This is a genomic window from Pseudomonas cerasi, assembly GCF_027983475.1.
Taxonomy (GTDB): domain Bacteria; phylum Pseudomonadota; class Gammaproteobacteria; order Pseudomonadales; family Pseudomonadaceae; genus Aquipseudomonas; species Aquipseudomonas cerasi.
This window is the reverse complement of the sequence record NZ_JAQJVM010000002.1, coordinates 749,124-1,543,313: the sequence shown is the minus strand read 5'-3', so window position 1 is coordinate 1,543,313 and position 794,190 is coordinate 749,124. Positions and strand designations below refer to the sequence as shown.

Genomic DNA, 794,190 nt, shown 5'->3' with positions numbered 1-794,190 from the left:
GTGAAACGATGTATCGCCGATGGTAGTGTGGGGTTTCCCCATGTGAGAGTAGGTCATCGTCAAGATTGAATTCCAGAAACCCTCTTCGCTTACGCGTTGAGGGTTTTTGTTTGTCTGGTGCCTGCAAAAACCAGCGTGAAAACACGTTTTCGTTTCTATGCATCATGCCTCAGCGTGGCTATGATGCGTGCCTTATTGCCAGGCGATTCCAAATGCTGACCTTGTTAAAGCTTCTTGCCGATGGTGCGTTTCATTCCGGACAGGTATTGGGCGATGCCCTCGGCATAAGTCGCAGTGCTGTATGGAAGCAGCTTCAGCAGCTTGAAGCGGATCTGGGCATAGATGTCCACAAGGTGCGTGGTCGTGGTTATAGACTCGCAACGCCTATTTCTCTTCTAAGTCCTGGCGGTATCGAACAGTCAGGCTTTCCTGCCAACTGGTCTGTTCGCACTTACGATTCCATCGACTCGACCAACGCTGAGGCCGCACGCCTGATCACTCAAGGCGTTCCTCTGCCTGGACTGGTGGTGGCCGAACAGCAGACTTCCGGAAGAGGGCGACGTGGTCGAAAGTGGGTAAGTCCCTTTGCTGAAAACCTGTATTACAGCCTGGTCCTGCGCATCGATGGCGGGATGCGTCAGCTGGAAGGCCTCAGCTTGTTGGTGGGGCTCGCGGTGATGAATGTCCTGCGTGATATGGGCGTCCAGGGCGCAGGCCTCAAGTGGCCAAACGACGTGCTTGTTGGCAGGCAGAAGATCGCCGGCATTTTGCTCGAGCTGATTGGCGATCCGGCGGACGTTTGTCATGTGATCATCGGGATAGGGGTGAACGTAAACATGCGTTCCTCCAGCGAGGTGGATCAGCTATGGACGTCGATGAGGCTTGAGACAGGCGGCCTGGTTGATCGCAATCAGGTCGCCGCTCGTATAAGCACCCAGCTTGAGGCTCTTATGGCGGTTCATCGCAGGGAGGGCTTTGCAGCATTTCATAAGGAGTGGGAGCGTGGGCACTTGTGGCAGGGTGCTGCGGTCAAGCTGCTCTCGGGGGTGGAGGTCGTGGAGGGAGTAGTGTTGGGGGTCGACTCACTTGGAGCGCTGCGGTTGGAGGTCAATGGTGTGGAAAAAAGCTTTAGTGGTGGTGAGCTGAGCCTGAGGTTGCGAGATGATTCTTGAGCTCGATTGCGGCAACAGCTTCATCAAGTGGCGCATTACCGCTAAAAGCGATGCAGCAGTGGTCAGCGGCGGTGTTGTGGACTCTGACGCAGCCTTGTTGGAGCACCTGCGCAATCTACCTGACACGACGTTCAGCGACTGCCGTCTGGTAAGTGTCCGCAGCGCCGAAGAAACGGCGCGTCTGGTTGCTGTCCTGGCTGACGCGTTCTCGGTTGCCCCCGTCTGCGCAGTGCCTGCCCGCGAGCTGGGAGGGGTGATCAATGGCTATGACGATTTCGAACGTCTCGGCCTGGATCGCTGGCTGGCTTTTGTAGGTGCGTACCATCTTGTCAAACGTGCATGCCTGGTGATTGATCTGGGCACTGCCGTGACATCTGATTTCGTCGACGCCGGCGGCGCGCATCTTGGTGGTTTCATCTGTCCTGGGATGCCCTTGATGCGCAATCAGTTGCGCACCCATACTCGTCGCATCAGGTATGACGACACGGAGGCGGAAAGGGCGTTGGTTCGTCTAGTTCCCGGGCGTGCGACCGCAGAAGCGGTAGAGCGTGGCTGCTCGCTGATGCTTCGGGGGTTTGCAGTGACTCAGGTCGAGATAGCTCGTGGGTATTGGGGGGGCGACTTTGCTATTTTTGTGACGGGCGGTGACGCTGCTCTGGTTGCGGATGTGCTGCCAGGAGCCCGAATTGTTCCTGATCTGGTCTTCGTGGGGCTGGCTCTCGCCTGCCCTTTGCGTTGAGGTCTTTATGCGTTGGTTATTTCTTCTGCTGTTGATGCTTAATGCCTTTTATTACATCTGGCATCAGCAGGAGGCTCCGCTCAGGGCCAAGGAGGTCATGCCCTTGTCGTTGCATCGTGCTTCTCAGCAGGATATCCGTCTGCTCAGCGAATCGGATGCTGGCCGGGCGTCCCACGATCCTGACACTAAATGTCTGTACGTTGGTGGCTTTGCCAGGCAAGAGGACGCGCGCTTGGTAGAGCAGCGATTGAACAGCCTGGATATCCAGTCTCAATATCAGTCAGTGCAAACGAGCGGGGCGACCGCCTACTGGCTGAAAATTGCGCCGGAAAGTCGACGCCTTGTCGAAGCAGGCTTGATCAGCCAGCTGAGTCAGGATTTCCCGCAATTAAAAAATCAAATAATGTCGTGCGGGGGCATTGCAACTGCTGATTAGTTTACATAGAATGGCGCCCGCTTCGCAGTGAGGTGAAAGTCTCACGAACGAAGTGGTAGTAGTCAACGCATGTAACCTCAGGTTTTTACTGAGAAAAAGGTTGACAGAAGGGTAGCATGAGTTGAGAATGCTGCCTCGCCTAGGAGGGGTTCCCGAGCGGCCAAAGGGATCAGACTGTAAATCTGACGTCTACGACTTCGAAGGTTCGAATCCTTCCCCCTCCACCAGATTTAGCGCGAGCTGCAAGTTGTGCGGGTATAGTTTAGTGGTAGAACCTCAGCCTTCCAAGCTGATGATGCGGGTTCGATTCCCGCTACCCGCTCCAGGCTTGTGGTTCATGCATAGTGTTTTGCTCTTGTAGCTCAGTTGGTAGAGCACACCCTTGGTAAGGGTGAGGTCAGCGGTTCAAATCCGCTCAAGAGCTCCATTGATAAAGGCAGATATGAAAATATCTGCCTTTGTTTTAGGTGGTTCCGCGCTGCGTGCGCCGTCTAAAGCTTGTTCGGAAGGCGTCGCCTGTTTGGTGCTCTCCGAATAAGGTGTTGAAAAACTCTTGTCAGGTCCGCATAATGGTCGGCCTGATTTTGCTTTTAGGTCAGTAGCTCAATTGGCAGAGCGACGGTCTCCAAAACCGTAGGTTGGGGGTTCGATTCCCTCCTGACCTGCCAGATTCCCTAGATGTAATCTGGCTTTCTTTTCACAGGATCTCCGTAGATGAATCCCAAGGCTGAAGCATCAGACTCTCGCTTTGATATGCTGAAGTGGCTCCTGGTAGTCGTTTTGGTTGTCGTGGGTGTTGTCGGTAATCAGTATTATTCTGCTGAGCCGATCCTGTATCGCGTTCTCGCTCTCCTTGTGATTGCCGCAGCCGCTGCATTTGTAGCGCTGCAGACAGGCAAAGGTAAGGCTTTCTTCGTTTTGGCGAAAGAAGCCCGTGCCGAGATCCGTAAAGTCGTATGGCCTACTCGCCAAGAAACCACTCAAACCACGTTGATCGTTGTGGCTGTTGTGCTGGTTATGGCGTTGCTGTTGTGGGGGCTCGATTCCCTGCTCGGCTGGCTTGTTTCCTTGATAGTTGGCTAAGGGTGTCCCGTGGCTAAGCGTTGGTACGTAGTGCATGCTTACTCGGGTTACGAGAAGCATGTCATGCGCTCGTTGATCGAGCGTGTGAAGCTGGCAGGCATGGAAGATGGCTTCGGCGAAATTCTGGTTCCCACTGAAGAAGTGGTTGAAATGCGTAATGGCCAGAAGCGCAAAAGCGAACGCAAGTTCTTCCCAGGTTATGTGCTTGTTCAGATGGACATGAATGAGGGTACTTGGCACTTGGTCAAGGACACCCCGCGTGTCATGGGCTTCATCGGCGGTACCGCTGACAAGCCTGCTCCCATCACTGATAAAGAGGCAGAAGCGATTCTGCGTCGTGTTGCTGACGGTAGCGACAAGCCGAAGCCGAAAACGCTGTTCGAGCCAGGTGAAGTTGTTCGTGTCACCGACGGTCCGTTCGCTGATTTCAATGGCACGGTCGAAGAAGTTAACTACGAAAAGAGCCGGATTCAAGTGGCGGTGCTCATTTTCGGACGCTCTACTCCGGTAGAGCTGGAGTTCAGTCAGGTCGAAAAGGCATAACTGAGCTGGAATCCCATACCCCGCAGCCCAAGGCTGTGGGGTTTTTTCGTCACTGGGATATACGCGTAAGTAACCGGGGAGCCTTTGTTGGCGCTTGAACCCGTAATTGGAGTGCCTCATGGCCAAGAAGATAACCGCATACATCAAGCTGCAAGTGAAAGCCGCTCAGGCTAACCCAAGCCCGCCAGTTGGTCCTGCTCTGGGTCAGCACGGTGTGAACATCATGGAATTCTGCAAAGCGTTCAACGCCCGTACTCAGGGTATTGAGCCAGGCTTGCCGACTCCAGTGATCATCACTGTATACAGCGACCGTAGCTTCACTTTCGAAACAAAAAGTACCCCTGCATCGGTTCTGCTGAAGAAAGCTGCAGGCTTGACCAGCGGCTCGGCTCGCCCGAACACCGTTAAAGTTGGCACCGTGACTCGTGCTCAGCTGGAAGATATCGCTAAAGCAAAAAATGCGGATCTGACTGCAGCTGACATGGAAGCGGCCGTGCGTACCATCGCCGGTTCCGCTCGTAGCATGGGCCTTAACGTGGAGGGTGTGTAATGGCTAAGCTGACCAAGCGTCAAAAGGCAATCGCCAGCAAGATCGAAGCTGGTAAATCCTACAACTTCGTAGACGCTGCTGCTCTGCTGACCGAGCTGTCGACTGTCAAGTTCAGCGAGTCTGTAGACGTTGCTGTTAACCTGGGTGTCGATCCTCGTAAATCCGACCAGGTTGTACGTAGCGCTACTGTACTGCCACACGGTACCGGTAAGACTGTACGCGTTGCAGTTTTCACCCAGGGTCCTGCTGCTGAAGCTGCTCTGGCTGCCGGTGCTGACCGCGTTGGTATGGACGATCTGGCCGCTGAAATGAAAGCTGGCGATCTGAACTATGACGTCGTTATCGCTTCCCCTGACGCAATGCGCGTTGTGGGTCAGCTGGGTCAGGTTCTCGGTCCTCGCGGTCTGATGCCAAACCCGAAAGTCGGCACTGTTACTCCTGACGTTGCTAACGCCGTCAAGAACGCCAAGGCTGGTCAGGTTCGTTATCGTACCGACAAAAACGGCATCATCCACACTTCCGTTGGCAAGGTCGGTTTCGACGCTGTCAAGCTGAAGGAAAACGTTGAAGCCCTGATCGCTGATCTGAAGCGTATCAAGCCTGCTTCTTCGAAAGGTATTTACGTCAAGCGCATCACCCTGAGCACCACTATGGGCCCAGGCCTGGTCATCGACCAGGGTTCGTTGGAAGCGTAAGACAAAATGGTACGGTGATTGATGCCGTACCGTTTGAAAGATTGGGGTCCCTGCCTGGCGGGGGCTATCCAAGACCGTAGGCGACGCAAGTCTTAAACCACAAGCCTACGCAGATGGTGCTCCCGGTTCCTTACCGAATCAGACACCAAAACGACATCTGGCTTCGGTCGGATGAAACGGTAACAAGCAGGAGTTAAACCCGTGGCAATTAAACTCGAAGACAAGAAGGCCATCGTCGCTGAAGTCAACGAGGCTGCCAAAGCTGGTCTGTCCGCTGTCGTGGCTGATGCCCGTGGCGTGACGGTTGGCGCAATGACCGGACTCCGTAAAGAGGCTCGTGAAGCTGGCGTTTACGTACGTGTTGTACGTAACACCCTGCTCAAGCGCGCTGTTGCTGACACTGAATTCAGTGTCCTCAACGACGTGTTCACTGGCCCGACCTTGATCGCGTTCTCCAATGAACATCCTGGCGCTGCTGCCCGTTTGTTCAAGGAATTCGCTAAAGGTCAGGACAAGTTCGAGATCAAGGCAGCTGCGTTCGAGGGCAAGTTCCTCGCAGCTAATCAGATCGATGTACTGGCAAGCCTGCCGACCCGTGACGAAGCAATTTCTCAGCTGATGAGCGTGATTCAAGGCGCTACCAGCAAGTTGGCTCGTACTCTGGCGGCTGTTCGCGACCAAAAAGAAGCAGCTGCAGCCTAAGGCTGAGTCAGATCTTTTCGCGTATTTTTGTTTATTTTGATGGTCGCGTAGGCCGTCCCCCAATTCAGGAAATTGAGTCATGTCCATCTCTCAAGACGATATCCTTAACGCCGTAGCTGAAATGTCCGTTCTGCAGGTTGTAGAGCTGATCAAGGCTTTCGAAGAGAAGTTCGGCGTTACTGCTGCTGCTGGCTCTGCTGGTCCTGCTGCTGCAGCTGCTGTTGTTGAAGAACAAACTGAATTCAACGTCATGCTGCTGGAAGCTGGCGAGAAGAAAGTAAACGTGATCAAGGCAGTTCGTGAACTGACCGGTCTGGGCCTGAAAGAAGCCAAGGCTGTAGTTGACGGCGCTCCTGCCCAGGTTCTGGAAGCAGTGTCGAAAGACGCAGCTGACAAAGCAAAAGCTACCCTGGAAGAAGCAGGCGCTAAAGTCGAGCTGAAATAAGCATCGATTTTGAGTGTCCAGCCCACGCGTTTAGCGAAAGGCTGATGGCTGGTGGCTTTTGCCACCGGCCTTTTTCCGTTATAGACGATTGGCGCTGTCAACGTCTGTAACGTGTGGCATCCACCGATGGCGGTGGCGCAAACCAAGGGGTTTGCAAGATTTTCTGGCTGCTTCCGTCGGGAGGGAGCCAAACAAGCAGGTGACCAAGCTGGGGAACGCTGATGGCTTACTCATATACTGAGAAAAAACGTATCCGCAAGGACTTTAGCAAGTTGCCGGACGTAATGGATGTGCCGTATCTCTTGGCCATCCAGCTGGATTCGTATCGCGAATTCCTGCAGGCGGGAGCGACCAAAGATCAGTTCCGCGACGTCGGTCTGCATGCAGCCTTCAAATCCGTTTTCCCGATCATCAGCTACTCCGGCAATGCTGCGCTGGAGTATGTAGGTTATCGCTTGGGCGAACCGGCATTTGATGTCAAGGAATGCGTGCTGCGCGGTGTGACTTACGCAGTACCTCTGCGAGTCAAGGTCCGTCTGATCATTTTCGACAAAGAATCGTCGAACAAAGCGATCAAGGACATCAAAGAGCAAGAAGTCTACATGGGTGAAATCCCCCTGATGACTGAGAACGGTACCTTTGTAATCAATGGCACCGAGCGCGTTATCGTGTCTCAGCTTCACCGTTCGCCTGGCGTATTCTTCGACCACGACCGTGGCAAGACGCACAGCTCCGGCAAGCTGCTGTACTCCGCTCGTATCATTCCTTACCGCGGTTCGTGGCTGGACTTCGAGTTCGATCCGAAAGACTGCGTATTCGTCCGTATCGACCGTCGTCGCAAGCTGCCTGCGTCCGTACTTCTGCGCGCTCTGGGTTACACCACCGAGCAAGTGCTTGATGCTTTCTACACCACCAACGTATTCCATGTGCGCGGCGAAAACCTGAGCCTGGAACTGGTGCCTCAGCGCCTGCGTGGTGAAATTGCCGTTCTGGATATCCTGGACGACAAGGGCAAGGTTATTGTCGAGCAGGGTCGTCGTATCACTGCCCGTCACATCAACCAGCTGGAAAAGGCCGGGATCAAAGAGCTGGAAGTGCCTCTGGACTACGTCCTGGGTCGCACTACAGCCAAGGTCATCGTGCATCCGGCAACCGGTGAGATCATTGCCGAGTGCAACACCGAGCTGAACACTGAAATCCTGGCCAAGATCGCCAAGGCTCAGGTTGTTCGCATCGAAACGTTGTACACCAACGACATCGACTGCGGTCCGTTCGTCTCCGACACACTGAAGATCGACTCCACCAGCAACCAACTGGAAGCGCTGGTCGAGATCTATCGAATGATGCGTCCTGGCGAGCCGCCAACCAAGGATGCCGCTGAAACACTGTTCAACAACCTCTTCTTCAGTCCTGAGCGTTACGACCTGTCTGCTGTAGGCCGGATGAAGTTCAACCGTCGTATCGGTCGTACCGAAATCGAAGGCTCGGGCGTGCTGTGCAAGGAAGACATCGTAGCGGTCCTCAAGACCCTCGTTGATATCCGTAACGGCAAAGGCATCGTCGATGACATCGACCACCTCGGTAACCGTCGCGTTCGTTGCGTTGGCGAGATGGCCGAGAACCAGTTCCGTGTAGGTCTGGTCCGTGTCGAGCGCGCTGTCAAAGAACGTCTGTCCATGGCAGAAAGCGAAGGCCTGATGCCTCAGGACCTGATCAACGCCAAACCTGTTGCGGCGGCGGTCAAAGAGTTCTTCGGTTCCAGCCAGCTGTCCCAGTTCATGGACCAGAACAACCCGCTGTCCGAGATCACGCACAAGCGTCGTGTTTCCGCGCTCGGCCCTGGCGGTCTGACGCGTGAGCGTGCCGGCTTTGAAGTTCGAGACGTTCACCCGACTCACTACGGCCGTGTGTGCCCGATCGAGACGCCTGAAGGTCCGAACATCGGTCTGATCAACTCCCTGGCGGCCTATGCCCGCACCAACCAGTACGGCTTCCTCGAGAGTCCGTACCGTGTGGTCAAGGAAGGTCTGGTCACCGAAGAGATCGTCTTCCTTTCGGCGATCGAAGAAGCGGACCACGTCATTGCTCAGGCTTCGGCCGCAATGAACGACAAGCAAGAGCTGATCGACGAGCTGGTTGCTGTGCGTCACTTGAACGAATTCACCGTCAAGGCGCCAGCCGATGTCACCCTCATGGACGTTTCGCCCAAGCAGGTTGTCTCGGTAGCTGCATCGCTGATTCCGTTCCTCGAGCACGATGACGCCAACCGTGCGTTGATGGGTTCGAACATGCAGCGTCAGGCTGTTCCTACTCTGCGTGCCGACAAGCCGCTGGTAGGTACTGGCATGGAGCGCAACGTTGCTCGCGACTCCGGCGTTTGCGTCGTGGCTCGTCGTGGTGGTGTGATCGACTCGGTTGACGCCAGCCGTATCGTTGTCCGCGTTGCTGATGATGAAGTTGAAACAGGTGAGGCGGGTGTAGACATCTACAACCTGACCAAATACACCCGTTCGAACCAGAACACCTGCATCAACCAGCGTCCGCTGGTCAGCAAGGGTGACCGTGTTCAGCGTAGCGACATCATGGCCGACGGCCCGTCCACCGATATGGGTGAACTGGCGCTGGGTCAGAACATGCGCATCGCGTTCATGGCCTGGAACGGTTTCAACTTCGAAGACTCCATCTGTCTTTCTGAGCGTGTTGTTCAGGAAGACCGCTTCACCACGATCCACATTCAGGAACTGACCTGTGTGGCACGTGACACCAAGCTTGGGCCAGAGGAAATCACAGCTGACATCCCTAACGTGGGTGAAGCTGCTCTGAACAAGCTGGACGAAGCGGGTATCGTTTATGTAGGTGCCGAAGTCGGCGCCGGCGACATCCTGGTCGGTAAGGTCACTCCGAAAGGCGAGACCCAGCTGACACCGGAAGAAAAACTGTTGCGCGCGATCTTCGGTGAGAAAGCCAGCGACGTTAAAGACACCTCCCTGCGTGTACCAACCGGTACCAAAGGTACTGTCATTGACGTTCAGGTCTTCACCCGTGATGGTGTCGAGCGTGATGCGCGTGCCCTGTCCATCGAGAAGTCGCAACTCGACGAGATCCGCAAGGATCTGAACGAAGAGTTCCGTATTGTCGAAGGCGCTACTTTCGAACGTCTGCGCTCTGCGCTGGTGGGTCGTGTAGCTGAAGGCGGCGCTGGCCTCAAAAAGGGCCAGGAGATCACCAACGAAGTGCTCGACGGTCTTGAGCATGGTCAGTGGTTCAAGCTGCGCATGGCTGAAGATGCTCTCAACGAGCAGCTCGAAAAGGCTCAGGCTTACATCGTTGATCGTCGTCGTCTTCTGGATGACAAGTTCGAAGACAAGAAACGCAAACTGCAGCAGGGCGATGACCTGGCTCCAGGCGTTCTGAAAATCGTCAAGGTCTACCTGGCAATCCGTCGCCGCATCCAGCCGGGCGACAAGATGGCCGGTCGTCACGGTAACAAGGGTGTGGTCTCTGTGATCATGCCGGTTGAAGACATGCCGCACGATGCCAATGGCACGCCGGTCGATATCGTCCTCAACCCGCTGGGCGTACCTTCGCGTATGAACGTTGGTCAGATTCTCGAAACCCACCTGGGCCTCGCGGCCAAAGGTCTGGGCGAGAAGATCAACCGCATGCTCGAAGAGCAGCGTAAGGTTGCTGAGCTGCGCAAGTTCCTCAACGAGATCTATAACGAAATCGGCGGTCGTCAGGAGTCTCTGGAAGACCTCTCCGACAACGAGATTCTGGACCTCGCGAAGAACCTGCGTAACGGCGTACCGATGGCTACCCCGGTTTTCGACGGTGCCAAGGAAAGCGAAATCAAGGCAATGCTCAAGCTGGCAGATATGCCGGAAAGCGGCCAGATGCAGCTGTTCGACGGTCGTACCGGCAACAAGTTTGAACGTGCTGTAACGGTTGGCTACATGTACATGCTGAAGCTGAACCACTTGGTGGACGACAAGATGCACGCGCGTTCCACTGGTTCGTACAGCCTGGTTACCCAGCAGCCGCTGGGTGGTAAGGCACAGTTCGGTGGTCAGCGTTTCGGGGAGATGGAAGTGTGGGCGCTGGAAGCATACGGCGCGGCGTACACTCTGCAGGAAATGCTCACAGTGAAGTCGGACGATGTGAACGGTCGTACCAAGATGTACAAAAACATCGTGGACGGCGATCACCGTATGGAGCCGGGCATGCCCGAGTCTTTCAACGTGTTGATCAAAGAAATCCGTTCGCTCGGTATCGATATCGATCTGGAAACCGAATAACACGTGACGCGAATCGGGGGCAGGGCGGTATTGCCTGCTCCCTGCTCCGCCAGGAGGAAAAGCCTTGAAAGACCTACTGAATTTGCTGAAAAACCAGGGTCAAGTCGAAGAGTTCGACGCAATCCGTATCGGACTTGCATCGCCTGAGATGATCCGCTCTTGGTCGTTCGGTGAAGTTAAAAAGCCGGAAACCATCAACTACCGTACGTTCAAGCCTGAGCGTGACGGTCTGTTCTGCGCCAAGATCTTTGGCCCGGTAAAAGATTACGAGTGCCTGTGCGGTAAGTACAAGCGCCTGAAGCACCGTGGTGTCATCTGCGAAAAATGCGGTGTTGAAGTAGCACTGGCCAAGGTTCGTCGCGAGCGCATGGCTCACATCGAGCTGGCTTCGCCGGTTGCTCACATCTGGTTTCTGAAATCGCTGCCGTCCCGTATCGGTTTGCTGATGGACATGACCCTGCGTGATATCGAACGTGTTCTCTACTTCGAGAGCTATGTCGTTATCGATCCAGGCATGACTACCCTTGAAAAAGGTCAGCTGCTGAACGACGAGCAGTACTTCGAAGCGCTTGAAGAGTTCGGTGACGACTTCGATGCCCGCATGGGTGCCGAGGCTGTCCGCGAGCTGCTGCACGCTATTGACCTTGAGCACGAAATTGGCCGCCTGCGCGAAGAAATTCCGCAAACCAATTCCGAAACCAAAATCAAGAAGCTGTCCAAGCGTCTGAAATTGATGGAAGCCTTCCAAGGTTCCGGCAACCTTCCTGAGTGGATGGTGCTGACCGTTCTGCCGGTTCTGCCGCCAGATCTGCGTCCTCTGGTTCCGCTTGACGGTGGCCGTTTCGCGACGTCCGACCTCAACGACCTGTATCGTCGAGTGATCAACCGTAACAACCGTCTGAAGCGCCTGCTGGATCTGTCCGCTCCCGATATCATCGTGCGCAACGAAAAGCGCATGCTGCAGGAAGCGGTCGATGCACTGCTCGACAACGGCCGTCGCGGTCGTGCGATCACAGGTTCCAACAAGCGTCCTCTGAAATCCCTGGCTGACATGATCAAGGGTAAACAGGGTCGTTTCCGTCAGAACTTGCTCGGTAAGCGTGTTGACTACTCGGGTCGTTCGGTAATTACCGTAGGTCCGACCCTGCGTCTGCACCAGTGCGGTCTGCCGAAGAAGATGGCTCTCGAGCTGTTCAAGCCGTTCATTTTCGGCAAGCTGGAAATGCGTGGCCTGGCCACGACCATCAAAGCTGCCAAGAAGATGGTCGAGCGCGAGCTGCCAGAGGTCTGGGACGTTCTCGCTGAAGTGATTCGCGAACACCCAGTGCTTCTGAACCGTGCGCCAACGCTTCACCGTCTGGGCATCCAGGCGTTTGAACCGGTACTGATCGAAGGTAAGGCTATTCAGCTGCACCCGCTGGTCTGTGCTGCGTACAACGCCGACTTCGACGGTGACCAGATGGCCGTTCACGTGCCTCTGACGCTGGAAGCTCAGCTCGAAGCCCGTGCACTGATGATGTCGACCAACAACATTCTGTCGCCAGCCAACGGTGAGCCAATCATCGTTCCTTCGCAGGACGTTGTACTGGGTCTGTACTACATGACTCGCGAAGCGATCAACGCCAAGGGCGAAGGTCGTGTATTTGCGGATCTGCAGGAAGTCGACCGCGTATTCCGCGCCGGCGAAGCGGCTCTGCACGCCAAGGTCAAGGTTCGTATCCACGAAACGGTCAACGACCGTGATGGTGGCAGCGTCAAGAACACCCGTATCGTCGACACCACTGTCGGCCGTGCGCTGCTGTTCCAGGTGGTTCCGGCCGGCCTGTCCTACGACGTTGTCAACCAGCCGATGAAGAAGAAGGCGATCTCCAAGCTGATCAACCAGTGCTATCGCGTGGTTGGCCTGAAAGAGACCGTTATCTTCGCTGACCAGTTGATGTACACCGGTTTTGCCTACTCGACCATTTCGGGTGTTTCCATCGGCGTTAACGACTTCGTTATCCCTGATGAAAAAGCTCGCATCATCGACGCGGCTACCGAAGAAGTTAAAGAGATCGAAAGTCAGTACGCCTCCGGCCTGGTAACCCAGGGCGAGAAGTACAACAAGGTAATCGACCTTTGGTCCAAGGCGAACGACGAAGTCTCGAAAGCGATGATGTCGAACCTGTCCAAAGAGCGTGTTATCGACCGTCACGGCGTCGAAGTTGATCAGGAATCCTTCAACTCGATGTACATGATGGCTGACTCCGGGGCGCGTGGTTCTGCTGCCCAGATCCGTCAGCTGGCCGGTATGCGTGGTCTGATGGCCAAGCCTGACGGCTCCATCATTGAAACGCCGATCACTGCGAACTTCCGTGAAGGTTTGAGCGTACTTCAGTACTTCATCTCTACTCACGGTGCTCGTAAGGGTCTTGCGGATACCGCACTGAAAACCGCTAACTCCGGTTATCTGACACGCCGTCTGGTAGACGTCGCTCAGGATCTGGTGGTTACCGAGGTTGACTGCGGTACCGAGCACGGTCTGCTGATGACACCGCACATTGAAGGCGGTGACGTTGTGGAGCCGCTGGGTGAGCGCGTACTGGGTCGAGTCATCGCCCGTGACGTATTCAAGCCGGGCACAGAAGATGTCATCGTGCCTGCTGGCACGCTGGTAGACGAGAAGTGGGTCGAGTTCATCGAGCTGAACAGCATCGACGAAGTCATCGTTCGTTCGCCAATCAGCTGCGAAACCCGCTACGGCATCTGCGCCAAGTGCTACGGTCGCGACCTGGCACGCGGTCATCAGGTCAACATCGGTGAAGCTGTCGGCGTAATCGCTGCACAGTCGATCGGTGAGCCGGGTACCCAGCTGACAATGCGTACGTTCCACATCGGTGGTGCGGCAAGCCGGACCTCGGCAGCCGACAGCGTTCAGGTGAAGAATGGCGGTACTGTCCGTCTGCACAACCTGAAGCACGTCGAGCGTGTTGACGGTCACCTGGTTGCGGTATCCCGCTCCGGTGAGCTGGCAATCGCAGATGACTTCGGTCGCGAGCGTGAGCGTTACAAGCTGCCATACGGTGCAGTGATTTCGGTGAAGGAAGGCGACAAGGTCGACGCTGGCTCTATCGTGGCCAAGTGGGATCCGCACACTCACCCAATCGTCACCGAGATGAAAGGTACTGTTACCTACGTAGGCATGGAAGAAGGCATCACGATCAAGCGTCAGACAGACGAATTGACCGGTATGACCAACATTGAAGTGCTCGACGCCAAAGACCGCCCGGCTGCCGGCAAGGACATCCGTCCTGCTGTGAAGATGGTCGGTCTGGATGGCAAGGATCTGTTGCTGCCTGGTACTGACGTACCGGCCCAGTACTTCCTGCCGGCCAACGCCCTTGTTGGTGTTGCTGACGGTGCGCAGATCGCGATCGGTGATGTTATCGCTCGTATTCCGCAGGAAACTTCGAAGACTCGTGACATCACCGGTGGTCTGCCGCGTGTTGCCGACCTGTTCGAAGCGCGTCGTCCGAAAGAGGCGTCGATCCTTGCAGAAGTCAGCGGTACCATCGCATTCGGTAAAGAGACCAAAGGCAAGCGCCGTCTGGTCATTACCCCGAATGACGGTAGCGATCCGTACGAGGAACTGATTCCGAAGTGGCGTCACCTGAACGTCTTCGAAGGCGAGCAAGTGAACCGCGGCGAAGTTATCTCCGACGGCCCGAGCGATCCACACGACATCCTGCGTCTGCTGGGTGTGAGTGCGCTGGCCAAGTACATCGTCAACGAGATTCAGGACGTATACCGTCTGCAAGGCGTGAAGATCAACGACAAGCACATCGAGACGATTCTGCGTCAGATGCTGCGCAAGGTTGAGATTGCCGAGTCTGGCGATTCCAGTTTCATCAAGGGCGACCAGATGGAATTGACTCACGTACTGGTAGAAAACGAGCGTTTGAGCACGGAAGACAAGTTTGTTTCCAAGTTCACTCGCGTGTTGCTGGGTATCACCAAGGCATCGCTGTCCACCGAGTCGTTCATCTCCGCGGCCTCCTTCCAGGAGACAACCCGCGTACTGACCGAAGCGGCTGTGACCGGCAAGCGCGATTACCTGCGCGGCCTGAAGGAAAACGTGGTCGTGGGTCGTCTGATCCCGGCCGGTACTGGTCTGGCTTATCACAGCGAGCGCAAGCGTCGTCGTGAAATGGACAAACCGACCCGTGTCAGCGCGAGCGAAGTAGAAGCAGCTCTGACGGAAGCGTTGAACTCCAGCGGTAATTGAGACCAGAGCCTCGGCATTTTTCACTTGGCAGACAGCACCTTTCGTGCTGCCTCGCCCGGTGAGGACGTCGGGGCTTTGTCTTGACTGGGGGCGGGATCCTCTTTAGACTCTTGTACCCCTAAATTTGGCGGGGCCTGTGCCCTGTCATTTGCTTTTCTTGTAAGACAATAGCGTCGCAAGACAACAGTGGAGCTAGTAGATGGCAACTATCAACCAGCTGGTACGTCAGCCGCGTAAGCGTATCGTCGAGAAATCCGACGTACCTGCGCTGCAGAACTGCCCGCAACGTCGCGGTGTGTGCACTCGTGTGTATACCACCACGCCGAAAAAACCTAACTCGGCATTGCGTAAAGTCTGCCGTGTGCGCCTGACCAACGGTTTCGAGGTTTCCTCGTACATCGGTGGTGAAGGTCACAACCTGCAAGAGCACAGCGTGGTACTGATCCGTGGCGGTCGTGTAAAAGACTTGCCAGGTGTTCGTTATCACACCGTTCGTGGTTCTTTGGATACTTCCGGCGTTAAAGGTCGTAACCAGGGTCGCTCGAAATACGGTACCAAGAAGCCTAAGTAGTTTTTGGCTTCTGTTTGAAATTGCAGATTTCTATTTTTCTGAGTCGATAAGAGTAAGGTCGGGCGCATCCCTCGCAGGATGGTGGTCCCGAGCTAACCTGAAGACCGTTTGAGGGCTTATCCATGCCAAGAAGACGCGTAGCAGCCAAGCGCGAAGTGCTTGACGATCCAAAATACGGCAGCCAGATTCTGGCCAAGTTCATGAATCACGTAATGGAAAGCGGCAAGAAAGCCGTTGCCGAGCGTATCGTTTATGGCGCGCTGGAAAAGGTTAAAGAACGTAAGAACAGCGACCCCCTGGAAATCTTCGAGAAAGCTCTCGACGCCATCGCTCCGCTGGTCGAAGTAAAGTCGCGCCGTGTAGGCGGTGCTACTTACCAGGTTCCTGTCGAAGTTCGTCCGTCCCGTCGTAATGCTCTGGCAATGCGTTGGCTGGTAGACTTCGCGCGCAAGCGCGGTGAGAAGTCAATGGCGCTGCGTTTGGCTGGCGAACTGCTGGACGCCGCCGAAGGTAAAGGTGCTGCGGTCAAGAAGCGTGAAGACGTGCACCGTATGGCTGAGGCCAACAAGGCTTTCTCGCACTACCGCTTCTAATTTCAGCGTCACTAATTTTGCGAGGGCTTTATGGCTCGTACTACTCCGATTGGCCGCTACCGTAACATTGGTATCGTTGCTCACGTGGATGCTGGTAAAACCACCACCACCGAGCGCGTCCTTTTTTACACCGGCAAAAGCCACAAAATGGGCGAGGTGCATGACGGCGCCGCGACCACGGACTGGATGGTTCAGGAGCAGGAGCGTGGTATTACCATTACTTCTGCTGCTATTACTGCCTTCTGGCAGGGTTCCGAGAAGCAACACAAAGACCAATACCGTTTCAACGTTATTGACACCCCGGGCCACGTTGACTTCACCATTGAAGTTGAGCGTTCCCTGCGTGTACTCGACGGCGCGGTCGTTGTGTTCTGTGGTACTTCCGGCGTAGAACCGCAGTCCGAAACCGTATGGCGTCAAGCCAACAAGTACGGTGTTCCGCGTATCGTTTACGTGAACAAGATGGACCGTGCAGGTGCGAACTTTCTGCGCGTAATCGCTCAGATCAAGCAGCGCCTGGGTCACACCCCGGTGCCGATCCAGCTGGCCATTGGCGCCGAAGACAACTTCCAGGGTCAGATCGATCTGATGTCCATGGAAGCTGTTTACTGGAACGATGCCGACAAGGGTATGGTTCCACGTCGTGAGCCTATTCCTGCTGAACTGCAGGAACTGGCTGACGAATGGCGCAGCAACATGGTCGAGGCTGCGGCCGAAGCCAGCGAAGAGCTGATGAACAAGTACCTCGAAGGTGAGGAACTCTCCAACGAGGAAATCAAGGCCGCTCTGCGTCAGCGTACTATCGCTGGCGAGATCGTTCTTGCTGTTTGCGGTTCTTCCTTCAAGAACAAGGGCGTTCCCCTGGTTCTCGACGCCGTGATCGACTACCTGCCGGCTCCGACCGACATTCCAGCTATCAAGGGTTCCGATCCTGATAACGAAGAAGTCCTGATGGAGCGTCATGCAGACGACAACGAGCCGTTCTCGGCTCTGGCGTTCAAGATCGCTACCGACCCATTCGTGGGTACCTTGACTTTCGTCCGCGTTTACTCGGGCGTGTTGGCATCCGGCGACGGCGTGATCAACTCGGTCAAGGGCAAGAAAGAGCGTGTGGGTCGTATGGTGCAGATGCACGCAAACGCCCGCGAAGAGATCAAGGAAGTACGCGCTGGTGACATCGCGGCCTTGATCGGCATGAAGGACGTCACCACTGGTGAGACCTTGTGCAACGCTGACAAGCCAATCATCCTGGTTCGCATGGACTTCCCGGAGCCGGTTATTTCGGTTGCCGTTGAGCCTAAAACCAAGGATGACCAGGAAAAAATGGGTATCGCACTGGGCAAACTTGCTCAGGAAGACCCGTCTTTCCGCGTCAAGACTGATGAAGAGACTGGTCAAACGATCATCTCTGGCATGGGCGAGCTGCACCTGGACATCCTGGTTGACCGGATGCGCCGTGAGTTCAACGTCGAAGCCAACATCGGCAAGCCTCAGGTTTCCTATCGTGAGCGCATCACGAAGAATTGTGAAATCGAAGGCAAGTTCGTTCGTCAATCCGGCGGTCGTGGCCAGTTCGGTCACTGCTGGATCCGTTTTGCACCTGCTGACGAAGGTCAGGAAGGTCTGCAATTCGTAAACGAAGTGGTAGGTGGTGTTGTTCCCAAGGAATACATCCCGGCTATCCAGAAGGGTATCGAAGAGCAGATGAAGAACGGCGTTGTTGCCGGCTATCCGCTGATCGGCCTGAAGGCTACCGTGTTTGATGGTTCCTACCATGACGTCGACTCGAACGAGATGGCGTTTAAGGTGGCTGCCTCCATGGCGACCAAGCAACTGGCCCAGAAGGGCGGTGGTGAGTTGCTTGAGCCGATCATGGCGGTAGAGGTTGTTACGCCTGAAGACTATATGGGTGACGTGATGGGCGACCTTAACCGCCGTCGCGGCATGATTCTGGGTATGGAAGATACGGTTTCCGGCAAGGTAATTCGTGCCGAGGTTCCGTTGGGTGAGATGTTCGGTTATGCGACCGACGTTCGCTCCATGTCTCAGGGTCGCGCAAGCTACTCTATGGAATTCAAAAAATACAATACAGCTCCGTCGCACATCGTCGAAACTGTAACCAAAAAACAAGGCTGATTCAGCGCCTTTAGGCTAGGAGTTATTTGTCGTGGCTAAAGAAAAATTTGATCGTTCCCTCCCGCACGTCAACGTTGGCACCATTGGTCACGTTGACCACGGTAAAACCACGCTGACCGCTGCTCTGACTCGCGTCTGCTCCGAAGTTTTCGGTTCGGCTGCTGTTGAATTCGACAAGATCGACAGCGCACCGGAAGAGAAAGCTCGTGGTATTACCATTAATACCGCGCACGTTGAATACAAATCGTTGATCCGTCACTACGCTCACGTTGACTGCCCAGGTCACGCTGACTACGTGAAGAACATGATCACCGGTGCTGCCCAGATGGACGGCGCGATTCTGGTTTGTTCGGCCGCTGATGGTCCGATGCCACAAACCCGTGAGCACATCCTGCTGTCCCGTCAGGTTGGCGTTCCGTACATCGTGGTTTTCCTGAACAAGGCTGACCTGGTAGACGACGCTGAGCTGCTGGAACTGGTTGAGATGGAAGTGCGCGATCTGCTGAGCACTTACGACTTCCCAGGCGACGACACTCCGATCATCATCGGTTCTGCTCGTATGGCTCTGGAAGGTAAAGACGACAACGAAATGGGCACCACTGCCGTTCGTAAACTGGTTGAAACACTGGACTCCTACATTCCAGAACCAGTTCGTCTGACCGACAAGCCGTTCCTGATGCCGATCGAAGACGTGTTCTCGATCTCCGGTCGCGGTACTGTTGTGACTGGTCGTATTGAGCGCGGTATCGTCAAGGTTCAGGATCCACTGGAAATCGTTGGTCTGCGTGACACTACCGTCACCACCTGCACCGGTGTTGAAATGTTCCGTAAGCTGCTCGACGAAGGTCGTGCTGGCGAGAACTGCGGCGTTCTGCTGCGTGGTACCAAGCGTGACGACGTTGAGCGTGGCCAGGTTTTGGTCAAGCCAGGCACCGTCAAGCCGCACACTCAGTTCGAAGCTGAAATCTACGTTCTGAGCAAAGAAGAAGGCGGTCGTCACACTCCGTTCTTCAAAGGCTACCGTCCACAGTTCTACTTCCGTACTACCGACGTAACTGGTAGCTGCGAACTGCCGGAAGGCGTAGAAATGGTTATGCCAGGTGATAACGTTAAAGTTTCCGTTACCCTGATCAAGCCAATCGCAATGGAAGATGGTCTGCGTTTCGCAATCCGTGAAGGCGGTCGTACCGTCGGCGCTGGCGTCGTGGCCAAAATCATCGCGTAAGCGTTGATTCCCAAAAAGAGCCCCCGCAACGCGGGGGCTTTTTTATTGGGTTGACACCTAGTGAGGTCGTCTATAGAATTGCGCCTCCTTTTAACGGGCGTATTGCGCTCGGTGGGAACAGCAATCTGGAGTCTGAATCCAATGCAAAACCAGCAAATCCGTATCAGGTTGAAGGCTTTTGACCATCGCCTGATCGACCAATCAACCCAGGAAATCGTGGAAACCGCGAAACGTACTGGTGCACAGGTGCGTGGTCCGATTCCACTGCCGACTCGTAAAGAGCGGTTCACCGTTCTGGTTTCTCCGCACGTCAACAAAGACGCGCGCGACCAGTATGAGATCCGTACTCACAAGCGTGTTCTGGACATTGTTCAGCCAACGGAAAAAACCGTTGATGCGCTTATGAAGCTTGATCTTGCGGCCGGTGTGGAAGTTCAGATCAGCCTCGGCTAAGACTTGGGTCTTAGTCGTGTAACGCTCTGAAATGGGCGGCCATAGCGGGTGAAAGCCCCGTACACTCATGAGGTTTACAACATGACTATTGGTGTAGTCGGTCGTAAATGCGGTATGACCCGTATTTTCACCGAAGAAGGTGTCTCCATTCCGGTCACGGTCATTGAGATCGAGCCGAATCGCGTCACTCAGTTCAAAACCGAAGAAACCGATGGCTATCGTGCAGTGCAAGTCACTGTCGGCGAGCGTCGCGCTTCGCGTGTTACAGCCGCTCAGGCTGGCCACTTCGCTAAGGCGAACGTTGCCGCCGGTCGTACCGTCATGGAATTCCGTCTTGAAGAAGGCGACTACCAGGCTGGCGATCAGATCAACGCTGAAATCTTCGCCGCTGGTCAACTGGTTGATGTAACCGGTCAGTCCAAGGGTAAAGGCTTCCAGGGTACGATCAAGCGTTGGAATTTCCGTGGTCAAGACAATACCCACGGTAACTCCGTCTCCCACCGCGTCCCAGGCTCTATCGGCCAGTGCCAGACTCCTGGTCGTGTATTCAAGGGCAAAAAAATGTCCGGTCATATGGGCGCTGAGCGCGTGACCGTGCAGTCCCTGGAAGTAGTGCGCGTGGACGCTGAACGCAATCTGTTGTTGGTCAAGGGTGCTGTTCCTGGCGCTACTGGCGGCAACCTGGTTGTACGTCCGGCAGCCAAGGCTCGCGGTTAAGGGGAAGCTGACATGCAATTAAATGTAAATGACGCTCAGGCAATCGAAGTTTCCGAACTGACATTTGGCGGCGAATTCAACGAGACGCTGGTTCACCAGGCAGTCGTGGCCTACATGGCTGGCGGTCGTCAGGGTAGCAAGCAGCAAAAGACCCGTTCCGACGTTCGTGGTGGCGGTAAGCGCCCTTGGCGTCAGAAAGGTACTGGCCGTGCTCGTGCCGGTACTATCCGTAGCCCAATCTGGCGTGGCGGCGGTACCACTTTCGCGGCTCGTCCTCAGGATCACACTCAGAAGCTCAACAAGAAGATGTATCGCGCTGCTCTGCGCTCCATCCTTGCTGAACTGGTTCGTACTGATCGTTTGGTCGTGGTTCAGGACTTCGCTGTTGAAGCACCGAAAACCAAAGATTTGCTGAACAAGCTGACTGGCATGGGCCTGACTGACGTCCTGATCGTGTCTGACGCTGTTGACCAGAATCTGTACCTGGCTGCTCGTAACCTGCCGCACGTTGATGTACGTGACGTTCAAGGTTCCGATCCAGTTAGTCTGATCGCATACGACAAAGTGTTGATCACTGTGTCGGCCGTGAAGAAATTCGAGGAGCTGCTGGGATGAACCAGGAACGCGTATTTAAAGTTCTGCTTGGCCCGCACGTTTCCGAGAAGGCTACGGTTCTTGCAGACAAAAAAGGTCAGTTCGTTTTCAAGGTTGCTACTGACGCAACCAAGCTGGAAATCAAGAAGGCCGTCGAAAGCCTGTTCAGCGTGAAAGTAGAGCGTGTTACTACCCTGAATGTTCTGGGTAAGAGCAAGCGCACTGCTCGCGGTCTGGGCAAGCGTAATGACTGGAAGAAGGCAGTTATCTCCCTTCAGCCAGGCCAAGATCTCGATTTCAGCAGCAGTGCTGAGTAAGGAAGGGGTGCATCATGGCAATCGTTAAATGCAAACCGACTTCCCCTGGCCGCCGTTTTGTGGTCAAGGTGGTCAACCAGGAGCTGCATAAAGGCGCTCCTCACGCACCGCTGCTCGAGAAAAAATCGAAGTCTGGTGGTCGTAACAACAATGGTCGTATTACTACCCGTCATATCGGTGGTGGCCATAAGCAGCATTATCGTCTGGTCGACTTCCGTCGCAACGACAAGGATGGCATCGCTGCCACCGTCGAGCGTATCGAATACGATCCAAACCGTACTGCTCACATTGCTCTGCTGCTTTACGCAGACGGCGAGCGCCGCTACATCATCGCCCCTAAAGGCGTAAGTGCTGGCGACCAGCTGATTGCAGGTGCTCTGGCACCAATCAAGCCGGGCAACGCTCTTCAACTGCGCAACATTCCAGTTGGTAGCACCGTACACGGCATCGAACTGAAGCCAGGTAAAGGCGCACAGATCGCTCGTTCCGCTGGTGCCTCGGCACAGCTGATCGCTCGTGAAGGTGTGTACGTTACCCTGCGTCTTCGCTCCGGTGAAATGCGTAAAGTACTGTCTGAGTGCCGTGCAACGCTGGGTGAAGTCTCGAACTCCGAGCACAGCCTTCGTTCGCTGGGTAAAGCGGGTGCCAAACGCTGGCGTGGCGTTCGCCCAACCGTTCGTGGTGTTGCCATGAACCCGGTTGACCACCCACATGGTGGTGGTGAAGGTCGTACCTCTGGTGGTCGTCATCCGGTATCGCCGTGGGGCTTCCCGACTAAGGGCGCGAAGACTCGTGGTAATAAGCGTACCGACAAAATGATCGTCCGTCGTCGCAAGTAAATAGAGGGATACGACAGTGCCACGTTCTCTGAAAAAAGGTCCTTTTATTGATCTTCACCTACTGAAGAAGATCGAAGTGGCGGCGGAAAAGAACGATCGCAAACCAGTTAAGACCTGGTCGCGTCGTTCGATGATCCTGCCACAAATGGTCGGTTTGACCATTGCAGTGCATAACGGTCGCCAGCATGTTCCAGTTCTCGTGAACGAAGACATGGTCGGCCATAAACTAGGCGAGTTTGCCGGTACCCGCACATATCGTGGGCACGTGGCAGACAAGAAAGCCAAGCGTTAAGGGGTAAGGAACGATGGAAGTAGCCGCTAAGTTGTCGGGCGCTCGAATCTCCGCCCAGAAAGCCCGCTTGGTCGCCGACCAGATCCGCGGGAAGAAGGTGGGCGAAGCGCTCAACCTGTTGGCTTTCAGCAGTAAGAAAGCCGCCGAGATCCTGAAGAAAGTGCTGGAGTCGGCTGTAGCCAACGCCGAGCATAACGAAGGCGCAGACGTTGATGACCTCAAGGTCTCCACCGTTTTCGTCAACGAAGGGCGTTCGCTGAAGCGCATCATGCCACGTGCTAAAGGCCGTGCTGATCGCATCGTCAAGCGGTCTTGCCATATCACTGTCAAGGTTGCTGACAAGTAACGGAGTCGAAGAGATGGGTCAGAAAGTACATCCCATTGGCATTCGCCTGGGAATCGTCAAGGAGCACACCTCCGTCTGGTACGCAGACGGTCGGACTTATGCGGACTATTTGTTCGCTGATCTGAAAGTGCGTGAGTACCTCCAAGACAAATTAAAAAGCGCGTCCGTCAGCCGTATCGATATCCATCGTCCGGCTCAGACAGCACGTATCACCATCCACACCGCTCGTCCAGGTATCGTTATCGGGAAGAAAGGTGAAGATGTTGAGAAACTGCGTCAGGACCTGACCAAGCAAATGGGTGTGCCTGTGCACATCAATATCGAAGAGATCCGTAAGCCGGAGCTCGACGGTATGCTGGTTGCGCAGAGCGTAGCTCAGCAGCTGGAGCGTCGCGTAATGTTCCGTCGTGCTATGAAGCGCGCTGTTCAGAACGCCATGCGCATTGGTGCCAAAGGCATCAAAATCCAAGTGAGCGGTCGTCTCGGCGGTGCTGAAATCGCACGTACTGAATGGTATCGCGAAGGTCGTGTGCCACTGCACACCCTGCGTGCCGACATCGACTATGCCAACTACGAAGCTCACACCACTTACGGTGTGATCGGTGTAAAGGTTTGGATCTTCAAAGGCGAAGTAATTGGTGGTCGCCAAGAAGAACTGAAACCACAAGCACCAGCGCCTCGTAAAAAAGCTGCTAAGTAAGGGGTACGCCAAATGTTGCAACCAAAGCGTACGAAGTTCCGCAAGCAGATGACCGGCCACAACCGTGGTCTGGCACTGCGCGGTAGCAAAGTCAGCTTCGGCGAGTTCGCGCTGAAGTCTGTTGCTCGTGGTCGTCTCACCGCTCGTCAGATCGAGTCAGCGCGTCGTGCTCTGACCCGTCACGTTAAACGTGGCGGCAAGATCTGGATCCGTGTGTTCCCGGACAAGCCTGTAACCAAAAAGCCACTCGAAGTTCGGATGGGTAAAGGTAAGGGTAACGTGGAGTACTGGGTTGCCCAGATTCAGCCAGGCAAAGTCCTGTATGAAATCGAGGGTGTTACTGAAGAGCTGGCGCGTGAGGCTTTCGCCCTGGCTGCTGCAAAGCTGCCGCTCGCCACCTCCTTTGTTAAGCGGACGGTGATGTGATGAAAGCGAATGAACTTCGTGAAAAATCAGCACAGCAGCTGAACGAGCAACTGCTCGGCCTGCTGCGCGACCAGTTCAATCTGCGTATGCAGAAAGCAACTGGCCAGTTGGGGCAGTCTCATCTGCTCTCGCAAGTTAAGCGTGACATCGCTCGCGTGAAAACTGTGCTCAACCAGCAGGCAGGTAAGTAATCATGGCTGAAGCCGAAAAAACTGTCCGTACGCTGACTGGCCGTGTTGTCAGCGACAAGATGGACAAGACCATCACCGTTCTGATCGAGCGTCGCGTAAAGCACCCGATCTACGGTAAATACGTTAAGCGTTCGACTAAGCTGCACGCGCACGACGAAACCAATCAATGCCATATCGGCGACAAGGTCACTATTCGTGAAACTCGTCCGGTAGCCAAGACCAAGTCTTGGGCATTGGTTGATATCCTCGAACGCGCTGTGGAAGTCTAAGGGCTAGGGGTCGGAGAAATTATATGATTCAGACTCAATCCATGCTCGATGTGGCCGATAACAGCGGCGCACGCCGCGTTATGTGCATCAAGGTGCTGGGTGGCTCCCATCGTCGTTACGCTGGTATCGGTGACATCATCAAAGTAACCGTCAAGGAAGCAATTCCTCGCGGCAAGGTGAAAAAAGGCCAAGTGATGACTGCAGTTGTAGTCCGCACTCGCCACGGTGTTCGTCGTGCAGACGGCTCCATCATCCGCTTCGATGGCAACGCTGCTGTTCTGTTGAACAACAAGCAAGAGCCGATCGGTACCCGTATCTTTGGGCCAGTGACCCGTGAACTTCGTACTGAGAAGTTCATGAAGATCGTCTCGCTCGCCCCAGAAGTGCTCTAAGGAGATCCGACATGCAAAAGATTCGTCGTGACGACGAGATCATCGTGATCGCCGGCAAAGACAAAGGTAAGCGCGGTAAGGTGCTCAAGGTTCTCGCTGACGACCGTTTGGTCGTTGGTGGGATCAACCTGGTGAAGCGTCATACCAAGCCAAACCCGATGTCGGGCGTACAGGGCGGTATCGTCGAGAAAGAAGCGCCAATGCACGCTTCCAACGTCGCCATTTTCAACGGCGCAACCAACAAGGCTGACCGCGTTGGTTTCAAAGTTGAAGACGGCAAGAAAATTCGTGTCTTCAAGTCGACCCAAAAAGCGGTTGATGCTTGAACACTGCTAGGTAGAAGACCATGGCACGACTAAAAGAGATTTACCGGAAGGAAATCGCTCCGAAACTTAAGGAAGAACTTAAGCTTTCGAACGTGATGGAAGTTCCGCGCGTTACCAAAATCACCCTGAACATGGGTCTGGGCGAAGCGATCGGCGACAAAAAAGTCATCGAGCACGCTGTTGCTGACCTGGAAAAGATCACCGGTCAAAAAGTCGTTGTGACTTACGCTCGGAAATCCATCGCTGGCTTTAAAGTCCGTGAAGGTTGGCCGATCGGTGTCAAAGTGACTCTGCGCCGCGATCGTATGTACGAATTCCTGGATCGTCTGCTGTCGATCTCCCTGCCTCGGGTTCGCGACTTCCGCGGCCTGAATGCCAAGTCCTTCGATGGTCGTGGTAACTACAGCATGGGCGTAAAAGAGCAGATCATCTTCCCGGAAATCGACTACGACAAGATCGATGCTCTCCGCGGTCTGGACATTACCCTGACCACCACTGCCAAGAACGATGATGAAGGTCGCGCATTGCTGCGTGCTTTCAAATTCCCGTTCCGCAACTGATTGGAGTAGGAAAATGGCCAAGAAGAGCATGAAAAACCGTGAGCTGAAGCGTCAGCTCACCGTTGCAAAGTACGCCAAGAAGCGTGCAGAGCTGAAAGCAATCATCGTTGATCTGAACGCAAGTCCAGAAGCGCGTTGGGAAGCTACCGTAGCCCTGCAGAAGCAACCACGTGACGCAAGCGCTGCGCGCATGCGTAACCGTTGCCGCATCACTGGTCGTCCACACGGCGTTTACCGCAAGTTCGGCCTCGGCCGTAACAAACTGCGTGAAGCAGCCATGCGTGGCGACGTACCAGGTCTGGTCAAAGCCAGCTGGTAAGGCGCACCTCTCGCTTCGTGCCAGCCGGTTGCGCAAGTCACCGGTCGGCATGAAGCCTGAATTTGAATCAAGCCCCTATTGGGGCTTGATTCATTTCCGGCGTAGGACTAGAATTGCCGGCTCGCCTGAGCCCGTGTTTTTACTTGCCCGGAAGTTCTCGGCGATCAAGCTGTAGCCGCAAGGCTAATTATTTTGTTTTAGGAGCGTCTAGCCCATGAGTATGCAGGACCCGTTAGCGGACATGCTAACTCGTATCCGTAATGCCCAGATGGCTGAAAAGCCCGTCGTAAGCATGCCATCTTCCACGTTGAAGGTTGCTGTAGCAAAAGTCCTGAAGGACGAAGGCTACATTGCGGGTTATCAGATCAGCAGCGAAGTTAAATCCTCGCTGTCCATCGAGCTTAAGTACTTCGAAGGCCGTCCGGTCATTGAAGAGGTTAAGCGCGTCAGCCGCCCAGGCTTGCGTCAGTACAAGTCCTCCGATGATCTGCCGAAAGTTCGTGGCGGTCTTGGTGTGTCTATCGTCTCCACCAGTAAAGGTGTGATGACGGATCGTGCTGCGCGCGCTGCCGGTGTCGGTGGCGAAGTGCTTTGCACTGTGTTCTAAGGGGGGATAAGCATGTCACGCGTAGCTAAGAACCCCGTTAAGTTGCCATCCGGCGTCGAAGTCAAACTCGTCGGCCAGCAGCTTTCGGTGAAGGGTGCCAAGGGCACTCTGGAACTGAACATCCATTCGTCCGTTGAGATTGTTGAAGAAGCTGGTGAGCTGCGTTTCGCTGCTCGCAATGGCGATCAACAAACCCGCGCAATGGCAGGCACCACTCGTGCACTGGTTAACAACATGGTCCAGGGCGTAAGCCAAGGCTTCGAGCGTAAGCTCCAGCTGGTCGGTGTTGGTTACAAGGCGCAAGCAAAAGGCACGGTCCTGAACCTTGCACTTGGCTTCTCGCACCCGGTGGACTATGAATTGCCGAATGGCATCACCGCTGAGACCCCCAGCCAGACCGATATCCTGATTCGTGGTATCGATAAGCAGTTGGTTGGTCAAGTGGCCGCTGAGATCCGCGACTTCCGCCGTCCTGAGCCTTACAAAGGCAAAGGTGTGCGTTACGCGGACGAAGTCGTCCGCCGTAAAGAAGCCAAGAAGAAGTAGGGCATAGCAAATGACCGTCAAAAAAGTTACCCGACTGCGTCGCGCTCGCAAAGCACGCCTGAAAATGCACGAGCTGGAAGTCGTGCGTCTCTGCGTGCACCGCTCTTCGCAGCACATTTATGCCCAGGTCATCTCGGCCGACGGCAGCAAAGTCCTGGCAAGCGCCTCGACTTTGGACAAAGAACTGCGTGATGGCGCCACTGGCAACATCGACGCGGCCACTAAGGTTGGCAAGCTGGTCGCCGAGCGCGCGAAAGCCGCGGGTGTATCGCAAGTCGCTTTCGACCGTTCTGGCTTCAAGTACCACGGCCGTGTCAAAGCGCTGGCTGATGCTGCTCGTGAAGGCGGGCTGGAGTTCTAAGTTATGTCAAATCACGACCAAAAACGCGACGAAGGCTACATCGAGAAGCTGGTTCAAGTTAACCGCGTGGCCAAAACCGTAAAAGGCGGCCGTATCTTCACTTTCACTGCGTTGACCGTAGTGGGTGATGGTAAAGGGCGCGTTGGCTTCGGCCGTGGCAAGTCACGTGAAGTGCCTGCTGCAATCCAGAAAGCGATGGAAGCTGCTCGTCGCAACATGATTCAGGTTGATCTGAACGGCACTACCCTGCAGTACGCGATGAAGTCTGCTCATGGCGCCTCCAAGGTGTACATGCAGCCTGCTTCTGAAGGTACCGGTATCATCGCTGGCGGCGCAATGCGCGCAGTGCTGGAAGTTGCTGGTGTCCAGAACGTATTGGCCAAGTGCTACGGTTCGACTAACCCGGTAAACGTGGTTCACGCTACGTTCAAGGGTTTGAAGGGCATGCAGTCTCCTGAGTCGATCGCTGCCAAGCGTGGCAAGCGTGTTGAGGAGATCATCTGATCATGGCTACCGTTAAAGTAACGCTGATCAAAAGCATGACCGGCCGCATCCCTAATCACAGATTGTGCATTAAGGGTTTGGGTCTGCGTCGCATCGGTCACACTGTAGAAGTCCTGGATACTCCCGAAAATCGCGGGATGATCAACAAGGCTTACTACATGCTGCGAGTCGAGGGTTAATCGATGAAACTCAATGATCTGAGTCCAGCGCCGGGTTCCCGTCGCGAAAAGCATCGTCCGGGCCGTGGTATCGGTAGTGGTTTGGGCAAGACCGGTGGCCGTGGCCACAAAGGTCAAAGCTCCCGCTCCGGTGGCACTATTGCTCCGGGCTTTGAGGGCGGCCAACAGCCGCTGCATCGTCGCCTGCCAAAATTCGGTTTCGTTTCCCTGAAGGCCATGGACCGCGCAGAAGTGCGTCTGTCCGAGCTGGCTAAAGTGGAAGGCGACATCGTAACTGTGCAGTCCCTGAAAGATGCCAACGTGATTAACCAGAACGTTCAGCGTGTGAAAATCATGCTGTCGGGCGAAGTTACTCGCGCTGTCACTATCAAGGGTATCGCCGCCACCAAAGGTGCGCGTGCGGCTATCGAAGCAGCTGGCGGCAAGTTCGAGGAATAAATGGCTAAGCAAGGTGCTCTCTCAGCGCTCGGCAAAGGCGGTATGTCTGAACTCTGGGCTCGTCTGCGTTTTCTGTTCCTGGCGATTATCGTCTACCGAATAGGCGCACACATCCCGGTTCCAGGTATCAACCCGGACCGACTCGCAGAACTGTTTCGACAGAATGAGGGGACCATTCTTAGCTTGTTCAACATGTTTTCCGGCGGCGCGCTGGAACGGATGAGCATCTTTGCACTGGGGATCATGCCGTACATTTCGGCATCGATCATCATGCAGTTGATGACCGCCGTCAGCCCGCAGCTGGAGCAGTTGAAGAAGGAAGGTGAAGCTGGCCGTCGCAAGATAAGCCAGTACACCCGCTATGGCACCGTTGTCCTGGCTCTGGTCCAAGCTATCGGCATGTCCGTTGGTCTGGCGAGTCAGGGCGTCGCGTTTTCTGGGGACCTGGGTTTCCACTTTGTGGCCGTAACTACCTTCGTGGCAGGTGCGATGTTCATGATGTGGCTGGGCGAGCAGATCACCGAGCGCGGTGTCGGCAACGGTATCTCGATGTTGATTTTCGCAGGTATCGTCGCCGGTCTTCCGAGAGCAATAGGGCAGTCTTTCGAGTCTGCACGTCAGGGTGATATCAATATCTTCGCTCTGGTTGCAATCGGTTTGCTGGCGGTAGCGATCATCGGTTTTGTGGTGTTCATTGAGCGTGGTCAGCGTCGTATCGCTGTTCACTACGCCAAGCGTCAGCAGGGCCGCAAGGTCTTCGCTGCGCAGACCAGCCACTTGCCGCTGAAAGTGAACATGGCTGGTGTAATACCGGCCATTTTCGCGAGCAGCATTTTGCTGTTCCCGGCTTCGTTGGGGTCCTGGTTCGGTCAGTCTGAAGGTCTGGGCTGGTTGCAGGACATCTCGCAGTCGATCGCTCCTGGTCAGCCGTTGAATATTCTGCTGTTTAGTGCAGGGATTATTTTCTTCTGCTTCTTCTATACGGCGTTGATGTTCAATCCGAAAGACGTAGCGGAAAACCTGAAGAAGTCCGGTGCCTTTATTCCGGGTATTCGTCCAGGTGAGCAGTCGGCACGCTATATTGATGGCGTTTTGACTCGCTTGACCATGTTCGGTGCTCTATATATGACGGCCGTGTGTCTGCTTCCCCAGTTCCTGGTGGTCGCGGCAAACGTACCGTTCTACCTTGGCGGGACCTCGTTGCTGATCGTGGTCGTGGTTGTGATGGACTTTATGTCGCAAGTGCAATCTCACCTCGTTTCGCACCAGTATGAATCCCTGATGAAGAAAGCCAACCTGAAGGGCTACGGTGGCAGCGGCGGTATGCTGCGCTGAAGCACCCCTAAGGTTCGAGGAGTTGGTGATGAAAGTTCGTGCATCGGTGAAAAAGCTGTGCCGTAACTGCAAGATTATCCGCCGCGAAGGTGTGGTTCGAGTAATTTGCAGCGCGGAACCACGTCATAAGCAGCGCCAAGGCTGATTGTGATTTGTGCTTAAGCCCAGCAGCTAGTGCGCTGCTGGGTTGATTATTTGTTACTACAGCGATATTATCTCGCGCCCTATTTCTTGGCTTCCGGGGCGTAGGTAGCTGTCAATTGGAGTCCCACTGAATGGCCCGTATTGCAGGCGTTAACATTCCAGATAACAAGCATACTGTTATCTCGTTGACCTACATCTATGGTGTTGGTCGCACCACCGCACAGAAAATTTGTGCAACCACCGGCGTAAATCCGGCGGTGAAAATCAAAGATCTGAGCGACGAGCAGATTGAACAGCTGCGTGGCGAAGTGGCGAAGTTCACCACTGAAGGTGACCTGCGTCGCGAAATCAACATGAAAATCAAGCGCTTGATGGACCTGGGCTGCTACCGCGGTCTGCGTCATCGTCGTGGTCTTCCAGTGCGCGGTCAGCGTACCAAGACCAACGCGCGTACTCGCAAAGGTCCGCGTAAGCCGATCCGCAAGTAATCGCACCAGCGCAACGACAGGAATTTAGTCATGGCAAAACCTGCTGCTCGTCCTCGTAAAAAAGTTAAAAAGACAGTGGTTGATGGCATCGCCCACATCCACGCGTCGTTTAACAACACAATCGTCACCATTACCGATCGTCAAGGTAACGCTCTTTCGTGGGCTACCTCCGGCGGTTCGGGTTTCCGTGGTTCGCGCAAGTCCACCCCGTTCGCTGCTCAAGTAGCTGCTGAACGTGCTGGTCAAGCTGCGCTGGAGTACGGTCTGAAGAACCTCGACGTCAATGTCAAGGGTCCAGGCCCAGGTCGTGAATCCGCTGTCCGTGCATTGAACGGCTGTGGCTATAAGATCGCCAGCATCACCGACGTGACGCCAATCCCGCACAACGGGTGCCGTCCGCCGAAGAAGCGCCGCGTGTAATCCAGGAGACTGTAAGAAATGGCTCGTTACATTGGTCCAAAATGCAAACTTGCTCGTCGTGAAGGCACCGATCTCTTTCTGAAGAGCGGCGTTCGCGCTATCGAATCCAAGTGCAACATCGAAGCAGCTCCAGGTATCCACGGCCAGCGTCGTGGTCGCCAGTCCGATTACGGTACTCAGCTGCGTGAAAAGCAAAAAGTCCGTCGTATCTACGGCGTTCTCGAGCGTCAGTTCAGCGGCTACTACAAAGAAGCCGCCGGCAAGAAAGGTGCAACAGGCGAGAACCTGCTGCAACTGCTCGAATGCCGTCTGGACAACGTTGTATACCGCATGGGCTTCGGCTCGACGCGTGCCGAATCCCGTCAATTGGTTTCGCACAAGTCGGTCAGCGTAAACGGCAAAACCGTTAACGTTCCTTCTTATCAGGTTCGTGCTGGCGACGTTGTTGCTATCCGCGAAAAAGCTAAGAATCAGCTGCGTATTGTCCAGGCTCTCGATCTGTGTGCCCAACGTGGCCGCGTAGAATGGGTAGAAGTAGACACTGAGAAGAAATCGGGCGTTTTCAAGAACGTTCCAGCTCGCAGTGATCTATCCGCCGACATCAACGAAAGCCTGATTGTCGAGCTCTACTCCAAGTAAGGGCTAGAAAATAGGTGCATCCATGCAGATTTCGGTAAATGAGTTCCTGACACCCCGCCACATTGATGTGCAGGTTGTCAGTCCAACCCGCGCCAAAATCACTCTCGAGCCTCTCGAGCGTGGTTTCGGCCATACCCTGGGCAACGCGCTTCGCCGCATTTTGTTGTCCTCCATGCCCGGCTGTGCAGTAGTCGAGGCCGAGATTGACGGTGTACTCCATGAGTACAGCGCCATCGAAGGTGTACAGGAAGACGTCATTGAAATCCTGTTGAACCTTAAAGGTCTGGCTATCAAGCTGCACGGTCGAGACGAAGTTACGCTGACCTTGTCGAAGAAGGGTTCGGGGGTGGTTACCGCTGCCGATATTCAGCTGGATCATGATGTCGAGATCGTTAACCCCGATCACGTAATCGCTAACCTGGCGTCTAACGGCGTCTTGAACATGAAGCTCACCGTAGCTCGTGGTCGTGGTTATGAGCCGGCAGACTCGCGTCAAAGCGATGAAGACGAAAGCCGCAGCATTGGTCGCTTGCAGCTTGACTCTTCGTTCAGCCCGGTTCGCCGTATCGCATACGTGGTGGAAAACGCCCGTGTCGAGCAGCGTACTAACCTGGACAAGCTGGTTATTGATCTGGAAACCAACGGTACTCTGGACCCTGAAGAGGCTATCCGTCGCGCTGCAACCATCCTGCAACAGCAGTTGGCTGCGTTCGTGGACCTCAAAGGCGACAGCGAACCAGTGGTAATCGAACAGGAAGACGAGATCGATCCGATCCTGCTTCGTCCGGTTGACGATTTGGAACTGACCGTGCGTTCGGCCAACTGCCTTAAGGCGGAGAACATCTACTACATCGGTGATCTGATTCAGCGCACCGAAGTAGAGCTGTTGAAGACTCCGAACCTGGGCAAGAAATCCTTGACCGAGATCAAGGACGTTCTGGCTTCTCGTGGTCTCTCCCTCGGCATGCGCCTCGACAACTGGCCGCCGGCAAGTCTTAAGAAGGACGACAAGGCTACGGCCTGATCGTCGTAATCACCGAACGCGAGTTTGGTAAGGAATGAACCATGCGTCATCGTAAAAGTGGACGTCACCTGAGCCGTACCAGCTCTCACCGCAAAGCCATGTTCCAAAACATGGCGGTGTCGCTGTTCGAGCACGAGCTGATCAAAACTACCCTGCCGAAAGCCAAGGAACTGCGCCGCGTTGCCGAGCCGCTGATCACCCTGGCCAAGGAAGACAGCGTTGCCAACCGTCGTCTGGCTTTCGACCGTACTCGTTCGAAAGAAATCGTCGGCAAACTGTTCAACGATCTGGGCAAGCGCTATGCAACCCGTCAGGGCGGCTACCTGCGCATCCTCAAGTGCGGTTTCCGCGCTGGCGACAACGCGCCAATGGCGTACGTCGAGCTGGTTGATCGTCCTGTCGGTGGCTCTGTAGAAGCTGCTGAATAAGACATCAGTTTGAACATGAAACCGGGCCTAGTGCCCGGTTTTTTGTTTTCCGGAATTAAGAATTGCTATCGATAGTCATGATTTAATGAATTCGACGCTTCAATAGCTTTCGGCAATACTTCCTCCCAAGCCGATCAGCCGGCTATACACACCAGAGGAAGATGTAGATGAGCCAGAAGACCCTTACGACCGCCAGCGGTGCCCCAGTCGCAGACAATCAGAACTCCCGTTCGGCAGGCCCACGTGGTCCTCTACTGCTTGATGATTTCCATCTGATCGAAAAGCTTGCCCACTTCAACCGTGAGAACATTCCGGAGCGTCGCGTGCATGCCAAGGGATCGGGTGCTCATGGCACGTTCACCGTGACCCGCGACATCAGCCAGTACACCAGCGCCAGGCTGTTCGACACGGTGGGCAAGCAGACACCGATTTTCCTGCGCTTCTCCACCGTAGGCGGAGAGCGTGGTTCGGCTGACACCGAGCGTGACCCGCGCGGCTTTGCGATCAAGTTTTACACCGAGGAAGGTAACTGGGACATCGTGGGCAACAACACGCCGGTGTTCTTTATCCGTGACCCTCTGAAATTCCCTGACTTCATTCACACTCAGAAGCGCCTGCCGCAGACCAATCTGAAAAGTCCTCAGATGATGTGGGATTTCTGGTCGCACTCGCCTGAGGCGCTGCACCAGGTCACCATTCTGTTCTCTGATCGTGGCATTCCGGACGGCTACCGTCACATGCACGGCTTCGGCAGCCACACCTATAGCCTCATCAGTGCTGCAGGCGAGCGCCATTGGGTGAAGTGGCATTACAAGACCCGCCAAGGGATCAAGAACCTCGCGCCCGCAGACGCTGCGCGGATTGCCGGTACTGATCCCGATTACGCTCAGCGCGATCTGTTCACTGCCATCGAGAAGGGCGACTTCCCCAAGTGGCAGGTGTGCATTCAGTTGATGACCGAGGCTCAGGCTGCGAATCATCACGAGAACCCGTTCGACGTGACCAAGACCTGGTCGCAGAAAGAATACCCGCTGATCGAGGTCGGCGAGCTGGAGTTGAACCGTAACCCTCTCAACTACTTTGCCGAAGTCGAGCAGGCCGCGTTCGGCCCGAGCAATATGGTGCCAGGCGTTGGCCTTTCGCCAGACCGTATGCTGCAAGGGCGCGTATTTGCCTACGCCGATGCGCATCGCTACCGCGTGGGTACCAATCACCAGCAGTTGCCGATCAATGCCCCCAAGAGTCCTGTACACAGCTATCAACGTGACGGGGCGATGGCCTTCGGCACCAATGGTGGTGCGGCGCCAAACTATGAACCGAACAGCTATTCGGATGCGCCGAAAGAAGATCCGCGCTACGCAGAGCCTGCGCTGTCTCTGAGCGGTGCCGCAGATCGTCATGATCATCGGGTAGACGGTGATTACTACAGTCAGGCAGGCAAGTTGTTCAACCTGATGAGCGCTGATCAGAAAGCGCTGTTGATCGGCAACATTGCCGGGGCAATGGCAGGCGTTTCCAGTGACGTGGTTCAGCGTCAGTTGCAGCATTTCCACAAAGCCGACCCTGCTTACGGAGAAGGCATCGCAAACGCATTGAGCATAAAACTGGGCTGAGTCGAAGTGAGAAACAGAACCGCCCTCATTTGGGCGGTTTTTCGCTTCTTAACGGCGTAATTTCGCCACTTTTCGTCGGTTTATTGCGTTTTTCTAAGTGACCTCGCGCGACGCTTGGTTCAAACTAGCGCCTTTGAAGCAGGAGTCTGGTGCGATGCAAGGCCACCCGGAAGTAATCGATTATCTCAACACGTTGCTCACGGGCGAACTGGCAGCTCGTGACCAATATTTCGTTCACTCACGTATGTACGAAGACTGGGGCTTTTCGAAGCTCTACGAGCGTATCAATCATGAGATGGAAGAAGAGGCGCAACACGCTGATGCGCTGATGCGTCGTATCCTCATGCTCGAAGGCACGCCGCGCATGCGCCCTGACGACCTCGACGTCGGCACCACAGTGCCTGAGATGCTCGCCAGCGATCTGCGTCTCGAATACAAGGTACGTGCTGCCCTGTGCAAGGGTATCGAGCTCTGTGAGCTGCACAGCGACTACGTGACCCGCGAAATCCTGCGCGTACAGTTGGCTGATACGGAAGAAGACCATACCTACTGGCTCGAACAGCAGATGGGGCTGATCAAGTCCATCGGCCTGCAGAACTACCTGCAATCGCAGTTCTGATTCAGCCGCTCATGAAAAAGCTCCTGCACTTGCGTGACAGGAGCTTTTTTGTATCCGGGTTCGACTGACGCCGACCCCGTTTTTCATCACTAGCGTCAGGCCTTGTCTCTGATCAACAGAGGTTTCAGGTAGTGACCAGTGTAGGACTGTTCCATCTCGGCGACCTGTTCAGGTGTGCCCGTTGCAATGATCTGCCCACCTCTCGAACCGCCTTCCGGACCCAGATCCACCAGCCAGTCGGCCGTCTTGATCACGTCCAGGTTGTGTTCGATCACCACCACGGTATTGCCGTGGTCGCGCAAGCGATGCAATACATCCAGCAACTGCTGAATATCCGCGAAGTGCAGGCCTGTGGTCGGCTCGTCGAGGATGTACAGCGTCTTGCCGGTGTCGCGCTTAGACAGCTCACGTGACAGCTTGACCCGTTGCGCCTCACCGCCTGACAAGGTCGTCGCCGATTGCCCCAGCTTGATATAGGAAAGTCCGACATCCATCAGGGTTTGCAGCTTGCGCGCCAGTGCAGGAACGGCATCGAAGAACTCACGCGCTTCCTCGATGGTCATCTCCAGCACTTCATGGACGTTCTTGCCCTTGTACTTGATCTCAAGCGTTTCACGGTTGTAACGCTTGCTCTTGCACACATCGCAGGGCACGTATATGTCCGGCAAAAAGTGCATCTCGACCTTGATCAGTCCGTCGCCCTGGCACGCCTCGCAGCGGCCGCCCTTGACGTTGAACGAGAACCGCCCCGGACCGTAGCCCCGCGAGCGTGATTCCGGAACCCCGGCGAACAGTTCGCGAATCGGCGTGAACAGCCCGGTGTAGGTCGCCGGGTTGGAACGCGGCGTACGACCGATAGGGCTCTGGTCGATGTCCACCACTTTGTCCAGATGCTGCAGACCATTGATGCTGTCGTGCGTAGCCGCTTCCAGCGTGGTGGCGCCGTTCAGTGCTGTAGCACTAAGCGGGAATAGCGTGTTGTTGATCAGCGTCGACTTGCCCGATCCGGAAACCCCCGTCACGCAGGTCAACAGACCGATAGGGATTTCGAGATTGACGTTTTGCAGGTTGTTGCCACGCGCGCCCTTGAGGGTTAGCGAGAGCTTTTTGTTACGCGGGGTGCGCTTGGCAGGAACGGCAATCTTCACGCGGCCCGAGAGGTATTTGCCGGTCAGCGAGTCGGGATGCGACATCACTTCGTCCGGCGTACCTTCGGCAACGATATGACCACCATGCACGCCGGCCCCCGGGCCGATGTCGACCACGTAGTCGGCCAGGCGAATCGCATCTTCATCGTGCTCGACCACAATCACCGTATTACCGATGTCGCGCAGGTGCTTGAGCGTGCCCAGCAAACGATCGTTGTCGCGCTGGTGCAGACCGATAGACGGCTCATCGAGGATGTACATCACCCCGACAAGGCCCGCACCGATCTGGCTGGCCAGACGAATACGCTGTGCTTCGCCGCCGGACAGGGTGTCCGCGCTACGATCCAGGGTCAGATAATCCAGGCCCACGTTGACCAGAAACTGCAGACGCTCACGAATTTCCTTGAGAATCTTGTCGGCGATCTCGCCACGCCGTCCGGTCAGCTTGAGGGTTTCGAAGTAATGCGTCGCGTCGCCAATCGGCAGATTGGTGACTGCAGGCAGAGTCTTTTCACCCACCCACACGTGGCGCGCTTCACGACGCAGACGAGTGCCTCGGCAGTCAGGGCAGGGCTGCGTGCCCAGAAATTTGGCGAGCTCTTCGCGGACTGTGGCCGACTCGGTTTCCCGATAGCGACGTTCCAGATTCGGCACGATGCCTTCGAACGGGTGCGCACGCTTGACGATATCACCACGGTCATTCAGGTAGCGGAAATCGACACTCTGCGAGCCGCTGCCGTTGAGCAGAATCTTCTGCATGTCGGCCGGGATCTGCTTGAAGGGCATTTCCAGGCTGAAGCCATAGTGTTTGGAGAGCGAGCCGAGCATCTGGAAGTAATAGACGTTACGCCTGTCCCAGCCTCGTATCGCGCCTTCGGCAAGCGTCAGTTCGGCATTCACCAGCCGCTTGATATCGAAGAACTGCTTCACGCCCAGGCCGTCACAGGTCGGGCAGGCGCCAGCCGGATTGTTGAAAGAGAACAGCTTCGGTTCCAGTTCGCTGATCGCATGGCCACAGATAGGGCAGGCGAAGCGGGCGGAGAAGATCACTTCCTCGCCCGGCTCGTCGTCCATTGGCGCAACCAGGGCGATACCGTCGGCCAGCTTCAGGGCTGTTTCAAAGGACTCGGCCAGACGCTGCTGCAGGTCGGCGCGGACCTTGAAACGGTCAACGACCACGTCGATCGAGTGCTTCTTTTGCTTGTCCAGCTTCGGCAGCTCATCCAGCTCGCACAGCTTGCCGTTGACTCGCGCCCGGACAAAGCCCTGCGCGCGCAGCTCTTCAAAAACCGAAAGATGCTCACCCTTGCGCTCGCGGATAACCGGCGCAAGCAGCATCAATTTGCTGCCTTCCGGCTGGGTCAGCACCAGGTCGACCATCTGGCTGACCGTCTGGGCTTCCAGCGGGATATCGTGATCGGGGCAGCGAGGCTGGCCGACGCGCGCATACAAAAGACGCAGGTAGTCGTAGATTTCGGTGATCGTACCCACGGTCGAGCGCGGGTTATGTGAAGTAGACTTCTGCTCGATGGAAATCGCCGGCGACAGACCTTCGATCGTGTCGACGTCCGGTTTTTCCATCATCGACAGAAACTGGCGGGCATAGGCCGACAGCGATTCGACATAGCGGCGTTGCCCTTCGGCGTACAGCGTATCGAAAGCCAGCGAAGACTTGCCTGAGCCGGAGAGCCCGGTGATAACGATCAGTTTGTCGCGGGGAAGTGTCAGGTCAATATTTTTCAGGTTGTGGGTTCGTGCCCCACGTATCAGGATCTTGTCCACTGCGGCCTCGCTTGGCGGGCATAAACGACGGAGTATAAGGCTCCGAGCCATTACGCGGCAAAGCGTCGCGTATGTGCTGTACAACGATGGGACTGGTAGAATCGCCGCCGGTTCACACGAGGTTATTCCATGCACGATACCCACAGCGAGCGTATGAGTAGCGGCGAGACCCGCGCAGCAGGCGGTCTGGCCCTGGTGTTCGCGTTCCGCATGCTTGGCATGTTCATGGTTTTGCCGGTTCTGGCAACCTACGGCATGGACCTGGCAGGCGCGAGCCCTGCACTGATCGGTCTGGCGATTGGCGCCTACGGCCTGACCCAGGCGGTGTTGCAGATACCGTTCGGGATCATTTCCGACCGTATCGGCCGGCGACCGGTCATTTATTTCGGCCTGATCATCTTTGCGATCGGCAGCGTGGTGGCGGCGAACGCGGATTCGATCTGGGGAATCATTGCCGGACGTATCCTGCAGGGGGCGGGCGCTATTTCCGCGGCGGTCATGGCGCTGCTCTCCGACCTGACCCGCGAACAGCACCGCACCAAGGCCATGGCCATGATCGGCATGACCATCGGCCTGTCGTTCGCCATCGCCATGGTCGTCGGCCCGGTCATCACCGGCATGTTCGGTCTTTCCGGGTTGTTCCTGGCCACTGGCGGCATGGCCTTGATAGGTGTTCTCATCGTCGCCTACGTGGTGCCCAAGGCCAGCGGGCCATTAATGCACCGCGAGTCCGGCGTCGCCAAACAGGCGCTGGGGGCGACGTTGCGTCATCCGGACCTGCTGCGCCTGGATTTGGGTATCTTCGTGTTGCATGCGATGCTCATGTCCAGCTTCGTGGCCTTGCCGCTGGCGCTGGTCGAAAAAGCCGGTTTGCCCAAGGAACAACACTGGTGGGTCTACCTGACCGCTTTGCTGGTTTCCTTCTTCGCGATGATCCCGTTCATCATCTATGGCGAGAAGAAACGTCAAATGAAGCGCGTTCTGCTGGGCGCCGTCACAGTTTTGATGCTGGCTGAGCTATTCTTCTGGGCCTACGGGGACACGTTGCGGGCACTGGTCATCGGGACAGTGGTATTCTTCACTGCGTTCAACCTGCTGGAAGCGTCATTGCCGTCGTTGATCAGCAAGGTTTCACCGGCCGGCGGAAAAGGCACGGCAATGGGAGTTTATTCCACCAGCCAGTTTCTTGGATCGGCCGCAGGTGGGATACTGGGCGGCTGGTTGTTCCAGCACGGTGGTCTCGATGCGGTGTTCCTGGGTGGTGCAGCCATGGCCGCCGTCTGGCTCGCCTTCGCAGTGACCATGCGAGAACCGCCTTACGTGACCAGCCTACGTCTGCCGTTGTCGCCGCAGGCGCAGCGTGAAGCAGGCCTGGCAGAGCGCTTGATGTCCGTAGCAGGCGTGACAGATGCAGTGGTGGTTGCGGAAGAGGCAGCCATCTACATAAAACTCGACACAAAATTATTGGATCGTACCTCTCTCGAAAAGCTGGTCAATCCAGCGTCAGAAGCGTGCGAAGCCTAGGAGAACGTTATGGCCCGTGGGGTTAACAAAGTCATATTGGTCGGTACATGCGGCCAGGATCCCGAAGTTCGCTACTTGCCTAACGGTAACGCCGTGACCAACCTGAGTCTGGCAACCAGCGAACAGTGGACTGACAAGCAGTCCGGTCAGAAAGTCGAAAAGACCGAATGGCACCGTGTATCAATGTTCGGCAAAGTCGCCGAAATCGCTGGCGAATACCTGCGCAAGGGTTCGCAGGTGTACATCGAAGGCAAGCTGCAGACCCGCGAGTGGGAAAAAGACGGCATCAAGCGCTACACCACTGAAATCGTCGTCGACATGCAGGGCACCATGCAACTGCTGGGCGGCCGTCCTCAGGGCGACTCCCAACAAGGTCAGGGCGGCGGCAACTACAACCAGTCCGCACCTCGTCCACAGCAGTCGCGCCCACAACAATCGGCGCCGCAGCAGTCCGCACCTCAGCAGAACTACAACCAGCAGCCGCCACAACGCGACTCGCGCCCAGCGCCGCAACAACAAGCGCCGCAGCCAGCTGCTGACTTCGACAGCTTCGATGATGATATTCCGTTCTAGGATGTAGCCGGAACCTGCTGTTCAGGTCCAGAGCCGGAGCCCCCTTTTATCGGGGGCTTCGTCGTTTTCAGGCGTCAGAAAGCGCTGAACCGCTCTGGCGGTACTGCTACCATGAAGGCTGCTGTACGCCTAAAACCGCGCACCCTTCTGTGTTTGTGCGTTTTCGAAACCATGCGCGATCACCCAGCTCGCTGGCTTCACCTCACCTCCTGGGCCAAACGCCAATGCCCGTTGTGCCAACGGCCCGTTGCTGGCCGTGGCGCCTGCAACATGCGGGCTGTCCCAAACACCCCACGTAATAACGGTAGATACCGAGCGCGTGGCAAGCACCTCGTCGAGATACCGCTTGTAAGTCGCTGCAACTGATCCATCGCGCTCTGCGATGGACCCCGTCAAGTGGCTGTCGTCGACGTCGAGTTCCGTGATATGGATCGACAACCCCATATCACGCACTGCCAGAATAAAGCGAGACAGGCCCGGACCAAATGTGTCGCCTGTACGCAGGTGGGACTGAATGCCAAGGCCGTGTATGGGAATGCCCCGCTGCTTGAGCCCGCGCAGCAGGGCGAGCACGGCAGTGCGTTTGCTTTCGCCGTAATGGGTATCCTTTTCCAGGCCGTAATCGTTGTAGCAGAGCAGGGCGTCCGGGTCGGCCTTGTGCGCAGCCTTGAAGGCTATGGCCAGATAGCGAGGCCCGAGCATCTGATACCAGAATGAATTGCGCAGCCCGTCAGGCTGGCCGTCCTCCAGCTGGATGGCTTCGTTGACGACGTCCCATGCGCTGATAAGGCCGCGATAATGGCTGGCGACGGTACTGATGTGCGCCGTCAGCACTGCTTCGGCGTTCATCGGGGTGACGGTGTGGTGAACCCAGTCGGGTAAGGAGCGATGCCAGCAGAAGGTGTGCCCGCGCATACGCTGGTCATGCGCTTTCGCAAACGCCGCGATTGCGTCGGCGGGCGCGAAGTTGTAACGGTCTGGTTCGGGGTGGACGGTCTGCCACTTCAAGGCGTTTTCTGGCACAACGATGCTGGCCTGACGGGCGACCAGCTGCCGATAGGCCGCATCGTCATTCAGCTTTGCCGGATCAACCGCAAAGCCGAACCGGATACCTTTCTCGGCTGCAGGCTGGCGCAATGCGGGAAAGGGTTCTGCCGCCAGCAGCCTGCTGTTGACGAAGGGCAGGCATGCCAGCAGGCGGACAAACGCAGTCAGAAAACTGCGTCGACTAGCCCGGCGCATTACGCACCAAAAATCTCCATCAACTCCTCACGGCCTACCATTACCGTCATCGAGCCTTGTTTCTGCTCGCCCTCAATCGTGCACAACAACCCGGCTTCCCGGCAGATCACTGCGCCTGCTGCGATGTCCCACAGGCTGGTGAATTTCTCCATGTAGCCGTCTGTCTGCCCCAAAGCGGCGAACGCCAGGCCGATGGTGGCGCAGCGATAACCGGCGAGGCCCCAGCCCTGTCGGCGCAGGCTCAGGTGCAGTTTGCCCATCTCTTCGGCGTCCCAGCGGGTGTTTTCACCGACGCCGGCGATGCGCAGGTGCTCGGGTGGTTGAGGGCGGACAAAAGGGACGCCGTTGCGCAGCAAGCCATCACCCGTGCGGGCTGCCAGGGTGTAGCCCAGTGCCGGGTAGGCGACGACGCCGATTTCGGGCTCGCCTGCCGACATGTACGCCACCGCGATTCCCCACAATGGGGTGCCGCGCAGGTAATTGCCGGTGCCGTCAATGGGGTCGATGACCCAGCCGTCGGTGATGAATTCGCCGCCCATTTCTTCGCCCAGGATTGTATCGTCGGGGAAGTGTTTGCTCAGTTCTGCACGCAGCAGTTGTTCCACTTCAAAGTCGGCGCGGGAGACGAGGTCTTGCGCACTTTTGGTGGTGATGTCGAGGGTGTGGCGGTCGTTAAAATACGCCATGGCCAGGCCAGTGGCCTTTTCTACAGCTTGCATGGCGACGCTGAGTCGGTTGTTCATTGCAGACAGCCTCCGTTCGGCAGGTTCAACAGGTCCGGGTAATCACTGAGAATCGACTGTGCGCCATGTTCCAGCAGGTAGTGCGCACGTTTCGGGCTGTTGATGGTAGCCACGGCGAATTCGACGCCGCTGCTTTTCAGGCGAACAAGGTGATGGTCATCGAGCATATCGTCAAGTACGTGAAGTATTCGGCAGTCATATTCGGCCAACAGCGCGACCGGGTCGGCAGGCGCCACCACGGAGGCGATAGCCAGCGGTACATCGTTCCACAAGCGTCGCGCGGCCGTTAGCGAACGTACCGAAAAGCTGGAGACGAACAACCGATCGTTGTCGGCGGGCCACAGATTTTTGAGGATCGGCATTACCACTTCCGCCGTCTCGACATCGTCGCCAATGGTCGGCTTGAGTTCGACCTGCAAGCCCAGGTTGAGGCGCAGCGCACAGGCCACGATCTCTTCGAAGGTCGGCACCTGCAGGCCGGCGAATTCAGGCGCGAACCAACTGCCCGCGTCCAGCATGCGGATAGCTTGCAGCTCATGCAGCACGACGGCGCCACGGCCGTTGGTGGTGCGGTCCAGCAAGTCGTCATGAATCACGACCGGCTGGCCATCACGGGTCAGCTTCACGTCGATCTCGACCCACTCGGCGCCGCATTCGGCAGCTTTTTCCAGGGCCAGCAGAGTGTTTTCCGGCACGTAAGCCTTGGCACCGCGATGGGCAATCAGGGACGAGCGGACGAGGGGAGCAGGTTTGAGCATGGCGGGTCACTTGGTGGTGTGGGAGAAGGTCACGAGCTGGCGCTGGCCGGTCTCGATATCGAACAGCAAGGGCGTGGAATTGATCGCGAGTCGAACCTGGGTGCCGGGTATCTGATGTTGCCGTCCGGCGAGGCTGACAACGCAGCGCGTTCCAGCCAGTTGGCAATACAGCAGCGTGTGGCTACCCAGATTCTCCGATGACTCGACTGTGGCAGTGACGCCTTCCTGGTCGAGCATGAAGGTCTCGGGGCGCAGGCCCATCAGCCATTTGCCGGTCCGGTTGCTGGCAATGCCGAGCTTGATGGGCAAACGCTGCCCATCGGCGAGGAGCAAAATCCTGTCGTCGAGGCAATGCACCGGCAGCAGGTTCATGGGCGGCGTGCCGATGAAGCTGGCAACGAATGTGCTGGCGGGTTGATCGTAAATCTCGGCGGGCGTGCCGATCTGCTCGACACGGCCCTTGTCGAGAATCACCACGCGCTCGGCGAGGGTCATGGCTTCGGTCTGATCGTGGGTGACATACAGGATCGTCGCGCCGGTCTGCCGGTGCAGGCTGCGAATCAACAGACGCATTTCATGACGCAGCGCGCTGTCCAGATTGCACAGCGGCTCATCGAACAGCAGCACCGGCGGTTTGCGGATCAACGCCCGACCGATGGCGACGCGCTGGCGCTGGCCGCCGGAAAGTTCTCCAGGCTTGCGTTGCAGCAGTTCCTCCAGGCCCAGTGAGGCGGCGCACTCGCGGATGCGCTGCTCGCGTTCCTTGCGTGTAACCCGCGCCAGCTTGAGCGCGTAGCCGATGTTGTCGGCCACGCTCATGTGCGGGTAGAGCGCGTAGTTCTGAAACACCATGGCGCAGCCGCGTTCCTTGGGCGGCAGGCGCGTAACGTCGCGGCCGCCCATGAGAATCTGCCCTTGGCTGACCTCCTCCAGCCCTGCCACCATGCGCAGCAGCGTGGACTTGCCACACCCGGACGGGCCAAGGATCACGTTGAGCTCGCCCGCCTTGAAAACCAGGTCGAGCCCGTGAAGGATGGGGTCTGTGCCATAGGTTTTGTGCAGGCCTTTGAGGACAATATCCGGCGCGCAGGTAATAGGGGTGAGCGCGTTCATTTACCGACTCCAATCAGGCCTTTGACAAACCATCGCTGCATGAGCGCAATGACGAGGATGGGCGGCAGCATGCTGACCACAGCAGCGGCCATCAGCAGGTTCCACTCGGGGACCTGAGTTGCATCGGTCGGCAGGAAACTGGCGACGCCCAGCACCAGCGTGCGCATGTCCTCGCGATTGGTTGCGACCAGCGGCCACAGGTAATCCTTCCAGGCGCCGATGAACACCAGCGTGCCGAGCGCTGCAAAGTTGGTCTTCGACAATGGCAGCAGGATGTCGATGAAGAAGCGCCAGGGCCCGGCACCGTCCATCCGTGCGGCTTCGACCAGCTCAGCAGGCAGCGTCTGGTAGAACTGTCGGAACAGGAAGGTGCCGGTCGCCGAGGCAATCAGCGGCAGGGCGAGGCCGGGGTAGCTGTCGAGCAAATTGATGGTCGGCAGCGGCAGCCACTGAATGCCCAGCCAGTGCAACAGGCTGCGCACGGGGCCGAACAGATCGCTGGCCACTGCATACGTGGGGATGATCCGTACTTCCAGCGGCAGCAATAGCGCCCCCAGCACGGCGAAGAAAATCACCGAACTGTAGCGGCTGCGGAAGTACACCACGGCAAAGGCTGTCAGCGCCGAGAGCGTCAGCTTGCCGATCACCACCAGTGTGGCGACCAGCAGGCTGTTGCCCAGCAGGCGCAGCAGATCGAGACGCCGGGTGACCTGCTGCAGATTCTCCAGCAGTTGGTCGCCGGGAATCACCGCCAGACCGTGGGCGAACAGTTGTGGGTTGCTGACGGTCGCCGAGCAGACCGCGATGTACAGCGGGCCCAGCGCGAACACCAGCCCCAGAGTCAGCAGCAGGTAAGCACCTGCGTTGAACAGCCGGTTATGCTCGATCATGCTTTCACCCCGCGGCGCTGGAAGCGCGACAGGAGTTTGAATTGAGCGACGCTCAGCGCCACCACCGCGAGCAGCATGAGCACTGACAGGGTCGATGAGCCTGCCAGGTCCAACCCCATGAACCCGTCGGTGTAAATCTTGTAGGCCAGCACATTGGTGGTGTCGCCAGGTCCGCCTTGGGTGAGGGTGTCGACCAGGCCGAAACTGTTCGACAGGCTTTCCAGCAGGTCGATGACAAACACGAACAACAGATAGGGCGCGATCAGGGGCAGTTGTATGTCGAGCATGCGCCGCAACGGACCTGCGCCATCCAGTGCTGCAGCGGCGAGGTAGTCGTCGGGCACCGATTTCAGACTGGCGACCAGCATCACGAAGTTGAACGGCACCAGGCACCAGGCATACGCCACGATCAGCAAGAGCATGCTCTGTATCGGGCTGGAGTAGGGCGCCCAGGTGCCGGGTGCAATCGCGTTGAGCCAGGCGAAAATACCCATCACCGGATTGGCCAGCACATGAAAGACGATACCGATGGTTGCGCCCGATACCGCGTAGGGCCAGATCAGCAGGTTGCGAAACACGGCGTTGCCGCGCAGTTTCAGTTCCAGGCATAGCGCAAGCACCAGCGCGATGAGGATCGAAAGCACGACGCTCGATAAGCTGAACACCAGCGTCGAGCCCAGCGACGTCAGCACGCCGGGGTCTTTCAGCACACGCCAGTAGTTGCTCAGGCCAACGAAGATTTCATTACCGCCGAAAGGTGGCACCAGATGAAACGACCACCAGATGGCCTGGATCGCAGGCCAATAGAAGAACAGGCCGAGCGCCAGCAGTTGCGGCAGGGCGAACAGTAACGCCAGACGTGGCTGTGGGAAATGCGCACGCGGTTTCATGGCGTTGCCTCGTTTGAGTCGTTGCTGGCCTGGGCCTGATGCATCTGTTGAAACAGCCCCAGCAGCTGGTTGGCCCGCAGCGTCGTCTGGCGCAGGGCCAGATCGATGCTCTGGCGACCCGCGAGCGCGTTCTCCATTTCCTGCGACCAGATCAGGCGCATCAGCGTGATAAAACCGCAGCGCAAAGGCGCGGAGGGCTGACCGTCGATATCGGTCAGCGCTGCCAGTCCGACCGTCATTGCCGATGGCTCGCTGGCTGCGGATTGCAAGCGTGCGGCGGCAGCCTGAGTAACAGGCAGGTAGCCCGTCCGTGCGCTGAACATCAGCTGATTGTCCGGTTGCAGCACGAATGCCAGAAATTCCGAGACCAGTCGGTAATCCCTCACGGAATGCCCGCGCATCACCCACAGCGAGGAGCCTCCGGGGACATTGGCGCGTCGCTGGGTACCCGCGTAAATCGGCAGTGCCGTGACCTGAATATCGGATTCGGGCGTGCTGTGCACAACATTCCACGCCCCGGTGGAGTCGATCAGCATGGCGCAGTCGTCGGTGGCAAACGCCAGTGCCTGCTGTCCGCTGCGGGTTGCATCCTCATGGACCACCAGACCTTCACGGGCCCATTGCGCGAGGTCTTTCATGAGACGCAGATGGGAGCCTTCGTCGAATTGATAACGGTCACTGCCTGCGGAGCGAACAGCAACGGCGGTGCCTTGCGCTGCGCTGGTCTGCTCCAGCCAGATCCAGGGCGCAAACGCGCTGACGACCGGGCATTTCTGGCCGCTTTTCTTAAGGGCTCGCAAGGCATCCGCAAAAGCTTCCCACGTGGCGGGTGGCGCATTGATCCCGGCAGCGGCCAGCGCATTTCTGTGCGTGTAGAGCACGGCTGTGGACGCCGCAAAAGGCTGCGCCGCGAGCGTGCCGTGATCGTCGGCGTAGTAGCGCCGCAACGCTGGCAGAAAAGTGTCGTCGGGATAGGCCCTGTGATGATCGGCCATGATCGCCTCGACAGGTCGGGTGGCACCGCCCAAGAGCATGTCAGGCGTGGCGACGTCGTAAATCTCCACCAGTGCCGGGCCTATGCCCGCCCGGTAAGCGGCGACGGTTTTCTGCAGCGTCTGCTCATAGCTGCCCTGGCGAATGCAGTGCAGACGATCTTCTTCCTCGCGTTGCGCATTGAAGCTTCTGCACAAGTCCGCGATGGCACTCCCGGCCGCGCCACTGTGGCTGTACCAGAACTCGGCCGGTGCGGCGAAGGTGTGTGCAGCGAGCGACAGCATGGCCAGCACAGAAAACATCTTACGGATGGAAGGCATGAGAACACTCACAAGAACTCAATGCCATTTAATACAGGTTGTGTGTAGTATTTGTGACCTGCGCGACTTTTATTAAATTTTCATGATTGAAGTGTGCAATGGATGGTGGGCGATACACTGCTTCACGCGCCGACTGTTTTAATCCTCCTATGATTTGAAGATTCCATGCCTCTCGACCTCGACACGCCACTTGATTCGCATCAACCGTTGAGCCTCAATGAACGCAAGCTGCTGGACATCCTTCGTCGTCGAGGCGCGATCACCCGTGCCACGGTTTCGACCGAGATGGACCTGGCTCAACAGTCGGTGCACCGGCTTATCGAAGAACTGATCAGCCGTGGTCTGCTGCGCAGCGGTGAGCGCGTCAAAAACGGTCGCGGCCAACCCAGCCCGCGGATCGAACTGATCAACGAAGCGGTGTATGCCATCGGCGTATCGATCAACACCGACTCGGCAGTGGTCTGCGTCGCCGATTTGGGCTGCAATGTGCTGGAACAGGTCACCCTGCGCACGCCGCCGTTAAGCCGCAACAGCACCCTGGATTCGCTGGAAAAGACCATCGAGCGCATGCTTCAGCGCAACGGCATCGAAGTGCAACGGGTCGTCGGCATGGGCTTCGCGATTGCCGGCTTTTTTCTCGAGAACCGCCAGATCAATGCGCCTGAACCGCTGCGCGACTGGTCATTGATGGACCTGCAACCGGTGCTGGAAGAACGATTCGGCATGCCGGTCTGGCTGGAAAACAACGCCACCACCGCAGCCATCGGCGAAAGCCTGGTCGGCGTGGGCGCCTGGGCCAGCAACTTCGTCTACCTGTCGTTCAACTTCGGCTTCGGCGCGGGCGTCGTGATTAACGGCAAGCCGTACTTCGGCAGCCACGGCAACGCAGGCGAGATCACCCTCTACAACGACGAAGAATCGATAAACCGTCCGGCTTTGCGTTACCTGCTCGAAGACCTGCATCAGAGCGGCGTGCAGGTCGACTCGATCGAAGACCTGCGCTTGCGCTTCGACCTCGACTGGCCCGGTGTGGATACCTGGCTGACACGCGTCAAGCCCACCCTGGATCGTCTGGTCAACGCACTGGCCGGGTTGTTCGATCCGCAGGCCGTGGTGTTTGGCGGGCAATTACCGCCCGAATTGGGAAAACGCCTGATCGCCGCGACGACTTTCTGGGGCACCCATCGCTACAACTCCCCACCGCCTCGGCCGCAGTTATTGCTGAGCGAGACGAATGGCGATGCGGCGGCTCTGGGGGCGGCGTTGGTGCCGTTGAAAGAGCGGTTTTTTGTTTGATCTGTCGTCAGTATCGAGTCGAAGCGGGCATTCAACGCATGATGACATCTACGCCAAAAGCATTTTGACGCCCTCAGCCCTTCTGTCTTAGAGCTTGCATCAGTTGCTCAACGACGATGGCTTCAACGGCACCTTCAGTGGCGTCCGCATCAAAAGCAGCGCAGCAAGCCGATGCCATAGAACGGCGTGATCCATGGGCGTTCTGGAATCGGGCCGCATAATGTTCGTGCGGTCTGCATTTCCTCAAGCAAGCCCGCGCACAGGATTTCTGCGCAGAGAAGTCGATCCAGAAATAACGCTGCTTGCGAAATCGGACCGATCAACAAGCCGTGGTAAACCCAGGCGGGGTCATCATTCGAGGTACTTCCCAGAGGGATCGTTTGTAAGTCGGCTTGCGCTTTAGCAAAGCGAACGTTCGAGATACCCAAAGGGGCAAGAGCACGTGGAATCACTGCATCATCAAACGTCAGATCGGTCAGTCGTTCAATGAGCTCTCTGCGGCGGGGGCAGGCAGGTGTGTTGGCTGGCCATTAACATTTATTCATGCAATCGGTGCTTAAGATTCAAGAAGCTCGGCCGATTATACGATATTGCTGAAATTAAGTTGGCTCTAATCATCGTTGAATAAGCCGTTATTGTACAGTCGGAGTTGACAAGTGAAGTTACGCCTGAGCTGCAAAGCTATAATGATCGCCCTGTCGTTTGCCTTGTCGAATGTGGCGATTTCTGAAGAGCTTAAAGTGTACAACTTTTCGCCCGTCAATCAGTACAATCTTAATCTTTCAGCCAGCTTTTGGAATCCAATCATAAAGTATGTGTCCGAAAAAAGCGGCGTGAATCTTACGCTGAAGTTAGGGCGAACGTCCTCTGATACAACGAGTTATGTGCTCGCCCAAGAAGTTGATTTCGCTTTTACCAATCATCTGTTTAGCCCGGAACGCGACAAGATGGGCTGGAAGGTGTTTGGTCGCCGTGACGCGCCTGCGCTTGAGGGGCAAATCGTGGTGCCTGACGACTCGCCAATTCATAGCCTTTCGGAGCTGGAGGGCAAGGAAGTCGTGTACCCGGGACCGGAAGCGTTCATTGCTTATAAAGTCACAAGCTCGGAATTGGTCAAGAAAGGGATCAACACGTCTACTGTGTTTGCAGGGAACATGGACGGTGCTTTCAGCCAACTCCTCAGTGGTAAGGCTCAAGCGATGGGAGCCAATTCACAGCTGGTAAGCGGCTACACGGAGAGAGAAGGGAAGTCGTTCCGCGTACTGTGGAGTTCAGCCTCGTTCAATGATTTGGCCCTCATGGCATCCCCTCGGGTTTCTAAAAAAGAACGTGATGCGGTCGCCAACGCATTTTTTAATATGCAAAACGATCCCGACGGTAGCAGGGTTCTTCGTGAGGCGACCGAGCTGGTCCATGCACCCGCACCGATTACCTTCATTCCTGCGACGGAAGCGGATTATGCGTCCTATCGTGATTTTTATAACAGTTTGCCAGCAAACCTTAAGTAAATAATTTCAACGTTAGCTGGAGAGGCTGTTAATGAATTTCTTTAAAAGCCTGCTGCCCAAATCACTGACGTCGCGAATACTGGCGATGTTATCCATTCTGATACTGACTTTTTTGACGACAGGGCTGGGACTGTTTTATAAAAACCAGCTGCTTCAGCATATTGAAGAGATCCAAGACACCGCTAACATGCTCATTGAGGTTGCGGCGCAAGCGGTTGAGGAAAGTGTCGTCATCGGCGATTACGACACCATCAAAAGAACCCTCGAAAAAACCCTGGCTCGCTCGCCGTTCAAATCGGCCATGTTTATTGACCTGTCGGGTGGCGTGATTCGCCTTGAGGCAGCCAGTGCGCCGGTTGGAAGAGCGCCTGCGTGGATAGAGTCTGAAGTCGCTGCAAGATTATTCGATGTCAATCGCCCGATCACTATTGGCGGAAAAGATTATGGCGTGATGCGTTTGTCTTTTAATGCCGAGAGAATTGCTGCCGAACTCTATAGTCTTGTGATCCAGGCTACATTGTTTGCGGTATTTTTTCTGCTGATAAGTTTGATGTTGATGGGGTTCATGATCAAGCGTTCGCTTGCTCACCTGGGCAAACTTCACTCTTATGAGGCGGAAATTGCTTCAGGTGCAGTGGCAGCAGAAGCGATGTTGGTCGCTGATGCTCCCATGGAAATACAGGAGGCTATAAAAGCGGTAAACCGCACTGCCGCAAGTATGCGCAATCACTTTGGTCTGCGTATCGAATCGTTGATGAATACCTTGGTGCAGCATAAAAATGCCCTGGATGAGGTGTCCATCGTTTGCGAAGTGTCGGCCTCCGGACGTATCACCTACGTTAACGAACGATTCGTAACAAGCTCACAGCACTCGCGAGCCGAGCTTTTAGAGTTGACGATCGATGAGGTCTGGACCGGCATGTCTTCAACCACTGAACCGTGGCAATGGGCACCGGAAAATGAGGTGTGGAACGGTGAGGTCAGGCTCTCAGGTCGCAGCGGCAAGGTTGCATGGCATCGACGCACTATCATACCTATTCTCGATGACCTGGGCGGCGTTGAAAAATATATCTGCATCGATATCGATATCACCGATCGAAAAGAGTTTGAGGTGGCGATTCTGGATAACTCCAGAAGGCAAAACCTTATCGCCTTGTTTGGCCAGCAGGCGTTGACCGAGGAAAACGTCAGTGTTCTGGGTGAACGGGCAACACTGACTGCGGCGCAAGGATTGAACTTGAGCAAGGCCGCTTTACGGGTCATTGATCGAGTGAATCATGAGGTCATCCTCAGCGCGGAGGTTGGCTTCACCGACGTTGAGATCCGCAGTGGTTATCACAATGATTTTTCGAGCGGGACTGCTGCTTCTGTCGGGTTTTTCATTAATGCTGATGCGCCAGATAGCAGGTACGCGCTGCTTCCTGGTGAAACAGTGGACGTTTGCAATATTAGAAGTGGCCTGGAGGTTGATATCTCTTGCAGGGAGGTCTTCAAGGGCGTTCTTGGTGTGTATGCCAGCAGGGATTACACCTTTACGCGTGAAGATGTCAGCTACCTTCAAACACTTGCCAACCTTTTGGCAGCCGCGCTTGAAAGGTATGACGCAAAGAGAAAGCTCACCTACCTGGCCGAAAATGATTCGCTTACCCATCTGCCTAATCGCTGGTTTCTCAGCAATTATCTGCGCGAGATAATCAGTCGGACAACGTCAGCGCCAGATGCAGTAAGCGTCATATTCATAGATTTGGACAGGTTCAAGGCCGTCAATGACACCATGGGGCATTCAGTAGGCGATCAATTGCTTATCCAGGCGGGTCGACGCTTGAAAGGCTGCATGGATGAGAACAGTGTGGTTGCGCGGCTGGGAGGCGATGAATTTTCGATTGTCGTCACACACAACGTCTATTCCGAGAGCCTCATAAAATCGCTGGCGACCCACGTTGTTGATGCGCTGGGCAAACCGTTCAACCTTGGCGGTCAGGATATATTCGTTTCAGCGAGTGTAGGCATCGCTAATTATCCGTTTGACGGGCGTGACACTGGCGTTATCTTGAAGAATGCGGACACCGCCATGTACCATGCGAAAAAAAGTGGCCGTAACAATTTCAAGTTTTACAACGCCAGAATGAACGAAAGTTTAACCAGACGCTTGCAAACGGAAACGCTATTGCGGGGTGCGCTTGATCGCGATGAGTTTATTCTGCATTTTCAGCCAAAGGTCAGCCTCGCCGATGGCAGGATAAGTGGTCTGGAGGCTTTATTGCGCTGGAATCACCCGGAGCAAGGTATGATTTCTCCGGCCGATTTTATCCCTATTCTTGAGGACACTGGCCTGATCATTCCTGTCGGCGTTTGGGTTATACGGAAAGTCTGTGAAACCCTAAAAAGCTGGGAAGAGAACAACATAAGGCTGGTACCGATCGCCATCAATCTGTCCGTCAGGCAGCTTCAAGTCAAAGGCCTGGCTGAGACCGTCAAGCATGTCGTTGAAGCATACGGTATCAACCCCGCTCTTTTAGAGTTCGAACTGACCGAGTCGATGCTGATGATCGATCCCGAGTCGGCGGTTGAGATACTTCGAGATATAAAATCGTATGGTATAAGCCTCTCCGTCGATGATTTCGGAACGGGCTATTCCAGTTTGGCCTACCTGAAGCGGTTTCCTCTTGATGCCCTCAAAATCGACAGGGCGTTCATAAAGGATATCACCAGCAATCATGAGGACGCCGCGATCACCAGGGCAGTAATCGTACTGGCGCACGAATTGGGTCTTAAGGTCATTGCAGAAGGCGTTGAAACAGTCGACCAGCTAGAGCTGCTCGTGGCGTATGGCTGCGATCAAATGCAGGGTTATCTTTTCAGTAAGCCTGTCATCAGTGATGAGTGTGCAGCGATGATCAAATCGTCACGCAGTCTGGATATAGGGTTTTCTGAAAGCGGTGTGGCGTAGCGTAGTAGTGATAGCGTCTGCGAGAGCGGTCATGGCGCGCCGCTGTACGCAGCGCCCACTTTTAGCTGTTAGCCGACAGCTTCAGGGGGGATCTGCACGATGTGGGTCGCGTGAGAATCCTCTATTCGAATGAAGCCTCCGTCGTAAAGCGTATCCAACAGCATGCTGAGTGTTGGGTCAACCCGCTTCCAATTGCAATCATCGGCGAACGGTTGTAACGAAGTATCGTGAGACGACCCAGAGCATGAAATCCTTTGCGGCTGTAGCCAAGGGTTTCTCAGATCATTCGCCTGGAGGTCTGCGCCAGCCTTAAGATTATTGACGAAGTTTTAGTTGATGGCACAATAGTGGCTTCTATCTCTGTCGTATGAGGCAGTGGTAAGGCCGCAATTCTTGAATGGATTCGGACAGACGTTCTGTTATTGACTAAGGAAAATCGTAAATGAAACGCTTGAAGACACTGGGCCTTGCGGCAATGCTGGTATTGAGCGGCTGCGCCAGTTTTACCAAGGACGAAGTAGCGCCAGTCACCATGCCTTCCATGGCCAGCTACACGAATAAACCCAACGTGTTCGTTGCGTTCGATTTCTACCAGGGCACACCCGGAACCACCGGCGCAGTAGAAGTACCGCAAGCTCGGGATGCACTCAAGCCCCAACTGCAAAAAGCGCTGACTGACTCTGGGTTGTTTGGCCGAGTGACCCTTGATGAGTTCAAGAAACAGCCAGGCGACTACAGCCTGCACCTCAAGGTGTATAACCATCCGCCAAGCGGTGGCCAATTGGTGATGGCGTTTATCAGTGGTCTGACTCTGACTATTATTCCGTCGATGGCCACCGATCAGTACAGCATGAGCCTGGATGCGCAGGATTCCCAGGGTAAGGTGCTGAGAACAGTCGGTAACCATGATGCAATCAACACCTGGATAGGTATCTGGTTTGTGCCGATGATGGCCAATACACCGCAGAAGGCTGTTAACGATACGTTTACGCGCCAGGTCAATTCACTGCTCAAGCAGTTGGTGGAGAGCCAGAGTCTGAAGTACTCAATGCTGAAGGTTACTGTTCCGCAGGCGTAATGAACTGACCGCCCGAAAAAAAGAGCCCATTTGGGCTCTTTTTTATTTGTGATTCAGCGCTTGGGTAAACAGTGGGTCGCTGTATAAAGCCTTGAGCAAATCACGCACCAACGGGTTGTAGGCGTTTGCCGCATTGGGGATAGCGACGGCCCCCAAAAAACTGCTGTTCCATTGGCTGCTGACCTGCTTGGTAGCGTCATATTCAACTTTCGCGCCGTTGATCAGGGTGAAGTGCGCGGCGATTGTGCCGGTGCCTGTACTCATTCCAGCGGTCAGTTCATTCTGCGTAACCAGCACATTTAGCTGGCGTGGCGATTGCGGGTCGATGAGACCTGCGCGGTCCAGTTCACCCGTCAGGGCATCCTGGATGTGTTGCGTGATGCTGCCGCTAGGGGATGTGACAGGATTGCCGCGCACTTGCAGTGAATCCTGACCTGCCGCAGCGCTGACCTGAGTCTGACGGATCGGTAAAAGGGGAGGCGTTTGCTTGAGCTTCTGGACGTTATCGAAGCTGGGCTCGTAACGCGTCATGGTCACGCCACAGCCTTGTATCAACAGTGCAAGCACCGCAACCAACAGTAGATTTCCTTTCACTGCATTTCCTTGCCTGAGTTATTTGGGGGCGTGATTATCAGGAACCTCAGATTCAAGGGCAATGCTTGATAGCCTGCTGGCCTTACATCCTCAGCGCTATAGCCTCTGCCACAAGGCACTCCAGCGCAAACTGCTCGGTATAGGTCATCTGAATCGGCGTGGTCTCGCCCTTGACGGTCCGCTCCCCATCGAGGATGTAGCGAATGCGTTTGTCGGTCACACCGATGCGCTTGGCGATCCATGAAGGGGTTTGGCCGATGCGCGAGATCAGTTTGTCGGCATATTCGGTGGAGGGGTTATAGAGTTCTGCGTTGGGTGTCATGGTGTGTCCAGATGGAAGTCAGGCGCTATAGATGCGGGGGAGTATGCAGCACAGTGAGCTGTTCGTCGTCGTGGGGCTGGCAAGCGACACGTATTATGCAGCGATTGGCAGATTGCTTTCCCGAGCAAGCTCGCTCCCACAGATGCCTGTCTTCAGGAGCAGGCCCGTTCCCGCAGGATCCTGTCTCCAGGAGCACACCGCGCAGCGTCACTCAATGCAAGTGGCGGATGGGGCGATCCTTCGCCCGTCCTCAGTCAGTAACGATCAGAGCTTCACGCCCAGTGTTACAAACGCGCTGCGCGGTGTGCCCACTTGAAGGATCTGCAGGTTGCCCGCCGGGTCGGTGGCTGCGCTGGCGTCGGTGTTGAGGGTGGAGATGTAGCGTTTGTCGAACAGGTTGACCATGTTCAGCGACAGCGTGGTGTCCTTGAGGGCGCCGAGTTTGCCGAAGTCATAGCCGAGGTTGGCGTTTGCCAGCCAGTAGCCGCTGACACTGGAGTCATTGGTGTAGGTGTAATAGCGCTTGCTGATGTAACTGCCTTGCAAGCCGGCGTTCCAGTGTTCCCAATTCCAGTCCAGGTTGCTCGAGTACATCAGTTTCGGTGTATCGACGACGGTCTTGCCTTTGACATGAACGGTGTTGCCGCCGCTGGCGTAGTCATCGTCGTAAGTGCTGTGGTTATAGGACATGGAGTTGGACCAGCGCCAGTTTTCATTGGGCGTCAGGCCGAACGACAGTTCCAGGCCTCGACTGGTGACCGAACCGACGTTGGCGACACCGTTCTGGCAGATGACGATGCCGGTGCAGTTGGTGATGGCGACCAGACGGTTATCGAATTTGGTGTTGTAGATCGCCGCCGAGGCCGAATACAGTTTGGTGCTGCGGCGCACGCCCAATTCGACGGTTTTCGAGGTTTCCGGCTTCAGGTCCTTGAAGCCGTTCTGCGCATCGACGGCGCTCTGCGTCGTGAAGAACGGGCTGTACCCGCCACTCGGGAACGCAGCCATGTTTTCCGAGTAAGAAGTGAAGACTTCGTCGTCCTCGTCGAGTTTGTAGGTTGCGCCTATTTGCGGCAGAAACCTGTCCCGCGCTTGCAGCGAGCCACTGGCGTAACCGCCGCCTTTGCCTTCGGCTGTTGAGGTCGTCACAGTATTTTTCGCGCCGAACTCAAGTTTGAGGCGGTCATCGAGCAGGGTGTAGGTGTCGCGCAGGTAGAACTGCCGGGTCAGGTCGTTGTAACTCTGATCCAGAACGGTGGCCGCCAGGGGCAGGCCATCGGTTTTGACGATGTGGTTCTGCGGCGTCGCATTGGTGGTATCGAACAGGTAACGCGAAATGTCGTTCTTGTTGGACTGAATCCAGAACCCGCCCTGAATTTCATGCTGGCCGAGATAGTAGGTCAGCGAGCTCTGGAAGCCGGTTCGATCGATGCCGTATTTTGTGCTGCGAATCGAATTGCTCGGCACTGCCGTCGAGCCGCTGGTGTAGACGAACGGGTAATACGAGTTGCCCCGACCCGAGTCATGGTGGTGATAGACGGTCGCGTCCAGGACCAGATCATCGGTCAGCGAGAAATTGCCGTTGAGGATGTCCAGTTCGTCGTCGCGCAGGCTGCTGGCGTTGTAGGTCGCATCGTTTGCGCTGGTTACCCCGCCGGTATAAATGCCGTTGGCCGCATTGACCGCGCGGGTCCAGTCCGGCGTGTAGTAGCTCCAGTTGTAGCCCAGACGCTGGATGATGCTCTTCGACAGGTTCGGCAGGTTGGCTTCGTCATGTGACGAGGTGCTGTGGAAGAAACTGACCCGGTTGTCGCCGAAGTTGTAGTTGACCTTGGCGTTCACTGCGTCGGACTTTTGCGGGTTGCTGTGGCCTTTCCAGGCGTCGGCATCGTACTTTTCGCCTGACACGTACGCTGAAAGTCCGTTGTATTCGCCAGTATCGACCCGCATGACAGTGCGCGAGGTGTCGTAGCTGCCCAAGGTTTGCGACAGGCGCGCGCCGAACTCTTTATCGGGATTGGAACTGGTGAACTGGATGGTGCCGCCCAGATCGCTGTTCGATGCCGTGCCCAGTGAGCCGATGCCGGGTGCCACTTCGCTGGAGGCGATGTTTTCAGCGATGATCGCGCGGGTGATGCTCAGGCCATTGAAGTTGCCGAAGCTCATGTTGCCGAGGGTGACGCCGTCCAGCGTGTAGCCCAGGTGGTGCATATCGAAGCCGCGCAGGCTGATGCGCTGGCTGCCTTCCTCACGGCCCAGCGGGTCACCAGACTGAAAGTTGACCCCAGGCAGGCGTTGCAGAACCTTCATCGGGCTGGTGCCTGCCGAGTAAGCCTTCACATCCTTTTGCGTCACGCGCTGCACCTGGCGAGTCTCGCCCTGACCGATCACTGACACCGTGCCCAGCGTCATGGCGGCGGTGTCGTCGCTGGCGGGCGCCGTTACCGAGGTGGGCACCTCGTCATCGGCCTGAATGAACGGGCTGATCAGGCACAGTGAGTTCAATGAAACCAGCAGCGCTAGGCGCGTTACCGGGAATCGAGGGGCACGCGGTATCGATCGATTGTTCATGGAAAGATTTTCCTGGGGGCGTCAGGGTGCCGCGCTTGCGGCGGGTCATATGGTTAACGACAGGTTTTTGTTTCAGGGGCTTTCGGTAATCACCGACAGGCGACTGATGCCGGCCTTCTGCACATCGGCCAGTACCTGCGCCACGCGGCCGTAACCCGTCGCCTGATCGGCGCGCAGGCTGACGGCGACGTCCGGGTTTTTGCTGTGCAGGGCTTGCAGCGCCTCCGGAAGTTGCTCCAGCGCTACAGCTTCGCTGTCGATGAACACGCCGCCAGTGGCGTCGACACTCAGCACCACCGGGTCGGCCTGATCCAGTGAGGTGGTGGTGACGGTCTGCGGCAGGTCCAGCGGTATGGCGTTATTGAGCAGCGGTGCGGTGACGATGAAGGTCACCAGCAGCACCAGCATCACATCCACCAACGGCGTGATGTTGATGTCGCTGATTGCATCGTCATCATTGGACGTGGAGAAGGACATGTCAGCTCACTCCTTTCAGGCTCGGGGCCGTCTTGTCGCGATGGTCGGGTTGCAGCCGGAAGGCGTTGCGTTGCGAGAGGTTGAGGAAATCCACGGCGAACTCCTCAAGGTCCGCGATCACCAGCTTCAGACGCCGCCCGAAGAAGTTGTAGGCCAGCACCGCAGGCACCGCGACGGCGATGCCGACGCCGGTCGCTACCAGCGCTTCGCCAATGGGCCCGGCGACCACCGCAATGCTCGCCGACCTGGCCTGGCTGATCGCAGTGAGTGCATGAATGATCCCGAACACCGTACCAAACAGGCCGATGAAGGGCGCGGTGCTGCCGATCGATGCCAGCAGGATCATGCCGCTCTCCAAGCGACGACGTTCCTTGTGGATCTGTTGGCGCAGGCTGCGCTCGAGCAAGTCCTGGCGGTTCCAGCTGTGGCCCAGGTCCGGCGAGTCGTGGGGCGCGGCGAGGGCCTGCGCGCCGGCATCGGTCAGGCGCGCCAGGCTGCCTTCACTGTTTGGCAGGTGCAGCGCATTTTTGAGGTCGCGGGCGGCCCAGAACTGCGTGGCGTAGCGTCGGTTCTGCCGGGTCAGTCGCCAGTGCTGAAAGGTCTTGCCGAGCAGCAGCGCCCAGGTCACCAGCGAGAAAATCACCAGCAGGGCCATTGAGGATTGGGTAATGAGTACGGAGTAAGCAGTGTTCATGACGTGAGCCTCAGGGTGCGAGTTTGAAAGCCATGGGGACGTTGACCCAGCCTTCTACCGGGGTGTCGCCGCGTTTGGCGGGAATAAAGGTCCATTGCCGGACGGCTGCCTGCGCGGCGTCGTCCAGCGCCGGGACGCCGCTGCTTTGCAGCACCTGCACCTGGTCGGTACGTCCGTTGGGCAGCACATGCACACGCAGCATCGTCGTGCCTTCCTGATGGCGGCGTGCGGCGGCGGGCGGGTAGACCGGTGGCGGATTGTTCAGGTAACCGGCGCGGCCTATGGGCGCGGTGGTGGTCTGTGGTGCCGCTGGCGCAGGTCTTGGCGCTGGCGCTGCAGCAGGCGTCGGTGTGGGCGCCGCGATGGAAGGCGCCGGCGCAGCAGGTTTGGCGACAGGTTTGCTTGGTGCGGTTCTGGGCTGCGCCTTGGGCTTGGGTAGCTCGGCAGGTTTGGGCTCAGGAGGCGCTGGCGTGGGGGCTGGCGCAGGCGCAGGCGGCTCCGGTGCTGGCTGAGGGGTTGGCTCGGGCGGCGTCGGTTGTGCAACCGGCGGCGCAACGGGCGGCGGTACCCACTGCACGGTGATCGGCATCGGCGGGGTCGGCTCGGGCGCTTGCGGGTGATCGGCCATCAGCCACGCTGCCAACGCGGCATGCAACCCGATCGCCAGTGCAATCGCCAATGCGGCGTGCGGCCATGTGCGTGGTGCGTTGTGGCTGTGCTGCTGGACGACAAGCGACGAAGGGGCAACGTTGCAGTTACCCACAGGCTGATGGGGCCAGTGGCGTAGCTGACGCGGCGGTAAGCGGCGGGACAGTATCAGCGTTGACATGAATTCAGCTCACCCGTGAAAGAATACAAGCCCGTCGTGTTGGCGAGAGGCTCGTTTCAACTGGAGCTGATATTAATACTCGTTGTGTGTATTAATTATGACCGCCGCCGTGTGATCGTGGTTTTCTGCTGTTGAAAGTGAACCCGGCTTGTCGCGCAATTGTTCGTAAATTTCATTAGGCAAGGCATTTGCTGCAATGCTATCTGTCCAGACTTGCCAGGTTCGTACTGACACGAAAACGTATTGCCGCGCAGGCTGGGCAACAGGGCGTCACCCTCTTGATCCGCGGTTCACACCTTGGACAGAAACGGGAGAACTCGATGAAATTGCTACGTTACGGTGAAAAAGGCTTGGAGAAACCCGGGCTGCTGGATGCCAACAACCAGGTCCGCGACCTGTCTGCGCACATCAGGGATATCGCGGGCGAGGCACTGAGCCCGGCCAGTCTGGCGAGCCTGGCGGCAATCGATCCTGCCAGCCTGCCGCTGGTTTCGGGCCAACCACGTATCGGGGCGTGTGTCGGGCAGGTCGGCAAATTCATCTGCATAGGCTTGAACTACGCTGACCACGCGGCAGAGTCGCAGATGGACGTGCCGAAGGAACCGATCATCTTCAACAAGTGGACCAGTGCTATTTGCGGTCCCAACGATGATGTCCAGATCCCCCGTGGTTCGCTCAAGACCGACTGGGAGGTCGAGCTGGGCGTGATCATCGGCAAGGGCGGACGTTACATCGACGAAGCCGATGCCATGGAGCATGTAGCCGGGTATTGCGTGATCAATGATGTGTCCGAGCGCGAATGGCAGCTTGAGCGCGGCGGGACCTGGGACAAGGGCAAAGGCTTCGATACCTTCGGCCCTTTAGGTCCGTGGCTGGTGACTCGCGACGAGATTGCCGATCCTCACTCGCTCGACCTGTGGCTGGAAGTGGATGGCCATCGTTATCAGAATGGCAATACGCGCACGTTGATTTTCAGTGTGCCGCAGCTGATCGCCTACCTGAGCCGTTGCATGAGCCTGCAACCAGGTGATGTCATCTCGACGGGGACACCGCCGGGTGTGGGACTGGGCGTGAAGCCACAACCTGTCTTCCTGCGTGCAGGGCAACGCATGCGTCTGGGGATCACGGGGCTGGGCGAGCAGAATCAGTTGACCGTTCCGGCCGACTGACCCGCTGCCAGCAGGGAGCTGGCAATCGGCTCCCTGTCACGCAAACTGTCAGCCCTGCAAAAACGTCAGCAGGTCTTTGTTAAGCGTCTCTGCATGGGTCACTGCAAACCCGTGCGGTGCTCCTGAATACACCTTAAGTTCGGCACCCTTGATCATCGCAGCAGCCCGTTTGCCCGAGGCTTCGAACGGCACCACCTGATCATCGTCACCATGAATCACCAGGGTCGGCACATCGATTTTTGCCATGTCCGGGCGGAAGTCGGTTGCGGAGAACGCTGTCACGCAATCCAGCGTGCCCTTGAGGGAGGCGAGCAGGGCGATGTTCAGCGTTTGCGTCTGTACGCCTTCGGAGACTTTCTGGCCGTGGTTTATGCCATAGAACGTGCTGGCGAAGTCGCTGATGAACTGGGCGCGGTCCTTGAGCAGGCCTGCCATGATGCTATCGAATACGGACTGGTCGACGCCTTCCGGGTTGTCAGCGGTCTTGAGGAAGAACGGTGTGACCGAGCCCAGCAACGCCAGTTTGGCCACCCGCTTACTGCCATGTTTGGCGATATAGCGCGTGACGTCACCGCCGCCCATGGAGAAACCCACCAGTGTCACGTCGCGCAGATCGAGGTGTTCGATCAGCTCGGCGATGTCGTCAGCGAAGGTGTCATAGTCATAGCCGGTCCACGGCTGACTGGAACGACCGAACCCGCGGCGGTCGAAGGCGATGGTGCGATAGCCCCGGCTGCTCAGGTATTCCATCTGGTATTCCCACATGTCCGCATCCAGCGGCCAGCCGTGGCTGAACAGGACCGGTTTGCCCGTGCCCCAATCCTTGTAATAGATCTCGGTGCCATCTTTGGTGTTGAACGTGCTCATGCAGATTCCTCTCGATGTCAGGTTCTCGATGTCGGGGTTATCGGGCGAGCGCTTTGGTGCGCAGGCGGGTGCACGCTTTCGGCAGCTCCCGATAATTCCGGCAGTGAGGGTTTTGCATAGTTCAGTCGAGAAGACTGAGCGTACTGCCCAACCGCGGTTTTCTGAAACATTGCCTCATCGTATTTCCCTGCCGAAACCGAACTTGCCGCGCATACGGGAATCAGTTCATTGGGGTCGAGGCTTGCCTTGCCCTGTCCATGGTTTGACTTGCCCATTGAAGGAGAGAACTGCGTGGCGTCTCAGCTGAAAATCTTGATCCTTTCGGGTCTGCTGTTATTCGCAGGCAGTTTCAATCTCCAGGCGGCTGATGTACCTGCATTACCGATGGGCGCCGCGGTGCCGGCAGACGACAAGGCCGCTGAAAAGGCTGACCCCAAAGCCGACCCCAAGGCTGCTGACAAACCTGCCGCGAAAGTGGATGACAAGGCGGCGGACAAGGACAAGGCCGATGCGAAACCGGCTGATGGTGCAGAGCCTGCGGCCGAGGCTCCCGAGTTGCTTGTGCAGGGCGGGTTGCTCGGTGCCATCAGTACCAGCATCGATGACGTCCAGGAAAAGCTCAATCTGGATGACAACCTGTTCGACGCCTGGCAACTGCGTGCCGATCGTGCCGCCGACGAGCTGGAAAAGCTGGTCAACAAACGCACTACACGTTCTCCATGGAGCGTCGCCGGGGACTTCCTCGCCCTGTCTTTTGTATGGATCGCATCGTTTGCGGTTCTGACCACGCTGGGTCGTTTTCTCGCCGTACGCTTGTGCTGCACACCGTTCATGCGGGTGCGCGCACGCAGTCAGGCGCTGCTCAAGTACGTGTTGCCATTTACCCTGCCAGCCATCGTCTGCCTGCCGTTAACCCTTTACGTCAGCCATTTCATGCCGTCTTCGGTAGGCCGTGCGCTGGCACTGTGTTTCGCGTATGCAACCAGCAGCGGCATCGTCTCGACTTCGGTGCTGCTCTGCGTGATCGTGATGTTCAATTTCGGCCACAAGCGTGCCGCCGTGCGCATGATTCGCCGCTACGCGCCAAGGCCATTGTTCGTGGTCGGCTTCCTCGCGGCGCTGAGTGACGCGCTGACCAGTCCGCAGATCGCCCGCCAGTTGGGCAGTAACGTCACCACCAGTGTTGCGGTGTTTACCGGGCTGTTCGCCTCGGTGGTGTTCTGCATGCTGATCATCAAGGTGCGTCGCCCGGTGGCCCACCTGATCCGTAACCGCTCATTGAGCAGTCGCCTGCAACGGCCCGCGCTGCAACAGTCGTTGAAGATATTCTCCAAGCTGTGGCACCTGCCGATCCTGCTGATGATTCTGGTCTCGGCGATCAACCTCATCGGTGCCGGTGAGGACAGTCAGCAAGCGCTGCGTTGTGCGTTGTTCACCACCATTCTGCTGATTGCCACGGTGTTCCTCAGCACCGTGTTCCAGCACCTGTTCAAACCGACCGAGACCCTGGGTCGCGGCGGGCATGTGTACAAGGCGCGTCTGTTGAGCCTGGTGTATGCGGTGCTGCGTATCGCGCTGGCCATCGGGTTCATCGAGATCCTGGGCCGTATCTGGGGCTTCTCGATGTTCGAGTTTGCCCAGCGCAACACCCTTGGCCGGGTGATCAGTGATTCACTGAGCAGCATCGGTCTGATCTTCGTCGTCACCTGGCTATTGTGGGTGGTGCTCGACACCGCCATTCAGGAAGCCCTGAAACCGCCGGTCAATCATCGCAGCGGTCGCCAGCCAAGCACTCGGGTCAAAACTATTCTGCCGCTGCTGCGTAATGCGGTAAAAATCATTCTGGTAGTGATCTGTGCGATCACCACCATGGCCAACCTGGGCATCAACGTGGCACCACTGCTGGCGGGTGCCGGGGTCGTCGGTCTGGCCATCGGTTTCGGTTCGCAGCAACTGGTGCAGGACGTGATCACCGGCCTGTTCATCATCATCGAGGACACCTTTTCGGTGGGCGACTGGGTGGTGCTGAGCACCGGCCATTCCGGGTCGGTGGAAAGCCTGACCATTCGCACCGTGCGCCTGCGTGACGGCAAGGGGTTCGTGCACTCGGTGCCGTTCGGGCAGATCAAGGCCGTTACCAACCAGTCGCGGCAATTCGCTTATGCGTTCTTCTCGGTGCAGTTCACCTACGACTCGGACATCGATGACGCACTGGCGCTGATCCGCGAGACCGGCCAGTCGATCAGCGAAGACATCCTGCTCAAGCACAACCTGCAGGGACCGCTGGAGGTCTTCGGCGTCGACCGCATGGACCTCAACGGCGTGGTGCTGACCGCGCAATTTCGTACCTCTTCGGGCGGTCAGTACGCGGTGGGACGTGCGTTCAACGAGCGTCTCAAGCGGCTTGTGGACAAGAATCCGAGCGTACGCTTTGCGCAGACTTATCCACAGATGGTCATGGGGCCGGGCTTCAATAATCCGCAGGCTGGCGTCGAAGCCGAAGGGCCACCCGCGCCCTCGGACCCTGCCATGGCGACACCTTCTGCGCCTGCGCCCGCGCCGCTCAGTCTGTCCAAGGGCAACAGCACGCCGGGCCCGGCAGCTCAGTAACTCAACCGACATGCGCGGACGCTGCAACGCTTTGTCGCGGCGTCATTAACCCGCCAGGCTGCGCAACTGTTGGGGGTTGGCAGGCAACGTGTTATGTTTGCAGGCGTTTTTCAATTGTTCGTTTGATTATCTGATACCGAGCCTGCTGACTCTATGCGAATGCGCCTTATGCTGTTGGGCGGCGGGAATGCCCTCGGGCAGGCGCTGATTCGTCTGGGTGCCGAGGAAGACATTGGTTTCCTCGCACCACGTCCACCGCAAGACGGCTGGGACGTGGCGAGCCTTACGCAACTGCTTGATGACACCCGTCCCGATGCCCTGATCAACCTTGCTTACTACTTCGACTGGTTTCAGGCGGAGACCGTGAGTGAAGCGCGCCTGACTCATCAGGAGCGCTCTGTCGAGCGTCTTGCCGAACTCTGTCAGCACCACAACATCACGCTGGTTCAGCCGTCCAGCTATCGTGTGTTCGATGGTTCCCGCGCGACGGCCTACAGCGAAAAAGACGAGCCTGTACCTCTGGGCCTGCGCGGTCAGGCCCTGTGGCGTATCGAGCAAAGTGTTCGTGCGACCTGCCCGCAACATGTGCTGGTGCGTTTCGGCTGGCTGCTGGATGACAGCACCGATGGTGTGCTGGGCCGCTTTCTCTCGCGTGCGAAAGAACCCGGAGAGCTGCTGCTCGCCGACGATCGTCGCGGCAACCCGACGCCGGTCGACGATGCGGCGCGGGTGATCATTTCGGTCATCAAGCAACTCGATTGCGAAGCGCCGCTGTGGGGCACCTACCACTACGCCGGACACGAGGCGACCACGCCGCTGGCGCTGGGGCAGGCAGTGCTCACCGAAGCGCGTCTGCTGCACGCGCTGGCTATCGAATCGCCCACTGCGCAGGCCCACGCCGCGCGCCCCGATGCAGGCGAAGAACCGCAGCACGCGGTACTGGCCTGCAAGAAAATTCTCCACACTTTCGGCATAAAGCCCCGCGCCTGGCGGGCCGGTCTGCCAAGCCTGCTGGATCGGTATTATCGACATGTCTGACGCTCCTGTTTTGATCACTGGAGGTGCGGGTTTTATTGGCTCGCACCTGACCGACGCATTGCTTGCCAGTGGGCAGGCCGTGCGTATCCTCGACAACCTCTCGGCAGGCAAGCGCAACAATTTGCCGCTCAACAACCCGCGGGTCGAACTGATCGAAGGGGACGTGGCCGATGCCGACCTGGTCAAGCGCGCGGCGCAGGGTTGCAAGGCCGTCGTGCACCTGGCGGCAGTGGCCTCGGTGCAGGCGTCGGTAGACGACCCGGTGCGCACCCACCAGAGCAACTTCATCGGCACGTTGAATGTCTGCGAGGCCATGCGCGAAGCGGGCATCAAACGGGTGATCTTTGCTTCCAGCGCGGCGGTGTACGGCAACAACGGTGAGGGCGAAGCGATCACCGAGGACACCACCAAGGCACCGCTGACCCCTTACGCCTCGGACAAGCTGGCCAGCGAGCACTACCTGGATTTCTACCGTCGCCAGCATGGCCTGGAACCGGTGATCTTCCGCTTCTTCAACATTTTCGGGCCACGCCAGGACCCATCGTCGCCGTACTCCGGCGTGATCAGCATCTTTGCCGAGCGTATCCGCAAAGGCCTGCCGATCAGTGTGTTTGGCGATGGTGAGCAGACGCGGGATTTCTACTACGTGGGCGATCTGCTCAAGCTGCTGCTGCAGGCTCTGTCACGAGACAGCGCCATCGAAGGCGCGATCAACGTCGGCCTGAACAAGACCACGTCGCTCAATGAGTTGCTGTCGGCACTCTCGCAAGTGGTCGGCAAACAGCCGGAAGTCAGCTATCAGGCACCGCGCTCGGGCGACATCAAGCATTCCCGCGCGAGCAACCAGCGCTTGCTGGAGCACTTCACCATCGACGAGCCAACGCCACTGGTGCGTGGGCTTGAGTTGTTGATGGGACAGTGAGTCCCGCGCTAAGTGCTTGTCGTTATCCGTGCCTCAATCAGCCCTGAAGAAGGTGCTTATGCACCAGAGCATGGGAGGCTATGACGACTGCGATGGACTGAGGCTTTGGAATATGCGGCCTCGGTTACACCGATGCACCGTCTGCACGGGTTTTACTGCCTGTTTCGGCAAATGGTGTCAGCTACCAATTGCCTGCGGCCCAACGCTGGTGTGAGATCTATTGGCTGGTTGCGCAGGATTTAGCTTCCGAATATGTAGGAGCATTCTGCATTTTTTGTAATTGATGATTTTAAGGTGTTCAGTAATTTCAATGGCTTCTAGTATCCATCGTCATTCTTATGAAGGACGCATGGCATGCAAGACGAAGATGAACTAGAGGTAGAAAATCTCGGCGAGATCAACGTGCACCAAGTGCCGGGAGAGGTCGCAGTACCGGGCTTTATTGAAGCATATTTGGCTTATCTCTCTACTGAAAAGGAAACCGATAGCGCACCGGTCATTTTGACGTCACTCCTCTTGAGTCTTATTGGGTTGCTGCTGTTTGTAGTTGGGGGCGCTTTTATCATATTTGGCCCTGGCACTGTTCGTATCGACTATCTGACCGGGCTAACGTTTCTTCAGTTTCTTCAACTTTACCCCGGTCCTATCGCTTCCGTAGGTGTGCTGGTGTACGGCATCAGCACCTTTCTTCGTTCCTCGGGCATAGTTGAGCCGATGATTCCGGAGCAGTTCCTGACGGCTAATTACCACCTGAAATTGCCAGAGGGAATTGACGATGATAAGCCGCTGGCGATCACCTATGTCGGTGATGGCGTATTCAGAATTGAGGATACTGTCGAGCAGGCATAATAAGCTTCGGCCCGAAAAGACGTTCAAGAGTCTGGCCATTTTACCTCCTCAAGGCAGTTTTTCGAGGTGCAAAGAGGCAACTTGAACAGGGCTTGAGTTTCTTTGATACAGCTTCACCACTTGGGGGGAAGAGCGGATCGAAAGATGCTCTGCTCATCCGCGAACTGTTGAGAACCGACAAGCGTGGTGCACTGGCACGAGCGTCAGCAGCTCCCGTAAAAACAAAGGCACCCAATAAGGGTGCCTTTGTGCTTGTGGCGCTTAAGACGTTCAGGTCAGAACTTGTAACCCACACCCACCATGTACACCCACGGGTCAATGTCCACGTCGACCTTGGTCTTGCCGACGGCCAGGGCTGACGGGCCGTCCACGGTTGCTTTGGTATCGATGTCGACGTACCAGACCGAGGCGTTGAGCAGTACGTTGTCGGTGATCATGTAATCCATGCCCAGCTGTGCGGCCAGGCCGACCGAGTCCTTGAGCTTGAGGTTGCTGAAGCCCTGATCCTTGCGGTTGCCGGTCAGGTCGGTATCGAAGAACGTGGTGTAGTTGATGCCCACGCCAGCGTACGGCTGGAATTTCGACGACGGTTCCATCGGGTAGTACTGCAACGACAGCGTCGGCGGCAGTTGTTTGATATCGGCCAGCTTGCCATCCAGGCCAGGCCCGAGGCCTTTGACCGACACAGTGTGGCTGAACGGTGTGGCGGCCAGCAGCTCGATGCCGACGTGCTGGGTCAGCATGTAGGCGAAGGTCAGGCCCAGCTGGTTTTCGCCGTCGACAGTCGCTTTGGTGCCGGAAACCTTGGTGCCGTCGAGGCGCACTTCGCCGCTGTCTTCATTGGGCTGAACGTGCGCGACACCGGCGCGAACGATGAAGTCGCCAGGCTCGTAGGCGTGTGCCGCGACCGGGGCGGTGAGGGCAAGCGCGACAAGGGACGCGCGTAGCAGATGCTTGTGCATGGAGGCTCCAGAGATCAGTCAAAATTTATGGGCGTAATGTTAAAGCGCTGTCGAGCGGCGACTTTGACTCAGCTCAATGAAATCGCTGGGAACCTCGTGATCCTTATGAATCCGGCAACTCGTAGACAAGAATCTTGTCTGCCTGCATCTGATAACCCGCTTCTGCCAGTTCGCTGGAAGACGACTTGGCCTGCATCGGTCCTTCGATCCAGTACGGCTGATACAGCTCATCGACCTTCACACCCAGCTCGCTCGTGACATGCACGATCTGGTTCGCCGGTGGCGGCGGCACATGGATGCAGGCGCCGAAATACGGCACCAGCAAAAACTCCGTCACCCGGCCTTCCTCACTGACCTCGAGCGGCACGATGTAGCCCGGTAAACGCACCAGTTTGCCGTCCAGTGCCTTGACCACCGGCGCATGCGGCGCCAGTTGGTGAGCCGCAGGCGCTGCCTCCATGGCCAGTGCATCGGACAGCTTGGACATATCGTGAAGCGGAGTCGTTACCGGCTTCACCACAGGTGCATCGGGTGGAATCATGTCATTCCAGGTCAGCTCACGCGGCTCGGCGGCCCACACTTGAGTGGTAACCGAGAACAGCAGAGTGAGTAGCATGCGCCGCATCATGAAGGTCCTCATAAACGAATCGACAGTCCATCGGCCAGTGACTGCCTGTAGGCTCGCCAGGCTGGCACGGTTCCCATCAACAGCGCGCAGCCGAGAATGGCACCGAGTAATGTCCATTCATATTGGCCAGGTGGCATAGACGACAGGTACAGACCGTAGTTGTCGAGCACGTAGTCGCGGGCCACGAAGATGCCGATATAGAGCAGCGCAAGGCCACTGATGACACCCGCCAGCGCCAGGGCGAAGGCTTCGAGTATAAGCAGACTTGCGATATGCCAGGGACGCGCGCCGACCGAGCGCAGGATGGCCATTTCCCGGCGCCGTTCATTGAGGCTGGTAAGAATTGCGGTCAGCATGCCGATCAGCCCGGTCAGTACCACGAACAGCGAAATCACGAACAGCGCCTTTTCCGCAGTGCCCATCAGGCTCCACAGCTCCTGCAGGGCCACGCCGGGCAGAATCGCCAGCATCGGCTCACCACGGTATTCGTTGATCTCGCGTTGCAGGCTGAAGGTGGAAATCTTGCTGTTCAAGCCCAGCATGAAGGCAGTGATCGCAGTCGGCGTCAGGTCCATATTGCGCGCCTGATCGGCTGAGATGCGCTCGTTGCCGCGTGCCGGGGCGCCGTTGTGCCAGTCGATATGAATGGCCTCCATGCCGCCCAGACTGATATGCAGCGTGCGGTCCACCGGCGTACCGGTCGGCTTGAGGATGCCGACCACGGTGAACGGTTTGTCGTCATGCTTGACCAGACTGATCGCGGCGACACCGTGCGCCAGGACCAGCTTGTCGCCCAGCTTGTAATGCAGCGCCTTGGCGACCTCCGAACCCAGCACCACTTCAAAGGGATCGGTCTTGAACTCGCGTCCTTCGGCCATCTCCAGGTGCTGTTGGCGACCGAACTGATAATGCTCGAAATACGCTTCACTGGTGCCCATCACCCGGTAGCCACGATGGGAGTCGCCCAGCGAAACCGGGATCGCCCACTTGACCTGCTTGCTGTTGGCGAAGTGCTCGAAGCTGTCCCAGCGAATGTTGTTGGTGGCATTACCGATGCGGAACACCGAGTACAGCAACAGGTTGATCGAGCCGGAGCGCGCACCGACGATCAGGTCGGTGCCGCTGATGGTGCTGGCGAAGCTGGAGCGCGCTTCGGTGCGTACCCGCTCGACGGCCAGTAACAGGCAAACCGACAGGGCAATGGCGAAGGCTGTGAGGAACGCGGTGAAACGGCGATTGGCCAGGCTGGCCATGGCCAGACGAAACAGATACATCTCAAATCTCCACGGCGACGGCGGCGCGATTCAGGTCGCTCAGCGACAGATTGCGATCAAACAGCGGTGCCAGGCTCTGGTCATGACTGACGAACAGCAGGCTGGCCCCGGCCTCGCGGCACTCGGCGAACAACAGGCGAATGAACGCCTCGCGCGAGTCTGCGTCCAGCGCAGACGTAGGTTCGTCGGCAATCACCAGCTCCGGTTGACCGATCAGCGCCCGGGCGGCAGCAACACGCTGCTGTTGGCCGATGGACAGCGAGTCGGCGCGGCGTGCCAGCATCGCAGGGTCTTTCAGGCCCAGGTGGGCGAGCAGGGTGGTGGTGGCTTTCTCGACGCTGCCGTGGCGTTGTCTGGCACGTTCGGCACGCACGCTGGAAAAGTGGCAGGGCAGTTCGATGTTTTCCCGCACCGATAAAAACGGCAGCAGATTGAACTGCTGGAAGATGTAGCCAGTGTGATCGACGCGAAAGCGATCACGCGCGGCCGAAGAGAGGGCCGACAGTTCCTGGTTCAACAGGCGAATGCTGCCGCTGACCGGTTTTTGCACACCGCCCAGCAGGCCCAGCAATGTGGTTTTGCCGCTACCGCTGGGGCCTTTGAGGAACAGGGTTTCGCCGCTTTGCAGACGGAATTCGGGGATGTCCAGCAGTTGCGGATGGCCGGGCCAGTTGAAGCGCAGGTCCGACAGTTCGATCAGTGCTTGGGTCATGGGCTGACTCACGCTCGGTTGGAAATTAAAAGACCGGGCCAGGCCCGGTCGTTGTACCGCAGGGTGCGATCAGAATTTCAGCGTCGGGTTGGCTGCGATCACTTCTGCGCCTGACTGGCCACCTGGCGAAATCAGTTGTACCTGAAGCTTCTTGGTGTCGGGAAAGGTTATGAAGATTTGCGACAGGTCGAGCTTCTTCAGAATGGCCGGTGCGTCACAGACGAACTTGTAGTGACCGTGAATTTCGCTGTGCTCATGATGATCGGCTTCGCCGTCCTTGGCGTGTTCATCGTGATCGTCATCCTTGTCGCCAAACAGCGGGCTTTCCAGCTTCACCGAAGTGGCCGAGCAATTGGCGGCATCGGCAATGCTGAACAAGGCGTTGGGCTTGAGCAGCAACTCGCGGGCCTTGGCGACTTTGGCCTTGTCTTCATCCGAGGTCGCAACGTGCTCGAAACCGACGATGTTCATGGCCGGGCTGTCAAATTCGAACTCCAGCGTCTTGCCTTCCAGCACCACATCCAGGCGTCCTACGCCGTGCTCGTGCGCACCCAGGCTGCCATGTTCATCGCCATGATCGTGGTCGTGTTCTTCGGCAGCGTGCGCAGCAACGAGTGGTAACAGGGCGAAAGGCAGGGCGAGTAGCAGACGGCGCATAGCGGGCTCCAGAACAATAATCGGAAAAAACTGTTATGTGATCTTATAACAAGTGGCGACCTGCGTGGACGTGTTTTTATCCAGGCGCCGGAAGACCGAACTTCAGCAAAGCGCTATTGACGGTCTTATCGGGAATACCCGGTCAGAGGCTTATGCCTAAGTAGTCTCACACTTGGCGTCATCAAGTCCTACTCTGGAAGATGAAAATCGCTACACCTGCGCCGGATGCGCAGGAAGGTTTTCATCCCAGCCAGGGCCTGCGCTCGACCTGGGCCGAGTGCGACATCAGGGAAGATACTCATGAACAAGCTCCATTCGAACAGGGAAGTCCTGCGTGCTGTGTACAAGGATATGGAACGTATCACCGAATTCGCCGACGCTGACATCGTGCTGCACAAGGCGGATCAAGGCGCTGGCGGTGGGTTGTCCATAGCCATCGGCCGGGAGGCAGTACTTTCCCACCAGATCAATCTGATCAGACGGACGCATCAGACCCTGTACATGGATGTCCACGACATCGTCGCCAACGATCACTTCGGCTCGGTGCTGGGCGAGATGCGCGCCAGCTGCGGGGGCCGGAAAATCATCATGCCGTTTTGCGGCCTGTGGCGGTTTCGCGATGGCCGAATTATCGAGTACTGGGAAAACGTCTACGACGTGCGGGCGCTTGGCAATTTCATGAACGGCAAGGAACCGGTCCTCAACCCGTGGCGTTACGGTTGATCATGGGAATGCGCGTCAGCCTGTGGGAGCATGTACGCCTGACTGTCAGCAGGTGCACATCATGTTGCGTATTCGTGGAACCGTAGGCCAATGGCCGGTGGATTTGACCCTTGAACTGGACGACGGGGACTGGGCGCAACTGGGCGCGCAGCTCAAGACAACCGCCCCGGAGGTACCCGCCGCCGTGGCCGAAAACAAGCCGCTCAATCAGGACGACAGGCTCTGGCAAGTCGCTCAGGAATTGCTGTACAAGGCCGGGCAGATGAGTGGGCCGGATCTGTTGGGGCAACTGGAAGGGTTGGCGGGCAGCACCGCAGCGGGCAAGCATCTACTGGTGCGCTTGCGCCACTCGGCGAACGTGAAAGTCGAGAGCGGCGGAGATGCGCCGCTGTACAGTTGGGTCGAAGCGACATGACCTGACTGTGCTCGGCAACAACAGGCACCCGAGCGGTGCCTGTTGCTTTGTACATTAGTACAGCGCGGCAAACAGCTTGCGACGGTACGCCGTGACCAGCGGATGGTCGTTGCCCAGCAGGTCGAATACTTGCAGCAGCGTCTTGTGCGGCAGGCCCTCGGCGTAATTGCGATTGCGGATGAACAGCTTGAGCAGGCCCTCGAGCGCAGCTTCGTACTGTTGACGCGACAACTGCTGAATCGCCAGTTGCAGTGCCGCTTCATCGTCTTGAGGGTTTTGTGCAAGACGGCTTTTCAGTTCGGCGGCGTCCGGCAGGGTCGCCGCTTGCGCGAGGAACGTCAGCTGGGCCTTGGCACCTGCCAGTTCTGCCTTGTGTGCATCACCGGTGACCGCATCCAGCACGGCCTTGGCTTCGCTCAGTTCGCCACGTTCGGCCAGGCAGCGCGCATACAGAATCAGCGCGGCGCCATTGGTGTTGTCTTCGCCCAACAGCACCTTGAGCTGTGCTTCGGCTTCGGCGAAACGACTTTCCGCAAACAGCGTCTGTGCCTGCTTGAGCGGGTCGGCGGCTGGCGGTGGCGGCATGACTACGTGTTGTTCGAGGATCTTGCGGATTTCCGACTCGGGCTGTGCACCGGCAAAGCCATCCACCGGCTGGCCGTCCTTGAACAGCACCACGGTAGGCAGGCTGCGAATACCGAAGCGCGCCACGATGTCCTGCTCGATGTCGCAATTGACCTTGGCCAGCAGCAACTCGCCCTGATAACTCTCGGTGATTTGCTGCAGCAGGGGCATCAAGACCTTGCAGGGCGCACACCACTCGGCCCAGAAATCGACGAGCACGGGCTGGTCGAAGGACTTGTCGATCACCAGTTGATCGAAGTTCGCGGCGGTTGCGTCGAAAATGTAAGCAGTTTCCTGGCTCATTGCACGTCTCGAAGAATCTGAATGCTGCCAACTATAAAGCCCGCAGGACAATGCTGAAAGCGGCGTCGTCTATTGGACATGATCGTTCCCGCACTCATTGCTCCTGATGCTGGCCGAAGGCCGCGGGAGCGAGCCGGGCGACGCCTCGCTTGTTCGTGAAAGGGGTGGAGAGCTCCAAGGGATTTATCGTTTGAACGACCGTCTTCGCGAACAAGTTCGCTCCTGCAGAGACCGTCTGGCTGAACGCTCACCGCGCCGCGTGATAGAGGCTCACGTCGCGAAACTCGTGCGGTTCGGCCAGGTCCGGCAGGGTGTGCGCATGCAGCATCGTCAGACGCTGGTAGGCAGTGTGCCTGAAGTCGCGCACGCGGGAATCGGCCACCAGTGCCACGCGGCCTCGGGAGAGAAAATGATCCAGCAGCGGCAGGTTGGCGCGGTCGTAGAGCACGTCGGCGACCAGAATCAGATCGAAGCGGTCCGCCTCGGCAAAGAAATCCGTCGAGTAGCTCAATGACACCTGATTGAGTTCGGCATTGGCCCGGCAGGCAGCGAGCGCCAGTGGGTCGAGATCACAGGCCACTACCTCAAGCGCCCCTGCCTTGAGCGCGGCAATGCCCGCCACACCCGAGCCCGCACCGAAATCCAGTACCCGCTTGCCGGCCACCCAGTGCGGGTTTTCAGCCAGAAAGCGTGCCAGAGCCAGGCCGCTGGCCCAGCAAAAGCACCAGTACGGTGGATCTTCCAGAATGCGCCGCGTTTCATCCGGGCTGAAGGCGCGGTCCATGTTGGCATCGTCGATCAGCCACAGCTTCAGATCTGTGCCCGGCAGCGAAGTAATTGCCAGCCGGGCGTCGCCAAGCAGTTCGCTCAGCGCGTGTTGCAGATGTTGCGGAGCGATCATGGCGCCTTGACGAACTGCAACTGCCCCAGGGCCTGAGTCACCGGCTGATCGATGCGCATCGACGGCAGATGCAGAATCAACTGCCCGGACTGACTGGCACGGCCACGCAACTCGACGCGTCCGCCGACCGGAAAGGCTTCCGGGTTGAAGCGCAGCTGGAACGGCAATGATTGACCGTTACCCTTGAGCAGGGTGTTGGTCAGCAGCTTCTGCGGACGTCCGCGTTCGTCGATGACCAGCATCGCCAGCTCGACCTCGGCGCCGGCCGGTACGCCCAGCAACTGCCCGCTGATTTCTCGCTGGTACGGCTGTAACGGCCCTGGACCGGCGGGCAGCTTGATCGACGGTGCGACCGGTGGCGGCGCAACGGGTTTCGGCGCGTCATTGCTGCTGCACGCGGCCAGCAAGCCGATGAAGCAGAGTAGAAAAGCGGGGCGTAACGTCATCAAGAGCTCCACAAGGCAAAATTCGAAAGGCTGGGTGACGCCAAGCGTGCAGTATTACCGAGCCCGGACAATTTCACACCGCTTTAATGCGCGTCTATATACCGTAAACCCTCAGCCTTGTCTTGCCGGCAGGATGCGCTAACATGGCGCTCCCCATTCTTTCGTTGCCAGCCACCATGCACTGTCCCTTCTGCGGTGCCAATGACACCAAAGTCATCGACTCCCGCCTCGTCGCCGAAGGCGAGCAAGTACGCCGCCGACGCGAGTGCCTGGCCTGCGGCGAGCGCTTCACTACGTTCGAAACTGCCGAACTGGTCTTGCCGCGTCTGATCAAGCAGGACGGCAGCCGCCAGCCTTTCGATGAAGAAAAACTGCGCGCCGGTATGCAGCGCGCGCTCGAAAAGCGTCCGGTGAGTGTCGAACGCCTTGAAGCGGCCCTGGTTCACATCAAACACAAGCTGCGCGCGACCGGCGAACGCGAAGTCAAATCGCTGGTGGTGGGTGAGCTGGTCATGACCGAGCTGCAGAAGCTCGACGAAGTGGCCTACATCCGCTTCGCTTCCGTGTACCGCCGCTTTCAGGACCTCAACGAATTCCGTGAAGAAATCGATCGTCTGGCCCGCGAGCCGGGCAAGGAATAAATGCATTGCTGACTGAACAGGCGGCTCTCGACGTTCATTACATGGCGCGAGCACTCGAGCTGGCGCGCAAGGGGCTGTACTCCACACATCCCAACCCGCGAGTCGGCTGCGTGATCGTGCGTGAAGGCCGGATCGTTGGCGAAGGCTGGCATGTACGGGCCGGTGAGCCGCATGCCGAAGTGCATGCCTTGCGCCAGGCTGGCGAGCTGGCCAGAGGCGCGACCGCTTACGTCACCCTCGAACCGTGCAGTCACCAGGGGCGCACACCGCCCTGTGCCGATGCACTGATCGAAGCCGGAGTGGCGCGGGTTGTCGCTGCGATGCAGGACCCCAATCCCGAAGTCTCCGGCCGTGGCCTGTTGCGCCTCATGAATGCCGGTATCGGCGTTCAATGTGGTGTGCTGGAAAGCGAAGCGCGAGCGCTGAACAAAGGCTTTCTCAAGCGCATGGAAACCGGCCTGCCGTACGTGCGGGTCAAGATGGCCATGAGCCTGGATGGCCGCACGGCGATGGCCAGCGGTGAAAGCCAGTGGATCACCGGTCCCGAGGCGCGCTCTGCCGTGCAGCGTCTGCGTGCGCAGTCGAGTGTGGTGCTGAGCGGCGCCGATACGGTGCTGGCCGACAAGGCTCGTCTCACCGTACGCCCTGATGAATTGGGGCTCGATGCCGAACTGACCTCACTGGCCGCTGCACGCCCGCCGTTGCGCGTGTTGATCGACGGCCGTTTGCGTGTGCCGCTCGATGCACCGTTCTTCCAGGCAGGCAGTGCGCTGGTCGTGACGTGTGCTGCTGCGTCGGCGCGAGGTCGCTATCAGGAAGAGGGCCACGAAATGCTCGCTCTGGCCGACAGCGCCGGTCATGTGGACCTGCGCAGGTTGATGGGCGAACTCGCCGCGCGTGGCGTCAATGAAGTATTGGTCGAGGCCGGTCCGCGACTGGCGGGGGCTTTTGCGCGTCTCGGGCTGGTCGACGAATTTCAGCTCTTCATCGCCGGCAAGTTTCTCGGCTCATCGGCCCGCCCGCTGCTCGATCTGCCCCTGGCGCAGATGAGCGAGGCACTTGAACTGAACATTGTGGAAATGCGTGCTGTCGGTAATGACTGGCGAGTCATCGCTCTCCCTGTGCGCACACCCGGCGTATAATTCCCGGCTTTCGCCTAGCGCGCAGCCCTTGTTCTCCCGGAGGACCCATGTTTACCGGCATTATCGAATCCATTGGCAGCATCCGCGCCCTGACTCCGAAAGGCGGCGACGTCCGCGTTTATGTGGAAACCGGCAAGCTTGACCTGACCGACGTCAAACTCGGCGACAGCATTGCCGTGAATGGCGTATGCCTGACCGCCGTCGAATTGCCCGGTGATGGCTTCTGGGCTGATGTCAGCCGGGAAACCCTGACCGTCACCGCCTTTGTCGACCTCAAGAGCGGCAGCCGGGTCAACCTGGAAAAGGCCCTGACCCCGACTACGCGTCTGGGCGGCCATCTGGTCAGCGGTCATGTCGACGGCGTGGGCGAAATCGTCGCCCGTGCGGACAACGCCCGCGCCATTCAGTTTACGGTGCGTGCGCCACGCGAACTGGCCAAATACATCGCCCACAAAGGCTCGATTACGGTCGACGGCACCAGCCTGACCGTCAATTCGGTCAACGGCGCCGAGTTCGAACTGACCATCGTGCCTCATACCTGGAGCGAAACGATCATGGCCGACTACCAGCCCGGCCGTAAGGTCAACCTGGAGGTCGACCTGCTGGCGCGTTATCTGGAGCGCCTGCTGCTGGGTGACAAGGCCGCCGAGCCGGGCCACGGCACGATCACCGAAAGCTTCCTGGCCGAGAACGGCTACCTCAAATCCTGAATTGATTGAAGGGGGTGCCGCGTGGCGCTCAACAGTATCGAAGAACTGGTCGAAGACATTCGCCAGGGCAAGATGGTCATCCTCATGGATGACGAAGACCGCGAAAACGAAGGCGACCTGATCATGGCCGCCGAATGCGTGAAGCCCGAGCACATCAACTTCATGGCGCGTTTCGCCCGTGGTCTGATCTGTATGCCGATGACTCGCGAGCGCTGCGAAACCCTCAAGCTGCCGCTGATGGCAGCGCGCAACGGTTCGGGTTTCGGCACCAAGTTCACCGTTTCCATCGAAGCTGCCGAAGGCGTGACCACCGGCATCTCGGCAGCCGACCGCGCACGTACTGTGCAGGCTGCCGCTGCCAAGGACGCGAAAGCTGAAGACATCGTCAGCCCTGGGCATATTTTCCCGCTCATGGCCCAGGCTGGCGGTACCCTGGCGCGTGCCGGTCATACCGAGGCGGCCTGCGACCTGGCGCGCATGGCCGGTTTCGAGCCGACGGGCCTGATCTGCGAAGTCATGAACGATGACGGCACCATGTCGCGACGTGCCGAACTCGAAGCATTTGCCCTGCAACATGACATCAAGATCGGCACCATCGCCGACCTTATTCACTACCGGATGATCCACGAACGTACCGTTCAGCGGATTGCTGAGCAGCCGATGGACAGCGAACTGGGCAGTTTCAACCTGGTGACCTACCGCGATTCGGTCGAGGGCGACGTGCATCTGGCGCTGACCCTGGGCACCATCTGCGCCGAAGAGCCCACGCTGGTTCGCGTGCACAACATGGACCCGCTGCGTGACCTGCTGATGGTCAGCCAGCCCGGCCGCTGGAGCCTGCGCGCCGCCATGCGCGCGGTTAACGAGGCGGGCAGCGGTGTGGTGCTGCTGCTCGGTCACCCGCTGGATGGCGATGTCTTGCTGGCTCATATTCGCGAAACCGCCGGTCAGCAACCCATCAAGACACCGACCACTTACAGCACGGTCGGCGCTGGTTCGCAGATCCTTCGTGACCTCGGCGTGCGCAAAATGCGCCTGATGAGTTCGCCGATGAAGTTCAATGCGATATCCGGTTTCGATCTGGAAGTTGTAGAATACGTGCCCTCCGAATAAATACCGGCAGGTCGGGGCGTGTGAAAGATGGTTTTTTCGCAGGTCTTGGCCTGACAGGCATGATTCGTGGCCTAATATCCCTCAAAGTCCGCCCCAAGGCGGGCTTGCTCTTTAATACGAGACTCACCGAATGACCTTGAAGACCATCGAAGGTACCTTCATCGCCCCCCAGGGCCGCTATGCCTTGGTAGTTGGCCGTTTCAACAGCTTCGTCGTGGAAAGCCTGGTTAGCGGTGCCGTTGATGCGCTGGTACGCCATGGCGTGAGCGAAAGCGACATCACCATCATCCGTGCGCCGGGTGCGTTCGAGATTCCACTGGTTGTGCAGAAAGTTGCCCAACGCAGCGAGTTCGCGGCCATCGTCGCACTGGGTGCAGTGATCCGTGGCGGTACTCCACACTTCGAATACGTGGCAGGCGAGTGCGTCAAGGGCTTGTCCCAGGTGTCCATGGAATTCGGCGTGCCGGTCGCTTTCGGCGTATTGACCGTCGACTCCATCGAACAGGCCATCGAGCGTTCCGGCACCAAGGCCGGCAACAAGGGCGCTGAAGCCGCTCTGTCCGCCATCGAAATGGTCAGTCTGCTGTCGCAGCTGGAGGCCAAGTGATTTCCGACGATACAGACCAGTTCAACCCGCGCGACGCCAAATCGCCGGAAGCCGCCAAGGGTAAAAGCGCCAAGCGTCGCGAAGCGCGTCAGATGGCGACTCAGGCCCTGTACCAACGGCACATGGCCGGCCACGCGCTGAACGAAATCGAAGCACAGTTTCGGGTCGATAACGACTTCAGCAACGTTGACGGCCCCTACTTCCGTGAGCTGCTGCACGGCGTAGCGACCAACCAGACCGAGATCGATGCTGCTCTTTCGCCTTGTCTTGATCTGACCATCGAAGAGCTGGACCCGATTGAACTGGCGGTATTGCGTCTGTCGACGTTCGAACTGCTCAAACGTATCGACGTGCCTTATCGCGTAGTGATCAACGAGGGCATCGAGCTGGCGAAAGTCTACGGCTCCACTGACGGCCACAAGTTCGTCAATGGCGTGCTGGACAAGCTGGCGCCGCGCCTGCGTGAAGTCGAAGTGAAGGCCCACAAGCGCTGATTCGCGCCTGACCTTCATGGGAGAGTTCGAGCTGATCCGCAATTACTTCGCCGCCGCGCCCTGTGCGCAGGCGGGCGAGGAAGTTGCCTTGGGGATCGGCGACGACTGCGCGCTGCTGGCGTTGGCGCCCGGCGAGCAGTTGGCGATCTCGACCGATACCCTGGTTGCCGGGGTACATTTTCCTGATGTCTGCGACCCCTTTGTGCTCGGTCAGCGTGCGCTGGCGGTGTCTGCCAGTGACTTGGCGGCCATGGGTGCCCGGCCTGTCGCGTTCACCCTTGCCCTGACCCTGCCGCAGGTCGATGCCGACTGGCTGCAGACCTTCGCTCGCGGCTTGAACCAGATGGCGCAAGGCTGTTCGCTGCGTCTGATCGGTGGTGATACCACGCGCGGTCCCTTGAGCCTGACGCTGACGGTGTTCGGTGCCGTGCCGGCCGGATCAGCCCTGACCCGCGCGGGTGCCCAGGCGGGTGACCTGCTGTGTGTCGGCGGCACGTTGGGTGATGGTGCAGGTGCATTGCCGCTGGTATTGAAGCAGCGCAGCGCCGAGCCCTCGATCGCCGAAGCATTGCTGGCCCGCTACTGGTCGCCTCAACCGCAACTGGCGCTGGGGCAGGCGTTGCGGGGCAGGGCGACGTCCGCACTGGACATCTCCGACGGGCTGCTGGCCGACTGCGGACACATCGCCCGCGCTTCGGCTGTGCGTCTGGTGATCGAGCGTGACCGGCTGCCGATGTCCGACCAGTTGCTGACCTTGTTCGATCTGCGCTCTGCCCGACAGGCCGCGCTCAGCGGTGGCGACGATTACATCCTGGCCTTCACGCTGCCTTCCGAACACCTGTCGGCGTTGCTGAAAGAAGGCTGGCCGGTGCATGTCATTGGCCGGGTAGAGCAGGGTCAAGGCGTCGTGCTTGTCGACGACACAGGGCAAGACGTCACGCCCGACACGCGCGGCTACCAGCATTTTGGCGCTGAGCAGTGAGCGGATGAGCGCTTCTATCTATCGAACTTTATGATCTAAATGCCCGAGAATTCACCCTGAGCGTCCGCAGGAACCTGCTGTTACAATGCAAATCTTGCGAATTTCCAGTCTTCACACTGATCAGGAGCACACGGTGCCCGTCGTCTTTGTCGCCGCTTCCAAACTGCCCACTCCCTTTGCAGAATTTGCCATGCACGGCTTTATCGAGTCGGCAACCGGCCGTGAACATGTCGTCCTGAGTCTGGGCGATGTGGCGGACGGTGAGCCGGTTCTGGGTCGCGTACATTCCGAATGCCTGACGGGCGATGCCCTGTTCAGTCAGCGTTGCGATTGCGGTTCTCAACTGGAGGCTGCCCTGCGCGCCATCGCCACCGAAGGGCGTGGTGTACTGCTGTACCTGCGTCAAGAAGGGCGCGGTATCGGTCTGATGAACAAGATCCGCGCCTACGAGCTGCAGGATGGCGGCGCCGATACGGTTGAGGCCAACGAGCGCCTGGGCTTTGCTGCCGATCAGCGTGACTACGCGATCTGCCTGCCGATGCTTCAGCATCTGGGCGTGCAATCGTTGCGGCTGATGACCAACAACCCGCGCAAGGTCAAAGCCTTGACCGACATGGGCATCAGGGTCGCCGAGCGCGTGCCTCTGCACACCGGACAAAACCCGCATAACCGTCTTTATCTGGCGACCAAGGCGGGCAAGCTGGGGCACATGATGGGCAACGAACATCAAAGCGAGGTCGGCCCCGCGTGACACGCAGCGAGGTTCGTCAAAAGCTGGAGATGCAATGGTGGCGTCAACTGGGTCTGACCCTGGCGCCATTGCTGGTGGTCTGTGTATTTTTTGGTGCCAGCGAACCGCTCATTCCGGTGTTGGCGATCCCGCTGTTCATCGCCGGGATAGGCTCGATGTTCGTCAGCCTGAAACCCTTCGGCGCCTACAAGCGCGCGTTGGCGGTCATCCAGGCTGCACTCGATACACCCGAGGAGCCGGCAGCATGGCTCAAACTCGCTGCCATCCGCCGCCTGGCGTTCCTGGCCGCCGGCTTGCCCGCCTGGATCTCCGCCATCGCGGTGCTGTTCGGTCTGCATCCCTTGCCGGTCTGCCTGCTGGCGTTTGCCAGCGCAGTGCTGCTTTACCTGTACCGCATTCCCGCGCTTTCGCGCTGATCGTCCCCTGCTGAAGCGGACACGATCAGCGCGAAACGCCATCAGGCTGCGAGTAACCAGACACCCGCTGCCGCAGAGGCTGCACCGGCGATACGCACCAGGGGGGCCGCCGCCTGAGGCAACACGCGAACCACCGCATAACCCAGCGCATGCAAGGCCGCAGTTGCAGCAACGAAACCTGCTGCGTACGCCCATGGACTGGACATTTCCGGCAGTTCAAGGCCATGCGCTACGCCGTGGAACAAGGCGAACAGGGCTGTTGCGGCTACCGCCAGCGCCAGCGGCGGACGCACTGCCAATGCCACGGCCAGGCCCAGAGCCAGTACCGAGGCGGCAATGCCGCTTTCCAGCGCCGGCAGGTTCAAACCTGCAAAGCCCAGCATGCCGCCGATCAGCATGGTGCCAACGAAGGTGCACGGCAGCGCCCAGCGTGCCGAACCTTGTTGTTGCGCAGCCCACAAGCCGACGGCCAGCATGGCCAGCAAATGATCCAGCCCGCCAATCGGGTGGCTGATACCTGCGATCAGGCCATTATCACCATGACCGGGGTGAGCCAGCGCGAGAGTCGGGACCAGCAACAGCGCCAGGGCGCCAAGGGCTTTTTTGTAGTTCATCGACGGGTTCCTTTTGGTTGTGAATTCAGGCGGCGGCAGTCAGCAGGCCCTGGCGCTCAATGAAGGCAATGATCTGTTCCAGACCTTGGCCGGTTTTCTGATTGCTGAACACGAACGGCTTTTCGCCACGCATCCTGCGCGTGTCGCTGTCCATCATTTCAAGTGACGCGCCTACCAAAGGGGCGAGGTCGATCTTGTTGATCACCAGCAGGTCGGACTTGCAGATGCCCGGACCGCCCTTGCGCGGCAGCTTGTCGCCGGCCGACACGTCGATCACGTAGATGGTCAGGTCGGAAAGCTCCGGGCTGAAGGTCGCGGAAAGGTTATCGCCACCGGATTCGACGATGATCAGGTCCAGGCCTTCGAAGCGGCGATTGAGCTGGTCGACTGCTTCCAGGTTGATCGAAGCGTCCTCGCGAATCGCGGTGTGTGGGCAGCCGCCTGTTTCAACGCCGATGATGCGCTCAGGGGCCAGTGCCTCGTTGCGCACCAGAAAGTCAGCGTCTTCGCGGGTATAGATATCGTTGGTCACCACGGCCAGGTTATAGCGGTCGCGCAATGCCAGGCACAGCGCCAGGGTCAGCGCCGTCTTGCCGGATCCGACCGGGCCACCGATTCCGACGCGCAGAGGTTGGCTGTTCATTGAGTTCTCCATAAGGACTGATCAGGACCGGAATAACCGGCTGTATTGACGTTCGTGCGCCATGCTCGCCAGGGACAGGCCAAAGGCTGCGCTGCCGGCATGGCAGGGATCTTGTGTGCTGGCACTGACCTGCGCCTGCTGCAATAACGGCAACAGCTCGCTGGTCAGGCGCTGGGCGGCTTGCTGGCCCAGCGGCAGGGTTTTCATCAGCACGGCCAGCTGGTTTTCAAGCCAGCTCCATAGCCAGGCGGCCAGCGCATCCTGCGGGCTGATCTGCCAGGCGCGTGCGGCCAGCGCCCAGCCAAGGGCCAGGTGCGGCTCGGCAGTCTGCTGCAGAAACTGGCGTGCTTCACGATCCAGTTCAGGCAGGCCATTGAGCAACTGTTGCAGGGAGTAGCCCATCTGCCGGCTTTCCAGATGCAGCTCGCGGGTCTCGCGGCTGGCGCGATGCTGCTCGCTGACTTGCAGCAACTGGCCCCAGTCACCGGCTGCCGCCGCCTCGCAATGAGCCAGCAGCAGCGGGGCCTCGAAGCGCGCGAGATTGAGCAGCAGTTGATCGCCGATCCAGCGGCCCGCGGTCGGCGGGTCCACCACAATGGATTGCTCCACGGCCATTTCCAGCCCTTGCGAATAGCTGTAGCCACCGATAGGCAGCTGCGGACTGGCCAGGCGCAATAGCGCCCAGGCGCTGTTCACTTGCGCACGCCGAACTGGTGCATGCGCGGCGGATAGTTGAAATCCTCCTCGCCCGCGCGCGAATGATGATGCCCACCGCCGTAGGCGCCATGTTCCGGCTGGAACGGCGCTTCGATGGTTTCGACAGTGGCGCCCAGTTGGTCGAGCATCGCCTTGAGCACGTAATCGTCGAGCAGGCGCAGCCAGCCGTCGCCGACTTGCAGGGCCACGTGGCGATTGCCAAGGTGATAGGCCGCGCGGGTCAGTTCGAAAGTACTGCTGCACGTGACGTGCATGAGTTTTTCGGGACGTGCGCAGACACGCACCACGCGGCCGTCCTGGGCCTGAAGAAACTCGCCATCGCGCAGCGGCGACTGACCGCGTTGCAGAAAGAGGCCAACGTCTTCGTTTTCCGCACTGAAGCAGCGCAGTCGACTTTTGCTGCGTGCCTCGAAATTCAAATGCAGCTCGGCGGCCCATTCGGCCTGAGGTTCGATTCGGTCGTGAATCACCAGCATCAGATAGCTTCCAGCCAATTGCGATGCTTCAAATCAGAGCAAGGGGCTTGCCAACAGTGCAGCTTGCGGGGAAATGGCTGACAGAGGCAGGTGATCCAAGCATCGGCAAGATCACTAAAGATCTATTTTGGTGCGTAATCATGATAGTGCTTTAATTTGGTGCGTTTGGGTTGCTAGAAGTGAAGTTAATAGTGAGACGGTTCACATCTCAGCCCCAGGCAGAGCGTGTCGCCGCTCAATCGTGACTGCCCAGACCACGCCAGTGCCGTGCGCCAATGAAGATGAAGCGCAGTTGCTGAGTGATCTTCGCCTGAGGTGTCAGGTGCGGGGCGAGCGAGGCGGGCGGCGGGTCGATCAGCTCCGGCAGCATCGCGAACACGCTTTTGACCACCAGGTCGGCGATAATCGACAGGGCATCGGCATTCAGGTGCTGCCATTTGGGCATCTTTGCCAGGTCGGCTGTGAGGTCGGCGCTGATGCCTTCGCGCAATGCGCCAAGCGCCTGACGCACCTTCAAGGAGCCGCCGTATTGTTCGCGCGCCAGAAACAGGAACTGCGACCGGTTGGCCGCCACACGTTCGAGGAATATCTTCACCGAGGCACGAATCAGCCCGCCCATGGCGAATTCGTTGTGGCGCACCAGCCTGATGGTCTCGCGAAAGGTCTGGCCGACCTCGCTGACCAGCGCCAGCCCCAACTGGTCCATGTCTTCAAAGTGCCGGTAGAACCCGGTTGGTACGATGCCTGCCGTGCGCGCCACTTCCCGCAGGCTCAGGCTGCCGAAGCCGCGCCCGCTCTCCATCAATTGGTGGGCAGCATCGAGCAGGGCTCTTCGGGTCTGTTGTTTCTGTTCGGCGCGGGGCAGCATGGCTCAAACGATTCTTGGATTAGGCTGGGTTGCACTTTAGCAAATGCGCTTTACCTGCGTCGAAAGGGTTTTCAGTCAGGTTCCTTGACCAGTAATAGTGCATGAGTGCTGGCCTTCGATGCATTTTCGTATTCAAATCAAACCCTCGGCGCGTTTGTCAGTCGAACATTCATGTCGTATTCAGCGCGCCAGGGTCGGGGCGCTGTTTTCTGGAGAGTGACGCATGACGCGCAGCCGCAAGATTTTCGCCTGGACAGGTGCCACGTTGTTGGTGGTGCTGGCTATATTGGTCATTGTGATCGTCACTTTCGACTGGAATCGCATCAAACCCACCCTCAATGCGAAAGTCAGCGAAGCGCTGCATCGTCCGTTCGCCATCAATGGTGATCTGGATGTGCGCTGGACGCGTGAGCCCGAACTCGGTGGCTGGCGTGCCTGGGTGCCGTCGCCGCACTTTGTTGCTGACGACCTGAGTCTGGGTAACCCTGAGTGGTCGAAGACCCCGCAGATGGTGACCCTCAAGCACGTCGAATTTCGTCTCTCGCTGCTGCCGCTGCTGGCGCAGCAAGTGGTTATCCCGCGTATCGATCTGACCGGACCCGAGGCTAAACTCGAGCGTCTGGCCGATGGTCGTGCCAACTGGGTGTTCGATCTGCCCAAATCCGACCCGAACGCCGAGCCCTCCAAGTGGGTGATGGACATCGGCGCGATCAAGTTCGACAAGGGACAGGTGAGCTTCAACGACCAGAAGCTCAACGCCAACCTGGACGTGGTGATCGACCTGCTCGGCAAGCCGATCCCGTTCAGTGAAATCGTCGGCAGCAAGGAAGCGAAAAAGGCCCAGGACAAGGGCGCAGTACCGCAGGATTACGCATTCGGTCTGGCGGTCACCGGCCAGTACCACGGTCAGAAGCTGAGCGGCACCGGCAAGGTCGGCGGCCTGCTCGCGCTCAAGGATGCCAATCAACCGTTTCCGGTACAGGCTGACGTGAAGGTCGGTGACACCCATGCGGTGATCGCCGGGACCCTGACCGATCCACAGAACCTGGGCGCGCTGGACCTGCGCCTCAAGCTTTCCGGCGCGAGCCTGAGCAATCTGTACCCGCTGACGGGTGTGACCCTGCCGGATTCTCCGGCGTACTCCACCGATGGCCGCCTGATCGCCAAACTGCACGACCCGGCCGGCGCCAACTTCCGTTACGAAGGCTTCAACGGCAAGATCGGCAACAGCGATATCCACGGCGACCTGGGCTTCGTCGCCAGTCAGCCCCGGCCCAAGCTGAGTGGCGTGCTGGTCTCCAATCAATTGCTGTTCAGTGACCTCGCGCCACTGATCGGTGCGGACTCCAATGCCGCGCAGAAAAAGCGCGGTGGCGAGAGCAAGCAGCCTTCGGGCAAGGTACTGCCTGTCGAGGAGTTTCAGACTGATCGCTGGCGGGCGATGGATGCCGACGTGGAGTTCACCGGCAAGCGCATCGTGCAGAGCCCGGACCTGCCGTTCACTGACCTCTACACCCATCTGGTTCTCAACGATGGTCAGTTGAGCCTCGAGCCGCTGCGTTTTGGGGTGGCAGGTGGCAAGCTGGACGCGGACATTCGCCTCAACGGGCAAAACAAACCGATGCAGGGCAGAGCCAGGCTGTCGGCGCGCAATTTCAAGCTCAAGCAACTGTTCCCGACCTTCGAACCGATGAAAACCAGCTTCGGTGAGCTGAACGGCGATGCCGATATCAGTGGCCGTGGCAACTCGGTTGCAGCCTTGCTGGGGACTGCCAACGGCGAAATGAAGATGCTGGTGAACGACGGTGCGATCAGTCGTGGCCTGATGGAAATTGCCGGGCTCAACGTGGGCAACTACGTCGTTGGCAAGCTGTTCGGCGACAAGGACGTGAAGATCAATTGCGCGGCCTCGGACTTCGGCATCAAGGACGGGCTGGCGACCAGTCGGCTGTTTGTCTTCGATACCGAGAACGCCATCATCTACATCAACGGCACTGCGAACCTGAAGACCGAGCAACTGGACCTGCAGATCAACCCTGAGTCCAAGGGCTTCCGCGTGTTCTCGCTGCGCTCGCCGTTGTATGTCAACGGCCCGTTCGCCAAGCCCAACGCAGGCGTACAGTCCGGCCCGCTGTTGCTGCGCGGAGCCGGCATGGTCCTGCTCGGCGCAACCGTAGGCCCTGCTGCAGGCCTGCTGGCGCTGGTCGCCACTGGCGACAGCGAGCCTAATCAGTGTGGCCCGCTGCTGGAGCAGATGCGCACCGGCAAGGCGCCTAAGACGGTGAAGTAACGCTCCACCTCTCGTGCCAGCGCTCCGCGTTGGCGCGCACTTGGCCGGACCCAGAGCGTCCAGAAATGCATTCACACGCTGGAGCGTGAGGAACGATGTTTACGTCGCTGGCCTGAGAAAATACTTCCCCACAAAAAAGCCAGGACACAGGTCCTGGCTTTTCATTTGCTGTCGCGAGTTACAGGTCTTCGAGAATATCCGCCATGTCATCAGCGTGCTCTTCTTCCTGAGCAAGGATCTCTTCGAAGATGCGGCGGGTAGTCGGGTCGCTGTCGCCGAGGTATTGAATGATTTCGCGATAGCTGTCGACGGCGATGCGCTCGGCAACCAGATCTTCGTAAACCATTTCCTTCAGTGTGTTACCCGCCACGTACTGCGCGTGGGAGTTCTTCGACAGGGTGTCCGGGTTGAACTCCGGCTCGCCGCCCAGTTGCACGATACGCTCGGCCAGTTTGTCGGCGTGCTGCGCTTCCTGCTCTGCGTGTTCCAGAAACTCGGCTGCCGCGACGCTCGCTTTCAGGCCTGACGCCATGTAGTAGTGGCGCTTGTAGCGCAGCACACAGACCAGCTCGGTAGCCAGCGATTCATTGAGCAGGCGCAGGACCGTTTCGCGGTCAGCGCTGTAGCCTTGAGTCACAGCACCATCCTCAACGTTCTGGCGTGCGCGCTGGCGCAGAGTATTTACATCGGAAAGCTGTGATTGCGGTGCAGAATTCATCATTTATCTCCAGGACTCATCAGGTTTTGCTGTCTCGCTCTGTGGGTGGCCCGGCAGGATCAGCAAAGATTGTGAGTAGCGAAGGGGGCAAAAAGTTTTATCGGATTTTCACAGATACGCACGGCTGTGTCTGAATGTAAAAATATAAGAAACGAGTGCCGAGCCCCGCGGTCCCAACCTTGAGACCCAAATAAATCGTGGAGATACACAATGCTCAAGTTCCTGGGAAGCACCGTTGGCATCATCTTTCTGATCGGCCTGGTCGTGGTTATCGCCCTGTTCAAGCTGGTTTTCTAAAAACGCATTCAACAAAAAGCCCGAGGCATTCATGCCTCGGGCTTTTTGTTTGTGCCTGCGTTTTGATTACATCGCTTTTTCGTTCTTCTCGCGTTGTTCGCACGTCATGAAACCTTTGTTGGTCACACGGCCGTCGCTGTTGAAGCTGACGTGGTAGACCTGTTTGTGGCCGTCCTTGTTCATGACGTAGTTGTTGCAAGTGCCTGGGTTGACCTTACGCTCGATAGTGCTCGACGGCTCACCGCCGATAGTCAGGACCTGCTGGCGCGTCATGCCGTTCTCGACCTGCTTGACCAGCGGCTCGTTGCGATAAGTGACGTAGTCCACCGGGTTCTGCACGGTTGTGTTGCTGCAGCCAGCCATTGTCGCCAATACAAAGGTCGCCGCGAAGAGTTTTTTGTACATCGTTATTGCTCCACATGTCAGAGCCGGTTTTGGCCCGGTATGCCTTGGAGCAGAAGAGGGGCTCAAGAGTTCGAAAAAAAGATGGCGATGAGGCAGTACCTCGCATCCACCCTGAGGCCGTTGCTGACCCCCCTGAACGCCATGACAATCGGGCATGAAAAGCGCTTTGAATATTCCTCGCACGTTCCCGAAAGGCCGAGGTCAATCTGATGGCATGGTTGAGCGTTTTGCTCGGCCTTGGGCTCGGTCATCGGTTGTCGGACCGTAGTTCGTTAATCAGCCGCTCCTCAGTGACGGCCAGGAAGATGCGATGAGCGATAAAGAACTGTATGAGATCGAGTACACCCTGCTCGGCGAGCACCACGTAGACATTATCGAGAATCTGGATGTGCCCATCATCGAAGTGGTGCACGAACTGGCGCTCAAGCATCACGTAGAACTGGACGAGCTGCCAATGGGTGAAGCCGGGCTGCCGCTTGCCGCCGGCATCACCGATGTGTCGATTCACAGCCTGGAGGGCAGCGAAGGCAGCGCGACTGCCTAGTCCGCCCTGGATCGCAGCGGCGTCGTCCAGCGTTCCGCGAGGATGACGCCGCAGAGGGTCAGCGCTCCGCCGAACAGGTGATAGAGCGCCAGCTGCTCGCCCAGTGTCGCCGCGGCAATCAAGGCCGTGGCGATGGGCATCAGGTTGAAGAACAGTGTTGTGCGGCTGGGGCCCAGGCGCATGATCGAGGTCATCCACAACCAGGGTGCGAGCATCGAGGTTGGAATCGCTGCGTACAGCACCATCGGTATGTTGTTCGCATTCAGACCGGTTTTCGCCGACAGCATGAACGGCGGCAGCAAAACGATAATCGCCAGCAGGATCTGTACGTAAAGCAACTGCAGGGGCGGCAAACGCAACTGCCACTTCTTCAGCAGCGTGCTGTAGACCGCATACGATGCGGCGGCCACCAGCACCATCGCATCGCCCCGATTGACCCCCTGCTCAATCAGACCGGCCGGATTGCCCGCCGAGACCACGACCACCACTCCCGCGAATGACAGCACCGCCCCCAGCAGCGCACCCGAGGTCAGACGAGTGCCGAGGCAGGCTATCGACAGCCCCAGCGCCATCATCGGCACCATCGACTGAATGATTCCCATGTTGGTGGCGGTTGTCAGGCTGGCCGCGAAATACGCCAGGCTTTGATACAGCGCTGTGCCGAGCACGGCCAGAATGAAAATCTTGCCGAGTACCGGTTTGATCGCCGCGCGGTTCGCCCACACAGGCCCGAGCATGAACGGTGTGAACAGCAAGCCAGCCAGCGCCCAGCGATAAAAGCCAATTTCAGCCGGAAAGATCACCCCGGCAGACGCCTTGGTGACGGCTGTGTTGATCGCCCAGATAAGGATGGTAATCAGCGGAAAAGCGTATTGCATGAGTGGATCATCGTTAGAGCGAGGCGTAATTATCCGCCTGTTTGTCGAGAATGCCAGCGGCGATGTTGGGTGCTCCGTCACAGAGCGCAGACGCTGACTACACTGAATCTCAGTCTGTGCCGCCCGGTGCAGTGGATCTGGAGAGTGGATCGATGAACAAGCTCGGTATTCCTGTATTGCTCGTTGGGTTGATGTTATCTGCCCAGGGTTTCGCTGCGACCGCGCAGCAGAACAAAATGACCACCTGCAATGCCGACGCCAGCGCGAAGTCGCTGAAGGGCGATGAGCGCAAGACGTTCATGAGCACTTGCCTTAAAGCGGCACCGCCGCCAGCGGCGACCCAGCAGGAGAAGATGAAAACCTGCAACGCGACTGCCAGCACTCAGGCGCTCAAGGGAGACGCGCGCAAGAGTTTCATGAGCGATTGTCTCAAGAAGAAATAATTTTTCAGTCGGCATCTTTGCGGCAGGCAAGAGGCGCGGGTGCAGTAAACACTGCACTTTCGCGCCGTTCTCGAGCCGATCATCGGGCAGATGATTGCGGCGTGTTTTTTCCGGCTTTCTGATCACTGGTTCTGGACTGAGAAGGCTGGCAGACTGCCCACCTTCCTTGTGTTGCCCGTTGAGGGTCTATGCCAACGTTTTCTGCGCGTCAGGTGTTAATAGCCAGCTGGATTCTTGTATTTGGCGGTCTGTTATTGGTGTTGCCATTCAAGTTGTTGCCCAGTCTGTTGGCCGGACTGTTGGTTTTCGAGCTGGTCAACATGTTGACCCCCAAACTGCAGCGGCTGATCTCCGGCGAACGTGCTCGCTGGCTGGCCGTAGCGTTGCTCGGCACGCTGGTGGTCAGCCTGCTGACGCTGATTTTTGCCGGCGCCATCAGTTTTGTGCTGCACGAAGCCGAAAATCCGGGCGCCTCGCTCGACAAGTTCATGACCCTGGTCGACCGCGCTCGTGGTCAGCTGCCTCCGTTCATCGATGCCTACCTGCCTGCCAGCGCAGCGGAGTTTCAGGTTTCTCTCGGGCAATGGCTGCAGAAGCACGTGGGCGAATTGCAGTTGATCGGCAAGGGGGCGGCGCACATGTTCGTCACCATGCTGATTGGCATGGTACTGGGCGCGATCATTGCCTTGCAGCGTATCTCCGACGTGCATGCGCGCAAGCCGCTGGCGGCTGCTCTGTTCGATCGCCTGTACCTGGTCAGCCGGGCGTTTCGCAACATTGTTTTTGCCCAGATCAAGATTTCCCTGCTCAACACGGCGTTCACGTCGGTGTTTCTGGCCATCGTATTGCCGCTGTGCGGGATTCACCTGCCGCTGACCAAGACCCTGATCATCATGACCTTCCTGCTCGGCCTGTTGCCGGTGGTGGGTAACCTGATGTCCAACACGTTGATCTTCATCGTCGGCATGTCCATCTCGATCTGGGTCGCGCTGGCTGCGCTGGGCTACCTGATCGTGATCCACAAGGTCGAGTATTTCCTCAATGCGCGCATCGTGGGCGGACAGATCAACGCCAAGTCGTGGGAGTTGCTGCTGGCGATGCTGCTGTTCGAAGCCGCATTCGGCCTGCCGGGCGTGGTTGCAGGGCCGATTTACTATGCGTATCTGAAGAGCGAGTTGCAGAAGGAAGGGTTGGTCTAGGGCGCTTGCGCATGTAGCCGTCCGAAACAACGCCTGTCACTTCACCGCGTTGGCATGCAGTTCTGGACGCTCTGCGTCTGCGGTGCCGCAGAACATCCACATGGCTCGAAACACTCCCGCCCGTGGGAGTGATTCACATGGCTTGAAAACACCCCGGCCCTACAGGAGTGAGCTTGCTCACGAACAGGCCCGTGCAGCCGCTGGAAGCCCATTGGTCAGGTAATCCGCCTTCGCGAGCAAGCTCGCTCCCACAAGATCAGCGATCTGTGACGCGGAGCATCACGAAGGGCATTCCCACGATAGGCGCATGACTAGCCGTAACGCTTCTTCGCTTCGATGGCCAGGCCGCTACCGATGCTGCCGAAGATGTTGCCTTCAACGTGGCGCGCGTTGGGCAGCATGTCAGAGACGCTGTTGCGCAGGGCAGGGATGCCGCTTGAACCGCCGGTGAAGAACACCGTGCTGACCTGTTCGACACTCACGCCCGCATCGTTCAGCAAGTTCGTCACGCTGTTGCGCACCCGCTTGAGCTGGGCGTCGATCGCTGCTTCGAACATCACCCGGCTCAGGTCGACGCTCAGTCCGGCTTCCACGCGATCCATAGGCAGATGGCGGCTGTCGGCGTGGGTCAGCTGGATCTTGGTTTCTTCCACCTCCATGGCCAGCCAGTGCCCGGCGCGTTGTTCGATCAGCTTGAACAGGCGATCGATGCCACCGGTGTCTTCGATGTCGTAGCGCATACTGCCCAGGGCCAGTTGCGATTTTTGCGAGTACACCGCGTTGATGGTATGCCAGGTCGCCAGGTTCATGTGGTGGCTGGTCGGCATGTACGCACCGCTTTTCATGCGGCTGCCATAACCGAACAGCGGCATCACGCCTTGCAGGCTCAACTGCTTGTCGAAGTCGGTCCCGCCGATGTGTACGCCACCGGTGGCAAGGATGTCTTGCTGACGATCATCGTGCCGGCGTCGCTCGGGCGACAGACGTACCAGCGAAAAGTCTGACGTACCGCCGCCGATGTCGACAATCAGCACCAGTTCTTCGTCCTGGATGGTGGACTCGTAATCGAAGGCCGCAGCGATGGGCTCGAACTGGAAAGATACGTCCTTGAAGCCGATCTTGCGCGCCACTTCAGCCAGCGTGTCTTCGGCTTCCTGATCGGCCTGGGCGTCGTCATCGACAAAATGCACCGGACGGCCCAGCACGACCTGCTCGAATTCGCGGCCAGCCGTTTTCTCCGCGCGCTTTTTCAGCTCGCCGATAAACAGTGCCAGCAAATCCTTGAACGGCATCGCCGTGCCCAGCACGCTGGTGTCATGCTTGATCAGCTTCGAGCCCAGCAGGCTCTTGAGCGAGCGCATCAGGCGGCCTTCGTAGCCCTCCAGATACTCGTGAAGCGCCAGGCGGCCATACACCGGGCGGCGTTCTTCCATATTGAAGAACACCACCGAAGGCAGGGTAATCTTGTCGTCCTCCAGCGCGATCAACGATTCCATGCCGGGTCGTTGCCAGCCGACAGTGGAGTTGGACGTGCCGAAATCGATACCGCAGGCACGGGCCGGGGATTGGTCATTCATGTCTTTTACGTTCCAGTCAAAAAACGGCCGCGCAGTTTATGCCAGCGCGGGCAAATTGCGTAGCGCGACACGTCGCTTATATTTACCTGGCTGTATTTGCGACCAAGGCTTGAACTGAGGCCCGTTACCCCCAATCTTGAAGGGATTCTCGGTAGACCCTGTTGTCGGACATTATGTTGTCGAGCTATCGACCTGCCGACAAAGGCAGCTGGTCTATCTGTATATTTTTCGACGTTAGGTAATCCAGATGCCTCGTGACAGAGGGAGCTGGGCGCGTGACGCCAGCGTACCTGGCTTTGCCGGATAATTCGGATGGGTGATCGTTACATGGATTTCAAAGACTACTACAAGATACTTGCCGTGGAGCCGACTGCGGACGACAAGGCGATCAAGACCGCCTATCGCAAACTCGCGCGCAAGTATCACCCGGACGTCAGCAAGGAGGCAGGCGCCGAAGACAAGTTCAAGGAAGCCTCCGAAGCGTATGAGGTACTCAGCAGCCCGGAAAAGCGCGCCGAGTATGACGAGCTGCGCAAATACGGTCGTCAGGGCCGCCCGTTCCAGACCCCGCCGGGCTGGCAAAGCCGTGCCGGCGCCGGGGCAGGCGGGTTCGAGGAAACGGCAGACTTCTCGGAGTTTTTCAGCTCCATTTTCGGTGGCCGGCCACAGCAGGGCGGGCGTACCCGCAACCCTGGGCGTACCGGGCAGGACGTGGAGATGGAACTGGCGGTATTCCTCGAAGAGACCCTGTCGGGGGAATCCAAGCAGGTCAGCTTCAAGGTGCCGCAGCACAGCCCCAACGGGCAGCGCATGAGCGATATCACCAAGACCCTGAACGTGAAGATTCCCGCGGGCGTGGTCGATGGCGAGCGTATTCGCCTGAAGGGGCAGGGCGCGCCGGGCGTGGGCGGTGGTGCCAATGGCGACCTGTACCTGATCATTCGCCTGGCCCCGCACCCGCTGTTCGAGGTCGAGGGGCATGATCTGGTCATCACCGTCCCACTGGCCCCCTGGGAAGCCGTGCTGGGTACCAAGGTCGCTGTGCCGACGCTGACCAGCAGGATCAACCTGACCATCCGCCCGGACAGTCAGAACGGTCAGCGTCTGCGGATTAAGGGTAATGGCTTGATGAACAAGAGTGGCGAACGCGGTGATCTTTACGCGCAGTTGAAAGTCGTCGTGCCCAAGCACACCGACGAGGCTACCCGGGCGCTCTGGCAGAAACTGGCAGACAGTTCGTCGTTCGATCCTCGCGCGCAGTGGAAGGGTTGAGCGTAGCGGTCTTGCGATTCTGTCTTTTCTGAATGGGCTGATGCGCCACCCGCATCAGCAGGCAATCAGCCTCGCTCAGTTTTTCGGCAGCACCACATTGAAGGTCGTGCCCTCACCAATGGTCGAGGTCACAGTGATGCTGCCACCGTGGGCGTTGACCACTTCCTTGACGATGAACAGGCCAAGACCCAGGCTGGTCGATGTACCGCGTGTTTCGCTGTTTTCCTCGGTGCTGCGCACCAGCGGATCGAAGATCGTCCCGATAGCGTCTTCGGCAATCGGCTTGCCTTCGTTGTGTACCACCAATACCACCGCTTTCTCGGCACCCGTAACACTGACCGTTATCTCGTGACTGGCCGCACCGTGCTGCAGGGCGTTGCCGATCAGGTTCTGTAACATCTGGCTGATCCGCCCGGCGTCCCAATGCCCCTTGGTGTTGCCTTCGATGTTCAGCACCGGAACAGAGTCCGGTCGCCCGGCGCAGGCTTCCTCGATGGCTTCACGGCAAGCACTGGCCAAATCCATGTATTTGCGTTCAACCGGTAGCCCGGCGCCCAAGCGACTGCGCACGAATTCCAGCAGATCGCTGACCATCGAGCCCATATGGCGGGTGCTGGTCTGGATACGCGAAACATAGGACTGGGTCTTTTCGTCCAGCGCTATCTTGCGTGCCAGCAATTCCGTCGACATGCTGACGGCCTGCAGCGGCGCGCGCAGATCGTGACCCAGAATGGCAAGAAATATATCCCGTGAGCGGCCGACCCGTTCCGCATAGGCAGCGGTGGATTCGGCAAGCGCCTCGTCGATGGCTTCGTTGAAACGAATCACGTCCTGAAAATCGGCCAGTTGCGGCGCTGCCAGGCTTTCTACCCAAAGGCGGATGACGCTGGCGCGCAGATGGCGAAATTCCGACGTCATCTGCACCAGATCAAAGCCGACCTCATGACGCAACTCGCCATGGCTGCTGGCTGCTTCGTCCAGGCTTGGCGTCTTGTTCAACTCTTCGCCTCTGGCCTTGGCAATCTCCTCGCTTTTGCTCTGCGCGGTATTCATGTCCCGCGCAGCGGCGAGCAGGATCGACCTGGCATGATCCCGCAGCTCGGCTTTGCTCATCGTTTCTGCCGCCGGTTTCAGGGTTCTGGCGAAGTCTTCCCATTCATCGACGATGCGATCCACATGAATAACGATGAATTCGGAAAGGCGCATGGCCGGTTACCTTTGGAGATGCGTGACGAAAGAATGGGCGCATATTACCTCCTTTGCATGACACGACAAACAGGGCGTTTGCTGTCATTTCTGTCAGTAGACGTCCTATTCGCTTCGTCCTATGTTTCCTCCGGGGACTATACGAACGGAGGGCCATGACATGAGCGTCATTACGGTTACAGATGCGATCTTTCAACAGGAAGCTCTTGAAGCCAGCAAGACGAAGCCGGTCCTGGTCGAAATTTCTACCCGAGGTAACCGAATACCAGGCCAAGTCGGTAACATCAAAGGGCCGTCCGAAGGGGAGGCCCTTTTTTGGGTTCAAAACAGAAAGTACCGCTGCGCCATCGGCAGCACATCCGCGGGCTCGCACCACAGCAACACCCCGTCGGCCTTGACCTGATAGGTCTGCGGGTCGACTTCGATGTCCGGCAGGTAATCGTTGTGGATCAGGTCTTTCTTCTGCACGGTGCGGCAGCCTTTGACGACACCGATCTGCTTCTTCAGGCCCAGTGACTCCGGTACACCGGCATCGAAAGCTGCCTGGCTGATGAACGTCAGGCTGGTGGCGTGCAATGAGCTGCCGTAGCTGGCGAACATCGGGCGGTAATGAACCGGTTGCGGGGTCGGGATCGAAGCGTTGGCGTCGCCCATCAAGCTGGCGGCGATGGCGCCACCCTTGAGGATCAGGGTCGGTTTGACGCCAAAGAACGCTGGTCGCCATAGCACCAGGTCGGCCCACTTGCCGACTTCGATCGAGCCCACTTCATGGCTGATGCCGTGGGTGATCGCCGGGTTGATGGTGTATTTGGCGATGTAACGCTTGGCGCGGAAGTTGTCGTTGCCCGGACCATCCTGCGGCAGTGGGCCACGCTGTTTCTTCATCTTGTCGGCGGTTTGCCAAGTGCGCATGATCACTTCGCCAACCCGACCCATGGCCTGGCTGTCGGAACTGAGCATCGAAAAGGCGCCCAGGTCGTGAAGGATATCTTCGGCAGCGATGGTCTCGCGGCGGATGCGGCTTTCCGCGAAAGCCACGTCTTCGGCGATGCTCGGGTCCAGGTGATGGCAGACCATGAGCATGTCCAGGTGCTCGTCGATGGTGTTGCGGGTGAACGGACGCGTCGGGTTGGTCGAGCTCGGCAGCACGTTCGGTGAACCACAGGCCTTGATGATGTCCGGCGCGTGACCGCCACCGGCACCTTCGGTGTGATAGGTGTGAATCGTGCGGTTCTTGAACGCGGCCAGGGTGGTCTCGACAAAACCTGACTCGTTGAGGGTGTCGGTGTGGATCGCGACCTGCACGTCGTATTCGTCGGCCACGCTCAGGCAGTTGTCGATGGCCGCAGGTGTGGTGCCCCAGTCCTCGTGCAACTTCAGACCGATGGCCCCCGCCTTGACCTGCTCGATCAGCGGGCCGGGCAGGCTGACGTTGCCCTTGCCGGTGAAGCCGATGTTCATCGGGAACGAGTCCGAGGCCTGGAGCATGCGCGCCATGTGCCACGGGCCGGGCGTGACAGTGGTGGCATTGGTGCCCGTGGCCGGGCCGGTGCCGCCGCCGATCATGGTCGTCACGCCGCTCATCAGCGCCTCTTCGATCTGCTGCGGGCAGATGAAGTGGATGTGCGTGTCGACGCCACCCGCGGTAAGGATCATGCCTTCGCCGGCAATGACTTCGGTGGCGGCGCCGACCGCGATGGTCACGTCCGGCTGGATGTCCGGGTTGCCCGCCTTGCCAATGGCCGCGATACGCCCGTTCTTGATGCCGACGTCGGCCTTGACGATGCCCCAGTGATCGATGATCAGGGCATTGGTGATCAGCGTGTCGACTACGTCAGCGGCCAGCAACTGGCCTTGGCCCATGCCGTCACGAATGACCTTGCCACCGCCGAACTTCACTTCTTCGCCGTAGGTGGTGAAGTCCTTCTCGACCTCGATCCACAGCTCGGTGTCGGCCAGGCGAACCTTGTCGCCGACGGTGGGGCCGAACATGTCTGCGTAGGCTTGTCGGCTTATCTTCATCTTTCGTACCTCGGATTCAGAGCGGCAAGCTGCAGGCCGCAAACTGTAAGTTTTTCAAAGCGACCAGCGGCGAGCTGCAAGTCGTTAGTCGTCAAAGCTTTTGATCCTCGTGCCGAGTGCCCATCGTCATACACACGTCCCGATTGGATGCCTGTGTGACCGGTGCGGCGATCCGCATTGCTCACGAAGACGTTAGTCCGAACGCCCTGTTTCTGGAGGCTGTACCGGCCTCTTCGCGAACAAGTTCGCTCCTACGGCCTTCGGCCAGAATCAAAAGCAGACTTGTGTGTAACGATGAACGCGGAGCGTAGGAACGGTATTCAAAAAGCCTTCAATCCAGATCGCCCATCACCCGACCGGCAAACCCGTAAACCTTGCGCAAGCCGGCCAGGTCCACCAGCTCGACTTCGCGGGACTGGCCCGGCTCGAAGCGCACCGCGGTGCCGGCCGGAATGTTCAGGCGCATGCCCCGGCTGGCGGCGCGGTCGAAGGTCAGTGCGTCGTTGGTTTCGAAAAAGTGGAAATGCGAGCCCACCTGAATCGGCCGGTCGCCGCTGTTGGCGACGGTCAGGCTGAGGGTGCGGCGTCCGGCGTTGAGTTCGATGTCGCCGGGCTGGATCTGGTATTGACCAGGGATCATGTCGGTTGCCCCAAGGTTTTGAAATAAATGGCGGTGGGATGCAGGCGCCCGTCCGGTGTGGCGCAATAATCCGGCAGCTCACCGACACGGTGGTAGGCCAGCGCGCTGTAGAAGGCTTCAGCCGCCGAGCCTGCTTCGGTGTCCAGGTGCAACAGCCCACGTTTGTGTTTCACGGCCGCCTGTTCAACGGCCTCCATCAATTGCCTGCCCAAGCCACGCCCGCGCGCCGCAGGCAGCACCATCAGTTTCTGTACTTCGGCGCGGTTCAGGCCGTTGGGCTTCTGGCACAGCGACAGTTGCGCACTGGCCAGGACGTTCTCGTTCTCGACCACCACCCACAGCAGCAGAGAGCCAGCGGCGACATCGGCTCTGAGCCCGTCGCACCAGCCGTAGGCCTGCGCCATGTCGAGGTCGGCCATGAAACCGACCGACGCGCCATCATGAACCGTATCGAACAACAATTGCGCCAGACCCTGGCGGTAATGCGCGAAGCTTTCGGCGGTGACGCGGCGCAGCTGTGCTGGATTCATGGCGTGCTCTCTAAAGGGCGGAGGGGGCTTGCGAAGCCGGTGGCTGAGCACCGGGCGACAGGTCGAGCTGCATGAAGGTCAGGTCCAGCCAGCGGCCGAATTTGGTGCCGACCTGCGGCATTTGTCCGGTGGTCTTGAAACCCAGGCGATCATGCAGGGCGATGGACGCAGCGTTACCACTTTCGATCGCCGCGACCATCATGTGCTTGTCACAGGAACGGGCGCGCTCGATCAAGGCGGCCATCAGACGCGGGCCCAAGCGTTTGCCACGCTGGTCAGCGCGCACGTAAACCGAATGCTCGACCGTATGGCGAAAGCCTTCGAACGGCCGCCAGTCGCCAAACGACGAATAGCCGAGCACTTCGCCTGCGGTGTCGGTGGCCACCAGAATCGGATAACCCTGACTCTGGCGAGCGGCGTACCAGGCCTGGCGGTTGGCCAGATCAACCGGCTGCTCGTTCCAGATAGCCGTGGTATTGAGCACTGCGTCGTTGTAGATCTCCAGAATGCCCGGCAGATCGTCCGGCAGGGCATCGCGAATCACGTCCTGCATGATCACTCCTTCAGGCAATCGGCTGATGCACGGTGACGAGTTTGGTGCCGTCCGGAAAGGTGGCTTCCACCTGAATCTCCGGGATCATTTCCGCGATACCTTCCATGACCTGATCGCGGCTCAGCAGGGTCGTGCCGTAGTGCATGAGCTCAGCGACGGTCTGTCCGTCACGCGCACCTTCGAGCAGTGCCGCAGAGATGTAGGCCATGGCTTCCGGGTAATTGAGCTTCACACCGCGTGCCAGACGCCGTTCGGCGACCAGTCCGGCGGTGAAGATCAGCAGCTTGTCTTTTTCGCGTGGTGTCAGGTCCATGGGGCTTCCGTTTGTTCAAATTCGGTGGTTGATCGTTCCCAGGCTTGAGCCCTCATTGCTATGTATAAGTCTGTTTTGGGTTCTGGCCGAAGGCCGTGGGAGCGAACTTGTTCGCGAAGGGGCCGGTGTAGTCGCCGAAAATGCAGCGCCTAAAACATGGTCTTCGCGAACAAGTTCGCTCCCACGCCCTGCGGGCAGAAGCGCTAAAAGCCCCGATTTTCGGGCTTTTCAGGACTTATGTACCACGCTGAGTGCATCAGCGCCGAGGGTGTAGCCTGGAATGCAGAGCGTCCAGTCATCAATCAGGTGTTCCAGATTCTTGGCGTTACCGCCTCGCGTCCCAGCAGGGCAGGGCGCAGGTATTTCCAGATTTGTATCAGCCAGGCCCGCGCGTGTAATGCTTCGTCTGCCAGACAGCGAGCGACCAGCAGACCGGGCAATTGAGTCAGGTCGCCGCGTACCGGGTTGGGCATCGACAGCGAACGGCAGGCCTCGAGCAGCTCGCTGCTTACTTCGCCGGTCATCAGCAGGGTGGCGAACACCGTTCTGCCGTCCAGGCCGATGGGCGAGTCCAGCAGCCCGTCGCCACCGATAATGCGTTGTCGCTCATGCCAGAGCAATGTGCCGTCGCGACGTATATCCAGATGCGACTGAAAATGCCCGTGCTCGAACCGCTCGCCACTGGCCGGGCGGCCCAGCGCCACTACATCCCAGTAACACAGCTTCGCATCACCGTGCAGCTCTATCCGAGTGCTCAGTTCTGCCTGGGCATTGCTGAAGACGATGGTTTCCTGCGGCAGCCATTCCAGCGTCGCACCAGGCTGGACGTGCAGTTCCAGTTGCTGAAAGGCCGGGCTGGCGGCGCGATACCATTTGGCCGCGCCGGGGCTGGTCAACTGTGCCCAGGCATTGGCCCCCACGGTGGCCGAGATATCCAGCCGGTCACCCCCGGCGATACCGCCTGGTGGATGAACGATGATGTGCTGGCACACCTCCGGGCCTTCGGCGTACAGATGCTTTTGCACCCGCAGCGGTCCTTTGTGGCGCCGCTGCGTCGGGCGTGTGCTGTCATCGAAACGGCCGTAACCCAATTCCAGCTCGGCGTGCCAGCTGGGGGTGAAGAGGGCGGTGTTGGCAGGCAGGTTCATGGTGTCTTCATTGGCTTGTCGAATGCTGCACGATAACGGATTGGCGCATCAAATAGTGACCAGACCACGAACGCCGTCGGTCTCCATGTTCTCGCCACGGCCCTGCTGGACGATCTCGCCCCGCGACATCACCAGGTACTGATCGGCCAGCTCCGCGGCGAAGTCGTAGAACTGCTCGACCAGCAGAATCGCCATGTCGCCACGCTCGGCGAGCTTTTTGATGACGGCGCCGATTTCCTTGATCACCGAGGGCTGAATACCTTCGGTGGGCTCGTCGAGAATCAGCAGGCGTGGACGGCTCGCCAATGCCCGGCCTATGGCCAGTTGCTGCTGCTGACCACCGGACAGATCGCCGCCGCGGCGGTGCTTCATTTGCAGCAGCACCGGGAACAGCTCGTAGATGAAGGCCGGCACTTCCTTGGCCTCGGAGCCCGGAAAACGGGACAGGCCCATGAGCAGATTTTCCTCGACCGTAAGCCGACCGAATATTTCCCGGCCCTGCGGCACGTAAGCGATCCCGGCATGTACCCGTTGATGCGTCTTGAACTGGGTGATGGTCTTGCCTTCCCATTGCACCGAACCTTCCTTGGATGGCAGCAGGCCCATCAGCACGCGCAAGAGCGTGGTCTTGCCCACGCCGTTGCGGCCCAGCAGGCAGGTGACTTCACCGACCTTCACATCGAACGACAGACCGCGAAGAATGTGGCTGCCGCCGTAATACTGATGAAGCTTTTCGACCTGGAGCATGGTGGGTGTTCTCGTCTATTGCAGCGTAATCGCAGTGTTGCGACGCGGGGCGTCTGGACAGGTATTCCCGCGCAGCGCGCCGGAACGATCGGTTCGTTGCGTCAGCGTCCCAAATACACTTCGATCACGCGTTCATCGGCCTGTACGTCGTTCAGCGAGCCTTCAGCCAGTACGCTGCCCTGGTGCAGCACGGTGACATGGTCGGCAATCGAGCCGACGAAACCCATGTCGTGCTCAACCACCATCAGCGAGTGCTTGCCGGCGAGGCTCTTGAACAGCTCGGCGGTAAATTCGGTTTCGGCATCGGTCATGCCCGCCACCGGCTCGTCGAGCAGGAGTAATTGCGGGTCCTGCACCAGCAGCATGCCAATCTCCAGAAACTGCTTCTGGCCGTGGGACAGCAAGCCTGCAGGGCGCTGCATCGAGCTGGTCAGGCGGATCGTTTCCAGCACCTCACCGATCCGGTCCTGTTGTTCGCCGCTCAACCGCGCACGCAAACTGGCCCACACCGATTTGTCGGTCTTCTGCGCCAGCTCAAGGTTTTCGAACACGCTCAAGGCCTCGAATACTGTGGGTTTCTGGAACTTGCGGCCGATGCCGGCCTGGGCAATCTGCACTTCGGTCATCTGCGTCAGGTCCAGCGTTTCACCGAACCATGCCTTGCCGTGGCTGGGCCGGGTCTTGCCGGTGATGACGTCCATCAGCGTGGTCTTGCCCGCGCCGTTGGGGCCGATGATGCAGCGCAGTTCGCCTACGCCGATGTACAGATTCAGATCGTTCAGGGCCTTGAAGCCGTCGAAGCTGACGCTGATGTCTTCCAGCGTCAGGATCGTACCGTGGCGAGTGTTGAGGCCTTTGCCGGCGCTTTTGCCGAGCCCCACTGCGTCGCGGCTGGTGCCGGCATCGGAGTTTGGCGCCAGGATCGGTTCCAGCATGAAAGACGGGGTCGGAGTGGTTTTCATTGCTCGCTCCTTTTCTTCAGCATGCCGATCACGCCCTTGGGCAGATACAGCGTGACGATGATGAACAGCGCGCCAAGAAAGAACAGCCAGTATTCCGGGAAGGCCATGGTGAACCAGCTCTTCATGCCGTTCACCAGACCTGCGCCCAGCAGCGGGCCGATCAGCGTGCCGCGGCCACCCAGGGCAACCCAGACAGCGGCTTCAATGGAGTTGGTCGGCGACATTTCGCTGGGGTTGATAATGCCGACCTGCGGCACATACAAGGCCCCAGCCAGACCGCACAGCACAGCGCTCAGGACCCAGACGAACAGTTTGAAGCCGCGCGGATCGTAACCGCAGAACATCAGGCGGTTTTCCGCATCGCGCAGTGCCGTCAGCACGCGGCCGAACTTGCTCTGCGCCAGGCGCCAGCCGATGTACAGACTGGCCACCAGCAATGCGACCGTGGCCAGAAACAGCGCGGCTCTGGTCCCTTGTGAACTGATGCTGAAGCCCAGAATGCTGCGGAAGTTGGTGAAGCCGTTGTTGCCGCCAAAGCCGGTCTCGTTGCGAAAGAACAGCAGCATGCCGGCGAAGGTCAGCGCCTGGGTCATGATCGAAAAGTACACGCCCTTGATCCGCGAGCGGAAGGCGAAGAAGCCGAATACCAGCGCCAGCAGTCCCGGTGCCAATACCACCAGGCACATCGCCCAGAGGAAATGGTCGGTGCCCGCCCAGTACCACGGCAGCTCGGTCCACGACAGGAAGGTCATGAACGCAGGCAAACCGTCGCCTGCGGCCTCGCGCATCAGATACATGCCCATGGCATAACCGCCCAGGGCGAAGAACAGGCCGTGACCCAGCGACAGTAGCCCGGCGTAGCCCCAGACCAGATCCAGCGCCAGCGCGACAATGGCGTAGCAGAGGATCTTGCCCACCAGGGTCAGGGTGTAGGCCGAGACCTGAAAGCCGTTATCGGCAGGCAGCAACGACAGCAGCGGCAGTGCCAGCAGCACCACCAGTATTACGCAGCCTGCAGTCAGCGTGCCTCTTGGCCCGACTTTTTGCGCGGCAGTTACTATCAATGGCTGGCTCATCAGTCGATCACCCGTCCTTTCAGTGCGAAAAGGCCTTGCGGACGTTTCTGGATAAACAGAATGATCAGCGCCAGAATCAGGATCTTGCCCAATACAGCGCCGATTTGCGGTTCTAGAATCTTGTTGGCGATGCCCAGCCCGAAGGCCGCCATCACGCTGCCGGCCAGTTGCCCGACGCCACCGAGCACGACCACCAGGAACGAATCGATGATGTAGCTTTGCCCAAGATCAGGGCCCACGTTGCCGATCTGGCTCAGGGCAACACCCCCCAGACCAGCGATACCTGAGCCCAGACCGAAGGCCATCATGTCGATGCGCCCGGTCGGTACGCCACAGCAGGCGGCCATGTTGCGGTTCTGGGTGACGGCGCGCACGTTCAGGCCCAGACGGGTCTTGTTCAGCAGCAGCCAGGTCAGTACCACCACGAACAGCGCGAAGGCGATGATCACGATGCGGTTGTAAGGCAGCACCAGATTAGGCAGCACCTGGATGCCACCCGACAGCCATTGCGGGTTGGCGACTTCAACGTTCTGCGCGCCGAAGGCAAGACGCACGGCCTGAATCAGCATCAGACTGATGCCCCAAGTTGCAAGCAGCGTTTCCAGCGGGCGGCCATACAGGTGACGAATGACCGTACGTTCCAGAGCCATGCCGATCGCGGCGGTGACAAAGAACGCCACTGGCAGCGCGATCAGCGGGTAGTACTCGATGGCCCCCGGTGCATAGCGCTGCAGCATCAGTTGCACAACGTAGGTGGAGTAGGCTCCCAGCATCAGCATCTCGCCATGGGCCATGTTGATCACACCCAGCAGGCCGAAGGTGATCGCCAGACCCAGCGCCGCCAGCAACAGGATCGAGCCCAGCGACATGCCGCTGAACGCCTGACCGAGGATTTCACCGATCATCAGCTTGCGCTTGACCTGCGCCAGGCTGGTTTCAGCCGCCACGCGTACCGAAGCGTCGGTTTCCACGCCGGGTGCCAGCAATGATTCAAGACGGGTACGCGCCAGCGGATCACCTGTTTCGCCCAGCAGCCGCACGGCAGCCAGACGTACTGTCGGGCTGGAATCGACCATTTGCAGGTTGGCCAGCGCCAGGGTCAGCGCGCTTTTGACGCTTGAGTCGGATTCGCTGGCCACGCGTTCGGTCAGCAACTCGAGTTGTGCAGGGCGCGCGCTTTTTTGCAATTGCAGGGCCGCGGCCATGCGCAGTTGTGTGTCGGCTGCCAGCAACTGATGGCTGGCCAGCGCCGTTTCAACCAGGCCACGCAGCCGGTTGTTCAAGCGCAATTTACGCGGTTCGTCAGGCGTTGGAGCATCGGCGGCGGCAGGAGCCTGTGCATCGACGGCCACGTATTGATCGTTGTTTTCGATCCAGGCGCGCTTGCTGCTGTCAGCACCTACACGGCCATCGCGCAAGGCTTCAAGCAGCTCGACGCGTTCCGGCACAGGCTTGGCGGCCCAGGCCTCCAGCAGCTCTGCCTGTTGCGAAGAACTGGCTGCGACAAAGTCACTGGCATCACCGGCCTGGGCAGCCAAAGGCAGCAGCAGGCTGATGGTGAGGATCAAACGGTAGAAATAAGAAGGCATATCAATATGGCCTTGGTCTGTTATGGCGTTCCACTAGACATTTGTGGCTGTTCGCCCTGACGCTGCTCGTTCCTCACGCTCTGCGTGGGAATGCCTTTCGTGACGCTCTGCGTCAACCATGCACCGAGCCGCGCGCTCAGGATCGGACGCGGAGCGTCCAGAACTGCGTTCCCACGCTGGAGCGTGGGAACGATCAGGCTGTGTTGATAGGGGGTCAGTTGCTCTTCGCCGGGGCGTCCGGCTTCTTGTCGTTACCAGGGATGTACGGGCTCCAAGGCTGGGCGCGGATCGGCTCTTTGGTCTGCCATACAACGTTGAACTGACCGTCGTCCTGGATTTCGCCGATCATCACTGGCTTGTGCAAGTGATGGTTGGTCTTGTCCATGGTCAGAGTAAAGCCCGACGGCGCGGCGAACGTCTGTCCGGCCATGGCTTCACGGACCTTGTCCACGTCGGTGGATTTGGCTTTCTCGACCGCCTGCGCCCACATGTGAATGCCGACATACGTGGCTTCCATCGGGTCGTTGGTCACGGCCTTGTCAGCGCCTGGCAGGTTTTTCTTTTTGGCGTAGGCCTTCCAGTCAGCCACGAACTTCTTGTTGACCGGGTTTTCCACCGACTGGAAGTAGTTCCAGGCGGCCAGATGGCCTACCAGTGGCTTGGTGTCGATGCCGCGCAGTTCTTCTTCGCCCACCGAGAAGGCCACAACCGGCACGTCGGTAGCGTTCAGGCCCTGGTTGGCCAGTTCCTTGTAAAACGGCACGTTGGAGTCGCCGTTGACGGTGGAGATAACGGCCGTCTTGCCACCGGCGGAGAACTTCTTGATGTTGGCCACGATGGTTTGATAATCGGAGTGACCGAACGGGGTGTAGACCTCTTCGATATCGGTATCTTTCACGCCTTTGGAATGCAGGAAGGCGCGCAGAATCTTGTTGGTGGTGCGCGGGTAGACGTAGTCGGTGCCAAGCAGGAAGAAGCGCTTGGCCGAGCCGCCATCTTCACTCATGACATATTCGACGGCAGGGATGGCCTGCTGGTTAGGCGCAGCACCGGTGTAGAAAACATTGGGCGACATCTCTTCGCCTTCGTACTGCACCGGGTAGAACAGCAGCCCGTTGAGTTCTTCGAAGACCGGCAGCACCGATTTGCGCGACACCGATGTCCAGCAGCCGAATACCACGGCTACTTTATCCTGGGTCAGCAACTGACGGCCTTTTTCCGCGAACAGCGGCCAGTTGGACGCCGGGTCGACGACGACCGGCTCCAGCATCTTGCCGTTGACGCCGCCTTTGGCGTTGATCTCGTCGATGGTCATCAAGGCCATGTCCTTGAGCGATGTCTCGGAGATGGCCATGGTGCCGGACAACGAATGCAGAATGCCGACCTTGATGGTCTCGGCTGCCTGAACGGTCCAGGTCAGCCCCATGGCGGCGATGGATGCGGACAGGGTAAAGGCTTTGATCAGGCTGCGACGCTTCATTGACTGGCTCCCTTAGTACATTGTTTTGAGGTTTGGCGGCGGTGCATTTTTTGCTCTTTCAGGCTTTAGCAAGGTCTGGGCCAATGCAGAAACGTCGCAAAATGGAACGAATGTGTCGCGGTTCGGGGAAGATGTGCACCAAGGTGGAACCCGGCCTTGTCCCGCGTGCGCTCCGGGCTCTGCAATGGTGCAAGGCTGCTTTGCAGGAGCGCCGGCCAGTAACGACCGGCTTCCCGGATCAGCCGCGTGCGGGTTTCAGACCCAGAGTTCCTGTTCCCCGGTATAGAGATCGTAGGTCTGATCAACCAGTTGTTCGGGCGCATCGAACCAGGCAAACAGCTGTCCGTTGACCCGCTTGGTCGCACCCAGTTGCACGTATGTCCCCGGCGCAATGGCCACGTGATCACCAAGAAAGCCGGTGAACATGTTCTTCTTGGGCACAGCCGGTGCAAAGATGAAGAACACCGGGTGGTTTTCGGCATTGGCGTTGCGATTCACGAACCCGTCCTGGCTCCATCTGGAGGCGTTGGCTCGCGACATCGATGCAGACTGCACGCCATTGTCGGTAAACACTGCACCCACTTCGCGCTCAAGGCATGCCACCCCGTCGCTGGACACATAGGTGGCGCGAAATGCAGTGCCTTCCCACGCCTTGAGCTTATGGAACTGACGCAGAAACCTGCGCGTGGTGGCATTGCGTACGCCGCTTCGCAGCAGCGGGTTGATCTCCGTTGAACCGCCTTCCACGTAGGTGGTTATTTCGGAAAATTTTTCTGCGTTGGATGTATGGGCCAGCGTCAGGTAGTCGGTCTCGAACTTCAGGCGTTCGATGCTACTTGCTTCCTCCAGAGACGCCGGCCAGAGAGTTGTCAGGCTGGTCAGCCGCGCCTCGGCACTGCGGATTGCCGATTGACTCATGCGCGGGATCTGTTTGCCCACGATTTTCCAGACGCCGGTCGTGCTGCGAAGAGCAAACTCCTGCCCGTGCACCAGTTGTGTGGCATCCATCGGGTTTACCCGATAAAGGCGCGAGTGGCCGAACACGTTAGCCCGCCGGCTTATGAAGCAGGTCTGGCCCTCTACCTCAATGGCGACGAAGCTTTTGGGGTCCATGGCAGTGATCAATTTCGAGCCTGCGAAACGCGGCGCCTTTGAGTGCGAAAGGAGGTAGCCGATCTGCGCCTGACCATCACGACCGACTCTGCGTACGAGGTGCGGACGTCTCACCATTTTTGCGGCGCTTCCTGCCGGCTTCAAGGCCAGCGCCAAGTGGCCGACCAAGGCAATGGCAAGATAGCTGAGGGCGCTCAGAAACTCCTCGGCGGCGCCTTCCAGGTCGTTTTCATCGATTTTCGAAAAAGCGCTCCAGGTTTTGTAAAGGCCAGCGCCCAGCGCGACAGGCATCATGATCGCGCCAGGCAGAAACAGAATCGCAATGCTCGCGATCAGATCGAAGCCCAGACCCGATTGCCCTGTACCGGTGGTCAGACTCATCTGCCGTTTGGCTTCGTTGATCAGAAGGTTGATCTTGGTCTCGTGATTTTCCTCGTAAATGTCTTTGCTCTGGCTGACAAACACGACGGGGCGCAGCAGCCTTGACGGGATCGGTAGCAGCGTCAGTTGGGTAAATACTTCGGGTGGACGCCAATGCTTCGCTTCCTTTTCGTACTGCATGGCATGCAGCGTCTCAAGACGCCTGGAAACCGGTATTTGCTGAATCAGATACTGCTGGAAGGGTGCCTCTTCCAGAAAGCTGGTGGTCAGGTGATACATGCTGTTGAACCAGCGGAAAACGACACCGTCGGCAGCATCCAGCGTGCACAGCACCAGTGGCCCCTTCTCGAATTTTCCGGCTGGAGCAATCAGCATCACGTTGGTCATCTTGAGTTGGTTGACGCTGAAAAAACGGACTTCAATGGCTTGCTTGTTGATGGTTCGACGTCCTTGGAGTCCTGGCGAATCCAGCACAGCCTTGATCCACTCGCGGCCGGTGGGTGCAAAAGCCTGTTGTTCGATCTCCAGCAGCGCCATCTTCATCTGAGCTCGCAACATGGCTTTTTCTGACCGCTTGAGCTGCTGTGCATACGCCGAGGTTTTCAGGTGCAGGTCAAGGTAATTACTGAGGTATTGGGGATCTTCCAGCGTGGTAATCAGCTCTGTTACGGCCTGCTTGTCTAAGTGCGCAAGGTAGACGCCTTCGGCGTCGACAGCGCGTAGAAGCACGGCATCCTTGGCCTTGGTGTGCAGGGCTTGGGTATGTGCCAGTTGTCTGAGTGAAACGTTCTCGGTGTTGATTTCTGGCAATACAGGCGCGCCGGGAATATCGAGCACTTCGATGCCCGTCCTGTAGGTCAGTGAAATATTGATCTGTTGCGCTGTTGCCGTGATGGATAGCCGGTTCAGCAGTTGAGCCAGTTGCTTGTCGATATAGCGCGTCGGGTAGGTGCGGCTGTCATTTTCTGCCTGGCCGAAGTGCTCCTTGCTGGCTTTGCGCATGTTCACCACCAATTCGCCAAACCGCTTTGCCTGGCGATGCCATGCATGACGCTGCGTCAGCGTCATGGTTTTCCACCAATCGGGCATTCGGCTTTGCACCAGATCGCTGTCGAATCCGTCGAGTCGCCAGTGGTTGTCGAAGTAAATCCTGGGTTTCAGCAAACTCGCTATCGTTTGCTCGAAACAGACCGCGTCCATCTTCTGAGCGCGGGCCAGCTGTACAGCCTGAGCGAAGACCGACTGCTGCGCGACAACCTGCCGGGCAAGCAGCAGGCTGAGAAAGTTGCCGTCCATCAGGGTGTATTGCCATTGCAGGACAGGGGTGGGTTTGGTGGGGCTTGCCTCCCCGGCGGTGACGCTGTCGCCCAAGCGTCCTCGGTACTCGGGTTCAGTCACTCGCTGAACAAGCGCGTGGTTCAACTGTTGCAATGAGGCAAATGCTTCCAGCCCGTCATGGGGCGTAAACAGAAGTACATCTTCCAGCTCTTCCTGCTCTTCCAGGTCTGGCTGGACCGGCGCATCACGAAGACGCCGGGCAATGGCAAACGCACCGTAAAGCGACAGCGAGGGGCCGTCGCCGTCTTGTGCCGACAGGCTGTAAACACTGTGCGGCTGCAAGTCTGCGAGACCCGCGGTCGCATCTGTGGCACAGGGCCCAAGGGTGGCCGAAAGCAGGCTGTAGTGCCCGGTCGTCATCTTTCCCAGGGCGATCAGCACCGCACATTCGGATGTCAGGCACTCGATCTGCTCTGCGACAAACTGGCTGCTCCGGGTTTCGCCATCAAGCGTCGCAGTGCTCCAGTAGTCTGCAAGATTTCGTGTGTAGCACTGCTCAAGTTGCTCGCTGACCTGGGTGAAGAACGTTACAGTCGCTGCCCGCCCCAGCGGCTGAATGGCAGGTGGCTTGACGTCAGGCTGCTGTGTGTCAGGCGTTGGAGAAGGCGTGTCGAGAGGCGGGTGGAGAGCGACTACATCATTGTCGATCCATTGCAAATAGCCGGTGAAGTATTCGATCAGGCCAGGGATCAGTGGAACCCTGTGTATGTTGCTCCCGTGGTCGAATCCGACCTCGTTGTCACGGTAAGTCAGCCAGGTCGTCTCGACATCCAGCTCGGGTTTGAGGGGATGCAGCAGGGTACGGGCCAGTTCTTGGGTCGTCTTGCTGAAGTCGGGTGGATAGGTATCGCTGGCAAGCGAGGCGTTTAGAGCCTGGGTTGATGCGGTGAGCGGTAAGGTCATGGTGCCGATTCGTCTGCGTGATGGATGATCCGCTCGAGGTGTTGGCCGGGCGGTTCATTTCATATAGTCAGGGTTAAAGGCACGCGGGTATCGGCCAGCGCAGTGAGAGGACTGCAGCATCGGCTCTCTGATAGGTAGGAAGTCTCGGAAACGCGCGAGATTGAGGTAAGGACGGGGCCTGAAACCGGGTATGAGGAGGAATTCATCACAACGCCACTCAATGGTTTCAGGCCCCGCAGAGAGCAATCTAAGCTGTTGTCGCTGTTTTGGCAAAGCGCGAAAGCACTATTCGATCAAGCGCCCGGACAACCAGCATCGGTCCTGGGTGTCAGGGATACCACCGCGATAGGATCGATGAAGGCATTCAGCTCCCGGCCCTGCTCGTTGGGAGTTACTCAGTGCTGGTGTTCCGAAGCCTGTTTTTGTACCACGACCTGCACCTCGACATCCCCCGCCTTTTCAAAATGCAGGGTCATCGGGAAGCGTTGGCCGACCACCAGCTTCGAGCGGTCCTTGATGTCCAGCAGCATCACGTGCCAGGCCATGGGGGCGAAAGCCACCTTCGCGCCAGCCGGTATGTCGACCGCCTGAACGTGCTGCATCTTCATCAGCCCGTCGACATGTACATGCTCATGCAACTGCGCCTGCCCGGCGATGGGTGTGTCGACGCTAATCAAACGGTCGGCGCTGTCACCCTTGTTCTCGATAGTGAAATACGCTGCCACCGTCGGTGCGTTGGGCGGTAGCTCCATTGACCACGGATGGCCAATCAGCAACGGCCCTGCCTTGTACTCATGGGCGTGGACGAGGCTGGCTGGCAGCAGCAGTGCGGCCAGCAGCAGTGCTTTTTTGAGCATGGGGGGCTCCGCAGGATTCGATGAAGGGGTGAAAGGTAGCTTAAATGGAAATCCGAAACACCTGGGTAAACCTTTGAGCGCCGCTGAGTGAGCCTGTTTCGTAAAGTCGTTCCCCGGCATGCAGTCATAAGGGGATCGGGATGTATGAAAGGGCACAGTCACATCGTTTGCGTTTGGGGCGATGCTCCAGTGCAGGCCAAATGTATTGGGTCACCGCAAAAACATTCCAGAGAAATCCTGTCTTTTCCGATTGGCGCATGGGCCGTCTGCTGGTTGATGAACTTCGACACGTTCAGGAGCAGCAACTGGCTGATTCATTAGCCTGGGTGGTAATGCCCGACCATATTCACTGGCTGCTGCAGTTGAATAGTCATTCATTATCCAGAGTTGTGCAGCGCGTGAAATCGAAAAGCGCGATCGCCATAAACAGAGCCAGAGGCTGCAGTGGACCTTTTTGGCAAAGCGGATTCCACGACGTCAGCATCCGCACTGAAGAAAGCCTTTTGGGTTTTGCCCGTTATATTGTGGCCAATCCGGTTCGAGCCAACCTGGTCAAAAGCGTGCGCGATTATCCCCTATGGGACGCAATCTGGTTGTGAAAAACCGGCCTCTTCGTGAGCAAGCTCACTCCCACGGGGCCGAGGTGTGTTCTGCAGCATCGCTGATCCTGTGGGAGCGAGCTTGCTCGCGAAGGCGTATTAACGGATCACAGATTTCCAGCGGCTGCACCGGCCTCTTCGTGAGCAAGCTCACTCCCACGGGTCCGAGGTGTGTTCTGCAGCATCACTGATCCTGTGGGAGCGAGCTTGCTCGCGAAGGCGTATTAACGGATCACAGATTTCCAGCGGCTCCCCCGGCCTCTTCGTGAGCAAGCTCACTCCCACGGGTCCGAGGTGTTCTGCAGCATCACTGATCTAGTGGGAGCGAGCTTGCTCGCGAAGGCGTATTAACAGATCAATAGATTTTCAGCGGCTGCACCGGCCTCTTCGTGAGCAAGCTCACTCCCACGGGTCCGGGGTGTGTTCTGCAGCATCGCTGATCCTGTGGGAGCGAGCTTACTCACGAAGGCGTATTAACGGATCACAGATTTCCAGCGGCTGCACCGGCCTCTTCGTGAGCAAGCTCACTCCCACGGGGCCGAGGTGTGTTCTGCAGCATCACTGATCCTGTGGGAGCGAGCTTGCTCGCGAAGGCGTATTAACGGATCACAGATTTCCAGCGGCTGCCCCGACCTCTTCGTGAGCAAGCTCACTCCCACGGGTCCGAGGTGTGTTCTGCAGCATCGCTGATCTATTGGGAGCGAGCTTGCTCGCGAAGGCGTATTAACAGATCAACAGATTTTCAGCGGCTGCCCCGACCTCTTCTTGAGCAAGCTCACTCCCACGGGACCGAGGTGTGTTCTGCAGCATCACTGATCCTGTGGGAGCGAGCTTGCTCGCGAAGGCGTATTAACAGATCACAGATTTCCAGCGGCTGCCCCGACCTCTTCGTGAGCAAGCTCACTCCCACGGGTCCGAGGTGTGTTCTGCAGCATCGCTGATTTAGTGGGAGCGAGCTTGCTCGCGAAGGCGTAGTAACGGATCACAGATTTCCAGCGGCTGCACCGGCCTCTTCGTGAGCAAGCTCCCTACAGGTCCATTCAGTGAGGACTAAAGACGGCTCATCAATCCAGGCCCAACGCCTCCAGCACTGCATCCACACCCCAGAACAGCCTATCAGCGTCAGGCAACTGCGGGCGTTTGAGGATCAGGACGGGCAGGCCGCGTTCGCGGGCGATGTCGAGCTTGGGTTCGGTGGAGCTGCTGCCGCTGTTTTTGCTGATCAGTACGTCGATGCGGCGTTGTTCGAACAACTGGCGCTCGTCTTCCAGCATGAACGGGCCGCGTGCGCCGATCACTTCGCAGTGTTGGTTGCCGGGGTAGTCGTCCAGTGCCCGGAGTGTCCAGAACTGGTGCGGCGGGATTTCGTTCAGGTGCTGCAAGGGCTCGCGACCCAGCGTGAACAACGGGCGCTTGAACGGGAGCAGGGCATTGGCCAGTTCTGACCAGTCAGCCACTTCGCGCCAGTCGTCCTCTGGACCTGCCTGCCACGCGGTGCGGCGCAAGGCCCAGCAGGGAATGCCGGCCAGCCTGGCCGCTCGCGCTGCGTTGTGGCTGATCTGTGCGGCGTACGGGTGGGTGGCGTCCAGCAGCAAGTCGACGCCCTGTTCGCCCATGTACTGCGCCATCCCCTCGGCGCCGCCATAACCGCCGACCTTCAATTGGCAGGCCAGGTCAGACGGCACCCGGCCCACGCCCGCGAGGCTGTAGATGTGCTCAGGCCCGAGCTTCCGCGCAATCGCCAAGGCCTCGGTAATGCCGCCCAGCAGCAGGATGCGTTTCATGTCGCTTCTCTCTGTAAATCAACGCCAGCCTGACCCACCAGTCCGCCCTGACGGTCAATGGCGAAAACCTCCACCTGAACGCTCGCAGGCACGATGCTGCGCGCGAAACTCAGCGCGTGGCGACACACTTCGTCACCCAGTGGCACACCTGCCGCAGCGCTCATCGCCAGCGCTTGCTGACTGGTGTTGGCTTCAAGGATCCGTTGTTGCAGGCCTGCATCCGCGCCGACCTGCGCAGCCCAGTGCGCCAGTTGCGGCAGGTCGATGCTGGAATGGCGGCTGTGCAGGTCCATATGGCCGGCGGCCAGCTTGCTGATCTTGCCGAAGCCTCCGCACACGCTCAACTTATCCACAGGCACCTTGCGCAAGTGCTTGAGCACCGCACCGACAAAGTCGCCCATCTCGATCAGGGCGATATCGGGGATTTTATAGACGCGGCGCATGGTGTCTTCGCTGGCATTGCCGGTGCAGGCGGCGATATGCCGATAGCCGTTGGTGGTGGCGACGTCGATGCCCTGATGGATCGAGGCGATATAGGCCGCGCAGGAGAACGGCCGGACAATCCCGCTGGTGCCGAGAATCGACAGTCCGCCGAGAATGCCCAGGCGCGGGTTCATGGTCTTGAGCGCCAGTGCCTCGCCGCCCTCGACGCCGATCGTGACTTCGAATCCGCCGCTGTAGCCTTGTTCTTCGGCCAGCCGAAGCAGATGCTCGGTCATCATGCGCCGGGGCACCGGGTTGATGGCCGGCTCACCGACTGCCAGCACCAGCCCGGGGCGGGTCACGGTGCCGACACCTGCACCCGCCACGAAGCGCACGCCTGCTGCCGCCTGTAGCCTGACGCGGGCAAATACCAGCGCGCCGTGGGTGACATCCGGATCGTCGCCTGCGTCCTTGAGCGTTGCAGCTTCCGCGAAGTCATCCACAAGCCGGCAGAATTCCAGGCGCATCTGTACCTGTTTACCCTTGGGCAGAACGATGTCCACCGCATCGCTGATCTGCCCGCAGAGCAACAGCCGCGCCGCTGCGAGGCTGGTTGCGGTCGCACAGCTGCCAGTGGTCAGGCCACTGCGCAGTGGCGCAGGCTGTTCGGCGGTTTCTTCGCGCATCAGGGTTTGACTACGTCCAGCAGGGTGATCGGCAACGCCTGACGCCACGTGTCGAATTCGCCAAGGGGCTGTGCATGGGCGACGTGAATACGGGTCAGCTCGCCGCCATGCCTTTCGCGCCAGGCCATCAAGGCCGTTTCGCTTTGCAGGGTGACCGCATTGGCGACCAGTCGGCCGCCCGGACGCAGTTGTTCCCAGCAGGTTTCCAGCACGCCGACACGCGTCACGCCACCGCCGATGAAGATCGCATCCGGGCGTTCCAGACCGCTCAGGGCCTGGGGCGCGCTGCCCCGCACCAATTGCAGGCCGGGCACGCCGAGTGCGTCGCGGTTGAATTCGATCAGTTGCTGGCGGCCTTCATCGGCTTCGATAGCCATCGCCCTGCAGGTCGGGTGCGCGCGCATCCATTCGATGCCGATGGAGCCGCAACCCGCGCCGACATCCCACAACAGTTCGCCCGGCAGCGGTGCAAGGCGGGCGAGGGTGATGGCGCGCACGTCGCGCTTGGTAAGCTGGCCGTCATGTTCGAACGCGCTGTCCGGCAAACCTGAAATGGGGCTCAGACGGATGGCGCTGGCGTCGGCACGACAGTCGATGGCAACCAGGTTCAGCGCGGCGATCTCGGGGTTGCCCCACTCGCTGGCCAGTCCTTCGACGCGCCGCTCGGCTTCGCCACCCAGATGCTCCAGGACGGTCATGCGGCTTGGCCCAAAGCCGCGTTCGCGCAACAAACCGGCAATCAGGGCGGGGCTGCTGCCGTCGTTACTCAACACCAGCAGACGCATGCCATGGTGGACGTGTGCGTTCAGCGCGGCCGCCGGCCGGGCAACCACCGACAGGGTGACGACGTCCTGCAGCGGCCAGCCGAGGCGGGCGGCGGCCAGAGAGTAAGAGGAGGGCGCGGGCAGAATGCGCATTTCGTCAATGCTGACCACGCGTGCAAGACTGGCGCCGACGCCGAACATCATCGGGTCGCCACTGGCCAGCACGCAGATCTCGGCACCCCGCTGCTCGAGCACCGGGTTCAACGAGAAAGGACTCGGCCACGCACGTCGCTCGGCGCGAATGCACGGCGGCAGCAACGCCAGCTGACGCGGGCCGCCGAACACCTGATCAGCGTGCAGCAGAGCGTGTCTGGCGTTCTTGCCGAGCCCTTTGTAACCGTCTTCTCCGATTCCCACGACTGTCAGCCACGGTGACATGTACCTACCTCAATCCGAACTTCCGACAGAGCGCCTTTTCATGCCTGCGGACAAAGCAGGCATAATACCGCGCCCGACGGGGTACAAGTGCTCTAATCAACGTCCGTTTCCAGCCAGTTCACATCGGGTGACCCATTGAACGAGCAGCAGTCCGCTCGCACATCCTCTGCAACGCTACGCCCCTCGGCCTGCCCGGGGTTGCTGCGTATCGTCCCGGCACTGGACGGCGGGATCTGCCGGATCAAGCTGGCGGGCGGGGTGATCACCTGTGCGCAGGCCATGGCCGTTGCCGAGGCCGCGAGCACGTATGCACAGGGTGTTATCGAAGCCACCAACCGCGCCAATTTGCAGATTCGCGGCATTGGTGCCAATCACGACGGGTTGATCGGCGCCTTGATGGCGGCAGGGCTCGGCCCCGCCAACCCGGCCAGCGACGATGTGCGCAACCTGATGCTCAGCCCGACGGCCGGCCTGGACCCGCAGATGCTCTTCGATGCCCGGCCGCTGGCGGCGCAGATTCTCGACGCGCTGGAACATCATCCGCGTTTTCATGAGCTGTCCCCCAAGTTTGCCTTGTCGCTGGACGCTGGTGAAACGCTGGTCATGCTCGAACACCCGCATGACGTGTGGCTGTCGGCGCTGAAAGTCGATGGCGAAGTGTTGCTGGCGTTCGGGCTGGCCGGCTGCCCGGCCCATGACCGACCGCTGGCCGCTGTCCCTGTGGCCGAGGGGAAGACGCTGGTTGTCGCACTGCTGGAGCTGTTTCTCGACCTTGCCCGTCCCGAGCACACCCGGATGCGACACCTGCTGGCCGAGGTTTCGACCGACGATATGCTGCGCGAGCTGTCGACCCGGTCCGGCTGCACAGTGCGGACCGATAAGGCGATCACCGATTGGCAGCGTCCGGCCATTCAAGGCATTCGCCACATTGGTGTTTATCCACAGGCCCAGCCGAATCAGGTGGCGGTGGGCGCTGCAGTACCGTTGGGGCGTCTCGATGCGGCGATGCTTTCCAGCGTGGCGCAACTGGCGGCGGATCAGGGCGACGGCACGCTGCGCCTGACGCCCTGGCAAAGCCTGTTGTTGCCGAACGTGCCGGTCGAGCGCGCCGCGGCGGTGCTGGACGCGTTGCAGGCATCGGGATTCGTCGGGGCGGCCGAGCAACCACTGGCGCAGATGCTCGCCTGTACCGGTTCTGCCGGGTGCGCCAAGGGGCTGGCCGATACCAAGTCCGACGCCCTGCAACTGGCTGCCGGGCTGGCTACCGGCCAGGCTGTGCACGTGAGCGGCTGCACGCGTTCCTGCGCCGCCGCTCACGTAGCGCCAGTAACCTTGCTGGCTGTCGCGCCGGGCCGTTACGATCTTTATTTTCGCGATGCAGCGCATGCCGGTTTCGGCGTGCTGCGCGCGCGCAACCTTACTATTGAAGCAGTCGGCGCGCAGTTGAACGCCGGCTCACGGAGCAATATGCATGATTGATTACATCCGCGATGGTCAGGAGATATATCGCAACTCTTTCTCGATCATTCGCGCCGAAGCGCGTCTTGACACGATCCCTGCCGACTTGGAAAAACTCGCCGTGCGCGTGATCCATGCCTGTGGGATGGTCGAAGTCATCGAAGACCTGCGCTTCTCGCCGGGTGCCGGTACTGCCGGGCGCAACGCTCTGGCCGCCGGAGCGCCGATCCTGTGCGATGCGCGCATGGTCTCCGAAGGCATCACTCGCACCCGTCTGCCCGCCAATAATCCGATCATCTGCACCTTGCATGATGAAGGCGTGCGGGAAATGGCCCTGGAGCTGGGCAATACGCGTTCTGCGGTGGCGCTTGAGCTGTGGCGTCCGCACCTGGAAGGCAGCGTGGTGGTCATCGGCAACGCGCCGACCGCGCTGTTCTATCTGTTGGAGATGCTCGATGCCGGTGCGCCGAAGCCTGCACTGATTCTCGGCTTTCCGGTCGGCTTTGTCGGCGCCGCCGAGTCGAAGGCGATGCTTGCCGCCGATAGCCGCGGTGTGCCGTTCGTGATCATGCAGGGCCGCCGTGGCGGCAGCGCTATGGCCGTGGCCGCAGTCAACGCACTGGCCACGGAGATCGAATGATGCAGGCACGCGGTCGATTGATTGGCCTGGGCGTAGGTCCCGGCGACCCGGAGCTGATCACTGTCAAAGCCCTGCGTCTGCTGCGCGAGTCGCCGGTGGTGGCGTATTTCGTGGCCAAGGGCAAAAAGGGCAACGCATTCGGCATCATCGAAGCGCATCTGCAGGACGTTCAGACCCTGATGCCGCTGGTCTACCCGGTGACCACTGAGGCATTGCCGCCGACACTGTCCTACGAAAAGCTCATCAGCGACTTCTACGACGAATCCAGCCGGCATATTGCCGCGCACCTGGACGCCGGACGTGACGTGGCGGTGATCTGCGAAGGCGATCCGTTTTTCTATGGCTCCTACATGTACCTGCACGATCGTCTGGCCGAGCGCTACGAGGCCGAAGTGATCCCGGGTGTGTGCTCGATGCTCGGTGGCGCTTCGGTGCTGGGCGCGCCGCTGGTGTATCGCAACCAGAGCCTGTCAGTGCTGTCCGGTGTGCTGTCCCACGACGACCTGAAACGCAAGCTGGCCGACGCCGACGCGGCGGTGATCATGAAACTGGGGCGCAATTTCCACAAGGTTCGCGAGGTGCTGACCGAGCTGGGGATGGCCGGGCGTGCGCTGTATGTCGAGCGCGCCACGATGATCAACCAGAAAATCGTCCCGCTGGACCAGGTCGACCCGATGTCTTCGCCGTATTTTTCGCTGATTATCGTTCCTGGCGACAGGTGGCAAGGCTGATGACCTCCATGACCCCGGCCATCGTCATTCTAGGCAATGGCAGCCTTGCCACCGCGCGGCGCATTCAACAGCTGTTTCCCGATGCGCTGATTCATGGCCTGGCCGAGCGCGTGCAGGGGGCCGACCGCACTTACAGCGAGTTCGGCGCGACGCTGCGCCAGCTGTATCAACAGAACACACCGATCATCGCCCTTTGCGCAGCTGGTATCGTTATTCGCACCCTGGCCGCCGTGCTGCTGGAGAAGGGCGCCGAACCGCCAGTGCTCGCCGTGGCCGAAGACGGCAGCGCCGTAGTGCCGCTGCTTGGCGGCCTTGGCGGGGTGAATGTCCTGGCGCGCAGCATCGCCAGCGGGCTTGGCGTTGCGCCAGCGATCACCACCAGCGGCGAGCTGCGTTTCGGCACCTGTCTGCTCAACCCGCCAAGCGGCTATGCGCTGGGCGATCTGGAGCTGGGCAAGCGTTTCGTTTCCGACCTGCTGTCCGGCGAACCTGTACGCATCGAGGGCGAAGCCCCTTGGCTGGCCCAGGCGCAACTGCCCGAAGACCCACAGGCCGCGCTGGCCATTCATGTTGGCAGTACCCTGCGCGAGCCGTCACCCCATGAATTGCTGATCTACCCACGTAACGTGCTGGTGGCGGTGACTGACCTCAGTGACGAACTGGCTGAGCACGTGCGCTCGGCCCTGCGCGAGGTACGTATTGCCGGGCAGTCCTTGGCGTGCCTGTTGGCTGCCGAGGAGCAGATGGCCAATCCGCACCTGCACAAGGCTGCCGCCGAGCTGGACGTTGCGGTGCGATTCGTCAGCGCCGCTGCGGCCAGCGAGATGGCCATGAAGGCTGTGCCGCAGCTGTTGCCACCGCTTTGCGTCGACGCCCACACCGCGATTGCTGTCGCGGCGCAACCGCTGGAGGTGCAGAGCATCGGCCGCGGGCGTGGCCGCGTTGCAGTCATTGGTCTGGGCCCTGGCGCAGCAGACCTGATGGTGCCTGCGGTCAAGGCCGAACTGGCACGTGCCAATGATGTGCTGGGCTATGAAACCTACGTGCGCATGGCAGGGCCGTTTCGTGCCGATCAGGTACTGCACTGCACTGACAATCGCGAAGAAATGCAGCGTGCCCGGCATGCCTTCGAGCTGGCTGCTCAAGGCCGTTCGGTGGTTGTGGTGTCGTCCGGTGATCCGGGAGTGTTCGCCATGGCTTCAGCGGTGCTTGAGGCGTTGCATGAGTCGGATAATCCTCACTGGCATGCGGTCGAGCTGGAGATTCTGCCGGGTGTCTCGGCTTCTCTGGCAACCGCCGCTCAGGCTGGTGCGCCGCTGGGACATGATTTCTGCGTGCTGTCGCTGTCCGACAACCTCAAGCCTTGGGACATCATCGAAAAGCGTCTGGACCTCGCCTGTCAGGCCGATCTGGCGCTGGCATTCTACAACCCGATATCTCGCTCCCGACCCTGGCAACTGGGGCGTGCGCTGGAGATTGTCCGCCAGCATCGCATCCCTGCAACCCCCGTGACGCTGGGCCGCGACATCGGCCGTCCCGGGCAGACATTGAGGGTTATCACGCTGGGCGAATTGACACCGGAGCAGGTGGACATGCGCACTATGGTGTTGATCGGCTCTTCCCTGACGTGCACCTTTACGCGCCACGCAGGCGGCAACTGGGTCTATACGCCGCGTTGGTACGGCAACAAGCCTACAGGTTGAGCGCACACGCGTGTCATACCTGCTGCCATTTATCGTGGGAAAGCGCTGAAGTGGCGATGTCACTTCAAGCCTGTGAGCCGTTGTTTCGGCCCACAGGCTTGAGCGAATCGGCTCTCTTCAACCGTCGTCGTCGGTAGTCCGATTCCAGAAGCCTCCCCGGAATCTTCGCTCACCTGCGGTACGCCGGGAGGCAGATGGCGGGTTGAATCTGGCTCTGCGTATCGAGTTCGGCAGCCAAGTGCCCGAAAGCCACCAGAGGGCAACGGAAAGCTCCGAAAAAACCGCCTGATTTATTTCGTTAGTCTCGATTCAGTCCATAAGGACGCATGAGTTAAAGGACTAATGAAATGACACAGGACAAAACCATGAACAGCACTGACAACCTCGATTACATTGCCGCCTGCGAGCTGGCTGAATGCCCAGCTTCGTTGGGCGCATTCGCGGCCCCCGCAATCCCCGGATTGCCTCAGGCAGGTGACGTCACTGACGCACAGTCCGGCCATGAAGGTGCGGTGGTTGCAGGCAGTGTGCTGGCATTTCCCAACGGTATGTCGGCGCAGAGCAAGCAGGACGTGATGAATTCCTTTCTGTTCGCCACCCTTGTGGCCAACAAGGCGTTCAGCTCTGAAACCCAGGGCGATCAGTGGTATGACAAATTCAACGAAGTGCTTTCCAAGGTGGGCTGGCTCTCCACCCATTGGAACTATGCGCGCTACCGTGCCACCCAGCAGCGTTTCACCATGGACGAAGTCGGTCTGGAGATCCTCGGTTCGGCCATTGCAGCTGCCGCGTTACCCGGGCCTGCATCGCTGCTGATGCTCAAAGTGGCTGCAGATGCCGTCGCCGCGCTGCAGGCCAGGAAAGAACCCCTGCGCCTGTTCGAGAGCCAGACCAAGGCACACCGTGGCGGTAGCTTCCGTATCGCCTCCTGTATCGAATCCGGGGACAGCATCGTCAGTCTGGCCATGGCGGCAGTCAGCTTTCAGGCCGACAGTGACGTCACCAATGTGCTGTTCTGGGAATGGCAGGGCACCAGTGTCCAGACCTGGAAGGGCGAGCACAACCTGTTGCTCAACACGGACCTGTATGCGCGCTATCGCAAGCTGATCGAGCAACGGCTTGGCGACAATGTCAGTAATGCGATTGCAGAGTACGAAATCTGATCGGAGTGTTGGCGGAGGCGCGGACTGCCTCCGCTTTCGGGATAAAAGGAATTCTCCCATGAAGCAGGAATTGGATGCCGTAGTCGTCAATGCGGGCTGTTTGATGTTTTTCCCCGAGCCGCAGCGGGTCGCCCTGAAAAATGATGTGCTGGACTCGATGCTGTACGTGCAGCTGGCCGCATCGAAACAACACTCGAAGTTTGCCGAACCCGAAAAATGGAATGAAACCCGTCTCACCGCTGCGCAGCGTTTCGGCTGGCTGCCGAGCGCCAGCGAACATATCAGCCAGCCTTTGCCTGAAGACTCCGCTGAAACAGTGTGGAGTTGCATGGTGCGTGCGCTTGTACCGTGGGTGTCAGCCGAGACGCTCCTGCGTGCGGAGGCGTTCATGCGCAGGGCAGGCAGCCAGTCCGTCGCGAGCGAAGCGCTTCATCTGTTGCGCAGTCAGACGGTACAGAGCGGTTTGAATCACTCGGGAAAATTGCAGGTCAGCGTAGTTCTGCAACTGGCTTTCGTCGACACCCGACAGAAGCTCAAGCTGGTGCAGCTTCAATTCACCACACGTCAGCCGTTGTCATCCGGGTTTCTTTTCGAGGTCATCGAGTCGAAGAGTGTCTACGGCAACATCGCTGTGACTGTCCATGCAATGCAACTGTTTGAACAGGTCTATTCGCAGTTTCGCGATGGCATCGACACCGCGCTGTCGAGCAAGCGTGCGTGCCTGATCATGCCGCTCGGGGGCAGTCCCGATGTCTGATCCGGATGAAACTCTACTGACGGGTGCCAGCGTGCTGTCCTTCGCCCGCAATGTCGAACCTGATTTGCGCCAGGACATAATGGATTGTCTGCACCATGCCCGACTGGTCGCAGATGATCGCCATTCTTCCAGAGTGAACTGGCGTGCATGGCTGGATGCTTACCAGCGCTCGATTGCCGCCACAGGCGGTTCGCGGAGCGCCGGGATCAACGATGCCCGATTGAAAATCCACAGTTTCAATGACATCGGAAAACTGCAGCTATCCGTGGTCGATAACGCTGGCGAGCTTCGCCAACTCTACCGCAGTTCGCTCGACAGGCTATTGAGCAGTGATCATGCGACGAGTTTTTTCAGCAGCTGGTTTACGTCCGGGCGCTCAGAAAGCTTTCAGCTCATGCCCTGTGCAATGCGCAATAAGGACGAGGTGTCGATCCTTCTGTGCAGCCTGCAGATGACCACCCTGGCGCTGCGGCCCGCGCGTTATTTCTGGCAGATATTGGGCGGCGAGATGCAGGTGCATGCCGTCAGTACTGCGTTCCGCTTCAGTCGCCAGAGTTTCGAGCCTTTTCGCCAGACGGTGCAGGACGCCCTGGCTGATCGTGCTGCAGCCGAAATCATCAGTCTTTAGCAACCTGGATAAGCCCATGGAAGGGAGTAACGCAAATGAATGCAGACACAGGTAACGCGGCCTATCTGGGCACTATCTCCAGTATGGTCGCGTTTTTGCCCGGGCTTTCGAACGAAGAGCGCACGGATGTTCAGAACGTTCTTCTGGACGCCCAGTTGTTCGCGGGCAGGCAGTTTGATTTCAAAACCCAGTGGGGGACCTGGATGTATTACTACCGCAGCCGCCTCAAGGCGCGCGGCATACAGCAAAAGGGCGTGGTCCTTGGAGACTCGCTGGTGGTGAGCAGTGTCGACGATTTATTGCAGGCCACGTTCAAGGTCAGTCATCCTGCTGATCGTAAGCGTCTTGGCGGCATGGTGCAGCGTGCGGTTGCTGCAATGGGGGTGGGGCAGGCAGCAGAGTCGTACTTTCAGCGCGGCTTCGACCAGGGACGTCTGGGCAGTTTTCAGATCGTACCCTGCGAAAAGTATGAACCTGACCGGATGCTCCTGTTGCTTTGCAGTCTGCACCTGAGTGTGGACGACCATGCGCCAGGAAGGCGAAGACTGCTGTTTCACTTCAAGGGCGGCAGTTACATCTTTGACAGCAAGGTGTATGCAGCTCATCGTGACGCGGTGATGCGTTATCTGGACGGCAGGGCGCAAGGCATGGTGCGGGCTGCAAGTATCTGAGTCCTGTCAGGGCAGCAGGTAGCCCCTGATGCCGGTGAAAATGATTTGCGCGGCCAGTGCACAGACGAACAGTCCCATCAAACGGCTGACAATCTGCAAACCCTGATCGCCGAGGATGCGTTCGATACGGTTGGAGAGGTAAAGCACGACGCCAACGGTCAGACTGGCCAGCGCAATACTCAGAATGGCGGTGAGTTTGTCGTCCCAGTGGGGCTGACTGACGCCCATGACCAGCAGCGCACCGATCGTACCGGGGCCGACGGTCAGCGGGATGGTCAGAGGAACGATGGTCACATCCTGCTGGATATTGTCGGTCTGGACCGCCGACTTGCCCTGGGCCATGCTCAGTGCCGAGATGAACAGCACACTGCCGGCACCAATCCTGAATGCATCCACCGTGATGCCGAAGACATCGAAAATCACGCGCCCGAACAGATACAGCAAGACGCTGGAAACCAGTGTCGCCAGTGCCACCTTCCAGGCCAGGCGCCGCTGTTCCTTGCGCGAGTGACCACGCGTCAGGCTGATGAAGCAGGAAAGAACGAAAAACGGGCTGTAAAGCACCAGCATTTTCAGATAGACGCTGAACAACACGTGAAGCATGGCTTCGACTCACAGCAGCAGGTGGATGGCATCGGCAGTCTATCAGGCCACAGGCCTTTCCCGTCGCCGTCAGTTTTGCCGATAGTGCTCGCCGTCCGACGTCAGCCCTCGGGCCTTGTCACGGTGCGCCACCCAGTGCTCGACCAGTTCGCGCAACTGCGACAGTTCGATGGGCTTGGCCATGTGGCCGTCCATGCCGGCCTGGCGTGCGCGGTCTTTATGCTCGGTGAGAATATGCGCGGTCAGTGCAACGACCGGGGTGCGTACACGCTGATTGCCGACTTCCCAGGCGCGCAATTGCTCGGTGGCCGAGAAGCCGTCGAGTATCGGCATCTCGCAGTCCATCAGCACCAGATCATAACGCTGCGCTTTCATGGCTCGCAGCGCTTCTTCGCCATTGCTCGCGGTATCGGGGTTGAGGTTGAGCTTGCCGAGCATGCCGCGGATGACCTTGGTCGAAATGCTGTTGTCTTCGGCCACCAGAATACGGAAGTCGCCGGGGACGCTGACCGGCGGCGTCACGACCGGGCCGGGCTTGTTCGACACGACACCCTTGTTCAACTGGGTCAGTTCATCTGCCAGCGTGGTCTTGAGCGTATAGCCCGCCACCGGTTTGGCCAGAATGCGCTTGATGCCGCAGTTGCGCGCGATGATCTTGCTGGGTGCATTGCTGATGCCGGTCAGCATGATCAACAGTATGTCGTGATTCAGGCTCGGGTCTTCCTTGATCTTGGCGGCCAGTTGCATACCGGTCATGCCCGGCATGTTCTGATCGAGCAGGACCACATCGAAATAGTCGCGCAGGTGCGCCTTGGTCCTGAGCAAGGCCAGTGCCTCCTTGCCGGATGCCACTGCACTGACATTCAGGCCCCAGGCACTGCATTGCTGAACCAGCACTTTGCGGCATGTGTCGTTGTCATCGACCACCAGCACCCTGGCATCTTTAAGCGGGCTGTCCAGATCAATGGTCGGCTGTTCGAGCAGTTTTGCGTCCAGAGGCAGGTTCAGCCACAGCGTATTGCCTTGCGCGCCATTGTTCTGAATGCCGAATTCGCCATCCATCAGTACGATCAACTGACGAGCGATCACCAGTCCCAGATGACCGCCGAGCCGGCTGCTGGCCAGGAAGTTCCGGCTGTGCAGTTCGGCGTGCAGCAGTTCTTCACGTTCTTCGTCGGAAAGCGTTTCGCCGCTGTCCTGAACCGAAATGCGCAGCCGCGTATTCCCGCTTTTCGAGGACTCGAGGGCGACGGCCAGCAGAATCTCACCTTCGTCGGTCTTCTTCAGGGCATTTTCCAGCAGGCTCAGCAGTGTCTGGCGCAGGCGGGTCGGGTCACCATTGATGACACGTGGCACCTGAGGCTGGATCTGGCTGATCAGCTCGACCTGTTGCTGTTCGGCCTTGGCGCGGAAGATATTCAGGCAGTCCTCGACCAGCGCGCCGATGTCGAACTGCACGTCGTCCAGTTCGATCTGTCCTGACTCGAGCTTGGTGATGTCGAGAATCTCGTTGATCAGCGTCAGCAGTTCGTTACCGGCACTGTGAATGGTCTGCACATAGTCGCGCTGTTTGACCGACAGCGGGGTGCCGAGCAGCAGCTCGGTCATGCCCAGCACGCCGTTCATCGGGGTGCGAATCTCGTGGCTGATCTTGGCCAGAAACTCGGCTTTGGCGTTGATTTCGGCGGTGCTGGCCGCCTGATCGCGGCTGATGCTGAAACGGTCTTCGGTGATACTGCGATGACGTTCGCTGAGGGCCAGGCTCATCAGCAGGCCGCTGATGCAGAACACGCTGAGCAGCGCCAGCAGCAGCCATTGCGGTGGCACCAGGCTCAGCCATAGCAGGCCGGGCAGGACCACCATGTAGCCGATATTGAAGGTGATCATTCCGAGGACAAACAGGCGCGCCGAGCGATAGCCCTTCTGCCAGTGCCACATCGACACCGCCAGAATGCTCAGTGTCGTCAGCGAGACCAGGCCGAACGTCAGGAAGTTGATCGGCAGCTTTTCGTCGAACAGCACCAGCAAGGCGCCGATCCCCATGAGCACCGCGTTGCCCAGCAACAGACGATCAAGTTTGCGGGCATTGCGATGGACGAAGAAACAGTAGGTGTAGATCAGGCCTGCGACAGCGGCCAGCAGCAGCGCCAGGTGTGCGCTCGGTGTTTGCGCGATATTCCACGGGTCGATCGGGCGGAGCAGGTTGAGGAGCAACAGCGCACTGAGCCCGAGTAACGATTCGCAGGCGGCCAGCCACAGATTGCTGCGCGACCGGGTATGTCCGTAACGCGTCAGATTCTGCACGATCAGCATGGACAGCGCGCCAAACAGCAGTCCGAACAGCAATGGCTGGGTTTCGTTGGCGGCGCTTTCGATGGCCGGTTCAAGGGTGATGCTGGGGCGCATTTTCTGCGCAGAGACCAGTCTCAGGTAGATATCCAGCGAGGCCGAGCTTTGCGGAACCGGCAGCAGGAAATCGTTGGATGGCAGTCGCTGATCTTCAATCGGCACGTCGTTGCCCGTGCGTAGATGATCAATCTGTCGATCGCCGTCCATGACATACATGTCGGCGCTGGAAAGGTCCGGGGCGAAGATACGCAGCAATTGCTCGTGCTGGGTCGGTTGCAGGCGGTAATGCAGCCATACCGCGCTGCCGCGATCCGCTGCCGCGACCCGTTCCAGCTCGGTGGGGCTGAATTGATTCTGATAGCGCGCCGAGCGGATTTCATCCAGCGTCAGATGGGCCTTTTCGTCGAGCAGCGTCGACCAGCCTGCACCATGCTCGGCCTGCGCCGAAAGCATGAACAGCAGGGTCAGCAGTCCAACGGTTGAGGCTATGGCAATCCTGAGCCAGCGCACAATGAAATCCCTTCGTGAGTGAATGCCTGGTAAAACCGCGAATACCGGAGCAACCGGCCAGCCTCTGCTTGAAGAGGCTGGTCCGATCGATTATTCCTGGTCTTCGCCACGCTCGCGGGCAATGGCACGGTAGCCAATGTCCTTGCGGTAGAAACACCCTTGCCAGTCGACTTTTGCGGCCAGCGCATAGGCATTTTCCTGCGCGTTGCCGACGCTGTCACCCAGCGCTGTGGCACACAGTACACGACCACCGCTGGTCACGACACGCTCATCCTGCAAGGCCGTGCCTGCATGGAATATCTTGCCTTCGAGCTGTGCCGCTGCGTCCAGACCCTCGATGACCGCGCCTTTGGCGTAGTCGCCAGGATAACCGCCTGCTGCCAGCACGATACCCAGGCTGGGGCGTGGGTCCCACTGTGCTTCGATCTTGTCCAGCGCTTGCGCCAGCGCAGCCTCGACCAGCAGTACCAGGCTCGATTGCAGGCGCAGCATGACCGGCTGGGTCTCCGGGTCGCCGAAGCGGCAGTTGAACTCGATGACTTTCGGGTTGCCTGCTTTATCGATCATCAAACCAGCATAGAGGAAGCCGGTGTAAACGTTACCTTCATCGGCCATACCCCTGACGGTCGGCCAGATAACCAGGTCCATGACACGTTGATGAACCTCGGCGGTGACCACCGGGGCAGGGGAGTAGGCACCCATCCCGCCGGTGTTCGGCCCGCTGTCGCCGTCGCCGACGCGCTTGTGGTCCTGGCTGGTGGCCATGGGCAGTACATTCTTGCCGTCGACCATGACAATGAAGCTGGCCTCTTCGCCATCGAGAAACTCTTCGATGACAACGCGCGAACCGGCGTCGCCAAAGGCGTTGCCAGCCAGCATGTCACGTACGGCGTCTTCGGCTTCTGCCAGGGTCATGGCGACGATCACGCCCTTGCCCGCGGCCAGGCCGTCGGCCTTGATGACAATCGGCGCGCCTTTTTCACGCAGATAGGCCAGGGCAGGCTCGATCTCGGTAAAGTTCTGGTAGTCGGCAGTAGGAATCTTGTGACGCGCCAGGAAGTCCTTGGTAAACGCCTTGGAGCCTTCAAGCTGGGCAGCGCCAGCGGTCGGGCCGAAGCAGTCCAGGCCTCGGCTGCGGAACAGGTCGACGACGCCTGCAACCAACGGTACTTCCGGGCCGACGATGGTCAGCGCAACGTTCTTTTCAGCGAAATCCGCCAGTTGCTCCAGTGCCAGAACGTCGATGGCCACGTTTTCGCATTTGGCCTCGATCGCCGTGCCCGCATTGCCCGGTGCGACAAACACCTTCTGCACGCGTGGGTCCTGAGCGACTTTCCATGCCAGGGCGTGTTCACGACCGCCGCTGCCAATGATCAAAACATTCATTTCAAAAACCTCGATGACGCTGATTCTGGAGTACGCGGTGTGCCTGAGGCGACCCAACCCGCCGTACGAGGCCGCAATGACGCAGCAGACGCCTGCGCCAGTGCGGCCGTTTTTCTGATTAGTGCCGGAAGTGACGCATACCGGTGAACACCATCGCGATTCCGGCTTCGTCTGCTGCAGCGATCACTTCGTTGTCACGCATCGAGCCGCCCGGCTGGATGACAGCGGTGATGCCGACCTTGGCCGCGTTATCGATGCCGTCACGGAACGGGAAGAAGGCATCGGAGGCCATCACGGCGCCCTGAACCTGCAGCCCGGCATGCTCAGCCTTGATGGCCGCGATACGCGCCGAGTTCACACGGCTCATCTGGCCAGCGCCGACGCCGACGGTCTGGCGGTTGCGGGCGTAGACGATGGCGTTGGACTTGACGTACTTGGCGACTTTCCAGGCGAAGATCAGGTCATGCATTTCCTGTTCTGTAGGCGCACGCTGGGTGACGACCTTGAGGTCGGCCTCGGTGATCATGCCGATGTCACGGCTCTGTACCAGCAGGCCGCCATTGACGCGTTTGTAGTCCCAGGCAGGCAGGCGCTCGCTCCACTGGCCGCTGGTCAGCAGGCGCACGTTGGCTTTGCTCGCGACGATGGCGCGGGCTTCGGCGCTGACGCTCGGGGCGATGATCACTTCGACGAACTGGCGCTCGACGATGGCCTTGGCGGTTGCAGCGTCCAGCTCGCGGTTGAAGGCGATGATGCCGCCAAATGCCGACTCGGAGTCAGTGGCATAGGCCAGTTCGTAAGCCTGGCGAATGCCGCCTTCATCGTCCGGGCAGACCGCGACACCGCACGGGTTGGCGTGCTTGACGATCACGCAGGCCGGTTTGACGAAGCTCTTGACGCATTCCAGTGCGGCATCGGTATCGGCCACGTTGTTGAACGACAGCTCCTTGCCTTGCAGCTGGGTGGCGGTGGCGATGCCGACCTCGGCAGGTTTGGCTTCGACGTAGAACGCCGCACTCTGGTGCGGGTTCTCGCCGTAGCGCATTTCCTGAGCCTTGACGAACTGGGTATTGAAGGTGCGCGGGAACTGGCTGCGGCCTTCGGTGCTCAGGGTTTCGGCAGTCTGGTCGACGCCGCCCAGGTAGTTGGCGATCATGCCGTCGTAGGCGGCGGTGTGCTCGAACGCCTTGAGCATCAGGTCGAAGCGCTGGGCGTAGGTCAGGCCACCGGCCTTGAGGCTTTCCAGAACCTGGCCGTAATCGCTGGCATTGACCACGATGGCGACGTCCTTGTGGTTCTTCGCTGCGGAACGGACCATGGTCGGGCCGCCAATGTCGATGTTTTCGATGGCGGTCGGCAGGTCGCAGCCTGGCTTGGAGACAGTGGCTTCAAACGGGTACAGATTGACCGCAACCAGATCGATCGGCTTGATGCCGTGCTCGGTCATGATGGCGTCGTCTATGCCGCGACGACCCAGAATCCCGCCATGGATCATGGGGTGCAGGGTCTTGACCCGGCCATCCATCATTTCAGCGAAGCCGGTGTAGTCGGCCACTTCGACTGCCGCGACGCCGTTGTCCTTGAGCAGCTTGAACGTACCGCCAGTGGAAAGAATCTCGACGCCCAGCGCTTCAAGCTCGCGGGCAAACTCAAGGATTCCTGTCTTGTCGGATACGCTGATCAGGGCGCGGCGGATCGGCAGGCGGGTAGTCTGGTCGGTCATCTCGATTTCCATCAAAAGCAAAAGAAGTCAGCAAAAAAAAGCGACCGCGGTGCAAGGTCGCCTTTTCTGTTTTGAATGCTTTAAAGCAGATCGTACTGTTTGAGTTTCTTGCGCAGCGTGCCGCGATTCAGTCCCAGCAGCTCGGAGGCCTTCGTCTGGTTGCCCTTGACGTAGTTCATCACGCTTTCCAGAAGCGGAGCCTCGACTTCCGACAACACCAGGTTGTAGACGTCAGTGACGGATGCGCCTTCGAGGTGGGCGAAATAATTGTGCAGCGCCTTCTCGACACTTCCGCGCAGGGTCTGACCCTCTTCGCTCGGCGTGTTGAGGTGCTGTTTCAAATTGACGTTGTCGCTCACGGGTGTTGTTCCACTCACTAAAGTCTCGGTCATCATCGTCATGCGGCCACCTCTTTATCATTCTCGTTATCCGGGCCCTTGCAGCCTTGGCTGAAGAACTCCCGGACGTTGGCGCACTGTGCTTCCGTATCTTCCAAACGATTGAAGTGGGCGCGAAACTCTCTGGCGCCCGGCAGGGTTGCGAGATACCAGCTGACGTGTTTGCGTGCAATGCGCACGCCCATCACGTCTCCATAGAAAACGTGGAGCGCTGCCAGATGCTCAAGCAGAATGCGTTCCACTTCACTCGACTGCGGCGCCGGGAGTGTCTCTCCGGTCCGCAGGAAGTGTTCTATCTCGCGAAAAATCCAGGGACGCCCCTGTGCGGCCCTGCCAATCAGTAATCCGTCTGCTCCGGTGGCCTTCAGCACGTGCCGGGCCTTTTTCGGTGAATCGATGTCGCCATTGGCAAAGACCGGTATCGACACGGCCTGTTTGATCTGGGCAATGGTGTCGTACTCGGCCTCGCCGGTGTACAGGTCGGCACGGGTTCGCCCGTGCACTGCCAGTGCCTGAATGCCTGCCTGCTCGGCGATTTTCGCCACTGTCAGGCCATTTCGGTTGTCGCGATCCCATCCGGTGCGGATCTTCAGCGTGACCGGTACATCGACTGCAGCCACGACGGCCTGCAGGATGTCGTTGACCAGTTGCTCATCCTTCAACAGCGCCGAGCCAGCCGCCTTGTTACAGACTTTCTTGGCCGGGCAACCCATGTTGATGTCGATGATCTGGGCGCCCAGTTCGACATTGGCACGTGCTGCGTCCGCCAGCATCTGCGGATCACCACCGGCGATCTGTACCGAGCGCGGCTCGGGATCACCTTCGTGGATCATGCGCAGACGCGATTTGCGGCTGTTCCACAGGCTCATGTCACTGGTGACCATCTCCGACACCACCAGGCCGGCACCGAGTCTTCGGCACAGCTGACGGAAAGGCTGGTCGGTGACGCCCGCCATCGGGGCGAGGATCAAGCCGTTTTGCACTGTATATGGGCCGATGCGTACTGCCGACATAGCCTTACCTGTTGTGGAGGCCAAATCATCCGCAGGCCGTGTAAAAAACCGTTTCACCCGGTCTGCAACGGCTCATCCCGCCAGCCGCATGCGCCACCGTCAGATCGAACCGAGAGTTTGAAAAAGGGTTGGCATGATACCCGCTCTCGATGACTGGATAAAGGCTGAATTGGATAAAATCTGAACAGCTCTTGCCTGAGTTCGATGAGTCCGGTCAGAGGGTATTTTGTTGCTGAATTTCTGCGATCATGCAGCGTTCTTTGGTGAAAGTAGCGTGTAAAAAAGGAGTCTCGGCCGACGCTGTCGCGCCGGACGAGTCATTCCGGCGAGCGGAAGTTCAGGCTGTAGTTCACGGCCTTGGCACCTGGATCAAGGATATCCAGCGCGATATGGATCGGCGTCTGGGGTGGCATCTCTTCCTTGCCGGCCATTTCGCCGCTCAGGTATTCACTGGGCTTGAACCGACGACTGGCAATCAACTGACCGCCGGTATCGGAAAAACGCAGTTCCAGCAGGGGAAACGGCTGGGAAAACGAGGCGCGGTTGTAGATGATCGCGTCCACCACCAGAGCCCCCTGAAACTCCGGGTGGCTGCGCACTACCAGGTTGCTGCTCTTGAGCTGGGAAATGTCGACCTTGCTCGGCACCTTGCAGCCGACCTGCGGGCAAATCTGTTGAAACCACGGGCGATACTGGTCCTGGCGTGCCAGCTGATCGAAGTGGTACCAGACGTATTGTCCTGCCAGGCCCGCCAGCGCCAGTACGATCAACAGACCCCAGGCCAGGCGTCGCCCCCAGCGTGGTTTGGGCCGTTGCCAGTCCAGTTGCAAAGGGTCGTCAGTCAGGTCAAGAAGTGTCTGGTCGCGCACTGCCGGTTCGTTGCGACTGCGCTTGCCCCGCGGTTCTGGCTCCGGCTCATGGTCGTCGTCTTCATCATCGTCATCCACCGCAGACCAGCGCTCGACTTTTTCGGCAGGCGGAGCTTTGCGCTGGATGATGACGGGCATCGGGGGCTCGTCATCGTCCAGATGCTTGTCCAGTGACAGCGACGGCTCGGTACGCGAGTCATCCTCCAGCGGCTCCGGAGCGTCTACAGAGTCGGTGTCCGGGATGACTTCTGCATGCAGCTCGGGCAGTTGCTCGACATCGTCGTTATGCAGCGTATCGACCCATGCCGCCTCGTCGCTCTGCCGACTGTCACGCTTCGCCGTCAGGCTCACATCGTCGTTGCCGATATCGCTTACAGGGCGGGCGAAGGTGTCAGGCCTGCGGGTCTCGCGTTGTTCGAGGCGGGCCAGTTCTTCGTCCAGATTGAGATTGTCCAGATCCAGCTCGCTGACCTGCCAGGGATCGTCCTCTTCGGGCGTCTTTTCCGGCTCCGGCTCCGGCTCGGGCTCCGGCTTCAGCTCGGGCTCGGGCACTGGCGTCGGCAGGGCCTCCGGTCCGGGCAGGGCCGCGATCACCGGCGAGGCGGGCAGGGTCTCTTTTTCGGCGTCATCGCTGGCGCGCTGCTCGAGCAACTGCCGCGCTGCGTTGAACACCTGCAGGCAGGCTCCGCACCGCACCACGCCACGGGCCACGCTCAGTTGAGCGTGACTGACTCTGAAACTGGTCTGGCAGTGCGGGCACTGGGTGACGAAACTGTCGGTCATGCGGCTGTCCGGTTGAAGCGGCGATTAACGGCGGCGACCCGTGATGCGTACCCAGCCATCTCGGTTTGCGATCGGGTCCAGATCAAAACTTTCAGCATAGGCTGCCGCGACTTCCTCACCCTGTTCGGCAAGAATGCCTGACAGTGCCAGGCGTCCGCCGGTCCTGATCAGGGTTGCCAGTTGCGGCGCCAAGGAAACCAGCGGGCCAGCCAGAATGTTGGCGACCAGCACGTCGGCCTGCTGGGGCGGCAGATCCTCGGGCAGGTACAGCGGGAAGCGTTCGGCCGCGATATTGTTGCGTCCGGCATTGTCTCGAGAGGCTTCCAGTGCCTGCACGTCGATATCGGTACCAACGGCCTGTTCGGCACCCAGCAGCAGTGCGGCGATGGCCAGAATGCCCGAGCCGCAGCCGAAATCCAGCACGTTGCAGCCTTCGAGGTCCTGGCCGTCCAGCCACTCGAGGCACAGCGCGGTGGTCGGGTGGGTCCCGGTGCCGAACGCCAGGCCCGGATCGAGCAACAGGTTCACGGCGTCCGGCTGTGGTGCGGCATGCCAGCTCGGCACGATCCACAGGCGCTTGCCGAAACACATCGGCTGGAAGTTATCCATCCAGCTGCGTTCCCAGTCCTGATCTTCGATGACTTCGGCGCTGTGCTCGGGTAACTCTTCGCCGGTCAGCAGGCTCAGGTGTGCCAGGGCCATTTCGGCATTGGTGTCGGCTTCGAACAGTGCGAGCAGGTGGGTGTGCGCCCACAGCGGCGTGGTATTGAGTTCGGGTTCGAAAATCGGCTGGTCTTCGGCGTCCATGAAGGTCACGGACACGGCGCCGACTTCAAGAAGGGCGTCTTCGTAGGTTTCGGCTTGTTCTGGGCTGATGGCGAGACGGACTTGCAGCCAAGGCATGGCGGATTACCTTCGATTTGGAAATAAGTGCGGCTTGTACAGCCGGTGCGGCCGCAGGAAGCGGGCAAGTTTACTGCTATGCGCTGCAAACAACAAAGCCGCATCACTGCGGCTTTGTCGTGGTGAAGCAGACTGGCTTATTGATTGGCCAGTTTGTGCTCCAGGTAGTGGATGTTGATTCCGCCTTCGCAGAAGCCTTCATCGCGGGTCAGGTCGCGGTGCAGCGGGATGTTGGTCTTGATCCCGTCGACCACGATTTCGTCCAGAGCATTGCGCATGCGTGCCATGGCTTCTTCGCGGGTCGCGCCCCAAGTGATCACTTTACCGATCAGCGAGTCATAGTTGGACGGTACCTTGTAGCCACTGTACAGGTGCGAATCGACCCGTACACCGTTGCCGCCCGGTGCGTGGAAGTGCTTGACCAGACCAGGGCTTGGCACGAAGGTCTTCGGGTCTTCGGCGTTGATCCGGCATTCCAGCGCATGACCCTTGATGACCACGTCATCCTGGGTGTACGACAGTTTGTTGCCAGCGGCGATGCTGAGCATCTCCTTGACGATGTCGATGCCGGTGACCATTTCCGAAACCGGGTGCTCCACCTGAACACGGGTGTTCATTTCGATGAAGTAGAAACGACCGTTTTCGTACAGGAACTCGAAAGTACCCGCACCACGATAGCCGATATCGATACACGCCTTGACGCAGGCGGCCAGGACATCCTCGCGCGCCTTTTCGTCGATGAACGGTGCCGGCGCTTCTTCCAGAACCTTCTGGTGACGGCGCTGCAGCGAGCAGTCGCGATCGCCCAGGTGAATGGCCTGGCCCTGACCGTCGGAAATTACCTGGACTTCCACGTGACGTGGGTTGGTCAGGTATTTTTCCAGGTAGACCATCGGGTTGCTGAACCAGGCCGCTGCTTCGGCGCGGGTCTGGGAAGCGGCTTCGATCAGGTCTTCTTCGCGATGAACCACACGCATGCCGCGACCACCGCCACCACCGGCGGCCTTGATGATCACCGGGTAACCGACTTCACGACCGATGCGCAGAGCGGTGGCCTCGTCTTCCGGCAGCGGGCCGTCGGAACCGGGAACGGTCGGCACGTTGGCCAGCTTCATGGCGTCCTTGGCGGAAACCTTGTCGCCCATCAGGCGAATGGTGTCTGCTTTGGGACCAATGAAAGCGAAGCCCGATTTTTCGACCTGTTCGGCGAAATCGGCGTTCTCGGCGAGAAACCCGTAACCCGGGTGGATCGCCGTGGCGCCGGTCACTTCGGCAGCCGAAATGATCGCCGGAATGTTCAGGTAGGACAGATTGGCCGGTGCCGGACCGATGCAGACGGTTTCGTCTGCCAGGCCCAGGTGCATCAGCTCGCGATCTGCTGTGGAGTGTACAGCGACGGTCTTGATGCCCAGTTCTTTACAGGCACGCAAGATGCGCAAGGCAATTTCGCCGCGGTTGGCGATCAGAACTTTTTCCAACATCGCAGGCTCTCCCCGGGTCAAACGATTGTGAACAGCGGCTGGTCAAACTCAACCGGCTGACCGTTTTCTACCAGGATGGATTCGATCACACCGCTGGCTTCTGCCTGGATGTGGTTCATCATTTTCATCGCTTCGACGATGCAGATGGTGTCGCCTTTCTTGACGGTCTGGCCGACTTCAACGAATGCAGGCGAAGTAGGCGCCGGGGTACGGTAGAACGTACCGACCATTGGCGACTTGACTACAAAGCCGTTCAGTTTCGGAGCCGATGGCGCTTCTGCAGCGGCCGCAACCGGTGCTGCTGCCGGAACCGGAGCGGCTGCAGGTGCAGCAACCGGAGCCGGTGCGTAGTAAGGCTGTGCCGGAGTCTTGCTGTGGCGGCTGATCCGTACGGATTCCTCGCCTTCACGGATTTCCAGCTCGTCGATGCCGGACTCTTCCAGCAATTCGATCAGTTTCTTGACTTTGCGAATATCCATTAATCAACTCCCAAGGTTCTGTAAGGGCAATGTGTCGGCCGGCTCAAGCCATATGGTCAGCTTCAGGCTGGACTCATCATGGCTTGGCACTGGCGGCCAGTTGTTCCAGGGCGGCTTCCAGGGCCAGTCGGTAACCGCTGGCGCCAAGGCCGCAGATCACTCCTACAGCGACATCTGAAAAGTAGGAGTGATGGCGGAAAGGTTCGCGTTTGTGCACGTTCGATAAATGCACTTCGATGAATGGGATGCTCACTCCCATCAGCGCGTCACGTATTGCAACGCTGGTGTGCGTAAAAGCAGCCGGATTGATCAAAATAAAATCCACACCCTCACCGCGAGCGGCGTGAATGCGATCAATCAGTTCGTACTCGGCGTTGCTTTGCAGATACATCAGATGGTGACCGGCATCGCGAGCGCGCTGCTCCAGGTCCTGATTGATCTGAGGCAGGGTGATAGTGCCGTAGACCCCGGGTTCCCGAGTGCCCAGCAGGTTCAGGTTGGGCCCGTGTAGGACCAGGATAGTCGCCATTGCGTGTTCCTTTTATTGTCTGCGAGCGGTTTACGCCCGGCGACTATGCCGGAAGGGCAGTGGACTGTCCAGTTAACAACAGTAGCCAGCACAATGAGCGATATTCGCGCAAAGTTTATGACTCAGGGATCAGTTTTGGTCATTGGCGCTGTTCAGACGCTCGATCAGGCCTGCCGCGTCGATTTCGCCGACGACCTGTACAGTTTGCAGTTCTTCGCCGTTTTTATCGAAGAAAAGCAGCGCTGGCGGGCCAAACAGCTTGTACCGGTCAAGCAGGGCGCGTTGCTCTGCGTTGCTGTCGGTCATGTCGAAACGCACCTGCTTGTAACCCGACAAGCGGGCGACCACACCCGGGTCAGGCAGGACTTCGTGTTCGATGACCTTGCAACTGATGCACCAGTCGGCATACCAGTCGAGCACCAGCGGTTTGCCCTCGCGCCGGGCTTCCTGCATCACACGGTCCAGTTCGGCGGAGGTGGTGATCGTCTGCCACTGTGAGGCGGCCGGAGCTACCGCTCCGTTATTCGCCGTGGCGTACTCGCGGCCCAGCGGGCGCATAGGGTCGGTGTGCCCGGACAGCGCGCCGTACCAGCACGCCAGCGCATAGACCAGCAGCGCCAGCCCCAGCAGTTGGGCGAGTTTCTGCCGTGTGGTTTTGACATTGAATTCCAGCGTGCCGAGAAACAGTGCGACACCGGCCGACAACAGACCCACCAACAACAGCGTGACTTGCCCTGGCAGTACGCGGCTCAGCAGGCCGATAGCCAGCCCCAGCAGCAGCACACCGATGGCGTTTTTAACCGTCACCAGCCAAGGGCCGCTTTTCGGCAGCCATGTGGCACCGCCGGTTGCGATCAGCAACAGCGGCGCGCCCATGCCCAGGCCCAGCGCGAACAGTTTCAAAGCGCCGCCGAGTGCATCGCCGCTGGCGCTGATATACAACAGCGCACCGGCCAGAGGCGCCGATACGCAAGGTGACACCAACAGGCTGGAGACCACGCCCAGCACCGCTGCACCCCACAATGAACCGCCCTGGGTCTTGCCGGCGATACGGTCCAGACGAGAGCTGATGGACTGCGGCAGGCGCAGTTCGAAGGCGCCGAACATGGCAATGGCGAAGATCACGAAGAATGCCGAGAACGGCACCAGTACCCAGGCCGATTGCAAGCGCGCCTGCAGGTTAAGGCCTGCACCGAACACACCCATCAGCGCGCCCAGCAGGGCAAAGCACGCCGCCATCGGCAGTACGTAAGCCAGAGACAGGCTCAGCCCGCGCAACCCGCCAACCTGGCCGCGCAGCACCACGCCGGACAGAATTGGCAACATCGGCAGTACACACGGTGTGAAGGTCAGGCCTACGCCCGCGAGAAAAAACAGCGCCAGTTCTTTCCAGCTCCAGGCGGCCGCTGTGGCTGCGCTGGCAGACGCCTGGTCGCTCGGGCTGGCGGCTACGTCGCCAATGCTCAAACGCTCGGTTTCAGGTGGATAGCACAAGCCCTTGTCGGCGCAGCCCTGGTACGTGACGGCGAGGGTGAAGGGGCGCTGTTCGCCGGGTTTGCGTGGCAGGTCGATATCGAGAATGCCGTGATAGACCTCGACATCGCCAAAATACTCGTCGTGTTTCTGCTCGCCCTTGGGCAGTTGCGCTTCGCCAAGACCGATGTCGGCAGGCTCGGTGCGGAACTGAAAGCGGTGGCGATACAGGTAGTAGCCATCGGTGGCGACCAGCCTCAGCTTGATCGACTCCTGCGTCGTTTCGATCAGGCTCAACTGAAAGGCCTGACGCACTGGCAGGAAGTCCTTGCTGTTATCCAGCGAGCCGCCGCCCAGCGTGGATGAAGGTCGGCTGTCCAGCAGACCGGCGCCGGAGGCGGGTAGGGCCAGGATCAATAACAGCAGGCATAACAAACGGCGCATGGCAGTCTCGAATCTCGAAAGTCTGCGCATGATAACGGAGTGCCCGGCGGCGTGCCGAGGGCAGGTTGTAAGAGTGGGTGTCAGCAGGCCCACGACGTGCCGGAATTATTTCTTGCCCGAGGAAAAGCTGCCACCAGCTTCCTGGTCGTAAAAATCCGGGATCTTGTACTTATACGTGTCCAGCCAGCGTTGCAGGCTGAGGTCACGTTCTGCCGCGGTATTGACCTGCGGCGTCGGCGAAGCGGCCTTGCCGCTGGCTTGAAGCTGCAGCCAGGTCTCGGTCTGTCTGGTTTCAGAGGCCGCAGTTTCATTGTTGTCTGCCCAGGCATCACCTGCGCTCAACAGCAGTACACACCCGGTGAATAGGATGCGCTTCATGGTCGTACCTCCTGGGACTGACGATCATTTTGCCCTGTCAGGCTCGCAATGGGCCGTGCAGATGCTAGAGGAGCGGCAGGGGGCTTCCGCAATTGCTCGGTACGCGCCTGGGCATCGGTCACCTGCTCAGGCGTCAGCCCGGCCCGCGACGCCAGTTCGGCGGCTTGCGTCCAGTTATTCTGATAGATCAGCAGCGTGGCCAGGTTCACCGCCGCCAGCGAGTCCGATTGTTTGAGCTCCATGGCCGTCAGGAACTGAAAGCGTGCCTGTTCCAGTTTCAACTGATTGAGGTAGACGACGCCCAGGTCATTACGGATCTTTTCATCGGTCGGTTGCAGTTTGCTGGCCATCAGCAGGTGTTGCTGTGCCAGCGTGTTGTCACCACGCGCTGCGGCCAGTTGCCCTAGGCCATGCTCACCCTCGGCTGCCCGGCAGGTGCCCAGCAGGCTGCGGTACAGAGGCTCGGCCTCGTTGCTGCCCAAAAGCCGCAACACCCGGGCCTTGCGCAGGCGAACCTCGCCCAGGCTGTCGGGCAGGCTTTCCAGATTGGCAAGGCTGGCATGCAGGCGGCCTTCATCGGCCATGTTCTGAGCCAGATTCAGGGAAAACTCCTGATCCGAGGTCAGCTTGGGGCACTGCCCCGGCTGAGCCGTGGTCTGCGTCCAGAGGGGGCGACCATCACTGGCGCATCCGCCCAGCAACAACAGCCCGAGTAGTACGATCACTGGTTTCATTGCAATGCGTCCTTTCGTCCACGGGTAACACCGGGTCAACTGCCCAGTGCGCGGCTTATTGCCATGAAGCCTGGCCCGGCCAGCACAATCAGCAGGGCGGGGAACAGAAACACCATCATGACCACCGACATCTTTGCCGAGAGTTTGGAAATGTATTCCTGCAGACGGGTCAGGCGTCGGTCGTCGATCAGTTGCTTGAGCATGAGCAGAGACTTCAACGCGCCGCCGCCCTGATGAATCAGTTGATTGAGGATCACGCAGGTGTCGCTCAACTCGTCGACAGCCAGCAGGGCAGCGGTTTTTCTCAGTTCCTCGCCCAGCTCCAGGCCGGAGTCGACGCGCACCAGCACTACGCGGATTTCCTCGGACAGCACCGGCAACAGGTCCTTGCCTTCGTTGCTGAGCACCCGAAGGGCCTGCTCGACCGCCATACCGGACTCGAACAGGATGCGCAGCAGCGGGATAAAGGTAGAGATTTCCACCACCACTTGTTTCTGACGGCGCCGAGCTGCGGCCGCCAGAATCCGCTTGGGCAGCAGATAACCGACTCCCAAGGCAAAGATCGGCGCGATGAGCGGTTGCTGGACGCCTTTGAAAAACAGCAGTTGGCCGAGGATGACCATGACCATCAGGCCGACCGGAACGCCGACCTGGCAGGCCGCGAACAATGAACGTTTGCTGGCGCGCCGCCAGCCGATGCGGTTGAGCAGTATCTGGGTTTCCGAATCCAGGCTGATGCTGCGTTGGCCTATGCGGGTATCGCCGAGCAAGCGCAACAGGCTGCCGATGCGGCTTTCGCGGATCACCTGGCCCCTCAAGCGCCTGGCCACCAGACGTTCATTGCGGCGTTGACGGGCTACGCCGGACAACAGCAGAAATGCTGCAGCGGCAAGCATCATGGCAGCGAATACCAGTTCCATCTCAAATGCTCCTCAACATGCGCCACAGCACCACGCAGCCCGTGACCTGCAGCGCGAAGGCCATGCTCAGCATGATCTTGCCGCTGTCGTCGTCCCACATATGCAGCAGATAACTGGGGTTCACCGCCAGAAAGTAACCGGCCATGGTGATCGGCAGCAGGGCCAGCACCAACGCAGTCATGCGGGTTTCGCCGGTCATGGCGCGCAATTGACGACCGGCCTGTTCCCGATCGCGAATCAGCTTGATCAGGTTTTCCATCAGTTCGCTGGCATTGCCGCCATAACGGTGATTGACCCGCAAGCCGATGGCGAACAGGTGAAACTCGTCGCGCTCATACAGTTCGGCAAAATCCCTCGCCGCATCCGGCAGGCTGACGCCCAGCTGTACGTTACGCTCGATCCGGCTCATGCCGTCCTTGAGCGGCTGGTCCGTGGCATCGATGCCGTGCAGTACCGCGTCGGCCAGGGTTCTGCCGGACTTGAGGCTGCGCACGGTATGGTCGAGCAATTGCGGCAGTTGCTGGATCATGCGGCGCACGCGCACCTCATAGCGCCATGAAACGAACAGGCGCAGTGTCAAAGGCACCGCCAGCATGACGCTGATCGCGCCGACGCCCCCCGCCATTGCGTAGCCGATCAGTATCAGCAGCGCATACAGCGTCAAGGCCAGGCCCGCGCGCTTGGTCGGCTGTCCCAGCCCAGCGCGCAAAAAGGCCCGATCCAGGTAGGTCCAGCCGGTCTTTTCGACCACGGGTTGCACTTGCCCGGCCATCAGCCGCTGCCTGACCCGCTCACTGGCACCCTGGTTGAGCGCCAGATAGAACATGCGAATGGACGCCATCAGCAGCATCACGGAGATCAGGCCCAGTACCAGTGACGCACTCATGCCGACTCCCTGGTCATGTCAGTAGCCAGGCCGCAGCTTGTCGCCGGCAGCGTGGGCCGCTTCGCGCATGAAGCCGACCCCGGTGCGACGATCAACGCGGAACAGGGTATTGGTGACATAGATGTCATCGCGTATGCCGACCACTTCCACCACTTCACTGACACAGCGGCGCCCGTCAGGCAGACGCGTCAGTTGGATAATCACATCCAGTGCCGCGCAGACCATCTGGCGCAGGGTCTTTTCCGGGATCAGCCGCCCGGTCAGGCCCACCAGCGTTTCCAGGCGCAGCAGGGCATCCTGTGCATTGTTGGCGTGCACGGTACTCATCGAACCGTCGTGGCCGGTGTTCATCGCCGTCAACACGTCCAGCACTTCGACACCGCGGATCTCGCCGAGGATGATGCGGTCCGGGCGCATCCGCAGCGAGTTGCGGATCAGGTCGCTGGCGCGCACCTCGCCATGCCCTTCGGCGTTGGGCGGGCGGGTTTCCAGGCGCACCACATGCGGGTGACTGAGCTGCAACTCGGCGACGTCCTCTATGGTGACCAAGCGCTGATTGCTGTCGATCAACTGGCTCAGCACATTGAGCATGGTGGTCTTGCCCGTGCCGGTGCCGCCGCTGACCAGAATGTTGCAGCGTTTGCCGACGGCCTCCTGGAAGAATTCGAAAATCGACTGATCGATGGTCTGCATGGCCACCAGGTCAGCGCTCTTGAGCATGTCCTTGCGAAACTTCCGGATCGACAGACACGGGCCGTCCAGCGCGATGGGCGGAATGATCGCGTTGACCCGGCTGCCATCGGGCAGACGCGCATCGACCATCGGTGAGGATTCGTCCAGGCGGCGCCCGAGTGGTGCCAGGATGCGCTGCATCACGCGCTCGACATGGTGCGAATCGATAAAGCGCAGGTCGGTGTGGTGCAGCACGCCATCGCGCTCGACAAATACCTTGCCTGGCCCGTTGACCAGAATTTCCGTCACCGAAGTGTCGCGCAGCAGCACTTCCAGCGGGCCGAAGCCGGTCAGTTCATCGACCAGCTCTTCAGCCAGGCGCTCCATTTCGTAACGCGAGATGGCCAGCCGCAGCCGTGCGACGTATTCGGCCACCTTGTCGATGACGAATTGCGCCAGGGCTGGCCTTGAGCCTTCGAGCAGGCTTTTGCCGCTTTCCTCCATGCCATCGATGATGTAACGGTGCAGCACCAGTTTCAGGCCTTGCCCCTCGTCAGGCTTGCCTTGCGTGCGCGATGAGACGCCAAACAGTTTCTCCGCCATTACCGGTTCCCCCACAGTCGAGCGAGCCAGCCCTGATCGGGTTTCTCGCGTGCCTCGGCATGCCGTGCCAAATGCTCGCCAAGCCGCCGCAGCCCGGAGCACAGAGCGTCGCGTGAGGCCAGTTCGAACAGCGTCACGCCCTGATTCTTGGCGTTGAGACGCAGCTCCGGGGCAAGCGGCAGTACCGCCAGCACCGGCAGGCCGAAGGTTTTGCTCACGGTTTCGGAATTGGGTGCAACCGAGCGCTGATAGCGATCGACCAGCAGGCTGGCGTGCTGCATTTTCATGCCTTTTTCGCGCCAGTTGTTGAGCACCGTCAGGTTGCGTCGACAGCCCAGCACGCTCTGGTCGGTGTACCACAGCAACTGATCGCAATGGCTGACCAGCGAGCGCAAGGCCTCGCTGTCCGGCTGACCCACCAGGTTCACGACCACATGCTGAAAATGCTGGCGCAGTGCGCTGAGCAGCATATAAAGCTCGGCGGCGCTGGACTGTTCCAGATGATCGTCGGCTTCGCTGTAGGCCAGAATGCGCAGGCCGCTTTCGCTGGTGGTGAAGGCGCTGTCGATCAGCGTTGCATCGAGCCTGCGCAAATGGCGCAGGGCGTCACCGAAGCTGAAGGTCGATTCAAGACCGAGCATCAACAGGCTGTCGCCGCGTGGCAGGCCGAGGTCCAGCAGCAGCGTGCGCTGGCCGGTCTTGTGCACGACCATCGCCAGGTGCGTCGCGATCAAGGCCCCGTCGTCATCGCTTTGCACACCGTACAGCACCGACAGGCCGCTCATGTTCGGGTTGGGCGTCACAGCGGGAAGGCGCTTGCTCAGACGTCTGACCAGGCCGGCGACCTCACTGGAGCGGGACCCGTAGGCAACGAAGTCCCTGGCCCCGGCGCGCATGGCGTTAAGCACCAACTGGTTGTCCATGCCATCGCCGAGCGCAACGATGGCCAGCATCGGCTTGGCTTCCAGCGCACTTTCGATCAGGGCGCTCTGAGTCATCAAATGCTCACGGTCGAGCCCGACGAACACCACGCTGGCAAACGTCACGTCCACCAGCGCCAGGAGGTCGTCGAGGCTGCCCGTACCGGCACTGACCACCTGACCCAGCGAACCCAGAGCACTTTGCAGCCACTCCAGGTCGGTATTGTTACGGGTGATTGCCAGGAAGGTCTGGCTCAGGCTCTGGCTCATTTGGATAATCCGTCGCGGCGGTCGAAATCGCCGTTTTCCAGAAAATACAGACGCGGGAAGCTCGGGTCATAGGTGCGCAGCCCCTCGCCTGGCAGTGACGGCAGGCGGGCGTTGGCGGCCAGTGGCTGGACCAGATGCGGGGTGACGATCATCAGCAGTTCGCGCTCGTCGCGCTGGATTTGCGAGCTGCGGAAAAATGCACCGAGAATCGGGATGTCGCCGAGGCCGGGAAACTTGTCCACCGAGCCGCTGTTGCTGGAACTGATCAGGCCGCTGACCACGAAGCTCTCGCCGTCGGCAAGCGCAATGCTGGTGTCGGTGCGACGGATGTTGAGTGCCGGCACAGTGGTCCCGGCGATGGTGATACCGGCCGAGAAGTCCAGCTCGCTGACTTCCGGTGCGACCTTCAGCAGAATCCGGTCCCGGCCCACGACTGTCGGGGTCAGGGTCAGGCGCACACCGAACTCCTTGTACTCGATGGAGATGCCGTTGCCTTCACCATTGGGCACCGGCACCGGGAATTCGCCGCCGGCCAGAAAGCTCGCGCTTTGCCCGTTGAGAGCGACTAGGCTGGGGCGTGCCAGGGTGTAGGCGTAGCCGCTGTTTTCCATGGCGTTGATCATGCCCAGCACTTTGCTGCTGCCACCGCCCCAGACGATATTGAAATTGCTGTTGTTCAGCGGAATGTTTGGCTTTGTGCCGCTGACGGTGCCGGGCGTGACGTTGACACCCGGCACCGTGCCGGGCGCGCCGAACAGAAAGTTGTTCGAGCCCTTGCCAAAGATCGAGGTACTGGCTTCCTTGAGCTTGGTGCGGCTGACTTCGATAAAGCGAATGTCGGTCTGCACCTGGCTGGGTAACTGCGCATCGGCAGACGGCGCAGTGACACTCTCGACCATGGCTGTCGTCGCCCGGCCACGCACGAAGACCATGCTCTGGCGCGGCGCACTTGCGCAGGCCGTCCAGACCATCAGGCTGGTCGTACCCTGCGCGACGCCGGTCAACAGAAAACCGTCGGTGCCGTTGACGTGCACATCGGCGATTTTCGGATCACCCACGGCGATGCGGGTGATGGGCACCGCAGAGCGCACCTCCCGTTGAATGCCCTGGTCGATTTCCACGGCCGCCGGCATGGCGGCAAGGCCGGCACAATTGCCCGAAGCGGCCCACGCGCCTGGCGCGGACAGTGCTGCAATGACTAACGCCAGCAGCCGGGGTTTTATAACTGGCACGGAACAACAGCTCATCAAATGCAATCCTTGCTCAATCAGGGAGTTTGTTGCGTGATCTGGTTACCGCGTATGACCTCGACAGCGCGAGACGTACGCGGGGTTGCGCCTGCTGTTGGCGCGCTGGCCGGCCCCAGGCTCAGTTGTCTGAAGCTGACCAGTTGGCGGTTGGCTGAATCGAGTCGCTCGGCAGCGTCAGGGCCGCCGGCTTCGTTGGCCCAGTAATCCTGCAGGTTGCCCTCGTCGGCGCTGCGCACGGCCAGACGCAGAACACCGGTTTGCGACGCCAGCATCAGGCGCGCCACCAGGGCCTGCGGCACCGCGACCGTGACGGTTCGCGCGTTGATTCGCTGCTGCTCCTGTTTGAGGCGTTCGTCAGCGTTGAGGTCCTGCACCGGCTTGCCGTTGCGGTCCGGACCGAGCAGCGCGCCAACGCCGAGAATCCGCAGGGCAGGCACCACGACCTGGCTCGACCGATTCGGATTGCTCACGTCCTCAGGCAGGTAAAGCAGTACATCCACGTAGTCGCCGGGGCTGAGTTGTCCGGAGGCGCCCGTCACTTCATCGACCTGCAACGCCAGGGCCCGCTCATGTGGCCGAATCATCCGCGCCAGGGTGCCGCCTGTGTCGAAGCTGCTCTCGGTGAGCCAGCTCCCGGCGGTCAGCGTGCGCCAGCTGCTGCGCCCGACAATCTTGTCGATGGCTTCAAAGCTACCGGGTGGGGCGACCTTGAGGCGCTCGATGGTCAGGTCATCGGCCATGATTGCGGTGTAGGCAGGAACATCCCGCGCCAGCACCACAACGTTGTGACGCACAGCATCCTCGACGGGCGGAGTCGGAGCGGGCGGGGTGGTTTGTTCGGTGGTTACAGGTGGTGCCGATTGTGGGGCATCAACAGACACTTCGGTTGGTCTGCCGACAATAATTCCCAGATACCCAGCGATTAACGCACCCAGCAAAAACACTACAGCGAGCACCATGGTGACACGACTGCTCATGGCAAGTTTCCCTTTGTCATCGCAGGACATTCTCGAACCGGTGCATCAACTTTTAAACCAAGCAACGGTGAACGGCATAACGGCTTTTAGTGACATTAGCTCATTCATTCAAAAGCGCCATTATGCTTTGGTGTGTAAGGGTTTTTTGCTGACGAGACTCCGTTTGAAGCCTTTGTTTTGGGGCATGTGCAGGGGTTATAACTTTCTGGTTAATGCTTTGTTGCGATTGTGGGTTTATGGATTGGAGACAATGCTGGAGGTGCACACAGTTTCGCATGTGTCATGCATGTTCGCGTCTCGGAGGCGCAAGGAGAAATGAGATGTTCCTGACCAAGATTTATGTAGGCGCCTATACCCGGATCAGTTGTTTTTTGAGGGATCGTGAAGCGGCGTCAGGTATTGAATACGCTTTGGTAGCGGCGATGGTTGCCGTGGCGTTGATTGCTTTTGTTCCAACGATCAGCACAAGTGTGGGGGCGATTTTCACAAAAATTCAGACTGCCTTGACGGGTACCACGACGGGTACAACGCCTGGGACCTCCACACCTACGGCGGGGTAGTCTATGATTGCGCTATGAGTTCACCCTGTTGAGATAACCACATGGCTGTCCACCCCATCCGCCAACAACTGCTTCTGGTTGATGACGAAGAGGACGCAAACGAGGAATTGGCAGAACTGCTCGAAGGTGAGGGGTTCTGCTGTTTCACGGCGTCTTCCGTCAAGATGGCCCTGCACCAGTTGACCATTCATCCGGATATCGCGCTGGTAATCACTGACCTGCGTATGCCCGAGGAAAGCGGCATCCAGTTGATTCGCCATCTGCGCGATCACACCTCACGCCAGCATTTGCCCGTTATCGTCACCTCCGGCCATGCCGACATGGATGACGTCAGCGATTTGCTGCGCCTGCATGTGCTCGACCTGTTCCGCAAACCGATCTATCACGTCCGTTTGCTGGAAACCCTCAACAACCTGTTTCCCGAGCCGAAGGTTTTCCAGGTTCAGTGACGACAGGCATCGCGCCCTGCAGCATGATCACGCTGGAGCATGGGTACGATAGTTAAAGGGCTAGCGTTCCTCACGCTCCAGCGTGGGAACGCCTTTCGTGACGCTCTGCGTCACACCCGTCTGCGTTCACTCCACCACGCTGAATTCAACCCGCGCCGTCTGGCCGCTCTCGTCCAGCACGCTTAACTGATAACGCCCCGGTTTACTCAGGGTGGGGGTGAAGTCTTGCCGGGTGTCGGTGTCTGCCAGAGGTTTGCCATCGATAAACCACCAGCGATGGCCACTGCCGCCGAGCGCCGAGAGCGTGAGGCGTAAAGCCTGACGACTGGCGGCAGGCAGGCGCAGGTTGTCGCCTTCGCGCACGCCGACAATGCTCAGCGGGGGCGCCAGGTTCAGGTTCTGCGGTGGGCAATCCGGGTCAGCGAGCGGCAGGCGTGCATCACGCCGCTCTGCTCTGGGCAGCCAGGGCTCAAGAGGCGCAGGCCACAGCGCGATGTCCTGCGCTCGGGCGTCCGGGCAATTGGCCGCGACGCGTAGCCCCTTGGCATTGACCCAGACACGTTCCTGCAAACCCAGCCCGAGCGGTTGGTCGGCCGCTTGCAGGGTGGGCGGCGTGGTGCCGTCAAGCGTCCAGGCGAAACGTTGGCGACGGCAATTGGGGTCGCTTTTGCTCATCGGTTGACCCAGCGGCCAGCAGATGGCGGCCACACCGACGTTCTGCGGCACGGGTTGCACCGGTGCGGCGATCCCGCGCTGACTGTCGCGATTGACCAGCACATCGTGCACCTGAAGCATCAGCGGCGCCGCCGACGCCAGCCCGAACTGCCCTGGCACCGGTGTGCCATCCGGCCGACCGATCCAGACACCGACCAGGAAACGCGGCCCGACGCCAATCGCCCAGGCATCGCGGAAGCCATAGCTGGTGCCGGTTTTCCAGGCCAGTTGCGGGCGCTGTACCAGCTCGGCGCGCGGGTCGATGTCCGGGCGCGACTGGCCACTGAGAATGCGTCGAATGATCCACGCAGCGCCCGGTGACATCATCCGCCGTTCACGCAGTCGGTCCTGCGGTTGCAGTCGAACATCGGCACTGCGCCCGCCGCGCGCGAAGGCGCTGTAGCCTGTCACCAAGTCCTCTAACCGACTGCCTGCGCCGCCAAGAATCAGTGCCAGACTCGGCTCGGCCAGCGGCGGCAGGGTCAGGGGGACGCCGCCATTGCGCAGTTCGGCGGCGAAGCGCTTCGGCCCGTAGACCTCGAGCAATTGCACGGCAGGCAGGTTGAGCGACATCGACAGCGCCGAACTGGCCGCCACCGGCCCGCCGAAACCGCTCGAAAAGTTGCCTGGTCGATAGTCGCCATAGCGCCGCGGTACATCCTGCATCAGGGATTCGGAGTGGATCAGCCCGGCGTCCATGGCCATGCCGTACAGGAACGGCTTGAGCGTCGAGCCCGGCGAACGCAGGGCAGTGACCATGTCCACATGGCCGAAACGCTTGGCGTCGTTGATGTCCACCGAGCCGACGTACGCGCGCACGGCCATGTTTTCCGCCTCGACCACCAGAATCGCTGCCGACGTTCGCTCCGGGAGTCGTGCGCGCCAGCCCATCAGCAGGTCTTCCATGCGCCGTTGCAGTGAGGCGTCCAGCGTGGTGCGGATCAGTGGCGGGCTGTTGGGGCGATTCAGGCGTCGGGCCAGCAACGGCGCCAGGCTCGGTTCCTGTCGCGGTGCCAGCCACAAAGGCTCTTCCAGTGCTTCGTTCACGCTTGCTTGCGGCCACACCTGAAACTCTGCCAGGCGCCTCAGCACCTTGTCGCGGGCCTGCTGCGCCCGCTGCGGGTGGCGATCAGGACGCAGGCGGCTTGGCGCCTGTGGCAGCACCGCCAGCAATGCTGCCTCGGCGCGGGTCAGGTTCTGCGGCGACTTGCCCAGATAGGCCCAACTGGCGGCTGCGACGCCTTGCAGTGTGCCGCCGAACGGGGCGCGATTGAGGTACAGACTGAGGATCTGATCCTTGGACAGGTGCCACTCAAGCTGCAGCGTACGCCACAGCTGACGAAACTTGCCGGATAGCGTGCGTGAATGCGGATCGAGCAACCGCGCCACTTGCATCGACAGCGTGCTGCCACCCGAGACTACACGGGCACCGCTGAGGTTTTGCCAGGTGGCGCGTAACAGCGCCAGCGGATTAACCCCGGGATGGCTGTAGAACCAGCGGTCTTCGTAGGTCAGCAGGGCTTCGAGGTAGTAGGGCGAGACCTGCTCGTTGCTGACCGGGTAGCGCCACACGCCATTGGCGTCGGCAAAGCGCCACAGTGGCGTGCCGTCCTCGGCCAGGACGACGCGAGCCAGATCGTCTCTGGGCAGTGGCAGCGGCCAAAGTCGGTCGGCCAGCCAGAGGAGGGCGATCAGCAGCATGATCGCGCCCGCCAGCCACTTGAATGTTCGCGGCAGGCGCAGAAGAAATTCAGGTTTCAACGCAAAGAGCCTTTATGATCCACGGAACCTGACACGCATTGCGACAGCCAAAGCGAACAGACCATTTTCTTCACGACCCCAATCAGGACGTACATATGCAGGTAGAAGGCTTTTTTGAATGGCTCGGGCAGGCCATCGGCGCGATCATTCGCTTCTTTGTCGACGGTCTGGCGTGGTTGTTCAACGGGTTTACCCATGCTGGGGGAAATTTTGTCGATGGCTTGTCCCGCACGCTGGGCATGGACACCTCGCTGATCAGCATCATCGCACTGGTCATCGGCCTGATGCTGCTGTACTCGGCGGTCCGCGCCTTCATGCGCGCTTCGATCATCCTTGGCATCATCTGGCTGGCGCTGGGCCTCTGGTTGCTGAGCTGGATCATTCATTGATGCGTTGAAGGCTAGCCTGCCGCCATGGTGGGTGAACGGGGCGACGCCTTCGCGAGCAAGCTCGCTCCCACGTAGATACACCGAAGAACCACCATTGCTGTCGATGCAGTGAGGCCTTTGTGGGAGCGAGCCGGGCGACGCTTCGCTTGCTCGCGAAGACGATGGTTCGGGCACGCTGTTTCCGAAGCCTGTACCGGTCCTTTCGTGAACAATGCGGATCGCCGCCCCGGTCGCTCCTACTGGATCTGTGGTGCGTCGGCCCCTTTGTGAGCAAGCTTGCTTCCACTGTCATGCATTCCAATCAATTGGCGATCATTTTCCCTTCACCACCATCTGCGCTGGCGCTTCGCCCAGGGCTTGCCAGTTCGGGCGGTACATGGATTCGACCTGCGGCGGCGGTATGCGGTAGGTGCCCGGGGTGACGGCTCGCGCCAGGTAGAGCAAGTGCACAGTGCTGCTGCCGTCGATGTCCAGGGCTGCCACGTAGCGGTCGCCACGATATTCCTGATGCTTGATCCCGGCGTTTTCCATCGATTCGCGGATGGTTTTCACCTCCTCGCTGGCGTCTTCCAGGCTTGCCGCGCTTTGCGCCAGGTTCTGGTTTTCCAGCTCCAGGCCTGCAGGCAGCAGGTCCACCACCAGCGCATCCGGGACGCGCTGTTTGGCACCGATTTCCAAGTGCACCAGCACCAGTTGCCCGGTTTTCAAGGCGCCGATGTTCAGCGGTGCGCCGCTCAGGTTCAGGTACTCGCGGCGAATGCTCAGGTTTTCGCCACCCGCTACAGGCGCCTGGGTGGGATAACCGGAGACGGTCAGTTGCTGGTAAAGCGCTTCGCCGCTCTGGTTGTGCACCGAAAGCGGCGAGGCCAGCAGCGAACCGTCCAGCTTGAGGCCCGGCTGCCGGTTGCTCAGTTCGCGGTTTTGAGTGCCGCTGACAATGCTGGCGGTCCAGTCTTTTTCCGGTTTGCCCAGCAGGTTACGGCCAGCCATGAACAGTGAATTGCTTTCCTGGGTCGACAGGTAACGATTGGCCGCCACCTCATCCGCCAAGGCGAATAGGCGCTCATCACGCTTGTCTTTGGCGAGGTCGTTTTCTTCCAGCAATGCCAGTATCAACGCCTGATCACGCAGCGAACTGCCGTAGTCGGCCAGCCATTCATTCTTGCGGCTGGCGGCCAGACCCGCCATCAGGGCCTGGTCGGCGCGGGGTTTGTCGCCCATCTTCTCCAGCGCGACGGCCAATTGCACCAATGGCAGGCCGGAGCGGGCGTCACTGCGGCGGTCGAACACGCTGCGCAAGGCGGCGAGCGGTGCCTGCTGACTGCGCGACAGCACCAGCCCGGCATAGGCTTGCACGGCGAAGCGCGTATGTTCGGCGTTCTGGCTGTAATTGACCTGAATCTGGCCGGCATCCTGCAGATAACGCAGCAGGCGTTCACTGGCTTTCTTCAGTGCATCCGGCGGCACGGCAAAGCCCTGATCGCGGGCGCGCAGCAGGAAGTCTGTGACATACGCCGTCAGCCAGTATTCCTCGTCGCTGTCCGAGCCCCACAGGCCAAAACTGCCGTTGTAACGTTGCATGCCCAGCAGCCGCTCGATGCCGATCTCGACCTTGCGCTTGCGTTCGGCATCCGTTTCGCCGGTCAGGCCCAGGCGTTTGAGGGTTGCGGCATCGGCATACAGCGACGGGTATAGACCGCTGGCGGTCTGTTCCAGGCAGCCGTAGGGGTAGGCTTTCAATGCGCGAATCTGTTCGCCGAGGTTCAAGGGCGGACGGCTCGACAACGACAGCAGCGCCTCACGACCGGCCGGTTCGAACGCTTCCAGCGCGCCCTCCGGCAGGCTCCAGGGCTGATCATTGAGCGTGGCGCGATAATGCTTGAGCATTGCTGGGTAGGCCGGGCGTACGCCGACGGTCCATTCGCGTGTGAAGGCCGGCAGGTTTTCGCCCGGCAGGTCCAGACCTTCGACCAGCACCTTGATCTTGCCCTGACCCAGGCCGCCTTGCGCCAGCACCGGAACCTTCAGGGTGACGCGCTGGCCTTCCTTGAGCTGCAGGGGCTTGCTCTGGTCGCCGCCCGGAATGCTCAACTGGCCCTCAGCGCTGATTTTCACGTCCAGCTTCTGTGCCTTGCCCGACAGGTTGGAGACGTCCAGCGCCACGCTGGTCTGGTCGCCACCGGCAAGAAAGCGCGGCGTCGACAGTTCGGCGATGATCGGCGCGGCAACCACGGTTTTCGCCTCGGCCATACCGTAGCGGTCGTCGGTCCAGGCTTGAGCCATTACGCGCAGCTCGCCGTTGAAGTCCGGGATATCGACGCTGACTTCACCTTCACCGGCGTCATTGAGCGTCACCGGCGCACTTTGCAACGCCACGATGGTGACGCTGGTGTCCGGACGTTTGCCGCCCTTCGCCAGTGCATCACCACCGAACGCCATGCTTGCCAGGCGCCCCTGACCGGCTTCGATCAGCTGACCGTAGATGTCCAGTTGGTCGGCTCCGTACTGCTTGCGGCCAAACAGGCTGGCAAACGGATCGGGCGTTGCGTAGCTGGTGATGTTGAGGATGCCGACGTCCACCGCCGATACCAGCACGTGGACTTGTTTGGGGACGCTGCCGTCAGCATTTTTGGCGGCGACCTTGAGGGTCAGGGGTTGTCTGGGGCGCATTTTCTCCGGCGCGGTGACCGTCAGCGCCAGCTTGCGCTGCGCCCGGTCCAGCGGCAGGTGCAGCACACCCACGGCGCGCTTGGGTGTGACATTGGCCTTGCGTTCACCGGGACGTATCACCAGAGCGGTGACGTACAGGTCGTGGCGTGCCCATTTTTTGTCCAGCGGGATGTCATACGATTTGCCTTCGGCAGGCACGTCGATTTCCTGCCACCACAGCGGACCTTCGCTGGACTCGACCAACAGATAACCCTTGCCCGCAGCCGGCGGGGTGACAGTGACTTTCGCGGTGTCGCCATCGTTGTAGGCCGGTTTGTCCAGCGCCAGCTTGACCTGATCCGGTCTGACCGCGCCGCCGTCAGTGTTGTCCTGCCAGCGATAACCGGCCCAGAAGCGCAGGCTGCTGACCATTCCGGTGGACGGGTCTTCCACCTCGACACGGTAAGGACCCCATTCGACCGGGAAGCTGACCTTGGCGGTGGCGTCCTTGGTGATGCTGACGGTTTCTTCGTTGAGGTTGAGGAATTTCTCGTTGAAGTGGTAACTCCAGCCGTCGTCGGCCGAGTAGTTCCAGTAGTAATCGCGACGCTCGCGGATCAGCCGGACTTTCACGTTGTCAGCGCCCAGCTTGTTGCCCGCCGCGTCGGCCATGACTATTTCAAAATCGGCCGGGCCGTCGCCGTTGGTCTGCGCTTCGCCCTTGGCCTCGTTGTCGTAGTCATCACCACCCGTGCTGCTGCCGAACAGTGCACGCACGCCGGGCAGGTGTTCGGCAGGCCAGATCGGCTGCACCAGACGACGGGTGATCGGCCGCCCGCCAGACTCTTGCAGGCTGGCTTGCAGAATCAGTTGCAGCGGCGATTTGGCCTGCGCCCACTCGCTCTGCACGGCGAGCGTCGAATGACCTTCGGCATCGAGGGTGACGGGCTCAAGCTCCAGATCATGCTTGAGGTCTTCCTCGGTGATCGAGCCGAACTGATAACCCGGCAGCTTCGGCACCGCCTCGCGCAGCGGGCGGACATAGACCTGACCGGTCAGCGTATTGCCCGAAGCGGGGGCGCCGTACAGGTAGCGGCCAGTGATATCGAATTGCGGGTTGTCAGCAGGCGCCACCGGCGTGTCGCTGCCCTTGAGTTCCAGCGCCAGACGCTCGGGCAGGAAGTCCTCAACCTTGAACTCGTAGAGCTGCGGTTTGCCGTCACCCAGGTCGAACATCAGTTGCCAGCGTCCGGTGGGCGCTTCGTCGGCAAGCGGCAATTGATACTGGTAGAAACCGTTGCTGTCGGCTTCCCAGACGAATTTGCGGCTGACCTGATCATCGGGACGGCGCACTTCGACGGTGATGGGCTGCGGCTTGACGGTGTTGCCGTCGCTGTCGCGCAGCAGGCCGTTGAGCAGCACGGTTTCGCCGGGGCGATACAGGTCGCGCGGGCCGAAGATGAAGAACTGCAGCGGGTGAGCCTGCGGGCCGGAGATATCGAACTCGGCCAGGTCCAGTGCCGAGCTGTTGAGGCGCAGCATGCTGGTCTGTTCGTCCTTGTGCGCCAGTACCACGGCAGCCTTGGCAGGCAATGGCAGTTGCGCGTGGCCGTCGCTGTCGGTCTTGCCCTGGGCGACGACCTTGCCGTTGTCGTCATACACATCGACGCTGATATCACTCAGCGCCTTGCCACCCTCGAGCGCTTGAGTGAAGACGTCCAGACGGTTGCTGTAACGGTGCACCGACAGGCCGATGTCACTGAGCGTCAACAGGGTGGCCGGCTGCGAGTAGCTGTAGGTGCCCGAGGCGCGCATCACCGCCAGATAAACACCTGGCTGTTGCAGGGGCTTGATACCGGCAATCGGCAGCAGCAGGGTTTCACGGGTGTTGCGCGCGGGCTTGAGGTCGAAGCGGCCGCTGTAGACCAGTTCGGCCATGGGCAGCAGTTCTTCGGAGCTGTAGCTGGACAGGCTCGACGCGCCGTCCCACTGGGCGAGGAAATTCGGCATCGAGTCGGGTTTGATGCGGAAGAACTCGACATCCACCTTGTCGACGTTCAGCGCGATCACCGGCAGGCCCTCGGCCAGACGGGTTGGCAACAGGCTGCCACGGCTGGCGAAACCGACCGAGGGCTGCAAGTCGCGGGTTTCCAGGCGGCTGATGTATTCGGCGGCAAGTTTGGCCTTGTTGACGGCCAGCAGACCGGCATCGACGGTCAGGACCAGTTTGCGCTGCGGCTCCAGGTGGCGCAGGCGCAATTCCATGAGGTTATCCGATAGTTCCCAGGCACCGTCGACCTTGCCGTTCTTGCTGTCCACCAGGTGAAGTTTTTCGTCGAATTTCTGTTCGGGGTCGAGCGGGACCGAGAAGCTCACCGACAGGGTGCTTGCGCCGTCGACCTGGATTTCCGACACGTCGATGACCGTCAGTTCGCGGCCTGCGTAGCGCTTGCTCAGCGCGGCCAGGTCGACTGCGGGTTTGGGCTTTTTGTCGTTGACCGTTGCCTGGGTCGTGGGGGCCGTGGCAGGCGCGGGTTTATCCGTGGAAGAAGAATCACAGGCGCTCAACAGCGCAAGCGCGCAAGCCAGAAACAATCCTTTGTTTAACATGGGGGCACTCATCGGCAACGGTAGAGAGGATGCGACTATATAACAGTCGTGATGACAAGTATTACTGTCAGATTGACCAGTAAGGTCACATATCGAGCGGACTGACTATCGTGCCATTGCGCGTTGGCATGCAGCGGGTGACGCAGAGCGTCACGAAATGCACTCACACGTTGTGGACTGACCCCAAAAAGTTAGACAGTTGACTATCGTTCCTCACGCTCCAGTGGAGCGTGCTGAATGATAACGCTGCCGCTTTCGAGGCATGAGTACCGTTTACGGACGTATCGAAACGCTGGGACACCCTGCGTTTGATCTGGCTACAATGCCGGCCTTGCCGGGAGCTCTCATGTCTACGTTGTTCACTGACTGGCGTCATCGCTCAACCCATCGTCGTGTCTGGGCGCTTGCGACGCCGATGATTCTGTCGAATATTTCCGTGCCGCTGGTGGCGCTGGTCGACAGCGCGGTGATCGGTCATTTGCCGCACGCCCATCAGCTGGGCGCTGTGGCGGTGGGCTCTACGCTGTATACCTTTCTCGCCTGGGCGATGGGCTTTCTGCGCATGGGCACCACCGGTTTTGCCGCACAGGCGGCAGGGCGCAGTGATAGCGCAGCGTTGCGCCGCATTCTGTTGCAGGGGTTGCTGCTGGCCGTCGGGCTGGCGGTATTGCTGGGTGTGATCGCCTTGCCTTTCAGCCATCTGGCGCTGACGATGATGCAGCCGTCTGCCGATTTGCAGCAAATGACACTGGATTTCTTCCACACCCGACTGTTCGGCCTGCCTGCGGCGCTGGCCAGTTATGCGCTGGTCGGCTGGTTTCTTGGCGCGCAGAACGCGCGGGCGCCACTGGCCATTCTGTTGCTGACCAATGCGGTCAACATCGTTCTCAATCTGTGGTTCGTCATCGGGCTGGACTGGGGCGTGATCGGTTCGGCGCGTGCGTCGGTACTCGCGGAGTGGACTGGCGTGGTGCTCGGTCTGCTGCTGGCACGTAACACCTTGCGCGCCTGGCCGGGCCGGATCGTCTGGTCGGCCTTGCGGCTATGGAGTAACTGGCGGCCCCTGCTGGCGGTCAACCGGGACATCTTTTTGCGCACACTCGCGCTGCAATCGGTGATGTTCCTGATCACCGTGCAGGGCGCTCGTTTGGGGGATGCGACGGTTGCTGCCAATGCCTTGTTGCTCAACGGCCTGCTGTTGACTGCCCATGCCCTGGATGGGCTGGCGCATGCGGTAGAAGCGCTGTGTGGCCATGCCATCGGCGCGCGGGACCGGGATACGTTGCGACGCTCCCTGGTGGTTGCGGGAGGCTGGTCATTGATTTCCAGCATGGTGTTTGCGTTGTTCTTTCTGGTGGCTGGGCATGGCTTCGTCAGCCTGCAGACCGATATCCCGGAAGTACGCGCCACCGCGATGACGTATCTGCCGTATCTGGCACTGATGCCGTTGCTGGCCGTCTGGAGCTACCTGCTGGACGGCCTGTTCATCGGTGCTACCCGTGCGCGGGAAATGCGCAACGCGATGCTGTTCAGCGCAGCGGGCATCGCGCCGTTGGCTTATCTGGCTGCCAGCCACGGCAACCACGCCCTATGGCTGACGTTCCTGGCCTTTACCCTGCTGCGCGGCCTGAGCGTTGGGTTCATTGCCTGGCGGCTGACGCGCAGCGACGGCTGGTTCGTTCACTGAGCCTTCTGCCCGGTTCCGTTCTTGTCCGACGCCATTTGCGGGGTGTGGCTGACGAACATGTCCACCTCATCGATCACAGGGGCCAGACCACTCAGCAATCTGGCAAATGCGCCGACCAGCGTGCCGTGATTGGTGCGCGAGAAATACAAGTCTCGCACCGGCACGCCGGCTTCACGCAGCGACCTGGCCAGGCCGCCGGTGTTGCGCTTTGGGTTGACCAGCGAGTCGGTGTTCGAGGCCATCAGCAATGCCGGTGGCGCGCTGGACGTGACGTGGTTGATGGGTTGCGAGTCTGGCGGTGAATTCGGGAAGAAGAACACCGGCTTCACGTCCGGGTTCTCGATGGGCAGGAAGTCGTAAGGCCCGGCCAGTCCGATCCAGCCGCTGAGGATGGAGGGGGACAAGCCTTCACGAGCCAGCCAGCGCGGGTCAAGCGCGAGCATTGCGGCGTTGTAGGCACCCGCGCTGTGGCCCATCACGTACAGGCGGCTCGGGTCGCCACCGTAGGTGTTCGCATGTTTGTGCGCCCAGGCCAGCGCCTTGGCCGAGTCTTCCAGAAAGCTGGGGTAACGTACCTGTGGATACAGCCTGTAGTCGGCGATAACCACCACCATGCCTCGCGCAGCCAGCGCTTCGCCGACGAACGCATAATCGGCCTTCGAGCCGCTGTTCCAGCTGCCACCATAGAAAAACACCACGACCGGTGCCTTGGCCGGTTTCGCCTTGGGCGTGTAGATATCCAGCGTATTGCGTGGATCCGGCCCGTACGCCAGGTTGTAGACATGATCGACAGGCCCGCTGGGGTTCAACGTATTGAGCAGCTTCAAAGGCGAGCAACCGGACAAGGCTGCCAGTACGGCACCGGTCATCAGTGTCAGGAAAATCACTCGGATCATGGCGGAGGGGCTCTGGAAGGTGAGTCGGATATGCCTGAGACCATCACGCTTAATCCCAGTGCCGCACAGTTGCTGCTACGTCATTCAATGGCGTGTGGATCACTCGATTTGCCATCCGCTTTGTTGGCGAAGCTGATGCGCGGGCTGCTCAGCGTGAGACCGCTGTCGTCGATCTGTACCTTGCTCGGCCCGGCGTCGACGATCAGTGTGCTGCCTTCAGCCAGTTCTATGCGGGTCCCGTTCGCCAGTTGCAGTCGTCGGTCTGGCCCGGTGATCGCCTGCCAGTCAAGGTGCATCTCAACGTTATCGGCGGGTGCTTGATCACGCCTGTGGCAGCCGTCATCTGCCAGCGCTGACAGGCAGCCACTGATCTGCGGCGGGCGTTTATCGTCTGCGCAAAAGCTCACTATCACCGACATCCCACCCCGACATTCGACATCCAGCCCCGCAGCCAGATGCAGCCAGCAGCCAGCATCGGGGCCTTCCGGGTGTTGCCAGTCCCATTCGAGGCGCACGTGCAACCGGCCTGACGCATCGGTCCTTGCCGGTTCGCCGTCGCGACCGATGATCCAGCCACGCTGCAGAGGCGCAATGCAGGGACGCGGTGCCGGGGCAGGTGCTGTGAACCCGGCTTCCCAAGGGATGGTGCCAAATACCAACTGGTGGCGGCGACGTGAGTGGACGAAATGGTAGTGAATGCCTTCTTCTGCACACAGCCGCTGGACCAGTTGCAGGTCGGATTCCTGGTACTGCACGCAGCTTTCGCGCTCGATGCATTCTGTCTGCAGGTCAAAGCGGAAGGTGTTCCTCAAACCATGTTCTTCCAGCACCTGGGCAATGATCCGCGTGGCAGTCATGTGTTGAAAGATACGTGAGTGGTGGCGCAGCCCGAGGCAGGCCAGTCGAGGCCCCATCAGCAGCGTGTAGCAGGCCGGGCCGGGCTGGTAATGCTTGCGTGTCGCGCCGTGGATCTGACCGTGAAAGCCTGGCCCTTGAAAACTCTGCCCCGGAAAACCCTGCTCGCCGCCGCAGCTCAGCCAGGCAGGCTTATACATCAGGCTGGTGAGGTCCAGATCGAAACCGTCGCCGAGGATTTCCAGCACGATGGCATACGGCTGGCTGATCGCTTCGGTTGCGCTGAACGATACGACGGTGAAACGGCGCTGCAGGCTTGCAATCTCCAGATGAAAGAACGGCGCGCTGGCGGGGTCGGGCATGGAGGGCTTCTCTACCGGGAATGCGACCGCGGATTCTCGCGCAGAAGCCGGGCAGGGTAGAGGTCTGCAGATAGAACAGGACGTTGCCTACAGCAGGTGTTGGTGGGGGATTACGTCGAGTGGGTGGGCTGTATGAGCGCGTAGCATGGGCGGCGATGGTTACGGACGCCTCTGCATGCCAATGCGGAGCATTGGCATGATAAGCAGTCAGATCTGGCTCCGCGCAAGGATCAGGACGACAGGTACGACGAGCGGGTCAGCCCCAGGCGCAAGGCATCGAGGAAGTAGGTGCGCTCGCGTGGGGTGATCTTGGCGCTGGCGACCTTGTCCCGGTAATGGGTCATCAGTTCTTCCGGCGACAGGTGCACGTAGCGCAGCATGTCTTCGATGGTGTCGTGGGTTTCGATGCCGGCGTGGTAAACGCTGCCGTCCGGGTTCTGGTAGATGTTCACCGAGTCGGTATCACCGAACAGGTTGTGCATGTCGCCGAGAATTTCCTGGTAGGCACCCACCAGGAAGATGCCCAGCAGATAGTCTTCGCCTTCATTCAGCGAATGCACCGGCATGCTGGTCTCGATGCTCTGCTCATCGACGTACTGCTTGATCTTGCCGTCCGAATCGCAGGTCAGGTCCTGAAGCACGGCGCGGCGCACCGGCTCTTCGTTCAGGCGGTGCAGGGGCAGAATCGGCAGTACCTGGCCAATAGCCCAGGTGTCCGGCAGGCTCTGGAACACCGAGAAGTTGCAGATGTACTTGTCGGCCAGCTTGTCGTTGAGCTCGTCCAGCACCTGACGATGGGAGCGTTGACGGGCTTTCAGCGAGTTGTACAGACGGCGGCAGACGGCGAAGTAGCATTGCTCGCCCAGTGCCTTTTCCGACAGGCTGATCTTGCCGTCGGCGTACTGGGCCGCGATGTCGCTCATGTAGTGCGTGGCGCGCCAGTAGGTTTCGGTGACCATCTCGATGTCGGTCGGACCCAGCAGGTCGACCAGCCATTGCACGGTTTCCGGCAGGCTGGCCTTGTCGGCGATTTCCGGGACTTCGTCGTTGTGTTTTTCGACGTCGGTCACCTGAACCACCAGCATGGCGTGGTGGGCGGTCAGCGAGCGGCCGCTTTCCGAGAAAATATGCGGGTGCGGCAGGCTTTGCGCGTCGCAGAATTCCTTGAGCATGCCGACCACGACGCCTGCGTAGTCGTCCATGTCATAGTTGATCGAGCTGGCGTTGCGCGAGTGCGTACCGTCGTAATCGACACCCAGACCACCACCGACATCGATGTAGTCCACCGGCAGGCCGAGCTTGCGCAGTTCGCCGTAGTAACGGATCGCTTCCTTGAAACCGTGCTGATAGTCGGCCAGGTTGGCGATCTGCGAGCCCATGTGGAAGTGCAGCAGGCGGATGCCCTGATCCAGGCCGGCCATGCGGAAACGCTCGACCACCGACAGCAATTGCGCTGCCGACAGGCCGAACTTGGATTTTTCGCCACCGGTATCCGCCCATTTGCTCGATGCCAGGGAAGACAGACGCACACGCAGGCCGACCTGGGGGGCGACCTTCAGCTCGGCGGCTTCTTCGATCACCAGTTCGACTTCGGATTCTTTCTCGATGACGATGAACACGTTGTGGCCCAGCTTCTGGCCCATCAGCGCCAGACGGATGAACTCACGGTCCTTGTAACCGTTGCAGACGATGGTGCCGCCTTTCGGCGCCAGTGCCAGCACAGCCATCAGTTCAGGCTTGGAGCCCGCTTCCAGGCCGATGGAGACGTTCTGCGTGGCGATGATGTTTTCCACCACCGCTTCCTGCTGGTTGACCTTGATCGGGTACAGCGCGGTGTATTTGCTCTGGTATTCCAGGCGCGCAATGTTGCTGTCGAACGCGCCGGTCAGCTGACGCACGCGGTCTTGCAGGATGTCCGGGAAACGCACCAGCAAAGGCAGCGAGAGGCCGCTCTTGCGCAGGTTGTCGACCTGTTCGTAAAGGTCGATGGGCGAGCTGTCCGGCCCGTTGGGACGGACTTCAACGCGCCCCGCTTCGTTGATTGCAAAATAACCCGCGCCCCAATGGCGAATGCCATAAACGCTGCGGCTGTCCGCAACGGTCCATTGGCTGCCATCGTCTTTGCGTGTGCGTCGTACGGACATCGAAGTCCCCTATAAAGAAGTCGTAGCGCCAGCCAGTAGCCAGCTGCGCGCATTGTAATGAGTGGAAATGACGATTTGATTCGCGGGTTCAGCCGCCGGACTTTTTAGCCTTGAAGCCTTTTTTGATCAGCTCGGCCAACAGCAGTTCGACGTGATCGCCTTGAATCTCGATCACGCCTTCCTTGAGCGATCCGCCTGTGCCGCAGCGCTGCTTGAGGGCCTTGGCCAGCTCTTTGAGCGGCTCTTCGGCCAGCGGGACGCCGCTGATGGTGGTAACCGTCTTGCCGCCACGGCCCTTGCTTTCACGACGTACACGAGCAATGCCGTCACCTTCGGGGATGGCCGTCTGTTTGCAGGTGCACTCGGCAACGGGTTGACGACAATCGGGGCAGTGGCGCCCTGCGTCGGTTGAAAATACCAGGCCACCGAGGGCAGCGAGAGAAGCGGCTTTTTTAGCCACGCAAAAATCCTCTTGTTGAGGACTGAAGATGGGTCGGGCTCGTATGAGCCATCGACCGCGAAGCCCCACTCTGGCAGGGGCAGCGCTACTGAAACGGCAGGGCCGGTTCAGTTTGAAAAGGTCGCGCAGTGTAACGGCAAACCGGCCGGTTGCTAAGGGGCTGAATGCGCCAATTTCTGAACACTCGCTTACTGCTCGTTCTCTATCTGTTTCAGGTAGCGTTTCAGCGCCGCCAGGGAGTCGGGGCACCAGGGATTGTGCTCAGCCTGTTGCAGAACTTCGACGACGGGCATGAAGCGCGCTTCCAGCACCTCTTCAGGTTGCAGTTTCAAAGGGCCGTCCCACACGGCTGAAAACACTGCACACCAGAGCCGGTTGCCCGGCTGATCGAAGAAAAACTGTTCGTGGGCCTGCAGCGGCACGCCACTGACCCCCAGTTCTTCTTCCAGCTCGCGCGCAGCAGACTCCGCATAGCTTTCATCCGCCTGGACCATTCCGCCTGCGGCTACGTCCCAGTAGCCGGGATAGATCGCCTTGCTCAGCGTGCGTCGGTGCACACACAGCTCACCCAGACTGTTGAACAGCAGGATATAAGTGCCGCGTCCAATCAGCCCGCGTTCACGCAGGTCGGCGCGGACCAGTGAACCGAGCAGCCGATCCTGTTCGTCGACCCAGGCGATCTGCTCGGCATCCGAGGCGGCGCGATGCGCGGCCTCGTTGGCAGGTATGGACATCAGCCTTGATTCAGCAGCTGGCGCAGGTCAATGACTGCGGCGTTGGCACGCGAAATGTAGTTGGCCATGACCAGCGAGTGGTTGGCGAACACGCCGAACGGGCTGCCGTTGAGAATCATCGGGCTCCACATTGGCTCTTGCGAGGCCTCCAGTTCACGAATGATCTGGCGCACGCTGACCGTCGCGTTCTTTTTCGCCAGTACGTCGGCAAAATCAACCTCGATGGCGCGCAGCAGGTGCGAGAGCGCCCAGGCCTGACCACGTGCTTCGTAGAACACGTTGTCGATTTCCAGCCATGGCGTTTCGACGATTTCCTCATCGACCTGCGGTACTTCACCGGGCTTGACCGAAACAGCAGCTTCGGTTTTCAGCGTGCTGTTGAGTTTGACCCGGCCAACGCTGGCCGACAGGCGCTGCGACAGCGAGCCCAGACGGGTACCGACATCGCCCAGCCAGTTGTTCAGGTTGTCGGCGCGGGCATAGAACAGCGCGCCTTTCTGGTTCGGATCGGACAGACGTGCCTGGTAGCGGCTCAGGGAGTTGATCCCCTCGGCGTACTGCGATTCGCTGGAAGGCAGGACCCAGCTGCGATTATTGAAGTTGAACAACGGCTCGGCACGCGCCAGGTCGCCATCTTCAGCCGATTGCGACTGGGAACGCGCGAAGTCCTTGCGCAGCGCACGGCTCAGGTCACGCACCTGAACCAGCACGCCGTATTCCCAGCTCGGGATGTTGTCCAGCCACAGGCCCGGTGGCATGCGGTCGTTGGACAGGTAGCCACCGGGCTTGTTAAGCAACGTGCCCGCCACGGTCTTGAGCGTTTCAACCGTCGTGTAACCGATGACCATCTGTTTGCCTTCACGCTCGGCGGCAGCCTGGGCGTTTTGCTGTACCGGGAACAGCGCAGGTTCCTTGCTCCAGTACCAGCCGACTGCCAGTGCCACCAGCAGGTAGATCAAGATCAGGGCGCCCAGCGCGCGACTATAGAACAGGTTACCCAGGTAACCGCGGCGTTTGGTCGATGAAGTGTCTGCGGTGCGCGCACCCGCGCTGCCTGCGCGGTTCTTCCAATCCAGCATGGTAGGGTCCTTTCGATCTTGAGTTGAATGCTTCACGAGGCGTTCGACCGCAACCTTACCTCAAGGTGCGGCTGGCAGACATTATCTTGAGATTTGAACTGTAACGTTGATAGGCGCAGTCTATGCACCGATTGATTTTGCATAATGGCTATGCGCCATCAAACTGTTGTCAAATAAGTGACTTGCGACACTGTTCTGTTGTAACGGAGGTGCTAGCATAGCGCCATCAGCCGTATCGCTCAGCAAAACCACAGTAGTCTGAATATGACCGACCCCGAAGACCCTAGCCGAGACCGCCTGAAGCACCACTTTGCCCAGAGGGTCATTCACCAGGCGCGCCAGATTCTGGAGACGTGGCAACGTCTGCAGAAGGCCGAGTGGTCGATTGGCGATATGGCCGAGCTCAAGGAGTCCACGCTGCGTCTTTCGCGCTTTGCCGAACGCTTCGAGCAGGCCGAACACAGCGCGCTGGCGAAGGAGATCAGCCAGGCGCTCGATGCGGTGGAAGCCAATCGCGGTCGCCTCAACAGCCGGGTCATCACCGATCTCAATCGTCTGATGCAACGCCTTTCCCGAACCGGGCTGCGACACGGCGACCGTTTTGAGCAAACGACGCTGCCACCGTTGCGCAAGCCCGTCTATGTGGTGCTTCATGATCACGAGCGGGCCGAGCGTCTGGCCAAGCAGCTGGAGTTTTTCGGGCTGGCGGCGCTGTCGCTGCACAATGTCGGCGAGTTTCAGCGGGCGATGGCCCAGCGGCATCCGGCGGCGATTGTCATGGATGTCGATTTCAGCGGGCCCGGCAAGGGGCTCGAACTGGCCTCCCAGGCTCAGGAAGGGCTGGAGCAGAAACTTCCGCTGTTGTTTTTCAGCCTCAATGAAACCGATACGCCCACCCGCCTGGCCGCAGTCAGGGCCGGTGGTGAGGAGTTTCTGACCGGCGCGCTTGAAGCGTCGAGTCTGCTGGAAAAAATTGAAGTCCTGACCTGCGTGGCTCAATACGAGCCCTATAAAGTGCTGATCATCGACGATTCCCGCGCGCAGGCGCTGCACACCGAGCGTGTTCTGAATGCTGCCGGAATCGTTACGCGGGTGTTGCTCGACCCGATTCAGGCAATGTCCGAGCTGGCCGAGTTTCAGCCGGACCTGATCATCCTCGACATGTACATGCCGGGGTGTACCGGCACGGAGCTGGCCAAGGTCATTCGCCATAACGACCGTTACGTCAGTGTGCCGATCATTTATCTGTCGGCTGAAGACGATCAGGACAAGCAGCTCGATGCCATGAGCGAAGGCGGCGATGACTTCCTGACCAAGCCGATCAAACCCCGTCATCTCATCACCACTGTGCGCAACCGTGCCGCGAGGGCTCGCAACCTCAAGGCGCGCATGGTCCGCGACAGCCTGACCGGGCTTTACAATCACACGCACATTTTGCAACTGCTGGAAGATTGCTGCTTTCGTTCGCGACGTGAAGGCAAGCCGCTGTGCTTTGCCATGCTTGATATCGACCACTTCAAGAGGGTCAATGACAGCCACGGTCACCCGATGGGGGATCGTGTCATCAAGAGCCTTGCGCTGTTTCTCAAGCAACGCCTGCGCAAAACCGACTTCATCGGTCGTTACGGCGGTGAGGAATTTGCCATTGTCATGCCGGACACCGACATTCAAAGCGCTCATAGGGTGCTGGATGACATCCGCCAGCGCTTTGCCGAGATCCATTACCCGGCGCAGCCCGTCGACCTGTTCTGCACCTTCAGCGCCGGGGTGGTTTCGCTCGGTGCCAATGACGACAGCCTGAGCCTTGCGTCCCAGGCCGATGCGGCGTTGTACTGCGCCAAGCACGCAGGCCGCAATCAAGTGTATTCGGTGCTGGTCGATGTGCCTTTTCACGTCGTGCTGAGCGAGATCGAAGCCTGAGTTCCATTCAGCCCTGGCTTTCGATCAGTCTTTGCCGCTCCGCCGATTTGCCCGGTGAAAATGCCAATGCCAGCTGCGTGCGGTTATGCATGTGCGTCAGGCGCAGCACTTGCGACACATAGAGTTTCACCGTGTTTTCAGTAATCCCCAGTTCGCAGGCGATCTGATAATTGGTCAGTCCGGTGCTGACCAGGCGCGCTACGTCAAGCTGGCGAGGTGACAGCTTGGCCAGAGCCACCGGCATCTGCACCTCACGCGCCACACCGTCACGCGCTTTTCGTTCGGGCTGAGGCCTGTTCTGGACGCTGTCCAGGTTCTGATAAAGATCATCAATGGACGCGGCCAAAAACTGAAGCTTTTCGTTGAGCAGGCCCAGCTGCTGACGGTTTTTCTGCCGCTCGTTCAGCGCCTGGACCTGCAACTGCACACCTTCGAGCAATTCTTCCAGATCGACCGGCTTCTGGTAGTAATCGGCGATGCCGGCCCGAAGCGCCTTGATGACGTCTTTTTTCTCGGCCTCGCCGGTCAGCATGATGGCCTCGAACAGATGCGTCTTGCCGCCGGTCATCTTCATCGCTTCGACCATCTCGATCCCGTTCATGCCGGGCATTTCCAGATCGCAGAGTACGATGCCGATGGTGCTGTCGGCGCTGAAACGCTCGATGGCTTCCAGGCTTGAATAGCAACGCACACACTCATAGCCGCTGCTCTCCAGAAACTCGCAGAGCTCTTCAACGATAAGCGGCTGGTCATCGACCACCAGAACTTTCGTGAGCGGGTAATTATCCACAGGCGACTCCATGCTGTTGGGGGCCTTCGACGGCGCCCCGATCCATTCAGCAAACCATGATTCGGCGTCATTTGATCGGTGCGGGTATTGCTGACAGTACGCCATAGCCATGACTTAACCGTAGTCGTACTTCCTGACTATGTACATAGCATTAAAATATTCCCGTGCCGTTATTCGACTAATGGAGCAGTGCTGTGCTCAGGAGTAAACCTGCGAATAAAAAAGGTGAAAAAGGATATTTATCTGGCGTGCCAGGGTTCATATACCGGTAGCGTTGCGCAACCCATTGCTGCGTATGAGGCCAGGTACTCTTTCCGACGATAAGCCAGGCTGCCATGGTGAGGCCGGCGCCAATAAACGTACACAGCAGGTAAGCACTGTTTGAGGCCAGCGCCAATGCCGTCATCAGTTTGACGTCTGCGGCGCCCAACTTGCCGAGGGCATAGCCTGGCAATGTCAGCGCCCATGCCAGGGTCACGGCCAGCAAGGCCTCCAGCGCAGGCGAGCCGAGCCAGGTCATACCGGTCAAAGCCAGGTAGATAATAGCCAGCGCTGCTGCGCCGAGTGTCAGCCCGTTGGAAATCTGCTTGCAACGCGCATCCTGTTCGGCGCAAATTGCAAACCATATCAGTAGGAAAAATAATTTCATCACGCCGAAGACATCCTGTTATCGGGAAAGAATCTATGCTGTGTTGATGCAGTACATGTCAGGGTAGACGTCGATATGAAAACAGTTCCGCAACATACCTTGCCCCGCCGTCAACACGGGGCTGCTGCTATTGAATTCTCTGCGGTGTTCGTTATCTTCTTTGCCGTGTTCTACGGCATGGTGAGTTATAGCCTGCCGTTGCTCATGGTCCAGTCATTCAATGCCGCCGCCAGTGAAGCGGTGCGCAGAAGTGTTGCCCTCAGTCCGACAGTTACTGGCTATAACGAGGTGTTGAAGAGTCAGGCCCAGAGTGTGGTCATGAACCAGTTGTCGTGGATACCTCCAGCGCTGGGCTTCAATGTCAGCTACACCAGCGTGACTTACAGCGCAGGCATTCTGACAGTGACCATCCAGTACCCCAAGGCCCGACTGGCTCAGGTTCTGCCCTTGCTGACCCTCCCTGGTATCGGGGAGGTCCCGCGCTTGCCGAGCAACCTGACTGCACAAGCGAGTCTGCAACTTGTCCCTTGAAAAGAATCGTTTGAGCCGTTGGCTGGGGCGTGGTGAAGCAACACAAGTGCCGCAGCCCCTGCCCGTATCGAGCGAGCCCGGTCCGATCGGTGCGGACCTCTATCTGCTGCTGGATGACGAGGGCCGCATCCAAAGCATCAGCCCGCACTTGCTTGCCCGCCTGGACATGGCTGCGCCACTGCCGGCTGCCCAGCGATTGATGAGTCTGCTGTTACCCAATAGCGCGCTGGTCATCGAAGGCGTGCCGCGTGACTGGCTGGGGCACATGCTCGACCTGGACTTCAAGAGTGCCGACGCACACACCTTGCACGCCCGAGGCTGGGTGCAGGCGCATGGCAAGGGCTGGCTCTTGCAATTGCTGGATATCAGCGACCTGATGGAGGAGGCCAGTGCCGCACGCAGCCGTCAACAGTGCCTGCGGTTCGCCGGGCAAATGGCCGAGCGTGTGCGAGGGTGCAGCGTCGACCGCCTGACTGCGGTGGTGAGCGAGCAACTGGAGGAACTCGCGCAGCTGTGGCGCATCCCCTGTGTAGCGCTGGTGTTGCCGGAGGTCGGCGGTGTTGGCTGGCGCGTGTATTGTCAGTACAGCGCCCATACGGCGCCCGAGTTGTGGCAGGTCGGGCAGCGGTTGGGTTCCGCGCTGGATCGATTCAACGCCGACGCTACGCGACAGCTGAGGTTTGACGGCGGTGTCGATCAGGGGGCGCTGCAAAGTGCTTTCGGCAACGCTGACGGTTTTCTGATCCCGCACAGTCGCGATAACGTTGCCAAGGCCTGGCTGATGTTCGGATTTTATAACGCGCAGCAGCAGGCTCCGGACCTTGGCGAGCGAGAGTGGCTGAACCTGTGCTCGGCCTTGGCCGGGCCGGTGCTTTTTCGCCTGTCCGAGCAGACCAACCGTCATCATGTCGAACGCCTGGCAGTGCTTCAGGACCTGCTGGGCACCGGATGGTGGGAGTTGGTGCCTGATCGTGACGAGGTTTTGCTGGCGCCACAGTTGGCTCGCAGTCTGCGTCTGGGCGACCAGGTCGAGAGCCTGTCACGTCAGGACTGGCTGGCGCTGATTCATCCCGCCGATCGACAGGAACTGTCCAGTCGCCTCGCGCAGTTACGCGACAAGGGCACACCGCTGTTGCTCTGTGTGCGTCTGGCGCAAAGCGATCCCGCCCAGGAAACCCTCTGGTTTCGTATTCAGGGGCAGGCGTTGATCCGAGGGCAGGTTCAGCGTGTGCTGGGGTTCATGCTGGATGTCAGCGATATCAAGAATCAGGAAACCGAGGCCGCTGCCGCCCATGCCCGGCTGGATAACCTGATTGCCAGTTCGCCAGCGGTGATTTACGTGCAGCGTTACGATCGCGGCAATCTGGAGCCAACCTTTTTCAGTGACAGCCTCACGCCTTTGCTGGGCTGGACGCTGGCCGATTGCGTCGATGGGCAACTGGCGGGATACATCCATCCCGAAGATCACGACATCTGGTTCGAGCGTAACCGCCAACTGCTGCGCGAAGGATTCGTCAGTCGCCGGTTCAGATTGCGCAACCGGAACGGTCAATACCACTGGCTGCTGGACGAGGCGCGATTGCTGCGTGACGACCTTGGCATGCCGGTGGAGGCGGTGGGGCTGTGGCTGGACGTGACCGAGGCCACCCTGGCCGCCGAGCATATACGACGCAGCGAGGAGCGTTACCGCATTCTGGTCGAGGATTCGCCGGCCATGATCTGCCGCTACACGCCGGATCTGGTGTTGAGTTTCGGCAACCGGCCGCTGGCCAATTATATGGAGTGCACACCCGAGCAACTGACCGGGATCAACCTGGGCGACTGGCTGTCGGACGAGCAGCGTGAGGCGTTCATCCGGCGTATCGGTCAATTGACTCCGGAGGCGCCGGTGAGTACCGAAGAAATCTGCATCGAGCTGCCGGGACGCGAGTATGCCTGGTGGATATGGGCCGACCGGGGAGTATTCGATGAGCACGGCAAACTGGTCGAAGTGCAGGCGGTAGGCCGTGACAACACTGATGTACGTCGCTCGCGCATGCAGTTGAATCAGAGCGCGAAGATGGCAACGCTTGGCGAGATGTCCACCGGTCTGGCCCACGAGATCAATCAGCCGCTCAACGTCATGCGCATGGCCGTGGTCAACGTTCTCAAGCGTCTGGGCCGGGGTGATGTGGACATCGAATACCTCACCGAAAAACTCAATCGCATCGACACCCAGGTGCAGCGTGCCGCCCGGGTGGTCGATCATATGCGGGTATTCGGTCGCCGCTCTGAGGTAGAGGAGCAGTTGTTCGATCCGGCCCAGGCGGTGGAAGGCACGATCTCGATGCTGGCTGAAGGCATGAAAGGCAAGGCCGTGCAGTTGCGGGTCGGCGCGATGATCGACGCGGTACAGGTTCGTGGCCATGTCGATCAACTTGAGCAGGTGTTGATCAACCTGATGGTCAATGCCCGTGATGCCTTGTTGTCGCGTCGGGAAAAGGACCGCGATTTCCAGCCGTGGATCAGCGTCGAGGCAGAACGCGATGAAAACATCATCCGCCTGGCGGTTCAGGACAATGGCGGGGGCATTGACCCGCGGTTGCTGGAGCGCATTTTCGAGCCGTTTTTCACCACCAAACCGGTGGGGGTCGGCACCGGTCTGGGCTTGTCCGTCAGTTATGGCATCGTTGACCAGATGGGCGGCCAGCTCAGCGTCGCCAACGTCGGCGAGGGTGCTCGATTCCAGATCGAGCTGCCGATCTTCAACGCCGATCAGACCGGCAGCTAAATGACCAGTGTCGCCTGACCCAGGTTGCAACTCAGGTTGGTGCCGACGTCGGTAGCCCCCATGCTCACGCCCAGCGATTCGAACAGGGGGTCGACAACCGACGTCAGCAAGCGTGTCAGGGTGTCATCGACCATCGCGTCCAGCGCCAGGGTCAGGCTGCTCAGCGTGGTGGCCGCGCCGGTGATGACGTTGCCCAGCACATTGCTGGTCGCCGGTTTATACACATTCACTTTGACGCTTGACGCCGTGCCGTTGAGCAAGGTGCTCGGCTTGGTGTGCGCAACGCCTGTCAGGTAATACGGGGCGCTGTTGATCTCCGGCAGGTTGGGCGAGCTGAACGTCGTACTGGTCACCGTCGAGCTGCCCAGTGCCGACTGGCTGACATTGTCGAAGGTCAGGCCGATGCCGCCACCCCCGAAAGGCGTGCGGGCGGTGCAATTGCCCAGCAGCCCGGCGATCTTCTGGCAGGTTTTGGTGCCGATATCGATGACAGGCAGAGGCAGTGCGGTGATTGCCGCCGGATCAGTGCTGGCGGGGAAGGCCGATGCACTGTCGATCCAGCCGATCTTGGCACTGAGCAGCGCTGCGTCGGTCTTGACGTTAAGGGTTTTGCTGGCGTTGCTGGTGCAGGTAAAACCGGTGACGTAGCTGTCGGCGCTGGCCATTGACAGGCTCATGTCGATTCTCGGGCCCGAGTTTGACGAGCTGTCTGTCAGAAACTTGAAGTCGGTCACCATGCAACTGTTCAGTCCCAGCGCGCAGGTGGCCGAGGTCCCCAGCCCGGCAATGTTCAGGCCCAATGCGCTGTTGAGGATCGGCGTGAGGCTGCCGATCACCGAACCTGCGGTATTGGCCAGCGAGGTTATCGTGCCGAGCACCGGCAGGTTGATCGACACCAGCGCGCGCATTTGTGCCGTACGCACGTAAATCCGGTTTGCACCGTTTCGAGGGTTGAGCGGGTCGATTTTGCTCGGGTCGCCGATGGCCGACAACTGAGGCGGCTCGATTACCTGAATGCGTGTGGTGACCTGCGCCAGCCCGGCGACATTGATCTGGGACGCGGTCAGAACACCGGTCTTTTCGTTGGCCAGTTGCGCGAGGCCCTGAACCAGATCCATCAACCGCAGATTGGTATTCAGCGCGGCGAGGTCCGTGCCGCTCTGCACCGACAGTAGATCCCCCAGCAGCACGGTGGTCGTTCCCGCGGCCAGCTTCAAGGCTTGCAGGCCCTGAATGGCGGCGGCACCGCCCAGCGTGGCGTTCGGACTGATGATATTGATTGCGCTCTGCAGCAACTGACTGACCGATACCGAGGTGTTGAGTACATCGTTGTAGCCCACGGCCGTCAGGCTGAGGTCGGTTTTCAGCCTGTTCAGGTAGCTCAGCAGGCTCAGGTTGGTGTCGGCGATGCCTTGCCAGTTGGCAACACTCAGGTTCAACGAGCCCCCCAGCAGGCTGCCGACCACCGGGTTGAGGAGGGCGGCACCGGTGCTATCCACGGTGACTGCCGCACTGCGAATGGTCAGTGCCGCCAGCGGCGCAGCACTGGCGGCAACCGCGGTGGCGCTGATCGTGACGTTGGGTGGGGAGGGCGTTTTTTCGAACAGTGCGCCAATACCGGCTGCAATGCTGCGCGGCACCGGATGAGACGCGACCACCTGGATAGCCAGCGCCTGCGTCGAATCAGCGACAAATACGCGCGGTCCCGCGACGTCCACCGTGAGTGTTCCGCAACGAGTCGCCAGGGTGCGGCCATCGGTATTGGGGGTGAAACCGTTGCGAGTGGCGCTCTGATTGGCGAAATCGGGCGCCGTGGCCGCTGTGCCGCTGCACGTTCCTCTACGGCCCGCCGCTTCCAGTGCGGCAATGTCCGCAACCCGCTGCAACGAGCGCTTTTCCAGATACAGCCTGCCGCTGTCGATAACGGTCAGCGTGCACAGCAGCGCCAGGCCCATGGTCAGCGCTGCCATCAGGCCGATTGCGCCGCGCTGCCGGGAGGGCATCGCCGTATAACCATCCAGTGGAGACATCAACACTCCTTCGATCACGCCGTTGCACACTCATCTGTCACTGGAGAGTGTAGTCAACGCCCCGAAAGAGCACTGGCAAGGTGCCAGATTTGAGAAGTGTCGCACCCGTCATGGGCGGGCGCGATCAGTGCTGTCGATCAATACTGGTAACGCAGCACCCCATGCGACAGGGCACGAACGGCGAAGATACCCAGCAGTGCGGTCATGGCTGGCACAACGAGCCACCAGACGCGCACCGACATGGCCGGCAAGGGGTCCTTGCGTTGGATGAACGCCAGGCTGGCGGCACAGACGCAGAACGCCAGAAGCATGCCGGCGAGAATGTCGGTGGGCCAATGCACGCCCAGGTAAACCCTCGACAGCGCGATTGCCAGGGCCGGAATACCGGCGACCAGCATCCAGGTCAGGCGCAGGCGCACGGGTTGGCCGCGTCCGGCCAGCACTGCCAGAGTCATGAACAGCGCAAAGGCTGCCGAGCTGTGGCCGCTGGGCATGCTGTACGTCGTCAGCGGCTCTAACAGCACCTCCGGGCGAGCGCGGGCGAAAAACGTTTTCAGGACGCCGTTGGCGATCGCGGTGCCCAGTGTGGCGGTCAGGGCAAAGGCTGCGTGGCGCCATTGCCTGGCAACCGCCAGCACGATGATCAGCAGGCTGGCGGCCAGCAACTGCGCCCTGAAATCGCCGATGCTGGTGACGAAGACCACGATGTGCTGCGTGGCTTCGCTGCGGTGTTCCTGGATGAGCGTCATCAAGCCGTTGTCGAAGTCGGCCAGCAAGGGAAAGCCGAAGAACAGCGCCGCGACCAGCACAAGGCTGAGCGCGGAGATCAGTCGGGTTGCGTAGCGTTTCTGGCGAATACTGCTCTGGATGCTCAGCCCGAACAGCACGGCCAGGCTGCCGCCGACCACGGCCGCCTCGGGCCAGAAGCCTTCCGGCAGTGGCAGGCGAATGGCCGCGCCGGCTGCCCAGCCCGGCATCAGGTAGGCAATCGACCAGCCGGCCGCCGCCAGCACGCTGACCGCCACGAAGCGCGGCAGCGGCATGTCGCACATACCGGCGATCATCGGCAGCATCGGGCGCAGCGGACCGATGAAACGTCCGACCAGCAAACTGGCAATGCCGTAACGGTGGAAGTATTTTTCCGCACCTTCCATCCACTCCGGGTGCGTGCGCAAGCCGGGCAACTGACGGATATTCTGATGAAAGCGCCGGCCTATGAAGTACGACACCGCGTCACCCAGCAGCCCGCCGAGAAAACCCAGTAACAGCACTTCACTCAACGGCAGTATGCCGCTGCCCGCCAAGGCGGCGATGGCAAACATGATGACCGTGCCCGGCACGACGATCCCGACGATCGCGACGCATTCAGTGAAGGCCACCAAAAAGATCGCGACAGCCACCCAGGAAGGATTTGCGGTCAGCCAGCCGGTCATTCCATTGAGCAGATCGCCCATCGGTCAGTTTCCTTGATCGAGAAATAGGTAGTCGCGGCCTTCGACCTGACCGCGTCTGAGAGGGTTCCGTGTACAGAAACGGGCGTAACCGGCATCCACGAAGCGATACATCAGGTGCTCATCGCGACCGGCAGGAATGCCCAGTCGGGTGGTCTGGATAACGCGTGCGGGTGTCTGACCGACGTCCTCGACCAGTAACCTCTGCGGGTCGAAGCGCTTGGCGTCCCACACCGGGACTTTCAGGCCGAGCGCCTTGCACAGCAGCGTCTGGCCAGCGCACAGCCGTTGCGCCGGGCGCATCGCACCGCTGGCGTCGGGGTTGTTCAACTGCATCTGCGCCAACGCGTTTTCGTCGCTGGTCGCGTCGGTCCAGGGAAATGCCGACTTGATCAGTACGGCATTGCCCGGCCCTTCGGCGCTGAAATTCAACGAATCTCCGCCGCGCGCGTAGTACATATAGATGTGGCCGCCGTCGAGAAACAGCGCCTTGCGTTTCTCGGTATAGCCCAGCGAGGCATGACTGCCCTTTTCGGCGCAGTAGTAAGCCTCGGTTTCGATGATCCGCGCGGCCAGCCACAGATCGCCTGCCTTGTGACGGATGACTTTGCCCAGTAGATCGCGCGCCAGCAACTGGGCATCGCGGTGAAAGAAGTGGTCGGGTAGGGCTGTGGGCATAATCAGACGGGTACATTGGGAAAGAGCCCGATGATAACAAGCGCAACTTTAATTGCAGCTGAATGTGTCTGGATTAGGCACTTTGTTGTTTCTGAACGTGACCGACGCATGACATGTCGTTAGGCCCGTGCGTGATGCCTGTCTGCGCATTGCCGCCGGCAACACCCGTCACTGTGGCGAAAAATCTGCGCACTGATATCGACCATCCGCCTGTCTGCGCTGTCGTTCGGACGGCACGACAGCTATAATCAGTCGCTTTCCTCTTTGCCAAGACCTCTGAGACCAATGACTGAGTCCGTTCTTGACTACATGACCCGCCTGGGTCGCGCCGCCCGCGAAGCTTCGCGAGTGATCGGTCGTGCCAGCACTGCGCAGAAGAACCGCGCCCTGCAGGCCACTGCCGCCGCTCTGGACGAAGCCCGCGCCGAGCTGTCTGCCGCCAATGCGCTGGACCTGGCCAATGGTCAGGCGAACGGGCTCGAGCCGGCCATGCTCGAGCGTCTGGCGCTGACCCCCGCCCGGATCGACAGCATGATCATCGGCTTGCGTCAGGTTGCAGCGCTTGCAGACCCGGTCGGTGCGATCCGCGACATGAGCTATCGGCCTTCGGGTATTCAGGTCGGCAAGATGCGCGTGCCGCTGGGTGTTGTCGGAATCATCTACGAGTCACGTCCGAACGTGACCATCGATGCTGCCAGTCTGTGTCTGAAGTCCGGAAACGCAACCATCCTTCGCGGTGGTTCCGAAGCCATTCATTCCAATCGCGCCATCGCGGCCTGCATCGAACGCGGTCTGGCCGAGGCCGGGCTGCCCGCTGCTGTCGTGCAGGTGGTCGAAACCACCGACCGTGCGGCGGTTGGCGCGCTGATCACCATGCCCGAGTACGTGGACGTCATCGTGCCGCGCGGCGGCAAGGGTTTGATCGAACGCGTCAGTCGCGACGCGCGTGTGCCGGTCATCAAGCACCTGGATGGCATCTGCCATGTGTATGTCAGCGCCCACGCCGATCTGGCCAAGGCGCAGAAGATCGCCTTCAACGCCAAGACCTACCGTTACGGGATCTGCGGCGCGATGGAAACCCTGCTGGTCGATCAGACCATTGCCGCCGACTTTCTGCCGTCGATGGCCGCGCAGTTTCGCGAGAAGGGCGTGGAGTTGCGCGGTTGCGAACGTACCCGTGACTTGATCGACGCGATCCCGGCCACCGAGGACGACTGGCACACCGAGTACCTGGCGGCGATTCTGTCGATTCGCGTCGTCTCCGGTCTGGATGAAGCCATCGAGCACATCAACCACTACGGCTCGCATCACAGCGACGCCATCGTCTCGGACCACCAGAGTCAGGTGCGCCGATTCATGGCCGAGGTCGATTCCAGTTCGGTCATGGTCAACGCGCCGACCTGCTTCGCTGACGGGTTCGAATACGGCCTGGGTGCCGAGATCGGCATTTCTACTGATAAGCTGCACGCCCGCGGTCCTGTCGGTCTTGAAGGTCTGACCTGCGAGAAGTACATCGTGATCGGTGACGGCCAATTGCGCGGACAAGCCTGACTTGAATAGCCCCATGACCGCGCTGCCCAGACGTATCGGCATGCTTGGGGGCACGTTCGACCCGGTTCATATCGGTCATTTGCGCGGTGCGCTCGAAGTGGCCGAATTGCTGGAACTCGATGAGTTGCGCCTGACGCCCAGCGCCAGGCCTCCGCATCGTGACATGCCGAGCGTCACCGCAGAGGATCGTCTGGCGATGGTTCAAAGTGCCGTTGCGGGTGTGTCGCCCCTGACGGTGGATGACCGTGAACTGAAGCGTGACAAACCGTCGTACACCCTCGACACACTGGAATCGATGCGCGCCGAACTGGCGCCTCGGGACCAGTTGTTCCTGTTGCTCGGTTGGGATGCCTTTTGCGGGCTGCCGACCTGGCACAGATGGGAAGAACTGCTGGAGCACTGCCATATCGTGGTGCTGCAACGCCCGGATGCGGACAGCGAGTCGCCGGATGCCATGCGCAATCTGCTGGCGGCCCGCGCAGTCAGCGATCCCAAGGCCCTGAAAGGGCCGGGTGGACAGATTACATTCGTCTGGCAGACGCCTTTATCGGTGTCTGCCACCCAGATCCGTCAACTGCTGGCCAGCGGTAAGTCGGTACGTTTTCTGGTGCCAGACGCGGTACTGGCCTATATCGATGCACGCGGACTTTACCGCGCGCCGAACACTGATGGGTCGTCCTGAAACTGCTTTGATCGACAAGCGTCTGGACGGTCCCACACATACGAGCTGAATGAGTTTTATATGACAAAGCAAAAAATGAGCAGTGAAGAAGTCATCAATGTTGCGATTGCAGCCCTTGAAGAGGTCAAGGGTGCCGACATCCTGACCATCGACGTGCGCGACAAGACCAGCATCGCCGACTACATGCTGATCTGCACCGGTACGTCCAACCGTCAGTTGAACGCACTGGTCGATAACGTCCGTGACAAGGTCAAGGCTGCCGGCCTGAAGTCCCTGAGCGAAGAAGGCAAGGGCGACAGCGACTGGGTCCTGCTGGACCTTGGTGATGTGATCGTCCACGTGATGACCGCTGCCGCACGCCAGTTCTACGACCTTGAGCGCTTGTGGCAGGGTGCAGAGCAAAGCCGTGCTGCCAGCGCTGCACACCACACACCAGGCAACGAATAAGGCTTTGATGTGCGTCTGCGTCTGATCGCTGTGGGTTCGCGCATGCCCAAGTGGGTGGAAGAAGGTTGGCACGAATATGCCAAGCGGATGCCCTCCGAGCTTGCGCTGGAACTGGTGGAAATTCCGCTCAATACCCGAGGCAAAAACGCCGACGTCGCACGCTTTATCCGTCAGGAAGGCGAGGCGATGCTGGCAAAAGTGCAGCCGGGCGAGCGGATTGTCACGCTGGAAGTGCATGGCAAGCCGTGGAGCACCGAACAGTTGGCGGTCGAGCTCGATCGCTGGCGTCTCGATGCACGCACGGTCAACCTGATGGTCGGCGGCCCCGAGGGGCTGGCACCTGAAGTCTGTGCCCGCAGTGAACAACGCTGGTCTCTGTCGCCGCTGACCCTGCCGCACCCGTTGGTGCGCATCCTGATCGGCGAGCAGATGTATCGCGCCTGGACGGTCCTGTCCGGGCACCCTTATCACAAGTAGCATCGTCTTTACTGTGAATACGGCCTAAATGTCTCAACCGATCCGCCTCAAAGACCACGAAAAGGACGCACGCCTGGTGCGCGGCAGGGTCGTGTTCGGTGCCGTGGCGGTGGTGTTGCTGGTGTGCGTGCTGATTGCCCGGTTGTATTACCTGCAGGTCATCCAGTACGAGTATCACTCCACGCTTTCGGAAAACAACCGCGTTCACGTTCAGCCGATTCCGCCCAGCCGTGGGCTGATCTACGATCGCAATGGCGTTGTGGTCGCCGATAACCGGCCCAGTTTCAGTCTCAGCATGACCCGTGAACGCGCAGGCGAGTGGTCCAGCGTGCTCGACACCATTGTCGAGATCCTGCAGCTCACCCCTGACGATCGCATCATCTTCGAAAAGCGCATGAAGCAGGGGCGTAGGCCGTTCGAGCCGGTGCCCATCCTGTTCGAGCTGAGCGAAGAGCAGATCGCCCTGATCGCCGTCAACCAGTTCCGCCTGCCGGGCGTCGAAGTGGTTGCGCAACTGGTCAGGCATTATCCGCAAGGGCCGCACTTTGCCCACTCGGTCGGCTACATGGGAAGGATCAACGAGAAAGAGCTCAAGAGCCTCGACCCGATCAATTACAGCGGCACGCACCACATCGGCAAGACCGGTATCGAGCGCTTTTACGAGCCCGAGCTGCATGGTCAGGTCGGCTACGAAGAGGTCGAGACCAACGCCCGTGGTCGCGTACTGCGTGTGCTCAAGCGCACCGACCCGATCCCCGGCAAGGACATCGTCCTGAGCCTGGACATCAACCTTCAGGAGGCTGCCGAAGCCGCGCTGGGCGGTCGTCGTGGCGCGGTCGTCGCACTGGATCCGGCTACCGGTGAAGTGCTGGCGATGGTCAGTGCGCCGAGCTTCGATCCGAACCTGTTTGTCACCGGCATCAGCTTCAAGGCCTATGCCGAGCTGCGCGATTCCATCGACCGGCCGCTGTTCAACCGCATCCTGCGAGGGCTTTACCCGCCGGGCTCGACCATCAAGCCTGCGGTGGCGATTGCCGGGCTGGATACCGGTGCGGTGACGCCTGGCTCGCGGGTATTCGATCCGGGCTATTACCAATTGCCCAATTACGATCACAAGTACCGCAACTGGAACCGCACCGGCGACGGTTGGGTTGATCTGGACACGGCGATCATGCGTTCAAATGACACGTACTTCTACGATCTGGCGCACAAGGTGGGCATTGATCGGCTCGCCGCCTATATGAACAAGTTCGGTATCGGGCAGAAGGTCTCGCTGGACATGTTCGAAGAATCTCCCGGCCTGATGCCTTCCCGTGAATGGAAGCGCGCCACGCGTCGTCAGGCTTGGTTCCCCGGCGAGACGCTGATCCTCGGGATCGGTCAGGGCTACATGCAGGCAACGCCGTTGCAACTGGCTCAGGCGACCGCGCTGGTGGCCAACAAGGGGGTGTGGAACCGTCCGCATCTGGCCAGAACCATTGAAGGCAAGGCGCCTGTGGATGAAAACCCGATGCCGAACATCGTGCTGCGCGATCCGGCCAACTGGGAGCGCGTCAACCACGGCATGCAGGAAGTGATGCACGGCGCGCGCGGTACGGCGCGCAAGGCCGCCATCGGTGCGCAGTACCGGATCGCCGGCAAGAGTGGTACGGCCCAGGTGGTGGCCATCAAGCAGGGCGAGAAATACGACCGCACCAAGGTGCAGGAACGTCATCGCGACCACGCCTTGTTCGTCGGCTTCGCCCCGGCCGACAACCCGAAAATCGTTGTTGCAGTGATGGTCGAGAACGGCGAATCCGGTTCCGGCGTTGCTGCACCCGTCGTGCGTCAGGTTCTGGACGCCTGGTTGCTCGACGAAAACGGCCATCTCAAACCCGAGTACGCCGGTTCCCTGAATCTGGAGGCTGCGGCCCGTGAAGAGTAATTTCGACCGCATCCTGTCCAGTGAAGACGTGATGCGTCGCCGCGCTACCTTTCTGCAGCGCATTCATATCGATGGTCCATTGCTGATCCTGCTGCTGACGCTGGCGGCGGGCAGCCTGTTCGTGCTGTATTCGGCCAGCGGCAAGAACTGGGATCTGCTGATCAAGCAGGCCAGTTCGTTCGGTATCGGTCTGGTGGCGATGGTGGTGATCGCTCAGCTGGAGCCGCGCTTCATGGCGCGCTGGGTGCCGGTACTGTATGTCATCGGTGTCCTGCTGCTGGTAGTGGTGGATGTCATGGGCCACAACGCCATGGGCGCGACGCGCTGGATCAACATTCCCGGGGTGATCCGCTTCCAGCCTTCGGAGTTTCTCAAGATCATCATGCCGGCAACCATCGCCTGGTACCTGTCCAAGCGCACGCTGCCCCCGCATTTGAAGCATGTGGCGGTCAGTCTCGCTTTGGTCGGTGTGCCGTTCATTCTGATCGTGCGCCAGCCTGACCTGGGGACGTCGCTGCTGATTCTGGCCTCGGGTGCCTTTGTGCTGTTCATGGCCGGTTTGCGCTGGCGCTGGATCATCAGCGTATTGGCGGCGGCCGTACCGGCGGCGGTGGCCATGTGGTTCTTCTTCATGCATGACTACCAGAAGCAGCGCGTACTGACGTTTCTGGACCCCGAAAGCGATCCGCTGGGGACCGGCTGGAACATCATTCAATCAAAGGCTGCCATCGGTTCGGGCGGCGTGTTCGGCAAGGGCTGGCTGCTTGGCACCCAGTCGCACCTCGACTTTCTGCCGGAAAGCCATACCGACTTCATCATTGCAGTATTGGGTGAAGAATTCGGCCTGGTAGGCATCTGTGCGCTGCTGATCATCTATATGCTGCTGATCGGTCGCGGGCTTGTGATCACTGCACAGGCGCAGACATTATTCGGCAAACTGCTGGCTGGCGCGTTGACCATGACGTTTTTTGTTTACGTTTTCGTCAACATCGGTATGGTCAGTGGCCTGCTGCCAGTGGTGGGGGTGCCGTTGCCCTTCATTAGCTACGGCGGAACTTCGCTCGTGACCCTACTGTCAGCGTTTGGGGTTTTGATGTCGATCCATACGCATCGTAAATGGATCGCTCAGGTTTGATTAAGGTGAACTATTCAATGCAAGCAATGCGTAACTGGGCTCGATATGCTCCGGTGGTCGGTCTGGTGGGCATCCTTGGCTCGGTGCAAGAGGCACTGGCGGGCGACTATGAAGGTTCGCCCCAGGTGGCGGAATTCGTCGGTGAACTGACCCGCGATCATGGTTTTGCCGGTGAGCAGTTGATGAGTCTGTTTCGGGAGGTCGAGCGCAAGCAGGCCATTCTCGATGCCATTTCCCGCCCGGCCGAACGGGTCAAACAGTGGAAAGAGTATCGGCCGATGTTCATCACCGACACGCGCATCGCTCGCGGTGTCGACTTCTGGCGTCAGCATGAGGCGGCCCTGGCGCGTGCCGAGCAGGAATACGGCGTGCCGGCGCAGATCATCGTGTCGATCATTGGTGTAGAAACCTTTTTCGGCCGCAATACCGGTAACTATCGGGTCATCGACGCATTGTCGACGCTTGGCTTCGATTACCCGCCACGCGCCCAGTTTTTCCGCAAGGAGTTGCGCGAGTTTCTGCTGCTGGCTCGCGAGCAGCAGGTGGATCCACTGACCCTCAAGGGCTCGTATGCCGGGGCAATGGGGCTGCCGCAGTTCATGCCGAGCAGTTTCCGCGCCTATGCAGTGGATTTCGACGGCGACGGCCACATCAATATCTGGACCGACCCGGACGATGCGATCGGCAGTGTCGCCAGCTATTTCAAACGTCATGGCTGGGTGGCCGGGCAGCCGGTGGTCAGTCGTGCCACGGCGCGTGGCGACCGGGTTGACGAGGGGTTGAGCCCTGCGCTTGATCCGGTAATGTCGGTCGGGGAGTTGCGACAGCTGGGCTGGGCGAGTCATGATGCGCTGCGCGACGATATGCCGGTGACGGCGTTTCGTCTGGAAGGCGACAATGGTCCTGAATACTGGCTGGGTTTGAACAATTTTTATGCAATTACCCGTTATAACCGCAGTGTGATGTACGCCATGGCCGTATATCAGCTGTCTGAATCGTTGGTTCAAGCTCGAGGCGTCAAGTAATGCGGGCATCGCCAATTCTTCAATCATTCAAGCTTCTGGCGCTGACCGGCCTGGCAGTGCTGGTTGCCAGTTGCTCGTCGCCGTCACGCACAACGTCGTCGCAGTCGCCAAAAGGCGGTGCAGTCGTGCGCTCGATGCCGGGGCTGGATATCAACCGGGCCCACAAGGACGGCGCGCCGTGGTGGGATGTGGATGTCTCGCGTATCCCTGATGCAACGCCGACCCTGCACACCGGGGCCTACAAGGCCAATCCGTACACCGTGCTGGGCAAGACCTACTTCCCCATGAGCGATGCCAAGCGTTACGTCGCTTCGGGCACCGCCTCCTGGTACGGCACCAAGTTCCATGGCCAGAACACCGCCAATGGCGAGGTGTACGACCTGTACGGCATGAGTGCCGCGCACAAGACCCTACCGCTGCCCAGCTATGTCAAAGTGACCAACCTGGACAACAATCGTACGGTGATCCTGCGCGTCAACGATCGCGGGCCGTTCTATTCCGACCGTATCATCGACCTTTCGTATGCGGCCGCCAAAAAGCTCGGCTACGCCGAAACCGGCACTGCACGCGTCAAGGTAGAAGGGATCGACCCTCAGGAATGGTGGGCGCAACGTGGTCGTCCGGCGCCGCTGATGCTCAATCAGCCGCAGGTCGTTGCCCAGGCGACGCCGCCCGCGCTGTCCACTTCGACCGGCACCGTCGAGCAGTACACGCCACCCCCTCAGCAGCACGCCGCACCTGTGGTGCCGTTGCAGGTTGACGCAAAAAAAAACGCTTCAGGACAAGCCGCTGGGCTGTTTCTCCAAGTGGGAGCCTTCGCCAACCCGGACGCTGCGGAACTCCTGAGGTCGAAATTGAGCGGGATGGTTCGAGCGCCGGTGTTCGTCAGCTCGATAGCGCGCAATCAGCAAACGCTCTATCGAGTGCGGATGGGACCGATCGACACGCAGGGTGAAGCCCAGCAGCTGCAAAACAGCGTCAGGTCGGCCAATCTGGGTCAGCCGAGCGTAGTGACATCGGATCAGTAAGTTTTTTCGACAATCGTTCCCCGGCAACAATGGGGGACGGTATGCAGTCGCAGGCGGCGCAGATTTGCTTTCAGGGCAAGCGTTGCAGGTAACTGCCCACAAGGTCGTGTGTCGAACAGGCGACTTTGTCAGCCAGGGTTACAGCCTGGCGCCACGAGCCGTACCGAGGCGTTTCGCTTCGCCGGTCTGTTCAGTTTTGCCCGCAAGGGCATGTTTGCCCATTAGGATTCTCGAGAGACGGATGAACATCACCACCTTTGCAAAACGTTTGTGCCTGCTTGTTCCACTGATTATCACCCCGACTGTGTGGGCGGCAGAGCAGATGACGCCTGCTGCACCGCAACTGGCGGCCAAGGCCTACGTGCTGATGGATGCGACCAGCGGCAACGTCCTGGTCGAGAACAACGGTGATCAGCGTCTGGCTCCTGCCAGTCTGACCAAGCTGATGACCGCCTACATCGCGACCCTGGAAATCCGTCGCGGCCAGATCGGCGAAAACGATCCGGTGACGATCAGTGAAAACGCCTGGCGCACAGGCGGTTCGCGGATGTTCATCAAGGTCGGCAGCCAGGTCACGGTCAGCGACCTGCTGCACGGCATCATCATTCAGTCGGGCAACGACGCCAGCGTCGCGATCTCCGAGCACATTGCCGGCAGCGAAGATGCCTTCGCCGACATGATGAACAAGACTGCTGCCGATCTGGGCATGACCAACAGCCACTTCATGAACCCGACCGGTCTGCCGAACCCTGAGCACTACTCGTCGGCTCACGACATGGCGATCCTGGCGCGCGCAATCATCCACGAAGACCCGGCTCACTATGCGATCTACTCGCAGAAGGAGTTCTTCTGGAACGGCATCAAGCAGCCTAACCGCAACCTGCTGCTGTGGCGCGACAAGACCGTTGACGGTCTGAAAACCGGCCACACCGATGAAGCCGGCTATTGCATGGTCTCTTCGGCAGTGCGTGACGGCATGCGTCTGATCGCCGTGGTGTTCGGTACCAACAGCGAACAGGCTCGTGCAGCTGAAACCCAGAAGCTGCTGACCTATGGTTTCCGTTTCTTCGAAACCCAGAACTTCTACCAGAAGGGCACTGAGCTGGCTCAGGCCACGGTCTGGAAAGGTACAGAGCGTCAGGTCAAGGCCGGTCTGGCTGAAGATCTGAGCATGACCATGCCAAAAGGCGACATGAAGAAGCTGTCTGCCAGCATGACCATGAACCCGCAACTGGTTGCGCCAATCGCCAAGGGCGACGTGATCGGCAAGGTCGAGGTCAAGAAAGACGATCAGGTGGTTCACACCGCCAATCTGATTGCCCTTGATGCGGTTGAGGAAGGTGGTATTTTCCGCCGCGTGTGGGATAGCATCCGCCTGTTCTTCTACGGCTTGTTCAACTGATCCAGTAACCAATGCCGACCTTCTCGCGGCCTGCTCATGATCTGAGCGGGCCGCGTGTCCGTCGTCACGGCTTGTGAGACCTTTACTGCCATGACCGATACCGACATCAAGTCGCACAAAATCGAATTTCCCTGCAATGACTATCCGATCAAGGTGATCGGTGACACCAGTGTGGGCTTTACGGCGGCCGTGATGGAAGTGCTTAAGAAGCACGCCACGGTCGACCTCAAGACGCTCGCCGAGCGGCAGAGCAGCAACGGCAAATACACCACTGTGCAATTGCACATTGTTGCTACCGGCGAAGACCAGTTGCGCGATATCAATAGTGCCTTGCGCGCTACGGGTTTCGTGCACATGGTGCTCTGATGGCGGGTACGCTGGGTTTTCGTGATCTGGGCCTGATCGATTACGAAATCGCCTGGCACGCCATGAAGCGCTTTACCGACGAGCGTGGCCGCGAGGCTGCCGATGAAGTCTGGCTGGTCCAGCATCCGCCGGTTTTCACCCAGGGACAGTCCGGCAAGCCCGAGCATTTGCTGCTGCCGGGTAATATTCCTGTCGTACAGGTCGATCGTGGCGGCCAAGTGACTTATCATGGCCCGGGCCAACTGGTGGCTTATCTGATGCTGGACGTCAGGCGCCTTGGTTTCGGTGTTCGTGATCTGGTCACCCGGATCGAGAACACCCTCATCGCCTTGCTCGCCGACTACGGCGTCAAGGCAGCAGCCAAGGCTGATGCCCCTGGCGTATACGTTGATGGCGCGAAAGTCGCGTCACTCGGTCTACGCATTCGCAACGGCTGTTCGTTTCATGGCCTGGCGTTGAACGTCGACATGGACCTTGAGCCGTTCCGCCGCATCAACCCTTGCGGATACGCGGGGCTGGCCATGACCCAACTGAGCGATCAGGCAGGGCAGATAGAATTTTCCGAGGTTAGTGCCCGACTGCGTGCGCAGCTCGTCAAACACCTCGACTACGCTGAGCAGGCGACCCTTACGGGCGGAATAAACCATTATGACTGACACCGTGCAAACCCTGATCCCGGCGCTGGATGTTTCCGAGCGAGTGGCCCGTCCGAAAGTCGAAGCGGGCGTCAAGCTTCGCGGAGCGGAAAAGGTTGCGCGCATCCCGGTCAAGATCATCCCGACGGTAGATCTGCCGAAGAAGCCCGACTGGATTCGCGTGCGCATCCCGGTTTCTCCGGAAGTCGACCGCATCAAGCAATTGCTGCGCAAGCACAAGCTGCACAGCGTCTGTGAAGAGGCGTCCTGCCCCAACCTGGGCGAGTGCTTCTCCGGTGGCACTGCCACGTTCATGATCATGGGCGACATCTGCACCCGTCGCTGCCCGTTCTGTGACGTGGGCCACGGCCGTCCGAAGCCGCTCGACGTCAACGAACCGAAGAGCCTCGCCATCGCGATTGCCGACCTGCGCCTGAAGTACGTGGTCATCACCTCGGTGGACCGTGACGACTTGCGTGATGGCGGCGCTCAGCACTTCGCCGACTGCATCCGTGAAATCCGCCTGCTGTCGCCGGGCGTACAGCTCGAAACGCTGGTGCCGGATTACCGTGGCCGGATGGACGTTGCGCTGGAAATCACCGCCGCCGAGCCGCCGGATGTGTTCAACCACAACCTGGAAACCGTGCCGCGTCTGTACAAGGCTGCGCGTCCGGGTTCGGACTACCAGTGGTCGCTGACCCTGCTGCAGCGCTTCAAGCAGATGGTCCCGCACGTACCGACCAAGTCCGGTTTGATGCTGGGGCTGGGCGAGACTGACGAAGAGGTCATCGAGGTCATGCAGCGCATGCGTGAGCACGACATCGACATGCTCACTCTGGGTCAATACCTGCAGCCTTCGCGCAATCACTTGCCCGTGCAGCGCTTTGTCCACCCGGACACCTTTGCCTGGTTCGCCGAAGAAGGCTACAAGATGGGCTTCAAGAACGTCGCGTCCGGGCCACTGGTACGCTCTTCGTACCACGCCGACGAGCAGGCCAAGATCGCCAAGGCAATGCTCTGACAGCACGCTGCAAAAACAGGAAGGGCCAGGTAGCGATACCTGGCCCTTTTTGTTTGCGGTTGATTATCGTGCCAACGCTCCGCGTGGGCATGCCGTTCTGGACGCTCCGCGTCCTCCCGATTACTGCCCGACAGGCTTGCGCAGGTTCTCCAGCAATTCATGTGTCGGGTAACCATCGGCTGGCCAGCCGAACGATTGCTGCGCACTGCGGATGGCCTTGCGTGTGTTAGCGCCGATAATGCCGTCTGGCGCGCCTGCGTCGTACTGGCGTGCCGAGAGCAGGGTTTGCAACTCAATGCGCTCTGAGCGGCTCAGCGGCAGGTCTCCGCGTGGCCAGCTGCCCACTACATAACCCGCGCCCTTGAAGCGATCGGAAAGCAGGCTGATCGCCAACGCGTAGGAGGTCGAGTTGTTGTACTTGAGAATCGCGCGGAAGTTGTCCAGCACCAGAAAGGCTGGCCCGCGATAACCGGCTGGCAACAACAAGGTGGCTTGCTGCTGACTGGCGGCGACCGGAATGGCTGAGCCGTCGGGTTGTTTCAGGCCCAGTTGCTGCCATTCAGCGAGACTCTTGCGGGTCGTCGAGTCGGCCAGCGAGTAATCGAATCCCGAGCCGAGCACCACTTCAAAGCCCCAGGGCTGACCACGCTGCCAGCCGGAGCTTTGCAGGTAGTGTGCGGTGGAGGCCAGGGCATCGGCAGGGGTGTTCCAGATATCGCGACGGCCATCGCCGTCAAAATCCACGGCATGGGTGTTGTAGGTGGTCGGGATGAACTGGGTCTGGCCCATCGCACCGGCCCACGAACCCAGCATCTTGTCCGGTGTGATGTCGCCATGCTGGATGATTTCCAGCGCGGCCAGCAATTGGCTCTGTGCAAAGCCGGGACGACGGCCTTCGTAGGCCAGCGTTGCCAGTGAGCGAATGACGGATTGCGTGCCCTGGAACGAGCCGAAGTTACTTTCCATGCCCCATACCGCGACCAGCGCCTGACGATCCACGCCGTACTGCTGCTCGATCTTCTGCAGGTCGTCGGCATACTGCGAAAGCAGCGCCTGACCCTTGCGCACACGTACGGCAGAGATGGCACCGTCGAGGTATTCCCAGACCGGGCGGCTGAATTCAGGCTGACTGCGGTCGGCCTTGACCACGCTCATGTCGGGGGTGACGCCGGCAAATGCCAGATCGAATACGTCCGCACGGATACCTGCCTTCAACGCCTGGGCACGAAAGCCGGCCTGCCATTCGCTGAAGCTGACGGCGGGCTGAATCGTGAGGTTGTCATCAACGACCAGCGCTGGCGTAGGCGCCACGGCAGGAGCGTTTGTCTGCACCTTGCTGGATTGAAGAGGCGTGGCATCGGCTGCAGTGGGTTTTTCTGCGCAGGCTACCAGGGCAACAAGACTGGAGGCAGCGATGAGTTGGCGCAGCTGCGGGCGATGGGTAAAACGAGAAGGCATGCTTGAGTCCAAGGGTATTACCGTTAGGTGCAGACCATAACACGGCTAAGCGGTTGAAAGCGCCCCGGAAATGTTGCTCGATATCAGGCTGCCATAAAGCAGGAAGCCTCCCAGCTTTTAGACTGGAAGGCTTCGCGGCGGTAGCTGCCTTTGCCCTTGGCGGGTTGTTCCTGACGACTGCGGAACAAGGGCTGGGCGATGATGGATTTGGCCTTGTTCGGCCGCTTTGGCTTGCTCATGGCGGGTGCTCCTGATGGGTGTTGTAAAGCGATACAAATAATCGGGCAGATTGGCGGTTGTGTCTAATAGTCGTGTGCTATGACGCGGGAGGTGGACTTGAATGCAATACCTGTGGGAGCGAGCTTGCTCACGAAGGCAATCGTCCGAACGCTCGAGTTTCAGGGGCTGCACTGACCTCTTCGCGAGCAAGCTCGCTCCCACGAGATATGTGTATGGTGCTGAAAAGCGCGCTTGGCCGCTGTGTAATAACGAGGGTGTAAAATGCAGGCCGATCAGGGCATATCGAATTGATGAAGCAACGCCATCATGGTGATCGCCAGAATTGCGAGCCCTGTTGCTACCGTCCAGTTTGCTTCTGCGGTGTTTGAAAACCACGACCCTCTGGATGGATATCTACCGCGTGACAACAGTCGCACGATGGGCCAGCCAACGGGATAGCAGATCGCACGAAGGATTACTTCGAGTAACTCTTGAACAAGCTCGGACATGACAGCTCACTCCGCAGGCAGTGCCAGCCGTTGCCCCGCCATCAGCAGCGCCAGCCTGCTCAGGCTGCTCCAGGGCGAGCCTGCTGCCTGGCCTTTGATCTGCGCATCGATGCGTTGCGCATCCATGAGCAACTGGCTCCAGCGTTTTGCCGAGTGGCGTTGCAGGGCTTTGCTCATCAGTGGCTTGCGCTTGTCCCAGATCGGCGGGCGTGCCGAGCTGAAGACCTTGTCCAGCGGCACGCCCTGACTGAACTGTTGCGACATATTGGCCAGGGCGCGCAGTTCGCGGGTCAATGCCCAGAGAATCACCGGCGTCTCGACCCCTTCGCCACGCAGGCCTTCGAGCATGCGCAGGGCATGGGCAGCTTCGCCATTGAGCACGGCATCGGTCAGGCCAAATACGTCGAAGCGTGCACTGTCGGCTACCGCCGCCTGCACAGTCTCGACGGTGATCTGGCCTTCTTCGGCCATCAGCTTGAGCTTTTCGATTTCCTGCGCGGCGGCCAGCAGGTTGCCTTCGACCCGGGCCGCGATCAGTTCGACAGCGTCCTGAGTCGCTGCCAGACCCGCCTGCGACAGGCGCTGGCGAATCCATTGCGGCAGTTGGCCGATGTCCACCGGCCAGATTTGCACGAACTGGGTTTGCGCACCCTCAACCAGAGCCTTGCCCCATTTGGTTTTCTGCGCACTGCCATCGAGCTTGGGCAGGCTGATCAGCAGAAGGGTGTCTTCGGCAGGTCTGGCGCAATATTCCATGAGCGCCGCAGCACCCTTGTCGCCGGGCTTGCCGGAGGGCAGACGCAACTCCAGGAGACGGCGTTCGGCAAACAGCGACATGCTGGCACCCGCCTGGAGCAATGTGCCCCAGTCGAAGCTGGCGTCGGCGCTGAACACCTGGCGCTCATCGAAGCCCTGCTGGCGTGCGGCCGCGCGAATGGCGTCAGCCGCTTCCTGACAGAGCAGCGGATCGTCACCGCTGATCACATAGACGGGCGCAAGTGTGCCTTGCAAGTGCTTGCCGAGTTGGGCGGGGGCGAGTTTCATGCGTCAGAGCATGTCGGGGCCGGAAAGCCGGCCCCGAACACTTATCTGGCTGGAACTTCGACAGGCGACTGCTGAGGCGTCTCGTCGCGGATTCGCTGAGCAGCCTCGAGTGCGTCGGCTTCGGCCTTGGCAACCGCATCAGCCTTGGCCTGCAGCTCGTCCAGACGCGAAGGGGTCAGTTGCTGCAAGCGAGCCATCAGTTTCTGGATCAGGTCGTTGCGCATTTCCTGACGAACCTGAGAGGCTTCCTGGTCGGAACCGGTCAGGTTGTTGCCGTCGTGTACGTAGGAACGGTCTGCGGTGACTTTATCGCCAAGCAGGAAGCGATCCTTGTCGCCATGCACTTCATAGGTCAGGGTGGTGGTCAGCTGGTATTCAGCCGAGCGACCCGAGCCCGAGTAGCTGATGACCCGTTGAGTCTCGGCTTCGTTGGTCAGCATCAGCTTGTAAGGCGCGCCCGTGTAGACCTTGACGCCAGAGCTGGTCAGCAGGCGAGTGAGTTGCGTCACGGTGTCGCCGTAGGCGTTGCGGGCGCTGACATCCAGCTCCTTGATCGCCAGCTCGGTGGTGCCGGTGCCACGCAGATGGAAGCCACAGGCACTCAACAGAACAGCCAGGCCCATCACCAGCAAATTGCGTTTGATCATCTTGATGCTCCCCTTGAATCCGTTTGGGCCGCCAGTGCGTGCCCTGGAAATATGTTCGGCGCCCTGCGTTTGCCGGGCGCCCGATCCAATCAGCTTGCGACGATGTTGACCAGCTTGCCAGGCACGACGATCACCTTGCGAATGGTCAGGCCATCAGTGAAGCGCAATACGTTCTCGTTGACGCGTGCGGCCGCTTCGACTTCTTCGCGGCTGGCGCTGGCAGGCATCTCGATGTGACCGCGCAGCTTGCCGTTGACCTGAATCACCAGTTGCAGACTGTCCTGCACCAGTGCGTTTGCATCGAATGCAGGCCAGCCCGCGTCGATCACTGGCTCATTGTGGCCCAGTTGCTTCCACAGTTCGTGGCTGATGTGCGGCGTGATAGGCGCCAGCAGCAGGGCGACGGTTTCCACGCCTTCCTGCATCAGTGCGCGATCCTGCGGTGTGTCCTGCGGGGCTTTTTCCAGCACGTTCATCAGCGTCATCACTTGCGCGACAGCGGTGTTGAATTTCTGGTTCTGGCCAATATCCTGGCTCGCCTGTTTGATCGCCTGATGAATCGCGCGGCGGATGGCTTTCTGCTCATCGGACAATGCCGCAACGTCCAGGCCGGTCGACGGGCCTTGAGCCACATGCGCCTGGGCCAGACGCCATACGCGACGCAGGAAACGATGCGAACCTTCGACGCCCGAGTCGGACCATTCCAGGCTCATGTCGGGCGGGGAGGCGAACATCATGAACAGGCGGCAGGTGTCGGCGCCGTACTGGTCGATCATGGTCTGCGGGTCGATGCCGTTTTTCTTCGACTTCGACATCTTTTCAGTGCCGCCGATTTCCACCGGCAGGCCATCGCTGGTCAATGTGGCGCTGATCACCTTGGCCTTGGCGTCTCTTTCGAGGGTCACATCGGCCGGGTTGATCCAGGTCTTCTTGCCGCTGGTTTCCATGCGGAAGTAGGTTTCGGCGTTGACCATGCCCTGGGTGAGCAGGTTCTTGAACGGTTCGTTCGAGGTCACCAGGCCTTCGTCGCGCATCAGCTTGTGGAAGAAGCGCGCATAGAGCAGGTGCAGAATCGCGTGTTCGATACCACCGATGTACTGATCCACCGGCAGCCAGTGGTTGGCAGCGTTCGGCTCGACCAGACCACCCTCGTAATGAGGTGAGGCATAGCGTGCGTAGTACCACGAGGACTCGACGAAGGTGTCCATGGTGTCGGTTTCACGCTTGGCCGGTGCGCCGCATTTCGGGCAGCTGCACTCGTAGAACTCGGGCATGCGTGCCAGTGGCGAGCCAGCGCCGTCGGGCACGACGTCTTCCGGCAGGACAACCGGCAACTGGTCTTCCGGGACCGGCACGTCGCCGCAGGTGTCGCAATGCACGATAGGAATCGGGCAGCCCCAGTAACGCTGGCGGCTGATACCCCAGTCGCGCAGGCGGAACTGGGTACGGGACTGGCCCAGGGATTTCTTGACCAGTGCGTCTTCAATGGCGTCGAACGCGTCCTGGAAGGTCAGGCCGGTGAATTCGCCGGAATTGATCAGCTCGCCATGCTCGCCGTAGGCCGGCTGCCATGGGGCAGGTGTTTCGTCGCCGGCGCTGGTGCGGACCACGGGCTTGATCGGCAGACCGTACTGGGTGGCAAACTCGAAATCACGCTCGTCGTGCGCCGGTACAGCCATGACCGCGCCATCGCCGTAGTGCATCAGCACGTAGTTGGCGACCCACACCGGCAGTTTCTCGCCAGTCAGTGGATGCTCGACGAACAACGAAGTCGCCTGGCCTTTCTTTTCCTGCGTGGCAACGTCGGCTTCGGCAACGCTGCCGCCCTTGCATTCATCGATGAACGCCTGCAGGGCTGGGTTGCCTTGCGCGGCCAGGGTTGCCAGCGGGTGTTCGGCCGCCACTGCGACGTAGGTCGCACCCATCAGGGTGTCAGGGCGGGTGGTGAAGACTTTCAGGGCACCGGCTTCGCCGATCGAGGCCTGGTCGTACGGAAACTGCACTTCCATGCCGCGCGAACGGCCGATCCAGTTGCGCTGCATGGTCTTGACCTGTTCAGGCCAGCCCGGCAGTTCGTCGAGGCTTTCCAGCAGCTCATCGGCGTACGCGGTGATCTTGAAGTAGTACATCGGGATTTCGCGCTTTTCGATCAGCGCGCCGGAACGCCAGCCGCGGCCGTCGATGACCTGCTCGTTGGCCAGTACGGTCTGGTCGATCGGGTCCCAGTTCACGGTGCCGTTCTTGCGGTAGATCACACCCTTTTCGAACAGGCGAGTGAACAGCCATTGTTCCCAGCGGTAGTAATCAGGCTTGCAGGTGGTGACTTCGCGCGACCAGTCAACCGCCAGACCCAGGCTCTTGAGCTGGGTCTTCATGTAATCGATGTTTTCGTAGGTCCACTTGGCCGGCGCGACGTTGTTGTCGATGGCGGCGTTTTCAGCCGGCATGCCGAAAGCGTCCCAGCCCAGTGGTTGCAGAACATTCTTGCCCAGCATGCGCTGGTAGCGGGAGATCACGTCACCAATGGTGTAGTTGCGCACATGACCCATGTGCAGCTTGCCGCTCGGGTAAGGAAACATCGACAGGCAGTAGAAGGTGTCCTTGCCTGGCTGTTCACTGACTTCAAAAGACTTTTGCTCATCCCAGAACGTTTGGGCGGCGGCTTCGATTTCACGGGGCTGATAGAGTTCGTGCATGGCTACTTTTTACTAAGGATTAGTGACCCTTGACCTCTTCATTGCTTCGCCGAGTCAGGTCGGCACCGCGTGGCGGACATTTGCAACTGTCTGTGCGGTGCGTTCAGGCTCAAGAGCGCGGAAGTGGAATTACAGGAAGCGCAGTAGCATACATGAGGGCCGTCTATCGAGGGAAACCCTGATTGCGTCCCTTGCGGGCTCAACGCCCGGCCGGCAACCTCATCTGGCCGTTGGTCGTAGTCCCCTACCGGTTCTTGCAGCAGCGCTAAGCTCAAACGCGAGGGTGATGATTATCTTCGATGAGGTGAGTGGATGACAGAGTTGCAGCATGTTGCAAGCCTGACCAGGCTGTATGAGCGTCTGATCGATCGTCTCGGACTGGCACTCGAGACGGCGAGTACCTCGGTCCGGCTCCGAAACGAGTCGCCTGCCGAGCTTGAGCTCAAGGGGTTGAGCCATGCCGAGTTCCGGTTGATCGAAGCCTATCTCGAAAAGGGCAACGGGGACGCAGGCGCAGTTGTCGTCGACATGCCTGCGGGCAGCGCTCTGGCGGCTGCGGAGCATGGCAGGTCGCCCCGTGCGTCAGCCACCATCGTGTGGCTGAAAGATCGGCGACGAGCCAGGGCGTCAGTGCGGCTGGGCCGTAACACTTAGGCATTGCCTGCCTGCACGCGGGCCAAGGGCCTGGCCATTTCGGGCTTCCTGCTTCTGGCATTGTCGCGTGTCTGTAAACATTCTAGGCTGCGGGCACTCATGGAGATGTCCCGATGCCCTTGCGCTACCTGCTCAAAACCCTTCTTTTGCCGCCCGGTATTCTGTTTGTCCTGCTGATTCTTGGCTGGTGGCTGCGTCGCTCCCGGCCACGACTGGCGACGGTATCCTTTGCGGTCGGCCTCGGCGGATTGTGGCTGATGAGCCTGCCGGTCGCCGTAGAGTTCGCAGCGCGTAAACTTGAGCAGATCCCGCCCTTGCCGCAACAGCAATGGGCGACGCTGGCGCAGCAGGCCGACGCCATTGTGGTGCTGGGCAATGGGCGCGAGCGCAATTCGCCGACCTGGGGTGCAGACACGCCCACCGGTCTTGGACTGGAGCGCCTGCGTCTGGCGGCTCGATTGGCGAAAGAATCCGGACTGCCGATATTGACCTCCGGCGGCCTGCATTTTGACCAGCCGCCCAGCGAGGCGGCGATCATGGCGCAGTCACTGCAGGACGATTTTGCTGTGACGGTGCGCTGGCAGGAGGGGCTGAGTCGCACCACGTGGGAAAACGCGACCATGAGCGCCGCAGTTCTGCAGCCGCAAGGCATCAAGCGCGTGGTGCTGGTGACTCAGGCCTGGCACATGCCGCGGGCACGCTGGAGCTTCGAGCAGGCGGGCTTTACTGTGGTGAGTGCGCCGGTCGGCTATCTGGGTGTCGACAACGCTCGGCCTTTTGGCGGCTGGCTGCCTGAAAGTCGCGTGTTCACGCAGAGCGGGATGCTGCTCAATGAAGCCGCAGGCTTGCTGGTTTATCCGTGGATCTATCGGAAGGGGCAATGATCATTTGAAGCAATGGCCATCTGAAGCCGATTCCACCTGCAGGCAGATGAAACCGGCTTGGTGCAGTCAGACGGTCTTGGAAATCCGTGCCGCCATCAACGCCCAGCCAAACAGCAGCAGGCAGACAATCGCCAGCGGCCACGAGCGCCAGTGCAGATAAGGCGTGAGTTCATGCATGGGCACCACTTCGCCGTACAGCACGCCGCGTTCGAACTGCGGAATCTGCTCGGTGATCTTGCCAAACGGGTCGATCAGCGCGGTCACGCCATTGTTGGTTGCCCGGATCATCCAGCGGCCTGCTTCAAGGGCGCGCATCTGGGCCATCTGCAAGTGTTGCAGAGGGCCGATCGAGGTGCCGAACCAGGTGTCGTTGCTGACCGTCAGCAGCAGGTCGCTTTGCGCCGACAGGCCTGCGGCGAACTCTGGATAGACCACTTCGTAGCAGATGAACGGCGCGATGTGATAACCCTTGGCCTGCAATAACGCCTGATCGTTCGGCCCGCGCGCGAAGTCCGACATTGGCAGGTCGAAGAAGGAAATCAGCCCGCGCAGCAGGTCCTGCAGCGGCACGTACTCACCGAACGGCACCAGCTTCTGCTTGTAGTAGGTGCCGTCACCCTGGCCCGTGACCGTGATGCCGTTGTAATAACGATACTCACCGCGCCCGGTCGGTTCACGCACCGGTACGCCGGTGATCAGCGCAGCGCCGCGGTCCGAAGCGAACTTGCCCATCATCGACAGATAGCCTTCTGCGCTTTCCTTGAGCACCGGCACGGCGGTTTCCGGCCAGACGATCAGGTCTGCCTGCTGCGAGCGGAAGGTCATGTCGCGGTACAGCGCCAGCTGATCGTTAAGCTTTTGCGGGTCCCACTTCATGCTTTGTTCGACGTTGCCCTGCATCGCCGCAACTTTCAGTGGCGCGCCGGACGGCGATGTCCAGGCGTGACCCTTGAGGGCCAGGCCTGTCACCCACGGGGCCAGCAACAGCACCACGCCCATGGCCAGAAACGATTTGCGTGCACGCAGGCGGTGCAGGTTGCACAACAGTGCAGCAGTCAGCGCCAGCGAGAACGAAATCAGCCATACGCCGCCGACGGGGGCAAGCCCGGCCAGTGGGCCGTCGAGCTGACTGTAGCCGGAGTAGAGCCACGGGAAACCAGTGAGAAACCAGCCGCGAAACGCTTCCTGCCATAGCCATAGCGCTGCGAAGGCCAGCGCATCGGCCAGCGGTGCTTCATTGCGACGCAGCCAGCGCGCCCAGACCCAGGCGGGAAGGGCGAAGAACAGGGCAATGGCGGCGATGAACAACAGCATCAACAACCCAGCCAATAGCACGGAAGCGCCGCCGTAGGTGTGAATGCTGACGTAGATCCAGCTGGTGCCGGCGCCGTACAGACCGAAGCCATAGCACCAGCCACGGGCCAGTGCCTGGCGCGGGTTCAGGTCGCGCAGGCCCAGATAGAACATCGCCACTGCGACCAGTACCAGAGGCCAGAGGTCAAAGGGCGCCAGGGCCAGGGTCGTGAGCCCGCCAGCCGCCAGGGCCAGCAGGTTACCGGGCCAGCCGGGGCGGGTTATCCAGCGCATGTAGATTCCTTAAAGCAGCATCAAGTGTTTACGGACGTGAAATGGGCGTCACGCGCAGCAAATGAATGCGACGGCTGTCAGCGCTCAGGATGCGGAAACGATAGGCACCGATTTCAGTGATTTCGTTGCGCTTGGGCAGATGGCCAAAGGCATTCATCACCAGACCGCCCACAGTATCGAACTCGTCGTCCGAGAACGTGCTGTCGAAGAATTCGTTGAAATTCTCGACCGGCGTAAGGGCCTTGACCAGGAAGTCGCCGCTGGGAAGCGGTTTGATGTAGCTGTCTTCCTCGACGTCATGCTCGTCTTCGATATCGCCGACGATCTGTTCCAGTACGTCTTCGATGGTTACCAGACCCGCCACGCCGCCGTATTCGTCAATGACGATGGCCATGTGGTTGTGATTGGCGCGAAATTCGCGCAACAGCACGTTGAGACGCTTGGATTCGGGCACGAAAGTGGCCGGACGCAGCAGCTTCTTGACGTCATCGCTGTCACCGTCGGCCTTGAGGATCAGCGGCAGCAGATCCTTGGCCAGCAGCACACCGAGCACATCATCGTGGCTTTCGCCGATCACCGGATAGCGCGAGTGCGCAGCATCGATGACCGCAGGCAGAAATTCCCGGGGTGTCTGGGTCGCCTTGATGCTGATCATCTGCGAGCGCGGCACCATGATGTCGCGCACTTGCAGGTCAGCCACTTGAATGGCGCCCTCGACGATGGCCAGCGCTTCGCTGTCCAGCAGTTTGTTCTGGTGGGCTTCGCGCAGCAGCTCAAGCAGCTCCTGGCGGTTTTTCGGCTCATGGACAAAGGCCTGGGTCAGTTTACCCAACCATGACTTTTGCCCGTTGCTCGATCGGTCTTCGCTCATAGCCCTTACTCGTGGTCCTTGCTTGGTGTGTCTGAATGTGGATGGTCGGCACTTTCGTCGTCGGCGTAGGGATCGGGATAGCCCAGCTCCTCAAGCAACGTTCGTTCCAGTGCTTCCATTTCTTCGGCTTCTTCATCATCGATGTGGTCGTAACCCAGCAGATGAAGGCAGCCATGAATGACCATGTGCGCCCAGTGCGCGTCGACGGACTTGCCCTGTTCAACGGCTTCACGGTTGACGACCGGAACGCAGATAACCAGATCACCCAGCAACGGGATGTCCAGCATGTCGTCTGGAACGTCTGCCGGGAATGAAAGCACGTTTGTTGCGTAATTTTTGTGTCGCCAGGTGTGATTGAGCTCACGCCCTTCGGTTTCGTCAACCAGGCGGATGGTCAGCTCGGAATCGGCACTGCGCTGACGCAGGCCCATTTCACACCAGAGGCGGAATCGGGCTTCGTCAGGGGCGCTTGTCTCGCTTGCAATCTGCAGGTCCAGCTCAAGCATCGCGGTGGTTGTCCCGTGGGTAACTGTTGTTGCCCGACGGACCATCGCTGAGGCGGTCGTCGAAACGCTCGTAGGCTTCGACGATGCGCTGAACCAGCGGGTGGCGAACCACATCCTTGGGTTTGAAATGCGTGAAGCTGATGCCCGGCACGTCCTTGAGCACATCGATGACGTGCGTCAGCCCGGAGCGAGTGCCCTTCGGCAGGTCGACCTGGGTGATGTCGCCGGTGATCACGGCCGTGGAGCCGAAGCCGATACGGGTCAGGAACATCTTCATCTGCTCGACGGTGGTGTTCTGACTTTCGTCGAGAATGATGAAGCTGTTATTAAGGGTGCGTCCGCGCATGTAAGCCAGCGGTGCCACTTCAATGACCTGCTTCTCGATCAGCTTGGCGACGTATTCGAAACCGAGCATCTCGTACAGCGCGTCGTACAGCGGGCGCAGGTACGGGTCGATCTTCTGTGCCAGATCGCCGGGCAGGAACCCCAGCTTCTCGCCAGCCTCGACCGCCGGGCGCACCAGCAGGATGCGTCGGATCTGCTCGCGCTCCAGTGCATCCACCGCGCAGGCCACCGCCAGGTAGGTCTTGCCGGTACCCGCCGGGCCGATGCCGAAGTTGATGTCGTTGCTGAGGACTTCCTTGACGTAACGCTGCTGGTTCAGGCCGCGCGGGCGAATCATGCCCTTTTTGGTGCGCAGCGAGACGCCGACTTCGGCGGCAGGGTGATTGTCGAGGCCGTCCACACCCGATTCCTGAAGGAACAGGTGGACCATGTCCGGCGTCAGTTCGGTACCTTTGGTTTCACGGTACAGACGGCGCAGAAGGTTCTCGGCGGAATGATTTTGTTTGGCGTCGCCAATTAGCTCGAATTGATTGCCGCGATTGCGGATCTCGATGTCCAGGCGTTGCTCGATCAGGCGCAAGTGCTCGTCGAGTTGCCCGCACAAGTTGGCGAAACGATGGGCCTCGAAAGGCTCGAGGGTGAAGCGATGAGGTTCTATGGGTGCGTTCAAGGTCGTTTAATGGCCGTCCGGCGGCAATTGAGATGTATTGAAGAATACCCCTAGCGCTGATTGTGCGAAAGCGTTGCCTTGTTAAAGGCCGCGCCAGGGATTCACCGTGCTCAATGGTAGGGACCGCGCAGAAACGAATTCATTCGGCGATTCGTTTCTGCGGCGACACTCAAGCTTTACTGTAGCAGCGAGCCGCGCAACGAGTGAGGCTGCGCATCATCGATGTGTACATCGGCAAACTGCCCGATCAATTTGGGGTTGTCACAGCGAAAATTGACGATCCGGTTGTTCTCGGTGCGGCCCTGCAGTTCGCCTGGGTCTTTCTTCGAGTAGTCGGTCACCAGAATGCGCTGGATGCTGCCCACCATCTGTCGGCTGATCTCGAAACCCTGCTGGTTCAGACGATGTTGCAGGGCGGCCAGGCGCTCTTTCTTCAGGGCTTCGGGCGTATCGTCCTTGAGGTCCGCGGCGGGCGTGCCCGGGCGCGGGCTGTAGACGAACGAGAACGAGAAGTCGAAACCCACGTCCTCGATCAGCTTCATGGTGTTGTCGAAATCCTTTTCGGTCTCGCCGGGGAAGCCGACGATGAAGTCGGAACTGATACTGATGCCCGGCACTGCGGCCCTGAGCTTGCGCAAACGCGACTTGTATTCCAGCGTGGTGTGGTTGCGCTTCATCGCCGCCAGGATGCGGTCGGAGCCCGACTGCACAGGCAAATGCAGGTGTTTGACCAGCTCCGGCACTTCCGCGTGGGCCTGGATCAGGCTGTCGGAAAACTCCAGCGGGTGCGAGGTGGTGTAGCGAATTCGGTCGATGCCATCGACGGCGGCGACCACGCGAATCAGGTCCGCCAGGTCAGCAACGCGGCCGTCGTGGGTGGTGCCGCGATAACCGTTGACGTTCTGCCCCAGCAGGGTGACTTCACGCACGCCGTTTTCGGCCAGGTGGATGACTTCGCTCAGCACATCGTCGAACGGGCGGCTGACTTCCTCGCCACGGGTGTAGGGCACCACGCAGAACGTGCAGTATTTGCTGCAGCCTTCCATCACCGACACATAAGCGCTCGGGCCATCGACGCGCGGCTCGGGCAAGTGGTCGAATTTTTCGATTTCCGGGAACGAGACATCGACCTGCGGCAAGCGGGTCACGCGTGCGGCGTCGATCATTTCCGGCAGGCGGTGCAGGGTCTGCGGGCCGAACACCACGTCCACATAGGGCGCGCGGTCACGAATGGCTGCACCTTCCTGGCTAGCCACGCAGCCGCCGACAGCGATAACCATTTCCGGATTGGCCAGTTTCAGCTCACGCCAGCGGCCGAGCTGGGAATACACCCGGTCCTGGGCGCGTTCACGAATCGAGCAGGTATTGAGCAGGATCACGTCGGCGTCTTCCGCGCGAGCGGTGACTTCCAGGGCCTGATGTTCGCCCAGCAGGTCGACCATGCGCGAGCTGTCGTACTCGTTCATCTGGCAACCGTGGGTTTCGATATAAAGCTTTTTGGCCATGCGTGATGATCAACCGTGTCAGTGAACCGCGCATTATAAGGATGAAGGGCTCGGGTTCCTAGCGTCGGCTGTCCGACGAGGCGGGCGGACATGCTATAGTCCGTGCCCCTTTTTCATCTCCGATCGTTACCCGCCCGTTATGACCAAACGCGAAGCTCCAATCTACAAGGTGATTTTCCTCAACCAGGGACAGGTGTTCGAGATGTACGCCAAGCAGATCTACCAAAGTGATCTGTGGGGCTTTCTGGAAGTTGAAGAATTCGTCTTCGGCGAGCGCACGACCGTTGTGGTTGACCCGAGCGAAGAGAAGCTCAAGGCCCAGTTCGAAGGTGTGGTGCGCAGTTTCGTGCCGATGCATTCGATTGTGCGCATCGATGAAGTCGAACGCATGGGCACGCCGAAGATCAGCGAAGCGCGCGGCAGCAGCAGCAATGTGATGCCGTTCCCCATGCCGATGCCGGAAAAGTAAGCGTTGCAGGTGTGAATCGCGATTGCCCTGAAGGATTCCTGATCAGGGCAACGGAGAAAAAGGACTGCGACCTTCGGCGGTCTGCAGTTCAAGCAGGTATTTGCGGAAAATCTGCCCGAGTACCTGAGTGGCGACTTCGAGCTCGTCACGCTGCATCTTCGCCGAGACTTCGTCGGCAGCGTCCAGCGCGTCTTCCGAACCGTTGACCGCGGCCATCTTCAGCACGATGTAGGCCTGAATGTTGTTGGCCTGCACACCTTCACCACGGCTGAACATCAAGCCCAGTTGATACTGCGCCTGGGCATGGCCCTGCAGCGAAGCCTGCTCGAAATAATTCAGCGCCTGCGACAAATCGCGAGGTGCATTTCTGCCCTCGTAATAGAACTCACCCAACTCGTACTGCGCCTGCGCGTCCCCACCCTTGGCGGCCTGCTGGCAGGCTTCGAGCGCTGCAGGCAGGTTCTCTGGCTGGGTATTGAGGGTGCAACGACCCATCGCCGGGACTAACAACGAGTTGCCGCCGGCAGTTGCCAGCAGAGGATAGACAAGCAACAGGCAGCCCAATACAAGGGTGCGGCCGGTGCGGTTCATGGGAGTCGACTTACCTCTGAAAAAGGTGCGGGCATGCCCGACCAGCTAAACGTGCTGGCTGCGCATTATGAAATAAGCAGAGCCAACCTTACAAAGTCTTTACGGATTTTCTGCTGCACGGCCTGAAAACATCCTTTTTTACGGGCGGATTACCTGAAAGAGGGTTGTTGTCAGCGTGTCTGTGCAGCGTTCGCATTGCATTGTAGAAGCAAAATACGTACTTAACGTTCAGTTTCATTCGCAGTCATCACTCGCGCCGGTTCACTGACACCCTGCGCGAGTGATGCCTGACGAGCTTATTTCAGCGCAGCGAATGCCTTTTCTGCGGCATCCAGTGTCAGTTTCAGCTCGGCATCACCATGGGCGATGGAAGTGAAACCCGCTTCGAAAGCGCTCGGCGCGAGGTAAACACCGCCTTCCAGCATCAGGTGGAAGAAGCGCTTGAAGCGCTCGGAGTCACTGGTCATCACGTCTTCGAACGTCACGATTTGGTCGGCTTCGCTGAAATACAGGCCGAACATGCCGCCGGCCTGGGTCGTCACGAACGGGATACCTGCGGCATCGGCGCGCTGTTGCAGGCCTTCGAGCAGGCGGCGGGTGTAGTCGCTCAGTTCATCGTGAAAGCCCGGACGGCTGATCAGACGCAGGGTGGTCAGGCCGGCCGCCATCGCCAGCGGGTTGCCCGACAGGGTGCCGGCCTGATAGACCGGGCCGAGCGGTGCGATGTGCGACATGATTTCGCGTTTGCCGCCAAAGCAGCCGACCGGCATGCCGCCGCCGATGATTTTGCCAAAAGTGCTCAGGTCGGGCGTCACGCCGTAGTAAGCCTGTGCGCCACCGAGGGCAACGCGGAAACCGGTCATCACTTCATCGAAAATCAGCACCACGCCGTGCTCGTCGCACAGGTCGCGCAGCCCTTGCAGGTAGCCAGGCGCAGGCGGCACACAGTTCATGTTGCCAGCCACGGGTTCAACGATGATGCACGCCACTTCCTGACCCACTTCGGCCAGCAGGTCACGCACGGCGTCGAGGTTGTTGAAGGGCACGGTCAGGGTGTGTTTGGCGAAAGCAGCAGGTACGCCAGGCGAGCTGGGCACGCCGAGGGTCAGCGCACCGGAGCCGGCCTTGACCAGCAGGCTGTCGGAGTGACCGTGGTAGCAACCTTCGAACTTGAGGATGCTGTCGCGGCCGGTGAAGCCACGGGCCAGACGGATTGCACTCATGGTCGCTTCAGTGCCCGAGCTGACCATGCGAACCATTTCCATGGATGGCACCAGTTCGCAGACCAGGTCGGCCATTTCGGTTTCCATGGCCGTCGGTGCGCCGTAGGACAGGCCGTGTTCCAGCTGGCTGCGCACGGCGTCGAGCACGTCGGGGTGGCTATGGCCAAGAATCATCGGGCCCCAGGAGCCGACGTAATCCACATAACGCTTGTCGTCTTCGTCAGTCACGTAGGCGCCCGCAGCGTGCTTGAAGAACAGTGGCGTACCACCCACGCTCTTGAAGGCGCGAACCGGCGAATTGACGCCGCCGGGGATGTGTTTTTGGGCGTTGGCGAACAGTGTTTCGGAACGGGACATGATCGGGTCTCTGCTTTGAAACGGGGAATTCGTGTCTACGCTGGGGTCAGCCGAGGCGGGCAGCTTCAGGGTGGGCTGCTTTATTGGGTGGCATGAGCCAGAGAAGGCGCAGGAACACGCACTATATCAAATGAAGGAGGATCCACGTACTGGCTCGCGAAGGGGGCAGTGCAGGCCCCAAAAACAGAGCATTCTGAACCATCGCCTTCGCGAGAAAACGAAGCGTCGCCCGTTTCTGGCCCACGACCATTCCGCTCTACAACAACGCCGTGAAAGCTTTTGCCCGGCGCGTCACTTCCTGAGTGTTTTCAGCGCCGAACAAGCCGTGCACCACGGCGAGCAGGTCGGCCCCGTGTTCAACCAGTTGCGGTGCGTTCTCCAGGGTTATGCCGCCAATCACCGCGATCGGCAGGTGGACCCTGGCACGCACCTGAGCGATCAGGTCCAGCGGTACAGCGGGGGCGCCAGGCTTGGTCAGGGAGTTGAAGAACCTGCCAAATGCCACGTACGTCGCGCCGTCAGCCTTGGCTTGCTCGGCCAGCTCCACGCGGCCATGACAGGTGGCACCGACGATCGCCTTGTGTCCGAGCAGGGCGCGGGCATCGGGCAGCGAGCCGTCGGACTGTCCCAGATGCACGCCCACCCCCAGCCGCGCAGCCAGCTCAGCGTCATCGTTGATGATCAGCCGGGTCTTGTAGCGCTCGCAGAGCTTGAGCAGTTCGGTCGCTTCGCGCAGACGCCGGGACTCGTCACTGTTCTTGTCGCGGTATTGCAGCAGCGTCACGCCGCCGTCCAGCGCAGCTTCGACATACGACAGAAATTTTCCGGACAGCAACTGGCTGTCGGTAATGGCATACAGGCCACGCAGTTTCATGAATCGACCCTCATGGCGATGTGTTACGAGCAAAAATCCAGCGGCAGCCGACGTGGCACGAATTGCCCCCGGCCCAACTGTTCGGCATCCCTCAGGGTCCGCCAGGTGTAGTCGAGTGCCGACTTCACCGCGCTGACCAGCTCTTCACCCTGTGCGATGCGCCCGGCCAGTGCGCTGGCCAGGGTACAGCCAGAGCCGTGGTAGCTGCCGGGCAAACGCTCGCAGACGAAAGTGTGGGTCCGGCCGTCACGCAGGTACAGACGGTTATGGATTTGCTGCTCGTCACCATGTCCGCCTGTGATCAACAGATATTCACAAAACGGCAGTAGTCTGTCGGCGCACTCGTCCGCAGTCCCTTCGGGAAGCTCGGCAAGGATGCGGGCTTCCGGAAGGTTCGGGGTGGCGATGGTCGACAGGGGCAACAGGCGTTCACGCATGGCGTAGCCGACCTCGTCCTTGCCCAGTCTGCCGCCGCCGCCAGCGCGTAGCACCGGATCACAGACCATGGGCAAATGCGGGTGGGCCAAAAGCAGTTCGACTACCGTATCGACCATTTCCAGTGACCCCAGCATGCCCAGCTTGACGGCTGCTACGCTCGAATCGTTGAGGACTGCATTGGCTTGCGCCATCACCCATTCGCGATCCAGCACGCGGAAATCACTGACGTTCACCGTGTCTTGCACGGTGAGCGCGGTAATCACCGGAGCGGCATGGCAGCCTTGGGCGAGCAGGGCTTCTATATCGGCCTGCATACCGGCGCCGCCACTAGGGTCGTGACCGGACAGGCAAAGGACTACGGGGCGGGAGCTATAGATATTCATGGTGCGCGAGCTTATCACTAAACCTTTCGCGGGCCGCTCGGGGTGCCGGTTTTTTCTTGCGGATCGAGCCCGATCGGTGACAACGGCAGGCTCGACAAAACCTTAAAAAGTACTCATGTTTGCCTTGCGGTCACCGATATAGAGCTATTGCCTTGATTTTGATCGCGATACTGTCTTTAAGCTATTAGCGGCTATGCTTGAGTGGCAAGGCTGACAAGTGACGGTTCGGGTCTTTACTGATGTCTGCCGGTACATGTGCACGTTCAACGGTCTGTTTGAATCATTAGCCTGTTTCAAGGATAGAAATTTGCGGGACGTCGTAATCAATGGATGGATTGAACGCGACGACCTACCTTGGGGCTTCAATGCGCTATCTGTTGATCATTCTGGCTCTTTGGCTGCCGTTGCAGAGTCATGCAGTCGAGTTTGATGAAAACACTCGTTTTCTGCCGTTGGGCCGTGCCATTCAGGTATTCGAAGACCCGACCGGCGAGGCGACCATCGAAAGCGTCAGCGCCGCCGCTCACGCCGGTGCCTTTCAGTCCGTGCCTTCCGGGACCTTCAACGCCGGTTATTCGCGTTCCGCCTTCTGGCTGAAGGTCGAGCTGACCTATCGCCCGACGGACGCCAGCATCCATAACGACTGGTTGCTGGAACTGGCCTATCCGCCAATGGACCACATTGATTTCTATGTCCCGGATGCCGACGGGAATCCCGGGCGGGTCTGGCAGACCGGAGACATGCTGCCGTTCTCCAGCCGCCAGTTCGCCCAGAACAACTACCTCTTCCAGCTGGACCTGCCGCCGGGCCAGGCGCGAACCCTGTACATGCGTATTCGCAGCGAAGGCTCTGTTCAGGCACCGCTCAACCTCTGGTCTACCCACGCGTATCTGGACGCTCAGCCCACCAAGGTTTACGTCTTCGGTCTGATCTACGGCGTGCTGCTGGGCATGCTGGTCTACAACCTGTTCATCTACCTCAGCGTTCGTGAGGTGGATTACCTGTACTACCTGCTGTATGTCGCCTCTTTCGGGCTTTATCAGATGTCGATCAACGGCGTCGCCATCGAATACCTGTGGCCTGACAGCCCCTGGTGGGCGAATGCGTCGACCCCCTTCCTGATGTCGCTGGCGACGTTATTCGCATGCCAGTTTTCGCGTAGCTTTCTGGGCACCGCACAATTGAGCCGCTGGCTGGACCGGCTGCTGCTGGCGGTTATCGGCGCTGCCGTACTGGTCATGTTCATGGCCTTGTTCCTCAGCTACGGGCCGGCTCTGCGCGGTGCCACTCAGCTGGTCATGGCGGGCTCTCTGACGATCTACCTGGCGGGTATCGTTGCGGTCATCAAAGGCGAACGGGTCGGGCGCTACTTCGTACTTGCCTGGTCGGTATTCATGGTCAGCGGACTGATCTTCGGCTTGATGCTGCTTGGCTATCTGCCCAATACCTTCCTGACCATGTACGCCTCGCACATCGGCACGGTGCTGGAAATGGCCTTCCTGTCGATGGCGCTGGCCGACCGTATCAACCACGCCCGCAGGCAGCAGGCGCAAACCTTGCTGGCCGCCGGTCAGGATCTGGAGCGCCTCAACCAGCAACTGGCCAACAGCAACCGGCTGAAGGACGAGTTCCTTGCCACGCTCACCCATGAGCTGCGAACGCCGATGAACGGGGTGATCGGATCGTTGGAGGTCATGCAGACGCTGGACATGGACGACGAAGTCGAGATGTATCAGCAAACCGCCGCCAGTTCGGCACGCGACATGATGAGCATGATCAACGGTATCCTGACCCTCACCGAGCTGCAGGCCGGTGTGCTGTACGCCGACTGCGAGGCGTTTTCCCCCGAGGATCTGGCTGACAGGTTAGAGGAGCGTTTCAGCGGCGCGGCTCAGTCCAAGGGCCTGATATTGACGCTCGATCTGGACGATAAACTGCCGCCGAGCCTTCGTGGCGACGCGAGCAAGCTTTACCAGTGCATCGAGTGTCTGGTGGACAACGCGATCAAATTCACCCGGAAGGGCGCGGTGCAGGTACGTTTCAGTGGCCATCCGCAAGACCTGGAGCGCCTGTACCTGCGGGTCGAAGTGATGGACAGCGGTATCGGCTTCAGCCGCCTGGACGAAGCCCGGCTGTATCAGCATTTCTTTCAGGTCGATGGCTCCATGACCCGCGAATACGGCGGGCTGGGCATCGGACTGGCGATCTGCCGGAAACTGGTCGAGTTGCAGGGCGGCGAACTGAGTCATCGTTCCGAGCCCGGCAAGGGCAGCTGTTTCACGCTGAGCGTGCCGATGCTGATGGTCGTGCCGGGCGCGGTGCGCAGGGCGCCTGAACTCAAGGCTCAATGGGGTATATAAGCGGCCTTATAGCGTCATCAGCTGAAAGCGCCGACGGTTAGGCGGCTACGGCACTTTTGCGAGGGCCGGGTGCGTGATTCACTGTGTGCATGTTGTGTGTGTACTCAGGCAGGAGATGACTCATGAACCTGAATCAATTCGCCGAAACCCACGAAGTCACCAATCAACCGCCGCCGCTGGACGGGGCAAACCTTTACCGTATCGACGTGCCACTTCAGGAATGGAGCAGGCGATTCGGGGCGGGCTGGGCGCAGTCGCGTATCGATGCCTACGGTGCGCTGGCAGGTGGCCCGCTGATGGCGGCGGGCTTTCTGGCCAACCAGCACAAGCCTGAGTTTGCCAGCCATGACCGTTACGGGCACCGCATCGACCTGGTCGAGTTCCACCCGGCGTATCACCAGTTGATGAGCACGGCCATCGAGCATGGCATCCCGTCGTTGCCATGGACCGATCCGCAGCCCGGCGCTCACGTGGCGCGTGCGGCCATGAGTTATTTGCATACCCAGGCAGACCCTGGCAGCGGCTGTCCGCTGACCATGACCTTCGCCAGCGTTCCTGCGCTCAGGCTGCAACCGGATCTGGCTGAAATCTGGCTGCCCAAGGTGCAGTCGACTGAGTACGATCCACGCAACGTGGGCATTGCGCACAAGCGTGGCGCGACCATCGGCATGGCCATGACCGAGAAGCAGGGCGGCACCGACGTGCGCGCCAACACCACGCGTGCGTTCCCGGTGGGAGCAGGCGGCCCCGGCCAGGCCTACGAGCTGGTCGGGCACAAATGGTTCTGCTCGGCACCGATGTGCGATGCATTCCTGACCCTGGCGCAGACCGACAAGGGCCTCAGCTGTTTTCTGCTGCCGCGCCATAGGCCGGACGACACGCGTAACGAGTTTTACATTCAGCGCCTGAAAAACAAGCTCGGCAATTGGTCCAACGCCTCCAGCGAAGTCGAGTTTCGTGGCGCGCTGGCATGGATGATCGGCGAAGAAGGGCGCGGCGTCCCGACCATCATCGAAATGGTCGCCATGACCCGTTTCGACTGCATGATTGGCTCCAGTGCCCTGATGCGTCAGGCGCTGACTCAGGCGACTCACCATTGCGCGCACCGTACGATCAGTGGCCGGTTGCTCGCCGAGCAGCCGTTGATGCAGAACGTGCTGGCTGATCTGGCACTGGAAAGCGAGGCCGCGCTGGCCCTGACCCTGCGGATGGGGCGCGCGCTTGATCACCTGGATGATGACCACGAAAAGCGTTTTGTGCGTCTGGTCACGGCAGTGGGCAAATACTGGATCTGCAAACGCGCCCCGGCCATGATCAACGAAGCCGCCGAGTGCCTGGGCGGCGCCGGTTATGTCGAGGACAGCATTCTGCCCCGCTTGTACCGCGAAGCGCCGGTCAACTCGACATGGGAAGGCTCCGGCAACGTGCAATGCCTGGACGTGCTGCGAACCCTGTCCAAGGAGCCCGGCGCACTCGATGCGCTGTTCGACGAACTGGGCGACGGACATGGCGACCGGCAGCTGGCGGCACATATCGGCAAGCTCAAGGCGGCGTTTCAGGACACCGGCGACATTCAGTACCGCGCCCGCCAACTGACCGAAGACATCGCCATCGCTTTGCAGGGCAAGTTGTTGCTGGAAGCGGGTAACGCGGCGGTCAGTGACGGCTTCATTGCCGGTCGACTGGTGTCTGGCGGGCGGGTGTATGGCGCTTTGCCCAAGGGTGTTGACGTAGAAACATTGCTGCAAAGGGCCTCGCCGCAGGTGGCATGAGCACGCGAACCCGTTACGATGCACGTCTGCAAGATCAGACAGGACATGAATCGTGACCCAAGCCTTTGTTGTTGTCGACACCGCCGAGCAGGCTGTAGAACGGCTCGCCGAGCTGCATGAACGCGCCACCAGTGCGCTGAGTCAGGCGCTCAAGCGCTACCTGAAAGACCGCGTTGAACCCACTGCCGAAGAGCGAGCGCAATTCAGCTACCCGGAACTGCGCCTGGTCTACAAATGCCAGGGCGAAGTGCCGGTCACTACGCGCGCCTACGCCAAGGTGCAACTGCCGGGCACTTACAGCGTCACCGTCACGCAGCCCAAGGCCTTCAAAAAGTACCTGCTCGAACAACTTGTCCCGCTGATGAACGATTTCACCGTGACGGTCGAAGTCGGTATGAGCGAGCAGAGCATTCCTTATCCTTACGTGGTCGAGCAGGGCGATGAGCTGGCCGGCACGGGCGTCACCGCGGCGGCGCTGGCACGAGTGTTCCCGAGCACCGACCTGTCGGCTGCCACCGACGGCATTGCCGACGGCCTCTACGACTGGGCCAACGTCGATCCGCTGCCACTGGCGCTGTTCGACGCTGCGCGGGTGGATTTTTCGCTACGCCGTCTGGTGCATTACACCGGCAGCGACTGGCGCCATGTGCAGCCGTGGATCCTGCTGACCAACTACCATCGCTATGTCGACCAGTTCATTCTGCACGGCCTGGAAAAGCTCCGCGAAGACCCGCGTTTCGTGCGCATGGTCCTGCCGGGTAACGTGGTGGTCGACAAGAGCATGGGCCAGGAAGAAGCCCAGGCCATCGTCGCCAGCGTGGTCTGGCACCGCTATCAGATGCCGGCCTACCACCTGATCGCCGAAGACGGTCATGGCGTGACGCTGGTCAACATCGGCGTCGGCCCGTCCAACGCCAAGAACATCACCGATCACCTCGCGGTGCTGCGTCCGCATTGCTGGCTGATGATCGGTCACTGCGGCGGCCTGCGTCAGTCGCAGACCATCGGCGATTACGTGTTGGCTCACGCCTACATGCGTCGCGACGGGATTCTCGACCGCGTACTGCCGCCCCATATCCCGATTCCGGCGCTTGCCGAAGTGCAACTGGCCTTGCAGGAGTCGGCTGCGCAGATTACCGGCGAGCGCGGCGAAGAGCTCAAGAAGCGCCTGCGCACCGGCACGGTGTTGACCTATGACGACCGTAACTGGGAACTGCGCTGGGCTCAGGAACGTCCGCTGATCAACCTGTCGCGCGCAGTGGCGGTCGACATGGAAAGCGGCACCATCGCTGCTCAGGGATATCGCCTGCGTGTGCCTTACGGCACGTTGCTGTGTGTATCCGACAAGCCGCTGCACAGCGAAATCAAGCTGCCGGGTTCGGCGAATGCGTTCTATGAGCGTGCTGTCAGTCAGCACCTGAAAATCGGCATCGCTGCGCTGGACCTGCTGCGTACCGAGGTGAACTCGCTGCACTCACGCAAACTGCGCAGCTTCGACGAGCCGCCATTCCGTTGATGGCTTGCCGTTAATAGATTGGTATTTGCACCAAGGGCCACTAAAGTGGCCCTTTCTGTTTTCCGATTGCCGAATTCTCATGTCCCGCACCCAACGCCCCGTTTCCCGCCGTCCTGCCCCCACACCGACAGGCACTGCCCGGCGTGTCGCCAAAGCGCCACCGGCCGAGCCCAGGCTGATCCTGTTCAACAAGCCTTTCGACGTGCTGACCCAGTTCAGCGATGAGGAAGGGCGCGCCACGCTCAAGGACTTCATCAAGATCCCCGGCATCTATCCGGCCGGGCGTCTGGATCGCGACAGCGAAGGTTTGCTGCTATTGACCAACGACGGCCAGTTGCAGGCGCGCATTGCCGATCCCAAGCACAAGCTGGCCAAGACCTACTGGGTGCAGGTCGAAGGCGAGCCGAGCGATGAGCAGTTGCAGCAGTTACGCGACGGTGTCCAGCTCAATGACGGGCCGACCTTGCCCGCCGAAGCGCGGCGGCTCGATGAACCGCAACTCTGGCCGCGCAACCCGCCCGTGCGCTTTCGCAAGAGTGTGCCGACAAGCTGGCTGGAGCTGGTGATCAAGGAAGGGCGCAATCGGCAGGTGCGGCGTATGACCGCTGCCGTCGGCTTGCCGACCCTGCGGCTGGTGCGGGTCAGGATTGGCGACTGGACGCTGGAGGGCCTGGATCAGGGCCAGTACAGGGAAGTCGCCGCAAAACTGTGATACCGGTGCTGGCTCAGTTGCGCAGGTGAGTCAGCGGCATTTCGGTGCTGGCCAGCACTTGATTGAGGACAAAGCTCGACTTGACGCTGGTCACGCCTTCGATGCGCGTCAGATGGCCCAACAGCAGCTTCTGATAGTGATCCATGTCCGGCACCACCACCTTCAGTTGATAGTCCGCGTCCATGCCGGTCACCAGGCTGCATTCCAGTACCTGAGGCAGGTTGCGGATCTGCTGCTCGAAGTTCTCGAAGCGCTCGGGTGTGTGCCGGTCCATGCCGATCAGCACGTAGGCGGTCAGGTTCAGGCCCAGTTTCTTGCGGTCCAGCAGGGCAACCTGGCGCACGATGTAACCGTCGTCTTCCAGTTGCTTGACCCGGCGCGAGCAGGGCGACGGCGACAGACCAATGCGTTCGGCCAATTCCTGATTGGATATCCGTGCGTCCCGTTGCAATTCAGCCAAAATGCTCAGGTCGTATCTGTCGAGCTTGCTCACGATGCACCCCATTATCAATTCAATTGCGCTGGATTATTCATCTGAAGTCAAAAATTGCGCAAGTAATGTTTCAATCCGCAATATTAGCAATCTTCTGCCTCAGCCTCAGGCCTATTCTTTTAAACAGAATCACTGCCCGGACACAGCGTCCAGCGCGACCCGCCGAATCAGGCCAGTCGCGGCCTCCGACCCAACAGGGTGTGTCAGGCCCCCGGGCTACATACTGTCCAGAAGACGGCATGAGGTGAGCCAGCGTCAAAAGCGCTGCGCCAGGACGAAGTATCTCAAGGGGGCCATTTGGTCCCCTTTTCTTTGTCTGCTGATAAAGTGCGCAGAACGGCGCTACGCTTAAACAGTCTTAATGACGTCAACCCGCGCTCTAGTGAGGAAAGCATGAAATCTGGGATCTGGCAGTTTGCGGGTGTAAGTCTGTTGTGTCTGAGCATTGGTGCTCAGGCGCTGGCCGACGAACGTGATGAACCGCCGCGCAATCCGCTTTACGGCAGCCCCGGTGAAAACGCGCAGCAGCGTCAGCAGCAGCAACAGCGTGCTCAAGAGCAGAACAATCAGCAGCGGCAGATCCAACAGCAGCAAAACCAGCAGCGCCAGGTCGAGCGTCAGCAGCAACAACTGATCAACCAGCAGCAGACCAATCAGCAACGCCAGATTCAGGAACAGCAGAACCAGCAGCGTCAGGTCGAGCGTCAGCAACAGCAGCAGATCCAGCAACAGCAGCTTCAGCAGCGCAACGTCGAGCGCCAGCAGCAACAGCAGATCGAGCAGCAACAGCGCGATCAGCAGCGCCAGATTCAGCAGCAGCAAAACCAGCAGCGTCAGCAGTTGCGCCAGGCTCAGGACAACCTGCCGATTCAGAGCGGCCCGAAAGAGGCGTGGCAAACCCAGCCGCCGCGTCAGGGCTATTACCAGGACATTCCACGCGGCAACAATCGCAACTGGCAGGCCGGTAACGGTCGCCCTAATGATCACTGGGAAGGACGCCCCGATGGGCGTGGCAATGGCTGGGGCCCCGGCCCGCAATACCGGCCTGGCTATGCGATAGATCGCGTACCGGGTGGCTACTCGCGTATTCCCTATCGTGGGCAGGACTATTACTACTCGGGTGGCTACTGGTATCGCCCGCAAGGCCCGCGGTATGTCGTGGTGACACCGCCCTACGGCGTGCGTGTCAGCAGACTACCGTCCTACTCTCAGGAAGTATGGATCGGCAGCAGCCTGCTGTTTCTGGCTGCCGGCACTTATTACGCCTACCAGCCGGACAGTCAGGACTATGTGGTGGTCAATCCGCCGCAGAACGAAGCCGTGTATCAGGCTCCGCCGGCCGAACAACAGGGCAATGGCTATGATCCGGTGGCCTACCCTACCAACGGGCAGAGCCCGCAGCAGGTCGAGCTGGATAAATACCAGTGCTACCGCTGGGCTGCGGAGCAAAGCGGTTTCGACCCGGCCAATGTCACCGGCCAGCCATCGCCTGACATGGTCGATCTGTATCGTCGCTCGATGGGCGCGTGCCTGGCGGGGCGAGGTTACAGCGTCAACTGATGCCGGTCAGGCACTGGCCTGCTTGACGACTTCCTGAGGGTCGGCGTGCACCAGCACTTCGGCCTTCGGGAATTGCTTGTGAATGGCGTCGGCCACCTGATCACAAATGGCGTGGGCGACCGACAGCGTCAGGGTGCCCGGTAGCTCAAGGTGCAATTGCACAAACCAGTGATTACCGGAGATTCGTGTACGCAGATCATGCGCCCCGAGCACGCCCGGCACATCGCACGCCAGTGCCAGCATTTGAGTGCTGACATCGGCCGGCAACTCCGCATCCATCAACACCGATATCGTTTCGCGGGCGATTTGAAAGGCGCTCCACAAGATATACAGCGCGATGCCCAGCCCAAAATACGCGTCCAGCTGTTGCCAGCCGAAATACGCCAACGTCAGCGCCACCAAAATGCTGGCGTTAAGCAGCAGGTCTGAACGGTAGTGCAGCGAATCGGCGCGGATCGCTGCCGAGCCGGTCGCCTTGATCACCCGGTATTGCAGGGTGAGCAGTGCGATCGTCAGCGCGATGGAAACCACCATCACGACCATGCCCAGCAGCGGCGCGCCCAGCGGTTCGGGATTCTGGATGCGCTCGACCGCCTGAACGGCAATCAGCACACCACTGACGGTGATGAACAACGCCTGCGCCATGCCCGACAGCGCTTCCGCCTTGCCGTGGCCATAGCGATGATCGTCATCTGCAGGCCTAAGTGCGTAATGCACCGCCAGCAGGTTGAGGAACGAGGCGGCGCCATCGAGCAGCGAGTCGGTAAGACCGGCCAGCAGACTCACCGAACCGCTCAGCCACCAGGCAACGCCCTTGGCCAGGATCAGCGTCGTGGCAACTGCCAGCGAAGCCCGTGTCGCGAGACGCAGCAGTCGGGAATGTTCGGCAGTGGTGCTCATGACGCTTCCTTGAACGGAATTGATATCAGGCAGCCGGGACCAGACCCAGTGCTGCCAGTTGTTCGACACTGCCTTTGTGCTGGATCAGGCGTGGATCGTTCAACGGCAGGGAACGGCCCAGCTCGGTTTCAATGATGGCTTGCAGCTTGGTGTTGTCGACACTGCCGTCAGCCTTGAGCGCTTTTTGCAGCTTTTGCGGATCGATCTGCGCATGCTCGCCAGGCCCGTAATAGATCGCACCAGTGGCGAAGTCCACCGCAAACGCAATCACCCCTGGAATGATATAGAACAGCAGCGCGAAAGCATCCAGCGCCGCAATGGCCGGGTCAACCTTGCCATCGATCTGACCACGACGATCAGGATAGAAAATACTGCCGCAGGCCGAAATCTGAGTCAGCAACGTGGCGACCAGAACGCCACCGATCAAGCGAGAAGGAATGCGCATGGAAAGCTCCTGAGATGAAGAGGGCAACTATACAAGGCAATGACTGCAAGGCTAAGACTATTGAGTGATGGGGTGGTTCTGCGGCCGTTGAGTTAAACCACATGGGATGCGGAGCCATCGCAGTGGTGGGAGTGAGCTTGCTCACGAAGGCCCTGAACGGGCGCTGAAGATTATCGAAGGTGAGATTGACCAGGGAAACAGCTCCCGCGCCGATGCCCCTTACCGACCACGATTAACATCTGGTTTACTGTGCCGCACGATAACTACAAAAACTCAGGAGTCATGTATGCAACCGATTCGTCTCGGTCTGGTGGGCTACGGCAAGATTGCGCAGGATCAACACGTCCCGGCGATCCACGCCAACCCCGCGTTTGAGCTGGTGGCCGTGGCCACGCAAGGCCAGCCGTGCGCCGGGGTAGAGAATTTCAAATCCCTGGGCGAACTGCTTGCGAGCGGGCTGCAGGTTGACGCGATTGCGTTCTGTACGCCCCCGCAAGGTCGCTTTGCTCTGGTGCAGGAAGCGTTGGCGGCCGGCAAACATGTGTTGGTCGAGAAACCGCCGTGCGCGACCCTGGGGGAGGCGATTGCGTTGGTGGCCCAGGTGCAAGAGCAGGGCGTCAGCGGTCTGTTTGCCTGGCATTCGCGTTACGCGCAGGGTATCGAAGCGGCACGTGAGTGGTTGTCCACCCGCACCCTGCACGGCGTGCAGATCGACTGGAAAGAAGACGTGCGCAAATGGCACCCCGGTCAGGCGTGGATCTGGCAGCCCGGTGGCCTTGGCGTGTTCGATCCGGGCATCAATGCCCTGTCGATCGTGACCCACCTGCTGCCACTGTCATTGTTCGTCGAGTCTGCCGAACTGCGCGTGCCGAGCAATTGCCAGTCGCCTATCGCTGCGTCCATCAAAATGTCCGACACGCGCCATCTCGATATCCGCGCCGAGTTCGATTTCGATCATGGTCACGACGAGCTTTGGAGCATCGAGATTCGCTGCGCTGAGGGGACGTTGCGCCTGGACAACGGCGGTGCAGTGTTGAGTATCGATGGCGTGCGTCAGGCTGTTTCGGAAGAGGGCGAGTACGCAGCGGTGTATCGCCACTTCCAACAGCTGATCGGCGATAAAGCCAGTGACTTGGACCTGCAACCGTTGCGGCTGGTCGCGGACAGTTTTTTCGTGGGCAGTCGGGCATCCGTTGAACCGTTCTACGACTAAAAGCCTCTCAGGTACAGGTAGGGGCAAACCGCGTTGCGCGCCCCTGCATACGTCAGCCTGACAAGAGAGCAGAAAGTGGACACAAAACAGCCTTGGCCTTCCAGTGAGCAGGAATTGGTAGAAGTACGACGGTTTAATAAAACCCTCGCGCGGATGCCGCGTTTCCAGATTCGCAATCGCGTCACGCCCCGGCTGATTCAGGCGCTGTTGCGTGCAGCTCAGATCGGCAGCGCCCTGAAACCGGGAGGCCATGACCTGCGCATCGAGAAAAGAACGGTCAGTTCGGATAACGTACCGGTGCCCGTGCGCATCATCCGCCCCAAAGGTAAACCCAAGGGCGTGGTGTTCGACATCCACGGCGGCGGATGGGTGATCGGTAATGCCCAGATGAACGATGATCTCAACGTCGGCATGGTCAACGCCTGCGACGTAGCCATTGTTTCGGTTGATTACCGACTTGCTGTAACAACCCCCATCGAGGGCCTGATGGAGGATTGTTTTTCTGCCGCCTGCTGGCTGTTGGGCAAAGACTGCGAGGAGTTTGCCGGCCTGCCGGTTATCGTTGTCGGCGAATCCGCTGGCGGACATCTTGCCGCAGCCACGCTTCTGAAATTGAAAAGCCGACCTGATCTGCTCGAGCGGATAGTGGGGACGGTGCTGTACTACGGCGTTTACGACCTGACGGGCACCAAGAGCGTGCGTACCGCACGGCCGGAGACGCTGGTGCTGGACGGTCCGGGCATGGTCGGCGCCATGCGCGCGCTTACCCCCGACCGAAGCGACGATAAACGCCGCGAGCCGCCACTGTCACCGCTGTATGGCGATTTGACCGGCTTTCCGCCCGCACTGATGTTCGTCGGAGAGATCGACCCGCTGCTGGATGACACACTGCAAATGGCCGAGCGCTGGGCCAACTCGGCAGAGGTCGAAATGCACCTCATGCCCGAGTCGCCGCACGGCTTCATCCATTTCCCGACCACGTTGGCGCGCAAGGCGCTGGCGCGCAGCCGTGAATGGATCAATGAGCGGATCGGTGCGCTGGGTTGAGCCCGCCGCTCAACCCAATTCTGCGACCCACTTCGACACGGGGTCGCCACTGCTCAAGCCCGGCTGCACAAGACCGTCGATCATGAAGGTCGGCGAAACATGTATACCGTTCTGGCGAGCGTATTTGGCGTGCCATTTCACGGCCTGTTCAAGCTCGGGATTGGCGAATGCCTCCGCCAGCGCCAGGCCGCTGTAACGCTCGATGCGCGCGATGATGTCGTTGGGCGTCGCGTCCATGTTCGGGCCGGTGGCGTGGTGTTCGAACTCGAATTCTTCACGGTGCGACGCAACCGCCGTCATGACCGCCTTGGCGCTTTGCTTGCCGCCTTCAAGGGTCGCAGCCGCCAGAATGCAGCGCACGATGACACCCGAAAACATGTGCCAGGGCTGCGATTGCAGGCGGATTTTGACCGTGATCCTGTCTTCTCCGGCCTGAGCCAGCAGCTCATCGAGCTTGAAGAAAGCCTTCACTGAAAAAGGGCAGGTTGGCTCAAGAAAGACTTCGAACAGACGAGGTCCGTGGCCCCAGGAAAGTACGTCTGAATACATGGTCGTGTTGCTCCCGTCGAGGGTTGTACAGAAAACGCGCCGGGCTGGTTGCCCGCGCCGGGCATGGTCACGAGAAGCATTCTCCCGGACACCTCTCGTTCCTCACGCAGAGCATTGGCGCGAGACAAACAGGCGCGCCGGGCTGATTGCCCTGCGCCGCGCATGGTCACGAGAAGTAATCTCCCGCACACCTCTCGTTCCTCACGCTCCGCGTGGGAATGCAGTTCGTGACGCTCCGCGTCACACATTGCAACTTTGACACCACCAGCTTGAGGCGCCATAAAAGCCTGAACTGCGGATCATGCGGGTTTGAGAGCAGGTTCGGGCATGAGTTCGATTTTCAGGCCAGCAATGCGCTAATCCAGCGAATCTGCTGCGCAACCTCCTGCCCTTTTTCTTCGCTCACGCCTTTCTGTGCTCTTTCGAAGTTGTTCAGCGTTTTCTGTTTTTTGCCCAATAAACGCTGCCACTTGAGCAGAAACGCCGGGCTGCGCGCCTGCATCTGCAGCGGGCCGAAATACAGTTCCTCAGCCGTGTACTTAACGGGGCCTGTGCGTTCGGCGACGATGATTTCGTAGTCGAAACGGTTTTCCCGCAGCACCTCTTCGCTGACGATGCGGTAGTCATGCTCCATCAGCCAGACACGCAACGGTTGCTCGCCGCCGTTGGGTTGCAGGATCAAGCGTTCCTGACCGCTCAGGCGCGCCTTGCCCGCTTCAAGGATGTCGCGAATCGTCTCGCCGCCCATGCCGCAGAGACTGATCGCCGTGATCGCGTCCTGCGCTTCGATCGCCGCCAGACCATCGGCCAGGCGCACGCTGACCTGATCCTCCAGATCGTTCTCACGCACGGTGCGCTCGGCTGCGCAGAACGGCGTCAATGCCACCTCGCCAGCCACCGCCGCCGAGATGGCGCCACGGTTCAGCAGCGCGACCGGCAGATAACCGTGATCCGAGCCGATATCAGCCAGCCGTGCACCGGCGGGTACGTGCGTCGCCACACGCTCAAGGCGCATGGACAATCTCTGTTCGTTCAACGGCAACCCCTTTCACCCCAAACGTCCGACAGCATGGCCGGGTCCGGGCGCGATTCTGTAGAGCAACGCGGCGCATTTCAACTTTCCGCGACAAAGCCCACGGCTCGACCCCCACCTGTCGCTCGCGTAGGCTTGGCGTTTTCCATCCTTTGCAAAGCAGAGATCCCATGGCAAACACAGACATCACCTTCACCCCCGATCCAGATCCGGAGTCCATCTCGTCGGACGTCGCCGACTTCAACGGCGTGCTGGTCAGCACCCAGATCCCTACTCATCCCGACGGTAGCCTGGAACTGGGCGGCATCACCGAGCAAAGCGAATGCACCCTGCGTGCCCTGAAAGACGCCCTCGAACGCGCCGGCAGCTCGATGGACCGGGTCATGCACCTGACCATCTACCTGACCGACATGGCGGACCGGGCGGCTTTCAATGAAGTGTACAAACGCTTCTTCAAAAAGCCGTGGCCCGTGCGCGCGGCAGTGGGCGTGGCATCGCTGGCGGTTGAAGGCATGCGGGTTGAAGTGACGGCGATGGCGGCCAAAGCGGGCTGACCGTAATGCACACACCTGACTGATGCTCGCGTCAGTGTTCTGCACCTGTGCAGAGTTGGACATCCCGTGGAACCGGATCTCGTTGCTTGCCACCAAGGCGGTATGAGTTTCCGGAGAAGCCGATGATCAACCTCACCAGCATTGCATCTTCGTTGGCGCGTGTGGCGCTCAGCGATTCGACAAAGCCAACGATAGACCGCGCGATGAACGTCGTCAGCCATATCGCTGGCAAAGTGGCGTTGCAGGTCAACAACTCATTGTTGGAGCAGACAGGTCGGCTCAACGAGCGTCAGCAGAAAGGCCTCGCGGTAATCCTGGACGCGTTGCGTGGCAAGGAACCGGTGACCCATGTCGAGACGCACGAAGGGGGAGGCCGATTCAATCTGGCGCGAGCTGCCTTCGACGTGGCCAGCGTTGTCTGGGAGCGCGACAAGTCGATGCGCAACGTGATGAGCTTTTTGGGCGTCAGCGATAGCAAGGGCAACCTGCTGTTCTCTCTGGGCAAGACGCTGGCTGAGGCGATGGTCAAGCCCGAACCTGAGTATGGCAAGCACAACAGTGAGGCGAACTATGCGTTCTTCTCCAGCAACCTGAAGCTGAACAAACTGATGAACGACATCGCTGATCAACTGATCAACGAGATTCGTCAGTCGAACACCGATCGCGTGCGACGACCCACGCCGGGCCCGTCCTGGAGACCTGAAAGCACTCAACAGCAAGCACGCCCACAAACGCCTCCACGCACTCGCCCCCAGGCTGCCAACAGCGCGCCGCCGCCACCGCCGAAAGCCGAGCCCCGTGCAGGCGCTCAGCGGCCGTCAGCAGATCGGCCCCACGACACGCCCGCTGCTGGCGCGTCCGCGAAGGTGGACGATTCCGGCCCCGCCACGCCACCCGTCAAGCCGCTGTACGCGCATCTGGGCCTCTCGGACATGACGGCGGACCTCTCCGCAGTCAAAACGGCCTACAAGAAAGCCTCGCTGAAGAATCACCCTGATAAGAACGTCGGTAACGAGGCTGAGGCGACTGAGCGTTTCAAAGTGATTTCAAATGCGTTCAAGATTTTGTCCGATCCAGAATTGCGCAAGAAATACGACAATGGCCTTATTGATGAGAAAGGTGACCAGGTCCAGGTCTGATTTTTCGACGCGAGGCATGCTTGCGGCAGTCTTTCTGGCGACTGCCGTTCAGCTAAAATACGCCGCCTGATTCCCCAACCCCACCCCGGTATACTCCCTGCATCTCTCCGGGAGCCCCCATGATTTCGTTACCCATCGATGCCGTCCTGCCAGCCCTGCGCCAGGCCCTGACCACGCGCCATGAAGCCATACTCGAAGCCCCTCCCGGCGCGGGCAAGACCACGCGCGTGCCGCTTGGGCTGCTTGAGGAAACCTGGCTGGCCGGGCAGACCATTCTGATGCTGGAACCTCGGCGCCTGGCCGCGAGATCGGCTGCCGAGCGGTTGGCCAGTGAACTGGGCGAGAAGGTCGGCGAAACGGTGGGGTAGGCGCCTATGCGCTGAACCTTCTGTTGGTGAACGAACTCAATCAGTCTAGGTAGTCGGAGGATGATTCCGTTTGCTTCCGAAGCAGTTGTCCAAAAAGGTAAGGCTATGATCGCTCGATGGCATTGGATGCTGGTGCAACTTACAAAGAAGCTTTGGCTCAGAGCTACCTTGTTTTCACTGCTGGGCGTAGCGACCGCCTTGATATCAATCTTGCTCAAGGACTCGATTCCATTTTCTCTGTCGGCACCGTATAGGTGCAGATGCCGTTGACAAGATTCTGAGCATCATTGCCTCCAGCATGCTTGCAGTGACCACCTTTTCGCTAAGCACTATGGTGACAGCGTACGGCGCGGCCAGCAGTGGCGTAACACCGCGTGCGACGACGTTGGTAATGGAGGACACGACAACACAAAACGCGCTCGCGACGTTCATCGGCTCATTTCTATTTAGCCTGGTAGGCATCATCGCCTTGAGCACTGGAGTCTATGGCGCCCAAGGACGCGTACTCCTGTTCGCAGCGACCATGGTGGTGGTCATCCTCATCGTTTACACGCTTCTGCGCTGGATTGATCACCTTTCAAAGTTGGGGCGAATGGGCGAGACGATTGATCTGGTGGAGAAAGCGGCCATTGATGCAATCGATCATAGAGTACGGTGGCCATACCTGGGCGGAGTTGCTTTCCCAAAGGGGTGGACTGTGCCTATCGGCTCTCAGATCGTTACCAGTGAATCGACTGGATATGTACAGCATATCGATGTTCAGGCACTGAGCGAGGTAGCGGAGGCCGGAAACCTCAAAATATTCGTGGATATTCTCCCCGGTAGTTTCGTCCACCTGGGGAGGCCGCTGGCCTATCTCGTACCGCTGGCCAAAGAGTCTGTCGAGATCACTGGCGAGCTGTCGGAGAAGGTGCTCGCTACGCTGACAATAGGCACCCGGAGAACCTTCGAACACGATCCCCGCTTTGGACTTTCAGTGCTGTCGGAAATAGCATCCCGCGCGCTGTCTCCCGCAGTGAATGACCCCGGTACGGCCATTGACGTCATCGGGCGAGGCGTACGTAGCTTGACTACGTGGTGTAAGCCACAGCCAGTTGCCCCTGAGCATGAAAAAAGCTGCGGCCAGGTTTTTCTGCATGGTTTGAATGTGGACAACTTGTTCGATGACTTCTTTGCGCCGATAGCCAGAGATGGCGCAGCAATCATCGAAGTGGATCTGCGCCTGATGAAAGCCCTGATCAGCCTGGCTCAGATCGATCCCGCTTTGTTCAAAGCCGTTTGCGTGAGGCACGCGAATATCCTTTTGAGAAGATCAGACAGCGCCTTGGCTTTGAACGAGGAAAAGTGCCAACTAAGGGCACTGGCAGACAAGTTGCTGTTTAACTAGCCAGCCTCACTACTAAGGTACGAAAGCTGCATAGAGCGCTCAAAAGCCAATTTGATGACGCCTTCTATGAAGCCTTTTTACCTTACCTCCACCAGACTCGCGCCTTCCATGCTCACCAAAGCACTGCTTGGCTTCATTGCTCTAGTGTGTCTCTCGTTGATTTTGGCTACAGCCTGGCAGATGAATCAGTCCAAGCGTGAGCGCGTAGCTACAGCCAAAATTGCGGTTTCAAACATCGTTCTTGCCGCCGAGCAGCAAGCTCGGGATACGGTACGACAAGCTGATAATACGCTGCGTGATCTCGTGGAGCGCGTGGAGCGCGACGGTTTAGAGGGGGCTCAGCAAGCTCGACTGGCGAAACTGATGGCCCAGGATGTGGTGAATGTGGACGGCATCCAGGGGCTTTTCATCTACGATGCCCAAGGCAACTGGGTCGCCAACTCCTTTTCCCAAGGTATACAGGTGAAAAACAACAGCGACCGCGCGTACTTCGCGTATCACCGCGATAACGCCGATGAGTCCATCCACGTCGGTTCCATTGTCGAGAGTCGCATTACGGGGGAGATGGTTATCCCTATCAGTCGACGCATCAATGCTGCCGACGGTACGTTTGCAGGTGTGGCATTAGCGACTGTGCCCGTTGCCTATTTCCAATCATTCTTCAAGCGCATGGATGTGGACGACAAGGGCGTTATTTTTCTCGCGCTGAACAATGGCGACTTGCTGGCTCGGCGACCGACAATGACGGCACTTATGACAACCAATGTGGCCAAAGGGGATCTTTTCACCAGTTACCTGCCATACAGCGATAGCGGTACCGCTGTGATCAAGTCTGTAGTGGATGGCGTGGAAAGGATTTATGCCTATCGGCGGGTTTCTGGGTTGCCCATCGTCGCTGCTGCTGGCGTTTCCTGCCAGCATGTATTCGCCCCCTGGTGGGCCTATGCGTATCGATCCATGGCTCTGGTGGCTATGATCACTTTATCTTTGGCTTCGCTAGGTCTCTTGTTGTACAGGCAAATTCAGCACTTGATCACTGCGGAAAGTGAGCTGAGCAGCGCCCGAACCGAGCTTGAGGTCATCGCTCAGACCGACAGTCTGACGCATTTGGCCAATCGACGTTGCTTCGACGCTACGTTGCAAAAAGAGTGGGGACGAGCGTCTCGAAATAACTCGGTCATCGCGATCATTTTGTTGGATATCGACTGGTTCAAACAATACAACGACTGCTACGGCCATCTGCGGGGGGACGACTGCCTGCGCCAGGTAGCCGGGATCATCGGAAGCTGCATCAACCGGGCTGGCGATCTAGCGGCACGGTATGGCGGTGAGGAGTTCGTGATCCTGCTAGCTGAAACAGATTTAGCGGGTGCTTTGAGCGTTGCCGAAAAAGTCAGGTTATCCATTGAAAACTCATTTATAGAGCACTCCGGCAGTCCAGTGGGGAATGTAACAATCAGTTCAGGTGTGGTGGCGATCAACGCACCGGAGAAGGAGGGCTATATAGCCGCCCTGAGGGAAGCAGATCTACTTCTTTACTCTGCTAAAACCAAAGGTCGCAACTGCGTCGAGGGACGAGCAATGGCCGACCCCACCAGAAAGCAGTTCATATGCCAGCCCGTTCTAGGCACAAGCCAATGCTGATTATGGCCGACTTGCTGCCCGTCTCGCCTTCTGAACCCCATTGCCATGCACCCCAATTGCGATGGGTGTAGGCCTTTGGTGCCGCTGGCCTGATCATTCAACCTGCTTCGTGGCCTTTGAATATGCATGCCAGGTTTTGACAGCCGTCCAGCAGCCACATCGCCTCTTGACGAAAAGCTTAAAGTTTCCAATTTTGGGTCGATAGCTTGTTGAATATGTCAACCATCATTGGAGAGCAGGAATCTAACATGCGCCTTAGAAATCTCAATTTAGCTCCACGAGCGGCCCTGTTTTTCACTTCAATCATCATTCTAGTTTTTGTGCTGGGTATATTCGCAGTCCTCCAAATGGGCAAGCTACGGGATGCCGAAAAAGACGTCGAACTCAATTGGATGGCCAGCATCCGACAAACTGCGTTGATGGACAAAGCGACACTTCGCCTGAGGCTCGAGACCCAGCGAGGCCTCGCTGACCCTCAATCCATTCAAAAGAACATTGAAAACCTCGCTGGCTATCGCAAGGCTTTCACCGATGCGGTGGCGGGCTATGAGCCACTGATAGCGAGCGATAAAGAGCGCTCGTTTTACACGCCAGTAAAAAACAGCGCCGATGCCTATTCCAAACAACTGGATATTCTCGAACCGTTGATGAGACAAGGTGACATAGCCTCAGCGGTCAACCTGGTGAGTACAGGTATCCGCCCGCTCACGAATGCGATGGAGCAGCAGATTAAAGACTTGACCAATTTTAACAACGAGGGTGCAGCTCGGGCTGGGCAAACCGCAACCGATCTCTATAACAACGGCCTGTGGCTTGTCGTTGGCCTTATAACGGGCGTAGTCATTTTGACGATTGGCTTGGCATTACTGCTGACGAAAAGTATTACCTCTCCGATTAACGATGCGTTGTCCGTCGCGGAGCGTATCGCGGCCAGTGACCTCTCCAAGGAGGTATTGGTTAGCGGGACTGATGAAGCAGGGCGATTGTTGAAAGCACTTGCGCAGATGCAGACAAACCTGCGCAACACGATTCTGCAGATATCCGACTCGTCCACCCAACTGGCCTCTGCGTCAGAAGAGATGACAGCGGTCACTGAGGAGTCGAGTCGTGGTCTTGTCGCCCAAAATGACGAGGTCAATCAAGCAGCCACAGCGGTCACAGAAATGAGCGCGGCAGTTGATGAGGTCGCACGCAATGCGGAGTCAGCTTCTGAAGAGTCGAAGCGTACCCAAGGGTATACAGAGGTCGGTTTGGCGCGGGTGGCTCAGACGTTAAAGTCAATTCAAACGCTGAACGGTAACGTTGAAAACACCAGCGAGCAGATTCAAGGGTTGTCAGATCGTGCCCAGAGCATCACTAAAGTGGTCGAGGTGATTCGGGCAATTGCAGAACAAACCAACCTGTTGGCTTTGAACGCAGCCATTGAGGCAGCACGCGCAGGCGAGCAAGGTCGTGGGTTTGCGGTGGTTGCGGACGAAGTAAGAGCTTTGGCCCATCGCACTCAAGTGTCGACCCAGGAAATCGAGCAGATGATCGCTGCCATCCAGAACGATTCTGATCTGGCCGTGAAGGCAATGAACACGAGCCGAGACCTGGCGACCGAATCGCTTGGCGTCGCCCAGGAAGCCAGTACCTCGCTGGATCAGATAGCCACGGCCATTGTTCAGATCAATGAACGTAACCTCATGATCGCGACGGCCTCTGAAGAACAATCGCATGTAGCCCGCGAGGTTGATCGCAATCTGGTCAGTATCCGCGAGTTAGCAGCGCAAAACGCTGCGGGTGCCAGCCAGACAGCAAGTGCATGCGGTGAAATGTCAAAACTGGCTGTTAACCTGAATCAGTTGGTTAACCGATTTGTGGTATGACAAAGGCTTTAGGGAAGCTGAGGGCTAACCTCGGACTAGCCAGGCACTGAAAGCAACGTGCCCGAAATGCTCAGGTTTTCTGATTACGCGGCAATTCCGATAAATCGGGATTGCCTCAAGCGTAATGGTTGTTCCCGGCATTAAACGTCCCAAATGACTGAATTGGCAAAGCGCACACGATTAGTCTCAATATTCAGCCTGACTCAGTGTGTTCAGAAAAGGGGGGATGCCCGTACGCTTACAGCTCGAACACATCCTCAAGAGCACAATCCATCGTATGCCAACTTATCGATGGACCCTGCTGCAGGCTCCACCTGGAATTACTTGGCCAACCACCGATAACCCGTTCACGAGGCTCGGCGTTGGAGCGAACGGCAAACTGAGCCTTGAAGGTGGCAGGGGTGTGCCAGGCACAAAACTTTTCCTTCCTTTGAGCCCCAGGCATCTTCTATTCGCTTGTGTTGGCTATCGACCCCCTCAACGAGGCACCACGCTGAGTCTTACCGAAGCAGAATTTATTCGGACGATGATCCTCAATGGTGCCAACCGCTACGTATTTGCAACGGATATACAGGATATCGATGAGATCAAGTCTCGCACTGTCTCTCGTGACCTATTTGATGCAGATGCGAAGCTTTGGGCGGGGCGGACTCTGTGCGAACATCTCACGGGGTTTTCATGGCACCGACAAGTTATGCGTTAGCGCGCTTGGAGTGAAAGGCGTCAGGCGAAGTTGGGATGGTTACCCGTTACAATAGCCAGCTTACCTGGGAGCCCCCATGACCTCGTTACCCATCGATGCCGTCCTGCCGGCCTTGCGCCAGGCCCTGACCACGCGCCATGAGGCCGTACTCGAAGCCCCTCCCGGCGCGGGCAAGACCACGCGCGTGCCGCTTGCGCTGCTTGAGGAAACCTGGCTGGCCGGGCAGACCATTCTGATGCTGGAGCCTCGGCGCCTGGCTGCGAGAGCGGCTGCCGAGCGGTTGGCCAGTGAGCTGGGCGAGAAGGTCGGCGAGACGGTGGGCTATCGGATTCGTCTGGAAAGCCGGGTCGGCCCGAAGACGCGTATCGAAGTGGTCACCGAGGGGATCCTCACGCGTCGTTTGCAGGACGATCCGGCGCTGGAAGGTGTGGGGCTGCTGATTTTCGATGAGTTTCACGAACGCAGTCTGGATGCCGATCTGGCCTTAGCCCTGAGCCTCAATGGCCGGGAACTGTTTCGGGACGATCAACCGCTGAAGGTTCTGCTCATGTCGGCCACGCTGGAAGGCGAGCGGTTGGCGGCGTTGCTGGATGACGCGCCGGTGGTGCGCAGCGATGGGCGCATGTTTCCGGTGAGCATGCAGTGGGGGCGTCCTTTTCAGCCCGGTGAGTTTGTCGAGCCGCGTGTCGTGCAGACGGTGCTGGATGCGCTGGGCAGCGAGTCCGGCAGCCTGCTTGTGTTTCTGCCGGGGCAGGCCGAGATTCGTCGGGTCAACCAGCAACTGGCGGAAGCACTGGGTGAGCGCGCCGACATTCTGCTGTGCCCTTTGCATGGCGAGCTTGATCTGAATGCGCAACGCGCGGCTATCGAACCGGCTCCCAAGGGCACGCGCAAGGTGGTGCTGGCGACCAACATTGCGGAAACCAGTCTGACCATCGACGGCGTGCGCGTGGTGATCGATGCCGGCTTGGCGCGGGTGCCGCGTTTCGATCCGGGCAGCGGCATGACGCGTCTGGAGACTCAGCGCATCTCTCGTGCCAGCGCCACCCAGCGCGCTGGCCGGGCAGGGCGGCTGGCGCCGGGCGTGTGTTATCGGCTGTGGTCCGAAGCGCAGCACGATCAACTGGCCGCCTACGGGGCGGCAGAAATTCTTCAGGCGGATCTCGCCGGGCTCGCGCTGCAACTGGCTCGCTGGGGCGTCACGCCTGCGCAACTGGTCTGGCTGGATATACCGCCAGCCGCGGCTTATGCACAGGCGCAGGATTTGCTGGTACGTCTGGAGGCATTGAACAATCAGCCGGGTCAGCCGCCAGCCCTGACCCCACACGGTCAGGCGATGGCTGAGCTGCCTGCTCATCCGCGCATCGCCCATCTGCTGTTGCGCGGCCATGCGCTGGGGCTGGGCGAACTGGCGTGCGACGTGGCGGCCTTGCTGGGCGAGCGCGATATCTTGCGCGGCGCTGGCGCGGACCTGCACAGCCGCCTGACCCTGCTGGCCGGCACCGAACGCGCGGCGCGCGGCGCACAAGGCGGGGTACAACGGGCCAGACAACTGTCGCGGCAATATCGCGGTTATCTGCGCGGCGCGGCGAGCAGCCCGGTCAGCGATCCGGACCACTCCCGCTGGCTGGGCGCCTTGCTGGCGCTGGCTTACCCGGATCGCGTCGCACAGCAACGCCGAGCGGGCGGAGCGGAATACCGATTGGCCAACGGCCGCGCGGCACTGTTCGCCGAGGCGGATGCGCTGATGAAACAGCCATGGCTGGTCATCGCGGATTTGGGCAGCCGTCAGGGTCAGCGCGAGGAACGCATCTACCTCGCTGCCGAATTCGATCCAGCGCTGTTCGACTCTGTGCTGGCCGAGCAGGTCATCAGCGTGGACCAGATCGACTGGGACGAACGCGAAGGTGTATTCCGCGCCGAACGACAGCGCAAAGTCGGTGAACTGATCATCAGTCGCGAACCACTGACCGGCCTCAACGACGCAACCCGCAGCCATGCGTTGCTGGCGCTGGTGCGTCGCAAAGGCCTGGAATTGCTGCCGTGGACGCCCGAACTGCGCCAGTGGCAGGCGCGTGTCGCGCTGTTGCGCAGCCTGGATATCGAGAAAAGCTCAGCGAGCGAGTGGCCTGATCTGAGCGACGCACAACTGCTGGCGACACTCGAAAACTGGCTGATGCCCTACCTGGGCAAAGTCACCCGGCTCAGCCATTTCAGCCAGCTCGACCTGTCCTCCATCCTGCGCAACCTCCTGCCATGGCCAATGCCGCAACAACTGGAAGCGCAGGCCCCGCAGACCATCCAAGTGCCGTCTGGCTCGAATATCCGTATCGACTACAGCGAACATCCGCCGATTCTGTCGGTGCGGCTGCAAGAGCTGTTTGGCTTGTCCGATACGCCGCGTATCGCCAATGGGCGGCAGGTGCTGAAACTGCACTTGCTGTCCCCGGCACGCCGCCCGGTGCAGGTGACGCAGGACCTGGCTAACTTTTGGCGGTCGACCTATATAGATGTGAAGAAGGACTTGAAGGGGCGTTATCCCAAGCATTACTGGCCGGATGATCCATTGGTGGCGGAGGCTACGGCTCGGGTCAAGCCTAGGGGGACGTAGTGAATTGTTCCACGGCTGGATTATTCCGGATGCAGTCTGTTACGCAGAGTATCCAGATATTTGCGAACATTTTCCTTGGCTGCCAGAAGAATGATGGGAGACTGAACACGAGAATGCTAGTTTGCAACTATACGGCAGTCCTCCTCAATCGCGCAGTTTTGGTGCCGCTGTGCAGACCATGCGATGTGTGACATTGTTCATAGAGCTACACCATCAGTGTGGTGACATAACGACTTGCTTTTGGATGAGAATGCCCGCGTATTACGTGTTTGGCCACATGATCAACGTAAGGCAGGTACTGAGTCGCACAAGTGAATGTCAATATGGTATTGTCAAAGGGGGATGATTGAGTATAAAGATCGTGAGCTGTAATTAGGTAGGGGTTAGGCCTTTATAGGAAATTTAGTCGATAGGTAATGGGATGAGTGATCGGTTTCTGCTATACATTGATATTCTCGGTTTCTCGGAAATGGTCAGTAAGGAGCCTAGAAAAGTCGTTCGGGTCTACGAAATTCTGGATACCCTGAATGTTCATGGACGATCCGATTTCAAGGTGATTGTTTTTTCAGATACCATTCTGATATACAGCAGCTCTACAGTTTCTAGCGATCCAGATAGAGCGTATTGCATACAAGCTCTCATTGATTTTGCGAGTGATCTACATCATAGACTCGTCGGTCAGGATATCTACTTTCGCGCCGTTATTGTCAAAGGCGATTTTCATCACTATGAACGGAATCATGTTAACTGCTTCTTCGGCAGCGCTCTTATTACTGCATACCACGCTGAAAAGGCGATTCCATCCTTAGGGCTGTTCATTTCTGATGAATGCTCGAGATTTGGGCTCATGCAAAAGATTGCTGATTTCTCGCCTGGACTATCGTTCGTTTTTCTATGTGAGGGTCTACAAGCATTGAGTGCCCTTTCTCCTAATAAATGGCCGATCAATCTAAGAGGTAGCCCCGGAGAAGACTTTGCAATCAATCTTCCTTGGGATGTGCGTTTTCTTAAAGATATCCATACCCAAATGCGAAAGCATGCAGATCCCGCCGTTCGAACTAAGTTTCTCACAGCATGGGACTTTTATCAGCGAAGATATAAAGGTGCTTTAAATGCGTTAGTGCAGAGCGATTTCAGTATAGCTGGGCTAGTGTCTAGCGACTGGGATATGGTAACAAAAAAAATGGATGAAAAGATTAAATACTTCAAGCGTATTGGTGCTGGTACGGATCTATCAAGAAATGTGCAGGAATCGTCTAGGCAGTTAGGTGAAAGTTTTAAGTTGAAATATAAGAAAGGTTATTTGGGTTGATGCTTGTTGTAAGTCGAGCTATAGCCTAATTTGAATTGTGATCAGGTTACTCGCAGCAATTCTCAATTGGGCTTCTAGATTATAAGGTAAATATTTGAAGGTTGATTGGTGTTAGGGGGGGCTAGATTTTTGGTTCGCGTTAAGTATGTTGTGATTTGATGTTGTGGTTTTTAGGGTTTTTGATACTTGAATGCTTTTTGAGGTGGGAATTATGTCAGAAATAAGCTCCACGTATCACTTCGAAACAGCCAAGGAACTTCTAGGTGCTCTCATGCCTTGGTCAAAATTAAGCTCCGATATCGTACTAAAAAATTATGTTTTCAGAGGGCAGCGAGACGCTACTTACCATTTGGTACCGTCCTCGCTGCGGCCGCCTTCAAAAAAAGACATGATTGCGAGTATGAATGTTTTTGTTGATGCTCATCCTGATCTAGAGCATTCGTCTTTTATACAAGCATTTGTAGAGTATCAACTAATCAGAGATTTTTATAGGCAAGCTGATATGAATGGTCTCTCAGTGCCAGAGTCAAGGTTTTTAAGAGATCTGCACTATAGAAAAGTAGACTTTCAGGCTATGTCAAGCTGGAATCATAATTCTCCTTGGCTACCTGATGATATGCTGGAAGCAGCAGCTTTAGCACAGCACTACGGGATACCAACTCGGCTATTGGACTGGACATATAATCCAATGATCTCTGCTTTTTTCGCTTCTCAGCCAAGGCCTGGCTGCGACGGTTTTAAGCGCGATGGAAAGCTTTGCATATGGGGGCTTAATACAGAGAAAGTAGGTTTTATTCATATGGCATACCGCAAGGCAAAAGACGTTCCGATGGAAAGGCCTTTTCCGGATTTCCCTTTAAAATTTGTTACGCCACCTTATAGAGGGAATCCGAATCTGGAGGCCCAGCAGGGGCTGTTTAGTCATTGGGTTACCCCACTCGGTAGTCTTGAGTATATATTGGATAAGGTTTCGGAAAATACGCCTGCTGTTTGCTTGGTACAGCAGGTTGCAGACTATTTTCGTGATCTGGGAATTCCTGTGGTAGACGATCTTTTCATAAAGTTTACGTTGCCAAATTCACAAGCGGAAAACCTAGCAAAATATCTTCGTGAGTTAGGCTATGGCCCCTCTCGATTGTTCCCTGGTTATGAGGGGATAAGTGCTGAAATCAGTGAGCGAAGATATTTTACGAAAAAGCCAATGTCAGAGAATGATTAAAGGTCATCGTACGGCTGTTCTGAAAGCTATAGCTTTACTTTGATTTTTATTTAAGGGACTTAGGATTGGTTGAAAAGGCTTTCTTTTCTGGCAAAATTTCGGGCATTAGTCAGGGGGGCTGTCGATTTTAAAACTTGGTGGCCAACGATTGTAGCGTATCCGCTTCACGAACCCCACATTGCCAAGGCAATAGCTAATGTCTGACGCTATGCTCCAGATTTCCTTTCGGAGACAGCCGAGGAGGAGAATGATGGGCAGGCGTGGTAGCGTCCCAGTCCCCTTTCACAGTTTACCCATTGACATGACCGTGTCTTCCAGCGTACGCATTTAGTGCCTTATTGACTTTGCTCCATCTCCCTAATCCAGCTGTATGTGCCGTTTAGCCAAACGAAGACGCTGTTGAGCACCTCGCGCAAATGCCAGAAGTTGATGTGGGTAACGTCCGGGAGGTGGTCTTTACCAACGTTGGTCGTCGCATACCGAAATACCATGGAGTCTGGGTCAACGTCGCCAACTGACGAATGAACTCGTGAACAGCAGTAGCGTTGTCGTCTGAGTGCTCTACACCGAAGTCTTTAAGCAGACGACGCAATTCCGACCATAGAGGCATCAACGGATGCTAGTCGTAATTCTTGGGCTCTCTGTCTGTCAGAGCACGAGCGCTCTTTAGCATCAGCTTTAACTGCAGCTCTAGGGAGTGTCGGTATAGAAAGAGCAAAGGTAAATGCCGCTATCCAAAGGCACCTGACGATTTGCCATAGCCTCTACGAGACCGTCAACGGCATCTTTGTATGCAAAAGTATAGAGGTGCCTAGGAAGCCCGGGGCGATTCATTGCATGTTTTAGCAACGTCGCTAAAAAGCTGGATAACAGCTTGCCTCGTGACAATGAGACCTTTGCCAACGTGACCGTCGATTAAAGCATCCAGTACTTTGGTGCGCAGACTCATATCGTGTTCCTTTTGTGAGGAAAAACTGGCCGAGGGACGCTAGCTATTTTTGCTGGCTAATGGCTATTCTCTCATCATTTCTCCAGCAAGGAACGCGTATGAAGCTCAACCCACTACATCTCAAGATCGCTGGTTTGCTTGAAGGCAGGCTTTTTCGAATCCCAGAATACCAACGCGCCTACTCTTGGACATCTCGCCAGCGCAAAGACTTATTCGGCGACATCGAGGAGGCATTTCGATCTGGCCGGGAGCATTTCATGGCTACATTGGTCGCCTTGGCCAAGGAGAAAGAAACCCGTCTTCTCGGCGTCGACGAGTTCAAGACTGTCGAGCTGGTGGATGGCCAACAACGGGTAACGACCCTCATCATCCTTATGAAGGCGATTGAGAAAGCTCTAGACAACGATGACGCTACGCAAGCCAAGGTGCGGCGGGAGTTGGGTGAGCTCCTTGTTAAAGGAGACGATCATTCTCTAATTCTGCTCCAGACAAACCATGATGCGAGTCAGGTTTTCACCAACTACATCCGCAAGGGGATGGTGGAGGAAGGCTCTGCAAAAACTGCTGCAGATCAGAATTTGGTTGAAGCTGCCCGTGACTGCGAGCTCTTTGTGAGCAAATGGCTGGCTCGTGGAGATACGATCTTTGAACTGTTGGTGACCATCAGAAATAAGCTAACGATCATTTACCATGAGATTTCTGACGAGGCTACGGTATACCGAGTCTTCGAGGTTCTTAACAGCCGTGGGCTGGATGTGAAATGGATCGACAAGCTCAAAAGCCAGCTAATGGCACTCATTTTCGAGCACGTTGAGGGTGGTACTCGCGATGAGGCGGTGTCTGAAATGCAAGACGTCTGGCGGGGCATTTATCGCTCGCTGGAAAACAGCACACGAATTGGAGACGAAGCTCTCCGCTTCGCAGGAGCATGGGCTTGTGACGCACGACCGAATCGGATTCCCAGTGAAGCAGACTCGACCGCATTACTGACCTTGAAGGCGGGCACGCAGCTAAAAACGATTGCAGAGGTCGGTCATGAGCTCGAAGCGGTCGTGCAAGCGAACCTGCGCCTGTTCCGAGATCCGCGCCTCCGGGCTGTAACGCGCATTGTGCACGCTCGGTTTGTTGCCGCAGCGATCATCCTGCGGAAATTCGACAAGAAGACAGAGCAAGAGCTGCTGGGTAAATGGGAGCGCGCAACTTTTAGAATCTACGAACTGGCGAGCCGTGACAGCCGTCACAAGGTTGGGGAGTACATCCGTCTTGGTTACGAAATCTACCGGAATAACTTGGATAAAGATCAAATTCTTATCGGTTTGGAAAAAATCTCCAAGGGTTATTCCATTGATGAGGTTTTGGACAATATTGATTGGGTGAGCAGCTACGATGGCTGGCAAAATCAGCTGCGCTATGTGCTGAACCGTTATGACGAGCACTTGGCTAAGCTCGCAGGGCAGAAGCTAAATGAGAGCCAATGGGGAAAAATCTGGGAGCAGGATGCCGCTAGCTCAATAGAGCATATTGCACCACAAAGCAGTGGCGTTGAGTGGATGCACCACCTTGGGAATCTGACGATGCTGCCACCAGGAACAAATTCTTCGCTAAAAGCTAAGCCGCCGATTGAAAAGATAGACATCTATCGAAGCTGTGGACTGATTGCCACGATCCATGTAGGCCAACAGATTCATGACTCTGAATCTTGGACTGAAGATATGGTTCTAGCTCGGGCAAGAAGCATCGAAGATTTCATCAGGATTGAATGGGCCGACTGATCACAGTTCAAGTAACATGAAGTCTGAGTCTTGGAGGTACTCTGTACCTCCAAGTAGGCTGCGCAGGAAAACCGTCCAAAAGGTAAGGGTCTTGGTTAACAGGTGGGTCTGTATTTGTGGAATGGAATATGGGGGGCGGAGGATTAAATGGCCGGCTTTTTAGGCTGGCCACCACATCATCAATCTCAGAATTCGCGCTCAACATCATCGAAGAAGTTTGCGTTTAGTTCGTGCTCTAGGGAGCCGAATCGCGCGAGCAGATCTGCTCTCAGCTCACCTTCAGCCTCCGGTTCAAAATTGATCCGGTGGCTGTACGGGAGACCATCATCCGACTCATTGGTCGTGATTTCTGATCCGGCCAAGAGCTCGCCGTCTTCGACCGATATCCCCAGCTCGCTCGCCAGTGCTTGCGCCATAGACATGCGGTTGCTACTCCGGGCTTCTTCCACCGCTGCCCAATACTGCAGCTCAGACCTACGGTCGCGGTCAGCATCAGACTCACCGCTGATGATGGACACGCCATCCTCAGCAAGCAACCACTTACCTTCGCGGCGAAGCAACTCGACCGTGGCAGTAAGGAAGAACGCTGCACCGTGATACACCCGTTCCTGGACTTGCTTGCCTTGGTAGGTCAGCGAGACACCCAAGATCAGCATTCCAGTTGAATCGGTGTATTCAGAGGCATCGACTGTCAAGTTATCCACCGTAAACCCGCTTGCGTTTGTCTCCGCAATCGCACCGGAGAGCTGATCTTCTAGCTCCTGATCCAGATCTGCGTAAACATCGTCCTCGTGGATCGCGTCGCTAAAATCTCTGACCCCAAATACCGTCATCATCAAGCGTGGATCCTTGGGATTCCGCTGTGCGACCACAGAAAACTCATGGTAATCAGCGAAGCCTGCTTTTTGCACAAGTGTTTCTTGAGCGACAGAAAGCTTCAGGCCTTGATCACGAGCAAGTTGTTTAGATTGAGATTTTAAAATGTTTAATGGGGAAAAATCAGACATGGCAACGATTCCTAATCTACGACGCTTAGGTGTCCGATTGCCTGTTCACCGGGCAGCGTCTGGTTAGGGGCATGCCGATGTAAAACGGTGGTGTGTATCAACGATGGGCTATTGCTTTGCGAAACAGGCGCCAGGCGACCATCACCGCCTGCCTTGATCATAGGTGAGGAAGATCCACTTCACAATAGCCTTCGGAAAGGTGATCACCAAGGTGCTTTCGCGGGAAGTGCCTGGAGGAGGGTGTTCGGATATTGGCCATATCAGCTATTGCGTACCCAACGCAACAGACCCAGAGAACACCAGGGCGCAAAGCCCTGGCAGGCAGCAGATGTCACTTTTTCTTTTTAGCCGGCTTTTCAGCCTTTTCTGATTTCTTGGCCTTTTCTGGCTTGCTATCAGCTTTTTTGGCAGCTTTCTTTGGCTCGGCGTCTTTTTTCTTGTCTTTCTTTTCGGAAGACTTGGAAAGCGTCGAGGCCGCTTCAGATTTCTTGGCCGGTGATGCTTTCTTGTCTTTCAGATCCTTGCTGGCTTTCGAGGCTTCGCCTTTGCTTTTCTTGTCGTCTTTAGCCACGTTGATCACCCTTTGGTGTATGCCGGTATTGGCACGACGTCCATGGAAGTATCCATGGGCTAATCATTAGGCGAACGCGCTGAGAAACGGTTCAAACTGTTTTGACACTGTCGGCTGTGAGGGCGCTATTCGAAAGTTTGGTGGCCAGCCAGAGTATTGAAACCTGAATGCTGCTCGCTCCCTCAAGGCAAAACCGGCAACAAAAACCGCCCGATCACCGGCAAGTGATCAGAGATCAACAACGTGTCATCCCTGCGCACCCTCGCACTCACTCGCTTCAAACTCGGGCTGTAGAACAGATAATCCACCGTCCGGTCCGGCCCGTTGATGCGGCTGTCGTTGGGGAAGTGCGTCAGCCATTTGCTGCGGTCGATGCCGCTGGATTCGGCGTTGTCGGGGATCATCGGGTATTTGTCCCACAGTTCGTGCAGTTCGCTGTCGGCGGTGTAGCCAAGACGCTGTTGCTCGGGGAGGCGCTGGTATTGGCCCAGCGGCAGCAGGTTGAAGTCGCCGCCTATCAGCCAGGGCGTGCCGCCGCTTTCCAGCTTGTCCAGCTGCGTTTCAGTGGCCGCGACCTGTTTTTGTGCGGTGTCGCCGGCGTGTCTGGCGGTGGTCAGGCTGGTGTTGATGACGGCCAGTTTGCCGCCGTCACGCAAGGGCAGGTAGCTGACCAGCAAGGCATCTTTTGGCTGGAACTGACGGCTGATGATGTTGGCGTCGGGCACCGGCAGTTGTATACGTTCGGCGCTGTCGATGTGGAAGCGGCTGAGGGTCGCGAGTTTTCTGCCGACGCTGCCCCAGATATGCGGGTTGGGTACGAACTCTGCCTTCCAGTAGAACGCCTGCGTGCTGCACGGGTAGAGGTCCGCGACACGCTCCTTGATTAGCGCCAGTTGATCCTGATAATCGGAGTTCTTGGCACCATCGTCGACGCCTTGCAGCAGCACGATGTCGGGTTGTTCGTCACGGATGACCCGCGCCACTTCATCCAGGTTGTAGGCAAGGTCTTCATGTGTCGGGCGTTCGTCCGGGCCGCTGCCGTCGGCCATGTCGTACCAGAACACATAGCGTTTACCCGCCAGGTACTGGATGTTCCAGGTCATGACTTTCAGCGCTTGCCCCGGCACCAGTTTCGGTGCTTCGACCGCTGGGTTGCAGCTGGCCGTGAGTAATTCACGGGCTGGAGGGCGCCAGGTCAGTTGGAAAACCAGCAACAGCAATACGGCGACCAGCAGCAAGCCGTACAGGGTCAGACGTAGCAGTAAACGGGGCATCGGCTCGACTTGGAGCGCCTGGCGCTCAGTGAGGGATTCGGCGTTGAGCATACCGAATCGACGCGCCTGACGTCAGCCTTTGCTTCAGGCGCGGTGTGCGGGTTCGCTGATCAGCATGAACAGGCGGAACGTCACGATGGTGGTGAACAGTTGCAGGAAGCTGCCGATGCTGTCGGTGATAACGGAAACCGCTGCGCTTTGCGGCTCCGGAAACAGGTACAGGCTGGCGCCCTCGAGCAGCCACAAGGGTATGTAGACGCTCAGCACGCACACCAGAATGCGCGTGAAGTGTCCGGTGGTCATCTGCATGCTTTCGCGCATGGCCATGAACGGCGTGAGTTTGCGCAGAACCAGCAGGTATTCGCTGAACGCCAGTTTGATCATCACCCAGATGCCGGGCACGACAAACAGTGAGAGGCCGAACATGATCAGCAGGGTGCTCATGGCCGACAGCACGGCGAAGGTCGGCCACAGGCGCACGGCCATGGCCAGTACATCGCGGGTGTGTACGTCCTCGCCACGGCTGCGTGCGTCGAGAAACAGGATCAGCGCGGCTGTATAGACAGGGTAGAAGAACAGCCCGATCACCAATGCATAGGCAGGCGAAGTGTCGGCGGACATGGCGCTGCCCAGCGCTTGTTTGGCCAGCACTTCAAGGATCACGACAGGCAGGCACAGCAGCGCGATGCTGCCCAGATTACGCCGAAAGAAATAAAGCGAATCCTGGATGATGTTCAACGGGTTCATGGAGATAGATCGCAGGCTAAAAGCAGGCGCACACTTTAGCCCATGCCCCCTGTCTAACCAAGCGCAGTGGTTTTCGGCGCACGGCTTGTTATCTTTTTCTTCATGTCATTGAAGCGCGTCGATTGAGGCCCCATTTTCTGCACATGGTACTGCCATTGCGGCAGGGAAGAACTCCAGTGGCAACTCAGTGAGGTGGTCATGAACAGCGAAGAGCAAACCCTGATTGACGGTCTTTTCTCGAAACTGAAAGACGCTGAAACGGCATCCGCCCCGCGAGATGCTGCGGCCGAGGCGCGTATCAAGGAGCATCTGAACCGCCAGCCCGCTGCGCCGTACTACATGACGCAGGCGATTCTGGTTCAGGAAGCAGCCGTCAATCAGCTCAATCAGCAGGTAAAACAGCGTGATGAGCAGATTCAGCAGTTGCAGGCCGAGCTTCAGCAGGCCAGGGGGCAGTCCTCGTCCGCGCCAGCGAGTGGCGGGTTTTTGTCGAGTATCTTTGGCAGCAGCGCACCGCGGGCCTCGCAGCCGCAACCGAGCCAGCCTTCCAGTGGCGGCTGGCGTGATGGTGGTGGTTTCAATCCTGCACCTGCGCCCGCAGCGCCACAGGGCGGTTATGCCGCGCCTGCTCCGGCTGCCGGCAGCGGCTTTCTTGGCGGGGCGCTGAAGACCGCGGCCGGTGTAGCGGGCGGTGTGCTGCTGGCAGAGGGCATCAGCAGCATGTTCAGCCACCACAGCCAGCCGCAGGAGATCGTCGAAGTCATTCACGACGCGCCACAGGCTCAGGACACCGGCTCGTTCAATGATCAGGGCGGTTGGGGACAGCCGGATCAGCAGTACACGGCTGACGACAGTTTCGACGATGGTGGTGACATGTTCTCTGACGATGATTCGTTCGTTTGAAGACGTGACGGTCGTTCTTCACGTTCCAGCGCTCATCGTTATGCACAAATCTCCAAGAGCCCGAAAAGCGTGACTTTCGGGCTTCTGCCCGCAGGTCGGGGGCGGCGATCCGCGTTGCTCACGAATACGATGGTACAGATGCTCCATTTTCAGGGGTTACCGGCCTCTTCGCGAGCAAGCTCGCTCCCACGGCCTGCGGCCAGAATCAAGAGCAGACTTGTGTATAACGATGAGCGCTGGAGCGTGGGAACGATAATCTGTGCCATGCCGCGCGGGCCTCGCAGCGGCCGATACCGATCCATCCCTCAATTCCTTCCTCAAACTGGCATACTGGGCGCCGATTCACGTTCCGGATCGCTGTAACCCGTGGGCATGTTGCCCGCCATGAGGAATTGCGGTGAAGAAGATCGCGGTGTTCGCCGACGTGCAGAACCTGTATTACACCGTGCGCCAGGCGCATGGCTGTCATTTCAATTACGCCGCCTTGTGGGCGGATATCAGCAAGCGCGGCGAGATCGTTCACGCGTTTGCGTATGCCATTGATCGTGGCGACAGCAAGCAACAGCAGTTCCAGCAGATCCTGCGCAATCTGGGGTTCACCGTCAGGCTCAAGCCGTACATCCAGCGCAGCGACGGTTCGGCCAAAGGGGACTGGGATGTCGGCATCACCATCGATATCATGGATTTCGCGCCGCAAGTGGACGAAATCGTGCTGGCGTCGGGTGATGGCGATTTCGACATGTTGCTCGAACGCGTGATCAGCAAGCATGGGGTCGAGGCGGTCGCCTACGGCGTACCGGGGCTGACCGCGAATTCGTTGATCCGCGCCGCCAGCCGTTACGTGCCGATCGAAGGCGCGTTGTTGTTGAAATGAATTTACAGGGCCAGGCCAGTGTTGGAACGTATTGCAGTCATCGACTTTGAAACCACCGGTATCTCCCCAGGCCATAGCTGCCGGGCGACCGAGATTGCGGTGGTGATCATGGAGCAGGGGCGTATCGTCGAGCGTTTTCAGAGCTTGATGAATGCCGGCGTGCGTATTCCTGCGTTCATCGAAGGGTTGACCGGCATCAGCAACAACATGATTCGTACCGCCCCCAGCGCCGAGCGGGTGATGGGCGATGTAGCGGATTTCGTCGGCTCGACACCGCTGGTGGCGCACAACGCCTCGTTCGACCAGAAGTTCTGGGATTACGAGCTGTCACGTATCCAGCGCACGCGCGAACAGAGCTTTGCCTGTTCACTGCTGCTGGCCCGACGTCTGATGCCGGGCGCACCGAACCACAAGCTCGGCACGTTGACCCGCTATGCGCGCCTGCCCGACACCGGCAAGGCTCACCGGGCGATGGCCGATGCGGAAATGGCGGCCAATCTGACCGTGCACCTGACCAACGAATTGCGCCAGACCCACGGCATCTCTGCCATTTCTCACCAGATGCTGTGCTCCCTGCAGAAAGTCCCGGCCGCGAAGATCAACGAAACGCTGAAGCGTCAGCGCGGCATCTGACCTGTCAGTGCTCCTGCTTGCCATTGCTGATCAAGTAATCGGCCGGCAGGCTGCGTTCCACGGCTGTCGACAGCACGATTGATGTCTTGCTGAAGCCAAACTTGGCGATCCGGTTGATCAGGTCTTCCAGGTGCGGCATCGAATCGACCGCCGCGCGCATGATCACACATGGGTCGCCCGTCACCCGGTAGCACTGGATCAGTTCGGGGACTTTCCACAGTTCCTTGTACGCCTGCTGATTGCCGTGACTGCCCATGCGCAACTCGATCAGGCACTGAATCGGCAAGCCGACTTTCGACAGGTCAACCTTCGCTTCGTAGCCGGTAATCACACCACTGGCCTCCAGCTTGGCGACCCGCTCGGCCACGGCGGGCGCGGACAGATTGACCAGTTTCGCCAGCTGCGCAAAAGACGCCCGGCCATTTTTCAGCAGCTCATCGAGCAGAATCCGATCGTATTTATCCAGGGTCATGGCGTGCCTCGTACCGTGCGGTGGGCAATTTTAAAATAAAAGGAAAATAGGTCTTACAAGCATTGAATCGTAAGTTTCAGCGCGGTTTAAACAGGTTTGTCTGCTTAATATCCGCCTTGGGCCTTCATACAATAGGTCAACCATAACAATGATCCCAGGGCCTTGCCATGCCTCAGTCCGTTCGTGTTTCACCTTTGCTCATCGGTGCCTTTCTGGCCTTGTACCTGATCTGGGGTTCTACCTATCTGGTGATCCGCATTGGTGTGGAGTCATGGCCACCGTTGATGATGGCGGGTGTGCGCTTTCTGATTGCCGGCTGCCTGATGTATGGCTTTCTGCGGTTTCGCGGCGTGCCTGCGCCGACCTGGCGCGAGTGGAAAGCCACGTTCGTGATCGGCTTCCTGCTGCTGGCCTGCGGTAACGGCGGTGTGACCCTGGCTGAACACGCAGGCGTTGCATCTGGCGTTGCAGCACTGGCGGTGGCGACCATGCCGCTGTTTACCCTGCTGTTCGGCCTGTTCTGGGGCAATCGCACCACTAACCTTGAATGGGCGGGCATCGTGCTGGGCCTGATCGGCATCGGCCTGCTGAACCTCGGCTCCAATTTGCAGGCCAGCCCTTATGGCGCCGCCGTGGTGATCTTTGCCGCCGCAGCCTGGGCGTTCGGTTCGGTGCTGAGCAAGCACCTGCCGTTGCCGAAAGGCCCGATGGCCAGTGCGGCGGAAATGATCACGGCGGGAGCGACGCTGCTGATCGGCAGTGCCTTGAGTGGCGAGCGTCTGGCGCATATGCCGACGGCGGCGGGCTGGGGTGCGCTGCTGTATCTGGTGGTGTTCGGCTCTATCGTCGCGTTCAGCGCTTATATGTACTTGCTCAAGAACGTGCGCCCGGCTGCGGCGACCAGCTACGCCTACGTCAACCCGGCCGTGGCAGTGATGCTCGGCGTGGTGTTCGCTGGCGAAACGATCGGTGTCGAAGAGTGCATGGCCATGGTGGTGATCATCAGCGCCGTCGTGCTGATTGGCCTGCCGCAATGGCGCAGGTCGCCGCCGCAAGAGGTTGTATCGACACGCACAAGCTAACCGAGGCGCGCCGGACAGGTTAAACTGCGCGCCTTGCGTTGAATCTTTCCTACGGTATTACCATGACATTCGCCTCTCTCGGCCTGATCGAACCCTTGCTGCGCGCCCTCGAAGCGCTCGGTTACCAGACTCCGACGCCTGTACAGACCCAGGCAATTCCTCCGGTACTGGCGGGCCGCGATCTGATGGCAGCTGCGCAGACCGGCACCGGCAAGACCGCAGGTTTTGCTCTGCCGCTGCTGCAACGGCTGACCATGGAAGGCCCGAAAGTCGCTCCCAACTCAATTCGCGCGCTGGTGCTGGCGCCGACCCGTGAGCTGGCCGATCAGGTTCACGAAAGTATTCGTCAGTACGCCGAGCACCTGCCGCTGACCACCTACGCGGCTTACGGCGGCGTGAGCATCAACCCGCAGATGATGAAGCTGCGCAGGGGCGTGGACGTGCTGGTCGCGACCCCCGGTCGCTTGCTCGATCTGCATCGCCAGAACGCGGTCAAGTTCTCCCAGTTGCAGACGCTGATCCTCGATGAAGCTGACCGTATGCTCGACCTGGGCTTTGCCGAGGAATTGCGCGGTATCTATGCCGTGCTGCCCAAGCAGCGCCAGACCTTGCTGTTCTCTGCGACGTTCTCCGACGAGATTCGTCTGCTGGCCGCGCAGATGCTCAATGACCCGCTGACCATCGAAGTCAGCCCGCGCAACGTCGCGGCGTCTTCGGTCAAGCAATGGGTCGTGACCGTCGACAAGAAACGCAAGGCGGATCTGTTCATCCATCTGATGAAGAAACATCGCTGGGGGCAGGTGCTGGTGTTCGCCAAGACCCGGGTTGGCGTCGATCAACTGGTGGATCGCTTGCAGGCGCTGGGCATGAACGCCGACGGTATTCACGGCGACAAGCCGCAGGCCACCCGCCAGCGTGCGCTGGACCGCTTCAAGAGCAACGAAGTGAAGATTCTGGTGGCCACCGACGTGGCGGCGCGCGGTCTGGACATCGATGACCTGCCGACTGTGGTCAACCTGGACCTGCCGATCGTGGCCGAGGATTACATTCACCGTATTGGCCGCACCGGCCGTGCGGGGCTGACGGGCGAGGCGATTTCGCTGGTGTGTGCCGATGAGGTCGAGTTGCTGTCAGCCATCGAAGTGCTGACCCGCCAGACCCTGGAGCGCAAGGAAGAGCAGGACTTCGAACCGGAGCATCGCGTGCCGAGTACGGATGCCAGCGGCCAGATCCTGAAAAAGCCCAAGAAACCGAAAAAACCCAAAGTGTCGGGCAGCAAGCGCAACCTGGGCAAATGGGTCGACAGCGGCGAGTCCGAGCCTGCGCCGGTGGTCAAACCGGTACGCAAGGTCCCGGTTTTCAACACCGGCCCGCGTAAGAAGAAGCCTTGATATACACATGTGAGAGCGAGCCGGGCGACGCTTCGCTTGCTCGCGAAGAGGCCATGACAGACTTTGGAAGTAGGGCGGCAGGACCATCGTCTTCGTGAGCAAGCTCACTCCCACAGAAGGATTTATGTATAACGCTGAGCGCAGAGCATACGCACAGGAATCACTGTGAGTTCAGCCACTCCACCATCCCCAGCCCGGCAGCGCGGCCGCTGGCGAAGCAGGCGGTCAGCAGGTAGCCGCCGGTTGGCGCTTCCCAGTCGAGCATTTCACCGGCGCAGAATACGCCTGGTAATTGCCTGAGCATCAGACGTTCGTCCATGGCCTCGAAGGTGACGCCCCCTGCGGTGCTGATGGCCTCATCGATGGGGCGTGGTTTGATCAGGGGCAGTGGCAACGCCTTGATCGCCTCGCTCAACAACAGCGGATCGGCAAACGCTTCACGAGGCGCAAGCTCGCGCAGCAGCGCTGCCTTCGCGCCGTCCAGCCCCAATTGGCTGTGCAAATGCTTGGACATCGAGCGCGAGCCGCGCGGTTTGCTCAGGACTTTGTGAAGGTCCGACAGCGTTTTGCCGGGCAGCAGATCGATATCCACAACCGCTGAGCCGTGCAGGTTGATTTGTTCACGAATCTGCGCCGACAGCGCATACACCAGGCTGCCTTCGACACCCGTCGCAGTCAGCACGAATTCGCCCAGGCGCAGAGCGTGGCCATGCAGGCCCATCGCAATATTCTTCAGCGGCGCACCGGCAAACTTGTCGCGCAGCAGGTCGCTCCAGGCGCTCACCTCGAAACCACAGTTGGCGGCCTGCAAAGGCGCAACCTCGACCTGCTGTGCTTGCAGCCATGGCAGCCAGGCCCCGTCAGACCCCAGCCGCGCCCAACTGGCACCGCCCAGCGCCAGCAACGTGGCTGCAGGTTTGATTGCCAGTTCATCGTCAGCATGAGTGATGCGCAGGCTGCCATCAGCCTTCCAGCCTAACCAGCGATGCCGCGTGTGAATCGTGACACCCGCATCACGCAGCCGCTTGAGCCAGGCGCGTAGCAGGGGGGCGGCTTTCATGTCTGTGGGAAACACGCGCCCCGAGCTGCCGACAAAGGTCTCGATACCCAGCGCATGAATCCACTGGCACAGGGCATCAGCGTCAAAGCCGCGCAACAGCGGTGCGATCATTGGCGAACGTTCGGCATAGCGCGCCAGAAATGCCGGGTAGGGCTCGGAGTGGGTGATATTCATACCGCCCACCCCGGCGAGCAGAAACTTGCGCCCCACCGACGGCATGGCGTCGTACAGATCGACCTTCAGCCCGGCCTGGCTCAATACTTCTGCTGCCATCAACCCTGCAGGGCCGCCTCCGATGATGGCGACGGTTCGGGCAGCGGAGGGGGCGAGGTCGGTCATGGTCAGCGAAATATCGATAGCAGAGGGGTGGGGCATTCTACCCGAGCGCTCTTTCAAGGTGTGGCGCACGTCATGGCCTGCGACTCAAGCGAAGTACCGAGCAGGGTCACAAGCCCATGTCGTTCCAGACCCGTTGTGCACTGTGGTGGAGAATCCCGTGGCGTCTTGCCAGTGCCCGGCGGTCCTTGCTGTAGCCACCGCCAATCACGCCCATGACCGGAATGTCGCGGCCCAGACAATGACGCAGCACCGCTTCGTCGCGATTGGCCAGCCCCTGGTCGGTGAGCTGCAGATAACCCAGCGCATCATCCTTGTGGACATCGACCCCTGCGTCATACAGCACCAGGTCCGGCTTGTAGAACGGCAGCAGGTAGTTGAGCAGGTCGTCGACCACGTTGAGGTAATCGGCGTCGCCCATGCCCATCGGCAGCGGAATGTCCCAGTCGCTCTGCGCCTTGCGTGCCGGGAAGTTCTTTTCGCAGTGCAGCGAGACGGTAATGGCGTCCTCGGTATCGGCCAGAATGCGCGCCGTGCCGTCACCCTGATGCACATCGCAGTCGAAGATCAGCACCTTGTCCACGCGGCCGCTTTGCAGCAGGAACTGACTGATCACCGCCAGGTCATTGAAAATGCAGAAACCCGCCGGGTAGTCATAGTGCGCATGGTGGGTGCCGCCCGCCAGATGGCAGGCCAGACCATGCTTGAGAGCCTGCTCGGCAGTCAGCAGTGAGCCGCCCACCGCACGGATGGTTCGGCGTGCCAGAGCCTCGCTCCACGGCAGCCCGAGACGTCGCTGGTCTTCGCGCGACAGATCGCCGTCAAGGTAGCGGTTAATGTAGGAAGGATCGTGAGCCAGCGCCAGAATGTCCGCCGGGCACAACTCGGGACGCATTAATTGAACGTCACTGGTCAGGCCGCTGTCGATCAAGTAATCGCGCAACAAACGAAACTTGTCCATCGGGAAGCGATGATCCGCCGGGAAATCCGGGCTGTAGTCTTCGTGGTAGATAAGCGGTAGGGACATTTTGCGTCCGTTGAAGGGCCGAAGCCCGATAGTGCCAGTAAAGTATCCGCACGCCCAGTTGTGTGGCGCAGTGGATACCCGCACTGACGCCCACTCATGTCTCGTTACACGGGGGAATCGATGGAACCGATACTCAAGCTTGATAGCGCCCGACTGCTGATGCGGCAGTGGCGTGACGATGACTTGCCAGCGTTCGCCGACATGTGTGCGGATCTTCGTGTCATGCGCTATTTTCCTCAACCCCTGAGCCGTCTTGAAAGTGCTGCCATGATCGGACGGTTGCGTGGTCATTTTGCCGAGCTGGGCTTCGGGTTCTGGGCGCTGGAGCGCAAGGATACCGGCGAATTCATCGGTTTTACCGGGCTGCATGTCGTGGGTTTCAAGGCACCTTTTACGCCCGCTGTGGAAATCGGTTGGCGGCTGGCTTATGACCACTGGGGCCTGGGCTTTGCCAGCGAGGCGGCCTGGACCGCGCTGGGCTGTGGTTTCGAACGCCTGGAGCTGAAGGAGATCGTGTCGTTTACCGCGGTCAATAATCAGCCGTCGCAAAAGGTCATGCAGGCAATCGGTATGCAGCAGGATGAGTCCGGCAACTTCGATCACCCCAATCTGGAGGACGGCCACCCGCTCAAGCCGCACGTGCTGTACCGGATCAGTCATGAGCAGTGGCTCAAGACGCTGAAGCCTTGATCAGGGTGTAGATTGAATTAAGCCAACCATTTTAAATCTGTATCATTCCATTCCAGTGGGATGGGCTTGAGGCCTGTCGGAAAATGCAGCGACTGCCGTTGCCGTACCAGTGCAAAGTCGATGTATGAGAGGAATGAGAATGAGCCAAGTGCTGGATGATCTGGTTGAGCTGCTGACGCTGGAAGCCATTGAAGAAAACCTGTTCCGCGGGCATAGCCAGGATCTGGGCTTTCGCCAGTTGTTTGGTGGTCAGGTGCTGGGTCAGTCGCTGTCTGCCGCCAGTCAGACGGTTGAAGAGGACCGTCATGTTCACTCGCTGCACGGCTACTTTCTGCGTCCCGGCGATGCCGGTTTGCCGGTGGTCTATCAGGTGGATCGCGTACGTGACGGCGGCAGTTTCAGCACGCGCCGCGTCACTGCCATCCAGAAGGGCAAGCCGATCTTCACTTGCAGCGCGTCGTTTCAGTACGATGAAGAGGGCTTCGAGCATCAGGCACCGATGCCGCAGATTGTCGGTCCGGAAAACCTGCCGTCCGAGCTCGAGTTGCTGACCCGCCGCGCACACCTGATCCCTGAAGCGATGCACGACAAGTTTCTGCGTCCCAAACCGATCCAGTTCCGTCCGGTGACCTCCGAGGATCCGTACGATCCCAAGCCCGGCGAGCCTGTGAAGTACGTGTGGTTCCGCGCCGATGGCAGCCTCCCGGACGTGCAGGCACTGCATCGTTACATGCTCGCCTATGCCTCCGACTTCAACTTGCTGACCACGTCGCTACTGCCACATGGCAAGACGGTCTGGCAGCGCGATATGCAGGTTGCCAGCCTTGACCATTCGCTGTGGTTTCACAACGACCTGCGCACCGATGACTGGCTGCTCTACGCGATGGACAGCCCCTGGGCAGGCAACTCGCGCGGCTTCTCGCGCGGCAGTATCTTCAACCGCGCCGGGCAACTGGTCGCATCGGTCAGTCAGGAAGGGCTGATCCGCCATCGTAAGGATTGGGCATGACACTCGAAGGTATACGGCACTGGGTGTTCGACATGGACGGTACCTTGACCGTCCCTATCCACGACTTCCCGGCCATCAAACGTGAATTGGGCATCCCTCAGGACGATGACATTCTCGGGCATCTTGCTGCGTTGCCTGCTGAGGAGTCGGCGGCCAAGCACGCCTGGCTGCTGGAGCATGAACGCGAGCTGGCGCTGGCTTCGCAGCCTGCCGAGGGCGCGGTCGAGCTGGTTCGCGAGTTATCGGCGCGCGGTTATCGACTGGGCATACTCACCCGTAACGCCCAGGAGCTGGCGTATATCACCTTGAAGGCTATCGGCCTGGATGACTGCTTTGCCGTCGAGGATGTCCTGGGCCGCGACGAGGCAACCCCCAAACCGGACCCGGCAGGTTTGCTGAAACTGGCCACTCGCTGGAGTGTCGAGCCGAAGCAGATGGTCATGATCGGCGACTACATGCATGACCTGAACTGCGGCCGTGCGGCGGGCGCCAAGACTGTTCTGGTCAACCTGAAGGACAACCCCTGGCCGGAGCTGACTGACTGGCATGCGGAGGATTGCACAGTGCTGCGCGGGATGCTGAGGTGATCTGAGCTGCCTACCGTGCCAATGCGGAGCGCTCACCGTTATCCACAAGTCTTTGTGGGAGCGACCGGGGCGGCGATCCGCATTGCTCGCGAAGAAGGTATTTCAGTCGATGCATTTTCGACGACTATGTTGACCCTTTCGCGAACAAGTTCGCTCCCACGGCCTCCGGCCAGAATCAAAAGCGGACTTGTATGTGGCGTTGAACGCGGAGCGTGGGGACGATAGTTATATCCCTATCACTCAAAACGGCTTGAACAGCACCGCCTGACCTTCCGGTGAAGTGAAGATCCCGTCGCCGTTGTGGCCGACTTTCGGCACGATCACCAGACGCTGGTTCAGCCCTTCCGGGTGACGCTTCTGCAGATAGTTGAAGTAGTTCTGTCCGCGAATCAGGCGGTAGGGACCTTGCGCCTCGGCGGCACAGGTCTTGTCCAGCGCCGGGTGGTTGCGGTCGGTGTCCAGCTCGCCCATCAGGTAAGTGATGTCGCGCTTCACGTAATTCTTCTCGATGTCAGCCGGCTTTTCCTTGCCCGAGTAGAACGGCATCTTGTTGAGGCCGTATTTCCAGTCGTTGAAGTTCGGGCAGCTCTGCGCGGTTACCGGCTCAGGTCGTTCCGCGTCGAAATAAGCGTAGGACGACGGATTGGCGATCACGTAGCGCAGCTTCACGCCTTCACGTTGCAGCAAGGCGTCTTCCTTGCCGCCGATCATCGCGTAGCGCTGGACCACCTGGGCACCACCGGAGTGCCCGGCAATGACGATTTCCTTCAGGTTGGGGAACAGCTTGCTGTCGCTCAGGCGCTTGAGGATGTGGTCCAGCACCAGAAACGAGCTGACCGGCTTGGGATCGGTGGAGGTTGCACCTTCCATCCAGCTGTTCTGGCGCCAGCGCAGGATAGAGTCCGGCAGGTGGTGCGCGACGATATCCTTTTCATCCAGAAATTGCGGGGCGATCAGCAGGGTCTTGCTGCGCTCTCTGGACTGGTTGGCCGCACGTTCGATGCTGCGCAGGTAGGTTTGCGCATTGCGCAGGCGACCGTGCAGGACGATCACCACGCGCTCGATCTTCGGTTTGGGGTGTACCCACTCCTGGCTCAACCCCAGAGTCGCCTCAGCGCCATTGATGGCGAGGCGATCCGGGCTGATGGAATTGACCGCTTGATCCTCGGCATGCGCCCCGAGGCTCACGAAGGCAGTGCTCAACAACAGGACCAGAAGCGGTTTAATCATGTGCTCAGAGACTCTTGGCGGCGAACGTATCGCATTGATTGATTTGACCTTGGGCAAAGCCTGCCTTGAACCAGCGTACACGCTGTGCAGACGTGCCGTGAGTGAAGGAGTCCGGAGCGACTCGACCACTGCTTTGCTGTTGCAAGCGATCATCGCCGATAGCGTTGGCCGCGTTCAATGCTTCTTCAATATCACCCGGCTCGAGCCAGTTCAAACGATTTTGTGCGTTGTACGCCCAAACACCGGCAAAGCAGTCCGCCTGCAGCTCTTGGCGGACTAGTAAACCGTTGGCACCTTCCATTTTCTGCCCGGCCTGGCGAGCCTTGTCGACCTTGGCGGAAATGCCCAGCAGGGTCTGCACATGGTGCCCGACTTCGTGGGCGATCACGTAAGCCTGAGCGAAGTCGCCAGCGGCGGAAAAGCGCTGGGCCATTTCACGGAAGAAGTCCATGTCCAGATAGACCTGCTGGTCAGCCGGGCAATAGAACGGACCGGTTGCCGAGGTCGCGCGACCGCAGGCCGAGTTCACCTGGCCGCTGAACAGCACCAGCGTAGGGTCCTTGTATTCGCGACCATTCTGGGCGAACACGGCACGCCAGGTGTCCTCGGTATCGCCAAGGATGCTGCGCACGAATTCGGCTTGCTGGTCGTTGGCCGGCGGCGCTTCACGCGTCTGCGCGCTGGGTGGAGCGCTTTGCTCGGTTACTTGCCCGGTCAGTTGCCCGAGAATCTGCATCGGGTCCTGACCGGTGAGCAGGCCGATGGCGACGATGATGACGATGCCGCCCAGACCCAGGCCCTTGCCGCCGATGCGCATGCCACCGCCGCCGCCGCCACTGCTGCCGCCATCGCGCGCATCGACTACGTTGTCGCTGCGTCGGCCTTTTTTCCAGAGCATGTCGGATCCCTCTTCTTTTCGTGCAATGAGTGTCGCTGCTGATACGCGAATACGCCAGTCCGGCGTGTTCCGGCCAGCGTCGTGTGCAGAATGCGAGGGTATAGAGGTGCGCCGGGGCTGATTGGTTCGCGCAAGCTGTACCGTGGCTGTGTTTTGCTGAAATCCGCCGCTGTCAGGCCTGTTTGACGGTCTGCGCGTTGAGCACGTCCGGCGGCGAGGCGTCGGCAAAACGGTCGACCTGGCGCAACGATTTGAAGCCCGTCATCCAGGCACCGACCACGCCCAGCGTGCAGACGCCACCCATGATTGCGGCAGGGATTGCGCCGACCAGCGAGGCACTGGTGCCTGCGCGGAACTCGCCCAGCTCGTTGGAGGAGCCAATAAACAGCATGTTCACGGCATTGACCCGGCCGCGCATGTTGTCCGGCGTCGAGAACTGCACCAGCGCCGAACGAATGAACACGCTGACCATGTCCGCCGCGCCCGCGATCAGCAGGGCCAGGCATGACAGCCAGAACAGTGTCGACAGTGCAAACACCAGATTCGCTACGCCGAACAGGCCGACGGCGAGAAACATGGTCATGCCGACGTTGCGCTGCAGCGGGCGCATGCTCAGGTAAATGCCCACGCCCAGTTCTCCCAGGCTCATCGACGCCCGCAGCATGCCCAGCCCTTGCGGCCCGAGGTGCAGCACTTCATGGGCGTAGATCGGCAGCAGCGCCACCACGCCGCCGAGCAGCACGGCGAACAGGTCCAGCGAAATGGTGCCAAGGATGATTGGCCGCGAGCGAATGAAGGCGATACCTGCGGTGAACCGGCCCCAGGCGCTGGAGCCCAGTTCCACCGGTTTACCGGCAAAGGGCGTTGCCACGGGGGACAGAAACAGGATGCCGGCAATGAAGGCTGCGACGCAGACCGAATACGTCAGCTCTGCGCCGCCCAGCCAGTACAGATAGCCACCGATCAGCGGGCCACCGACGGTCGAGCAGCGCATGATCACGCTGTTGGTGGCGATGGCCGAGGGCAGCTGGTCGCGCGGGACAATCTGCGGCAACAGGCTTTGCAGCGCCGGACCGGTAAAGGCGCGGGCGCAGCCATACAGCATCAGCGCGCCGTAGATCAGCCGCAGGTCTTGTAGCTTCAGCGCCGAGAACACCAGCAGAATGACGCCACAGATCGCCTGCACCCCCCAGCTGAGCATCAGGATGATCTTGCGGTTGTAGCGGTCGATCAGATCCCCGGCAGGCATCAACAGCAGCAACATGGGAATGAACTGAGCAAGGCCCACATACGCCAGCGCCATCGGCTCGCGGGTCATGTCATACACCTGCCAGGCAACGACCACCGCCTGAATCTGCATGGCAAACACCGCCATCAGACGCGAGAGGATAAAACTGACGAAACCGGGCTGGCTGGACAACTTGACCGGGGCAGAAGGCGCGGAAGACTCGGAGCTCAAGAAAAAGGATCCCATCGAAGCAGCTGATTCAGGTTTTTGGTTTATACCCCAGCGTATCGATAGGAAGCTAATAAATATTCTGACAGTTTCGCCGTGACGGGTATGAAAGAATCTGCGCCGCGCCGCATGTACAGGATAGGACGCGGAGCGTCCGGAACGGCATGCGACGCAGAGCGCCGCACGATAGTCGAGATTATCGTTCCTCACGCTCCAGCTTGGGAATGCCTTGGGTGACGCTCCGCGTCACAGATCTGCGTCGCGCCGCCTGTTCAGGATAGGACGCAGAGCGCCCAGAGCGGCATGCGACGCGGAGCGTCGCACGATAGTCGAGATTATCGTTCCTCACGCTCCAGCGTGGGAATGCCGTGGGTGACGCTCTGCGTCACAGATCTACGCCGCGCCGCCTGTTCAGGATAGGACGCGGAGCGTCCAGAACGGCATGCGACGCGGAGCGTCGCACGATAGTGGCGTCCGGGGAGCTTCAACGGCGAACCAGCAGCACTCCCGATTCCATGTGGTGGGTGTACGGAAACTGATCGAACAGTGCGCAACGCTCGACCCGGTGGGTGTCGTGCAGTTGGGCGATGTTGGCGGCCAGGGTTTCCGGGTTGCAGGAAATGTACAGAATGCGTTCGAAGCGCCGGGTCAGTTCGCAGGTGTCCGGGTCCATGCCGGCGCGGGGCGGGTCGACGAACACGCTGCCGAAATCGTAGCTCTTCAAGTCCACGCCGTGCAGACGACGGAACGGGCGCACTTCATTCAGGGCTTCGGTCAGTTCTTCGGCTGACAGGCGCACCAGCGTGACGTTGTCCACGCCGTTGTCATCCAGGTTGCTCAGCGCCGCGTTGACCGAGGTCTTGCTGATTTCGGTCGCCAGCACCTTGCGCACGCGGGTGGCCAGCGGCAGGGTGAAGTTGCCATTGCCGCAATACAGCTCCAGCAGGTCGTCCTGCCGCTCGCCCAGCGCGTCGAAGGCCCAGTTGAGCATCTTGCCGTTCACCGTGCCGTTGGGCTGGGTGAAAGCGCCTTCCGGTTGCCGGTAGCTGAACGTGCGGCCAGCCACGTCGAGCTTCTCGGTCACGTAATCATGACCGATGACCAGCTTCTGACCCTTGGAGCGGCCAATCAGGCTGACGTCCAGTTCGGCAGCCAATTGTTCGGCTGCGGCCTGCCATTCGGCGTCCAGCGGGCGGTGATAACACAGGGTAATCATCGCGTCGCCTGCCAGCGTGGTCAGAAAGTCCACCTGAAACAGCTTGTGGTTCAACGTCGGGCTGGCTTCCCAGCGTTCGCGCAGCACCGGCATCAGCGCGTTGATGCGGTCGCTGGCGATCGGCAAGCCTTCGAGCAGGATCGGCGTCCTGTTGTCGCCCGGCGCGAACATCGCGTAGTAGCGCTTCTGGTCTTCGCGCCACAGGCGGAACTCGGCGCGCAGCCGATAGTGTTCGCGTGGCGAGTCGAACACCTGCGGCTCGGGTGCATCGAACGGCGCCAGTAACTCGCGCAGGCGGACGGTTTTTTCTTCGAGCTGACGGTCGTAGCTCGCAGGGTCGAAGGGAACACTCATGCGTTGAACCACCCCAGCTTGATCACGAACAGGATCGACAGGATCACCAGCGCGGAATTCAGCTCGCGCCAGCGTCCCGACAGCAGTTTGATCGCGGTCCAGGAAATGAAGCCAAAGGCGATGCCGTTGGCAATGGAGTAGGTGAATGGCATGGCCAGGGCAGTGATGACTACTGGCGCTGCGACTGTGATGTCATCCCAGTCGATTTCCGCCATGCCGGACGCCATCAATACGGCGACGAACAGCAGCGCGGGTGCGGTCGCGAAGGCCGGCACGCTGCCGGCCAGCGGGGCGAAGAACAGCGCCAGCAGGAACAGCACGGCGACCACTACGGCGGTCAGACCTGTGCGGCCACCCGCACTCACGCCTGCAGCCGACTCGATGTAGCTGGTGGTGGTCGAGGTGCCCAGCAGGGAGCCGGCCATTGCGGCAGTACTGTCGGCGATCAGCGCACGGCCCATCTTCGGCATGTGCCCGTCCTTGCCCATCAGCCCGGCGCGTTTGGCCACGCCGATGAGGGTGCCGGAGTTGTCGAAGATATCGACGAACAGGAAGGCGAAGATGATGCTGACCAGACCGACGTCCAGCGCACCCATGATGTCCAGTTGCATGAACGTGGGTGCCAGCGAAGGCGGCATCGACACCACACCGCCAAACGGCGAAAAGCCCAGGGCGATGGACACCAGGGTGACCGCGAGGATGCCGATCAGCACGGCGCCGCGCACTTTGAGGTAATCCAGGGCCACGATCAAAAAGAAGCCCAGCGTCGCCAGTACCGGGGCTGGCTGTTTGAGATCGCCCATGCCGACCATGGTCGCCGGGTTGCTGACCACGATACCGGCGTTACGCAGGGCGATCAGCGCCAGAAACAGGCCGATACCAGCTGCAATCGCCGAGCGCAGGGGCAGGGGAATGCTGTTGATGATCCATTCACGGATCCGGAATATCGACAGGATGAAGAACATCACCGCTGAAATGAACACCGCGCCCAGCGCCACCTGCCAGCTGTGACCCATGTGCAGGACCACGGTGTAGGTAAAGAAGGCGTTCAAACCCATGCCCGGTGCCAGGGCGATCGGGTAGTTGGCGATCAGGCCCATGACCGTCGAGCCGATGGCCGCTGCCAGGCAGGTGGCGACGAACACGGCGCCCTTGTCCATGCCGGTTTCGCCGAGGATGCTCGGGTTGACGAACAGGATGTAAGCCATCGCCAGGAAAGTCGTGACGCCCGCAAGAATCTCGGTCCGCACGTTGGTGTTGTGTGCCTTGAGTTGAAACAGCCTTTCCAGCATGTCTGGCTCTCCGTGACGCGGCGCGCGTCGTGAATGATCGACTCCAGCAGCAAAGCACAGACTGCAGGGCAGCCCGTTTGATTTTTGCGGCTCGGAAAAAGCCGCGCATCATACCAGCAGCTTGGCGGGATGGCTGCCTGTGGATGACGGCCTTTCGATGACAAGTACGCTCATCAAGAAAGCCTGAACGTTGCAAACCTCGCGAAGTCCCACCCCTTAAGACGCATAAAAAGTGCGCTAAGCGACCGCCTACCGTGAGGTTTCCATGAGTGCAACGACCCCGAACCCCCAGGACTTCGCTACCCACGCGATTTCTCTGACCCTGAACGGACAGCTCCGCCAACTGGATGTGCTGCCCTGGACCACCTTGCTTGACCTGCTGCGCGATCAGCTCGATCTGGTCGGCACCAAGAAAGGCTGCGACCACGGCCAGTGCGGTGCATGTACCGTACTGCGCGACGGCACGCGCATCAATGCCTGCCTGACGCTGGCGATCATGTGTGACGGCGCCGAGCTGACCACCATTGAAGGCCTGGCCGATGGCGATAAGTTGCACCCCATGCAGCAGGCGTTCATCAAGAATGATGCGTTCCAGTGCGGCTACTGCACGCCCGGACAGATCTGCTCGGCTGTCGGGCTTGCCAATGAAGGTCGCGCCAGCACGCGTGCCCAGATTCAGGAACTGATGAGCGGTAACCTGTGCCGCTGCGGTGCCTACAGCAATATTCTCGCCGCCGTCGAAGAGGCGTTGCCACAGTTCCACAATGCGGCGCCGAAGCCTGAGGTGAACGCATGAATCCGTTTACCTACAGCAAGCCGACCGACATCACCGCAGCGGTCAACCTGAGCGGCCCGGCCACGCGCTTCATCGCGGGCGGCACCAACCTGCTCGACTTGATGAAAGAAAACGTCGCCACGCCCGAGCACCTGATCGACATCACCGGCCTGCCTTTAAGGGATGTCACTGAAACCGCCTCGGGCGGTCTGATGATCGGTGCGTTGGTCAGCAACGCCGACCTGGCCTATCACCCGTTGATCGAAGCGCGTTACCCGCTGCTGAGCAAAGCGGTGCTGGCCGGTGCGTCGCCGCAGTTGCGCAACATGGCCAGCACTGGCGGCAACCTGCTGCAACGCACCCGCTGCTATTACTTCTATGACACCGGCGTGCCGTGCAACAAGCGCGAACCGGGCAGCGGCTGCCCGGCGCGCACCGGCGTGAATCGCATTCACGCGATTCTCGGTGCCAGCGAAGATTGCGTCGCGACTCACCCTTCCGACATGTGCGTGGCCCTGGCTGCGCTGGAAGCGGTGGTGCATGTCCAGGGACGTGCCGGTCGTCGCACCATCGAGTTTGCGGATTTCCACCGCCTGCCGGGTGATGCGCCGCAGCGTGACAATCAGTTGGCCGACGATGAGTTGATCATTGCTGTCGAGCTGCCTGCAAACGGCTTTGTCAGCCACAACGCTTATCTGAAAATCCGCGACCGTGCGTCCTACGCGTTTGCCCTGATATCGGTGGCTGCCGCCATCGATCTGGACGGCGACGTGATTCGCGACGTGCGTCTGGCGTTGGGCGGTGTCGCGCACAAGCCATGGCGCGACAAGGCGGTCGAAGCGCTGCTGATCGGCAAGCCGGTCACCCGCGAGAACTTCGCCGCTGCCGCAGACGCCATGCTTGAAGATGCCCAGCCTCTGGAGCACAACGGTTTCAAGGTCAGACTGGCCCGCCGCGCGATCATTCGTGCCTTGAGCGATGCCGCAACAGGAGGGAGCGCCCAATGAACCAGCCATTTTCGCCAATGGGCAAGCCTGTGGACCGCGTCGACGGCCGATTGAAAGTGACCGGTGGTGCACGTTACGCCGGTGAATACCCTGAAGAAGGGTTGTTGTACGGCAGCGTGGTCTCCAGCACCATCGCCAACGGGCGCGTCGCCAGCATCGATACGAGCGAGGCAATGAAGGTGCCGGGTGTGGTCGCTGTCATCGACCACACCAATCGCCCTTCGCTGGCCAGCTACGACGAAAACTATGAGGACGCCGATTCGGCTGACGGGTCGCCGTTTCGTCCTTTCTACAACGACAACGTGATGTACAGCGGCCAACCGCTCGCGCTGGTCGTTGCCGATACGCTGGAGCTGGCGCGGCATGCGGGCTCGCTGGTGCGTATCGAATACGAGCAGCAGGAGCACCAGACCGATCTGCAGGCCATGCTCGACACCGCTTATGACGCGCCTGCCGAATTGCCGCCGCCGCGTGGCAACTTCGAAGGTGAACTGGCCAGCTCTGCGCTGAGTGTGGACGTGACGTACAGCACGCCCAGCGAATACCACAACCCGATGGAACCGCATGCGTCGACCGTCCTGTATCAGGCCGACGGCAGCTTGCAGATTCACGACAAGACGCAGGGTACGCAAAACTGTCAGGACTACCTGCACAAGGTCTTTGGCCTGGAAAAGGACAAGATCCGTGTGCTGGCCGCCTTTGTCGGTGGTGCCTTCGGCTCCGGCCTGCGCCCGCAATATCAGTTGCCGCTGGCGGTGATGGCTGCATTGCACCTCAAGCGCTCCGTGCGCCTGACGCTGACCCGGCAGCAGATGTTCACCTTCGGTTATCGCCCGCGCACCATTCAGCGTCTGCGTCTGGGTGCGGCTGCCAACGGCCGTTTGCTGGCGGTCGGTCATGAGGCCATCGGGCAGACTTCGCGCTTCGAAGATTTCAGCGAACACGTGGTGGAATGGAGCGGCATGCTCTATCACTGCGACAACGTGAAGTTGACCTATAAGCTGGTGCCGCTGGATGTGTTCACGCCGCTCGACATGCGTGCGCCAGGTGCTGCCCTGGGCATGATCGGCCTGGAATGCGCCATGGACGAGCTGGCTTACGCCTTGGCCATCGACCCGGTGCGCCTGCGTCTGACCAACTACGCCGAGCGCAACGGTAACGAAGACAAGCCGTATTCGAGCAAGGAATTGCGCGAATGCTACGCCCAGGGTGCCGAACGCTTTGGCTGGTCCAGCCGTAACCCTGAGCCACGCAGCATGCGCCAGGGCCGTCAACTGGTCGGCTGGGGGATGGCCGGCGGTGTCTGGGAGGCCATGCAGATGAAGGCCAGCGCCAAGGCGCGTCTGCAAGGTGACGGCAAGCTGGTGGTCAGTAGTGCTACCACCGACATCGGCACCGGCACTTATACCGTCATGACGCAGATCGCTGCAGAATCGTCGGGTATCGAAGTGGATAACGTCAGCTTCCTGCTGGGTGATTCTTCATTGCCGACTGCGCCGTTGCAGGGTGGCTCGTTCACGGTTTCTTCAGTCGGTACTGCGGTGCAACAGGCCTGTCAGGCTTTGCAGCGTCAGGTACTGGAAGTTGCCAAGGGGCAGCATCCACAATTCGCTTCCGTGACGCCGGATCGGGTTCGCTTCGAAGCGGGCAAGCTGCACATAGGCGATCAGGCGCTATCGATGGCTGAACTGGCAGCGTCTCAGGCTCACGGTGTCATCGAGGTGCAAGTCGACGCCGAGCCGGACAAGAAGCGCGAAGCCTATGCGGCAGCCACGCACTCGGCGGTGTTCGTCGAAGTGCTGGTCGACGAGGATCTGGGCACTATCAAGGTCAATCGTGTGGTCAGTGCCGTGGCAGCGGGCAGGGTCGTGAACCCTAAAATGGCGCGCAGCCAGATTCTGGGTGGCGTTGTCTGGGGCATGGGCATGGCGCTTCAGGAAGAGGCGATGCTTGACCACAACCTGGGCCGTCCGATGAACCACAGCCTGGCCGAGTACCACATCCCGGTGAATGCTGACATCGGCGACATCGACGTGCTGTTTGTCGAAGAACACGACGATATCGTCAACGCGCTGGGCTCCAAGGGCGTCGGTGAAATCGGCATCGTGGGCGTCCCGGCAGCGATCGCCAACGCGATCTATCACGCCACCGGCAAGCGGATCCGCGAGTTTCCGATCACGTTGGATAAGCTGTTGTAACAGCGACCGCAAATCCAACGGCCTATCATGCCAATGCTCTGCATTGGCATGCAGTGCGTGACGCTCTACATCCTCCTGCGCAGGCAGTGCGGCGCAGGTGTGACGCGGAGCGTCACGAACGGCATTCCCACGCGGAGTGTGAGGAACGATAGGTGCCCGGAAGGACTCCGCATCTGCAAGCGCTGTGCAGGTGAGACAACCCGCCACGCGACAATAGACCACACGACTTTAATGGCTGAACAGGACTACTCTTTGATGGTCGATTGATCTGCATCATTGCGTTCAGGCAATGATCGGTGCATCGACCAGCGTTTTCGCCATTGGAAACGCCAGAATAAAGAAACATAAGCACTCATTACCGTGGGGGCAATCGCTGTTGGCTTGCGGCCGGCAGCAGGTTTCATCTGAGAGAGGAACATCCTATGTTCGGTTTAGAGGCTATAGATCTCGCCCGGATCCAGTTCGCATTCACGATTTCGTTTCACATCCTGTTTCCTGCCATCACTATTGGTCTGGCAAGTTACCTGGCTGTGCTCGAAGGCCTGTGGCTGAAGACCCGCGATGACGTCTACCGTGACCTGTACCACTTCTGGTCGAAGATTTTTGCTGTCAACTTCGGCATGGGCGTGGTTTCCGGGCTCGTCATGGCCTACCAGTTCGGCACCAACTGGAGCCGCTTCTCCGACTTCGCAGGTGCTGTGACCGGCCCGTTGCTGACCTACGAGGTGCTGACCGCGTTCTTCCTCGAGGCGGGCTTCCTCGGTGTCATGCTGTTCGGCTGGAATCGTGTCGGCCGCAACCTGCACTTCTTCTCCACGGTAATGGTCGCCATCGGCACGCTGATCTCCACCTTCTGGATTCTGTCGTCCAACAGCTGGATGCAGACGCCGCAAGGGTTCGAGATCATTGACGGTCGGGTCATTCCCACTGACTGGTTCGCCGTGGTCTTCAACCCGTCGTTCCCTTATCGCCTGACGCACATGGCGATTGCCGCATTCGTGGCGACGGCGTTCTTCGTCGGTTCGTCGGCTGCCTGGCACCTGTTGCGGGGCCGTGACACTCCTGCGGTACGCAAGATGCTCTCGATGGCCATGTGGATGGCCCTGCTGGTGGCGCCTGTCCAGGCTGTCGTCGGTGACTTCCACGGTCTGAATACGCTCAAGCATCAGCCTGCGAAGATCGCGGCCATCGAAGGTCACTGGGAGAACGTCGGTGACGAACCGACCCCGCTGATCCTGTTCGGCATTCCCGACATGAAGGAAGAGCGGACCAAGTTCGCGGTGGAAATTCCGTACCTGGGCAGCCTGATCCTGACTCACAGTCTCGACAAGCAGGTGCCGGCGCTCAAAGAGTTCAAGCCTGAGGATCGCCCTAACTCGACAATCGTGTTCTGGTCGTTCCGGGTCATGGTCGCCCTCGGCATGCTGATGATCTTCACCGGCCTGTGGAGCCTGTGGCTGCGCAAGCGCGGCACGCTGTATAACTCGCGTCCTTTCCTGTACCTGGCATTGTGGATGGGGCCGTCTGGCCTGATCGCGATTCTCGCAGGCTGGTTCACCACCGAAATTGGTCGTCAGCCTTGGGTCGTGTACGGCCTGATGCGTACCGCGGATGCGTCGTCCGGGCACAGCGTGGCGCAGATGAGCATCACCCTGGTGTTGTTCGTGGTCGTCTACTTCGTGCTCTTCGGTACAGGTCTTGGCTACATGATGCGTCTGGTTCGCAAAGGGCCGAAAGCCTACGTCGAACATGTGCCTCACGGTGGTCCCGGCCAGCAACGCACACCGGCCCGTCCGCTCTCCGCCGCTGTTGAAGGCGAAGAAGATGGCGGCAATCTTGACCCGCTCGGCAAGGGGATTTAAGCCATGGGTATCGATCTTCCGCTGATCTGGGCCGTCATCATCGTCTTCGGCATCATGATGTACGTGGTGATGGACGGCTTCGATCTGGGTATCGGGATTCTCTTCCCGTTCATGAAGGACAGCTCCGACCGCGACGTGATGATGAACACCGTCGCGCCGGTCTGGGACGGCAACGAAACCTGGCTGGTGCTGGGCGGTGCGGCATTGTTCGGTGCTTTCCCGCTGGCCTACTCGGTGGTCCTGTCTGCGCTGTACCTGCCGCTGATGTTCATGCTCATGGGCCTGATCTTCCGTGGCGTGGCATTCGAGTTCCGCTTCAAGGCGACCGAGCTGAAGCGCCACTGGTGGGACAAGGCGTTCATTGGCGGCTCGCTGGCTGCGACCTTCTTCCAAGGCGTGGCACTGGGCGCCTACATTGAAGGCATTCCGGTGGTCGATCGCCAGTTTGCCGGAGGCTCGCTGGACTGGCTCTCGCCGTTCCCGATGTTCTGCGGGCTGGCCTTGATCGTTGCCTATGCGCTGCTGGGCTGCACCTGGCTGATCATGAAAACCGAAGGCTCGCTGCAGAAGGCGATGCATGATCTGGCACGTCCGCTGGCCCTTGCAGTGCTCGCGGTCATGGCCGTGGTCAGCCTGTGGACGCCGCTGGCTCATGCTGATATCGCGCATCGCTGGTTCAGCACGCCCAACCTGTTCTGGTTCATGCCGGTACCCATTCTGGTGCTGGTGACCATGTACGGTCTGTTCAAGGCGGTGGCCCGCAATGCTCACTACACGCCGTTTCTGCTGACCCTGTTGCTGATTTTTCTGGGCTACAGCGGTCTGGGGATCAGCCTGTGGCCGAACATCATTCCGCCTTCGGTATCGATCTGGGCAGCCGCCGCACCGCCGCAGAGCCAGGGCTTCATGCTGGTGGGCACGCTGTTCATCATTCCGTTCATCCTGGGCTACACCTTCTGGAGCTACTACGTGTTCCGCGGCAAGGTGACGGCTGCAGACGGTTATCACTAGTCCGAACCGAGGAGAATGACGATGTCTGGTAAGCATTCCATGCACGATCCTGATCCGGCACTGAGCAAGCCGCTCTGGCAACGACTGGCCTGGCTGGTCGGAATCTGGGCGGGCAGCGTATTTGCGCTGTTCATCGTGGCCAGCCTGATGCGCATGTTCATGAGTGCAGCGGGCCTGACGACACACTGATACTGAATTCCCGTTCGTGTCCTCCGGACACGTTTTGCGACCCTCTTGCCACTCGCGTGGCAAGGGGGTCTTTTTTTGTGCCGTGGGCCTGGGTTACTTGCGGGCTTTCAGAATCACGAATTTCGGCGTGGCGGCGACTTGCTCGACGCCGCGGAACAGGCGCGACAGCTTGGTGTGATAACCCAGGTGGCGATTGCCGACGATATACAGCGCCCCGCCGGTCACCAGAGCGGCCCGGGCCTGAAGAAACATCCGCCAGGCAAGAAAGTCGCCAACCACTTGCTGCTGGTGGAAGGGCGGGTTGCACAGCACCACATCCAGCGAGTCAGGCTCCTGCATCTCCAGACCGTCGCCTGCGCGAAGCTGTACGTCGCGATCCCCCAGCGTCGCTTGCCAGTTCTCGGCTGCCGATTGCACGGCCATGAACGACTCGTCGACCAGCGTGTAGTGCGCCTGCGGGTTGTCCAGCGCGCTGGCAATGGCCAGCACGCCGTTACCGCAACCCAGGTCTGCGACCCTTGCCGTACCAAGGTTTTTCGGCAGATGCGGCAGGAAGGCGCGGGTGCCGATGTCCAGCCCGTCGCGGCAGAACACATTGGCATGGTTGAGCAGTTCGATGGCCGGATCATCCAGCCGGTAGCGCGTCGGGTAGGTCGAGGTGCGCACTTCCATGGGCTGTGGCGTGGCGAACAGCAATCTGGCTTTTTTCACTGCCAGCGAGGCCTGTACCGGTCCGACATATTCCTCCAGCAAGTCGCCCGCCGAGCGCGGCAAATGCTTGACCATTGCCGCAGCGATGACCCGAGCGCCGGGGGCCAGTTGACCTTGCAGGCGTATCAGTTGCTCTTCGAGCAGCGCCAGGGTCTTGGGCACCCGGATCAGCACCCAGTCGAATGGCCCCTGCAACGCTTCGCTGGCCGGTATGTGCGGTACTGCGTCGTAGCTCATGCCGTTGCGTGCCAGATTTTTTTCCAGCCCCTGCGCCGCCAGAAACGAGTCGGTGCTGCTGATCACCGTGGCATGTGGCGCGAGACTTGCCGCCAACGCGCCGAAACTGTCATTGAGCACCAGAACCCGGCTTTGCAGGCTCAGCCCTGCTTCTGCAACATGATTGAGCAGGTACTCGTCAGCGGCATCGAAGGCCTGCAGGGGCTCATCCTGTTGCTCGGGTTGGCGAATGAGATCAAGTTCAGCGAAGGGACTGATGAGCAGGGGCATTGGCGGGAAAACTCTGTGCAATCGAAGGTATGTCAGTGAGCCCGATGACAGGTGGGCTCGCTGAGACAGACGATTTTACGTATTTTTTCGTTTCGATACCTGTCTGATTACGCGGTGATTGCCCGTTTTGTCAGAACATCCCGCTGAGTGCGGCTTGTACGGCGGCAGCCGTCTTGTTGCAAACGCCCATTTTTTGAATGGCGCTGGCAATGTGGAAGTGAATGGTGCGCTCCTTCAGGCAGAGGATCATTGCGATGTCGCCAGCTGTTTTGCCTTCAGCGGACCATTTGAGGACTTCGATTTCTCTCTGAGTCAGGTTTTTTGCTGGCGAGGGCTGTGAGAAATTTATGTCCATCGTGTTCATGTAGCCTCCTTGCAGTACGTGTACAGACCTTGCTGGGTGTTTATCCAGTTTAGGGACAAATACATGACAGTCCGTGGTGGCGCGGATCAGCCGGACGGATGGGCTGATGGCACTTGGCAGCGTGTTCTGGGGCTGTCGGCTGAAACCCTCGCGCGAGAAGGGTCGGGGTAATCGGCTCTGTGGATGTTCGACCCTGCAAGGGCTGATCCAAGAACCAAATACTCTAAGCTGCAGAGCCCGTTGCCGGGTAATCCATCACAAACAGCCGGTGTTTATCGAGCCTGCTTTGCGGGACACTGGGCGCTGCTTTCCATATTCAGGAGTTCAAAGCGCACCATGACCGTCAGTGACGACAAATTCACCCGACAGACACTGCAGCGTGTCACGCCGCTGACCGCGAACCTGTTCACCCTGCGTACCACGCGTGATCCCGGTTTTCGCTTTCGTGCCGGACAGTTTGCGCGTCTCGGGGTGACCAAGGCCGACGGCACGGTGGTATGGCGTGCCTATTCGATGGTTTCTTCTCCGCACGATGAGTTTCTGGAGTTTTTTTCCATCGTGGTGCCGGATGGCGAATTCACCAGCGAGTTGAGCCGCTTGCGGGAGGGCGACAGTCTGTTGGTGGAAAAGCAGGCGTTTGGTTATCTGACTCTGGATCGTTTCATTGACGGTCGCGATCTCTGGCTGTTATCCACAGGCACTGGGGTCGCACCGTTTCTGTCGATCCTTCAGGATTTCGAGGTCTGGGAGAAATTCGAGCGGGTGATTCTGGTGTACAGCGTGCGTGAGTCGCGCGAGCTGGCCTATCAGCAATTGATTGCCGAACTGATGCAGCGTGAGTACCTGGCTGAATACGCGGACAAGTTTCTGTTTTTGCCTACGGTGACCCGCGAGCAGCATCCGGGTGCATTGAATGGGCGTATCACGCAGTTGATCGAAAACGGAGAGCTGGAGCGCGCTGCCGGTATTGCCCTCACGCCGGAGCATTCGCGGGTGATGTTGTGTGGCAATCCGCAGATGATCGATGACACTCGGACGATTCTCAAGCAGCGCGAGATGCGCTTGAGCCTGTCACGCAAGCCGGGGCAAGTGGCGGTGGAAACGTATTGGTGATGGCTGGCGGCTGGCTACGGCTATCGTGCCGAGCATTGGCACGATAGTCACATATCTATCGTTCCTCACGCTCCGCGTGGGAATGCAGTTCATGACGCTCCGCGTCACACAGCGGCTTTTCTTTGTCAGGCGGATCAGCGCCAGGACGCAGCCGTCACTTACGTCGCAATTTGCGTCGTCAGTGACATCGCGGTTGAAAAGCGCTGCGTGGGGGCGATGGCCTGCAGGTGCAGGCCTTACTCAATCAAGGCGTACGCGCAGGATCCACGGTAATGGGCGCTGCCGGTTTGCTCTGCTCCTTGAGCAGGTCGCGGATTTCGCTCAGCAGGATTTCCTGCTTGGTGGGCGTTGGCGGCAGGGTAGGCGCTTTGGCTTCTTCGCGTTTCAGGCGGTTGATGGCCTTGACGCCCATGAAGATCGCGAACGCGACGATAATGAAGTCGATAACGGTCTGGATGAACTTGCCGTAAGCCAGCAGTACCGCAGGTGCGGTCCCTTGCGCGGGGCGCAGGGTGACCGCCAGGTCACTGAAGTCGACGCCGCCAATCAACAGGCCCAGCGGCGGCATGATGACATCGCCGACGAACGAAGAAACGATCTTGCCGAATGCCGCGCCGATGATAATACCGACGGCCATATCAACTACGTTGCCTTTGACCGCGAATGCCTTGAATTCCTTAAGCACGCTCATGGGGTAATTCCTTGTAGCAGATAAATTTGATCCGGATGAGTGTAGCCCAGACGTACTGCTGCCGCCCGTGCCACGTTCAATCGACCGGAGTCGTCCGCGTAAGTTTTATCCGGTTTTCAAAAGCAGTCGTCGCCCTGCGACTGGCAGGTGTTGCAACCTGCGTTATCATGGGCGTTTTATAACGACTGGGGTTGTCATGGCCAAGGCCAAACGCTTGTACGGCTGCACCGAGTGCGGCGCGACATTTCCCAAGTGGGCGGGCCAGTGCAGCGAATGCGGTGCCTGGAACACACTGGTCGAAACCATGATTGAAAGCGGTGCCGCCGCGCCGCCTACCGGGCGTACCGGCTGGACCGGTTCCCAGGCGCAGATCAGGACCCTGGCGGAGGTCAGTGTCGAAGAGATTCCGCGCTTCTCCACCAACTCCACCGAGCTGGACAGGGTGCTCGGCGGCGGTCTGGTTGATGGTTCGGTGGTGCTGATCGGCGGTGACCCCGGCATCGGCAAGTCCACGATCCTCTTGCAGACGCTGTGCAACATTGCCCAGCGCATGCCCGCGTTGTACGTCACGGGTGAGGAATCCCAGCAGCAGGTCGCCATGCGTGCCCGTCGTCTGGGACTGCCGCAGGACAAGCTGCGGGTCATGACCGAAACCTGCATCGAGACCATCATTGCCACCGCCAAGGTCGAGAAGCCCAAGGTGATGGTGATCGATTCGATCCAGACGATTTTCACCGAACAGTTGCAGTCGGCCCCCGGCGGCGTGTCGCAGGTTCGCGAAAGCGCTGCCTTGCTGGTGCGTTACGCCAAGCAGAGCGGCACGGCGATCTTCCTGGTCGGTCACGTCACCAAGGAAGGCGCCTTGGCCGGTCCGCGCGTGCTTGAGCACATGGTCGACACCGTGTTGTATTTCGAGGGCGAGTCGGACGGGCGCCTGCGCCTGCTGCGGGCGGTGAAGAACCGCTTTGGCGCGGTCAACGAGCTGGGCGTGTTCGGCATGACCGACAAGGGCCTGAAAGAAGTCTCCAATCCGTCTGCGATCTTTCTTACCCGCGCGCAGGAAGAAGTGCCGGGCAGTGTGGTCATGGCGACCTGGGAAGGCACGCGGCCGATGCTGGTGGAGGTGCAGGCGCTGGTGGACGACAGTCACATGTCCAACCCGCGCCGCGTGACGCTGGGTCTGGATCAGAATCGTCTGGCCATGCTGCTGGCTGTTCTGCACCGCCACGGCGGCATTCCCACTCACGACCAGGACGTGTTTCTCAACGTGGTAGGTGGGGTGAAGGTGCTGGAAACCGCATCCGACCTGGCCTTGATGGCAGCCGTAATGTCCAGCCTGCGCAATCGTCCGCTGCCGCATGACTTGCTGGTGTTCGGTGAGGTGGGGCTGTCGGGTGAAGTCAGGCCGGTGCCCAGTGGACAGGAGCGCCTCAAGGAGGCCGCCAAGCACGGCTTCAAACGCGCCATCGTGCCCAAGGGCAATGCGCCTAAGGAGGCGCCGCCCGGTTTGCAGATCATTGCCGTTACGCGACTGGAACAGGCCCTGGATGCGCTGTTCGAGTAACCTCGCCCTGAGGATTATTCCTGCAGTTCGATCAAGGCTGCCAGTTCCCGATCCAGTTCCTCGGGATCTCCGAGGTTCAATTCGACCAGCCGCCTCAGGTGGCTGATCGAGTCCAGCCCTATGTGCCGGCAAACGCATCCCAGTTGCCGTTTGTTGTCATGAGTGATTTCGACATCCATTTTCACATGGGCATCGTTGCTTAGAATGATGTCAACTTCAAAGGGCTGCGTCTGATCACCGTTCCACGGATCAGGCCGTTCGATCAGCAGCCCTTTGAGGGACAGGTCGACCAGTTGCACTTTCCAGCTTTTGTCGCCTTGCTTCAGATCGGTCTTGGCATCAAAGGCAATGCGTTTGAAACGACGGCGATCTGCAGGTGAGTCGGTCATCGAATGAACTCTCTTGTTGACCGCCGCCGGAGTCAGCGTGCAGGTCGTTATCTGATCGATTCTGTTGTCCATGCACGATAGACCGTAAAGCAATTGCAGAACAGTTCCGCATCACGGTTTTGTGATCGGGACGCCATCTGTCGAGGCCATTCCAGCCCTCTATGCCGGGTATCTGCCGCAATTGATCAAATTTCGACCTAGACCTTGGTTGGGGGTGGTCTTTCGCTGATCCGGCGCTAAACTCGCATGGCTTGCCTTCTAGTCAACTCTGCTGGAATAAAAAAAATGAAAAATAATAATAGTCTGATGCGCCATGTTCCCTGGCTCATCATCGCCATTGTCGGGGCATGTGCCCTTGGGGTCGTGGCCTTGCGTCGCGGAGAGGCGATCAACGCCTTGTGGATAGTGGTCGCTGCGGTAGCTATCTACCTGGTTGCCTATCGTTACTACAGTCTTTTCATCGCCACTCACGTCATGCAGCTCGATCCGCTGCGTGCGACACCGGCAGTGGTCAACAACGACGGTCTGGACTATGTGCCGACCAACAAACACATCCTCTTCGGTCACCACTTTGCAGCCATCGCCGGCGCAGGCCCGCTGGTCGGCCCGGTACTGGCAGCGCAAATGGGCTATCTGCCCGGCACGCTCTGGCTGATTGCCGGCGTGGTGCTGGCCGGTGCGGTGCAGGACTTCATGATCCTGTTCCTTTCCACGCGCCGTAACGGTCGCTCGCTGGGCGACATGGTGCGCGAGGAAATGGGCCGTATTCCCGGCACCATCGCGCTGTTCGGCTGTTTCCTGATCATGATCATCATCCTTGCGGTGCTGGCGCTGATCGTGGTCAAGGCCCTGGCCGAGAGCCCGTGGGGCATGTTCACGGTAATGGCGACGATCCCGATCGCGATGTTCATGGGCATTTATATGCGCTACATCCGTCCGGGACGCATTGGTGAGATCTCCATCGTCGGCGTCATTCTGTTGCTCGGTTCGATCTGGGTCGGCGGCATGGTCGCGGCGGATCCTACCTGGGGTCCGATGTTCACGTTCACCGGTGTGCAGATCACCTGGATGCTGGTCGGCTACGGTTTTGTCGCGGCCATGCTGCCGGTCTGGCTGCTGCTTGCGCCACGTGACTACCTGTCGACCTTCCTGAAAATCGGCACCATTCTGGCACTGGCAATCGGCATCCTGATTCTGGCGCCCGAGCTGAAAATGCCGGCCCTGACCCAGTTCACCAACGGCACAGGCCCGGTCTGGAAGGGCGCATTGTTCCCGTTCCTGTTCATCACCATTGCCTGCGGTGCCGTATCGGGTTTCCACGCACTGATCTCGTCGGGCACGACGCCCAAGCTGCTGGATAACGAAAAGAACGCCCGCTACATCGGTTACGGCGGCATGCTGATGGAATCCTTCGTGGCCATCATGGCAATGGTTGCCGCTTCGGTGATCGAGCCGGGTGTGTACTTCGCCATGAACAGCCCTGCTGCGGTGGTCGGCAGTGACGTGGTAACAGTGGCGCAGACCGTGTCCAGCTGGGGCTTTGCCATCACGCCGGAACAACTGACCGCTGTGGCGAAAGACATCGGTGAAAACACCGTGCTGGCCCGTGCCGGTGGTGCTCCGACGCTGGCCGTCGGTATCGCGCAGATCCTCCATCAGGTGCTGCCGGGTGAAAACACCATGGCGTTCTGGTACCACTTTGCGATTCTGTTCGAGGCGCTGTTCATTCTGACCGCAGTCGACGCCGGTACACGTGCCGGACGCTTCATGCTGCAGGACCTGCTGGGCAGCTTCGTCCCGGCCTTGAAGCGCACCGAGTCGTGGACGGCCAACGCCATCGGCACCGGCGGTTGCGTGGCGCTGTGGGGCTATCTGCTGTATCAGGGTGTAATCGATCCGCTGGGTGGCATCAATACCTTGTGGCCACTGTTCGGTATCTCCAACCAGATGCTCGCCGGTATCGCCCTGATGCTCGCCAGCGTGGTGCTGATCAAGATGAAGCGCCAGCGCTATGTCTGGGTGACCATGCTGCCTGCCACCTGGCTGCTGATCTGCACCGTGACGGCGGGCTTGATCAAGCTGTTCGATGCCAACCCTGCGGTAGGTTTCCTGGCCCTGGCCAAGAAATACAGCGCGGCGGCCGATGCCGGTCAGATTCTGGCCCCGGCCAAGACCATGGACCAGATGCAGCATGTGATCTTCAACGCTTACACCAACGCCGGGCTGACCGTGCTGTTCCTGTTCGTGGTGTTCAGCATCCTGTTCTACGCCATTAAAGTCGGCCGAGCGGCCTGGAGCACCAAGGAGCGCACCGACAAGGAAGCTCCGTTCCAGGCCATGCCGCCAGCGTCGCAGGTGTGACCACGCTTACCCATAGAGGATTTGCCCATGTTCAATGACCTGAGTCGCCTCGGCAAATACCTCGGTCAGGCCGCGCGCCTGATGGTGGGCATGCCGGACTACGACACTTACGTAGAGCACATGCAGAACACCCACCCGGACAAGCCGGTGATGACCTATGAGCAGTTCTTTCGGGAGCGGCAAGAGGCCCGTTACGGCGGCAAGGCCGGTCCGAAATGCTGTTGATCCGCTGATCTGCGTTATTGTTTGATCCGACGCGCCGCAGGCCATCACCTGTGGCGCGTTTTCATTTCAGCTGAATGCCTCACGCCAGGAGCCTTATGACTGAGTTGCAACCCATCCCCGTGACCGTGCTGACCGGCTTTCTGGGCGCCGGCAAGACCACCTTGCTGCGCCACCTGCTCAAGGCCGAACACGGCCTGAAAATCGCCGTGATCGAAAACGAATTCAGCGATGCAGGCATCGACAGCCAGTTGCTCGGCACGGATCCCGTGCAGATCATGACCCTGTCCAACGGTTGCGTGTGCTGCACCATCCACACTGACCTGACCAAGGCGCTCTACCTGCTGCTGGAGCGTCTGGACAGCGGCGAGATCGTGTTCGACCGGCTGGTGATCGAATGCACCGGGCTGGCCGATCCCGCGCCGGTCGCGCAGACCTTTTTCATCGATGAAGAGCTGCGCGAGCGTTACATCCTCGACGGCATCATCACCCTGGTCGACGCCGCGCACGCCGATACTCACCTGGCGCAAACCATCGCCCAGGCGCAGATCGGCTTTGCCGACCGGTTGCTGGTCAGCAAGCGTGATCTGGTCGACGATGCAGCCTTCGATGCCCTGAGCGCGCGCCTGACCCGCATCAACCGCCGCGCGCCGATCCGTATCGTCGAGCACGGCAGGATCGACCTCGCCGAACTGCTCGACGTACGCGGCTTCAACCTCAACGCCGACCTCGGCGGCGGCATGATCCTGCGCCCACTGGCCCCGACCGGCAATTCCGCTGACCGCATCAGCAGCCTGGTCCTGCGCAGTGAAAAACCGCTGAACCTGGACCGCCTCAGCGAGTTCATGAACGAACTGCTGGAAGACCATGGCAAGCAACTGCTGCGTTACAAGGGCGTGCTCAACATCGAAGACGAACCGCGCAAGATGGTGTTTCAGGGCGTGCTCAAGCTGTACGGCTTTGACTGGGACACCGAGTGGGCCGAAGGCGAAAAACGCGAGAGCGTGATCGTGTTCATTGCCGATGAATTGCCGGAGGAGAAGATCCGGGCGGGGTTCGAGAGGGTATGCGGCTGAGAGGTCAGGCAGCGGCTGAGCTTCTGCCCATAGAGTGATCTGCCCAACAAAAAGCCCCGACTCTCACGAGCCGGGGCTTTTTGGTACTGCGTTTAAACCAGGCTTATCAAGCGCCGTAAACCGGCAGCTTCGCGCAGATGGCCTTGACCTTCTCGCGAACAGCGTCGATCACGGCTTCGTTGTTCAGGTCAGCCAGGATGTCGCAGATCCAGCCCGCCAGTTCCTTGCACTCAGCTTCCTTGAAGCCGCGAGTGGTCACTGCCGGGGTGCCGAAGCGCAGGCCGGAGGTGACGAACGGCGAGCGTGGGTCGTTTGGAACGGAGTTCTTGTTGACGGTGATGAAGGCGCGACCCAGAGCGGCGTCGGCGTCTTTACCGGAGATGTCCTGTTTGATCAGCGACAGCAGGAACAGGTGGTTTTCAGTACCGCCGGAAACCACGTCGAAGCCACGCTCGATGAACACACCGGCCATCGCCTTGGCGTTCTTGACCACTTGCTGCTGGTAGGTCTTGAACTCAGGCTGCAGCGCTTCCTTGAAGCACACGGCCTTGGCTGCGATGACGTGCTCCAGCGGGCCGCCCTGGGAGCCAGGGAATACTGCGGAGTTCAGCTTCTTCTCGATTTCGGCGTTGGCGCGCGCCAGGATCAGGCCGCCACGTGGACCGCGCAGGGTCTTGTGCGTGGTGGTGGTCACGACGTCAGCGAATGGCACCGGGTTCGGGTAGACGCCTGCGGCGACCAGACCGGCTACGTGAGCCATGTCGACGAACAGGTAGGCACCGACCTTGTCAGCGATTGCACGGAAGCGCGGGAAGTCGAGGATCTGCGAGTAGGCAGAGAAGCCGGCGACGATCATTTTTGGCTTGTGCTCGACAGCCAGGCGCTCGACTTCGTCATAGTCGATCATGCCGTTGGCATCGATACCGTACTGAACGGCGTTGTACAGCTTGCCCGAGGACGAAACGCTGGCGCCGTGGGTCAGGTGACCACCGTGAGCCAGGCTCATGCCCAGAATGGTGTCGCCGCCTTGCAGCAGGGCCAGGTAGACCGCCGAGTTGGCTTGCGAACCCGCGTGTGGCTGGACGTTGGCATAATCAGCGCCGAACAGCTCCTTGGCGCGGTCGATGGCCAGTTGTTCGATAACGTCGACGTACTCGCAACCACCGTAGTAGCGCTTGCCTGGATAGCCTTCGGCGTACTTGTTGGTCAGGGCCGAGCCCTGAGCTTCCATGACGGCCGGACTGGTGTAGTTTTCCGAGGCAATCAGCTCGATGTGTTCTTCCTGACGCAGAGCTTCTTGCTCCATGGCGGCAAACAGATCGGCGTCGTACTTGGCGATAGTCAAATCACGGCTGAACATGGCAGTCCTCAAGGGGGCATGGCGGAAAAGGCGGCTATTCTACCCCATCGGGTTTTATCTGGCATATGAAAGGCAGTCATCTTGACCAGTGACGCCGTTCACGCGGGTTTCGACAAGGCCTGAAATCATGGACGTGCCGCAGGCGCAAGGCTCGTTCTGTAGGGGACTCGCCCACATGAGAGGGTCGAGATCGATTTAGTCATCGGCGGCGTGAACCGGGCACATCCACTCGAATTTTCAGCGATCACGCATCTATTTACCTTCAACTGCCGGAACCGTTCCGGGCCGGACGACACTCAGTCGGTCTGTTGCCCATACCCACCGACAGTAGGTAAAAACGCCATGATGCCCTCTCAGATCACGCGCTCCTCTCATTCCTCATTGCCGGAGGTTGCTCCTGCGTCCGGCGATGCAACCGGCGTTAGTGAGCAAACTCCGCAGCAGGCTCGTACCGTAGCGTTTTTTGCCTCCGGCGAGCTGGCCGTGGCATTTGGTCGCACCTCTGCTGCGCCAGCGCAGGACTCTGTGCGTCTGTTGTCTGCTCTTCAGCGTGAGCTGGATAAACAGCATCCGTCCTGGCACACCGTTGCTCAACTCTGTCAGAGCCTCGCCGAGGTCGGCACGACGGAGCAGGGCTGGCATCAACTGGCAAGCGAGGATCAGGTGCCGGCGCTGAGAGAACTGCTTGACCGTTGTACTCACCGGCTGGCCGATATGCCGGCCTCTCACGCATCTCACGACTCGCTGTCGCTGGCCTGTGAAGGGCTCAGGACGGCACGGCTGCACCAATCCGTCGCTCGTTTGACCGCCCGACCGTCCGCCCTGGCCCGTGCGGTTCCGGATCTGCTGACGTTGACTCATCTGGATCCCGAGACGCTTGGCGCAGAGCCCCCCGTTGTTTCGTCTTACACGCTCTTCAGTCATTTCGTTCGCACGGCCAAGCAGCGTACGGCGGATTTGAATGACAGCCTCCAGCGTCAACCCGACGCGGTCGTCAGTCTGCTGCGCTCACATGCCGACACGCTCAATGATCTGGAGATGTTGCCGGGCGCATTGCAGGCATTGACCGAAAATTGCCAGGACGCGCCAGCCTGCAATGAATTGCGCGAGCTGGCGGAAGTGGCGGGGGCGCTGCTGCAGCTATTGCGCGAACACGATCTTTTGCCGAGGCTGGAAGAAATCTCCATTGAGCCAGGCGAGGCACCTGCACCTGGCCACGAGCCTGCCGAGCCCAGGCTGACCACACGCCAGGCATTGCTCAAGGCCGGCGGCAATCTGGTGCGCAAGTTTGATGCCTACGGGGCGCTCGCGCCGATGGATGACAAGGCGTTGCTGGCTTTGATGCGCACCCCGGCGCCACACCTGTCGCCCGATCAGATGCATGCCTTCCTGAACAAGCATGTGCTGCATCTCACGCAAGAACAACGCGATATCGTCAGCAATACCCCGCTGCCCTTCGCCCCTGAAGAAGACATCGAGGCCAGGTGCGGCATGGGTTTCGATGAAAAACTGCGATTGGCGCTGACCAACGGTTCGCTGGTGTTGAGCGAGGAGCAACTGGCCCGTCTTGGTGATTTGCCAAGTGCCGCTACCACGACGTCCGACGTTGTGAAGACGCTGCTGGAAAAGCCATCGTCTGCGCTGAGCGAAGCCGAGCGTGACATGTTGGGCGCAATCGTTCACGCCAATGCTCAGGGGCAACTCGACGCCTGGCGCGCTCACAACGAACAGTTGCCTGCAGTCTTGAGCCGCTCGGGGCTGCCCTCTGATGTGAAAGACGAGTTGCTCAGCCTCAACAAAAGCATGAATGCCGAACTGGGCACGCTCAAGAACGGCGCCTCGCTCAAGAGTCGCGTCCTTGCAAGCCCGGCGATGCTGCTCGCGCTGGCACCCTTGCCACTGGCCGTGGCGTTCGTCAGCAAGGACAACTCCTACAGCTCATCGCTGGTTGCCCACTTCACCAAGAACGCGGTGTTCATGGCTGGCCTGATGATGAACGAGCTGACCAACGCGCGGACCAATGTCGATCATGGCCTGAACCGCTACTTCGTCACCGTGCTGGCCAACGCCATCGTGGCGCAGCCCACCTTTGCCAGGAACGAACACCTGCTGGAGCAGGTCGGCTTCGGTATCGCAACGGCCGTGGCATCGGGCGCAGCCACGCTGGGCGTATTCAACCGTGAATCGATCGTCGCTGCCTTCAAGCTCGCCAAGAGCAAGCTTTCCAGGCAAGACACCGGGAACGCCCGCATCCCGGAGGAAGACCATCTGGCCGTGGTCAAGCATTTCGACGTCAGCGAGCATTTTGCCCAGCAGATGAAAGTGGCGACCGAATTGTACAAGCAAGACAAAAGCATCACCGACATCATGAACTCGAGCCTGACATACCTGGGCACCCAAAGCAGCGAGTTCCAGGCCAGGTTCGAAGTCGCCGATGCCCTGCGCGCAGGGCTGCAACTGGCCGAGGGGGAGCGCAAGGCGGACCCTGACTTCTACACCAAGCTGGGCCTGGTGGCCTTGACGGCGAGTATCGGTGCGGCGCTGGTGATGTTGATGAAAAGCATGGTCGGCAAAGCCGATTACGCGGCGGATGGCGTCTGGTGCGTATCGGAGATGCTCAAACTGGCCATGAACCCTGAAGTCGATATGCAAAAGGCGGTTCAGGTCTTCAAGGAAATCGTCGGTCTGAATCTGGTGATGACGGGGTTTCTGGGCGTCAACAAAGTCTGGAATTTTCTCGACAAGGGGATCAAAGGCTACGCCTCCGGTGCTGCGGTCCTGACCGCAGCCAACCTCACGCTTCCCGGTATGGTTGGAGAAGTGGCTGGCGCAGCAGCCGGCAAGGGGTTGAGCTACCTGACTGACAAAGGCAAGGCGGCGCATCAGGCCGGCAGGGCGGCAGCGTCCTGGGCCGGAGATTACGTCAGCACCTCGCGTTTGGGGAGCGCGGTCGGCACCCTGCAAACGGCAATTCCGGGCAGGATTGCAGGCGGGCAGGTCGTGGCGGGTCTCTACGACCGCTTCCGGTACCTGACCTGGTCGCACCCGGCGCCTGCACCGCAAGCGGCTGGCGAGCCATAAGCCTGTAGCCGGTAGACCGCCGCCAGCAACGCAGGCGGTGGTCTTGCCTGGCTTACCACCATCACCGCCAATAATCCCTTCGCATCAACCCGCGCAAGCGTTTAACGGCGGCCTGCGTGCGGCCCACGGCTGGGCGCGCTCCAGTTGCCCGGCAAGGCTCAACAAGGTCAGTTCGTCGCCAAACCGCGCGGCAAAGTGAGAACCCAGCGGCAGCGAATCGGCTGTCCAATAGAGGGGCACGGACATGGCTGGCTGGCCAGTCGCGTTGAAGATCGCCGTGTAGGGCGAGTAGCTGTGCGAAAGCGCGATGAAGTCCTGCAGGGACCGGCTGTCGTCATCGAAGGCCAGTTCTCCCAGGCGGGGTGGCGCGCGGTTGAGCGTCGGGGTGAGAACAATATCGTACTCTTCGAAGAAACCGGCCATCGCCCGGCCCAGTGCATGCATCGACTCGACCGCGGAAATGTAGCGTGTCGCAGGCAGTTGCCCGCGTTCGCGCAGAATGACACGGGTGCGCGGCTCCAGTTCGTCCATGGCGACCGGGAAGCCGCGCATTTTGCCCAGCAGATCGAGGTAGCCCTGGGTGTGTGAACCGATGATGTCGAACGTCGCGTCGAGGAATTCAGGCAGCCGGACCGGCAACGTCGCCGGGACCACGTAATGCCCGAGCGCCTCCAGCAAGGCCGCAGTGTGTTGCAGTGCAGCCAGGGCCTCCGGTTCTGCCGGCCACGGCGATATTGCCGAGATCAGGGCGATTTTCAGACGCCTGGGATCGCGTCCTGCGGCGTGTGCAAAGGGCGTCGCTGGCATGGGCGCGGCGTAGGGAGCCCCCAGGTCACTCCCGGCAGTGGCGTCGAGCAGGGCGGCGCTGTCGCCTACCGACAGGGTAATCGCGTGAGCGGTGCTCAGGCCTGCCCAGCCCTCGCCGACCATCGGGCCTGAAGGCAGCAGGCCGCGTGATGGCTTGAAGCCGAATACGCCACAGCAGGAGGCCGGTACGCGAAGCGAGCCGCCGCCATCGTTGCCATGTGCGAAAGGGATGGCGCGTGCCGCAACCAGAGCGGCTGCGCCACCACTGGAACCGCCTGCGCTGTGTTGCGGATTCCAGGGGTTGCGGGTCGCGCCGAAGCGTTGCGATTCGGTGCTGTAGGACACGCCGAATTCTGGAGCGGTGGTCGTGCCGATCAGTTGGCAGCCTGCATGACGCAGCCGACTGACGATTTCGCAGTCGATGTCTGAGCGAAACTCGCCCAGCGCATGCGAGCCACTGGTCATCCGTGCCCCGGTCATCGGGGTGAACATGTCTTTCACCAGGGTCGGTACGCCTGCCATGACGCCCTGTCTGACGCTACTCCCGCTCGCCTGGCTGCGCGCCTGATCGTAAAGCCTTTCGCTGACGGCGTTCAGGCCAGGCTCGACCTGCTCGACCCGTGCGATGGCGGTTTCCAGCAGCTCGCCGGGGCTCACCTCGCCATTGCGTACCAGTGTTGCCAGGCCACGGCCGTCCAGCGTATTGAATAATTCGTGCAGGTCTTTCATCGATGGTCTCCAGGATTGAAAGAGTGTCGTCGCGTTACGCGCGCCACTTAAAAGCTGATTCCGGTACGCAGCGCCACGGTGTAGCCCTCGGCACGGTTGCGGGCGTCGAACTCCTTGTAGGCGTGCAACCAGATGGGGGGCAGCCCGGCGCCGGGTTTGAAGTAACTTACTGCAGGGCCTGCGGCGATTACCCGGGCGCGATTGCCGCGGGTCAGCCCCGGCGCGTCGTCGTCCGACAGCTGCCGGTAGTAGTAGCCGCCCACGCCGACGGTCCAGTCGCCGACATGCTGGCCCACTGCAAACTCATGTCGGTACTCAACGCCACTGCGGTAATCGGTGTCGGGGTTACGCGCATTTATATCGATCTGGAAACTCGAGGAAACCTCGAAGCCGCCGGGTGAAATGTAGGTCGCATTCAACAGCGGAGAAACCGTCCAGTGATGGGTGCCAGGGCTGACCAGACGGTTTTTATCGTAGTCCCCCGTGGGCGCCTGAATCATCAGTTGGGTATTGATGCCCAGCCCCGGCGCGAGCTTCCAGTCCAGGATGATCGGCACCACTTGCAGGTCCGCCTGACGAAACAGCGATGCACTGTCGCTGAATACCCGCTGCCCCCCGACGTTCACGCCCAGGTCGGCATCCATCTTGAAAAAGACCGGCACCACCGCGAAACCATAGCGGGCACCCAAAAACTCCTGCTCGGTCATTCGCAAGTAGGCGAGGCCGATCGCCAGGACGTTGATCTGGAAGTCGTTGGGGCTGTCATTGCCGTGGCTGTCCTTGATGACATCCGCGTGGTAGTTGCTGATGCGCAGGCCGACGGTGCCATTGGGGGTGGTGGGCGGCATGAAGCCTGCGCCAAAGTCGAAAACGCCAGCAGCTGTCGTGGGCGCAGCATTTTCGGTGGCACAGGCCGTGGACGATAACCACAGGATCGCCATGGCGAGCCCTGAAGCGCTAAGGAAGTGGTTTTTTAATGACATCGGTAAGTGCCTTGTTATTTTTATGGGCGAGCACAGCCCTCCCTTGCGGGGTGGCAGTTATTGGAAAAACCGGAAATGGGGTAGAGCGCGTTGGCGTCAGCCGTCAGTCAAATGCAGTAACTGGGCGATCTGCGCTTTACGGGTGACACCGAGCTTGTTGTAGATCTTTCTCAAGTGGTGCCGGACGGTGCAGGGTGACACACCGATGTTGCGCGCGACTTCCTTGTACGTCTGTCCGACCGCAAAGCCTCGGGCAACCTGAAGCTCGCGCGTGCTTAACAGTTCCAGACTGCTGCGTCGCCGCGCCGTCAATAGAACGAGGTCGCCCACCGGCTGCGACGTGATGTGCAGGTTATGACTCGAATAGCCCTCTTGAGGGTTGCACTGTCGGGGTAGACGATTGGACGGTCTGTCGGGCCATTCCGAGCCCAGCATCGACGAGAACGCAGGCTCCATGGAAAGCAGCACGCCGTAACGGTCGCTCACCGCCATGGCGGTCTCATCGTAGGCGCCCTGAGTTTCCCGCAGAGTCGTGAGCGTACGCAGATAACTGGCCTGTTCAGCGGCGATCAGATGCGGCATCAGCCACTCGATCAGGCGTTTGTCCAGGGGCGAGAAGGGCGTGTGGCCAGCCGAGCGAAACAGTGTCAGATGCACGCCCTGCTGGGTGTGAGGGTCGGTCAGGACAATGCCCAGCGCGAAGCAAAGATCGTATTGGCGACCGAGGTCGGCAAGCGCAGGAGGTGCATCCGCTGCCGTGCAGTGAATGACCTGACAGACGCCCTGAGTCTGATGCATTTTGCCGACGCTGGCGTCCGAGGTCTTGAGTTGCTCCCACTCGGCGGCGTAACCGTTGGGCAGGCCCAGCAAAAAGGAACTGTGCTCGACGGGCCAGTTGTCACGCCAGGTAGATCTTCCCCACCAGGCCTTGTCGAACTGCACCAGTGCGCGCACCCGTTCAAGCGCCTGTTGATGGAATGTAGAGATCGACGCGCTGCTGACCTCGGTCTGAAGCTCGAGAATCACCTTGTTCAAGGCTTCGACGACCTGACAGGAAACACTGTCCAGGGACGTTGTATCGCTGATCATGCTACCCCCTTGTGTTCTTTGTTATGGGTAGAGCGCTCGCTGTCATTGACGCTGTGCGAGGCATTGGCTCAAGTCTACTCATATTCAAGGGTTCGGCTATCGTTCAAATGGACGATGGCCGGGTCGCAAGGCTCGCCCTCAATCCAGCATGAACAGCGCATCATTGCTGAATTGCGCTTCGAACTGGGCGGGGGGCATCGGGCGGCCGAACAGGTAGCCCTGGACTTCGTCGCAGTCGTGTTCGCGAAGAAACTCCAGTTGCTCATGGGTCTCCACGCCTTCAGCGATCACCGAGAGGTTCAGGCTGTGCGCCATGGCGATGATGGCGCGGGCGATCTGGGCGTCCTGCTCGCCGGATGGCAGGCCATCGACAAAGGTGCGGTCGATCTTCAGCACGTCGATCGGGAACTGTTTGAGGTAGTTCAGCGACGAGTAGCCGGTGCCGAAGTCATCGACAGCGATGCTCAGGCCGAGGTTCTTGAGGCCGTCGAGTATCTGCATGGCCTCGTTGACCTCACGCATCAGGATGCTTTCGGTCAGTTCCAGCTCCAGGCAGGCGGGTGACAGGCCGGTCTGTTCGAGTATGTGGGCGATGCGCTTGCCGAGCTGGCCGTCCGAGAACTGCCGCGCCGAGATGTTGACCGACACCTTGGGCACGCGAACCCTTGCCTGATGCCAGTGTTTGAGTTGGCGGCAGGCCTCGGCCAGGACCCAATCGCCGACCTCTACGACCAGCCCGAGCTCTTCGAGCACCGGGATGAAGTCGTTGGGCGGCACCAGCCCGCGGCGTGGATGGCGCCAGCGCAGCAGGGCTTCCGCGCCTGTGAGGCGTTTGCCGTCGCCGCTGAACTGCGGTTGGTAGAAGAGGGTGAACTCCTTCTGCTCCAGGGCGTGGCGCAAGTCGCTTTCCAGCTCCAGACGCTCCAGCGCGGTGGCGTTCATGTCCGCCTGATAGAACTGGAAGTTGTTCTTGCCACGCTCTTTGGCGTGATACATCGCCGTGTCGGCGTTCTTCATCAACTGGCTCAGTTCCTTGCCGTCCTGCGGGCTGAGGGCGATGCCGATACTGGCGGTCACAAAGAACTCGCGGCCTTCCAGCACGAACGGTGTGATCAAGCTGGTCAGAATGCGTTCGGCAACGTGAATGGCGCGGCTCAGCGCGGCTTCACGGGTTTCATCCGGTTCCAGCAGCAGGGTGAATTCATCCCCGCCCATGCGGGCCACGGTGTCATCCACCGACACACAGGCAAGCAGCCGCGTGGCCATTTCCTGCAGCATCCGGTCGCCAGCGGCATGGCCCAGGGAATCGTTGATCGGTTTGAAACGGTCGAGGTCGAGGAACATCAGCACGACCCAGGCCTGCTGGCGCTCGGCGTGCTGCAACGCCGAGTGCAGACGATCCTGGAACAGGGTGCGGTTGGGCAGATGAGTCAGCGCGTCGTAGTAGGCCAGGCGGTGGATACGGTCCTCGCTGGCCTTGCGCTCGCTGATATCGCTGAAGAAGCACACGTAGCTGGCCAGATCGCCTTCATCGTCGAGGACCGCGGTAATGCCGACCCAGGCCGGATAGTGTTCGCCGTTACGCCGCTTGAGCCGGATTTCACCTTCCCACGTGCCTTGTCCGTTCAGTTGCCTGAGGATATGGCGCAGACGGGTTTCCTGTTCGGCTTCCACGGTGAGCATGCCCGGCAACTGATCGAGCACCTGAGCCACTTCATAGCCACTGACGCGGGTAAAGGCCTCGTTGGCCTGCACGATATAGCCGGCGGGGTCGGTAATCAGGATGGCGGATGTGGAATGCTCGAATACCGTGGCAGCCATGCGCAGGTCTTTCTCGGCCCGACGCTGCTGACTGATGTCGCGGCCTACCCCGAAGATGCCTTCAAAGTTGCCGTTTTCGCCCCACACCAGGACCACGCGCAGTTCCACCGGAATCTTGCGACCGTCGGCACGCAGGCAGTCGAACAGAAACATTCTGGTGGTGACTTCTTCGCGCAGCCTGGCGAGTTCCTGAGGTTTGTCGAGGACCTTGTCGATGCGGCCCATGAGCGCATCAAAACCGACTGTTTGCTGGGGGTTGGCAATGGCGGCGGACCAGCCGTTCTGCAGGATCCACTCGGCGCTGTAGCCCAACGCGCGTTCTACCGAAGGGCTGACGTAGTTGACTGCCAGCCGGCCGTCGGTGGAGAAAATCACATCACTGATGCTTTCGGCCAGCATGCGGTAACGCTGTTCGCTGTCACGCAGCGACTGGCTGGACGCGACCTGTTCGGTAATGTCCTTGGCAATGCCGATGATACGCGTGACCCGGTCTTCTTCGTCCCAGGCCAGTGCCTGCTCGCGAATGTCGAAGGACCGCCAGTTGCTCTCGCGGTCCCGAAAGCGCAACACGCGTTGCAATAATTCATTGTGCCCGTGGTGACGCTGGCGCAGGCGCATGTCCTGATAGTTTCGGGCGTCGTCGGGGTGCAGCAGGACTTCCCAGAAGAACTCGCCCATGGCGTGCAGTTCTGACTTGCTGTAACCCAGCGTATAGCCAAAGTGGTGGTTGCTGTAGATCACCCGCTGGCTGAGCACATCCTGAACGTACAAATGGTCCGGTACGGTTCGTACCACGTCGGACCAGAAGCTCTCGCGGTCCAGCAACGACAGCTCGACCTGTTTGCGGCTGGTGATATCGCCAATACTGAGAATCACCGCATCGAAGTCACTGCGTGTCTCGGGCAGGCGCATGACCAGCCACAGGTGCTGGTCATGACCACCCGCACGGGTCAGGCAGATTTCCAGTTCCAGTCGTGGCTGCCCGGAAAGCACCGCCTGGATGATCGGAATGCCGACGCCCGGACGCGAGCGCGACTCGCCCTCGATCAACGGTTGCCATGCCTGTTCGCGGTGCTCGATGTCCAGCAGGCTCAGGGCTACTTCATTGAGTTCGCTGATGCGCAATTGCTGCAAAAGGCGTTTCAGAGCGGCTGGCTGGCTTTTGAGCAGGCGCTCGAAGTCCTCGCCGGTGCTGACCTCGAGTGCTTCAAGTTGCTCCTGAAGGCCGGACATGTCCATGACACAGATGGCGACGCCCGCGCCCTCGAAGATATCCCGATAGCGCCTTCGGCTCTGCAGCATCTGGCGCTGGCGCCTGCGCAGGCTCATCAGCGCGATCAGCGGCAGGATCGACAGCAGCAGGCCGATCAGGCACTTGCCGATCAGTGGCGCGAGCAGTTCGCTGCGCGCCTTGTAGGTGTCGAACAGCCCCCGCAGTTGCCAGTCACTATTGCTCAGTGGTTGAAGCAGAATGGTATCGGACAGGCCACTCTCCGCTTCGTTGGCGGGCACCGGTTCATGGAGAATGACCCGCTGCGTCTTGCGCTGTTCAAGACGCCACAGGTGCTGAAAGTCCTGAGCCGGCTGGCTGGCAAGTTCCTTCAAGGCTTCGGGGGCCACGCGCAATGCCCAGTAATCGCCGCTCACGCCGTTGCCCAGGCGAATCAGTATATAAATCTGGTTGCCGTCTTCCGAGCCGGTATAGAAGTAGGGGCGACCTCGCGCCTGTTTCATGGCTTGTTCAAGAAACTCACTGTCGCGCGAGGCCTCGGCGCTGTCACTGACGATTTCACCCTCCCGGTTCAGGCGAGCGACGCTGCGCAGCGCGGGCAGGGCAGTGCGCAGGTTCACCAGCGTGGTCGACTGCTCCAGTCGCTCTCCGGCGGATAGCGCCTCGTCCAGCAGGTTCATGGCGATCTGCGCCTTGAGCGCCATGTTCAGACTCATCCGGTCGGACAGTTGGACGCTGTACTCCAGACTGCGCTGACGCTGACGTTCCTGGGTCTGGTGGAACTGCTCGATCAGTTGCCAGAGCAACAGGGCAAGCACCACCAGAACCAGGCCCGCCAGCATGCCTTTCACTGACCCACGCAAAGGCCTGGTCGCACTGTCTGGAGCGACACTGGATGACGACAGAGGCGTTAAAGTGGGCAAATCGCTGTTCCTGACTGCTGGACTGAAGCAGTGGTGCTTTATGTAAAATAGGCGGGTCGCTCAAAGAGGGCGGCTAGCATGCCTTTAGTTGTGGCAAAGTGCCAGCCCCATTGGGCCGTATCGTTTGCCCTGCACGACGCATTCGGGTAGCTTTGCGCAACGCGTGGTATCCACCGACTCCTGCATGAGTGACTCCACTTTTTGCAATATCGATCAGGCTTTATATTTGCCAGCACTGCCCCGACAGGTTTACCACTGAGTTTATTCAAGGCTCGGAACGGTCTCGCGGCAAGTCTCAAGGACAAATAAAAGCTTTTTTCCGGCCGGAGCTTTAAGCTCGTTACCCAAATCGGTCCTCATTACAGACGCTAGGTTTTCATTTCATGGCTCAATACGTCTACACCATGCATCGGCTGAGCAAAGTTGTGCCGCCGAAGCGTGAAATCCTGAAAAACATCTCTCTGTCATTCTTTCCCGGTGCCAAGATCGGTGTGCTGGGCCTCAACGGTTCGGGTAAATCCACGCTGTTGAAAATCATGGCGGGTGTCGACACCGAGTTTGATGGCGAAGCGCGTCCGATGCCGGAGCTCAATGTGGGTTATCTGCCGCAGGAGCCACAACTTGACCCGAACAAGACGGTCCGTGAGGTCGTGGAAGAGGCGGTCAGCGTGATCAAGGACGCACAGGCGCGTCTCGATCAGGTCTACGCCGAGTACGCCGAGCCGGACGCTGATTTCGACAAGCTGGCGGCCGAGCAGGCCAAGCTCGAAGCCATCCTGCAGGCCAGCGATGGCCATAACCTGGAGCGCCAGCTGGAAGTCGCCGCCGATGCGCTGCGCCTGCCGGCCTGGGATGCGAAGGTTTCGGTCCTTTCCGGTGGTGAGAAGCGCCGTGTCGCGCTGTGCCGCCTGCTGCTCTCCGCCCCGGACATGCTGCTCCTCGACGAACCGACCAACCACCTGGATGCCGACTCTGTCGCCTGGCTGGAGCACTTCCTCCACGACTTCCCGGGAACTGTGGTTGCGATCACGCACGACCGTTACTTCCTGGACAACGTGGCTGGCTGGATTCTGGAACTCGACCGCGGCGCGGGCATTCCTTACGAAGGCAACTATTCCGGCTGGCTTGAAGCCAAGTCCGACCGTCTGGCGCAGGAATCCAAGCAGCAGACTGCTCACGAAAAGGCCATGAAAGACGAGCTGGAGTGGGTTCGCAAGGGTGCCAAGGCGCGTCAGTCCAAATCCAAGGCGCGTCTGCAACGCTTCGAAGAGATGCAGTCGCAGGAGTTCCAGAAGCGCAGCGAGACCAACGAGATCTACATCCCGGCCGGTCCGCGCCTGGGCGACAAGGTTATCGAGTTCAAGAACGTCACCAAGGGCTATGGCGACCGCGTGCTGATCGACAACCTGTCGTTCTCCATGCCCAAAGGCGCCATCGTTGGCGTGATCGGCGGTAACGGTGCCGGTAAGTCGACCCTGTTCCGCATGCTGATGGGCAAGGAGCAGCCGGATTCGGGCAGCATCGAAGTCGGTGAAACCGTACAACTGGCCTGCGTGGACCAGAGCCGTGATGACCTGGACGGCAGCAAGTCGGTATTCCAGGCGGTATCCGACGGTTCCGATGTGATCCGTATCGGTAACTATGAGATTCCGTCGCGCACCTACGTCGGTCGCTTCAACTTCAAGGGCGGCGATCAGCAGAAGTTCGTCAAGGACCTGTCCGGTGGTGAGCGTGGTCGTCTGCACCTGGCGCTGACCCTGAAAGAGGGCGGCAACGTGCTGCTGCTCGACGAACCGTCCAACGACCTCGACGTGGAAACCCTGCGTTCACTGGAAGAAGCGCTGCTGGACTTCCCGGGCGCTGCCATTGTGATCTCTCACGATCGGTGGTTCCTTGACCGTGTAGCCACGCACATCCTGGCGTACGAAGACGATTCGCAAGCGATCTTCTTTGAAGGTAACTACACCGAGTATGAAGCGGATCGCAAGAAGCGTCTGGGCGAAGCCGCTGCTCAGCCGCATCGTGTGCGTCACAAAAAGCTGGCCTGATCAGCGCTCAGGCACGCGCCGCTCCTTGCAAGGAGCGGCGCTGCCGTTGGCTGGCCTGACTCACGCGTCAGGTTCGATCAGCAGCACTTCAATCGATTGATCGCCCGCCGGGCGCTGCCACAACACTTCATCGCCTTTCTGCGCACCGATCAGGGCGCGGCCCAGTGGCGATCCCCAATTGATCAGCCCGTTGGCTGCATCGGCCTGATCCTCTCCGACCAGATGCACGCGCTGCTGGTTATCCTGTTCATCCGCGAACGTCACCCAGCTGCCGATCTGCACCTTCTCGGTCGACACAGCCGGGGCGACGACCTGCGCGCTTTGCAGGCGCTGATTGAAGTAACGCAGGTCGCGTTCCAGGTCGGCCAGTCGCTGCTTGTCCGCCGCTTCGCCCAACGCGGTTTGCGCGCTGTGCTGCGCCTGCAGGCTATTGACGTGTTTCTTCAACAAGGTCAGGCCTTCGGCCGTGACGTAGTTGATCTGTGTACTGACCAGCCGCTCGACCGGTTGCTCGGCCTCGGCGGCAGCGTTGTCTTCGTTTACGAATGCGCGGCTCATGAAGAGTCCTCCCTAATAGGCTTTAGGCCGCAGCAGGACATCATTGGTTTCGTCGGATTGCACCGACGCCTGATCAGTTGGGACGATAGGCCTTGGCCGCGCTGCGGGTTTTTTCCTGCTCCCAGGCACGGTCACGCTCATTGAAGACCTGGCCGGGGTTGAGCCGGTCGCGATTGTCCTGCGAGGTTTCGCACTGACGAAAGCCATCGGTCCAGCCCTGGGCGTAGAGCTTGTCCTTCAGATAGCGGGGCACGTTCTTGCGAAATTGGCCGGTAGTGGCACCTGCTGCGTCCCTGCCGCTGCTGCAACCGTCCTGATAGCCGTCTGCAAAACCCGGCGGATAACCCTCGGCCAGCATCTGGTCACGGGTGGACTGACAACCCGCCAGCACGATGGCCAGCGACAACAACAGCCAATACCGCTTCATGGTGATTCCCTCTGCTTATGAGAGGAGTCTAGAAGGTAATTTGTGAGTTATTCGTAAAAGCGATGTAGGGAACGTGTAATAGCAGTGTGCCGGTGTTTTCAAGGCACACTGCCGACCATTGACACTGATCCGGTCAGTAGTGATACCACTTCACCTCAAGCATCACCTCGTTCTGCGGCGAGCTCATCTGGCTGAATTCGCGCTGGGCGCTCAGGCGCAGGCCGAGGTTGCGGGATAGCTCCCATTGCTGGTTGAGACTGACGCTGCGGCGCACTTCGCCATTGGTGAAATAGTCGCCCTTGGCTTCCAGGCTCAGGTTGCCCAGCGGGTTGCGCCACAGCACGCCGGTGTTGAAGCCTGCGGCGGGAGAGATGAATTCGGCGAAATCGTTATTGTGCTCGACTCGCACGGTGCCCAGTGCAAAGCCGAGCATGTCGTCGGCCAGCTGCCAGGTGCCGCCGCCACCACCGTTGACGTGGCTGACGAGGTTTTCGTCGCCGTGCTTGCCGAGAACCCGCTCCAGCCCCCCGGTAACTTGCCATGACCAGGGTTTCAGCAGCTCGGTACGCGGGGTCAGTGAGCGAATGGTGGCCAGGTCCAGTTGTTGCACCTGCCAGTCATTGCCTTCGTATTGACGCACTTTGAGCTGAAGAATCTCGATCTGCGCACCCAGCGGGAAACCGTAGGCATTGTCGTTCAGGTCGTGATAGGCCATGCGCAGACCATATTCAGCGAACGCCTTGTCACCGCGTGTGCCCGCACCCAACTGCCAGGTACGTGATTCATGGCCTTCTTCCGGCAGGCCGGGGCGCGGGATGTCCAGCTGTGGCGGCGGGTTCTGATTGATCGCCTGCAACAGCTCGAAGCTGCGTTGCGAGCGTTGTGTATCGCGCTCAAGACCGTTGGCGCGATAGCGCTCCAGACGATAGGCAGCGTCCTGAATCAACGCGCGGCGTTCTGTGGGCTGCGCGAGGTACTCGCTGTTGTGCAGTTGTTTCTGATCGGCGCTGACCTTCAATACCCACTGTTGCTCGTCTGCATCGAGCGGTTCGGCGCGGCTCAGCAACTCGCGTTCGCGTGACGGGCGATAGTCGATCTTCTCCACCAGCCCGGCGGCCTTGATCGCCTTGACCGTATCGGTCGGGATCGCGGTCAGGCCAAACTGATCGGTAAGCTTCAGGCCCGGTCGGGCGACCTGCAGCAATTCCAGCAGCCGGTAGGAGCAGTTTTCGTCGAAGAAGAAATAACTGAAACGGATCTGTTTCAGCTCCCAGACATGCTCGACCATGCGCCCGGTTTCTTCCGCAGGCAGGTTCAGGCGGTATTCCCACAGGTCACGGTTTTCCAGGCTGCGGTATTCCGACAGTTTTTCCTGATACGGCACCAGCGCAAACAACCCCGGGTAGCCGCCTGCCAGACCTTTCCACGCGTACAGAATGCTGTTGTCCATGCCTTCGATATAGGCACCGAAGTTGATCGCGTAGCTCAGCAAGGTGGTGTTATTGGTTTTCGCGCTGGCCGGATCGATGCGCAGCAGCGTATGGCCAAACATCGACGAGGGGCTGTTGAGGTAAGCGGCCGGGAAAATCAGCACCGTGCTGTCCGGGGCCACATCCTTGTACCAGGCCTTGAATTCCTTACAGTCCGGCGTCGGCAGGTCAGTCAGGTGCAACTGGTCACGCAGCCAGCGGGTGCGTGCCGGGTATACGCACTGGGCGTGAGTCTGCTCGTTGCTGACCGGTGCGTAAATAGCGTCGAGTGTCGCGCTCAGCTCTGCCTGCGGGTCGTGTGCACCGTTGGCGGCGAGAAAGAATTTCGGGTCTGTGACATAGCTGCGCCAGCCACCGAGCTTGCCGGCTTCGTAGTGACCCAGGGAAATCCAGAACGGCTCATTGGCCAATTGCTGCAAACGGTCAGCGCTGGCATGAGGTGCCGCATACAAGGGGGCACAGACAAACAGCGCCAGCGATACAAGACGTTTGAGCATAGAGGGCAACTAGTCAGAAAAGGGGATCCCGCCCTTTGCGAAGAAAGGGCGGGCGAACGACTTTAAGCCTGGGTAGCGTACTTGGCCAGAGTCGGATCGTTTTTCAGAACATTGACGGTGTTGGTGTGAACATCTTCGGCAGTGGCGTCGGCCTTGCTGAAGATTTGCGAGAAGTGCTCGTGAGTGACGGCGGCAAAGTGCTCGCGGTCTTCTGGTGCAACGCCCAGTACCACAGCGTAGGTAGTCAGTGCTTCGCCCTGACCCATGGCCATGTCTTTGGAGAGTTCATCCATCATGCCGTTCATGGCAAGCCAGGATTTACCGCCATAAGTCAGCGCGCCGTTGGTCGAGCAGCCGTTGGTGCCGGAGGTCATGCCGAAGGTGGCGTTACCCGATGTACCGTTGGTGGTCGAAGCGAGGAAGTGAGCTGGAGTACCGCGTTGGCCTTCAAACAGCATGTTGCCCCAACCGCAGTCAGGACCGCCTGGTGCTTGAGCCATAGCGTTGATCGATACAGCGGCGAAGAGCGTTCCAAGAAGAATCCGTTTCATAGCTTTTTCTCTTTTTAGTTCAGCCAAGGGTCGAGTTTCTTGAGTTGTCACATCAAGACAGATGGTCAGCCAGCAGCCACCTGTGCAGTTTGGAGTTTAGGCAGGTTCCAAGGGTTCCGTTAGGGATTACAGATTATTACTTGAAAACGGCTTTTTTCAGAACGTGGCGGGTGACGCTACACACGCAAATGCTTTTCGGCTCTTTCCTGCCTTGCAAGTCGTGCACAGCGAGCGCCAGAATGCCGACATCTGCCCCGCCTGATGTAAGGATTACTGATGCCCGATTCTGTCGCAGCCAACCTACGCCTGGCGCCCAACGCGCTGACCCGTCCGTTTTCCGCTGAGCAGTTCAGCTTTGCGACCACCCACGAGCTCGAACCCTTTCGCGGTGTCCTTGGCCAGGAGAGAGCCGTAGAGGCCCTGCAGTTCGGCGTTGCGATGCCGCGCCCCGGTTACAACGTGTTTGTCATGGGCGAGCCCGGCACCGGGCGCTTTTCGTTCGTAAAACGCTATCTCAAGGCCGAAGGCAAACGGATGCAGACGCCGTCGGACTGGGTCTACGTCAACAACTTCGACGAGCCCCGCGAGCCAAAGGCGCTGGAGCTGCCGCCTGGCACTGCCCATGAGTTCACCGCCGACATCGGTGGCCTGATCGACAACCTGCTGGTGACCTTCCCGGCGGTTTTCGAGCACCCGTCGTATCAGCAGAAGAAAAGCTCGATCGACCGTGCGTTCAATCAGCGCTATGACCGCGCCCTGGACGTCATCGAGCGCCTGTCGCTGGAAAAGGACATCGCGCTGTATCGCGACAGCTCCAACATCGCGTTCACGCCGATGGCCGATGGCAAGGCGCTGGATGAGGCCGAGTTTTCCCAGTTGCCCGAAGCGGATCGCGAGCGCTTCCACGAAGATATCTCCGCGCTCGAGGAGCGTCTCAACGAAGAACTGGCCAGCCTGCCGCAGTGGAAGCGCGAGTCCAACAATCAGCTGCGTCAGTTGAATGAAGAGACCATCACCCTGACCCTGCAGCCCTTGCTGGCACCGCTTTCTGAAAAGTACGCCGAGAACGCTGCGGTCTGCGCCTACCTGCAGGCCATGCAGGTTTACCTGCTCAAGACTCTGGTCGAGCAGTTGGTCGATGACGCCAAGACCGACGCTCAGGCGCGCAAGCTGCTGGAAGAGCAATACAGCCCGAGTCTGGTGGTCGGGCATACTCGTGATGGCGGTGCGCCGGTGGTTTTCGAACAGCACCCCACCTACGACAACCTGTTCGGGCGCATCGAATACAGCACCGATCAGGGCGCGCTGTACACCACGTACCGGCAACTGCGCCCCGGCGCGCTGCATCGTGCCAACGGCGGTTTCCTGATTCTGGAAGCCGAGAAAATGCTGGGCGAGCCGTTCGTCTGGGATGCGCTCAAGCGTACCCTGCAATCGCGCAAGCTGAAGATGGAGTCGCCGCTGGGCGAGCTCGGCCGCGTTGCAACCGTGAGCCTGACGCCGCAGGTGATCCCGTGGAACGTCAAAATCATCATCATCGGTTCCCGCTCGCTGTATTACACCCTGCAAGACCTCGATCCTGACTTCCAGGAGATGTTCCGGGTGCTGGTCGACTTTGACGAAGAGATTCCGATGGTCGACGAGACGCTCGAGCAATTCGCTCAGCTACTCAAGACCCGGACCTCGGAAGAGGGCATGGCGCCGCTGACCGCCGATGCGGTGGCACGACTGGCGACTTACAGCGCCCGTTTGGCCGAGCACCAAGGGCGTTTGTCGGCGCGTATCGGTGACCTGTTCCAATTGGTCAGCGAGGCCGATTTCATCCGCCAGCTGGCCAACGACGACAAGACCGACGCCGGGCATATCGAACGTGCGCTCAAGGCCAAGGCCACCCGTACCGGGCGGGTCTCGGCGCGGATTCTCGATGACATGATGGCTGGTGTGATTCTGATCGACACTGACGGCGCGGCCGTCGGCAAATGCAACGGCCTGACGGTGCTGGAGGTCGGCGACTCGGCCTTCGGCGTGCCCGCGCGCATTTCCGCCACGGTGTACCCGGGCGGCAGCGGGATTGTCGACATCGAGCGCGAGGTCAATCTTGGCCAGCCGATCCACTCCAAGGGCGTGATGATCCTCACCGGCTACCTTGGCAGCCGTTATGCCCAGGAATTTCCGCTGGCGATTTCCGCAAGTATCGCGCTCGAGCAGTCCTACGGTTACGTGGATGGCGACAGTGCGTCGCTTGGCGAGGTCTGCACGCTGATCTCGGCGCTGTCACGCACGCCACTCAAGCAGTGCTTCGCGATTACCGGTTCCATCAACCAGTTTGGTGAAGTTCAGGCGGTGGGCGGGGTCAATGAAAAGATCGAGGGCTTCTTCCGTCTCTGCGAAGCACGTGGGCTGACTGGCGAGCAGGGCGCGATCATCCCGCACGCCAACGTCACCACGCTGATGCTTGACGAGCGCGTGGTGCAGGCTGTTCGTGCCGGGCAATTCCACATCTATGCCGTACGTCAGGCCGATGAGGCGCTGAGCCTGCTGGTGGGCGAACCTGCCGGTGCGCCTGACGAGCATGGCGAATTCCCTGAGGGCAGCGTCAATGCACGCGTCGTGGAGCGTCTGCGCGATATCGCAGAGATGCTCAGTGATGAAGACCTCAAGGAAGAGCTGGAAAAGGAGCCTGCGCAGTTGCAGCCTGAACTCAAGGTCTGACAGCGCAGGAGCCGGGCGGTGAGGGCCGCCCGGTGCTCCGTTCATCAGGGATAGTTTCTCGCAGAGCGGTTTTCTTCTAGTCTTGAGGTGATCGCAGTGGCCAAAGAGATTGGCGTAAATCCTGTTTCACGAGAAGGATGAATAGTGTTGCTGATCAGGAGCGCATCATGCAGCGTAGCCTTTGCCTTACCCGAGAATGCATGGGGCTGATGACACGTATCGAGTGCGTCATCCGGCCCCTCCCTCATGACAGCGGACAATGGATGGTGCTCTTCGCGGCCGGAATGGCCGAGGAACAGCCTTCCGCAATCAAGACCCAAGGGCCTTTCAAGGGCCTGCCCGCAGCGCAATCGGTGCTGACCAGCATTCTCGAAAGCCTGTCGTTGCATGGTTATCAATGTGCCGATGACGTACCTATCTGGATGCTGCACATTCAGGCCGAACTGCGTCGTATCGATAGCGGCAGGACGGTCTGTCAAAGCTCGTCGCTGTTCTAGGCTCTGTACGAAAAGTGTCTGCGCTCGGTGATGCTTCGTTAAAAACAGGCTCGCTTGGCCTTCGCTCGCCGACTTTTCGTACAGAGCCTAGCCTTCAATCCGGTTCCTCAAGTGCGCTAACTGCCGCTGTGCGATATTTTGTCGCACGGCCAGAGCGGTGCATTACCGCTGATATACTCGCCCGCTCCTTCAAAACACCTTGCGAGTATCAATGGAACGTTTTTTTGAAAATGCCATGTACGCATCGCGCTGGCTGCTGGCGCCGATCTATTTCGGCCTCTCCCTTGGCCTGTTGGCGTTGTGTCTGAAGTTTTTCCAGGAAATCTTTCATGTCATTCCCAACATCTTCTCGCTGGCCGAAGCTGACCTGATTCTGGTGCTGCTGTCGTTGATCGACATGGCGCTGGTCGGTGGCTTGCTGGTGATGGTGATGATCTCCGGCTACGAGAATTTCGTGTCGCAGCTGGACATCGACGAGGACAAGGAAAAGCTCAACTGGCTGGGCACTATGGATTCGTCTTCGTTGAAGATGAAAGTTGCAGCATCCATTGTCGCGATTTCCTCCATCCACCTGTTGCGGGTGTTCATGGATGCCACCAACATCAAGCCCGAATACCTGATGTGGTACGTGATTATCCACATGACGTTCGTGATATCGGCGTTTGCGATGGGCTATCTGGACAAGGTCACCAAGCACTAAGGCGACGCGCGATGAAAGGGGCGGGCGTTATCGTTTCTGGCATGTCGGCGCTGTGTGTTGTAAAACGTCCGTTCCGATGCATCAGGCATTTGCGCAGGAGGTTCGATCATGAATTATCAGGAATTTATCGACCACGCCCAGGCCGGGCGGGTCGATGAGCTGAACCTGATCTCCATCGAAGGCGGCATCTATCTGCTGGATGTGCGCATGAATGGCACTTCGGTGATGCTCAAGGACCCAGCGGGCAAGACCCTGCATCTTCGCTCGGTGGAGCATGCGCGGGATTTGCTCAAGGACATACCGGTGGTGCCTTTTTACCTGGTCCATTGTGTGGTCCATGACGAGCTGTGCGGCATGCCGGTCAATGACCGCTCTGAAATGCGCCTGCCGATCTCGTTTCATTCCTCCTGGTCCTGATCGCCAGCCGCGTATTGCTGCTGCGGTAGGGGCTGTAGCGGCAATTGTGCTAGGCTGCTCGGCCTTTTGGTTCGGGGCGCATCAGCGTATAGCGTGATTGCCGTTCAGGTTTTGCGCGATACCGACTGCGTGCCCCTCTACGGAGCAGTGTCATGTCCGAAGTCAATCTGTCCACCGACGAAACCCGCGTCAGCTACGGCATTGGCCGTCAGTTGGGCGATCAGTTGCGCGACAACCCGCCACCGGGTGTCGATCTGGAAGCCATCGTGGCAGGCCTGCGCGATGCGTTCGGCGGTCAGCCAAGCCGTGTTGGTCAGGAAGAAATGTCCGCCAGCTTCAAGGTCATCCGCGAAATCATGCAGGCTGAAGCAGCCGCCAAAGCCGAGCAGGCTGCGGGCGCCGGCAAGGCCTACCTGGCTGAAAACGCCAAGCGCGAAGGCGTGACCACCCTGGCTTCGGGTCTGCAATTCGAAGTCGTGACCGCTGGCACTGGCCCTAAGCCAACCCGTGAAGATCAGGTACGCGTTCACTACCACGGCACGTTGATCGACGGTAACGTCTTCGACAGCTCCTACGATCGCGGCGAGCCGGCCGAATTTCCTGTCAGCGGCGTGATTGCCGGCTGGACCGAGGCGCTGCAACTGATGAACGCCGGCAGCAAATGGCGTCTGCACGTGCCGAGCGAGCTGGCTTACGGCGCTCAGGGCGTAGGCAGCATCGCACCGCACAGCGTGCTGGTGTTTGATGTGGAACTGCTGGACGTTCTGTAAGCGACCCGGTCGATGCAGATAGTCGCTGAACGAATCGCGCCGATTCGTTCAGCGACGCAGTTGTGCTGATGCTTCATGCTCAGTGCAACTCACTCATGGGGCGCAACGCCCGCGCGTAGCAGAACAGAAACAGGTTTCTCACCAGTTCCTTGAGCACCAATGGCTCGCTGGAACTCAAACTGCACACATCCAGATCGCCCTGATCGCGTAACTCTTCCAGCGCTTCCTCTTCCAGTACGGCACACACTTCCCCCGTCTCGCGGTGGAGAATTCTCAGGTAAGGGTGGGGTCTGTCCAGCCATGCATCGATCAAATAAGTCATGTCTCATCTCCTGTGCAAGTTAGATGAGAATAATTCTTATCGGGATAATAGCAAGGCTCTATTGAGATTAATTCTCATTTTGCGCTGAATGGTTGATCCAGATCAGCGAATGCCGACGCGGAGCGTTGGGACGATAGTTACAGAACTATCGTTCCTCACGCTCCGCGTGGGAATGCCGTTCGTGACGCTCTGCGTCACACAGCGACGCCGTCGGCCTGTCAGTGATGCTCGCGGGTAGCGCGGAATTTCACGTCGGGCCAGCGTTCTTCCATCAGCGCCAGGTTCACGCGGGTAGGGGCGAGGTAGGTCAGGTGACCGCCGCCGTCCATTGCCAGGTTTTCCACCGCCTTGTTCTCAAACTCTTCGAGCTTCTTCTTGTCGTCGCAGTCGATCCAGCGGGCAGACCACACAGTGATCGGCTCGTAAGCGCATTCAACCTTGTATTCTTCCTTCAGACGGCTGGCGACCACATCGAACTGCAGCACACCGACGGCGCCGAGGATGATGTCGTTGCTGCGCTGCGGGAAGAACACCTGCGTGGCGCCTTCTTCGGCCAGCTGTTGCAGACCCTGACGCAATTGCTTGGACTTGAGCGGGTCCTTCAGGCGTACGCGACGGAACAGCTCCGGTGCGAAGTGCGGAATACCGGTGAAGCCCAGCGCTTCGCCTTCGGTGAAGGTGTCGCCGATCTGGATGGTGCCGTGGTTGTGCAAACCGATGATGTCACCGGCATAGGCTTCTTCCAGTTGTTCGCGCTCCGACGAGAAGAACGTCAGCGCGTCGCCGATCCGTACGTCCTTGCCCAGACGCACATGGCGCATTTTCATGCCCTTGTCGTAACGGCCCGAGCAGATCCGCATGAAGGCGATGCGGTCGCGGTGCTTGGGGTCCATGTTTGCCTGGATCTTGAACACGAAACCGCTGAATTTCTCTTCCGCCGGCTCGACGGTGCGCTCGTTGGCCACACGTGCCAGCGGCTTGGGCGCCCAGTTCACCACGGCATCGAGTACATGATCGACGCCGAAGTTGCCCAGTGCGGTGCCGAAGAACACCGGGGTCAGCTGACCGTCGATGAATTCCTGCTGGTTGAATTCGTGGCAGGCACCCTGCACCAACTCCAGTTGCTCGACGAAGCGCTCGTATTCATCGCCCAGGTGAGCGCGGGCTTCGTCCGAATCGAGCTTCTCGATGATTTTGGTTTCGGTGCGCTCGTGGCCGTGACCTGCGGTGTAGACAATGATGTAGTCGTCGGCCAGGTGGTAGACACCCTTGAAGTCCCGGTAGCAACCGATCGGCCAGGTGATCGGTGCCGCCTTGATCTTGAGGACCGCTTCGATTTCATCGAGCAGCTCGATCGGGTCGCGGATATCGCGGTCGAGCTTGTTGATGAAGCTGACGATAGGCGTGTCGCGCAGACGGCAGACATCCATCAGCGCGATGGTGCGTGGCTCGACGCCTTTACCGCCGTCGAGGACCATCAAGGCCGAGTCGACTGCCGTCAGGGTGCGATAGGTGTCTTCGGAGAAGTCTTCGTGGCCCGGGGTGTCGAGCAGGTTGATCATGTGGTCGCGATACGGAAACTGCATCACGGACGTGGTAATGGAGATACCACGCTGTTTCTCCATTTCCATCCAGTCGGAGGTGGCGTGACGGTCGGATTTACGCGACTTGACCGTACCGGCGACGGAAATGGCCTTGCCCATCAGCAGGAGTTTTTCCGTGATGGTGGTTTTACCCGCATCCGGGTGGGAAATAATGGCGAAAGTGCGGCGTTTCGCGACTTCGGCGGCCTGTTGGGTCATGGGAAATCGCCTGGGATGGGATTGAAAAAGGGCGCAGATTATAGCTCAACTCGCGGCAATAACCGAACCGTTCAGACAATAAACGATGGCCAGATAATGTCTCGTGTGGGAACCTTTCAGGTCGTGGAGACGTCCACTCCCCCGTCAAGGCTCGCAACGAAGCCAACGCAAGGGGCTGATTCATCAGCATGTTGGTTTGACGAAGCTGCGCTTATGGCTTGTGTTTTCGCCGAGGTTAAACCCTTACCGGCGACCCACCCGCTGCTCTTCGCGAACGTTATTGCCGGCGTCCTTTCCGGACGTCCAGGTCAACGCGTTCGCCGACTGAAATAAGGAGTCCGCCTGTGGCAAATCGCTATGGCAAGGGGCTATTGGGAGGTGCGGTTGCGATCGCACTCCTGGCCCTGCTGATCCACTGGATCGGCATCAGTACTATCAAGCAATACCAGGATGACCTGCTGTTCTACCTTCAGGCTCACCTGATTCTGGTTCTGGTTTCAATGTTGGCGGCCCTGGTGGTCGGCATCCCTGCAGGCATTGCCCTCAGCCGACCGAGCATGGTTGGCCGCGCTGAACGCTTCATGCAGATCTTCAACATTGGCAACACCGTTCCTCCTCTCGCCGTTCTGGCCATTGCCCTCGGAATTCTCGGGATCGGCAGCGGGCCGGCGATCTTCGCGCTGTTCCTCGCCTCTCTGTTGCCTATCGTGCGTAATACCTACGAAGGCCTGAAAAACGTCCAGGGTTCACTCAAGGAAGCTGCCGTCGGTATTGGCATGACTCCGCGTCAGGTGCTGTGGCGTGTCGAGCTGCCCAACGCCGTGCCGATCATTGTCGGCGGTGTGCGTGTCGCGCTGGCGATCAATGTCGGGACCGCGCCACTGGCGTTTCTCATCGGCGCCAACAGCCTTGGCAGCCTGATTTTCCCGGGCATTGCGTTGAATAACCAGCCGCAACTTGTGCTGGGTGCAGCGTGTACCGCTCTGCTGGCGCTACTGCTCGATGGTCTGGTGACACTGGCCAGTCGTCTTTGGCTGGAACGCGGACTGGCTCGCTGAGCGAAGGAATTCTCATGAAAAGAATATGCTTGTTTTTAGGCTTTGCCTTGCTGTTTCCGGCACTTGCCCAGGCTGCGGAAAAGCCGCTGCTACGTATCGGCGCACGGGTGTTCACCGAACAGACCATGCTTGCCGAACTGACCGCGCAATACCTGCGGACCAAGAACTACGACGTCCAGATTACCGGCGGCCTTGGCAGCAACCTGGCGCGCAGCGCTCAGGAGAGCGGTCAGCTGGATCTGCTGTGGGAATACACCGGTGTATCGCTGGTGGCCTACAACCACATCGACGAAAAACTCGACAGCGCCCAGACCTATGCGCGGGTCAAGGAAGTGGATGCGAAGAAAGGCCTGGTCTGGCTTTCACCGTCGAAGTTCAACAACACCTACGCGCTGGCACTGCCGCAGAAAGTGGCTGACAAGTACCCGCAGATCAACACCATGACCGACCTGACCAAAGTGCTCAAGGACGAAGCCAAAGAGGGTCATGTCGTAGCGCTGGACACCGAGTTTGCCAACCGTTCCGACGGCCTTATCGGCATGGTCAAGCACTACGACATGAACCTCGGTCGTGAAAACACCCGGCAGATGGACGCCGGGCTGGTCTACACCGCGTTGCGCAACGGTCAGGTTTTCGCCGGTCTGGTGTACACAACCGACGGTCGTCTGAATGCGTTCAAGCTGAAAGTGCTGGAAGACGACAAGCACTATTTCCCTGACTACACCGCAGCGCCGGTGATCCGTCAGGAATATCTGGACAAGCATCCCGACATCGCCACGCTGCTCAAGCCGCTGGCTGACCTGCTGGACAACCAGACTATGATCGACCTCAACGCTCGCGTCGACGTCGGCCATGAAAGCCCCTCCACGGTTGCTGCAGACTTTCTGCGCCAGCACCCATTGAATTAAGGAAGGAGACGATATGAGTTTCTTGAGCGCCTTCTCCCATCTGGACTGGGCACAGGTTCTGCAACTGACCTGGCAGCACATTACGCTGGTGGGCATTGCCGTGACCCTGGCGATTGTCGTCGGCGTGCCACTGGGCGTGCTGATGACGCGTTTTCCAGCACTGGCGGGCCCGTTGCAGGCCAGCGCCACGGTATTGCTGACCGTGCCGTCGATTGCTCTGTTCGGCCTGTTGCTGCCGTTCTACTCCAAATTCGGCCAGGGCCTTGGCCCGATGCCGGCTATTACCGCAGTGTTTCTCTACTCGCTGCTGCCGATCATGCGTAACACCTACCTGGCGCTGACTGGCGTAGAACCGGGTATCCGCGAGGCCGCCAAAGGCATCGGCATGACCTTCGGCCAGCGTCTGCGCATGGTCGAGCTGCCGATCGCCGTGCCTGTGATCCTCGCCGGTGTGCGCACCGCCGTGGTGATGAATATCGGTGTCATGACCATTGCCGCGACCATCGGTGCCGGTGGTCTGGGTGTACTCATTCTTGCTTCTATCAGCCGCAGCGATATGTCGATGCTGATCGTTGGCGCGGTACTGGTCAGCATTCTGGCCATCATCGCCGACCTTCTCCTGCAATGGCTGCAACGCACGCTGACTCCAAAAGGATTACTGAAATGATCGAACTCCAGAACCTCTCCAAGACTTTCCAGAGCAACGGCAAAGAAGTGAAGGCTGTCGATTCGGTCAGCCTCACGGTCAACGAAGGCGAAATCTGCGTCTTCCTCGGCCCCTCGGGCTGCGGCAAGAGCACCACGCTGAAAATGATCAACCGCCTGATCATGCCGACCTCCGGCAAAGTGCTGATCAATGGCGAAGACACCACTGATCTGGACGAAGTGACCCTGCGTCGCAACATCGGCTACGTGATTCAGCAGATCGGTCTGTTCCCGAACATGACCATCGAAGAAAACATCGTGGTCGTGCCCAAGCTGCTCGGCTGGGACAAGCAGCGTTGCCATGACCGTGCTCGTGAATTGATGAGCATGATCAAGCTGGAGCCCAAACAGTACCTGCATCGCTACCCGCGTGAACTGTCCGGTGGTCAGCAACAGCGTATCGGCGTGATCCGTGCCCTGGCAGCCGACGCGCCCTTGCTGTTGATGGACGAACCGTTCGGTGCGGTCGACCCGATCAACCGCGAGATGATTCAGAACGAGTTCTTCGAGATGCAGCGCGCGCTGAACAAGACCGTGATCATGGTCAGCCACGACATTGATGAAGCCATCAAGCTGGGCGACAAGATCGCGATCTTCCGTGGTGGCAAACTGCTGCAGATCGATCACCCGGACACCTTGCTCGCGCATCCGGCCGACGACTTCGTCAGCAGCTTCGTCGGCCAGGACAGCACCCTCAAGCGTCTGCTGTTGGTCAAGGCCGAAGACGCCGCCGACAACGCGCCATCGGTCAGCCCGGAAACCCCGGTGGCTGATGCGCTGGAAGTGATGGACGAAAACGACCGTCGCTATATCGTGGTCACCGACAGCGAGAACAAGGCGATGGGCTATGTACGTCGTCGTGACCTGCACCGTCAGCAGGGCACGTGCGCGCAGTTCCTGCGTGAATTCAACGCCACCGCCGCTTACGACGAGCACTTGCGCATCCTCCTGTCGCGCATGTACGAGTTCAACCGCGCCTGGCTGCCGGTGTTGGACGCCGAGAACGTGTTCCTGGGTGAAGTGACGCAAGAGTCCATTGCGGCTTATCTGAGCTCCGGCCGTTCGCGTGGCATGAAGACCAGTATTGTCTCGCCAGCCGAGCAAGTGGCTTCCTGACCGGATGTATTGCCGCCAGCATCATGGCTGGCGGCAATGTTCACACTTGGAAATTCTCCATGCCACATTGAGTGACGTTGTTTTCCTGCAATGCAGACGCAGTCATTGCGTCTGCAGCGTCGCTCTCATACACCGTTGTCACGACCCCCTGATACTCGACGTTCACTTTACAGTGGTCATTACCCTCGAACTTCTTGCTGCTGGTCCAGACCTGGTTGGACACACTTGAATAGTAGGCTTTGCCTTGGGTGATCTCGGAGGCATAGAGGTCATTGACCAAAAGCTTGTAGTTAAGCTTTTTAAACGTGTCTCCCTCGAAATAGACCTCCAGCAGGTCATCTGTTCTGACGACCTTCGCGACTGTCAGTCGCAACAACATACTCTGGGCAATGGCCAGATAAGAACGGTAAGACGCCCGGTTTGTCACGCTGATGAGAGGGTTGCCATTGACGGTCATGTACAGGGCATCAACGCTTGCCTGATCGACACCTGCTACCAGTTGGGTCATCGTTGAGTCGGTGAAGAGCTGGCGGATGGGCAGGGCGATTTTTGCCTGTTCGACGTTGCCGGAGAACAGGGTATAGGGTTTCCCTATGCCTGCAATTGCCGTGATGGTCACCTCTTGATGGCCTACGCCGCCGAGGCGTATCCAGGTGTTGTCAATAAGTCCTGAGCCGTTGGGGGAGCCCTTCTCAAGCGTTGCATAAGGAGGGGCTCCGAAGACGATCGTGTAATCATAATTCTTGAAAGCCTCACCCTCGAACGTCACTTGGACAAGTCCTGCGCTGACGATCACGCTTCTTATGGTTTTTTGCAGGAGCAACCGTTGTGCACGGTTCAATAGTCGGCCGTGCAGTTCATCGGTCTTTTCTTTCTCCAGATTGAAGAAAAGAACGTCAAGCCTTGGCTGGGTAATGCCGGGCCTCAGTTCAGCGCAACGGTCATCGGTAAACATGGCCTTGATATTGAACAGCAGGATGGGTCGTGATGCGGTGCTGGCCACAGTGTATGGCTTGCCTCCAGCAAACACCTTGACTGACGCCTCATCCCCTTCGGAGAGGGGAGTGCTGGCTTCAACGTAGGCGATGCCTTCCTCGATACGGGCTTCACAACCCACGTGTTCGCCGTTGTCTGCCCACGCCACTAATGTGCCGTTTAGCGTTATTTCGTAACGGTATGACGTGTACCATTGCTTGGCAACGGTAAACTTTATCCGGTCTTGAAAGGTACCGTGCACGCTGGACAGGATATGGGCAAGCGGCGGGGTGTAAGTGAGCAACGGCAGATCGATCGGGATCGTCGTCTCAGCGTCATTTTCCCAAATGGCCCGCGTCAATGCGGGCAGGTCGGCGATCTGGTTGAGGGTTTCAGGGGTTGGGTACAATCCCCAGCGATCAAAGAATTCCGCCAGGTTGAGGTGGCTCAGCAGCGAGGTTTCGACGATGAAGCGCTGCGCTTTATCGTCGCTGACGGTGGGCGGGTTGTGCATGAGCCGATAGCGCTGGTGCAATTGCGGGTAGAACGAAGTACCGAAGCTAAGACGCAATTGCCAGAGCATGACAAGCTTGTGTCCGGCCTCCTTGATGTTGTCGTACGCTCGCAGGCTACTGGCCAGGTACTCTTTCACGGGGGGGTAACTGGAGTCGGCGCCTGTAGCACGGCCAAGGAAAAACTCTTGGGCGGCCATCGAGTAGAGATTGACCGTGACCTCTGTCATTCCGGTGCCGGTGCCCCATGTCATAGGGCTGAGTTGTCGTTGATGGCCGCTTTCGTGCCAAGGGCCCCAACCATCTTCAGGGGCGGTCGACAATAAACGCGCCAGCGCAGCCGATCCGTTAAACCCCATATGACCGTTTGTGGCAAACATGTAAAGCCGGTCCGCTTCCACGTAGAAATGTTTACTGGGATCAAGCGCCCATTCCATCGTGCCGTAGTCGATCAAGCCTGAAATACCATCCTGCGCGCTAATGGCACCATCGAAATTGCCCATCAGCTTTACGGGATCGGTCAGGTAGAGCTGTGCGCTCTGATAGCGCACCACGACAATAGCCCTCGGGCTGGTAAGCAGCACGACAGGCGCTTCGCTGTAGTGCGCCATTTGCTGTTCCCATTCCAGATTGGTCATATCCATTCTGAAAAACGGCACATGGTTGTACTGTCCTGTTATGTCCAGAACCACGTGGCCAAGGGGGTCCAGGTTGGTGAAGCCCAGCAGGCCTGTGTTGGTCGCGACAAGAACGTTCATGCCACGGTTCAGCGGGTACGAGGTGGGGGTATCCAGTTCTGGCACCCCGATCACTGCAGACACCAGATTCATGTACAGACTGGTTGCTGTGATTTCCAGCCGATCGCCTTTCGTTACATAAATATTAGTCGGCTGAAAGTCGGTGTGTGTCCTGGTACGGGCGTGACGTTGGCGATGACTTTCGGCAGATCCGAAGCCGAAGGCTTGCCACCGGGCTTGAACTGCACTGGGCGCAACGGAGCTTGCGGCGTGAAGGTGTCGGTCATCCATGATCGTTACCTGAAAAGGCGGTCTGAGCTGTTTATTGAGCGCGCAACCCCTGCATCCGTCTACTGACAGAACTGACAGGCTGATTTGCTTTGCGTGCCGGTGAATAAGGTGATGCCCAGCGTGCTGCGAAAAGGCATTGGCGACGGAGGTGGGGAACATCTGCCTGTCATGCAGGTCGGTTAAACAGGTCCTTGGGAAGGCAACTCAAGAGCCCTGTGCAAAAACGCGACATTTTTTGTTGATATCCGGCCCCTCAGGTCCTAAAGTTCGCGCCGAACGTCCATGCTGGAAACGATCCATCCGGCTCAAGTACTGACGACGAGACAGCAAGGCCAGGAAGGCAGCCCTTCAGGGCCTTTTTGCTTTCGGCGACATGCCTTGGGAAGTAGGCGAACCAAAGTGGGGATACGGAGGGCGTTCATTTGTACCCATTGACCAATACCGTTTGCCAATAGGAGTTCCAGCAGCATGCCGATCAATGTCGAAGACTACTACTCAGCCGAAACCTTCAAGAAAATGAAGGCGTTCGCTGACAAGCAAGAAACCCCGTTCGTGGTCATTGATACTGACATCATCAGCAAGGCATATGACGACCTGCGTGCGGGCTTCGAATTCGCCAAGGTTTATTATGCGGTCAAGGCCAACCCTGCCGTTGAAGTCATCAATCTGCTCAAGGAAAAGGGTTCGAGCTTCGACATTGCGTCGATCTACGAGCTGGACAAGGTCCTGAGCTGTGGTGTCGGTCCGGAGCGCATGAGCTACGGCAACACCATCAAGAAATCCAAGGACATTCGCTACTTCTACGAGAAGGGCGTGCGTTTGTTTGCGACCGACTCCGAAGCCGACCTGCGCAACATTGCCAAGGCCGCACCGGGCGCGAAAGTCTATGTGCGCATTCTGACCGAAGGTTCGACCACTGCCGACTGGCCTCTGTCGCGCAAATTCGGCTGCCAGACCGACATGGCCATGGACCTGCTGATTCTTGCCCGCGACTTGGGTCTGGTGCCTTACGGCATCTCCTTCCACGTCGGCTCGCAGCAGCGCGACATCAGCGTCTGGGATGCTGCCATTGCCAAGGTCAAAGTGATCTTCGAGCGTCTGAAAGAAGAAGACGGCATCGTTCTCAAGCTGATCAACATGGGTGGCGGCTTCCCGGCTAACTACATCACCCGCACCAACAGCCTCGAAACCTACGCTGAAGAGATCATCCGCTTCCTGAAGGAAGACTTCGGTGATGACCTGCCGGAAATCATTCTGGAGCCAGGCCGTTCGCTGATCTCCAACGCCGGTATTCTGGTCAGCGAAGTGGTATTGGTCGCCCGTAAGTCGCGTACTGCGGTCGAGCGTTGGGTATACACCGACGTGGGCAAGTTCTCCGGTCTGATCGAAACCATGGACGAAGCCATCAAGTTTCCGATCTGGACCGAGAAAAAAGGCGAAATGGAAGAAGTGGTCATCGCCGGCCCTACCTGCGACAGCGCCGACATCATGTACGAAAACTACAAGTACGGTCTGCCACTCAACCTGGCCATCGGTGACCGTATGTACTGGTTGTCCACCGGTGCCTACACCACCAGCTACAGCGCAGTAGAATTCAATGGCTTCCCGCCATTGAAGTCGTTCTACCTGTAAATTACCTGCGTCAGAAAAAGCCCATGAAAGTGGGCTTTTTTTTGCCCGTAAAAAAATAGTTATATAAGCCTTGAGGCGCTGATCCGTACGATGAGTGCAGCGTTTTTTTTGCCGAAACCCGATACGTTCCAGGATCAGTTGGTAGGCTTGAGGGAAAAGCAGCGAACGCAGTTGACCGAACTGCAGGCAGCGGTTGACGAAAAGCGTGCAGCGCTGGACGTCGAAGTGGGCAAGCGTGACCAGCTCTCGGCCCTTGCCTCGGTCGAGGTTTGCAAGACCGATTACGTTCGCGAGATGAGCAAATTGCTCGAAGCGTTGAAACATGCAAAAGACACGTTACAGATAGACAGGCCATGGCCGTCAGTGCATTAATTGCGCCGCGAAATATGAGTGAGAGTGGCGAGCGTGCTGAAGAAAGTCCTGTTTCAGTTGCACTGGTTCTTCGGGATCACGGCAGGTCTGGTGTTGACCCTAATGGGGATGACCGGTGCGCTGTATTCGTTCGAGGACGAAATTCTCGACGCGCTGAACCCGAATGTGCTGTTGGTCGAGTCGCGTGGTGCCACGCTGCCACCCGTTGAACTGGTGCGCAGGCTGGAGGCCACTACCGGCCTGACGGTCGCTATTCTGCGTGTCGAAACCACTGGCAACCGTGTCGCTCAGGTGTTTTTCACGCCCAAAACAGGTGAGCGTCGAGGCCCCAAACGCAATTTCGACCCCTACACCGGCGAGCTTAAAGGCAATGCAGTAGGGGAGGGTTTTTTCGACTTTGTCCTGAAGCTGCACCGTTATCTGGCCATGGGCGAGGCGGGCAAGCAGGTTACGGCGGCGTGTACGCTGATTCTGGTGTTCTTTTGCCTGTCCGGGCTTTACCTGCGCTGGCCTCGCGCAGTGCGGAACTGGCGGGTCTGGCTGACGGTTGACTGGGCAAAGAAAGGCCCAAGTTTCAATTGGGACCTGCATTCGGTCTTCGGCACCTGGTGCCTGTTGTTCTATCTGTTGTTCGCACTCACGGGACTCACTTGGTCGTATGACTGGGTGAGCAACGGTCTGAATAAACTGATCGGGGATTCGCCGCTCAACGAAGACGTCGCTGCGCCAGCCAAGGCTGCTGGAAGATCGCCCTTGGTGGTCGATTACGTGGCGGTCTGGGACAGTATCCAGAAGGCCGCCGGGCCGGACTTGCGCGCTTACAACTTGCGCCTGCCTGCTGCGGGCGGTCAGCCTGCCACGGTGTTTTACCTGCTCAAGGATTCACCGCACCCGCGCGCGCTGAACACCATCACCCTTGATCCGGCCAATGGTCAGGTCAGCTCGGTTGTACGCTATGCCGAGCGCAGTTTCGGTGCGCAATTGCTGGCCAGCAATTATGCGCTGCACGTCGGCAGCTACTTCGGGCTCGTCGGTCGAATCATCATGACCGGCGCATCGTTGCTGATGCCGCTGTTCTTCATTACTGGCTGGTTGCTGTACCTGGATCGACGTCGCAAGAAGCGTGATATCGAGCGTGCACGCGGCGAGGTTCAGGGTGATGACCACGACGATGACGCATCCTGGCTCGTCTGTTTCGCCAGTCAAAGCGGTTTCTCCGAGCAATTGGCCTGGCAGACCGCTGGCCAGTTGCAGGCTTCAGGATTGTCGGTGCGCGTGAAGCAACTGGGCGATCTGAGCGAAGAAGAGCTATGCCGAAGCCGCAATGCCTTGTTCGTTGTCAGTACCTTTGGTGACGGAGAGGCACCGGACAGTGCCCGACGTTTTGAGCGCAATCTGCTGGGTAGTCCGCTTTCACTGAACCAGCTCGATTACGCCGTTCTGGCGCTCGGCGACCGGCAGTATCCGCATTTTTGCGGCTTTGCCCATCGTTTGCATGACTGGTTGACCGAGCAGGGCGGGCGCAGCGTGTTTCCGCCTGTTGAAGTGGACAGCGCCGATCCTGTGGCCCTGCAAAACTGGCAGCAGCAATTGGGGCAGTTGACTGGCTCCGTGCCGGCAGCGCACTGGCAAACACCGGTTTTCGAGAACTGGACGCTGGCCCGGCGCGTGCTTTTAAACGCTGGCAGCAGTGGTTCGGAGGTCTATCTGCTGGACCTGGTGCCGCCAACCCTTGCGCATTGGCAGGCGGGGGATCTGGTCGAGGTGATGCCGCGCCACACGCTGCAGGTCATCGAGCCGTTTCTCGCCGGGCTGGGTGTCGATCCGGGCGCATCGGTCAGCGTGGATGGCTTGCAGGAGCCGCTCGCGCAGGCGCTGGAAAGCCGCCAGTTACCGCAGAACCGTTCACATCTGGTGGGGCTGCATGCGCAAGCGTTGATCGATGCGCTGGTGCCGGTCTCCGTACGTGAATACTCGATTGCCTCGATTGCGCAGGACGGCATTCTGCAACTCATCGTGCGTCAGGAAGTGCATGCCGACGGTAGCCTGGGGCTGGGTTCGGGGTGGCTTACCGAACATTGTGCCGTGGGCGGTGCCGTCAGCCTGCGTTTGCGCCGTAACAGCAGCTTTCATCTGCCTGTCGAACCTGTCCCGCTGATCCTGTTGGGCAATGGTACGGGGCTGGCCGGTTTACGCAGCCTGCTCAAGGCGCGTATCGCTCAAGGGCAGGTGCGCAACTGGTTGTTGTTCGGCGAACGTAACCGGGCGCATGACTTTCATTGCGGCGCTGAACTGCAGGGCTGGCTGGAGACTGGTCTCCTGACGCGCCTGGACCTGGCTTTTTCCCGCGATCAGGCAGAGAAAATCTACGTGCAGGATCGCTTGCGCGAGGCGGCCGATGAACTGCGTCTATGGCTCGACGAAGGGGCTACGATTTACATCTGTGGCAGCTTGCGGGGTATGGCGGCGGGCGTGGATCAGGTGTTGAACGAGGTGCTGGGCGAGCAGGCGATCAGCGAATTGATCGAGGAAGGGCGTTATCGGCGGGATGTGTATTAAGCATCGCACGATAGTTGAGAGTATCGTTTCTCACGCTCCAGCGTGGGAATGCCTTGGTTGACGCTCTGCGTCACAAATCTGCGCCGCATCACACACTCAAAACCGGACGCGGGGCGTCCAAGAGCCCTGTGGAAGTGAGCTTGCTCACGAATACGATGGCCCAGACGCCCCATTTTCAGGGGATTTACTGGCCTCTTCGCGAGCAAGCTCGCTCCCACGGCCGCTGGCCAGAATCAAAAGCGTACTTGTGTATAACGCTGAGCGCTGGAGCGTGGGCACGATAGTCTTTTGGCTTTTAGCTACGCCGCTACAAATTGCTCGGCGTAGTGGCAAGCCACCTGGCGGTTATCCACCAGGCGCAGCTCTGGCACTTCGGCTGCACAACGCTCGGTCGCATAGGGGCAGCGCTTGTGGAAGGCGCAGCCGCTTGGCGGGTTGAGCGGGTTGGGCAGCTCGCCGACGATCTTGATCTTCGGCTTGAGCGGGTCCGGATGGATGGTCGGAGTCGCCGACAGCAGCGCCTGGGTGTACGGGTGCAGCGGACGGTTGTAGATCTCTTCCTTGGGACCCATTTCCGCAGGCCGGCCCAGGTACATCACCAATACCGTATCGGCGACATGGCGCACCACCGACAGGTTGTGGGAGATGAACACGTAGGCGGTGTTGAATTCCTGCTGCAGGTCCATGAACAGGTTCAGTACCTGCGCCTGAATCGACACGTCCAGCGCTGAAGTCGGCTCGTCCGCTACCAGCACCTTGGGCTGCAGCATCATCGCCCGAGCCAGCGCGATACGCTGACGCTGACCGCCGGAGAACATGTGCGGGTAGCGCTGATAGTGCTCAGGGCGTAAACCGACCTGGGCCATCATCGCCTGGACTTTCTCGCGGCGTTCGGCGGCTGACAGGCTGGTGTTGATCAGCAGCGGCTCGCCGAGCTGATCCCCGACTTTCTGCCTCGGGTTGAGCGAGGCATAAGGGCTCTGGAAGACCATCTGCACGTCCTTGCGCAACTGCTTGCGCTCGGCCTTGCTGGCCCCGGCAACTTCCTGACCGGCGATTTTCAGCGAGCCGGATGAAGGCTCTTCGATCAGCGTCAGCGCGCGCGCCAGTGTCGATTTGCCACAGCCGGACTCGCCGACCACAGCCAGGGTCTTGCCGGCTTCCAGTTCGAAGGACACCCCGTTAAGCGCACGTACCAGCGCCGTGCCCTTGAACAGGCCGCGGGAGACTTCGTAGTGACGGGTAAGGTCGCGGGCGGTAAGTACGACGCTCATTACGCCACCTCCTGATTCAAGGGATAGAAGCAGCGCGCCAGACTGTGCGCCTTGGGATCAAGGGCAGGGCGTTCGATTCGGCAGTTGTCGCGCACGTAAGGGCAGCGCGGTGACAGCAGGCAACCCTGTGGACGGTCATAGCGGCCCGGGACCATGCCCGGCAGCGTGGCGAGGCGCTCGGCGCCCATGCTGTGCTCGGGAATGGCGGCCAGCAAGGCTTCGCTGTACGGGTGGGCAGGGACATCGAACAGCCCCGGCACCTGACCGACTTCGACGGCCTGACCGGCGTACATCACGCAGACACGCTGGGCGGTTTCGGCCACGACAGCCAGGTCGTGAGTAATCAGCACCAGTGCCATGTCCTGCTCTTTCTGCAGGCTCAGCAGCAGCTCCATGATCTGCGCCTGAATGGTCACGTCCAGCGCGGTGGTCGGTTCGTCGGCGATCAGCAGTTTCGGTTCGCCGGCAATCGCCATGGCAATCGCCACACGCTGGCTCATGCCGCCGGACAATTGGTGCGGGTAGGCATTCAGGCGCGCGGCGGCGCCAGGGATCTCGACCTTTTCCAGCAGTTCCAGTGCACGCTGGCGTGCAGCCTTGCCCGACATGTTCAGGTGCTGGCGCAGCACTTCCTCGATCTGGAAGCCCACGGTGTAACTGGGGTTCAGAGCGGTCATCGGGTCCTGAAAGACCATCGCCAGGTCTTTGCCGATAATGCGTCGACGCTGCCGTGCGTTGAGCTTGAGCAGGTCGTTGCCGTCGAAATTGAGCGCGTCGGCGGTGATGATGCCGGGGGAGTCGATCAGCCCCATCAGCGCCATCATGGTCACCGATTTACCGGAACCCGATTCGCCGACGATGGCCAGTACTTCACCCTTTTCGACGCTCAGGGACAGGCCGTCCACAACAGGTACGGCCTTGGCGTCGCCGAAGCGGACGTTGAGATTCTTGATTTCAAGAAGTGACATGCGAATCTCCTCAGGCGGCGTTCTTGAGTTTCGGGTCCAGCGCATCGCGCAGACCGTCGCCCATCAGGTTGATTGCCAGCACGCTGAGCAAAATGGTCAGACCGGGCAGGCTCACGACCCACCAGGCACGTTCGATGTAGTCGCGCGCCGAGGCGAGCATGGTGCCCCACTCAGGCGTCGGTGGCTGTACGCCCAGACCCAGGAAGCCCAGCGCTGCGGCATCGAGAATCGCCGACGAGAAGCTCAGGGTGGCCTGAACGATCAGCGGTGCCATGCAGTTGGGCAGCACGGTGATGAACATCAGGCGCGGCAGGGTGGCGCCGGCCAGACGGGCGGCCGTCACGTAGTCGCGGTTCAGTTCGCCCATCACCGCAGCGCGGGTGAGACGAACATAGGAAGGCAGCGACACGATGGCGATGGCGATCACGGTGTTGATCAGGCCAGGGCCGAGGATCGCCACGATGGCCACAGCCAGCAGCAGCGAGGGCAGGGCCAGCATGATGTCCATCAGACGCATCACCGAAGGGCCCAGAATGCGCGGGAAAAAGCCCGCCAGCAGGCCCAGCAGAATGCCTGGGATCAGCGACATGACCACCGATGCCAGACCGATCAGCAGCGACAGGCGCGAACCCTGGATCAGGCGTGACAGCAGGTCGCGGCCCAGTTCGTCGGTGCCGAGGATGAATTGCCATTGACCGCCTTCAAGCCATACCGGCGGCGTGAGCAGGAAGTCGCGGTATTGCTCGCTCGGGTCATGGGGGGCAACCCAGGGCGCGAACAGGGCGCAGAACACGATAAGGGTCATGAACAGCAGGCCGGCAACCGCGCCTTTGTTTTTCGAGAAGGCTTGCCAGAATTCTTTGTACGGGGATGGGTAAAGCAGGCTTTGATCGACTGCTACCGCAGGAGTAGGGGTGCTCATATCGATGATCTCAGCGCTGGTGACGAATGCGTGGGTTGGCAAAGCCGTAGAGGATATCCACCACGAAATTGACCAGGATCACCAGACAGGCGATCAGCAGAATGCCGTTTTGCACGACCGGGTAGTCCCGGGCGCCAATGGCTTCGATCAACCACTTGCCGATACCCGGCCAAGAGAAGATCGTTTCGGTGAGTACCGCACCGGCCAACAACGTACCGATTTGCAGGCCGAACACGGTCAGTACCGGAATCAGCGCGTTGCGCAGGCCGTGAACGAAGACCACACGGGCAGGCGACAGGCCTTTGGCGCGGGCGGTTCGCACGTAGTCTTCCCGCAATACTTCGAGCATCGACGAGCGGGTCATCCGGGCGATCACCGCCAGCGGGATGGTACCCAGCACGATGGCCGGCAGAATCATGTGGTGCAGGGCATCGAGAAACGCACCCTGTTCGTCACTCAGCAGCGTGTCGATCAGCATGAAGCCGGTGACCGGCGGAATGTCGTACAGCAGGTCGATCCGCCCGGAAACAGGGGTCCAACCCAGTGTTACCGAGAAGAACATGATGAGGATCAGGCCCCACCAGAAGATCGGCATGGAATAGCCGGCGAGGGAAATCCCCATGACCCCATGGTCGAACAGGGACCCTCGCTTGAGTGCGGCGATCACCCCGGCCAGCAGGCCGAGAATACCCGCGAAAATCAGCGCCGCCAGCGACAACTCCAGGGTTGCCGGGAACAGCGAAGTGAATTCGGACCAGACACTGGTGCGTGTACGCAACGATTCACCGAGGTCGCCCTGGGCGAGCTTGCCGATGTAATCGATGTACTGGGCGTAGAGGGGTTTGTTCAGACCCAGACGTTCCATGGCCTGAGCGTGCATTTCCGGATCGACACGGCGCTCACCCATCATGACTTCGACCGGGTCGCCCGGAATCAGACGAATCAGGGCGAAGGTCAATAAGGTGATGCCGAAGAAAGTGGGTATCAGCAACCCCACTCGGCGGGCGATAAAACTAAACATCTTGGTGTGTACCTCATCAGCCGGTTAGGCATGCTCCGGCGAGTCTCGGGTTATGAGCTCGCCGGATTGTTTTTCTACTTCACCTGGGTAGTGGCGAAGTTGTTGGTTGTGAGCGGGCTGATTTGGTAGCCCTCCACATTTTTACGCATGGCGGTGAACATTCTGGTGTGAGCCATGCTGATCCATGGCTGATCCTTGTTGAATATGGCCTGGGCCTGTTCATAGAGCCCAGCGCGCTCCTCGGGGTTCACTGTTTCACGCGCCTTATCGATCAGCTTCTGGAAATCGGCGTTGCACCAGCGGGCGTAGTTCTCGCCGTTTTTCGCCGCTTCACAGCTCAGCATCGGAGTCAGGAAGTTATCAGGGTCGCCATTGTCGCCTGCCCAGCCAGCAGACACCATGTCATGTTCGCCATTCTTGGCACGTTTGAGCATTTCACCCCATTCCATGACGCGGATGTCGATCTTGATGCCGATCTTCGCCAGGTCGGATTGCATCATTTGCGCGCCGAGCATCGGGTTGGGGTTGGTTGGTCCGCCGCCGTTGCGGGTGAACAGGGTAAACGTGGTGCCTTCCGGAACGCCAGCTTCCTTCAGCAAGGCGCGTGCCTTGTCGAGGTCAATCGGTGGGTTCTTCAGGTCTTTGTTATAACCCAGCAGGGTCGGCGGATACGGGTTGACCGCTACCAGCGCGTTGCCCTTGCCGAACACCGCGTTGACATAAGCGTTCTTGTCGAACGTCATGTCAATGGCTTTGCGGACGCGCACGTCGCTCAGGTACTTGTGCGTGGTGTTGATAGCGATGTAGCCGGTGGTCATTGCCTCCAGCTCATCGATTTTCAGATTCGGGTCTTTCTTGATGCTCGGTACGTCGTCCGGCTTCGGATACAGCGCGATCTGACATTCGTTGGCCTTGAGCTTCTGCAGGCGCACGTTGTTGTCGGTGGCGATTGCCAGAATCAAGGCATCGGCAGGCGGCTTGCCGCGGAAGTAGTCCGGGTTTGCCTTGAAGCGTACCTGCGCATCCTTGGCATAGCGCTGGAAGATGAACGGGCCGGTGCCGATCGGCTTGCTGTTGAGGTCGCCGGTCTTGTTGGCTTTCAACAGTTGGTCAGCGTATTCAGCCGGATAGATCGACGCGAAGGCCATCGCGAGGTCGGCCAGGAATGGTGCTTCGCGGCGGGTCAGGGTGAACTTGACGGTGTAGTCGTCAGTTTTCTCGACGCTTTTCAGCAGCTCTTTGAAGCCCATGCTTTCAAAGTAGGGGAAGCCGACGCTCGACTTGTCATGCCACGGGTGCTTCGGGTCCAGCTGACGCTGAAAACTCCAGAGCACATCGTCGGCGTTCATGTCGCGGGTCGGTTTGAAGTAATCGGTGGTGTGGAACTTGACGCCTTTACGCAGGTGGAAGGTGTACGTCAGGCCGTCGTCGCTGATCTCCCAGGAGTCAGCCAGCGCAGGAATCACTTCCGTGGTACCGGGTTTGAAATCCGCGAGGCGGTTGAACACGGTTTCAGCCACGGCATCGGCCGTCACTGCTGTTGTGTATTGCACCATGTCGAAGCCTTCGGGGCTGGCTTCGGTGCAGACCACCAGGGGTTTTGCCGAAACACTGACGGCGACGCTGAGCAGGGCCAGGGCGATCGAGTTTCGTAGCGATAACAGTTTCATTGTGAACCCTCCATAGAGTTGACGCCGATGGTGATGATGGGACGCAAGGCCATTGCCTTGCGCCCCAACGGTTTTCAGCGAATCAAAGAATGTTGAACGGAACGGTGGTCACCAGACGGAATTCGTTGATGTTGCCATCAGCCTGATTCTCGCTGGCGCGGTGCGTGGTGTAGGTGGCGCGGATGGCAGTGGCCTTGAGCGGGCCGGACTGCACGGAGTACGACGAACCAATGCCGTATTCGTAGTGAGTCTCGCCGTCCATTGCCAGTACGTCGGTGTAGCCGGTGCCCTTGTAGTGCGTACCGTCGATGTCCCAGCCACGTGCCTGGTAGATGTTGAATTTCAGGCCCGGCACGCCATATTCGGCCATGTTCAGTACGTAAGCGACCTGCAGGGACTTCTCGTTCGGGCCGTTGAAGTCCGAGAGCAGGGAGTTGGCCAGGAAAATCGCGTTGGTGTCGTGGGCGTAGTCGAAATACTCGTTACCGTTAACTTCCTGGTACGCAACGCTGATGCTGTGCGCGTTATGTGTACCGGTGAAGGACAGGCTGTAGGTATCGTTGTCGATCGCGCCCAGCTTGCTCTGACCTGCATCCTTGGTCTTGTAGTAGTTCAGGTTGGTGCTGAGGGCGAACACCTTGCTGTCACCCAGTTCGTGGGTGAAGCCGAAGTAGTACTGGTGCCAGAAGTCTTCTAGGTTGGACGCATAGAAGCTGGCGGTCAGGCTGTCGGTCGGCTTGTAGTCACCACCAAACATGTCCAGACGGTCGGCCGTCTTGCTGCGGTCACCGTACTCGGAGCGGAACTTGTCCAGGCTCTGTTCCATACGTGGCGATACGCGGTCGAAGCTGCCGCCCTGCAGGGACAGGTTGTTGAATTCGTCGCTCTGGACTGCAAAACCCTGGAAACTGGACGGCAGTGCGCGGTTGCCGATGAAGGCGATGACCGGGGTGTTCACCGATTGGCGACCCATGGTCAGGACGGTGTTGGAAACCCGCGCCTTCACGTTGCCCAGGCCCATCTTGCTCCACTGACCCACTGCATCACCGTCACTGTGTGCCAGGGTACGGTTGGAGTTGCCGGCAAAGTCGTCGGTGTCACGGTCCAGCGCAATGGCGTTGTACAGCGCCAGTTCGGTGGAGAAACCTACAACGCCCTGCGTATAACCGGAGGTGTAGTTGACGATCGTGCCCTGCTGCCAGTTGATGCGACGCGAGGTCTGCTCGGCAACGCCGTTGTCGTTGTAGCGGAACACTTCGCCGCGACGCTTGAGTTCATTGGCGTACCAGTTACGGGTTGTGCCGGTCAGGTGTTGGTCTTCGATAAAGCCGTTGGCGTCGGCCTGTGCATTCTTTGAACTCAGCTCGGTCGGTACGAACGTCTGGCTTGCCGGTTCAGCCTGAACCAGTGCGCCAAACGACGAGAGAGACAATGCCAATAATGCAGTGCTAGTTGTTTTCACGATGTGCAGCTCCCTTTATCACTTTTTTATATGCCAGTTCTTTAAGCCTGGCTTTTGGTGGTGCAGGACTTTGGGTCCTGCGTTGTTATAGGTATCGACGCGCAAGTGCCCGCTCTCGCCGTGACACAAGACGGCGAGGGCGTGCGGAGTTTTCGATCAATCGACGATGCTGACGCCTGAAAAATTGTTGCGACCGAACGGGCTGACGTGGAAGTCCCTGACCTCGGCGCGCAATGGCTGATTGACGGTCGAGTGGGCAACCGGTGTGATTGGCACCTGCTCCTTGAGGTAGCGCTGCGCCTGTTGGTACAGGTCGGTACGCTTCGCGCGGTCAGTGGTCGCAACCGCGGCCTTGACCAGTTGGTCGTATTTTTCGTCGCACCACATCGAGTAGTTGTTGCCGCCAATCGCGGCGCAGCTGTAAAGCGTGCCCAGCCAGTTGTCCGGGTCACCGTTGTCACCAGTCCAGCCGATCAGCGAGATATCGTGCTCGCCATTTTTGGTGCGTTTGAGGTATTCACCCCATTCGTAACTGACGATCTTGACCTTGATGCCGACCTTGGCCCAGTCGGCCTGAAGCATTTCGGCCATCAGTTTGGCGTTAGGGTTGTAAGGGCGCTGAACCGGCATGGCCCACAGGGTCAGTTCGGTGCCTTCCTTGACGCCTGCGGCACGCAACAGGGTCCTGGCTTTTTCCGGGTCGTAGGGGGCGTCCTTGATAGTGTCGTCATAGGACCACTGGGTCGGTGGCATGGCGTTGACTGCCAGTTGCCCTGCGCCTTGGTAAACCGCGTTGATGATCGCCTTCTTGTTGACGGCCATGTCCAGCGCCTGACGCACTTCCAGCTTGCCCAACGGTTCGTGGCGCACGTTGTAGGCGATGTAGCCGAGATTGAAGCCTGGTTTCTCGATGATCTGCAGGCTTTTGTCTGCCTTGAGGCTGGCGAGGTCCGCCGGGCGCGGGTTGACCGAGACCTGGCATTCATTGGCCTTGAGCTTTTGCATGCGCGCAGAGGCGTCGGTCACGATGGCGAAGATCAACTGATCGATTTTCACCCGGCTCGGGTCCCAGAACTCCTTGTTGCCCTTGTAGCGAATCTGCGAATCCTTCTGATAACGCTGAAACACGAACGGGCCTGTGCCGATAGGCTGCTGGTTGATGTCGCGTACGTCACCCTTGGCCATCAGCTGTTCGGCGTACTCGGCGGAGAGGATGCCGGCGAAGTTCATCGCGATGTTCTGAATGAAGGCCGCGTCGACCGTATTGAGGGTGAACACGACGGTCAGCGGGTCGGTCTTCTCGACGGACTTGATCTTCTTGTTCAGGCCCATGCTGGTGAAGTAGGGGAACTCGGTCGGGTAAGCGACACGGAACGGATGATCGGGCTTGAGCATGCGATTGAAGGTGAACAGCACGTCGTCGGCGTTGAAGTCACGGCTGGGTTTGAAGTTCTTGTTGCTGTGGAACTTCACGCCCTCGCGCAGATGAAACGTGTAGACCAGGCCGTCTTCCGAGATGTCCCAGGAAGTCGCCAGCGCTGGAACCACGGTGGTGTCGCCTTGCTTGAATTCGGTGAGTCGATTGTAGATCGGCTCGGATGCATCGTTATCGGTGGAGGAGGTGTATTGCGCACCGTCGAAGCCAGCCGGACTCGCTTCGGAGCAAAACACCAGATTGCTTGCCGCCTGGGCAAACGGGGCCAGTGCCAACAGTCCCAGGCACGACGTCATCGCAAGAGTTTTACGCATGATGATCCCTATCCTCGAAGGATGAGCCGAGGCTCGAATGTCTAACTGGCCCAAAGGCGTCGCCCCACGCAACTTCGCACGACATGCCCGGCGCACCTGGACACGAAGCGACGGGCTTCCTGCCATTGCCGCTGCCCTTCGACGGTAAGTCGTCAGAGGCCCGCGGTATATAGGCTCGAAGGCTGCAAAGCTCGTAGGAAATATCTTAGTGATAGTAGAAGAATGCCGTTATCGGCACTTTTTCAACCCATCGCTCGGGGCTTGCTATTCAAGTAGAGCGGTTTGCTGCGCCGGATGAGCGGCGCAGCAAGCTGTCACTTTTACTTGCCGCTCACGCTCACACCGTAAAAGGAGTTCAAGCCAAACGGGCTGATCTTGAAGTCCTGCACGCTGGTGCGCATGGGTTGATAGACCGTCGAGTGCGCAATAGGCGTCATTGGCACGGCGTCTTTCAGGAGGTGTTGCGCCTGTTTGTACAGCTCGGTGCGCTTGGCCTGATCGGACGTTTCCTTGGCCTGATGGATCAGCGTGTCGAACGGCTTGTCACACCATTTGGCAAAGTTGTTGCCATTCAGTGCGTCGCAGCCGAACAGGGTGCCGAGCCAGTTGTCAGGGTCACCATTGTCACCGCTCCAGCCAATCAGCATGGCGCCGTTCTCGCCATTCTTGGCGCGCTTGATGTACTCGCCCCATTCATAGCTGACGATCTTGGCGTTGATACCGATCTTCTTCCAGTCGGACTGGAGCATCTCGGCCATCAGTTTGGCGTTGGGGTTGTAAGGACGCTGAACCGGCATCGCCCACAGGGTGATTTCGGTGCCTTCCTTGATACCGGCTTCCTTGAGCAGCTCGCGAGCTTTCTCGGGATCGTACTTGGCGTCCTTGATGGTGGTGTCATAGGACCACTGGGTCGGCGGCATGGCGTTGACCGCCAATTGACCTGCACCCTGGTAAACCGAGTCGATGATCTGCTGCTTGTTGACCGCCATGTCCAGCGCCTGACGCACTTTCAACTGAGCCAGGGGATTTGGATGGTCTTCGCCCTTGATCTCAGGCATCACGTTGTAGGCGATGTACCCCAGGTTGAAGCCTGCCTGATCGGGCATCTTCAGGTTCTTGTCGGCCTTGAGCGGTTCGAGGTCGGCAGGACGCGGGTAGGCAGTGATCTGGCATTCGTTTTTCTTGAGCTTCTGCATGCGCACCGAAGCATCGGTGGTGATGGCGAAGATCAGGTTGTCGACCTTGACGTCCTCAGGCTTCCAGTAATCCTTGTTGCCGGTGTAACGGATGTTGGAGTCTTTCTGGTAGCTCTTGAACACGAACGGACCAGTGCCGATCGGCTGCTGGTTGATCAGCTCCGGCTTGCCTTCCTTCAGCAACTGGGCGGCATATTCTGCGGACTGGATGGACGCGAAGCTCATCGCCATGTTCTGGATGAACGCGGCGTCGACCTTGCCCAGAACGAACTTGACGGTGTGGTCGTCGATCTTCTCGATTTTGGTGATGTTGGTGTCCATCGCCATATCGGTGAAGTACGGGAACTCGGTCGGATACGCTTTGCGGTAAGGCATGTCCTTGTCGATCATGCGATTGAACGTGAACAGCACGTCATCGGCATTGAATTCACGGGTCGGCTTGAAGTAGGACGTGGTGTGGAACTTGACGCCTTCACGAAGGTGGAAGGTGTACGTCAGGCCATCGTCGGAGATGTCCCATTTGGTTGCCAGACCTGGCACCACGGCGGTGCCGCCGCGTTCAAACTGGCTCAAGCGATTGAAAATGGTCTCGGCTGAGGCGTCGAAGTCAGTACCTGTGGTGTATTGACCTGGATCGAAGCCCGCAGGGCTGCCCTCGGAACAGAACACCAGATTCGATGCAGCGTGAGCGAAAGGTGCGCTGGCGAGCAAGCTGGCGCCGACCAGAAACGGAATGACCGCGTGTTTGAGCATGGTTGCCTCAGTTGTTGTCATTTTTGATTAGAGGGAACGACCTCGTGAGCCGATCCGTCCGATACTTATGCAGGGGCCATACCCAAAGCAAGACAGTGAGGCGAAAGAAGCGACAAAGAGTGGCACGATCGTACAGGAATGTCGCGAAAGTGTAACTTTCTTGGTAGTTGATCGTTTGCGCGACGCTTTTTCAATTGTTTCGTGCACCAATAAAGCGCAACCGGGTGAGAAAAATGCACCCGGTTGGCGCTGTGTTGTTACTTCACTGTTCCCAGGCTGACACCATAAAAGGGTGTCAGGCCGAAGGGGCTGATCTTGAAGTCCTGCACTTCCTGGCGCATTGGCTGAAACACCTTGGAGTTGGCAATCGGGGTGATCGGCACCTGCTGCTTGAGAATGTGCTGAGCCTGCTGATAGAGCTTGATGCGCTCATCGCGGTTGCTGGTCAGCTTGGCCTTCTGCACCAGCTTGTCGTAAGCCGGGTCGCACCACTTGGCGTAGTTGCTTCCTTTGACGGCTGCGCAGCTGTAAAGCACGCCGAGCCAGTTGTCGGGGTCGCCGTTGTCACCGGTCCAGCCATAGATCATTGCGTCATGTTCGCCGGCCTTGGCGCGCTTGATGTATTCGCCCCATTCATAGCTGACGATGTTGGCCTTGATACCGATCTTCTCCCAGTCGGACTGAATCATCTGAGCCGACATGCGTGCATTGGGGTTCGACGCGCGCTGGACGGTCATGGCCCACAGATCGATTTTGGTACCCGGTGCCACACCTGCTTCCTTGAGCAGTTGTTTGGCTTTGGTCAGGTCGTGCGGGGCGTCCTTGATGGTCGGATCGAAGCTCCACTGACCCGGCGGCAGGGCATTTTCAGCCAGCTGGCCTGCACTCTGATAAACCGCCTTGATGATTGCCGGCTTGTCGATGGCCATGTCCAGCGCCTGACGCACCTTAAGCTGGTCCAGCGGCGGATGCGTAACGTTGTAGGCCAGGAAGCCCAGGTTGAAGCCCGGCTGACTGAGGACCTTGAGTTTCGGGTCCTTTTTCATCTCCTCGATGTCCTGCGGACGCGGATAGCCGCTGACCTGGCATTCGTTGGCCTTGAGCTTCTGCAGGCGCACGGCGGCATCGCTGCTGATCGAGAAGATCAGGTTGTCGATCTTCACATCCTCCGGCTTCCAGTACTCGGTATTGCCGACGTAACGGATCTGTGAATCCTTCTGATAGCGCTTGAAGACGAACGGACCCGTGCCGATGGGCTTCTGGTTCAAGTCCTCGGCCTTGCCTTCCTTGAGCAGTTTGTCTGCGTACTCGGCAGACTGGATCGAGGCGAAGCTCATCGCCAGGTTCTGCACAAAGGCGGCATCAATGTTGTTCAGGGTGAACTTGACGGTCAGCGGGTCGACTTTCTCGACGCTCTTGATCGTCGTATTCAGCCCCATATCGGTGAAATAGGGCGACTCGGACGGATACGCCTTGCGGAACGGGTGGTTGGCATCAAGCAGGCGATTGAACGTGAACAGCACGTCATCGGCGTTCAACGTACGAGTCGGGGTGAAATAATCCGTGGTATGGAATTTCACGCCGTCGCGCAGGTGAAACGTGTAGGTCAGACCATCCGGCGAAACGTCCCAGCGCGTGGCCAGACCCGGCTCCACTTCCGTACCGCCACGCTTGAACTGGGTCAGACGGTTGAAAACGGTTTCGGCCGAGGCATCGAAGTCGGTGCCGCTGGTGTACTGGCTGGGGTCGAAACCGGCCGGGCTTGCTTCCGAGCAATACACCAGCGTGCTTGCCGCTTGGGCCAAAGGTGCGCAGGCCAGCAGCGCGGTGGTCAACAGCAGCGGTTTGAAAAGTGTGTGTCCCATGGATCCCTCGCGTGGTACTGCGTTCTCAAGATCGGACGCAGAGCGTCCGGAACTGCGTTCCCACGCCGAGCATGGGAACGATGGTTGTGCTGATTGGAGCTCGCTTTTCCGGGCTCGGGCTCAATGATCAACCCTGCTCAGGGTATCGCGACTTCGATCACGCCATCCGCGGCGACGCTGACCTGGCTGGTGCCAGCCTCGACATCGGGCGTCGGAGCTGCGTCTTCGCGCGAGGACTTGGCCATCATCATGACCGGCGCGCGCAGATACGGCTGCGGGTAGCCCGAGGTATTCAGATTCAGGTTGACCAGCTTGTAGCCTGTACCGCCCAGCGCCTCGGTGACCAGTTGCGCACGAGCCTTGAACGCAGTCACGGCGTCCTTGAGCAGGGCGTCTTCGCTGGTCTTGCGCGTCGATGGCGAGATCGAGAAGTCCATGCCGCCCATTTTCAGGTCGGTCAGCAGCTCGCCGGTCAGCTTGGACAGCACAGCAAAGTCTGCGCTTTCCAGGCGCAGTTCGGCGCGTTCACGCCAGCCGGTAATCTTCTGGCCTTTATCGTCGTAGACCGGGTAGCTGTTGCGGCTGCCCTGGCGAATCTTCACGTCCTTGACCTGGCGCGCCTGCCCCAGCGCCTTGTTCAGCGTCTCGGTGATCTGCGCGGCCAGTTTGGCCGGATCGCTGTCCTGCGCTTCGGTGTACAGCGTGACGAGCATCAGGTCGCGCTGCACCTCCTGATTGACCTCGGCGCGCAATGAAATCTGGTTGTAACGGGCTTCTTCAGCCATGGCGGGCAGGCTGGACAAAGCCGCAGCCAGCGCGACGAGGGTGGCGGCAGGGCGAAGGTTGAACATGAGAGCTCCTTGTTATCAAACGGCCTCCGACGATGGTCGGGCGGCGCAAAGTGTTCTGACTGTAGCGCTTTGGTCCGGTTCCTGCGATGACCGAGTGCTCTGGCGTGCGGTGCGTTGACGCACTTTTTCAGTTTTGTCTCCCGCTTGGTTATACTCGCTGCGATCCGCCTGGAGCACTCATCAGGAGAGCTCATGCTCGCCCCCGTTCAAATGCTTTCAGCCACACGGCAAAACCTGTGGCGCCTGACATTCATCCGTATTCTGGTGCTGGCCGCGCAGGCCGGCTCGGTCGGTATGGCCTGGCTGTTCGACTTTCTACCGTTGCCGTGGCTGCAGCTGTCGATCACCCTGGGCTGTTCGCTGGTGCTCTGCGGGCTGACAGTCATTCGTCTGCGCACCTCGCTGCCGCTCACCGAGCTTGAATATGCGCTGCAATTGGCGCTGGACCTGCTGATTCACAGCGCGCTGCTGTATTACTCGGGCGGCTCGGCCAACCCGTTCGTTTCCTATTATCTGGTGCCGCTGACCATTGCCGCCGCCACGCTGCCATGGCGTTACTCGCTGATTCTGTCCGGCTTTGCGCTGAGCATGTACACCTTGCTGATGGTGCGCTCCTACCCGCTGGAAACCGACTCCATTGCCCGGGAAAACATGCAGATCTACGGCATGTGGCTGAGTTTTGCGTTGGCCGCTGCGGTGATTACCTTCTTTGCTGCGAAGATGGCCGAAGAGCTGCGCCGCCAGGAGCAACTGCGTGCCGAGCGTCGCGAAGAAGGCCTGCGTGATCAGCAATTGCTCGCCGTCGCGACCCAGGCTGCAGGGGCCGCCCATGAATTGGGAACGCCGCTGGCAACCATGAGCGTGCTGCTCAAGGAAATGCGCCAGGATCACAGCGACCCAGCGTTGCAGGATGATCTGTCCGTGCTGCAGGAGCAGGTCAAACAGTGCAAGCAGACCCTGCAGCAACTGGTGCGTGCCGCCGAAGCCAATCGGCGCATGGCCGTCGAATATCAGACCGCCACCCGCTGGCTGGACGAGTCCCTCAACCGCTGGCATCTGATGCGCCCGGAGGTGAGTTACCGTTTCTATCAGTTGGGCAAGGGCGAAGCGCCGATGCTGGCACCGCCGCCGGACCTGACCCAGGCGCTGCTCAACCTGCTCAACAACGCTGCCGATGCCTGCCCCGATGGCCTTGAAGTCAATCTGGACTGGGACAGTGCGGAAGTCTGCATCAGCATTCGCGACCATGGCGCGGGTGTGCCGCTGGCGATTGCCGAACAGATCGGCAAGCCGTTCTTTACTACCAAGGGCAAAGGTTTCGGCCTGGGGCTGTTCCTGAGCAAGGCCAGCGTCACCCGTGCGGGTGGCTCGGTGAAGCTCTACAGTCATGAAGAAGGCGGTACGCTCACCGAGCTGCGCCTGCCCCGAGATACGCGAGGAGAAGAAGCATGAGTGACGATGACATCCAGGTCGAAGGCGAAGAGCTGCCGCACCTGTTGCTGGTCGATGACGACGCGACGTTCACCCGTGTGATGGCGAGGGCCATGAGCCGTCGTGGTTTTCGCGTGAGCACCGCCGGCTCGGCCGAAGAAGGTCTGGCCCTGGCGCAACAGGACATTCCCGAATATGCCGCGCTGGACCTGAAGATGGACGGCGATTCCGGTCTGGTGCTGCTGCCCAAGCTGCTGGAAATGGACCCGGACATGCGCGTGGTGATTCTCACCGGTTATTCGAGCATCGCCACGGCGGTCGAAGCGATCAAGCGCGGCGCGTGCAACTACCTGTGCAAACCGGCTGACGCGGATGACGTACTGGCGGCCCTGCTATCCGAGCACGCCAACCTCGACACGCTGGTTCCCGAGAATCCGATGTCGGTGGATCGCTTGCAGTGGGAGCATATCCAGCGCGTGCTGACCGAGCACGAGGGCAATATTTCCGCAACTGCGCGGGCGCTGGGCATGCACCGCCGCACCTTGCAGCGCAAGTTGCAGAAGCGTCCCGTGCGGCGTTGATGAAGGTTTTTTCATAGTGATCTTTTAGGCGTTTTTTTGCTTCATTGTGCTCAGGCATCGTACTTTCGAAGAGAGCGAGCCTGAACCACATGAATCGCAATGCTGAATATTCTGCCGTCAACGATACTGTGCAAGGAGCCTTTCTACCCCGCGTCTGGAAGCTGATAACGCCGTACTGGCGCAGTGAGGAAAAGGCCACTGCCTGGCTGCTGCTGGTCTCGGTGATCGCGCTGTCGCTGTTCAGCGTGCAGGTCTCGGTGTTCTTCAACAGCTGGTACCGAGACTTCTACAACGCTCTGCAGAACAAGGATCTTGCCGCGTTCACCCACCTGATCCTGTACTTCAGCGGCATCGCCGCGATCGCCATTCTGGCGGCGGTCTATCGCTTGTACCTGACCCAGTTGCTGACCATCCGCTGGCGCCGCTGGCTGACGGAGAAACACTTCGCGCGCTGGCTCGCGGACAAGAACTACTACCACCTGGAGCAGGGCGGTTACACCGATAACCCTGACCAGCGTCTGTCCGAAGACCTCAACGAGTTCACCACCAGTACGCTCAGCCTGGGCCTGGGTTTGATGAGCGCGGTGGTCAGTCTGGTGTCGTTTTCAGTGATCCTCTGGGGCGTGTCGGGCAGTATCGAGGTGTTCGGCGTCACCATTCCCGGTTACATGTTCTGGGCGGCCATGCTCTATGCGCTGGTGGGCAGCCTGCTGACCCACTGGATCGGCAAGCGGCTGATCACGTTGAACAACCAGCAGGAGCGATTCGAGGCAGACCTGCGTTTTGCGCTGGTGCGTGTGCGCGAAAACGCTGAAAGCATTGCCTTGTCCGAGGGCGAACGCAATGAAAACCAGCGCCTGAGCGCGCGCTTCATGATGATCTGGAATAACTTCCGGGCGTCGATGAAGGTCCAGAAGCGGCTGACGTTCTTCACCTCGGGCTATTCGCAGATTGCGCTGATCTTTCCGTTCATTGTGGCCGCGCCACGGTATTTCGCCGGCAAGATCGAGCTGGGTGATCTGATGCAGATCAATTCGGCATTCGGCAATGTACAGGAGAACTTCAGCTGGTTCATCAGCGCCTATGGCACGCTGGCGTCATGGCGCGCCACCAGCGACCGTCTGCTGAGCTTCCGTCAGGCGATGAGTGACAATGAAGATCGGCAGCCGGCCATCGAAAGAATTCACGCCAACGACACGCTTGACCTGCGCAATCTGGGCTTGAGCATCGCCGGTGGGCGGCAATTGCTGAGCGACGCGAGTCTGCAGGTCGGCGCGGGAGAGCGGGTGATGCTCAGCGGTCGTTCGGGCAGTGGTAAAAGCTCGTTGCTGAGGGCGTTGGGCGGTCTCTGGCCTGAGGGGGCGGGGCAGATTCGCTTGCCCACTGGTACGGCGCTGTTCCTGCCGCAGCGGCCTTACCTGCCTATTGGCACACTGCGTGAGGCGATGAGTTATCCACAACCCGCGGAACATTACCCGGCTCAGCGATTTGCCGAGGTACTGGAGCAGTGCCGTCTGGAGCACCTGATACCGCGTCTGGACGAAAGTAATCACTGGCAGCGTTTTCTCTCACCGGGCGAGCAGCAGCGGGTGGCGTTCGCTCGTGCCCTGCTGGTCGCGCCGAACTGGCTGTATGTGGATGAAGCCACCTCGGCCATGGACGAAGATGACGAGACGGCCATGCACCGCGCAGTCATCGACGGGCTGCCGGGCCTGACGCTGATCAGCGTCGGGCACCGCAGCAGCCTCAAACGCTTTCATGACCGGCATGTGCGTGTCGAGGGCGGCAAATTGATCGAGCAACCGTGATTCGCAACGTTTTGAGGTCGATGCTATAGGGGACACGGCGCTTTTGAGGGTGTGATCATACAACCGCTGAGCTATGATTAGCCCCATGTTTAGCAGTCCAGAGATCGATGTTGGATGGAAAATCAAAGCGCTCTGCCCCGCGCCCGCAGAAAACACCGCAGCCTCGCGCAGGAGCTGGTGACAGAGCTGTCCGAGCGTATTCGCAGCGGTCAGCTCAAGCGCGGCGACAAACTGCCCACCGAATCCGCAATCATGGAAGAGCAGGGCGTCAGCAGGACTGTCGTGCGTGAGGCGATTTCGCGTCTGCAGGCCTCCGGTCTGGTCGAGACCCGTCACGGCATCGGCACCTTCGTGCTCGACACGCCGAGCCCCAGTGGCTTCCGGATTGACCCGGCGACCATCGTCACTCTGCGTGATGTACTGGCGATTCTCGAGTTGCGCATCAGTCTGGAAGTCGAGTCGGCAGGCCTTGCAGCCCAGCGGCGCAGTGATGAACAACTGGCAGCCATGCGTTCGGCGCTGGACGCGCTCAATGAAAGTGCGGCACACGCCACCGATGCCGTGGCGTCGGACTTCCAGTTCCATCTGCAGATTGCCTTGTCGACCGGCAATCGCTACTTCACGGACATCATGACCCACTTGGGCACCAGCATCATCCCGCGTACCCGGCTCAATTCCGCGCGTCTGGCGCATGATGACCAGCAGCACTACATGGATCGGCTGAGCCGTGAGCACGAAGAAATCTTCGACGCCATCGCCCGCCAGGATTCCGATGCGGCCCGCGCGGCCATGCGCCTGCACCTCACCAACAGCCGCGAACGCCTGCGCCATGCGCATGAAGAGGCTGAATCGCAGCGGGCTTGAGGATTAAAAGAGGACACGGAGCGTCTGGAACGGCATACCCACGCTGGAGCTTGGGTACGATAGATGGCTGGGGGAACACCTATCGTTCCTCACGCGCCAGACGCTCTGCGTCACACATCTATGCGGCAGCGCAAAAGTCAAAACCGGGCTCTGTCCGCTCCCCCTGAAAAAACCCGAAAATCCCTGTTGAGTGATTTTATTATCAGTTGTACGATGACTTACGACATCGGCACTGACCCGGTGATCCTCTAACAATTAAGTCCTCCAGGGTGTTCGAATAATGAATCCACAAGAACTGAAGTCCATCCTCTCGTCCGGTCTGCTGTCTTTCCCGGTTACCGATTTCAATGCCCAGGGCGACTTCCACCGCGCCGGCTACATTAAACGTCTCGAGTGGCTGGCCCCGTACGGCGCGAGCGCTCTGTTCGCTGCGGGCGGCACAGGTGAGTTTTTCTCCCTGGCTGCCAGCGAATATTCCGAAATCATCAAGACTGCCGTCGACACCTGCGCCACCAGTGTGCCAATCCTCGCCGGTGTAGGCGGGCCGACTCGTCAGGCCATCGAGTACGCGCAGGAAGCCGAGCGTCTGGGCGCCAAGGGTCTGCTGCTACTGCCGCACTACCTGACCGAAGCCAGCCAGGACGGCGTTGCCGCGCACGTCGAAGCCGTGTGCAAATCGGTGAAGATCGGTGTGGTGGTCTACAACCGTAATGTCTGCCGCCTGACGCCGGCCCTGCTCGAGCAACTGGCCGAGCGTTGCCCGAACCTGATCGGTTACAAGGATGGCCTGGGTGATATCGAGCTGATGGTTTCGATCCGCCGCCGTCTTGGTGACCGCTTCTCGTACCTGGGCGGGCTGCCGACCGCTGAAGTCTACGCCGCTGCCTACAAGGCGCTGGGCGTGCCGGTCTACTCGTCTGCCGTGTTCAACTTCGTACCGAAACTGGCGATGGACTTCTACCACGCCATCGCCCGCGACGATCATCAGGCGGTCGGTAAATACATCGACGATTTCTTCCTGCCTTACCTGGAAATCCGCAACCGCAAGGCTGGCTATGCCGTGAGTATCGTCAAGGCCGGCGCGAAGATCGCCGGTTACGACGCAGGTCCGGTGCGCGCGCCGTTGACCGATCTGACGCCAGACGAGTGCGACATGCTCGCCGCTCTGATGGACAAGCAAGGCAAGCAATAACACCTGCCACGACAAAGCCGCTGAGCGATCAGCGGTTTTTTCATTGCACTGCATGACCCTTACAGGTGGCAGATGTCGTCGCCGTGATACTGCCAAGGGGCCTGTAACGCTACACCCAAAAAACAGATTTACCCGCGTAAAAAAATAATCAGTGGGAGCTCTACCATGCAAAAGTCCAAGCCGACGCACGTCCGCTATTTGATCCTGTTGATGCTGTTTCTGGTCACTACGATCAACTACGCCGACCGCGCCACCATCGCTATCGCTGGTTCCAGCATTCAGAAAGACCTGGGCATCAGTGCCGTTACTCTGGGCTATATTTTCTCCGCATTCGGCTGGGCCTACGTGGCCGGTCAGATTCCCGGTGGCTGGCTGCTCGACCGTTTCGGGTCGAAGAAAGTCTATGCCATGAGCATTTTCACCTGGTCGCTGTTCACCCTGCTGCAAGGCTATGTGGGCGAGTTCGGCGTCTCCACGGCAATCGTTGCGCTGTTCATGCTGCGCTTTCTGGTCGGTCTGGCCGAAGCGCCGTCCTTCCCGGGCAACGCGCGCATCGTCGCCGCCTGGTTCCCGACTGCCGAGCGCGGCACCGCCTCGGCGATCTTTAACTCGGCGCAGTACTTCGCCACCGTGCTGTTCGCTCCGCTGATGGGCTGGATCGTTTACACCTACGGCTGGCAGCACGTGTTCGTCGTGATGGGCGCGTTCGGTATCGTGTTCTCCATGATCTGGATGAAGGTCATCTACGGCCCGCGCAACCACCCGATGATCAACGAGGCCGAACTGGAGCACATTTCCAGCAATGGCGCGCTGGTCGATCTGGATCAGGACAAGGGTAAAGGCGCGCAAAAAACAGCCAGCAGCGGCCCCAAGTGGGATTACATCCGCCAGTTGCTGACCAACCGCATGATGCTGGGTATCTACCTCAGCCAATACTGCATCAACGGCATCACCTACTTCTTCCTGACCTGGTTCCCGGTGTACCTGGTTCAGGAGCGCGGCATGACCATCCTCAAGGCTGGCATCATCGCCTCTCTGCCGGCTATCTGCGGCTTCATCGGCGGGGTATTGGGCGGCATCATTTCCGACTACCTGCTGCGCAAGGGCCATTCGCTGACCTTCGCCCGCAAGGCGCCGATCATCGGTGGCCTGCTGCTGTCGACCTCGATCGTGACCTGCAACTACGTCGACATCGAATGGGTGGTCGTGGGCTTCATGGCCCTGGCATTCTTCGGCAAGGGCGTGGGTGCGCTGGGCTGGGCTGTGATGTCCGACGTGTCGCCCAAGCAGATCGCCGGTTTGAGCGGCGGCCTGTTCAACACCTTCGGTAACATTGCATCGATCACCACTCCGATCGTGATTGGCTACATCATCAGCAGCACCGGCTCGTTCAAATGGGCGCTGGTGTTCGTGGGCGCCAACGCGCTGCTGGCGGTGATCAGTTACATTTTCATCGTGGGTGAAATCAAGCGTGTGGAATTGAAAGAGCCGCCTGCCAAGGGGCCATTGCTGAACGACTCGGTCAGCGACCTTTCCGAAGCAAAATCCTGAGGAAACCGTGATGAACCTGATTCAACATGCCGATTCGCCACGCTATATCCGGCTGCATCCGCTGGATAACGTCGTGGTCGTGGTCAACGACCAGGGTGTGCCGGCCGGAACCGAATTCGACAACGGCCTGGTCACTGTCGATAACGTACCGCAGAGCCACAAGGTCAGCACCGTTGACCTGGCCGTGGGCGAAGCCGTGATTCGTTACGGCCACACCATTGGCTATGCATTGCAACCAATACCGCGCGGCAGTTGGGTCAGGGAAGACCAGTTGCGCATGCCTTCCGCGCCTGCGCTCGACAGCCTGCCGATGTCCGATGCCGTGCCGGAAAAGCAGGCGCCGCTCGAGGGTTACACCTTCGAAGGCTATCGCAACGCCGACGGCACCGTGGGCACTCGCAACATTCTCGGCATCACCACTACCGTGCAGTGCGTGACCGGTGTGCTCGACCACGCGGTCAAGCGCATCCGTGACGAGTTGTTGCCCAAGTACCCGAACGTCGATGACGTCGTGGCGCTGACCCATAGCTATGGCTGCGGCGTGGCAATCACGGCCACCGATGCCTACATCCCGATTCGTACAGTACGCAACCTGGCGCGCAACCCGAACCTGGGCGGCGAAGCGCTGGTGATCAGCCTGGGCTGCGAGAAGTTGCAGGCTGGACAGGTCATGCATGAGGGCGACAGCTCGGTGGACCTCAGCGAGCCTTGGCTGTATCGCTTGCAGGATTCCAGTCATGGCTTCAATGAAATGATCGAACAGATCATGGAACTGGCCGAAACACGTTTGAAAAAGCTGAATCTGCGGCGTCGCGAAACGGTTCCGGCGTCGGAGTTGATTCTGGGCATGCAGTGCGGCGGCAGTGATGCGTTTTCCGGCATTACCGCCAACCCGGCGCTGGGTTATGCATCGGATCTGCTGTTGCGCGCTGGGGCGACAGTGATGTTTTCCGAAGTGACCGAAGTGCGGGATGCCATCTATTTGCTGACTTCCCGCGCACAGGATCAGGACGTCGCACAAGCGCTGGTGCGGGAAATGGACTGGTACGACCGCTATCTGGCCAAAGGCGAGGCTGATCGCAGCGCCAACACCACGCCGGGCAACAAGAAGGGCGGGTTGTCGAACATCGTCGAGAAGTCTCTAGGGTCGATCGTCAAGTCAGGCAGCAGCGCCATCAACGGCGTACTCGGCCCGGGCGAGCGGGTCAGCGGCAAGGGCTTGATCTTCTGCGCGACACCGGCCAGTGACTTTGTCTGCGGCACCTTGCAACTGGCTGCCGGTATGAACCTGCACGTGTTCACCACCGGCCGCGGTACTCCGTACGGTCTGGCAATGGCGCCGGTGGTGAAGGTCTCGACCCGCACCGAACTGGCCCAGCGCTGGCCTGACCTGATCGACATAGACGCCGGACGCATCGCGACCGGACGCGCGAGCATCGAGGACCTGGGTTGGGAGCTTTTCCACTTCTACCTGGACGTGGCCAGCGGCAAGAAGAAGACCTGGACCGAGCATTACCGGCTGCACAACGACATCACGCTCTTCAACCCGGCACCGATTACCTGACGGGGATGTGACGCGCAGCGTCACGAACGGCATTCCCACGCTGGAGTGTGAGGAGCGATGTGCAGAGGAATACGCCTATCGTGCCCATGCTCTGCTTGGGCGCGCCGTTCTGGACGCTCTTGCCTCTGCGCTGAGCACCCGGTCACAATCCGAAATATTCTCTGAACTTTAAGGCTCTTTTTGACCTCTTCTACAGTAGGGCAGCCGATCTGGTTGCCTTCGTTGATGGTGCAGGAGATTTCAAATGGGTTGGATATCGGAAAATCATTTGTGGTTGTTCGCAGCGCTGACCGCCCTGATCGTGATTTCGGACATCTGGGCAGTACTGCGTATTCGCAAGAGCAAGACACAATCCAGCAACAAGCTGATGTGGATCATTGTCGTTGTTGCCGTGCCAATCGTTGGCGTGCTGGCTCTGCTGATTGCGGGTCCGAGTCATGTGGACACACCGGCCAGACCTGAGCAGCAAAGCACCAAGTACTGACCCCGCTTTTCAAAAATACCCCGCCTGCGGGCGTGGGTATTTCCTCTTGTAGATCGCTCCCTCCTGTTTTTCGACACCTTTGCTCACAACGGTGGAATGTCGGCTGGCAAAAATAAAAATCTCTGCAATTCTTCTGCAATGGTGAGGTGTTTACATGCTTGCCATCCAGACCTGAACAAGGAGAAAGCGTATGTCGATCATGACCAAGTGGGCGTTACAGGCAGCTGCGTTGTTTGTGCTGGGTTGGATGGCAGTTTCGGTGGCGAGCTGGAGCAATCACGTTGCCAATGGCACCGGCAGTGATCGGCTGGCAGAGCTGAATGCTGGCGTATTGGGCAGCCAAGTGCTGGCTGTATCATCGTCGCCCGCAGCGCAAGACGAGTAATCCCGCCGTATCAGCGCGGGAGCACCGGCACTTTTCTGCAGGCAAAAAAATGGCCCACAACGGGGTGGGCCAAATGGGATTCATCAAAGGAGTAGGGCCAATTTACGCAGCCGGACGTGAAGGGGATGTGAAACGGATGTCATGGAAACGAGAAGTGGTTCGATAATTCAAGCGGCGTTATGACAGGGCGAAGTGACAGGGTGAAGCAGCGTCGCCCATTGCCTGGCAACGCTGTAGGGATTAATTCGCGGGGAGGGGGCGGTCTAGCGGGCGGCCGCCTGAACGCTTATCTCGGCCGCTGCGCGGCGTGCCATATGCGGCAGCGAATGAGGCGCGTCGATTCTGGATTTCATGCGGTCGGCAAATTCTCTGGCTTCCTGCCAGCTCCGGCATTTGACCGGGTAGTCGTCCAGTATTACAACCCAAGCGTCGCCATATACACCTTCTTCAATTCGGATGAGCATTGTTGGCATCTCCTTTCAGTGAGGGTAAGTCTGTGCCGGGTCATCGGCGCTGAAGCTGACGCACGAAATCCTGCGCCGAAAATCGGTGTCTCGCTACAAAAAATTACAATTCCCGATGAGTGCGCACAGCCTGCAAGCAAACCGGCTCTGCGGCTTTCGAGGCTATGTTCGTGGGCAAGCCTGACTCAGAAATGTGACAGGCTGATGGATAGGCGCCGATCAGAACGCCAGCTTGAAGCCGATCGTGCCCAGCATGATGGCCAGGAAGGGCCGTAGCAGGTCATCGGAGACGCGGCCGGCCATGTGGCTGCCCAGGTAGATGCCGGGCAGTGAGCCCATCAGCAGCCAGCCCAGCAACTCCCAGTTCATGTTGCCCATGCTCGCATGACCCAGGCCTGCGACCAGCGTGAGCGGGACCGCATGGGCGATCTCCGTACCCACCAGACGTCGGGTCGGCAGCAATGGATAGAGGATGAACAGGGCCACCGTGCCCAGCGCGCCTGCACCGATGGAGGTGAGTGCAACCATGGTGCCGAGGATCAGACCGGTGATGACGGTCAGTACCGTCAGGCTGGTGCCGCTGAAAAACGAGTACCCGTCTCCGCGCCGATGAGCGAAGGCCAGCAGTTTTTTCTTGAACAGAACGGCGAGTGCGGTAAGCAGCAGCACATAGCCCAAGGCCTGCTTGATGATCGCGTTAAGTGCTTCGGGGGCGGTGTGCAGGGTGCTCAGAAACCACAGCGTCATGAGCACCGCCGGGACGCTGCCCAGAGTCAGCAGCCCGGTAACTTTCCAGTCGATGTTGTCGTTCCTGCGATGAACCAGAACCCCGCCGGATTTGGTAATCGCCGCGTACAGCAAGTCCGTGCCGACCGCCGTGGCCGGATTGATCCCGAACCACAGCAGTATCGGAGTCATCAGCGAGCCGCCGCCGACTCCGGTCATGCCCACGATGAAACCGACTGCCAGTCCTGCAACTACGAAACCCAGACCACCCGCTTCCATATCCAACCTTTTTCAAGCAAACGCATCAGGCAAAAAGTGGCGGGCAGCATAACGGCTTGCGTTGTAATCGGTTATGAAGATGTGTTCTAAGGTTATAACCGTTTGTCGCGGATGATGGCGGCTTCTGCGGCTTCGGAGGCACTCTGCAGGCGCTGGTTGGGGCCCAGCCAGTTCAGCAACGCCTCGGCTTCCATGGGTTTGGCGATCAGATAACCCTGACCTTCATCGCAGCCCCACTGCTTGACCAGGCGACGAATCTCGTCGGTTTCGATGCCCTCGGCCACGACGCAGTAGCCAAGTTTCTTGGCCAGACCGATCAATGCCTTGACCAGACGCTGATCGGTTTTGTCGGACGCCAGATTGCGGATCAGCGACTGGTCGAGCTTGACCGTCGTCGCAGGCAGCTGCCGCAGGTAATTCCAGTTGCTGTAGCCCGTACCGAAGTCATCGATCGCCACATCCATGCCCTCCTGGCGCATGCGCTCCAGCTGGTGGCGCACTTCTGCCGGGTTGTGCATCAACGCGCCTTCGGTGAACTCCAGCTCAAAGCGGGTGGGGTCAATCTTGTGCTTGCCCAGCAGGCGTATCATCCGGTCGGTGAACGCCGGGCCGGTGAGGTCTTCGGGCGTCACGTTGATCGCAATACGGAAATCGAAACCCTGCTGCTGCCAACGAGCGGCCTGTTCGATTGCACTGGTCAGCACCCAGAGGCTCAGCGGGCGCATCAGAGCGGTCTTCTCGGCCAGCGGCACGAACTCGGCAGGCCCGATGGCGCCGAGCGTCGGGTGATTCCAGCGCAGCAAGGCCTCTACCGAGGTGCACAGGCCAGAGTCGAGGTCGATGCGCGGTTGGTAGACCAGACGCAGTTGATCGTCAGCATGCACCGCCCCGGTCAACGAACTGAGCAATTTGAAAGCACGCTGCTGGGCGGCGTCAAAGTGCGGTTCATACATCGCCCAGCCGAGGTCGCGGTCGCGGGCATCGTCGGCAGCGCTGATCACCATGCGCATCCAGTCCTGTTCTTCGACCGGATTACGGTTAAGGGTCACGACGCCCAGGCCGACCTGCATCTGCACCGGAATTCCCCGGCACTCAACGGGCGTCTCGAAATCCTTGAGGATGGTGCGGAACAGGTGTTCGGGCGTACGGTCGCCTGCCAACAGAAAGCCGAAGCGCGTAGGACTGACCTTGTATAAAGAACAGGTCGGCGGCAACAGGTGCTCCAAGCGGCTCTTGATACCTGTCACCAGGTCCTGGGAGAAGCTGTAACCCAGGGCCTTGACGATATCGTTGAGGAACGCGGAGGTAATCATATCCACCACGACCAACTGATAATCGACACTGGATGCCACGGCCTGATGAATATCTTCCTGCAGGCGCGAGCGGTTGTACAAGCCGGTGGGCTGGTCGATAAAGCAACTGAGCCTGAGGCCGACAATGCGTTTCATGACCAGCGACGCAAAGCGCTTGAGCATCTGCGTCTGGTACTCGCTCATCGGCTCGCGCGGCTTGGTATCAATCACACACAGGCTGCCCAGGGCAATGCCGTCATCGGTGATCAGTGGAGCGCCTGCGTAGTAGCGAATGTCAGGGTGTCCGGTCACCAGGCTGTTGTTGACGAAGCGCTCGTCGAGCGTGGCGTCGGGAATCTCGAACAGTGTTTCGGAAAGGATGGTGTAGGCGCAGAAGGACACGTTGCGTGGTGTTTCGCGGGCATTCAGGCCTACCCTTGCGCGGAACCACTGACGGTGCTCATCGACGATCGAGATCAAGGCAATCGGCGTCTCGAAAAAGGCAGCGGTCATCGCGACGATTTCATCGAATACGTCATCGGACGTATCTTCAAGCACGCACAGCTCCCGTATGCGCAACAGACGTTGCGTTTCATTCAAGGGAATAGGGGCACTGGCGTTCATGACAATTCTCAATGGGTGCTCGATGATGACTATATGACATCACGAAACTCACTTTAACAGACGAAAATATTCCGACCACAGCGGCGAGATACCGATTAATCGGCCGCAGATCGGATTTTTTGAACGCTATCGTTGTTCAAGCCGCGCACGGCGAGGGGTTGGCCATTTGTTTACGGTATCTTGTGAGCACTACCATTCGTCGACTGGCCGAAAATAAGTTGATCGAACGTCGTTATTCGGGCTGTTCGCCTACATTTTTTGTATGAGGAGTGCGCAAATCCTTCGCCGTATGAGCGGTGTCTTGCTTGCCATTGCGCGTTCGAAATGAATTCACCTACTGCAGGGTAACCAGGAACCACGCCATGAGCATCAAGGTACGACCCGCCCGCATAGCCGAAGCGGATGCCATCAGTCGAGTGATATTGGCGGCCTTGCGAACCAGCAATGCCAGGGATTATCCCGTCAGCGTGATCGAGCGCGTGCAATCGGGTTTCGGCCCGGGTGCGATCGAGCGGTTCATGCTGCAGCGTCAGGTGTTCGTGGCGTCAGAGGGCAATGTGGTGGTGGGCACTGCGAGTCTGGAGGGGGAGGTCGTGCGCTCGGTATTCGTCGACCCTGACAGGCATAGGCAGGGGATCGGGCGTTTATTGATGGCCGAGCTGGAGGCTGTCGCACGCAATGCGGGCGCGGTGCGAATGGTTGTACCGTCATCCTTGACTGCGCAGGCGTTCTACTTGGCGCTGGGTTTCAACGTGGTGCGGGAGCATCTGGAGGGAGAGGAGCGCACATTGATCATGGAGCGGCAACTGCGCGTCTGAGGCATTCCATGCCTTAAGCGGTGACTTCCTGCATTTCCTGCAATTGATAGTGCGCATACAGCGTGCTGGCGATCAGCGTGCAAAACACTTTCAGGGTATCGAGGGTATTGGCGTCATCGAGTGGCGCAGGCTTGGTATCCAGGCCACACAGGGTGCCGAAGAACTCTCCGTTGGGAAAAATGATCGGCAACGAGAAGTAGCTCTGGAAACCGTACATTTTAGTAATGGGATGCTCTGCGTAGACGGGGTCGGTCGCGACTTCGTTGATCACGATAGGCTGGCGGTGCTGACGCAACTCATTGCAGAACGTGGTCTCCAGCTTGAGCTGATGACCGGGTTCCAGCCCGAACTGGATTTCATCGTATACAGCACATGCGGTCCAGCTGGCCTCGGTTACTTTGGCAATTGCCGCAAATCTCAGCCCGGTCAGCCGGGTCACCAGTCGTAAAAGACTGGAAGTGGCCTCGATTTCACTGATGACTGCCAGCTCTGCTGAAGTCAGTTTGTTGTTCAAAATGTGTCACCCTGGTCATAAAAGCACTGATGCGGCCTTGGCGGTACGCCGGGCGCTGCCGATCCCGTGCAGGAAGTGATCGTGTCATACCTGATCGTGGCTTACATAAATATTGTGTTGTTCGACGCCAACTATTGAATGAGTTCAATGCCCCTGTCAACGTTGCGGGCTTTTTCAAATAGCCTGTGCTTGTAAATAGGTCTTTATGGATCCTATTTCAACTAATGAAGACTATGTGTTTGAAAGGCTGTCAGCAGAGAGACGCGGCTCACAGTTTTTGAGAGGAGGGGACCGCCGGCTGGAGGAACCATTGCGGGTTTTTTGCCGAAAACGGTACTGACGCTATATAAAGAAGGGCAGCAGACGAATCTGCTGCCCTTCTGTCATGCCCGGCATGTGTGGGTGTTGTTCTGGATTACGTCTTGAAGCGCAGCACCAGATCATTCAGGTTGACCGCCAACTGCGAAAGTTCGGTACTGGCGATCAGGGTCTGACGGGTGCCTTCGCTGCTCTGCACGGCCAGGTCGCGAATGCTGACCAGGCTTCTGTCGACATCACGCGCTACATGCGCCTGCTGCTCGGAGGCCGCTGCGATCTGCAGGTTACGGTTATTGATCTCGAGTACCGAGTTGGTGATCTGACGCAGCGACTCTCCGGCGTCCTCTGCCGTCTTGCGGGTGCTGTGAACTTCCTCAGTGCTCTTCTGCATGGACTCGACCGTGGCGGAAGAACCGGCCTGAATCGCTGAAATCATCTGTTCGACTTCCTGGGTGGACGTCTGTGTGCGATGCGCCAGAGCCCGCACTTCATCGGCTACCACAGCAAAGCCGCGACCCTGTTCACCGGCACGCGCCGCTTCGATGGCTGCGTTGAGTGCCAGCAGGTTGGTCTGTTCGGCAATACCGCGAATCACGCCCAGCACTTTGCTGATGTCCTGAGCCTGGCCAGCCAGCGCAGTGACTTGCGCTGAAGAGCCCTCGACCAGGCCTGTCAGGTTCTGCATGGCCGTCAGGGTTTCGTTAACGCGCTGATTACCCAGGTCGGCGGAAAGGCTCGACTGTTGGGCGGCCTGCGAGGTCGACGTAGCATTACGAGCGACCTCTTCTACGGCAGCACTCATTTCGTTTACCGCAGTAGCAGCCTGCTCAATTTCGCTGTTCTGCTGCTGCAGCGTGCGGTCGGCACTTTCGGTGATCGACGTCATCTCGACGGCGGCAGTGCTCAGTTGTGCGGAGGCGCCGGAAATTTCGTGAATGGTGGTGCGCAGGTTCCCCGACATGGTATTCAGGGCCGTCATCAAGCGTGATGCTTCATCACTGCCGGCAACGCTAAGTTGTCGGGTCAGGTCACCGGCGGCGATGTCTTCTGCGAGTTTAAGCGAGACGCTGATCGGGTCGACGATGCTGCGTGTCAGGGCAATAGCGAGGACCACGGTAAGCAGGAACGCTGCGATCAGCACAATCATCAGGACGTTGACGCTGTGATTGTAGACCTCGGTTGCATCTTTCCCGGAGCTCACGGCTTCCGTGGCATTTTGCTCGCGCAGTCTGGTAAGTTTTTCCTGGTACGCAGTGGCCTTTTGGGCCTGCTCTCCGTTGGCAAGGGAGACCGCTCTTTCATGATCAGAGCTGTCCAGCGCGACGACCTGTTTCAAGCCATCAATGTATACGCTCATCTTGTTGTTGGCTTCTTCGAATTGCGCGCGGTCGGCTTCACCTGAAAGCAGGTGTTTTTGATAAAAGTCGCTGTTGGCACGCAGCGCCTCGATCGCTTCCCGGACCTTGGCTTCCGCGGTGGCGTGTACAGCGGGATCGGTGCTCGCAAGCATCCTGATGCTTTCCAGGCGAGCGTGAAGCAGGGCGATCTGAATGTCGTCGACTACCTGGATGCTGGGCAGTGAGTTTTCTTCAATGTTCTGCTCAGCCTTGCGCAGATGGTCGATCTGCACGTAGGAGAAGGCACCCAGACCGATCAACAGTAAGGTAATGACGCCAAAGCACAGGGAGGCCCTGCGTGAAATACTTAACGATCTGAGGTTCATGGTTGCCTCCAGCGGCAAAACAGGCGGAAGGCCAATACTTTCCTTCCAGTAACTGTTTTTCTGCTGAAAACGAGAGAGCTTTAACAAAATAGCCATGAAAGTTATTTCATAATGGCCTTTTGCAACTATCTGCTGTAAGGCAGCGGTATGTTGGCAAAAAGTTCCAGTAACACTGTGAGCAAAGTTAACCGTTAGTCGGGTGAATGCTACTAAAGTATTCACTCTAATAATGCAACTCTCAGGGCGTGGATCCATCAGGCCTGAACATCAAGCTGCGGACTCTGCAACCGATTCGACCAATGTGTCCAGAAAACCTGCGATGCATCCCATGCAGGCCATTCGCTCTTCTACATGGGGCATGTGACTGGACTCTTCGAAAACAGACCAACTGATGGTGGGGACGTTATCCACATAGGGCTTCACGACGAGCGGTGTGGCTTCGTCATACTTACCGGAAATCAGCAAGGTCGGAACGCTGATGAGTTTCAGGCGATCGACGATGGTCCAGTCCTTCATCGTGCCGATAACGTGAAACTCGGTAGGGCCATTCATGGCGTGGTACACGGTCGGATCGGCGTCAATCGCGTCGAAAGTACGTCTTACCTCCTCCGGCCACGGTGTGATGCGGCACACGTGACGGTCATAGAATGCTCGCGAGGCTTTCAGGTATTCCGGGTCTTTCAAGGTTTCCGCTTTTTCATGCTTGAGCAACGCGGCCTGTACGTCAGATGGCAGATCCTCGCGCAGCCGGTTGGCCTCGCTTACCCAGGTGCGCATGTCTGCGGGAGAGTTGGCGATGATCAGCGCTTTCAGCCCTTCGGGCTGACGCACGGCATGCTCTGAAGCCAGCATGCCGCCCCACGACTGGCCCAGCAATGCGTAGTTGTTTTCGATGCCCAGGTGCTCAAGCAGGTTATCCAGCTCGCTCAGGAACAGTTTGACCGTCCAGAAGTCGCGACCCTTGTCGGGCAAGTGGGTAGACTTTCCGTTACCCAACTGGTCGTAGTGGATAACGGCCCGGCCGGTGCTGGCGATGTCCTTGAACGAATCGACGTAGTCGTGCGTACAACCGGGGCCGCCGTGCAGAATGACCAATGGTGTGCCGGGACCGTGCAGGTCGCCTGTGATGCGATACCACGTCTGATAGTCGCCAAAAGGCGCAAAACCTTCCTTGATCGTCATATCTGCCATGTCGCCGGTCCCTGCTGGATAGTTTGGGGGCACCATAGCGCGGCGTCTTGCGCCTCATAACTATAGAAAATGATAGGTTTTGGCCGATAAACCGGTCAGTGGTCGAGTAAGCGGTAATGAACGGCACGCACTACCGCTTGTACACGGTTTTTGGCCCCCAGCTTCTGCATGGCCGAATTCAGGTGCAAGGTCACCGTGGCGACAGAGCGGTTGAGCTGATCGGCAATCTCCCTGGCCGTCAGGCCCTCGGCAGACCAGCTCAGACATTCGCGCTCGCGCGGGGTCAGCCTGATCGCATTGCACGAGCGAATTTTCTGGTCGAACAGCGGGTAGGCGACCTCCTGAAAGGCGTGAGCCAGCAGGCCGAACTCGGCCAGGCTCTGGCGGGCGTCCTCAAGGGCGACGTCGCTGCCGTCCGCACACAGGCCGGTCAATGTGGCGAAACCGCCTTTGGGCATGTGGATCGGCACCGTCACGCCACAGGTCATGTGTGAGTCATGCAGATAGCGCACCACCGGCTTGTGCATATCCGTGATGAAGGTTTTCAGGACCGTATCGGCCCTGGGCTGGTATGACCATACAAAAGGCGAGACGCTGGCGACGGCCAGGTGTTGCACCGGATCGATCTGGTAATAGCCCTGACTGCACCAAAGCGCATACCAGTCCGCAGGTGTATTACGCAATGACAGCAGCGACGGGGTGATCAGTGCTCCATCATGGGACACCGGCACCGGGCTGTAGTCATAAATCACGGCATCGAATCCGAGATCCGATGCCAGCAGCAGCGCGCAATCCATTTGCTGATCCAGCGTGGATGCAGACTGCAGCCGCGAATTGAAATCCGACAACCTGATATGCATGGCATGACCTCCTTTGTCATTGAGCCGATGTAGGGCCCTAATATAGCAATTAGCAAGGACGGTGCCACGCGTGCGCCCAATCGGCTGCCAGTCCTGTAAAACCTATAAGAATTGCTAGCTGTCTGCGCTCGCCTTGCAGGATAGGGTTGATGCCATGAGCGTCGTCCGCAAAGGTGCAATGCAATGGGCTATGAACACAGGCCGGATGAGCTGAAAACAATCAAAGTCGACGGATGGTCGATGTTCGACTACAGCTTTGCTCTGCCCTTTTACGTAGAGGGGGCGGCGGCGTACTTTCCGGTCCTGCTGAATTTTCTGTCACAGCATCGGGGCGTCTGATGAATCTGGGTCGTTATCGTTTCATTCTCCAGCGTCCGTTGCAGCTGCTGCCGGTGCTGTTCGGCATCAGCCTGGTCACCTTCATTCTGGTGCGTTCGATCCCCGGCGATCCGGCGCGCATCCTGCTGGGTTCGCGTTCCACACCGCAGGCCTTGGCCAACATCCGCGCCCAGTATGGTCTGGATGAGCCTCTGTGGACACAGTACGTGTATTTCATGAAAAACCTGGTGCAGGGCGATATGGGTAAATCGCTGCTGTACAAGATAGACGTACTCAAGCTGATCAGCACACGGATCGAGCCCACCGTATTTCTGGTGTTGGGCAGCGTTCTGCTGGCGTTGCTGATTGCCGTGCCCCTCGCCACGCTCGCGGCGCGCAACAAAGGCAGTTGGAGCGACAACCTCATCCGCGTCTTCACCACCACCGGGCTGGGCATGCCGGCGTTCTGGCTGGGGATCATGCTGATCCTGATGTTCAGTGTGCAGCTTGGCTGGTTTCCGGTGTCGGGCTACGGCAGCGACTGGCTGGACAAGGTTCATCACCTGGTGCTGCCCTGTCTGACCATCGCTCTGGCCCTGTCTGCGGTGCTGATTCGCAACCTGCGTGCGAGCATGCTCGTGGAGCTGCAAGCCGATCATGTGACGGCGGCCCGGGCGCGTGGCCTCAGTGAAAGTGCACTGTTTCGGCGCCACGTGTTGCCCAATTCGCTGGTGCCTTCGATCAACCTGCTGGCAGTGAACATCGGCTGGCTGATCAGCGGCACCGTGGTGATCGAAAGTCTGTTTGCGATTCCCGGCATCGGTCAGTTGCTGGTGCGCGGCATCTTCAGCCGCGATTACATGGTGGTGCAGGGTGTGGCGATGGTGCTGGCATGCGCCACGGTGATCGTGAACTTCCTTGCCGATGTGGCCACGGTGGCCATCGACCCGCGGGTGAATATCAAATGACCGTGGCCCATGCGCATCTTCGTCCGCACTGGCGTTCCCGGCTACGCCTGCGTTTGCGCAATGGCCGGCTGGCGATGCTGCTGGGCGGCTGCTTACTGGGCGGGTGGCTGATACTGGCGCTGTTTGCGCCATGGCTGGCACCTTACGATCCGATCTACCAGAACACCGAGCTGCGCATGCTCGCGCCGCACCTCGCGCATCCGTTCGGCACCGACAATTTTGGTCGCGACATTCTGTCCAGAGTGATCTGGGCGGCACGCGTCGACCTGCAGATCTGCGTGCTCGGGGTGATCTTCCCGTTCATGATCGGGACCTTCATCGGCGCCTTGTCGGGCTACATTGGCGGGCGCTTCGACAACCTGTGCATGCGCGTGATCGACATCGTGCTGGCGTTCCCGTTTCTGGTGTTGATGCTGGCGATCATCGCGATTCTCGGGCCGGGCCTGGGCAGCTTCTACATCGCCATGGCGCTGGTGGGCTGGGTGTCTTATGCGCGGCTGATCCGCTCACAGATCCTGGTGCTCAAGGAAAGCGATTTTGCCTTGGCGGCCAAAAGCCTGGGTTTTGGTCACTTGCGTATCCTGTTCCGCCATCTGCTGCCCAACGCGATGTTCGGCTCGATTGTGTTTTCCATGTCTGACGCGGTTCTGGTGCTGCTCAGCGGCGCATCGGTCAGCTACCTGGGCCTGGGTGTGCAACCACCGATGGCGGAGTGGGGGACCATGGTCGCCGAAGGGCAGGCGTTCCTCACCTCGGCGTGGTGGATCTGCACCTTTCCGGGCCTGGCCATCGTGACGTTGGCTATGGGCTTCAGCCTGTTGGCGGACGGCGTCGCCGAAACCCTGGGAGAACGGCAATGAGTACGCCCGTGCTGCAGGTCAGCGAGATGAGCGTGGTGGCGAGCCATGCAGCGAACCATCGAAATCGCGAAGTGACCTTGGTTGACCGGTTGTCGTTCGACCTGCACCAGGGCGAGATTCTCGGGCTGGTCGGTGAAAGTGGCTCTGGCAAGACCATGGCCTGCCGGGCGTTGATGCAATTGATGCCGTCGCCGGATCTGCACGTGCGCGGCGGCTCGGTACGCCTCAATGATGTCGATCTGTTGACGCTGGATGCCGCTGGAATGCGTGCCATGCGCGGACGGCGGATCGGCATGATTTTCCAGAATCCCAGCAGCCACCTGGACCCGCTGATGCGCATCGGCGAGCAGATCGCCGAAGGTGTGCGTCTGCATCAGGGCGCGTCGAAGCGTGAAGCCCGGGCGCAGGCCATCGATCTTTTGCGCCAGGTCGGCATTCCCGATCCGGCGTCGCGTGTGGATAACTTCCCCCACGAATTTTCCGGTGGCATGCGCCAGCGCGCAATGATTGCCGTAGCGCTGGGCTGTGGGCCGCAGGTCCTGATCGCCGATGAGCCGACCACCGCACTGGATGTGACGGTGCAGGCGCAAATCCTGCGTCTGTTGCTGGACTTGCGCGACCGGCACGGGCTGTCGTTGATCATGATCACCCACGACCTCGGCGTGGTGGCGCAAACCTGCGACTCCATAGCGGTGATGTATGCCGGTCGCCTGTGTGAGCACGGCAGCAAGCGCGACGTGCTCGCTCGCGCACGCCATCCTTATACCCACGGCCTGATCGAATGCCAGCCCGCCAGCAGCGCGGGCAGCGAACTGCTACGGACCATTCCCGGTCAGCCGCCCTTACTCGACGCACTGCCAAGCGGTTGTCGTTTTCATGCCCGCTGCAGTCATGCGGGGGCAGACTGCCCTGACAAGCTGCCGCTGATGCGGCCGATGGGCGTTGCCCATGCTGCGGCCTGTCACCACCCGTTGGTGCAATCCCGGGAGGCCGTTTCATGAGCGGCACCACACTGCTGAACGTCAATGATCTGGTGGTGCGCTTCCCGGCCCCCGGCTCGGGTTTCCTCGGTCTCAACAAGCGTTGGGTGCACGCCGTCAACGGGGTGTCGCTGAGCATTTGTGCGGGTGAAACGCTGGGTCTGGTCGGCGAGTCCGGCAGCGGCAAGAGCACGTTGGGGCGGGCTATTCTGCGCCTGAATGACATCACCTCCGGGCAGATCGTCTTCGATGACGTCGACATGGCCCAGGGCAGCGGTATCAATCTGCAACGCCTGCGCAGCGAAACCGCGATGGTCTTTCAGGAACCGTCCTCTTCGCTCAACCCGCGCATGACCATCGGTGCGACGCTGGCCGAGGTGCTCGCCGTGCAGCGCAAGGTCGCCACTTCCGACATTCCGGCGCGGGTTATCGAGCTGCTCGACATGGTCGGTCTGCGGCCCGAATTTGCCGAACGCAAGCCGGGTGCCTTGAGCGGCGGACAATGTCAGCGTGTCGGTATCGCCCGCGCGCTGGCCATCGAGCCACGGCTGATCATTGCCGACGAATGCGTGGCGGCGCTGGACGTCTCGATTCAAGGGCAGATCATCAACTTGCTGCTGGAGCTGCGCCAGCGCATGAACCTGGCGATTCTGTTCATTGCCCATGACCTGGCCATCGTGCGTCGCCTGTGCGATCGGGTGGCGGTCATGTACCTGGGCAAAATTGTTGAAGAAGGCCCGGTAGAGGACGTCTTTCTCTCGCCGCGTCACCCCTATACCGCTGCGCTGATTCAGGCGATTCCGGAAATCGATCCGGATCGCCCGTTGCCCGGCGAGCCGTTGCAGGGTGAGCCGCCAAGCCCCCTGCAGCTACCCGACGGCTGCGCGTTTCATCCGCGTTGCCGGTTTGCCAGGCCGACCTGTTCCAGCGTCGCGCCACCGACGCGGCATGTCGGCCAGCAGCGCTACGACTGTGTGCTGGAAGCCCCGATTTTTTGATCCTGATCTGTAACGACATCTGTCCCGACATCGACAAGGAGTTCATGCGTATGAAAGCTCGACCAATGAAAATGCTGACCGTCGCCATGCTGGCGGCCTGTTCACTGGCGGCGGGTGTTGCCGAAGCTGCGGGCGTGCTGACCATCGGCCGTCGTGAGGACGGCACCACATTTGACCCGATCAAAAGTGCGCAGAACATCGACAACTGGGTGTTTTCCAACGTCTACGATGTGCTGATCCGCGTAGATGACAAAGGCACCAAGCTGGTGCCGGGGCTGGCGGAAAGCTGGTCGATCTCGCCTGACGGGCTGACCTATACGCTCAAGATGCGCCCGGCCAAATTCTCCGATGGCTCGGACCTGACAGCCAGTGACGCAGTGTTCAGCCTGCTGCGAATTCGCGACGACAAGGGTTCGCTGTGGAGCGATTCCTACAAGATTATCGACAAGGCCGTTGCGACAGATCCGCATACGCTGGTCATCACGCTGAAGAATCCTTCGGCCTCGTTCCTCTCGCAACTGGCCCTGCCCAACGTGTCGATTCTCTCCGAGAAATCCATGAAGAGCATGGGCGAAGAGGCGTATGCCGAGCAGCCTGTCAGCTCCGGCGCATTTACTGTGAAGGAATGGCGGCGCGGTGACCGGGTAATTCTGGCTAAGAACCCCAACTTCTGGGAAGCGCCGAGCGTGAGCCTGGACGGTGTCGAGTGGATCTCGGTGCCGGACGACAACACCCGCACGCTCATGGTCCAGAAGGGCGAGCTCGATGCTGCGATATGGATACCGTTCTCGCGCATCGCAAATCTGCAGAAGGACCCCGATCTGGTGGTCCACCTCGACCCCTCCACTCGCGAGGATCACCTGCTGATCAACCACGAACACGGCGCATTGGCCAAGCCTGAAGTACGTCAGGCGCTGGACATGGCCATCGACAAGAAATCGCTGGTCGAAGCCGCTACCTTCGGGCTGGGCACCGTGGCCAATTCCTACATTCCCAAAGGCGCGCTGTACCATTACGCCGACAACCTGCAACGCCCTTATGACCCGGTGAAGGCCAAACAGATGCTGGCGGACGCCGGCGCGTCGGACCTGAAACTCAATTACGTGGTCAACGCGGGCAACGAAGTCGACGAGCAAATCGCGGTCATGCTGCAACAGCAACTGGCCAAGGTCGGCGTGACCACAACGCTGCAGAAAGTCGACCCGAGCCAGAGCTGGGACATGCTGATTGCCGGTGACTACGACATCTCCGTGATGTACTGGACCAACGACATCCTCGACCCGGACCAGAAGACCACCTTCGTGCTCGGCCACGACACCAACAATAACTACATGACCCATTACAAGAACGACAAGGTCAAGGAGCTGGTCGCTGCCGCACGGGTCGAAATGGACCCGAAAAAGCGCGAGCAGATGTACATCGACCTGCAGAAAATGGCCAAGGCCGACGTCAACTGGATCGACCTCTACTACAGTCCCTACATCAGTGTGTCGCGCAAGAACATCGAGCACTTCGGTCAGAACCCGCTGGGCCGCTTTACGCTCGAGGAAACGGTCAAGAAGTGACATGAACAATATCTGCCTGATCGGCAGGCATTGTTCAGCGACGTTTCCCGGCCCGGTTTCGGCCGGGAAGCGTTAATTTGTATCCTCAGGTTTACCAAGCCTTCAACAGACTCCGCGGATGGTAAGGTTGCGGCCTTTTTTGCGCTGTACCCCCGCGGAGCCGTCATGCATAAACCCACCCCCCGTACCGAATCCCCGAACGCGCTGGCGTTCATCACGCGTTTCTTCGCTGCTGAATCCGCTGGCGGGCTGGTGTTGATGGCGGCTGCGCTGGCGGCCTTGATCGTTGCCAACTCACCGCTGGCCGACAGCTACTTCGCCGCGCTGCACGCAGTGTTCGCCGGGTTATCGGTTTCGCACTGGATCAATGACGGTCTGATGGCGATCTTCTTCATGCTCGTCGGCCTGGAGATCAAGCGCGAAGTGCTCGCCGGTCAGCTCGCGTCCTGGAACCAGAGAGCCTTGCCAGGCTTTGCGGCACTGGGCGGCATGGTGGTTCCGGCGCTGATCTACGTGGCGTTCAACTGGGGACGGCCAGACACCATCGGCGGCTGGGCCATTCCGGCAGCGACCGATATCGCATTCGCCCTGGGCGTGCTGTCCCTGCTGGGCAAGCGCGTACCGCTGTCGTTGAAGATCTTCCTGTCTGCACTGGCGATTCTCGATGACCTCGGCGCTGTATTGATCATCGCGCTGTTCTACACCAGCGATCTCTCCATGCCCATGTTGCTGGCAGCGCTGGGTTCCATCGCCGTGCTCGTCGCGCTGAATCGTCTGGGTGTTAAAAAACTGCTGCCTTACCTCATCGTTGGCGCGCTGCTGTGGTTCTTTATGCTCCAGTCCGGCATCCACGCCACCCTCGCTGGCGTTGCGCTTGCGCTGTGCATCCCGTTGGGCAAACCCGATGAAGAGGCTCGCTCGCCACTGCTGCATCTGGAAGAAAAGCTGCACCCGTGGGTGGCGTTTGCGGTCGTGCCGATCTTTGGTTTTGCCAACGCTGGCGTGTCACTGTCGGGCATTACCACCGACAAGCTCGTGGACCCGGTCCCGCTCGGCGTTGCGCTAGGGCTGCTGGTCGGCAAGCAGGTCGGCATATTCGCCATGGCCGCGCTGGCGATTCGCGCAGGCCTGGCCCGTTTGCCGGACGGCAGCAACTGGGGTCAGCTTTACGGCGTTGCGGCCTTGTGTGGTATCGGCTTCACCATGAGCCTGTTCATCGGCGCACTGGCTTTTCCGGGCGCGCCGGAACTGGTCGACGAGGTCAAGGTGGGTGTGCTGATCGGTTCGGTGTTGTCGGCTGTGTTGGGTGTGGTTGTGTTGCGCAGGTTTGCGCAGCGGGGGTGAATCTGATCGCAATCTGGCATTACAGAAACCGGGCGGCAGGACGATAAAGACGGGACGTGCCAGGGACTCGGCCAACTTCTCCTACTTTGAGAGCCCACAGCATGCTTCACCTGTTCAGTCCCCGTCGTGACAAAAAGGCCCTTCAGCAACTGATCTCCTCGCTCAAGGGCGGCACTGAGCCCGCGCTAGGGGGATGTGCTGAAAAAGCTGCGGTACTTGAATGCTGGAGCTTGCTGAGCACCCAGCGTCGCCTTGACGAGCAACGTATTGCCGATCTTGAGCAAGAACTGGAAACCGCCCGCCATCTACTGGGTGAAGCCTCTGCCTCGGCTGCCGCTTATGAAACCCGCTTTGATCTGGTCAACCGTGCATCGAGCGAGGGCCTCTGGGATATGGAGGTGGTCGCGGGCGATCCGGTCAATCCGAACAACCGATTCTGGTGGTCTCAGCAACTACGCACGCTTCTCGGTTTCAACGACGAGCGCGACTTCCCCAACGTACTGGCGAGCTGGGCAGACCGGCTTCATCCTCAGGATAAACAAGCCACGCTCGATGCATTTGCCAAGCATCTGAATGACCGTTCCGGCAACACGCCGTACCGAGTCAAGAATCGTCTGGCGATGAAGAATGGCACGTATCGCTGGTTCTATGCCCAGGGCGAAACGTTAAGAGACGCACGCGGAACGCCGCTGAGGGTCGCCGGCTCTCTTCGGGATATCCACGACGAGCTTGAACGTGATCTTGAACACGATGTGATCATTACCCGATTCGAACTGGCCCGGGAGATGCTCTCCGACGGGCTCTGGGACATGGAGGTCATTGCTGGCGACCCGGTCAATGCGCGCAATCCTTTTTGGTGGTCTCCACAATTCAGGCGTCTGCTGGGTTTTGAAACGGTGGAAGAGTTTCCCGACGTACTGGATAGCTGGGCGTCACGGCTGCACCCTGAAGATAAGGAGCGCAGTCTGACGGCTTTCGGTGAGCACCTGAATGACCGGACTGGCAAGACGCCGTTCGATATCGAGTACCGCCTGAAGATGAAAACCGGCGAGTACCGCTGGTTCCGTGCGCGCGGCCAGACTCGCCGTGACCCCGAAGGTGTTCCACTCAGGGTGGTGGGTGCGTTGGTGGATGTGCATTTGAAGCATGAACAGGACGCTCTTCGCGATACCGAAGCACAGCATCAGAAAAACCTGGAAGAGAACATCGCTCAACTGACCCAGATAGTTGGCACTATCCAGAGCATTGCCAGCCAGACCAACCTCCTGGCGCTCAATGCGGCAATCGAAGCTGCGCGCGCCGGTGAGGCAGGGCGGGGCTTTGCGGTTGTGGCAGATGAAGTCCGCAAGCTGGCGACCCGAACGACCGAAGCGACGGAGCAGGCGGCAAGCATGATGAGCCGCTCATGAAACCAGCCTTCGCTTTTTGATCGCAGCAAAAAAAACGCCTCCGCAAGGGAGGCGTTTTTTCAACTCAGCACATCAGACACATCAAGCCAGGTCGAAGCGGTCCAGGTTCATCACCTTGGTCCAGGCTGCCACGAAGTCTTTGACGAACTTCTCGTGAGCATCCGAGCTGCCATACACCTCGGAAATCGCACGCAGTTGAGCATGCGAGCCGAAGACCAGGTCGACACGGGTGCCGGTCCATTTCACTGCGCCAGTCTTGCGGTCACGGGCCTCGAAGGTATCAGTGCCACCTGCGGTCGCTTTCCACTCCACGCCCATGTCCAGCAGGTTCTTGAAGAAGTCGTTGGTCAGGGTGCCCGGCTGATCAGTGAAGACGCCATGCTTGCTCTGTCCGACGTTGATGTTCAAGACCCGCAGGCCGCCCAGCAGTACAGTCATTTCCGGTGCAGTCAGGGTCAGCAATTGCGCCTTGTCGACCAGCAACGATTCTGCCGAGACCTTGTAATGCCCCTTCTGATAGTTGCGGAAACCATCAGCGATTGGCTCAAGGAAGCCGAACGACTCAACATCGGTCTGCTCTTGAGACGCATCGGCGCGGCCCGGTGCGAATGGAACGGTGACGTGCTGGCCTGCATTTTTCGCAGCCTGCTCGACACCTGCGTTACCCGCCAGGACGATCAGGTCGGCGATTGATACCTTCTTGCCGCTCGACTGACCCGCGTTGAATTCGCTCTGAATACCCTCGAGGGTCTTCAGCACGCCCGCCAGTTGGTCAGGCTGGTTGACCGCCCAATCCTTCTGCGGAGCCAGACGCAGACGGCCGCCATTGGCACCACCGCGCTTGTCCGAGCCACGGAAGGTAGAAGCTGCCGCCCAAGCCGTCGATACCAGCTGCGAGACCGAAAGGCCCGAAGCGAGAATCCTGGCCTTGAGTGCGGCCACATCCTGATCATCGACCAATGCATGATCAACGTTTGGAATCGGGTCCTGCCACAGCAGCTCTTCGGTCGGTGTTTCCGGGCCGAGGTAGCGGGCCAGCGGGCCCATGTCACGGTGAGTCAGCTTGAACCAGGCGCGGGCGAACGCGTCGGCCAGTTGCTCAGGGTTGTTCAGGAAGCGGCGGGAGATCTGCTCGTAAGCCGGATCGAAGCGCAGCGCCAGGTCAGAGGTCAGCATGCTCGGTGCATGACGCTTGGAGGGATCGTGGGCATCCGGAATCTTGCCCGCGCCAGCGCCGTTCTTCGGCGTCCACTGATGCGCGCCTGCCGGGCTCTTGGTCAGTTCCCATTCGAAGCCAAAGAGGTTTTCGAGGTACTCGTTGCTCCATTTGGTCGGCGTCGAAGTCCAGGTCACTTCCAGGCCACTGGTGATGGTGTCGCCACCCTTGCCGCTGCCGAATTTGTTTCTCCAGCCAAAACCCTGCTCTTCAAGGCCGGCTGCTTCAGGCTCCGGACCAACGTTGTCGGCAGGGCCGGCACCGTGGGTCTTGCCGAAGGCGTGACCACCGGCGATCAGCGCCACGGTCTCTTCGTCATTCATCGCCATACGACCGAAGGTTTCACGGATATCCCTTGCCGAAGCAACCGGGTCCGGCACACCCTCAGGGCCTTCAGGGTTCACATAGATCAAGCCCATCTGCACGGCGGCGAGCGGGTTTTCCAGGTTGCGTTCGCCGCTGGCAGTACGGCTTTCTTCGTTGGCATGGTTCTCCGGCTCGGCCACCAGCGTGCCGTCGCCCGGTTGCTGCATTTTCTTCTGCGCGCCGTAGCGCTCTTCACCACCCAGCCAGGTGGTCTCGGAACCCCAGTACACGTCTTCTTCCGGTTCCCAGACATCCGCGCGACCACCGGAGAAACCGAAGGTCTTGAAGCCCATGGACTCCAGCGCGACGTTACCGGTCAGCACGATCAGGTCAGCCCAGGAAATCTTGCGGCCATACTTCTGCTTGACCGGCCAGATCAGGCGGCGCGCCTTATCCAGGCTGACGTTGTCAGGCCAGCTGTTGAGCGGCGCAAAACGTTGCTGACCGGCACCGGCACCGCCACGACCATCGCCTGTGCGGTAGGTACCGGCGCTGTGCCAGGCCATACGAATGAACAGTGGGCCATAGTGGCCGAAGTCTGCCGGCCACCAGTCCTGGGACTGGGTCATGACGTTGCGCAGGTCCTGTTTGACCGCTTCGATGTCAAGGCTCTTGAATTCCTTGGCATAGTCGAAACTCTCGCCCATCGGGTCGGAGAGCGAGGAATGCTGATGCAGGATCTTCAGATTCAGCTGCTTGGGCCACCAATCACGGTTGGTAGTGCCGCCGCCAGCAGCGTGGTTGAAGGGGCATTTCGATTCAGTTGACATGCTTGATACACCTTTTTTGTCATTTGCATCCGGCCATCCAGTCCACTCGTGGGACCTCAGACAGTGATGACGGAACTCAACAGCACTGGGTTCATGCCGGCCGTTCGGTCAACGATCGGGCCAGCTCTACAGATACGCAGCACAGCGATCATCAGATTGCTGCGAGGCAAGCCCGCAACGTGCGTCGCAAACTTGAGCTCATTCTTATCTCCTTATCAGGGTGGAACCGCGCGGCTCTCACCGACGCTTATCCAGATTAGCCTTCTTCGCGAAGATTTCTAATAGAAAGAACATTACGGGTTGATAGGCAGACTCTGGCGGCGCTGTCATCAAGGCATCAAGCGGCTCTGCTAACCTGTCCAGCCCATGAGACTGCAGGCCAGGCTTAGCCCATGATCACGATTCGCCGCATGACCCTGGACGACTACGATGCGGTCATCGAACTGATGCGCAGCACGCCGGGCATTTCCCTGCGCGACGCCGACTCACGCGAAGCGACCGCACGTTACCTTGAACGCAACCCCGGCATGAGCTTCGTCGCCGAGGCAGGCGGCGCCCTGTGCGGCTGTGTGATGTGCGGGCACGACGGACGCCGCGGTTATCTGCAGCATCTGATCGTGCTGCCCGAGTATCGCCGGCGCGGTATTGCCCATGAGTTGGTTGAACGCTGCCTTGAGTGTCTGGAAGCGCTGGGTATTTACAAGTGTCACCTGGACGTCATGAAGAGTAATGAAGCGGCCGGGCGTTATTGGCACGGGCAGGGGTGGACGTTGCGGGAGGATATCGATCGGTATTCGAAGGTGCGGCGGGGCGGGAATGTTTGAAGGGGGAGACGGGCGCTACGCATGCGTAGGCGCGTCAACTAATTGCATCGCTTGATTCTGCGTTGTCGTGCTGGCAGTGCTCGATGAAACTATCCTGCCTTCAAAGGCGATACATTTTCTGCCACTGCGCTTGGCGTGATAGAGGTTCTCATCAGCCTCTTTCAACAGGTCATTGAACGTTTCAACCCGCGACAAACTTGCAACACCGCCACTGAATGAATAGGGCACTTGAGCCGTTTCATCCTTTTGCGTGAGCATCAATAACTCTTCCAGTGCGTGTACAGCGTCTGTGGCGTTCGCCGCCGATAAGATCACACCAAACTCTTCCCCACCCAAGCGCCCAAAAGCGATTCGCCCCTTTGTGTCTTTGAGGCGTGTCGCAAAACTTATAAGGACATTGTCGCCCACCTCATGCCCATGGGTGTCGTTGATACTTTTAAAGTGATCCAGATCAAGCATGGCAAACCACAACGACGATTTTTCAGCGGACGCCAGCGCAGTATTCAGACTGTCAACCAGCGCACGGCGATTGGGGGCGTGCGTCAGGGTGTCGGTTTCGGACAGTTCCTGATAGCGGTCCCTGGCTGCCATGGTCTGCATGATCAGACTCAGGAAGGTCGCATTCAGGCAGCCGCCCAGCAAGGTCGAACTGATCAGGAACACATAAAACAGCGGCTTATGGCCCATGCCGATGGCCGTCAGGTCCGTGTGCCACATGATCAACCAGATCAGCGCAGTGGCCGCGATGTAATCAATAAACTTGACGAAGAATACGCTCATTCCCGTGATGAGCAGAGAGGTGACAACCAGCCCCCACATCGACGCTTCCTCGCCCATGCGTTCGATCTGTTCATTGAACAGAAAGGTCAGTGACGCCATGTAAATAATGCCGAACAGACGCCACGCCAGCATGCTCCTGCTATTGGACGTGACAATGATCGACAGCGTCGCCCCGGTCAGCGCGCAACAGATGAATACATCCAGCGATCGATCAATGGACGGATTCAGGCACCAACTGATAACCCAACTGAAAAGACCGATCAGTTGAGAAAGCTTCAAGGGTATGAAAATAGAGTTTTTCAGGTTTCTTCTTTGCGGCATGTGCAGTTTTCCATACTTATGCCAGCCGAACCATTATCGACGGCACACGCCTTGGTCGAGAGGGGTGGTGGTATATGGCCACTATACGTGATTGTCAGATGGAGGGCATGGCCGCTGGTCTTGCTGTGGGCGGCGCGCGCAGGTCTTGTTGAATAAGGGGCAGGGCAGCGGCCAGTCTGATCTACAGTGGCTTACGCATAGGTACGCATGCCAAACGTAGCCCTGAGGGGGAGATGTAGACAGCATGGGCGCTTCCTGTGAAGCCACAACGTTGATAGAACCTCTCCGCATTCAATGTGGCTTCGAGATGGATTTCGGTGAGTCCTGCCTCTCGTGCCAAATGCTCAAGATGAGCGACCATCTTTTTACCTATTCCCTGGCCCATGAATGAGGGCAATACGAAGATCGCCTCCAGCTCCCCGCTCTCAAGATTGATCACTCCTGTTGCCGCAGGAACTCCATCGACGCAAGCCAGGTAATAATCTTTTTCGACCCAGGATCTGTATTTATCCGTGAGCGGAACGCAGGTCCACGCCACTACTTGGTCGTGCGTATAAAAGGAGTTGCATTGATTCTGAATTGCCTGAAAGCGGATATTGAACGCTGCCTCGGCATCGCATCGTTTAGCTCGACGGACCTGTAGCATTTTTATGCTCCTGAAACGGGGGCCATCGTGAACGGAGAATAAAAAAGCCCCATCCATTCCTGGCGGGGCTCTAGTCAATGCACTTGGTAGTTACGCGCGCATCACTCTATGGCCCGCACGAGGCGGTCATTGAGGTGTGCATGATGTTTGTTCGGTTAGGATTGGTCATTGATTTATAGTCTGGGGGATTGGGTTGGGTGTCAATGGGGGGCTAAAAGCTGGGCGTCTGGCATGCTTGGAGTGCTTCGTGAGGCTTGCAAGGCATAGATAAGCCTGGAGGGTAGTGGTTCTGCTTGGTGCTAGTACTCACTGAATTTCAGGTCAAAAAAGACGCCTTTGGGCGTCTTGGATGGCCGGGGGGATTTGAACCCGCATCCAGCCCATTGTGTCCGCGGCTTGCAGGCCCAACGCTGACATAAAGCTGTCATTTAATTACCTATCAACGGCGAGCTCTCCATACGATAGGGGAGTATCGGTCAATCATGATCATGTAGATATACGGTGAGACAAGGTAGGCATGCACTCCGCCGCTCAATTTCCATCGGAAAGCGTCCAGTCCTTTAGATGGTTCTGGTGGCCCTCCAATATCCGATAACTTCCTTAACAGAAAATCATCTCGGGTAAATTCTGCCTGAAACGTAATTGTTTCAATTTTCTTAGTCTTATCGTCATATGTGTATTCAACGGTTTTGAAAAAGCTGCTCGGAGTTTGCACCACTACCTGGGGGTCACCGTCTGCAGATTCTCTCCAGTTTAAATCTTCCTGCTTATAAATGGTGCGAAGTGATTCTATGCTTTCTCCAATTTGTACTCTTCCAAAGCCCTGAGGGTAAAAACTATTAGGGTAAAATAAGTTGGAATTCTGCAGTTCGTCTATCAAAATGCTTTTTTGACTTATTGTTTGTTCCAATTCATTGGTTTTTGCTTCTAGTTTTAAGTTTTTTTCTTTGAGCGATTTAACAGAATCTAAAGCTTCTTGGTAGGACTTTTCAATGTCTTTTTGCTCTATCTTTGTCTCTAGTGCTTTAAGCGGTATCCGGTAGTTTTCGTAAAAATATATTAGGCTTGTCGCGCTCAATCCGCCCGTGGCAACGATCGCTGAACCAAGCGTGAAAAGAATACTTCTGTCATGACTGTTTGACATTTTCAGGGCTACCCTAAGTGATAAATAATCATCGCTGCGCTGGTCTAAAATTGTAATACCGACTTGCGACCAGGCTCGTCAATGTTCATAGTCGTTGCCATGACTAATTTTACCTGATCCCAATACGTGACTATCCTTTAAAGGCTGCCCGCCTGCACAGAGAAATCACCAATGCATAGATTGCGGTACTGGCACAGACAGCTGTGCCAAGCCGCATGCTAGGATTTTATGACTTTGCGCGTGCCTCAACGCTACGTACCGGTCTGGTTACTTGAGTGACCATACGGTTACTGCTACTTTGGCCATTACGCGTTGTCGATCGTCTATCGCTTCTGCATCCCATGCTTTTTTATCCGCTATAATCTTCGTAAGACTGAATGGAGATGATTTGAAAGAAGCTTTCTTTTCCTCAAAGGCGTCATTGCCGGAAATACTATTCGCGTTTGAGGACATGATTGCGAGATTTCCTAACCTTCTTTGATAGGCTCGAATGTCTTCACTATTCCAACGACGCTCCCAGTCCGAGTTTGGTGAAAGCGGTAGGACGTGTTCTAAGTTGACTTTTGTAACATCGCTGTTAGGTATAAGCTCGCCTGTAGCTCCTGGCATACCGCTCTCCAGGGTACGCAAATAATATCGCGCCAAAGCAGGTTTTGATGTAGTCGCTATGGAAAAGGCTTGCTCAAATACAGCATCTGAAGGCAGGTTAGAGAACCCTCTCAAAATATCTGAGATAGAATTAAGCTTGCCTTCTGATACGCTTTTTGCTGCTTCGCTATAGATTCGTTCAAGTGTACCACCACCAGCACCACCGACGATTTGAAAACGTACCGAGAGTGCTACTAGCTTTTTGAAGGCTGGGCCAACTTTCTTTATTTCAAATTTTTCTAGTATGGCAAGAAGTAGTGGTCTAACCTGAACCATACCTAAAATGTTAAATGCGGAAACTGAGTCTTTGGTGTCTTGGTGGAATTTACGCCATATCTCGTGGTCTGCATTGAGTAGTGCAGCATAAGTTTTTGAGCTGTTGGACAGGTCTGTTGAAAATTGAATTGCTAACTTCTTACTTGTTATCTTTCTTTTTATAAGTCCGAACAACTCCTTTTCACGTACTAGGCCATATTTCGACATGGCGAAATGTCGCAAATATGAAACTACAAGTGGGTCGTCCGAAGCACTCTCGAGAGTGGCCACCATCGCGAGCCATCTCTCTTTAGCCTCAGAGATTTTATCTGCGGAGCGATGGAATAAGTAGTTTTTAAGTAAGTCGGAAATTGCGAGTTCTAGACCTCGGTCATTTAACGTTTCAAAAATAACAAAAGCGTTGCTATCATCAGGGGCTTGCACTAATATAACTTTTAAGTTTGTCTCTAGATAATCCAGCCATTCGTGTAAAGTCTCTTCAGAGTCATGGGCATCTTGGCAAAGTTTATCAATAAAAACTTCAAGGTATTTAGCGGCTTGAAGAAGTCGTTTGTGAGACTGCCTGGGGTACTTCTTTGGATCAATAGCCTCCTTGTCATTAATTAGCTCTTGGTATAGCTCGTCATCTACTTCGTTCAAAGAAAGTCGAGGTTCACGCTCTTTGGTTTTACGATCTACACTGGCCAGAAAATCGTTTCGAATTGATGTTTCTGCTTCGGAGTCGCCCTCTGACTTGAAACGATCTTTTATTGCAGAGATCAGCAAGCTGACTGTAGTAAGCCTCTGCTGACCATCCACTACTTCGAATCTGCGCCCCGACGGACCAGTAGTTACGATAGAGCCGAGAAAGTATTCTCGCTCCTTTGATTTTATTGCGTCGTCAATATCAGCTATTAAAGCTTCGACGTGCTCAATCTCCCACGCATAAGATCGCTGATAAGGAGGTACACGAAATTTCTTGGTTTTTAGTGTGTTGCTGATCCCGTCGAGCTGAATGCTAATTTCTTGTACCTGGGACATCTTCAATTTCCCTCCATGGCTCATATGCAGTGCTGCCGCTGAAAACTTCCTCGGCCCTTGAGCCTGCCAGCATATCTGCATGAGGTAACCATTTACCATAGACCCTAGCGATCATTGTCCAATCAGTATGCCCCATCTGTTTAGCAACCCACATCGGGTGCTCACCTGCCGACAGCATCATCGACGCATATGTGTGCCGCGTCTGGTACGGCCGGCGATATCGGACGCCAGCTTTCTTCATAGCTGGTACCCACATCGTCTTTCTGATCGGTCCGTCGCCAGCCCAGCGCGCAAGCGTTCGAGGATTTTGAAACACCTCGGCGTCTGCCAAAAAGGTGTGTGCCTTCTGTGCTTGCAAAGCATCCATAGCTGGCCTGAGCAGCTTCACGGCCCTACGTCCGGCCGCCGTCTTTGTTACTTCAGCTCGCCCCTTTGCCGCTTGCGTCATAGCCCGGCTGACCATCACTTCCTCGCGGAGCCAGTCGATATCCCCCCAGTCCAGTGCAACCAGTTCACTCGTGCGCAAGCCAGTCCACAAAGCGAACTGCATCATGTTGCGTGCTTGGCCATTGAGCGCCGCCAGTACTGCCTGCTGCTCTTCTGGGCTGAACGGGTCTACGTCGTCGTCCTTGGCTGGTGCCTCCTTCCGCGAGTAGGTCCAACCAGCCAGGGGATTCACCTCGATCAGCTCTTCCTCTGCTGCGTCAGTCAGCGCCGATCTGAGACAGCTCTGAACGTTGCTCAGTGTCTTGTTGCTGACTTCCAAGGTGCTCAGCCAGTCCCGCACGTCTTTCCGCTTCAGATCGACCACCATGTGGTCCCCCAGAGCCGGCACCAGGCGCAGCTCCACCAGCTTGCGATAGCCATCGAACGTGCTGCTTGATACGTGCCGCTTCTTTCCGTCCAGCCAGCGAGTCAGGAATCCTGCCACTGTTTCCCGGTTCGCCTCGGGCGCAAACTTCGCGGCTCTGGGCGAGCCGGGAAACGTCACCGAGTAGTCGAACGCGCCGATCGATATCGCATGCTCGATCGCTGCCTTATGCTGCTCGGCCTTCTTCAGATTAGTGGGGGAGGGCTTGAGCGTGATGCGCTCGCGGCACCGGACGCCCCGATACATGAACGTGATTTCGATGCTCGTATCGGAGACCGCCCGAACTCCCCGCCCGTCTCTACCCATGACTCGTACCCTTCCATGTTGATGAGCGTCCGGCCATCCGGAGCCCTATACCAAATTTCGCCAAGCCGCCAAATTCCATCACGGATTTTCGAGCGGATAGCGTCCTCGCTGTAGCCAGACTCGCTGGCGAATTTCCTAATGGTCATGTAGCGCATTGATTGCTACTCCTGCCGTGTCAGGTTTGGAACTAAGGGCGAAACTGACGCGTCAGCCTTCATCATCGCGCGCCCCCGATTCAGCAACCGTGCGCAGCTTGAGTCCGATCCCGCAGGGGGTAGCCAGCTTGGCAGTACGGACTTCGGAACGGTCGACAGCCAGCTCGACCGGGGCATCGATGCCCAGGCGGATCTTGCCGTCACGGCCACTGATTACAGTGATTTTGATGTTGTCGCCGATGACAATTGATTCGCCGACGCGACGGGATAAACAGAGCATGATGCAACTCCTTTTGGTTTATGTAGGCAGGCTGCTGCCTGCCTCGATTGTTGGCTTTCGCAAAATCAGGTTGTGGTTATGCATCCAACCTACTTCATGACGCTTTGGTGCGATTCGATTTCATAAGCGTCCGCCGTTTCTATTCACTGCTATGGTCAAAGCAGCCAGCAGGAGCTGAGGCAGCAGCAAGGAGAGGTCATGGAATGCACCACAACAGCGGATGAGGTTTATGGCCCGCGGAATGCCAAGCTCGGCAGGCGAGCGGTGGACGGTAATATCTGGTCGGGCACCACGATGATTTTCAGAATCATCGACGACCGGGTCTACTCAATGCATGAGCAGTATCTGGGCAGGCTCAAGTACGGCATGGCGATGACTGACAGAGGAGAGCTGATATTTATTGTTAGATAGACTGAGTTCAAGCGCTCGCAGGTAGAACTGGTGCGTGCTCGGCGACGTTGACGAGACCTGCATGCAAGTCGACCTTTGTGCCTGCCAGCATTCCAGCGATCTGGGCGTTTAGGTCAAGCTCTGCCCCTCTGACCTTCCTTGCTTTGCCGACCTGCTTATCTGCAAGGTAGCTATTAATCAGCGCTTGGTGCTGTGCTTCCACTGCCACCAGTCCCGGCCCTGCGCCTTTGTATTCGGGTGTTGTATTTTCTTCGACGCGCGGTACCAACTGTTGCAACTTGCTCTCCACCGCGAAAACCCAGGCTATCGCGAAGTGATCGCCTGCAGTAGGGGCGGAATAGCTGCTCCTGAACTTCCCAGCGCGCACTCCAGCGATGTAAGCGTTTCGAGCCTGGGTAAGCTTCGCAAGAAGAGTTTCGTAGGCGTAGAGAGCGATGTGCTGGGCAGGGCTCACTCCCACAAACTTGGCACGCTCGACGCGGTTCTTTTTGGTCTCGCACCAGTGGTTGTAACGCAGGGCCTTGACGTTGAACACCGAGGCCACAATGGCACTCAGTTGTTGATCCCATAACGGTCGGCGCGCAGCTCGCGACATCGAGGATTCAACCTCACCAACGTCGCTCACTTTCACGTCCGTCTCGGTCAGGTGATACTCACGCATCAGCGCCTGCGCTTGGCGCATCGCAGTGGCCGCTTCGTTCTCGTTCGAGCTTTGCGAAAGCGCCAAGCAATGCTTGATCTTGCGGATAGCCCGCTCGAGCTTTTTCGGGTCAATGGTTTTTTCTGACATGGTTCATCCTCGCCGGGGTGGCGTGACTCTTTGAAGTGGGGTATTGGTGTGCGCTTACTCAGAATGGAAGCTTGCACGTGACAGCTAAGGAAGTACTAAATCGTTTCTCAAAGATCGTCCTAAAAACGCTTTGGATATGCACGGTGATCTGTAGTGTTTTTTTTCTAGCGTTTGTAGGGTTGATTCTTGCCTTGAAAGGAGCAACGTCAGAGATGGCGGCATGGGTTCAAGCTGTAGGCTCCGTGGCGGCGATACTGGCGGCGATCTGGATTGCCAATAGAGATTCAAGATTCAGAAGAAATATCGAAAAAGAAGCCCGTAAGGGGGCTTTGGTTCGCGCCACTACGGCAGTGAGGGATGCGGAAGCCCGAGTAGTTGCCGGGTTCGAAGGTGCGGCCAGGCTCGGGGTCTCACAAAACTTTTTAAATGCTGTCAAGGACGATTTTAAGAACTCTGAAACTCACCTTAAGGAAGCAATGTCCATCCAGGGCGTAGATTCGAGCATCTATGTTCAGCTATATGAGGCTCGGACCGCAATTGAAGAGGCTGGCCAAATGCTCCATTTTGTATCAGCGAATCCACGGGAGGGCGATGCTATTACTGCGCGTCTATTGGATGCGCGTCGGAATTTGGAAGCTTTCCAGAGCTCCTGAGTACCGGACGTGATCAGGTGGCACTTTAATAAAAAATTAGGCATTACAAATGACCGGCATGGAGCCGGAACAGGGGAGTAACGATGAAAGTGTTCGTCAGTTGGTCTGGGACTCGTAGCAAGGCTGTCGCTGAGATGCTTGCAGAGTGGATAAAATGCGTACTGCAAGCATCTCAACCATGGATATCCACTAGAGATATCGATAAAGGCGCGATTTGGTTCTCGGAAATATCAGACCAGTTAAAAGACACGACGGCCGGGATAGTATGTCTAACGCAGGACAACAAAGAAAAGCCGTGGATTCTCTTCGAAACTGGTGCTCTAGCCAAGGGTATTTCGAAGAACCGAGTATGTACGTTCTTGGTTGACCTTAAGCCATCGGATGTTGAAGATCCCTTGGCTCAATTTAACCATACATCGCCAGATAGCTCGTCCATGTGGGGGTTAGTTTGCTCATTAAACGCAGGGCTTGAGGAATCTTCCAGGCTGAATGAGAAGATTCTTAGGCAAGTCTTTGAGACGTATTGGCCTCAATTTGAGACGCAATTCAAGAAAATCCTGAAAGATGTACCTGCCGCTAGCATCGCCGCCCCCCGTACGGAGGGCAGCATACTTGATGAGATACTTTCTAATACACGTGCGCTTGCCACTCGCGTAAGAGATATCGAGCAAAGTATGAGTAATTCTCCATCAGTCACTCAGGAGGCTTTAAACTCTCAGAGCTATCTTCAGTCTTTAGCGATGGACCAAGCAGTGCCAATCCAAATCGTACGCTCAGAAGGTCAGCGCTTAGGAGTCGACCCGGAAATAGTTAAGCAAATGCTAGACAAGTACCGAATGATACGTCCAGCGAAGCGTCCACTTTTTGAGTCGAAGGTAAGAGGTGACAATTAATAGTTGATTAATGCTGATCATTAGCTAAAACCGTAGAGCGCAAAAGCGCTAGGCCGGTGGCGATGACAGCAGTCCAGCGCAGCATGTGCGTGGCGATCGATGGCTGGCGCACTGGCTTCGCTTCAAGTTGCTCAGCGGCCTTGCAAGCCGCGCTGTGGCCGCGATGCACGCCGCGCACAGTGCCGGTCGAGCGCTCGACGATGCCGAACTCGTTATTGCCGTTCGGCACAACCGTGAAGCGCGGCAGAGCTGCCGGATTTTTGCGGCCGACCTTGTCGTAAAACTCGGCAGTGGAAAGGGTGCAGCGCTGGCGCAGGCCTTCGAGGATTGCACGACGCTGGCTGATTGTCTGATGCATATGAGGCTCCTTGACCGCATTGGCCAGATGCCAGGCGCGGGTGACCAAACCCAGCCGTGAGACTGGCCTGGCACCTGCCGATGCGGTCGATAGTTTGTGGGATAGATGGTTTACTTGGGTTACGCAGAAGGAGCAGCGAATGGCCAAGAAAAAGAAACGAAGGAAGATCAGTGAGCCTCCGCGTGAAAGAATCAAAAAGATCAAAAAGCAATTATTAGAGGCAAGGGCTTTGATGGATGAACTGCTGCCCGGGAAAGGCTCTGGTCTTCCTGTTCATATATTTAGGCTGGAAGATCAGCTGCGCATTCTTGAAGGCCATTTACTTTCTAAATTCGACGAAAGAATGACGAAGGTCGAAGGGTCTTTTGGTTCAGGTAAGAGGCGCTAGGTATCCTCAGCCGTTCAACCAACCCAGTTCTCACTGGGTGACGCGTTAACCACTGCTACTAAGTTCGGTGGTCAGCAGATCGCCGACACTGGCCGGAGCTTGTCCGAGCCCTTACGGCTGATCTTCTGTTCGTACCCGCCCCGACGTGACTCGGGGGCTCTGCGCTCTCGCCTCATCGATTCATCGCCCAGCACTGCGTGCAGAACGATCACCGACATGAACAGCAGGCAGAGCGGAGAAATGATCTGGCGGCGCATGGCCTCGGCGATCATCGCTGTTTGGCGATTCACGCCGAGCTTGAACATGGCGACCGACAGCCGCTTGACGACCGTGCCCGGCGCGATGCCGAACGTTCGGGCGATTTCCTTGGCTGTGCAGCCCTGGGCGGCTGACAACAAATACTGCAACTCTCGCGGCGCAAGACCACGGCCGAGGTAGCCTCTCCATGCCCCGCATACGATGGTGGTATCCATTACGTCTACTCGGTGGTTGTCATCCCAAAGCACCCGGCAAGCCAGGTGCTTCAGTGATACTTTCCATTTGTGTTTCGGTCTTTCCAGCAAACCATTCGCGCCGGGTAATCGTGCGCGATAGCAGACTGTGTTCGGTGCTGTTCCCTGAACTCAACGGCCATCTGGCGTCAGGGGTTGTCTATGGCGATGTTAAAGAGCGGTTCAATCCGCTGGGCCCATCGGAGGGCTTCAGAGTCTCGATGGGTCAAAATTAGCACTGCTGATAATAGTATGTCAACAGCAGTGCTAATATTTTTTGCGTGCCCAAATCCCTATCAGTGGCGGGCCCTAGGAATTAATGGCGCTCTGATACAATCCGCAAACTCGAATTGTGGAGCTGGAAATGAAACGGATCATCGCCTTATCTATGTTCGCTTTTGCCCTTGGCGGATGTGCCTCTGGGGCTGTATGGAAAGCCACTGGCAGCACTGACGAATTCACAGACAAGACCACTATGATGGTGACGACTGGGGATTTCTCTTCGGGTAGCAGCATCATGACAAGCTCGCTGAAGTTCTACCCGGTCGTGCGAAAGGAGGGCGGGCAGATCTACGTAGGTGTTATGTCTGGCGGCCGGTTTAAGATCCCTGTGGGAACCGTGCAGCTGCGGATCGATCAAAACGAAGCTTGGACTATATCGCCGCAGGAGACGCCAGTAAGCTCAATGCCTGCTGTGCCGCAGTACGTTCTGAACCTTCCCCCCGAACAGGCTGCCATCGTCAAAAACGCACAAGAGCAGGCCATGATCAATGCCACACAGATGATGAGCCCATATACCATCGCGGGCGGCGATAAGGCCAAAAAGATTCTCAAGCAGATGCTTGCTGGGAAGGTTCTCAAGTACCGGACTGTAGGAATCAATCAGGCGGCGTCGACAACAGGCGAGGTCGCGCTCGATCCTTCTCTGGCCGAATCGCTAAGGCTGGCAGGAATAGACGCAGCGTCGCTGTAGTCCTGACAGCAAAGCCCGCTCAGTGGCGGGCCAGGTCAGATCGGAAATAGCAGGCTGTGCGAAGGCGAGGAGGGCAATGGAGGCGCATTAGGCATAACGCCAGCACTATCCAATATTCCGGCTACACTCCGCGGAACGTAGGCCTTAGGAATTCTCCTGGCTTGCAACCAGGATGGATCGAATGAACTCCCAAATGGACCTGAGGCCTTGCATAGAGGCAGCGTTTTTGCCAATGAAGTGCGTGTGCGTGATCGCGCCTGACGCGTCAATGACGATCCGGGTATTCGACACGAACACCGAGGCGGAAGAGTTCACTGTCACAGGCATCGATACTGCGGACCTGGTGACGATCCGGGACATCGTCGGCCTCGTACTTGAGGTGAAAGGGGAGATGAGGCTGAGAAGGCTTGCGTCTGATCGACAGCAGAGGGCGTGCAAGGGGTAGAATAAAACAGCCCGGCGCTAGGCCGGGCTGATAGTGATCAGCTATCCGTTTTGGGCTTTAAGTACATAGTCATCTGAACCGGATTCTTCCCGTAATGCTGAGCCACCCGCTGTCTAAGCTCATTAATGCTGTCGCATGTTTTTGAAACACCTATCACCTCCCAGCATCGGGATACTAATTGGCGGACACCCAGATTTTCAGTTAGCTGTCGATGCCAGTGGACGCCTGCAGGAGGCTTATTTGCCTTGAGGTATGCAGCCACATCTGCATCCAGAGTGTCATAGATAAGCTCGATAACCAGCTTGCCCCACCATTTTGGTCTCGTTTGAAGAGGCGTAGCCCATCCGGTAAGCCTTCCGAACTCCTCCCAAAGCTCATCAGGGAAGGTCTTCTCCCATGCTCGAAGCTCTTCAGCAATGAACGCCCTTAGCTTGACCTGGAGAGCATCTTCCGCACGTTCATATTGGTAACCGGTGGCCTCGTCAATAAGTGCGTCCAAGCCGGTTCTGGTCAGACCTGCAGTGAGCACAGCGCATTTGATCGCGATCTGCCGCTGCCTATCGGTTAATGGCGCCCCTTCATATAACGCTTGCACATACCCACGACAAATCAGCTCGAAGTGCTCGGTAGTCATGCCCCGACCGGTAAACTGCGTTCCAGGGATCGAAAAGTCTAGAAGTTCACCCAGGATCAACTCACTGTTTACATAGGGTTTTATCGATGAAACCCCTATGTACGCACCCAGGTTCCCAGACTCAGTATTGGAGATGGACTTAATGGCTGAACGAAGAGCAATGACACGAGATTGCGTATTGAGGACATACACATCAAGCTCGTCACCTCCTAAATCAATTTTTCCACGCCATTTCGCAAAAGGTAGTGACGAGCTGAGAACCACAGCCGCTTCTGAGGTATCTGATTCAACTATATCGATTCCATCCTCTCCATCGAAATCGTCTGTTTTGTCGGACATCTATTTCGCTCCATTGATCAATGCACAACTTAATTAGAAATACCCGCACACTACTCACACCGCGGCCGCACATCCCTTCCTTCCCTAACCTCATCTAAATACCCAGCCAGATTATACTCGCCGGCATGCAACGCGGTGCTCATCTTCAGATCGGCCCCTGCGCTGGCTTCCGTCGGGCTCAGTCGTTATACATAGCGATGAGAATGGCAAGCTCAAGCGTCACTACGATTATGCATACGATGACGAAGCCGGGCGAGAATACTCGCTTACGCCTAGTGGGGCCGGGCCATACCGTCAGGAATTGTCCGATCGCCGCTAGCAGATCAAAAAGCGTCGACATCAAAGGTAACCGGATGGAGAGACTTTCAAAGGTCTCCGCCACGCCAGACCACTCGCCCGATAATCTGGTGTTCGTTAGACTCGCCTTGCAAGATAAACCGATCCGGGTATGCCTCCTTGTCGGCGTTGTCGCTACGCAATATCCATTCTTGGAGTGGATCACGCAACAGACGCTTGACCAGTGTTCCGTCCGCAATGCTCTCAATCACGAACACGCCATTATCAACAGGCTCAATCTGAGAGCTGTCGACGAGAAGAACGTCTTGGTCGCTGATCGTTGGCCACATGCTTTCCCCATGGGCGTAGATGACACGCAGGTTCTTGGGCTGAAGCCCTTTCGAGGAAAGCCATTCTTTTTTGAATGCCAAGGTGCTGCGTATCTCTACATGCGGGTTGTCATAGCCTGCGCCCGCCGCAGCACGCGCTGTGTACTGAGGGATGAATGAGTAGCTGCCGTCGAGGCTTATATCGGGCTCGCCGTCAGCAGGCATCGGAGTGTCCGCTGCCCCAATACCCGATTGAAAGCCAGCCTCAAGCGATTCGTCGGATGCGCGCGCTATTCCATCTGCAAGAGTCGGGCTCACATCTGCAGGCTCAAAATCAAGGGCCTTGGACAGCCTTATAAGGGCATCCAGGTTCAATGCGACCTTGCCGTTAGCGTACTGACTGAATGCGCTTTGTGGTGAGTTCCAGCCGCAACGCTCCCCAACCTCTGTTTGATTGAGCGGTCTAGCATCCGGGTGGCTCTTAGACTCTGCTACGCGCTTTCTGTAAACAGCCCGCAGCCGTTCTGCATCTGCAAGCTGCCAATCTGTCAGCGGCGTTCTCGTAGGTTTATTCATATGCTCGATTAAGTAGCAGAGCTGATATTTAAGCAAACAGCACTGCTAATCATTTCCTTGCGTTTTGTAAAGTAGCAGTGCTAATATTTGGAAAATTTCACGAGAGAAACGCCAATGAAGACCGTAACCCTTGGGGAGTACCTGGCAACTCACGGCACCCAGAGCGAACTCGCCAAGGCCCTGGGGATTCAGCAGAGCGCCGTATCCCAAATGCACAGATCCGGACGAACTATCAACATCACTTTAATGGATGACGGTTCCCTTTTGGCCAATGAAATCAAGCCAATTCCAGCAAGAAAATCGGCCGCTTAAGCCCATACGTTACGACGAGCCACGCTATTCGAACGGCAGCGAAATGATTATCCGCTCAGGCGGGTAGGGCAGGTAGTACAGCGGATGGGCTGTTAATTCATACAGTGAATATGAAGGGAGTGGAAATGGCAGGCAAAAAGCATCTGAAGAAGGCTCTGCTCAAGACAGATGAGCAAAGCCGCAAGGCGTTCTACGTAGCAATGCTCACTCTTGGTTTGGTGAGACCCGAATGTGATTCAGGGCCTTCACGTAGTTCTCAAGGCCGTTAATGACTTCATCTGGAACTGGCAGATACGCGAGCGTCGATCTTGCAGTAGCGATCTCGATATCGAACTCGCGAATGGCTTCCGCGCGCACTTCAAGCGGAAGCGATCTAAGCACGCCCAATAGCAGCGCCTGGGTAGCGAGGAGCTCTCCCTTCTGCTCGTTGAGCTTGTCGATAATTTTTTCGGTTGGATCAGTCATGTCCGGTCTCCGTGACCTTCTTGTGTGGAAGCAGAAAGCTACCACGGATGCGCCGGACACCTACAACGCCTGAATTTTGGGCAAAAAAAAGCCGGTGGCTAGACCGGCTTCTTCACAACTTTGCGAGACAGATTATGCACATCAGACCTGATCAAGGCAACACAGGCAGATCGATTGGAGTAGCACTGTGAGCGTTCAAGCAATGTCGTGGGCGCTACAGATCCCGCGAGTGACCCTTTCCGATTCCAGTGCACGGCATGTGCTGCTGTGCCTGGCCAACTATGCCGGCACTGATGGGCGCGGCGCTTTCCCGTCTGCCACAACGTTGAGCGAAGACACCGGCCTTTCCGAGCGTACGGTTCGTTCTAAGCTCGAGCTGTTACGGGCTTCTGAACTGATCATTCCGGGTAATCAAGCGCTGGCCGCTGTGTACATTGAGCGTCATGACCGCCGCCCGGTTGTGTATGACCTTCCTATCAAGCGGGGTGCAAATCCTGCACCCCGTACTGAACGGGGTGCAGATGACGGCACGGGGTGCAAACCACAGCAGAACGGGGTGCAGAATTCGACCGAACGGGGTGCGAAATCTGCACCCAATCCGTCACTTAACCATCAATTAACCGAACAGCAGCAGCCGCGCGAGATTTCGGACGTTATTGATCAGCAGGACAAGCAGGCTCTGGAGTCGACCGATGATCGCCAGCGCTTCGCCATGTTCGCCGACTGGACACCGGACAGCCGCTACCTGATCGCCCAGGCTCAGATTGCTGGCGTGAAGCGTACCGATATCTCTGACGCGCTGATCCGAAGCTTCATCGGCTGGTATGTGGCCAAGCAGAACACCGTAGACACATCCGCCGGTTGGTGTAACCGCTTGGTGGGCTGGTACGTGAAAGAGCGTGCAAAAGGCTCGCTGTCAGCCGATGAGGAAGCGGCAGTTGGCGGCGACTGGGCTTCAAAGGGGGTGATCCTGTGAATGGGCCTGTTCGAGCTGGTTATCTGGTCCAGAATCGGAGAACTGATCCGACCTACACGCCATCGCCTGCGGTCTCTGTCGAGATCGACCCGGCCACCCGCCAAGTGATCGACGAATTGTTTCTGCGGCTGCGTGGAGCTTGCGGCGCATGGAGACAGTCTTGGCCGACCGAGGAGGTGATGAACGCCGCGAAACTGGAGTGGCTTGCGGAATTCATGCGCTCCGGGATCAACTCAATGGATCAACTGCGCCACGGTATGCGCATGGTCAGCGCGAGCAAATCGGCATTCGTGCCCGCGCCTGGCGTGTTCGTGAGCTGGTGTTTTGCTCCAGAGGGTCTTGGCCTGCCCAGCGTCGAGGTCGCGTATTCCCAAGCTCTGCGTAACTCACACCCAGGCATGGAAGGGCGCGGTAAGTGGTTTCACCCGGCGATCTACCACGCCACTGCTGCCGCTGGATTCCTGAGCCTGCAAACGCTTCCTCGCGACTTGGGTATGACCCGCTTTGAGCAGAAATACCTCGAGCAGTGCCGCAAGATCTGGCGGGGCGAAGAGTTGCCGCCAGTGCCTGTTGCGCAGCTCGCCGCGCCCGGCAAATCAATCACTCCCGAAGTGGGTAACAAGGCGTTGGCCGAACTCCGTGCCAATCGCAGCGGAGACACGAAATGAGCAAACTCACCAACGCAGCGCGTGACCGTGAATGCCAGATCCGTTACCCGGGATGCTCGAGCGAATCCTCGACCACCGTGCTCGCTCATTACCGACTGGCTGGTACTTGCGGCATGGGCATCAAGCCAAACGACCTGCAGGCCGCTTGGGCGTGTGCTTACTGCCACGATATCGCCGATGGCCGCCTGCGCGCCCCGGCGGTGCTGAGCCGTAACGAAGTCCGCCTGTTCCACGCCGAGGGGGTCATGCGCACCCAGGACGCGCTTATTCGCGAAGGGAAGGTGTCACCGTGAAGCCCGCCGAAATGACGTTTTTCAAACCGAAGCGCACCCGCGCCAAGTCCGTCGACCGTGAAGGCTTGGAACAGGCAGCGCTGCTGCGCGAGCTCAAGCTGCGTATGCCCTTGGTGGCGACGCTGATCTATCACGTTCCCAACGGTGGCCACCGGCACAAGCTGGTTGCGATAAAGCTGAAAGAGCAGGGCGTGCGCGCTGGTATTCCCGATCTGGTGCTACCGATGGCTCGCGGAGGGTACTTCGGCCTGTACATCGAATTCAAGGCAACGCCGCCGCACGACGCCGCTGTCTCGGGCAGCCAGTACGAGTGGATACGTCAGCTCAACTCGCAAGGCTATCTGGCTATCGTCTGCCGTGGTCACTTTGACGCGATGGAGCAAATCCGCGCATACCTCCGACTTCCTCTGACTGTGGTGGCCCCATGAGCCAGACCCTGCTTACTTCGTTCTCGGATGCGGAAATCCGCCGGCAGGCATCGAATTCGGACGTGCGCGACCTGCGCGATGCTCGCTATCCGGGCGTCTACTTCCGGTTTCATCAGAATCGTGAGCGCGGCACCTGGCACCTGGTGGTGGGCAAGAAGTGGGAGAAGATCGCCGGTTTCCCAGAGCTACCTGTGAAAGGCCTGATCAACGCTCTGCCGAAGATCCGGGAACGCCTCGCGACTGACCCGAAGGCTTCTGCCGCAGCCGGCACGCTGCAGACCGTTGGCCAGCTGCTGGAGTGGTTCATGGTTCGTCAGTCCACCGAGCGCAGTCTCTCGGCAAAGCGCCGCGCCACCAACACCTCGATCATCACCTGCCACCTCAAGCCGCGCCTGTCAGAACTGCTCATTGCCGATGTGGACCGGTCCACCTTGGACAAGCTGGTCATGTGGCCCATGCAGGCTGAAATGTCGCTCTCCTACGTCCGGCTGATGTGGGGCGTGCTGGTGGTCGCGTTCCGACAGGCCGAAAAGCTGCGCCTGATCGCCCAGAACCCAGTCGCCGGTTTCAAGTTCACCGACTTCACCAAGGCCCGCATCCTGCCAAAACCATCGCGCCTGCGGGCCGTTCAGTTGGAAGAGGTGCTTGGTGACCTTGCTGCTGGATTCGACCAGCACCCGCAGGACTGCATGCTGGCCTTGATGATGCTGTGTCACGGCACGCGTGCTGGCGAGACAAGGCAGGCCCGATGGTCGCACCTGACGCTGGGTGAGCAGGGCGAATGGTTCATTCCTGCCGAGAACACCAAGACCCGCTGTGAGCACCGGCTACCGCTGACCCATCAAGCCTGTGCGTTGCTGGAGCGGTATCGGGGCTGGCAGTCATCAAAGGGCTACAAGGGCGCCTACATGTTCCCGGCCCGCAATCGTGGACCGATCAGCGACAGCCAGGCATGTGCCGTATTCGCTCGCCTGGGCAAGGGTGAGTGGACGAGCCACGATCTGCGCAAAGTGGCCCGGACCGGCTGGACTGATCTGGGCGTCGACTTCCTGATCGGCGAGATGCTGGTGAACCACACGCTGACCCGCAACGTGCAGACCTATATCCACACTTCGGCTGAGCTGCTCAAGCGTGAGGCGCTGAACAAGTGGCACGAATGGTTAGACGGGAAAGGCTTTAGCCGCATTCACCGCTCGACCCTGACTAGAAACGAAAATTCGCAGAATGCAGTCGAGGCCAATAACGGCGAGGCTTCCAGCGCGATCACGAATCCATAAAAGGCGAGGTTTAAAAATGGCGAATCGGGACCTTTTCAAGCCGAGCATCAGCCTCTGGCAGCACTACATCACCATCGTGGCTGTTGGCCTGGCTTGCTGGATGAACTCAGTGACGGGTGGGATCGTCGCCATCGCTGTGCTGGTAATCGGCGGGGCATTTGAAGGCGTTATTCAGGCATACCAGGGTCGAGGCCGCGAATGAAGAAGTCACACGGCCCAGCATTCCGCGCCGCGCAGTTTGACCTGGCCCAGTGCCCGGCCTGCCGAGGCCGCGCAGTGATCAAGGGCGTTTTCCATGAACTGGCCTGCGTGCAGTGCAACGCCTCGGGCTGGGTCGCCGCTGAAACAGGTGAAGCGCTGCCGCTTGAAGTGCTGGTGACCCAGTTGAGTATTCGCCTGCAGGCCGCTAACCGACGTATCGAACAATTGAAGCGCCCGGTGCAGATACCCGCGCTGGGTGCCCACTACGAACAGAACAACCGCCGCGGTGCCGGTGGGTCGAATTACACAGGGGATTGACCATGAAAAAGCGTACATACGTCGACAAGCCATTGGGCGACACCGAATACCTGCTGGAAAACTGGGGCTCCTGGCGGATGTCTGGCATGGGCGTGCCGCGCTATGTGTCCCCACTGGCAGCGTTGAGGAACCAGTGCTGCCCAGAGCCGAGCGCGATGACTTATGTCATCACCGACGACACGGCAATGCTTGTGGATTCCGCTATCGCAAGGCTGATCGCGCGCAACCAGCAGATGGGAGATTTCATCTGGTGGTATTTCGGTTCGAAGTGGACGATGGTCCGTATCGCTGAAACTCACAAGATGTCGGAGCGGTCAGCACGCGAAATCATCCGTCAAGGTGTGGCATGGATTGACGGTGCGTTGGGCGATATCTGCGAAGCGGCGTAAAAAGTTCTTTCAGGCCTGATAAACACCTGTTTTTATAGCACGGTGTTTAGCTGTTCCAGCGCGGCACCCCTGACTAAGCTCGGCCACTGCGTCGGGCTTTTTGTTGCCTGTGAAAATGTTGTGCGGTTGTCACGCTAGCTTCTAAGGTCAGAGGTATTGGTTCGTATTTGGATCCAATATGATAGAATTCGCGGAATCATTCGCGAGGATTGTCATGGAAAGTATTACGTTAGTTTTAGCTGTTTTGTCTTCCCTAGTTGGACAGTTGTTCACATTGGTGATTGCTGCCGGTGCGACCTATTTAGCTTTTTGGGGTCGCAACCAGACGTACTCTAGGCACGCCGGCTGGATAATCACCTTAGCTGTGTTCTTAGTGTTATGGGCGATTTTTCCAAACGGGTTCCACGCGGTATTTCCGCCCGAGACGATGAGGTATTTTGGCGGCGGCCTTGCCCCGGAAGGACCTAACTATAAGGCGTTGTTTATAGCCGACTTGGTTTGGACAGTTGTCGGTTGGGGCATTGGTCTGTGGCTCTGGAGCTACGGACGCCATGACTGAAGCAGTGATCATAAGCACGTCTTCATTCAGGATGTTGCTGTAGTACACCTCGTCAGTGCGAGGTTGTTATTGATTGTTGAGGCTCGCCATATCGGCGGGCCTTTTTCATTTCTGGAGTAACGATGGACCCGACCGACCTCGGCCCAGGCACAGCTACATGGCTGGGCGGCACGGGCACAATCCTGCTGGGTGGCTTCCTCTGGTTGAGGAAATTCCTTTCCAGGGATGCGACCGATCGCGCCATGGACAACGCCGACATCGGCACCGTCCGCAGGCTGAACGAACTGCTCGACTCGGAACGCCAGGCCCGCAAAGAAGCCGAGGCCCGAGCCGATCAGTTCGCCAAAGAACGTAACGAGCTGGCCGCCGCTGTTGGCCGTATGGAAGGGAAGATTGAAGCCCTGACCGGCCAGGTTGCTCAGCTCACCGACAAGGTGACCAGTCAAAGCGCTGAGATAGCCCGTCTGCGTTCACAGCTTGGAGGTATCAACTGATGGAAAGATGCGTTAGAGACTTTATCGCCAGGCGTTGGTGGCGTCGCCTAGAAGTGTGGGTGATTGCCTCGCTGCTGGTAACTGGATCGTTCGCGCTTGGCTTCGGTGCTTCGCAATGGTCGCTTGCCAGTTGGTATAGCGCCCAGGTCGCCGAAGTGCGCCGTGGTTATGACGAGGCCACTGTGCAGCGCGACATGCGCCTGAACAAGCTGGCCAAGACCGCGACCGATGCAGCAGGGAAGGTTGAGGACGCAGCCGGCAAGGCCACCAAAGCTGCAGAGACGGCCAGCAAGGCTGCCGATAAGGTCAACGAGGCGGTAGAGCGACAGACGCCGTAACGGCCCACATGCTGGAGTAACACATGGCTCGACTGAAGACGCTCGGCAACCGCGTCGCTACGCAAGGCGACCGGGTAAGCACCGCGCCTCCAGCTACTTGGCGAGCGGGCAAGACCACGGCGAACCAGCGAGGTTACAACTACGCATGGCAGCAAGCACGGTTGGTCCATCTGGCTGCGCAACCTCTATGCGTGTACTGCGATCGGGCTGGCTTAGTCGTCGCGGCATCGGTGGTTGACCACATCGTCGCCCACAACGGTGATCAATCCCTGTTCTGGGCACGATCCAACTGGCAATCCCTCTGCAAGACCTGCCACAACAGCGTGAAACAGCGCGAAGAGGCAAAAACGCGGTCGTTTTGACCGGTTTTGGCGTGATTTGCACGGTTTTGGTGCGAGATCAGGCGTTTTGGAGGGGGGGGTCAAAAATATGGGGTTTTTCGATCACTAGACCGCCCTCGACCGCACGTACAGATTTTTTTCCCTTCAGGATTTTTTGTTAATGGCCCTCACCCCTAAAAAACGCGCATTTGTCGATGCGGTCAGGGGAGGTGCGTCCAATAAAGACGCAGCCATAGCCGCAGGATACGCGGCTTCCAGCGCCGCGCAGGCGGGGGCGAGGCTGGCGAAAGATCCGTTCGTGATCGCCGCCTTAACAGGTGCGGCAGTTAACAAAAAAGTTAACAAATTTGTTAAAGGCAGCCCCCCTGCATCTGCGACACCCGCCGCACCTGTCGGGGAGCATGGCGAGGCTGAAGTAAAGCCAGACGAGGGGTTCGATCTATCGAGGGCTGTGCGCTTCTCCGATCCGAAAGACTTCCTGCTGGCGACGATGAACGACTTTGAGACTGACCCGAAATTGCGAGTCGACGCTGGTAAGGCTCTGTTGCCATTTTTTCACCCGCGAAAGGGCGAGAGCGGCAAGAAGGAGACGGCCAAGGACAAGGCCGCAGGCGCAGCTCAAGGCAAGTTTGGCGTGCGTAAAGGCCCGCTGTCGGTGGTGAAATAATGGAATGGTCAACCGCCTGTACAGACTGGGAGCAGCGCATTGTTGCCCGCCAGAGCCTGATCCCGTTCGAACCGCTATTCCCTGATCAAGCGGCGGAAGCGTTAGAGGTCTTCGGCGGCCTACGCATGGTAGATGCCACCGGAAGTCCTCTGATGAGCGAGACCGTGCGGTCCTGGGTGAATGAATTCGTCGCCGCCATCTTCGGCGCCTATGACCCATACAGCGGTCGCCGGATGATCAGCGAGTTCATGCTCCTGATCAGCAAGAAGAACGGGAAGTCGACGATTGCCGCCGGCATCATGCTTACGGCGCTTGTGCTGAACTGGCGCACCTCGGGCGAATTCATCATTCTGGCACCGACCAAGGAGATCGCTGACAATTCCTACATCCCGATTCGGGACATGGTCAAAGCCGACGATGAGCTGAAGGACCTGTTCAAGGTGCAGGATCACCTGCGCACGGTTACTCATTACCAGACAGGTGCGACGCTGAAGGTGGTGGCGGCCGACAGCGAAACTGTCTCGGGCAAGAAAGCCATCGGCGTATTCATCGACGAGCTGTGGGTCTTCGGCAAGCGAGCCAATGCCGAGGCAATGCTGCGCGAGGCCACCGGCGGTCTGGCATCAAGGCCAGAGGGTTTCATCATCTGGGCAACGACTCAGTCCGATGAGCCGCCTGCAGGCGTCTTCCGGCAGAAGCTGCTCTATGCCCGTCAGGTGCGCGACGGCGGGATTGTCGACAAGTCTTTCTTGCCGGTGCTCTACGAATTCCCAAAACACATGACCGACGCGGGCGCCCACCGTGACGTTAAGAACGCGTACATCACCAATCCGAATCTGGGCCTGTCGGTGGACGAACCGTTCATTGAACGCGGCTTCGCCCAGGCGCAGATCGACGGCGAAGAATCATTCCGTGGCTTTCTGGCCAAGCACCTAAATGTCGAGATTGGTCTGGCGCTGCGCTCGGATCGGTGGGCCGGTGCTGAGTTCTGGGAGGTGCAGGCCAAGCTGCCCGGCCTGACGCTGGATGATCTGATCGAGCGCTGCGAAGTGATCGATATCGGCATCGACGGCGGCGGCCTGGACGACTTGCTTGGGTTTGCTGCAATCGGGCGTGACAAGCACACGCGTCAGTGGCTGTTGTGGACGCATGCCTGGGCTCACCCGTCGGTGCTTGAGCGCCGTAAGGGCGAGGCGCCAAGGCTTCATGACTTTGCCAAAGAGTGCCATCTAACCATGGTTCAAGTCATTGGCGATGACCTAGAGGAAGTCGCGGACCTGGCTGCCCGCGTCGAGAAGGCTGGCCTGCTGGATCAGGTCGGCGTCGACCCGGCCGGTATTGGTGGTGTGCTCGATGCGCTGGTTGCGGCTGGCGTACCGCAGGACAAGATCATTGGTATCTCGCAGGGCTGGAAGCTGGGCGGCGCGATCAAGACCACCGAGCGCAAGCTGGCCGAGGGCGGCCTGATCCACGGCGGCCAACCCATGATGGCCTGGTGCTGCGGCAATGCCAGAGTCGAGCCGCGTGGTAACTCGATCCTCATCACCAAGCAGGCGTCAGGCTCGGCCAAGATCGACCCGCTGATGGCCACCTTTAACGCGGTATCCCTTATGTCACTCAACCCCGAAAGCAAAGGCGGGATGGATGACTACCTAAACAACGGTTTCTTCGGACTTGTAGGCTGACTATGGCGTCTCATTGGTACAACCCGCTGTCCTGGCGGATGTTCGGCTATGAGGATCCGAAAACCGGCAACTATGTCGAAATGGACATGACGGTCGGTGGCAAGGCAACGAAAGCCGGGGTCAGGATCACGCCTACCAAAGCCATGAACATCAGCATCGTTTGGGCTTGCGTGAAAATCCTGAGTGAAACCGTTTCAGGGCTGCCGCTCAAGCTCTACGACGACAAGGATGGTAAGCGGCAACTGGTGGCGCACAAGGACCGAGCCAGTCGCATCATGCGTAAGCCGAACCCTTTCATGACTCGCCTCAACTTCTTGAAGGCAGTTGTGGTGAACATGGCGTTGCGCGGCAACGCTTTTGCCATCATCGAGCGATCCAGCGGTGGCGATCCTATCGGTTTCACGCTGGTATCTCCGTATGATGTGACGGTCGACACGCTCGACTCTCGCTTAATTTATTACGTGTCGCTCGATGGCAAGCGCGCCCCGGTTTCACCCGAGAACATGCTGCACTTCAAGTTGTTCAGCAGTGACGGGATCAACGGGATGTCGCCGGTCGAGCATCAGGCCGAAACCATTGGCCTGGCAAAGGCCGCGCACGACTGGTCCGCCCGCTTCATGCGCAAGGGTGGATTCACGGGTGGTTACGTCATCTACGACGGGTTCCTGACTGCTGAGCAGCAGGCTCAGGTGATGAATAAGTTTCCCGACGTTCGTAAGGCCGACACCGAGGATCTGGGCAAGATGGCCATCCTGCAGGGCGGCCCGAAAATCGTGCCGGCTGGCCTGACTCAGAAAGACAGCCAGTTCATCGAATCCCAGCAGTTCCAGGAAGAAGCCTTGGCGGGCATCTGGGGCGTACCACTGTACCTGGCCAACCGTGCCAGCAAGACCTCGATCATGGGGTCCAACCTGGAGCAGCAAACCAGTGGGTTCGTGACGTTTGGCTTGAAGCCTTACTTGGATGCCATCGAAGACGAGTTCAACGACAAGCTTTACGGCGATACAGATCGATTCGTCGAGTTTGTCGTCGAGGGGCTGCTGCGCGCGGATAGCGCAGCCCGTGCGACGTACTTCGGAGGCGCCCTAGGCGGCTCCGGCGGGTCGGGCTGGATGACCATTAACGAAGTCCGTGAAAAGGAAAACCTGCCGCCACTGGCGGGAGATGAATACAACCGGATCACCCGGTGGGAGATGCAGACCAATGTCAAAACTTGAAGTCCCTTTCGAACTCAAGGCAGCGGATGAAGCGGGAAACTTCGAGGGATATGCCGCCGTGTTCAACAACGTCGACCTGGGCGACGACGTCATTCTCCCGGGCGCATTCATCAAGGTGAAAACCACTCGGGGCGGTCGACTGAAGTTGGCCCTGTTCCACGATCTGACGCGCCTTGTCGGGTCGGCAGCTTTCACCCAGGACAGCAATGGTCTCTACATCAAAGGAAAGATCAACCTGGCTGTGAGCTACGCGCGTGATGCTTACGAGCTGATGAAAGAGGGCACGCTCGACAGCATGTCCATCGGCTTCAACACGATCCTAGCCTCATATGAAGAGCGTGAGGGTCGGAGCATCCGCATTATCAAGCAGGCAGAACTCTGGGAAGCCTCGCTGGTGCCATTCGGCATGAACCCAGAAGCAAAAGTTACCGACGTCAAATCGGACATCAGACTTTTTGAGAAGGGCCTTCGCGATCGCATGGGCCTTTCGCAAAAGGAAGCGGCAGCCGTCGCTTCGCTCGGCTATTCCGCCGTGCACCGAGATGGTGACACAGCGGCCACGGTGATCGTGGATGAGCTGAAACAACTTTCAACACTGTTCACCCATCATTTTGGAGATTCGCAATGAGCGAAGTGAAAGAGCTGCGCGATTCCCTGGACAAGCAACTTAAAGACGGCTTCCAGGGCCTGCAGCAAAAATACGACCACGTCACTGAAGAGTTGCAGAAAGGCAACACCGTGACGCTGGAAATGAAGTCCAAGATCGAAAACCAGAAAGGCGAATTGGAGCGCGTCATCGAGCAAGTGCAGAAGCTCGAGGAAAAGGGCATTCAGCTGCGCAGCCAGGGCGGTGAGAAGAAAAGCTTCATCGACCTCGTCAAGGGCAACGACGCCTACAAATCGCTGCAGCAGAAGAACCAGAATCAGGCGGAAATCGAGGTCACCAAGTCCGACATGGCTTCCATGTCCGAGACCAAGTTGACCAGCGCGGGCTTGGTGCCGACGCAGTGGGACCCGGTTATTCAAGATCGCCCGCGCCAGGAACTGGTGATTCGCGACCTGATTCCAACCACGCCTGTGACCGGTCAGAGCTATAGCTATTTCCTTGAGAAGCTCCACACCCGTGGCGCTGGCATGGTGGCGGAAGGCGCGGCCAAGCCTTCCAGCGATGTCACTTTCGAACAGAAGACCGACAACGTTCGCAAGATTGCTGTGTGGATGCCGGTGACCGATGAAGCCCTGGATGATATTCCGCAGCTGTACAGCTACATTCAGGAGCTGCTGCGCTACGACTTGAAGCTCAAGGAAGAGGGGCAGATCCTCAAGGGCGACGGCGCTGGCAACAACCTGAACGGCATCATGACCCAGGCCAGCGCCTTCAATGCGCAGCTCAGCCAAACCGGTGACACGGCGATCGACACCGTGCGCCGTTCTATCTATCAGGTGCGCAAGCAGTCTCAGCGTGCGGCTGATGCCGTGGTCATGACTGACCTTGACTGGATGAACATCGAGCTGTTGAAGGATGCGGACAACCGCTACCTGTTCGCCAACCTTCAGGGCCTGGTCACACCAATCCTGTGGGGACGCCCAGTAGTGGTGTCTGACAGCATGGACGAGGGCACCCCGGCTGCCGACGGTACTGCCGCTTCCGGCGGTGAATTCCTCGTCGGCTCATTCGCCCAAGGCGCCCGCCTGTACGACCGCATGGCGTACACCGTGAAGGTAGGTTGGATCAATGACGACTTTGTGAAGAACCAGCGTGTCGTGCTGGTAGAAGAGCGTCTTGGCCTGGCCGTTCGCCGCCCTTACGCGTTCGTGAAGGGCCGCTTTGCAGTCAAGTGATCGAACCCATCCGCCCGGGGCCTTAAGGCCCTTTTTTTTGAGGTACGTTATGAAAATTCGCACCCTGTGGGGGTTTGAGGGCAATGCGGCCAAGCTGGGCGCAGAGAGCGATCGTGTGCGCGCAGGCGTAGTGTTCGATGACGCTGACGACGAATATGCCCACGTCCTGATCGGCAAAGGCCTGGCTGAGGAGGTTGGCGGCAAAACCACTCCCAAGGCCAACAAGCAGGCCAAGCCGGAAGAGAGCAAGTAAATGATCGAGCTATCCCTGGTGAAAACGCACCTGCGTGTTGACCACATCGAAGAGGACGTTCTGATTCAGGGGTACATCGACGCGGCGCTGGCGCATGTCGAGCAGCATTGTGACCGGGTGCTGGTCGACGCCGACCCTGTGCTGCCTGAACAAATGACCCTCACCAAGGACATCCGTCAGGCAGTACTTCTGCTGGTAGGTCATTGGTATTCAAATCGGGAGGCGGTTGTGATCGGCACCATCACCGCTGAGGTTCCATTGGCCGTCGACCGCCTGCTTTGGTACAGGAAGCGATTCTAATGAGAGCAGGCCCAATGCGTCACCGTCCTACGCTCTACAAGCCTGAACGGGTCAGGAATCGAACCGGTGGTTTTGACGACACCTGGATAGAGTCCGGCCAGCTTTGGGCCGAGTTCACGCTGCCTACCGGGCGCATCGAAGCCGTTGCTGAAAAGCTTGCAGCGGTGGTTACCGCAGAAGTCCGGGTCAGGCCACGGCCAGACCTGATTGCAGGCTGCCGTCTGGTGAACAGAGGCGTCACCTATCTGATTGTGGCTGCACTGCCAGACAACGAGCTTTCAATGCTCCGCCTGCTTTGCACCAACGTCCCCAACCCTTGAGGAAATCCTATGAAAGTTCGAGCACTTGCCAGCTTGTCCGGCGCCGTTGGCGACCAGAACACAGGCGATGAATTCAGCGTTGACGCTGCCAAGGCCAAGTCCCTGATTGATCGCGGCTTGGTCGAAGAGGTCAAGGACACCCCGGCCCCGAAAGCCGACAAGGCAAAGGAGTAACCCATGGCTCGCCGGTCCCGTATGTCCGGTGACTTTAAGCTACGCCGGACGCTGCGCAACATTCATCAGAACGTGGACAACGAGCTCCGCCCGGCCATGCAGGAGGCTGCCAACAAGATCCTGGCCACCATGAAGTCAACCATCCCTCGGGACACTGGCGAAGCGGCTGGCGCCCTGAAGGCGTTTGTCTCCAAGAGTGGCCTGGATGCGCAGATCGGCATTCGTGGCAAAAAGGACAACCGCCGATTCTTTTACCTGCGGTTTCTGGAATATGGCACCAAGGGCTACGACGGGAAAAAGCGCGCGGGCAACCGTAGTCGTTCGGTCAAGAACAAGTCGGACGGCTCCACGTTTTTCGGCAAGTACCCGAGCATACCTGCGCTGCCGGCTCATCCGTGGTTGCGGCCTTCGCTGGACGTGAATCGGGAGTTGGTGATGGCAGACATCCGCGCCGCCGTGAATCGAACGCTGAAGAAGGCCAGCCAGGGAGGAAACGATGGCTGATCCGTCCGTTGCCCTGCAAGTCGCACTTTTTGAGCGGCTACAGGCCGAGGTGTCATGCCCCATTTACGATGGTGCACCGCTGGACACGCCTATGCCGTATGTCTCCATCGACCGCGAAATCTCGACCAACACCAGTCCTATCGCCGGGCGCAAGCGTCAACAGCGCCTGCTCTACCTTACCGTCTGGTCAGATGCTCACGGCCAGGCCGAGGTCAAGCGCATTAACGCTGAGGTAACCGCCGCGCTGGATGAGCGCCCCTTGCCGCTGGAAGTTGGCAGGGCAGTGTCTGTGCGCGTTGAGCGCGCCGACTCACAGCGTGATGCAGACGGCGTCACGTACATGGGCGCTATCACGGTCCGCGTCATCACCACTCACTGATTCAACCTCTGCCGCTTCGCGGCTTTATCCAATGTGCCTTTTGGAGGATTTTCCATGGCCGACAATCTGAACACCGCTGCAGGGTGCCGACTTGGCCTCGGCACCAAAACCGGCGCCGATACCGAAGCCGATTACAAGCAGGACGTATACGTCGACGTCGGCGAAATCGAAGACCTGGGCGAGTTTGGCGACACCTTCAGTTCGGTGACCTTCACGTCGCTGAAGGATGGCCGCGTGCGCAAGTACAAGGGTACTGCCGACGCTGGCGACATGACGCTGACTGTCGGTCTGGACAACGGCGACGCGGGTCAAAAGGCCGTGAAAGTTGCCCACAAGGACCGCTCCAAGGGCGACTACAACATCAAGGTTACGCTGAACGACGGTGATGCGACGGCCACTCCGGTCGTGCTGCCGACCACTTTCTACTTCCGCGTAAAGGTGATGAACAACACCGTCGCGCCTGGCGCAGCGGACAACGTTGTGCGCCGCAACATCACCATGGGCATCAACTCCGATGTCCTCGAAATCGCTGCCGGCCCTGCCGCCTGATCGGGTGAACCATGAGCAAGACATTGCACGGCAACATCGATCTTGTCATTGGCGGGACCACCTACCAGCTGCGGCCGACCCTGGCTGCCGTCCGCGCTATCGAGGCGCGTTTCGGCGGACTCCGAGGCGCAGCCAGCGCGCTGCACCAGGTCAGCGTGGACGGCGCCGCGCTGATCATCGCTGCTGGTGCCAACCTGACTGAAAAGCAAACGGAAGGCCTGGCAGAGGCGGTATGGCAGGCGGGCGTAGCAGACATGACCCCGCAGCTCAGGGATTACCTGGGAGCCCTGTACAACCCGCGCGGTGGTGAGCCGGGAAAGGAGCAGCCGATGGAGTCAGCGCCGTAGAGGCGGGGAGCTACGTCGATCGGCTTTATGCGGTGGCCACCGGCTGGCTCGGTTGGTCACCGCAAGTGGCTTGGCATACCTCGTTGCCCGAACTGTTCCTCGCTATGGACGCGAAGATCGAGTGGGCACGCATGACCAGCCCATTCCCCAGCAGCACCCAGTCCAGCCCCCAATCCAAACCCAAACCGGCGACTGTCGCGCAGAAGCTGCGCATGGCGCTCACCGGCAAGGGCAGCACATAACGTTTTTCCGGAGTTCTACACGTGGCCGATACCGACGTCCAAGGCATGCTGGTCCGCATCGAAGCCACCACGGCGCAGCTGCGCCAGGAGCTGACCCGCTCGGAAGGCTCGGTGTCGAGCACTGCTCATAACATCGATCAAAGCCTGGGGCGGATCGATAACGCTTTCGACCGAGTGAACGCCAGCGCCCAGACGGTGGGCCGTGCGGTCACATCAGCATTCGATCAGATCGGCGCCGGTAACCTGGCCGCTGCTGGCTCTATCGCTGGGTTGGTGGCGTTGACGACCAGCACCATCGATTACGCGAAAGAGGTCAAGAACCTTTCCGCGCTATCGAACACCACGGTCGAAGACTTCCAGCGCATGGCCTTTGGTGCAAAAACTGTGGGCGTTGAGCAGGACAAACTGGGCGACATCCTGAAAGACACCAACGACCGCGTCGGCGAATTCCTGCAGCGCGGCGGCGGCGAGATGTCTGATTTCTTCAAGGAAATCGCGCCGAAGATCGGGGTAACTGCTGGTCAGTTCGCCAATCTGTCCGGGCCACAGGCCTTGCAGCTCTACTACACCTCGCTCGAAAAGGCCGGTCTGAATCAGCAGCAGATGACGACCTACATGGAGGCGATGGCCGACGAGACAACGGCATTGATTCCACTGCTGCGCAATAACGGCAAAGGGTTCAAGGAGTGGGGGGATCAGGCCGATCGCGCGGGCTCGGTTATCTCAGAGTTCAACGTCAACCGCCTCGTCGCTGCTGGGCAGGCTATTTCCGGTTTGAAAGCAACCTTCTCCGGGGCGGCCAACCAAATCACCATCGGCCTGCTGCCAGGTATAGAGAGCATCACCAAGTCTCTACAGGGGCTGAGCGACAACGGCGGCGCTAAGCGTCTGGGCGAGACGATCAGTTTTCTTGCCGAGAACGTGGATGTACTGGTCGCAGCGCTGGGCGGCAAGATGGCGGCGGCTTTCGCCAAGTTCGCCATCGATGCGGTCGCATCGTCTGCGACGGCTACCAAGGCGATGCTCACCAACATTGCCACCACCAAAGCTTCGGCCATTGCCAAGGCCGAGGAAACGGCGGCGTCGGCGGCGGCTACTGCGGCCAAACTACGCGAATCAGTTGCGGCGTACTCGGCAGCTCAGGCGCTGGAAGCGGAAACAATCGCGCGGCTCGCCCAGGTGCAAGCCGCGCGCCAGGCGCTCGCCTATCAGGCCAGCCTGGCTGTTGGCACGGTGGAAGAGACGCGATACACCGCAGCGCTGGCCGCAATGGATGTCGAACTTGCAGCAGCCAAGACGGCGGCAGCTGCTGCCACCCAGCGCCTGACGATCGCTACTGCGGCGTCTTCGTCGGCGATGGCTCGCGACACAGCAGCAACGACCGCCAACGCAGCGGCCCAGGCTCAAGCCGCTGCCGCCAAGAACGTGCTGGCGCGGGCAAGTTCATCCCTGCTGGCTTTGCTGGGCGGTCCTGCCGGAATCGCGGCGCTGGCGATCGGCGTCGGTGTGGCGTTTCTGGCTATGGGCTCCAACGCCCAGACCGCACGCACGGACGTGAACGATCTGAAGCGGTCGGTCGAAGAGGTGCGCAAGGAGTTTGCTCAGCTGACGCGCGACCAGCAGCAGGGCGCACTGGTGCGTATCTCCGAGCAGCAACGCGACTCGGCCAAGGAGGCGGCTGGTGCGTTCGAGGGCCTGCGCACGTCGATGCAGCGTGCGCTCATTGGGCCGCGCTCCAGCGAAGCGGGCGGCAAACAGTTTGCTGCGTTGGCGAGCAGCATGGACGAAGCCAGGAAGGCGGGCCAACCGCTGTCCGACACGATTCTCAAGGTCGGCCAACAGCTGGGCATTCCTCAGAAGCAGCTGGACGGTTGGGTCAAACAGTCCGAAGCCGTCAGCACGCTCGACGTTAATACCAACCTGCTGGCTGCCCGTCAGGAGTTGTACACCAAGCAGCTCGACGGCAGCACCAAGAGCACGAAGGACAAGAACGAAGTCGATATCGCCGCCGAGAATGCCGGCAAGAACTATCAACAGACGCTCGACAAGCAGATCCATGCGCTCAAAGACAAGACGAAGCTCGAGGAAGCCGACCGGTTTATTACCGAGAACAAGATCGACCCGCAGGGCGCACTGGCAAAGCAGATCCGTGATACCGCCAAGGCCTACGACGCCCAGAAGGACGCGGACAAGTCTGCGACAGAGTCGGCGCAGAAGCATAAAGAGGCCCAGAACAAGCTCGAGCAGCAGCTCAAAACCGCTGCTGATGCCTACGCCAAGCTCAAGGAAAGCTTCGATCCGGTCAATGCGGCGGCAGATGAGCAGTCGAAAAAAACCGAGGAACTGCGGCTGCTTTACAAGTCCGGGAAGATTTCCACGGAAGAGTACGGCCAAGGCCTGCAGTGGCTGAAACAGCAGTATGACCAGACCGTGGCGTCGGCCAACGGCATGGCTGAGGCCATGAAGTACGAGGCCGATCTGCAGCGTCAGCTCGCGCTCGCCAGCGCTTCATATGGGCAGACGGCCTCGGCGGTCGGCATGGGCAGCAAAGAGGCCGAGCGGGCTCAGGCTCGCCTGTCGCTGGAGCAGGACACCAACAACAAGGTGCTGGCTTTGCGCACCGAGCTGGCAACCGCCACCACGGACAAGCAACGCCAGGCATTGGACACGCAAATTGCACTCACTGAGCAATATGGCGCCAGGCAAGTGCTGGTGATGCAAGACGGCTGGCAAAAGGTGGATCAGGCGCAAGGCGACTGGTCGAAGGGTGCGAGCGCTGCGTGGCAGAACTACCGGGACGACGTTGCCAATATCGCCGGACAGACTCAGTCGCTGATTTCTGACGCGTTCGACGGCGCCGAGGATGTTCTAACCGAGTTCGTAAAAACCGGAAAGCTGTCGTTCAAAAGCCTGGCTGACTCCATCGTCGATGACTTGATCCGCATCCAAGTGCGCAAGGCGCTGGTCGGCGGCGTGTCATCTTTTGCCAGCAGTGGCCTGGGATCAGGTATTGCCTCGGTGTTCCAGGCTGACGGCGGTGTCTGGGATCGCGGCGTGCAGAAGTTCGCCAAGGGCGCCGCTTTCACGAACTCCATCGTCAACACACCGACGCTTTTCGGTATGGCTGGCGGAAAGACAGGCATGGCGGGCGAGGCAGGGCCGGAGGCGATCATGCCCCTAACGCGCGCAGCCGACGGCTCGCTGGGCGTCCGCATGGTAGGTGGTGGTGCAGGTGGCGGCAGTACTGCGACGACTTCGACCGCGCTGGGAAGCGTCACCCAGCACTTCACCTTCCAGGGCAACTCTGACGCCGTATTGAGAGCCGAGGTTCGGCGCGCAGCCCAGGAGGGCGCACAGGCGGCATACCAGATGGTGCTTAACGATTTCAAAACCAACGGGCCAGCCCGGCAACTGATCAACCGCTGAGTACCAGCATAAGGAGGCGTCATGGCGCTTGATTGGCCTGAATCGCTTGAGCCATCGCAAACAACATGGGGTGTCACTTACAACAACCGCGCATTCACTTCCATTCTTTCGAACTCACAACAAATCCTTGGCTACCCCGGCGCGTACTGGATATGCACGATGACCTTCGGCGTGCTGTTTGATGAGGATGAGCGACAGCTCACCTCTCTGATCGGGAAGCTGCAGGGCATGTATGGGACTGTGAATATCCCCGCTATCACCCGTACCCGAGTCGACGATATCGGTGCTGCGGTAGTGGTTTCAGGTTTTTCCCAAGCCACTTTTATGACCATTGGCGGCGTGATACCCAGCGCCAAAGTGTTTTCGATGGGGGATTACATCACGGTTGGCGGTGAGATGTTCGAGGTGATAGATGATGCCAGTTCGACAGCGGAGGGCCGGGTGCAAGTTTCGCTCAACAAGCGCATCCGAAAAACGCTGACCGTGGGCTCACACGTTGAATATCGCAACCCTTACTCGGAGATGCGCCGTTTAGACGACACCCATCAGGTGGTTCAGGATCCCTTGGTATCCAACAGCGCTTTGCAATTCAGGGAGGCGTTCTGATGCCCTCAGCATTTCCTTTCAGTCAGCGTGTGGTGGATATCATCGCCACTGGCAAATTCATGCCGGTCTACGCCGTGCAGCTTGATTTTGCCGACGGCATGGTTTTCGCTCACACCGGAACCGGTGAGCTGGTCGTCGACGGTATCACCTACGAAGGCGTGGGCAATTTCGGTCAGGTCAGCCAGTCGAAAGAGAGTGACAACTCAGGCTCGCCCATGTCGGTGGATTTGACGCTGAGCGGGCTGGACTCCTACATCCTTTCCGAAACCAACGTGCGCGGTTGCCGGGGCCGAATGGCCAAGGTCATCTTCGTGGTGTTCGACGAGGCCGGTAACTACGCCGCCGACATCCTGTTTTCCGGGCGCATGGACGCTGCCAAATTCTCGTTCGCAGGGAATGGCCAGGAAGGCAACACCATCACCGTACCGGTCATCGACCGCATGGCCGAATGGAGCCGAACCGGCACTGAGCGCTGGACGGACGAAAACCACCGCGCCCGGCACCAGGGCGACCGGTTCTTCTACGCAATCGCGCAAATGTCCGAATGGCCTATCTACTGGGGGTCTGCCAAGGATGCGCCGACCTTCACCTACGGAAGTTAGATATGCGCAATCGAGACTGGACCACGCGTCTGCATGAAGTGATCAAGGCTGCCCAAAGGCGGCCTTTTTCATGGGGGGAATTTGACTGTTGCTTGTTCGCCGCCGACTGCGCGAGCGCCGTGTGCGGTGTCGATCCAGCAGAACAATACCGTGGCACCTACAAGACTGAAGCGGGTGCCAAGCGCGCGCTGAAAAAGCGTCACGGCAGCCTGGAAGCTGCATGGGACGCGTGCTTTGCACGGGTCGCAGTTCCGTTCATCCAGCGCGGCGATGTCGTGATGTACGAAGCTCCGGCAGGTCGCAGCATGGCCGTGTTCTGGGCTGGCGATTATTGGGCGACGACCGATGACGGCGTTGCGCGCGTTGTGTGTGAGCCATTGGCGGCGTGGAGGGTTGAATAATGGGCAGTGGTGTTAGAAAACTTGCTCAAGTCGCCGTCGGTGCTGTCGTTGGCTTCGCTCAAGGCGGCCCATGGGGCGCTGTTGCTGGTGCGGCACTCGCTTTTTATGCATCTGAGCAACAGGAGAAGCTCAACACCAAATCCCCACTCCGCGACAACGAGCCGTCCGCCCAGACTGTGAGGTCGTCGAAAGCGCCGATCCGATTCATCCTCGGCCGTGTGTCCACTGGTGGCGTGCTCGTCTGGGCGCAAGAGCAGTCCGGCACCCTCACAGAGGGCGAGCAGCTGCACCTCGTCTACGTGCTGTGTGAAGGCGCCATAGATGGTCTTGAAAATATCTACCTCGGCGAAGAGGAAATCAGCACATACGGCGAGTTCGCCAGCTATGAGCTGATCGTCAATCCGACAGAGGTGAACGCATTTCTCAAGGCCAACTGCCCAGATTGGAAGGACACCCAGATCGGGCGGGGCCTGTCGTTCGTGCGCATAACCCTGAAGTACAGCGCCGAGAAGTTCCCGTCTGGCATCCCTGACACCCGCTTTGTGGTCCGTGGCCGGAATGACATTTACGACCCGCGCACCGGCAGCAACATCTACACCGAGAACACGGCGCTGCACATCCTCTGGTACCTGCGTAACCGCTGCAACGTGCCGGACGATGAGATCATTTTTGAAACGTTCGCCAGCGCCGCCAACTTGAGCGACGAGGCCGTTACCAATGCCGACGGCTCTGTCAGCCAGCGCTATCGTACCTCATGCGTGATTGGTGCTGATGAGCAGCGCCCCGGCGTGCTCCAGAAACTGGAGGCAGCTTGCGCCGGCAAGCTTATCCGCGTCGGTGGTCGATGGATGCTTCAGGTCGGGGCCTATTACGGTCCGTATGACTTCGAAATCACCGAAGACATGATCATCGGCACTGTGTCTGGCAGCACCGAGTCGACCAACGATTCCGCCATCAATACGGTGCGCGGCACGTTTATCGATCCTGAGCAGTCCTGGACCGAGACGGATTACCCAGAGGTAAGCGTTTCCGAATGGATTCTTGAGGACGGCGGCGAAGCTGCAGAGACGATGACGTTCTCGTATGTGACCGACGCGTATCAGCCGCAGCGCCTTGCGAACATATCCCTGCGAAAACGTCGCGCTGACGGGGGCATCAGCCTGCCGATGAACTTCTCAGGATACAACTGCCGGCCTGGCCGTGTCGTGCGTGTGAACTTGCCATCCCTGAACATCCTTGGTGAGTTCATCGTCTCTGATTGGTCGATGGGTGACAACGAAGGCTGCACGGTTCAGGTCAAGCAGTACGAGGCGGCAATCTTCGATGACGCCGTGGGCCAGCCTTACAACCCGCTGGGATTCATCAACCTGCCAAGCGGCGGGCTTGGATCGCCCACAGGGCTTGCATGGTCGCCGGGCGATGCCGCTGAGGTGGTGCAGGGCGTGCTGTCGTGGGTTCCACCGCAGGGCATCGTCACCTCGTATGTGGTGACAGTCCGTCAGGGCGGCGGTGTCGCGCAGTCACGCTCGGTGCCAGCGACGGCCAACACGCTTGCCATCAACGGATTGGCGTCGGGCACATACACAATGAGTGTGGCTGCTCTGGGGCCTATGGCTCGTTCCGGAGAGGCCTCGATATCGGTGAGCATTCAGGGTCCTCCAATCCCGGAATCTTGCGTAGTGCAATCGTCGCTCGAAAGCATCGTGCTGATCCCCCAGAACCCGAACCACGGCTTAAACGGCGGCACCTACGAGTACTTTTTCAGCACCAACCCCAATGCCACATCTGGTACGTCGCAGTATCTGGGGCAGGGTCTGTCTTTCACTCATAACGCCTTGGCCTTCTACACGAACTATTACTACTTCATCCGCTCATCTAACGCATACGGGAAGAGCGCCTTTCTCTATGTGCCTGCGTCCACTTCGAACGATGTGTCGGCCTATCTGGCGGCGCTGAAGGGGCAAATAGTAGAAACCCAGCTTGGTAAGAAACTTCTGGGCCGAATCGACCTCATCGATGGCGACGGACCTGGCTCAGTCAATGAACGCCTGGAAGAGCTGAAGGCCGATATCGGAGACTTGGTAGATGCCCTCGAATACGACCCGGAAGAACCATACGCAATCGGCGAAACGGTTCGGCTCGGCCAGAGGCTCTATACCGCCAAAATAGCCGTTCCGAAAGGTGCGGCGAACTCGCCACCGAACTCTACATATTGGCTTGACACTGGGCAGGTTGTTCAGGCGGCAAATGCTCTGGCAGCCCAGGTAACGAAGAACACCGCAGACATCACCACGGTAGACGGAAAGACATCCGCTACGGCAGCCCAGCTTCAGGCGGTGCAGGCTCAGTACCGCGCTGACAGCGGGGAGGGTGATCTGCTCGACGCAATTCGTGGCTGGGATAGCGCGGCCAGCGCAGCACAGGAAGTGAAGGTCAGAGCCGAAGAGGACTTCGCTCAGGCGCAGCGCACGACGACGCTTCAGGCGCGGGTCGGCACCAACGAAGCACGGATCGCGACAGTCGAAACGACGACCGCCACGGATCGAGAGGCGACGGCCCAGCAGATATCGACGCTCACAGCATCTGTCGGCACGAACCAGGCGGCTATTCAGTCTGAAGCGAATGCCAGGTCGACCGCTGACGGTGCGCTGTCGACCAAGCTGGATCAGGTGCAGGCTACGGCCAACGGCGCGAGCGCAGCCGTTCAGACGGTAAGCTCGGCCCAGGCGACCACGGATGGCAAGCTCACAGCGATGTACACCGTCAAGCTGCAAGTTAACTCCAACGGCCAGTACGTCATGGCGGGGATAGGCGCAGGGATTGAGAATGTTGGCGGGGTGCTGCAAAGCCAGATTCTCATGTCTGCCGACCGGTTCGCACTGGTAAACACGTTGGCGGGCGGAGCGATATCGACTCCTTTCGTTGCCCAGAACGGGCAGCTGTTCCTTGGTCCTACGTTCATTCAAGACGGCACGATTACCAACGCCAAGATCGGTAGTTATATCAGTTCAACAAACTATATAGCTGGTCAGTCCGGTTGGATTTTGAGCAAGGACGGTACGTTTGAAATCAATTCACCACTTGCCGGTGGGGGTAAGCAAGTAATAAACGGCCAAGGTGGCAAGGTTTACGATGAGAGGGGCCAGCTGCGCTACCAGTGGGGGAATTTGGCCGCATGAGTTACGGAGCCAGAGTTTGGGACGAAAACGGGAACTTGGTTATGGATACGACCACGTTCACTTATCAAGTGATATGGCAGGGGGTTATTGATTTCAGTGACACGTCCGGATCAACGGCAAAGGTAATCACGCTGAGCATCCCTGGCTTTGATCCGGCGAACTGCGTCTTTATGGTCATCCCTACAAGGGCACAGGACATTCAGTCAGCTGAGGGTGATGCCACGGGCAACACCAAGTCCTATCCCTACGTGACCACATCGGCTGGCCAGGTAGTTCTGAGGTCAGCCAACCCGTCAGCAAATCTCGGTAACACCAACCAGACGCGCATCGTCGCGAAAGGCTTTGCAGTGAGGTTCAAGACATGAGCTTTGGCGTTATCAGCATCAACGACAGCTCTTACGTGCAGATTGATTCGGAGACGCCTCGGCTCTGCGTGCTCACGAAGGGCAGTTATTCGGGAACAACAAACGCGAATGTCGCCTTTCCGCGCGCGGTAACAAGCGCTGACCCGCCGCTGGTATTCATCAGGCCTGACCAAAACGGCATCGTTCAGGTGCCGATATCGGTTTGGTTCACTGGCGGGCCTGGCAACTGGACAGGCTTCGCCATGAAGGCTTCAAACGTTCAGAGCACGCTGAGCGGTCAATACTTTATTGCCGCATGGGCGTCTATGGGGACAGCCTCTTTCGGAATGCGTATTTGGGGGCCGGGAGGCGAGCTTGTATATGACAGCGGGGCACCGCCAGTCGTCGTGACGTTTGCTGCTGGTAACTGGACATATGTGGGCAGCGAGCAACTAAGCGTTGGCCAGCGTTACAGGTGGAGCATTGATAAAGCTCTCGGCGTTGGGGAATTTATCTCCATAAACTCGTTCGCATTTCATTGCCATAACGGGTCAAACGGTGGCGGTTGCGCCATCGGCGTGGATTACGCCAACTCGAAAATAATGCTTTACAGCCTCGCAACAACAGCATGGACCGATCAAGGTCACAGGCCATTTCTCTGCGCAAAACTTACCGCCTAAATCAAGGCGTCTTTTAATTAGGAGTCTTCAATGCCTTGGTATAAAGCCGGGACGGTTTCCGTCACCCAAAATTCGAACGCCGTTATTGGTAGCGGTACGGCCTTCATTGCAAACAGCCGTGTAGGCGACGGATTTCGCGGCCCTGACGGCGGCTGGTACGAGGTAACCAACATCGCCAGCGATACCGCGATGTCGATTTCTCCGAACTACCAGGGAGCAAGCAACAGCGCGGGCGGTTATGCACTTGCGCCTCTGCAGGGCTACGTCAAAGAATCAGCGGATGCTCTGCGAGCGCTTGTGAACAAGTTCGGTACGCAGCTGGCCGCACTCGGCACCACTGGTAACTACGACATTCTCCCGGTGACAAAGGGTGGTACTGGCCGCACTGACGGGCGCGTTGTTTTTTCTGAGGTAGGGGTTCAACAGGCTGCCGCGCTGTATAACACGCAAGGCATGTATATGGGATGGAACTCTGGCTCTCAGGGCGAGGGCCATTTTGTCGTAAACCGTGGTGGGGGGGCAGGCGGGTTCACCTGGCGATCCGTTAACGCCGCTAACAGTGCCACCGGTCCCACTATGACCTACAGCTACGACGGACTACTGACCGTTTCGTCGTTATCTGTTACTGCGGCACCTATCGGCATCGCATCAGGCGGTACTGGCGGCAACACGGCGGCAGCTGCTCGCAGCGCTTTAGGTATTGGTGCTGCCCAAGCTCCAACTTTTGGCGGCATTGAGCTGAGCAACACCAGTCCGTACATTGACTTCCACTACAACAACACCGCAGCAGACTACGACGTTCGATTGATAAACCAGAACGCAGGCATTCTCACACTGCAGGGTGCTTTTCAGACTACAGGCAGGATTGAGTCTGCGGGCACCTGGTGCAGGGCAGGGCTGAGCGCCGGTCGTGGCGGCACTGTTTACAACTACAACTGGACCGGATCGAACGTTGACGTCTGGATCGACAACACCTACGTCGGGACCATGACGCTGTTCGGGTCTGACTACCGGTTCAAGAAGTACGTCACCGATGCGAAAGTGCCGTCGTACCGTGATCGCATCAACGCTTACAGAATCGTCACCTACCAGCGCAAGGTGTTCGGCGCGGTGTTTCGTGGCGATGGAACCACCTATCAAGGCCTGATTGCACATGAGGCGCAGGCAGTAAATCCCTTGGCCGTGACCGGCGAAAAGGACGGCGTCGACGAAAGCGGCAACGCGCGCATTCAGCAGTTGGACCCAATGGCCTTGATCACCGATCTGATGGGCGCTGTCAAAGAGTTGCACTCGGAATCGGTAGAGCTGCGTGCCGAACTGGTCGCGCTCAAGGCTGCTGCACAGCCAGCGGCCGAACCTGCCGCCGCGTAAAGCCTGCACAGCGACACCCGCACCCCGCCATCGAGCGGGTTTTTTTTGCCTGGAGAAACACCGATGCCGATCACCACGCAGCAACTACTGCAGATACTCCCGAACGCCGGCCAGAAAGCCGGCGTTTTTGCACCCGTCCTCAATACGGCGATGAGCAAGTACCAGATCGTGACGCCGCTGCGCATCGCAGCTTTCATCGCCCAGGTCGGTCATGAGTCCGGCCAGCTGCGCTACGTCCGCGAGATTTGGGGGCCGACTCCGCAGCAGTTGGGATACGAGGGCCGCAAAGACCTGGGCAATACCGTGCCCGGCGATGGCTCCAAATACCGTGGGCGCGGCCTGATCCAGATCACTGGGCGGGCGAACTATGCCGAGTGCGCCGAAGCGCTGGGCCTGGATCTGATCAACCATCCCGAATTGCTCGAGCTGGCGCAGTACGCCGCGATGTCGGCGGGGTGGTTCTGGCACCGGGCCGCGCTGAACTCGCTGGCCGACAAGCGCGAGTTCGTGACCATAACCAAACGCATCAACGGCGGCACGAACGGTCTGGCTGATCGGCAGGCGCTTTATGCGCGGGCGCTTGAGGTGCTGGCATGATCGGCCCCTTTGCGTACGGCTGGAAGGTACTGGCAATAGTCGCCGCGCTGATCAGCTGCTGGGTGTGGGGATTCAACCACGGGTCCAACAAGGTCGAAGCGGACTGGCAGCAGAAGTGGGATAGGGAGTTGAAAGCCCAATCGCAGGCCGTGGCCAGCACCACGTCCGAGTACCGAACCGAAGAGCAACGCCGCCAGAAAGCGGCCAACCAGGTGGCAAACGATGCAAGACAAGAACAGACCGCTGCGCTTACTGATGCTGCTGTCGCTGACGCTGCTGGCGACCGGCTGCGCGTCGAAGCCGGAAAACTGGCAGGCGCCACCAGTTGTGCCCCCGGCGGTACCGGCGCTGCCGAACGAGGCAAGGCAGCCACCCGCGCCGCAATGGTGCTCTCCGACCTGTTCGGCCGGGCTGACGCGCGAGCGGGAGAGCTGGCAAAGGCTTATGACCAATCCCGAATAGCCGGGCTGGCGTGTAACCGCTTTGTCGATGAGCTATCCAACACCACCAATTCAGCCAGGCCGTAGGCCGCCGGGGAAGCACTGTGCAGACAGCAACGAAGCAAGAAACCTACGACCGCACGATGAAAGTGACGTTGGCAGTGAAGGCGAACGGCGGGTCGGTGACGGTCCAGATCCAGGCCGGTGATAACTGGATCACCACCGACACTTTCTGGAAAGACGGTGGCTATCCGCTGAGCATTCCGCCCGCGACGATCCGCTACGTGCCCGCTGCTGGCGCTTCATTTGAGGTCTACGCATGAGCCTTCTGGTCAACCCAATCCCACGTCGCCAACCGATCCGGCGCGGCCTGGGTCTGCTCGGCGATAGCTTCTCGGGCAACTGCCACACCATCGCGGCGACGGCGTTTGGCACCGAGGTCTATGGCTATGCGGGCTGGATCGCGGCGCGTACCGGCCTGTTCCCGAGCTACGTCGACAACCAGGGCAAGCTCGGGGACCACACCGGGCAGTTTCTGGCCAGGCTTCCGGCCTGCATTGCATCGTCCACTGCCGACCTTTGGCTGCTGCTGTCGCGCACCAATGACAGCACCACGGCAGGTATGAGCCTGGCCGACACGAAAGCCAACGTGATGAAGATCGTCACCGCGTTCCTGAACATGCCCGGCAAGTACCTGATCGTCGGCACTGGTACGCCGCGCTTCGGTAGCAGGGCGTTGACCGGGCAGGCGCTGGCCGATGCGATCGCTTACAAGGACTGGGTGTTGAACTACGTCAGCCAGTTCGTGCCGGTCGTGAACATCTGGGACGGCTTCACCGAGGCAATGACCGTTGAAGGCCTGCACCCGAATCTTTTGGGTGCCGAGTTCATCAGTTCGCGGGTGGTGCCGATCATCACCGCCAACTTCGAATTTCCCGGCATTCCGCTGCCCACGGACGCTGGCGACGTTTACTCGGCCATCCGCCCGTTCGGTTGCCTCAATGCCAACCCGCTGCTGGCGGGCACTGGCGGCACGCTACCGGCTGGCGTGAACGCTGTGGCAGGGTCGGTGCTGGCGGACGGCTACAAGGCCGTTGGCTCTGGCCTGACCGGTATCACCACGCGCTGGTTCAAGGAGCCTGCCGCCTATGGCGAGGCGCAGTGCATCGAGCTTCGTGGCAACATGGCGGCGGCGGGCGGCTACATCTACATGCAACCCACGGCCAACGTGGTACAGACCAACCTGGCGGCCGGCGACGTTATCGAAATGGTGTCGGCGGTGGAAATCATGGGGTCGTCGCGCGGCATCCTGGCTTGGGAAGCTGAGTTGACCATCACCAAGACGGTCAGCGGTGCATCGTCCACGTTCTATTATCGATCGATGGACAAGTACCAAGAGCCGTTCACTATGCCGGCCAGCTTTTCCGGAGCGTTGGAAACGCAGCGCGGCACGATTGACCTGACCGAAACCGTGGTCACGTCGCGCATGGGCCTGTACCTGGCTGCAGGCGTGCCGCAGGACTCGACAGCGAAGGCCGCGCAGTTCGGGATACGCAAGGTGTAAGCCCGCTTAGAGCGCTAAACCTTTTCACCCCATCTTTCCGGGCTGATTCCAGCACCTCTCATAACCTCGCGATGCTGCTCGATGACGTACTTCTGTGAGTTGATTGTCGCCCAGGAATCGCAAGCGTCGCGCAACAGATCAGATATCCGGCTGTCCGCGTCTCTCAGCTTTACCCTGAGCTTGTCACGCTCGAGCGTTGTGCATGTCGATGAGCTTCGTGACGTGCTTGCGATATCGGTCGACCTCGTCGCGCAGCAGTCTGTTTTCTTCCGCCACCAAGTGAGCGTGCTGTTTAAGCATCTGTTCCTCGGTGGGGCAAAACGGCCAGTCTTCGGCGTAGTCGATGTTCATGGTGGATGACTCTCGGTAGCTGTATGTTCATACAGTATTTGAGTCTTTCAGCTTTGGGGAGTGGTATTCGTCGGCAGGACGCCGGAGATTGGTGAGTTCTGGAATTGGCGACTGAGCACCCAAAAAGGGCTTACTGAGTAGATTGTCCGTAAGCCCTGACTTCTAAATTGGTGCCCGTGAGCTGATATTATCGATGTTAGCTTTGAAGAAAGGGAAGCAATGCTAAAGCTGTAGGCCCTGAGACGAGCATCAGGCTCTGGGAGAACGTCACGAGCTCATTGGCTTTCCCTATTGCGTCTACCATTCGCTTGACCACGCTCATCCCTTTTTCGGAGGATTTCCCGATTAAGTCGCTGTGCCTGTGAATAGACGCGATTGCCTCATCGACAGTACCTTCTAGATCTGCGGTGCCGCCGGTCATGTAGTCCAAAAGAGACTTTCTGATAGCCTCAAGGTGCTTAACAAAAAGCTTTTTAACGTCAGAATTTAAGTCGGATTTGAGGCATTCACTCAGCAAAGTACTGAGCTTATCGACGAGTTCAGCAATTTTTGCAGCGTTTTCCGGCTGCGCTGCGGGAAATTCTAACCTCAATGCCAAGTCGCCAAATTTGAGGGCGGACATAGTTTCAACGTTTAGTAGCGATTTGTACTGCTGCCACGGATTGTCCAAGGAGCAGGTAGAGAGAAGCTTGTCGATATTTTTAAATGGAGACAGGTAAAGACTCTTGTCGCCTTTAACATACGTCTCAATTGCATTCCTTGCAGTCACGGAAAGCTCCATCAGCATCCCTAAGCCCTGTACCAAAAGTCGAGGCTCGTTGGGCTTGCATCCTAGTACCGTGGCCCAAGCGTATAGGGAGGAGATGTTCCCAGACAAATCTGCAGCTTTAGTCATGTACCCCAGAAGCTTGCCCACCGGGTTGTTAGTGTTTTCCGTTGTCATTTATCACCTTCTCCGTGCTGTCATTAAGTGGGCATTACCAAGCCAAAACGGCCCCTAAAGGCACAAAAAAGGCACTTGCGATAAACGCTAAGTGCCTGATTTGTATAGCTTGTTTGGTGGAGCCGGGGGGATTTGAACCCCCGTCCGCCAGTACTCCGCTGTCGGTACTACATGCTTAGCCGTGTCTATTAAGTTAACCCTCAGCGACCCGACGGGCAGGGTGCTTTGGGCGAGTTGTGTAAGTTTTAGTCGCTTCGTCCACAACGTACTAGGCGACGATCCTGTTCTATATGACAATCATTTCGGGTTTACAGGCATCCCCTGATGATTGCTGGAGCCGAAGCTACCAGAAGGAAGGCTAGCACCGCTTACGCGGCGAGAGCGTATTCCCCGTAGGTTTCGTCATTGGCAACTATAGAAAGTTGCAACAGTGGATTTACGAGTTCTGTTACCAACTCGGCATGCACCTAAAGTTTCATCACCGGCGTCGAATCCAAATCGGCCCCGAGACTGCTTTCGCAATCGCTGGGGCGGAGTGTACGCCAATTGGCGTGGCACGTCGACCCGTCTGCTGCAATCGTTCAGGCCAGCCTGAGTGGCTGGCCTGCTCGAAGGTTTACTTGGTGCCTTCGCTGCCCGAACCGGTGTTTTTCAGGGAAGTGATGGTCTTGGTGGTGATCTCAACGCATTTTTTCTCGTCATTCTGCGCTTGGGCCGCTTTGGCGTTCTTCACAGTGGTCTCGAGCATGGTCTTGTTTTCGGGACTCAAGTTGGTGCTGGACGAGGTGTTGGCGTTTTCGATGGTCTTGATGTTTGCAGCGCACAAATCATCGGCGGCAAAAACCGGCGAAGCCAACAGGGCGGCGCTGAGGAACAATCCAGTGAGGGCGGTACGCTTCATGTGTGTCTCCTTATAACCTGTGGACTCGGTATGGCCGGTATTTGAGGCCGTCGCCCGAGGGTTTGAAAGCCCGTTTAACAGTTGGGCCTAAAGGATTGACTGTGGTGTGACGCAGGCGTTCTATTTTATTTTCGGAATACTGCGAAATAGCCACATTGCGCATTCAAGCACCAAAATGAGGCGATCTTCGCTTTGGGGTATCGAACGGGTTTAAGCGGGGGAGTGGAGAGGGGGGTGGGATAAAGGGGTGGATACGAAGTGCCAAATGTCCGGGTCAGGACATTTGGCACACGCCAGCGCCAAGGGCTAGTCTTCCTTGCCTTTGGAGCGCACGGCACGCTGCAGCTCACGGTCCGAATCGCGTTCACGTTCGGTGTGGCGCTTGTCGTATTCCTTCTTGCCTTTACCCAGCGCAATTTCGCACTTCACCAGGTGCTCCTTCCAGTAAACGGATAGGGCTACGCAGGCATAGCCTTTCTGCTGAACCGAGCTGGTGAGCTTTTCGAGCTCGCGCTTGTTCAGCAGCAGTTTGCGGGTGCGTGTCGGGTCAGCGATGACGTGTGTGCTGGCAGTCTTGAGAGGCGTGATGTGGCAACCCATCAGCCAGGCCTCGCCATCCTTGAGCAGCACATAACTGTCGACCAGCTGTACCTTGGTGGCACGCAGGCTTTTTACTTCCCAGCCAGACAGGACCAGACCGGCCTCGAACTTGTGTTCGATGAAGTAATCGTGACGCGCTTTCTTATTTTGCGCGATGGTCCCTGTAGGGTGTTTCTTGAGCTTAGCCATAGGGGGCGCATTATAGGCAGTTGCATCAATGTCGGCTACGGGAAAGCGCGTGCTTGAGCACAAAGGTTGAATCCCGGACAATGCGCGATCTTTTTTGGCTGGGCGTTTCGATAATGTCGACGGACAAGGTTTCGGTCCACGGTAGCTGGGCAAGTCGCTGGGTGTTCATCCTGGCTGCTACCGGCTCTGCTGTGGGGCTGGGCAGTATCTGGAAATTTCCGTACATGGTCGGTGCCTATGGCGGCGGTGCATTTGTACTGGTTTTTCTGGCGTGCATCGCGCTGATCGGTATTCCGGTCATGATCGCCGAGACGCTGATTGGCCGTCGTTCCCGGCTCAGTCCTGCGAATGCGCTCAAGACGCTGGCGCAGGAAGCCGGGCATTCGCCGCGCTGGTCCTGGGGTGCGTTTGCCGGGATGATCACGGCGCTGCTGATTCTCTCCTTTTATAGTGTGGTGGGCGGCTGGTCGCTGGATTACATCATCGACATGGGGCGCGGCGACTTTCAAGGCGTGTCGCCGGATCAGGTAGGTGCGTATTTCGGTGCGGTGATTGCCGACCCATGGCGTCTGATTCTGTGGCACACCATTTTCATGCTGCTGTCGGCGGTGGTGATCGGCAAGGGTGTCGAGGCCGGGCTGGAGAAAAGCCTGCGCATCATGATGCCGATGCTGTTCCTGCTGATGCTCGCGCTGTTGGGCTATAGCCTGACCACAGGGCATTTCATGGAAGGCGTGCATTTCATGTTCGACTTCAACCCGGAGAAGGTGCTGGATGGCTTGCTGCCCGCGATGGGCCATGCGTTCTTTTCCCTGAGCGTCGGTGTCGGCTCGATCATGGTTTACGGCGCGTACATGACCAAAGGCGCGTCGATCAGCAGTACGGTCGTCGGTATCGCGTTGCTCGATACCTTCGTTTCGCTGTTGGCCGGCCTTGCGCTGTTCCCGATCGTGTTTGCTGCGGGCCTTAACCCCAGCGAGGGGCCGGGCCTTATGTTCGTTACGCTGCCTTACGCGTTCGGCAACGTCGCATTCGGCCAATTGATGGGCATCGTGTTCTTCGTGCTGGTGGCCGTCGCAGCCTGGAGTTCGGCGATTTCGTTGCTAGAGCCAATGGTCGCCTACCTGGTCGAGCGCACCCGTATTCGCCGTGCCTGGGTGACGTTCTGGCTGGCCTTTACCTGCTGGTTTGTGGGCCTCGGCACGGTGTTCTCGTTCAATATCTGGCAAAAAGCCAAGTTTTTCGTGAACGATGGAGGCGCATTCCACCTCTATCAATGGGGCGCATCGACTGGCCTGGACTTCTTCGGAGTCATTGATTTCTTCACTTCGCGGATCATGTTGCCGCTGGGTGGGTTGTGTTTTGTAGTATTCGCTGGTTGGGTGATGGGCCGTGAGACGGTGCGCGACGAATTGTCGATTCGCAGTCCGCTGCTCTTCAACCTGACGTACTTTTTGATGCGCTACGTGGCGCCGCTCGGCATTCTTGTGGTGTTTGCCGCTCAGCTCTGGAAATGACGCTCACATGACTACGCATATACAACGCTCTGCTTTACTGCCTTACCCGGCCGGGTTCCTTTATGACCTGGTCAATGATGTGGCTCGTTATCCCGAGTTCCTGCCGTGGTGTTCGTCCGCTACCGTGGTTGAAGCCAGTGAGGCGCAGATGCGCGCCAGCCTGGAGATCGCCAAGGGCGGTCTGAGCCAGAAGTTCATGACGCGCAACACGCTGGTTCCCGGCGAGTCGATCGTGATGGACCTGGTCGAAGGGCCTTTCGAACAGTTTCACGGCGTCTGGACGTTCAAGCCGCTGGGCGAGAAGGCCTGCAAGATCAGTCTGGATCTGTCCTTCGATTATGCCGGCACCCTCGTTCGCGCCACACTGGGGCCACTGTTCAATCAGGCAGCCAACACGCTGGTGGATGCGTTCTGCCAGCGAGCGAAAGAGCTGCATGGCTGACGCATCGATTCAGATAGAGGTGGTCTACGCCTCTGTACAACGCCAGGCATTGAAGACGATCGATGTCCCGGCCGGGTCTTCGGTACGTCAGGCGCTGGCACTCAGCGGTATGGACAAGGAGTTTCCCGAGCTGGATCTTGGTCAGTGTGCCGTGGGTATCTTCGGCAAAGTGGTGGCTGATCCTGCTGCGCGGGTGCTCGAGGCGGGTGAGCGGATAGAGATTTATCGCCCGTTGGTGGCCGACCCCATGGAGATCAGACGTCTGCGTGCCGCCAAGGCGCGTGAGAAAAGAACGCCTCCCGGCTGAGCTCGGGCTGAACGCTGGCTGAATGGAAGGCACAAAAAAGCCCGGCATGCCGGGCTTTTTGTTGGGCGCTTTGGACTACCGGGTGTTGGTGTCCAGCGGCTCCTGGGTCGGGACCGGTACGGTCTCGACGCTGTCCACGTCCTTCTGGATTGTATCCAGCAACGAACCTGGCTTGGCCGGTTCTTCAGGCTGCTGCACTGGCTGGTTCTCTGCCGGGACAGTGGTGTCGCTGCCCTTGCCGAGAATGGCTTCATCGCGGCTGACGCCGGGCATGAAGTCGCCAGACAGGCTCACGAGCTGGTCATTGCCGTTGAATATAAGGCTGACACGCTCCTGCTGGCGTTCACCGCCACCTGGTTGCAGGCTGTACAGGTAATCCCACCGATCGGAGTGGAAAGTGTCGGTCAACAGGGGGTTGCCCATGATAAACCGTACTTGCCGCCGGGTCATTCCGGGGCGTAACTGGTCTATCATGTCCTGCGTGACGACATTACCCTGCTGGATGTCGATTTTGTAAACCCCGGGGAATGAACAACCGGCGAGTGCGAGCAGTCCCACGAAGGTGAAACTGGTTAGCAAGAGCTTGGTGTTTTGCATCGGTGGGCGACTTCCACTATCTTGGCTGGGACAACGTAAACTCCGATCATACCTGCATTAAGAGAAGCTGCGAAGCAGCGTCTGCGAGAAAGCTGACCATGGTTGAAAATAACGAACTACGTAAAGTAGGACTCAAGGTAACCTTACCGCGGGTCAAAATACTGCAAATGCTCGACTCTGCAGAGCAACGCCACATGAGTGCCGAGGATGTTTACAAGGCTCTGATGGAGGCCAGCGAGGACGTCGGTCTGGCCACGGTTTACCGTGTTCTGACTCAGTTCGAGTCCGCTGGACTGGTGGTGCGCCACAATTTCGATGGCGGTCATGCGGTATTCGAGCTGGCTGATGGCGGCCACCACGACCACATGGTCAACGTGGAGTCGGGTGAGGTGATCGAATTCTTCGACGAAGAAATCGAGAAGCTTCAGAAAGCCATCGTCGAAAGACACGGCTTTGACCTGGTGGACCACAATCTGGTGCTCTACGTCCGCAACAAGAAGGCGTAATCAGCAACAGGGGCGACCGCGGTCGCCTTTGTGCTTTCTATGGCTCAGCTTTTAGCCGTAACGACCATCTTTTTGGCGTGCGCCAGAGATTCCTTGGTCAGGTCGATGCCGCCCAGCATTCGGGCGACTTCCTCTATACGTTCAGTCTTGCTGAGCTTGGACACGGCGGTGCGCGTTGCGTCGTTGTCCCGCACCTTGTGCACGAACAGGTGCTGATGGCCCTGCGCCGCGACCTGCGGCAGGTGAGTGACGGTCATGACCTGGCCGCGCTCGCCCAGGCGACGCAGCAGTTGCCCCACGATCTCGGCGGTCGGCCCGCCAATCCCCACATCCACTTCATCGAATACCAGCGTCGGCACCCGCGAAGTTTGTGCGGTGATGACCTGAATTGCCAGGCTGATGCGCGACAGTTCGCCACCCGACGCGACTTTCGCCAGTGCTTTGAGTGGTTGGCCGGGGTTGGCGCTGACCAGTAGCTCTACCTGCTCCAGGCCGTGAGGCGAGGGTTCTACGCTGGCGTTGGCTTTGAGGTCGATCTGGAAACGGCCGCCGGGCATGCCCAGACGATGAATTTCCTGTTCTACAGCGCTGGCCAGTTTCGTCGCCGAATTGTGACGCAGGTCGCTCAGCTCGCGGGCTTTATCCTGATAGTGCCTGGCAAATGCCTGCACTTCATGCTCCAGCCGTTCGATGGATTCGTCGTTGGCATTCAGTGTTTCTATTTCATCCAGCAGCTTTTGTTGCAGTGTCGCGACTTCGCCCGGCTGGATGCGGTGTTTGCGCGCCAGTGTGTAAATGGCATCGAGACGTTCTTCAAGCTGTTGCAGTCTGGCCGGATCGGCATCGAAGTGATCCAGAAAACGATTCAGTTCGCCTACGGCTTCTTCTACCTGTATCTGCGCGCTGGACAGCAGCCCTGTGGCTTCGCTGAGGGCGGAGGGTGAATGGTCGACGCTGCCAAGACGATGCAGGCTGGCGGTCAGGGCATTGAGTACGTTGCCGGAATCGCTTTCGCTGCACTGCTCGACCACTTGTCGGCAAATGCTCAGCAGGCTTTCGGCGTTGGTCAGGTCCTTGTGTTCCTGTTCGAGCTGTTCAAGCTCGTTTTCACCCAGGCTCAGGCTTTCCAGTTCTTCGAGCTGATAGCTCAGCAACTGATGCCGTGCGCGTTGCTCGTCACCCGAGTTGGAGAGGCGTTCGAGCTCCTGCCGCGTCTGCCGCCAGCGCTGTGCAGCGAGATGGACCTGACGGGCCAGATCGGTCGCACCCGCGTATTCGTCGAGCAGGCGTCGATGTGTATCGGTCTTGAGCAGCGACTGGTGCTCATGCTGGCTGTGAATATCGATGAGCAGTTCGCCCAGCGCTTTAAGGTCGCCCTGAGGGCAGGGCGAGCCATTGATATAAGCGCGTGACCGGCCTTCGGCCGTGATGACCCGGCGCAGGATGCAGGGGCCGTCGTTGTCCAGGTCGCGCTCTTTGAGCCAGGTCTGTGCCTCGGGAATGTCGCCCAGGTCGAACGTGGCCAGGATGTCGGCCTTGTCGGCGCCTGGCCGGACCACGCCGCTGTCGGCACGGTCGCCCAGGGTCAGGCCGAGGGCGTCGAGCATGATCGACTTGCCCGCGCCGGTTTCGCCGGTGATGACGCTCATGCCTCGATCCAGTTCAAGGTCAAGGTGTTCGACAATGGCGTAGTTGTGTACGGAAAGGTGCACCAGCATTGAGCGGCTCCCGGGCTGTTTGTCTGGTTATTTATACAGTGTTTTATTTGTGGCTGACAATGCCCTTGCTTAGCTCGATTTGATCGGTCTGTAGTGGTTTTTAGTCCCTCTTGTGTCAAGTCGCCATTTTTTGTTGGGCTGGAATCCGGATTATTTGTCAGGGAATGCGTATCTCGATCACATGAAACCCTTGAAGCCGGAAAATCCGATCCCATATAGGTGGGCAGAAGCGCGAATCGGGATCGCGGACGTCTTTAGAGGAGAACATGTATGGCTGACGAACAGAATCTGGATGCGCAGGCGCAGGATCAGGCTGCCGAAGCGGGCGCGGGTGATGAACTGACAACTCGCGTGCAGGTGCTCGAAGAGCAACTGGCTGCTGCGCAGGACCAATCCCTTCGCGTGGCTGCGGATCTGCAGAATGTCCGCCGCCGTGCCGAACAGGATGTTGAAAAGGCGCACAAGTTTGCGCTGGAAAAATTTGCCGGTGATCTGTTGCCGATCATCGACAGTCTGGAGCGAGGCCTTGATCTGTCCAGTCCGGACGATGAAAGCATTCGCCCGATGCGTGAAGGCATCGAGCTGACCTTGAAGATGTTCCAGGACACCCTCAAGCGTTATCAGTTGGAAGCCATCGATCCACACGGTCAACCGTTCAGTGCCGACCAGCACCAGGCTATGGCCATGCAGGAAAGTGCCGACGTTGAGCCCAATACGGTGCTCAAGGTATTTCAGAAGGGTTATCAGCTTAATGGTCGCCTGCTGCGCCCGGCCATGGTCGTGGTCAGCAAGGCACCATCGCCTGCAACGCCGTCAATCAACGAGCAGGCTTGAAATCAGCTGTAAGGCCCCCATTTAAAGGTCAAGCGTTTAAGAGCTACCGCACGGTGTAAACGCACTGGCGGCAACCCAATCCAAGTTTTGCAAGTTTCGGGAGAGTCAAAGATGGGCAGAATTATCGGTATCGACCTGGGGACTACCAACTCCTGCGTCTCCATTCTGGAAAACGGTAACGTCAAGGTTATCGAGAACGCCGAAGGTACTCGTACTACACCTTCGATCATTGCTTATGCAAATGATGGAGAGATCCTGGTCGGTCAGTCCGCCAAGCGTCAGGCGGTCACCAACCCGCACAACACCCTCTATGCGGTAAAGCGTCTGATCGGTCGCAAGTTCGAAGAGGAAGTCGTTCAGAAAGACATCCAGATGGTCCCTTACAAGATCGTCAAAGCTGACAACGGTGATGCCTGGGTTGAAGTGAATGGCCAGAAAATGGCGCCTCCTCAGATCTCCGCTGAAATCCTGAAGAAAATGAAGAAGACTGCCGAAGACTATCTCGGTGAAGCGGTTACCGAAGCGGTCATTACCGTTCCGGCCTACTTCAACGACAGTCAGCGTCAGGCTACCAAGGACGCTGGCCGTATCGCCGGTCTGGACGTCAAGCGCATCATCAACGAACCTACCGCAGCTGCACTGGCTTACGGTATGGACAAGGCCAAGGGCGACCACACTGTCATCGTTTATGACCTGGGTGGCGGTACCTTCGACGTTTCGGTCATCGAGATCGCTGAAGTCGATGGCGAGCACCAGTTCGAAGTGTTGGCCACCAACGGCGACACGTTCCTGGGGGGTGAAGACTTCGACATTCGTCTGATCGACTACTTCGTCGACGAATTCAAGAAAGAAAGCGGCATGAACCTCAAGGGTGATCCGCTGGCGATGCAGCGTCTTAAAGAAGCTGCCGAAAAAGCCAAGATCGAGCTGTCTTCCAGCACCCAGACCGAAGTCAATCTGCCTTACATCACTGCAGACGCAACCGGTCCTAAGCACCTGGTAGTGAAGATCTCCCGCTCCAAGCTGGAATCGCTGGTTGAAGACCTGGTTCAGCGCACCATCGAGCCTTGCCGCATGGCGTTGAAAGACGCGGGTATCGATATCAGCAAGATCAACGACGTGATTCTGGTCGGTGGTCAGACGCGTATGCCGCTGGTGCAGAAGCTGGTGACCGAGTTCTTCGGCAAAGAAGCACGTAAAGACGTCAACCCTGACGAAGCCGTTGCCATGGGTGCTGCCATTCAGGGCGCAGTATTGGCCGGTGATGTCAAAGACGTTCTGCTGCTGGACGTCAGCCCGCTGACCCTGGGTATCGAAACCATGGGCGGCGTGATGACTGCGCTGATCGAGAAAAACACCACGATTCCTACCAAGAAATCCCAGGTGTTCTCGACTGCCGATGACAACCAGAACGCGGTAACCATCCACGTCCTGCAGGGCGAGCGTAAGCAAGCCGGTCAGAACAAGTCGCTGGGCAAGTTCGACCTGGCCGAGATTCCACCTGCTCCACGTGGCGTGCCACAGATCGAAGTGACCTTCGACATCGACGCAAACGGCATCCTGCACGTTGGCGCGAAAGACAAGGCCACCGGCAAGCAGCAGTCCATCGTGATCAAGGCCAACTCCGGTCTGTCCGAGGAAGAAATTCAGCAGATGGTTCGCGATGCTGAAGTCAACTCCGAAGAAGATCGCAAGTTCGAAGAGCTGGCCTCTGCCCGTAACCAGGGTGATGCGCTGGTCCACTCGACTCGCAAGATGATCGCTGACGCGGGTGACAAGGTCACTGCTGAAGAGAAGACTGCGGTAGAAGCTGCACTGGTTGCTCTGGAAGCCGCTATCAAAGGCGACGACAAGGCCGCCATTGAAGCCAAGGTTGAAGAGCTGTCCAAGGTTTCCGCGCCAATCGCTCAGAAGATGTACGCCGAGCAGGCTGAAAACCCGGACGCTGCGGCCAAGCCAGCTGAAGAAACTGCCAAGGCTGACGATGTTGTCGACGCCGAGTTTGAAGAAGTAAAAGACCACAAGTAAGCGCAGGCTCACTTGAAAGCCGGTTGACCTCTTTCGAGCGCTGACTGGTAGGATGTCGCCGCGCGGGAGCTTGCTCCCGCGTTGGCGTGTCTGGAACAAGCAAAAATTTCGGCGTGCGGAGTTGCTCCGCAAGCCACGTGGCAAGATCGCGACGCTCCTGCGTGGCGAATCATTCTGCCGCTTTCTCGGCCGGATGCATCTGGCTCTGAACGAAGACCAGGATCGTTGAATCGACGTGAGTTGGGTCCGGGCCTGTATGGGGCTCAACGAGTTTGGTGTGGCTCAGGAGAGCTTTCGCCGAACGTCCTCAAGAGTGCGGAAGAATTATGGCAAAGCGTGATTATTACGAAGTGTTGGGAGTGGAGCGAGGCTCCAGCGAGGCGGACCTGAAGAAGGCTTATCGCCGTCTGGCGATGAAGCATCACCCTGACCGCAACCCTGATGACAAAGCATCGGAAGAGCTGTTCAAAGAGGCCAACGAGGCCTACGAAGTGCTTTCCGACGCCAGCAAGCGCGCGGCCTACGATCAGTATGGCCATGCCGGTGTCGACCCGAGCATGGGTGGCGGCGGTGGTTTTGGTGGCGGTGCCGGTGGCGCCAACTTCTCCGATATCTTCGGTGATGTGTTCAGCGACTTCTTTGGCGGCGGCCGTGCCGGTGGCGGCGGTGGTCGTGGCGGCGCTCAGCGCGGCAGCGACCTGCGCTATACGCTGGAGCTGAATCTGGAGGAGGCAGTTCGCGGTACTAACGTGAATATCCGCGTTCCGACGCTGGTCAACTGCAAGCCATGCGACGGCAGCGGTGCCAAGAAGGGTTCTTCGCCTGTCACATGCCCTACGTGCGGTGGTATTGGTCAGGTGCGCATGCAGCAGGGTTTCTTCTCTGTGCAGCAAACCTGCCCGCGCTGTCACGGCCACGGCAAGATCATTTCCGATCCGTGCGATTCCTGCCATGGCGAAGGCCGCGTCGAAGAGTCCAAGACGCTTTCCGTCAAAGTGCCGCCAGGTGTCGATACCGGTGACCGCATTCGTCTGTCTGGCGAAGGCGAGGCGGGTACCCAGGGTGGCCCTACCGGCGACCTGTATGTCGTGATCAATGTGCGCGAACACGCGATCTTCCAGCGTGACGGCAAGCACCTGTTCTGCGAAGTGCCTATCAGCTTCACCGATGCAGCGCTGGGCGGCGAGCTTGAAGTGCCGACGCTCGACGGTCGCGTCAAACTGAAAATCCCCGAAGGTACCCAGACCGGCAAGCAGTTCCGCTTGCGTGGCAAGGGCGTCGCTCCGGTGCGTGGCGGCGGTGCCGGTGACTTGATGTGCCGTGTTGCAGTCGAAACCCCGGTGAACCTGAGCAAGCGCCAGCGCGAGCTGCTTGAAGAGTTCCGCACCTCGCTTGAAAACGACGAGTCTCACTCTCCGAAAGCCAGTGGCTGGTTTGAGGGTGTGAAGCGTTTCTTCGGCGATCTGTAAGGCTATCAACGGGAGCAGGGCATGCGACGTATTGCTGTAGTAGGCGCCGCCGGGCGTATGGGCAAGACCTTGATCGAGGCGGTTCAGCAGGCACCGGGCGCCGGCTTGACCGCCGCTATTGATCGTCCTGACAGCACGCTGGTGGGCGCTGATGCGGGCGAACTGGCTGCGCTGGGTCGTATCGGCGTGCCGCTGTCGGGTGATCTGGCAAAGGTGGCGGACGAGTTCGACGTTTTGATCGACTTCACTCATCCTTCGGTGTCGCTGAAAAATCTGGCGTTCTGTCGCAAGGCAGGCAAGGCAATGATTATCGGTACCACCGGTTTCAGTGCGGAAGAAAAGCTGCGTCTGGAAGAGGCGGGTAAAGATATTCCGATCGTCTTTGCTGCCAACTTCAGCGTCGGTGTGAATCTGTGTCTGAAGCTGCTCGACACCGCTGCGCGCGTTCTGGGTGATGAGGTTGATATCGAAATCACCGAGGCGCACCATCGGCACAAGGTCGACGCGCCGTCCGGCACCGCCTTGCGTATGGGTGAAGTGGTTGCCAATGCGCTGGGTCGTGATCTGGAAAAGGTTGCGGTCTACGGTCGTGAGGGGCAGACCGGTGCGCGTGATCGCCAGACCATCGGGTTTGCGACCATTCGTGCCGGTGACGTGGTGGGTGATCACACCGTGCTGTTCGCCGCGGACGGTGAGCGGGTCGAGATCACGCACAAGGCATCCAGTCGCATGACCTTCGCCAAGGGTGCCGTTCGGGCTGCAATGTGGCTCGACGGCAAGGCACCTGGGCTTTACGACATGCAGGATGTGTTGGGTCTGCATTGATTTCATACAGGACCATTCGTGGCCCTGTCGCATTTCCCCGCATTTCAGGCTCATTGGTGGTAGACCAAAATGGGCCTTTTCTGTAAGCTACAGCTTTAGTGTGTCCACTAAAAGCGCGCAGATGATTCCATAAGAAAGCGGGGTGACGTAACTACGTCATTCCGCTTTTTTGCAGCCTGCGATCGCCCTTTCAGGTTTTATTTACGGGAGGTCTTCTTGACTAAGCCAGCCATACTCGCCCTTGCTGATGGCAGCATTTTTCGCGGCGAAGCCATTGGAGCCGACGGCCAGACCGTTGGTGAGGTGGTGTTTAACACCGCAATGACAGGCTATCAGGAAATTCTTACCGATCCTTCCTACGCCCAGCAGATCGTTACCCTGACTTACCCGCATATCGGCAACACCGGCACCACCCCTGAAGACGCAGAGTCGGATCGCGTTTGGTCCGCCGGCCTGGTCATTCGCGACCTGCCTCTGGTAGCCAGCAACTGGCGTAACAAGCTGTCCCTCGGTGATTACCTGAAAGCCAACAACGTCGTTGCCATCGCTGGCATCGACACGCGTCGCCTGACCCGCATCCTGCGTGAGAAAGGCGCCCAGAACGGCTGCATCCTGGCCGGTGATAACATCACCGAAGAGGCGGCCATTGCCGCTGCTCGCAGCTTTCCGGGCCTCAAGGGCATGGATCTGGCCAAGGAAGTCTGCACCAAGGATACCTACGAGTGGCGTTCCAGCGTCTGGGATCTGAAAACTGACAGCCACCCTGAAATCGCCGCGTCCGAGCTGCCTTATCATGTGGTCGCCTACGATTACGGCGTCAAGGTCAACATCCTGCGCATGCTGGTCGAGCGCGGTTGCCGCGTAACCGTGGTGCCTGCACAAATGCCTGCCAGTGAAGTGCTCGCCTACAAGCCGGACGGCGTTTTCCTGTCCAACGGCCCAGGTGATCCGGAGCCGTGCGATTACGCCATCAAGGCGATCAGGGAAGTGCTGGAAACCGACATTCCGGTGTTCGGCATCTGCCTGGGCCACCAGTTGCTGGCGCTGGCCGCGGGTGCCAAGACCGTGAAGATGGGTCACGGCCACCACGGTGCCAACCATCCGGTCCAGGATCTGGACACCGGTGTGGTCATGATCACCAGCCAGAACCACGGTTTTGCGGTGGATGAGGCGACCCTGCCGAGCAACGTTCGCGCCATTCACAAGTCGCTGTTCGACGGCACCCTGCAGGGTATCGAGCTGACCGACAAGAGCGCATTCAGCTTCCAGGGTCACCCTGAAGCGAGCCCGGGCCCGAACGACGTCGCGCCTTTGTTCGATCGCTTTATCGAAGCCATGGCCAAGCGCCGCTGACCGGTTGCCTTGAGACGGTAATACGCAGGTGCCCAGGGCGGCCCCGGACTCAATGTCCGGTCGCTGCCGCCTAGGCCACCTCAGACAAATGTTCAAGACGGCTTGCCGACTGACCTGCGGATTTGAGTGACAACCCATGCCAAAACGTACAGATATTAAAAGCATCCTGATTCTCGGCGCCGGCCCCATCGTGATCGGCCAGGCCTGTGAATTCGACTACTCCGGCGCCCAGGCCTGCAAGGCTCTGCGCGAGGAGGGTTACCGCGTCATCCTGGTGAACTCCAACCCGGCCACCATCATGACTGACCCGGCCATGGCCGACGCCACCTACATCGAGCCGATCAAGTGGCAGACCGTTGCCAAGATCATCGAAAAAGAGCGTCCTGACGCACTGCTGCCAACCATGGGCGGCCAGACGGCTCTGAACTGCGCACTGGATCTGGAGCGCGAAGGCGTTCTGGAGAAGTTCGGTGTCGAAATGATCGGCGCCAACGCCGACACCATCGACAAGGCAGAAGACCGTTCGCGTTTCGACAAGGCGATGAAGTCCATCGGCCTGGCGTGCCCGCGCTCCGGTATCGCGCACAGCATGGAAGAAGCCAACGCGGTGCTTGAAAAGCTCGGCTTCCCTTGCATCATCCGTCCTTCGTTCACCATGGGTGGTACCGGCGGCGGTATTGCTTACAACCGTGAAGAGTTCGAAGAAATCTGCGCCCGTGGTCTGGACCTGTCGCCAACCAAGGAGCTGCTGATCGACGAATCGCTGATCGGCTGGAAAGAGTACGAAATGGAAGTTGTCCGCGACAAAAAGGACAACTGCATCATCGTTTGCTCGATCGAAAACTTCGACCCGATGGGTGTGCATACCGGTGATTCGATCACCGTGGCGCCTGCACAGACCCTGACCGACAAGGAATACCAGATCCTGCGTAATGCCTCGTTGGCAGTGCTGCGCGAGATCGGCGTTGAAACCGGTGGTTCCAACGTTCAGTTCGGCATCTGCCCGAACACCGGCCGTATGGTCGTGATCGAGATGAACCCGCGTGTATCGCGCTCCTCGGCGCTGGCCTCCAAGGCGACCGGCTTCCCGATCGCCCGCGTTGCCGCCAAGCTGGCCGTCGGCTACACCCTCGACGAGCTGTCGAACGAAATCACTGGCGGCAAGACCCCGGCTTCGTTCGAACCGTCGATCGACTACGTCGTCACCAAGCTGCCGCGCTTTGCCTTCGAGAAATTCGCCAAGGCGGATGCGCGTCTGACCACTCAGATGAAGTCGGTCGGTGAAGTGATGGCCATCGGCCGTACCTTCCAGGAATCCCTGCAGAAAGCCCTGCGCGGTCTGGAAGTCGGTGTGTGCGGTCTTGATCCGAAACTGGATCTGAGCCATCCGGAAAGCATGAGCACGCTCAAGCGCGAGCTGACCGTGCCGGGCGCCGAGCGTATCTGGTACGTCGCCGATGCCTTCCGCGCCGGTATGACGGTCGAAGAAATCTTCGCCATGAACATGATCGACCCGTGGTTCCTGGTGCAGATCGAAGACCTGATCAAGGACGAAGAGAAGATCAAGACCCTGGGTCTGTCGGCGATCGACCGCGACCTGATGTTCCGTCTCAAGCGCAAGGGCTTCTCTGATGCGCGTCTGGCCAAGCTGCTGGGCGTTACCGAGAAAAACCTGCGGACTCATCGTCACAAGCTGGAAGTGTTCCCGGTCTACAAGCGCGTCGACACCTGCGCCGCCGAGTTCGCAACCGACACCGCGTACCTGTACTCGACCTACGAGGAAGAGTGCGAAGCCAACCCTTCGACGCGTGACAAGATCATGATCCTGGGTGGCGGCCCGAACCGTATCGGCCAGGGTATCGAGTTTGACTACTGCTGCGTGCACGCCGCGCTGGCACTGCGTGAAGACGGTTACGAGACCATCATGGTCAACTGCAACCCGGAAACCGTCTCCACTGACTACGACACCTCGGACCGCCTGTACTTCGAGCCTGTTACCTTGGAAGACGTGCTGGAAATCGTCCGTGTCGAGAAGCCGAAAGGTGTGATCGTCCAGTACGGTGGCCAGACGCCTCTGAAACTGGCGCGTGCTCTTGAGGCCGCCGGCGTACCGATCATCGGTACCAGCCCTGATGCCATCGACCGTGCCGAAGACCGCGAGCGCTTCCAGCACATGGTTGAGCGTCTGAACCTGCGTCAGCCGCCAAACGCCACGGTGCGCAGCGAAGACGAAGCGATTCGTGCCGCAGCGAAGATCGGTTATCCACTGGTGGTGCGTCCGTCCTATGTACTGGGTGGCCGTGCGATGGAAATCGTTTACCAGGAAGACGAACTCAAGCGTTACCTGCGCGAAGCGGTTCAGGTGTCCAACGACAGCCCTGTGCTGCTGGACCACTTCCTGAACTGCGCAATCGAGATGGACGTCGATGCGGTCTGCGACGGTACTGATGTGGTGATCGGCGCGATCATGCAGCACATCGAGCAGGCGGGCGTTCACTCTGGTGACTCCGCGTGCTCGCTGCCGCCTTACTCGCTGCCGGCTCACATCCAGGACGAAATGCGTGAGCAGGTCAAGAAGATGGCGCTGGAACTGGGCGTTGTCGGCCTGATGAACGTGCAGCTGGCGCTTCAGGGCGAAGACATCTACGTCATTGAAGTCAACCCGCGCGCATCGCGTACCGTGCCGTTCGTTTCCAAGTGCATCGGTGTTTCCCTGGCGATGGTCGCTGCCCGCGTGATGGCAGGCAAAACCCTGAAAGAGCTGAACTTCACCAAGGAAATCATTCCGAACTTCTACAGCGTGAAAGAGGCAGTGTTCCCGTTTGCCAAATTCCCTGGCGTTGACCCGATCCTCGGCCCGGAAATGAAATCGACCGGTGAAGTGATGGGTGTGGGTGATACCTTCGGTGAAGCGTTTGCCAAGGCCCAGATGGGCGCGAGCGAAGTGCTGCCAACTGGCGGTACCGCGTTCATCAGCGTACGTGACGATGACAAGCCTCTGGTTGAAGCGGTCGCTCGTGACCTCATCAATCTCGGTTTCGAGATCGTTGCCACCGCAGGCACTGCCAAGCTGATCGAAGCGGCAGGCCTGAAAGTGCGTCGCGTCAACAAGGTGACCGAAGGCCGTCCGCATGTGGTCGATATGATCAAGAATGACGAAGTCACCTTGATCATCAACACCACCGAAGGTCGCCAGTCGATCGCGGATTCCTACTCCATCCGTCGCAACGCCCTGCAGCACAAGATTTATTGCACCACTACTATTGCAGCAGGCGAAGCGATTTGTGAAGCGCTCAAGTTTGGTCCGGAGAAGACCGTACGTCGCTTGCAGGATCTCCATGCAGGATTGAAGGCATGATCAAATACCCAATGACCGTCCAGGGCGCTCGCGCCCTGGAAGAAGAACTGACCCACCTGACCAAGGTGGTCCGTCCCAAGTTGAGCCAGGACATCGGTACTGCGCGCGAACTGGGCGACCTCAAGGAAAACGCCGAATACCATGCTGCCCGCGAGCAGCAGGGGATGGTCGAGGCGCGTATACGTGATATCGAAGGCCGCATGCAGAACGCTGTGATCATCGACGTCACGACTATTCCGCACACCGGCAAGGTGATTTTCGGCACGACAGTCGAAATCGCTAACGTCGAGACTGACGAAAGCGTGGTCTATCAGATCGTGGGCGAGGACGAAGCGGATATCAAGAAAGGCAAGATTTCAGTGGGCTCGCCCATTGCCCGTGCCTTGATTGCCAAGGAAGAAGGTGATGTCGTCGTGGTGAAAACGCCGAGTGGCGTTATCGAGTACGAAATCATCGAAGTACGTCACATCTGATGCTGGCGCCCGTTTTACGGGCGCTTTCAGCGGCAAAAAAGAGTCAGGGCACGCTTTTGGCGGCCCTGACTTCTGTTTTTATCCGTGTGCGCGGTGGACGTTGGACAGTTGCTTGTTTACCTTTGGGTTCTTGCGATAGATCAACGCCATTTTGCCGATGACCTGAACCAGGTCGGCAGAACCGGCCTTGCACAGTTCTGCGATGGCACCGAGACGGCTTTCGCGGTCGAGGATGTTGAGCTTGATCTTGATCAGCTCATGATCGCTCAGTGCGCGTTCAAGCTCTGCAAGTACACCTTCAGTCAAACCATTGTCAGCCACGATCAATACCGGTTTCAGATGGTGGCCAATGGATTTGTATTGTTTCTTCTGCTCTGGAGTGAGCGGCATAATCTGACCTCTGCGTCTGATCTTTTAAAAGCGGCGGCCAGTTTACCCGAGCGAGTCCGGGACCGCCCAGTTAATCACGACTCGTTTATTTTTGAGGTGCCCCGTGGCCCGTTCCAAGACAAGCCATAACTGGCTCAAAGAACACTTCGACGACAAGTACGTCAAAATGGCGCAGAAGGACGGTTACCGTTCGCGTGCCAGTTACAAGCTGCTGGAGATTCAGGAAAAGGACAAGCTCATCCGTCCGGGCATGACCGTGATCGACCTCGGCGCAGCGCCGGGAGGCTGGTCGCAGGTGACCAGTCGTCTGATCGGCGGTCAAGGTCGTCTGATCGCTTCCGACATCCTTGAAATGGACAGCATCCCCGATGTGACCTTCATTCAGGGTGATTTTACCGAGGATGCGATTCTTGAGCAGATCCTGGAGGCAGTCGGTAATACGCAGGTAGACCTTGTGATTTCCGATATGGCCCCCAATATGAGTGGATTGAGCGCTGTAGATATGCCGCGTGCAATGTTTCTCTGCGAATTGGCGCTCGATCTTGCTGGTCGGGTACTACGTCCCGGTGGCGATTTTCTGATCAAGGTCTTCCAGGGTGAAGGCTTCGATGTCTACCACAAGGATATTCGCAAGCTGTTCGACAGGGTGCAGATGCGCAAACCGTCGTCGTCCCGCGACAGGTCACGCGAGCAATACCTGCTGGCTCGCGGCTTTCGCGGCATTGATGGCGCAGCCAGCATCGAGCGGTTTTGACAAGGCGCGATAGCTTTTTTCAAATGGCGTTGCCGATGCAGCATGACTGAACATTATGTTGTCAAAGTTTCACAAAGGGTTACAGACGGTGTCTGCCGTATCTGTAGGTTCTGTAGTAAGTTAGGCCGGTGAATATCATGCGAGGCACGCTTGCTGCGTGGAGCTTGCTTCAGAGGGTAGCTAATTGAACGATATGGCAAAGAATTTGATCCTGTGGTTGATCATCGCGGCTGTCCTGGTGACGGTGATGAACAACTTCTCCAGCCCTAACGAGCCGCAGAACCTCAACTATTCCGAGTTCATCCAGCAGGTCAAGGATGGCAAGGTCGAGAAGGTTTCTGTCGACGGCTACGTCATTACGGGCAAGCGCAGCGATGGCGACACCTTCAAGACCATCCGCCCGAACATCCCGGACAATGGCCTGATCGGTGATCTGGTCAGCAACAACGTCGTGATCGAAGGCAAGCAGCCTGAGCAGCAGAGCATCTGGACCCAGTTGCTGGTGGCCAGCTTCCCGATACTGGTGATCATCGCGGTGTTCATGTTCTTCATGCGCCAGATGCAGGGCGGGGCGGGCGGCAAGGGCGGCCCGATGAGCTTCGGCAAGAGCAAGGCGCGTCTGCTGTCCGAAGATCAGGTAAAGACCACCCTGGCTGACGTTGCCGGTTGCGACGAGGCCAAGGAAGAAGTCGGCGAGCTGGTCGAATTCCTACGTGATCCGGGCAAGTTCCAACGCCTGGGCGGTCGAATCCCGCGCGGTGTGCTGATGGTCGGCCCTCCCGGTACCGGTAAAACGCTGATCGCCAAGGCCATTGCTGGCGAAGCGAAGGTTCCGTTCTTTACCATTTCCGGTTCCGACTTTGTCGAGATGTTCGTGGGTGTCGGTGCGAGCCGCGTTCGCGACATGTTCGAGCAAGCCAAGAAACACGCGCCATGCATCATCTTCATCGACGAAATCGACGCAGTCGGTCGCCATCGTGGTGCCGGCATGGGCGGTGGTCACGACGAGCGCGAGCAAACGCTCAACCAGTTGCTGGTCGAGATGGACGGTTTTGAAATGAATGACGGCATCATCGTCATTGCCGCAACCAACCGTCCTGACGTACTGGACCCGGCGCTGCTGCGTCCAGGTCGTTTCGACCGCCAGGTAGTTGTAGGTCTGCCGGATATTCGTGGTCGCGAGCAGATCCTCAAGGTTCACATGCGCAAGGTTCCGATGGGCGAAGACGTCAACGCAGGCGTTATCGCTCGCGGTACGCCGGGCTTCTCCGGTGCGGATCTGGCCAACCTGGTCAACGAAGCGTCGCTGTTCGCTGCTCGCTCCGGCAAGCGCGTTGTAGAAATGAAAGAGTTCGAACTGGCCAAGGACAAGATCATGATGGGCGCCGAGCGCAAATCGATGGTCATGTCCGATAAGGAAAAGCGCAATACGGCTTACCACGAGGCGGGTCACGCTATCGTTGGGCGCCTGGTGCCAGAGCATGATCCGGTCTACAAGGTCTCCATCATCCCGCGTGGTCGTGCGCTGGGTGTGACGATGTTCCTGCCGGAAGAAGACCGTTACAGCCTGTCCAAGCGTGCGTTGATCAGCCAGATCTGCTCGCTGTACGGTGGTCGTATTGCGGAAGAAATGACCCTTGGCTTCGATGGCGTCACAACCGGTGCCTCCAATGACATCATGCGTGCCAGCCAGATTGCCCGGAACATGGTCACCAAGTGGGGGCTGTCTGAAAAACTCGGCCCGCTGATGTACTCGGAAGACGAGGATGCAGGTTACCTGGGGCGCGGCAGCAGCCAGAACTCCAGTGTTTCCGGCGATACTGCCAAGCTCATCGACTCCGAAGTGCGCAGCATCATCGACCACTGTTACGGCACCGCCAAGCAGCTGTTGACGGATAATCGCGACAAACTGGAAGCGATGGCCGACGCGTTGATGAAGTACGAAACGATTGATGCCGACCAGATCGACGACATCATGACCGGTCGTACTCCGCGTGAGCCGCGTGACTGGGGTGGTGGTTCGGGGACCAACGGTACTCCGATCACGCCTGACCCTCGTCCGGAAACTCCGATTGGCGGCCCTGCTGCCGAGCACTAAGGTCTGACATGACATCTGCGCTGTATCCAACCCGGTTGCCTTGCGGCAACCGGGTTCTTGATTTGGCCCATACGCATGTAATGGGTATCCTCAACGCAACCCCAGACTCATTTTCCGATGGTGGCCGCTACAGCCAGCGCGATGCTGCGTTGCGTCATGCCGAGGCAATGGTGCAGGCCGGCGCCACGCTTATCGATGTCGGTGGCGAGTCAACCCGGCCGGGTGCGCGTGCTGTCTCTGCGTCGGAAGAGGTGGAGCGTGTGGCTCCGGTGGTCGAGGTCATCGCGCGCGAGCTGGATGTGATCATCTCTGTGGACACCTCCACGCCTGAGGTCATGCTGGCGACGGCTGGGCTGGGTGCAGGGCTTATCAACGACGTTCGCTCGCTGCAGCGCCCTGGCGCGCTTGAGGCGGCCGCAAGCACCGGTTTGCCGGTCTGTCTCATGCACATGCTCGGCGAGCCCGGAACCATGCAGAATGACCCGCACTACGAAGATCTGGTGGGCGAGGTTTGTGCCTTCCTGGCTGAGCGGATGAAACAGTGTGTTGCGGCAGGAATCGGTCAGCAGCAGATCATTCTTGATCCGGGCTTTGGCTTTGCCAAGACACTGGAGCACAATCTGAGCCTGTTCAAGCATATGGAAGCGCTGCATGCGCTCGGCCGCCCTTTGCTGGTGGGTGTTTCGCGCAAGAGCATGATCGGTGCTGTGCTGGGGCGTCCCGTCGACCAGCGTCTGTCCGGCGGGCTCGCCCTGGCGGTTCTGGCGATGGCCAAGGGGGCAAGAATTCTGCGTGTGCATGATGTCGCCGAAACGGCTGACGTGGTGCGCATGATCGCAGCTGTCGAAGCAGCTGAATAACAACAGTGGGGCATCTATGACTACCAGAAAATATTTCGGAACCGACGGCATTCGCGGTCGCGTAGGGCAATTTCCGATCACGCCCGAGTTCATGCTGAAACTGGGCTGGGCGGCGGGCATGGCTTTCCGCAAGATGGGCGCCTGCCGGATTCTCGTCGGCAAGGACACGCGCATCTCCGGCTACATGTTCGAGTCCGCTCTCGAGGCTGGTCTCTCCGCTGCGGGTGCTGACGTTCTCTTGCTGGGGCCGATGCCGACACCGGCCATCGCCTACCTGACACGTACCTTCCATGCCGAGGCTGGCATCGTCATCAGCGCCTCGCATAACCCGCACTACGACAACGGCATCAAGTTCTTCTCCGGTCAGGGCACCAAGCTGCCTGACGAGATCGAGATGATGATCGAAGAGTTACTCGACGCGCCGATGACCGTGGCCGAGTCCGAGAACCTCGGCAAGGTCTCGCGGATCAACGATGCTGCCGGGCGTTACATCGAATTCTGCAAAAGCAGCGTGCCTACCAGCACCGATTTCGCCGGCCTCAAGGTCGTCATCGACTGCGCCCACGGTGCGACCTACAAGGTGGCACCCAACGTATTTCGTGAACTGGGCGCGCAGGTAGTGGTGCTTTCCGCGCAGCCTGACGGGCTCAACATCAACAAGGCCTGTGGCTCCACGCATATGGAAGCCCTGCAGGCGGCCGTGCTTGCCGAGCATGCGGACATGGGCATCGGTTTCGACGGTGATGGCGACCGCGTGTTGATGGTCGATCATACCGGGACCATCGTCGATGGTGATGAATTGCTTTACATCATCGCCCGCGACCTGCACGAGCGGGGACGCTTGCAGGGCGGCGTAGTGGGTACATTGATGAGCAATCTGGGGCTTGAACTGGCCCTGGCTGAGCAAGGTATTCCCTTTGTTCGGGCCAATGTCGGTGACCGTTATGTGATCGCCGAGTTGCTCGAGCGCAACTGGCAGATCGGCGGTGAAAACTCCGGTCATATCGTCTGTTTCCAGCACGCCACAACCGGTGATGCGATTATCGCCTCATTGCAGGTGATATTGGCTCTGCGCCGAAGTGGCGTAAGTCTGGCCGAAGCGCGTCTGAAATTGCGCAAATGCCCGCAGATCCTGATTAACGTGCGCTTCGCCGGGTCGGGTGTAGACCCGGTTTCGCATCCGTCGGTCCAGGAAGCCTGCGCCCGCGTCACCGAGCAGATGGCCGGGCGTGGCAGGGTGCTGCTGCGCAAATCGGGTACCGAGCCGCTGGTGCGCGTGATGGTCGAAGGCGAGGACGAAACGCAGGTCAGGGCGTACGCCGAAGAACTCGCAAAACTGGTTACTGAAGTTTGCGCCTGATTTCGGCTTGCCAGTGTCGGAACTGTTGGGTAACATCTGCGCCCACTTTGACCCACGAGGTGTAGCATGCGTCGCCCAATGGTAGCTGGTAACTGGAAAATGCACGGTACCCGCGCCAGCGTCGCTGAGCTGATCGAGGGTTTGTGCAAGCAGTCGTTGCCAGGCAGCGTCGATATCGCCGTGATGCCTGCCAGTCTGTTTACACATCAGGTGATCGAGGGGCTCAAGGCAACATCGATCATCGTTGGTGCGCAGGATGCAGCCATTCAGGCTGAGCAAGGCGCGCTGACAGGTGAGGTTGCATCGAGTCAGCTGGCTGATGCAGGTTGCAAGCTGGTACTTGTCGGGCACTCCGAGCGTCGTCAGTTGATTGGCGAACAGGATGATGTCTTGAACAAGAAGTTTGCGGCGATCCAGGCGAAAGGTCTGACACCTGTGCTCTGCGTAGGTGAAACGCTTGAAGAGCGCAAGGCGGGGCAAACGCTCGAAGTGGTAGGACGTCAGCTGGACAGTGTCATCGCCGAGTTTGGTGTCAATGCACTGGTCAATGCTGTCATTGCCTACGAGCCGGTCTGGGCCATTGGCACCGGATTGACTGCTTCGCCTCAGGAAGCGCAGGAAGTGCACGCAGCCATCCGTGCGCAACTGGCAAAAGAGAATGCCGAAGTCGCACAAGGCGTGCGACTTCTCTATGGCGGCAGCGTGAAGGCGGCCAATGCGGTCGAGCTCTTCAGCATGCCGGATATCGATGGGGGGCTCATTGGTGGAGCTTCCCTGAATGCAGATGAGTTCGGTGCGATCTGTCGCGCCGCGGGAAACTGAAAAAATGCTGGAAACAGTCGTAATCGTTTTTCACCTGTTGGGCGCTCTGGGCGTTGTCGCTCTGGTATTGCTGCAGCAGGGTAAAGGTGCTGACGCAGGCGCGTCGTTCGGAGCAGGTGCATCAAATACTGTCTTCGGAGGTCAAGGAACCTCTACCTTTCTCAGTAAGTTTACTGCTATACTTGCCGCATGTTTTTTCATAACCAGCTTGGGGTTAGGTTACTTTGCTAAAGAGAAAGCTCAACAGCTGACTCAAGTAGGTTTGCCAGACCCGGCAGTACTGGAAGTGAAGCAAAAACCGGCAGCAGATGATGTACCGGTTCTCGAAGGGCAAAAGCCAGCCGCTGTTCCAGCTGACGTACCTCAAGCCCCAGAGAAGAAGTAAGACAGAATTCGGCGATGTTCGTGAGGTCGCCAAAAAGAGTTGTAATGCCGAGGTGGTGGAATTGGTAGACACGCAACCTTGAGGTGGTTGTGCCCATAGGGTGTAGGGGTTCGAGTCCCCTTCTCGGTACCAATTAAGCAGGAGAGCCCGCACTAGCGGGCTTTCTTGTAGGTGGATGTTGGATTGACCCAGCAATGGATCGGTCGTATACTTCCGCCCCAGCTTTGTCGCGGGGTGGAGCAGTTTGGTAGCTCGTCGGGCTCATAACCCGAAGGTCGTTGGTTCAAATCCAGCCCCCGCAACCAGTTTTAGCGGAGCCCCTTTTAAGGGGCTTTTTGTTAGCTGGACAGTACATGACGTCGATGTTCAGCGGCGTTTTCAGGGATGGGCTTTTGCCCATTTTTTTATTTCTAAAGCATGCACGAGGGGGTTCAGGTGTCGAGCAAGCTAGAACAGTTGCAGGACTTGTTGGCCCCAGTGGTCGTGGCCCTTGGCTATCAGTGCTGGGGAATTGATTTCAGTTCCCAGGGCAAGCATTCGGTGCTGCGCATTTATATCGACAAGGAAGGGGGCGTTCTGGTCGACGACTGCGCAATCGTCAGTCGCCAGATCAGCGGTGTGTTGGACGTAGAAGATCCAATCAGCACCGAGTACACCCTTGAAGTATCTTCTCCTGGCATGGAGCGCCCGCTGTTCACTATTGAGCAGTTTGCTTCGTACGCCGGGGAACAAGTGAAAATAAAGCTGCGTTCACCTTTCGAAGGTCGACGCAACTTTCAAGGCCTTCTCCGCGGGGTGGAGGAGCAGGATGTCGTGGTGCAGGTTGAAGACCATGAGTTCCTGTTGCCGATCGACATGATCGACAAGGCCAACATTATTCCCACGTTTGACTGAGACGTGCCGGTTACTGCGGATCCCGCGGATCCAATGGCTTGCGAAAGGCGAGGCGTACGATGAGCAAAGAAGTACTGCTGGTTGTTGAGTCGGTGTCCAATGAAAAGGGCGTTCCGGCAAGTGTAATTTTTGAAGCGCTGGAGCTGGCTCTTGCCACCGCTACCAAGAAACGTTTTGAAGATGAAGTAGAACTGCGCGTAGAGATCAATCGCCAGACAGGCAACTACGAGACTTTCCGTCGCTGGACAGTTGTCGAAGACGAAGATCTGGACGATCCTGCGCACGAATTTGCTGTGGATCAGGCCCAGGCGAAAAAGCCGGGTGCTGTTGCCGGCGACCTGATCGAAGAAAAAATCGAATCCATCGAATTCGGTCGTATCGCTGCGCAGACCGCCAAGCAAGTCATTGTGCAGAAAGTTCGCGAAGCCGAGCGTGCTCAGGTGGTCGATGCCTACCGTGAGCGTCTGGGTGAAATCATTTCTGGTACTGTTAAAAAGGTTACACGTGACAATGTCATCGTTGACCTGGGTAACAATGCCGAAGCCTTGCTGGCTCGTGAAGACATCATTTCCCGGGAAACTTTCCGGGTCGGTGTTCGCGTCCGTGCTTTGCTGAAGGAAATTCGTACTGAAAACCGTGGTCCTCAGCTGATTCTGTCGCGTACTGCGCCAGAGATGCTGATCGAGCTTTTCCGCATTGAAGTGCCGGAAATTGCCGAAGGTCTCATCGAGGTGATGGCTGCCTCCCGTGACCCGGGTTCTCGTGCGAAAATCGCTGTTCGCTCCAAGGATAAACGAATCGATCCGCAAGGTGCCTGTATCGGCATGCGCGGTTCGCGAGTTCAGGCTGTTTCCGGCGAGCTGGGTGGCGAGCGTGTGGATATCGTTCTTTGGGACGATAACCCGGCGCAGTTCGTGATCAATGCAATGTCTCCTGCAGAAGTAGCGGCAATCATCGTAGATGAAGACGCGCATGCAATGGACATCGCAGTGGGAGCGGACAACCTGGCCCAGGCTATTGGTCGTGGCGGTCAGAACGTGCGTCTGGCGAGCCAGTTGACTGGCTGGACCCTGAACGTAATGACCGAATCGGACATCCAGGCCAAGCAGCAAGCTGAAACCGGTGACATCCTGCGCAATTTCATCGAAGAACTCCAAGTCGAGGAAGAATTGGCGCAGGTGCTGGTTGATGAAGGCTTCACCAGCCTGGAAGAGATTGCCTACGTACCGTTGGAAGAAATGCTCAACATCGACGGCTTTGACGAAGAAATCGTCAACGAGCTTCGCGCTCGTGCCAAGGATTGTTTGTTGACTAAAGCCATCGCTACAGAGGAAAAGCTGGCAGACGCCCATCCGGCCGAAGACCTGCTCTCGCTTGAGGGTATGGACAAGGATTTGGCGATGGAACTGGCGGTGCGCGGCGTAATTACCCGCGAAGACCTGGCCGAGCAGTCTATAGATGACCTGCTCGACATCGACGGCATTGACGATGATCGTGCCGGCAAGTTGATCATGGCCGCCCGAGCCCACTGGTTCGAGTAATTGGGCGCGGCCTGAGGAGAGAAGTGCATGACGCAAGTCACGGTGAAAGAACTGGCCAAAGTGGTCGACACACCGGTAGAGCGCCTGTTACAGCAGATGCGTGAGGCAGGTCTGCCGCACACCGCCGCCGAGCAAGTTGTGACCGATAACGAAAAACAAGCCTTGTTGACGCACCTGAAAAGCGGTCACAAGGCCAAGGTGGAAGAGCCTCGCAAGATTACCTTGCAGCGCAAGACCACCAGCACCCTGCGCGTTGCTGGCAGCAAGAGCATCAGCGTTGAAGTGCGCAAGAAGAAAGTCTTTGTGCAGCGTAGCCCGGAAGAGATCGAAGCCGAGCGCAAGCGCGAGATGGACGAACGCCGTGCGGTAGAAAATGCCGCTCGTCAAAAGGCTGAAGAAGAAGCCAAGCGTCGCGCTGAAGAAGATGCGCGCAATCAGCCTGCTGCAAGCCAGCCCGCTTCGGCTGCTGCCGAGCCTGTTGTTGCCGCCGAGCCTGTGCGTGAAGCATCGCCAGCCGCTGCTCCGGCACCGGCCAGCGCAGCGCCTTCTGCCGATGCTCGCAAGCGTGACGAACAACGTCGCCCTGACAAGCCTCGTGCTGACGACCGCAACGCCCGTGGCGGCGACGGCGAGCGTAAAAACGCTCCGCATCGCGCTTCGGTCAAGGAGAAGGCTCCGGCCCCTCGCGTTGCTCCTCGCACTACCGACGAAGAAAGCGACAGCTTCCGTCGCGGTGGCCGTGGCAAGTCCAAGCTGAAGAAGCGCAATGCTCACGGTTTCCAGAGCCCTACCGGCCCGGTCATCCGTGACGTTGCCATTGGCGAGACCATCACTGTCGGCGAATTGTCGGCACAGATGTCGGTCAAGGCTGCGGAAGTCATCAAGTTCATGTTCAAGATGGGCACCCCGGTGACCATCAATCAGGTACTGGATCAGGAAACTGCCCAGTTGATCGCCGAAGAGCTGGGCCACAAGGTCACGCTGGTCAGCGACAACGCCCTGGAAGATTCCCTGGCCGAATCGCTGAAGTTCGAAGGTGAGTCGTTCTCCCGTGCACCGGTTGTGACCGTAATGGGCCACGTCGACCACGGTAAGACCTCGCTGCTCGACTACATTCGTCGTGCCAAGGTTGCAGCTGGCGAAGCCGGCGGCATCACCCAGCACATCGGTGCCTACCACGTTGAAACCGAACGCGGCATGGTCACGTTCCTCGACACCCCTGGTCACGCCGCGTTTACCGCCATGCGTGCCCGTGGTGCCAAGGCAACGGATATCGTGATTCTGGTGGTTGCAGCTGACGACGGCGTGATGCCGCAGACCATCGAAGCTGTTCAGCACGCTGTTGCGGCTGGCGTTCCGCTGGTTGTTGCGGTGAACAAGATCGACAAGCCTGGTGCTGACCTCGATCGTATCCGCAGCGAGCTGTCGGTCCATGGCGTGACGTCCGAAGAGTGGGGCGGTGATACGCCTTTCGTTTCGGTCTCCGCGAAAATGGGTACTGGCGTCGACGAGCTGCTGGAAGCTGTTCTGCTGCAGGCCGAAGTCCTGGAACTCAAGGCAACCCCGTCGGCCCCGGGTCGTGGTGTTGTTGTCGAGTCCCGTCTGGACAAGGGCCGTGGTCCGGTCGCTACTGTTCTGGTTCAGGACGGTACGCTGCGTCAGGGCGACATGGTGCTGGTCGGTTCGAACTTCGGCCGCATCCGCGCCATGCTCGACGAGAACGGCAAGCCGGTCAAAGAAGCAGGTCCTTCGATTCCGGTCGAAATCCTGGGTCTTGACGGTACTCCGGATGCTGGCGACGAAATGTCGGTGCTGGCTGACGAGAAGAAAGCCCGTGAAGTCGCACTGTTCCGCCAGGGCAAGTTCCGCGAGGTCAAACTGGCTCGCGCTCATGCCGGCAAGCTGGAGAACATCTTCGAGAACATGGGTCAGGAAGAGAAGAAGACGCTTAACATCGTCCTCAAGTCCGACGTCCGCGGTTCTCTGGAAGCATTGCAGGGCGCCCTTGGCGGCCTGGGTAACGACGAAGTGCAAGTGCGCGTAGTGGGCGGCGGTGTCGGTGGTATCACCGAGAGCGACGCCAACCTGGCACTGGCCTCCAACGCTGTACTGTTTGGCTTCAACGTGCGTGCCGATGCTGGCGCGCGCAAGATCGTCGAGCAGGAAGGTCTGGACATGCGTTACTACAACGTGATCTACGACATCATCGAAGACGTCAAGAAAGCCCTTACCGGCATGCTTGGCAGCGACGTCCGGGAGAATATCCTGGGTATCGCCGAAGTCCGCGATGTGTTCCGTTCGCCGAAATTCGGCGCGATCGCAGGGTGTATGGTTCTGGAAGGCACTGTCTACCGTAACCGTCCGATTCGTGTTCTGCGCGAAGACATCGTTATCTTTGAAGGCGAGCTGGAATCCCTGCGCCGCTTCAAGGACGACGCTGCCGAAGTACGTGCAGGCATGGAATGCGGTATCGGCGTCAAGAGCTACAACGACGTCAAGGTTGGTGACAAGATCGAAGTCTTCGAGAAGGTCCAAGTGGCTCGCAGCCTCTAAATCGCGAGCTTCAGGAGTCATGGTGGGAGCCTCGCATGCAAATGCCCTGCTTTCCCCATGGGCTCTAAACGCAACGCCCGGTCTGGCAATTGTCAGGCCGGGCGTTTGCCGCTTTCAGACTGTCAGGGTTTGGTCCCGGATCAGTAACAGGTAACAAGCATGGCAAAAGAATACAGCCGTACCCAACGTATCGGCGATCAGATGCAGCGCGAACTGGCGCAGCTGATCCGTCGCGAAATCAAGGACCCGCGTGTGGGTCTGGTCACCATCACCGCCGTAGACGTCAGCCGTGACGTGGGTCATGCGAAGATTTTCATGACCGTCATGGGCCAGGACAGCGCGGAAGAAATCGCGCAGACCATCAAGGTGCTCAACGCTGCCGCAGGCTTCCTGCGCATGCAGTTGGCCCGCGAAATGAAGCTGCGCAGCGTACCGCAACTGCACTTCCACTATGACGAAAGCGTCGTGCGTGGCGCGCATCTCTCGGCACTGATCGAGCGTGCCGTTGCAGAAGACGGTCAGCATCAGGAAGGCCCCGCATCGACGGATGCAAAGCCTGAAAGTACCGAGGAATAAAGAGTGGCTCAGGTCAAGCGTATACGCCGCAATGTCAGCGGGATCATCCTGCTCGACAAGCCACTGGGTTTCACGTCCAACGCCGCTCTGCAAAAGGTTCGCTGGCTGCTCAATGCCGAGAAAGCCGGGCATACCGGCAGCCTTGATCCTCTGGCAACGGGTGTTCTGCCGTTGTGTTTTGGTGAAGCGACCAAGTTCTCTCAGTACCTGCTCGATTCGGACAAGTCCTACGAGACCCTGGCGCAACTGGGCAAGACCACGACCACTGCCGATTCTGAAGGCGAGGTTTTGCTCACGCGTCCGGTGACCGTTGGTCGCGACGATATCGAAGCGGTTCTGCCGCATTTTCGCGGACAAATCAGCCAGATACCTCCCATGTACTCGGCCCTCAAGCGTGATGGCCAGCCACTTTACAAGCTGGCGCGTGCAGGGGAAGTAGTGGAGCGCGAGCCCCGTTCTGTTACTATTACGCGCCTGGAATTACTTGATTGCGAAGGCGACACTGCACGTCTGTCCGTCGATTGCAGCAAAGGCACCTATATTCGCACGCTGGTCGAGGATATCGGTGAGAAGCTCGGTTGTGGTGCTTATGTCGCAGAATTGCGTCGTACCCAGGCCGGGCCTTTCACGCTGGCTCAGACAGTGACGCTGGAAGAGCTCGAGCAGGTGCATGCCGATGGCGGTAATGAAGCGGTCGACCGTTTCCTGATGCCATCGGACAGCGGTCTGCTGGACTGGCCGCTGTTGAAGTTTTCGGAACACAGTTCGTTTTACTGGTTGCATGGTCAGCCAGTACGCGCGCCGGACGCACCGAAATTCGGTATGGTTCGCGTGCAGGATCACGAAGGTCGCTTCATCGGTATCGGTGAAGTCGCCGAAGACGGGCGCATTGCGCCGCGTCGCTTGATTCGGTCAGAGTGACCGAAACCACTCCAGGCGTCGGCTTGCCGGCGAGTGGGGTGGAACGAGGATGGCTGTCAACAGGCACGGTCATACCTCATTTTTTAATACGAGGATCTGTCCTCGGCCTGTTGGAAACGTTTCTCCGGAAGCGCTTCCTTGCACAAAAGGATTGCCCACATGGCACTCAGCGTTGAAGAAAAAGCTCAGATCGTAACCGACTACCAGCAAGCTGTTGGTGACACTGGTTCGCCAGAAGTGCAAGTTGCACTGCTGACCGCCAACATCAACAAACTGCAAGGCCACTTCAAGGCCAACGGTAAGGACCACCACTCGCGTCGTGGTCTGATCCGTATGGTAAACCAGCGTCGCAAGCTGCTGGATTACCTGAAAGGTAAGGACGTTAGCCGTTACAGCGCCCTGATCGGTCGTCTGGGTCTGCGTCGCTAATAACGACGTTGCTAGAGGTTGGTTGTCTGTCACGATCCGTCGGGTTTGCCCGGTGGTTCTGGCAGGCTCCCAGCCTCAAGTTTTATCTGGGCTGTGGAAGGGGCCGATTCCCCACGCTGCCCAAGAATTCGCAAGAAACCAGTTCCCCAAGAGCCACAAAGAAAGGTAGGAAACCGTGAACCCGGTAATCAAAAAGTTTCAGTTCGGTCAATCGACCGTAACCCTCGAGACAGGCCGTATCGCCCGTCAAGCCTCTGGTGCAGTATTGGTCACCGTTGACGACGACGTCAGCGTACTCGTGACTGTGGTCGGCGCCAAACAGGCTGACGCTGGCAAAGGCTTCTTCCCTCTGTCCGTGCACTATCAGGAAAAAACCTACGCTGCCGGCAAGATCCCTGGCGGTTTCTTCAAGCGTGAAGGCCGTCCTTCCGAGAAAGAAACCCTGACTTCGCGCCTGATCGACCGCCCGATCCGCCCGTTGTTTCCAGAAGGCTTCATGAACGAAGTGCAGGTTGTCTGCACCGTCGTCTCCACCAGCAAGAAAACCGATCCGGACATCGCTGCGATGATCGGTACTTCGGCTGCCCTGGCCATCTCCGGTATCCCGTTTGACGGTCCGGTTGGTGCTGCCCGCGTTGCTTTCCACGAAAGCACCGGCTACCTGTTGAACCCGACTTACGAGCAGCTGCAGGCTTCGAGCCTGGACATGGTCGTTGCCGGTACTTCCGAAGCCGTCCTGATGGTTGAATCGGAAGCCAAAGAGCTGACCGAAGACCAGATGCTGGGCGCTGTGCTGTTCGCGCATGACGAGTTCCAGGTCGTGATCAACGCCATCAAGGAACTGGCTGCCGAAGCCGCCAAGCCTACCTGGGCCTGGCAGCCTAAGCCTGAAGCGACTGAACTGCTGAGCGCTATCCGCTCCGAGTTCGGCGAAGCGATCTCCCAGGCTTACACCATCACCGTCAAAGCCGACCGTTATGCGCGTCTGGGCGAGCTGAAAGATCAGATCGTTGCCAAACTGGCTGTGGAAGAAGGCAGCCCGTCTGCCAGCGAAGTCAAAGCCGCTTTCGGTGAAATCGAATACCGCACCGTTCGCGAAAACATCGTTAACGGCAAGCCGCGTATCGATGGCCGTGACACGCGCACCGTACGTCCTCTGAACATCGAAGTCGGTGTTCTGCCAAAGACCCACGGTTCGGCACTGTTCACCCGTGGCGAAACTCAGGCGCTGGTTGTTGCCACGCTGGGTACTGCACGTGACGCACAGCTGCTCGATACGCTCGAAGGCGAGAAAAAAGACCCCTTCATGCTGCACTACAACTTCCCTCCGTTCTCGGTGGGCGAGTGTGGCCGCATGGGCGGCGCAGGTCGTCGTGAAATCGGTCACGGCCGTCTGGCCCGTCGCAGTGTCCAGGCCATGCTGCCAGGCGCAGACGTGTTCCCGTACACCATCCGTGTTGTGTCGGAAATCACCGAGTCCAACGGCTCCAGCTCCATGGCTTCGGTCTGTGGTGCTTCCCTGGCTCTGATGGACGCTGGTGTGCCGATGAAGGCGCCGGTTGCCGGTATCGCCATGGGCCTGGTCAAGGAAGGCGAGAAGTTCGCCATTCTGACCGACATCCTGGGTGACGAAGACCACCTGGGCGACATGGACTTCAAGGTAGCCGGTACCTCCAAAGGTGTTACCGCGCTGCAGATGGACATCAAGATCAAAGGCATCACCGAAGAAATCATGGAGATCGCCCTGGGCCAGGCCCTGGAAGCTCGCCTGAACATCCTCGGTCAGATGAACCAGATCATCGGTCAGTCGCGTAACGAACTGTCGGCCAACGCTCCGACCATGATCGCGATGAAGATCGACACCGACAAGATCCGTGACGTGATCGGCAAGGGTGGCGCAACCATCCGTGCCATCTGCGAAGAAACCAAGGCTTCGATCGACATCGAAGACGACGGCTCGATCAAGATCTTCGGCGAGTCCAAGGAAGCGGCTGAGGCAGCACGTCAGCGCGTTCTGGGTATCACCGCAGAAGCGGAGATCGGCAAGATCTACGTCGGTAAGGTTGAACGCATCGTCGATTTCGGCGCATTCGTCAACATCCTGCCGGGCAAGGATGGTCTGGTTCACATCTCGATGCTGAGCGATGCTCGCGTAGAGAAAGTGACCGATATCCTCAAGGAAGGTCAGGAAGTCGAAGTACTGGTACTGGACGTGGATAACCGCGGCCGTATCAAGCTGTCGATCAAGGACGTAGCCGCAGCGAAAGCGTCGGGCGTCTGATTGATCTGAGCAGCAGATGAAAAAGGACTCTTCGGAGTCCTTTTTTTATGAGCGCAATTAGAGGCTTACACATGGAGCATGCAAACTGCTCGGTACAAACATGCATCTTGCAAGCCCGGGTTTGGGCGAACGGGCAATCTGCACGACTCAGCAAAACAAATAAAAACATAAGCAATTGATTTTAAAGGTTATTTTGGCTATCTCATTTTTGGCACACCGCTTGCGATATACCTGTTAACCCTGCCACCACATGCTGGTGCAGATTTTGAGAAAAACAGGAGTTATCGTATGAAGAAGTTCGCTATTGCCGCTGCTACCGCTACTGCCCTGACTCTGACCATGGCCAACGCTGCTTTCGCACAGACCTCGGCTCAAGCGCCAATGGTTCTGGCAGCTAACACCACTACTCAAGAAGTCAAAGAAGACACTTCTGACACCTGGATCACCACCAAAGTCAAAGCTGATCTGCTGACTGAAAAAGGCATCCCAGGTTCGGACATCAAGGTTGAGACCAACAAAGGTGTGGTTTCCCTGTCCTCCATGGTAAAAGTTACCGAAGCTCAGAAAAACACTGCCGTCGCTATCACCAAGAAAATCAAAGGTGTTAAAGACGTATCGGCTGCTGGCCTGAAAGCCGAGTAATCGAATACTGCTCATGAACACCCGCAGTCATTGATTGATGGAAGGTTCATGCGAGGCTACAAGGATGTAGCCATTAAAGGCCCCGACTGAAGAGTCGGGGCCTTTTCTATGGGCGCTACGAAACACATGAAGGGAAGGGGAGCCGGGGGATCAGTTGCGGCGTTTGCTCTCGATGCCTACCAGGCGACCGCCTTCAAAGCGCAGGTACTGATACATGCCGTTATCAGGACCGTAGATCCATTCCTCGATCTTCACGGCTTCTGACCTTCGATAATTACTACTAAAGGTTTCCCGAGTGCCGAGTACTTCCTGGCTGACCGGTTCGCCGCATTTCTGCTGGACCTCGAACGTCCGGTCGCCGGTGCTGACCAGCTGGCTGCCGCAACGCAGGGTCGAGGTGGCATACGCTGATGCGACAACTGACCCGGCCATGGCGGCGAGGGTCAGGTTGATCAGCCGTTTGATTCGGGTGTGTGCCAATGGCTTCATTCGCTGTCGAGGTGGAGGGGGCTGATGACTTTACCATCCGGTTGGGCCTGACCCAGTTGCGCGTCGACGAAGTACACGCGAGCGTCTTCTAGCTTGCCCTTGTCCACCAGGTAATCCTTGATACTGCTGGCTCTGCTCTGGCCCAGTTCGCGCAGCAGCACCTCATTGCTGCTCCAGAACTTGAGTACGGCGGCACGCATCTGGGCAGCACGCTGCTCCTTGCCCAGACTGGCCCACTCAGCGGGCGGTTGCTGTTTCAGGCGTGTCCTGTAGATACCTTCGAGCATAGGCGCCTTTTCCTCTTCCGGGACCTCTATCAAACCGGCCCTGGCTGGAACCTTGTCGCCGCGCCGCTGGAGGATCTTGTAGTACGTGTACTGGTATTCGCGTTCCAGTCTTTGCTGAGCGATCAATGGACCGTCACTGCTGGCGGCGCTGGTGCCTTCGATCTCCAGCTTCAGGTCCGGACGTTCCTTGAGCGCCACCGAGAGCTTGTCCAGGGCCTTTTGCGCCTCTGCCGACAAGTCACTGGAGCCTGGCGCGAAACTTACGCTGCCGAGGTCCTCGGAGCTTCCACCGGCAACCAGCCCGCCGAGCATCTTGAACGGAGCCTGTGCTGCACGCAGCACCAGGTTACGCAGGGTCTGCCAGACAATCGGCATGACGCTGAACTGCGGGTTGTTCAAGTCGCCTTCGATGGGCAGCTCCAAGGAAATGCGCCCTTGGGTATCCTTGAGCAGCGCGACCGCCAGACGAATAGGCAGGTCCAGCGCATCCGGGCTGTCGACCCGTTCACCCAGCTGTAGCTGCTCCACCAGCACCTTGTTCTGGGCCTTGAGCTGGCCCTTGGTAATCAGGTAGTGCAGGTCGAGATTGAGCCGGCCCTTGCGGATCCGGAAACCTGCGAACTTGCCGGAGTAGGGGGTGAGGTTGGTCAGCTCGACGCGCTTGAAGCTGGTGGTGATATCCAGACTGGCCATCGGGTCGAACGGGTTGAGGCTGCCCTTGATGGTGACCGGCGCATAGCGGTCGACCTTGCCCTCGATATTCACGGGGGCCGGTGTAGGCTTGCGATTGTCGATGGTGCCGATACGCCCATTGAGTTGCTGCACGGCGGTGGCGAAGTTGGGGGTCAGGGTCATGTCGGCAAAGTTTGCCGAGCCATCGTTGATATTCACTTCACCCACGTAGATCGCCAGCGGGTTTTCCTTCTTGCCTACGGCTTGCGTTCTGGCTGCCTTTGGCTGGCTGGCGGTTTTGCCGGCAGCCGCATCGGCTGGCTGCGGGATCAATAGATCATCGATGTTGGTGGTCCGGTCCTCATTGATCATGAAGCGCGCGTAGGGCTGATCCATGTTCACTTTGGCAATCGACAGGCCCTTGCCGTGCTGGTAGTCCAGCCCCTCGAGCGCCAATTGCTGCCACTTCAGAAAGTCGCGCTGCTTGAGCGTATCCAGCGTGTGCAACTGATTGACCTGTGCTTTACCGGTGACGCTGAACGCCAGTGGCTCGGTGCTTTTCAGGTCGACCGCCAGATCGCTGCCGAGCATGCCACTGCGCAGCTCCAGACGAATGAACGGGCTGATGTAGGCCTGAGCGAGGCGCAGGTCGATGTCGCGGGTGGTTACGTTGAGTCGTGCGCTGACCGGGTTGAGGTTCACTTCACCGGCGGCAGTGAGATTGCCCTGTTTGCCCAGCCCGGTATCCAGCTTGAGCGTGAAGGGCGCCTTGTTCAGGCTGTCGAAGTTCTGGATGTCCAGATTCAGTGGGCCAACGTCCAGCGCGACCGGCTCTTGAGGTACGCGATCTGCCAGATGGACCATGTAGTTGCGCAACTGCACATCCCGCAACAGGACTTGCCAGGGTTTGCTCTGCGCCACGGGTTGATCGCTGGCTTTGGCTGAGGCCTCGGTGGCAGGCGCCGGCTCGGCGGCTTTTTCGTCCACCGCTGGCGTGTGCGTTGCTGCGGGCTTGCCAGGTTGGCTGGCAAACAGTTTTTGCCAGTCCAGTTGCCCGTCGGTTTCACGTGCGGCCCAGGTTTCCAGCTTCTGGCTGCGGACCTTGCCTACGGTAACCAGCTGCTTTGCGAGGTCGACCGATGTTTCGCTGACGTCCATGCGTTGCAGGCGTACCAACGGGCGACCGTCGGGAGCGTTGAGCGCGAAAGGCGCGACACTGGCCGAGACGTTGGTCAACTTGAGCTCGGTCTTCTTGGACAGGTTCAGTGTGTAGGCCGTGCTGAAATTCAGCACGCCGTCCTCAAGCGCCAGCGGCAAGGCATCACGTACGTAAGGCCACCACAGTTTCATCTTGCTGTCGGTGACCTTCAGCGTGCCCTCGGAGGTGATCGGGATCAGGCTGATGCGGCCGACCCAGTCGATCTGCCCACCGTCCGGACCCGCCGCGACCAGGGTCATGTCGGCATTGTCTTCAGGCAGTGTGCTGAGGTTCTTGAGCTCGAAATCCAGCGCGTCGTATAGAAACTCGATGGGCTGGCTGGGGCGCAGGTCCTGGAAGTGAACGTAGCCTCCCGCCAGTTTGATTTCGTCGATACGCAGCGGGAATGGCTTGGTGGCGGGTTCGTCCTTTGTCGGTTCGCTGGCGGGCAGCTTGAACAGCTGTGCCAGATTGAGCTTGCCCTGTTTGTCGAACAGCAACTCGGTGCGTGGTTTGATCAGCTCGACGCGTTGCAGATGCAGGGCCCGCGTCCACAGGCTGTTGATTTGCAGATTGGCATAAAGCTTTTCAAACGCCACCTGCTCCTTGCCTGGCGTGCCGATGTTCAGGCCCCAGAGCGTCAGCTCCAGCGTGAAGGGGTTGAATTCCAGGCGTTCGAGTTTTGCCGGCACTGTGGCGTAATTGGCCAGTTGCTGGTTCGCGATCCGCAGAGCGACGCCGGGAAGAATGAAAAAACCCAGCAAACTGTAGAGCGCGATCACAGCCAGCAGGGAGCCAAGTGTGCGTTTCAATCCTCTGGACATGGGCAGCGGCGTCTCTCTCTTTTGGAAGCCCTTGGAGTATGGCATGCCTGTTCGGTTCCGAAGGCACTGCCGTCGCGGCTTGTAGGAACTTTCCGGTTGTACGTTAAGCTATCAAGCGCCGGATCAGAGTTGCAGAATCAGCGTTTTCAGCGGCGGTTGATTGTCCTGAGACGGAAAGTCTGCAGCGGGACGCATCTCCTGGCAGTTGCGCACCGGACGCCCGGCCTTGGTGGCACAGCGCAGTACCTGCTCACGCCAGTCCTGCATGCTGACTTTCGCCAGATTGTTGCAGCAGATCAGCACGCCATCGTCTGCCGTGGTCAACAGCGCAGGTTTGAGCAGGCTTTGATAGTCGCGCAGCAGGTCAACGGTGCCGAACGCGCTCTTGGCCCAGGCGGGTGGATCAAGCAGGACCAGATCATATTGGCGCTGTTGCAGTTTCACGTAGCTGGGCAATTGCTGGCTGCGGCGTGCGGCAATGGGCAGCCCGGCCAACTGGCGGATTGCCGGAAAATAATCCGACTGGATGAATTGCATCGGCGGCAGTTGCGGATTGAGCGCGCCATTCTCGCGACCCACCGCCAGATTGCCTTCGGCGAAGTCCAGATTGCACACTTCACTCGCGCCACCGGCCGCAGCACTGAGGCCGACGCCGCAGGTGTAGGCGAACAGATTCAGCACGCTTTTCCCGGCGCTGTGCTGCTTGACCCAGCCGCGGGCGTTGCGCAGGTCGAGAAACAACAGCGGGTCCTGGCCTGCATGCCGGCCGCGGACCCGGTAATTGAGCCCCCATTCGTGGCCGACATGATCGGCCAGAGCTGCTTCTTCAGCCTTGTACACGGTGTCATGGCGATCCACGCGCGAGTTGCCTTGCGAGCGATCGTTATAGACCAGCAGGGTATCCAGGCCCAGACGCGTGTTGGCCTGTTCATGCAGCGCCAGCAGGGCATCGCGATCCAGGCGGGTATGAAAGCTCTGCACCAGCAATTGCGGGCCGTAGCGGTCGATGGTCAGCCCGCTGGCGCCCTCCTGGCTGCCGTGAAACAGTCGATAGCAGTCCGTCCCCTGCCCATGCAATTGGTCAAGCAACGCCTGGCGATTATCGAGGGCGACGCTGAGCGCCTGATTCAAGGAAGACATGCTGAGCGCCTCGGGCTGGAATAAGGCGCGGGAGTTTACCAGTTACCGGACGCCGGGGGTTTTTGAAGTCTGCCATGCGCTTGATCTCCTGCGTTGTCATACAGCGCCAATATTCCCCTGCTACGGTGCTTTTTTGCCTGTCAGCGAGGGGATAACCGTGAGCCAGTTCGATCTCAAGCGTCGCCGTGTCATCCAGGCCGTTGGAACGGTAGGTGCCGGTCTGCTGTTACCAGGTGTTGCACCGGCGGTCATCGCCTCGGTGCAGGATCGTCCGAAGATGATGGATGGCGTGCAGTCCGGCGATGTGTTCGGCGACAAGGCGATCGTCTGGAGCCGAAGCGACCGGCCTTCGCGCATGGTCGTCGAGTGGGACACGCGCAGCATGTTCACCCAGCCACGCCGCGTGGTGTCGGCGCTGGCCGATCAGCGTAGCGACTTTACCGCGCGGGTCGAGTTGAGCGGGCTGCCGGTCGATCAGGCGATTTTCTACCGGGTGTCTTTCGAGGATGCGCAGAGCGGTGTCGTCAGTGAACCGTGGTTCGGCCATTTGCGCAGCACACCGCAGCAGCGCCGCGACATCCGCTTCGTCTGGAGCGGCGATACGGTCGGGCAGGGCTTTGGCATCAACCCCGATATTGGCGGCATGCGTATTTATGAAGCCATGCGTTTGCGCTTGCCGGACTTTTTTATCCACAGCGGTGACACCATCTACGCCGACAGCCCGGTGCCGGAGCAGCTCACCACGGAGGACGGGCGTATCTGGCGCAACATCACCACCGAGGCGAAGAGCAAGGTGGCGGAGACCCTTGACGAATACCGGGGCAATTACCGCTACAACCTGATGGATGAAAACCTGCGTCGCTTCAACGCCGAAGTACCGCAGATCTGGCAGTGGGATGATCACGAAGTCACCAACAACTGGTCGCCCAGCAAACAGCTCGATGATCGCTACAAGGTCAAGGACATCAGCCTGCTGTCCTCGCGTGCCCGCCAGGCTTATCTGGAATACGCGCCATTACGCTTGCAGGAAGCCGACAACGGCGGACGCATTTATCGCAAGATCCCTTACGGTCCGATGCTCGACGTCTTCGTCCTCGACATGCGCAGCTATCGCGCCGGCAACGATGCCAACCTGGCTGACAAACCGGGTCCGACCACTGCGTTTCTGGGCCGTGAGCAACTGGACTGGCTCAAGCGCGAGCTCAATGCGTCGCGCGCGCAGTGGAAAGTCATCGCGGCGGACATGCCCATCGGCCTGGGCGTTCCGGATGGTGAGGTCAGCCCCGGCGTACAGCGTTGGGAGGCCATCGCCAACGGCAATGACGGGCCGGCGTCGGGGCGCGAGCTGGAGGTCGCCGAATTGCTGGCGTACCTGCGCGCGCAGAAGATTCGCGATTGTGTCTGGCTGACGGCCGACGTGCATTACTGCGCTGCGCATCATTACCAGCCGGATCTGGCCGTGTTTCAGGACTTCGACCCGTTTTGGGAGTTCGTCGCCGGGCCGTTGAATGCCGGTAGCTATGGTCCCAATGTGCTGGACAAGACCTTTGGCCCCGAGCTGGTGTTCCAGAAGGCGCCTCCTGCGCAGAACACCTCGCCATTTGCGGGTTTTCAGTTCTTTGGTGAAGTGAATATCGACGGACAGACCGGTGAGATGACCGTGACGCTGCGCGATCTCGACGGGGTCTCGGTCTTCGAGCGCAGGCTCCAGCCTGAGAAGGCAGTCAGCCGCATCGTCTGATAAACAACCGCTGTGGCGGGTTGATCAGGGCTTCGGAAATTCCGTGCAACATGCTTGTCGTCGGTGGCCTATCATGAGCTACCTAACGACGGGACCGGATGCGTTGCATGCTGGCTATTTTTCTCGAAACCCTGAACATCACCGCTCCGGTGTTTGCCATGCTGTTTCTGGGCGTGTTCCTCAGGCGTATCGGCGCGATCAATGATGGTTTCATCGTTGCGGCTTCCGGGCTGGTGTTCAACGTCACCATGCCTGCGCTGTTGTTTCTGGGCATTATTCACGCCGACCTGCGCACCGCATTGCAGCCCAAACTGCTGATTTTTTTCAGCGTTGCGACGCTCCTGAGTTTCGCGTTCGCCTGGGGATGGGCGATCTGGCGTTGCCCGTACGAAGAGCGCGGGATCTACGTCCAGGGCGCGTTTCGTGGCAATAACGGGGTCATCGGTCTGGCCCTGGCGGCCAGCATGTACGGGCCTGATGGCATTTCACTGGGCGCCATTCTCGCCGCGTTGGTCATCGTCTTTTACAACACGTTATCGACGGTGGTATTGGCGGTTTACAGCCCGGTGATCAAGTCCGACCCCTGGAGCATCTTCAAAAGCGTGCTGGCCAACCCGCTGATCATCAGTGTGATCATCGCCTCGCCCTTCGCTTACTTCGCCATCGGCTTGCCCAAATGGCTGGAAACCTCCGGCAGCTATCTTGCCCAGATGACCCTGCCGCTGGCACTGATCTGCATCGGTGGCACGCTGTCGCTGGCGTCGTTGCGCAAGAGTGGAAAACTGGCTGTCAGCGCCAGCGTCATGAAGATGGTCACGCTGCCAGTGCTGTGCACGCTGGCCGCCTGGCTGGCCGGTTTTCGCGGCGCTGAACTGGGGATTCTGTTCCTGTATTTCGGCAGCCCGACAGCGGCTGCCAGCTACATCATGGCGCGCACGGCCAACGGCAATTACGAGCTGGCCGCTGCGATCATCGTCATCACCACGCTGGCTGCCGCGGTCACGACCAACGTGGGGATTTTCATCCTGCAATGGGGCGGCTGGATCTAATCGGTTTTGACGTAGCTGTCGATCACTTCCTGGGCCGCCCGAAACGCATCGATGGCCGCTGGCACGCCGGCGTACACCGCGCAGTGCAGCAGGGCTTCACGAATCTCCTCGACCGTGCAGCCATTGTTCAGTGCGCCACGAACGTGGCCCTTCAGTTCCTGCGGGCATTTTAGGGCGGTGAGGGCGGCCAGGGTGATCAGGCTGCGGGTTTTCAGCGGCAGACCTTCGCGACTCCAGACGCTGCCCCAGGCGTGCTCGTTGACGAAATCCTGCAGCGGCTGGCTGAAATCGGTGGCGTTCCCCAGCGCGCGGTCGACGAAGACATCGCCCATCACCTGGCGCCGGATCTGTTCGCCATCGCTGATCGTTTTGTCTGTCATGGCCTTGCTCCTTGTATCGATGCGGGTTGGAGGTCAGTGCTGGCGTCGCCACGCGCGGATCGTGCCCCAGACAACCACGGCACCCAGCACAGGCAACACCAGCGTGAGCATTTTGCTTTCAAGCCGTTCGGCCAGCGCCATGCCGGTGCTGATCGACAGGATATGCAGCCCGTAGGTCAGGTACAACGACAGCAGAAACAGGCCTTCCAGACGGTCTATCCGGTATCCGGAATAGAACAGCGGCACGCACAACAGCGAGACGCCGAGCATGATCGGCAGGTCGAACACCAGCGCATTTGGCGAGATCGTCAGCGGCACCGGGGCGATCAGTGCGGTCAGCCCCAGTACGCCCAGCAGGTTGAACAGGTTGCTGCCGATGACGTTACCCACGGCAATATCGCGTTCACCACGGAACGCTGCGATCAGCGAGGTCATCAGTGCCGGCAATGATGTGCCGATGGCAATGATGGTCAGGCCGACGATGCGCTCGGAAAGCCCCAGGTGGATGGCAATCACCACTGAAGCATCGACCAGCAGGTGTCCGCCAGCGGTCAGCAACAGCAAGCCCGTGGCAAGCATGAGCATGCGTGTGAAGGTACGAGGTTTTTCGGCTGTCTCGGCATGCCCGTGGCGCGGCGCATGACCACCCTGACGGATGATGATAATCAGGCAGGCCAGCAACCCGGCAAGCAGCAGTGCGCCGTCCAGTTTGCTGAATTCGCCGTTCCACGAAAGACCGATAGCCAGCAGGCAGGCACCGATCATCAACGGAATATCGATGTGCAGTACCTGACGGGCAACGCGTAGCGGAATGATCAGCGCGCAGAGGCCAAGGATCACCAGTACATTGAAAATGTTGCCGCCGATGACACTGCCCACGGCGATGTCGGTGTTATCGGCAAACGCGGCTTGCAGGCTGACTGCCATCTGCGGCGCACTGGTGCCCATCGCCACGACGGTCAGACCGACGATCAGTGGCCGGACCTTGAAAATCGCCGCCAGATGTACCGCTGCACGCACTGACAGTTCCGCCCCGATCAGCAGCAATAACAAGCCACTGAGCATTTGGATAAGCGCGGGGGCGGGCAGGGCCGATAGCTGGAGAATACGAGTGTCCTTGTCGGAGGTGATCGGAGGTTGGGGTTAATCCAGGGCCTGCACGCGGACTGGCGCTGTCCCGCTGCGCAGCATACCCAGTTGTTCGGCCGCTTCGCGAGAGACATCGATCAGACGGCCGCGCGTGTGAGGGCCGCGATCATTGACGCGTACTACTACCGACCTATCGTTGTCCAGGTTGGTGACCTTGACGCGCGTGCCGAAAGGCAGTTGTCGGTGCGCAGCGGTCAGCGCATTCTGATTGAACGGCTCGCCGCTGGCAGTGCGGTTGCCATGATGGCGGGCGCCGTAATAGGCGGCGGTGCCGGTCTCGTCGTAACCATGGGGGTCGATGATGTGATTGGCGCACCCTGCCAGTAAGGTCAGCAGGCTGCAGGCAAAAATAAGGCGGCGCATGGGGTGGGTTCCTGAGTGCCGGAGTAGTTGTGGTTGACGCTCGTGCCAATCCTCCATGCTGGCATGCGTTTCGTGACGTTCCGCGTACTCAACAGCGGACGCAGAGCGTCCGGAACTGCATTCCCACGCGGAGCGCTCAGCGTTATACATAAGTCATGAAGAGCCCAAGAGGCGGGGTCTTTGACCGCAATCGCGGTGAATAAAGATCTCCGTGGGAGTGAGCTTGCTCACGAAGACCTTGGTCCAAACGCCCTGTCTCTAGAGGCTGTACCGGCCTATTCGCGAGTAAGCTCGCTCCCACAAGACTCGTGTATAACGCTGATCGCATAGCATGGGAACGTGAGTGACGAGGATCAGCCCTCCAGCTTGGTCTTCAGCAGTTCGTTGACCTGTTGCGGGTTGGCTTTGCCTTTGGAAGCTTTCATCGCCTGACCAACGAAGAAACCGAACATCTTGCCGCGCTTGGCTTCATCGGCGGCGCGATACTGTTCGACCTGCTCCGCGTTGGCTGCCAGCACCTCGTCGAGCATCGATTCAATGGCACCGCTGTCGGTGACCTGCTTCAGACCGCGCTTTTCGATGATTTCATCGGCGCTGCCTTCACCATTGGCCATCGCCTCGAAGACCATTTTCGCGATCTTGCCGGAAATGGTGTTGTCGGTGATGCGCTTGAGCATGCCGCCCAACTGCTCGGCACTGACCGGCGACTGGTCGATCTCCAGGCCCTGCTTGTTGAGCAGGCTGCCCAGCTCGACCATGACCCAGTTGGCTGCCAGTTTGGCGTCACCACTGATGCTCACCACCTGTTCGAAGTAGTCAGCCTGCTCGCGGCTCGAAGCCAGCACGCTGGCGTCGTAGGTCGAGAGGCCGAACTGGCTCTGGAAGCGTTCGCGTTTCTGTGGTGGCAGCTCCGGCAAGGTGGCGCGGGTTTCTTCGAGGAAAGAATCCTCGATGATCACCGGCAACAGATCCGGGTCGGGGAAGTAACGGTAGTCGTTGGCTTCCTCCTTGCTGCGCATGGCGCGGGTTTCGTTGGTGTTCGGGTCATACAGGCGCGTTTGCTGGATAACCTTGCCACCGTCTTCGATCAGATCGATCTGGCGCTGAATCTCGCTGTTGATCGCCTTTTCGATAAAGCGGAACGAGTTGACGTTCTTGATCTCGCAGCGCGTGCCGAACTCGGCCTGGCCCTTCGGACGAATCGATACGTTGCAGTCGCAGCGCAGCGAACCTTCGGCCATGTTGCCATCACAGATGCCCAGGTAGCGCACGATCGCGTGGATGGCCTTGACGTAAGCCACGGCTTCCTTGGCGCTGCGCATGTCCGGCTCGGAAACGATCTCCAGCAGCGGCGTGCCAGCACGGTTCAGGTCGATACCGGTCATGCCTTGGAAGTCTTCGTGCAGGCTCTTGCCTGCATCCTCTTCCAGGTGCGCACGGGTGATGCCGATGCGCTTGACCGTGCCGTCTTCAAGGGGGATGTCCAGGTGGCCCTTGCCGACAATCGGCAGCTCCATCTGGCTGATCTGATAGCCCTTGGGCAAGTCCGGGTAGAAGTAGTTCTTGCGGGCGAACACGTTGTGCTGGCCGATTTCGGCGTTGACGGCCAGGCCGAACTTGACGGCCATGCGCACGGCTTCCTTGTTCAGCACCGGCAATACGCCAGGCATGCCCAGATCGACGAGGCTGGCCTGCGTGTTGGGCTCGGAGCCGAACGTGGTCGCGCTACCGGAAAAAATCTTTGATTGGGTCGAAAGCTGGGTATGAATCTCCAGCCCGATGACGACTTCCCATTGCATGTGTTTCTCCTCAGAAGCCTTCAGGTGCGCGAGTGTGCCAGTCGGTGACTTGCTGATACTGATGCGCCACATTCAAGAGACGGCCTTCCTGGAAATACGGAGCGAGCAGCTGCACGCCGACCGGTAGACCGTCGACGAAGCCTGCAGGCATGGACAAGCCGGGCAGGCCCGCCAGGTTGGCGGTGATGGTGTAGAAGTCTTCCAGGTATTCGGCAATCGGATCGTTGGTCTTGGCGCCGATCTTCCAGGCCGGGTTGGGCGTGGTCGGACCGAGAATCACGTCGACATCGGCGAACGCGCTCATGAAGTCGTTCTTGATCAGGCGACGGATTTTCTGCGCCTGCAGGTAATAGGCGTCGTAGTAACCCGCCGACAGCGCGTAGGCGCCGACCATGATGCGTCGCTGGACTTCCGGGCCGAAGCCTTCGGCGCGCGAGCGCTTGTACAGGTCGGTCAGGTCTTTCGGGTCTTCGCAGCGGTAGCCGAAACGCACACCGTCAAAGCGCGACAGGTTGGACGAGGCTTCAGCCGGGGCGATGACGTAGTAGGCCGGGATCGCGTGCTGAAGGTTCGGCAGGCTGATTTCCTTGACGATCGCGCCGAGCTTTTCCAGCTCCTTGACGCTTTCATGCACCAGCTGCGCGATGCGCGGGTCCAGACCTGCGCTGAAATACTCTTTCGGCACACCGATACGCAGGCCCTTGAGCGAGGTATTGAGGCTGGCGGAGTAGTCCGGAACCGGCTCGTCGATACTGGTCGAGTCCTGCGGATCGAAACCGGCCATGCCTTGCAGCAGCAGTGCGCAGTCTTCGGCCGTGCGTGCCATCGGCCCCGCCTGATCGAGGCTGGAGGCGTAGGCAATCATGCCCCAGCGCGATACGCGGCCGTAGGTCGGCTTGAGGCCCGTGAGGTTGGTCAGTGCCGCAGGCTGGCGAATCGAGCCGCCCGTGTCGGTGCCGGTCGCGGCGGGCAACAGGCGTGCAGCGACAGCGGCTGCCGAACCACCGGAAGAACCGCCAGGAACGCATTCCAGGTTCCATGGGTTTTTCACCGCGCCGTAATGGCTGGATTCGTTGGCCGAACCCATGGCGAATTCGTCCATGTTGGTCTTGCCCAGTGTCACAGTACCGGCCGATGCCAGACGCGAAACGACCGTGGCGTCGTACGGTGCCTTGAAATTGTCGAGCATCAGCGAGCCGCAACTGGTGCGGATGCCTTGGGTGCAGAACAGGTCCTTGTGCGCCAGCGGAGCGCCGAGCAGCGGGCCGTTTTCACCAGCGGCGCGGCGCGCGTCTGCCGCCTGCGCCTGGGTGATGGCCAGGTCTTCGGTGAGGCTGATGAAGCTGTTGAGCTGCGGGTCGAGCGTCGCGATGCGCGACAGCAGAACGCGAGTCAGCTCTTCGGAAGAAAACTTTTTATCGGCGAGTCCGCGAGCGATCTCGGCCAGAGTCATTTGATGCATGCAGGCGCTTTCCCTTACTCGATGACTTTCGGAACCAGATAGAGGCCGTCTTGGACCGCTGGTGCGATGGCTTGGTAAGTGTCACGACGATTTCGCTCGGTGACGGCGTCTTCGCGCAGGCGCTGGGTGGCTTCCAGCGGGTGAGCCAGCGGCTCGATGCCAGTGGTGTCGACTGCTTGCATCTGATCGACCAGCCCAAGAATGCTGTTAAGTGCTTCGGTGGTACGCGGGATATCGGCGTCATTGAGACCCAGTCGGGCCAGATGAGCGATCTTTTCCACGTCGGAGCGTTCAAGCGCCATGGGGTATCTCCAGTGGAATGCTTATGGATTTGCTTTGTTGCCAATTGCGGAACACTATCGCGTTATTACTGTCTCAAGCCGCTAACGTCGAGGGTGGTGTTCGGAAAACCGCCAATTTAGCATATTGGCTCCTTGCCCAAAATCCCTGTCGTTGTTAGAGTTTGCCGCACTTTTTTTACCACGCGTTCCCTAGGGTCCCTTTCCCATGTTCAAGAAACTGCGTGGCATGTTTTCCAGTGATCTATCCATCGACCTGGGCACTGCCAACACCCTTATTTACGTGCGTGAGCGCGGTATCGTTCTGAATGAACCCTCTGTCGTTGCCATTCGTACTCACGGCAACCAGAAGAGTGTCGTGGCCGTCGGTACCGAAGCCAAGCGCATGCTGGGCCGTACTCCAGGCAACATCGCAGCCATTCGTCCAATGAAAGACGGCGTTATCGCCGACTTCAGCGTCTGCGAAAAAATGTTGCAGTACTTCATCAACAAGGTTCATGAAAACAGCTTTCTGCAGCCCAGCCCTCGTGTGCTGATCTGCGTTCCGTGCAAATCCACCCAGGTTGAGCGTCGCGCGATTCGCGAGTCGGCCCTGGGTGCAGGCGCACGCGAAGTCTTCCTGATCGAAGAGCCGATGGCCGCAGCAATCGGTGCCGGTCTGCCGGTGGAAGAAGCTCGCGGCTCGATGGTTGTCGACATCGGCGGCGGCACCACCGAAATCGCCCTGATCTCCCTGAACGGTGTGGTGTATGCCGAATCCGTACGGGTTGGCGGTGACCGTTTCGACGAAGCGATCATCACCTATGTGCGCCGCAACTACGGCAGCCTGATCGGCGAATCCACTGCCGAGCGCATCAAGCAGGAAATCGGTACTGCCTATCCGGGCGGTGAAGTGCGCGAAGTCGACGTCCGTGGCCGTAACCTGGCTGAAGGCGTTCCGCGTGCGTTCACGCTGAACTCCAACGAAGTACTCGAAGCACTGCAGGAGTCGCTGGCGACCATCGTTCAGGCGGTCAAGAGCGCTCTGGAGCAATCGCCTCCGGAACTGGCCTCGGACATCGCCGAGCGTGGTCTGGTCCTGACCGGTGGCGGTGCGCTGCTGCGTGATCTGGACAAGTTGCTGGCGCAGGAAACCGGTCTGCCGGTCATCGTTGCCGAAGATCCGCTGACCTGTGTAGCGCGTGGCGGTGGCCGTGCGCTGGAAATGATGGATAAGCACACCATGGATCTGCTCTCCAGCGAATAATTCGCCGGGGTGCCTTTCACGGAGTCTTTTGTATGCAGGTAGCGGATATGCTACCTGTATGCTTCAGGCTGACGCCGAAACAGGGTGCCTATCTCTTTCATTTGTCCGGGCCGGTTACATACCGCATGAATAATTGCCAATCGAAGTTCGATCCAACGATCGCATGCCCCGGAGGAGCGGCCCATTAAACCGCTTTTCTCAAAAGGCCCTTCGCTGGGCGTACGTCTGCTGGTGCTCGCCGTTCTGTCGGTTGCGTTGATGGTTGTCGACGCCCGCTTTACGATCCTCAAGCCCGTGCGCAGCCAGATGTCGATGGTGCTCATGCAGTCCTACTGGATCGTCGACCTGCCACAGCGTCTGTATCAAGGCGTCGCCAGTCAGTTCGGCAGCCGCACAGAGCTGATCGCCGAAAACGAAAAACTCAAGACCGAAGCCCTGCTCCTGCAAGGTCGCCTGCAAAAGCTGGCGGCACTGACCGAGCAGAACGTCCGGCTGCGTGAGTTGCTGAACTCCTCGGCGCTGGTCAACGAAAAGGTCGAGGTCGCCGAGCTGATCGGCATGGACCCGAACCCCTTCACCCATCGCATCATCATCAACAAGGGCGAGCGCGACGGCGTGGTGCTCGGTCAGCCTGTGCTCGATGCACGCGGCCTGATGGGGCAGGTGGTCGAGTTGATGCCCTATACCTCACGCGTCTTGTTGCTGACCGACACCACCCACAGCATCCCGGTGCAGGTCAACCGCAACGGTCTGCGTGCCATCGCCAGCGGCACCGGTAATCCGGAACGTCTGGAGCTTCGGCATGTGGCGGACACCGCAGACATCAAGGAAGGCGACCTGCTGGTTAGCTCGGGCCTTGGCCAGCGATTCCCGGCCGGCTACCCGGTGGCAACGGTCAAGGAAGTGATTCACGACTCCGGCCAGCCGTTCGCGATCGTTCGGGCAGTGCCCACCGCTGCGTTGAATCGCAGTCGCTATCTGTTGCTGGTGTTCTCTGACGGCCGCTCGCCGGAAGAACGCGCTGCCGATGCGGCGCAAGCGCAGGAATCCCTCGACAAGGGCATCGAGCCTTCCGTGATGGCGACGTTGCCTCCGCCGACACCCGCCTTCCCGATGTGGCCACAGGCAGTCGTTCCGGTCTTTCCGGGCAGTACGCTGACGCACAAGCCGGCGGCGCAATCGACAACCCCTGCACCGGCGGCAACGCCTGCGACACCGGCAAGACCTGCCTCCCGGCCTGCGGCGTCACAGCCGCCTGCCTCAAGACCTTCCACCGCTCGGGAGCCTATCGATGGTTAGTCATGTTTCCGGGCGCAATGGCTGGGTGGTCTGGCTGACGTTTGCGATCGGTCTGTTGCTGAGCGTTTCGCCGCTGCCGCAATTCATGGAAATTTTCCGCCCGCTATGGCTGGCCCTGCTGCTGACCTTCTGGGTTCTGGCGCTGCCGCATAAATACGGCATGACCACCGCGTGGATACTGGGCCTGATGGAGGATGTGCTGTACGGCACACTGCTCGGCCAGAATGCCCTGATCCTAAGCCTGATTACCTTTCTGGTGATGTCCCTGCAGCAGCGCCTGCGCATGTTTCCCATGTGGCAACAGTGCCTGGTGCTGTTGGTGGTATTCGGTCTGGCGCAGCTTGCGCAACTCTGGCTGAGCGCATTGACCGGCAACCGTCAGCCTACGCTGGCGCTGGTGCTGCCCGCGTTGGTCAGCGCTCTGTTGTGGCCCTGGATCAGTTATGGCCTGCGTGGATTGCGCAAACGTTTGAAAATCAATTAAGCGCAAGGTGAGCGCGACGCCCCGCTGCGTCCCTCGCGCTCACCCGCACAGACACGGAGATGTCCTTATGCCCTCGCTTTATCTGGCTTCTGGCTCGCCGCGCCGCCGCGAACTTCTGACTCAGATCGGTGTGCCGTTTACCGTACTGAGCGCTCAGATCGACGAAACCCCCTTCGACCATGAAACCCCCGCTGCCTATGTCGAGCGTCTTGCGCTGGGCAAGGCTCAGGCCGGGCTGTCCGTGCTGCCAGCCGAACAACAGGCCTGCGTGATGGGGGCCGACACGGCGGTGGTGCTCGATGGACGCATTCTCGGCAAGCCGGTCGATGAGGCAGATGCCTTGGCGATGTTGATGGCCCTGTCCGGGCGCGAGCATGACGTGCTGACGGCTGTCGCGCTCAGTGATCGGCAACGCAGCGAAACCCGTATTGTTACCAGTCGTGTGCGCTTTCGCCCGATTCAAACCCATGAAGCCCAGGCCTACTGGACCAGTGGCGAGCCCGCCGACAAGGCCGGCGGCTATGCCATCCAGGGGTTGGCAGCGATTTTCGTCGAGGGTCTGCAAGGCAGCTATTCTGGGGTGGTGGGGCTGCCCCTGTGCGAAACAGCAGAACTGCTCGGCCATTTCGGCATACCCTGCTGGCAATGCCTGGAAGGTGACAAGTCATGAGTGAAGAGATTCTGATCAACATCACGCCGATGGAATCGCGCGTGGCAGTGGTGGAAAACGGGGTTCTGCAAGAGGTGCACGTCGAGCGCACCCAGCGTCGCGGCATTGTCGGCAATATCTACAAAGGCAAGGTTGTGCGGGTGCTTCCCGGCATGCAGGCGGCGTTCATCGACATTGGTCTGGACCGCGCGGCGTTCATTCATGCGTCGGAAATCTCCATGCGGGAAGGGCCAGCGGTCGAGAGCATTGCGTCGCTGGTACATGATGGCCAGAGCCTTGTCGTGCAAGTCACCAAAGACCCGATCGGCAGCAAGGGCGCACGGCTGACCACGCAACTCTCCATTCCGTCACGTTATCTGGTGTACATGCCGCGCACTGCGCATGTGGGCATCTCGCTGAAAATCGAGGACGAAGCCGAGCGCGAACGACTCAAGAAAGTGGTCAGCGATTGTGTTGCCCAGGAAGGTATCAAGGAAGCCGGAGGTTTCATTCTGCGCACCGCTGCGGAAGGCGCCGGTGCCGACGAAATCCTCATGGACATCCGCTATCTGCGCAGGCTCTGGGATCAGATCGGCGAGCAGATCAAGACCGTCAGTCCCCCCACGGTGATTTACGAAGACCTGGGCCTGGCGCTGCGCACCTTGCGCGATCTGGTCAGCCCGCGCATCGAGAAGATCCGTATCGACTCGCGGGAGACCTTTCAGAAAACCACCCAGTTCGTGGCCGAGCTGATGCCGGAAATTGCCGACAGGCTCGAGCATTATCCGGGCGAGCGGCCGATCTTCGACCTTTATGGGGTCGAGGACGAAATCCAGAAGGCCCTCGAGCGCAAGGTGCCGCTCAAGTCGGGTGGCTATCTGGTAATCGACCCGGCCGAAGCGATGAGCACCATCGACGTCAATACCGGCGCGTTCGTGGGGCATCGCAACCTCGAAGAAACCATCTTCAAGACCAATCTGGAAGCCGCCACGGCCATCGCCCGGCAGCTGCGCCTGCGCAATCTGGGCGGCATCATCATCATCGATTTCATCGACATGGAAGACGGTGAGCATCAGCGTCAGGTGCTGCGCACGCTGGAGAAACAACTGGAACGCGATCACGCCAAGACCAACATCATCGGTATCACCGAGCTGGGTCTGGTGCAGATGACGCGCAAGCGCACCCGCGAAAGCCTCGAGCAGGTGCTGTGCGAACCGTGTCATTGCTGCGCAGGGCGGGGCAAGCTGAAGACCCCCGAGACCATCTGTTACGAAATCTTCCGGGAAATCCTGCGCGAGGCCAGGGCCTATCAGGCAGTGGGCTATCGCGTTCTGGCCAATCAGCGCGTGGTGGATCGCCTGCTCGACGAAGAGTCCGGCAACGTGGCTGAGCTGGAGAGCTTTATTGGCCGCACTATCCGTTTTCAGGTAGAAACCATGTACTCGCAGGAACAATACGACGTGGTGCTGCTCTGAGGGTGCTGATCGTTTGAAATATATGAAAAGTGCCCTACGGGTTTCTGGCAGGTATGCCGTTTTATCGAGAATGATGCGTGGCGAATGAGCAAAACCTGTACCTGACCGCACCTGCACCTCCGAGCCGGAATCCGTTCGCCGATTCCGCTCCTCGCACCTCGCAGTGGAGGGCCTCCTGAGATGGGACGTCTTCCTCGCCTTGTCGCAACCCTGACCCGCTGGGGTCTGAGCCTGTGCGCACTGATGCTGGTGCTTGCGGCGCTGTACGTGAGTCTCGGCCGTCAATTGACGCCGCTGGTTGCCGAATACCGTGTTGATGTGGAAACCCGTGCCAGCAGCGCGTTGGGTATACCGTTGAGCATCGGCAGCCTGGAAGGCAGCTGGAGCCGCTTTGCTCCGGTGTTGCTGGCCAACGATGTGATGGTCGGCGAGGGCACCAGTGCCCTGCGTCTGGATCGTGTAAGGGTTGTTCCCGACCTTTGGGAAAGCCTGCTGGCGCGTGACGTGCGCATCGCTCATCTTGAAGTGGACGGCCTGCAGTTCAGTCTCAGGCAGGACAAGGACGGCGCATGGTCGGTTCAGGGCTTGCCGGTGCACAACGACAGCCCCTTCGACCCCGAGCAGGTGCTCAGGCAGATGCAGATGGTCGCGCATTTGTCGCTGCTCGACAGCCAGGTCACGGTGCAACCGTTTGACGCCGCGCCGCTGACCCTCACCTATGTAAACCTCAGCCTGGACACCGGCAGCTATGCCCAGCGACTTGACGCACGCCTGACCCTGCCGGATGGTCAGCCGGTCGCGCTCAACGTGCGTTCGCGCATTCAGGCCAGTCAGTGGAAGGACGGCGAGGCCGATGTCTACGCCAGCCTGCCGCAAAGCGACTGGGCCAAGTGGCTGCCGAAAAGTCTCACGCGCGAATGGACACTGTCGAAGCTGCAGGCCGGGGGCGAGGTCTGGTTGAATTGGGGCAAGGGCACCGTGCAAAGCGCGACGACGCGCCTCAATGCACCGCAGGTCAAAGGCGTTTATGCCGGTCGCAAACCGGCGACGATCGATAACCTTGCGCTGAACGCATGGTTTGCACGGACTGAAACAGGTTTCGACCTGAACCTCGATTCACTGGCGATGAGCCTTGGCGACACGCGTTGGGAAAGCCGTGTGCAACTGACGCAAACCGCCGCGACGCCCGACAGCGAAGAGCTCTGGCACGTACAGGCTGATCGTCTGGACCTGACTCCCGTCACGCCGCTGATCGACTCCCTCGCGCCCCTGCCTGACAAGGCCATGGCAGTGGTCGACGGCCTCAAGGTGACAGGCGGGCTGCATAACGTGCTGCTCGACTACCGGCCGCAGGCAGTGGGCGACAAGCGCCTGAGCTTTGCGGCCAATCTGGACAAGGTGGGTTTCAACGCCTATCGCGGGGCCCCGGCGGCCGGAAATGTCACCGGTGCCATCAGCGGGGATCTGGGCCAGGGCGAGCTGCGCCTCGACACCGATGATTTCATGCTGCACCTGGACCCGATCTTCGCCAAACCCTGGCGTTACCAGAAGGCCAATGCCCGTCTGACCTGGAAACTGGATGATCAGGCGTTCACGCTGATCGCCCCGTATATCAAGGTGCTTGGCGACGAAGGCAAGATTGCGGCGGACTTTCTGATCAAGATTCATCTCAGTCATGATCAGGAAGATTACATGGACCTGCGGGTCGGCATGGTTGACGGCGATGGCCGTTACACCAGCAAGTACCTGCCGACAGCGCTCAGTCCGGAGCTCGATCACTGGTTGCGCACCGCGGTGGTAAGTGGCGCGGTCAAGCAGGGGTTCTTCCAGTATCAAGGGTCGCTGAACAAGAATTCGCCCGATACGGCGCGTGTCATCAGCCTGTTCTTCGATGTCAGTAACGCAACGCTGGCGTTCCAGCCGGGCTGGCCGTCGCTGACCGGAGTGGATGGCAAGGTCTACGTCGAAAACAGCGGCGTACGTGTCAAGGCAAGCAAAGGCCAGTTGCTCGATACCAAGGTCAGCAACGTGCTGGTCAATATTCCTCATGTGCCGTCAGGTCAGGACAGTCACCTGCTGGTGGACGGTAATTTCTCCGGAAACCTGATCGACGGCCTGAAGATTCTCCAGCAGGCGCCCATTGGCACGGGCAGCACATTTGCCGGATGGCAGGGCGAAGGTCCGCTGGACGGCAAACTGAAGCTGGATATCCCGCTGGCCAAGGGCGTCGAGCCAAAGGTCGTGGTGGATTTCAGCACCGACAATGCGCGTCTGAAACTGGCTGACCCGGTGCTGGAGCTGACTCGCCTGAAGGGCGATTTCCGTTTCGACAGCGCCAGTGGCCTGAGTGGCAAAGGCATCAAGGCCCAGGCATTCGATCGTCCTGTGACCGCAGAAATCGCCGCCGAGGGCAGGCCAGGCGACAACGTGACACGCATTGTGGCGAACGGGCAAATCACCGTGAAGCGGCTGACCGACTGGCTTAACGTGACCCAGCCGCTGCCGGTCTCCGGTGACCTGCCGTATCAGTTGCAGTTGATTCTGGACAGCAAGGACAGCCCGCTGGTAATCAACTCCACGCTCAAGGGCGTGGCGATCGATTTGCCCGCACCATTTGGCAAAACCGCCGAACAGGAGCGTCCCAGCGAGTTCCGCATGACTCTGCAAGGCGCGGAGCGCAGGCTCGGCGCGGCGTATAACGATCAGGCCAACTTTGCTTTCGCTGCACCGAATGGCAAGTTTGCCGAAGGTCGAGGCGAACTCTATCTGGGGCGCGGCGGGGCGATCGTGCCAGACGCCAAAGGCTTGCGGATCCGTGGCGAGTTGTCCGAGCTGGATATAGCGCCCTGGCAGGAACTGGCCGCGCGTTACACCGGGAATGATCCGGGCGGCAACGCGAAGCAACTGCTTAACAGCGTTGACCTGCAGATCGGCAAGCTGACCGCGATGGGCACCACACTCAATGACGTGCGTGTTCAATTGCAGCGCAACGCGGCAGCCTGGGCCCTGTCGCTGGACAGCGCGCTGGCCAAGGGCACGGCAACGCTGCCCGACGCCAAGTCTGCCCCGATCGGCATCAACATGCTCTACGTTCGACTGCCTGCATCCGATCCGACAGCGACCGTGGTGGAAAACGCACCTGACCCTCTGGCGGATATCGACCCGCACAATATCCCTGCGCTGGACGTGAAGATCTCCCAACTGTTTCAGGGCGATCAGTTGCTGGGGGCCTGGGCGTTGAAATCCCGGCCGACGCCTGCCGGCATGCGCATGTCGGATATGAGCCTGGGGCTCAAAGGCATCCTGCTGGAGGGTGACGCTACCTGGGAGGGCACGCCCGGGTCCAGCAGCAGTTCGTTCAAAGGCCGCCTGGCGGGCAAGAACCTGGCGGATGTGCTCAAGGCGTGGAACTTCGCACCCACCGTCACCAGTGAACGCTTCGAGATGAACGTGGACGGACGCTGGCCGGGTTCGCCTGCCTGGGTCGGTCTGAAGCGCTATTCCGGCAGTCTGGATGCCACGCTCAACAGAGGCCAGTTTGTCGAAGTCGAGGGCGGTGCTCAGGCGTTGCGGGTATTCGGGCTTTTGAACTTCAACTCCATCGGCCGGCGTCTGCGCCTGGACTTCTCCGACCTGCTGGGCAAAGGCCTGAGCTACGACCGGGTCAAAGGGCTGCTGGTCGCCAGCGACGGTGTCTATGTGACGCGCAACCCGATTACCCTGACCGGGCCTTCGAGTAATCTGGAGCTCAACGGTACCCTGGACATGGTTCGTGATCGCGTCGATGCGAAGCTGCTGGTGACCTTGCCGGTCACCAACAACCTGCCTATCGCTGCGTTGATTGTCGGCGCACCCGCCATTGGCGGGGCGCTGTTTCTGGTCGACAAGCTGCTGGGCGACCGGGTTGCGCGTTTCGCCAGCGTTCAATACAAGGTCGAAGGGCCTTGGAAAGAGCCGAAGATCACGTTCGACAAGCCATTTGAAAAGCCCCAATAGCGTCTCATGGAGTACAGTGGTGGCCATGTCATTCAGGAGCGGGTTGCCATGTCCTTCGCGGTGATTCAGATGGTCAGCCAAAGCGATGTCCTGGCTAATCTGGGCAGTGCTCGGCGTTTGCTGGAACAGGCGGCTGAAGGTGGCGCGCGGTTGGCGGTACTGCCCGAAAACTTCGTCGCGATGGGGCGCCGTGACGTTGCCGATATCGGTCGTGCCGAGGCCCAGGGGCACGGACCGATCCTGCCATGGTTGAAACTGGCCGCTCGCGACCTCAAGTTATGGATTGTTGCCGGAACCTTGCCACTGCCGCCGGATGATCGGCCGGATGGCAAGGTGACGGCGTGTTCGCTGTTGATCGACGAGCACGGTGAGCAGGTGGCCCGTTATGACAAACTGCATCTGTTCGATGTAGATGTCGCTGACAACAGTGGCCGCTATCGTGAATCGGATGACTATGCTCATGGGAGCAGTGTGGTGGTAGCCGATACGCCCGTGGGGCGTCTGGGGCTGACCGTTTGCTACGACCTGCGCTTTCCCGAGCTGTACACCGCGCTGCGTGAAGCCGGTGCTGAACTGATTACCGCGCCGTCAGCGTTCACTGCGGTAACGGGGGCTGCGCACTGGGACATTCTGATCCGCGCGCGTGCCATCGAGACCCAGTGTTACGTACTGGCGGCGGCACAGGGCGGGGTCCATCCGGGGCCTCGCGAGACTTACGGACACGCGGCCATCGTTGATCCATGGGGCCGCGTACTGGCCGAGCAGGCACAGGGTGAAGCGGTGCTGCTGGCCACACGAGACAGTCAAGAACAGGCGTCCATACGGGCGCGGATGCCGGTGTCCAGTCACCGGCGCTTTTTTTCGCAGGACGCCATGCGGCCTGCTTCGGAGTGAATATGAGTGATCTGTCCTCAGTCAGCGAACACCTTCTGGCACCCGGTGGCCTGAACCTCGACAGCCTGCAGTCCGTGTTGGGCGATCTGGCCGGGCCAGGAATCGACGCGGCCGATCTGTATTTTCAGGGCATGATCTCCGAGTCCTGGTCGCTCGAAGACGGGATCGTCAAGGAAGGCAGTTTCAATCTCGATCAAGGCGTGGGCGTGCGTGCCCAGTCGGGTGAGAAAACCGGCTTTGCGTACAGCAACGCGATCACCGCCGAGGCACTGCGCACCGCCGCGCAGGCCGCGCGTTCCATCTCCCGCGCTGGCCAGAATGGTCGCGTGCAGGCTTTCACCTCGCAGGACGTGGCGCAGTTGTACGCCCCGGATAACCCGCTGGAAGTGTTGAGCCGCGCCGAGAAGGTCGAGTTGCTCAAGCGCATCGACGTTGCGACGCGTGCGCTGGACTCGCGTATCCAGCAGGTTTCGGTGAGCATGGCCGGCGTCTGGGAGCGCATTCTGGTGGCCGCCGCGGATGGCAGCCTTGCCGCCGATGTGCGCCCGCTGGTGCGCTTCAATGTCAGTGTCATCGTCGAGCAGAATGGCCGTCGCGAGCGGGGCGGGCATGGCGGCGGCGGGCGTACCGACTACCGTTATTTCCTGACCGACGATCGCGCCATGGGCTATGCCCGTGAGGCCCTGCGTCAGGCGCTGGTCAACCTGGAAGCGATTCCCGCCCCGGCAGGCACCTTGCCGGTAGTACTTGGCTCTGGCTGGTCTGGCGTGCTGCTGCACGAAGCAGTGGGTCACGGCCTTGAGGGCGACTTCAACCGCAAGGGCAGTTCGGCCTACAGCGGGCGCATGGGCGAGATGGTTGCGTCGAAACTCTGCACCATCGTCGACGACGGCACCCTGGCGGGGCGTCGTGGCTCGCTGAGTGTCGATGACGAGGGCACACCGACCGAATGCACCACGCTGATCGAGAATGGCGTGCTCAAGGGCTACATGCAGGACAAGCTCAATGCGCGCCTGATGGGCGTGGCACGTACCGGCAACGGCCGTCGCGAGTCCTATGCCCACCTGCCGATGCCGCGCATGACCAACACCTACATGCTGGGCGGGCAGAGCGATCCGCAGGAAATCATCGCCTCAGTGAAGCGCGGCATCTACTGCGCCAACCTGGGCGGTGGCCAGGTGGATATCACCAGCGGCAAGTTCGTGTTTTCAACCAGTGAGGCCTATCTGATCGAAGACGGCAAGATCACCGCGCCGGTCAAAGGCGCGACCTTGATCGGTAACGGGCCGGAAGCCATGAGCAGGGTGTCGATGGTGGGTAACGATCTGTCGCTGGACAGCGGCGTCGGTACGTGCGGGAAAGATGGCCAGTCGCTGCCGGTCGGTGTGGGTCAGCCTACGCTGAAAATCGACGCGATCACCGTGGGTGGCACCGGTAGCTGAATGTGAGTCGGGGCCGGCTGCCTCTGCTGCCGGCCCCGAGGGCGAAATCAACGCAGACCGCGTTGAAGTTCGTCCAGCTCACGGATGTATTTGAAGATTTTGCGGCTGGTGGCCGGCGGTTTGTTGCGTGCAACTTCGTGTTGCGCCTGACGGATCAGCGAACGCAGCTGCTGACGGTCGGCATCGGGGTATTCGACAACGAATTTCTCGAGGTCGGCGTCATCGCCCGCAATCAGGCGATCACGCCAGCGCTCCAGATTGTGGAAACGTTCATTGTATTGGCGAGTGGAGGCATCGAGTTGGTCCAGCAACACCAGAATGGCTTCCTGGTCCTGATCGCGCATCAGCTTGCCGATGAACAGAATATGCCGCTTTCGCGCGATGTTCGCCGTGTGCTTGGGCGCTTCGGCCAGGGCCTTGCGCAAAGCGTCGGTCAGCGGCAGCTTGGCCAGCACATCGGCTTTGAGTGTTGTCAGTCGCTCGCCGAGGTCGACCAGAGCATGCAGCTCTCGTTTGACCTGGGTTTTGCTTTTCTCCCCGTCGAGGGAGTCGTCGTAAGAATCAACCATGGGGGCAGTCCGCAAAGAAACGCCGCCATGATAACCAGTCGTGGGCCGCTTGTCCGGCCCGGTCGGTATTCGGCCTGTGCTGAAAGAAGAATTTGATGGAGAAAGTCATGAGTGCAACCCAAAGCGTCGGCCCACAAGCCTTGCCCGAACTGCAGGAACAGGTCGAGCAGATCATCGCCGAAGCCCGGCGTCAGGGTGCCAGCGCCTGCGAAGTCGCGGTGTCGGTGGACCAGGGGCTGTCGACATCGGTCCGTCAGCGTGAAGTCGAAACCGTCGAGTTCAACCGCGATCAGGGCTTTGGTATCACCCTGTATGTCGGGCAGCGCAAGGGCTCGGCCAGCACGTCGGCAACCGGCGCCGATGCGATTCGTGAAACGGTCGCCGCTGCACTGGCGATTGCCGAGCACACCTCCGAAGATGAAAGCTCCGGGCTGGCCGACGCTGCGCTGATGGCCAAAGAGGTCATGGATTTTGACCTTTATCACACCTGGGACATCACGCCCGAGCAGGCCATCGAGAAAGCGCTGATCTGCGAAGCGGCGGCCTTCGATGCCGACAGCCGCATCAAGAACGCCGATGGCACTACGCTCAATACCCATCAGGGCTGCCGCGTGTATGGCAACAGCAATGGCTTCATCGGTGGCTATGCCTCAACGCGTCACAGCCTCAGCTGTGTGATGATTGCCGAGGGTGAAGGCCAGATGCAGCGCGATTACTGGTATGACGTCAACCGCCAGGGCGAGCTGCTGGCCGATGCGCAGAGCATTGGCCGCAAGGCCGCGTTGCGTGCGGCAAGCCGTCTGGGTGCGCGTCCGGTGCCGACCTGTGAAGTGCCAGTGCTGTTTGCTGCGGAACTGGCGGGCGGCCTCTTCGGCAGCTTTCTCGGCGCCATTTCCGGTGGCACGCTGTACCGCAAATCGTCGTTCCTCGAAGGCGCGCTGGGTCAGCGCCTGTTCCCTGAGTGGATGACCATCGATGAGCGCCCGCACCTGAAGCATGCGATGGGCAGTTCGGCGTTCGACAGCGACGGTCTGGCGACCTTCGCCAAGCCATTCGTGGCAGGTGGGGATCTGGTTTCCTATGTGCTGAGCACGTATTCCGGCCGCAAGCTGGGCATGCCGAGCACCGCCAACGCGGGCGGTGTACATAACCTGTTCGTCACCCATGGTTCGGACGACCAGGCTGCGCTGATTCGGCGCATGGGGCGCGGCTTGCTGGTCACCGAGCTGATGGGCAGCGGTTTGAACATGGTCTCCGGCGACTATTCGCGTGGCGCGGCAGGCTTCTGGGTCGAGAATGGCGAGATTCAGTTCCCGGTTCAGGAAGTGACCATCGCCGGCAACATGCGCGACATGTTCAAGCAGATCGTCGCCGTTGGCAGCGATCTTGAGCTGCGCAGCAACATCCGCACCGGCTCGGTACTGATCGAGCGAATGACCGTAGCGGGTAGCTGACAGGCCCCCGATTCCGGCTATCGTGCCCATAAATGCAGAGCGTGGGCACGATAGTTGTGATCATCGTTCCCTACGCTCCAGCGTGGGAATGCAGTTCACGACGCTCTGCGTCGTCAAAAGGACGCAGAGCGTGGTGATCGTTCCCTACGCTCCAGCGTGGGAATGCAGTTCACGACGCTCTGCGTCGTCAAGAGGACGCAGAGCGTCCGGAACGGCATGCGACGCGGAGCGCCGCACGATAGTTGAGGTTATCGTTCCCTACGCTCCAGCGTGGGAATGCATTTCGTGACGCTCTGCGTCACCCATCCGCTTGCGGCTTTGACCGCCAATAACCTCCCTCCGAACCCGCGTTTTACGTTTCCCTCAAAGCATGTTCACGCTCACCGGCGCAAGGCGGTGAAACGATCGGGCTTGTGTTGATTCTCTATCTCATTTAATAATGAATATCATTTATAAAATGAACTGCGATCACGGGGTCTGCTTTGAACGAGTTGTCTTCGCTGGAAACCAGCGTGGCTTGAGTCTGCGGATTCGTTGTGCGCTTTAAACCGACGAGCCTCTGCTGATCGAGCATTACCTCGTCAAGAGGCGTTCCTGACGCGGTTGACCGCCACGCCCTGGCCCATGGTCGCTGCCTAGCCAACGTTCCTGGAGGTATGTCATGCAGCATTGGAAACGCACCATCGAGCAGGCCAATCGCTGTTTCAATCTCGGCGAGTGGGTCGAGGCCCGCGAGTTGTACCTTCAGGCGCTGGCGTTGGCGCAAGTCCTGTTCGAACGCTGGGCGGATGCCGACGAAGCGGTCGCGGCCTGTGTGATTTCTCACCATAACCTGGCGGATCTGCACCTGAGTCTGGGCCAGCCGGAGGAGAGCGCCGAGTACCTGTGTGCCATCCACCAGCACCTGTTGCGGACCCTACAGGATCAGCGCCTCCCGCCCGCCCTGCGCGAGGCGGCCTTGCGTCATAGCAGCAAAACCTACGCCGAGCTGCTGAGTTTCATCAGCGAACATGGCGAATACCCGCGCACCCATCGGTTGCTGAACAGCAGCGGTGAGCATACGCGCTCAGCGCTGCAACGCCATTCGGGAGCCCCTTCCGGACTTTTCTACGGAGCACACTGACATGCCATACACCTTGCCCGCACTGCCTTACGCATACGATGCCCTTGAACCGCATATCGATGCGCAAACCATGGAAATCCACTACACCAAGCATCACCAGACGTACATCAACAATCTCAATGCAGCGGTGGAAGGCACGGAGTTTGCGGACTGGTCTGTCGAGAAACTCGTCGCCAGTGTCCAGCAATTGCCTGAAAACCTGCGTCCAGCGGTGATCAATCAGGGTGGCGGCCATGCCAATCATTCGTTGTTCTGGGAAGTCATGGTGCCGGGCGGGGGAGGCTTGCCCACAGGCGCTGTCGCGTTGGCGATTGACGAACAACTGGGCGGCTACGAAAGCTTCAAGGAGGCGTTCACCAAGGCCGCGTTGACCCGATTCGGCAGTGGCTGGGCATGGCTGAGCGTCACGCCTGACAAGAAGCTGGTGGTGGAAAGCAGCGGTAATCAGGACAGCCCGCTGATGAACGGCAACACGCCGATTCTAGGGCTGGACGTGTGGGAGCACGCTTACTACCTGCGCTATCAGAACCGTCGTCCCGAATACATCAACGCGTTCTACAACGTGATCAACTGGGATGAGGTGTCCCGCCGTTATCAGGCCGCCCTGGCCTGAGCCTGGCAACCGGACCCAAGGCAGCCCATGCGCTTCGGATTCCTTACGCTCAGTACTGCGCGGTTATTTCGGCTGGTAGTGGGTAGCGTGCTGTTGTTGGCGGGTATGGCGCTACTGGTTGCCCATGGGCTGAGCTGGATGCACTTGCAAGGCTGGTGGTGACGTATACCGCGTTTGTCCGAGGGCTTATTCGCCCTCATCAAACCGGTTGTTGATCAGCTCGACCAGGCCATCGAGCGCTTCCTGTTCGAATTCGCCTTCAGTGTGCAGGTGGATCTCGGTGCCCTTGCCGGCAGCCAGCATCATCACGGCCATGATGCTTTTGCCGTCAACCATGCTCTCCGGAGTGCGGCCGACCCTGATCTTGCAGGGGAACTTGCCTGCGACGCCGACGAATTTGGCGGCAGCGCGGGCATGCAGGCCCAGTTTGTTGATGATGGTGATTTGACGAGCGGGCATCGCAGTGAAAATCCTTCAGCTGAGGTCGCGGTGGCGGACCTGAACGTTCTTGAGTGATTGTTGCAAAACCTGACCAAGCCGCTCGGTCAGGTAGACCGAACGGTGGTGTCCGCCGGTGCAGCCGATGGCAATGGTAACGTAGGAACGGTTACTGGCTGCAAACCGGGGTAGCCATTTGTTCAGGTAGGCAAAGATGTCCTGAAACATTTCTTCGACATCAGGCTGCACCGACAGGTAGTCGATAACAGGCTGTTCAAGCCCTGAATGGTCGCGCAGTTCTGGTTTCCAGTAGGGATTGGGCAGGCAGCGCACATCGAATACCAGGTCTGCATCGATGGGCATGCCACGCTTGAAACCAAATGACTCGATCAGAAACGCCGTGCCTGGCTCCGGCTTGTTCAGCAGGCGAAGCTTGAGCGCGTCGCGCAACTGATAGAGGTTCAGGTGGGTGGTGTTGATCTTCAGGTCGGCCAGATCGATGATCGGGCCAAGCAGTGCGGTCTCGTCGCGTATCGCTTCGGCCAGCGAACGATCGGCCGTGCTCAGGGGGTGGCGGCGCCGGGTTTCCGAGAAGCGCTTGAGCAGTGTGGCTTCGTCTGCATCCAGGTAGAGCACGTCGCACTGAATATTGCGCGCGCGGACTTCATTCAGCATCTGCGGAAAACGGGTCAGATGGCTGGGCAGGTTGCGCGCATCTATCGAAACCGCCAGCAGCGGTTCGGCGAGTTCGGTGTTGATCAGCGCGCGTTCCGCCAGCTCCGGCAACAGACCTGCCGGCAGGTTATCGACACAGTAAAAACCGTTGTCTTCCAGCACATCGAGCGCCGTACTCTTGCCTGAGCCGGAGCGACCGCTGACGATGATCATGCGCATGGTCAGTTTCCGTTCTGCACGTCCAGCACCACTTGATAAAGCGCCTGAGCGCTTTCGGCACTGCGCAGGCGCTTACGCACATCTTTGTCGTCGAGCATGCTGGCGATCTGGCGCAGCAGCTCCAGGTGCTCATCGGTAGCGGCTTGCGGGACCAGCAGGACGAACAGCAGGTCAACCGGCGCGCCATCGATGGCGTCGAAATCCACGGGTGTAGCGAGGTGAATGACTGCACTGACAGGCTCGCTGCAGTCAGCAAGGCGGCAGTGGGGAATGGCAATACCGTTGCCAAAACCGGTCGAGCCCAGTTTTTCCCGGGCAACGAGGCTTGCGAATACTGTATCCGAGACCATGCCCGGCACTTCACGGCCGATCAGGTTGGCAATTTCTTCGAGTACACGCTTTTTGCTGCCACCCGGCACGTTCACGAGGGAGCGGCCGGGGGTCAGGATATTTTCGATTCGGATCATTAAATGGGCGTTAGCGAGCGGCCGCACCTTTGAGGATGCTTTGCTGCTTTTCCTTATGCTTGAGCAATTGTCGGTCTAGCTTGTCAGTGAGCAGGTCGATGGCAGCGTACATGTCATCATGTTCAGCATTGGCAACGACCTCTCCACCATGGATGTGCAACGTGGCTTCGATCTTTTGCTTGAGCTTTTCGACCGTCATCGTGACCTGCACGTTGGTAATCTTGTCAAAATGCCCTTCGAGCTTCTTGAGCTTGAGCTCAACGTATTCACGAAGGGGTTTGGTCACTTCCAGTTGGTGTCCACTGATGTTGACTTGCATACAGCTTTCTCCTTTGCCAGTGCATAAAGAGGCAGGCATGGCGCCTGCCACTGGGACGCTGTGGCTCGGCCTGCATCACATCAGTCGCTTACGCTCACTGGAAGGGGCGATCCCGAGAGACTCACGGTACTTGGCGACTGTGCGACGGGCTACTTGAATGCCTTGTGCCTCCAGTAAACCAGCGATCTTACTATCACTCAACGGCTTTTTCTGATTTTCCGCCGCAACCAGTTTTTTGATGATTGCGCGAATTGCCGTGGACGAGCATTCTCCGCCCTCGGAGGTGCTCACATGGCTTGAGAAGAAGTATTTCAGCTCGTAAATGCCACGTGGGGTGTGCATGAATTTCTGCGTGGTCACCCGCGAGATAGTCGATTCGTGCATGCCAACTGCCTCGGCAATGTCGTGCAGGACGAGCGGCTTCATGGCCTCGTCGCCGTACTCGAGGAAACCGCGCTGGTGTTCGACGATCTGCGTGGCGACCTTCATCAGTGTTTCGTTGCGGCTTTGCAGGCTTTTAATGAACCAGCGCGCTTCCTGCAACTGATTGCGCATGAAGGTGTTGTCTGCGCTGGTGTCAGCGCGCCGCACGAAGCCCGCGTATTGCGGATTGACCCGCAGGCGTGGCACCGACTCCTGATTGAGTTCGACCAGCCAGCGTTCGTTGTCCTTGCGCACGATCACGTCCGGAATGACGTATTCGGCTTCGGTGGATTCGATCTGCGAGCCTGGACGCGGGTTGAGGCTTTGCACCAGCTCGATGACCTGGCGCAGCTCGTCTTCCTTGAGCTTCATGCGCCGCATCAGCTGGCCGTAGTCGCGGCTTCCGAGCAGATCGATGTAGTCGCTGACCAGGCGCTGTGCTTCTGTCAGCCACGGCGTTTTCGCTGGCAGCTGGCGCAGTTGCAGCAGCAGGCATTCGCTCAGATTGCGAGCACCGATGCCGGCAGGTTCGAACTGCTGGATGCGATGCAGTACGGCTTCGATCTCGTCGAGCTCGATGTCCAGCTCAGGGTCGAACGACTCGAGAATCTCATCGAGCGTCTCGTCGAGGTAGCCCTGATTGTTGATGCAGTCGATCAGCGTGACCGCCACCAGACGGTCCTTGTCGGACATCGGCGCAACATTCAACTGCCACAGCAGGTGGCTTTGCAGGCTTTCACCGGCGGAGGTGCGTGTGGTGAAGTCCCACTCGTCGTCATCGTTGCTTGGCAGGCTGCTGGCGCTGGTCTGGTAGATGTCTTCCCATGCGGTATCGACGGGCAGCTCGTTGGGAATGCGCTCGTTCCATTCACCGTCTTCAAGATTGTCCACGGTAGGCGCGGATTCCTGATAGGTCGGTTCCTGAACGTCGGGGTTGGGCTTTTGTTCGATGTTGTCGGCAAGCGGGTCGGAGTTGTCGAAGTCGTCGCCTTCTTCCTGCCGCTCCAGCATAGGATTTGACTCCAGCGCTTCCTGGATCTCCTGCTGAAGATCCAGAGTTGAAAGCTGAAGTAAGCGGATTGCCTGTTGCAGCTGCGGTGTCATCGTCAGCTGCTGGCCCATTCTCAAGACTAGCGATGGTTTCATGGCAGGGGCTAAACACCTTATTCGCCGGCGCGCATGCGCCATCTACTACAGGCGCCGTGGCGCCAAATTAAGCAAATTATATGCCTGAAACCTGTGCATTTGCCTAGAGTGATATGACAAATAAAATGTTGTCAATACACTGCGTAGGCATCAATCGGCTGCGAAGCGCAAAGGGGCAGACGATTAAAGGCGGAACTCGTGGCCGAGGTAGACCTCTTTCACCAGCTGGTTCGCCAGAATGGTCTCGGAGTCGCCTTCCGCAATCAGCTGTCCATCGTTAACGATGTAGGCCGTTTCGCAGATATCCAGTGTTTCCCGGACGTTGTGGTCGGTGATCAGCACACCGATACCCTTGGCCTTGAGATGGTGAATGATCTGCTTGATGTCGCCTACCGAAATAGGGTCGACACCTGCGAATGGTTCATCCAGCAGGATGAATTTCGGCGCGGTGGCCAGGGCTCGGGCGATTTCCACACGGCGACGTTCACCACCCGACAGGCTCATGCCCAGGTTGTCGCGGATATGGGTGATGTGGAACTCCTGCAGAAGGCTTTCCAGTTCCTTGCGACGTGCACCGGCGTCGAGCTCCTTGCGGGTCTCGAGAATCGCCATGATGTTGTCGGACACCGAGAGCTTGCGGAAGATCGAGGCTTCCTGTGGCAGGTAGCCGATACCCGCGCGGGCGCGACCGTGCATGGGTTGATGGCTGACATCCAGATCGTCAATCAGCACACGACCCTGATCAGCCTGGACCAGACCCACGATCATGTAGAAGCAGGTGGTCTTGCCGGCGCCGTTCGGGCCCAGCAGGCCGACGATCTGGCCGCTGTCGATGGAGATGCTCACATCGCGCACGACCTGCCGGCTTTTGTAGCTTTTAGCCAGATGCTGGGCTTTGAGCGTCGCCATTTACTGGGCCTTCTGAGGTTGATCGGTTTTCTTTTTCGGCTGGATGACCATGTCGATACGCGGACGTGGTGTGGTCACCTTGGCGCCGCCATTGGCCCGACCGGCGCTGACGACCTGTCTGACCGTGTCGTAGACGATTTTCTCGCCTTCCGAGGTGTTGCCATCATTGATGACCTTGGCCTTGTCGATCAGGACGATACGGTCCTGGCCGGCGTAATACTGAATGGTGACGGCATAGGCCTGCACGATCGGCTTGTCCACGGCAGGCTTCTGCTCGTAGTAGGCCAGATTGCCGACCGAGGTGAATACGTCGACTTCGCCCTGGGCATTACGCGTGATCGTCACGGTGTTGCCCGTGATTTTCATCGAGCCCTGAGTGATGATGACATTGCCCTTGTAAGTCGCCACGCCTTTCTTGTCATCGAGCTGAGCATCGTCAGACTGGATGTGGATAGGCTGATCTCGGTCGGTTGGCAGGGACCAGGCGCTCGCGCTTCCCAGTGCTGCGCCCAGGCCGAGCAATAAAGGAAGAGTTTTAACGAGCCTCATACTGTCCTCTTACGTTGGACAGCAGGTCCATCCTGCTGTCTTTCAAATACGCTTTCATTCCCTTGGCCGTAGTGACACCGCCCGCGCCGTCGATTCTAACGTCTTGGTCGGTCTCCGCATATTCCTTCTGAGGAAATACGGTCATGCGACTGCTGGTAATAATGGTCGTACGCTGTTTTTCATCGGTGCGCTCAACACGAACGGAATCCATCAGCTCGACCTGATCGCCCCCGGACGAAACTTCACCTCGTTTGCTTTGCACGTGCCACGGAAATGCTCCGCCGCGGTACATGTTCAGATTGGGTGTCGTCAGCAGGCTCACATCTGTGGCCTTCACATGCTCGACCTTGTCGGATGTCATGTCGTACTGAAGTGTGCCATCTGGCAGATACTGCACGCTGCGAGTATTGACCGCATAGTAGTCGATCGCCGTGTCGTCAATCGACGCATCAGGCTGGTCCATGAAGCTTTCCGGGCTGATGTTCCAGTAGCCGACCGCTGCCAGTAGCAGCGCCAGTACCCCGAGAAGCAGGAACTTGCGAATTTTTTTAGTGAACATAATGGCTTCTATAAATAGGCGGAGTGAGCCGCTTCAAGGTTGCCTTGCGCACTCAGAATCAGTTCGCAGAATTCGCGCGCTGCGCCTTCGCCGCCTCGCGCCCTGGTTATCCCGTGTGCATGCTCGCGTACAAAGCTGGCACCATTGGCCACTGCCATGCCCAGACCGACGCGTCTGATGACGGGCAAGTCTGGCAGATCATCACCCAGATAGGCGACCTGTTCGTAACTCAAATTGAGTTCTGCCAGCAACTTGTCCAGCACTACCAGTTTGTCTTCACGCCCCTGGAACAGGTGTTCAATGCCCAGGCTCTTTGCCCGGCGCTCGACTATCGCGGTCTTGCGGCCACTGATGATCGCCGTGGTGACGCCCGAAGCTATCAGCATTTTAATGCCTTGGCCGTCGAGGGTATTGAATGTCTTGATCTCGCTGCCGTCTTCCATGAAGTAAAGGCGGCCATCGGTCAGCACGCCATCGACGTCGAAGACTGCCAGCTTGATGGCCTTGCCGCGTTGCATGAGATCCTGGGTCATTATTTCGGTTTCCATTACATGACGCCTGCGCGCAGGAGATCCTGCAGGTTGAATGCGCCAACCGGCCGGTCGTTCTGGTCTACGACAACAAGCGCACTGATTTTGTTGTCCTCCATGATTTTCAGCGCCTCGGCGGCGAGCATCTCGGCATGGGCGGTCTTGCCATGAAGCGTCATGACCTCATCGATGATGGTCTGGCGGATATCGACAGGGCGGTCCAGCGTCCGGCGCAAGTCACCGTCCGTGAAGATGCCGGCCAGGGTGCCATCGGCTTCGACGATGGCGGTCATGCCCAGACCTTTACGAGTCATTTCAAGCAGTGCGTCGCGCAGCAGGGTACCGCGTTGCACGCTGGGCAGTGATTCGCCGGAGTGCATCACATTCTCGACCTTGAGCAGCAGGCGACGACCCAATGCGCCGCCCGGATGGGAGAATGCGAAATCTTCGGCGGTGAAACCGCGGGCGTCGAGCAGCGCTACGGCGAGGGCGTCGCCCATGACCAGTGCGGCGGTTGTCGAGGACGTCGGTGCCAGGTTGAGCGGGCAGGCCTCATGCACGACATGCGCGTTGAGGTTGATGTCGGCAGCCTTGGCCAGAATGGACTCGGGGTCGCCGGTCAGGCTGATCATCTTTATGCCCAGGCGCTTGATCAGTGGCAGCAGGGTGACGATTTCGTTGGTGCTGCCAGAGTTCGACAAGGCCAGGATGATGTCGTCACGGGTGATCATGCCCATGTCGCCATGGCTGGCTTCGGCCGGATGCACGAAAAAAGAGGTGGTGCCCGTGCTCGCCAGCGTGGCAGCGATCTTGTTGCCGATATGTCCGGACTTGCCCATGCCGACCACGACCACGCGCCCTTTGCTGGCAAGGATCATTTCGCACGCGCGCACGAAATCGCCGTCAAGACGTTCAAGCAAGCCTTGCATGGCTTCTATCTCAAGGCGAATGGTGCGTTGCGCCGATTGGATCAGGTCACTGGATTGGTTCATGTCTGGAAAGGGTCAGCCTGCTGAAAGGCGGCGATTATAGCGGTAATGAACGATTCCCTCACGTCTGATCGTCGTTGTGTTGTTTTTAAACGAATTTCCTACGTACCTGCGGGTCTGTATTCAAGCCTGTGGCCATAACATTGTGGTACAGAATAATTCAGCGAATACCTGAACCGCTCGGTTCTCTTCTTGGGGGCGGGTGGCTGCGGTGATATAGTTCGCGGCCTGTTCGGCACGCCTGGACAGCCTGTCGGTGTTCAAAAACCGACGGCTCAAGGCGGAAGCTGTATCGCAAGGAGTTTAGATGAGTCCTGATGACGCCTATGCGGTCGAGTTGAAAGGTGTGTCTTTCAAACGCGGTGCGCGCAGCATTTTCAATAACGTTGATATTCGTATTCCGCGCGGCAAGGTTACCGGGATCATGGGGCCGTCAGGTTGCGGCAAGACCACCCTGTTGCGCCTGATGGGTGCCCAGTTGCGCCCGAGCGAGGGGCAGGTGTGGGTCAATGGCCAGAATCTGCCGGAGCTGTCGCGCAGTGATCTGTTCGATGCCCGCAAGCAGATGGGCGTTTTGTTTCAGAGCGGTGCACTGTTTACCGATCTGGATGTTTTCGAAAACGTCGCCTTTCCCCTGCGCGTGCACACCGAGCTGCCGGAAGAAATGATCCGCGACATCGTTCTGCTCAAGCTTCAGGCCGTGGGCCTGCGCGGCGCGGTGGAACTGATGCCGGACGAATTATCGGGCGGCATGAAGCGTCGTGTCGCGCTGGCGCGCGCAATCGCTCTCGATCCGCAGATTCTCATGTATGACGAGCCCTTTGTCGGGCAGGACCCTATTGCGATGGGGGTGCTGGTGCGTCTGATCCGGCTGCTTAACGACGCACTGGGTATCACCAGCATCGTGGTGTCCCATGACCTCAGCGAGACTGCGAGCATTGCCGACTATCTATATGTCGTCGGCGACGGGCAGGTGCTGGGGCAGGGTACGCCGCAGGAACTGATGTCCTCGGACAATCCACGTATTCGTCAATTCATGACCGGCGAGCCGGACGGCCCTGTACCGTTCCACTATCCGGCGCCGGATTTTCGCGAAGATCTATTGGGGAAGCGCTGATGCGCAATAAGTCACTGATGGACCGGGTCAGCCTGCTGGGGCGTTCGGCCATTGATATTGTTACTGTTCTGGGGCGTTCCGGTCTGTTTCTGGTGCACGCCCTGCTCGGTCGCGGCGGTGCGGGCAGCAGTTTTCAATTGCTGGTCAGGCAGCTGTATTCGGTGGGGGTCATGTCGCTGGTCATCATTGTGGTGTCCGGCATGTTCATCGGCATGGTACTGGCGTTGCAGGGCTTCAGCATCCTGACCAAATACGGTTCGGAGCAGGCGGTCGGCCAGATGGTTGCCCTGACCCTGCTGCGTGAACTCGGTCCTGTGGTGACGGCCTTGCTGTTCGCAGGTCGTGCCGGGTCTGCATTGACCGCCGAGATCGGCAACATGAAATCCACCGAGCAGCTGTCAAGCCTTGAAATGATCGGTGTCGATCCACTCAAGTACATCGTTGCGCCGCGTCTGTGGGCCGGCTTCATCTCGTTGCCGATTCTGGCGATGATTTTCAGCGTGGTCGGTATCTGGGGGGCTTCCTGGGTGGCGATCGATTGGCTCGGAGTCTATGACGGTTCTTTCTGGTCGAACATGCAGAACAGCGTTTCTTTCACGAACGATGTGCTCAATGGGGTGATCAAAAGCGTCGTATTTGCCTTCGTGGTGACATGGATTGCCGTTTTCCAGGGTTACGATTGCGAGCCTACTTCCGAGGGGATCAGTCGCGCGACGACCAGAACCGTCGTATACGCCTCGTTGGCCGTGCTGGGACTGGACTTTATTTTGACCGCTTTGATGTTTGGAGATTTCTGATGCAAAACCGTGCCATCGAAACCGGAGTCGGTCTGTTCCTGCTGGCGGGGATACTGGCTCTGCTCCTGCTGGCCCTGCGAGTCAGTGGTCTGAGCACGAGCGCGAGCACCGACACTTATAAACTTTATGCCTACTTCGACAATATTGCCGGTTTGACTGTCAGAGCCAAGGTAAGCATGGCTGGCGTCACGATCGGCAAGGTGACGGCGATCGATCTGGATCGCGATACCTTTACCGGTCGCGTCACGCTGGAGATTCAGAAGAAGGTCGATAACCTGCCTTCGGACTCGACTGCGTCGATTCTGACTGCCGGTTTGCTGGGTGAAAAATACATCGGTCTGAGCGTCGGTGGCGATGACAAGCTGCTCAAGGATGGCGGGACTATCCATGACACGCAGTCGTCGCTGGTGCTGGAAGACCTGATCGGAAAATTCCTGCTCAATACTGTTAGTAAAGATGCCAAGTGAGGAGCTTCAAATGATCTCTATTCTGCGCCGTGGCCTGCTGGTATTGCTGGCCACTCTGCCAATGCTGGCGAATGCCGCGGCGACCCCGTCGGCTCATGACCTGGTGGAGCGCACCACCAAGGAACTGTTGAGTGACCTGGCGACCAATCGCGAGCAGTACAAAGCCAACCCAAGCGCGTTCTATGATGCACTGAACCGCATTGTCGGTCCTGTCGTGGATGCCGATGGCATTTCCAAAAGCATCATGACCGTGAAGTACTCCCGCAAGGCGAGCCCTGAACAGGTGAAGCGTTTCGAGGAAAACTTCAAGCGCAGCCTGATGCAGTTCTACGGCAATGCCTTGCTTGAATTCAACAACCAGGGCATCACCGTCGCACCTGCCAAGGACGAAGGCGATGACCGCACCAGCGTTGACATGCAGGTCAAGGGCAATAACGGCGCGATCTATCCGGTTTCCTACACGCTGGTCAAGCTGAACGGCGAGTGGAAAGTGCGTAACGTTGTCATCAACGGTATCAATATCGGCAAGCTGTTCCGTGATCAGTTCGCCGATGCCATGCAGCGCAACGGCAACAACCTGGATACCACCATCAACAACTGGGCTGGCGAAGTGGCCAAGACCAAATCTACCGTTGATGCCACGCAGAAGCCGGTGCAATGACCGAATCTGCCGTCCGCCTCGTCGGGCCGGGTGAGCTCAGGCTGATCGGTGTGCTGGATTACCGTACAGGGCCGCAACTGCGCAAGCAGGGTGCGGCGTTGATCAAGTCCGGTGATCTGGCAGACCTCACGCTTGACTGCTCGGGTGTCGAGAAGTCCAGCAGCGTCGGCCTGGCCTTGTTGCTGGCGTTCATGCGCGACGCCCGGGATGCGGGCAAGTCGATGACCATCCGCGCACTCCCCGAAGACATGCGCCAGATAGCTCGCGTATCAGGTTTGACCGAGCTGCTGGACGCCCACTGAAAGGCATCATCGAAAAAGCCCTTTATCCGGGACCTGCTTGTCGGGCTTCGCATAACATGGGCTTTTTTGTATGATGCCAGACCCGCGCGCGTACAGCGCCGATCGAGGTTAAGCATGCAGGCCGTAGAAGTTAAAAGCTTCCTTGAAGGAAAGCTGCCGGAAATCAAAGTGGAAGTCGAAGGCGAAGGCTGCAACTTCCAGTTGAACATCATCAGCGACGAGTTGGTCGGCCTGAGCCCGGTCAAACGTCAGCAACAGATTTATACCCATCTGAACCCCTGGATTGCCGATGGCAGCATCCACGCGGTGACCATGAAATTTTTCAGCCGCGCTGCATGGGCCGAGCGTTCCTGAGCCAATTGGTGTCGAGACTCTAATGGATAAATTGATTATTACCGGCGGCGTTCGTCTTGATGGCGAAATTCGCATTTCCGGGGCAAAGAACTCTGCCCTGCCGATCCTTGCCGCCACGTTGCTGGCGGACGGACCCGTCACCGTTCAGAACCTGCCGCACCTGCACGACATCACGACCATGATCGAGCTGTTCGGTCGCATGGGCATCGAGCCTGTCATCGATGAAAAGCTCAGTGTCGAAATCGATCCGCGCACCATCAAGACCCTGGTCGCCCCGTACGAACTGGTGAAAACCATGCGTGCGTCGATTCTGGTGCTGGGCCCGATGGTCGCTCGATTCGGTGAGGCCGAAGTGGCTCTGCCAGGCGGCTGTGCCATCGGTTCGCGTCCGGTCGACCTGCACATCCGTGGTCTTGAAGCCATGGGCGCGATCATCGACGTCGAAGGTGGCTACATCAAGGCCAAGGCACCCGAGGGTGGCTTGCGCGGTGCCAACTTCTTCTTCGATACCGTGAGCGTGACCGGTACTGAGAACATCATGATGGCAGCCAGCCTCGCCAACGGTCGCAGCGTGCTGCAGAACGCCGCACGCGAGCCCGAGGTTGTCGATCTGGCCAACTTCCTGATCGCAATGGGGGCCAAGATTCACGGTGCAGGCACCGACACCATCACCATCGATGGCGTCAAGCGTCTGGGCCCGGCCACTTACAAGGTCATGCCTGACCGTATCGAGACCGGCACCTACCTGGTGGCCGCTGCTGTTACCGGCGGTCGCGTCAAGGTCAAGGACACCGATCCGACCATCCTCGAAGCTGTGCTGCTCAAGCTTCAGGAGGCAGGTGCTGAAGTCACGACCGGTGAAGACTGGATCGAGCTGAACATGCACGGCAAGCGTCCAAAGGCGGTCAATGTGCGTACCGCGCCTTACCCGGCGTTCCCGACCGACATGCAGGCGCAGTTCATTTCGCTCAACGCGATTGCCGAAGGCACGGGGGCGGTCATCGAGACCATCTTCGAAAACCGCTTCATGCACGTGTATGAAATGCACCGCATGGGTGCTCAGATTCAGGTTGAAGGCAACACCGCCATTGTCACCGGCACCGAAGTACTCAAGGGCGCGCCAGTCATGGCGACCGACCTGCGTGCATCGGCCAGTCTGGTGATCTCGGCGCTGGTCGCTCAGGGCGACACGCTGATCGACCGCATCTACCACATAGACCGTGGTTACGAGTGCATCGAAGAGAAGCTGCAAATGCTGGGTGCCAAGATCCGCCGCGTTCCGGGCTAGCAGCAGGCGGCCCTGATGCCGCTGGCATCGGGGCCGCCTGTTCTGTCGCGGGTGTGATTTCTGATTCGTTTCACTTCAGGTCAACAGGCCTGAGGGTTGTCATGCGCCGCTTGCGTCGTGACAAAAGTTTCCTGATAAGGACTTACGTTTCCCATGTTGACCATCGCACTGTCCAAGGGCCGCATTCTTGATGACACCCTGCCGCTTCTCGCTGAAGCGGGCATCGTGCCGACCGAGAATCCGGACAAGAGCCGCAAGCTCATCATCCCCACGACTCAGGCCGATGTGCGCCTGCTGATCGTGCGTGCCACCGACGTGCCGACCTATGTCGAGCATGGTGCCGCCGATCTGGGTGTCGCGGGCAAGGATGTGTTGATGGAATACACCGGTCAGGGCCTCTATGAGCCGCTGGACCTGCAGATTGCCAAGTGCAAGCTGATGACCGCTGGCGCCATCGGTGCGGTCGAGCCCAAGGGCCGTCTGCGCGTGGCTACCAAGTTCGTCAACGTTGCCAAGCGTTACTACGCCGAGCAGGGCCGTCAGGTCGATATCATCAAGTTGTACGGCTCCATGGAGCTGGCACCGCTGATTGGCCTGGCAGACAAGATCATCGATGTGGTCGACACCGGTAACACCTTGCGCGCCAACGGCCTCGAGCCTCAGGAACTGATCGCGACCATCAGTTCGCGTCTGGTGGTCAACAAGGCCTCCATGAAGATGCAGCACGCACGCATCCAGGCCCTCATCGACACCCTGCGCAAGGCAGTGGAGTCGCGACACCGTAGCTGATCCCTTCACGCAACGTTGAGTTGCGTCCAGCTATCCGTGTCATAGCCAAATTTCTCAGGTGCCTGCGCGGATAGCTTGGTAGCTTTAGGCTCCTGAGCATCCGCCAATTATTGAGGCCCCGCTATGACCACTCCCACTGCAATTCGCCGACTCGACGCTGCTGACCCGGATTTCGCACGACATCTGGATCATCTGCTGAGCTGGGAAAGTGTGTCTGACGATTCGGTCAACCAGCGCGTGCTCGACATCATCAAGGCGGTGCGTGAGCGGGGCGACGCGGCGCTGGTCGAGTTCACCCAGAAGTTCGACGGGCTACAGGTTGCGTCGATGGCCGACCTGATCCTGCCTCGCCAGCGCCTGGAGCTGGCGTTGACGCGCATTACCCCGGTTCAGCGCGAAGCCCTGGAAAAGGCCGCCGAGCGTGTACGCAGCTACCACGAAAAGCAGAAGCAGGATTCCTGGAGCTACACCGAGGCCGACGGCACGGTGCTGGGCCAGAAGGTCACGCCATTGGACCGCGCAGGCCTGTACGTGCCGGGTGGCAAGGCTTCCTACCCGTCTTCGGTATTGATGAACGCTATACCGGCCAAGGTGGCAGGCGTGACCGAAGTGGTCATGGTCGTGCCGACGCCGCGTGGTGAAATCAACGAGCTGGTGCTGGCCGCTGCCTGTATTGCAGGGGTTGACCGGGTGTTCACCATCGGCGGGGCGCAAGCTGTTGCCGCGCTGGCGTACGGCACTGAAAGCGTGCCGAAAGTCGACAAGGTGGTCGGTCCTGGCAACATTTACGTGGCGACCGCCAAGCGTCATGTGTTCGGTCAGGTGGGGATCGACATGATCGCCGGTCCTTCAGAAATTCTGGTGGTGTGTGACGGCCAGACCGATCCTGACTGGATTGCCATGGACCTGTTCTCCCAGGCCGAGCACGACGAAGACGCCCAAGCCATTCTGGTCAGTCCGGATGCCGAATTTCTCGACAAGGTCGCCGCCAGCATCACCCGTCTGCTACCGACCATGGAGCGGGCGGCCATCGTCGAAACGTCGATCAATGGTCGCGGTGCGCTGATAAAGGTGGCTGACATGACCCAGGCCATCGAAGTCGCCAATCGCATTGCGCCCGAGCACCTTGAACTGTCGGTCGCCGATCCGGAAGCCTGGCTGCCGCAGATCCGCCATGCGGGTGCGATCTTCATGGGGCGCCACACCTCCGAAGCACTGGGCGACTACTGCGCAGGTCCCAACCATGTGTTGCCGACCTCTGGTACGGCGCGTTTCTCTTCGCCGCTGGGCGTCTACGATTTCCAGAAGCGCTCGTCGATCATCTATTGCTCGCCGCAAGGTGCGTCCGAGCTGGGCAAGACAGCGTCCGTGCTGGCTCGTGGCGAATCCCTGAGCGGCCACGCGCGCAGTGCCGAATATCGAATCACTGACCCTGACTGGAAAGCAGGCAACACAGAGGACGGCAAATAATGAGCAAATTCTGGAGCCCTTTTGTCAGCGATCTGGTGCCTTATGTGCCGGGCGAACAGCCGAAGCTGACCCGACTGGTCAAGCTTAATACCAATGAAAACCCGTATGGCCCTTCGCCAAAGGCCATCGACGCCATGCGCGCTGCGCTGACCGACGACTTGCGTCTGTACCCGGACCCCAACAGCGATCTGCTCAAGCACGCTGTCGCTGATTACTACAAGGTGCAGCCCAATCAGGTGTTCCTGGGCAATGGCTCGGATGAAGTGCTGGCGCACATTTTCCACGCTTTGTTTCAGCACGATGCTCCGCTTCTGTTCCCGGATATCAGCTACAGCTTCTATCCGGTGTATTGCGGCCTGTATGGCATCGACTATGAAACGGTCCCGCTGGATGAGCAGTTCCAGATCCGTGCTGCGGACTATGCCAAGCCGAATGCCGGGATCATCTTCCCCAACCCGAATGCGCCGACGGGTTGCCTGCTCGGTCTGGACAAGGTCGAGCAGATCATCAAGGCCAGCCCGGATTCGGTGGTGGTCGTCGATGAAGCGTATATCGACTTTGGTGGCGAGACAGCCATTACACTGATCGACCGTTACCCGAACCTGCTGGTCACTCAGACCCTGTCCAAGTCGCGCTCGCTGGCCGGTCTGCGCGTCGGCCTGGCGGTGGGGCATCCTGACCTGATCGAGGCGCTGGAGCGAGTCAAGAACAGCTTCAACTCCTACCCGCTGGATCGCATGGCCAACGTGGGAGGGGCAGCGGCTTTCGAGGATCGCGAGCACTTCGAGACGACCCGCAACAAGGTCATCGAAAGCCGCGAGGCGCTGGTCGAGCAGTTGCAGGGCAAGGGCTTTGAAGTGCTGCCATCGGCAGCCAACTTCATCTTCGCTCGCCACCCGCAACACGATGCCGCAGCACTGGCCGCCAAACTGCGCGAGCAGGGCGTTATCGTCCGCCACTTCAAACAGCAGCGAATCGCCCAGTTCCTGCGTATCAGCATCGGCACGCCAGAGCAGCATCAGGCGTTGCTGGAAGGTCTGGGCGACATCTGAGACGCGGATCGGTCAGCCCGAAAACGGGCTGACCTTGCGCTGCCACAGCATCATCGATGCCGCAGAGCATCCGCATGGCCTGGAAACACCGCCGACCTATGTGAGTAATCCAAACGGCTCGAAAACACCCCGGACCTGTGTGGGAGCGAGCTTGCTCGCGAAGAGGCCCGTTCAGCCTCTGAAACTCCATTGATCAGGTAATCCGCCTTCGCGAGCAAGCTCGCTTCCACAAGATCATCGCTGCCGCAGAGCATCTACATTGCTTGAAACACTTCGGACCTGTGTGAGTGTCTCGCATGGCTTGAAAACACTCCGGATCTGTGTGGGAGCGAGCTTGCGCTCGCGAAGAGGCCCGTTCAGCCTCTGAAACTCCATTGATCAGGTAATCCGCCTTCGCGAGCAAGCTCGCTCCCACAAGATCTCGCTGCCGCAGAGCATCCACATGGCTTGAAACAGCCCGGATCTGTGTGAGTGTCTCGCATGGCTTGAAAACACTCCGGACCTGTGGGAGCGAGCTTGCTCGCGAAAGGGTCTGCACAAGCGCCGAAAATGCATCGACTGAAACACCGTATTCGCGAGCAAGCTCGCCCCCCACGCCCTTCGGGCAGAAGCCCGGACGCCCTTTATTCCCGGCGTCACAGATCTGTGCTGTACCGCACTTTCAGGTAATGGCGCATCACTCCGGCGCTGCGGCGGGTGTCGGGGCGGGTGGTGGGCGTAGGCCGACTTCGGCGCTCAAGCGCATCTCCTTGCCGTTGCGCATCACGTCGATAGCAATCTTGTCCTTGGGTTTGGTGCGCGCCACCTGGTTCATCGAGCGACGACCATCGCCGGCAGGTTCGCCATTGATGCTCAGGATCACGTCGCCCAGTTGCAGGCCGGCTTTCTGCGCCGGTCCGTCGCGGAAGATGCCGGCCACAACGATACCTGGACGATCCTTCAGCCCGAAGGATTCGGCCAGTTCCTGGGTCAGGGGTTGAACTTCGATGCCCAGCCAGCCACGAATGACCTGACCGTGCTCGATGATCGACTTCATGACATCCATTGCCAATTTGGTCGGAATAGCGAAGCCGATGCCCTGGGAGCCGCCGGACTTGGAAAAAATCGCGGTATTGATACCGATCAGATTGCCGCTGGCGTCTACCAGCGCACCGCCCGAGTTACCCGGGTTGATGGCCGCATCGGTCTGAATGAAGTCTTCATAAGTGTTGAGGCCCAATTGATTGCGCCCGGTGGCACTGATGATCCCCATGGTCACGGTCTGGCCGACCCCGAACGGGTTGCCGATCGCCAGCGCAACATCGCCGATGCGGATGCTGTCAGAGCGCGCGATGGTAATCGCGGGCAGGTTTTTCAAATCGATCTTGAGCACCGCCAGGTCGGTTTCCGGGTCATTGCCGATGACCCGGGCAATGGTTTCGCGGCCGTCTTTTAGCGCTACCACGATCTGGTCAGCGCCAGTGGTGACGTGGTTGTTGGTCAGTATGTAGCCTTCAGGGCTCATCATCACGCCAGAACCCAGGCTCGATTCCATACGCTTCTGCTTGGGCGTGTTGTCGCCGAAGAAGCGGCGGAACTGCGGGTCTTCGAAAAGCGGATTGTTGCCCTTGTTGACCATCTTGGTGGTATAGAGGTTGACCACCGCGGGCGCTGCGGCAATGACCGCGTCGGCATAGGAAGACGGACCTTGCATGACGTTGGTGGTCTGTGGGGCCTGTTGCAGATTGACATCCAGGCTCGGCAGACCGACCCACTGCGGATAGCGCTGAATAATCAGCATGGCGATAAGCACGCCAGCCAGCAATGGCCAGCCGAAAAAACGCAGTGCCTTGAACATTTAACAAGTCCTGATGGTTGCGGGCGCAGAAAGTTTTGCCACGGGTGCGCCATAATGGCGGGCATTATACGAGTACAACGCAGCTCTGAACTGCATATTTAGGAGTCTTTTATGGCTGTTGCCCTGAGCACCCTGGTCGAAGAAGCCGACCGCTATCTGAACAGTGCCCGGATTCAGGATTACTGCCCCAATGGCCTGCAGGTCGAAGGGCGGCCGCAAGTCATGCGCATCGTCAGCGGCGTGACGGCCAGTCAGGCCCTGCTGGATGCGGCAGTCGATGCCCAGGCTGATCTGGTTCTGGTTCACCACGGTTATTTCTGGAAGGGCGAAAACCCGTGTGTCGTCGGCATGAAGCAGCGTCGCCTGAAGACCTTGCTCAAACACGACATCAGCCTGCTGGCCTATCACCTGCCGCTGGATGTGCATCCCGAAGTGGGCAACAACGTGCAACTGGCGCGTCAACTGGACATCACGGTCGAAGGCCCTCTGGACCCTGAAAACCCGCGTGTGGTCGGGTTGATCGGCTCGTTGTCCGAGCCCATGACTGCGCGGGATTTTGCCCGTCGCGTGCAGGATGCGCTGGGGCGTGAGCCATTGCTCATCGAAGGCAGTCAGATGATTCGCCGTGTCGGCTGGTGCACGGGCGGTGGTCAGAACTACATTGATCAGGCAGTGCTGGAAGGCGTCGATCTGTTCCTCAGTGGCGAAGCGTCAGAGCAGACGTTCCATAGCGCACGCGAGAATGACATCAGCTTCATTGCGGCCGGTCATCATGCCACCGAGCGCTATGGCGTGCAGGCGCTGGGCGATTATCTGGCGCGACGGTTTGCGCTTGAGCATATCTTCATCGACTGCCCGAACCCGATTTGAACGATCAAACAGCAGGGCATATGCATAGATCGTTTCGATCTAGCTGCGTCGCTGATTAGCGATATCACGCATGTTAAAGTGCCCGGCTCGAATACGGCCCGCTGGCCGCCCCGGGGTTTCCCGGTCCATAACGAACGCAATCCGTGAGTAGCCATGGTTGACAAACTGACGCATCTGAAACAGCTGGAGGCGGAAAGCATCCACATCATCCGCGAGGTCGCCGCCGAGTTCGATAACCCGGTGATGCTGTACTCGATCGGCAAGGATTCGGCCGTGATGCTGCACCTGGCGCGCAAGGCATTCTTCCCCGGTAAACTGCCATTCCCGGTCATGCACGTCGATACGCGCTGGAAATTCCAGGAGATGTATCGCTTCCGCGACCAGATGGTCGAGGAAATGGGGCTGGACCTGATCACCCACATCAACCCCGATGGCGTGGCACAGGGCATCAACCCGTTCACCCACGGCAGCGCCAAACACACCGACATCATGAAGACCGAGGGCCTGAAGCAGGCGCTCGACAAGCATGGTTTCGACGCCGCCTTTGGCGGTGCCCGACGCGATGAAGAAAAGTCCCGGGCCAAGGAACGCGTCTACTCGTTTCGCGACAGCAAGCACCGCTGGGACCCGAAAAACCAGCGTCCCGAGCTGTGGAATGTCTACAACGGCAACGTCAACAAAGGCGAGTCGATCCGTGTGTTCCCGCTCTCCAACTGGACCGAGCTGGACATCTGGCAGTACATCTACCTCGAAGGCATCCCGATCGTGCCGCTGTATTTCGCCGCCGAGCGCGACGTCATCGAGAAGAACGGCACGCTGATCATGATCGACGACGAGCGCATCCTCGAGCATCTCACCGATGAAGAGAAGTCGCGCATCGTCAAGAAAAAGGTCCGTTTCCGCACCCTCGGCTGCTACCCGCTGACCGGTGCTGTCGAGTCCGAAGCGACCAGCCTGACCGACATCATTCAGGAAATGTTGCTGACGCGAACTTCCGAGCGCCAAGGCCGGGTCATTGACCATGACGGCGCTGGCTCGATGGAAGAAAAGAAACGTCAGGGTTATTTCTAAGGGGTGTCACATGTCGCATCAATCTGATTTGATCAGCGAGGACATCCTCGCCTACCTGGGCCAGCACGAACGCAAGGAAATGCTGCGCTTTCTTACCTGTGGCAACGTCGATGACGGCAAGAGCACGCTGATCGGGCGTCTGCTGCACGACTCCAAGATGATCTACGAAGATCACCTGGAAGCCATCACCCGTGACTCGAAGAAGTCCGGCACCAATGGCGATGACGTCGATCTGGCGTTGCTGGTGGATGGTCTGCAGGCCGAGCGGGAGCAGGGCATCACCATCGATGTCGCCTATCGCTATTTCTCCACGGCCAAGCGCAAGTTCATCATTGCCGATACGCCGGGCCATGAGCAGTACACCCGCAACATGGCCACCGGCGCTTCGACCTGTGACCTGGCAATCATTCTGGTGGACGCGCGCTATGGCGTGCAGACCCAGACCCGTCGTCACAGCTACATCGCTTCGCTGCTGGGCATCAAGCACATCGTCGTCGCCATCAACAAGATGGACCTCAATGGCTTTGATGAGGGCGTGTTCGAGTCGATCAAGGCCGATTACCTGAAGTTCGCCGAGGGTATCGCGTTCAAGCCGACCACCATGGCTTTTGTGCCGATGTCGGCGCTCAAGGGCGACAACGTGGTGAACAAGAGCGAGCGTTCGCCGTGGTACACCGGCCAGTCGTTGATGGAAATTCTCGAAACGGTCGAAATCGCCAGCGACCGCAACTATGCGGACCTGCGTTTCCCGGTGCAGTACGTCAACCGTCCGAACCTGAACTTCCGTGGCTTCGCCGGTACGCTGGCCAGCGGCATCGTGCACAAGGGCGACGAGATCGTCGTGCTGCCATCGGGCAAGAGCAGCCGTGTGAAGTCCATCGTCACCTTTGAAGGTGAGCTGGAGCAGGCCGGGCCGGGCCAGGCAGTGACGCTGACCATGGAAGACGAGATCGACATTTCCCGTGGTGACCTGCTGGTGCATGCCGACAACGTTCCGCAGGTCAGCGATGCGTTCGAGGCCATGCTGGTGTGGATGGCCGAAGAGCCGATGCTGCCGGGCAAGAAGTACGACATCAAGCGCGCCACCAGCTATGTGCCGGGCTCGATTGCCAGCATCACCCACCGGGTCGATGTGAACACACTGGAGGAAGGCCCTGCCAGCTCGTTGCAACTGAACGAGATCGGCCGGGTCAAGGTCAGCCTCGATGCGCCCATCGCGCTGGATGGCTACAGCAGCAACCGCACCACGGGGTCGTTCATCGTCATTGATCGTTTGACCAATGGCACCGTTGCGGCAGGCATGATCATTGCCAAGCCGGTTTCAGGTGGTGGCTCGCAGCACCATGGCGAACTGGCCCACGTCTCCACAGAGGAGCGCGCGCAGCGCTTCGGTCAGCAACCGGCCACCGTGTTGTTCAGCGGCCTGTCCGGCGCGGGCAAAAGCACGCTGGCCTATGCGGTCGAGCGCAAGCTGTTCGACATGGGCCGTGCGGTCTATGTACTGGACGGTCAGAACCTGCGTCATGACCTGAACAAGGGCTTGCCACAGGATCGTGCCGGTCGTACCGAGAACTGGAGCCGTGCTGCTCATGTGGCGCGTCAGTTCAACGAAGCCGGCCTGCTGACTCTGGCCGCATTCGTTGCCCCTGACGCCGAAGGGCGTGAGCGCGCCAAGGCGCTGATCGGCAAGGATCGTCTGCTCACGGTCTATGTGCAGGCATCGCCAGCGGTCTGCCGCGAGCGTGATCCACAGGGCCTGTATGCCGCCGACGGCGACAACATTCCTGGCGAGTCCTTCCCGTATGACGTGCCGCTGAATGCCGATCTGGTGATCGACACGCAGACACTCAACGTCGAAGAAAGCGTCAGGCAGGTGCTGGATCTGCTGCGCAGCCGCGGCGCGATCTGATTCATAGCCTCTAGCAAGGGGCTTACATCTGCAGGGGATTGCAGTGTCGATCCCACAAAAAAGCCCGCCGCAGACAATCTCTGCGGCGGGCTTTTTGTGTGGCTGTGAAAGCTTACTTCTTCAAGCCGTAATGCTCGTCCAGCATGCCCGGGGTGTTGGGCGACTTGGGGGCGTAATCCTTGGGCGTTTCAGTGTCGCGTGGCGGGGTCAGGCGGTCGCGATGATCGCGGTGCGCATGATTGGCCTCAGGGTGCAGGGCGGCCAGCAGGCGTTGGCGGGTCAGCTCGTCGAGAGCCAGGCGGTTGGCGCCCTCGGCAAGGTGTTCCTGAACATCCTGATAGCTCTGTGAAAGCTTTTGTACCAGATTGGCCGTGCTGTTGAAGTGCGTGACTACCTCGTTCTGATAGGTGTCGAAACGCTCCTGAATGTCATCCAGCTGGCGCTGGGTGCTGTTCGGAACGGTGTTGGGCAGCAGGCGTGCCACCAGAAAACCAATGACGACACCGGCCACCAGGGCGAGCGTCGGCAACAACCAGACTAAGAGCGAGTGTTCCACGAGTCCTTCCTCTATAAACGGCTTTGCTTTACGTTAACGGCTCGAACCTGCGCTGTATACCCGCGACGTATCGTTGATATGCATGCCGCAGACAATCAGCTAGACGAGTCGACCCATTTCGAGGTCACGGAGTTCTGTTTTGCTCATGCGTGAAACCCCATTATTTATCGATGGCCCTGAGGGCCAGCTCGAAGCGCTGTATCAGGACGTCCCCGACGCCCGAGGTGTTGCACTGATCTGCCATCCTAACCCGATACAGGGCGGAACGATGCTCAATAAAGTCGTTTCGACGTTGCAGCGCACCGCACGCGATCAGGGTTTGATCACATTGCGCTTCAATTATCGCGGCGTCGGCGCCAGTGCCGGTACGTCGGTTGCCGGGCCGGGCGAGATTGATGATGCCCAGGCAGCCGCCCGATGGCTGCGGGCGCAACATCCGGATCTGCCGATGACCCTGTTCGGATTTTCCTTTGGCGGCTACGTTGCTGCAAACCTGGGTGGCAGGCTGGAAGCGCAGGGTGAAAAGCTCACGCACGTGTTTCTGGTTGCTGCTGCGGCTTCGCGGCTCGAGGATCAGAGCGTGCTGCCCCAGGCTTGCCCGCTGACGATCATTCAGCCCGAGAACGACGAAGTGATCGAGCCCGAGACCGTCTATGCATGGTCCGCCGCGTTGCAACGTCCCCATGAGCTGCTGAAAGTGGCAGAATGCGGACACTTTTTTCACGGCAAGCTGACTGATCTGAAAGATCTGCTCCTGCCGCGACTTTCCAGCTGATTGCAGCCGTATTGCATCCTATTGATAAGCGACCTGCCATGACCACTCGTATCCTGACCGGTATCACGACCACCGGCACTCCCCATCTGGGCAACTACGCGGGCGCCATTCGCCCGGCCATTGTCGCCAGCCGTCAGAGCGATTTCGACTCGTTCTACTTTCTGGCCGACTACCACGCGCTGATCAAATGCGATGACCCGCTGCGCATTCAGCGCTCGCGTCTGGAAATCGCCGCGACCTGGCTGGCAGCGGGGCTGGACGTTGATCGTGTGACCTTCTATCGCCAGTCGGACATTCCCGAAATCCCGGAACTGACCTGGCTGCTCACCTGCGTCGCGGCCAAGGGCCTGCTCAATCGCGCCCACGCCTACAAGGCGTCGGTGGACAAGAACGTGGAAAGTGGCGAAGACCCGGATGCAGGCATCACCATGGGGCTGTACAGCTACCCGGTGCTGATGGCTGCCGACATCCTGATGTTCAATGCGCATCAGGTTCCGGTAGGGCGTGATCAGATTCAGCACGTTGAAATGGCCCGCGATATAGGCCAGCGTTTCAATCACCTGTTCGGCAATGGCAAGGAGTTCTTCGTCATGCCCGAGGCATTGATCGAAGAGAGCGTAGCCACGCTGCCAGGCCTGGACGGTCGCAAGATGTCCAAGAGCTACGACAACACCATCCCGTTGTTCAGCGGTGCCAAGGACATGAAAAGCGCGATATCGCGCATCGTCACCGACTCGCGTGCGCCGGGCGAAGCGAAAGACCCGGACACCTCCCACCTGTTTACTCTGTACCAGGCGTTCTCGACGGCCGAGCAGTGCGCTGAATTCCGCTCTGACCTGTTGCAGGGCCTGGGCTGGGGCGAAGCCAAGAATCGTCTGTTCACGTTGCTGGATGCACAACTGAGCGAACCCCGTGAAAAGTATCTGGGGCTGATCGAGCGTCCTGCCGATCTCGAAGACATCCTGCTCGCTGGCGCGCAGAAAGCCCGTCGCGTCGCCACTCCGTTTCTCGAGCAATTGCGCGAGGCGGTGGGCCTGCGGTCGTTCCGTACCGTGGTGCAGAACGCCGACACCGGCAAGAAAAAGGCCAGCAAGGGCGCTCGTTTCGTCAGCTTCCGTGAAGACGACGGCAGCTTCCGTTTCCGCCTGCTGGCAGCCGATGGCGAGCAGTTGCTGTTGTCGCGCAACTTTGCCGATGGCAAGGCTGCAGGCGTGGTCAGCAAGCAGTTGCAGCAGGGCGGCGAACTGGACCTGCGCAGCGAAGACGATCGCTTCACGCTGTGGCTGGACGGCGCCTGTGTGGCGGACAGTCCGGTATTCGCCGACGCTGCCGCGCGCGACAGTGCCATCGAAACTCTCAAGCTGGCGCTCGCTCCTCAACAGGACTGATTGCCAATCCCCGGGGTCGTCGCTACAGTGACGACCCGTTTTTGTTGCCTTGCTAACGAATTATGACGCCCCTAGAACGATATCAAGCTGATCTGAAACGCCCGGACTTCTTTCACGATGCCGCGCAGGAAAACGCTGTGCGTCATCTGCAGCGCCTGTACGACGATCTGATCGCCGCTCACGACAGCAAGCCTGGCCTGTTCGGCAAACTGTTCGGCAAGAAAGAGCAGACGCTGGTCAAGGGGCTGTACTTCTGGGGTGGCGTAGGCCGCGGCAAGACGTATCTGGTCGATACGTTCTTCGACGCACTGCCGTTCCAGGACAAGGTCCGTACGCACTTCCACCGCTTCATGAAGCGCGTGCACGAAGAGATGAAGACCCTCAAGGGCGAGAAAAACCCGCTGACGATCATCGCCAGGCGGTTTTCCGACGAGGCGCGGGTCATCTGCTTCGACGAGTTTTTCGTCTCCGATATCACCGATGCCATGATCCTCGGCACGCTGATGGAAGAGCTGTTCAAGAACGGCGTGACGCTGGTGGCTACGTCCAACATCGTCCCGGACGGCCTGTACAAGGACGGCCTGCAGCGGGCGCGTTTCCTGCCGGCCATCGCGCTGATCAAGCAGAACACCGACATCGTCAACGTCGACAGTGGCGTCGATTACCGTCTGCGCCACCTGGAGCAGGCCGAACTGTTCCACTTTCCTCTTAACGAAGTTGCACAGGAAAGCCTGCGTAAAAGCTTCAAGGCCCTGACGCCGGATTGCGCAGAAACCATCGAAAACGATGTGTTGATGATCGAAAACCGCGAGATCCGCGCGCTGCGCACCTGTGACGACGTGGCTTGGTTCGACTTCCGTGAATTGTGCGACGGCCCGCGCAGTCAGAACGATTACATCGAGCTGGGCAAGATCTTCCATGCCGTGCTGATCAGCGGCGTCGAGCAGATGGACGTTGCTACTGACGACATCGCCCGGCGCTTTATCAACATGGTCGACGAGTTCTACGATCGCAACGTCAAGCTGATCATCTCGGCCGAGGTTGAATTGAAGGACCTGTACACCGGCGGCCGGTTGATGTTCGAGTTCCAGCGTACCCTCAGCCGCCTGCTGGAAATGCAATCCCACGAATTCCTCTCGCGGGCGCACAAGCCTTAGCAGTTGCGGCGAGCTTCAGGCGACAGGCCTGAAGCTCGATCACGCTGCGCCTTGTACCTCAAAGCCGCTCTTTATGGCCTTCGAACTGTTGCCGGTACTGATTGGGTGACAGCTCGGTGTGCTGGCGGAACAGTCGGGCAAAGAAGCTGGCGTCGTCGTAGCCCACTTCATAGCTGATGGTCTTGATGCTCTTGCGCGTCCCAGAGAGCAATCCCTTCGCCGTTTCGATCCGCAGTCGTTGCAGGTAATGCAGTGGCTTGTCGCCCGTGGCGGTCTGAAAGCGGCGCATGAAATTGCGAATGCTCATGCCATGCTCGCGGGCCACGTCTTCAAAGCGGAACTTGTCGGCAAAGTGCTCTTCCAGCCAGTGCTGAATCTGCAGGATGACCACGTCCTGATGAAGCTTCTGACCGCCAAAGCCGATTCGCCCGGGCGAGTAGGTGCGACGCACTTCATAGAGGATGTCGCGGGCCACGGCCTGGGCGACATTGGCGCCGCAGAAGCGCTCGATCAGATAAATATACAGATCGCAGGCTGAGGTCGTGCCGCCCGCGCAATACACGTTGTCGGCGTCGGTAAGGTGCTTCTCCTGATTGAGCAGGACCTTGGGATAGCGCTCGGCAAATGCGCTGAAAAAACGCCAGTAGGTTGTCGCTTCCTTGCCGTCCAGCAAACCGGCTTCGGCAAGCCAGTAGACACCGGTGGCTTCAGCGCAGAGTACGGCGCCGTTGGCGTGCTGTTCGCGTAACCACGGCAGGATCTGTGGATAACGCTGAGAGAGGGTTTCAAAATCGTCCCAGAAGGCCGGGATGACGATAATGTCGCTCTGGCACAGCGCGCCGTCGACCGGCAGGGTGACATCGCTGAAGCTGCTGACAGGCAGCCCTTCGGGGCTGACCAGGCGCGTTTCGAAGGCGGGCACCAGGCCGTGGCCCAGTTGCTTGCTGTAGCGCAGGCTCGCCAGGTGGAAGAAGTCCTTGGCCTGCATGACAGTGGAGGCAAACATCTTGTCCGTGGTCAGAATACTTACGCGGCGCAGAAGAGTGGCGTGTCGGATCGGCATAATCGTTATTCTTATATGGGTAAATGGTCAAGCTACGGCTGGATCGTCTTATTTTTTGCCAAAACTGTCCAGTCTCGTTACGTGGAGCCCCTTGGCAGGGCACCCATGATGGCTTTGTGCTAAGAGGGTCAATATCCGCCAATCCACGCCTCGCAGGCAATAAACAGAATGTGAACAAAAAATCCGGTTGAGGTTATTTTTACAGTCTGTATAATCCGCCAGCTCTTTGCAGTGGAAGTGATGCGCCGTCTGCCGAAGAATCTTGCCGTATAACGGACGCGCTGACCCGAGCCCCCGATAGCGTCTGTTTCCGGCTGCCTTTGACTTGTCAAAGTACGCACTATTCAGTAAGATCCGCCGTCTAATTTTCAGGGCGGCCCCTGAGGCTATAAAGAATGAAAACTTTTACTGCTAAACCGGAAACAGTTAAGCGCGACTGGTTCGTCGTCGACGCTGCTGGTCAGACCCTGGGTCGTCTGGCCACCGAAATCGCGAGCCGTCTGCGTGGCAAGCACAAACCGGAATACACTCCGCACGTTGATACCGGCGACTACATCGTCGTGATCAATGCCGAGCAGATCCGCGTTACTGGTGCCAAGACCACCGACAAGATCTACTACTCACACTCCGGTTTTCCGGGCGGGATCAAGTCGATCAACTTCGAAAAGCTGATCGCCAAAGCTCCTGAGCGCGTGATCGAGACCGCGGTCAAAGGCATGCTGCCTAAGAACCCGCTGGGTCGCGACATGTATCGTAAGCTGAAAGTCTATGCGGGCGCTGTACACCCTCATACTGCTCAGCAGCCCCAAGAACTGAAGTTTTAACGGAATAGTTCATTATGTCGGCGACTCAAAATTACGGCACTGGCCGTCGCAAGACCGCAACCGCTCGCGTTTTCCTGCGTCCGGGTACTGGTAACATCTCGATCAACAACCGCTCCCTGGACAATTTCTTCGGCCGCGAAACTGCCCGCATGGTAGTTCGTCAGCCGCTGGAACTGACCGAGACCGTTGAAAAGTTCGACATCTACGTCACCGTTATCGGTGGCGGCGTAAGTGGTCAGGCTGGCGCAATCCGCCACGGTATCACTCGCGCTCTGATGCAGTACGACGAGACACTGCGCGGTGCTCTGCGTAAAGCAGGCTTCGTGACTCGCGATGCTCGTGAAGTTGAACGTAAGAAAGTCGGTCTGCGTAAAGCGCGTAAGCGTCCGCAGTACTCGAAGCGTTAATACGCTCTTCGTTCAAAGAAAGAACGTCCATCCCCTCGCGGGGCTGGGCGTTTTTTTATGGGCGTGATTTTTACGGTCATGATGTTTTTGCGTTGCTCGTTTTACGTCGATATTGTGAAATTTATCCGCCTGTCGACGAAGATTACGGAATTTACATCGCGTAAATGAGCTATCTTGTGGCCCGCGACGAACGCCTGTCATGTTGTGTTCATTATCGGATTCGCCCTTGAAGCGCGTTCGTTCGTCTGTCCGATAAATTTTAACAAGCGAGGAGGATCGCCATGGGCGTGACCAACCGGTTGGCCTGCTACTCCGACCCCGCCGACCACTATTCTCATCGCGTACGCATTGTGCTCGCCGAGAAGGGTGTCAGCGCCGAAATCATTGAAGTGGCGGCAGGTCGTCATCCGCCGCAGCTGATTGAAGTAAATCCATACGGCAGCGTGCCGACCCTCGTCGATCGTGACCTGGCGTTGTACGAGTCGACCGTGGTGATGGAGTATCTGGATGAGCGCTATCCACATCCGCCTCTGCTGCCTGTCTATCCGGTTGCCCGTGCCAACAGTCGTTTGCTGATCCATCGTATCCAGAGAGACTGGTGTGGCCTTGTCGACCTGATTCTGGATACGCGCAGCAAAGAGCCTGCTCGTGTTCAGGCGCGCAAGGAGCTCCGCGAGAGTCTGGCCGGGGTTTCTCCGTTGTTCGCGGAAAAAGCTTTTTTCATGAGCGACGAGCTAAGTCTTGTTGACTGCTGTCTACTCCCCATACTCTGGCGTTTGCCAATTTTGGGTATTGAATTGCCGCGGCCTGCCAAGCCGCTGCTTGATTACATGGAGCGCCAATTTGCGCGTGAGGCTTTTCAGGCGAGTCTGTCTGCTGCCGAACGTGAAATGCGCTAAGGCTTAAGGAGCCGTTAATGAACTCCAGTCGCCCTTATCTTGTTCGTGCTCTTTACGAGTGGATCGTCGATAACGATTGCACCCCGCATGTGCTGGTCAATGCGGATTACCCGTCGGTGCAGGTCCCGCAAGGGTTTGCCAATGACGGGCAGATTGTCTTGAATGTTTCGCCGAGTGCCGTGCGTCATCTGCATATGGATAACGAAGCGGTGAGCTTCGAAGGCCGCTTCGGCGGTGTGCCGCACACGCTTTATGTACCTGTCGCTGCCATCCTGGGTATTTATGCCCGCGAGAACGGTCAGGGCATGGTTTTCGATCTGGAGCCCTCCATGGAAGAGGGCGAAGAAATCGAGATCGAGATCGAAGACGATACGCCTCCGCCAGACAGCGAACCGCCTCGTCCGAGTGGCAGGCCGAGTCTGAAGGTCGTGAAGTAAAAACCGGCAATAAAAAAGGCGATCTTCGGATCGCCTTTTTCATGCCTGTCGGTTACCTGTCAGTCGATGTACTCGAAGAGTTTGACGATCTTCTGCACGCCGGAGACGCCCTGTACCAGGTTGGTGGCGCGATTGGCTTCGTCCTGGGTTACCAGGCCCAGCAGGAAGACGATGCCGTTCTCGGTCACCACCTTGATGCGCGAGCCGGGAATGGATGCGTCAGCGATCATTTGGCTTTTGATCTTGGTGGTCAGCCAGGCGTCATTGTTGCGCGCCAGCAGCGAGGAGGGTGCCATCACCTGCAGTTCGTTGTTGACCTTCTTGACGCGCTGAACGGCGCTGGCGGCCTGTTCGGCCATTGCCTTGAGGTCGGCACGCGGTGTCTGGCCAGCCAGTAGCACGATGCCGTTGAAGCTGGTCACGACGATGTGCGAGCCCTCTGCGAGGTCAGGGTTGGCCTTGGAGATGTTGACGGCTGCCTTGGTCTCGATCAGTGAATCGTCGATCTTGCTGCCGAAGGTGCGCGTGCCGCGATCGTCTTCGATCGGTTTTTCGCGAGTGGCCGTGATCACCGAACTGCATCCGGTGATGCTGAGGCACAGTGTCAGAACCAGTAGGCTGAGACGATTAGGGGTCATTCTTCACTCCCGAACAGTTGGCTGTCGATCAAATCGCAAAGGCAATGGATCGCCAGCAGATGGACTTCTTGTATGCGTGCCGTGACATTGGCGGGTACGCGGATCTCCACATCCTCGGGCAATAGCAGCGAGGCCATGCCGCCACCGTCGCGTCCTGTCAATGCTACGACAATCATTTCGCGATCATGTGCGGCCTGGATGGCTTGAATAATATTCGCCGAGTTGCCGCTGGTGGAAATGGCCAGCAACACATCGCCTGGCTGACCCAGCGCGCGAATCTGTTTGGAGAAGATTTCGTTGTAGCTGTAATCGTTGGCGATCGAGGTGATCGTCGAGCTGTCGGTGGTCAGTGCAATCGCTGGCAGGCTCGGCCGCTCACGCTCGAAGCGGTTGAGCAGTTCCGAAGAGAAGTGCTGTGCATCGCCCGCTGAGCCGCCATTGCCGCACGCGAGCATCTTGCCCTCGTTGAGCAGGGCATTGACCATGACCTGACTGGCTTGCTCGATAAAGGGTGCAAGGACTTCCATCGCCTGTTGCTTGGTTTCGATGCTGGCCTGGAACAGCCGGCGAATTCGGGATTGCATGTCCATCAATGTGACCTTAATTAGAGCGTACGGCGGCGGGACGGATGCGCCGGGTTCTCCCGGGAGCTATCCGGCACACAAGGTGTGCAGCCGGCAAAACAAATAGCGAAATCGGTGACGGTTAGTAGTGTGTTGCAGGTCATGACTCAAGTCGGATTGCTGCTTCACTGCGCCAGGTCAGCTGTCAAAAGCGCTCTTGATCCAGTTCAGTGGTGCGGCCTTGCCGGGCTCGCCTTCAATGGCGATCACGTCGAAACGGCAGGGGTGATTGGCCCAGGCCGTTGCGTGCTGCAGAAAAAGCTGTGCGGCTGTGACGAGTTTCTCCTGCTTGCGAAAATCGACGCTTTCCGTGGCGCCGCCCCATCCTGAATGGCGCCGGTAGCGAACTTCGACGAATACTACTGTATCGCCGTCAAGCATGACTAGATCAAGCTCGCCGCGTTTGCATAACCAGTTTTGTTCAATCAGGCGCAGGCCCTGCTGTTGCAAAAACTGCAGGGCGAAGGCTTCGGCCTCGCGCCCTGCTTGCTGGCGGGTGCTGCGTTGCATCAAGGAGCGGTGTCCGGCAGGCGCTGGATCTTGCCGTCGACGAACTCGGCCCATGGCAGCTGGCGTTCGACGCGGCGGCCAGGGTTCAGGCTGAGGCTGCCGGACAGCCCGTCAATGCGGCTGTCAGGCATCGCCTTGAGTTGAGCGAGGCGCGGCGCCAGGCGATACGCGTCGATACCCATCGCATACAGACGACCCAGGCTGCCTGCAGCCTGTGGCCATTGTGCGGTGACCTGCTGGCGCAGCGGGTCTTCGGCGTTCAGCAGCCATGGCGTTTCGCAGAAGCGCACGCCATTCAGGTCCATGTATTGGGCGTGATCGTTGCTGTTGGTGAACAGGTGCGAAGTGGCATAGACCGGAACGTCACCGGCGTACTGGAAGACCATGGTGGGTTTGATCTGTTGCGCTTGTTGTGGCGTCGCGGCGAGGAACATGAAGTCGATGTCCTGGCGACGGCTCGGCTGAGCTGCGATCTGAGTGCCGGCCGTGCTTTGCAGGCGCTGAGCGCGGCCTTCGCTATTGCGCAGCTGGAACAGGTCGGCGACCTGCTGTGCCAGTTCTACCGGCTGATCAACGTGCTCTGCAGCGATCAGCGTACCGCCCTTGGCTTGCCAGCTCTTGCGGAAGGCATCCAGCACGCGGTCGCCCCACTCACCTTTCGGAACCATCGCCACGGCGCTGCGCTTGCCGTCCGCCCAGGCACGACGAGCAACCTCGCGGGCTTCGTCTTCTGCGGCCAGGCCGAACTGATACAGCTGCGCCGGGCCTTCATTGCTGGTATCGCTGTAGTTCAGCGCCAGTGTAGTAATAGGCAACTGCTGACGGCTGTTCAGTTGTTTGACGAGATTCTTTTCCAGCGGACCGACGACCAGTTGCACACCAGCGGCCTGAGCCTGACGGTAGAACTCGTCCATCGAGGTGATTCGCGAGCTGTCGAAGACCTGAATGGCCGGAGGATTCTCACCTGCTTGCTGAGCCTGGAAGTGCGCGGCCATGAAGCCTTCGCGCAGCGCCTTGGCGACTGCGGCCAATTGGCCATCCTGCGGCAGCAGCAGGGCAATTTTGGTAATCGGCTCGCTGGTCAGTGCACGCAGCTGCGCGAGAGCGGTTGGCAGTTGCAGTGCAGCAGGGTGTTTCGGATTCTGCGCTTTCCAGCTGTCGATGGCAGCCTGTTGCTGCTCAAGCGTGCCTGCGCCCTTGATCGAGCGAGCCAGGTTCAGCCAGCCGCCCATATCGTCGGTCGCTGTGCTCTGCAGTTGCTCGGCGGGCAGGGCAGAGACCAGTGTCCAGATCGCGTCATTGTTGGCGCTGGCGTCTGCGCCTTGCAGCAACGGGCCGGCATAAACACGTTCATTGGCGGCTGCGAGCGCCTGGCCATCGGCTTCAAGAGCGCGTGCCTTGACCATGTGCGTGCGAATCTGCTGCTCGACCGACAGCTCGCCCAGGCGCTGCATGCTTGGATGATTCAGGGCGGTCAGCGCTGCCTTGGGTTGATTACGGCCCATCGCCAGTTCGGCGGACAGTGTGCTGGCGAAAACCTGCAAGCCGGGCTTGAGTTGATCGATTTGCACCTGTCCGAGGATTTGCGCGGCGCGTCCTGCGTCATTCTGGCGGCTGGCCAGATCGGCCGCACTCAAGCGCAGCGTTGCGGCCTGCTCGGGGGTTTTGGCGCTGGCGGCCTGCTCGAGCAGTTGCTCGATGCTGGCATCAGGGGTTCGAGGCAGCTCGCCAAGGCTGGACGAGGGCGAGCTGGCACAGGCTGCAAGGAGGGCAGCGAGGCAGAGGGCAGAGAGCAGCCGCAGACAAGCGATCATTGGTATGTTCCTGAAACTCGAGCGAATTAACGGGGGATTGTACCCAAGCGCTGGCCGGGGTGCGATGTCGAAGGTATTTAAAGCCGTGATATCAGTCGCGTTAAGGTCATCTGGCGGCCAAATCGTTCAATTGGAGAGGTGCGCCGCGTTTCTTGCTCGGGTCTGAACATGTTTTCATTCCTTTTTTGTCGGCATCCTGACGCGCGAACCGTTCCGCCGCGCCGCAGCCTGTACAATGCAGTTTTTCCAAGCACCTGTTATAACCTGCGAGGTTTGCGTTTTGACTGTTCCGGTTGTTTCGAATTCCACTCCGGGTTCGCTTTATGTAGTGGCGACTCCCATCGGCAATCTGGACGACATGAGTGTGCGAGCCTTGAAGGTGTTGCGTGAGGTCGCGCTGATCGCAGCTGAAGACACGCGCCATTCCGCACGGCTGATGCAGCACTTCGGCATCTCGACTCCATTGGCAGCCTGTCACGAACATAACGAACGTGATGAGGGTAGTCGCTTCATTACACGTCTGCTGGCCGGTGATGACGTTGCGCTGATTTCCGATGCCGGCACGCCATTGATCTCCGACCCCGGTTATCACCTGGTGCGTCAGGCGCGTGCCGCAGGTGTTCAGGTTGTACCGGTGCCGGGCGCGTGTGCCTTGATTGCGGCTCTGTCTGCGGCCGGGCTGCCGTCGGATCGATTCATTTTCGAAGGTTTTCTTCCGGCCAAGGCTGCGGGTCGCAAGGCCAGGCTCGAGCGTGTCAGGGAAGAGCCACGCACGCTGATCTACTATGAAGCGCCGCACCGCATCCTGGAGTGCCTGCAGGATATGGAGCTGGTCTTCGGTGCTGACCGTCAGGCCTTGCTGGCGCGTGAAATAACCAAAACTTTCGAAACCCTCAAGGGTCTGCCTTTGGGTGAGCTGCGTGCATTCGTCGAATCGGACAGTAATCAGCAGCGCGGAGAATGCGTGGTGCTGGTGGCTGGCTGGACGCCGCCGGATGACGAAGATGTTATTGGTGAAGAGGCTCGTCGGGTGCTGGATCTGCTGCTTGCAGAGATGCCGCTCAAGCGCGCCGCAGCGCTGGCAGCCGAAATAACCGGCGTGCGCAAGAACCTGCTGTATCAGGTGGCGCTGGAGAAACAGAAGGAGTAACGGGCTGCTTTTGAAGGGGGTAAGCGAGCCACACAATGCTATTAAAGCTTGTTCTTGATGGCGTGTGCCGCTAACCTTGTCGGCGGAGAGTCGATTGGACAGTCGCTGCCTCTTGTTGTTCCGCAACAAGGGGGGGAGGAAAGTCCGGGCTCCATAGGGCGGAGTGCCAGGTAACGCCTGGGAGGCGCGAGCCTACGGAAAGTGCCACAGAAAATAACCGCCTAAGCGCTTCGGTGCCGGTAAGGGTGAAAAGGTGCGGTAAGAGCGCACCGCACGTCTGGTAACAGTTCGTGGCAAGGTAAACCCCACTCGGAGCAAGACCAAATAGGGTTCCTAGGCGTGGCCCGCGCTGGAACCGGGTAGGTTGCTAAAGGCGTCCAGTGATGGCCGTCGTAGAGGAATGACTGTTCTCGACAGAACCCGGCTTACAGATCGACTCTCCACCTTTTTTCTTCCCATTCGTTTCACGCAGCAAAACCCCTCCGTAATACCAAAAAAATCTTACAGCTCATAAATCACATTAACTTTGAATCGCAACGATTTGAGCTGTGTGGGATTTATCCGTCAGTTCCTTCGCAAAATTACCTTTTTAGCCCCGATACCTCTCCTAAATCTCCGAAATGTAAGGGTTTTCCTTAAGACCGTGCCTTGACGGTGTGGTGGGCGCGTTCCTATAGTGTGCGCAAGTGGCAGAAAGTGGCACGAAGTGGGTTTTTTTAGCGCAAAAAGCTAATATTCGGAGAATGCGCCTGTGTTCCGTGGTGCCAATGCGATCAATCTCGATGCCAAGGGCCGTCTCGCTATGCCGAGCCGGTACCGTGACGAGTTGGATTCGCGTAGCGCCGGCCAACTTATCGTGACCATTGATGCCGTTGATCCATGCCTTTGCCTTTATCCGCTTTCCGAATGGGAGCTGATAGAAGCAAAACTTCGTGATCTGGCGACGTTTCGTGAAGAGAACCGCCGTCTGCAAAGGCTTCTGATTGGTAATGCTGTCGATCTGGAGCTCGACGGGAGTGGGCGTTTTCTGGTACCGCCGCGCCTGCGCGAGTACGCCAGGCTGGATAAGCGCGTAATGCTGGTGGGCCAGCTCAACAAGTTTCAACTGTGGGACGAGGACGCCTGGAATGCTCTTGCTGATGCTGACCTGGCTGCCATTCAAAAACCTGGCGCGATGCCCGACGAATTACGTGATTTGATCCTGTGACTATGAATAGCGGCTTTACCCACATCACCGTGCTGCTTGAAGAAGCCGTGGAGGCTCTCGCGGTGCGCGCCGATGGCTGCTACCTGGACGGCACGTTCGGGCGTGGCGGGCATAGTCGTCTGATACTCAGCCAGCTGGGCCCAGAGGGTCGGCTCCTGGGATTCGACAAGGACCCTCAAGCGATTGCCACCGGGCAAGCGCTAGCGGCCGAAGACGGCCGCTTTGTCATTGTGCAGCGCAGCTTTGCCGAATTGGGATCCGAGACTCAGGAACGCGGTTTGGCGGGCAAGGTCAGTGGCATTCTGCTGGATCTGGGTGTGTCGTCCCCGCAGCTGGATGATCCCGAGCGCGGTTTCAGCTTCATGAACGACGGTCCTCTGGACATGCGCATGGACCCGACCCGTGGCGTGAGCGCTGCCGAGTTCATCGCGACTGCACCGGCTGAAGAGATTGCCCGCGTTTTCAAGGAATACGGCGAAGAGCGATTTGCCAAGCGGATGGCCAATGCGGTCGTCGCGCGCCGCGAAGTCCAGCCTTTCGAGCGCACAGCCGATCTGGCAGAAGTGCTCAAGGTCGCCAACCCTGCCTGGGAAAAGGGCAAGAATCCTGCAACGCGTGCCTTTCAGGGCCTGCGTATTCACGTAAACAACGAATTGGGCGATCTGGAAGCCGGTCTCGAAGCGGCTCTGGATGCGCTGGAAGTGGGCGGCCGTCTGGTCGTCATCAGCTTTCACTCGCTGGAAGACCGCATCGTCAAGTTGTTCATGCGCAAGCTCGCCAAGGGCGAAGCCGACAACATGCCGCGCAATCTGCCGATCCAGTTCAAGCCGTTCGAACCGAAAATCAAAATTCACGGCAAGGCCCAGTTCGCCTCTGATGTCGAAACCAAAGCCAACCCGCGCTCGCGCAGTGCTGTCATGCGTGTAGCGGAGAAGCTCAGGTGAGCCGTCTGTTTCTGAAACCTCTGCCCGGCGGCAGCTTCATTATGCTGCTGCTGTTCATTGCTGTCCTGATTTCGGCGATTGGCGTTTCCTATAGCGCACATTGGAATCGTCAACTGCTCAACTCGCTGTATTCGGAAATGAGCGTGCGCGACAAGGCGCAGGCAGAGTGGGGCCGGCTGATTCTTGAGCAGAGCACCTGGACTGCACACAGCCGTATCGAGACTCTGGCCACCGAACAACTGAAGATGCGCATCCCGAGCGCTGCCGAAGTACGGATGGTGGCGCCATGATGAAGCTCGATGGCGCTCTTTATCCGTGGCGTTTTCGCGTAGTCGTAGGGCTGCTGGTATCCCTCGTGCTCGCCATTTGCTGGCGCATCGTCGACCTGCAGGTCATCGACCATACCTTTCTTAAAGAGCAAGGCGATGCACGCAGCCTTCGGCATATCCCTATTCCGGCGCACCGTGGCCTGATCACCGACCGTAACGGCGAGCCGCTGGCGGTCAGTACTCCGGTGACGACGCTGTGGGCCAACCCGCGTGAAATGCAGCAGGACAAGTCCAAGTGGCCGATGCTGGCAGCCGCGCTGGGTCAGGATCTCAAGGCATTGACCGAGCGTCTGGACTCGCAGGCGAACAAGGAATTCATCTATCTGGTCCGTGGCCTGACGCCAGAGCAGGGCCAGTCGGTCATCGACCTGAAAGTACCGGGTGTCTACGGCATCGAAGAATTCCGCCGCTTTTATCCGGCCGGCGATGTCACCGCACACATGGTCGGCTTTACCGACCTTGATGACCATGGCCGCGAAGGCGTCGAGCTGGCGTATGACGACTGGCTCGCCGGTGTGCCCGGCAAACGTCAGGTCATCAAGGACCGGCGCGGTCGACTGATCAAGGATGTTCAGGTCACCAAGAATGCCAAGGCCGGAAAGACCTTGGCTTTGTCCATTGACCTGCGCCTGCAGTACCTGGCGACCCGTGAACTGCGCAATGCCATCGTCGAGAACGAGGCCAAGGCCGGCAGCATGGTGATCATGGACGTCAAGACCGGTGAGGTGCTGGCGATGGTCAACCAGCCGACCTACAACCCGAACAACCGCCGCACCATGGTGCCTGCCGCCATGCGCAACCGGGCCATCATCGACGTGTTCGAACCTGGTTCGACCATGAAGCCGATCTCCATGACCGCGGCGCTGGACAGTGGCCGCTGGAAGCCGACCGACAAGGTCGAGGTTTATCCGGGCACCCTGCAGATCGGCAAATACACGATTCGTGACGTGACCAAGACCGAAGGCCCGATCCTCGATCTGACCGGCATTCTGATCAACTCCAGTAACGTCGGCATGAGCAAGGTCGCGTTCGATGTGGGCGGTGAGGCGATCTTTCGTGCCATGCAGCGCGTCGGTTTCGGTCAGTACACCGGCCTCGGCTTCCCTGGCGAGCGCGTCGGCAACCTGCCCAACTACCGCGAATGGCGCAAGGCTGAAACCGCCACGCTGTCCTATGGCTACGGTTTGTCGGTCACGGCTTTGCAGCTGGTGCATGCCTACGGCGCGCTGGCCAACAATGGCCGCATTGTGCCGTTGACCATTCTGAAAACAGATAAAGAGCCGGAATCGACCCAGGCCATTCCGGAGAAAACCGCCAAGACCCTGCAAGGCATGTTGCAGCAGGTTATCGAGGACCCGCGCGGCGTCTATCGCGCCCGTGTACCGTCCTACCACGTCGGTGGCAAGAGTGGTACGGCGCGTAAGACGTCCATCGGTACCAAGGGTTACGCGGAAAACTCCTATCGCTCGCTGTTCGCCGGGTTCGGCCCGATGAGTAACCCGCGTTACGCCATCGTGGTCGTCATCGACGAGCCGAGCAAGGGTGGTTACTACGGTGGTCTGGTTTCGGCCCCGGTATTCAGCAAGGTCATGTCCGGCACGTTGCGTCTGATGAACGTGACGCCGGACAACCTTGCGCCACCTGAACAAGTCAACGCCGCACCGGCAGCCAAAGGAGGGCGTGGTTGATGGCCTTTAATCTGAGCAAGATTTTCGCTCACACCGACCGCGATGCGCTGATTCGCGAGTTGACTCTCGACAGTCGCAATGTCCGTCCGGGTGATCTGTTTCTAGCCATACCGGGTATCAAGGTCGATGGCCGTGCGCATATTGCCGACGCGCTCAAGCGTGGCGCGGCGGCTGTGGCGTACGAAGTCGAAGGCTCGACCGTTCTGCCGATCACTGACGTGCCGCTGATCCCGGTCAAGGGGCTCGCCGCGCAGTTGTCCGATATTGCCGGCCGCTTCTACGGCGACCCGAGTCGCAGTCTGAATCTGGTAGGTGTTACCGGCACCAACGGCAAGACCAGCGTCACCCAGTTGGTTGCGCAGGCGCTTGATGCGCTGGGTCAGCACTGCGGCATCGTCGGCACACTGGGCACAGGATTCTACGGCGCGCTGCAAAGCGGCCGTCATACCACGCCTGACCCGATTGCCGTTCAGGCGACGCTGGCCGATCTGAAAAAGGCCGGTGCGCGCGCAGTGGCGATGGAAGTGTCGTCTCATGGGCTGGATCAAGGGCGGGCGACGGCGCTGGCGTTTGATGTGGCGGTGCTGACCAATCTGTCCCGTGATCACCTGGATTATCACGGCACCATGGAAGCGTACGCTGCCGCCAAGGCCAAGCTGTTTGCATGGTCCAACCTGAAATGCCGGGTAATCAACCTGGATGATACTTTCGGTCGTGAACTGACCGGTATCAAGCAAGAGTCGCGGTTGATCACCTATAGCCAGCTGGATAGCTCGGCCTACCTGTATTGCCGCGATGCGAAATTCGATGATGATGGCGTACGCGCTACGTTGGTCACGCCTCAGGGCGAGCATTTCCTGCGCAGCAGCCTGCTGGGTCGCTTCAACCTGAGCAACGTGCTGGCTGCGGTCGGCGCTTTGCTGGGCCTGGATTACGCGCTGGACGAAATTCTCAAGGTGCTGCCGAAACTCGAAGGCCCGGTCGGGCGCATGCAGCGTCTGGGTGGTGCCGACAAGCCGCTGGTGGTTGTCGATTACGCGCATACTCCGGATGCGCTGGAAAAAGTCCTCGAAGCACTGCGCCCGCACGCCAAAGGCCGTCTGTTGTGCCTGTTCGGCTGCGGCGGTGATCGTGATCGCGGCAAGCGTCCGCTGATGGCTGAAGTGGTCGAACGCCTGGCAGACGGTGCGTGGGTCACCGACGACAACCCGCGCTCCGAATCGCCAGCCAGTATTTTTGACGATATTCGCCCTGGCTTCGCTGCTGTCGACAAGGTGTGTTTCATCGAAGGTCGCGGTCAGGCCATTGCTGAACTGATTGCCAGCGCCAATGCCGATGACGTCGTAGTGCTCGCCGGCAAGGGCCACGAGGACTATCAGGAAATCAATGGTCAGCGGCAGCCATTCTCCGATTTGCAAGAAGCCGCCAGCGCGCTTGCCATATGGGAGCCTGCAAATGCTTAAGCCAATGACCTTCAGCGAACTGGTTGTACCACTCGATGCGCGTCTGGTCGGGGGCGACTGCAGCTTTTCCGGCGTGAGCACCGACAGCCGTGGCATCGAGCCAGGCCAGCTGTTCGTAGCCCTGACCGGGCCGCGTTTTGACGGTCATGAATACCTCGATCAAGTGGCTGCCAAAGGCGCGGTCGGTGCTCTGGTCGAGCGCGAAGTGCAGGGCGCCGCCTTGCCGCAACTGGTCGTGCTGGATACCCGCAAGGCGCTTGCTCAACTGGGTGCCATGAATCGCAATGCATTCGTCGACCGGCCGGTTGCTGCAGTCACCGGCTCCAGTGGCAAGACCACGGTCAAGGAAATGCTCGCGAGCATCCTGCGCACGCTCGGCCCCGTGCTGGCGACCCGAGGCAACCTGAACAACGAATTGGGCGTTCCACTGACTCTGCTGGAACTGGCCCCGGAATACACGTCCGCTGTGATCGAGCTGGGTGCGTCGCGGGTCGGCGAGATTGCCTACACCGTAAGCCTCGCCAAGCCGCATGTCGCCATGATCACCAACGCCGGAACTGCCCACGTCGGCGAGTTCGGCGGCCCGGACAGAATTGTCGAAGCCAAGGGCGAGATTCTCGAAGGTCTCGGCGCGGGTGGTACTGCAGTATTGAATCTGGAAGACAAGGCGTTTCCGATCTGGCGCAAGCGCGCCGGCGATCGCAATGTCCTGACCTTCGCACTGACCGACTCTGCGGCTGACGTGTACGCCAGCGAGCTGAGCCGTGATGCTCGGGGCTGCCCGGCTTTTACCCTCAACAGCCCGCTCGGCACTGCCCGGGTTCAGTTGAACCTGCTCGGCACACACAATGTGTCCAACGCCTTGGCCGCTGCGGCTGCGGGCTGCGCAATGGGTGTGCCGCTGGAAGGGATCGTCACCGGGCTGAACAACGTGCAGCCGGTCAAGGGCCGTGCCGTGGCGCAAATCGCCAGCAATGGCACGCGCGTCATCGATGACACCTACAACGCCAACCCTGCCTCGATCAACGCGGCCGTCGACATCCTCACCGGCTTCACCGGTCGTACCGTACTGGTGCTGGGCGACATCGGTGAGTTGGGCGAATGGGCCGAGCAGGGCCATCGCGAAGTGGGTGCCTATGCCGCTGGCAAGGTGTCGGCGCTGTATGCCGTCGGCCCATTGATGACTCACGCGGTCAGCGCCTTCGGCGAGCACGCTTACCACTTTGCCAGTCAGGCTGAACTGATCGCGGCGCTGGGCGCCGAGCAGAATCCTGATACCACTTTACTGATCAAGGGCTCGCGTAGCGCTGCGATGGAACACGTCGTGGCTGCCTTGTGCGGTTCTAGCCTGGAGAAACATTAATGCTGCTGCTGTTGGCCGAGTTTTTACAACAGTTCTACAAAGGCTTCGCGGTCTTTCAGTACCTGTCATTGCGCGGGATCCTTGGCGTGCTCACCGCCCTGACGCTGTCGCTGTGCCTGGGGCCGTGGATGATCCGCACCCTGCAGATGCGTCAGATCGGTCAGTCTGTGCGCAACGATGGTCCGCAATCGCACCTGTCCAAGTCGGGTACGCCGACCATGGGTGGGGCGCTGATCCTGTCGTCCATCGGTATCAGTACATTGCTGTGGGCTGACCTGAGCAACCGTTACGTATGGGTTGTGTTGCTGGTGACACTGTTGTTCGGCGCCATCGGCTGGGTCGATGACTACCGCAAGGTGATCGAAAAGAATTCCCGAGGCCTGCCGAGCCGCTGGAAGTATTTCTGGCAGTCGGTTTTTGGCCTCTGTGCAGCGATCTTCCTTTATACGACTGCACCGTCGGCGACTGAAACCACGCTGATCGTGCCGATGCTCAAGGATGTGCGTATCCCGCTGGGTATCGGTTTCATCGTGTTGACCTATTTCGTGATTGTCGGCTCCAGCAATGCAGTCAACCTGACTGACGGGCTGGATGGTCTGGCGATCATGCCGACGGTGATGGTAGGCGGTGCCTTGGGCATCTTCTGCTACCTGTCGGGTAACGTGAAATTTGCTGAATACCTGCTGATTCCTTACGTGCCGGGGGCGGGCGAGCTGATTGTGTTTTCTGGGGCGCTGATTGGCGCCGGGCTCGGGTTCCTCTGGTTCAACACGTATCCGGCGCAGGTGTTCATGGGCGACGTCGGTGCGCTGGCACTCGGCGCGGCGCTGGGCACCATGGCAGTGATCGTTCGTCAGGAAATGGTCCTGTTCATCATGGGCGGTGTGTTCGTGATGGAAACCCTTTCAGTGGTCATTCAGGTTGCGTCTTTCAAACTTACCGGCCGCCGCGTATTCCGCATGGCGCCGATCCACCACCACTTTGAACTCAAAGGCTGGCCAGAGCCACGTGTGATCGTCCGTTTCTGGATCATCACCGTGATTCTGGTGCTCATTGGCCTTGCCACGCTGAAACTGAGGTAGAACGAGTGTCCCTGATCGTTTCCGACCGCTTCCGCATTGTCGTGGGTCTAGGCAAAAGCGGCATGTCCCTGGTTCGCTTCCTGGCGAACCAGGGCGTGTCCTTTGCCGTGGCCGACACGCGGGAGAATCCTCCTGAGCTGGCGACCTTGCGTCGCGACTATCCGCAGGTGGAAGTGCGTTGTGGCGAGCTGGACGTGGATTTCCTCTGCCGTGCCGATGAGCTGTATGTCAGCCCCGGTCTGGCCCTGGCGACCCCGGCCCTGCAGCAGGCTCACGCACGTGGCGTCAAACTGTCGGGCGACATCGAACTGTTCGCGCGTCACGCGAAGGCGCCGGTGATTGCTATTACCGGCTCGAATGCGAAAAGCACCGTGACGACACTGGTCGGCGAAATGGCTGCTGCCGCTGGAAAGCGTGTGGCGGTGGGCGGCAATCTAGGCACTCCGGCGCTGGACCTGCTCAGCGACGACGTCGAGCTGTACGTGATGGAGCTTTCCAGCTTTCAGCTCGAAACCACTGACCAGCTCAATGCCGAAGTGGCGACCGTGCTGAATATCAGTGAAGACCACATGGACCGTTACAGCGGCCTGCCTGCCTACCACCTGGCCAAGCACCGGGTTTTCCGTGGCGCGCGGCAGGTGGTGGTCAATCGTCAGGATGCGCTGTCCCGTCCGTTGATTGGCGAAGGCCTGCCGTGCTGGACATTCGGCCTCAACAAGCCCGACTTCCATGGTTTCGGCCTGCGTGAAGAGAACGGCGAAAAGTACCTGGCGTTCCAGTTTGAAAACCTCATGCCGGTACGTGAGCTGAAAGTGCGTGGTGCGCACAATCAGTCCAACGCGCTTGCCGCCCTGGCCCTGGGGCATGCGGTCGGCCTGCCGTTCGACGCCATGCTCGCCAGCTTGCGCGAGTTCACTGGTCTGGAGCATCGCTGCCAGTGGCTGCGCGAGCACGAAGGCGTTCATTACTACAACGACTCCAAAGCCACCAACGTGGGTGCCGCGCTGGCTGCCATCGAAGGTCTGGGCTCGGATATCGACGGCAAGCTGGTGCTGATCGCCGGCGGCGATGGCAAAGGCGCTGATTTCAGCGGTTTGCGCGCGCCAGTCGCCGAGCATTGCCGCGCGGCGGTCTTGCTCGGGCGTGATGCCCAGCTTATTGCCCAGGCATTGGGCGACGCTGTCCCGCTGGTGCATGTCGACACCGTCCAGGCGGCTGTCGAGCAGAGCGCAAAACTGGCTCAGCGTGGCGATGCCGTATTGCTTTCTCCTGCATGCGCCAGTCTGGACATGTTCAAGAATTATGAAGAGCGCGGACGTGTGTTCGCGCAGGCAGTGGAGTGCTTGTCATGATCTTCGGTGTGATCAAGCCTTATCCATCGCCACTGATCAGTGGGCGCGGCATCGACCTGGACTTCCCGATGCTGGTCGGCTGCCTGGCGCTGCTCGGCCTTGGCCTGGTGATGATTACCTCGGCCTCGTCGGAAGTTGCCGCCGTACAGTCCGGTAACACGCTGTACATGATGACCCGTCACCTGGTTTATCTGCTGATCGGTCTGGGTGCCTGTGGCGTGACCATGATGATTCCGGTCGCCACCTGGCAACGCCTGGGCTGGATGATGCTGCTTGGCGCGTTCGGCCTGTTGCTGCTGGTACTGGTGCCGGGAATCGGGCGCGAGGTAAACGGTTCGATGCGCTGGATCGGTTTCGGCGCGTTCAACGTGCAGCCGTCGGAAATCGCCAAGGTATTCGTGGTGATCTTCCTTGCCGGCTACCTGATTCGTCAGCAGCAGGAAGTTCGCGAAAGCTGGATGGGCTTTTTCAAGCCGTTCATCGTGCTGCTGCCGATGGCCGGTCTGCTGCTCATGGAACCTGACTTCGGTGCGACCGTGGTAATGATGGGCTCGGCGGCAGCCATGCTGTTTCTCGGCGGTGTCGGCCTGTTCCGCTTCTCGCTGATGGTGGTGCTGGCGGTCGCTTCTGTGGTGGTGCTGGTCCAGGCCCAACCTTACCGGATGGCGCGTCTGACCAACTTTACCGACCCGTGGGCCGACCAGTTCGGTTCCGGCTATCAATTGACCCAGGCACTGATCGCCTTCGGTCGCGGCGAGTGGTTCGGCGTCGGACTGGGCAACAGTGTGCAGAAGCAGTTCTATCTGCCGGAAGCGCACACCGACTTCGTGTTCTCGGTACTTGCAGAAGAGCTGGGCGTGGTGGGTTCGCTGATCACCGTCGCGCTGTTCCTGTTCGTCAGTATTCGCGGCATGTACATCGGCATGTGGGCCGAGCGCGCCAAGCAGTTCTTCGGTGCCTATGTGGCCTACGGCCTTTCGTTCCTGTGGATCGGCCAGTTCCTGATCAACATCGGTGTGAACGTCGGTCTGCTGCCTACCAAGGGGCTGACCCTGCCGTTCCTCAGCTACGGCGGCAGCTCGCTTGTGATCTGCTGCGCGAGCCTCGGGCTGCTGCTGCGCATCGAGTGGGAGTCGCGCAACAACATGGGCAGTGAAGAAGCCGAGTTCAAGGAAAGCGACTTCGCCGAGGACACACCGCATGGACGCTAACGTGCTGATCATGGCAGGTGGGACCGGCGGGCATGTATTCCCGGCGCTGGCCTGTGCGCGCGAGTTCCAGGCACGCGGCTACAAGGTCCATTGGCTGGGCACGCCGCGTGGTATCGAAAACGAACTGGTGCCGCAGGCCGGTCTGACGCTGCACCTGATCAACGTTACCGGTCTGCGTGGCAAGGGCCGCTTGTCGCTGCTCAAGGCGCCGTTCATGTTGCTCAAGGCCCTGATGCAGGCACGCAAGGTTGTGCGTGAGGTGAAACCGGTCTGTGTGGTCGGCTTCGGTGGCTACGTCACCGGCCCTGGCGGTCTGGCGGCGAAGCTGGCAGGCGTACCGTTGATCATTCACGAGCAGAATGCCGTTGCCGGTACCGCCAACCGCAGTCTGGCCTCGTTCGCCAGCCGGGTGTGCGAAGCGTTCCCGAACACCTTTGCGGATTCATCCAAGCGTCGCACCACCGGCAACCCGGTGCGTGTCGAGCTGTTTCTGGAAACACCGCGTCAGGCTCTGGCCGGACGCAAGGCTCGTCTGCTGGTACTGGGCGGAAGCCTGGGCGCGGAGCCGTTGAACAAATTGCTGCCCGAGGCTCTGTCTCAGCTGCCTCAGGACATCCAGCCCGAAGTGTTTCATCAGTCGGGCAAGAATCATGACGCAGTCACCGCCGAGCGCTATCGCAACGTGGGCGTCGAGGCGCAGGTTGCGCCATTCATACAGAACATGGCCCAAGCCTATGGCTGGGCCGATCTGGTGGTCTGCCGCGCAGGCGCATTGACCATCAGCGAACTGGCCGCCGCCGGCCTGCCGTCGTTGCTGATACCGCTGCCCCACGCGATTGATGACCATCAGTCACGTAACGCTGACTATCTGGCTCGCGAAGGCGCAGCCTTCGTCATGCCGCAAGCGACAACTGGCGCCGCCGAGATGGCAGCACGCCTGAAAGAGGTTTTGATGCAACCCGAACAATTGAACAGCATGGCCCGCACTGCACGCAGCCTGGCCATGCCTGATGCAACCAGCACTGTCGTCAACGTCTGTGTGGAGGTGGCCCATGGTTGAGAATCAACGCGCCATGCCACAACCTGAAATGCGCCGTATCCGTCGTATCCACTTCGTCGGTATCGGCGGTGTCGGCATGTGCGGGATCGCCGAGGTGTTGTTGAACCTGGGTTACGAAGTCTCGGGCTCCGACCTGAAGGGCTCGGCCGTGACCGAGCGCCTGGAATCGTTCGGCGCACAGATTTTTATCGGCCATCGTGCCGAGAACACCATCGGTGCCGACGTGCTGGTAGTGTCCAGTGCCGTCAACACCTCCAACCCGGAAGTGGCCACCGCGCTGGAGCGCCGCATTCCGGTCGTACCGCGTGCCGAGATGCTCGCCGAGCTGATGCGTTATCGCCACGGCATCGCTGTTGCCGGTACGCACGGCAAGACCACCACCACCAGCCTGATCGCTTCGGTATTCGCTGCCGGCGGCCTGGACCCGACCTTCGTGATTGGCGGCCGTCTCAACGCGGCGGGCACCAATGCGCAGCTGGGCACCAGCCGCTACCTGATCGCCGAAGCCGATGAGAGCGACGCCAGCTTCCTGCACCTGCAGCCTCTGGTCGCTGTGGTCACCAATATCGACGCCGATCACATGGCGACCTACGAAGGCGACTTCAACAAACTGAAGAAGACCTTTGTCGAGTTCCTGCACAACCTGCCGTTCTATGGGCTGGCGGTGATGTGCATCGACGATCCGGTGGTGCGTGAAATTCTGCCGTTGGTCAAGCGTCCGACGCTGACCTATGGCTTCAGCGAGTCTGCCGATATACGTGCAATCAATGTGCGTCAGGACGGCATGCTGACATTCTTCACCGTACTGCGCCGCGACCGCGAGCCGCTGGATGTGTCGGTGAACATGCCCGGCAATCACAACGTACTCAACTCGCTGGCGACCATCGCCATCGCCACCGACGAGGGCGTCAGCGACGAGGCCATCGTTCAGGGCCTTTCCGGGTTCCAGGGCGTCGGTCGGCGCTTCCAGGTCTACGGCGAGCTGCCGGTTGACGGCGGCAACGTGATGCTGGTCGATGACTACGGTCACCATCCGCGCGAAGTCGCTGCCGTTATCAACGCTGTGCGTGGCGGCTGGCCTGACCGTCGTCTGGTGATGGTCTACCAGCCACACCGTTTCAGCCGCACCCGTGACCTGTACGACGATTTCGTCCAGGTGCTGGCAGACGCCAATGTGCTGCTGCTGATGGAAGTCTACCCGGCCGGTGAAGAACCGATTCCTGGTGCGGACAGCCGCAACCTGTGCCACAGCATTCGTCAGCGTGGCCAGCTGGACCCGATCTACATCGAGCGTGGTGTCGAGCTGGCGCCGCTGGTCAAGCCGCTGTTGCGTGCCGGCGACATCCTGTTGTGTCAGGGCGCTGGCGACATCGGTGGTCTTGCGCCACAGCTGCTTAAAAGCCCACTGTTCGCCGGTGCCAAAGTGGCCTCCACCGAAGGGAAGCTGAAATGACAGCCGTCGCCCAGTCGTCCCTGCGCTCGACACTCGAGCCGAAAAGCTTCGGCCGTGTCGCCGTGCTCTTCGGTGGCAAGAGTGCCGAGCGGGCGGTCTCGCTGAACTCGGGTAATGCCGTGCTCGGTGCGTTGCTCGAGGCTGGCGTGGATGCGTTCGGCATCGATGTGGGCGATGACTTTCTGCAGCGACTGGTCAGCGAGAAAATCGACCGTGCCTTTATCGTTCTGCACGGACGTGGCGGTGAAGACGGCACCATGCAAGGCCTGCTGGAATGCCTGGAAATCCCTTATACCGGCAGTGGCGTGCTGGCTTCTGCCCTGGCGATGGACAAGTTGCGCACCAAGCAGGTCTGGCAGAGTCTCGGCCTCGCCACACCGCTGCATGCCGTTCTTGAAAACGAGAGTGATTGTATTTGCGCCGTGACGGAACTGGGCCTGCCTTTGATCGTCAAACCGGCCCATGAAGGTTCAAGTATCGGTATGGCAAAGGTGAACAGCGTCGATGAATTGATCGCCGCCTGGAAAGCCGCCAGTACCTACGATTCGCAAGTATTAGTCGAACAGTGGATTCAGGGACCTGAGTTCACTGTGGCGTCTCTGCGTGGCCAGGTGTTGCCTCCCATCGGCCTGGGCACTCCTCATAGTTTTTATGATTACGATGCCAAGTACCTGGCGTCCGATACCCAGTATCGGATTCCGTGCGGACTTGGCGATGCGCAGGAACAGGAACTCAAACAACTTGCAGCACGTGCTTGCGAAGCCATCGGCATTGCAGGCTGGGCGCGCACGGATGTCATGCAGGACGCACAAGGCAAGTTCTGGTTACTGGAAGTCAATACTGTACCCGGCATGACCGATCACAGTCTGGTGCCTATGGCGGCCCGTGCGGCAGGTCTGGATTTTCAACAACTGGTGTTGGCGATTCTGGCCGACAGCGTTCAGGCGAGAGGTTAAGGCATGTACGGCGCGTCGACACGTCCTCAGCCACCTGCTCCCGGCCGCAACAAGCCGGTGCCGCGCGGCGCCAGCCGTATGGTGGCCAAGGAGCCCTTGTCGGCGCGCCTGCCCAAGGCCAACTTCAGTTTTCTGAAGCGTTTGCTCTGGCCTGTGCTGTTGGTGGTTCTGGGCTTCGGTACTTATGAGGCAGCACAGCGTCTGCTGCCGTACGCCGACCGCCCGATCACCCGCATCAACGTGCAGGGCGATTTGAGTTACATCAGCCAGCAGGCTGTGCAGCAGCGGATTGCGCCTTATGTGGCGTCGAGCTTTTTCAAGATCGATCTGGCTGCCATGCGCACCGAGCTTGAGCAGATGCCCTGGATCGCGCACGCCGAGGTCCGCCGTGTATGGCCGGATCAGGTCGTGATTCGTCTTGAAGAGCAGTTGCCGGTTGCCCGTTGGGGCGATGAGGCGCTGTTGAATAACCAGGGGCAGGCTTTCACACCGCGTGAACTGTCCAATTACGAACATCTTCCCCAGTTGTTCGGCCCGCAGCGGGCCCAGCAGCAGGTGATGCAGCAGTATCAGGTGTTGAGTCAGATGTTGCGCCCGCTGGGCTTCTCCATCGTGCGCCTGGAGCTGCGCGAGCGTGGCAGCTGGTTCCTGACGACAGGTGCCGGTAGTGCTGGCCCGGGTATCGAGTTGTTGCTTGGACGCGACCACCTTGTCGAAAAAATGCGCCGCTTCATCGCGATTTACGACAAAACGCTGAAAGACCAAATAACGAATATCGCGCGCGTCGACTTGCGTTACTCCAACGGCCTTGCGGTCGGTTGGCGCGAACAGGCAGCGCCGGCGACGGAAAAACCCGCCGTCGCGAAGAATTGATAAGAGGCAGGACCATGGCAAATGTGCAAAGCGGCAAAATGATCGTCGGGCTGGATATCGGTACCTCCAAGGTGGTGGCACTGGTAGGCGAAGTCGCGGCCGATGGCTCGCTGGAAATCGTGGGTATCGGTACCCATCCCTCCCGCGGCCTGAAGAAGGGCGTGGTGGTGAATATCGAATCGACCGTGCAGTCGATCCAGCGCGCAATCGAAGAAGCGCAGCTGATGGCCGGCTGCCGTATCCACTCGGCATTTGTTGGTGTGGCAGGCAGCCACATTCGCAGCCTGAACTCACACGGCATCGTGGCGATTCGTGATCGCGAAGTCAGCTCTGCGGATCTGGAGCGTGTGCTCGATGCTGCTCAGGCGGTGGCCATTCCTGCCGACCAGCGCGTGCTGCACACCTTGCCTCAGGATTACGTGATCGATAATCAGGAAGGCGTGCGTGAGCCCCTGGGCATGTCCGGCGTACGTCTGGAAGCCAAGGTTCACGTGGTGACCTGTGCGGTGAACGCGGCGCAGAACATCGAGAAGTGCGTACGTCGCTGCGGGCTGGAAGTCGACGACATCATTCTCGAACAGTTGGCCTCGGCGTATTCCGTGCTGACCGATGACGAGAAAGAACTGGGTGTCTGCCTGGTGGACATCGGAGGCGGCACTACCGACATCGCGATCTTCACCGAAGGCGCCATTCGCCACACAGCGGTCATCCCGATTGCGGGTGATCAGGTGACCAACGACATCGCCATGGCGTTGCGCACTCCGACCCAGTACGCCGAAGAAATCAAGATTCGTTATGCCTGTGCGCTGGCCAAGCTGGCCGGTGCAGGCGAAACCATCAAAGTGCCGAGCGTGGGAGACCGCCCACCTCGCGAGCTGTCGCGTCAGGCCCTGGCCGAAGTGGTCGAGCCTCGTTACGACGAGTTGTTCACCCTGATCCAGGCCGAACTGCGCCGCAGCGGCTACGAAGACCTGATCCCGGCCGGCATCGTGCTGACCGGGGGCACAGCGAAAATGGAAGGTGCGGTCGAACTGGCCGAGGAAATCTTCCACATGCCGGTGCGCCTGGGCGTACCGCACAGCGTCAAAGGGCTCGCTGATGTCGTCCGCAACCCGATTTACTCAACCGGCGTAGGCCTGTTGATGTACGGGCTGCAAAAACAATCGGATGGCATTTCGCTGTCCGGGATTGTCGGCAACAGCAGCTACAGCGACGAAACCAAGGCACCGGTGCTTGAGCGTATCAAGCGTTGGGTGCAGGGCAATTTCTAAGTTTCAACGTTTAACGGTTTCACAGCTTCAGATTCAGGGCTTCACCAGCAGTATCGGCAGGCAGTAGGCAAAACTAACTAGAAAGCGGAAGGAGAGAGAAAATGTTCGAACTCGTAGACAACGTCCCGCAAAGCCCGGTTATCAAGGTTATCGGCGTAGGCGGTGGTGGCGGCAACGCTGTCAATCACATGGTCAAGAGCAACATCGAAGGCGTGGAATTCATCTGCGCCAACACCGATGCTCAGGCGCTGAAAAACATCGGCGCGCGGACCATTCTGCAGCTGGGCACCGGCGTGACCAAGGGCCTTGGCGCTGGCGCCAACCCTGAAGTCGGTCGTCAGGCCGCACTGGAAGATCGTGAGCGCATTGCAGAAGTTCTGCAGGGCACCAACATGGTTTTCATCACCACTGGCATGGGCGGCGGTACCGGTACCGGTGCAGCACCGATCATTGCTGAAGTGGCCAAGGAAATGGGCATTCTGACGGTCGCAGTCGTGACCCGTCCGTTCCCGTTCGAAGGTCGCAAGCGTATGCAGATCGCCGATGAAGGCATCCGCATGCTGTCCGAAAGCGTCGACTCGTTGATCACCATTCCCAACGAGAAGCTGCTGACCATCCTCGGTAAAGACGCCAGCCTGCTGTCGGCTTTCGCCAAGGCTGACGATGTACTGGCCGGTGCCGTTCGCGGTATCTCCGACATCATCAAGCGTCCGGGCATGATCAACGTCGACTTCGCCGACGTGCGTACCGTGATGAGCGAAATGGGCATGGCGATGATGGGCACTGGCTGCGCCAGCGGTCCTAACCGTGCACGTGAAGCGACCGAAGCGGCGATCCGCAACCCTTTGCTCGAAGACGTCAACCTGCAGGGCGCTCGCGGCATCCTGGTCAACATCACTGCCGGTCCTGACCTGTCTCTGGGTGAGTACTCGGACGTGGGTAGCATCATCGAAGCGTTCGCTTCCGAGCACGCGATGGTCAAGGTCGGTACCGTTATCGATCCGGACATGCGTGACGAGTTGCACGTGACCGTGGTTGCCACCGGCCTGGGCGCGAAAATCGAGAAACCTGTCAAGGTTATCGACAACACGCTGCAGACCACCCAGCAGGCTCCTGCGCAGCAGGCGTCCCGTCAGGAAGCACCGTCGGTCAACTACCGTGACCTGGATCGTCCTACCGTGATGCGCAATCAGGCACACGCAGGCGCTACAGCAGCGGCGAAGATGAATCCAAACGATGATCTCGATTACCTGGACATCCCGGCTTTCCTGCGTCGTCAGGCCGATTGATGAAATGTATCAGGGGTATTAGGGTGATTGGTGTTCAGCAAAGGCATGGTCTGCTATCATCGCCAGCCTTTGTTGATACCAGTTCGCAACTTGCGCTGAAGCGGCCCATGCCATGATAAAACAACGCACCCTGAAAAATATTATCCGTGCCACAGGTGTAGGCCTGCACTCCGGGGAGAAGGTTTACCTGACCCTCAAGCCCGCACCTGTGAATACCGGCATTGTGTTTTGCCGAGCTGACCTTGACCCCGTCGTGCAGATCCCTGCGCGTGCGGAAAACGTCGGTGACACCACTCTGTCGACCACTCTGGTCAATGGTGATGTCAAAGTCGACACGGTAGAACACTTGCTCTCGGCCATGGCTGGCCTTGGCATCGATAACGCCTACGTCGAGCTCTCTGCCTCCGAAGTTCCTATCATGGACGGCAGCGCAGGCCCTTTCGTATTCCTGATTCAATCGGCAGGCCTGGAAGAACAGGACGAGCCGAAGAAATTCATCCGTATCCTGCGTGAAGTCACAGTCGAGGAGGGCGGTAAACGCGCTACTTTTGTGCCTTTCGAAGGGTTCAAGGTCAGTTTCGAGATCGATTTCGATCACCCCGTCTTCCGTGACCGCACCCAGAGTGCAAGCGTGGACTTTTCCAGTACTTCCTTCGTGAAGGAAGTCAGCCGTGCCCGGACCTTCGGGTTCATGAGTGATATCGAGTACCTGCGCAAGCACAACCTCGCACTCGGCGGCAGCGTGGAAAACGCCATCGTGGTCGACAAGGACGGTGTACTGAACGAAGACGGCCTGCGTTACGAGGACGAATTCGTTAAACACAAAATCCTCGACGCCATCGGTGACCTCTACCTGCTGGGCAACAGCCTGATTGGTGAGTTCCGGGGTTTCAAATCGGGGCATGCACTGAACAACCGTCTGCTGCGTACGTTGATCGAGCAGAAAGACGCTTGGGAAGTGGTGACTTTCGAGGATGCCAGTACGGCACCTATTTCTTACATGCGTCCTGTCGCGGCCGTGTAAGCAAGCTTTACTCTCTTTCCTTTTGTTCTTTAAAGGCTGCCCTCGGGTGGCCTTTTTTTATGGGTTTTTCAGGGGAAGTCAGTGCTGGCGGCGATCAGGCAGGGTTACTTCCTGTCCTTTGCATGGCTGGCCAGTCTTTCCAGTGCGGCACGCAAGCGCGGATCGGTGATGCCTTCAGCGGTGGCCTGAATGTTTTCGGCAGCCACTGCCGACAGGTCGATGGTGTGCGTGGCAGCTCCGCGTGGCGCTTCAGGCGGCTGCACCTTGAACACAATGCGGGTCAGGTTGATGAATTCGTCGAAGGCCATCATTTGCCGGTGCAGGCGTTTCTGCTGGTAGCGCAGGCGCGTGGCCCAGTGACCGTCCGTCACGATCAGCAACAAGGTACCTTCGCGCCACGAAGCCACGCGACAATGCTCCCGGGCCGCTGGTTGCAGCTGGCTTTCGAGCAGGCGCTGCAAGTGGCTGAGTCGCTCGGCGTGACGAAATATAGCCTTCAGGGGCTTGGCTTCACGCAGCAAAACCGCGGGCGGGCGGGCGTTCAGAGGACGAAAGGCCATGGAGGGATGCCTGGGTAACAAGATGAACATCTTAACAGAAAGCGTTCTGACGGCTGCTTTTCAGGGCATTTCCGTGCTTTCATATGCAAATCAATGAGTAACTTCCCCGGATAACGGGTTGAAGTGCTTGAAAATGGCCCCATTGTAAACCTGCCCCGTCACAGCGCTGTGCCAGCATCGTGGAATAACGCCACTTTCCTCACCATCGTTTCCGGGTAGAATGCTCGTTCGCATGCGGCCATCTGGGCTGCACGGGCGACTCACGGGGCCGCCCTCCATTCCTATGTGTGGAAGATCCTGTCGATATGTTTGCGCCTTTGTTGAAAAAACTTTTTGGAAGCAAGAACGAGCGTGAAGTAAAACGCATGCTCAAGACGGTACAGATCGTCAATGCCTTCGAAGAGCAAATGGTGGCCCTTTCGGACGAGCAACTGCGCGCCAAGACCGAAGAGTTCAAGGCCCGCATAGCCAAAGGCGAGACCCTCGATCAATTGCTCCCTGAAGCCTTTGCTGTCGCTCGTGAAGCGGGCAAGCGTGTCATGGGCATGCGCCACTTCGACGTACAGTTGATCGGCGGCATGACCCTGCATGAAGGTCAGATCGCGGAAATGCGTACCGGTGAAGGTAAAACCCTGGTCGGTACGCTGGCTGTCTACCTCAACGCATTGTCCGGCAAGGGCGTTCACGTGGTTACCGTGAACGATTACCTCGCTCGCCGCGATGCCAACTGGATGCGTCCGCTGTACGAATTCCTCGGCCTGACCGTAGGCATCGTCACGCCATTCCAGCCGCCGGAAGAGAAGCGCGCCGCCTACGCTGCCGATATCACTTACGGCACCAACAACGAATACGGTTTCGATTACCTGCGCGACAACATGGCGTTCAGCATGGACGACAAGTTCCAGCGCGAACTCAATTTCGCCGTGATCGACGAAGTCGACTCGATTCTGATCGACGAAGCGCGTACGCCGCTGATCATCTCCGGTCAGGCTGAAGACAGTTCCAAGCTGTACACCGAAATCAACCGCCTGATCCCCAAGCTCGAGCAGCATATCGAGGAAGTGGAAGGCGAAGTCACCAAGCCGGGTCATTTCACCGTTGACGAGAAAACCCGTCAGGTCGAGCTGAACGAAGCCGGTCACCAGTTCATCGAGGAAATGCTCACCGAAGTCGGCCTGCTGGCTGAAGGCGAGAGCCTCTATTCGGCGCATAACCTGGGCCTGCTGACTCACGTCTATGCCGGTCTGCGGGCGCATAAGCTGTTCAATCGCAACGTCGAATACATCGTTTCCGACGGTCAGGTGCTGCTGGTTGACGAGCACACCGGCCGTACCATGCCGGGTCGTCGCCTCTCCGAGGGCCTGCATCAGGCTATCGAAGCCAAGGAAAACCTGAACATTCAGGCCGAAAGCCAGACCCTGGCATCGACCACGTTCCAGAACTACTTCCGTCTGTACAACAAGCTGTCCGGCATGACCGGTACGGCCGACACCGAAGCGTTCGAATTCCACCAGATCTACAACCTGGCCGTGATGGTCATCCCGCCTAACAAGCCTTTGGCGCGCAAGGACTTCAACGACCTCGTCTACCTGACGGCGGAAGAGAAGTACGCCGCCATCGTCACCGACATCAAGGCCTGCCTTGCAGAAAACCGTCCGGTGCTGGTGGGTACGGCGACCATCGAAACTTCCGAGCACATGTCCAGCCTGCTCAACAAGGAAGGCATCGAGCACAAGGTTCTGAACGCCAAGTTCCACGAGAAAGAAGCGGAAATCATTGCGCAGGCCGGTCGTCCGGGTGCATTGACCATCGCCACCAACATGGCCGGTCGTGGTACTGACATCCTGCTGGGCGGCAACTGGGAAGTCGAGGTCGCCAATCTGGAAGACCCGACTCCGGAGCAGATCGCGCAGATCAAGGCTGACTGGCAGAAACGCCATCAGCAGGTGATCGAAGCGGGCGGCCTGCACGTCATCGCCTCCGAGCGCCACGAATCGCGCCGTATCGACAACCAGCTGCGCGGTCGTGCCGGCCGTCAGGGCGACACCGGCTCCAGCCGGTTCTACCTGTCGCTCGAAGACAGCCTGATGCGCATCTTTGCCTCTGACCGGGTGAAGAACTTCATGAAGGCGCTGGGCATGCAGTCCGGTGAGGCCATCGAGCATCGCATGGTGACCAACGCCATCGAAAAAGCGCAGCGCAAGGTGGAAGGTCGCAACTTCGACATCCGCAAGCAATTGCTGGAGTTCGATGACGTTGCCAACGAACAGCGTAAAGTGATTTATCACATGCGTAACACGTTGCTGGCCGCCGAGAACATTGGCGAGACCATTGCCGACTTCCGTGAAGAAGTGCTCAACAACCTGATCAGCCAGCATATTCCGCCACAATCCCTGCCGGAGCAGTGGAATGTTGCCGGTCTGGAATCGGCGCTCAACACCGACTTCGCGGTTCAACTGCCGATCCAGCAGTGGCTCGACGAAGACGACAACCTGCACGAAGACAGCCTGCGCGAAAAAATCATGGCGCAGCTGCTGCTGGCTTACAACGAGAAGGAAGACCAGGCCAGCGCCGAAGCCCTGCGTTCCTTCGAGAAGCAGATCCTCCTGCGCGTGCTGGACGACCTGTGGAAAGATCACCTGTCGACCATGGACCACCTGCGTCACGGTATCCACCTGCGCGGTTACGCTCAGAAGAACCCTAAGCAGGAATACAAGCGCGAGTCCTTCACGCTGTTCCAGGAACTGCTCGATTCGATCAAGCGCGATACTATTCGTGTGCTTTCGCATGTTCAGGTTCGCCGCGAAGATCCAGAGGAAGAAGAAGCCCGCCTGCGTCAGGAAGCCGAAGAGCTGGCCAGTCGCATGCAGTTCGAACACGCGCCTGCACCGGGTATCGAGCAGCCGCTGCTCGACGAAGAGGGTGGCGAAGCGCCTGTTGCCGTTGCATCCGAGCCGGTTCGCAACGACCAGAAACTGGGCCGCAACGAGCTGTGCTGGTGTGGTTCGGGCAAGAAATTCAAACACTGTCACGGCCAGATCAACTAAGCCTTTGACTGTGTAATACCTGCGCCGCGACCGGCTTGCCCGTCGCGGCGTTTTTTCATTGATCGCCGTACCGATGCGGACGGCGCCACACTCCATGAGGAGCACCCCGATGGCTGTTGGTCTTGGTCCTTTGCCTGCGTTGCACCCGGTTCCCGGTTTTGAACTTGGCATTTCTTCTGCCGGCATCAAACGCCCGGGGCGCAAGGATGTCGTGGTCATGCGCTGTGCCGAAGGCTCCAGCGTTGCCGGTGTATTCACCTTGAATGCGTTCTGCGCGGCGCCGGTCATTCTGGCCAAACAGCGTGTTCAGGGCACCGTGCGTTATTTGCTGACCAACACCGGTAATGCCAATGCGGGCACAGGCGAACCAGGTCTTGTGGCGGCGCGGCGTACCTGCGAGACACTGGCGCAACTGACTGGCGTCGATGCTTCTGCGGTGCTGCCGTACTCGACGGGCGTGATCGGCGAGCCGCTGCCAGTGGAAAAGATCGAAGGCGCTCTGCAGGCTGCGCTGGATGATCTGTCTGTGGATAACTGGGCCGCTGCGGCGACCGGGATCATGACTACCGACACCCTGCCCAAGGGCGCCAGCCGTCAGTTCAGCCATGACGGCGTGACCGTCACTGTGACCGGCATCAGCAAGGGCGCAGGCATGATTCGACCGAACATGGCGACCATGCTCGGTTACATCGCCACCGATGCCAAAGTGGCGCAGAGCGTGCTTCAGGACCTGATTCGTGACGGCGCCAACAAGTCGTTCAACCGCATCACCATCGATGGCGACACCTCGACCAACGATTGCTGCATGCTGATCGCCACCGGTCAGGCTGACCTGCCGGAAATCACCGAGGCCAAAGGCCCGCTATTCGAAGCGTTGAAGAAAGCCGTGTTCGATGTGTGCATGGAAGTCGCTCAGGCCATCGTGCGTGACGGTGAAGGTGCGACCAAGTTCGTGACCGTTGAAGTCAACGGTGGCGGCAATCATCAGGAATGCCTGGACGTCGGTTATGCCGTGGCCCACTCGCCACTGATCAAGACTGCGCTGTTCGCCTCCGACCCGAACTGGGGACGTATTCTGGCGGCTGTCGGCCGTGCCGGTGTGCCGGATCTGGACGTGAGCAAGATCGACGTATTCCTGAGTGGCGTGTGCATCGCCAGCCAGGGCTGCCGCGCCACGACCTACACCGAAGAGCAGGGCTCGGCGGTGATGGCCGAAGAAGAAATCACCATCCGTATCGAGCTGGGCCGCGGCAATTGCAGCGAAACAATCTGGACCACCGATCTTTCTCACGAGTACGTGAAGATCAACGCGGAATATCGCACCTGATTCAATGCCCGGCGCGCCGGCATCCTGTCTTCGCGCCGGGCTCAATGGAGCTGAACCATGAGCCTGCACCTGATTATCGGCGACAAACGCTACTCCTCCTGGTCGCTGCGTCCCTGGCTGGTGCTGGAAATGACCGGTGCTTCGTTCACCGATCAGGTCATCCGCCTGAACCAGCCTGACACCCGTGCGAACATTCTCAAGTATTCACCCACCGGCAAGGTCCCTGCGTTGCAGTGCGAGCACGGCACGATCATCGATTCGCTGGCCATTTGCGAATACCTGGTCGAACGTTTTCCGGATGCTGGCCTGTGGCCGAGTGACATCGCCGCGCGTGCTCAGGCACGTTCTGCCTGCGCGCAGATGCACAGCGGTTTTGTCAGTCTGCGTTCGAACATGCCGATGGACCTGCGCCAGGATCAGGCACTGGAAGTGATTCCGGTCGATACCCAGAACGACATCGACCGTATCGTCGAACTGTGGGCTGAATGCCGCACTGCGGCGGCCGAAAGCGGTCCGTTTCTGTTCGGCAAGCCAAGCATTGCCGACGCGTTCTTTGCCCCGGTAGCCATTCGCCTGCGCAGCTACCGTGTCGAGTTGCCTGAAGAAGCGCTGAAGTACATCGAAACCATTTACCAGTGGCCTGCCTTCAAACGCTGGCAGCAGGCCGGTCTGGAGGAGTCCTGATCGTGAAACGAGTTCATGTGGCCGCCGCCGTCATTCGTGGCGCTGACGGCAGCGTATTGATTGCCCGACGTGCCGACACTCAGCATCAAGGCGGCCTCTGGGAGTTTCCTGGCGGCAAGGTCGAGGAGGGCGAGACCGTCCAGGCCGCGCTCGCACGTGAACTGCAGGAAGAGCTGGGCATCCTGGTGACGGCGGCACGTCCGCTGATCAAGGTTTGTCACGACTATCCGGACAAGCAGGTGCTGCTGGACGTCTGGGAAGTCTCGGCCTTCACTGGCCTGGCGCATGGTGCAGAAGGGCAGCCGCTGGTCTGGGCCAGCCCGCGTGAGCTGGCCAATTATGACTTTCCGGCCGCCAATCAGCCTATCGTCGCGGCGGCACGTTTGCCCGGCGAGTACCTGATCACCCCTGAGGGGCTGGACAATATCGAGCTGTTGCGCGGTATGCAGAAAGCCATCGCAGGCGGCATCAAACTGGTCCAGTTGCGTGCGCCCGGTGGTTACGACCCCAAGTACCGTGACCTGGCCGTGGATGCGGCGGGCCTGTGTGCCGGCAAGGCGCAGCTCATGCTCAAAGGGCCTCTGGAGTGGCTGGGCGACTTTCCGTCCGCCGGTTGGCACCTGACGGCGGAGCAACTGCGCAAGTACGCCAGTCGCGGGCGTCCGTTCCCTGAGAACCGTTGGCTGGCTGCGTCATGCCATAACGCCGAAGAGCTGGCTTTGGCAGAGCAGATGGGTGTGGATTTCGTCACCCTGTCGCCTGTTCAGCCAACCCTGACCCACCCCGATGCGCAACCGCTGGGCTGGCAGCAGGCAACGCAACTGATTGCAGGCTTCAACAAGCCGGTCTTTCTGTTGGGTGGCGTAGGCCCTGCCGAGCGTCAACAGGCCTGGGAAAGCGGCGCACAGGGCGTGGCCGGGATTCGCGCGTTCTGGCCTGACGAGATCGTCTGACGCTCAGCAGAGGACGCAGAGCTCCCAGAACGGCATGCCCACGCACAGTACCTGACGTTATACACAAGTCTGCTCTTGATTCTGGCCGCAGGCCGTGGGAGTGAGCTTGCTCGCGAAGAGGCCAGTAAAACCCCTGAAAATGGGGCGTCTGGACCAACGTCTTTGTGAGCGATGCGGACCGCCGCCCCGCTCAATCCCACAAGGCCTATACATAACGCCAGGCCGCTGGCGTGAAGGTGTCTTCTAATGGATATGCCCATCAAACCGGCTTGGGCGCGGGCTGCCAGAGGATCTCGGCAATGCCCTGTCGTCTGGCGATCAATCGGGCTGCGACGAACAGCAGGTCCGACAGCCTGTTGATATACGCCAGCCCTGCGCCTTCCAGCGGCTCGACAGCATTCAGATGCTGACAGCGACGTTCTGCACTGCGCGCCAGGCTACGGCAGATGTGCGCTTGGGCGATCAGCGATGAACCGCCTGGCAAAATGAAATTCTCCAGTGGCCCCAGTTCGTCATTCCAGACATCGATGGCGGCCTCCAGTCGCTCGACCTCGGCTTCGTTCAGCGCCTTGTAGGTCGGCATGGCCAGTTCGCCGCCCAGATCGAACAGACGGTGCTGACACGGTGCAAGTACTTCGATCACTTCCTTGAGGGCCGGGACGCGCTGAGCTTCATCGATCAATCCTGCCAGCAATAGCCCCAGCTGGCTGTTGAGCGTATCGACCTCACCGATGGCCTCGACGCGCGGATGATCCTTGGAGACCCGACGGCCATCGCCCAGACCGGTTTCACCGGCATCGCCAGTGCGCGTGTAAATCTTCGACAAACGAAAGCCCATTGATGCGATTCCTGATCAGGATTTTGAAATGACCTGCTGCTGAACGCTCACCTGGTTGGCCACCAGCGGTAGACGCAGCGTAAAGCAGGTGCCTGTGCCGAGAGAGGAATGTACCTCCATCTGGCCTTTGTGGTTGTTGGTGACAATGAAGTAGGACACCGACAAGCCCAGTCCGGTGCCCTGGCCGATTTCCTTGGTGGTGAAAAACGGCTCGAACGTACGCTTGCGGATGTTCTCCGACATGCCGATGCCGTTGTCCTCGACCTGGATCTCGGCCCACGGCGGATTGAGGCGCGTGCGCAGGGTGATGCGCCCGGGCTCTTCGCTCTCCGGCCGCTGGTGAATGGCCTGCGCGGCATTCTTCAGCAGGTTCAGCAGCACCTGCTCCAGCTCGTTGGCAATGCACGGCACCGGACCCAGTTCGGGGTCGAACTGACGGATGATGTGCTGGCCCTTGAAGTCGAAACCGATGGTCAGATCGAAGTCGTTACTGGCGATCTCCACGGCCTGATCGATCAAGGCAGGCAAGTCGCAGGGTGATAACTGACGACTGCTCAGGCGGCTGAAATTGAGCATGTGGCTGACAATTTTTGCAGCCCTGGCACCGGCCTGCTGAATGCCGTCGAGCAGTTTGGGCACTTCGCGGCTTTCCAGGTAATGGTTGACCTGCGCCAGATCGACGCCGTCGGCCTCGGCCTGCTCGATGTTCTTCGGCAGCTCCGGGGACAGCCGCCGGCGGATGTTCTGCACGTTGTGCAGAATGGCGCCCAGCGGGTTGTTGATCTCATGCGCCATGCCTGCTGCGAGCCCGCCGACGGACAACATTTTTTCCGACTGCACCATCATTTCTTCCAGTGATATGCGCTGGGTGATGTCATCGATCCGGATCACCACGCCGCGCCCGGCATCACCGGTCAATGGGTAGAACGTCAGCGCGTAGTGGCGGGACTCGTCATTCTTGATCCAGGTCACGCGCTCGATCTTGGTCACGCTGTGGCGCTCGACGGTGTGCTTGATCTGCGGCAGAAACGAGCGCATCGGCTCGAAGGCCAGGAAGATCGGCTGGTTCAGCGCTTCGTCCAGAGTCGTCCCGGACAATGCCGTCGCCTCCTGATTCCACTGGGTGACGTATAGCTGTTCATCCAGCGCGATCATCGCCGACGGCATCGAGTCGATGATGCTGTTGAGGTAGTTCTGGAAGCCGGTTAGCTTCTTCTCGATCTTGCTGCGCACCTGGACTTCCAGCTCCAGCTTGCGGTTGGTGTGGCGTGTCTCCTCGGCCAGCCCTTGGGCCTGATCGTAGGCTTCCTGCGAGTCGTCCCGCGCGCGCTTGAGTTGCTGTTCACGCGCTTCGATACGCGACAGCATGGTGTTGAACGCCTCGGCCAGGCTGCCGATTTCATCCTCGTTACCGGGTTCTGCGCGGAGTGCGTAGTTCTCTTCGCGGGTCACCTGCCGGGACAGTTCTTCAAGCTGATAAATAGGTTCAGTAATCAGGCGCCGAATCTGCCGTGCCACCACCAGCCATAGCAACACGCTGAACACCAGAATGCCCAGGCTGGCAGTCAGCGTACCGGTGTAAAACGCTGGGGGCAGCTCGCTGCTGGCAACCAGCAACAGATGCCCTGGCGGCTCGTCGCCCTTCGGTACGGTAATGACCTGCGTACTGCGAAATTCGGTCAGGCGCCAGTTGTCCATGTCTTTGAAGTGTCTGGGCAGCTCAAGGCTTTCGCCCTGATGCATCTGCTCAAGCCGCTCGCCGTTGTTGTCATACAGGGCTGCGGCACGTAACGGCCCGTAGCTTCTCAGTTCCTTGAGCAGCGCGCGCGCCTCATCAGGCGAGTACAAGGCCCGTTCGTTGAGGTTGGCGCTGCTAATCAGCCGGCCAATGGTCTGCAGGGCCTGCGGAGCCATCGCCTCCTGAGAGATGTAATAGGCCGCGCTGATGAAGGTCAGGTTGGCGACCAGCAGTACGGTGGTCATCAGGACCAGCAGGGCGGCCAGCAGTTTCTGGCCGACTGGCAGGTTTTCCAGGCGTTGGCGCAAGGGCATTGGGCAAGTCGCAGTGACGGGTGATGCGAGTAGGGTAGCGCGGGCTAGTCGGTACGCAAACCCTTGCTTGCCAGGTGGGCTGTCAGACGCGTCTGCAAATGCTGCAGGTGCGGTGCGGGGCTGCCATGACGCGCTGCGGCTGCGCACGCATAACCCAGCAGGTAGCTGATTTCGGTGCGTCGTCCGTGAAGCACATCCTGATACATGGATGAATAGTTGGAGGCGGTCGCCTGGATGACCCGCAGCACTTCGGCATGCAGCTCCTGCGCGGCCGCTGGCTGGCCGCAGCGGCCCAGCAGCTCGGTCAGCTCGGCGCACAGCGTGGCGACCTCGCAGGCGTGCTCGAGCAGGCCACCATTACGGCAGTCATGCAGCACCGTCAGCGGGTTGATCGCGCAGTTGAGGGCCAGCTTGCGCCACAGGCGGGTCAGGATGTCCGGCGTCCATTGGTGGGGAATGCCACTGTCGTGCAAGTCCTGCAAAAGCGCGGGGGCTGTCGGGTTGGATGCATCCCCCAGCCAGTTGAAACCATGGCCAGCGAACCTGACGTGCCAGTCCGATTCCAGAAACGCGCCTTCGGTGCTGGAGGCAAACAGGCAGCGCGCGTGGGGGATTTGCGCAGCCACTGCGTCCTGGCTGCCCAGGCCGTTCTGCAACAGGATGACGTCGGCCTGCGCCGTCAATCGCGGAGCCAGCTGAGCGACAGCCTGCTCGGCCTCGTAAGCCTTGCAGGCCACCAGCAGTCGTTCGATGGGTTGTCGATGGTCGGCGGTCTGCGCTTCAACCGGGTACGCATGGGCAATATTGTTCTCGACCAGCGTCACGCAGCTGCCATTGGCTTGGTAGGCGGCTAGCCGATCAGCGTTGCGAAGGATCAACCGCACCGGCAGATTCGCGCGTGCCAGTCGCGTCGCCCAGAGACTGCCCAGGCTGCCTGCACCGAGAACATGCCATGTCACCGCCATCACAGCGGCACGTTATGGCGCTGAAGCGGTCTGCAGAAGGTGAAAACAAGGATGTGCATGGAGGCTCACAGTGAACGCTGGAAAAGTCTCGTTATAATGAGCGTTCTTTCACACCGTCAAGTCATGCGTGCCCGAATTGTGCGCACGCCGTTTATCTGGAGAACATACATGCCCTCGTTCGACGTAGTGTCCGAATTGGATAAACACGAAGTCACGAATGCCGTCGACAACGCTATCAAAGAGCTCGACCGTCGCTATGACCTCAAAGGCAAAGGCACGTTCGAGTTCAAGGAACTGACCGTCACGCTGACTGCAGAAGCAGACTTCCAGCTGGAGGCCATGATCGAAATCCTCAAGCTGGCGCTGGTCAAACGCAAGATCGACGCGAAGTGCCTTGAGATCAAGGACGCTTATGCTTCCGGCAAATTGATGAAGCAGGAAGTCATCCTGCGTGAAGGCATCGACAAGGAGCTGGCGAAGAAAATCGTCGCTCACATCAAGGAAGCCAAACTCAAGGTCCAGGCCGCCATTCAGGGCGAGCAGGTGCGGGTGACCGGCAAAAAACGCGATGACCTGCAAGAAGCCATCGCAGCGCTGCGTGCCTACGATTCTGGCATGCCGTTGCAATTCAACAACTTCCGCGACTGATCGTTGCATTGAAAGCCGGGGAACCCTGCGTTCCCTGGCCAGTCCGAATCGCCCTGAGCATTGAAATGACGGCATGCTGCCGTGGTTTTGATCGCAGTTCGTGACGAGTAAGGAGATAACGATGGATTTAAACGCAGAAGTCGGTCATCTGTGGCAAGCGTCGCAGGCCTGGATTCCGATGATCATGGAGTACGGCAGCCGCTTGCTGCTGGCAGTCGTTACATTGTGCGTAGGCTGGTGGCTGATCAACCGGCTGACCGGCAAATTGGGCGCCTTGCTGGCCTTGCGACACGCCGATCTGGCCTTGCAGGGCTTTGTCAGCAACCTGGCCAACATCATTCTGAAAATCCTGCTGGTGGTCAGCGTCGCGTCGATGATCGGCGTGGAAACCACCTCCTTTGTGGCGGCGATCGGTGCGGCCGGTCTGGCGATCGGTCTGGCCCTGCAAGGCAGCTTGGCGAACTTCGCCGGTGGCGTACTGATTCTGTTGTTCCGTCCGTTCCGTATCGGTGACTGGATCGAAGCCCAAGGTGTGTCGGGAACCGTCGACAACATCCAGATCTTCCACACCGTGCTGCGCACCGGCGACAACCGTACGGTGATCATTCCCAACGGCAACCTGTCCAACGGCATCATCACCAACACCAACCGTCAGCCGACCCGCAAGATCACCTTCGACATCGGCGTCAGCCATGATGCGGATTTGAGGAAAGCATTGCAGGTCCTGCTGGACATGGCAGACGACCCACGCGTACTCAAGGACCCGGCCCCCCAGGCTGTGGTGGCTGCGCTGGGGGAGAACGCAATTACCTTGTCCCTGCGTGTCTGGACCAGCAGTGGCGACATGGGCGACGTGACGTCGATGTTCAACATCGAAGCGCGCGACCGCCTGAAGGACGCAGGCATCGAGATCCCACTGCCGCAACGGATTGTGCGGGTGGTTCAGGAATAGTTGTGAGTGCGGTATGAAAAAGCCCTGGCTCGTGAGAGTCGGGGCTTTTCTTTATTTGCAGGTTCAGGAAAAGGCTCTTTTCATGATTGATGATTGTCTGCCTTCAGCGATGCCCGGGCGCTTTACCGTCTGTTGATACGAACATGCCTTTCAGCTCTCCGGCACAAAAAGTAGGTTATTTACTGTAAATGTAACCGTCGTCGTCCTCATCTTCCTCGTTGATATCTTTGAGTTTTTCTTGATGAGGCACCGGGTAAAGACCCAGTACAGCCGCTATTCCCGCAGATATGCCCATGAGGAATGGGGTCGGCTCGGGATACTGCGAAAGTTTCCGATCGGGATCCTCTGTGGGATTAACGCCGCTGCCAGCGGGGAGCTTCATTATCTTCATACCATCAGCGGTGAGAATGCAGCGAGGCAGGACTATCTTGCCTTCAAACATTTCCACTATTTCGGCGTTGGGTAAGGGGGTGAGCGGCTCACAGACCTGTGCACCCGATTCGCTATGCGTGAACAAGAACTTCTCGCCGCTTTTCTCGATACGAATCCTTGGCTGATTCTTGGGCTTTGTGGCGTAGTCACCAATCAACTCGTCACACGGGGACACTGACTCTTGCGCACAGCCCGCTAATAGAACCATCCCGGCGACTAAATGCACCCCTACGACGGCCTGACAAAAACGCGTGTACATGTTTCTTCCTTGTTCCAATTGAGGGGGCAGTTCCATGTCGTTTCCTGTACTTGCGCTGCATGACCTGATCACGAAATATCCTAAATCACTCGCACATTCATGGCGTGGCTGGCCACACCCTGACAGCCGCACGCCAGTCGGTGGCCGTGCAGGACCACCGGTATGCCGTTCAGTTTTCGGGTGGGGTGGCCTTCGATAAAGGCGAATTCTCCTGAATGAAGCGGGCAGGTGGCTTTGTCGCCCAGCACGGCCGGAGGCTTGCCGTTGAGGGTGTGGGTGCCTGCCAGTTGGCAGGACACCACTCGGCCACCACTGCTGGTGGCGTCGCCCAGGCAGACGGGATAACTCATTCCGCAGGTGCCCCGCCGGTTGGCGAGCCGAAGGTGAACGGGTCTGCGCCGCGGTTCTGGCTGTTCTTCGCTTTGCGGGCTTCATCGGGCGGGCGGACCATTTGTACGGTCAGGCTGCCATCGGTGCCGGCGTAGACCACGGCACTGACGCCGCCATCCTTGTAACTGGCGATGGTCGCCAGATTGATCTCGACCAGCGCACCACTGACCCCGGTATTGCCCAGACGGCGGCCGATGTCGTAGCCCTCTTCGACATTGCCCAGCTCAAGACCGTGGCCGTCCTTGTTCAGGTCGTGCAGGGCATTGTTGAGGGCAATTTCCGCTTCAGGGTTGTTGGTGCTGTCGTAGAACACCCGCACAGGTTTCTGACCCTCAGGCAGTGTGTCTAGTGCCTTAACCCAGGCGGCTTGCAAGGCTTTGGCTTGCAAGGCCGGTTTCAGACGCTTGCCGTTTTCATCCTGCATGGGCGCCTTGATCGGGCGATGCAGGTAGCCAAGCACCGGCGCAGCGTCGAACTCCTTGACCTGATGCTGACCCCAGCGGATCGGCAACCAGGGTGAGGGCTCGAAGTTGCCAGGGCCGCGATTGCTGATGGTTTTCCATAGAGTAGGGAGTTGGGATTGCCAGTAGGCGGTGGACATGGTGCCTGGAGCGTAGGGGCTTTCAATCCCCTTGGCGTTCTCCTCGCTTTCGTACCAGTCTGAAAATGCTTTATCACGGCTCCAATAAAAAGCCCAAAGTTTGCCCAGATCGGTATTTTTGTTTTGATTGTCTTCTTTTTCGCTTATCGCATAAGGACGAATATACCGGTCTACACGATCCGAACGGGTGACAAGTAGGCCTGTCATGCTTTCGAACACGGTCGGTACGACCTGAGCATTTTTGGGCAGGCCGGGGGTACCACGTTTACGATAAATGTTTCGTGTGACGTCGCCGTCCTGACTTACGATCAATGCTTGTGGGACCTGCGGATTATCGTTGAAGAACTTGAAAAGTCGCTCAATCATGGCTTGAGCATTGCTCGTGCTCTCATCGTCCTGCCATAGGAATAGCGTGACGCCGAGAGTAGCAGCATTGCGACCGGCGTTGATCAGGTTTGCGGCTCTGTAGGGTTTTTCATATGGATTAGGTGGGCCAAGCGCGAAGACTGGAATCGGCCAATAGGCTACGGATTCAGACGCTGAATGTTTGAAAGCGACTTGTAATTTTATATCTGCGCTGATCTCTCTAGCGTCGAGTGAGGGGTCATAATCCTTGGGATCCCGTGAAAAGATAGAGACAAAATTATTGTTTTTCTTTTTTATGAAATCCCAGATTTCAGACTGATGATCTTCATAGATGCCAATTCCGCCACCTCTTATCTCCAGTGAATAGGTTCGCTGTCGAGCAGCCTCCTGTTCTGCATTCTGAGTGATCACTTCGGATTTATAAGCGGCCAGTTCAGCTTTTTCATGAGCGACCGCGTTGCCCCACCAATGCCCGCTGTACGCCAATAGTGCAGCAGCTAAAATCCCTGTAATACTCCAGCGTACCACTGAATGTATATCACGAAGTTCCACGTCGGTTTCCTGTGCTTTCAAATAAACAATGATGACAAAGCCGAGCCACAGCACCAGCGTTAGTCCGATCGTCCAGAGGTAGGGTCTTAGTGACGGGCGAAGTGAAGATTTTTGTTTGGTGTCCGTCACTGCTTTGCCTCTTTATTCAATACATTCTTGACCAAGGCCGGTGGGGACAGAGGGACCACCCCATAGGGTGGAAATATACCTTTTTGATAGTACTGATGACTGGCCTTTATCAATGCCTGGGCACGTGGACTGAGACGGCCCCACGCTGGGGACTCGGTTGTATTGAGAAATTTTTTTGCATCCATTCGCCAGTCCCCAATAGCCACCAGCAATTCACACATTGCTGGGTCGTCCAGGCTTTTGCATTGGCCAATCGCTATGTCCATTGCAGTGACCCAACGGTGATTCTCCGGACTCCGTAGCAAACCGGAGTGATAGGAGTTGTCTCCCCATGTACTGTTGTCATGTTCCATACGTTTACGGACTTCGGACGGTGTTTCTTCTCGCTGAAAGCTTCGACGATTGTTGGAGATGCGTACCGATCTGGTATGTTCTTCGGGGTCATTGGACAGGCTGTTATAACGTGCCAGAGCTTGCTCCTTATCAATCTTGTACGGGTCATACTCACCAGGCATCTGTATCCAGAGAAACGTGGCCGCGTCTTTGCCGAGTGCAACGCTTTTCCCGACATCGTCAGGCCTATCTCGGCCAGCGGTCGTGGCTGTCCCTCTGATTGCTTCGCCGCCAAACATCTGCGGTTCGTGAGGGGGATTCAATGCCTCTGCATTGATCAGGCGTTCTTGCCCTTCTGATACGGGTGCCTGAGAGACAAGCCCGACAAAGAAAGAACCGCCTGGGTAACGGCTTTCGCCCTCCGCACGCAGAAACTCGGGCTGAGGTGTCTTGCCTACCAAAACCGGCTCTCCGTCGCGATAGCGTTTTGTCCACATCCGCTGATAAAAGCGTCTTGCCTGCAGGATCATCATAGCCATTCGCCCATCCGGCAAAGCGTCAGGTACGCCATACGTGCCGATGCCCTGCACATCGTCCAGCGCCACTGTGGTGTCATCAGGACAGAAGTAGAGATACACTTTGCCGCGATTATCTCGTTCGGGGAAGACGGTCAAGTTACCTAGCTTATTCTTTCGGGTACCTTGAGCGGGCGACCATTTAGGCCCACTTCTGCCTGCATAGGTAGCGGGGTTTCTCAGGTCTGACAATGGCGGCTGTGTGTGAGGGTTTTTTGTAACCGCGCTGACGATATTGATCAGCGTTGATAGGGTGTCATGGTCTTTGGGTGTTACGTCTGGCAGCACACTGTAGGGTGAGTCAACCATGATCACAGTGTCCGCGCAACGCTGGCCTTCATCGACTAACAAGGCTTGCGCCAATAACGTTATAAGCGTGCCTTGACTATGGCCCATGATGGTGATGGTTTCATCGGGCGATAGGCGGCGAATCTCGCGGACCAGCATCGCCAAACGATGCGCTGCCAGCACAAAGTAGTGCCTTGAAGGCGCTTTTCCAAAGTATAAAGAGTTATCCGCACTCAAGAATTCTACTGAATGAGTTTTGAAGTTTGGCTCGAAGCCTTCTCCATACATTTCTTGTAAATTGTTTGTCGCGTTGGCGAAAAAACCACCGCCCTTGGCAAAATGACGATCCAGACGGTTGCCGTTGATGTCTTGAAACTGATTGCGCATTCGGAGCGGGTCGCCCGCCTCATCGCGTTTTATATCCTCAGGTGCTGCTCGATAGCCCCAGTAAAAAGGGATGAGAAGACTGTGGGTTTTAGGGTCAGTGGTGTCGCGTCGATAAAGATAAGTGTCAGAATCATCGATTATTACTTTCTGGTCACTGCTCCGTTTTTCAGGCGCTGTTTTTTCAGCTGCCTTGTACTTGGCCCCATACCGTCCCGCCACCAGATCCGGCCGATCCAGCCGCTCATTCACCCCCTGACACAACCCGGTCTCCACCCACTCATAAGAAGCCCCCGGGTCATTCACACCGTGCAGAAAGATCACTACGCCTGGCAAGTCGGCGGGCACTTCCATTTTGCTGGTGGTATTTAGGTTAGGGATCAGGCGTGTGTTGCCTTGGGCAACGGCGTATTCATCGGCGCCGTTCATTGCGCACCTCCTTTCGGGGTACCGCTGCGCAGTGCCGATACTTGCGCCTGATGCATCATTTCGCGTTCCACGCGCTCGGTCAGTCCTTCTGCGTTCGTCATTCCTTTCACCAGGCTGCCATCTTCCAGTTTGATTTCATACGAGTGATCCGCTGCTGCCCGCGGGCTTTGTTCGCTGTGGCCGGGGTAGTGGAAGGTGACCTGCTGGGCGGCGGGGTCGCGGCCGAAAGAGGGGATAGCAGCGCTGTCGGTCTTGGGGCCGATCCAGTCGTGTTCGCTGGCGTGCACGGTGACTTTGCCTTGCGAGCCGATCTCGACGCCGCCGCCAATCTTGATGTAACTGCCGTCATCGGCGACCAGGCGGATGGTCGGCGCGGTGATGACCACTTCGCCTTCAACGGCCGAGACATGCAGGTTTTTCTGGGCATTGAGGGCGATGTCGTCTTCCTGCGCTTGCACCAGCACCTTGCCGCGGTTGGCGATGGCGCTGATGCCTGCATCCTGAGCGAAGGCCGACAGCCCTTTGCCTGCTTGCAGGTGCATGGCCGCGCCGCTGGTCAATTGCAGGTTGTCCTGCGCAGTGGTGTCGTGATTTTCACCCGCATAGTGAACCTGCGAGCGTGGTGTGGCGCTGGCAATGCCGGCGGCAGCGGTCATGGCCAGTACCGGGTCGCCCAGGCCGTTATTGTCCGGCGCGGGCCATTGGTCGAGCGACTGGCGCAAGGCTTCCATACCTTTGACATCCACCGCCTGACTGCCACGTGCGGCTGCGGTTTCGCCGAGGGATTTGAACAGCTCGCCGCACTCGGCCAGCAGTTTGAGCAGCTCTTCGCGATCCAACTGTGAGCCTTTTGCGTCGGTACGCGCATAGGTGGTCAGCAACATGCCTTGCGCGGCACGCAGGGCGATGGCGGCATCGGTGCGCAGTTCTGCGCCGTTGCCGCGTGGCTGAGCGGTGCCGTCAGTACGCGGATCGGTCAGTTTGCCCAGGTTGAGGGCAGTGGCCTGATGGGTCGTGCCCATGCGTGCGCGCAGCGAGCCCGGCGTGTCATCGAACAGCAGTTCGTTGAAGCCGCTGCCTTTGTGTTCCTGGGTGCGGATCCCCGACAGCGTGCGGTTGCCGGGCAGCCCCGAGGCCTTGCTGAAGCGTGGCGGCAGATTAATGTTGTTGTAGAGTACCGACGTCACCAGAGGCCGGTCGATATCGCCCGCCAGAAAAGTCACCAGCACTTCCTGGCCGATGCGTGGCATGAACTGATGCCCGAAGCCGCTACCGGCACTGGGCATCGCCACTCTTAACCAGGTGGTGCCTTGCGGCAGGCTGTCGCCGCGCTGCCAGTGGAACCTGACCTGTATCCGCGCCAGTTCATCAGTGAACACTTCTTCACCTTCCGGCCCGACCACGATGGCGCTCAGAGGGCCCGGAATGCTCGGGCGCGGGACGGTGATCGGATGACGGTAGGGGATTTTGTGGCGAATGCACACGAACTCGTTTGTGTAGCCCGCGCCTTCGTCCGACAGGTAATTGTTGCTGCCCTCATGCTTGACCGATATCAGCAGAAAACTGCGATCTTCAGCAGAGCCGCGGTCATGATCAAAATGTTGGGTCAGTTCAAAGGTGTGGCCAGGGTACATGGCGCGGCAGTTACTGTTGCCGGTGAATGTCTTGCCCTGAACTTCAATGGCCTCCAGACGCTGACGTACCAGGCGTTCACCGTCATTGAAGGTGCCGTGGCTGTAGTGATCGAGCACGTCATACACTTCATACGAATCGACGTTGCCCTGCTCGTTGAGACTCGGCATGCCAACCGGCAGCGAATTGCGCGGCTGCTTGTAATCGAAAGTCTGAATGGACATGCGCCCCGACTGCAGGCGTCGATGGCTGCGCCATTCGGTAATCGAATCCGCTGTCTCGGTAACGGATGCACTGTGATAACGAATGGTGGGCTGTTGCGGCAGGGGCGAGAGGTCACGCGAGTGATCAAGAATGATCAGCGTGTGCTTTTCCTGATTGTGATCGAAATAGAAGAACAACCCTTCGTGTTCCAGCAAGCGCAATACAAAGGTCAGATCGCTTTCACGGTACTGGGTGATGTAACTGTGTGTCTTGAGTGGCTGGCTGAGTTGAAACTCGAAATCGGGCAACGCGCCATAGGCCGCAAATACCGTTCGGATAACGGCTTCGATGGTCTGTTCCTGAAATATGCGCGAGTCGACGCGTCGCGAGAGCATCCACAGCCAGGGGCTCAGTGTTGCGCTGTAACGTGCCAGACCGCCGTCGCTGCCTTCCAGGCTGAAGGCACTGATATAGCCATTGATGAAGCGCGACTCGCCGGTGGCCAGCTCTATTGCCAGTTGTGCAGGCTGGCCGATCTGCGATTTGAGCTCCAGGCCGGCATCGCGACTGATCATCGACAACTCGAAACTGAACAGCTCGGACAGGCTTTCAGTGCCGGAAAAACGTTCCAGCAGGAGTTCCTGTTCGTCACGGGCAACGGTCGTCAGTTTGATCAGACGACGGTTTTGTGGCGCAAACAGCGCCGTTAGATCCTTTAACATTGTTGCTCCGTTATAAAGCCAGCGCCTCTTTTGATGAAGAGTGCTGATATAGAGATGTGGGTGAGTCTATAGACTTCTTTCCGGGGGCACACAGTTAAATTGCAAAGGGCCATTACCGAGCGACATTACTCCTGAAGGCGCGGTGAGGCAGTGAGGAATGGCTAACGATGTCGTCGGCCAATTCATAAGAAGCTGTAGTGCGTTTCTTACGGCTTAATGAGAGACGCCACGAGGAAAGACTGTAAGGGGAGGGCGCGCGATATGAAAAAAGCCCTGGCGGGTGAGCGTCAGGGCTTTTTTATTCGGCGATTACTGCAGGCTTATATTGGCCAGCGTAACGATAATGCCGATTGCCGCGACGACGGCGGCGACTGCGTTGATCGAGAACACCGTGCGTAGGGTTGTGGAGAGTCTCCACGGTTTTACGGCGAATGCATAAATCATCAGAAAGATGATCGCGAAGATTTCAACCTGCGCGAGCAGCACTACGGCGCTGCCAAAAGCCATTGATCCGGAGAGGGCATCAGCATCTCGCGACATATAATATGTCAGCAGGGTGCCGATGATCGGCAGCCAGATCCCCAGGCTGATAAGGATCAGGGGGACGGGGTTGAAAGCGCGTGCTTTGTTTTCGGTGTCCAATGTTGTTCCTTGAAGGGTTAGCCAGGGCTCAGGGCTTGTCGATAACGGAAGCCTCTTGAGGCGGCTCGGTCTTCGCCGTGCGTATCTCTCGGTTCCATTGCAGGATGATCATCACCAGCGTCGGAATGCCCAGCAGCGCGGTGATCAGGAAGAAGTTGTGGTAGCCGTACTTTTCCACCACCACACCGGAGTAGCCGCCCAGCAGGCGCGGTAGCAGCAGCATGATGGAGCTGAGCAAGGCGTATTGCGTGGCGGAGAACTTCAGGTTGGTGAGGCTCGACAGGTAGGCGACGAACGCCGATGTCGCCAGCCCGGAACTGAGGTTGTCCAGCGAGATGGTGAGGATCAGCATCTTCACGTTCGGGCCCATGTCCGCCAGCAACAGGAACAGGATGTTGGTCGAGGCTGAGGTCAGGCCGCCGATGAACAGGATCGGCATGATGCCGAAGCGCACGATCAGCAGTCCGCCGATACCGGCCCCCAGCAGGGTCATGATCAGGCCGAAGATTTTGCTGACGCTGGCGATCTGGTCCTTGGTAAAGCCCTGATCGATGTAGAACACGTTAGCCATGACGCCCATCACCGTGTCCGACATCCGGTAGGTCGCGATCAGGCCCAGCAACAGCAGCGCCTGCCAGCGGTAGCGCATGATGAAATCGTTGATCGGAGTGAGCACCGGTGCCAGTCCGCGGCGACCCATCGAGGATAGGCAGGCGATGGTCAGGAGCGTGTAGAGAATCGCGCGTAAAAACGCCCGGTCTTCCAGCAACAGGTCCATCCAGCTGGTGCCGTTGAACAGCACACTGGCGAAGTCGGTATTGTAAAGTTGGGTAAACATCGCCGGTACGGAGACCAGCAGCACAATCAGCACGAACACCGAGGCCAACTGGTGCGAAAAGCCATAGCGCGCTGCCGACAGCTGGGTGCGCAGCGGCACCGGCGGCTCGCGCATGATCAGTGTGGTGACCAGGGCGGGCAGCATCAGCAGACCGAACAGCACATAAGTACCGGTCCACGCCGAATGCTTGTAGGCAAAGCCCGTCGAGCCGAAGCCCTCGGCGAAATACAGTGCACCCGCGGTCGCCAGCAGTGCAGCGACCCGGTAGCCGGACATGTAGCTGGCGGCGAGGGCAGCCTGTTGCGTGTCCTGGGCAATTTCCAGTCGGTAGGCATCAATGGCGATGTCTTGCGTTGCGGAGGCGAAGGCCACCACTACGGCAATTGCGATCAGCCAGGACAAATGCTTCTGCGGATCGCAGAAGCCCATGCCGATCAGGCCGAGAATCACCAGGCTCTGTGCCAGCACCAGCCAGGAGCGACGTCGCCCGAGTTTGCCGAGCAGGGGCAGACGCCATTGGTCGAGCAATGGCGACCAGACCCATTTGAAGGCGTAGGCAAGGCCGATCAGGCTCGCATAGCCGATGGTCTCGCGCGCGACACCGGCTTCGCGCAACCACACGGACAATGTCGAAAAGACCAGCATATAAGGCATGCCCGCAGCGAATCCGAGCAGCAGTAACACTAATGTCGACGGGCTGGCATATGCGGCGAGCGCGGCGCGCCAGGTTTTACGGGGCATGGGCTGGAATCTGCCTCAGGTTACGAAAACAAAGGGCGCACTCTAACCGCTGTGCTATAGGGGACGCCAGCCATGGCGCTGCATATCAACCCGATTATTCACAATGGTCACGCCCTCGGCGCGTAAACGTGCCCGTTGTTCATCACCGGAAACGCTGCCAGGCGGCAGACTGAGCCGACCACCGGCGCCCAAAACCCGGTGCCAGGGCAGGGAAGAGCCGTCCGGCAGCTGGCTCAACGTACGGCCCACCCAGCGTGCAGCTCGGCCCAGGCCCGCCAGTTCGGCGAGCTGCCCGTAGGCGACCACTTTGCCTTCCGGTATCTGCGCCATCGTCAGGTAGAGGGCGGTGCGTCGCGCCTCGCTCGGCGATTGTCCTGCCGGGTAAAGTAATGTTAAGTCCGGGTCTGCCACGCGATAATCCTGTATAAAAACGATATTGATTGTCGTTCAGTGAACTTTTGGTTGTCCGGGCTGTCAGTTACCACCGTGCTTGGTGGTACATGGATCGTCCCGTCACCTCCCCCGCAGGAAAATGCCCGATTCCCGCCTTACAGAGCCTAGTTATCGCTTATGTTGTCCAGAACCCTGTTGTGCCTTGCAATCACTGCTGTTTCCACTCCATTGCTTGCCGATACCGTCTGGTTGAAGAATGGCGACCGCCTGACCGGCACAATCAAGGTGTTCGACGGCGGCAAGTTGCTGCTGCAGACCGAATACGGCGGCGCTATCGCGCTGGACTGGAAGCAGGTCAAGACCCTGAAAAGCGATCAGCCATTGCTGGTCAAGCAGGATGAGCATGGCGGCGAAGTCTCCAATTCGCTGCAGGCTGCGGATGACGGCAAGGTCGTGCTGGCCAATGGCGATGCGCCCAAGACCGTCGATCTGGCAAGTATCCATCAGATCATCAAGCCCAAGCCGGTTATCACGGATCTTGTCTGGAAAGGCAACATCGATGCGGCGCTGGATTTCCAGCAGGCCGAAAACGATACCAATGATTACAACGTCGCCTTCAAGACCTCGGCTCGTCATGGCGACTGGCGTCACAACGCCAAGGGCGATTACAACCGCGAGACCACCGACGATGTGGTTGGCACTGACAACTGGAGCGCCGAGTACTCGCTGGACCGCTTCCTGACCGAGAAATTCTTCTGGGACGGCCGCGTCAGCTACAAACGCGACAAGGTCGAGGATCTGTCTCGTCAGCGCGTAGTAGGTACTGGTCCAGGTTACCAGCTGTGGGATGACGAATTGGGTGCATTCAAGGTCGGTGCGCTGCTTAACCGTACCGATTTCGAGTTCTCCAACGACGAGAAGGAAAACTTCTATTCCGTTGCCGGCACCTGGGATTACAACCGCTACCTGATTGGCAAGAAGGTCGAATTCTTCACCAACGGCGAGCTGGGCAAGCCGCTGAGCTCCGTTGCCGATTACTCGCTGGATGTCGAGGCGGGGCTGCGCTACAAGGTGACCGACTGGGCGTCGCTTAACCTGAAAGCCGAGAAGAACGTCATCAGTGGTTCGAGCAATGGCGATGTCGACAAGACGCGCTACACCGCTGGCTTCGGCGTAAGCTGGTAAGCGAAGGGCGGGCGGCGCACACCCTGTGCATCGCCCGCTGCTTTTACGCGCTGACTAGATTCGCATTGCGCCATCCAGCTCAAGGATGCGTCCGCTGAAATAATCATTCTCCAGAATATAAGCCACCGAGTGTGCAATCTCGTCCGGCCTGCCCATGCGCTTGAGCGGGATCGCTGAGGTCATCTTCTCCAGGGCTTCGGGGCGCATGCTGCCGGTCATTTCGGTTTCAATGAACCCAGGCGCCACACCTGCCACGCGAATGCCGTAGCGGGCTAGTTCCCTTGCCCAGGTAACCGTCGCAGCCGCCACGCCGGCCTTGGCTGCCGAGTAGTTGGTCTGTCCGATATTGCCCGCACGTGAAATCGACGAGATATTGATGATCGCGCCCTGACTCTTCTGCTCGATCATTTTCGCCGCCACTTCGCGGGTGCAGAGGAATACGCCGGTCAGGTTGACGTCAATCACCGCCTGCCATTGCGCGAGGCTCAGTTTGGTCATCTCGCCATCCTTGACCTTGACCAGCAGGCCGTCACGCAGAATGCCAGCGTTGTTGACCAGGCCATGAATGGCGCCGAAATCCTCGGCGACCTTGCTGACCGTGTCGACGACCTGTTCTTCATTGGCAACATTGCACAGATAAGCGCGAGCCTTGACCCCGAGTGCCTCACAGGCGGCGACAGCCTGATCGAGTTTCTCCTGATTGAGGTCCAATAGCGCCAGATTGGCGCCTTTGCCGGCCAGGTATTCGGCCATGGCTCTGCCCAGCCCCTGGCAGCCGCCGGTGATGATTATCAGCTTGTTTTTCAATTCCATATGCGTGCCCAATCACAGTTGATCGTTTCCATGGCATCACTGGCGGGTTGCGAGTGCTTATGCCATAGCCAGAGCACGTTATAGGCTGTTTTTGCGCGTTCGTCTCGGCTCTGCCATCTAGCCCTGAAATACACCGATACACGTTTGTGAAGGCCTGGTTCAGCTCACTTGTGCGCATAATTTAGCGGTAAGCCAGATGCAGGGAGCTTGAATTAACGATCTTCTGACATCACATACGGTCTACTCGGAAGGCATTCTTCCCTTGAGGAACTCATTTGATGCGTGTTTTTTTGCTGCTGTTTCTATTATTCCCGGTACTTGAGCTGTTTCTGCTGGTTCGTGTCGGGATGTCCATCGGCTTTCTCTGGACGTTCCTGCTGGTCGTCGCGACATCGATGCTCGGCTTGTTCGTGATGCGCGTGGCCGGTTTCGCGACGGCGCTGCGAGCCCGCGAAAGCCTGGCGCGTGGCGAGTTGCCTGCGCAGGAAATGCTCGAAGGCCTGATGGTTGCCGTGGGCGGCGGCCTGCTGCTGTTGCCTGGTTTCATCAGCGACATTCTGGGTGTGATCTGCCTGCTGCCGATCACCCGTCGTCTGCTGATCAACAAGGTCCGCCAGCGCGCCCAGGATCAGGCCATGCGTCAGCGTGCCTTCGCCGATGATTTGCAGACACCTGCCAATCAGGGTGCTTCGAGTCATCGCCCGACGGCGATTCACCAGCCTACCCGCGAGCCCGACGTCATCGAAGGCGAGTTCGAGCATCGCGACAAGTAATCTTCCACACCCCCCGGCAGCGCGGCACCTCAGGGTGCCGCGTTCGTTTTGACCAGCCGGTTCGGGCGTAAAAAATTTCTACCCAAGACTTGTAATCACTTTGCTCGCCCTTATGTATGGGTCACCGCAAGGTTTCTGGCCTGAAGGCCAGACCGTATTCTGCGGTTCGCGCGTCGAACCGTAACCGGCAAGTCCGGATTTAAACCGGCCGGTGCACTCACCGGACGATCAAACAAACATAATCAGGAGATCGACAATGAAGCTTCGTCCTCTGCATGACCGCGTCGTCATCCGTCGCAGTGAAGAAGAAACGAAAACTGCCGGCGGTATCGTTCTGCCAGGTTCGGCTGCTGAAAAGCCTAACCGCGGCGAGATCGTTGCTGTGGGTACCGGCCGCGTGCTGGACAACGGCGAAGTACGTGCGCTGGCTGTGAAAGTGGGTGACAAGGTTGTGTTCGGCCCTTATTCCGGCAGCAACACAGTGAAAGTAGACGGCGAAGACCTGCTGGTGATGAGCGAGAACGAGATTCTTGCTGTCGTCGAAGGCTGAGTGCTCCCGCTGACTTCCGTTACTACTAAGTATTCAAGGAATAATGATCATGGCTGCTAAAGAAGTTAAATTCGGCGATTCTGGCCGCAAAAAAATGCTCGCCGGTGTAAACGTCCTGGCTGACGCAGTTAAAGCGACCCTGGGCCCTAAAGGCCGCAACGTTATCATCGAGAAAAGCTTTGGCGCTCCGCTGATCACCAAAGACGGTGTTTCGGTTGCCAAGGAAATCGAGCTTAAAGACCGTTTCGAAAACATGGGCGCGCAGCTGGTCAAAGACGTTGCCTCCCGTGCCAACGATGATGCAGGCGACGGTACCACTACCGCTACCGTTCTGGCTCAGGCCATCGTCAACGAAGGCCTGAAGGCCGTCGCTGCCGGCATGAACCCGATGGACCTCAAGCGCGGCATCGACAAGGCGACCATCGCCATTGTTGCCGAGCTGAAGAAGCTGTCCAAGCCATGCACCGACACCAAGGCTATTGCCCAGGTCGGCACCATCTCGGCCAACTCCGATCACTCCATCGGCGACATCATTGCTGAAGCCATGGAAAAAGTGACCAAAGACGGCGTTATCACCGTTGAAGAAGGTTCGGGTCTGGAAAACGAGCTGTCTGTTGTAGAAGGCATGCAGTTTGACCGTGGTTACCTGTCCCCGTACTTCATCAACAAGCCGGACACCATGGTTGCCGAGCTGGACAGCCCGCTGCTGTTGCTGGTCGACAAGAAGATCTCCAACATTCGCGAAATGCTGCCGGTTCTGGAAGCAGTCGCCAAGGCTGGCCGTCCTCTGCTGATCGTTGCCGAAGACGTTGAAGGCGAAGCGCTGGCCACTCTGGTTGTCAACAACATGCGCGGTATCGTGAAAGTTGCAGCCGTCAAGGCTCCAGGTTTCGGCGATCGTCGCAAGGCCATGCTGCAGGACATCGCTGTTCTGACTGGCGGTACCGTTATCTCCGAAGAGATCGGCCTGAGCCTGGAAACCACTACCCTGGAACACCTGGGTAATGCCAAGCGCGTCATCCTGAACAAGGAAAACACCACCATCATCGATGGTGCTGGCGTGAAAACCGATATCGACTCGCGTATCTCCCAGATCCGTCAGCAAATCGGCGACACCAGCTCGGACTACGACAAGGAAAAACTGCAAGAGCGCCTGGCCAAGCTGTCTGGCGGCGTTGCAGTGATCAAGGTCGGTGCCGGTTCCGAAGTCGAGATGAAAGAGAAGAAAGCCCGCGTTGAAGACGCCCTGCACGCAACCCGCGCAGCCGTTGAAGAAGGCGTGGTACCTGGCGGTGGCGTGGCACTGGTTCGCTCCCTGCAGGCTATCGAAGGTCTGAAAGGCGACAACGCTGATCAGGACGTCGGTATCGCTCTGCTGCGTCGTGCAGTCGAAGCGCCTCTGCGCCAGATCGTTGCCAACTCCGGTGACGAGCCAAGCGTTGTTGTTGACAAGGTCAAGCAGGGTTCGGGTAACTTCGGTTACAACGCTGCTTCCGGCGAATACGGCGACATGATCGAAATGGGTATCCTTGACCCGGCCAAAGTGACTCGCTCTGCTCTGCAGGCCGCGTCCTCCATCGCCAGCTTGATGATCACCACCGAAGCGATGATCGCTGACGTGCCTGAAGACAAGCCAGCAGGCGGCGGCATGCCGGACATGGGCGGCATGGGTGGTATGGGCGGCATGATGTAAGCCGGCTTTACCCCTTAAGCTACACCCATAAAGAACCCCGCCTTGTGCGGGGTTTTTTTATGGCCTTTCTGTGCCGGACCAATCAGTGCGTCGGTTGTATGTTGCTGTTCGCGAGGCCTTTGGGTTCGGGACGATAAAGCACGAAGTAATAAACCCCCAGGCAGATCAGCCAGCAGAACACTGCGGTCCAGAGGTTATGGGAAAAGAAGTGCGCACCTTGCAGCATTCGCCCGACAGAGAAAACAGTTCCCAGGCCAAACGCCAGAGCCAGACCCATTTTCGCCATCCGTGGGCGACGGTCGCGAAGGGCGAAGAACAGTGCGAACAGTGTAAAGCCGGTCGCCGCATGCCCGCCTGGCCAGCAGCGTCCTGGTTTATCGGTCGCAGGGCGTGGGCTCAACAGTTCGCTGTAGGTTTCTTGACCACCGAATTCTTTCAGGCTCCAGGGGCATTGCACTGAAGTCACCACTTTCACCGGGGTAACGAAGGCGGTGGAAAGCGCCATGGACAGCACCAGGCAACCCAACTCTCTGCGCCACGGGATCAGGCGCTCTACCTTGAAGGACGCCGCGAAGCCGATCATGGCCAAAGCGCCGAATACCATGACCAGCTGTTTGGCGCGGTCGTGGAGAACGTCTTCGAGAAAATAACTGTGCCTGCCGATGAACTGCCCGCTGACGGGATCGAAGGCCAGCTTGGCGATGTCCATGTCCAGTGACGTCAGTTCCAGCAGCATGAGGATCAGCGCCACGGCAATGGGGATACCCAGGTAAATCCACGGGTTGATCGAACGGGAGTAGGGTGGGGCGACGGTTTTCGACATATCGAATCCAGATCTTTGAAGGGCATGCCGCGATTATTGTGTGCGACGGTTCGTCTCAAAGTGTGTCATGAGCCTTATGAATCATAGGTGAAAAAATCGTCATGCCATATCGGCGCTGGCCCTGACGCCCACTTCGTCTTAAGCTGCGCCAGCCCAAACTGCATATGAGAGTGCTTTATGCGAATTCTTCTGGTTGAAGACAACCGCGACATCCTGGCGAACATGGCCGATTACCTGGGCATGAAAGGCTATACCGTCGACTGCGCCCAGGATGGCCTCTCAGGACTGCATCTGGCAGCCACCGAGCACTATGACCTGATCGTTCTCGACATCATGCTGCCCGGTATCGACGGCTACACCTTGTGCAAGCGCCTGCGCGAAGATGCCCGGCGCGACACGCCAGTCATCATGCTGACTGCCCGCGATCAGTTGGACGACCGCCTACAGGGTTTTCGCTCCGGTGCTGACGACTACCTGCTCAAGCCATTCGCCCTGTCTGAACTGGCCGCGCGGATCGAAGCAGTATTGCGTCGTGCCCAAGGCGGCGGGCGGCGTACCTTGCAGGTGGCCGATCTGGTCTATGACCTTGACACCCTCGAGGTGACACGTGAGGGGCGCATGCTCAAGCTCAACCCGGTCGGGCTCAAGCTGCTCGCCGTGCTGATGCAGAAGAGCCCGCATGTACTGCGCCGCGAGATTCTGGAAGAAGCCCTGTGGGGCGACGATTGCCCGGACAGCGACAGCCTGCGCAGCCATGTGCACCAGTTGCGTCAGGTGATCGACAAACCGTTTGGCAAACCGCTGTTGCAGACCGTGCATGGCGTGGGCTATCGCTTGGCCGAGGGCCGGGATGGAGTTTAAACAGAGTCTTGCCCAACGGATCATCATTGCCTTTGCATTGATGAGTGCACTGGTCGCCGGGTCGTTCGCCATCGGAATCATTTCCACCGTTCACCTGGTCGAAGAAAAGCTGATTTCCGCCGGCCTCGGGGGTGACCTCAACCGCCTGATGCTGATGGACAGTGTCAGCGACTGGAGCCACCGGCCCAAGCCCGACCAGTTGTTCTACTTCAGCAATGGTCCGGGTGACTTCGATCTGCCCAAGGATATTCGTCACCTCGAGCCAGGCTTCCACGAGGTGTTCCGTGGGCCGTTGTCCTACCACGCCATGATCGAGGTGGTGGATGGCCGGCATTACGCCCTGTTGCAGGATCAGAGCGATTTTGAAGAGCGTGAGCGGGTGCTGTTCGCCGTCGTGCTGGTCGGTTTCGTTCTGGCGCTGGCGCTGGCGGTGTTTCTGGGTTGGGTGCTGGCGCGCCGGGTCATGGCGCCTGTCGTACGTCTGGCCCGGCAGGTTCGCCACCGTGACCAGCTGCTTGGACTGGCACCGCCACTGGCGCCCGACTATGCCGCTGACGAAGTCGGCGAGTTGGCGGTGGCCTTCGATGCAACATTGGGTCGCTTGCGGCAGGCGCTGATCCGTGAGCGTATGTTTACCAGCGATGTGAGTCATGAACTGCGTACGCCGTTGATGGTGCTGGCCAGCTCTTGTGAGCTGCTGCTGGAAAACCCTGCGCTCGATCTGCGAGGCCGTCGTCAGGTAGAGCGTATCGGCCGTGCCTGCGAAGAAATGCGCGATCTGGTGCAAACCTTCCTCATGCTCGCGCGCACCCAGCGCGAAGACCCGGCCATGACGCCCAAGGCCACGCTGGTCGGGGTGGCCGAGCAATTGATCTCCCAGTGGCGTGACCCGATAGAGAGCAAGGGGCTGCAGTTGACCTACACGCCGCCTGCCGATGACCAGCTGTCCGATATTCGTTACAACGCGACCTTCCTGCATGCCGTGATGGGCAACCTGCTGCGCAACGCGCTGCATTACACCGATCACGGATTCATTGCGCTGACCCTGCACGCTGAAAGCTTCACCGTGGAGGACAGTGGCGTGGGCATTCCCGAGGAAAAACGCGAGGCGATGTTCGAGCCTTTCGTACGCGGCAACGAGCAGCGCGGAGAGGGGCTGGGCCTCGGGCTGTCACTGGTGCAGCGCATTTGCACCAATCAGGGATGGAGCGTCGATCTCACCCCTATGGAACCCCATGGTTGCCGGTTCAAGGTGACGCTCAACGTGGTCAAACCCTGACCTTCCTCTCGAGTAGACCGGCCTTATTGGGTAGCGGCCAATTGACTGCACTTCGTCGATTGGCCACACACTGCCTCTAACTCTCTGTAAAATCTCGAAACACCTGACGTTAAAAGGTAACATTTTTTTCACATTCAGATGACCTGACGGTGACGGCGGTGCCTTTAGTTTGGCCCCCATCAACATCAGGAGCTGCTCTCATGAGCGATCGCATCGAACTCGAGTTTTCCCGAAAGTACGACAAGACTCATGCCCGCCAGTACCTGGAAAAGCATCAGGACGGTATCTGGCGCAAGCTGTCGCATCATCGCGATGAACAGCTGGCGAGAAAGGCTCTGCACATGGCCGGGGACCCGGGCCTGGTGCTGGACCTGCCTTGTGGTGCGGGACGCTTCTGGCCATTGTTGGCCGAGAAGCCGAACCGCTCGATCATCGGTGCCGATAACTCCGCAGACATGCTCAGCACCGCCTGTGCCTCGCAGCCGGCAGACGTTGTAAAAAGGGTACAACCTTTGCAGACATCTGCCTTTGCCATCGACCTGCCTGATAACGCAGTAGACAGCATCTTCTGCATGCGCTTGTTGCACCATGTTGGTCAGTCCAGCGACCGGATGGCTCTATTGCGCGAGTTTCAACGCGTAACCCGTGACAGCGTGATCGTCTCCCTCTGGGTGGATGGCAATTTCAAGGCATGGAAGCGTGCGCGTCTGGAGAACAAGCGTCAGCAGAAAACTGGGCGGGAAAGTTACCAGAATCGTTTTGTGTTACCTGTTGTTACCGCAGAAACCGAATTTGAGCAGGCAGGATTTCGCATTCAGAACCGAATGGATTTCCTGCCCATGTACGCCATGTGGCGAGTCTATGTCCTACGTAAAAGGTAAAAAGATGGGTTTGCAGTCCGTGAAAGAACCAGTTGTGAACCCGATCCAGAATGAGTTCGATCAGTTCTGGAGCCAGCGTGGCGAATGGGTTGAAGAACCCAATGTGCGTCGCGGTGGAGAGAGTGGTGTGCAGCGGCTGGTCATGGACGATGGGCAGACCCTCTATGCCAAACGTCAGACAGGTCACATCTACCGCAGCCTGCTGCACCCGCTGGGCCGACCTACCGTGCTGCGTGAGCGCGAGGCGCTTGAGGGTCTTCGCAAGCTTGGCGTCGTCGTCCCCGAAGTGGTGTTTTGCGGTGCCGAGCGGGGTGAGGACAATGCCTGGCGGGCGTTGCTGGTGACGGTGGCGCTGGAGGGCTTCGAGGAAATTGAAAAATGGCAGGCTGCCGGAGGGCGCGAGCGCCATGGCGAGCTGTTCTATGAGCGCGTGCTCAAGGAAGTGGCAGACACTCTGGCCCGCATGCACCTTGGCCGCTGGCAGCACAGCTGTCTGTACATCAAGCACATTTTCGTGCGGGTGACAGGGGACGGGCCGGACGCCAACGTCGAGGTCGCCTTGCTCGATCTCGAAAAGGGCCGTCGTCGCCTTACCGCGCAAGGCGCAGCCCAACACGATATGAAACAGCTACGACGCCATTCGTCATTCAGCGCTGCAGACTGGCAGAAGTTGATCTACTTTTATCAAGCAGCGTTTGGCAGCTCTATCAAAGGTTTAGAGTCATGAAGCTAGAAATGGCAAGAGGTCTGTTTATCTTCGGTGCGCTGGCAGTTGCCACCGTCGCCGTGGCGGCGCTTGAACAACCGTCCACCCGCATACTTACCACGCAGCATGGCGAGGGCTACTGCCCACTGCCACGCGTGGCGAAGAGTCTGGTGAACGTACAGCCGGACCACGACCTTTTGCTGTTCATGTACAGCCTGGCGCAGGGTACCGGGGTTAAAAACTGAAGCCCTCACAGGCCCGGTATCTAACCCACCTCAGCCAGGTGAAGATGGTTGTCCCACAGCCCGGCCGGCAGGTCCAATGGCTGGGCCAGCAGCTGCGCCTTGCGGCAATCATAAAATCGGCAGCGTCCCTGGCCTGAGGTCACGACAAAGCCATCGGTCACAGCCCCCACGCCCGCGCAGTCCGGCAAGGGCGCATCCAGTTTCAATGCGCCACTGTCCAGATCCCAGATAAAGAAACGGTTGCCGCGGGGTGCCGTCAGGGCCACCAGTCGCAGCTCGCTGTGTACTGCGACGCTGGCGGTGTAGTGGGCCATCGCGCGCAATTGCTCCTCTGCCACCGGAAACGCCTGGAATGGCTGGCCTGGACGCTTGATTGCCAGCAGCTCGGCCAACTCGTGGCTGTCGCCCATGAACTGTTGACCCGCGACGATGGTGCCATCGCTGGCGATGCCCATGTGGCGTACGCTGTTCATCTGTTGGGAAAGCGCTTCCTTGCTGAGCAAGGTGCCGTCACGCTGCATGATGACCAGGCTGGGTTGCATGGCATCGAGGTTCATCTCTACCCGACTTTCCGCTTCGGTGCGAATGCCGCCATTGGCGATCACCAGCGTTTCACCGTCCGGCATCCACGAGACCTGGTGCGGACCGATGCCATGCGTGGGGATCTCGGCCAAGTGCACCAGGCGCTCGTCAACGAAGCGGTAGACGCCCAATAAGCCGCGGCCTGGGTCACGGGTGTCGTTTTCCGTCGCATACAGCCATTCGCCGTCGCGATGGATCACCGCATGGCCGTAGAAGTGGCGGTCAGGCTGCGAAACGATGGTTTGCAGCAAGCGGCCATCGCGCAGATCGATCAGGTAGCTTTCAGTGCCAGGACGACGGGCGATGAACACCGCGAGTGGCAGGTCGGGATGATTGATGATGTCGTGGCAGCGCTGGCCCACCTGGGTCGCGAATACCTGCGTCCCGTCGAGCTTGAAACCCACCGCATAGTGCTTGCCGTCGCCATCGTCGCGAGCGGAAAGCAACAATGGGCGTGTGTTCTTTTGCCGGAACAGTGTCCAGCCACCCAGCGTGCAGGCGCTGCGCAGAAGACTGCCGAGCGCCATGGCCTGACGTCGCAACATCACATGTACCTCTTGATCAATCGCCGTCGTTGGCGTTGAAACCCAACTGAATGCCGAGTGCCTTGGCCAGCTCGCCTTCGTGCAGGCGGTGCACGGCGTTCAGGCTGTCGTAAAACGCATTGAGTTGCTGGCGTCCTCCATCCGTGGCCAGCAGGTCGGCCAGTGGCGGCTTGAGTTCCGACAGCAATTTTCGGCTGTTAGCGTAGGCGGCGTCAATTTTGTCGGCCAGCGGTTTCTGCTCGGCGGGCAGCAGGCTGCGCAATCCCTTGTTGTCGACACCGGTCCACACCGTTTCGGCGCTGATCAGGCTGGCTTCCAGGCTGCTGAGCGACGACTTGCTGCGCCACGCATCTGCCTGGAATGGCTGCGGCTGCCCCTTGCTCTGACGACCCAGTGGCGTGCCAAGTTTCTTCTTCAGGCTGTCGAGCGCGGTGACCTGAACCCGCAGCAATTCGGCAATCGCCTCGTGGGAGTCGGCGTAGCGCTGATTGGGGAACTTGCTCAGTTGCGCGAGCATGCCGTCGGTGCTGTTCCAGCTGTTGAGGATTTCTTCGGCAAGCAGCTTTTGGCGCTCACCGATGGCCATCAGCAGCGGGCAGTAGCGCGCTTTCTGCTCGGCATTGGCCATGTCGATGTCAGCGTCGAAGAGGATGTATTCGTAGGCGGACAAACCCTGCACCACGACACTGGCCTTGGACAGTTCCTGAGCGGTGATCTGTGGCTGTGCAGTCACCAGTTGCTCGACCTGACGGCCCACCAGGTTTTTCTTGTCCGGCCAGAACTGTATTTGCCAGGCGCGGTTGCCTTCGGCCAGAGGACCGATCAACAGCGGTTGCAACTCTGCCCAGGTCTTCTGTGCTTTCAGAAAGTCGGCGCGGGCTGTGGCCAGATCAGTCTTGCCCTGGCAGAACGCCAATGCGCTGGCTGCCAACTGACGATCAGCCTCCACCCAACGGCTGTAAGTCGGCAGGATGACCTGTTTGGCAATCGCTGCGGACGTCACGGCCTGAGGATCGGATGGCGAGCAGGCCCCCAAGGCAAGTGCCGCAAGGCTGGTCAGCAACAACTTGGGTCGGAACATGTCCGGCTCCTTATTTTTGAAAGAACGATGTTTGAACAGGAAGATTCTGCAAAGGGCGCAATCATAACGAATTCAGGAAGGCCAGCAGCGCTTCACGTTGCTGTGCGTCAAAAGCCAGAACCTGGCGCTTTGCCGCCTGGGCTTCGCCGCCGTGCCAGAGTATCGCCTCAAGCACATTACGTGCGCGACCGTCGTGCAACAGTTGGGTGTGTCCGCTTACCGTGCCGGTCAGGCCCAGCCCCCACAAGGGCGGGGTGCGCCACTCACTTCCGCTGGCCTGGAACTCGGTACGGTTATCGGCCAGCCCTTCGCCCATGTCGTGCAGCAGCAAGTCGCTGTACGGGCGAATCTCCTGATTGGCCAGCTCAGGCTCGGCGGCGTCGCTACGGGTTTTGAAAGAGGGGGTGTGGCATTGCTGGCAGCCCGCCTGGAAAAACAGGTTCTTGCCTGCCAGCACCTGCGGGTCGTCGACCTTGCGACGTGTTGGAACAGCCAGGTTGCGGGTGTAGAACTCCACCAGACGCAGGATGTTGTCGCTGACTTCCGGTTCGCCATCCGGACCATTGCCATTGGGCGCGGCCAGGCAATCGGTCTGGGCTGGCGTGCAGTCATCGAAAGGCCGCAGGCTGGTGGTCAGCCCCATGTCGCCGGAAAACGCGTGCACGTTCTGCTGGTTGAGGTTCGGCTGTCCGGCTTTCCAGCCAAACCTGCCCATCACTACTTTTTGCCGAGCATCGTCCCAGACCCAGTTGGGACGTCCCGAGATGCCATCGGCGTTCTTGTCATCGGGGTCGGCATTGGCAAGGATGGCCTCATCGGCAATGGCCTCGAGCAAGCCCAGGCCGATCATCGGCGGAGCTACGCGTGCCGAGATGTGCGTATCGGGGTGCATGGGGCCGTAGCCCAGCTGGGTAATCCTGAGGGTCGGCTGGCGCAGCTCGACTGAGGTGCCATCGCGAAATTCGACCGTTAGCGCATCGTACTCGACCCGCACCTTGCCCTCGGGCGCTACGCCGGGGTTCGACATGTCCTGCAATTGCCCGCCGTAAACCGGTTCGGGCAGCACACCGTTGCGCTTTATAAGGTCGGCATAGGCCGGGTCATCAGGAATCGACAGCCTGACCAGCATCGACACGGCATTGCTGTCGCCAGCTTCCGGCGGATGGCCGCGACCGTCCTTGATATGGCAGTTCTGGCAGGCATTGGTGTTGAACAACGGCCCAAGCCCGTCGCGAGCCGTGGTAGTCGAGGGCGCAATCACCCACGGGCTGCGGAAAAAGCTGTTACCGACACTGAAGTCCAGCCGCCGCACGGGGGACAGATTGGCCGAGGGCATGGAGAAAGCGTTCTGATCGCTCTTCCTGACGGTGGCGCTGCCAGCGGACAAGGCTTCTCCCGGCTCGGCGTGCGTGAAACGCGGGGCGTCATCGCATGCGCTCAGGACCAGGGTCGTGAGCAAGGCAAGGGATAGACGGAGCCGCGTAATCATAGACATCCTGCAACGGGGCGAAAAATCGGGGCGTGCAAGCTTAGCAGCCTCGTGCGGTTTGAATAAGAGGGATTATCGTTTGCCTGCTCTGACGTAATGCGTTGTTACGAATCTCTGAGGCTGGTCTGGTCCCGGCATTTTTGCCTATGCTGAACATGTCGAAGTTGACAGCACACACGCAGATAAAACACCCAGCAGAGACCACATCAATGGATAACCCGGAAAACAGCGCGTTCGTGACCACCACCGAGGCACTGGAAGCGCTCTATGGCCCGATTGCTCCTCCTTCCATGACCAAGGAAGTCGACCATATTCACGCGGTTTACCGGCCCTTCATCGAGTCGGCACCCTTTGTTGTGCTGGCCTCTGCCGGGCCTGACGGCCTTGATGCGTCCCCGCGTGGTGATCAGGCGGGCTTCGTGCATATCGAGGACAACAAGACGCTTTATCTGCCTGACCGGCGCGGCAACAACCGCATCGACACCTTGCGCAATATCATCAGCGACCCACGTGTCGCGTTGCTGTTCCTCATCCCTGGCGTGGGCGAGACCTTGCGGGTCAACGGAACAGCGCAGATATCGGTTCAGCCCGAACTGTTGTCGCGTTTCGAGGTGGACGGCCAACTGCCCAAGTCGGTGCTGCGCATCTCCGTGACCAGCGTGTACTTCCAATGCAGCAGGGCAACCATCAGGTCCGGTTTATGGGATGCAGCCCGGCACATCGAACGCAGCGCGCTGCCGACTGCCGGGCAAATACTAAAAGCGGTTTCGGCCGAGCAGATCGATGGTGACGCCTATGACAAGGCTTTGCCGGGACGCATTGCGGATACGTTGTATTGATCATGGCTGATACCGTATTGCGCCTCTTGTGGTCATGTCTTGATCAGACACCGGTTTTGCTCTGATTTTTTTCCTTCTCAAGAAAGTAGTCGAAGATGCTCATGCCCTTGCGCAGGATTTTGCGGACTTCTTCGCTTTGCGCGATCAGTTCGGCGCTGGGGGCTTGCCATTGTTCGCGGGGCAGGGGTTTGGACCAGTCCTGTACTGCTTTGGGAAATGCCGTTTTCGGCAGTTGCTTGACCCAGCTGGCGACGTGGCAGGGCAAAGTCCAGCCGCTGAAAAACTGGATCAGCAGAAAGCCGAACAGATAGCGCAAGCAGCCGTGGTCAAGCAGATAGTCACGGCGACACATGTGGAAAAACGCCACAGTGCCTTCCTCCAGGTCAGTGCCCATCATGGGCTTTCGCAGGGCGCTTGGACCTTCTTCCATGTAGGCGCGGATCGCTTCCCACTCGCTGACTGCCATACCAAGCGTGGAAGTAGGCAACGTGAGCCACATCACCTGGCTATCCGAGGCGTCTACGAAGCCGATCATCAGAGCGAATTTCTGCTGAGTGGCGTACTGCGTTGCAACAGTGCTGCTGCTGACGCAGGCAATTATTTCTTCCCAAGGGATAAACCGGGGCGGTTGGCCACGCTTGGCGACATAGGCCACCTCGCGGCGCTGACGGTTGAAGCGGATGGGGGGAGTGGAGATTTGGTGAATAGCTTGAAGTAAAAATAAGCCGTAGCTGCTTATCAAAAATGAAAAGAACCCCCAAATAGGCCAATTAGGTGAAAAGGCGGTGACTACGATTTCGAACACCGGGCGCCCAGTATTTATATGATCAAGGGCTCCGAGCCCAAGACATATCGTGAAAATGAACAAAGCGATGCCCACTATAACGCCTAGGTAACAGCGAACTGAAAATTCTATTTTTGGAACGCCCATCGCAAAGTCAAGATAAATTTCATTGGTGGCTTGATGGAGTTGTTGCGGGCTAGTAACCGCCACGCCCGTTATTAAAGGAAGTGGTGCAAGATAAAAAATACTTGTGCTGGATTGATGTTCGGTATCGCCAGCTTGACGGGAGCGATTATAGTTATAATTGGTCATCCAGAAACTCTCTTTTGATCTGAACGGTCGGCAATGCAATTTTCTCCGTCTGGTAGGTTGGTACCGCTTTTATTGGTTTGTTTAGCACATCCATACCTAGTGCTATGCGGTAAGTTAGATATCCTCTGTCTGCGTTTAAGTAAGTTGATGCTAATGCTGGCTTAACAGCCAAGTGTAATGCCAACATGGCATTGTGTCCCTGCCAGCCTATTGGGATTTCCAACGCCAATGTTAAAGGTGAAACAGAAAAAACAGACAGCTTATTTCTAAGCGTCTCGCTAACATTCTGTTTATGAGATGAGTGTTGAAGCTCAGCTTCCCACCGTAGTGAAGTGTCTTCAAAGCTGGCTTGGGTCAAGCCTGGCAATACCAGGTGCAAACTACGTACAGATTCACCCTCTGTAAGTCCATGAGTAATACCGTTATCAAAAATAGTAGGCAGCAGGTTGATCTCTGCAAGTCGTTGTGAATGAGTGCTCCAATCCCAGGCTTGGGGCTCGTTACCCCACATACAGTAGAGCAACCACTGTTGCTGTTCCTCCAGGTTGGAGTAGTTGAATAGGGCCTCGCCGCCCAGCTGAAGTGCGGTGAAGGCGAGTCCCCAAGGTGTGAGCTGAATCGAAAGTCTTAGGAATCTTGGTCCTCTGGTAGACCACGCTATGCTTGCCACTTCTTTTTTAGAGTAAGTGGTATCAAGGTAAATATCCTTCAATATGCCTATCAGTTCTTTGCCGGTCTGTAGCGTCAAGGCAGCGTTCACGCCGGTAGCGCCAACGTCACCTGTCAGCGCCATGAGCGCTCCTATTTTTTCACCCGATGTGCTGCACATCAGCGCTGTTTGCCATTTTTCCCAATTATTCCATGCCGTACCTGCTCCGCCCAATAAACTCAGCGGAGCAATAAATGCTCCCAACCCCAATCCTATTTTTCCGAGACGAGCAGTGAGCAGCTTTCCTCCCGTTTCAGAACTTTCGACCGCTAGGGCTCGGAGAGCATTATCGATCATTGCAACGTACACCGCTTGAAAGACTGATAACGCTGCCGAAGCCACACTACTGAACCCACCGATAGCTATTACAATTTCTTTAATGGTTCTACGATTGTCAGAGCCTCTCCAAACACTCCAAACACTCCAAACCTCCCCCAGATTCCCAACCTGCAGACACACCGCCAGTAACGGAAAGAAACTCCCCTTCAACGCAGCCGCAGCTGCCCCTTGAGTCGCGTACCCCTTAAATGCTCCCGCCCGCACCTTTTTAATTTCGTCATTGAGCGCTTGCAGTTGCGGGTCAGTGATGTCCAGTCGCACGCCAATCGCGCCGTTGTGCGGGTTACCGGTCGGGGTAATGGCTTTTTCCAGGTCTCGGCGCAGCGCGTCTCGCGTGTTGCGGGTCTGCAGCAGCCGTTGGTTGGTGTATTGCCTTTCGTAAAGCAGACCTTGATGTTGATCCGCTGTGAGTGTGCGGCGGTTGATGAGTTTGGTAAGGCGGTTGCGTTCTCTGATGAGGTCGTCTTCGCTGGCAAGCAGCTGATTCAAGCGCGCGAAGTTGTCGCGAAATTTTGTCACGTCGGCTTCGTCGGCAATTCGCAGGGTGACGGCTTCCTGCTGCAGCGCCACCAGCATGCCCAGTCGTTGGGCTCGATTGCTTGCTCTGCCGAAGTTGTCCAGATGCTGGCGTAGTTGCGGGCTGTTCAGCTTCTGTTGCATCTCAATCAGCCAACGCTCCAGATGCAGGGCGACGGCAGGGATGTAGCTGGCATTGACGGCTTGGTGCAACGGTAGTGCGGCGGGGTCCAGGTTCAGGCTGTTGGTCCAGTGATTACCCATGATGTGGCTGATATCAGCGATGCGCCTTTGCGCATCGGCCAATCCGTCGCTGAAGTTGCGAATATCATCCAGCCACTTGAGCAGGTTGCCTGATTTGGCGCGCAGAAAGTCCATGTCCAGACGCCCATAGAACACCGGCAGAACGTAGTGGGGGTTATCGTGAAAGTAGTCGCTGACCTTCCGCAGGCTTTCGTCGGTGCGGCACAGGTCGCGGGTGCAGTTGAGCTCCATCGCCAAGGCGCTTTTCAACTGGTCGGGATGGTCTGGATCGAAGTACCAGGCACTTCGATAGAGTTCCCCCTGAGTGAACAGGCTCACGCGATCGTGGGTAATATCGTCGAGTCGTTGCGTCCAGCGTTGAAGGTGCGAGCGCTCCTGGGACAGATAAGCGTGCATTTCTTGGTGGCGAACGAGATCGTAAATACCTCGTGAGCCGAGTCCGACGCCGTTCAGCGTGCCCTGGCTGTTCTTTTCCAGCGCTTCAATGTCGTCTTCCAGTTGTTCATGGAGTGGTTGGCCAAGCGCGAGCAGCATCTGTGAGTGCTTGTTTTCCATGTTCAGTCTGGCAAATCTGGCTTGCGGCCGTTCGGTGTAGGCGCCCCCGCGCATGGCGGAATACTGCCCCGCTGAAGTAGTCGCTGGCACAGGTCCCTGATGGTGTTCCTGGTGCCAGTCATTGCGCGCATTGAGGTAATCATAAATGCGGCTGCGTTGTTCAGGCGTGGTGTTCTTCAGCAGTTTCGAGTCCGGGTTTGTCTGCCGGGCAGTGTTGTCGCCAACGCTCATCAGTGTGTCAATGTAGCTGGCCGTTATGTAACGCATTTCATTGTCGTTACGCTCACGCCACTGGTTGAGCCAACCCACCACCTCGTCCTGTTCCTGCGCAAGGTCGCGCAGCATGCCGATGCTGTCGTCGAGTACCAGATACAGGTGATTCAGTTCGTAGAACGGGTTGAGTGTGTTTTTCAACTCGCCGATATGCGCCTCGCGAAACAGCGGCAGATGCTCCCAGACATAGTCCTGTTGTTCCTCCTCTGGCATATCGGGTGTAGTGCATTGTTGTGCCGGCAACTCGGCGAGTTCGGCAAGCTGCTCTCTGACTTGCTGTTCGACGCGAAGGTGGACGCCGCCTTGCTGGCAATCGGCTTCAGCCAGATTCACTTTCTGCATGAAATAGAAACGGTCTGCTGCGCTGTCCAGCACGCGGGTGCATTTGGCTGCTGTCCATTGCAGTTCGGCATAGGCAACATGCAACGTCGTATCGCGGGCAAAGATCAGGGTGTGCTCGCCAATCGTGGTCTGCCTGACATCCTGAGCGACTTCCCGGTCCTGCCAGAGCAGTTTGGTCGGTACGCCGCTTTCAAGGCGATACTCATGCAGATAGCCGCTGCTTTCATCAATCACATACAGATAGCCGTCACGTACCAGACGCAAGCCGAGCGGTCGTTTCAAGTCTCGGTAGCCGTCGGTATCCGACGGGTTGTGAAGCCGTTCCACGCGACCGTAACGCAATGGCAATAGCTGGACTTTGGTGCCCATCAAAGGGCAGTTACTCGTACTGTTGCGGGCATCAATATGGGTTCTTGCTCTGGCCTCCCAATAGGCTTTGTCTACAGGCGAAAGTGTTTTGCGACTCATGGCCGGGTTGCTCCGTGCTGTTCGCGACTGCGTTTCACTGCCAGCCAGTTGGCCTGTTGAATACGCTGAGATGGCGTCAGAGAGGACTTTTCATCCATCAGCGTTCTGATATCAGGATGCGAGTCGTCCGGCTGGGTAGCCAGAAAGCAGATGACGTTGGCGTAATGGAAAATATCCGCTTCGCTGTTGAAGCCTGCTTCATAGGCTGTGAAGGCCAGTGCATGCACATGGCCGTATCGCGACTTCAGACCTGTGGATGTGAGGTAGGCCGGAAAAAATGTGCGCAGGTGCAGGTCAAGACTGATCACGATCAGGCGAAACGCAACGTCACTGATGGCCTCCATCTGCCGATCGCTCATCCGATACAGGATCGTGTTGTCATGAATGGCTGACTCACCATGACGCTCGTGCTTTATCCAGTGTTCAGTGATGACATCTGCTGCATAAACACTGTCGATAGGGCCGAACAACCGATTATCGGTATGTGCCGGATGAAGCCCGAGCAGCGCGTTTGCGACGGGCGGGTCTGAAAGGTTCAAATAGCAGGCCTCGCCTGCTGGTTTGTCAACGAACACCAGCCAGCGCAGATGGTCAGCCACCGTCTTGTGGCTGGCATCACTGAATAGCAGCAGACCCCATTCTTCGCGCGCGTGAGTCAGGAAACTTGAAAATGTCGGGTCGTATGGGCCATCGATCTGAATCAGGGCGGGCGAGATATCCAGCAATTCGCTGAAGCGGGTTTGCAGGAACAGCAGTGTGCAGACAGGGGAGGGGTTCCACTCGAAAAGCTTTCTTCTCAGATCGGGAAGATTGATGGCGTTGAGCAGCAGATAGGCGTTTTTCGCCCATGGCAGATCATCAGGGCCGGATTCAAATTCAAACATGAGCGCGCTTTGAAGGGGAACGAGGCGCGGATACTCGGTGGTGTGGTGTCTGCCTTCAATACCCGAAAACCAGTTTAGGAAAGGCCCTACAAAGATCACTGAAAGATCTTTGGCCTACGGGTCGATCAGACACAAAAAATGCCGGTCAGCGAACTGACCGGCATCGATGGTTATCGCAACAAACGCGGTTGATCAGAACTCGTGATCGGCGTTGTCCGGGTTCAGGTCAGTGATGCCCAGCTTGCCAGCCGCCTGTTCGATGGCGCCTGTCTGTTTGACCAGCGCGGCGATGGCGTCACGCACCACCTGATTGCCTGCGGTGTTGCCGGCAGCGATCAACTGGTCGAAATGCTCGCCCTTGTTCGCATGATCGACGATGACCTGCAACTTGGCCTGCGTGTCGTCCAGGTCGGCGCGCAAGGTGGCGTCGGTGGCGGGATCTACCTTGGCGACCAGAGACGAAAGGCTCGGCCCGCTGACCTTGCTGCCGTCGGTGCGGGTGTACTCGCCCAGATAAACGTTGCGGATGCCCTTGCCGTTGTAGAAGTGCGAGTTGTGCGTGTTGTCGCTGAAGCAGTCGTGTTCGTCTTCGCTGGAGTTGGCTTCCAGTGCGACTTTCATGCGCTCGCCCGCCAGTTCACCCAGCGACAGGCTGCCCATGCCGAAGAGCATCTTGCGCAGGCCGCTTTCACCGGGTTCGGCTTCCAGCGTGGCGCGGTAGTTGTCGGGCACGCCGGCCTTCCAGTTACCGGACATTTCTTCGAGGTCGCTGACCAGCAGGTCGGTGACGGCCTTGAGGTAGGCACGGCGGCGATCATTGTGGCCGCCGGTCGCGCCAGCGCCTTCCAGGTAATCGCTGGCCGGACGTGCGCCGGCACCAGGGCCGGTGCCGTTCAGATCCTGGCCCCAGAGCAGGAATTCGATGGCGTGGTAGCCGGTGGCGACGTTGGCCTCGGAACCGCCCAGCTCGTTCAGGCTGGCGAGTTTTTCGGAGGTGATTTCCTTCACGTCGACCTTGTCTTCGCCGACCTGAATTTCGGTGTTGGCGATGATGTTGGCAGTGGCGCCCGGGTTGCCCAGCGCGTGCTGGTAATCCTTGGCCACATAGTCGATCAGGCCCTCGTCCAGGGGCCAGGCGTTAACCTGTCCTTCCCAGTCATCGATGATGGTGTTGCCGAAGCGGAAGACTTCGCTCTGCATGTAAGGCACACGCGCAGCGATCCACGCTTCGCGGGCAGCTTTCAGGGTTTCATCGTTGGGCTTGGCCAGGAAGGCGTCGACGGCAGTGCTGAGTTTTTTCGCGCCGGCCTCGGCATCGTCGAACACGGCGGACACCATGTTGGCGTAGTTCGCGACCACAGCCTTGGCCGCCGCATCGTCAGTCTGGGCAGCGGCTGCCGGAGCAGGGGCCGCAGGCGTCACAGCCGGCGTCGCCGGAGCAGCGGCTGGCGCGGGTGCCGGGGCGGCAGCCTTGTCCTTGCCTTCGCCACAACCGGCGAGAGAGATAGCGATGGCCAACAGACTAGCGGTTGCCAGAGGCATACGAATCATGACGGAATCCTGCGTCGATAAAGGTGATGGCGGGGTGCGCCCATAAAATCTGCGACATAATGCGAAAGATTTGCATTCGGTGTAAAGGCAAAAAGCCTGTGTCGGCGTATTCGGACATCCGGCAGGTTGTAACAGTCGGTTTCAAGATGACGTGAATGGCCGGAAGTGTGCAGGTCGGCTCACAGGCTGGTGGCGTGGTCCTGACGCGACTGCTTGAGGTAGGCCAGCAACTCCCGACCCTGCAACGGCTTGCTGTACAGATAGCCCTGGCCTTCATGACAGCCCTCGGTCACCACGTAGGCCTCCTGCTCGACGGTCTCCACGCCTTCGGCAATGACTTGCATGCCCAGGCTTTTGCCCAACTGGATAATGGCTCGCACGATGGTGGCGTCATCGTCGTCGTCAATCAGGTCCTGCACGAAGCTGCGGTCAATCTTGATCTTGTCCAGCGGCAGACTTTTCAGGTAGCTCAGCGATGAGTAGCCGGTGCCGAAGTCATCAATGGCAATCAAGGCGCCGGAGCGTCGCAAGCTCAACAGGTGCTGGGCGGCGGTGTTGATATCTTCCATCAGCCCGGTTTCGGTCACTTCCAGTTCCAGGCTGCGCGGTGGCAAGCGATAGATCTGCAGCAGGTTGTTGACCACACGCGGCAACTCCGCGTGATGCAACTGCACAGTCGACAGGTTGACTGCCATGCGCAAGTCGGTAAAACCCTGGTCGAGCCATTCGCGCAGTTGGCGGCAGGCCTGATCCAGCACCCATTCCCCGATGGCGATGATGCTGCCGTTCTGTTCGGCCAGCGGGATGAATACGTCCGGCGGCACCAGGCCATGTTCCGGATGCTGCCAGCGGATCAGCGCTTCCACGCCGACGATACGGTGATCGCGATAGCTGATCTGCGGTTGATAGACCAGATACAACTGATTGAGTGGCAGGGCTTCGCGCAGGTCTTTTTCAAGTTCGCGGCGGCGGCGCATTTCGCTGTCTACGCTGGCGATGTAGAACTGATAACGGTTACGCGAGCGGGCCTTGGCCAGCGTCATGGTCTGCTCGGCTTTTTGCAGCAACTTCTCGGTGCTGTCGCCGTCTTCGGGAAACAGGGTGATGCCGATGGTTGCCCGCAGTCGAATCTGTTGATCACCGACGATGAACGGCGCTTCCAGCTCATCCAGAATATTTTGCGCCAGCTCTGCCGCCTCGTAGGGCTGCTCGATGTTGGATTGCACCAGCGCAAACTGGTCGCCGCCCAGGCGCGCCAGTGCCCCGAGTCGCACGCTGTGCGCGCGCAGACGGTCAGCGAGTGCGAGCAGCAATTGATCGCCGGACTGGTAGCTGAACTGTTCGTTGATGCCTTTGAAGTCATCCAGACCCACGCACAACACCGCCACTCGGTGTTGCTGGCGTCCTGCATCTTCCAGAATCCTGTCCAGCCCGGTCTGCAACTGAAGTCGGTTGGGCAGACCGGTGAGGAAATCGTATTGCGCCATGCGCTGCAGATTGTTTTCGGCCTCATGGCGCAGGTAAGTGTGGCGTTCGATGGAGGCCAGCAACTGGTTGGCGGTGTTGACCCAGATCCCCAATTCGTTTTTCTCGTGGCCTTTAAGCAACGGCAATTGGTGTTCGCTGGGGCGGTCGGGGTTGATCGCGATCAGGTGCTCGATGATCTTCGACAGCGGCTTGGTCAGCAGCCAGTGATAGACCAGATACAGCACCAGCCCCATTGCCAGCGCACGCAGCACGCCCGCGACAAAGATGATTCCGGCATTGACCAGAAAGCTTTCACCGTAATTGGCCGTGTCCAGCGTGATGCGCAGGTCGCCGTAATACTCGCTGTAGGGGCTGCGGCCTACCAGTTGAGTGGTGAAGCTGCGTTCCTGGCCAAGGATGAGGTCTGTCAGCCACCGCGTAGGGGACGTCTTCAGCGGCCGGTCTTTCTCGGCGAGCAGGCTTTCGTTAGGGTGCCCGATGGACGCCATGCGCACCGAGTCATCCTGGAACAGGCCTTCGATGACCTGCATGCCCATCTCGCGGTCCAGGCTGTAGACGGCCTGTGTCGACGGATCGCGGAACATGCCGAGAATCCGCTCGGCGTCGCTCGCCACAGCCTGACGTGTCTTGTAGGCGTCGAAGACGATTTGCGCACAGCTGAGCAGGACGCCTACCAGAAGCGCCGAAAGCAGCACAACGCGCAGCAACTTTACCGACAGGCTGTTCTTGAGTTCCAGCTTCAATGGCCGTTCCTTAGTTAGTGTCGGAGGGCATATCGCCTCATGACCCTCGAAAAACCAGACCCGCACGCCGTGACCTTGTCACAACCGGTGCGCCTGGCTGATCTTCGCGTTCCTTGCACCTGCTGGCCAAAGCCACCTCAATGCGTCGGGTGGCCAGGTAGGTAACTAGAGCAGAACACTGTAAAGAATTACGTCATAGAGAATTAAGTTGTATTACGAGTCAGCGAGCGTTTTCCGACAATACACAAAGTACGAGCGGCAGGCGAAAAAAGATTTGCGATTCGCCTGACCGGCAGGCAGGCGGTTGACGTTATATGTGAAACAAACGTCTGGCAGGCGGCCCTTACAGGCCTGGAAACATAAAAAACCCGACGCGAGGCCGGGTTTTTCGATGAGGCTGGAATCAGGCTGCGAATTGCTTGGCCACGAAGTCCCAGTTCACCAGGTTCCAGAACGCTTCTACGTACTTCGGACGCAGATTGCGGTAGTCGATGTAGTAGGCGTGTTCCCACACATCGCAGGTCAGCAGCGGGGTGTCGCCGCTGGTCAGCGGGTTGCCGGCACCGATGGTGCTGGCCAGTGCCAGGGAGCCATCAGCCTTCTTCACCAGCCAGCCCCAGCCGGAGCCGAAAGTGCCGATGGAAGTCTTGCTGAACTCTTCCTTGAACTTGTCGAAGGAACCGAACGCCTTGTTGATGGCTTCGGCCAGAGCGCCGGTAGGCTCGCCGCCAGCATTAGGAGCCAGGCAGTTCCAGTAGAACGTGTGGTTCCAGACCTGAGCGGCGTTGTTGAAGATACCGCCCGAGGAGGTCTTGATGATCTCTTCCAGGGTCTTGCCTTCGAACTCGGTGCCAGGCACCAGGTTGTTCAGGTTCACGACGTAGGTGTTGTGGTGCTTGTCGTGGTGATATTCCAGAGTCTCCGCAGAAATGTGCGGCACCAGAGCGTCTTTGGCGTAGGGCAGTGGCGGCAATTCAAAAGCCATGGTTTATCTCCTTTCAGGTCAATTGCGGTAGTCGCACGGCCGATCACGGGCGGCCAGATACAGCATGCACCGGGAGTTTTACTCTTTTGCGGCGCAGACCCCGGATCATAGCACCGGGTCTGCGCCTTAACCACGCAACAACTGTGTGGGATAGAGGTTCCCACGGGTTTGACTCTGCGGTCATGAAATCCGTCAGGTCGAGCGGATCAACTGCACGGCCACGCTGAACATCATCACTGCGATCATCAGGTCCAGCATCCGCCAGGTGGCAGGTCGGGCCAGCCAGGGAGCCAGCCATGCCGCGCCCAGGGCGAGGCTCGAGAACCACAGCAGCGAAGCGCTGGCTGCACCGGCGACATACGCGCCAGGCACGCCCTGTTGTGCGCCCAGCGAGCCAATCAGCAACACGGTGTCCAGATAGACGTGCGGGTTGAGCAAGGTAACGGCCAATGCGCTGAGCAACACGGTGCGCAGTGATTTTCTGCCAACCGCTGCGCTGTGTTCCAGGCTCTGCCGCGAGCAGGCGCGGCGTAATGCCTGCAGGCCATACCAGCTCAGGAATATCACGCCGCCCCAGCGCGCCACCGCCAGCAGCGTCGGATTCTGCGCCAGCACGTTGGCCAGACCGAACACGCCTGCAGCCACCAGGATGGCGTCGCAGACAATGCACAGCATCGCCACGGCCACATGATGTTCACGACGCAGGCCCTGAGCCAGCACAAAAGCATTTTGAGTACCGATCGCCATGATCAGGCCTGCCGCGATCAGCAGCCCATTGAGGTAGCTTTGCCACATGAGGATGTTCCATTGAGCGGATTCAGGTAGCCATTCTCAGAGGGTGAGGGTTATAAGGAAAACCAATAATCTTCATCGCTCATTAGGAAAACTGATGTTCGACTACAAATTGCTGTCGGCGCTGGCGGCCGTGATCGAGCAGGCCGGGTTCGAGCGCGCCGCTCAGGTGCTTGGGCTTTCTCAGTCAGCAGTCTCGCAACGCATCAAATTGCTGGAGGCGCGCATTGGCCTGCCGGTGCTGGTACGCGCCACGCCGCCGAGCCCGACCGACATCGGCCGGCGCCTGCTCAATCACGTGCAGCAGGTCCGCCTGCTGGAGCGCGATCTGCAAAGTCAGGTACCGGCACTGGACGAGGAGGGCATGCCCGAGCGTTTGCGAATCGCCTTGAATGCCGACAGTCTGGCAACCTGGTGGGCGCCGGCCATTGGCGCGTTTTGTACGCAACACCGTTTGCTGCTGGATCTGGTTGTCGAAGATCAGGACGTAGGCCTCAAGCGCATGCGCGCCGGTGAGGTGGCGGCCTGCCTGTGTGGCAGCGAGCGTCCGGTGGCGGGGGCACGCAGCCAGTTGCTGGGGGCCATGCGCTATCGGGCGCTGGCCAGTCCCGCGTTCATCGCCCGCCATTTCCCGGACGGTGTCAGCCCAGAGACGCTCGCCAGATCCGCTGCCTTGGTATACGGCCCGGACGATCTTCTGCAGCATCGGTATCTGGCTATGTTGGGTGTTCAGGACGGCTTCGAGCATCATTTGTGTCCTTCCTCCGAAGGTTTCATCCGTATGATCGAGGCGGGCATGGGCTGGGGGCTGGCGCCCGAGTTGCAGGTGCGCGACCAGTTGCGCAACGGCACGCTGCTCGAATTACTGCCGGACCGTTGCATCGATGTGCCGCTCTACTGGCATCATTGGCGCAATGGTGGGCAGCTTCTGACGCGCCTCACCGAACATCTTGCGCAACATTCGGCTCACTGGCTGGTGCCGCTGAGCGAAGACTGATCGTCAACAGGATCATGTGTAATCCATGCAGGCAGGGTTTTGCCTTTCCTGCAGACGCGTTAACGGAGCGGTAAATGAAGATTCTGGTCACCGGCGCGAGCGGCTTCATCGGCGGACGCTTTGCGCGTTTTGCCCTTGAGCAGGGCATGAGCGTGCGGATCAATGGCCGTCGTGCCGAAGGTGTCGAGCACCTGGTCAGGCGCGGTGCCGAGTTTATTCAGGGCGACCTCGCCGATCCTTATCTGGTGCGCGCACTGTGCGATGACGTGGAAGCGGTCGTGCATTGCGCGGGCTCGGTCGGTACGTGGGGACGTCGCCAGGATTTCATGCAGGGCAACGTGCAGCTCACGGAAAACATCGTCGAGGGCTGCCTGAAACAGAGGGTGCGAAGGCTGGTTCATCTATCTTCGCCGTCGATCTACTTTGATGGCCACTCGCACCGTGGCATCAAGGAAGAGCAGGTGCCCAAGCGCTTTCACAATCACTACGCGGCCACCAAGTATCTGGCCGAGCAAAAGGTCTTCGGTGCCGAAGAGTTCGGGCTGGAAGTCATTGCCCTGCGGCCACGCTTTGTCACCGGCGCGGGCGATAACAGCATTTTCCCGCGTCTGCTGCACATGCAGCGCAAGAGGCGCCTGGCGATTGTCGGCAACGGCTTGAACGTGGTGGATTTCACCAGCATGCAGAACCTCAACGAAGCCCTGCTGAGCAGCTTGCTGGCAACGGGTTCTGCACTGGGCAAGGCCTACAACATCAGCAATGGCACGCCGGTCCCGCTGTGGGACGCGATCAATTATGTGATGCGGCAGATGCACTTGCCTCAGGCCACCCGTTATCGTTCATACGGGCTGGCCTACAGCGCTGCGGCGATCAATGAGGCCGCCTGTATGCTGTGGCCGGGCAGACCTGAACCTACCCTGTCGAGAGTGGGCATGCAGGTCATGAACAGGGATTTCACGCTTGATATCAGCCGCGCCAGGCATTATCTGGATTATCAGCCCCAGGTCAGCCTGTGGACGGCGCTGGATGAATTCTGTGGCTGGTGGCAGGCACAGCACGCGATCTGAAAGCGGTAGTGGCACAGTGAGATTGATTCTGCGCTGTTGTTATACTGCCCAACTTTGATCTACGAACTTTGATTTAACAGCTTCCTGAAGGGTTATTCATGCGCAACGATCCCTACGACGACGTCGATGACGTTCCCAGCCTGAGCGCCAAGGACGATGATGACGACTTCGCGCCGAGCAATAGCGCACGCGAGCGCACCACCGTCTATTCGCGCACCACGCCTGTAGTCAAGGTCAAGGCGCCGAGCACCGGGCCTTTGTGGGCATTGGTCGGTGCGTTGTTCATTGCTTTCTGCGGTCTGGGCTGGTGGAGCTTTCAGCAGGTTTCCCTGATGGAGCAGCAGTTGGTGGCGACTCAGGAAAGCTTTGCGCGCATCAGCGAAGAAGCGGCGGGGCGCTTGCAGGATATTTCCGGCAAGGTGGTCGCGACCGAAGCGCTTTCCAGTGATGGAGAGGCGCTCAAGCAGCGTATCAAGTTGCTGGAAGCGCAACTGGAAGATCAGGACAAACAACGCGAAGGTGTTGAAGGTCAGCAGGGCAGTCTCGACAAACGTCTGGAGCAGATGGCCGCGCAAACCGCCCAGCAGCAGAGTGAAAACGCGCAGTTGCAGGAACAGCTCAAAAGCGTTGTCGCTGAACTGACCACGCTCAAGGCCGCGTTGCCTGACCTGAAGACCGCTCAGGCGGATCAGGGCAAGCTGGATGCGCAGATCAAAAGCGTGGCGGCCGATGTCGCCACGTTGAAAAAGCAGGGCAACCCGTCTGCCGCTGTCGAACGCCTGGAACAGGACCTGATGGTGCTGAAAAGCGAACAGGAAAACCGCCCGGCGCCTTCGGCAGAAGCCAATACGGCCGAGTTCGATGCGTTTCGTGCTCAGGTGACTCGTAACATCAATACCCTGAACAGCCAGATCCAGAATTTGTCGCAACAGCTCAACGCACGCCGTTGATCTTGGCATCCTCTGCCGCCTTCAGCGCGGCAGTTCGCCGAGGGAGCGCTGGCCAGTAAATCCAGGTGCAGATACGAAGAAACCCCGATTCCTGCGAATCGGGGTTTCTGGTCTTACGACAGCGGTTTACATCCGTGGGTAGTCGATGTAGCCGACTGGCCCTTTGCCGTAGAACGTTTCCGGATGGGCTTCATTCAGAGGCGCATCGCTGGCCAGACGCTCAGGCAGGTCCGGGTTGGCGATGTAAGGCACGCCAAAGGCAATGGCGTCGGCCTTGCCTTCTGCCAGCCAGGCGTTGGCAGTGTCCTTGGTGAATTTCTCGTTGGCGATGTAGACGCCGCCGAAATCCTTCTTCAACTGTGGGCCAAGGCTGTCTTCAGCATCACGCTCACGGGCACAGATGAACGCGATACCGCGCTTGCCGAGCTCTTTGGCCACGTAGCTGAAGGTTTCGGCGCGGTTTGCATCGCTCATGTCGTGCATGTCGAAGCGAGGCGAGAGGTGAACGCCTACACGGCCAGCGCCCCAGACTTCGATGACGGCATCCGTGACTTCCAGCAGCAGACGCGCACGATTTTCCACCGAACCGCCGTACTCGTCGGTGCGCTGGTTGGTGCCGGTCAGCAGGAACTGTTCAAGCAGATAGCCGTTGGCGCCATGCACCTCCACGCCGTCGAAGCCCGCCGCCTTGGCGTTTTCCGCACCGACGCGATAGGCCTCGACGATGTCACCGATTTCCGCCAGTTCCAGCGCCCGCGGGGTTGGCAATGGGGTGATCGGGCGCATCAGGCTGACATGGCCTTCGGCTGCGATTGCACTTGGCGCGACCGGGGTTTCGCCGTTCAGGTAGGCAGGGTGGGAAATACGGCCCACGTGCCACAACTGCAGGGCAATGCGGCCACCGGCGTTATGCACTGCCTTGGTGATGTTGCTCCAGCCACGCACCTGATCGTTGGACCATATGCCCGGGGTGTCGGGGTAGCCCACGCCCATTGGCGTCACAGAGGTGGCTTCGGTCAGGATCAGGCCCGCCGAGGCACGCTGAACGTAATACTCGGCCATCATCGCGTTCGGTACACGGCCTTCATCGGCACGGCAGCGCGTCAGTGGGGCCATGATGATGCGGTTGGGCAGTTGCAGATCGCCCAGGGTGATCGGGTCAAAGATAGTCGTCATGTGTCGAATCCTCGTAATTGATCAATGCGTAGCAGGTGCCAGCTCGGGGTTGCCGGTCTGGCGAAAGGTAATCAGGGTAATCAGCAGCGCCAGCACGGCCAGGATGGCGGCGGCCAGCGGTACGCTGGTCAGGCCCAGACCGTGGGCGATGACGCTGCCACCGACCCAGGCGCCCAGCGCGTTGCCGACGTTGAAGGCGCCGATGTTCAGGGTTGACACCAGGTTCGGTGCGGCTTTGCCGAACGTCACCACGTTGATCTGCAGGGCCGGGACGGCGGCGAAGGCCGCGACTGCCCAGAGGAACAGCGTGATTTCAGCCGGGATCAGCGCGGTGCTGGTCCAGCTGAGTACGGTGGAGATCACCGCCATCGAGACGAATACGCCAATCAGCGTGGACGCCAGGCGGCGGTCGGCCATCTTGCCGCCAATCACGTTGCCGGCGGTCAGGCCCAGGCCGATCAACAGCAGGGTCCAGGTCACGCCGTTGGGCGATACGCCGGTGACTTCGCCGAGCAGTGGGGCGATGTAGGTGAACAGGGTGAACATGGACGCTGAAAACAGCGCAGTCATGGTCAGCGACAGCCAGATGCCGGCCCCTCTGAGGGCGCCGAGTTCAGCGCGCATGTCGAGCTTTTCTTCGTTGCGGTTGGTCGGCAGGAAGCGGATCAGGCCGATCAGCGCAATCACCCCGATGACCGTGACGGCCCAGAAGGTCGAGCGCCAGCCCGCGTATTGACCCAGCGCAGTACCCAGCGGCACGCCCAGTACGTTGGCCAGTGTCAGGCCGGTGAACATCAAGGCCACCGCTGAGGCACGCCGGTTGGCGGGCACCAGACCTGCGGCAACCACCGAGCCGATGCCGAAGAACGCACCGTGACACAGTGCAGTCACCACGCGGGCGAACATCAGGACGTTGTAGTCACTGGCCAGCGCACAGAGCAGATTGCCGATGATGAAAATCCCCATCAGCGTGACCAGCGCGGCCTTGCGCGGCAGTTTTGCCGTGGCCATGGCCATGAACGGTGCACCGACAGCGACGCCCAGCGCATAGCCGGTCACCAGCCAGCCTGCACCGGGGATCGATACGCCGAGGTCGGCTGCCACATCGGGCAGCAGGCCCATGATGACGAATTCGGTGGTGCCGATGGCGAAGGCGCTCAGAGCCAGAATGAGTAGCGAAAGAGGCACGGGGCAACTCCTGGTAAACGTTGGAAAATCAGGTCGGGTTGTTCAGTTCTTCAACCAGCGCCTGAACGAATGCCTGTATGACTTCTTCGTTGCGTCTGAAGAAATGCCATTGGCCGACCTTCTTGCTGCTGATCAGACCAGCGCGTTGCAAGGTCGCCAGATGGGCCGAGACAGTGGATTGTGACAATCCCGCACGCTGATCGATCTGTCCGGCGCACACGCCGTGTTCGATCGAGTACTCCTGGGCGGGAAAGCTCGCACGCGGGTCTTTCAGCCAAGTCAGGATTTCTCGGCGGACCGGGTGGGCCAGGGCTTTTATTATGTCGTCGAGGTCGATCTGCATGTCGTTCTCACAGGCGGTGTAGCGATATATCGCGATAGAGCGAACCTTATATCTATATTTCGCGATATACAAATATGATTATGTGCTTAGGATCAGCCAAATCGCTATATCGGGTTATAACGATATATGGACAGCGGGCCCGAAAGCGGCCTAGGCTTGCAGCCATGAACTACTTGGCACATCTTCATCTTGGCGGGCACCGGCCCGCCCAATTGCTTGGCAGCCTGTATGGCGATTTCGTCAAAGGTCCGCTGCCGGGACGTTTTCCTGCGGAACTGGAGGCGGCGATTCGTCTGCACCGCAGCATCGACGCCTTCACTGACAGTCATCCGCTGATCAAGGCCTCCATTGCCCGCTTTCCGCTCCAGAGACGGCGCTATGCCGGCATCATGCTCGATGTTTTTTTCGATCACTGCCTGGCGCGCGACTGGCATCGTTATGCCGACCTGCCGTTGGACGCATTCACCCGCAAGGTCTATGGCACGCTGGCTGCCGAGCCACAATTGCCCGAGCGGCTGGCGCTGATCGCACCGCGCATGGCGGCGCAGGACTGGCTGGGGTCGTATCGGGATTTCGGAGTGCTGGAGCAGGTGTTGAGCGGGATATCCCGACGCCTGTCAAAACCCGAAGGGCTGGCCGGCGGCATGCAGGAACTGCAGGCGCTGTACCAGCCCTTGAGTGCGGATTTCGCCGAGTTCTATCCGCTACTCGAGGATTTCGCTCAGGCCGCTCGGGCCGGACGCGAAACCTCGTCGCTCGGCTGAACCGGCGGCTCGCCAAACAACGCCACCTGAACGGCCTGCTGGGCCTTGAAGGCCAGTGCGGCGCGTTCCTGGTCAGCGGTCGGAATCGGTGTCAGCAGGTGAATATGCACATCGCTCTGCTCGTTGGCGAACAGTCGGCGCAAGTGCGACAGCAAGTCATCGTCGCCAATGAAGGGGGCGATCGGGTCCGGCTTGCCGTCACGCGAGTAACCAATGGCCACCGGCTGGATCGGCACGCCAGCGTCGATGGCGCTGGACAGCAGACGACCGTGAAAGGTGCGCAGGCTTTTGCCGTCCGTGGTGGTGCCTTCGGGGAAGATCAGCAGCGCGTTGCCTTGTTGCAGATGGTTGCACATCTGCTTCTGGATCAGACGGCTGTCGCCCGATCCGCGACGAATGAACAGCGTACCGGCCTTCAGCGCCAGCCAGCCCGCTACCGGCCAGGTCCGCACTTCGGCCTTCGACAGAAACGACAGCGGCGCGAGCATGCCGAGCAGGGCGATGTCGGTCCATGACACATGGTTGCTGACCCACAGCATGGGTTGGGTTGGCAGTTGACCTGTCACGGTGACGCGAAACGGCAGGGCGTTGGTCAGGCGTGCCATGAACCAGCGGCTCCAGCGCTGCCTGCGCTCCATTGAGCCTCCGAGTCTGGTGCGTTCCAGGACCGCGAACGCGCTGGCAATCGTCAATCCGAGCGCTACGACCAGTAGCACCCGGACTACGCGGGCATAGCCGCGCAACCGGCTCATCACACGGCCGCCTTGAAGTGGCGGGCATAGCGCGGGCACAAGTCGTCGCGCTTGAGCAGGATGAACACGTCGGCCACCTGGAAGTCTTCGTCCCAGCACGGTTCGCCGCAGATCTTGGCCCCCAGACGCATGTAGGCCTTGAGCAGCGGTGGCATCTCGCAGATCACATTGCTCGGGATGTCGAGGGTCGGCAGCGGATTCTTCGGCTCGGCGCGCAGGTGCTCGTTGCACAGGTAGCGTTCGCGCAGGCGTTGCATGATCGCATGGGCCTGAATACCGCCGTCCTGCATCGGGATGCTTGCGCAGCCCATCAGGTAGCTGTAGCCGCCTTCGTTGAGCACCTCGGCCAGTTCGCTCCACAACACTGCGATGGTGCCGCCGTTGCGATAGGCAGGATCGACGCAGGTGCGACCCAGTTCGAGGATCGGCCCTTGCAGATTGACCAGCCCGTGCAGGCTGAACTCTTCTTCGCTGTAGAAGCGCCCCAGCGTGTTGGCGGCCTGATGGTCGAGCAGCCGGGTTGTGGCAACCAGACGCCCGGTGTTCAGGTCGCGTACCCCGATGTGCGAGCAGTGAACATCGTAATCGTCGATGTCCAGGCCTTGTTCAGCGCCGTTGAGACGGGCGTTGAACTCTTCGCTGAACACACTGAAACGCAACGCCTGTGCTTCCTGCAAGGCGCGCGCTCCAATCAGGCGCTCGGCCTGAAGACGACGTTCAGAAGTGTTGTCACGAATGCGGGCGATCTGGGTCATACGAATCTCCATGAGCCAGCCTTGCAGATGCAGAGAGGGCTGGTTGACTGATTTGTCCAGGCGCTTTGCCGTACTTGCAGGCTAGGGAGATGGCGTGTCATGCCTGTGAAGCTTTGGTGATGGTTGTGTGACGGGAAACGCTGTGGCCATTTCCTCTGCGTCTGCTCTTGGGTTGATAGCTGACTGTCATGAAACGCTGATACGGTGTGCGGATCATTCTGTAGAGGCCTTGTCATGCCGCGTGGATTTGTCCGTCTGTGTCTGGTTCTGATTCTGGGTTTCAGTACCCAGGGCGTCGTTGCTCAAACATGGCCGACAGAGCAATGGCCTTCTCAGTCTGTGCCGCGATCGGCGGCCATCGAAGAGCTCGAGGCCTACGCCTTCCCGCCCCGTGACGACGTCACGCGCAAGGGCATTCGCACCGATGCGCTGCTGGTGATTCGTGATGGCGAAGTCGTGTACGAGCGCTACGGCGGTGTGACCACCGCGCAAACGCCGCACCTGACCTGGTCGATCAGCAAAAGCATCATGGCGACGGTGCTGGGGGTAGCGTTTGCAGAAGGACGCTTTCAACTGAACGATCCGGTGGCGAATTTCTACCCGCCGTTCAAGGCGCACCCCGAAATCGCCATCAAAGACCTGATGCACTGGGCGTCGGGTCTGGATTGGCAGGAGGACTACGAATACGCTCCGCTCAACTCCTCGGTGGTCGCCATGCTCTACACCCGCGGGCGTGACGACATGGCACGCTTCACCGCCGATCACCGCGCTGCCCAACCCCCCGGCAAGACTTACCTCTACTCCAGCGGTGATAGCACCGTTCTGGCTGCGGCCTTGAAAAAGATGGTCGGCGATGAGGCTTATCCGGATTATCCATGGACCGCGCTGTTCGACCCGCTTGGCATCCGCAGTGCGGTTTGGGAAACCGATGGCGCGGGTACATTTGTAGGCTCTTCCTATGCCTACATGACCGCCCGCGATCTGGCCCGCATCGGCCTGCTGATGCAGCGCGGCGGGCAATGGCAGGATCGGCAGTTGCTCAACAAGGAGTGGATGGGGTTCGTGCTGACGCCGTTTGCCGGTGAGGGCGTGGATGCCAGTGTTGAAGTGCCCGCTGGCCAATGGTGGCTCAACCGCACTGCCGATGGCGGCAAAGGACCGTGGCCAGACGCTCCCCCTGACACCTTCGCGGCATTGGGGCATTGGGGGCAGGCGCTGTATGTGATTCCCGATCAGAAGCTGGTGATCGTGCGCTATGCCGATGACCGCGACGCTACCTACAACCACAATGAGATGCTCAAGCGCGTACAGGCCGCGTTTGGCAAGGAGGGCGGTCAATGAGCACGCGCCGAATGTTCATCCTGCGCCGTCCCTTCAGCAGCCTGCTGTTGCTGATGGTTGCCGCACTTGCCGTGCTCGCCTGGCAGTACCGTGTGAACCTGCAGGCGTTCCCGACCATCATCAGTGCCTACACCGCCAAGGAATACTGCTCGTGCAGGTACGTCATGAATAATTCCGAAGCGTATTGCCAGGGCTACATCAAGCAGTATCTGCCCAGCACGCTGGTCGACGACAGCAGTCAAAAACGGGTCATTGCCAGCGGCCTGGGACGCACCAGCAGCGCGTCCTGGCAGGGTGAGCGACAGGGTTGTCGCCTGCTGCCATGAGGGCCTGATGAATTGCCGCCGAACGCGGGCGTTTGCCAGCGGTCAGACAGGCGGATAAGGTGGCCCTCAATTGCACGTCTGGAGTCTGCATGCTCACTATGAATCGCCTGCTGCTGGTCATGCTGGCCGCAGTGGCGTTACCTGCCCATGCGAACTGGTATCTGGATAACGAGTCGTCGCGACTCTCGTTCACCTCGACTAAAAATGCCGATATTGCCGAAGTGCATCGCTTTCTGGTGCTGCACGGCAAAGTCGACGCCAAGGGGCTGGCTGAAGTGGAAGTTGAAACCGATTCAGTCAGCACCGGCATTCCGCTGCGCGACGAGCGCCTTCGAGAGCAGGTGTTTCAGGTGCGCAAGTTTCCGGCTGCTCAGATCAATGCGCAGTTAGACATGCGCCCGATCAATAACCTCGCGCCCGGCGCACAACTGGAACTGCGTTTACCGCTGACCGTCAGCCTGCGCGGCAAGACCCACAGCTATAACGCCGAGCTGCTGGCGACGCGTCTCGACGAGCGGCGCTTTCAGGTCGTGACGCTCGAGCCGCTGGTGATCCATGCCCAGGATTTCGATATGGCCCCGGACTTCAAGGCCTTGCGCAATGCCGCAGGATTGTCGGCGGTGAGCCTCTCGGTCCCGGTCGGGGCTGTCCTGATCTTCACGGCGCGCTGATATGAACGGTGCGATTTTTCCGTGGCGTGAAAACAACCGCTTTCAATTGCTGATCGACGGCCCTGCGTTCTTTCCGCGCATGATCGCAGCCATCGATCGCGCCGAGCAGCAGGTCGATCTGGAGTTGTACCTGGTCGAAGCCGGGGCCTGCGCCGACGCTATCGTGCGCGCGCTGGTCGAGGCGGGCAGGCGTGGCGTGATTGTGCGCTGTCTGTTCGATGACTTCGGTTCCAAAGCCTTCGACGCCGGCCTGCGCAAGCAACTGACCGATGCCGGTGTGATTCTGCGTTTCTACAATCCGATCCACTGGCGGCGGGGCGTGCGTAACTTCTACCGCGACCATCGCAAACTGCTGGTGGTGGACAAGGCCTTGGCCGTGGTGGGCGGCACCGGTGTGACCGACGAGTTCTGGGAGCCGGACAAGGACGCCAGCCAGTGGCACGAAGTGATGGTCGAAATCACCGGGCCGTTGGTGATCGACTGGCAGGCGCTGTTCAACCGGCAGTTCCACGCCAACGCCCGGCGTTTCGCATGGCGTCCGAAAGAAAACTTCGGCCTTGATCATCTGCCCAAGGCCCCGATAACCGGCGAGGGCCTGGGTCGTGTCGCGTATGCCGATTCCCGCCAGCACCGCGACATCCTGCAGTCGCTGGTACGTGCGCTGAACACCGGGCAAAAGCGGATCTGGCTGGCCACCCCTTACTTTCTGCCCACCTGGAAAGTTCGCCGCGCCTTGCGTCGGGCGGCGGCACGTGGCGTTGATGTGCGTTTGCTGCTGACCGGACCGCGCACCGATCACCCGTCCGTACGCTACGCCGGTCACCGCTACTACCCGCGCCTGCTGCGTGCCGGGGTCAAGGTGTTCGAATACCAGCCGTGCTTTCTGCACCTGAAAATGGTCCTGATCGACGACTGGGTGAGTCTCGGCTCGTGCAATTTCGATCACTGGAATCTGCGCTTCAACCTGGAAGCCAACCTCGAAGCCCTCGACCCAGGGCTGACCCGCGACGTGGTCGCCAGCTTTGAAAAAGACTTCGCCCTGAGCGCCGAGACCACGCTGGCAGACTGGAAGGCCAGACCGCTGTGGCGACGGGTCAAGCAGCGCTTGTGGGGCTGGATCGACCGGCTGGTGGTGAACTTGCTGGATCAGCGTAACTGAGGTTTGCGCGGGGCCGAGCGTGGCCCCGGGTTGTCATCCGGTCAAACGATGCATTCCAGTGAGCGATCAACCATGGCTTTGGCCATCTCGGCCATGTGCAGCACCGAAAACGCCAGATCACGGCTGGTGCCCTGGGTGCTGTCGCCGGACTCATAGGCCGTCGTGATGATGCAGCGCAGCAGATCCGAAGCGTAGTTGAGCGCTTCTTCCTGGCTGACGGTTGCGTTGACGGTGAACAGGGCGGTGGGCGGGTCGGGGACGACTTTATCGGGCATGTTTGCAACTCCTGATCAATGAAAGGAGCCGCCCCTTTCGCTACCAAACGATCAGGGTGGCGGCCGTACGCAGGTTGGTAGACCGGTGACCAGGCAAGCCGGTGCGTCCGAAGACGCCAAGCGCACGGCCACCATAAACGCAGGCCGAAAAAATGCGCCTTGAGAAGGTGGCGCATTGCGCACAGGTCACTCAGGTCTACCAAACCTGATCGCTGATTGGGCAGCGACCGATGAAGGCTAGAGACCTGAATAGCCAAGCGCAAGAGGCCGGGATTTTCTCGGAAATTTCCTTCAATTGGAAGGGAGGCGTCCTGCTGATAATTCCTACAAGAATTATCGAAATGGGTTTTCTGAAGATGTTTTCGGTGTATGCGGGGAAGTGACGGGGGCTGTTTGTCAGTATTTCAGCAAGCAGTACATCACCGAGGGCGAGACGTTAAGCAGCTATCGGATCACAGTGAATCAGCATGATGTGTCTGCGCCCTATAGATAATGTGCGGAGTAGGGTGCTTGTAATGAAAATAGCCTGTGCAGCGTTTGCCGGACAGGCTTGTTGCATGAAGGTAATAGTTAAGGCTTTTTGATATTCTGCATGTAGGTATGATTTGGATCGGTAACGACTTTCTTCGTCAGCGCGTCGAGCTCCTTGCTGTGATACATGTCCAGGCATTTCAGCAGGTCGAATTTTATACCCTTGATCTGGGATTCGGCCAACGGGTTTGTGTAGTCGCGCGCGAGGTATTTTTTTACCAACGCTCTGATTTCATCTGGACCTTCCTCCCAATCGTAGTTTGCCCAGTCTTCCATTGCGGTGGCACTACTGCCCGCGTCAATTCCTACCTTGACATCATATGCATAGGCATTTGCTATACAGTTGGCGAGCACCAGGTCCTTGTAGTTCTGTGCATAGCTTCTATGCATGCCTTCCGGTGATGAAGGTAGTGTGTCTGCAAAACAGTTGGTTGTTGTGAATACAAGAAATACTGTCTTGATTGCAAGAGGTAGCCTCATTGCACTTAACTCCATTTGGTGTTTAGGGTTTTTTGTAGTCTTGCGCGTCGGTATGTGTAGGGTTTATTACGGCTTTTTTTTGTCTGTGCTTCCAGCTCTTTGCTGTGGTAAAGATCAAGACACTTAAGTAAGTCAAATTTCACGCCTTTTATTTCGGATTCGACAAGAGGGTTTGTGTAGTCCCTTGCAAGATAGTTGTCTACGAATTCTCTGGGCTTCTCAGGGCTTTTTTCCCAGTCATAGTTGGCCCACTCGCGCAACGCTGTGACGCTACTGCCAGCGTCAGTCCCGACGTTGGCACTGAATTTGTAAGCGCTTGCAATGCAGGTGGCAAGAACCATGTCTTTATAGTTTTGCGCGTGTGTTCTATACATACCTTCCGGCGATGATGGCTGAGCAGATGCATGAATAGTAAGCGCGGTGAGCGAGCAGCAGGCCAGTACGGTCGTAAAAAGTGATTTCATTGCGTAAGGCTCCAGAAATTTGTCATGGCTAGCAATCTCGACACAGTCCTTGTAGTGATCATCCAGTGCTTCACCCGGTATGCCTGAAAAATACATTTATTTTTCATGAACCCAGTGGTTTACAGCCAGCAGAAGAATAAGCTGTGTTGCGAGGAGGGACAGGGGCAATGAGCCTCAGGAAGGTACCGAACCATCTCGGTTTGTTGTCTGAAATGTATTACGGACTGATCGCAAGGGCACGATGTTTCTAGCCACTGTGCCGTATTATTCAGGGAGTAAGTTACCGGGTTATATTGGCAACAGACTGACGCGTCTATTTGAGCCGATCGCAATTTCAGGTTCAGTCAGTTACTCAGCAAAAACCCGGCTTGCGCCGGGTTTTTATTGTCTTGCAGATCAAAGCTTACTGCACTTCCACTGCCAGACTGTCGCTGATCTTCTTCTGCCAGATCTGCGGGCCGGTGATGTGAACGGATTCACCGTTGCTGTCCACCGCAACGGTAACCGGCATGTCCTTGACCTCGAACTCGTAGATCGCCTCCATGCCCAGTTCGGCGAACGCCACGACTCGGGATTTCTTGATCGCCTGAGCCACCAGATATGCAGCACCACCAACGGCCATCAGGTACACGGCCTTGTGGTCACGGATCGCTTCGATGGCGGTCGGGCCGCGTTCGGATTTGCCGATCATGCCCAGCAGGCCGGTCTGGTCGAGGATCTGACGGGTGAACTTGTCCATCCGGGTGGCCGTGGTCGGGCCTGCCGGGCCAACGACTTCTTCGCGTACCGGATCAACCGGGCCGACGTAGTAGATGAAGCGACCCTTGAGGTCCACCGGCAGCGTTTCGCCCCTGTTGAGCATTTCGACCATGCGCTTGTGCGCGGCGTCGCGGCCGGTGAGCATCTTGCCATTGAGCAATACGGTTTCGCCCGGTTTCCAGCTCTGCACTTCTTCCGGGGTCAGGGTATCGAGGTCGACGCGGCGGGCCGATGGGCCGGCTTCCCAGACGATTTCCGGGTAGGCGTCCAGCGATGGAGCCTCCAGCGAAGCAGGGCCGCTGCCATCGAGTACGAAGTGCGCGTGGCGGGTGGCGGCGCAGTTGGGGATCATGCACACCGGCAGCGACGCAGCATGGGTCGGGTAATCCATGATCTTGACGTCTAGCACGGTGGTCAGACCGCCCAGGCCCTGAGCACCAATGCCCAGTTGGTTAACCTTCTCGAACAGCTCCAGACGCATCTCTTCGATACGATTCTGCGGGCCGCGAGCCTTCAGCTCATGAATGTCGATGGACTCCATCAACACTTCCTTGGCCATGACCGCAGCCTTTTCTGCGGTGCCGCCGATACCGATACCGAGCATGCCCGGCGGGCACCAGCCAGCGCCCATGGTCGGGACGGTTTTCAGAACCCAGTCGACGATCGAGTCGGAAGGGTTGAGCATCGCCATCTTCGATTTGTTTTCCGAGCCGCCACCTTTCGCCGCGACGTCCACTTCCACGGTGTTGCCCGGGACGATGGAGTAATGAATGACGGCCGGGGTGTTGTCCTTGGTGTTTTTGCGAGCGCCTGCCGGATCGGCAAGGATCGAGGCACGCAGCACGTTCTCAGGCAGGTTGTAAGCGCGACGCACGCCTTCGTTGATCATGTCGTCCAGGCCCATGGTGGCGCCGTCCCAGCGAACATCCATCCCCACGCGCACAAAAACCGTGACGATGCCGGTGTCCTGGCAGATCGGGCGGTGACCGGTCGCGCACATGCGCGAGTTGATCAGGATCTGGGCGATGGAGTCACGAGCGGCAGGCGACTCTTCACGCAGATACGCCTCGTGCATGGCCTGGATGAAGTCTACGGGGTGGTAATAGGAAATGAACTGCAGTGCGTCTGCAACGCTCTGAATCAGGTCGTCTTGCTTGATCACGGTCATGCGGCGCGCTCCTCTGTAAGGACGGGAACATTCAATTACGCTATCGGCGGCAGTCTGGAACTGCGGCTTGAACCAGAGCTGTCAGGTTGGCCGTAGCGGGCGCAAAAAGGCGCGGCAGTATAACCCGCCCGACAGGCCAGTCTGTACAATCGCCGTTATTTTCTGCACAGGCCGTTTTGATGCCTCAATTGCATGTGGGTGAGCTTAGCTGGTCGGTGGCGTCGGCCAGCAATCTGCTCGACGCCCTGAACCATGCCGGTATTCCGGTCCCTTATAGTTGCCGTGCCGGCAGTTGCCACGCGTGTCTGGTGCGCGTCGTAAAGGGCGAGCCTGAAGACGCGTTGCCCGACGCGCTGCCTGCTGAAAAGCGCCAGCAGGGTTGGCGGCTCGCCTGTCAGTGCCGAGTGGCAGGAGATCTGGCTGTCGAGGTGTTTGACCCGCAGCGCGATGGCCTTCCTGCCACAGTAGCAGGCTGCGACTGGCTCTCTGCGTCGGTGCTGCGCCTGCGTCTGGAGCCTGCGCGGCCACTGCGCTATAGCGCCGGGCAGCATCAGGTGTTGTGGACTGATAGCGGTGTTGCGCGACCATACTCGCTGGCGAGCCTTCCCGGCGAGGATGCGTTTCTGGAGTTTCATATCGACTGCCTGCAGCCCGGGGCCTTCCGTGATGTTGCCCGCCAGTTGCAGGTGGGTGACGCCCTGAGGCTCGGCGAGTTGCGTGGCGGGGCGCTGCGTTACGACCCGGACTGGCAGGAAAAACCCTTATTGCTGCTGGCCGCCGGCACCGGGCTTGGCCCTTTATGGGGTGTGTTGCGCGAGGCGCTGCGCCAGGACCATCAGGGCGCCATACGTGTGATTCATCTGGCCCGCGACAGCCAGGAGCATTATCTGGCCGATGAACTGCACGCCCTGGCTGAACGTTATCCCCAGCTGCATGTTCAGCTGGTTACTCCGCAGACGCTACAAACAACCCTGGCTGAACTGCGCCTGTTGTCGCGGCACGCAATGGCGCTGGTGTGCGGCAGTGCTGACAGCGTCGAGATGTTTGCCAAACGGCTGTATCTGGCCGGGCTGCCGCGTAATCAGTTGCTGGCGGATGTGTTTGTGGCGCGCGAATAAATAAAAGGCACGTTAGTTAAAGCTCTCGTTCCATCTGCTCCCACGCCCTACGGGCAGAAGCCTGAAAGCCCAACTTCCCTGGCTGACACAATGCAAAAAGGCCCCGGCTCTTGCGAGACGGGGCCTTTGGCTTGCAGTGTGCTGCGATCAGACCAACGGGTCGCCGACGTGCAGAATCTTCATGCCGTTGGTGCCGCCGATGGTGTGGTAGCTGTCGCCCTTGGTGAGGATGACCCAGTCACCTTGCTCGACCAGACCACGCTTGAGCAGTTCGTCGACTGCGGCCTGGCTGACCTGACCTGGCGGCAGGGCTGCCGGGTCGAATGGCACGGTGTAGACACCACGGAACATCGCTGCACGCGCCTGAGTGCCACGGTGCGGGGAGAACGCGTAGATCGGCACCGAAGAGCGGATGCGCGACATGATCAGCGGGGTATAGCCGCTTTCGGTCAGTGCGATGATCGCCTTTACACCCGGGAAGTGGTTGGCGGTGTACATGGCCGCCAGCGCGATGCTTTCATCACAACGGGTGAAGGAGTGACCGATACGGTGGCTGGAAGTCTTGCCGGTCGGGTGCTTTTCAGCGCCGATGCAGATACGGGCCATGGCCTGAACCGCTTCGATCGGATAGGAGCCTGCAGCACTTTCGGCCGACAGCATCACGGCGTCGGTGTAGTCGAGCACGGCGTTGGCCACGTCGGACACTTCTGCACGCGTCGGCATCGGGCTTGAGATCATCGACTCCATCATCTGCGTGGCGACGATCACCGCCTTGTTGTGGCGACGAGCGTGCAGGATGATGCGTTTCTGTACGCCGACCAGTTCGGCATCACCGATTTCAACACCCAGGTCACCACGAGCGACCATGACCGCATCACTGGCGCGGATCAGCTCATCGAGCACTTCGTCGTTGGCAACGGCTTCGGCACGTTCGATCTTGGCCACCAGCCAGGCCGTACCACCGGATTCGTCGCGCAGCTGGCGAGCGTATTCCATGTCGGCGGCATCGCGCGGGAAGGAAACGGCCAGGTAATCCAGGTCCATCTCGGCAGCGAGCTTGATGTCCTGCTTGTCTTTTTCGGTCAGTGCCGGCGCCGTCAGGCCACCGCCACGACGGTTGATGCCCTTGTGATCGGACAGCGGGCCACCGATCAGCACGGTGCAGTGCAGTTCGTCGGCGGTCTGGGTGTCGACGCGCATGACCACGCGACCATCGTCGAGCAGCAACTCGTCGCCTACGCCGCAATCCTTGACCAGATCCGGGTAGTCGATACCCACGATCTGCTGATTGCCACTGGTCAGCGGATGAGCGGTAGAGAAGGTGAACTTGTCACCGACCTTCAGCTCTATTCGCTTGTCGGTGAACTTTGCAATACGGATCTTCGGACCCTGCAGGTCGCCCAGCAGAGCGACGAAGCGCCCGTGTCTGGCGGCGATTTCGCGGATCAGCCTGGCGCGAGCCTTGTGCTCGTCCGGAGTACCGTGAGAGAAGTTCAGACGAGCAACGTCGAGACCCGAAAGGATCAGTTGTTCGATGACTTCCGGCGAATTGCTGGCAGGGCCAAGTGTGGCGACGATTTTGGTGCGGCGAACGGTCATGCACAAACTCCTTAATTGAAGCGCAGCGAGAGGCTACTCCTGTCTGGGTCTTTAGTCATTGTTCCTTTGCACTACCGTGTCAGGGTCAGGGAGGGCAATCGGCTGACAACCGGCGCTCTATTGGCCTGAAGAAACAGGCCGTGACGCCGATACAGGGCAGAGAACAGGAGAGTCCCATGCGTATTGTAACGATTGTTGTATTACTGACTGCGCTCAGCGGTTGCACCCGCTGGGCGATGAATTCCAACCTTGATCACGCCTACCGTGCCTATCAGGAAGGTGATTGTGATCGGGTGATGCTCGATCTCTCCAAGGTCGAACGCCAGAGCCGCTCACGCCGTTATGTCCAGCCGGAAGTGTCGATGTTGCGCGGCCAGTGCCTGGAACGGCAGAAATTGTACGTCGATGCAGCGCAGACTTATCAATTTCTGATGGCCCAGTATCCAGAGAGCGAATACGCCTTCCGTGCACGCGCCAGACTCGACACGCTGGCACAAACGGGTCTTTATCCCAAGGCTCAGCCGGCCAGAACCATACCTGTACCTGTTCGAAACGCTCCTGTATCGAAATAATTACCCTCGTTTGAATGGAAGGCGTTGTGTTCGGGTGGCTTTCGAATAATTCTGAGCTAGGCTGAGGTCACACATTGGACGAGCTGCAGGGCACCGGGTCGAGGCTGTTTCCTGGATCGCTTCTGTAGTGCAGCGCAGTTGAAGTCCGCAACGAATACACGGTGTTGCCTGGGCGCAACACCCGACTCGGAAGGCAGCCTGCCATGTATAAAGAGCGGAAAATCGAACGCCATCAACTGCAGGATTATCTGCAGGTTTTCAATCGCCATACTGGCAAGCTGATGGGCTGTCTGGGGAATGTGTCCGGTGAGGGGCTGATGCTTATCAGCAGCCTGCCGATCCTGGTGGGCGCCAGGTTCGATCTGTGTCTGAAATTGCCGAATGGCAATGTCGGACAGCCCATCGACGTGAGCGCCACGTGCCTCTGGTGTAATGAAGATGAGACACCTGGCAGTTATGACTCCGGTTTTGAATTGTGCCAGGTCTCGACAGAGTATCTGGAGTTCGTGCAGCTGTTGCGACAGTACTTCTGTTTTTACCCTTCCTATGAAGCCTCTGCCTGAGGCTGCTGCCTGACGGGCAGGACGTCGTTCATAACGCCCCTGCCTTTTTCCAGCTCATGTAACGGTTGACCAGCTGTGGCCCCAGTTCTCCTGGTCGCGCATCCATGATCACGATGCCTTGCGCACTCAAACGGTCGTGCAGCGAAGTACGGGCGTTGAGAAAGTCGATTGTCCCGCAATAACTCAGCGCTTCATCGTACGTGTGTACCGGTGACTGACGCAGGCCGTCGAGCACTTCTTCGCGCAGACTGGCGATCAGTACCCGATGCTGTTTGCCAAGCTGTCTGGCGGCGGCCAGCAGCTCCTCATCGTCTTCATCGCGCAAGTTGGTCATCAACACCACCAGTGAGCGTCTCTTATGACGAACCATCAGCTGGCGCACAGCGGCGCTGTAGTCAGCGGGGCGCCGGGTGGTCTGCAGGTCATAGACCGAGTTGAGCACGCGATTCAACTGCCCGGGCCCCTTCACCGGCGCCAGATAACGATCCTGCTCGCCGGCAAAGGTCGCAATGCCGACAGAATCACCCTGACGCAGCGCGACATAACTCAATAGCAGGCAGGCGTTGAGCGCATGATCGAAGTGAGACAGTTCGCCGTCCTGACTGCGCATTCGGCGTCCGCAATCCAGCATGAAAACGATCTGCTGATCCCGCTCGTCCTGATACTCCCGTGCAATGGGCGCTCGCTGGCGGGCGGTAGCTTTCCAGTCGATCTGGCGCAGGCTGTCGCCCTCGCGAAACTCACGCAACTGGTTGAACTCCATGCCCAGCCCGCGACGTTGCAGCTGGCGCACACCCAGTTGGCTTAGCCAGTTATCCACCGCCACCAATTGCCCGCCGCAGAAGCGGGCGAAATCCGGATAGACCCGCGTGGTGCCGGGCACTGCCAGGTAGCGTCGTACTGTCCACAGGCGCAAAGGCCCCGGCAGGCTGATTTCGCACCGTTCAAACGTGAAATGACCCCGGCTTGAGGGGCGCAGGCGATAGCCGATGCTGCCTTTTCCGCGTGCGGCCAGGGTGAGGGACTGAGGCAGGTTTTCGTGTTCCAGCCCGTGCGGCACATGATCGAATAGCCGCACGGTAACGGGTCGGCCACCGTCGTGTTGCACGTCGAGTCGGGCTTCGTTCCAGCGGTCCAGCGCCAGACTGCCCGCCAGCTCGCGCTGCACGCGTGGCGAGGGGCTTCTGAGTAGCCAGATTGCATCCAGCAGGCTCACGGCAACGAGGGCCAGCAAGGCTCCCCAGTAAAGGTCATCGATTTTTGCCGGATACTCGATGCTCAGCGCACGAAGCGTGCCGAGCAGCAAGGCCACGCCCATCAGTCCGCCGAGGCAGCGCAGCAGCGTTATCGACGGCTTGAGGACCTGTGTCACAGGCGCGGGGCCGAGACCTGATCGAGGATCTGCCTGAGCACCTGATCCACCGACAGCCCTTCGATGTCCAGCTCCGGCGACAGCCTGACCCGGTGTCGCAGCACCGCCAGTGCACAGCCCTTGATATCGTCCGGGGTCACGAACTCGCCGCCACGCAATACGGCTCGGGCCCGCCCGCCACGCACCAGCGCAATCGAAGCACGGGGGCCAGCGCCCTGACTCAGACCCGGCCAGGTGCGCGTGCTGCGTGCCAGCCGCACGGCGTAGTCCAGCACCTGCTCATCGATGGGCAGTTCGCTGGCAATACGTTGCAACGCCTGAACCTCGCGGGCCTGCATGATGACCCTGAGCGGTCGCACGTCCAGCATGTCAGCCCGGGACGAGCGGGTGACCTGACGCACCATGTTCAGCTCTTCCTGCGCTTCGGGATAATCCATGCGCAGTTTGAGCATGAAACGATCCAGTTCGGCTTCAGGCAGTGGATACGTGCCTTCCTGTTCGATGGGGTTCTGGGTCGCCAGCACCATGAATGGCTGCGGGATCGGCAGGGCGCGCCCTTCAAGGGTGACTTGCCGCTCCTGCATCGCTTCGAGCAATGCGGCCTGGGTCTTGGCCGGTGCTCTGTTGATTTCGTCGGCCAGCAGCAGGTTGGTGAACAGCGGCCCCTTGCGCAGCTTGAACTGCTCGGTCTGCATGTCGTACACCGCATGGCCGGTGACATCGCTCGGCATCAGGTCCGGCGTAAACTGGATGCGGGCGAATTCGCAGCCGATACAACTGGCCAGCGCCCGAACCAACAGCGTCTTGCCAAGCCCCGGAACACCTTCCAGCAGTACATGTCCGCCGCCGATCAGCGCGGTCAACACGTCGTCGATAACCGCATTTTGTCCGATCACGGCCTTTTGCAGCTCGTTGCGCAACGCCTGGGCCAGCTGGCTGGCGCGTTGACGCTGCTGCAACTGGGTGCTTGCCGCAACGGTCGGGCTGACAGGCTCGATGGAGGGCTCGATAAATGGCTCGGTGCTTACCGATGGGTCGGGCGTTTGCTCGCTCATGCGTTCCGGCGTCCTGTTGACGGTTGCCTGTGTTTATCGTCGGTAAATCAGGCGCTAAGCTGATTTGGCTTTTTTCAAGTTTCTCAGTGTGCTGAAAAGAGGGGGGAGCGGTCTACCACTCCGTGTGAAATCGCGCTTGTACCCGGATTATTTCCGAGCGCGACGATTGCCTCCGCTGCGCATCGTCATCCCGCCTCGAACCAGCCTTTGAGCCGATCACGAAAGCTCTGTATCAACGGTTCCCTCGATCTGCCCCTGCGCAACGCCAGAGAAAACGGTGCCTGATAGCCGAACGTCGTCGGTAGCAACACCTTCAAGCGTTTCTGATCCGCCCAGAATTGCGCGTAATGCTCGGGCAGGTAGCCGATATACGCCCCCGACAGCACCAGAATCAGCTGGGCCTCCATCGACTCCACCGTAGCGGCGCTATGTTTGAACCCATGCCGCGCCAGTTCTGCCTGGCTCCAGTAGCCGCGTCCGACCATACGCTGCCGGGTGATCACTTCTGCCGGAATGCGGCGCTGGTCGAACAGTTCATGGCGATCGCTGCAATACAGCCAGTGTTGTTCGCGATAGAGAGCCTGATACATCAGGCCGCTCATACGAACCGAGAAGGCACCGATGGCCAGGTCCAGGCGATTTTCCTGTACGCCCAGTTGCAACTGCGCCGGGCTGAGAACACTCAGGTGCAAGTGCACGGCAGGGTGCTCCTTGCTGTAGGCGCCGATAACGTCCGCGAGCTGCAGGGCCGGGTCGCTGACAGTGGAGTCGAGAACGCCGAGGTTGAGGGTGCCGCGCAGTTCACCCTTGAGGGCAGCGCTGTACCGTTCGAAGCCCTCCAGTTCAGCAAGCAGCCGCAGGGTTTCCTGGTGGAACAATTCGCCTTTGCTGGTCAGACTGAATCCACCACGGCCCCGATGGCAGAGAACCAGACCGAGCTGGCTTTCGAGTTGGCTCATGTAGGTGCTGATTGCAGACGTGGAGAGGTTGAGCTCCTGCTGCGCGGCGGCGAAGCCCTGATGGCGCACAACGCTGGCGAAGATGCGCAGCAATTTGATGTCAGGCAGGACAGAGGACATTGGCGTCTCCGATGGCAGGCGCAGCGTGGCTCGGGTATTTCCGGTTCAGGCCGGCTGGCGTGTATCTATGTTCAGGCAGTGGGTATGTAACGTTCTTGCCGTGGGCTGAGCCCCTTCACGCAGGTGCAAAGCCGGCGGGAGTGTGGAGAGGATCAGGGGCAGAGTGTATCCATGGATAGTTTAGAAATCTCTGAACTGATTTTTTGTCTGCAGCGATTCTTCCGGCTGCCAGGCCTCACCAGAATGGCCTCACATTAATGACAACACGGTGAGGCACTCCAGTGGACACGACTTTCCACCAGCCCCTGAGCGGCAACGAGATGCCTCGTTTTGGCGGTATCGCCACCATGCTGCGTTTGCCGCATGTACAGAGCGCTGAAGAGCTCGACCGGCTGAACGCCGCGTTTGTCGGCATTCCGCTGGACATCGGCACCTCGCTGCGTTCCGGCACTCGTTTCGGGCCACGGCAGATCCGCGCCGAGTCGGTGATGATTCGTCCTTACAACATGGCCACGGGGGCCGCGCCGTTCGATTCGCTGAACGTGGCAGACATCGGTGACGTGCCGATCAATACCTTCAACCTGCTGGACGCAGTACGCATTATCGAGCAGGAGTACGACCGGATTCTGGGCCACGACATTGTGCCGCTGACGCTGGGCGGCGATCACACGCTGACGCTGCCGATCCTGCGCGCCATCCACAAGAAGCATGGCAAGGTCGGGCTGGTGCATATCGATGCGCATGCCGACGTCAACGATCACATGTTCGGCGAAAAGATCGCCCACGGCACCACATTCCGCCGTGCGCAGGAAGAGGGCCTGCTGGACAGCAACCGTGTTGTGCAGATCGGTCTGCGTGCGCAGGGTTATACCGCTGAGGATTTCAACTGGAGCCGTAAACAGGGCTTCCGCGTCGTGCAGGCCGAAGAGTGCTGGCACAAGTCATTGACCCCGCTGATGGCCGAAGTGCGCGAGAAGGTCGGCGGCGGTCCTGTGTATCTGTCATTCGACATTGACGGTATCGACCCGGCCTGGGCGCCAGGCACCGGGACACCGGAGGTCGGCGGGCTGACCACGATTCAGGCGCTGGAAATCATTCGCGGTTGTCACGGGCTGGACTTGATTGGTTGCGATCTGGTCGAGGTGTCGCCGCCGTACGACACCACCGGCAACACCTCGCTGCTGGGTGCCAATCTGCTCTACGAGATGCTCTGTGTGCTGCCTGGTGTGATACGCCGGTGATTCGCGAAAGCCGGGTTGATCCGTACGGCTGAGGAACGTCGTTGCAGGCGTGCGAGACGATTGTGTTCGGCTACAACAGCGGGCAATGGCTGGCCTGGCACGCACGCTTGTCGGTGGTGACATCGGTTTAAGGATGGTTTGTTCGCAACAATAACAATGAGCACGACACACGTTTCATTCGCGGGAGCGAATGTGGTTCGCGAACCGGTGGGCAAGACTCACGCACCGGTGTAGTCGCGTGCTGACGTTGGAAGTGTGCCGGAAGTCGATTGAATGGAACCCCCCCCGTCCGTGGTTAACGGGCGGCTATAAAGGGTCAGCGTGCCTGCGCTGGCCTTACAACAACCGTGACAGGCGCTGGAGCAACACATGAGCCATTCGACGCGTATCGAAACCTTTGGTGTGGAACAGATACCCGACACCCAACGCGATGCTTCCCCTATCGATCTGTTTCGTCTGATCTTCGGCGGTGCCAATACCTTTGCCACGGCGGTGCTGGGCAGTTTTCCGGTGTTATTCGGGCTGTCATTCCAGGCCGGCGTCTGGGCGATCGTTCTGGGCGTGACAATGGGCGCGTTGATCCTCGCGCCGATGGGCCTGTTCGGTGCGATCAATGGCACCAACAACGCGGTATCTTCCGGCGCGCATTTCGGTGTGCACGGGCGCATCATCGGTTCGTTTCTGTCACTGCTGACCGCAGTGGCCTTCTTTTCCCTTTCGGTCTGGAGCTCTGGCGATGCGCTGGTCGGCGGCGCTCAGCGGCTGGTCGGCCTGCCGGAAAACAATACCAGCCTGGGGCTGGCCTACGGGCTGTTCGCAGTGCTGGTGCTGATCGTATGCATCTTCGGCTTTCGCTTCATGCTGTGGATCAACAAGGTCGCGGTCTGGGCATCCAGCCTGCTGTTTCTGTCGGGCATCCTGGCCTTTGCAGGGCCGTTCGATCCGGGCTATGCCGGCAGCGTCAATCTGCTGCAACCGGGCTTCTGGGCGGCCTTCACCGGGTCGGCCTTGCTGGCGATGAGCAACCCTGTTTCGTTCGGCGCCTTTCTCGGCGACTGGTCGCGCTACATCCCGCGCGACACCTCTAGATCGCGCATCATGCTGGCAGTGCTCGCGGCTCAAGCCTGCACGCTGATCCCTTTTCTGTTTGGCCTGTGCACCGCGACGCTGGTCGCGACTCAGGCGCCGCAGTACATCGAGTCCAACAACTATGTCGGTGGCTTACTGGCGATTTCACCCGGCTGGTTCTTTTTACCGGTGTGCCTGATTGCGGTGATCGGAGGGCTGTCTACCGGCACCACGGCGTTGTATGGCACCGGACTGGACATGTCGAGCATGTTCCCGCGTCTACTCAACCGAGCCGCAGCCACGCTGTTGATCGGTGTGGCGGCGATTGCCTTTATCTTCATAGGTCGCTTCACCTTTAATCTGGTGCAGAGCGTGTCGACCTTCGCAGTGCTGATCATTACCTGCACCAGCCCATGGATGGTGGTGATGATCCTCGGCCTGATCAGTCGTCGCGGTTTTTACCACGCCGATGACTTGCAGGTGTTCACCCGTGGCCAGCGTGGCGGGCGTTACTGGTTTCACCACGGCTGGAACTGGCGCGGGCTGGGCGCGTGGATTCCGAGTGCGGCGGTGGGCCTGTGCTTTGTCAATCTGCCTGGCCAGTTTGTCGGGCCGCTGGGCGAGCTGGCCGCAGGCATCGACATCAGTCTGCCGATCACTCTGGGCCTGGCGGCGCTGCTGTACCTGACCTTGCTGCGCTCGTTTCCGGAGCCAGTGTCAGTGTATGGCCCCAAGGGGGCGCACCCGATGCTGGGGCGCAAGGCCATCAGCAGCGCCACCCCGTCAGCCACCGCCCATTCGTGATCCGCGCTGTGCCACTGCGGGCACAGGCGGCGAGGTTTGCCCATGAAACTGGAACTCTTTCGCACACTGTGGGGCTATCACGGCACTTGGCAGCAGGCGCTGCTTGAGGCGCGTGAAGCGGGCTTCGAGGGCTTCGAGGCGCGCATCCCCGAGCAGGCAGCCGAGCGTGCAGCGTTCGCGGCGTTCCTGCGGGATAACTGTGTGCCGTACATCGCCACTCTATTCACCTCCAGCCAAGTGCTGCCGGTGCAGGCGGCGACGCCTGCCGAGCATCTGGTGGATTTCGCCGGCAAGCTGCAACAGGCTGCCGAACTGGCGCCGCGGTTTGTCAATGTGCTGGCCGGCAACGACCGCTGGCCGCTGGCTCAGCAAGTGGATTTCTTTGGCGAAGCGCTGGAAATCGCCCGGCGCAGCGGCCTGACCTGCAGCTTCGAGACGCACCGCGCGCGCTCACTGTTCAACCCATGGCTGACCCTGCAATTGATCGAGCAGGTGCCGGATCTGCGTTTCACCAGTGATATCAGCCATTGGGTGGTGACCTGCGAGCGCTTGCTCGATGACCCGGCCGACGATCTCAGCGCTTTCGTCGAGCGTGTGCACCACATTCAGGCCCGGGTCGGTTATGACCAAGGGCCGCAAGTGCCGCACCCGGGCGCGCCGGAATACGCCGCCGCGCTGGCATTCCATCAGCAGCACTGGGAAGCGATCTGGCGCTCGCAGCGCGCCCGTGGCTTTTCCGGCACCACGCTGACGCCGGAGTTCGGGCCTGATGGCTACCTGCATCATTTACCGTTCACCAATGTGCCAGTAGCCGATCTGTGGGGCCTTAACGCCTGGATGGGCCGTACCGAGCGTGAACACTTTTCTGCGCTTTTCAACCGCCCGGGGAGCCTGCTGCCATGAGTCGACCTTCTGCTTTCACCCACGTTCCGCTGGTCGATATCCACGGCCTGTTCAGCGAACGTCTGGACGATCGCCAGGCAGTGGCCAAGGCTCTCGGCGAAGCGGCCCGGCGTGTGGGCTTTGTGTATATCACCGGTCACGGTATCGCGCCTGAACTGATCGAGAATCTGCACCGCGCTGCCGAGCAGTATTTCGCCCAGCCGCTGGACGCCAAGATGCGACATTACATCGGCGCTTCGCAGAGCCACAAAGGCTTCGTTCCCGAGGGCGAGGAAGTGTACGGGACTGGCAAGCCGGACCATAAAGAGGCGTTCGACATCGGCTTTGAAGTGCCCGCCGACAACCCATTGGTACTCGCCGGCACACCGCTGCTGGGGCCAAACGACTGGCCGGCCTTGCCGGGCTTTCGGGCGGCGGTGCAGGCCTACTATCAGGCGGTATTCGCCCTGGGGCATCAGTTGTTCCGCGGTTTTGCTCTGGCGCTTGACCTGGACGAGCATGCCTTCGATGACATGGCCCGCTTTCCACCTTCCAAGCTGCGCCTGATCCACTACCCGTTCGATGGCGATGCCCAGGACGCGCCAGGCATTGGCGCGCACACCGACTATGAGTGTTTCACCATTCTTCAGGCCGATCAGCCGGGTCTGGAGGTCATGAACGAGCGGGGTGAGTGGATCGATGCGCCGCCGGTGGAAGGGGCCTTTGTGGTCAATATCGGCGACATGCTGGAGGTAATGACCGCGGGTGCATTTGTCGCCACGGCGCACCGCGTGCGCAAGATCCAGCGAGAGCGTTATTCGTTCCCGCTTTTCTATGCCTGCGACTACCACACCCTGATCAAACCCCTGCCGCAGTTCGCGGACGGCGAGCAGAACTACGCGCCTGTCGCCATTGGCGAGCACATGTGGGCTCAGGCTTTGCAGACCTACCAATACCTTCGCCAGCGTGTTGCCGATGGGCAGCTTGCCCTGCCTCAGCACGCCAGAAAGCCTTCAAGCTTCGGGCACCTGAAAAACCAGAGCGTGACTTAGTGATCTGCCTTTTCCCCCAATCTGGAATGACGACTATGCCAAACACCACGTTTTCGCGCTTCGCCACATGTCTGTTGGGCCTGGCCCTGTTTGCCGGCAGCGTTCAGGCTGCGCCCACCGCAACACCCGGTACGCTGAAAGTCGGCATGGAGATTTCCTATCCACCGTTCGAGTCCTACGAGGGTGACAAGGTGGTGGGTTTTGACCCCGAGGTGGCGAACGAGCTGGCCAGGCAACTGGGCGGTATGAAGGTCGAGTTCGTCGACACACGCTTTCCGAATCTGATCCTGGGCCTTAACGCCAACCGCTTCGACACCATCATTTCCGGCATGTACATCACTGATGAGCGGACCCGGCAGGCCGAGGCGATTCCATATGCGCAGGTGGGCGCAGCCATCATGGTACGCAGCGACAGCACCGTGAAACCCCAGCAGCCTGAAGACTTGTGCGGCCTGAAGGTCGGTTTGCAGCAAGGCACCAACTGGATCAATCAGCTCAAGGCCGTGTCAGCCGATTACTGCGTCCGGCAGAACAAGGGCGAAATCGCGATCAGTGAGTTTCCGACCACGGCAGAGGCGTCGCAGGCACTGATCTCCGGCAATATTCAGGCACATCTGGAGATCTCGGCGGCGGCGAAAATGATCGTCGACAAGGCCCGTGGCCGCATCGTGATCAGTTCTGAAAAGTCCCTCTACCCGCAGACGCTGGGCATCTATGTGAAGAAGGGCAACGGCGAACTGATTGAAAAACTGCGCGATGTGGTCGAGCGCTACAAGCAGAGCGATGCGTACCGTGAGCTGCTGAGCAAGTACAACCTGGAACCGGCGTAAGTCACGGCTGCCCGCACACTTCACAGCAAGCGGCTTTTTGTCACGCGCGCGCATCGCGCAGCCGGCAAAGAGCTGCTTGCGCGAATGCGGTGCCTGCTTAACGGCCAGAGACGGTCCTGCGGCGACAGCGGTTCGCCGCTCGGCCTTCGCCATCCATCTGCTGCACCGAGGTCATCATGGCATTCGAATGGGCCTATTTTTTCTCGCTGTTCTCCGTACAGGCTTTCTGGAAAGCCTGCCTGACGGTGGTTCAGCTCAGCGTCCTGTCCTGGTCGGCAGGTCTGGCACTGGGTTTCCTGCTGGCCAGCGCCAGGCTGTCGACACATGCGTGGTTGCGCGTGCCGGCCAGCCTGTACATCTGGCTGTTTCGTAGCATCCCGTTGCTGGTGCTGCTGGTGTTCGTTTACAACCTGCCGCAACTGTTTCCGGCCTCAAGCAGTGTCTTGTCGCAGCCGTTTTATTCCGGGCTGATCGCCCTGGTACTGACCGAAACGGCGTACATGGCCGAGATTCACAGAGGCGGGCTGCTGTCAGTGCTCAAGGGCCAGCGTGAAGCCGCCAGAGCGCTGGGCATTCGCGGTCTGGGCGCGCAGCGTCTGGTGGTCATTCCGCAGGCGATTCGTATATCGCTGCCAACGCTGACCAACGAATACGTGACCATCGTCAAACTGACGTCGCTGGTGTCGGTGATCTCGCTCAACGAGTTGCTGCTGGTTGGCCAGCGCCTTTACGCACAAAACTTTCTGGTGCTGGAAACCCTGGCGGCAGTAGCGATGTACTACGTGCTGATCGTCACGCTGTTTGGCTGGCTGTTGCAATGGGCTGAGCGTCATCTGGACTTGTCGCGCAAAAACGCACAGACCCTGGAGGATGCGCAGACCGATGCCCTGCGCCAACCCGCAGGGTCTGGCAAGCCACGTTGCGTGCCGGTTCCGGCACAACCCGATGCCCTGCTGCTGCGCGGTATCCATAAGCGCTATGGCAACCACGAAGTACTCAAGGGCATCGACCTGCTGGTCAGGCCCGGTGAGGTCATTTCGATCATTGGTCCGTCCGGCTCCGGCAAGACTTCGTTGATCCGCACGATCAACAATCTGGAAAGCATCGATCAGGGCGAGATTGTCCTGTTCGGCAATGACTTCATTCGCGCAGGAGAACGCGCCGACTCTCCGGTGATCCGGCAGGGCATCCGGCGCATCGGTATGGTGTTCCAGAACTTCAACCTGTTCCCGCACCGTACCATTCTCGACAACGTCATTCTCGCGCCGCGTTATCACGGCCTGGCCAGCACCGCTCAATTGCGTCGCAAGGGCCATGCGCTGCTGGATCGTGTCGGGTTGCTGGCGCATGCCGACAAATACCCGCATCAATTGTCGGGCGGCCAGCAGCAGCGTGTGGCGATTGCCCGTGCGCTGGCGATGGAGCCGGACATCATGCTCTTCGACGAACCGACTTCGGCGCTGGACCCGGAGTTGGTCGGCGACGTGCTCAACGTCATTCGGGATCTGGCTGCCGAGGGCATGACCATGCTGATCGTCACTCATGAGATGGATTTCGCGCTGTCGATTTCCGATCGCATCGTGTTCATGGAGAACGGCCATGTGGTCACTGATGCCTCGCCCGCGACTATCCGCCAGGACGGCGATCCGCGCGTGCGACGCTTTATCGGCCTGGAACAGGAGCGCGCAGCATGACCACCTGTGGAGAGTTTCTGGTCAGACAACTGAGCGCCTGGGGCGTCGACACGGTATTCGGCATTCCCGGCGTGCATACGGTTGAGCTGTATCGCGGCTTGCCGGGCAGTGGCATTCGACATATCACGCCGCGCCACGAACAAGGCGCGGGCTTCATGGCCGACGGTTATGCACGGGTCAGCGGCAAGCCCGGGGTGTGCTTTATCATTACTGGCCCGGGCATGACCAATATCCTCACGGCAATGGGCCAGGCGTATGCGGACTCGATCCCGATGCTGGTGATTTCCAGCGTCAACGAACGTCATCGGCTGGGTCTGGGCAATGGCTATCTGCACGAGTTGCCGAACCAGCGCGCGATGGTCGCCGGGGTCAGTGCCTTCAGCCACACGCTGATGAGCGTCGAGGAACTGCCTGCGGTTCTGGCACGAGCCTTTGCCGTCTTCGACAGCCAGCGTCCACGGCCTGTACACATCGAGCTGCCGCTGGACATTATCGTCGCCAGCGCCGCGCACATGACACTGCAGCCGCGCCAGATCATCGCTCGACCCGCGCCGGACCCTACAGCCATTGCCCGGGCCGCTGCACGGTTGCGCTCGGCCCGGCGTCCGCTGTTGCTGCTCGGCGGTGGCTGTGTCGCAGCGATGGAGCAAGTGCGCGAGCTGGCGGCCCGGCTGGATGCACCGACGGCCCTGACCATCAACGCCAAAGGCCTGCTGCCGGCCGGGCACCCGTTGCTGCTGGGCAGCAACCAGTCGCTGATGCCGGTTCGGCAATTAGCGCTGGACGCCGATGTGGTGCTGGCGATTGGCACCGAGCTGGGCGAGACCGATTACGATGTGGTGTTCGACGGCAATTTCAGGATTGGCGGCGAGTTGATTCGCATCGATATCGATGCCGGGCAGTTGACCCGCAACCATCCTCCGAGTCTGGCGATCCTCAGCGATGCCACTGCGGCAATAAGTGCCTTGCTTGCCGAGTTGCCAGTGCGTGCGGCCAATAAAGCCAGCCCGGGTGCTCAACGAACCGCGGCGGCGCAGGAGCAACTGGCCGAAGGCTTCAGCGCCTGGGCGCATTACCGAAAACTGTTCGAGTGCGTGCTTGAAGTGCTGCCCGAGGTGCGTTTTGTCGGTGATTCGACGCAGACGGTGTACAGCGGCAATCACCTGGTCGAGCTGGACAGCCCTCGTCGCTGGTTCAATGCCTCTACCGGTTACGGCACCCTGGGCTACGGCTTGCCTGCGGCCATCGGGGCCAGACTGGCCGAGCCCTCGCGCGCGGTGATCAGCCTGATGGGCGACGGCGGCATTCAGTTCACCCTGCCGGAACTTGCCAGCGCCGTGGAGGCGCGGGTCGGCATTATTGTGTTGTTGTGGAATAACCAGGGCTACGGCGAGATCAAGCGCTACATGGAGCGCCGCGACATCACGCCGCTGGGCGTGGACATCCATACGCCGGACTTTCTGACCATCGCCCGAGGGTTCGGCTGTGTGGCTGAACGTGCTCGCGATTACCAGCACCTGCAGGCGCTGCTGCGTGAAGCGCCGGATGACCGGCCGCTGATTATCGAAATCGAAGAGGCGCCGCCGTTTGCGCCTTGAGCCGCCGCGCGTCGTCACCGCCGCCGCTGCGAGCCAATCCGCTTCAGCCGCAAATCGGTGGCGTCTGCCTGGCGGATAAAGCCTGCCCGGTGCAATTGCGTCCTGCATGGAATTCTTGATGGAGCTCTGCCATGAACACCCCGCATTACATCAACGGTCGTTGGCTGGAAGGCCAGGGCGCCGACGTTCTGATCGTCCACGAGCCCGCTCTGGGCCAGCCCTTCGCCGAAGTGATCAGCGCCAGCAGCGCGCAGGTCGATCAGGCTGTCGCTGCTGCCCGCGCCGCGCTTCCCGTCTGGAAAAATACGCCTGCTGCCGAACGTGCCTCATTGCTGCGCGGCTTTGCTGATCACCTCGTGCAGCGCCGCGAAGCCTTGATTGCGCTGCTGATGCGCAATAACGGCAAGCCTCGTCATGAAGCCGAAGTCGATCTGGATGACGCCGTGGCAACGTTCAGTTACTTCGCCCACCTGATCGAGGCTCAGCCCACCCATCGCGAGGTTGAACTGGCCGCCTCCGGCTTTACTTCGCATACCCGCCTGGAGCCGGTGGGCGTAGTGGGGCTGATCGTGCCGTGGAATTTTCCGCTGGTCACCAGTGCCTGGAAACTCGCTCCGGCGTTGGCTGCCGGTTGCACTGTGGTGCTCAAGCCCTCGGAGGTCACGCCCCTGATCGAGCAGGTTTACGGCGAAATTGCCGACGCGCTCGGCTTGCCCGCCGGAGTGCTGAATATCGTCAGCGGCAGGGCTGATACCGGCGCAGCGTTGAGCAACCATCCAGGTCTGGACAAGCTGTCGTTCACCGGCAGCAACGGTGTGGGCCGCCAGGTCATGCACAGCGCAGCGGCGTATTGTCGGCCGGTGACGCTGGAGCTGGGCGGTAAATCCGCGATTATCGTATTCGACGACTGCGACCCGGATCAGGCGGTGGAATGGATCGTCGCAGGCATCTGCTGGAACGCCGGGCAAATGTGCTCGGCCACCTCGCGGCTGTTGGTTCAGGAGGGCATCGCCGAGGCATTGATTCCTCGTTTGCAGAAGGCATTCGAAGCGCTGCGGGTCGGTAATCCGCTGACTGAAGACGTCGACATGGGACCACTGAGCAGTGAGGCGCAGTGGCACAAGGTCCGTGAGTATTTCACTGTTGCCCGGGAGGAGGGTATGCAGTGTCTGACCGGTGGAACAGCACTGGCACGTGATGGTTGGTTTGTCAGCCCGACGTTGTACCGCGACGTGCCTGTCAGCAGTCGCCTGTGGAGTGAAGAAATCTTTGGTCCGGTGCTGTGCCTCCGCTGTTTCAGCACTGAACAGGAAGCTGTCGACCTGGCCAATGACAGCTGCTTTGGGCTGGTGGCGACGGTTGCCAGCGCTGATATCGAGCGCGCCGAACGGGTGGCCGATGCGCTTGACGTAGGGCATGTGTGGATCAACTCGATCCAGGCGGTATTTGTCGAAACGTCGTGGGGAGGCAACAAGGGCAGCGGTGTCGGGCGTGAGCTCGGGCCTTGGGGACTGGCGGCCTATCAGGCGGTGAAGCATGTGACCCGATGCCTGGGGTAGCTCTTTCTGCCTGGAAAGAGCCCCCCGTTATTCGTTATACGCTGCTGGACGTGGTTTATCGGACAGGGCTCACTGGAATGATCCCTATTCGGCCTGGCATTCACACACCGGGTGATTGATGTACAGAAAAACGGCCCTCTGCGGGTGCCGGGTTACAAGGCATTCCTGAGCGTTTGCAGGTGGGCTACCTGGCGGGTGAATTCGCTGTGTGACAGGCGTTGCGGCGGGCGAGGGCGCAGTGCGTCGCTGATGGCGCTGGTGGGCTGACGGGTCAGGCGTGCAAGCACTTGCCACTGTTCGGCAACAACCAGCCGCTCGAAACCGGGATGCAGTTGGCGGGCGCGACGCAGGATGTCCTGTTGCAGGCGTTTGATCAGCGCCTGCTGCCCGGTGTGTTTGCGCAGGAACTCGGCACTGGCGCGCAGGTGCTCGGTCAGTTGGCGGCGTGCAAGTGGCGCGGGCCTGCGCAACGGGCCCTCGCGCAGACCGATGTGCCAGAGACCCAGGCCGATCAGCAGTACCAGCGTCAGCAGCGCCTGAGGATAGTTACGCAGCAACAGGCTCAGCAGGTTGTCGTGTTCGGTTTGCAGCACCAGGGTCACTTGGCTGTCCTGCGTCAGATACCAGAGCAGCCAGGCATTGTCATAGTGGCCGATCGAGCGGGTTTTCCACAGGTTGGCGTCCGTGACGACGGTGATCAGCCCGTTGCCCCGGCTTATTTGCAGCAGGTGTGTGGCATCGGCGCTGTTGGCCCAGGATTGAGCGTTATCTTCCGGGTCTTCGAGGTGAAACGCCGGATCGAAACTCATGTAGGCCGGGGCGCTCTCGTTTTCCAGGTACAGGCGGGTCAGCTCCGGCCAGGGCATTTTCTTGCGTTTGGGGGCGGGCGTCATCAGCGGGATGGGCAGTGGCGGCTGAGCGTCGGTCAACTGCTGTTCCTTGGCATTGATGTCTTTGGTGAGGTACTGATGAATCTGCAGACTGTCCAGCAGCAGGTCGCCGCTGCGGCCTTTTTGTTCGTCCCAAAGTTGTTCGGCGACGAACAGCAGGTGCCCGCCTGCCTCGGCCCAGTTCAGCAGCTTTTGGGTTTGCGCCGGGGTTATGTCTTCCCGGTCATCGAGCAGCAGCAGGGTCTGGGTGCTCTGAGTCGGGTCGGGAAGTTGAGCCAGCGTGTCGATGGTATTGACCGTGATGGAGCGGCCACGCAGAAAATGTTCGGCCGCCAGCCAGGGATTGGCCTTCGCCTGTGGCGAGGGGCCCTGATCGACCGTTTTCTCGTAGCGCTCGAGCTGAGTGCTCAGAAACAGCGCGCCGCCTGCCAGCAGCAACAGGGCCAGCAGCCCGATCAGCAGGCCGGTGCGGCGGCTCATGGCTGCGCTGCCTGGCTGAACAGACGACGCCAGCCATCGCAGAGTTCCTGCCGAGCATGGGCCGGTGGCAGGCGATGTCCATAGGCGAGGTTCTGCCAGTGCAGGGTCAGCGTGTGGCTGAACTCACTCAGCCGCGGCTGGTTGAGCGCGGCGATACGTTCCAGCACCTGACTTTCGGTATCGGCATTTTTTAATGGCAATCGATAGTCGCTCAGCAAGCGGCTGAGCAGGGCGCGATACAACAGACCCAGCGCTTCGCGAGGCTGGCTGTTCCAGAGCTGTTCGGCCCGGCCGGCAACATCGTCGGGCAGGCTTTCGGCACTGACTTGCAGGCCGAAAAGTTGCTCCGGCGCCGGGCGGGTGGTTTTTACCTTGCTGACCTCTCGGCCTGCGAAGGTCCTGAACCAGTCCCGATAACGGAAGATCACCAGCCCCACAAGCACGATGACCACGGCCCACAGCAGCACTTCAATCAGGCTGGCCAGGGCGCTCGCTGCGCGCAGAAGCCGATTGAGCCAGGTCATCAGCCAGCTCTGGTCGCGCGTGTCCCGAGCCGCAGACTGGCCTTTCTGTTTTTCAGGAAAGCGCCAGCCGGTTTCAGTCTTTGGATTACGGAAGGGCGGTTGTTGCAGAACGTTCTGGATCTGGCTGCGTGCCGCTTCGCTGGTCAGGGACTGGCGGGTCAGGCGCGGTGTGTCGGGCGCGGCCATGGACGGGTCAGGGTCCGTCTGAGCGGTTTCCGGCAATGGGCAGCTGTAGCTGGGTTGATCGGCCCAAGCCGGTGCTGGCGCTGCAGAAAGTACCAGCCCGACGCCCATCAACACCGCATAGGCCGTGCCGATCAGGCGCTGCCGCAGGCGCCGGAAGATCAGCTCTATATCCCAGGCTTCAAGAACCGTGCGGCGATTCAAATACAGGGTGAAGCCGCAGGCGACATACACAGGCTCCCAGATGACCAGCGCCAGGGCATAGAAAAGGTTGGTCAGGTGGTCGATCCATAGCCACTGGTTTTCAACGTCGAGCAGACTCATCCAGTGCCAGTCGATCTGGATCTGCTGCGGTATCAGGGCGTAGAGCAGGATCAGCAGGCCTATCCATAGTGCGTATTCCAGGTGTGCGCCAACGATGGTGAGCAACTGTGCGGCACGCAGGTCTTTCTGGCTTAGCAGGCTGATGCGCAGGGCGCGCTCGGTACCTGCCAGATGCTCCAGTTGCTGCACCGGCAGTTGGAAACTGCGACTCAGGGAAAGACGCCGCCACAGGAGGCTGGGCAGCAGTTGCTCCTTCAGTGTCGCCGGCCATGCCTTGAGGGCCTGTCGCAGTGTCGGCGTGGCACCGAACAGTGACTGCGAAAGGATCAGCAGCGGCAACCGTTCGAACGCAGGTTTGAGCCACCAGAACAGCAGGATGGCGGCCGTGGGGTAATCCCAGAGCAACGCACTGAGGATGCCGAAAAAGGGCAGGGTGACGATTGCCCAACTGCTCATCAGCACGCGGCGGTGCCGCCCGGCGAGCAGCACGCCCAGGTCGATGGCTTCCCAGGGCAAGCGCGGGCGTATGGCAACGGTCGACTCAGTCAGGCGCATGAGGTGTACGTCCTGCCAGAGTCAGATACGCGGCCACCATCACCCACAGGACGGTACCTGTCACGTACTTGAGAAGTGGTCCGGGCCAGGTCATCGATGACCAGTACGCCTCGATGAAGGCTGCGATCAGCAGAAACAGGATTACCCCGCCGACCAGTTGCATACTGGCCCGCGCGGCGATGCGCAGCGCGGCACTGCGCGTCAGCCTTCCGGGTGCCAGCAAGGCCCAGCCCAGCTTGAGACCCGCCGCCCCGGCCAGGGCGATGGCCGTCAGCTCGAAGGCGCCGTGACCAATGACGAAGGGCCAGAAGGTCTGTCCGTATCCGATGTCTGTCAGGTGCCCGGCGATTGCGCCGGTCATCAAGCCGTTGAAGAGCAGGAAGAACAGGCTACCCAGCCCGAACAGCAAACCGCTGGCATAGGTCTGGAAGGCGATACCGATGTTGTTCATGATGTAGTAGCCGAACATCATCCAGTCCGTATCGGAACCCCGCTCGACGGGCTGTCCGACCCGGCTGGCCGACGGGTCATACATGCTCTGCATGTCTGCCAGTTGTTCGGGGCTGACGACGCTGTAGATCAGTTGTGGAAAACCATACACCAGCAACGCCATGCCGATCAGGCTGCCGAACAGCAGGAGGCTGGCAACCAGTACAAAGCGCCACTCGGCCCGCACGCGTCGCGGAAAGCCGCTCAGAACGAAGCTCAGCAGTCGTACCCCGGCAGTGCTGCGGTGACGGTAGAGTTGCTGGTGACCGCGCATGGCCAATTGGTGCAGGGGGTCGACCAGATGGCTGCTGTAGCCGCGCTCCTGGGCCAGCGCCAGATGGTGGCAGAGGCGTCGATAATCGCCGGGAAAGCTCTCGCCGTCGCTGACATCGCCCTTGCCCTGTTCAAGGGCCGTCAGGCGCTGCTCAAAGCGTTGCCACTCCTGCTGATGGCGGGTTTCAAACAGGCTCTGCTTCATGTCGGCCCCAGCAGGTGGCGGGCGATGCCGTTGACATGAGCGACCGCCGTGTCGGCGGGGATACGCAAGGGTTCGGCAAGGATGGCCGCCAGTTCCTGGGTTCGTGCGCTGGACAGTTCACCCTGCCGCTCCGCCAGGCCGAGCACCGCCCGCTGTTCATCCAGATGCAGGGCAAAGGGCACTATGACCGGTTCGGCCTGCGGCAGGGTGGGGCGCGCCACCGGCCGGTCGCTGTAAATCACCAGCGTTCCGGCGGCGAGATCACCCAGCCGTTTGAATAGCGGATGGTTCAGACAAGTGATCGCCCCCAGCCCGTAGCCCAGCGGGAGCATGTCGACGAAGCGCAGTAGATTGCGGATCAGCGACGAAGACCAGTCTATGGGCGTGCCGTCGTCATGCACCACCCGCAGCCCGAGCATGCGCTTTCCGGGTGTGCGTCCCTGGTTGAGCACTTCAAACAGCACCATGTACCACCAGTTCAGCAGAAAAAACACCAAAGCGGCCAGACCCATGCCGAGCTTGTCGAACAGTTGCAGAAGCACAAAGAACACGCCGATGAGGGCTGCGCGAATAGCAAAGTCGATGCCGAACGCCAGTGCGCGGGAAACCAGCCCGGCAGGGCGCAGAAGCATGTCGATGCCTTCTGGCGTTTCGATTTCAATGCGCGTGTCCAATGGCGTGGGCAGCGCTGCATTCCTTGGCGAAGCGGGACGGGATGACATTGTCGGAAGGACGCGCCTGAAAACGAAAACTGATGCTAGCTACCGCAGCGGAGCTAAGCAACCGACCATTCAATACGCGGGCCGTAAGAAAACATTTCCCGGTGCGCCGGATACGACCCGATTAGCCAATGACACCTGTCACGCCCTACACTTCGCGGGTCTTTTGTTCAGGATCAGCCCGTGACTTCCAGCATCTTCTGGTACGACTACGAAACCACCGGTATCAACCCGCGCAATGATCGTGCGCTGCAGATGGCCGGGATTCGCACGGATACCGACCTCAATGAAATCGCGGCTCCGGTCAATCTGCACTGCCAGCTCAGCGATGACATCCTGCCTCATCCTGCCGCCTGCATGATTACCGGAATCACTCCAGCCACGCTGGTAGAAAAAGGCTTGTGCGAGGCCGATTTCATGACGCGCGTACATGCCGAACTGTCGGCACCGGGTACCTGTGGCGCGGGTTACAACACCTTGCGTTTTGATGACGAAGTCACGCGCTACAGTTTTTATCGCAACTTCTTCGACCCCTATGCCCGCGAATGGCAGGGGGGCAACAGTCGCTGGGATCTGATCGATGTTGTCCGGGCTGCCTATGCATTGCGCCCCGATGGCATTGTCTGGCCGGAACAGGACGGTCGGGTCACGCTGAAACTGGAGCGGCTGACGGCTGCCAATGGTATTGATCATGGACAGGCGCACGACGCGTTATCCGATGTGCGTGCAACTATTGCTCTGGCCCGTTTGATTCGTGAAAAGCAGCCGAAGCTTTATGACTATTTGTTTGCATTGCGCAGCAAACAGAAAGTCCAGGAGCAGGTTCGCCTGATGCAGCCTCTGGTGCATATTTCCGGACGCTTTTCTGCGGCGCGCAATTACCTCGGCGTGGTGCTGCCGTTGGCATGGCACCCGCATAATCGCAATGCGCTGATCGTGTGTGATCTGCACCTGGATCATTCACCGTTGTTGCACGAGGACGCTGAAATACTCAAACGGCGTTTATATACGCGGCACGATGCGCTGGGCGACGGCGAATTGCCCGTGCCGCTCAAACTATTGCATATAAACCGCTGCCCGGTGATCGCGCCGCTGGGGGTGCTGCGTAGCGAAGATCAGCAGCGGCTGCAACTGGACATGGCCGGCTATCAGGCACGCGCGACGCAATTGAGTGAACACCGCGAAGTTTGGCACGATAAACTGGCGGCCGTTTACGGCAAGGACGATTTCGCCGCAAGTGAAGATCCCGAACAGCAGTTATATGATGGTTTTATGGGGGACCGTGATCGTCGACTGTGTGAGCAAGTTCGGCAGGCCGAACCCGAACAATTGGCGCGTGACGCCTGGCCGTTTGATGATGCCCGATTGCCTGAATTGTTATTCCGGTATCGCGCTCGTAACTTTCCTGACACCTTGAGTGGCGAAGAGCAAACACGCTGGCGGGATTTCTGTCAGCAGCGATTGCGCAGCCCGGAATGGGGCGCTCCCAACACCCTGCATGACTTTACGGCCGCATTGATAAAATGCTCCCTTAGTGCCGCGCCAGAGCAGTTGGAGGTGTTGCGGCAATGGCAGGATTATGCAAACGAACTGAGTAACCGTCTGGGCGTATAGAAAATACCGGGCAATAAAAAACGCCAGCAAGCTGGCGTTTTTGCAATCGCGATGAACCGCGACCTTGTGAAGCTTAGCCCAGCAAAGTGGCCCAGCTTTCAACGTCGTCGCTGCCCCACTTGGCTTTCCACTCTTTCAGCGTCTTGTGGTTGCCACCTTTGGTTTCGATGACTTCACCGTTGTGCGGGTTCTTGTATTGCTTGACCTTGCGCGCGCGTTTGGTGCCGGCAGGTTTAACAGCGCCGCCACGAGGGGCCTTGTTTACCTTGGCATCCGGATCCAGCAGGGCAATGATGTCACGCAGCGACTTTTGGTATTCGCCCATCAGCGTGCGCAGTTTGCCTTCGAATTCCAGCTCGGTTTGCAGTTTGTCGTCTTGCGACAGGTTCTTCAAACGGGCTTGCAGTTCTTTGATGGCTTCTTCTGTGGCGCGGTATTCGTTGATCAGGGACATGAGGAGACCTTATGTTGTGAGGGTTGCAGGGATACAGTGCGGCAATAATAGTCACTGTAAATGAGCAAGTAAACATTAAATAAAAGTTTTATTTGAATTATTTAGCAATATACACGCGTCCTACAGACCTCTGAACTAGGGGTGGGCCGTGCGTCCTTCAAAAGATCGCCGCTATAAAGCCCTCCTTATTACAGGTTTTGTTTAGCGGCGGACCCCGTAAAAACCCATACTGGCAAGGTGCAATCTTTGGCCTTGGCGGTGTGCTTTTTCGGCATCGGAATTCAGGCAACAGAGATACTGCAGTTTTGCTGCGCAGCCGCTAGAATAGCGGCTTTGCGAAGTTCTGGAGTTTCCCCTAATGCGCACTTTTCGTCTGGTGATTGCTTGCCCGGACCGTGTAGGCATCGTTGCCAAAGTCAGTAACTTTCTGGCGTCCCATAACGGCTGGATCACCGAAGCGAGTCATCATTCTGACAATCTCAGCGGCTGGTTTTTCATGCGTCACGAGATTCGTGCCGACACCCTGCCTTTTGACCTGGACGGGTTCCGTGAAGCCTTCACGCCGATCGCCGAAGAGTTTTCGATGGACTGGCGCATTACCGACTCGGCGCAGAAGAAGCGCGTCGTGCTCATGGCAAGTCGTGAATCGCACTGTCTGGCTGACCTGCTGCACCGTTGGCACAGTGATGAACTCGACTGCGACATCGCCTGTGTGATTTCAAACCACCAGGACCTGCGCAGCATGGTCGAGTGGCATGACATCCCTTACTACCATGTTCCGGTGGACCCGAAAGACAAGGAGCCTGCGTTCGCCGAGGTATCGCGTCTGGTCGGTCATCACCAGGCCGACGTCGTGGTTCTGGCGCGTTACATGCAGATCCTGCCGCCACAGCTGTGCCGTGAATATGCCCATCAGGTCATCAATATCCACCACAGCTTCCTGCCATCGTTCGTCGGCGCCAAGCCTTATCACCAGGCCTCGTTGCGTGGCGTCAAACTGATCGGTGCGACCTGTCACTATGTGACCGAAGAGCTCGACGCCGGTCCGATCATCGAGCAGGACGTCGTGCGCGTCAGCCACCGTGACAGCATCGAAAACATGGTGCGTTTCGGCCGCGACGTGGAAAAAATGGTGCTGGCCCGCGGCCTGCGCGCTCACCTGGAAGACCGCGTTCTGGTTCACGACAACAAGACAGTCGTCTTCGACTGATCTATCTTTTCCGGAGCGCGCCCGTCGCGCTCCCGACTCAATGTCGGCAATGGTGCAACGCGCAAGGTGACCGCCAATGACCGATCCTCTCGACAAAGCCACCTCCACCGCTCCGGCAACGCTTGGCGAAGGCTGCCTGAGCCGCTATGACCCTGCTGAACTGACTGCGGAAAACGGCACTGATTTCGACGGAGCCGCAGCACTGTGGCGCGAGCTGCAGCAAGCGCAAGCGCCTGATGAAGGGCTTGAGGAGGAGGGGACGCAAGAGGGGAAGTGAGTCAAACCCTTGAGCGGCGCCATGCATGCACCGCCCAAAGGGTTTCAGATCAGGCCAGGGCTTTGGAAGCCAGCCAGAACAGCGCTGCGGACAAGGCGACGGTCGCCGGCAGGGTCAGCACCCAGGCCAGCAGGATGGTGCGCACGGTTCCGCCTTGCAGGCCGCTCTTGTTGGCGACCATGGTGCCAGCTACACCCGACGACAGAATGTGCGTGGTGGAGACTGGCAGACTGAACACGTTGGCCAGACCAATCGCGCAGGCGGTGGTGATTTGCGCCGACATGCCTTGTGCGTAAGTCATGCCCTGCTTGCCGATCTTCTCGCCGATTGTCAGGACCACGCGTTTCCAGCCGACCATGGTGCCGATGCCCAGCGCCAGTGCTACCGCGAGAATCACCCAGAACGGTGCGTATTCGGTGGTGGTGGTCAGGTCCTTGCGAAGTTTCTCCAGGTCGGATTTTTCACGCGCTGACAGGTCCGGAAGTTTGCCGACCTTGCGGGCGGTGTCGTCCAGGCACAACAGATAGCGACGTACTTCGATGCGGCTTTCAGGGGCCAGCGCGTGGTAGTCGGACACGCCTTTCAGGCGGTCGAGCAGCGCGTCGATGGTAGGTTCGGTCTGCTTCGGATTACAGGCGGAGCTGGACGGCAGGTCGCCTTTTTCAGCTTTACCCATCGCCAGATATTCACCCAGCGTGCTGCTGTTGCGCTGATAGAACTGGCTCAGGTGCTGGGTCGCATCGCGGGTGCGTTCGATCTGATAGGTGGTGCTGGTGAGGTCAAGCACGAACTGGCTGGGCACGATACCGATCAGCACCAGCATGATCAGGCCAATGCCTTTCTGGCCGTCATTCGAACCGTGTACGAAGCTGACCGCCATGGCGGAAATGACCAGCACCAGACGGTTCCAGAACGGCGGGTGCTTCTTGTCATCCAGCTTGCGGCGCTGGTCGGGGGTCTTGTGCATCTTCGACAGCGGGCGCCACCATTTCAAGGCAACCAGCACCAGACCCGCAACGATAAAGCCGGCCAGCGGCGAGAACACCAGCGAAGCACCGATATCGATCGCTTTTTGCCAGTTCACGCCATCGGCCAACGGGATATCGTTGAGCAGCGCATTGGCCAGACCCACACCGAGTATCGAGCCGATCAGCGTATGCGAACTGGAGGCCGGAATACCGAAGTACCAGGTACCGAGGTTCCAGGTAATCGCCGCCGCCAGCAGCGAGAACACCATGGCCAGGCCATGTCCGGTGTTGACGTTGATGAGCAGCTCGACCGGCAGCAGATGGACGATGGCATAGGCAACGCCTACGCCGCCCAGCAACACGCCGAGAAAGTTGAATACACCGGAAAAGAACACGGCCAGATGAGGCGGCATCGCTTTGGTGTAAATGACTGTCGCCACCGCGTTGGCGGTGTCATGAAAGCCGTTGATGAACTCGAAGGTGAGGACGAAAGCCAGGGCGAGCAACAGGCTCACAAGCACCCAGGCATCAAGCCCGCTGAATAAATCGATCATGTAGGTTTTCTGACCGGGTCTGAAGGGGGCGCGATTATGACAGAAAAAATACCGAACGACTTGTCGTCACCGCCAGGTGTCGCCTCAAACCAAAAAAAAGACGCATGAGCGCCGCCCCGTTGAATGCTCAATGAGGCAGTAAGGCGTGTAATTCAGGGTGCTGGAAGTGAGAGGCGAATCGGGCTGGGTCATCAGACCCGCGCTGTCACGGCTCTTCTTTCAGGCCTTCTTCCATTTTTTGCAGTTCTTGCTTGAACGCCTGGTCCAGCAGGCTGGCTCTTTTGCGCCAGGGCTTGCGTTCCGGTTCCGGTTGCGCGGCGTAGGTGGTGATTTCACCGCCGTAGACATCCTTGTAGCGTTGCTCCTGGCGCTCAAGTTCCGCGCGCAGTTCATCTTTAGTCACTTTAATACCTGTTTGAGTCGAATGGGCTCTGGCGATGACGCAAAACATTGCAAGTATGTTCACTCCAGTCTGGCTGTATACCCAATACAGTCAGCGACCTGTTCGGACAATTGCGCGAAAGGTTTACCGGACATGCCTGTTGTTGTCTGCGGCTACGTGCACCAGAGAAAAACACCTGTCGTAGCGACACTCGTTTGATTTCAAGCGCAGGGCTTGCGCTGGCAGGCCTGCTTAAGGTCTCGCTGCGAGGGTGCACCGCGACAACGCGCCGACAGGACAGTCGAGGCGGGAATCGGGTGAACGGATCAATCGTTGCGAGGGTAATGCCGACCAACTGACGGATACTATCTCCAAGAACTTCTGCTACGTCAACAACAGAGGTTGAATGAGTTCACAGGTCTGGTTTTTTTGTACGATTGTTCCGAAGTTTCAGTGAGCCGTTTATATGACATAAGTTTTATAAAACAGTTTTCACTTTCGACGACAAAATGTTGGCGAAGAAATTCAACGCCTTTTATATGCAGGATGTGTGGAGTTACGCGGCGGGCACAGACCGGGAGCGGGATGACGAGGAGGGGGTCGCAAGCGTCTGTCGCGCGGAAGGTGCCTGAATAATGAAAACGGCCTTGCTTGGTGAGCAAGGCCGCTGCCTTGGACTTCTCAGTGGGTACCTGACCAGTATTTCCAAGAAGTCACTTCATGGCAGAGGTAAAGGTATAAGTATATTTACATGGGGTCAATTGCGATTATCGGCCACCTGTTCGATAATCGCACAAGTGGGTGCGGGTTTCGCTTCTCTAAAAAGAGCTGAAACCTGCGGTTTACAGGGCTTCAAGGCAGTTACATAAGGTGTGTCAATGAACGACGAACTGCGTAAATCTTTTGCCTCATTGGCACCGCCCATCGTGGCATCGCCCGCAAAGCGCATTCAGGCGCTGACCGGTGACCCGGATTTCATGACGTCGCTGGCGCGTGGGCTGGCCGTGATTCACGCCTTTCAAGAGCGCAAGCGGCACCTGACCATTGCGCAGATCAGCCACCGCACGGAAATCCCCCGCGCGGCAGTTCGCCGTTGCCTTCACACGCTGATCAAGCTCGGTTATGCGACCACTGACGGCCGTACCTACTCGCTACTGCCCAAGGTGCTGACCTTGGGCCACGCCTATTTGTCATCGACGCCACTGGCAACGTCTTCGCAGCCTTATCTGGACCGTATGAGTGACCAGTTGCATGAGGCGTGCAACATGGCCACGCTGGAAGGCGACGACATTCTTTATATAGCGCGCTCTGCCACGACGCAGCGGCTGATCTCGGTCGACCTCTCAGTGGGCGGCCGTCTTCCCGCGTACTGCACGTCCATGGGCCGCATTCTGCTGGCCGCACTCGATGACGTGTCGTTGCATGAATACCTTGACCATGTGGATCTGCAGCCCAAGACCAGCCGCACCATTCGCACGCCGGAAGCCCTGCTCGAATGTCTGCAACTGGTTCGGCAGCAGGGCTGGTGCATTGTCGATCAGGAACTGGAGCAGGGGCTGCGTTCGATTGCCGTGCCGGTCTATGATGCGTCGGGCCAGGTGCTGGCCGCGCTGAATGTCAGCACCAGTGCCGGGCGTGTGGCACGCAGCGAGCTGGAGCAGCGCTTTTTGCCGATCATGCTCGATGCCAGTCGTGACCTGAGCACGCAACTGTTTACCTGACGTGGCCGTGTTTTCGACTGATTGAATTCGTTCGATTACCGAACGTTTAGTCGATTATCGGATTGTTTGCCCTCGTGCTCAGGCATAACCTCATTTTCATTCCGGCGCAGGTCTTCGCGCTGATCATTGAACGTGATGTTGGGTTCGGAGCACCTCATGGCAGACATTCTTTCTCTACGCGATGCGGTGAAGCAACTGGTCAACGATGGCGACACCGTTGCGCTGGAAGGCTTCACTCATCTGATCCCCACGGCCGCCGGCCATGAAATCATCCGTCAGGGTAAAAAAGACCTGACCCTGGTGCGCATGACGCCTGACCTGATCTACGACCAGTTGATCGGCGCCGGTTGTGCGAAGCGGCTGATTTTTTCGTGGGGCGGCAACCCTGGGGTTGGCTCCTTGCACCGTTTGCGCGATGCCGTTGAAAAACAGTGGCCGCGTGAAATGGAAATTGAAGAGCACAGCCACGCCGACCTCGCCAACGCCTATGTCGCTGGCGCATCCGGTCTGCCGTTTGCGGTGCTGCGCGCTTATGCCGGGTCCGACCTGCCGAAGGTCAACCCGCTGATCAAGACGGTCACCTGCCCGTTCACCGGCGAAGTATTGGCAGCGGTGCCTTCGGTACGTCCCGACGTCACCGTGATTCATGCGCAGAAAGCCGACCGCAAGGGCAACGTGCTGTTGTGGGGCATTCTCGGTGCGCAGAAAGAAGCCGCGCTGGCTGCGAAGCGTTGCATTGTGACGGTGGAGGAAATCGTCGATGACCTCAAGGCACCGATGAATTCCTGCGTGCTGCCAACCTGGGCGCTGAGTGCGGTGTGCCTGGTGCCAGGTGGCGCTCACCCGTCTTATGCGCACGGCTACTACGAGCGTGACAATCCGTTCTATCAGGCTTGGGACCCGATCGCCCGAGACCGGGAGACGTTCACGGCGTGGATCGATGAATACATCCACGGCACCGCAGACTTCAGTGAATTCCAGAGCAAGCTGGCTCGCGCTTCGGAGGCCAAATAATGACTTACTCCACCAGTGAAATGATGACCGTTGCAGCAGCCCGTCGTCTGCGTAATGGCTCGGTGTGCTTCGTTGGCATCGGTCTGCCCTCCAAGGCTGCGAACCTGGCGCGTCTGACATCAGCACCCGACGTGGTGCTGATCTACGAGTCCGGCCCGATTGGTGCCAAACCTACCGTGTTGCCGCTGTCGATTGGCGATGGCGAGTTGGCGGAAACCGCCGACACGGTGGTATCCACCAGCGAAATCTTTCGTTACTGGCTGCAGGGCGGGCGCGTCGACGTCGGCTTTCTCGGCGCGGCGCAGGTCGACCGTTTCGGCAACATCAACACCACCGTGGTCGGCGATTACCATCATCCAAAAGTGCGTCTGCCGGGAGCCGGTGGTGCGCCGGAGATCGCCGGGTCGGCCAAGTCAGTGCTGATCATTCTCAAGCAGTCGGCGCGTTCGTTCGTCGACAAGCTGGACTTCATCACCTCGGTTGGCCATGGCGAAGGCGGCGATTCGCGCAAGCGTCTGGGTCTGCCCGGTGCTGGCCCGGTGGGCATTATCACCGACCTGTGCATCATGGAGCCGGAAGCCGGCACCCATGAGTTCGTCGTGACCACGCTCCACCCTGGCGTGACCCGCGAGCAGGTTATTGCCGCAACCGGCTGGGCGATCCGCTTTGCCGACACCGTTGTTGTGTCCGAAGAGCCTACTGACGTCGAACTGACGGCGCTGCGTGATCTGGAAGCACGAACCGCTGCGGCTCACGGTCAGGTTGCGGGAGAAGCGTGATGCGTGAAGTATTCATTTGCGATGCGATTCGTACGCCCATCGGTCGGTTTGGTGGCGGGTTGTCTTCAGTGCGTGCAGACGACCTGGCCGCGGTGCCGATCAAGGCGCTGATGGAGCGCAATCCTTCGGTCAACTGGGAAGAAATCGACGAAGTGTTCTTCGGCTGTGCCAACCAGGCCGGTGAGGACAACCGCAACGTTGCGCGCATGGCTGCTCTGTTGGCCGGGCTGCCGGAAAGCGTACCGGGCGTCACCCTCAATCGCCTGTGTGCTTCCGGAATGGACGCCATCGGCACCGCTTTCCGGGCCATCGCGTCAGGTGAAATCGAGCTGGCAATCGCCGGAGGCGTCGAGTCGATGTCTCGTGCGCCCTTCGTGATGGGCAAGGCCGATGCCGCGTTTTCGCGCAACATGAAGCTGGAAGACACCACTATCGGTTGGCGCTTTATCAATCCGGCGATGAAAGCGCAGTACGGCGTGGACTCAATGCCGGAGACAGGCGACAACGTTGCAACCGACTTCAGGATTTCTCGAGCCGATCAGGACGCTTTCGCCCTGCGCAGCCAGCAACGCACTGCCGTTGCCCAGGCTGCGGGCTTTTTCGAGGAAGAGATCGTGCCGGTGCGGGTCGCGCACAAAAAGGGCGAAACCATTGTCGACAAGGATGAGCATCCGCGTGGCGATACCAGTCTGGAAACCCTGAGCAAACTCAAGCCGGTCAACGGCCCGGACCGCACAGTGACTGCCGGTAATGCGTCCGGGGTCAACGACGGTGCTGCGGCGCTGATTCTAGCGTCGGCCGAAGCGGTGAAAAAGCATGGCCTGACACCCCGTGCCCGCGTACTTGGCATGGCCAGCGCGGCGGTTGCACCACGGGTGATGGGCATTGGCCCGGTGCCAGCGGTGCGTAAACTGGTCGAGCGGCTGGGCTTGGCGGTGACCGATTTCGATGTCATCGAACTCAATGAAGCATTTGCCAGCCAGGGTATTGCGGTGCTGCGCGAACTGGGTCTGGCGGACGATGCGCCGCAGGTCAATCCCAACGGCGGGGCAATTGCCCTTGGCCATCCGCTGGGCATGAGTGGCGCGCGGCTGGTGCTGACGGCGCTGCATCATCTGGAGAAAACCGGCGGGCGCAGAGGCCTGGCAACCATGTGCGTCGGCGTCGGGCAGGGGCTGGCGCTGGCCATCGAGCGGTAAGCCCTCCCGTTTCAACCTGTTGTCCAGCAACCCGGATCGTTTGTCTGCCTCCACGAAAAGGCGGGCCGATGATCCGGGTTGTTGTTCGTCCGGGCACTGGATGTTCAACCCTGCCGATTTTTCCTGGTGGCTGAATTGCTCTGACTTATTGTGCTCGATTAAAGACGGTGTTACAGATTGTTTCTTATGGACAGTTCTGCTTGGGGAAAATAATGACTACAACATCAAAAGCACCGCATTACACCGGCGAGGAGCGAAGCAAAAGAATATTCGCCATTGTCGGTGCTTCATCCGGCAACCTGGTCGAATGGTTCGACTTTTATATCTACGCCTTCTGCGCGATTTATTTCGCACCGGCTTTCTTTCCTTCCGATGATCCGACCGTTCAGTTGCTCAACACTGCAGGTGTGTTTGCCGCTGGCTTTCTGATGCGTCCGATTGGCGGCTGGCTGTTTGGTCGTGTCGCAGACAAACATGGCCGCAAGAACTCCATGCTGATTTCGGTCACCATGATGTGTGCCGGATCATTGATCATTGCCTGCCTGCCGACCTATGCATCGATTGGTGCCTGGGCGCCGGCCTTGTTGCTGATGGCGCGCCTGCTGCAAGGCCTGTCGGTGGGTGGCGAGTACGGCACCACGGCCACTTACATGAGTGAAGTGGCGTTGCGTGGCCAGCGTGGCTTTTATGCTTCGTTTCAGTACGTGACTCTGATCGGCGGGCAACTGCTGGCGGTGTTGACGGTGGTCATCCTCCAGCAATTCCTGACCACCGAAGAGTTGCGTGACTACGGCTGGCGCATCCCCTTCGTGATCGGTGCTGCCGCAGCGGTCATCGCCTTGCTGCTGCGTCGCACCCTCAACGAAACCACCACAGCCGAAAGCCGGCAGGACAAGGACGCCGGCAGTATCGCGGCACTGTTCAAGCATCATGCCGCAGCCTTCATCACAGTGCTGGGTTACACCGCCGGTGGCTCGCTGATTTTCTACACCTTCACGACCTACATGCAGAAATACCTGGTCAACACCGGAGGCATGGAAGCCAAGACCGCCAGCTACATCATGACCGGCGCGCTGTTTCTGTACATGTGCATGCAACCGTTTTTCGGCATGCTCGCGGACCGCATCGGCCGTCGCAATTCGATGCTTCTGTTCGGTGCGCTGGGTACGCTGTGTACAGTACCGATCCTGATGACGCTCAAGACCACCACCAACCCGTTCATTGCCTTTGTGCTGATTACCCTGGCGCTGGCGATCGTCAGCTTCTACACCTCGATCAGCGGGCTGGTCAAAGCCGAGATGTTTCCACCTCAGGTTCGCGCACTGGGCGTGGGGCTGGCGTATGCGGTGGCCAACGCGGTGTTCGGTGGCTCGGCTGAGTGGGTTGCGCTGAAACTCAAGAGTGCCGGGATGGAGAACAGTTTTTACTGGTACGTGACGGCCATGATGGCGGTAGCGTTCCTGTTCAGTCTGCGCTTGCCCAAAGAGCCCAAGTACCTGCATCAGGATCATTGATCGCAGGGTTTGTTTCGGCCACAAAAAAACCACCTGATCAGGTGGTTTTTTTGTGTGCCGCTGTCAATCAGAACAGCTGAACCGAAGGCTTCTCCTTGGAGATGGTTTCGGTCTGTCCGGTTCTTTCATACCAGCCGCCGCCGAGGGCCTTGTACAGGTTGACCTCGCTGGTCAGCTGCGACAGGCGATCGGTGATCAGCGTTTGCTGCGCACTGAACAGCGAGCGCTGGGCGTCGAGGAAGGTCAGGTTGCTGTCGATGCCGATCCGGTAGCGACGCTCGGCCAGACGGTAGTAGTCCTGGTTGGCTGCGACGAAGTCGCGTTGCGCCTGGAGCTGCTCGTCATAGGTCTTGCGTGAAGCCAGGCCGTCGGACACTTCCTGGAAAGCGGTCTGAATCGCCTTCTCGTAGTTGGCGACGCTGATTTCCTTCTGGATTTTCGAGTAGTCCAGGCTGGCGCGCAGGTTGCCGGCGTTGAAGATCGGGATGTTGATGCTTGGCTGGAACAGCCAGGCACCCGATCCGCCCTTGAACAGGCCGGACAGCTCGCTGCTGCTGGTCCCGGCACTGGCCGTCAGGCTGATGCTCGGGAAGAACGCCGCACGTGCCGCGCCGATGTTGGCGTTGGCCGCCTTGAGCAAGTGCTCGGCCTCCAGAATGTCCGGACGACGCTGCAGCAGGTCGGACGGCAGGCCTGCCGGCATTTCGGTCAGCATGTCGGAATCGAGCAAGTGGCTGGCCGGCAGATTGTCAGGCAGGCTGGTGCCGAGCAGCAGCACCAGGCTGTTCTGATCCTGGGCAACCAGGCGCTGGTACTGGGCCAGTTTGGCGCGCGCGCTTTCGACGGCGGTGCGCGACTGGCTCAGGTCCAGTGCCGAAGAAACGCCGACTTCGCTGGCACGCGAGGTCAGGCGGAAGCTTTCTTCGTAGGTCTTCAGGGTGTCCTGCGTCAGCTTGAGCAGTTCCTTGTCGGCCTGCCAGGTCATGTAGGCATTGGCGACGCTGGCCACCAGACTGATCTGGGTGCTGCGACGCGCTTCCTCGCTGGCGAAGTAGGTCTCCAGCGCCTGCTCGCTGAGGCTGCGGACCCGGCCGAAGAGGTCCAGCTCGTACGAGCTGACGCCGAGGCTGGCCGAGTAGCTGCTGGTGATGCCGGACTGACCGGTTTGCGACTGGTCGGCTGGCACGCGCTGACGTGTACCGCTGCCGGTGGCCGAAACAGCAGGGAACAGGTCCGAGCGCTGGATACGGTACTGGGCGCGGTAAGCGTCGATGTTCAGCGCCGCAACCCGCAGGTCACGGTTGTTGAGCAGTGCAGTCTGAATCAGCTGTTGCAGCGCCGGGTCATTGAAGAAGTGCCGCCAGCCTTGTTCCGCGGCGGCCATTTTGGCGCCTTCGACCGGCGAGTACGCCGGCCCTTGCGGATATTGTGCGGCGACCGGTGCTTCCGGCTGCTTGTAATCGGGGATCAAAGAGCAGCCGCCGAGAATGAACGCGGTAACTGCAAGTGAGATCAATGACTTGCTCATTGGCCAGCCTCATCGTGTGAAATATGTTTCTGCTTGCTCTTGAAGAGCCCCGAAACCGTTACGAAGAACAGGGGCACCCAGAAGATCGCCAGAATAACTGCGGTGATCATACCGCCAATTACGCCTGTACCGATCGAATGCTGACTGCCCGAACCTGCGCCCGAGGAAATCGCCAGCGGTACAACGCCGAGGATGAAGGCCATGGAGGTCATGATGATCGGGCGCAGACGCATGCGGCAGGCCTCGATCGCCGAGTCGACCAGGCTCTTGCCCTGTTCGTGAAGCTCTTTGGCGAACTCGACGATCAGAATGGCGTTTTTCGCCGCCAGGCCTACCGTCACCAGCAGCCCGACCTGGAAAAACACGTCGTTGGACAGACCGCGCAGGCTGGTTGCCATCAGTGCACCGATAACCCCCAGTGGCACCACGAGGATGACCGCGATCGGAATCGACCAGCTTTCATACAGCGCCGCCAGACAGAGAAACACTACCAGCAACGACAGGGCATACAGGGCAGGGGCCTGCGATCCGGACAGGCGTTCCTCGTAGGACAGACCGGTCCACGAAATGCCGATACCTTGTGGCAGCTTCTTGGCCAGCGCCTCGACTTCAGCCATTGCCTCGCCGCTGCTGTAACCAGGGGCGGGAGTACCGAGCACTTCCTCTGCCGCCACGCCGTTGTAGCGTGACAGTTTCGGCGAGCCGTAGGACCATTTGCCGCTGGCGAAGGCCGAGAACGGCACCATCTCACCCGCGCTGTTGCGCACGTACCATTTCTTCAGGTCTTCAGGTGTCATACGCGCACCTGCATCGCCCTGAATGTACACCTTCTTTACACGGCCACGGTCGATGAAGTCGTTGACGTAGCTGCCACCCAACGCGATGGACAGGGTGTTGTTGATGTCCGACAGAGTGATGCCCAATGCACTGGCGCGCTCATCGTCGATGATCAGTTGGTACTGCGGTTCGTCGTTCAGCCCGTTCGGACGTACGCCCGCCAGAATCTTGCTCTGTGCGGCCATGCCGAGGAACTGGTTACGCGCTTCCATCAGCTTGTCGTGACCCACGCCGCCCTGATCCTGCAAGTAAACGTCGAAGCCGGTGGCGTTACCCAGTTCGAGTACCGAAGGCGGGACGACCGCAAACACCATCGCGTCGCGCAGGCTGAAGAAATAGCCCTGAGCCCGCTTGGCCAGTTCGAAGACGCTGTTATTGGAATCACGCTCCTCCCACGGCTTGAGCATCACGAAGGCAATCGCCGAGCTTTGACCGCGGCCCGCGAAGTTGAAGCCGTTTACCGAGAACACCGACTTCACTGCGCCGCTTTCCTTGGTCAGCAGGTACTCACGCATCTGATCGATGACTTCCTGCGTACGCGCGGTCGAGGAGCCGGCCGGTGTCTGGATCTGGGCGAAGATAACGCCCTGGTCTTCTTCGGGCAGGAACGCAGCCGGAATACGCATGAACATGAACACCATGCCCGCACAGATCAGTATGTAACCCAGATACGCAGGCCACTTGTGCTTGAGCATGTTGCCGACGCCGCGCTCGTAACTCAGAACGCTGCGGTCGAAGGTGCGGTTGAACCAGCCGAAGAAACCACGTTTCGGTTGCCCGTGCTTCTCGTGATCGATGGGCTTGAGCATGGTGGCGCACAGCGCCGGGGTGAAGATCAGCGCAACCACGACCGACAGGGCCATGGCCGAGACGATGGTGATCGAGAACTGCTTGTAGATCACCCCGGTGGAGCCGCCGAAGAACGCCATTGGCAACAGAACCGCAGAGAGCACCAGGGCAATACCGACCAGCGCGCCCTGAATCTGAGTCATGGATTTGATCGTGGCGTCGCGCGGGGAGAGCTTTTCCTCCTCCATGACCCGCTCGACGTTTTCCACCACGACAATCGCATCGTCCACCAGCAAGCCGATGGCCAGCACCATACCGAACATGGTCAGGGTGTTGATGGTGAAGCCGAAGGCCGCGAGGATACCGAACGTACCCAGCAAGACCACCGGAACCGTCATCGTGGTGATGATGGTTGCGCGGAAGTTCTGCAGGAACAGGTACATCACCAGGAACACCAGCACGATCGCTTCGATCAGGGTGTGCACCACGCCGTTGATCGATTCGCTGACCACCGGTGTGGTGTCATACGGGTACACGACTTTCATGCCAGGCGGGAAGAACGGCTCCAGCGAGGAAACGGTCGCGCGGATGGCCTTGGCGGTGTCCAGTGCGTTGGCGCCGGTGGCGAGTTTGATGGCCAGACCGGAAGCCGGTTTGCCGTCGAACTGCGAGTCGGTGCTGTAGTTCTCTGCGCCCAGGCCCACGGTGGCGACGTCTTTCAGGCGAACCTGCGAGCCGTCGGTGTTGACCTTGAGGAAGATATTGCCGAACTGCTCGGCGGTCTGCAGACGGGTCTTGCCGATGATCGTGGCGTTCAACTGCTGGCCGCTGATCGATGGCAGGCCGCCCAACTGGCCGGACGACACCTGGACGTTCTGCGCGGTGATCGCGTCTTTCACGTCCACTGGCGTCAGCTGGAAGTTGTTCAGCTTGGCCGGATCGAGCCAGATACGCATGGCGTACTGCGAACCGAACACCTGGAAGTCACCCACACCGGAGGTCCGCGAGATCGGGTCCTGCATGTTCGACACGATGTAGTTGGCCAGGTCTTCCTTGCCCATGCTGCCGTCTTCCGACACCAGGCCGATCACCATCAGGAAGTTCTTCACTGCCTTGGTGACGCGGATACCCTGTTGCTGCACTTCCTGCGGCAGCAGCGGGGTGGCGAGGTTGAGCTTGTTCTGTACCTGTACCTGCGCCGTATCCGGGTTGGTGCCCTGATTGAAGGTCGCCGTGATGGTCATGCTGCCGTCGGAGTTACTTTCCGAGCTGACATAACGCAGGTTATCGATACCGTTGAGCTGTTGCTCGATGACCTGAACCACCGTGTCCTGCACCGTCTGGGCAGACGCGCCCGGATAGGTGACCTGGATACCGATGGCAGGCGGTGCGATGCTCGGGTACTGATTGATCGGCAGGCTGGAAATCGACAGCGCGCCGACCAGCATGATCACGAGGGCAATAACCCAGGCAAAAATGGGTCGATCAATAAAAAATTTCGACATGGGTTACTCCCCTTTGCTGCCTGCGGCTTTATCAGTGGCCGGGGCAGGTGCCGGGTTTGCTCCTTTGACGTTGGTCGCTTCGGCGACTTTCACTTCGGCGCCGGGTTTGACGTACTGCAAGCCTTCGGTGATGACACGATCGCCTTCCTTCAGGCCGTCTTCGATCAGCCAGTCGCTGCCCACGGTGCGATTGGCCACCAGCGTACGCATTTCAACCTTGTTGTCCTGATTGACGACCATGGCGGTCGGCGTGCCTTTCAGGTCGCGGGTCACGCCTTGCTGCGGTGCCAGAATGGCTTTCGAGTTGACGCCAGCCTGCAATTGGGCGTGAACGAACATGCCCGGCAGCAGACGGTGTTCAGGGTTCGGGAACACGGCACGCAGGGTCACGGAGCCGGTGGTCTGGTCAACCGACACTTCGGCGAATTCCAGTTTGCCTTCCTGGCCGTAGACGCTGTTGTCTTCCAGTGTCAGCTTGACCTTGGCGGCGTTGTCGCCGGCTTTCTGCAGCTTGCCGCTGTCCAGATCGCTGCGCAGCTTGAGCATGTCGGCAGACGACTGCACCACGTCGACATAGATCGGATCGAGCTGCTGGATGGTTGCCATCGCGTCGGTCTGCGCGCTGCTCACCAATGCGCCTTCAGTCACCGCAGAGCGACCGATACGGCCGGAAATAGGGGCCAGCACCTTGGTGTAGCGCAGGTTGATCTGGGCGGTCTGCAGGGTAGCCTGAGCTTCCTGGGTGGAGGCCAGCGCCGTGTCGTATTCCTGACGGCTTACCGCTTGCTCGCTGACCAGTTGCTTGTAGCGGTCGGACATCGACTTGGCGGACTGCAGGGTGGCCTTGGCGCTGTTGGCGTTGGCCTCATAGACAGCCGGGTCGATCTGATAGAGCTGCTGACCGGCTTTGACATCGCCACCTTCGGTGAACAGACGCTTGAGAATGATGCCGTTGACCTGAGGGCGAACCTCGGCGACGCGGAAGGCGGTGGTCCGGCCTGGCAGCTCGGTGGTCAGGGTATACGGCTGTGCTTTGATGGTAACGACGCCTACCTGAGGGGTTTGCGCAGGCGGGGCGGCCTGTTCCTTCTTGCTACAGCCACTGAGCAGGGTTGCCAGGGCGACGGCAGTGACCAGAACGGTAACAGCTGGCTTGAATTGCATGAAGATCCTCGGGGCAGGAGCCTGTTATCTCAACAGTACGTTGAAGTGTAAAAAAATATTTCGGCTAGATAAGTAGCATGCTAAGGAATATACTTACATTCGCGGCTGTTTGTAAACACCGCAATGCGCATTCGGCCACTATTCAGGGAGCCGGGAGCCGATTCGGGACAAGGCGAGACAAATGCCGCCCGGCCATATCTCGAGGCATGACGCAAGACGCGTGCCTGAGGTGAATTTTTTGAGGTCTTATTGCCATGGTTCGTCGCACCAAAGAGGAAGCTCAGATCACTCGCAGCCAGATCCTGGAGGCTGCCGAGCAGGCTTTTTATGAGCGAGGCGTCGCCCGCACCACGCTGGCCGATATTGCGACGCTTGCCGGTGTGACGCGAGGCGCCATTTATTGGCACTTCAATAATAAGGCCGATCTGGTGCAGGCCATGCTCGACAGTCTTCAGGAGCCTCTCGACGAAATGGCGGAGGCCAGTCAGAGCGAGGACGAGGAAGACCCGCTGGGCTGCATGAGAAATCTGTTGATTCACCTGTTTCATGAACTCGCACTGGACCCGAAAACCCGTCGCATCAATGAAATCCTGTTTCACAAGTGCGAGTTTACCGACGAGATGTGTGATTTTCGTCGTCAGCGCCAGGACAACGCCATACAGTGCCACGACCGTATCACCCTGGGGCTGAACAATGCCGTACGCCAGGGACAATTGCCCAAAGGGCTGGACACGGCCCGGGCTGCAGTGGCCCTGTTTGCCTACGTCAATGGCATCATCTATCAGTGGCTGCTGGTCCCCGACAGCTTCTCGTTGCCCGCAGAGGCCGAGCAATTGGTCGACGTGTGTCTGGACATGCTGCGCTTCAGTCCGACGTTGCTGATCAATGAAACTCGCTCAACGACTGGCGTCTGACTGAACACGACCGGCGGCACCCGCCGGTTCCGCCTCCCAGCGACTCTGTGCAGAGCCTAACTCCAATTCGTGCCTCTTATATAGCGGGTTTACCGATCGTTTATCGGTATTCATGGATTGCGCTCGCCGTGCAAGCATCGGCGAGCGTTGATCTGACAAGATATTGTAGGAAGCAGGTAGGACATTTCCTGATACATGTAGCTGATTTCCCAAAGTAAATTCCGAGTATTGCTCCGCAGGAAAACTCCCTTCACTCTTCGCCCCTGAAAGAACAGAAGAGAGGAAAGTTGCATGTTTTTGCCGGATCTTGCGCTTATGTGCCCTGAAATCATCGCCAGTTATGTTGATGTCCAATCGGGCGGGCAGGGCCTCGGCTACCCCATGAGCGGGGAGATTTCCGGGCTGATCAAAACCTGTGAAGGGCATGCACGCACGCGCAAAAACCTGACTTCCGCGAATAATGGGAGGGCGGAGCATGTCGGATACTGCAACTGACGCTGTGAGGTTATTGGCCAGGATCACGCAACAATCCGAGCGTGTGGCCATGGATTCCGTATTGGGCACACCGGTCATTCGATTGGGGTTGATCACCACGCTGTATTTTCGCAACGGCCACAGCGTGGAGATGAAGCGTCGCGTCGAGGCCTGTTTTTCGCGCTTCTATGACGCGTTCAAAACGAAACTCAAATGGCAACTGTTCAAACGCATGCGGCGCCTGAGCGGCGCCGGGTTTGCCTCGACCCGGCGTCAGATTGTCGAGAGTCCGCCAGACGAGCAGTTCATCTGGTCTATCGCCAGTGCGACTCAGGCTGAAGTCGCTACCTACAGCCTGTTTGTGATGAACACCTCGGAGGGGCAGGCCGACAACGATCGATCGTGTCTGAAAATGGTCTTGCCCTGGTCGTATCTGACCGAGCCCGAGGGGTTGAAGCATTACGAGAACTGGATCAGGTACCTCAGCAGCGAACTGCAGGCCGAGCACGGCTTTGGTGGTCTTGCCTGCGTGTTGCCGTGTGACGGTCATCAGTATTTGCCTTGGGAATATCGGCTGGCTCAGGATTACAGCGGGCTGATGGTCGACCCCGGCCCGCACATTGAAAGCCTGCGTCTGCTGGACCGTATCAAGGGCGTCAGTTGGTACACCGTGCTCGGTGATGCGTTCGTCAGGCAGTTGGGAGGCAGCGACAAAATGCGCGGCGAGATGAGTGCACACAGCGAGATCGTGTTTCACACCTACCGCAACGGCCTGATCATTCGCGCCGGTGAGGTGCCCGAGCTGGGTGGGCGAGGGCTGCCGCCGCCAAAGCCTTATGTGACGGTCAACAGGATGATCAAGCCAATCCGCTTGCAGGACACCGGCAATCTTCATCCCTACCTGGCTCCAGGAATTGGCTTTACCGATGAAACCACTGCGCAGTGGTATGCGCGATTCGATGAAAAGCCGCTGCCGCCGGTCGATGCCGGGCAAGTATGCCCTCGCTCAGGCAGTTGGTTCAGCAGCGCTCAGTCAGGCTCCCGTCGGCACTTCGATGAGGGCGAACTGATGCCTGAGTTTGCCCATATAAAGAGCAAGAAAACGCAGTGGTTCTGGGCCGGGATGCCTTCCTGAGCCCGAGAAGCGAATCAGTCCCGTCCTCGCAATAGCGTATTGGGCATCACTGCGGCTGCCGCAAGGCCGAGCAGCGAAATGGCCGCGCTGGTGATCAGCAGGTTTCTAAAGGTCAGTGCCAGTTCGGCGCGCAGGGTTTCCAGCGCGGGTCCGGTGGCCGCGTTCAGACTGTCGAGCAGGACGTTGCCGGAGCTGCCTTCGCCACCCAGCGCCCCTGCACCGAGTTGACCGACGCCGGTGTGCTGCAACATGGCCAGCAGCAGCGCCGACATCAGTGCCACGCCCACGGCGCCACCCAGCGAGCGGAATAGATTGGTCGTGCTGGTGGCCACGCCCATATCCCGCGGCTGAACCGAATTCTGAGTGCCCACCAATGAGGTGGGGAACTGCATGCCGGTCGCAACCCCCGTGAGAATCATGAACAGGCTCATCACTATCAGCGATTGCGGCGGCGTGAAGGCCATGCCCAGAATCGCAATCGGCATCAGCAGCGCACCGGTCAGGATAAGCGGCTTGTAGCGCCCGGTATGCGCGGTGCGTCGCCCGGCGAAATAGGCACCCATCGGCATGCCGATCGCCAGCGGAAGCAAGTGCAGGGCGGCGCTGTCTGCTCCGCCACCGGTGACGGTCTGGTAACGCAGCGGCATCAGGACAATCAGGGAGATGGCCTGAAAGCTGGTGAAGAACACGGTGCACCAGCACAGCACCGCGCTCTTGTTGGTGAACAGATGCATGGGCAGCAAGGGTTCGGCCGTGCGACGTTCATACCAGACGAAAATAGCCAGTGTCAGCAGGGCGGTGCCCAGTAACAACTGAACCTCGGTATCGTCCAGACCGTGCCCTTGGCCAATCTCGGTAATCCCCAGCAGCAGCGCTGTCAGGCCGATGATCATCAGCACGGTACCCAGATAATCGATAATCGGCTTGCGTTGCGGTGCTGGCAGGCCGACGAGGGTCCGATACGCGACGATCAGCGCGGCGGCCCCCAATGGCAGATTGATCAGAAACACCCAGCGCCAGGACAGGTATTCAGTCATCAGGCCACCGAGCACCGGCCCGGCGACGCTGGCCACGGCGTACATGCTGCTGAAGTAACCCTGATAACGGCCACGCTCACGAGGTGGAACGATGTCGGCGATGATCGCCTGGCTGACCGAAACCATCCCGCCCGCGCCGATACCCTGAAGGACGCGCGCCAGCACCAGTTGTTCCATGCTTTGCGCCAGACCACAGAACAGCGAGGCCAGGGTAAAAATCCCCAGCCCGAACAGCATCAGTTTACGTCGCCCGTAAAGATCGCCGAGCTTGCCGTAGATCGGCACAGCCACGGTCAGCGACACCATGTAGGCGGAAATAACCCACGCCAGTAGATCGATGTCCCTGAACTGGGCGGAAATGGCAGGCATCGAGACCGCGACGATGGTTTGGTCCAGCGCACTGAGCAGGACTGCCATCATCAACGCAAACAGGATGCTACGAATGGCCGGAGGCGTATGAGTAAGACTGGTCAAGGCAAAACCTGATGGCAGTGTTGACCCGCCGCAAGTGTGGCGGGAGAGTCTGGCCAGTCTAATCCGATAGCTTGCTAATCGATAGGTGCCTTTGCGGAATGGCGATGCAATTCACGCTGTGCGAGCCTCATCGCAAGGCGCTGAAGGTGGCATCGGTTGGCACGCAATGGCCAAACGTACAGCTGGAGACATAAGGGGCCTGGCGCGCCAGTTCGTTACGATAGGCGCCGGCGGTGTAGACGGCCAATACCGCCAGAGCTCCTGAGACAACCATGCATTTTCTTGTTATTGCTTTCATGACGCACTCCTTACCTCGGCTACAGAGCAGTTTGAAAGAACTGATTAGAGTGTAGGACAAGGTTGGGTTTTGCGTCGGCTGCCGTTATCGCTGAATGCCGCATGTCGGACGAACCGGAAGACGCGCTAGAATTCGCGCTTTGACGTATTGGCAGGGTTGAGACACATGGCACGCAAGGAATACAACGGGTTTGAAGTGGTCTCGGCAGTGATGCCGTCCGAGCAGGGTTATAACGCGGCGATTGCCGTAAAGGCGCTGGGTGCCGGCGGCGCACCGCGCTTCCATGCGCTGCTGCCGGACCAGAAATTCAAGACCGCCGATGATGCCGACCTGGCCGCTGTGCAAGAGCTGAAGCGGCTGGTCGATATTGATGCAGAGGGCGAACCGATCTGGGCTGACGCCTGATCAGGCGCCTGGGCGGAACATCTTGAACAGCGCTTCCGGGCCAAGCTGGAAGTAATCCGCCGGGCCGCCGCCGCGCAGAATCGGCTCGGCGGCGGCAGTGTCGTAAACGCCGTCCTTGAGCAGTGACTTGTCGATGTGCACCGCCACGACCTCGCCCAGAATCAACCAGCTGGGCACCAGTTCCTTGTCGGCGCGTTGCAACTGAATGATCTGCGTGACCTTGCACTCGAACGACACCGGCGTTTCGAGTACACGCGGCACCGAGACGATCTGCGAGGCCAGTGGTGTCAGGTTTGCCAGCTCGAATTCGCTGACATCCGGCGCTACCGGTGCGCAGCTCTGGTTCATGGCTTCGGCCAGCGAGCGGGTCGCCAGGTTCCAGACGAACTCGCCGGTCTGCTCGATATTATTGAGGCTGTCCTTGCGACCCACGCTGCAGAACCCGATGATCGGCGGCACGTAGTTGAACGCATTGAAGAAGCTGTAAGGTGCCAGGTTGAGTTTGCCGTTGGCATCCTGCGACGAAATCCAGCCAATCGGGCGTGGGCCTACAATCGCGTTGAACGGGTCGTGCGGCAGGCCGTGACCCTTGGAAGGCTCGTAGGAGTGAATAGCGTCTGACATGCTCGGTTCCTGATGGGCTCAATAATGGATGTCAGCATAGTGCTGCGCATTTGCAGAGGATGCCAGAGCAGTTCGCGTGTTTCACTCTGAGCCAGACATGAAGAAGCCCGACATTGGCCGGGCTTGGGATGTTGCGTGAGCGATCAGCCCAGACGATTGGCGCCTACGCGATCTGCACCGTCTGCCGCAAGACGATTGGCACCGACGTGGTCTGCACCATCGGCAGCCTGACGGTTGGCACCGACGCGATCTGCACCATCAGCGGCCAGACGATTGGCACCGACGTGATCGGCGCCGTCAGCGGATACGCGGATCGAGCCGACGTTGGTATGTTTGGTACCGCCTTCAGCAACGAGGGTGGCACTGGACAGGTCGCTTTGAACGTGGGTGACTGGAAGTGCAAATGCGCTGGAAGCCAGAACAGAGATAGCCAGGCCAAAGATCAATGTGTTGGTTTTCATGATGATGTCTCCAATGAGTGTCGGGTGAGTTGTCATCCCGGTATGGAGGCAATGCTACGCGCCAGCGGATTATTAAGAAGTTAATAGGATTGCTAGCGATCATCGCTGAAAATGATAGTTGGCTGTAATGCTCTGGTTTCGGGCCTTTCAGGCGGGGTTGCATTATTGTGGTGCAATTCTTGAAAAGTCTTGTAATAAAGGCCCTTGACAAATTAAAAGTACAGATAATTCAAGTGGTTATTACTGAAATTTGGCCAAATGATGCACCGCCCTGTAACACTCTGTTGCAGGTCATGGATGTAATTGATTGTTTAGTAGCGGCTGATGTATCGATGCGGACGATGATATTGATCGTTGTAAGCGAGCTTGATGACTCTCGTGCCTTGGCAGAGTCCTTAGCGTTATACACAGGTCTCGATAAGCCCGAAAAATGGAGTGAACGGGGCGGCGATCCCCATTGCTCACGAAGAGTCAGTCATAACGCTCTATTTCTGGAGGTTGTACCGGCCTCTTCGCGAGCAAGCTCGCTCCTACGAGATTTATATATAACGACGAGAGCGGAGCCTGGGCACGAGAATCGTCGCAATCCGATCAGTCAGTTTCGATGCGCGAGTGCTTGCGGGTATCTTTCATGAACACATACACCAGCAGCGAGCAGGCGATACAGGCAGTGACGTACCAGTAGTAACCGGTTTCCATACCGATGCTCTTGAACCACAGCGCGATGTATTCCGCAGTACCGCCGAAGATCGATACCGTCAGGGCGTAAGGCAGGCCGACGCCCAGCGCGCGGATCTCGGTCGGAAACAGCTCGGCCTTCACCACTGCGTTGATCGAGGTATAACCGCTGACGATGATCAGCGCCGCCATGATCAGGAAGAACGCACCCCACCATGTCTGAATGGTATGCAGCGTGGTCAGGATCGGTACGGTACACAGCGTTCCCAACACGCCGAACGCAATGAGGATCGGACGACGCCCGACCTTGTCGGACAGCGCGCCGACGACCGGTTGCAACAGCATGAACAGAAACAGTGTTGCCGCTGATATCGACGTCGAGTCGGTGATGCTCATGCCGACGGTGTTGACCAGATACTTCTGCATGTAAGTGGTGTAGGTGTAGAAAGCCAGTGTCCCGCCCATGGTCAGACCGACGACGGTCATCAGTTCCTTGGGATGACGCATCAGCGTGCGCATCAGGCTTTCCTTGGGCTTTTCCTTCTTCTTGCGCGTGAACGATTCGGTTTCTTCCATGCCACGACGCAGGAACAGCGCGACGATTGCGCACAGGGCACCGATGACGAACGGGATGCGCCAGCCCCAGGCATACAGTTGCTCGGTGGTCAGCGTCTGTTGCAGCACGATCAGCACGCCCAGTGCGATGAGCTGGCCGGAAATCAGCGTCACGTACTGAAAGCTGGAGAAAAAGCCGCGACGTTCCTTGGTGGCCATTTCGCTCAGGTAGGTGGCGGACGTGCCGTATTCACCGCCGACAGACAGCCCCTGCAGCAAGCGGGCGAACACCAGCAGGATCGGAGCACCGACGCCGATGCTTTCATAGCCTGGTGTCAGGGCAATGATCAGCGAGCCGAAGCACATCAGCAGCACCGAGGCCATCAGCGCAGCCTTGCGCCCTTTGTAGTCGGCGTAAAGCCCCATCAGCCAGCCACCGATGGGCCGCATCAGAAAGCCGACGGCGAAGATCGCGGCGGTGTTAAGCAGCTGCGCGGTGGTGTCGCCCTTGGGAAAGAAGGCTTTGGCGAAGTACAGCGAGAAGGCGGCGTAGACGTACCAGTCGTACCACTCGACCATGTTGCCGACCGAGCCACTGAAAATCGATTTGAGACGGCTGGAGGTGGTTTTCTGGCCAGCAGCAGTAGCAGCCGACCCATGGGAGGCGGGATTGGAGGTTTCCATGATGTTCCTTGTTTTCATTATTTTTGGAAGGAGGCATTGGGTGCCCTACCTGTTACATAGCAGGAGCTGTGCCACACCATGAGGGCTTGTTCTAGAGCGGTCGGGAATCTTTGATGAGCAAGAATCCGCTTATCTGCCCGGTTGAGGTAAGCGGATTCTTGCCGATGGGGGCGCTCGCAGCAGGGCGTTCTGGTCGATTGCCGACAGAAGACCGCTCAAGCGCTCAGTTTGGAGGAGAGCAACAGCGCCGCCATGACGATGCTCAGCGTGCCGATGATCACCATGATCGTGTGCCTTGCATAAAACTGCCGAATCCTTTGCCGGATAGGCGCTGTTTGAAACAGGTAGCGATAAGGCGACACGGCGACCCACAGCACCGCCAGCACCAGATAAGCCAGAAGTGTCCGCGGGCCGTCGAGCACCTGGACAAGGCCCAGAAACAAAAAGGGGAGGCCATGCCGCAAGACCAGCGCCTGGGCACCGGGCCAGCTCAGCACCTTGGGCAGTAACTTGCTGCTCAGCCACGCATCGGCTGGCTCTGCCAGAACCATCAGCGGACGCCATACGCAGATGAAGATGAAGAAGCCGACGGTTGTCCAGAGCGGTGACAGGAATAGCACGAGGACCCGCGTTCCCGGATCGTACTCCACACCTTCAGGCGCCAGCGGGGGTGCCAGCAACGCCAGCAGAAACGCGCCTATGTAGACCCAGATGAGCGGCGTGAAGTCGCTCTGCTCACGCATGAGTTTCCAGGCGCTCAGGTCCGCTTCGGGGTAGCGCTTGAGGACGTCGGGGTAGTGAACGGTCAACTGCTCCTGAATATGCGCGCAGGCGTTCCACACCGAAGCGTCTTGCTTGACTGCGGTACGGATCCGCGCGGCCAGACGTGGCGGCTTGAACATCAAGTGCGCGGCCTTGCCTTCGGCAGTGCTTGGTTTGGCATCGAGCAGGCGTTGCAGATGCTCGGCATACTCCACTTCTTCGTATCGCTGGCGCAGCGCCTGCCAGAGGTCTTCGGGACCGGGGTGGAGGTTTTGCTGCAGGTTCCAGCCAAATACCGCGCGCGTCTGTTCCAGCAGGTCAGAGGTCACAGGGTGGCTGGCAATCAGCAAGACCATGCACCTGCATTGCAAATGCTCGCGACGCTCCAGTTCTGTCAGCCAGGGCTGTTGTTCCAGCGCCCGAAGTTCTTCAATGAAGCGCGCATGCTGTCCGTTCTCGATGAGTGCGCTGAACGCTTCGAACGCCTCGCGCAATATCGCCTCTGCCAAGGCGTGCTGCTGGTAGCTGCTGATATGAATGCTTTGCCATACCGTCAGCCAGCGCAAATGCTGAAATGCAGCTTTGATCAACTCGACACGGCGCGCCGAGTCGTTCAGGCACTCCAGCAGCAACAGTTGTTGAAAGCGCTCCGCCTGTCCGTGCTCCATGGCGATCTGCTGTTGCTCGGGCAGATTCTGCGCAGTGGTCTGCCTGACCTGTTGAAGCCAGTCCATGCCATCGGGCTGCTCGATAACAGTCGTTGTCAGGAGGGGGGCAGGCGAGGGCTCAGGCAAAGGCTGGCGCAGCATGACGGGCGGCTCATCTTCGTCCGCGCGTGATCGTGCCAGCTGCAGCGCCTCTTCATAGGCATCACGCAGATTCTGGAAGGCTGCCGGGTCTTCATCAGGACGGTTGACCTTCAATAGCCGGGCATATTGTCGTTTGATGCTGCGCTCGTCGGCATCGTTATTCAGCTCAAGTACGGACCAACAGTCGATCATCTTGCGCCCTGCTCGAACGTGTCGACTTCCTGTTTGAGTTGCTTGCGAATTTCGCTGATCTGCCGCTCGTCCTGTGTCTCCAGCACATGCTGAAACTGGCTGGTCCAGTGATCGATAAGTTCTCGATCGCTGCCCAGGCATTCCTGGTACAGGCGTTCAAGTCTGGCGATCAGGTGAGTGTTGGCCTGCTGTTCGCGTGGATGGACTTTGAGCGCTTCGAGTACCTGAAGGCGTTCCTGTATTTCATCAGGCGTCATCACGCCAGGGTTGTTTTCGATAACCAGCTTGTGACGTTCCCCGGTCAGCTGTGTCATCACATCGGCCTCCAGCAGGCCGTTGTTGTCATAGGTAAAGCGCACATCCAGCGCTACTTCGCCGGCCTTGGCCTTGGGTATCGGAATGATGAGCTCACCCAGCGCAATGTTGTCCTTGACCATGCGACTTTCGCCCTGAAAGATCCGCACCATGACGTGTTCCTGATCATCACTGACGGTCTGAACTGTTTTTACCCGGCTGACCGGTACGACGCTGTTGCGTTCGATAATGGGCAGGTAATGACCGCTTTCATAGCGATTGGCAATTTGCGCGATGGTCTCGATTCCCAGCGTGTAAGGGCATACGTCGGTGAGGACGATCTCCTCCAGCGCTGCGTCCCGCTGCTTGAGCGCCGCTTGCACCGCGGCGCCCTGTGCGACGATTTCATCAGGGTTGAGTGCGATGGAAGGGAAGCGCCCGAACAGGCTCGCGGCAAGCTTGCGGATCAGTGGCATCCGCGTTGTGCCGCCCACCAGCAGAATCTCGTCCAGATCGGCGACGCGTATCCTCGCGTCTCGAAGCGCACGCTCGGCCGGAGCGCGCAGGCGGTTAAGCAGGGGCGCATAAAAATCGCTCATCTGCTCTTGAGTAATGGTCTTGCGCCATTCCCTCTCGGCGTGACGCAATACGAAGTCGGCACTTCCGTCCTGACCCAAAGCCCTGCGCACTCGCTCGGCTTCGCGCCGCAAGGCCGGGGCAATCAGCTCCGTTGACGGGAAGTCCGGCTCATCGCGGTGCAGCTTCACGAAGTGATCGACCATGACCTGGTCGAAATCTTCACCCCCCAGAAAGTTGTCGCCGGCACTGGCACGCACTTCCATCACGCCGTCGAAGAGTTCGAGGATCGAGATGTCGAACGTACCGCCACCCAGATCGAAGACCAGAAACGAAGTTTCGCCTTCCTTCTGGTGAAGGCCATACGCGAGTGCCGCCGCTGTCGGCTCGTTGATGAGCTTCTCGACCTTGAGCCCCGCCAGCTCTCCGGCAATACGCGTGGCTTTACGCTGAGCGTCGCTGAAATAGGCCGGGACGCTGATCACCGCTTCCGTAACAGGCTCGCCAAACGCGCGCTCGACATCGGCTTTCAGGCTTTTGAGGACCAGCGAGGACAACTCTTCCGGGCGGTAAGTAGCAGAGCCCAAGCGAATTTCCTGGGCACTGCCCATGTAGCGTTTGAACAGGGCCGTGGTTTTTTCCGGGTGAGTCTGCAGTCGTTCGCGGGCCGCCTTGCCGACCAGAATCTGCCCGTCATCGTCCAGCCCGACAACGCTGGGGGTGAGAGTTTCACCCAGTGCGTTGGTCACCAGTTCACTGCTGCCGTCGCGCCATACAGCCACCAGGCTGTTGGTGGTCCCCAGATCAATACCAACGATCATCTCGAAAATGCTCCCTGCTCTAAGAGTGTTGCGATGTTTTGCGTGATTCTGAATCAAGGCAACCGGTGTTGTCTTGGTTTTATGCGTGGGAAGTGCCGGGGTTCACTCATGCGTATCAGGCATCAGTGAATCCGCTGGCATGATGGATTCAGACCAATCCACACCATCAGTGTTCGCCGGTACGACTCACGGCCTTGTGCAGAATCGCCGCCAGATCATCTTTGGAGTAGGGTTTCTGCAGCAGGTCGAAGCGGTGTGTTTCGTCCTGAGCGATCGTCGCGAACTCAGTGCTGTACCCGGTGGTAAGAACCACCGGCATCCACGGATAGCGCGCTTCGATTTCGGCGTACAGCTCCAGTCCGCTCATGCCCGGCATGGCGATGTCCGAGAACACCACATGAAAGTTTTCCGGGTTGCCGGAGAGCTCTTTCAGCGCCTCGGCGGCACTGCTCACCCAGAGCACCTGAAAGCCCAATTGCTCAAGCATCGGGCGTGTATAGGTGCCGATGTCCTGATTGTCCTCGACCATCAGCACGCACATCCCTGGCAATGGGGGGAGGATATGGTGATTATCTTCCTGGATCACTTCGTGACGTTGTGCGCTGGGCAGGCACAGCGTGAAGCGGCTGCCCTTGCCCAGCTCGCTTTCAACCAGAACTTCACCGCCCGACTGTTTGGCAAAACCGAATACCTGCGACAACCCCAGCCCCGTGCCCTGGCCGACACTCTTGGTGGTATAGAACGGTTCGAAGATCAGCCCCAGCTTCTCCTTGGCGATACCTGCGCCGGTATCGGTCAGCGATACCCTTACATAATCACCCTCACCGAGTGAAGCGGGTTGATCGTCGGCAGTACAGGCAGCGCAATCAACCTTTATGACCAACTTACCCGCGCCGGACATGGCATCGCGGGCGTTGACCACCATGTTGACCAGCGCTGTGTCGAACTGGCTGCCGTCGGCAAAGATGAAGCACGGCTCGGCAGGCAGGTCGATGCTGACCTGAATACGTGCGCCGGTAAGCGTGTCCATCATCTCGCCAATGCGCGCCACGCTCTTGCAGACATCGAACACTTCCGGCTGCAAGGCCTGGCGGCGGGCAAACGCCAGCAACTGTCCGGTCAGGCGAGCGGCTCGGTCTACCGTGCTGGAAATGGCCTCGACATACTTAACGCGACGGGACTCTTCGAGGTTTGGCGATTTCAACAGGTCGCTGCAGGAGCGGATCACCGTCAACAGGTTATTGAAATCATGCGCCACGCCGCCGGTCAGTTGACCGATGGCTTCCAGCTTCTGCGCCTGGTGCAGGGCGTCCTGCGAAAGCCGCAACGCTTCATTGGCCTCTTCCTCGGCCTGAATGTCACGGCCGACGGCATGGATGAATTGTTTGTCCGGCACGGCAGTCCAGGAGATGGTCCGGTACGACCCGTCCAGATGGCGATAGCGGTTCTTGAAGTGAGGAATAGTGCGGCCGTTCTCCAGCCCGCTCATGGCGGCCAGCGTACTTTCCACGTCTTCAGGGTGCACCAGTGCCAGGAACTGGCTGTTGAGCAGTTGCTCTTCCGACCAGCCCAGAGCCTGATTCCAGGCCGGATTGACCGCCGAGACGATCCCGTCGAACTGCGCCACCAGCATCAGGTCGGTCGACAGCCGCCAGATACGATCACGGTCCTGGGTGCGTTCGATCACGCGCTGCTCGAGTGTCTCGTTGAGCGACAGCAACGCTTCTTCAGCGTCTCTGAGCTGGGTCATGTCTCGGGAAACACACAGAATCTTTTCCGGTTTGCCATCCTTGCCGAAAATCGGGCTGACCTGCACATGCCACCACTTGGTGGTGCCAGCCATGGTCTGCGCCGAGCCGGTGAAGCTGGCGTTTTGACCCGATCTGGCCGCTTCGACCGCAGCGATGGCGTCCAGATTGCCCTGGTCCTGCCAGAAGTCGGGCCAGGGGCAGCCGCGAATCGCATTGAAATCGCTGACTTCCATGATCCGCTGGCCGCCTTCGCTCATGAAGGTCAGGCGCGAGTCGAGGTCCAGCACCTTGATGCAGTCGTTGATGCTCGACAGCACACGGTCCGTGAACGCTTCGTTCTCCGACTGACGGGCTTCAGCCATGACCTGCGAAGTGGTTTCGTTGACCCGGCAGAATACCCCCTCGATCAGGCCGCTATCGCCGTACAGTGGAGAATAGGACAGCGACCACCAGGTCTGCTCGGGCTTGCCATTACGGACGATGGTGCGCTGAATATTGTCGGATCGGCGGCTTTGTCCGGCCAGCGCGTGCTCGGCGAGTGGCCGCACGGCGTCCCAGGCATCGCCCCACACCGAGGCAATGGGTTGGCCCTGCGCCTGTCGTGCCGCAATGGGCAGCACCTGAGAGTAAGCGTCATTGAAGAACAGAATGTAGTCAGGGCCCCAGAGCAGGTACATGCTATCCGGGCAACTGAGCATCAGGTTCATTGAAGACAGTAGCGCTGCGGGCCATGCTTGCTTCGGTCCAAGCGCGGACGTAGACCAGTCCGTCTCTCGGATAAACCGACCCATTTCGCCGCCTCCCAATGGGAGGTCGAGGGGAGTATTCACGGTAGAAAATGCCCCATCTTTCGGACTGTCAAAATGAGCTGAATAGCCAGGCGGGTATGATGTCATTATGCCTTGCCAGTATCCAGCCATCACGACCGCACATGGCCGTGACAGTATGCAGACCCGGCGCTGCGGGAAATGTTCGGTTATCGCCGGAACAAGCTGTACGGAATATGCGCAGCCCTCATTCGAGGAACGTTTCGCGTACCAGAGCATGGCGCTGCATCTTCTCGTTCAGCGTCCTTCGAGGCAGTTGCAATTCATTGAGCACCGCCTTGATGTCGCCTTTGTGACGGGCCAGCGAGGCGCGCAGGCATTGTGCTTCGAAGGCCTCCTGACGCGCCGCCAGCGAGTGCCCCGGCCATTGCGTATCAGGTTGCGGCAGGGCTTGCTCCAGCCCCAGGGCCTGGCGCTCGGCGGCATTGGCCAGCTCGCGCACGTTGCCTGGCCAGTCATGGCCGAGCAACTGACCTAGATGTGCGGCATCCAGCGCTGGCGCTTCCCGGCCTACACGCTCGGCGGCGGCGCGGGCGAAGTGGCTGAACAGTTGCGCGATGTCTTCAAGGCGCTCGCGCAGCGGCGGCAGGCGCAGCTCGGCAACGTTGAGGCGGTAGGCCAGGTCTTCGCGGAAGCGCCCGGCACGCGCTTCTTCGAGAAGATCAGGTTTGGTCGCCGCGATGATTCGCAGGTCGACGTCGATACTCTGATTCGAGCCCAGCCGCTCAAGGCGCTTGTCCTGTAGAACGCGCAGCAGCTTGACCTGTTGCGCCATCGGCATGCTCTCGATTTCATCAAGGAACACCGTGCCGCCGTGGGCATATTCCAGGCGACCGACGCGCTTGCCCTGTGCGCCGGTGAAGGCGCCGCTCTCGTGGCCGAACAGCTCGGCTTCGAACAGGTGCTCCGGGATGGCCGCGCAGTTGAGTGCGACAAAAGGTTTGGCGGCGCGCGGCCCAAAATCATGCAGGCAGCGAGCGACCAGCTCCTTGCCGCTGCCGGTCTCCCCGCGGATGATCACGTTGACCGGCAGTTGCGCCAGTTCCAGCACCTGGCGACGCAGGGTCTGCATACCGGGCGATACGCCGAGCAACGTGGCGTCCAGGCGGGTTCTGGCATCGGCCTGCTCATGCAGGCGGCGGTTTTCCAGCACCAGTTGGCGTTTCTCGAGGGCGCGCCGCAGGTTGCTGATCAGGTTTTCCGGGCTGAAGGGTTTTTCCAGAAAGTCATAGGCCCCTTCGCGCATCGCCTCCACAGCCATCGGCACGTCGCCATGGCCGGTCAGGAGGATGACTGGCAGGTCGCGGTCTGCGCCTTGCAGCCGGGTCAGCAACTCCAGGCCGCTCATGCCCGGCATGCGCACATCGGTCAGCACGACGCCGGGGAAGTGCTCCGGTATACGGTCCAGGCACTCTTCGGCGCGGGCGAAGACCTGCACCTCGAACCCCGACAGCGTCAGCCATTGCTCGACGGCTTGCCGAATGGGCGCCTCGTCGTCTACCACGATGACCGAATTCAACATGCCGGGTCAGGCCTCCAGAAAGTCATTGGGCAAGCTGAACCAGAACTCGGCGCCGTCCGCATGGTTTTGCGCCGTCAGTTGTCCGCCCAGTTCATGAATGATGGCGTACGACACAGCCAGGCCAAGGCCCAGGCCGTCGCCTACCGGTTTGGTGGTGAAGAACGGATCGAAAATGCTCGGCAGATCCTTCGCAGCGATCCCGCTTCCGTTGTCCCTGACGCTGAGCCGCCACTGGTTGTCGACGGCGTCGATACGCACTTCAAGGCGCCTGGAGCGGCACTCGCGCATGGCGTCCAGCGCATTGCGCAGCAGGTTTATCAGTACCTGTTCCAGGCGGATGGCGTCGCCGCGCACCCATGCCGGACGTGACACATGCAGAACGCAGTCGACGTGCTCCTCGCGCAGGCGCGGGTCGAGCAGCAACAAGGCCTGATCGACCACCGTGGCCAGGTCCAGCCGTTCGCGCAGTCCGCTGGGGCTCTTGCGTGCGAAGGTCTTCAGGTGGCTGGTCAAGGCGGCCATTCGTGTCAGTTGCTGATCGACGGGAACCAATGCTTTGCACGCTTCATCGATTCGGCCCTGATCGAGCAGCAGCCGCAGGGTCGCCAGTTGCATGCGCTGGGCGGTCAACGGCTGGTTGATTTCGTGGGCCAGCGCTGCCGACATCTGCCCCAGCGCCGCCAGTTTGGCCGACTGCACCAGACCGTCCTGCGCGGTTTGCAGATCACGCGTGCGTTCTTGCACCAGGCGCTCCAGTTCATCCCGGTTGCGCTCTCTCAGTCGCGCCAGTCGCCAGCGCTGATAGAGAAACAGACTCAGAAATACCAGCGCCAGCCAGATACCCGCGGCAGCCAGTCCTGCATTGCGAACGTCCTCACTGGCCGCGGGCGGCTTGCGCAGCAGATGCAGAGTCCAGTTCTCATCCGCAAGGGGCAGCGACTGCCAGAGATAATCCGTGGTGCCGTCCGGGCCTTCGACACGGCTCAAATGACTGTTTTCGCTGAAGCTGTCGAGGACCCGGCTGCGTAGCGGTGACAATACTTTCTTGTCGTACTGGCGGGTGCGCAACAGGCTGGCACGATCTTCCACCGAGATTGGCAGCAGCTCGCGATAGCGCCAGCCTGGTTGATTGGCGATGAACACGATGCCTTTCTCATCGCTGACCAGCAGCAGGTCCTCACCCTGATCCCACTCCTGCTCAAGGCTCGGGAACTCCAGCTTCACGACCATCGCCCCCATGAACCCGCCGGTATCGTTCAATACCGCACTGGACAGAAAGTACCCTGGAATTCCGGTGGTCACACCGACCGCATAGAAACGCCCGGTGCCCTTGGCGCGGGTTTGCAGGAAGTAGGGTCGAAAAGCGTAGTTGTGGCCGACATAGCTATTGGGCGTGCGCCAGTTGCTCGCGCCAATCGCCAGACCCTGCCGGTCGAGCAACTCCAGCGTCGACGAATGAGCCGCGCTGTTGATCTTTTCCAGCTTGAGGTTGAGGGCGTTTTGCACCTCCCCGGTCACCGGGCCGCTCAGCGCGGCACGAATTTCCGGGTCCAGCGCCAGAACGGAGGGCAGGGCGCGATAGCGCTCGATCAGGGTGTGCAGGGTATTGGCATACAGTGCCAGCTGTCCTTCGGCACGCGCGGCATCTTCCGACATGGCGTGACGCTGCGCCTGACGCATCGCGAGCCCGGCGCACAGGGCCGCACCGGCCAGGATCAGCAGCACGTACAGGGTAATGCGCCAGTAGCGATGCTTGAGCGTCATGTCGCAGCCTGATCGGACCCTATCGGCGCGTTCCCGAGCGAATGCTCACGAACGCGCCACGCGCAGGGTTTACAACAGATTGAAGGTCGCTTCTTTCACTGCTTGCGAGTCCAGACCGATCATGACCTTGAATTCGCCAGGTTCCGCCACGTGCTTGAGCTCGCTGTTGTAGAACTTCAGATCGTCTTCACTGAGGGTGAAGGTCACGACTTTTTCTTCTCCGGGCTCAAGCATTACCTTTTCGAAGTTCTTCAGTTCTTTTACCGGACGGCTGATCGACGCTGCCACGTCATGCAGATACAACTGCACAACGGTTGCACCGGCCACCTTGCCGGTATTCTTCACGGTCACGCTGGCAGTCACCTTGCCTTTGCGCGTCATGCTGGCGTCCGACAACTTGATGTCCGAGACGTCGAACTGGGTGTAGCTCAGGCCATAACCGAACGGAAACAGCGGGCCATTGGGCTCCTCGAAGTAGTGCGAGGTGTAGTTGCCTGGCTTGCCTTCGTGATACGGACGGCCGGTGTTCAGGTGCGCATAGTAGACCGGCAGTTGACCGATCGAGCGTGGAAACGACATGGCCAGCTTGCCCGACGGGTTGTAGTCGCCGAATAGCACATCAGCCACTGCGTTGCCGCCTTCGGTGCCCGGGAACCAGGTTTCGAGCATGGCGTCAGCCTGTTCCTGTTCGTCGACCAGAACCAGCGGACGGCCATTCATCAGCACCAGCACCAGTGGTTTGCCAGTGGCCTTGAGCGCCTTGATCAGGTCGCGCTGTTTGCCCGGAATGTCCAGGCTGCTGCGGCTGGCCGACTCATGCGACATGCCGCGCGACTCGCCGACCACGGCAACGATCACATCGGCCTGCTCGGCGACCTTGACCGCTTCGTCGATCATTTCCTGCGCCGGGCGCGGATCGACCTCTACTTCCTTCTCGATGAAGTTCAGGTAGTTGAGGACGTGTTCGTTGTCACTGACGTTGGCACCGCGCGCATAAACCAGCTTGGCCTTGTCGCCGACCGCGTTGGCCAGCCCTTCATACACCGTCACCGACTGGTTGGGACGACCCGCTGCCGACCAGCTGCCGAGCATGTCGAGGTGACTTTGTGCCAGTCCGCCAATCACTGCGATGGTGCCTTGTTTCTTCAGCGGCAGTGTCTCGTTCTGGTTTTTCAGCAGTACCAGTGTCTTGCGCGCCACATCGCGAGCTTCGGCACGGTGCAGGCGGTCATCGGAATAGGTATCGGCAGGATCATCGGTAGCGACGCCGATGCGGCCGTAAGGCGAGGCGAACAGACCCATGTCGTACTTGGCACCCAGCACTTCACGCACGGCGTTGTCGATTTCCTTCATGGAAACTTCGCCGTCTTTCACCAGGCCAGGCAATTGCTCGCCATAGGCCGCGTCGTTCATGCTCAGGTCGACGCCCGCCTTGATGGCCAGCTTGGCGGCCTCGCGGAAATCCTTGGCCACGCCGTGGTCGATCAGTTCCTTGAGCGCACCGTGGTCGCTGATGGTCACGCCCTTGAAGCCCCAGTCCTTGCGCAACAGGTCCTGCATCAGCCATTTGTTGGAGGTCGACGGCACGCCGTTGATCGAGTTGAGTGCGACCATGATGCCGCCGGCGCCGGCATCGATGCCGGCCTTGTAGGGCGGCAGGTAGTCCTGGTACATGCGCGTCATGCTCATGTCCACGGTGTTGTAGTCGCGTCCGCCTTCTACTGCGCCATACAGGGCGAAGTGTTTGACGGCAGCCATGATGCTGTCATTGGCTGCGACGTTCTTGCCCTGGAAGGACCTGACCATCACGTCGGAAATGCGTGACACCAGGTAAGTGTCTTCACCGAAGCCCTCGGAGCTGCGGCCCCAGCGAGGGTCGCGGGAAATATCCACCATGGGGGCGAAAGTCATGTCGATGCTGTCGGCACTGGCTTCTTTGGCCGAGACCCGGGCCATCAGTGCGATGGCGTCCATGTCCCAGCTGGCGGCCATGCCCAGGCTGATCGGGAAAATCGTGCGATGACCGTGAACCACGTCGTAGGCAAAGAACATCGGAATTTTCAGACGGCTTTTGGCGACTGCGGCTTCCTGCAGCGGACGATTTTCCGAACGGGTAATGGAGTTGAACGTTCCGCCGATTCTTCCGGCGGCAATTTCCTTGAGAATTTGCGGCTGTGGCATTTCCGAACTGATACTGATGAGTCGTAACTGACCGATCTTTTCGTCCAGAGTCATTTGTTTCATGAGTTTGCCGATGAAGGCATTCTTGGCTTGAAGCGTTGTATTGTCCGTGGCGGAAACGGTCTGGGCCATCACCGACTGACTGGCCATACCGACCAGCAAACCTAATAAACACAGCTTATTCATGAATGATTTCTCAAGGCTTTTGTCAGTAACTCGCGTTTAATGTCCGACAGCCAGTTTTTGGGTTATGGACCTTTGGCGTTATGGTTCGCACGGGATGCAAGGATAGTTGCTATCCGCTTCACTGTACGAAGTCTCCCCAAGGTGTGTACGAAAATGGCGGTTTGATTGATTTTTGTACAGACCCTGTCGATCAAATAGTGACCGCATCAGGTGTTGGCGGTGGATTATGCCGGGGAACTTGTGTTTTGGCTAAGGCGTGTCGTTTCAATGGATTCAAAAAAACACCGGAGGTCTGGATTTTGAAGTCTGTTTCACAGTGGATGTTATACGTGGTGATGCTGTTGGGAGGGGTATTGCGTGCCGAGGCAGAGCCAGAAGCACTGGTTTTTCCGCCGATGACCGGCAGTGTGGTGGATGCCGCACAAATGCTCGACAGCCAGACTACGGTTCGTCTGGCGAGACTTCTAAGCGCCCACGAAAAGGCGACCGGGGAGCGTGTGGTGGTGGTGACCCTCGCGGATCTGCAGGGCACGAGCATCGAAGAGTTCGGCGCTCGACTCGGGGACACCTGGGGCCTGGGGCTGCACGGCAAGGATGACAGTGTTCTGCTGGTGGTCTATCGCGACAAGCGCAAGGTGTTCATGGAGGTCGGTGGAGCGCTGAAGGATCGTCTCAATGACGCCCAGGCTTCTCTGATCATCGACATGCTGATGACTCCGGAGTTTGACGACAACCGGTTTGCCGTCGGTATAGAGCGCGGTACACGTGCGATCATCGCGGCACTGGGCGGGCAGATCCCCGATTACCCCGAGCCGACAGGTCAGATGTCCGAATATGACGAGCAGACCAATGACGACCAGGTCTGGCTGATCGGTATCGTGTTGACCCTCATCGTTCTGGGGATTGTAATCATCAGCGTCAGAAGGAGCGGCGTCACCCGCCCCTCACGTGAAAGAGCCGCTGATCGCAGTGGTGGACGTTTCGGCGGTGGCGGTGCTTCCGGTAACTGGTAGTTGATTGATTCGGGAATGAGGGAACCATGGCTTTACTGAACAAAGACGAGCAGCGGCAGGTTGCCGAAGCGATCGACCGCGTCGAACAGCGCACTGACGCCGAGCTGGTCACGGTGCTGGCCTCACGTGCCGACGACTACGCCTACATGCCGCTGATCTGGGCCGGGCTGATCGGCCTGCTGCTGCCGGGTACGGTCAATTACTGCTTTCAATGGCTGAGCGCTGACGAGTTGATGCTGGCGCAGATGAGCACGTTTATTATCGTGGCGCTGGCGTGCCGCATCCCGAAAGTATCCGCCTTGCTGGTGCCGGTCTCGGTCAGACGCTGGCGTGCCGGCAACCTCGCGCGTCGGCAGTTCCTCGAACAGAACCTGCACAAGACCCATGACGGCACCGGCATTCTGGTGTTTGTCAGCGAGGCCGAGCGTTATGTCGAAATTCTGGTCGACCATGGCATCGCCAGTCGTCTGCACGACGACACCTGGAAGGCGATGGTTGATGTGTTTACTCAGCAGGTTCGGGACGGGCAGATTCTGCAGGGATTTCTGGGTTGTATTCACGCCTGTGGCGAGTTGCTTGCCGATCACGTTCCTGTGACTCACGGCAGGAATGAGCTGCCCAATCGGCTGGTGGTGTTGGGGTAAGGCCAAAAGGCAGGTGTCGAGTTTATCGACACCTGCCTTTCTTGAAACCCGTGCGGGTCAGACGATACGCTTTACGTCGTAAAACGATTTTATGTAAGTCTGCAGTTGTTCGACCTGCTGGCTGATCAGCGTCGAAGTATCAACGGGCGACGTTATCTGATCCAGAAAATGGTAGAGCGATTGATAAACCTTTTTCGCCTCTTGTACCCAAAGCGCTTTGCTCTGCGCAACGCCTGCGAGCGCTGTCAACTCGTCGAGTTTTTCTTTGATTGCCTTTGCTTCCCGGGCAGCCGTGCGGGAATCGTCGAGCAGAGCGTTATAGCGCGACCTCAGTCGGTCGCGTTCTTCAATGAGGTCAAGGTATTTCAAGGCGCTGCTGACCTTGTCGAGTAATTTTCCGAGTCTGGCAATCCCGGCGTTGACCAACTCAAGTTCCGGCGATGTCATGTTGACCAGCTTGAGCTCCTCCGGAGTAGGCAGCATTTCCTTGAACACATCGGCAAGGTTGTATTTTTCAAATGTCGTGATCGTTGTATCAAGCAGGCGTCGGTCTGCAGCGATTAAAGCCATTGCGCTTTCCAGCGTGGCTGAGCGCTGGGTTATGCTGTCGATCTGTTGCTGGAGTGTTTCCAGCAAACGATTATTTTCCAGCGTCAGGTTGATCTGCGCCATATCATCGCTGTGTCCGGCAATCGCTTGAGCGCTGCGGCGCACCACGGCGGTGAGATTCGATACCTGCCGAATGCGCTGCCCGTTCAGCTGGCTGATCGCTTGTTGTTTCTGTTTGTCGCTGAGCCTTGTGTCGGCTTCAATCAGTTGTTGTTTCTGATCGATCGACTTCAGGTACACGTTATTCAGCTGTACGGTGACAGTGGCCAGTGCCTGGCTATAGACCTTGTCTGCACTTATCAAGGCCTCCTGAAGCGGCCGCATTTTTTCTTTCATGACCGGCAGAAAGTCCAGCTTCAGCGCGGTCACGTGCGCAAGAATATTCTGGCGGGCGGTTTTCATGACTTCAGTGTCAGGCGGGGTGAGGATCAACAGCTCACCCAGGGTTTCAGTGCTCATGATTATCGTCCTATTACAATGACGGGTTGCTGTTCGCGTTTAAACTGATCCAGCGCACTATTAAATATCTTCAATAGCTCAGTCGTTTTGCCTTTTATTTCCAGCCACGGCATGACAACGCCGTGAAACTGCATGGCGAAAATCAGCAGTGCCTGATCGTCTCTGATCGCCGCCAGTTCGTTTGCGGAACTGTCTACGTAGGCGGCCAACAGGGCCCAGAGGTCTTTCAGGTGAGTGGCGCCCTTATGAGCGTCCAACATGCGAATATACATATCATCAAACAGCAGTTGCAGGCTGCGCACGGCGGCTGCCAAGGGGATTTTTTCCTTGAGTATTTGAACTTTCTGGCTCTTGGACGCTACCATTCGATTTTTTTCCTTTCGGATTTTTTCCGCGTTGGCGCCAAAAATACCTCCGGTTATAGCGACCCCGATGGGGCCGCCGAAAACACCCCAGGCAATATTATTCAGTGTGTTTTTATACTCTTTGTTTTTCTGCTCGATTTCTCTCGTCAGCTGTTCGATATCTTGTTCCAGCTCCTTGATTTGCTGGTCCAGGTCCGAGCGCGTTGCCAGTTTTACCTTGTCATTGATGCCGGGAATGAGCTGGACGCTCAGGACGGTGCTGAACGTTTCGATGTGTTGCGCCAGCGTTTGCGCAGCGTGCTGATGGTTTTTTATTTGTGACGCGGTGTTCTTCAGAAATTCGGCCAGCGTGACACAGACCCTCTGATCAGTTTCACCCAGAGGTACCGGAGGCGTGTTGCGGACCTCTTCAATGGATAAATCGGCAACGGTCAGATCCAGCTGTCTGGCAAAATCCATCTTTTCAATGTAGTTGATGATCTGCTGACCCTGCCCCGAGAACTGTGCGGCAAACAGGTCAATGTTGGTTCCGGTGCGCTTGATGCCATTCTCGATCCCCGACCAGCTTTTGCCGTGACTGTTAATGGCCTTGTAGGTCTTCAGCATGTCTTTAGGCTCAAGCCCGGGGATGCCACTTTTGGTAAAACCCAATTGCTGTTCGACGCGAGCGAGTGACGTGGGGATATTAAGAGCGTGTCGTTCGTAACGCTTCAGGCTAAGAATGTCTTCCTTGGTTAGAACAAGGCCGGCGCTTCGGCCACCACTTTTTTCATCATCAAAGACAGCGTTCAGATACTCTAAGGGTTTCAAGGTAATCCGAGCGATGTTTTCGTTTTCCAACAGGGCTGCTTGACTCAACATAATGCACGTTCCTTGTGCGAGTTATTCCAGTAGAACAAAGGACTCTAGAAGTGTGTTCTGATTGTCTGTAATCAGCCAAGGCGACTATAAAGATGTTTGTATGCCGTGCAAGTAATGGCGCGTCGTTTTTGACAAGGATTACTTTACCATTTATGTGCGTTTCTTCAGGGCGTGTACGACCGCGCGAACAGTGTGTGTAGTCCCTGAAAAATAGGGGTGCCCATGACGCGCTGACGCGCCTAAAATGCCGGTCTGATTTTTCGAGTCCCGGACGGGACGCTTGAGGCACATTTTCAATGTCAGTCATTACCTCCACGTCACCCATCGCTGCGACTGATCATCGCGCGCAGTTCCTTGGCCTGCTGGAGACCAGTCTGTCGCAGAACTCGTTGATCAAGCTGGTCCTGGCCAAATACGTGGGCAGCGAGGCCGATCTGCAGCGCGTTATCATCAAGCCGCTGACCGTCAAGGAACAACCGTGCCTGAGCTTCGTGTATCGCTACAAGACTCGTGACATCACCAAGAATTTTTCGCTTGCTGAAGCAGTAGCTGTTATTGCCAGCCTGATCCCTGAATCGTTCAAGAACGCGCACCTGTTGTCGCTGACCGACGAGGTGCAGCTGGAATACAGCAAGAAGGGCAAGACCACGCTGTTCAAAAGCAAGGCGCAGCAGGAGCGTCAGGCCCCTTCAGCCGGACATGACCGCGAGAAGAAGCGCTACCTGGAACTGACCCGGCCGTTCCTGACCGACTTGGGTGTGACCAATCGCCAGCATGAGCTGATCCCGGCCATGTCGCGCAAGTGGAAGCAGATCAACAAGTTCATCGAAGTGTTTTCCCATGCCTTGAGCTCATCGCCACTCAAGCTCGATCAGCCGATCAAGGTCGCGGACTTTGGCTCAGGCAAGGGCTACCTGACCTTCGCCATTCACGATTACCTGTGCAATACCTTGCAGGCGCAAGGGCAAGTGACCGGCGTCGAGTTACGTGAGGACATGGTTACCTTGTGCAACAACGCTGCGGCGGGCCTTGAACATCCCGGCCTGACGTTCCAGCACGGTGATGTGCGTACTGTCGCGCCCAGCGCGCTGGATGTGATGATCGCGCTGCACGCCTGTGACATCGCGACCGATTACGCCATTCATATGGGCATTCGTTCCGGTGCCTCGATCATCATGTGCTCGCCGTGCTGCCACAAACAGATTCGTCTGCAGATCCAGAGTCCTGCCTTGTTGAAACCGATGCTGCAATACGGTCTGCACATGGGACAGCAGGCAGAGATGGTCACCGACAGCCTGCGCGCGCTGTTGCTGGAGGCATGCGGTTACGAAACCAAAGTGTTCGAGTTCATCTCGCTGGAGCACACCAACAAGAACAAGATGATCCTCGCGGTCAAGCGTGCCGAGCCGGTCGATCCGGCCCAGTTGCTGGCACGCATTCAGGAGCTCAAGACGTTCTATGGCATCAGCGAGCAGTGCCTTGAAACGCTCCTTGAGGCGGACGGTTTCATCGGCTGAAACAGCCACCCTGCGCCAGCAGACCGAAGAGTCTTCGACCAACGGTCTGCCAGTGGGCTGCTTCGTTGCTCCAGGTCAATGGTTGTACCTCGCGCAAGGCGGATGCTTGAGCTATCTCCAGGCATCCCACGAGGGTCCGTCATGATCAGCACTTTTTTCATCCCCGCTGTGAACATCATCGGCACTGGCTGCATTGATGAAGCCATGCTCGCCATACGCAACTACGGATTTCGCAAGGCCCTGATCGTCACGGATGTGGGCCTCGCCAAGGCAGGAGTGGCCAGTCAGGTCGCCGGGCTGCTGGTGGAGCAGGGCATCGACTCGGTCGTGTACGACGGTGCCCGCCCCAACCCGACCATCGCCAATGTCGAGAACGGTCTTGCCTTGTTGCAGGAGCGCCAGTGCGATTTCGTCATCTCGCTGGGCGGCGGCTCGCCCCACGACTGCGCAAAAGGCATTGCCCTGTGCGCGAGCAATGGAGGGCATATCAGCGACTATGAAGGCGTCGACCGTTCGGCAAAACCGCAGTTGCCACTGATTGCCATCAATACCACCGCCGGAACCGCAAGTGAAATGACCCGCTTCTGCATCATCACCGACGAAGCCCGGCACGTAAAAATGGCGATCATCGACCGCAACGTCACGCCGCTGCTGTCGGTGAATGACCCCGACATGATGGTCGCCATGCCCAAATCGCTGACCGCCGCCACCGGTATGGATGCTTTGACTCACGCAATCGAAGCCTATGTCTCCACGGCTGCCAACCCGATCACTGATGCCTGCGCGTTGCAGGCCATGGCGCTGATCGCCAACAATTTGCGCGACGCATTTAACAACGGGGCAAACATCACTGCTCGCGAGAACATGGCCTATGCCCAGTTCCTGGCCGGCATGGCGTTCAATAACGCCTCACTGGGTTACGTGCATGCCATGGCGCACCAGCTGGGCGGCTTTTATGATTTGCCTCACGGTGTGTGCAACGCGGTACTGCTGCCACATGTGCAGCGCTTCAACGCCAGCGTCAGCGCTGCACGCCTGACCGACGTTGCACACGCCATGGGCAGCAATATCCGTGGGCTCTCTCCGGAAGAAGGCGCCCAGGCGGCCATCGACGCCATTCGTGCATTGTCAGCTGCCGTGGAAATCCCGGCAGGCCTTGCTACGCTGGGCGTCAAGGAAGAAGACTTCCCGATGCTGGCCACCAATGCCCTGAAAGATGCCTGTGGCCTGACCAATCCGCGTCCTGCCGATCTTGAGCAGATTCAGGATATATTTCGCCAGGCACTTTAATTCTTTCTGCAAAAAGGCTCGCAATGGACATGCTTCGGCCCTACACCCTCGCAGATCGTGAGCGTTGTCTGGATATCTTCGACACCAACGTCCCACGCTACTTTGATCCAGTGGAGCGCAAGCAATTTGCCAGCTTTCTGATGGCTCCGCTGGGCCAGTACTTTGTCGCCGAGCGTGACGGCGAGGTTGTTGCCTGTGGTGGCTATCTGGTGTTGTCAGACCCGGAAGTGGCAGAGCTGACCTGGGGCATGGTCATCAGCGATCGCCACGGCAGCGGCCTTGGCCGATTTCTGACCGAGGCCCGGCTGCAGCGCATGCGGTCTTTACCGGGCGTCACCCGAGCCTTTATCGATACCAGTCAGCATGTTCAGGGGTTCTACTCGAACCTGGGCTTTGCTGTTGTTTCGGTCGATGTCGACGGGCATGGGCGCGGGATTGACAGCGTCAGGATGGAGCGAGAGGTTTTCGTGAGCGAGGGTGCCTGAACGGCGGCTGACCAGCACCATGGAAGCGGAGCAGGCCAGGCCGAAGTCCGTTTAGCATTCAGATTGTCCTCGCGATTCCCGCGAGCATGACGGGAAGCTCAACCGATGACGCCCCTGCGTTCTCTTTTGCAAAGCGGCTATCTGAAGATCGCTGCCACTCTGGTTCTGCTCCTGTCAGGAGCGCAATGCTTGCGCGCAGCAGACATACCTGATGGCTTTGCCAAGGGCGTGACCGGCGGAGGCTCCGCTGCTGCCGTGCATCCCTCCACGCTGGATGAACTTCGATCAGCGCTCTGCTCGTCTCATGACTCACACGGGGTCTGCACCGATGACACACCGCGAGTGATTGTACTGGACCGCACGTTCGACTTCCGCACGAGCGTGATTGCCAACGGCAATACAACAACCACTGAGCCTGGCTGCGTCGTGAAACCTTGCCCGCAGGGGGGTGAGCAGCTTGCACTGAATGGTGCGAACAACTTCTGCCAATCAAGGCCGCCCGTTATGGTGACCTACGATAACGCGGGGCTGAAACCACTGAAAGTCGGCTCGAACAAGACATTGATCGGGCTTGGCGACAAGGCAGGCATTCAGGGCGCTGGGCTGTTCATTGGCGACGGCGCGCATAACGTGATCGTTCGCAACCTGACGCTTTCGGATATCAATCCACGTGTCGTATGGGGTGGCGATGCGCTGACCCTGAACAAGACTGATGGCGTCTGGATCGATCACAATACCTTCGCGCGGATCGGCAGACAGATGATTGTTACGGGCTGGGGCTCTGCGTCACACATCACCATTTCCAGCAATGAGTTCGACGGCCGAACGCCTTACTCGTCTACCTGCGATGGCCATCATTACTGGGTATGGCTGTTCCTCGGCAGTCAGGACACGCTGACGCTGTCGAGAAACTACGTACACGATACCTCCGGCAGAGCACCGCATTCAGGCGGTATGAACAATGCGCAGGTTCGTGCCCAACTGGTCAACAACGTCTTTCAGCGTATGACCTACCAAGGCGCAATCATGTCGCGGACCTCATCCTCACAGCTGCTGGTCGAGGGAAACGACTTCGAGACCGTAGCCCACCCACTGTTCAACGATACGGATCAGCCAGGTACGGCATTCGCCTTGTTCGATCCGGTTTCAGCGGCTGCAAACAACGTGTGCATGAGCGTGATCGGCAGGCCTTGTGTGGCGAATCGGCAACAGGATAGCGGCGACGACTATCGCCCGCAGGACGCTTCTGCCTTGCAGGCGTTCCGCGAGTATCGGCAGTACCTGGTGGTGCCGGTTTCGGCGCAAGAAGCCAAGGCGCGGGTGCCGGGAGAGGCGGGGGTGGGTAAGGCCAGTGCCGGTCTACTGCGATGACTTCGATGTTTGAGTTGCATTGACGTGTTTCTGGGTTTTGCTATCTGAGAGTGGAGGCGGGGAGAGGGGGAGTTTTGAACGGCAAGGGGGAGGAATTTCAGGAGTGCAGAGCAGATTTTGTGAAAGACTGAAATGGAGCGGGTAGAGAGAATCGAACCTGATATATAAATCAATAAGTTAGGTTATATTTTGGTGTGTGCTGTACATGCAGCCATACAAAATACCGGAAGCCGACGAACGGTCGCTATTTTTGCGTTGCTGATCGCTCTGCGAGTGCTGCGATTGCCTCAAGCGCTTCACGACGCTGTTCGTGCCCTAGCGAGTTAAAAAGCGCTAGTAGGCGGGCTTCCTCGTCGTCAGCGTAGAAAAAAGCGAGCGGCAAGCCAAGTGCATCCGCGATCTGTTTAGCGGCAGTCGGACTCGGGGTGTGCACGCCGCGTTCGTACTGATTCATCCGTGCGCTAGCGCTGGCGGGCTCAAAACCAGCTTCCTGCCCCAAGCGCTCTTGAGACCAGCCTGCTGCTTTCCTTGCCTCCTTCAGCCGATTGCTAAATACGCTGCCCATTCTCTCACTCGCAAAGGCTAAGAGAATCTTAGATTTTTCTTGACGGGATACTAAGTAATCCTTAGTGTCGCAAAAAATGTGGATCGTAGTCTGCGGGGGAGAGCAGTGATGCTAAAGCTGAAAAAAGAAACCGTGATAGTGAAAGATTCGATTTATGACACCGTTGAGGATGCGGGTTCTATATATCGTCGTGTTCGGGTTCAGAACGAAGGCGGAAAAACCGCATTCTTCAAAGAATTGATTGTTCCAAGATACGTGGGCAAGAGCGGGGCAATGAAGGAGGGTGTCCCAAGAACTTGGTATATAAAAAATATCACCAAGAAGAAATCAGTTGTGATTGCTCACCAGAAACCGAACGGTGAGGTAGATTTTGATCTCGATGAAGTAAAAGTAATATCTAGATCATTTGTTTTGGTTGGAGTGTATGTTGGTGTTGCAGCCGTTCCAGCGTCAATAATAATTGCAACAGCAACTTTTGGCTTTGGTCTTCTCTTGTTTCCAGTATTTTTGTATATGGCTTATCGAAATATTTTTAAAATTGCACCCGCACTTAGCCGAGCTACTTTGGAAAAAGAGCTTAGGGGGTTTGGAGTCAACTTATAGCTTTCGAAGCCCCTTAGGGGCGGCCAGGGTCAAACGAAATGGCGGGGGGCCCCACGAAGTGGGGTTCCGCCCCGCAGGGCGCACGCAGGGCGTATTTCGCTTGATGCTGGCGGGGGAAGTTAAGCCTTGGGAGAGGGGTGAGGGGTTGCTCTTCCCCCTCACCCCCGAGCCCATCGGCGGCGAGATGGGGGGACGGGGGCGCAGCCCATGGTGCTCCGCCTTACTGTTCGCATACTTCGTATAGTTCACAGTAGTTTACTTGGCCAAGTTTCAACCCGGCCTGCCCCGTGGCAGTGCACACGATGTTGATTTCCAGTTCCTTGACAAACTCATCAATTATTGCGGGCGATGCATACTCGCCAGGAATATCCTTGTTTGAACGAACTTGTAATCTTGCATATGCACATCTCAAACAACGAGTCTTATTTGCCTGGCAGTGTTGGAGCAAGTGCAGGCTCTGTAGCGTGTCTTTCCGCTTGCTGATCTGAATTTTTTCCATGATCTAACTCCTCTGGTTTTATTTTTGTTTTTATTGCAAAGCCAAATCTATACTTATCTCCACTTCCGTCCTTTCCGACACTCAGCTTGTCAATTTTCTTGATGTGCCTCTCGGTCTTCTTAGCCAATTGAACTTCTAATTTGATGTCCTCAATTAATTTTTCGACTTTCAATTTTAGTTCTGAAATTTCGTTCTGTAGCGTTTTTCCGGGGGAGTAAAAATTCTGTCCGGTGTACATGCTTACGGCGAATGAAAACATATCTTTTACCGCGCTTTCTATTTTTTTGATCGTTTCCTTTGCCAATTTTGCATAGTCACCAGATAGTTTCTGTCTATACAGAATGTCTTTCTTGATAGCTCCAGCCATATCATTGTGAAATTTTGCCAAGAGTTCATCATGAACTTTATTGCCGGTTGAAATATTCGGCGCGACAATAGATCTGGGCGACGTCTTCGGAATATTTATCAATGGTTCGGCAATCAGCTTGTTCTGGTTAACAAGGTTGCGAGCAGCGCTAGCAGCGGGAGGGCTAAAATTATTAATAACATCCCGAATCTCACTAAGTTCTTTGTGAGTTTTTTGTAGTTCTGCTGATGATTTTGCAAATCTATCTTCTGCTCGTTCAGCGACACCTGCAGGGATACGATGCCTGCTCTCAACTTCCGTTGATCTGAAAGTAAGCGTTTCACTGTAGCGGGATTCAGTGCCAGCTCTTTCAGCTTCAAATTTTGCATCTCGCTTTGAATGCCTCTTTGCAATTTCTGAGAAAGGTTGCTCACTGTATAATTCTCCTTCAAGCTTTGCGGCTTTACTCATTCCTTCGAATTTAAAGGAAAAATAGTTATGGCCTTTTCTTGTTATTTCCGCACCCTGCTTCTGCAAAAAAATAAGCATATCTTCTCGGGAACTTACGGCCCCAGCATCTATTAAATTATCTATCGCAGCGACGACCTGTTTCTTTATATTTCTCTGGGGGTCAAACTGAGGTAATTCAACCGATCGCCGTATTTTTGTATCCCGTGGGTTTTGCAATCCATATTTATTGCATACTTGGTCGACAAAGCTGTCATTCTGCAAAATGAACTCGTTATTATTCCCAGGGCCGTGCTTGCCATTATAGTTCGGTGGAAAGGGGTTAAAATATTTTCCAGATTCGAGATGAATCCGAGGGATCATATAATGAATCTCAAGCCGCCCGGTGTGCTCATGCTGTACTAGTAAAATGTTTCGACAGTCTTTTTTCACGCCAGCGAACGCGAAATCCTTGAAGTCTTCAATGATTTTGCCTTTCATGCCCCGTGTGGAATTAATTAATGCCGTTTCTTCTTCGGAAAAACTCAGCACTCCACTTGTGTATTTGTGTTTGAAGTCCAGTGATTCGCAGAGCACGCGCATTGCAGAGGGGTTGCCTTCGAGTAAAGTGGCTGCTGGAGTTCTCTGTCTCCACTCTTGTGTTTCTTTGTCGAAATAATTTTCGGAGAGGAAATAATTAATACCAGTCCCAGCGCCGACAGTGCTATGTTTCGATAAACCATGGATCATGATGCTGTGGCCTTTTTAACTCTTTGTGTGCGATTGCTTTTCCTTATTTCGTCCGAAAATATTACGACCTCGTTTATATCTCGCGCGATAAAGTTAAGCTGATAAATTATTAGGTCTGCATCCGCTTTTTCTCTGTACGTATTTGCATGATGCGCAAGCATATTGATATTTGAGTTTATCCGTCCAAGCCAGCTATTGAGGTCGCGCATCTGCGCCGGCATTCCTGGAGATATGTCGATCTGCGTAGATGTGATCATCTCATTGATTAGTTGCGAGACACTCATCTCGCATTTGCGCGCATTCTCTTTTAGCCGCTCTCGCTGTGAGAGCGGTACCTGTGCGTTAATTTGCACCCATTTTACCTCATGTTCCATGCGGCCCTCCGGGCTCTTATTTTTGTGATCGTCAGGGGTGTGGGGAAACCCCACTGGGTCTCTAGGGCTAGCCCTAGACAAAGCCGGAAAATGTCGAAGACTATTTTTCGAGGAGCCTTGTTCGCCCTAATCATCTAAGAGTATTATTAATTTATAGCTGGCAGCGATGCAAGTTACGCAACTAATAAAATTGTATATAAATAGGGAATGACATAGTGGGAGACATATATTTCGGCAATGTTGCGATATTTTATGAAGCTGAAGACGTTATGACTCCAGGGGCAACCTACCGTCAATCTGAGGAGGACATTGATGCGAAGAATAATTTTAAAATGCTAAAGCAGCACTTGGCCAAATACCTTTCATCCACAAGCACTGCTCCGCTCGGCTGTGTGTCTGAGGGAAAAGACGCAGTAGGTGGGTCGCAGAGACAGGTCTCTTTAGATGATTTTTTTGAGTGATACTGAATCTTTGGAATAGATGACTTGGTGGGACACACTAAGCCGGGCGAAAGATAAGGCACCGGCTGCGAGAAGGAAGCGCTTAAGACCTGCGGCGTTGAGAATGGGGAGAAAGGCAGTCTCAACCTTAGTGTGTACGGCTTTCACCGCTCCTAGGTAGCTAGCGCCTCATCGACCCATGAGGTGATGAAGAATTCGCTAAGTAGGTATGAAACGCAGCCTTCTGAGGGGCCGCGTGGAGGTATATTGACTAACCTTTCAGCCTGCAGGCTAGCACAGAAAAACATCCGAAAAAAGCCTCGACAGCTCCGATCAGTACACCTGCCGAAGCTCTTTTCGCTCCAGAGCGTTTAAAAGATCGACTTCTGTCCAGTTAATGAACCAATATTTAGAAGCATAATGCGTAAAAAAATCGCTTAACTCTTGTTGAGTCGGCTTGCTGATCTTCATCGCAACGCATAGCCTATTTACATATTTGGATTTTCTTTTTCGGCCTATATATGGACATGTCAGGCTGTCTAACAACAGACAAGCTTGTTCTGTATTAGAAAGGATTTTTGACATGTCTTGAAGCTTTGCATCTAATTTTTTAAGAGTGCTTTCTTTAATTGTTGAGTATTGAACATGATCTTTGATATAAAAAAGACAAGAAACGATGTTAAAATACGAGCTATCGCCACCGAACACTTTCTCTACTATATGCGAAGGGAGCAGATAAGCAGCGCCAAAATCGCTCAAAGACAAAATAACATTTAGAACTTCAAGCGATATGAAATTATCAATATCAGCTCTTTTGTGGAAGGTGTCGCTATCGAGCAGGGACAGAGACAGGTCGAATGCGCGCTGTTTTATTGTATGCTTGTAATGACCTAAATGTTGGTCGGCAAACCGACAGAGCAGTATCAATGATGCGCAAAACTTATACGAAGAGCTAACAGAGGGTGCCACCGAATAGAAAAAGTGCATGACCTCCAAAAATACGATACAAGCATCCTTGTAATCGTTAATTTCGGCTTCGGGATTAAGTTCTTTGGGGATGTTAATTAGCAGCTTTGTTCTTTCAAACAGCGCAGATATGATATATGAAGACACCTCATCATAATCCATACCTTCAGCAGAACAAGTTGCTTTGATAGCATCAACAAAGCTACGCACAAGCCTATCAACTTTGAATATCTTCTTTGGCTTTAGCGAGGCCCCTTCTTCAACTTCCTCTAAAAACCTTTCCGTGAATTCGTTTACGTAAAGATTTACCTCTCTAATCACTTTAGATTTTGGTGTGAAAAAAGGGCGCTGATATATTTGACTTTTGGCTGAGTTGACGTGCAGCTTGTACCCCAAAAGCGTATCCGCATAAATTTCGTAAATTTTATTTGCCATTTCGATGGATCTGGCAAATATGAAAACATCGTCAACGTAGCGTTTGATAGAATAGTCAATGTTCAAAATCCAATTGAACTTTTCAGATGCCAGCTTAGCTTCTACTCTACAGTCAACGTTCTGGAATATTATCTCTGAAAAGATCCGACTTACTTCTGGGCCTATCACAATCCCATTTGTTTCGTTGTGATTCGCCATCCGTATAACATCGTCAAAATTATTTCCGAATATAGATGCGGCGTACCTTCCGTCCTTTACAAAGCTTTTGTCTTTAGTAGCCCACGCAATCGAATGCGTATAAATACTATCAAAGCACTTTGAAACGTCCAGAGTTTTTAGAACGCTAAAGTCTTTTTCAAGATCGAGAAAGGCTTTTGAGTTAAACATTTTATAAAGTCTAGTGTAACCCTTGTACGCGTAGAAGGATGAACTGTGTTTTAGCGTTGTTTCAGAGGCGGTGTCGTCAACGGTACCTCTCTTGTATTGCCCTATGTTCTCCCATGAGCTCTTGTAATAAAATACACTCGCGGTTTTGAATGGAGTTCGTATCGAGTATTTACCTAATGTACAGTAATGACAAATGAGATGCTCGTAGCGCTCATAGAATAGTTTAATTTGCCATTGTGAGAGTGGATGCAAAACCGAGAGGCATCTGAAGTCAGTTGCACTTTTCCTTATTTTATATTGGTAAGGCACAGTGCTCCATTTTCCGCCCTTACTTGTTATAAATAAGCTTTCGATTGTCTTAGCGAAGCCTGTACTCGATGCTTGTTTCTTTGCAATATTGTAGAAGCCGTCATTCGAAAATATTATCGGGGTTTCATAAGGAGCTGTTTCAGTTACGAGAACTCGACAATAGTCACCCTTTATAATTCGCTCAGATTTTTTATCATCAAGCATACTCCCAACACTCCCTGATCGCTTTGAACTGTGAACGGTTGAAGTGGAAATAATTACGTTCACTGAATCCGCGCTTAAAGCTGAAAGTCAATAGTCTGCGGCGTTGCGCGACAGAAGTGATCGAGAAAAAACGATCAAATACTTTACCGTAACTGCTCATTGTCGCCAGGTATAGGTACTCATCCAATATAGCTAGGGCTGTTGATTTTGCTTCATCTATCCTGTGATAGTTATGATAAATTCCAGCCAATCTATATCCGCCTCTATTAATATCTAGTACGCTAAAGTTAGAAGTCAAAAACTTTACGCGCATTTCTAAAAGCTCAAAATTCCTGTTTTTACAGTAGTCTAGATAAGCTTTAGTGAGACGCGTTTTGATCTTTTTTATCTTAGAGTTCGCTATATCCAATACTACTTCTCGGCTGCCGTTTTTCTCCGGTGGTTCGTAAACCGAAAAACTATAGCCTAAGTATTCGAAAGAGAAGAGCAGCGGCATTTCCGGATGCTGGCTTTTTTTGTATCCAGAAGAGTCGGGTGCAGAACAAAGCTCCTGTTTTTTCGTGTTTAAATGGAGTCCAGGCGGTAGCAGCTTGCTCACTTTAGCGAGAAACTGTTTTGAGTGCTCCTCCCCCCCAGTTATCACAATAATGTCATCGACATATCGACTATAAAAATATACACCTGCCATCGTTTTTATTGAAGAATCAAAAGAACTCATTACTACTTCAGATAACGTCGCACTTAAGGCCATACCTCTTGGGATCCCTAACCCTCCAGCCAAGGTATGATGCTCAATAATGTCTTTAATGTGTTTTTTGGTCTGAGGACTTAAACCCTTAATTCCGTACACAGCACTCAGGACATTGGACGCCGTGAATGACTCGTAAAAGCTCTTGATATCTAATCTATATATTTTAAATTGAGCACTTTCTGCGATCAGAGCGCGAAGATTAGCGATTATAGTGTCTCTTGACGGCGAGTATAACGACTTAGCCATTCGTAAATTTTTATCTATCTTTCGTAACACCAGCTCGTGACTGAAGGCGGGAACTCTGTAGACATTCTTCCCGCGAAGAATTGAGCTCTCAAGAAAAGAGTATGATTCGTAACCAACATCAGAGCGAGCGACAGCAGCTTCAACCTCTGCGGTCTTTGATAACGGGTTTCTCAGCCACGGCCTAAGGTAGAAATCATTCTTTCGCAGAACCTTTGAAACCGAAATAAAATTAAACGACTGGTCGTACATATGTCATCCCTTACAAAAAGAATGAAGCACCCAAGCACCCAAGCACCCAAGCATTCCAGACACTGGGCCCTATTACCACCGTTGGATGGGGAACAACGCGGATGAGCCGTCAACCCCACATCTCGGGCATGTCCTCTCCTGCGCGTACTTTTCTTTGCTAGGACGAGATCGGCTTTGGAGATGACCCCGTCGACTCTTGTATTCTGACGTCAAATACAGTGTGTTCGCCGCCGATAGATCACTCTTCACGGGTATCAAAGAAATTGGGGCATCCCTGCCTGCGGTACACACGGTTGATCGTAACATGACAATTCGCTCCTTGAATCGCTGAGATAGCGCCGAGCATAGCGCTTCCGGCACTTAGGAGCTACGGACGTTATGGAGGCCTAGGGAGTCGATCTCTCAGCGTCGTCGCCTGTTTGACCTATCTTGATCTGGCAAGGGCACGCATGACGAAAATATTGGCCATCGAGACTGAAAAAAATTTGAACAATCGGCACGGGGTGCGGCTCATCCTAGGCTGCCGCTAGGCTTCTCTTCTGCCGCTGTCTTATAACGCGTCACCCGCCGCTCCTCCAGTGCCGCCAATGCACGTATCATCTGTGGGTGCAGGTGTATTGAGCCTTTATGCGAAGAAAGGCTCCTGGCGGCACTGTACGCTCTCCTGACCGCTTCTTTCTCACGCTCACTAGCCGCTTGAGCACAGAATCTCTTCCAGATTCGAATCTTCGTGAGCGGTCTCGCGTGTCGTTTCTTTCTTTTTGCTTTTCTTGAATAATTAATAACAATTGTGACCTGTTCTGTCTCCTTACGTCTCAATTTGTCCGCTTGCTCCTGGCTGATGTCTTCGCACAAACCTGCGATCTGCACAGACTGCTCATCCAACTCATGCTTTATTGATTTTGCGGTGAGGATTACTTCGCCGTATTTGTTATTTCCCTCTTCTTTTTCAAAGTTAAGCTTATCCGAATCATTCTCAAAAAAATGCACGCGGGCCGTTAATTGGCTCTCGTTCCTATCGTCTAAATCCATAGGGGGGTGGATTTGCTTGGCCAGTTGCTTTATATGTGTCGGCGCATCGGGATCTTTAGCCACCCGTTTAAGTGCTCTCTGTTTTCCTGTGGCGCACTTGATACCAAAAAATGAATATTGTCTCGCGCCCATGGCACGGATGGCGCATTTGTACCTAGTGGCAGTGTCATCGTCTTCACCCGCTAATGCTTTCAGTACGTATCCGAATATATAAGATGAAGGGGTGGCGGTATCATCACCTGTCTTTTCAATAATGCGGACAATATCGCGCTTGTTATTCGCAAAGTAGTCTTTACGATCTATGTACAGTCGTTCAATTGAATCTTCAATAGCGTCCAAAATCTCTAATTCTTTATTGAAGAAAATTGCTATGTGCCAATGCGGGCATCCATCTTCATGAACCTCGACCACCCGGAATCCGAAATAATCCCCGCTTCTTCTATCGACACCAATGTTATCTAGAGCGTCCAATATCGAACGCCAATCCTTTTGCAGAGATCGGTTAGCCTCCCTGGCACTCGCCCCCGAATATTTATCCCTTCCAATCTTCGGGTTTGGATGAAATTCTGGGGACGCTGTTAGCGTGATAAAAGCGCAGCCAAATTGGTTCTGCTCCGCGATCCTCTCAAGAGCTTTTATGTCCAGAAATAACTCGTTAAGTCTGTTTTTTCTTGCCCCGTTGGCCACATCTAGCAAGTTGAAGACAAATGCGTCAGAACCATTGCTGCGGATTATTTTGTTACAGCCCATCAAGAACTTATCTGTTTTCTTTTTGCGTTCTTTATGCATTTCTATTGTTCTGTCGGTGCAGCACACTTGAGTGGCATTCTTTCCGCCGAGCTCTTTTTTTAGATGTGCTAGATGTTCTCTTTTTTCATCAGCTAGTTTGATGATTTGCCTGCGCCACCATTTTTTATCACTGATTCTGAGGGCCAGTGAGTCGATAGTTGAATTTTTGGGTTTTTTTAACTTTATATTAAACGGTAGGTCGTCAATGATAAGTTTCTTTTGATTTTCGTTTGCAGATAGTAGTGAAAATCTATATGCGGCAGCGATTTTATGCGCGAGACGGACAAGCTCATCATTTGAAAAATAGATTATTTCTTCGATGGTGGGGAGTGTTTCAGAGGGCTGTATGTCGACCTTTTCATACATCTCGTTCCCGTGTTCGTCGAATCCACGGAAAAGAATTTTGCTATATTGGGTTTCTAACAACTGCTTTGGGAGAATTCGGTTGGGAGTGGTAGTGTACATCTTATTGTTCTTATTTTTATAGGCCGCTCTAGGCGGCGTTTGTGCTTCTAATCCGCTCCGGGCGGTGAACTATGTCATCTTTCTTGTGCTACCTATCCGACGGATGACTCTACAATTTCAGTCGATATCCAGGGTCGATAGGCCAAGGTTCACAAGGCTTCTCCTTGCAGTTCAGCGATCTGTTCTAAAAGATTAGCTTTAGCTTCTTTCAGAAGTTTTAACTGGTCTCTTTCACGAGTGATCCGCTTTTGCTCTACCCATACGTCTTCTTCAATCCGCTTGATCAACTCGCGGCTAGCAATCATGAAGTTTTCACTGTCGTCCTTGTTCGTCAAGCTTTCACTAAGATCTGATAGCAGATCACGCTCTGACACCCACTCATCAATAAGGCTTTGAGTAATGACGTTTCTCTTGGGTTTTCCCAGTTCGCAGATATTAATCAACATTGGCTCGCGCTCCTGTTGTTAAAGTAAGTTTCGACATCGCTTTTTCTCCAACGGCTTGATTTTCCAAATTTCAATGGCGCGGGAAAACCTTGGCTTTTGATTGATCGGTAAATTGTTGCTCGTGAGAGCTTTAGCTCTTTGATGAGGTCTTCAAGTGTCATCAGCATTATTCGTCTCCTACGACGTGTTGTTGTTGCTGTATGTAGATTTAAAGACCGAGGAACTTACGTCAAGCAGTATTTTTTGTTGTACGACACTGCCCGGAGTATTCAACAAAAGACACCGCCACGACCGTTTGTAAGCGCCTGAAAATACGGGGGATACCGGTGTCATCCAACTTTTTCGCGTAATAAGAAAATTTTCAGATTTTTACTAGCAGGTGGAGAAATCTACGGGCGGATTTGGCGTTTATTTTGGTTGTCCGAAATAGCCCCGAGCTTTCGTCGGAGCAGTTATTATGACGTTGTCTGACACTGCCCCGGATTTTTGGAAAGGGCAGTAGGTTATACGTATAGCTTTGTGCTGATGGCCGCTTCGCACATATTGACGAGTCCCCTTTTGAGCCTTTCGAGTGCCGAGAAATTCAGCTTTTTTTCGAGTAAGTTACTCGCGTCATAAATCTCAAACTCAAAAATATCAAGTTGTCCCTTTGCGTTTCTGAAGTACCCGAATTCGATACGAACGTTGTCTTCCTGCGAGTTTCCCTCCACATCTGACTCCTCGTGGAGCATGTAAATTTTTGCTACTGCCAGGGTGTGCCCGGATTCTGCGCGATTCATTTGGCTGAGTTCAATATTCATTCGTGTTATTTTCCAGTCCGGTCTATTTGTTTTTTGATACTGCTGTTCTTTTCTTAAAGTCGGATTTTTGATTCTGCGTCAAACCTTCTTTTAATGCATCTAGGTAATCGCAGTACCATTGCATCATTATTTCCCTATTTTTGAGATGGGATGCTTTGTCATAAACCGCTCTAAGCCCCGGCTTCTTATGTGCGAGCTGCATCTCCACCCAAGGTTCAGGCCAGCCATGTTCGGAGAGCAAAGTCGTTGCTGTGTGACGTGATCCGTGCCCCGTCATACGGTCTTTATATCCAGCACTTGCAAAACATTTGTTAACAGTATTTTCCGACATCACTAAGCCTTTCGATCCTTCCGAAGGAAATAAGTATCTAGATTTGCCAGTAATGTTTTTCAGGTTGTTTAAAATTGATATCACTTGACTGCTCAGCGGGACTACATGATCACGACCCATTTTCATTTTGCTGTTAGGAACGCTCCAGATTTTTTTATCAATATCAAATTCTATCCACTCGGCGTTTCTGACCATGCCTGGCCTGGATGCTGTATAGATAGTTAGCCACGCAGCACTTTTAACAAGTGTGCGGCTGGGTGAAGCCTCAAGAGCTTTCAAGAAATCTGGTAGTTGATGTTCGAGTAGGTGAGGGTATTGTTTTTCTTGTGGCTGTACTGATGCGATGTCCAATAAATTGCTTGCTGGATTATTTTCACATCTGCCACTTGCTATCGCGAATCCAAAAATCTGATTCAGCCAGCTCCGGACTTTTTTTGCAGTGTTATGCGCCTCTCTAAGCTCAATTGAATTCTGTAATTCGGCACAATGCTTGCGAGTGACTTTCGAGATGGATAATTTACCCAGTGCTGGCAGCATGTCGTTGTCCAGCGCATATCGCATGGACTTGAGCGTTTTTTCTGCTCTGCCGTCGGCTGATTTTTTGGTGTACCAAGCCTCTGCAACGCTCTCAAAACTGTTGCTTGTCGCTTCGCTCAATTCGTATTTTTTTTGCGCCTTATGCGCGACAGGATCCGTTCCCGCTGCAAGCAGCTTGAGAGCCTGCTGAGCCTTTTCACGGGCTTGTTCGATGTTCACGTCCCGATAGCTGCCCAAGCCGTGCCAGCCCCATTTTCCATCAGATTTTTTATATCTCAGCTCCCAGCGTTTGCGCCCGGTTGGGCTCACAACGATGTGAAGCCGCTCCGCGCCACCGTAGTTCTCGCGGTACTCCTTGACCTCGGGTTCAAGTGCATCGATGACAGTTCGAGAAAGGGGTCGTCTTTTTATCTCTGATCGTTTCATGTTTGTGTATGGCCTGGTTCGAAGTTTTCGAAACCGTACACGAGCCTGTACAGAAAAAGTAGGGCCGTGCAGAGACCACCGGAAACCATGAGAGATTCACGGAGCGCTAAGTTCTTGATCTATAAGGGGAGATGAGATGTGGGGAGATGGGTGGAGATGTGATGTGGAGCGGGTAGAGGGAATCGAACCCTCAACTAAAGCTTGGGAAGCTTTCGTTTTACCACTAAACTATACCCGCTCTGATAGCTGCTCTGAGCGGCTGACTTTGTACCAGAACCCTGCCCTGATTTGAAGCGCTAATTTCACTGCGCAGCGCTTTGCCTCCTGATACTCACCCCGAAAACCAACCGCCAGATGATACTGCTGCGCAGCTGACGGTGGCTTCGTGTGCGGTTTTCAGAAGGTCAGGGACGGGTAGTCCTGAGCGCGGTTATGGGCGTTGCGTGGCGTCTGTGCCGGTTGCAGAAAATTCATCAGCACCTGTTTCGAGTCACGGCAGGCGGCCTTGTGTTCCATGTCCAGGAAGTGGCCGGTAGCGTCGATGGTGCTGAAGCAGCAGTCGCGCAGGTATCTGGAGAAGTGGGCGGCGTCGTTTGCGCAGGTGTATTCGTCCAGGGCTCCGTTGATGAACAGCACGGGGACGGTGATGTTCTTGCCTGCGGTCAGGTAATTGTCCGGGTCGAGCTCCAGGACTTGGCTGAAGTGGTAATGCATCTGGTCATACTCGTGAGCATCCAGGCTGCTGATATGACGGAAATTGAAGCGCTTGAACAACGCAGGCAGATGCTTGCCGACGGTGTTGTTGATCAAGTGGCCCATGTCATAACGGCTATGCGCGCCCAGGTGCGTGATGCCGTGACACAGGTAGTCATGCATCTTCTCGTTGATCACTGGGGAGAACGAACTGATTACCGCGCTTTCGATGCGTTTTGGCCGATGCGCCAGGGCAACCAGCGTGGCCGCGCCGCCCCATGAGAACGACAGCACGTGCTCGGCGTTGAAGTGATCGATCAGCTCCAGCAACAACTGGCCTTCTTCTTCCCGGGTCAGTGGCGCACCATGCAGGTTGTGCGGTTTGGATTTGCCTGAATAGGGCTGGTCGTAAAGCACCACGTTGAAGGTCGGGTAGAGGTTGCGGACGGTCTGGGTAAATGAAGCGGTGGTGGCCAATGAGCCGTTGACCAGAATGATGGTCTTGGCGGCGGCATCGGTGCGATAGAGTTCGGTATAAACCCGAAACTGTCCTTGTATGTCGAGCACTGCTTTTTCTGGCGACATAGGTGTCACTCCTGGCGTAGACAGGTATGCGTACCTATGACGTTGCACAAGTTTCGTGACAGACAGGCGATAGTCGATCAAAAGCCTGTGCCGATCCGACTAGCGTTTGTCAGGCGGCCATGACGTTCAAAACAGGTCGATTTCCCCGACGTTAAGCGCGCGGTAGCTGCCGGGGGGCAGGTCGTGGTCCAGCGCCAGCGCGCCGATGTTTTCCCGATGCAGGCGCAACACTTTGTTGTCGAAGTGGCCGAACATTCGTTTCACCTGATGATAGCGGCCTTCGACAATGCTCAGGCGCGCACTGCGCGGCCCCAACAAGGTCAATTGCGCCGGCTGTGTGGTGATGTTCTCGAATGCGAAATACAGGCCTTCGGCAAACTTCGCGGCGTAGCGCTCGTCGATCGGTTGCTCGGTCTCGACGTAATACACCTTGGGCATTTTGGTCTGGGGCTGAGTCAGTCGTCGCGACCATTGACCATCGTTGGTTATCAGCATCAGGCCGGTGGTGTTGAAGTCAAGCCGTCCGGCGATGTGCAGTTCGTGCTTGTCAGGCTCGTCCAGCAAGTCGAGCACGGTCGGATGCTGCGCATCGCTCGTCGCGCTGACACAGCCTTCGGGCTTGTGCAGCATGAAGTAGCGGGCAGCTTTGCCTGCCTGGAGGATTTCTTCGTCAAGCGCCACACAACTGAATTCGCGTACTTCGTGATGCGGGTCGCGGGTTGCCTGGCCGTCTACCTGCACTCGTCCGCTGGCCAGCGCCAGGCGCACTTGTTGACGATTGAAGCGTGGCAGGTTGCTGAGGAAACGATCAAGGCGCATGGCGATAACAGCGAGCGGAGTATGGGGTGCGCATCTTACTCTGTGGCCCGGCGTGCCTGTGGACCTGGCGCTGCATCTTCGATCCCGGCGCAGCGCGGGCACAGACAGGCCTTGTCGCGAAGGTTATCCGGCAGCGCTGCCAGCAATGCAGGGTCGATGCTTTGCGAAAAGCACCAGCAGGGCTGGTCCACGGTACGCGGATCGGCCAGGCTGCATTGGTTGCTGAAGCCGCACAAGGGGCACAGCGCGGTGTCAGGGGGGGCCGTTGTCATGTCGGAGGTAAATGCCGTGCTGGATGATCGGGGTGTTTGGTTCAGGCCATATTAGCAATCACCGAGCTCGCTGTCGGGGCATGATAGACGGGTGAACGGTTCATCAGCGCCGATATCGCCGCACACCGGCAGTGCACCAGCAATATTCTGTCGTAATGGATGCCTTGAATGGATAGGCTTTCGAACAGGTCGGCCAGCGATGGTGGGGGCATGCCAAAGCGATTGCGTACTGTCAGAACATCCATCGGCGTCGGCGGCAACCAGCCGCGCAAGGGCGACGCCCGCGAGTTGCCCACCACGCTTGCGATCTCGTCATAACTCTCGCTGGTCGCCGTCTGAAACTTGGACAGGCTGTAGTTCTTCAGTCTGCCGGGCAGCGAAGTGCCTGCTATCAGCTTGTTGGTGAGAAGCAGGGGTTCAAGCGGCGTGGGCTGCATCACGCTGTGCACTGCCGTGTTGGAACGTGCGAATGGCCGGGCATCCTTGTTGACGACCCGATGCAGTTTCGGGTCCACCAGTTCGTAGCCATGCGGCGCGTAGGTGCGAATCTCGGTGCCATTGGGGATCTTCACGGTTCGGGACCACGGCGTGTAGTACCCGTGGCTGCTGACCACCAGAGTGCGCGCCTGACCTCTGTCCGACGTCCATAAAAGGAACCTTCTACCCAGCTTCCAGGCATGGACCTGCAACAGGTTTGACGAGACGGCAGTGCTGACAGTCCAGCGTTTGAGCAGGGCGTCGGTGTGAAAGAACTTCTCCAGCCGGGTCTGGCGCGGTGTGACAAACTGCCTGCGCAACGGTCGTGTGCCGAACGCCCGGTCGAGCGTAATCGCTACGGTTTGGGAACTGCTCACGGCAGGTTTTACGATTCGGCTCAGTGAGCGCAGCATTCTTGGCGTGTGCGGAGCCAGTTGCAGCAAGCCCAGCGTTAGCGTGGCCAGCAGCGCCTGGTTTTTCTCTGCGTAACGGCTGCCCGGCAGATGCGTTGCGGTAATAGCCAGCGAGGTGATGCCAATCTCTGTCGCCAGGGAGGCGACAAGCGCAGGTGTCAGCAACAATGACATCGGCACCAGCAGCCGCTGTAATTGCTGAAGCCGGTCGGTCCAGTCCGCCAGTGTTACCTGCGTCGACGTGACGATCTGATCCTCTGCGTCATCCAGTGCGTTCTGCTTGAGCAGTTGGTGCAGAAAAGCGAATGGCGTGTCTTCCAGCCTTTTTTCACACAACGACTGGCTCATGGCCTGGCGCGTGTCAGGGTTGTAAAGCGCATCGGTCCAGGGGCGAAGGATGGAAACGGGCGGGTTGGGCACGTGTGTCCCGGCCCATAATTTGAGCAGGTAGTCCAGGCGCTGGTGATGGCGGCGGGGAACATAGCGCATGACCGTCTCACGCCATTCTGGATTGGCTGCTGCCCGGTTCAGATGCAGCTTCAGCGTCGTGTCATCTGCAAACTCGATGAACGCATCGGCATGTCCTGCCTGATAAAGCACGTTCGGCAAGCCAGGCTGCTCAAGTACCAGCAGGCCGGTGTATTGCTCCTGCATGCCGTCGGTCAACGCGCCTTGAACGAAAAAACCGAGTGACCGCCATTGATCGGGCGCAGCCGGCGCAAGGGTTTCCACGAGCAGATCGAAGGTGCCGCGCGTGAGGCTGCCGCGCTTCAGGCTGATCAGCGCCTGGCTGATGAACGTGGTTCTGAACGCCTGTTCTATGGGGGCTCTCTGCTGATCCCAGAAGTCGTGGATGCGCTGAGTCATCCAGGTCAGAAAGTCGAAAGCTCTGATGTAGCCCTCGATCGCCTGCGGGCTGATCTCCAGTACCTGACCCTGCTCACTGTCGCCCTGTCCGGTGGGGTCGAAAAAGACCACGGTACCGCCGCCGTGATCGTTGTAGCCAGCAGGATGATCGACTCGATAATTGCTCATCAGCGCCTCGCTCAGGCTGATCGGCCTCGGGTCGGGCGTGTGCACATACGTAGGCGGCAACCGGGGGTTGCCTAAGGGGTTGCTCGAATAGCCAGGTTGATAAGCAATGAACACCTGCTCGGGGTTGAGCGTCAGCGCGTGGTTTTCCTGCAGATAGTTCGCCATGACCTGGCCGGCCATTTTCGACGCAACCGGGATCTGCTCCAAAATGCTCGGCTGTGTCTGCCACAGGTCGGCTGCACCTGCCAGCGCCAGGCCGCGAGCGACTGGCCTGAGCAGGTCGAGCGTGCTGCGCGTGTGGCTGTCGGCAAGAAGCCCGGCGAACGAAGCCTGGGTCAGTGCGCTGAACAGGTCGCCTTCGATCAGTGGCGCCTCGACAACGATGCCGGCGTGCTGCTCAAGCGAAAGAAATACCTGGCCGTAGAGCCCTGAGGCGTTCATGGCCGTCAACAGCCGCTTGCTCATCTGGCGTGGATCATCGCTGATGTATTCGATGACGTTGCCCTTGGCACCCAGAATGTGAATGAAACAGTGCGACGTGGTTTTCGAGCTGATCTGAAATATCCCCGGCACCTGTTTGCCATTCAGCGTCAGGACCCGGACCTCGGATTTTTCACCTCGTCCGCTCATGCTGATCGTGTCGGTATCGACGGGAGACCGGTCAAGTCCCATGGCGTCCCGCGCCAGCCAATAACCGTCCCGGCTGATGTGCCTGTGGTTGAGCTGCCGAGCCAGGTTGTCAAGGAACGCCAGCCGCGACAAGGTGCGCCAGGTCGCCTCGTGGCGGGCTCTGAACGCCTCCAGTACGGCGTTGTAATTGCGTTTGAGCGGCAGCTCGCCGATCAGCTTGAACATTCGCGCCGTGGTCAGCGCTGGCGTGTCTTCGCACAGTGAAAAGTCGGCAAGGGTGCTACGAGACAGCGCCTGGAAATGCGCGGGGTCGAAGCTGGCCAGCGCTACATCGGTCAGCGACAGGCTGACGCTGTAATGCTCGTGTCCATTGTCGTCCACAGCAGGTCGGTCATCATCGCTGAAGGTGATTTGCAGTACGTCCGGGTCGAGTGCCTTGCCGCTCTGCTGCCTGAGCAGGGTGGTCAGGTGCTGGCGAACGTAATCCTGTCGGGTCGGTGGAAAGTCCATGTCCAGTTGGCAGGCTTTCAGGAGCAATGTCGAGTCGGTAATCAGCCGGAAACCTGCGCTGCTACGCATGGCTCTGAGTTGACGTTCGATGTGTGGCGCGGCGTCTTCCGGCTCGCTTTCTTCGGCTATCGCAGGCAACGGCGTCGGTTCGGGCGCTGAAAAGCCGTCTGGCAGGATAAACGGCGCCGACGCGTTCAACGTGTCGTGCCTGCTATTGCTGTGCTCGGGGCGCAGAATGCTGGTTTGTTCCAGCAGCAAAGAGGACGGGTGAAACAGTGTGTCCTGACGAAGCGGACTCCAGATGGGATTCATGACGTGCGGTCAAAATGAGTGAATGCCCATTATTTCGGGAAGCGCGATGTGGAAGGTCATAACTATGTAGTGCGACTGCTCGTCACGTTGAAAGAGCGAGGCGGCACGTCTGCGCATGCCGCCTTTATGCTTAATGCTGTTGCTGCACGTGCGCGCGCCAGCCACCGAGAGGGCTGATGTCGCGGGCACCCTCCAGACCATAGGCTTCGCAGATGAAACCGGTCTCCCAGCGACCGTCGGCCAATTGCACTTTGCCCAGCCCGAGCGGTGCCGGAATGCCGGTCAGAAACGACCCCAACTCGATACTTGGCAACTCCCAGACCTCCACGTCGATGGCTACGCCATGTTCGGCCACCCGCACCATGCCAGGCCGGAAGGGCGGACCACCGGCCAGCGCATACAACCGATAGTCGGCCGAGCTTTGCGTGGTTTCCAGCAGGCGGGCCCCGCGTTGCCTGAGCTGCCAGTTCAAGGCCAGCCCGTCCAGATGGGCACCGCAGACCACCAGCCGCGCCATATCGTTGCGCGCAGTGGTCTGCGGCACAGTCAGCCGAGGTGATTCGCCGCCAATCAAGGGCAGGGCGGTTTGCCGCTGCAAGGCGTCGGCCAGACTGAGCAGGTACTGATCGGTGAATGCCCGTCCGAACAACGTCACGCCCCACGGCAGACCGTTGCCCATGAAAGCGCTGGGCACGGCGACGGCGGCGTAATCGAGCAGGTTGACGAAGTTCGTGTAGTAACCCAGCTCCGAATTGCGCAACACCGGCTCGGCCGCCAGCTCTGCCAATGTCACCGGGCGGCCGATGCTTGGCGTCACCACGCACTCCAGCCTTTCAAGTGCCCGATCGCACGCTGCCTTGAGCACTTGCAGGCGGTATTGCGCGCGAAACGTATCGACTCCACTGACCTGGGGAGCCTTGGCCAGCACGTCGCGGATCACCGGCAATACCGCGTCAGGGTGTTCTTCCATTAACTGCCCGGCGACGCTGTAGCGTTCGGCCACCCACGGCCCCTCGTACAACAACCGCGCCGCTTCGAGAAACGGTGACAGGTCCACCGTGACCGCTTCGCCACCCAGCGCGGTAAGGTGGTCGATGGCAGCGTTGAACAGCCTCGGCCCTTCGGTACAGCCGAAGAACTGCAGGTCCTCGGCGCGGGGTACTCCGAAGCGAAACGGGCGAGGTGCGCCAAAAGCCGAGGCGTCGTTCCACAGCGGGTTGCGACGACTGTACTCGTCGCGCGGATCAAATGTGGCGATCAGCGCCAATAGCTCGCTGGCTTCCCGTGCTGTGGCGGTGAAGGTCGAGACACAATCCTGCGTGCGGCATGCGGGCACCACGCCTGCCGTGGAAATCAGCCCCTTGCTGGCTTTCATCCCCACCAGGTTGTTCAGGGCCGCAGGCACCCGGCCCGAGCCCGCCGTATCGGTGCCCAGCGAGAAACTGCTGACGCCCAGTGCCACGGCCAGCGACGAGCCGGCGCTCGAGCCGCCGGACGGGTACTCGTTCAACACGCTGTTGGGACAGGCACCATAGGGCGAGCGGCTGCCGTTCAAGCCCGTGGCGAACTGGTCCAGATTGGTCTTGCCCATGGGCACTGCGCCCAGCGCGATCAGTTGCGTGACGACGCTTGCCGAGTGTTCGGGTGTGTAGGCATAGTCCGGGCAGGCCGCGGTGGTTGGAATGGCCGCCAGATCAATATTGTCCTTGATCGCGAAGGGCACGCCGAACAGCGGCAGGTCTCTGGGATCACGATCGTCCAACGCGGCCAGGTAAGGCTCGAGTTCAGCTGCGCTGAGCAGGTGGATGAACAGGTGATAATCGCTGTTCAGCCGTGCGGCCTTTTCGCGCAGCGCCAGGATCAGCTGGCGCGGTGATATCCGGCCGGACTGGTAGGCCGCGCGGACGGTGTCCAGGCGCAGGTCATTGGGCAGTGTTGTGTTGTTCATGACGGGATTCCCTCGAAAGTAAAAAGTCGGTCGATTCAGTCTGCGGCCAGCACCACGACCCGTTGCCCTGCGCGTACTGCCGAGCCGGGTTGCACCCTGACGTCCTGCACCACGCCGGCGATCGGGGCGAGCAGGGGGATTTCCATTTTCATCGACTCCAGAATCACCAGCACATCGCCCGCTTCCACGCGGTCGCCCGGTTGCACCTGGACTTGCCAGAGATTGCCGGCGATGTGGCTGTCGACGCCTTGCTGGCCTTTTTGCAGAGGCTGTTCTTCAGTGTTCGACGCCACGCCTTCATCGCTCTCAAAATCGGCCTGCCCGTTGGCGATCCAGCGTTCGCGCTCGGCGTTGAAGGCGGCGTTTTGCTGGGCGCGGAATGCCGTAATACCTTCGGCTTCGCGGCTCAGAAAGGCCTGGTAGTCAGCCAGATTCAGGGTGCTGTGTTCGATGTTCAGGGCGAAGCGACCCAGCGGGAAGTCGCGGCGGATACGTAACAGTTCGTCGGCGCTGACCGGGTAGAAACGGATCTGATCGAAGAAGCGCAACAGCCATGGTTTGCCCTCGAAGGCGGCGACGTCGCGATAGCGATTCCACATCTGCAGCGTGCGGCCGACGAACTGATAACCGCCGGGGCCTTCCATGCCGTACACGCACATGTAGGCGCCGCCGATGCCCACCGAATTCTCGGCGGTCCAGGTGCGTGCCGGGTTGTACTTGGTAGTGACCAGCCGGTGCCGCGGATCCAGTGGCGTGGCCACCGGTGCGCCGAGGTACACATCGCCCAGCCCCATGACCAGATAACTGGCGTCGAACACCGTGCGCTGTACTTCATCGAGGTTGGGCAGATCATTGATGCGGCGGATGAACTCCAGGTTGCTCGGGCACCAGGGGGCGTCCTTGCGCACGGTGGTCATATATTTTTCGATGGCCAGTTGGCAGGCCGGGTCATCCCAGGACAGTGGCAGATGGACGATGCGCGAGGCCACTTGCAGGTCTTTCGCGGCGCACACGGCATCCCATTCTCCGGCGACGATGTCGAGCAGTTGCCGAAGCGGCAGTTGCTCGGGGCGGTAATGGACTTGCAGTGAGCGAATGCCCGGCGTCAGATCGATCACCCCCGCCAGCGCCTTGGCCTCCAGCGCAAGCATCAAGGCATGGCCGCGCAGACGCAGCACCAGATCCAGCTCCGGCGCCCCGATTTCCAGGAGCAGATGGGTATCGCCGGACAGGCGCGCAACCAGGCGTTTATCGTCCTGACCGATGTCGAGAATGATCGGGGAGGGCAGATCCTCTATGCGGACAAGTTCGCTCCTACGGGAGTTTGCGATGCCTTGTGGGAGCGAGCTTGCTCGCGAAGAGGTCGGTACAGCCGATGTATTTTCTGGGGCAGGAATATAGCCTTCGCGAGCAAGCTCGCTCTCACGGGAGTTTGCGGTGCTCTGTGGGAGCGAGCTTGCTCGCGAAGAGGTCGGTACAGTCGATGGGTTTTCTGCGTCTGGAATATAGCCTTCGCGAGCAAGCTCGCTCCCACGGGTGTTTTTCCAGTGAGATGTTGAGTTCATCGCTGCATGACACGCCTCGACACTCACCGGATGAAACCGGACCTTGTCGCCAGCCTTCAATTGCCCTAGCTGCCACAGGTCCGCTTCGATGATGGTCACCGGGCATACGAATCCGCCCAGGCTGGGTCCATCCGGGCCCAGGATTACCGGCATGTCGCCGGTGAAATCCACCGCGCCGATCGCATAGGGGTTGTCGTGAATGTTGGACGGGTGCAACCCCGCCTCGCCACCATCTGCACGCACCCATTCGGGTTTGGGGCCGATCAGACGTACGCCGGTGCGGCTGGAGTTGAAATGCACTTCCCAGTCGGTCGCAAAAAACCTCTCGATGTATGCTTCGGTGAAGTATTCCGGGGCCGCATGCGGGCCGTAAATGACCCTCATCCGGCGGATATCTGTCAGCGCTTCAAGGGCTTCATCGGCAATCCGTTGTCCCGCACTGCGTTCCACCAGAGGCGCGAGGTGCAGCACATCGCCGGCCCTCAGCGCGCGGCCTCCGTGACCTCCGAACTGGCCGAGGGTAAAGGTACTTTTGCTGCCCAGATAATCCGGCACGTCGAGCCCACCGCGCACGCACAGATAGCTGCGTACACCGGCACCTGCGATGGTGCCCAGCGACAACGTCGACCCGGCGTGCACCAGAAGCGCGGTATTCATGGCACAGGATTGGCCATCGACGGTGATCGGGATATGCGCACCGGTCACTGCGACCACCGCATCGGTGTTGAAGCGCAGTAGCGGCCCACTCATGGTGATTTCCAGCGCAGCGCATCCTTCGGGGTTACCCAGCAGGCCATTGCCCTGGCGCAACGCGCGGCTGTCCATCGGACCGGATGGCGGTACGCCGACCGCCCAGTAGCCCAGTCGTCCCGGATAATCCTGAACGCTGGTCTGCGTGCCGCCGCTCAACACCTCGAAGGTGTCAGCGTGATACACCAGATCTTCCAGACAGCGGGTCCACGGCTGGCCACTGGCGAACGGCGCATCGGCAATGATCTGGCGCAGATAGTCGCGATTGGTTTCCACACCGTACAGACGCGTTTCGTTCAGAGCGTCGATCAGTCCGGCGCTGGCGTCCTCGCGGGTCGGTGCCCAACGGATCAGCTTGGCGATCATCGGGTCGAAGTACGGCGGTATCTCGCAGCCGGCCTCGACCCAAGTGTCGATACGTAGCGTTCGGCCATCGGCAGGCGGGAAATCAGCCGCAGTCAGCAAGCCAGGGCAGGGCTGAAAGTCACGCCCCGGATCTTCCGCGTACAGCCGCGCCTGAATCGCATGGCCAACCGGTTTCAGGCCGGCCTGCAACTGATCCAGCGGCGGTAGATCACCGGCAGCCAGTTGCACCATCCAGCTGACCAGATCCACGCCCCAGACCTGCTCGGTGACGCCGTGCTCGACCTGCAGGCGTGTGTTCACTTCCAGAAAATAGAAGCGCTGATCGTCACTGTCGAAGACGAACTCGACCGTCCCGGCGCTGCGATAATTGACTGCCCTGGCGAGTTTGACAGCCGCTGCGCAGAGTTCTGCGGCCATGCCGTGCGGCAGGTTCGGGGCCGGGGTTTCTTCCAGTACTTTCTGATTGCGCCGCTGTACCGAGCAGTCGCGAACGCCGAGCGCCAGCACCTCGCCCTGGCCGTCACCGAACACCTGTACTTCCAGATGGCGCGCGCGCTGGATGTATTTCTCGATGAACACACCCGCGTCGCTGAAATTGTTCTGGCCAAGGCGCTTCACCGCCTCGAACGAGTCGGCCAGTTCTTCAGCGCTGCGGCACACTCGCATGCCGATCCCGCCACCGCCTGCAGTGCTCTTGAGCATGACCGGATAGCCGATGGTACGGGCCGCCGCGATGGCTGATTCAAGGCTGTCGAGCAGTTCGGTGCCTTCCAGCATGGGCACGCCATGCTGTCTGGCCAGTGCGCGAGCAGTGTGCTTGAGGCCGAATACGCGCAGTTGCTCGGGCGTTGGCCCGACGAAGGCGATACCGGCGTCTTCGCAGGCTTGAGCGAACGCGGCGTTTTCGGAGAGGAACCCGTAGCCGGGATGAATGGCTTTGGCGCCGCTGGCTTTGGCAATGGCGAGGATCTTGTCCACCGCCAGATAGGTTCCGGCTGCGCCACCTTCGCCCAGGCTGTGGGCTTCGTCGGCCTGCATCAGGTGCAGGCTGGCAGCGTCGGCTTCGGAATACACCGCCACGCCCTTGACCTGCAAGGTACGCAGGGTCCGCAGGATGCGGCAGGCAATGGCGCCACGGTTGGCGATCAGCAGTTTGTCGAACATGGCATAACCCCGGAAACCCAGTCGCGCTCGGTTTCGTGATGGGAAGCGGGCCGTCCCGCTATTGATCAATCTACGCAACGGTCGTCCGTTGCTGAGGGCAGGTGCCGGGTCAGTCGCGAATCAACAGCTGCGCAGGCGTCGGGTTGTAGCCATTGCAGGGGTTGTTGAGCTGCGGACAGTTGGAAATCAGCACGATCACGTCCATTTCAGCGCGCAGCTCGACGTATTTGCCGGGCGCGGAAATACCGTCTTCGAAGGTCAGGCCGCCTTCGGCTGTCACCGGTACGTTCATGAAAAAATTGATGTTCGGACCGATGTCGGCCTTGCTCAGGCGGCCGTCATGCACACAGGCGCGCAGGTAGTTGTCGCGGCAGCTGTGCATGTAGCGCTTTTCCAGGGCGTAGCGCACGGTGTTGCTCTCTTGCGCGCACGCGCCACCGAGTGTGTCGTGGCGACCGCAGGTGTCATCGACAATGGTCAGCATCGGCTGGCCGAGGTTGGAAAACAGCACGCTGCCGGTGGTCAGGTACACGCTGTTCTGGCGGCGCAGGGTGCGCTGCACATCGTAGCGCTCACGCGGGTTGCTCAGGCTGAAAAACAGCGTGTCGACGGCCTGGTTGCCTTGCAGATCGAGGATGCGCACGGTCTGCCCGGCCTTGACTTCGGCCAGGAACGGCTCGCCTGCCGGTATGGTTGCGTCGCAGCAAAGGTGAGTGTGTGAATTCATGACAGGGCTCCTCAGGCGAACAGGCGGTCGGTGTTGATGAAGCCGCGCTCGTTTTCCGGGCGCGATGTACGGCAGTGCTCGGCAACGCTGGCGTCGGCCTTCATCCAGCTGAGCTTGAGCGGTTGCGGGGCATATTCCGGGTTGGGGTCCATCGGGTGTTGCAGCGCGGTCAGTACCACCAGCGTGTCCATTGGTGCGTAGAGTTCGATGTAGTCACCGGCCTTGGAGTTGTTCGGCGCGAAGTGCAGGGTTCCTGTCTCGTCGACATCGACACGGCTGAACAGGTTGAGGGTCATCAACAGGTCGGACAGCCCCAGCCCCCATTTGCCCAGCTCGACCAGCAGGTTGTCGACGCCGTTTCGAAAGAAGCCGTTGCGCAATTCCTGATAACGGCCCTGGCCGTATTTTTCAGCGACTTCCTGCGCATTGAGCACGCCGCCGATGCTGTCGCTCCAGCCGCAGGTGTCAGTGACGATGGCCGCCAGCACTCGGCCCATGTCCGAATACAGGCAATGACCGTTGCTCAGGCGAGCGGTGTGCTGGCATTTGAGGCTGTCGGGCAGGTTCAGCCGCTCGGTTTTTTCGTGGGCGTTGAGCAGGGTCAGGCTGACGTTGGCGTTGCCGTGCAGGTCGGTCAGGCGCAGCAATTCACCGCGCTTGAGGACGAACGAACGATGGCCGCCACCGGGCAGCAGTTCTTCGGCGAAAACCGGATAAAGCGTGGTTGAGTCAGTCATTGAACGGGCTCCTCTGAAACGTTGAGCAGCGAATCGATGGCGGCGCGCTCGGCGCGGCGTTCGCTGTTGAGGGGGATGTCGTAAGTGATGCGCGCGCCATAGGCTCCGGGCGCGTGCGGGTCGTGGCGCACCTTGTCGAATACCAGCAGGCGGGTGCCGAGGTTGAAGCCTTCGGACAGGTCGTGAGTGACCATGAACACGGTCAGTTTGGTTTCGCGCCACAGGTCCAGCAGCAGGTGATGCATGTCCTTGCGGATACCAGGGTCGAGCGCGCCGAACGGCTCGTCCAGCAGCAGGACGCGGGGTTTCATGATCAGCGCCTGGGCAATCGCCAGTCGCTGTTGCATGCCGCCGGACAATTGCGTCGGGTACTTGTCCAGCGCATGCCCCAGGCCGACCTTGCCGAGCAACTGTGCGGCGTGCTCGCGCGCCTCGTTTTTTGCCTGGCCGAACAGACGGCCGAGCCAGGGCGAGCGGGGCAGCTCCAGACCCAGTGCCACGTTGTCGAGCACCGACAGGTGCGGGAATACCGAATAGCGCTGAAACACCACGCCTCGGCTGGCATCCGGCTCATTGCGCAGCGCCGTCCCGTCCAGCGTGATCAGACCGCGACTGGGGGTTTCCTGACCCAGCAACAGACGCAGAAAGGTCGATTTGCCGCAGCCCGACGCACCGACCAGCGTGCAGAACTCGCCTTCAGCCACGTCCAGGTTGAGGCCCTCGAGCACCACCTGGTCGGCATATTGCTGCCAGACATTGCGCACACTGATAAAGCTCATGCCCGCGCTCCTTCGTACCAGGGAAAGGCACGTCGGGTCAGGGCCTTCAGACCCCAGTCCATCAGCCAGGCGAGCAGGGTGATCCACACCACATAGGGCAGAATCACGTCCATCGCCAGATAGCGCCGCACCAGGAAGATCCGGTAGCCCAGACCGTCAGTCGAGGCAATCGCCTCGGCGGCGATCAGGAACAGCCACGCCGAACCCAGCACCAGGCGCAAAGCGATCAACAGGCGTGGCAGCAATTGCGGCAGGATCACCCGCAGGATCAGTGTCCAGGTCGAGGCGCCGAGGGTTTGCGCCTTGATCAGCAGTTCGACCGGGATTTCACGGGCGCGCTGTTCCAGATCACGGGCCAGAATCGGTGTGATACCGATCACGATCAGCATCACCTTCGACAACTCGCCAAGGCCGAACACGATGAACAGAATCGGCAGAATGGCCAGCGGCGGCACCATCGACAGTACCGTCAGCAAGGGCGACAGCGTTGCGCCGCACAAAGGGAGGATGCCCGCTGCGATGCCCAGACACAGACCCAACAGCGCGCTGATCCCCAGGCCGATGGCCAGGCGTTGCAGGCTCGATGCGCTGTCCTGCCACAGCAGGTAGTCACCGCTGCGCGGGTCGGCAACGAACGCCATGCGCTTGACCGCATCGGCCATCTGTACCGCGCTGGGCAGCAGTTTGTCGCTGGGGTTTTCCGCAAGCCGGGTGGCCGAGCCCATGAAATAGGCGAACAGCAACAGGGCGAACGGCAGGATCACCAGTATCAGGCGACCGGCACGATCCGGATGGCGGTTTATCAAACGCATGGCAATGACCTTTCTACTGAACGTGATTTACAGCTTGCCGTCGACGGCCATCTGCACGTAGCTGGGGTCAAAGTGCAGCTTGAGATTGCCCTTGTCGCCGAGCATCACGCCATTGGCGAACGACATGCCGACGGCATCGGCATCGCGTGCGCCTTCGCCGAGCAAACCATGGGCGAACGAGAAGTCAGCCACCTTGCGCTGGGTGTCCGGCAGCTGTTTGCTGGTCGCGAACTCAAGGGCTTCCTTGGGCGTGGCAAACAGCTTGGTGGTGTCCAGTTGCGCCTGGAAGCCGGCCAGATCGGTCCCCGATGCCTTGGCCATGTGTTCCAGCGCAGCCTTGCTCTGAGCGTTTTTGGCGTTCATCAGCGCGACCACTTCAAACCAGGCGCCAGTCAGGGCCTTGCCCAGGGCCGGGTTGTCTTTCAAGGTCTGAGTGTTGACGACCATCATGTCCATGATCTCGCCAGGAATCTGGCCGGAGTTGAACACTTCGGTTACGCCGGGCCTGGCCTTGATGTCCGAAAGCATCGGGTTCCAGGTGGTGACCGCCTGTACATCGTCAGTATTGAAGGCTGCCGAGATATCGGCATCCGAGGTATTGACCACCTTGAGGTCTTTTTCACTGAGCTTGACGCTGTCCAGCGCTCGGGCCAGCAGGTAGTGGGAGACCGACAGTTCGACCAGATTGACGTCCATGCCTTTCAGATCGGCGACTTTCTTGCCTTCGCCCTTGAGCACGATGCCGTCATTGCCATTGGAGAAGTCGCTGACGATCAGTGCCGTGCTTTCCACGCCACCTGCGGCCGGGATGGTCAGGGCGTCCATGTTGGTCATGGTGCAGCCATCGAACTGGCCGGCGGTGTACTGATTGATGGATTCGACGTAGTCGTTGAGCTGGGTGACATCGATCTTGATGCCGTACTTTTTCGCCCACTTGTCGACGATGCCCTGGCTACCTGCGTATTCCCACGGCATCCAGCCTGCGTAGATGGTCCAGCAGACGTTGAAGTGATCTTTCTGGGCGGCATTCGCCGAGAGGCTCAACGCAGCAAGCAGGCCTGCCGTCAGCAGGCCGAAGAGACGAGACTTTTGCATGTTGAGAAATCTCCAGTAGTGAAAAAAGGCGGCCAGGAGCAACGTGACACCACTGGTGTCCCTGTCTCCCGGGCTTTTGTCCCGCCGTGTAACCTCTACTGGAGGTCGCCAACTCTCGGACCAGCCACTTGCCTGGCGGCAAGCCGGAACCCTAGTCGGCTATTGCAAATTGTGGTGCCGCGAACCTGTGTTGACTCCTGCACACCCATCATCAAGCGAGAGTTGTGCCAACTTGTGCCGCGCCTTGTTTTTCAAGGGCCGGGCGAGTCGTCTTCGGTCATCTGTCGCAGGAGTCGCCTTGTGCTGGTGCGAGGGCGCACCGTGATGAGGCAAAGGTAGGTGAAATGTTTTGTAGCATCTTTGTAGAACATTGAAATACGCCTGCAGGCCTTGGTTGCAGAGCCTTTGCGAGACAGTGACGGGCCATTCATAGCCAGGCCTCGACGCTGCCCTAAGGCACTAGAGTGCCTTTTCGATGTCAGATAATTCGTCCGCCAACCGCTTTGACGGACGCCGACCAGCGTCGCTGGATTGGCCCAATCGCGGTCCAGGAGGCCGCCATGTATCGAAGACCCTTGCTTATCACGTTGCTGACCCTTTTCCTTTCCGGTTGCTACGCAGGTCCCGGTTACTACGAATCCGATGTGTACACGCAGCCGACTGTCGTTGGCGGCGCCTACGCTTATGACAATGGCTACCGCTCTACCTACTACCAGGAGCGACGCATCTACGTGGCGCCTCAACCGCGCTATTACACCCAGCCTCGCTACTACGCCCCGGCACCCCGTTATTACGCGCCACCGCCCCCGCCGCGCTACTACCAGCCGGGACGTCCACCGGGTTATGGCTGGAGAAACGATGGCTTTGGCCGCAATGACGGCTTTCGCGGCAATGGTGGCTTCGGCCGCAACGACGGCTTCCGCGGCGATCGAGGTAACCGTGGCTGGGATGACCACGGTGGGCGTGGCGGACGGGATGGCCGTGATCATGGAAGAGGTGGGCGCGGCGACGGTCGTGGTGGGCATCGATAGCTGAAGTCTGCGTGCTCACTGTCATGCCAACGCAGCAAACTGACTGCTGTGAACTGACCAGCGTGCCGATGCCCCGCGTCGGCACGCTCTTCTTTAGGCTCTGCGTCCGATCTTGAGGGCGCATGTCGCAACCGGCATTGACTTTGCGGCCCGGCTTTCCTAGTGTCCGCGCATTGTTTTTACCGGATGTAACCATGACTAGCGACGACCGCATCAAGCTTGAGCCCAGCTGGAAAAACGCCCTGCGTGACGAATTCGAACAACCCTACATGGCTCAATTGCGCGAGTTTCTGCGTCAGGAGCACGCGGCCGGCAAGGAAATCTATCCGCCCGGGCCACTGATCTTCAATGCGTTGAACTCCACGCCGCTGGATAACGTGAAAGTGGTCATCCTTGGCCAGGACCCGTATCACGGACCGAATCAGGCGCATGGCCTGTGCTTCTCGGTGCAGCCGGGTGTGCCGACGCCGCCATCGCTGGTCAACATCTACAAAGAGCTGAAACGCGACCTGAACATCGATATTCCGAACCACGGTTGCCTGCAATCCTGGGCTGATCAGGGCGTTTTGTTGCTGAATACCACCCTCACTGTCGAGCGCGCCAACGCGGCTTCCCATGCAGGAAAAGGCTGGCAGCACTTCACCGACCGGATCATTCAAGTGGTCAGCGAGCACCAGCCGCATCTGGTGTTCCTGCTGTGGGGCGCTCATGCGCAGAGCAAGCAGAAACTGGTCGATGCGACCAAGCATCTGGTGCTGACCTCCGTCCATCCGTCGCCGTTGTCAGCCTACAAAGGCTTCCTGGGCAATGGACACTTCGGACGGGCCAACAAGTACCTTGAGCAAAACGGCATCGCGCCGATCGACTGGCGCTTGCCTGCGCTTTGATTTGAGAGGATTCCAGCGCCCTGTTCAGTCAGCGAGCCGTTTGCTCCAGCGCCGGTACAACGGCTCGGCGAGAAACAGCACGAACAGCAGGCGCATGACCTGCATGGCCGTGACCAGCGGCACCGACAGTTGCAGCACTTCGGCGGTCAGGCTCATCTCTGCGATGCCGCCGGGCATCATGCCTAGCGTCAGCGAACGCAGGTCCAGATGGGTGAGGGCGCTCAGCGCCAGTGCCGCCAGTGCAGCGATCAGCATGGTCAGGGCAGTGCCCAGCAGCGTGCGCGCGAGGAACGATGGCGCACGCCGAAAGAACTCCCGATTGAAATGACAGCCCAGCCCGCTGCCGATCAGCAACTGACCGAGCTGACTGGCACCGTTGGGCAGGCCGATTTTCAAATCCCAGACCACGCTCGCCACGGCACTGAGCAACAGCGGGCCGAACAGCCAGGGATTGGGCTGTTTGAGGCGTTGCCACAGCCAGGCCAGCGCAGCCCCGAGCGGCAGCAGAACGGCCAGCCAGCGCCAGTCCACGATGCTGGCATGCAAGGCGGGAGCGCCATCACCCAGCAGGTATTTGAAGATCGCCGGCACGCACAGTACTACGGCAAGTACCCGCAGACTTTGCGCGGCAGCGACACTGCTCAGCGTTGCACCGTTACGTGCGCCGAGGTTGACCATCTCCCCGGAACCGCCCGGCATGCTGGAGAAGAACGCGGTAGGGCGATCCTCTCCGGTACGCAGCATCAGCCACACGCCGACCAGGCAAGACAGACTGGTGACCAGGGCTCCGATGAAAATCAGCCCGAAATGCGCCAGTACCTGTTCGATGACCACCGGCGTGAAGTGCAGGCCGATGCCAATCCCGATGATCAACTGACCGAATTTGCGACCGCCGGGAATCTGCGCCAGTTGCCAGGGTGTCAGGCAGCGCACCAGGATGATTGCCAGCAACGATCCCACCATCCATGGCAACGGCCAGCCGACCTGGCTGGCGAGGTAGCCGCCCAGCAGGCCGACCAGCGGCGTTGCCCACCATTGGCGCAGAGACGAATCAGCCATGCGCCACAGCGGCCTGCTGTCTGGCGCGCTTGCGCCAGATGCGCAGCAGCGGGAACAGCAGCATGAACACGGTCACCACCCAGACCCCGAGAGTGATCGGGCTGGACCAGAGGATCCCCAGTTCGCCGTTGGAGATCGACAGGGCGCGACGCAGGTTCTGCTCCATCAGACCGCCAAGGATGAACCCGAGCAGGATCGGCGACAGCGGGAAGTCCAGCTTGCGCAGGATGTAGCCGAAGATACCGATACCGACCATCAGGAACAGGTCGAACGTGGTGGCGTGCACCGCATACACACCGATGCCGGTGATGATCGCAATCACCGGGACCAGTGCCCAGTTAGGTACGGCAAGGATGCGCGTAAAAAGGCGAATCATCGGGATGTTGAGGATCACCAGCATGATGTTGGCGATGAACAACGACGCGATAAGGCCCCAGACGATGTCCGGCTGCTGTTGAAACAGCATCGGGCCAGGCGTGATGTTGTAAAGCGACAAGGCGCCGATCATTACCGCCGTGGTGCCTGAACCCGGCACGCCCAGCGTCAGCATCGGCACCAGGGCGCCGCAGGCCGTTGCGCCGATGGCCGTCTCGGGTGCGGCCAGGCCACGCATGTCGCCCTGGCCGAACTTGCCGCTGGCGCCGGCGATGCGTTTTTCCGTCATGTAAGCGACCGCGCTGGCCAGCGTCGCACCGGCGCCAGGCAATACGCCAAGGATGAACCCCAGCAGACCGCAGCGAATGTTCACCACGAACACGGCAGCGGCTTCCTTGACGTTGAACATCATGCGCCCGGTGGCCTTGACGGCCTCCTGACCGCGATGGGTCTTCTCCAGCAGCAAAAGGATTTCGCTGATCGAAAACAGGCCCAGCACCAGCACCACGAACTGAATGCCATCGGTGAGGTGAATATTGTCGCCCGTGAAACGGTATACCCCGCTGTTGGCATCGATACCTACTGCAGACAGGAACAGCCCGATCAGCGCGGCAATGAACGTCTTCAACGGCCGGTCACCGGCCATCCCGCCCAGACAGACGATCGCGAAGACCATCAGCACGAAGTATTCCGCCGGGCCGAAGGCAATCGCCCATTTGGCGAGCAGGGGCGCGAACAGCACCATGCCGCAGGTGGCGATGAACGCGCCGATGAACGAACTCCATGCCGACAGCGACAGTGCAACGCCAGCCAGGCCCTGGCGGGCCATCGGGTAGCCGTCCAGGGTGGTCATCACGGTGGACGCTTCACCCGGGATATTCAGCAGGATCGAGCTGATACGCCCGCCGTATTCGCAGCCCAGGTAGACGGCTGCCAGCAGAATCAGCGCCGATTCGGGCGGCAGGCCCAGTGCGAAAGCGATAGGGATCAGCAGCGCCACACCGTTGATCGGTCCAAGCCCCGGCAGCAGGCCGACGACAGTACCGATCAATGTTCCACACAGCGCTGTGATCAGGTTGTAAGGCGTCAGGGCGACACCGAAGCCCTGGCCCAGATAACCGAAAGTATCCATTTTAATTCTCCAGAACGCTGAGCAGGCCCAAAGGCAAGGGGACGTCCATGGCCTTGTCGAACAGCAGGTACAGGCCGACGCTCATCAGAATCACCACCACCACGCTCGGCAGCCAGCGGCCGCCATACAGGCGCGCCATGGGAATGCCGATCAGAATGCTGCTGAGGATGAAGCCCAGCGGTTCGAACAGCCCCGCGAATATCAGCAGCAGGACGATGCACACGCCGATCTTGATCAGGGTCTCGCGATCCAGCTCCGGGTCTTCCTCGGTGTGCACGATGGGCGTGGGTCTGATCAGCAGGTACAGCAGGGCGACGCTCATCAGCCCGAGCATCAGCAGCGGGAAGGCGCGTGGTCCGACCGGTTCATAGGAAAAAGGTGCCTGATAAGGCCAGGCCATGAGGGCCAGGCCTGCGCATGCCAGTAACAGCAGGCCAGCGAAGATGCGTTGTATGACCATGAGAAGCTCCTGAGTCGCGCCCCTGCAGCGGGTGCAACTGAATGTCAGTCAATTGAATTCAATTACTGAATCAGGCCGAATTCCTTGGCCATCAACTTGTAGTCGGCGACCTGCTTCTTGACGTAGGTGTCCAGTTCCGCGCCGGTCATGGCAAACGGGAACAGCTCGCGCTGGTCGCGCAGTTTGGCGAAGTCCTCGGAAGCCAGGATCTTGTCGAACGAAGCTTTCCACCAGTTGTAGTCTTCGTCGCTGACCTTCGGCCCGAGGTAGAAGCCACGTACCACCGGCCAGACGATGTCGTAGCCCTGCTCCTTGGCGGTGGGGATGTCTTTCATTTCAGGTTCGTCGATACGCTTTTCGGCGAACACCGCTAGCAGGCGCATATCGCCGCTCAGAATGTGCGGCATGGAGTCGGAAATATCGGTACTGCCCACCTGGATGTGGCCGCCGAGCAGCGCGGTGGCGATTTCACCGCCGCCTTCGAGTGCCACGTAGCGCAGTGCGCGCGGGTTGATGCCTGCGGCCTTGGCGATCAATGCGGTCTGCATCCAGTCCTGGCTGCCCACGGTGCCGCCTGAGCCGATCACGACTTTGCTCGGGTCGGCTTTCAGCGCCTGGACCAGATCGTCGAGATTCTTGTAGGGCGAGTCGCTCTTCACTGCGATGGCGCCATAGCTGGTGCCCACGGCGGCGAGCCAGCGCACTGCGTTCTCATCGAAACGACCGAATTTGCCCTGCGCCAGATTGAGCAGCGAACCGCTGGACCACGCGACCAGTGTGCCGGCATCGGCGGGGCGCTGCGCAACGACGGCGTTGTAGGCCACCGCGCCGACACCGCCTGGCATGTAGGTGACGCGCATCGGCGAGGTCAGAATCTTCTCGTTGATCAGCGCGCTCTGCACCAGTTTGCAGGTCAGGTCGAATCCGCCACCTGGCGAGGCAGGGGCAATGCATTCCGGACGTTTGGGTTCGGCAAGCAACTGGCTGGCAATCAGCATGCACCCAGCGGTAGCGGCTATGTGGCGCAGGGAAAATTTCATGTTCAGTCTCCAGGGATATTGTTGTTCTTGGCAGAGAGAAGCTGTTCACCATGCGCTTTTGTCACGCGCACGGGAAAACCTGTGTGCTGTGTCACAGGGGCGGGCGTTTGCGCTGAAGTGGTGTTTTGAAGCAGGTGGCGTGAGGAGCGCGCAGAGCAATCCTCGACGGGAGGTGCTCCATGGGCTGGCAAGCCTGGACGGGCGTAGACATGACGTGACTCCGTTTAGCAATTTATTGTTTTTATTGTTCAGACGCATCCAGGCGCCTGTTTTTTACGTACCCTTTTATCGGGTTGTCTCGCGATGCTAAACGACAAACCTTTCGTAAACCTTTCAGTTGCCTTTCACGTCTTGATTAGCGAGCCGCGAATCGTTTCTGCCCTTCACAGACGGCGGCCGGCCTGTAAACTCCACCGCCACGAGCCTCGATATCCAGATCGATAACAACAGTGACAATCAGGAGACGGCGATGCGTGTTCTTCTTGTGGAAGATCATCTGCAATTGGCTGAAAGTGTCGCGCAGGCGCTCAAAAGCGCGGGTTTGACCGTTGATGTGCTGCATGATGGCGTGGCTGCCGACCTGGCATTGAACAGCGAGGAGTACGCGGTCGCCATTCTCGATGTCGGGTTGCCGCGCATGGACGGCTTTGAAGTGCTGGCGCGTCTGCGAGCGCGCAGCAAAAACCTGCCGGTGCTGATGCTGACGGCGCGCAGTGACGTCAAGGACCGGGTCCACGGCCTGAATCTGGGTGCCGACGACTACCTGGCCAAGCCTTTCGAACTCTCCGAGCTGGAGGCCAGGGTCAAGGCTTTGCTGCGGCGCAGCGTGCTGGGTGGCGAGCGGCAACAGCGCTGCGGCGTGCTGGCCTACGATCTGGACACGCGGCGTTTCACACTCGGCGAAGAGCTGCTGACCCTGACCTCTCGCGAACAGGCAGTGCTGGAAGCGCTTATCGCCCGGCCGGGTCGGGTGATGAGCAAGGAGCAACTGGCGGCGCAGGTGTTCGGGCTCGATGAAGAAGCCAGCCCCGACGCCATCGAGATCTATGTCCATCGTCTGCGCAAAAAGCTCGACGGGCATTCCGTGGCGATCGTGACCTTTCGCGGTCTGGGGTATCTGCTGGAAAGCCGCGATGATTAACGACAGCCTGCGCTGGCGGTTGTTGTGGAACCTGGCCCTGCTGCTGGTGGTGTTGATGCTGGCCAGCGGCATGAGCGCTTACTGGAATGGCCGCGAAGTGGCCGACACCGCCTATGACCGTACGTTGCTGGCTTCCGCGCGAACCATCGCTGCCGGCCTGACCCAGCGTGATGGCACGCTGAGCGCCGACATTCCCTACGTGGCGCTGGATACCTTCGCCTACGACAGCGAAGGGCGCATCTACTATCAGGTCAATGACATTCATCAGAAGCTGATTTCCGGTTATGAAAACCTGCCTTCGCCGCCGCCCGGTACCTTGCGTACCGACGATTACCCGGCCCTGGCGAAATTTTATAACGGGATCTATCAGGGCCAGGATGTGCGGGTTGTCAGTCTGCTCAAACCGGTGACCGACCCGGGCATGAACGGCACCGCTGAAATCCGCGTCGCCGAAACCCAGGAGGCGCGCAAGGGCATGGCGCGCAGCCTGATGGCCGACACATTGCTGCGCCTGGGCATGCTCGGAGGGGGCGCGCTGCTGCTGGTCTGGTTCACGGTCAGCGCGGCATTGCGACCGCTGGAGCGCCTGCGCACCGCCGTCGAGGAGCGTCAGCCGGATGATCTGCGCGCCTTGCCGATGGTTGAAGTGCAGCACGAGCTGCGTCCGTTGGTGGGGGCGCTGAACCACTTCACCGAACGATTGCGCGTGCAGTTCGAGCGCCAGGCGCAATTCATCGCCGATGCCGCCCACGAACTGCGCACGCCGCTGGCCGCCTTGAAGGCGCGGGTCGAGCTGGGGCTGCGCGAACACGACCCGGAGCATTGGCGCAGCACGCTGGAGTCGGCGGCGCTCGGCACCGATCGACTCACGCATCTGGCCAACCAGCTGCTGTCCCTGGCACGCATCGAAAACGGCGCCAGGGCCATCGCCGAGGGCGGGGCGCAACAGCTGGACCTCAGTCAATTGGCCAGAGAGCTGGGCATGGCCATGGCACCGTTGGCTCATTCCCGGGGCGTTGCGCTGGCGCTGGAGGCTGACGAGCCGGTCTGGCTGCGCGGCGAGCCGACCTTGCTGAACGAGTTGCTGAGCAATCTGATCGACAACGCGCTGGCCCATACCTCGCCGGGCGGCAACGTCGTGTTGCGCGTCTATGCGCCGGGCGTCCTGGAGGTCGAGGATGATGGTCCCGGCATTCCGCCCGATGAGCGTGAGCGAGTCTTCGAGCGTTTTTATCGCCGCAGCCAGCAGGGCAGTGGTGCCGGGCTCGGCCTGGCGATTGTGGGCGAAATCTGCCGGGCACATCTGGCCAGGATCACCTTGCACGAGGGGGCTGAGCGTGGCTTGAAGGTAAGGGTCAGTTTCAGCGCCACCTGATCCAGACTGTGTAAAAACTACTGCGCTTGGCAATACTGCGTTAAAAACAGGCGAAAAATGCTCATTTAGAACACCTAGACTCCGCTTTTTCGCCTGTTTTTGCCTTGTCTTGCCTTCGCTCGTGACGTTTTTACACACCCTGGACCAGCCGAGGCTAGTAGAGCATGCTCTTGGCTTCGTCCATCTGGGCGCTGAGCACGCCTTCGCCTCTGGCGAGCCTCAGCTGGCTGTAGGCAGGCAGGTCGACCATTTCGATGAGGCTGAAGGGATGGTCGGTATTCCTATGGATATGCACCGTGGCGATCTGTACCAGGTCGGTGTAGTCAGGGCTTTTCGAGACGCGCGCGAAGTTCTGGAACTGGCCCGGCACACAGGCCAGCGGCTCGGGGAAATCCCATGAGCGCAGCAGGCGCTCGCCGATGACCGGGTGGATGCTGTCGATTACGTGGTTGAGGCTGATCGGGTCGGACAGCAGCTCGTAATGGTCTTCGGCATAGGTCAGGATCGGCAGGATCCCGATCAGGTGGATCAGCCCGGCGAGCGTGGCCTGATCGGGTTTCAGACTGGTGTAGTGCTGACACAGGGTGTAGCTGATACCGGCCACCTGCAGGCTTTGCTTCCAGATATCGCGCATCTTCTGCTCGATGACCGGCGACTTGGCGTGGAACATCTGCTCGACCACCAGGCCGATGGCCAGGTTGCAGGTGTAGTTGACGCCCAGGCGTCGAATCGCGGTATTGACGTCGCTGACTTCAAAATTCGGGCGCAGCAGGGGGCTGTTCGCAACCTTGATAAGGCGCGCGGAAAGGGCTGTATCGCTACCGATGACCTTGCTCAGGGCCGAAATACTGATCTCGGTGTCCTCTGCAGCCAGGCGAATCCTCAGTGCCACTTCCGGCAGGGTGGGGAGAAACAAGGCATCTCTGTCGATGGCCTTGATCAAGTTTCTCTGCACCTCGTCAGCCATCTTGCTCATGTTGCATCTCGCAGCTGTTGGGGGTGTCCAGAGTTATCCGCGCGCTCTTCAGAGCGCCAGGCTGTACTGGATCGCTCTAAAGACACTAGGAAGCTGAATGTGTTCGTCTGCTAGCGCTGAGTTTCGAGTTTGCTGTCCAGTGTGTAGGGCAGTTCACTCATTTGCAGCGCCGCGCCTTCTGGCGAACCAAGATTGATACGACCGTCTTCTGCCGCATCACCCTGCAATACCGCGAGCAGCTCGATGTTCTGCCCATCCTGTGCCGCAATGACCACGTTGCCCACGGCGCTGGCATGCACCGGTGAGAACAGTGCCGTACCGGGCTGCGGGATCTCTTCGCCGCTCAGGGTCAGGCGGTAAAGCCTGCGCTTTAGTTTGCCAAGATATTGCATTCTGGCAACGATTTCCTGGCCGGTGTAGCAGCCTTTCTTGAAGCTGACCCCGCCAACCGCTTGCAGATTGATCATCTGCGGAATGAATTCTTCGCGGGTGTTGCCGAACACCTGGCCGATACCGACACGGATCTGGCCCAGCAGCCAGTCGTTCAGCGGGGCTTCGCTCAACTGCGATGCCAGACGCGCTTTGATGCTGTCTACCTGTGCGCTGCGCACCCAGAGCTCGGCCCGACCTGGCGAGACGCGGATCGCGATCAGATCATCGGCGCGCACCACGCTATCGGTTTCCTGTGGCAGATCCAGCCCCAGGCTGACCAGCGCAGCGTCCCCGTCCTGCAGACCGAAGCGCACCCAGTCTGCGCTTTCATCCGTGAGCTTCGATTTGGAGAACACTGCGTATTTGCGCAGGTCGAGCAATTGCGCCTCGATCAGTTCGCCAGCCATCGCCAACAGGCAACCGTCGCCCTCGAACACGATGCGAAAACTCGACTGCATCCGGCCTTTCTGCGTGCAACGGGCACCCAGGCTGGATTTGTCTTCATTCAGATAATTGAGGTTGCACGTCAGCTGACCCTGAAGAAACTTGCTGGCATCCACGCCGCGAACGGCGAGAACGCCCTCATGGGTTAGCGTGCAGAAAAAAGCTGTGTGGGCCATGGTCATCGCAGATTGGGAAAAAAGTCCGGGGGCACATCATAGTGCCGAGTCGAGGTTATGCATACGGGTACATGAAAACTGCTGCGACCATTGCGAGATTCGCGCGCCCGGCTCACGGCTGTATACTTGCCGCCTACTTTGAGGAGCGCTCCATGGTCGAAGACGTTGAACTCAACCGCCTTTACTGGCACAGCCGCCGCGGCATGCTTGAACTGGACGTGCTGCTGGTGCCGTTTGTCCGTGAGGTCTATCCACATCTGAATGACGTAGACCGCGATTTGTACCGCCGTCTGCTGACCTGTGAGGATCAGGATATGTTCGGCTGGTTCATGCAGCGCGCCGAATCCGAAGACGCTGAATTGCAGCGTATGGTTCGCATGATTCTGGATCGTGTCCAGCCCCAGTGATCGCTTTGAATGTCACTGGCAGGCTTCGCGTCTGCTGGTGACGGCGTATCTTGCGGTTCAGTCGCTGGCACTGGTCGCGTTGTACTGGCTGGACATCGCCGCGTGGGCTGCGGCGCTGTGTGCGCTGATGTGCCTGGTGCACGCTGTCCGCGTGATACCACGCTCCATCCTGCTGACGCATCCGGCGGCATTCACTGCACTCAAGCGCGATCATCAAGGCTGGCAGCTGTGGAATGCATGTGGCGGCTGGCAGCCTGTGCAGTTATGCCCCGACAGCCTTGCCTTGCCGTGGGTGGTCATTCTGCGTTTTCGCCCGATTATCGCCGGTCGGCCAGGACGATCAATAAACAGTTGTTGTATCCCGCATGACGCATTGACGCCGGACATTCACCGACGTCTGCGTGTACGTTTGAAATTCAGCCGGCATAGGTGGGCGGCACCAGAATAGTGTCCAGCGCCTCCGGCAACATATCGGGATAGTCCAGCGTGTAATGCAGGCCGCGGCTTTCCTTGCGCTGCATGGCAGAGCGGATCATCAGTTCCGCGACCTGCGCCAGATTGCGCAACTCGATCAGGTCACGGCTGACCTTGTAGTTGCTGTAGAACTCGTCGATCTCATCCAGCAGCAGGCGTACGCGGTGTTGAGCGCGCTGCAGGCGTTTGTTGGTGCGCACAATGCCGACGTAGTCCCACATGAACCGCCTCAGCTCGTCCCAGTTGTGCGCGATGATCACGTCCTCGTCCGAGTCGGTGACCTGGCTGGCGTCCCAGGCAGGCAGGTCGGCGGGCATCTGCACGTCAGCCAATTGCTTTTCGATGTCTGCGGCGGCCGATCGGGCGTAGACGAAGCACTCCAGCAGCGAATTGCTGGCCATGCGGTTGGCGCCGTGCAGGCCCGTGAAGCTGGTCTCGCCGATGGCGTACAGGCCCGGCACATCGGTATGCCCCTTGCTGTCCACCATCACGCCGCCACAGGTGTAATGCGCGGCCGGAACCACCGGTATCGGCTCGCGTGTGATGTCGATGGAAAACTCCAGGCAGCGCTCGTAGACGGTTGGAAAGTGCGTCTTGATGAAGGCTTCCGGCTTGTGGCTGATGTCCAGATACACACAGTCGATGCCCAGTCGCTTCATTTCATGGTCTATCGCGCGGGCCACGATATCGCGCGGGGCCAGTTCTGCCCGCTCGTCGAAGCGCTGCATGAAGCGCTCGCCGTTGGGTAGTTTGAGGTAGGCCCCTTCGCCACGAAGTGCTTCGGTAATCAGAAAACTCTTGGCCTGCGGGTGATACAGGCAAGTGGGGTGAAACTGGTTGAACTCGAGGTTCGCCACTCGGCAGCCGGAACGCCAGGCCATGGCGATGCCGTCGCCACAGGCGCCGTCAGGGTTGCTGGTGTACAGATAGACCTTGGCGGCGCCACCCGACGCCAGGATTGTGAAGCGCGCGCTGTAAGTATCCACTTCGCCACTGTGGCGGTTGAGCACATAGGCGCCGAGGCAGCGCTGGCCGTCCAGGCCGAGGCGGCGTTCGGTGATCAGGTCGATGGCAGCGCGCTGATCGAGCAGTTCAATGTTGGGTCGCTTGATCGCCTGTTCCAGCAGGGTGCGAAAAATCGCTGCGCCCGTGGCATCTGCAGCATGAATGATCCGCCGATGGCTATGGCCGCCTTCACGCGTCAGGTGAAATTCAAATCCGCTTTCGTCGGTGTCTGTGTCATCGCCGCGGGTAAAAGGCACGCCTTGATCGATCAGCCATTGAATCGCCTCGCGGCTGTGCTCGACGGTGAAGCGCACAGCGTCTTCGTCGCAAAGGCCGCCGCCTGCGTTCAGCGTGTCCTCAACATGAGATTGCACGGTGTCGGTGTCATCCAGTACTGCCGCAACGCCGCCCTGTGCCCAGAAGGTCGAGCCATTGGCGAGATCGCCCTTGCTCAGGACTGCAATCCGCAGGTGGTCGGGAAGGGTCAGTGCCAGGCTCAACCCGGCCGCGCCGCTGCCGATTACCAGTACGTCATGCTGAAAATGTTGACTCATCTGCGAATTCTGCCCTTGGCGACCACTAGTATAAGTATTGGGGTAACGGCACAATAGCCTCGCCTACATGGCAATGTGAGACCACAGCGGGTCTGGATTGTGCTCCAGTCCCTGACGTCATGCCTATTGATTTCCTTTTGTTGAGTTGCTGGAAATGCTCCAGTGTATTGATTTAAGGGAGTTTTATGCAGTTTGCGGCTCACGCCAGCGGTTGTGCCAATGGAACTTTTCTTAAAGAACCATGCTCAATAGCAGGTTGCCTACACAGGAACAGCGTCGATTTCGCAGGGTTAGATAAGTGATCATCAACTGCGAAACCGGCGACAAGACTATTCGCGCAGCCGACCGTGTCGAGCTGCGTTTTTCGTGCAGGCTTTACGATGGCTTGCAGGAAACTTGCTTGAAGGGGGAGAACTTTTGCGAAAAGCCCGAGTCTATGTTTGCGAGCCTGAACAATATCAGTTGCAACACTCCTTCATGCTTAACGAGGAGTGTTCATGCTAACCCAGGAAGAGGATCAGCAGCTTGTCGAACGCGTACAGCGTGGCGATACGCGAGCATTTGATCTGTTGGTGCTGAAGTATCAGCACAAAATTCTAGGGTTGATCGTGCGATTCGTGCACGACACCCATGAGGCTCAAGACGTTGCACAGGAAGCCTTTATCAAGGCTTATCGTGCTCTCGGAAATTTTCGCGGCGACAGTGCTTTCTACACTTGGCTGTACCGCATCGCCATTAACACGGCGAAGAACTATCTGGTTTCGCGAGGTCGGCGGCCACCGGATAGCGATGTAAGGTCTGAAGACGCGGAGTTCTACGACGGCGACCACGGCCTCAAGGACATCGAGTCGCCGGAGCGTGCATTGTTGAGGGATGAGATCGAGGGCACCGTCCATCGGACCATCCAGCTTCTCCCGGAAGATTTACGTACGGCACTAACTTTACGTGAATTCGATGGTCTGAGTTATGAAGACATTGCGAGCGTCATGCAGTGTCCTGTTGGTACCGTGCGCTCTCGGATCTTCCGCGCTCGGGAAGCCATCGATAAAGCCCTGCAGCCGTTGTTGCAGGAATCCTGAGACAGCGGCGATAGCCCAAGAGAGGAACCCGCCATGAGTCGTGAAGCCCTGCAGGAATCGCTGTCCGCGGTACTTGATAATGAAGCGGACGAACTGGAATTACGTCGGGTATTGAATGCCATTGACGATGCCGATACTCGCGCCACCTGGTCGCGTTACCAAGTTGCTCGTGCAGCGATGCACAAAGAGCTTCTGATCCCTCATCTGGATATCTCGGCTGCTGTATCTGCCGCGATCGCCGATGAAGTCAGCCCGCTCAAGGCAGCTCGCGGTCCTTGGCGTACGCTGGGTCGCCTGGCCGTTGCAGCGTCGGTTACCGTAGCCGTTCTGGCTGGTGTCCGCCTGTACAATCAGGACGACATTGCCGGTGCGCAACTGGCACAGCAGACCCAACAGCCTGCAAACCTGACTGTTCCGCAAGTGAAAGGCCCGGCCGTACTGGCTGGCTACACTGAAAGCGCCGAGCAAGCGCCTGGTCCTATGGCCAATGGTGTATTGCAGGGCGGTGGTCAAGGTGACCAGCGTCTGCCGGGCTATCTGCGTCAGCATGCGCAGGAAGCAGCGTTGAAAGGCACTGAAAGCGCGTTGCCATACGCTCGTGCTGCGAGTCTGGAAAACCGTTAAGGAGGATCATGCGAGCCGTCCCTCTACTGCCGCTACTGCTTGGTGGATGGCTTGCCCTCCCGGTACAGGCTGATGATGCGCAAGACGCAATCAATCGTCTTGCCAAGGTTGATCAGCAGCAGAGCTATCAGGGTACTTTTGTATACGAGCGCAACGGGAGTTTTTCTACCCACCGAATCTGGCACCGCATAGCGGACGGTCATGTTCAGGAGCGCTTGCTGCAACTTGATGGTTCTGCTCAGGAAGTGTTGCGTGTTGACGGGCTTACCCAGTGCGTCAGCGGCACACTCGAAGCGGGTGTGGCCAATCCGGCCGACTCATCTGCCCGCGCCTTCGATGTCAAAAGACTCTCCGCCTGGTACGACATAAAAGTTGTCGGCAAATCCAGAGTGGCCGGTCGCCAGGCAACCATCGTTGCGCTGTCCCCCAAGGACCAGCATCGATACGGCCTCGAACTTCACCTGGATAACGAAACCGGTCTTGTGCTCAAGTCGCTTCTATTGAGCGAGAAGGGGCAGTTGCTCGAACGTTTCCAGTTTACCGATCTCGATACCGCCGGTGTTCTGTCCGAGCAAACGCTCAAGACCAGTGCCGATTGCAAACCCGTGTCTGTGGTGAAAACCAAGTCCGAAGCGTCCATAGGTCCTGTGGCCTGGCATTCGGACTGGCTGCCGCCGGGTTTCGAAGTCAGCAGCAGTGGCGTGCGCAAGGACGCCTCCGCGCAATCCTCCGTTACCCATCTGATGTATGGTGACGGTCTGGCGCGTTTTTCGGTGTTCATCGAGTCGGTGAAAGGCGGATCTTCCTCGGATATTCGCACCCAGCTAGGCCCTACAGTGGCTGTTTCGCGCCGTCTCACCACGCCGCAGGGCGACATGATGGTGACGGTCGTCGGAGAAGTTCCGATGGGCACTGCGGAGCGCATAGCATTGTCGATGCGTAACGACGAACCTCCAGCCAATAAATAAACATTTGAAGTCACGGATCCCAGGATGTAAAAATTTTCATCCTGGGTTACAGAAGCCGCCAGGCCGCACTCAACCTGGCTCGGGCACAGGCGCTGAAATGTTTGGTGAGGTTTGCAGATTGCAAAAGCTCTGTTTTTTTTCTATAGGTCACAGCCTCGCAGCTCTGGCCTTTTGTCGTTTCCAGAGGCCATGTCGCTGATCCAGAGATGAGCATCGCTGCTTGAGGTCTTTGAGTCGGTTGCTTCGGACTGCTTAATTTTTTCCTCGTTACGAACGGGAGCCATATGTCGATACCACGCATGAAATCCTACTTTTCATTGATTGCCGCTGTGCTGATGCTCGGTCAGGTTGCTACGGCTCAAGCCGAAAACCTGCCGGACTTCACCGGGCTGGTCGAGCAGGCGTCGCCCGCAGTGGTGAATATCAGTACGCGCCAGAAGTTGCCGGACCGTGCCGTCGCCAATCAGCAAATGCCTGATCTGGAAGGCTTGCCGCCGATGCTTCGCGAGTTTCTCGAGCGCAGCATGCCGCCGGGTTCGCGTCCGCCAGGTTCGGGTGCTGGCAAGGGTGATCGCCAGCGTGAGGCCCAGTCCCTCGGCTCGGGTTTCATCATCTCTCCTGACGGCTACGTGCTGACCAATAATCACGTAATCGACGGCGCTGACGAAATTCTCGTACGCCTGTCCGACCGCAGCGAGTTGAAGGCCAAGCTGGTGGGTACCGATCCGCGTACCGACGTTGCCGTCCTGAAAATTGAAGGCAAGGACCTGCCAACTGCCAAGCTGGGTAATTCCAATACGCTCAAGGTCGGCGAATGGGTCCTGGCGATCGGCTCGCCGTTCGGTTTCGACCATTCCGTGACCAAGGGCATCGTCAGTGCCAAGGGGCGCAGCTTGCCTAACGATACCTATGTGCCGTTCATTCAGACCGACGTGGCCATCAATCCGGGTAACTCGGGTGGCCCGCTGTTCAACATGGCGGGCGAGGTCGTCGGGATCAACTCGCAGATCTTCACGCGCTCCGGTGGTTTCATGGGGCTGTCGTTCGCGATTCCGATCGACGTCGCCATGGATGTGGCCAATCAGCTCAAGGCCAATGGCAAAGTCAGCCGCGGCTGGCTGGGTGTGGTCATCCAGGAAGTGAACAAGGACCTCGCCGAGTCGTTTGGTCTGGACAAGCCTGCCGGCGCGCTGGTTGCGCAAGTGCTTGAAGACGGCCCGGCTGCCAAGGGTGGTGTGCAGGTGGGTGACGTGATTCTGAGCGCCAACGGTCAGCCAATCGTCATGTCGGCTGACCTGCCGCACCTGATCGGCAACCTCAAGGACGGCAGCAAGGCCGAACTTGAAGTGATTCGCGACGGCAAGCGTCAGAAGCTGACGGTCACCGTCGGTGCACTGCCTGATGAAGGTCAGGAAATGGGCGATGTTGGCGGTACGGGTGCCGAGCGCAGCAGTAATCGTCTGGGCGTATCGGTGATCGAGCTGACCGCCGAGCAGAAGAAATCCCTGGATCTCAAAGGTGGTGTGGCGATCAAGGAAGTCACAGGCGGCCCGGCTTCGCTGATCGGTCTGCAGGCGGGTGATGTGATCACTCACCTGAACAATCAGGCGATCACGTCCAGCAAGCAGTTCACCGAGGTGGCGAAAAGCCTGCCCAAGGATCGCTCTGTCTCGATGCGTGTTCTGCGTCAGGGCCGTGCGACCTTCATTACCTTCAAGCTGTCCGAGTAACCGGTCGGTTTAAGAGGAAAGGGTGGCCATGGCCACCCTTTTTTGTACCCGTTTGTTTACCGTGCGCCGATCCGGGTGCCTGTAAGCGTGACGCCTCTTGCTTAGTTCAGGTACAATTCCCGGCTATTTTTCGGCGGGCAATCTGCCTGCAACCTTTTTGAGTGTTGATCCGTGAGTGATTTGAGTCATATCCGCAATTTCTCCATCATCGCCCACATTGACCATGGCAAGTCGACGCTGGCCGACCGCTTCATTCAAATGTGCGGCGGCCTGACCGAGCGCGAAATGGAAGCGCAGGTGCTCGATTCCATGGATCTTGAGCGCGAGCGCGGGATCACCATCAAGGCCCATAGCGTTACCCTGTATTACAAGGCCAAAGACGGTATTACCTACCAGCTGAACTTCATCGACACCCCCGGGCACGTCGACTTCACCTACGAAGTCAGCCGTTCTCTGGCCGCGTGCGAAGGTGCGTTGCTGGTGGTCGATGCAGGGCAGGGCGTCGAGGCGCAATCGGTCGCCAACTGCTATACCGCCATTGAGCAGGGCCTTGAGGTCATGCCGGTACTGAACAAGATGGACTTGCCGCAGGCCGATCCGGACCGCGTCAAGGAAGAGATCGAGAAGATCATCGGCATCGACGCCACCGATGCCGTGGCGTGCAGCGCCAAGAGCGGCATGGGCGTGGATGAGGTCCTCGAGCGTCTGGTCGCAACCATTCCGGCACCGACCGGCAATATCGAAGATCCGCTGCAGGCGTTGATCATCGACTCCTGGTTCGACAACTACCTGGGCGTCGTGTCCCTGGTGCGTGTGCGCCACGGCCGCGTCAAGAAGGGCGACAAGATTCTCGTCAAGTCGACCGGCAAGCTGCATCTGGTCGACAGCGTGGGCGTGTTCAACCCCAAGCACACGGCAACCGTCGATCTGAAAGCGGGCGAAGTAGGCTTCATCATCGCCGGCATCAAGGACATTCACGGTGCGCCGGTCGGTGACACCCTGACCCTGAGCACCACGCCCGACGTCGACGTGCTGCCCGGCTTCAAGCGTATTCAGCCACAAGTCTATGCAGGCCTGTTCCCGGTCAGCTCGGACGACTTCGAAGACTTCCGTGAAGCGCTGCAGAAGCTGACCCTGAACGACTCTTCACTGCAATACCTGCCCGAGAGCTCCGATGCGCTGGGCTTCGGCTTCCGCTGTGGCTTCCTCGGCATGCTGCACATGGAGATCATCCAGGAACGCCTGGAGCGTGAATACAATCTCGACCTGATCACCACCGCGCCAACCGTAATCTTCGAGCTGTTGCTGAAGACCGGCGAAACGATTTACGTCGATAACCCATCCAAGCTGCCTGACCTCTCGGCCATCGAAGACATGCGCGAGCCCATCGTTCGCGCAAATATTCTTGTGCCGCAGGAGCACCTGGGCAACGTCATTACGTTGTGCATCGAAAAACGTGGCGTACAGCACGACATGCTGTTCCTCGGCACGCAGGTCCAGGTGAGCTACGATTTGCCGATGAACGAAGTGGTTCTGGATTTCTTCGATCGTCTCAAGTCTGTCAGCCGCGGTTATGCTTCGCTGGATTATCATTTTGATCGTTACCAGTCGGCCAACCTGGTCAAGCTCGACGTTCTGATCAACGCCGAGAAGGTCGACGCCCTGGCCCTGATCGTTCACCGCGACAACGCACACTACAAAGGGCGTGCGTTGACCGAGAAGATGAAAGAGCTGATCCCTCGACAGATGTTCGACGTGGCAATTCAGGCGGCTATCGGCGGTCAGATTGTGGCCCGGACAACCGTCAAGGCGCTTAGAAAGAACGTATTGGCCAAATGCTACGGCGGTGACGTCAGCCGCAAGCGTAAATTGCTGGAGAAGCAAAAGGCCGGTAAGAAACGCATGAAGCAGGTCGGCAACGTGGAAATTCCACAGGAAGCCTTCCTTGCAGTGCTCAGGTTGGAATAGTCAGGTCCTATGTCACTAAATTTCCCGCTGTTGTTGGTCATCGCTGTCTTCGTCTGTGGCGTGCTTGCACTGATTGATCTGGTCATCCTGGCGCCTCGCCGCCGGGCTGCCATTTCCAACTATCAGGGCAGCGTGGGCGAACCTGACATTGCTGTCGTGGAGCGCTTGAACAAGGAGCCTTTGCTGGTCGAGTACGGCAAATCGTTCTTCCCGGTGTTGTTCATCGTGCTGGTGCTTCGTTCGTTTCTGGTCGAGCCGTTCCAGATTCCTTCGGGCTCTATGAAGCCGACACTGGATGTGGGTGATTTCATTCTGGTCAACAAGTTCGCGTACGGCATTCGCCTGCCGGTACTGGACCAGAAGGTGATTCAGATCGGTGATCCGCAGCGTGGCGACGTGATGGTGTTCCGTTATCCGAGCGACCCGAGCGTCAATTACATCAAGCGTGTCGTCGGTCTGCCGGGTGATCGTATCCGCTACACCAGCGACAAGCGGCTGTTCATCAATGGCGAGCTGGTCGCCAAGAAGCTGATCGGCACCGAGCCCGGTACACTGGGCAGCGCGGAACTGTATGAAGAGCAGCTGGGCGAAGTCGAACATCAGATCCGTCAGGAAATGAGCCGCTACCGCGCGCCGCCTGACAGTGAGTGGACAGTGCCTGCCGCGCACTACTTCATGATGGGCGACAACCGTGACAACTCCAACGACAGCCGTTACTGGGATGATCCCAACATTCCCAAGGACGAGCTGGGCATGGTCCCGGACAAGAACATCGTAGGCAAGGCGTTCGCGGTGTGGATGAGCTGGCCCGAGCCGAAACTGAGCCACTTCCCCAATTTTGCGCGCGTAGGGCTGATCAAGTAATCGATGCGGCGCTGCCTGAGCAGCGCCGCATGTCATTTGGGCTGACTGGAAACGCCTCTGAAGCATGAGTCGACCCGGTCAGGAGGCGTTGCACTCTTGAGGTCGAAGTCGAACATGGCGTTCTCTACTTCTCAAAAAGGCTTTTCTTTCGTGGGCTGGCTGTTGGTACTGGCGCTGGTCGCGTTTGCGACGAGCACGGCCTTCAAGCTGGTTCCGCACTACCTCGACTACATGACGATGAAGAAAATCATCGAAGCGGTCGACACCAACAAGACCCTGGACATCACCACGGTCGACGATTTTTACGGTTATGTCGGTAAGAACATGCAGGTCAACAGCATTCGGGATATAGATTTGAACAAGGCGTTGAAAGTGACGGTGGAGAACAATGCGTTCCAGGCTCATTTGAACTATGAGCAGCGTGAACCGTGGTTCCAGAACATCGATCTGGTGTTGAAGTTCGACAAGCAATTCAGTGTGGGTAAACCGTGAGCGTATCCTTGAGCCGCCTTGAGCGTCAGCTCGGCTACACCTTCAAGGATCAGGAACTGATGGTCCTGGCCCTGACCCATCGCAGTTTTGCCGGTCGCAACAATGAGCGTCTGGAGTTTCTCGGTGATGCCATTCTCAACTTCGTGGCGGGCGAGGCGCTGTTCGAGCGTTTCCCCCAGGCTCGCGAAGGCCAGTTGTCCCGCTTGCGGGCGCGACTGGTGAAGGGCGAGACCCTGGCGTTGCTGGCCCGTGGTTTCGATCTGGGCGAGTACCTGCGCCTTGGCTCGGGCGAGTTGAAAAGCGGTGGTTTCCGTCGTGAGTCGATTCTCGCCGACGCGCTCGAAGCGCTGATCGGGGCGATCTATCTGGATGCAGGCATGGAGGCGGCGCGCGAGCGCGTCCTGGCCTGGCTGACAACCGAGTTTGACAGCCTGACGCTGGTGGACACCAACAAGGACCCCAAGACCCGACTGCAGGAATTTCTCCAGTCGCGGGCCTGCGAACTGCCGCGTTACGAGGTGGTGGATATCCAGGGCGAGCCGCATTGCCGGACGTTTTTCGTCGAATGCGAGATCAACCTATTGAATGAAAAAAGCCGAGGACAGGGTGTCAGCCGCCGGATCGCCGAACAGGTAGCCGCCGCAGCAGCACTCATCGCCCTGGGCGTGGAGAACGGTCATGAATGATACAACCGCAACACGCTGTGGCTATGTTGCCATTGTCGGCCGTCCCAACGTAGGCAAGTCCACGCTGCTCAACCACATTCTCGGTCAGAAGCTCGCGATCACCTCGCGCAAGCCGCAGACCACGCGCCACAACATGCTGGGCATCAAGACTGAAGGCGCCGTGCAGGCAATCTATGTCGATACTCCCGGCATGCACAAGAATGGCGAGAAAGCGCTCAACCGTTACATGAACAAGACCGCTTCGGCGGCGTTGAAGGACGTTGACGTGGTCATCTTCGTCGTCGATCGCACCCGCTGGACGGACGAAGACCAGATGGTTCTGGAGCGCGTTCAGTATGTCCAGGGGCCGGTCATCCTGGCGATCAACAAGACCGATCGCATCGAAGACAAAAGCGATCTGATGCCGCATCTCGAGTGGCTGCAGGGCCAGTTGCCGAATGCGTCCATCGTGCCGATCTCCGCGCAGCATGGTCACAACCTCGAAGCGCTGGAAAGCCTGATTGCCTCGCACCTGCCCGAGAATGACCACTTCTTCCCGGAAGACCAGATCACCGATCGCAGCAGCCGCTTTCTGGCTGCCGAACTGGTCCGCGAGAAGATCATGCGCCAGTTGGGTGCCGAGCTTCCGTACCAGATCACCGTCGAGATCGAAGAATTCAAGCAGCAGGGCCGCACCCTGCATATCCATGCGCTGATTCTTGTCGAGCGCGATGGACAGAAGAAGATCATCATTGGCGACAAGGGCGATCGCATCAAGCGCATCGGCAGTGATGCGCGTCGTGACATGGAGCTGCTGTTCGACTCCAAGGTGATGCTCAACCTGTGGGTCAAGGTCAAAGGTGGCTGGTCCGATGACGAGCGCGCACTGCGTTCCCTTGGCTACGGCGACCTCTAAGCTGTCCTTTCGCCCGACCTTGCTATGGTCGGGCGAACACTTCCCTTTCGAGCCAGCCTGATGAGCACGCCTACCGGCCAACCTGCTTATGTGCTCCACAGCCGTGCGTATCGCGAAAACAGCGCGCTGGTCGACTTCCTCACGCCTCAGGGCCGTCTGCGTGCCGTGCTGCGCAGTGCCAAGGGCAAGGCGGGTTCGCTGGCGCGCCCGTTCGTGCCTCTCGAGGTCGAGTTTCGAGGGCGGGGCGAGCTGAAGAATGTCGGCCGCATGGAAAGCGCGGGCGTCGCTACCTGGATGACCGGCGAGGCGTTATTCAGCGGCATGTACCTCAACGAGCTGCTGATTCGCCTGTTGCCTGCCGAAGATCCTCATCCTGCTGTGTTCGAACATTACGCTGCCACGCTGCTGGCCCTTTCTCTGGGGCGTCCGCTGGAGCCGTTGCTGCGTTCGTTCGAATGGCGGTTGCTGGATGACCTGGGCTATGGCTTCGCGATGGACGCCGACATCAACGGCGAACCGCTGGCCATTGATGGCATGTATCGCTTGCAGGTCGATGCCGGGCTCGAGCGTGTCTACCTGCTTCAGCCCGGTCTGTTTCAGGGCGCGGAATTACTGGCCATGTCCGAAGCGGACTGGAGCGTCCCCGGTGCGTTGTCCGCTGCCAAGCGTCTGATGCGTCAGGCGCTGGCGGTACACTTGGGCGGTCGCCCGTTAGTCAGTCGTGAACTGTTTCGCAAGCCTTGATCAGGCTTTATTCTCTACAGCCTGCTTCGACCAGCTCGTCCATTTTTCTGGAGACCACCGTGACCCAAAGCACTCGCATCCTTCTCGGCGTGAACATCGACCACGTAGCCACCTTGCGTCAGGCCCGTGGCACGCGCTACCCGGACCCGGTCAAGGCTGCCCTGGACGCCGAAGAGGCAGGCGCCGACGGCATCACCGTTCACTTGCGTGAAGACCGCCGCCATATTCAGGAGCGCGATGTCCTGCTGCTCAAGGATGTCTTGCAGACCCGCATGAATTTCGAAATGGGCGTGACCGAAGAAATGCTCGCCTTCGCCGAACGCCTTCGCCCGGCGCACATCTGTCTGGTGCCCGAGACACGGCAGGAGCTGACCACTGAAGGCGGTCTGGACGTGGCAGGGCAAGAAGCACGGATCAAGGCAGCGGTCGAGCGACTGGCGAAGATTGGCTGCGAGGTTTCACTGTTCATCGACGCCGACGAGCGTCAGATCGCCGCTTCAAAACGCGTCGGCGCCCCCGCCATCGAACTGCATACCGGTCGCTATGCCGATGCTCAGACCCCGACTGAAGTTGCCGAAGAACTGCAGCGGGTCGCCGACGGCGTAGCGTTTGGTCTCGCCCAGGGCCTGATCGTCAATGCCGGTCACGGCCTGCATTATCACAACGTCGAAGCCGTCGCCGCGATCAAGGGCATCAACGAACTGAACATCGGCCACGCGCTGGTGGCTCATGCTCTGTTCGTCGGCTTCAAGGCGGCAGTGGCCGAGATGAAAGCGTTGATCGTGGCGGCGGCCAGATAACTAATCCCTCAGGGTTTGCGCCCCACGATCACCGCACGCATGGGGGCAGGCAGGCCCTCGATAGTCTTGCTGTGATCGGTGGGGTCCAGATAGTCGCTCAGGGACTGGAAGCGCATCCACTCGGTGCTGCGCTGTTCGTCGACCGTTGTGTGGCTGACGTCGACGCAACGCACATCGGTGAAGCCGGCACGGCGCATCCACAACTCCAGCGCGGGGACTGAAGGCAGGAACCAGACGTTGCGCATCTGCGCATAACGATCTTCCGGGACCAGCACTTGATGGACATCGCCCGGCACTACCAGGGTTTCCATCACCAGCTCGCCGCCTTTTACCAGGCAGTCTTTCAAGGCCAGCAGGTGGTCGATGGGGGATTTGCGGTGATACAGCACGCCCATCGAGAACACTGTGTCGAAGCCTTCAAGATTGGCGGGCAAATCTTCCAGCGCGAACGGCAGGTGCCAGGCGGGCAGGTCAGGCAGATAGCGCTGCATGGCCTGAAACTGACAGAAAAACAGCCAGTTGGGGTCGACCCCGATCACGCTGTCGGCCCCGGCGCCAAGCATGCGCCATTGGTAATAACCGTTGCCGCAGCCGACATCCAGAACGCGTTTGCCCTTCAGGTCCAGGTGTGGCGAAACCCTCGACCACTTCCAGTCCGAGCGCCATTCAGTGTCGATGTGCACGCCGAACACATTGAACGGCCCCTTGCGCCACGGTGACAGGCCCAGCAATGCCTTGCGCAGGACGGTGCGGGTCTCGCCGTTGCACTCGGCTTCCAGGGTAAAGCTGTCGAGCAGATCAATTCGCTCGGGCTGCAGGTCGGGCAAGGCATCCAGCGCACTTTGCCAGCGCTGCAGGTCACCGTGACCCTTGGCCATTTTGGTGTCGAGCTGGGCCTGCAGGCCATTGGCCCAATCGGCCAGAGGGGTTCCCGCCAGACGACGGACGAGGGGAGCGAGATCAATCATGGCAGGGCAATCAACGAGGTGAAGTTAAGGCATTGAAACCAGGGCACCACCTTGGAAAAACCTGCGGCAAGCAGGCGTTGGCGGTGTTCTTCGAGGCTGTCGGGTTTCATGACGTTTTCGATGGCACTGCGCTTCTGGGCAATTTCCAGGTCGCTGTAGCCGTTGGCGCGTTTGAAGGCGATGTGCAGGTCGGTCAGCAGAGCCTGTTCCTGCTGGTCGTCGAAGCGCAGTTTTTCCGAGAGGATCAGCGCACCGCCGGGCACCAGCGCATCACGAATGCGGCCGAGCAATGCCAGACGCTGTTCGGGGGCAATGAATTGCAGGGTGAAGTTCAGCGCCACCACCGAGGCGGGTTTGAACGCCAGCGCGAGGATGTCACCTTCGAGGACCTGCACCGGCAGCAACTCCTGAAACATGGAGTTCTGCGCGTTGAGGTATTCACGGCAACGCTCGACCATGGCACTGGAGTTGTCTATCGCAATGACTTCGCAACCCTCACCGCGCACATGGCGGCGCAGGGCCTGGGTGACAGCGCCCAGAGAACTGCCCAGGTCATAGAGCACAGTATTTGGCTGCGCAAATTGTGCGGCCAGTACACCGAGGTTTTCGACAATCGTCGGATAACCGGGCACCGAGCGTTTGATCATGTCCGGGAATACCCGCACCACGTCCTCGTTGAAGGCGAAGTCAGGCACCTGGGCCAGCGGCTGGGCGAAAATGCGGTCGGTTTCTTTGCTCACGGCGGTTCCGGCGAAGGCTTTGAAAAGCCGGCATTCTAGCCAAGTTGCTGCCGGGATGCATGGTGCAGTACCTGCTGTCGGACAAGCCGTGCGCAAAGCCTCACTTCACGCTGATGGCGCACTCGAAGGTCTGCTCCGGGACGACTTCGGGTGCCCAGGGTTGCTGATAGACCATCATCAGCCGGCCGGTCCCGGCATCGGTGGCCTTGAAGCGCCAGACCGATTGCCCGCCGTCGCCGACCATCTCCTTGCTCTCGGCGCTGGCATACACCTCAGGCCCCAGGCTGCGCAGAATATTCTGGGCCGGGTTCTGGGTCAGCCAGCGAAAGCCGGTGGTGGGGTTGCTGGGCAGGGTCAGGATCAGCGTCTGCCCGGACGTGAGTGTCAGCGGGCAGTCGCTTTGCGTGTCGATGGAAACAATGTTTTTCGGCGTCTGAGCGCACGCCGTCAGCAGCGCAAGGCTCAGCGGGGCAATGAAACGGGCAGGGGTCATGGCAAGTTCCGGTATCGCGATACGAGGCGCAAGGATAACTGATCGGAGTTTTGTGAGGGAGTACGACCGGTGTCGCGCCCTGGATCGGACGCAGAGCGTCCAGAACTGCATTCCCATGCTGAAGTGTGCTGGAACGAGAGGTGCCCGATAGAACACCTCTCGTGCCCGTTCAGCGTAGGACCTGCGCAGTATCAATCTTTAGAACAACACCTTCACCACGTCCGCAAAGCGTTTGGCGAAGTGCACGGTAATGCCTTCCTTGAGGTAGTCCGGCAGTTCCTCGAAGTTGCCACGGTTAGGTTCCGGCAGGATCAGTTCGTGGATCTTCTGGCGTCGCGCGGCAATGACTTTTTCCCGCACGCCGCCGATCGGCAGCACGTGCCCGGTCAGGGTCAGTTCGCCGGTCATGGCGACGCCTTTTTTCGGCGGCTGGTTGCGGGCCAGGGACAGCAAGGCGCTGGCCATGGTCACACCCGCACTCGGACCGTCTTTCGGGGTGGCACCTTCGGGAACATGTACGTGCACGAACGCCTCATCGAAGAACTTCGCATCACCACCAAACTTCGACAGATTGGCGCTGACGTAGCTGTAGGCAATTTCAGCCGACTCTTTCATCACATCGCCCAATTGCCCGGTCAGCTTGAAGCCACGGTTGAGCGTATGAATGCGCGTCGCCTCGATGGGCAGGGTAGCGCCGCCCATGCTGGTCCACGCCAGGCCGGTGATCACGCCGGTGCCGGACAGTACTTGTTCGCTGCGGAATACGGGCATGCCCAGCGACGCTTCGAGGTCTTTTGGTCCGATCTTGATCACTGAATCGGGCTCGTCCAGCAGTTTGACCACTGCCTTGCGCACCAGCTTGCCAAGTTGCTTCTCCAGATGCCGCACACCGGCTTCGCGGGCGTAGCCCTCGATGACGGCGCGCAGGGCGCTGTCGCTGATGCTCAGCTTGCTTTTGGCAACGCCTGCTTTCTCCAGTTGTTTGGGCCACAAGTGGCGTTTGGCAATCGCCAGCTTCTCTTCAGTGATATAGCCGGACAGGCGAATCACTTCCATCCGGTCGAGCAGCGGGCCGGGGATCGAGTCCAGCGTGTTGGCCGTGCACACGAACAGAACCTTGGAGAGGTCCAGACGCAGGTCCAGGTAGTGATCGAGAAACTCGACGTTCTGTTCCGGGTCCAGGGTTTCCAGCAGCGCGGATGCAGGGTCGCCCTGATAGCTCTGGCCCATCTTGTCGATTTCATCGAGCATGATGACCGGGTTCATGACTTCAACGTCTTTCAGCGCCTGCACCAGCTTGCCCGGTTGCGCACCGATATAGGTACGGCGGTGACCCTTGATTTCGGCCTCGTCGCGCATGCCGCCCACGCTCAGGCGATAGAACGGCCGCCCCAGCGACTCGGCAATCGAGCGCCCGACGCTGGTCTTGCCCACCCCTGGCGGGCCGACCAGCAGCACGATCGAGCCGCTGATTTCACCCTTGTAGGCACCGACGGCGAGGAATTCCAGAATCCGCGCCTTGATGTCGTCAAGCCCGGCATGGTGCTGATCGAGCACCTTGCGCGCGTGTTTGAGGTCCAGCTTGTCGGCACCATAGATGCCCCATGGCAGCGAGCTGGTCCAATCCAGGTAATTGCGCGTCACGGCGTATTCGGGCGAGCCGGTTTCCAGCACCTTGAGCTTGCCGATTTCTTCGTCGAACTTCTTGCGCGCCTGTGGCGGCAAGGTCTTGCCTTCGAGGCGCTGCTCAAACTGTTCAATGTCGGCGCTGCGATCATCCTTGCTCAGGCCCAGCTCCTGCTGAATGACCTTGAGCTGTTCCTTGAGGAAGAACTGCCGCTGATGCTCGCCGATCTTGCGGTTCACTTCGGCAGAGATTTCCTTCTGCAGGCGTGCAACCTCGACTTCCTTGCGCAGCATCGGCAGGACTTTCTCCATGCGCCTGAGCATCGGCACGCAGTCGAGCACCTCCTGCAGCTCGACGCCGGTGGCCGAGGTCAGCGCGGCGGCGAAGTCAGTGAGCGGCGAGGGATCGTTGGGGCTGAAACGGTTGAGGTAATTCTTCAGCTCTTCGCTGTACAGCGGGTTGAGCGGCAGCAGTTCCTTGATCGCATTGATCAGGGCCATGCCGTAGGCCTTCACTTCATCGGTCGGCTCATTGGGCTGCTGCGGGTATTCGACTTCTACCAGGTACGGTGGGCGGTGGTGTTTGAGCCAGGTACGGATACGCACACGGCTCAACCCCTGCGCGACGAACTGTAAACGACCATTTTCGCGACTGGCGTGGTGAACCTTGACCAGAGTGCCATACTCGGGGAGTGCGTCGGTCTTGAAGTGGCGCGGATCTTCCTGCGGAGTGTCCATGAAGAACAGCGCCAGCGAATGATGCTCGGACTTGCTGACCAGCTCCAGCGTTTCGGCCCACGGCTCTTCATTGACGATGACAGGCAGGACCTGCGCCGGGAAGAACGGACGGTTGTGGATCGGGATGATGTAAACCTTGTCGGGCAGGTTCTGGCCGGGCAAGGCCAGCGAGGTGCTGTCGGAACTCAGAGACACGTCGTGCTCGTCTGCGTCATTGGGCAAGTCTGGCGAGTCTGTCTGCTGGTCGCTCATGGGGCACCTGAGAGGTTGAACATGGTTCTTAGATGGGGCAGCGGCTCTCAGGTTTCAATAGTCTTGGTCGATAGTCTGTAAAGCGGTTGGAAAACCGTTATTTATTAGCGGGCCTGTCAGGGCTGACAAGGACGGGCTTACTTCATTTACGGCACTGCCGGTATGGGTTGAATCAGGCATGACCAACGTATTTATTTCTGCATTAGTGGCAGGACTGTGGATAGCATCGGCTGCAAACGCATCGGCTTCCAGCTTTACCGCCCAGGTAACGGACAAGGAAGGCAAGCCCCTTGCAGATGCGGTGGTAACGCTCAAAGGGCCGCCCGATCCTTCACCTGTTGTGTTGAAGGCGTCAATGGACCAGCGTGATCAGGAGTTTGCGCCACATGTACTGGCCATCCACGCCGGCACTCAGGTCAAGTTCCCCAACAGCGACAACATCCGCCATCAGGTCTACTCCTTTTCTCCGGCCAAGCGCTTCGAGTTGCGGCTTTACGAGGGCACACCCTCGGATCCGCTGTTGTTCGACAAGCCTGGCGTGGTCGTACTGGGCTGCAACATCCATGACTGGATGGTCGGTTACATCTACGTCACCGACGATTCGTGGTTCGGCGTGACCGACAGCAACGGCCAGCTCAAGCTGGATCAGCTTCCGGCCGGGCATTATGCCGCGACCCTCTGGCATCCGCGTATCGCGGATATGCAGCCTGTGTCGGGCGGCGAGCTTGAGTTGCCGGCAGCAGGCCTCACTCAGCGTTTCAACCTCGCGGTCGAAGCGGAAGCCGATGACAAACCCGGCAAGCCCGCACCCGGCGGTTTCGGTGACGCCTTTCACAAGGCCGCACATGAATGAAATTTAGAGCCAGCTTTCAGGCGCGCATTGCCGGGGTTCTGATTGTCCTGTTGCTGATTGTCGTGAGTGCGGTCTATCTCGCCGTCAAGGTTGCAACAGGCGAGGCGGTGCGCACTCAGGCCCAGGCGCAGCTGGAGGTGGGTAGCCGCGTCTTCGAGCGTCTGATCGATCTGCGCGGCAAACGTCTGCGTGACACCGTGCAACTGGTGGCAGCAGATTTCGGCTTTCGTGACGCGGTGGCCAGTTCCGACGCCTCGACCATTCGCTCGGTGTTGCTCAACCATGGCAAACGCATCAATGCCAGCGACATGTTTCTGCTGGGCATGGATGGCGTAGTGATTGCCAGCACCGTGCCGAAAGTCCCCGAAGGTTCCAGGTTTGTCTATGACCAAGCCCTGCGCAATGCCAAACGTGCCGGTCAGTCAGTGCTCATTGTGCCCGGCGGCGGAGACCCTCATTTGCTGGTGGAGAGCACCGTTCTCGCGCCATTGCCGATCGGCCGCGTGGTCATGGGCTTTACCATCGACAGCGGTATTGCCGAAGAACTGCGTTCGCTCAGCGGTCTGGAAGTGTCTTTTCTCACCGTAGAAGACGGTAAGAACGGTGAACTGATCAGTACCCAGCCAGAGGCCCTGCACGCGGGCCTGATTGAGCTGATGCGCAGCTCCTCGGAAGGCCAGATGCTGCTTACCGAGCAATCGAACCTTAACTTTCTCAGCCAGACCCTGATGCTCGCCAACACCAGTATTGGCGGCGACGGGCAGGTTATCGCGCTATTACAGAGCCCTCTGGACAAGGCCTATCAGGCATTCGCGCCGCTGAATGAGAAGATCTTCTGGATTTCCATGGCCGCTTTGGTGGCGTCGCTGATCGGCACACTGGCACTGGCGCGAAGCGTGTCGCTACCGGTACAGGCCCTGGCCACGGCGGCCAAACGTATTGGTGATGGCGACTATAAAACGCCGGTCACCCTGGTTCGCAGCGATGAGCTGGGCATGCTCGCCGAAGCGATCAACACCATGCAGCAGGGCATCGCGGTGCGCGAGGGGCAATTGGCGCACAACGCGCTGCACGACAATCTGACCGGGCTGCCCAACCGGGCGCTGGTGATGGAGCGTCTGGGTAGCTCGATTGCTGCAGAACGTGCGTTGGCTCTGTTGTCTCTGAGTATCGAAAACCTCGCCACGATCGGCGAAAGCGTGAGCGTTGAAGGCGTGGAGCAGTTGTTGCGCCATGTGGGCCAGCGCCTGCAAGGTAATCTGCGTGCCGGCGATACCGTGGCACGTCTGGGGACCAACGAGTTTCTGCTGTTGCTGGACAACACGTCCAGCGCGGGTGCAGTGGGCATGGCAGACGCCCTACAGCGTCTGCTCAGTGAGCCGCAGCGTATCGACAATCACGAGCTGGAGCTTGAGTGCTGCATTGGCATCACGGTGTATCCGGAACACGGTGATTCCGCCCAGGAATTGCTCAACCGTGCGGCAATTGCCCGCAAGGACGCCGCGTTCATTCCTGGTCGCCTGCAGATTTATCAGGATGGACGTGATCTGGCCCACCAGCGGCAGATCACGCTGATTCGTGACCTGCGCAAGGCCGCGCAAAATGGCGAATTCACGCTGCATTACCAGCCCAAGCTGGATATCCGTCAGGGCTATGTGCGTCAGGCCGAAGCGCTGTTGCGCTGGGCTCATCCGCAGTTCGGCAATGTCTCGCCTGCCGAATTCATCGTCCTCGCCGAGCGTACCGGGAGCATTTACCTGCTGACCAACTGGGTGATCGAAGAGGCGATTCGCCAACTGGCCGAATGGCGTCAGCGCGGTCTGGTCCTGCAGGTGTCGGTGAACATTTCCGCTGATGACCTGCTGGGTGATGATCTGGTCGGTTATGTCATGAAATTGCTCAAGCAATACGCTCTGCCTGCCGAACAACTGGTATTCGAGATCACCGAAAGCGCAGTCATGAGCGAACCGGAAAAAGCACTGATCGTCCTGCATCGCCTGCGTGATTGCGGCATCAGTCTGTCAGTCGACGATTTCGGTACTGGCTACTCGTCATTGGCTCACTTGAAACGTCTGCCCGTGCAGGAGCTGAAAATCGACCAGTCTTTCGTGCGCAATCTGGATGAAACCAGTGAAGACGCAGTAATCGTGCGGTCGACCATTGAAATGAGCCACAACCTCGGACTGAAGGTGGTGGCAGAAGGTGTCGAGTATCAACACAGCCTAGACCTGCTCCGGCGTTGGCACTGCGATACGGCCCAGGGTTACCTGATCAGTCGACCGCTGACCGCGTCGGCGTTCGAGGCATGGATTGCCACGTATCAGGCCTCACCCGGTCTTATGGTGAATTAATCCATGTTGCACAAAACATCGCTGCTGTTGGGGTCTTTGCTGGTGGGTATGGCGGGGGTTGCTTCGACGCCCGCCCTGGGCGACAACGGCCGGTTGATCGCCACGGGTGGCGCTACCAGCATTGAAGGCAGCGCCGGCGGCGGCATAACCCCGTGGGCGGTGATTACCGGCTACAGCGAGCAAGGCGAGTGGGGCGCTACCGCCTTCGCCACGCATGTGGATCTGCCGGACTACAACCTTGATGTGGCAGGCCTGGCGGTCGCCTATGGCAACCGCGTGGAGTTTTCCTACGCGCATCAGCGTTTCGATATCAGCAACCTGCAGCACAGGCTCAGCCTGCCGGACGATAACCTCAGTCAGGACGTGTTCGGCGTCAAGGTGCGGCTCTTCGGCGACCTGATCTACGAAAGCCTGCCGCAGGTTTCTCTGGGGGTGCAGTACAAGCATCAGAACGATTTCCTGATTCCCAGCCTGGTCGGCGCCCGACGTGACTCGGATGTCGAAGGCTACCTGACGGCCAGCCGCTTGTTCATGGGCGCGGCGTTTGGCTACAACGTTGTGGTCAACGGCGGCGTGCGTTACAGCCGCGCCAACGAAACCGGACTGTTGGGGTTCGGCGGCGATCGGCGCGACAGCCGCAGCCTGCTCAAGGAGAGCTCGGTAGCCGTGCTGTTCAATCCGCGCTGGGCACTCGGTGTCGAATATCGCGAGAAGCCAGACAACCTGTCGTTTGCGGGCGAAAGTGACTGGGCCGATGTGTTTCTCGGCTATTTCCCCAACAAGCACGTGTCCGTGGTCCTGGCTTACGCCCGTTTGGGCGAAATCGCCACGCTGGACAACCAGAACGGCACCTATCTGTCTGTGCAGGGGAGTTTCTGATGAGGCGTATGCTGATAGCCATGATGCTGACGCTACTGGCCGGTTGCGCGCAGCAGCAACAGCCACCCAAGGATGACAGCCTCTACCAGGACCTTGGCCAGCGTGCCGGTATCCAGCGCATCGTCGAAGGTATGCTGATAAACGTGGCCAGGGATGAGCGGATCGTCGAGCATTTCAAGAAAGTCGACATCGTGCGTCTGCGCGACAAACTGGTCGAGCAACTCTGCGTCGAGTCCGGCGGCCCGTGTCGCTATACCGGCGACAGCATGGCCGAGGCGCACAAGGGCCAGCACCTGACGCCCAGCGATTTCAACGCGCTGGTCGAAGACCTGATCGCCGCGATGGACACCGAAAAGGTCCCGGTCCCCGTACAAAACCGCCTCATCGCCCGGCTGGCACCGATGCGCGGCGAAGTGATCGGCAAGTGATGGGTAGCCCTGAAACACACACTGACTATCGTGCCAATGCTCCCCGTCCAAGATCGGACGCAGAGCGTCCAGAACAGCATTCCCACGCTGGAGCGTGCGGAGCGATAATCTTCAGGGAGAGCACTTGCGCGAGAACACTATCGTGCCAATGCTCCGCGTTGGCATGCCGTTCGTGACGCTCCGCGTCACAAATCGACGCCGCGCCGCGTGTTCAGGATCGGACACAGAGCGTCCAGAACTGCGTTGCCACGCTGGAGCGTGGTGACGATAGTCTCTGTCGCGTTAACTCCAACTTTGCCCCATCTCAACTCAACCGCGTCAGATACCCCGGCACTTCCTGCTCCGGCAATACCGACAACACTTTCAGGCGTTGCAGCATGCGCTGGCGGGCGCGTAACAGGTGTTCCTTGAGGTTCAGTGCGGCGGCGTCGAAGGCACCGTGCAGCAGCAATTCAATGATCAGCCGGTGTTCGGCGAGCATCGCTTCATCGGCGCCAATGCTCAGCAGGCGGTAGAAAATCCGGTTGATAATCATCGGGCTCTGCGCCTGGCTGATCAGCATGGCGATCTTGCGGTTTTGCAGACCGCCCAGGCATTGCTGATGCAGGTCGTCCTCAAGGCGCTCGATCTCCTCAAGGCTGCACTGTTCGACGTTTTGCGCCTCGATGACCCTGGCCAGCATTGCCTCCAGGGTTTCGCGGCTTAGCTGCGGCGCCGTCTGGCGCAAGGCTTCGGGCTCGAGGCAGGCGCGCAATTCGTAGTCTTCGGTGATTTCCCGGGCCGTCAACGGCCCCGCCAGCCATTGCGAGTAAGGCTCTTTTTCCACCAGGCCGCGATCCCGCAGACGCATCAGCGCCTCACGAACCACTGCGCGGCTCACTCCGTAATGCTGCGCGGCGCTTTGTTCATCCAGCCGGTAGTGACCAAAGGCGATACAGGCCGACAGTGCCGCACCGATCTCATCGTGAATACGTTCGCCGAGCGGGCGGGTATCGACCAGTTCTTCGCTGCTGTCCAGCCCGAACTGCTTGTGGCTCAGGCTCAGACGCAGCGGCTCGACTTCCTGCGCGTCAGGATTGACCAGATAACCCCGGCCGTCGAAGCGGCTGATCAAGCCTTCTTCATGCAGCAGGTTGAGCGCCTTGCGCACCGGCACCCGGCTGGTGCCGAACAGTTCTGCCAGCGGTGCTTCAAGCAGCACCAGTCCATTGGCGGCCGCGCCCGAGACGATGGCGTTACGCAACACCTCGCGGATCATGGCGTAGCGCGACGCGGTGCGCGGGTCCTCTTCTGACATCGGTTTCATACACTTCTGGCGGTTGACGGACGATTCTCGCACAGAAGCGCTGTTGTCACCTTGGCACACGTCCTTATGCTCGCTCATGGGGCCACCGTTACTTTTTTGCACTGAAATGTATCTTTTGTAAAAGATACATTATTTCTTTATGACGATCCTGTTCGCCCACGACGCCTTATCGCAACTGATTGATGCCTTTGCAAAAAGGTTTCTAGTACGGTGTTTCCAGCACGAAAGGGTCGTCAGCTCGATCGGGTCAGGGCGTCGCGACATGCAGATTGGCATGGAACCTGCCTTTGTTAAATGTACATTTTATTAATAAGTACATTTTTAAAGGTGTGATGTCCATGACCGATACCGGGAGTCACAGCGTTACCGGTGATGCCTGCGCACTGGCCGAGGATTTTGCCCAGGGGCGCAGTGACCCTGTGCAGGCTCTGGACAAGGCCCTGCAACAGGCGGCACGCGCCGATCATGTGTTCATTTCCATGAGTATCGAACGGGCACGCAGGGAAGCCGAAGCCTCTGCGGCCCGCTGGCAGCAAGGGCAGCCATTGAGCCCCTTCGACGGCGTGCCCATCGCCTGGAAGGATCTTTTCGACGTGGCAGGCAGCGTCACAACCGCCGGTGCCGCGGTGCGCAACAACCTGTCCCCCGCGCTGCTGGATGCGCCGAGTGTCGGGCTGCTGGCACGGTCCGGGATGGTCAGCCTGGGCAAGACCAATCTCAGTGAATTCGCTTATTCAGGGCTGGGCCTGAACCCGCATTTCGGTACGCCGATCAACCCCAACAGCGACGGCTCGCCACGTATTCCTGGCGGTTCGTCTTCGGGTTCGGCAGTCGCCGTCGCCAACGGAACCGTACCGATCGCCATGGGCACCGATACCGCCGGTTCTATTCGTGTGCCGGCAGCGCTCAACGGTCTGGTGGGGTTTCGCAGCACCAGTCGCCGCTATAGCCGCGACGGCGTTTTCCCGCTGGCGCTGACGCTGGACAGCGTCGGGCCACTGACCCGCAGTGTGCGCGACGCTCTGGTGATCGACGATCTGCTCTGTGCGCGCAGCAAACCTTCATCGTTGATACCACGCAGCCTGGCCGGTCAACGTTTCCTGCTCGATCAGGCGGTGCTGGAAGACGAACGCGTCACGCCGGCCGTTCGCGACAACCTGTTGCGTGCTGTTGAAGCCTTGCGCGCAAGCGGTGCGCTGATCGAGGTAAAGCCTTGCCAGGCATTTCAGGCCACGTTGCTGTTAACCCAGCAACAGGGCTGGCTTGGTGCAGCCGAGGCGTTCGCGCTGCATCAGGCGTTGCTCGACAGCGACGCCGCCAGCCAGCTTGATCCCAGGGTTCGCAAGCGCCTGGAGGCAGCCCGTTCCATGCCGGCCAGCCTGCTGGTCAATCTGTACGCTGCGCGCGAGCGGTTGCAGGAGCAGTTGACCCTCGAACTGGACGGCGCGCTGCTGATTACTCCGACCGTGGCCCATGTGGCGCCGCCGCTCGCACCGCTGCTGAAGGACGACGACCTGTTCGTTCAAACCAACCTCGCCACGCTGCGCCTGACCATGCCCGGCAGCCTGCTGAACATGCCCGGCGTGTCACTGCCCAGCGGCCGCGATGCCTCGGGCTTGCCCACCGGGCTGTTGCTCAGCGCACCGGCAGGCGAAGACGCACGGCTGCTGCGTGCGGCGCTGACCGTGGAGTCATTGATCGCAGCCCCTTGAATACGTTTTGCAGTGCAAACCGGCCCGCGTGCCGTACAGCGCGAAGCCGATCTGATTAACCCGTGGGAGAACAACGATGGCCAAAGAAATTCTGTGTGCGTTTGGTGTGGATGTGGATGCCGTTGCTGGCTGGCTGGGCTCCTATGGCGGCGAGGATTCGCCGGACGACATTTCCCGCGGCCTGTTCGCCGGTGAAGTCGGCGCTCCGCGTCTGCTCAAGCTGTTCGAGCGTTACGGTCTGCGCACCACCTGGTTCATTCCGGGGCACTCCATGGAGACCTTCCCCGAGCAGATGAAAGCCGTGGCGGATGCCGGGCATGAAATCGGTGTGCATGGTTACAGCCATGAAAACCCGATTGCGATGACCCCGGAGCAAGAGGAGATCGTCCTCGACAAGTCCATCGAACTGATCACGCAAATGACCGGCAAACGCCCGACCGGCTATGTCGCGCCATGGTGGGAGTTCAGCAACGTCACCAACGAGCTGCTGCTCAAGAAAGGCATCAAGTACGACCACAGTCTGATGCACAACGACTTCCACCCTTACTACGTTCGGGTGGGCGACAAGTGGACCAAAATCGATTACAGCCAGCATCCGGATACCTGGATGAAGCCGCTGGTACGTGGCGAAGAAACCGATCTGGTGGAAATTCCGGCCAACTGGTACCTGGACGATCTGCCGCCAATGATGTTCATCAAGAAGGCACCGAACAGCCACGGTTTCGTCAACCCTCGGCACCTGGAAGAAATGTGGCGCGACCAGTTCGACTGGGTCTATCGCGAACACGAACATGCTGTATTCACCATGACCATTCACCCGGACGTGTCTGGTCGCCCGCAAGTGCTGCTGATGCTGGAGCGCTTGATCGAGCACATTCAGAGCCATGCTGGCGTCAAGTTCGTCACTTTCGACGAGATTGCCGACGACTTCGTGCGTCGCAATCCCCGTACCCGCTGATTCATTGCCCTGTCCGAGGCGTCACTCATGTCCATTTACAATAAGCTCGACCTGACCGGCTGGAAACCTGAGCAACTGACTCCGGAGCAAGTACGGTTCGCCACATGGATTGCGTTTTTCGCGTGGGTGTTTGCGGTATATGACTTCATTCTGTTTGGCACGCTGTTACCGGAAATCGGTCGGCATTTCAGCTGGAGTGAGGTCGAACAGGCCGAAATCGCGACCTGGGTCGCGGTCGGCACCGCGGTGGTGGCTCTGGCCATCGGCCCGCTGGTAGATCGCCTGGGACGGCGCGTGGGTATCATTTTCACCGTGAGTGGCTCGGCGATCTGCTCGGCGCTCACGGCCATCGGCGGAGCATGGGGCAAGTCGCCCCTGATCCTCATTCGTTCGCTGGGCGGTCTGGGTTATGCAGAGGAAACGGTCAACGCGACCTATCTGAGCGAGATCTACGCCGCATCCGACGACCCGCGACTCACCAAGCGCCGTGGCTTCATCTACAGCCTGGTGCAGGGCGGCTGGCCGGTCGGTGCGCTGATCGCTGCTGGTCTGACGGCGGTGCTGTTGCCGGTCATCGGCTGGCAGGGTTGCTTCGTGTTTGCGGCTATTCCGGCCATCGTCATCGCTATCCTGGCGCGCAAGCTCAAGGAAAGCCCGCAGTTTCAGATCCATCAACGCATCACCCAATTGCGCAAGAAGGGCGACCTCAGTCAGGCGCAGGCCGTGGCGCAGACCTACGGGGTGGATTACGAAGAGCACAGCAAGGCCGGTATCGGCGCGGCCTTTCGCGGTTCTTCGCGCCGCGCGACCCTGGTGATCGGTGCTGCGATCCTGCTCAACTGGGCGGCCATTCAGGTATTCAGTGTGCTGGGTACGACGGTGATCGTCAGCGTCCACCATATCTCGTTCGAGAACTCGCTGATCATTCTGGTGCTGTCCAACCTGGTGGGCTATTGCGGCTACCTGTGTCACGGCTGGATGGGTGACCGGATCGGTCGCCGCAATGTCATCGGCCTTGGCTGGATGCTCGGCGGCCTGGCGTTTGCCGGCATGCTTTACGGGCCAAGCAACATGGTGACGGTGGTCGGCTTGTACAGCCTGGGGCTGTTCTTCCTGATCGGCCCGTACTCTGCGGCCTTGTTCTTCATCAGCGAAAGCTTCCCGACCAGCATTCGTGCCACGGGTGGCGCAATCATCCACGCCATGGGCCCGCTCGGTGCTGTGGTCGCAGGCTTCGGCGCCACATCGGTACTGAGCGCAGGCGGCGACTGGCAGACCTCGGCGTTGTACTTCGGCGCAGTGCCTTGCTTCCTGTCGGGTGCACTGATGTTCGCCGCTAAACACGTGCGACCTGAAACGGTGAAATGAGGAGCAGCACATGACGCGTAAAGTTGCTGTGATAACCGGTGCCGCCAGCGGCATCGGTCAGGCGCTGGCAGTGGCGTTTGCCCGCCAGGGTGTGGCGGTGGCAGGCGGGTTCTATCCGGCTGACCCGCATGATCCGGACGAAACCCGCAGGCTGGTGGCGGAGGCGGGCGGCGAATGCCTGATGCTGCCGCTGGATGTGACCTTCACCGAATCGGTCGATGATCTGGCCGCGCAGGCAGTCAAGGCGTTTGGCCGCATCGACTACGCGGTCGCCAATGCCGGGCTGTTGCGCCGCGCGCCGTTGCTGGAAATGACCGACGAGCGCTGGAACGAGATGCTCGACGTGGACCTGACCGGCGTGATGCGTACCTTCCGCGCCGCCGTCCGGCACATGGGTGAGGGCGGGGCGCTGGTGGCGATTTCCTCGATTGCCGGTGGTGTGTATGGCTGGCAGGACCATTCCCATTACGCAGCGGCCAAGGCCGGCGTGCCAGGGCTGTGCCGGTCACTGGCGGTGGAGCTCGCCCCGAAGGGCATCCGTTGCAACGCGGTGATTCCCGGCTTGATCGAGACGCCGCAATCGCTGGACAGCAAGAACTCGCTGGGGCCGGAAGGTCTGGCGCAGGCGGCCAAAGCCATCCCGCTGGGCCGCGTCGGTAGAGCGGATGAAGTCGCTGCGCTGGTGCGTTTTCTGTGCAGCGATGAAGCCAGTTACCTGACCGGGCAAAGCATCGTGATCGACGGTGGCCTGACCGTGCGCTGGCCCGAGTAGAGCGATTCGGATCGGCAGCGAGCCTGCTCGCGAAGCGTTCAGTACAGACGCTGGGAATGGCGTGTCAGTGACTGAGCGTTCGCGAGCAATACGCAGTGATCCCCAAACCAACCGAGGAACCCGACCCATGCAGCAACTCAAACAAAAGCGGGCAGTGATCACCGGAGCAGGCAGTGGCATCGGCGCAGCCATCGCTCGCGCCTATGCGGCTGAAGGCGCGCGTCTGGTGCTGGGCGATCGAGACGCCCACAGCCTGGCGAAGATCGCTGCAGAGTGCCGTCAGTTGGGCGCTCAGGTTCAGGAGTGCGTGGCCGATGTCGGCAGCACCGACGGCGCGCAAGCCAGCGTCGATGCCTGTGTCGAGCAGTTCGGAGGTATCGACATTCTGGTCAACAACGCGGGCATGCTGACCCAGGCGCGTTGCGTCGACCTGACCCTCGATATGTGGAACGACATGCTGCGCATCGACCTGACCAGCGTCTTTGTGGCCAGTCAGCGTGCATTGCCGCACATGATTGCCCAGCGCTGGGGGCGCATCATCAATGTTGCTTCGCAACTGGGCATCAAGGGCGGTGCCGAACTGACCCATTACGCCGCCGCCAAGGCCGGGGTGATCGGTTTCAGCAAATCCCTGGCGCTGGAAGTCGCCAAGGACAACGTGCTGGTCAACGCCATTGCACCCGGCCCTATCGAAACCCCACTGGTCGCCGGGATCAGTAGCGCCTGGAAAACCGCCAAGGCCGCCGAGTTGCCACTGGGCCGCTTCGGTCTGGCCGAGGAGGTCGCCCCGGTGGCGGTGCTGCTGGCCAGCGAGCCAGGTGGCAATCTGTTCGTCGGTCAGACCCTGGGCCCCAATTCCGGCGACGTCATGCCATGAGCAAACAGCCGGAGAACACCTGATGTGTGGATTGTGCGGGCTATTGGGTGAAGACGTGCACTGGAGCGATCCGCTGGCTGCAGAACTGCCCCGGCGGCGTGAGCGCTTGCGGCGTATTGCTGCAATCAACAAGGTGGTCGCGCCGTTTCGCCTGAAAGTTGAAGATTTTCAAGGCGTTTCCTATCTCCTGCTCGGGGCCACCGGCAAGCAGGAACTGGCGACCGGGCTGGAACAGCTCTGGCAGAAAGCCGAGTTGCTGATCGGCCGGCCGCTGGACCCGCTTGATTCACGTCTGCTCGATCATCTGCAGAGGTCATCATGAGTATTGCCCTGAACGTGATTACCGGCTTCCTCGGCAGCGGCAAGACCACGTTGCTCAAACGCCTGCTGGCCGATGAAAACATGGGCGACACCGCGCTGCTGATCAACGAGTTCGGCGATGTGGGTATCGATCATCTGCTGGTTGAAGAGGTCGCACCGGATACCGTGCTGCTGCCCAGCGGCTGTGTCTGCTGCACCGTCCGCGGTGAATTGAAAGACGCGCTGCTCGGTCTGCTGGAGCGGCGTAATCGAGGTGAAATTCCTTCATTTCGCCGGGTGATTCTGGAGACCACCGGCCTGGCCGATCCGGCCCCGATTCTCACCACGCTGAGTAACGACCCGCAATTGCGCGGGCGTTTTCACATCGGTCTGATTGTCACGCTGGTGGACGCTTGTCACGCGACGCTGCAAGAGCGTCTGCATCCGGAGTGGCTGGCGCAGGTCGCGGCGGCGGATCGTCTGCTGTTGAGCAAAACCGATCTGGTCGATGAGTCTGTACTGGATGGCCTGCGCGAGCATCTGCAAGCGCTGAATTTTTCTGCGCCACTGCTTGATACGGCGGACGTCCACAGCGGCGATCAGCTGCTGCTGGGCGAGGGCATGCGCAGCGACGAACCGGCCGCTGAAGTGACCCGCTGGCAACTGCATCGGGTGCTGTCGACTTCCGCGCGGCATGGTGATGCGCAGGTCTGTTGCCTGACGTTCGAGCGCCCTCTGGACTGGGTCGGCTTCGGGGTGTGGCTGTCGATGCTGTTAAGATGCCACGGTGAACGAATCCTCCGCGTCAAAGGGCTGCTCAACGTGAACGACAATCAGGCTCCCATCGTGATTCATGGTGTGCAGCATTGCCTGCATGTGCCGGTGCATCTTGCCGCCTGGCCGGGCGAGGATCGCACCTCGCGGCTGGTGTTCATCCTGCGCGGTCTCGATCCCGATCTGCTGCGTCGTTCGTTCGAAGTCTTCTCTGGCAGTTTCGCGCCACCGCTCAACGAGTCGGCAGCATGACCATCACCTTGCGCGTGCTGGGCACCTCCGTGACCCTGCTGGAGTCTTTGCGTGAGCGGGCCGAGCAGGAACTGGGGATCAAACTGATCTACCAGATTCATGACGTGCAAACCGCGCAACGTATCGCGGTCATGCAGCCAGACAGCTACGACCTCTACGATCAGTGGTTTCATAACGTTGATTTCGTCTGGCCAGCCCGGGCGATTCAACCCATCGACACGCGGCGCATCGCGCTGTGGCACGAAATCAACGACTTGCCCAAGCAGGGCCGTCTGCGGCCTACCGACCAGCCAGGCAGCGGCAGTGTGCCCAGCGAGCGTTTGTTCGTGCAGCACGACGGCAGTCTGGGCAGCGCGGTGACCGAGCGCATCAGCATGTTGCCGCTGACCCATAACGCCGACAGCTTCGCCTATCGCCCCGAGCGCTTGCCGGAGGGCTTGACCTCTGCGGACGAAAGCTGGGGCTGGCTGCTCGACCCGGTGTGGGGCGGGCGCATCGCCTTGCAGAGTGACGCGGCCATCGGCGCATTGGATGCCGCGCTGGCGGTGCAGGGGGCGGGGCTGGCGAGCTTCAAGGACATCGGCAACATGAGCATCGAAGAAATCGATCGGCTCGCTGATGTGCTGGTGCGCAAACAGCAGCAAGGGCATTTTGGTGCGTTCTGGTCAGGCGACGAAGAAGCCGCCGAACTGATGCTCAGCCCGAACATCGACATTCAGAGCCTCTGGTCACCGACCCTGGTCAGGCTGCACCGTGCGGGGGTCAAGTATCGTGTGGCGGTGCCCAAAGAAGGTTATCGCGGCTGGTTTGGCGGGCTTTCCCTGTCACGCCACGCCAAGGGGCCGGTGCTGGATGCGGCCTACGCGTATCTCAACTGGTGGTTGTCGGGCTGGCCCGGCGCAGTGATGGCGCGGCAGGGCTACTACATCGGCAATCCGGCACGCAGCCGCGATCACCTCAGCGCTGCCGAATGGGATTACTGGTACGCCGGCCTGCCTGCGCGCGAACAACTGCTCGGCAGCGACGGCTTGCCGCTCATCGACGCCGGAGAAGTCCGCGACGGCGGCTCCTACGAAGAACGCATGGGCCATATTGCCGTGTGGAATTCGGTCATGAACGAGCACAACTACCTGGTCCGCCGCTGGAGCGACATCCTGCGCGCCAGTGACAAAAGCAGCGCCAAGGCACGCTAGTCAGTCGCACTGGAGAGAGGACGCAGAGCGTCCAGAACGGCATTCCCACGCTGGAGCGTGAGGAGCGATAGTCGTCTGCCGCAACCCTGCCCGGTAGCTGGATCAACCGGGATCCGGCTTCAGTGGCGACAAAAAAAAGCGGCTACCTCTCGGTAGCCGCCGTTCATTGACCTCAGCAACGCATCACTTCGGCAGTTTGAACGCCATCACGTAGTCACCCTGTTTGGTGCCCAGTGAGCCGTGACCGCCCGCAACGACCAGCACGTATTGCTGACCGTCCTTGCCGGTGTAGGTCATCGGCGTGGTTTGCGCACCTGCGGGCAGGCGGGCTTCCCACAACTGCTTGCCGTTACGCACGTCATAAGCACGCAGGTACTGGTCAAGCGTAGCGCTCATGAACGCCAGGCCGCTGGCGGTGGTGAACGTACCACCCAGGCTTGGAACGCCCATGGTCAGCGGGAGCGGGATCGGCGAGCTGTCGCGCACGGTACCGTTCTTGTGCATCCAGATGGTCTTGTGGTTGGTCAGGTCGACCGCCGCCACATAACCCCACGCGGGTGCCTGGCAAGGCAGGCCCATCGGCGACAGCAGTGCTTCCAGGATCACACCATAAGGCGCGCCCTTGTTCGGCTGTACGCCTTCGGTTTCGCTCTTGCGGCCCGGGCCGCCTTCAACTTCGGCAGACGGTACCAGCTTCGAACGGAAAGCCATGTAGTTAGGATTGACGAAGGCGATCTGACGTACCGGGTCGACGGAAATACCGCCCCAGTCGAACACGCCGAAGTTACCCGGATAAACGATCGAACCCTGCAAAGACGGTGGCGTGAACGGACCATCGTAGCGCAGCGACTTGAAGTCGATCCGGCACATCATCTGGTCAAACGGCGTCACGCCCCACATGTCGCGCTCCTTGAGCGGCGGCGGCATGAAGTTCAGGTCGGACTTGGGCTGGGTCGGCGAGGTGTGATCGCCCGCGACAGCGCCTTGCGGGACCGGCACTTCATTGATCGGCACGATCGGTTTGCCGGTGCTGCGATCCAGCACGTAGATGCTGCCCTGCTTGGTCGACGCCAGCACTGCGGGTTTGACGCCGTCAGCGGTTTTCATGTCCAGCAGCGTCGGCTGACCGCCCACGTCCATGTCCCACAGGTCATGGTGAGTGAACTGGTAGTCCCAGCGCACGCGGCCGGTCGCGATGTCCAGTGCAACCAGGCCCGCGCTGTACTTCTCGGACTCTGGCGTACGGTCGCCGCCCCACTGGTCAGGGGTCTGGTTACCCATCGGCAGGTAGATCATGCCGAGCTTTTCATCGACGCTGAACATGGACCACATGTTCGGCGAGTTGCGGGTGTAGATCTTGCCTTCGGCAATCGGTGCAGTTTCTTCCGGATTGCCGCTGTCCCAGTTCCACACCAGACGGCCGGTGTGCACGTCATAGGCGCGGATCACGCCGGACGGCTCGTCCATGGAGACGTTGTCAGTGACGTGGCCACCGATAATCACCAGGTCCTTGGTGACCGCGGGTGGCGACGTGGAGTAGTAGCCGCCCGGAGCGAAGGTGCCCATGTTGGCGGTCAGGTCAACCGAACCCTTGTTGCCGAAGTCTTCACACATCTTGCCAGTATCGGCGTTCAGCGCGATCAGACGGGTGTCGGCAGTCGGCAGGAAGATTCTGCGCGGGCAGGCAGCACTGGCAGTGGCCGTGCCGTCAGCAGCCGGGACCGTCGGGCTTTGCGCCGGGGCGCTGGCGGCGTAGGCAGCGTCGTCATGATAGGTGACGCCACGGCAGGTCATGTGCGCCCAGCCCTTGAAGTTGGCAGCGTTCTGAGTGCTGAGCTTCGGATCGAAGCGCCAGATTTCCTTGCCCGAATCCGGGTCAAGCGCGATCACCTGGCTGTGCGGCGTGCACACATAAAGCATGCCGTTGACCTTGAGTGGGGTGTTCTCGGCAGTCGTTTCCCCCGGATCGTTCGGCCCCGGAATGTCACCCGTGCGATAGGTCCAGGCCGGCTCCAGCTTGTTGACGTTTTCCGGCGTGATCTGCGCCAGCGGCGAGTAACGGTCACCGAAGGCGGTGCGGCCGTAGGACTGCCAGTCGCCGTCAGGCATGGCTGGGGCGGTGTTGGTCGTGCCAGCCGTCTCGCGGTCCAGCTGGCCTTCGATACGGCCCGGGTTGGTGAACTGGCTCGCCAGCGCGGTCAGGCCGGCCAGCACCACAGCGATGCTCAATGCACCGGTGCCCATGCGTGCCGGACCGTTGCGCAGCAACGGTCTGCGGAACCATGGCAGCAGCAATACGATACCCAGTGCGAACCACAGCGCCAGGCGTGGCACCAGTTGCCACCAATCGAGGCCGACTTCCCACAACGACCATACAGTGCTCGCGAACAGCAGCAGTGCATAAAGGCCCAGCGCAGCCGCGCGACCCGTGATCAGCAACACGCCGGTCACGGCGAAGCCGATACCGGCCAACAGGTAATACAACGAGCCATCCAGTTGCAGCAGTCGGGCACCACCGACCAGCAAGGCCAGCCCCATCAACAGGATCACCAGCCCGAGCAGGGTCGGCAACAGGCGATTTCTATTTGAAGCACCGTCAGTGCTCATAATGCGAATCTCCGCGAGAAGTAAGTAATTGAAATCTTGTTTTTAAGCATCGCCTGCCCTGGCGCCATTCCTTGAAGCTGCTTGTTGAGACGAATCGCCGGCGGTGGAATTAAACCGTCAGGCAGAGCGCGGCTGCACGTTCGGCTGGCGCGGTCGTTGAGTCGTAGACCATTACCGCCCGAATTCGTGCATAGGCTTTTTGTCCGAAGGAACATCTGCAGAAGGGGGAATCTTCAATCCTTAACCCGGCAATGATAGGGCGCTAACGATTTTTCTAAAAGCGAAAAACCTGACATGGATCATTGCAACGCCGGCAACAGTGCTGCAGGTCGACGGTGTTTTATGAAAGCGCGGCGCTTACAATGGCAGACTTTCGGGAAGCACCTGCGTACTCCAGAGATCCGTTCAGGTTCGTCTCTTCTTATTTCGTTGCAAGGCTCATCATGACAACACCCAATTCCGACCCGTTGCACGGCGTCACGCTGGAGCAGATCCTCAGGGCGCTGGTCGAACATTACGAATGGTCCGGCCTCGCCGAACGCATCGATATTCGCTGCTTCAAGAGCGATCCGAGCATCAAGTCCAGCCTGACCTTCCTGCGCAAGACACCCTGGGCGCGGGAAAAGGTCGAAGCGCTGTATGTGAAATTGCATCGCAGCAAGGGCTGGTAACAGGCCCGCCAGACAGTCCGGCATGGACGCCGGCACGCAAGGATACCGATTGATGCTCAGTGAACATCCACAACCTGCGCAGGGACAGCGCTATTACGCCCTTGTGGCCGCTTGTCTCGGCTGGTCGGGATTGGTGATTCAGCTTTACCTGATCCTGATTGGCCGTTATGCCGATCACGCCAGTCTGCTGGGTGGGCTGGTGCGCTTTTCAAGTTTTTTCACCGTACTGACCAATACGCTGGTAGCGGTCGCCCTGAGTTGTGCGCTGACGACACGGCAGTCGGCAGGCCACCGGTTTTTCCGGCATCCGGTGGTGTGTGGTGGCATTGCGGTGAGTATTGCGCTGGTGGGCATCGCCTACAACATTCTGCTGCGCCACTTGTGGCACCCGGAAGGCTGGCAGTGGGTGGCCGACGAACTGCTGCACGACATAATGCCGCTGGCGTTTGTGCTCTATTGGTGGCTGTACGTGCCCAAGGGCACGCTGCGTCTGAGCCATGTAGTGCTCTGGGCGATCTATCCGATCGTCTACTTCGCCTATGTCCTGCTGCGTGGCCACATGTTCGGTGATTACCTGTACCCGTTCATCGATGTCGGCACGCTCGGTTTCCCGGCGGCATTCATCAACGCGCTGGGCGTGCTGCTCGGTTTCGTGCTGATCGCATTGGTGCTGCTGGCAGTTGATAAACGGGCGTCTCGTCGTACCCGGTGAGTCGCCCGGTCCTGCTCATTCTTCAGTGCTGTCCAGCTTCCAGTAACCGGCGGCCTTGACGAAGTCCTCTTCCAGGCCGAACTCGTCGAGCAGCACACGACGTAACTTGCGTGACAGCGCGGATTCGGTCGCGACCCAGGCGTACAGCTTGCCCTCGGGCATCTCCAGACGACGCGTGACGTCCAGTAGACTCTGTTCGCCGCGTACGATCCAGATCACGTCGACCTGTGCGGCACTGTCGAACACCTGCTGTTCCTGCGGGGTGGCGACTTCGACCACCACCAGCGCAGCACGATTGGCGGGCAGCGATTCGAGGCGTCGGGCGATGGCCGGAATGGCTGTTTCGTCGCCGATCAGCAGGTAGCTGTCGAACATGTCCGGCACCACCATCGACCCCTTTGGCCCGGCGATGTGCAGAAATTGCCCGGGCGCTGCCTGCGCGGCCCAGGTGGCCGCCGGGCCTTCGCCATGCAGAACGAAATCGATATCCAGTTCCCCGGTTTCTTCGTCGTAGCGACGCGGTGTGTAATCGCGCATCGGCGGGCGCGGCGTGTCCTTTTCGCCGGCAGGGTTCAGGTTTTCCAGCGCGGCCTGCTCTTCTGCCGTTTGCGGGAAGAACAGTTTGACGTGGTCGTCGGTGCCCAGGCTGATGAAACCCGCCAACTCCGGCCCCTGCAAGGTAATGCGGCGCATCAGGGGTGTCAGTTCCGTGACCCGCACCACCTGCAGCTTGCGACGCTTGATTTCATGCATGACGCGATGGATTGACTGGGGCGAATTCATGCCGACTCCTCCGAGGCAGGTTGAGGCCCATCGACGACAGCCTTGGCCGTGCTGTTGAGCAGTTCGCTGACGCGCAAAATCTCTTCCGGGCTCCAGCGGCCATGGTGCATCTGCAGCGCGTGGCGCAGGTTGTGCACCGCTTCGTGGATTTCCGGCGGACGATCGTGGCCGCGCAGTGAGCGCTTGCTGACATCGATGCGCATGCGCACACCTTCCAGCGCCACGGCCTGATCTTCCAGGGATTGGCGACCCGCATCGGTGATGGTGTAGAGCTTCTTGCCGGCCTGGGCATCGCCGACCACCATTTCGCTTTCTTCAAGAAACGTCAGGGTGGGGTAGATAACGCCGGGGCTGGGGCAGTACGCACCCTCGAACAGACCTTCGATCTTGCGGATGAGGTCATAGCCGTGGGCGGGCTGTTCGGCGATCAACGCCAACAGCAGTAATTTCAGATCGCCAGGGGCGAAAACCCGAGGGCCACGTCCACCGCGTTCACGGCCCGGGCGTTTTTCAAAGCCGTCGCGATCTTCACCTGGTTCACGAAGATGCGGCGGACGGTGGTGGGGAGGGTGTTTATCTTCACGCATGTTTTTGATCTCTGGTTACAAGTTAGATATACCTTAAGATATATCTTTTTGTAATCACAGAGCTGGCAGACGAGCGGTCATTGCCGGTCAGACACCCTTGGGCGGATCGGCAAGCGGGGCGTTGCACATCGCCTGTCCGTGGTTCTCCAGGTACGGCGTCAGGATCGGTGCCATGCCTTTGAGCACCTGCACCGGCAACGCCGAGGTGAAGCGAAAGCCCTCGGCAGCACGTCCCGGCACAAACGCCGTCAGCGCGCCAAAGTGGTTGTCGCCGATATAAAACACAAAAGTCGCCGTGCGGTTGATTGCCCTTGAGCTGAGAATACGCCCGCCCGCACCGACGCTTTCGATCCTGTTGTCGCCGGTGCCGGTCTTGCCACCCATCGCCAGCACACTGCCGTCCTGCATCTTGAACGTGCCTTGCACGCGTTTGGCCGTGCCGCCATCCACCACTTGCGACAAGGCCTCGCGCATTGCCGCTGCGACCTCCGATGGCAACACACGCTTGCCCAGTTCCGGGTTGATGCTCAGTTGGGTGTCGTAAGGCGTATCGGCAGCAAAGTGCAGACTGTCGATGCGCACCGCAGGCAGGCGGATACCATCGTTCTGGATGATGCCGATCAGCTCGGCAAGCGCCGCCGGACGGTCTCCCGAACTGCCGATAGCCGTCGCCAGCGAAGGCACCAGATGGTCGAACGGATAACCCACGCGCTGCCAGCGTTGCTCGATGTCCAGAAACGCTTCGACCTCCATCATGGTCCGCACACGGCTGTCGCGAGCGCCTTTGTGGCGACTCTTGAACAGCCAGCCATAGACTTCCTGACGCTCGAAACGACTGGCGGCCACTGCGTCCTTGAACTGCGCGTCCGGGTGTTTGAGCAGGTAGCCTACCAGCCACAGTTCCAGCGGATGGACGCGGGCGATGTAGCCTTGATCGGGCAGATCATAAGTGCCCGGGCCGTAACTCTTGTACAGCTCGGCAAGACGTTTGTCGGTGAGTTTCGAGCTCGCCCTGGGCTCGTCCAGGTGGGCGCGGATGAACGCGTTGAATGTGCCCTGATCAGCGCCCGGCAGCAGATAACGGTGCACCGCAGCCAGACGAATCGCCGTCGGGTGAATGCCGTCGAGGAAGGTGTCGAGTCGCTCCTGCGTGGTCTTTTCCTTGTAGCGTTTCCAGAAGCGCAGCAGGAATACCGTGCCTTCGCGGTCGGCAAACTGCGCCAGGTATTCCTGGCGGCGCGGGTTGTCATCATCCTTGAGCAGCTCGGCGCTGTTGTTGGGCGCCTGATAGGTGCTGTAGCGAACGACATCGCGCATCAGGCGGATGAACGGCAGGTTGATCGACTCACGCAGCGACTCGCGCAGGGTTGGAATCCGCTCGTTGTCTTCGCGCCGGAAATTATTGAAACGGTGCATGCCGCCACCGGTGAAGAACGCTTCTGCGGGGCTTGCCGAATAGGTGCGGTCGAGTGCAGCCGACAGCATCTTTGCCAGGTCATGGTCCTTGTTCAGCAGCAGATAATCCACCGCCCAGCGGGTCAGCCGATCCGGTTCCTCGACAGTGACTTTGCGCAATTGCGCAGGGTTCAAGCTCGCATAGCGCCCATGCAGTTCGGCGATGATCTCCAGATACGTCGTCAGCACGCGCATCTTCGCCGTCGAGCCCAGCTCCAGCTTGCTACCTTCGTTGATATCGAAAGGCTGATCGGTGCTGTCGGTCTGGACCCTGACCCGCGAGCCGTCCACTCCGCGTTCAAACAGCGTGAAGCTGTAGCGCACCTGTGTTGTGCTGGCCGGGGTCAACAGGCGCTCGCCCATCAACCCGATCCTTGCGGCAAATTCAGGGTTGGCCAGGTCGCGCAGGTACTGGCTGACGCTGCGCTGCAATTCGCCATGCAGGGTGCTGGTGGCGGACAGGTCAAGACGGTCCAGATCGTAGAGCGGGCGATTGAGCAGATTCGACAGGCGAGTGCGCGCAACACTGATGCCCTTGTTGGTTTCGATGGGTTGCAGGGTCGGTTGCTGCGCCCAGTCGCGGTAGGTGACCTGGGCTGCCAGCGCGGCATCGGCCAGCGGTCGGTCGATGATGTTGGCCTGGGCCAGCAACCGAATGTGGCTGTCGGTCAGTTCTGCCAATTCCTGGCGGCCCTTGGCCAGATAGTGCGACGGACGACGCTGGGCGATCACCAGTGAGAGCACTTCACGCAGCGCCAGCGCCTTGTCGGCCAGTGCCTGTTTATCGCCGGGATTAGAAGCCAGTATCTCGTTGGTTTTGCCGAAGTCTGCGCCGAACCACACCCGCAGTCCTTCAGCCAGACCATGCACTTCGCCATGCCCTGGCACCGCAGACAGCGGCACGCTGTTCAGGTAGTCACGCACCACCCGCTGGCGCACGGCGAGTGTCTCGGTCCCCGGCTGATAGGCGCGAACGCTGGCGGAAATCATCTGCCGCAGCTTTTCAGAACCCGACAGCGTCAGCCCGTCTGGGGAGTGACGGTATTTTTCCAGCTGAGTGGCCAGCGTGCTGCCCCCAGCCGACTGGCCGGGGAGGGCAAACATCTTCGCCAGTTGCGACCAGGCGGCTTTGACAAAACGTGGCCAGTCCACCGCAGGGTTGGCCATGGGCTGCTGCGGATCGAGCAGGTCGCGGTTTTCGATGAACAGCAGGCTGTTCACCAGCAATGACGGAATGGCGGCAAAGGTCGGGTAAAACTGCTGTGGGTATCTGAATTCGTACAGCGGCTCGTTTCGGCAATCGGTGATCGACAGCCCGGCCTGGGTCTTTTCCTCGTAAGGCACGAAAAATCCATGCCGGACGTAACGCAACAGTTCCGGGGAAAAGCGGGTCTGGCGCGTGATCACGTAGTCGCGTTTGAGCAGGCGCGACAGGAATTCATCCATGGATGAATAGCCCAGGCGCCGGTCGAACGGCCCGTCACCGGGATACACCACGTCATGACTAGGTCCGGGCTGCATCGAGTAACCCAGGCTCGCGGCAAAGCGGCTGAATTCGCGCGCCTGAAGCCTGGAGGTTCTGCTCTCCACGGCCACCGCAACGCCCAATGCAACCCCGGCCAACACCACCACGACCCAGAACACCCGCCATCCGTATCGCTTGCGACGCGGATATTTGGGCGTACGAGGATCATCCTCACGATCAGCGGATAGCGTCTCTTGCTTGCTATCGGAATGCCGAAATGCGCCCATAGTCGATTGTCCGGTCATCCTGTCAAAGCACCTGACCCAAGCTTAGACGCTGGATGGGATTGTGGGAGGGAATTGTCTGGTGGTTTTCGAGGGAGGATGGCGCGCAGCGGGGATGAGCGTCATGAACTAATCCCACTGCAGCCACACATGAACTGCAGTGGCGCTGGCTTGATCAGACGTGAAGATCAACCAACGGTTTGCGCTCTTCTTCACGCTTCGGCGCATTGCGCTCGATCTGGTAAATGATCGTGTCCATGAAGTTGCCAATGTGGTTGCGGCTGAAGACCTGCCCGTAGTCGATAACCTTGCTGTAATTCTCAAGGTTGAGTGTGTGCTGGTTGCCGAATTTCTCCGTGTAGTGATCGAGTAACGTCATCACAATTTTTGCGTGCGCACGCAGATCCTCCTTCAGTTGTTGACGTTCGTTCAGCTTCTCGGTCAGGTACGCGAACTCTGCCGGGGTGAGCACATCGTCTGGGTCGGTCACTTGGATTTCCTGATTAAAACCCAGCGTGAAGCCGAAGTGCTTATTTGACAGCTCCGTATTAAGGTAAAAAAGCTGCTGCTTGAAATCGTGAAAATTGTCGTACATACGGCATAGGGTCTTGTCAAAATCTTTAGTTAAGTCACCCAGGTATGTACTTCGGAGTAGGTTCGATATCTCTTCAGACATACTTTCCAGCATAACCCGTCCTGCCGCCGACGTTTTGTAGTCGGATAACCAGGGTGTTTCCTCGGTGGTATAGAACTCAGCGTTCGGATCACGCACGTTATCACGCGCCTGAGGAATGTTGATTGGCGGAGCAGCAGGTGAGGTGAGGGAACTTGAGCCCGAGAGAGTGCGCTGTTGATTTTGTGATGCAGAAGCTAAAGGGTTGATATGCATGCTAAGCGCTCTTTGGTGTCAATGATAACTAGCTAGCGGCAGACCTTCGCAAAACTTTGCCTGATAAGTGTGTAGGATTTTTCCTAGACTGCAGTGGTGATTATTTTTTGTAGGAAGTTTCCTTGATTTTAATGTGAGGGTTGACCAGGTGCCTAACTTTCTATTGCGTTAATTTTGTCAGTGGCAACCTGCCTCTGCATAATCTGCGAGAATACCTATGAATACTTATGGAAGAAAATGTGTTGGTTTTTGCTTGTTGTCCATTTTCGTGATAATGGCATCGGCCTCCGACGCTCATGCCAATAAAGGTGCCGAGGACCCGGTCGGTGCATCAAGTCATGAAACCAACGAGGCCGTTGCGGCTGAAGCTGTGCAAGAAATTTCCGAGCCAAGATTTACCGTCATGCTGGATAAACTACACTCGGTGGCAGATGTGTTGACAGATAAACACCCCGTCCACTACTACGGCTTTGTCTCGCACCGTGGGCAAGATGTATTGCTCTATACACCTGTCGGTGATCCGGTCACTAACGAGTGGAAGACCGAGTATTACGAAAATGGTGAATGGGTTGCTCAGACACTTGAGACCAAGGTTTTTAAAGATCTGGCTCCTGGGGCTGAAGTGATCATCAGGGTCACGCCAAGAAACTCACTGGTAGGTGGCAGGCTTCCATACACTGTCAGATTTGGGTCCTATCCTGTTCTAAAAAGCTATGAGCTGCTCGACGAACCGGGAGTGATAAGAATTCCAAGTGGATATACTAACCCTGGTTGGTTGGCAACGCAGATTTATAAAGAAGCTCTGCTTGAGGTGAGGTTTAGCGATACTAAAGGTACGCCATTGGAAGGCGGTATGGCTATTTTGGATCTGAGCTTTGGTGAAAAAGACGCCTCGATCAGGCATATTCTGGTTAGCGGTGCTGATGGGTTCGCCTCTGAGCGCATTGAGTTCGGACGTTGCTATGGAGGTACGGAGGCCCAAGATTTTGTCCACACGCAAAGGGGGTTCAACACTTGGAGAAGTAACTATAGAGTGGCTCGCTACTTCGTAAGTAATTTCTCTTTAGGGCCCATCACGGCGACCCCTCATATTTTTTACATGGGACACATCTGCACACAAACCGTTGTGCGAACTGTTGCTCCTCGCGGTTAACGCCTAACTCAGCCTGGCGAATCATTTGTCTCGCCAGGCTGATGTCTCATACTGCCAGGGAAATAGACGAGGAATCTGGTTTTTCAGCATTGCTTCAGACTCGCTGTATCCATTCGTCATGCCTTTTGTACGATACTATTCATGAATTTGCTGTAGCCGATCATGTCATGAGAATTACTGATGTCCAGATTTATATTAGCCGACAAATATTTTATGAATTCGGTGTGGGTATCTTGTTGATCTCATACCGAATAGCGGCCAGTTCCTGAAAAACTTGGCCTGATAAACCAGTAGGACATTTCCGAGAGGGCGTGCAAATGTGACGTTGTTCTCAAGTAGTTAACAGGCGGGGCGATTTCCCCAGCCGCTTATTCAACTCCAGCCCATTGGCCATCAGCATCATTAACCCCAGGCCGACAATCGCGGTCGTCACTTGCATGGGCCATGTATCGCCTGCCAGTGCATTGGCCATGTCTGCCAGTGGCGCCAGCAATACGCCCAGACAGAAGACTTCCAGCGAATAGCGGCCCATGCGGCAAGTCTGGCGGGCGGGCCAGTTTTCGAGCCAGGTGCTTGAGGTTGGCAGCAGTCGGGCGACGACGTAGACCAGTGCAAGGAAGTGCAGCAGGCGCGCGGGTGCCAGGTCGGTTTTGCTGATGGGGTACAAGGCGTCGAGGTGCAGGGTCGAGACTAGCGCGCTGTGCAGGCCGGGCCATTTTTCACTGAAGGTCAACATTCCGGCAATCACCACGTAAACGGCGGCCACCATGAACAAGGGCTGTTTGCGTAACGGAGGGGGCTCAACAGTTTTGGCTGTTTCGCTGCGCAACGCGCACGCACCGCCGAGCACGAACAGCAGCTGCCAGGCGACCGGGTTGAAGTACCAGACACCGCCGCCTTCGTAGGCGCGCAGGTTCCAGCCGAATAACGGCACCATCAGGTACAGCGCAATCGACAGGCCGACGGCCACTTCGAGTTTGCGCAGCATCAATGGCAAGGTCAGCGGCAAGGTCAGCAACAGCACGATATACAGCGGCAACGGGTCGGTCAGGTTCGGCTTGAAGCGCAGCAGCAGTTCATCAGCCAATGCCTGTTGCGGGTTGCCGACGAAGTATTCAAGGCCCATCTGCTGGACCATGTCGCGCGTCTCGACATGATTGTTGGCGACGAAGACGATGCCCATCAGCAGGGTCAGCAGAAAGATATGCACCACATACAGCACCCAGGTCCGGCGCAGGATTCGCACACCAGCCACCAGCATGCCGTCACGTCGAGCGATCCGCCCGTAGGCCAGGATCGAGGCGTACCCGGCGAGGAAAACGAAGATTTCCGCTGCGTCGCTGAAGCCGAAGTTGCGTACGGTCAGTTGCGCCAGGGGATTATCCGGCACGTGATCCCAGAAGATGAAGATCAGCGCCAGGCCGCGAAAGAAGTCGATTCGATGATCGCGTCCGTTAGTCATAACGGTGGACTCTTGAAAGTGCTGATGAGTAAAGATAGGCCACAGAGGCTCAGGTTCCAGACCGGCGACCAGTGACGTTCGGCGGCGCGGCAGGGTGCCGCTAATCGAGGGCAATTGCAAAGGCGCGCTATTACAGAATGTCTCTGGCTCAGGCGTTCCGATGGCTTCACGCCGACCGCTGCACCGTGTGCGTGTTCGATCAACCTCACCAATGATGCCAATCAACAGCAATCATTCTCATCTTCCGTTATGTTACTGTATAACTATTGCAGTCAACTCACTGGAGAGATCACGATGAAACCCGATATCCATCCTCAATACCGCACCGTGCTGTTCCACGATACCGCTGCCGACGTTTACTTCCTGATCGGCTCCACCGTAGACACAGACCGCACGCAACAGCACACCGACGGCACTACCTATCCTTACGTTGCACTCGACGTTTCCAGCGCCTCGCACCCGATGTACACCGGGCAGCAGCGCAAGACCACCACCGAAGGCCGGATCGCGGGCTTCAACAAGCGTTTCGCCACCTTTGGCTCGACTGGCAAGAAAGAAACCGCAGCCGCTCAATGAGCGGTCTGACCTCCCGGTCGTGGGCATTTCGTATGGATTGCCCACGACCGGGATTTTTTTGTCTGAATTTCAGGCCTGCGACCAATCATCTACTGGACTAACAGCCGACATTGCTTTTATCTTCGCGGCCTGAAAAACAGGAGTAACCGCTTTGAAAAAGTCAGTCGCCATCGTTTTCGGTGGGCAATCCAGCGAGCATGAGGTTTCGTTGCAGTCGGCACGCAACGTGATCAATGCGATTGATCGTGAACGCTATGCGCTGACCCTGATCGGCGTCGACAAGCTGGGCCGCTGGCTGCATTTCGACGAAGCCGATTACCTGCTCAACGCCACTGATCCTGCACGGATCAAACTGAGCGCATCAGGCAAGCCGTTGTCCTTGCTGCCGGGCAGCATCGGCGGGCAGTTTGTCGACGTCGAGTCAGGTCAGCCACTGGCTGCCATTGATGTGGTATTCCCGCTGATCCACGGCGCGTTTGGCGAAGACGGTGCGTTGCAGGGTGTGCTGCGCATGCTGGCCGTGCCCTTTGTCGGCGCCGATGTGCTGTCCTCTGCGGCCTGCATGGACAAGGATGTGACCAAGCGTCTGCTGCGCGATGCGGGCATAGCCGTCGCGCCGTTCAGGGTCCTGTCGCGTGGAGAGAGCCTTTCTTTCACCGAAGCTGCCGACCAATTGGGGCTGCCAATGTTCGTCAAGCCGGCCAACCAGGGTTCATCGGTGGGCGTCAGCAAGGTGTCCGACGAGGCTGGTTTTGCGGCGGCACTGGCGCTGGGTTTCGAGTTCGATCATAAGCTGCTGATCGAGCAGGGCATCGTCGGCCGGGAAGTGGAGTGCGCCGTATTGGGTAACTTCGATGCGCAGGTCAGCGTCTGTGGAGAAGTGATTGCCAACGATGAATTCTATGCCTACGACACCAAGTACCTGAACGGCGATCAGGCGCGCATCGCTATCCCCGCCGAGCTGCCCGCCGATCTGAGTGATCAGGTGCGTGACGTCGCGTTGCAGGCTTACAAGGTGCTGGGCTGCGCAGGGCTCTCGCGGGTCGATTTTTTCGTCACCGAAGGGCGCGACATCATCATCAACGAGGTCAACACGCTGCCGGGCTTCACCTCGATCAGCATGTACCCCAAGCTCTGGCAGGCCAGCGGTCTGTCGTATGCCGAGCTGATCCATCGCCTGATCGTTCTGGCGCTGGAACGGGCTGATCAGGCGCGGCTGCTGAAAACGGAGATCTTCGCATGAAGATCATCCGCATCGCGGCGGCGCTGCTGATCGGCGCAGACGGCCGGACCCTGCTGGTGCGCAAGCGCGGTACCCGGGCCTTCATGCAGCCGGGCGGCAAGATCGAGCCCGGTGAACCGGCACCGCAGGCGCTGGCCAGAGAACTCGAAGAAGAGCTCGGGCTGATCGTCGATCCGGCGCAGGCAGTGTTTCTCGGTGAGTTCACGGCACCCGCCGCCAACGAGCCTGGTTTCGAGGTCAACTGTCAGTTGTATGAGGTCAGGACCGACGCCCAGGCAGTGCCTGCCGCCGAGATCGAAGAAGTGCTGTGGGTTGACGCGGACAGTCATGCGCGTTTGCAACTGGCTCCGTTGACCCGCGATCTGATCTTGCCGCTGTATCTTCAGCGGCAGGCTGCACGCAGCTGAACGGCGCAGTCGTCCTGCATCGCGGTGCAGGACGGCACTGTCAGCGAACCCTATTTCAGCGAATCAGGTGTCAGCGAACCACACTCACCCCGTCGAGCGTCGAAAACGAGGTGTCCTTGGCTGTCAGCAGGAAGTCACGCATGTACGGTGCGTCGAGCATGTCGGCGCGGATACCGGCGTAGAGCGTCGCGAACAGTCCTTTCTCGCCCAGCCGCTTGGCCTTCACATAGCCGCGTGAGCTGTATTCATGCAGCGCCCAGTGCGGCATGCCGCAGACCCCGCGCCCGCTGGCGACCAGTTGCATCATCATCACCGTCAGTTCTGATGTTCGTACCTGTGCCGGTTCGATGTCGGCGGGTTCCAGAAAGCGCGTGAAGATATCCAGCCGGTCGCGTTCCACCGGGTAAGTGATCAGCGTTTCAGTCAGCAAGTCTTCCGGGACGATGTAAGGCCTGCTTGCCAGCGCGTGTTGATTGGCCACCGCCAGCATCGCTTCATAGGTGAATAGCGGCACATAGGTGATGCCGGGCAATTCCAGCGGGTCGGAGGTCACCACCAGGTCCAGATCGCCACGCGCCAGGGCAGGCAAGGGTGCGAACGAGAAGCCGGAAGACAGGTCCAGTTCCACCTCGGGCCAGGCATCGCGGAACTGGTCGATGGTCGGCATCAGCCACTGAAAACAACTGTGGCACTCGATTGCCATGTGCAGCCGTCCCGCCGTACCACCCGCCAGTCGAGCGATGTCGCGCTCGGCACTGCGCAGTTGCGGCAGCATGGAGTCGGCCAGTTGCAGCAGGCGCAAACCGGCGCTGGTAAAGCGCACCGGTTTGGTCTTGCGCACGAACAGCGGCATGCCCATGCGCTCTTCCAGCTCTTTGAACTGATGGGACAGCGCCGACTGCGTCAAATGCAGGCGCTCGGCTGCTTCCACAAGGCTGTCGGCCTCGCGCAGGGCATGCAGGGTTTTGAGGTGGCGTATTTCAAGCACGTTCAGTGCTCCATGAGCAGTATTTGTGATCAACACGAAAAAAATGAGTTTGTCTCATGTTGTGTCAGCTGTCGACAATAGGCCCATCTTTTATGGAGGACGCATCGTGGCCCTGACTCAACACCCTGACTATTTTCACATTGGCGCAGACCGTGAATTGCAGCACGCTCTGCAGGCTTTCTGGAAACAGGATCAGGGTGTTGCGACAACTGATGCCGAACTGCGCAACTGGCTGATGGCGCGTTACCCGCAGCAGGTGCCACACCTGAAACGCGACCAGCGTTTTCAGCCCGCTTGGGCACCGCTGCTGGCGAGCGTCGCCGAAGCGTGCGAGCAAGGCCGCAAACCTGCGTTGATCGGTCCTCTGACACTGCTCTGGCTAAGTGACGTTCAGGGTGAAGAAGTGGATCGCCTCGACCTGCTGGAGCATCTGCTGCCGGTGTATGGCGAGATCTTCGGGCGTCTGGCGGCGCGCGGTGTCGAGTGGATTCAGATCGACGAACCGATCCTGGCGCTCGACCTGCCGCTGGCATGGAGCAACGCCTTCGAACGTGCCTATCACATTCTTCAGTATTCGCCGTTGAAGAAGCTTATTGGCCTCTATCACGGCGACCTGCGGCCCAACCTGGGTGTCGCGGCCTTGCTGCCGGTTGCAGGGTTGCATCTGGACAGCGTGACCGAACCGGAGCTGCTGGCCCCGGTGTTTGATCGTCTGCCGGTTTACAAGGTTCTGTCCCTGGGCGAGTGCGATACGCATTCGAACTGGCATCAGGAATCGCTCCTCGAAGCGCGCGCCCGTTTTGGGGAAAATCTGATGGTGGCGGACCAGGTCGCTGCGTAACGCAACACCCGATTAACGACCGCTCAGCGCCATTCATCAAACTGTCACGCAAGTGTGGCAGCGCGCTTGGGGAAACATCATCAGACTCGCGGCCTACTGGGGATCTGTTTTTTGGTGTTTTTCATGCGGGTTTTAATTTTTCTGGCCGCGCTTCTGTGCGGCTTGCCGTCTTTTGCGGCCGATCGTTGTGATACCGATGTTCCTGTACAGATGGCTGACCTCAAGGAAGTGCGGATTGCGTACCAGAGTATTGGTAGCGAGTCCGATCCTGCCTTGCTGTTGGTGATGGGGCTGGGCGGGCAGTTGATTCATTGGCCGGACGAGGTCGTGGTCGCGTTGTGTCAGCAGGGCTATCGGGTCATTCGCTACGACAATCGCGATGTGGGTCTGTCTTCTTGGGTACAACAGCCAGCGGATGCCAATCTGACGTTCGAAGTGCTGCGTTATAAACTTGGCCTGCCTGTCTCGGCACCCTATTCGTTGACTGATATGGCCGACGATGCGCTGGGGTTGATGGATGCATTGCAGATTCGTCAGTTTCACGTGTTGGGCGCGAGCATGGGCGGCATGATCGCTCAGCATCTGGCTGATCTGGCGCCGTCGCGGGTCGAAAGCCTGACACTGATCATGACCAGTTCCGGTGCGCAGGGTCTGCCCATGCCCAGTGCCGCGTTGATGCAACTGCTGGCGCGGCGCGGCGCGCCCAATCGGGAAGTGGCGATCGAGCAGCAGGCCGATTTGCTTGCGGCGCTGGGCAGCCCGCAGGTCAAGGATGATCGCCAGCAACTGCTGCATCAGGCGGCCGTTTCCTATGACCGGGCGTTCAATCCCGAGGGCGTGAAACGCCAGATCATGGCGATTCTGGCCGAGCCCAGTCGCGTGGAACTGCTGAACCGTCTGCGTCTGCCGGTACTGGTGGTTCATGGTACGGCTGACCCGCTGTTGCCGGTCATGCATGGCGTGCATGTGGCCGCGCACATTCAGGGCAGCCAACTGCGCCTGATTCCGGGTCTGGCACACCGTTTTCAGGAGGCCTTCAAGGCGCCGTTGCTTGGTGCAGTGCTGCCGTACCTGAAAGCCCAGCATGAAGACGGTCGCAACCTGGCTCAGTTGTAAGTCTGCCTGGTTGTCAGGCATGGGCAGAGGTGTATCGTGTGGCCTTTGCTTACCGAAAAGGGCCGACATGACAACTGCACTGAAGATCGACTTCATCTCCGATGTTTCCTGCCCCTGGTGCGTCATTGGCCTGCGCGCGCTGGATCAGGCACTGGAGGCACTGGGGGATGAGGTGCAAGCGCACATTCACTTCCAGCCTTTCGAGCTGAACCCGAACATGCCTGCCGAAGGGCAGGACATCAAAGAGCACATCGCCGAAAAGTACGGCTCCACGCCGGAACAGATCGAAGGTATTCACCAGACCATCCGTGAACGCGGTGCTGAACTCGGCTTCACTTTTGCCAGCGGCGAGCGGCGTATCTACAACACGTTCGACGCCCATCGCCTGCTGCACTGGGCCGAACAGCAAGGCAAGCAGCACGCGTTGAAGCAGGCGTTGTTCGAGGCCTATTTCAGTGACCTGAAAGACCCGTCCGATCACCAGACTCTCGCGGATGTGGCGCAGAATGTCGGCCTGGACCGTCTGCGTGCTCAGGCCATCCTGGACAGTGACGAGTACACCTCCGAGGTTCGCGAGGCCGAGCAGCTCTGGACGTCTCGCGGTATCACCTCCGTGCCGACCATGGTCTTCAACGACCAGTACGCCGTCTCTGGCGGTCAGCCGGTCGAGGTATTCGTCAGCGCAATCCGCCAGATTATCGGTGAATCGCAGTAACGTACTGCCCGTGCGGGATCGGACGCAGCGCGTCCGGAAGGCATGCCCACGCGGAGAATGGGCACGACAGGTGTCTTGAGGACGCCTAGCGTTCCGCACGCTCCAGCGTGGGAATGCAGTGGGTCACGCTCTGCGTCACAGATCTGCGCTACGCCGCACGTTCAGGATCGGGCGCAGTGCTCAAAGCCCGTATTTCTTGACCTTGTCAAACAGTGTGGTCTTGGCCATGCCCAGTTCCTGACTGGCCTGGCTGAGGTTGCCGCCGCTGCGTTGCAAGGCGTCGCCGAGCAACGAGCGCTCGAAGGCTTCGACCGCTTCGGCAAACCCCAGGCTCTGGTTTTCACTGACCGTGCCTGACTGCTTGAACGCTGGCAGGCCAAGGGCAAAGCGTTCAGCCACGTTGCGCAGTTCGCGTACATTGCCCGGCCAGTCGTGGCTCATCAGGTTCGAACTGGTCTGTTGATCCAGCACGGGCGGTTCGCGGTCGAAGCGTAACGACGACAACTGCAGGAAGTGTTCGAACAGCTGCAGAATGTCTTCGCGGCGCTCACGCAAGGGTGGCAGTTCAAGCGTGACGACGTTCAGGCGGTAATACAGGTCGCTGCGGAACTGATTGGTCTTGCCCAAGGCATTCAAGTCGGATTTGGTTGCCGCTATGACCCGGCAATCCACGGCAACGCTCTGGTTGGAACCCAGCCGCTCGAGGGTTCGCTCCTGCAGGACGCGCAACAGCTTGATCTGCAGATTGACCGGCATGCTTTCCACTTCATCGAGAAACAGCGTGCCGTTGTGCGCGTGTTCGATCTTGCCGATGCGCCGTTTGCCCGCGCCGGTGAAGGCGTTGGCTTCATGGCCGAATATTTCCGACTCGAACAGGCTTTCCGCCAGCCCGCCACAGTTGAGCGCCACGAACTGGCTGTCCTTGCGCCGACTGAAATCGTGCAGGCAGCGCGCGACCAGTTCCTTGCCCGTGCCTGTTTCGCCTTCGATCAGTACGTTGGCCGAGGTGTCGGCGACGTTGGCAATCAACGCACGCAGGTTTTGCATGGCCGGGGAGCGGCCGATGATCCGGCCCTCCAGCGAATCGCGCTCGGCCAGTTGCTTGCGCAACGCCCACACTTCACGGGCCAGGCCGCGTTGTTCCAGTGCGCGTCGGGTGACGTCCACCAGACGCTCTGGAGAAAAGGGTTTCTCCATGAAATCGTAAGCGCCATCGCGCATAGCGTTGACGGCCATGGTGATATCGCCATGGCCGGTGATCAGCACCACCGGCAGGCTGCTGTCACGTGCCTTGAGACGGCTCAGCAACGCCAGGCCGTCGATGCCCGGCAAGCGAATGTCGCTGATGACGATACCGGCGAAGTTGTCACCGATGCGCTTTAGCGCCTCTTCAGCGCTGGCAACGCCTTCGCTGGCGATGTCCTCCAGCGCCAGGGCCTGCTGGCAACCGAGCAATACATGCGGATCGTCTTCAACGATCAGGACAGTCAGGTCGCTGTTTATGCTCATGGGTGTCGTCTCATGTCGGGCTGTCCGGGTGGCGGGCATCGGGGATAAACGGCAGGCTCAGGACAAACGTCGTACCGCCGTCCTGCGGATGCTCTGCGCTCAGGCTGCCTCCGGCTGCGGCGGCAAGGCTCGCCGACAGCGTCAGGCCCAGCCCCAGGCCTTGTTCGCCCGGTTTGGTGGTGAAGAAAGGTTCAAACAGATGCTTGCGCGCCTCGGCGTCGACGCCGCGCCCGTTATCACGTACCCGCAGACGGTATCGGCCTTCGACAACCGATCCGCTGAGCCATAACTCCGGTTGCGGCAGGTCGAACATGGCATCCAGTGCGTTGCCGATCAGGTTGACCAGAATCTGTTCCAGGCGGGTCTGGTCGATGGTCAGGGTGGCGTCGACGAAGTCTCGATGCACTATCAGGCCGGACTGCTCCAGACGCACGCTCAGCAACTGCGCCGCCGCATCGACAGCCTTGCTCAGTTGCGCCTGGCCCTGATCGTCGCCGCGTCTGGCGAATGCGCGCAGGCTGGCGGTGATGCGGCCCATGCGGTCGACCAGGTCATTGATGGTACGCAGGTTGGTACTGGCGGTATCCAGCGCACCTCGTTCCAGAAAGCGCACGGTGTTGCCGGACAAGGTGCGCAGTGCGGCCAGAGGCTGGTTCAGCTCATGCGCGATGCTGGTCGACATCTGGCCGATGGCTGCCAGCTTGCCGGCCTGTACCAGCTCGTCCTGCGCCTTGCGCAAAGTGTCTTCGGCCTGCCTTCGTTCACGAATCTGCGCCTTGAGGCGTTCGTTGCTGGCCCGCAGGTGTTCGGTGCGCTCGGTGATCTTGCGTTCCAGTTCGTTGTTGGCCGCCTGCAGCGCTTCCCTGGCAGCAAGCCGGGTCGAGATCACTTTGCGCCGCTCGTTCCAGGCAATCAGCAGAAAGGTCACCAGCGCGCAGGCCACGGCGACCAGCATGCCCTGGTTGGCCGCTTCACGGCGCAGATCCTCCAGCGGAGTAAGCAGTGTCAGGTGCCAGGCGGTGTCATTCAGCGGGCGGCTCTGGGCCAGATAACTGACCTTTTTGTGTTCGCGGTCGACACTGATGTTGGCGGGGAAAACCAGTGTTTCGACGCCTTCAGACAAGGTTTCCCGTTCCAGTGGCACCAGTTCGTTGAGCGGCCACCAGTAATATTGCAGGCTGCGAGCCAGGCGCTCCTTGATCTCGGCAGTGAGCGGACGTACTGATTTCAGACGCCGAGCCGGGTCGCTGGAGAGGATGATGATGCCATTCTCGTCGCTGACAAATGCCTCCAGGCGCGCCCGCTGCCAGCGTTCTTCAAGTGCTTCGAGGCGTACCTTGATCACCGCAACGCCGATGATGCGGCCTTTGTCTTCCAGCCCATGCGCCAAGTAATAGCCCGACTCACCGGTGGTGGTGCCGATCCCGTAAAAGCGCCCGGGCAGGCCGCGCACGGCATCCTGAAAGTAGGCACGGAAAGACAGGTCTTCGCCCTGATAACTGTCGGCGTCACGCCAGTTGCTGGTGGCCAGCACACGTCCGGTGGTGTCCATTACGTAAATGGCACGGCTGCGGCTGCGTCGATTCAGCCCTTCGAGGTAGCGGTTGACCTGCTGCTGAAGCTCGGGTCCCGGTTCGTTCAGCAACTGCGACACGCTGGATTCCAGTTCCAGCACGCTGGGCAGGTAGGTGTATTTGCTGATTTCGCTCTCGACCGTGCGGGCGTGCAGCTCCAGTTGGCGTTCGCCGGTTTCGCGTAGTCCCTTGATGGCGCTGTGTTCACTGACCAGATAGGCGATATAGCCCAGCCCGATCATTAGCATGAGGATCAGCGGCGGTAGGAACAGTTGGCGGATCAGACGGGGTTTCACGGCGAGTGATGGCGGGGCGGCGCGATAAAGAGTGGGGTCGCATTTCATCACAGTCGTCCTGGACCGAACAGCTGCCCGCGGATGAGCGGGCAGCCGTTAAAGTACTGCCTAGTGCTGCAGAATCTTGGCGAGGAATTGTTGGGCACGCTCCGAGCGTGCGCTGACGTCACCGAAAAATTCTTCCTTTGCACAGTCTTCGACAATCTGTCCCTTGTCCATGAAAATCACCCGGTTGGCGACTTTGCGCGCGAAGCCCATTTCGTGGGTCACGCACATCATGGTCATGCCTTCCTGGGCCAGTTGCACCATCACATCGAGCACTTCATTGACCATTTCCGGGTCGAGCGCGGACGTGGGTTCGTCGAACAGCATGACCACCGGGTCCATCGCCAGCGCGCGCGCGATGGCGACACGCTGTTGTTGCCCGCCGGAAAGCTGGCCGGGGTGCTTGTGCGCATGCTCGGAAAGGCCGACGCGCTCCAGCAGCTTCAGTCCCTTCTCGGTGGCTTCGGCCTTGCTGCGGCCCAGCACCTTGATCTGCGCGATGGTCAGGTTTTCGACAATGCTCAGGTGCGGAAACAGTTCGAAGTGCTGAAACACCATACCGACCCGCGAGCGCAGTTTCGGCAGGTTGGTCTTCGAATCGGAGATCGATGTGCCGTCGACAACGATATCGCCTTTCTGGAACGGTTCCAGCGCGTTGACACATTTGATCAGGGTCGATTTGCCGGAGCCGGACGGGCCGCACACCACAACCACTTCGCCCTTGCTGACCTCGGTGCTGCAATCGGTCAGTACCTGGAAGTCCCCATACCACTTGTTGACGTTTTTGATGGAAATCATACGGCAAACCTTTTTTGCAGGCGCTTCACCAGCAGCGAGGCGGCAAAGCTGATCGTGAAATACACCAGACCGGCAATGATCAGGAACTCGTTGGCGCGCCCGATGATGTCGCCACTGGAGCGCGATGCGTTGAGAAAATCGACGAGGCCGACGGTGTACACCAGAGAGGTGTCCTGAAACAGAATGATGCTCTGTTGCAGCAGCAGCGGGGTCATTTTGCGAAAGGCCTGGGGCAGGATGATCAGTCGCATCATCTGCGAGTAATTCATGCCCAGCGCCTGAGCAGCGCCCATTTGCCCCTTGGAGATCGACTGCACGCCAGCACGGACGATTTCGCAGAAGTACGCGGCTTCGAACATCATGAAGGCCACGACGCAGGAGGCGAACGCACCGATGGGCGTGTCTTCACCGGTAATCCAGCGCAGCACGAACGGCACGGCCAGGTAGAACCAGGTGATCACCAGCAGCAGCGGGATCGAACGGAAGTAGTTCACGTAGGCACCGGCCACATTGGCCAGCAGCTTGTTCGATGACAGGCGCATCAAGGCCAGCAGCGTACCGAGTACCAGGCCGCCGATGACACCCATCGCCATCAGCTTGAGGGTCATGACCATGCCGTTCCACAGGCCGGGAATGGCCGGAACGATTCCAGTGAAGTCCATTATTTGCCCCCCAGTGAGATGAGTCCCGGTACGGCGACTTTCTTCTCGATCACACGCATCAGCAGCATCAGGCTCATGTTCAGCGTGAAGTAGATGAGGGTCGCGAGGGTGAAGGCCTCGAACAGGTTGGCGGAGAATTCGGCGGTCTGCTTGGTCTGCGCAAGCAGCTCCATCAGGCCGATCAGCGACGCGACCGAAGAGTTCTTGAACACGTTCAGGAATTCGGAGGTGAGCGGCGGAATGATGATCCGGTAAGCCTGCGGCAACAGCACGTTCCAGTAGATCTGTGGCAGCTTGAAGCCCATGGCGCGTGCGGCCGATTCCTGGCCCTTCGGCAGTGCTTCAATGCCGGTACGCACCTGTTCGCAGACCCGGGCAGCGGTGAACAGGCCAAGGCAGACCACTACGCTGAGGAACGCGGAGGTGGTCGGGTTCAGGTCCTGCTTGTACCACTCCTGCAGGTTTTCCGGCAGCAGGTCGGGCACCAGGAAGTACCAGATGAACAGCTGCACCAGCAGTGGCACATTACGGAAGATTTCCACGTATACCGTGGCGATACCTGACACCAGACGGTTTGGCACGGTGCGCATGACGCCCAGCACCGAACCCAGTATCAGGGCAATGATCCAGGCAATGACAGCGATCGCGATGGTCCAGCCCAGGCCGGAGATGAACCAGTCCAGATAGGTCTCGCTGCCGACGCCGGTGGACTTGAAGAATACGCCCCAGTCCCAGTTGTAATTCATCAGGGTCTCCCCCTCTTTTTATTGCTATCGAAATGCACGCACTGTCGTCTGTCGAGAATGACGAGGCGATCCCGGACGAGCGCTGCCCGCCCGGGATGCCGTCAGTTCAGACTGGCTGAACCGGTCTCTCAGGCTTTCTTGTCGTCAGCTGGCTTATCGGTCGGGTTCTGAATCAGTTCCTTGAGCTTGTCGCTCATCGGGAAATTCAGGTTCAGACCTTTCGGAGGGACAGGGGACATGAACCACTTGCTGTAGATGGCGTTGATGTCGCCCGACTTGTAGGTAGCGACAATGGCGTCATCCACGGCCTTCTTGAACGGGGCATCGCCCTTGCGGACCATGCAGCCGTAGATCTCGTAGGATTGCGCTGTACCGGTCACTGCCCAGTCGTCCGGCTTCTTGGCCTTGGCCATTTCGCCTGCCAGCAGCGCGTCGTCCATCATGAAGGCGACTGCACGGCCGGACTCGAGCATCTGGAAGGATTCACCGTGGTCTTTGGCGGAGATCACGTTCATGCCCATCTGCTTGTCAGCGTTCATCGCCTTGAGGATGCGCTCGGACGTGGTGCCCGCCGTGGTGACGACGTTCTTGCCTTTCAGGTCGTCGAAATCCTTATAGCTGGAATCCTTTTTCGACAGCAGGCGCGTGCCGACTTCGAAGATGCCGATGGAGAAATCGACTTGCTGCTGGCGCTCGACATTGTTGGTTGTCGAGCCACATTCCACATCGACGGTGCCGTTCTGAACCAGCGGGATACGGGTCTGCGAAGTCACCAGGTTGTACTTGACCTTGAGGTCAGGCATGTCCAGGTCTTTTTTGATGGCTTCGACGATTTTCAGCTGGATGTCATGGGAGTAGCCCATCGGCACGCCAGAGGCATCAGCGATGTAGGAAAACGGGATGGAGGCGTCACGATGGCCCAGCGTAATGGTGCCGGATTCCTTGATCTTCTTCAGAGTGCCAGTGAGTTCGGCGGCGAAAACCGGCGTGCTGATCAGAGCGGCAGCGATGGCTGCGCCCAACAGGTGGGGAACGATGCGCATGGGTGAGTCCTTGATGTCATTTTTTATTGATGGGGCCGCAATCAGAGTCGGCCCGCTTGTTGGCGAATGCTTCAACGGCGTCCACATCCAGACACACGCTCTTGTCGAAACGCTCGGTTCAGAATGTAGAGCATGAGTCGTGCCAGACCGTTTGTAGAATTCAACGCGCTGAATTTAAAAGGGTTTTTTTAGATCGGCTCTGATGCTACGGACAAATGCGTCCGGGAAGCCGAATAAAGCGGGGGCGATTGTTCGGAAAACCGAATGGAAAGGGGGGCGGGAGGATGGCAGTAAGGAGGGAAACCTGTTCACCGCACGATGGGTGAACAGGTTGCAAGCAGATTATCAGGCGGCTTCGAAAGAGGTTTTGTTGCGCACGACGGTTTCCAGGTAGCTGCTCACGGCGGCCTGTTCCTCAGGCGTCATGAACAGGCCCAGCTTGGTGCGGCGCCACAGGATGTCTTCGATGCTGGTGGCCCATTCCTGATCGCACAGGTAATCGACCTCGCGGGTATACAGGCCTGCACCCAAATGCTGACCAAGGTCTTCCAGACTTTGCGCGCCCTCCAGCAAGCGCCAGCTGCGGCTGCCGTAAGTGATCGACCAGCGCTTGGCGATAGGCGCGGGCAGCCAGCTGAAGCGGCGGGTCATTTCTGTCGCCAGCGCTTCGGCGGTGGTCATGTCTTCGCCGCCAGGCAGGGCAGCGTTGGCCGTCCAGCTCGGTTTCATCTGTTTGAAGAACGGTGCCAACTGCGCCATCGCCGATTCTGCCAGTTTGCGGTAGGTGGTCAGCTTGCCGCCGAACACCGACAGAATTGGCGCCTCGTCCGCGCCGCCTGACAACGAAAGCGTGTAATCACGGGTAATGGCAGAAGGATTATCGGACTCGTCGTTGCACAGCGGGCGCACGCCAGAGAATGTGTGGAGCACGTCTGCGCGACTCAACTGTTTCTTGAAGTGGTCGTTGGCCACTTTCAGCACGTAATCCATCTCGCCTTCGGTGATGTCCACCTTGTTCGGATCGCCCTGATACTCACGGTCAGTGGTGCCGACGATGGTGAAGTGCTCCAGGTACGGAATCGTGAACACGATGCGCTTGTCTTCGTTCTGCAGAATAAACGCGTGCTCACCCTCGTAGAGTTTCGGCACGATCAGGTGGCTGCCTTGAATCAGGCGGATGCCGTAAGCCGAATCGAGCTTGAGGTCTTCACGGATGAACTTGGCTACCCACGGGCCTGCCGCATTGACCAACGCCTTGGCGTGGATCGAGAACAGGCTGCCGTCGCTGCGCTCAAGATGCAGATGCCACATGCCCTTGATACGGCGGGCGCTGACACAGCGGGTCTGAGTATGAATGTGCGCACCGTTTTCACGAGCGGACATGGCGTTGAGCACTACCAGGCGCGCGTCGTCGACCCAGCAGTCGGAATATTCGAAACCGCGGGTGATGCTCGAGTTGAGCGGGCTGTCCGCACCGAAATGAATGGTCCGCGATGCGGGGAGTTTTTCGCGCTTGCCAAGGTTGTCATAAAGGAACATCCCGGCACGAATCATCCAGGCCGGACGCAGGTGTGGGCGGTGAGGCAGCACGAAGCGCATTGGCTTGACGATGTGCGGCGCTTTGGCAAGGAGCACTTCACGTTCTGCCAGTGCTTCACGCACCAGGCGGAATTCGTAGTGCTCCAGATAGCGCAGGCCACCATGAATCAGCTTGCTGCTGGCCGAAGACGTATGGCTGGCCAGGTCGTCCTTTTCGCAGAGAAAAACCGAGAGGCCGCGACCGGAGGCATCCGCTGCGATACCGACACCGTTGATGCCACCGCCAATAACGGCAATGTCGTAGACCTCTGAGAGGGGCGGGGTTGGCACGTTGGTGTGGGGCATTGGTGGCCTCCTGGACAATTCGTGAGCAGTGCTCGAAAGGCGAATCTGAACATTAATGTTCATTTTCGAAAATCATAGCTCAATAAAATGACCCTTGCCAGCACGTATCGATTGAAAATACTGATGATGGTGTCAGGAAAAGAACAAATATGAACATTGTAGGGCGGGAATTGTTACCGGGAGGATCGGTGCACTGCCTGCACTGAATTGCTCTGGATCAACGATCTGCGCTGCATCGCTTGAACCGGGGAGGACGCAGAGCGTCCGGAACGGCATACCTACGCAGAGCATGGGTACGATAGTGTTCTTCAAGACACCTATCGTTCCTCACGCTCCGGCATGGGACTGCCTTGGGTGACGCTCTGCGTCACAGATGCGTGCTGCGCCATATGTACACAAGTCTTGTGGGAGCGAGCTTGCTCGCGAAGAGGCCGGTACAGACTCCAGAAAATAGGGCGCTCGACGCACCGTCTTCATGAGCAATGCGGACCGCCGCGCGAGCACCGCTCGCGCCTGACAATCACACCACTTCCAGACGAATCTTGTGCTGATTCAGCAACTGCTGCAGTGCGGGCACGGGTGGCTGGTCGGTGACCAGGCAATCGATGAGGGTGATCGGCCCCAGGCGGACCATGGCGTTGCGTCCGAACTTGCTGGAGTCAGCCGCCAGCAGCACTTTGCGTGCGTTGGCGATGATCGCCTGGGACACCCGTACTTCCTGATAATCGAAATCCAGCAGGCTGCCGTCTTCGTCGATGCCGCTGATGCCCACCAGGGCAAAGTCCACTTTGAACTGGGTGATGAAGTCGATGCTGCCCTGGCCCACCACGCCACCGTCACGTCGCACATTGCCGCCTGCTATCAACACCTCGAAATCATCCTTGGTGCTGAGGATCGACGCCACATGCAGGTTATTGGTGATGATCTTCAGATTGTTGTGGTTGAGCAACGCACGGGCGATGGATTCGGTGGTGGTACCGATATTGATGAACAACGAGGCGTTGTCCGGGATCTGCGCGGCGATGGCCTCGGCGATCCGTTGTTTTTCATCGCGCATCTGGTCCGCACGCATGGCGTAGGCAGTATTTTCGATGCTGGAGTCATAGGCCGCGCCGCCGTGGTAGCGGCGCAACAGGTTCATTTCCGCCAATTGATTGATATCACGGCGAATGGTTTGTGGGGTCACGACGAACAGCGTCGCCATCTCCTCGATGCTGACATAACCACGGTCACGGACCAGTTCGAGGATCTGTTGTTGGCGGGGAGGCAGGTTCATTGTTTTTCCTTGGACGCCCTCTACAAATGGCGCCCATCATGCCGCAGGAAAGTGCAACCTGTCAGCCGGAATCCTGCTCCCCTCCTTACAACAGCGCTGTCACTCTTCGTTTTCGTGCGGTTCCCAGTCACGAGTACGCGCGACTGCTTTTTGCCAGCCAGCGTAAAGTTTTTCGCGATGCGCCTCTTCACACGATGGCTCGAACACACGCTCGATCACCGCCTTGTTACGCAACTCGTCCAGGCTGCTCCAGAAACCAATCGCCAGACCGGCCAGGAAGGCTGCACCCAGTGCCGTGGTTTCACGCATTTGCGGACGCTCGACGTGGGTGCCGAGGATGTCTGCCTGGAACTGCATCAGGAAGTTGTTGGCCACGGCACCACCGTCCACGCGCAGCGACTTGAGGCGTTCGCCGGAGTCCTGTTGCATGGCATCGAGCACGTCGCGGGTTTGATAGGCGATGGATTCCAGCGCTGCACGGATGATGTGATCGACTTTCACACCGCGGGTCAGGCCGAACAATGCGCCTCGTGCGTACGGGTCCCAGTAAGGTGCGCCCAGGCCCGTGAACGCCGGCACCAGGTACACGCCGTTGCTGTCCTTGACCTTGCCAGCGAAGTATTCGGTGTCCAGCGCGTCGTTGATGAGCTTGAGTTCGTCGCGCAGCCACTGCACGGTCGAGCCACCGTTGAAGACCGCGCCTTCCAGTGCATAGGCCACTTCACCACGCGGGCCGCAGCCGATGGTGGTCAGCATGCCGTGCGCCGACTTCACGGCTTTCTTGCCGGTGTTCATCAGCAGGAAGCAGCCGGTGCCGTAGGTGTTCTTGGCCTGGCCGGGTTCGACACACATCTGGCCGAACAACGCCGCCTGTTGGTCGCCTGCGATACCGGCAATCGGGATGCCGCTTTTGCTGTGACCGTAGACCTCGGAGGAGGCTTTGACCTCTGGCAGTATCTCGCGCGGGATGTCCAGCACGTCGAGCATGCGCTGATCCCATTCCAGCGTATGGATATTGAACAGCATGGTCCGCGAGGCGTTGGTGTAGTCGGTGACGTGAACCTTGCCGCCGGTGAATTTCCAGATCAGCCAGGTATCGATGGTGCCGAACATCAGCTCGCCTTTGCGGGCGCGCTCGCGGCTGCCTTCGACGTTGTCCAGAATCCACTTGACCTTGGAGCCGGAGAAGTACGGGTCAATCACCAGACCTGTGGTGTCCTTGATGTACTCCTCAAGACCGTCGCGCTTGAGCTGCTGGCAGATCTCGGTGCTGCGGCGGCACTGCCAGACGATTGCGTTGTAGATCGGGCGGCCGGTGTCTCGCTCCCAGATGACCGTGGTTTCACGCTGGTTGGTGATACCGATGGCGGCGATCTGGTTGTGGTGCAGATCGGCCTGCGCCAGCGCCTTGGTCATGCAGGCCGTCTGGGTGGCGAAGATTTCCATCGGGTCGTGTTCGACCCAGCCTGCCTGCGGGTAATGCTGGACGAATTCGCTTTGGGCAGTGCTCACCACGTTGGCGTCGCGGTCGAAGATGATGGCGCGCGAGCTGGTGGTGCCCTGGTCAAGAGCAATGATGTAGTTCTTGTTCTGTGTGTCAGTCATGTCGATTGCCTTGCATTTATTGGGTGGGATTCAGTTGAGTGAGATTCAAATTGAGGGGTGCTCAAGATGAAGCCTGAACTTTGCCGCGAACCACAGGAGCCTCTTTTTCATTTTCAACAGGAGCGGCGCTGGGCAGATGACGCGCAATCAGCGCGCGGTAGCCAGCAGCACCAAGGCAGGCACCCAGAATGGGCGCAAAAATCGGAACCAGGAAGTAAGGAATGTCACGACCGCCGGTGAAGGCCATTTCACCCCAGCCAGCGAAGAACGTCATCAGCTTCGGACCGAAGTCGCGCGCCGGGTTCATGGCAAAACCGGTCAGTGGGCCCATCGAGCTGCCTATCACGGCTACCAGCAGGCCGATCAGCAAGGGCGCCAGCGGGCCGCGCGGCAAACCATTGCTGTCATCGCCCAGAGCCATGATCACACCCATCAGAATGGTGGTGATGACCACTTCGACCAGAAAGGCCTGACCGACCGAAATGGCCGGGTTTGGGTATGTCGAGAATACCGACGCCAGTTCAAGACTCTGCTCGCTGCCGCGAATGATGTGGTGAGCATGTTCGAAGTCGAAAAAAAGGCTGATGTACATCAGGTACACCAGACCCGCTCCGCAGAACGCGCCTGCGATTTGCGCCGAGATATAAAAGGGCAATTTACGTTTTTCAAAACCGGCGAACAGACTCAGCGCGATGCTGACGGCCGGGTTGAGGTGGGCACCTGAAATGCCGGCGCTGAGGTAGATCCCCATGCTGACAGCCATGCCCCAGATGATGCAGATTTCCCAAAGACCGAAAGTGGCTCCCGCGACCTTGAGCGCTGCAACGCATCCTGTGCCGAAAAAAATCATCAGGGCGGTGCCAAGAAATTCAGCCACACATTGCCCGGTGAGCGTCGGTTGTTTTAGTGCGATGGACATGGATACCTCATTTTTGTTTTTGTCTCGGCACCCTGAGACAGGCGTGGGTGCTCGTTATTCGTGCGTCTCAGAAAAAACCCCATTTCTGATCGCCGGTGCGAGTTATACCGAAAAACCGCTTTCGATAATATTCGTAAACGAAAAAATATAGACAAGAAACAACGCTGTCAAAGGTCGGAACCGAACGGTCAGTAAATCGCCAGGACCCCGCGAGGACCCGGCAAGACCGCTTTACACCGGGGAATTCAGGCTGTTGCCAAAAGGCCATCAGTGTCGCAGGTGGCGTGAATCAAGGCATGTTCACTTTACTTCGCTTAAAGTGATGGGCATTCGGAACCTTTTGGAGCGCTGCATGACACCCGCACTGGATTTGCTGAAAAAACATCGCGCCGAACATCGCATTCACAGTTATGAACATGATCCGAAAGCGCCTTCATATGGGCTGGAGGCGGCGGAAAAGCTGGGTCTGGAGCCTGCACAGGTGTTCAAGACGCTGCTCGCCAGTACCGAAAAAGGCGAATTGCTGGTCGCCGTCGTGCCGGTCGTCGGAACACTTGATCTAAAGGCTTTGGCGCAGGCTGCCGGGGCAAAAAAAACCGAAATGGCCGACCCTGCGGCGGCGCAACGCTCGACGGGTTACCTGTTGGGTGGCATCAGCCCTTTGGGCCAGAAGAAGCGTCTGCGCACCTTTATCGACGAAACTGCGCAGCGCTTTGACAGCATTTACGTCAGTGCCGGGAGGAGGGGACTTGAGGTCGAGCTTTCACCAGCGGTACTGGCTGAATATACCCAGGCCAGATTTGCCCCGATCGGCAGGGAATGATCTGCGTCTCAGTGGTTGAGCGTATGCACAGCCACGCTGCCGGGTGCCGGGAACAGCACCAGATGGTCTGCTGCCACACGAATGCCGACTTCCTCACCCTGACCGTGATCGGCGTGGCTGGGGAAAATGGCTTCCAGCTGACTGCCGGTCGACAGTTGCAGGCGATACAGCGTCGAGGCGCCTTGAAAGGTTCGACCGATGACCCGTGCTTTCAGGTCGCTGTGCGGCGCGTAGACGATGTCGTCAGGGCGTAGCAAGACATCCACGGCGGCACCGCTTACGCCCGGGTATGCCCGGTTGCCGCGCAGAATGCCCAGTTCGGTATGCACCGATTCCGGATTCATCATCTGCCCGCGAATGAAATAGCCCTGGCCGATGAAGCTGGCAACGAACGGCGTGCGCGGTTCGTGGTAGAGATTGTAAGGTGTGTCCCACTGCTCCAGGCGCCCCTCCTTGAATACGCCTACGTGATCGCTCACGGCAAAAGCCTCTTCCTGGTCATGAGTCACCAGAATCGCGCTGGTGCCCCGCGCCTTGAGGATATCGCGCACCTCATGGCTCAGGCGCCGGCGCAACTCGCCGTCCAGGTTGGAGAAGGGTTCATCGAGCAGCAGGAGTTGCGGCTCGGGCGCCAGTGCTCTGGCCAGCGCCACTCGCTGTTGCTGGCCACCGGACAGCTCGTGTGGATAGCGCTTGCCCAGCGCGCCGAGGTTGACCAGTTCAAGCAACTCGGCGATCACTTTATCCAGGCGCGGGTGGTTGCGAATGCCGAATGCGATGTTTTCGGCGACACTCAAGTGCGGGAACAGCGCGTAATCCTGAAACACCATGCCGATACGGCGTTTCTCCGGCGGCAGGGTCCAGCCCGGACGGGAGATCACTTCGCCCGCCAGAGTGATCTCACCCGCATGGATCGGTTCGAAGCCGGCAATGGCGCGCAGTGTCGTGGTCTTGCCGCAGCCCGACGAGCCGAGCAGGCAGCCTATGTCACCCGCGTTGAGGTGCAGGTTCAGATCCTGCACCACGCGCTGGTTCTGATAGCCGCAAGCGAGGTTGCGCAGGTTCAGCAGCAACGGGTTCATGCGGGTTTGCAGGCCGGCGCGACGAGAAACTCCAGCAGCGCTTTCTGCGCGTGCAAGCGATTTTCCGCCTGATCCCAGGCGACCGAGCGTGAATCATCCAGCAGGTCGACACTGATTTCTTCGCCACGATGGGCAGGCAGGCAGTGCATGAACAGCACATCCTTGTCAGCCAGGTCGAGCAGGGCACGCGTGACCTGAAACGGCGCGAACAGCTTTTTGCGCCGCGCGGTTTCCTCTTCCTGGCCCATGGAGGTCCACACATCGGTGCTGACCAGATGTGCGCCGGCAACTGCGGCTTTCGGATCGCGGACCACGGTGACGCGCTCGCCAGCCAGTGCCAGGAACTCGGCGTTTGGCTCGTAGCCGGCAGGGCAGGCCACACGCAACTGGAAGTCGAATTGAATCGCCGCTTCTATATAGCTGTTGCACATGTTGTTGCCATCGCCGATCCAGGCAACGGTCTTGCCCTGGATCGAGCCGCGATGCTCCAGGAAGGTCTGCATGTCGGCGAGCAACTGGCACGGGTGCAGGTCATCGGACAGGCCGTTGATGACCGGCACACGGGAATTGGCGGCGAATTCGGTCAGATTGCTGTGCGCATAAGTACGGATCATGACCGCATCCAGCATGCGCGACATCACTTTCGCGCTGTCGGCAATCGGCTCGCCGCGGCCCAATTGGGTGTCTCGATGGGACAAAAAGATGGCCTGGCCACCGAGCTGAATCATCCCTGCTTCAAAAGAAAGACGGGTACGTGTCGATGATTTCTCGAAAATCATCCCCAATACCCGGTTCTTCAGCGGTTCAAAAAGTACACCGCGATTTCGCAGGTCTTTAAGCTCTACGCCACGACGGATCAAGCCCGAGAGTTCATCCGGGGTGTAATCCATCATCGAGAGAAAGTGCCTGGCGTTCATGATTAACTACCTTTTCTGCAACAGACCGCAGGTTATCAAAGCCGGTTTTTATCGATAAAACGGGCGAGACCTGCGGCGGAAGCCGCACGGGGCGACGAATAAGAAAGGCGCGATGGTATAAAAAAATGTCGCGTCTTACCAATAGCATGCGTTTTTCTGAAACATGGACACTACTGGCGTCCCGGATAGAAGGGACGCCGTTATTCTGTATTGACGGGGCAAAAACTGGCTACGCTGAGAAGGTTGGCAGCCATCTGCACTTTTTCAGAAGGCAGCATTTGTACACTGCTCAAATAGCGCTTGGCAATTAGTACCAATCCTGTAACAGTCCATGTTTGCGCGGGCGTTGCCTAATGGGATGCGCTTCACGGGCTTGAAACAAGGACCGTTTCTTTAATCCCGGACGTGGGTTATAAATCGTTGCCGATACATTACTGATCGAGGGGTGGGGGAATGGACTCAAAAGAGCATCAATTAACGGAGTTGCTCGGGCTCACCGCCCGCACGCTTACCCATCTGACAGCCTCGATGACCTCAATGTCTTTCGAACTGCTGCGCAGCGAGGACGAAGTCACGCGTACGGCGGGGCGGCGCATGATTGATCGCATGGCGACCATCAGCTCGGGACTCGACGAGCACTGGCGCCTGATCGGCGATCTGACCGGCGTCCACCTGGCGCAGGAACAGATCGAAACCGTGGCCGAAATGCAGCAACAGCGCAAGGTCGTCACGCCTATCGGCGGTTGATTCGGCCACCTCATCCGCGCGCCTGATGCCCCTCGATTCACGGGCCGAACATCAGTGGCGCGGGGCATGGCAAGGCAGCATAGTGAGTGTTCGGCAATCAACCGGATTGCCATGACAAGATCTGAGGCTGTGATGACCCGGACTGAACACTACCGAGCCTGCCACCTGTGCGAGGCCATTTGCGGTCTTGTGATCGAGACCGTCGTGGAGGCGGATTCTGCGCCGCGCATTGCCTCGATCAAGGGCGACCCGCTGGACACGTTCAGCCGCGGTCATATCTGCCCCAAGGCGGTTGCGCTTCAGGACATCCAGAACGACCCTGATCGCTTGCGACAGCCGATGCTGCGCAGCGGTGATCAGTGGCAGCCGATTGCCTGGCAGCAGGCGTTCGATCTGGTGGCGGAGCGGCTCTACGCCATTCAGCAGCGCCATGGGCAGAACGCGGTAGCGGTCTATCAGGGCAACCCCAGCGTGCATAACTACGGGTTGATGACCCACAGCAATTACTTTCTCGGTCTGCTCAAGACCCGCAATCGTTTTTCGGCGACGTCGGTTGATCAGTTGCCGCACCACCTCACCAGTTTCCTGATGTACGGCCACGGCATGCTGTTGCCGATTCCGGATATCGATCACACCGACTTCATGCTGATTCTCGGCGGTAATCCGTTGGCGTCCAATGGCAGCATCATGACGGTACCGGATGTCGAAAAACGTCTGAAAGCAGTCCAGCAGCGCGGCGGCAAACTGGTGGTCATCGACCCGCGCCGCAGTGAGACGGCTGCCATCGCTGACCAGCATCTGTTCGTACGTCCGGGCGGTGATGCGGCGTTGCTGTTCGGGCTGCTCAATACGCTGTTCGAGGAGGGGCTGACCCGCGAGAGCCATTTGCCTGTCGACGGCCTGGAGCAGGTTCGCCACGCCATTGCCGGTTTCACCGCAGAGGCCATGAGCCCGCGCTGCGGTATTGCTGCCGAACAGATCCGGCAACTGGCGCGGGACTTCGCGGCCGCTGACAAGGCGGTGTGTTATGGGCGAATGGGCGTGTCGACTCAGACCTTCGGTACGCTATGCCATTGGCTGGCACAACTGATCAATCTGGTGACTGGCAACCTGGACCGCGTGGGTGGCGCGCTGTGCACAGAGCCCGCCGTCGACCTCGTCAGCTCGACATCCGGTGGTCATTTCAATCTGTGGCAAAGCAGGGTGTCCGGCCTGCCGGAGTATGGCGGCGAGTTGCCGGTTTCGGCGCTGGCCGAGGAAATGCTCGTGGAAGGGGAAGGGCAGGTTCGCGCGTTGGTGACCGTTGCGGGTAACCCGGTTCTGTCGACGCCCAACGGCCGTCAGCTGGAGCAGGCGCTCGAAGGGCTTGAGTTCATGCTCAGCATCGATCTTTACATCAACGAGACCACTCGCCACGCCGACTTGATTCTGCCGTCCACCTCGACGCTGGAGAATGATCACTACGACACCACCTTCAACACCCTGGCCGTGCGTAACGTCACGCGCTTCAATCGGGCCATTTTTGACAAGCCCGAAGGTGCGCTGCACGACTGGGAGATCTTCGTCGGGCTGGCCAGCGCTTTTGCTGCCAAGGCCGAGCGAGCGCTGAAACCCACGTTGCCGCCTGCGCAGATGATCGATCGCGGGCTGCGTGCAGGTCTCTATGGCGATGCATCACCCCATAAGCTGTCACTGGAAACCCTGGACAGTCATCCGCACGGTCTTGATCTGGGGGCGTTGAAGGCCAATCTTGCAGAGCGCTTGAAGACCGCCAATGGGCGCATTCAGGCCGCGCCTGAGGTGATCATGGCCGACCTGGCGCGCTTTGCTGCCGAGCCTGCTCCCCAGACCGACGAGTTGCTGCTGATTGGCCGCCGGCATGTGCGCAGTAACAATTCCTGGATGCACAACTACCATCGGCTGGTGAAGGGCAAACCCCGGCATCAGCTGTTGATGCATCCTGACGATCTCGCGTGCCGTGGTCTGAGCGACGGCCAGCAGGTTCGCGTCAGCTCCCGGGTCGGGATGATCGAGGTTCAGGTGCTGGGCAGTCTGGACATGATGCCCGGGGTGGTCAGCCTGCCGCACGGTTGGGGGCATTCACGTGCGGGAGTAAAGATGGCGATCGCGCAGAGCCTGCCTGGCGTCAGTGCCAATGACCTGACCGACGAACGGCAACTCGACGTGCTGTCCGGCAACGCGGCGTTGAACGGCGTACCGGTGCAGGTCGTGGCGTGTTAAGCCTCAAGACAGAGCGTCATGCTCGGGATTTCGTTACAATGCGCCACCGTGCCGACAACTGAGTCGGATATTTCAGCCGAGGTGCTCCATGGATATCATCGAAACGATCAAAGAGCAGATTGCCAACAACACCATTCTGCTTTACATGAAAGGCGCTCCGAACGCTCCGCAATGCGGCTTTTCGGCCAAGGCTTCCCAGGCATTGATGGCGTGTGGCGAAAAGTTTGCCTATGTCGACATTCTGCAAAACCCTGAAATCCGCGCCAACCTGCCAAAGTACGCCAACTGGCCGACTTTCCCGCAACTGTGGGTTGCCGGTGAGCTGGTCGGTGGTAGCGACATCATTACCGAGATGATGGCTGACGGTTCGTTGCAGACGCTGGTCAAGGAAGCATCCGCCGCCAAGGCCGAGTAAAGCCTCGCGCAGAGCGTCGCACGATAGTCGCGATTATCGCTTCGTACGTTCCAGCCTGGTTTTACGCACAAGAAAAAGCCCGCTCTCGATTGAGGCGGGCTTTTTCATTGCGGCGCTATGGGGGAATCAGTCACCCATCTGCGACTGCAGGTAGTTCTCGATACCGACTTTTACGATCAGACCCAGCTGAGTCTCCAGCCAGTCGATTTGCTCTTCCTTGGGCTCAAGGATGTCTTCCAGCAGCTCACGGCTGCCGAAGTCACCGACGGTCTCGAAGTGAGCGATCGCGGCTTTCAGATCGGCCAGACCTTTTTGCTCGATCTTCAGGTCGCACTCCAGCATTTCCTTGGTGTGCTCACCGATGAGGATCTTGCCCAGGTCCTGCAGGTTTGGCAGCCCTTCCAGAAACAGCGTGCGCTTGATCAGCTTGTCAGCGTACTTCATCGCATGGATGGACTCTTTATATTCGTGGCCACCCAGCTTTTTCAGACCCCAGTCTTCGTACATGCGCGCATGCAGGAAATACTGATTGATAGCGACCAGCTCGTTCCCGAGGATCTTGTTGAGATGCTGGATGACGGTAATGTCGCCTTTCATGTTCGAGGTCCTGCCGGTGGCTTGTGTATATAAGTGCCGAGTGTGAGCTGAGCTTAAACGCCTGTCAAACCTAAGTTGTTGAATAATAAGTGAAATTAAATAGGAATAAGAATGTTTGAGTTCCGCATCTTGACGCTAAGCGCTTGAATTACAGGCATAAAAAAACCGGACGCGGTGTCCGGTTCTTTAAAAGAGGGGATTCAAGCAGCTGAAAATTTTGCTGGATAGGCCAGCAAGGCATGGCTGGTTTGCAGCTCGGTCAGCGTATCACGCACCACTTCCTTTGCCAGGCAGGCGCATTTTCCACATTTACTCGCAACGCCCAGTGTTTCACGGACTTCACGATAACTGCAGCAGCCTTCCAGAATTGCATCCCGGATTTGACCGTCGGTGACACCTTGGCAGAGGCAAACATACATAAGCTATGGACCGTCGCTGGTTTATTGCTTGGTGCCGAGGAGCTTAATGTTAATGAGAATGCTTGTCAAAACTGTTTTGGGTTGTATTCAGGTCGAGCGATGAGCGGTTGTTTTCGCAGGAATCGCATTACCGGTCGGCCTCGGGATGGTCGAGTTCCGGACATGAAAAAACCGGCACAAGGCCGGTCCATTCACAGACGTGACGACCTCAGTCGTCGAAATCTTCCCAGCCGCCCATTTCTTTCCAGCGATTGACGATGCCGCAGAACAGCTCGGCCGTCTTCTCGGTGTCGTAACGGGCCGAGTGCGCCTCGCGTCCGTCGAAGTCGATGCCGGCAGCCTGACAGGCCTTTGCCAGCACAGTCTGACCATAGGCCAGGCCGGCGAGGGTGGCGGTGTCGAAGCTGGAGAACGGGTGAAACGGGTTGCGCTTCATGTCCATCCGCGCAACCGCGGCATTGACGAAGCCGAGGTCGAAGCTGGCGTTGTGGCCTACCAGCACCGCACGTTTACAGCCATTGGCCTTGAGGGCCTTGCGCACGCCGCGGAAGATGTCGTTCATCGCGGTTTCTTCGCTGACAGCCATGCGCAGCGGGTGATCGAGCTTGATGCCGGTGAATTCCAGCGCCGCCGCTTCGATGTTGGCACCCTCGAACGGTTCTACGCGGAAGAAATAGGTGTGTTCCGGGAACACGAAGCCTTTTTCATCCATGCCGATCGTCACCGCAGCGATTTCCAGCAAGGCATCGGTGGCTGAATTGAAACCGCCGGTTTCTACGTCGACGACCACGGGCAGGTAGCCGCGAAAGCGCGCCGCCATCGGGTGACGGGAACCGCCGCCACCGCCGTGGCCTTCGTGTTCGTCGTCAAAATGATCTTCACTCACGCGTGTTCCTCCAGACGCCAGCGCAGCTTTTCACCAGCGCGCAGCGGGATAACAGTCAACTCGCCAAACGGCAGGCTGGCAGGGGCGGTCCACTCGTCACGCACCAGCGTGATGGTGTCCTGATTGGCGGGCAAGCCGTAGAACGCCGGACCGTGGAGGCTGGCGAAGCCTTCCAGCTTGTCCAGAGCGTTACGCTGCCCGAAAGCTTCGGCATACAACTCGATGGCTGCGTAGGCGGTGTAGCACCCGGCGCAACCGCAGGCGTTTTCCTTGGCATGCTGGGCGTGCGGCGCCGAGTCGGTGCCCAGGAAGAACTTGCCGCTGCCGCTGGTGGCCGCGTCGAGCAGGGCCGTCTGATGCGTATTGCGCTTGAGGATCGGCAGGCAATAAAAGTGCGGACGAATCCCGCCGACCAGCATGTGGTTGCGGTTGTACAGCAGGTGATGCGCGGTGATGGTCGCCGCGACATTGGCTGAAGCCTCATTGACGAACTGCACCGCTTCACCGGTGGTGATGTGTTCGAACACCACTTTGAGGGTCGGGAAGCGCTCGACTACACGACGCAGGTGCTCATCGATGAAGACCTTCTCGCGATCGAACACGTCGATTTCGCCACGTGTCACTTCCCCGTGCACCAGCAGCAGCATGCCGACTTCGGCCATGGCTTCGAGAGCAGGAAAGATCTTGTCGATACTGGTGACACCGGAATCGGAGTTGGTGGTCGCGCCAGCCGGATACAGCTTGGCCGCATACACGAAACCACTGGCCTTGGCGGTGCGGATGTCGTCGGGCGTGGTCTGGTCGGTGAGGTACAGCACCATCAACGGCTCGAAGCGGCTGCTGGCCGGGCGTGCAGCCAGAATGCGCTGGCGATAGGCATCGGCTTGCTGCGCATTGCGCACCGGAGGCACGAGGTTGGGCATGATGATTGCGCGGCCAAAAGTTCGCGCTACGTCAGCAACGGTATGAGGCAAGACAGCTCCGTCACGGAGGTGAATATGCCAGTCGTCGGGACGCAGGAGGGTCAGGCGGTCAGACATTGGGGATTCCAGGCGGGTCAAACTCGCTGGGAATGCTACCGGAAAAGACTCTCTCAGGCATCCGCTATCAAGTTTTGCATGAAGTTACCGATAGCTCCCTTGTCAGTCGGTAATTTTCTGTTTCGCGTTCATTTCCAGTGGAGCCTCCCGTGCGCCAGCGATATTTAGCCCTGCTCAGCCTGTTTGCCAGCCTCCCGGCGATGGCTATCAGTTTCCAGACGCGTCTGGAGAGCATCGAGTGGAAGGTCGAAGGCGATCAGTTCGAGTGCCGTCTGACTCAACCGATCACCGACTTCGGTGCCGGTGAGTTCGTGCGCCGCGCGGGCGAGCAGGCGACGTTTCGCCTCAAGGCTTCGTACAACATGCTCGGTAACGGCTCCGCGACATTGCTGGCCGCTGCGGCACCGTGGCAACCGGGTCGCGGCGATATCAACCTGGGATCGGTGCGCGTCAGCAATGGCGACATTCCCTTCAATACCTCCCAAGCCCAGGCCGGACGTCTGATCAGCGGTCTGATGGACGGTCGCAGTCCGCTCATTCGCCACTACACGCGAGACGGCGGCCAGATGGAGGTGCGTCTGCTGCCGGTCAAGTTCAGCAAGGCATTCAGCGATTACCAGGCATGCACTGCCAAGCTGTTGCCGATGAACTTCGATCAGATCAAACAGGCCGAAGTGGGTTTCCCGGGCGGCGGTATCGAGCTGGATGCGCGTGCCAAAGCGCGTCTGGACAACATGGTGGCTTATTTGAAGGCCGACCCGACAGTGAATCGTATCGAACTGGACGGCCATTCGGATAACAGCGGCAATCGCCTCACCAACCGTGACCTGTCCCGCCGTCGCGCGCTGGCGGTCATGGATTATTTCAAGGCTCAAGGCATACCCGAGCAGCAAATCACCCTGCGCTTTCATGGCGAGCGCTACCCGCTGGCGCCCAACACCAATGAAGCCAATCGTGCGCGCAACCGTCGGGTGAACGTGCACCTTGAGCGCGTCGCGCCCGATGAGCGCCCGGTGCCGGTTGCGTCTGCCAGCGCAGCACACACTTCTTAAGACCTGTAAAAGGCTCCTGCCAGACGTCGCCTTGTCGTCACAAGCTGTCGCGCCCCTGTAAATTTGCCGGTTTGAACGGTAGAATCAGCGGTTTTCCGTACAACCCGGTGGAGTGATGGCATGGCGGACGTAAACAAGGTAGTTCTCGCGTATTCCGGTGGCCTGGATACTTCGGTAATCCTCAAGTGGCTGCAAGATACGTACAACTGCGAAGTGGTGACCTTTACCGCTGACCTGGGTCAGGGTGAAGAAGTCGAGCCGGCACGCGCCAAGGCGCAGGCCATGGGCGTGAAAGAAATCTACATCGATGACCTGCGCGAAGAGTTCGTGCGTGATTTCGTCTTCCCGATGTTCCGTGCCAACACCGTCTATGAAGGCGAGTACCTGCTGGGTACCTCCATCGCCCGTCCGTTGATCGCCAAGCGTCTGATCGAGATCGCCAACGAAACCGGCGCTGACGCCATTTCCCACGGCGCAACCGGCAAGGGTAACGATCAGGTGCGTTTCGAGCTGGGTGCCTACGCACTCAAGCCAGGCGTGAAGGTCATTGCTCCATGGCGCGAATGGGATCTGCTGTCGCGTGAAAAACTGATGGACTACGCCGAGAAGCACAACATTCCCATCGAGCGTCACGGCAAGAAGAAATCCCCGTACTCCATGGATGCCAACCTGCTGCACATTTCTTATGAAGGCGGCGTGCTGGAAGATACCTGGACCGAGCACGAAGAAGACATGTGGCGCTGGACCAAGTCCCCTGAGGACGCGCCAAACGTTGCGACCTACCTTGAGCTGACCTATCGCAATGGTGACATCGTTGCGCTGGATGGCGTCGAAATGACCCCGGCCACTGTGCTGGCGACCCTGAACCGCATCGGTGGCGAAAACGGTATCGGCCGTCTGGATATCGTTGAGAACCGTTATGTGGGCATGAAGTCCCGTGGCTGCTACGAGACGCCTGGTGGCACCATCATGCTGCGTGCTCACCGCGCCATCGAATCCATTACCCTGGACCGCGAAGTCGCCCACCTCAAGGACGAGCTCATGGCCAAATACGCCAGCCTGATCTACACAGGCTACTGGTGGAGCCCTGAGCGTCTGATGCTGCAGCAGATGATCGACGCGTCTCAGGTTCACGTGAACGGCGTTGTACGTCTGAAATTGTACAAGGGCAATGTGATCGTCACCGGTCGCAAGTCGGATGATTCGCTGTTCGACGCCAACATTGCCACGTTTGAAGATGACGCAGGCGCCTACGATCAGGCCGATGCAGCGGGCTTCATCAAGCTCAACGCACTGCGCATGCGGATTGCAGCCAACAAGGGCCGCAAGCTGTTCTGATACCGCAAGTTGTTCGACACGTGCAGCCCGTACAGGGCTGCACTTCAAATACTATCGAAAGGGGCATTCCTTCCGGACGTCATGTAAAAAGACGTTGAGCCAGTGAAACCGGTGGTTGATATACAGGGTACATGTACTATGCAAGATAGCAGCGTGTAGCCGACTGCAGAAATATCATGTGTCACGGGTATTCAGTCGTTGAATATCTTCTTACCGTTAGCGTCGAAAAAGTGCTTATTTGTTTTAGTGTTTTCCTACAACAGTTGTAGACGTTCAGGGCAGGGAATAACAGAGTTTTCCATCGGCTCCCTGAAAGGTATCGCACGCTGTCTCTTTTTTGCCTCGTTATTCAGCGTCAGTCGCTCTCCCGTCGCTGGCTGAACTCAAACCGGTACGCCTTGCCGATGCCGAGTACCTGGCGAAGGCTCAGATCGAGTATCCCGGCAATCTCGGACGCGGTGTAGCCCAATGCCGAGTAATGCATGGCGTGACCTGCAACGACGTCATCGATGTCCGTAACGTCATTAAGGGCCTCCCTGCGGGGGGTAAGCAAGGGCTGGCTGAGGTTAACGGTCACGCCATTTTCTGTCGCCAGGCGGCGCACATCCCTTTTACTCATTCGCAATGAATACTGTAACGCGGTAAAACCGGCACCCTTGGCCGCCAGGTATTTCAGTTGCTGCACTTTGCCCGCGTGTTCAAGTCCGTGTTCTACGGCAGGTTGTGTACGAGTGGATGAGGGGGCGGCTAATCCTGCGGCCTCTCCTTCGGGTATGACGGCTATGACGCCACCGCTGGCAACAAAGGCTTCCACTGCGGTGATGAGATCAGAGGCGGTGGGGGTGGAGGAGGGTGGCCGCGTACGAGCGTATTTAGTGTTCATGGTACATCCCTTTTTGAACATGGTTATACACAGGGCCCATTCAAAAGAGTTGCCAGGCGCCCCGAGAGTTTTCAGAAGGCAGCGATGCCGGATTGGTGATATACCCAGTGCCGGAATTAATCCGACCGCGCGATACATGGAGCCTGCTTAAACACATCGCATAGGCACGTGCGCAAGTACAGTGCGCAGCAACAGGGTTTCTTATAGTGGCGCGTGTTCAAGGGCAGTAAGTAATAAAGTTGCTGTTAAAAAAGTAACGACTGGTAATAAATTTTGCAAGGGAAAAATGGCAAGTTATAAGAATTGACCGAGCGGTTTTTATAATGTCTTACGAGTTGTAATGTCGCGTCTGCTAATCGTGTAGTCCGTTTCCTATTCGAAAGAATACGTCTGGCTTTGAAATGAAAAATGGTATTTGCTACGTGTCGAAAGAGCTACTTATGGTCTTGAATGATGTAGGGTTATGCTAGGGTGTATGTAAGATTTTGCGACAGTAAGAGAATGGAGCTTGTTGAGTAGAGGCATGTCAATGAGCAGTTCATAGAGGTATGGCACGTTGATGCTATGTATTTGTTTGTAGGATTTTTCTTGCTGTTTTGTGAGGATTCTCCTTAAATAAATATTTGTACGAAATTTTGTAAATAATGTGTAATTTTTAAACCTTATTTACGTATTTAGTGTGTGGGGTGTGTCCAATGGTCTTCGATCATAGGTGTGCAGGTTAGGGCATCCGCATGCAGAAACTTTTCAGTCACCCTGCTAAGGGGCGTTATGGGCAGATGTCGCCTTCCACGCCGCAGATCGTTAGCAATAGGCTTTAACAGCAGATGTGCTCAATCGGGAACGCAGGGAACGACCTGTTTTTTAAATGATTCAGCTAAAGGGAATTGGTTTTAAATTGCTGGCGATAAGCCATGTGTCGGGTCGATTTGTGACGCTGATGCAGGAATGCTCTGGCGATACTGTTAACAGGTGCAACAGGGCCGCATTTTGAATGTAAGAGTTCGGCGATCGTCTGCTGTACGCATTTATCTACTGATGCTGCGATGCTTGTGCTGCAGCGATCAGCAACAAAATTCACCAGGTTCCGGAAAGGAAGGCTTTGTGAGAATTAATAAAAAATGTACGTTCCTGCCAAGTATTGTAGGAAGTTTCTGCTGTAATTGTAGGAATGGTCTTTGGCTGTCAGTCCACAAGGGTGAGCGCCATGCAAAGCAGTAAACGACTAAGTTATTGTGCTGGCTCTGAAAATTCGAATAGCGAAAAATGGACTGCCCATGAATAAAGTGCTGATCGTGGATGATCATCCCGTCATTCGCCTTGCTGTACGCATGCTGATGGAGCGTCATGGCTATGAGGTCATCGCGGAGACTGACAACGGTGTGGATGCGCTGCAACTGGCGCGTGAGCACCTCCCGGATATCGTCATTCTCGATATCGGTATCCCCAAGCTCGACGGGCTGGAGGTAATCGCCCGACTGTCAGCCATGACGTTGCCATTCAAGGTTCTGATCCTCACCTCCCAGGCGCCGGGCCACTTCTCCATGCGCTGCATGCAGGCCGGGGCCGCCGGCTATGTCTGCAAGCAGCAGGATCTGACCGAGCTTCTCAGTGCCATCAAGGCGGTACTGTCAGGGTACAGCTACTTTCCCAACCAGGCGTTGCACACTGTTCGCTCCAGTATGGGCAACGCGAGTGAGTCGGATATGGTCGACCGGCTTTCCGGCAGGGAGATGATGGTTCTGCAGCAGTTGGCCCGAGGCAAGACCAACAAGGAAATTGCAGATGGCATGTTTTTGAGCAACAAGACCGTCAGTACCTACAAAACGCGTTTATTGCTCAAGCTCAACGCGCATTCGCTGGTCGATCTGATCGAGCTTGCGCAGCGTAACGGGCTTGTCTGAGTAAGGAATTGTCTAAAAGGAGCTGTGGCTGATGCCCGGTTGTGCAGGTCGGCTATCGAGCCTTCATCTTTCGTAGTGATCACGTATTGAAGCCTCTTCTGCGAGAGGCTTCAAATGCCTTGATCGAGCAAGTCAGTGCGAGGTTTCAGGGCTGTCTAGAAATCGAAGTCGTAATCAGCCAACTGCTTCTGCAAACGCCGTTCTTCAAGCAGGTTGTCGATGGTGCGTCGTTTGCTCAGGTTGGTCTTCGCCGGCTCGACAGTCACTGGTTCTGTGTCGTCCGTGTCGACGGAGACAAGGTCGTCGTCTACGTCCAGTTGTTCGTTATCAGTGCTCATGAAGTCGACTCCAGGGCTTGGGCTCTCTGGCGCTTCTTATATCGACAATCCACAGGTGGGTAAAAAAGATTTTTTCAATCGACAAGGCAGCAATGAGCTGTCTGGCTCAATCGTCGGACGTTTTTGCCTTGTAATCGCATAGATCCTCTATACGGCAACTGCCGCACCGCGGTTTACGGGCCTGGCAAACGTAGCGCCCGTGCAGAATCAACCAGTGATGGGCGTCGAGCAGGTAGTTTTTCGGCACAAATTTCATCAGTTGCCTTTCCACTTCCACCACATTTTTCCCTGGCGCGATGCCTGTGCGGTTGCTGACGCGAAAGATATGCGTGTCTACCGCCATCGCGATCTGGCGGAAAGCGGTGTTGAGCACCACGTTAGCGGTTTTGCGCCCGACGCCCGGCAGCGCCTCGAGTGCTTCTCGGGTTTGCGGTACCTCACCGTTGTGCAGCTCCACCAGCATGCGGCAGGTTTCAATCACGTTTTTGGCTTTGCTGTTGTAGAGGCCGATTGTCTTGATGTATTCGGAAAGCCCCTCTACACCCAGTTCGTAGATGGCCTGTGGTGTATTGGCGACCGGGTAAAGCCTGGCAGTCGCCTTGTTGACGCTTACGTCGGTGGCCTGGGCGGAAAGGATGACGGCTATCAACAGTTCAAACGGCGTGGTGTAGGCCAATTCGGTTTTCGGGTCCGGATTGTCCTCATGCAGCCTGCGAAAGATTTCCTGGCGTTTTGCGGCATTCATGAGCGGAGCTTTTCCTCGGAATCAGCCTGTGCGGGGGGTGGCAGAAGTGCTGCAAGTGTTTGCTCGGCAGCTTCGTATTCGCGCTGCAATTCCACAAGCCTGGCAGCCTGCTCCGCAATGGGAGGGTGACCAAACGCCTTGAGCGACTTGTTGAGCTGCGCGCGGCTCATGGCCAGCGCAATTCGGGCTTTTTTCACCGCTTCATCCGGTCCGGCAGGCTTGTCGTTGCGGGCGAGAGCGACGGCGGATTGAGGCAGCACACTACGAGCGGATTCAATGCGCTGTGACCGCGCAAGGCGCTCTGCCAGCCGCTTTTGCTGTTCACGGTGCAGGCGCGCATTTCGTGCTTCGAAACGCATCCGGGCATGGCTACGCTTGCGCTGCCGCGCCTCCTGCAGCTCGGCGGTAGGGGCCAGACCACCCACGATGGGCGTGACCGTGGCCAGTGGCAGCGGATGCATTTCAATGCAATCCACCGGGCACGGCGCAACGCACAGGTCACAACCTGTGCATTCGTCGATAATCACGGTGTGCATCAGCTTGGATGCGCCAAGAATGGCATCCACGGGGCAGGCCTGAATGCATTTGGTACAACCGATGCACTCTGCTTCGCGAATGAAGGCAACCTGCGCAGGTGCAGTGCCGCGTTGCATATCCAGTGTCAGGACCGGAACAGACAGCAGTTCGGCCAGCTGGACTATCGTTTCGTCGCCGCCCGGTGGGCATTTGTTGATGGCTTCACCGCCAGCGATGCCTTCGGCGTAGGGCTTGCAGCCGGGATGGCCGCACTTGCCGCACTGAGTCTGCGGCAGAAGGGCGTCGATACTGCGGATGAGGTCCACGTCGGGAAGCAGGCGAATCAATTCAGTCATGGTCTTGCCAGGTGACCAACAGGTGTTCTGTCTATCGAGAGAGCAGCATTATCGGACAGATCAGGGAGCTTGCGAATGCGTAAAGGCCCGGTATCCGCCTGATGGCAGGATACCGGGCCCTGCGTCGTTTTTTACTTGATGCGCTGGCCTGGCTTGGCGCCACTGTCGGGGCTGAGCAGATAGATCTCCTCACCGCCGGGGCCTGCCGCCATCACCATGCCCTGCGAAATGCCGAAGCGCATTTTTCGCGGCTTGAGGTTGGCGATCATCATGGTCAGACGGCCTTCGAGTTCGGACGGGTTCGGGTAGGCGCTCTTGATGCCGGAAAAGACATTGCGCTGCTCGTCGCCGATGTCCAGGGTCAGGCGCAGCAACTTGTCGGCACCCTCCACGTGTTCGGCCTTGAGAATCAGTGCAACACGCAGATCGATGGCGGCAAAAGCGTCAAAGTCGATTTCCGCCGACAGTGGGTCTTTGGTGAGTTCGCCATTACCGGCAGGTGCGGTGTCCGCCGACGAGTCGGTAGCGGTCAGGTCTTCCTTGGAGGCAGTGGCCATGGCCTCGACCTTGACCGGGTCGATACGGGTCATCAGTGCCGAGAACGGGTTGAGCTGATGATTGGCCAGCAAGGTCTTGTGGTCTGCCCAGGTCAGAGGTTCGACATTGAGGAATTTTTCCGCATCGGCGGCCAGATTCGGCAGGACCGGCTTGAGGAAAATCACCAGCTGGCGGAACAGGTTGATGCCCAGCGCGCATACAGCCTGGACTTCATCCTGTTTGCCTTCCTGCTTGGCCAGCGCCCATGGCGCTTTTTCCGCGATGTAGGCATTGGCACGGTCCGCCAGGGCCATGGTCTCGCGCATGGCGCGGGCGAAGTCGCGGGCTTCGTAAGCGTCGGCAATGCTGGGTGCAGCCGCCATAAACGCGTCGGTCAGTTCGGGCGCCGCGTTGGCTTCGACCATCACGCCGGCGTTGCCCTTGTGAATGAACCCGGCGCAACGGCTGGCAATGTTGACGACCTTGCCGATCAGGTCGGAGTTGACCTTCTGCACGAAGTCTTCGAGGTTCAGGTCGAGGTCGTCAACGCCACGGCCCAGCTTCGACGCGTAGTAATAGCGCAGGTACTCGGGCGGCAGGTGGTCGAGGTAGGTGCGTGCCTTGATAAAAGTGCCGCGCGATTTCGACATCTTCTGACCATTGACGGTCAGGTAGCCGTGTACGTTGATGCCGGTCGGCGTGCGCAAGGCCGCACCTTCCAGCATGGCTGGCCAGAACAGCGCGTGGAAATTGACGATGTCCTTGCCGATGAAGTGATAGAGCTCGGTGGTCGCGCCCTTTCCCCAGTACGCATCGAAGTCCAGGTCCGGACGACGCGCACACAGGTTCTTGAAGCTGGCCATGTAACCGATCGGCGCATCGAGCCACACGTAGAAGTATTTACCTGGCTCGTCGGGAATTTCAAAGCCGAAATAGGGCGCATCGCGGGAGATGTCCCACTGCTGCAGGCCACTGTCCAGCCATTCGGCGATCTTGTTGGCAACGGCGTCCTGCAGGGTGCCGCTGCGTGTCCAGCTCTTGAGCATGGCGTCGAACGCAGGCAGGTCGAAGAAGAAGTGCTTCGAGTCCTTGAGCACCGGCGTGGCACCGGAAATTGCCGACTTGGGGTCTTTCAGGTCCGTCGGGGCGTAGGTGGCGCCGCACTTTTCACAGTTGTCGCCGTACTGGTCTTCGGCCGCACATTTCGGGCAGGTGCCCTTGATGAAACGGTCGGCCAGGAACATTTTCTTTTCCGGGTCGAAGTACTGGGTAACCGAGCGCGTCGCGATATGACCCGCATCGCGCAGCCGCTTGTAGATCATGCTCGACAGCTCGCGGTTCTCGTCCGAGTGCGTCGAGTGGAAATTATCGAAATCCACCAGGAAGTCGGCAAAGTCGGCGCTGTGTTCGGCCTTGACGTTGGCGATCAGTTGCTCTGGCGTGATGCCTTCCTTTTCGGCGCGCAGCATGATCGCCGAGCCATGGGCGTCGTCCGCGCAGACATAAATGCATTGATTGCCGCGGTGCTTCTGAAAACGCACCCACATGTCGGTCTGGATGTACTCGAGCATGTGGCCAAGGTGGATGGAACCATTGGCATAGGGCAGGGCGCTGGTAACGAGAATCTTGCGTGGCTCGGACATGGGGCTCGGCTACTTGAAGTGAAACGGAGACCGGCCACTATAAAGGTCTGAACGATTTTTTTCACCCGTGCGGTTGTGGGAATGCTCCTGAAAGGTGGGCTGCGGTTCAGTGAAATCATGTGGGCTGTTGGCAGAACAGGTACGATAGTCGGCTGTTTCAGTCAGTCTTTTTACGGAGTAAGCCCATGAGCGCAGTCAATCGCGCAGCGGTGGAGACGATTCTTCGCCAGTACACCGACCCCTATATGAATCAGGATCCGGTCACTGCCGGTTGCGTCCGGTCCATCGATATTCAGGGGGCACAGGTCAGCGTGCAACTCGAATTGGGCTATGCCGCCGACCTGTTCAGGAACGGCTGGGCGCAAGTGTTGAAAACTGCCATCGAGAACCTGGAAGGCGTCAGTTCGGCCACGGTCGCCATCAGCAGCGTGATCAGCGCGCACAAGGCCCAGAGCCAGATCCCGGGGCTTGCCAATGTGAAAAACATTGTTGCCGTCGCGTCCGGCAAGGGCGGTGTCGGCAAGTCCACGACCGCCGCCAACCTGGCCTTGGCACTGTCTCGCGAGGGCGCACGTGTCGGCATTCTCGATGCCGATATCTATGGGCCTAGCCAAGGGGTGATGTTCGGTATTCCCGAAGGCACGCGGCCGAAGATCAAGGACCAGAAGTGGTTCGTGCCGGTCGAGGCGCATGGCATCGAGGTGATGTCGATGGCCTTTCTGACCGACGACAACACGCCGATGGTCTGGCGCGGACCGATGGTGTCGGGGGCGTTGCTGCAACTGGTCACGCAGACTGCCTGGAATGATCTGGATTATCTGGTTATCGACATGCCGCCCGGCACTGGTGATATCCAGTTGACGCTCGCGCAGAAAGTCCCGGTGGCGGGTGCCGTGATTGTTACCACGCCACAGGATCTGGCCCTGCTGGATGCGAAAAAGGGTGTCGAGATGTTCCGCAAGGTCAACATTCCGGTACTGGGCGTTGTGGAAAACATGGCGGTGCACATCTGCTCCAACTGCGGCCATGCCGAGCATCTGTTCGGTGAGGGTGGCGGCAAGAAGCTGGCGACGCAGTACGATGTCGAGCTGCTGGCGTCACTGCCGCTGTCGATGCTGATTCGCGAGCAGGCAGATGGCGGCAAGCCTACGGCGATTGCTGAGCCGGAGAGTCAGATTGCGATGGTGTATCAGGAGCTGGCACGTCATGTCGGTGCACGGATCGTGTTGCAGGAAGCTGCAAGTCCAGCCATGCCGACCATTTCGGTAAGCGACGACTGATTGGATAGCGATGATCGGGCGGGGGAGGTGCTTTGCTGCTCTCGTTCCGGTCAGCTGTAGAGCAGGTGCTCAGCCGGCGAGAGGTCAAAAGACGGGCAATAAAAAACCCCGCTTTTAAGGGCGGGGTTTTTAAGCGAATCAGTACAAGTTAGATAACTTGAACTTCTTCAGCTTGCATGCCTTTCTGACCGCGGGTAGCGATGAAAGAAACCTGTTGGCCTTCTTTCAGGCTTTTGAAGCCGTCGGATTGGATAGCTTTGAAGTGCACGAACAGGTCGTCACCGGATTGTGGAGTGATGAAGCCGAAGCCTTTTTCATCGTTGAACCACTTAACGGTACCAGTTTGGCGATTGGACATAGTATATCTCCTTGGACAAAGTTAACTGCGGCGTAGGAAGAGCCCTGGCCGAGACTGAGTGCAAAGAGCTGGAAAATTCATGGAGATGGTTGGATCGAAATTCAACATCGTGTAGAGATTCTCAGTGACACAAGCAACACAGTGACGCCACCTTAACCCTTTTTTCCGAACGTGCCAATGGTCTGTTGATGATTATTTCCATTCACAGCGAAACAGCCCGGCCAGTCACGCAAACTCGCGATCTGTTGCCTTTGAACCGTCGGCCTCAGCCCGGTAAGATGCCGGATATCTTTTTCACCTTGCTATTCAGGACACCGCCATGAGCATCAAATCGGACAAGTGGATTCGCCGCATGGCGCAGGAACACGGGATGATCGAGCCCTTCGTAGAGCGCCAGGTACGTGGCGAAGGCGCCGATCGGGTGATCTCTTTCGGGGTGTCCAGTTACGGCTACGACGTGCGTTGCGCCGACGAATTCAAGGTGTTCACCAACATCAATTCGGCCACGGTCGATCCGAAAAACTTCGATGAAAAAAGCTTCGTCGATATCAAGAGCGACGTGTGCATCATCCCTCCCAACTCGTTTGCGCTGGCACGCACGGTGGAATATTTCCGTATTCCGCGTAACGTTCTGACGATCTGCCTGGGCAAGAGCACCTACGCGCGCTGCGGCATCATCGTCAATGTCACGCCGCTCGAGCCAGAGTGGGAAGGCCATGTAACGCTGGAGTTTTCCAACACCACGACACTGCCGGCCAAGATCTACGCCAACGAAGGCGTGGCGCAGATGCTGTTTCTGGAGTCCGATGAGGAGTGTGAAGTGTCCTACAAGGATCGGGGTGGCAAGTACCAGGGCCAGCGTGGCGTCACCCTGCCACGCACCTGATTTGCGCTTCAGGTGACTAGTGGAATTGAATTAATACTCTATTCCGCACTCTATCTGCTCACATGCTTTCGCATCATTCATTACGTGCGAAGGCCTTTGATCTGGAGTGCCCTATGAAGACTACTTTCAAAATCTCTGAACAGGTTCAATCTCCGCTTAACGAGATCGGGCTGCTCGCCTGGTCATTGATGGCTCATTCCGATCTCAGCCCGGAGCTGAACATGGTCGGTGGCGGGATCCCTGGCGATCCAGGCCCCGACACTCCGTTTCAGCCTACCGAGCCAGGCGGGCCTACTGTTCCGGACGAGCCGCCACCTGCACCTGTGGCCTGATTATCACAAGACTGCCTGCTGCTCTCGCGAGCAGTGGGCAGTTTTTTATAGGGCGACCGGCTACGCTATGCCACTCGCCACACCGCATCACCGCCGGTCACATAGACCGTGCTGTCCTGCGCGGGACGAATCTGAAAACCACCGGTGAATTCGCCGAAGGCTGGCAGCAGACTAACTTGCCGGCCCAGGTAAAAACACGCCAGCCGCAAGCTTTGCCGGCCGCGCCCGTGTAGCCGATACACCGGATGAACGTGCCCGGCCAGTACGTGCAGGTCAGGGTGCGGATCGGGCTCGTGCTGCAGTGCAAATGGCCCGAGTGCCAAGGGCTCGGGGACCACATCGATGCCCAGATAAGCGGGTGGATCGCCAGCCCGTTTGTCATGGTTGCCGCGGATCAGTGTGATGCGCAGTGTCGAGCGTTCTGCCCGCCAGTGTTCCAGCGCCGCCAGCGTGCCGACCGCGTGAGATTCCGGCGCGTGCAGGAAATCGCCCAGAAAGATCAGATGATCGCAGGGATAGGCCTTCAAAAGGCTGTCCAGGCGGCGCAGATTCTCCTGTGTAGTGCCGTGCGGCACCGGCTGGCCGAGCTTGCGATAGGCGGCCGCCTTGCCAAAGTGCGCATCGGCAATCAGCAAGGATCGTTCGGCGGGGTAGTAGATGGCCTTGTCGGCCAGCAACCACAGCTCTTCTCCTGCCAGCGTGACAGCCAGATACGGGTTCATTGTTCAGTCTCCGGGCCGGCGGCTTTCTCCAGGTCGCGGACCATTCGCGCGATGCGGTCGGCAAGTTTCTCCGAACTGAGGCTTTCGCGAAAGCGTTCGACCAGCAATGGAAAGGCCAGCGGAGTCGCGCGCTTTATTGCGTGCAGGTCCAGCGTGCGGCTGTTGATCTGGCGCAACGTCAGTTCCAGACGCTGCAGGTCCAGTTCCTGACGCAGGACTTCCTGTTCGGCCTGGGTCAGCAGCATGTTGTCCGCGTCGTACTGCTTGAACACCTCGAAGAACAGTCCGCTGGATGCCTGAAGCTGACGATTGCTCTTGGCCGCGCCAGGGTAGCCGGAAAACACCAGGCCAGAGATGCGCGCGATTTCCCGAAAGCGTCGCAGGGCCAGCTCGCCAGCGTTCAGGCTGGCGATAATATCGGCTAACAGATCCGTTTCGCTGAACAGGTCAGCCTGCAACGCTTGCGCCCAGTCGATCTCGCTGGCACTGAGCAACTCCAGCCCGTAGTCGTTGACGGCAATGGAAAAGGTCAGCGGCCGATGCCGGCTCAGGCGCCAGGCCAGCAGGCTGCCCAGTCCCAGGTGCACGTGTCGGCCGGCGAACGGGTAGAGGAACAGGTGCCAGCCTTCGCGGGATTTGAGTGTTTCGGCCAGCAATGTGTCGCGTCGTGGCAGCCCTGACCACTGCTGCTGCACTTCCAGCAGGGGTTTGATGGCACGCATTTCCGGGCTGTTGAATTCGCCTCGTGCAGCGGCATCGAACTTCTCCACCACGGCATCCGCCAGTTCGCTGGACAGCGGCATTCGACCGCCATTCCAGCGTGGCACGGCGGCTTTTTTGCCGGTCGCGCGCTTGACGTAGGCCGTCATGTTTTCCACTCGAACCAACTCCAGCAAGCGTCCGCCGAACAGAAAGCCGTCACCGGGTTTGAGTCTGGCGATGAAGCCTTCTTCGACGCTGCCCAGCGAGCCACCGCCGCCACCTTTTTTCCAGTATTTCAGGTTGACGGTGGCCTCACTGACGATGGTCCCCACGCTCATGCGGTGACGTCTGGCAAGACGCGCATCGGGGACGCGCCAGACGCCGTCCTCGTCAGGTTCGGCACGGCGATAATCAGGGTAGGCGGTCAGCGAGTGGCCACCGTTGCGGACAAACGCCAGCGCCCATTGCCATTGCTCGTCGCTGAGGTCCCGGTAAGCCCAGGCGCTGCGTACCTCGGCGAGCAGCTCATCAGGCAGGAAACCACCGCCCAGAGCGATGCTGACCAGGTGTTGGACCAGCACGTCCAACGGCTGGAGCGGTGATTCGCGGGGTTCGATCATCCGTGCTTCGACGGCGTCGTGAGCGGCAGCGGCTTCGACCAGCTCCAGGCTGTGGGTCGGCACCAGCGTCACGCGCGAGGGGCGACCCGGCGCGTGGCCTGAGCGCCCGGCGCGCTGCATCAGGCGCGCGACACCTTTGGGTGAGCCGATTTGCAACACGCGCTCCACCGGTAGAAAGTCCACGCCCAGGTCCAGACTGGAGGTGCACACCACAGCCTTGAGTGCGCCTTCTTTCAACGCGCGCTCGACCCAGTCTCGGACCTCTCGCGCCAGCGACCCGTGATGCAGGGCAATCAACCCGGCCCAGTCGGGGCGGGCTTCCAGCAGCGCCTGATACCAGATTTCCGATTGTGCCCGAGTGTTGGTGAACACCAGACAGCTCGCGCTGCTTTCCACCTCGGCGACGACCTGCGGCAACATGCGCAAGCCCATATGCCCGGCCCACGGGAAGCGTTCGATGGACGGCGGCAACAGCGTATCGACCTGTAAGTCCTTGACGATCTTGCCTTGCACGGTCACGCCGCCGTCGCCGATCAGCACCTGCTGCGCGTGTTGCTGATTGCCCAGCGTCGCGGAAATGCCCCACACGATCAGTTGCGGATTCCAGCGCCTCAGGCGCGCCAGGGCCAGTTGCAACTGCACGCCGCGCTTGTTGCCGATCAGCTCGTGCCATTCGTCCACCACCACCATCTTCAGTGTCGACAGGGCGACATGAGCGTCGGCACGGGTCAGCAGCAGCGTCAGGCTTTCAGGGGTGGTGATCAGGGCAGAGGGCAGCCGCCGGCTCTGCCGGGCCCGTTCGCTGCCGCTGGTATCGCCGGTGCGCAAGCCGACCGACCACGGGATATCCAGTTCAGCCAACGGGGCCTCAAGGGCTCTGGCGGTATCGGCGGCCAAGGCGCGCATGGGCGTGATCCACAGCACACTCAGCGGTTCAGCGGGCGGTTTGCGTTTGCGGGGTTTGTTGTCAGCGGTGAGCGTATTGGCTTTGGCGAAGCGGTTGAGCGCAGCGAACCACACGGCGTAGGTCTTGCCCGAGCCGGTGCTGGCATGCAGCAATCCGGACTCACCGTTTTTTACCGCTGCCCAAACTTCCTTCTGAAACGCAAAGGGCTTCCAGCCCCGGGCGAGAAACCATCGTCGAGCGAAATCGGTGGGTCTGCTCATCCGTTTGAGTGTGCTCTGAGTGGCGTTAAGTCAGAGACAGCAGAGAAAGGGTAATAGTTTTAAATGGTTATGTGGCTGATCGCTCCTGGATTACCCATCGTGCCGATGCTCCGCGTCGACATGCCGTTCTGGACGCTCTGCGTCCTGTTTATGACTCGCAGCGTCATGAAGGCCATTCCCACGCTGGAGCGTGGGAACGAGATTTGAGGGTGGTCCAAACGTGTGTACGCAGCAATCGGTGCTACTTCAGATTGCCGCTCAAGAACTGCTGCAAACGCTCGCTTTTCGGATTGTTGAGTACTTCGTCCGGGTGGCCGGACTCTTCGATCTGGCCCTGGTGCAGGAACACCACCTGGCTCGCCACCTTGCGTGCGAAACCCATTTCGTGGGTCACCAGAATCATCGTCCGGCCTTCTTCAGCCAGGCCTTGAATGACTTTCAGCACCTCACCGACCAGCTCCGGGTCCAGCGCGGAGGTAGGTTCGTCGAAGAGCATGATTTCCGGCTCCATCGCCAGCGCACGGGCAATGGCCACGCGCTGCTGCTGACCACCCGAAAGAAACGCGGGGTACTGATCGGCAACACGCTCCGGCAGACCGACCTTTTCCAGGTATTTGCGCGCGCGCGCCTCGGCTTCGGCCTTGGGCACGCCCAGGACCCGGCGCGGCGCCATGGTGATGTTTTCCAGCACGGTCATGTGCGCCCACAGGTTGAAGTGCTGAAACACCATCGCCAGCCGCGTGCGGATACGCTGCAGCTCATCCGGGTCGGCAACGCGCATGCCGTCCTTGTCGCTGACCATGCGCACTTGCTTGCCATCCAGGCTCATCGCCCCGTCACTGGGCTGTTCGAGAAAATTGATACAGCGCAAAAAAGTGCTCTTGCCGGAGCCGCTGGCCCCGATCAGGCAGATGACGTCACCGCTGCTGGCCTTGAGCGATACGCCTTTGAGCACGTGATTGTCGCCATAGCTTTTGTGCAGGCCATCGATGGTCAGTTTTTGCATGACAGGTCCTCAAGGAGAAAGTAGATAGCCGCTGCGATAGGCCTGGGTGCCGGCGATGTGCGCAATGACCATGCCGGCAGTCGCCATGCGGCGCAGCGAACGCGCATACAGCAGGCCTGCGTTGAGGGCATGGATGCAGGTCACGGTGTCGCTGATCGGGTCGATGACCTCGGCAATCAGCTGGCCGGCCTCGACGTGTTCGCCAGGCATCGCACAGAACACCAGCAGGCCGCCGACCGGCGTAGCCACCGGTTCGACCGCTGCTAGTGGCGTAGCGGGGTAGAGCAGTTCGGGCAGCGGCTGCAGATCGCCGTCGATGATGCCAGCGTCGATCAGGTAATGGATGATCGCCTGACAGTCGCGGCTGGCCAGCGCATGGTTCACATCGCCTTGTCCGCGCAGCTCCAGAGTCACTGAAAAGCTGCCCATGGGAATCGGAAAACGCTCGCCAAAGCGTTGCTGCAATTGCCACCAGACCAGCGTAAAGCACTCATCGAACGACTGCCCGCCTGAGTCGGTTGCCAGCAGGCTGGCTTGCGCGCCCAGGTAGCGTGATAGCGGTTCGACTTTTGGCCAGGCCTCGGGCGTGGTGTACAGGTGCTCGACCGACTCGAAATCACAATGCAGGTCCAGCACCATGTCGGCGTCGCAGGCCAGGCGCTGCAGGGTCAGGCGCAGCGATTGCAACTGGGTGGTCGCCGACAGGGCATTCAGCGCCGCCAGCAGGCTGTCCCTGACCAGTGCGCGGTTATGCTCTGCGTCGGCAGTCAGTCGGGCTGCAATGTCATCACCGACCTGAGTGCCGAGATCGCTGAACCAGCGATTGAAATTCTGGCCGCTTTCCAGCTCGTAGCGGCCCAGTGGGGTGTCCATCAGCACCTGTTCCAGACCGATCGGGTTGGCGACGGGCACCACAACGATTTCGCCCAGCAGGCGCCCGGCATTTTCCAGTTCGGCCAGACGCTGCTTCAGGTACCAGGCCACCAGCATTCCTGGCAGCTCATCGGCATGCAGCGACGCCTGGACATAGACTTTGCCGGTGCCGTTTTGCGGACCGTAATGGAAGCTGTGGATCTGCCGGCCAGTGCCGGGCACTGGCGACAGCAAGTCATGGGTGTGGTGGCGCATGTTCAGTCCTGATTAATGGGCCGGGCCGAGAAAGGCCAGCCAGCGGCGTTCGGCAAGGCGGAACAGCCCGACCAGAATGAACGTCACGGTCAGGTACATGACGGCGGCGATACCGAAGGACTGGAAGGTCATGAAAGTGGCAGAGTTGGCGTCCCGCGCCACTTTCAGGATGTCCGGCACCGTGGCGGTAAAGGCCACGGTGGTCGAGTGCAGCATCAGGATCACTTCGTTGCTGTAATACGGCAGCGAACGGCGCAGCACCGACGGCATGATCACGTAGGCGTAAAGCTTCCAGCCGGTCAGGCCGTAGGCCTTGGCCGCTTCGACTTCGCCGTGGGCCATGCTGCGGATCGCCCCGGCAAAGATCTCCGTGGTGTAGGCGCAGGTGTTCAGAGTGAAGGCCAGGATCGTGCAGTTCATCGCATCGCGAAAGAACGCATCAAGCATCGGCTGTTCACGCACCGCAGCAATGCTGTAAATGCCGGTGTAGCAGATCAGCAACTGTATATAGAGGGGCGTGCCGCGAAACAGGTAGGTGTAGAACTGCACCGGCCAGCGCACCCAGCGGTTTTTCGACACCCGCGCAATCGACAGCGGGATCGACACGCAGAAGCCGATGGCGATGGAGGCGCTGAGCAGCCACATGGTCATCGCCAGGCCGGTGACGTTGACGCCATCTGTATAAAGGAAGGGCTTCCAGTATTCCTGCAGCAATTCGATCATCGCTGTGCCTCCCGGCTGCCTGCGGCGTAATACCGCTCAGCCCAACGCAGGGCGAAGTTCGAGGCGCTGGTGATCAGCAGGTAGATCAATGCCGCCAGCACCAGAAAGTAGAACAGCTGATAGGTGCTCTTGCCCGCGTCCTGTGACGCCTTGACCAGATCGGCCAGGCCGATGATCGACACCAGCGCAGTCGCCTTGAGCAGCACCTGCCAGTTGTTGCCGATGCCCGGCAGCGCATAACGCATCATCTGCGGGAACACGACGTAACGAAAGCGCTGGCCGCGTTTCAGTCCATAGGCTGTCGCTGCTTCCACCTGACCGCGAGGTACGGACAGGATCGCGCCGCGAAACGTCTCAGTGAAATACGCACCATAGATGAAGCCCAGGGTGATGACGCCTGCGCCGAACGGGTTGATCTCGATGTATTCCCATTCCATCGCGTCGGTCAGCATGGTGAGCCAGGTTTGCAGGCTGTAGAAAATCAGCAGCATCAACACCAGGTCCGGAACACCACGGATCAGTGTCGTGTAAATTTGCGCCGGCACGCGCAGCAGCGCCGAGCTCGACAGTTTGGCGCTGGCCCCGATCAGTCCGAGCAGAATGCTCAGAGCAAGCGACAGCACAGCCAGTTTGACGGTCATCCAGGTGCCTTCCAGCAACAGCGGGCCAAAGCCCTTCAGGCTGAATGCCGAGAGTCCCAGGTTTTGCATGAGTGCATCGAGCATGGATAGGCCTTGTTACCAACAAAAACGCCCACCGATCGGGCGACGAATCATCGCCGAAATCGATGGGCGTCGGGGTGTTATTTACCGCTATAGAGATTCAGGTCGCCAAAGTGTTTTTTCTGGATTTCAGCGTAGGTGCCGTCGTCGTGCATCGCCTTGATGCCTTTATCCAGCAGCGCTTTGAGTTCCTTGTTGCCCTTGGCAATGCCGATGGCGGTTTTGGCCGGCAGCAGTTCGCTGTCGACAGGCTTGCTGACTTCGTAGTCGGCACCGGCTGGCGATTTGAGGAAGCCCAGTTCGGCCTGCAGCATGTCCTGGATAGAGGCGTCCAGACGGCCCGAAGTCAGGTCGGCGTAAACCTGGTCCTGGTTGGCATAGGCCTTGGTGGATACACCAGCCTTGTCCAGTACGGCCTTGGCGTAGGCTTCCTGGATGGTGCCTTGCTCATAGCCCACGGTCTTGCCTTTCAGGCTGGCCGGGTCGGCGGTCAGGCCTGCACCTTTCTTGAACACCAGCGAGGTCGGGCCGGAGAACAGTTCGTTGGAGAAGTCGATGACTTTTTCGCGAGCCGGGGTCACGGTCATCGAGGAAATGACGCCGTCGAATTTGCGTGCCTTGAGGCCAGGGATCATGCCGTCGAAGTCGCTTTCGACCCATTTGCAGGTGACTTTCAGCTCTTTGCAGATCGCGTTGCCCAGATCGATATCGAAACCGACCAGGCTGCCGTCGGCCGCTTTGGACTCGAACGGTGCGTAAGATGGATCGACGCCGAAGCGCAGTTCCTTGTATTCCTTGGCCATGGTGTTACCGGCGGCGATGCACAGAGCCAGTGCAGAAAGAGTCAGCCATGCTTTTTTCATTGTTCAGTCCTTAAAACCTTAAATGGGGCGTTGGGAATACGCGAAGCGTGCTACCGGCAAGTGCCAGACAGGCATTGGTTAGCAATTTCCGAACCAGAGGAACGAACGTGCGTTTGAAATATAAGGGGTTGTCGCTATTTCATATAAACGGCTGGCAATAGGCCGCCCATGCGCGCTTACAGGGCTGGTGTTCATCGCCCGGTCCGACACAAGATGCTTGTTCAGGTAAGAAAGAGCGGAAGATTGGTAACGAATCGGGAAGTTTCCTGCGTGGAGACGGGATGATTCGTTCGTCGGTGTTTCAAAAAGGTGCACGGTATTTCCCGTGCGCCTTTTTGGTGCTCTAGTTCAGCAGGTCCTGCAGCGTCGCCAGACTGTCGGCTTCGGCGACCGGCTTGTCCTGCCGCCAGCGCAGCATGCGCGGAAAACGCACTGCGATGCCGCTCTTGTGGCGCTTCGACAGCGCGATACCTTCAAAGCCGAGCTCGAACACCAGCGTCGGGGTGACGCTGCTGACCGGCCCGAATTTCTCCACCGTCGTCTTGCGAACGATGGCGTCGACCTTGCGCATTTCTTCATCGGTCAGCCCCGAGTAGGCTTTGGCGAACGGCACCAGGGTGCGTTCACTGGCGTCGGGCGGGCCGTCCCACACTGCAAAGGTGTAGTCGCTGTACAGGCTGGCGCGTCGTCCGTGACCGCGTTGCGCGTAAATCAGCACGGCGTCGACACTGAACGGATCGATTTTCCATTTCCACCACACCCCCATGTCCTTGGTGCGACCGACCCCATACAACGAGTCGCGAGCCTTGAGCATCATGCCTTCGACGCCCAGGCTGCGCGAGGCTTCACGCTGGGTGGCCAAGTCGAGCCAATCCTTGCCGGTGAGCACCGGGGAGGGCATCAGTACCTCGCTCTGGCAGGTTTCGATCAGGGCTTCCAGTTGCGCACGGCGCTCATGTTGCGGGCGACTGCGCCAGTCATCGCCTTGCCACTCCAGCAGGTCATAGGCGAGCACCACGACCGGAACGTCGGCAAGAATCTTTTTGCCGAGCGTCTTTCGGCCTATGCGCTGTTGCAGCAGGGCGAACGGTTGAACCGAGGGCGCAGCCGCAGGCGCATCGCTGTTCAAGGCAAACTCCGCATCGGCATCGGGGTTCGCATCGGGGGCTTTCCAGACCACGATTTCGCCATCGATCACCGTGCCGTCCGGCAGGCACTGCACCAGGCTGTGCAACTCTGGAAAACGGTCGGTTACCAGCTCCTCGCCGCGCGACCAGATCCACAAGCGTCCGTCACGTTTGACCAGTTGCGCGCGAATACCGTCCCACTTCCATTCCACCTGCCAGTTCTGCGCCGGACCGAGCAACTCCTCGAACTGATCGGCGGGCTGTTGCAGGGAGTGGGCGAGAAAAAACGGGTAGGGCTGGCCGCCGCGTTGGGCGTGCTCATCTTCGGATTCAGGCGCGATCAGCTTCAAATAGCGTTCGGCGCTGGGTCGGTGCGACAGGTCGGTGTAGCCCACCAGTCGTTGTGCGACACGCTTGCTGTCGATGTCTGCCAGCGCTGCTAGCGCACGGGTGACCAGCAGCTTGGACACGCCGACGCGGAAGCTGCCGGTGATCAGCTTGATACAGACCATCAGGCTGCTGCGATCCAGCTGCGACCAGAACAGCGGCAACCGCTCGGCGAGTTCTTCAGGCGGCAGGCCGCGCAATGGCAACAGCTTGTCTTCCATCCAGGTGGCCAGACCTTCGTCATTACTGTGGTCGGCCTGGGGCAGTAACAGCGACAGGGTTTCCGCCAGGTCGCCGACCGCCTGATAGCTTTCTTCGAACAGCCATTCCGGCAGATTTGCCAGGGTCATTGCCTGCTCGCGCAGCACACGAGTAGGTACCAGTTGCCGTGGACGTCCGCCTGACAGAAAGTACACCGCCCAGGCGGCGTCTTCTGCAGCCGCCTTTTCGAAGTAGTCGCGCATGGCGGCAAGTTTGGCGTTGCTTGACGTAGTCGCGTCCAGTTGTGCGTAGAGTTCAGCGAAAGCTTTCATGACTGAGCCTCACCCGTGCCTGCCGCCTCGGGTTCGCTGGTTGCCGGGTTGCTGTCTTCTTCATCGCCGTATTCGGTGCTGAAGCCTTGCGCATCCAGGCCCAGTTCACGCAGGTAGCGCACCAGTATGCCGACCGAACCGTGGGTCACCATGACGCGTTCGGCGCCGGTCTGTTCGACAGCCCATAGCAGGCCCGGCCAGTCGGCGTGATCGGACAGCACAAAACCACGATCCACACCGCGCCGGCGTCGTGTACCGCGCAGCATCATCCAGCCGCTGGCAAACGCATCGCTGTATTCGCCAAAGCGCTTCATCCAGCTGCTGCCGCCTGCCGAAGGCGGGGCGAGAATCAACGCCTGGCGCAGTGCGGGATCGGTCTTTTTGAAATCGCCGGCGTAGTGGGTTTCGGGGATGTAGATGCCGCCCTCGCGATACACACGGTTCAGCGGTTCAACGGCGCCGTGGACCAGAATCGGCCCGATCTGCGCGTCGATGCCATGCAGAATGCGCTGGGCCTTGCCGAACGAATAGGCGAACAACACGCTGGCCTTGCCCTGGGCTGCGTTGGCACGCCACCACTGGTTGATGCCTTCGAAGATCTGCGCCTGCGGTGCCCAGCGATAGATCGGCAGGCCGAAGGTCGATTCGGTGATAAAGGTATGACAGCGCACCGGTTCGAAGGCCGCACACGTGCCGTCCGGCTCGACTTTGTAATCGCCGGAAGCAACCCAGACCTCGCCTTGGTACTCCAGTCGCACTTGCGCCGACCCCAACACATGCCCGGCCGGATGCAGGCTCAGTTTCACGCCGTGATGGGTGATGGTTTCGCCGTATTCCAGGGTCTGCAGATTAATGTCCTGCCCGAGGCGCGAACGCAGAATGCCCTCGCCACTGGCCGCCGACAGGTAATGCTCGTTGCCGGTACGGGCGTGGTCGCCATGCGCGTGAGTGATGACTGCCCGTTCGACAGGACGCCATGGATCGATGTAGAAATCACCGGGTGGGCAGTACAAACCTTCGGGGCGTGCAACGACAAGATCCATGGGGCAACCGTATGGATGGGCTTGTTAGCTATGAGCCGGTAAGGATCTGGAAGTTCGGGGAGTTTGCGTGAGGGCTGCGGAGCGTGAGGTGCGATAAATGTCCAAAAGAACACTATCGTGCATAAAAGCGCTTTTTTGTCGCGATGGCACAGACGACGCCGAGTGCGACGTAAGTGACAGGGCGAAGGAACCCGACGAAGTCGGGCCGGAAACCGGAGCGAAAGGCGTAGGCTACTTTGGCCTCATCAAAGTAACTCGCCGAGGGGCGAAAAGGTGACTTGAGTCGAGCCTAAATCCACCTGACACCACAGAACCGCTGTGTGACGCGGAGCGTCACGAAAGGCATTACCACGCTGGAGCGTGGGAACGATAGGTGTCCTGGAGAACACCCTCGTGCCCATGCTCACTTTCGGCGCTTACTTGCCCGGCGTCAGCGTCAGGCGCTGTTTGCCGTAGCCCTTTTCGTAGTTCTGTTGTTGCACCGGAATCGACTGGTACTGGCCTTTCTGCCAAGGCTCGATGCTGTTGGCGTAATACGGGCTGGCCGGGTTGCCGGATTGGCCGGTGCTGATCAGTCCGGTCATCGGTTCGACCAGGCTGAAGTCGACAATCATGCGCAGACCGGGTGCCATGCGGGCGTCGAAGCCCTTGCCCCACTCGAAGCCGGACACGTTCAGCGTCGTGTGATCACCCCCCGCTGGTGTGGCGCCACGGTTGAACTCGCCGCCACCCAACTGTTTGGCCAGCGGGCTGGTCGAGGCCCAGTTGTCGCGGTGCAGTTTGCCCCATTGCCAGGCCTTGTGATCGCTGCCCAACAGGCTGTCGCCGCTGGTGATGGCGGCCGCCAGACTGCGCGCAAGGATGGTCGGTTTATCTTCCTTCTGCGCGGTTTTGACGTCATCCCAAAATGGACTGTCATCGCGACCCAGCAAGTGGTCGGCCTGTGGCGAGTAGGATGAACTGGCGTTGGCCACCAGTGCCTGCCAGGCAGGGCTGGTTTCCGGGCCCAACTCATCAAGGAAAATCTGCTTGGCGCTTTCCTGCAGAAACAGCTCGTACAGCGCCGCATCAGCCGACGTCGCACTGAGCTTGCCATCGAACGCCATCAGGCGCGTGAGCGCTTCGCGGGCCTTGTTGCGCTCAGCTTCGGGCAGAGCATCAATGGCCTGTTTGAGCGGCTTGCTCATGCCCGGCGCCTGGAACATGGTCTTGAGCTTGGCGGCGAACGTCGTGGTCTGGTCGTATTGCATGGCGATGGTGCTGCGCAGGTCCTGCTTGCCGCCGTTGGCGAGTTCGGCAATCCGCTCGGCGCGCTCCGGGTAGCCCCACGAGTTGGAGAGCTGCATGCCGTAGCCTTTCGGAATCGTGCGCTGGTTGGCCGCTGCAAGCCAGCCCTGGCGCGGGTCCTGATCATAGGGGTGGAGCATCGAGTCGGCGAAGCCGTCCCAATCGTACTTGCCATCCCAACCCGGCGAAGGCAGCAGGCCCTGGCCTTCACGGCGGTTCGGGAAGCGGCCGGTGACCTGCCAGCCAATGTTCGAGGCGTCGGCAAAGATCATGTTCAGGGTGATCGCCCGAATCTCGCGGCTGGTATCGAAGGCTTTCTCGACGTTAGGCGCACGGGACAGGTCGAAGAACGCATCCAGGCTCTTGTCGTCCTTGAAGTTCGGAACCTGCAGCGCCAGGCTCAAACCGTTGCCGGGCGGGGTTGCAGAGGCGTTGAGCAGCGCGCCGTGGCGGGTTTCGTACACGGTTTCACGCAGCGGGCTGCCGCCCTTGACCAGAAAGGTTTCCTGATGAGCCGCCGCTGGCAGCCATTTGCCGTCAGCCATATAGGAGACGCGGTTGCCTTCGCGCTTGATCTTCTCCAGAAACAGGTCCTGGTTGTCGCCCTTGACGTTGCTCATGCTCCACGCCAGTTTGCCGTTGAAACCGCTGAGCACCAGCGGCATACCGGCGATGGTGACACCGGACACCTGGTATTTTGGTGCGCGGATCTGCACGAAGCTCCAGGCAGAATTGAGCCCGGCAGGCAGCTGCATGTCACTGGCCAGCAGGCTCTTGCCGTTTCGGCTGCGTTGTGGCGCGATGGCCCAGTTGCTGGAGGCCGCGACACCGAGCATGTTCAGGTCCGAGAGCTGCAGGGCGATCCTGTTCAGATCGCTCAGGCCGGTGACCTGATTGTTCAGGTTCAGGCCTTTGAGCTTGTCGGCTTCGGCGAATGGCAACTCTTCGTCAGGGTAGGTCGGCAGTAGCCAGGCGAGTTTGTCCGCGCTGACTTTCTGCGCCAGAACCAGCGCCGACAGCTCTTCCTGCAGGTTGACCGACAGGCTGAAGTTGAGCAGGCTGAAGATCAGCGCCGAGTCTTCCGGCTTCCAGTATTCCGGCTTATAGCCCGAACTGGCGATATCGGCAGGCAGCTTGTCGCGATAACGGAACAGGTAGGCGTTCACGCCGCGCGCATAGACATCGAAGAAGCGTTTCAAGCGTGGCGATGCGGCGTTGTACAGGTCGCTGGCATTCTGCTTGAGGTTGACCGAGCGCATCAGGCGGTCGACGTCCAGCGCATCTGCGCCGGCCATTTCCGACAAACGGCCCTGCGCCAGCAGGCGCATGCCGAGCATCTGACCGATTCGATCACCGGCATGGACGTAGCCGAGCGTGAACAGCGCATCGTGGTAGCTGCTGCTTTCTATCAGCGGCATACCCATCGTGTTGCGGCGCACCGAAACGTTCTGCGCCAGCCCTTTGAGCGGGAACGTCCCGGAAACAGGCAGCACGGTCTCGGGATCGCCGCCGCCCAACTGGCAGCCGGCAAGGCTCAGGAAGCTCGCCGCAGCGGCGGCAGCGCCGAATCGGGGTAGAAAATGACGAAGGGCTGGCGAGGCCATGGGCAAGCTCCTGGAGGGGTAACGTACAAAAGCCGCTACGTTAGAGAGCAGGCAAGCCGCACGCAAGCGGCACGGACTAGTTTATTTCAGGATTTTGCAGAGGCTGACCAGACGCCTTTAGTTCGCAACGCTCTGCGCTACATGGCAGCCAGTGGCTACATGCCTTAGGTCCCTAACTGAAGGCATGCAGCACACTCAAATGAAAACGGCCTGCAATGCAGGCCGTCGTCAGAATGCTCCGCGCCTTACGCGCCGTGGCATTTCTTGAATTTCTTGTCGCTGCCGCATGGGCAGGGATCGTTACGACCGACATCCTTGAGGGTATTGCGCACTGGCTCCTGATGGGCGTGACCGCAGTTCGGACCGTGTACATGGCCGTGCTGGTGGTCGTGGTGATCGTGATCATGGTCGCAATCGGGGCCATGCACATGGGCTTGCTGGTTCATCGGTTTTACTCCGCAATTAAAACTGGCGCGCATTATCCCGCAAATCATGGCAAAGCAGTACCGCCATATCAGGATTCGCATAGCATCGATTTTTAAGTATGCTTAGTTTTAGTCGAGCGTTTTTCAGCGTTCTTTATTCCATGTGCAGAGCCAACTCCATGACCCGACAGGAACGCATCGCCAGGGCAATCGCCGCCAGTGGCCTGAAGAAAGGTGAGATTGCCGCCCTTTGCGGCGTGGCCAACTCTGCCGTCACCCAGTGGATCAGCGGAGAAAGCAAGAGCCTGAGGCCGGAAAACCTTTACGCACTGGCTCGTGCCACGGGCTTTCGTGCCGAGTGGCTGGCGATTGGCGAGGGGCCGGAAAAGGCGCCTGCCTTCGACGCCAACGTTGCGCTGATCGATCAGCCGAAAATGTCCTTCCGTTATCCGGTGATCAGCTGGGTCTCGGCAGGCTCGTGGGAAGAGGCGGTTCAGCCTTACCCCGACGGTTTTTCCGACCGCTATGAAATCTCCGACTACGACTCCAAGGGGCCGGCGTTCTGGCTGGAGGTCAAGGGCGATTCGATGACCGCACCCACCGGCGTCAGCGTGCCGGAAGGGATGCTGATTCTGGTGGACACGGAGGCCGACGTGCAGCCTGGCAGGCTGGTCATCGCCAAGCTGCCCGCCAGCAACGAGGCGACGTTCAAGAAGTTGGTCGAGGATGGTGGCACACGCTACCTGAAGCCCTTGAACCCGGCGTACAAAATGATCGAGTGCGGTGCCGACTGTCGCATTATCGGCGTGGCCGTGAGGATGACCGGCAGGCTGTAAGCCCTGCGTGGCAGGGCGTGCGGGCATTTTTGTCCAAGATGCTCGGCAGGACACGTCCTACGAAATGCTTGCGAGGTTCATGCAGCTGGAATACTGTATTTATATACAGTTATGCCTCGGAGGCTATCATGGCTGGCAGTAATAATGGATCGACAGGCAGGTCTTCCTACGAACAGATCGGCAAGCGCATTCAACGGCTGGTCTCCGCGCCGAATGTTCAAAAGACCCAGTGGGTCATCGTCGTCCGTCGTGATGATGAGCCCTTGGACAGCTGGAACGTGGTGCTGCAGGAAATCGAAGAGACCGAAGGCATCGAGATTGACCGTCAGCCAGACGGTTCGATAAGGATCGGCTGGCAGCGCTACATCGATAATTGACCTCAAGCCTCTGATGCTCGCCCGGTAGCGCGGTGGGTTGATGGCATATGTTTGCCTGTTTTTTTAAGCATGCTTAATTTTTTGATTTTTGAACGGTCCCGACGCCGCAGCAATTCCCGGCAGGTCCCCCAGTGTCTGAATTTTTCTGTGTTCGTGAACGGCTGTATTTCTTGAACGGAGTCAGAAGCGATGGATATCTTGAATGGTTTGGCAGACCGAGGCGAATGGCTGGTAGCCGGTCTGGTGGGTGCGATCATTTCTGGCTGGTGGCATAAGGCAGGTCTGCTTGACTGGCGTGCCTGGCTGGTTTTTCTGGTGACCGGTGTGGCTTGTGCTGTGTTTCTCACCGGCATTGCCAGTGATTACCTTGGCGTGGCAGACCCGCGCAACACCACGGGCGTGGGGTTTCTGCTGGGATCGTTCGGCGGTGCGCTTATCAGTGCCGTCAATCGGGCATTGTGGGCCGCGGACATCTGGAAGTTTCTTCTGGAACTGATCAAGGGCAAGCTGGGCGGATAGCCGGAATGATCATCGGCGCTGGATCAGGTCGTGCGGCAGCACATCGCCTGATGTGCCGATGCGGACGTTGTGCCTGAACACGATGCCGGTCTTGAGCTTGCCGTCCAGCCGATAATGGATCGGCTCATCAGGCTTTTTCAGCAGTTGAGCGATGTACCGTGCGTAGCGCCAGAGGTTGGTGCGAATCGGCACCACAAAGGTTTTGCGGCTATTACCGTCGACGACAAACCAGTCGCTGAACGTGTCATCGACGAGGACCACGTCATTGAGGGTGATCTTGTACTTCAGGCCACGCACCAGCAAGCTGTCTTCGTTGGGGTTTTCAACTTCGAAGTACAGCTTGAAATCCTGCTGTGTCAGCCTTGCCTTGACCACCTGGACCTTCAGCAAATGCACTTCCGGTTCCTGAGTGCGGTCAAAACTCAGGAGTGAGCATCCGCCGAGCCCGAACAGGATCAACGCAAGGCTTATGATTCTTGTAATGTGCGCCTGAAAAAACATGGATGTGCTCCCTTTGACGCCTGAGTCTACCAACTCGACGTTCAACGGCAACGCGCTTATTGCGCTGTACCACGCTACGCCATACTTTTACTGACGTGCATATCGGTGTCTTCTTCCATGAATCTCTACGAAATTGTCTTCAGCGCTGAACTCGTCGCCGGAGCACAACCCGAGAAGGTAAGGGCTAACCTTGGCAAGCTGTTCAATGCGGATGCTGAACGTCTGGACCTCCTGTTCTCGGGGCGCCGACTGGTTCTGAAAAACAATCTCGACGCCGCAACCGCAGAAAAATACCGCGCCACCCTGGAGCGCGCAGGTGCTCTGGTGCGTGTGCTGGAAATGAATACGCCACCGCCCATGGAAGAAGTCGAACTGGCGCCGCCGCCCGACGCACCGACCTGGTTGCGCAAGACCTCGGTCAGTCCGGGGCGTTTGCAGATCAAACCGCGCGACGCTTACATGGCGGCTTTTGTGGACGTCGATGCGCCGGACTACTCGGTTGCAGAAGCGGGCGTCGAGTTGCTGCCCGGCAAGCCTCAGCCTGTTGCGCCGCTGCTGGATCTCTCGCGTTTGAGCCTGGCCCCGGTGGGCAGCGACATGGGACAGGTGGAAAAGCCCGAGTCGCAGGAGGCGCCCGATACGTCGCATCTGAAGATCATCCCGGAGTGATGCTGCGAGCCCGCTGAATCCTGAAACGGAATTATTTTCAATCAGCCCTGTTACTTTCGAGCGTTCGTCCGGCTAACAGGCATTGAGAAGTATTCCATCAGGAGTTGCCCGATGTCCCGTTCGTTAGACACCCTTCTGCGTCCCAGTCTGTTGGCCGTGGCGATCGCCCTGTGCACGCCTCTGACCAGCCCGCTGTCGATGGCGGCGCAGCAGGCCAGCGTGGTTGCCTATGATCTGCCCGCAGGCCCGATGGCGACCACGCTGAATCGGATCTCCAGCCAGGGTGGTCTGGCACTGAGTCTTGACCCGGCGTTGGTCGCCGGCAAAACCAGCTCGGCGGTGAAAGGCAATTTCGATGCGGCGACGGCCTTGCGTGAGGCCCTGCGTGGCAGCGGTCTGCAACTGGTGCAGAGCAGCGCCGGCACCTACACACTGATGGTCATGGAACAGAACGCCTTGAACCTGTCGGACGTCAACATCAACGCCAATAGCACGCCCCTCGAAGGTTCGGAAGCAGCGGGTTATCGCAGCGAGACCGTCAGCAGCGTCGGCGCGCTGGGTGGCATGAGGCTGCAGGACACGCCTTATTCCATCAGCGTCACGCCTCAGGCATTGCTGAAAAACATCCAGGCCACCTCGCTGGACGATGTCATCAAGCACAACCCGTTCACCCAGATGTACTCGCCGACCAGCGCCGGCTACGCCAGTGCCGTCAACATTCGTGGTTTCAGCAGCGCGGGCAGCCTGAACATCGCCAATGATGGCCTGCGTTTCACCAACGGTGCCGACGGCAGCAACTACATGGAAGAGATGGAACAGCTGGAAGTCATTACCGGGCTAACCGGCTTCCTGTATGGTCCGGCCTCGCCGGGCGGGCTGGTCAATTACGTGCTCAAGCGCCCGACCTATCAACGCTACAACAGCGTCACCCTGGGCAATGCCGGGGGTGAGAATTACTACCTGCACGGTGACTTCGGCGGGCCGATCGACAGCGAGGGCAAATTCGCCTATCGCCTCAATGTGCTGACCCAGGATGGCGAAACGGCCGTCGATCTGAACAAGCGGCGTCGCGAGATGATTTCCCTGGCGCTGGACTGGAACGTGTCCGACGACCTGCTGGTGCAGTTCGACGCCTCGCACAAGAAGACCGAGATTCGCGGCCTGACCAGCTACTGGTATTTCGGTGACCAGTCCCTGCGTCCCAGCGCGGCATCACTGGACAACGACAAGCTCTACAGCCAGAAGTGGTCGTTTTCCGATTACGAGTCCGACAAGGCCGGTGTTCGCGCCAAATGGCGCTTGAACGACACGTTCACCTTGCGCGCAGCCTTCGCTGCCCAGCAGTACACCTCGGAGAACACCTACACCGGGCCGACGGTCTACAGCGCGGGCCTTTACTCGCAGCCGCTGTATGCCTTCGCCCCGATTGAAACCGAAGAAAAGACCGGCTCGTTGTTTCTCGATGCGGCGTTCGATACCGGTTTCATCGGTCACAAGGTCACCGTGGGCTATCAGGGCAATACCTCGCGCCAGAAACAGTACGAGGATCACATCCCGTACACGCCCGATCAGCCAGGCCCGCAATACACCTCGCCGGTGGGCACAATACCGCTGGACCAGACGCCTCAGGTCGGTAAACCGTCGTACTCGATCGGGCATGGCGACCAGCGCCTGGCCAACAGTTCGGAAAGCAACAATGTCCTGATCGGTGACGTCATCACCTTCAACGAACAATGGTCAACGATCCTGGGTGTGACCAACACGCAGATCAAAACCTACGCCAACGAGTTCGTCTATGCCAAGGCGTTCGGCTCGGCGGAAACCGAGACGAAATACAATGAAAGCAAGACCTCGCCAAACATCTCGCTGGTCTATAAACCACTGCCGTGGCTGACCACCTATGCGACGTATATAGAAGGCCTGCAATCGGGTGGCGTCGCGCCTAGCGGTACGCTCAATGCCGGCCAGGCGTTTGCGCCTGAAATCAGCGAGCAATACGAAATTGGTGCCAAGGCGACGCTGGGCGAAACCCTGCTGACCCTGGCGCTGTTCAACATCGAAAAGCCCAACGGCTACACCACGGGTGGCAACATTTACGTGGTTGACGGACGTCAGGAAAACAACGGCCTGGAATTCAGCGTCACCGGCAAGGTCATTCCGGAACTGACTGTGGTTGGCGGCTTCACCTTACTGGACCCGAAAATCAAGAAAACCGGCGTCGCCGCGGATGAAGGCAACGTGCCGACCAACGTCGCCAAACAACTGGCCAAGGTCTATGCCGAGTACGACATCAACCCGGTACCAGGCTTGGCCATGACTGGTGGGGCGTTCTACACCGGCAAACAATACACCGATCAAAGCAACGAAAACGACCTGCCGTCCTTCACCACCTTCGACGCCGGAGCCCGCTACCGCCTGCGCCTCTCAGAAAACGACCTGACCCTGCGCGTCAACGTCAGCAACCTGACCAACAAGGAATACTGGCTCAACAGCAGCTACCTGGGCGACCCACGCACCGTCGCGTTCTCGGCGCAATTGGAGTTTTAAGGTGAGCCCAATCCACCTGATAAGGCAGACCGCTGTGTGACGCAGAGCGTCACGAACTGCATTCCCACACGGAGCGTGGGAACGATGGTCAACCGCAGAGTTCTCGACGCTCAAGCAAAGAGACGCAACTCAGTCCACATAAGCCGAGCAGCACTTCTTGAACTTCTGCTCACTGCCACACGGACACGCATCATTACGCCCAGCCCTCAACGGCACGGTAGAGTCGATAAAATACCAGCGCCCCTGATTCTGCACGAACGACGAACGCTCCTTATGACTGTGCTCACCATTGCCGTCATGCCAGCGAGCGGTAAAGGTCACGAACGCATGCTCCGGCTTACCGCCGAACACCTCCGAGCTTTCCACCTCCAGCCCCAGCCAAGTGCTCTGCGCACTCCACTGCGCGATAGCCTCACGGTCCAGCCCGTCTTGCTGCACCGGCAAAGTGGTCTGTACCAGATAGTCGGTCAGCCCCAACACATAGGCGCTATAACGCGAGCGCATCAGCTTTTCCGCGCCGGGTGCAGGCTGACCTGCGTGATAGCGACCGCAGCAGGCCAGCAACAGATCGCCGCTGCCGCAAGGGCAAATGGCACTACTCATAGGTCACCACCAATACTTCCCAAAATTCTCCGGGTTGGCCCAGTACTTCGCGTTCAGCCAGTCGGGCACCTGTTTGTACTCACGCAAGTCGTACGTAAACAGGTTCAGTACCTGCTCGTTGCGGGCGAAGCGTTCGCTGGACTGCAGCGCCAGCGAGAAAAAATCCGTCTCCTGCCAGCCGCAGGCCTGCAAATCGGCGAGCACCGCGATGCGGCTGGCGTTGAGGTTGCGGATGCCACCCAACAGTTCCAGGCCGGTACGCTTGGGGATGTGCTCAAGGCAATCGACCACCAGCGCCAGATCGAAACGTTGCGCAGCCAGATGGGCAGGCAGCGCACCGGGTTCGGCCAGCGCGACCTCGGTCTGCGGATGGGCCTCCTGAAAGGCCTGCAACGCCGGGAACGCCTGAGCGCCGATCAACAGCAGGCGCTGCGGCGCATAGCGATCGAGCAAGGCAGCCAGCGCTTGTTGGGGCGTACGGTTCGAGTAGCCGACGGTCATTGAAAGTCCTCTGGTTGGCTGACAAGACTAGCCTGCCCGGCGAGGTCTGGAAAGCGTCGTTCACGGGCCTTCAGGTGCAGCGACTGGTTCATTAAGCCATTTGGCAGAGACTTAGATTATAAAGTTACTTGCAAGCTGTTTTAAGAGGTATTAGGATCCCCGGCACAAATTGGATCCCAAGAGTGACTGCATGGACGCGACGCCTAAACACCCTCAATGTAACTCAATTGTATTTTCTGCGATGCCTTGATAAAGGCGTGCACTTACTGTGTGTCCGGCGGGCATGCAGAATATTCTGGCCATGGGCTATTAGGCGTACAACGTTCATTATGATGAACCGCTTTTCTGTGCGCCTTGAATACGCAAAGCAATGATATCGCCCGGGTTATCCGGGTGCGTGCCGGTACAGCTATTAAAAAAGCGCTGGTTGTTCAGCTGCCGCATCTGGCAATAGGCAGGGGCGCCTGTTTGACGTCATTTTTTGTTTTACGCAATCGCTGTTTGACCACTCGATCAGCTTTTGCTCTCGGTTCAGGCCGTCGGTCATTTGTTTTGTTGTGATACGGATAACACGGTTCAGCATGGCGCTGAACATTAAATGTCATTAAGCCATTAATGATTAACATGGAGAGAAGCAAACGATGATATCCACCGCTGAGATGCTAAAGACGCTTGAAAGCACCGTTGACGCCTGCCTGGAAGCAGAATTCAAAAAAGACACTGTCATGGGCGAGTTCCATAAAGGCGACTGGTTCAATGAGTCTTATTACAAGCGTCATATCCTGGAGTGCGTGATCCGCATTCACATGAACAACGAACTGGACGCACGGGCTGTACAGGTTGCGGCGGTCGATAACATTTCCGCGGCCAAACAATTGTCCTACTATTTGTATGATGAGTTCGGCCACGACGAAATGTTCGGTCAGGACCTCGCTACGTACGGCTATTCCCCTTCCGATATTCAGGCGCAGTTCGCCTTTCCGGAAACCTGGAAACTCATGGGTTACCTGAACTTCTGCGTCAGCAAGTTCGGGCCATTGTCCTCGATCACCTGGGACTGGTTCCTCGAATACTACGGCGACAAGTACAGCTCGTTCATCACTCAGAAGGCCAGCGCCAGCATGGGCCAGCCAGCGGTCAGCGGAGCGGCTTCGCACGTGGCTTTCGACGAAGCCGAGGACCACAGCGGCATGATGAACAACATGCTGGCGTCGGTTATCAAGGATGAGAAGGATCTGCAAAAGGCTGTCGTTCATATCAAGGCATTCGTGCCGATGGTCGGTGAGTACTTCCAGGCCCTGCGTGCAGCAACGCTTTAATACACCTTACTCAAGGTCGGTGTAATGGCAATCTACAGTGTTCGTATTGGAGACCAGACTTACACCGCCGAGAGTCAGCACCCCCTTACCGATGCCCTTCCTCATGAAGCGTTGGTAAGGGGGTGTCTCAAAGGGGTGTGCAGAGTGTGCAAGTGCACACTTGTTTCGGGTCGCGTTCTGGAACAGGGAAAAGTCGTTGCCTTGAATGAAGCCTTTTTGCCATGCGTCAGTCGTGCTGAAACGGATATTGATATCCGCGTTGCGATCAGCACTTTTCATAAGGCCAGGCTGAAAAGCAAACGGATTCTGTCCGGGCAAATCATGGAAGTCGTGCTTGAGGTCAAAAAGGTTTTTTATAACGCCAAGTCGGTCATCAGCTTGAAATACCCCGAGGGTACAGCGGTACGAAGTTATTCCGTGGTCACCTTGGGTGGCAAGGATTACGACAGCCTGACCTGCCATGTGAAATTGCGTGAGGGTGGCCTGTTCTCGGGCTTATTGGTGCAGTGGCCAATTAGCGAACCGTTGGAGTATTCAATTGCAAGTCCTGCCTTGCCGGTCTATGAACAGTCCCTGAGTCGTTTGAATGTCGTGAGCGGTGGAAGTGGAATGGGGGCGGCACTGAGCCGTGCACAGGAACTGGTGACGAAGTACGGTATTAGTGAAGTTGCCATTTACGCCGTCAATCGTGCAGGCCTAAGCGATTATCACGCAGGGTGTATAGAGGTCTTCCGCAAGACGGTTGAATGCGACGTTCAGGTCACCAACTTTCCATTTTCCGAATGGACCCACCCTGACTTCGCCATTGGCGAACACTTGATGCACGACACGCTCACCATCGGCGTCGGGTCGGATGGGGTGATCGGCAAGTTAAAGAACCTTCCCTTGTGTGAACTTGAAAGTTTTGGATAGTCGGAGACTGAGCCATGTCCATCGTTGTCATTGATCCTGTTTCATCCGGCATTAACTATATCAATGCGGCGCAGCAACTGGGCGTCGATGTCTATGTGTTTTCCTGTGACGGTGGCGAGCAGGAGCTCAACGCTGAGTTGCGGGCCAAGGTGCGTCAGGTCATCAAAATCGACACCGGTGATTTCGATGCACAGCTAGAGAAAATCAATGAGTTGGGAAACATCCGCGCCGTTCTTCCCGGTGTGGAGTACGCCGTGCCCATGGCCGCGCGCCTGGGGGCTGCGTCAGGCACAACGCATCTGCACGACAGTGCAGTACAGAAAGTGCGCAACAAATTCAATTTCCGCAGTCGGCTGACTGACGCGGGGCTGAGCACTATCGGCTTTTTCCTTCTGGATGCCCACGCCCCGGTATCGGTGCCGGAGGGTTTCAGCTTTCCGGCTGTGGTCAAGCCGATCGATATGGCGGGCAGCATCGGTGTGCGCAAGCTCTACAGCCATGAAGAGTTGGTCGAAGCGGTGGAGACATTCCGTCAATCATTGCCCGACGACATCGGCTTTACTGCCAGTGGCCGGCTGATTGTCGAAGCGTACATTCCCGGCACGGAATACAGTGTCGAAGGCATCGTGCGCAGCGATGGCAGCGTCACCCTTGCGTCCATCACGGAAAAACTGCTCGGCTCGGAGCCGTACTTCGTCGAAGTCGGTCACATTGTGGGCCAGGGCTATGACGAAGGGTTTCGCAAGGTGCTGACCGAATACTCGCTGGCGGTGCTTGAGGCCATAAAGCTCAACGTCGGGCCGTTCCATCTGGAGCTGCGTGTAACGCCACAAGGCCAGCCGGTGGCGGTTGAACTGGCGGCCCGCCTTCCAGGCGACAATATCGTCGAGTTGATCAGGCGTGCCAGCGGCATTGACCTGGCCAAAGAGACGCTGTGTGAGTACCTGGACATCGACAGTCGCGCCGTGCCATGTGCGAACGGCGTCAGTGCCATCGCCTTCATCCCCCGAGGCGACAAGAGCGAATTTACCGAACTGCAGGGGCTCTCCGACATTTTCGACAGTCCGTATTACCTCTCGCATCAGGTGTATTACCGGTCCGGGGATGCTCTGGGCTCCGATCAGGACTGGACCTCAAGAATTGGCTACGTCATGTTCGGCGGCGCCGACGAGGCGCTTGTAAGAAGCCTCGTCGGGCGGGTACACACAGAGGTTGGAATCGTATGAAGCATGTCCTGATCATCAACCGCTATGACGACGAGCTTTCGGACTATCGCAACTACATCGATCACTCGCAGGTCGATGTCTCCTACATATCACTGGCAGGGCACTCGCGACTGATTGATCCGCAGGTCAGCGCCAATGTGGTCGAAGTCAGCGTACTGGACGCCGATCTGATACTTCAGGAAGCGCGGGCCATTCATCGTCGTCAGCCCGTCGATTTCGTGATCGCCTTTTCGGAATACGATCTGGATGCCGCTGCGCTGGTGCGTACCGAATTCAACATACCCGGTGCCAAGGTCGCCGATAACCTGCTGTGCCGTAACAAGGCGAGCATGAAGGAAGCCTTGACCGGTTCTTCGGTTCGTTATCCTCAGTACCGGAATGTAGCGTCGCGCAGCGGCGTCGAAGCCTTCTGTCGCGAGCACGGCTTTCCGGTCATCCTGAAACCCCAGGTGGGCGCCGCCTCGGACGGCGTGGTGAAGATCGAACGCCTGGAAGACATACCCGACCTGCCGGATTTCAATGGCTACGAAGTCGAAGAATATATAGAAGGCGATATTTATCATGTCGACGCGATACTGGCGGCCGACAGCATGCCGTACTTCAAGGTGTCCAAGTACCTGAACACCTGCCTGGACTTTCGCAACGGCCTGCCGCTCGGCTCGGTCACAGTCGATGACCGGGCATTCATCGCGCGGGTTCGCGCGTTCACCGAAGAAGTCTGCCTGCGTCTCAACCTGCACAACCAGGCCATTCACCTGGAAATCATCGAGCGTCGTGGCGAGCTGGTGTTTCTGGAGATCGGCGGTCGCGTCGGTGGCGGCGAGATTCCGTTTGTCGCGTTGCGCAGCGAGGGGATCGACCTGTATGAGCTCTGGACCCGCGCCGCGCTCGAAGTGGCTATCGCTCCGCTAGACACCCGAATCACCGGTTTTCTGATGATGCCCAATCCGTTCCCCGGCGGGTTCACCTTCGATCCGCAGATGGAGCTCTCCCATCCGCTGCTGACCTACAGCAGCGTGCAGTCTCAGGGCGATTCAAGTGCGTTCAGCTACGAGGATATCCCCGCCAGACTGCACTTCGCCGCCGACAGCCAGGCTGCGATAGAGCAGGCCATTGTGCAGTGCATGAGTATTTTGCAGACGTCGATTCGCGCAACCTGATTTCTGGAACCCTGGATGAAAGTGCTCCTGCAGCTTCCCTCTGTCGTGCAGCCTGTTTCCATGTCGGTATTCATGGAATCGCAGCAGCCGTATTCGCTTCGGCAGGCAGATGCCGATGTCATGGCTATGGCCAGTTCGTTCAATGCAGCGGGTTTCCCGACCGTCTTCCTGTCCGATGCGCTGTTCAGCGAGGACGGTCCGCATGTCGCCATCGAGGATATGCGGCGGTTGGCAAGGCATGCATTGCGCTTTGCCGACAACGTCGAACACGGGCGCCAGCAGCTTGCTCACCAGCAATTGTTCCGCTGCAGTCGGCAGGAGTTGGCCGAAATCATCATCAACCAGCCTGAGCTGCGGCTGCATGACGATGACGAGTTGGGCCGGATCAGTCCGGACGCTACCTACGAGAGCTACCGGATTCAACCGCTGTACGGACTTCTGTTTCCGCGTGACCACTTCATGAACGTAGGTGGACAGCCGGTTTTCGGGCGTCTGAAGCGTCAGGACAGGGCGCGTGAGGTGGATGTGGTGAAGCAGGTGGTCGCTGCTCATGGTCACGTTCCCGTCGAACTCGATCAGGTGCTCGAGGGCGGCGACTATCTGGAAAATGAACGCGTATCCGTGATCAACACCGGCTTTCGTACCGAGCTCCCGGTGCTGGAGTTCTTGCTGGCTTCAAACCTGCTCAAGGGTGAAGTTGTGCTGGCGGTGCAGGACGTATGGCGCAATCCGGAACAGTTTCACCTGGATCACTACGCCTGCCTGCTGCGCAACGCCCTGCTGGTCGACGCGAAAAGAGCGGACGCAGCCGACCGATCCCTGGTCAACGTTTATCGGCGCGTGTCATCGGGCTGGCAACTGACTGACAAGGACCTGACGCTTCGCCAGGCAGCACAGGTCGCGGGTATCGGGCTGATACCGCTGGACGAAGAAATGATGGCTGCATGGTGCGCAAATGCATTGTCATTGGGCAACCATGTCTGGATCGATCAGAACGCACCGGTGCGCCTGCTTGATCAGTTGGCTGAGCATGACTGTCATGTTCATCTGATCGCCTGTACAGAGCATCAAAAGCAGTTCGGCGGCATTCATTGCGCCACTCAACTCCTATAACTTCGAGGGACCGTCATGAAGGTGGGTAATAAGGCGTTTCTGCCCGTTCTGGCACTGATCATAAGTACCATCGGTGTGGCCTCCGCCATTGCGTTCGTCAAACTCAGTGAAGTGGATGCCACGTCTACCCTGATGCTGCGAATGTTCATGGCGGGCGGTATGGCCTCTGCACTGGCTGCCTGGCCAGCAGGTAAAAACACTGAGACCGGGACCATCGGTACGGCGCGCAGCCGGCGGGCGATGCTCTGGTTGCTGGTGCTGTCGGGCGTGGTGTCGTGTGTGGATCTGCTGTCCAATCACTGGGCGGTCAAGCTGACCAGCATGGCCAACACGTCGGTCCTGATGAACCTGTCCCCGGTGTTCGTGGCGCTGCTGTCCTATCTGTTCATGAAGGAAAAAATCGGCGTCTATCAAGTGTTGGCGCTGGCCCTGAGTATCGGCGGGGCGTGTCTGCTGGTGTTTGACGGCAGTGCCAGCGTGGCATTTTCCAGTCAGAGCGTGACCGGCGACCTGCTGGCCCTCAACTCGGCGCTTTTCTATGCGATCTACCTGATCATGATCAAGTCGTTGCGCGACTGCTTCACGTCTCGCAAGATTATTATCTGGAACAGCTTTACCTGTGCAGTGCTGTTACTGCCCATCGCTTTGCTCACCAGTCCGAAGGTTCTGCCGGACACCGTGTACGGCTGGGTGGTCATTGCGTTGCTCGCGCTGATCAGCCAGCTTCTGGGCCATGGCCTGATGGCATATGCACTCAGGCACGTCGATGTGGTACTGGCCTCTGTTTCTGCACTGGCCCGTCCGGTGGTGGCGATTTTGATCGGTTTCTTCTTTTTCGATGAGCAGCTCACGTTCGTGCAATGGGTTGGCGTTGCTGCGGTATTGGCAGGTGTCTGGTGGTACAAGCGCCCGGTACCGGTGGTACGTCCAGTCGTCCAGGCCAAGACTCCCAGCGAGGCCTGACAGGCTCGATACACATCAGAGGTCCTGCAAAAAGCCCTGCATCCTTTGTGACAGGGCTTTTTGGTGTCCGCTATCCTTGATTGCAGTATTGCCGAACACAAACATTGTCTTGCGTCGAGATCATTGCGGATCTTTTTCAACACACCGCTGGCATATTCGGCGTACAGCACGTCTACTGTGCGGCGACGAAAAGCATGCGAAGACTGCAATTTCGTAATGGATCATGACAAGGGGTGGGCAGGCAATGAAGGTGTTTTGGGGGCTGGGAAAGATATTGATGCTGGGCTTCTGGCTGGTGGTGCTGGTCAACGCGGCGATTGAGGCGCCCAGCCCGTTTGGCGTGATGATCGACATGGCAGGCGCGGTGCTGTTGTTGACTCATTTGCTGGAGCTGATTCTGTTCAACGGCAGCCTGCGCGGTCGCCGGCATCCGTGGCGCGACCGGGGCAAAATCATTCTTTTCGGCATCTTTCACGTTCAATCCATCGGCCGTTCGGTCAGGGGGCACACTCATGCGTAAGCTCGTTCTGCTGGCGGCACTGTTCAGCCCTCTGGCCATGGCCCAGGCAATCATCGTTGCGCCACACTCGCTGATGCGTCTGCCTGGCAACAGCAGCGTTCTGCAGGTCGAGCGCCTTGAAGTGGCCGACTACGGCACTCTGCTGATCCCGGCCGGGATCGATGATGTGAAGATTGGCGAGCTGGTGCTGGGGCACGAAGCGCGAATCGCCATCGTCCCTGGTGTGCAGGCGTTCAATATGGTCGTGCTGCACGGTGAGTTCGGCACCGGCAGCCAGATCACCGCGCGGGGCGCGCCGGGTACTTTCGAGAAACCGGCACGGCCAGGGCGCAACCTGACCCTGCGCCTGCAGAGCCTGAATGCCGAAGAACTGTCGATTGACGCCCGTGGTGGCGCAGGCAGCCCAGGCTATGCCGGGCTGGACGGCGGCACGGGCGAAGACCCGGGCTGTACCTGGGGCCAGGCCGGGCGTGGTTATAACGGCGACAGCGGCGGTAATGGTCACGATGGCGCTGCGGGCGCACAGGTGCGTCTTGAACTGCCACAGAGCTATCCGGCCGAGCGCATCAAGGTGAATGTCGCGGGTGGTGCGGCGGGCAAGGGGGGCGAGGGCGGCAAGGGAGGCAAGGGCGGAGCGTCCAAAGGCTGTATCGTCTACCGCGCTGAAGGCGGCAAGGCTGGCAGACAGGGTGAGCCCGGTCTGCCAGGTGCTCCGGGACCGGCAGGCGCGTTGATCCTGCAACGTCTGTAATCTGCGAGAGCCTGTCCGGATCAGGTGCAAGGCCATGATCCGGACAGTCGCGACCCGCTTCACATCACATTATTGCGGTACGCCTTTCTCCCAATTCTTCCAGTCGCCGACAATCGCCTGCACCAGCGGGTTGCCGGTGCGGTAGAGGTTTTCCAGCGCCGGGACGAAGGCACCCTGATCGGCGTACTTGAGCAGGTTGTCCACCTCGCTGTAACCCGGATACGGACGATCGAAGTCGGAACCCGCGCGCACGACAGCCAGGCGATTGACATCGACCTTGCCGGCCTTGCTCGCTCGCAACAGAGCCTCGTAGGTGGAGTTATCCTCCTGCTGGGTGGTGCAATACACGCCTTTGCCGTCGGTCAGCAGCTTGGTCCAGACTTCCGCACGCTCGCTCAGACGCGTCCCGGAAAACCAGGTATTGCCTGCCAGCGTGTCGCACTGCGTGACCTGCGGCGGCTGGTTGGCAGGCGCATAAGGGTATTTGACGCGCCAGGCTGCTGATTCCTTGCTCTCGCTGAGGGTCACTTTGTGCGACAGGGCAAACGCCTTGGCCTGCAGCTTGGGGTTGAGCTCGAAGACTTCGGTCTTGTAATCCAGTGGCGGCTTCTCGTTCGGACCCTTGGTGTTGATGCCCAGATAACCGGTCGGCCATTCCTTGGGCACATCGCGGGAGTCGATTTCCCACTGCGTGCCGAATTCCACCAGATAATGTGCCCAGGCCGTGGTGCCGAGTGTGCCGTGGTGCGGGTTGATGCCGGCAATGCCCGCGACGATGAAGTAAGTCTTGCGCAGGTCGAATTGCGGCGACAGGGCCAGGGCCAGAGTCGATGCTGCGGCATTGGTCTGACCCATGCCGGTGACCAGCAGGCAGACGTCCTGATCATTGCAGCGGATGGCCGGGTACTCGGCGGCAAGGCCGGGCACCTGGATCTCCTTGGTCAGATGCAGCCGGTCGATCCAGTTCTTTGCTTCGGGCGCAAACATGGCGACCAGCATGACCTTGGGCGTGACCGGTGCCACCGGCGCGGTAGCCGCCCAGACAGCCGGGCTAAGCAGTGCCAGCGTGGCGCAGAGGGTATTGCGAGTTGTGTGTTTCATGAAAACTCCTGTCGTCATAATCAGGTTCAGAACTGGTAACCCACGCCTGCGTAATAGCCCCAGCCGTCGGAGCGCGCGCGGAAGTTGCCATCGCCGAAGTTCAGCTCGCTGCCGTCCTGCCAGTTGCCGCCGTTGTGGAAGTAGCGGCCAACCAGGGTGAAGCGCAGATGCGTGAAGGCGTAAAGCAGCACATTGGTGGCGACCGTGGAGTTGCCGGTGCGTGCCGGATCGTTTTTGAGGTCCGAGCCGAAATCGAAGTTGGTGAAGCCGATATAGGTCAGCGAGGCGCCGTTGTCGAACGTGCTGATCGGTACGATGTATTTGAGCTGGGCGCGATAGCCGTCCCACGAATATTCGTTGCTGGCACCGTAGTTCTCCCACTGGTAGCGGCCATAGAAGTTGGCCGACAGATTGACCCGCGAGTGGGTATCGATGTCAGTGCCCAGGCCGCTGTACAGGGTGTTGGCCCGGTTCGCCGTATTGCTGCCGTGGTCATAGATCCAGTCGAAGGCGACGTACCATTCCTTGAACGGACCAATGGCCAGACTGCGCCCGGCGAGGTAGTCGATCGAGACGCGTGGCTCGTGCTCCATGAACAGCGGCGAGCCATGGTCCCAGACGCCTTTGTCATTATCATTGCCGATGCCGAGAATCTTCGGTACGTCGACATAGCCATACAGCTCGAACGGCCCTTTGCGGCCGAAGTATTCGTACTCCAGGTAGATGTCATCGTTAGGCTTGGGGCCGAAGCTGATGTCCTTGCTGCCGATCAGCGTCAGGTCCTGGTTGAACCAGTCTGAAAAATACGCGCCTTTACCTTCCTTGGGCGAGGCAGGTGGGCTGAGTGCTTCGCCCTGCGCCGAGTCTTCGGTAGCGGCGGGCTGTGCCAGCGCGCTGGTGCATGGCAGCGCCGCAGCGGCGGCGAACAGCAGAGGCATGAGAAGTCTTGAGGGCGTTGCGGGTCGAGTGAACGGCGGCTGTGGCATTGAAGCTCCTTTTCGTGGGCGCGTACTGCTGATCGCAAACGTTTGCACAGCCCATGCCAAACTGTTTCAAGATGTTGAATGCCTTGGATATCAGGCGCAGAAGATGACCGATCGGGCAGGAAAACGCCCGCAAGCTGTGCGCGGTGTCACCGCCAGTGCCCCGCGATGTTCCGTTTTACCTCAAAGGCCCGGACGAGCAGCGGCGAGCATGACCACGGCCAAACCGATAATCAGATTGATGCCGACCAGGCGGCGGATATGGCCCAATGCCGCGGCGCCCTCGGCCCACTGTTCGGCTTCCACGGCACGACGCAGCTCCGGCAGTTGCAATGACTGGATACGCAAAAACAGCGCAACCATGACCACGTACAGGCCCATCATGATCTGCACATAACGCGGCGCGGTTTCAAAGCCGGTGAAGTTGAGCTGAATCATGCCGATGCCGGTGATCGGCAGCAGCACCACCGCAGCCCAGACCCAGGCGAAGAAGCGCGGAAACACCTGGACCCACACTTTCAGGCGAGAAGGGCCTTCAAGTGCTGCAATGACTGCTGGGCGCAACACCATCCAGGCGAAAAACATCCCGCCAACCCACACCAGGGCAGCCAGCAGATGCAATGTATAGACAGTAGAAAAAGCGGTCATCGGACACTCCGTTCTGCGCGGATGGATTTAGCGCGCTATGATAGCGCCCACTCAGAACTACTGAAAATTTATCCAGCCTTTTTAGCCGTGCCCCCGAACCGAAGCCAATGATCAGTACCGAACTCAAAACCCAGATCCAGGGCGCTTACTCGCGTTTCCTCGAAGCCAAGAGCCTCAAGCCGCGCTATGGCCAGCGATTGATGATCGCTGAAGTCGCCAAGGTGCTGGGGGACATTGACACCGATGAAGAGGGCCGTCGTTCGGGCGATCCTGCGGTAGTGGCCGTCGAGGCCGGGACGGGTACCGGCAAGACCGTGGCCTATGCCATCGCCTCGATTCCCACTGCCAAGGCGGCAGGCAAGCGGCTGGTAATCGCCACCGCGACCGTCGCCCTGCAGGAACAGATCGTCTACAAGGACCTGCCGGACCTGATGCGCAACAGCGGTCTGAATTTTACCTTCGCCCTGGCCAAGGGGCGCGGGCGTTACATGTGCCTGTCCAAGCTCGACGCATTGCTGCAGGAAAGTGACGCGACCAACGCGACCGCGCAGCTGTTCGAGGAAGAAGGCTTCAAGATCGAGGTCGATGAGGCCAGTCAGAAGCTTTTCACCAGCATGTTGCAGAAGCTGGCGGGCAACAAGTGGGACGGCGATCGCGACAGCTGGCCGCAGGAACTCGCCGATCAGGACTGGGCGCGTCTGACCACCGATCACAGCCAGTGCACCAACCGGCATTGCCCCAACTTTCAGCAGTGCGCCTTCTACAAGGCGCGGGAAGGCATGGGCAAGGTCGATGTGATCGTCACCAACCACGACATGGTACTGGCTGACCTGGCACTTGGCGGCGGTGCAGTGCTGCCGGACCCGCGTGACACCTTGTATGTCTTCGACGAGGGTCATCACCTGCCGGACAAGGCCATCGGCCACTTTGCCCATTACACCCGTTTGAAATCGACCGCCGACTGGCTGGAACAGACCGCCAAGAACCTCGCCAAGCTGCTGGTCCAGCATCCGCTGCCCGGCGATCTGGGCAAGCTGATCGAGCAGGTGCCGGAGCTGGCCCGCGAGATCAAGGGTCATCAGCAGTTCATGTTCGGTGCCTGCGAGCAACTGGCGGATTTCCGCGCTGGTGAAGACATGCAGGGCCGCGAGCGTCCACGTCACCGCTTTGTCGGCGGCGTGATTCCCGAGCACATCCGCGAGATGGGCATCGAGCTCAAGAAGGGCTTTGCGCGCCTCGACGACCTGTTCACGCGCCTGACCGAGCTGCTCAAGGAAGGCATGGACGGTGAGGTCAACATCGGCATCGCCAGCCATCAGGCCGAAGAATGGTATCCGCTGTTCGGCAGCCTGCTGGCCCGCGCGCATGGCAATTGGGAATTGTGGACAGCCTTCACCACCGAAGACCCGGAAGACAGCCCGCCAATGGCGCGCTGGCTGACCCTGGCCGACAGCGGTGCAATGTTCGATATCGAGGTCAATGCCAGCCCGATCCTGGCGGCGGAAATGCTGCGTCGCAACTTGTGGAACATCGCCTACGGGGCGCTGGTTACCTCGGCGACCCTGACCGCGCTGGGCAAATTCGACCGCTATCGCATGCGTGCCGGCCTGCCCAAGGGGGCGGTGACCGCCGTGGTACCAAGCCCGTTCCATCACGCCGATGCCGGTGTGCTGCGCGTGCCGGACCTCAAGGCCGACCCGCGTGACTCGGTGGCCCACACCGCAGCGATCATTCGCGACCTGCCGGGTCTGGTGGAAGGTTCGCGAGGCACGCTGGTGCTGTATTCGTCGCGCAAGCAAATGCAGGATGTCTTCGACGGCCTGGACCGTGACTGGCGCAAGCAGGTGTTCATTCAGGGCAATCTGTCCAAGCAGGAAACCCTCAACAAGCACAAGGCACGCGTCGACAGCGGCGAGTCCAGCGTACTGTTCGGGCTGGCCAGCTTTGCCGAGGGTGTGGATTTGCCCGGCGCCTATTGCGAACACGTGGTCATCGCCAAGATCCCGTTCGCGGTGCCGGATGACCCGGTCGAGGCCGCGCTGGCCGAGTGGATTGAAGCGCGTGGTGGCAACCCGTTCATGGAGATCGCCGTGCCGGATGCCTCGTTGCGTCTGGTGCAGGCCTGTGGCCGCTTGCTGCGTACCGAAGAGGACCGCGGCACCATCACGCTGCTGGACCGACGCGTGGTCACCCAGCGCTATGGCAAGGCGATTCTCAATGCGCTGCCACCGTTCCGCCGGGAAATAACCTGAGCCAAAGATGAAGAGCGTTTCACATCTGTTCCCAAAGCGCTCGATCGCTGAAACAATACGCGCCATTTAGCCTGTCGCCAGGCTCATGTTGCCAGTCAGGAGTCAGCCGTTGCAGATCCAGGGTCATTACGAACTTCAATTCGAAGCAGTACGTGAAGCCTTTGCGGCGCTCTTTGAAGACCCGCAGGAGCGCGGTGCTGCCTTGTGCATTCAGGTCGGCGGCCAGACCGTCATCGATCTGTGGGCGGGCACTGCCGACAAGGACGGTGCCGAGGCTTGGCACACCGACACCATTCTCAACCTGTTCTCCTGCACCAAGACCTTCACCAGCGTGGCGGTTCTGCAACTGGTCGAAGAGGGCAAGTTGAAGCTGGACGAGCCCGTGGCCA

739 protein-coding genes, 7 tRNA genes, 2 other RNA genes, 9 pseudogenes and 1 riboswitch (1 of these 758 cut by a window edge) are annotated in these 794,190 nt (G+C 58.8%); of the genes and pseudogenes, 419 read left to right on the top strand and 338 right to left on the bottom strand.

Annotation, left to right across the window (positions count from 1 at the left end; translation table 11 throughout):
- The first annotated feature begins 212 nt into the window (after nt 1–212).
- The 49 genes from birA to bfr (PI739_RS15960) all read left to right on the top strand — a co-directional run bounded on the left by birA (nt 213) and on the right by bfr (PI739_RS15960) (nt 35,535).
- On the top strand, nt 213–1,172 hold the full coding sequence (birA, locus tag PI739_RS16200; RefSeq protein WP_054081916.1) for a bifunctional biotin--[acetyl-CoA-carboxylase] ligase/biotin operon repressor BirA: 960 nt from the start codon (nt 213–215) through the stop codon (nt 1,170–1,172).
- Nucleotides 1,162–1,911: a pantothenate kinase gene (locus PI739_RS16195; RefSeq protein ID WP_054081917.1), complete on the top strand. Its 750-nt coding sequence runs from the start codon at nt 1,162–1,164 to the stop codon at nt 1,909–1,911. Before birA ends, PI739_RS16195 begins: the two co-directional genes overlap by 11 nt.
- 7 nt (nt 1,912–1,918) lie before the next feature.
- Complete coding sequence (locus PI739_RS16190) at nt 1,919–2,347, top strand: hypothetical protein (RefSeq protein WP_054081918.1); 429 nt, start codon at nt 1,919–1,921, stop codon at nt 2,345–2,347.
- Nucleotides 2,348–2,489: 142 nt separating this feature from the next.
- Nucleotides 2,490–2,574, top strand: a tRNA-Tyr gene (locus PI739_RS16185).
- A 24-nt stretch (nt 2,575–2,598) separates the two neighbouring features.
- Nucleotides 2,599–2,672 (top strand) — tRNA-Gly (locus tag PI739_RS16180).
- Nucleotides 2,673–2,698: 26 nt separating this feature from the next.
- Nucleotides 2,699–2,774, top strand: a tRNA-Thr gene (locus PI739_RS16175).
- A 165-nt stretch (nt 2,775–2,939) separates the two neighbouring features.
- Nucleotides 2,940–3,015: transfer RNA gene (locus PI739_RS16170), tRNA-Trp, on the top strand.
- Nucleotides 3,016–3,061: 46 nt separating this feature from the next.
- Complete coding sequence (gene secE, locus PI739_RS16165) at nt 3,062–3,430, top strand: preprotein translocase subunit SecE (RefSeq protein WP_002555502.1); 369 nt, start codon at nt 3,062–3,064, stop codon at nt 3,428–3,430.
- A gap of 9 nt (nt 3,431–3,439) precedes the next feature.
- On the top strand, nt 3,440–3,973 hold the full coding sequence (gene nusG, locus PI739_RS16160; RefSeq protein WP_002555501.1) for a transcription termination/antitermination protein NusG: 534 nt from the start codon (nt 3,440–3,442) through the stop codon (nt 3,971–3,973).
- 118 nt (nt 3,974–4,091) lie between these two features.
- Complete coding sequence (rplK, locus tag PI739_RS16155; protein ID WP_002555500.1) at nt 4,092–4,523, top strand: 50S ribosomal protein L11; 432 nt, start codon at nt 4,092–4,094, stop codon at nt 4,521–4,523.
- The gene (rplA, locus tag PI739_RS16150) at nt 4,523–5,218 is read left to right on the top strand and encodes a 50S ribosomal protein L1 (RefSeq protein ID WP_002555499.1); all 696 of its coding nucleotides are present in this window, start codon (nt 4,523–4,525) and stop codon (nt 5,216–5,218) included. The genes rplK and rplA overlap by 1 nt, the downstream gene beginning before the upstream one ends.
- A gap of 201 nt (nt 5,219–5,419) precedes the next feature.
- Complete coding sequence (gene rplJ / locus PI739_RS16145) at nt 5,420–5,920, top strand: 50S ribosomal protein L10 (protein WP_003431816.1); 501 nt, start codon at nt 5,420–5,422, stop codon at nt 5,918–5,920.
- Between the two features lie 79 nt (nt 5,921–5,999).
- Nucleotides 6,000–6,365, top strand: coding sequence for a 50S ribosomal protein L7/L12 (gene rplL, locus PI739_RS16140; protein ID WP_003317111.1), 366 nt, complete (start codon nt 6,000–6,002; stop codon nt 6,363–6,365).
- 221 nt (nt 6,366–6,586) lie between these two features.
- Nucleotides 6,587–10,660 (top strand): DNA-directed RNA polymerase subunit beta, encoded by a 4,074-nt coding sequence (gene rpoB, locus PI739_RS16135; protein ID WP_003431815.1) that lies wholly within the window; start codon nt 6,587–6,589, stop codon nt 10,658–10,660.
- A gap of 64 nt (nt 10,661–10,724) precedes the next feature.
- Nucleotides 10,725–14,924: a DNA-directed RNA polymerase subunit beta' gene (rpoC, locus tag PI739_RS16130; RefSeq protein ID WP_003431814.1), complete on the top strand. Its 4,200-nt coding sequence runs from the start codon at nt 10,725–10,727 to the stop codon at nt 14,922–14,924.
- 199 nt (nt 14,925–15,123) lie between these two features.
- Nucleotides 15,124–15,495 carry a 30S ribosomal protein S12 gene (gene rpsL / locus PI739_RS16125; RefSeq protein WP_002555494.1) on the top strand — a complete coding sequence of 124 codons (372 nt, stop codon included), beginning with the start codon at nt 15,124–15,126 and terminating at the stop codon, nt 15,493–15,495.
- Nucleotides 15,496–15,617: 122 nt separating this feature from the next.
- The gene (rpsG, locus tag PI739_RS16120; protein WP_002555493.1) at nt 15,618–16,088 is read left to right on the top strand and encodes a 30S ribosomal protein S7; all 471 of its coding nucleotides are present in this window, start codon (nt 15,618–15,620) and stop codon (nt 16,086–16,088) included.
- 30 nt (nt 16,089–16,118) lie between these two features.
- Entirely contained in the window at nt 16,119–18,224 is a 2,106-nt protein-coding gene (gene fusA, locus PI739_RS16115) for an elongation factor G (RefSeq protein ID WP_003369029.1), read from the top strand.
- Between the two features lie 31 nt (nt 18,225–18,255).
- The gene (gene tuf / locus PI739_RS16110; RefSeq protein ID WP_003369027.1) at nt 18,256–19,449 is read left to right on the top strand and encodes an elongation factor Tu; all 1,194 of its coding nucleotides are present in this window, start codon (nt 18,256–18,258) and stop codon (nt 19,447–19,449) included.
- 141 nt (nt 19,450–19,590) lie between these two features.
- Entirely contained in the window at nt 19,591–19,902 is a 312-nt protein-coding gene (gene rpsJ, locus PI739_RS16105) for a 30S ribosomal protein S10 (RefSeq protein WP_002555491.1), read from the top strand.
- 81 nt (nt 19,903–19,983) lie between these two features.
- Entirely contained in the window at nt 19,984–20,619 is a 636-nt protein-coding gene (gene rplC / locus PI739_RS16100; RefSeq protein WP_002555490.1) for a 50S ribosomal protein L3, read from the top strand.
- A 12-nt stretch (nt 20,620–20,631) separates the two neighbouring features.
- A complete protein-coding gene (gene rplD, locus PI739_RS16095; RefSeq protein ID WP_002555489.1) occupies nt 20,632–21,234 on the top strand; it encodes a 50S ribosomal protein L4 in 603 nt (200 codons plus the stop codon).
- Nucleotides 21,231–21,530: a 50S ribosomal protein L23 gene (gene rplW, locus PI739_RS16090; RefSeq protein WP_002555488.1), complete on the top strand. Its 300-nt coding sequence runs from the start codon at nt 21,231–21,233 to the stop codon at nt 21,528–21,530. Before rplD ends, rplW begins: the two co-directional genes overlap by 4 nt.
- Nucleotides 21,531–21,544: 14 nt before the next feature.
- A complete protein-coding gene (rplB, locus tag PI739_RS16085) occupies nt 21,545–22,369 on the top strand; it encodes a 50S ribosomal protein L2 (RefSeq protein WP_003317104.1) in 825 nt (274 codons plus the stop codon).
- A gap of 16 nt (nt 22,370–22,385) precedes the next feature.
- Complete coding sequence (gene rpsS, locus PI739_RS16080; RefSeq protein ID WP_002555486.1) at nt 22,386–22,661, top strand: 30S ribosomal protein S19; 276 nt, start codon at nt 22,386–22,388, stop codon at nt 22,659–22,661.
- A 13-nt stretch (nt 22,662–22,674) separates the two neighbouring features.
- Nucleotides 22,675–23,007: a 50S ribosomal protein L22 gene (gene rplV, locus PI739_RS16075; protein ID WP_002555485.1), complete on the top strand. Its 333-nt coding sequence runs from the start codon at nt 22,675–22,677 to the stop codon at nt 23,005–23,007.
- A 13-nt stretch (nt 23,008–23,020) separates the two neighbouring features.
- On the top strand, nt 23,021–23,707 hold the full coding sequence (gene rpsC / locus PI739_RS16070) for a 30S ribosomal protein S3 (RefSeq protein ID WP_003176422.1): 687 nt from the start codon (nt 23,021–23,023) through the stop codon (nt 23,705–23,707).
- 12 nt (nt 23,708–23,719) lie between these two features.
- Nucleotides 23,720–24,133, top strand: a complete 414-nt coding sequence (gene rplP / locus PI739_RS16065) for a 50S ribosomal protein L16 (protein ID WP_002555482.1) — start codon at nt 23,720–23,722, stop codon at nt 24,131–24,133.
- Nucleotides 24,133–24,324, top strand: coding sequence for a 50S ribosomal protein L29 (rpmC, locus tag PI739_RS16060; RefSeq protein ID WP_002555481.1), 192 nt, complete (start codon nt 24,133–24,135; stop codon nt 24,322–24,324). The genes rplP and rpmC overlap by 1 nt, the downstream gene beginning before the upstream one ends.
- 2 nt (nt 24,325–24,326) lie before the next feature.
- Entirely contained in the window at nt 24,327–24,593 is a 267-nt protein-coding gene (rpsQ, locus tag PI739_RS16055; protein ID WP_002555480.1) for a 30S ribosomal protein S17, read from the top strand.
- Between the two features lie 23 nt (nt 24,594–24,616).
- Entirely contained in the window at nt 24,617–24,985 is a 369-nt protein-coding gene (gene rplN, locus PI739_RS16050; protein WP_002555479.1) for a 50S ribosomal protein L14, read from the top strand.
- A gap of 11 nt (nt 24,986–24,996) precedes the next feature.
- Entirely contained in the window at nt 24,997–25,311 is a 315-nt protein-coding gene (gene rplX / locus PI739_RS16045; RefSeq protein WP_003317102.1) for a 50S ribosomal protein L24, read from the top strand.
- A gap of 20 nt (nt 25,312–25,331) precedes the next feature.
- Nucleotides 25,332–25,871 carry a 50S ribosomal protein L5 gene (rplE, locus tag PI739_RS16040; RefSeq protein ID WP_002555477.1) on the top strand — a complete coding sequence of 180 codons (540 nt, stop codon included), beginning with the start codon at nt 25,332–25,334 and terminating at the stop codon, nt 25,869–25,871.
- A 13-nt stretch (nt 25,872–25,884) separates the two neighbouring features.
- Complete coding sequence (rpsN, locus tag PI739_RS16035; RefSeq protein WP_002555476.1) at nt 25,885–26,190, top strand: 30S ribosomal protein S14; 306 nt, start codon at nt 25,885–25,887, stop codon at nt 26,188–26,190.
- 214 nt (nt 26,191–26,404) lie between these two features.
- The gene (gene rpsH / locus PI739_RS16030; protein WP_002555475.1) at nt 26,405–26,797 is read left to right on the top strand and encodes a 30S ribosomal protein S8; all 393 of its coding nucleotides are present in this window, start codon (nt 26,405–26,407) and stop codon (nt 26,795–26,797) included.
- Between the two features lie 12 nt (nt 26,798–26,809).
- Nucleotides 26,810–27,343: a 50S ribosomal protein L6 gene (gene rplF, locus PI739_RS16025; RefSeq protein ID WP_003369019.1), complete on the top strand. Its 534-nt coding sequence runs from the start codon at nt 26,810–26,812 to the stop codon at nt 27,341–27,343.
- A 10-nt stretch (nt 27,344–27,353) separates the two neighbouring features.
- The gene (rplR, locus tag PI739_RS16020; RefSeq protein WP_002555473.1) at nt 27,354–27,704 is read left to right on the top strand and encodes a 50S ribosomal protein L18; all 351 of its coding nucleotides are present in this window, start codon (nt 27,354–27,356) and stop codon (nt 27,702–27,704) included.
- A 3-nt stretch (nt 27,705–27,707) separates the two neighbouring features.
- Nucleotides 27,708–28,208: a 30S ribosomal protein S5 gene (gene rpsE, locus PI739_RS16015; protein WP_003317099.1), complete on the top strand. Its 501-nt coding sequence runs from the start codon at nt 27,708–27,710 to the stop codon at nt 28,206–28,208.
- 2 nt (nt 28,209–28,210) lie between these two features.
- Nucleotides 28,211–28,387: a 50S ribosomal protein L30 gene (gene rpmD, locus PI739_RS16010; RefSeq protein WP_002555471.1), complete on the top strand. Its 177-nt coding sequence runs from the start codon at nt 28,211–28,213 to the stop codon at nt 28,385–28,387.
- A gap of 3 nt (nt 28,388–28,390) precedes the next feature.
- Entirely contained in the window at nt 28,391–28,825 is a 435-nt protein-coding gene (rplO, locus tag PI739_RS16005; RefSeq protein WP_002555470.1) for a 50S ribosomal protein L15, read from the top strand.
- Complete coding sequence (gene secY, locus PI739_RS16000; protein ID WP_002555469.1) at nt 28,826–30,160, top strand: preprotein translocase subunit SecY; 1,335 nt, start codon at nt 28,826–28,828, stop codon at nt 30,158–30,160.
- Nucleotides 30,161–30,188: 28 nt separating this feature from the next.
- Nucleotides 30,189–30,305, top strand: a complete 117-nt coding sequence (rpmJ, locus tag PI739_RS15995) for a 50S ribosomal protein L36 (RefSeq protein ID WP_002555468.1) — start codon at nt 30,189–30,191, stop codon at nt 30,303–30,305.
- 130 nt (nt 30,306–30,435) lie between these two features.
- Entirely contained in the window at nt 30,436–30,792 is a 357-nt protein-coding gene (rpsM, locus tag PI739_RS15990; protein ID WP_002555467.1) for a 30S ribosomal protein S13, read from the top strand.
- 30 nt (nt 30,793–30,822) lie between these two features.
- Entirely contained in the window at nt 30,823–31,212 is a 390-nt protein-coding gene (gene rpsK / locus PI739_RS15985) for a 30S ribosomal protein S11 (RefSeq protein WP_002555466.1), read from the top strand.
- Nucleotides 31,213–31,230: 18 nt separating this feature from the next.
- Nucleotides 31,231–31,851, top strand: coding sequence for a 30S ribosomal protein S4 (rpsD, locus tag PI739_RS15980; RefSeq protein WP_002555465.1), 621 nt, complete (start codon nt 31,231–31,233; stop codon nt 31,849–31,851).
- 22 nt (nt 31,852–31,873) lie between these two features.
- On the top strand, nt 31,874–32,875 hold the full coding sequence (locus PI739_RS15975; RefSeq protein ID WP_002555464.1) for a DNA-directed RNA polymerase subunit alpha: 1,002 nt from the start codon (nt 31,874–31,876) through the stop codon (nt 32,873–32,875).
- A gap of 41 nt (nt 32,876–32,916) precedes the next feature.
- Nucleotides 32,917–33,303 carry a 50S ribosomal protein L17 gene (gene rplQ, locus PI739_RS15970; RefSeq protein WP_002555463.1) on the top strand — a complete coding sequence of 129 codons (387 nt, stop codon included), beginning with the start codon at nt 32,917–32,919 and terminating at the stop codon, nt 33,301–33,303.
- Nucleotides 33,304–33,470: 167 nt separating this feature from the next.
- Nucleotides 33,471–34,916 (top strand): catalase, encoded by a 1,446-nt coding sequence (locus PI739_RS15965; protein WP_003369004.1) that lies wholly within the window; start codon nt 33,471–33,473, stop codon nt 34,914–34,916.
- 154 nt (nt 34,917–35,070) lie between these two features.
- Nucleotides 35,071–35,535, top strand: coding sequence for a bacterioferritin (gene bfr / locus PI739_RS15960; protein WP_003317095.1), 465 nt, complete (start codon nt 35,071–35,073; stop codon nt 35,533–35,535).
- Between the two features lie 95 nt (nt 35,536–35,630).
- Here the strand turns inward: bfr (PI739_RS15960) and uvrA are convergent, their stop codons facing one another.
- Complete coding sequence (gene uvrA / locus PI739_RS15955; protein WP_003431812.1) at nt 35,631–38,465, bottom strand: excinuclease ABC subunit UvrA; 2,835 nt, start codon at nt 38,463–38,465, stop codon at nt 35,631–35,633.
- A gap of 129 nt (nt 38,466–38,594) precedes the next feature.
- Between uvrA and PI739_RS15950 the strand changes: the two genes are divergently transcribed.
- On the top strand, nt 38,595–39,989 hold the full coding sequence (locus PI739_RS15950; RefSeq protein ID WP_003431811.1) for an MFS transporter: 1,395 nt from the start codon (nt 38,595–38,597) through the stop codon (nt 39,987–39,989).
- Nucleotides 39,990–39,998: 9 nt separating this feature from the next.
- Complete coding sequence (locus PI739_RS15945; RefSeq protein ID WP_002555458.1) at nt 39,999–40,562, top strand: single-stranded DNA-binding protein; 564 nt, start codon at nt 39,999–40,001, stop codon at nt 40,560–40,562.
- A 129-nt stretch (nt 40,563–40,691) separates the two neighbouring features.
- Here the strand turns inward: PI739_RS15945 and PI739_RS15940 are convergent, their stop codons facing one another.
- Genes PI739_RS15940 through PI739_RS15910 form a run of 7 tightly spaced genes read right to left on the bottom strand, consistent with a single transcriptional unit; the run spans nt 40,692 to nt 47,511 of the window.
- Nucleotides 40,692–41,804, bottom strand: coding sequence for an endo-1,4-beta-xylanase (locus PI739_RS15940; protein ID WP_271352025.1), 1,113 nt, complete (start codon nt 41,802–41,804; stop codon nt 40,692–40,694).
- On the bottom strand, nt 41,804–42,547 hold the full coding sequence (locus PI739_RS15935; protein WP_003431801.1) for an inositol monophosphatase family protein: 744 nt from the start codon (nt 42,545–42,547) through the stop codon (nt 41,804–41,806). Before PI739_RS15935 ends, PI739_RS15940 begins: the two co-directional genes overlap by 1 nt.
- Nucleotides 42,544–43,305: a glycerophosphoryl diester phosphodiesterase gene (locus tag PI739_RS15930; protein WP_003368990.1), complete on the bottom strand. Its 762-nt coding sequence runs from the start codon at nt 43,303–43,305 to the stop codon at nt 42,544–42,546. Before PI739_RS15930 ends, PI739_RS15935 begins: the two co-directional genes overlap by 4 nt.
- A gap of 6 nt (nt 43,306–43,311) precedes the next feature.
- Nucleotides 43,312–44,418 (bottom strand): ABC transporter ATP-binding protein, encoded by a 1,107-nt coding sequence (locus tag PI739_RS15925; RefSeq protein ID WP_003431800.1) that lies wholly within the window; start codon nt 44,416–44,418, stop codon nt 43,312–43,314.
- Entirely contained in the window at nt 44,415–45,308 is an 894-nt protein-coding gene (locus PI739_RS15920; protein ID WP_058416282.1) for an ABC transporter permease subunit, read from the bottom strand. The genes PI739_RS15925 and PI739_RS15920 overlap by 4 nt, the downstream gene beginning before the upstream one ends.
- Nucleotides 45,305–46,198 carry a carbohydrate ABC transporter permease gene (locus PI739_RS15915; RefSeq protein ID WP_024663216.1) on the bottom strand — a complete coding sequence of 298 codons (894 nt, stop codon included), beginning with the start codon at nt 46,196–46,198 and terminating at the stop codon, nt 45,305–45,307. The genes PI739_RS15920 and PI739_RS15915 overlap by 4 nt, the downstream gene beginning before the upstream one ends.
- A complete protein-coding gene (locus tag PI739_RS15910) occupies nt 46,195–47,511 on the bottom strand; it encodes an extracellular solute-binding protein (RefSeq protein ID WP_129485486.1) in 1,317 nt (438 codons plus the stop codon). The genes PI739_RS15915 and PI739_RS15910 overlap by 4 nt, the downstream gene beginning before the upstream one ends.
- A gap of 165 nt (nt 47,512–47,676) precedes the next feature.
- On the opposite strand from PI739_RS15910, the gene PI739_RS15905 reads away from it, so the two are divergent.
- The gene (locus tag PI739_RS15905; RefSeq protein WP_058397052.1) at nt 47,677–48,807 is read left to right on the top strand and encodes an ROK family transcriptional regulator; all 1,131 of its coding nucleotides are present in this window, start codon (nt 47,677–47,679) and stop codon (nt 48,805–48,807) included.
- Between the two features lie 48 nt (nt 48,808–48,855).
- On the opposite strand, the pseudogene PI739_RS15900 reads toward PI739_RS15905, so the two are convergent.
- A pseudogene (locus PI739_RS15900) lies at nt 48,856–49,298 on the bottom strand (serine hydrolase); the annotation flags it as partial.
- Nucleotides 49,299–49,493: 195 nt separating this feature from the next.
- On the opposite strand from PI739_RS15900, the gene PI739_RS15895 reads away from it, so the two are divergent.
- From PI739_RS15895 to PI739_RS15885, 3 genes are all read left to right on the top strand, one after another.
- Nucleotides 49,494–50,315, top strand: a complete 822-nt coding sequence (locus PI739_RS15895; protein ID WP_161437890.1) for a phosphate/phosphite/phosphonate ABC transporter substrate-binding protein — start codon at nt 49,494–49,496, stop codon at nt 50,313–50,315.
- 31 nt (nt 50,316–50,346) lie between these two features.
- On the top strand, nt 50,347–53,265 hold the full coding sequence (locus tag PI739_RS15890; protein ID WP_003431789.1) for a putative bifunctional diguanylate cyclase/phosphodiesterase: 2,919 nt from the start codon (nt 50,347–50,349) through the stop codon (nt 53,263–53,265).
- 442 nt (nt 53,266–53,707) lie between these two features.
- Nucleotides 53,708–54,343, top strand: coding sequence for a hypothetical protein (locus PI739_RS15885; protein ID WP_003368973.1), 636 nt, complete (start codon nt 53,708–53,710; stop codon nt 54,341–54,343).
- Nucleotides 54,344–54,385: 42 nt separating this feature from the next.
- On the opposite strand, the gene PI739_RS15880 is transcribed toward PI739_RS15885, so the two are convergent.
- The 6 genes from PI739_RS15880 to PI739_RS15855 all read right to left on the bottom strand — a co-directional run bounded on the left by PI739_RS15880 (nt 54,386) and on the right by PI739_RS15855 (nt 59,830).
- Nucleotides 54,386–54,937: a hypothetical protein gene (locus PI739_RS15880; RefSeq protein ID WP_271352023.1), complete on the bottom strand. Its 552-nt coding sequence runs from the start codon at nt 54,935–54,937 to the stop codon at nt 54,386–54,388.
- Nucleotides 54,938–55,019: 82 nt separating this feature from the next.
- Nucleotides 55,020–55,259: a hypothetical protein gene (locus tag PI739_RS15875; protein ID WP_003317071.1), complete on the bottom strand. Its 240-nt coding sequence runs from the start codon at nt 55,257–55,259 to the stop codon at nt 55,020–55,022.
- A gap of 264 nt (nt 55,260–55,523) precedes the next feature.
- On the bottom strand, nt 55,524–57,830 hold the full coding sequence (locus PI739_RS15870) for a TonB-dependent receptor (protein ID WP_271352022.1): 2,307 nt from the start codon (nt 57,828–57,830) through the stop codon (nt 55,524–55,526).
- Nucleotides 57,831–57,902: 72 nt separating this feature from the next.
- A complete protein-coding gene (locus PI739_RS15865) occupies nt 57,903–58,307 on the bottom strand; it encodes an ExbD/TolR family protein (RefSeq protein WP_054081927.1) in 405 nt (134 codons plus the stop codon).
- Nucleotide 58,308: 1 nt separating this feature from the next.
- Entirely contained in the window at nt 58,309–59,001 is a 693-nt protein-coding gene (locus PI739_RS15860; protein WP_003431782.1) for a MotA/TolQ/ExbB proton channel family protein, read from the bottom strand.
- A 10-nt stretch (nt 59,002–59,011) separates the two neighbouring features.
- Complete coding sequence (locus PI739_RS15855) at nt 59,012–59,830, bottom strand: energy transducer TonB (protein ID WP_103735768.1); 819 nt, start codon at nt 59,828–59,830, stop codon at nt 59,012–59,014.
- Between the two features lie 320 nt (nt 59,831–60,150).
- Here PI739_RS15855 and PI739_RS15850 point away from each other — a divergent pair, with 320 nt between their 5' ends.
- Nucleotides 60,151–60,999: an ureidoglycolate lyase gene (locus tag PI739_RS15850; protein ID WP_248672319.1), complete on the top strand. Its 849-nt coding sequence runs from the start codon at nt 60,151–60,153 to the stop codon at nt 60,997–60,999.
- 48 nt (nt 61,000–61,047) lie between these two features.
- On the opposite strand, the gene PI739_RS15845 is transcribed toward PI739_RS15850, so the two are convergent.
- Nucleotides 61,048–61,866 carry an alpha/beta fold hydrolase gene (locus tag PI739_RS15845; protein WP_248672318.1) on the bottom strand — a complete coding sequence of 273 codons (819 nt, stop codon included), beginning with the start codon at nt 61,864–61,866 and terminating at the stop codon, nt 61,048–61,050.
- 291 nt (nt 61,867–62,157) lie between these two features.
- On the opposite strand from PI739_RS15845, the gene PI739_RS15840 reads away from it, so the two are divergent.
- The 4 genes from PI739_RS15840 (at nt 62,158) to PI739_RS15825 (ending at nt 67,285) form a co-directional block, all read left to right on the top strand.
- Nucleotides 62,158–64,476 carry a mechanosensitive ion channel family protein gene (locus PI739_RS15840; RefSeq protein WP_248672317.1) on the top strand — a complete coding sequence of 773 codons (2,319 nt, stop codon included), beginning with the start codon at nt 62,158–62,160 and terminating at the stop codon, nt 64,474–64,476.
- Nucleotides 64,477–64,629: 153 nt separating this feature from the next.
- A complete protein-coding gene (locus PI739_RS15835; RefSeq protein ID WP_003431778.1) occupies nt 64,630–65,514 on the top strand; it encodes a sugar nucleotide-binding protein in 885 nt (294 codons plus the stop codon).
- Nucleotides 65,507–66,436: an NAD-dependent epimerase/dehydratase family protein gene (locus PI739_RS15830; RefSeq protein WP_271352021.1), complete on the top strand. Its 930-nt coding sequence runs from the start codon at nt 65,507–65,509 to the stop codon at nt 66,434–66,436. The genes PI739_RS15835 and PI739_RS15830 overlap by 8 nt, the downstream gene beginning before the upstream one ends.
- Nucleotides 66,437–66,790: 354 nt before the next feature.
- Nucleotides 66,791–67,285, top strand: coding sequence for a hypothetical protein (locus PI739_RS15825; RefSeq protein WP_271352020.1), 495 nt, complete (start codon nt 66,791–66,793; stop codon nt 67,283–67,285).
- Nucleotides 67,286–67,560: 275 nt separating this feature from the next.
- Here the strand turns inward: PI739_RS15825 and PI739_RS15820 are convergent, their stop codons facing one another.
- The 5 genes from PI739_RS15820 to PI739_RS15800 all read right to left on the bottom strand — a co-directional run bounded on the left by PI739_RS15820 (nt 67,561) and on the right by PI739_RS15800 (nt 71,518).
- Nucleotides 67,561–68,247 (bottom strand): OmpW/AlkL family protein, encoded by a 687-nt coding sequence (locus tag PI739_RS15820; RefSeq protein ID WP_003368950.1) that lies wholly within the window; start codon nt 68,245–68,247, stop codon nt 67,561–67,563.
- A gap of 103 nt (nt 68,248–68,350) precedes the next feature.
- A complete protein-coding gene (locus PI739_RS15815; RefSeq protein ID WP_003431776.1) occupies nt 68,351–68,875 on the bottom strand; it encodes a DUF3299 domain-containing protein in 525 nt (174 codons plus the stop codon).
- A gap of 8 nt (nt 68,876–68,883) precedes the next feature.
- Nucleotides 68,884–70,149, bottom strand: a complete 1,266-nt coding sequence (locus tag PI739_RS15810; RefSeq protein ID WP_003368946.1) for an ABC transporter permease — start codon at nt 70,147–70,149, stop codon at nt 68,884–68,886.
- Between the two features lies 1 nt (nt 70,150).
- Nucleotides 70,151–70,861, bottom strand: coding sequence for an ABC transporter ATP-binding protein (locus PI739_RS15805; protein ID WP_003368944.1), 711 nt, complete (start codon nt 70,859–70,861; stop codon nt 70,151–70,153).
- Between the two features lie 69 nt (nt 70,862–70,930).
- Complete coding sequence (locus PI739_RS15800) at nt 70,931–71,518, bottom strand: DUF2796 domain-containing protein (RefSeq protein WP_003368941.1); 588 nt, start codon at nt 71,516–71,518, stop codon at nt 70,931–70,933.
- A 300-nt stretch (nt 71,519–71,818) separates the two neighbouring features.
- Between PI739_RS15800 and PI739_RS15795 the strand changes: the two genes are divergently transcribed.
- Nucleotides 71,819–72,241 carry a nuclear transport factor 2 family protein gene (locus tag PI739_RS15795; RefSeq protein WP_003431775.1) on the top strand — a complete coding sequence of 141 codons (423 nt, stop codon included), beginning with the start codon at nt 71,819–71,821 and terminating at the stop codon, nt 72,239–72,241.
- Between the two features lie 61 nt (nt 72,242–72,302).
- Complete coding sequence (locus tag PI739_RS15790) at nt 72,303–72,656, top strand: hypothetical protein (RefSeq protein WP_003431772.1); 354 nt, start codon at nt 72,303–72,305, stop codon at nt 72,654–72,656.
- Nucleotides 72,657–72,710: 54 nt separating this feature from the next.
- Here PI739_RS15790 and trxA read toward each other — a convergent pair whose 3' ends face one another.
- The 3 genes from trxA to PI739_RS15775 all read right to left on the bottom strand — a co-directional run bounded on the left by trxA (nt 72,711) and on the right by PI739_RS15775 (nt 74,930).
- Nucleotides 72,711–73,583, bottom strand: a complete 873-nt coding sequence (gene trxA / locus PI739_RS15785) for a thioredoxin (RefSeq protein WP_003431771.1) — start codon at nt 73,581–73,583, stop codon at nt 72,711–72,713.
- Nucleotides 73,584–73,830: 247 nt separating this feature from the next.
- Nucleotides 73,831–74,484, bottom strand: coding sequence for a class I SAM-dependent methyltransferase (locus PI739_RS15780; protein ID WP_054081932.1), 654 nt, complete (start codon nt 74,482–74,484; stop codon nt 73,831–73,833).
- Nucleotides 74,481–74,930, bottom strand: coding sequence for a hypothetical protein (locus PI739_RS15775; protein ID WP_003368930.1), 450 nt, complete (start codon nt 74,928–74,930; stop codon nt 74,481–74,483). Before PI739_RS15775 ends, PI739_RS15780 begins: the two co-directional genes overlap by 4 nt.
- Nucleotides 74,931–75,106: 176 nt before the next feature.
- On the opposite strand from PI739_RS15775, the gene nrdR reads away from it, so the two are divergent.
- From nrdR to PI739_RS15730, 9 genes are all read left to right on the top strand, one after another.
- Nucleotides 75,107–75,571, top strand: a complete 465-nt coding sequence (nrdR, locus tag PI739_RS15770; protein ID WP_003317051.1) for a transcriptional regulator NrdR — start codon at nt 75,107–75,109, stop codon at nt 75,569–75,571.
- 41 nt (nt 75,572–75,612) lie between these two features.
- Nucleotides 75,613–76,713 (top strand): bifunctional diaminohydroxyphosphoribosylaminopyrimidine deaminase/5-amino-6-(5-phosphoribosylamino)uracil reductase RibD, encoded by a 1,101-nt coding sequence (gene ribD, locus PI739_RS15765; RefSeq protein WP_162492616.1) that lies wholly within the window; start codon nt 75,613–75,615, stop codon nt 76,711–76,713.
- 47 nt (nt 76,714–76,760) lie between these two features.
- A complete protein-coding gene (locus PI739_RS15760; protein ID WP_003317049.1) occupies nt 76,761–77,423 on the top strand; it encodes a riboflavin synthase in 663 nt (220 codons plus the stop codon).
- A 21-nt stretch (nt 77,424–77,444) separates the two neighbouring features.
- On the top strand, nt 77,445–78,536 hold the full coding sequence (ribBA, locus tag PI739_RS15755) for a bifunctional 3,4-dihydroxy-2-butanone-4-phosphate synthase/GTP cyclohydrolase II (protein WP_003368927.1): 1,092 nt from the start codon (nt 77,445–77,447) through the stop codon (nt 78,534–78,536).
- 130 nt (nt 78,537–78,666) lie between these two features.
- Nucleotides 78,667–79,143, top strand: coding sequence for a 6,7-dimethyl-8-ribityllumazine synthase (gene ribH / locus PI739_RS15750; RefSeq protein ID WP_002555427.1), 477 nt, complete (start codon nt 78,667–78,669; stop codon nt 79,141–79,143).
- The gene (gene nusB, locus PI739_RS15745) at nt 79,140–79,637 is read left to right on the top strand and encodes a transcription antitermination factor NusB (RefSeq protein ID WP_003368925.1); all 498 of its coding nucleotides are present in this window, start codon (nt 79,140–79,142) and stop codon (nt 79,635–79,637) included. Before ribH ends, nusB begins: the two co-directional genes overlap by 4 nt.
- 16 nt (nt 79,638–79,653) lie before the next feature.
- The gene (gene thiL, locus PI739_RS15740) at nt 79,654–80,619 is read left to right on the top strand and encodes a thiamine-phosphate kinase (RefSeq protein WP_054081933.1); all 966 of its coding nucleotides are present in this window, start codon (nt 79,654–79,656) and stop codon (nt 80,617–80,619) included.
- A gap of 133 nt (nt 80,620–80,752) precedes the next feature.
- Entirely contained in the window at nt 80,753–81,370 is a 618-nt protein-coding gene (gene ribA / locus PI739_RS15735; protein ID WP_003368920.1) for a GTP cyclohydrolase II, read from the top strand.
- Entirely contained in the window at nt 81,367–81,786 is a 420-nt protein-coding gene (locus tag PI739_RS15730) for an MFS transporter (RefSeq protein WP_271352018.1), read from the top strand. The genes ribA and PI739_RS15730 overlap by 4 nt, the downstream gene beginning before the upstream one ends.
- Before the next feature lie 41 nt (nt 81,787–81,827).
- On the opposite strand, the gene PI739_RS15725 is transcribed toward PI739_RS15730, so the two are convergent.
- The 5 genes from PI739_RS15725 to PI739_RS15705 all read right to left on the bottom strand — a co-directional run bounded on the left by PI739_RS15725 (nt 81,828) and on the right by PI739_RS15705 (nt 85,104).
- Nucleotides 81,828–82,400 (bottom strand): HupE/UreJ family protein, encoded by a 573-nt coding sequence (locus PI739_RS15725; protein WP_122241528.1) that lies wholly within the window; start codon nt 82,398–82,400, stop codon nt 81,828–81,830.
- A gap of 25 nt (nt 82,401–82,425) precedes the next feature.
- Entirely contained in the window at nt 82,426–83,043 is a 618-nt protein-coding gene (ureG, locus tag PI739_RS15720) for an urease accessory protein UreG (protein ID WP_003368915.1), read from the bottom strand.
- Nucleotides 83,044–83,064: 21 nt separating this feature from the next.
- The gene (locus PI739_RS15715; protein WP_003431765.1) at nt 83,065–83,739 is read right to left on the bottom strand and encodes an urease accessory protein UreF; all 675 of its coding nucleotides are present in this window, start codon (nt 83,737–83,739) and stop codon (nt 83,065–83,067) included.
- Nucleotides 83,736–84,236, bottom strand: coding sequence for an urease accessory protein UreE (ureE, locus tag PI739_RS15710; protein ID WP_003431764.1), 501 nt, complete (start codon nt 84,234–84,236; stop codon nt 83,736–83,738). Before ureE ends, PI739_RS15715 begins: the two co-directional genes overlap by 4 nt.
- A 235-nt stretch (nt 84,237–84,471) precedes the next feature.
- Complete coding sequence (locus PI739_RS15705; RefSeq protein WP_002555418.1) at nt 84,472–85,104, bottom strand: TetR family transcriptional regulator; 633 nt, start codon at nt 85,102–85,104, stop codon at nt 84,472–84,474.
- A 223-nt stretch (nt 85,105–85,327) separates the two neighbouring features.
- Between PI739_RS15705 and PI739_RS15700 the strand changes: the two genes are divergently transcribed.
- The gene (locus tag PI739_RS15700) at nt 85,328–87,394 is read left to right on the top strand and encodes an AsmA family protein (RefSeq protein ID WP_096104906.1); all 2,067 of its coding nucleotides are present in this window, start codon (nt 85,328–85,330) and stop codon (nt 87,392–87,394) included.
- Between the two features lie 178 nt (nt 87,395–87,572).
- On the opposite strand, the gene PI739_RS15695 is transcribed toward PI739_RS15700, so the two are convergent.
- Nucleotides 87,573–88,112: a ferritin-like domain-containing protein gene (locus PI739_RS15695; RefSeq protein ID WP_003431762.1), complete on the bottom strand. Its 540-nt coding sequence runs from the start codon at nt 88,110–88,112 to the stop codon at nt 87,573–87,575.
- A 210-nt stretch (nt 88,113–88,322) separates the two neighbouring features.
- On the opposite strand from PI739_RS15695, the gene PI739_RS25085 reads away from it, so the two are divergent.
- On the top strand, nt 88,323–88,409 hold the full coding sequence (locus PI739_RS25085) for a small membrane protein YohP (protein ID WP_441344152.1): 87 nt from the start codon (nt 88,323–88,325) through the stop codon (nt 88,407–88,409).
- Nucleotides 88,410–88,475: 66 nt separating this feature from the next.
- Here the strand turns inward: PI739_RS25085 and osmE are convergent, their stop codons facing one another.
- Complete coding sequence (osmE, locus tag PI739_RS15690) at nt 88,476–88,814, bottom strand: osmotically-inducible lipoprotein OsmE (protein WP_003431761.1); 339 nt, start codon at nt 88,812–88,814, stop codon at nt 88,476–88,478.
- Nucleotides 88,815–89,124: 310 nt separating this feature from the next.
- Here osmE and PI739_RS15685 point away from each other — a divergent pair, with 310 nt between their 5' ends.
- A complete protein-coding gene (locus PI739_RS15685) occupies nt 89,125–89,358 on the top strand; it encodes a hypothetical protein (RefSeq protein WP_003368905.1) in 234 nt (77 codons plus the stop codon).
- Here the strand turns inward: PI739_RS15685 and PI739_RS15680 are convergent.
- Nucleotides 89,355–90,236 carry a DMT family transporter gene (locus PI739_RS15680; protein WP_003431760.1) on the bottom strand — a complete coding sequence of 294 codons (882 nt, stop codon included), beginning with the start codon at nt 90,234–90,236 and terminating at the stop codon, nt 89,355–89,357. The genes PI739_RS15685 and PI739_RS15680 overlap by 4 nt on opposite strands.
- A 152-nt stretch (nt 90,237–90,388) precedes the next feature.
- Here PI739_RS15680 and PI739_RS15675 point away from each other — a divergent pair, with 152 nt between their 5' ends.
- Together PI739_RS15675 and PI739_RS15670 are read left to right on the top strand one after the other, a co-directional pair.
- Nucleotides 90,389–90,679, top strand: a complete 291-nt coding sequence (locus PI739_RS15675; RefSeq protein ID WP_003368898.1) for a PsiF family protein — start codon at nt 90,389–90,391, stop codon at nt 90,677–90,679.
- 188 nt (nt 90,680–90,867) lie between these two features.
- The gene (locus tag PI739_RS15670) at nt 90,868–91,878 is read left to right on the top strand and encodes an AI-2E family transporter (RefSeq protein WP_003368896.1); all 1,011 of its coding nucleotides are present in this window, start codon (nt 90,868–90,870) and stop codon (nt 91,876–91,878) included.
- 311 nt (nt 91,879–92,189) lie between these two features.
- On the opposite strand, the gene PI739_RS15665 is transcribed toward PI739_RS15670, so the two are convergent.
- Nucleotides 92,190–93,455: an Hsp70 family protein gene (locus PI739_RS15665; protein ID WP_271352015.1), complete on the bottom strand. Its 1,266-nt coding sequence runs from the start codon at nt 93,453–93,455 to the stop codon at nt 92,190–92,192.
- A gap of 327 nt (nt 93,456–93,782) precedes the next feature.
- On the opposite strand from PI739_RS15665, the gene cbpA reads away from it, so the two are divergent.
- Nucleotides 93,783–94,727 (top strand): curved DNA-binding protein, encoded by a 945-nt coding sequence (cbpA, locus tag PI739_RS15660; RefSeq protein WP_003368891.1) that lies wholly within the window; start codon nt 93,783–93,785, stop codon nt 94,725–94,727.
- A gap of 75 nt (nt 94,728–94,802) precedes the next feature.
- On the opposite strand, the gene PI739_RS15655 is transcribed toward cbpA, so the two are convergent.
- The 14 genes from PI739_RS15655 to PI739_RS15590 form a co-directional block, all read right to left on the bottom strand.
- On the bottom strand, nt 94,803–95,933 hold the full coding sequence (locus PI739_RS15655) for a sensor histidine kinase (RefSeq protein ID WP_003368890.1): 1,131 nt from the start codon (nt 95,931–95,933) through the stop codon (nt 94,803–94,805).
- Nucleotides 95,934–96,254: 321 nt separating this feature from the next.
- Nucleotides 96,255–97,955, bottom strand: a complete 1,701-nt coding sequence (gene ureC, locus PI739_RS15650; protein WP_003368889.1) for an urease subunit alpha — start codon at nt 97,953–97,955, stop codon at nt 96,255–96,257.
- Between the two features lie 331 nt (nt 97,956–98,286).
- On the bottom strand, nt 98,287–98,595 hold the full coding sequence (locus tag PI739_RS15645; RefSeq protein WP_002555403.1) for an urease subunit beta: 309 nt from the start codon (nt 98,593–98,595) through the stop codon (nt 98,287–98,289).
- Entirely contained in the window at nt 98,592–99,125 is a 534-nt protein-coding gene (locus tag PI739_RS15640) for a GNAT family N-acetyltransferase (RefSeq protein WP_003431756.1), read from the bottom strand. Before PI739_RS15640 ends, PI739_RS15645 begins: the two co-directional genes overlap by 4 nt.
- Before the next feature lie 10 nt (nt 99,126–99,135).
- Nucleotides 99,136–99,678, bottom strand: a complete 543-nt coding sequence (locus tag PI739_RS15635) for a GNAT family N-acetyltransferase (RefSeq protein ID WP_248670930.1) — start codon at nt 99,676–99,678, stop codon at nt 99,136–99,138.
- A 10-nt stretch (nt 99,679–99,688) separates the two neighbouring features.
- The gene (gene ureA / locus PI739_RS15630) at nt 99,689–99,991 is read right to left on the bottom strand and encodes an urease subunit gamma (protein WP_003317023.1); all 303 of its coding nucleotides are present in this window, start codon (nt 99,989–99,991) and stop codon (nt 99,689–99,691) included.
- Nucleotides 99,992–100,293: 302 nt separating this feature from the next.
- On the bottom strand, nt 100,294–101,139 hold the full coding sequence (locus PI739_RS15625) for an urease accessory protein UreD (RefSeq protein WP_003431754.1): 846 nt from the start codon (nt 101,137–101,139) through the stop codon (nt 100,294–100,296).
- Between the two features lie 48 nt (nt 101,140–101,187).
- Nucleotides 101,188–101,886 carry an urea ABC transporter ATP-binding subunit UrtE gene (gene urtE / locus PI739_RS15620; protein WP_003368879.1) on the bottom strand — a complete coding sequence of 233 codons (699 nt, stop codon included), beginning with the start codon at nt 101,884–101,886 and terminating at the stop codon, nt 101,188–101,190.
- A 101-nt stretch (nt 101,887–101,987) separates the two neighbouring features.
- Nucleotides 101,988–102,848, bottom strand: a complete 861-nt coding sequence (urtD, locus tag PI739_RS15615; protein ID WP_003368877.1) for an urea ABC transporter ATP-binding protein UrtD — start codon at nt 102,846–102,848, stop codon at nt 101,988–101,990.
- Nucleotides 102,845–103,924, bottom strand: coding sequence for an urea ABC transporter permease subunit UrtC (gene urtC, locus PI739_RS15610; RefSeq protein WP_058397066.1), 1,080 nt, complete (start codon nt 103,922–103,924; stop codon nt 102,845–102,847). Before urtC ends, urtD begins: the two co-directional genes overlap by 4 nt.
- Complete coding sequence (gene urtB / locus PI739_RS15605) at nt 103,924–105,513, bottom strand: urea ABC transporter permease subunit UrtB (protein WP_003368874.1); 1,590 nt, start codon at nt 105,511–105,513, stop codon at nt 103,924–103,926. The genes urtC and urtB overlap by 1 nt, the downstream gene beginning before the upstream one ends.
- 214 nt (nt 105,514–105,727) lie before the next feature.
- Nucleotides 105,728–106,993 carry an urea ABC transporter substrate-binding protein gene (urtA, locus tag PI739_RS15600; RefSeq protein WP_058397068.1) on the bottom strand — a complete coding sequence of 422 codons (1,266 nt, stop codon included), beginning with the start codon at nt 106,991–106,993 and terminating at the stop codon, nt 105,728–105,730.
- A 255-nt stretch (nt 106,994–107,248) separates the two neighbouring features.
- The gene (locus PI739_RS15595) at nt 107,249–110,728 is read right to left on the bottom strand and encodes a dermonecrotic toxin domain-containing protein (RefSeq protein WP_054081939.1); all 3,480 of its coding nucleotides are present in this window, start codon (nt 110,726–110,728) and stop codon (nt 107,249–107,251) included.
- 395 nt (nt 110,729–111,123) lie between these two features.
- The gene (locus tag PI739_RS15590) at nt 111,124–111,585 is read right to left on the bottom strand and encodes a copper chaperone PCu(A)C (protein WP_003368869.1); all 462 of its coding nucleotides are present in this window, start codon (nt 111,583–111,585) and stop codon (nt 111,124–111,126) included.
- A 140-nt stretch (nt 111,586–111,725) separates the two neighbouring features.
- On the opposite strand from PI739_RS15590, the gene PI739_RS15585 reads away from it, so the two are divergent.
- Nucleotides 111,726–112,184 (top strand): REP-associated tyrosine transposase, encoded by a 459-nt coding sequence (locus tag PI739_RS15585; protein ID WP_080377406.1) that lies wholly within the window; start codon nt 111,726–111,728, stop codon nt 112,182–112,184.
- 1,064 nt (nt 112,185–113,248) lie between these two features.
- Here the strand turns inward: PI739_RS15585 and PI739_RS15580 are convergent.
- The 3 genes from PI739_RS15580 to PI739_RS15570 are packed head-to-tail and all read right to left on the bottom strand — an operon-like array spanning nt 113,249 to nt 116,279.
- Nucleotides 113,249–113,968: a cobalt-precorrin-6A reductase gene (locus PI739_RS15580; protein ID WP_003368866.1), complete on the bottom strand. Its 720-nt coding sequence runs from the start codon at nt 113,966–113,968 to the stop codon at nt 113,249–113,251.
- A complete protein-coding gene (locus PI739_RS15575; protein WP_044309575.1) occupies nt 113,965–115,077 on the bottom strand; it encodes a cobalt-precorrin-5B (C(1))-methyltransferase in 1,113 nt (370 codons plus the stop codon). The genes PI739_RS15580 and PI739_RS15575 overlap by 4 nt, the downstream gene beginning before the upstream one ends.
- Nucleotides 115,077–116,279: a bifunctional cobalt-precorrin-7 (C(5))-methyltransferase/cobalt-precorrin-6B (C(15))-methyltransferase gene (locus tag PI739_RS15570; RefSeq protein WP_003431745.1), complete on the bottom strand. Its 1,203-nt coding sequence runs from the start codon at nt 116,277–116,279 to the stop codon at nt 115,077–115,079. Before PI739_RS15570 ends, PI739_RS15575 begins: the two co-directional genes overlap by 1 nt.
- A gap of 135 nt (nt 116,280–116,414) precedes the next feature.
- On the opposite strand from PI739_RS15570, the gene cobG reads away from it, so the two are divergent.
- From cobG to PI739_RS15530, 8 genes are all read left to right on the top strand, one after another.
- Nucleotides 116,415–117,758 carry a precorrin-3B synthase gene (cobG, locus tag PI739_RS15565; RefSeq protein WP_080377407.1) on the top strand — a complete coding sequence of 448 codons (1,344 nt, stop codon included), beginning with the start codon at nt 116,415–116,417 and terminating at the stop codon, nt 117,756–117,758.
- Nucleotides 117,751–118,377 (top strand): precorrin-8X methylmutase, encoded by a 627-nt coding sequence (locus PI739_RS15560; protein ID WP_003368856.1) that lies wholly within the window; start codon nt 117,751–117,753, stop codon nt 118,375–118,377. Before cobG ends, PI739_RS15560 begins: the two co-directional genes overlap by 8 nt.
- Nucleotides 118,377–119,108: a precorrin-2 C(20)-methyltransferase gene (locus PI739_RS15555; protein ID WP_054082175.1), complete on the top strand. Its 732-nt coding sequence runs from the start codon at nt 118,377–118,379 to the stop codon at nt 119,106–119,108. The genes PI739_RS15560 and PI739_RS15555 overlap by 1 nt, the downstream gene beginning before the upstream one ends.
- Nucleotides 119,108–120,811, top strand: coding sequence for a precorrin-3B C(17)-methyltransferase (gene cobJ / locus PI739_RS15550; RefSeq protein WP_054081941.1), 1,704 nt, complete (start codon nt 119,108–119,110; stop codon nt 120,809–120,811). Before PI739_RS15555 ends, cobJ begins: the two co-directional genes overlap by 1 nt.
- Nucleotides 120,812–121,158: 347 nt before the next feature.
- Nucleotides 121,159–121,974 (top strand): hypothetical protein, encoded by an 816-nt coding sequence (locus tag PI739_RS15545; RefSeq protein ID WP_024662969.1) that lies wholly within the window; start codon nt 121,159–121,161, stop codon nt 121,972–121,974.
- Between the two features lie 58 nt (nt 121,975–122,032).
- Complete coding sequence (locus tag PI739_RS15540; protein WP_024662968.1) at nt 122,033–122,731, top strand: hypothetical protein; 699 nt, start codon at nt 122,033–122,035, stop codon at nt 122,729–122,731.
- Nucleotides 122,724–123,359, top strand: coding sequence for a hypothetical protein (locus PI739_RS15535; protein ID WP_003431735.1), 636 nt, complete (start codon nt 122,724–122,726; stop codon nt 123,357–123,359). The genes PI739_RS15540 and PI739_RS15535 overlap by 8 nt, the downstream gene beginning before the upstream one ends.
- Before the next feature lie 35 nt (nt 123,360–123,394).
- Nucleotides 123,395–124,030, top strand: coding sequence for a hypothetical protein (locus tag PI739_RS15530; RefSeq protein WP_054081942.1), 636 nt, complete (start codon nt 123,395–123,397; stop codon nt 124,028–124,030).
- Nucleotides 124,031–124,036: 6 nt separating this feature from the next.
- Here PI739_RS15530 and PI739_RS15525 read toward each other — a convergent pair whose 3' ends face one another.
- From PI739_RS15525 to cpaB, 20 genes are all read right to left on the bottom strand, one after another.
- Nucleotides 124,037–124,633, bottom strand: coding sequence for a MarC family protein (locus PI739_RS15525; protein ID WP_054081943.1), 597 nt, complete (start codon nt 124,631–124,633; stop codon nt 124,037–124,039).
- A gap of 69 nt (nt 124,634–124,702) precedes the next feature.
- The gene (gene retS / locus PI739_RS15520; protein WP_003431733.1) at nt 124,703–127,492 is read right to left on the bottom strand and encodes a hybrid sensor histidine kinase/response regulator RetS; all 2,790 of its coding nucleotides are present in this window, start codon (nt 127,490–127,492) and stop codon (nt 124,703–124,705) included.
- Nucleotides 127,493–127,582: 90 nt separating this feature from the next.
- Nucleotides 127,583–128,878, bottom strand: coding sequence for a phosphoribosylamine--glycine ligase (gene purD, locus PI739_RS15515; protein WP_003431732.1), 1,296 nt, complete (start codon nt 128,876–128,878; stop codon nt 127,583–127,585).
- A gap of 118 nt (nt 128,879–128,996) precedes the next feature.
- Nucleotides 128,997–130,601, bottom strand: a complete 1,605-nt coding sequence (gene purH, locus PI739_RS15510) for a bifunctional phosphoribosylaminoimidazolecarboxamide formyltransferase/IMP cyclohydrolase (protein WP_003368841.1) — start codon at nt 130,599–130,601, stop codon at nt 128,997–128,999.
- An 80-nt stretch (nt 130,602–130,681) separates the two neighbouring features.
- Entirely contained in the window at nt 130,682–131,002 is a 321-nt protein-coding gene (fis, locus tag PI739_RS15505) for a DNA-binding transcriptional regulator Fis (protein WP_002555375.1), read from the bottom strand.
- A complete protein-coding gene (gene dusB / locus PI739_RS15500) occupies nt 130,999–132,012 on the bottom strand; it encodes a tRNA dihydrouridine synthase DusB (RefSeq protein WP_054081944.1) in 1,014 nt (337 codons plus the stop codon). Before dusB ends, fis begins: the two co-directional genes overlap by 4 nt.
- A 317-nt stretch (nt 132,013–132,329) precedes the next feature.
- Nucleotides 132,330–133,664 carry a DUF3426 domain-containing protein gene (locus PI739_RS15495; RefSeq protein WP_054081945.1) on the bottom strand — a complete coding sequence of 445 codons (1,335 nt, stop codon included), beginning with the start codon at nt 133,662–133,664 and terminating at the stop codon, nt 132,330–132,332.
- 24 nt (nt 133,665–133,688) lie between these two features.
- Complete coding sequence (prmA, locus tag PI739_RS15490) at nt 133,689–134,567, bottom strand: 50S ribosomal protein L11 methyltransferase (protein WP_003431729.1); 879 nt, start codon at nt 134,565–134,567, stop codon at nt 133,689–133,691.
- Between the two features lie 137 nt (nt 134,568–134,704).
- On the bottom strand, nt 134,705–136,048 hold the full coding sequence (accC, locus tag PI739_RS15485) for an acetyl-CoA carboxylase biotin carboxylase subunit (RefSeq protein ID WP_003368837.1): 1,344 nt from the start codon (nt 136,046–136,048) through the stop codon (nt 134,705–134,707).
- Nucleotides 136,049–136,065: 17 nt separating this feature from the next.
- Nucleotides 136,066–136,527, bottom strand: a complete 462-nt coding sequence (gene accB / locus PI739_RS15480; protein WP_054081946.1) for an acetyl-CoA carboxylase biotin carboxyl carrier protein — start codon at nt 136,525–136,527, stop codon at nt 136,066–136,068.
- A 76-nt stretch (nt 136,528–136,603) separates the two neighbouring features.
- Nucleotides 136,604–137,056 carry a type II 3-dehydroquinate dehydratase gene (aroQ, locus tag PI739_RS15475; RefSeq protein ID WP_002555369.1) on the bottom strand — a complete coding sequence of 151 codons (453 nt, stop codon included), beginning with the start codon at nt 137,054–137,056 and terminating at the stop codon, nt 136,604–136,606.
- 129 nt (nt 137,057–137,185) lie between these two features.
- The gene (locus PI739_RS15470; RefSeq protein WP_271352012.1) at nt 137,186–138,973 is read right to left on the bottom strand and encodes a protein-disulfide reductase DsbD; all 1,788 of its coding nucleotides are present in this window, start codon (nt 138,971–138,973) and stop codon (nt 137,186–137,188) included.
- A 105-nt stretch (nt 138,974–139,078) separates the two neighbouring features.
- Nucleotides 139,079–139,351 carry a DUF3613 domain-containing protein gene (locus tag PI739_RS15465; protein ID WP_003431725.1) on the bottom strand — a complete coding sequence of 91 codons (273 nt, stop codon included), beginning with the start codon at nt 139,349–139,351 and terminating at the stop codon, nt 139,079–139,081.
- Nucleotides 139,348–140,085, bottom strand: a complete 738-nt coding sequence (locus PI739_RS15460) for a tetratricopeptide repeat protein (RefSeq protein ID WP_054081948.1) — start codon at nt 140,083–140,085, stop codon at nt 139,348–139,350. The genes PI739_RS15465 and PI739_RS15460 overlap by 4 nt, the downstream gene beginning before the upstream one ends.
- Nucleotides 140,086–140,120: 35 nt before the next feature.
- On the bottom strand, nt 140,121–141,005 hold the full coding sequence (locus tag PI739_RS15455; protein WP_003431722.1) for a type II secretion system F family protein: 885 nt from the start codon (nt 141,003–141,005) through the stop codon (nt 140,121–140,123).
- A gap of 1 nt (nt 141,006) precedes the next feature.
- Nucleotides 141,007–141,891, bottom strand: coding sequence for a type II secretion system F family protein (locus PI739_RS15450; protein WP_044309561.1), 885 nt, complete (start codon nt 141,889–141,891; stop codon nt 141,007–141,009).
- A gap of 18 nt (nt 141,892–141,909) precedes the next feature.
- Complete coding sequence (locus PI739_RS15445; protein ID WP_003368830.1) at nt 141,910–143,166, bottom strand: TadA family conjugal transfer-associated ATPase; 1,257 nt, start codon at nt 143,164–143,166, stop codon at nt 141,910–141,912.
- Nucleotides 143,166–144,356: a CpaE/TadZ family protein gene (locus tag PI739_RS15440; RefSeq protein ID WP_003368829.1), complete on the bottom strand. Its 1,191-nt coding sequence runs from the start codon at nt 144,354–144,356 to the stop codon at nt 143,166–143,168. The genes PI739_RS15445 and PI739_RS15440 overlap by 1 nt, the downstream gene beginning before the upstream one ends.
- On the bottom strand, nt 144,353–145,603 hold the full coding sequence (locus PI739_RS15435; protein WP_054081949.1) for a type II and III secretion system protein family protein: 1,251 nt from the start codon (nt 145,601–145,603) through the stop codon (nt 144,353–144,355). The genes PI739_RS15440 and PI739_RS15435 overlap by 4 nt, the downstream gene beginning before the upstream one ends.
- 20 nt (nt 145,604–145,623) lie before the next feature.
- The gene (gene cpaB / locus PI739_RS15430; RefSeq protein ID WP_054081950.1) at nt 145,624–146,583 is read right to left on the bottom strand and encodes a Flp pilus assembly protein CpaB; all 960 of its coding nucleotides are present in this window, start codon (nt 146,581–146,583) and stop codon (nt 145,624–145,626) included.
- A 320-nt stretch (nt 146,584–146,903) separates the two neighbouring features.
- Here cpaB and PI739_RS15425 point away from each other — a divergent pair, with 320 nt between their 5' ends.
- Both PI739_RS15425 and PI739_RS15420 read left to right on the top strand, forming a co-directional pair.
- Complete coding sequence (locus PI739_RS15425) at nt 146,904–147,143, top strand: Flp family type IVb pilin (RefSeq protein ID WP_054081951.1); 240 nt, start codon at nt 146,904–146,906, stop codon at nt 147,141–147,143.
- A gap of 41 nt (nt 147,144–147,184) precedes the next feature.
- A complete protein-coding gene (locus PI739_RS15420) occupies nt 147,185–147,592 on the top strand; it encodes a response regulator (protein WP_003368825.1) in 408 nt (135 codons plus the stop codon).
- A 126-nt stretch (nt 147,593–147,718) separates the two neighbouring features.
- Here PI739_RS15420 and pbpC read toward each other — a convergent pair whose 3' ends face one another.
- A complete protein-coding gene (gene pbpC, locus PI739_RS15415) occupies nt 147,719–150,067 on the bottom strand; it encodes a peptidoglycan glycosyltransferase PbpC (protein ID WP_054081952.1) in 2,349 nt (782 codons plus the stop codon).
- A gap of 95 nt (nt 150,068–150,162) precedes the next feature.
- Between pbpC and PI739_RS15410 the strand changes: the two genes are divergently transcribed.
- Nucleotides 150,163–150,456, top strand: coding sequence for a hypothetical protein (locus tag PI739_RS15410; RefSeq protein WP_003307908.1), 294 nt, complete (start codon nt 150,163–150,165; stop codon nt 150,454–150,456).
- 312 nt (nt 150,457–150,768) lie between these two features.
- On the opposite strand, the gene PI739_RS15405 is transcribed toward PI739_RS15410, so the two are convergent.
- The gene (locus PI739_RS15405; RefSeq protein WP_054081953.1) at nt 150,769–155,715 is read right to left on the bottom strand and encodes an alpha-2-macroglobulin family protein; all 4,947 of its coding nucleotides are present in this window, start codon (nt 155,713–155,715) and stop codon (nt 150,769–150,771) included.
- Nucleotides 155,716–156,061: 346 nt separating this feature from the next.
- On the opposite strand from PI739_RS15405, the gene PI739_RS15400 reads away from it, so the two are divergent.
- The gene (locus PI739_RS15400) at nt 156,062–157,402 is read left to right on the top strand and encodes an MATE family efflux transporter (RefSeq protein WP_271352010.1); all 1,341 of its coding nucleotides are present in this window, start codon (nt 156,062–156,064) and stop codon (nt 157,400–157,402) included.
- Here the strand turns inward: PI739_RS15400 and PI739_RS15395 are convergent.
- The 6 genes from PI739_RS15395 to PI739_RS15370 form a co-directional block, all read right to left on the bottom strand.
- Nucleotides 157,396–158,298, bottom strand: coding sequence for an alpha/beta hydrolase (locus PI739_RS15395; RefSeq protein ID WP_054081955.1), 903 nt, complete (start codon nt 158,296–158,298; stop codon nt 157,396–157,398). The two genes, PI739_RS15400 and PI739_RS15395, sit on opposite strands and share 7 nt — an antisense overlap.
- 80 nt (nt 158,299–158,378) lie before the next feature.
- Nucleotides 158,379–159,515 (bottom strand): contractile injection system protein, VgrG/Pvc8 family, encoded by a 1,137-nt coding sequence (locus PI739_RS15390; protein WP_054081956.1) that lies wholly within the window; start codon nt 159,513–159,515, stop codon nt 158,379–158,381.
- A 230-nt stretch (nt 159,516–159,745) separates the two neighbouring features.
- The gene (gene speA / locus PI739_RS15385) at nt 159,746–161,659 is read right to left on the bottom strand and encodes an arginine decarboxylase (protein WP_003431712.1); all 1,914 of its coding nucleotides are present in this window, start codon (nt 161,657–161,659) and stop codon (nt 159,746–159,748) included.
- Between the two features lie 88 nt (nt 161,660–161,747).
- Entirely contained in the window at nt 161,748–162,119 is a 372-nt protein-coding gene (locus PI739_RS15380; protein ID WP_003313912.1) for a translation initiation factor Sui1, read from the bottom strand.
- 188 nt (nt 162,120–162,307) lie between these two features.
- Nucleotides 162,308–162,853, bottom strand: a complete 546-nt coding sequence (locus tag PI739_RS15375; RefSeq protein ID WP_003368817.1) for an NUDIX hydrolase — start codon at nt 162,851–162,853, stop codon at nt 162,308–162,310.
- Nucleotides 162,853–163,932 carry a DUF2333 family protein gene (locus PI739_RS15370; protein ID WP_003431710.1) on the bottom strand — a complete coding sequence of 360 codons (1,080 nt, stop codon included), beginning with the start codon at nt 163,930–163,932 and terminating at the stop codon, nt 162,853–162,855. The genes PI739_RS15375 and PI739_RS15370 overlap by 1 nt, the downstream gene beginning before the upstream one ends.
- Nucleotides 163,933–164,196: 264 nt before the next feature.
- Between PI739_RS15370 and PI739_RS15365 the strand changes: the two genes are divergently transcribed.
- Nucleotides 164,197–165,852, top strand: a complete 1,656-nt coding sequence (locus tag PI739_RS15365) for a response regulator (protein ID WP_003431709.1) — start codon at nt 164,197–164,199, stop codon at nt 165,850–165,852.
- A 7-nt stretch (nt 165,853–165,859) separates the two neighbouring features.
- Here the strand turns inward: PI739_RS15365 and PI739_RS15360 are convergent, their stop codons facing one another.
- The gene (locus PI739_RS15360; protein WP_161428937.1) at nt 165,860–166,654 is read right to left on the bottom strand and encodes a response regulator transcription factor; all 795 of its coding nucleotides are present in this window, start codon (nt 166,652–166,654) and stop codon (nt 165,860–165,862) included.
- Between the two features lie 166 nt (nt 166,655–166,820).
- Nucleotides 166,821–167,291 carry an A24 family peptidase gene (locus tag PI739_RS15355; RefSeq protein WP_046718960.1) on the bottom strand — a complete coding sequence of 157 codons (471 nt, stop codon included), beginning with the start codon at nt 167,289–167,291 and terminating at the stop codon, nt 166,821–166,823.
- A gap of 75 nt (nt 167,292–167,366) precedes the next feature.
- On the opposite strand from PI739_RS15355, the gene PI739_RS15350 reads away from it, so the two are divergent.
- Nucleotides 167,367–167,822 (top strand): TadE/TadG family type IV pilus assembly protein, encoded by a 456-nt coding sequence (locus PI739_RS15350; RefSeq protein ID WP_003431704.1) that lies wholly within the window; start codon nt 167,367–167,369, stop codon nt 167,820–167,822.
- Entirely contained in the window at nt 167,812–170,592 is a 2,781-nt protein-coding gene (locus PI739_RS15345) for a PAS domain-containing sensor histidine kinase (protein ID WP_032609183.1), read from the top strand. The genes PI739_RS15350 and PI739_RS15345 overlap by 11 nt, the downstream gene beginning before the upstream one ends.
- Here PI739_RS15345 and PI739_RS15340 read toward each other — a convergent pair.
- From PI739_RS15340 to PI739_RS15330, 3 genes are all read right to left on the bottom strand, one after another.
- Nucleotides 170,589–172,622, bottom strand: coding sequence for a TadG family pilus assembly protein (locus PI739_RS15340; protein WP_054081957.1), 2,034 nt, complete (start codon nt 172,620–172,622; stop codon nt 170,589–170,591). The two genes, PI739_RS15345 and PI739_RS15340, sit on opposite strands and share 4 nt — an antisense overlap.
- 137 nt (nt 172,623–172,759) lie before the next feature.
- Nucleotides 172,760–174,076 (bottom strand): bifunctional DedA family/phosphatase PAP2 family protein, encoded by a 1,317-nt coding sequence (locus PI739_RS15335; RefSeq protein WP_003431697.1) that lies wholly within the window; start codon nt 174,074–174,076, stop codon nt 172,760–172,762.
- 3 nt (nt 174,077–174,079) lie between these two features.
- The gene (locus PI739_RS15330; RefSeq protein ID WP_003368807.1) at nt 174,080–174,751 is read right to left on the bottom strand and encodes a DNA-3-methyladenine glycosylase; all 672 of its coding nucleotides are present in this window, start codon (nt 174,749–174,751) and stop codon (nt 174,080–174,082) included.
- A 285-nt stretch (nt 174,752–175,036) separates the two neighbouring features.
- Between PI739_RS15330 and PI739_RS15325 the strand changes: the two genes are divergently transcribed.
- The 12 genes from PI739_RS15325 (at nt 175,037) to lipA (ending at nt 186,444) form a co-directional block, all read left to right on the top strand.
- Nucleotides 175,037–176,302, top strand: coding sequence for a glutamate-5-semialdehyde dehydrogenase (locus tag PI739_RS15325; protein WP_054081958.1), 1,266 nt, complete (start codon nt 175,037–175,039; stop codon nt 176,300–176,302).
- 22 nt (nt 176,303–176,324) lie between these two features.
- Nucleotides 176,325–176,984, top strand: a complete 660-nt coding sequence (gene nadD / locus PI739_RS15320) for a nicotinate-nucleotide adenylyltransferase (protein WP_161420682.1) — start codon at nt 176,325–176,327, stop codon at nt 176,982–176,984.
- A 60-nt stretch (nt 176,985–177,044) separates the two neighbouring features.
- Nucleotides 177,045–177,431 (top strand): ribosome silencing factor, encoded by a 387-nt coding sequence (gene rsfS, locus PI739_RS15315; RefSeq protein WP_002555337.1) that lies wholly within the window; start codon nt 177,045–177,047, stop codon nt 177,429–177,431.
- Between the two features lie 9 nt (nt 177,432–177,440).
- Nucleotides 177,441–177,908: a 23S rRNA (pseudouridine(1915)-N(3))-methyltransferase RlmH gene (gene rlmH, locus PI739_RS15310; protein WP_002555336.1), complete on the top strand. Its 468-nt coding sequence runs from the start codon at nt 177,441–177,443 to the stop codon at nt 177,906–177,908.
- A 28-nt stretch (nt 177,909–177,936) separates the two neighbouring features.
- Nucleotides 177,937–179,832, top strand: coding sequence for a penicillin-binding protein 2 (mrdA, locus tag PI739_RS15305; protein ID WP_003431692.1), 1,896 nt, complete (start codon nt 177,937–177,939; stop codon nt 179,830–179,832).
- Between the two features lie 31 nt (nt 179,833–179,863).
- Entirely contained in the window at nt 179,864–180,967 is a 1,104-nt protein-coding gene (gene rodA / locus PI739_RS15300; protein ID WP_003368803.1) for a rod shape-determining protein RodA, read from the top strand.
- A gap of 17 nt (nt 180,968–180,984) precedes the next feature.
- Nucleotides 180,985–181,992, top strand: coding sequence for a lytic murein transglycosylase B (gene mltB / locus PI739_RS15295; protein WP_002555333.1), 1,008 nt, complete (start codon nt 180,985–180,987; stop codon nt 181,990–181,992).
- Nucleotides 181,992–183,020 (top strand): septal ring lytic transglycosylase RlpA family protein, encoded by a 1,029-nt coding sequence (locus PI739_RS15290; protein WP_003431690.1) that lies wholly within the window; start codon nt 181,992–181,994, stop codon nt 183,018–183,020. The genes mltB and PI739_RS15290 overlap by 1 nt, the downstream gene beginning before the upstream one ends.
- 241 nt (nt 183,021–183,261) lie before the next feature.
- Nucleotides 183,262–184,422, top strand: coding sequence for a D-alanyl-D-alanine carboxypeptidase family protein (locus PI739_RS15285; protein WP_003431689.1), 1,161 nt, complete (start codon nt 183,262–183,264; stop codon nt 184,420–184,422).
- A 90-nt stretch (nt 184,423–184,512) separates the two neighbouring features.
- The gene (locus PI739_RS15280; RefSeq protein WP_003368799.1) at nt 184,513–184,788 is read left to right on the top strand and encodes a DUF493 domain-containing protein; all 276 of its coding nucleotides are present in this window, start codon (nt 184,513–184,515) and stop codon (nt 184,786–184,788) included.
- Nucleotides 184,788–185,444 carry a lipoyl(octanoyl) transferase LipB gene (lipB, locus tag PI739_RS15275; RefSeq protein WP_054081959.1) on the top strand — a complete coding sequence of 219 codons (657 nt, stop codon included), beginning with the start codon at nt 184,788–184,790 and terminating at the stop codon, nt 185,442–185,444. The genes PI739_RS15280 and lipB overlap by 1 nt, the downstream gene beginning before the upstream one ends.
- Nucleotides 185,437–186,444 carry a lipoyl synthase gene (gene lipA / locus PI739_RS15270; protein ID WP_054081960.1) on the top strand — a complete coding sequence of 336 codons (1,008 nt, stop codon included), beginning with the start codon at nt 185,437–185,439 and terminating at the stop codon, nt 186,442–186,444. The genes lipB and lipA overlap by 8 nt, the downstream gene beginning before the upstream one ends.
- A 120-nt stretch (nt 186,445–186,564) precedes the next feature.
- On the opposite strand, the gene PI739_RS15265 is transcribed toward lipA, so the two are convergent.
- The 6 genes from PI739_RS15265 to leuS all read right to left on the bottom strand — a co-directional run bounded on the left by PI739_RS15265 (nt 186,565) and on the right by leuS (nt 193,017).
- Nucleotides 186,565–187,902, bottom strand: a complete 1,338-nt coding sequence (locus tag PI739_RS15265; protein WP_003368797.1) for a lytic murein transglycosylase — start codon at nt 187,900–187,902, stop codon at nt 186,565–186,567.
- A gap of 83 nt (nt 187,903–187,985) precedes the next feature.
- Nucleotides 187,986–188,141 carry an alternative ribosome rescue factor ArfA gene (gene arfA / locus PI739_RS15260; protein WP_002555325.1) on the bottom strand — a complete coding sequence of 52 codons (156 nt, stop codon included), beginning with the start codon at nt 188,139–188,141 and terminating at the stop codon, nt 187,986–187,988.
- Nucleotides 188,142–188,414: 273 nt separating this feature from the next.
- Nucleotides 188,415–188,630, bottom strand: a complete 216-nt coding sequence (locus tag PI739_RS15255; RefSeq protein ID WP_080336603.1) for a hypothetical protein — start codon at nt 188,628–188,630, stop codon at nt 188,415–188,417.
- A 6-nt stretch (nt 188,631–188,636) separates the two neighbouring features.
- Nucleotides 188,637–189,674 carry a DNA polymerase III subunit delta gene (holA, locus tag PI739_RS15250; RefSeq protein WP_003368796.1) on the bottom strand — a complete coding sequence of 346 codons (1,038 nt, stop codon included), beginning with the start codon at nt 189,672–189,674 and terminating at the stop codon, nt 188,637–188,639.
- Between the two features lie 41 nt (nt 189,675–189,715).
- Nucleotides 189,716–190,321 (bottom strand): LPS-assembly lipoprotein LptE, encoded by a 606-nt coding sequence (locus PI739_RS15245; protein WP_003368795.1) that lies wholly within the window; start codon nt 190,319–190,321, stop codon nt 189,716–189,718.
- 89 nt (nt 190,322–190,410) lie between these two features.
- On the bottom strand, nt 190,411–193,017 hold the full coding sequence (gene leuS, locus PI739_RS15240; protein ID WP_271352008.1) for a leucine--tRNA ligase: 2,607 nt from the start codon (nt 193,015–193,017) through the stop codon (nt 190,411–190,413).
- A gap of 312 nt (nt 193,018–193,329) precedes the next feature.
- Here leuS and PI739_RS15235 point away from each other — a divergent pair, with 312 nt between their 5' ends.
- Together PI739_RS15235 and PI739_RS15230 are read left to right on the top strand one after the other, a co-directional pair.
- Nucleotides 193,330–193,671 (top strand): hypothetical protein, encoded by a 342-nt coding sequence (locus PI739_RS15235; protein WP_058417074.1) that lies wholly within the window; start codon nt 193,330–193,332, stop codon nt 193,669–193,671.
- A 113-nt stretch (nt 193,672–193,784) separates the two neighbouring features.
- On the top strand, nt 193,785–194,555 hold the full coding sequence (locus PI739_RS15230; RefSeq protein WP_003368792.1) for a YdcF family protein: 771 nt from the start codon (nt 193,785–193,787) through the stop codon (nt 194,553–194,555).
- Between the two features lie 66 nt (nt 194,556–194,621).
- Here PI739_RS15230 and lnt read toward each other — a convergent pair whose 3' ends face one another.
- The 5 genes from lnt to miaB form a co-directional block, all read right to left on the bottom strand.
- Nucleotides 194,622–196,142, bottom strand: a complete 1,521-nt coding sequence (lnt, locus tag PI739_RS15225; RefSeq protein WP_003368791.1) for an apolipoprotein N-acyltransferase — start codon at nt 196,140–196,142, stop codon at nt 194,622–194,624.
- A gap of 28 nt (nt 196,143–196,170) precedes the next feature.
- The gene (locus PI739_RS15220) at nt 196,171–197,013 is read right to left on the bottom strand and encodes a CorC family transporter (protein WP_003368790.1); all 843 of its coding nucleotides are present in this window, start codon (nt 197,011–197,013) and stop codon (nt 196,171–196,173) included.
- 5 nt (nt 197,014–197,018) lie between these two features.
- On the bottom strand, nt 197,019–197,519 hold the full coding sequence (ybeY, locus tag PI739_RS15215; protein ID WP_003368789.1) for an rRNA maturation RNase YbeY: 501 nt from the start codon (nt 197,517–197,519) through the stop codon (nt 197,019–197,021).
- Entirely contained in the window at nt 197,512–198,534 is a 1,023-nt protein-coding gene (locus PI739_RS15210) for a PhoH family protein (protein WP_003431685.1), read from the bottom strand. Before PI739_RS15210 ends, ybeY begins: the two co-directional genes overlap by 8 nt.
- 176 nt (nt 198,535–198,710) lie before the next feature.
- Complete coding sequence (gene miaB / locus PI739_RS15205) at nt 198,711–200,039, bottom strand: tRNA (N6-isopentenyl adenosine(37)-C2)-methylthiotransferase MiaB (protein ID WP_003368786.1); 1,329 nt, start codon at nt 200,037–200,039, stop codon at nt 198,711–198,713.
- Between the two features lie 139 nt (nt 200,040–200,178).
- Here miaB and PI739_RS15200 point away from each other — a divergent pair, with 139 nt between their 5' ends.
- Nucleotides 200,179–200,508: a DUF1820 family protein gene (locus PI739_RS15200; protein ID WP_003431681.1), complete on the top strand. Its 330-nt coding sequence runs from the start codon at nt 200,179–200,181 to the stop codon at nt 200,506–200,508.
- Nucleotides 200,509–200,550: 42 nt separating this feature from the next.
- Here PI739_RS15200 and PI739_RS15195 read toward each other — a convergent pair whose 3' ends face one another.
- From PI739_RS15195 to PI739_RS15180, 4 genes are all read right to left on the bottom strand, one after another.
- On the bottom strand, nt 200,551–201,099 hold the full coding sequence (locus PI739_RS15195) for a tetratricopeptide repeat protein (protein WP_003431680.1): 549 nt from the start codon (nt 201,097–201,099) through the stop codon (nt 200,551–200,553).
- A gap of 296 nt (nt 201,100–201,395) precedes the next feature.
- Complete coding sequence (gene hemL, locus PI739_RS15190; protein WP_003368783.1) at nt 201,396–202,679, bottom strand: glutamate-1-semialdehyde 2,1-aminomutase; 1,284 nt, start codon at nt 202,677–202,679, stop codon at nt 201,396–201,398.
- 256 nt (nt 202,680–202,935) lie between these two features.
- Nucleotides 202,936–203,553, bottom strand: a complete 618-nt coding sequence (thiE, locus tag PI739_RS15185; protein WP_003368782.1) for a thiamine phosphate synthase — start codon at nt 203,551–203,553, stop codon at nt 202,936–202,938.
- A 23-nt stretch (nt 203,554–203,576) separates the two neighbouring features.
- On the bottom strand, nt 203,577–204,374 hold the full coding sequence (locus PI739_RS15180) for a hydroxymethylpyrimidine/phosphomethylpyrimidine kinase (protein WP_044309529.1): 798 nt from the start codon (nt 204,372–204,374) through the stop codon (nt 203,577–203,579).
- 365 nt (nt 204,375–204,739) lie between these two features.
- Between PI739_RS15180 and PI739_RS15175 the strand changes: the two genes are divergently transcribed.
- From PI739_RS15175 to PI739_RS15160, 4 genes are all read left to right on the top strand, one after another.
- Nucleotides 204,740–206,734: a sensor histidine kinase gene (locus PI739_RS15175; RefSeq protein ID WP_046718968.1), complete on the top strand. Its 1,995-nt coding sequence runs from the start codon at nt 204,740–204,742 to the stop codon at nt 206,732–206,734.
- Between the two features lie 122 nt (nt 206,735–206,856).
- On the top strand, nt 206,857–208,506 hold the full coding sequence (locus tag PI739_RS15170) for an acyl-CoA dehydrogenase family protein (protein ID WP_054081964.1): 1,650 nt from the start codon (nt 206,857–206,859) through the stop codon (nt 208,504–208,506).
- A 52-nt stretch (nt 208,507–208,558) separates the two neighbouring features.
- Nucleotides 208,559–210,022, top strand: coding sequence for an AMP nucleosidase (gene amn / locus PI739_RS15165; protein ID WP_003368777.1), 1,464 nt, complete (start codon nt 208,559–208,561; stop codon nt 210,020–210,022).
- Between the two features lie 79 nt (nt 210,023–210,101).
- On the top strand, nt 210,102–210,734 hold the full coding sequence (locus PI739_RS15160; RefSeq protein ID WP_054081965.1) for a pseudouridine synthase: 633 nt from the start codon (nt 210,102–210,104) through the stop codon (nt 210,732–210,734).
- 13 nt (nt 210,735–210,747) lie between these two features.
- Here PI739_RS15160 and PI739_RS15155 read toward each other — a convergent pair whose 3' ends face one another.
- On the bottom strand, nt 210,748–211,227 hold the full coding sequence (locus PI739_RS15155; RefSeq protein WP_002555305.1) for an Lrp/AsnC family transcriptional regulator: 480 nt from the start codon (nt 211,225–211,227) through the stop codon (nt 210,748–210,750).
- A 348-nt stretch (nt 211,228–211,575) separates the two neighbouring features.
- Nucleotides 211,576–212,124 carry a hypothetical protein gene (locus PI739_RS24745; protein WP_054081966.1) on the bottom strand — a complete coding sequence of 183 codons (549 nt, stop codon included), beginning with the start codon at nt 212,122–212,124 and terminating at the stop codon, nt 211,576–211,578.
- Between PI739_RS24745 and PI739_RS24740 the strand changes: the two genes are divergently transcribed.
- Nucleotides 212,068–212,787, top strand: coding sequence for a DUF6515 family protein (locus PI739_RS24740; protein WP_003431673.1), 720 nt, complete (start codon nt 212,068–212,070; stop codon nt 212,785–212,787). The two genes, PI739_RS24745 and PI739_RS24740, sit on opposite strands and share 57 nt — an antisense overlap.
- A 6-nt stretch (nt 212,788–212,793) precedes the next feature.
- On the opposite strand, the gene PI739_RS15145 is transcribed toward PI739_RS24740, so the two are convergent.
- Both PI739_RS15145 and PI739_RS15140 read right to left on the bottom strand, forming a co-directional pair.
- Nucleotides 212,794–213,687: a cation diffusion facilitator family transporter gene (locus tag PI739_RS15145; protein ID WP_054081967.1), complete on the bottom strand. Its 894-nt coding sequence runs from the start codon at nt 213,685–213,687 to the stop codon at nt 212,794–212,796.
- A gap of 25 nt (nt 213,688–213,712) precedes the next feature.
- Entirely contained in the window at nt 213,713–214,132 is a 420-nt protein-coding gene (locus tag PI739_RS15140) for a periplasmic Zn2+ metallochaperone PmcY (RefSeq protein ID WP_003368770.1), read from the bottom strand.
- Between the two features lie 286 nt (nt 214,133–214,418).
- Here PI739_RS15140 and PI739_RS15135 point away from each other — a divergent pair, with 286 nt between their 5' ends.
- A complete protein-coding gene (locus PI739_RS15135) occupies nt 214,419–215,345 on the top strand; it encodes a Gfo/Idh/MocA family protein (RefSeq protein WP_054081968.1) in 927 nt (308 codons plus the stop codon).
- A gap of 75 nt (nt 215,346–215,420) precedes the next feature.
- Nucleotides 215,421–216,392 carry an alpha/beta hydrolase gene (locus PI739_RS15130; protein ID WP_271352005.1) on the top strand — a complete coding sequence of 324 codons (972 nt, stop codon included), beginning with the start codon at nt 215,421–215,423 and terminating at the stop codon, nt 216,390–216,392.
- Between the two features lie 9 nt (nt 216,393–216,401).
- On the opposite strand, the gene PI739_RS15125 is transcribed toward PI739_RS15130, so the two are convergent.
- Together PI739_RS15125 and PI739_RS15120 are read right to left on the bottom strand one after the other, a co-directional pair.
- The gene (locus PI739_RS15125; protein ID WP_003368767.1) at nt 216,402–216,941 is read right to left on the bottom strand and encodes a DsbA family protein; all 540 of its coding nucleotides are present in this window, start codon (nt 216,939–216,941) and stop codon (nt 216,402–216,404) included.
- Between the two features lie 340 nt (nt 216,942–217,281).
- On the bottom strand, nt 217,282–217,977 hold the full coding sequence (locus tag PI739_RS15120; protein WP_003368765.1) for a tRNA (adenine(22)-N(1))-methyltransferase: 696 nt from the start codon (nt 217,975–217,977) through the stop codon (nt 217,282–217,284).
- Between the two features lie 167 nt (nt 217,978–218,144).
- Here PI739_RS15120 and PI739_RS15115 point away from each other — a divergent pair, with 167 nt between their 5' ends.
- From PI739_RS15115 to PI739_RS15070, 10 genes and pseudogenes are all read left to right on the top strand, one after another.
- The gene (locus tag PI739_RS15115; RefSeq protein ID WP_054081970.1) at nt 218,145–218,528 is read left to right on the top strand and encodes a RidA family protein; all 384 of its coding nucleotides are present in this window, start codon (nt 218,145–218,147) and stop codon (nt 218,526–218,528) included.
- A gap of 122 nt (nt 218,529–218,650) precedes the next feature.
- A complete protein-coding gene (hopI1, locus tag PI739_RS15110; protein WP_054081971.1) occupies nt 218,651–219,667 on the top strand; it encodes a type III secretion system effector HopI1 in 1,017 nt (338 codons plus the stop codon).
- A gap of 119 nt (nt 219,668–219,786) precedes the next feature.
- A pseudogene (locus PI739_RS15105) lies at nt 219,787–220,032 on the top strand (DEAD/DEAH box helicase); the annotation flags it as partial.
- A gap of 301 nt (nt 220,033–220,333) precedes the next feature.
- Nucleotides 220,334–221,422: a DUF2254 domain-containing protein gene (locus PI739_RS15100; RefSeq protein WP_432757961.1), complete on the top strand. Its 1,089-nt coding sequence runs from the start codon at nt 220,334–220,336 to the stop codon at nt 221,420–221,422.
- Nucleotides 221,423–221,488: 66 nt separating this feature from the next.
- The gene (locus PI739_RS15095; RefSeq protein WP_054081973.1) at nt 221,489–223,066 is read left to right on the top strand and encodes a sensor domain-containing diguanylate cyclase; all 1,578 of its coding nucleotides are present in this window, start codon (nt 221,489–221,491) and stop codon (nt 223,064–223,066) included.
- A 215-nt stretch (nt 223,067–223,281) separates the two neighbouring features.
- On the top strand, nt 223,282–224,934 hold the full coding sequence (locus PI739_RS15090; RefSeq protein WP_456300321.1) for a methyl-accepting chemotaxis protein: 1,653 nt from the start codon (nt 223,282–223,284) through the stop codon (nt 224,932–224,934).
- Nucleotides 224,935–225,713: 779 nt separating this feature from the next.
- On the top strand, nt 225,714–228,248 hold the full coding sequence (gene hrpB / locus PI739_RS15085) for an ATP-dependent helicase HrpB (RefSeq protein WP_054081975.1): 2,535 nt from the start codon (nt 225,714–225,716) through the stop codon (nt 228,246–228,248).
- A 421-nt stretch (nt 228,249–228,669) separates the two neighbouring features.
- Nucleotides 228,670–229,560, top strand: coding sequence for a hypothetical protein (locus PI739_RS15080; protein ID WP_054081976.1), 891 nt, complete (start codon nt 228,670–228,672; stop codon nt 229,558–229,560).
- A gap of 211 nt (nt 229,561–229,771) precedes the next feature.
- Entirely contained in the window at nt 229,772–230,779 is a 1,008-nt protein-coding gene (locus PI739_RS15075; protein ID WP_158227029.1) for an FRG domain-containing protein, read from the top strand.
- A 1,047-nt stretch (nt 230,780–231,826) separates the two neighbouring features.
- Nucleotides 231,827–233,500 (top strand): DUF262 domain-containing protein, encoded by a 1,674-nt coding sequence (locus PI739_RS15070; RefSeq protein WP_054081978.1) that lies wholly within the window; start codon nt 231,827–231,829, stop codon nt 233,498–233,500.
- Nucleotides 233,501–233,685: 185 nt separating this feature from the next.
- On the opposite strand, the gene PI739_RS15065 is transcribed toward PI739_RS15070, so the two are convergent.
- The 4 genes from PI739_RS15065 to PI739_RS15050 form a co-directional block, all read right to left on the bottom strand.
- Nucleotides 233,686–234,507: a hypothetical protein gene (locus PI739_RS15065; protein ID WP_054081979.1), complete on the bottom strand. Its 822-nt coding sequence runs from the start codon at nt 234,505–234,507 to the stop codon at nt 233,686–233,688.
- Nucleotides 234,508–234,838: 331 nt separating this feature from the next.
- Entirely contained in the window at nt 234,839–235,087 is a 249-nt protein-coding gene (locus tag PI739_RS15060; protein ID WP_003368741.1) for a hypothetical protein, read from the bottom strand.
- A gap of 173 nt (nt 235,088–235,260) precedes the next feature.
- Nucleotides 235,261–236,403, bottom strand: a complete 1,143-nt coding sequence (locus PI739_RS15055) for an endonuclease/exonuclease/phosphatase family protein (RefSeq protein WP_054081980.1) — start codon at nt 236,401–236,403, stop codon at nt 235,261–235,263.
- Nucleotides 236,404–236,436: 33 nt separating this feature from the next.
- Nucleotides 236,437–237,099, bottom strand: a complete 663-nt coding sequence (locus PI739_RS15050) for a YciC family protein (RefSeq protein WP_003368738.1) — start codon at nt 237,097–237,099, stop codon at nt 236,437–236,439.
- A gap of 198 nt (nt 237,100–237,297) precedes the next feature.
- On the opposite strand from PI739_RS15050, the gene PI739_RS15045 reads away from it, so the two are divergent.
- The 3 genes from PI739_RS15045 (at nt 237,298) to PI739_RS15035 (ending at nt 239,509) form a co-directional block, all read left to right on the top strand.
- Complete coding sequence (locus PI739_RS15045) at nt 237,298–238,002, top strand: DUF2076 domain-containing protein (protein ID WP_046718978.1); 705 nt, start codon at nt 237,298–237,300, stop codon at nt 238,000–238,002.
- A 397-nt stretch (nt 238,003–238,399) separates the two neighbouring features.
- Nucleotides 238,400–238,876: an NYN domain-containing protein gene (locus tag PI739_RS15040; protein ID WP_003313837.1), complete on the top strand. Its 477-nt coding sequence runs from the start codon at nt 238,400–238,402 to the stop codon at nt 238,874–238,876.
- Nucleotides 238,877–238,897: 21 nt separating this feature from the next.
- Entirely contained in the window at nt 238,898–239,509 is a 612-nt protein-coding gene (locus PI739_RS15035; RefSeq protein WP_054082176.1) for a 3'-5' exonuclease, read from the top strand.
- A 4-nt stretch (nt 239,510–239,513) separates the two neighbouring features.
- Here the strand turns inward: PI739_RS15035 and PI739_RS15030 are convergent, their stop codons facing one another.
- Entirely contained in the window at nt 239,514–239,981 is a 468-nt protein-coding gene (locus PI739_RS15030; protein WP_003368733.1) for an Lrp/AsnC family transcriptional regulator, read from the bottom strand.
- Nucleotides 239,982–240,148: 167 nt separating this feature from the next.
- Between PI739_RS15030 and yedA the strand changes: the two genes are divergently transcribed.
- The gene (yedA, locus tag PI739_RS15025; RefSeq protein ID WP_003431649.1) at nt 240,149–241,063 is read left to right on the top strand and encodes a drug/metabolite exporter YedA; all 915 of its coding nucleotides are present in this window, start codon (nt 240,149–240,151) and stop codon (nt 241,061–241,063) included.
- A gap of 62 nt (nt 241,064–241,125) precedes the next feature.
- Nucleotides 241,126–242,454: an RNA helicase RhlE1 gene (locus PI739_RS15020; RefSeq protein ID WP_003368731.1), complete on the top strand. Its 1,329-nt coding sequence runs from the start codon at nt 241,126–241,128 to the stop codon at nt 242,452–242,454.
- Between the two features lie 160 nt (nt 242,455–242,614).
- Here the strand turns inward: PI739_RS15020 and PI739_RS15015 are convergent, their stop codons facing one another.
- Both PI739_RS15015 and PI739_RS15010 read right to left on the bottom strand, forming a co-directional pair.
- Nucleotides 242,615–243,853, bottom strand: coding sequence for a TIGR03862 family flavoprotein (locus PI739_RS15015; protein ID WP_195843828.1), 1,239 nt, complete (start codon nt 243,851–243,853; stop codon nt 242,615–242,617).
- Between the two features lie 106 nt (nt 243,854–243,959).
- Entirely contained in the window at nt 243,960–244,877 is a 918-nt protein-coding gene (locus tag PI739_RS15010) for a histone deacetylase family protein (RefSeq protein ID WP_054081982.1), read from the bottom strand.
- Between the two features lie 120 nt (nt 244,878–244,997).
- Between PI739_RS15010 and PI739_RS15005 the strand changes: the two genes are divergently transcribed.
- From PI739_RS15005 to PI739_RS14995, 3 genes are all read left to right on the top strand, one after another.
- Nucleotides 244,998–245,567, top strand: coding sequence for a GNAT family N-acetyltransferase (locus tag PI739_RS15005; RefSeq protein WP_003368726.1), 570 nt, complete (start codon nt 244,998–245,000; stop codon nt 245,565–245,567).
- 139 nt (nt 245,568–245,706) lie between these two features.
- Nucleotides 245,707–246,576 (top strand): acyl-CoA thioesterase II, encoded by an 870-nt coding sequence (gene tesB / locus PI739_RS15000; RefSeq protein WP_003368725.1) that lies wholly within the window; start codon nt 245,707–245,709, stop codon nt 246,574–246,576.
- Nucleotides 246,573–247,163 (top strand): HAD family hydrolase, encoded by a 591-nt coding sequence (locus PI739_RS14995; protein WP_003431646.1) that lies wholly within the window; start codon nt 246,573–246,575, stop codon nt 247,161–247,163. The genes tesB and PI739_RS14995 overlap by 4 nt, the downstream gene beginning before the upstream one ends.
- Before the next feature lie 240 nt (nt 247,164–247,403).
- Here the strand turns inward: PI739_RS14995 and PI739_RS14990 are convergent, their stop codons facing one another.
- The 5 genes from PI739_RS14990 to PI739_RS14970 form a co-directional block, all read right to left on the bottom strand.
- Entirely contained in the window at nt 247,404–248,393 is a 990-nt protein-coding gene (locus PI739_RS14990; RefSeq protein WP_003368723.1) for a hypothetical protein, read from the bottom strand.
- Nucleotides 248,394–248,397: 4 nt separating this feature from the next.
- A complete protein-coding gene (gene ypfJ / locus PI739_RS14985) occupies nt 248,398–249,291 on the bottom strand; it encodes a KPN_02809 family neutral zinc metallopeptidase (protein ID WP_003431644.1) in 894 nt (297 codons plus the stop codon).
- A gap of 172 nt (nt 249,292–249,463) precedes the next feature.
- Nucleotides 249,464–250,750 (bottom strand): MFS transporter, encoded by a 1,287-nt coding sequence (locus PI739_RS14980; protein WP_032609214.1) that lies wholly within the window; start codon nt 250,748–250,750, stop codon nt 249,464–249,466.
- Between the two features lie 481 nt (nt 250,751–251,231).
- Nucleotides 251,232–252,317 carry a tRNA (uridine(54)-C5)-methyltransferase TrmA gene (trmA, locus tag PI739_RS14975; protein WP_054081983.1) on the bottom strand — a complete coding sequence of 362 codons (1,086 nt, stop codon included), beginning with the start codon at nt 252,315–252,317 and terminating at the stop codon, nt 251,232–251,234.
- Nucleotides 252,314–253,609, bottom strand: a complete 1,296-nt coding sequence (locus PI739_RS14970; protein WP_003368719.1) for an NCS2 family permease — start codon at nt 253,607–253,609, stop codon at nt 252,314–252,316. The genes trmA and PI739_RS14970 overlap by 4 nt, the downstream gene beginning before the upstream one ends.
- 265 nt (nt 253,610–253,874) lie before the next feature.
- Between PI739_RS14970 and PI739_RS14965 the strand changes: the two genes are divergently transcribed.
- The 6 genes from PI739_RS14965 to PI739_RS14940 all read left to right on the top strand — a co-directional run bounded on the left by PI739_RS14965 (nt 253,875) and on the right by PI739_RS14940 (nt 260,651).
- Complete coding sequence (locus PI739_RS14965) at nt 253,875–254,405, top strand: (2Fe-2S)-binding protein (protein ID WP_128775189.1); 531 nt, start codon at nt 253,875–253,877, stop codon at nt 254,403–254,405.
- Nucleotides 254,402–255,391: an FAD binding domain-containing protein gene (locus tag PI739_RS14960; RefSeq protein ID WP_268950419.1), complete on the top strand. Its 990-nt coding sequence runs from the start codon at nt 254,402–254,404 to the stop codon at nt 255,389–255,391. Before PI739_RS14965 ends, PI739_RS14960 begins: the two co-directional genes overlap by 4 nt.
- Nucleotides 255,388–257,589 carry a xanthine dehydrogenase family protein molybdopterin-binding subunit gene (locus PI739_RS14955; RefSeq protein ID WP_187809821.1) on the top strand — a complete coding sequence of 734 codons (2,202 nt, stop codon included), beginning with the start codon at nt 255,388–255,390 and terminating at the stop codon, nt 257,587–257,589. Before PI739_RS14960 ends, PI739_RS14955 begins: the two co-directional genes overlap by 4 nt.
- A 422-nt stretch (nt 257,590–258,011) precedes the next feature.
- Complete coding sequence (locus PI739_RS14950; protein ID WP_003431639.1) at nt 258,012–259,451, top strand: cytochrome ubiquinol oxidase subunit I; 1,440 nt, start codon at nt 258,012–258,014, stop codon at nt 259,449–259,451.
- A gap of 3 nt (nt 259,452–259,454) precedes the next feature.
- Nucleotides 259,455–260,462 (top strand): cytochrome d ubiquinol oxidase subunit II, encoded by a 1,008-nt coding sequence (gene cydB, locus PI739_RS14945; protein WP_003368713.1) that lies wholly within the window; start codon nt 259,455–259,457, stop codon nt 260,460–260,462.
- A gap of 21 nt (nt 260,463–260,483) precedes the next feature.
- Entirely contained in the window at nt 260,484–260,651 is a 168-nt protein-coding gene (locus tag PI739_RS14940; protein ID WP_003368712.1) for a DUF2474 domain-containing protein, read from the top strand.
- Between the two features lie 93 nt (nt 260,652–260,744).
- Here the strand turns inward: PI739_RS14940 and PI739_RS14935 are convergent, their stop codons facing one another.
- Nucleotides 260,745–261,869 (bottom strand): methyltransferase, encoded by a 1,125-nt coding sequence (locus PI739_RS14935; protein WP_271352002.1) that lies wholly within the window; start codon nt 261,867–261,869, stop codon nt 260,745–260,747.
- A 130-nt stretch (nt 261,870–261,999) separates the two neighbouring features.
- Nucleotides 262,000–262,233 (bottom strand): helix-turn-helix domain-containing protein, encoded by a 234-nt coding sequence (locus PI739_RS14930; protein WP_003340758.1) that lies wholly within the window; start codon nt 262,231–262,233, stop codon nt 262,000–262,002.
- A 336-nt stretch (nt 262,234–262,569) separates the two neighbouring features.
- Between PI739_RS14930 and PI739_RS14925 the strand changes: the two genes are divergently transcribed.
- Nucleotides 262,570–263,346 carry a ferredoxin--NADP reductase gene (locus tag PI739_RS14925; RefSeq protein ID WP_151342682.1) on the top strand — a complete coding sequence of 259 codons (777 nt, stop codon included), beginning with the start codon at nt 262,570–262,572 and terminating at the stop codon, nt 263,344–263,346.
- Nucleotides 263,347–263,590: 244 nt separating this feature from the next.
- On the opposite strand, the gene mscL is transcribed toward PI739_RS14925, so the two are convergent.
- Nucleotides 263,591–264,037 (bottom strand): large-conductance mechanosensitive channel protein MscL, encoded by a 447-nt coding sequence (mscL, locus tag PI739_RS14920; protein WP_003368707.1) that lies wholly within the window; start codon nt 264,035–264,037, stop codon nt 263,591–263,593.
- Between the two features lie 196 nt (nt 264,038–264,233).
- On the opposite strand from mscL, the gene radA reads away from it, so the two are divergent.
- Nucleotides 264,234–265,601: a DNA repair protein RadA gene (gene radA / locus PI739_RS14915; RefSeq protein WP_002555235.1), complete on the top strand. Its 1,368-nt coding sequence runs from the start codon at nt 264,234–264,236 to the stop codon at nt 265,599–265,601.
- A 14-nt stretch (nt 265,602–265,615) separates the two neighbouring features.
- Here the strand turns inward: radA and PI739_RS14910 are convergent, their stop codons facing one another.
- Nucleotides 265,616–265,990, bottom strand: a complete 375-nt coding sequence (locus PI739_RS14910) for a PilZ domain-containing protein (protein ID WP_003368702.1) — start codon at nt 265,988–265,990, stop codon at nt 265,616–265,618.
- A 285-nt stretch (nt 265,991–266,275) separates the two neighbouring features.
- On the opposite strand from PI739_RS14910, the gene PI739_RS14905 reads away from it, so the two are divergent.
- The 3 genes from PI739_RS14905 (at nt 266,276) to yjiA (ending at nt 269,649) form a co-directional block, all read left to right on the top strand.
- Nucleotides 266,276–268,351 (top strand): carbon starvation CstA family protein, encoded by a 2,076-nt coding sequence (locus tag PI739_RS14905; protein WP_003368701.1) that lies wholly within the window; start codon nt 266,276–266,278, stop codon nt 268,349–268,351.
- 27 nt (nt 268,352–268,378) lie between these two features.
- A complete protein-coding gene (locus PI739_RS14900; RefSeq protein ID WP_003313802.1) occupies nt 268,379–268,576 on the top strand; it encodes a YbdD/YjiX family protein in 198 nt (65 codons plus the stop codon).
- A 95-nt stretch (nt 268,577–268,671) separates the two neighbouring features.
- Nucleotides 268,672–269,649, top strand: a complete 978-nt coding sequence (gene yjiA / locus PI739_RS14895) for a GTPase (RefSeq protein ID WP_044309428.1) — start codon at nt 268,672–268,674, stop codon at nt 269,647–269,649.
- A 106-nt stretch (nt 269,650–269,755) separates the two neighbouring features.
- Here yjiA and glyA read toward each other — a convergent pair whose 3' ends face one another.
- Nucleotides 269,756–271,009, bottom strand: coding sequence for a serine hydroxymethyltransferase (gene glyA / locus PI739_RS14890; protein WP_003340745.1), 1,254 nt, complete (start codon nt 271,007–271,009; stop codon nt 269,756–269,758).
- Between the two features lie 342 nt (nt 271,010–271,351).
- On the opposite strand from glyA, the gene PI739_RS14885 reads away from it, so the two are divergent.
- Nucleotides 271,352–274,090, top strand: coding sequence for a HopW family type III effector protein (locus tag PI739_RS14885; RefSeq protein ID WP_054081988.1), 2,739 nt, complete (start codon nt 271,352–271,354; stop codon nt 274,088–274,090).
- Between the two features lie 84 nt (nt 274,091–274,174).
- Here the strand turns inward: PI739_RS14885 and PI739_RS14880 are convergent, their stop codons facing one another.
- From PI739_RS14880 to PI739_RS14865, 4 genes and pseudogenes are all read right to left on the bottom strand, one after another.
- Entirely contained in the window at nt 274,175–275,626 is a 1,452-nt protein-coding gene (locus PI739_RS14880; protein ID WP_054081989.1) for an amidase, read from the bottom strand.
- Nucleotides 275,627–275,673: 47 nt separating this feature from the next.
- Nucleotides 275,674–276,609: a SphA family protein gene (locus PI739_RS14875; protein ID WP_054081990.1), complete on the bottom strand. Its 936-nt coding sequence runs from the start codon at nt 276,607–276,609 to the stop codon at nt 275,674–275,676.
- Between the two features lie 96 nt (nt 276,610–276,705).
- On the bottom strand, nt 276,706–277,698 hold the full coding sequence (locus PI739_RS14870) for a helix-turn-helix transcriptional regulator (RefSeq protein WP_003431621.1): 993 nt from the start codon (nt 277,696–277,698) through the stop codon (nt 276,706–276,708).
- Nucleotides 277,699–277,836: 138 nt separating this feature from the next.
- Nucleotides 277,837–280,815: pseudogene (locus PI739_RS14865) on the bottom strand (EAL domain-containing protein); the annotation flags it as partial.
- A gap of 1,241 nt (nt 280,816–282,056) precedes the next feature.
- On the opposite strand from PI739_RS14865, the gene ettA reads away from it, so the two are divergent.
- A complete protein-coding gene (gene ettA, locus PI739_RS14860) occupies nt 282,057–283,721 on the top strand; it encodes an energy-dependent translational throttle protein EttA (RefSeq protein WP_003368689.1) in 1,665 nt (554 codons plus the stop codon).
- A gap of 60 nt (nt 283,722–283,781) precedes the next feature.
- On the opposite strand, the gene PI739_RS14855 is transcribed toward ettA, so the two are convergent.
- From PI739_RS14855 to PI739_RS14840, 4 genes are all read right to left on the bottom strand, one after another.
- Entirely contained in the window at nt 283,782–284,279 is a 498-nt protein-coding gene (locus PI739_RS14855) for a GreA/GreB family elongation factor (protein ID WP_003368688.1), read from the bottom strand.
- Nucleotides 284,280–284,352: 73 nt separating this feature from the next.
- Nucleotides 284,353–284,706, bottom strand: coding sequence for a lipoprotein (locus tag PI739_RS14850; protein WP_054081992.1), 354 nt, complete (start codon nt 284,704–284,706; stop codon nt 284,353–284,355).
- A gap of 133 nt (nt 284,707–284,839) precedes the next feature.
- Nucleotides 284,840–286,693 carry an Lnb N-terminal periplasmic domain-containing protein gene (locus PI739_RS14845; protein WP_271351997.1) on the bottom strand — a complete coding sequence of 618 codons (1,854 nt, stop codon included), beginning with the start codon at nt 286,691–286,693 and terminating at the stop codon, nt 284,840–284,842.
- Nucleotides 286,694–286,755: 62 nt separating this feature from the next.
- Nucleotides 286,756–287,244, bottom strand: a complete 489-nt coding sequence (locus PI739_RS14840; protein WP_002555221.1) for a DUF3015 domain-containing protein — start codon at nt 287,242–287,244, stop codon at nt 286,756–286,758.
- Nucleotides 287,245–287,520: 276 nt separating this feature from the next.
- On the opposite strand from PI739_RS14840, the gene PI739_RS14835 reads away from it, so the two are divergent.
- The 5 genes from PI739_RS14835 to PI739_RS14815 all read left to right on the top strand — a co-directional run bounded on the left by PI739_RS14835 (nt 287,521) and on the right by PI739_RS14815 (nt 292,340).
- Complete coding sequence (locus PI739_RS14835) at nt 287,521–289,956, top strand: Lon protease family protein (protein WP_003368685.1); 2,436 nt, start codon at nt 287,521–287,523, stop codon at nt 289,954–289,956.
- A gap of 167 nt (nt 289,957–290,123) precedes the next feature.
- The gene (locus PI739_RS14830) at nt 290,124–290,453 is read left to right on the top strand and encodes a PA4575 family protein (protein ID WP_032609169.1); all 330 of its coding nucleotides are present in this window, start codon (nt 290,124–290,126) and stop codon (nt 290,451–290,453) included.
- Nucleotides 290,454–290,664: 211 nt separating this feature from the next.
- Nucleotides 290,665–291,153: a TIGR00645 family protein gene (locus tag PI739_RS14825; RefSeq protein WP_003313787.1), complete on the top strand. Its 489-nt coding sequence runs from the start codon at nt 290,665–290,667 to the stop codon at nt 291,151–291,153.
- A 108-nt stretch (nt 291,154–291,261) separates the two neighbouring features.
- Nucleotides 291,262–291,570: a DUF6482 family protein gene (locus tag PI739_RS14820; protein WP_003368683.1), complete on the top strand. Its 309-nt coding sequence runs from the start codon at nt 291,262–291,264 to the stop codon at nt 291,568–291,570.
- Between the two features lie 152 nt (nt 291,571–291,722).
- The gene (locus PI739_RS14815; protein WP_003340445.1) at nt 291,723–292,340 is read left to right on the top strand and encodes a BamJ family beta-barrel-assembly machinery protein; all 618 of its coding nucleotides are present in this window, start codon (nt 291,723–291,725) and stop codon (nt 292,338–292,340) included.
- Between the two features lie 79 nt (nt 292,341–292,419).
- Here PI739_RS14815 and PI739_RS14810 read toward each other — a convergent pair whose 3' ends face one another.
- Both PI739_RS14810 and PI739_RS14805 read right to left on the bottom strand, forming a co-directional pair.
- Entirely contained in the window at nt 292,420–292,662 is a 243-nt protein-coding gene (locus PI739_RS14810; protein ID WP_003368682.1) for a PA4570 family protein, read from the bottom strand.
- Nucleotides 292,663–292,880: 218 nt separating this feature from the next.
- Nucleotides 292,881–294,464 carry a peptide chain release factor 3 gene (locus PI739_RS14805; protein ID WP_003368681.1) on the bottom strand — a complete coding sequence of 528 codons (1,584 nt, stop codon included), beginning with the start codon at nt 294,462–294,464 and terminating at the stop codon, nt 292,881–292,883.
- Between the two features lie 344 nt (nt 294,465–294,808).
- Between PI739_RS14805 and PI739_RS14800 the strand changes: the two genes are divergently transcribed.
- Genes PI739_RS14800 through PI739_RS14785 form a run of 4 tightly spaced genes read left to right on the top strand, consistent with a single transcriptional unit; the run spans nt 294,809 to nt 298,251 of the window.
- Nucleotides 294,809–295,522, top strand: coding sequence for an ABC transporter permease (locus tag PI739_RS14800; RefSeq protein WP_003368680.1), 714 nt, complete (start codon nt 294,809–294,811; stop codon nt 295,520–295,522).
- 14 nt (nt 295,523–295,536) lie between these two features.
- On the top strand, nt 295,537–296,430 hold the full coding sequence (locus PI739_RS14795; protein ID WP_003431617.1) for a glycine betaine ABC transporter substrate-binding protein: 894 nt from the start codon (nt 295,537–295,539) through the stop codon (nt 296,428–296,430).
- Between the two features lie 13 nt (nt 296,431–296,443).
- Nucleotides 296,444–297,097 (top strand): ABC transporter permease, encoded by a 654-nt coding sequence (locus tag PI739_RS14790; RefSeq protein WP_003400010.1) that lies wholly within the window; start codon nt 296,444–296,446, stop codon nt 297,095–297,097.
- Nucleotides 297,094–298,251 carry an osmoprotectant ABC transporter ATP-binding protein OsmV gene (locus PI739_RS14785; protein ID WP_003368676.1) on the top strand — a complete coding sequence of 386 codons (1,158 nt, stop codon included), beginning with the start codon at nt 297,094–297,096 and terminating at the stop codon, nt 298,249–298,251. Before PI739_RS14790 ends, PI739_RS14785 begins: the two co-directional genes overlap by 4 nt.
- 40 nt (nt 298,252–298,291) lie before the next feature.
- Here PI739_RS14785 and PI739_RS14780 read toward each other — a convergent pair whose 3' ends face one another.
- Complete coding sequence (locus tag PI739_RS14780; protein ID WP_054082177.1) at nt 298,292–300,766, bottom strand: M60 family metallopeptidase; 2,475 nt, start codon at nt 300,764–300,766, stop codon at nt 298,292–298,294.
- Nucleotides 300,767–301,234: 468 nt separating this feature from the next.
- Here PI739_RS14780 and PI739_RS14775 point away from each other — a divergent pair, with 468 nt between their 5' ends.
- The 3 genes from PI739_RS14775 (at nt 301,235) to PI739_RS14765 (ending at nt 305,329) form a co-directional block, all read left to right on the top strand.
- A complete protein-coding gene (locus PI739_RS14775; RefSeq protein ID WP_003368674.1) occupies nt 301,235–302,398 on the top strand; it encodes a type III PLP-dependent enzyme in 1,164 nt (387 codons plus the stop codon).
- A 90-nt stretch (nt 302,399–302,488) separates the two neighbouring features.
- The gene (locus PI739_RS14770) at nt 302,489–302,770 is read left to right on the top strand and encodes a binary cytotoxin component (protein WP_223886461.1); all 282 of its coding nucleotides are present in this window, start codon (nt 302,489–302,491) and stop codon (nt 302,768–302,770) included.
- A gap of 36 nt (nt 302,771–302,806) precedes the next feature.
- Nucleotides 302,807–305,329: a PepSY domain-containing protein gene (locus tag PI739_RS14765; protein ID WP_054082178.1), complete on the top strand. Its 2,523-nt coding sequence runs from the start codon at nt 302,807–302,809 to the stop codon at nt 305,327–305,329.
- Nucleotides 305,330–305,628: 299 nt separating this feature from the next.
- Here the strand turns inward: PI739_RS14765 and PI739_RS14760 are convergent, their stop codons facing one another.
- The 10 genes from PI739_RS14760 to PI739_RS14715 all read right to left on the bottom strand — a co-directional run bounded on the left by PI739_RS14760 (nt 305,629) and on the right by PI739_RS14715 (nt 319,060).
- On the bottom strand, nt 305,629–306,603 hold the full coding sequence (locus PI739_RS14760) for a peptide ABC transporter ATP-binding protein (RefSeq protein WP_003313770.1): 975 nt from the start codon (nt 306,601–306,603) through the stop codon (nt 305,629–305,631).
- Nucleotides 306,603–307,571 (bottom strand): ABC transporter ATP-binding protein, encoded by a 969-nt coding sequence (locus PI739_RS14755; protein ID WP_054081996.1) that lies wholly within the window; start codon nt 307,569–307,571, stop codon nt 306,603–306,605. The genes PI739_RS14760 and PI739_RS14755 overlap by 1 nt, the downstream gene beginning before the upstream one ends.
- Nucleotides 307,572–307,581: 10 nt before the next feature.
- Entirely contained in the window at nt 307,582–308,493 is a 912-nt protein-coding gene (locus PI739_RS14750; RefSeq protein WP_003431612.1) for an ABC transporter permease subunit, read from the bottom strand.
- 10 nt (nt 308,494–308,503) lie between these two features.
- Nucleotides 308,504–309,514 (bottom strand): ABC transporter permease subunit, encoded by a 1,011-nt coding sequence (locus PI739_RS14745; RefSeq protein WP_003313766.1) that lies wholly within the window; start codon nt 309,512–309,514, stop codon nt 308,504–308,506.
- 74 nt (nt 309,515–309,588) lie between these two features.
- Nucleotides 309,589–311,184, bottom strand: coding sequence for an ABC transporter substrate-binding protein (locus PI739_RS14740; RefSeq protein ID WP_003431611.1), 1,596 nt, complete (start codon nt 311,182–311,184; stop codon nt 309,589–309,591).
- A gap of 82 nt (nt 311,185–311,266) precedes the next feature.
- Nucleotides 311,267–312,646, bottom strand: coding sequence for an OprD family porin (locus tag PI739_RS14735; protein ID WP_003368668.1), 1,380 nt, complete (start codon nt 312,644–312,646; stop codon nt 311,267–311,269).
- A 156-nt stretch (nt 312,647–312,802) separates the two neighbouring features.
- A complete protein-coding gene (locus PI739_RS14730) occupies nt 312,803–314,395 on the bottom strand; it encodes an ABC transporter substrate-binding protein (protein ID WP_054081997.1) in 1,593 nt (530 codons plus the stop codon).
- A 320-nt stretch (nt 314,396–314,715) separates the two neighbouring features.
- A complete protein-coding gene (locus tag PI739_RS14725) occupies nt 314,716–316,344 on the bottom strand; it encodes an ABC transporter substrate-binding protein (RefSeq protein ID WP_044309441.1) in 1,629 nt (542 codons plus the stop codon).
- A gap of 257 nt (nt 316,345–316,601) precedes the next feature.
- On the bottom strand, nt 316,602–318,209 hold the full coding sequence (locus PI739_RS14720) for an ABC transporter substrate-binding protein (protein WP_054081998.1): 1,608 nt from the start codon (nt 318,207–318,209) through the stop codon (nt 316,602–316,604).
- Between the two features lie 137 nt (nt 318,210–318,346).
- Nucleotides 318,347–319,060, bottom strand: coding sequence for an SIMPL domain-containing protein (locus tag PI739_RS14715; protein ID WP_003419020.1), 714 nt, complete (start codon nt 319,058–319,060; stop codon nt 318,347–318,349).
- 192 nt (nt 319,061–319,252) lie between these two features.
- On the opposite strand from PI739_RS14715, the gene PI739_RS14710 reads away from it, so the two are divergent.
- The 9 genes from PI739_RS14710 to PI739_RS14670 all read left to right on the top strand — a co-directional run bounded on the left by PI739_RS14710 (nt 319,253) and on the right by PI739_RS14670 (nt 328,920).
- Nucleotides 319,253–320,512 carry an ATP-binding protein gene (locus tag PI739_RS14710; RefSeq protein ID WP_003431607.1) on the top strand — a complete coding sequence of 420 codons (1,260 nt, stop codon included), beginning with the start codon at nt 319,253–319,255 and terminating at the stop codon, nt 320,510–320,512.
- Nucleotides 320,509–321,072 (top strand): response regulator transcription factor, encoded by a 564-nt coding sequence (locus PI739_RS14705; protein ID WP_003395104.1) that lies wholly within the window; start codon nt 320,509–320,511, stop codon nt 321,070–321,072. Before PI739_RS14710 ends, PI739_RS14705 begins: the two co-directional genes overlap by 4 nt.
- 89 nt (nt 321,073–321,161) lie before the next feature.
- On the top strand, nt 321,162–322,880 hold the full coding sequence (locus tag PI739_RS14700; protein ID WP_054081999.1) for an ABC transporter ATP-binding protein/permease: 1,719 nt from the start codon (nt 321,162–321,164) through the stop codon (nt 322,878–322,880).
- Between the two features lie 114 nt (nt 322,881–322,994).
- Nucleotides 322,995–323,744 (top strand): FadR/GntR family transcriptional regulator, encoded by a 750-nt coding sequence (locus PI739_RS14695; RefSeq protein WP_003313750.1) that lies wholly within the window; start codon nt 322,995–322,997, stop codon nt 323,742–323,744.
- Between the two features lie 280 nt (nt 323,745–324,024).
- Nucleotides 324,025–324,936, top strand: a complete 912-nt coding sequence (gene kdgD, locus PI739_RS14690; protein WP_003431605.1) for a 5-dehydro-4-deoxyglucarate dehydratase — start codon at nt 324,025–324,027, stop codon at nt 324,934–324,936.
- 165 nt (nt 324,937–325,101) lie between these two features.
- Entirely contained in the window at nt 325,102–326,487 is a 1,386-nt protein-coding gene (locus tag PI739_RS14685; RefSeq protein ID WP_003431603.1) for an MFS transporter, read from the top strand.
- A gap of 10 nt (nt 326,488–326,497) precedes the next feature.
- Nucleotides 326,498–328,051 carry a galactarate dehydratase gene (gene garD / locus PI739_RS14680; RefSeq protein ID WP_058417049.1) on the top strand — a complete coding sequence of 518 codons (1,554 nt, stop codon included), beginning with the start codon at nt 326,498–326,500 and terminating at the stop codon, nt 328,049–328,051.
- Between the two features lie 244 nt (nt 328,052–328,295).
- Nucleotides 328,296–328,535, top strand: coding sequence for a PLDc N-terminal domain-containing protein (locus tag PI739_RS14675; RefSeq protein WP_003368647.1), 240 nt, complete (start codon nt 328,296–328,298; stop codon nt 328,533–328,535).
- Nucleotides 328,536–328,725: 190 nt separating this feature from the next.
- On the top strand, nt 328,726–328,920 hold the full coding sequence (locus tag PI739_RS14670; RefSeq protein ID WP_003431599.1) for a hypothetical protein: 195 nt from the start codon (nt 328,726–328,728) through the stop codon (nt 328,918–328,920).
- 263 nt (nt 328,921–329,183) lie between these two features.
- Here PI739_RS14670 and PI739_RS14665 read toward each other — a convergent pair whose 3' ends face one another.
- From PI739_RS14665 to PI739_RS14655, 3 genes are all read right to left on the bottom strand, one after another.
- A complete protein-coding gene (locus PI739_RS14665) occupies nt 329,184–329,384 on the bottom strand; it encodes a hypothetical protein (RefSeq protein ID WP_003313743.1) in 201 nt (66 codons plus the stop codon).
- A gap of 219 nt (nt 329,385–329,603) precedes the next feature.
- Nucleotides 329,604–330,389 carry a sulfite exporter TauE/SafE family protein gene (locus tag PI739_RS14660; protein WP_054082001.1) on the bottom strand — a complete coding sequence of 262 codons (786 nt, stop codon included), beginning with the start codon at nt 330,387–330,389 and terminating at the stop codon, nt 329,604–329,606.
- 92 nt (nt 330,390–330,481) lie between these two features.
- The gene (locus tag PI739_RS14655; RefSeq protein ID WP_054082002.1) at nt 330,482–332,305 is read right to left on the bottom strand and encodes a sensor domain-containing phosphodiesterase; all 1,824 of its coding nucleotides are present in this window, start codon (nt 332,303–332,305) and stop codon (nt 330,482–330,484) included.
- Nucleotides 332,306–332,667: 362 nt separating this feature from the next.
- Here PI739_RS14655 and PI739_RS14650 point away from each other — a divergent pair, with 362 nt between their 5' ends.
- Nucleotides 332,668–333,123, top strand: coding sequence for a GNAT family N-acetyltransferase (locus PI739_RS14650; RefSeq protein WP_054082003.1), 456 nt, complete (start codon nt 332,668–332,670; stop codon nt 333,121–333,123).
- 13 nt (nt 333,124–333,136) lie between these two features.
- On the opposite strand, the gene PI739_RS14645 is transcribed toward PI739_RS14650, so the two are convergent.
- The 5 genes and pseudogenes from PI739_RS14645 to PI739_RS14630 form a co-directional block, all read right to left on the bottom strand.
- A complete protein-coding gene (locus tag PI739_RS14645) occupies nt 333,137–333,637 on the bottom strand; it encodes a GAF domain-containing protein (RefSeq protein ID WP_003431595.1) in 501 nt (166 codons plus the stop codon).
- A 415-nt stretch (nt 333,638–334,052) separates the two neighbouring features.
- Nucleotides 334,053–334,841, bottom strand: a complete 789-nt coding sequence (locus tag PI739_RS24900; protein WP_371123822.1) for a methyl-accepting chemotaxis protein — start codon at nt 334,839–334,841, stop codon at nt 334,053–334,055.
- Between the two features lie 69 nt (nt 334,842–334,910).
- A pseudogene (locus tag PI739_RS24895) lies at nt 334,911–335,678 on the bottom strand (MCP four helix bundle domain-containing protein); the annotation flags it as partial.
- Nucleotides 335,679–335,945: 267 nt separating this feature from the next.
- Nucleotides 335,946–336,869 carry a proline iminopeptidase-family hydrolase gene (locus PI739_RS14635; protein ID WP_054082004.1) on the bottom strand — a complete coding sequence of 308 codons (924 nt, stop codon included), beginning with the start codon at nt 336,867–336,869 and terminating at the stop codon, nt 335,946–335,948.
- A 95-nt stretch (nt 336,870–336,964) separates the two neighbouring features.
- Nucleotides 336,965–337,729 (bottom strand): LuxR family transcriptional regulator, encoded by a 765-nt coding sequence (locus tag PI739_RS14630; protein WP_054082005.1) that lies wholly within the window; start codon nt 337,727–337,729, stop codon nt 336,965–336,967.
- Between the two features lie 183 nt (nt 337,730–337,912).
- Between PI739_RS14630 and PI739_RS14625 the strand changes: the two genes are divergently transcribed.
- The 9 genes and pseudogenes from PI739_RS14625 to PI739_RS24890 all read left to right on the top strand — a co-directional run.
- On the top strand, nt 337,913–338,068 hold the full coding sequence (locus PI739_RS14625; RefSeq protein WP_195843825.1) for a hypothetical protein: 156 nt from the start codon (nt 337,913–337,915) through the stop codon (nt 338,066–338,068).
- Nucleotides 338,068–339,015 carry an ABC transporter permease gene (locus PI739_RS14620; protein ID WP_003431591.1) on the top strand — a complete coding sequence of 316 codons (948 nt, stop codon included), beginning with the start codon at nt 338,068–338,070 and terminating at the stop codon, nt 339,013–339,015. Before PI739_RS14625 ends, PI739_RS14620 begins: the two co-directional genes overlap by 1 nt.
- A complete protein-coding gene (locus PI739_RS14615) occupies nt 339,012–339,875 on the top strand; it encodes an ABC transporter permease (protein ID WP_044309452.1) in 864 nt (287 codons plus the stop codon). The genes PI739_RS14620 and PI739_RS14615 overlap by 4 nt, the downstream gene beginning before the upstream one ends.
- Entirely contained in the window at nt 339,872–340,876 is a 1,005-nt protein-coding gene (locus PI739_RS14610; protein WP_044309453.1) for an ABC transporter ATP-binding protein, read from the top strand. Before PI739_RS14615 ends, PI739_RS14610 begins: the two co-directional genes overlap by 4 nt.
- Nucleotides 340,873–341,853, top strand: coding sequence for an ABC transporter ATP-binding protein (locus tag PI739_RS14605; protein ID WP_054082006.1), 981 nt, complete (start codon nt 340,873–340,875; stop codon nt 341,851–341,853). The genes PI739_RS14610 and PI739_RS14605 overlap by 4 nt, the downstream gene beginning before the upstream one ends.
- Before the next feature lie 50 nt (nt 341,854–341,903).
- Nucleotides 341,904–343,418 carry an ABC transporter substrate-binding protein gene (locus tag PI739_RS14600; RefSeq protein ID WP_054082179.1) on the top strand — a complete coding sequence of 505 codons (1,515 nt, stop codon included), beginning with the start codon at nt 341,904–341,906 and terminating at the stop codon, nt 343,416–343,418.
- Nucleotides 343,419–343,583: 165 nt separating this feature from the next.
- Nucleotides 343,584–344,762 (top strand): Na+/H+ antiporter NhaA, encoded by a 1,179-nt coding sequence (gene nhaA / locus PI739_RS14595; RefSeq protein ID WP_054082007.1) that lies wholly within the window; start codon nt 343,584–343,586, stop codon nt 344,760–344,762.
- Nucleotides 344,763–344,863: 101 nt separating this feature from the next.
- Nucleotides 344,864–345,886: pseudogene (locus tag PI739_RS14590) on the top strand (PAS domain-containing protein); the annotation flags it as partial.
- Nucleotides 345,875–346,162: pseudogene (locus tag PI739_RS24890) on the top strand (methyl-accepting chemotaxis protein); the annotation flags it as partial. The pseudogenes PI739_RS14590 and PI739_RS24890, both read left to right, overlap by 12 nt.
- A gap of 90 nt (nt 346,163–346,252) precedes the next feature.
- Here PI739_RS24890 and katG read toward each other — a convergent pair.
- Nucleotides 346,253–348,523, bottom strand: a complete 2,271-nt coding sequence (gene katG / locus PI739_RS14585; RefSeq protein ID WP_003431573.1) for a catalase/peroxidase HPI — start codon at nt 348,521–348,523, stop codon at nt 346,253–346,255.
- Nucleotides 348,524–348,915: 392 nt separating this feature from the next.
- On the opposite strand from katG, the gene PI739_RS14580 reads away from it, so the two are divergent.
- Complete coding sequence (locus PI739_RS14580; protein WP_003368626.1) at nt 348,916–349,347, top strand: GNAT family N-acetyltransferase; 432 nt, start codon at nt 348,916–348,918, stop codon at nt 349,345–349,347.
- 15 nt (nt 349,348–349,362) lie between these two features.
- Here PI739_RS14580 and PI739_RS14575 read toward each other — a convergent pair whose 3' ends face one another.
- The 6 genes from PI739_RS14575 to PI739_RS14550 form a co-directional block, all read right to left on the bottom strand.
- Nucleotides 349,363–350,448, bottom strand: coding sequence for a GGDEF domain-containing protein (locus PI739_RS14575; protein ID WP_054082009.1), 1,086 nt, complete (start codon nt 350,446–350,448; stop codon nt 349,363–349,365).
- 181 nt (nt 350,449–350,629) lie between these two features.
- Nucleotides 350,630–351,094, bottom strand: a complete 465-nt coding sequence (locus PI739_RS14570) for a GNAT family N-acetyltransferase (protein WP_054082010.1) — start codon at nt 351,092–351,094, stop codon at nt 350,630–350,632.
- Nucleotides 351,095–351,533: 439 nt separating this feature from the next.
- Nucleotides 351,534–352,238, bottom strand: a complete 705-nt coding sequence (locus PI739_RS14565) for a hypothetical protein (RefSeq protein ID WP_271351996.1) — start codon at nt 352,236–352,238, stop codon at nt 351,534–351,536.
- A 267-nt stretch (nt 352,239–352,505) separates the two neighbouring features.
- Complete coding sequence (locus PI739_RS14560) at nt 352,506–354,182, bottom strand: DUF262 domain-containing protein (protein WP_271351994.1); 1,677 nt, start codon at nt 354,180–354,182, stop codon at nt 352,506–352,508.
- Nucleotides 354,160–355,359 (bottom strand): Arm DNA-binding domain-containing protein, encoded by a 1,200-nt coding sequence (locus tag PI739_RS14555; protein ID WP_271351993.1) that lies wholly within the window; start codon nt 355,357–355,359, stop codon nt 354,160–354,162. The genes PI739_RS14560 and PI739_RS14555 overlap by 23 nt, the downstream gene beginning before the upstream one ends.
- Before the next feature lie 207 nt (nt 355,360–355,566).
- Nucleotides 355,567–355,794 carry a carbon storage regulator gene (locus PI739_RS14550; RefSeq protein WP_271351992.1) on the bottom strand — a complete coding sequence of 76 codons (228 nt, stop codon included), beginning with the start codon at nt 355,792–355,794 and terminating at the stop codon, nt 355,567–355,569.
- 198 nt (nt 355,795–355,992) lie between these two features.
- Here PI739_RS14550 and PI739_RS14545 point away from each other — a divergent pair, with 198 nt between their 5' ends.
- The gene (locus tag PI739_RS14545; protein WP_271351991.1) at nt 355,993–356,205 is read left to right on the top strand and encodes a hypothetical protein; all 213 of its coding nucleotides are present in this window, start codon (nt 355,993–355,995) and stop codon (nt 356,203–356,205) included.
- Nucleotides 356,206–356,212: 7 nt separating this feature from the next.
- On the opposite strand, the gene PI739_RS14540 is transcribed toward PI739_RS14545, so the two are convergent.
- Nucleotides 356,213–356,995 carry a DUF2786 domain-containing protein gene (locus tag PI739_RS14540; RefSeq protein ID WP_271351990.1) on the bottom strand — a complete coding sequence of 261 codons (783 nt, stop codon included), beginning with the start codon at nt 356,993–356,995 and terminating at the stop codon, nt 356,213–356,215.
- 77 nt (nt 356,996–357,072) lie between these two features.
- Here PI739_RS14540 and PI739_RS14535 point away from each other — a divergent pair, with 77 nt between their 5' ends.
- Complete coding sequence (locus PI739_RS14535) at nt 357,073–357,648, top strand: hypothetical protein (protein ID WP_271351989.1); 576 nt, start codon at nt 357,073–357,075, stop codon at nt 357,646–357,648.
- Nucleotides 357,649–357,731: 83 nt separating this feature from the next.
- The gene (locus PI739_RS14530) at nt 357,732–358,541 is read left to right on the top strand and encodes a toll/interleukin-1 receptor domain-containing protein (RefSeq protein WP_271351988.1); all 810 of its coding nucleotides are present in this window, start codon (nt 357,732–357,734) and stop codon (nt 358,539–358,541) included.
- A 20-nt stretch (nt 358,542–358,561) separates the two neighbouring features.
- Here the strand turns inward: PI739_RS14530 and PI739_RS14525 are convergent.
- A pseudogene (locus PI739_RS14525) lies at nt 358,562–358,899 on the bottom strand (hypothetical protein).
- Between the two features lie 139 nt (nt 358,900–359,038).
- On the opposite strand from PI739_RS14525, the gene PI739_RS14520 reads away from it, so the two are divergent.
- Nucleotides 359,039–359,287 (top strand): hypothetical protein, encoded by a 249-nt coding sequence (locus PI739_RS14520; RefSeq protein ID WP_271351986.1) that lies wholly within the window; start codon nt 359,039–359,041, stop codon nt 359,285–359,287.
- A 71-nt stretch (nt 359,288–359,358) separates the two neighbouring features.
- Here PI739_RS14520 and PI739_RS14515 read toward each other — a convergent pair whose 3' ends face one another.
- Nucleotides 359,359–359,760, bottom strand: a complete 402-nt coding sequence (locus PI739_RS14515; RefSeq protein WP_271351985.1) for a response regulator transcription factor — start codon at nt 359,758–359,760, stop codon at nt 359,359–359,361.
- A gap of 382 nt (nt 359,761–360,142) precedes the next feature.
- On the opposite strand from PI739_RS14515, the gene PI739_RS14510 reads away from it, so the two are divergent.
- The gene (locus tag PI739_RS14510) at nt 360,143–360,751 is read left to right on the top strand and encodes a hypothetical protein (RefSeq protein WP_271351984.1); all 609 of its coding nucleotides are present in this window, start codon (nt 360,143–360,145) and stop codon (nt 360,749–360,751) included.
- A 181-nt stretch (nt 360,752–360,932) separates the two neighbouring features.
- On the top strand, nt 360,933–361,196 hold the full coding sequence (locus PI739_RS14505; protein ID WP_271351983.1) for a DUF1652 domain-containing protein: 264 nt from the start codon (nt 360,933–360,935) through the stop codon (nt 361,194–361,196).
- A 37-nt stretch (nt 361,197–361,233) separates the two neighbouring features.
- Here PI739_RS14505 and PI739_RS14500 read toward each other — a convergent pair whose 3' ends face one another.
- Both PI739_RS14500 and PI739_RS14495 read right to left on the bottom strand, forming a co-directional pair.
- The gene (locus PI739_RS14500) at nt 361,234–362,169 is read right to left on the bottom strand and encodes a P63C domain-containing protein (RefSeq protein WP_271351982.1); all 936 of its coding nucleotides are present in this window, start codon (nt 362,167–362,169) and stop codon (nt 361,234–361,236) included.
- Nucleotides 362,170–362,534: 365 nt separating this feature from the next.
- Nucleotides 362,535–363,386 carry an XRE family transcriptional regulator gene (locus PI739_RS14495; protein WP_271351981.1) on the bottom strand — a complete coding sequence of 284 codons (852 nt, stop codon included), beginning with the start codon at nt 363,384–363,386 and terminating at the stop codon, nt 362,535–362,537.
- A 78-nt stretch (nt 363,387–363,464) separates the two neighbouring features.
- Between PI739_RS14495 and PI739_RS14490 the strand changes: the two genes are divergently transcribed.
- The gene (locus PI739_RS14490) at nt 363,465–363,662 is read left to right on the top strand and encodes a Cro/CI family transcriptional regulator (RefSeq protein ID WP_236471174.1); all 198 of its coding nucleotides are present in this window, start codon (nt 363,465–363,467) and stop codon (nt 363,660–363,662) included.
- A gap of 204 nt (nt 363,663–363,866) precedes the next feature.
- Here the strand turns inward: PI739_RS14490 and PI739_RS14485 are convergent, their stop codons facing one another.
- Nucleotides 363,867–364,127 carry a hypothetical protein gene (locus PI739_RS14485; RefSeq protein ID WP_024420199.1) on the bottom strand — a complete coding sequence of 87 codons (261 nt, stop codon included), beginning with the start codon at nt 364,125–364,127 and terminating at the stop codon, nt 363,867–363,869.
- Between the two features lie 202 nt (nt 364,128–364,329).
- On the opposite strand from PI739_RS14485, the gene PI739_RS14480 reads away from it, so the two are divergent.
- The 38 genes from PI739_RS14480 to PI739_RS14295 all read left to right on the top strand — a co-directional run bounded on the left by PI739_RS14480 (nt 364,330) and on the right by PI739_RS14295 (nt 392,098).
- Complete coding sequence (locus PI739_RS14480; protein WP_271352031.1) at nt 364,330–365,103, top strand: helix-turn-helix domain-containing protein; 774 nt, start codon at nt 364,330–364,332, stop codon at nt 365,101–365,103.
- The gene (locus PI739_RS14475; protein ID WP_122408142.1) at nt 365,100–365,771 is read left to right on the top strand and encodes a replication protein P; all 672 of its coding nucleotides are present in this window, start codon (nt 365,100–365,102) and stop codon (nt 365,769–365,771) included. Before PI739_RS14480 ends, PI739_RS14475 begins: the two co-directional genes overlap by 4 nt.
- A complete protein-coding gene (locus PI739_RS14470) occupies nt 365,768–366,064 on the top strand; it encodes a DUF1364 domain-containing protein (protein WP_016568955.1) in 297 nt (98 codons plus the stop codon). Before PI739_RS14475 ends, PI739_RS14470 begins: the two co-directional genes overlap by 4 nt.
- Nucleotides 366,061–366,492: a VRR-NUC domain-containing protein gene (locus tag PI739_RS14465; RefSeq protein ID WP_271351980.1), complete on the top strand. Its 432-nt coding sequence runs from the start codon at nt 366,061–366,063 to the stop codon at nt 366,490–366,492. Before PI739_RS14470 ends, PI739_RS14465 begins: the two co-directional genes overlap by 4 nt.
- Nucleotides 366,489–367,769 carry a tyrosine-type recombinase/integrase gene (locus PI739_RS14460; protein ID WP_271351979.1) on the top strand — a complete coding sequence of 427 codons (1,281 nt, stop codon included), beginning with the start codon at nt 366,489–366,491 and terminating at the stop codon, nt 367,767–367,769. The genes PI739_RS14465 and PI739_RS14460 overlap by 4 nt, the downstream gene beginning before the upstream one ends.
- A gap of 16 nt (nt 367,770–367,785) precedes the next feature.
- Entirely contained in the window at nt 367,786–367,971 is a 186-nt protein-coding gene (locus PI739_RS14455; RefSeq protein WP_200380769.1) for a hypothetical protein, read from the top strand.
- Nucleotides 367,968–368,288 (top strand): hypothetical protein, encoded by a 321-nt coding sequence (locus PI739_RS14450; protein WP_271351977.1) that lies wholly within the window; start codon nt 367,968–367,970, stop codon nt 368,286–368,288. Before PI739_RS14455 ends, PI739_RS14450 begins: the two co-directional genes overlap by 4 nt.
- 2 nt (nt 368,289–368,290) lie before the next feature.
- Nucleotides 368,291–368,677: an antiterminator Q family protein gene (locus PI739_RS14445; protein WP_016980598.1), complete on the top strand. Its 387-nt coding sequence runs from the start codon at nt 368,291–368,293 to the stop codon at nt 368,675–368,677.
- Between the two features lie 214 nt (nt 368,678–368,891).
- Nucleotides 368,892–369,236: a hypothetical protein gene (locus PI739_RS14440; RefSeq protein WP_163023241.1), complete on the top strand. Its 345-nt coding sequence runs from the start codon at nt 368,892–368,894 to the stop codon at nt 369,234–369,236.
- 122 nt (nt 369,237–369,358) lie between these two features.
- On the top strand, nt 369,359–369,730 hold the full coding sequence (locus tag PI739_RS14435) for a DUF3450 domain-containing protein (RefSeq protein ID WP_016568950.1): 372 nt from the start codon (nt 369,359–369,361) through the stop codon (nt 369,728–369,730).
- On the top strand, nt 369,730–370,068 hold the full coding sequence (locus tag PI739_RS14430) for a hypothetical protein (RefSeq protein ID WP_016567852.1): 339 nt from the start codon (nt 369,730–369,732) through the stop codon (nt 370,066–370,068). Before PI739_RS14435 ends, PI739_RS14430 begins: the two co-directional genes overlap by 1 nt.
- Nucleotides 370,069–370,091: 23 nt before the next feature.
- Entirely contained in the window at nt 370,092–370,430 is a 339-nt protein-coding gene (locus PI739_RS14425) for an HNH endonuclease signature motif containing protein (protein ID WP_005740847.1), read from the top strand.
- 139 nt (nt 370,431–370,569) lie between these two features.
- Nucleotides 370,570–371,076 (top strand): terminase, encoded by a 507-nt coding sequence (locus PI739_RS14420; RefSeq protein ID WP_057434459.1) that lies wholly within the window; start codon nt 370,570–370,572, stop codon nt 371,074–371,076.
- A complete protein-coding gene (locus PI739_RS14415) occupies nt 371,076–372,761 on the top strand; it encodes a terminase large subunit (RefSeq protein ID WP_271351976.1) in 1,686 nt (561 codons plus the stop codon). The genes PI739_RS14420 and PI739_RS14415 overlap by 1 nt, the downstream gene beginning before the upstream one ends.
- A 2-nt stretch (nt 372,762–372,763) precedes the next feature.
- Nucleotides 372,764–373,978: a phage portal protein gene (locus tag PI739_RS14410; protein ID WP_271351975.1), complete on the top strand. Its 1,215-nt coding sequence runs from the start codon at nt 372,764–372,766 to the stop codon at nt 373,976–373,978.
- Nucleotides 373,965–374,606 carry an HK97 family phage prohead protease gene (locus PI739_RS14405; protein ID WP_271351974.1) on the top strand — a complete coding sequence of 214 codons (642 nt, stop codon included), beginning with the start codon at nt 373,965–373,967 and terminating at the stop codon, nt 374,604–374,606. The genes PI739_RS14410 and PI739_RS14405 overlap by 14 nt, the downstream gene beginning before the upstream one ends.
- Nucleotides 374,603–375,820: a phage major capsid protein gene (locus PI739_RS14400; protein WP_271351973.1), complete on the top strand. Its 1,218-nt coding sequence runs from the start codon at nt 374,603–374,605 to the stop codon at nt 375,818–375,820. Before PI739_RS14405 ends, PI739_RS14400 begins: the two co-directional genes overlap by 4 nt.
- Before the next feature lie 49 nt (nt 375,821–375,869).
- Nucleotides 375,870–376,073, top strand: a complete 204-nt coding sequence (locus tag PI739_RS14395; RefSeq protein WP_271351972.1) for a hypothetical protein — start codon at nt 375,870–375,872, stop codon at nt 376,071–376,073.
- Entirely contained in the window at nt 376,074–376,373 is a 300-nt protein-coding gene (locus PI739_RS14390) for a head-tail connector protein (protein WP_271351971.1), read from the top strand. It abuts the gene before it with no gap.
- Nucleotides 376,373–376,693: a head-tail adaptor protein gene (locus PI739_RS14385; RefSeq protein ID WP_271351970.1), complete on the top strand. Its 321-nt coding sequence runs from the start codon at nt 376,373–376,375 to the stop codon at nt 376,691–376,693. Before PI739_RS14390 ends, PI739_RS14385 begins: the two co-directional genes overlap by 1 nt.
- A gap of 9 nt (nt 376,694–376,702) precedes the next feature.
- Nucleotides 376,703–376,867, top strand: coding sequence for a hypothetical protein (locus tag PI739_RS14380; RefSeq protein ID WP_005745634.1), 165 nt, complete (start codon nt 376,703–376,705; stop codon nt 376,865–376,867).
- 3 nt (nt 376,868–376,870) lie between these two features.
- Complete coding sequence (locus PI739_RS14375) at nt 376,871–377,371, top strand: HK97-gp10 family putative phage morphogenesis protein (protein WP_271351969.1); 501 nt, start codon at nt 376,871–376,873, stop codon at nt 377,369–377,371.
- A complete protein-coding gene (locus tag PI739_RS14370; RefSeq protein WP_003313676.1) occupies nt 377,364–377,750 on the top strand; it encodes a DUF3168 domain-containing protein in 387 nt (128 codons plus the stop codon). Before PI739_RS14375 ends, PI739_RS14370 begins: the two co-directional genes overlap by 8 nt.
- A 54-nt stretch (nt 377,751–377,804) precedes the next feature.
- Complete coding sequence (locus PI739_RS14365) at nt 377,805–378,299, top strand: hypothetical protein (protein WP_057405336.1); 495 nt, start codon at nt 377,805–377,807, stop codon at nt 378,297–378,299.
- 11 nt (nt 378,300–378,310) lie between these two features.
- Complete coding sequence (locus PI739_RS14360; protein ID WP_005745637.1) at nt 378,311–378,646, top strand: hypothetical protein; 336 nt, start codon at nt 378,311–378,313, stop codon at nt 378,644–378,646.
- Nucleotides 378,647–378,711: 65 nt separating this feature from the next.
- On the top strand, nt 378,712–378,888 hold the full coding sequence (locus tag PI739_RS14355) for a hypothetical protein (protein WP_225231535.1): 177 nt from the start codon (nt 378,712–378,714) through the stop codon (nt 378,886–378,888).
- 174 nt (nt 378,889–379,062) lie between these two features.
- On the top strand, nt 379,063–382,314 hold the full coding sequence (locus PI739_RS14350; protein WP_271351967.1) for a phage tail tape measure protein: 3,252 nt from the start codon (nt 379,063–379,065) through the stop codon (nt 382,312–382,314).
- A 21-nt stretch (nt 382,315–382,335) separates the two neighbouring features.
- Nucleotides 382,336–382,920, top strand: coding sequence for a hypothetical protein (locus PI739_RS14345; RefSeq protein WP_271351966.1), 585 nt, complete (start codon nt 382,336–382,338; stop codon nt 382,918–382,920).
- Nucleotides 382,920–383,522, top strand: coding sequence for a hypothetical protein (locus PI739_RS14340; RefSeq protein ID WP_024641610.1), 603 nt, complete (start codon nt 382,920–382,922; stop codon nt 383,520–383,522). The genes PI739_RS14345 and PI739_RS14340 overlap by 1 nt, the downstream gene beginning before the upstream one ends.
- Nucleotides 383,523–383,524: 2 nt before the next feature.
- Complete coding sequence (locus PI739_RS14335) at nt 383,525–383,923, top strand: DUF6950 family protein (RefSeq protein ID WP_271351965.1); 399 nt, start codon at nt 383,525–383,527, stop codon at nt 383,921–383,923.
- The gene (locus PI739_RS14330) at nt 383,923–387,102 is read left to right on the top strand and encodes a phage tail protein (protein WP_271351964.1); all 3,180 of its coding nucleotides are present in this window, start codon (nt 383,923–383,925) and stop codon (nt 387,100–387,102) included. The genes PI739_RS14335 and PI739_RS14330 overlap by 1 nt, the downstream gene beginning before the upstream one ends.
- The gene (locus tag PI739_RS14325; RefSeq protein WP_096104493.1) at nt 387,099–387,467 is read left to right on the top strand and encodes a hypothetical protein; all 369 of its coding nucleotides are present in this window, start codon (nt 387,099–387,101) and stop codon (nt 387,465–387,467) included. Before PI739_RS14330 ends, PI739_RS14325 begins: the two co-directional genes overlap by 4 nt.
- Nucleotides 387,464–388,126 (top strand): hypothetical protein, encoded by a 663-nt coding sequence (locus PI739_RS14320; RefSeq protein ID WP_271351962.1) that lies wholly within the window; start codon nt 387,464–387,466, stop codon nt 388,124–388,126. The genes PI739_RS14325 and PI739_RS14320 overlap by 4 nt, the downstream gene beginning before the upstream one ends.
- A 30-nt stretch (nt 388,127–388,156) precedes the next feature.
- Nucleotides 388,157–389,497, top strand: a complete 1,341-nt coding sequence (locus PI739_RS14315; RefSeq protein ID WP_271351961.1) for a tail fiber domain-containing protein — start codon at nt 388,157–388,159, stop codon at nt 389,495–389,497.
- Nucleotides 389,498–389,560: 63 nt separating this feature from the next.
- Nucleotides 389,561–390,094, top strand: coding sequence for a glycoside hydrolase family 19 protein (locus PI739_RS14310; RefSeq protein WP_271351960.1), 534 nt, complete (start codon nt 389,561–389,563; stop codon nt 390,092–390,094).
- The gene (locus PI739_RS14305; RefSeq protein WP_271351959.1) at nt 390,091–390,621 is read left to right on the top strand and encodes a DUF2514 domain-containing protein; all 531 of its coding nucleotides are present in this window, start codon (nt 390,091–390,093) and stop codon (nt 390,619–390,621) included. The genes PI739_RS14310 and PI739_RS14305 overlap by 4 nt, the downstream gene beginning before the upstream one ends.
- Before the next feature lie 56 nt (nt 390,622–390,677).
- Entirely contained in the window at nt 390,678–390,857 is a 180-nt protein-coding gene (locus tag PI739_RS14300; protein ID WP_058399409.1) for a hypothetical protein, read from the top strand.
- On the top strand, nt 390,854–392,098 hold the full coding sequence (locus PI739_RS14295) for an SGNH/GDSL hydrolase family protein (RefSeq protein WP_271351958.1): 1,245 nt from the start codon (nt 390,854–390,856) through the stop codon (nt 392,096–392,098). The genes PI739_RS14300 and PI739_RS14295 overlap by 4 nt, the downstream gene beginning before the upstream one ends.
- Before the next feature lie 14 nt (nt 392,099–392,112).
- On the opposite strand, the pseudogene PI739_RS14290 reads toward PI739_RS14295, so the two are convergent.
- The 5 genes and pseudogenes from PI739_RS14290 to smpB all read right to left on the bottom strand — a co-directional run bounded on the left by PI739_RS14290 (nt 392,113) and on the right by smpB (nt 395,082).
- Nucleotides 392,113–392,449, bottom strand: a pseudogene (locus tag PI739_RS14290) (hypothetical protein).
- 196 nt (nt 392,450–392,645) lie between these two features.
- Nucleotides 392,646–393,392, bottom strand: a complete 747-nt coding sequence (locus tag PI739_RS14285; RefSeq protein ID WP_271351956.1) for a hypothetical protein — start codon at nt 393,390–393,392, stop codon at nt 392,646–392,648.
- Between the two features lie 114 nt (nt 393,393–393,506).
- Nucleotides 393,507–393,898, bottom strand: a transfer-messenger RNA (tmRNA) gene (gene ssrA / locus PI739_RS14280).
- Between the two features lie 110 nt (nt 393,899–394,008).
- Nucleotides 394,009–394,293 carry a PA2433 domain-containing protein gene (locus PI739_RS14275; protein WP_003364180.1) on the bottom strand — a complete coding sequence of 95 codons (285 nt, stop codon included), beginning with the start codon at nt 394,291–394,293 and terminating at the stop codon, nt 394,009–394,011.
- A gap of 306 nt (nt 394,294–394,599) precedes the next feature.
- Nucleotides 394,600–395,082, bottom strand: coding sequence for an SsrA-binding protein SmpB (gene smpB / locus PI739_RS14270; RefSeq protein WP_003313649.1), 483 nt, complete (start codon nt 395,080–395,082; stop codon nt 394,600–394,602).
- Between the two features lie 113 nt (nt 395,083–395,195).
- Here smpB and PI739_RS14265 point away from each other — a divergent pair, with 113 nt between their 5' ends.
- From PI739_RS14265 to PI739_RS14255, 3 genes are read left to right on the top strand one after another with little or no spacing between them, the layout of a single operon-like run.
- Nucleotides 395,196–396,599, top strand: a complete 1,404-nt coding sequence (locus tag PI739_RS14265) for a sodium-dependent transporter (RefSeq protein WP_024648070.1) — start codon at nt 395,196–395,198, stop codon at nt 396,597–396,599.
- A 7-nt stretch (nt 396,600–396,606) separates the two neighbouring features.
- Nucleotides 396,607–397,041 (top strand): type II toxin-antitoxin system RatA family toxin, encoded by a 435-nt coding sequence (locus tag PI739_RS14260; protein ID WP_003431552.1) that lies wholly within the window; start codon nt 396,607–396,609, stop codon nt 397,039–397,041.
- Nucleotides 397,034–397,348 (top strand): RnfH family protein, encoded by a 315-nt coding sequence (locus PI739_RS14255; RefSeq protein ID WP_054082028.1) that lies wholly within the window; start codon nt 397,034–397,036, stop codon nt 397,346–397,348. The genes PI739_RS14260 and PI739_RS14255 overlap by 8 nt, the downstream gene beginning before the upstream one ends.
- Nucleotides 397,349–397,423: 75 nt before the next feature.
- On the opposite strand, the gene bamE is transcribed toward PI739_RS14255, so the two are convergent.
- Nucleotides 397,424–397,945: an outer membrane protein assembly factor BamE gene (gene bamE / locus PI739_RS14250; RefSeq protein WP_003431549.1), complete on the bottom strand. Its 522-nt coding sequence runs from the start codon at nt 397,943–397,945 to the stop codon at nt 397,424–397,426.
- 98 nt (nt 397,946–398,043) lie between these two features.
- On the opposite strand from bamE, the gene fur reads away from it, so the two are divergent.
- Nucleotides 398,044–398,451 (top strand): ferric iron uptake transcriptional regulator, encoded by a 408-nt coding sequence (gene fur / locus PI739_RS14245; RefSeq protein ID WP_003313643.1) that lies wholly within the window; start codon nt 398,044–398,046, stop codon nt 398,449–398,451.
- 44 nt (nt 398,452–398,495) lie between these two features.
- On the opposite strand, the gene recN is transcribed toward fur, so the two are convergent.
- Nucleotides 398,496–400,169, bottom strand: coding sequence for a DNA repair protein RecN (recN, locus tag PI739_RS14240; RefSeq protein WP_003431547.1), 1,674 nt, complete (start codon nt 400,167–400,169; stop codon nt 398,496–398,498).
- A 270-nt stretch (nt 400,170–400,439) separates the two neighbouring features.
- Here recN and grpE point away from each other — a divergent pair, with 270 nt between their 5' ends.
- The 7 genes from grpE (at nt 400,440) to greA (ending at nt 410,509) form a co-directional block, all read left to right on the top strand.
- Nucleotides 400,440–401,003, top strand: coding sequence for a nucleotide exchange factor GrpE (gene grpE, locus PI739_RS14235; RefSeq protein WP_003313642.1), 564 nt, complete (start codon nt 400,440–400,442; stop codon nt 401,001–401,003).
- Nucleotides 401,004–401,114: 111 nt separating this feature from the next.
- Nucleotides 401,115–403,031 (top strand): molecular chaperone DnaK, encoded by a 1,917-nt coding sequence (dnaK, locus tag PI739_RS14230; RefSeq protein WP_003431542.1) that lies wholly within the window; start codon nt 401,115–401,117, stop codon nt 403,029–403,031.
- A gap of 326 nt (nt 403,032–403,357) precedes the next feature.
- Nucleotides 403,358–404,500, top strand: coding sequence for a molecular chaperone DnaJ (gene dnaJ / locus PI739_RS14225; protein WP_003395180.1), 1,143 nt, complete (start codon nt 403,358–403,360; stop codon nt 404,498–404,500).
- A 21-nt stretch (nt 404,501–404,521) separates the two neighbouring features.
- The gene (gene dapB / locus PI739_RS14220) at nt 404,522–405,325 is read left to right on the top strand and encodes a 4-hydroxy-tetrahydrodipicolinate reductase (protein WP_054082029.1); all 804 of its coding nucleotides are present in this window, start codon (nt 404,522–404,524) and stop codon (nt 405,323–405,325) included.
- Nucleotides 405,326–405,541: 216 nt separating this feature from the next.
- The gene (gene carA / locus PI739_RS14215; protein ID WP_003418841.1) at nt 405,542–406,678 is read left to right on the top strand and encodes a glutamine-hydrolyzing carbamoyl-phosphate synthase small subunit; all 1,137 of its coding nucleotides are present in this window, start codon (nt 405,542–405,544) and stop codon (nt 406,676–406,678) included.
- 136 nt (nt 406,679–406,814) lie between these two features.
- Nucleotides 406,815–410,036 (top strand): carbamoyl-phosphate synthase large subunit, encoded by a 3,222-nt coding sequence (gene carB, locus PI739_RS14210; RefSeq protein WP_003431538.1) that lies wholly within the window; start codon nt 406,815–406,817, stop codon nt 410,034–410,036.
- Nucleotides 410,033–410,509 carry a transcription elongation factor GreA gene (gene greA, locus PI739_RS14205; protein WP_003400161.1) on the top strand — a complete coding sequence of 159 codons (477 nt, stop codon included), beginning with the start codon at nt 410,033–410,035 and terminating at the stop codon, nt 410,507–410,509. Before carB ends, greA begins: the two co-directional genes overlap by 4 nt.
- A gap of 78 nt (nt 410,510–410,587) precedes the next feature.
- On the opposite strand, the gene PI739_RS14200 is transcribed toward greA, so the two are convergent.
- Complete coding sequence (locus PI739_RS14200; RefSeq protein WP_003340569.1) at nt 410,588–410,899, bottom strand: YhbY family RNA-binding protein; 312 nt, start codon at nt 410,897–410,899, stop codon at nt 410,588–410,590.
- A 103-nt stretch (nt 410,900–411,002) separates the two neighbouring features.
- On the opposite strand from PI739_RS14200, the gene rlmE reads away from it, so the two are divergent.
- The 16 genes from rlmE to PI739_RS14120 all read left to right on the top strand — a co-directional run bounded on the left by rlmE (nt 411,003) and on the right by PI739_RS14120 (nt 427,015).
- Complete coding sequence (rlmE, locus tag PI739_RS14195) at nt 411,003–411,653, top strand: 23S rRNA (uridine(2552)-2'-O)-methyltransferase RlmE (RefSeq protein WP_054082030.1); 651 nt, start codon at nt 411,003–411,005, stop codon at nt 411,651–411,653.
- Nucleotides 411,654–411,846: 193 nt separating this feature from the next.
- The gene (gene ftsH / locus PI739_RS14190) at nt 411,847–413,751 is read left to right on the top strand and encodes an ATP-dependent zinc metalloprotease FtsH (RefSeq protein WP_003364143.1); all 1,905 of its coding nucleotides are present in this window, start codon (nt 411,847–411,849) and stop codon (nt 413,749–413,751) included.
- 8 nt (nt 413,752–413,759) lie between these two features.
- Nucleotides 413,760–414,611, top strand: coding sequence for a dihydropteroate synthase (gene folP, locus PI739_RS14185; RefSeq protein ID WP_054082031.1), 852 nt, complete (start codon nt 413,760–413,762; stop codon nt 414,609–414,611).
- 16 nt (nt 414,612–414,627) lie between these two features.
- Nucleotides 414,628–415,971, top strand: a complete 1,344-nt coding sequence (gene glmM / locus PI739_RS14180) for a phosphoglucosamine mutase (protein ID WP_003431534.1) — start codon at nt 414,628–414,630, stop codon at nt 415,969–415,971.
- A gap of 66 nt (nt 415,972–416,037) precedes the next feature.
- Nucleotides 416,038–416,793 (top strand): triose-phosphate isomerase, encoded by a 756-nt coding sequence (gene tpiA, locus PI739_RS14175; RefSeq protein ID WP_003364135.1) that lies wholly within the window; start codon nt 416,038–416,040, stop codon nt 416,791–416,793.
- Between the two features lie 4 nt (nt 416,794–416,797).
- Nucleotides 416,798–417,178 (top strand): preprotein translocase subunit SecG, encoded by a 381-nt coding sequence (gene secG, locus PI739_RS14170; protein ID WP_003313628.1) that lies wholly within the window; start codon nt 416,798–416,800, stop codon nt 417,176–417,178.
- Nucleotides 417,179–417,224: 46 nt separating this feature from the next.
- A tRNA-Leu gene (locus PI739_RS14165) sits at nt 417,225–417,310 on the top strand.
- Nucleotides 417,311–417,406: 96 nt separating this feature from the next.
- A tRNA-Met gene (locus tag PI739_RS14160) sits at nt 417,407–417,483 on the top strand.
- A 130-nt stretch (nt 417,484–417,613) separates the two neighbouring features.
- On the top strand, nt 417,614–418,072 hold the full coding sequence (rimP, locus tag PI739_RS14155) for a ribosome maturation factor RimP (protein WP_002555126.1): 459 nt from the start codon (nt 417,614–417,616) through the stop codon (nt 418,070–418,072).
- Nucleotides 418,073–418,131: 59 nt separating this feature from the next.
- The gene (gene nusA, locus PI739_RS14150; RefSeq protein WP_003364132.1) at nt 418,132–419,613 is read left to right on the top strand and encodes a transcription termination factor NusA; all 1,482 of its coding nucleotides are present in this window, start codon (nt 418,132–418,134) and stop codon (nt 419,611–419,613) included.
- A 27-nt stretch (nt 419,614–419,640) separates the two neighbouring features.
- Complete coding sequence (gene infB / locus PI739_RS14145; protein ID WP_003431531.1) at nt 419,641–422,166, top strand: translation initiation factor IF-2; 2,526 nt, start codon at nt 419,641–419,643, stop codon at nt 422,164–422,166.
- A gap of 159 nt (nt 422,167–422,325) precedes the next feature.
- Nucleotides 422,326–422,742 carry a 30S ribosome-binding factor RbfA gene (gene rbfA, locus PI739_RS14140; protein WP_003364128.1) on the top strand — a complete coding sequence of 139 codons (417 nt, stop codon included), beginning with the start codon at nt 422,326–422,328 and terminating at the stop codon, nt 422,740–422,742.
- 3 nt (nt 422,743–422,745) lie between these two features.
- Nucleotides 422,746–423,663 (top strand): tRNA pseudouridine(55) synthase TruB, encoded by a 918-nt coding sequence (gene truB / locus PI739_RS14135; RefSeq protein WP_054082032.1) that lies wholly within the window; start codon nt 422,746–422,748, stop codon nt 423,661–423,663.
- A 159-nt stretch (nt 423,664–423,822) separates the two neighbouring features.
- Nucleotides 423,823–424,092, top strand: coding sequence for a 30S ribosomal protein S15 (gene rpsO / locus PI739_RS14130; RefSeq protein WP_002555121.1), 270 nt, complete (start codon nt 423,823–423,825; stop codon nt 424,090–424,092).
- Nucleotides 424,093–424,267: 175 nt separating this feature from the next.
- Nucleotides 424,268–426,373, top strand: coding sequence for a polyribonucleotide nucleotidyltransferase (gene pnp, locus PI739_RS14125; RefSeq protein WP_003431526.1), 2,106 nt, complete (start codon nt 424,268–424,270; stop codon nt 426,371–426,373).
- 288 nt (nt 426,374–426,661) lie between these two features.
- The gene (locus PI739_RS14120) at nt 426,662–427,015 is read left to right on the top strand and encodes a BON domain-containing protein (RefSeq protein WP_002555119.1); all 354 of its coding nucleotides are present in this window, start codon (nt 426,662–426,664) and stop codon (nt 427,013–427,015) included.
- Nucleotides 427,016–427,165: 150 nt separating this feature from the next.
- Here PI739_RS14120 and PI739_RS14115 read toward each other — a convergent pair whose 3' ends face one another.
- From PI739_RS14115 to PI739_RS14105, 3 genes are all read right to left on the bottom strand, one after another.
- Nucleotides 427,166–427,504 (bottom strand): DUF2845 domain-containing protein, encoded by a 339-nt coding sequence (locus PI739_RS14115; protein ID WP_003364124.1) that lies wholly within the window; start codon nt 427,502–427,504, stop codon nt 427,166–427,168.
- Nucleotides 427,501–430,485, bottom strand: a complete 2,985-nt coding sequence (locus PI739_RS14110) for a DUF748 domain-containing protein (RefSeq protein WP_054082033.1) — start codon at nt 430,483–430,485, stop codon at nt 427,501–427,503. The genes PI739_RS14115 and PI739_RS14110 overlap by 4 nt, the downstream gene beginning before the upstream one ends.
- 123 nt (nt 430,486–430,608) lie before the next feature.
- On the bottom strand, nt 430,609–431,625 hold the full coding sequence (locus tag PI739_RS14105; RefSeq protein WP_054082034.1) for a class I SAM-dependent rRNA methyltransferase: 1,017 nt from the start codon (nt 431,623–431,625) through the stop codon (nt 430,609–430,611).
- Between the two features lie 157 nt (nt 431,626–431,782).
- Here PI739_RS14105 and PI739_RS14100 point away from each other — a divergent pair, with 157 nt between their 5' ends.
- Entirely contained in the window at nt 431,783–433,366 is a 1,584-nt protein-coding gene (locus PI739_RS14100; protein ID WP_054082182.1) for an alkaline phosphatase D family protein, read from the top strand.
- A gap of 107 nt (nt 433,367–433,473) precedes the next feature.
- Entirely contained in the window at nt 433,474–434,415 is a 942-nt protein-coding gene (locus PI739_RS14095) for an AEC family transporter (protein WP_054082035.1), read from the top strand.
- Here the strand turns inward: PI739_RS14095 and PI739_RS14090 are convergent.
- From PI739_RS14090 to gatC, 6 genes are all read right to left on the bottom strand, one after another.
- The gene (locus tag PI739_RS14090; protein WP_044308971.1) at nt 434,412–434,795 is read right to left on the bottom strand and encodes a carboxymuconolactone decarboxylase family protein; all 384 of its coding nucleotides are present in this window, start codon (nt 434,793–434,795) and stop codon (nt 434,412–434,414) included. The two genes, PI739_RS14095 and PI739_RS14090, sit on opposite strands and share 4 nt — an antisense overlap.
- Before the next feature lie 33 nt (nt 434,796–434,828).
- Nucleotides 434,829–435,860 carry a calcium/sodium antiporter gene (locus PI739_RS14085; RefSeq protein WP_003431514.1) on the bottom strand — a complete coding sequence of 344 codons (1,032 nt, stop codon included), beginning with the start codon at nt 435,858–435,860 and terminating at the stop codon, nt 434,829–434,831.
- 78 nt (nt 435,861–435,938) lie between these two features.
- Nucleotides 435,939–436,307, bottom strand: a complete 369-nt coding sequence (locus tag PI739_RS14080) for a septal ring lytic transglycosylase RlpA family protein (RefSeq protein ID WP_003307318.1) — start codon at nt 436,305–436,307, stop codon at nt 435,939–435,941.
- A gap of 353 nt (nt 436,308–436,660) precedes the next feature.
- Nucleotides 436,661–438,106, bottom strand: a complete 1,446-nt coding sequence (gene gatB, locus PI739_RS14075) for an Asp-tRNA(Asn)/Glu-tRNA(Gln) amidotransferase subunit GatB (RefSeq protein WP_003364109.1) — start codon at nt 438,104–438,106, stop codon at nt 436,661–436,663.
- 10 nt (nt 438,107–438,116) lie between these two features.
- Nucleotides 438,117–439,568 (bottom strand): Asp-tRNA(Asn)/Glu-tRNA(Gln) amidotransferase subunit GatA, encoded by a 1,452-nt coding sequence (gene gatA / locus PI739_RS14070; protein WP_004411689.1) that lies wholly within the window; start codon nt 439,566–439,568, stop codon nt 438,117–438,119.
- 14 nt (nt 439,569–439,582) lie between these two features.
- Complete coding sequence (gatC, locus tag PI739_RS14065; protein WP_002555109.1) at nt 439,583–439,870, bottom strand: Asp-tRNA(Asn)/Glu-tRNA(Gln) amidotransferase subunit GatC; 288 nt, start codon at nt 439,868–439,870, stop codon at nt 439,583–439,585.
- A 205-nt stretch (nt 439,871–440,075) separates the two neighbouring features.
- Between gatC and mreB the strand changes: the two genes are divergently transcribed.
- The 8 genes from mreB (at nt 440,076) to tldD (ending at nt 451,352) form a co-directional block, all read left to right on the top strand.
- Nucleotides 440,076–441,113 (top strand): rod shape-determining protein MreB, encoded by a 1,038-nt coding sequence (gene mreB / locus PI739_RS14060; protein WP_002555108.1) that lies wholly within the window; start codon nt 440,076–440,078, stop codon nt 441,111–441,113.
- Between the two features lie 231 nt (nt 441,114–441,344).
- Nucleotides 441,345–442,412, top strand: coding sequence for a rod shape-determining protein MreC (gene mreC, locus PI739_RS14055; protein ID WP_024663093.1), 1,068 nt, complete (start codon nt 441,345–441,347; stop codon nt 442,410–442,412).
- A complete protein-coding gene (mreD, locus tag PI739_RS14050) occupies nt 442,405–442,896 on the top strand; it encodes a rod shape-determining protein MreD (protein ID WP_003364106.1) in 492 nt (163 codons plus the stop codon). The genes mreC and mreD overlap by 8 nt, the downstream gene beginning before the upstream one ends.
- A 67-nt stretch (nt 442,897–442,963) precedes the next feature.
- On the top strand, nt 442,964–443,566 hold the full coding sequence (locus PI739_RS14045) for a Maf family protein (RefSeq protein ID WP_044308976.1): 603 nt from the start codon (nt 442,964–442,966) through the stop codon (nt 443,564–443,566).
- A complete protein-coding gene (gene rng / locus PI739_RS14040; protein ID WP_003364105.1) occupies nt 443,563–445,020 on the top strand; it encodes a ribonuclease G in 1,458 nt (485 codons plus the stop codon). Before PI739_RS14045 ends, rng begins: the two co-directional genes overlap by 4 nt.
- A 180-nt stretch (nt 445,021–445,200) precedes the next feature.
- On the top strand, nt 445,201–449,016 hold the full coding sequence (locus PI739_RS14035) for a YhdP family protein (protein WP_054082037.1): 3,816 nt from the start codon (nt 445,201–445,203) through the stop codon (nt 449,014–449,016).
- A 48-nt stretch (nt 449,017–449,064) separates the two neighbouring features.
- Nucleotides 449,065–449,910, top strand: a complete 846-nt coding sequence (locus PI739_RS14030; RefSeq protein ID WP_054082038.1) for a carbon-nitrogen hydrolase family protein — start codon at nt 449,065–449,067, stop codon at nt 449,908–449,910.
- A 2-nt stretch (nt 449,911–449,912) separates the two neighbouring features.
- Entirely contained in the window at nt 449,913–451,352 is a 1,440-nt protein-coding gene (tldD, locus tag PI739_RS14025; RefSeq protein WP_003400228.1) for a metalloprotease TldD, read from the top strand.
- 47 nt (nt 451,353–451,399) lie between these two features.
- On the opposite strand, the gene yjgA is transcribed toward tldD, so the two are convergent.
- Nucleotides 451,400–451,921 carry a ribosome biogenesis factor YjgA gene (yjgA, locus tag PI739_RS14020; RefSeq protein WP_003364101.1) on the bottom strand — a complete coding sequence of 174 codons (522 nt, stop codon included), beginning with the start codon at nt 451,919–451,921 and terminating at the stop codon, nt 451,400–451,402.
- 107 nt (nt 451,922–452,028) lie between these two features.
- Here yjgA and pmbA point away from each other — a divergent pair, with 107 nt between their 5' ends.
- The 4 genes from pmbA to PI739_RS14000 all read left to right on the top strand — a co-directional run bounded on the left by pmbA (nt 452,029) and on the right by PI739_RS14000 (nt 455,273).
- Entirely contained in the window at nt 452,029–453,375 is a 1,347-nt protein-coding gene (pmbA, locus tag PI739_RS14015; protein ID WP_271351949.1) for a metalloprotease PmbA, read from the top strand.
- Between the two features lie 661 nt (nt 453,376–454,036).
- On the top strand, nt 454,037–454,498 hold the full coding sequence (locus tag PI739_RS14010; RefSeq protein ID WP_054082039.1) for a DUF2753 family protein: 462 nt from the start codon (nt 454,037–454,039) through the stop codon (nt 454,496–454,498).
- A gap of 1 nt (nt 454,499) precedes the next feature.
- Nucleotides 454,500–455,111 carry a superoxide dismutase gene (locus PI739_RS14005; RefSeq protein ID WP_003364098.1) on the top strand — a complete coding sequence of 204 codons (612 nt, stop codon included), beginning with the start codon at nt 454,500–454,502 and terminating at the stop codon, nt 455,109–455,111.
- Nucleotides 455,112–455,138: 27 nt separating this feature from the next.
- On the top strand, nt 455,139–455,273 hold the full coding sequence (locus PI739_RS14000; RefSeq protein ID WP_255301235.1) for a hypothetical protein: 135 nt from the start codon (nt 455,139–455,141) through the stop codon (nt 455,271–455,273).
- A gap of 24 nt (nt 455,274–455,297) precedes the next feature.
- Here PI739_RS14000 and PI739_RS13995 read toward each other — a convergent pair whose 3' ends face one another.
- From PI739_RS13995 to PI739_RS13950, 10 genes are all read right to left on the bottom strand, one after another.
- A complete protein-coding gene (locus PI739_RS13995) occupies nt 455,298–455,570 on the bottom strand; it encodes an HPr family phosphocarrier protein (protein WP_003364097.1) in 273 nt (90 codons plus the stop codon).
- A gap of 15 nt (nt 455,571–455,585) precedes the next feature.
- Complete coding sequence (rapZ, locus tag PI739_RS13990; protein ID WP_003364096.1) at nt 455,586–456,443, bottom strand: RNase adapter RapZ; 858 nt, start codon at nt 456,441–456,443, stop codon at nt 455,586–455,588.
- Between the two features lie 2 nt (nt 456,444–456,445).
- Entirely contained in the window at nt 456,446–456,910 is a 465-nt protein-coding gene (gene ptsN / locus PI739_RS13985; protein ID WP_003364094.1) for a PTS IIA-like nitrogen regulatory protein PtsN, read from the bottom strand.
- A 10-nt stretch (nt 456,911–456,920) separates the two neighbouring features.
- Nucleotides 456,921–457,229, bottom strand: a complete 309-nt coding sequence (gene hpf, locus PI739_RS13980; protein WP_002555091.1) for a ribosome hibernation-promoting factor, HPF/YfiA family — start codon at nt 457,227–457,229, stop codon at nt 456,921–456,923.
- 75 nt (nt 457,230–457,304) lie between these two features.
- Nucleotides 457,305–458,798, bottom strand: a complete 1,494-nt coding sequence (locus PI739_RS13975; RefSeq protein WP_003364093.1) for an RNA polymerase factor sigma-54 — start codon at nt 458,796–458,798, stop codon at nt 457,305–457,307.
- 183 nt (nt 458,799–458,981) lie between these two features.
- A complete protein-coding gene (gene lptB / locus PI739_RS13970) occupies nt 458,982–459,707 on the bottom strand; it encodes an LPS export ABC transporter ATP-binding protein (protein WP_002555089.1) in 726 nt (241 codons plus the stop codon).
- Nucleotides 459,708–460,256 (bottom strand): lipopolysaccharide transport periplasmic protein LptA, encoded by a 549-nt coding sequence (gene lptA / locus PI739_RS13965; RefSeq protein WP_002555088.1) that lies wholly within the window; start codon nt 460,254–460,256, stop codon nt 459,708–459,710.
- Nucleotides 460,243–460,815: an LPS export ABC transporter periplasmic protein LptC gene (lptC, locus tag PI739_RS13960; RefSeq protein WP_003364091.1), complete on the bottom strand. Its 573-nt coding sequence runs from the start codon at nt 460,813–460,815 to the stop codon at nt 460,243–460,245. Before lptC ends, lptA begins: the two co-directional genes overlap by 14 nt.
- A gap of 8 nt (nt 460,816–460,823) precedes the next feature.
- On the bottom strand, nt 460,824–461,363 hold the full coding sequence (locus tag PI739_RS13955) for a KdsC family phosphatase (protein WP_054082040.1): 540 nt from the start codon (nt 461,361–461,363) through the stop codon (nt 460,824–460,826).
- Complete coding sequence (locus PI739_RS13950) at nt 461,363–462,337, bottom strand: KpsF/GutQ family sugar-phosphate isomerase (RefSeq protein ID WP_003400250.1); 975 nt, start codon at nt 462,335–462,337, stop codon at nt 461,363–461,365. The genes PI739_RS13955 and PI739_RS13950 overlap by 1 nt, the downstream gene beginning before the upstream one ends.
- A 304-nt stretch (nt 462,338–462,641) precedes the next feature.
- Here PI739_RS13950 and PI739_RS13945 point away from each other — a divergent pair, with 304 nt between their 5' ends.
- The 10 genes from PI739_RS13945 to hisC all read left to right on the top strand — a co-directional run bounded on the left by PI739_RS13945 (nt 462,642) and on the right by hisC (nt 470,631).
- Nucleotides 462,642–463,451 (top strand): ATP-binding cassette domain-containing protein, encoded by an 810-nt coding sequence (locus PI739_RS13945; RefSeq protein ID WP_003313589.1) that lies wholly within the window; start codon nt 462,642–462,644, stop codon nt 463,449–463,451.
- Nucleotides 463,451–464,248: a lipid asymmetry maintenance ABC transporter permease subunit MlaE gene (mlaE, locus tag PI739_RS13940; protein WP_003364085.1), complete on the top strand. Its 798-nt coding sequence runs from the start codon at nt 463,451–463,453 to the stop codon at nt 464,246–464,248. The genes PI739_RS13945 and mlaE overlap by 1 nt, the downstream gene beginning before the upstream one ends.
- A complete protein-coding gene (mlaD, locus tag PI739_RS13935) occupies nt 464,248–464,715 on the top strand; it encodes an outer membrane lipid asymmetry maintenance protein MlaD (RefSeq protein ID WP_003313587.1) in 468 nt (155 codons plus the stop codon). The genes mlaE and mlaD overlap by 1 nt, the downstream gene beginning before the upstream one ends.
- A gap of 10 nt (nt 464,716–464,725) precedes the next feature.
- Nucleotides 464,726–465,376 carry an MlaC/ttg2D family ABC transporter substrate-binding protein gene (locus tag PI739_RS13930; RefSeq protein ID WP_003364082.1) on the top strand — a complete coding sequence of 217 codons (651 nt, stop codon included), beginning with the start codon at nt 464,726–464,728 and terminating at the stop codon, nt 465,374–465,376.
- A complete protein-coding gene (locus tag PI739_RS13925; RefSeq protein WP_003431491.1) occupies nt 465,373–465,678 on the top strand; it encodes an STAS domain-containing protein in 306 nt (101 codons plus the stop codon). Before PI739_RS13930 ends, PI739_RS13925 begins: the two co-directional genes overlap by 4 nt.
- Before the next feature lie 114 nt (nt 465,679–465,792).
- Nucleotides 465,793–466,032 (top strand): BolA family protein, encoded by a 240-nt coding sequence (locus PI739_RS13920; RefSeq protein ID WP_054078910.1) that lies wholly within the window; start codon nt 465,793–465,795, stop codon nt 466,030–466,032.
- A 22-nt stretch (nt 466,033–466,054) separates the two neighbouring features.
- Entirely contained in the window at nt 466,055–467,320 is a 1,266-nt protein-coding gene (gene murA, locus PI739_RS13915) for a UDP-N-acetylglucosamine 1-carboxyvinyltransferase (protein ID WP_002555078.1), read from the top strand.
- A gap of 153 nt (nt 467,321–467,473) precedes the next feature.
- Nucleotides 467,474–468,109 carry an ATP phosphoribosyltransferase gene (gene hisG, locus PI739_RS13910; protein WP_002555077.1) on the top strand — a complete coding sequence of 212 codons (636 nt, stop codon included), beginning with the start codon at nt 467,474–467,476 and terminating at the stop codon, nt 468,107–468,109.
- Nucleotides 468,110–468,232: 123 nt separating this feature from the next.
- Nucleotides 468,233–469,579, top strand: a complete 1,347-nt coding sequence (hisD, locus tag PI739_RS13905; protein WP_003364075.1) for a histidinol dehydrogenase — start codon at nt 468,233–468,235, stop codon at nt 469,577–469,579.
- On the top strand, nt 469,579–470,631 hold the full coding sequence (gene hisC / locus PI739_RS13900) for a histidinol-phosphate transaminase (RefSeq protein WP_054082042.1): 1,053 nt from the start codon (nt 469,579–469,581) through the stop codon (nt 470,629–470,631). Before hisD ends, hisC begins: the two co-directional genes overlap by 1 nt.
- Before the next feature lie 676 nt (nt 470,632–471,307).
- Here hisC and algW read toward each other — a convergent pair.
- Complete coding sequence (gene algW / locus PI739_RS13895) at nt 471,308–472,468, bottom strand: Do family serine endopeptidase AlgW (RefSeq protein WP_002555073.1); 1,161 nt, start codon at nt 472,466–472,468, stop codon at nt 471,308–471,310.
- Nucleotides 472,469–472,579: 111 nt separating this feature from the next.
- Here algW and PI739_RS13890 point away from each other — a divergent pair, with 111 nt between their 5' ends.
- The 3 genes from PI739_RS13890 to cysN all read left to right on the top strand — a co-directional run bounded on the left by PI739_RS13890 (nt 472,580) and on the right by cysN (nt 476,318).
- Entirely contained in the window at nt 472,580–473,338 is a 759-nt protein-coding gene (locus PI739_RS13890; protein WP_003364071.1) for a Nif3-like dinuclear metal center hexameric protein, read from the top strand.
- 153 nt (nt 473,339–473,491) lie between these two features.
- The gene (gene cysD, locus PI739_RS13885) at nt 473,492–474,409 is read left to right on the top strand and encodes a sulfate adenylyltransferase subunit CysD (protein WP_003313577.1); all 918 of its coding nucleotides are present in this window, start codon (nt 473,492–473,494) and stop codon (nt 474,407–474,409) included.
- 10 nt (nt 474,410–474,419) lie between these two features.
- The gene (gene cysN / locus PI739_RS13880; RefSeq protein ID WP_054082043.1) at nt 474,420–476,318 is read left to right on the top strand and encodes a sulfate adenylyltransferase subunit CysN; all 1,899 of its coding nucleotides are present in this window, start codon (nt 474,420–474,422) and stop codon (nt 476,316–476,318) included.
- 112 nt (nt 476,319–476,430) lie between these two features.
- Here cysN and PI739_RS13875 read toward each other — a convergent pair whose 3' ends face one another.
- Nucleotides 476,431–476,874 carry a Z-ring associated ZapG family protein gene (locus PI739_RS13875; RefSeq protein ID WP_003364066.1) on the bottom strand — a complete coding sequence of 148 codons (444 nt, stop codon included), beginning with the start codon at nt 476,872–476,874 and terminating at the stop codon, nt 476,431–476,433.
- Between the two features lie 145 nt (nt 476,875–477,019).
- On the opposite strand from PI739_RS13875, the gene PI739_RS13870 reads away from it, so the two are divergent.
- The 3 genes from PI739_RS13870 to zapE all read left to right on the top strand — a co-directional run bounded on the left by PI739_RS13870 (nt 477,020) and on the right by zapE (nt 480,194).
- Nucleotides 477,020–477,649 carry an alpha/beta hydrolase gene (locus tag PI739_RS13870; protein WP_003364064.1) on the top strand — a complete coding sequence of 210 codons (630 nt, stop codon included), beginning with the start codon at nt 477,020–477,022 and terminating at the stop codon, nt 477,647–477,649.
- Nucleotides 477,650–477,687: 38 nt separating this feature from the next.
- Nucleotides 477,688–479,037 carry a tryptophan--tRNA ligase gene (locus PI739_RS13865; RefSeq protein ID WP_054082044.1) on the top strand — a complete coding sequence of 450 codons (1,350 nt, stop codon included), beginning with the start codon at nt 477,688–477,690 and terminating at the stop codon, nt 479,035–479,037.
- A 62-nt stretch (nt 479,038–479,099) separates the two neighbouring features.
- Nucleotides 479,100–480,194, top strand: a complete 1,095-nt coding sequence (gene zapE / locus PI739_RS13860) for a cell division protein ZapE (protein ID WP_003340671.1) — start codon at nt 479,100–479,102, stop codon at nt 480,192–480,194.
- Nucleotides 480,195–480,252: 58 nt separating this feature from the next.
- Here zapE and PI739_RS13855 read toward each other — a convergent pair whose 3' ends face one another.
- Entirely contained in the window at nt 480,253–481,158 is a 906-nt protein-coding gene (locus tag PI739_RS13855) for a GlxA family transcriptional regulator (protein WP_172831870.1), read from the bottom strand.
- Nucleotides 481,159–481,652: 494 nt separating this feature from the next.
- Between PI739_RS13855 and rplM the strand changes: the two genes are divergently transcribed.
- The 4 genes from rplM to PI739_RS13835 all read left to right on the top strand — a co-directional run bounded on the left by rplM (nt 481,653) and on the right by PI739_RS13835 (nt 483,824).
- Nucleotides 481,653–482,081, top strand: a complete 429-nt coding sequence (gene rplM, locus PI739_RS13850) for a 50S ribosomal protein L13 (RefSeq protein ID WP_002555065.1) — start codon at nt 481,653–481,655, stop codon at nt 482,079–482,081.
- Between the two features lie 14 nt (nt 482,082–482,095).
- A complete protein-coding gene (rpsI, locus tag PI739_RS13845; RefSeq protein ID WP_002555064.1) occupies nt 482,096–482,488 on the top strand; it encodes a 30S ribosomal protein S9 in 393 nt (130 codons plus the stop codon).
- Nucleotides 482,489–482,769: 281 nt separating this feature from the next.
- Nucleotides 482,770–483,387 (top strand): glutathione S-transferase N-terminal domain-containing protein, encoded by a 618-nt coding sequence (locus PI739_RS13840; protein ID WP_003431480.1) that lies wholly within the window; start codon nt 482,770–482,772, stop codon nt 483,385–483,387.
- Nucleotides 483,388–483,404: 17 nt separating this feature from the next.
- A complete protein-coding gene (locus PI739_RS13835) occupies nt 483,405–483,824 on the top strand; it encodes a ClpXP protease specificity-enhancing factor (protein ID WP_003313571.1) in 420 nt (139 codons plus the stop codon).
- Nucleotides 483,825–483,883: 59 nt separating this feature from the next.
- On the opposite strand, the gene PI739_RS13830 is transcribed toward PI739_RS13835, so the two are convergent.
- The 4 genes from PI739_RS13830 to PI739_RS13815 all read right to left on the bottom strand — a co-directional run bounded on the left by PI739_RS13830 (nt 483,884) and on the right by PI739_RS13815 (nt 487,409).
- Nucleotides 483,884–484,462 (bottom strand): BON domain-containing protein, encoded by a 579-nt coding sequence (locus PI739_RS13830; protein WP_003364054.1) that lies wholly within the window; start codon nt 484,460–484,462, stop codon nt 483,884–483,886.
- The gene (locus PI739_RS13825; RefSeq protein WP_003418801.1) at nt 484,459–485,052 is read right to left on the bottom strand and encodes a phosphoheptose isomerase; all 594 of its coding nucleotides are present in this window, start codon (nt 485,050–485,052) and stop codon (nt 484,459–484,461) included. Before PI739_RS13825 ends, PI739_RS13830 begins: the two co-directional genes overlap by 4 nt.
- A gap of 171 nt (nt 485,053–485,223) precedes the next feature.
- Nucleotides 485,224–485,598, bottom strand: a complete 375-nt coding sequence (locus PI739_RS13820) for a YraN family protein (protein WP_170846025.1) — start codon at nt 485,596–485,598, stop codon at nt 485,224–485,226.
- The gene (locus tag PI739_RS13815) at nt 485,595–487,409 is read right to left on the bottom strand and encodes a penicillin-binding protein activator (RefSeq protein ID WP_024662621.1); all 1,815 of its coding nucleotides are present in this window, start codon (nt 487,407–487,409) and stop codon (nt 485,595–485,597) included. Before PI739_RS13815 ends, PI739_RS13820 begins: the two co-directional genes overlap by 4 nt.
- A 280-nt stretch (nt 487,410–487,689) precedes the next feature.
- Here PI739_RS13815 and rsmI point away from each other — a divergent pair, with 280 nt between their 5' ends.
- From rsmI to lpxC, 18 genes are all read left to right on the top strand, one after another.
- Nucleotides 487,690–488,559, top strand: coding sequence for a 16S rRNA (cytidine(1402)-2'-O)-methyltransferase (rsmI, locus tag PI739_RS13810; protein WP_003431476.1), 870 nt, complete (start codon nt 487,690–487,692; stop codon nt 488,557–488,559).
- A gap of 86 nt (nt 488,560–488,645) precedes the next feature.
- An RNA gene (gene rnpB / locus PI739_RS13805) (RNase P RNA component class A) lies at nt 488,646–489,003 on the top strand.
- Between the two features lie 307 nt (nt 489,004–489,310).
- The gene (gene mraZ / locus PI739_RS13800) at nt 489,311–489,766 is read left to right on the top strand and encodes a division/cell wall cluster transcriptional repressor MraZ (protein WP_002555055.1); all 456 of its coding nucleotides are present in this window, start codon (nt 489,311–489,313) and stop codon (nt 489,764–489,766) included.
- A gap of 2 nt (nt 489,767–489,768) precedes the next feature.
- Nucleotides 489,769–490,710: a 16S rRNA (cytosine(1402)-N(4))-methyltransferase RsmH gene (rsmH, locus tag PI739_RS13795; protein ID WP_074805056.1), complete on the top strand. Its 942-nt coding sequence runs from the start codon at nt 489,769–489,771 to the stop codon at nt 490,708–490,710.
- Nucleotides 490,707–491,000 (top strand): cell division protein FtsL, encoded by a 294-nt coding sequence (gene ftsL, locus PI739_RS13790; protein ID WP_003340690.1) that lies wholly within the window; start codon nt 490,707–490,709, stop codon nt 490,998–491,000. The genes rsmH and ftsL overlap by 4 nt, the downstream gene beginning before the upstream one ends.
- Nucleotides 491,000–492,727 carry a peptidoglycan D,D-transpeptidase FtsI family protein gene (locus PI739_RS13785; RefSeq protein ID WP_010427469.1) on the top strand — a complete coding sequence of 576 codons (1,728 nt, stop codon included), beginning with the start codon at nt 491,000–491,002 and terminating at the stop codon, nt 492,725–492,727. Before ftsL ends, PI739_RS13785 begins: the two co-directional genes overlap by 1 nt.
- On the top strand, nt 492,727–494,190 hold the full coding sequence (locus PI739_RS13780; protein WP_054082046.1) for a UDP-N-acetylmuramoyl-L-alanyl-D-glutamate--2,6-diaminopimelate ligase: 1,464 nt from the start codon (nt 492,727–492,729) through the stop codon (nt 494,188–494,190). Before PI739_RS13785 ends, PI739_RS13780 begins: the two co-directional genes overlap by 1 nt.
- Nucleotides 494,183–495,553 (top strand): UDP-N-acetylmuramoyl-tripeptide--D-alanyl-D-alanine ligase, encoded by a 1,371-nt coding sequence (locus PI739_RS13775; protein WP_054082047.1) that lies wholly within the window; start codon nt 494,183–494,185, stop codon nt 495,551–495,553. Before PI739_RS13780 ends, PI739_RS13775 begins: the two co-directional genes overlap by 8 nt.
- Nucleotides 495,553–496,635 (top strand): phospho-N-acetylmuramoyl-pentapeptide-transferase, encoded by a 1,083-nt coding sequence (gene mraY / locus PI739_RS13770; protein ID WP_003431468.1) that lies wholly within the window; start codon nt 495,553–495,555, stop codon nt 496,633–496,635. The genes PI739_RS13775 and mraY overlap by 1 nt, the downstream gene beginning before the upstream one ends.
- A 5-nt stretch (nt 496,636–496,640) precedes the next feature.
- Complete coding sequence (gene murD / locus PI739_RS13765) at nt 496,641–497,987, top strand: UDP-N-acetylmuramoyl-L-alanine--D-glutamate ligase (protein ID WP_054082048.1); 1,347 nt, start codon at nt 496,641–496,643, stop codon at nt 497,985–497,987.
- A complete protein-coding gene (gene ftsW / locus PI739_RS13760; RefSeq protein ID WP_003431463.1) occupies nt 497,984–499,198 on the top strand; it encodes a putative lipid II flippase FtsW in 1,215 nt (404 codons plus the stop codon). Before murD ends, ftsW begins: the two co-directional genes overlap by 4 nt.
- A complete protein-coding gene (gene murG, locus PI739_RS13755; RefSeq protein ID WP_003431460.1) occupies nt 499,188–500,258 on the top strand; it encodes an undecaprenyldiphospho-muramoylpentapeptide beta-N-acetylglucosaminyltransferase in 1,071 nt (356 codons plus the stop codon). Before ftsW ends, murG begins: the two co-directional genes overlap by 11 nt.
- Complete coding sequence (murC, locus tag PI739_RS13750) at nt 500,251–501,711, top strand: UDP-N-acetylmuramate--L-alanine ligase (RefSeq protein WP_003424493.1); 1,461 nt, start codon at nt 500,251–500,253, stop codon at nt 501,709–501,711. The genes murG and murC overlap by 8 nt, the downstream gene beginning before the upstream one ends.
- The gene (locus tag PI739_RS13745) at nt 501,708–502,667 is read left to right on the top strand and encodes a D-alanine--D-alanine ligase (protein WP_003431456.1); all 960 of its coding nucleotides are present in this window, start codon (nt 501,708–501,710) and stop codon (nt 502,665–502,667) included. The genes murC and PI739_RS13745 overlap by 4 nt, the downstream gene beginning before the upstream one ends.
- Nucleotides 502,668–502,670: 3 nt before the next feature.
- Complete coding sequence (locus PI739_RS13740) at nt 502,671–503,540, top strand: cell division protein FtsQ/DivIB (RefSeq protein ID WP_003364019.1); 870 nt, start codon at nt 502,671–502,673, stop codon at nt 503,538–503,540.
- A 14-nt stretch (nt 503,541–503,554) separates the two neighbouring features.
- Entirely contained in the window at nt 503,555–504,811 is a 1,257-nt protein-coding gene (ftsA, locus tag PI739_RS13735) for a cell division protein FtsA (RefSeq protein ID WP_003364017.1), read from the top strand.
- 101 nt (nt 504,812–504,912) lie between these two features.
- Nucleotides 504,913–506,100 (top strand): cell division protein FtsZ, encoded by a 1,188-nt coding sequence (gene ftsZ / locus PI739_RS13730; protein ID WP_002555041.1) that lies wholly within the window; start codon nt 504,913–504,915, stop codon nt 506,098–506,100.
- Between the two features lie 112 nt (nt 506,101–506,212).
- Nucleotides 506,213–507,124, top strand: a complete 912-nt coding sequence (lpxC, locus tag PI739_RS13725) for a UDP-3-O-acyl-N-acetylglucosamine deacetylase (protein ID WP_003364012.1) — start codon at nt 506,213–506,215, stop codon at nt 507,122–507,124.
- Nucleotides 507,125–507,228: 104 nt separating this feature from the next.
- On the opposite strand, the gene PI739_RS13720 is transcribed toward lpxC, so the two are convergent.
- Nucleotides 507,229–507,684 (bottom strand): DUF721 domain-containing protein, encoded by a 456-nt coding sequence (locus PI739_RS13720; protein WP_003313540.1) that lies wholly within the window; start codon nt 507,682–507,684, stop codon nt 507,229–507,231.
- Between the two features lie 305 nt (nt 507,685–507,989).
- Here PI739_RS13720 and secA point away from each other — a divergent pair, with 305 nt between their 5' ends.
- The 4 genes from secA (at nt 507,990) to PI739_RS13700 (ending at nt 513,695) form a co-directional block, all read left to right on the top strand.
- The gene (secA, locus tag PI739_RS13715) at nt 507,990–510,731 is read left to right on the top strand and encodes a preprotein translocase subunit SecA (RefSeq protein ID WP_054082050.1); all 2,742 of its coding nucleotides are present in this window, start codon (nt 507,990–507,992) and stop codon (nt 510,729–510,731) included.
- Between the two features lie 109 nt (nt 510,732–510,840).
- Nucleotides 510,841–512,058 (top strand): bifunctional glutamate N-acetyltransferase/amino-acid acetyltransferase ArgJ, encoded by a 1,218-nt coding sequence (argJ, locus tag PI739_RS13710; protein ID WP_054082051.1) that lies wholly within the window; start codon nt 510,841–510,843, stop codon nt 512,056–512,058.
- A 57-nt stretch (nt 512,059–512,115) separates the two neighbouring features.
- Nucleotides 512,116–512,742: a glutathione S-transferase family protein gene (locus PI739_RS13705; RefSeq protein ID WP_054082052.1), complete on the top strand. Its 627-nt coding sequence runs from the start codon at nt 512,116–512,118 to the stop codon at nt 512,740–512,742.
- Between the two features lie 2 nt (nt 512,743–512,744).
- Nucleotides 512,745–513,695, top strand: a complete 951-nt coding sequence (locus tag PI739_RS13700) for a Nudix family hydrolase (RefSeq protein WP_054082053.1) — start codon at nt 512,745–512,747, stop codon at nt 513,693–513,695.
- 259 nt (nt 513,696–513,954) lie between these two features.
- Here PI739_RS13700 and PI739_RS13695 read toward each other — a convergent pair whose 3' ends face one another.
- The 3 genes from PI739_RS13695 to PI739_RS13685 are packed head-to-tail and all read right to left on the bottom strand — an operon-like array spanning nt 513,955 to nt 517,550.
- The gene (locus PI739_RS13695) at nt 513,955–514,533 is read right to left on the bottom strand and encodes a cob(I)yrinic acid a,c-diamide adenosyltransferase (RefSeq protein ID WP_003363999.1); all 579 of its coding nucleotides are present in this window, start codon (nt 514,531–514,533) and stop codon (nt 513,955–513,957) included.
- A 15-nt stretch (nt 514,534–514,548) separates the two neighbouring features.
- Nucleotides 514,549–516,585, bottom strand: a complete 2,037-nt coding sequence (locus PI739_RS13690) for a sensor histidine kinase (protein WP_003363997.1) — start codon at nt 516,583–516,585, stop codon at nt 514,549–514,551.
- A gap of 44 nt (nt 516,586–516,629) precedes the next feature.
- A complete protein-coding gene (locus PI739_RS13685) occupies nt 516,630–517,550 on the bottom strand; it encodes a putative 2-dehydropantoate 2-reductase (RefSeq protein WP_054082054.1) in 921 nt (306 codons plus the stop codon).
- 168 nt (nt 517,551–517,718) lie between these two features.
- On the opposite strand from PI739_RS13685, the gene PI739_RS13680 reads away from it, so the two are divergent.
- Nucleotides 517,719–518,198, top strand: coding sequence for a YajQ family cyclic di-GMP-binding protein (locus tag PI739_RS13680; RefSeq protein WP_003304827.1), 480 nt, complete (start codon nt 517,719–517,721; stop codon nt 518,196–518,198).
- Between the two features lie 121 nt (nt 518,199–518,319).
- Nucleotides 518,320–519,150, top strand: coding sequence for a mechanosensitive ion channel family protein (locus PI739_RS13675; RefSeq protein WP_003363993.1), 831 nt, complete (start codon nt 518,320–518,322; stop codon nt 519,148–519,150).
- Nucleotides 519,151–519,325: 175 nt separating this feature from the next.
- Here PI739_RS13675 and PI739_RS13670 read toward each other — a convergent pair whose 3' ends face one another.
- The 8 genes from PI739_RS13670 to PI739_RS13635 form a co-directional block, all read right to left on the bottom strand.
- Nucleotides 519,326–519,841 carry a hypothetical protein gene (locus PI739_RS13670; protein WP_032609207.1) on the bottom strand — a complete coding sequence of 172 codons (516 nt, stop codon included), beginning with the start codon at nt 519,839–519,841 and terminating at the stop codon, nt 519,326–519,328.
- Nucleotides 519,842–519,921: 80 nt separating this feature from the next.
- Nucleotides 519,922–520,191, bottom strand: a complete 270-nt coding sequence (locus PI739_RS13665) for a PAAR domain-containing protein (RefSeq protein WP_003431441.1) — start codon at nt 520,189–520,191, stop codon at nt 519,922–519,924.
- Nucleotides 520,188–521,879, bottom strand: coding sequence for a type VI lipase adapter Tla3 domain-containing protein (locus PI739_RS13660; RefSeq protein WP_181013258.1), 1,692 nt, complete (start codon nt 521,877–521,879; stop codon nt 520,188–520,190). The genes PI739_RS13665 and PI739_RS13660 overlap by 4 nt, the downstream gene beginning before the upstream one ends.
- Nucleotides 521,876–523,888 (bottom strand): T6SS effector phospholipase Tle3 domain-containing protein, encoded by a 2,013-nt coding sequence (locus PI739_RS13655; protein ID WP_003431439.1) that lies wholly within the window; start codon nt 523,886–523,888, stop codon nt 521,876–521,878. Before PI739_RS13655 ends, PI739_RS13660 begins: the two co-directional genes overlap by 4 nt.
- On the bottom strand, nt 523,885–526,446 hold the full coding sequence (locus tag PI739_RS13650; RefSeq protein ID WP_003431438.1) for a type VI secretion system Vgr family protein: 2,562 nt from the start codon (nt 526,444–526,446) through the stop codon (nt 523,885–523,887). Before PI739_RS13650 ends, PI739_RS13655 begins: the two co-directional genes overlap by 4 nt.
- Before the next feature lie 309 nt (nt 526,447–526,755).
- Nucleotides 526,756–527,088, bottom strand: a complete 333-nt coding sequence (locus tag PI739_RS13645) for a hypothetical protein (RefSeq protein ID WP_003431437.1) — start codon at nt 527,086–527,088, stop codon at nt 526,756–526,758.
- A 28-nt stretch (nt 527,089–527,116) separates the two neighbouring features.
- On the bottom strand, nt 527,117–528,667 hold the full coding sequence (locus PI739_RS13640) for an AmpG family muropeptide MFS transporter (protein ID WP_003431435.1): 1,551 nt from the start codon (nt 528,665–528,667) through the stop codon (nt 527,117–527,119).
- A gap of 54 nt (nt 528,668–528,721) precedes the next feature.
- Complete coding sequence (locus PI739_RS13635) at nt 528,722–529,078, bottom strand: MGMT family protein (protein ID WP_003431434.1); 357 nt, start codon at nt 529,076–529,078, stop codon at nt 528,722–528,724.
- A 159-nt stretch (nt 529,079–529,237) separates the two neighbouring features.
- Here PI739_RS13635 and PI739_RS13630 point away from each other — a divergent pair, with 159 nt between their 5' ends.
- Entirely contained in the window at nt 529,238–530,245 is a 1,008-nt protein-coding gene (locus PI739_RS13630; RefSeq protein WP_003431433.1) for a DUF481 domain-containing protein, read from the top strand.
- A 54-nt stretch (nt 530,246–530,299) separates the two neighbouring features.
- On the opposite strand, the gene PI739_RS13625 is transcribed toward PI739_RS13630, so the two are convergent.
- Nucleotides 530,300–531,058, bottom strand: a complete 759-nt coding sequence (locus tag PI739_RS13625) for an SDR family oxidoreductase (RefSeq protein WP_054082055.1) — start codon at nt 531,056–531,058, stop codon at nt 530,300–530,302.
- 278 nt (nt 531,059–531,336) lie between these two features.
- Between PI739_RS13625 and PI739_RS13620 the strand changes: the two genes are divergently transcribed.
- The 3 genes from PI739_RS13620 (at nt 531,337) to groL (ending at nt 534,074) form a co-directional block, all read left to right on the top strand.
- A complete protein-coding gene (locus PI739_RS13620; protein WP_003363969.1) occupies nt 531,337–531,831 on the top strand; it encodes an FxsA family protein in 495 nt (164 codons plus the stop codon).
- A 256-nt stretch (nt 531,832–532,087) separates the two neighbouring features.
- On the top strand, nt 532,088–532,381 hold the full coding sequence (locus tag PI739_RS13615) for a co-chaperone GroES (protein ID WP_003304675.1): 294 nt from the start codon (nt 532,088–532,090) through the stop codon (nt 532,379–532,381).
- A 49-nt stretch (nt 532,382–532,430) separates the two neighbouring features.
- Nucleotides 532,431–534,074 (top strand): chaperonin GroEL, encoded by a 1,644-nt coding sequence (gene groL, locus PI739_RS13610; RefSeq protein ID WP_002555022.1) that lies wholly within the window; start codon nt 532,431–532,433, stop codon nt 534,072–534,074.
- Between the two features lie 82 nt (nt 534,075–534,156).
- Here groL and PI739_RS13605 read toward each other — a convergent pair whose 3' ends face one another.
- Complete coding sequence (locus tag PI739_RS13605) at nt 534,157–534,897, bottom strand: phosphatase PAP2 family protein (protein WP_054082056.1); 741 nt, start codon at nt 534,895–534,897, stop codon at nt 534,157–534,159.
- A 177-nt stretch (nt 534,898–535,074) separates the two neighbouring features.
- Between PI739_RS13605 and colR the strand changes: the two genes are divergently transcribed.
- The 5 genes from colR (at nt 535,075) to PI739_RS13580 (ending at nt 538,869) form a co-directional block, all read left to right on the top strand.
- Nucleotides 535,075–535,758: a two-component system response regulator ColR gene (colR, locus tag PI739_RS13600; protein WP_002555020.1), complete on the top strand. Its 684-nt coding sequence runs from the start codon at nt 535,075–535,077 to the stop codon at nt 535,756–535,758.
- Nucleotides 535,748–537,037, top strand: coding sequence for a sensor histidine kinase (locus tag PI739_RS13595; protein WP_003431432.1), 1,290 nt, complete (start codon nt 535,748–535,750; stop codon nt 537,035–537,037). Before colR ends, PI739_RS13595 begins: the two co-directional genes overlap by 11 nt.
- 200 nt (nt 537,038–537,237) lie before the next feature.
- Nucleotides 537,238–537,918, top strand: coding sequence for a class I SAM-dependent methyltransferase (locus PI739_RS13590; RefSeq protein ID WP_003405955.1), 681 nt, complete (start codon nt 537,238–537,240; stop codon nt 537,916–537,918).
- A gap of 4 nt (nt 537,919–537,922) precedes the next feature.
- Nucleotides 537,923–538,645, top strand: coding sequence for a lipopolysaccharide kinase InaA family protein (locus tag PI739_RS13585; RefSeq protein ID WP_003363955.1), 723 nt, complete (start codon nt 537,923–537,925; stop codon nt 538,643–538,645).
- Nucleotides 538,642–538,869 (top strand): hypothetical protein, encoded by a 228-nt coding sequence (locus tag PI739_RS13580; protein WP_003363953.1) that lies wholly within the window; start codon nt 538,642–538,644, stop codon nt 538,867–538,869. Before PI739_RS13585 ends, PI739_RS13580 begins: the two co-directional genes overlap by 4 nt.
- Nucleotides 538,870–538,889: 20 nt before the next feature.
- Here PI739_RS13580 and PI739_RS13575 read toward each other — a convergent pair whose 3' ends face one another.
- The 3 genes from PI739_RS13575 to PI739_RS13565 form a co-directional block, all read right to left on the bottom strand.
- Nucleotides 538,890–539,996 carry a DUF1513 domain-containing protein gene (locus PI739_RS13575; RefSeq protein ID WP_054082057.1) on the bottom strand — a complete coding sequence of 369 codons (1,107 nt, stop codon included), beginning with the start codon at nt 539,994–539,996 and terminating at the stop codon, nt 538,890–538,892.
- A gap of 16 nt (nt 539,997–540,012) precedes the next feature.
- Nucleotides 540,013–541,077: an imelysin family protein gene (locus tag PI739_RS13570; protein ID WP_003349719.1), complete on the bottom strand. Its 1,065-nt coding sequence runs from the start codon at nt 541,075–541,077 to the stop codon at nt 540,013–540,015.
- Between the two features lie 61 nt (nt 541,078–541,138).
- The gene (locus PI739_RS13565; RefSeq protein WP_054082058.1) at nt 541,139–542,566 is read right to left on the bottom strand and encodes a di-heme oxidoreductase family protein; all 1,428 of its coding nucleotides are present in this window, start codon (nt 542,564–542,566) and stop codon (nt 541,139–541,141) included.
- A 209-nt stretch (nt 542,567–542,775) separates the two neighbouring features.
- Here PI739_RS13565 and PI739_RS13560 point away from each other — a divergent pair, with 209 nt between their 5' ends.
- Complete coding sequence (locus PI739_RS13560) at nt 542,776–543,405, top strand: pyridoxamine 5'-phosphate oxidase family protein (protein WP_054082059.1); 630 nt, start codon at nt 542,776–542,778, stop codon at nt 543,403–543,405.
- A gap of 43 nt (nt 543,406–543,448) precedes the next feature.
- Here the strand turns inward: PI739_RS13560 and PI739_RS13555 are convergent, their stop codons facing one another.
- The 7 genes from PI739_RS13555 to PI739_RS13525 all read right to left on the bottom strand — a co-directional run bounded on the left by PI739_RS13555 (nt 543,449) and on the right by PI739_RS13525 (nt 554,413).
- Nucleotides 543,449–544,144: a DUF6708 domain-containing protein gene (locus tag PI739_RS13555; RefSeq protein WP_326828263.1), complete on the bottom strand. Its 696-nt coding sequence runs from the start codon at nt 544,142–544,144 to the stop codon at nt 543,449–543,451.
- 343 nt (nt 544,145–544,487) lie between these two features.
- Nucleotides 544,488–547,967, bottom strand: coding sequence for a toxin VasX (locus PI739_RS13550; RefSeq protein ID WP_054082061.1), 3,480 nt, complete (start codon nt 547,965–547,967; stop codon nt 544,488–544,490).
- A complete protein-coding gene (locus PI739_RS13545) occupies nt 547,964–548,851 on the bottom strand; it encodes a DUF4123 domain-containing protein (RefSeq protein WP_003431424.1) in 888 nt (295 codons plus the stop codon). Before PI739_RS13545 ends, PI739_RS13550 begins: the two co-directional genes overlap by 4 nt.
- 192 nt (nt 548,852–549,043) lie before the next feature.
- Nucleotides 549,044–550,402 carry an imelysin family protein gene (locus PI739_RS13540; RefSeq protein ID WP_003431423.1) on the bottom strand — a complete coding sequence of 453 codons (1,359 nt, stop codon included), beginning with the start codon at nt 550,400–550,402 and terminating at the stop codon, nt 549,044–549,046.
- Between the two features lie 179 nt (nt 550,403–550,581).
- Nucleotides 550,582–552,633, bottom strand: coding sequence for a putative bifunctional diguanylate cyclase/phosphodiesterase (locus PI739_RS13535; protein ID WP_044310414.1), 2,052 nt, complete (start codon nt 552,631–552,633; stop codon nt 550,582–550,584).
- 403 nt (nt 552,634–553,036) lie between these two features.
- Nucleotides 553,037–553,618, bottom strand: coding sequence for a superoxide dismutase [Fe] (gene sodB / locus PI739_RS13530; protein WP_003313497.1), 582 nt, complete (start codon nt 553,616–553,618; stop codon nt 553,037–553,039).
- 192 nt (nt 553,619–553,810) lie between these two features.
- Nucleotides 553,811–554,413 (bottom strand): LysE/ArgO family amino acid transporter, encoded by a 603-nt coding sequence (locus PI739_RS13525; protein ID WP_054082062.1) that lies wholly within the window; start codon nt 554,411–554,413, stop codon nt 553,811–553,813.
- A gap of 94 nt (nt 554,414–554,507) precedes the next feature.
- On the opposite strand from PI739_RS13525, the gene PI739_RS13520 reads away from it, so the two are divergent.
- The 3 genes from PI739_RS13520 (at nt 554,508) to PI739_RS13510 (ending at nt 557,424) form a co-directional block, all read left to right on the top strand.
- Nucleotides 554,508–555,407, top strand: coding sequence for a LysR family transcriptional regulator ArgP (locus PI739_RS13520; RefSeq protein ID WP_003431419.1), 900 nt, complete (start codon nt 554,508–554,510; stop codon nt 555,405–555,407).
- A gap of 74 nt (nt 555,408–555,481) precedes the next feature.
- A complete protein-coding gene (locus tag PI739_RS13515; protein ID WP_003363927.1) occupies nt 555,482–556,474 on the top strand; it encodes an NAD-dependent epimerase/dehydratase family protein in 993 nt (330 codons plus the stop codon).
- 98 nt (nt 556,475–556,572) lie between these two features.
- Complete coding sequence (locus PI739_RS13510) at nt 556,573–557,424, top strand: hypothetical protein (RefSeq protein ID WP_003363925.1); 852 nt, start codon at nt 556,573–556,575, stop codon at nt 557,422–557,424.
- Between the two features lie 126 nt (nt 557,425–557,550).
- Here the strand turns inward: PI739_RS13510 and PI739_RS13505 are convergent, their stop codons facing one another.
- Genes PI739_RS13505 through PI739_RS13495 form a run of 3 tightly spaced genes read right to left on the bottom strand, consistent with a single transcriptional unit; the run spans nt 557,551 to nt 560,131 of the window.
- Nucleotides 557,551–558,600, bottom strand: coding sequence for an alkene reductase (locus tag PI739_RS13505; protein WP_003431417.1), 1,050 nt, complete (start codon nt 558,598–558,600; stop codon nt 557,551–557,553).
- A gap of 21 nt (nt 558,601–558,621) precedes the next feature.
- Entirely contained in the window at nt 558,622–559,788 is a 1,167-nt protein-coding gene (locus PI739_RS13500) for an MFS transporter (protein ID WP_003431415.1), read from the bottom strand.
- Between the two features lie 28 nt (nt 559,789–559,816).
- Entirely contained in the window at nt 559,817–560,131 is a 315-nt protein-coding gene (locus PI739_RS13495; RefSeq protein WP_003363918.1) for an ArsR/SmtB family transcription factor, read from the bottom strand.
- A gap of 164 nt (nt 560,132–560,295) precedes the next feature.
- Between PI739_RS13495 and PI739_RS13490 the strand changes: the two genes are divergently transcribed.
- Entirely contained in the window at nt 560,296–560,895 is a 600-nt protein-coding gene (locus tag PI739_RS13490) for an acyl carrier protein phosphodiesterase (protein ID WP_003431412.1), read from the top strand.
- Here the strand turns inward: PI739_RS13490 and PI739_RS13485 are convergent.
- Together PI739_RS13485 and olsB are read right to left on the bottom strand one after the other, a co-directional pair.
- Nucleotides 560,853–561,647, bottom strand: coding sequence for a lysophospholipid acyltransferase family protein (locus PI739_RS13485; protein WP_003431410.1), 795 nt, complete (start codon nt 561,645–561,647; stop codon nt 560,853–560,855). The genes PI739_RS13490 and PI739_RS13485 overlap by 43 nt on opposite strands.
- Nucleotides 561,647–562,402 carry an L-ornithine N(alpha)-acyltransferase gene (gene olsB, locus PI739_RS13480; RefSeq protein WP_003405915.1) on the bottom strand — a complete coding sequence of 252 codons (756 nt, stop codon included), beginning with the start codon at nt 562,400–562,402 and terminating at the stop codon, nt 561,647–561,649. Before olsB ends, PI739_RS13485 begins: the two co-directional genes overlap by 1 nt.
- A gap of 234 nt (nt 562,403–562,636) precedes the next feature.
- On the opposite strand from olsB, the gene PI739_RS13475 reads away from it, so the two are divergent.
- The 4 genes from PI739_RS13475 to PI739_RS13460 all read left to right on the top strand — a co-directional run bounded on the left by PI739_RS13475 (nt 562,637) and on the right by PI739_RS13460 (nt 565,899).
- Complete coding sequence (locus PI739_RS13475) at nt 562,637–563,743, top strand: serine hydrolase domain-containing protein (RefSeq protein WP_054082063.1); 1,107 nt, start codon at nt 562,637–562,639, stop codon at nt 563,741–563,743.
- Nucleotides 563,740–564,069 carry a hypothetical protein gene (locus PI739_RS13470; RefSeq protein WP_003363909.1) on the top strand — a complete coding sequence of 110 codons (330 nt, stop codon included), beginning with the start codon at nt 563,740–563,742 and terminating at the stop codon, nt 564,067–564,069. Before PI739_RS13475 ends, PI739_RS13470 begins: the two co-directional genes overlap by 4 nt.
- Nucleotides 564,070–564,158: 89 nt before the next feature.
- On the top strand, nt 564,159–564,740 hold the full coding sequence (locus PI739_RS13465) for a YceI family protein (protein ID WP_011268811.1): 582 nt from the start codon (nt 564,159–564,161) through the stop codon (nt 564,738–564,740).
- 1 nt (nt 564,741) lies between these two features.
- On the top strand, nt 564,742–565,899 hold the full coding sequence (locus PI739_RS13460; protein ID WP_003431405.1) for a phospholipase D-like domain-containing protein: 1,158 nt from the start codon (nt 564,742–564,744) through the stop codon (nt 565,897–565,899).
- Nucleotides 565,900–565,940: 41 nt separating this feature from the next.
- Here the strand turns inward: PI739_RS13460 and PI739_RS13455 are convergent, their stop codons facing one another.
- The 4 genes and pseudogenes from PI739_RS13455 to PI739_RS13440 form a co-directional block, all read right to left on the bottom strand.
- Complete coding sequence (locus PI739_RS13455) at nt 565,941–566,174, bottom strand: DUF6124 family protein (RefSeq protein ID WP_054082064.1); 234 nt, start codon at nt 566,172–566,174, stop codon at nt 565,941–565,943.
- Nucleotides 566,175–566,744: 570 nt separating this feature from the next.
- The gene (locus PI739_RS13450) at nt 566,745–567,185 is read right to left on the bottom strand and encodes a type VI secretion system amidase immunity protein Tai4 (RefSeq protein WP_054082065.1); all 441 of its coding nucleotides are present in this window, start codon (nt 567,183–567,185) and stop codon (nt 566,745–566,747) included.
- Nucleotides 567,186–567,207: 22 nt separating this feature from the next.
- Nucleotides 567,208–567,649: pseudogene (locus PI739_RS13445) on the bottom strand (type VI secretion system amidase immunity protein Tai4).
- 403 nt (nt 567,650–568,052) lie between these two features.
- A complete protein-coding gene (locus PI739_RS13440; protein ID WP_003363897.1) occupies nt 568,053–569,576 on the bottom strand; it encodes a fumarate hydratase in 1,524 nt (507 codons plus the stop codon).
- 179 nt (nt 569,577–569,755) lie between these two features.
- Here PI739_RS13440 and PI739_RS13435 point away from each other — a divergent pair, with 179 nt between their 5' ends.
- On the top strand, nt 569,756–570,694 hold the full coding sequence (locus PI739_RS13435) for an iron-sulfur-binding ferredoxin reductase (RefSeq protein ID WP_003431401.1): 939 nt from the start codon (nt 569,756–569,758) through the stop codon (nt 570,692–570,694).
- Between the two features lie 147 nt (nt 570,695–570,841).
- Here the strand turns inward: PI739_RS13435 and pyk are convergent, their stop codons facing one another.
- A complete protein-coding gene (pyk, locus tag PI739_RS13430) occupies nt 570,842–572,293 on the bottom strand; it encodes a pyruvate kinase (RefSeq protein ID WP_003363893.1) in 1,452 nt (483 codons plus the stop codon).
- 176 nt (nt 572,294–572,469) lie between these two features.
- Here pyk and PI739_RS13425 point away from each other — a divergent pair, with 176 nt between their 5' ends.
- Together PI739_RS13425 and PI739_RS13420 are read left to right on the top strand one after the other, a co-directional pair.
- A complete protein-coding gene (locus PI739_RS13425; RefSeq protein WP_003363891.1) occupies nt 572,470–572,865 on the top strand; it encodes a tetratricopeptide repeat protein in 396 nt (131 codons plus the stop codon).
- A 203-nt stretch (nt 572,866–573,068) separates the two neighbouring features.
- Nucleotides 573,069–573,428 carry a PilZ domain-containing protein gene (locus PI739_RS13420; protein WP_054082067.1) on the top strand — a complete coding sequence of 120 codons (360 nt, stop codon included), beginning with the start codon at nt 573,069–573,071 and terminating at the stop codon, nt 573,426–573,428.
- Nucleotides 573,429–573,456: 28 nt separating this feature from the next.
- Here the strand turns inward: PI739_RS13420 and PI739_RS13415 are convergent, their stop codons facing one another.
- The 3 genes from PI739_RS13415 to PI739_RS13405 all read right to left on the bottom strand — a co-directional run bounded on the left by PI739_RS13415 (nt 573,457) and on the right by PI739_RS13405 (nt 576,934).
- Nucleotides 573,457–574,800: a DUF58 domain-containing protein gene (locus tag PI739_RS13415; RefSeq protein ID WP_054082068.1), complete on the bottom strand. Its 1,344-nt coding sequence runs from the start codon at nt 574,798–574,800 to the stop codon at nt 573,457–573,459.
- Entirely contained in the window at nt 574,797–575,855 is a 1,059-nt protein-coding gene (locus PI739_RS13410) for an AAA family ATPase (protein WP_054082069.1), read from the bottom strand. Before PI739_RS13410 ends, PI739_RS13415 begins: the two co-directional genes overlap by 4 nt.
- Before the next feature lie 185 nt (nt 575,856–576,040).
- Nucleotides 576,041–576,934: a LysR family transcriptional regulator gene (locus PI739_RS13405; RefSeq protein WP_054082070.1), complete on the bottom strand. Its 894-nt coding sequence runs from the start codon at nt 576,932–576,934 to the stop codon at nt 576,041–576,043.
- A gap of 281 nt (nt 576,935–577,215) precedes the next feature.
- Here PI739_RS13405 and speB point away from each other — a divergent pair, with 281 nt between their 5' ends.
- The 8 genes from speB to PI739_RS13365 all read left to right on the top strand — a co-directional run bounded on the left by speB (nt 577,216) and on the right by PI739_RS13365 (nt 587,662).
- The gene (speB, locus tag PI739_RS13400) at nt 577,216–578,175 is read left to right on the top strand and encodes an agmatinase (RefSeq protein WP_044308907.1); all 960 of its coding nucleotides are present in this window, start codon (nt 577,216–577,218) and stop codon (nt 578,173–578,175) included.
- A 369-nt stretch (nt 578,176–578,544) separates the two neighbouring features.
- The gene (locus tag PI739_RS13395; protein ID WP_054082071.1) at nt 578,545–580,047 is read left to right on the top strand and encodes a purine-cytosine permease family protein; all 1,503 of its coding nucleotides are present in this window, start codon (nt 578,545–578,547) and stop codon (nt 580,045–580,047) included.
- A 42-nt stretch (nt 580,048–580,089) separates the two neighbouring features.
- Entirely contained in the window at nt 580,090–580,950 is an 861-nt protein-coding gene (locus tag PI739_RS13390; protein WP_128774883.1) for a sugar phosphate isomerase/epimerase family protein, read from the top strand.
- Nucleotides 580,947–581,981: an isopenicillin N synthase family dioxygenase gene (locus tag PI739_RS13385; RefSeq protein WP_096127805.1), complete on the top strand. Its 1,035-nt coding sequence runs from the start codon at nt 580,947–580,949 to the stop codon at nt 581,979–581,981. Before PI739_RS13390 ends, PI739_RS13385 begins: the two co-directional genes overlap by 4 nt.
- 35 nt (nt 581,982–582,016) lie before the next feature.
- Complete coding sequence (locus tag PI739_RS13380; protein WP_003431396.1) at nt 582,017–582,811, top strand: transporter substrate-binding domain-containing protein; 795 nt, start codon at nt 582,017–582,019, stop codon at nt 582,809–582,811.
- Nucleotides 582,812–582,987: 176 nt separating this feature from the next.
- On the top strand, nt 582,988–584,505 hold the full coding sequence (locus PI739_RS13375) for an amino acid ABC transporter permease/ATP-binding protein (protein WP_128774884.1): 1,518 nt from the start codon (nt 582,988–582,990) through the stop codon (nt 584,503–584,505).
- Nucleotides 584,502–586,103, top strand: a complete 1,602-nt coding sequence (locus PI739_RS13370; RefSeq protein WP_054082075.1) for a 5-guanidino-2-oxopentanoate decarboxylase — start codon at nt 584,502–584,504, stop codon at nt 586,101–586,103. The genes PI739_RS13375 and PI739_RS13370 overlap by 4 nt, the downstream gene beginning before the upstream one ends.
- Before the next feature lie 131 nt (nt 586,104–586,234).
- A complete protein-coding gene (locus PI739_RS13365; RefSeq protein WP_054082076.1) occupies nt 586,235–587,662 on the top strand; it encodes an aldehyde dehydrogenase family protein in 1,428 nt (475 codons plus the stop codon).
- 152 nt (nt 587,663–587,814) lie between these two features.
- On the opposite strand, the gene PI739_RS13360 is transcribed toward PI739_RS13365, so the two are convergent.
- Genes PI739_RS13360 through PI739_RS13345 form a run of 4 tightly spaced genes read right to left on the bottom strand, consistent with a single transcriptional unit; the run spans nt 587,815 to nt 592,307 of the window.
- The gene (locus PI739_RS13360; protein ID WP_054082077.1) at nt 587,815–589,032 is read right to left on the bottom strand and encodes a DUF4350 domain-containing protein; all 1,218 of its coding nucleotides are present in this window, start codon (nt 589,030–589,032) and stop codon (nt 587,815–587,817) included.
- Nucleotides 589,029–590,618: a DUF4129 domain-containing protein gene (locus PI739_RS13355; protein ID WP_032609155.1), complete on the bottom strand. Its 1,590-nt coding sequence runs from the start codon at nt 590,616–590,618 to the stop codon at nt 589,029–589,031. Before PI739_RS13355 ends, PI739_RS13360 begins: the two co-directional genes overlap by 4 nt.
- Complete coding sequence (locus PI739_RS13350) at nt 590,605–591,585, bottom strand: stage II sporulation protein M (RefSeq protein ID WP_044308899.1); 981 nt, start codon at nt 591,583–591,585, stop codon at nt 590,605–590,607. Before PI739_RS13350 ends, PI739_RS13355 begins: the two co-directional genes overlap by 14 nt.
- Nucleotides 591,582–592,307, bottom strand: coding sequence for an RDD family protein (locus PI739_RS13345; protein WP_054082078.1), 726 nt, complete (start codon nt 592,305–592,307; stop codon nt 591,582–591,584). Before PI739_RS13345 ends, PI739_RS13350 begins: the two co-directional genes overlap by 4 nt.
- 180 nt (nt 592,308–592,487) lie before the next feature.
- Between PI739_RS13345 and sbcB the strand changes: the two genes are divergently transcribed.
- Nucleotides 592,488–593,918 carry an exodeoxyribonuclease I gene (gene sbcB, locus PI739_RS13340; RefSeq protein ID WP_054082079.1) on the top strand — a complete coding sequence of 477 codons (1,431 nt, stop codon included), beginning with the start codon at nt 592,488–592,490 and terminating at the stop codon, nt 593,916–593,918.
- A 73-nt stretch (nt 593,919–593,991) separates the two neighbouring features.
- Here sbcB and mvaT read toward each other — a convergent pair whose 3' ends face one another.
- A complete protein-coding gene (gene mvaT, locus PI739_RS13335) occupies nt 593,992–594,372 on the bottom strand; it encodes a histone-like nucleoid-structuring protein MvaT (protein ID WP_002554971.1) in 381 nt (126 codons plus the stop codon).
- 358 nt (nt 594,373–594,730) lie between these two features.
- On the opposite strand from mvaT, the gene purU reads away from it, so the two are divergent.
- A complete protein-coding gene (gene purU / locus PI739_RS13330) occupies nt 594,731–595,582 on the top strand; it encodes a formyltetrahydrofolate deformylase (RefSeq protein WP_003363851.1) in 852 nt (283 codons plus the stop codon).
- Nucleotides 595,583–595,658: 76 nt separating this feature from the next.
- A complete protein-coding gene (locus tag PI739_RS13325; RefSeq protein WP_003363849.1) occupies nt 595,659–595,859 on the top strand; it encodes a hypothetical protein in 201 nt (66 codons plus the stop codon).
- A gap of 49 nt (nt 595,860–595,908) precedes the next feature.
- Here PI739_RS13325 and PI739_RS13320 read toward each other — a convergent pair whose 3' ends face one another.
- Nucleotides 595,909–597,381: an inorganic phosphate transporter gene (locus PI739_RS13320; RefSeq protein WP_003363847.1), complete on the bottom strand. Its 1,473-nt coding sequence runs from the start codon at nt 597,379–597,381 to the stop codon at nt 595,909–595,911.
- Nucleotides 597,382–597,586: 205 nt separating this feature from the next.
- Nucleotides 597,587–597,784, bottom strand: a complete 198-nt coding sequence (locus tag PI739_RS13315; protein ID WP_002554967.1) for a hypothetical protein — start codon at nt 597,782–597,784, stop codon at nt 597,587–597,589.
- An 857-nt stretch (nt 597,785–598,641) separates the two neighbouring features.
- On the opposite strand from PI739_RS13315, the gene pcaR reads away from it, so the two are divergent.
- The 5 genes from pcaR to PI739_RS13290 all read left to right on the top strand — a co-directional run bounded on the left by pcaR (nt 598,642) and on the right by PI739_RS13290 (nt 603,990).
- Complete coding sequence (gene pcaR / locus PI739_RS13310) at nt 598,642–599,484, top strand: pca regulon transcriptional regulator PcaR (protein WP_003363842.1); 843 nt, start codon at nt 598,642–598,644, stop codon at nt 599,482–599,484.
- 156 nt (nt 599,485–599,640) lie between these two features.
- The gene (locus PI739_RS13305; RefSeq protein ID WP_003363839.1) at nt 599,641–600,498 is read left to right on the top strand and encodes a CoA transferase subunit A; all 858 of its coding nucleotides are present in this window, start codon (nt 599,641–599,643) and stop codon (nt 600,496–600,498) included.
- Complete coding sequence (locus PI739_RS13300; protein WP_170846028.1) at nt 600,495–601,277, top strand: CoA-transferase subunit beta; 783 nt, start codon at nt 600,495–600,497, stop codon at nt 601,275–601,277. Before PI739_RS13305 ends, PI739_RS13300 begins: the two co-directional genes overlap by 4 nt.
- Entirely contained in the window at nt 601,277–602,476 is a 1,200-nt protein-coding gene (pcaF, locus tag PI739_RS13295; protein WP_003431382.1) for a 3-oxoadipyl-CoA thiolase, read from the top strand. Before PI739_RS13300 ends, pcaF begins: the two co-directional genes overlap by 1 nt.
- 212 nt (nt 602,477–602,688) lie before the next feature.
- On the top strand, nt 602,689–603,990 hold the full coding sequence (locus PI739_RS13290) for an MFS family transporter (RefSeq protein ID WP_003431380.1): 1,302 nt from the start codon (nt 602,689–602,691) through the stop codon (nt 603,988–603,990).
- 67 nt (nt 603,991–604,057) lie between these two features.
- On the opposite strand, the gene PI739_RS13285 is transcribed toward PI739_RS13290, so the two are convergent.
- From PI739_RS13285 to PI739_RS13275, 3 genes are read right to left on the bottom strand one after another with little or no spacing between them, the layout of a single operon-like run.
- Nucleotides 604,058–605,518, bottom strand: coding sequence for an AdeC/AdeK/OprM family multidrug efflux complex outer membrane factor (locus PI739_RS13285; protein WP_271351948.1), 1,461 nt, complete (start codon nt 605,516–605,518; stop codon nt 604,058–604,060).
- Nucleotides 605,515–608,649 carry an efflux RND transporter permease subunit gene (locus PI739_RS13280; protein WP_044308897.1) on the bottom strand — a complete coding sequence of 1,045 codons (3,135 nt, stop codon included), beginning with the start codon at nt 608,647–608,649 and terminating at the stop codon, nt 605,515–605,517. The genes PI739_RS13285 and PI739_RS13280 overlap by 4 nt, the downstream gene beginning before the upstream one ends.
- A 3-nt stretch (nt 608,650–608,652) precedes the next feature.
- Nucleotides 608,653–609,813 carry an efflux RND transporter periplasmic adaptor subunit gene (locus PI739_RS13275; protein ID WP_003413226.1) on the bottom strand — a complete coding sequence of 387 codons (1,161 nt, stop codon included), beginning with the start codon at nt 609,811–609,813 and terminating at the stop codon, nt 608,653–608,655.
- Between the two features lie 254 nt (nt 609,814–610,067).
- On the opposite strand from PI739_RS13275, the gene pmeR reads away from it, so the two are divergent.
- The 3 genes from pmeR (at nt 610,068) to PI739_RS13260 (ending at nt 612,336) form a co-directional block, all read left to right on the top strand.
- Entirely contained in the window at nt 610,068–610,727 is a 660-nt protein-coding gene (pmeR, locus tag PI739_RS13270; protein ID WP_054082080.1) for an auxin-lysine conjugate-binding transcriptional regulator PmeR, read from the top strand.
- A gap of 291 nt (nt 610,728–611,018) precedes the next feature.
- Nucleotides 611,019–611,222, top strand: coding sequence for a hypothetical protein (locus tag PI739_RS13265; protein WP_054082081.1), 204 nt, complete (start codon nt 611,019–611,021; stop codon nt 611,220–611,222).
- Nucleotides 611,203–612,336 (top strand): DUF3396 domain-containing protein, encoded by a 1,134-nt coding sequence (locus tag PI739_RS13260; RefSeq protein WP_054082082.1) that lies wholly within the window; start codon nt 611,203–611,205, stop codon nt 612,334–612,336. The genes PI739_RS13265 and PI739_RS13260 overlap by 20 nt, the downstream gene beginning before the upstream one ends.
- A gap of 14 nt (nt 612,337–612,350) precedes the next feature.
- Here the strand turns inward: PI739_RS13260 and PI739_RS13255 are convergent, their stop codons facing one another.
- Entirely contained in the window at nt 612,351–613,865 is a 1,515-nt protein-coding gene (locus tag PI739_RS13255; protein ID WP_310888532.1) for an MDR family MFS transporter, read from the bottom strand.
- 109 nt (nt 613,866–613,974) lie between these two features.
- Nucleotides 613,975–614,121, bottom strand: coding sequence for a hypothetical protein (locus PI739_RS13250; RefSeq protein WP_175550595.1), 147 nt, complete (start codon nt 614,119–614,121; stop codon nt 613,975–613,977).
- Between the two features lie 189 nt (nt 614,122–614,310).
- Between PI739_RS13250 and PI739_RS13245 the strand changes: the two genes are divergently transcribed.
- Nucleotides 614,311–614,550: a hypothetical protein gene (locus PI739_RS13245; protein WP_054082084.1), complete on the top strand. Its 240-nt coding sequence runs from the start codon at nt 614,311–614,313 to the stop codon at nt 614,548–614,550.
- Here PI739_RS13245 and PI739_RS13240 read toward each other — a convergent pair whose 3' ends face one another.
- The 9 genes from PI739_RS13240 to bglX form a co-directional block, all read right to left on the bottom strand.
- Nucleotides 614,551–615,174: a flavin reductase family protein gene (locus PI739_RS13240; protein ID WP_003406312.1), complete on the bottom strand. Its 624-nt coding sequence runs from the start codon at nt 615,172–615,174 to the stop codon at nt 614,551–614,553. It lies immediately after the preceding gene.
- A gap of 143 nt (nt 615,175–615,317) precedes the next feature.
- Nucleotides 615,318–615,635: a hypothetical protein gene (locus PI739_RS13235; RefSeq protein ID WP_003363807.1), complete on the bottom strand. Its 318-nt coding sequence runs from the start codon at nt 615,633–615,635 to the stop codon at nt 615,318–615,320.
- Nucleotides 615,636–616,226: 591 nt separating this feature from the next.
- Nucleotides 616,227–617,552 carry an MFS transporter gene (locus tag PI739_RS13230; protein ID WP_003363806.1) on the bottom strand — a complete coding sequence of 442 codons (1,326 nt, stop codon included), beginning with the start codon at nt 617,550–617,552 and terminating at the stop codon, nt 616,227–616,229.
- Nucleotides 617,553–617,767: 215 nt separating this feature from the next.
- A complete protein-coding gene (locus PI739_RS13225; RefSeq protein WP_054082085.1) occupies nt 617,768–619,315 on the bottom strand; it encodes a J domain-containing protein in 1,548 nt (515 codons plus the stop codon).
- Entirely contained in the window at nt 619,312–621,006 is a 1,695-nt protein-coding gene (locus PI739_RS13220) for a molecular chaperone HscC (protein WP_003363802.1), read from the bottom strand. The genes PI739_RS13225 and PI739_RS13220 overlap by 4 nt, the downstream gene beginning before the upstream one ends.
- Before the next feature lie 166 nt (nt 621,007–621,172).
- Nucleotides 621,173–623,548 (bottom strand): PAS domain-containing protein, encoded by a 2,376-nt coding sequence (locus tag PI739_RS13215; protein WP_080376717.1) that lies wholly within the window; start codon nt 623,546–623,548, stop codon nt 621,173–621,175.
- Nucleotides 623,549–623,771: 223 nt separating this feature from the next.
- Nucleotides 623,772–625,106, bottom strand: coding sequence for a sigma-54-dependent transcriptional regulator (locus PI739_RS13210; RefSeq protein WP_054082087.1), 1,335 nt, complete (start codon nt 625,104–625,106; stop codon nt 623,772–623,774).
- A 6-nt stretch (nt 625,107–625,112) separates the two neighbouring features.
- Nucleotides 625,113–626,870: a sensor histidine kinase gene (locus tag PI739_RS13205; RefSeq protein ID WP_054082088.1), complete on the bottom strand. Its 1,758-nt coding sequence runs from the start codon at nt 626,868–626,870 to the stop codon at nt 625,113–625,115.
- Between the two features lie 69 nt (nt 626,871–626,939).
- On the bottom strand, nt 626,940–629,237 hold the full coding sequence (gene bglX, locus PI739_RS13200) for a beta-glucosidase BglX (RefSeq protein ID WP_054082089.1): 2,298 nt from the start codon (nt 629,235–629,237) through the stop codon (nt 626,940–626,942).
- A 320-nt stretch (nt 629,238–629,557) separates the two neighbouring features.
- On the opposite strand from bglX, the gene PI739_RS13195 reads away from it, so the two are divergent.
- On the top strand, nt 629,558–630,250 hold the full coding sequence (locus PI739_RS13195) for a TPM domain-containing protein (protein ID WP_032609151.1): 693 nt from the start codon (nt 629,558–629,560) through the stop codon (nt 630,248–630,250).
- Nucleotides 630,251–630,276: 26 nt separating this feature from the next.
- On the top strand, nt 630,277–630,894 hold the full coding sequence (locus PI739_RS13190; RefSeq protein ID WP_003431360.1) for a TPM domain-containing protein: 618 nt from the start codon (nt 630,277–630,279) through the stop codon (nt 630,892–630,894).
- Between the two features lie 57 nt (nt 630,895–630,951).
- Here the strand turns inward: PI739_RS13190 and PI739_RS13185 are convergent, their stop codons facing one another.
- A complete protein-coding gene (locus PI739_RS13185) occupies nt 630,952–631,968 on the bottom strand; it encodes an alpha-xenorhabdolysin family binary toxin subunit B (RefSeq protein WP_054082090.1) in 1,017 nt (338 codons plus the stop codon).
- Entirely contained in the window at nt 631,965–633,188 is a 1,224-nt protein-coding gene (locus tag PI739_RS13180; RefSeq protein ID WP_054082091.1) for an alpha-xenorhabdolysin family binary toxin subunit A, read from the bottom strand. Before PI739_RS13180 ends, PI739_RS13185 begins: the two co-directional genes overlap by 4 nt.
- 296 nt (nt 633,189–633,484) lie before the next feature.
- On the opposite strand from PI739_RS13180, the gene PI739_RS13175 reads away from it, so the two are divergent.
- From PI739_RS13175 to PI739_RS13160, 4 genes are all read left to right on the top strand, one after another.
- Nucleotides 633,485–634,705, top strand: coding sequence for a class I SAM-dependent methyltransferase (locus PI739_RS13175; protein WP_054082092.1), 1,221 nt, complete (start codon nt 633,485–633,487; stop codon nt 634,703–634,705).
- Nucleotides 634,706–634,846: 141 nt separating this feature from the next.
- Nucleotides 634,847–635,995, top strand: a complete 1,149-nt coding sequence (gene yiaY / locus PI739_RS13170) for an L-threonine dehydrogenase (protein ID WP_003363779.1) — start codon at nt 634,847–634,849, stop codon at nt 635,993–635,995.
- A gap of 23 nt (nt 635,996–636,018) precedes the next feature.
- Nucleotides 636,019–636,480, top strand: coding sequence for a GNAT family N-acetyltransferase (locus PI739_RS13165; RefSeq protein WP_003431350.1), 462 nt, complete (start codon nt 636,019–636,021; stop codon nt 636,478–636,480).
- Between the two features lie 105 nt (nt 636,481–636,585).
- On the top strand, nt 636,586–637,851 hold the full coding sequence (locus PI739_RS13160; RefSeq protein ID WP_054082093.1) for a pectate lyase family protein: 1,266 nt from the start codon (nt 636,586–636,588) through the stop codon (nt 637,849–637,851).
- A gap of 244 nt (nt 637,852–638,095) precedes the next feature.
- On the opposite strand, the gene PI739_RS13155 is transcribed toward PI739_RS13160, so the two are convergent.
- Nucleotides 638,096–638,416 carry a helix-turn-helix transcriptional regulator gene (locus PI739_RS13155; protein ID WP_100847503.1) on the bottom strand — a complete coding sequence of 107 codons (321 nt, stop codon included), beginning with the start codon at nt 638,414–638,416 and terminating at the stop codon, nt 638,096–638,098.
- Nucleotides 638,417–638,524: 108 nt separating this feature from the next.
- On the opposite strand from PI739_RS13155, the gene PI739_RS13150 reads away from it, so the two are divergent.
- Nucleotides 638,525–639,019 (top strand): hypothetical protein, encoded by a 495-nt coding sequence (locus tag PI739_RS13150; RefSeq protein WP_271351947.1) that lies wholly within the window; start codon nt 638,525–638,527, stop codon nt 639,017–639,019.
- Between the two features lie 422 nt (nt 639,020–639,441).
- Here the strand turns inward: PI739_RS13150 and PI739_RS13145 are convergent, their stop codons facing one another.
- The 21 genes from PI739_RS13145 to PI739_RS13050 form a co-directional block, all read right to left on the bottom strand.
- Nucleotides 639,442–641,061 (bottom strand): relaxase family protein, encoded by a 1,620-nt coding sequence (locus PI739_RS13145; RefSeq protein WP_271351946.1) that lies wholly within the window; start codon nt 641,059–641,061, stop codon nt 639,442–639,444.
- Nucleotides 641,058–641,435 carry a plasmid mobilization protein gene (locus PI739_RS13140; RefSeq protein WP_100847506.1) on the bottom strand — a complete coding sequence of 126 codons (378 nt, stop codon included), beginning with the start codon at nt 641,433–641,435 and terminating at the stop codon, nt 641,058–641,060. The genes PI739_RS13145 and PI739_RS13140 overlap by 4 nt, the downstream gene beginning before the upstream one ends.
- 773 nt (nt 641,436–642,208) lie before the next feature.
- Nucleotides 642,209–644,176 (bottom strand): antiviral reverse transcriptase Drt3b, encoded by a 1,968-nt coding sequence (gene drt3b, locus PI739_RS13135; protein ID WP_271351945.1) that lies wholly within the window; start codon nt 644,174–644,176, stop codon nt 642,209–642,211.
- Complete coding sequence (drt3a, locus tag PI739_RS13130; protein ID WP_271351944.1) at nt 644,169–645,422, bottom strand: antiviral reverse transcriptase Drt3a; 1,254 nt, start codon at nt 645,420–645,422, stop codon at nt 644,169–644,171. Before drt3a ends, drt3b begins: the two co-directional genes overlap by 8 nt.
- Nucleotides 645,423–645,932: 510 nt before the next feature.
- Nucleotides 645,933–647,708: a replication endonuclease gene (locus PI739_RS13125; RefSeq protein ID WP_271351943.1), complete on the bottom strand. Its 1,776-nt coding sequence runs from the start codon at nt 647,706–647,708 to the stop codon at nt 645,933–645,935.
- Between the two features lie 149 nt (nt 647,709–647,857).
- Nucleotides 647,858–648,154: a hypothetical protein gene (locus PI739_RS13120; RefSeq protein WP_100847511.1), complete on the bottom strand. Its 297-nt coding sequence runs from the start codon at nt 648,152–648,154 to the stop codon at nt 647,858–647,860.
- Nucleotides 648,148–648,315 (bottom strand): helix-turn-helix transcriptional regulator, encoded by a 168-nt coding sequence (locus PI739_RS24885; RefSeq protein ID WP_408637176.1) that lies wholly within the window; start codon nt 648,313–648,315, stop codon nt 648,148–648,150. The genes PI739_RS13120 and PI739_RS24885 overlap by 7 nt, the downstream gene beginning before the upstream one ends.
- Before the next feature lie 342 nt (nt 648,316–648,657).
- Nucleotides 648,658–648,954: a hypothetical protein gene (locus PI739_RS13115; protein ID WP_100847513.1), complete on the bottom strand. Its 297-nt coding sequence runs from the start codon at nt 648,952–648,954 to the stop codon at nt 648,658–648,660.
- A 22-nt stretch (nt 648,955–648,976) separates the two neighbouring features.
- A complete protein-coding gene (locus PI739_RS13110; RefSeq protein ID WP_100847514.1) occupies nt 648,977–650,248 on the bottom strand; it encodes a tyrosine-type recombinase/integrase in 1,272 nt (423 codons plus the stop codon).
- A gap of 164 nt (nt 650,249–650,412) precedes the next feature.
- A tRNA-Gly gene (locus PI739_RS13105) sits at nt 650,413–650,486 on the bottom strand.
- Between the two features lie 158 nt (nt 650,487–650,644).
- Nucleotides 650,645–651,526 carry an alpha/beta fold hydrolase gene (locus tag PI739_RS13100; protein ID WP_054082094.1) on the bottom strand — a complete coding sequence of 294 codons (882 nt, stop codon included), beginning with the start codon at nt 651,524–651,526 and terminating at the stop codon, nt 650,645–650,647.
- A gap of 126 nt (nt 651,527–651,652) precedes the next feature.
- Entirely contained in the window at nt 651,653–652,345 is a 693-nt protein-coding gene (locus PI739_RS13095) for a pseudouridine synthase (protein ID WP_044308880.1), read from the bottom strand.
- A gap of 35 nt (nt 652,346–652,380) precedes the next feature.
- Nucleotides 652,381–652,617, bottom strand: a complete 237-nt coding sequence (locus PI739_RS13090; protein WP_044308879.1) for a cysteine-rich CWC family protein — start codon at nt 652,615–652,617, stop codon at nt 652,381–652,383.
- 41 nt (nt 652,618–652,658) lie between these two features.
- Nucleotides 652,659–655,994, bottom strand: coding sequence for a dermonecrotic toxin domain-containing protein (locus PI739_RS13085; RefSeq protein WP_054082095.1), 3,336 nt, complete (start codon nt 655,992–655,994; stop codon nt 652,659–652,661).
- 130 nt (nt 655,995–656,124) lie between these two features.
- Nucleotides 656,125–657,942, bottom strand: a complete 1,818-nt coding sequence (gene atzF / locus PI739_RS13080) for an allophanate hydrolase (RefSeq protein ID WP_054082096.1) — start codon at nt 657,940–657,942, stop codon at nt 656,125–656,127.
- A gap of 35 nt (nt 657,943–657,977) precedes the next feature.
- Nucleotides 657,978–661,787, bottom strand: coding sequence for an urea carboxylase (locus tag PI739_RS13075; RefSeq protein WP_271351942.1), 3,810 nt, complete (start codon nt 661,785–661,787; stop codon nt 657,978–657,980).
- 109 nt (nt 661,788–661,896) lie between these two features.
- Nucleotides 661,897–662,514: an urea amidolyase associated protein UAAP2 gene (locus PI739_RS13070; RefSeq protein ID WP_002554928.1), complete on the bottom strand. Its 618-nt coding sequence runs from the start codon at nt 662,512–662,514 to the stop codon at nt 661,897–661,899.
- A gap of 11 nt (nt 662,515–662,525) precedes the next feature.
- A complete protein-coding gene (locus PI739_RS13065) occupies nt 662,526–663,251 on the bottom strand; it encodes an urea amidolyase associated protein UAAP1 (RefSeq protein ID WP_003363757.1) in 726 nt (241 codons plus the stop codon).
- Nucleotides 663,248–664,030 (bottom strand): ABC transporter ATP-binding protein, encoded by a 783-nt coding sequence (locus PI739_RS13060; RefSeq protein ID WP_003431337.1) that lies wholly within the window; start codon nt 664,028–664,030, stop codon nt 663,248–663,250. Before PI739_RS13060 ends, PI739_RS13065 begins: the two co-directional genes overlap by 4 nt.
- Nucleotides 664,027–664,842, bottom strand: a complete 816-nt coding sequence (locus PI739_RS13055) for an ABC transporter permease (RefSeq protein ID WP_044308874.1) — start codon at nt 664,840–664,842, stop codon at nt 664,027–664,029. The genes PI739_RS13060 and PI739_RS13055 overlap by 4 nt, the downstream gene beginning before the upstream one ends.
- 27 nt (nt 664,843–664,869) lie before the next feature.
- Nucleotides 664,870–665,937 carry a putative urea ABC transporter substrate-binding protein gene (locus PI739_RS13050; protein ID WP_054082097.1) on the bottom strand — a complete coding sequence of 356 codons (1,068 nt, stop codon included), beginning with the start codon at nt 665,935–665,937 and terminating at the stop codon, nt 664,870–664,872.
- A gap of 63 nt (nt 665,938–666,000) precedes the next feature.
- A riboswitch (guanidine-I (ykkC/yxkD leader) is annotated at nt 666,001–666,103 on the bottom strand.
- 478 nt (nt 666,104–666,581) lie between these two features.
- On the opposite strand from PI739_RS13050, the gene PI739_RS13045 reads away from it, so the two are divergent.
- The gene (locus tag PI739_RS13045) at nt 666,582–666,968 is read left to right on the top strand and encodes a hypothetical protein (RefSeq protein WP_161632673.1); all 387 of its coding nucleotides are present in this window, start codon (nt 666,582–666,584) and stop codon (nt 666,966–666,968) included.
- Between the two features lie 194 nt (nt 666,969–667,162).
- Nucleotides 667,163–667,855 carry a uracil-DNA glycosylase gene (gene ung, locus PI739_RS13040; RefSeq protein ID WP_003405314.1) on the top strand — a complete coding sequence of 231 codons (693 nt, stop codon included), beginning with the start codon at nt 667,163–667,165 and terminating at the stop codon, nt 667,853–667,855.
- A gap of 24 nt (nt 667,856–667,879) precedes the next feature.
- On the opposite strand, the gene PI739_RS13035 is transcribed toward ung, so the two are convergent.
- From PI739_RS13035 to PI739_RS13020, 4 genes are all read right to left on the bottom strand, one after another.
- Nucleotides 667,880–668,914 (bottom strand): AbrB family transcriptional regulator, encoded by a 1,035-nt coding sequence (locus tag PI739_RS13035; RefSeq protein WP_003431330.1) that lies wholly within the window; start codon nt 668,912–668,914, stop codon nt 667,880–667,882.
- A complete protein-coding gene (locus PI739_RS13030) occupies nt 668,907–670,421 on the bottom strand; it encodes a tripartite tricarboxylate transporter permease (RefSeq protein WP_054082099.1) in 1,515 nt (504 codons plus the stop codon). The genes PI739_RS13035 and PI739_RS13030 overlap by 8 nt, the downstream gene beginning before the upstream one ends.
- A gap of 1 nt (nt 670,422) precedes the next feature.
- Entirely contained in the window at nt 670,423–670,881 is a 459-nt protein-coding gene (locus tag PI739_RS13025; protein WP_054082100.1) for a tripartite tricarboxylate transporter TctB family protein, read from the bottom strand.
- Nucleotides 670,882–670,943: 62 nt separating this feature from the next.
- A complete protein-coding gene (locus PI739_RS13020; protein ID WP_170846027.1) occupies nt 670,944–671,927 on the bottom strand; it encodes a Bug family tripartite tricarboxylate transporter substrate binding protein in 984 nt (327 codons plus the stop codon).
- Between the two features lie 463 nt (nt 671,928–672,390).
- Here PI739_RS13020 and PI739_RS13015 point away from each other — a divergent pair, with 463 nt between their 5' ends.
- The gene (locus PI739_RS13015; protein ID WP_003363740.1) at nt 672,391–673,062 is read left to right on the top strand and encodes a response regulator; all 672 of its coding nucleotides are present in this window, start codon (nt 672,391–672,393) and stop codon (nt 673,060–673,062) included.
- Nucleotides 673,055–674,437, top strand: coding sequence for a sensor histidine kinase (locus PI739_RS13010; RefSeq protein WP_003431327.1), 1,383 nt, complete (start codon nt 673,055–673,057; stop codon nt 674,435–674,437). The genes PI739_RS13015 and PI739_RS13010 overlap by 8 nt, the downstream gene beginning before the upstream one ends.
- Before the next feature lie 154 nt (nt 674,438–674,591).
- Here the strand turns inward: PI739_RS13010 and PI739_RS13005 are convergent, their stop codons facing one another.
- Together PI739_RS13005 and ygfZ are read right to left on the bottom strand one after the other, a co-directional pair.
- Nucleotides 674,592–675,413, bottom strand: coding sequence for an HDOD domain-containing protein (locus tag PI739_RS13005; protein ID WP_003431326.1), 822 nt, complete (start codon nt 675,411–675,413; stop codon nt 674,592–674,594).
- Nucleotides 675,414–675,523: 110 nt separating this feature from the next.
- On the bottom strand, nt 675,524–676,465 hold the full coding sequence (gene ygfZ, locus PI739_RS13000) for a CAF17-like 4Fe-4S cluster assembly/insertion protein YgfZ (protein ID WP_032609198.1): 942 nt from the start codon (nt 676,463–676,465) through the stop codon (nt 675,524–675,526).
- Nucleotides 676,466–676,617: 152 nt separating this feature from the next.
- Here ygfZ and PI739_RS12995 point away from each other — a divergent pair, with 152 nt between their 5' ends.
- Together PI739_RS12995 and PI739_RS12990 are read left to right on the top strand one after the other, a co-directional pair.
- Complete coding sequence (locus PI739_RS12995; protein WP_003363729.1) at nt 676,618–676,872, top strand: FAD assembly factor SdhE; 255 nt, start codon at nt 676,618–676,620, stop codon at nt 676,870–676,872.
- Nucleotides 676,856–677,320: a protein YgfX gene (locus PI739_RS12990; RefSeq protein ID WP_271351936.1), complete on the top strand. Its 465-nt coding sequence runs from the start codon at nt 676,856–676,858 to the stop codon at nt 677,318–677,320. The genes PI739_RS12995 and PI739_RS12990 overlap by 17 nt, the downstream gene beginning before the upstream one ends.
- Here PI739_RS12990 and nadB read toward each other — a convergent pair.
- Nucleotides 677,289–678,905 (bottom strand): L-aspartate oxidase, encoded by a 1,617-nt coding sequence (gene nadB, locus PI739_RS12985; RefSeq protein WP_003431320.1) that lies wholly within the window; start codon nt 678,903–678,905, stop codon nt 677,289–677,291. The genes PI739_RS12990 and nadB overlap by 32 nt on opposite strands.
- Before the next feature lie 497 nt (nt 678,906–679,402).
- On the opposite strand from nadB, the gene rpoE reads away from it, so the two are divergent.
- The 11 genes from rpoE to pdxJ all read left to right on the top strand — a co-directional run bounded on the left by rpoE (nt 679,403) and on the right by pdxJ (nt 689,755).
- The gene (gene rpoE, locus PI739_RS12980; protein WP_002554912.1) at nt 679,403–679,984 is read left to right on the top strand and encodes an RNA polymerase sigma factor RpoE/AlgU; all 582 of its coding nucleotides are present in this window, start codon (nt 679,403–679,405) and stop codon (nt 679,982–679,984) included.
- A gap of 33 nt (nt 679,985–680,017) precedes the next feature.
- Complete coding sequence (locus PI739_RS12975) at nt 680,018–680,608, top strand: anti sigma-E factor RseA C-terminal domain-containing protein (protein WP_003395810.1); 591 nt, start codon at nt 680,018–680,020, stop codon at nt 680,606–680,608.
- Between the two features lie 8 nt (nt 680,609–680,616).
- Nucleotides 680,617–681,576 carry a MucB/RseB C-terminal domain-containing protein gene (locus PI739_RS12970; RefSeq protein WP_054082102.1) on the top strand — a complete coding sequence of 320 codons (960 nt, stop codon included), beginning with the start codon at nt 680,617–680,619 and terminating at the stop codon, nt 681,574–681,576.
- A 299-nt stretch (nt 681,577–681,875) separates the two neighbouring features.
- Nucleotides 681,876–683,306, top strand: a complete 1,431-nt coding sequence (locus PI739_RS12965; RefSeq protein ID WP_223272533.1) for a DegQ family serine endoprotease — start codon at nt 681,876–681,878, stop codon at nt 683,304–683,306.
- A 171-nt stretch (nt 683,307–683,477) separates the two neighbouring features.
- Complete coding sequence (gene lepA / locus PI739_RS12960) at nt 683,478–685,274, top strand: translation elongation factor 4 (RefSeq protein ID WP_024660706.1); 1,797 nt, start codon at nt 683,478–683,480, stop codon at nt 685,272–685,274.
- A gap of 9 nt (nt 685,275–685,283) precedes the next feature.
- Nucleotides 685,284–686,138 (top strand): signal peptidase I, encoded by an 855-nt coding sequence (lepB, locus tag PI739_RS12955; protein WP_003363711.1) that lies wholly within the window; start codon nt 685,284–685,286, stop codon nt 686,136–686,138.
- Between the two features lie 114 nt (nt 686,139–686,252).
- Nucleotides 686,253–686,630, top strand: coding sequence for a DUF4845 domain-containing protein (locus PI739_RS12950; protein ID WP_003363709.1), 378 nt, complete (start codon nt 686,253–686,255; stop codon nt 686,628–686,630).
- A complete protein-coding gene (rnc, locus tag PI739_RS12945) occupies nt 686,627–687,316 on the top strand; it encodes a ribonuclease III (protein ID WP_002554906.1) in 690 nt (229 codons plus the stop codon). The genes PI739_RS12950 and rnc overlap by 4 nt, the downstream gene beginning before the upstream one ends.
- Nucleotides 687,309–688,211 (top strand): GTPase Era, encoded by a 903-nt coding sequence (gene era / locus PI739_RS12940; protein ID WP_003363707.1) that lies wholly within the window; start codon nt 687,309–687,311, stop codon nt 688,209–688,211. The genes rnc and era overlap by 8 nt, the downstream gene beginning before the upstream one ends.
- Before the next feature lie 60 nt (nt 688,212–688,271).
- Nucleotides 688,272–688,955: a DNA repair protein RecO gene (gene recO / locus PI739_RS12935; protein ID WP_003413003.1), complete on the top strand. Its 684-nt coding sequence runs from the start codon at nt 688,272–688,274 to the stop codon at nt 688,953–688,955.
- Nucleotides 688,956–689,014: 59 nt separating this feature from the next.
- Nucleotides 689,015–689,755, top strand: a complete 741-nt coding sequence (pdxJ, locus tag PI739_RS12930) for a pyridoxine 5'-phosphate synthase (RefSeq protein WP_003431309.1) — start codon at nt 689,015–689,017, stop codon at nt 689,753–689,755.
- An 8-nt stretch (nt 689,756–689,763) separates the two neighbouring features.
- Here pdxJ and cmoB read toward each other — a convergent pair whose 3' ends face one another.
- From cmoB to lon, 4 genes are all read right to left on the bottom strand, one after another.
- Nucleotides 689,764–690,723 carry a tRNA 5-methoxyuridine(34)/uridine 5-oxyacetic acid(34) synthase CmoB gene (gene cmoB, locus PI739_RS12925; protein WP_054082104.1) on the bottom strand — a complete coding sequence of 320 codons (960 nt, stop codon included), beginning with the start codon at nt 690,721–690,723 and terminating at the stop codon, nt 689,764–689,766.
- Nucleotides 690,720–691,463, bottom strand: coding sequence for a carboxy-S-adenosyl-L-methionine synthase CmoA (gene cmoA / locus PI739_RS12920; RefSeq protein ID WP_003363698.1), 744 nt, complete (start codon nt 691,461–691,463; stop codon nt 690,720–690,722). Before cmoA ends, cmoB begins: the two co-directional genes overlap by 4 nt.
- A 100-nt stretch (nt 691,464–691,563) precedes the next feature.
- The gene (locus PI739_RS12915; protein ID WP_003363696.1) at nt 691,564–691,956 is read right to left on the bottom strand and encodes a protease inhibitor I42 family protein; all 393 of its coding nucleotides are present in this window, start codon (nt 691,954–691,956) and stop codon (nt 691,564–691,566) included.
- 198 nt (nt 691,957–692,154) lie between these two features.
- Nucleotides 692,155–694,572, bottom strand: coding sequence for an endopeptidase La (gene lon, locus PI739_RS12910; protein WP_003363694.1), 2,418 nt, complete (start codon nt 694,570–694,572; stop codon nt 692,155–692,157).
- 178 nt (nt 694,573–694,750) lie between these two features.
- On the opposite strand from lon, the gene PI739_RS12905 reads away from it, so the two are divergent.
- The 4 genes from PI739_RS12905 to PI739_RS12890 are packed head-to-tail and all read left to right on the top strand — an operon-like array spanning nt 694,751 to nt 699,083.
- Entirely contained in the window at nt 694,751–695,425 is a 675-nt protein-coding gene (locus PI739_RS12905) for a methylamine utilization protein (protein ID WP_044308864.1), read from the top strand.
- Nucleotides 695,422–697,776, top strand: a complete 2,355-nt coding sequence (locus PI739_RS12900) for a bifunctional diguanylate cyclase/phosphodiesterase (protein WP_044308863.1) — start codon at nt 695,422–695,424, stop codon at nt 697,774–697,776. Before PI739_RS12905 ends, PI739_RS12900 begins: the two co-directional genes overlap by 4 nt.
- Nucleotides 697,777–697,779: 3 nt before the next feature.
- A complete protein-coding gene (locus PI739_RS12895) occupies nt 697,780–698,655 on the top strand; it encodes a DUF3034 family protein (protein ID WP_003363690.1) in 876 nt (291 codons plus the stop codon).
- Nucleotides 698,655–699,083, top strand: a complete 429-nt coding sequence (locus PI739_RS12890) for a group I truncated hemoglobin (RefSeq protein ID WP_003363688.1) — start codon at nt 698,655–698,657, stop codon at nt 699,081–699,083. Before PI739_RS12895 ends, PI739_RS12890 begins: the two co-directional genes overlap by 1 nt.
- Before the next feature lie 304 nt (nt 699,084–699,387).
- On the opposite strand, the gene PI739_RS12885 is transcribed toward PI739_RS12890, so the two are convergent.
- Complete coding sequence (locus PI739_RS12885; protein WP_371857184.1) at nt 699,388–700,380, bottom strand: GntR family transcriptional regulator; 993 nt, start codon at nt 700,378–700,380, stop codon at nt 699,388–699,390.
- 347 nt (nt 700,381–700,727) lie between these two features.
- On the opposite strand from PI739_RS12885, the gene PI739_RS12880 reads away from it, so the two are divergent.
- The 8 genes from PI739_RS12880 to PI739_RS12845 all read left to right on the top strand — a co-directional run bounded on the left by PI739_RS12880 (nt 700,728) and on the right by PI739_RS12845 (nt 708,595).
- Nucleotides 700,728–702,101, top strand: a complete 1,374-nt coding sequence (locus PI739_RS12880; protein ID WP_054082106.1) for an amidase — start codon at nt 700,728–700,730, stop codon at nt 702,099–702,101.
- Nucleotides 702,102–702,177: 76 nt separating this feature from the next.
- The gene (locus PI739_RS12875) at nt 702,178–703,059 is read left to right on the top strand and encodes a polysaccharide deacetylase family protein (protein ID WP_004658231.1); all 882 of its coding nucleotides are present in this window, start codon (nt 702,178–702,180) and stop codon (nt 703,057–703,059) included.
- A 27-nt stretch (nt 703,060–703,086) separates the two neighbouring features.
- Complete coding sequence (locus PI739_RS12870; RefSeq protein ID WP_003363677.1) at nt 703,087–704,427, top strand: MFS transporter; 1,341 nt, start codon at nt 703,087–703,089, stop codon at nt 704,425–704,427.
- A gap of 10 nt (nt 704,428–704,437) precedes the next feature.
- Nucleotides 704,438–705,199 carry an SDR family NAD(P)-dependent oxidoreductase gene (locus PI739_RS12865; RefSeq protein ID WP_003412973.1) on the top strand — a complete coding sequence of 254 codons (762 nt, stop codon included), beginning with the start codon at nt 704,438–704,440 and terminating at the stop codon, nt 705,197–705,199.
- A gap of 127 nt (nt 705,200–705,326) precedes the next feature.
- Nucleotides 705,327–706,076 (top strand): SDR family NAD(P)-dependent oxidoreductase, encoded by a 750-nt coding sequence (locus tag PI739_RS12860; RefSeq protein WP_003363672.1) that lies wholly within the window; start codon nt 705,327–705,329, stop codon nt 706,074–706,076.
- Between the two features lie 22 nt (nt 706,077–706,098).
- A complete protein-coding gene (locus PI739_RS12855; RefSeq protein WP_003431302.1) occupies nt 706,099–706,398 on the top strand; it encodes a hypothetical protein in 300 nt (99 codons plus the stop codon).
- Entirely contained in the window at nt 706,395–707,402 is a 1,008-nt protein-coding gene (locus PI739_RS12850; RefSeq protein ID WP_054082107.1) for a CobW family GTP-binding protein, read from the top strand. The genes PI739_RS12855 and PI739_RS12850 overlap by 4 nt, the downstream gene beginning before the upstream one ends.
- Nucleotides 707,399–708,595: an ABC transporter substrate-binding protein gene (locus PI739_RS12845; protein WP_003363666.1), complete on the top strand. Its 1,197-nt coding sequence runs from the start codon at nt 707,399–707,401 to the stop codon at nt 708,593–708,595. The genes PI739_RS12850 and PI739_RS12845 overlap by 4 nt, the downstream gene beginning before the upstream one ends.
- 183 nt (nt 708,596–708,778) lie before the next feature.
- Here PI739_RS12845 and PI739_RS12840 read toward each other — a convergent pair whose 3' ends face one another.
- Nucleotides 708,779–711,202, bottom strand: coding sequence for a glucose/quinate/shikimate family membrane-bound PQQ-dependent dehydrogenase (locus PI739_RS12840; RefSeq protein ID WP_024662567.1), 2,424 nt, complete (start codon nt 711,200–711,202; stop codon nt 708,779–708,781).
- A gap of 443 nt (nt 711,203–711,645) precedes the next feature.
- On the opposite strand from PI739_RS12840, the gene PI739_RS12835 reads away from it, so the two are divergent.
- Nucleotides 711,646–711,873 (top strand): VF530 family protein, encoded by a 228-nt coding sequence (locus PI739_RS12835; RefSeq protein ID WP_003363662.1) that lies wholly within the window; start codon nt 711,646–711,648, stop codon nt 711,871–711,873.
- Between the two features lie 52 nt (nt 711,874–711,925).
- Entirely contained in the window at nt 711,926–712,585 is a 660-nt protein-coding gene (locus tag PI739_RS12830; protein ID WP_003363659.1) for a Pr6Pr family membrane protein, read from the top strand.
- A gap of 15 nt (nt 712,586–712,600) precedes the next feature.
- Here the strand turns inward: PI739_RS12830 and PI739_RS12825 are convergent, their stop codons facing one another.
- The 4 genes from PI739_RS12825 to PI739_RS12810 all read right to left on the bottom strand — a co-directional run bounded on the left by PI739_RS12825 (nt 712,601) and on the right by PI739_RS12810 (nt 718,048).
- Nucleotides 712,601–713,368, bottom strand: a complete 768-nt coding sequence (locus tag PI739_RS12825; protein WP_054082108.1) for a siderophore-interacting protein — start codon at nt 713,366–713,368, stop codon at nt 712,601–712,603.
- Nucleotides 713,365–713,955: a PadR family transcriptional regulator gene (locus PI739_RS12820; RefSeq protein WP_003431287.1), complete on the bottom strand. Its 591-nt coding sequence runs from the start codon at nt 713,953–713,955 to the stop codon at nt 713,365–713,367. The genes PI739_RS12825 and PI739_RS12820 overlap by 4 nt, the downstream gene beginning before the upstream one ends.
- A gap of 87 nt (nt 713,956–714,042) precedes the next feature.
- Entirely contained in the window at nt 714,043–717,162 is a 3,120-nt protein-coding gene (locus tag PI739_RS12815) for a biosynthetic peptidoglycan transglycosylase (RefSeq protein WP_054082109.1), read from the bottom strand.
- A 172-nt stretch (nt 717,163–717,334) separates the two neighbouring features.
- Nucleotides 717,335–718,048: a hypothetical protein gene (locus PI739_RS12810; RefSeq protein WP_072366757.1), complete on the bottom strand. Its 714-nt coding sequence runs from the start codon at nt 718,046–718,048 to the stop codon at nt 717,335–717,337.
- A 403-nt stretch (nt 718,049–718,451) separates the two neighbouring features.
- Here PI739_RS12810 and PI739_RS12805 point away from each other — a divergent pair, with 403 nt between their 5' ends.
- A complete protein-coding gene (locus tag PI739_RS12805) occupies nt 718,452–719,201 on the top strand; it encodes a hypothetical protein (RefSeq protein WP_054082184.1) in 750 nt (249 codons plus the stop codon).
- A 331-nt stretch (nt 719,202–719,532) separates the two neighbouring features.
- Here the strand turns inward: PI739_RS12805 and PI739_RS12800 are convergent, their stop codons facing one another.
- A complete protein-coding gene (locus PI739_RS12800; protein ID WP_054082110.1) occupies nt 719,533–720,663 on the bottom strand; it encodes an OpgC domain-containing protein in 1,131 nt (376 codons plus the stop codon).
- 294 nt (nt 720,664–720,957) lie between these two features.
- On the opposite strand from PI739_RS12800, the gene PI739_RS12795 reads away from it, so the two are divergent.
- The 3 genes from PI739_RS12795 to PI739_RS12785 all read left to right on the top strand — a co-directional run bounded on the left by PI739_RS12795 (nt 720,958) and on the right by PI739_RS12785 (nt 722,889).
- On the top strand, nt 720,958–721,239 hold the full coding sequence (locus PI739_RS12795) for a type B 50S ribosomal protein L31 (protein ID WP_003363645.1): 282 nt from the start codon (nt 720,958–720,960) through the stop codon (nt 721,237–721,239).
- A gap of 151 nt (nt 721,240–721,390) precedes the next feature.
- The gene (gene ddlA, locus PI739_RS12790) at nt 721,391–722,482 is read left to right on the top strand and encodes a D-alanine--D-alanine ligase (RefSeq protein WP_003431276.1); all 1,092 of its coding nucleotides are present in this window, start codon (nt 721,391–721,393) and stop codon (nt 722,480–722,482) included.
- The gene (locus PI739_RS12785) at nt 722,479–722,889 is read left to right on the top strand and encodes an NUDIX hydrolase (protein ID WP_003363642.1); all 411 of its coding nucleotides are present in this window, start codon (nt 722,479–722,481) and stop codon (nt 722,887–722,889) included. The genes ddlA and PI739_RS12785 overlap by 4 nt, the downstream gene beginning before the upstream one ends.
- A 70-nt stretch (nt 722,890–722,959) precedes the next feature.
- Here PI739_RS12785 and metR read toward each other — a convergent pair whose 3' ends face one another.
- The gene (gene metR, locus PI739_RS12780) at nt 722,960–723,877 is read right to left on the bottom strand and encodes a transcriptional regulator MetR (protein ID WP_003431263.1); all 918 of its coding nucleotides are present in this window, start codon (nt 723,875–723,877) and stop codon (nt 722,960–722,962) included.
- Between the two features lie 106 nt (nt 723,878–723,983).
- On the opposite strand from metR, the gene PI739_RS12775 reads away from it, so the two are divergent.
- The 3 genes from PI739_RS12775 to PI739_RS12765 all read left to right on the top strand — a co-directional run bounded on the left by PI739_RS12775 (nt 723,984) and on the right by PI739_RS12765 (nt 726,549).
- Nucleotides 723,984–724,718, top strand: coding sequence for a uroporphyrinogen decarboxylase/cobalamine-independent methonine synthase family protein (locus PI739_RS12775; protein WP_054082111.1), 735 nt, complete (start codon nt 723,984–723,986; stop codon nt 724,716–724,718).
- Between the two features lie 123 nt (nt 724,719–724,841).
- Nucleotides 724,842–725,834: an alpha/beta fold hydrolase gene (locus PI739_RS12770; protein ID WP_054082112.1), complete on the top strand. Its 993-nt coding sequence runs from the start codon at nt 724,842–724,844 to the stop codon at nt 725,832–725,834.
- A 67-nt stretch (nt 725,835–725,901) separates the two neighbouring features.
- Nucleotides 725,902–726,549 (top strand): DsbA family oxidoreductase, encoded by a 648-nt coding sequence (locus PI739_RS12765; RefSeq protein WP_054082113.1) that lies wholly within the window; start codon nt 725,902–725,904, stop codon nt 726,547–726,549.
- 180 nt (nt 726,550–726,729) lie between these two features.
- Here PI739_RS12765 and aauR read toward each other — a convergent pair whose 3' ends face one another.
- From aauR to PI739_RS12715, 10 genes are all read right to left on the bottom strand, one after another.
- Nucleotides 726,730–728,058, bottom strand: coding sequence for a two-component response regulator AauR (gene aauR / locus PI739_RS12760; RefSeq protein WP_003363630.1), 1,329 nt, complete (start codon nt 728,056–728,058; stop codon nt 726,730–726,732).
- 10 nt (nt 728,059–728,068) lie between these two features.
- On the bottom strand, nt 728,069–729,976 hold the full coding sequence (aauS, locus tag PI739_RS12755; protein ID WP_003431254.1) for a two-component sensor histidine kinase AauS: 1,908 nt from the start codon (nt 729,974–729,976) through the stop codon (nt 728,069–728,071).
- A 60-nt stretch (nt 729,977–730,036) separates the two neighbouring features.
- Nucleotides 730,037–730,771, bottom strand: coding sequence for an amino acid ABC transporter ATP-binding protein (locus PI739_RS12750; protein ID WP_003363626.1), 735 nt, complete (start codon nt 730,769–730,771; stop codon nt 730,037–730,039).
- Nucleotides 730,768–731,436 carry an amino acid ABC transporter permease gene (locus PI739_RS12745; protein WP_170846026.1) on the bottom strand — a complete coding sequence of 223 codons (669 nt, stop codon included), beginning with the start codon at nt 731,434–731,436 and terminating at the stop codon, nt 730,768–730,770. Before PI739_RS12745 ends, PI739_RS12750 begins: the two co-directional genes overlap by 4 nt.
- Complete coding sequence (locus PI739_RS12740; protein WP_003363624.1) at nt 731,433–732,179, bottom strand: amino acid ABC transporter permease; 747 nt, start codon at nt 732,177–732,179, stop codon at nt 731,433–731,435. Before PI739_RS12740 ends, PI739_RS12745 begins: the two co-directional genes overlap by 4 nt.
- Nucleotides 732,180–732,307: 128 nt before the next feature.
- Complete coding sequence (locus PI739_RS12735) at nt 732,308–733,222, bottom strand: glutamate/aspartate ABC transporter substrate-binding protein (RefSeq protein ID WP_003363622.1); 915 nt, start codon at nt 733,220–733,222, stop codon at nt 732,308–732,310.
- Between the two features lie 345 nt (nt 733,223–733,567).
- Nucleotides 733,568–735,106 (bottom strand): glycerol-3-phosphate dehydrogenase, encoded by a 1,539-nt coding sequence (gene glpD, locus PI739_RS12730; protein WP_054082114.1) that lies wholly within the window; start codon nt 735,104–735,106, stop codon nt 733,568–733,570.
- A gap of 520 nt (nt 735,107–735,626) precedes the next feature.
- Nucleotides 735,627–736,382 (bottom strand): DeoR/GlpR family transcriptional regulator, encoded by a 756-nt coding sequence (locus PI739_RS12725; protein WP_003363617.1) that lies wholly within the window; start codon nt 736,380–736,382, stop codon nt 735,627–735,629.
- 99 nt (nt 736,383–736,481) lie between these two features.
- Entirely contained in the window at nt 736,482–737,987 is a 1,506-nt protein-coding gene (glpK, locus tag PI739_RS12720; protein WP_003363615.1) for a glycerol kinase GlpK, read from the bottom strand.
- Between the two features lie 61 nt (nt 737,988–738,048).
- The gene (locus PI739_RS12715; protein WP_003363613.1) at nt 738,049–738,906 is read right to left on the bottom strand and encodes an MIP/aquaporin family protein; all 858 of its coding nucleotides are present in this window, start codon (nt 738,904–738,906) and stop codon (nt 738,049–738,051) included.
- Between the two features lie 352 nt (nt 738,907–739,258).
- Here PI739_RS12715 and ybaK point away from each other — a divergent pair, with 352 nt between their 5' ends.
- Complete coding sequence (gene ybaK, locus PI739_RS12710) at nt 739,259–739,729, top strand: Cys-tRNA(Pro) deacylase (protein ID WP_003363610.1); 471 nt, start codon at nt 739,259–739,261, stop codon at nt 739,727–739,729.
- Nucleotides 739,730–739,737: 8 nt separating this feature from the next.
- Here the strand turns inward: ybaK and PI739_RS12705 are convergent, their stop codons facing one another.
- Complete coding sequence (locus PI739_RS12705; protein ID WP_003431242.1) at nt 739,738–740,811, bottom strand: ABC transporter ATP-binding protein; 1,074 nt, start codon at nt 740,809–740,811, stop codon at nt 739,738–739,740.
- A complete protein-coding gene (gene argF / locus PI739_RS12700; RefSeq protein ID WP_003363607.1) occupies nt 740,808–741,728 on the bottom strand; it encodes an ornithine carbamoyltransferase in 921 nt (306 codons plus the stop codon). Before argF ends, PI739_RS12705 begins: the two co-directional genes overlap by 4 nt.
- A 453-nt stretch (nt 741,729–742,181) precedes the next feature.
- Here argF and PI739_RS12695 point away from each other — a divergent pair, with 453 nt between their 5' ends.
- The 3 genes from PI739_RS12695 to grxD all read left to right on the top strand — a co-directional run bounded on the left by PI739_RS12695 (nt 742,182) and on the right by grxD (nt 745,131).
- Nucleotides 742,182–742,475 (top strand): PlzR type 4 pili assembly inhibitor, encoded by a 294-nt coding sequence (locus PI739_RS12695; protein ID WP_032609138.1) that lies wholly within the window; start codon nt 742,182–742,184, stop codon nt 742,473–742,475.
- A 132-nt stretch (nt 742,476–742,607) separates the two neighbouring features.
- Entirely contained in the window at nt 742,608–744,716 is a 2,109-nt protein-coding gene (locus PI739_RS12690; protein ID WP_054082116.1) for a molybdopterin oxidoreductase family protein, read from the top strand.
- Between the two features lie 88 nt (nt 744,717–744,804).
- On the top strand, nt 744,805–745,131 hold the full coding sequence (gene grxD, locus PI739_RS12685) for a Grx4 family monothiol glutaredoxin (protein WP_002554852.1): 327 nt from the start codon (nt 744,805–744,807) through the stop codon (nt 745,129–745,131).
- 126 nt (nt 745,132–745,257) lie between these two features.
- Here grxD and bfr (PI739_RS12680) read toward each other — a convergent pair whose 3' ends face one another.
- From bfr (PI739_RS12680) to pyrC, 4 genes are all read right to left on the bottom strand, one after another.
- Nucleotides 745,258–745,728, bottom strand: a complete 471-nt coding sequence (bfr, locus tag PI739_RS12680; RefSeq protein ID WP_002554851.1) for a bacterioferritin — start codon at nt 745,726–745,728, stop codon at nt 745,258–745,260.
- Nucleotides 745,729–745,928: 200 nt separating this feature from the next.
- Complete coding sequence (locus PI739_RS12675; protein ID WP_003350768.1) at nt 745,929–746,147, bottom strand: bacterioferritin-associated ferredoxin; 219 nt, start codon at nt 746,145–746,147, stop codon at nt 745,929–745,931.
- A 208-nt stretch (nt 746,148–746,355) separates the two neighbouring features.
- Nucleotides 746,356–747,033 carry a ribonuclease T gene (gene rnt, locus PI739_RS12670; protein ID WP_003363600.1) on the bottom strand — a complete coding sequence of 226 codons (678 nt, stop codon included), beginning with the start codon at nt 747,031–747,033 and terminating at the stop codon, nt 746,356–746,358.
- Nucleotides 747,030–748,073, bottom strand: a complete 1,044-nt coding sequence (pyrC, locus tag PI739_RS12665; RefSeq protein WP_054082117.1) for a dihydroorotase — start codon at nt 748,071–748,073, stop codon at nt 747,030–747,032. The genes rnt and pyrC overlap by 4 nt, the downstream gene beginning before the upstream one ends.
- A 149-nt stretch (nt 748,074–748,222) precedes the next feature.
- On the opposite strand from pyrC, the gene PI739_RS12660 reads away from it, so the two are divergent.
- Both PI739_RS12660 and PI739_RS12655 read left to right on the top strand, forming a co-directional pair.
- Complete coding sequence (locus tag PI739_RS12660; protein ID WP_003363596.1) at nt 748,223–749,125, top strand: flagellar protein MotY; 903 nt, start codon at nt 748,223–748,225, stop codon at nt 749,123–749,125.
- 120 nt (nt 749,126–749,245) lie between these two features.
- Nucleotides 749,246–750,463, top strand: coding sequence for an argininosuccinate synthase (locus PI739_RS12655; RefSeq protein ID WP_003363593.1), 1,218 nt, complete (start codon nt 749,246–749,248; stop codon nt 750,461–750,463).
- Nucleotides 750,464–750,818: 355 nt separating this feature from the next.
- Here PI739_RS12655 and PI739_RS12650 read toward each other — a convergent pair whose 3' ends face one another.
- Nucleotides 750,819–751,346: a hypothetical protein gene (locus PI739_RS12650; RefSeq protein ID WP_054082185.1), complete on the bottom strand. Its 528-nt coding sequence runs from the start codon at nt 751,344–751,346 to the stop codon at nt 750,819–750,821.
- 1,277 nt (nt 751,347–752,623) lie between these two features.
- Here PI739_RS12650 and PI739_RS12645 point away from each other — a divergent pair.
- A complete protein-coding gene (locus PI739_RS12645) occupies nt 752,624–753,250 on the top strand; it encodes a response regulator transcription factor (protein WP_002554843.1) in 627 nt (208 codons plus the stop codon).
- A 155-nt stretch (nt 753,251–753,405) separates the two neighbouring features.
- On the opposite strand, the gene PI739_RS12640 is transcribed toward PI739_RS12645, so the two are convergent.
- The 4 genes from PI739_RS12640 to metG all read right to left on the bottom strand — a co-directional run bounded on the left by PI739_RS12640 (nt 753,406) and on the right by metG (nt 757,385).
- Nucleotides 753,406–753,588 carry a PA3496 family putative envelope integrity protein gene (locus PI739_RS12640; RefSeq protein WP_003363588.1) on the bottom strand — a complete coding sequence of 61 codons (183 nt, stop codon included), beginning with the start codon at nt 753,586–753,588 and terminating at the stop codon, nt 753,406–753,408.
- Nucleotides 753,589–753,694: 106 nt separating this feature from the next.
- Nucleotides 753,695–754,333, bottom strand: coding sequence for an endonuclease III (gene nth, locus PI739_RS12635; protein WP_003363585.1), 639 nt, complete (start codon nt 754,331–754,333; stop codon nt 753,695–753,697).
- Nucleotides 754,330–755,205: an electron transport complex subunit RsxB gene (gene rsxB, locus PI739_RS12630; RefSeq protein WP_003431233.1), complete on the bottom strand. Its 876-nt coding sequence runs from the start codon at nt 755,203–755,205 to the stop codon at nt 754,330–754,332. Before rsxB ends, nth begins: the two co-directional genes overlap by 4 nt.
- 131 nt (nt 755,206–755,336) lie before the next feature.
- Nucleotides 755,337–757,385, bottom strand: coding sequence for a methionine--tRNA ligase (metG, locus tag PI739_RS12625; RefSeq protein ID WP_003431226.1), 2,049 nt, complete (start codon nt 757,383–757,385; stop codon nt 755,337–755,339).
- Between the two features lie 185 nt (nt 757,386–757,570).
- On the opposite strand from metG, the gene apbC reads away from it, so the two are divergent.
- Nucleotides 757,571–758,665, top strand: coding sequence for an iron-sulfur cluster carrier protein ApbC (apbC, locus tag PI739_RS12620; RefSeq protein ID WP_054082118.1), 1,095 nt, complete (start codon nt 757,571–757,573; stop codon nt 758,663–758,665).
- A gap of 148 nt (nt 758,666–758,813) precedes the next feature.
- Here apbC and PI739_RS12615 read toward each other — a convergent pair whose 3' ends face one another.
- Nucleotides 758,814–759,023, bottom strand: a complete 210-nt coding sequence (locus PI739_RS12615) for a cold-shock protein (protein WP_002554837.1) — start codon at nt 759,021–759,023, stop codon at nt 758,814–758,816.
- 319 nt (nt 759,024–759,342) lie between these two features.
- Between PI739_RS12615 and dcd the strand changes: the two genes are divergently transcribed.
- Both dcd and PI739_RS12605 read left to right on the top strand, forming a co-directional pair.
- Nucleotides 759,343–759,909, top strand: coding sequence for a dCTP deaminase (gene dcd / locus PI739_RS12610; protein WP_002554836.1), 567 nt, complete (start codon nt 759,343–759,345; stop codon nt 759,907–759,909).
- Nucleotides 759,910–760,022: 113 nt separating this feature from the next.
- Complete coding sequence (locus PI739_RS12605; protein ID WP_003363577.1) at nt 760,023–760,241, top strand: hypothetical protein; 219 nt, start codon at nt 760,023–760,025, stop codon at nt 760,239–760,241.
- Between the two features lie 65 nt (nt 760,242–760,306).
- Here PI739_RS12605 and pdeM read toward each other — a convergent pair whose 3' ends face one another.
- From pdeM to PI739_RS12550, 11 genes are all read right to left on the bottom strand, one after another.
- Entirely contained in the window at nt 760,307–760,963 is a 657-nt protein-coding gene (gene pdeM, locus PI739_RS12600) for a ligase-associated DNA damage response endonuclease PdeM (RefSeq protein WP_003363575.1), read from the bottom strand.
- A complete protein-coding gene (locus tag PI739_RS12595) occupies nt 760,960–763,452 on the bottom strand; it encodes a ligase-associated DNA damage response DEXH box helicase (protein WP_042930180.1) in 2,493 nt (830 codons plus the stop codon). Before PI739_RS12595 ends, pdeM begins: the two co-directional genes overlap by 4 nt.
- Before the next feature lie 241 nt (nt 763,453–763,693).
- On the bottom strand, nt 763,694–764,458 hold the full coding sequence (locus tag PI739_RS12590) for an ABC transporter ATP-binding protein (RefSeq protein ID WP_003431202.1): 765 nt from the start codon (nt 764,456–764,458) through the stop codon (nt 763,694–763,696).
- Nucleotides 764,459–764,467: 9 nt separating this feature from the next.
- Nucleotides 764,468–765,586: a succinylglutamate desuccinylase/aspartoacylase family protein gene (locus PI739_RS12585; RefSeq protein ID WP_003431200.1), complete on the bottom strand. Its 1,119-nt coding sequence runs from the start codon at nt 765,584–765,586 to the stop codon at nt 764,468–764,470.
- Between the two features lie 12 nt (nt 765,587–765,598).
- Entirely contained in the window at nt 765,599–766,309 is a 711-nt protein-coding gene (locus PI739_RS12580; protein ID WP_003363569.1) for an ABC transporter permease, read from the bottom strand.
- Nucleotides 766,306–767,034 (bottom strand): ABC transporter permease, encoded by a 729-nt coding sequence (locus PI739_RS12575; protein WP_003363567.1) that lies wholly within the window; start codon nt 767,032–767,034, stop codon nt 766,306–766,308. Before PI739_RS12575 ends, PI739_RS12580 begins: the two co-directional genes overlap by 4 nt.
- 77 nt (nt 767,035–767,111) lie before the next feature.
- Nucleotides 767,112–767,894: a transporter substrate-binding domain-containing protein gene (locus PI739_RS12570; protein WP_003363566.1), complete on the bottom strand. Its 783-nt coding sequence runs from the start codon at nt 767,892–767,894 to the stop codon at nt 767,112–767,114.
- Between the two features lie 343 nt (nt 767,895–768,237).
- Nucleotides 768,238–769,941 carry an ATP-dependent DNA ligase gene (locus PI739_RS12565; RefSeq protein WP_054082119.1) on the bottom strand — a complete coding sequence of 568 codons (1,704 nt, stop codon included), beginning with the start codon at nt 769,939–769,941 and terminating at the stop codon, nt 768,238–768,240.
- A complete protein-coding gene (locus PI739_RS12560) occupies nt 769,938–770,984 on the bottom strand; it encodes a ligase-associated DNA damage response exonuclease (protein ID WP_054082120.1) in 1,047 nt (348 codons plus the stop codon). The genes PI739_RS12565 and PI739_RS12560 overlap by 4 nt, the downstream gene beginning before the upstream one ends.
- Nucleotides 770,985–771,400: 416 nt before the next feature.
- Entirely contained in the window at nt 771,401–773,875 is a 2,475-nt protein-coding gene (locus PI739_RS12555) for a penicillin acylase family protein (protein ID WP_054082121.1), read from the bottom strand.
- Nucleotides 773,876–774,120: 245 nt separating this feature from the next.
- Entirely contained in the window at nt 774,121–774,321 is a 201-nt protein-coding gene (locus PI739_RS12550; protein WP_003431196.1) for an SEC-C metal-binding domain-containing protein, read from the bottom strand.
- 158 nt (nt 774,322–774,479) lie between these two features.
- Here PI739_RS12550 and PI739_RS12545 point away from each other — a divergent pair, with 158 nt between their 5' ends.
- The 3 genes from PI739_RS12545 to PI739_RS12535 all read left to right on the top strand — a co-directional run bounded on the left by PI739_RS12545 (nt 774,480) and on the right by PI739_RS12535 (nt 776,032).
- The gene (locus PI739_RS12545) at nt 774,480–775,136 is read left to right on the top strand and encodes a LexA family protein (protein ID WP_003431195.1); all 657 of its coding nucleotides are present in this window, start codon (nt 774,480–774,482) and stop codon (nt 775,134–775,136) included.
- A gap of 128 nt (nt 775,137–775,264) precedes the next feature.
- Entirely contained in the window at nt 775,265–775,513 is a 249-nt protein-coding gene (locus PI739_RS12540; protein WP_003363552.1) for a DUF1654 domain-containing protein, read from the top strand.
- Nucleotides 775,514–775,702: 189 nt separating this feature from the next.
- Complete coding sequence (locus tag PI739_RS12535) at nt 775,703–776,032, top strand: hypothetical protein (RefSeq protein ID WP_003314406.1); 330 nt, start codon at nt 775,703–775,705, stop codon at nt 776,030–776,032.
- Nucleotides 776,033–776,041: 9 nt separating this feature from the next.
- Here the strand turns inward: PI739_RS12535 and PI739_RS12530 are convergent, their stop codons facing one another.
- Nucleotides 776,042–776,533, bottom strand: coding sequence for an LEA/WHy family protein (locus tag PI739_RS12530; RefSeq protein WP_003363550.1), 492 nt, complete (start codon nt 776,531–776,533; stop codon nt 776,042–776,044).
- Nucleotides 776,534–776,650: 117 nt separating this feature from the next.
- Here PI739_RS12530 and PI739_RS12525 point away from each other — a divergent pair, with 117 nt between their 5' ends.
- Nucleotides 776,651–777,202 carry a hypothetical protein gene (locus PI739_RS12525; RefSeq protein WP_054082123.1) on the top strand — a complete coding sequence of 184 codons (552 nt, stop codon included), beginning with the start codon at nt 776,651–776,653 and terminating at the stop codon, nt 777,200–777,202.
- A 111-nt stretch (nt 777,203–777,313) separates the two neighbouring features.
- Nucleotides 777,314–779,749 carry a TonB-dependent receptor gene (locus PI739_RS12520; RefSeq protein WP_003431191.1) on the top strand — a complete coding sequence of 812 codons (2,436 nt, stop codon included), beginning with the start codon at nt 777,314–777,316 and terminating at the stop codon, nt 779,747–779,749.
- A gap of 129 nt (nt 779,750–779,878) precedes the next feature.
- On the opposite strand, the gene PI739_RS12515 is transcribed toward PI739_RS12520, so the two are convergent.
- Entirely contained in the window at nt 779,879–780,352 is a 474-nt protein-coding gene (locus tag PI739_RS12515; RefSeq protein WP_003431189.1) for a YchJ family protein, read from the bottom strand.
- 3 nt (nt 780,353–780,355) lie between these two features.
- Entirely contained in the window at nt 780,356–780,853 is a 498-nt protein-coding gene (locus tag PI739_RS12510) for a DUF6231 family protein (protein WP_003363541.1), read from the bottom strand.
- A 641-nt stretch (nt 780,854–781,494) separates the two neighbouring features.
- Here PI739_RS12510 and PI739_RS12505 point away from each other — a divergent pair.
- From PI739_RS12505 to PI739_RS12470, 8 genes are all read left to right on the top strand, one after another.
- Nucleotides 781,495–782,172, top strand: coding sequence for an iron-containing redox enzyme family protein (locus PI739_RS12505; RefSeq protein WP_003363540.1), 678 nt, complete (start codon nt 781,495–781,497; stop codon nt 782,170–782,172).
- Nucleotides 782,173–782,196: 24 nt separating this feature from the next.
- Nucleotides 782,197–783,084, top strand: a complete 888-nt coding sequence (locus PI739_RS12500) for a 2Fe-2S iron-sulfur cluster-binding protein (protein ID WP_230082011.1) — start codon at nt 782,197–782,199, stop codon at nt 783,082–783,084.
- A gap of 14 nt (nt 783,085–783,098) precedes the next feature.
- The gene (locus PI739_RS12495) at nt 783,099–784,310 is read left to right on the top strand and encodes an ATP-grasp domain-containing protein (RefSeq protein WP_003363536.1); all 1,212 of its coding nucleotides are present in this window, start codon (nt 783,099–783,101) and stop codon (nt 784,308–784,310) included.
- The gene (locus tag PI739_RS12490; RefSeq protein ID WP_003431184.1) at nt 784,307–785,470 is read left to right on the top strand and encodes an ATP-grasp domain-containing protein; all 1,164 of its coding nucleotides are present in this window, start codon (nt 784,307–784,309) and stop codon (nt 785,468–785,470) included. Before PI739_RS12495 ends, PI739_RS12490 begins: the two co-directional genes overlap by 4 nt.
- A gap of 15 nt (nt 785,471–785,485) precedes the next feature.
- Entirely contained in the window at nt 785,486–786,583 is a 1,098-nt protein-coding gene (locus PI739_RS12485) for an arginine deiminase family protein (RefSeq protein WP_054082125.1), read from the top strand.
- Between the two features lie 15 nt (nt 786,584–786,598).
- On the top strand, nt 786,599–787,546 hold the full coding sequence (locus tag PI739_RS12480) for a DMT family transporter (protein ID WP_003431179.1): 948 nt from the start codon (nt 786,599–786,601) through the stop codon (nt 787,544–787,546).
- 244 nt (nt 787,547–787,790) lie between these two features.
- Nucleotides 787,791–788,066, top strand: a complete 276-nt coding sequence (locus tag PI739_RS12475) for a DUF1145 domain-containing protein (protein WP_003363526.1) — start codon at nt 787,791–787,793, stop codon at nt 788,064–788,066.
- Nucleotides 788,059–788,817 carry a hypothetical protein gene (locus PI739_RS12470; protein WP_054082126.1) on the top strand — a complete coding sequence of 253 codons (759 nt, stop codon included), beginning with the start codon at nt 788,059–788,061 and terminating at the stop codon, nt 788,815–788,817. The genes PI739_RS12475 and PI739_RS12470 overlap by 8 nt, the downstream gene beginning before the upstream one ends.
- Nucleotides 788,818–788,886: 69 nt before the next feature.
- On the opposite strand, the gene PI739_RS12465 is transcribed toward PI739_RS12470, so the two are convergent.
- The 3 genes from PI739_RS12465 to PI739_RS12455 all read right to left on the bottom strand — a co-directional run bounded on the left by PI739_RS12465 (nt 788,887) and on the right by PI739_RS12455 (nt 791,549).
- Nucleotides 788,887–789,918: a purine-nucleoside phosphorylase gene (locus PI739_RS12465; protein ID WP_054082127.1), complete on the bottom strand. Its 1,032-nt coding sequence runs from the start codon at nt 789,916–789,918 to the stop codon at nt 788,887–788,889.
- A 26-nt stretch (nt 789,919–789,944) separates the two neighbouring features.
- A complete protein-coding gene (locus PI739_RS12460) occupies nt 789,945–790,904 on the bottom strand; it encodes a nucleoside-specific channel-forming protein Tsx (protein WP_054082128.1) in 960 nt (319 codons plus the stop codon).
- A 180-nt stretch (nt 790,905–791,084) separates the two neighbouring features.
- Entirely contained in the window at nt 791,085–791,549 is a 465-nt protein-coding gene (locus tag PI739_RS12455) for a CopD family protein (protein WP_003363517.1), read from the bottom strand.
- Between the two features lie 107 nt (nt 791,550–791,656).
- Here PI739_RS12455 and dinG point away from each other — a divergent pair, with 107 nt between their 5' ends.
- Together dinG and PI739_RS12445 are read left to right on the top strand one after the other, a co-directional pair.
- On the top strand, nt 791,657–793,801 hold the full coding sequence (dinG, locus tag PI739_RS12450) for an ATP-dependent DNA helicase DinG (RefSeq protein WP_003431171.1): 2,145 nt from the start codon (nt 791,657–791,659) through the stop codon (nt 793,799–793,801).
- Nucleotides 793,802–793,910: 109 nt separating this feature from the next.
- Nucleotides 793,911–794,190: the 5' end (the start) of a serine hydrolase domain-containing protein gene (locus PI739_RS12445; RefSeq protein WP_054082129.1), read on the top strand. Its footprint extends 869 nt past the window's final position; only the first 280 of its 1,149 coding nucleotides appear in the window; its start codon is at nt 793,911–793,913; the stop codon falls past the right edge of the window.

Coding starts and splice junctions, on each gene's coding strand:
- birA (WP_054081916.1), top strand. CDS start 213: ATGCTGACCTTGTTAAAGCTTCTTGCCGATGGTGCGTTTCATTCCGGA.
- PI739_RS16195 (WP_054081917.1), top strand. CDS start 1,162: ATGATTCTTGAGCTCGATTGCGGCAACAGCTTCATCAAGTGGCGCATT.
- PI739_RS16190 (WP_054081918.1), top strand. CDS start 1,919: ATGCGTTGGTTATTTCTTCTGCTGTTGATGCTTAATGCCTTTTATTAC.
- secE (WP_002555502.1), top strand. CDS start 3,062: ATGAATCCCAAGGCTGAAGCATCAGACTCTCGCTTTGATATGCTGAAG.
- rplK (WP_002555500.1), top strand. CDS start 4,092: ATGGCCAAGAAGATAACCGCATACATCAAGCTGCAAGTGAAAGCCGCT.
- rplA (WP_002555499.1), top strand. CDS start 4,523: ATGGCTAAGCTGACCAAGCGTCAAAAGGCAATCGCCAGCAAGATCGAA.
- rplL (WP_003317111.1), top strand. CDS start 6,000: ATGTCCATCTCTCAAGACGATATCCTTAACGCCGTAGCTGAAATGTCC.
- rpoB (WP_003431815.1), top strand. CDS start 6,587: ATGGCTTACTCATATACTGAGAAAAAACGTATCCGCAAGGACTTTAGC.
- rpsL (WP_002555494.1), top strand. CDS start 15,124: ATGGCAACTATCAACCAGCTGGTACGTCAGCCGCGTAAGCGTATCGTC.
- rpsG (WP_002555493.1), top strand. CDS start 15,618: ATGCCAAGAAGACGCGTAGCAGCCAAGCGCGAAGTGCTTGACGATCCA.
- fusA (WP_003369029.1), top strand. CDS start 16,119: ATGGCTCGTACTACTCCGATTGGCCGCTACCGTAACATTGGTATCGTT.
- rpsJ (WP_002555491.1), top strand. CDS start 19,591: ATGCAAAACCAGCAAATCCGTATCAGGTTGAAGGCTTTTGACCATCGC.
- rplC (WP_002555490.1), top strand. CDS start 19,984: ATGACTATTGGTGTAGTCGGTCGTAAATGCGGTATGACCCGTATTTTC.
- rplD (WP_002555489.1), top strand. CDS start 20,632: ATGCAATTAAATGTAAATGACGCTCAGGCAATCGAAGTTTCCGAACTG.
- rplW (WP_002555488.1), top strand. CDS start 21,231: ATGAACCAGGAACGCGTATTTAAAGTTCTGCTTGGCCCGCACGTTTCC.
- rplB (WP_003317104.1), top strand. CDS start 21,545: ATGGCAATCGTTAAATGCAAACCGACTTCCCCTGGCCGCCGTTTTGTG.
- rplV (WP_002555485.1), top strand. CDS start 22,675: ATGGAAGTAGCCGCTAAGTTGTCGGGCGCTCGAATCTCCGCCCAGAAA.
- rpsC (WP_003176422.1), top strand. CDS start 23,021: ATGGGTCAGAAAGTACATCCCATTGGCATTCGCCTGGGAATCGTCAAG.
- rplP (WP_002555482.1), top strand. CDS start 23,720: ATGTTGCAACCAAAGCGTACGAAGTTCCGCAAGCAGATGACCGGCCAC.
- rpmC (WP_002555481.1), top strand. CDS start 24,133: ATGAAAGCGAATGAACTTCGTGAAAAATCAGCACAGCAGCTGAACGAG.
- rpsQ (WP_002555480.1), top strand. CDS start 24,327: ATGGCTGAAGCCGAAAAAACTGTCCGTACGCTGACTGGCCGTGTTGTC.
- rplN (WP_002555479.1), top strand. CDS start 24,617: ATGATTCAGACTCAATCCATGCTCGATGTGGCCGATAACAGCGGCGCA.
- rplX (WP_003317102.1), top strand. CDS start 24,997: ATGCAAAAGATTCGTCGTGACGACGAGATCATCGTGATCGCCGGCAAA.
- rplE (WP_002555477.1), top strand. CDS start 25,332: ATGGCACGACTAAAAGAGATTTACCGGAAGGAAATCGCTCCGAAACTT.
- rpsN (WP_002555476.1), top strand. CDS start 25,885: ATGGCCAAGAAGAGCATGAAAAACCGTGAGCTGAAGCGTCAGCTCACC.
- rpsH (WP_002555475.1), top strand. CDS start 26,405: ATGAGTATGCAGGACCCGTTAGCGGACATGCTAACTCGTATCCGTAAT.
- rplF (WP_003369019.1), top strand. CDS start 26,810: ATGTCACGCGTAGCTAAGAACCCCGTTAAGTTGCCATCCGGCGTCGAA.
- rplR (WP_002555473.1), top strand. CDS start 27,354: ATGACCGTCAAAAAAGTTACCCGACTGCGTCGCGCTCGCAAAGCACGC.
- rpsE (WP_003317099.1), top strand. CDS start 27,708: ATGTCAAATCACGACCAAAAACGCGACGAAGGCTACATCGAGAAGCTG.
- rpmD (WP_002555471.1), top strand. CDS start 28,211: ATGGCTACCGTTAAAGTAACGCTGATCAAAAGCATGACCGGCCGCATC.
- rplO (WP_002555470.1), top strand. CDS start 28,391: ATGAAACTCAATGATCTGAGTCCAGCGCCGGGTTCCCGTCGCGAAAAG.
- secY (WP_002555469.1), top strand. CDS start 28,826: ATGGCTAAGCAAGGTGCTCTCTCAGCGCTCGGCAAAGGCGGTATGTCT.
- rpmJ (WP_002555468.1), top strand. CDS start 30,189: ATGAAAGTTCGTGCATCGGTGAAAAAGCTGTGCCGTAACTGCAAGATT.
- rpsM (WP_002555467.1), top strand. CDS start 30,436: ATGGCCCGTATTGCAGGCGTTAACATTCCAGATAACAAGCATACTGTT.
- rpsK (WP_002555466.1), top strand. CDS start 30,823: ATGGCAAAACCTGCTGCTCGTCCTCGTAAAAAAGTTAAAAAGACAGTG.
- rpsD (WP_002555465.1), top strand. CDS start 31,231: ATGGCTCGTTACATTGGTCCAAAATGCAAACTTGCTCGTCGTGAAGGC.
- PI739_RS15975 (WP_002555464.1), top strand. CDS start 31,874: ATGCAGATTTCGGTAAATGAGTTCCTGACACCCCGCCACATTGATGTG.
- rplQ (WP_002555463.1), top strand. CDS start 32,917: ATGCGTCATCGTAAAAGTGGACGTCACCTGAGCCGTACCAGCTCTCAC.
- PI739_RS15965 (WP_003369004.1), top strand. CDS start 33,471: ATGAGCCAGAAGACCCTTACGACCGCCAGCGGTGCCCCAGTCGCAGAC.
- bfr (WP_003317095.1), top strand. CDS start 35,071: ATGCAAGGCCACCCGGAAGTAATCGATTATCTCAACACGTTGCTCACG.
- PI739_RS15950 (WP_003431811.1), top strand. CDS start 38,595: ATGCACGATACCCACAGCGAGCGTATGAGTAGCGGCGAGACCCGCGCA.
- PI739_RS15945 (WP_002555458.1), top strand. CDS start 39,999: ATGGCCCGTGGGGTTAACAAAGTCATATTGGTCGGTACATGCGGCCAG.
- PI739_RS15940 (WP_271352025.1), bottom strand. CDS start 41,804: ATGCGCCGGGCTAGTCGACGCAGTTTTCTGACTGCGTTTGTCCGCCTG.
- PI739_RS15935 (WP_003431801.1), bottom strand. CDS start 42,547: ATGAACAACCGACTCAGCGTCGCCATGCAAGCTGTAGAAAAGGCCACT.
- PI739_RS15930 (WP_003368990.1), bottom strand. CDS start 43,305: ATGCTCAAACCTGCTCCCCTCGTCCGCTCGTCCCTGATTGCCCATCGC.
- PI739_RS15925 (WP_003431800.1), bottom strand. CDS start 44,418: ATGAACGCGCTCACCCCTATTACCTGCGCGCCGGATATTGTCCTCAAA.
- PI739_RS15920 (WP_058416282.1), bottom strand. CDS start 45,308: ATGATCGAGCATAACCGGCTGTTCAACGCAGGTGCTTACCTGCTGCTG.
- PI739_RS15915 (WP_024663216.1), bottom strand. CDS start 46,198: ATGAAACCGCGTGCGCATTTCCCACAGCCACGTCTGGCGTTACTGTTC.
- PI739_RS15910 (WP_129485486.1), bottom strand. CDS start 47,511: ATGCCTTCCATCCGTAAGATGTTTTCTGTGCTGGCCATGCTGTCGCTC.
- PI739_RS15905 (WP_058397052.1), top strand. CDS start 47,677: ATGCCTCTCGACCTCGACACGCCACTTGATTCGCATCAACCGTTGAGC.
- PI739_RS15895 (WP_161437890.1), top strand. CDS start 49,494: ATGATCGCCCTGTCGTTTGCCTTGTCGAATGTGGCGATTTCTGAAGAG.
- PI739_RS15890 (WP_003431789.1), top strand. CDS start 50,347: ATGAATTTCTTTAAAAGCCTGCTGCCCAAATCACTGACGTCGCGAATA.
- PI739_RS15885 (WP_003368973.1), top strand. CDS start 53,708: ATGAAACGCTTGAAGACACTGGGCCTTGCGGCAATGCTGGTATTGAGC.
- PI739_RS15875 (WP_003317071.1), bottom strand. CDS start 55,259: ATGACACCCAACGCAGAACTCTATAACCCCTCCACCGAATATGCCGAC.
- PI739_RS15870 (WP_271352022.1), bottom strand. CDS start 57,830: ATGAACAATCGATCGATACCGCGTGCCCCTCGATTCCCGGTAACGCGC.
- PI739_RS15865 (WP_054081927.1), bottom strand. CDS start 58,307: ATGTCCTTCTCCACGTCCAATGATGACGATGCAATCAGCGACATCAAC.
- PI739_RS15860 (WP_003431782.1), bottom strand. CDS start 59,001: ATGAACACTGCTTACTCCGTACTCATTACCCAATCCTCAATGGCCCTG.
- PI739_RS15855 (WP_103735768.1), bottom strand. CDS start 59,830: ATGTCAACGCTGATACTGTCCCGCCGCTTACCGCCGCGTCAGCTACGC.
- PI739_RS15850 (WP_248672319.1), top strand. CDS start 60,151: ATGAAATTGCTACGTTACGGTGAAAAAGGCTTGGAGAAACCCGGGCTG.
- PI739_RS15845 (WP_248672318.1), bottom strand. CDS start 61,866: ATGAGCACGTTCAACACCAAAGATGGCACCGAGATCTATTACAAGGAT.
- PI739_RS15835 (WP_003431778.1), top strand. CDS start 64,630: ATGCGAATGCGCCTTATGCTGTTGGGCGGCGGGAATGCCCTCGGGCAG.
- PI739_RS15830 (WP_271352021.1), top strand. CDS start 65,507: ATGTCTGACGCTCCTGTTTTGATCACTGGAGGTGCGGGTTTTATTGGC.
- PI739_RS15825 (WP_271352020.1), top strand. CDS start 66,791: ATGCAAGACGAAGATGAACTAGAGGTAGAAAATCTCGGCGAGATCAAC.
- PI739_RS15820 (WP_003368950.1), bottom strand. CDS start 68,247: ATGCACAAGCATCTGCTACGCGCGTCCCTTGTCGCGCTTGCCCTCACC.
- PI739_RS15815 (WP_003431776.1), bottom strand. CDS start 68,875: ATGATGCGGCGCATGCTACTCACTCTGCTGTTCTCGGTTACCACTCAA.
- PI739_RS15810 (WP_003368946.1), bottom strand. CDS start 70,149: ATGTATCTGTTTCGTCTGGCCATGGCCAGCCTGGCCAATCGCCGTTTC.
- PI739_RS15805 (WP_003368944.1), bottom strand. CDS start 70,861: ATGACCCAAGCACTGATCGAACTGTCGGACCTGCGCTTCAACTGGCCC.
- PI739_RS15800 (WP_003368941.1), bottom strand. CDS start 71,518: ATGCGCCGTCTGCTACTCGCCCTGCCTTTCGCCCTGTTACCACTCGTT.
- PI739_RS15795 (WP_003431775.1), top strand. CDS start 71,819: ATGAACAAGCTCCATTCGAACAGGGAAGTCCTGCGTGCTGTGTACAAG.
- PI739_RS15790 (WP_003431772.1), top strand. CDS start 72,303: ATGTTGCGTATTCGTGGAACCGTAGGCCAATGGCCGGTGGATTTGACC.
- trxA (WP_003431771.1), bottom strand. CDS start 73,583: ATGAGCCAGGAAACTGCTTACATTTTCGACGCAACCGCCGCGAACTTC.
- PI739_RS15780 (WP_054081932.1), bottom strand. CDS start 74,484: ATGATCGCTCCGCAACATCTGCAACACGCGCTGAGCGAACTGCTTGGC.
- PI739_RS15775 (WP_003368930.1), bottom strand. CDS start 74,930: ATGACGTTACGCCCCGCTTTTCTACTCTGCTTCATCGGCTTGCTGGCC.
- nrdR (WP_003317051.1), top strand. CDS start 75,107: ATGCACTGTCCCTTCTGCGGTGCCAATGACACCAAAGTCATCGACTCC.
- ribD (WP_162492616.1), top strand. CDS start 75,613: ATGGCGCGAGCACTCGAGCTGGCGCGCAAGGGGCTGTACTCCACACAT.
- PI739_RS15760 (WP_003317049.1), top strand. CDS start 76,761: ATGTTTACCGGCATTATCGAATCCATTGGCAGCATCCGCGCCCTGACT.
- ribH (WP_002555427.1), top strand. CDS start 78,667: ATGACCTTGAAGACCATCGAAGGTACCTTCATCGCCCCCCAGGGCCGC.
- thiL (WP_054081933.1), top strand. CDS start 79,654: ATGGGAGAGTTCGAGCTGATCCGCAATTACTTCGCCGCCGCGCCCTGT.
- PI739_RS15725 (WP_122241528.1), bottom strand. CDS start 82,400: ATGAACTACAAAAAAGCCCTTGGCGCCCTGGCGCTGTTGCTGGTCCCG.
- ureG (WP_003368915.1), bottom strand. CDS start 83,043: ATGAACAGCCAACCTCTGCGCGTCGGAATCGGTGGCCCGGTCGGATCC.
- ureE (WP_003431764.1), bottom strand. CDS start 84,236: ATGCTGGTGATTCACGACCGAATCGAACCTCAGGCCGAATGGGCCGCC.
- PI739_RS15705 (WP_002555418.1), bottom strand. CDS start 85,104: ATGCTGCCCCGCGCCGAACAGAAACAACAGACCCGAAGAGCCCTGCTC.
- PI739_RS15700 (WP_096104906.1), top strand. CDS start 85,328: ATGACGCGCAGCCGCAAGATTTTCGCCTGGACAGGTGCCACGTTGTTG.
- PI739_RS15695 (WP_003431762.1), bottom strand. CDS start 88,112: ATGAATTCTGCACCGCAATCACAGCTTTCCGATGTAAATACTCTGCGC.
- PI739_RS25085 (WP_441344152.1), top strand. CDS start 88,323: ATGCTCAAGTTCCTGGGAAGCACCGTTGGCATCATCTTTCTGATCGGC.
- osmE (WP_003431761.1), bottom strand. CDS start 88,814: ATGTACAAAAAACTCTTCGCGGCGACCTTTGTATTGGCGACAATGGCT.
- PI739_RS15685 (WP_003368905.1), top strand. CDS start 89,125: ATGAGCGATAAAGAACTGTATGAGATCGAGTACACCCTGCTCGGCGAG.
- PI739_RS15680 (WP_003431760.1), bottom strand. CDS start 90,236: ATGCAATACGCTTTTCCGCTGATTACCATCCTTATCTGGGCGATCAAC.
- PI739_RS15675 (WP_003368898.1), top strand. CDS start 90,389: ATGAACAAGCTCGGTATTCCTGTATTGCTCGTTGGGTTGATGTTATCT.
- PI739_RS15670 (WP_003368896.1), top strand. CDS start 90,868: ATGCCAACGTTTTCTGCGCGTCAGGTGTTAATAGCCAGCTGGATTCTT.
- PI739_RS15665 (WP_271352015.1), bottom strand. CDS start 93,455: ATGAATGACCAATCCCCGGCCCGTGCCTGCGGTATCGATTTCGGCACG.
- cbpA (WP_003368891.1), top strand. CDS start 93,783: ATGGATTTCAAAGACTACTACAAGATACTTGCCGTGGAGCCGACTGCG.
- PI739_RS15655 (WP_003368890.1), bottom strand. CDS start 95,933: ATGCGCCTTTCCGAATTCATCGTTATTCATGTGGATCGCATCGTCGAT.
- ureC (WP_003368889.1), bottom strand. CDS start 97,955: ATGAAGATAAGCCGACAAGCCTACGCAGACATGTTCGGCCCCACCGTC.
- PI739_RS15645 (WP_002555403.1), bottom strand. CDS start 98,595: ATGATCCCTGGTCAATACCAGATCCAGCCCGGCGACATCGAACTCAAC.
- PI739_RS15640 (WP_003431756.1), bottom strand. CDS start 99,125: ATGAATCCAGCACAGCTGCGCCGCGTCACCGCCGAAAGCTTCGCGCAT.
- PI739_RS15635 (WP_248670930.1), bottom strand. CDS start 99,678: ATGCAGGACGTGATTCGCGATGCCCTGCCGGACGATCTGCCGGGCATT.
- ureA (WP_003317023.1), bottom strand. CDS start 99,991: ATGGACCTGACACCACGCGAAAAAGACAAGCTGCTGATCTTCACCGCC.
- PI739_RS15625 (WP_003431754.1), bottom strand. CDS start 101,139: ATGAACCTGCCTGCCAACACCGCCCTCTTCACCCCCAGCTGGCACGCC.
- urtE (WP_003368879.1), bottom strand. CDS start 101,886: ATGCTCCAGGTCGAAAAGCTTCATCAGTATTACGGCGGCAGCCACATT.
- urtD (WP_003368877.1), bottom strand. CDS start 102,848: ATGAAAACCACTCCGACCCCGTCTTTCATGCTGGAACCGATCCTGGCG.
- urtC (WP_058397066.1), bottom strand. CDS start 103,924: ATGAGCCAGCCATTGATAGTAACTGCCGCGCAAAAAGTCGGGCCAAGA.
- urtB (WP_003368874.1), bottom strand. CDS start 105,513: ATGCCTTCTTATTTCTACCGTTTGATCCTCACCATCAGCCTGCTGCTG.
- urtA (WP_058397068.1), bottom strand. CDS start 106,993: ATGAAGCGTCGCAGCCTGATCAAAGCCTTTACCCTGTCCGCATCCATC.
- PI739_RS15595 (WP_054081939.1), bottom strand. CDS start 110,728: ATGACCTTACCGCTCACCGCATCAACCCAGGCTCTAAACGCCTCGCTT.
- PI739_RS15590 (WP_003368869.1), bottom strand. CDS start 111,585: ATGCTCAAAAAAGCACTGCTGCTGGCCGCACTGCTGCTGCCAGCCAGC.
- PI739_RS15585 (WP_080377406.1), top strand. CDS start 111,726: ATGTATGAAAGGGCACAGTCACATCGTTTGCGTTTGGGGCGATGCTCC.
- PI739_RS15580 (WP_003368866.1), bottom strand. CDS start 113,968: ATGAAACGCATCCTGCTGCTGGGCGGCATTACCGAGGCCTTGGCGATT.
- PI739_RS15575 (WP_044309575.1), bottom strand. CDS start 115,077: ATGCGCGAAGAAACCGCCGAACAGCCTGCGCCACTGCGCAGTGGCCTG.
- PI739_RS15570 (WP_003431745.1), bottom strand. CDS start 116,279: ATGTCACCGTGGCTGACAGTCGTGGGAATCGGAGAAGACGGTTACAAA.
- PI739_RS15560 (WP_003368856.1), top strand. CDS start 117,751: ATGATTGATTACATCCGCGATGGTCAGGAGATATATCGCAACTCTTTC.
- PI739_RS15555 (WP_054082175.1), top strand. CDS start 118,377: ATGCAGGCACGCGGTCGATTGATTGGCCTGGGCGTAGGTCCCGGCGAC.
- cobJ (WP_054081941.1), top strand. CDS start 119,108: ATGACCTCCATGACCCCGGCCATCGTCATTCTAGGCAATGGCAGCCTT.
- PI739_RS15545 (WP_024662969.1), top strand. CDS start 121,159: ATGACACAGGACAAAACCATGAACAGCACTGACAACCTCGATTACATT.
- PI739_RS15540 (WP_024662968.1), top strand. CDS start 122,033: ATGAAGCAGGAATTGGATGCCGTAGTCGTCAATGCGGGCTGTTTGATG.
- PI739_RS15535 (WP_003431735.1), top strand. CDS start 122,724: ATGTCTGATCCGGATGAAACTCTACTGACGGGTGCCAGCGTGCTGTCC.
- PI739_RS15530 (WP_054081942.1), top strand. CDS start 123,395: ATGAATGCAGACACAGGTAACGCGGCCTATCTGGGCACTATCTCCAGT.
- PI739_RS15525 (WP_054081943.1), bottom strand. CDS start 124,633: ATGCTTCACGTGTTGTTCAGCGTCTATCTGAAAATGCTGGTGCTTTAC.
- purD (WP_003431732.1), bottom strand. CDS start 128,878: ATGAATGTTTTGATCATTGGCAGCGGCGGTCGTGAACACGCCCTGGCA.
- purH (WP_003368841.1), bottom strand. CDS start 130,601: ATGACCGACCAGACTACCCGCCTGCCGATCCGCCGCGCCCTGATCAGC.
- fis (WP_002555375.1), bottom strand. CDS start 131,002: ATGACGATGATGACCGAGACTTTAGTGAGTGGAACAACACCCGTGAGC.
- dusB (WP_054081944.1), bottom strand. CDS start 132,012: ATGTCGGCAGTACGCATCGGCCCATATACAGTGCAAAACGGCTTGATC.
- PI739_RS15495 (WP_054081945.1), bottom strand. CDS start 133,664: ATGACCGACAGTTTCGTCACCCAGTGCCCGCACTGCCAGACCAGTTTC.
- prmA (WP_003431729.1), bottom strand. CDS start 134,567: ATGCCTTGGCTGCAAGTCCGTCTCGCCATCAGCCCAGAACAAGCCGAA.
- accC (WP_003368837.1), bottom strand. CDS start 136,048: ATGTTGGAAAAAGTTCTGATCGCCAACCGCGGCGAAATTGCCTTGCGC.
- accB (WP_054081946.1), bottom strand. CDS start 136,527: ATGGATATTCGCAAAGTCAAGAAACTGATCGAATTGCTGGAAGAGTCC.
- aroQ (WP_002555369.1), bottom strand. CDS start 137,056: ATGGCGACTATCCTGGTCCTACACGGGCCCAACCTGAACCTGCTGGGC.
- PI739_RS15470 (WP_271352012.1), bottom strand. CDS start 138,973: ATGCGCCGTTTGTTATGCCTGCTGTTATTGATCCTGGCCCTACCCGCC.
- PI739_RS15465 (WP_003431725.1), bottom strand. CDS start 139,351: ATGAAGCGCATCCTATTCACCGGGTGTGTACTGCTGTTGAGCGCAGGT.
- PI739_RS15460 (WP_054081948.1), bottom strand. CDS start 140,085: ATGAAACCAGTGATCGTACTACTCGGGCTGTTGTTGCTGGGCGGATGC.
- PI739_RS15455 (WP_003431722.1), bottom strand. CDS start 141,005: ATGGAACTGGTATTCGCTGCCATGATGCTTGCCGCTGCAGCATTTCTG.
- PI739_RS15450 (WP_044309561.1), bottom strand. CDS start 141,891: ATGAGTGCGTCACTGGTACTGGGCCTGATCTCCGTGATGCTGCTGATG.
- PI739_RS15445 (WP_003368830.1), bottom strand. CDS start 143,166: ATGGCGGAGAAACTGTTTGGCGTCTCATCGCGCACGCAAGGCAAGCCT.
- PI739_RS15440 (WP_003368829.1), bottom strand. CDS start 144,356: ATGAGCCAGAGCCTGAGCCAGACCTTCCTGGCAATCACCCGTAACAAT.
- PI739_RS15435 (WP_054081949.1), bottom strand. CDS start 145,603: ATGAGCTGTTGTTCCGTGCCAGTTATAAAACCCCGGCTGCTGGCGTTA.
- cpaB (WP_054081950.1), bottom strand. CDS start 146,583: ATGAGCAGTCGTGTCACCATGGTGCTCGCTGTAGTGTTTTTGCTGGGT.
- PI739_RS15425 (WP_054081951.1), top strand. CDS start 146,904: ATGTTCCTGACCAAGATTTATGTAGGCGCCTATACCCGGATCAGTTGT.
- PI739_RS15420 (WP_003368825.1), top strand. CDS start 147,185: ATGGCTGTCCACCCCATCCGCCAACAACTGCTTCTGGTTGATGACGAA.
- PI739_RS15410 (WP_003307908.1), top strand. CDS start 150,163: ATGCAGGTAGAAGGCTTTTTTGAATGGCTCGGGCAGGCCATCGGCGCG.
- PI739_RS15405 (WP_054081953.1), bottom strand. CDS start 155,715: ATGTTAAACAAAGGATTGTTTCTGGCTTGCGCGCTTGCGCTGTTGAGC.
- PI739_RS15400 (WP_271352010.1), top strand. CDS start 156,062: ATGTCTACGTTGTTCACTGACTGGCGTCATCGCTCAACCCATCGTCGT.
- PI739_RS15395 (WP_054081955.1), bottom strand. CDS start 158,298: ATGATCCGAGTGATTTTCCTGACACTGATGACCGGTGCCGTACTGGCA.
- PI739_RS15390 (WP_054081956.1), bottom strand. CDS start 159,515: ATGCCCGACCCCGCCAGCGCGCCGTTCTTTCATCTGGAGATTGCAAGC.
- speA (WP_003431712.1), bottom strand. CDS start 161,659: ATGTCCGTACGACGCACACGCAAAGACGATGGCAGCCAATGGACCGTT.
- PI739_RS15375 (WP_003368817.1), bottom strand. CDS start 162,853: ATGTCCATACCTGCCAACGAGGCCGCGCATCGCGCCGCCTCGGATGCC.
- PI739_RS15370 (WP_003431710.1), bottom strand. CDS start 163,932: ATGCTGGATTGGAAGAACCGCGCAGGCAGCGCGGGTGCGCGCACCGCA.
- PI739_RS15365 (WP_003431709.1), top strand. CDS start 164,197: ATGACCGACCCCGAAGACCCTAGCCGAGACCGCCTGAAGCACCACTTT.
- PI739_RS15360 (WP_161428937.1), bottom strand. CDS start 166,654: ATGGAGTCGCCTGTGGATAATTACCCGCTCACGAAAGTTCTGGTGGTC.
- PI739_RS15355 (WP_046718960.1), bottom strand. CDS start 167,291: ATGAAATTATTTTTCCTACTGATATGGTTTGCAATTTGCGCCGAACAG.
- PI739_RS15350 (WP_003431704.1), top strand. CDS start 167,367: ATGAAAACAGTTCCGCAACATACCTTGCCCCGCCGTCAACACGGGGCT.
- PI739_RS15340 (WP_054081957.1), bottom strand. CDS start 172,622: ATGTCTCCACTGGATGGTTATACGGCGATGCCCTCCCGGCAGCGCGGC.
- PI739_RS15335 (WP_003431697.1), bottom strand. CDS start 174,076: ATGGGCGATCTGCTCAATGGAATGACCGGCTGGCTGACCGCAAATCCT.
- PI739_RS15330 (WP_003368807.1), bottom strand. CDS start 174,751: ATGCCCACAGCCCTACCCGACCACTTCTTTCACCGCGATGCCCAGTTG.
- PI739_RS15325 (WP_054081958.1), top strand. CDS start 175,037: ATGACTGAGTCCGTTCTTGACTACATGACCCGCCTGGGTCGCGCCGCC.
- rsfS (WP_002555337.1), top strand. CDS start 177,045: ATGACAAAGCAAAAAATGAGCAGTGAAGAAGTCATCAATGTTGCGATT.
- mrdA (WP_003431692.1), top strand. CDS start 177,937: ATGTCTCAACCGATCCGCCTCAAAGACCACGAAAAGGACGCACGCCTG.
- rodA (WP_003368803.1), top strand. CDS start 179,864: ATGCGTCGCCGCGCTACCTTTCTGCAGCGCATTCATATCGATGGTCCA.
- mltB (WP_002555333.1), top strand. CDS start 180,985: ATGCAAGCAATGCGTAACTGGGCTCGATATGCTCCGGTGGTCGGTCTG.
- PI739_RS15290 (WP_003431690.1), top strand. CDS start 181,992: ATGCGGGCATCGCCAATTCTTCAATCATTCAAGCTTCTGGCGCTGACC.
- PI739_RS15285 (WP_003431689.1), top strand. CDS start 183,262: ATGAACATCACCACCTTTGCAAAACGTTTGTGCCTGCTTGTTCCACTG.
- PI739_RS15280 (WP_003368799.1), top strand. CDS start 184,513: ATGACCGATACCGACATCAAGTCGCACAAAATCGAATTTCCCTGCAAT.
- lipB (WP_054081959.1), top strand. CDS start 184,788: ATGGCGGGTACGCTGGGTTTTCGTGATCTGGGCCTGATCGATTACGAA.
- lipA (WP_054081960.1), top strand. CDS start 185,437: ATGACTGACACCGTGCAAACCCTGATCCCGGCGCTGGATGTTTCCGAG.
- PI739_RS15265 (WP_003368797.1), bottom strand. CDS start 187,902: ATGCCTTCTCGTTTTACCCATCGCCCGCAGCTGCGCCAACTCATCGCT.
- arfA (WP_002555325.1), bottom strand. CDS start 188,141: ATGAGCAAGCCAAAGCGGCCGAACAAGGCCAAATCCATCATCGCCCAG.
- PI739_RS15255 (WP_080336603.1), bottom strand. CDS start 188,630: ATGTCCGAGCTTGTTCAAGAGTTACTCGAAGTAATCCTTCGTGCGATC.
- holA (WP_003368796.1), bottom strand. CDS start 189,674: ATGAAACTCGCCCCCGCCCAACTCGGCAAGCACTTGCAAGGCACACTT.
- PI739_RS15245 (WP_003368795.1), bottom strand. CDS start 190,321: ATGATCAAACGCAATTTGCTGGTGATGGGCCTGGCTGTTCTGTTGAGT.
- leuS (WP_271352008.1), bottom strand. CDS start 193,017: ATGCACGAACTCTATCAGCCCCGTGAAATCGAAGCCGCCGCCCAAACG.
- PI739_RS15235 (WP_058417074.1), top strand. CDS start 193,330: ATGACAGAGTTGCAGCATGTTGCAAGCCTGACCAGGCTGTATGAGCGT.
- PI739_RS15230 (WP_003368792.1), top strand. CDS start 193,785: ATGCCCTTGCGCTACCTGCTCAAAACCCTTCTTTTGCCGCCCGGTATT.
- lnt (WP_003368791.1), bottom strand. CDS start 196,142: ATGCGCTGGATAACCCGCCCCGGCTGGCCCGGTAACCTGCTGGCCCTG.
- PI739_RS15220 (WP_003368790.1), bottom strand. CDS start 197,013: ATGAGCGAAGACCGATCGAGCAACGGGCAAAAGTCATGGTTGGGTAAA.
- ybeY (WP_003368789.1), bottom strand. CDS start 197,519: ATGCTTGAGCTGGACCTGCAGATTGCAAGCGAGACAAGCGCCCCTGAC.
- miaB (WP_003368786.1), bottom strand. CDS start 200,039: ATGGCCAAAAAGCTTTATATCGAAACCCACGGTTGCCAGATGAACGAG.
- PI739_RS15200 (WP_003431681.1), top strand. CDS start 200,179: ATGACCAAACGCGAAGCTCCAATCTACAAGGTGATTTTCCTCAACCAG.
- PI739_RS15195 (WP_003431680.1), bottom strand. CDS start 201,099: ATGAACCGCACCGGCCGCACCCTTGTATTGGGCTGCCTGTTGCTTGTC.
- hemL (WP_003368783.1), bottom strand. CDS start 202,679: ATGTCCCGTTCCGAAACACTGTTCGCCAACGCCCAAAAACACATCCCC.
- thiE (WP_003368782.1), bottom strand. CDS start 203,553: ATGAAACTGCGTGGCCTGTATGCCATTACCGACAGCCAGTTGCTGTCC.
- PI739_RS15180 (WP_044309529.1), bottom strand. CDS start 204,374: ATGAATATCTATAGCTCCCGCCCCGTAGTCCTTTGCCTGTCCGGTCAC.
- PI739_RS15175 (WP_046718968.1), top strand. CDS start 204,740: ATGCGCTATCTGTTGATCATTCTGGCTCTTTGGCTGCCGTTGCAGAGT.
- PI739_RS15170 (WP_054081964.1), top strand. CDS start 206,857: ATGAACCTGAATCAATTCGCCGAAACCCACGAAGTCACCAATCAACCG.
- PI739_RS15160 (WP_054081965.1), top strand. CDS start 210,102: ATGTCCCGCACCCAACGCCCCGTTTCCCGCCGTCCTGCCCCCACACCG.
- PI739_RS15145 (WP_054081967.1), bottom strand. CDS start 213,687: ATGAGCACCACTGCCGAACATTCCCGACTGCTGCGTCTCGCGACACGG.
- PI739_RS15140 (WP_003368770.1), bottom strand. CDS start 214,132: ATGCGCATTCCTTCTCGCTTGATCGGTGGCGTTCTGGTCGCCACGTTG.
- PI739_RS15135 (WP_054081968.1), top strand. CDS start 214,419: ATGCAACCGATTCGTCTCGGTCTGGTGGGCTACGGCAAGATTGCGCAG.
- PI739_RS15125 (WP_003368767.1), bottom strand. CDS start 216,941: ATGTATTCAGACGTACTTTCCTGGGGCCACGGACCTCGTCTGTTCGAA.
- PI739_RS15115 (WP_054081970.1), top strand. CDS start 218,145: ATGGCAAACACAGACATCACCTTCACCCCCGATCCAGATCCGGAGTCC.
- hopI1 (WP_054081971.1), top strand. CDS start 218,651: ATGATCAACCTCACCAGCATTGCATCTTCGTTGGCGCGTGTGGCGCTC.
- PI739_RS15100 (WP_432757961.1), top strand. CDS start 220,334: ATGCTTGCAGTGACCACCTTTTCGCTAAGCACTATGGTGACAGCGTAC.
- PI739_RS15095 (WP_054081973.1), top strand. CDS start 221,489: ATGAAGCCTTTTTACCTTACCTCCACCAGACTCGCGCCTTCCATGCTC.
- PI739_RS15090 (WP_456300321.1), top strand. CDS start 223,282: ATGTCAACCATCATTGGAGAGCAGGAATCTAACATGCGCCTTAGAAAT.
- hrpB (WP_054081975.1), top strand. CDS start 225,714: ATGACCTCGTTACCCATCGATGCCGTCCTGCCGGCCTTGCGCCAGGCC.
- PI739_RS15080 (WP_054081976.1), top strand. CDS start 228,670: ATGAGTGATCGGTTTCTGCTATACATTGATATTCTCGGTTTCTCGGAA.
- PI739_RS15075 (WP_158227029.1), top strand. CDS start 229,772: ATGTCAGAAATAAGCTCCACGTATCACTTCGAAACAGCCAAGGAACTT.
- PI739_RS15070 (WP_054081978.1), top strand. CDS start 231,827: ATGAAGCTCAACCCACTACATCTCAAGATCGCTGGTTTGCTTGAAGGC.
- PI739_RS15065 (WP_054081979.1), bottom strand. CDS start 234,507: ATGTCTGATTTTTCCCCATTAAACATTTTAAAATCTCAATCTAAACAA.
- PI739_RS15055 (WP_054081980.1), bottom strand. CDS start 236,403: ATGCTCAACGCCGAATCCCTCACTGAGCGCCAGGCGCTCCAAGTCGAG.
- PI739_RS15050 (WP_003368738.1), bottom strand. CDS start 237,099: ATGAACCCGTTGAACATCATCCAGGATTCGCTTTATTTCTTTCGGCGT.
- PI739_RS15045 (WP_046718978.1), top strand. CDS start 237,298: ATGAACAGCGAAGAGCAAACCCTGATTGACGGTCTTTTCTCGAAACTG.
- PI739_RS15030 (WP_003368733.1), bottom strand. CDS start 239,981: ATGACCCTGGATAAATACGATCGGATTCTGCTCGATGAGCTGCTGAAA.
- yedA (WP_003431649.1), top strand. CDS start 240,149: ATGCCTCAGTCCGTTCGTGTTTCACCTTTGCTCATCGGTGCCTTTCTG.
- PI739_RS15020 (WP_003368731.1), top strand. CDS start 241,126: ATGACATTCGCCTCTCTCGGCCTGATCGAACCCTTGCTGCGCGCCCTC.
- PI739_RS15015 (WP_195843828.1), bottom strand. CDS start 243,853: ATGACCGACCTCGCCCCCTCCGCTGCCCGAACCGTCGCCATCATCGGA.
- PI739_RS15010 (WP_054081982.1), bottom strand. CDS start 244,877: ATGTCCCTACCGCTTATCTACCACGAAGACTACAGCCCGGATTTCCCG.
- PI739_RS15005 (WP_003368726.1), top strand. CDS start 244,998: ATGGAACCGATACTCAAGCTTGATAGCGCCCGACTGCTGATGCGGCAG.
- tesB (WP_003368725.1), top strand. CDS start 245,707: ATGAGCCAAGTGCTGGATGATCTGGTTGAGCTGCTGACGCTGGAAGCC.
- PI739_RS14995 (WP_003431646.1), top strand. CDS start 246,573: ATGACACTCGAAGGTATACGGCACTGGGTGTTCGACATGGACGGTACC.
- PI739_RS14990 (WP_003368723.1), bottom strand. CDS start 248,393: ATGATTAAACCGCTTCTGGTCCTGTTGTTGAGCACTGCCTTCGTGAGC.
- ypfJ (WP_003431644.1), bottom strand. CDS start 249,291: ATGCTCTGGAAAAAAGGCCGACGCAGCGACAACGTAGTCGATGCGCGC.
- trmA (WP_054081983.1), bottom strand. CDS start 252,317: ATGAGTGTTCCCTTCGACCCTGCGAGCTACGACCGTCAGCTCGAAGAA.
- PI739_RS14970 (WP_003368719.1), bottom strand. CDS start 253,609: ATGCTGGAAAGGCTGTTTCAACTCAAGGCACACAACACCAACGTGCGG.
- PI739_RS14965 (WP_128775189.1), top strand. CDS start 253,875: ATGAGTGCAACGACCCCGAACCCCCAGGACTTCGCTACCCACGCGATT.
- PI739_RS14960 (WP_268950419.1), top strand. CDS start 254,402: ATGAATCCGTTTACCTACAGCAAGCCGACCGACATCACCGCAGCGGTC.
- PI739_RS14955 (WP_187809821.1), top strand. CDS start 255,388: ATGAACCAGCCATTTTCGCCAATGGGCAAGCCTGTGGACCGCGTCGAC.
- PI739_RS14950 (WP_003431639.1), top strand. CDS start 258,012: ATGTTCGGTTTAGAGGCTATAGATCTCGCCCGGATCCAGTTCGCATTC.
- cydB (WP_003368713.1), top strand. CDS start 259,455: ATGGGTATCGATCTTCCGCTGATCTGGGCCGTCATCATCGTCTTCGGC.
- PI739_RS14940 (WP_003368712.1), top strand. CDS start 260,484: ATGTCTGGTAAGCATTCCATGCACGATCCTGATCCGGCACTGAGCAAG.
- PI739_RS14935 (WP_271352002.1), bottom strand. CDS start 261,869: ATGCCCCTGCTCATCAGTCCCTTCGCTGAACTTGATCTCATTCGCCAA.
- PI739_RS14930 (WP_003340758.1), bottom strand. CDS start 262,233: ATGAACACGATGGACATAAATTTCTCACAGCCCTCGCCAGCAAAAAAC.
- PI739_RS14925 (WP_151342682.1), top strand. CDS start 262,570: ATGACCGTCAGTGACGACAAATTCACCCGACAGACACTGCAGCGTGTC.
- mscL (WP_003368707.1), bottom strand. CDS start 264,037: ATGAGCGTGCTTAAGGAATTCAAGGCATTCGCGGTCAAAGGCAACGTA.
- radA (WP_002555235.1), top strand. CDS start 264,234: ATGGCCAAGGCCAAACGCTTGTACGGCTGCACCGAGTGCGGCGCGACA.
- PI739_RS14910 (WP_003368702.1), bottom strand. CDS start 265,990: ATGACCGACTCACCTGCAGATCGCCGTCGTTTCAAACGCATTGCCTTT.
- PI739_RS14905 (WP_003368701.1), top strand. CDS start 266,276: ATGAAAAATAATAATAGTCTGATGCGCCATGTTCCCTGGCTCATCATC.
- PI739_RS14900 (WP_003313802.1), top strand. CDS start 268,379: ATGTTCAATGACCTGAGTCGCCTCGGCAAATACCTCGGTCAGGCCGCG.
- yjiA (WP_044309428.1), top strand. CDS start 268,672: ATGACTGAGTTGCAACCCATCCCCGTGACCGTGCTGACCGGCTTTCTG.
- glyA (WP_003340745.1), bottom strand. CDS start 271,009: ATGTTCAGCCGTGATTTGACTATCGCCAAGTACGACGCCGATCTGTTT.
- PI739_RS14885 (WP_054081988.1), top strand. CDS start 271,352: ATGATGCCCTCTCAGATCACGCGCTCCTCTCATTCCTCATTGCCGGAG.
- PI739_RS14880 (WP_054081989.1), bottom strand. CDS start 275,626: ATGAAAGACCTGCACGAATTATTCAATACGCTGGACGGCCGTGGCCTG.
- PI739_RS14875 (WP_054081990.1), bottom strand. CDS start 276,609: ATGTCATTAAAAAACCACTTCCTTAGCGCTTCAGGGCTCGCCATGGCG.
- PI739_RS14870 (WP_003431621.1), bottom strand. CDS start 277,698: ATGATCAGCGATACAACGTCCCTGGACAGTGTTTCCTGTCAGGTCGTC.
- ettA (WP_003368689.1), top strand. CDS start 282,057: ATGGCTCAATACGTCTACACCATGCATCGGCTGAGCAAAGTTGTGCCG.
- PI739_RS14855 (WP_003368688.1), bottom strand. CDS start 284,279: ATGAGCCGCGCATTCGTAAACGAAGACAACGCTGCCGCCGAGGCCGAG.
- PI739_RS14850 (WP_054081992.1), bottom strand. CDS start 284,706: ATGAAGCGGTATTGGCTGTTGTTGTCGCTGGCCATCGTGCTGGCGGGT.
- PI739_RS14845 (WP_271351997.1), bottom strand. CDS start 286,693: ATGCTCAAACGTCTTGTATCGCTGGCGCTGTTTGTCTGTGCCCCCTTG.
- PI739_RS14840 (WP_002555221.1), bottom strand. CDS start 287,244: ATGAAACGGATTCTTCTTGGAACGCTCTTCGCCGCTGTATCGATCAAC.
- PI739_RS14835 (WP_003368685.1), top strand. CDS start 287,521: ATGCCCGATTCTGTCGCAGCCAACCTACGCCTGGCGCCCAACGCGCTG.
- PI739_RS14830 (WP_032609169.1), top strand. CDS start 290,124: ATGCAGCGTAGCCTTTGCCTTACCCGAGAATGCATGGGGCTGATGACA.
- PI739_RS14825 (WP_003313787.1), top strand. CDS start 290,665: ATGGAACGTTTTTTTGAAAATGCCATGTACGCATCGCGCTGGCTGCTG.
- PI739_RS14820 (WP_003368683.1), top strand. CDS start 291,262: ATGAATTATCAGGAATTTATCGACCACGCCCAGGCCGGGCGGGTCGAT.
- PI739_RS14815 (WP_003340445.1), top strand. CDS start 291,723: ATGTCCGAAGTCAATCTGTCCACCGACGAAACCCGCGTCAGCTACGGC.
- PI739_RS14810 (WP_003368682.1), bottom strand. CDS start 292,662: ATGACTTATTTGATCGATGCATGGCTGGACAGACCCCACCCTTACCTG.
- PI739_RS14805 (WP_003368681.1), bottom strand. CDS start 294,464: ATGACCCAACAGGCCGCCGAAGTCGCGAAACGCCGCACTTTCGCCATT.
- PI739_RS14795 (WP_003431617.1), top strand. CDS start 295,537: ATGAAAAGAATATGCTTGTTTTTAGGCTTTGCCTTGCTGTTTCCGGCA.
- PI739_RS14790 (WP_003400010.1), top strand. CDS start 296,444: ATGAGTTTCTTGAGCGCCTTCTCCCATCTGGACTGGGCACAGGTTCTG.
- PI739_RS14785 (WP_003368676.1), top strand. CDS start 297,094: ATGATCGAACTCCAGAACCTCTCCAAGACTTTCCAGAGCAACGGCAAA.
- PI739_RS14780 (WP_054082177.1), bottom strand. CDS start 300,766: ATGGATGACCGACACCTTCACGCCGCAAGCTCCGTTGCGCCCAGTGCA.
- PI739_RS14775 (WP_003368674.1), top strand. CDS start 301,235: ATGCCGATCAATGTCGAAGACTACTACTCAGCCGAAACCTTCAAGAAA.
- PI739_RS14770 (WP_223886461.1), top strand. CDS start 302,489: ATGAGTGCAGCGTTTTTTTTGCCGAAACCCGATACGTTCCAGGATCAG.
- PI739_RS14760 (WP_003313770.1), bottom strand. CDS start 306,603: ATGAGCGTCGTACTTACCGCCCGCGACCTTACCCGTCACTACGAAGTC.
- PI739_RS14755 (WP_054081996.1), bottom strand. CDS start 307,571: ATGTCACTTCTTGAAATCAAGAATCTCAACGTCCGCTTCGGCGACGCC.
- PI739_RS14750 (WP_003431612.1), bottom strand. CDS start 308,493: ATGAGCACCCCTACTCCTGCGGTAGCAGTCGATCAAAGCCTGCTTTAC.
- PI739_RS14745 (WP_003313766.1), bottom strand. CDS start 309,514: ATGTTTAGTTTTATCGCCCGCCGAGTGGGGTTGCTGATACCCACTTTC.
- PI739_RS14740 (WP_003431611.1), bottom strand. CDS start 311,184: ATGAAACTGTTATCGCTACGAAACTCGATCGCCCTGGCCCTGCTCAGC.
- PI739_RS14730 (WP_054081997.1), bottom strand. CDS start 314,395: ATGCGTAAAACTCTTGCGATGACGTCGTGCCTGGGACTGTTGGCACTG.
- PI739_RS14725 (WP_044309441.1), bottom strand. CDS start 316,344: ATGCTCAAACACGCGGTCATTCCGTTTCTGGTCGGCGCCAGCTTGCTC.
- PI739_RS14720 (WP_054081998.1), bottom strand. CDS start 318,209: ATGGGACACACACTTTTCAAACCGCTGCTGTTGACCACCGCGCTGCTG.
- PI739_RS14715 (WP_003419020.1), bottom strand. CDS start 319,060: ATGTTCAACCTTCGCCCTGCCGCCACCCTCGTCGCGCTGGCTGCGGCT.
- PI739_RS14710 (WP_003431607.1), top strand. CDS start 319,253: ATGCTCGCCCCCGTTCAAATGCTTTCAGCCACACGGCAAAACCTGTGG.
- PI739_RS14705 (WP_003395104.1), top strand. CDS start 320,509: ATGAGTGACGATGACATCCAGGTCGAAGGCGAAGAGCTGCCGCACCTG.
- PI739_RS14700 (WP_054081999.1), top strand. CDS start 321,162: ATGAATCGCAATGCTGAATATTCTGCCGTCAACGATACTGTGCAAGGA.
- PI739_RS14695 (WP_003313750.1), top strand. CDS start 322,995: ATGGAAAATCAAAGCGCTCTGCCCCGCGCCCGCAGAAAACACCGCAGC.
- kdgD (WP_003431605.1), top strand. CDS start 324,025: ATGAATCCACAAGAACTGAAGTCCATCCTCTCGTCCGGTCTGCTGTCT.
- PI739_RS14685 (WP_003431603.1), top strand. CDS start 325,102: ATGCAAAAGTCCAAGCCGACGCACGTCCGCTATTTGATCCTGTTGATG.
- garD (WP_058417049.1), top strand. CDS start 326,498: ATGAACCTGATTCAACATGCCGATTCGCCACGCTATATCCGGCTGCAT.
- PI739_RS14675 (WP_003368647.1), top strand. CDS start 328,296: ATGGGTTGGATATCGGAAAATCATTTGTGGTTGTTCGCAGCGCTGACC.
- PI739_RS14670 (WP_003431599.1), top strand. CDS start 328,726: ATGTCGATCATGACCAAGTGGGCGTTACAGGCAGCTGCGTTGTTTGTG.
- PI739_RS14665 (WP_003313743.1), bottom strand. CDS start 329,384: ATGCTCATCCGAATTGAAGAAGGTGTATATGGCGACGCTTGGGTTGTA.
- PI739_RS14660 (WP_054082001.1), bottom strand. CDS start 330,389: ATGGAAGCGGGTGGTCTGGGTTTCGTAGTTGCAGGACTGGCAGTCGGT.
- PI739_RS14655 (WP_054082002.1), bottom strand. CDS start 332,305: ATGAACGCCAGTGCCCCTATTCCCTTGAATGAAACGCAACGTCTGTTG.
- PI739_RS14650 (WP_054082003.1), top strand. CDS start 332,668: ATGAGCATCAAGGTACGACCCGCCCGCATAGCCGAAGCGGATGCCATC.
- PI739_RS24900 (WP_371123822.1), bottom strand. CDS start 334,841: ATGACGTCGATCACCGAAAGTGCCGACCGCACGCTGCAGCAGCAGAAC.
- PI739_RS14635 (WP_054082004.1), bottom strand. CDS start 336,869: ATGGCAGATATGACGATCAAGGAAGGTTTTGCGCCTTTTGGCGACTAT.
- PI739_RS14630 (WP_054082005.1), bottom strand. CDS start 337,729: ATGCATATCAGGTTGTCGGATTTCAATTCGCGGCTGCAGTCTGCATCC.
- PI739_RS14625 (WP_195843825.1), top strand. CDS start 337,913: ATGGGCTATGAACACAGGCCGGATGAGCTGAAAACAATCAAAGTCGAC.
- PI739_RS14620 (WP_003431591.1), top strand. CDS start 338,068: ATGAATCTGGGTCGTTATCGTTTCATTCTCCAGCGTCCGTTGCAGCTG.
- PI739_RS14615 (WP_044309452.1), top strand. CDS start 339,012: ATGACCGTGGCCCATGCGCATCTTCGTCCGCACTGGCGTTCCCGGCTA.
- PI739_RS14610 (WP_044309453.1), top strand. CDS start 339,872: ATGAGTACGCCCGTGCTGCAGGTCAGCGAGATGAGCGTGGTGGCGAGC.
- PI739_RS14605 (WP_054082006.1), top strand. CDS start 340,873: ATGAGCGGCACCACACTGCTGAACGTCAATGATCTGGTGGTGCGCTTC.
- PI739_RS14600 (WP_054082179.1), top strand. CDS start 341,904: ATGAAAGCTCGACCAATGAAAATGCTGACCGTCGCCATGCTGGCGGCC.
- nhaA (WP_054082007.1), top strand. CDS start 343,584: ATGCATAAACCCACCCCCCGTACCGAATCCCCGAACGCGCTGGCGTTC.
- katG (WP_003431573.1), bottom strand. CDS start 348,523: ATGTCAACTGAATCGAAATGCCCCTTCAACCACGCTGCTGGCGGCGGC.
- PI739_RS14580 (WP_003368626.1), top strand. CDS start 348,916: ATGATCACGATTCGCCGCATGACCCTGGACGACTACGATGCGGTCATC.
- PI739_RS14575 (WP_054082009.1), bottom strand. CDS start 350,448: ATGCCGCAAAGAAGAAACCTGAAAAACTCTATTTTCATACCCTTGAAG.
- PI739_RS14570 (WP_054082010.1), bottom strand. CDS start 351,094: ATGCTACAGGTCCGTCGAGCTAAACGATGCGATGCCGAGGCAGCGTTC.
- PI739_RS14565 (WP_271351996.1), bottom strand. CDS start 352,238: ATGTCAAACAGTCATGACAGAAGTATTCTTTTCACGCTTGGTTCAGCG.
- PI739_RS14560 (WP_271351994.1), bottom strand. CDS start 354,182: ATGTCCCAGGTACAAGAAATTAGCATTCAGCTCGACGGGATCAGCAAC.
- PI739_RS14555 (WP_271351993.1), bottom strand. CDS start 355,359: ATGGGTAGAGACGGGCGGGGAGTTCGGGCGGTCTCCGATACGAGCATC.
- PI739_RS14550 (WP_271351992.1), bottom strand. CDS start 355,794: ATGCTCTGTTTATCCCGTCGCGTCGGCGAATCAATTGTCATCGGCGAC.
- PI739_RS14545 (WP_271351991.1), top strand. CDS start 355,993: ATGGAATGCACCACAACAGCGGATGAGGTTTATGGCCCGCGGAATGCC.
- PI739_RS14540 (WP_271351990.1), bottom strand. CDS start 356,995: ATGTCAGAAAAAACCATTGACCCGAAAAAGCTCGAGCGGGCTATCCGC.
- PI739_RS14530 (WP_271351988.1), top strand. CDS start 357,732: ATGAAAGTGTTCGTCAGTTGGTCTGGGACTCGTAGCAAGGCTGTCGCT.
- PI739_RS14520 (WP_271351986.1), top strand. CDS start 359,039: ATGGCCAAGAAAAAGAAACGAAGGAAGATCAGTGAGCCTCCGCGTGAA.
- PI739_RS14515 (WP_271351985.1), bottom strand. CDS start 359,760: ATGGATACCACCATCGTATGCGGGGCATGGAGAGGCTACCTCGGCCGT.
- PI739_RS14510 (WP_271351984.1), top strand. CDS start 360,143: ATGAAACGGATCATCGCCTTATCTATGTTCGCTTTTGCCCTTGGCGGA.
- PI739_RS14505 (WP_271351983.1), top strand. CDS start 360,933: ATGAACTCCCAAATGGACCTGAGGCCTTGCATAGAGGCAGCGTTTTTG.
- PI739_RS14500 (WP_271351982.1), bottom strand. CDS start 362,169: ATGTCCGACAAAACAGACGATTTCGATGGAGAGGATGGAATCGATATA.
- PI739_RS14490 (WP_236471174.1), top strand. CDS start 363,465: ATGAAGACCGTAACCCTTGGGGAGTACCTGGCAACTCACGGCACCCAG.
- PI739_RS14485 (WP_024420199.1), bottom strand. CDS start 364,127: ATGACTGATCCAACCGAAAAAATTATCGACAAGCTCAACGAGCAGAAG.
- PI739_RS14480 (WP_271352031.1), top strand. CDS start 364,330: ATGTCGTGGGCGCTACAGATCCCGCGAGTGACCCTTTCCGATTCCAGT.
- PI739_RS14470 (WP_016568955.1), top strand. CDS start 365,768: ATGAGCAAACTCACCAACGCAGCGCGTGACCGTGAATGCCAGATCCGT.
- PI739_RS14460 (WP_271351979.1), top strand. CDS start 366,489: ATGAGCCAGACCCTGCTTACTTCGTTCTCGGATGCGGAAATCCGCCGG.
- PI739_RS14455 (WP_200380769.1), top strand. CDS start 367,786: ATGGCGAATCGGGACCTTTTCAAGCCGAGCATCAGCCTCTGGCAGCAC.
- PI739_RS14450 (WP_271351977.1), top strand. CDS start 367,968: ATGAAGAAGTCACACGGCCCAGCATTCCGCGCCGCGCAGTTTGACCTG.
- PI739_RS14445 (WP_016980598.1), top strand. CDS start 368,291: ATGAAAAAGCGTACATACGTCGACAAGCCATTGGGCGACACCGAATAC.
- PI739_RS14440 (WP_163023241.1), top strand. CDS start 368,892: ATGGAAAGTATTACGTTAGTTTTAGCTGTTTTGTCTTCCCTAGTTGGA.
- PI739_RS14435 (WP_016568950.1), top strand. CDS start 369,359: ATGGACCCGACCGACCTCGGCCCAGGCACAGCTACATGGCTGGGCGGC.
- PI739_RS14430 (WP_016567852.1), top strand. CDS start 369,730: ATGGAAAGATGCGTTAGAGACTTTATCGCCAGGCGTTGGTGGCGTCGC.
- PI739_RS14425 (WP_005740847.1), top strand. CDS start 370,092: ATGGCTCGACTGAAGACGCTCGGCAACCGCGTCGCTACGCAAGGCGAC.
- PI739_RS14420 (WP_057434459.1), top strand. CDS start 370,570: ATGGCCCTCACCCCTAAAAAACGCGCATTTGTCGATGCGGTCAGGGGA.
- PI739_RS14415 (WP_271351976.1), top strand. CDS start 371,076: ATGGAATGGTCAACCGCCTGTACAGACTGGGAGCAGCGCATTGTTGCC.
- PI739_RS14410 (WP_271351975.1), top strand. CDS start 372,764: ATGGCGTCTCATTGGTACAACCCGCTGTCCTGGCGGATGTTCGGCTAT.
- PI739_RS14405 (WP_271351974.1), top strand. CDS start 373,965: ATGTCAAAACTTGAAGTCCCTTTCGAACTCAAGGCAGCGGATGAAGCG.
- PI739_RS14400 (WP_271351973.1), top strand. CDS start 374,603: ATGAGCGAAGTGAAAGAGCTGCGCGATTCCCTGGACAAGCAACTTAAA.
- PI739_RS14395 (WP_271351972.1), top strand. CDS start 375,870: ATGAAAATTCGCACCCTGTGGGGGTTTGAGGGCAATGCGGCCAAGCTG.
- PI739_RS14390 (WP_271351971.1), top strand. CDS start 376,074: ATGATCGAGCTATCCCTGGTGAAAACGCACCTGCGTGTTGACCACATC.
- PI739_RS14385 (WP_271351970.1), top strand. CDS start 376,373: ATGAGAGCAGGCCCAATGCGTCACCGTCCTACGCTCTACAAGCCTGAA.
- PI739_RS14380 (WP_005745634.1), top strand. CDS start 376,703: ATGAAAGTTCGAGCACTTGCCAGCTTGTCCGGCGCCGTTGGCGACCAG.
- PI739_RS14375 (WP_271351969.1), top strand. CDS start 376,871: ATGGCTCGCCGGTCCCGTATGTCCGGTGACTTTAAGCTACGCCGGACG.
- PI739_RS14370 (WP_003313676.1), top strand. CDS start 377,364: ATGGCTGATCCGTCCGTTGCCCTGCAAGTCGCACTTTTTGAGCGGCTA.
- PI739_RS14365 (WP_057405336.1), top strand. CDS start 377,805: ATGGCCGACAATCTGAACACCGCTGCAGGGTGCCGACTTGGCCTCGGC.
- PI739_RS14360 (WP_005745637.1), top strand. CDS start 378,311: ATGAGCAAGACATTGCACGGCAACATCGATCTTGTCATTGGCGGGACC.
- PI739_RS14345 (WP_271351966.1), top strand. CDS start 382,336: ATGGCGCTTGATTGGCCTGAATCGCTTGAGCCATCGCAAACAACATGG.
- PI739_RS14340 (WP_024641610.1), top strand. CDS start 382,920: ATGCCCTCAGCATTTCCTTTCAGTCAGCGTGTGGTGGATATCATCGCC.
- PI739_RS14335 (WP_271351965.1), top strand. CDS start 383,525: ATGCGCAATCGAGACTGGACCACGCGTCTGCATGAAGTGATCAAGGCT.
- PI739_RS14330 (WP_271351964.1), top strand. CDS start 383,923: ATGGGCAGTGGTGTTAGAAAACTTGCTCAAGTCGCCGTCGGTGCTGTC.
- PI739_RS14325 (WP_096104493.1), top strand. CDS start 387,099: ATGAGTTACGGAGCCAGAGTTTGGGACGAAAACGGGAACTTGGTTATG.
- PI739_RS14320 (WP_271351962.1), top strand. CDS start 387,464: ATGAGCTTTGGCGTTATCAGCATCAACGACAGCTCTTACGTGCAGATT.
- PI739_RS14315 (WP_271351961.1), top strand. CDS start 388,157: ATGCCTTGGTATAAAGCCGGGACGGTTTCCGTCACCCAAAATTCGAAC.
- PI739_RS14310 (WP_271351960.1), top strand. CDS start 389,561: ATGCCGATCACCACGCAGCAACTACTGCAGATACTCCCGAACGCCGGC.
- PI739_RS14305 (WP_271351959.1), top strand. CDS start 390,091: ATGATCGGCCCCTTTGCGTACGGCTGGAAGGTACTGGCAATAGTCGCC.
- PI739_RS14300 (WP_058399409.1), top strand. CDS start 390,678: ATGAAAGTGACGTTGGCAGTGAAGGCGAACGGCGGGTCGGTGACGGTC.
- PI739_RS14295 (WP_271351958.1), top strand. CDS start 390,854: ATGAGCCTTCTGGTCAACCCAATCCCACGTCGCCAACCGATCCGGCGC.
- PI739_RS14285 (WP_271351956.1), bottom strand. CDS start 393,392: ATGACAACGGAAAACACTAACAACCCGGTGGGCAAGCTTCTGGGGTAC.
- PI739_RS14275 (WP_003364180.1), bottom strand. CDS start 394,293: ATGAAGCGTACCGCCCTCACTGGATTGTTCCTCAGCGCCGCCCTGTTG.
- smpB (WP_003313649.1), bottom strand. CDS start 395,082: ATGGCTAAGCTCAAGAAACACCCTACAGGGACCATCGCGCAAAATAAG.
- PI739_RS14265 (WP_024648070.1), top strand. CDS start 395,196: ATGTCGACGGACAAGGTTTCGGTCCACGGTAGCTGGGCAAGTCGCTGG.
- PI739_RS14260 (WP_003431552.1), top strand. CDS start 396,607: ATGACTACGCATATACAACGCTCTGCTTTACTGCCTTACCCGGCCGGG.
- PI739_RS14255 (WP_054082028.1), top strand. CDS start 397,034: ATGGCTGACGCATCGATTCAGATAGAGGTGGTCTACGCCTCTGTACAA.
- bamE (WP_003431549.1), bottom strand. CDS start 397,945: ATGCAAAACACCAAGCTCTTGCTAACCAGTTTCACCTTCGTGGGACTG.
- fur (WP_003313643.1), top strand. CDS start 398,044: ATGGTTGAAAATAACGAACTACGTAAAGTAGGACTCAAGGTAACCTTA.
- recN (WP_003431547.1), bottom strand. CDS start 400,169: ATGCTGGTGCACCTTTCCGTACACAACTACGCCATTGTCGAACACCTT.
- grpE (WP_003313642.1), top strand. CDS start 400,440: ATGGCTGACGAACAGAATCTGGATGCGCAGGCGCAGGATCAGGCTGCC.
- dnaK (WP_003431542.1), top strand. CDS start 401,115: ATGGGCAGAATTATCGGTATCGACCTGGGGACTACCAACTCCTGCGTC.
- dnaJ (WP_003395180.1), top strand. CDS start 403,358: ATGGCAAAGCGTGATTATTACGAAGTGTTGGGAGTGGAGCGAGGCTCC.
- dapB (WP_054082029.1), top strand. CDS start 404,522: ATGCGACGTATTGCTGTAGTAGGCGCCGCCGGGCGTATGGGCAAGACC.
- carB (WP_003431538.1), top strand. CDS start 406,815: ATGCCAAAACGTACAGATATTAAAAGCATCCTGATTCTCGGCGCCGGC.
- greA (WP_003400161.1), top strand. CDS start 410,033: ATGATCAAATACCCAATGACCGTCCAGGGCGCTCGCGCCCTGGAAGAA.
- PI739_RS14200 (WP_003340569.1), bottom strand. CDS start 410,899: ATGCCGCTCACTCCAGAGCAGAAGAAACAATACAAATCCATTGGCCAC.
- ftsH (WP_003364143.1), top strand. CDS start 411,847: ATGGCAAAGAATTTGATCCTGTGGTTGATCATCGCGGCTGTCCTGGTG.
- folP (WP_054082031.1), top strand. CDS start 413,760: ATGACATCTGCGCTGTATCCAACCCGGTTGCCTTGCGGCAACCGGGTT.
- glmM (WP_003431534.1), top strand. CDS start 414,628: ATGACTACCAGAAAATATTTCGGAACCGACGGCATTCGCGGTCGCGTA.
- tpiA (WP_003364135.1), top strand. CDS start 416,038: ATGCGTCGCCCAATGGTAGCTGGTAACTGGAAAATGCACGGTACCCGC.
- secG (WP_003313628.1), top strand. CDS start 416,798: ATGCTGGAAACAGTCGTAATCGTTTTTCACCTGTTGGGCGCTCTGGGC.
- nusA (WP_003364132.1), top strand. CDS start 418,132: ATGAGCAAAGAAGTACTGCTGGTTGTTGAGTCGGTGTCCAATGAAAAG.
- infB (WP_003431531.1), top strand. CDS start 419,641: ATGACGCAAGTCACGGTGAAAGAACTGGCCAAAGTGGTCGACACACCG.
- rbfA (WP_003364128.1), top strand. CDS start 422,326: ATGGCAAAAGAATACAGCCGTACCCAACGTATCGGCGATCAGATGCAG.
- rpsO (WP_002555121.1), top strand. CDS start 423,823: ATGGCACTCAGCGTTGAAGAAAAAGCTCAGATCGTAACCGACTACCAG.
- PI739_RS14120 (WP_002555119.1), top strand. CDS start 426,662: ATGAAGAAGTTCGCTATTGCCGCTGCTACCGCTACTGCCCTGACTCTG.
- PI739_RS14115 (WP_003364124.1), bottom strand. CDS start 427,504: ATGAAGCCATTGGCACACACCCGAATCAAACGGCTGATCAACCTGACC.
- PI739_RS14110 (WP_054082033.1), bottom strand. CDS start 430,485: ATGTCCAGAGGATTGAAACGCACACTTGGCTCCCTGCTGGCTGTGATC.
- PI739_RS14105 (WP_054082034.1), bottom strand. CDS start 431,625: ATGTCTTCCTTGAATCAGGCGCTCAGCGTCGCCCTCGATAATCGCCAG.
- PI739_RS14095 (WP_054082035.1), top strand. CDS start 433,474: ATGCTGGCTATTTTTCTCGAAACCCTGAACATCACCGCTCCGGTGTTT.
- PI739_RS14090 (WP_044308971.1), bottom strand. CDS start 434,795: ATGACAGACAAAACGATCAGCGATGGCGAACAGATCCGGCGCCAGGTG.
- PI739_RS14085 (WP_003431514.1), bottom strand. CDS start 435,860: ATGCTCAGTGGCTTGTTATTGCTGCTGATCGGGGCGGAACTGTCAGTG.
- PI739_RS14080 (WP_003307318.1), bottom strand. CDS start 436,307: ATGCGCCGCCTTATTTTTGCCTGCAGCCTGCTGACCTTACTGGCAGGG.
- gatB (WP_003364109.1), bottom strand. CDS start 438,106: ATGCAATGGGAAGTCGTCATCGGGCTGGAGATTCATACCCAGCTTTCG.
- gatA (WP_004411689.1), bottom strand. CDS start 439,568: ATGCATCAAATGACTCTGGCCGAGATCGCTCGCGGACTCGCCGATAAA.
- gatC (WP_002555109.1), bottom strand. CDS start 439,870: ATGGCGCTTGAACGCTCCGACGTGGAAAAGATCGCTCATCTGGCCCGA.
- mreB (WP_002555108.1), top strand. CDS start 440,076: ATGTTCAAGAAACTGCGTGGCATGTTTTCCAGTGATCTATCCATCGAC.
- mreD (WP_003364106.1), top strand. CDS start 442,405: ATGGTTAGTCATGTTTCCGGGCGCAATGGCTGGGTGGTCTGGCTGACG.
- PI739_RS14045 (WP_044308976.1), top strand. CDS start 442,964: ATGCCCTCGCTTTATCTGGCTTCTGGCTCGCCGCGCCGCCGCGAACTT.
- rng (WP_003364105.1), top strand. CDS start 443,563: ATGAGTGAAGAGATTCTGATCAACATCACGCCGATGGAATCGCGCGTG.
- PI739_RS14035 (WP_054082037.1), top strand. CDS start 445,201: ATGGGACGTCTTCCTCGCCTTGTCGCAACCCTGACCCGCTGGGGTCTG.
- PI739_RS14030 (WP_054082038.1), top strand. CDS start 449,065: ATGTCCTTCGCGGTGATTCAGATGGTCAGCCAAAGCGATGTCCTGGCT.
- tldD (WP_003400228.1), top strand. CDS start 449,913: ATGAGTGATCTGTCCTCAGTCAGCGAACACCTTCTGGCACCCGGTGGC.
- yjgA (WP_003364101.1), bottom strand. CDS start 451,921: ATGGTTGATTCTTACGACGACTCCCTCGACGGGGAGAAAAGCAAAACC.
- pmbA (WP_271351949.1), top strand. CDS start 452,029: ATGAGTGCAACCCAAAGCGTCGGCCCACAAGCCTTGCCCGAACTGCAG.
- PI739_RS14010 (WP_054082039.1), top strand. CDS start 454,037: ATGCAGCATTGGAAACGCACCATCGAGCAGGCCAATCGCTGTTTCAAT.
- PI739_RS14005 (WP_003364098.1), top strand. CDS start 454,500: ATGCCATACACCTTGCCCGCACTGCCTTACGCATACGATGCCCTTGAA.
- PI739_RS14000 (WP_255301235.1), top strand. CDS start 455,139: ATGCGCTTCGGATTCCTTACGCTCAGTACTGCGCGGTTATTTCGGCTG.
- PI739_RS13995 (WP_003364097.1), bottom strand. CDS start 455,570: ATGCCCGCTCGTCAAATCACCATCATCAACAAACTGGGCCTGCATGCC.
- rapZ (WP_003364096.1), bottom strand. CDS start 456,443: ATGCGCATGATCATCGTCAGCGGTCGCTCCGGCTCAGGCAAGAGTACG.
- ptsN (WP_003364094.1), bottom strand. CDS start 456,910: ATGATCCGAATCGAAAATATCCTGACCCCCGGCCGCTCCCTCGTGAAC.
- hpf (WP_002555091.1), bottom strand. CDS start 457,229: ATGCAAGTCAACATCAGTGGACACCAACTGGAAGTGACCAAACCCCTT.
- PI739_RS13975 (WP_003364093.1), bottom strand. CDS start 458,798: ATGAAACCATCGCTAGTCTTGAGAATGGGCCAGCAGCTGACGATGACA.
- lptB (WP_002555089.1), bottom strand. CDS start 459,707: ATGGCGACGCTCAAAGCCCAGCATCTGGCTAAAAGCTACAAAAGCCGG.
- lptA (WP_002555088.1), bottom strand. CDS start 460,256: ATGAGGCTCGTTAAAACTCTTCCTTTATTGCTCGGCCTGGGCGCAGCA.
- lptC (WP_003364091.1), bottom strand. CDS start 460,815: ATGTTCACTAAAAAAATTCGCAAGTTCCTGCTTCTCGGGGTACTGGCG.
- PI739_RS13955 (WP_054082040.1), bottom strand. CDS start 461,363: ATGGAAACCGAAATAATGACCCAGGATCTCATGCAACGCGGCAAGGCC.
- PI739_RS13950 (WP_003400250.1), bottom strand. CDS start 462,337: ATGAACCAATCCAGTGACCTGATCCAATCGGCGCAACGCACCATTCGC.
- PI739_RS13945 (WP_003313589.1), top strand. CDS start 462,642: ATGAGTCCTGATGACGCCTATGCGGTCGAGTTGAAAGGTGTGTCTTTC.
- mlaE (WP_003364085.1), top strand. CDS start 463,451: ATGCGCAATAAGTCACTGATGGACCGGGTCAGCCTGCTGGGGCGTTCG.
- mlaD (WP_003313587.1), top strand. CDS start 464,248: ATGCAAAACCGTGCCATCGAAACCGGAGTCGGTCTGTTCCTGCTGGCG.
- PI739_RS13930 (WP_003364082.1), top strand. CDS start 464,726: ATGATCTCTATTCTGCGCCGTGGCCTGCTGGTATTGCTGGCCACTCTG.
- PI739_RS13925 (WP_003431491.1), top strand. CDS start 465,373: ATGACCGAATCTGCCGTCCGCCTCGTCGGGCCGGGTGAGCTCAGGCTG.
- PI739_RS13920 (WP_054078910.1), top strand. CDS start 465,793: ATGCAGGCCGTAGAAGTTAAAAGCTTCCTTGAAGGAAAGCTGCCGGAA.
- murA (WP_002555078.1), top strand. CDS start 466,055: ATGGATAAATTGATTATTACCGGCGGCGTTCGTCTTGATGGCGAAATT.
- hisG (WP_002555077.1), top strand. CDS start 467,474: ATGTTGACCATCGCACTGTCCAAGGGCCGCATTCTTGATGACACCCTG.
- hisD (WP_003364075.1), top strand. CDS start 468,233: ATGACCACTCCCACTGCAATTCGCCGACTCGACGCTGCTGACCCGGAT.
- hisC (WP_054082042.1), top strand. CDS start 469,579: ATGAGCAAATTCTGGAGCCCTTTTGTCAGCGATCTGGTGCCTTATGTG.
- algW (WP_002555073.1), bottom strand. CDS start 472,468: ATGTTCAAGGCACTGCGTTTTTTCGGCTGGCCATTGCTGGCTGGCGTG.
- PI739_RS13890 (WP_003364071.1), top strand. CDS start 472,580: ATGGCTGTTGCCCTGAGCACCCTGGTCGAAGAAGCCGACCGCTATCTG.
- cysD (WP_003313577.1), top strand. CDS start 473,492: ATGGTTGACAAACTGACGCATCTGAAACAGCTGGAGGCGGAAAGCATC.
- cysN (WP_054082043.1), top strand. CDS start 474,420: ATGTCGCATCAATCTGATTTGATCAGCGAGGACATCCTCGCCTACCTG.
- PI739_RS13870 (WP_003364064.1), top strand. CDS start 477,020: ATGCGTGAAACCCCATTATTTATCGATGGCCCTGAGGGCCAGCTCGAA.
- PI739_RS13865 (WP_054082044.1), top strand. CDS start 477,688: ATGACCACTCGTATCCTGACCGGTATCACGACCACCGGCACTCCCCAT.
- zapE (WP_003340671.1), top strand. CDS start 479,100: ATGACGCCCCTAGAACGATATCAAGCTGATCTGAAACGCCCGGACTTC.
- rplM (WP_002555065.1), top strand. CDS start 481,653: ATGAAAACTTTTACTGCTAAACCGGAAACAGTTAAGCGCGACTGGTTC.
- rpsI (WP_002555064.1), top strand. CDS start 482,096: ATGTCGGCGACTCAAAATTACGGCACTGGCCGTCGCAAGACCGCAACC.
- PI739_RS13840 (WP_003431480.1), top strand. CDS start 482,770: ATGGGCGTGACCAACCGGTTGGCCTGCTACTCCGACCCCGCCGACCAC.
- PI739_RS13835 (WP_003313571.1), top strand. CDS start 483,405: ATGAACTCCAGTCGCCCTTATCTTGTTCGTGCTCTTTACGAGTGGATC.
- PI739_RS13830 (WP_003364054.1), bottom strand. CDS start 484,462: ATGACCCCTAATCGTCTCAGCCTACTGGTTCTGACACTGTGCCTCAGC.
- PI739_RS13825 (WP_003418801.1), bottom strand. CDS start 485,052: ATGGACATGCAATCCCGAATTCGCCGGCTGTTCCAGGCCAGCATCGAA.
- PI739_RS13815 (WP_024662621.1), bottom strand. CDS start 487,409: ATGATCGCTTGTCTGCGGCTGCTCTCTGCCCTCTGCCTCGCTGCCCTC.
- rsmH (WP_074805056.1), top strand. CDS start 489,769: ATGAATAGCGGCTTTACCCACATCACCGTGCTGCTTGAAGAAGCCGTG.
- PI739_RS13785 (WP_010427469.1), top strand. CDS start 491,000: ATGAAGCTCGATGGCGCTCTTTATCCGTGGCGTTTTCGCGTAGTCGTA.
- PI739_RS13780 (WP_054082046.1), top strand. CDS start 492,727: ATGGCCTTTAATCTGAGCAAGATTTTCGCTCACACCGACCGCGATGCG.
- PI739_RS13775 (WP_054082047.1), top strand. CDS start 494,183: ATGCTTAAGCCAATGACCTTCAGCGAACTGGTTGTACCACTCGATGCG.
- mraY (WP_003431468.1), top strand. CDS start 495,553: ATGCTGCTGCTGTTGGCCGAGTTTTTACAACAGTTCTACAAAGGCTTC.
- ftsW (WP_003431463.1), top strand. CDS start 497,984: ATGATCTTCGGTGTGATCAAGCCTTATCCATCGCCACTGATCAGTGGG.
- murG (WP_003431460.1), top strand. CDS start 499,188: ATGGACGCTAACGTGCTGATCATGGCAGGTGGGACCGGCGGGCATGTA.
- murC (WP_003424493.1), top strand. CDS start 500,251: ATGGTTGAGAATCAACGCGCCATGCCACAACCTGAAATGCGCCGTATC.
- PI739_RS13745 (WP_003431456.1), top strand. CDS start 501,708: ATGACAGCCGTCGCCCAGTCGTCCCTGCGCTCGACACTCGAGCCGAAA.
- PI739_RS13740 (WP_003364019.1), top strand. CDS start 502,671: ATGTACGGCGCGTCGACACGTCCTCAGCCACCTGCTCCCGGCCGCAAC.
- ftsA (WP_003364017.1), top strand. CDS start 503,555: ATGGCAAATGTGCAAAGCGGCAAAATGATCGTCGGGCTGGATATCGGT.
- ftsZ (WP_002555041.1), top strand. CDS start 504,913: ATGTTCGAACTCGTAGACAACGTCCCGCAAAGCCCGGTTATCAAGGTT.
- lpxC (WP_003364012.1), top strand. CDS start 506,213: ATGATAAAACAACGCACCCTGAAAAATATTATCCGTGCCACAGGTGTA.
- PI739_RS13720 (WP_003313540.1), bottom strand. CDS start 507,684: ATGGCCTTTCGTCCTCTGAACGCCCGCCCGCCCGCGGTTTTGCTGCGT.
- secA (WP_054082050.1), top strand. CDS start 507,990: ATGTTTGCGCCTTTGTTGAAAAAACTTTTTGGAAGCAAGAACGAGCGT.
- argJ (WP_054082051.1), top strand. CDS start 510,841: ATGGCTGTTGGTCTTGGTCCTTTGCCTGCGTTGCACCCGGTTCCCGGT.
- PI739_RS13705 (WP_054082052.1), top strand. CDS start 512,116: ATGAGCCTGCACCTGATTATCGGCGACAAACGCTACTCCTCCTGGTCG.
- PI739_RS13695 (WP_003363999.1), bottom strand. CDS start 514,533: ATGGGCTTTCGTTTGTCGAAGATTTACACGCGCACTGGCGATGCCGGT.
- PI739_RS13690 (WP_003363997.1), bottom strand. CDS start 516,585: ATGCCCTTGCGCCAACGCCTGGAAAACCTGCCAGTCGGCCAGAAACTG.
- PI739_RS13685 (WP_054082054.1), bottom strand. CDS start 517,550: ATGGCGGTGACATGGCATGTTCTCGGTGCAGGCAGCCTGGGCAGTCTC.
- PI739_RS13680 (WP_003304827.1), top strand. CDS start 517,719: ATGCCCTCGTTCGACGTAGTGTCCGAATTGGATAAACACGAAGTCACG.
- PI739_RS13675 (WP_003363993.1), top strand. CDS start 518,320: ATGGATTTAAACGCAGAAGTCGGTCATCTGTGGCAAGCGTCGCAGGCC.
- PI739_RS13670 (WP_032609207.1), bottom strand. CDS start 519,841: ATGTACACGCGTTTTTGTCAGGCCGTCGTAGGGGTGCATTTAGTCGCC.
- PI739_RS13665 (WP_003431441.1), bottom strand. CDS start 520,191: ATGAGTTATCCCGTCTGCCTGGGCGACGCCACCAGCAGTGGTGGCCGA.
- PI739_RS13655 (WP_003431439.1), bottom strand. CDS start 523,888: ATGAACGGCGCCGATGAATACGCCGTTGCCCAAGGCAACACACGCCTG.
- PI739_RS13650 (WP_003431438.1), bottom strand. CDS start 526,446: ATGTTAAAGGATCTAACGGCGCTGTTTGCGCCACAAAACCGTCGTCTG.
- PI739_RS13640 (WP_003431435.1), bottom strand. CDS start 528,667: ATGCCCCGTAAAACCTGGCGCGCCGCGCTCGCCGCATATGCCAGCCCG.
- PI739_RS13630 (WP_003431433.1), top strand. CDS start 529,238: ATGTTGTCCAGAACCCTGTTGTGCCTTGCAATCACTGCTGTTTCCACT.
- PI739_RS13625 (WP_054082055.1), bottom strand. CDS start 531,058: ATGGAATTGAAAAACAAGCTGATAATCATCACCGGCGGCTGCCAGGGG.
- PI739_RS13620 (WP_003363969.1), top strand. CDS start 531,337: ATGCGTGTTTTTTTGCTGCTGTTTCTATTATTCCCGGTACTTGAGCTG.
- PI739_RS13615 (WP_003304675.1), top strand. CDS start 532,088: ATGAAGCTTCGTCCTCTGCATGACCGCGTCGTCATCCGTCGCAGTGAA.
- groL (WP_002555022.1), top strand. CDS start 532,431: ATGGCTGCTAAAGAAGTTAAATTCGGCGATTCTGGCCGCAAAAAAATG.
- PI739_RS13605 (WP_054082056.1), bottom strand. CDS start 534,897: ATGTCGAAAACCGTCGCCCCACCCTACTCCCGTTCGATCAACCCGTGG.
- colR (WP_002555020.1), top strand. CDS start 535,075: ATGCGAATTCTTCTGGTTGAAGACAACCGCGACATCCTGGCGAACATG.
- PI739_RS13595 (WP_003431432.1), top strand. CDS start 535,748: ATGGAGTTTAAACAGAGTCTTGCCCAACGGATCATCATTGCCTTTGCA.
- PI739_RS13590 (WP_003405955.1), top strand. CDS start 537,238: ATGAGCGATCGCATCGAACTCGAGTTTTCCCGAAAGTACGACAAGACT.
- PI739_RS13585 (WP_003363955.1), top strand. CDS start 537,923: ATGGGTTTGCAGTCCGTGAAAGAACCAGTTGTGAACCCGATCCAGAAT.
- PI739_RS13580 (WP_003363953.1), top strand. CDS start 538,642: ATGAAGCTAGAAATGGCAAGAGGTCTGTTTATCTTCGGTGCGCTGGCA.
- PI739_RS13575 (WP_054082057.1), bottom strand. CDS start 539,996: ATGTTGCGACGTCAGGCCATGGCGCTCGGCAGTCTTCTGCGCAGCGCC.
- PI739_RS13570 (WP_003349719.1), bottom strand. CDS start 541,077: ATGTTCCGACCCAAGTTGTTGCTGACCAGCCTTGCGGCACTTGCCTTG.
- PI739_RS13565 (WP_054082058.1), bottom strand. CDS start 542,566: ATGATTACGCGGCTCCGTCTATCCCTTGCCTTGCTCACGACCCTGGTC.
- PI739_RS13560 (WP_054082059.1), top strand. CDS start 542,776: ATGGATAACCCGGAAAACAGCGCGTTCGTGACCACCACCGAGGCACTG.
- PI739_RS13550 (WP_054082061.1), bottom strand. CDS start 547,967: ATGAGTCGCAAAACACTTTCGCCTGTAGACAAAGCCTATTGGGAGGCC.
- PI739_RS13545 (WP_003431424.1), bottom strand. CDS start 548,851: ATGTTTGAATTTGAATCCGGCCCTGATGATCTGCCATGGGCGAAAAAC.
- PI739_RS13540 (WP_003431423.1), bottom strand. CDS start 550,402: ATGATTCGTATGCCTCTGGCAACCGCTAGTCTGTTGGCCATCGCTATC.
- sodB (WP_003313497.1), bottom strand. CDS start 553,618: ATGGCTTTTGAATTGCCGCCACTGCCCTACGCCAAAGACGCTCTGGTG.
- PI739_RS13525 (WP_054082062.1), bottom strand. CDS start 554,413: ATGTGGCAAAGCTACCTCAATGGGCTGCTGATCGCGGCAGGCCTGATC.
- PI739_RS13520 (WP_003431419.1), top strand. CDS start 554,508: ATGTTCGACTACAAATTGCTGTCGGCGCTGGCGGCCGTGATCGAGCAG.
- PI739_RS13515 (WP_003363927.1), top strand. CDS start 555,482: ATGAAGATTCTGGTCACCGGCGCGAGCGGCTTCATCGGCGGACGCTTT.
- PI739_RS13510 (WP_003363925.1), top strand. CDS start 556,573: ATGCGCAACGATCCCTACGACGACGTCGATGACGTTCCCAGCCTGAGC.
- PI739_RS13505 (WP_003431417.1), bottom strand. CDS start 558,600: ATGACGACTATCTTTGACCCGATCACCCTGGGCGATCTGCAACTGCCC.
- PI739_RS13495 (WP_003363918.1), bottom strand. CDS start 560,131: ATGCAGATCGACCTCGACGACATAATAAAAGCCCTGGCCCACCCGGTC.
- PI739_RS13490 (WP_003431412.1), top strand. CDS start 560,296: ATGAACTACTTGGCACATCTTCATCTTGGCGGGCACCGGCCCGCCCAA.
- PI739_RS13485 (WP_003431410.1), bottom strand. CDS start 561,647: ATGAGCCGGTTGCGCGGCTATGCCCGCGTAGTCCGGGTGCTACTGGTC.
- olsB (WP_003405915.1), bottom strand. CDS start 562,402: ATGACCCAGATCGCCCGCATTCGTGACAACACTTCTGAACGTCGTCTT.
- PI739_RS13475 (WP_054082063.1), top strand. CDS start 562,637: ATGCCGCGTGGATTTGTCCGTCTGTGTCTGGTTCTGATTCTGGGTTTC.
- PI739_RS13470 (WP_003363909.1), top strand. CDS start 563,740: ATGAGCACGCGCCGAATGTTCATCCTGCGCCGTCCCTTCAGCAGCCTG.
- PI739_RS13465 (WP_011268811.1), top strand. CDS start 564,159: ATGCTCACTATGAATCGCCTGCTGCTGGTCATGCTGGCCGCAGTGGCG.
- PI739_RS13460 (WP_003431405.1), top strand. CDS start 564,742: ATGAACGGTGCGATTTTTCCGTGGCGTGAAAACAACCGCTTTCAATTG.
- PI739_RS13455 (WP_054082064.1), bottom strand. CDS start 566,174: ATGCCCGATAAAGTCGTCCCCGACCCGCCCACCGCCCTGTTCACCGTC.
- PI739_RS13450 (WP_054082065.1), bottom strand. CDS start 567,185: ATGAGGCTACCTCTTGCAATCAAGACAGTATTTCTTGTATTCACAACA.
- PI739_RS13440 (WP_003363897.1), bottom strand. CDS start 569,576: ATGACCGTGATCAAGCAAGACGACCTGATTCAGAGCGTTGCAGACGCA.
- PI739_RS13435 (WP_003431401.1), top strand. CDS start 569,756: ATGCCTCAATTGCATGTGGGTGAGCTTAGCTGGTCGGTGGCGTCGGCC.
- pyk (WP_003363893.1), bottom strand. CDS start 572,293: ATGACCGTTCGCCGCACCAAAATCGTCGCCACACTTGGCCCTGCCAGC.
- PI739_RS13425 (WP_003363891.1), top strand. CDS start 572,470: ATGCGTATTGTAACGATTGTTGTATTACTGACTGCGCTCAGCGGTTGC.
- PI739_RS13420 (WP_054082067.1), top strand. CDS start 573,069: ATGTATAAAGAGCGGAAAATCGAACGCCATCAACTGCAGGATTATCTG.
- PI739_RS13410 (WP_054082069.1), bottom strand. CDS start 575,855: ATGAGCGAGCAAACGCCCGACCCATCGGTAAGCACCGAGCCATTTATC.
- PI739_RS13405 (WP_054082070.1), bottom strand. CDS start 576,934: ATGTCCTCTGTCCTGCCTGACATCAAATTGCTGCGCATCTTCGCCAGC.
- PI739_RS13395 (WP_054082071.1), top strand. CDS start 578,545: ATGAGCCATTCGACGCGTATCGAAACCTTTGGTGTGGAACAGATACCC.
- PI739_RS13390 (WP_128774883.1), top strand. CDS start 580,090: ATGAAACTGGAACTCTTTCGCACACTGTGGGGCTATCACGGCACTTGG.
- PI739_RS13385 (WP_096127805.1), top strand. CDS start 580,947: ATGAGTCGACCTTCTGCTTTCACCCACGTTCCGCTGGTCGATATCCAC.
- PI739_RS13380 (WP_003431396.1), top strand. CDS start 582,017: ATGCCAAACACCACGTTTTCGCGCTTCGCCACATGTCTGTTGGGCCTG.
- PI739_RS13375 (WP_128774884.1), top strand. CDS start 582,988: ATGGCATTCGAATGGGCCTATTTTTTCTCGCTGTTCTCCGTACAGGCT.
- PI739_RS13370 (WP_054082075.1), top strand. CDS start 584,502: ATGACCACCTGTGGAGAGTTTCTGGTCAGACAACTGAGCGCCTGGGGC.
- PI739_RS13365 (WP_054082076.1), top strand. CDS start 586,235: ATGAACACCCCGCATTACATCAACGGTCGTTGGCTGGAAGGCCAGGGC.
- PI739_RS13360 (WP_054082077.1), bottom strand. CDS start 589,032: ATGAGCCGCCGCACCGGCCTGCTGATCGGGCTGCTGGCCCTGTTGCTG.
- PI739_RS13355 (WP_032609155.1), bottom strand. CDS start 590,618: ATGCGCCTGACTGAGTCGACCGTTGCCATACGCCCGCGCTTGCCCTGG.
- PI739_RS13350 (WP_044308899.1), bottom strand. CDS start 591,585: ATGAAGCAGAGCCTGTTTGAAACCCGCCATCAGCAGGAGTGGCAACGC.
- PI739_RS13345 (WP_054082078.1), bottom strand. CDS start 592,307: ATGTCATCCCGTCCCGCTTCGCCAAGGAATGCAGCGCTGCCCACGCCA.
- mvaT (WP_002554971.1), bottom strand. CDS start 594,372: ATGTCCCTGATCAACGAATACCGCGCCACAGAAGAAGCCATCAAAGAA.
- purU (WP_003363851.1), top strand. CDS start 594,731: ATGCGCACTTTTCGTCTGGTGATTGCTTGCCCGGACCGTGTAGGCATC.
- PI739_RS13325 (WP_003363849.1), top strand. CDS start 595,659: ATGACCGATCCTCTCGACAAAGCCACCTCCACCGCTCCGGCAACGCTT.
- PI739_RS13320 (WP_003363847.1), bottom strand. CDS start 597,381: ATGATCGATTTATTCAGCGGGCTTGATGCCTGGGTGCTTGTGAGCCTG.
- pcaR (WP_003363842.1), top strand. CDS start 598,642: ATGAACGACGAACTGCGTAAATCTTTTGCCTCATTGGCACCGCCCATC.
- PI739_RS13305 (WP_003363839.1), top strand. CDS start 599,641: ATGGCAGACATTCTTTCTCTACGCGATGCGGTGAAGCAACTGGTCAAC.
- pcaF (WP_003431382.1), top strand. CDS start 601,277: ATGCGTGAAGTATTCATTTGCGATGCGATTCGTACGCCCATCGGTCGG.
- PI739_RS13290 (WP_003431380.1), top strand. CDS start 602,689: ATGACTACAACATCAAAAGCACCGCATTACACCGGCGAGGAGCGAAGC.
- PI739_RS13285 (WP_271351948.1), bottom strand. CDS start 605,518: ATGAGCAAGTCATTGATCTCACTTGCAGTTACCGCGTTCATTCTCGGC.
- PI739_RS13280 (WP_044308897.1), bottom strand. CDS start 608,649: ATGTCGAAATTTTTTATTGATCGACCCATTTTTGCCTGGGTTATTGCC.
- PI739_RS13275 (WP_003413226.1), bottom strand. CDS start 609,813: ATGCAATTCAAGCCAGCTGTTACCGTTCTGGTCACTGCCGTCGCCCTG.
- pmeR (WP_054082080.1), top strand. CDS start 610,068: ATGGTTCGTCGCACCAAAGAGGAAGCTCAGATCACTCGCAGCCAGATC.
- PI739_RS13265 (WP_054082081.1), top strand. CDS start 611,019: ATGTTTTTGCCGGATCTTGCGCTTATGTGCCCTGAAATCATCGCCAGT.
- PI739_RS13260 (WP_054082082.1), top strand. CDS start 611,203: ATGTCGGATACTGCAACTGACGCTGTGAGGTTATTGGCCAGGATCACG.
- PI739_RS13250 (WP_175550595.1), bottom strand. CDS start 614,121: ATGGTTGTCTCAGGAGCTCTGGCGGTATTGGCCGTCTACACCGCCGGC.
- PI739_RS13245 (WP_054082084.1), top strand. CDS start 614,311: ATGGCACGCAAGGAATACAACGGGTTTGAAGTGGTCTCGGCAGTGATG.
- PI739_RS13240 (WP_003406312.1), bottom strand. CDS start 615,174: ATGTCAGACGCTATTCACTCCTACGAGCCTTCCAAGGGTCACGGCCTG.
- PI739_RS13235 (WP_003363807.1), bottom strand. CDS start 615,635: ATGAAAACCAACACATTGATCTTTGGCCTGGCTATCTCTGTTCTGGCT.
- PI739_RS13230 (WP_003363806.1), bottom strand. CDS start 617,552: ATGGAAACCTCCAATCCCGCCTCCCATGGGTCGGCTGCTACTGCTGCT.
- PI739_RS13225 (WP_054082085.1), bottom strand. CDS start 619,315: ATGATCGACTGTTGGTCCGTACTTGAGCTGAATAACGATGCCGACGAG.
- PI739_RS13220 (WP_003363802.1), bottom strand. CDS start 621,006: ATGATCGTTGGTATTGATCTGGGGACCACCAACAGCCTGGTGGCTGTA.
- PI739_RS13215 (WP_080376717.1), bottom strand. CDS start 623,548: ATGGGTCGGTTTATCCGAGAGACGGACTGGTCTACGTCCGCGCTTGGA.
- PI739_RS13210 (WP_054082087.1), bottom strand. CDS start 625,106: ATGTTGAATTCGGTCATCGTGGTAGACGACGAGGCGCCCATTCGGCAA.
- PI739_RS13205 (WP_054082088.1), bottom strand. CDS start 626,870: ATGACGCTCAAGCATCGCTACTGGCGCATTACCCTGTACGTGCTGCTG.
- bglX (WP_054082089.1), bottom strand. CDS start 629,237: ATGAATAAGCTGTGTTTATTAGGTTTGCTGGTCGGTATGGCCAGTCAG.
- PI739_RS13195 (WP_032609151.1), top strand. CDS start 629,558: ATGTTATACGTGGTGATGCTGTTGGGAGGGGTATTGCGTGCCGAGGCA.
- PI739_RS13190 (WP_003431360.1), top strand. CDS start 630,277: ATGGCTTTACTGAACAAAGACGAGCAGCGGCAGGTTGCCGAAGCGATC.
- PI739_RS13180 (WP_054082091.1), bottom strand. CDS start 633,188: ATGTTGAGTCAAGCAGCCCTGTTGGAAAACGAAAACATCGCTCGGATT.
- PI739_RS13175 (WP_054082092.1), top strand. CDS start 633,485: ATGTCAGTCATTACCTCCACGTCACCCATCGCTGCGACTGATCATCGC.
- yiaY (WP_003363779.1), top strand. CDS start 634,847: ATGATCAGCACTTTTTTCATCCCCGCTGTGAACATCATCGGCACTGGC.
- PI739_RS13165 (WP_003431350.1), top strand. CDS start 636,019: ATGGACATGCTTCGGCCCTACACCCTCGCAGATCGTGAGCGTTGTCTG.
- PI739_RS13160 (WP_054082093.1), top strand. CDS start 636,586: ATGACGCCCCTGCGTTCTCTTTTGCAAAGCGGCTATCTGAAGATCGCT.
- PI739_RS13155 (WP_100847503.1), bottom strand. CDS start 638,416: ATGGGCAGCGTATTTAGCAATCGGCTGAAGGAGGCAAGGAAAGCAGCA.
- PI739_RS13150 (WP_271351947.1), top strand. CDS start 638,525: ATGCTAAAGCTGAAAAAAGAAACCGTGATAGTGAAAGATTCGATTTAT.
- PI739_RS13145 (WP_271351946.1), bottom strand. CDS start 641,061: ATGATCCATGGTTTATCGAAACATAGCACTGTCGGCGCTGGGACTGGT.
- PI739_RS13140 (WP_100847506.1), bottom strand. CDS start 641,435: ATGGAACATGAGGTAAAATGGGTGCAAATTAACGCACAGGTACCGCTC.
- drt3b (WP_271351945.1), bottom strand. CDS start 644,176: ATGCTTGATGATAAAAAATCTGAGCGAATTATAAAGGGTGACTATTGT.
- drt3a (WP_271351944.1), bottom strand. CDS start 645,422: ATGTACGACCAGTCGTTTAATTTTATTTCGGTTTCAAAGGTTCTGCGA.
- PI739_RS13125 (WP_271351943.1), bottom strand. CDS start 647,708: ATGTACACTACCACTCCCAACCGAATTCTCCCAAAGCAGTTGTTAGAA.
- PI739_RS13120 (WP_100847511.1), bottom strand. CDS start 648,154: ATGTTGATTAATATCTGCGAACTGGGAAAACCCAAGAGAAACGTCATT.
- PI739_RS24885 (WP_408637176.1), bottom strand. CDS start 648,315: ATGACACTTGAAGACCTCATCAAAGAGCTAAAGCTCTCACGAGCAACA.
- PI739_RS13115 (WP_100847513.1), bottom strand. CDS start 648,954: ATGAATATTGAACTCAGCCAAATGAATCGCGCAGAATCCGGGCACACC.
- PI739_RS13110 (WP_100847514.1), bottom strand. CDS start 650,248: ATGAAACGATCAGAGATAAAAAGACGACCCCTTTCTCGAACTGTCATC.
- PI739_RS13100 (WP_054082094.1), bottom strand. CDS start 651,526: ATGTCGCCAGAAAAAGCAGTGCTCGACATACAAGGACAGTTTCGGGTT.
- PI739_RS13095 (WP_044308880.1), bottom strand. CDS start 652,345: ATGCGCCTTGATCGTTTCCTCAGCAACCTGCCACGCTTCAATCGTCAA.
- PI739_RS13090 (WP_044308879.1), bottom strand. CDS start 652,617: ATGACAACGGCCCCCCCTGACACCGCGCTGTGCCCCTTGTGCGGCTTC.
- PI739_RS13085 (WP_054082095.1), bottom strand. CDS start 655,994: ATGAATCCCATCTGGAGTCCGCTTCGTCAGGACACACTGTTTCACCCG.
- atzF (WP_054082096.1), bottom strand. CDS start 657,942: ATGAACAACACAACACTGCCCAATGACCTGCGCCTGGACACCGTCCGC.
- PI739_RS13075 (WP_271351942.1), bottom strand. CDS start 661,787: ATGTTCGACAAACTGCTGATCGCCAACCGTGGCGCCATTGCCTGCCGC.
- PI739_RS13070 (WP_002554928.1), bottom strand. CDS start 662,514: ATGAATTCACACACTCACCTTTGCTGCGACGCAACCATACCGGCAGGC.
- PI739_RS13065 (WP_003363757.1), bottom strand. CDS start 663,251: ATGACTGACTCAACCACGCTTTATCCGGTTTTCGCCGAAGAACTGCTG.
- PI739_RS13060 (WP_003431337.1), bottom strand. CDS start 664,030: ATGAGCTTTATCAGTGTGCGCAATGTCTGGCAGCAATATGCCGACCAG.
- PI739_RS13055 (WP_044308874.1), bottom strand. CDS start 664,842: ATGCGTTTGATAAACCGCCATCCGGATCGTGCCGGTCGCCTGATACTG.
- PI739_RS13050 (WP_054082097.1), bottom strand. CDS start 665,937: ATGCAAAAGTCTCGTCTCTTCGGCCTGCTGACGGCAGGCCTGCTTGCT.
- ung (WP_003405314.1), top strand. CDS start 667,163: ATGACTAGCGACGACCGCATCAAGCTTGAGCCCAGCTGGAAAAACGCC.
- PI739_RS13035 (WP_003431330.1), bottom strand. CDS start 668,914: ATGGCTGATTCGTCTCTGCGCCAATGGTGGGCAACGCCGCTGGTCGGC.
- PI739_RS13030 (WP_054082099.1), bottom strand. CDS start 670,421: ATGGATACTTTCGGTTATCTGGGCCAGGGCTTCGGTGTCGCCCTGACG.
- PI739_RS13025 (WP_054082100.1), bottom strand. CDS start 670,881: ATGGTCATACAACGCATCTTCGCTGGCCTGCTGTTACTGGCATGCGCA.
- PI739_RS13015 (WP_003363740.1), top strand. CDS start 672,391: ATGCGTGTTCTTCTTGTGGAAGATCATCTGCAATTGGCTGAAAGTGTC.
- PI739_RS13010 (WP_003431327.1), top strand. CDS start 673,055: ATGATTAACGACAGCCTGCGCTGGCGGTTGTTGTGGAACCTGGCCCTG.
- PI739_RS13005 (WP_003431326.1), bottom strand. CDS start 675,413: ATGAGCAAGATGGCTGACGAGGTGCAGAGAAACTTGATCAAGGCCATC.
- ygfZ (WP_032609198.1), bottom strand. CDS start 676,465: ATGGCCCACACAGCTTTTTTCTGCACGCTAACCCATGAGGGCGTTCTC.
- PI739_RS12995 (WP_003363729.1), top strand. CDS start 676,618: ATGGTCGAAGACGTTGAACTCAACCGCCTTTACTGGCACAGCCGCCGC.
- nadB (WP_003431320.1), bottom strand. CDS start 678,905: ATGAGTCAACATTTTCAGCATGACGTACTGGTAATCGGCAGCGGCGCG.
- rpoE (WP_002554912.1), top strand. CDS start 679,403: ATGCTAACCCAGGAAGAGGATCAGCAGCTTGTCGAACGCGTACAGCGT.
- PI739_RS12975 (WP_003395810.1), top strand. CDS start 680,018: ATGAGTCGTGAAGCCCTGCAGGAATCGCTGTCCGCGGTACTTGATAAT.
- PI739_RS12970 (WP_054082102.1), top strand. CDS start 680,617: ATGCGAGCCGTCCCTCTACTGCCGCTACTGCTTGGTGGATGGCTTGCC.
- PI739_RS12965 (WP_223272533.1), top strand. CDS start 681,876: ATGAAATCCTACTTTTCATTGATTGCCGCTGTGCTGATGCTCGGTCAG.
- lepB (WP_003363711.1), top strand. CDS start 685,284: ATGTCACTAAATTTCCCGCTGTTGTTGGTCATCGCTGTCTTCGTCTGT.
- PI739_RS12950 (WP_003363709.1), top strand. CDS start 686,253: ATGGCGTTCTCTACTTCTCAAAAAGGCTTTTCTTTCGTGGGCTGGCTG.
- era (WP_003363707.1), top strand. CDS start 687,309: ATGAATGATACAACCGCAACACGCTGTGGCTATGTTGCCATTGTCGGC.
- recO (WP_003413003.1), top strand. CDS start 688,272: ATGAGCACGCCTACCGGCCAACCTGCTTATGTGCTCCACAGCCGTGCG.
- cmoB (WP_054082104.1), bottom strand. CDS start 690,723: ATGATTGATCTCGCTCCCCTCGTCCGTCGTCTGGCGGGAACCCCTCTG.
- PI739_RS12915 (WP_003363696.1), bottom strand. CDS start 691,956: ATGACCCCTGCCCGTTTCATTGCCCCGCTGAGCCTTGCGCTGCTGACG.
- lon (WP_003363694.1), bottom strand. CDS start 694,572: ATGAGCGACCAGCAGACAGACTCGCCAGACTTGCCCAATGACGCAGAC.
- PI739_RS12905 (WP_044308864.1), top strand. CDS start 694,751: ATGACCAACGTATTTATTTCTGCATTAGTGGCAGGACTGTGGATAGCA.
- PI739_RS12900 (WP_044308863.1), top strand. CDS start 695,422: ATGAAATTTAGAGCCAGCTTTCAGGCGCGCATTGCCGGGGTTCTGATT.
- PI739_RS12895 (WP_003363690.1), top strand. CDS start 697,780: ATGTTGCACAAAACATCGCTGCTGTTGGGGTCTTTGCTGGTGGGTATG.
- PI739_RS12890 (WP_003363688.1), top strand. CDS start 698,655: ATGAGGCGTATGCTGATAGCCATGATGCTGACGCTACTGGCCGGTTGC.
- PI739_RS12885 (WP_371857184.1), bottom strand. CDS start 700,380: ATGTCAGAAGAGGACCCGCGCACCGCGTCGCGCTACGCCATGATCCGC.
- PI739_RS12880 (WP_054082106.1), top strand. CDS start 700,728: ATGACCGATACCGGGAGTCACAGCGTTACCGGTGATGCCTGCGCACTG.
- PI739_RS12875 (WP_004658231.1), top strand. CDS start 702,178: ATGGCCAAAGAAATTCTGTGTGCGTTTGGTGTGGATGTGGATGCCGTT.
- PI739_RS12870 (WP_003363677.1), top strand. CDS start 703,087: ATGTCCATTTACAATAAGCTCGACCTGACCGGCTGGAAACCTGAGCAA.
- PI739_RS12865 (WP_003412973.1), top strand. CDS start 704,438: ATGACGCGTAAAGTTGCTGTGATAACCGGTGCCGCCAGCGGCATCGGT.
- PI739_RS12860 (WP_003363672.1), top strand. CDS start 705,327: ATGCAGCAACTCAAACAAAAGCGGGCAGTGATCACCGGAGCAGGCAGT.
- PI739_RS12855 (WP_003431302.1), top strand. CDS start 706,099: ATGTGTGGATTGTGCGGGCTATTGGGTGAAGACGTGCACTGGAGCGAT.
- PI739_RS12850 (WP_054082107.1), top strand. CDS start 706,395: ATGAGTATTGCCCTGAACGTGATTACCGGCTTCCTCGGCAGCGGCAAG.
- PI739_RS12845 (WP_003363666.1), top strand. CDS start 707,399: ATGACCATCACCTTGCGCGTGCTGGGCACCTCCGTGACCCTGCTGGAG.
- PI739_RS12840 (WP_024662567.1), bottom strand. CDS start 711,202: ATGAGCACTGACGGTGCTTCAAATAGAAATCGCCTGTTGCCGACCCTG.
- PI739_RS12835 (WP_003363662.1), top strand. CDS start 711,646: ATGACAACACCCAATTCCGACCCGTTGCACGGCGTCACGCTGGAGCAG.
- PI739_RS12830 (WP_003363659.1), top strand. CDS start 711,926: ATGCTCAGTGAACATCCACAACCTGCGCAGGGACAGCGCTATTACGCC.
- PI739_RS12825 (WP_054082108.1), bottom strand. CDS start 713,368: ATGAATTCGCCCCAGTCAATCCATCGCGTCATGCATGAAATCAAGCGT.
- PI739_RS12820 (WP_003431287.1), bottom strand. CDS start 713,955: ATGCGTGAAGATAAACACCCTCCCCACCACCGTCCGCCGCATCTTCGT.
- PI739_RS12815 (WP_054082109.1), bottom strand. CDS start 717,162: ATGGGCGCATTTCGGCATTCCGATAGCAAGCAAGAGACGCTATCCGCT.
- PI739_RS12810 (WP_072366757.1), bottom strand. CDS start 718,048: ATGCATATCAACCCTTTAGCTTCTGCATCACAAAATCAACAGCGCACT.
- PI739_RS12805 (WP_054082184.1), top strand. CDS start 718,452: ATGCTGGATAAACTACACTCGGTGGCAGATGTGTTGACAGATAAACAC.
- PI739_RS12800 (WP_054082110.1), bottom strand. CDS start 720,663: ATGACTAACGGACGCGATCATCGAATCGACTTCTTTCGCGGCCTGGCG.
- PI739_RS12795 (WP_003363645.1), top strand. CDS start 720,958: ATGAAACCCGATATCCATCCTCAATACCGCACCGTGCTGTTCCACGAT.
- PI739_RS12785 (WP_003363642.1), top strand. CDS start 722,479: ATGAAGATCATCCGCATCGCGGCGGCGCTGCTGATCGGCGCAGACGGC.
- PI739_RS12770 (WP_054082112.1), top strand. CDS start 724,842: ATGCGGGTTTTAATTTTTCTGGCCGCGCTTCTGTGCGGCTTGCCGTCT.
- PI739_RS12765 (WP_054082113.1), top strand. CDS start 725,902: ATGACAACTGCACTGAAGATCGACTTCATCTCCGATGTTTCCTGCCCC.
- aauR (WP_003363630.1), bottom strand. CDS start 728,058: ATGAGCATAAACAGCGACCTGACTGTCCTGATCGTTGAAGACGATCCG.
- aauS (WP_003431254.1), bottom strand. CDS start 729,976: ATGAAATGCGACCCCACTCTTTATCGCGCCGCCCCGCCATCACTCGCC.
- PI739_RS12750 (WP_003363626.1), bottom strand. CDS start 730,771: ATGATTTCCATCAAAAACGTCAACAAGTGGTATGGGGACTTCCAGGTA.
- PI739_RS12740 (WP_003363624.1), bottom strand. CDS start 732,179: ATGAATTACAACTGGGACTGGGGCGTATTCTTCAAGTCCACCGGCGTC.
- PI739_RS12735 (WP_003363622.1), bottom strand. CDS start 733,222: ATGCGCATCGTTCCCCACCTGTTGGGCGCAGCCATCGCTGCCGCTCTG.
- glpD (WP_054082114.1), bottom strand. CDS start 735,106: ATGCCCCACACCAACGTGCCAACCCCGCCCCTCTCAGAGGTCTACGAC.
- PI739_RS12725 (WP_003363617.1), bottom strand. CDS start 736,382: ATGAACCTGCCTCCCCGCCAACAACAGATCCTCGAACTGGTCCGTGAC.
- glpK (WP_003363615.1), bottom strand. CDS start 737,987: ATGACTGACACACAGAACAAGAACTACATCATTGCTCTTGACCAGGGC.
- PI739_RS12715 (WP_003363613.1), bottom strand. CDS start 738,906: ATGTCCATCGCACTAAAACAACCGACGCTCACCGGGCAATGTGTGGCT.
- ybaK (WP_003363610.1), top strand. CDS start 739,259: ATGACACCCGCACTGGATTTGCTGAAAAAACATCGCGCCGAACATCGC.
- PI739_RS12705 (WP_003431242.1), bottom strand. CDS start 740,811: ATGAACCCGTTGCTGCTGAACCTGCGCAACCTCGCTTGCGGCTATCAG.
- argF (WP_003363607.1), bottom strand. CDS start 741,728: ATGAACGCCAGGCACTTTCTCTCGATGATGGATTACACCCCGGATGAA.
- PI739_RS12695 (WP_032609138.1), top strand. CDS start 742,182: ATGGACTCAAAAGAGCATCAATTAACGGAGTTGCTCGGGCTCACCGCC.
- PI739_RS12690 (WP_054082116.1), top strand. CDS start 742,608: ATGACCCGGACTGAACACTACCGAGCCTGCCACCTGTGCGAGGCCATT.
- grxD (WP_002554852.1), top strand. CDS start 744,805: ATGGATATCATCGAAACGATCAAAGAGCAGATTGCCAACAACACCATT.
- bfr (WP_002554851.1), bottom strand. CDS start 745,728: ATGAAAGGCGACATTACCGTCATCCAGCATCTCAACAAGATCCTCGGG.
- PI739_RS12675 (WP_003350768.1), bottom strand. CDS start 746,147: ATGTATGTTTGCCTCTGCCAAGGTGTCACCGACGGTCAAATCCGGGAT.
- pyrC (WP_054082117.1), bottom strand. CDS start 748,073: ATGTCTGACCGCCTGACCCTCCTGCGTCCCGACGACTGGCATATTCAC.
- PI739_RS12655 (WP_003363593.1), top strand. CDS start 749,246: ATGGCGGACGTAAACAAGGTAGTTCTCGCGTATTCCGGTGGCCTGGAT.
- PI739_RS12650 (WP_054082185.1), bottom strand. CDS start 751,346: ATGAACACTAAATACGCTCGTACGCGGCCACCCTCCTCCACCCCCACC.
- PI739_RS12645 (WP_002554843.1), top strand. CDS start 752,624: ATGAATAAAGTGCTGATCGTGGATGATCATCCCGTCATTCGCCTTGCT.
- PI739_RS12640 (WP_003363588.1), bottom strand. CDS start 753,588: ATGAGCACTGATAACGAACAACTGGACGTAGACGACGACCTTGTCTCC.
- nth (WP_003363585.1), bottom strand. CDS start 754,333: ATGAATGCCGCAAAACGCCAGGAAATCTTTCGCAGGCTGCATGAGGAC.
- rsxB (WP_003431233.1), bottom strand. CDS start 755,205: ATGACTGAATTGATTCGCCTGCTTCCCGACGTGGACCTCATCCGCAGT.
- metG (WP_003431226.1), bottom strand. CDS start 757,385: ATGTCCGAGCCACGCAAGATTCTCGTTACCAGCGCCCTGCCCTATGCC.
- apbC (WP_054082118.1), top strand. CDS start 757,571: ATGAGCGCAGTCAATCGCGCAGCGGTGGAGACGATTCTTCGCCAGTAC.
- PI739_RS12615 (WP_002554837.1), bottom strand. CDS start 759,023: ATGTCCAATCGCCAAACTGGTACCGTTAAGTGGTTCAACGATGAAAAA.
- dcd (WP_002554836.1), top strand. CDS start 759,343: ATGAGCATCAAATCGGACAAGTGGATTCGCCGCATGGCGCAGGAACAC.
- PI739_RS12605 (WP_003363577.1), top strand. CDS start 760,023: ATGAAGACTACTTTCAAAATCTCTGAACAGGTTCAATCTCCGCTTAAC.
- pdeM (WP_003363575.1), bottom strand. CDS start 760,963: ATGAACCCGTATCTGGCTGTCACGCTGGCAGGAGAAGAGCTGTGGTTG.
- PI739_RS12595 (WP_042930180.1), bottom strand. CDS start 763,452: ATGAGCAGACCCACCGATTTCGCTCGACGATGGTTTCTCGCCCGGGGC.
- PI739_RS12590 (WP_003431202.1), bottom strand. CDS start 764,458: ATGCAAAAACTGACCATCGATGGCCTGCACAAAAGCTATGGCGACAAT.
- PI739_RS12585 (WP_003431200.1), bottom strand. CDS start 765,586: ATGCGCCACCACACCCATGACTTGCTGTCGCCAGTGCCCGGCACTGGC.
- PI739_RS12580 (WP_003363569.1), bottom strand. CDS start 766,309: ATGATCGAATTGCTGCAGGAATACTGGAAGCCCTTCCTTTATACAGAT.
- PI739_RS12575 (WP_003363567.1), bottom strand. CDS start 767,034: ATGCTCGATGCACTCATGCAAAACCTGGGACTCTCGGCATTCAGCCTG.
- PI739_RS12570 (WP_003363566.1), bottom strand. CDS start 767,894: ATGAAAAAAGCATGGCTGACTCTTTCTGCACTGGCTCTGTGCATCGCC.
- PI739_RS12565 (WP_054082119.1), bottom strand. CDS start 769,941: ATGAAAGCTTTCGCTGAACTCTACGCACAACTGGACGCGACTACGTCA.
- PI739_RS12560 (WP_054082120.1), bottom strand. CDS start 770,984: ATGGATCTTGTCGTTGCACGCCCCGAAGGTTTGTACTGCCCACCCGGT.
- PI739_RS12555 (WP_054082121.1), bottom strand. CDS start 773,875: ATGGCCTCGCCAGCCCTTCGTCATTTTCTACCCCGATTCGGCGCTGCC.
- PI739_RS12550 (WP_003431196.1), bottom strand. CDS start 774,321: ATGAACCAGCAAGCCCATGTGCATGGCCCCGATTGCGACCATGATCAC.
- PI739_RS12545 (WP_003431195.1), top strand. CDS start 774,480: ATGACCCGACAGGAACGCATCGCCAGGGCAATCGCCGCCAGTGGCCTG.
- PI739_RS12540 (WP_003363552.1), top strand. CDS start 775,265: ATGGCTGGCAGTAATAATGGATCGACAGGCAGGTCTTCCTACGAACAG.
- PI739_RS12535 (WP_003314406.1), top strand. CDS start 775,703: ATGGATATCTTGAATGGTTTGGCAGACCGAGGCGAATGGCTGGTAGCC.
- PI739_RS12530 (WP_003363550.1), bottom strand. CDS start 776,533: ATGTTTTTTCAGGCGCACATTACAAGAATCATAAGCCTTGCGTTGATC.
- PI739_RS12525 (WP_054082123.1), top strand. CDS start 776,651: ATGAATCTCTACGAAATTGTCTTCAGCGCTGAACTCGTCGCCGGAGCA.
- PI739_RS12520 (WP_003431191.1), top strand. CDS start 777,314: ATGTCCCGTTCGTTAGACACCCTTCTGCGTCCCAGTCTGTTGGCCGTG.
- PI739_RS12515 (WP_003431189.1), bottom strand. CDS start 780,352: ATGAGTAGTGCCATTTGCCCTTGCGGCAGCGGCGATCTGTTGCTGGCC.
- PI739_RS12510 (WP_003363541.1), bottom strand. CDS start 780,853: ATGACCGTCGGCTACTCGAACCGTACGCCCCAACAAGCGCTGGCTGCC.
- PI739_RS12505 (WP_003363540.1), top strand. CDS start 781,495: ATGATATCCACCGCTGAGATGCTAAAGACGCTTGAAAGCACCGTTGAC.
- PI739_RS12500 (WP_230082011.1), top strand. CDS start 782,197: ATGGCAATCTACAGTGTTCGTATTGGAGACCAGACTTACACCGCCGAG.
- PI739_RS12495 (WP_003363536.1), top strand. CDS start 783,099: ATGTCCATCGTTGTCATTGATCCTGTTTCATCCGGCATTAACTATATC.
- PI739_RS12490 (WP_003431184.1), top strand. CDS start 784,307: ATGAAGCATGTCCTGATCATCAACCGCTATGACGACGAGCTTTCGGAC.
- PI739_RS12485 (WP_054082125.1), top strand. CDS start 785,486: ATGAAAGTGCTCCTGCAGCTTCCCTCTGTCGTGCAGCCTGTTTCCATG.
- PI739_RS12480 (WP_003431179.1), top strand. CDS start 786,599: ATGAAGGTGGGTAATAAGGCGTTTCTGCCCGTTCTGGCACTGATCATA.
- PI739_RS12475 (WP_003363526.1), top strand. CDS start 787,791: ATGAAGGTGTTTTGGGGGCTGGGAAAGATATTGATGCTGGGCTTCTGG.
- PI739_RS12470 (WP_054082126.1), top strand. CDS start 788,059: ATGCGTAAGCTCGTTCTGCTGGCGGCACTGTTCAGCCCTCTGGCCATG.
- PI739_RS12465 (WP_054082127.1), bottom strand. CDS start 789,918: ATGAAACACACAACTCGCAATACCCTCTGCGCCACGCTGGCACTGCTT.
- PI739_RS12460 (WP_054082128.1), bottom strand. CDS start 790,904: ATGCCACAGCCGCCGTTCACTCGACCCGCAACGCCCTCAAGACTTCTC.
- PI739_RS12455 (WP_003363517.1), bottom strand. CDS start 791,549: ATGACCGCTTTTTCTACTGTCTATACATTGCATCTGCTGGCTGCCCTG.
- dinG (WP_003431171.1), top strand. CDS start 791,657: ATGATCAGTACCGAACTCAAAACCCAGATCCAGGGCGCTTACTCGCGT.